Annotated in this window: 843 protein-coding genes, 8 tRNA genes, 5 pseudogenes and 2 riboswitches (1 of these 858 only partly in view); of the genes and pseudogenes, 388 read left to right on the top strand and 468 right to left on the bottom strand. The window is 67.9% G+C overall.

The features are described 5' to 3' along the window. The 9 genes from LK533_RS04270 to cyoA all read right to left on the bottom strand — a co-directional run. Positions 1-1624, bottom strand: the 5' portion of a protein-coding gene (locus tag LK533_RS04270; protein ID WP_229361516.1) for a TonB-dependent receptor plug domain-containing protein. 317 nt of this gene lie to the left of the window's left edge; 1624 of the gene's 1941 nt are visible here — the first part of the coding sequence; its start codon is at positions 1622-1624; its stop codon lies beyond the left edge, outside the window. A gap of 131 nt (positions 1625-1755) precedes the next feature. Beyond that, positions 1756-1940: riboswitch (cobalamin riboswitch) on the bottom strand. A gap of 57 nt (positions 1941-1997) precedes the next feature. Beyond that, positions 1998-2603, bottom strand: a complete 606-nt coding sequence (cobO, locus tag LK533_RS04265) for a cob(I)yrinic acid a,c-diamide adenosyltransferase (protein WP_229361515.1) — start codon at positions 2601-2603, stop codon at positions 1998-2000. A 53-nt stretch (positions 2604-2656) separates the two neighbouring features. Then, on the bottom strand, positions 2657-3187 hold the full coding sequence (locus LK533_RS04260) for a response regulator transcription factor (protein WP_229361514.1): 531 nt from the start codon (positions 3185-3187) through the stop codon (positions 2657-2659). Then, on the bottom strand, positions 3184-4458 hold the full coding sequence (locus LK533_RS04255) for an ATP-binding protein (protein ID WP_229361513.1): 1275 nt from the start codon (positions 4456-4458) through the stop codon (positions 3184-3186). The genes LK533_RS04260 and LK533_RS04255 overlap by 4 nt, the downstream gene beginning before the upstream one ends. Then, positions 4448-5158 carry an SURF1 family protein gene (locus LK533_RS04250; protein ID WP_229361512.1) on the bottom strand — a complete coding sequence of 237 codons (711 nt, stop codon included), beginning with the start codon at positions 5156-5158 and terminating at the stop codon, positions 4448-4450. Before LK533_RS04250 ends, LK533_RS04255 begins: the two co-directional genes overlap by 11 nt. After that, the gene (cyoD, locus tag LK533_RS04245; protein ID WP_229361511.1) at positions 5155-5523 is read right to left on the bottom strand and encodes a cytochrome o ubiquinol oxidase subunit IV; all 369 of its coding nucleotides are present in this window, start codon (positions 5521-5523) and stop codon (positions 5155-5157) included. The genes LK533_RS04250 and cyoD overlap by 4 nt, the downstream gene beginning before the upstream one ends. Continuing rightward, a complete protein-coding gene (gene cyoC / locus LK533_RS04240) occupies positions 5520-6149 on the bottom strand; it encodes a cytochrome o ubiquinol oxidase subunit III (protein ID WP_229361510.1) in 630 nt (209 codons plus the stop codon). Before cyoC ends, cyoD begins: the two co-directional genes overlap by 4 nt. 2 nt (positions 6150-6151) lie before the next feature. After that, positions 6152-8155 (bottom strand): cytochrome o ubiquinol oxidase subunit I, encoded by a 2004-nt coding sequence (gene cyoB, locus LK533_RS04235; protein ID WP_229361509.1) that lies wholly within the window; start codon positions 8153-8155, stop codon positions 6152-6154. Positions 8156-8165: 10 nt separating this feature from the next. After that, positions 8166-9272: a ubiquinol oxidase subunit II gene (gene cyoA, locus LK533_RS04230; RefSeq protein WP_229361508.1), complete on the bottom strand. Its 1107-nt coding sequence runs from the start codon at positions 9270-9272 to the stop codon at positions 8166-8168. Between the two features lie 153 nt (positions 9273-9425). Between cyoA and LK533_RS04225 the strand changes: the two genes are divergently transcribed. Beyond that, a complete protein-coding gene (locus tag LK533_RS04225; RefSeq protein WP_229361507.1) occupies positions 9426-10754 on the top strand; it encodes an MFS transporter in 1329 nt (442 codons plus the stop codon). Between the two features lie 81 nt (positions 10755-10835). Here LK533_RS04225 and LK533_RS04220 read toward each other — a convergent pair whose 3' ends face one another. Further along, on the bottom strand, positions 10836-11816 hold the full coding sequence (locus tag LK533_RS04220; RefSeq protein ID WP_229361506.1) for an aldo/keto reductase: 981 nt from the start codon (positions 11814-11816) through the stop codon (positions 10836-10838). A 57-nt stretch (positions 11817-11873) separates the two neighbouring features. Then, on the bottom strand, positions 11874-12524 hold the full coding sequence (locus LK533_RS04215) for a Crp/Fnr family transcriptional regulator (protein WP_229361505.1): 651 nt from the start codon (positions 12522-12524) through the stop codon (positions 11874-11876). 239 nt (positions 12525-12763) lie between these two features. Between LK533_RS04215 and LK533_RS04210 the strand changes: the two genes are divergently transcribed. The 10 genes from LK533_RS04210 to LK533_RS04165 all read left to right on the top strand — a co-directional run bounded on the left by LK533_RS04210 (position 12764) and on the right by LK533_RS04165 (position 21571). Continuing rightward, positions 12764-13063, top strand: a complete 300-nt coding sequence (locus tag LK533_RS04210; RefSeq protein WP_229361504.1) for a hypothetical protein — start codon at positions 12764-12766, stop codon at positions 13061-13063. 117 nt (positions 13064-13180) lie between these two features. Continuing rightward, positions 13181-14863, top strand: a complete 1683-nt coding sequence (gene ccoN, locus LK533_RS04205) for a cytochrome-c oxidase, cbb3-type subunit I (protein WP_229361503.1) — start codon at positions 13181-13183, stop codon at positions 14861-14863. Positions 14864-14874: 11 nt separating this feature from the next. Then, positions 14875-15609, top strand: coding sequence for a cytochrome-c oxidase, cbb3-type subunit II (gene ccoO, locus LK533_RS04200; RefSeq protein WP_229361502.1), 735 nt, complete (start codon positions 14875-14877; stop codon positions 15607-15609). After that, positions 15606-15770: a cbb3-type cytochrome oxidase subunit 3 gene (locus LK533_RS04195; protein ID WP_229361501.1), complete on the top strand. Its 165-nt coding sequence runs from the start codon at positions 15606-15608 to the stop codon at positions 15768-15770. Before ccoO ends, LK533_RS04195 begins: the two co-directional genes overlap by 4 nt. Next, positions 15763-16728 (top strand): cytochrome-c oxidase, cbb3-type subunit III, encoded by a 966-nt coding sequence (gene ccoP, locus LK533_RS04190; protein WP_229361500.1) that lies wholly within the window; start codon positions 15763-15765, stop codon positions 16726-16728. Before LK533_RS04195 ends, ccoP begins: the two co-directional genes overlap by 8 nt. After that, entirely contained in the window at positions 16715-18262 is a 1548-nt protein-coding gene (locus tag LK533_RS04185) for a 4Fe-4S dicluster domain-containing protein (protein ID WP_229361499.1), read from the top strand. The genes ccoP and LK533_RS04185 overlap by 14 nt, the downstream gene beginning before the upstream one ends. Continuing rightward, the gene (locus LK533_RS04180) at positions 18259-18732 is read left to right on the top strand and encodes a FixH family protein (protein ID WP_229361498.1); all 474 of its coding nucleotides are present in this window, start codon (positions 18259-18261) and stop codon (positions 18730-18732) included. The genes LK533_RS04185 and LK533_RS04180 overlap by 4 nt, the downstream gene beginning before the upstream one ends. After that, positions 18729-20876 (top strand): heavy metal translocating P-type ATPase, encoded by a 2148-nt coding sequence (locus LK533_RS04175; RefSeq protein WP_229361497.1) that lies wholly within the window; start codon positions 18729-18731, stop codon positions 20874-20876. The genes LK533_RS04180 and LK533_RS04175 overlap by 4 nt, the downstream gene beginning before the upstream one ends. Beyond that, a complete protein-coding gene (gene ccoS, locus LK533_RS04170) occupies positions 20873-21067 on the top strand; it encodes a cbb3-type cytochrome oxidase assembly protein CcoS (RefSeq protein ID WP_229361496.1) in 195 nt (64 codons plus the stop codon). Before LK533_RS04175 ends, ccoS begins: the two co-directional genes overlap by 4 nt. Before the next feature lie 75 nt (positions 21068-21142). Then, positions 21143-21571, top strand: a complete 429-nt coding sequence (locus tag LK533_RS04165; RefSeq protein WP_229361495.1) for an NIPSNAP family protein — start codon at positions 21143-21145, stop codon at positions 21569-21571. Positions 21572-21696: 125 nt separating this feature from the next. Here LK533_RS04165 and LK533_RS04160 read toward each other — a convergent pair whose 3' ends face one another. Next, the gene (locus LK533_RS04160; protein ID WP_229361749.1) at positions 21697-22380 is read right to left on the bottom strand and encodes an OmpW/AlkL family protein; all 684 of its coding nucleotides are present in this window, start codon (positions 22378-22380) and stop codon (positions 21697-21699) included. Between the two features lie 136 nt (positions 22381-22516). Between LK533_RS04160 and LK533_RS04155 the strand changes: the two genes are divergently transcribed. Further along, complete coding sequence (locus LK533_RS04155) at positions 22517-22756, top strand: hypothetical protein (protein WP_229361494.1); 240 nt, start codon at positions 22517-22519, stop codon at positions 22754-22756. A 254-nt stretch (positions 22757-23010) separates the two neighbouring features. Here LK533_RS04155 and LK533_RS04150 read toward each other — a convergent pair whose 3' ends face one another. The 7 genes from LK533_RS04150 to carA form a co-directional block, all read right to left on the bottom strand. After that, positions 23011-24021, bottom strand: coding sequence for a 2-hydroxyacid dehydrogenase (locus LK533_RS04150; RefSeq protein WP_229361493.1), 1011 nt, complete (start codon positions 24019-24021; stop codon positions 23011-23013). A 10-nt stretch (positions 24022-24031) separates the two neighbouring features. Continuing rightward, positions 24032-24898 (bottom strand): pirin family protein, encoded by an 867-nt coding sequence (locus LK533_RS04145; RefSeq protein WP_229361492.1) that lies wholly within the window; start codon positions 24896-24898, stop codon positions 24032-24034. Beyond that, positions 24895-25857: a glutathione S-transferase family protein gene (locus LK533_RS04140; RefSeq protein WP_229361491.1), complete on the bottom strand. Its 963-nt coding sequence runs from the start codon at positions 25855-25857 to the stop codon at positions 24895-24897. Before LK533_RS04140 ends, LK533_RS04145 begins: the two co-directional genes overlap by 4 nt. 72 nt (positions 25858-25929) lie before the next feature. Continuing rightward, positions 25930-26406 (bottom strand): transcription elongation factor GreA, encoded by a 477-nt coding sequence (greA, locus tag LK533_RS04135; RefSeq protein WP_229361490.1) that lies wholly within the window; start codon positions 26404-26406, stop codon positions 25930-25932. An 81-nt stretch (positions 26407-26487) separates the two neighbouring features. Continuing rightward, entirely contained in the window at positions 26488-29820 is a 3333-nt protein-coding gene (carB, locus tag LK533_RS04130) for a carbamoyl-phosphate synthase large subunit (protein WP_229361489.1), read from the bottom strand. Next, positions 29820-30107 carry a hypothetical protein gene (locus tag LK533_RS04125; RefSeq protein WP_229361488.1) on the bottom strand — a complete coding sequence of 96 codons (288 nt, stop codon included), beginning with the start codon at positions 30105-30107 and terminating at the stop codon, positions 29820-29822. The genes carB and LK533_RS04125 overlap by 1 nt, the downstream gene beginning before the upstream one ends. After that, positions 30104-31300 (bottom strand): glutamine-hydrolyzing carbamoyl-phosphate synthase small subunit, encoded by a 1197-nt coding sequence (gene carA / locus LK533_RS04120; RefSeq protein WP_229361487.1) that lies wholly within the window; start codon positions 31298-31300, stop codon positions 30104-30106. Before carA ends, LK533_RS04125 begins: the two co-directional genes overlap by 4 nt. Before the next feature lie 141 nt (positions 31301-31441). Between carA and LK533_RS04115 the strand changes: the two genes are divergently transcribed. From LK533_RS04115 to LK533_RS04080, 8 genes are all read left to right on the top strand, one after another. After that, a complete protein-coding gene (locus LK533_RS04115; protein ID WP_229361486.1) occupies positions 31442-31897 on the top strand; it encodes a GatB/YqeY domain-containing protein in 456 nt (151 codons plus the stop codon). Positions 31898-31946: 49 nt separating this feature from the next. Continuing rightward, complete coding sequence (gene dnaG / locus LK533_RS04110; protein WP_229361485.1) at positions 31947-33842, top strand: DNA primase; 1896 nt, start codon at positions 31947-31949, stop codon at positions 33840-33842. Positions 33843-33883: 41 nt separating this feature from the next. Then, positions 33884-35905, top strand: coding sequence for an RNA polymerase sigma factor RpoD (gene rpoD / locus LK533_RS04105; protein WP_229361484.1), 2022 nt, complete (start codon positions 33884-33886; stop codon positions 35903-35905). A 152-nt stretch (positions 35906-36057) separates the two neighbouring features. Further along, positions 36058-36714, top strand: coding sequence for a DUF6975 family protein (locus tag LK533_RS04100; protein ID WP_229361483.1), 657 nt, complete (start codon positions 36058-36060; stop codon positions 36712-36714). A 65-nt stretch (positions 36715-36779) separates the two neighbouring features. Then, a complete protein-coding gene (locus LK533_RS04095) occupies positions 36780-37316 on the top strand; it encodes a CHAP domain-containing protein (RefSeq protein ID WP_229361482.1) in 537 nt (178 codons plus the stop codon). Between the two features lie 314 nt (positions 37317-37630). Continuing rightward, positions 37631-38716 carry a hypothetical protein gene (locus tag LK533_RS04090; RefSeq protein ID WP_229361481.1) on the top strand — a complete coding sequence of 362 codons (1086 nt, stop codon included), beginning with the start codon at positions 37631-37633 and terminating at the stop codon, positions 38714-38716. A gap of 72 nt (positions 38717-38788) precedes the next feature. Next, positions 38789-41062 (top strand): hypothetical protein, encoded by a 2274-nt coding sequence (locus LK533_RS04085; protein WP_229361480.1) that lies wholly within the window; start codon positions 38789-38791, stop codon positions 41060-41062. Positions 41063-41603: 541 nt separating this feature from the next. Next, complete coding sequence (locus LK533_RS04080; RefSeq protein ID WP_229361479.1) at positions 41604-43259, top strand: MFS transporter; 1656 nt, start codon at positions 41604-41606, stop codon at positions 43257-43259. Between the two features lie 70 nt (positions 43260-43329). On the opposite strand, the gene LK533_RS04075 is transcribed toward LK533_RS04080, so the two are convergent. The 25 genes from LK533_RS04075 to thiE all read right to left on the bottom strand — a co-directional run bounded on the left by LK533_RS04075 (position 43330) and on the right by thiE (position 67028). Then, entirely contained in the window at positions 43330-44586 is a 1257-nt protein-coding gene (locus LK533_RS04075; RefSeq protein ID WP_229361478.1) for a hypothetical protein, read from the bottom strand. 127 nt (positions 44587-44713) lie between these two features. Further along, positions 44714-44974 (bottom strand): DUF1467 family protein, encoded by a 261-nt coding sequence (locus LK533_RS04070; protein ID WP_229361477.1) that lies wholly within the window; start codon positions 44972-44974, stop codon positions 44714-44716. 5 nt (positions 44975-44979) lie between these two features. Continuing rightward, positions 44980-46617: a ribonuclease J gene (locus LK533_RS04065; protein ID WP_229361476.1), complete on the bottom strand. Its 1638-nt coding sequence runs from the start codon at positions 46615-46617 to the stop codon at positions 44980-44982. A 79-nt stretch (positions 46618-46696) separates the two neighbouring features. Next, a complete protein-coding gene (locus LK533_RS04060) occupies positions 46697-47485 on the bottom strand; it encodes a type III pantothenate kinase (RefSeq protein ID WP_229361748.1) in 789 nt (262 codons plus the stop codon). A gap of 41 nt (positions 47486-47526) precedes the next feature. Further along, entirely contained in the window at positions 47527-48234 is a 708-nt protein-coding gene (locus LK533_RS04055; protein WP_229361747.1) for a biotin--[acetyl-CoA-carboxylase] ligase, read from the bottom strand. A 2-nt stretch (positions 48235-48236) separates the two neighbouring features. After that, positions 48237-49697, bottom strand: a complete 1461-nt coding sequence (gene nuoN, locus LK533_RS04050; protein ID WP_229361475.1) for an NADH-quinone oxidoreductase subunit NuoN — start codon at positions 49695-49697, stop codon at positions 48237-48239. Next, positions 49697-51265, bottom strand: a complete 1569-nt coding sequence (locus tag LK533_RS04045; RefSeq protein ID WP_229361474.1) for an NADH-quinone oxidoreductase subunit M — start codon at positions 51263-51265, stop codon at positions 49697-49699. The genes nuoN and LK533_RS04045 overlap by 1 nt, the downstream gene beginning before the upstream one ends. A gap of 109 nt (positions 51266-51374) precedes the next feature. After that, on the bottom strand, positions 51375-53525 hold the full coding sequence (gene nuoL, locus LK533_RS04040) for an NADH-quinone oxidoreductase subunit L (protein WP_229361473.1): 2151 nt from the start codon (positions 53523-53525) through the stop codon (positions 51375-51377). Between the two features lie 7 nt (positions 53526-53532). Next, complete coding sequence (nuoK, locus tag LK533_RS04035) at positions 53533-53838, bottom strand: NADH-quinone oxidoreductase subunit NuoK (protein ID WP_229361472.1); 306 nt, start codon at positions 53836-53838, stop codon at positions 53533-53535. After that, positions 53835-54446, bottom strand: coding sequence for an NADH-quinone oxidoreductase subunit J (locus LK533_RS04030; RefSeq protein ID WP_229361471.1), 612 nt, complete (start codon positions 54444-54446; stop codon positions 53835-53837). Before LK533_RS04030 ends, nuoK begins: the two co-directional genes overlap by 4 nt. 127 nt (positions 54447-54573) lie before the next feature. Continuing rightward, on the bottom strand, positions 54574-55059 hold the full coding sequence (gene nuoI, locus LK533_RS04025; protein WP_229361470.1) for an NADH-quinone oxidoreductase subunit NuoI: 486 nt from the start codon (positions 55057-55059) through the stop codon (positions 54574-54576). After that, positions 55056-56111, bottom strand: coding sequence for an NADH-quinone oxidoreductase subunit NuoH (gene nuoH / locus LK533_RS04020; RefSeq protein ID WP_229361469.1), 1056 nt, complete (start codon positions 56109-56111; stop codon positions 55056-55058). The genes nuoI and nuoH overlap by 4 nt, the downstream gene beginning before the upstream one ends. Next, positions 56108-58108, bottom strand: a complete 2001-nt coding sequence (nuoG, locus tag LK533_RS04015; RefSeq protein WP_229361468.1) for an NADH-quinone oxidoreductase subunit NuoG — start codon at positions 58106-58108, stop codon at positions 56108-56110. Before nuoG ends, nuoH begins: the two co-directional genes overlap by 4 nt. Continuing rightward, positions 58108-59412: an NADH-quinone oxidoreductase subunit NuoF gene (nuoF, locus tag LK533_RS04010; protein ID WP_229361467.1), complete on the bottom strand. Its 1305-nt coding sequence runs from the start codon at positions 59410-59412 to the stop codon at positions 58108-58110. Before nuoF ends, nuoG begins: the two co-directional genes overlap by 1 nt. 2 nt (positions 59413-59414) lie before the next feature. After that, a complete protein-coding gene (locus LK533_RS04005; RefSeq protein WP_229361466.1) occupies positions 59415-59600 on the bottom strand; it encodes a hypothetical protein in 186 nt (61 codons plus the stop codon). Next, complete coding sequence (locus LK533_RS04000; RefSeq protein ID WP_229361465.1) at positions 59582-60259, bottom strand: complex I 24 kDa subunit family protein; 678 nt, start codon at positions 60257-60259, stop codon at positions 59582-59584. The genes LK533_RS04005 and LK533_RS04000 overlap by 19 nt, the downstream gene beginning before the upstream one ends. After that, positions 60259-61491 (bottom strand): NADH-quinone oxidoreductase subunit D, encoded by a 1233-nt coding sequence (locus LK533_RS03995; protein WP_229361464.1) that lies wholly within the window; start codon positions 61489-61491, stop codon positions 60259-60261. The genes LK533_RS04000 and LK533_RS03995 overlap by 1 nt, the downstream gene beginning before the upstream one ends. After that, positions 61491-62348, bottom strand: coding sequence for an NADH-quinone oxidoreductase subunit C (locus LK533_RS03990; RefSeq protein WP_229361463.1), 858 nt, complete (start codon positions 62346-62348; stop codon positions 61491-61493). Before LK533_RS03990 ends, LK533_RS03995 begins: the two co-directional genes overlap by 1 nt. Then, a complete protein-coding gene (locus tag LK533_RS03985) occupies positions 62345-62905 on the bottom strand; it encodes a NuoB/complex I 20 kDa subunit family protein (protein WP_317893264.1) in 561 nt (186 codons plus the stop codon). Before LK533_RS03985 ends, LK533_RS03990 begins: the two co-directional genes overlap by 4 nt. 2 nt (positions 62906-62907) lie before the next feature. Further along, entirely contained in the window at positions 62908-63282 is a 375-nt protein-coding gene (gene ndhC, locus LK533_RS03980; RefSeq protein WP_229361746.1) for an NADH-quinone oxidoreductase subunit A, read from the bottom strand. 291 nt (positions 63283-63573) lie between these two features. After that, positions 63574-64389, bottom strand: coding sequence for an inositol monophosphatase family protein (locus tag LK533_RS03975; RefSeq protein WP_229361461.1), 816 nt, complete (start codon positions 64387-64389; stop codon positions 63574-63576). Between the two features lie 6 nt (positions 64390-64395). Next, positions 64396-64800 (bottom strand): hypothetical protein, encoded by a 405-nt coding sequence (locus LK533_RS03970; protein ID WP_229361460.1) that lies wholly within the window; start codon positions 64798-64800, stop codon positions 64396-64398. A gap of 18 nt (positions 64801-64818) precedes the next feature. Continuing rightward, positions 64819-65382, bottom strand: coding sequence for an elongation factor P (gene efp, locus LK533_RS03965; RefSeq protein ID WP_229361459.1), 564 nt, complete (start codon positions 65380-65382; stop codon positions 64819-64821). Between the two features lie 71 nt (positions 65383-65453). Further along, positions 65454-66050: a M23 family metallopeptidase gene (locus tag LK533_RS03960; RefSeq protein ID WP_229361458.1), complete on the bottom strand. Its 597-nt coding sequence runs from the start codon at positions 66048-66050 to the stop codon at positions 65454-65456. A 273-nt stretch (positions 66051-66323) separates the two neighbouring features. Next, entirely contained in the window at positions 66324-67028 is a 705-nt protein-coding gene (gene thiE, locus LK533_RS03955) for a thiamine phosphate synthase (RefSeq protein WP_229361457.1), read from the bottom strand. On the opposite strand from thiE, the gene LK533_RS03950 reads away from it, so the two are divergent. After that, positions 67027-67776, top strand: a complete 750-nt coding sequence (locus LK533_RS03950; protein WP_229361456.1) for a DUF72 domain-containing protein — start codon at positions 67027-67029, stop codon at positions 67774-67776. The two genes, thiE and LK533_RS03950, sit on opposite strands and share 2 nt — an antisense overlap. Before the next feature lie 132 nt (positions 67777-67908). On the opposite strand, the gene LK533_RS03945 is transcribed toward LK533_RS03950, so the two are convergent. Next, entirely contained in the window at positions 67909-68301 is a 393-nt protein-coding gene (locus LK533_RS03945; RefSeq protein ID WP_420705809.1) for a putative quinol monooxygenase, read from the bottom strand. Continuing rightward, on the bottom strand, positions 68301-69209 hold the full coding sequence (locus tag LK533_RS03940) for a class I fructose-bisphosphate aldolase (RefSeq protein WP_229361455.1): 909 nt from the start codon (positions 69207-69209) through the stop codon (positions 68301-68303). Before LK533_RS03940 ends, LK533_RS03945 begins: the two co-directional genes overlap by 1 nt. Before the next feature lie 151 nt (positions 69210-69360). Here LK533_RS03940 and LK533_RS03935 point away from each other — a divergent pair, with 151 nt between their 5' ends. Both LK533_RS03935 and LK533_RS03930 read left to right on the top strand, forming a co-directional pair. Further along, complete coding sequence (locus LK533_RS03935; protein WP_229361454.1) at positions 69361-69840, top strand: vgr related protein; 480 nt, start codon at positions 69361-69363, stop codon at positions 69838-69840. Beyond that, a complete protein-coding gene (locus LK533_RS03930) occupies positions 69837-70331 on the top strand; it encodes a hypothetical protein (protein ID WP_229361453.1) in 495 nt (164 codons plus the stop codon). Before LK533_RS03935 ends, LK533_RS03930 begins: the two co-directional genes overlap by 4 nt. A gap of 65 nt (positions 70332-70396) precedes the next feature. Here the strand turns inward: LK533_RS03930 and LK533_RS03925 are convergent, their stop codons facing one another. Genes LK533_RS03925 through tkt form a run of 4 tightly spaced genes read right to left on the bottom strand, consistent with a single transcriptional unit; the run spans position 70397 to position 75117 of the window. Next, entirely contained in the window at positions 70397-71587 is a 1191-nt protein-coding gene (locus LK533_RS03925) for a phosphoglycerate kinase (protein ID WP_229361452.1), read from the bottom strand. Next, a complete protein-coding gene (locus LK533_RS03920) occupies positions 71584-72087 on the bottom strand; it encodes an MOSC domain-containing protein (protein ID WP_324255262.1) in 504 nt (167 codons plus the stop codon). The genes LK533_RS03925 and LK533_RS03920 overlap by 4 nt, the downstream gene beginning before the upstream one ends. A 5-nt stretch (positions 72088-72092) precedes the next feature. After that, positions 72093-73100 carry a type I glyceraldehyde-3-phosphate dehydrogenase gene (gene gap / locus LK533_RS03915; RefSeq protein ID WP_229361451.1) on the bottom strand — a complete coding sequence of 336 codons (1008 nt, stop codon included), beginning with the start codon at positions 73098-73100 and terminating at the stop codon, positions 72093-72095. A gap of 49 nt (positions 73101-73149) precedes the next feature. Then, complete coding sequence (gene tkt / locus LK533_RS03910; RefSeq protein WP_229361450.1) at positions 73150-75117, bottom strand: transketolase; 1968 nt, start codon at positions 75115-75117, stop codon at positions 73150-73152. 124 nt (positions 75118-75241) lie between these two features. On the opposite strand from tkt, the gene LK533_RS03905 reads away from it, so the two are divergent. The 4 genes from LK533_RS03905 to LK533_RS03890 all read left to right on the top strand — a co-directional run bounded on the left by LK533_RS03905 (position 75242) and on the right by LK533_RS03890 (position 76716). Beyond that, positions 75242-75445 carry a hypothetical protein gene (locus LK533_RS03905; RefSeq protein WP_229361449.1) on the top strand — a complete coding sequence of 68 codons (204 nt, stop codon included), beginning with the start codon at positions 75242-75244 and terminating at the stop codon, positions 75443-75445. After that, positions 75445-75771: a cell division protein ZapA gene (locus tag LK533_RS03900; RefSeq protein ID WP_229361448.1), complete on the top strand. Its 327-nt coding sequence runs from the start codon at positions 75445-75447 to the stop codon at positions 75769-75771. Before LK533_RS03905 ends, LK533_RS03900 begins: the two co-directional genes overlap by 1 nt. A gap of 181 nt (positions 75772-75952) precedes the next feature. Further along, on the top strand, positions 75953-76507 hold the full coding sequence (locus LK533_RS03895; RefSeq protein ID WP_229361447.1) for a 5-formyltetrahydrofolate cyclo-ligase: 555 nt from the start codon (positions 75953-75955) through the stop codon (positions 76505-76507). Continuing rightward, on the top strand, positions 76507-76716 hold the full coding sequence (locus LK533_RS03890; protein WP_229361446.1) for a DUF2842 domain-containing protein: 210 nt from the start codon (positions 76507-76509) through the stop codon (positions 76714-76716). The genes LK533_RS03895 and LK533_RS03890 overlap by 1 nt, the downstream gene beginning before the upstream one ends. A 226-nt stretch (positions 76717-76942) precedes the next feature. Here the strand turns inward: LK533_RS03890 and LK533_RS03885 are convergent. From LK533_RS03885 to LK533_RS03865, 5 genes are all read right to left on the bottom strand, one after another. Then, positions 76943-77019: transfer RNA gene (locus LK533_RS03885), tRNA-Asp, on the bottom strand. Between the two features lie 213 nt (positions 77020-77232). Continuing rightward, a tRNA-Asp gene (locus tag LK533_RS03880) sits at positions 77233-77309 on the bottom strand. A gap of 43 nt (positions 77310-77352) precedes the next feature. Then, positions 77353-78537: an AI-2E family transporter gene (locus LK533_RS03875; RefSeq protein ID WP_229361743.1), complete on the bottom strand. Its 1185-nt coding sequence runs from the start codon at positions 78535-78537 to the stop codon at positions 77353-77355. Between the two features lie 472 nt (positions 78538-79009). Then, positions 79010-79540: a hypothetical protein gene (locus LK533_RS03870; protein ID WP_229361445.1), complete on the bottom strand. Its 531-nt coding sequence runs from the start codon at positions 79538-79540 to the stop codon at positions 79010-79012. After that, the gene (locus tag LK533_RS03865) at positions 79540-80061 is read right to left on the bottom strand and encodes a hypothetical protein (protein WP_229361444.1); all 522 of its coding nucleotides are present in this window, start codon (positions 80059-80061) and stop codon (positions 79540-79542) included. The genes LK533_RS03870 and LK533_RS03865 overlap by 1 nt, the downstream gene beginning before the upstream one ends. Positions 80062-80174: 113 nt before the next feature. Between LK533_RS03865 and LK533_RS03860 the strand changes: the two genes are divergently transcribed. After that, positions 80175-80870, top strand: a complete 696-nt coding sequence (locus LK533_RS03860; protein WP_229361443.1) for an HAD family hydrolase — start codon at positions 80175-80177, stop codon at positions 80868-80870. A 100-nt stretch (positions 80871-80970) separates the two neighbouring features. Here LK533_RS03860 and LK533_RS03855 read toward each other — a convergent pair whose 3' ends face one another. After that, complete coding sequence (locus LK533_RS03855; RefSeq protein WP_229361442.1) at positions 80971-83907, bottom strand: TonB-dependent receptor plug domain-containing protein; 2937 nt, start codon at positions 83905-83907, stop codon at positions 80971-80973. A gap of 318 nt (positions 83908-84225) precedes the next feature. After that, positions 84226-86418, bottom strand: a complete 2193-nt coding sequence (uvrB, locus tag LK533_RS03850; protein WP_229361441.1) for an excinuclease ABC subunit UvrB — start codon at positions 86416-86418, stop codon at positions 84226-84228. 158 nt (positions 86419-86576) lie between these two features. Here uvrB and LK533_RS03845 point away from each other — a divergent pair, with 158 nt between their 5' ends. The 4 genes from LK533_RS03845 to LK533_RS03830 all read left to right on the top strand — a co-directional run bounded on the left by LK533_RS03845 (position 86577) and on the right by LK533_RS03830 (position 89687). Then, the gene (locus LK533_RS03845) at positions 86577-87389 is read left to right on the top strand and encodes a ferredoxin--NADP reductase (protein WP_229361440.1); all 813 of its coding nucleotides are present in this window, start codon (positions 86577-86579) and stop codon (positions 87387-87389) included. Positions 87390-87558: 169 nt separating this feature from the next. Then, positions 87559-87669, top strand: a riboswitch (SAM-I-IV-variant riboswitch). A gap of 42 nt (positions 87670-87711) precedes the next feature. Next, a complete protein-coding gene (locus tag LK533_RS03840) occupies positions 87712-88776 on the top strand; it encodes a threonine aldolase family protein (protein WP_229361439.1) in 1065 nt (354 codons plus the stop codon). A 156-nt stretch (positions 88777-88932) separates the two neighbouring features. Beyond that, entirely contained in the window at positions 88933-89178 is a 246-nt protein-coding gene (locus tag LK533_RS03835) for a helix-turn-helix transcriptional regulator (RefSeq protein WP_229361438.1), read from the top strand. Next, positions 89178-89687, top strand: coding sequence for a hypothetical protein (locus LK533_RS03830; protein WP_229361437.1), 510 nt, complete (start codon positions 89178-89180; stop codon positions 89685-89687). Before LK533_RS03835 ends, LK533_RS03830 begins: the two co-directional genes overlap by 1 nt. A gap of 6 nt (positions 89688-89693) precedes the next feature. On the opposite strand, the gene LK533_RS03825 is transcribed toward LK533_RS03830, so the two are convergent. Further along, positions 89694-91214: a fumarate hydratase gene (locus LK533_RS03825; RefSeq protein ID WP_229361436.1), complete on the bottom strand. Its 1521-nt coding sequence runs from the start codon at positions 91212-91214 to the stop codon at positions 89694-89696. 117 nt (positions 91215-91331) lie between these two features. Here LK533_RS03825 and ligA point away from each other — a divergent pair, with 117 nt between their 5' ends. The 4 genes from ligA to LK533_RS03805 all read left to right on the top strand — a co-directional run bounded on the left by ligA (position 91332) and on the right by LK533_RS03805 (position 98142). Further along, complete coding sequence (ligA, locus tag LK533_RS03820; protein WP_229361435.1) at positions 91332-93461, top strand: NAD-dependent DNA ligase LigA; 2130 nt, start codon at positions 91332-91334, stop codon at positions 93459-93461. A gap of 160 nt (positions 93462-93621) precedes the next feature. Continuing rightward, on the top strand, positions 93622-96105 hold the full coding sequence (locus tag LK533_RS03815; protein ID WP_229361434.1) for a TonB-dependent receptor: 2484 nt from the start codon (positions 93622-93624) through the stop codon (positions 96103-96105). Between the two features lie 130 nt (positions 96106-96235). Next, a complete protein-coding gene (locus LK533_RS03810) occupies positions 96236-97342 on the top strand; it encodes a sensor histidine kinase (protein ID WP_229361433.1) in 1107 nt (368 codons plus the stop codon). Then, positions 97339-98142: a LytR/AlgR family response regulator transcription factor gene (locus tag LK533_RS03805; protein ID WP_229361432.1), complete on the top strand. Its 804-nt coding sequence runs from the start codon at positions 97339-97341 to the stop codon at positions 98140-98142. Before LK533_RS03810 ends, LK533_RS03805 begins: the two co-directional genes overlap by 4 nt. Before the next feature lie 490 nt (positions 98143-98632). On the opposite strand, the gene LK533_RS03800 is transcribed toward LK533_RS03805, so the two are convergent. From LK533_RS03800 to typA, 3 genes are all read right to left on the bottom strand, one after another. Then, positions 98633-98914 carry a DUF3297 family protein gene (locus tag LK533_RS03800; protein WP_229361431.1) on the bottom strand — a complete coding sequence of 94 codons (282 nt, stop codon included), beginning with the start codon at positions 98912-98914 and terminating at the stop codon, positions 98633-98635. Positions 98915-99009: 95 nt separating this feature from the next. Then, entirely contained in the window at positions 99010-99414 is a 405-nt protein-coding gene (locus LK533_RS03795) for a hypothetical protein (protein ID WP_229361430.1), read from the bottom strand. A 190-nt stretch (positions 99415-99604) separates the two neighbouring features. Beyond that, complete coding sequence (gene typA, locus LK533_RS03790; protein WP_229361429.1) at positions 99605-101443, bottom strand: translational GTPase TypA; 1839 nt, start codon at positions 101441-101443, stop codon at positions 99605-99607. A 204-nt stretch (positions 101444-101647) separates the two neighbouring features. Here typA and LK533_RS03785 point away from each other — a divergent pair, with 204 nt between their 5' ends. The 4 genes from LK533_RS03785 (at position 101648) to LK533_RS03770 (ending at position 105126) form a co-directional block, all read left to right on the top strand. Then, complete coding sequence (locus LK533_RS03785) at positions 101648-102841, top strand: toxic anion resistance protein (protein ID WP_229361428.1); 1194 nt, start codon at positions 101648-101650, stop codon at positions 102839-102841. A gap of 9 nt (positions 102842-102850) precedes the next feature. Then, positions 102851-103561 carry a hypothetical protein gene (locus tag LK533_RS03780; RefSeq protein ID WP_229361427.1) on the top strand — a complete coding sequence of 237 codons (711 nt, stop codon included), beginning with the start codon at positions 102851-102853 and terminating at the stop codon, positions 103559-103561. Between the two features lie 44 nt (positions 103562-103605). Then, positions 103606-103779, top strand: a complete 174-nt coding sequence (locus tag LK533_RS03775; protein ID WP_229361426.1) for a hypothetical protein — start codon at positions 103606-103608, stop codon at positions 103777-103779. Between the two features lie 114 nt (positions 103780-103893). Further along, positions 103894-105126: an MFS transporter gene (locus LK533_RS03770; protein ID WP_229361425.1), complete on the top strand. Its 1233-nt coding sequence runs from the start codon at positions 103894-103896 to the stop codon at positions 105124-105126. Positions 105127-105138: 12 nt separating this feature from the next. On the opposite strand, the gene LK533_RS03765 is transcribed toward LK533_RS03770, so the two are convergent. Further along, a complete protein-coding gene (locus tag LK533_RS03765; protein WP_229361424.1) occupies positions 105139-106887 on the bottom strand; it encodes a class I adenylate-forming enzyme family protein in 1749 nt (582 codons plus the stop codon). A gap of 113 nt (positions 106888-107000) precedes the next feature. On the opposite strand from LK533_RS03765, the gene LK533_RS03760 reads away from it, so the two are divergent. Beyond that, entirely contained in the window at positions 107001-107870 is an 870-nt protein-coding gene (locus LK533_RS03760) for an acyl-CoA thioesterase (protein ID WP_229361423.1), read from the top strand. Positions 107871-107920: 50 nt separating this feature from the next. Here the strand turns inward: LK533_RS03760 and LK533_RS03755 are convergent, their stop codons facing one another. Continuing rightward, the gene (locus LK533_RS03755) at positions 107921-108922 is read right to left on the bottom strand and encodes a phosphotransferase family protein (RefSeq protein WP_229361422.1); all 1002 of its coding nucleotides are present in this window, start codon (positions 108920-108922) and stop codon (positions 107921-107923) included. 204 nt (positions 108923-109126) lie between these two features. Here LK533_RS03755 and LK533_RS03750 point away from each other — a divergent pair, with 204 nt between their 5' ends. The 7 genes from LK533_RS03750 to pyrF all read left to right on the top strand — a co-directional run bounded on the left by LK533_RS03750 (position 109127) and on the right by pyrF (position 114668). After that, positions 109127-109828, top strand: coding sequence for a glutathione binding-like protein (locus tag LK533_RS03750; protein WP_229361421.1), 702 nt, complete (start codon positions 109127-109129; stop codon positions 109826-109828). A gap of 137 nt (positions 109829-109965) precedes the next feature. Continuing rightward, positions 109966-110559, top strand: coding sequence for an EF-hand domain-containing protein (locus tag LK533_RS03745; protein WP_229361420.1), 594 nt, complete (start codon positions 109966-109968; stop codon positions 110557-110559). An 81-nt stretch (positions 110560-110640) separates the two neighbouring features. After that, on the top strand, positions 110641-111360 hold the full coding sequence (locus LK533_RS03740; RefSeq protein WP_229361419.1) for a response regulator: 720 nt from the start codon (positions 110641-110643) through the stop codon (positions 111358-111360). Beyond that, complete coding sequence (locus LK533_RS03735; RefSeq protein WP_229361418.1) at positions 111357-112718, top strand: sensor histidine kinase; 1362 nt, start codon at positions 111357-111359, stop codon at positions 112716-112718. The genes LK533_RS03740 and LK533_RS03735 overlap by 4 nt, the downstream gene beginning before the upstream one ends. A 90-nt stretch (positions 112719-112808) precedes the next feature. Next, positions 112809-113504 (top strand): endonuclease/exonuclease/phosphatase family protein, encoded by a 696-nt coding sequence (locus tag LK533_RS03730; RefSeq protein WP_229361417.1) that lies wholly within the window; start codon positions 112809-112811, stop codon positions 113502-113504. Positions 113505-113574: 70 nt separating this feature from the next. Then, positions 113575-113997, top strand: coding sequence for a LapA family protein (locus LK533_RS03725; RefSeq protein ID WP_229361416.1), 423 nt, complete (start codon positions 113575-113577; stop codon positions 113995-113997). Next, positions 113994-114668 carry an orotidine-5'-phosphate decarboxylase gene (gene pyrF, locus LK533_RS03720; protein ID WP_229361415.1) on the top strand — a complete coding sequence of 225 codons (675 nt, stop codon included), beginning with the start codon at positions 113994-113996 and terminating at the stop codon, positions 114666-114668. Before LK533_RS03725 ends, pyrF begins: the two co-directional genes overlap by 4 nt. Here pyrF and LK533_RS03715 read toward each other — a convergent pair. Then, positions 114613-115038, bottom strand: a complete 426-nt coding sequence (locus LK533_RS03715) for a DUF2809 domain-containing protein (protein WP_229361414.1) — start codon at positions 115036-115038, stop codon at positions 114613-114615. The genes pyrF and LK533_RS03715 overlap by 56 nt on opposite strands. Positions 115039-115149: 111 nt before the next feature. On the opposite strand from LK533_RS03715, the gene LK533_RS03710 reads away from it, so the two are divergent. Beyond that, positions 115150-115362: a hypothetical protein gene (locus LK533_RS03710; RefSeq protein ID WP_229361413.1), complete on the top strand. Its 213-nt coding sequence runs from the start codon at positions 115150-115152 to the stop codon at positions 115360-115362. 4 nt (positions 115363-115366) lie between these two features. Here LK533_RS03710 and LK533_RS03705 read toward each other — a convergent pair whose 3' ends face one another. After that, positions 115367-116578, bottom strand: a complete 1212-nt coding sequence (locus LK533_RS03705) for an ABC transporter permease (protein ID WP_229361412.1) — start codon at positions 116576-116578, stop codon at positions 115367-115369. Positions 116579-116718: 140 nt separating this feature from the next. Here LK533_RS03705 and LK533_RS03700 point away from each other — a divergent pair, with 140 nt between their 5' ends. From LK533_RS03700 to LK533_RS03670, 7 genes are all read left to right on the top strand, one after another. Continuing rightward, positions 116719-117357, top strand: coding sequence for a phosphoribosylanthranilate isomerase (locus LK533_RS03700; RefSeq protein ID WP_229361411.1), 639 nt, complete (start codon positions 116719-116721; stop codon positions 117355-117357). Positions 117358-117419: 62 nt separating this feature from the next. Then, positions 117420-118649, top strand: a complete 1230-nt coding sequence (gene trpB / locus LK533_RS03695; RefSeq protein ID WP_229361410.1) for a tryptophan synthase subunit beta — start codon at positions 117420-117422, stop codon at positions 118647-118649. After that, a complete protein-coding gene (gene trpA / locus LK533_RS03690; RefSeq protein WP_229361409.1) occupies positions 118646-119458 on the top strand; it encodes a tryptophan synthase subunit alpha in 813 nt (270 codons plus the stop codon). The genes trpB and trpA overlap by 4 nt, the downstream gene beginning before the upstream one ends. Then, on the top strand, positions 119455-120309 hold the full coding sequence (accD, locus tag LK533_RS03685) for an acetyl-CoA carboxylase, carboxyltransferase subunit beta (RefSeq protein ID WP_229361408.1): 855 nt from the start codon (positions 119455-119457) through the stop codon (positions 120307-120309). Before trpA ends, accD begins: the two co-directional genes overlap by 4 nt. Before the next feature lie 9 nt (positions 120310-120318). Further along, a complete protein-coding gene (locus tag LK533_RS03680; RefSeq protein ID WP_229361407.1) occupies positions 120319-120909 on the top strand; it encodes a YdcF family protein in 591 nt (196 codons plus the stop codon). Continuing rightward, positions 120909-122237, top strand: coding sequence for a bifunctional folylpolyglutamate synthase/dihydrofolate synthase (locus tag LK533_RS03675; RefSeq protein WP_229361406.1), 1329 nt, complete (start codon positions 120909-120911; stop codon positions 122235-122237). Before LK533_RS03680 ends, LK533_RS03675 begins: the two co-directional genes overlap by 1 nt. 73 nt (positions 122238-122310) lie before the next feature. Further along, positions 122311-122748: a DUF6628 family protein gene (locus LK533_RS03670; protein ID WP_229361405.1), complete on the top strand. Its 438-nt coding sequence runs from the start codon at positions 122311-122313 to the stop codon at positions 122746-122748. Here the strand turns inward: LK533_RS03670 and LK533_RS03665 are convergent. Together LK533_RS03665 and LK533_RS03660 are read right to left on the bottom strand one after the other, a co-directional pair. Then, the gene (locus LK533_RS03665; RefSeq protein WP_229361404.1) at positions 122745-124088 is read right to left on the bottom strand and encodes an AmpG family muropeptide MFS transporter; all 1344 of its coding nucleotides are present in this window, start codon (positions 124086-124088) and stop codon (positions 122745-122747) included. The genes LK533_RS03670 and LK533_RS03665 overlap by 4 nt on opposite strands. Positions 124089-124431: 343 nt before the next feature. Continuing rightward, positions 124432-124863 carry a response regulator gene (locus LK533_RS03660; RefSeq protein WP_229361403.1) on the bottom strand — a complete coding sequence of 144 codons (432 nt, stop codon included), beginning with the start codon at positions 124861-124863 and terminating at the stop codon, positions 124432-124434. A gap of 123 nt (positions 124864-124986) precedes the next feature. Here LK533_RS03660 and LK533_RS03655 point away from each other — a divergent pair, with 123 nt between their 5' ends. Together LK533_RS03655 and rsmD are read left to right on the top strand one after the other, a co-directional pair. Beyond that, the gene (locus LK533_RS03655) at positions 124987-126618 is read left to right on the top strand and encodes a pseudouridine synthase (protein ID WP_229361402.1); all 1632 of its coding nucleotides are present in this window, start codon (positions 124987-124989) and stop codon (positions 126616-126618) included. Then, positions 126618-127181, top strand: a complete 564-nt coding sequence (rsmD, locus tag LK533_RS03650; protein WP_229361401.1) for a 16S rRNA (guanine(966)-N(2))-methyltransferase RsmD — start codon at positions 126618-126620, stop codon at positions 127179-127181. The genes LK533_RS03655 and rsmD overlap by 1 nt, the downstream gene beginning before the upstream one ends. Here rsmD and LK533_RS03645 read toward each other — a convergent pair. Continuing rightward, positions 127135-128448, bottom strand: a complete 1314-nt coding sequence (locus LK533_RS03645) for an MFS transporter (protein ID WP_229361400.1) — start codon at positions 128446-128448, stop codon at positions 127135-127137. The genes rsmD and LK533_RS03645 overlap by 47 nt on opposite strands. A gap of 337 nt (positions 128449-128785) precedes the next feature. Between LK533_RS03645 and LK533_RS03640 the strand changes: the two genes are divergently transcribed. From LK533_RS03640 to LK533_RS03595, 10 genes are all read left to right on the top strand, one after another. After that, positions 128786-131071 (top strand): ATP-dependent helicase, encoded by a 2286-nt coding sequence (locus tag LK533_RS03640; RefSeq protein WP_229361399.1) that lies wholly within the window; start codon positions 128786-128788, stop codon positions 131069-131071. Between the two features lie 141 nt (positions 131072-131212). Next, positions 131213-132715, top strand: a complete 1503-nt coding sequence (locus LK533_RS03635) for a glucan biosynthesis protein (RefSeq protein WP_229361398.1) — start codon at positions 131213-131215, stop codon at positions 132713-132715. After that, entirely contained in the window at positions 132712-134529 is a 1818-nt protein-coding gene (gene mdoH, locus LK533_RS03630) for a glucans biosynthesis glucosyltransferase MdoH (RefSeq protein ID WP_229361397.1), read from the top strand. The genes LK533_RS03635 and mdoH overlap by 4 nt, the downstream gene beginning before the upstream one ends. A gap of 61 nt (positions 134530-134590) precedes the next feature. After that, on the top strand, positions 134591-134860 hold the full coding sequence (locus LK533_RS03625; protein ID WP_229361396.1) for a hypothetical protein: 270 nt from the start codon (positions 134591-134593) through the stop codon (positions 134858-134860). Between the two features lie 186 nt (positions 134861-135046). Beyond that, on the top strand, positions 135047-135364 hold the full coding sequence (locus LK533_RS03620) for a BA14K family protein (protein WP_229361395.1): 318 nt from the start codon (positions 135047-135049) through the stop codon (positions 135362-135364). Positions 135365-135454: 90 nt separating this feature from the next. After that, positions 135455-135946, top strand: coding sequence for a pyridoxamine 5'-phosphate oxidase family protein (locus tag LK533_RS03615; protein WP_229361394.1), 492 nt, complete (start codon positions 135455-135457; stop codon positions 135944-135946). Between the two features lie 48 nt (positions 135947-135994). Then, positions 135995-136852 carry an alpha/beta fold hydrolase gene (locus tag LK533_RS03610; RefSeq protein WP_229361393.1) on the top strand — a complete coding sequence of 286 codons (858 nt, stop codon included), beginning with the start codon at positions 135995-135997 and terminating at the stop codon, positions 136850-136852. A 95-nt stretch (positions 136853-136947) separates the two neighbouring features. Further along, positions 136948-138279, top strand: a complete 1332-nt coding sequence (locus LK533_RS03605) for an MFS transporter (RefSeq protein ID WP_229361392.1) — start codon at positions 136948-136950, stop codon at positions 138277-138279. Continuing rightward, positions 138276-139196: a cysteine synthase A gene (gene cysK / locus LK533_RS03600; protein ID WP_229361391.1), complete on the top strand. Its 921-nt coding sequence runs from the start codon at positions 138276-138278 to the stop codon at positions 139194-139196. Before LK533_RS03605 ends, cysK begins: the two co-directional genes overlap by 4 nt. A 9-nt stretch (positions 139197-139205) precedes the next feature. Beyond that, positions 139206-140534: a cell wall hydrolase gene (locus LK533_RS03595; RefSeq protein ID WP_229361390.1), complete on the top strand. Its 1329-nt coding sequence runs from the start codon at positions 139206-139208 to the stop codon at positions 140532-140534. A 107-nt stretch (positions 140535-140641) separates the two neighbouring features. Here the strand turns inward: LK533_RS03595 and LK533_RS03590 are convergent, their stop codons facing one another. The 3 genes from LK533_RS03590 to hisI form a co-directional block, all read right to left on the bottom strand. Beyond that, positions 140642-141385: a 2-phosphosulfolactate phosphatase gene (locus LK533_RS03590; RefSeq protein ID WP_229361389.1), complete on the bottom strand. Its 744-nt coding sequence runs from the start codon at positions 141383-141385 to the stop codon at positions 140642-140644. Positions 141386-141458: 73 nt separating this feature from the next. After that, positions 141459-141947: a hypothetical protein gene (locus LK533_RS03585; protein ID WP_229361388.1), complete on the bottom strand. Its 489-nt coding sequence runs from the start codon at positions 141945-141947 to the stop codon at positions 141459-141461. Beyond that, complete coding sequence (hisI, locus tag LK533_RS03580; protein ID WP_229361387.1) at positions 141944-142303, bottom strand: phosphoribosyl-AMP cyclohydrolase; 360 nt, start codon at positions 142301-142303, stop codon at positions 141944-141946. Before hisI ends, LK533_RS03585 begins: the two co-directional genes overlap by 4 nt. 131 nt (positions 142304-142434) lie before the next feature. Here hisI and purF point away from each other — a divergent pair, with 131 nt between their 5' ends. Further along, a complete protein-coding gene (gene purF, locus LK533_RS03575; RefSeq protein ID WP_229361386.1) occupies positions 142435-143892 on the top strand; it encodes an amidophosphoribosyltransferase in 1458 nt (485 codons plus the stop codon). 45 nt (positions 143893-143937) lie between these two features. Continuing rightward, on the top strand, positions 143938-144648 hold the full coding sequence (locus LK533_RS03570; protein WP_229361385.1) for an SDR family NAD(P)-dependent oxidoreductase: 711 nt from the start codon (positions 143938-143940) through the stop codon (positions 144646-144648). A 61-nt stretch (positions 144649-144709) separates the two neighbouring features. Here LK533_RS03570 and LK533_RS03565 read toward each other — a convergent pair whose 3' ends face one another. Both LK533_RS03565 and LK533_RS03560 read right to left on the bottom strand, forming a co-directional pair. Next, the gene (locus LK533_RS03565; RefSeq protein WP_420705807.1) at positions 144710-145957 is read right to left on the bottom strand and encodes a class I SAM-dependent methyltransferase; all 1248 of its coding nucleotides are present in this window, start codon (positions 145955-145957) and stop codon (positions 144710-144712) included. A 47-nt stretch (positions 145958-146004) separates the two neighbouring features. Then, positions 146005-146904, bottom strand: a complete 900-nt coding sequence (locus tag LK533_RS03560; protein WP_229361384.1) for a histone deacetylase — start codon at positions 146902-146904, stop codon at positions 146005-146007. Positions 146905-146965: 61 nt separating this feature from the next. Here LK533_RS03560 and LK533_RS03555 point away from each other — a divergent pair, with 61 nt between their 5' ends. The 7 genes from LK533_RS03555 (at position 146966) to LK533_RS03525 (ending at position 153254) form a co-directional block, all read left to right on the top strand. Beyond that, the gene (locus tag LK533_RS03555; protein ID WP_229361383.1) at positions 146966-147940 is read left to right on the top strand and encodes an alpha/beta hydrolase; all 975 of its coding nucleotides are present in this window, start codon (positions 146966-146968) and stop codon (positions 147938-147940) included. A 42-nt stretch (positions 147941-147982) separates the two neighbouring features. Next, complete coding sequence (locus tag LK533_RS03550; protein ID WP_229361382.1) at positions 147983-148471, top strand: RNA pyrophosphohydrolase; 489 nt, start codon at positions 147983-147985, stop codon at positions 148469-148471. A 61-nt stretch (positions 148472-148532) separates the two neighbouring features. Beyond that, a complete protein-coding gene (locus LK533_RS03545; RefSeq protein WP_229361381.1) occupies positions 148533-149450 on the top strand; it encodes a DUF481 domain-containing protein in 918 nt (305 codons plus the stop codon). Between the two features lie 45 nt (positions 149451-149495). Continuing rightward, positions 149496-150704: a hydrolase gene (locus LK533_RS03540; protein WP_229361380.1), complete on the top strand. Its 1209-nt coding sequence runs from the start codon at positions 149496-149498 to the stop codon at positions 150702-150704. Then, positions 150701-151717 (top strand): arginine N-succinyltransferase, encoded by a 1017-nt coding sequence (locus LK533_RS03535; protein ID WP_229361379.1) that lies wholly within the window; start codon positions 150701-150703, stop codon positions 151715-151717. Before LK533_RS03540 ends, LK533_RS03535 begins: the two co-directional genes overlap by 4 nt. Next, positions 151717-152973 carry an N-succinylarginine dihydrolase gene (locus LK533_RS03530; RefSeq protein WP_229361378.1) on the top strand — a complete coding sequence of 419 codons (1257 nt, stop codon included), beginning with the start codon at positions 151717-151719 and terminating at the stop codon, positions 152971-152973. The genes LK533_RS03535 and LK533_RS03530 overlap by 1 nt, the downstream gene beginning before the upstream one ends. 65 nt (positions 152974-153038) lie before the next feature. Beyond that, complete coding sequence (locus LK533_RS03525; protein WP_229361377.1) at positions 153039-153254, top strand: hypothetical protein; 216 nt, start codon at positions 153039-153041, stop codon at positions 153252-153254. A gap of 159 nt (positions 153255-153413) precedes the next feature. Here the strand turns inward: LK533_RS03525 and LK533_RS03520 are convergent, their stop codons facing one another. Together LK533_RS03520 and LK533_RS03515 are read right to left on the bottom strand one after the other, a co-directional pair. Continuing rightward, positions 153414-154040, bottom strand: coding sequence for a 2-dehydro-3-deoxy-6-phosphogalactonate aldolase (locus LK533_RS03520; protein WP_229361376.1), 627 nt, complete (start codon positions 154038-154040; stop codon positions 153414-153416). After that, complete coding sequence (locus LK533_RS03515) at positions 154037-154915, bottom strand: 2-dehydro-3-deoxygalactonokinase (protein ID WP_229361375.1); 879 nt, start codon at positions 154913-154915, stop codon at positions 154037-154039. Before LK533_RS03515 ends, LK533_RS03520 begins: the two co-directional genes overlap by 4 nt. A 212-nt stretch (positions 154916-155127) precedes the next feature. Between LK533_RS03515 and ubiM the strand changes: the two genes are divergently transcribed. The 3 genes from ubiM to LK533_RS03500 all read left to right on the top strand — a co-directional run bounded on the left by ubiM (position 155128) and on the right by LK533_RS03500 (position 158353). Further along, positions 155128-156297: a 5-demethoxyubiquinol-8 5-hydroxylase UbiM gene (ubiM, locus tag LK533_RS03510; protein WP_229361374.1), complete on the top strand. Its 1170-nt coding sequence runs from the start codon at positions 155128-155130 to the stop codon at positions 156295-156297. 24 nt (positions 156298-156321) lie between these two features. Further along, entirely contained in the window at positions 156322-157833 is a 1512-nt protein-coding gene (locus tag LK533_RS03505) for an acetyl-CoA hydrolase/transferase family protein (RefSeq protein WP_229361373.1), read from the top strand. A 94-nt stretch (positions 157834-157927) separates the two neighbouring features. After that, positions 157928-158353: a group II truncated hemoglobin gene (locus tag LK533_RS03500; RefSeq protein WP_229361372.1), complete on the top strand. Its 426-nt coding sequence runs from the start codon at positions 157928-157930 to the stop codon at positions 158351-158353. A 120-nt stretch (positions 158354-158473) separates the two neighbouring features. On the opposite strand, the gene dxs is transcribed toward LK533_RS03500, so the two are convergent. The 3 genes from dxs to LK533_RS03485 form a co-directional block, all read right to left on the bottom strand. Beyond that, positions 158474-160399 carry a 1-deoxy-D-xylulose-5-phosphate synthase gene (dxs, locus tag LK533_RS03495; RefSeq protein ID WP_229361371.1) on the bottom strand — a complete coding sequence of 642 codons (1926 nt, stop codon included), beginning with the start codon at positions 160397-160399 and terminating at the stop codon, positions 158474-158476. Positions 160400-160462: 63 nt separating this feature from the next. Next, entirely contained in the window at positions 160463-160921 is a 459-nt protein-coding gene (locus tag LK533_RS03490; protein WP_229361370.1) for a Fur family transcriptional regulator, read from the bottom strand. A 49-nt stretch (positions 160922-160970) separates the two neighbouring features. Next, complete coding sequence (locus LK533_RS03485; protein WP_229361369.1) at positions 160971-161345, bottom strand: MerC domain-containing protein; 375 nt, start codon at positions 161343-161345, stop codon at positions 160971-160973. Positions 161346-161455: 110 nt separating this feature from the next. Between LK533_RS03485 and LK533_RS03480 the strand changes: the two genes are divergently transcribed. The 4 genes from LK533_RS03480 to LK533_RS03465 all read left to right on the top strand — a co-directional run bounded on the left by LK533_RS03480 (position 161456) and on the right by LK533_RS03465 (position 164635). Further along, positions 161456-162511 carry a COX15/CtaA family protein gene (locus LK533_RS03480; protein WP_229361368.1) on the top strand — a complete coding sequence of 352 codons (1056 nt, stop codon included), beginning with the start codon at positions 161456-161458 and terminating at the stop codon, positions 162509-162511. 160 nt (positions 162512-162671) lie between these two features. Beyond that, on the top strand, positions 162672-163151 hold the full coding sequence (gene rplM / locus LK533_RS03475; protein WP_229361367.1) for a 50S ribosomal protein L13: 480 nt from the start codon (positions 162672-162674) through the stop codon (positions 163149-163151). Continuing rightward, positions 163151-163714 (top strand): 30S ribosomal protein S9, encoded by a 564-nt coding sequence (gene rpsI, locus LK533_RS03470; protein ID WP_229361366.1) that lies wholly within the window; start codon positions 163151-163153, stop codon positions 163712-163714. Before rplM ends, rpsI begins: the two co-directional genes overlap by 1 nt. A gap of 144 nt (positions 163715-163858) precedes the next feature. Further along, on the top strand, positions 163859-164635 hold the full coding sequence (locus tag LK533_RS03465) for a class I SAM-dependent methyltransferase (RefSeq protein ID WP_229361365.1): 777 nt from the start codon (positions 163859-163861) through the stop codon (positions 164633-164635). A 48-nt stretch (positions 164636-164683) separates the two neighbouring features. Here LK533_RS03465 and LK533_RS03460 read toward each other — a convergent pair whose 3' ends face one another. The 3 genes from LK533_RS03460 to LK533_RS03450 all read right to left on the bottom strand — a co-directional run bounded on the left by LK533_RS03460 (position 164684) and on the right by LK533_RS03450 (position 168097). Continuing rightward, positions 164684-165463, bottom strand: a complete 780-nt coding sequence (locus LK533_RS03460) for a metallophosphoesterase family protein (RefSeq protein ID WP_229361364.1) — start codon at positions 165461-165463, stop codon at positions 164684-164686. Between the two features lie 76 nt (positions 165464-165539). Then, positions 165540-167201, bottom strand: a complete 1662-nt coding sequence (locus tag LK533_RS03455; protein ID WP_229361363.1) for an amidohydrolase — start codon at positions 167199-167201, stop codon at positions 165540-165542. Further along, positions 167198-168097, bottom strand: coding sequence for an NAD(P)-dependent oxidoreductase (locus LK533_RS03450; RefSeq protein WP_267495189.1), 900 nt, complete (start codon positions 168095-168097; stop codon positions 167198-167200). Before LK533_RS03450 ends, LK533_RS03455 begins: the two co-directional genes overlap by 4 nt. A gap of 144 nt (positions 168098-168241) precedes the next feature. Between LK533_RS03450 and LK533_RS03445 the strand changes: the two genes are divergently transcribed. Continuing rightward, the gene (locus tag LK533_RS03445) at positions 168242-169021 is read left to right on the top strand and encodes an arginyltransferase (protein WP_229361361.1); all 780 of its coding nucleotides are present in this window, start codon (positions 168242-168244) and stop codon (positions 169019-169021) included. An 85-nt stretch (positions 169022-169106) separates the two neighbouring features. Here LK533_RS03445 and LK533_RS03440 read toward each other — a convergent pair whose 3' ends face one another. From LK533_RS03440 to LK533_RS03420, 5 genes are all read right to left on the bottom strand, one after another. Next, a complete protein-coding gene (locus LK533_RS03440; protein WP_229361360.1) occupies positions 169107-169388 on the bottom strand; it encodes a TM2 domain-containing protein in 282 nt (93 codons plus the stop codon). 123 nt (positions 169389-169511) lie between these two features. Next, the gene (locus tag LK533_RS03435) at positions 169512-170327 is read right to left on the bottom strand and encodes a transglutaminase family protein (RefSeq protein ID WP_229361359.1); all 816 of its coding nucleotides are present in this window, start codon (positions 170325-170327) and stop codon (positions 169512-169514) included. Continuing rightward, the gene (locus LK533_RS03430; protein ID WP_229361741.1) at positions 170327-171262 is read right to left on the bottom strand and encodes an alpha-E domain-containing protein; all 936 of its coding nucleotides are present in this window, start codon (positions 171260-171262) and stop codon (positions 170327-170329) included. The genes LK533_RS03435 and LK533_RS03430 overlap by 1 nt, the downstream gene beginning before the upstream one ends. A gap of 10 nt (positions 171263-171272) precedes the next feature. Continuing rightward, positions 171273-172769 (bottom strand): circularly permuted type 2 ATP-grasp protein, encoded by a 1497-nt coding sequence (locus tag LK533_RS03425; RefSeq protein WP_229361358.1) that lies wholly within the window; start codon positions 172767-172769, stop codon positions 171273-171275. 140 nt (positions 172770-172909) lie between these two features. Beyond that, entirely contained in the window at positions 172910-174928 is a 2019-nt protein-coding gene (locus LK533_RS03420; protein ID WP_229361357.1) for a protein-disulfide reductase DsbD family protein, read from the bottom strand. 84 nt (positions 174929-175012) lie between these two features. Here LK533_RS03420 and LK533_RS03415 point away from each other — a divergent pair, with 84 nt between their 5' ends. Beyond that, a complete protein-coding gene (locus tag LK533_RS03415; RefSeq protein ID WP_229361356.1) occupies positions 175013-176686 on the top strand; it encodes an alkaline phosphatase family protein in 1674 nt (557 codons plus the stop codon). A gap of 224 nt (positions 176687-176910) precedes the next feature. On the opposite strand, the gene LK533_RS03410 is transcribed toward LK533_RS03415, so the two are convergent. From LK533_RS03410 to LK533_RS03395, 4 genes are read right to left on the bottom strand one after another with little or no spacing between them, the layout of a single operon-like run. Then, positions 176911-179589, bottom strand: coding sequence for a valine--tRNA ligase (locus LK533_RS03410; RefSeq protein ID WP_229361355.1), 2679 nt, complete (start codon positions 179587-179589; stop codon positions 176911-176913). Between the two features lie 54 nt (positions 179590-179643). Further along, positions 179644-180123 carry a DUF2497 domain-containing protein gene (locus tag LK533_RS03405; RefSeq protein ID WP_229361740.1) on the bottom strand — a complete coding sequence of 160 codons (480 nt, stop codon included), beginning with the start codon at positions 180121-180123 and terminating at the stop codon, positions 179644-179646. Positions 180124-180156: 33 nt separating this feature from the next. Continuing rightward, entirely contained in the window at positions 180157-181725 is a 1569-nt protein-coding gene (locus LK533_RS03400; protein ID WP_229361354.1) for a TolC family outer membrane protein, read from the bottom strand. A gap of 30 nt (positions 181726-181755) precedes the next feature. Further along, positions 181756-182421, bottom strand: a complete 666-nt coding sequence (locus LK533_RS03395) for a protein-L-isoaspartate O-methyltransferase family protein (protein ID WP_229361353.1) — start codon at positions 182419-182421, stop codon at positions 181756-181758. Positions 182422-182603: 182 nt separating this feature from the next. Here LK533_RS03395 and LK533_RS03390 point away from each other — a divergent pair. Beyond that, a tRNA-Cys gene (locus LK533_RS03390) sits at positions 182604-182677 on the top strand. A gap of 58 nt (positions 182678-182735) precedes the next feature. Here LK533_RS03390 and LK533_RS18030 read toward each other — a convergent pair. After that, the gene (locus LK533_RS18030; RefSeq protein ID WP_420705805.1) at positions 182736-183005 is read right to left on the bottom strand and encodes a tyrosine-type recombinase/integrase; all 270 of its coding nucleotides are present in this window, start codon (positions 183003-183005) and stop codon (positions 182736-182738) included. Further along, entirely contained in the window at positions 182909-183799 is an 891-nt protein-coding gene (locus tag LK533_RS03385) for a tyrosine-type recombinase/integrase (RefSeq protein WP_229361352.1), read from the bottom strand. Before LK533_RS03385 ends, LK533_RS18030 begins: the two co-directional genes overlap by 97 nt. A 167-nt stretch (positions 183800-183966) precedes the next feature. On the opposite strand from LK533_RS03385, the gene LK533_RS17910 reads away from it, so the two are divergent. From LK533_RS17910 to LK533_RS03360, 5 genes are all read left to right on the top strand, one after another. Beyond that, complete coding sequence (locus LK533_RS17910; protein WP_324255252.1) at positions 183967-184347, top strand: helix-turn-helix domain-containing protein; 381 nt, start codon at positions 183967-183969, stop codon at positions 184345-184347. Then, positions 184344-184610 (top strand): hypothetical protein, encoded by a 267-nt coding sequence (locus tag LK533_RS03375; protein ID WP_229361350.1) that lies wholly within the window; start codon positions 184344-184346, stop codon positions 184608-184610. The genes LK533_RS17910 and LK533_RS03375 overlap by 4 nt, the downstream gene beginning before the upstream one ends. A gap of 263 nt (positions 184611-184873) precedes the next feature. Beyond that, positions 184874-187924 (top strand): hypothetical protein, encoded by a 3051-nt coding sequence (locus LK533_RS03370; RefSeq protein WP_229361349.1) that lies wholly within the window; start codon positions 184874-184876, stop codon positions 187922-187924. Positions 187925-188110: 186 nt separating this feature from the next. Then, complete coding sequence (locus LK533_RS03365) at positions 188111-188659, top strand: recombinase family protein (protein WP_229361348.1); 549 nt, start codon at positions 188111-188113, stop codon at positions 188657-188659. A gap of 1010 nt (positions 188660-189669) precedes the next feature. After that, positions 189670-190008, top strand: coding sequence for a hypothetical protein (locus LK533_RS03360; protein WP_229361347.1), 339 nt, complete (start codon positions 189670-189672; stop codon positions 190006-190008). A gap of 232 nt (positions 190009-190240) precedes the next feature. Here LK533_RS03360 and LK533_RS03355 read toward each other — a convergent pair whose 3' ends face one another. Beyond that, on the bottom strand, positions 190241-191299 hold the full coding sequence (locus LK533_RS03355; RefSeq protein ID WP_229361346.1) for an NAD(P)H-dependent flavin oxidoreductase: 1059 nt from the start codon (positions 191297-191299) through the stop codon (positions 190241-190243). A gap of 274 nt (positions 191300-191573) precedes the next feature. Between LK533_RS03355 and LK533_RS03350 the strand changes: the two genes are divergently transcribed. Continuing rightward, positions 191574-192050 carry a hypothetical protein gene (locus LK533_RS03350; protein WP_229361345.1) on the top strand — a complete coding sequence of 159 codons (477 nt, stop codon included), beginning with the start codon at positions 191574-191576 and terminating at the stop codon, positions 192048-192050. Positions 192051-192203: 153 nt separating this feature from the next. Here LK533_RS03350 and LK533_RS03345 read toward each other — a convergent pair whose 3' ends face one another. Together LK533_RS03345 and LK533_RS03340 are read right to left on the bottom strand one after the other, a co-directional pair. Next, the gene (locus tag LK533_RS03345) at positions 192204-192659 is read right to left on the bottom strand and encodes a nuclear transport factor 2 family protein (protein WP_229361344.1); all 456 of its coding nucleotides are present in this window, start codon (positions 192657-192659) and stop codon (positions 192204-192206) included. A 377-nt stretch (positions 192660-193036) separates the two neighbouring features. Further along, the gene (locus LK533_RS03340) at positions 193037-193654 is read right to left on the bottom strand and encodes a hypothetical protein (RefSeq protein WP_229361343.1); all 618 of its coding nucleotides are present in this window, start codon (positions 193652-193654) and stop codon (positions 193037-193039) included. 73 nt (positions 193655-193727) lie between these two features. On the opposite strand from LK533_RS03340, the gene LK533_RS03335 reads away from it, so the two are divergent. Continuing rightward, positions 193728-193991 (top strand): helix-turn-helix domain-containing protein, encoded by a 264-nt coding sequence (locus tag LK533_RS03335; protein ID WP_229361342.1) that lies wholly within the window; start codon positions 193728-193730, stop codon positions 193989-193991. 59 nt (positions 193992-194050) lie between these two features. Here LK533_RS03335 and LK533_RS03330 read toward each other — a convergent pair whose 3' ends face one another. The 7 genes from LK533_RS03330 to tssK all read right to left on the bottom strand — a co-directional run bounded on the left by LK533_RS03330 (position 194051) and on the right by tssK (position 205615). Continuing rightward, the gene (locus LK533_RS03330) at positions 194051-195478 is read right to left on the bottom strand and encodes a hypothetical protein (protein WP_229361341.1); all 1428 of its coding nucleotides are present in this window, start codon (positions 195476-195478) and stop codon (positions 194051-194053) included. Between the two features lie 944 nt (positions 195479-196422). After that, the gene (locus LK533_RS03325) at positions 196423-198240 is read right to left on the bottom strand and encodes a serine/threonine-protein kinase (RefSeq protein WP_229361340.1); all 1818 of its coding nucleotides are present in this window, start codon (positions 198238-198240) and stop codon (positions 196423-196425) included. Beyond that, on the bottom strand, positions 198237-198998 hold the full coding sequence (locus LK533_RS03320; protein ID WP_229361339.1) for a PP2C family protein-serine/threonine phosphatase: 762 nt from the start codon (positions 198996-198998) through the stop codon (positions 198237-198239). The genes LK533_RS03325 and LK533_RS03320 overlap by 4 nt, the downstream gene beginning before the upstream one ends. Next, the gene (gene tagF / locus LK533_RS03315) at positions 198995-199435 is read right to left on the bottom strand and encodes a type VI secretion system-associated protein TagF (protein WP_229361338.1); all 441 of its coding nucleotides are present in this window, start codon (positions 199433-199435) and stop codon (positions 198995-198997) included. The genes LK533_RS03320 and tagF overlap by 4 nt, the downstream gene beginning before the upstream one ends. Next, positions 199432-202926, bottom strand: coding sequence for a type VI secretion system membrane subunit TssM (tssM, locus tag LK533_RS03310; RefSeq protein ID WP_229361337.1), 3495 nt, complete (start codon positions 202924-202926; stop codon positions 199432-199434). The genes tagF and tssM overlap by 4 nt, the downstream gene beginning before the upstream one ends. Then, positions 202926-204314: a type IVB secretion system protein IcmH/DotU gene (gene icmH, locus LK533_RS03305; protein ID WP_229361336.1), complete on the bottom strand. Its 1389-nt coding sequence runs from the start codon at positions 204312-204314 to the stop codon at positions 202926-202928. The genes tssM and icmH overlap by 1 nt, the downstream gene beginning before the upstream one ends. Beyond that, a complete protein-coding gene (gene tssK, locus LK533_RS03300) occupies positions 204311-205615 on the bottom strand; it encodes a type VI secretion system baseplate subunit TssK (RefSeq protein ID WP_229361335.1) in 1305 nt (434 codons plus the stop codon). Before tssK ends, icmH begins: the two co-directional genes overlap by 4 nt. 275 nt (positions 205616-205890) lie before the next feature. Between tssK and LK533_RS17905 the strand changes: the two genes are divergently transcribed. After that, on the top strand, positions 205891-207189 hold the full coding sequence (locus LK533_RS17905) for a peptidoglycan DD-metalloendopeptidase family protein (protein ID WP_229361334.1): 1299 nt from the start codon (positions 205891-205893) through the stop codon (positions 207187-207189). Between the two features lie 100 nt (positions 207190-207289). Here LK533_RS17905 and LK533_RS03290 read toward each other — a convergent pair whose 3' ends face one another. The 19 genes from LK533_RS03290 to LK533_RS03200 all read right to left on the bottom strand — a co-directional run bounded on the left by LK533_RS03290 (position 207290) and on the right by LK533_RS03200 (position 236844). Beyond that, a complete protein-coding gene (locus LK533_RS03290; protein ID WP_229361333.1) occupies positions 207290-208123 on the bottom strand; it encodes a CPBP family intramembrane glutamic endopeptidase in 834 nt (277 codons plus the stop codon). Beyond that, the gene (locus LK533_RS17900) at positions 208123-211218 is read right to left on the bottom strand and encodes a CHAT domain-containing protein (protein ID WP_229361332.1); all 3096 of its coding nucleotides are present in this window, start codon (positions 211216-211218) and stop codon (positions 208123-208125) included. Before LK533_RS17900 ends, LK533_RS03290 begins: the two co-directional genes overlap by 1 nt. Further along, positions 211215-220193, bottom strand: coding sequence for a filamentous hemagglutinin N-terminal domain-containing protein (locus tag LK533_RS03280; protein WP_229361331.1), 8979 nt, complete (start codon positions 220191-220193; stop codon positions 211215-211217). Before LK533_RS03280 ends, LK533_RS17900 begins: the two co-directional genes overlap by 4 nt. A 9-nt stretch (positions 220194-220202) precedes the next feature. Then, entirely contained in the window at positions 220203-221939 is a 1737-nt protein-coding gene (locus tag LK533_RS03275) for a ShlB/FhaC/HecB family hemolysin secretion/activation protein (protein ID WP_229361330.1), read from the bottom strand. A 207-nt stretch (positions 221940-222146) separates the two neighbouring features. Next, positions 222147-222668, bottom strand: coding sequence for a hypothetical protein (locus LK533_RS03270; protein WP_229361329.1), 522 nt, complete (start codon positions 222666-222668; stop codon positions 222147-222149). After that, positions 222650-223528 carry a TIGR02594 family protein gene (locus LK533_RS03265; RefSeq protein ID WP_229361328.1) on the bottom strand — a complete coding sequence of 293 codons (879 nt, stop codon included), beginning with the start codon at positions 223526-223528 and terminating at the stop codon, positions 222650-222652. The genes LK533_RS03270 and LK533_RS03265 overlap by 19 nt, the downstream gene beginning before the upstream one ends. Before the next feature lie 45 nt (positions 223529-223573). Next, positions 223574-223798 (bottom strand): hypothetical protein, encoded by a 225-nt coding sequence (locus LK533_RS03260; RefSeq protein ID WP_229361327.1) that lies wholly within the window; start codon positions 223796-223798, stop codon positions 223574-223576. A 95-nt stretch (positions 223799-223893) separates the two neighbouring features. After that, positions 223894-226533, bottom strand: a complete 2640-nt coding sequence (gene tssH, locus LK533_RS03255; RefSeq protein ID WP_229361326.1) for a type VI secretion system ATPase TssH — start codon at positions 226531-226533, stop codon at positions 223894-223896. 84 nt (positions 226534-226617) lie between these two features. Further along, complete coding sequence (locus tag LK533_RS03250; protein WP_229361325.1) at positions 226618-227283, bottom strand: hypothetical protein; 666 nt, start codon at positions 227281-227283, stop codon at positions 226618-226620. Continuing rightward, positions 227280-228158 (bottom strand): N-acetylmuramidase family protein, encoded by an 879-nt coding sequence (locus LK533_RS03245; RefSeq protein WP_324255251.1) that lies wholly within the window; start codon positions 228156-228158, stop codon positions 227280-227282. Before LK533_RS03245 ends, LK533_RS03250 begins: the two co-directional genes overlap by 4 nt. A 47-nt stretch (positions 228159-228205) precedes the next feature. After that, complete coding sequence (gene tssG / locus LK533_RS03240) at positions 228206-229258, bottom strand: type VI secretion system baseplate subunit TssG (protein ID WP_229361324.1); 1053 nt, start codon at positions 229256-229258, stop codon at positions 228206-228208. Beyond that, positions 229222-231099 carry a type VI secretion system baseplate subunit TssF gene (gene tssF / locus LK533_RS03235; protein ID WP_229361323.1) on the bottom strand — a complete coding sequence of 626 codons (1878 nt, stop codon included), beginning with the start codon at positions 231097-231099 and terminating at the stop codon, positions 229222-229224. The genes tssG and tssF overlap by 37 nt, the downstream gene beginning before the upstream one ends. A gap of 4 nt (positions 231100-231103) precedes the next feature. Then, on the bottom strand, positions 231104-231637 hold the full coding sequence (gene tssE / locus LK533_RS03230) for a type VI secretion system baseplate subunit TssE (RefSeq protein ID WP_229361322.1): 534 nt from the start codon (positions 231635-231637) through the stop codon (positions 231104-231106). Positions 231638-231645: 8 nt separating this feature from the next. Next, positions 231646-232416 carry a type VI secretion system accessory protein TagJ gene (locus tag LK533_RS03225; protein WP_229361321.1) on the bottom strand — a complete coding sequence of 257 codons (771 nt, stop codon included), beginning with the start codon at positions 232414-232416 and terminating at the stop codon, positions 231646-231648. 32 nt (positions 232417-232448) lie between these two features. Then, positions 232449-232943, bottom strand: coding sequence for an Hcp family type VI secretion system effector (locus LK533_RS03220; RefSeq protein WP_229361320.1), 495 nt, complete (start codon positions 232941-232943; stop codon positions 232449-232451). Positions 232944-232987: 44 nt separating this feature from the next. Then, a complete protein-coding gene (tssC, locus tag LK533_RS03215; RefSeq protein ID WP_229361319.1) occupies positions 232988-234481 on the bottom strand; it encodes a type VI secretion system contractile sheath large subunit in 1494 nt (497 codons plus the stop codon). Between the two features lie 25 nt (positions 234482-234506). Then, entirely contained in the window at positions 234507-235037 is a 531-nt protein-coding gene (gene tssB / locus LK533_RS03210) for a type VI secretion system contractile sheath small subunit (protein ID WP_229361318.1), read from the bottom strand. Positions 235038-235115: 78 nt separating this feature from the next. After that, entirely contained in the window at positions 235116-236120 is a 1005-nt protein-coding gene (locus LK533_RS03205; protein WP_229361317.1) for an ImpA family type VI secretion system protein, read from the bottom strand. Positions 236121-236133: 13 nt separating this feature from the next. After that, positions 236134-236844, bottom strand: coding sequence for an OmpA family protein (locus LK533_RS03200; protein WP_229361316.1), 711 nt, complete (start codon positions 236842-236844; stop codon positions 236134-236136). A 206-nt stretch (positions 236845-237050) separates the two neighbouring features. Between LK533_RS03200 and LK533_RS03195 the strand changes: the two genes are divergently transcribed. The 3 genes from LK533_RS03195 (at position 237051) to LK533_RS03185 (ending at position 240809) form a co-directional block, all read left to right on the top strand. Then, a complete protein-coding gene (locus LK533_RS03195; protein ID WP_229361315.1) occupies positions 237051-239081 on the top strand; it encodes a type VI secretion system Vgr family protein in 2031 nt (676 codons plus the stop codon). Between the two features lie 63 nt (positions 239082-239144). After that, complete coding sequence (tagH, locus tag LK533_RS03190; RefSeq protein WP_229361314.1) at positions 239145-240617, top strand: type VI secretion system-associated FHA domain protein TagH; 1473 nt, start codon at positions 239145-239147, stop codon at positions 240615-240617. A gap of 54 nt (positions 240618-240671) precedes the next feature. Beyond that, the gene (locus tag LK533_RS03185) at positions 240672-240809 is read left to right on the top strand and encodes a hypothetical protein (RefSeq protein WP_229361313.1); all 138 of its coding nucleotides are present in this window, start codon (positions 240672-240674) and stop codon (positions 240807-240809) included. Between the two features lie 320 nt (positions 240810-241129). On the opposite strand, the gene LK533_RS03180 is transcribed toward LK533_RS03185, so the two are convergent. Genes LK533_RS03180 through LK533_RS03150 form a run of 7 tightly spaced genes read right to left on the bottom strand, consistent with a single transcriptional unit; the run spans position 241130 to position 248532 of the window. Further along, positions 241130-242206, bottom strand: a complete 1077-nt coding sequence (locus LK533_RS03180) for a biotin carboxylase (RefSeq protein WP_229361312.1) — start codon at positions 242204-242206, stop codon at positions 241130-241132. Beyond that, positions 242203-242889 carry an alpha/beta fold hydrolase gene (locus tag LK533_RS03175; protein WP_229361311.1) on the bottom strand — a complete coding sequence of 229 codons (687 nt, stop codon included), beginning with the start codon at positions 242887-242889 and terminating at the stop codon, positions 242203-242205. Before LK533_RS03175 ends, LK533_RS03180 begins: the two co-directional genes overlap by 4 nt. Next, on the bottom strand, positions 242886-243950 hold the full coding sequence (locus LK533_RS03170; protein WP_229361310.1) for an AbrB family transcriptional regulator: 1065 nt from the start codon (positions 243948-243950) through the stop codon (positions 242886-242888). Before LK533_RS03170 ends, LK533_RS03175 begins: the two co-directional genes overlap by 4 nt. Positions 243951-243958: 8 nt before the next feature. Next, the gene (locus tag LK533_RS03165; RefSeq protein ID WP_229361309.1) at positions 243959-244624 is read right to left on the bottom strand and encodes a YjbE family putative metal transport protein; all 666 of its coding nucleotides are present in this window, start codon (positions 244622-244624) and stop codon (positions 243959-243961) included. Between the two features lie 4 nt (positions 244625-244628). Continuing rightward, positions 244629-245930, bottom strand: a complete 1302-nt coding sequence (locus LK533_RS03160) for a CitMHS family transporter (protein ID WP_229361308.1) — start codon at positions 245928-245930, stop codon at positions 244629-244631. 26 nt (positions 245931-245956) lie between these two features. Next, positions 245957-247465, bottom strand: coding sequence for a porin (locus LK533_RS03155; protein WP_229361307.1), 1509 nt, complete (start codon positions 247463-247465; stop codon positions 245957-245959). Next, entirely contained in the window at positions 247462-248532 is a 1071-nt protein-coding gene (locus LK533_RS03150; protein ID WP_229361306.1) for an ABC transporter substrate-binding protein, read from the bottom strand. Before LK533_RS03150 ends, LK533_RS03155 begins: the two co-directional genes overlap by 4 nt. A gap of 96 nt (positions 248533-248628) precedes the next feature. On the opposite strand from LK533_RS03150, the gene LK533_RS03145 reads away from it, so the two are divergent. Then, complete coding sequence (locus tag LK533_RS03145; RefSeq protein WP_229361305.1) at positions 248629-249294, top strand: response regulator transcription factor; 666 nt, start codon at positions 248629-248631, stop codon at positions 249292-249294. Then, the gene (locus LK533_RS03140) at positions 249284-250663 is read left to right on the top strand and encodes a sensor histidine kinase (RefSeq protein WP_229361304.1); all 1380 of its coding nucleotides are present in this window, start codon (positions 249284-249286) and stop codon (positions 250661-250663) included. The genes LK533_RS03145 and LK533_RS03140 overlap by 11 nt, the downstream gene beginning before the upstream one ends. Before the next feature lie 61 nt (positions 250664-250724). Here LK533_RS03140 and LK533_RS03135 read toward each other — a convergent pair whose 3' ends face one another. Continuing rightward, positions 250725-252173 (bottom strand): carboxylesterase/lipase family protein, encoded by a 1449-nt coding sequence (locus LK533_RS03135; protein WP_229361303.1) that lies wholly within the window; start codon positions 252171-252173, stop codon positions 250725-250727. A 261-nt stretch (positions 252174-252434) separates the two neighbouring features. On the opposite strand from LK533_RS03135, the gene LK533_RS03130 reads away from it, so the two are divergent. The 4 genes from LK533_RS03130 (at position 252435) to LK533_RS03115 (ending at position 259697) form a co-directional block, all read left to right on the top strand. Next, complete coding sequence (locus tag LK533_RS03130; RefSeq protein WP_229361302.1) at positions 252435-254429, top strand: hybrid sensor histidine kinase/response regulator; 1995 nt, start codon at positions 252435-252437, stop codon at positions 254427-254429. 228 nt (positions 254430-254657) lie between these two features. Continuing rightward, the gene (locus tag LK533_RS03125) at positions 254658-254837 is read left to right on the top strand and encodes a type II toxin-antitoxin system ParD family antitoxin (protein WP_229361301.1); all 180 of its coding nucleotides are present in this window, start codon (positions 254658-254660) and stop codon (positions 254835-254837) included. After that, positions 254834-256807, top strand: coding sequence for a hybrid sensor histidine kinase/response regulator (locus LK533_RS03120; RefSeq protein WP_229361300.1), 1974 nt, complete (start codon positions 254834-254836; stop codon positions 256805-256807). The genes LK533_RS03125 and LK533_RS03120 overlap by 4 nt, the downstream gene beginning before the upstream one ends. Positions 256808-256814: 7 nt before the next feature. Then, on the top strand, positions 256815-259697 hold the full coding sequence (locus LK533_RS03115; protein ID WP_229361299.1) for a PAS domain S-box protein: 2883 nt from the start codon (positions 256815-256817) through the stop codon (positions 259695-259697). 286 nt (positions 259698-259983) lie between these two features. Here the strand turns inward: LK533_RS03115 and LK533_RS17755 are convergent, their stop codons facing one another. Next, positions 259984-260112, bottom strand: coding sequence for a hypothetical protein (locus LK533_RS17755; protein ID WP_267495035.1), 129 nt, complete (start codon positions 260110-260112; stop codon positions 259984-259986). Between LK533_RS17755 and LK533_RS03110 the strand changes: the two genes are divergently transcribed. Then, positions 260111-261127 carry a hypothetical protein gene (locus tag LK533_RS03110; RefSeq protein WP_229361298.1) on the top strand — a complete coding sequence of 339 codons (1017 nt, stop codon included), beginning with the start codon at positions 260111-260113 and terminating at the stop codon, positions 261125-261127. The two genes, LK533_RS17755 and LK533_RS03110, sit on opposite strands and share 2 nt — an antisense overlap. A 143-nt stretch (positions 261128-261270) precedes the next feature. On the opposite strand, the gene LK533_RS03105 is transcribed toward LK533_RS03110, so the two are convergent. Beyond that, positions 261271-261483 (bottom strand): hypothetical protein, encoded by a 213-nt coding sequence (locus LK533_RS03105; RefSeq protein WP_229361297.1) that lies wholly within the window; start codon positions 261481-261483, stop codon positions 261271-261273. Positions 261484-261574: 91 nt separating this feature from the next. On the opposite strand from LK533_RS03105, the gene LK533_RS03100 reads away from it, so the two are divergent. Together LK533_RS03100 and LK533_RS03095 are read left to right on the top strand one after the other, a co-directional pair. Further along, positions 261575-261805 carry a transposase gene (locus LK533_RS03100; protein WP_229361296.1) on the top strand — a complete coding sequence of 77 codons (231 nt, stop codon included), beginning with the start codon at positions 261575-261577 and terminating at the stop codon, positions 261803-261805. Beyond that, positions 261735-262328, top strand: coding sequence for an IS5 family transposase (locus LK533_RS03095; protein WP_229361295.1), 594 nt, complete (start codon positions 261735-261737; stop codon positions 262326-262328). Before LK533_RS03100 ends, LK533_RS03095 begins: the two co-directional genes overlap by 71 nt. A 23-nt stretch (positions 262329-262351) precedes the next feature. Here LK533_RS03095 and LK533_RS03090 read toward each other — a convergent pair whose 3' ends face one another. From LK533_RS03090 to LK533_RS03070, 5 genes are all read right to left on the bottom strand, one after another. Continuing rightward, positions 262352-262882, bottom strand: a complete 531-nt coding sequence (locus tag LK533_RS03090; protein WP_229361294.1) for a nucleotidyltransferase family protein — start codon at positions 262880-262882, stop codon at positions 262352-262354. A 280-nt stretch (positions 262883-263162) separates the two neighbouring features. Next, positions 263163-263348 (bottom strand): hypothetical protein, encoded by a 186-nt coding sequence (locus LK533_RS03085; protein WP_229361293.1) that lies wholly within the window; start codon positions 263346-263348, stop codon positions 263163-263165. A 436-nt stretch (positions 263349-263784) separates the two neighbouring features. Then, on the bottom strand, positions 263785-264057 hold the full coding sequence (locus LK533_RS03080; protein WP_229361292.1) for a hypothetical protein: 273 nt from the start codon (positions 264055-264057) through the stop codon (positions 263785-263787). Positions 264058-264190: 133 nt separating this feature from the next. Then, positions 264191-265828, bottom strand: a complete 1638-nt coding sequence (locus LK533_RS03075) for a Na+/H+ antiporter (protein ID WP_229361291.1) — start codon at positions 265826-265828, stop codon at positions 264191-264193. A 108-nt stretch (positions 265829-265936) separates the two neighbouring features. Beyond that, positions 265937-266668: a hypothetical protein gene (locus tag LK533_RS03070; protein ID WP_229361290.1), complete on the bottom strand. Its 732-nt coding sequence runs from the start codon at positions 266666-266668 to the stop codon at positions 265937-265939. 314 nt (positions 266669-266982) lie between these two features. Here LK533_RS03070 and LK533_RS03065 point away from each other — a divergent pair, with 314 nt between their 5' ends. Together LK533_RS03065 and LK533_RS03060 are read left to right on the top strand one after the other, a co-directional pair. After that, positions 266983-267870, top strand: a complete 888-nt coding sequence (locus LK533_RS03065) for an SMP-30/gluconolactonase/LRE family protein (protein ID WP_229361289.1) — start codon at positions 266983-266985, stop codon at positions 267868-267870. 100 nt (positions 267871-267970) lie between these two features. After that, entirely contained in the window at positions 267971-268681 is a 711-nt protein-coding gene (locus LK533_RS03060; RefSeq protein ID WP_229361288.1) for a Crp/Fnr family transcriptional regulator, read from the top strand. A gap of 5 nt (positions 268682-268686) precedes the next feature. Here the strand turns inward: LK533_RS03060 and LK533_RS03055 are convergent, their stop codons facing one another. Then, complete coding sequence (locus LK533_RS03055; protein ID WP_229361287.1) at positions 268687-269232, bottom strand: hemerythrin domain-containing protein; 546 nt, start codon at positions 269230-269232, stop codon at positions 268687-268689. A gap of 124 nt (positions 269233-269356) precedes the next feature. Between LK533_RS03055 and hemN the strand changes: the two genes are divergently transcribed. Together hemN and LK533_RS03045 are read left to right on the top strand one after the other, a co-directional pair. Beyond that, positions 269357-270667, top strand: a complete 1311-nt coding sequence (hemN, locus tag LK533_RS03050) for an oxygen-independent coproporphyrinogen III oxidase (protein ID WP_229361286.1) — start codon at positions 269357-269359, stop codon at positions 270665-270667. A gap of 81 nt (positions 270668-270748) precedes the next feature. Beyond that, positions 270749-271990, top strand: coding sequence for a flavin monoamine oxidase family protein (locus tag LK533_RS03045; RefSeq protein WP_229361285.1), 1242 nt, complete (start codon positions 270749-270751; stop codon positions 271988-271990). Positions 271991-272211: 221 nt separating this feature from the next. Here the strand turns inward: LK533_RS03045 and LK533_RS03040 are convergent, their stop codons facing one another. Further along, positions 272212-276459 (bottom strand): translocation/assembly module TamB domain-containing protein, encoded by a 4248-nt coding sequence (locus LK533_RS03040; RefSeq protein WP_229361284.1) that lies wholly within the window; start codon positions 276457-276459, stop codon positions 272212-272214. Continuing rightward, positions 276459-278576 carry an autotransporter assembly complex protein TamA gene (locus LK533_RS03035; RefSeq protein ID WP_229361738.1) on the bottom strand — a complete coding sequence of 706 codons (2118 nt, stop codon included), beginning with the start codon at positions 278574-278576 and terminating at the stop codon, positions 276459-276461. Before LK533_RS03035 ends, LK533_RS03040 begins: the two co-directional genes overlap by 1 nt. Before the next feature lie 243 nt (positions 278577-278819). Between LK533_RS03035 and LK533_RS03030 the strand changes: the two genes are divergently transcribed. The 3 genes from LK533_RS03030 (at position 278820) to LK533_RS03020 (ending at position 281274) form a co-directional block, all read left to right on the top strand. Then, complete coding sequence (locus LK533_RS03030) at positions 278820-279887, top strand: YihY/virulence factor BrkB family protein (RefSeq protein ID WP_229361283.1); 1068 nt, start codon at positions 278820-278822, stop codon at positions 279885-279887. Positions 279888-279979: 92 nt separating this feature from the next. After that, positions 279980-280663 carry a guanitoxin biosynthesis heme-dependent pre-guanitoxin N-hydroxylase GntA gene (gene gntA / locus LK533_RS03025; protein WP_229361282.1) on the top strand — a complete coding sequence of 228 codons (684 nt, stop codon included), beginning with the start codon at positions 279980-279982 and terminating at the stop codon, positions 280661-280663. Continuing rightward, positions 280660-281274 (top strand): DUF1989 domain-containing protein, encoded by a 615-nt coding sequence (locus tag LK533_RS03020; protein ID WP_420705804.1) that lies wholly within the window; start codon positions 280660-280662, stop codon positions 281272-281274. Before gntA ends, LK533_RS03020 begins: the two co-directional genes overlap by 4 nt. A 48-nt stretch (positions 281275-281322) precedes the next feature. Here the strand turns inward: LK533_RS03020 and LK533_RS03015 are convergent, their stop codons facing one another. Next, on the bottom strand, positions 281323-282075 hold the full coding sequence (locus LK533_RS03015; protein WP_229361281.1) for a prepilin peptidase: 753 nt from the start codon (positions 282073-282075) through the stop codon (positions 281323-281325). Between the two features lie 185 nt (positions 282076-282260). Beyond that, complete coding sequence (locus tag LK533_RS03010) at positions 282261-282749, bottom strand: SH3 domain-containing protein (RefSeq protein ID WP_229361280.1); 489 nt, start codon at positions 282747-282749, stop codon at positions 282261-282263. 135 nt (positions 282750-282884) lie between these two features. On the opposite strand from LK533_RS03010, the gene LK533_RS03005 reads away from it, so the two are divergent. Further along, positions 282885-283076, top strand: coding sequence for a hypothetical protein (locus tag LK533_RS03005; RefSeq protein ID WP_229361279.1), 192 nt, complete (start codon positions 282885-282887; stop codon positions 283074-283076). Positions 283077-283147: 71 nt separating this feature from the next. On the opposite strand, the gene LK533_RS03000 is transcribed toward LK533_RS03005, so the two are convergent. The 3 genes from LK533_RS03000 to LK533_RS02990 form a co-directional block, all read right to left on the bottom strand. Next, positions 283148-284551 carry an NAD(P)H-dependent flavin oxidoreductase gene (locus LK533_RS03000; RefSeq protein WP_229361278.1) on the bottom strand — a complete coding sequence of 468 codons (1404 nt, stop codon included), beginning with the start codon at positions 284549-284551 and terminating at the stop codon, positions 283148-283150. Between the two features lie 88 nt (positions 284552-284639). Next, complete coding sequence (locus LK533_RS02995; protein ID WP_229361277.1) at positions 284640-285779, bottom strand: glycosyltransferase family 4 protein; 1140 nt, start codon at positions 285777-285779, stop codon at positions 284640-284642. A gap of 10 nt (positions 285780-285789) precedes the next feature. Continuing rightward, entirely contained in the window at positions 285790-286674 is an 885-nt protein-coding gene (locus LK533_RS02990) for an alpha/beta fold hydrolase (protein WP_229361276.1), read from the bottom strand. A 248-nt stretch (positions 286675-286922) separates the two neighbouring features. Here LK533_RS02990 and LK533_RS02985 point away from each other — a divergent pair, with 248 nt between their 5' ends. The 6 genes from LK533_RS02985 (at position 286923) to LK533_RS02960 (ending at position 292393) form a co-directional block, all read left to right on the top strand. Next, positions 286923-288335 carry a succinylglutamate-semialdehyde dehydrogenase gene (locus LK533_RS02985; protein WP_229361275.1) on the top strand — a complete coding sequence of 471 codons (1413 nt, stop codon included), beginning with the start codon at positions 286923-286925 and terminating at the stop codon, positions 288333-288335. Between the two features lie 72 nt (positions 288336-288407). Then, complete coding sequence (cobA, locus tag LK533_RS02980; protein WP_229361274.1) at positions 288408-289196, top strand: uroporphyrinogen-III C-methyltransferase; 789 nt, start codon at positions 288408-288410, stop codon at positions 289194-289196. Next, complete coding sequence (locus tag LK533_RS02975; RefSeq protein WP_229361273.1) at positions 289193-289489, top strand: DUF2849 domain-containing protein; 297 nt, start codon at positions 289193-289195, stop codon at positions 289487-289489. The genes cobA and LK533_RS02975 overlap by 4 nt, the downstream gene beginning before the upstream one ends. 61 nt (positions 289490-289550) lie before the next feature. Further along, on the top strand, positions 289551-291182 hold the full coding sequence (locus LK533_RS02970; protein ID WP_229361272.1) for a nitrite/sulfite reductase: 1632 nt from the start codon (positions 289551-289553) through the stop codon (positions 291180-291182). Then, positions 291175-291633, top strand: a complete 459-nt coding sequence (locus LK533_RS02965; RefSeq protein ID WP_229361271.1) for a DUF934 domain-containing protein — start codon at positions 291175-291177, stop codon at positions 291631-291633. Before LK533_RS02970 ends, LK533_RS02965 begins: the two co-directional genes overlap by 8 nt. Continuing rightward, positions 291626-292393, top strand: coding sequence for a phosphoadenylyl-sulfate reductase (locus LK533_RS02960; protein WP_229361270.1), 768 nt, complete (start codon positions 291626-291628; stop codon positions 292391-292393). The genes LK533_RS02965 and LK533_RS02960 overlap by 8 nt, the downstream gene beginning before the upstream one ends. Positions 292394-293183: 790 nt before the next feature. Here the strand turns inward: LK533_RS02960 and LK533_RS02955 are convergent. Further along, complete coding sequence (locus tag LK533_RS02955; protein WP_229361269.1) at positions 293184-293552, bottom strand: DUF3088 family protein; 369 nt, start codon at positions 293550-293552, stop codon at positions 293184-293186. After that, on the bottom strand, positions 293545-295059 hold the full coding sequence (locus LK533_RS02950; RefSeq protein ID WP_229361268.1) for a replicative DNA helicase: 1515 nt from the start codon (positions 295057-295059) through the stop codon (positions 293545-293547). Before LK533_RS02950 ends, LK533_RS02955 begins: the two co-directional genes overlap by 8 nt. 124 nt (positions 295060-295183) lie before the next feature. On the opposite strand from LK533_RS02950, the gene LK533_RS02945 reads away from it, so the two are divergent. The 3 genes from LK533_RS02945 to LK533_RS02935 are packed head-to-tail and all read left to right on the top strand — an operon-like array spanning position 295184 to position 296787. Beyond that, positions 295184-295666 carry a UPF0262 family protein gene (locus LK533_RS02945; protein ID WP_229361267.1) on the top strand — a complete coding sequence of 161 codons (483 nt, stop codon included), beginning with the start codon at positions 295184-295186 and terminating at the stop codon, positions 295664-295666. Between the two features lie 9 nt (positions 295667-295675). Further along, positions 295676-296350, top strand: a complete 675-nt coding sequence (locus tag LK533_RS02940) for a glycoside hydrolase family 25 protein (protein WP_229361266.1) — start codon at positions 295676-295678, stop codon at positions 296348-296350. Continuing rightward, a complete protein-coding gene (locus LK533_RS02935) occupies positions 296347-296787 on the top strand; it encodes a cytidine deaminase (RefSeq protein ID WP_229361265.1) in 441 nt (146 codons plus the stop codon). The genes LK533_RS02940 and LK533_RS02935 overlap by 4 nt, the downstream gene beginning before the upstream one ends. 258 nt (positions 296788-297045) lie before the next feature. Here the strand turns inward: LK533_RS02935 and LK533_RS02930 are convergent, their stop codons facing one another. From LK533_RS02930 to LK533_RS02910, 5 genes are all read right to left on the bottom strand, one after another. Continuing rightward, entirely contained in the window at positions 297046-298500 is a 1455-nt protein-coding gene (locus tag LK533_RS02930; protein ID WP_229361264.1) for an ATP-binding protein, read from the bottom strand. Between the two features lie 249 nt (positions 298501-298749). Further along, the gene (gene bla, locus LK533_RS02925; protein ID WP_229361263.1) at positions 298750-299625 is read right to left on the bottom strand and encodes a class A beta-lactamase; all 876 of its coding nucleotides are present in this window, start codon (positions 299623-299625) and stop codon (positions 298750-298752) included. Then, a complete protein-coding gene (locus LK533_RS02920) occupies positions 299625-299954 on the bottom strand; it encodes a 2Fe-2S iron-sulfur cluster-binding protein (RefSeq protein ID WP_229361262.1) in 330 nt (109 codons plus the stop codon). The genes bla and LK533_RS02920 overlap by 1 nt, the downstream gene beginning before the upstream one ends. Further along, on the bottom strand, positions 299951-301042 hold the full coding sequence (locus LK533_RS02915) for a cysteine desulfurase family protein (protein WP_229361261.1): 1092 nt from the start codon (positions 301040-301042) through the stop codon (positions 299951-299953). The genes LK533_RS02920 and LK533_RS02915 overlap by 4 nt, the downstream gene beginning before the upstream one ends. Then, complete coding sequence (locus tag LK533_RS02910; protein ID WP_267495033.1) at positions 301039-302094, bottom strand: cysteine desulfurase family protein; 1056 nt, start codon at positions 302092-302094, stop codon at positions 301039-301041. Before LK533_RS02910 ends, LK533_RS02915 begins: the two co-directional genes overlap by 4 nt. A gap of 94 nt (positions 302095-302188) precedes the next feature. Here LK533_RS02910 and LK533_RS02905 point away from each other — a divergent pair, with 94 nt between their 5' ends. The 7 genes from LK533_RS02905 to LK533_RS02875 all read left to right on the top strand — a co-directional run bounded on the left by LK533_RS02905 (position 302189) and on the right by LK533_RS02875 (position 306913). Then, on the top strand, positions 302189-302845 hold the full coding sequence (locus tag LK533_RS02905; RefSeq protein ID WP_229361260.1) for an alpha/beta hydrolase: 657 nt from the start codon (positions 302189-302191) through the stop codon (positions 302843-302845). Between the two features lie 84 nt (positions 302846-302929). Continuing rightward, a complete protein-coding gene (locus tag LK533_RS02900; RefSeq protein ID WP_229361259.1) occupies positions 302930-303709 on the top strand; it encodes a hypothetical protein in 780 nt (259 codons plus the stop codon). Between the two features lie 113 nt (positions 303710-303822). Then, on the top strand, positions 303823-304197 hold the full coding sequence (locus LK533_RS02895; RefSeq protein ID WP_229361258.1) for a hypothetical protein: 375 nt from the start codon (positions 303823-303825) through the stop codon (positions 304195-304197). 350 nt (positions 304198-304547) lie between these two features. Then, complete coding sequence (locus tag LK533_RS02890) at positions 304548-304808, top strand: hypothetical protein (RefSeq protein ID WP_229361257.1); 261 nt, start codon at positions 304548-304550, stop codon at positions 304806-304808. Further along, positions 304805-305323: an SAM-dependent methyltransferase gene (locus LK533_RS02885; protein WP_229361256.1), complete on the top strand. Its 519-nt coding sequence runs from the start codon at positions 304805-304807 to the stop codon at positions 305321-305323. The genes LK533_RS02890 and LK533_RS02885 overlap by 4 nt, the downstream gene beginning before the upstream one ends. Further along, entirely contained in the window at positions 305320-305592 is a 273-nt protein-coding gene (locus tag LK533_RS02880) for a hypothetical protein (RefSeq protein ID WP_229361255.1), read from the top strand. Before LK533_RS02885 ends, LK533_RS02880 begins: the two co-directional genes overlap by 4 nt. A gap of 169 nt (positions 305593-305761) precedes the next feature. Beyond that, entirely contained in the window at positions 305762-306913 is a 1152-nt protein-coding gene (locus tag LK533_RS02875; protein WP_229361254.1) for a sensor domain-containing diguanylate cyclase, read from the top strand. Here LK533_RS02875 and LK533_RS02870 read toward each other — a convergent pair. Then, a complete protein-coding gene (locus tag LK533_RS02870) occupies positions 306910-307572 on the bottom strand; it encodes a TMEM175 family protein (protein WP_229361253.1) in 663 nt (220 codons plus the stop codon). The two genes, LK533_RS02875 and LK533_RS02870, sit on opposite strands and share 4 nt — an antisense overlap. Positions 307573-307670: 98 nt before the next feature. After that, positions 307671-308639 carry a threonine ammonia-lyase gene (locus LK533_RS02865; RefSeq protein ID WP_229361252.1) on the bottom strand — a complete coding sequence of 323 codons (969 nt, stop codon included), beginning with the start codon at positions 308637-308639 and terminating at the stop codon, positions 307671-307673. 143 nt (positions 308640-308782) lie between these two features. Between LK533_RS02865 and LK533_RS02860 the strand changes: the two genes are divergently transcribed. From LK533_RS02860 to LK533_RS02845, 4 genes are all read left to right on the top strand, one after another. After that, positions 308783-310012, top strand: coding sequence for a type III PLP-dependent enzyme (locus LK533_RS02860; protein WP_229361251.1), 1230 nt, complete (start codon positions 308783-308785; stop codon positions 310010-310012). 107 nt (positions 310013-310119) lie between these two features. Beyond that, positions 310120-311178, top strand: coding sequence for a 1,9-bis(guanidino)-5-aza-nonane synthase (locus tag LK533_RS02855; protein WP_229361250.1), 1059 nt, complete (start codon positions 310120-310122; stop codon positions 311176-311178). Positions 311179-311281: 103 nt separating this feature from the next. Continuing rightward, positions 311282-312280: an alpha/beta hydrolase gene (locus LK533_RS02850; RefSeq protein ID WP_229361249.1), complete on the top strand. Its 999-nt coding sequence runs from the start codon at positions 311282-311284 to the stop codon at positions 312278-312280. A gap of 110 nt (positions 312281-312390) precedes the next feature. Then, positions 312391-312669: a PEP-CTERM sorting domain-containing protein gene (locus LK533_RS02845; RefSeq protein ID WP_229361248.1), complete on the top strand. Its 279-nt coding sequence runs from the start codon at positions 312391-312393 to the stop codon at positions 312667-312669. A gap of 30 nt (positions 312670-312699) precedes the next feature. On the opposite strand, the gene LK533_RS02840 is transcribed toward LK533_RS02845, so the two are convergent. The 12 genes from LK533_RS02840 to LK533_RS02785 form a co-directional block, all read right to left on the bottom strand. Beyond that, entirely contained in the window at positions 312700-314586 is a 1887-nt protein-coding gene (locus tag LK533_RS02840) for an XrtA/PEP-CTERM system amidotransferase (protein WP_229361247.1), read from the bottom strand. Then, entirely contained in the window at positions 314586-316112 is a 1527-nt protein-coding gene (xrtA, locus tag LK533_RS02835; RefSeq protein ID WP_229361246.1) for an exosortase A, read from the bottom strand. Before xrtA ends, LK533_RS02840 begins: the two co-directional genes overlap by 1 nt. Then, positions 316109-317293: a TIGR03087 family PEP-CTERM/XrtA system glycosyltransferase gene (locus LK533_RS02830; protein ID WP_229361245.1), complete on the bottom strand. Its 1185-nt coding sequence runs from the start codon at positions 317291-317293 to the stop codon at positions 316109-316111. Before LK533_RS02830 ends, xrtA begins: the two co-directional genes overlap by 4 nt. Beyond that, positions 317293-318360, bottom strand: a complete 1068-nt coding sequence (locus tag LK533_RS02825; protein ID WP_229361244.1) for a FemAB family XrtA/PEP-CTERM system-associated protein — start codon at positions 318358-318360, stop codon at positions 317293-317295. The genes LK533_RS02830 and LK533_RS02825 overlap by 1 nt, the downstream gene beginning before the upstream one ends. Further along, positions 318357-319196, bottom strand: a complete 840-nt coding sequence (locus tag LK533_RS02820; RefSeq protein WP_229361243.1) for an XrtA system polysaccharide deacetylase — start codon at positions 319194-319196, stop codon at positions 318357-318359. Before LK533_RS02820 ends, LK533_RS02825 begins: the two co-directional genes overlap by 4 nt. A 9-nt stretch (positions 319197-319205) precedes the next feature. Then, positions 319206-320279 carry an AAA family ATPase gene (locus LK533_RS02815; protein WP_229361242.1) on the bottom strand — a complete coding sequence of 358 codons (1074 nt, stop codon included), beginning with the start codon at positions 320277-320279 and terminating at the stop codon, positions 319206-319208. 13 nt (positions 320280-320292) lie between these two features. Beyond that, positions 320293-321906: a hypothetical protein gene (locus tag LK533_RS02810; protein ID WP_229361241.1), complete on the bottom strand. Its 1614-nt coding sequence runs from the start codon at positions 321904-321906 to the stop codon at positions 320293-320295. Then, a complete protein-coding gene (locus tag LK533_RS02805; RefSeq protein ID WP_229361240.1) occupies positions 321903-322799 on the bottom strand; it encodes a P-loop NTPase in 897 nt (298 codons plus the stop codon). Before LK533_RS02805 ends, LK533_RS02810 begins: the two co-directional genes overlap by 4 nt. After that, positions 322796-324322 carry an XrtA system polysaccharide chain length determinant gene (locus tag LK533_RS02800; protein ID WP_229361239.1) on the bottom strand — a complete coding sequence of 509 codons (1527 nt, stop codon included), beginning with the start codon at positions 324320-324322 and terminating at the stop codon, positions 322796-322798. The genes LK533_RS02805 and LK533_RS02800 overlap by 4 nt, the downstream gene beginning before the upstream one ends. 9 nt (positions 324323-324331) lie before the next feature. Then, complete coding sequence (locus LK533_RS02795; protein WP_420705822.1) at positions 324332-324919, bottom strand: XrtA/PEP-CTERM system exopolysaccharide export protein; 588 nt, start codon at positions 324917-324919, stop codon at positions 324332-324334. A gap of 236 nt (positions 324920-325155) precedes the next feature. Continuing rightward, entirely contained in the window at positions 325156-326403 is a 1248-nt protein-coding gene (locus tag LK533_RS02790) for a pyridoxal-dependent decarboxylase, exosortase A system-associated (protein WP_229361237.1), read from the bottom strand. Continuing rightward, positions 326400-327938 carry an acyl-CoA ligase (AMP-forming), exosortase A system-associated gene (locus tag LK533_RS02785; protein ID WP_229361735.1) on the bottom strand — a complete coding sequence of 513 codons (1539 nt, stop codon included), beginning with the start codon at positions 327936-327938 and terminating at the stop codon, positions 326400-326402. The genes LK533_RS02790 and LK533_RS02785 overlap by 4 nt, the downstream gene beginning before the upstream one ends. Positions 327939-328051: 113 nt before the next feature. On the opposite strand from LK533_RS02785, the gene LK533_RS02780 reads away from it, so the two are divergent. Genes LK533_RS02780 through LK533_RS02770 form a run of 3 tightly spaced genes read left to right on the top strand, consistent with a single transcriptional unit; the run spans position 328052 to position 329921 of the window. Beyond that, on the top strand, positions 328052-328324 hold the full coding sequence (locus LK533_RS02780; protein WP_229361236.1) for an acyl carrier protein: 273 nt from the start codon (positions 328052-328054) through the stop codon (positions 328322-328324). After that, complete coding sequence (locus LK533_RS02775; RefSeq protein ID WP_229361235.1) at positions 328321-329142, top strand: hypothetical protein; 822 nt, start codon at positions 328321-328323, stop codon at positions 329140-329142. Before LK533_RS02780 ends, LK533_RS02775 begins: the two co-directional genes overlap by 4 nt. Continuing rightward, the gene (locus LK533_RS02770; protein ID WP_229361234.1) at positions 329127-329921 is read left to right on the top strand and encodes a hydrolase 1, exosortase A system-associated; all 795 of its coding nucleotides are present in this window, start codon (positions 329127-329129) and stop codon (positions 329919-329921) included. The genes LK533_RS02775 and LK533_RS02770 overlap by 16 nt, the downstream gene beginning before the upstream one ends. 17 nt (positions 329922-329938) lie before the next feature. Here the strand turns inward: LK533_RS02770 and trxB are convergent, their stop codons facing one another. After that, complete coding sequence (gene trxB / locus LK533_RS02765; RefSeq protein ID WP_229361233.1) at positions 329939-330907, bottom strand: thioredoxin-disulfide reductase; 969 nt, start codon at positions 330905-330907, stop codon at positions 329939-329941. Positions 330908-331066: 159 nt separating this feature from the next. On the opposite strand from trxB, the gene LK533_RS02760 reads away from it, so the two are divergent. The 11 genes from LK533_RS02760 to LK533_RS02710 all read left to right on the top strand — a co-directional run bounded on the left by LK533_RS02760 (position 331067) and on the right by LK533_RS02710 (position 343195). Next, positions 331067-331690 carry a peptidylprolyl isomerase gene (locus LK533_RS02760; protein ID WP_229361232.1) on the top strand — a complete coding sequence of 208 codons (624 nt, stop codon included), beginning with the start codon at positions 331067-331069 and terminating at the stop codon, positions 331688-331690. Positions 331691-331981: 291 nt separating this feature from the next. Further along, positions 331982-334510 carry a TonB-dependent receptor gene (locus LK533_RS02755; RefSeq protein ID WP_229361231.1) on the top strand — a complete coding sequence of 843 codons (2529 nt, stop codon included), beginning with the start codon at positions 331982-331984 and terminating at the stop codon, positions 334508-334510. A 115-nt stretch (positions 334511-334625) separates the two neighbouring features. After that, the gene (locus LK533_RS02750) at positions 334626-335387 is read left to right on the top strand and encodes a sulfite exporter TauE/SafE family protein (protein WP_229361230.1); all 762 of its coding nucleotides are present in this window, start codon (positions 334626-334628) and stop codon (positions 335385-335387) included. 67 nt (positions 335388-335454) lie between these two features. After that, positions 335455-336174 carry a sugar phosphate nucleotidyltransferase gene (locus tag LK533_RS02745; RefSeq protein WP_229361229.1) on the top strand — a complete coding sequence of 240 codons (720 nt, stop codon included), beginning with the start codon at positions 335455-335457 and terminating at the stop codon, positions 336172-336174. Beyond that, positions 336171-337298: a hypothetical protein gene (locus LK533_RS02740; protein ID WP_229361228.1), complete on the top strand. Its 1128-nt coding sequence runs from the start codon at positions 336171-336173 to the stop codon at positions 337296-337298. The genes LK533_RS02745 and LK533_RS02740 overlap by 4 nt, the downstream gene beginning before the upstream one ends. 49 nt (positions 337299-337347) lie before the next feature. Beyond that, on the top strand, positions 337348-338478 hold the full coding sequence (locus tag LK533_RS02735) for a CDP-alcohol phosphatidyltransferase family protein (RefSeq protein WP_229361227.1): 1131 nt from the start codon (positions 337348-337350) through the stop codon (positions 338476-338478). Continuing rightward, positions 338382-339818 (top strand): lipopolysaccharide biosynthesis protein, encoded by a 1437-nt coding sequence (locus tag LK533_RS02730; RefSeq protein ID WP_229361226.1) that lies wholly within the window; start codon positions 338382-338384, stop codon positions 339816-339818. Before LK533_RS02735 ends, LK533_RS02730 begins: the two co-directional genes overlap by 97 nt. Before the next feature lie 69 nt (positions 339819-339887). Then, a complete protein-coding gene (locus LK533_RS02725; RefSeq protein ID WP_229361225.1) occupies positions 339888-340364 on the top strand; it encodes a DUF2141 domain-containing protein in 477 nt (158 codons plus the stop codon). Between the two features lie 163 nt (positions 340365-340527). Next, positions 340528-341538 carry a diacylglycerol/lipid kinase family protein gene (locus tag LK533_RS02720; RefSeq protein ID WP_229361224.1) on the top strand — a complete coding sequence of 337 codons (1011 nt, stop codon included), beginning with the start codon at positions 340528-340530 and terminating at the stop codon, positions 341536-341538. Continuing rightward, complete coding sequence (locus LK533_RS02715; RefSeq protein ID WP_229361223.1) at positions 341538-342452, top strand: hypothetical protein; 915 nt, start codon at positions 341538-341540, stop codon at positions 342450-342452. The genes LK533_RS02720 and LK533_RS02715 overlap by 1 nt, the downstream gene beginning before the upstream one ends. Then, complete coding sequence (locus LK533_RS02710; protein ID WP_229361222.1) at positions 342449-343195, top strand: NTP transferase domain-containing protein; 747 nt, start codon at positions 342449-342451, stop codon at positions 343193-343195. Before LK533_RS02715 ends, LK533_RS02710 begins: the two co-directional genes overlap by 4 nt. On the opposite strand, the gene LK533_RS02705 is transcribed toward LK533_RS02710, so the two are convergent. After that, a complete protein-coding gene (locus tag LK533_RS02705; protein WP_229361221.1) occupies positions 343192-344229 on the bottom strand; it encodes a glycosyltransferase family 2 protein in 1038 nt (345 codons plus the stop codon). The two genes, LK533_RS02710 and LK533_RS02705, sit on opposite strands and share 4 nt — an antisense overlap. A gap of 77 nt (positions 344230-344306) precedes the next feature. On the opposite strand from LK533_RS02705, the gene LK533_RS02700 reads away from it, so the two are divergent. Beyond that, a complete protein-coding gene (locus LK533_RS02700; RefSeq protein WP_229361220.1) occupies positions 344307-346133 on the top strand; it encodes a cation:proton antiporter in 1827 nt (608 codons plus the stop codon). Continuing rightward, positions 346130-346756, top strand: a complete 627-nt coding sequence (locus LK533_RS02695) for an OmpA family protein (RefSeq protein WP_229361219.1) — start codon at positions 346130-346132, stop codon at positions 346754-346756. Before LK533_RS02700 ends, LK533_RS02695 begins: the two co-directional genes overlap by 4 nt. 166 nt (positions 346757-346922) lie before the next feature. Here LK533_RS02695 and LK533_RS02690 read toward each other — a convergent pair whose 3' ends face one another. The 3 genes from LK533_RS02690 to LK533_RS02680 are packed head-to-tail and all read right to left on the bottom strand — an operon-like array spanning position 346923 to position 348528. After that, positions 346923-347414 carry a GAF domain-containing protein gene (locus LK533_RS02690; RefSeq protein ID WP_229361218.1) on the bottom strand — a complete coding sequence of 164 codons (492 nt, stop codon included), beginning with the start codon at positions 347412-347414 and terminating at the stop codon, positions 346923-346925. Between the two features lie 25 nt (positions 347415-347439). Further along, entirely contained in the window at positions 347440-347865 is a 426-nt protein-coding gene (gene arfB / locus LK533_RS02685) for an alternative ribosome rescue aminoacyl-tRNA hydrolase ArfB (protein ID WP_229361217.1), read from the bottom strand. 12 nt (positions 347866-347877) lie between these two features. After that, positions 347878-348528: an RluA family pseudouridine synthase gene (locus tag LK533_RS02680; RefSeq protein WP_229361216.1), complete on the bottom strand. Its 651-nt coding sequence runs from the start codon at positions 348526-348528 to the stop codon at positions 347878-347880. An 87-nt stretch (positions 348529-348615) separates the two neighbouring features. Here LK533_RS02680 and LK533_RS02675 point away from each other — a divergent pair, with 87 nt between their 5' ends. After that, entirely contained in the window at positions 348616-349467 is an 852-nt protein-coding gene (locus LK533_RS02675) for a M15 family metallopeptidase (RefSeq protein WP_229361215.1), read from the top strand. A gap of 36 nt (positions 349468-349503) precedes the next feature. On the opposite strand, the gene wrbA is transcribed toward LK533_RS02675, so the two are convergent. After that, positions 349504-350106 carry an NAD(P)H:quinone oxidoreductase gene (gene wrbA / locus LK533_RS02670; RefSeq protein WP_229361214.1) on the bottom strand — a complete coding sequence of 201 codons (603 nt, stop codon included), beginning with the start codon at positions 350104-350106 and terminating at the stop codon, positions 349504-349506. A gap of 251 nt (positions 350107-350357) precedes the next feature. On the opposite strand from wrbA, the gene LK533_RS02665 reads away from it, so the two are divergent. The 3 genes from LK533_RS02665 to ctrA all read left to right on the top strand — a co-directional run bounded on the left by LK533_RS02665 (position 350358) and on the right by ctrA (position 353127). Beyond that, positions 350358-351257, top strand: coding sequence for a LysR family transcriptional regulator (locus tag LK533_RS02665; protein WP_229361213.1), 900 nt, complete (start codon positions 350358-350360; stop codon positions 351255-351257). 5 nt (positions 351258-351262) lie between these two features. Further along, positions 351263-352288, top strand: a complete 1026-nt coding sequence (locus LK533_RS02660) for an AI-2E family transporter (RefSeq protein WP_229361212.1) — start codon at positions 351263-351265, stop codon at positions 352286-352288. Positions 352289-352425: 137 nt separating this feature from the next. Next, on the top strand, positions 352426-353127 hold the full coding sequence (gene ctrA, locus LK533_RS02655) for a response regulator transcription factor CtrA (protein ID WP_229361211.1): 702 nt from the start codon (positions 352426-352428) through the stop codon (positions 353125-353127). A gap of 78 nt (positions 353128-353205) precedes the next feature. On the opposite strand, the gene LK533_RS02650 is transcribed toward ctrA, so the two are convergent. After that, complete coding sequence (locus tag LK533_RS02650; protein ID WP_229361210.1) at positions 353206-353442, bottom strand: hypothetical protein; 237 nt, start codon at positions 353440-353442, stop codon at positions 353206-353208. 121 nt (positions 353443-353563) lie between these two features. On the opposite strand from LK533_RS02650, the gene LK533_RS02645 reads away from it, so the two are divergent. The 4 genes from LK533_RS02645 to LK533_RS02630 all read left to right on the top strand — a co-directional run bounded on the left by LK533_RS02645 (position 353564) and on the right by LK533_RS02630 (position 358056). Then, entirely contained in the window at positions 353564-355381 is a 1818-nt protein-coding gene (locus LK533_RS02645; RefSeq protein ID WP_229361209.1) for an ABCB family ABC transporter ATP-binding protein/permease, read from the top strand. A gap of 96 nt (positions 355382-355477) precedes the next feature. Beyond that, positions 355478-356134 (top strand): peptidylprolyl isomerase, encoded by a 657-nt coding sequence (locus tag LK533_RS02640; protein ID WP_229361208.1) that lies wholly within the window; start codon positions 355478-355480, stop codon positions 356132-356134. A gap of 30 nt (positions 356135-356164) precedes the next feature. Then, positions 356165-357202: a tRNA preQ1(34) S-adenosylmethionine ribosyltransferase-isomerase QueA gene (queA, locus tag LK533_RS02635; protein WP_229361207.1), complete on the top strand. Its 1038-nt coding sequence runs from the start codon at positions 356165-356167 to the stop codon at positions 357200-357202. Continuing rightward, positions 357199-358056 (top strand): HpcH/HpaI aldolase/citrate lyase family protein, encoded by an 858-nt coding sequence (locus LK533_RS02630; RefSeq protein ID WP_229361206.1) that lies wholly within the window; start codon positions 357199-357201, stop codon positions 358054-358056. Before queA ends, LK533_RS02630 begins: the two co-directional genes overlap by 4 nt. A 24-nt stretch (positions 358057-358080) precedes the next feature. On the opposite strand, the gene LK533_RS02625 is transcribed toward LK533_RS02630, so the two are convergent. Beyond that, on the bottom strand, positions 358081-358512 hold the full coding sequence (locus tag LK533_RS02625) for a MerR family transcriptional regulator (protein WP_229361205.1): 432 nt from the start codon (positions 358510-358512) through the stop codon (positions 358081-358083). A 55-nt stretch (positions 358513-358567) separates the two neighbouring features. On the opposite strand from LK533_RS02625, the pseudogene LK533_RS02620 reads away from it, so the two are divergent. Together LK533_RS02620 and LK533_RS02615 are read left to right on the top strand one after the other, a co-directional pair. Then, positions 358568-359308, top strand: a pseudogene (locus LK533_RS02620) (MauE/DoxX family redox-associated membrane protein); the annotation flags it as partial. Further along, on the top strand, positions 359288-359689 hold the full coding sequence (locus LK533_RS02615) for a CopM family metallochaperone (RefSeq protein WP_420705821.1): 402 nt from the start codon (positions 359288-359290) through the stop codon (positions 359687-359689). The pseudogene LK533_RS02620 and the gene LK533_RS02615, both read left to right, overlap by 21 nt. Positions 359690-359741: 52 nt before the next feature. Here the strand turns inward: LK533_RS02615 and LK533_RS02610 are convergent. The 3 genes from LK533_RS02610 to LK533_RS02600 form a co-directional block, all read right to left on the bottom strand. Further along, a tRNA-Gly gene (locus LK533_RS02610) sits at positions 359742-359815 on the bottom strand. A 303-nt stretch (positions 359816-360118) separates the two neighbouring features. Further along, complete coding sequence (locus LK533_RS02605; protein WP_229361204.1) at positions 360119-360274, bottom strand: hypothetical protein; 156 nt, start codon at positions 360272-360274, stop codon at positions 360119-360121. A gap of 131 nt (positions 360275-360405) precedes the next feature. Beyond that, entirely contained in the window at positions 360406-360780 is a 375-nt protein-coding gene (locus LK533_RS02600) for a TlpA family protein disulfide reductase (RefSeq protein WP_229361203.1), read from the bottom strand. A gap of 120 nt (positions 360781-360900) precedes the next feature. Between LK533_RS02600 and LK533_RS02595 the strand changes: the two genes are divergently transcribed. Further along, positions 360901-362856 carry an energy transducer TonB gene (locus tag LK533_RS02595; RefSeq protein WP_229361202.1) on the top strand — a complete coding sequence of 652 codons (1956 nt, stop codon included), beginning with the start codon at positions 360901-360903 and terminating at the stop codon, positions 362854-362856. A gap of 30 nt (positions 362857-362886) precedes the next feature. Here the strand turns inward: LK533_RS02595 and LK533_RS02590 are convergent, their stop codons facing one another. After that, positions 362887-363642: a competence/damage-inducible protein A gene (locus tag LK533_RS02590; protein ID WP_229361201.1), complete on the bottom strand. Its 756-nt coding sequence runs from the start codon at positions 363640-363642 to the stop codon at positions 362887-362889. A gap of 64 nt (positions 363643-363706) precedes the next feature. On the opposite strand from LK533_RS02590, the gene map reads away from it, so the two are divergent. Further along, a complete protein-coding gene (gene map, locus LK533_RS02585; protein WP_229361200.1) occupies positions 363707-364534 on the top strand; it encodes a type I methionyl aminopeptidase in 828 nt (275 codons plus the stop codon). Between the two features lie 244 nt (positions 364535-364778). Here the strand turns inward: map and LK533_RS02580 are convergent, their stop codons facing one another. Beyond that, complete coding sequence (locus tag LK533_RS02580) at positions 364779-368129, bottom strand: PAS-domain containing protein (RefSeq protein ID WP_229361199.1); 3351 nt, start codon at positions 368127-368129, stop codon at positions 364779-364781. A gap of 229 nt (positions 368130-368358) precedes the next feature. Between LK533_RS02580 and LK533_RS02575 the strand changes: the two genes are divergently transcribed. Beyond that, entirely contained in the window at positions 368359-368928 is a 570-nt protein-coding gene (locus LK533_RS02575) for a GNAT family N-acetyltransferase (RefSeq protein ID WP_229361198.1), read from the top strand. 72 nt (positions 368929-369000) lie between these two features. Here the strand turns inward: LK533_RS02575 and LK533_RS02570 are convergent, their stop codons facing one another. From LK533_RS02570 to LK533_RS02555, 4 genes are all read right to left on the bottom strand, one after another. Continuing rightward, positions 369001-370344 carry an ATP-binding protein gene (locus LK533_RS02570; protein WP_229361197.1) on the bottom strand — a complete coding sequence of 448 codons (1344 nt, stop codon included), beginning with the start codon at positions 370342-370344 and terminating at the stop codon, positions 369001-369003. Continuing rightward, positions 370341-371051, bottom strand: coding sequence for a response regulator (locus LK533_RS02565; RefSeq protein WP_229361196.1), 711 nt, complete (start codon positions 371049-371051; stop codon positions 370341-370343). The genes LK533_RS02570 and LK533_RS02565 overlap by 4 nt, the downstream gene beginning before the upstream one ends. Positions 371052-371185: 134 nt before the next feature. After that, on the bottom strand, positions 371186-372856 hold the full coding sequence (locus LK533_RS02560) for an MFS transporter (RefSeq protein ID WP_229361195.1): 1671 nt from the start codon (positions 372854-372856) through the stop codon (positions 371186-371188). Positions 372857-372926: 70 nt separating this feature from the next. Then, the gene (locus tag LK533_RS02555) at positions 372927-374402 is read right to left on the bottom strand and encodes a DcaP family trimeric outer membrane transporter (RefSeq protein WP_229361194.1); all 1476 of its coding nucleotides are present in this window, start codon (positions 374400-374402) and stop codon (positions 372927-372929) included. A gap of 143 nt (positions 374403-374545) precedes the next feature. Between LK533_RS02555 and acs the strand changes: the two genes are divergently transcribed. Beyond that, on the top strand, positions 374546-376504 hold the full coding sequence (gene acs, locus LK533_RS02550; RefSeq protein ID WP_229361193.1) for an acetate--CoA ligase: 1959 nt from the start codon (positions 374546-374548) through the stop codon (positions 376502-376504). Beyond that, positions 376501-377139, top strand: a complete 639-nt coding sequence (locus LK533_RS02545) for a response regulator (RefSeq protein WP_229361192.1) — start codon at positions 376501-376503, stop codon at positions 377137-377139. The genes acs and LK533_RS02545 overlap by 4 nt, the downstream gene beginning before the upstream one ends. Positions 377140-377146: 7 nt before the next feature. Here the strand turns inward: LK533_RS02545 and LK533_RS02540 are convergent, their stop codons facing one another. Continuing rightward, a complete protein-coding gene (locus LK533_RS02540) occupies positions 377147-377659 on the bottom strand; it encodes a hypothetical protein (protein WP_229361191.1) in 513 nt (170 codons plus the stop codon). Positions 377660-377723: 64 nt separating this feature from the next. Next, on the bottom strand, positions 377724-378827 hold the full coding sequence (locus tag LK533_RS02535; RefSeq protein WP_229361190.1) for an energy transducer TonB: 1104 nt from the start codon (positions 378825-378827) through the stop codon (positions 377724-377726). A 220-nt stretch (positions 378828-379047) separates the two neighbouring features. Here LK533_RS02535 and LK533_RS02530 point away from each other — a divergent pair, with 220 nt between their 5' ends. The 3 genes from LK533_RS02530 (at position 379048) to LK533_RS02520 (ending at position 382598) form a co-directional block, all read left to right on the top strand. Continuing rightward, positions 379048-379386, top strand: coding sequence for a P-II family nitrogen regulator (locus LK533_RS02530; RefSeq protein ID WP_229361188.1), 339 nt, complete (start codon positions 379048-379050; stop codon positions 379384-379386). Positions 379387-379488: 102 nt separating this feature from the next. Beyond that, complete coding sequence (glnA, locus tag LK533_RS02525; protein ID WP_229361187.1) at positions 379489-380901, top strand: type I glutamate--ammonia ligase; 1413 nt, start codon at positions 379489-379491, stop codon at positions 380899-380901. A 275-nt stretch (positions 380902-381176) separates the two neighbouring features. Continuing rightward, the gene (locus tag LK533_RS02520) at positions 381177-382598 is read left to right on the top strand and encodes an aldehyde dehydrogenase family protein (RefSeq protein ID WP_229361186.1); all 1422 of its coding nucleotides are present in this window, start codon (positions 381177-381179) and stop codon (positions 382596-382598) included. Between the two features lie 64 nt (positions 382599-382662). On the opposite strand, the gene LK533_RS02515 is transcribed toward LK533_RS02520, so the two are convergent. The 3 genes from LK533_RS02515 to LK533_RS02505 all read right to left on the bottom strand — a co-directional run bounded on the left by LK533_RS02515 (position 382663) and on the right by LK533_RS02505 (position 390633). Then, positions 382663-384438 (bottom strand): SLC13 family permease, encoded by a 1776-nt coding sequence (locus LK533_RS02515; protein ID WP_229361185.1) that lies wholly within the window; start codon positions 384436-384438, stop codon positions 382663-382665. A 64-nt stretch (positions 384439-384502) separates the two neighbouring features. Then, entirely contained in the window at positions 384503-388666 is a 4164-nt protein-coding gene (locus LK533_RS02510) for a translocation/assembly module TamB domain-containing protein (RefSeq protein ID WP_420705800.1), read from the bottom strand. Then, the gene (locus LK533_RS02505) at positions 388663-390633 is read right to left on the bottom strand and encodes an autotransporter assembly complex protein TamA (protein ID WP_229361181.1); all 1971 of its coding nucleotides are present in this window, start codon (positions 390631-390633) and stop codon (positions 388663-388665) included. The genes LK533_RS02510 and LK533_RS02505 overlap by 4 nt, the downstream gene beginning before the upstream one ends. Before the next feature lie 141 nt (positions 390634-390774). Between LK533_RS02505 and LK533_RS02500 the strand changes: the two genes are divergently transcribed. Further along, entirely contained in the window at positions 390775-390951 is a 177-nt protein-coding gene (locus LK533_RS02500; protein ID WP_229361180.1) for a hypothetical protein, read from the top strand. A 3-nt stretch (positions 390952-390954) separates the two neighbouring features. Here LK533_RS02500 and LK533_RS02495 read toward each other — a convergent pair whose 3' ends face one another. Further along, positions 390955-391572, bottom strand: a complete 618-nt coding sequence (locus tag LK533_RS02495) for a S24 family peptidase (RefSeq protein ID WP_229361179.1) — start codon at positions 391570-391572, stop codon at positions 390955-390957. 89 nt (positions 391573-391661) lie between these two features. Between LK533_RS02495 and LK533_RS02490 the strand changes: the two genes are divergently transcribed. Then, positions 391662-391844 (top strand): hypothetical protein, encoded by a 183-nt coding sequence (locus LK533_RS02490; RefSeq protein ID WP_229361178.1) that lies wholly within the window; start codon positions 391662-391664, stop codon positions 391842-391844. Further along, on the top strand, positions 391841-392155 hold the full coding sequence (locus LK533_RS02485; protein WP_229361177.1) for a hypothetical protein: 315 nt from the start codon (positions 391841-391843) through the stop codon (positions 392153-392155). The genes LK533_RS02490 and LK533_RS02485 overlap by 4 nt, the downstream gene beginning before the upstream one ends. 3 nt (positions 392156-392158) lie before the next feature. Here the strand turns inward: LK533_RS02485 and LK533_RS02480 are convergent, their stop codons facing one another. Both LK533_RS02480 and LK533_RS02475 read right to left on the bottom strand, forming a co-directional pair. Beyond that, positions 392159-392953, bottom strand: coding sequence for a hypothetical protein (locus LK533_RS02480; protein WP_229361176.1), 795 nt, complete (start codon positions 392951-392953; stop codon positions 392159-392161). Further along, positions 392950-394188, bottom strand: coding sequence for a TIGR04063 family PEP-CTERM/XrtA system glycosyltransferase (locus LK533_RS02475; RefSeq protein WP_229361175.1), 1239 nt, complete (start codon positions 394186-394188; stop codon positions 392950-392952). The genes LK533_RS02480 and LK533_RS02475 overlap by 4 nt, the downstream gene beginning before the upstream one ends. Before the next feature lie 86 nt (positions 394189-394274). Here LK533_RS02475 and LK533_RS02470 point away from each other — a divergent pair, with 86 nt between their 5' ends. Genes LK533_RS02470 through LK533_RS02460 form a run of 3 tightly spaced genes read left to right on the top strand, consistent with a single transcriptional unit; the run spans position 394275 to position 397549 of the window. Next, entirely contained in the window at positions 394275-394427 is a 153-nt protein-coding gene (locus LK533_RS02470; RefSeq protein ID WP_229361173.1) for a hypothetical protein, read from the top strand. After that, complete coding sequence (locus LK533_RS02465) at positions 394420-395796, top strand: putative O-glycosylation ligase, exosortase A system-associated (protein WP_229361172.1); 1377 nt, start codon at positions 394420-394422, stop codon at positions 395794-395796. The genes LK533_RS02470 and LK533_RS02465 overlap by 8 nt, the downstream gene beginning before the upstream one ends. A gap of 7 nt (positions 395797-395803) precedes the next feature. Continuing rightward, on the top strand, positions 395804-397549 hold the full coding sequence (locus LK533_RS02460) for a hypothetical protein (protein WP_229361171.1): 1746 nt from the start codon (positions 395804-395806) through the stop codon (positions 397547-397549). A gap of 155 nt (positions 397550-397704) precedes the next feature. Here the strand turns inward: LK533_RS02460 and LK533_RS02455 are convergent, their stop codons facing one another. Beyond that, on the bottom strand, positions 397705-398649 hold the full coding sequence (locus LK533_RS02455; protein WP_229361169.1) for a right-handed parallel beta-helix repeat-containing protein: 945 nt from the start codon (positions 398647-398649) through the stop codon (positions 397705-397707). Positions 398650-398748: 99 nt separating this feature from the next. Then, positions 398749-399312, bottom strand: coding sequence for a type 1 glutamine amidotransferase domain-containing protein (locus tag LK533_RS02450; RefSeq protein WP_229361168.1), 564 nt, complete (start codon positions 399310-399312; stop codon positions 398749-398751). 111 nt (positions 399313-399423) lie between these two features. Between LK533_RS02450 and LK533_RS02445 the strand changes: the two genes are divergently transcribed. The 3 genes from LK533_RS02445 (at position 399424) to LK533_RS02435 (ending at position 401383) form a co-directional block, all read left to right on the top strand. Further along, positions 399424-400452: a DNA topoisomerase IB gene (locus LK533_RS02445; protein WP_229361167.1), complete on the top strand. Its 1029-nt coding sequence runs from the start codon at positions 399424-399426 to the stop codon at positions 400450-400452. Between the two features lie 66 nt (positions 400453-400518). Next, positions 400519-400995: a pyridoxamine 5'-phosphate oxidase family protein gene (locus LK533_RS02440; RefSeq protein WP_229361166.1), complete on the top strand. Its 477-nt coding sequence runs from the start codon at positions 400519-400521 to the stop codon at positions 400993-400995. Position 400996: 1 nt separating this feature from the next. Further along, positions 400997-401383 carry a YkvA family protein gene (locus tag LK533_RS02435; RefSeq protein ID WP_229361165.1) on the top strand — a complete coding sequence of 129 codons (387 nt, stop codon included), beginning with the start codon at positions 400997-400999 and terminating at the stop codon, positions 401381-401383. An 81-nt stretch (positions 401384-401464) separates the two neighbouring features. Here LK533_RS02435 and LK533_RS02430 read toward each other — a convergent pair whose 3' ends face one another. After that, positions 401465-402697 carry a polyhydroxyalkanoate depolymerase gene (locus LK533_RS02430; RefSeq protein WP_229361164.1) on the bottom strand — a complete coding sequence of 411 codons (1233 nt, stop codon included), beginning with the start codon at positions 402695-402697 and terminating at the stop codon, positions 401465-401467. Positions 402698-402918: 221 nt separating this feature from the next. On the opposite strand from LK533_RS02430, the gene LK533_RS02425 reads away from it, so the two are divergent. Both LK533_RS02425 and LK533_RS02420 read left to right on the top strand, forming a co-directional pair. Then, positions 402919-404661 (top strand): ABC transporter transmembrane domain-containing protein, encoded by a 1743-nt coding sequence (locus LK533_RS02425; protein ID WP_229361733.1) that lies wholly within the window; start codon positions 402919-402921, stop codon positions 404659-404661. 144 nt (positions 404662-404805) lie between these two features. Continuing rightward, positions 404806-405021 carry a hypothetical protein gene (locus LK533_RS02420; RefSeq protein ID WP_229361163.1) on the top strand — a complete coding sequence of 72 codons (216 nt, stop codon included), beginning with the start codon at positions 404806-404808 and terminating at the stop codon, positions 405019-405021. 469 nt (positions 405022-405490) lie between these two features. Here LK533_RS02420 and LK533_RS02415 read toward each other — a convergent pair whose 3' ends face one another. From LK533_RS02415 to proS, 3 genes are all read right to left on the bottom strand, one after another. Next, the gene (locus LK533_RS02415) at positions 405491-406006 is read right to left on the bottom strand and encodes a hypothetical protein (RefSeq protein WP_229361162.1); all 516 of its coding nucleotides are present in this window, start codon (positions 406004-406006) and stop codon (positions 405491-405493) included. Positions 406007-406309: 303 nt separating this feature from the next. Continuing rightward, complete coding sequence (gene rnr / locus LK533_RS02410; protein WP_229361161.1) at positions 406310-408571, bottom strand: ribonuclease R; 2262 nt, start codon at positions 408569-408571, stop codon at positions 406310-406312. Positions 408572-408915: 344 nt separating this feature from the next. Next, positions 408916-410448: a proline--tRNA ligase gene (gene proS, locus LK533_RS02405; RefSeq protein WP_229361160.1), complete on the bottom strand. Its 1533-nt coding sequence runs from the start codon at positions 410446-410448 to the stop codon at positions 408916-408918. Positions 410449-411103: 655 nt separating this feature from the next. On the opposite strand from proS, the gene LK533_RS02400 reads away from it, so the two are divergent. The 8 genes from LK533_RS02400 (at position 411104) to LK533_RS02365 (ending at position 420885) form a co-directional block, all read left to right on the top strand. Further along, positions 411104-411868, top strand: a complete 765-nt coding sequence (locus LK533_RS02400) for a polysaccharide biosynthesis/export family protein (RefSeq protein ID WP_229361159.1) — start codon at positions 411104-411106, stop codon at positions 411866-411868. Between the two features lies 1 nt (position 411869). Further along, the gene (locus tag LK533_RS02395) at positions 411870-414128 is read left to right on the top strand and encodes a GumC family protein (RefSeq protein ID WP_229361158.1); all 2259 of its coding nucleotides are present in this window, start codon (positions 411870-411872) and stop codon (positions 414126-414128) included. A gap of 102 nt (positions 414129-414230) precedes the next feature. Next, positions 414231-415454, top strand: coding sequence for a WcaI family glycosyltransferase (locus LK533_RS02390; protein ID WP_229361157.1), 1224 nt, complete (start codon positions 414231-414233; stop codon positions 415452-415454). Further along, positions 415451-416758 (top strand): hypothetical protein, encoded by a 1308-nt coding sequence (locus LK533_RS02385; RefSeq protein WP_229361156.1) that lies wholly within the window; start codon positions 415451-415453, stop codon positions 416756-416758. Before LK533_RS02390 ends, LK533_RS02385 begins: the two co-directional genes overlap by 4 nt. Beyond that, on the top strand, positions 416755-417651 hold the full coding sequence (locus LK533_RS02380) for a glycosyltransferase family 2 protein (RefSeq protein WP_229361155.1): 897 nt from the start codon (positions 416755-416757) through the stop codon (positions 417649-417651). The genes LK533_RS02385 and LK533_RS02380 overlap by 4 nt, the downstream gene beginning before the upstream one ends. Beyond that, positions 417651-418880 (top strand): glycosyltransferase, encoded by a 1230-nt coding sequence (locus tag LK533_RS02375; RefSeq protein WP_229361154.1) that lies wholly within the window; start codon positions 417651-417653, stop codon positions 418878-418880. Before LK533_RS02380 ends, LK533_RS02375 begins: the two co-directional genes overlap by 1 nt. After that, the gene (locus LK533_RS02370; RefSeq protein ID WP_229361153.1) at positions 418877-419629 is read left to right on the top strand and encodes a glycosyltransferase; all 753 of its coding nucleotides are present in this window, start codon (positions 418877-418879) and stop codon (positions 419627-419629) included. The genes LK533_RS02375 and LK533_RS02370 overlap by 4 nt, the downstream gene beginning before the upstream one ends. Beyond that, complete coding sequence (locus LK533_RS02365; protein WP_229361152.1) at positions 419629-420885, top strand: hypothetical protein; 1257 nt, start codon at positions 419629-419631, stop codon at positions 420883-420885. Before LK533_RS02370 ends, LK533_RS02365 begins: the two co-directional genes overlap by 1 nt. A gap of 7 nt (positions 420886-420892) precedes the next feature. Here the strand turns inward: LK533_RS02365 and LK533_RS02360 are convergent, their stop codons facing one another. The 14 genes from LK533_RS02360 to glmU form a co-directional block, all read right to left on the bottom strand. Then, on the bottom strand, positions 420893-422044 hold the full coding sequence (locus tag LK533_RS02360) for an SGNH/GDSL hydrolase family protein (protein ID WP_229361151.1): 1152 nt from the start codon (positions 422042-422044) through the stop codon (positions 420893-420895). Next, positions 422041-422469 (bottom strand): hypothetical protein, encoded by a 429-nt coding sequence (locus LK533_RS02355; RefSeq protein ID WP_229361150.1) that lies wholly within the window; start codon positions 422467-422469, stop codon positions 422041-422043. Before LK533_RS02355 ends, LK533_RS02360 begins: the two co-directional genes overlap by 4 nt. Before the next feature lie 83 nt (positions 422470-422552). Continuing rightward, positions 422553-423110 (bottom strand): putative colanic acid biosynthesis acetyltransferase, encoded by a 558-nt coding sequence (locus LK533_RS02350; RefSeq protein ID WP_229361149.1) that lies wholly within the window; start codon positions 423108-423110, stop codon positions 422553-422555. 98 nt (positions 423111-423208) lie between these two features. Then, positions 423209-424495: an Hsp70 family protein gene (locus LK533_RS02345; protein ID WP_229361148.1), complete on the bottom strand. Its 1287-nt coding sequence runs from the start codon at positions 424493-424495 to the stop codon at positions 423209-423211. A gap of 149 nt (positions 424496-424644) precedes the next feature. Beyond that, positions 424645-427395 carry a TonB-dependent receptor gene (locus LK533_RS02340; protein WP_229361147.1) on the bottom strand — a complete coding sequence of 917 codons (2751 nt, stop codon included), beginning with the start codon at positions 427393-427395 and terminating at the stop codon, positions 424645-424647. Positions 427396-427669: 274 nt separating this feature from the next. Next, the gene (locus tag LK533_RS02335) at positions 427670-427864 is read right to left on the bottom strand and encodes a YbdD/YjiX family protein (protein WP_229361146.1); all 195 of its coding nucleotides are present in this window, start codon (positions 427862-427864) and stop codon (positions 427670-427672) included. Next, positions 427861-429915: a carbon starvation CstA family protein gene (locus LK533_RS02330; RefSeq protein ID WP_420705819.1), complete on the bottom strand. Its 2055-nt coding sequence runs from the start codon at positions 429913-429915 to the stop codon at positions 427861-427863. The genes LK533_RS02335 and LK533_RS02330 overlap by 4 nt, the downstream gene beginning before the upstream one ends. A gap of 145 nt (positions 429916-430060) precedes the next feature. After that, entirely contained in the window at positions 430061-431815 is a 1755-nt protein-coding gene (locus LK533_RS02325) for a sensor histidine kinase (protein WP_229361144.1), read from the bottom strand. Further along, complete coding sequence (locus LK533_RS02320) at positions 431815-433671, bottom strand: putative bifunctional diguanylate cyclase/phosphodiesterase (RefSeq protein WP_229361143.1); 1857 nt, start codon at positions 433669-433671, stop codon at positions 431815-431817. The genes LK533_RS02325 and LK533_RS02320 overlap by 1 nt, the downstream gene beginning before the upstream one ends. A 174-nt stretch (positions 433672-433845) precedes the next feature. After that, a complete protein-coding gene (locus LK533_RS02315) occupies positions 433846-434526 on the bottom strand; it encodes a hypothetical protein (RefSeq protein WP_229361142.1) in 681 nt (226 codons plus the stop codon). Then, positions 434523-435908 carry a PAAR domain-containing protein gene (locus LK533_RS02310; protein ID WP_229361141.1) on the bottom strand — a complete coding sequence of 462 codons (1386 nt, stop codon included), beginning with the start codon at positions 435906-435908 and terminating at the stop codon, positions 434523-434525. Before LK533_RS02310 ends, LK533_RS02315 begins: the two co-directional genes overlap by 4 nt. A gap of 34 nt (positions 435909-435942) precedes the next feature. Next, a complete protein-coding gene (locus LK533_RS02305; protein WP_229361140.1) occupies positions 435943-436380 on the bottom strand; it encodes a DcrB-related protein in 438 nt (145 codons plus the stop codon). A 119-nt stretch (positions 436381-436499) separates the two neighbouring features. After that, positions 436500-438323, bottom strand: coding sequence for a glutamine--fructose-6-phosphate transaminase (isomerizing) (gene glmS, locus LK533_RS02300; protein WP_229361139.1), 1824 nt, complete (start codon positions 438321-438323; stop codon positions 436500-436502). A gap of 1 nt (position 438324) precedes the next feature. Further along, complete coding sequence (glmU, locus tag LK533_RS02295) at positions 438325-439680, bottom strand: bifunctional UDP-N-acetylglucosamine diphosphorylase/glucosamine-1-phosphate N-acetyltransferase GlmU (protein ID WP_229361138.1); 1356 nt, start codon at positions 439678-439680, stop codon at positions 438325-438327. A gap of 72 nt (positions 439681-439752) precedes the next feature. On the opposite strand from glmU, the gene LK533_RS02290 reads away from it, so the two are divergent. From LK533_RS02290 to LK533_RS02280, 3 genes are read left to right on the top strand one after another with little or no spacing between them, the layout of a single operon-like run. Next, positions 439753-440436 (top strand): HAD-IA family hydrolase, encoded by a 684-nt coding sequence (locus LK533_RS02290; RefSeq protein ID WP_229361137.1) that lies wholly within the window; start codon positions 439753-439755, stop codon positions 440434-440436. Positions 440437-440443: 7 nt separating this feature from the next. Continuing rightward, positions 440444-441235, top strand: a complete 792-nt coding sequence (locus LK533_RS02285) for an SDR family NAD(P)-dependent oxidoreductase (protein WP_229361136.1) — start codon at positions 440444-440446, stop codon at positions 441233-441235. A gap of 7 nt (positions 441236-441242) precedes the next feature. Beyond that, complete coding sequence (locus tag LK533_RS02280) at positions 441243-441716, top strand: OsmC family protein (RefSeq protein WP_229361135.1); 474 nt, start codon at positions 441243-441245, stop codon at positions 441714-441716. A gap of 3 nt (positions 441717-441719) precedes the next feature. Here the strand turns inward: LK533_RS02280 and LK533_RS02275 are convergent, their stop codons facing one another. From LK533_RS02275 to LK533_RS02260, 4 genes are read right to left on the bottom strand one after another with little or no spacing between them, the layout of a single operon-like run. Next, positions 441720-442724 (bottom strand): nucleotidyltransferase family protein, encoded by a 1005-nt coding sequence (locus LK533_RS02275; protein WP_229361134.1) that lies wholly within the window; start codon positions 442722-442724, stop codon positions 441720-441722. Further along, positions 442721-443584, bottom strand: coding sequence for an HprK-related kinase A (locus tag LK533_RS02270; RefSeq protein ID WP_229361133.1), 864 nt, complete (start codon positions 443582-443584; stop codon positions 442721-442723). The genes LK533_RS02275 and LK533_RS02270 overlap by 4 nt, the downstream gene beginning before the upstream one ends. After that, entirely contained in the window at positions 443581-443871 is a 291-nt protein-coding gene (locus LK533_RS02265) for an HPr-rel-A system PqqD family peptide chaperone (RefSeq protein WP_229361132.1), read from the bottom strand. Before LK533_RS02265 ends, LK533_RS02270 begins: the two co-directional genes overlap by 4 nt. 23 nt (positions 443872-443894) lie before the next feature. After that, on the bottom strand, positions 443895-444302 hold the full coding sequence (locus LK533_RS02260) for a hypothetical protein (protein WP_229361131.1): 408 nt from the start codon (positions 444300-444302) through the stop codon (positions 443895-443897). A gap of 117 nt (positions 444303-444419) precedes the next feature. Here LK533_RS02260 and LK533_RS02255 point away from each other — a divergent pair, with 117 nt between their 5' ends. From LK533_RS02255 to LK533_RS02220, 8 genes are all read left to right on the top strand, one after another. Then, the gene (locus LK533_RS02255; protein WP_229361130.1) at positions 444420-445628 is read left to right on the top strand and encodes an ATP-binding protein; all 1209 of its coding nucleotides are present in this window, start codon (positions 444420-444422) and stop codon (positions 445626-445628) included. Between the two features lie 74 nt (positions 445629-445702). Then, a complete protein-coding gene (locus LK533_RS02250; RefSeq protein WP_229361129.1) occupies positions 445703-446734 on the top strand; it encodes a substrate-binding domain-containing protein in 1032 nt (343 codons plus the stop codon). 7 nt (positions 446735-446741) lie between these two features. Next, the gene (gene pstC, locus LK533_RS02245; RefSeq protein WP_229361128.1) at positions 446742-448118 is read left to right on the top strand and encodes a phosphate ABC transporter permease subunit PstC; all 1377 of its coding nucleotides are present in this window, start codon (positions 446742-446744) and stop codon (positions 448116-448118) included. Further along, on the top strand, positions 448111-449406 hold the full coding sequence (gene pstA, locus LK533_RS02240) for a phosphate ABC transporter permease PstA (protein WP_229361127.1): 1296 nt from the start codon (positions 448111-448113) through the stop codon (positions 449404-449406). The genes pstC and pstA overlap by 8 nt, the downstream gene beginning before the upstream one ends. A gap of 32 nt (positions 449407-449438) precedes the next feature. Then, entirely contained in the window at positions 449439-450185 is a 747-nt protein-coding gene (pstB, locus tag LK533_RS02235) for a phosphate ABC transporter ATP-binding protein PstB (protein ID WP_229361732.1), read from the top strand. 10 nt (positions 450186-450195) lie between these two features. Continuing rightward, positions 450196-450894 carry a phosphate signaling complex protein PhoU gene (gene phoU / locus LK533_RS02230; RefSeq protein ID WP_229361126.1) on the top strand — a complete coding sequence of 233 codons (699 nt, stop codon included), beginning with the start codon at positions 450196-450198 and terminating at the stop codon, positions 450892-450894. 8 nt (positions 450895-450902) lie between these two features. Further along, complete coding sequence (gene phoB, locus LK533_RS02225; protein ID WP_229361125.1) at positions 450903-451595, top strand: phosphate regulon transcriptional regulator PhoB; 693 nt, start codon at positions 450903-450905, stop codon at positions 451593-451595. A 71-nt stretch (positions 451596-451666) separates the two neighbouring features. Then, a complete protein-coding gene (locus LK533_RS02220) occupies positions 451667-451990 on the top strand; it encodes a hypothetical protein (protein WP_229361124.1) in 324 nt (107 codons plus the stop codon). Between the two features lie 233 nt (positions 451991-452223). On the opposite strand, the gene LK533_RS02215 is transcribed toward LK533_RS02220, so the two are convergent. Both LK533_RS02215 and epsC (LK533_RS02210) read right to left on the bottom strand, forming a co-directional pair. After that, positions 452224-452568, bottom strand: a complete 345-nt coding sequence (locus LK533_RS02215; RefSeq protein ID WP_229361123.1) for a DUF2794 domain-containing protein — start codon at positions 452566-452568, stop codon at positions 452224-452226. Next, the gene (gene epsC / locus LK533_RS02210; protein WP_229361122.1) at positions 452568-453248 is read right to left on the bottom strand and encodes a serine O-acetyltransferase EpsC; all 681 of its coding nucleotides are present in this window, start codon (positions 453246-453248) and stop codon (positions 452568-452570) included. Before epsC (LK533_RS02210) ends, LK533_RS02215 begins: the two co-directional genes overlap by 1 nt. Before the next feature lie 150 nt (positions 453249-453398). On the opposite strand from epsC (LK533_RS02210), the gene LK533_RS02205 reads away from it, so the two are divergent. Together LK533_RS02205 and LK533_RS02200 are read left to right on the top strand one after the other, a co-directional pair. Then, positions 453399-454301 carry a hydrogen peroxide-inducible genes activator gene (locus LK533_RS02205; RefSeq protein ID WP_229361121.1) on the top strand — a complete coding sequence of 301 codons (903 nt, stop codon included), beginning with the start codon at positions 453399-453401 and terminating at the stop codon, positions 454299-454301. Positions 454302-454410: 109 nt separating this feature from the next. Further along, a complete protein-coding gene (locus tag LK533_RS02200) occupies positions 454411-455079 on the top strand; it encodes a fasciclin domain-containing protein (protein WP_229361120.1) in 669 nt (222 codons plus the stop codon). Positions 455080-455199: 120 nt separating this feature from the next. Here the strand turns inward: LK533_RS02200 and LK533_RS02195 are convergent, their stop codons facing one another. Genes LK533_RS02195 through pgsA form a run of 3 tightly spaced genes read right to left on the bottom strand, consistent with a single transcriptional unit; the run spans position 455200 to position 456457 of the window. Further along, positions 455200-455637, bottom strand: coding sequence for a molybdenum cofactor biosynthesis protein MoaE (locus LK533_RS02195; RefSeq protein ID WP_229361119.1), 438 nt, complete (start codon positions 455635-455637; stop codon positions 455200-455202). Then, positions 455634-455891, bottom strand: coding sequence for a molybdopterin converting factor subunit 1 (gene moaD / locus LK533_RS02190; RefSeq protein WP_229361118.1), 258 nt, complete (start codon positions 455889-455891; stop codon positions 455634-455636). The genes LK533_RS02195 and moaD overlap by 4 nt, the downstream gene beginning before the upstream one ends. Then, positions 455891-456457: a CDP-diacylglycerol--glycerol-3-phosphate 3-phosphatidyltransferase gene (gene pgsA / locus LK533_RS02185; protein ID WP_229361117.1), complete on the bottom strand. Its 567-nt coding sequence runs from the start codon at positions 456455-456457 to the stop codon at positions 455891-455893. Before pgsA ends, moaD begins: the two co-directional genes overlap by 1 nt. Positions 456458-456587: 130 nt before the next feature. On the opposite strand from pgsA, the gene LK533_RS02180 reads away from it, so the two are divergent. Next, complete coding sequence (locus LK533_RS02180) at positions 456588-457877, top strand: MFS transporter (protein WP_229361116.1); 1290 nt, start codon at positions 456588-456590, stop codon at positions 457875-457877. A gap of 140 nt (positions 457878-458017) precedes the next feature. On the opposite strand, the gene LK533_RS02175 is transcribed toward LK533_RS02180, so the two are convergent. From LK533_RS02175 to LK533_RS02140, 8 genes are all read right to left on the bottom strand, one after another. Then, complete coding sequence (locus tag LK533_RS02175) at positions 458018-458185, bottom strand: hypothetical protein (RefSeq protein WP_229361115.1); 168 nt, start codon at positions 458183-458185, stop codon at positions 458018-458020. A 262-nt stretch (positions 458186-458447) separates the two neighbouring features. Beyond that, a complete protein-coding gene (locus LK533_RS02170) occupies positions 458448-459500 on the bottom strand; it encodes a UDP-glucuronic acid decarboxylase family protein (RefSeq protein ID WP_229361114.1) in 1053 nt (350 codons plus the stop codon). Next, positions 459500-460585, bottom strand: coding sequence for a CgeB family protein (locus tag LK533_RS02165; protein WP_229361113.1), 1086 nt, complete (start codon positions 460583-460585; stop codon positions 459500-459502). The genes LK533_RS02170 and LK533_RS02165 overlap by 1 nt, the downstream gene beginning before the upstream one ends. Continuing rightward, on the bottom strand, positions 460582-461670 hold the full coding sequence (locus LK533_RS02160; protein WP_229361112.1) for a CgeB family protein: 1089 nt from the start codon (positions 461668-461670) through the stop codon (positions 460582-460584). The genes LK533_RS02165 and LK533_RS02160 overlap by 4 nt, the downstream gene beginning before the upstream one ends. After that, a complete protein-coding gene (locus tag LK533_RS02155; RefSeq protein WP_229361111.1) occupies positions 461667-462779 on the bottom strand; it encodes a CgeB family protein in 1113 nt (370 codons plus the stop codon). Before LK533_RS02155 ends, LK533_RS02160 begins: the two co-directional genes overlap by 4 nt. Continuing rightward, on the bottom strand, positions 462776-463879 hold the full coding sequence (locus LK533_RS02150) for a glycosyltransferase family 4 protein (protein WP_229361110.1): 1104 nt from the start codon (positions 463877-463879) through the stop codon (positions 462776-462778). The genes LK533_RS02155 and LK533_RS02150 overlap by 4 nt, the downstream gene beginning before the upstream one ends. Continuing rightward, on the bottom strand, positions 463879-464979 hold the full coding sequence (locus tag LK533_RS02145) for an SDR family NAD(P)-dependent oxidoreductase (RefSeq protein ID WP_229361109.1): 1101 nt from the start codon (positions 464977-464979) through the stop codon (positions 463879-463881). Before LK533_RS02145 ends, LK533_RS02150 begins: the two co-directional genes overlap by 1 nt. Then, positions 464976-466088, bottom strand: a complete 1113-nt coding sequence (locus LK533_RS02140; protein WP_229361108.1) for an NAD-dependent epimerase/dehydratase family protein — start codon at positions 466086-466088, stop codon at positions 464976-464978. Before LK533_RS02140 ends, LK533_RS02145 begins: the two co-directional genes overlap by 4 nt. A 228-nt stretch (positions 466089-466316) precedes the next feature. On the opposite strand from LK533_RS02140, the gene LK533_RS02135 reads away from it, so the two are divergent. From LK533_RS02135 to LK533_RS02110, 6 genes are all read left to right on the top strand, one after another. Next, entirely contained in the window at positions 466317-466904 is a 588-nt protein-coding gene (locus LK533_RS02135) for a histidine phosphatase family protein (RefSeq protein WP_229361107.1), read from the top strand. Beyond that, the gene (locus LK533_RS02130; protein WP_229361106.1) at positions 466901-467707 is read left to right on the top strand and encodes a TIGR04290 family methyltransferase; all 807 of its coding nucleotides are present in this window, start codon (positions 466901-466903) and stop codon (positions 467705-467707) included. Before LK533_RS02135 ends, LK533_RS02130 begins: the two co-directional genes overlap by 4 nt. After that, entirely contained in the window at positions 467704-468639 is a 936-nt protein-coding gene (locus tag LK533_RS02125; RefSeq protein ID WP_229361105.1) for a glycosyl hydrolase, read from the top strand. The genes LK533_RS02130 and LK533_RS02125 overlap by 4 nt, the downstream gene beginning before the upstream one ends. 25 nt (positions 468640-468664) lie before the next feature. Beyond that, on the top strand, positions 468665-469642 hold the full coding sequence (locus LK533_RS02120; protein WP_229361104.1) for an MDR/zinc-dependent alcohol dehydrogenase-like family protein: 978 nt from the start codon (positions 468665-468667) through the stop codon (positions 469640-469642). After that, positions 469639-470625 carry a Gfo/Idh/MocA family protein gene (locus LK533_RS02115; RefSeq protein ID WP_229361103.1) on the top strand — a complete coding sequence of 329 codons (987 nt, stop codon included), beginning with the start codon at positions 469639-469641 and terminating at the stop codon, positions 470623-470625. Before LK533_RS02120 ends, LK533_RS02115 begins: the two co-directional genes overlap by 4 nt. 65 nt (positions 470626-470690) lie before the next feature. Further along, positions 470691-471587, top strand: coding sequence for a bestrophin family protein (locus tag LK533_RS02110; RefSeq protein ID WP_229361102.1), 897 nt, complete (start codon positions 470691-470693; stop codon positions 471585-471587). On the opposite strand, the gene LK533_RS02105 is transcribed toward LK533_RS02110, so the two are convergent. Further along, positions 471584-471991, bottom strand: coding sequence for a MerC domain-containing protein (locus LK533_RS02105; protein ID WP_229361101.1), 408 nt, complete (start codon positions 471989-471991; stop codon positions 471584-471586). The two genes, LK533_RS02110 and LK533_RS02105, sit on opposite strands and share 4 nt — an antisense overlap. A 131-nt stretch (positions 471992-472122) precedes the next feature. Between LK533_RS02105 and LK533_RS02100 the strand changes: the two genes are divergently transcribed. Beyond that, the gene (locus LK533_RS02100) at positions 472123-472932 is read left to right on the top strand and encodes an SGNH/GDSL hydrolase family protein (protein WP_229361100.1); all 810 of its coding nucleotides are present in this window, start codon (positions 472123-472125) and stop codon (positions 472930-472932) included. A gap of 13 nt (positions 472933-472945) precedes the next feature. Here the strand turns inward: LK533_RS02100 and LK533_RS02095 are convergent, their stop codons facing one another. The 15 genes from LK533_RS02095 to LK533_RS02025 all read right to left on the bottom strand — a co-directional run bounded on the left by LK533_RS02095 (position 472946) and on the right by LK533_RS02025 (position 484443). After that, a complete protein-coding gene (locus LK533_RS02095; RefSeq protein WP_229361099.1) occupies positions 472946-473959 on the bottom strand; it encodes an inorganic phosphate transporter in 1014 nt (337 codons plus the stop codon). 12 nt (positions 473960-473971) lie between these two features. Further along, a complete protein-coding gene (locus LK533_RS02090; RefSeq protein ID WP_229361098.1) occupies positions 473972-475072 on the bottom strand; it encodes a DUF47 family protein in 1101 nt (366 codons plus the stop codon). A 170-nt stretch (positions 475073-475242) separates the two neighbouring features. Continuing rightward, positions 475243-476004, bottom strand: coding sequence for a MipA/OmpV family protein (locus LK533_RS02085; protein ID WP_229361097.1), 762 nt, complete (start codon positions 476002-476004; stop codon positions 475243-475245). Positions 476005-476132: 128 nt separating this feature from the next. Further along, the gene (locus LK533_RS02080; protein ID WP_229361096.1) at positions 476133-477209 is read right to left on the bottom strand and encodes a patatin-like phospholipase family protein; all 1077 of its coding nucleotides are present in this window, start codon (positions 477207-477209) and stop codon (positions 476133-476135) included. Beyond that, positions 477196-477444 (bottom strand): glutaredoxin domain-containing protein, encoded by a 249-nt coding sequence (locus tag LK533_RS02075; protein WP_229361095.1) that lies wholly within the window; start codon positions 477442-477444, stop codon positions 477196-477198. The genes LK533_RS02080 and LK533_RS02075 overlap by 14 nt, the downstream gene beginning before the upstream one ends. Continuing rightward, positions 477441-478001 (bottom strand): hypothetical protein, encoded by a 561-nt coding sequence (locus LK533_RS02070; protein WP_229361094.1) that lies wholly within the window; start codon positions 477999-478001, stop codon positions 477441-477443. The genes LK533_RS02075 and LK533_RS02070 overlap by 4 nt, the downstream gene beginning before the upstream one ends. An 11-nt stretch (positions 478002-478012) precedes the next feature. Beyond that, positions 478013-479161, bottom strand: coding sequence for a zinc-dependent alcohol dehydrogenase (locus LK533_RS02065; RefSeq protein WP_229361093.1), 1149 nt, complete (start codon positions 479159-479161; stop codon positions 478013-478015). 108 nt (positions 479162-479269) lie between these two features. Continuing rightward, positions 479270-479737: a DUF2243 domain-containing protein gene (locus LK533_RS02060; protein WP_229361092.1), complete on the bottom strand. Its 468-nt coding sequence runs from the start codon at positions 479735-479737 to the stop codon at positions 479270-479272. Then, positions 479734-479970, bottom strand: coding sequence for a hypothetical protein (locus tag LK533_RS02055; RefSeq protein WP_229361091.1), 237 nt, complete (start codon positions 479968-479970; stop codon positions 479734-479736). Before LK533_RS02055 ends, LK533_RS02060 begins: the two co-directional genes overlap by 4 nt. A gap of 53 nt (positions 479971-480023) precedes the next feature. Beyond that, on the bottom strand, positions 480024-480905 hold the full coding sequence (locus LK533_RS02050) for a formate/nitrite transporter family protein (protein ID WP_229361090.1): 882 nt from the start codon (positions 480903-480905) through the stop codon (positions 480024-480026). A gap of 2 nt (positions 480906-480907) precedes the next feature. After that, positions 480908-481579: an HAD family hydrolase gene (locus LK533_RS02045; protein WP_229361089.1), complete on the bottom strand. Its 672-nt coding sequence runs from the start codon at positions 481577-481579 to the stop codon at positions 480908-480910. Between the two features lie 46 nt (positions 481580-481625). Further along, positions 481626-482483 carry a type 1 glutamine amidotransferase gene (locus LK533_RS02040; protein WP_229361088.1) on the bottom strand — a complete coding sequence of 286 codons (858 nt, stop codon included), beginning with the start codon at positions 482481-482483 and terminating at the stop codon, positions 481626-481628. Between the two features lie 103 nt (positions 482484-482586). Beyond that, positions 482587-483336 carry a DUF72 domain-containing protein gene (locus LK533_RS02035; RefSeq protein ID WP_229361087.1) on the bottom strand — a complete coding sequence of 250 codons (750 nt, stop codon included), beginning with the start codon at positions 483334-483336 and terminating at the stop codon, positions 482587-482589. Further along, positions 483324-483647 (bottom strand): hypothetical protein, encoded by a 324-nt coding sequence (locus LK533_RS02030; protein ID WP_229361086.1) that lies wholly within the window; start codon positions 483645-483647, stop codon positions 483324-483326. Before LK533_RS02030 ends, LK533_RS02035 begins: the two co-directional genes overlap by 13 nt. Positions 483648-483657: 10 nt before the next feature. Continuing rightward, a complete protein-coding gene (locus LK533_RS02025; protein ID WP_229361085.1) occupies positions 483658-484443 on the bottom strand; it encodes an SDR family oxidoreductase in 786 nt (261 codons plus the stop codon). Positions 484444-484607: 164 nt separating this feature from the next. Between LK533_RS02025 and LK533_RS02020 the strand changes: the two genes are divergently transcribed. Next, complete coding sequence (locus LK533_RS02020) at positions 484608-484877, top strand: hypothetical protein (protein ID WP_229361084.1); 270 nt, start codon at positions 484608-484610, stop codon at positions 484875-484877. Between the two features lie 140 nt (positions 484878-485017). Here LK533_RS02020 and LK533_RS02015 read toward each other — a convergent pair whose 3' ends face one another. Continuing rightward, complete coding sequence (locus tag LK533_RS02015; protein WP_229361083.1) at positions 485018-485167, bottom strand: hypothetical protein; 150 nt, start codon at positions 485165-485167, stop codon at positions 485018-485020. Between the two features lie 76 nt (positions 485168-485243). On the opposite strand from LK533_RS02015, the gene LK533_RS02010 reads away from it, so the two are divergent. Further along, on the top strand, positions 485244-487034 hold the full coding sequence (locus LK533_RS02010; RefSeq protein WP_229361082.1) for a thiamine pyrophosphate-requiring protein: 1791 nt from the start codon (positions 485244-485246) through the stop codon (positions 487032-487034). A 21-nt stretch (positions 487035-487055) separates the two neighbouring features. Here LK533_RS02010 and LK533_RS02005 read toward each other — a convergent pair whose 3' ends face one another. Continuing rightward, positions 487056-490052 (bottom strand): TonB-dependent receptor, encoded by a 2997-nt coding sequence (locus tag LK533_RS02005; RefSeq protein ID WP_229361081.1) that lies wholly within the window; start codon positions 490050-490052, stop codon positions 487056-487058. Between the two features lie 292 nt (positions 490053-490344). Beyond that, entirely contained in the window at positions 490345-491094 is a 750-nt protein-coding gene (locus tag LK533_RS02000; RefSeq protein ID WP_229361080.1) for a FadR/GntR family transcriptional regulator, read from the bottom strand. Positions 491095-491301: 207 nt separating this feature from the next. Here LK533_RS02000 and LK533_RS01995 point away from each other — a divergent pair, with 207 nt between their 5' ends. The 7 genes from LK533_RS01995 (at position 491302) to LK533_RS01965 (ending at position 499965) form a co-directional block, all read left to right on the top strand. Beyond that, positions 491302-492708, top strand: coding sequence for a 3-keto-disaccharide hydrolase (locus LK533_RS01995; protein WP_229361079.1), 1407 nt, complete (start codon positions 491302-491304; stop codon positions 492706-492708). Between the two features lie 14 nt (positions 492709-492722). After that, positions 492723-494033 carry a Gfo/Idh/MocA family protein gene (locus LK533_RS01990; RefSeq protein ID WP_229361078.1) on the top strand — a complete coding sequence of 437 codons (1311 nt, stop codon included), beginning with the start codon at positions 492723-492725 and terminating at the stop codon, positions 494031-494033. Between the two features lie 4 nt (positions 494034-494037). Further along, positions 494038-494883, top strand: coding sequence for an FAD:protein FMN transferase (locus tag LK533_RS01985; protein WP_229361077.1), 846 nt, complete (start codon positions 494038-494040; stop codon positions 494881-494883). After that, a complete protein-coding gene (locus LK533_RS01980) occupies positions 494880-496160 on the top strand; it encodes a Gfo/Idh/MocA family protein (RefSeq protein ID WP_229361076.1) in 1281 nt (426 codons plus the stop codon). Before LK533_RS01985 ends, LK533_RS01980 begins: the two co-directional genes overlap by 4 nt. 37 nt (positions 496161-496197) lie before the next feature. Then, complete coding sequence (locus LK533_RS01975; RefSeq protein ID WP_229361075.1) at positions 496198-497355, top strand: Gfo/Idh/MocA family protein; 1158 nt, start codon at positions 496198-496200, stop codon at positions 497353-497355. 101 nt (positions 497356-497456) lie between these two features. Then, positions 497457-498620 carry a mannonate dehydratase gene (gene uxuA, locus LK533_RS01970; RefSeq protein WP_229361074.1) on the top strand — a complete coding sequence of 388 codons (1164 nt, stop codon included), beginning with the start codon at positions 497457-497459 and terminating at the stop codon, positions 498618-498620. A gap of 49 nt (positions 498621-498669) precedes the next feature. Further along, entirely contained in the window at positions 498670-499965 is a 1296-nt protein-coding gene (locus tag LK533_RS01965; RefSeq protein WP_229361073.1) for an MFS transporter, read from the top strand. 100 nt (positions 499966-500065) lie between these two features. On the opposite strand, the gene LK533_RS01960 is transcribed toward LK533_RS01965, so the two are convergent. Beyond that, positions 500066-500141 (bottom strand) — tRNA-Ala (locus LK533_RS01960). Between the two features lie 151 nt (positions 500142-500292). Further along, a complete protein-coding gene (locus LK533_RS01955) occupies positions 500293-500613 on the bottom strand; it encodes an FYDLN acid domain-containing protein (protein WP_229361731.1) in 321 nt (106 codons plus the stop codon). A gap of 220 nt (positions 500614-500833) precedes the next feature. On the opposite strand from LK533_RS01955, the gene cmk reads away from it, so the two are divergent. From cmk to LK533_RS01925, 6 genes are all read left to right on the top strand, one after another. Continuing rightward, positions 500834-501457: a (d)CMP kinase gene (gene cmk / locus LK533_RS01950; RefSeq protein WP_229361072.1), complete on the top strand. Its 624-nt coding sequence runs from the start codon at positions 500834-500836 to the stop codon at positions 501455-501457. Positions 501458-501723: 266 nt separating this feature from the next. Beyond that, positions 501724-503433: a 30S ribosomal protein S1 gene (gene rpsA, locus LK533_RS01945; protein ID WP_229361071.1), complete on the top strand. Its 1710-nt coding sequence runs from the start codon at positions 501724-501726 to the stop codon at positions 503431-503433. A gap of 141 nt (positions 503434-503574) precedes the next feature. Beyond that, a complete protein-coding gene (locus LK533_RS01940; protein ID WP_229361070.1) occupies positions 503575-503853 on the top strand; it encodes an integration host factor subunit beta in 279 nt (92 codons plus the stop codon). A gap of 66 nt (positions 503854-503919) precedes the next feature. Beyond that, a tRNA-Leu gene (locus tag LK533_RS01935) sits at positions 503920-504005 on the top strand. Positions 504006-504095: 90 nt separating this feature from the next. Next, entirely contained in the window at positions 504096-505535 is a 1440-nt protein-coding gene (locus tag LK533_RS01930) for an ABC transporter substrate-binding protein (RefSeq protein ID WP_229361069.1), read from the top strand. A gap of 5 nt (positions 505536-505540) precedes the next feature. Then, entirely contained in the window at positions 505541-505972 is a 432-nt protein-coding gene (locus LK533_RS01925) for a DUF4112 domain-containing protein (protein ID WP_229361068.1), read from the top strand. 256 nt (positions 505973-506228) lie between these two features. Here the strand turns inward: LK533_RS01925 and LK533_RS01920 are convergent, their stop codons facing one another. The 4 genes from LK533_RS01920 to LK533_RS01905 form a co-directional block, all read right to left on the bottom strand. Next, positions 506229-506945, bottom strand: a complete 717-nt coding sequence (locus tag LK533_RS01920) for a ribonuclease T2 (protein WP_229361067.1) — start codon at positions 506943-506945, stop codon at positions 506229-506231. Then, the gene (locus tag LK533_RS01915; RefSeq protein ID WP_229361066.1) at positions 506942-507379 is read right to left on the bottom strand and encodes a hypothetical protein; all 438 of its coding nucleotides are present in this window, start codon (positions 507377-507379) and stop codon (positions 506942-506944) included. Before LK533_RS01915 ends, LK533_RS01920 begins: the two co-directional genes overlap by 4 nt. 63 nt (positions 507380-507442) lie before the next feature. Continuing rightward, a complete protein-coding gene (nadC, locus tag LK533_RS01910) occupies positions 507443-508288 on the bottom strand; it encodes a carboxylating nicotinate-nucleotide diphosphorylase (protein ID WP_229361065.1) in 846 nt (281 codons plus the stop codon). Between the two features lie 89 nt (positions 508289-508377). Next, positions 508378-509040 (bottom strand): murein L,D-transpeptidase catalytic domain family protein, encoded by a 663-nt coding sequence (locus tag LK533_RS01905; protein ID WP_229361064.1) that lies wholly within the window; start codon positions 509038-509040, stop codon positions 508378-508380. 288 nt (positions 509041-509328) lie between these two features. Here LK533_RS01905 and LK533_RS01900 point away from each other — a divergent pair, with 288 nt between their 5' ends. After that, positions 509329-509955, top strand: a complete 627-nt coding sequence (locus LK533_RS01900) for a L,D-transpeptidase family protein (protein ID WP_229361063.1) — start codon at positions 509329-509331, stop codon at positions 509953-509955. Positions 509956-510331: 376 nt separating this feature from the next. Continuing rightward, positions 510332-510694, top strand: a complete 363-nt coding sequence (locus LK533_RS01895; protein ID WP_229361062.1) for a GFA family protein — start codon at positions 510332-510334, stop codon at positions 510692-510694. Between the two features lie 10 nt (positions 510695-510704). Here LK533_RS01895 and LK533_RS01890 read toward each other — a convergent pair whose 3' ends face one another. From LK533_RS01890 to nadA, 7 genes are all read right to left on the bottom strand, one after another. Further along, positions 510705-511097 (bottom strand): barstar family protein, encoded by a 393-nt coding sequence (locus LK533_RS01890; protein WP_229361061.1) that lies wholly within the window; start codon positions 511095-511097, stop codon positions 510705-510707. Then, a complete protein-coding gene (locus LK533_RS01885; protein WP_229361060.1) occupies positions 511094-511516 on the bottom strand; it encodes a lysozyme inhibitor LprI family protein in 423 nt (140 codons plus the stop codon). The genes LK533_RS01890 and LK533_RS01885 overlap by 4 nt, the downstream gene beginning before the upstream one ends. 174 nt (positions 511517-511690) lie before the next feature. Then, on the bottom strand, positions 511691-512011 hold the full coding sequence (locus LK533_RS01880) for a biopolymer transporter ExbD (RefSeq protein ID WP_229361059.1): 321 nt from the start codon (positions 512009-512011) through the stop codon (positions 511691-511693). 91 nt (positions 512012-512102) lie between these two features. Beyond that, positions 512103-513809: a DEAD/DEAH box helicase gene (locus tag LK533_RS01875; RefSeq protein WP_229361058.1), complete on the bottom strand. Its 1707-nt coding sequence runs from the start codon at positions 513807-513809 to the stop codon at positions 512103-512105. Positions 513810-514024: 215 nt separating this feature from the next. Then, complete coding sequence (locus tag LK533_RS01870) at positions 514025-514936, bottom strand: VacJ family lipoprotein (protein WP_229361057.1); 912 nt, start codon at positions 514934-514936, stop codon at positions 514025-514027. 318 nt (positions 514937-515254) lie between these two features. Continuing rightward, the gene (locus LK533_RS01865; RefSeq protein ID WP_229361056.1) at positions 515255-516091 is read right to left on the bottom strand and encodes an AIM24 family protein; all 837 of its coding nucleotides are present in this window, start codon (positions 516089-516091) and stop codon (positions 515255-515257) included. Between the two features lie 38 nt (positions 516092-516129). Then, entirely contained in the window at positions 516130-517140 is a 1011-nt protein-coding gene (gene nadA / locus LK533_RS01860) for a quinolinate synthase NadA (RefSeq protein ID WP_229361055.1), read from the bottom strand. Positions 517141-517399: 259 nt separating this feature from the next. Between nadA and LK533_RS01855 the strand changes: the two genes are divergently transcribed. Further along, positions 517400-518896, top strand: a complete 1497-nt coding sequence (locus tag LK533_RS01855; protein ID WP_229361054.1) for an MATE family efflux transporter — start codon at positions 517400-517402, stop codon at positions 518894-518896. Between the two features lie 88 nt (positions 518897-518984). Here LK533_RS01855 and LK533_RS01850 read toward each other — a convergent pair whose 3' ends face one another. Together LK533_RS01850 and LK533_RS01845 are read right to left on the bottom strand one after the other, a co-directional pair. Next, positions 518985-519698 carry a DUF4230 domain-containing protein gene (locus tag LK533_RS01850; protein WP_229361053.1) on the bottom strand — a complete coding sequence of 238 codons (714 nt, stop codon included), beginning with the start codon at positions 519696-519698 and terminating at the stop codon, positions 518985-518987. Then, the gene (locus LK533_RS01845; RefSeq protein WP_229361052.1) at positions 519683-520537 is read right to left on the bottom strand and encodes an MBL fold metallo-hydrolase; all 855 of its coding nucleotides are present in this window, start codon (positions 520535-520537) and stop codon (positions 519683-519685) included. The genes LK533_RS01850 and LK533_RS01845 overlap by 16 nt, the downstream gene beginning before the upstream one ends. A 167-nt stretch (positions 520538-520704) precedes the next feature. Between LK533_RS01845 and LK533_RS01840 the strand changes: the two genes are divergently transcribed. Beyond that, a complete protein-coding gene (locus LK533_RS01840) occupies positions 520705-521559 on the top strand; it encodes a phytanoyl-CoA dioxygenase family protein (protein WP_229361051.1) in 855 nt (284 codons plus the stop codon). A 76-nt stretch (positions 521560-521635) separates the two neighbouring features. On the opposite strand, the gene LK533_RS01835 is transcribed toward LK533_RS01840, so the two are convergent. From LK533_RS01835 to thiS, 14 genes are all read right to left on the bottom strand, one after another. After that, entirely contained in the window at positions 521636-523207 is a 1572-nt protein-coding gene (locus tag LK533_RS01835) for a PQQ-binding-like beta-propeller repeat protein (RefSeq protein WP_229361050.1), read from the bottom strand. Between the two features lie 145 nt (positions 523208-523352). Further along, a complete protein-coding gene (locus tag LK533_RS01830) occupies positions 523353-524894 on the bottom strand; it encodes a M56 family metallopeptidase (protein ID WP_229361049.1) in 1542 nt (513 codons plus the stop codon). Continuing rightward, complete coding sequence (locus LK533_RS01825) at positions 524891-525259, bottom strand: BlaI/MecI/CopY family transcriptional regulator (protein ID WP_229361048.1); 369 nt, start codon at positions 525257-525259, stop codon at positions 524891-524893. The genes LK533_RS01830 and LK533_RS01825 overlap by 4 nt, the downstream gene beginning before the upstream one ends. A 1071-nt stretch (positions 525260-526330) precedes the next feature. Continuing rightward, the gene (gene grxD, locus LK533_RS01820; protein ID WP_229361047.1) at positions 526331-526660 is read right to left on the bottom strand and encodes a Grx4 family monothiol glutaredoxin; all 330 of its coding nucleotides are present in this window, start codon (positions 526658-526660) and stop codon (positions 526331-526333) included. Between the two features lie 5 nt (positions 526661-526665). Then, on the bottom strand, positions 526666-526905 hold the full coding sequence (locus LK533_RS01815; RefSeq protein WP_229361046.1) for a BolA family protein: 240 nt from the start codon (positions 526903-526905) through the stop codon (positions 526666-526668). Positions 526906-526907: 2 nt separating this feature from the next. Continuing rightward, a complete protein-coding gene (locus tag LK533_RS01810; protein WP_229361045.1) occupies positions 526908-527231 on the bottom strand; it encodes a DUF1476 domain-containing protein in 324 nt (107 codons plus the stop codon). Positions 527232-527527: 296 nt separating this feature from the next. After that, on the bottom strand, positions 527528-528145 hold the full coding sequence (gene leuD, locus LK533_RS01805; protein ID WP_229361044.1) for a 3-isopropylmalate dehydratase small subunit: 618 nt from the start codon (positions 528143-528145) through the stop codon (positions 527528-527530). 28 nt (positions 528146-528173) lie between these two features. Further along, on the bottom strand, positions 528174-528302 hold the full coding sequence (locus LK533_RS17750; RefSeq protein WP_267494991.1) for a hypothetical protein: 129 nt from the start codon (positions 528300-528302) through the stop codon (positions 528174-528176). A 4-nt stretch (positions 528303-528306) separates the two neighbouring features. Beyond that, the gene (gene leuC / locus LK533_RS01800) at positions 528307-529743 is read right to left on the bottom strand and encodes a 3-isopropylmalate dehydratase large subunit (RefSeq protein ID WP_229361043.1); all 1437 of its coding nucleotides are present in this window, start codon (positions 529741-529743) and stop codon (positions 528307-528309) included. 96 nt (positions 529744-529839) lie between these two features. After that, positions 529840-530475: a CoA transferase subunit B gene (locus tag LK533_RS01795; protein WP_229361042.1), complete on the bottom strand. Its 636-nt coding sequence runs from the start codon at positions 530473-530475 to the stop codon at positions 529840-529842. Positions 530476-530479: 4 nt separating this feature from the next. Further along, positions 530480-531706 carry a 5'-nucleotidase, lipoprotein e(P4) family gene (locus tag LK533_RS01790; RefSeq protein ID WP_229361041.1) on the bottom strand — a complete coding sequence of 409 codons (1227 nt, stop codon included), beginning with the start codon at positions 531704-531706 and terminating at the stop codon, positions 530480-530482. Beyond that, positions 531703-532410, bottom strand: coding sequence for a CoA transferase subunit A (locus tag LK533_RS01785; RefSeq protein WP_229361040.1), 708 nt, complete (start codon positions 532408-532410; stop codon positions 531703-531705). The genes LK533_RS01790 and LK533_RS01785 overlap by 4 nt, the downstream gene beginning before the upstream one ends. Before the next feature lie 155 nt (positions 532411-532565). Next, complete coding sequence (locus LK533_RS01780; protein WP_229361730.1) at positions 532566-532736, bottom strand: CsbD family protein; 171 nt, start codon at positions 532734-532736, stop codon at positions 532566-532568. A 113-nt stretch (positions 532737-532849) separates the two neighbouring features. Then, on the bottom strand, positions 532850-533854 hold the full coding sequence (thiS, locus tag LK533_RS01775; protein ID WP_267494990.1) for a sulfur carrier protein ThiS: 1005 nt from the start codon (positions 533852-533854) through the stop codon (positions 532850-532852). A 118-nt stretch (positions 533855-533972) separates the two neighbouring features. Here thiS and aroQ point away from each other — a divergent pair, with 118 nt between their 5' ends. The 15 genes from aroQ to LK533_RS01695 all read left to right on the top strand — a co-directional run bounded on the left by aroQ (position 533973) and on the right by LK533_RS01695 (position 548126). After that, positions 533973-534407 (top strand): type II 3-dehydroquinate dehydratase, encoded by a 435-nt coding sequence (aroQ, locus tag LK533_RS01765; RefSeq protein ID WP_229361039.1) that lies wholly within the window; start codon positions 533973-533975, stop codon positions 534405-534407. A 30-nt stretch (positions 534408-534437) separates the two neighbouring features. Next, positions 534438-534941, top strand: a complete 504-nt coding sequence (gene accB, locus LK533_RS01760) for an acetyl-CoA carboxylase biotin carboxyl carrier protein (protein WP_229361038.1) — start codon at positions 534438-534440, stop codon at positions 534939-534941. Positions 534942-534945: 4 nt separating this feature from the next. Further along, positions 534946-536301 carry an acetyl-CoA carboxylase biotin carboxylase subunit gene (gene accC, locus LK533_RS01755; RefSeq protein ID WP_229361037.1) on the top strand — a complete coding sequence of 452 codons (1356 nt, stop codon included), beginning with the start codon at positions 534946-534948 and terminating at the stop codon, positions 536299-536301. An 85-nt stretch (positions 536302-536386) separates the two neighbouring features. Beyond that, positions 536387-536731, top strand: a complete 345-nt coding sequence (gene arsC / locus LK533_RS01750) for an arsenate reductase (glutaredoxin) (RefSeq protein ID WP_229361036.1) — start codon at positions 536387-536389, stop codon at positions 536729-536731. Between the two features lie 4 nt (positions 536732-536735). After that, positions 536736-538298 carry a phospholipase D-like domain-containing protein gene (locus tag LK533_RS01745; protein WP_229361035.1) on the top strand — a complete coding sequence of 521 codons (1563 nt, stop codon included), beginning with the start codon at positions 536736-536738 and terminating at the stop codon, positions 538296-538298. Between the two features lie 248 nt (positions 538299-538546). Continuing rightward, positions 538547-538897 carry a CidA/LrgA family protein gene (locus tag LK533_RS01740; protein ID WP_229361034.1) on the top strand — a complete coding sequence of 117 codons (351 nt, stop codon included), beginning with the start codon at positions 538547-538549 and terminating at the stop codon, positions 538895-538897. Then, positions 538894-539592 (top strand): LrgB family protein, encoded by a 699-nt coding sequence (locus tag LK533_RS01735; protein ID WP_229361033.1) that lies wholly within the window; start codon positions 538894-538896, stop codon positions 539590-539592. Before LK533_RS01740 ends, LK533_RS01735 begins: the two co-directional genes overlap by 4 nt. Positions 539593-539716: 124 nt before the next feature. Then, positions 539717-540634 (top strand): D-alanyl-D-alanine carboxypeptidase family protein, encoded by a 918-nt coding sequence (locus LK533_RS01730; RefSeq protein ID WP_324255249.1) that lies wholly within the window; start codon positions 539717-539719, stop codon positions 540632-540634. A 72-nt stretch (positions 540635-540706) separates the two neighbouring features. Continuing rightward, positions 540707-542926, top strand: a complete 2220-nt coding sequence (purL, locus tag LK533_RS01725; RefSeq protein ID WP_229361031.1) for a phosphoribosylformylglycinamidine synthase subunit PurL — start codon at positions 540707-540709, stop codon at positions 542924-542926. Between the two features lie 268 nt (positions 542927-543194). Further along, complete coding sequence (locus LK533_RS01720; protein ID WP_229361030.1) at positions 543195-544448, top strand: DUF418 domain-containing protein; 1254 nt, start codon at positions 543195-543197, stop codon at positions 544446-544448. A gap of 91 nt (positions 544449-544539) precedes the next feature. After that, positions 544540-544710: a (2Fe-2S)-binding protein gene (locus tag LK533_RS01715; protein WP_229361728.1), complete on the top strand. Its 171-nt coding sequence runs from the start codon at positions 544540-544542 to the stop codon at positions 544708-544710. 106 nt (positions 544711-544816) lie between these two features. Further along, entirely contained in the window at positions 544817-545308 is a 492-nt protein-coding gene (gene bfr / locus LK533_RS01710) for a bacterioferritin (protein ID WP_125961468.1), read from the top strand. A gap of 149 nt (positions 545309-545457) precedes the next feature. Next, entirely contained in the window at positions 545458-546318 is an 861-nt protein-coding gene (locus tag LK533_RS01705; RefSeq protein WP_229361029.1) for a CDP-alcohol phosphatidyltransferase family protein, read from the top strand. A gap of 7 nt (positions 546319-546325) precedes the next feature. Beyond that, positions 546326-547414: an inositol-3-phosphate synthase gene (locus LK533_RS01700; protein ID WP_229361028.1), complete on the top strand. Its 1089-nt coding sequence runs from the start codon at positions 546326-546328 to the stop codon at positions 547412-547414. Between the two features lie 4 nt (positions 547415-547418). Further along, positions 547419-548126: an NTP transferase domain-containing protein gene (locus LK533_RS01695; protein ID WP_229361027.1), complete on the top strand. Its 708-nt coding sequence runs from the start codon at positions 547419-547421 to the stop codon at positions 548124-548126. A gap of 163 nt (positions 548127-548289) precedes the next feature. Here the strand turns inward: LK533_RS01695 and LK533_RS01690 are convergent, their stop codons facing one another. The 7 genes from LK533_RS01690 to LK533_RS01660 form a co-directional block, all read right to left on the bottom strand. After that, positions 548290-548484 (bottom strand): sulfurtransferase TusA family protein, encoded by a 195-nt coding sequence (locus LK533_RS01690; RefSeq protein ID WP_229361026.1) that lies wholly within the window; start codon positions 548482-548484, stop codon positions 548290-548292. After that, positions 548481-549836 carry a ribosome biogenesis GTPase Der gene (der, locus tag LK533_RS01685; RefSeq protein WP_229361025.1) on the bottom strand — a complete coding sequence of 452 codons (1356 nt, stop codon included), beginning with the start codon at positions 549834-549836 and terminating at the stop codon, positions 548481-548483. Before der ends, LK533_RS01690 begins: the two co-directional genes overlap by 4 nt. An 18-nt stretch (positions 549837-549854) precedes the next feature. Continuing rightward, positions 549855-551189, bottom strand: coding sequence for a PQQ-binding-like beta-propeller repeat protein (locus LK533_RS01680; RefSeq protein WP_229361024.1), 1335 nt, complete (start codon positions 551187-551189; stop codon positions 549855-549857). Beyond that, positions 551186-551908, bottom strand: a complete 723-nt coding sequence (locus tag LK533_RS01675) for a tetratricopeptide repeat protein (protein ID WP_229361023.1) — start codon at positions 551906-551908, stop codon at positions 551186-551188. The genes LK533_RS01680 and LK533_RS01675 overlap by 4 nt, the downstream gene beginning before the upstream one ends. Positions 551909-551975: 67 nt before the next feature. Continuing rightward, positions 551976-552842: a 3-methyl-2-oxobutanoate hydroxymethyltransferase gene (panB, locus tag LK533_RS01670; RefSeq protein WP_229361022.1), complete on the bottom strand. Its 867-nt coding sequence runs from the start codon at positions 552840-552842 to the stop codon at positions 551976-551978. A 50-nt stretch (positions 552843-552892) separates the two neighbouring features. Further along, positions 552893-553240: an ArsC family reductase gene (locus LK533_RS01665; protein WP_229361021.1), complete on the bottom strand. Its 348-nt coding sequence runs from the start codon at positions 553238-553240 to the stop codon at positions 552893-552895. A gap of 74 nt (positions 553241-553314) precedes the next feature. Then, positions 553315-554229: a hypothetical protein gene (locus LK533_RS01660; protein ID WP_229361020.1), complete on the bottom strand. Its 915-nt coding sequence runs from the start codon at positions 554227-554229 to the stop codon at positions 553315-553317. A gap of 467 nt (positions 554230-554696) precedes the next feature. Here LK533_RS01660 and LK533_RS01655 point away from each other — a divergent pair, with 467 nt between their 5' ends. Then, complete coding sequence (locus LK533_RS01655; protein ID WP_229361019.1) at positions 554697-554876, top strand: hypothetical protein; 180 nt, start codon at positions 554697-554699, stop codon at positions 554874-554876. A 65-nt stretch (positions 554877-554941) separates the two neighbouring features. Here LK533_RS01655 and LK533_RS01650 read toward each other — a convergent pair whose 3' ends face one another. The 3 genes from LK533_RS01650 to LK533_RS01640 all read right to left on the bottom strand — a co-directional run bounded on the left by LK533_RS01650 (position 554942) and on the right by LK533_RS01640 (position 557050). Next, positions 554942-556177, bottom strand: coding sequence for a family 1 glycosylhydrolase (locus LK533_RS01650; RefSeq protein ID WP_229361018.1), 1236 nt, complete (start codon positions 556175-556177; stop codon positions 554942-554944). Between the two features lie 88 nt (positions 556178-556265). Then, a complete protein-coding gene (locus LK533_RS01645) occupies positions 556266-556685 on the bottom strand; it encodes a GNAT family acetyltransferase (RefSeq protein ID WP_420705818.1) in 420 nt (139 codons plus the stop codon). Next, positions 556676-557050, bottom strand: a complete 375-nt coding sequence (locus LK533_RS01640; RefSeq protein WP_229361016.1) for a hypothetical protein — start codon at positions 557048-557050, stop codon at positions 556676-556678. Before LK533_RS01640 ends, LK533_RS01645 begins: the two co-directional genes overlap by 10 nt. Before the next feature lie 135 nt (positions 557051-557185). On the opposite strand from LK533_RS01640, the gene LK533_RS01635 reads away from it, so the two are divergent. Beyond that, entirely contained in the window at positions 557186-558196 is a 1011-nt protein-coding gene (locus LK533_RS01635; protein WP_229361015.1) for an SDR family oxidoreductase, read from the top strand. Positions 558197-558346: 150 nt separating this feature from the next. Here LK533_RS01635 and guaA read toward each other — a convergent pair whose 3' ends face one another. The 39 genes from guaA to LK533_RS01440 form a co-directional block, all read right to left on the bottom strand. Then, entirely contained in the window at positions 558347-559906 is a 1560-nt protein-coding gene (gene guaA, locus LK533_RS01630) for a glutamine-hydrolyzing GMP synthase (protein ID WP_229361014.1), read from the bottom strand. Positions 559907-560199: 293 nt separating this feature from the next. Next, the gene (locus LK533_RS01625; protein WP_420705817.1) at positions 560200-562302 is read right to left on the bottom strand and encodes a prolyl oligopeptidase family serine peptidase; all 2103 of its coding nucleotides are present in this window, start codon (positions 562300-562302) and stop codon (positions 560200-560202) included. Between the two features lie 186 nt (positions 562303-562488). Then, entirely contained in the window at positions 562489-562911 is a 423-nt protein-coding gene (gene rplQ / locus LK533_RS01620; protein ID WP_229361013.1) for a 50S ribosomal protein L17, read from the bottom strand. A 216-nt stretch (positions 562912-563127) separates the two neighbouring features. Next, entirely contained in the window at positions 563128-564192 is a 1065-nt protein-coding gene (locus LK533_RS01615) for a DNA-directed RNA polymerase subunit alpha (protein ID WP_229361012.1), read from the bottom strand. A gap of 98 nt (positions 564193-564290) precedes the next feature. Next, positions 564291-564680: a 30S ribosomal protein S11 gene (gene rpsK, locus LK533_RS01610; protein WP_125961390.1), complete on the bottom strand. Its 390-nt coding sequence runs from the start codon at positions 564678-564680 to the stop codon at positions 564291-564293. A gap of 91 nt (positions 564681-564771) precedes the next feature. After that, complete coding sequence (gene rpsM / locus LK533_RS01605; RefSeq protein ID WP_125961391.1) at positions 564772-565140, bottom strand: 30S ribosomal protein S13; 369 nt, start codon at positions 565138-565140, stop codon at positions 564772-564774. 396 nt (positions 565141-565536) lie between these two features. Continuing rightward, positions 565537-566184 carry an adenylate kinase gene (locus LK533_RS01600; RefSeq protein ID WP_229361011.1) on the bottom strand — a complete coding sequence of 216 codons (648 nt, stop codon included), beginning with the start codon at positions 566182-566184 and terminating at the stop codon, positions 565537-565539. 23 nt (positions 566185-566207) lie between these two features. Beyond that, positions 566208-567575 (bottom strand): preprotein translocase subunit SecY, encoded by a 1368-nt coding sequence (gene secY / locus LK533_RS01595; protein ID WP_229361010.1) that lies wholly within the window; start codon positions 567573-567575, stop codon positions 566208-566210. A 208-nt stretch (positions 567576-567783) separates the two neighbouring features. Then, positions 567784-568311: a 50S ribosomal protein L15 gene (rplO, locus tag LK533_RS01590; RefSeq protein ID WP_229361009.1), complete on the bottom strand. Its 528-nt coding sequence runs from the start codon at positions 568309-568311 to the stop codon at positions 567784-567786. A 97-nt stretch (positions 568312-568408) separates the two neighbouring features. Continuing rightward, the gene (rpmD, locus tag LK533_RS01585) at positions 568409-568585 is read right to left on the bottom strand and encodes a 50S ribosomal protein L30 (RefSeq protein ID WP_229361008.1); all 177 of its coding nucleotides are present in this window, start codon (positions 568583-568585) and stop codon (positions 568409-568411) included. Between the two features lie 4 nt (positions 568586-568589). Further along, entirely contained in the window at positions 568590-569297 is a 708-nt protein-coding gene (rpsE, locus tag LK533_RS01580; RefSeq protein WP_229361007.1) for a 30S ribosomal protein S5, read from the bottom strand. Between the two features lies 1 nt (position 569298). Continuing rightward, on the bottom strand, positions 569299-569658 hold the full coding sequence (gene rplR, locus LK533_RS01575) for a 50S ribosomal protein L18 (protein ID WP_125961397.1): 360 nt from the start codon (positions 569656-569658) through the stop codon (positions 569299-569301). Beyond that, positions 569658-570191 carry a 50S ribosomal protein L6 gene (gene rplF / locus LK533_RS01570; RefSeq protein WP_229361006.1) on the bottom strand — a complete coding sequence of 178 codons (534 nt, stop codon included), beginning with the start codon at positions 570189-570191 and terminating at the stop codon, positions 569658-569660. The genes rplR and rplF overlap by 1 nt, the downstream gene beginning before the upstream one ends. Beyond that, positions 570191-570586, bottom strand: coding sequence for a 30S ribosomal protein S8 (gene rpsH / locus LK533_RS01565; RefSeq protein ID WP_125961399.1), 396 nt, complete (start codon positions 570584-570586; stop codon positions 570191-570193). Before rpsH ends, rplF begins: the two co-directional genes overlap by 1 nt. 11 nt (positions 570587-570597) lie before the next feature. Then, positions 570598-570903, bottom strand: coding sequence for a 30S ribosomal protein S14 (rpsN, locus tag LK533_RS01560; RefSeq protein WP_229361005.1), 306 nt, complete (start codon positions 570901-570903; stop codon positions 570598-570600). Positions 570904-571002: 99 nt separating this feature from the next. Then, positions 571003-571587, bottom strand: coding sequence for a 50S ribosomal protein L5 (gene rplE / locus LK533_RS01555; RefSeq protein WP_229361004.1), 585 nt, complete (start codon positions 571585-571587; stop codon positions 571003-571005). Further along, the gene (gene rplX / locus LK533_RS01550) at positions 571580-571894 is read right to left on the bottom strand and encodes a 50S ribosomal protein L24 (RefSeq protein ID WP_229361003.1); all 315 of its coding nucleotides are present in this window, start codon (positions 571892-571894) and stop codon (positions 571580-571582) included. The genes rplE and rplX overlap by 8 nt, the downstream gene beginning before the upstream one ends. Further along, positions 571894-572262, bottom strand: a complete 369-nt coding sequence (rplN, locus tag LK533_RS01545) for a 50S ribosomal protein L14 (protein WP_125961403.1) — start codon at positions 572260-572262, stop codon at positions 571894-571896. Before rplN ends, rplX begins: the two co-directional genes overlap by 1 nt. Positions 572263-572436: 174 nt before the next feature. Next, positions 572437-572709 (bottom strand): 30S ribosomal protein S17, encoded by a 273-nt coding sequence (rpsQ, locus tag LK533_RS01540; RefSeq protein ID WP_125961404.1) that lies wholly within the window; start codon positions 572707-572709, stop codon positions 572437-572439. A 12-nt stretch (positions 572710-572721) separates the two neighbouring features. Continuing rightward, positions 572722-572925, bottom strand: coding sequence for a 50S ribosomal protein L29 (gene rpmC / locus LK533_RS01535; RefSeq protein WP_125961405.1), 204 nt, complete (start codon positions 572923-572925; stop codon positions 572722-572724). A 2-nt stretch (positions 572926-572927) separates the two neighbouring features. Beyond that, positions 572928-573359, bottom strand: coding sequence for a 50S ribosomal protein L16 (gene rplP, locus LK533_RS01530; protein ID WP_229361002.1), 432 nt, complete (start codon positions 573357-573359; stop codon positions 572928-572930). Between the two features lie 11 nt (positions 573360-573370). Then, a complete protein-coding gene (gene rpsC, locus LK533_RS01525) occupies positions 573371-574081 on the bottom strand; it encodes a 30S ribosomal protein S3 (RefSeq protein WP_229361001.1) in 711 nt (236 codons plus the stop codon). Continuing rightward, positions 574081-574458: a 50S ribosomal protein L22 gene (gene rplV / locus LK533_RS01520; RefSeq protein WP_229360998.1), complete on the bottom strand. Its 378-nt coding sequence runs from the start codon at positions 574456-574458 to the stop codon at positions 574081-574083. Before rplV ends, rpsC begins: the two co-directional genes overlap by 1 nt. After that, positions 574458-574736, bottom strand: coding sequence for a 30S ribosomal protein S19 (gene rpsS / locus LK533_RS01515; RefSeq protein WP_229360984.1), 279 nt, complete (start codon positions 574734-574736; stop codon positions 574458-574460). The genes rplV and rpsS overlap by 1 nt, the downstream gene beginning before the upstream one ends. Before the next feature lie 4 nt (positions 574737-574740). Continuing rightward, the gene (gene rplB, locus LK533_RS01510; protein WP_229360977.1) at positions 574741-575589 is read right to left on the bottom strand and encodes a 50S ribosomal protein L2; all 849 of its coding nucleotides are present in this window, start codon (positions 575587-575589) and stop codon (positions 574741-574743) included. Beyond that, a complete protein-coding gene (locus LK533_RS01505; protein WP_229360975.1) occupies positions 575589-575909 on the bottom strand; it encodes a 50S ribosomal protein L23 in 321 nt (106 codons plus the stop codon). Before LK533_RS01505 ends, rplB begins: the two co-directional genes overlap by 1 nt. After that, on the bottom strand, positions 575902-576528 hold the full coding sequence (gene rplD, locus LK533_RS01500; protein ID WP_229360973.1) for a 50S ribosomal protein L4: 627 nt from the start codon (positions 576526-576528) through the stop codon (positions 575902-575904). The genes LK533_RS01505 and rplD overlap by 8 nt, the downstream gene beginning before the upstream one ends. Positions 576529-576530: 2 nt before the next feature. Continuing rightward, complete coding sequence (rplC, locus tag LK533_RS01495) at positions 576531-577280, bottom strand: 50S ribosomal protein L3 (protein WP_229360972.1); 750 nt, start codon at positions 577278-577280, stop codon at positions 576531-576533. 306 nt (positions 577281-577586) lie between these two features. Then, a complete protein-coding gene (rpsJ, locus tag LK533_RS01490) occupies positions 577587-577895 on the bottom strand; it encodes a 30S ribosomal protein S10 (RefSeq protein ID WP_033921125.1) in 309 nt (102 codons plus the stop codon). A 240-nt stretch (positions 577896-578135) separates the two neighbouring features. Beyond that, on the bottom strand, positions 578136-579332 hold the full coding sequence (gene tuf, locus LK533_RS01485; RefSeq protein WP_229360970.1) for an elongation factor Tu: 1197 nt from the start codon (positions 579330-579332) through the stop codon (positions 578136-578138). A 142-nt stretch (positions 579333-579474) separates the two neighbouring features. Next, positions 579475-581568, bottom strand: a complete 2094-nt coding sequence (gene fusA, locus LK533_RS01480) for an elongation factor G (protein WP_229360968.1) — start codon at positions 581566-581568, stop codon at positions 579475-579477. A gap of 96 nt (positions 581569-581664) precedes the next feature. Next, the gene (gene rpsG / locus LK533_RS01475; protein WP_229360966.1) at positions 581665-582135 is read right to left on the bottom strand and encodes a 30S ribosomal protein S7; all 471 of its coding nucleotides are present in this window, start codon (positions 582133-582135) and stop codon (positions 581665-581667) included. 111 nt (positions 582136-582246) lie between these two features. Then, positions 582247-582618, bottom strand: coding sequence for a 30S ribosomal protein S12 (rpsL, locus tag LK533_RS01470; protein WP_086129340.1), 372 nt, complete (start codon positions 582616-582618; stop codon positions 582247-582249). Between the two features lie 317 nt (positions 582619-582935). Further along, a complete protein-coding gene (locus tag LK533_RS01465; RefSeq protein ID WP_229360965.1) occupies positions 582936-583556 on the bottom strand; it encodes a DUF4142 domain-containing protein in 621 nt (206 codons plus the stop codon). An 85-nt stretch (positions 583557-583641) separates the two neighbouring features. Beyond that, positions 583642-583929: a hypothetical protein gene (locus LK533_RS01460; RefSeq protein WP_229360963.1), complete on the bottom strand. Its 288-nt coding sequence runs from the start codon at positions 583927-583929 to the stop codon at positions 583642-583644. Positions 583930-584040: 111 nt separating this feature from the next. Beyond that, a complete protein-coding gene (gene lpdA, locus LK533_RS01455) occupies positions 584041-585441 on the bottom strand; it encodes a dihydrolipoyl dehydrogenase (protein ID WP_229360961.1) in 1401 nt (466 codons plus the stop codon). Between the two features lie 25 nt (positions 585442-585466). After that, positions 585467-585856 (bottom strand): acyl-CoA thioesterase, encoded by a 390-nt coding sequence (locus tag LK533_RS01450; protein WP_229360959.1) that lies wholly within the window; start codon positions 585854-585856, stop codon positions 585467-585469. Beyond that, entirely contained in the window at positions 585849-586070 is a 222-nt protein-coding gene (locus LK533_RS01445; RefSeq protein WP_229360951.1) for a hypothetical protein, read from the bottom strand. Before LK533_RS01445 ends, LK533_RS01450 begins: the two co-directional genes overlap by 8 nt. 34 nt (positions 586071-586104) lie before the next feature. Then, positions 586105-587421: a pyruvate dehydrogenase complex dihydrolipoamide acetyltransferase gene (locus LK533_RS01440; protein ID WP_229360949.1), complete on the bottom strand. Its 1317-nt coding sequence runs from the start codon at positions 587419-587421 to the stop codon at positions 586105-586107. Between the two features lie 125 nt (positions 587422-587546). Between LK533_RS01440 and LK533_RS01435 the strand changes: the two genes are divergently transcribed. Both LK533_RS01435 and LK533_RS01430 read left to right on the top strand, forming a co-directional pair. Then, positions 587547-588002 (top strand): universal stress protein, encoded by a 456-nt coding sequence (locus LK533_RS01435; RefSeq protein WP_229360948.1) that lies wholly within the window; start codon positions 587547-587549, stop codon positions 588000-588002. Positions 588003-588049: 47 nt separating this feature from the next. Then, positions 588050-589342 (top strand): M20/M25/M40 family metallo-hydrolase, encoded by a 1293-nt coding sequence (locus LK533_RS01430; RefSeq protein ID WP_229360946.1) that lies wholly within the window; start codon positions 588050-588052, stop codon positions 589340-589342. 12 nt (positions 589343-589354) lie between these two features. Here the strand turns inward: LK533_RS01430 and LK533_RS01425 are convergent, their stop codons facing one another. The 6 genes from LK533_RS01425 to LK533_RS01400 all read right to left on the bottom strand — a co-directional run bounded on the left by LK533_RS01425 (position 589355) and on the right by LK533_RS01400 (position 594722). After that, positions 589355-589558, bottom strand: coding sequence for a hypothetical protein (locus LK533_RS01425; protein ID WP_229360939.1), 204 nt, complete (start codon positions 589556-589558; stop codon positions 589355-589357). A gap of 267 nt (positions 589559-589825) precedes the next feature. Beyond that, the gene (locus LK533_RS01420; protein WP_229360937.1) at positions 589826-590248 is read right to left on the bottom strand and encodes a hypothetical protein; all 423 of its coding nucleotides are present in this window, start codon (positions 590246-590248) and stop codon (positions 589826-589828) included. A gap of 78 nt (positions 590249-590326) precedes the next feature. Further along, positions 590327-591238, bottom strand: a complete 912-nt coding sequence (locus LK533_RS01415; protein ID WP_229360935.1) for an Hsp33 family molecular chaperone HslO — start codon at positions 591236-591238, stop codon at positions 590327-590329. Between the two features lie 301 nt (positions 591239-591539). After that, positions 591540-592466 (bottom strand): ornithine carbamoyltransferase, encoded by a 927-nt coding sequence (argF, locus tag LK533_RS01410; RefSeq protein ID WP_229360933.1) that lies wholly within the window; start codon positions 592464-592466, stop codon positions 591540-591542. 93 nt (positions 592467-592559) lie between these two features. Continuing rightward, entirely contained in the window at positions 592560-593750 is a 1191-nt protein-coding gene (locus LK533_RS01405) for an aspartate aminotransferase family protein (protein ID WP_229360929.1), read from the bottom strand. A gap of 129 nt (positions 593751-593879) precedes the next feature. Next, positions 593880-594722 carry an ABC transporter permease gene (locus LK533_RS01400; protein WP_229360927.1) on the bottom strand — a complete coding sequence of 281 codons (843 nt, stop codon included), beginning with the start codon at positions 594720-594722 and terminating at the stop codon, positions 593880-593882. 69 nt (positions 594723-594791) lie between these two features. Here LK533_RS01400 and LK533_RS01395 point away from each other — a divergent pair, with 69 nt between their 5' ends. The 5 genes from LK533_RS01395 to LK533_RS01375 all read left to right on the top strand — a co-directional run bounded on the left by LK533_RS01395 (position 594792) and on the right by LK533_RS01375 (position 601330). Continuing rightward, on the top strand, positions 594792-595529 hold the full coding sequence (locus tag LK533_RS01395) for a GcrA family cell cycle regulator (protein WP_229360925.1): 738 nt from the start codon (positions 594792-594794) through the stop codon (positions 595527-595529). A 158-nt stretch (positions 595530-595687) separates the two neighbouring features. After that, complete coding sequence (locus tag LK533_RS01390; RefSeq protein WP_229360924.1) at positions 595688-596698, top strand: alpha/beta fold hydrolase; 1011 nt, start codon at positions 595688-595690, stop codon at positions 596696-596698. 45 nt (positions 596699-596743) lie between these two features. Next, positions 596744-598726, top strand: a complete 1983-nt coding sequence (parE, locus tag LK533_RS01385) for a DNA topoisomerase IV subunit B (RefSeq protein ID WP_229360923.1) — start codon at positions 596744-596746, stop codon at positions 598724-598726. Between the two features lie 104 nt (positions 598727-598830). Next, a complete protein-coding gene (locus LK533_RS01380) occupies positions 598831-599973 on the top strand; it encodes a hypothetical protein (protein WP_229360921.1) in 1143 nt (380 codons plus the stop codon). Continuing rightward, on the top strand, positions 599963-601330 hold the full coding sequence (locus tag LK533_RS01375; protein WP_229360917.1) for a serine hydrolase: 1368 nt from the start codon (positions 599963-599965) through the stop codon (positions 601328-601330). The genes LK533_RS01380 and LK533_RS01375 overlap by 11 nt, the downstream gene beginning before the upstream one ends. Before the next feature lie 284 nt (positions 601331-601614). Here the strand turns inward: LK533_RS01375 and tatC are convergent, their stop codons facing one another. From tatC to LK533_RS01230, 29 genes are all read right to left on the bottom strand, one after another. Further along, the gene (tatC, locus tag LK533_RS01370) at positions 601615-602391 is read right to left on the bottom strand and encodes a twin-arginine translocase subunit TatC (RefSeq protein WP_229360916.1); all 777 of its coding nucleotides are present in this window, start codon (positions 602389-602391) and stop codon (positions 601615-601617) included. After that, entirely contained in the window at positions 602388-602822 is a 435-nt protein-coding gene (tatB, locus tag LK533_RS01365) for a Sec-independent protein translocase protein TatB (protein WP_229360907.1), read from the bottom strand. Before tatB ends, tatC begins: the two co-directional genes overlap by 4 nt. Positions 602823-602877: 55 nt before the next feature. Further along, positions 602878-603159 (bottom strand): twin-arginine translocase TatA/TatE family subunit, encoded by a 282-nt coding sequence (locus tag LK533_RS01360; RefSeq protein ID WP_229360897.1) that lies wholly within the window; start codon positions 603157-603159, stop codon positions 602878-602880. Between the two features lie 32 nt (positions 603160-603191). Further along, the gene (scpB, locus tag LK533_RS01355; protein ID WP_229360896.1) at positions 603192-603770 is read right to left on the bottom strand and encodes an SMC-Scp complex subunit ScpB; all 579 of its coding nucleotides are present in this window, start codon (positions 603768-603770) and stop codon (positions 603192-603194) included. After that, positions 603767-604495, bottom strand: a complete 729-nt coding sequence (locus LK533_RS01350) for a segregation and condensation protein A (RefSeq protein WP_229360890.1) — start codon at positions 604493-604495, stop codon at positions 603767-603769. Before LK533_RS01350 ends, scpB begins: the two co-directional genes overlap by 4 nt. Positions 604496-604710: 215 nt before the next feature. Next, positions 604711-605718, bottom strand: a complete 1008-nt coding sequence (locus LK533_RS01345; protein WP_229360885.1) for a glycoside hydrolase family 3 N-terminal domain-containing protein — start codon at positions 605716-605718, stop codon at positions 604711-604713. 80 nt (positions 605719-605798) lie between these two features. Further along, positions 605799-606545, bottom strand: a complete 747-nt coding sequence (locus tag LK533_RS01340) for an SPOR domain-containing protein (RefSeq protein WP_229360884.1) — start codon at positions 606543-606545, stop codon at positions 605799-605801. Beyond that, positions 606545-608269 (bottom strand): arginine--tRNA ligase, encoded by a 1725-nt coding sequence (gene argS, locus LK533_RS01335; RefSeq protein WP_229360882.1) that lies wholly within the window; start codon positions 608267-608269, stop codon positions 606545-606547. Before argS ends, LK533_RS01340 begins: the two co-directional genes overlap by 1 nt. A 173-nt stretch (positions 608270-608442) precedes the next feature. Further along, positions 608443-609612, bottom strand: coding sequence for a deoxyguanosinetriphosphate triphosphohydrolase (locus tag LK533_RS01330; protein WP_420705798.1), 1170 nt, complete (start codon positions 609610-609612; stop codon positions 608443-608445). Then, entirely contained in the window at positions 609609-611504 is a 1896-nt protein-coding gene (locus LK533_RS01325) for an SPOR domain-containing protein (RefSeq protein ID WP_229360881.1), read from the bottom strand. Before LK533_RS01325 ends, LK533_RS01330 begins: the two co-directional genes overlap by 4 nt. 138 nt (positions 611505-611642) lie before the next feature. Then, the gene (ftsZ, locus tag LK533_RS01320; protein ID WP_229360879.1) at positions 611643-613130 is read right to left on the bottom strand and encodes a cell division protein FtsZ; all 1488 of its coding nucleotides are present in this window, start codon (positions 613128-613130) and stop codon (positions 611643-611645) included. Between the two features lie 112 nt (positions 613131-613242). Next, a complete protein-coding gene (ftsA, locus tag LK533_RS01315; RefSeq protein WP_229360868.1) occupies positions 613243-614502 on the bottom strand; it encodes a cell division protein FtsA in 1260 nt (419 codons plus the stop codon). An 11-nt stretch (positions 614503-614513) separates the two neighbouring features. Beyond that, on the bottom strand, positions 614514-615488 hold the full coding sequence (locus tag LK533_RS01310) for a cell division protein FtsQ/DivIB (protein ID WP_229360866.1): 975 nt from the start codon (positions 615486-615488) through the stop codon (positions 614514-614516). Further along, positions 615485-616426: a D-alanine--D-alanine ligase gene (locus tag LK533_RS01305; protein ID WP_229360864.1), complete on the bottom strand. Its 942-nt coding sequence runs from the start codon at positions 616424-616426 to the stop codon at positions 615485-615487. Before LK533_RS01305 ends, LK533_RS01310 begins: the two co-directional genes overlap by 4 nt. A gap of 31 nt (positions 616427-616457) precedes the next feature. Next, entirely contained in the window at positions 616458-617369 is a 912-nt protein-coding gene (gene murB / locus LK533_RS01300) for a UDP-N-acetylmuramate dehydrogenase (RefSeq protein ID WP_229360863.1), read from the bottom strand. Beyond that, the gene (locus tag LK533_RS01295; protein ID WP_229360861.1) at positions 617366-617563 is read right to left on the bottom strand and encodes a hypothetical protein; all 198 of its coding nucleotides are present in this window, start codon (positions 617561-617563) and stop codon (positions 617366-617368) included. Before LK533_RS01295 ends, murB begins: the two co-directional genes overlap by 4 nt. Then, complete coding sequence (gene murC, locus LK533_RS01290) at positions 617560-618987, bottom strand: UDP-N-acetylmuramate--L-alanine ligase (protein ID WP_229360860.1); 1428 nt, start codon at positions 618985-618987, stop codon at positions 617560-617562. The genes LK533_RS01295 and murC overlap by 4 nt, the downstream gene beginning before the upstream one ends. After that, positions 618984-620138, bottom strand: a complete 1155-nt coding sequence (gene murG / locus LK533_RS01285) for an undecaprenyldiphospho-muramoylpentapeptide beta-N-acetylglucosaminyltransferase (protein ID WP_229360858.1) — start codon at positions 620136-620138, stop codon at positions 618984-618986. Before murG ends, murC begins: the two co-directional genes overlap by 4 nt. Continuing rightward, the gene (locus LK533_RS01280) at positions 620138-621367 is read right to left on the bottom strand and encodes an FtsW/RodA/SpoVE family cell cycle protein (RefSeq protein WP_229360856.1); all 1230 of its coding nucleotides are present in this window, start codon (positions 621365-621367) and stop codon (positions 620138-620140) included. The genes murG and LK533_RS01280 overlap by 1 nt, the downstream gene beginning before the upstream one ends. Beyond that, complete coding sequence (gene murD, locus LK533_RS01275) at positions 621364-622653, bottom strand: UDP-N-acetylmuramoyl-L-alanine--D-glutamate ligase (protein ID WP_229360854.1); 1290 nt, start codon at positions 622651-622653, stop codon at positions 621364-621366. The genes LK533_RS01280 and murD overlap by 4 nt, the downstream gene beginning before the upstream one ends. Continuing rightward, complete coding sequence (gene mraY / locus LK533_RS01270) at positions 622650-623720, bottom strand: phospho-N-acetylmuramoyl-pentapeptide-transferase (protein ID WP_229360853.1); 1071 nt, start codon at positions 623718-623720, stop codon at positions 622650-622652. The genes murD and mraY overlap by 4 nt, the downstream gene beginning before the upstream one ends. Next, a complete protein-coding gene (locus LK533_RS01265; protein WP_229360851.1) occupies positions 623720-625090 on the bottom strand; it encodes a UDP-N-acetylmuramoyl-tripeptide--D-alanyl-D-alanine ligase in 1371 nt (456 codons plus the stop codon). The genes mraY and LK533_RS01265 overlap by 1 nt, the downstream gene beginning before the upstream one ends. Then, entirely contained in the window at positions 625087-626508 is a 1422-nt protein-coding gene (locus LK533_RS01260; RefSeq protein ID WP_229360848.1) for a UDP-N-acetylmuramoyl-L-alanyl-D-glutamate--2,6-diaminopimelate ligase, read from the bottom strand. The genes LK533_RS01265 and LK533_RS01260 overlap by 4 nt, the downstream gene beginning before the upstream one ends. Continuing rightward, positions 626505-628190 (bottom strand): peptidoglycan D,D-transpeptidase FtsI family protein, encoded by a 1686-nt coding sequence (locus LK533_RS01255; RefSeq protein WP_267495141.1) that lies wholly within the window; start codon positions 628188-628190, stop codon positions 626505-626507. The genes LK533_RS01260 and LK533_RS01255 overlap by 4 nt, the downstream gene beginning before the upstream one ends. Positions 628191-628210: 20 nt before the next feature. Continuing rightward, the gene (locus LK533_RS01250) at positions 628211-628918 is read right to left on the bottom strand and encodes a hypothetical protein (RefSeq protein WP_229360844.1); all 708 of its coding nucleotides are present in this window, start codon (positions 628916-628918) and stop codon (positions 628211-628213) included. Next, entirely contained in the window at positions 628918-629865 is a 948-nt protein-coding gene (gene rsmH / locus LK533_RS01245; RefSeq protein WP_229360842.1) for a 16S rRNA (cytosine(1402)-N(4))-methyltransferase RsmH, read from the bottom strand. The genes LK533_RS01250 and rsmH overlap by 1 nt, the downstream gene beginning before the upstream one ends. After that, complete coding sequence (locus LK533_RS17895) at positions 629862-630344, bottom strand: division/cell wall cluster transcriptional repressor MraZ (RefSeq protein ID WP_229360836.1); 483 nt, start codon at positions 630342-630344, stop codon at positions 629862-629864. The genes rsmH and LK533_RS17895 overlap by 4 nt, the downstream gene beginning before the upstream one ends. A gap of 349 nt (positions 630345-630693) precedes the next feature. Further along, positions 630694-631011: a hypothetical protein gene (locus LK533_RS01235; protein ID WP_229360834.1), complete on the bottom strand. Its 318-nt coding sequence runs from the start codon at positions 631009-631011 to the stop codon at positions 630694-630696. A gap of 48 nt (positions 631012-631059) precedes the next feature. Continuing rightward, positions 631060-632049, bottom strand: coding sequence for a cysteine synthase A (locus tag LK533_RS01230; protein WP_229360832.1), 990 nt, complete (start codon positions 632047-632049; stop codon positions 631060-631062). A gap of 147 nt (positions 632050-632196) precedes the next feature. Here LK533_RS01230 and LK533_RS01225 point away from each other — a divergent pair, with 147 nt between their 5' ends. Beyond that, the gene (locus LK533_RS01225; RefSeq protein WP_229360830.1) at positions 632197-634260 is read left to right on the top strand and encodes a TonB-dependent receptor; all 2064 of its coding nucleotides are present in this window, start codon (positions 632197-632199) and stop codon (positions 634258-634260) included. A 1100-nt stretch (positions 634261-635360) separates the two neighbouring features. On the opposite strand, the gene LK533_RS01220 is transcribed toward LK533_RS01225, so the two are convergent. The 4 genes from LK533_RS01220 to LK533_RS01205 all read right to left on the bottom strand — a co-directional run bounded on the left by LK533_RS01220 (position 635361) and on the right by LK533_RS01205 (position 637932). After that, positions 635361-635786 carry an ExbD/TolR family protein gene (locus LK533_RS01220; protein ID WP_229360829.1) on the bottom strand — a complete coding sequence of 142 codons (426 nt, stop codon included), beginning with the start codon at positions 635784-635786 and terminating at the stop codon, positions 635361-635363. 28 nt (positions 635787-635814) lie between these two features. Then, positions 635815-636294 carry an ExbD/TolR family protein gene (locus LK533_RS01215; RefSeq protein WP_229360827.1) on the bottom strand — a complete coding sequence of 160 codons (480 nt, stop codon included), beginning with the start codon at positions 636292-636294 and terminating at the stop codon, positions 635815-635817. A 70-nt stretch (positions 636295-636364) separates the two neighbouring features. After that, positions 636365-637171 (bottom strand): MotA/TolQ/ExbB proton channel family protein, encoded by an 807-nt coding sequence (locus tag LK533_RS01210; RefSeq protein ID WP_229360825.1) that lies wholly within the window; start codon positions 637169-637171, stop codon positions 636365-636367. Positions 637172-637248: 77 nt separating this feature from the next. Further along, positions 637249-637932, bottom strand: a complete 684-nt coding sequence (locus tag LK533_RS01205) for an energy transducer TonB (RefSeq protein ID WP_229360824.1) — start codon at positions 637930-637932, stop codon at positions 637249-637251. Positions 637933-638155: 223 nt separating this feature from the next. On the opposite strand from LK533_RS01205, the gene LK533_RS01200 reads away from it, so the two are divergent. Next, a complete protein-coding gene (locus LK533_RS01200; RefSeq protein ID WP_229360823.1) occupies positions 638156-639022 on the top strand; it encodes a hypothetical protein in 867 nt (288 codons plus the stop codon). Between the two features lie 23 nt (positions 639023-639045). Here the strand turns inward: LK533_RS01200 and LK533_RS01195 are convergent, their stop codons facing one another. After that, the gene (locus LK533_RS01195) at positions 639046-639828 is read right to left on the bottom strand and encodes an SDR family oxidoreductase (RefSeq protein WP_229360821.1); all 783 of its coding nucleotides are present in this window, start codon (positions 639826-639828) and stop codon (positions 639046-639048) included. Next, positions 639825-640196: a dihydroneopterin aldolase gene (locus LK533_RS01190; RefSeq protein WP_229360820.1), complete on the bottom strand. Its 372-nt coding sequence runs from the start codon at positions 640194-640196 to the stop codon at positions 639825-639827. The genes LK533_RS01195 and LK533_RS01190 overlap by 4 nt, the downstream gene beginning before the upstream one ends. Before the next feature lie 158 nt (positions 640197-640354). On the opposite strand from LK533_RS01190, the gene LK533_RS01185 reads away from it, so the two are divergent. From LK533_RS01185 to LK533_RS01170, 4 genes are read left to right on the top strand one after another with little or no spacing between them, the layout of a single operon-like run. Next, a complete protein-coding gene (locus tag LK533_RS01185) occupies positions 640355-640867 on the top strand; it encodes a GNAT family N-acetyltransferase (protein WP_229360818.1) in 513 nt (170 codons plus the stop codon). 50 nt (positions 640868-640917) lie between these two features. Beyond that, positions 640918-641487 (top strand): DUF1285 domain-containing protein, encoded by a 570-nt coding sequence (locus tag LK533_RS01180; RefSeq protein WP_229360816.1) that lies wholly within the window; start codon positions 640918-640920, stop codon positions 641485-641487. Beyond that, a complete protein-coding gene (locus LK533_RS01175) occupies positions 641484-642077 on the top strand; it encodes a CoA pyrophosphatase (RefSeq protein WP_229360815.1) in 594 nt (197 codons plus the stop codon). Before LK533_RS01180 ends, LK533_RS01175 begins: the two co-directional genes overlap by 4 nt. Beyond that, positions 642065-643273, top strand: coding sequence for a CCA tRNA nucleotidyltransferase (locus LK533_RS01170; RefSeq protein WP_229360814.1), 1209 nt, complete (start codon positions 642065-642067; stop codon positions 643271-643273). The genes LK533_RS01175 and LK533_RS01170 overlap by 13 nt, the downstream gene beginning before the upstream one ends. On the opposite strand, the gene LK533_RS01165 is transcribed toward LK533_RS01170, so the two are convergent. Both LK533_RS01165 and parC read right to left on the bottom strand, forming a co-directional pair. Then, a complete protein-coding gene (locus LK533_RS01165; RefSeq protein ID WP_229360812.1) occupies positions 643246-644877 on the bottom strand; it encodes a putative bifunctional diguanylate cyclase/phosphodiesterase in 1632 nt (543 codons plus the stop codon). The genes LK533_RS01170 and LK533_RS01165 overlap by 28 nt on opposite strands. A gap of 135 nt (positions 644878-645012) precedes the next feature. Next, entirely contained in the window at positions 645013-647262 is a 2250-nt protein-coding gene (gene parC / locus LK533_RS01160; protein WP_229360810.1) for a DNA topoisomerase IV subunit A, read from the bottom strand. A gap of 187 nt (positions 647263-647449) precedes the next feature. Between parC and purC the strand changes: the two genes are divergently transcribed. The 3 genes from purC to purQ all read left to right on the top strand — a co-directional run bounded on the left by purC (position 647450) and on the right by purQ (position 649226). Beyond that, a complete protein-coding gene (gene purC / locus LK533_RS01155; RefSeq protein ID WP_229360809.1) occupies positions 647450-648229 on the top strand; it encodes a phosphoribosylaminoimidazolesuccinocarboxamide synthase in 780 nt (259 codons plus the stop codon). A gap of 92 nt (positions 648230-648321) precedes the next feature. Next, positions 648322-648564, top strand: a complete 243-nt coding sequence (gene purS / locus LK533_RS01150) for a phosphoribosylformylglycinamidine synthase subunit PurS (protein WP_229360808.1) — start codon at positions 648322-648324, stop codon at positions 648562-648564. Beyond that, a complete protein-coding gene (gene purQ / locus LK533_RS01145; protein ID WP_229360802.1) occupies positions 648561-649226 on the top strand; it encodes a phosphoribosylformylglycinamidine synthase subunit PurQ in 666 nt (221 codons plus the stop codon). The genes purS and purQ overlap by 4 nt, the downstream gene beginning before the upstream one ends. Positions 649227-649242: 16 nt before the next feature. Here purQ and LK533_RS01140 read toward each other — a convergent pair whose 3' ends face one another. Continuing rightward, positions 649243-649965 (bottom strand): queuosine precursor transporter, encoded by a 723-nt coding sequence (locus tag LK533_RS01140; protein ID WP_229360797.1) that lies wholly within the window; start codon positions 649963-649965, stop codon positions 649243-649245. An 84-nt stretch (positions 649966-650049) separates the two neighbouring features. On the opposite strand from LK533_RS01140, the gene LK533_RS01135 reads away from it, so the two are divergent. Together LK533_RS01135 and LK533_RS01130 are read left to right on the top strand one after the other, a co-directional pair. Then, positions 650050-650126 (top strand) — tRNA-Arg (locus LK533_RS01135). A gap of 275 nt (positions 650127-650401) precedes the next feature. Beyond that, positions 650402-652048, top strand: coding sequence for a glycoside hydrolase family 43 protein (locus tag LK533_RS01130; RefSeq protein WP_229360796.1), 1647 nt, complete (start codon positions 650402-650404; stop codon positions 652046-652048). A 68-nt stretch (positions 652049-652116) separates the two neighbouring features. Here LK533_RS01130 and LK533_RS01125 read toward each other — a convergent pair whose 3' ends face one another. Then, positions 652117-652332 carry a hypothetical protein gene (locus LK533_RS01125; RefSeq protein ID WP_229361762.1) on the bottom strand — a complete coding sequence of 72 codons (216 nt, stop codon included), beginning with the start codon at positions 652330-652332 and terminating at the stop codon, positions 652117-652119. 239 nt (positions 652333-652571) lie between these two features. On the opposite strand from LK533_RS01125, the gene LK533_RS01120 reads away from it, so the two are divergent. The 3 genes and pseudogenes from LK533_RS01120 to LK533_RS01110 form a co-directional block, all read left to right on the top strand. Further along, positions 652572-653684, top strand: coding sequence for a glycoside hydrolase family 43 protein (locus tag LK533_RS01120; protein WP_229360795.1), 1113 nt, complete (start codon positions 652572-652574; stop codon positions 653682-653684). Continuing rightward, positions 653647-653931 (top strand): annotated as a pseudogene (locus LK533_RS01115) (FGGY family carbohydrate kinase); the annotation flags it as partial. The gene LK533_RS01120 and the pseudogene LK533_RS01115, both read left to right, overlap by 38 nt. A 71-nt stretch (positions 653932-654002) precedes the next feature. After that, positions 654003-654353: pseudogene (locus LK533_RS01110) on the top strand (xylose isomerase); the annotation flags it as partial. A gap of 557 nt (positions 654354-654910) precedes the next feature. Here the strand turns inward: LK533_RS01110 and LK533_RS01105 are convergent. The 5 genes from LK533_RS01105 to LK533_RS01085 form a co-directional block, all read right to left on the bottom strand. Further along, positions 654911-658132 (bottom strand): TonB-dependent receptor, encoded by a 3222-nt coding sequence (locus LK533_RS01105; RefSeq protein WP_229360791.1) that lies wholly within the window; start codon positions 658130-658132, stop codon positions 654911-654913. A gap of 146 nt (positions 658133-658278) precedes the next feature. Next, positions 658279-659910, bottom strand: coding sequence for a DUF5597 domain-containing protein (locus tag LK533_RS01100; protein WP_229360789.1), 1632 nt, complete (start codon positions 659908-659910; stop codon positions 658279-658281). Between the two features lie 35 nt (positions 659911-659945). Then, on the bottom strand, positions 659946-661262 hold the full coding sequence (locus tag LK533_RS01095; RefSeq protein ID WP_229360784.1) for an MFS transporter: 1317 nt from the start codon (positions 661260-661262) through the stop codon (positions 659946-659948). Position 661263: 1 nt separating this feature from the next. After that, positions 661264-662475, bottom strand: a complete 1212-nt coding sequence (manD, locus tag LK533_RS01090) for a D-mannonate dehydratase ManD (RefSeq protein WP_229360783.1) — start codon at positions 662473-662475, stop codon at positions 661264-661266. An 8-nt stretch (positions 662476-662483) separates the two neighbouring features. Next, positions 662484-664820 (bottom strand): glycoside hydrolase family 3 N-terminal domain-containing protein, encoded by a 2337-nt coding sequence (locus LK533_RS01085; protein ID WP_229361725.1) that lies wholly within the window; start codon positions 664818-664820, stop codon positions 662484-662486. A gap of 163 nt (positions 664821-664983) precedes the next feature. Here LK533_RS01085 and LK533_RS01080 point away from each other — a divergent pair, with 163 nt between their 5' ends. Both LK533_RS01080 and LK533_RS01075 read left to right on the top strand, forming a co-directional pair. After that, complete coding sequence (locus LK533_RS01080; RefSeq protein WP_229360782.1) at positions 664984-667083, top strand: alpha-glucuronidase family glycosyl hydrolase; 2100 nt, start codon at positions 664984-664986, stop codon at positions 667081-667083. A gap of 10 nt (positions 667084-667093) precedes the next feature. Continuing rightward, positions 667094-668365 carry an SGNH/GDSL hydrolase family protein gene (locus tag LK533_RS01075; protein ID WP_229360780.1) on the top strand — a complete coding sequence of 424 codons (1272 nt, stop codon included), beginning with the start codon at positions 667094-667096 and terminating at the stop codon, positions 668363-668365. On the opposite strand, the gene LK533_RS01070 is transcribed toward LK533_RS01075, so the two are convergent. Continuing rightward, positions 668356-670896 carry a glycosyl hydrolase 115 family protein gene (locus LK533_RS01070; RefSeq protein WP_229360779.1) on the bottom strand — a complete coding sequence of 847 codons (2541 nt, stop codon included), beginning with the start codon at positions 670894-670896 and terminating at the stop codon, positions 668356-668358. The two genes, LK533_RS01075 and LK533_RS01070, sit on opposite strands and share 10 nt — an antisense overlap. A 239-nt stretch (positions 670897-671135) precedes the next feature. Here LK533_RS01070 and LK533_RS01065 point away from each other — a divergent pair, with 239 nt between their 5' ends. Both LK533_RS01065 and LK533_RS01060 read left to right on the top strand, forming a co-directional pair. Beyond that, a complete protein-coding gene (locus tag LK533_RS01065; RefSeq protein ID WP_229360777.1) occupies positions 671136-672563 on the top strand; it encodes a DUF4139 domain-containing protein in 1428 nt (475 codons plus the stop codon). Continuing rightward, on the top strand, positions 672563-674062 hold the full coding sequence (locus tag LK533_RS01060; protein WP_229360775.1) for a DUF4139 domain-containing protein: 1500 nt from the start codon (positions 672563-672565) through the stop codon (positions 674060-674062). Before LK533_RS01065 ends, LK533_RS01060 begins: the two co-directional genes overlap by 1 nt. Before the next feature lie 334 nt (positions 674063-674396). Here LK533_RS01060 and LK533_RS01055 read toward each other — a convergent pair whose 3' ends face one another. Next, on the bottom strand, positions 674397-674981 hold the full coding sequence (locus LK533_RS01055) for an isochorismatase family protein (RefSeq protein WP_229360769.1): 585 nt from the start codon (positions 674979-674981) through the stop codon (positions 674397-674399). Positions 674982-675036: 55 nt separating this feature from the next. After that, complete coding sequence (gene ada, locus LK533_RS01050; protein WP_229360767.1) at positions 675037-676101, bottom strand: bifunctional DNA-binding transcriptional regulator/O6-methylguanine-DNA methyltransferase Ada; 1065 nt, start codon at positions 676099-676101, stop codon at positions 675037-675039. 129 nt (positions 676102-676230) lie between these two features. On the opposite strand from ada, the gene LK533_RS01045 reads away from it, so the two are divergent. Both LK533_RS01045 and LK533_RS01040 read left to right on the top strand, forming a co-directional pair. Beyond that, positions 676231-677265 (top strand): oxidoreductase, encoded by a 1035-nt coding sequence (locus tag LK533_RS01045; RefSeq protein ID WP_229360764.1) that lies wholly within the window; start codon positions 676231-676233, stop codon positions 677263-677265. A 367-nt stretch (positions 677266-677632) separates the two neighbouring features. Beyond that, complete coding sequence (locus tag LK533_RS01040) at positions 677633-678142, top strand: MucR family transcriptional regulator (protein WP_229361724.1); 510 nt, start codon at positions 677633-677635, stop codon at positions 678140-678142. 6 nt (positions 678143-678148) lie between these two features. Here LK533_RS01040 and LK533_RS01035 read toward each other — a convergent pair whose 3' ends face one another. Continuing rightward, positions 678149-678745: an alpha-ketoglutarate-dependent dioxygenase AlkB gene (locus LK533_RS01035; protein WP_229360762.1), complete on the bottom strand. Its 597-nt coding sequence runs from the start codon at positions 678743-678745 to the stop codon at positions 678149-678151. A gap of 90 nt (positions 678746-678835) precedes the next feature. Between LK533_RS01035 and LK533_RS01030 the strand changes: the two genes are divergently transcribed. The 10 genes from LK533_RS01030 to LK533_RS00985 all read left to right on the top strand — a co-directional run bounded on the left by LK533_RS01030 (position 678836) and on the right by LK533_RS00985 (position 692438). After that, the gene (locus tag LK533_RS01030; protein ID WP_229360757.1) at positions 678836-679339 is read left to right on the top strand and encodes a chemotaxis protein CheW; all 504 of its coding nucleotides are present in this window, start codon (positions 678836-678838) and stop codon (positions 679337-679339) included. Further along, entirely contained in the window at positions 679336-680751 is a 1416-nt protein-coding gene (locus LK533_RS01025; RefSeq protein ID WP_229360756.1) for a CheR family methyltransferase, read from the top strand. The genes LK533_RS01030 and LK533_RS01025 overlap by 4 nt, the downstream gene beginning before the upstream one ends. Next, a complete protein-coding gene (locus tag LK533_RS01020; RefSeq protein WP_229360754.1) occupies positions 680748-681284 on the top strand; it encodes a chemotaxis protein CheW in 537 nt (178 codons plus the stop codon). The genes LK533_RS01025 and LK533_RS01020 overlap by 4 nt, the downstream gene beginning before the upstream one ends. A 4-nt stretch (positions 681285-681288) precedes the next feature. Continuing rightward, positions 681289-682944 (top strand): methyl-accepting chemotaxis protein, encoded by a 1656-nt coding sequence (locus LK533_RS01015; RefSeq protein ID WP_229360753.1) that lies wholly within the window; start codon positions 681289-681291, stop codon positions 682942-682944. A gap of 10 nt (positions 682945-682954) precedes the next feature. After that, the gene (locus tag LK533_RS01010) at positions 682955-684970 is read left to right on the top strand and encodes a hybrid sensor histidine kinase/response regulator (protein WP_229360751.1); all 2016 of its coding nucleotides are present in this window, start codon (positions 682955-682957) and stop codon (positions 684968-684970) included. A 3-nt stretch (positions 684971-684973) separates the two neighbouring features. Continuing rightward, positions 684974-686017 carry a chemotaxis protein CheB gene (locus tag LK533_RS01005; RefSeq protein ID WP_229360750.1) on the top strand — a complete coding sequence of 348 codons (1044 nt, stop codon included), beginning with the start codon at positions 684974-684976 and terminating at the stop codon, positions 686015-686017. Beyond that, complete coding sequence (locus LK533_RS01000) at positions 686014-687678, top strand: ATP-binding protein (RefSeq protein ID WP_229360748.1); 1665 nt, start codon at positions 686014-686016, stop codon at positions 687676-687678. The genes LK533_RS01005 and LK533_RS01000 overlap by 4 nt, the downstream gene beginning before the upstream one ends. A 20-nt stretch (positions 687679-687698) precedes the next feature. Then, a complete protein-coding gene (locus LK533_RS00995) occupies positions 687699-689477 on the top strand; it encodes a response regulator (RefSeq protein ID WP_229360747.1) in 1779 nt (592 codons plus the stop codon). A 137-nt stretch (positions 689478-689614) separates the two neighbouring features. Next, complete coding sequence (locus tag LK533_RS00990; protein WP_229360745.1) at positions 689615-690310, top strand: murein L,D-transpeptidase catalytic domain family protein; 696 nt, start codon at positions 689615-689617, stop codon at positions 690308-690310. 76 nt (positions 690311-690386) lie between these two features. After that, complete coding sequence (locus LK533_RS00985) at positions 690387-692438, top strand: NAD(+) synthase (RefSeq protein WP_229360743.1); 2052 nt, start codon at positions 690387-690389, stop codon at positions 692436-692438. Between the two features lie 130 nt (positions 692439-692568). Here LK533_RS00985 and LK533_RS00980 read toward each other — a convergent pair whose 3' ends face one another. Then, positions 692569-693429 (bottom strand): oxygenase MpaB family protein, encoded by an 861-nt coding sequence (locus LK533_RS00980; RefSeq protein ID WP_229360741.1) that lies wholly within the window; start codon positions 693427-693429, stop codon positions 692569-692571. Between the two features lie 254 nt (positions 693430-693683). On the opposite strand from LK533_RS00980, the gene LK533_RS00975 reads away from it, so the two are divergent. The 8 genes from LK533_RS00975 (at position 693684) to LK533_RS00940 (ending at position 701268) form a co-directional block, all read left to right on the top strand. Then, on the top strand, positions 693684-696044 hold the full coding sequence (locus LK533_RS00975; protein ID WP_229360735.1) for a membrane-bound PQQ-dependent dehydrogenase, glucose/quinate/shikimate family: 2361 nt from the start codon (positions 693684-693686) through the stop codon (positions 696042-696044). A gap of 109 nt (positions 696045-696153) precedes the next feature. Further along, positions 696154-697266 (top strand): S-(hydroxymethyl)glutathione dehydrogenase/class III alcohol dehydrogenase, encoded by a 1113-nt coding sequence (locus tag LK533_RS00970; protein ID WP_229360734.1) that lies wholly within the window; start codon positions 696154-696156, stop codon positions 697264-697266. Then, complete coding sequence (locus LK533_RS00965) at positions 697266-697649, top strand: VOC family protein (protein ID WP_229360732.1); 384 nt, start codon at positions 697266-697268, stop codon at positions 697647-697649. The genes LK533_RS00970 and LK533_RS00965 overlap by 1 nt, the downstream gene beginning before the upstream one ends. Before the next feature lie 14 nt (positions 697650-697663). Then, positions 697664-698503: an S-formylglutathione hydrolase gene (gene fghA, locus LK533_RS00960; RefSeq protein WP_229360731.1), complete on the top strand. Its 840-nt coding sequence runs from the start codon at positions 697664-697666 to the stop codon at positions 698501-698503. Between the two features lie 184 nt (positions 698504-698687). After that, positions 698688-698867: a hypothetical protein gene (locus LK533_RS00955; protein WP_229360726.1), complete on the top strand. Its 180-nt coding sequence runs from the start codon at positions 698688-698690 to the stop codon at positions 698865-698867. A gap of 31 nt (positions 698868-698898) precedes the next feature. Next, positions 698899-699222, top strand: coding sequence for a phosphoribosyl-ATP diphosphatase (locus LK533_RS00950; protein WP_229360725.1), 324 nt, complete (start codon positions 698899-698901; stop codon positions 699220-699222). A 21-nt stretch (positions 699223-699243) separates the two neighbouring features. Continuing rightward, the gene (locus LK533_RS00945) at positions 699244-699621 is read left to right on the top strand and encodes a histidine triad nucleotide-binding protein (protein WP_229360723.1); all 378 of its coding nucleotides are present in this window, start codon (positions 699244-699246) and stop codon (positions 699619-699621) included. 105 nt (positions 699622-699726) lie between these two features. Then, positions 699727-701268 (top strand): amino acid permease, encoded by a 1542-nt coding sequence (locus LK533_RS00940; RefSeq protein ID WP_229360718.1) that lies wholly within the window; start codon positions 699727-699729, stop codon positions 701266-701268. A gap of 83 nt (positions 701269-701351) precedes the next feature. Here the strand turns inward: LK533_RS00940 and LK533_RS00935 are convergent, their stop codons facing one another. Next, the gene (locus LK533_RS00935; RefSeq protein ID WP_229360717.1) at positions 701352-702350 is read right to left on the bottom strand and encodes an adenosine kinase; all 999 of its coding nucleotides are present in this window, start codon (positions 702348-702350) and stop codon (positions 701352-701354) included. A gap of 104 nt (positions 702351-702454) precedes the next feature. On the opposite strand from LK533_RS00935, the gene LK533_RS00930 reads away from it, so the two are divergent. Then, complete coding sequence (locus LK533_RS00930) at positions 702455-703138, top strand: EI24 domain-containing protein (protein WP_229360715.1); 684 nt, start codon at positions 702455-702457, stop codon at positions 703136-703138. After that, the gene (locus LK533_RS00925; RefSeq protein WP_229360713.1) at positions 703135-703512 is read left to right on the top strand and encodes a hypothetical protein; all 378 of its coding nucleotides are present in this window, start codon (positions 703135-703137) and stop codon (positions 703510-703512) included. Before LK533_RS00930 ends, LK533_RS00925 begins: the two co-directional genes overlap by 4 nt. Positions 703513-703558: 46 nt before the next feature. Here the strand turns inward: LK533_RS00925 and queG are convergent, their stop codons facing one another. Further along, on the bottom strand, positions 703559-704680 hold the full coding sequence (queG, locus tag LK533_RS00920; protein WP_229360712.1) for a tRNA epoxyqueuosine(34) reductase QueG: 1122 nt from the start codon (positions 704678-704680) through the stop codon (positions 703559-703561). A 94-nt stretch (positions 704681-704774) separates the two neighbouring features. On the opposite strand from queG, the gene LK533_RS00915 reads away from it, so the two are divergent. The 3 genes from LK533_RS00915 to msrB are packed head-to-tail and all read left to right on the top strand — an operon-like array spanning position 704775 to position 707486. Next, a complete protein-coding gene (locus LK533_RS00915) occupies positions 704775-705716 on the top strand; it encodes an ABC transporter ATP-binding protein (protein ID WP_229360706.1) in 942 nt (313 codons plus the stop codon). Beyond that, positions 705713-706942, top strand: coding sequence for an ABC transporter permease (locus LK533_RS00910; protein WP_229360698.1), 1230 nt, complete (start codon positions 705713-705715; stop codon positions 706940-706942). Before LK533_RS00915 ends, LK533_RS00910 begins: the two co-directional genes overlap by 4 nt. Before the next feature lie 46 nt (positions 706943-706988). Continuing rightward, positions 706989-707486, top strand: a complete 498-nt coding sequence (gene msrB / locus LK533_RS00905; RefSeq protein ID WP_229360697.1) for a peptide-methionine (R)-S-oxide reductase MsrB — start codon at positions 706989-706991, stop codon at positions 707484-707486. 101 nt (positions 707487-707587) lie between these two features. Here the strand turns inward: msrB and LK533_RS00900 are convergent, their stop codons facing one another. Continuing rightward, positions 707588-708127 carry a CHAP domain-containing protein gene (locus LK533_RS00900; RefSeq protein ID WP_229360693.1) on the bottom strand — a complete coding sequence of 180 codons (540 nt, stop codon included), beginning with the start codon at positions 708125-708127 and terminating at the stop codon, positions 707588-707590. Positions 708128-708389: 262 nt separating this feature from the next. On the opposite strand from LK533_RS00900, the gene LK533_RS00895 reads away from it, so the two are divergent. Both LK533_RS00895 and LK533_RS00890 read left to right on the top strand, forming a co-directional pair. Continuing rightward, positions 708390-708824, top strand: coding sequence for a hypothetical protein (locus tag LK533_RS00895; RefSeq protein WP_229360690.1), 435 nt, complete (start codon positions 708390-708392; stop codon positions 708822-708824). A gap of 141 nt (positions 708825-708965) precedes the next feature. After that, positions 708966-709517, top strand: a complete 552-nt coding sequence (locus LK533_RS00890) for a hypothetical protein (protein WP_229360688.1) — start codon at positions 708966-708968, stop codon at positions 709515-709517. Between the two features lie 31 nt (positions 709518-709548). Here the strand turns inward: LK533_RS00890 and LK533_RS00885 are convergent, their stop codons facing one another. From LK533_RS00885 to LK533_RS00875, 3 genes are read right to left on the bottom strand one after another with little or no spacing between them, the layout of a single operon-like run. Then, the gene (locus LK533_RS00885) at positions 709549-710784 is read right to left on the bottom strand and encodes an immunity 21 family protein (RefSeq protein ID WP_229360685.1); all 1236 of its coding nucleotides are present in this window, start codon (positions 710782-710784) and stop codon (positions 709549-709551) included. A gap of 49 nt (positions 710785-710833) precedes the next feature. Beyond that, positions 710834-711562, bottom strand: a complete 729-nt coding sequence (locus LK533_RS00880; protein WP_420705797.1) for an extensin family protein — start codon at positions 711560-711562, stop codon at positions 710834-710836. Further along, positions 711559-712296: an NUDIX hydrolase gene (locus LK533_RS00875; RefSeq protein WP_229360683.1), complete on the bottom strand. Its 738-nt coding sequence runs from the start codon at positions 712294-712296 to the stop codon at positions 711559-711561. The genes LK533_RS00880 and LK533_RS00875 overlap by 4 nt, the downstream gene beginning before the upstream one ends. A 180-nt stretch (positions 712297-712476) precedes the next feature. Between LK533_RS00875 and LK533_RS00870 the strand changes: the two genes are divergently transcribed. Continuing rightward, entirely contained in the window at positions 712477-713478 is a 1002-nt protein-coding gene (locus tag LK533_RS00870) for a polysaccharide pyruvyl transferase family protein (RefSeq protein WP_229360681.1), read from the top strand. Positions 713479-713765: 287 nt separating this feature from the next. On the opposite strand, the pseudogene LK533_RS00865 reads toward LK533_RS00870, so the two are convergent. Further along, positions 713766-714221, bottom strand: a pseudogene (locus tag LK533_RS00865) (IS5 family transposase); the annotation flags it as partial. Between LK533_RS00865 and LK533_RS00860 the strand changes: the two are divergent. After that, positions 714170-714881 (top strand): annotated as a pseudogene (locus LK533_RS00860) (IS5 family transposase); the annotation flags it as partial. The pseudogenes LK533_RS00865 and LK533_RS00860 sit on opposite strands and share 52 nt — an antisense overlap. 264 nt (positions 714882-715145) lie before the next feature. Here LK533_RS00860 and LK533_RS00855 read toward each other — a convergent pair. The 6 genes from LK533_RS00855 to LK533_RS00830 all read right to left on the bottom strand — a co-directional run bounded on the left by LK533_RS00855 (position 715146) and on the right by LK533_RS00830 (position 725073). Further along, positions 715146-716993, bottom strand: a complete 1848-nt coding sequence (locus LK533_RS00855; protein WP_229360674.1) for a WecB/TagA/CpsF family glycosyltransferase — start codon at positions 716991-716993, stop codon at positions 715146-715148. 1470 nt (positions 716994-718463) lie between these two features. After that, on the bottom strand, positions 718464-719858 hold the full coding sequence (locus LK533_RS00850; RefSeq protein ID WP_229360673.1) for an HlyD family type I secretion periplasmic adaptor subunit: 1395 nt from the start codon (positions 719856-719858) through the stop codon (positions 718464-718466). Next, complete coding sequence (locus LK533_RS00845; protein WP_229360672.1) at positions 719855-721615, bottom strand: type I secretion system permease/ATPase; 1761 nt, start codon at positions 721613-721615, stop codon at positions 719855-719857. Before LK533_RS00845 ends, LK533_RS00850 begins: the two co-directional genes overlap by 4 nt. Continuing rightward, positions 721615-722958, bottom strand: coding sequence for a polysaccharide biosynthesis protein GumE (locus LK533_RS00840; protein ID WP_229360671.1), 1344 nt, complete (start codon positions 722956-722958; stop codon positions 721615-721617). The genes LK533_RS00845 and LK533_RS00840 overlap by 1 nt, the downstream gene beginning before the upstream one ends. Before the next feature lie 4 nt (positions 722959-722962). After that, on the bottom strand, positions 722963-723859 hold the full coding sequence (locus LK533_RS00835; RefSeq protein WP_229360670.1) for an SLBB domain-containing protein: 897 nt from the start codon (positions 723857-723859) through the stop codon (positions 722963-722965). Positions 723860-723873: 14 nt separating this feature from the next. Continuing rightward, positions 723874-725073 (bottom strand): outer membrane beta-barrel protein, encoded by a 1200-nt coding sequence (locus tag LK533_RS00830; RefSeq protein ID WP_229360669.1) that lies wholly within the window; start codon positions 725071-725073, stop codon positions 723874-723876. 190 nt (positions 725074-725263) lie between these two features. Between LK533_RS00830 and LK533_RS00825 the strand changes: the two genes are divergently transcribed. From LK533_RS00825 to LK533_RS00810, 4 genes are read left to right on the top strand one after another with little or no spacing between them, the layout of a single operon-like run. Continuing rightward, the gene (locus tag LK533_RS00825; protein ID WP_229360668.1) at positions 725264-726115 is read left to right on the top strand and encodes a glycosyltransferase family 2 protein; all 852 of its coding nucleotides are present in this window, start codon (positions 725264-725266) and stop codon (positions 726113-726115) included. Next, complete coding sequence (locus LK533_RS00820) at positions 726112-726858, top strand: glycosyltransferase family 25 protein (protein WP_229360667.1); 747 nt, start codon at positions 726112-726114, stop codon at positions 726856-726858. Before LK533_RS00825 ends, LK533_RS00820 begins: the two co-directional genes overlap by 4 nt. Positions 726859-726893: 35 nt before the next feature. Beyond that, on the top strand, positions 726894-727550 hold the full coding sequence (locus LK533_RS00815) for a hypothetical protein (protein WP_229360666.1): 657 nt from the start codon (positions 726894-726896) through the stop codon (positions 727548-727550). Between the two features lie 44 nt (positions 727551-727594). Next, a complete protein-coding gene (locus tag LK533_RS00810) occupies positions 727595-729016 on the top strand; it encodes an oligosaccharide flippase family protein (RefSeq protein ID WP_229360665.1) in 1422 nt (473 codons plus the stop codon). A 4-nt stretch (positions 729017-729020) separates the two neighbouring features. On the opposite strand, the gene LK533_RS00805 is transcribed toward LK533_RS00810, so the two are convergent. The 3 genes from LK533_RS00805 to LK533_RS00795 all read right to left on the bottom strand — a co-directional run bounded on the left by LK533_RS00805 (position 729021) and on the right by LK533_RS00795 (position 730923). Continuing rightward, complete coding sequence (locus tag LK533_RS00805; RefSeq protein WP_229360664.1) at positions 729021-729674, bottom strand: hypothetical protein; 654 nt, start codon at positions 729672-729674, stop codon at positions 729021-729023. 76 nt (positions 729675-729750) lie between these two features. Next, positions 729751-730038 carry a hypothetical protein gene (locus LK533_RS00800; RefSeq protein ID WP_229360663.1) on the bottom strand — a complete coding sequence of 96 codons (288 nt, stop codon included), beginning with the start codon at positions 730036-730038 and terminating at the stop codon, positions 729751-729753. Positions 730039-730182: 144 nt separating this feature from the next. Next, positions 730183-730923 (bottom strand): Bax inhibitor-1 family protein, encoded by a 741-nt coding sequence (locus LK533_RS00795; protein WP_229360662.1) that lies wholly within the window; start codon positions 730921-730923, stop codon positions 730183-730185. A gap of 123 nt (positions 730924-731046) precedes the next feature. Between LK533_RS00795 and thpR the strand changes: the two genes are divergently transcribed. After that, positions 731047-731580 carry an RNA 2',3'-cyclic phosphodiesterase gene (gene thpR, locus LK533_RS00790; RefSeq protein WP_229360661.1) on the top strand — a complete coding sequence of 178 codons (534 nt, stop codon included), beginning with the start codon at positions 731047-731049 and terminating at the stop codon, positions 731578-731580. 21 nt (positions 731581-731601) lie between these two features. On the opposite strand, the gene LK533_RS00785 is transcribed toward thpR, so the two are convergent. After that, entirely contained in the window at positions 731602-732048 is a 447-nt protein-coding gene (locus tag LK533_RS00785; protein ID WP_229360660.1) for a cupin domain-containing protein, read from the bottom strand. Positions 732049-732171: 123 nt separating this feature from the next. Here LK533_RS00785 and LK533_RS00780 point away from each other — a divergent pair, with 123 nt between their 5' ends. From LK533_RS00780 to LK533_RS00770, 3 genes are all read left to right on the top strand, one after another. Further along, positions 732172-732483 carry a glycine zipper 2TM domain-containing protein gene (locus LK533_RS00780; protein WP_229360659.1) on the top strand — a complete coding sequence of 104 codons (312 nt, stop codon included), beginning with the start codon at positions 732172-732174 and terminating at the stop codon, positions 732481-732483. A 93-nt stretch (positions 732484-732576) separates the two neighbouring features. Then, on the top strand, positions 732577-733002 hold the full coding sequence (locus LK533_RS00775) for an OsmC family protein (RefSeq protein WP_229360658.1): 426 nt from the start codon (positions 732577-732579) through the stop codon (positions 733000-733002). Positions 733003-733190: 188 nt separating this feature from the next. After that, on the top strand, positions 733191-734357 hold the full coding sequence (locus LK533_RS00770) for a glycosyltransferase (RefSeq protein WP_229361722.1): 1167 nt from the start codon (positions 733191-733193) through the stop codon (positions 734355-734357). Positions 734358-734488: 131 nt separating this feature from the next. On the opposite strand, the gene LK533_RS00765 is transcribed toward LK533_RS00770, so the two are convergent. From LK533_RS00765 to yajC, 4 genes are read right to left on the bottom strand one after another with little or no spacing between them, the layout of a single operon-like run. Next, complete coding sequence (locus LK533_RS00765) at positions 734489-734863, bottom strand: Mth938-like domain-containing protein (protein WP_229360657.1); 375 nt, start codon at positions 734861-734863, stop codon at positions 734489-734491. After that, positions 734863-735828, bottom strand: a complete 966-nt coding sequence (gene secF / locus LK533_RS00760) for a protein translocase subunit SecF (RefSeq protein ID WP_229360656.1) — start codon at positions 735826-735828, stop codon at positions 734863-734865. Before secF ends, LK533_RS00765 begins: the two co-directional genes overlap by 1 nt. A 10-nt stretch (positions 735829-735838) precedes the next feature. Continuing rightward, on the bottom strand, positions 735839-737431 hold the full coding sequence (secD, locus tag LK533_RS00755; protein ID WP_229360655.1) for a protein translocase subunit SecD: 1593 nt from the start codon (positions 737429-737431) through the stop codon (positions 735839-735841). Beyond that, positions 737431-737772: a preprotein translocase subunit YajC gene (gene yajC / locus LK533_RS00750; RefSeq protein ID WP_229360654.1), complete on the bottom strand. Its 342-nt coding sequence runs from the start codon at positions 737770-737772 to the stop codon at positions 737431-737433. Before yajC ends, secD begins: the two co-directional genes overlap by 1 nt. 144 nt (positions 737773-737916) lie before the next feature. Between yajC and LK533_RS00745 the strand changes: the two genes are divergently transcribed. Then, a tRNA-Pro gene (locus tag LK533_RS00745) sits at positions 737917-737993 on the top strand. A 180-nt stretch (positions 737994-738173) separates the two neighbouring features. Here LK533_RS00745 and LK533_RS00740 read toward each other — a convergent pair. Beyond that, on the bottom strand, positions 738174-739115 hold the full coding sequence (locus tag LK533_RS00740; protein WP_229360653.1) for a 3-keto-disaccharide hydrolase: 942 nt from the start codon (positions 739113-739115) through the stop codon (positions 738174-738176). A 181-nt stretch (positions 739116-739296) separates the two neighbouring features. On the opposite strand from LK533_RS00740, the gene LK533_RS00735 reads away from it, so the two are divergent. Together LK533_RS00735 and LK533_RS00730 are read left to right on the top strand one after the other, a co-directional pair. Continuing rightward, positions 739297-740268, top strand: a complete 972-nt coding sequence (locus LK533_RS00735; RefSeq protein WP_229360652.1) for an alpha/beta hydrolase — start codon at positions 739297-739299, stop codon at positions 740266-740268. A gap of 5 nt (positions 740269-740273) precedes the next feature. After that, positions 740274-741068, top strand: a complete 795-nt coding sequence (locus tag LK533_RS00730; protein ID WP_229360651.1) for a GDSL-type esterase/lipase family protein — start codon at positions 740274-740276, stop codon at positions 741066-741068. A gap of 323 nt (positions 741069-741391) precedes the next feature. On the opposite strand, the gene LK533_RS00725 is transcribed toward LK533_RS00730, so the two are convergent. Genes LK533_RS00725 through LK533_RS00715 form a run of 3 tightly spaced genes read right to left on the bottom strand, consistent with a single transcriptional unit; the run spans position 741392 to position 748196 of the window. Continuing rightward, positions 741392-744271 (bottom strand): TIM-barrel domain-containing protein, encoded by a 2880-nt coding sequence (locus LK533_RS00725; protein WP_229360650.1) that lies wholly within the window; start codon positions 744269-744271, stop codon positions 741392-741394. A 50-nt stretch (positions 744272-744321) separates the two neighbouring features. Beyond that, on the bottom strand, positions 744322-745944 hold the full coding sequence (locus LK533_RS00720; protein ID WP_229360649.1) for a DUF5597 domain-containing protein: 1623 nt from the start codon (positions 745942-745944) through the stop codon (positions 744322-744324). A gap of 2 nt (positions 745945-745946) precedes the next feature. Next, positions 745947-748196, bottom strand: a complete 2250-nt coding sequence (locus LK533_RS00715) for a WD40/YVTN/BNR-like repeat-containing protein (RefSeq protein ID WP_229360648.1) — start codon at positions 748194-748196, stop codon at positions 745947-745949. 215 nt (positions 748197-748411) lie between these two features. On the opposite strand from LK533_RS00715, the gene LK533_RS00710 reads away from it, so the two are divergent. Together LK533_RS00710 and LK533_RS00705 are read left to right on the top strand one after the other, a co-directional pair. Then, entirely contained in the window at positions 748412-749311 is a 900-nt protein-coding gene (locus LK533_RS00710) for an SGNH/GDSL hydrolase family protein (RefSeq protein ID WP_229360647.1), read from the top strand. A 38-nt stretch (positions 749312-749349) separates the two neighbouring features. Then, complete coding sequence (locus LK533_RS00705; protein WP_229361721.1) at positions 749350-750942, top strand: alpha-L-fucosidase; 1593 nt, start codon at positions 749350-749352, stop codon at positions 750940-750942. Between the two features lie 52 nt (positions 750943-750994). Here the strand turns inward: LK533_RS00705 and LK533_RS00700 are convergent, their stop codons facing one another. Further along, the gene (locus LK533_RS00700) at positions 750995-751777 is read right to left on the bottom strand and encodes an IclR family transcriptional regulator (protein ID WP_229360646.1); all 783 of its coding nucleotides are present in this window, start codon (positions 751775-751777) and stop codon (positions 750995-750997) included. Between the two features lie 160 nt (positions 751778-751937). Here LK533_RS00700 and LK533_RS00695 point away from each other — a divergent pair, with 160 nt between their 5' ends. Further along, positions 751938-754841: a TonB-dependent receptor gene (locus tag LK533_RS00695; protein WP_229360645.1), complete on the top strand. Its 2904-nt coding sequence runs from the start codon at positions 751938-751940 to the stop codon at positions 754839-754841. A 42-nt stretch (positions 754842-754883) separates the two neighbouring features. Here the strand turns inward: LK533_RS00695 and lldD are convergent, their stop codons facing one another. Genes lldD through fucP form a run of 5 tightly spaced genes read right to left on the bottom strand, consistent with a single transcriptional unit; the run spans position 754884 to position 760244 of the window. After that, on the bottom strand, positions 754884-756020 hold the full coding sequence (gene lldD, locus LK533_RS00690) for an FMN-dependent L-lactate dehydrogenase LldD (RefSeq protein ID WP_229360644.1): 1137 nt from the start codon (positions 756018-756020) through the stop codon (positions 754884-754886). Between the two features lie 4 nt (positions 756021-756024). After that, entirely contained in the window at positions 756025-757314 is a 1290-nt protein-coding gene (locus tag LK533_RS00685; RefSeq protein WP_229360643.1) for an L-fuconate dehydratase, read from the bottom strand. Then, positions 757311-758159, bottom strand: coding sequence for a fumarylacetoacetate hydrolase family protein (locus tag LK533_RS00680; RefSeq protein ID WP_229360642.1), 849 nt, complete (start codon positions 758157-758159; stop codon positions 757311-757313). Before LK533_RS00680 ends, LK533_RS00685 begins: the two co-directional genes overlap by 4 nt. Positions 758160-758193: 34 nt before the next feature. After that, positions 758194-758934 (bottom strand): SDR family oxidoreductase, encoded by a 741-nt coding sequence (locus LK533_RS00675; RefSeq protein WP_229360641.1) that lies wholly within the window; start codon positions 758932-758934, stop codon positions 758194-758196. Then, entirely contained in the window at positions 758931-760244 is a 1314-nt protein-coding gene (fucP, locus tag LK533_RS00670; protein ID WP_229360640.1) for an L-fucose:H+ symporter permease, read from the bottom strand. Before fucP ends, LK533_RS00675 begins: the two co-directional genes overlap by 4 nt. A 144-nt stretch (positions 760245-760388) precedes the next feature. Here fucP and LK533_RS00665 point away from each other — a divergent pair, with 144 nt between their 5' ends. Continuing rightward, a complete protein-coding gene (locus tag LK533_RS00665) occupies positions 760389-761231 on the top strand; it encodes an amidohydrolase family protein (RefSeq protein WP_229360639.1) in 843 nt (280 codons plus the stop codon). Beyond that, positions 761228-762004: an SDR family oxidoreductase gene (locus tag LK533_RS00660; protein WP_229360638.1), complete on the top strand. Its 777-nt coding sequence runs from the start codon at positions 761228-761230 to the stop codon at positions 762002-762004. Before LK533_RS00665 ends, LK533_RS00660 begins: the two co-directional genes overlap by 4 nt. Positions 762005-762008: 4 nt before the next feature. Here LK533_RS00660 and LK533_RS00655 read toward each other — a convergent pair whose 3' ends face one another. Beyond that, a complete protein-coding gene (locus LK533_RS00655; protein ID WP_229360637.1) occupies positions 762009-762368 on the bottom strand; it encodes an L-rhamnose mutarotase in 360 nt (119 codons plus the stop codon). A 51-nt stretch (positions 762369-762419) separates the two neighbouring features. Then, positions 762420-763478 (bottom strand): SDR family oxidoreductase, encoded by a 1059-nt coding sequence (locus LK533_RS00650; protein WP_229360636.1) that lies wholly within the window; start codon positions 763476-763478, stop codon positions 762420-762422. Positions 763479-763658: 180 nt separating this feature from the next. On the opposite strand from LK533_RS00650, the gene LK533_RS00645 reads away from it, so the two are divergent. The 3 genes from LK533_RS00645 (at position 763659) to LK533_RS00635 (ending at position 765973) form a co-directional block, all read left to right on the top strand. Continuing rightward, the gene (locus LK533_RS00645; protein WP_229360635.1) at positions 763659-763847 is read left to right on the top strand and encodes a hypothetical protein; all 189 of its coding nucleotides are present in this window, start codon (positions 763659-763661) and stop codon (positions 763845-763847) included. Between the two features lie 432 nt (positions 763848-764279). Continuing rightward, a complete protein-coding gene (gene epsC / locus LK533_RS00640; protein ID WP_229361720.1) occupies positions 764280-765224 on the top strand; it encodes a serine O-acetyltransferase EpsC in 945 nt (314 codons plus the stop codon). Then, on the top strand, positions 765224-765973 hold the full coding sequence (locus LK533_RS00635) for a gamma-glutamyl-gamma-aminobutyrate hydrolase family protein (RefSeq protein WP_229360634.1): 750 nt from the start codon (positions 765224-765226) through the stop codon (positions 765971-765973). Before epsC (LK533_RS00640) ends, LK533_RS00635 begins: the two co-directional genes overlap by 1 nt. A gap of 41 nt (positions 765974-766014) precedes the next feature. Here LK533_RS00635 and LK533_RS00630 read toward each other — a convergent pair whose 3' ends face one another. Together LK533_RS00630 and LK533_RS00625 are read right to left on the bottom strand one after the other, a co-directional pair. Further along, positions 766015-767391 (bottom strand): FAD/NAD(P)-binding protein, encoded by a 1377-nt coding sequence (locus tag LK533_RS00630; protein WP_229360633.1) that lies wholly within the window; start codon positions 767389-767391, stop codon positions 766015-766017. Continuing rightward, positions 767391-768479: a Gfo/Idh/MocA family protein gene (locus LK533_RS00625; protein ID WP_229360632.1), complete on the bottom strand. Its 1089-nt coding sequence runs from the start codon at positions 768477-768479 to the stop codon at positions 767391-767393. Before LK533_RS00625 ends, LK533_RS00630 begins: the two co-directional genes overlap by 1 nt. 29 nt (positions 768480-768508) lie before the next feature. On the opposite strand from LK533_RS00625, the gene LK533_RS00620 reads away from it, so the two are divergent. The 4 genes from LK533_RS00620 to LK533_RS00605 all read left to right on the top strand — a co-directional run bounded on the left by LK533_RS00620 (position 768509) and on the right by LK533_RS00605 (position 774177). After that, entirely contained in the window at positions 768509-769402 is an 894-nt protein-coding gene (locus tag LK533_RS00620; protein WP_229360631.1) for an aldo/keto reductase, read from the top strand. After that, entirely contained in the window at positions 769399-770463 is a 1065-nt protein-coding gene (locus tag LK533_RS00615) for an LLM class flavin-dependent oxidoreductase (protein WP_229360630.1), read from the top strand. Before LK533_RS00620 ends, LK533_RS00615 begins: the two co-directional genes overlap by 4 nt. A gap of 12 nt (positions 770464-770475) precedes the next feature. Next, positions 770476-771708 (top strand): MFS transporter, encoded by a 1233-nt coding sequence (locus LK533_RS00610; protein ID WP_229360629.1) that lies wholly within the window; start codon positions 770476-770478, stop codon positions 771706-771708. Positions 771709-771792: 84 nt separating this feature from the next. Beyond that, the gene (locus LK533_RS00605; RefSeq protein WP_229360628.1) at positions 771793-774177 is read left to right on the top strand and encodes a TonB-dependent receptor; all 2385 of its coding nucleotides are present in this window, start codon (positions 771793-771795) and stop codon (positions 774175-774177) included. A gap of 54 nt (positions 774178-774231) precedes the next feature. Here the strand turns inward: LK533_RS00605 and LK533_RS00600 are convergent, their stop codons facing one another. The 9 genes from LK533_RS00600 to LK533_RS00560 all read right to left on the bottom strand — a co-directional run bounded on the left by LK533_RS00600 (position 774232) and on the right by LK533_RS00560 (position 789744). Continuing rightward, positions 774232-775323, bottom strand: a complete 1092-nt coding sequence (locus LK533_RS00600) for a Ca2+-dependent phosphoinositide-specific phospholipase C (protein ID WP_229360627.1) — start codon at positions 775321-775323, stop codon at positions 774232-774234. Continuing rightward, positions 775323-777998: a TonB-dependent receptor gene (locus tag LK533_RS00595; RefSeq protein WP_229360626.1), complete on the bottom strand. Its 2676-nt coding sequence runs from the start codon at positions 777996-777998 to the stop codon at positions 775323-775325. Before LK533_RS00595 ends, LK533_RS00600 begins: the two co-directional genes overlap by 1 nt. A gap of 367 nt (positions 777999-778365) precedes the next feature. Next, complete coding sequence (gene phoA / locus LK533_RS00590) at positions 778366-779772, bottom strand: alkaline phosphatase (protein WP_229360625.1); 1407 nt, start codon at positions 779770-779772, stop codon at positions 778366-778368. 78 nt (positions 779773-779850) lie between these two features. Next, entirely contained in the window at positions 779851-782601 is a 2751-nt protein-coding gene (locus LK533_RS00585; protein WP_229360624.1) for a TonB-dependent receptor, read from the bottom strand. 328 nt (positions 782602-782929) lie between these two features. After that, positions 782930-784120, bottom strand: a complete 1191-nt coding sequence (locus LK533_RS00580; RefSeq protein ID WP_229360623.1) for a glycosyltransferase family 4 protein — start codon at positions 784118-784120, stop codon at positions 782930-782932. After that, a complete protein-coding gene (locus LK533_RS00575) occupies positions 784120-785022 on the bottom strand; it encodes a glycosyltransferase family 2 protein (RefSeq protein ID WP_229360622.1) in 903 nt (300 codons plus the stop codon). The genes LK533_RS00580 and LK533_RS00575 overlap by 1 nt, the downstream gene beginning before the upstream one ends. Next, positions 785019-786308 carry a hypothetical protein gene (locus LK533_RS00570; RefSeq protein WP_229360621.1) on the bottom strand — a complete coding sequence of 430 codons (1290 nt, stop codon included), beginning with the start codon at positions 786306-786308 and terminating at the stop codon, positions 785019-785021. Before LK533_RS00570 ends, LK533_RS00575 begins: the two co-directional genes overlap by 4 nt. Beyond that, on the bottom strand, positions 786305-787597 hold the full coding sequence (locus tag LK533_RS00565; RefSeq protein WP_229360620.1) for a hypothetical protein: 1293 nt from the start codon (positions 787595-787597) through the stop codon (positions 786305-786307). The genes LK533_RS00570 and LK533_RS00565 overlap by 4 nt, the downstream gene beginning before the upstream one ends. 5 nt (positions 787598-787602) lie before the next feature. Next, positions 787603-789744: a GumC family protein gene (locus tag LK533_RS00560; protein WP_229360619.1), complete on the bottom strand. Its 2142-nt coding sequence runs from the start codon at positions 789742-789744 to the stop codon at positions 787603-787605. Between the two features lie 329 nt (positions 789745-790073). On the opposite strand from LK533_RS00560, the gene LK533_RS00555 reads away from it, so the two are divergent. Beyond that, positions 790074-790760 carry a sugar transferase gene (locus tag LK533_RS00555; RefSeq protein ID WP_229360618.1) on the top strand — a complete coding sequence of 229 codons (687 nt, stop codon included), beginning with the start codon at positions 790074-790076 and terminating at the stop codon, positions 790758-790760. After that, a complete protein-coding gene (locus LK533_RS00550) occupies positions 790757-792028 on the top strand; it encodes an outer membrane beta-barrel protein (RefSeq protein ID WP_229360617.1) in 1272 nt (423 codons plus the stop codon). Before LK533_RS00555 ends, LK533_RS00550 begins: the two co-directional genes overlap by 4 nt. 255 nt (positions 792029-792283) lie before the next feature. Here the strand turns inward: LK533_RS00550 and LK533_RS00545 are convergent, their stop codons facing one another. Beyond that, positions 792284-792805 (bottom strand): MucR family transcriptional regulator, encoded by a 522-nt coding sequence (locus tag LK533_RS00545; RefSeq protein WP_229360616.1) that lies wholly within the window; start codon positions 792803-792805, stop codon positions 792284-792286. A gap of 216 nt (positions 792806-793021) precedes the next feature. Between LK533_RS00545 and LK533_RS00540 the strand changes: the two genes are divergently transcribed. Further along, positions 793022-794872: a non-ribosomal peptide synthetase gene (locus LK533_RS00540; protein ID WP_229360615.1), complete on the top strand. Its 1851-nt coding sequence runs from the start codon at positions 793022-793024 to the stop codon at positions 794870-794872. Beyond that, positions 794869-796107 carry a cytochrome P450 gene (locus tag LK533_RS17890; RefSeq protein ID WP_229360614.1) on the top strand — a complete coding sequence of 413 codons (1239 nt, stop codon included), beginning with the start codon at positions 794869-794871 and terminating at the stop codon, positions 796105-796107. The genes LK533_RS00540 and LK533_RS17890 overlap by 4 nt, the downstream gene beginning before the upstream one ends. 160 nt (positions 796108-796267) lie before the next feature. Here the strand turns inward: LK533_RS17890 and LK533_RS00530 are convergent, their stop codons facing one another. From LK533_RS00530 to LK533_RS00520, 3 genes are all read right to left on the bottom strand, one after another. After that, positions 796268-797077 (bottom strand): class I SAM-dependent methyltransferase, encoded by an 810-nt coding sequence (locus LK533_RS00530; protein WP_229360613.1) that lies wholly within the window; start codon positions 797075-797077, stop codon positions 796268-796270. 297 nt (positions 797078-797374) lie between these two features. Continuing rightward, positions 797375-797590, bottom strand: a complete 216-nt coding sequence (locus LK533_RS00525) for a response regulator transcription factor (protein WP_229360612.1) — start codon at positions 797588-797590, stop codon at positions 797375-797377. 203 nt (positions 797591-797793) lie between these two features. Continuing rightward, positions 797794-798516: a response regulator transcription factor gene (locus LK533_RS00520; RefSeq protein ID WP_229360611.1), complete on the bottom strand. Its 723-nt coding sequence runs from the start codon at positions 798514-798516 to the stop codon at positions 797794-797796. A 226-nt stretch (positions 798517-798742) separates the two neighbouring features. On the opposite strand from LK533_RS00520, the gene LK533_RS00515 reads away from it, so the two are divergent. The 3 genes from LK533_RS00515 (at position 798743) to LK533_RS00505 (ending at position 804643) form a co-directional block, all read left to right on the top strand. After that, complete coding sequence (locus tag LK533_RS00515; RefSeq protein ID WP_324255247.1) at positions 798743-799990, top strand: AMP-binding protein; 1248 nt, start codon at positions 798743-798745, stop codon at positions 799988-799990. Positions 799991-800075: 85 nt separating this feature from the next. After that, on the top strand, positions 800076-803957 hold the full coding sequence (locus LK533_RS00510) for a non-ribosomal peptide synthetase (RefSeq protein WP_229360609.1): 3882 nt from the start codon (positions 800076-800078) through the stop codon (positions 803955-803957). Further along, positions 803954-804643, top strand: coding sequence for a 4'-phosphopantetheinyl transferase family protein (locus LK533_RS00505; RefSeq protein ID WP_229360608.1), 690 nt, complete (start codon positions 803954-803956; stop codon positions 804641-804643). Before LK533_RS00510 ends, LK533_RS00505 begins: the two co-directional genes overlap by 4 nt. Here LK533_RS00505 and LK533_RS00500 read toward each other — a convergent pair. After that, a complete protein-coding gene (locus LK533_RS00500; RefSeq protein ID WP_229360607.1) occupies positions 804620-805549 on the bottom strand; it encodes a glycosyl hydrolase in 930 nt (309 codons plus the stop codon). The genes LK533_RS00505 and LK533_RS00500 overlap by 24 nt on opposite strands. Before the next feature lie 130 nt (positions 805550-805679). Here LK533_RS00500 and LK533_RS00495 point away from each other — a divergent pair, with 130 nt between their 5' ends. From LK533_RS00495 to LK533_RS00480, 4 genes are all read left to right on the top strand, one after another. Further along, positions 805680-806975: a glycosyltransferase gene (locus LK533_RS00495; RefSeq protein ID WP_229360606.1), complete on the top strand. Its 1296-nt coding sequence runs from the start codon at positions 805680-805682 to the stop codon at positions 806973-806975. Continuing rightward, a complete protein-coding gene (locus LK533_RS00490; RefSeq protein ID WP_229360604.1) occupies positions 806972-808177 on the top strand; it encodes a glycosyltransferase in 1206 nt (401 codons plus the stop codon). The genes LK533_RS00495 and LK533_RS00490 overlap by 4 nt, the downstream gene beginning before the upstream one ends. Positions 808178-808265: 88 nt before the next feature. Beyond that, entirely contained in the window at positions 808266-808826 is a 561-nt protein-coding gene (locus tag LK533_RS00485) for a polysaccharide biosynthesis/export family protein (protein WP_229360602.1), read from the top strand. Beyond that, positions 808826-810070: an acyltransferase family protein gene (locus tag LK533_RS00480; RefSeq protein WP_229360601.1), complete on the top strand. Its 1245-nt coding sequence runs from the start codon at positions 808826-808828 to the stop codon at positions 810068-810070. The genes LK533_RS00485 and LK533_RS00480 overlap by 1 nt, the downstream gene beginning before the upstream one ends. Positions 810071-810076: 6 nt before the next feature. Here the strand turns inward: LK533_RS00480 and LK533_RS00475 are convergent, their stop codons facing one another. Beyond that, complete coding sequence (locus LK533_RS00475) at positions 810077-810991, bottom strand: LysR substrate-binding domain-containing protein (protein WP_229360599.1); 915 nt, start codon at positions 810989-810991, stop codon at positions 810077-810079. Between the two features lie 78 nt (positions 810992-811069). Here LK533_RS00475 and LK533_RS00470 point away from each other — a divergent pair, with 78 nt between their 5' ends. From LK533_RS00470 to LK533_RS00455, 4 genes are all read left to right on the top strand, one after another. Then, entirely contained in the window at positions 811070-812089 is a 1020-nt protein-coding gene (locus LK533_RS00470) for a 2-oxoadipate dioxygenase/decarboxylase family protein (protein WP_229360598.1), read from the top strand. Then, positions 812086-813510, top strand: coding sequence for an FAD-binding oxidoreductase (locus LK533_RS00465; RefSeq protein ID WP_229360597.1), 1425 nt, complete (start codon positions 812086-812088; stop codon positions 813508-813510). Before LK533_RS00470 ends, LK533_RS00465 begins: the two co-directional genes overlap by 4 nt. Beyond that, on the top strand, positions 813507-814907 hold the full coding sequence (astD, locus tag LK533_RS00460) for a succinylglutamate-semialdehyde dehydrogenase (RefSeq protein ID WP_229360596.1): 1401 nt from the start codon (positions 813507-813509) through the stop codon (positions 814905-814907). The genes LK533_RS00465 and astD overlap by 4 nt, the downstream gene beginning before the upstream one ends. 161 nt (positions 814908-815068) lie before the next feature. After that, positions 815069-815374, top strand: a complete 306-nt coding sequence (locus LK533_RS00455; RefSeq protein WP_229360595.1) for a hypothetical protein — start codon at positions 815069-815071, stop codon at positions 815372-815374. 21 nt (positions 815375-815395) lie between these two features. Here the strand turns inward: LK533_RS00455 and LK533_RS00450 are convergent, their stop codons facing one another. Beyond that, the gene (locus LK533_RS00450; protein ID WP_229360594.1) at positions 815396-816514 is read right to left on the bottom strand and encodes an AI-2E family transporter; all 1119 of its coding nucleotides are present in this window, start codon (positions 816512-816514) and stop codon (positions 815396-815398) included. Between the two features lie 287 nt (positions 816515-816801). Between LK533_RS00450 and LK533_RS00445 the strand changes: the two genes are divergently transcribed. The 4 genes from LK533_RS00445 to hslU all read left to right on the top strand — a co-directional run bounded on the left by LK533_RS00445 (position 816802) and on the right by hslU (position 819986). After that, positions 816802-817341: a glycoside hydrolase family 108 protein gene (locus LK533_RS00445; RefSeq protein ID WP_229360593.1), complete on the top strand. Its 540-nt coding sequence runs from the start codon at positions 816802-816804 to the stop codon at positions 817339-817341. A gap of 56 nt (positions 817342-817397) precedes the next feature. After that, on the top strand, positions 817398-817811 hold the full coding sequence (locus tag LK533_RS00440; RefSeq protein WP_229360591.1) for a holin family protein: 414 nt from the start codon (positions 817398-817400) through the stop codon (positions 817809-817811). Positions 817812-817983: 172 nt separating this feature from the next. Further along, complete coding sequence (gene hslV / locus LK533_RS00435) at positions 817984-818541, top strand: ATP-dependent protease subunit HslV (protein WP_420705794.1); 558 nt, start codon at positions 817984-817986, stop codon at positions 818539-818541. A 149-nt stretch (positions 818542-818690) separates the two neighbouring features. Continuing rightward, positions 818691-819986, top strand: a complete 1296-nt coding sequence (hslU, locus tag LK533_RS00430; protein ID WP_229360588.1) for an ATP-dependent protease ATPase subunit HslU — start codon at positions 818691-818693, stop codon at positions 819984-819986. A 109-nt stretch (positions 819987-820095) separates the two neighbouring features. On the opposite strand, the gene LK533_RS00425 is transcribed toward hslU, so the two are convergent. Genes LK533_RS00425 through LK533_RS00415 form a run of 3 tightly spaced genes read right to left on the bottom strand, consistent with a single transcriptional unit; the run spans position 820096 to position 821735 of the window. Then, on the bottom strand, positions 820096-820509 hold the full coding sequence (locus LK533_RS00425) for a hypothetical protein (protein WP_229360587.1): 414 nt from the start codon (positions 820507-820509) through the stop codon (positions 820096-820098). A 42-nt stretch (positions 820510-820551) separates the two neighbouring features. Further along, positions 820552-821298 carry a hydroxyacylglutathione hydrolase gene (gene gloB / locus LK533_RS00420; RefSeq protein ID WP_229360586.1) on the bottom strand — a complete coding sequence of 249 codons (747 nt, stop codon included), beginning with the start codon at positions 821296-821298 and terminating at the stop codon, positions 820552-820554. Then, positions 821298-821735, bottom strand: coding sequence for a VOC family protein (locus LK533_RS00415; protein ID WP_229360585.1), 438 nt, complete (start codon positions 821733-821735; stop codon positions 821298-821300). Before LK533_RS00415 ends, gloB begins: the two co-directional genes overlap by 1 nt. Positions 821736-821824: 89 nt before the next feature. Here LK533_RS00415 and LK533_RS00410 point away from each other — a divergent pair, with 89 nt between their 5' ends. Beyond that, positions 821825-822544, top strand: coding sequence for an SIMPL domain-containing protein (locus tag LK533_RS00410; protein ID WP_229360584.1), 720 nt, complete (start codon positions 821825-821827; stop codon positions 822542-822544). Positions 822545-822840: 296 nt separating this feature from the next. Continuing rightward, positions 822841-823170 (top strand): hypothetical protein, encoded by a 330-nt coding sequence (locus tag LK533_RS00405; protein WP_229360583.1) that lies wholly within the window; start codon positions 822841-822843, stop codon positions 823168-823170. A gap of 84 nt (positions 823171-823254) precedes the next feature. Here the strand turns inward: LK533_RS00405 and LK533_RS00400 are convergent, their stop codons facing one another. Together LK533_RS00400 and LK533_RS00395 are read right to left on the bottom strand one after the other, a co-directional pair. Beyond that, positions 823255-824007, bottom strand: coding sequence for a tetratricopeptide repeat protein (locus LK533_RS00400; protein WP_229360582.1), 753 nt, complete (start codon positions 824005-824007; stop codon positions 823255-823257). After that, positions 824007-824729: an alpha/beta fold hydrolase gene (locus LK533_RS00395; protein ID WP_229360581.1), complete on the bottom strand. Its 723-nt coding sequence runs from the start codon at positions 824727-824729 to the stop codon at positions 824007-824009. The genes LK533_RS00400 and LK533_RS00395 overlap by 1 nt, the downstream gene beginning before the upstream one ends. 650 nt (positions 824730-825379) lie before the next feature. On the opposite strand from LK533_RS00395, the gene LK533_RS00390 reads away from it, so the two are divergent. Continuing rightward, positions 825380-826096 (top strand): alpha/beta hydrolase, encoded by a 717-nt coding sequence (locus tag LK533_RS00390; RefSeq protein ID WP_229360580.1) that lies wholly within the window; start codon positions 825380-825382, stop codon positions 826094-826096. Between the two features lie 166 nt (positions 826097-826262). On the opposite strand, the gene LK533_RS00385 is transcribed toward LK533_RS00390, so the two are convergent. From LK533_RS00385 to LK533_RS00375, 3 genes are all read right to left on the bottom strand, one after another. Continuing rightward, the gene (locus LK533_RS00385; protein ID WP_229360579.1) at positions 826263-826478 is read right to left on the bottom strand and encodes a helix-turn-helix transcriptional regulator; all 216 of its coding nucleotides are present in this window, start codon (positions 826476-826478) and stop codon (positions 826263-826265) included. Beyond that, positions 826475-826891 carry a hypothetical protein gene (locus tag LK533_RS00380; RefSeq protein ID WP_229360578.1) on the bottom strand — a complete coding sequence of 139 codons (417 nt, stop codon included), beginning with the start codon at positions 826889-826891 and terminating at the stop codon, positions 826475-826477. Before LK533_RS00380 ends, LK533_RS00385 begins: the two co-directional genes overlap by 4 nt. 88 nt (positions 826892-826979) lie before the next feature. Next, positions 826980-828377 (bottom strand): glutamate ligase domain-containing protein, encoded by a 1398-nt coding sequence (locus tag LK533_RS00375; RefSeq protein WP_229360577.1) that lies wholly within the window; start codon positions 828375-828377, stop codon positions 826980-826982. 85 nt (positions 828378-828462) lie between these two features. Between LK533_RS00375 and LK533_RS00370 the strand changes: the two genes are divergently transcribed. Further along, positions 828463-829275: an LD-carboxypeptidase gene (locus tag LK533_RS00370; RefSeq protein WP_229360576.1), complete on the top strand. Its 813-nt coding sequence runs from the start codon at positions 828463-828465 to the stop codon at positions 829273-829275. A 40-nt stretch (positions 829276-829315) separates the two neighbouring features. Here the strand turns inward: LK533_RS00370 and LK533_RS00365 are convergent, their stop codons facing one another. Further along, positions 829316-830383, bottom strand: coding sequence for an NAD(P)-dependent alcohol dehydrogenase (locus LK533_RS00365; RefSeq protein WP_229360575.1), 1068 nt, complete (start codon positions 830381-830383; stop codon positions 829316-829318). Between the two features lie 172 nt (positions 830384-830555). On the opposite strand from LK533_RS00365, the gene thrS reads away from it, so the two are divergent. The 3 genes from thrS to LK533_RS00350 all read left to right on the top strand — a co-directional run bounded on the left by thrS (position 830556) and on the right by LK533_RS00350 (position 834449). Further along, entirely contained in the window at positions 830556-832568 is a 2013-nt protein-coding gene (gene thrS / locus LK533_RS00360) for a threonine--tRNA ligase (RefSeq protein ID WP_229360574.1), read from the top strand. A 157-nt stretch (positions 832569-832725) separates the two neighbouring features. Then, entirely contained in the window at positions 832726-833259 is a 534-nt protein-coding gene (gene infC, locus LK533_RS00355; RefSeq protein ID WP_229360573.1) for a translation initiation factor IF-3, read from the top strand. A 344-nt stretch (positions 833260-833603) separates the two neighbouring features. Next, the gene (locus LK533_RS00350; RefSeq protein ID WP_229360572.1) at positions 833604-834449 is read left to right on the top strand and encodes a DUF2071 domain-containing protein; all 846 of its coding nucleotides are present in this window, start codon (positions 833604-833606) and stop codon (positions 834447-834449) included. 102 nt (positions 834450-834551) lie between these two features. On the opposite strand, the gene LK533_RS00345 is transcribed toward LK533_RS00350, so the two are convergent. The 4 genes from LK533_RS00345 to LK533_RS00330 all read right to left on the bottom strand — a co-directional run bounded on the left by LK533_RS00345 (position 834552) and on the right by LK533_RS00330 (position 839834). Further along, positions 834552-837326, bottom strand: a complete 2775-nt coding sequence (locus tag LK533_RS00345; protein WP_229360571.1) for a [protein-PII] uridylyltransferase — start codon at positions 837324-837326, stop codon at positions 834552-834554. Between the two features lie 31 nt (positions 837327-837357). After that, positions 837358-837915 (bottom strand): nucleotide exchange factor GrpE, encoded by a 558-nt coding sequence (gene grpE / locus LK533_RS00340; RefSeq protein ID WP_229360570.1) that lies wholly within the window; start codon positions 837913-837915, stop codon positions 837358-837360. Between the two features lie 16 nt (positions 837916-837931). Further along, entirely contained in the window at positions 837932-838972 is a 1041-nt protein-coding gene (hrcA, locus tag LK533_RS00335) for a heat-inducible transcriptional repressor HrcA (RefSeq protein ID WP_229360569.1), read from the bottom strand. 337 nt (positions 838973-839309) lie between these two features. Continuing rightward, the gene (locus tag LK533_RS00330) at positions 839310-839834 is read right to left on the bottom strand and encodes a DUF6438 domain-containing protein (RefSeq protein ID WP_229360568.1); all 525 of its coding nucleotides are present in this window, start codon (positions 839832-839834) and stop codon (positions 839310-839312) included. An 83-nt stretch (positions 839835-839917) separates the two neighbouring features. On the opposite strand from LK533_RS00330, the gene rph reads away from it, so the two are divergent. The 4 genes from rph to LK533_RS00310 all read left to right on the top strand — a co-directional run bounded on the left by rph (position 839918) and on the right by LK533_RS00310 (position 843100). Beyond that, positions 839918-840634 carry a ribonuclease PH gene (rph, locus tag LK533_RS00325; RefSeq protein ID WP_125961596.1) on the top strand — a complete coding sequence of 239 codons (717 nt, stop codon included), beginning with the start codon at positions 839918-839920 and terminating at the stop codon, positions 840632-840634. Then, a complete protein-coding gene (gene rdgB, locus LK533_RS00320) occupies positions 840631-841260 on the top strand; it encodes an RdgB/HAM1 family non-canonical purine NTP pyrophosphatase (protein WP_229360567.1) in 630 nt (209 codons plus the stop codon). Before rph ends, rdgB begins: the two co-directional genes overlap by 4 nt. A 343-nt stretch (positions 841261-841603) precedes the next feature. Beyond that, entirely contained in the window at positions 841604-842383 is a 780-nt protein-coding gene (locus LK533_RS00315) for an SDR family oxidoreductase (protein WP_229360566.1), read from the top strand. Between the two features lie 198 nt (positions 842384-842581). Then, complete coding sequence (locus LK533_RS00310) at positions 842582-843100, top strand: GAF domain-containing protein (RefSeq protein ID WP_229360565.1); 519 nt, start codon at positions 842582-842584, stop codon at positions 843098-843100. On the opposite strand, the gene LK533_RS00305 is transcribed toward LK533_RS00310, so the two are convergent. After that, entirely contained in the window at positions 843097-843660 is a 564-nt protein-coding gene (locus tag LK533_RS00305) for a CAP domain-containing protein (RefSeq protein WP_229360564.1), read from the bottom strand. The genes LK533_RS00310 and LK533_RS00305 overlap by 4 nt on opposite strands. 20 nt (positions 843661-843680) lie before the next feature. On the opposite strand from LK533_RS00305, the gene hemW reads away from it, so the two are divergent. Then, positions 843681-844844, top strand: coding sequence for a radical SAM family heme chaperone HemW (hemW, locus tag LK533_RS00300; protein ID WP_229360563.1), 1164 nt, complete (start codon positions 843681-843683; stop codon positions 844842-844844). Positions 844845-844900: 56 nt separating this feature from the next. Here hemW and LK533_RS00295 read toward each other — a convergent pair whose 3' ends face one another. Continuing rightward, a complete protein-coding gene (locus tag LK533_RS00295; RefSeq protein ID WP_229360562.1) occupies positions 844901-846100 on the bottom strand; it encodes a penicillin-binding protein activator in 1200 nt (399 codons plus the stop codon). Positions 846101-846112: 12 nt separating this feature from the next. Between LK533_RS00295 and rsmI the strand changes: the two genes are divergently transcribed. From rsmI to LK533_RS00275, 4 genes are all read left to right on the top strand, one after another. Further along, positions 846113-846949: a 16S rRNA (cytidine(1402)-2'-O)-methyltransferase gene (gene rsmI, locus LK533_RS00290; RefSeq protein ID WP_229360561.1), complete on the top strand. Its 837-nt coding sequence runs from the start codon at positions 846113-846115 to the stop codon at positions 846947-846949. Beyond that, on the top strand, positions 846946-847299 hold the full coding sequence (locus LK533_RS00285) for a YraN family protein (protein ID WP_229360560.1): 354 nt from the start codon (positions 846946-846948) through the stop codon (positions 847297-847299). Before rsmI ends, LK533_RS00285 begins: the two co-directional genes overlap by 4 nt. Before the next feature lie 235 nt (positions 847300-847534). Beyond that, positions 847535-848491, top strand: coding sequence for a glutathione synthase (gene gshB, locus LK533_RS00280; protein ID WP_229360559.1), 957 nt, complete (start codon positions 847535-847537; stop codon positions 848489-848491). 39 nt (positions 848492-848530) lie between these two features. Then, positions 848531-849136, top strand: a complete 606-nt coding sequence (locus LK533_RS00275; RefSeq protein WP_229360558.1) for a DedA family protein — start codon at positions 848531-848533, stop codon at positions 849134-849136. Positions 849137-849311: 175 nt separating this feature from the next. Here LK533_RS00275 and LK533_RS00270 read toward each other — a convergent pair whose 3' ends face one another. Next, a complete protein-coding gene (locus LK533_RS00270; protein WP_229360557.1) occupies positions 849312-850223 on the bottom strand; it encodes a tyrosine recombinase XerC in 912 nt (303 codons plus the stop codon). A 60-nt stretch (positions 850224-850283) separates the two neighbouring features. Between LK533_RS00270 and LK533_RS00265 the strand changes: the two genes are divergently transcribed. From LK533_RS00265 to LK533_RS00245, 5 genes are all read left to right on the top strand, one after another. Then, positions 850284-851756 carry a diguanylate cyclase domain-containing protein gene (locus LK533_RS00265; protein ID WP_229360556.1) on the top strand — a complete coding sequence of 491 codons (1473 nt, stop codon included), beginning with the start codon at positions 850284-850286 and terminating at the stop codon, positions 851754-851756. 48 nt (positions 851757-851804) lie between these two features. Next, positions 851805-853976, top strand: a complete 2172-nt coding sequence (locus LK533_RS00260; protein WP_229360555.1) for a primosomal protein N' — start codon at positions 851805-851807, stop codon at positions 853974-853976. Positions 853977-854317: 341 nt separating this feature from the next. Further along, on the top strand, positions 854318-855835 hold the full coding sequence (locus LK533_RS00255; RefSeq protein ID WP_420705793.1) for a S1C family serine protease: 1518 nt from the start codon (positions 854318-854320) through the stop codon (positions 855833-855835). Continuing rightward, entirely contained in the window at positions 855835-857406 is a 1572-nt protein-coding gene (locus tag LK533_RS00250) for an alpha/beta hydrolase (RefSeq protein WP_229360553.1), read from the top strand. The genes LK533_RS00255 and LK533_RS00250 overlap by 1 nt, the downstream gene beginning before the upstream one ends. Further along, on the top strand, positions 857393-857890 hold the full coding sequence (locus LK533_RS00245) for a GNAT family N-acetyltransferase (protein ID WP_229360552.1): 498 nt from the start codon (positions 857393-857395) through the stop codon (positions 857888-857890). The genes LK533_RS00250 and LK533_RS00245 overlap by 14 nt, the downstream gene beginning before the upstream one ends. A 154-nt stretch (positions 857891-858044) precedes the next feature. Here the strand turns inward: LK533_RS00245 and LK533_RS00240 are convergent, their stop codons facing one another. After that, positions 858045-858719 carry a dienelactone hydrolase family protein gene (locus LK533_RS00240; RefSeq protein WP_229360551.1) on the bottom strand — a complete coding sequence of 225 codons (675 nt, stop codon included), beginning with the start codon at positions 858717-858719 and terminating at the stop codon, positions 858045-858047. A 255-nt stretch (positions 858720-858974) separates the two neighbouring features. Between LK533_RS00240 and LK533_RS00235 the strand changes: the two genes are divergently transcribed. The 9 genes from LK533_RS00235 to LK533_RS00195 all read left to right on the top strand — a co-directional run bounded on the left by LK533_RS00235 (position 858975) and on the right by LK533_RS00195 (position 867844). Then, entirely contained in the window at positions 858975-859523 is a 549-nt protein-coding gene (locus LK533_RS00235) for a F0F1 ATP synthase subunit delta (protein WP_229361719.1), read from the top strand. A gap of 2 nt (positions 859524-859525) precedes the next feature. Continuing rightward, positions 859526-861055: a F0F1 ATP synthase subunit alpha gene (atpA, locus tag LK533_RS00230; protein WP_229360550.1), complete on the top strand. Its 1530-nt coding sequence runs from the start codon at positions 859526-859528 to the stop codon at positions 861053-861055. A gap of 138 nt (positions 861056-861193) precedes the next feature. After that, positions 861194-862075 carry a F0F1 ATP synthase subunit gamma gene (locus LK533_RS00225; RefSeq protein ID WP_229360549.1) on the top strand — a complete coding sequence of 294 codons (882 nt, stop codon included), beginning with the start codon at positions 861194-861196 and terminating at the stop codon, positions 862073-862075. Between the two features lie 23 nt (positions 862076-862098). Then, positions 862099-863571, top strand: a complete 1473-nt coding sequence (gene atpD / locus LK533_RS00220) for a F0F1 ATP synthase subunit beta (protein WP_267494912.1) — start codon at positions 862099-862101, stop codon at positions 863569-863571. 54 nt (positions 863572-863625) lie between these two features. Next, positions 863626-863877 (top strand): ATP synthase F1 subunit epsilon, encoded by a 252-nt coding sequence (locus tag LK533_RS00215; protein WP_125961575.1) that lies wholly within the window; start codon positions 863626-863628, stop codon positions 863875-863877. A 168-nt stretch (positions 863878-864045) separates the two neighbouring features. Further along, positions 864046-865587 (top strand): CpaF family protein, encoded by a 1542-nt coding sequence (locus tag LK533_RS00210; protein ID WP_229360548.1) that lies wholly within the window; start codon positions 864046-864048, stop codon positions 865585-865587. Between the two features lie 262 nt (positions 865588-865849). Then, complete coding sequence (locus tag LK533_RS00205; RefSeq protein ID WP_229360547.1) at positions 865850-867073, top strand: aspartyl protease family protein; 1224 nt, start codon at positions 865850-865852, stop codon at positions 867071-867073. Positions 867074-867143: 70 nt separating this feature from the next. Further along, positions 867144-867605, top strand: a complete 462-nt coding sequence (locus LK533_RS00200) for a DUF2975 domain-containing protein (protein WP_229360546.1) — start codon at positions 867144-867146, stop codon at positions 867603-867605. A gap of 2 nt (positions 867606-867607) precedes the next feature. Beyond that, positions 867608-867844, top strand: a complete 237-nt coding sequence (locus tag LK533_RS00195) for a helix-turn-helix domain-containing protein (RefSeq protein ID WP_229360545.1) — start codon at positions 867608-867610, stop codon at positions 867842-867844. A gap of 4 nt (positions 867845-867848) precedes the next feature. Here LK533_RS00195 and LK533_RS00190 read toward each other — a convergent pair whose 3' ends face one another. Further along, positions 867849-868034 carry a hypothetical protein gene (locus LK533_RS00190; RefSeq protein ID WP_229360544.1) on the bottom strand — a complete coding sequence of 62 codons (186 nt, stop codon included), beginning with the start codon at positions 868032-868034 and terminating at the stop codon, positions 867849-867851. Between the two features lie 52 nt (positions 868035-868086). Here LK533_RS00190 and LK533_RS00185 point away from each other — a divergent pair, with 52 nt between their 5' ends. Further along, on the top strand, positions 868087-868893 hold the full coding sequence (locus LK533_RS00185) for a class I SAM-dependent methyltransferase (RefSeq protein ID WP_229360543.1): 807 nt from the start codon (positions 868087-868089) through the stop codon (positions 868891-868893). A gap of 217 nt (positions 868894-869110) precedes the next feature. Here the strand turns inward: LK533_RS00185 and phaR are convergent, their stop codons facing one another. Continuing rightward, positions 869111-869689 carry a polyhydroxyalkanoate synthesis repressor PhaR gene (phaR, locus tag LK533_RS00180; protein ID WP_229360542.1) on the bottom strand — a complete coding sequence of 193 codons (579 nt, stop codon included), beginning with the start codon at positions 869687-869689 and terminating at the stop codon, positions 869111-869113. 13 nt (positions 869690-869702) lie between these two features. On the opposite strand from phaR, the gene LK533_RS00175 reads away from it, so the two are divergent. Both LK533_RS00175 and LK533_RS00170 read left to right on the top strand, forming a co-directional pair. Then, positions 869703-870776 (top strand): alpha/beta fold hydrolase, encoded by a 1074-nt coding sequence (locus tag LK533_RS00175; RefSeq protein WP_229360541.1) that lies wholly within the window; start codon positions 869703-869705, stop codon positions 870774-870776. A gap of 45 nt (positions 870777-870821) precedes the next feature. After that, positions 870822-871997, top strand: a complete 1176-nt coding sequence (locus LK533_RS00170) for an acetyl-CoA C-acetyltransferase (protein ID WP_229360540.1) — start codon at positions 870822-870824, stop codon at positions 871995-871997. A gap of 19 nt (positions 871998-872016) precedes the next feature. On the opposite strand, the gene alr is transcribed toward LK533_RS00170, so the two are convergent. Next, the gene (alr, locus tag LK533_RS00165; protein ID WP_229360539.1) at positions 872017-873042 is read right to left on the bottom strand and encodes an alanine racemase; all 1026 of its coding nucleotides are present in this window, start codon (positions 873040-873042) and stop codon (positions 872017-872019) included. Positions 873043-873184: 142 nt separating this feature from the next. Here alr and LK533_RS00160 point away from each other — a divergent pair, with 142 nt between their 5' ends. Beyond that, a complete protein-coding gene (locus tag LK533_RS00160) occupies positions 873185-874381 on the top strand; it encodes an MFS transporter (protein WP_229360538.1) in 1197 nt (398 codons plus the stop codon). A gap of 321 nt (positions 874382-874702) precedes the next feature. On the opposite strand, the gene metH is transcribed toward LK533_RS00160, so the two are convergent. The 4 genes from metH to LK533_RS00140 all read right to left on the bottom strand — a co-directional run bounded on the left by metH (position 874703) and on the right by LK533_RS00140 (position 880628). After that, positions 874703-877381, bottom strand: a complete 2679-nt coding sequence (metH, locus tag LK533_RS00155) for a methionine synthase (RefSeq protein WP_229360537.1) — start codon at positions 877379-877381, stop codon at positions 874703-874705. A 151-nt stretch (positions 877382-877532) separates the two neighbouring features. Next, on the bottom strand, positions 877533-878579 hold the full coding sequence (locus LK533_RS00150; protein WP_229360536.1) for a homocysteine S-methyltransferase family protein: 1047 nt from the start codon (positions 878577-878579) through the stop codon (positions 877533-877535). A 154-nt stretch (positions 878580-878733) separates the two neighbouring features. Then, positions 878734-879675, bottom strand: a complete 942-nt coding sequence (metF, locus tag LK533_RS00145; RefSeq protein WP_229360535.1) for a methylenetetrahydrofolate reductase [NAD(P)H] — start codon at positions 879673-879675, stop codon at positions 878734-878736. Continuing rightward, positions 879672-880628: an ArsR/SmtB family transcription factor gene (locus LK533_RS00140; RefSeq protein WP_229360534.1), complete on the bottom strand. Its 957-nt coding sequence runs from the start codon at positions 880626-880628 to the stop codon at positions 879672-879674. The genes metF and LK533_RS00140 overlap by 4 nt, the downstream gene beginning before the upstream one ends. Before the next feature lie 138 nt (positions 880629-880766). On the opposite strand from LK533_RS00140, the gene LK533_RS00135 reads away from it, so the two are divergent. The 3 genes from LK533_RS00135 to LK533_RS00125 all read left to right on the top strand — a co-directional run bounded on the left by LK533_RS00135 (position 880767) and on the right by LK533_RS00125 (position 882299). After that, complete coding sequence (locus LK533_RS00135; RefSeq protein ID WP_229360533.1) at positions 880767-881081, top strand: hypothetical protein; 315 nt, start codon at positions 880767-880769, stop codon at positions 881079-881081. Positions 881082-881151: 70 nt separating this feature from the next. After that, complete coding sequence (locus LK533_RS00130; RefSeq protein WP_229360532.1) at positions 881152-881352, top strand: hypothetical protein; 201 nt, start codon at positions 881152-881154, stop codon at positions 881350-881352. Beyond that, the gene (locus LK533_RS00125) at positions 881349-882299 is read left to right on the top strand and encodes an aldo/keto reductase (RefSeq protein ID WP_229360531.1); all 951 of its coding nucleotides are present in this window, start codon (positions 881349-881351) and stop codon (positions 882297-882299) included. Before LK533_RS00130 ends, LK533_RS00125 begins: the two co-directional genes overlap by 4 nt. A gap of 7 nt (positions 882300-882306) precedes the next feature. Here LK533_RS00125 and LK533_RS00120 read toward each other — a convergent pair whose 3' ends face one another. The 3 genes from LK533_RS00120 to LK533_RS00110 all read right to left on the bottom strand — a co-directional run bounded on the left by LK533_RS00120 (position 882307) and on the right by LK533_RS00110 (position 887314). Beyond that, the gene (locus LK533_RS00120) at positions 882307-883056 is read right to left on the bottom strand and encodes an EAL domain-containing protein (protein WP_229361717.1); all 750 of its coding nucleotides are present in this window, start codon (positions 883054-883056) and stop codon (positions 882307-882309) included. 50 nt (positions 883057-883106) lie between these two features. Continuing rightward, positions 883107-884498, bottom strand: coding sequence for a helix-turn-helix domain-containing protein (locus LK533_RS00115; protein WP_229360530.1), 1392 nt, complete (start codon positions 884496-884498; stop codon positions 883107-883109). A 551-nt stretch (positions 884499-885049) separates the two neighbouring features. Further along, positions 885050-887314: an NADP-dependent malic enzyme gene (locus tag LK533_RS00110; protein ID WP_229360529.1), complete on the bottom strand. Its 2265-nt coding sequence runs from the start codon at positions 887312-887314 to the stop codon at positions 885050-885052. A gap of 133 nt (positions 887315-887447) precedes the next feature. On the opposite strand from LK533_RS00110, the gene mutS reads away from it, so the two are divergent. Beyond that, entirely contained in the window at positions 887448-890024 is a 2577-nt protein-coding gene (mutS, locus tag LK533_RS00105) for a DNA mismatch repair protein MutS (RefSeq protein WP_229361716.1), read from the top strand. A gap of 6 nt (positions 890025-890030) precedes the next feature. Here the strand turns inward: mutS and LK533_RS00100 are convergent, their stop codons facing one another. The 6 genes from LK533_RS00100 to ubiA all read right to left on the bottom strand — a co-directional run bounded on the left by LK533_RS00100 (position 890031) and on the right by ubiA (position 895822). Then, a complete protein-coding gene (locus tag LK533_RS00100) occupies positions 890031-890438 on the bottom strand; it encodes a TadE/TadG family type IV pilus assembly protein (protein WP_229360528.1) in 408 nt (135 codons plus the stop codon). Then, on the bottom strand, positions 890435-890941 hold the full coding sequence (locus LK533_RS00095; RefSeq protein WP_229360527.1) for a TadE family protein: 507 nt from the start codon (positions 890939-890941) through the stop codon (positions 890435-890437). Before LK533_RS00095 ends, LK533_RS00100 begins: the two co-directional genes overlap by 4 nt. Positions 890942-890946: 5 nt before the next feature. Beyond that, entirely contained in the window at positions 890947-892629 is a 1683-nt protein-coding gene (locus LK533_RS00090; protein WP_229360526.1) for a pilus assembly protein TadG-related protein, read from the bottom strand. Between the two features lie 106 nt (positions 892630-892735). After that, a complete protein-coding gene (locus LK533_RS00085; RefSeq protein ID WP_229360525.1) occupies positions 892736-893518 on the bottom strand; it encodes an inositol monophosphatase family protein in 783 nt (260 codons plus the stop codon). Continuing rightward, the gene (locus LK533_RS00080) at positions 893511-894857 is read right to left on the bottom strand and encodes a TldD/PmbA family protein (protein WP_229360524.1); all 1347 of its coding nucleotides are present in this window, start codon (positions 894855-894857) and stop codon (positions 893511-893513) included. Before LK533_RS00080 ends, LK533_RS00085 begins: the two co-directional genes overlap by 8 nt. 50 nt (positions 894858-894907) lie before the next feature. Beyond that, positions 894908-895822 carry a 4-hydroxybenzoate octaprenyltransferase gene (gene ubiA / locus LK533_RS00075; protein ID WP_229360523.1) on the bottom strand — a complete coding sequence of 305 codons (915 nt, stop codon included), beginning with the start codon at positions 895820-895822 and terminating at the stop codon, positions 894908-894910. Positions 895823-896083: 261 nt separating this feature from the next. Here ubiA and LK533_RS00070 point away from each other — a divergent pair, with 261 nt between their 5' ends. The 3 genes from LK533_RS00070 to LK533_RS00060 are packed head-to-tail and all read left to right on the top strand — an operon-like array spanning position 896084 to position 900021. Then, on the top strand, positions 896084-897823 hold the full coding sequence (locus LK533_RS00070; protein WP_229360522.1) for a GGDEF domain-containing protein: 1740 nt from the start codon (positions 896084-896086) through the stop codon (positions 897821-897823). Positions 897824-897855: 32 nt separating this feature from the next. Continuing rightward, positions 897856-898599 carry a 16S rRNA (uracil(1498)-N(3))-methyltransferase gene (locus LK533_RS00065; RefSeq protein ID WP_229360521.1) on the top strand — a complete coding sequence of 248 codons (744 nt, stop codon included), beginning with the start codon at positions 897856-897858 and terminating at the stop codon, positions 898597-898599. Between the two features lie 48 nt (positions 898600-898647). Further along, positions 898648-900021, top strand: coding sequence for a glutamate--cysteine ligase (locus tag LK533_RS00060; RefSeq protein ID WP_229360520.1), 1374 nt, complete (start codon positions 898648-898650; stop codon positions 900019-900021). An 88-nt stretch (positions 900022-900109) separates the two neighbouring features. On the opposite strand, the gene LK533_RS00055 is transcribed toward LK533_RS00060, so the two are convergent. Beyond that, entirely contained in the window at positions 900110-901399 is a 1290-nt protein-coding gene (locus tag LK533_RS00055) for a methyltransferase family protein (RefSeq protein ID WP_229360519.1), read from the bottom strand. A 124-nt stretch (positions 901400-901523) separates the two neighbouring features. On the opposite strand from LK533_RS00055, the gene LK533_RS00050 reads away from it, so the two are divergent. Continuing rightward, entirely contained in the window at positions 901524-903446 is a 1923-nt protein-coding gene (locus LK533_RS00050; protein WP_229360518.1) for a M61 family metallopeptidase, read from the top strand. A 15-nt stretch (positions 903447-903461) separates the two neighbouring features. Beyond that, positions 903462-904040: an inorganic diphosphatase gene (gene ppa / locus LK533_RS00045; RefSeq protein WP_229360517.1), complete on the top strand. Its 579-nt coding sequence runs from the start codon at positions 903462-903464 to the stop codon at positions 904038-904040. 61 nt (positions 904041-904101) lie between these two features. Here the strand turns inward: ppa and LK533_RS00040 are convergent, their stop codons facing one another. Genes LK533_RS00040 through ispG form a run of 4 tightly spaced genes read right to left on the bottom strand, consistent with a single transcriptional unit; the run spans position 904102 to position 907017 of the window. Continuing rightward, positions 904102-904458, bottom strand: a complete 357-nt coding sequence (locus tag LK533_RS00040; RefSeq protein WP_229360516.1) for a TfoX/Sxy family protein — start codon at positions 904456-904458, stop codon at positions 904102-904104. 15 nt (positions 904459-904473) lie between these two features. Continuing rightward, positions 904474-904941 (bottom strand): GNAT family N-acetyltransferase, encoded by a 468-nt coding sequence (locus LK533_RS00035; RefSeq protein ID WP_229360515.1) that lies wholly within the window; start codon positions 904939-904941, stop codon positions 904474-904476. Further along, entirely contained in the window at positions 904938-905834 is an 897-nt protein-coding gene (locus tag LK533_RS00030; protein WP_229360514.1) for a DMT family transporter, read from the bottom strand. Before LK533_RS00030 ends, LK533_RS00035 begins: the two co-directional genes overlap by 4 nt. A 58-nt stretch (positions 905835-905892) precedes the next feature. Further along, positions 905893-907017, bottom strand: coding sequence for a flavodoxin-dependent (E)-4-hydroxy-3-methylbut-2-enyl-diphosphate synthase (ispG, locus tag LK533_RS00025; protein ID WP_229360513.1), 1125 nt, complete (start codon positions 907015-907017; stop codon positions 905893-905895). A gap of 168 nt (positions 907018-907185) precedes the next feature. Here ispG and LK533_RS00020 point away from each other — a divergent pair, with 168 nt between their 5' ends. The 4 genes from LK533_RS00020 to LK533_RS00005 form a co-directional block, all read left to right on the top strand. After that, complete coding sequence (locus LK533_RS00020) at positions 907186-908136, top strand: isoaspartyl peptidase/L-asparaginase family protein (protein WP_229360512.1); 951 nt, start codon at positions 907186-907188, stop codon at positions 908134-908136. Positions 908137-908178: 42 nt separating this feature from the next. Next, positions 908179-908964, top strand: coding sequence for an energy transducer TonB (locus tag LK533_RS00015; RefSeq protein ID WP_229360511.1), 786 nt, complete (start codon positions 908179-908181; stop codon positions 908962-908964). A gap of 224 nt (positions 908965-909188) precedes the next feature. Next, complete coding sequence (locus LK533_RS00010) at positions 909189-910031, top strand: S1/P1 nuclease (RefSeq protein WP_229360510.1); 843 nt, start codon at positions 909189-909191, stop codon at positions 910029-910031. 301 nt (positions 910032-910332) lie between these two features. Beyond that, a partial coding sequence (locus tag LK533_RS00005) for a hypothetical protein (RefSeq protein WP_229360509.1) occupies positions 910333-910551 on the top strand: 219 nt, incomplete at its 3' end.

Here is a 910551-nt window from a genome sequence, read left to right as displayed (position 1 = left end):
AACGGTTCTCGGCCTCGGTCCAGGTGAAGTTGCCATCGAGCGCGACGCGGGTGCCGAGCCGGGCGGCGGCGCTTGCCTCCACACCACGGGCAAAGGCACGCGCGATGTTGTCGTAGTAGCCCCAGCGCGCGGTATCCGTGCCCGGCATCACGCACAGCGGATCCGCTTCCGCGCCGCAGCTCACATAGTCGATCTGATTGCGAGTCCGACGCTCGAAATATGTCGCAGCAACCGTGACCGCGCGGTCCAGCAGCCGCTGCTCGACGCCTGCTTCCCAGCTGCGCGCGCGCTCCGGGTTCAGCGCCTGATTCCCGTATTCCGAATAGAGCTGGTACAGCGTCGGCGCCTTGAACCCTTCCGAATAGCTCGCGCGCACCACCATGTTCCAGGGCAGCGCCCAAGCCGCGCCGCCGGCGAACAGGGTCTTGCTGCCATAGCGGCTGTGATCGTCTTGACGGATGCCCCCGGTCAGCGTCAGGCCGTCGACGATCGTGCCGTTGACCTGGCCATAGATGCCGGTGAGTTCCGCCTTGCCGCGCGCAGGCTCCGGGATCGGATCCGCCAGCGCGCCTGACGGCGAGACAGAGCGGAAGCGCGACCGCTCGTTCTCGATCCCGAACACGGCGTTCCATTCGTCCGTGATCGCCAGGCTGCCCTGATACTCCAGGCGCTTGTTGCGGCCCGCCGCATCAAAGGTCTGCGGGCGCTCGCGCTCCGGATCATAGTTGTCGCGGTTGGTGTCAGTGTAGCCGAAGCCGAAGCGGTTGCGCAGGCGTCCGTCGAGCAGGTCGACGTTCAGCCCGGCATAGCCCACGAACTCGCGGTTGCGCGAATATTCCAGGCTGTCGCCGGCAAAGCCGTCGATGGCGACGCGGCCGTCGGCATAATAGCCGCGAACTTCCGCGCTGACGCCGGTCGCCAGGTCGAGCACCGCACGCCCCTGTGCGCTGTGATTGCGATAGCCGTCCCGCTCTCCACCGCCGAACTCGGGCGTCACCGCAGAGATACCATCGGTGGTCAGAGTCTGGCCGCCCACGCGCCATGCCAGCGGGCCGGTGCGCCCGCCCACTGCTGCACGCGCGCTCACCGTGTCGCGCGATCCGCCCTCGACGTCGAAGCTGCCCTCCAGCTCCGCCTGCGGCAACGGCGTGACGACGTTGACGACGCCGCCGATCGCCTGGCTGCCCCACAGGATCGATTGCACGCCGCGCAGCACCTCGATGCGCGAGGCGTCGCCGACCAGCAGGTTGGCGAAGTTGTAGCCGCCGCCCGTCGACGACGGGTCGTTGAGCTTGACGCCGTCGATCACCACCACGGTCTGGTCCGCCTCTGCGCCGCGGATGCGGACCGAGGTCGTAGTGCCATAGCCGCCGTTGCTCGACAGCGAGACGCCGGGCGTCCGCGCCAGCAGGCTGGCGACGCTCAGGTCCTGCGCGCGGTCGATCGCCGCCTTGTCCAGCACGGTCACCGAGGCCGCAACGCGGTCGGCATCGACCGGCGACCGCGTGGCGGTGACGATGACGCTATCGGAACCGGCGTCGGTCGCAGGATCGGGCACGGGCGCTTCCTGCGCAACGGCGGGAAGCGACAGCAGCAGCGGCAACGGTGCGAGAATACGAATCATGAAACCCCCCTCAACATGCAACGCCTCCAGGCTCGCGAGGGGGGAGGACGCACGCCCTCGCCCCCGCAAGCATGCAGGCTGGCGATGTCGTCGCTCGGGTTACCCCGTCCGTTCGGCGCACCCTGGCCGATCAGAGGACGACTGCGTCAGGCAGGTCTCCTGGCTCGCGGGTCATCGCGGGTCGCGCCGCCTTCTCAGGGAAGCCCCCAATGGCATGTGGCACGCTCGCTCGCCGCGTACAGTTGCAGGGGCAGCCGGGGTTTACCCGTTCCCTTTTCATCCCCGTTTCCGGGGAACCTGTCGCAAGCTGCCCCGGTAGCTGTGGACCCAGGCACGGTCAATCGCGTTCGCGCAACCGTTTGTCCGGCACGGATCAGAATTCGATGCCGGCCTGTGCCTTCACGCCATCGCGGAACGGATGCTTCACCTGCACCATCTCGGTGACCAGATCGGCCATGTCGATCAGCGGCTGGGGCGCGTTGCGGCCGGTGATGACCAAATGCTTCATCGGATCGCGCGCCGCAGCGGCGGCAAGCACCTCCTCCACCGGCAGATAATCATAGCGCAGGACGATGTTGAGTTCGTCGGCGATCACCATGTCCACCTCGGGATCGTCGAGCATGCGCCTGACCGCCTCCCAGGCGGCGCGGGTCACTTCGATGTCGCGCGCCCGGTCCTGCGTGTCCCAGGTGAAGCCCTCCCCCATCGGGCGAAACTCGATATGGTCGGAAAGCGCGTCGAACACCGCCTTCTCGCCCGTGTCCATTGCGCCTTTCACGAACTGGATGACGCCAACCTTCATGCCGTGACCAATCGCGCGTACGGCCATGCCGAAGGCGGCGGTGGACTTGCCCTTGCCGGCGCCGGTGTGGACGATCAGCAACCCCTTCTCGATCGTCTTGGTCGCCATCATCGCCTGACGCGCGAGCTGAACCTTGCGCATCCTGGCATTGTGCCGCGCGTCCCGATCCTGTTCCAAGTCCTGCTCCTGCCGAAGGTTCGTGCAGGCAGTCGACGCGGAACCGGCAGCGGTCAAGACAGGTGGCGCTTCTCCAGCTTCCTCGCGAGCGTGCGCCGATGCATGCCCAGGCGCCGCGCCGCCTCCGACACGTTGAAGTCGCTGGCGGCCAGCGTCTGGTGGATGTGCTCCCACTCCACGGTCTTGATGGAGGTGGGGGTGGCCGAGACCCCGACCTGCGCATCGCCGTCGGACCGGTCAAACGCCGCCTCGATTTCATCGGTGTGCGACGGCTTGGTCAGATAGTTCGTGGCGCCGAGCTTGATCGCCTCGACCGCGGTGGCGATGCTGGCAAAGCCGGTCAGCACGACGATCCGCATCTCCGGATCGGCGGCATGAAGCTGTTCGACGCAGGCGAGTCCCGAAGCGCCGCCCAGGCGCAGGTCGACCACCGCAAACGCGGGCGCAAAGGACGCCACGAGCGCGTCGAGCCCCTCCAGCTCGGCCACCATCTCCACGCGATAGCCGCGCCTCTCGAACGAGCGCGCAAGCGTGCGGGCGAAGACGGCGTCGTCCTCCACAATCAGCAGCCTGCGTTCCGTCACTCGCTTTCCTCCAGCGCCAGCGATGCGATCGGCAGCGACAAGGTCACCTCCGCACCGCCGCTGACGCGATTATGCGCCTCCAGCGCGCCGCCCAACGTGCGCAGCACGTTGGTCGCCAGGAACAGCCCCAGCCCGCCGGTCTCCTTGCTGCTTCGATACGGCTGGCCCACCGTGGCGAGCAGATCCTCCCGAAAGCCGCGACCGTTGTCCCGCACGGCCAGCACCAATATGGGGCCGTCCATCACCGCTGCCAGGGTGATCGTGCCCGCACCCGCTTCCACCGCATTGTCGAACAAGTTGGTCAGTGCCTGGGCAAGCGCGCGATCCGCCACGATCGGGCGGTCGGACGATAGCCGGTTCTCGAACGTCAGCGGCACGGGTCCGCTCGCGCTCCAGTCGGCGACGACGCCCTGCAGGAACCGGCGGATGCTGGTGCGTACCGGGGCCTCGCCGGTCACCTCGCCGGCGGCGAACAGCACGCCGCTCAGGATCTTCTTGCAGCGAGCGATCTCGTTGCGCATCTCGTCGACCTCGGCGGCGAGGCGCGGGCTGCCGCCGATCGCCGGTTCCTGGCGCCAGTCGCCCAGCGCTACCGACAGCGAGGCGAGCGGCGTGCCGAGCTCATGCGCGGCGCCGCTCGCCAGCAGCCCCATCCGCACGATGTGGTCCTCTTCCGCTGCGCGCTGCCGGATCGCCGCCAGATGCGCGTCGCGGGCGCGCACGTTGCGGGCCATGCGGGTCACGAACGCGACCAGCAGGATCGATGCCAGCGTGAAGTTGAACCAGCTGGCCATCAGGAAGGCCGGGGAAAGCTCGCTCGCCAGCGCCCGCGGCAGCGGCAGGGGGCGGTGCGTCACCCCCAGCACGGCGAAGGCGACGCTGGTGATCGCCACCAGCGCCCAGCTTCCCCATGTCGGCAGCAAGACCGCGCCGATCACCACCTGCAGCAGATACAGAGTGGCAAAGGGATTGGTCGATCCCCCCGCCAGGTAGAGCTGCGTCGTCAGGGCGGCGACGTCCACCAGCATCGCAGCAAACATCTGCGGGTTGCTGGTCAGCCGCCCGCGAAACAGCGTGAAGAGGTTGAGCGCGACGAGCACTCCGAGCGTCGCCAGCATGGGTTGCAGCGGCAGGCGGATGCCCAGGCCGAAATGCACCGCAAGGATCGCCGCCAGCTGTCCCGCCACCGCGATCCAGCGCAACTGCACCAACAGCCGCTGGTTACGGCTTCCCGCATCCGCGCCGGAGCGAAAGGCGATGCTACGCGTCATCAGGCCCCTGCCGCGGCTCCTTACCCCAGCGCCGGGCGACTGCCACCATCACAAGAAGCCCGGCCGCAAGCCCGAACCAGGTGAAGGCGTAGCTCAGGTGATTGTTCCGGAACGTCACCACCGTCAGCCCTCCGCGCGGCCAGCCACTGCGCGGCTCGCTCGCATCGATCAGATAGGGTGCGACATTCGTCAGCCCGCGCTTGGCGGCGATTGCCGCCACGTCGCGCGAATACCAGCGGTCGGCGCGCGCGTCATTGCTGCGCAGGAAGCCACCGTTGGGCTCACTGAGGCGGAGCAGGCCTGTGACCGTGACCTCGCCCTGCGGCGGCGACACCTTGCCACGCAGCGCCGGGGGCACGAACCCGCGATTGACCAGCAGCGTGAACGTGCCCGTGTCGAGGGGGGTGAGCACCCAGTAACCGGCGCCCATCGCGGTGCTTGCCTGGACAAAGGTGTCGGAGGCGGGGCGGTACCGCCCCTGCGCGACAACGCGCGTATAGACGTCGTCGGCGTCAATGCCCGGCCAGGCCCTGGGCCCGGGGGCCGCGACAGGTGGAGCCTGCAGTCGCTGCTCCACCTGTGCGATCAACGCCAGCTTCCAGCTACGGCGTTCGACTTGCCAGATCCCCAGCGCCACCAGCGCCAGGAAGACCAGGCCGATCAGCGTGCCCAGCGCGAGCCGGGCGATCCGCTGCTTCACATCGCTTCCATGGCCTCGGCAGCCATCTCGGGCATCATGTTCAGGTTCATGTGGTACATGACCCACAGCGAGCCGGCGACCACGATGACGACGATGATGATCGTGAAGATCAGCGCCATCAGCGTCCAGCCGCTCTCCGACTTCGAGCTCATGTGCAGGAAGTAGATCATGTGGACGACGATCTGCACCATCGCCATCGCCGTCACGATACCCGCGGTGACCCGCGGATCCGAGAAGGCGTCGGTCATGACGAGCGCGAAGGGAATCGCCGTCAGCACGACCGAGAGAAGGAAGCCGATCACATAGTCGCGACGCGAGCCATGTGCTTCGCCGCTGGCGTGATGGGCGACGGGTTCCGCGCTCATCGCAGCACTCCCAACAGATAGACAAAGGTGAAGACGCCGATCCAGACAACGTCCAGGAAGTGCCAGAACAGCGACAGGCACTGGAGGCGACGCTGGTTGGCGGGGATCAGGCCGCCGCGGCTCACCTGCACCATCAGCACCACCAGCCAGAGGATGCCGAAGGTAACGTGCAGCCCGTGCGTGCCGACCAGGGTAAAGAAGCCCGACAGGAACGCGCTGGTCCACGGACCCGCACCCTCATGGATCAGGTGCGAGAATTCGTAGAGCTCGATGCCGAGGAACGCGAGGCCGAACAGGCCAGTTGCGGCCAGCCAGCCGAGCGTCGCGCCCTTGTTCTGCTCGCCCGCCGAGATCATCGCGAAGCCATAGGTGATCGACGACAGCAGCAGCATCGCAGTGTTCACCGCGACCAGCTTCAGGTCGAACAACTCGTGCGGTCCGGGACCGCCTGCCAGGCTGCCGCTGTACACCCCATAGCAGGCGAACAGCATCGCGAAGATGAGGCAGTCGCTCATCAGGTACATCCAGAAGCCCAGCATGGTGCTGGACCCGGCGTCGTGATGATGCTCATCGAGCTCGTAAAACATCGGCGCCTCTGCGCCGGGCGGAATGGTGGCCTCAGCCATGGTTATGCTGCTCCTGCCGCAGCGAGCTGACGGCCATAGGCCTCCTCGGTCGCGGTTACTTCGGCTGCCGGGATGTAGAAGTCCCGGTCATAGTTGAAGCTGTGAATGATCGTCGAGGCGATCACACCCAGCAGCCCGAGGGCTGCGAGCCACCACATGTACCAGATCAGGCCGAAGGCGCAGATCGCCGAGAAGGCGGCGATGATGATGCCCGCACCCGTGTTCTTGGGCATGTGGATGTCGCGATAGCCACCGGTCGGACGAGCGGCCTGGCGGTTCTTCATGTCGTACCAGGCGTCCAGGTCGTGGACCACGGGCGTGAACGCGAAGTTGTAGGCCGGCGGCGGCGACGAGGTCGCCCACTCCAGCGTACGGCCGCCCCAGGGATCGCCCGTCAGGTCGCGCAGCTGGTCACGACGCCAGATGCTCACCCCGAACTGGATCAGCATGGCGGCGATACCACATGCGATCAGCGCCGCGCCGATACCGGCGATGATGAACCAGATCTGGAGCGACGGGTCCTCGAACACGCGCAGGCGACGGGTGACGCCCATCAGGCCCAGGATGTAGACCGGCGCGAACGCGACCCAGAAGCCGATCACCCAGCACCAGAAGCTTACCGTCCCCCAGAACTTGTCGAGGCGGAAGCCCATGGCCTTGGGCCACCAGTAGTTCACGCCCGCGAACAGGCCGAACAGCACGCCGCCGATGATCACGTTGTGGAAGTGCGCCACCAGGAACAGCGAGTTGTGGAGCACGAAGTCTGCCGGCGGCACCGCCAGCAGCACGCCCGTCATGCCGCCGATCACGAAGGTCAGCATGAACGCGACCGTCCACATCATCGGCAGTTCGAAGCGCACGCGCCCCTTGTACATGGTGAACAGCCAGTTGAAGATCTTCGCACCCGTCGGGATCGAGATGATCATCGTCGTGATGCCGAAGAAGGAGTTCACGCTCGCGCCCGAGCCCATCGTGAAGAAGTGATGGAGCCAGACGAGGTACGACAGGATGGTGATGACCAGGGTCGCGTAGACCATCGAGGTGTAGCCGAACAGGCGCTTGCTCGAGAAGGTGGAGGTCACCTCCGAGAAGATGCCGAACGCCGGCAGGATCAGGATGTACACCTCCGGGTGACCCCAGATCCAGATCATGTTCACGTACATCATCGGGTTTCCACCCAGCGTGTTCGTGAAGAAGTTGGTTCCGGCATAGCGGTCGAGCGACAGCAGCGCGAGCACTGCGGTCAGGACCGGGAAGGCTGCGACGATCAGGATGTTGGTGGCAAGCGACGTCCAGACGAACACCGGCATCTTCATCATGTTCATGCCCGGCGCGCGCATCTTGACGATGGTCGCGATCAGGTTGACGCCGGATAACAAAGTCCCGACGCCCGCCACCTGCAAGGCCCAGATGTAATAGTCCACGCCGACATCGGGCGAATAGTCGAGCCCCGACAGCGGCGCCATCGCCAACCAGCCCGTGCGCGCGAACTCACCCACGAACAGGCTCGTCATCACAAGCGCCGCACCAAACGCCGTCATCCAGAAGCTGAAGTTGTTCAGGAACGGGAAGGACACGTCGCGTGCGCCGATCTGCAGCGGCACCACCAGGTTCATGAGGCCCGTGACGAACGGCATCGCCACAAAGAAGATCATGATGACGCCATGGGCGGTGAAGACCTGGTCGAAGTGGTGCGCGGGCAGATAGCCCTCACTGCCGTTGAACGCGATCGCCTGCTGCATGCGCATCATGGCCGCGTCGGCAAACCCGCGCAGGAACATGATGAGCGCCAGGATGATGTACATGATCCCGATGCGCTTGTGGTCGACCGTGGTGAACCACTCTTTCCAGAGATAGCCCCAGAGCTTGAAATAGGTGAGCGCCGCCACGACCGCGAGCCCGCCCAGCGCGACACCTGCGAAGGTGACCAGCAGGATCGGCTCGTGGATCGGAAAGCTTTCGAGCGTCAGCCGCCCGAAGATGGTCTTGAGTATGCTGTCTGACATGGTTCGGCCTTTATGCGCGGTCGGCCGCGCTCGCGCCCGGCAGGCGGGGGCGAAGGAGCTGGGTCATATTGCGATTGGCGTTGGATCCGGGATCCTGGGTGCCCTTGGCGGGGCCGGCAGGCTTCGACTGGTGTTCGCCACCAGTCTTCTCCTCATTGCCCTTGAACAGCGCGCCTTCCGGCTCGCCGGGCGCCGCACCGCGGTTGTTCACGCCAGGCTGGCCTTCGTGCCCCGTGCCATGCCCCATCCCGTGGCCCATGGTGTTACCGCCACACGGGCGCTTGGGATCCGGGCACATCTGCACCACGCGGTCGAACAGGCCCTTCTCGATCCCGCCGAAGCGGATCACCGGCACCTTCTCCGACGGCTTCTCGAGCTTCAGATAGGTGGCCGCATCGAGCGCGCCCTTGGCAGTCTTGGTCTCCGAAACCCAGCGCGCGAAGCCGGCATCGTCCACCGCGTGGGTGGTGAAGCGCATGTGGCTGAAGCCCGCGCCGCTGTAGTTGGACGACATGCCCTGGAACTGGCCCGGACGGTTCAACACCGCGTGCAGCTTCGTCTCCATGCCGGGCATCGTGTAGATCATGCCGGCCATCGCAGGCACGTAAAAGGCGTTCATCACGCTCGACGAGGTGAGCCTGAACTGCACCTGGCGCCCGACCGGGACCACCAGTTCGTTGACCGTGGCGACGCCCTGCTCGGGATAGATGAAGAGCCACTTCCAGTCGAGCGACACGACGTCGACCTCCAGCGGCCGATCACTGGCCTTCACCACCTGAGTCGGCGAAAGGCGCCCGAGCGGGCGATAGGGATCCAGAAGATGGGTCGAGGTCCACGTCAGTGCGCCTAGCGCAATGATGATCAGCAGCGGCGCCGACCAGATCACCAGCTCGAGCATGATCGAGTGGTCCCAGTCGGGCTTGTACTCGGCATCCTTGTTGCTGGCGCGGTAGCGCCAGGCGAACAGGACGATGAGCACCATCACCGGAACGATGATCAGCAGCATCAGCCCGGTCGACCAGAGAACCAGGTCGCCTTGCTGACGCGCCACGTCGCCAGAGGGGTTGAACACCACCAGGTCGCATCCTCCGAGAAGAGCGACGAGCGGCAGACTCATGCCGCATCGCGCGGCAACAGAAGGCAATAGGCGGGACATCACCGGCGCGCCTACCCCTCCCTTCGCACATGCGGAATAGGACAATTTGTCCTATCCCCGTCCGGCGCCCCGAAGCCTATCGGGACCGGGAACGTTCGGAGAGTTGAATACGTAATGGCTCAGGCCCATGCCTCGTCCGCGCCAGTAGAGCGCGATGCCCGTGTCGTGAATTCCCGCGGCCATGATGACGTGCACCCCGGAGAGATCGCCGTCGGCGTGATCATCGGCCGCACGTCGGAATTCTTCGACTTTTTCGTCTACGCGATCGCGTCCGTGCTCGTGTTTCCGCGATTCGTCTTTCCCTATATGGACGCGGTGTCGGCGACCCTCGCCTCCTTCGCGCTGTTCGCGCTGGGGTTTGTGGCGCGACCGATCGGCAGCCAGATCTTCATGGCGATCGACCGGCGCCACGGCCGCGGCGTCAAGCTGACGATCGCGCTCTTCCTGCTCGGTACCTCCACGGTGTCGGTCGCCTTCCTGCCCAGCTATGCGCAGGTCGGGGCGGCCTCCGCCGTGCTGCTGGCGATCTTCCGCATCGGCCAGGGCATTGCGCTTGGCGGCAGCTGGGACGGTCTCGCCTCGCTGCTGGCGCTCAACGCGCCGGAAAAGCGTCGCGGCTGGTACGCCATGGTGCCGCAGCTCGGCGCCCCGATCGGCCTGATCGTGGCGAGCGCGCTGTTCGCCTTCTTTCTGGGCACACTTGGCACCCAGGACTTCCTGAGCTGGGGCTGGCGCTACCCGTTCTTTGTGGCATTCGCGCTCAACGTCGTCGCGCTGTTTGCGCGCCTGCGCATGGTGTCCACGCCGGAATATGCCGAGCTGTTCAAGTCGCGCGAACTGACCGCGTCGCCGGTTCCGGCCACGCTGAAGAGCCAGTGGCGCAACATCATCATCGGCGCATTCGCGCCGCTCGCAAGCTTTGCGCTGTTCCACATGGTAACGGTGTTTCCGCTGTCCTGGGTGCACGTGTTCACCCAGCAGAGCGTCACCCGCTTCCTGATGATCGAGATGATCGGCGCGCTCTTTTTCGTGCTCGCGATCGTCTGCTCGGGCTTGCTCGCGGACCGCATTGGTCGGCGCTCGGTGCTCGGCTGGACCGCCGGTGCGATCGCGATCTTCGCCTGCGGCGCCCCCATGGTGCTGGACGTCGGCGAAGGTGGCGAGACCGCGTTCATGATCGTCGGCTTCATCCTCCTGGGCCTTTCGTTCGGCCAGTCGTCGGGTGCGGTCACCAGCAACTTCCCGAAGCGCGCGCGCTACACGGGTGCGGCGCTGACCTCGGACCTCGCCTGGTTGTTCGGTGCGGGCTTTGCGCCGTTCGCCGCGCTGTGGCTTGCCGAGACCTTCGGGCTGATCGCGGCAGGCGGCTATCTGCTGTCGGGCGCGATCGGGACGCTGGTGGCACTGGGCCTGAACCGCAATCTGGCGCGCCGCCTCGACTGAGGCAGCGTTCCACCGAGCCTACGAAAAAGGCGGCGAGGACCTGGTCCCCGCCGCCTTTTTCTTTGCCCTGCTGCCGTGGGCTCAGGAGAAGCCAACCACCGCGTGCGGCACATAGGGCGACTCCAGCCGCGCGATCTCCTCCTCGCTCAACACCAGGTCCAGGGCGGCGACCGCGTCGTCCAGGTGCCCCGGCTTGGACGCGCCGATGATCGGCGCGCTGACCATCGGCTTTGCCAGCACCCAGGCGAGCGCCACCTGCGCAGGCGCTACCCCGCGCCCCGCCGCAACCTCTGCGACCGCCTCGATCACTCGCCTGTCGGCATCGGCCGAATGCTCGTAGAGTGTCTTGCCGAATGCATCGCTTTGCGTCCGTTCGGTTTCCGCATTCCAAGGGCGGGTCAGGCGGCCGCGGGCAAGCGGGCTCCACGGGATCATCCCGACACCTTCCGCCTCGCACAGCGGCAGCATCTCGCGCTCTTCCTCGCGATAGAGGAGGTTCACATAGTTCTGCATCGTCGCGAACCGCGTCCAGCCATTTGCCTCCGCGACGTGGAGCATCGTCGCGAACTGCCAGGCGTACATGGACGATGCACCGATGTAGCGCGCCTTGCCCGCTTTCACGACGTCGTGCAGCGCCTCGATCGTCTCCTCGATCGGAACATCCGGGTCGAAGCGGTGGATCTGGTAGAGGTCCACATAGTCGGTGCCCAGCCGCCGCAACGAGTTGTCGATTTCCTGCAGGATCGCCTTGCGGCTGAGTCCGGCGCCGTTTGGCCCTTCATGCATTCGGCCGTTCACCTTGGTCGCAATCACGACCTCGTCGCGGCGCGTGAACTCCTTGAGCGCACGCCCGACGATCTCCTCGGAGGTGCCGTCCGAATAGATGTTGGCCGTGTCGAAGAAGTTGATCCCGGCCTCGACCGCCTGCCGGAGCAGCGGCCGGCTGCGTTCCTCGTCAAGTGTCCAGGGATGGGTTCCGCGGTCGGGGACGCCGTAGGTCATGCATCCCAGGCAGAGCCGCGACACATCCAGACCCGTGCTGCCAAGCTTGCGATATTCCATGCCGATCTCCTTCGGACATGGAAACGGCCGGCGCGGCACCGCGATCCGTGGAGTCGATCACCCCTCGGCGGCGAGCCGATCCGCGTCGAGGATCCGGACCTTCTTGCGCCCGGCGGCGACGATGCCGGCGCGCTCCCACCGGCTCACCAGGCGGCTGACGCTATGCAGCGTGGTGGCGGTCAGCTCTGCCAGATCCTGCCGGGAAAGTGCCACCTGAGCCGCCCCCTCGTTCTCGGCGAGCCGCAGCAACGCCCTCGCCACACGCTGCGCGACCGGAAGCGTGGACACTTCATGGAGGCGCTGGAGCATTTCCTCGTTCCGCTCGGCAATCATGTGCACGAAGTTGCTGGCGAGCGCCGGATGTTCGGCGATCAGCGGACGCATCCGCTCCGAAGGCCAGCTCAGGGCGCGCACTTCGGTGAGCGCCGTCACCGTGGCCGGATAGGCGATCTGGCGCAGCGCCGAGACACAGCCCGGCATCGTGCCCGGCCCGAGCAGGTGCACCGTCATCGCCGTGCCGTTCGTCGACGTCCGCCATACCCGCACGCGGCCTTCTGTCAGCAACAGGAAGTGCTCGGCCAGGTCCTCCTCATACATCAGCACCTGCCCGTTCCGATAGGCGCGAACCCCGGCGGTTCGGAGCAACAGCGTGCTCAACTCGTCCGGGATCGCCTCGAACAAGCGGCAGTTGCGCAGCGACCTTGGCACGATGATTGGATCTTTCCGGGTGTAACATCGCGCACCCGCTGCAAGCAGCCGCAACCCTTTCGCGGCTTTCCCGAAGGTCAGCTGTCTAGGTCGGGTCGTACAGATCTTCTTTGACGCGCATCAAATCCGCTTGTTTGACCGCCATCAAATCCCGCGCGTCCCGCCCGTGCCATTTGCAACGCTGCGATCCCAGGCGTCACATCTGCGCCGGGACTTTGGGCGCAGGGAGGAAGTCGCGCATGCCGATCGGAGTTGTCGCCGGTACCTACGGCCTGTTGATCCTGGTGACGTTGGTCGCGGGGTACTTCGCGTTCCTGCACGCCAACACGCTGGCGCGCGAGTCCGAGACGCCGGGCAATGATGTCGTCGCCGGGCGGAGCCGCCCGGTGGGACGTCGCGGTCGGGCGCGACGATCCATCTTGGCGGTGATCGTCTTCCACCTTGGATGGATCGGACTGATGATCCTGATCGGGCTGCATGCAAGCGGCACGCTTTCCACGCTCGTGCAGTCGCAGGACGTCACCGTGCAGCGGCCCTGACTGCCGACACCGGCGCCGTCGAGACGGGCGCCGACCAAGTTGATGAGAATCAATGATGCCGGGGCCCGGAAAGCAGAGGGCCTCCGCTAGCTGGAACCGCTGTTCGGGCGAGGGGCAATGGACAATATCATCACAAATGCCGGGGCCTGGTTATTCCTGGCCATATTGGCGCTATTCGGGGCGGCGCTCGCCGCCGATGCCGGCTTTGCCGTGCACATGGGGATCATGGGCTTGGCCGGCCTGGCGGCCGCGTTCCTGACCATGGCCAAGGGCGACTTCAACGCCCTGCCCGGCCGGTCTGCCGGCGCAGCGGCGCTGCAAAGCCGCTACTATGACGACGTGATCCGCTGGGGCGTGATCGCAACCGTCTTCTGGGGTGTCGTCGGCTTCCTGGTCGGCGTGGTCATCGCGCTCCAGCTCCCCTTCCCGGCGCTGAACCTCCACAGCGAGTTCACGACCTTTGGCCGCCTGCGGCCGCTCCACACCTCGGCCGTGATCTTCGCGTTCGGTGGCAATGCGCTGATCGCGACGAGCTTCTACGTCGTGCAGCGTACCTGCCGCGCGCGGCTGTTCGCTCCCAAGCTCGCGAACTTCGTGTTCTGGGGCTATCAGCTGTTCATCGTGCTGGCGGCGACCGGCTATATCCTCGGCATCACCGAGGGTAAGGAATATGCCGAGCCCGAATGGTACATCGACCTGTGGCTGACGGTCGTCTGGGTCTGCTACCTGGTGGTCTTTGTCGGCACGATCGTGAAGCGGTCGGAACCCCACATCTATGTGGCCAACTGGTTCTACCTGTCGTTCATCATCACCATCGCGATGCTGCACATCGTCAACAACCTGTCGATGCCGGTGTCGCTGCTGGGCTCCAAATCCTATGCCGCATTCGCGGGCGTGCAGGATGCGCTGACCCAGTGGTGGTATGGCCACAACGCCGTCGGCTTCTTCCTGACCGCCGGCTTCCTGGGCATGATGTATTACTTCGTGCCCAAGCAGGCCGAGCGCCCGGTCTACAGCTACCGGCTGTCGATCATCCACTTCTGGTCGCTGATCTTCCTCTACATCTGGGCGGGTCCGCACCACCTTCACTACACCGCGCTGCCCGACTGGGCGCAGACGCTCGGCATGGTGTTCTCGATCATGCTGTGGATGCCCAGCTGGGGTGGCATGATCAACGGCCTGATGACGCTCAACGGCGCCTGGGACAAGATCCGCACCGATCCGATCATCCGCATGATGGTCTTCGCGCTCGCCTTCTACGGCATGGCGACCTTCGAAGGTCCGATGATGTCGATCAAGTCGGTCAACTCGCTCAGCCACTATACCGAATGGACCATCGGCCACGTGCATTCCGGGGCACTCGGCTGGAATGGCATGATCACCTTCTCGGCGATCTACTACATGGCGCCGCGCCTGTGGGGTCGTGAGCGGCTCTACTCGCTGCGGATGGTGAACTGGCATTTCTGGCTCGCGACGCTGGGGATCGTTCTCTACGCCGCCGCCATGTGGGTGGCAGGGATCACCCAGGGCCTGATGTGGCGCGAATATGGGGAGGACGGCTACCTCGTCTACGCGTTCGCCGAAGTCGTCTCCGCGGTGAAGCCCTATTACGTGATCCGCATGACGGGCGGGCTGCTCTACCTCACCGGTTCGCTGGTGATGGCCTGGAACATCTACAAGACGATCAAGGGCGAGCTGCGCCAGGAGGCGCCGATGACCGACGCTGCCTATGACCCGGCAGCCGATCGTCCCGTGGTGCCGGCTGCTGCCGGCGCCGCCCAGCCCGCCCCCGCCGAGTAAGGACCAGGACGATGGCTTCCAAGTTCCTCGATCACAAGAAGATCGAACGCAACGTGACGCTGCTCGGCGTCCTCGCCTTCCTGGCGGTGATCATCGGCGGCATCGTGGAGATCGCTCCCCTGTTCTGGATCGACTCCACGGTCGAGAAGGTGGAGGGGGTCCGCCCCTACACCCCGCTCGAGCTCGCCGGCCGCAACATCTACATCCGCGAAGGCTGCTACAACTGCCACAGCCAGCAGATCCGCCCCTTCCGGGACGAGGTCGAGCGCTATGGCCACTACAGCCTGGCTGCCGAGAGCATGTACGATCACCCGTTCCAATGGGGCTCCAAGCGCACCGGGCCTGACCTCGCGCGCGTCGGCGGCCGCTATTCGGACGAATGGCACGTCCAGCACCTGAAGGACCCGCGCTCGGTCGTACCGGAATCCATTATGCCGCCCTACGCCTTCATGGCCGAGCGGGACCTGGATGCGGGCGACATGTCCAAGCACCTGACGGCATTGCGCCGGGTCGGCGTCCCCTACACGGACGAGGACATCCAGAAGGCGCAACAGGACCTGTCGCTCCAAGCGCTAGCGGACGGCGACGCCGCCGACCTCGCCCGCCGCTATCCCAAGTCGCAGGCCCGCGACTTCGATGGGGATCCCAACCGGCTGACCGAGATGGATGCGCTGGTCGCCTATCTCCAGATGCTGGGCACCACCGTCGATTTCCGTTCGGCGGAGGCACAGGAGCAGCCCCGGTGACCTACACCGATCTGCGGCATTTCGCAGACAGCTACGGCCTGGTCTTCATGAGCATGGTCTTCCTCGTGCTGGTCGGATGGACGTTCCGCCGCAATGCCGGGAAGCACCACGACCAGGCCGCCCACAGCATCTTCGAGGAAGAGGACCGCTCCGATGGTTGAGCGCAAGCGGATCGACGACAAGACCGGCACCAGCACGGTCGGGCATGAATGGGACGGCATCGAGGAGCTCGACACGCCGATGCCGCGCTGGTGGCTGATCACCTTCTTTGCGTGCATCGTGTTCGCGGCGGTCTATGTGGTGCTCTATCCCGCATGGCCGCTGGTGAACCGCGCGACCGCCGGCGTGCTCGGCTGGAGCAGCCGGGGCGAGCTCGCCAGGGAAGTAGCCGAGGACGGCAACCGCAAGGCACCGATCGAACAGGCACTCGCCCGCATCCAGATCGAGCGCCTGCCGGAGGACAGCGCGCTGTTCCAGGCGGCGGTCGCGGGTGGCAGTGCCGCCTTCAAGGTGCATTGCGTCCAGTGCCACGGCGCGGGTGCGGCCGGCGGCAAGGGCTATCCCAACCTCAACGACGACGACTGGCTGTGGGGCGGCGACCTCAAGACCATCCAGCAGACGCTCGCAAACGGCATCCGCCAGCCGGGCAACGACGCCACCCGCATGTCGGTGATGCCGGCCTTCGGCCGCGACGGCATCCTCCAGCCGGCCGACGTGCAGGACGTGGTGAGCTATGTCCGCGTCCTCTCGCATCAGGAGAAGCCGAGCGAGGCCGCTCGGCGCGGTGCCGCCCAGTTCGCCAACAACTGCGTCGCCTGCCACGGGCCGCAGGGCAAGGGGCTGCGCGAGTTCGGTGCGCCGAACCTGACGGACGGCATCTGGCTGTACGGCGGCGACCGCGACACGCTGACGCAGACGATCACCAACTCGCGCTATGGCGTGATGCCCGCCTGGGGTCATCGCCTGGACCCGGTGACCGTCAAGATGCTCGCCGCCTATGTCCACTCGCTGGGTGGCGGCGAGGCGTTCGTACCCGAGACGCCGGCAGCGGTAGAGGCCGCCACGTCCAACCCGGAGGCGGCCACACCGGCCGCGCAACCGCGAAATGTCCAGCCCTGACGATCTCACCGGCCCCAAGCAGAAGCTGTTCGAGGCCCGGACCAAAATCTCTCCCAAGGCAGTGGATGGCAGCTTCCGCCGGGTGAAATGGGCGCTGATGGCGATCACCCTTGCCATCTACTACGGGACGCCGTGGCTGCGGTGGGATCGGGGGCCCTACGCCCCCGACCAGGCGGTGCTGGTGGACATCGCCCATCGCCGCTTCTTCCTGTTCTCGATCGAGATCTGGCCGCACGAATTCTACTATGTGGCCGGTCTCCTCATCATGGCGGGCATCGGGCTGTTCCTGGTGACGTCGGCGGTGGGCCGCGCCTGGTGCGGCTATGCCTGCCCGCAGACGGTGTGGACCGACCTGTTCGTCCATGTAGAGCGCGCGATCGAAGGCGACCGCAACGCCCAGATCCGCCTGCAGAAGGCGCCATGGGGTGCGGGCAAGATCGCCAAGCGCGTGGCCAAGCACGCCATCTGGCTGCTGATCGCGGTCGCCACCGGCGGCGCCTGGATCTTCTACTTCGACGATGCTCCGACGCTGTTCGCCCAGGTCTTCTCGGGCGAGGCGCCGCTTGCCGCCTATGCCACCATCGCGATCCTGACGGGCACCACCTATGTGCTGGGCGGGCTGATGCGCGAGCAGGTATGCGTCTATATGTGCCCGTGGCCCCGCATCCAGGGCGCAATGCTCGACGAGAAGTCGCTGCTGGTCACCTATAAATACTGGCGGGGGGAGCCGCGCACGCATGGCCTCAAGCGCGCCGCCCCTGCGGCACGCCGGCCGGAGGTGCAGGATCAGGGCGCAGAACCACAGATCGGCATCCCTTCGCTCGTGGCGCTCGCCGCCAATCCGGAGAAGACGCCGCGGATCGGCGACTGCATCGACTGCAACGCGTGCGTCGCGGTGTGCCCGACCGGCATCGACATTCGCAACGGCAGCCAGATCGGCTGCATCACCTGCGGCCTGTGCATCGATGCCTGCGACCAGATCATGGCCAAGATCGGCCGCCCCCCGCGCCTGATCGGCTACAGCACCATGACGGACGAGCAGATCGCGGGCGAAGGCGGTGAGCCCATGCACCCGCTCCGCCGGCTGCTGCGGCTGCGCACCATCCTCTACACGCTGGTGTGGGCGGGGATCGGCATGGGCATGATGTTCGCGCTGGGCACGCGCACGCGCATCGACCTGTCGGTCAGCCAGACGCGCAACCCGCTCTACGTCCGCCTGTCGGACGGCAGCATCCGCAATACCTACACGATCAAGGTTCGGAACATGGAGAACCGCCCGCGTGAGGTGGAGATCGGTCTCTCCGGCCTCCCCCGCGCCGCGATGTGGAACGAGGGCGGCAGCCGGGAGGTCGCTGGCCCTGCGATCCGCCTGAAGGTCCCGGCCGACAAGGTCGCCCGCACCCGGGTGTTCGTGGCCGCCCCCGCGGAGGGGCTCGCGCGCGAGGACGTGACCTTCACGGTGCGGGCCCTCGATCAGGAAGGGGGCCAGGACCTGGACAAGAACTTCTTCGAACGCCCGGAGACCGGACAATGACCCGCCCCGCCCCCACCCGCAGCTTTACCGGCTGGCACATGTTCGCGATCCTGCTGGCGATGTTCGGCACGATCATCGCGGTGAACTTCGTCATGGCGCGATACGCCCTGGGCACCTTCGGCGGCACGGTCGTCGACAACAGCTATGTGGCCAGCCAGAAGTTCAACCGCTGGCTTGCCGAGGCCCGTGCCCAGCAAACACTCGGCTGGAAACTCGACGTACACGTCGGCACCGACCGGGCGGTGCGCATCGCCACCCGCTCGCCGATGGGGCCGCTTTACGGCGCCACCATCGACGCGGTCGCCACGCATCCGCTCGGTCGCGCACCCGAGCAGCGGCTGCACTTCGTCAACACAGGCGGCGGCATCTTCGCCTCCGACCGGCCGCTGCCGGACGGCCGCTGGCTGCTGCGCATCGAGGTGCGCGAGGGTCGCAACGTCGCCCGCTTCGACGATCAGGTCGGCGCATGAACGCCCCCGCTCGCACGCTCGGCCAGGCCGAGAAGTGCACCATCAGCCAGTTCAGCGTGCCGACACTGCATTGCGCGGGCTGCATCGCCAAGCTGGAGGGCGGCCTGGCGGCAACACCGGGCGTGGTCGACGCCCGCGTCAACTTCACGACCCGGCGAGTTCGCGTCACGCACCTGCCTGAGTTCGATACGGGCGCGGTCCGCGACGCGATCGTCCGCATCGGCTTCCCTGCCGAGCCGTTCCTGGGCGAGGCCGACGGCGCTGCCAGCCGGGAGAGCCGCGAACTGGTGAAGGCACTGGCGGTCGCCGGCTTTGCCGCGATGAACGTCATGCTGCTCTCGGTCTCGGTCTGGTCGGGGGCCGAGGGTGCGACCCGCCAGCTGTTCCACTGGCTGTCGGCGATGATCGCGCTGCCCGCCGTCGCCTATTCCGGCCGCCCGTTCTTTCGTAACGCCTGGGCGGCGTTGCGCCATGGCCGCACCAACATGGACGTGCCGATCTCGATCGGCGTCGTTCTCGCCTGTGGCTTGAGCCTCTATGAGACCGCGGTCGGCGGCCATGACGCTTATTTCGACGGCGCGGTGATGCTGCTGTTCTTCCTGCTCGCCGGGCGCTTCCTCGACAGCGTGATGCGCGCACGGGCACAGGACAGCGCCGGCGCGCTGCTGCGCCAGACCGCGCCGGGTGCGCAGGTGCTCGACAAGCAGGGCGTCCTGCACTGGCGCACCGCCGAGGAGCTCGCGCCCAACATGCGCATGCTCGTCGCGGCCGGCGACCGCCTCGCCGCCGACGGGGTGGTGGAGAGCGGCGTCAGCAGCGTCGACCGTGCGCTGATCACCGGCGAGAGTCTGCCCGAGGCAGTGTCTCCCGGCAGCCGCGTGCTGGCCGGGACGATCAACATGGACGGGCCGCTCATCGTCAAGGTGACCGCGGCCGGCGAAAATACCGCGATTGCCGACATCGCCCGGCTGATGGAAGCCGCAGGCGGCACCAAGTCGCGCTATGTCCGCATCGCCGATCGTGCGGCGCGCCTCTATGCCCCGGCGGTCCACAGCCTGGCGGCGCTGAGCTTTCTCGGCTGGATGCTGGCGGGAGCCGGGATCCACCAGTCGGTGCTGATCGCCGTCGCGGTGTTGATCATCACCTGCCCCTGCGCGCTGGGGCTGGCGGTGCCGGTGGCGCAGGTGGTCGCAGCGGGTGCACTGATGCGGGCGGGCGTGCTGATCAAGGACGGCTCCGCGCTGGAACGGCTGGCCGAGGCGGACGTCGCGCTGTTCGACAAGACGGGCACGCTGACGCTGGGACGGCCGACGCCGCTCGAGGCGCTTCCGCTTGCGCCCGAAGAAAAACCTGTCGCCCTGGCACTGGGCCGTGCCAGCCGCCATCCGCTCGCGCGGGCGCTGGCGACGGCGCTGGAGGGAGTGGGCGTGCAGGCGGCAACGCTCACCGACATGGCCGAGCAGCCAGGCCTCGGGATCGAAGGCCAGGCTGACGGCGTGCGGGCACGGCTCGGCCGGGCCGATTGGATCGGCTCGGAACAGCCGGCGCACGGCGCAGCGCTCAGCACCGGCTTCGTGCTCGGCAGCGGTCCCGCGCGCCTGCTCCGGTTCGAGGATGCGCTGCGCCCCGATGCCGGGGCGGCGGTGGCCCGGCTGCGCGACGCGGGGCTTGCCCCGGCGATCCTGTCCGGCGACCGCGCGGCTGCGGTGGACCTGATCGGACGGCACCTGGCGGTCGAAGCGACCGCCGAGCTTTCCCCGGCAGACAAGTTCGCGGCGATCGAGCAGCTGGCCGCCTCGGGCCGCCGGGTACTGATGGTCGGCGACGGCCTGAACGATGGGCCGGCGCTGAAGGCCGCGCATGTCTCGATCGCGCCCTCCTCCGCCAGCGATGTGGGGCAGACCGCCGCGGACCTCCTGTTCCTGGGCGACCGGCTGATGCCGGTCCCGGTCGCGGTCGCCGCGGCGCGCCGGACGATGACGGTCGTGCGGCAGAACTTCGCGCTGGCGATCGGCTACAACGTCCTGGCCGTGCCGCTCGCCATCGCGGGCTATGTGACCCCCTTGATCGCGGCGCTCGCCATGTCCGGTTCCTCGCTGATCGTCGTGGCCAATGCGCTGCGGCTGCGGAGTGCTGCCCGATGAACGGCCTGGCCGTGCTGATCCCGATTGCGCTGTTGCTGGGCCTCGCGGGTCTCGGTGCCTTCTTCTGGTCCGTGAAGTCAGGCCAGTTCGAGGACATGGACGGCGCGGCGATGCGCGTGCTGATCGACGACGAAGCACCCGTGACGCCTGCCGAAGAAGCGCCCGACCTCGGCAAATCACCAAAAGGCTGAACCCAGGATCATCGAAGTAGCGCGGAAACCTCCAGGCCGCCTATGATCGCCCCGTACCTGCTCGGGGAGACTATCATGCGCTTCATGCTCGCTGCCTGTTCCGTCGCCGTTGCAATCGCCAGCCCTTCGATCGCGCAGCACGCCGCGCTCGATCCGAAGACCGCCGTTTATGAGCTGCGGACCTATTATCCCGCGCCGGGCAAGCTCGCCGCCCTCAACGCCCGCTTTCGCGAACATACGCTCGAGCTCTTTGCCAGGCACGGCATGCACAATGTGGCCTATTGGAACGAGCAGCCTACCAAGGACGCGCCGGAAGGGCGGGTGATCTATGTGCTGGCCTATCCGAGCCAGGAGGCGCGCGAGGCCAGCTGGAAGGCCTTTGGCAGCGATCCCGAATGGCGCGCCGTGGTCGCCAAGTCGGAGGCTGCCGGCCCGCTGGTGACGAAGATCGACAGCGTGTTCATGACGCTCGCCGATTATTCCCCGCGGCTCCCGCTCCGCTAGCGCCGACGCGGTACCCGGAGCCGGCTGGCCGACGCGAAAGGCACCGCCCCGCCGCCTCTCCGTCCTGTACGAGACAGTCGGTTGAGGCGGTGGAGCGGGGCTGCTCCCGCGTCCGGAGAAAGCGCTTAGAAGCGGGTACCGATGCCGACGCCGAACACCAGCGGGTCGATGCCGAGGTCGACGGTCTGGCGGCCGGCGGCGGTGGTGTAGAGCTTGGCGGTGGTATCGATGTCGATGTACTTCACGTCCAGGTTCAGGAAGACCTTGGGCGTGAGATCGATGTCGATGCCCGCCTGTGCGGCCCAGCCGAAGCTGTCGTCCATCTTGACGCGGGTGCGACCGACAGCAGCTTCCAGCGAGTCCGACGCATCCTCGTTCCAGAAGACGGTGTAGTTGACGCCCGCCCCGACATAGGGACGTACAGGTCCAGTCGGGTTGAAGTGATATTGCGCCGTCAGCGTCGGCGGGAGCACCCAGGTGCTGGCGAGCTTGCCGAGCGATCCGGTGGTGCCGGTCCGACCCGATGCCTTGTGCTTGGTTGTCGACGCGATCAGCTCGAAACCGATGTTGTCCGTCGCCATATAAGTAACATCAACTTCGGGCATGAAGCTGTTGTTGACGCTGACCTTTTCGCCCGGGAAGCCAGGGAGCACGCTGCCCGAGTCCTCGTTCGGCGCAACCATGATCCCGCGCAGACGAACCAGAACGTCGCCCGCCGCGATGCCGACGCGGCCGGTGTCCTGGGCTGCCGCAGGCGTCGCCGCCACGCTGGCTGCAAGAGCGGCGAGGATCGCGCCCTTCATCGTCATGTTCATCCCCCGTCTCCTTCAAATTGGGTGAGAGAGGGATAGGAGCACCCGCGCCTGCCAGCTTTGATCCAGCCCAAAACGGTGTTTGCGCGGCGTCAACGTGGGCGCGGGCGACCGGGGGCATTACGGTGGGGCGATGCTGACCAGCGCCCCACCCCTGACGCGCCTTGCCTGCGCCGCGCTGTCGGCGACGAGCGCGCTGATGCTGGCGGTGCCGGCGGGTGCGTTGCCGGCGCGGGTGCTGGTGGTGCCACTGTGCCACGGCGGCGTGGTGGAGATCCCGCTGGGTGGCGAGCGACCGCGGCCCGACAATCAATGCCCGGGCGCATGCCATGCTGCCTGTACAAGGAAGCAGGACGAGGAGGATGGCGCATAGGTGCGCTGTCCTGTGCGGGTGGTACGCGCTGAGGAACCGCTGACAGTCAGAGGGTCTTGGCGTCTGCGCACGTGACTCTGGCCCTCGCCGCGGTACACGGGTTTGAGGTTGAAGGCAGTGGTCGCCTCCCCACACCGCACCCCGGCGCAGGCCGCGGTCCAGGGTCACAAGCGTTGGCGTTCGTGGCTCCGGGCCCTTGCTTTCGCAGGAGCACGGGGGCGTGGCGATCGGGGATGCCCCTCACACCAACGCTTTCACCCCCGCACGCCTTCCGCGCTCAGGCGCAGCGGCAGCGGCTCGCCCGCTTCGGCGCGGGCGAGGCTGTCGAGCGTGGTCGTAGCAATGGCGTCCAGCGCTTCTTCGGTGAGGAATGCCTGGTGGCCGGTGACCAGAACGTTGGGAAAGGTCAGCAGCCGCTGAAAGACGTCGTCCTGAATGATCTCGCTGGAGAGATCCTCGAAGAACAGGTCGGCCTCCTGCTCGTACACGTCGAGGGCGACGCCACCGACCTTGCGGGACTTGAGCCCTTCGATCAGCGCGCCGGTGTCGATCAGGCCGCCGCGGCTGGTGTTGACGACGATCAGGCCTGGGCGCGCTGCCTCGATCGCGGCGGCGTCGACAATGTGGCGCGTATCGGGCGTGAGCGGGCAATGGAGGCTAACGATATGGACCTGGCGCAGCAGCTCGGCGGGCTCGACATAGCGCACGCCGATCGCCTCCAGCTCCGGATCGCGGGTGACGTCGCTGGCCAATAGCTCGCAGCCGAAGCCTAGGCGGAAGGCGCGCGCGACCAGGGCGCCGATGCGGCCGGTGCCGATTACGCCGACCGTGCGCCCGTGGATGTTGCGGCCGATCAGCCCGTCCAGTGCGAAGTTGTTCTCCCGTACCCGCGCCCAGGCGCGATGGATCTTGCGATCCAGGGCCATCAGCAGCGCGACCGTGAACTCCGACACGGCATGCGGCGAATAGGCGGGCACGCGCACGACTGTGAGCCCAAGCGCGTCGGCGGCGCGCAGGTCGACGTTGTTGTAGCCGGCGCATCGCAGCGCCACGGTGCGGATGCCGGCCCTTGCCAGCGCCTCCAGCACCACACGGTCGATGCGATCGTTGACGAAGACGCAGACCGCATCATGCCCCTCGGCCAGCACGGCGGTTTGTTCATCGAGGCGGGCTTCGAAGAAGCTGAGGCTGTGGCCGAAGCGCGCGTTGGCGGCTTCCAGGAAGCGGCGGTCATAGGCCTTGGTGCTGAACACCGCGACGCGCATGCGGTTCTCCCTAGAGGCGTAGGCCGGCGGGATCGCCGAAGCCACCGGCCTGATAGTCTTGGATCGCCTGCACGATCTCTTCGCGGGTGGTCATCACGAAAGGCCCGTGGGCGACCACCGGCTCGGCGATCGGATCGGCATGGCCGAACAGAAGCAGCGCGCCGGAGTCGCTGGCGAGCGCGAGCGTGTCGCCGTCATGAGCGATCTCGGCCAAGTGCCATTGCGGGAGCGGCTTGCCCGCGATCGTGACGTCACCTCGAACCGCGTAGAGGAAGACGCTGCGGGCGGCGGGTGCCGGCAGTCGGACTTCGGCGCCGGGCGTGAGCGCCACGACGGACATAAAGACGCCGGTCAGCGACTCGACGGGTCCCTGCGCATCGGCGAAGCTGCCGGAAATCAGGCGCAACTCGCTGCCCCCGTTCAGCGGCAGCACCGCGATCGCATCCGCCTGGACACCGGTGTAGCGCGGCGCCGTCATCTTCAGGCGCGACGGCAGGTTCACCCACAGCTGCAGGATCTCCATCGGGCCGCCATCGCGCTTGAACTCGGGCGGGGAGAGTTCGGCGTGGATGAGACCCGAGCCGGCCGTCATCCACTGCACGCCGCCTGCATCCACCACATAGGCGTGACCGCCGGTGTCGTGGTGGGCGAGGCTCCCCTCCAGGATGAAGGTCACCGTTTCAAACCCACGATGCGGGTGCGGGCCGAACGGCAGCCCGTGGTTGCCGGGCGGATAGGTCTGCGGGCCATGGTGGTTAAGGAACAGGAACGGATCGATCTGCGGCAGCCCCGGTCCGGGCAGCGGACGACGGGTGACGAGGTCGGCGATGTCGTCGCGCTGTGCAGCGTGCGCGGCGACCAGGCTGCGGTCGGTCATGCGCCGAGCTCCAGGGTCATGTCCGGTCCGACGGGGACGATGCCGGTCGGGTTGATGGTGGCGTGGCTCTGGTAATAGTGCCGCTTGATGTGGTCGAAGTTGGTCGTCTCGGCCACGCCCGGCAAGTGGTAGACGTCGCGCACGAAGCGGGAGAGCGCGGGATAATCGGCGATCCGGCGCAGGTTGCACTTGAAGTGGCCATGATACACGGGATCGAAGCGGATCAGGGTCGTGAACAGGCGAATGTCGGCCTCGGTCAGCGTGTCGCCGAACAGATAGCGCCCCTGCCCGAGGCGCGTTTCCAGCTCGTCGAGCGCTGCGAACAGCGGCACGACGGCTTCCTCATAGGCTTCCTGCGTGGTCGCAAAGCCGGCGCGGTACACGCCGTTGTTGACGTCATGGTAGATGCGCTCGTTGAGCGCATCGATCTCCGCACGCAGCGGCTCCGGATAAAAGTCGCCCTCGCACGCGCCTACGCCATCGAACGCGCTGCCGAACATGCGCAGGATGTCGGCGGACTCGTTGCTGACGATGGTGCCGCGCTGCTTGTCCCACAGCACCGGCACGGTCACCCGGCCGCTATAGCCGGGGTCAGCTGCGGTATAGACCTGGTGGAGATAGTCGGCGCCGTGGATCGGATCGCCGGTGGCGCAGGGACCGGCGGCAAAGGTCCACCCGTTCTCCTGCATCAGCCAGTGGACGGTGGAGATCGGGACCAGTTCCTCCAGCCCCTTCAACCGGCGCGCGATCAGCGTCCGGTGCGCCCAGGGACAGGCGAGGCTGACATAGAGGTGATAGCGGCCCGGCTCTGCCGCAAAGCCGCCGTCACCGGTCGGACCGGGCGCGCCGTCGGGCGTCACCCAGTTGCGGAACTGGCTCTTGGAGCGTTCGAACCGCCCGCCCGTCTTGCCGGTGTCATACCAGCGGTCGTGCCAGATCCCGTCGACCAGCAATCCCATGCGTTTTCCTTCCTGGCGGTGCCGCCGGGGAACGCACGCGCCGGCGAGCGTTTCCGCGCGCCGGCATCCGGATCAGATGAACTCGATCTTCGACACGACATAATAACGGTCGCCGGCCGGCACCGACACTTCGATCTCGTCCTCGACCTTCCGGCCGATCAGCGCACGGCCGAGCGGCGAGTTGTACGAGATGCGGCCGGTCTTGGCATCGGCCTCGGTCTGGCCGACGATCTGGTACTTCACCGGCTTGTCGTCATCGTCGAGCAGCGTGACGGTGGCGCCGAACACGATCTTGTCGCCCGACAGGTCACGCGGGTCGATCACCTGCGCGCGGCTGAGCTTGTCCTCGATGTCCGCGATCGACGCCTCGACCTGGCCCTGGCGCTCCTTGGCAGCGTGGTATTCGGCGTTTTCCGAAAGATCGCCGTGCGCCCGCGCTTCCTCGATCGCATCCACGATCTGCGGCCGTTCTTCTTTGAGACGCTTCAGGTCCTGGATGAGCTTTTCATAGCCCTCCTGGAGCATCGGCATCTTGTCGACGGTCGCCATCGTTGCGGTCCTTCGTTCACATCCCCTGCCGCGAGCGGACCCGGATGGTCCGCCCGCACGCGTCTGTCATTGTTCTGGGGATCAGTTGTGCGGCTGCGAATAATAGGCCTGTAGCGGCCGCACTTCAAGGGAGCGCCGCGACAGCGCCTCGATGGCCCGTGCCGTCGCCACGCCGGCCGATGCGGTGGTGAAGGACGGCACCTTTTGCGCGACCGCAGAAGCACGGATGGACTCGGAGTCCCGCAGCGACTGCCACCCTTCCGTCGTGTTGAAGATCAGCGCGATATCGCCGTCCAGGATGCGGTCGACGATGTGCGGCCGGCCCTGGGCGACCTTGTTCACCCGCTCGACCGGCACGCCCTCGCCCGCCAGATAATCCGCGGTGCCGGCAGTGGCGACGATGGTGAACCCCATCTCCACCAGCAGCCGCACGCCCGGCAGGATCACCGTCTTGTCGCTGTCCTTGACCGACACGAACACCGTGCCGCCGGTCGGCAGGGTGACGCCGGCACCGAGCTGCGACTTGGCAAAGGCGGTGGCGAAATCGCCGTCGATTCCCATGACTTCGCCGGTGGACTTCATCTCCGGGCTGAGCACCGGATCGACACCCGGGAAGCGGCCCCAGGGGAACACGGCTTCCTTCACCGCGACATGGTCGATGTTGCGATCGATCGGCGGCAGATCGGCCAGCATCTCGCCTGCCATCACCCGGCTGGCGATCTTGGCGACGGGCACGCCGATCGCCTTGGCGACAAAGGGCACGGTGCGCGAGGCGCGCGGGTTCACCTCGATGAGGTAGACCTGCCCGTCCTTGACCGCAAACTGGATGTTCATGAGGCCCTTGACCGACAGCGCCTTGGCAAGCGCCACCGTCTGGCGCTCGATCTCGGCGATCAACTCGTCGGACAGGCTGTAGGGCGGGATCGAGCAGGCGCTGTCGCCGGAATGGACGCCGGCTTCCTCGATGTGCTGCAGCACGCCCGCGACCGTCACGTCGACGCCGTCGCTGATCGCATCGACGTCCACCTCGATCGCATCGCGCAGATACTGGTCGATCAGCACGGGGCTATCGCCGGAGACCTGCACGGCCGTCTGGATATAGTCGTCGAGCTGGCGCTGGCTGTCGACGATCTCCATCGCGCGGCCGCCCAGCACATAGCTGGGGCGCATCAGCACGGGGTAGCCGATCCGCTCCGCCACCGCGACCGCCTCGTCACGGCTGCGGGCGATGCCGTTGGCCGGCTGGAGCAGGCCGAGCTTGGTCACCATCGCGGCGAAACGCTCGCGATCCTCGGCAAGGTCGATCGCGTCCGGGCTGGTGCCCAGGATCGGGATGCCCGCGTCCTCCAGCGCCTTGGCGAGGTTGAGCGGGGTCTGGCCGCCGAACTGGACGATGACGCCCAGCAAGGTACCCTTCTGCTGCTCGACGTGCAGGATCTCCAGCACGTCCTCGGCCGTCAGCGGCTCGAAATAGAGGCGGTCCGAGGTGTCATAGTCGGTGCTCACCGTCTCCGGGTTGCAGTTGACCATGATCGTCTCATAGCCCGCGTCCGACAGCGCGAAGCAGGCGTGGCAGCAGCAATAGTCGAACTCGATGCCCTGGCCGATGCGGTTAGGACCGCCGCCCAGGATCACGACCTTGGTGCGCTCCGACGGCAGGCTCTCGTCCTCTGGGTCGCCGAAGGTCGGCGCCTCATAGGTCGAGTACATGTAGGGCGTCTTGGCCTCGAACTCGGCGGCGCAGGTGTCGATGCGCTTGAAGACCGGGCGGACGCCGAGCTTCAGGCGGTGATCGCGCACCTCCGCCTCGGTGACGCCGCCGGACATCGCCTTCACCACCTCGTGGATCAGGCCCGACCCTTGCGCGATGCCGCGCTGCATGCCGCGCAGGTGCACGGAGTCGAGCGCGAGCTTGGCAAGCCGCTTGTCGGAGAAGCCCATGGCCTTCAGGCGGCGCATGCCGACCGCGTCGATCGGCAGGCCGTCGCGCTTCACCTCGTCCTCGGCAGCGACGATCTCGGCGATCCGCTCCAGGAACCAGGGATCGTACTTGGCGATGGCGTGGACTTCGGCGACGGTGAAGCCTTCGCGCAGCGCCTGCGCCGCGACCAGCAGCCGGTCCGGGGTGGCAACCGCGAGCGCCGCCTCGATCAGGTCGCGGCGGGCACCGACCAGCCGGTCGACCTCGTTGAAGCCGCACAGCCCGGTTTCGAGGCCGCGGAGCGCCTTCTGCAGGCTCTCGTGGATGTTGCGGCCGATCGCCATCACCTCGCCCACCGACTTCATCGCGGTGGAGAGCACGGCCTCCGAACCCTTGAACTTCTCGAAGGCGAAGCGCGGGATCTTGGTGACCACGTAATCAATGGTCGGCTCGAACGACGCCGGGGTCGCGCCGGTGATGTCGTTGGTGATCTCGTCCAGCGTGTAGCCGACCGCGAGCTTGGCCGCGACCTTAGCGATCGGGAAGCCGGTTGCCTTGGACGCGAGCGCCGAGGAGCGCGAGACGCGCGGGTTCATCTCGATGACGATCAGGCGACCGTCCTTCGGATTGACTGCGAACTGGACGTTGGAACCGCCTGTTTCGACGCCGATTTCCCGGAGAACCGCGATCGATGCATTGCGCATGATCTGGTACTCCTTGTCGGTCAGCGTCAGCGCCGGCGCGACGGTGATGGAGTCGCCGGTGTGGACGCCCATCGGGTCGATGTTCTCGATCGAGCAGACGATGATGCAGTTGTCCGCACGGTCGCGGATCACCTCCATCTCATATTCCTTCCAGCCGAGCAGCGACTCCTCGATCAGCACCTCGGTGGTGGGCGACGCGTCGAGGCCGGCGCGGACGATCTTGAGGAACTCGTCCTTGTTGTACGCGACGCCGCCGCCGGTTCCGCCAAGCGTAAAGCTCGGGCGGATGATCGCGGGCAGGCCGACCTTCTCCAGGCCCTCCAGCGCCTCCGCCTCGGTATGCGCGATCGCCGAGCGCGCGCTTTCAAGGCCGATCTTGTCCATCGCGTCGCGGAACTTCAGCCGGTCCTCGGCCTTGTCGATCGCGTCGGCGTCGGCACCGATCATCTTGACGCCGAACTTGTCGAGCGTGCCGTCGCGGAACAGCGCGAGCGCGGTGTTGAGCGCGGTCTGCCCGCCCATCGTCGGGAGCACCGCATCGGGGCGCTCCTTCTCGATGATCTTGGCGACCACAGCCGGGGTGATCGGCTCGACATAGGTCGCGTCGGCCAGTTCCGGATCGGTCATGATCGTCGCCGGGTTCGAATTGACCAGGACGATGCGGAAGCCCTCTTCCTTCAGCGCCTTGATCGCCTGCACGCCCGAATAGTCGAACTCACAGGCCTGGCCGATGACGATCGGCCCCGCGCCGATGACGAGGATGGAGGAGATGTCGGTGCGTTTTGGCATTATTTCTTCTCTGTCTCGGGCGGCGCTTCATTCCCGATGAAGCCGAGCTTCATCGGGATGCGGCTCTCGCGGAGCTGCTTCAGCACGCAATCTACTTTGTCGTATTCGGCATCCGGATCAGGAAGGAAGCGGATTTCGTCTCCTCCCTTGTGCCTCAGCCAGCCACGCGGCGCACGACACGCATCAGTCATGCCGTCCAACTGCTTCTGCGACAGCGCTGCCTGACCTGTTTGAGGCGCGGACGAGACCGCAACATGCAGGAGTAGGAGGGCAGCGACGGATGTCACCGCAACATCCCCACAAACCGCTCGAACAGATAAAAACTGTCCTGCGGGCCGGGGCTGGCTTCGGGGTGGTACTGGACGCTGAATGCGGGCTTGTCGGTGAGTTCCAGCCCGGCATTGCTGCCGTCGAACAGCGAGACGTGGGTCTCGCGGACGTTGGCGGGGAGGCTGTCGCGCTCGACGGCGAAGCCGTGGTTCATCGAGGTGATCTCGACCGCGCCGTCTTCCAGTCGCTTGACCGGATGGTTCGCGCCGCGGTGGCCCTGGAACATCTTGGTCGTGGTGGCACCCACCGCAAGGCCGAGCAGCTGGTGGCCGAGGCAGATGCCGAACAGCGGCTTGCCGGTGTCGAGCAGCTGGCGGATCACCGGCACGGCATATTCGCCGGTCGCGGCCGGATCGCCCGGGCCGTTCGACAGGAAGATGCCGTCCGGGTTCTGCGCCATCACCTCTTCATAGGTGGCGGTGGCGGGCAGCACAGACACGCGCGCGCCGGCCTGGACCAGGTTGCGGAAGATGTTGCGCTTCGAACCATAGTCGATCGCGACGACGTGCGGCGCGGCGCTGGCCTGCGCGGCGCGAGCCTGGGCTTCGTCGGCCGGGTTCTCGCTGGTGTCGTAGCCGGCGCCCAGGCGCCAAATGCCGCCCTGCCAGCCGTAGTGCGTCTCGCAGCTCACGTCCTTGGCGAGGTCCATGCCCTCCAGCCCCGGCCAGCCGCGCGCCTTTTCGAGCAGCGCGTCGATGTCGAACTCGCCGGTGGGCGAATGGGCGATGACGCCGTTGGGGGCGCCGCCGACACGGATGCGGCGGGTGAGCGCGCGCGTGTCGATGCCGGCCAGGCCGATGCGGCCGTGCTTGCGCATCCAGGCGATCAGCGCCTCGGACGAGCGGAAGTTGCTGGGCGCGGTCGGATCCTCGCGCACGATCATGCCGAGCGCGTGGGGATCGTTCGCCTCGATATCGTCGGGGTTAGCGCCGACGTTGCCGATGTGCGGGAAGGTGAAGGTGATGATCTGTCCGGCAAAGGACGGATCGGTCATGATTTCCTGGTACCCGGTCATCGCGGTGTGGAAGCAGACTTCACCGACGGCAGCGCCCTCGGCACCGAAGCCGCGGCCCCACAACACGTCTCCGGACGCCAGAACGAGTACGCCGGTGGCTCCTTCGGGCGCGGGCATGGGTTTGGCGTCGGCCACTAGGGCGATCCTCCTGAAAAAGGTTGTGCTGGCGATGTCGCTAAGCGCTGCCGGCTAAGGCCCACTGGCGCTCGCGTCAATCTGTTAAAGAAGGCGAGTTCCGGCTACCCTCCCCGGCTTTCCGACGAACCGAGAGAACCGATGATTCGCGACACCATCAAGGCTGCGCTGGTTTCCGCCATGAAGGGCGGCGACAAGCAGACCACGGCCACGATCCGCCTGATCCAGTCCGCGATCAAGAACCGCGACATCGAGGTGCGCACCGGCGGCGCCCCCGCCGACGACGACGCGCTGGTGGTCGAGGTGCTGCAGAAGATGGTGAAGCAGCGCCGCGAATCGATCGCCATGTACGAGCAGGGCAACCGTCCCGAACTCGCCGCAAACGAGGCGGCCGAAGTCGCGGTGATCGAACGCTTTCTCCCCGCGCAGATGAGCGAAGCCGAAACCGCCGCGGCGATCGAGGCGATCAAGGTCGAGCTGGGCGCGACGTCCATGAAGGACATGGGCCGCGTCATGGCCGAGCTGAAGGCGCGCCACCCCAGCACGCTCGACATGAGCAAGGCGTCGGGCGCGGTGAAGGCGGCGCTGGCAGGCTGAGCCCTAGAGCGTCCCTGCCTGGCGGCGGGGGCGCCGGCGGCGCGTACCCATGAGCCTTTCTCCCCAATTCCTCGACGAGCTTCGCACCCGCACCCTGTTGTCGGCGGTGATCGGCAAGACGGTGAAGCTCCAGCGCGCGGGGCGGGAATGGCGCGCCTGCTGCCCATTCCATGACGAGAAGACGCCCAGCTTCTACGTCAACGACGAAAAGGGCTTCTACCACTGCTTCGGCTGTTCAGCGCATGGCGACGCCATTCGCTGGATGACCGACCAGCGCGGCCTGCCCTTCATCGACGCCGTGAAGGAACTGGCGCAAGCCGTTGGCCTTGAAGTGCCGGCGCAAGACAAGCGCTCCGCCCAGCGGGCCGAGCGCGCCAAGGGCCTGCATGATGCGATGGACGAGGCGTCGCGCTGGTTCACCGAGCAGCTGCACGGACTGGCGGGTGCAGAGGCGCGGGCGGTGCTGGAGCGGCGCGGGATCTCTGCGACCACGGCGCGCAGCTTTGGCATCGGCTTTTCGCCCGACTCGCGGGGCAAGCTGAAGGAAGCGCTCGGCAGCTACGGCGACCCGATGCTGGTCGAGGCCGGGCTGCTGATCCAGGTCGAGGGCAAGGCCCCCTACGACCGGTTCCGCGGGCGGCTGATGATCCCGATCCGGGACGCGCGCGGCCGGGTGATCGCATTCGGCGGGCGCGTGATCGGAGACGGCGAACCCAAGTACCTCAATTCTCCCGAGACGCCGCTGTTCGACAAGGGGCGTACGCTCTTCAACCTCGATCGCGCGCAGGCCGCCGCCCGCAAGGCGGGACGGGTGATCGCGGTCGAGGGCTATATGGACGTGATCGCGCTCGCCCAGGCGGGGTTCGGAGAAGCAGTGGCGCCGCTCGGCACCGCGATGACCGAGGCGCAGCTGGAGCGGCTGTGGCGGATGTCCGACGTGCCGATCCTGTGCTTCGACGGCGATTCCGCGGGACAGAAGGCGGCGATCCGCGCCGCGCACCGCGCGCTGCCGCTGCTGGGGCCCGGGCGAAGCCTCTCGTTTGTGACGCTGCCGCAGGGGCAGGATCCGGACGACCTGGTGCGCGCAAAGGGGCCGGCGGCGTTCGAGGCACTGCTGCGCGAGCCGGAACCGCTGGTCGAGCGGCTGTGGAAGCAGGAACTTACCGCAGAACCGCTCACGACGCCGGAGAACCGCGCGGGACTGAAGCGGCGGCTGAGCGAGCTTGCTCGTACCATCGGCGATCCGATGGTGCGCGACGAATATCTGTCGGAGTTCCGCAACCGTTGCGACCAGGAGTTCGCGCCGCCTGAACGAACGCGGCAGTGGCAGGGCGGCGGCGGCGGTTCGTGGCAGCGGGGCAATGGCGGTCAGCAGCGCGGTGGCAACCGGGCGGGACAGCGCGGCGGCTGGCGTCCGCCCGAGCCCCCGCCCTCCGACACGGCGCGCCAGATCGCGCAGGGCATCGATCCCTTCCTGGCCAGAGCGGTGGTTGCCGGCCTGATCCGCCATCCGGGGCAGATCACGCGCCATCTGGAAGTGCTGGGGTCGCTGCGACTAGCCGACGGGCCGCTTGGCCAGTTGTTCGAAGTCGTGGTCGACGCGGCACTTGCCGACCGGCAACTTGATAGCGGCGGCATCCGTACCATATTGGCCCGGTCTGGTTTCAACGACATCGCAAGCGACCTGCTAAGGGCGGACACCCTGCCTTTTTCGTTCACCCGCAAGGATGGGGACGATGAGGCGCGGGCGATGGCGGACCTGGACGAGGCGATCGCCGTCCTGGTGACGCGTCCCGCAGTGGACGCGGCATTGGCAGAGGCGACCGCTGCGTTGCAGGCCGGGCTCGATGAGACCGCATTCGAGCGTCAGGTGGCGCTGGTCCAGGAACGCGAGGCGCTGAAGGCGCGTCTTGCAAATCTGGTGCTGGCAGACGAAGACGATTAGAATCAGGCCGGATTTCAGTCCGGGTTTTTCGAGGGCAATTGATGGCGAAGGCGAACGGTGGCGGCGACGACACGATGGAGACGGGCGACGCGCCGCTGATCGATCTGAACGAGGGGTCGATCAAGAAGCTCGTCGCGCGCGCAAAGAAGCGCGGCTACATCACGGTCGACCAGCTCAACGAGATGCTGCCGCAGGACCAGATGTCCTCGGAGCAGATCGAGGACATCATGGCCGCGCTCAACGAAATGGGCGTGAACGTCGTCGAGAACGAGGAAGCTGGCGAGGAAGGCGAAGCCGAGCAGCCGGCCGAGGACGATTCCGACGACAGTTCGGAAACGCAGGACGATTCCGCGCCCGCGTTCGAAGCGGTCAAGAAGAAGGAAACGGTTGATCGTACCGACGATCCCGTCCGCATGTATCTTCGCGAGATGGGCGCCGTGGAGCTGCTCAGCCGCGAGGGCGAGATCGCGATCGCCAAGCGCATCGAGGCCGGCCGCGACACGATGATCCTGGGGCTGTGCGAAAGCCCCATCACCTTCAACGCGATCATCGGCTGGTCCGAGGCGCTGAACGAGGGCACGATGCAGCTGCGCGAGATCCTGGATCTCGACGCGATGCTGTCCAAGGGTCCGTCTGCCGAGCAGGTCGAAGCCGCCGAGGACGACGAAGGCGACGAGATCAGCGAGAAGAACACCGGCCCCTCCTTCAAGGAAGAGGAAGAGCCGGAAGAAGCGTCCGAGGACGAGGACGGCGAGCGCCGTGGCCCGCGCAACTCCGACGAGGAGGAAGAGGACAACACCCTCAGCCTCGCGCAGATGGAGGAGACGCTCAAGCCGCAGGCGCTGGAGAAGTTCGCCAACATCACCGCGATCTACGAGCAGTTCTCGCGCATGCAGGCGCGCCGCCTGGACGCGATGGGTTCGGGCGGGGAGCTGACGGCCGCCGACGAGGCGACGTACCAGAAGCTGCGCGAGGACCTGACCGCCGAAGTCGAGAGCGTCCAGTTCCACCAGGCGAAGATCGAGTATCTCGTCGACCAGCTTTATGCCTTCAACCGGCGGCTGACGACGCTCGGCGGCCAGATGCTGCGGCTTGCCGAGCGCCACAAGGTGCCGCGCAAGTCGTTCCTGGAGCAGTATGTCGACCATGAGATGGACGAGCAGTGGCTGACCTCGGTCGCCAGCCTCGACAAGAAGTGGAAGGCATTCGCCGAGAACGAGGCGGTTGCGGTCGACCGCATCCGCAGCGAGGTCGCCGAAATTTCGCAGCAGACCGGCATGGCGCTGAGCGAGTTCCGGCGCATCGTGAACATGGTGCAGAAGGCGGAGCGCGAGGCGCGCATCGCCAAGAAGGAGATGGTTGAGGCGAACCTGCGCCTCGTGATCTCGATCGCGAAGAAGTACACCAACCGCGGCCTGCAGTTCCTGGATCTCATCCAGGAGGGCAACATCGGCCTGATGAAGGCGGTGGACAAGTTCGAGTATCGCCGCGGCTACAAGTTCTCGACCTATGCGACCTGGTGGATCCGGCAGGCGATCACCCGTTCGATCGCGGACCAGGCGCGGACGATCCGTATCCCGGTCCACATGATCGAGACAATCAACAAGCTGGTGCGCACCAGCCGCCAGTTCCTGCACGAGCAGGGCCGCGAGCCGACTCCGGAGGAAATGGCGGAGCGCCTTTCCATGCCGCTGGAGAAGGTGCGCAAGGTGATGAAGATCGCCAAGGAGCCGATCTCCCTCGAAACGCCGATCGGCGACGAGGAAGACAGCCATCTGGGCGACTTCATCGAGGACAAGAACGCGATCATCCCGGTGGACGCGGCGATCCAGGCGAACCTGAAGGAAACGGTCACCCGTGTCCTCGCCAGCCTCACCCCGCGTGAGGAGCGCGTGCTGCGCATGCGCTTCGGCATCGGCATGAACACCGACCACACGCTGGAAGAAGTCGGCCAGCAGTTCTCGGTGACGCGTGAGCGCATCCGCCAGATTGAGGCAAAGGCGCTTCGCAAGCTGAAGCATCCGAGCCGAAGCCGGAAGATGCGCAGCTTCCTCGACCAGTAACCTTCAAGAGGCCTCGAAGCGCAGCATGCTTCGGGGCCTCTTCCGTTCCGAACCAGTGCGACCGGGCTTGTCGTGCAACGCCGTTAAAGCTTCGCTTACCATCGTCTGGCATGACGGACGCGGGGCAAGGACGCGACGGAGGAGGTCGATCCGTGGGTGGGGTGATCAGCGCAGCGGCACCGGACGCATGGTCCGCCGTGCGTTCGCTTGCGGAGCGAGACGGCAGCGCCACACGGCCGCAGCTGACGGCGCTTGCGAACAAGAACTGCGATCGGCGCGACGTGGCGGACGCGGCGCATTATCTGGCGATCCTGCACGGCCGGATGCCGGGGGTGATCGAGCATGCCGGCGAGCACAGCGATTTCGACGCTGCACAAGGCTGGCTGACCGAGGCTGCTGCCTGCTTTGCGCAGGAGCGCAGCTATCTGGTTGCGCTTTCTGCCGCAGCCGGCGCGGTACCGAGCACACCGGGGCAAGCCGCCACCGAGGCTGCCATCGCCGCCCAACGGCACGCGATCGACATGCTGTCCGAGTCGGAACGCCGCGGCTGCGCGCTGGGCGCCGCGATCGCGCTGGTGTGTGACTGGCCGGCCGTCCGCACCGCCCTCGATGCTTCCGCGGAGCGGCTGGAGCTCGCACCGCCGCCCCTGATGCTGCCAAACCTTGCAGCGACTGCCGAACTGGTGACCACGCTTGCGGCCAGCCGCGCGGTCGAGCGCGCGATGCTGTTCGGGATCGAGCAGCTGCTGGCCCAGCACCGCGGGCTCTGGGACCTTCTGGAAGCACGGTCGGAGGCACGGGCGGGCTGATCGCCCCGCATTTTGCTGCGCGTGCGTTAACCGTCAGGTTAGAAAGCCCGGTTACCACGGCGGCCATGTTCGCTTCTCTGCTCCGAGGCGCACTGTGCGTCACCGCTTTCGCCGCGCTCCCCGCCGGCGCCCGTACGTTGCTCGACTATAATGGCGAGTGCGTGCCCTTTGCGCGCAGCGCATCGGGCGTGCAGATCTATGGCGATGCCTGGACCTGGTGGGACCAAGCCCGGGGCAAGTACCAGCGCGGCCATGTGCCCAAAGTCGGCGCAGTGCTCGCGATGGCGAAGTCGCAGCGGTTGCGGCTCGGCCATGTCGCGGTGGTGAGCCGCATCGTCGACAAACGCGTGCTGATGGTGACGCATGCGAACTGGTCGCGGATCGACGGCGTGCGCGGGCATGTCGAGCAGGATGTCACCCTGTTCGACGTCTCGCCCGACAACGACTGGACGCAGGTCAAGGTCTGGTACCGCGACAGCGATGGCCTGGGCGGCAGCATCTATCCGGCGCACGGCTTCATCTATGGCGATAAGCCGGTGGCGGAACTGAGCGGCGATCACCCCGACTATGTAGCATCGCTGATCGACGCCTATGCGCGCTGACCCTGCCCGCTAGCGTGCCAACGCCTGGGGAGCATGGGGACGGGCGAATCGATGGGCCGTCGCGGCAATCCTCGCGGCGACCGCCATGGGGCTGGCGCTGCGGACCGCGGCCGGCACCGGGGCGCTGTGGCTGGATGAGGCTTGGTCGGCCGTCTTCGCGCGTGACGCCCGCACGCCGCTCGGCGTGTTCTGGCTGGTCAACCACGACAATAACCACCATCTCAACACGCTGTGGATGCAATGGGTGGGGTTCGATGCGCCGCCGCTTGCCCAGCGTGCGCTGGCCATTGCGTCGGGCACGCTGACCATTCCCGTTGCTGCCGCAATCGGCTGGCGCCGCAGCGGTGATCGCGGCGGGGCTTTTCGCCCTGTCGCCAGCCCTAGTCTGCTATGGGTCGGAAGCACGGGGCTATGCGCCGATGCTGCTCGCCTTCACCGCAGCGATCCTGCTGGTCGATCGGTGGCTGGCCGCGCCGGATCAACCACCGCGTACGCCAAGCCTCGCGATGGCTCTCGGGTTGGGATTTCTGGCCCAGGCCACGATCCTGTTCGGCCTTGCCGCGCTGCTGGGCTGGGCGGCGATCGAGCGGTGGCGCCGCGCCGGGGCGCTGACCGCCCTGCGTGAGATGGCGCGGCTGTTCGGCCCTGCCCTCCTCACGATCGCTGCGATGGCCGGGCTGATGTGGCTCGCCGCGTACAGCAGCCCCTATGGGTTTGCGGTCGGTGGGCTCGAGCCGCACAGCTGGTCCGGTTGGCGCACCGCACTGGCGGAACTGCTCCGCTACACCCTAGGGCTGCCCCTCCTGCCCGCCCTGATCGTGCCGCTGGCCCTGCTGCTCGCGCCCCGCAGCCGACTGCGCGACCTCGCCCTGTGGAGCGCCTTCGCTTTCCCGCTCGTGCTGGCCTTGCTGGCGCTGCCGAACAGCATGATGCCGCGCTACTATCTCGTCGCAAGCGTCGCGGTGCTGCTGTGGCTGGCCGAGTGGCTGGCGCAGGTCGGGTCGCGAGGCGGGCTCCGCCGCACAGCCATGGCGATGACATTACCCGTCCTGGCAGCCGCGATGCTCTGGACCGACCGCCTGCTGATCGAGAACCAGCGGGGCGATCCGGGTGCTGTCATCACCATCCTGGCGGCCCTCGCGCCGACGGGCACGACCGTGATGGCGGAACACCATCGCGAAAGCGCCGTGCTCGACGCCGCGGCTGCATACCGCCACTATCCCCTGGTGGCGCAGATTGCCCCCTGCCCCGCGGCCCCGTTCCTGCTGGCCGACCGGCATGGCGCCGAGCAGTTCGCAGGCGCCGTGCACGCCTGTGGCCGCACTTACGTCCCGGTGGCGACACACTGGGCCAAGGGCCCCTCTGGCCTTCACTGGCAGCTGCTGCGACGGCGCGACTGACGCGTCCGCCGCCGCGCCGAGGCGAGGTGCGGCCGGTGTTGCGCGGGTGGAATAACTGCTACAGCCGACGCCATGGATTCCGGCTTCAGCACCGCGGGCGAACAGGCGCCAGACGTACAGGCACATGCGGGCGAGACGCACGCGACCTATGACCCCGTACAAGACCAGCCCGAGACGAGCGGCACCGGGGCAAAGCGCTGGCTGTTTCCGGCCGCGGCGTTGGTGCTGACGCTCGCCTGGGTCGTGCTGATGGTCTCGCTGGCGGGGCCGTGGCTCGGCAGCGGGCCGTTTCCGCCGCAATTCGCAAGCTTTGTCGCCGCCTTGTGCATTCCTCCGATGCTGCTGGCGATCCTTTGGCTGGTGTTCCAGCGGAGCAGCGTCGCGGAGGCTCGGCGCTTCGGCGATGTCGCCGGCGGCCTGCGCGCTGAAGCGGATCGGCTGGAGCAGTCCGTCGCAGCATTGACGGAACGGCTGTCGGCGAACCGCGCGGAGCTGGCGGAACAGGCGAACACGCTCTTGGCGCTTGCCGGCAATGCGGGCGAGCGCCTGGCGGTAGTCCGCAGCGGTATGGCGCAGGAAAGCGAGGCGCTGAAACGCCACACCGAGCTGCTGGGTGGCACCGCCCGCGAGGCGGAGCAGCGGCTGCAGCGGCTGGTGCAGGCGCTGCCCGAGGCACGGGCGGAGATCAGCGAAGCCGGCGAGGCGATCGAGCGCGCGGGAACCGCGGCGACGCGCTCCGCGAACGAACTCGACACGCGGCTCACACAGCTGGCGGAACATGGCCGGGCAGCGGGGACCGAGGCCGCTGCCGCGTCCGAGCGGCTGGCGCAGCATCTGGCCCGCATCGAGGCATCGGGCGACTTTGCCGGCGCGCGGCTGGAGACGGTGGCCGGCAGCATGGTCGACATGATCGAGGCGGTGCTGGAGCGGACCGGAAGCGCGGTGGAAACCGCGCGCACTGCGTTGGCGGCCGAGGGCGACGCTGCGATCCAGCGGCTCCAGCGCGAGCATCTGGCGATTGAGCGCACCGCCCGCGAAGGCGGCGAAGCGCTGGACGCGCGGATCGCGCGGATCGAGGAAGGGCTGGCACGGATCGGCGCGATGCTCGACGAGCGATACCGCGAGAGCGACGCCCTGGTGCAGGTGCTGACCGGGGGCATTGATGACGTGGATGCGCGCTTCGCAAGGCTGCACGCGACCGGCACAGAGCGCACCCGCGCCTTGTCCTCGGCGGTCGACGCGCTGCGCACGGCGGTGGATGCGACCAGCGGCGCGATGCGCAACGGCGATGCGACTGCGCACGACGTCATCACCACCGCCGAGCGGCTGCTGACCGCGCTCGACGCCTCGGCGCGCGAGCTGGACGAAACCCTGCCGGCGGCGCTGCATCGGCTGGACGAGCGGCTCGAGGTCACGCGCCGCGGCATCGCCCAGACCACGCCCGAGCTGCTGGCGCTGGTGCAGGGCGCCGAAACGACGCAAGCGGCGGTGGAGAAGGTCGGCGGGCTGATCGAAGAACAGCGCGTGGCGCTGACCGATGCGGCGCGCACCATGGCGGAGACCCTGGAGACCGGCCGTGAGCGCGTGGACCGCGTGCACGGCATCGTCGACGCGACGGTCGCCACCACCCGCCGCTTCGCCGAGGAGGCAGCGCCGCAGCTCATCGCGGCGCTGGAGCAGCTGCGCACCAGCGCGACCGCGACCGCGGAGGAGACCCACAACGCGTTCGACCGCATCGTGCCCGCCGCAGCCAAGCGGCTGCAGACCGAGAGCGCCGCGGCCCTGTCGCGCGCGATCGACCGCGCGGTGGTGCAGCAGGTCGCCTCGCTGGGCGAGGCCGCGACTCAGGCGGTGGAGACCGCCCACCGCGCGTCCGACCGGCTGGCACAGCAGCTGGCGCAGATTGCGGAGACCCGCACGGCGATGGAGGCACGGCTCGCCGAACATGCAGCCGAGCGCGAGGCGTCCGATACCGACACCCTCGCCCGCCGAGTGTCGTTACTGATCGAAGCCATGCATTCGGCTTCGATCGACATCACCCGCGCATTCTCGCAGGAGGTGACGGACGCTGCCTGGGCCGCCTATCTGAAGGGCGACCGCGGCGTCTTCACCCGGCGCGCGGTGAAGCTGATCGACACCGCCCAGGCGCGCGAGATCGCCCAGCTCTATGACGAGGACGCGCCGTTCCGCGATCAGGTCAACCGCTACATCCACGACTTCGAATCGATGCTGCGCCAGATCCTGACGCTCCGCGACGGCTCACCGCTGGGCGTGACGCTGCTCTCGTCCGACATGGGTAAGCTCTATGTGGCGCTCGCCCAGGCGATCGAGCGGCTGCGCGGCTGATCGGCGGAAAATGGCGGGAAACGGGGTGGTGGACACTTCGGGGGGGGGAACGCCTGCTTTCGCCCGATTGCGGACGTTAGTCCGACCAGTAGCGACCGCTGATCACGACCTTGCAGTGATAGCAGGCGGATCGCACGCCATCATGATTATACCACTCGTGCCTTCCGCCAGCGGCCTCGCAATCGACGCCTTTGGGAGCGAAGCGCAGCATCCAAAATGGCAGCCGCTGCCGAAGCCATGTCCGTCGCCGGAGCGGCTGGCCTGAAAAAAGCGATGGTTCGACCACGTCCAGACCGTATCACACGAGCGTCCGCCTTCCACCATTCCTGGCCATCCGGTGAACGGTCTGCAGCCCGGTCGGATACGCACCGCCGCGCCCTGCCTGCGCGGATCCGTTACCGGTGGAAGCGTCGAGCAGCAAAAGACCGTCCTGCAAAATCGGGCGCAGTTGCAGGAGCGCCGAACAGATCGACCGCCCACGATGCAACTTCTGCTCCCCTCCGCCGCTGTAGGTAGATTCGCCAGCGGATGGATGTTGCCGATGCATGTTGCGGTGCTGCCGAACTTCCTTGCTCCCCAGGCCACGATCACGCCCGAAGAACGCGAACGCGGCCTTCGGTTCCTGCTGATCGATGCCGCGTTCGCGACCGCGATCGGTGCGCTCAACAGTGGGGTGGTGCTGCTTGCGCTGGCGCTGCACATCGGCGCCAGCCAGGTAGAAATCGGTCTGATCGCGGCAATTCCGCTGCTGACACAGATGCTTCAGGCGCCTGCGGTGACCCTGGTCGAGCGGATCCGCCGCCGGCGGCTGATCTCCGTCGCCTGCGTGTTCGGCGCCCGGCTCGCCCTGCCCGTCTATGCCATGGTCCCGCTGATCCCGAACCACAGCGTCGCCGTCGGGGTGCTGATCGCGGCCGCCCTGCTCCACTATGGGCTGAACGCGGTAGGCGCGTGCAGTTGGAACAGCTGGATGCGGGACCTGCTGCCTGAAGGAAGGCTGGGTGCCTTCTTTGCCCGGCGCAACCTCTACGGAACCGTGGTAGGCGCGGTGGCGACGCTGTTGGCGGCCTTTGCGCTTGGCGATACGGGGCAATCCGACGCAGGCGGGGACCGCGTCTATGTGACGCTGTACCTGCTTGGCTTCGTGTTCGGGCTGTTCAGCACTGCTTCCCTTGCGCGGGTGCCGGAACCAATGATGGCAAAGCGCCGCGGCCGCCCATCGCTGCGCCGGCTGCTGGTCCGCCCGCTGCGGGACCGCAATTTCCGTTCGGTGCTCCGCTACCTCGCGAGCTGGCAGTTCGCGGTAAACCTCGCGACTCCCTTCTTCACCGTCTATTTCGTGCGCGTGCTGGGCTTTTCAGTCGGCTTCGTGCTGGTGCTGACGGTGGTGAGCCAGCTTGCCAATGCCGCGGTGGTGCGCGGCTGGGGGAGCCTGTCGGACCGGTTCACCAACAAGTCGGTGCTGGGCGTGGCGTCGCCGCTGTTCCTCTTGTGCATCGTCGGCATGGCGTTCGCCGACGAGTTCGACACCACCCATGCCCGTCAGGCCTATCTGCTGATCCTCCACCTGGTGATGGGCGCAGCCGGTGCCGGGGTGGGGCTGGCAGCAGGCAATATCGTCATCAAGCTCAGCCCGACGGGCACCGCCACCAGCTACATGGCCACCAACGCGCTGGTGGGCGCGCTGGCGTCGGGCTGCGCGCCGATCGTCGGCGGGCGGCTGACCGAGTTCTTCGCGCGACGGCAGCTGACGCTGTCGCTCGACTGGACCTCGCCCAGTGGCACCGCCGAGCTGTTCGGCATCAACATCTCGCACTGGGAGTTTTTCTTCCTGCTCTCCGCTGCGATCGGCCTGTACGCGCTGCACCGGCTGACCACCGTGACCGAGCCGGGTTCGGTCGAAGGCCGTCAGGTGATCCACCACATCGTCGAGACGGCACGCTACAACCTGCGCAACGCCTCTTCGGTGGCGGGCGTGCGGCAGGCCCTCGCCTTCCCGGCCGACGCGCTGATCAAGTCGCGGGAGGGCACCCGCTTCCTCGTAGAGGCGCTGTTCGAGCGGCATCGCGACACCCGCTCGCCGCAAGTGGCACAGGAAGCGGTCGGCACCATGCTGGACGCAGCCTTCGAGCCGGTCGCCGACGACGCGTTCGACGCGCTGGTGCGAGAGCTCGATGCACAGGCAGAGCGCGGCTAGGGAGTACGCGCAGCATCCCCGCCCGAAGCCGAAGACGTGCGGTTCAGCAGCTCTCCCCGAGTGCGGGAGGCTACGACCCTGGCTGAGCGCCGATCGCGGCCAGCACCGGATCGTGGCTGCCGTTCCGCTCGGCGCGCGGGAGGTACAGGTGGGGGCGATAGGCTTCGCGCGGGAGGCCGTCGACCGTGAACAGCTGTTCGGTGCCGAGATCGATCCTGGCCGCCGAACCCTCGATCGTCTCGTTGCTCAACCCGCCGAGCAGATCGCCCAATTCGCTGCCGACGGTAGTGGCGCCGATCGCGTCGAAGCCGATCATCAGCCCTTCTCCCATGCTGCCGGTCCAGCGGCCCCCGGCGACATAGACCTTGCCCGAATAGCGCGCGCCGAACGGCGCGACATATTCGACGAAGCGGCGTGGCGGGCCGAGCACCCGCGACTCATAGGGGACGACATGGACCTGATAGGGCCGCTCGTGGTCGACGAAGTGGCCGAGGATGCCGCGCGCGACGCTGGTGTTGCCGCCGCTTGGGGTGTTGCGCAGGTCGATCAGAAGCGTGCGGGTGTCGGCGACGCTCGCCAGGGCCTTTGCGAACTCGGGGATCAGCGCCTGGTTGCCCAGCGCATTGTGGATGCGCAGGATACCGAGCGAGCCCTGCCGCTCGACGCTCAACAGCGGACCGTCCTGGACCCGCTTCGCCTGATCGGAGGTGGCAGCCAGCGCAACGGCGCGACGGTGACCCCCGTCGACAAGCTCCAGCGTGCGCGGACGCCGACGATGTCCGGCGAGCGCGACGTTGAAGGCGAAATCGATCTGCGCCGGGGTAAGTGATGTAAAGGCGCGGCCCGTGATTGCCTCTACCGCAGCACGCGGCGATCGGCCGTCCAACGTCCGCACAACCATCCCCGGCCGCACGCCCTTGGCCAGCGCGTCGCTCTCGCAACGGACCTCCTCGATCCGGAAGGTCGTGCCCTCATGGCTTCCGAACAGGTCCGAGGCGGTTGGGATGACCGCCCAATCTTCAAGATCGAGCGGGCCAACGACAAAGTGCGGGTCCGCGAAGTTGTGCGACACCAACTGGAGGGTATCGATGAAGTCTTGGTCGGTGTGGGCCAACCGCGCACGCTCGGCAAAGGCCGATAGGATGGCATTGCCGTCCACGCCGGGTCGGTCAAAATAGCCGTATCGCTCCTGCAGCAGGGCTTCGAAGGCGGACCATGCGGCGGCTGCATCGAATGACGCAGGTGGAGCCCCCTGCTGCGCGCGCGCCCCAGGGGCGAAGAGCAGCAGCAAGACTGTCAGCGGAGTGAGCGCGTGCCGTTGGAACATGACGCGATCATCCAATGGCAGGCGGCTAGGTGGCAAGCCCCTGCGTCCAGGATTGAATGGTCAAAGCGGCGGAAGCAAAGGGCCGGGCGGTGTGCCCGGACGAGGCAAGCGGAAGCGCGCCCGCCGCTCAGTTGAAGAAGTCGAGCTTCTCCGGGGTAACCCAGCCGTAGAGATAGTTTAGGTAGAAGGCGCCGAAGAGGACCACCGAGACCAGCGTGGTGCGCAGCGCGACCTTGCCCGCGGCGAACTGCGCCGGCGCGCTTTCGGCCTGGCCGGGGACATGGGGCTGGCCCACCTCCTCGGCCGTCCGCATGCCGAAGGGAAGAACGAGAAATGCGCTGAGCACCCAGAACAGCAGGTAAATCGCCAATGCCGACTGCCAGCGCATGTCCCTCAGGCCTCGATCAGCAGCACGTCCACGATCGGCTTTTTGCCGGTCCAGCGGGTCGCCACGCGACGCACCGCCAGGCGGAGCTGTTCCCGCAGCTTCTCGCGGTCGCGGCCACCCTTGCGCACCGCTGCCTCGGCAGCGTCGGCGGCTTCGTCCAGGAAGGGATCGCGCTCGTCCTCGACCGGCACGCCCTGGGCGCGAACCACCGGCGAGCCGACGAGGTTGCCGCGGCGATCGATCGCGACCGCGACCGACATCTGGCCGTAGAGCGAGATGCGGCGGCGCTCGTTGATCGTGTTGCCGTCCGCCGGCAGGATCACGTCGCCATCAAGGGCAAGCCGGCCGACCACCGCATGGCCGATGCGGCGCGGGTTGCCTGGCGCCAGGCGCAGGATGTCGCCGTTCTGCTGGGTGATCGCGTCCGGCACGCCCTGCGCCAGCGCAAACCGGGTGTGCTCGGCCAGGTGGCGCGCCTCGCCATGAACCGGCACGACCAGTTCCGGGCGGATCCACTTGTACATGGCGGCGAGCTCGGGCCGGCCGGGGTGGCCGGAGACGTGGACATGCGCCTGACGATCGGTGATCATCTCCACGCCCTTGGTCGCGAGCGTGTTCATGATGCGACCGATTGCGACCTCGTTGCCGGGGATCTGCTTGGACGAGAAGATGACGCGATCCCCCTGCTCCAGACTGATCTGGTGGCTGCCGTCGGCCACGCGGGCGAGCGCGGCGCGCGCCTCCCCCTGCCCGCCGGTGGCGATGATCAACACCTTGTCGCGGGGCATCGACATGGCGGTGTCGAAGTCGACGGTCGCCGGAAAGCCGCCGAGATAGCCCGTGGCCCGCGCCACCCGCAGGATACGGTCAAGCGAACGGCCGGCGACACAAACTGCGCGACCGGTCGCTTCCGCAACCTTGCCCAGCGTGGACAGGCGCGCGGCGTTGGAGGCGAAGGTGGTGACCATGACGCGGCCGCGTGCGCTCGCAACGGTGTCGAGCAGCCCCGCGTACACGTCGTCCTCAGACCCCGAAGCGGTTTCGTTGAGGACGTTGGTGGAGTCGCACACCAGCGCGAACACGCCCTCGTCGCCGATCGCCTCCAGCTCGGCCGGGGACGATGCGGCACCGACCAGCGTGGTCTTGTCCAGCTTCCAGTCGCCGGTGTGGAACACGCGGCCGTGCGGCGTGTCGATCAGGAGCGCATTCGCCTCCGGAATCGAGTGGGCGAGCGGCACGAAGCGGAAGCCGAACGGGCCGGTGCGGAAGCTGCCGCCGCGCTCGATTACCTTGAGCTCGACGCTATCGGCAATGCCCTCTTCCTCGAGCTTGCCGCGGATCAGGCCCGCGGTGAAGGGCGTCGCGTAAATCGGCACGTCGAGATCGGCGGCAAGGTACGGCAAGCCGCCGATATGATCCTCATGCCCGTGGGTGATGACGATGCCGACGAGATCGTCAAGGCGATCCTCGATGAACTGGAGGTCGGGCAGCATCACGTCGATGCCGGGATAGGCCGGGTCGGCAAAGGTGATGCCGCAATCGACCATCACCCACTTGCCCTGGGTGCCGTACAGATTGACGTTCATGCCGATCTCGCCCGATCCGCCGAGCGCGACAAAAAGAAGTTCGTTTCCGGGAGTCACTTGGTTCTTTCTTCAGGTAACTCGCCGCCATCCCGCGACGAGGGGCCCGGCGATGCCGGTACCACTTTGCAAAATCTCTTCAGGCTTTGGCGGCTATATGGGTTCTCGCCCACAGCATCGCCAGCCCTCGCAAGGTGAGGTCCGCCTCCACCACGTCGAACACCGGCGTGCGTTGCTCGAACAGCACGGCCAGGCCACCGGTGGCGATCACCTTCGCCGGGCGGCCGATCTCACGCTTCATGCGGGCGACCAGCCCCTCGATCATCGCGACATAGCCCCAGTAGATGCCGATGTGCATCTGGCTGACCGTATTGCGGCCGATGACGGAGGAGTCCGCCGGCGCCTCGATCGCGATGCGCGGCAGCTTGGCGGCGGCGGTCACCAGCGCGTCGAGCGACAGGTTGATCCCGGGTGCGATGATGCCGCCCTTGTAGGCGCCGCTGGCGTCGACGACGTCGAACGTGGTGGCAGTGCCGAAGTCGATGACGATCAGGTCGCCGGGATGCTCGGCATGGGCGGCAATGACGTTGAGGGCGCGATCGGCGCCCAGGTTCTGCGGCTCGTCCACGTGGAGCTGGAAGCCCCAGGGGGCAGCGGGACTGCCAGCGATCACCGGCTCCGTCCCGAAATATTTCCGGGCGAGCACCTGCAGGTTGTGGAGCGCGCGCGGTACGACCGTGCCGATGATCACGGCCTCAACATCCGAGCGCTGATGGCCTTCAAGCGCAAGCAGCTGGCTGAGCCAGACGGCATATTCGTCGGCAGTGCGCCGCGGGTCGGTGGCGATCCGCCAGCGGGCGTGGATCGTCTCTCCCTCCATCAGGGCAAAGACGATGTTGGTGTTGCCGGCGTCGATCGCGAGCAGCATGGCGGCTTGATACCCCTTGTTCGTGGCGAGCGTGCGGGCGGTCACGCCAGCAGCACGTCGCCCGCATGCATGACATGCCGCGTGCCGTCGGCCAAGCGCAGCAGCAACGCGCCATCGGCATCAAGCCCGTGGAACAGGCCGGTGACGCCGCGGCCGTCGGGCAGGCGCGCCGTCAGCGCGGTGCCGATCGGATGGGCGCGTTCGAGCCAGCGCTGGCGGACGGGGGCAAGCCCCTCCCCGCGCCAGCGCGCCAGCCAGCGGGCGAAACCTTCGGCGAGCGTTTCGAGGAAGGCGTCCGGCGCAACTTCTGCGCCGTGTGCGGCAAGGCTGGTGGTGAGACGATCGGCCAGGTCCGGATGGTGGGCCAGGTTCAAACCGATGCCGAGCACGACCATGTCCCCTGCCCGCTCGAGCAACATGCCCGACAGCTTGGCGCCGGCGATCAGCAGATCATTGGGCCATTTGAGCGCCAGGCCGCGCGCTTTGGGTAGATGGACGCGCACCGCCTCCTCCAGCGCCACGGCCGCGACAAAGGCGAGCGTGGCTGCCGCAGGGTCGCTCGGGCGCAAGCGGACCACGGTGCTGGCGTAGAGGTTGCCGGTGGGCGACACCCAGGCGCGGCCCAGGCGACCGCGGCCCGCGGTCTGGCGCTCGGCGCGTAGCCACAGCCCCTCCGAAACGGCACCGGCCCCAGCCAACGCCAACAGGTCGGCGTTGGTGGAGCCGGTCTCCGCTACGACGCGGATGATCGTCAGAACAGCGACCGTGCTGCCGTCAGGGTCCAGGCACCAAGCGGGGCAAGCAGGAACCAGCCCAGCGGCGAGATGAACAGCGCCGAGGCGGTGAGCAGGCCACCCTCGAACCGGTCGGTGCGCGCGAGCACGACGCCTTCCGCCGGCGGGTCGAAGTACATCGTCTTGACGAGGCGCAGGTAATAATAGGCACCCGGCACCGAGCCGACCACCGCAACCACCGCCAGCACGAACAGGTCGGCCTGCACGGCGGCGTCGAACACCGCGAGCTTGGCGTTGAAGCCGAGCAGCGGCGGGATGCCGGCGAGCGAGAACATCATGATCGCAAGCGCGGCGGCGAGACCGGGCTTGGCTCGCGACAGGCCGGCGAAGCCCGCGATGCTCTCGATCGGCTGCCCGCCCGCGTCGCGCATCTGCAGCACGACCAAGAAGGAGCCGAGCGTCATGACGATGTAGATCGCGAGGTAGAACAACACCGAGGCGACGCCCTGCGGTGTGCCGGCGGCAAGACCGACAAGCGCGAAGCCGACGTTGTTGATCGACGAGTATGCAAGGAGGCGCTTGATGTTCGTCTGACCGATCGCCGCCACGGCGCCGAGCACGATGGAGGCAAGTGCCGCAAAGATCACGATCTGGCGCCAGTCGGCAGTCGCCGGGCCCATCGCCTCGATCGCGACGCGCATGCCGAGGCCGAGCGCTGCCACCTTTGGTGCCGAGGCGAAGAAGGTGGTGACCGGGGTCGGCGCGCCCTCGTACACGTCCGGCGTCCACATGTGGAACGGCACGGCCGACATCTTAAACGCGATGCCTGCGAACACGAACACCAGGCCGAACAGCAGGCCGAGCGAACGATCGTCGCCCAAGTTGCCGGCATAAGCCTGCGCGATGTCGACAAACAGCGTGGTGCCGCTGAAGCCATACACCAGGCTGATGCCGTAGAGCAGGATGCCCGAGGCGAGCGCGCCCAGCACGAAATACTTCAGGCCCGCTTCGGCCGAGCGCGTGTCGCGGCGCATGAAGCTGGCGAGCACGTATGCCGCAAGGCTCTGCAGCTCGAGACCGACGTACAGCAGCAGCATGTCGCCCGCCGACACCATCATGCCCATGCCGACGCACGAAAGCAGGATGAGGATCGGATATTCCGGCTTCAGATTATCGCCGGCGGTGTGCGCAAAGAAGCGCGGCGCGACCATGATCGCGACTGCCGAGGCGGCATAGATCAGCACCTTTGCATAGGCTGCGAACGCGTCGGCACGGTACATGCCGCCAAAGGCCGTGCCGCCGGCCGACGCCGGACCGATGAGCGCGATGCCCGCGCCCACCAGCACGAAGATGGATGCGATGCTGACCGCGCGGGTGGAGCGCTGCTTGCCCCAGGCGGCGACCAGCATCAGCACGATCGCGCCGACCGCGAGCACGAGCTCCGGCAGGGTGGTCGCGAGTTGGGATGCGTAGCTCATCAGTGCGCCTCGGAATGTGCAGCGGCGCCATGGGCCGCTTCGCCGCCGTGCGCGCCCGCCGCGGCCGCAGCCGCTTCGGGGTTGCCGGGGGTGGGTCGGGAATCGCTAGCCGGGGTCGCACGGTCGATGCGGGCCAGCAGGGTGGTGACGTCGTTACGCATCGGCGCCATGAAGCTTTCGGGGTAGACACCCATCCACAGCGCCACCGCCGCGATCGGCGCCAGAAGGGCTACTTCGCGCACCGACACGTCCGGCATCGCCCGCACGTCCGCCTTGTCGAGCGGGCCATAGGCGACCCGGCGATAGAGGTAGAGCATGTAGGCGGCACCCAGGATGATGCTGGTGGTGCAGATCAACGCCGCCCAGGTCGATACCTGATAGAGACCAGCGAGGCTGAGGAACTCGGCGACGAAGCCGCTGGTCCCCGGCAGGCCGATCGATGCCATGGTGAAGAACAGGAAGAATACGGCGTAGCGCGGCATGTTCTCCGCCAGACCGCCATAGCGAGCGATCTCACGCGTGTGCAGGCGGTCGTAGATGACGCCCACGCACAGGAACAGCGCGCCCGACACCAGGCCGTGGCTCAGCATCATGATCATCGCGCCTTCGATGCCCTGCTGGTTGAAGGCGAACAGGCCGATGGTCACGATCGCCATGTGCGCGACCGACGAATAGGCGATGAGCTTCTTCATGTCCGACTGCACCAGCGCGACGAGCGAGGTGTAGACTACCGCTACCGCGGACAGCAGGAAGATCAGCCAGGCGAGATCGCCCGACGCATCCGGGAACATCGGCAGCGAGAAGCGCAGGAAGCCGTAGCCGCCGAGCTTCAGCAGCACGCCCGCCAGGATGACCGACCCTGCAGTCGGCGCCTGCACGTGCGCGTCGGGCAGCCAGGTGTGGACCGGCCACATCGGCATCTTGACCGCGAAGGATGCGAAGAACGCCAGCCACAGCCAGGTCTGGACCTGCGGTGCGAAGTCGAACGCCATCAGCGTGGGGATGTCGGTCGTGCCGGCAGCCGAGCGCATGTAGATCATCGCGATCAGCATCAGCACCGAGCCGAGCAGCGTGTAGAGGAAGAACTTGTACGACGCGTAGATGCGGTTCGCCCCGCCCCAGATGCCGATGATGAGGTACATCGGGATCAGGCCACCTTCGAAGAAGATGTAGAACAGCAGCAGGTCCTGCGCCGCAAAGGTGCCGATCATCAGCATCTCGGTGAGGCAGAATGCGGCCATGTACTCGGGCACGCGCTCCGTCACCGACTTCCAGCTGGCGCCGATGCAGATCGGCATCAGGAAGACGCTGAGCATGATCAGCATCAGCGAGAAGCCGTCGATGCCAAGCGCCCAATTGAAGGCGCCGACCGAAACCGGCCCCTCGACGAACTGCCACTGGGCGCCGCCGACGTCGAACGACGCCCACAGCAGGATACCGAGCGCGAAGTCGATCAGGGTCGCGAGCAGCGCGATCCAGCGCGCGGCATCCGCCTTGACGAACAGACAGGCGATGGCGGCGATCGCGGGGACCGCCAGCATCACCGACAGGATCGGGAACTCCATCACTTCGCGAACCCCCGAGCCGTCATCGTTGCATAGCCGGCCATTGCCGGACCCCCCATAGCTTTGTCGGCCATTGCGTTCCCGGTGCTGCCGGGTGCGTCCGTGCCGCCGATCACGACACGATCGCCCAGGTGACCGCCGCCGTCAGGCCGATCAGCATGACGAAGGCATAGGTGTAGAGATAGCCGGACTGCAATTTGACCGCGCCGCGGCTGCCCAGCGCCACCAGCGCCGCCGAGCCGTTGGGCCCGAAGCGGTCGATGGTGCCCTCGTCACCGCGCTTCCAGAAGAAGCGGCCGATGGCGAACGCCGGACGGACGAAGAGCCAGTTGTACAGCTCGTCGAAGTACCATTTGCGCAGCAGGAACTGGTGCAGAGGACGCAGCGCGGTGGCCGTGCGGCGCGAGGTCCCAGGCTTGAGCACATAGGTGACCAGCGCCGCCAGGAAGCCGAGGATCATGACGATCGTCGCCGCCAGCTTCACCAGCATCGGCACCTCGTGCATCGCGTGCATCAGATGCTCGTTGAAGAACAGGCTGCCGCCCCAGAAGCGTGCGCCGTCCTCGGCACCGATGAACCACGGGTTGAACACGAAGCCTGCGGCCACCGCGCCCACCGTGAGCACGACCAGCGGGATCAGCATCGGCAGCGGGCTTTCGTGCGGATGATAGCCGCCGGTGCCCACGGGCACCTGATCCGCGTGTGCCGCATGGCTGGAAGGCGCATGACCTGCGTCCTCCGCATCGGCGTGCACTTCCTGGCCGTGCGAGTCCGCAACGGCATGGGCATGGGCGTGGTCGCCGTGACCATGGGCGTCCTGTCCATGCGCATCGTGGCCGTGCGCGTCATGGTCGTGGCCGTGGGCGTCGTGAAGCGCATGCTGGATGTGCTCCGACGCGGCCCAGCGGGGCTTGCCGAAGAAGGTCAGGAAGATCAGCCGCCACGAGTAGAAGCTGGTCAGCAGCGCGGCAAAGGTGCCGACGTAGAAGGCCAGCTCGCCACGGCCGCCGGCCGCAAAGGCCGCCTCCAGGATCGCGTCCTTCGAGTGATAGCCGGCAAAGCCGCCCACGCCGTAGATGCCGACGCCCGTGATCGCGAGCGTGCCCGCCATCATCGCCCAGAAGGTGAGCGGGATCGACTTACGAAGGCCGCCGTAGAAGCGCATGTCCTGTTCGTGGTGCATCGCGTGGATCACCGAGCCCGCACCCAGGAACAGCAGCGCCTTGAAGAAGGCGTGGGTGAACAGGTGGAACATCGCCGCGCCATAGGCGCCGACGCCGGCGGCGAAGAACATGTAGCCGAGCTGCGAGCAGGTCGAATAGGCGATCACGCGCTTGATGTCGGTCTGCACCAGGCCGATCGTCGCAGCGAACAGGCAGGTCGCGGCACCAACCGCGGTGACGACCGTCATCGCGGTCGGGCTCACCTCGAACATCGGCGACAGGCGGCACACCATGAAGACGCCGGCGGTGACCATGGTCGCGGCGTGGATCAGCGCCGACACCGGGGTCGGACCTTCCATCGCGTCCGGAAGCCAGGTGTGGAGGCCCAGCTGCGCCGACTTGCCCATCGCACCGACGAACAGCAGCAGGCAGAGCACCGTCATGGTGTCGAACCGCGCGCCCAGGAAGCCGATTGTCGAGCCCGCCATGGTCGGCGCCGCCGCCAGGATCTCCGGGATCGAGACGGTGCCGAACACCAGGAAGGTGCCGAAGATGCCGAGCATGAAGCCGAGGTCGCCGACGCGGTTGACGACGAACGCCTTGATCGCGGCGGCATTGGCGCTGGGCTTATAGTACCAGAAGCCGATCAGCAGGTAGGACGCGAGGCCCACGCCTTCCCAGCCGAAGAACATCTGCACCAGGTTGTTCGCCGTCACGAGCATCAGCATCGCGAAGGTGAACAGCGACAGATAGGCGAAGAAGCGCGGCTGGTCCGGATCCTCGCTCATATAGCCCCAGCTATAGAGGTGGACGAGTGCGGACACGCTGGTGATCACCACCAGCATCACGGCCGTCATCGCATCGACGCGCAGCGCCCAGGCGATGTCCATGTCCCCGGACTGGATCCAGGTGAACAGCGGCTCGACATGCGCCGTGGCCGAACCATCGAGGAAGCCGATGAAGATCGGCCAGGACATGGCGCACGAGGCGAACAGCGCGCCCGTGGTCACGATCTTGGGAAATGCGGTGCCGAACGCACGGTTGCTCAGGCCCGCGATCGCGGCGGCCAGGAGCGGCAGGAGAACGATTAGCTGGATCACCGAATGATCACCCCTTCATCCGGTTGACGTCGTCGACGGCAATCGAGCCGCGACCACGGAAGTAGATCACCAGAATGGCAAGGCCGATCGCGGCCTCGCCTGCGGCAACCGTGAGCACGAACATCGCGAACACCTGCCCCACCAGGTCACCCAGGTAGGAGGAGAATGCGACGAAGTTGATGTTCACGCTGAGCAGGATCAGCTCGATGGCCATCAACAGCACGATCAGGTTCTTCCGGTTGAGGAAGATGCCCAGCACGCCCAGCGTGAACAGGATCGCGCCGACGACCAGATAATGGATCAGACCGATCACAGCTCCACTCCCTGCCCGACGGGCTGATTGACGTTGCGGGTCGCGTCCTTGGAACGACGGCTGACCTGACGGTGGACGTTCTGGCGGTGGCTGTCGGTGCGGTTGCGGTGCGTCAGCACGATCGCGCCGATCATGGCGACCAGCAGGACCAGCCCCGCGCCTTCGAAGACATACAGGTAGCGCGAATAGAGCAGATGCCCGATCGCCTCGATGTTCGGCATGGCGCCGTCCACCGGTGCGATCCGGCGGCCAAGCTCCACCCGGCCCGCCGACCAGGCGCCGACCGCGATCAGGATTTCCGACACCAGCGCCACCGCGAGCACCAGGCCCAGCGGCAGGTAGCGCACGAAGCCAGCCCGCAGTTCGGCGAAGTCGATGTCGAGCATCATGACGACGAACAGGAACAGCACGGCGACCGCGCCCACATAGACGATGACGACCAGCATCGCGATGAACTCGGCACCGACGATCACCATCAGGCCGGCCGCGTTGAAGAACGCGAGGATCAGCCAGAGGACGGCGTGCACCGGATTGCGCGACGTGATCGTCAGCGCAGCCGACACGATCACCACCGCGGCGAAAAGATAAAAGGCGAGTGTCTGGATCACGGACGCATCGGGCCCCCTGCCCTCCGTTCGCCCCGCATGAGCCGCGAGGCCGGTTCACTTCTGTGGGAAGCAGCGCAGGGCAGAGCGAAGCGCCACCCGAACGGCATGATTGTCGAAGTCGCGGCCATTACCGGTACGGCGCGTCGCTCGCAAGGTTCGCGGCGATGGCGCGTTCCCAGCGGTCTCCGTTCGCGAGCAGCTTGTCCTTGTGGTAGATCAGCTCCTCGCGCGTCTCGGTCGCGAACTCCAGGTTCGGCCCCTCGACGATCGCGTCCACCGGGCATGCCTCCTGGCACAGACCGCAGTAGATGCACTTGGTCATGTCGATGTCGTAGCGCGTGGTGCGGCGGCTGCCGTCGTCACGCGGTTCGGACTCGATGGTGATGCACACCGCCGGACACACCGCCTCGCACAGCTTGCACGCGATGCAGCGCTCCTCGCCGCTGGGATAGCGGCGCAGGGCATGCTCGCCGCGGAAGCGGGGCGACAGCGGGTTCTTCTCATAGGGGTAGTTGATCGTCGCCTTGGCCTTGAAGAAATAGCGCAAGGTCAGCGCGTGGGCCTTGATGAACTCCCACAGTGTGAACGATCGAATTACCTGAGCGACGCTCATGCCGGCACTCCAACACGGTCGAGCATGAGATACCCCGACACCATGAACACGAACAACAGCGACAGCGGCAGGAAGATCTTCCAGCCCAGCCGCATCAGCTGGTCGTAGCGGTACCGCGGCACCGTCGCCCGAACCCAGCTGAACACGAAGAAGAAGAACAAGAGCTTGGCGAACAGCCAGATGATGCCCGGCACCATATAGAGCGGTGCCCAGTCGACCGGCGGCAGCCAGCCACCCCAGAACAGGGTCGCGTTGAGCGCGCACATCAGGAGGACGTTGGCGTACTCACCCAGCCAGAACAGCGCGAACGCCATCGAGCTGTACTCGGTCTGATAGCCTGCAACGAGCTCGGACTCCGCCTCGGTCAAGTCGAACGGTGCGCGCTGCGTCTCGGCCATGGACGAGATCAGGAACACCACCGCCATCGGGAACAGCAGCGGGTTGAAGCCGAAGCCGTTGATGAAGCCAAAGATGTGGCCCTTCTGGGCCAGGACGATGTTCGACAGGTTGAACGATCCGGCCCAGAGCACCACCGCGACGAGCACGAACCCGATCGCGACTTCGTAGGACACCATCTGCGCCGCCCCACGAAGCGCCGAGTAGAAGGGGTACTTCGAGTTCGATGCCCAACCCGCCATGATGATGCCGTAGACCCCGAGCGACGAGGCAGCGAGCACATAGAGCAGGCCGACGTTGATGTCGGAGAGCACCACGCCCGCCTGGAACGGCACCACCGCCCACACGATCAGCGCCACCGTGAAGGTGATCACCGGTGCCAACAGGAACAGGCCCTTGTTGGCGCTCGACGGGATAATGGTTTCCTGGAGGAAGACCTTCAGACCGTCGGCGAAGCTCTGCAGCAGGCCGAAGGGGCCGACGACGTTGGGACCACGGCGCAGCGCCATCGCCGCCCAGATCTTGCGATCGGCATAGATGATCATCGCCACTGCCAGCATCAGCGGCAGCGCGATCACCAGAATCCCGACGACCGTGGCGACGAACCACGCCCAGCCATAGGGAAGCCCTACGGTATGTTCAAAAAACGAAGTCACTCCGCGGCCTCCGCATAGTCCTGGCCATGGACCAGTTCAGCCGAGCAGCGCTGCATCGTCGGGCTCGCGCGGCAAATGGCGTTGGTGAGATAGAAGTCGACGATCGGATAGGTCACGCCGCCTTCCGCGCGGGCGTCGAGCACTGGCGGCTTCCAGTCGTAGCGGACCAGACCTTCGGTCGCGAGCGCCGGCACTTCCGCGTACATCGCGGCGCGCAGCGCCTCGAAGCTGTCGAACGGCAGGGTCGCCCCCAGCTTGTCCGACAGCGCCCGCAGGATCGTCCAGTCCTCACGCGCGTCGCCCGGCGCGAACACCGCCCGGTCGCCGCGCTGCACGCGGCCTTCCAGGTTGACATAGGTGCCGGCCTTTTCGGCATAGCTCGCACCCGGCAGGATCACGTCCGCATGGTGCGCACCCTTGTCGCCGTGGTGGCCGACATAGACCTTGAAGCTGTTCGCGAACGCCGCGAAGTCCACCTCGTCCGCGCCCATGAAGAACACGAGCTTCGGGTTGGCGGCAACGATGTCGGCGATGCCGCCTGGCTGCGCGAAGCCGAGCATCAGCCCGCCCATGCGCGCCGCCGCAGTGTGGACGACGTTGAAGCCGTTCCAGCCATCGCGAACCAGGTTGCCGTCGGCAGCCAGCTTCAGCGCGGCGCCGTGGCCGCCCTTCAGCGCGCCCGGGCCGACGATGACCATCGGCCGCTCGGCCGCGTCCAGCGCCTCGGCCGCACGATCCGGAAGACCGCCCAGCAGCGACAGGTCTTCGCCCAGCCACTCGACCTTGTACGTCAGGTCCGTCTCAGGCCCGATCGCGAACACGCGCGCACCGCGCTTGATCGCCTTGCGCACGCGCGTGTTGATCAGCGGCGCCTCGTGCCGAAGGTCGGTGCCGACCAGCAGGATGGCGTCAGCGTGCTCCACGCCGGCGATGGTGGAGTTGAACGCCACCGCGCCGAGGTTCGACACGTCATAGGCCATGCCGGTCTGGCGGCCCTCGATAAGCGACGAGCCCATGTTGCGGACCAGAGCCTTGGCCGCGAACATCGTCTCGCAGTCCAGCAGGTCGCCTGCGATTGCCGCAACGCTGGAACCCGCATTGACCGCGGCGATCGCGTCGAACGCCTCGTTCCAGTCAACCGCCACCAGCTTGCCGTCGCGCCGCACATATGGACGGTCGAGCCGCTTGCGGACGAGGCCGTCGACCACATAGCGGGTCTTGTCGTGCGCCCACTCTTCGTTGACGTCCTCGTTGATGCGCGGCAGCGCGCGCATCACCTGACGGCCCCGGCTGTCGAGGCGGATGTTGGTGCCGACCGCGTCGGTGACGTCGATGGCGAGCGTCTTCTTGAGCTCCCAGGGACGTGCTTCGAACGCATAGGGCTTGGAGGTGAGCGCGCCGACCGGGCACAGGTCGATGACGTTGCCCGAAAGCTCGCTCGAAACCGCGCGTTCAAGGTAGGAGGTGATCTGCATGTCCTCGCCGCGATAGATCGCGCCGATCTCCTCCACGCCTGCGACCTCTTCCGAGAAGCGGACGCAACGGGTGCACTGGATGCAGCGGGTCATCACCGTCTTGACGATGGGGCCCATGTACTTCTCGGTCACGGCGCGCTTGTTCTCGTCATAGCGAGAAATGCCGCGGCCATAGGCGACCGACTGGTCCTGCAGGTCGCACTCGCCGCCCTGATCGCAGATCGGGCAGTCGAGCGGGTGGTTGATGAGCAGGAACTCCATGACGCCTTCGCGCGCGGCCTTCACCATCGCGCTGTCGGTGCGGACTTCCTGGCCATCGGCGGCGGGCAGCGCGCACGAAGCCTGGGGCTTGGGCGGCCCGGGCTTCACCTCGACGAGGCACATGCGGCAGTTGCCGGAGATCGACAGCCGTTCGTGGTAGCAGAAACGCGGGATTTCCTTGCCCGCGATTTCGCACGCTTGAAGGACGGTTGCGCCCTGGGGGACCTCTACTTCGATCCCGTCTACTTTGAGCTTCGGCATTACTCGGCAGCTTCCATCATCGGTTCCAGCCCACCGCCGCGCTTCTCGAGGATGCGGCGTTCGATTTCGGGGCGGAAGTGTCGGATCAGGCCCTGGATCGGCCATGCCGCCGCGTCGCCGAGCGCGCAGATGGTATGGCCTTCGACCTGCTTGGTGACCTGGTGCAGCGTGTCGATCTCGGAGATGTCGGCGTCGCCGGTGCGCAGCCGCTCCATCACGCGCCACATCCAGCCCGTGCCCTCGCGACAGGGCGTGCACTGGCCGCAGCTCTCGTGCTTGTAGAAGTACGACAGGCGGCTGATCGCGCGGACGATGTCGGTCGACTTGTCCATGACGATGATCGCGGCGGTGCCGAGCCCCGAGCCGACGGCCTTGAGGCCATCGAAGTCCATCGGCGCGTCCATGATCTGCGCGGCAGGCACCAGCGGCACCGACGAGCCGCCCGGGATCACCGCGAGCAGGTTGTCCCAGCCACCGCGGATACCGCCGCAATGCGTCTCGATCAGTTCGCGGAAGGAGATCGACATCGCCTCCTCCACCACGCACGGACGGTTCACATGGCCGCTGATCTGGAAGAGCTTGGTGCCCTTGTTGTTCTCGTTGCCGAAGCTGGAGAACCATTCGGGACCGCGCCGCAGGATTGTCGGCGCAACCGCGATCGACTCCACGTTGTTGACCGTGGTCGGGCAGCCATAAAGGCCTGCACCCGCCGGGAACGGCGGCTTCAGGCGCGGCTGGCCCTTCTTGCCCTCCAGGCTTTCCAGCATCGCGGTCTCTTCGCCGCAGATGTAGGCGCCGGCACCGCGGTGCACGAACACGTCGAAGTCGTAGCCCGAGCCGCAGGCGTTCTTGCCGACCAGGCCGCGGTCGTACGCCTCTGCGACGGCTGCAAACAGCGTCTCGGCCTCACGGATATATTCGCCGCGGATGTAGATGTAGGCCGCACGCGCGCGCATCGCGAAGCCGGCGACCAGCGCGCCCTCGATCAGCTTGTGCGGATCGTGGCGGATGATCTCGCGGTCCTTGCATGAGCCGGGCTCGGACTCGTCCGCGTTGATGACCAGGAAGCTCGGCCGCTCCGGCGTCGGGTTCTTGGGCATGAAGCTCCACTTCATACCCGTCGGGAAGCCTGCGCCCCCGCGCCCGCGCAGGCCCGATGCCTTGATGCGATCGATGATCACATCGGGCCCGAGCTGAAGCAGCGCCTTGGTGTTGTCCCAGTCGCCGCGCTTGATCGCTGCGTCCAGGTTCCACGGCTGGAAGCCGTAGACGTTGGTGAAGATACGGTCCTTGTCCGCGAGCACGGTCAGCGCCCCTTCCCGATAAGCTTTTCAGCCAGCATATAGACGATCACGGCGGCCCCGATCGCAATCAGCACGCCGATCAGCTTCAGCGCGCCCACGAACAGCTGCAACAGCACCCAGAGCAGCACGACTCCGACGACGATCGCCAGGATCAGGGAACCCAGCGCCTTCACGCCGCCGAGCCCCATTCGCCGCGATAGTCATGGTTTTCGCCCACCATCGCCTGAAGCGTGGTCGGGCCGCCTTCCGGCGCACTTGCCTGACGTTCGATCTGCGGACCCGGCTTGGGGGTTTCGCCCCGCGCCAGCGCGTCCAGGATCGCGACGGTCTTGTCGTAGTCGAGATCCTCGAAGTTGTCGTCGTTGATCTGGACCATCGGCGCGTTGGCGCAGGTGCCCAGGCACTCGACCTCGGTCAGCGTGAACAGGCCGTCCGGCGTGGTCTTGCCCTTGGCGAGGCCGCGATTCTTGCACGCCGACAGCACGTCGTCCGACCCGCGCAGCATGCACGGCGTCGTGCCGCATACCTGCACATGGTAGCGACCGACGGGCGCCAGGTTGAACATCGTGTAGAAGGTCGCGACCTCGAACACGCGGATATAGGGCTGACCGATCTGGCGGGCGACGAATTCGATCACCGGGACCGGCAGCCAGCCCTGGGTGTTGGTCTCCTCACCGACCTGGCGCTGGGCCAGGTCGAGGAACGGGATCGACGCCGACTGCTCGCGGCCCGCCGGATAGCGCGACAGGATCTCGCGTGCCTTTTCGGCGTTCTTCTCGTTCCAGCCGAAATCGCCCCAGCGTGCGCGGGTCTCTGCCTCGTCCGGAATATGGGGTGCGTCAGCCATCAGCGGTCACATTCACCAAAAACAATGTCCATCGCGCCCAGAATGGCGGTCGTGTCGGCGAGCATGTGCCCCTTCGACATGAAATCCATCGCCTGAAGGTGGCTGAACGCGGTCGGGCGGATCTTGCACCGGTACGGCTTGTTGGTGCCGTCGGAGACCAGGTACACGCCGAACTCGCCCTTGGGGCTTTCCGTCGCCACATAGACTTCGCCAGCGGGCACGTGGAAGCCCTCGGTGTAATATTTGAAGTGGTGGATGAGCGCCTCCATCGAGCGCTTCATCTCGCCACGCTTGGGCGGCGCGACCTTGCGGTCGAGGCTGAGCGTGGGCCCTTCCGGCATCTCGGCCAGGCACTGCTTCATGATGCGCGCGGACTGGCGCACCTCCTCCACGCGGACCATGAACCGGTCGTAGCAGTCGCCGCGCGTGCCCACCGGCACGTCGAATTCCATGCGGTCGTAGACGTCATAGGGCTGCGACTTGCGCAGGTCCCACGGCAGGCCGGCCGCGCGGATCATGGGACCCGAGAAGCCCCACTTCAGCGCGTCTTCCCGGCTGACGATCGCGATGTCGACGTTGCGCTGCTTGAAGATGCGGTTTTCGGCCACCAGGCTGATTGCGTCCTCGAACAGGCGCGGCAGGCGGGTGTCGAGCCAATCGGCAATGTCGGTCAGCAGCTTGAGCGGCACGTCCTGGCGGACGCCGCCGGGACGGAAGTAGTTGGCGTGCATGCGCGCGCCCGAGGCACGCTCATAGAAGTTCATAATGTCTTCGCGCAGCTCGAACAGCCACAGGTTGGGCGTCATCGCGCCCACGTCCATGATGTGCGAACCGAGGTTCAGCATGTGGTTCTTGATGCGGGTCAGCTCCGCAAAGAACACGCGCAGATACTGGGCGCGAAGCGGCACTTCCAGGTCGAGCAGCTTCTCGATCGCCAGGACGTAGCTGTGCTCCATGCACATCGGCGAGCAGTAATCGAGCCGGTCGAAATACGGGATCGACTGAAGGTACGTCTTGTACTCGATGAACTTCTCGGTGCCGCGGTGCAGAAGCCCCACGTGCGGATCGACACGCTCGACGATTTCGCCGTCGAGCTCCATCACGAGCCGCAGCACCCCGTGCGCGGCCGGATGCTGGGGCCCGAAGTTGATCGTGTAGTTCTGAATCTCGACGTCGCCCGTCGACTCATCGACGTTTGCGCGGCGTTCGAGTTCCTGGAGATACTCAGCCATTACTGGTTCTGCCCCTTGCCCTTGGTGGGGATCACGGCCGGATCCACGGGCTTCTCCTCAGGCTTGTTGCCTGCATCGGGGTTGCCGACGCCGGTTTCCGCGCGCGACTCCACCGTGTGGCTGTTCGACGCCTGAGGCGGTGAATCCTTCTTGGGTTCGTCCGCGCGACGTACCTGCTCCGCCGTCACCGGGCTCGGCGCGCCCTTCGCCTGCGGCAGTGCAGCCTTGTGCTCGCCGGCAGGCGCTGCCTTCTCGTCGCCCGGCAGCACGTATTGCGCGCCTTCCCACGGGCTCATGAAGTCGAAGCTGCGGAAGTCCTGGGCGAGCGAAACCGGCTCGTACACCACGCGCTTGGCCGCTTCCGAGTAGCGCACTTCGTTGAACCCGGAGAGCGGGAAGTCCTTGCGCTGCGGATGGCCACGAAAGCCATAGTCCGTCAGGATGCGGCGCAGGTCGAGGTTGCCCTCGAAGATGACGCCGTACATGTCGAACGTCTCGCGCTCGAGCCAGCCAGCGACGGGCCAGATGCTCGTGATCGACGGAACCGGCTGCACCTCGTCGGTGCGCACGCGCACGCGGATGCGATGATTCCGGGTGACCGACAGCAGGTGATAGCAGACGTCGAACCGCTCGACGCGCGACGGATAGTCGACGCCGGCGATTTCCATCAGCTGCTGATACTCGAGGCCCGGCGTGTCGCGCAGCGCGATCATCGCCGGCACGAGCTGGTCGCGCTCGACCAGCAGCGTCACTTCGCCAACGAGATCCTGCGCCTCGAGCAGCGCCGCGCCGAGCGCGGCGGTCGCCGTCTCGATCACGCCGTCGTTGGCGGCATAGGCAGGTGCGGGCGCCCTCACCGTTCGATGCTCCCCGAACGGCGGATCTTCCGCTGCAGCTGCATAACGCCATAGAGCAGCGCCTCTGCGGTCGGCGGGCAGCCGGGGACGTAGATGTCCACGGGCACCACGCGATCGCAGCCACGTACGACGCTGTAGCTATAGTGGTAATAGCCGCCGCCGTTGGCGCACGATCCCATCGAGATCACGTACTTCGGCTCCGACATCTGGTCGTACACGCGACGCAGCGCCGGGGCCATCTTGTTGCACAAGGTGCCCGCGACGATCATCACGTCCGACTGGCGCGGGGACGCGCGCGGGGCGGCACCGAAGCGCTCCATGTCATAGCGCGGCATGTTGACGTGGATCATTTCGACCGCGCAGCATGCGAGGCCAAAGGTCATCCACCACAGGCTGCCGGTGCGTGCCCAATGGAACAGGTCTTCGGTCGAGGTGACAAGGAAACCCTTGTCGGTCAGCTCGCCGTTCAGGTCGTCGAAGAAGCGCTGGTCCGGCGCGACGTGCGCGCCAGGAGCCAGGGCGTTCTGCTCACCGAAAGCGGCAGGCGACGGGTTCAGTTCTACTCCCAATCCAACGCTCCCATCTTCCACGCATACACGAGGCCCAGCGCCAGCTCGCCAATGAAGATCATCATGGAGATCCATGCCGTCCAACCGAGGTCGAACACCGACACTGCCCAGGGATATAGGAACGCCGCCTCCAGATCGAAGACGATGAAGAGGATCGCCACCAGATAAAAGCGGACATCATACTGGCTGCGCGAGTCTTCGAACGCGGGGAAGCCGCATTCATATTCGGCGAGCTTCTCGGCATTGGGCTTGTCCGCGCCGGTGAGGCGCGAGACGAGGATCGGCAGCCCGACGAACGCGCCGGACAGGAGAAGGGCGATCCCAAGGAAAATCAGGATCGGCAGATATTGCGACAGGTCGACCAAGGTCTTCTCGCGGTTGCGGATTGCTGAGGGGCTTCTAGGCGCATGGCCCGGAGGCATCAAGGCGCAAACCCCTTGAGAATCGCTCGCATTAGTCTCTGATGTGACGTGCCAGAGGTGCGCGCCGAGGGCACGCCGGGTCACCCTGCCCGCGCGTGCCGACCAGACCAACTTAAGACAAATTTTGTCACAAAGCCGGGAGCCGAAATCCCGCGCGGGCAAGGGCCGCGCGCGAATCGCGCTTCATGCCCGGAAAGTTGGCGGCGGAGCGCCGAACGCCCCGCCGCGAGGCCGTCAGCGCAGGGCGCCGGCGACCAGCTTGTGGAGGCGGGAATGCAGCGCGTCGTTGGCGGCAAGCACTTCGCGCTTGATGAAGGCGCGATCGGCACCCTTGAAATCGGTGACGAAGCCGCCGGCCTCACGCACCAGCAGGATGCCGGCGGCGATGTCCCAGGGCTGAAGGCCTGATTCCCAATAGCCGTCGAAACGCCCCGCTGCGACCCAGGCGAGGTCGAGCGCGGCCGAGCCGAAGCGGCGGATGCCCGCGACCTCGGGTGCCACCGCACCGAAGATGCGGCTCCACTCGGCAAAGTTGCCATGGCCCATGAACGGGATGCCGGTCGCGATCAGCGACTCGGTCAGGTCGCGGCGGGCGGACACGCGCAGGCGCTGGTCCTGATGCCAGGCGCCCCGGCCCTTTTCGGCCCAGAAGCTTTCGTCCGTCACCGGCTGATAGACGAGCGCCGTGGTGATCTCCGGCTGCCCGCCCGCGCCGTTCGGCTCCTCGACGGCGATCGAGATCGCGAAGTGGGGGATGCCGTGCAGGAAGTTGCTGGTGCCATCGAGCGGATCGATGATCCAGCGTGGCTTGTTGGGATCGCCCTCGATCTTCCCGCCTTCCTCCAGCAGGAAACCCCAATCGGGACGCGCCTTCTGGAGTTCTTCGACCAGCGTCTGTTCGGCGCGCTTGTCGGCGATGGAGACGAAGTCGGCCGGTCCCTTGCGGCTGACCTGGAGGTGCTGAACCTCGCCGAAGTCGCGGCGCAGGCGCGGGCCGGCCTTGCGCGCGGCGCGCTCCATCACCGTGAAGAGGCCGGAATGTGCAACCATGATCTTTTAGCGTCCCTGGGGCTTCTTGGTAGCCGTCGCGGCGCCCGGAGGCGCTTCGCGCACGCCGCACACGGCCGCGACCGCCGACAGGCGATCGGTCGTGTTGGACGCGTTCAGCTTGTCCTTGTTCTTGTTGAGCATCTCGGTCGTGCGCACGCTGATCTCGGCCAGCGGCGCGCGATAGATGCAGGCGAAGATCGCGCTCTTCACCTGTTCGGGCACCTTGTCCGACTGGAGCCCGCCGATCATCGCGGCAAGCGTCTTGGAAGCGTTCTCCACCTCCTCGCGGCTGGGCTGGCCTGCGGCCTGCCTGGGCGCCGCCTTGGCAGCGCCGCTCTTGGCCTTTTGCGCCGAGGCGGCGGGGCTGAGGACCAGGGCGGCCGCGGCCGCGAGAGGGAGGAGAAGCTTCATACGCGTTACTCTCGTTACTCAGTCCGCGCGGCGGACGTAGGTCTGCTCGTACACGTCAACCACGATGCGGGTTCCGCTGGCGATGTGCGGCGGCACCATGACGCGCACGCCATTGTCCAGCACGGCCGGCTTGTAGGAGGAAGAAGCCGTCTGCCCCTTCACCACCGCATCCGCCTCGACGATCGTTGCTTCGATCGTGTCGGGCAGCTGGACGCTGATCGCTTCCTCGTCATACAGCTCCATCACGACGTCCATGCCGTCCTGCAGGAAGGCAGCGGCGTCGCCGAGGAGGTCGCGCGGAAGCGAGGTCTGGTCGTAGGTTTCCTTGTCCATGAAGACGAGCATGTCGCCTTCCGGGTACAGGAACTGGAAGTCCTTGGTGTCGAGGCGCACGCGCTCGACCGTCTCTGCCGAGCGGAAGCGGACGTTGTTCTTGCGGCCGTCGCGCAGGTTCTTGAGTTCCACCTGCATATAGGCGCCACCCTTGCCAGGCTGGGTGTGCTGGATCTTCACCGCACGCCAGATGCCGCCTTCATATTCGATGATGTTGCCGGGACGGATGTCGACGCCGCTGATCTTCATGCTGGAACCTGTGGTGGAAAGAGCCAAGGGCCGGCGACTTGCACGTCGCCCGGGCCACGATGCGCGCGGCTTTAGCCGCCGCCGCCGGTTCCGGCAAGCAGCGGATAGGGGTTGAGCGGCATGCCCTGGTGCCAGCGCTCGCCCGCGGCCATGTGCTTGACCGCGAAATGGAGGTGGGGGCCCTCGGGGCTGGCGTTGCCGGTGGAGCCGACGGTGCCGATCCCCTGCCCCTGGCGCACCAGCTGCCCCTCCTGCAAGCCCGCGGCATAGGCGTCCAGGTGCGCGTAATAGTCGATGTGCGCGCCATCGGCGGTGCGGATGTAGATGGTGCGGCCGCCGGCCGCGCTGTCGAACAGCTTCTCGACGCGCCCGCCGCGGGCGGCGAGCACGGGCGTGCCGCGCGGCGCCATGATGTCGATCGCCTGGTGCTCGCGCGCGCCGCCTTCGCGGCTCTGGTGCCAGGTGTCGACGAGTTGGTCGGGCGCGATGCCGGCGACGGGGACGATGAGGCCGGCCGCGTTGGCGCGCAGCCGCGCGGTGGGTGGGGCGACGGCCGGTGCCGAGCCCGCGCCCGGTGGCGGTGGTGTGGTGCCCGGCGACAGCATCAGGGCGAATGCGCCGCCGGCGAGCACCAGCAGCAGCAGGATCGACCAGCCGAGCCGGTTCATGGTTGGTGCCCCCGCCGTCCGGGGGTGCCGCCGATTGCTGCTCGACCCATCATCCGCTCCCAAGATGTTTCGGGTGGAGAACGTTCGAGGGCGTGGTGGTATCCCGGCCCCCCGGCCCCCCGCAAGCGTGACTTCTGCGGAACAGGGCTGCCGCCGTTGCTCGGCCAAACCCGTATTCCTGCGTAGACAGGAATCCAGGGCGAGGCAGACCAACGACTTGCGGTGCTTGGAACCCTGAGCTCCCGCCTGCGCGGGAGCGCAGCGACGTGAGGCTTAGTGCGTTTTGCCGTTCGCGAGCAGCTCGGCGAAGGCGCGGACCGCGGCGGCTTCGTCGCCGTTCCAGACCGAGCCGCTCACCGCCAGGAAATCGGCGCCGGCGTCGATCAGCGGCTGCGCGTTGTCCGGCGTGATGCCGCCGATCGCGACGCAGGGAAGCTCGAACAGCGTGGTCCACCAGGACAGGATCGCCGGCTCCGCACGATGGCGGACTTCCTTGGTGGTGGTGGGGTAGAAGCTGCCGAAGGCGACATAATCGGCTCCCGCCTCCCCCGCCCCCATCGCCAGGTGGCGGCTGTCGTGGCAGGTCACGCCGATCTGCACCGACGGGCCGAGTGCCGCGCGGGCCTCACGCGGATCGCCGTCTTCCTGGCCGAGGTGGACACCGTCCGCGCCCAACCGCTTGGCGAGGCTGACGCTGTCGTTGACGATGAACGCCACGTCGCGATCGGCGCAGAGGCGCTGGAGCGGTTCGGCAAGGCGCGCGGCGGCGTGCTGGTCCATGTCCTTCACACGAAACTGGAAAGCCGCGACGGGGCCGGCGTCGAGCGCGCGGGCGAGCCGGTCCGGGAAGGTGCCGGACACGTCGAGCGGGGAGACCAGGTAGAGCTGCGCAGCCGGCCGGCGGTTGTGGCTCTCGAATTGGTCCGCGAAGCCCTCCAGCGCGTTGTCGGCTTCGAGGTCATCTTCGGGATCGTGCATGGAAAGCTCCGGGTTCGCGGCAGTTCGGGTGGGGTGTTCGGGTTGGATCTACCCGCATTGCCGTGGCCGCTTCTACCCCGAGAAGCTGGCGGTCAAGCGCTGGTTCGCCTTCTATGCCGAGCATTTCGACACGGTGGAGATCAACAACAGCTTCTACCGGCTGCCGAAACCCGAGACGTTCGACGGCTGGGCGGCGCAGGCGCCGGCGGGTTTTCGCTATGCGGTGAAGGCCAATCGCTTCCTGACCCAGGCCAAGAAGCTGAAGGATTGCGAGGAGCCGATGGCGCGGATGATGCCGGCGTTCCGGCATTTGGGCGAGACACTGGGGCCGGTGCTCTACCAGCTGCCGCCGCGGTTCAAGCTCAACCTGGAGCGGCTGGAGACGTTCTTACAGCTCGTGCCAAAGGACGTCGTCAACGTCTTCGAATTCCGGGAAAAGAGCTGGTACGACGACCGGGTGTTCGCGCTGCTGGAGCGATACGGCGCGAGTTTCTGTGCGCATGACATGCCGGGATCCGACAGTCCGGACCTGGCGGTGGGGCCGGTCGCGTACGTCCGCTTTCATGGTGGCGAGGGGAAATACTGGGGGCGTTATTCCGAGGAGCGCCTGCTGCGCTGGACGGACTGGATGATGGCGCAAGTGCGCGCCGGGCGCGAAGTGTGGGCGTATTTCAACAATGATGCCGAGGCGCATGCCATTCACGATGCGCTGACGCTGAAGGCGATGCTGCGGCAGGCCGGGCGGTAGCCGGGCGCGCGGTAAACATCACTCCATGGTACCCCGGCGTAGGCCGGGGTCCAGTTGCGGGCGGCTCGCGAGATGCGGAAAGGTTTCCCAACTGGGCCCCGGCCTTCGCCGGGGTACGAGAAGCGGATGCGATCAGGCGCCGGCGAGGAAGCTGCCGGGGACCGGGCGGGTTTCGGCGCTGAGGTCAAAGCCGGCGATCAGGGGGCGACCCTTGGCGATCGCGTCCTGAACGGCGGGGAGCTTCAGCGAGGCGGCATGGCTTTCCTTGCTGTCCCAAAGCTCGGTGATCCAGATCGCGTCCGGATCCGCCGCGTCCTCGGCGATGAGATAGGCGAGGCAGCCCGGCATCGCCCCGGTTCCGCTCGCAAGGATGGCGACGAGCTCGGCACGGGTGCCGGGCTTTGCCTTGATCTTGCCGATCATGCCGAAACCTGCGGTCGTGCCTGCCATCGCCACCTCCCCCTTGAGAAGGCGCCCGCCGACCAGCGCGAGCGCAAGCCCGGCCAGAAGCGGGCGCCGCTCCATCAGTCCTGACCCTGGTAGATGCCGACGATCTTGTCGAGCATCGCCAGTGCCTCGTCGCGCGGGCGCTGGAAGGTGTTGCGGCCGATGATCGAGCCATTGCCACCGCCGTCGCGAATGTCGCGTGCGTCCTGGTAGACGGCATCAGCCCCCTTGGCCGCGCCGCCCGAGAAGACGACGATGCGACGGCCGTTGAAGCAGCTCTTCACGACATGGGCAACGCGCTTGGCCTGGGTGGAAGCGTCGAAGCCCTCATAGACCTTCTTGGCTTCCTTTTGCTCGATATGGTCGGTCGGCAGCTTCACCTTGATGATGTGCGCGCCGAGCAGCGCCGCCATGTGCGCGGCATAGGCGCCGACATCGAGCGCGAGCTCACCCTGCTTCGACAGGGTACCGCCGCGCGGATAGGACCAGATCACGGTGGCGATGCCGACTGACTTGGCCTGAGCCGAAAGCTCGCGGATCTCCTCCATCATGTCGAACACGTCGTCGGCGCCCGGATAGATGGTGAAGCCGATCGCCGAGCAGCCGAGGCGGAGCGCGTCGTCGACGCCGCCGGTCACGGCCTGGTTGATGCCGGTCGCCCAGCTGTTCGACGAATTGACCTTCAGGATCGTCGGGATCTGGCCCGCGAACGTGCCGGCACCCGCCTCCAGCATGCCAAGCGGCGCTGCATAGGCGGAGAGGCCGGCGTCGATCGCGAGCTGGAAGTGGTAGTGCGGGTCATAGGCCGGCTCGTTGACCGCGAAGCTGCGCGCCGGACCGTGCTCGAACCCCTGGTCGACCGGCAGGATGACCAGCTTGCCGGTGCCGCCCAGCCGACCCTGCATCAGGATGCGGGCGAGGTTCGCCTTCACGCCTGGATTGTCGGACTCGTAGTTCGCTAGAATCGCTCTGACGGTCGGCGTCATTTGGTAGGCTCCCATGCTTGTATGCTGCGACTATTATCGCTTGCCTGACCTCGTTAGGCGGGCACCGCGCACCCCACAAGCTCGCGTCCGCCTTGGGAACGTTCACCTCGTCGCACTGCAACAAAAGAAGGGGGCGGTGCGTATCTCCGCCATGCGATTCCGGCCCCTCGCGACCCCGGCCCGCCGCCCGCTGACGCCTGGCGAGACGGCAATGCTGCGCGGCGTGTTCGCCGAGGGGATCGACTATGCGCGGGTGCGGATCCACGCGCGCAAATGGTGGCCGGTGTTTCCCGCGGAACGGCCCATGGCGCCGAACGGCCACGCCTATTTCCCCGGAGGCAGCCATGTGCCCGACTTTGCGGCGTCCGAGGTGCCGCTGTGGCGCAAGGCCAGCTTCGTGCACGAGGGTACTCACCTCTACCAATGGTACGGGCTCAAGCAGTGGGTGTGGGTGCGTGGCCCGTTCCAGCGCAACTACGACTATCGGCTGGAGGTGGGGAAGCCGTTCACCGCCTATGGGCTGGAGCAGATGGGGATGATCGCCCAGCATTATTTTACGCTGGCCAGCGGCGGCCGCATTCCCCTGCCTTATGTGCTCGCCGACTACGCGCCGCTGCTGCCGCTGAAATGAGGCAGGCGTGGATTGCAGGGCTGCCCGCGTTGCTGCTGGCGGCATGCTCGCAGCAGCAGCCCGACCAACCGTTCGAGTCGCATTCGGCCAAGCGCGCGACCGACTGGATCGTCGAAGAGGCACTGGCCAACGAGCCGCCGGACTATGGCCGGGCGATCACCGCGATCGCGCGGTCAGGCCGGCCGGCAGCAACGATCGCGCTGGAGACCGGTAATCTGATCGTCGCGGGACATCGCGAGGCGCAGCCGGAACGCCGGCCTGCCGAGACGCTGGACCAGGGGCTGGCGCTGCTCGAACGCGCTGCAAGGAGTCGGGGCGAAGCTGCGGATATTGCGCCACAACATCTCAGGCTCTGGTTCGAACGCGGGGTCGGCAGCGGTGCTCATGCGGCGATGGCGCCACAGCCGGCACTCGCACGCTGCTGGGCGGCGGTGGAGGTCCGGGAGAAGCGCCCCGCGAGCTGCATCGCCATGCGAGCCGAAGGGCAGTAGGAGGCTGGCGAGCGCCTCTCAAGTAGAGGGTACCCCGGCGCAGGCCGGGGCACCGAAAGCGTGGGTTAACCCGCGAGCGCGGCGACCCCGGGAAGCTCGCGGCCTTCCATCCACTCCAGGAACGCGCCGCCTGCCGTGGAAACAAAGGTGAAGGCGCCGGCAGCACCGGCCTGGTTGAGCGCCGCGACCGTGTCGCCGCCGCCCGCCACCGACACGAGCGAACCGTCGCTGGTGAGCGCCGCTGCGGTCTTGGCAAGCGACACCGTGGCGGCGTCGAACGGCGGCGTCTCGAACGCGCCCAGCGGGCCGTTCCACACCAGGGTGCGGCAGTTCTTGAGCACGTCGCCAAGCGCCTCCACCGCGGCCGGGCCGACGTCGAGGATCATCTCGTCGGCGGCGACTTCGTGGACGTTGACGGTGCGGGTCGCGGGGTTCGGGCGGAATTCGGTTGCGACTACCACGTCATACGGCAGGTGAATGGTGCAGCCGGCCTTGTCGGCGGCTTCGAAGATCTCGTCGGCAGTGCCGGTGAGGTCGTGCTCGCACAGGCTCTTGCCGACATTCACGCCGCGGGCGGCCAGGAAGGTGTTGGCCATGCCGCCGCCGATGATGAGGTGGTCGACGCGGCCGACGAGGTGCTTGAGCACGTCGAGCTTGGTCGAGACCTTGGCGCCGCCGACAACGGCTGCGACGGGATGCTCGGGGCTGCCGAGCGCCTTGTCGAGCGCGTCGAGTTCGGCCTCCATCTGACGACCCGCGAATGCCGGCAGCTTGTGGGCGAGGCCTGCCGTCGAGGCATGGGCGCGGTGCGCGGCGGAGAAGGCGTCGTTGACGTAGAGGTCGCCCAGCGCTGCGAAGCGATCGACCACGGCCGGATCGTTCTTTTCCTCGCCACCGAAAAAGCGGGTGTTTTCCAGCAGCGCGATGTCGCCGGGCTGGAGCGTGGCGATGGCGTCGGCGGCCCCTTCCCAGTCGACGTAGCGGACCGGACGGCCGAGCACCTGGCCGAACGGGATCGCCAGCTGGGCGGTCGAGAACTCGGGGCTCGGCACGCCCTTGGGGCGGCCGAAGTGGGCGAGCACCAGTACGATCGCGCCGCGATCGGCGAGTTCGGTGACGGTCGAGATTGCTGCGCGCAGGCGGGTGTCGTCGGTGACATGGCCGTCGGCCATCGGCACGTTCAGATCCTCACGGACCAGCACGCGCTTGCCCGAGATCTCACCCATGTCGTCCAGGGTCTTGAAATTGCGTGTCATGTCTCGATCCTGATTGTGTCGCCCACGGCGATCGTTCCGCCCACCAGCACCCGCGTGCACGCGCCGCCGCGCCAATCGGGCAGCAGCGCCTCAAACAGCCCCGGCACCAGCGCATCCATGCGCTGGCAGGGGTCGCATTCACAGGTGATTTCCAGCACCACGTCGCCAATCCGCAGCCGGGTGCCGGGCACCTGCGGAAGATCGAACCCGTCTACCAGCAGGTTCGCGCGGCGTTCCTGCCACGGCAGTCGATGGTCGACCTGAGCCGTCGCAGCTTCCCAGTCGCGGCGCTCCATCAGTGTCACCTGGCGCTTGCCGGTACCGTTAGGCTTGCGTCGGCCGCGGTGGTCGCCGGCGATGCCGGCTTCCACGCTGACCTCGGCGCGGTCGAGCACCTCCATCGGCGCTCGTGGAGCCGCATGGCGCGCGATGCCGGCAAGGATGCCGACCCGCGCGCCCGCTTGCCCGTCCGGCTCGGCATCCGCCAGCACGACGGGCATCGGCATCAGCCGAGCTTGGCCATCGCGCAGGCGGTGTCGACCATGCGGTTGGAGAAGCCCCACTCATTGTCGTACCAGCTGACGACGCGCACCAGCTTGCCGTCGATCACGGCCGTCTCCAGGCTGTCGACGGTCGAGGATGCCGGCGTGTGGACGATGTCGATCGAGACCAGCGGCTCGTCCGAATAGACCAGGATGCCCTTGAGCGGGCCCTCTTCCGACGCCGCCTTCAGGATGGCATTGACCTCATCCTTGGTCGTGTCGCGCTTCGGCGTAAAGGTCAGGTCGACCAGGCTGCCGTCCGGCACGGGCACGCGAACCGACGAACCGTCGAGCTTGCCCTTGAGCTCCGGAAGCACCTCACCCACCGCACGGGCAGCGCCCGTGGTGGTCGGGATGATCGACATGGCGGCCGCACGTGCGCGGCGCAGGTCCTTGTGGATCTGGTCCAGGATCTTCTGGTCGTTGGTATAGGCGTGGATCGTGGTCATCAGGCCACGCTCGATGCCGATCGAGTCGTTCAGCACCTTGGCGATCGGCGCCAGGCAGTTGGTGGTGCACGATGCGTTGGAGACGATCGTGTGGCCGGCCTCCAGCTTGTCGTGGTTGACGCCATAGACGACGGTCAGGTCGACGTTCTTGCCAGGAGCCGAGATCAGCACCTTCTTGGCGCCGGCATCGATGTGCTTCTGCGCGCTGTCGCGGTCGGTGAAGAAGCCGGTGCACTCCAGCACCAGATCGACGCCGTTCTCGCCGTGCGGCAGGTTCGCAGGGTCGCGCTCTGCCGTCACCTTGATGCGCTTGCCATCGATGACCAGGTCGTTACCGTCGGCCGACACGTCGCCTGGATAGCGGCCGTGGATGCTGTCACGGCTGAACAGCCATGCGTTGGACTTGGCGTCCGACAGATCGTTGATGGTGACCAGTTCGAGGCCGCAGTCCGGGCGCTCCAGAATGGCCCGCGCCACCAAGCGGCCGATGCGCCCGAAGCCGTTGATCGCTACCTTTGTCATATTGCCGATCCTTTCAGAGGGATGGTCCAAAGCCCGCGTCGCCGCAGGCTCAATTCTCGAGCGCAGCCGCAACCTTGGTGGCGATGGCGTCCGCGGTCAGTCCGAAATATTCGTAGAGCTTGGGCGCCGGAGCCGAGGCGCCGAACCGGTCGATGCCGAAGCGCAGACCATCGAGCCCGGTATAGCGTTCCCAGCCCATGGTCGTGCCGGCCTCGATCGAAACGATCAGGGCGTCCTTGGGCAGCACGTCGCGACGATAGTCGACAGGCTGTGCGTCGAAGCGCGACCAGCAGGGCATGGATACCACATCGGCACCGATGCCCTTGGCTTCAAGCGCTGCACGGGCTTCGACCGCAATCTCTACCTCTGAACCGGTGGCGACGAGCACGACGCGGCGCGGCGCTTCGGCGGCAACCAGGCGGTAGGCACCCTTGGCCGAGCGGTTCTCCGACGCGTCGGTGCGCAGCTGCGGCAGGTTCTGACGCGACAGGGCGAGCAGCGACGGGCCGGTCGCGTCGCGCAGCGACAGCTCCCAGCATTCGGCGGTCTCGATCGTGTCGCACGGACGGTACACGTCGAGGTTGGGGATCAGGCGCAAGCTGTTGAGATGCTCGATCGGCTGGTGGGTCGGACCATCCTCGCCAAGGCCGATCGAATCATGCGTCATCACATAGACGACGCGCGCGTTCTGAAGCGCGGACAGGCGGATCGCCGGGCGGGCATAATCTGCGAACACCAGGAAGGTCCCGCCATACGGAATGATGCCGCCGTGCAGCGCCATGCCGTTCATCGCCGCCGACATGCCGAACTCGCGGATGCCATAATAGACATAGCGACCGGAATAGTCGTCGCGGGTGAGCGGCTGGGTCGCCTTGGTCTTGGTGTTGTTGGAGCCGGTGAGGTCGGCCGAACCGCCAACCGTCTCCGGCAGCAGGTCGTTGATCGCGCCCAGCGCCATTTCCGACGCCTTGCGGGTCGCGACCTTTTGCGGATTGGCGAGGAGGCCGTCGATGTACGGCTGGAGCGAGAAGCCCTCCGGCAGCTCGCCGGCCATGCGGCGGCGGAACTCTGCGCCCTGGGCGTCGGCGTCGCAGCGCGCTTCCCAGGCGAGGCGGAGGTCACGGCTGCGGACACCCGCCGCCGCCCAGGTCTCAACGATTGCTTCGGGCAGCTCGAACGCCTCTGGCTCCCAGCCCATGGCGAGGCGAGTCTTGGCGACGATGTCCGGGCCGAGCGCCGCGCCGTGGACGGCGCTGGTGCCCTCCTTGCCGGGCGCGCCCTTGCCGATGATGGTGCGGCAGGCGACGAGAGACGGGCGCGGATCGGCGATGGCTTCGTCGATCGCGCGGGCAATGTCGGCGGGGTCGTGACCGTCGCAGGCGACGGTGTGCCAGCCGGTGGCGGCATAGCGCGCAGCGATATCCTCGCTGGACGACAGCTCTACCGCCCCGTCGATGGTGATGCGGTTGTCGTCCCACAGCACGATCATGCGGCCGAGGCCGAGGTGACCCGCGAGACCGATGGCCTCGTGGTTGATGCCCTCCATCAGGCAGCCGTCGCCGGCGATCACCCAGGTGCGGTGGTCGACCAGATCATCGCCGAAGCCGGCGTTCAGGTGCCGCTCGGCCAGTGCCATGCCGACCGCGGTCGCGAGCCCCTGCCCCAGCGGGCCGGTGGTGGTCTCGATGCCGGGGAGTTCGAAATTCTCGGGGTGGCCGGCGCACGGGCTGTGCAGCTGGCGAAAGTTCTTGATGTCCTCGATCGTCGGACGCGCATGGCCGGTCAGGTGCAGCAGCGCATAGATCAGCATCGAGCCATGGCCGGCTGACAGCACGAAGCGGTCGCGATCGGCCCAATGGGGATCGGCGGCGTCGAACTTCAGATAGCGAGTCCACAGCACGGTCGCCACGTCGGCCATGCCCATCGGCATGCCGGGGTGACCGGAGTTGGCGGCCTCAACCGCATCCATCGCAAGCGCACGAATCGCGTTGGCGAGCAGGGTATCGGACGCAGCCATCAATCTTCCTTGCAGGCACGCGGCGCCGGTGGCCGCGCTTGGCTCGCCTTTGGGGCGGCGACCCGCCTTCGTCAACCGGCGAGCCGTGCTTGCCGCGACGGTTCCCCCTCCTTATCCGGGGACCATGGACCAGCCCCAAGCGAACCCCGGCCTTTCGCGCATCGACGCTGCGCTTGCGCGGATCGAGGCGGCGGCACGCGCGCGCCTGGCTGCCACCGACTCGCTGGAGCATCGCCACGCGGCGCTGCGCACGAGCATGGCGGAGGCGATCGCCGCCCTCGACCAGGTGATCGCCAGCGATGAAGGCACTGCGGAGGGAGACGCCTGATGGCGCAGGTCAGCTTCACCATCGCCAACCGCTCGCACAGCGTCGCCTGCCGCGATGGCGAGGAGCCGCATCTGCTGGCGCTCGTCGAGCGGCTGCAGCGCCATGCCCCGGCGGCGATGCGTGCGTCGGCCGGCACATCGGCGGAGCGCACGCTGCTGCTGATCGGGCTGATGCTGGCAGATGAGCTGGACGAGCGCGACCGGACACCCGCACCCGCTGCGCCGGCGCCGCAAGAGCCCGAACTGCCGCAGGATCTGCTGGATGAAATCGCCGAACGGCTGGAAGCAGTCGCTGCAGCCCTTGAGGATCGCGACCACGTCGCCTAAGTTGGTCCTCGGCGGGCACTGCCCGGTACGAGCCTTTATTATCCCTGAGGCTATTCATCATCCAATGGGGGCTGTCCCTGCTAGGATCCTGGTCCAAAGCACATGGTCCCCACCTGACGTACCGTGCGTCAGTGGATAACCCGGCCAACGGCCACGGCGGTCCCGCCACCCGCTCCCCCCGATGACTCTCGACAAAAAGGCCCTGCGCGCGCAGCTGCGCGCCGCCCGCGACCGGTTCTTCACCGAGCATCGCCCGCGGCTGCCCGTGCCCGATGTGCTGCGTGCGCGGCTGGCGCCGGGCGTCGTGGTTGCCAGCTACCTGCCGATCGGAAGCGAGGCGGACCCCGCCCCGCTGGTCGATGCCGCGCGGGAGGCCGGCTGCGTGCTGGCGCTCGCCTGGGTGGCGGATCGGGCGACGCCGATGGAGTTCCTGCGCTGGGACGCGGACACCGCGATCGAGGCGGGCCCGATGGGGCTGCGCCAGCCGTCGCGCAGCGCGCCCGTGGTGGCGCCGGACGTGATCCTGACGCCGCTGGTGGGATTCGATTCGACGCTCAACCGACTGGGCCAGGGAGCCGGCTTCTACGATCGGGCGTTCGCGCAGCATGGGGGCGCCTGGCGGCTGGGGCTCGCCTGGTCGGTGCAGCAGGTGCCCGAACTTCCCGCCGATCCTTGGGACGTGCCGCTGCACGCCATCCTCACAGAGCAGGCCCTGCACCTGCCGGAGCACCGCTGATGCAACCGACCTGGCGCAAACCCGTGGGGATGCTGGCCATCCTGGCGTTCATCCTGTTCTGGCTGGTCGCGGTGGCGAGCCTGTCCCCGTGGATCGGCGCCCTGCCCGCGCTGGTGCAGATGCTGGTCTATGGGGTTGCCGGGGTCGCGTGGATCGCGCCGCTGAAGCCGGCGCTGCGGTGGATGGAGACGGGCCGCTGGCGGCGCTGAGCTTGGGGCTCGAAGGGACACGCGGCCTTTCCTCGCCCGCCATATTCCTGCGAGGGCAGGGATCCAGGGCCAAGCCGACCAACGATCGTTCGCTCGTGGTACTCTGGGCTCCTGCCTTCGCAGGAACCCAATTGAGGCGCAGCGAGCAACGCCTGCCAACCCGTCGATGTGGAAGTGTTCGCAAGCGGCGGATCCTGCCATCGGCGGTTCCGCTGAACCGCTGCAATGGCGCGAGTGACGGGGCTCGAACCCGCGACCTCCGGCGTGACAGGCCGGCGCTCTAACCAACTGAGCTACACCCGCTCGCTTGCGAGGAGGCGGGCTCTAGGCGAGCAATCCGGACCTGTCAAAGCCAGATTGCCCTTCGGAGTACGATTTCCGTGAAAAAGTTTCGGACCCGTACCGAACGCGGGCGATCACGCGCGCACAGCGTCGCCGGTGCGGTAAAAAGCCAATGCTGGGAAGGTTTCGCAAGCGGCGGATCCTGCCATCGGCGGTTCCGCTGAACCGCTGCAATGGCGCGAGTGACGGGGCTCGAACCCGCGACCTCCGGCGTGACAGGCCGGCGCTCTAACCAACTGAGCTACACCCGCTTGCTTGCGAGGAGGCGGCCTCTAAGCGAGGTGCCGGGGGCTGTCAATCGGCTTTGTCGCTCGCCTTGTCCGCGAACGGCGAAGCCCCGGTCTGTACGGGCGTGCCCGGCGGCACCGCGTCCTTCACCAGCGTGCCATGTTCGAACAGGAAACCGGCGATGTCGGGCTTGCCCGCGGCGCGCACGACCGTCTGGATGATGATCAGCAGCGGCACGGCCAGCAGTGCACCGGGCGTTCCCCACACCCATCCCCAGAAGCTGAGCGCGACCAGGATCATCAGCGGGCTGATGGTCAGGCGGTGACCGACGATCAGCGGCGTGACGACGTTCGCCTCCACCAGATGCGCCCCGACCATGATCGCAGCCGGCAGCAGCGCCCACCACACGTCGGTAAAGGTCATCAGGCCGCCCAGCGCCAGCAGCGCCGCCGACAGGATCGGTCCGAAATAGGGGACATAGTTGAGCACCGCGACGATGCCGCCCCACATCAGCGGCGTCGGCATGCCCACGAACCACAGTGCCGCCGCCACCAGCGCCCCAAGCGTCAGGTTGATGAACGAGATGGTGCCGAGATAGGCGGAGGTGAAGTCGACCACGTCCTGGATGACGCGCGCCGTCGCCATGGCGCCGCCAAAGCTGTTCCGGCTGGTGATCGCCGAGCGCCGGAGCCGGGTCCAGCCGGCCAGAAAGAAATAGATCACCAGGATCGCGAAGAACATCTCGATCAGCGCGGAGGGCGCCGTGCTGGCGGTGAAATCGAGCAGCGAGGCCGGACGTTCGGTCGTGGTCGCTCCACCCTGCCGCACCGGCGTGTTGGCGACATTGGCGAGCAGCTCGTTCACGAACCGCTCCAGGTTGGAGTAGAAGTCGATCAGCGGCGCGATGTTCTGCTGCACGCGATCGATGCGTTCAGGCAAAATTTCCGCCCAGCCCCAGGCCGGCAGCACGATCGACGCGATCGCGCCATTGGCGACGATCAGGAACAGCAGCACGCAGACGAAAGCCGCGAGTGGTGCCGGCAGGCGGCGTCGCTCCAGCCATTCGAGCAGCGGCACCAGCGCGATCGCAATCACGATGGCAGCGGTGAGTGGCAGAAAGAACTGCGATCCGGCCTTGAGCGCGAAGGGAAGCGCCAGGAACAGCCCCGCGCCCGCAATCAGCGTCAGCGCGGCGAGCAGCCGGTCACGCCGCAGCTCGTCCTTGATGGAGGCCTCCAGCAGCTCCGGCAGGGCCTCCCCGGCGGCATCGGCCTGCGATGGAGAGGCGGCGCGAACGGTCTCGACGATTCCGGTGCGGTTCAAGTGCGGGTGTCCTTTCGTCCGCACCCTAGCGGCTTTCCGGGTCGGGGGAAGCCCGTGCCGCGCGCCCATCGATCGCGCATATGAAAGAGGTCGCCGAGCCCCCTCGGGGGCCCGGCGACCTCAAGCATGGTCAGCGGCCGGAAGCTCCAGCCCGGGAGACCATGCGAGCCGCAGTTCGATGCCCGGTCATACGACCAGGCAGCCGATCAGCGGCGCGTCTCCCGAACGAACTGAACCGACCCCATTGCTGAACCATGAGACATCGGATCACCTCCTTTCGCAAGTTGAGCTAAACCGTGACCACTGCTGCGATCACGAGAGGATTGTGTGCCAGCGCGGCCCTGCAAACAAGACTTGTAATGCAGGGCGAATTCCACGACCTTCTTGCGCCTGCCCGAGGTCAGGGCCGGCGGCACTCGCGGATCACGGCGCCGATCGCCGGATCGGCTGCAACCGCCAGCACTGGCCCCTCCCCCAGCGAAACGCCGATCGTCCCCTTGGCCGCTTGCAGCGCGGCCAGAAAGCGGTCGTCGATGCCCGCGCGCGCTTCCACCCGGCGCCCCATGGTCGCGGCGGGATAAGAGGCGGCAGCCATGCCGGTGACGATGCGCAGCATCGCGCCCCCATCGGCGGTGCCGCTGCGCAGAAAGACGAGCTCCCGCCGTGCGGAGTCGCAGCGCAGCGCAAAGGCACCGGTGCCGCCCGCATCGACGAAGCGTGTGTACCCGCCGCCCGAGGACCAGCGTCCCGCGGCGGGTGCAATGCCGGCGAGTTCGGGCGCGGGCAGTTCCCCCGGGGCCAGCGGCGCTCGATCGACCACTGCGCGCGTCGCGCTGGGGGTCGGCTGCGGTGTCGGGCTGGGCGCCGGGGCCGGCTGCTCGCCCGAACAGCCGGCAAGCGCGAGCGCCAGCAGCCCCGCGCGCCTGCGCATCAGCTGCGGCAGTCTTCCGTCAGGCGCAGCACCTCGGCCCAGGCCGGCACCACCAGCGCGGTCTGGCCGGGCAGATCGACGATAAAGCGACCGCGGCTGAAGCCCATGGCGTCGAGCAGCGAGTCCTGCGCCGGAAGTGCTGCAGCCACCGTGCCGGTACCGGCCGTGACCGGCAGCGTGCGCGACGTGCTCGACGTGCGGACGGTGAGCGCGCTTCCAGCGGCGGCCGACCCGGTGCGGGTGAGCGTGACTTGGCGACGCGCACGGTCGCACCGCAGCGTCAGCAGCGGCGCGGCTCCGGCAGCGCCGAAGGAAGCCACCGAGCCCTGCCCTTCCTGTGCATAGCGCCAGGTGCCGGGCGTCACCGGCCAGTCTCGCCAGTCGCCGACCGGGCGCGGCGCAACCGGAACGGGCGCAGCCACGGGTGCTGGCGGCGGGGGCGGCGGCCCCGGCGGCGGAGCGGAAGGGGCAACGCACTGGGTAAGGACCAAGAGCGGCAGGATGAGAACGATACGGCGCATACCAGGCTTATGGGCGAAGCCGGCGGGCGGCTCAACCACCCTGCCCCGGACGGCGCGGCCAGCGGTTCGCCGCATCTTTCCTGCCGGGCGCAGGCGGCGGTATCGTTCCGGCCATGACGATCCAGCTCATCTGCCTCGATGCCGACGACACGCTGTGGCACAACATGCGCCACTTCAACGCGACGGAAGAAGCGCTGCTCGCGCTGATCGAGCCGTTCGCGGCGCGCGACATCGCACGCGAGCGGCTGAATGCGTGCGAGAGCCGCAACTTGAAGCTGTACGGCTATGGCGCCAAGGGCTTCACCCTGTCGATGATCGAGACCGCCGCGGAGCTTGCCGGCGATCCGCTGCCCCGCGCGCTGATCGCCGATATCCTGGCGGCGGGTCGTGCGTTGCTGTCGCACCCGGTCGAGCTGTTCGAGGGCATTGCCGATACGCTGGAGCAGCTTGCCGAGCGCGCGCGGCTGGTGCTGGTGACCAAGGGCGACCTGCTCCATCAGGAAGCGAAGCTTGCTGCCTCTGGTCTGGGCGACCGGTTCAGCGGCATCGAGATCGTGAGCGACAAGACGCCCGACACCTTTCGGCGGTTGTTCGCGAAGGAGGGTGTCGCGCCATACGAAGCGGTGATGGCGGGCGACTCGCTGCGCTCCGACATCAACCCCGCGCTGGAAGCGGGCGCCTGGGCGGCGTTCATCCCGCAGGAGGGCGCCTGGGCGCACGAGAACGGCCGGCTGCCCATCGACCATCCGCGCTTCCGCCAGCTGGCGAGCCTGGCCGAACTGCCGGGGTGGATTGATACCCTGGGGTAAGGGCGGCGGCTCGCGAAGTGCGTGCCAGCCGCGGGGAAGCCTCCGCAAACGAAAATGGCCCCGATTGCTCGGGGCCATTCGCTGATCGAAGATTACAAGATCAGAACTTGATGTTGGCGTTCGCGAAGAACGAACGACCGACATAGTCGTAGCCGGAATAGAGCGGTGCGTTGGCAATGGTCGTGTAACCGGTTGCCGTGATCCGCGGCGGCTTGGTGTTCAGCATGTTGCGGACACCCACAGTCAGCTGCAGGCGCTTCTCCACGTTGAACTGCGCGGAGAGCGAATGCAGGAAGTAGTCATCCGCTTCGAGATAGTAGTTGTCGCGGTACGCCTGCACCGTTTCCGGATCCGTGATGCCCGTGACGTTATCGAACGCGAAATACTCATAGGTCTTGCTGTGATCGCCATCGATCCAGTCGAGACCGTAGCGAATCGTCACAGCGTCGAAGCGGAAGGTCGCGTCGAAGTTTCCGACCCAGTCCGGCGACGTCAGCGTGCCGTTGGCGTCTGCAAGATACTCTTCCGGGAACAGTCGGGTCGACTGCTCGGTGTACTTGGTAACACCTGCGTTCAGGATGAACCGGCCACCAAAGAGATCCCGAGCGTAGCGGCCGTTGAACTCGAAGCCCTTCACGATGTTCTCGGACAGGTTCACATAGCTGCTGGTCACGACCAGCCCATTGTTGGCGTCACGCTCGACGAACCGGCAGAGACCTTCGGTCGGATTGAAGTTCTCGGCGCCATAGCAGCGGGCGAGGATCACCGATCCCGAAAGGTCCGAGACGCCGTTGTCGACCTTGATGTCGAAATAGTCGAGCGACAGCGACAGGGAGCCGACCGAGTCCGGCAGCGGAGGACGGACAACCGCACCCACCGTCCAGTTGGTCGACGTCTCTGCGCTCAGACCCGCCTCGGCGCCGCCGACTCGGAAAGTCTGGACGCTGTTGCGCTGCTCGAAATCGGCAGGGAGGCCGATGGACGCGCAGTTGCGTGCGTAGATCTGCTGGACGGGCGACTGGTCACCGGCCGCCGGCAGCGCGCTGCACGGATCGCTGTTGGTGCTCAGGAAGCCGCTGGTTGCGCCAAGATACTGCTCCGCAAGCGCCGGGGCGCGATAGGAAGTACCATAGCTGCCACGGAAGCCGAGGCCGCGGAACGGCTCCCACTCCGCCGCGATCTTGTAGGTCCAGTCCGAACCATAGGACGCATAGTCCGTGAACCGCGCCGAGCCGGTGAAGTTCAGCCGGTAGAAGAACGGCTTGTCGGCCAGCAGCGGCACGAAGATTTCGCCAAAGGCTTCCTTGACGTTGTCCTTGCCGACCGTCGGCGTGGCGGCGGTCAGGCCGAACAGGTTGCCGTTGACCGAGTTCGGGTCGGGCTGGTCGTTGATGCTCTGGCGGCGATGCTCGACGCCCAAGGCAAGCTGGACGTCGCCGCCCGGCAGGGCGAACAGCGGACCGTCGATGTTGAAGGCGTAGGTCGTCTCGCGGAACTGCGTCTTACCGATGGTGTTCGCAACGATGTAGTTACGGAACGCCTCGGGAAGGTCGCCACCGATCACCGCCGCGCTGAGCGCCGGCGCGGCAACGCAGTTCGGGTTTGAGGCAAGGCTCGCGCAGCTGAAGGTGCCGTCGCCGTTCGCCACAACGTTCAGCGAATTCGCCAGGCGATCGGTAAGGAAGGACTCCGCCTCGTAGGTGCCGTCGTTCCACGACTTACCGACATAAGCGTCATAGCGCCACTTCGGGAAGAAGAAGTCACCGCGGATGCCGCCCGACGCGCGGACATAGTCAACAGTCTGGTTCGACGACGTCAGGCCGTAACCGATGAACGCACGCGCCGCGATGTTCTGGCCGCTCGACGTCTCCGTCGGGTTTGCGAACACGCCGTCGCGGATGCTCTCGGGAAGCAGCGGGCTGCCCTGGAGGTAGTCGAGCGACAGCTGGCGATAGAGCGGCGACGACGACTTGCGGCGGGTGGCCAGCACTTCGCCATAGACTTCCGCGTCGCCCAACGCGTTCAGCTTGTAGGTAGCCGAGAGATAGCCGGTGTAGGTCTTCTGACCAGTGATCAGCGGCTCTTCTTCCTGCTCCGGATCATAGCTGTCGCGGTCATAGCTGCCGACGCCCAGGTATCCGGGGAACGGACCGGTAGTCACGCCAGGCGCCGGAACGAAGCGGTTGAAGCGTCCGACGGCACCGCTGGTGCGGCCGATCGCATCCCGCGTGGGAAGGCCCAGGGTGTTGATGGTCACGCCGCCGTTGTCGATCGTGTAGCAGTTGCGCGGGTCGCCAACTGGATACGCATCGCCCGAGCCGAATTCGGAACCTTCGCCATTCAGGAAGCCGCCGATCGGGCAGTCGAAGAACGACACGTCCTTGCGCGCCAGCGCGTCGCGCTTGCGATATTCCAACGATCCGACGACGCTGAGCCGGTCAGCTTGGAAGCCGAACGAGGCGCTGACACGACGATCGATGCCGGCACCGACCTCGGGCACGTTGGTCTGCATGTCGAGCTGCAGGCCGCGAAGAGCGTTGTCGGTGATGATGTTCACCACACCCGCGACGGCGTCCGAGCCATAGACCGACGAGGCGCCGGCCTTGAGCACTTCGATGCGCTCAACGAGCGCATTCGGCAGGACGTTGAGGTCGGCTGCGAGCAGCGAACCGCGCGTACCGCCCGGCGCGAGCCGGCGACCGTTCAGCAGCGTCAGCGTGCGCGACGGCCCGAGGCCGCGCAGGCCGATGGTGTTCGCACCAGTGCCGCCGTCCGTCACGAAGCCGCCGTAGGCGTTGTTGATCTGGGAAGCACCCTGCGTAACCGCAGCGCTCTGCAGCGCGTCCGCCGGACTCGCGAAGCCGGCCTGGGTGATCTCTTCACGACCGATAACGGTCAGCGGCTCCGCGACCGAGAATTCATCGCGGCGAATGCGCGAACCGGTGACGGTGATCTCGCCAGCGTCCGGAGCTGCTTTGGCGCGCGGAGACTCCGGGCTTTCAGCATCTTCGGGAACCTGCGTGGGATCCGGGCTCACTGCCGACTGTGCGAAACCAGGCACAGCGGAAGCGATTGCGAGCGGCAGCAACGCCGCTGCGGCGTACAGATGACAAGACTTCACAGAAATAACCCCCGTTGTTCTGCTCTCTAAGAGCTTGGAACTGGGGCATAAGAAATTTTGCGGAGAGCTTGTTCAAGTCGAACTTGGCGGCAATGTGAAGCTTTTCTGACAGCGTGACAGATTTGTCACGTATTTACCGTTACTTAATGTTTCTGCGCAACACCCTAACGTAAAATTGCGTTGAGTTATAATTTAATTACGTTAGCTGCGTTGACGTTGCCGCGACACGTCCGTTTACGCCCGCCGGTGACTCATTCGCGTCTTCTGCTGCTTTCCGTAGCGGGTCTTGCGCGTCCCCGGCTTGCCCTCGTTGGAGCGACCCATCATCGGCGCCTTGTGCTCCGCTACCGGCAGGCCGAGCTCCTCGTTTTCCAGGCTGCGGATCTCGTCGCGCAGTCGCCCGGCTTCCTCGAACTCCAGGTTCGCGGCGGCCTCGCGCATCTTCTTTTCCAGGCTCTCGATGTAGGAGCGCAGGTTGTGGCCGACCATGTGCGGCCGTTCCTCGTCGATCTCGACCGTGACCTGATCCTTGGAGGCGACATGGGCGATGATGTCGCCGATGTTGCGCTTGATCGTGGTCGGCGTGATGCCGTGCTCTAGGTTGTACGCCTTCTGCTTTTCGCGGCGGCGGTCGGTCTCCGCGATCGCGCGCTCCATGCTGCCGGTCATGCGATCGGCATAGAGGATCACGCGGCCTTCCACGTTGCGCGCGGCGCGGCCGATCGTCTGGATGAGCGAGGTTTCCGAACGGAGGAAGCCTTCCTTGTCGGCGTCGAGGATCGCGACCAGCCCGCATTCGGGGATGTCGAGGCCCTCGCGCAGCAGGTTGATGCCGACCAGCACGTCGTAGACGCCCAGTCGCAGGTCGCGGATCAGCTCGATGCGTTCCAGCGTCTCGACGTCGGAATGCATGTAGCGGACCTTGAGCCCGGCCTCGTGCATGAACTCGGTCAGATCCTCGGCCATGCGCTTGGTGAGGGTCGTCACCAGCGTGCGATAGCCGGCCTGCGCCGTCTTCTTCGCCTCGTGGATGAGGTCGTCGACCTGTTCCTCGACCGGCTTGATCTCGATCGGCGGGTCGATGAGGCCGGTGGGGCGGATGACCTGTTCGGAGAAGACGCCGCCGGTCTGCTCCAGCTCCCAGCCGCCCGGCGTTGCCGAGACGCAGACGGTCTGCGGGCGCATCGCATCCCATTCGTTGAACCGCAGCGGGCGGTTGTCGATGCACGACGGCAGGCGGAAGCCGTATTCGGCGAGCGTAATCTTGCGACGATGGTCACCGCGGGCCATGCCGTTGACCTGGCCGATGGTCTGGTGGCTCTCGTCCACGAACAGCAGCGCGTTTTCGGGAAGATATTCGAACAGCGTGGGCGGCGGCTCGCCGGGGAGGCGGCCGGTGAGGAAGCGCGAGTAGTTCTCGATGCCGGCGCAGCTGCCGGTGGCGGCGATCATCTCAAGGTCGAAGTTGGTGCGCTGCTCCAGCCGCTGGGCTTCCAGCAGCTTGCCTTCGATGTGGAGTTCCTTCAGCCGCTCGGCGAGCTCGTGCTTGATCGCCTCGCTGGCCTGCTTGAGCGTGGGGCCGGGCGTCACATAGTGCGAGTTGGCGTAGACGCGCACCGAGTTCAGCTCGGCGACCTTCTTGCCGGTCAGCGGATCGAACTCGGTGATTGCCTCGATCTCGTCGCCGAAGAAGGTGATGCGCCAGGCACTGTCCTCATAGTGCGAGGGGAACAGCTCCAGGCTGTCGCCGCGCACGCGAAAGGCACCGCGCTGGAAGGCGGCGTCATTGCGCTTGTACTGAAGCGCGACGAGCTTGCGCACGATCTCGCGCTGATCGACGACCTGGCCCTTCTTGAGGTCGAAGATCATCGCCGAATAAGTCTCGACCGAGCCGATGCCGTAGAGGCACGACACCGAGGCGACGATGATGACGTCGTCGCGTTCGAGCAGCGAGCGCGTAGCCGAGTGGCGCATCCGGTCGATCGCCTCGTTCACCGAGCTTTCCTTCTCGATGTAGGTGTCCGACCGCGGCACGTACGCCTCGGGCTGGTAATAGTCGTAGTAGCTGACGAAGTATTCGACCGCATTGTCGGGGAAGAAGCTCTTGAACTCGCCATAGAGCTGGGCGGCCAGGATCTTGTTCGGCGCCAGGATCAGCGCGGGACGCTGCAGCGCCTCGATCGTCTTGGCCATGGTGAAGGTCTTGCCCGAGCCGGTGACGCCCAGCAGCACCTGGTCGCGCTCGCCGGCCTCGGCGGCGGCGACGAGTTCGGCAATGGCCGTAGGCTGGTCGCCCGACGCCTCATATTCCGAGACGAGCTTGAACGGCTTGCCGCCCTCTACCTTGGGCGGGCGGGCCGGCCGGTGCGGCACGAACGAGGGGCCGGTCTCCGGCTCGGCAAGGCTGGTACGGATCTGGATCGCCATAGGGGCCCGATATGGGGATGCGGCCAAGCAGCGGCAACGTGAGCCCCAAGCTTTGCTTTGGTTGACCCGACGACGCGCACCCCATAGTGCGATGCCCTCGCAACAAGCCCAGGCAAGACGAACCGCGCCTGTTCCGGCGTGGCTGAAGGAAGAAGTGCATGACCGACGTCCGCGAACCCGCGCTCATCCCCGAGACCAGCGCGTTCCTCAACGTGAAGGTGCTGTGGGTCCGCCACTGGAACGACCGGCTGTTCTCGTTCGCGGTCGAGCGGCCGTCGAGCTTCCGCTTCCGTTCGGGCGAGTTCGTGATGATCGGCCTGCCGGGCGAGAAGAAGCCGATCATGCGCGCCTATTCGATAGCTAGTCCGCATTATGCCGAGGAGCTGGAGTTCCTGTCGATCAAGGTCGAGGACGGCCCCCTCACCTCCAAGCTGCAGCTGATCCAGCCGGGTGACGAGGTGTATCTGGGCAAGAAGCCGACCGGCACGCTCGTCACCGACGCGCTGACCGGCGGCAAGCGACTGTTCTTCTTCTCGACGGGCACCGGCCTGGCGCCGTTCCTGAGCCTGGCGCGCGATCCGGACGTCTATTCGATGTTCGACCAAGTGATCCTGGTGCATTCGGTGCGCCAGGTGAGCGACCTTGCCTATCATGATGAGCTCGCGTCGCGGCTGGCCGACGATCCGCTGGTGTCGGACGAGGCGCAGGTGCAGTTCCACTATATCCCGACCGTGACGCGCGAGGCGTTCCGCAACACCGGCCGCATCAACGACCTGATCGAGAGCGCGGCGCTGTTCGGCGAGCCGGTGCAGGGCCCGAAGAAGCTGGATCCGGAAACCGACCGCATCATGATGTGCGGCAGCATGGCAATGATCCGCGACTTCGCCGCGATGCTGGAGGGCATGGGCTTTGTGGAGGGCTCCAACGCCAGCCCGGGGCAGTATGTGATCGAGCGCGCCTTCGTCGACTGATCGAACCCGAGCCGGCGCTTCCTTCACCGTGCTCCTGCGCAGGCAGGAGCCCAGGGCCAAGCAGAACAACAGCTCGTAGCGCTTGGTACCCTGGGCTCCCGCCTGCGCGGGAGCACGAAGCAGTAGCGCCCGCCCATCTTGCCGCAGCGCAGCGAGCTTGCTAGAGGCGCGCCAGCATCGAGAGTCGGGGCGACCCCGACACCAACCTGCTCCCGAGCAAGGTGGTGCCTTCGCGCTTCGCGGGAAGGGATGTGGCCGGTCGGCAAACCACGGGACCCAAGCCACGCGTCGCACCGACTCTCCAACGAGGTACGACAAAGGCATGACCCAAGAACCCCAGCAGTTCGCCAGCGACAATTATGCCGGCATTTGCCCCGCGGCATGGGACGCGATGGCAGAGGCCAACCACGGCTATGTGCCCGCTTATGGCGAGGATCCGTGGACGCAGCGCGCCTCCGACTCGTTCCGCACCCTGTTCGAAACCGACTGCGAGGTGTTCTTCGCGTTCAACGGCACCGCGGCCAATTCGCTCGCTCTGGCGGCGCTGTGCCAGTCCTATCACAGCGTCATCTGCTCTTCGTCGGCGCACGTCGAGACCGACGAGTGCGGGGCGCCGGAGTTCTTTTCCAACGGCTCCAAGCTGCTGGTGGCGCAGACCGACGACGGCAAGCTGACGCCGGCGGCCGTGCGGGCGCTGGCGACCGGCCGTTCGGACATCCACTTCCCCAAGCCGCGCGCGGTGACGATCACTCAGCCGACCGAGACCGGCCAGGTCTACTCGCTGGACGAGATCCGGGCGCTGTCCGCCACCTGCCGTGAACTGGGCCTGCGGCTGCACATGGACGGCGCGCGCTTCGCCAACGCCTGCGCGGCACTCGGCTGCTCGCCGGCCGAGATGACCTGGCGTTCGGGCGTCGACGTGCTGTGCTTCGGCGGGACCAAGAACGGCATGGCGGCCGGCGAGGCGATCCTGTTCTTCGACCACGCCCTGGCGCTCGACTTCGATTACCGCTGCAAGCAGGCGGGGCAGCTCGCCTCCAAGATGCGCTTCCTGGCCGCCCCCTGGGTGGGCATGCTGGAGAGCGGCGTGTGGCTGAGCAATGCCGCCCACGGCAATGACTGTGCGCGGCGGCTGGCGACGGCAATCGCCGACCTGCCGGGCGTGGAGCCGATGTTCCCGGTGGAGGCGAACGCGGTGTTCCTGCGTGCGCCGGAGCCGGTGCTCGAAGGGCTGCGCGCGCGCGGCTGGCGCTTCTACACCTTCATCGGCGGCGGCGCCCGCTTCATGTTTGCGTGGGACGCGGACCTGGCGCGGGTAGATGCGCTTGCCCGGGATCTGCGTGCCGCAGTCCACGAGGCGCAGGCCGGCGCCACGCTGGCGGCCTGACCCTCTCTCCGCTGCGGGCCGCGCACTGCGGCTCGCGGCGGTCACCTCCACACCCGAACATTCTCCGACGCCGGGCGACGCTCGGCGGCTTACGCTCGCCTGTTGACGAATGCGCAGATTCGTTGTGTATTCACAACATCTGCAGCGGTGTGCGGTATGCTGAAGCTCTACAACAGGATTGCCCTCTTCCGAACCGAACGAGGTCTCACCCGCCGGGCGCTTGCCGAGGCGGTCGAGGTGAATCCGCAGACCATCGGCTATCTCGAGCGCGGCGACTACAAGCCCAGCCTGGAGCTGGCGATGAAGATCGCGGGCGTATTCGATGTGCCCATCGAGTTGCTGTTTTCCTTTTCGCCCTTTCCCCCGGTCGCGGACGCGCTGCGTCGAGCAGGAGAGCAATGATGGTTCGAAAGACCTTTGCCGAGCGGCTGGACGACAGCGTTCGATGGACCGGCATCCCCGACCTCGTGAAGAGGCCGCCGCATCGCCGGTCGCGGCGCTGGGCACCGCTGCTGGCGCTGACCCTTGCCACCGGCGGCCTGGTCTATGCCATCGTCGACGACGCCCGGCTGCCGTTCGGCTATATGTTCGTGATGGTGGGATTTGCGGTGGCGGTGTTCATGCCGCTATCCGGTCCCGTCAAGAACTGGACGGCGTCGGAAGTGGCCGACGAGCGTGAGCGTGAGCTTCGCCGTACCGCCTATCTGGTGGCGCTCACGGCGGTGGCTGTCACCGCCTATGGCGGCATCATCCTGCTTGCGGCGCTGCCCGTGGCACTGGGCTGGTCGATCGACCAGCTCTGTTCCAGGCTGATGGCGCTCGCCTTCTACCTCGCCACGCAATATTACGCAGTGCCCACGCTCTATGCGAGCTGGGCACTGCGGCCGGAACGGGAGGACGAGGACGCCTGACCGAAGTCAGGCGTTTTCGAGCAGGCGCTCCTTGGCGATCTTCTCGCGCCAGACCAGCGGCGCGAGGGTGTGGACGTTCTGTCCCTCCGCATCGACCGCGACGGTGACGGGGAAGTCCTGCACCTCGAACTCGTAGATGGCTTCCATCCCGAGGTCCTCGAAGCCGACGACCTTGGAACCCTTGATCGCGCGGGCGACGAGGTACGCAGCACCGCCGACCGCCATCAGATAGGCACTCTTGTTCTCGCGGATGGCGTCCGTCGCCGCCGGGCCGCGCTCCGCCTTGCCGACCATCGCGAGCAGGCCCTGGTCAAGCATCATGCGCGTGAACTTGTCCATGCGGGTGGCGGTGGTGGGGCCGGCCGGGCCGACGACTTCCTCACCGACGGGATCGACGGGGCCGACATAGTAGATCACGCGGCCCTTGAACTCGACCGGCAGTTCCTCGCCGCGGGCCAGCATGTCGGCGATGCGCTTGTGCGCGGCGTCGCGGCCGGTGAGCATCTTGCCGTTCAGCAGCAGGCGGTCGCCGTGCTTCCACGACTGCACCACTTCGGGCGTCAGCGTGTCGAGATCGACGCGCTTGGCTTCGGCCGACGGCTTCCACTCCACCTTCGGCCATTCGTCGAGCTTGGGCGCTTCCAGATAGACCGGGCCCGAGCCGTCGAGGGTGAAGTGTGCGTGACGGGTGGCGGCGCAGTTCGGGATCATCGCCACCGGCTTGGACGCGGCATGGGTCGGCCAGTCGAGGATCTTGATGTCGAGGATGGTGGACAAGCCACCCAGCCCCTGCGCGCCGATGCCGAGCGCGTTGACCTTGTCGAACAGTTCGATGCGCAGCGCCTCGATATCGTTCTGCGGGCCGCGCTGCTTGAGCTGTGCCATGTCGATGGCACCCATCAGCGATTCCTTGGCGAGCAGCATCGCCTTTTCGGCGGTACCGCCGATGCCGATGCCGAGCATGCCGGGCGGGCACCAGCCGGCACCCATCTGCGGCACCATCTCCAGCACCCAGTCGACGATCGAGTCGCTGGGGTTCATCATCTTGAACTTGGTCTTGTTCTCCGAGCCGCCGCCCTTGGCCGCTACGTCGACCGAGACGGTGCTGCCCGGCACCATCTCGACGTGCATCACGCTGGGCGTATTGTCGCGGGTGTTGCGGCGGGTGAAGGCGGGGTCGGCGAGGATCGAGGCGCGCAGCTTGTTCTCCGGGTGGAGATAGGCGCGGCGCACGCCCTCATCGACGACTTCCTGCAGCGAGCGGTTCGACTGGAGCCGGCAGTCCTGACCCCACTTCACGAACACGGTGACGATGCCGGTGTCCTGGCAGATCGGCCGATGCCCCTCCGCGCACATGCGGCTGTTCGTCAGGATCTGCGCGATGGCGTCCTTGGCCGCCGGGCTCTGTTCCGCCTCATAGGCCTGGCCCAGCGCGCGGATGTAATCCATCGGGTGGTAGTAGCTGATGAACTGGAGGGCGTCGGCGACGCTTTCGATCAGGTCGGCTTCGGTGATGATGGTGGTCATTGCGGGTCCATGTTCGGTTTGGGCCCCTATGCAACATGGGCGGGCTTACGAAAACCGCCCTCCGCGCGATCGGCACGCGCCTTGATCGCGGCGGCGGCCGTGCGTACCGACCGAGGCATGGACCCGCTGCCCCAGACCGACCAGGACGCCACCCAGGAGCTCGCCGCGCTCTCCGCCGAGATCGCGCGCCACAACCAGCTCTATCACGACGCCGACGCGCCGGAGATCAGCGACGCCGACTATGACGCGCTGGTCCGCCGCAATGCCGCGATCGAGGCCGCCTTCCCGCACCTGGTGCTGAGCGACTCGGCGGCGCGGCAGGTGGGCGCGACGCCGACCGGACACTTGGCCAAGGTGGCGCATGCGCGGCCGATGCTGAGCCTCGACAACGCATTCACCGACGAGGAGGTCGCGGACTTCGTCGGGCGCGTGCGACGGTTCCTGGCGCTGGCTGCCGATGCACCGGTGGTGCTGACCGCCGAGCCCAAGATCGACGGGCTGTCCTGTTCGCTCCGCTATGAGGACCGGCGGCTGGTGCGCGCGCTGACCCGCGGCGACGGCGCAGTGGGCGAAGACGTGACGGCGAACGTTCGCACGATCGCAGACATCCCCGAGACGCTGCCCGAGGACGCGCCCGAGCTCTTCGAGGTGCGGGGCGAGGTGTATATGGAGAAGGCGGCGTTCGCGGCGCTGAACGCGCGGCTGCTGGCCGATGCGGTCGATCCCGCCAAGGCGCGGCAGTTCGCGAATCCGCGCAATGCGGCTGCCGGATCGCTGCGCCAGAAGGATGCGGGGGTGACCGCCACCCGCCCCTTGCGGTTCCTGATGCACGGCTGGGGCGAGACCAGCAGCCTGCCCGGCGACACCCAGGCCGAGGTGGTGACGGCGATCCGCGGCTGGGGCTTTCCGGTTGCCGACAGCTTTGCACTGAGCCCGACGCTGGAGGACGCACTCGGCGTCTACCGCGCGATCGAGGCGCAGCGCGCGGACCTGCCGTTCGATATCGACGGCGTCGTCTACAAGGTCGACCGGCTCGACTGGCAGGCGCGGCTCGGCCAGGTCGGGCGTGCGCCGCGCTGGGCGCTGGCGCACAAGTTCCCGGCGGAGCGTGCGCAAACGACGCTGGAGCGGATCGACATCCAGGTCGGGCGCACGGGCAAGCTCACCCCGGTCGCGCGGCTGGAGGCGGTGACCGTGGGCGGCGTGGTCGTCACCAACGCGACGCTGCACAACGCCGACGAGATCGCGCGGCTGAGCGTGCGGCCGGGCGACCGGGTGGTGCTGCAGCGCGCGGGCGACGTAATCCCGCAGATCGTCGACAATCTGACCCGCGACGTGGCGCGGGAGCCTTGGGCGTTCCCGACCCATTGCCCGGAATGCGGCTCCGACGCGGTGGCCGAAGAGGGTGGGGTCGATATTCGCTGCACCGGGGGGCTGATCTGCCCGGCGCAGCGCGTCGAGCGGTTCAAGCATTTCGCCAGCCGCGGCGCGCTCGACATCGAGGGGCTGGGCGCGACCACGATCGAGGCCTTCGTGCGCGACGGGCTGCTGCACTCGCCGGCCGACATCTTTCGCCTGAAGGACCGCCGCGGCGACATCCTGGCGCGCGAACGCTGGGCGGAGATCTCGGTCGACAACCTGCTCGCCGCGATCGAGGCGAAGCGGGAACCCGACCCGGTGCGGCTGCTGTTCGGGCTGGGCATTCGCCACATCGGCATCGTGACGGCGCGCGACCTGCTCAAGCGCTATGCCACCCTGCCAGCGATCCAGACGCTGTCGGACGAGATCATCGCGCTGCGCCAGGGCATGGCACCGGTGGTGGGCGAGAGCGACCAGAAGTTCCAGGCGCGCGTCGACAAGGCGATCGCCGAGCACATCGGCGTCGAGAACGTCGGCGCGGCGGTGGGCCATGCGCTGGCGGACTTCTTTGCGGAGCCCCACAACCGCGATCTGTGGGCAGACTTGCTGAGCGAAGTATCGCCACCGGCTTTCGTGCCGGAGGTGCGCGACTCGGAAGTGACGGGACTGACGGTCGTCTTCACCGGCACCCTCGAAACCATGTCCCGCGACGAAGCGAAGGCGCAGGCGGAGGCGCTGGGCGCGCGCGTGGCAGGTTCCGTGTCCGCCAAGACCGGACTGGTCGTCGCCGGTGCAAACGCCGGGTCCAAGCTCAAGAAAGCAGCAGAACTGGGCATCCGCGTGGTAAACGAAAGCGAATGGGCGCAAATCGTTACGACAGCAGCATAATTTTAGGCGGACCACCGAGTGTGGCGTTTGTGCAACGCAGCAAAAAGCTTTTGGTTCCCCCTCCCCTCATTGTCACAAAGCGGACATATGAATCGCCCACGGGGCGGCCAGACGGTGAACGGGCACCGCGTCTGAGCATCCGCTCACGATAGGGGAACACATGCGTACGAAGCTTTTTGCAGGCGTGGCTTTCGCCGCGCTGGTCATTCCGGCTGCCGCGATGGCGCAGTCGACTGCATCGCAGGAGTTTAACGAGGGTAGCGAAGTCGTCGTCACGGGCCGGGCCGATCGGACGATCGGGGGCGTGGACCTTCCGAACCAGCCCAAGGCGCAGGTGGTCCTCGACAGCGAAATCATCCAGCGGCAGCGTCCGGGCCAGACGATCAACGACGTCATCAACCTGGTTCCGGGTGTCAGCTTCCAGAACAACGACCCCTATGGTTCGTCGGGCGGCGGCTTCCGCATCCGCGGCTTCGATTCGTCGCGCATCTCGCAGACGCTGGACGGCATTCCGCTGAACGACAGCGGCAACTACGCCATCTACACCAACCAGCAGGTCGACAGCGAGATCATCGACAACGTCAGCGTCAACCTGGGCGCGACCGACGTCGACAGCCCGACTGCCTCGGCCGTCGGCGGCACCGTGAACCTGCGCACCCGCGTCCCCGGCGATGAGTTGGGCGCGATGTTCACCGCTTCCTATGGTGAGTACGACTATCACCGCGTGTTCGGCATGATCGACACCGGCGACATCACCGGCATGGGCACCAAGGCGTTCGCCTCGGCTTCCTGGGTTTCGTACGACAACCCGTTCAACAATTACGGCCGCGTCAAGAAGCAGCAGTACAACGCCCGTATCTATCAGGATCTGGGCGGCAACGGCGACTTCGTCTCGATCGCTGGCCACTACAACCAGGCTCGCAACAACTTCTTCGGTTCGGGACCCCTGCGCGCGGACGAAGGCCGCACCACGGGTACCGGCAGCGGCAATCGCTTCCCGACCAGCTTCGGCGAAGCCAGCTATGACGTTCCGGCGTGCAGCACCGACACGCCGCAGGCGGGCGCGGTCGATGCACCCAACAGCTGCGCGACCGACTATGACCGTCGCTACAATCCGTCGAACACCGGCAACATTCGCGGCACGTCGCGCTTCACCCTGGCAGACGGCCTGACGCTGACGGTCGACCCGAGCTACCAGTACACCAAGGCGAACGGCGGCGGCACCGTCGTCGGCAGCGAAAGCGGTCGTACGGTCGCAGGTCAGACCTTCTACGGCTTCAGCGGCAACAGCTACTACTTCGGCCGCGACCTGAACGGCGACGGGGACACCCTCGACACGGTGCGTCTGCTGGCTCCGAGCCAGACGCAGACGAACCGCTACATGGTGATTTCGAACCTGGTGTATCAGATCAACGACGCGCACCGCGTTCGACTGTCCTACACCTATGATCGTGCGCGCCATCGTCAGACCGGTGAAACCGGCTACCTGTACAGCAATGGCGAGCCGTTCGACGTCTTCCCGATCAACGACCCGATCACCGACGTGGACGGCAACGTGGTCCAAAAGCGCGATCGCAAGTCGTACGCTATCCTGAACCAGGTGTCGGGCCAGTATCGCGGCGAGTTTCTTGAGAACAACCTTGTGCTCGACCTCGGCCTGCGCGTGCCGTTCTTCAAGCGGGACCTGAACCAGAACTGCTTCACCACCGCTGCCAACGGCAACGTCGACTGCATCTCGTCGGACAACGCGGCTGCCTATGCCGCAGCGAACCCCGGCTATGCAGCGCCACGCTCGCGTGACTATAAGTACAACCGTGCGCTTCCGAATGTCGGGCTGACCTACAACTTCACGCCGCAGGCCAGCATCTTCGCCAGCTACGCGAAGGGCCTGTCGGTTCCGGGTACGGACACCCTGTACAGCGCGCTTTACTTCGACGAGGGCGTTGAAGGTGCGGATCCGGCTCCGGAGACCACCGACAGCTTCGACCTGGGCCTGCGCTACCGGTCGGGTATCGTCACGGCACAGCTGGGCGGCTACTACATCAAGTTCAAGAACCGCATCGCCACCGCGTTCGATGCTGAGCTTGGCGAGAGCGTCTCCCGCAACATCGGCAAGGTCAACCGCTACGGCTTCGACGGCAGCATCTCGGTGCAGCCGATCCGCGAGATCACGGCCTATGTCTTCGGTTCCTACTTGAACTCGGAGATCCAGGACGATCTGCAGACCGGCGCGAGCACCTTCCTGGCGACTGCTGGCAAGCAGGAGTCGGGCATGTCGAAGTGGAGCTTCGGGGGCCGTCTGCAGGGCACGCTGGGTCCGATTGAGCTTGGTGCGCAGGTGAAGTACACCGGCCCGCGCTTCATCAACGACATCAACGAGCCGCTGGTTCAGACCGTCAATGGCGTCGCCAACACCGAGGTTTTCCCGGCCAAGGTGGACGGCTACACGCTGGTCGACCTCGATGCGCGCTTCTCGCTGGAGAAGCTGGGCCTCGAGAAGACCTTCTTCCAGCTGAACGTGTCGAACCTCTTCAATGAGTTTTACGTCGGCTACATCAGCGGCAGCTCGGGCAACACGAGCGTTCCGTTCGTGCAGTTCGGTGCTCCACGCGCCGTCAGCGGCTCGGTCGTGATCGCCTTCTAAGCCTTCGGACCGGACCTAAAGCAGGCCGCCGTTCCCCCCACCGGGGGAGCGGCGGTTTCGCTTTTTGGCGAGGTGTGTGGCTTCCGCGCCCCTATCGCGCACAGTGCACCCGCAGTAAGGCGGCGGCATCATGGCAGCCGTGTCCTCCCTCTTCTCGCGCCCGTTCTTTGAAGAAAAGACGCGGGCCTTCTGGATACTCCAGGCAGCGGGTTGGAGCGGCTATCTGCTGCTGCGCACCGTCTCCACCGTCTTCAACGCGCCGAGTGCCAAGGTGGTGCTGGGCGTCATCGTCGAATCCATCGTCGGCTATTGCCTGACGCTGCTGATGTCGGTGCTGTATGGCAGCTATCGCAAGCTGCCGCGGCTGTGGGCGATCGTCTGCACGTTGCTGACGCTGGTGGTCGCGACGCTGCTCTATGCGGTGATCGAGGCCTATACCTTCTCCCTCTTCCGCACGAACGCCCCGGTCGCAGTGCTGGACCTGTCGCTGCTGCCGGCGTTGCTGTTCCTTACCTCTACCGTGCTGGCGGGCTGGTCGGCGCTCTACTTCGGCATCAACTTCTACCTGATCGTCGAGCAGCAGAGCCGCACCATGCAGGCGCTAGAGAACCAGGCGTCGTCGGCGCAGCTGGCGATGCTGCGCTACCAGCTGAACCCGCACTTCCTGTTCAACACGCTCAACTCGATTTCGACGCTGGTGCTGCTCAAGCACACCGAACGCGCGAACATCATGCTGTCGCGGCTGTCCTCGTTCCTGCGCTACACGCTTGCCAACGAGCCGACCGCGCACGTGACGCTGGCGCAGGAGGTGGAGACGCTGAAGCTCTACCTCGATATCGAAAAAATGCGCTTCGAGGAGCGGTTGCAGACGCGCTTCGACATCGATCCGCGCGTCGCCAACGCCCGCCTGCCCTCGCTGCTGCTGCAGCCGCTGGTCGAAAACGCGATCAAATACGCAGTTACCCCGAAGGAAGAGGGGGCCGAGATTTCGGTTACGGCTCGGCTCGCCGGGGAACGGGTGCAGATTGGCGTTTCGGACACCGGCCCGGGCTTGAACGAGGCGTCGCGCAGGCCGACCTTATCGACCGGCGTGGGACTGGCAAACATCCGGGAGCGACTGGCGCAGGCATATGGTGAGGACCATCGCCTCGACACGCGGTCGATTCCGGGCAGCGGGTTCAGCGTCGAGATCGAAATTCCGTTCCAGGTCGAGGAACGCACGCGAGAGGCTGCATGACCATCCGTACCATCCTAGTCGACGACGAGCCGCTGGCCATCCAGGGGCTGGAACTGCGCCTGCAGACGCATGAAGACGTCGAGATCGTCGACAAGTGCGTCAACGGCCGCGAGGCCATCCGTTCGATCAAGACGCACAAGCCCGACCTTGTCTTTCTGGACATCCAGATGCCGGGCTTCGACGGCTTCTCGGTCGTGCAGGGGCTCATGGAGGTCGAGCCGCCGCTGGTGGTGTTCGTCACCGCCTATTCCGACCACGCGCTGCGCGCGTTCGAGGCGCAGGCGGTCGATTACCTCATGAAGCCGGTGGACGACTCCCGGCTCGCCGACACGCTCGACCGCGTACGCCAGCGATTGAGCGAGAAGCGCGGCCAGGCCGAGGTCGACCGGCTGAAGGAAGTGCTGGCCGAGGTCGCGCCGGAAGCTGCCGAGACGCTGTCGGACGGCGTGGACGGCGGCCACAACGCCAACCGCTTCGAAAAGCTGATCAACATCAAGGATCGCGGCCAGATCTTCCGCGTCGACGTCGACACGATCGAACGCATCGACGCGGCCGGCGATTACATGTGCATCTACACCGGCGACAACACGCTGATCCTGCGCGAGACGATGAAGGACCTGGAAAAGCGGCTCGACCCGCGCCGGTTCCAGCGCGTCCACCGCTCGACGATCGTCAACCTGGATCTGGTCAAGCAGGTGAAGCCGCACACCAACGGCGAGTGCTTCCTGGTGCTGGATTCGGGCGCACAGGTGAAGGTCAGCCGCAGCTATCGCGACGTGGTGGCGCGCTTCGTTCACTGAGGCGGGCGGCCGGTTCGGCTGTTCCGGGGCGATTTCCCGGTAGAGATCGGATTGAGGTGCAAAGGCGCGGGTGGGTGCCGGTCTTTCGCGCCCCCGGCATCCCCGCGGGGGCAGCGGATCGAGGGTTGTGCTGAACAACCGCCGACGGCGCGTGGAACCCTGGGCTCCCGCCTTCGCGGGAGCACAAAGAGGGGGTTTGCCGAATGGTTAGGCGCCTCCCAGTTCCTCGGAAAGTCAGCCCCCGCCCCCCCGTGCCGTATCCCCGCGCAGGCGGGGATCCAGAGTTACCCAGAGCAACGGCCGATAGCGCCGGGAACCCTGGGCTCCCGCCTTCGCGGGAGCACCAGAAGGAGATTTCGGAGGGTTGCTCACCTTTGAGCGGGCGCCCCAACTGGGCCCCGGCCTTCGCCGAGCTACGGGTCGGCGTGCGTGGAGCGCTATGCGCGAACACCGATGCAAGAAGGGCCACCCTGGGGTGGCCCTTTTTCATTCAGCCCTGCGGCTCTTCGGTGCTCTCGGTCGCGTCCGCCTCGGTGCCGGTCTGGAACCAGGCTTCGACCGGACCGGTAAGCTTGATCGTCAGCGGCTGGCCGTGACGGTCCATCTTCTTGCCAAGCCCGACGCGGATCCAGCCTTCGGAAATCGAATATTCCTCGACGTCGCGGCGCTCCACGCCCTTGAAGCGGATGCCGACGCCGCGTTCCAGCGCCTCACGGTCGAAGTGCGGGCTGCGCGGGTTGATCGAAAGGTGGTCGGGGGGTGTATCGCTCATGGGCGGCCGCATGGCGCAAAAGCGCGTCCGCGCCAACAAAAAAAGGGCGGCGCGAGCCCTGCCCGCGCCGCCCCTCGCTCAAACGTCCGCTTGGCTCAGTTGCAGACGCGCACACGCACCGGGTGACCATAATAGGGGTCGTAGCGGCGCTCGTCCCAGCACCGGCGATCATCGCGGTAGCGATCGGCATAATAGCCGTCGGCCGGATAATAGCCGCGCTCACGATAATAGCGGTCGTCGTAGTCATAATCGTAGCCGCGGTCGCGATAGTAGCGGTCGCGATAGGCGCGATCATTGGCGTCCGAGGCGAGCGCCGCACCCAGCACCACGCCGACGACACCGGCCGCCAGTGCCGGACCTGCCGAGCTGCGGCCGTGATAATGGTGATAGCGCGGGTAATAGCCGCCGCGATAGCGCTGCGCCTCCGCGGGGGCCGCTGCGGTCAGGGCGGTTGCGGCCAAGGCGAGGCCCAGGCCGGCCTTCTTCAACAGGGTCTTCATCTGCCAACTCCTCCTTTCGCGCGCGCGGGCGTGACGGGCATCAACGCAGGACGGGCGCCGAAGATCGGCAGGTAGCGCAGCAGCACTGAACCAGACGGTAACCGCCTGTTCAGCCGCGGTTTATCCAGGAAAAACAAAGGGCGCCGGATGCTGGTGCATCCGACGCCCTTTGTGTCGAGAGCTGCGAGGCTCAGGCCGCCTTCGACCGCGACATGCGCTTGCGCACGTTCGGGTCAAGGTACCGCTTGCGAAGACGGATGTTCTTCGGCGTGACTTCGACCATCTCGTCGTCGTCGATGTAGGCGATGGCCTGCTCCAGCGTCATCTTCTTCGGCGGGGTCAGGCGAATGGCATCGTCCTTGCCGCCCGACGCGCGGAAGTTGGTGAGCTGCTTCGCCTTCATCGGGTTGACCTCAAGGTCGTCCGTCTTGGCGTTCTCGCCGATGATCATGCCCTCATAGAGCGCCTCGCCATGGCCGACGAACAGCACGCCACGATCCTCGAGCGGCCCAAGCGCATAGCCCTGGGCCTCGCCCGCGCCGTTGGAGATCAGCACGCCGTTCTTGCGGCCTTCGATCGCGCCCTTGTGGGGGCCGTACTTCTCGAACAGGCGGTTCATGATGCCGGTGCCGCGGGTGTCCGACAGGAACTCGCCGTGGTAGCCGATCAGGCCACGCGACGGTGCCGAGAAGGTGATGCGGGTCTTGCCGCCACCCGACGGACGCATGTCCGTCATCTCGGCCTTGCGCTGGTTCATCTTGTCGACGACCGTGCCCGAGAATTCATCGTCCACGTCGATGACGACCGTCTCGTACGGCTCGGTCTTCTTGCCTTCCTCGTCGGTGCCGAACAGCACGCGCGGGCGGCTGATGCCAAGCTCGAAGCCCTCGCGGCGCATCGTCTCGATCAGAACGCCCAGCTGAAGCTCGCCGCGGCCGGCGACTTCGAAGCTGTCCTTGTCCTCGCTCTCGGTGACCTTGATCGCGACGTTGGACTCGGCTTCGCGCTCCAGGCGGTCACGGATCATGCGGCTGGTGACCTTCGAGCCCTCACGCCCTGCCATCGGCGAGTCGTTGACGGCGAAACGCATCGACAGCGTCGGCGGATCGATCGGCTGCGCCTGGATCGCCTCCGTCACGGTCGTGTCGCAGATCGTGTTCGACACGGTTGCGACGGCAAGACCGGCGAGGCTGATGATGTCGCCAGCCTTGGCTTCCTCGGTCGGCACGCGCTCCAGACCCTGGAAGGTCATGATCTTGGAGGCGCGGCCGGTCTCGATCACGTTGCCCGCCATGTCGAGCGCGTGGATCGGCTGGTTGAGCTTCACCGTGCCCGACTGGACGCGGCCGGTGAGGATGCGGCCCAGGAAGTTGTCACGGTCGAGCAGCGTCACCAGGAAGCTGAACGGCGCATCGACGTCGAGGTTCGGCGCCGGCACGTGGCTGACGATCTTCTCGAACAGCGGGGTCAGCGTGCCTTCGCGCGCATCGGGATTGTCCGAGGCATAGCCGTTGCGGCCCGAGGCGTAGAGCACGGGGAAGTCGAGCTGCTCGTCGGTCGCGTCGAGCGACACGAACAGGTCGAACACCTCGTCCAGCACTTCCTGAACGCGGCTGTCGGCGCGGTCGATCTTGTTGACGACGACGATCGGCTTCAGGCCGAGCTTCAGCGCCTTGCCGGTCACGAACTTCGTCTGCGGCATCGCGCCTTCCGACGAGTCGACCAGCAGGATCACGCCGTCAACCATCGAGAGGATGCGCTCCACCTCGCCGCCGAAGTCGGCGTGGCCGGGGGTGTCGACGATGTTGATGCGCACCGGCTCGCCGCCGCCCGGAGGGGCCCATTCGACCGAGGTCGGCTTGGCGAGAATGGTGATCCCGCGCTCCTTCTCGAGGTCGTTGGAGTCCATCGCGCGCTCTTCCACGCGCTGGTTGTCGCGGAAGGTGCCCGACTGGCGGAACAGCTGGTCGACGAGGGTGGTTTTGCCATGATCGACGTGCGCGATGATGGCGATGTTGCGCAGGCTCATTCAATTTCCCGGAAAGTGGCCGACGCAATGCGCGGGCGGTTTCGGCGCGGCCCATAGCCTATTTGCCGCGGCGCGGAAAGGTCATTCGACGAAGCGGCTGCCCGCATCCACATGGACATGACACGCCGGCGTGTTGTTTGCCTGATACACTTGCGCCGCTGCGGCAAGCAACTATCCTCAGGAGCGACAGACACAGGAGACGATATGGCGACGCAGGTAGCGGAACAGGAGCTAAAACTCGAAGCGCCGGATCCCGTGCCCGCCGTTGCGCCTGCCAAGGCGTCGGGCCTGGTGCCGGTGGACGACACCAAGAAGTCGGAGCTGGAAAGCCGCGTCGACAGCTTCATCGACGACCTGATCGCGCAGGACGTGAACTCGCCGGAGTTCGGCAAGCGCGTCGATGCCATCACCAACATGGGCGCGCGCGAAATCCGCGAGGCGGCCGGCCAGTCGAACCGCTTCCTCGACCGCCCGGTCAAGGCGATGGACCAGGAGTCCGGCGTCGGTGCCGACCTCGCCCAGCTGCGCCGCACGATCGAGGATCTGGATCCGGGCAAGCAGGGCAACCTGCTGGCGCCCAAGAAGCTGTTCGGCATCCTGCCCTTCGGCAACAAGATGCGCGACTATTTCGACAGCTACAAAAGCTCGCAGACCCATATCGCGCAGATCCTGAAGAGCCTGCAGTCCGGCAAGGACGAGCTGCTGATGGACAATGCCGCCATCGACGTGGAGCGGCAGAACCTGTGGGCGGCGATGGGTCGGCTGGAGCAGATGATCTATCTGTCCAAGGAGATGGATCGCAAGCTGGAGGACAAGGCGAACGACCTGGACCACAGCGATCCGGCCAAGGCCAAGGCGATCCGCGAGAGCGCGCTCTTCTATGTGCGCCAGCGCAGCCAGGACCTGCTGACTCAGATGGCGGTGACGGTGCAGGGCTATCTGGCCCTGGACCTGGTCAAGAAGAACAATGTCGAGCTGGTGAAGGGCGTCGATCGCGCCTCCACCACCACGGTCGGCGCGCTGCGCACGGCAGTGACGGTGGCACAGGCGCTCACCAACCAGAAGCTGGTGCTCGACCAGATCACCGCGCTCAACACGACGACCGCGAACATCATCGATTCGACCGGCAAGCTCTTGAAGTCGCAGACCGCGCAGATTCACGAGCAGGCCGCAGCCTCGGCGATTCCGGTGGAGACGCTGCAGCGCGCGTTCCAGAACATCTATGACACGATGGACGCGATCGACACGTTCAAGCTCAAGGCGCTCGACAGCATGAAGACCACGGTCAACACGCTGTCGAACGAGGTCGAGCGGTCGAAGGGCTATATCGCCCGGGCCGAAGGCGCCGCGCAGAACGCCGGTGGCGGCGGCGAGACCTTTAAGCTCGAGGCGCTGTAAGGAACCGGCATGCAGAGCGAAGTCGACCACCAGATCGCCCGATCGACCGAAGTGCTGGAGCGCTCGCGCGACCGCCACCGCGGCGGCGCGCAGCGCGTGAAGCGCCGGCGGGAAGCCGAGGTGCTGCGGCGCGTCGGCCGCATCGCCATCGCGGATCTCGCCATCCTGATCGGGGCGCTGGTGGTCGGCTGGTTCGTGCCGCTGGGCATCGGCGGCGCGATGCTGGTGATGGCGCTGCTGATCGCCGCGACCGCGCTGTTCGCGATCTTCCCGGTGGTGAAGGCGGCGACGCCCGAGACCTTCGCGGCGGCGCCGTTGAAGGCGCTGCCGCAGCAGACGGAACGCTGGCTGGAGACGCAGCGCCCCGCCCTGCCCGCACCGGCACGCACGCTCACCGACTCGATCGGCGTCCGGCTCGACACGCTCAGCCAGCAGCTGGGCGCGCTGGACGAGCGCGAGCCGGCCGCGGCGGAAGTGCGCAAGCTGGTCGGCGAGCAGCTCCCCGAGCTGGTGCGCGGGTACCAGCGCGTGCCGGAGCCGTTGCGTGGGGTTGAGCGCAACGGCCGCACCCCGGACGACCAGCTGCTTGAAGGGTTGAAGGTCATCGACGAGGAAATCGCCGACATGAGCCGCCAGCTGGCGCAGGGCGACCTGGACAGCCTGGCGACGCGCAACCGCTATCTTCAGATCAAGTACCGCGACGACGAGACGCTGGCCTAGCCCACGGCGAAGAGCCTAGCCTGACAGGGCGGCGGGACGCTGGAATGCGCACCGCCGCGCAAGCCGGGTATCACCAGTCGCCAGGCCTGGTGCTCGGCGACGTCGACGGCCATGCCGCCACGGCAACGGCAGCAAGTGCCGGCAGTTCCCTGACACCCAAGGACCAGCCCTATGGCGGCCGCAGCTACAGCGCGCGCGACCCGGAGGGTACCGGATGAACCTTCGGCAGCCACGCCCCTGCGCCTGCTGAAGCGCACCGATCCGCGCCCTTGCTTCGGTGAACAGGGCATCCTGGGTTGGACAGGGAAGCCGGACTGGCCCACAGCGCGCGCGTGACCGATAGCTTCATCCCCGACGAGCGTCCTGCAGAAGAGCAACGCTCGGCACAGTGGACCGCGCATGGAACCGCCGCGTATCGCCGCATCAGCCTGGCGCTGTTCCTCGCGGGCTTTGCGACGTTCTCGCTGATCTATTGCGTGCAGCCGCTGCTGCCGGAGTTCGCACAGGACTTTGTCGTGGCGCCCGGCGTCGCGTCGCTGGCCCTGTCGCTGACAACCGGGTTGTTGGCGCTCGCGATCTTCGCGGCCGGCGCAGTCTCCCAGATGGTGCCGCGACGCGGACTGATGTTCGGGTCGATGGCGGGAGCCGCGGTGCTCAACGTGGCGGCGGCGTGGACACCCAGCTTTCCGCTGCTGCTGATGGCCCGCGCGCTGGAGGGACTGGTGCTGGGCGGCGTACCGGCCGTGGCGATGGCCTATCTGGCCGAGGAGATCGACCCCGCGCACCTGGGTCGGGCGATGGGCCTCTATGTCGCGGGCACTGCGTTTGGCGGGATGATGGGCCGCGTCGGCATGGGGCTCGCGACCGACCTCACCAGCTGGCGCGGGGCGATGGCGCTGTTGGGCGGGCTTGATCTGGTGGCGGCGGTCGGCTTCGCGCTGCTGCTGCCGGCGTCGCGCAACTTCGCGATCGTGCGGGGATTTGACCCCGGATTCCACCTGCGTGCCTGGGGGGCGCATCTGCGCGACCCGCGGCTGTTGCGCCTGTTCGCCCTCGCCTTTTTGCTGATGAGCGTGTTCGTGGCGCTGTTCAACTATGCGGGGTTCCGGCTGGCGGCGCCGCCGTACCGCCTGGGCCAGACCGCCACCAGCATGATCTTCCTGACCTATGCGCTGGGGATGGTCGCCTCCTCCAGCGCGGGCCGGCTGGCGGACCGGCACGGCCGGGCGCGCACGCTGGGAGTGGGATTGGCGCTGCTGCTGGCAGGCATCGCGCTGACCTTGTCGGCCAGCCTGGTGCTGATCGTGGCCGGCATCACGCTGCTGACGATCGGCTTCTTCATCGGCCATTCGGTGGCCAGCGGCTGGGTTGGACGGGTGGCACACGGGGCCAAGGGACATGCCGCCTCGCTCTACCTGCTGTTCTACTATCTGGGGTCGAGCGTTACCGGAACCCTGGGCGGCTGGTTCTGGCAGCATGGCGGGTGGCATGCGTTGGCGGCACTGACCGCGGTGCTGACGCTGGTCGGCTTCTGGGTGCTGAACGGATTGCGCGAGGCGGGTTGAGCTTGGGCGCCATCAGCTCTCGGGCGCGAACAAGGCGCGCAGGTCGCGCTTCAGGATCTTGCCGTTGGCGTTTCTGGGCAGCGTCGCTTCGGAGAAGCGGATCGCCACGGGGACCTTGAAGGCAGCCAGCCGCGCGCGCACCCAGGCTTGCAGCTCCGCTGCATCGGCATTGGTGTCCGGCGCCAGGTGAACCACCGCTGCCGGCTCTTCGCCAAGCGTGCGATGGGGCACGCCGACCAGCGCGCAGTCGGTGACCGCCGGGTGCGCATAAAGCACGTCCTCGACCTCGGCCGCATAGATGTTCTCACCGCCGCGGATCACCACGTCCTTCAGGCGGTCGACGATGTGGCAGAAGCCGTCGGTGTCGATGCGGGCAAGGTCGCCGGTACGCACCCAGCCGTCGACAAAGCTGGCCGCCGTCGCTTCGGGCCGGTTCCAGTATCCCTGGACCACCATCGGCCCGCGCGCCCACAACTCGCCGACCTCGCCCGCGGGCACCGGCGCGCCGGTGTCGGGTGCGAGGATCTTGAGGTCGGCGGTGGCCACCGGCGGTCCGCAGCTGGTCGGGCGGGCAAGATAGTCCTCGGCCGCATTGCTCGCCACGGTCGCCATCGTCTCGGTCATGCCCCAGCCGTTGCTGGGCATGGCGCCGAACTCCGCCTGGATGCGGCGCGCGAGTTCAGGCGCGGCAGGCGCCCCGCCATAGGCGATGCGAACCAGCGAGGCGAGATCATGGCTGTGGCGATCGGGATGCTCGAGCAGTTGCCAGGCGATGGCGGGTACGGCGCCGATCGCCTCGATCCGCTCGCGCGCGATCAGCGCCATGGCCTCGGCGGGGGCCCATTTACGCATCAGCACGACCGTGCCGCCGGTGGCGATGGCGATCATCAGGAAGGCGCTGCAGGCGGTGACGTGGAACAGCGGGATCGGCAACAGCACCGTCTGCGGCGGTGATCGCTCCGGCAGCGGCACGCCACGGCGCAGCAGCGTGCGGGCCGAGACATAGGCCGACGAAAGGATGTTGCTCATCAGGTTGCGGTGGGTGCCCACTGCGCCCTTGGGACCGCCAGTGGTGCCGCTGGTGTAGAAGATCGTCACGGGATCATCCGGGGCGATGTCGACCTCGGGGAATGGGAGCTCCGGCAGGCGTGCCCAATCGTTCGGGCTGCCGATCAGCGCCTCCAGCGGCTCGGCGTTGCCGGTCAGCCGCTCCCGCCAGCCGGATACCAGCACCGCCTCCAGCGCCGGCAGATCGGCATAGCGGTCGAGCAGGCGTTCGTGCCGGCGGGCGTCGGCGATCAGCAGGCGGGCGCCCGTGTCGGCGAGCGCGAAGGCGAGTTCCGCGCCGGTCCACCAGGCGTTGAGCGGCACGGCGATGGCGCCCAGGCTCGCGATCGCCAGCAGCGCGATCGGCCATTGCGGGCGGTTGCGCATCGCGATCGCCACCCGATCGCCCTTGGTAATGCCGCGCGCGGCGAGTTCGACGGCGAGAATAGTGACGGCGCGATAGCTCGCCGCAAAGGTGACGCGGTCATCCTCGTGGATCAGGAACAGGCGGTCGCCATGGACGCGTGACTCCCGCGCCAGCGCAGCGAGGCTCTCCGGCGCATGCTTCCAGGTTCGGGTCGGCACCCCGCGGATCGCCACCGTCTCCATCTCGAACCGCGCGCCGGGCGCGGTCAGCCGCGCGGTCGCTTCGGCAAGGGTGCAGGCCGGCCATACGGTGCCGTTGGATGGATCACTTGGTTGGTGCGGTGCCACCGCGCGGCTTGAACCTGCCACAGGAGCCGTCGTCAAGGCGCGTGCATTGCCGCTTGCCGAATACGTAAAGCGCGTGCCTAATGCGCCGACCGGATTACAGGAACGAACGACGCATGGCGCATACCCCCGAATTGCTGGTCGAGACGCTGGTTACCCTGCTTGATCTGGAGGCGCTCGACACCGACCTCTATCGCGGCGCGCGGCTGCCCGGCGGCAAGGGCCGCGTGTTCGGCGGCCAGGTGATCGGCCAGGCACTCCAGGCGGCGCAGCGATCGGTCGAGGGCAAGGTCGCCCACTCGCTCCACGCCTATTTCATGCGCGCCGGAAACGCCGAACAGCCGATCGTCTTTCAGGTGACGCGCGACTTCGATGGGCGCAGCTTCGCCACCCGGCGGGTGATGGCGTTGCAGGGGGGGCAGCCGATGCTGGTGCTCGCCGCCTCCTTCCAGCACGAAGAGGAAGGGCTGCACCACCAGGATGCGATGCCGGACGTGCCGCCGCCCGAGGCGCTCGGTTCGGAAGCCGAGGTGCAGGCGCAGATGGGCAACGAACTGTCCGACCCGGTGCGCCGTTTCCTGGCCCAGCCGCGGCCGATCGAGATGCGGCCGGTAGCGCCCGGCGACTGGCTGCGCTCCGAACCGCGGCCCCCGGTTCAGCACAGCTGGTTCCGGACGGTCGCCGCTCTGCCCGACGATCCCATGTTGCACCGGGCCGTGCTTGCCTATGCCAGTGACATGCTGCTGCTCGGCACGTCGATGATGCCGCATTCGGTACGGCTGGGCGATCCGCGCATGCAGACCGCGAGCCTGGACCATGCGCTGTGGCTGCACGAGCCGTTCCGGTTCGACGACTGGCTGCTCTACACGACGGACAGCCCCTGGGCGGGCAACGGGCGCGGATTCAACCGTGGCCGCATCTTCACGCGCGACGGCCGACTGGTAGCGAGCGTGGCGCAGGAGGGGCTGATCCGCAAGCGCGGGTAGGCGCCGATCATTACCGAACTTACGTTCTCCCTGCGCAGGCAGAAAACGCGTCAGGCCCCCGCGCGCTCCGCATGGTGCCAGGCCGTGGCGGCCAGTGTCGCGGAATGGGCCGGGTTCTCCGCTTGGCCCAGCATCGCCAGGCGGAAGAGCGTGTAGGCGAGGTGCCAGTCGAGGGCGGCGCCTGCCTCCCGCCCGCTCGCCTGGCGATAGCGAGCGATCATCTCCTCGGATGTAGGGATGCCGCTTTCCGGACCCGCGACCTCGTCCAGGCCGGGGTGAAGATCGGTTCCGCTCACCCAGCGGGCGAGAACATAGGCGAGGTCGATGTGCGGATCGCCCAGCCCCGCTTGGTCCCAGTCGATCACCGACGCCACCCGCGCGCCCTCTTGCGAGAAGACCAGGTTCTGCAGCCGGAAATTGCCGTGGACGAGCGTGGTCGCTGCCGTTTGCGGGGGTGCGACCGGCAGCCAGTCGGCCAGGCGCGCAAGCTCTGGCGTGACGCGGGCCTCGGAGCGCTCCGTCCAATGCCGAACCTTGTGGTCGAGCCGGCAGGGCGCAAAACCCGCGGCTTCAAGCGCGAGCGGCCCGGGATCGAGGGCATGAAGGGCGGCAAGCGCGTGGATCCAGGCGTCGTAATGCTCGCGACGATGCGCCGGGGTCATGCCGGGCATGGTCTCGTCCCACAGCGTCCGCCCCTCGACCAGCGCCATCAGGTAAAAGGGATCCCCGATCACCGCCGGATCATCGCAGAACGCCAGCGGGCGCGGCGCAGGATAACCGGTCGGCTGGAGCGCCTCGAGCAGCCGGTATTCGCGCTCGATCGGGTGAATCGCCTCCCGCGGCGGGTCGGCCGGGCGGCGCCGCAGCACATAGGCCTGCGTCGGCGTGTCGATGCGATAGGTCCGGTTGCGATGCCCGCCAGCGAAGCGGACATACGCGAGCGGCCCTTCGAAGCCCGGGACAGCGCCGGCCATCCATTCGGTGAGCGCGTCCGCGTGCAGATCGTCCGCCGGCCGCGTTCCGAGCATCTGCGAGGTGTCGGGATGAGTCATGCGCCGCCTCCGCCGCTCAGGCCGGACGGTGGGCGACGCCCCCAGGGTGACGGGCTGCCGTTCGCCATCGCGCTCTCCCGCTCGCAGCCGTTTGGCCGCGTTCATTCCGACCATACGCGTGGCCGGCCGGCGACGTTCCCTCGGCTTGCGTGGCCGTGCCGGCCTGCCCATGTCGGCGGCCAGGCGAAACAAGGAGCCCTGCCGATGATCCACCTCCATTACTGGCCCACCCCCAATGGCCACAAGATTACGCTGTTTCTGGAGGAGACCGGCCTCCCTTACACGCTGCATCCGGTCAACATCGGCGCAGGCGAGCAGTTCGCGCCCGACTTCCTGAAGATCGCGCCGAACAACCGCATGCCCGCGATCGTCGACGATGCACCAGCGGACGGTGGCGAGCCGATCAGCATCTTCGAATCCGGCGCGATCCTGCTCTACCTGGCCGAGAAGACCGGCCGCTTCCTGGCGCCGGACCTGCGCACCCGGTTTGAACAGACCCAATGGCTGATGTGGCAGATGGGCGGACTGGGGCCGATGTTGGGGCAGAACCATCATTTCAACCGCTATGCGCCCGAGAAGATCCCCTATGCGATTGACCGGTACGTCAAGGAAACCAACCGCTTGTACGGCGTCCTTGATCGTCGGCTGGAAGGTCGCGAATACATCGCTGGTGAGTATTCGATCGCCGACATGGCAGCCTATCCCTGGATCGTGCCGCACGAGGCCCAGGGGCAGAACCTGGCCGACTTCCCGAACGTGCAGCGCTGGTTCGAGGCGATCCGCACCCGCCCGGCGACCGAGCGCGCCTATACGGTGGGCGAGACGGTGAGCGCGGGCGGCGGCGAGATGACCGACGAGATGCGCCGCAACCTGTTCGGCCAGACCGCAGGCAGCGGGCGCGGCTGAGGTAGAATGCTGGGGCGGGAAAGACAAATTGCGACAGTTTTCCCGCCCGTCGACACAGCGTTGCGACAGGGTGCCGCCAGAAGGCAGGGGTCGCCGCGACACTGCGTCGCGGCAAGCACTGCTGAAAGGCTCTTGAGATGAAGAAGTTCATGATTGCCGCAGCGCTCGGCGCCACCCTGTTGGGCGGTGCTGCGCAGGCGACGCTCCCGCAGGATGCGGCGCAGCGCCGCGCCGGTCCGATGGCGATGGTCGATGCCGACAAGGATGGCGTGGTCACCCGTGCAGAAGCATTGGCGGCCGCCGACCGGCACTTCGCGCAGATGGATCGGAACGGGGATGGGAAGCTCACGGGCGAGGAACTGCGCCGTCCGGGTCACCGGGGCCATCATCGGCCGGGTGCCGATGGCAAGGCACCGCCCCCGGGTGCAGTGACGCCGCTGCAGACCGACCGCGACGGCCGCATCGACAAGCCGGCCCGGGGTGCCGGCCCCAAGCACAGCCGCGGGCACATGCTGGCGCGGCTGGACACCAACCGCGACGGCAGCGTCTCCCGCGAGGAGTTCCGAACCGAGGCTACCCAGCGCTTCGATCGGGTCGACGCGAACCGCGACGGGCGTATCGACGCGACCGAGCAAGCGGCAATGGAGGCGCGGATGCGCGAGCACAAAGCCAAGCGCATGCAGAACCGCCATGCGCCGGGCGCTCCCGCGGCGCCCCTCGCCAAGAACTGAGCTGGAACGGCCGGGCACCCCAGCCCGGCCGTTCTCCCCCGCGCTGTGGAACCGGCGCGGGAGTGTGATAGGGCTTCGCACATGGCCGATATTCCCCATCTCCTGCTGGTCGACGACGAACGGTCGATCCGTGAGCCGCTCGCCCAATATCTGACCAAGCAGGGATTCCGCGTGACCCAGGCGGGCGACGCCGAGGGCGCGCGCGCGCGCCTCGCTGCGTACGCGATAGACCTGATCGTGCTCGACATCATGATGCCGGGCGAGGACGGGCTGTCGCTGTGCCGGCATGTCCGCGAGACCAGCGATACGCCGGTGATCCTGCTGACCGCGCGTGCCGAGGAGACCGACCGCATCGTTGGCCTGGAGATGGGCGCGGACGATTATGTGGTGAAGCCCTTTTCCCCGCGCGAGCTCGCCGCCCGGATCAAGGTGGTGCTGCGCCGGCTGGCAGGCGGCGGCGTGCGCCAGCATGCGCCAGAAAGCGGCTCCTTCGCCTTTGCCGGCTGGGTGCTCAAAAGCGGCGAGCGCAGCCTGGTGGACCGGGAGGGCGTGTCTGTGCCCTTGTCGACGGGCGAGTACAACCTGCTGCACGCGCTGGTCATCCGGCCGCGCCAGGTGCTGACCCGCGACCAGCTGCTCGACCTGACCCAGGGGCGTGAGGCCGCGGCCTTCGACCGCGCGATTGACAATCAGATCAGCCGCCTGCGCAAGAAGATCGAGGCCGATCCCAAGAACCCCGACATCATCAAGACCGTGTGGGGCGGCGGCTATACGCTGGCGAGCGAGGTCACTCGGCTTTGAACCGGCTCTGGCCCCGCAGCCTGTCCGGGCAGATTGCACTGTTGGTCGCGATCGCGCTGTTCGTGGCGCAGGCGATCAATTTCGCCATGTTGCTGCGCGAGCGAAGCGCTGTCCGCTTTGCGCAAGTGACGGTGCCGGCCGTGACGCGGATGGTGGACGCGGCCGAGCGGCTGCGCGGCGACCGCATCGCGGACCGGCAGGCACCGCGCGGCGTGCGCTCGCGGGCCGTGCGGCTGCGCCTCACCAATCCGCTTGAGCACAAAGGTACCAGCGATCCGGAGTTCGAAACGGCCGTGCGCAACGCCTTTTCCGACGCCGGGCTGGAGGTCAGGCGTATCGAGACTGAAATCCAGCTGGTGAACCCACGGGATCCGGCGCTGCGCCGGCTCGACCGCGGCTATGCGGAGCGGCTTCGCCGCTATGGCGCGACGCTGAAGGTCGCCGCCGAGATCCCCGGCCAGGGCTGGCTGGTGCTGGAGACGCCGTGGCCCAACACCCAGCAAGGGCTGGTGTGGCAGCTGATCGCGCAGACGCTGATCCTCTATGGCTTCGTGCTGCTGCCGGTGCTGTGGATCGGGAGCCGCATTTCCAAGCCGTTGCGGGCACTCACCCAGGCGGCGCATGCCTATCGACCCGGATCGGCCGCCAATATCGTCGAGGAGTCCGGGCCTGGCGACGTGCGCGCGGTGATCGCCGCGTTCAACGGTATGAGCGTCCGCGTGGGCGGCATGCTGGAGGAAAAAGACCGGATGCTGGGCGCGATCGGCCACGACCTTCGCACGCCGCTTGCCGCGCTGCGCGTCCGGATCGAGTCGGTCGAGGATGATGCTGATCGCGCGCGCATGGCCGAGACCATCGACGAGATGAACCGCACGCTGGAAGACATTCTGTCGCTGGCGCGCCTCGGCCGCCCGAGCGAGCCGGAGACGCAGGTTGATTTGGCGGCGCTGGTCGATGCGGTGGTCGAGGACTTCCGCGACCTGGGTGCGGACGTGTCGTTCGAAGAGACCGAGCGCCAGCGGCTGCGCCTGCGGCCCACGCTGATGCGGCGCGCGATCCGCAACCTGATCGAGAACGCCGTCAAATATGCCGGCGGCGCGGAGGTGCGCCTGGTAGCCGACCCGACGCGCGTGCGCATCGAAGTGGCGGATCGCGGCCCCGGCATTCCGCCCGAGCAGATCGCAGCGGTGTTCCAGCCCTTCACTCGGCTCGAAACCTCCCGCAATCGGGAAACCGGCGGTATCGGCTTGGGCCTGGCGCTGGCGCAGGCGATCGTGGGCGATGCCGGCGGCGAGATCGCGCTGGCGAACCGCGAAGGCGGCGGACTGCTCGCCACCATCACCTTGCCGCGCGGATAGGCCGGCAGGCGCCCGCATCCTTTCGCACGCGGAACCAGTTCCTCGCCTCTGCACTTCTTCCGATGTCCCTTTCCCCACAGGCGCTGCTGCATGATCAAGATCGCGAGCTACAACATGCGCAAGGCCATCGGCACCGATCGACGCCGCCGGCCCGAGCGCACGCTGGAGGTGCTGCGCGAGATCGATGCGGACGTGATCGCGTTGCAGGAATGCGACCGCCGCCTGGGCCAGCGCGTAGGCGTAATCCCCGAGCATATGCTGGAGGAGCATACCGACTGGCGCGCCGTTCCGGTCGCGATGCGGGCGCGCAGCATGGGCTGGCACGGAAACGCGCTGCTGGTGCGGAAAACGGCACAGGTGCTGGATTGTGAACGGATCGAGCTTCCGGCGCTGGAGCCGCGCGGCGCGGTCTCTGCCGATATCCGCATCGGCGGCATGCTGCTGCGGGCTGTCGGCATGCACCTGGATCTGTCCGGCCTGTGGCGACGCAAGCAGGCAGCGGCGATCCTGAGCCATTGCGACAGCGCGACGCGAGCGATGCCGACGGTGCTGATGGGCGACCTCAACGAATGGAGCGCTGCGTCCGGCTGCCTGCGCGACTTTGCGCGGCACCACCAGTTCGCAATGACCGGCCCCAGCTTTCACGCGCGCCGCCCGGTGGGGCGGCTCGACCGGATCATGGCCTCGGCCGAGCTGAAGATCGTGGAGGCAGGCGTGCACGACACGGCGGCGGCGCGAACCGCGTCGGACCATCTCCCGATCTGGGCAGTCGTCGAGCCCGCCTGACCGGGGTTCCCTTGCCCGCACGGCCCTCCCCGCCTAAGCAGGCAGGGACCGCAAACCAAGGGGCACGGCCATGCAATTCCTGAAAACCCTGTTCTGGGCGCTGCTCGTCGGGGTCGTGGTGGCCTTCAGCCTCAACAACATGACCATGGTGCCGGTGCGCCTGTGGGGCAGCGTGGTGGCGGACGTGAACCTGCCGCTGCTGCTGATCATCACCTTCCTGCTGGGCTTCGTCCCGGCGTATCTGTCGCTGGTGACCGTGCGGTGGCGCGCGCGCCAGCGGATCGCCGCGACCGAGCGCGCGCTCGCCGACCTGCGTGCCCAGCATGCGGCGACGCCGGCCACGTTGACGCCGGGCGACCTGCCCGCCGCGCGCGCTGCCTCCACGCCTGCTGCCGCTGTGACCCCGGTCAATGCCGGCGGAGTGCCCGTCCACGACAATGCCCTGGGTGAGCACCCGGTGGTGCCGAACCAGATTGCCCAGGACCGTCCATGACCTCTCCGATCTATGTTGCCCTCGACACGCCGGACCTGGAACGCGCCAAGACGCTCGCCAAGCGCGTGCAGCGCCACGTCGGCGGCATCAAGCTGGGGCTGGAGTTCTTCATGGCGAACGGCCAGCACGGCGTTCGCGAGATGGCGGACATCGGCCTGCCGATCTTCCTGGACCTGAAGCTCCACGACATCCCCAACACCGTCGCCAAGGCGATCCAGGCACTGCATCCACTCAAGCCCGCAATCCTGACCGTCCATGCCGCCGGCGGCCGCGCGATGCTGGAGGATGCCAAGGCGGCCGCGCCGACGGGCACCAAGGTGGTGGCGGTGACGATGCTGACCAGCCTGGATGGCGAGGACCTGCGCTCGATCGGCCTGGCGCCGGACCCGCATGAGCAGGTGGGGCGGCTGGCGGAACTCGCCCGGTCGGCGGGCGTCGACGGCATCGTGTGTTCGGGCGAGGAAGTACGCGCGGCGCATGCGGCGTGGCGCGACGGCTTTTTCGTGGTGCCGGGCGTACGCCCCGCCGATGGCAAGGTCGGCGACCAGAAGCGGGTGGTCACCCCGCGCGCAGCGATGGACGGCGGTGCCTCGATCCTGGTGATCGGCCGACCGATCACCCAGGCCGAAGATCCCGACGCCGCCGCGCGCGCGATCGGCGCGACGCTCTAAGCACCGCCTCCCCGATCAGGACCAACCCGCCGCCGAGCAGATAGGCGGCGAAATCGTGCAGGTCGAACCCGGTGCCGAGCACCACGCGGGCAATCCCGTTATTCGCGAGGCCCAGCGTGTTGACCAGGCGGAACCACTGCGACAGCTCGATTGCAAAGGCGATCGCGAGCGCGGCGGCGATGGCAGACGGGACCGACAGCCGGGTAGCGGCGCGCAGGGTGAGATAGACCAGCACCACTGCAAGGCTGTCGCCGAGATACGGCCGGATCATGCGATCGCGGACCCACAGCGCGATCGCGACCTCCAGCAGGAAAACCAGAAGGGCGGCGGCGGCATAGCCGGCATGGAAGCGGCGCGAGCAGTTGTGCATCCCGCCGCCCTACCCGCGAACCGTGCAGGAAGGATGCATGGGGCGTGCTGATCTGGCGGCATCCCAGGGGCATCCGTTGACTCCGCCCGTCTGCAGGCGCAGCCTGCGGCCATGTTGGCAATCGTTGTCGCGCTCTTGGCAGGCTCGCAAAGCTGCACCGAGGTGCCGCAGCAATGTCGCGCCTGCAAGGTGGTGGCGAGGCGGCAGACATGCTCCACGGTGGGCATCGCCTGTCAGCCCGTGAAGCGGATCTGCCGCCCGGCCGACAAGCCCGTCGCGCAGACGCCCGCATCGGCCGCAAAGGCACGCCTGGAGCAGCGCTGATCCGCTATTCGTGGCGCAGGGCGTCCATGGGGTTGAGGGCTGCGGCCCGCCGGGCGGGGAAATAGCCGAACACGACGCCGATCGCCGCCGAAATGGCGAAGGCGACCAGGTTGATCGTGGGATTGAAGCTCCAGCCGAGCTTCATCAGCGGCGCGATTCCGAGCACCGCAAGCTGCGCAAGCGCCAGGCCGATGAGGCCGCCCAGGCACGACAGCGCCACCGCCTCGACCAGGAACTGCATCTGCACCTCATGCGCGAGCGCCCCGATGGCGAGACGGATGCCGATCTCACGCGTACGTTCCGTCACCGAAACCAGCATGATGTTCATGATGCCGATGCCGCCGACCACCAGACTGATCGCGGCCACGGCGGTAACAATGCCGGTCAGGAGCGTGGTGGCGCCCGCCAGCGTCTGCGCGATTTGCTTGGGGTCGAGGATGTTGAAGTCGTTCTCTTGCCCCGGCCGGACGTTGCGTCGCTCGCGCAGCAGACCTCCGAGCGAGGCGGAAACCGTGTCGGTGTCATAGGCCGCATCGACGCCAACCAGCATCGCTTTGAAATTGGGATTGCCCACGAAGCGGCGGGCAACCGTCTTGGGCGGCATGATGACGAAGTCGTCCTGGTCCCCACCCCCGAAGCCTGCCTGCCCCTTGCTGATGAGCAGGCCCACGACCTGGCACGAGAAGCTGCCGGCGCGGAAGCGCTGGCCGATCGGGCTGTCCTGCCCGAACAGCTTGGTACGCACCGTGTTGCCGATGATGCACACTGCCTTGCCCGACGCTTCCTCGGCCGGTGTGAAGATGCGGCCTTCCTGCAACGGCCAGGGCTGCACCTGGAAATAGGCATGGTTCATGCCGAAGATGCTGGTCGACCAGTTGTTGCCGCCGCGAATGACCGTCGCCTGTGCCTGGGCCTGACTAGCAACCGCGGTGACGCCCGCGATCTGGCGTTCGATCGCAACGATGTCCTCGGGCTTGAAGTCCGCCGGCAGGCCGGCACCGCCGCCGCGCCCGAAGCCGCCACCCGGATGCACGTGCAGCACGTTGGTGCCGAGGTTCGCGATCTGCTGCTGCACCGCTTCCCCACCTGCCTCGCCGAGCGTGACCATGGTGACCACCGCCGCGACACCGATGACGATGCCCAGCGTCGTCAGGAAGGAACGCAATGTGTGACGGCGGATCGACCGGAAGGCGAGGACGAGGCTCGTCCCCAGCATCAGCGGGGCTGCGCAAGAACTGCAGGGTGCGAGTCGGGCAGGACCATCCCGTCGAGAGTGCGCGAACTCAGCCCCGCAGCCAAGATGCCCAAGCGGCTTTTCCCTCGCGCGCCGCCGCCAGTACCGCTACTGCTGCGCCCATGTATGCTTCTGCCAAGATCTGCGGCCTCTCGACGCCTGCCACACTCGACGCCGCGGTGCTGGGGGGTGCCAGCCATGTCGGGTTCGTGTTCTTCGAAGCCTCGCCTCGCAACGTCGGGCTGGAGCAGGCTGCGGGGCTGGCCGCGCGGGTGCCGACGCATGTCCAGCGGGTCGGCGTGTTCGTCGATCCCGACGACGCGCTGCTCGATGCCGCGGTTCAGGCCGGGCGGCTCGACGCGGTTCAGCTGCACAAGACTTCCCCCGAGCGCGCGGCGGTAATCCGCGGCCGTTTGCGGCGTCAGATCTGGGCGGCGGTGGCGGTAAAGACGCGCGCCGACCTGGATGCCGCGCGCGAGTATGCCGGGGCGGCCGACCGCATCCTCTATGATGCCAAGACGCCGGACACCTCCGCCCTGCCCGGCGGCATGGGCGTGCGGTTCGACTGGACGCTGCTCGACGGCTTTGCGCATCCGCTGCCCTGGGCGTTGTCGGGCGGGCTGGACGCCGGCAATGTCGTCGAAGCGATTGTGCGGACCGGTGCGCGACTGGTCGATGTCTCCTCGGGCGTCGAGGAAGCGCCGGGGGTCAAGGACGTCGCCAGGATCCGTGCCTTCCTGGCTGCCGTCGCGAAGGGCTGAGCCACCGGACTGCGTACGCAAAAGGGGTTGAGGGCGCCCCCGCCCCTGCTAAAGCCGGCGCCATGACCGCGCCCAACACCTTCCGCGCCCAGCCCGACGAACGGGGCCATTTCGGCCAGTTCGGCGGGCGGTACGTCGCCGAGACGCTGATGCCGCTGATCCTGGACCTGGAGCGCGAATATCGCGCGGCCAAGGCCGATCCGGCGTTCCAGGCCCAGTTCGACGATCTGCTCGAACATTATGTCGGCCGCCCGAGCCCACTCTATTATGCCGAACGGCTGACCGAGACGCTGCGCGAGAGCGCGGCGCCCGGCATGGGCGCGCAGGTCTGGTTCAAGCGCGACGAACTGAACCACACGGGCGCGCACAAGATCAACAACTGCATCGGCCAGATCCTGCTGGCGATGCGGATGGGCAAGACGCGGATCATCGCAGAGACGGGCGCGGGCCAGCATGGCGTCGCCACTGCCACCGTGTGCGCGCGCTTCGGCCTGCCCTGCACCATCTTCATGGGTGCCAAGGACGTCGAGCGGCAGCAGCCGAACGTCTTCCGCATGAAGCTGCTGGGCGCGGAAGTGCGGCCGGTGGCGAGCGGGGCGGCGACGCTGAAGGACGCGATGAACGAGGCGCTGCGCGACTGGGTCGCGAACGTCCACGACACTTTCTACATCATCGGCACGGCGGCCGGCCCCCACCCCTATCCAGAGCTGGTGCGCGACTTCCAGTCGGTGATCGGGCGCGAGGCCCGGGCACAGATGCTGTCGCGCATCAACCGTCTGCCCGACCTGCTGGTGGCGGCGATCGGCGGCGGATCAAACGCGATCGGCTTGTTCCACCCGTTCCTGGACGACGCCGAGGTGGCGATGCTCGGCATCGAGGCGGCGGGCCATGGCCTGGACAAGCAGCATGCGGCCAGCCTTGCCGGCGGCGCACCGGGTATCCTCCACGGCAACAAGACCTATCTGCTGCAGGACGAGGACGGCCAGATCGCCGAGGCGCACTCGATCTCGGCCGGGCTCGACTATCCGGGCATCGGGCCGGAGCACAGCTGGCTGCACGAGATCGGCCGCGTGAAGTACGAGGCCGTCACCGACGTGGAGGCGCTCGACGCGTTCCAGATGCTGTGCCGGACCGAAGGCATCATTCCCGCGCTCGAACCTTCGCACGCAATCGCAGCCGTGGCGCGCAAGGCGCGGGAAATGCGGGACGATCAGGTGATCCTGGCGAACCTGTGCGGGCGCGGCGACAAGGACATCTTCACGGTCGCCGCCGCCCTGGGGGTGGCGATATGAGCCGCATCGCCGACACCTTCGCACGCTGTCGTGAGCAGGGTCGCGCGGCGCTGGTCACCTTCGTGACCGCCGGCGATCCGAACCTAGAGGCGACGGGCGCAATCCTGGACGCGCTGGTCGCGGGCGGCGCCGACGTGATCGAGCTGGGCATGCCGTTCACCGATCCGATGGCGGACGGGCCGGCGATCCAGCTGGCGAACATCCGTAGTCTGGGCGCGGGCACGACCACTGCCGACATCCTGGCGATCGTCCGCGAGTTCCGCAGCCGGCACGCCGAGGTGCCGCTGGTGCTGATGGGCTATGCCAACCCGATGGTCCGCCGCGGTGCCGACTGGTTCGCTGACGCTGCAGCGGATGCAGGCGTGGACGGCGTGATCTGCGTCGACATTCCGCCGGAGGAGGACGACAGCCTGGGCGTAGCGCTGCGCGCGCGCGGCATCGCGCCGATCCGGCTCGCCACCCCCACCACTGACGTGGCGCGACTGCCCGCGGTGCTCGATGGCGCCGATGGCTTCCTCTACTACGTGTCCGTCGCCGGCATCACCGGCAAGCAGCAGGCCGCGCAGACCTCGATTGAAGAGGCGGTGGCCCGGCTGAAGCAATCGACCGAGCTGCCGGTTGCGGTCGGCTTTGGCGTGCGCACGCCCGAACAGGCGGCGGCCATCGGCCGTGTCGCCGACGGCGTGGTGGTGGGATCGGCGATCGTCGAGATCGTGGGTGCGAGCGGCAGCAATGCCGCCGAGCCCGTCCGCACCTATGTTCAGTCGCTCGCCGCCGCGCTGGCGAGCGCCCGGAAGGAACTTGCATGAGCTGGATTACCCGCGTTCGCAACGCGCTCCCCTTTGTCGCCCCGCGCCAGACGCCCGACAATCTGTGGCACAAGTGCAAGGGCTGCGGTCAGATGGTCTTCACCAAGGAATTGGAGGAGAACCAGTATGTCTGCCCGATGTGCGACCATCACGAGCGCATCGGTCCCAAGGAGCGGTTCGCCTATCTGTTCGACGAGGGTAGCTGCGAGACGCTGCCGAGCCCGACCGTGCCGGAAGATCCGCTCAAGTTCCGCGATTCCAAGCGCTATGCCGATCGGCTGAGGGCGGCGCGCACCAGCACCGGCGACATGGACGCCTGGATCAACGCGGTCGGCACCATCGACGGTCATCAGGCGGTGATCGGCGTGCAGAACTTCGGCTTCATGGGCGGCTCGATGGGCCAGGCCGTGGGCGAGGCGTTCATCCGCGGTGTCGAGAACGCGATCGAACGCAACTGCCCGTTCATCGTCTTCACCGCATCGGGCGGCGCCCGCATGCAGGAGGGCATCCTGAGCCTGATGCAGATGCCGCGCACCACCGTCGCGATCGAGATGCTGCACGATGCCGGGCTGCCCTACATCGTCGTGCTGACCGATCCGACCTCGGGCGGGGTGATGGCGGCCTATGCGATGCTGGGCGACGTGCAGATCGCCGAGCCCAAGGCGACGCTGGCGTTTACCGGCCGCCGCGTGATCGAGAGCACGATCCGCGAGAAGCTGCCCGACGATTTCCAGACGTCGGAATATTACCGCGACCACGGGCTGATCGACATGGTCACCCACCGCAAGGAACTGCGCAGCACGCTCGCCGAACTGATCGACTTCCTGTGCGCGGGGAAGAAGGCGGCGTAAGCCGACACGATGCGCCGCAATGGCATCCGACGTGTCGCCGGCGGGCTCGCCGCCCTGCTGGCGGCGTGGCTGGTGCTGGTTGCGGTGCAGATCGTGCGGGCGGGGAACACCACCCCCACCCGGCCGGCGGATGCTGCGATCGTGCTGGGTGCGGCAATCCGCGGGGACCAGCCCTCGCCCGTGTTCGCGGCGCGGATCGATCATGGGCTGACGCTCTATCGCAGGGGCCGAGTGCGCACCCTGATCCTCACGGGCGGCTACGGCACGGGGCTGCGCCACGCCGAGTCCGCGGTCGCACGCGACTACGCCATCCGCCGCGGAATCCCCGCCTCGGCAATCCGCATTGAGACACGTTCCCGCACGACGCGGGAGAACCTGATCGAGGCAGCAGCGCTGTTGCGTGCGAACCAGGAGCATTCGGCGCTGATCGTGAGCGACCCGCTGCACCTGAAGCGCGCGGTGCGGATGGCCGTTGATCTGGGGATCGCCGCACAAGGCGCGCCGACGCCCACCACCCGCCATCGCGGCTGGCAGGCGCGCGCCGGTTTCCTCCTCCGGGAGGTCTATTACTACAACCAATATCTGGTTACCGGCGCCTGATGCCCGACCATGCCACCTCCGCTGACCCTGCTGTGCAGTTCCAGCTCGATCGCCTGATGGCGCTGGGGCCGGGCGCCGATGTGCTGGGGCTCGACCGGATCACGCGACTGCTGGCGCGGCTGGGCGATCCGCAGTTGGACCTGCCGCCGGTGATCCATGTCGCCGGCACCAATGGCAAGGGATCGACCTGCGCCTTCCTGCGCGCGGCGGTCGAGGCGGCGGGGATGACCGCGCATGTCTATACCAGCCCGCATCTGGTGCGGTTCAACGAGCGGATCCGTGTCGCCGGGCGGCTGATCGAGGACGCAAAGCTCGCCGCGCTGCTGGCGGAGGTGCTGGATGCGGGCGCGGACATTGGCGCCAGCTTCTTCGAGGTGACGACCGCAGTCGCCTTTCTCGCCTTCACGCGGACGCCCGCGGACGTGTGCATCATCGAGGTGGGCTTGGGCGGGCGGCTTGATGCGACCAACGTGATCCCGGCGCCCGCGGCCACCGCGATCGCGCAGCTGGGCATCGACCACCAGGCGTTCCTGGGCGACACGGCGGAAGCGATTGCGCGGGAGAAGGCCGGCATCGCCAAGCCGGGTGTGCCGCTGGTCACCATGGCCTATCCGCCCACCGTAGCGGACGCGGTCGCCGCCGTCGCGACTGCAGCGGGCGCCCGCGTCCACGCCCGCGGAAGCAACTGGTCGTTCCGGGTCGAAGGCGATCGACTATGCTACCGCGATGCGCGCGGAATGGTGGACACCCCGCTGCCGGCGCTTGCCGGGCCGCACCAGCCGGCCAACCTCGCGCTCGCGATCGCGACCTTGCGGCACCAGACACGGGTACCGATTCCCGATGCCGCCCTGTCCGCTGCCGCCATCCAGGCGCGCTGGCCCGCGCGGATGCAGCGGCTGGGCGACGGACCGCTTCACGCCCTGCTGCCTGCAGGTGCGGAACTGTGGCTGGACGGTGGGCATAATCCGGCGGCCGCGGATGCGGTTGCCGACACGATCGAGCGGGTAGCGCACGGCCGCGCGGTGCACCTGGTGCTGGGCATGCTGTCCAACAAGGATGCCGACGGATTGCTCGCCCCCTTCGCGCCGTTCGCAGCAAGCCTGACGGCGGTGCCGGTCCCCGGGCACGCCTGTCACGATCCGGCCGAGCTGGTCGAAGTCGCGCACCGGCTCGGGATCACCGCCACGGCCGCCGCCGCCGATGTTCCGACAGCGCTGCGCATGCTGGCCGCGCGCGTGGCCTCCGACGCGCCGCCGGTAGTGCTGGTGCTGGGCTCGCTCTACCTGGCCGGCGGGGTTCTGGAGGCGAACGACGAACTGCCGGACTGACGCGCCTTATTGATATTGACTTGCAATAGGACACGCGCGAACCTGCCTGCACACCCCGCGGCAGGAGACTCGCATGACCACCGCCCCATCGCTTTCGCTGTCCCTTGCCGAAATGTTGCCGCACAGCCGGCCCGCCCAGGCGGATCGGCTGCTGCTGCTCTACGGCATCCGCCGGACGGGGGCACAGGGGCTGCACGACGCCGCCACCGCCCACGCCTTCATGACGGCGTTCGGCAGCCATTTCCGCCGGCCGCTGCTGCTTCTGCGCGCGCTGATGGCAGAGGTCTCCAAGACGTCGGCGAGCCCGATCCAGATCGCGCCCTGCTGCTGCCCGCGCATGACCGGGGGGGAGGCTGCACTGCTTGAGGTGATCGGCTCGGTCGAGACGCAGCCGGAGCGTGCGGACCTGCTGCTGCGCGACCTGTTGGGCGTCCGGCACGCCGGCGGCACGGCCGCGACCGCGCACCTGCTGGCGCTGGCGTTCCGCGAGGGCGGCCGGCCGCTCGACTAGGCGGCGGCCGACTCCTCGCTGCCGGGCTGGCGAATGGTCTGGACGACGAAACCGCGGCGCCAGAGCAGGCCCAGCAGCAACAGCCCGGGCACCGCCACCACCATGGTAAGCAGCCAGAAGCCGACCCAGCCCAGCGCATCGGCAGCGATGCCCGCGGGGGTAGCCAGCCAGGTGCGCCCGACCGCGGCAAAGGACGACAGCAGCGCGAACTGCGTTGCTGTGTAGGCGAGGTTCGAAAGACCCGAGAGATAGGTCACGAACACCGTCAGGCCGATGCCGCTGGTCACCTGCTCGGTGGCGACGGCGATCGTGAGCCAGGTGACCGAATGGCCGTGCATGGCCAGAATGGCGAAGGTCAGGTTGCTCAGCATCATCAGCACGCCCGAGGCGATCAGCGCGCGGCCCATCCCGAGCCAGGCCATGAAGGGAGCGGCGAGCGCGGTGCCGACGATCAGGCCCCAGAAGCCCACCACCTTGTTGATGGCGATGAACTCGGTGTCCGAGAAGCCGAGTTCGACGATCATCGGGTTGAGCATCGCCTGCCCCATCGCGTCGCCGAGCTTGTAGATCAGCACGAACAGCAGGATCAGCACCGCGCCGCGGCGGCGCAGGAACTCGCGGAAGGGACCTACGACGGTGTCGCGCAGCCACTGGCCGTGCGAGCCTTCGCGGGCGACGGTCGCATCATGGCGACCGGGCCCTGCATACAAGGCGCCCAGCATCGCCGGCACGACGCAAAAGGCGGTGAGGCCATAGCCCAGCGCCCAGCCGAGGCCCCACCCCTCCGGCGAGGCGATGGCGATGGTGCCGACGCCGGCGATCAGGTTGCCGATGCGATAGCCGAACTGGTTGTTGGCAGTGCCGAAGGGCAGTTCCTCGTCGGAGAGGATTTCGATACGATAGGCGTCGATGACGATGTCCTGGGTCGCGGACAGGAAGGCCGTCACGATCGCCCAGAAGGCGAAGAGCCCCAGATGCAGTTCCGGCTGGCTGGCGCCGAGCATCCACACCGACACGAACAGAAGCGCCTGGACGAAGAACAGCCAGGCACGGCGCTGGCCGAGCCATCCGGTGAGCACCGGCAGGCGCAACCGGTCGATCAGCGGCGCCCACAGGAACTTGAGCGTATACGGCGTCGTCAGGCCGATCGCGAAACCGATCGTCTTCTTGTCGATGCCCACTTTGGCCAGCCAGAAGCCCATGGTGCCCAGCAGCAGGGTGAGCGGGAAGCCGCTGGCGATGCCGAGCAGAAACGCAACCAGCGGCCTGGGGCGCACATAGGGCGCCATTGCTGCCACATGACGATTGCCACTTTTTCGCTCGCCGGCGACTTCAACCATCAACATTCCCTCGACACGCCGACCCGGCAACCCTACGGCGCACCCTAGCGACCCGGCGCCGGTTTTGAAGGGGTACCAACGGCAAGATCGTCCGTCCGCCCGGTTGTTCCGGCGCAACCCGCAATTAGGCTCGTGTTCATTTCGCTTCGGCTATAAAGAGCCTGTTCACGGCGGTTCCGGAGACGGGCTCGACCGTGACCCGACGTCCGGCGTGCCCTACGGACAGCAACCAAGCACGCCGGACGTCGGGACTCTTCTTCCCGCCGACCCGTGAAGCCGCGCACGCCGTGCTCCTGCGAAGGCTGGAGACAGGGTTGCAGGCGGGAGCGCCTGTGGCTTGCGATCACCCCGCGTGCGGGAACAGGCTCAGGCTGCCGGGCAGCTTGCGCGGTGTCTTACCTTCCAGCACCGTCTCGAGCGCTTCGATGGCGGCGAGCAGGTCGCGCTGTGGATAGGGCTTGGCGAGACAACCGATTGCCACCTCGCGCGCGCCATCGGGACAGGCGCCCGTCACGAACAGCACGGGCACGCCGCGGCCATGCGCCGCGCGCGCGACGTCGATGCCACTGCCGTCGCTGAGCGAAACGTCGACCAGCACCAGGTCGATCACCGCGTCGCTGTTCACCACGGCCAGCCCTTCGCTCACCAGATCGGTGGTGGCGACGATCTCGAACCCGGAGTCCGCGAGCAGATGTTCGGCGTCGAATGCGACCAGCGGCTCATCCTCCACCACCAGGATGCGCTGGATCCGCCGCTTCTTCTTGCCAAACAACATCCGCCGCTCGCTTCCCTCGCCCAAGGCTCTGCCCTATAGCGTAGAAACACCCGAACCGATCGAACGATCACCGCCGCCGCAGAATTTCATCGCGCAGGCGTAACAGGATAGCATTTCCCCATCGTGTCGACGTCCAAGACCAATGAACCGCAGCGAATCGCAAAGCTGCTTGCCCGCGCCGGGGTTGCCTCGCGCCGCGACGTCGAACGGCTGATCGAGGCGCGCCGCGTCGCGCTCGACGGCGTGCCGATCGAAACGCCGGCGACGCTGCTCACCTCGCTGCGGGGCATCACCGTCGATGGCGAGGCGGTGCAGGCCGCCGCCCCCACCCGGCTGTTCCGCTACCACAAGCCTTCGGGCGTGCTGACCGCCGCGCGCGACCCGCACGGCCGGCCGACGATCTATGACCGCATGCCCGCGGACCTGCCGCGGCTGATGCCGGTCGGACGGCTCGACCTCAATACCGAGGGGCTGCTGCTGCTGACCACCGACGGCGAGCTCAAGCGCCAGCTGGAACTGCCGGCGACCGGCGTCGAGCGCACCTACCGCGCGCGTGCCTATGGCGAGGTGAGCCAGGCGCAGCTGGAAGACCTGATGCTGGGCGTCGAGATCGAGGGCGTCCGCTACGGCCCGATCAATGCCAACATGGAGCGGCGCACCGGCACCAATGTCTGGGTCGAGATGACGCTGACGGAGGGCAAGAACCGCGAAGTGCGGCGCGTGCTCGAGTATCTGGGGCTGCAGGTCTCCCGCCTGATCCGCACCCGCTATGGCCCCTTCTATCTGGAAGACATGCCGATCGCGTCCGTGGACGAGATCCGGCAGCACGACCTCGTCGAGTTCCGAAAGACGCTGAAGGGCCGGCCGACCAGCCGCCCGACGCCCGAGGGTGCCGATCCTGCCGCGCTCAAGGCATGGCGGCGGGAGCCGTCGCGCGACCGCACCGCGCCGCGTCCTCGGCCTGCGCCCGTGTCGTACGAGCCGCAGGCGCCGCGCGAAGTGCAGCCGCATCCGCAGGCGTTCCGCCGTACGCGTACGCAGGCGGACGAAGCCGAGGCACCGCGCGGCAGCGGCTTCGCCAAGCGCCCTGCCGGCGGAAGCCCGCGTCGCAAGGACGGTCTTGCCGGCCGTCGCGACGAAGCGGGCCCGCCGCGGAACCCGCGCGGCCAGCGCGCCGCCGCCTTCGCAGAGCGCACCGGCCGCAAGCCCGCCGGGGAGCGGGCGGAACGTCCCGCCGAGGATGGTCGCGGCGACAGGCCGCGACGCACGCTATCTGCCGCTTTCGGGGGCGAACGCCCGGCGCGCGACGATCGCCGCCCCCTGCGTGTCGAGCGTCCGGAGCGTGCCGAACGCCCGCAGCGTGGCGAAGGACCGCGGAAGGGGCCAGCGCGCGCCGCGGGGCAATTCTCGCGCGACGAGGGCCCTCGCGGCCCCCGCAGTGATGGGCCGCGCAGCGGGCGTGGCGAAAACCCGCGCTCGGGCGGCTATGGCACCGCGCCGCGGGGCGAAGGCGCCCGTGGTCCGCGGAGTGACAATCCACGCGGACCGCGTTCGGACGGGTCGCGCTCCCCGCGCGACGATGGGCCGCGCTCGGACGCCAGACATGACGCCCCGCGCGGTGAAGGCTCGCGCGCACCTCGAGGAGACGGGCCGCGGTCGCCCCGCAGCGATGCACCCCGTTCGCCGCGCGGCGACGGCCCTGCACGGCCACCCCGCGGCGGTCGGCCAGGCGGTCCTCCCAAGGGTCGCCGCTAATGCGGATCATCTCGGGCCAGTGGCGCGGGCGCCCGATTGCCGCGCCCAAAGGTGAAGCGACGCGCCCGACCGCAGATCGCACGCGCGAGGCGCTGTTCTCGATGCTGGCAAGCCGCGTCGGCAGCTTCGAGGGGCTGGCGGTCGCCGACCTGTTCGCCGGCTCCGGCGCGCTGGGGCTTGAGGCGCTGTCGCGCGGGGCTGCCTCCTGCCTGTTCGTGGAGCAGGATCGCTCCGCGCTCGACGCGCTGCGCGCCAATGTCGAGAAGCTCGGCGCCCGGGGTGCGCAGGTGCGGGCCCAGTCGGTGCTTGCGCTGGGGCCGACCTCCACGCCGCTCGACCTGATCCTGATGGACCCGCCCTATGCGAGCGGCGCCGGCTGGGTGGCGGCCGACAAGCTGGCGCGGCTCGGCTGGATCGGGCCGGCGACCTGGGTGAGCGTCGAGACCGGGCGCACCGAGGATGTCGATGCGTCTGGCTTCGTCGTCGATGCCGAGCGCGTCTACGGCAAGGCCAAGCTCACTTTGCTGCGGCGCGCGGAACCAGCCGCAGACCCGCAAGACTGAACAGCCCGGCAATGGCGAGGTAGAGCCCAACGGGCGTGAGCCCGCCGTTCTGGGCTAGGGCTTCGGCCGCCATCGGCGTCACCGCGCCGCCGATCACCCCGCCGACGTTGAACGCCATCGACGCGCCGGTGTAGCGCACCCGCGGCGGGAACAGACCCGGCAGCCAGGCGCCGAGCGGGCCATAGACGAAGCCCATCGCAAACAGCGCAATAGCGAGCCAGGCGGTCACTGCGGCGACGGTACCGCCGCCCATCAGCGGCTGCATCAGCAGACCGGCGAGGACGACCCCACCACAGCCGAGCGCGAGCACGCGGCCGGTGCTGCTGCGGTCCGCCCACCAGCCGGCGAGCGCAATGCCGGCAGCCATGAACAGGATCGCGAACAGCTGCATCGAGAGGAAGGTGTCGCGCGAGAAGCCGAGCCGCGTGGTGCCGTGACCGAGCGCGAAGGCGGTGGCAATGTAATAGAGCGCAAAGCAGGCGACTGCGCCAAAGGTGCCGGCAAGCGTCGCGCGCAGGTGGTTGCGGAAAAGCTCGGCGAGCGGCACCGACGGGGGCGCCTCCTGCTCCAGCGCGGCGCGGAACTCGGCGGTTTCGGTGAGCTTCAGGCGGACCCAGAGGCCGAGACCGACAAGAAGCGCGCTGGCGAGGAACGGCAGGCGCCAGCCCCAGCTGCGGAAGGCATCCTCGTCCAGACCCAGCCCGAGCAGCAGGAACAGGCCATTGGCGGCGAGGAAGCCGACCGGCGCGCCCAGCTGCGGCACCGATCCGAAGCGGCCGGCCCAGCCCTTGGGCGCATTCTCCACCGCGAGCAGCGCCGCCCCGCCCCACTCGCCGCCAAGCCCCAGGCCCTGGGCGAAGCGCAGCACGCACAGCAGGAACGGCGCGAGCAGGCCGACCTGGCCGTAGGTGGGCAGGAACGCGATCGCGAGCGTCGAGCCGCCCATCAGCATCAGCGAGGCGACCAGCGTCGACTTCCGACCCATGCGGTCGCCGAAATGGCCGAACAGCGCCGCGCCGAGCGGCCGGGCGAGGAAGGCGAGGCCGAGGCTGGCGTAGCTCAGCATCAGCCGCGCCGATTCGGACTCTGCCGGGAAGAACAGGGTCGGGAACACCAGCGCCGCCGCGGTGGCATAGATGTAGAAGTCGTAGAATTCGACCGAGGTGCCAACGAGGCTCGCGAGCAGGATGCGGCGGCTGGAGGGGCCACCGGCTGCGGGCAGAACGGCGGCCGGGATCGGCGTGGCGGCGGAAGTGTGGGCAGTCATGCGCGCTGGTTGGCGGTGGAGTTGCGGGAGGTCAACCTGCCCGCGCATCTTTGTTGCCGAAGAAGCTGGCGCCGGAGCAGCATCCTTGCGCTTTGAACACCGTCAGATGCGAGAAGAGGGCTCCGGCACTTCTGCCTGCCGTGCTCCTGCGAAAGCAGGAGCCCAGGGTTCCGGACGCCACGTGTCGTTGATCTGCTTGGCCCTGGATCCCTGCCTCCGCAGGGAAACGGCAGCTGCCATGGCGTCTGTTGCATCATTCGGCAGCGGCCGGGGACGCGAGGGATACGACACGGTTCAAGCCTTGCCCCGGCCGGCTTCGTTCCCTAGCTGTTCGCGCATGAACGTGCCGCAGACGACCCCCTCGCCCCAGGACCCGCCATACCTGCGCGGCCTCAACGAACCGCAGCGCGAAGCCGTGCTGACGAGCGAGGGGCCGGTGCTGGTGCTGGCAGGCGCGGGCACGGGCAAGACGGCGGCGCTGACGGCGCGGCTGGCGCACCTGCTCTACACGCGCAAGGCGTGGCCGTCGGAGATCCTGTCGGTCACCTTCACCAACAAAGCCGCGCGCGAGATGCGCGAGCGTGTCGGGCGGCTGGTCGGCGATGCGGTCGAGGGCATGCCGTGGCTCGGCACCTTTCACGCGATCGGCGCGAAGATGCTGCGCCGGCATGCGGAGTTGGTGGGGCTGCAGTCGAACTTCACCATCCTCGACACCGACGACCAGCTGCGGTTGATGAAGCAGCTGATCGTGGCGGCGAACCTGGACGAGAAGCGCTTCCCTGCCCGCCAGCTCGCCGGCGTGATCGACAGCTGGAAGAACAAGGGCATGACGCCCGCCGACGTGGATGCGGGCGAGAGCGAGCGCTTCGCCAATGGTCGTGGCGGCGAGTTGTACCAGCAGTATCAGGATCGGCTCCGGTCCGTTAACGCCTGCGACTTCGGCGACCTGCTGCTGCACGTGCTGACCATCCTGCGCACCCATCGTGACGTGCTGGAGCAGTATCAGCAGCGCTTCCGCTACATCATGGTGGACGAGTATCAGGACACCAACTCGGTCCAGTATCTGTGGCTGCGGCTGCTGGCGCAGGAGCGCAAGAACATCTGCTGCGTGGGTGACGACGACCAGTCGATCTATTCGTGGCGTGGTGCGCAGGTGGAGAACATCCTGCGCTTCGAACGCGATTTTCCGGGCGCCAAGGTGATCCGGCTGGAGCAGAACTACCGTTCCACCCCGCACATCCTGGGCGCGGCCGGCGGCGTGATCGCCAACAACAGCGGGCGGCTTGGCAAGCAGCTGTGGACGGAGCTGGACGCGGGCGAGAAGGTGCGCGTGATCGGCGTGTGGGACGGGCCCGAGGAGGCGCGGCGCGTCGGCGAGGAGATGGAATCCTGCCGCCGGGCGGGCAAATCCTATGACGAGATGGCGATCCTGGTCCGCGCGCAGCACCAGACCCGCGAGTTCGAGGACCGCTTCATCGCGATCGGCCTTCCCTATCGCATCGTCGGCGGCCAGCGCTTCTATGAGCGCATGGAGATCCGCGACGCGATCGCCTATCTCCGCGTCGTCAACCAGCCGGCCGATGACCTGGCGTTCGAACGCATCGTCAACGTGCCCAAGCGCGGTCTGGGCGACAAGGCGGTCGCGACCGTCCACCGCTATGCGCGCGCGACCGGCAGCCCGCTGATGACGGCGGCGGCGCGCATCCTCGACACCGACGAGCTGACCGGGGCGGCGCGCAAGTCGCTCCGCCGGCTGGTCGGCGACATCGCGCGTTGGCGCGACATGGCGCGCGACCTGCCCCACCCCGAGCTCGCCCGCCAGTTGCTCGACGAGAGCGGCTATACGGCGATGTGGCAGGCCGAGAAGTCGGCCGAGGCCGCGGGGCGCCTGGAGAACCTCAACGAACTCGTCCGCGCGATGGAGGAATATGACAGCCTGGGTGCATTCCTGGAGCATGTCAGCCTGGTGATGGACAATGAAGGCGCCACCCAGGAGCCGCAGGTCACCATCATGACGATCCACGCCGCCAAGGGGCTGGAGTTCGACACGGTGTTCCTGGCCGGCTGGGAGGAAGGGCTGTTTCCCTCGCAGCGTTCGCTCGATGAGGGCGGGCTCGCCAGCCTGGAGGAGGAACGCCGCCTCGCCTATGTCGCGATCACCCGCGCGCGCCGGCTGGCGGTGATCCTGCACGCGGCCAACCGCCGCATCTATGGCCAGTGGACCTCTTCGCTGCCCAGCCGCTTCGTCGGCGAATTGCCGGCCGAGCATATCGATGCGGAGACCACGATGGCGGGCGGCGAGAGCCTGTGGCGCGCGAACTGGTCCGAGCGGGCGGACCCCTTCGCCGACGTGAACCGCGGCACCGGGCGTGGGCCCGGCTGGCAGCGGGCGGCGAGCAGCGGCTCGACCTTCACCCGCGATGCGCCGCGCGTGATCGAGAGCCGCGCGAGTGCGGTGAGCCTGGGCAACAAGGGCCGCAGCGACGTGAGCCTGGGCCTGCGCGTGTTTCACCAGAAGTTCGGCTACGGCACGATCGCCGCGATCGAGGGCAACAAGCTGGAGATCGACTTCGAGACCGGCGGGCGCAAGCGCGTGCTCGACAGCTTCGTGACGGTCGGCTGAGCGGTTCCGGGCCGGCGGCGGCGCCGCTGCCCGCATCGCCGGCACGTCTGATCGTGCTGCGGGCGAAACGGATTCGACAAGGCCATCATTTCGGCATTTGCTGCAATGCAACAATATGCCCTTCCGGGCTTTGGAGCGTGCATGCGAAACCCGACCCGTCGTGAAATCGTCGCCACTGCCGGCTTAGCCGCGCTGTTCGGAGCACCGCTGGCCGCCATGGCCCGCAAGACCGAAGCCCCAGCGGAGCCATTTTCGTGGGAACTGTTGCAGCAGCGTGCGGCCGCGCTTGCGACCCAGCCCTATCGCAAGCCGGAGCGGGTCGCCGCCGCCGCAGACATCGACTATGATGCCGTGGGCTCGATCCGCTACCGTCCGCAGGAGACGCTGGCCGGCGGCATCCGCCTGTTCCCGCTCGGCCGTTATGCGCCGATGCCGGTCAAGATCCACATCGTCGAGAACGGCCAGGCGCAGGCCGTCCCCTTCTCCCGCGACCTGTTCGAGGCGGTGTCGGGCCACGCCCCGCCACTCGGCATCGCCGGTTTTCGCGCGATGGTACCCGGCCGGGAGAGCGACTGGATGGCGTTCCAGGGCGCATCCTATTTCCGTACCGCGGGCTCCCAGGACCAGTACGGCCTGTCCGCGCGCGGTGTCGCGATCAACACCGGCATTTCGGGTCGCGAGGAATTTCCCGACTTCACCGAATTCTGGATCGAGCGCACGGCCGCGGATGCCTATACCGTCTATGCGTTGATGGACGGTGAGAGCGTTACGGGCGCCTACCGCATCGCCAGCCGCCATCAGAATGGCGTGCAGCAGGACGTGTCGGCCGTGCTGCACCTGCGCCGCGACGTCGAGCGGCTGGGCATTGCGCCGGCCACCAGCATGTTCTGGTATGGCGAAGGCAATCGCGCCGCCGCGGTCGACTGGCGCCCCGAGATCCACGACTCCGACGGCCTGGCGCTGCTGACCGGTCGCGGCGAGCGCATCTGGCGCCCGCTGGTCAACCCGCCGCACGAGACGCTGGACAGCTTCGCCGACGAGCACCCGCGCGGCTTCGGCCTGCTCCAGCGTGACCGCAACTTCGACCATTATCAGGACGACGGCGCCTTCTACGATCGCCGCCCGAACCTGTGGGTGGAGCCACGCGGCCAATGGGGGCGTGGCAATGTGATGCTGTTCGCCTTCCCGACCGCGGCCGAGACGGTCGACAACATCGTCTCCTTCTGGGTGCCGGCAGAGGCGCCCAAGGCCGGGCAGCGCCTGCAGTTCGACTATGGCCTGCGCTGGGGATCGGACGATCCGACCCTCACGCCGGCCGCGGCGCATGTCGTGGACAGCTGGACCGGCGTCGCCGGACGGCCGGGCGACACGCCGACCAAGGGCGCGCGCAAGCTGGTGGTCGACTATGAGGGCGAAGGCCTCGCCGGGCTCGACCGGTCGAGTGGCGTCTCGCCCGCGATCGAGATTGTGCGCGGCAGGCTGATCGCCAGCGCGGCCTATCCAATCGTGGGCCAGAAGAACCGCTGGCGCGTGACCGCCGACATTGCGCCCGAGGGGAATGGCCCGGCGGACGTGCGGCTGTTCCTGAAGCGCGGCGAGCGCGCCCTGAGCGAAACCCTGTTGTTCCCGGTGTTCAACGGGTGAGGGAACCGGCTCGCCTCCCGGCGGAAGCCCCGATCGACATGCCGGTCCAGCGGTTCGACGGTCCGCCGCCGCCGCGTCGCGTGCCCGAGCCCTGGTCGGGCGGCCAGGAGGATGGTGACGACATCTTCGCACGCCGCGTCCTCCTGGTCCTGCTCACTGCCATGCTGGCGACCGTCGCCTCGACGGCGCTGAAGGAGTCGCTGGTCGCCGACGGGTGGAGCCTCACCGACGCGGTGCTGCTCGGCATCTTCTTCCCGCTGTTCGCGCTGATCTCGTTCGGCTTCATCAACGCATCGGTCGGCTTCCTGCTGCTGATTACGGGCCTGCGCCCCGGCTTCATGCCGACGCCGCGCTGGTCTTCACCACTCAAGGGCCGCACCGCCATCCTGATGCCGGTCCACAATGAGGATGTGGAGGCCGTCTACGGCCGCATCGCCCGGATGGCCGAGGCGATCGCCCAGGGCGGCATGGCCAAGCACTTCGACTTCTTCATCCTGAGCGATTCGGCGCCGGAAGCGGAGGCGGAGGAAGTCGCCGCGTGGGAGTCCCTCTCCCGCCAGCTCGACTGTGCGCTCTACTATCGCCGCCGGACGCAGAATGTCGGCCGCAAGCCCGGCAATGTCGCCGAATGGATCCGCCGGTTCGGCGGCGCCTATGACTACATGCTGATGCTCGACGCCGACAGCCTGATGGGCGGCGACACCATCATCGGCATGGCCCAGGTGCTGGACCGCCGGCCGGCAGTGGCGCTGCTTCAGACCGTGCCGATGGTCATCGGGGCCACCACGCTGTTCCAGCGCTGGATGCAGTTCGCGAGCCGGCTCTACGGGCCGATCTCGACCGCGGGCCTCGTCTGGTGGTCGGGCGCAGAGGCGACGTTCTGGGGGCACAACGCATTGATCCGGATCGAGGCGTTCGCCGCCTGCTGCGGCCTGCCCGAGCTTCCCGGCGGCCCGCCGTTCGGCGGCACGATCATGAGCCACGACATGGTCGAGGCGGCGCTGCTGCGGCGGCGCGGCTGGCGCGTGCACATGGTGCTGACCGACGCGACGTTCGAGGAGTATCCCCCGACGCTGATCGACGCCGCGGTGCGCGACCGGCGCTGGGCGCAGGGCAACATCCAGCATCTGCGGCTGCTGGGCGCATCGGGCTTTCACTGGATCAACCGGCTGCAGTTGCTGCTCGGCGCGTCCGCCTATCTCGCCTCGCCGCTGTGGCTGCTCCTGATCCTGACCAGCATCGTCCAGGCGCTGGTCGGGGAACCCAGCCTGATGAACCGCAGCGCGTCCGGCGCGGTGCTGGCCGTTACCCTGCTGCTGCTGTTCGGGCCCAAGGCGCTGAGCGTGATCTGGGCGACGGCTGATCGCGAGCGGCGCGAGGCGTTGGGCGGATGGCGAACGATCTGGCGTTCGGTGGTGCTCGACGTGCCGCTGTCGATGCTCGCGGCCCCCGCGATCGCGGTCACTCAGACCATCGACGTGATCGGCATCGCGATGGGCAAGCGCGCCGCCTGGGATCCGCAGAGCCGGCAGAGCGACGGCCTGGCCATGCGCGACATCCTGCCGCGCTATCACTGGCACGTCGGCATCGGCGTTGCGCTCCTGCTGCTGTCGCCGCTGATGCCCGTGACCGCGCTGTGGCTGCTGCCCGTGACGCTGGGGCTGCTGCTGTCGCCGTGGGTGGTGCAGTGGACGGCGAGCGCACGTGCGGGTGGCTGGGCGGCGCGCCACGCGATCTTCGAGCCGGAGCACCGGGCGCTCGGCACCGCGCCGCTTCCGGAGCAACGCGCGCTGCCGACGCCCAAAACAGCCTGACAGAGTCCTTGCACCAATTTGGCTGCCCGAGCGTTGCGCGTGCAATCAATGGAGGTGTTTCATGGAAATCGCACGACTGCCCAGCGGCCAGGTGGCACCCGGCGATGTCGACTGCATCAGCATCGTTCAGCTGGAGGACGGACGTTTCGAGCTCACCGGCGCCGCGCTGATCGCCTGTGGCGATGGCGACGAGGTCGAGTCGGTGGCGCTGATCGGGGTGCCGCCGTTCGACACCCGCGAGGCGGCCGAGGACGCGGGGCTCGCCTGGGCGGCAGAACAGTGCGTCGAGCGCATCTATGTGACGGACGTCGAGTTCAGCATCCGCCCCTGACCCGCCTCGTCGCCGGCACCACCTCGGCGCGTGCGCACAACAGGCATTCTCGCTTCATCGTACCGACCAATCATTGTTACGGGCCCAGAACATTTCGGAGCGGCGTGTGTTGCTGCCGGAAACAATCGTCGGGATAGGGGTTATGTCCCCCGCCGCCGGCGTTGGGCGGCAAGAGGAGTAGACATCATGCAGAAGTTGCTTGCTGGCGCCCTTGGCGCCGCCCTGGCGATGCTCGCCCCAGCCGCTGCCAATGCGCAGCATCACCAGCAGGAGCGCACGGTGCGCACCGTGACCCGCACCACGACGACGACGCGCAGCAACAACAACTACGGCAACTGGAACAATCGCTGGGGCAATCGTCCTGCGGCTCCGCCGAAGGCCTATCGTGGCCGCCAGAACGACTGGTACCGCCATGTTCGCGCCTGTCAGCAGCGCTTCCGCAGCTACAATCCGCGCAACGACACCTACGTCAGCGGTCGCCAGTCGCGTCGCTGCACGCTGTAATTCGGACCGGGCCGGGATCTCGCATCCCGGCCACCCCCCGGAACCGTGCCCCTCTCCGGCCGTTGGCCCCGCGAACTGCAGGAGAGCCGCATGCCGACGCCCCAGGAAATTCAGACCCGCTTCTGGAAAGCCCTGAAATCCGATCGCACGCTGATGCTGGGGATCGATGGCGTGGGCGATGGCCATGCCCAGCCGATGACCGGCCAGACCCTCGACGGTGCCGAGCATGGCGCGGTCTGGTTCTTCACCACCAAGGACAACACGCTGGTGAAGGAAATGCGCGAGGGTACGCGCGCAACCGCCCATTTTGCATCCAAGAACCATGACGTGTTCGCCAGCATCCACGGCAATCTCGTGGTCGAGCAGGACCGCACGATGGTGGACCGGCTGTGGAACCGCTTCGCGGCTGCCTGGTATGAAGGCGGCAAGGACGATCCCAAGCTGGAGCTGATCCGCCTGGATGCCGAGCACGCCAAGATCTGGCTCGACGAATCCAGCCTGTTTGCAGGCATCAAGATCCTGCTCGGTGTCGATCCCAAGGCCGATTACGCGGACAAGGTCGCGGACGTCACCCTCGGCTGACCGGCACGCCCCGCCCCTCCATACTCCCATCTGTACAAGGAACCGGCGATGCCGATGATCGAAACCCGCGATGGCACCAACCTCTATGTCAAGGACTGGGGGAGCGGGCCTGCGGTCGTTCTGATCCATGGCTGGCCGCTGTCGTCCGACAGCTGGGACGCGCAGGCGTTCGCGCTCGCCAACGCCGGTTATCGCGTGATCGCCTATGATCGCCGCGGCTTCGGCCGGTCCGAGCAGCCCTGGTCGGGCTATGACTATGACACGCTGTCGGACGATCTGGCGGACGTGATGGAGGCGTGCGGCGTCACCTCTGGCGCGACCCTGGTTGGCTTCTCGATGGGTGGCGGCGAGGTCGCACGCTACATGTCGCGCCATGCCGGCAAGGGTGTGGCCAAGGCGGTGCTGGTCGGTTCGGTAGTGCCGTTCATGCTCCAGACCGACGACAATCCCGATGGCGTGCCGCAGGCGCAGCTCGACGACATGGCGGCGCAGATGCTGGAGGACCGGCCGAAGTTCATGGCGAACTTCCTGGACCAGTTCTTCGGCGTCGGCTTCATCACCAGCCCGGTGAGCGAAGAGCGGCTGCACTGGGCATGGAACCTGACGCAGCAGGCGGGGCTCAAGCCCACGCTCGCCTGTGCCGAGGCGTTCGGCACCACCGACTTCCGCCCCGACCTGGCATCCTTCACCGTGCCGACGCTGATTATCCACGGCACGTCCGACAACACCGTGCCAATCGATGCCACCGGACGCGCCGCGGCAACCGCGATCCCGGGTGCCAAGCTGATCGAATATGACGGCGCACCGCACGGCCTGTTCGCCACCGAGCAGGAGCGGCTGACCGACGACCTGCTCGCCTTCCTGGGTGATCCGGTGACCCGCACCCACGGCGCTGCCGCCCTGTGAAGCCCGGCGCGTGGCGGCGGACCCGCCGCGCGTCCATTTCCGGCGCCAAGCAAAGCTTGATTGCCGCCGCCCCGCCCCCCGCATAGACACCGGGCATGACCGCCGCGCCGCACCCCTTCGCCATCCATAATTTTCGCGCCTATTTCCTGGCTCGGCTTTCGACGACACTCGCGCAGATGGCGATGGTGATCGTCATCGGCTGGCAGGTCTATGACCTGGCGCGGCGAACGATGGATGTGAAGGACGCCGCTTTCTATTTGGGCCTGATCGGCGTCGCCCAGTTCCTCCCGCTGCTGGCGCTGTCGCTGGTCGCCGGCTGGGTCGCCGACCGGGTTGACCGCCGCTGGATCGCGCGCGGTGCGGTCGCGATCGAGGCCGGGTGCGCGATCACCCTGGCCGTGGCGAGCTACCACGAGCACGTCACCCTCGAACTGCTGTTCCTCGTGGCGGCTCTGCTGGGCGTGGCACGCGCCTTTGCTGGCCCGTCGCTCCAGGCGCTGGCTCCCAATCTGGTCCCCAAGGCCGTGTTGCCGACGGCGATCGCGATGAGCTCGATCGCCTGGCAGGCTGGCACCGTGCTGGGGCCGACGATGGGCGGCTATCTCTACGCCGCCAGCCACTGGCTGCCCTATACCGTCTCCGCCTGCCTCTTCAGCTTTTCCTTCCTGATGCTGTCGCTGATCGGCCGGGTGCCGGTCACGGCTGTGCGCGGGAAGGCCAATCCATTCCGACAGATGCTGGAGGGCCTGACCTATGTGCGTCAGAACCGGCTGGTGCTGGGGGCGATCTCGCTCGATCTGTTCGCGGTGCTGCTGGGCGGGGCTACCGCGATGCTGCCGGTCTATGCACGCGACATCCTGCAGGTAGGCGCCGACGGCCTCGGCCATCTGCGCGCCGCCCCGGCGCTTGGCGCGATCGCAGTAGCATTGTGGTTTTCGTGGCGGCCGCTCACCACCAACGTCGGCGTGAAGATGCTGCTGGCGGTCGCGATCTTCGGCGGGGCCACCATCGCCTTCGGACTGAGCGCGCCGCTGCTGCTGCCGCTGCTCGGCCAGGGTGCGATCGGGCACGACACGGCACCTTCGGTGCTGCTGGCCCTGGGCGCGCTGTTCGTGCTGGGTGCTGCGGATATGGTGTCGGTCTATGTCCGCCAGTCGCTGATCCAGCTGTATACGCCGGACGAGATGCGTGGCCGCGTAGGTGCCGTCTCGACCCTGTTCGTTTCCGGCTCGAACGAGCTTGGCGAGGCGGAGTCCGGCTTCCTCGCGGCGGCCGTCGGTCCGGTCGCGGCGGTTGTGGCGGGGGGAATCGGCGCGATATTGATCACGGCCCTGTGGGCACGCATCTTTCCCGAGCTTCGGCGGGCGCGGACCTTTGACCCGCCCCAGACGCTGGAATTCACACCGGTCAAGGAGAAGGCAGAATGAAGGCCAACACCATCCTGGAAACGATCGGCAAGACGCCGCACATCCGCATCCAGCGGCTGTTCGGCGACGCCGAGGTGTGGATCAAGTCGGAACGGTCGAACCCGGGCGGATCGATCAAGGACCGCATCGCCCTGGCGATGATCGAGGCTGCCGAAGCATCGGGTGACCTGACGCCCGGCGGCACGATCATCGAGCCGACCAGCGGCAACACCGGCGTGGGCTTGGCCATGGTCGCGGCGGTAAAGGGCTACAAGCTGGTGCTGGTCATGCCGGAGAGCATGTCGATCGAGCGCCGCCGGCTGATGCTGGCCTATGGCGCCACCTTTGACCTGACCCCGCGCGAAAAGGGCATGAAGGGCGCCATCGAACGCGCGCAGGAGCTGGCCGGGCAGACGCCGGGTGCCTGGATCCCGCAGCAGTTCGAGAACCTCGCCAACGTCGACGTGCATGTCCGCACCACGGCGCAGGAGATCCTCGAGGACTTCGCCGACACGCCGATCGACGTGCTGATCACCGGCGTGGGCACCGGCGGGCACATCACCGGCGTTGCAGAGACGCTCAAGAAGCAGTGGCCGCAGCTCAAGGTCTATGCGGTGGAGCCCGAGCTTTCGCCGGTGATCTCCGGCGGGCAGCCGGGGCCGCACCCGATCCAGGGCATCGGCGCGGGATTCATTCCGGCCAACCTCCACACCCAGGCCATTGACGGCGTGATCAAGGTCGATGCGGCCGTCGCTAAGGACATGGCGCGCCGCTCCGCCTCCGAAGAAGGCATGCTGGTCGGCATCTCGTCGGGTGCGACGCTGGCGGCGATCCTGCAGAAGCTGCCCGATCTGCCCGACGGCGCACGGGTGCTGGGCTTCAACTACGACACGGGCGAGCGCTACCTGTCGGTTCCGGACTTCCTGCCGGAAAGCTGAGCCATCCACATGCTGGTGTCCCCCGGCGCGCGTGCGCCTGATTCCTCAGGCGTGCGCGCACCGCTGGGCACGGGCTCGCGCGTGCTGGACGGCGTGCTGGCGGCGGTGGCGCTGGCGGCGGTGCTGGTGCCTGCTTGGGCAGTGACGCACGCGCCGCCGATGCCGGCCCAGGGCGACCGCGCGATGCGGCATGCGGTACCCCGGCGCGTGCTGCCTCCCGCCGAACTGCCGGCCGTGGAGCCGATCGAGTTCCAGGACATGACCCCGGACGAGGCGCGGGCGTTCAACGCCAGCATCCCGTTTCACGCCGGTCCCAACCCCGCTGCCCGCCCCTTCCGCTTCGGTGGCGCGGACGAGGACCGGGCGCGGGCGAGCGATTGCCTCTCGGCCGCCGTGCTCTATGAAGCGGGCGACGATCCGGAGGGGCAGAAGGCGGTGGCCCAGGTGGTGCTGAACCGCGTCCGCCACCCGGCTTTCCCAAAGACGGTTTGCGGGGTGGTGTTCCAGGGTTCGGAGCGGACCACCGGCTGCCAGTTCACGTTCACCTGCGACGGGGCGCTGGCGCGCTGGTATTCCGAGCCCTTCTGGGAACGCGCGCGCAAGGTCGCCGACGCGGCGCTGGCGGGGGCGGTCTACAGGCCGGTCGGCCATGCCACCCATTACCACACCGACTGGGTGGTGCCGTACTGGAGCTCCAGCCTGGACAAGATCGTGGCGGTACACACGCATCTGTTCTTCCGCTGGACGGGCTGGTGGGGAACCCCGCCCGCGTTCCGCTTCACCGCGACGGGGACGGAGCCGCGCGTGACCCAGCTTGCCGCGCACTTCGATGCGCACAAGCTGCCGGAAGTGCTGGCGGCGGAGACTCAGGCACTGGCGATGCAGAAGGCGATGGCGCTGCCGGACTCGGCGCTGAAGCCCTCGGCGGACGACCCCAACACCTTCCTGATCCATGTCGATGCCAAGGATGCGGCGAGCTTCCCGATCCTGGCGGATCGTGCCTGCGGCGAGCGTCCCTATTGCAAGTTCATGAGCTGGACGGACCCACGCCAGCTGCCGGCGAGCGCCAAGGGCACGCTGTCGCCCCAGCAGCTGACCTCCATGTCGTTCAGCTACCTCCGCGACCGGCCGCGTAACCTGGAGCGCGCGCTGTGGAACTGCGCCGACTTTCCGCAGCCCAAACCGCAATGCATGCGCCGGGCGCCACAGCCGATCGCCTCCCCCGCGCCGAGCGCGGTGGCGGAGGACGGCCCGACGGGGCTGAGCGGCGTGCGGCGCAAGCCTGCCCCGCAACCGGCCGCGTCGGTCGCCACACCGGAGGCGCGGGTCGCTTCGTAGGTCCGCAGGAGGGCTGGGCCGCATTGGCGATGGCAGTAGCGGCAAACGAGGGCCTTCAAGGCACTTGGCCAGAACGGCGGTCGCGATGAAGACCGGGAAACCCGCGCCTATGTCGTGTAACGGGGAAATGGCAGCGTCGGGTGTCCACTGGCCTGGTACGCACCGTCCCGCATCAACGGCACGACGTCGGTCGCATCAAACTCAAGCGCGACCTCTACGTCTTCGCCATATCCCCAGCCGGAGAGTTCGCGACCTGACCGACTGTCGCGGATCATTTGGGCGAGGCGAGGCTCCGCTGCCCTGTAGGCTTCGGCGGCCAGATCGGCCTCTGCATTCCATGTTCCGCTCAAGCTCGCGACAATGGCGCCGGCTCCGAGCCAGTCTTCGATAGCCGGTCGTAGCGTCTGATCCGGCCACCGCTCACCTGCCGGGATCACGACGATCGATCCATCACCAGCAAGGCGGTTTGCCTCCTCACCGACTGCACGTGCGTTTCGAAGGCAGCCGCAAATCGTCGGAGTGTCGCCGGTGTTCAGGGACAGCCGGGAGCCATTGGGCGACGGGAGCAGCAGGCGCGCCCCCGACTCGATCTGCCTCAGGCTGACTGGCGAAAGACTGAGCTGCCCCCCGCCGGCACTTCGCGGTGAGGCCGCGATCGCTCCAAGCCGAGCAGCTTCGGCCTCTGCCGCCGCGGCGTCGCCATATGGGAAGGGGAACACCATCGCCCCGTTCTCGACCGATACGCTGACCGCCGTCGAGAAGGACAATATATCAACGATGATGAATACGTCCGCAGAGGCTTTCCAAGCCTCGATGCCGGACAGACCCCATTCGCAGACCACCTTCGACATCACCGACGCGATGCCAGAGCAAGCTAGGGCTGCCAACTAGTCGTAGGCGCTAGCCGCGCGCCTCCGAGCCCAGCTAGCCTCCGCACACCGCGCGGCCGCGGGGGTCGCGGAGGGCGGCGGCTTCGGAAAGGACGTCGCTCATTTGCTCGACGCGCAGGCCGCTGAAGGTGGCGCGCGCGGTGCATCGCTGGGCGCATTGCGGCGGCAGATTGGCAGGGAAGATGATACGCGTGCCCTCGATCCGCGCGTCCAGCTCGCAGGCGTTGCCGAAGTCGATCCGGAGGTGATCGCCCGACTGCCTGGCCGTCCCGCTGGCGCTGCAGCCCAGACGGCCGCCGTTGAGCACGAAGGCGCCGATCCGCAGCGTCTCTCCGGCCGGCACGAGGCAGAGCCGGTCGCCGCCGCGCTGGTAGAGCCCGGTGATGGAACCGTCGCCGGGATCGCGCACCACGCCGCGTTCGATCGCGACCGTCTCCAGATCGGGTGCCTCGGTGTTCGCCGGATCGCCGCCTCCCGAGCAGGCCGCAAGCGCCAGCGCCAGCGCGGCGACGCCCCGCTTCATTCGACGGCGACCAGCCGGCCGTCCTCGATGCGGCGGAAGAAGCAGCTGCGCGCGCCGGTGTGGCAGGCGGGGCCCGCGGGCTCCACGCGAAGCCAGAGCGCATCCTGGTCGCAGTCGATGCGCACCTCCACCACGCGCAGGACGTGGCCGGAGGTCTCGCCCTTCTTCCACAGCCGGTTGCGGCTGCGCGACCAGAAGGTGGCCTCCCCGCTCGTGAGCGTCGCCGCCAGCGATTCCGCGTTCATATGCGCGACCATGAGCAGCTCACCGGTCGCGGCATCGGTTGCCACCGCGGTGACGAGCCCTGCTGCGTCGTACTTGGGATTCAGGGTGAGGCCGGTGTCGCGCGCGTCCATGGGCGGCGGCTTACCGGGGAGGCGGCGGGGCGGCAATCCGGGGCGATCGCACATTCTTGATGACAGAAGGGCGACAAACCCGGAATCGCTCCCTATATGGCGCTCGCATCTCAGCGAACCCTGTAGGGCCGATGTTCAGCACCAATCCTTTCGACGACGACAAGCTGCGCGAAGAGTGCGGCATCTTTGGCGTATCCGGCGCGGACGGCGCGGCAGCATTGGTGGCCCTTGGCCTCCACGCGCTGCAGCACCGTGGCCAGGAGGCGGCGGGCATCTCCAGCTTCGACGGGGTGCAGTTCCACACGCACCGCGCGATGGGGCATGTCGCGGGCAACTTCGACCGCCCAGAGGTGATCGAGGCGCTGCCGGGTGCCGTCTCCGTCGGCCACGTCCGCTACTCCACCTCTGGCGAGACGGCGTTGCGCAACGTGCAGCCGCTCTATGCCGAGCTGGCGAGCGGCGGCTTCGCCATCGCGCACAACGGCAACCTGTCCAACGCGCTGCGCCTGCGCAAGGACCTGGTGCGGACCGGTTCGATCTTCCAGTCGACGTCGGATACCGAGGTGATCATCCACCTCGTCGCGACGTCGAACTACCGCACGCTGCTCGATCGCTTCATCGACGCGCTCAAGCAGGTCGAGGGCGCCTATTCGCTGATCTGCATGACGCCCGAAGGCATGATCGCCTGCCGCGACCCGCTGGGTATCCGCCCGCTGGTGATGGGCAAGCTCGGCGACTCGGTGATCTTCGCGTCGGAGACCGTGGCGCTCGACGTGGTCGGTGCCGAGTACGTCCGCGATGTCGAGCCGGGCGAGTTGGTGATCGTGAAGGGCACCGAGCTGCGCTCGATCCGCCCGTTCACGCCGAACGCGGCGCGGCCGTGCATCTTCGAGTACGTCTATTTCTCGCGGCCTGATTCCATCTCGGGCGGCAACTCGGTCTATTCGGTGCGCAAGGCGATCGGCGCCGAACTGGCGATCGAAAGCCCGGTCGATGCCGACCTGGTGATCCCGGTTCCCGACTCGGGCGTGCCGGCGGCGATCGGCTATGCCCAGCAGTCGGGCATCCCGTTCGAACTTGGGATCATCCGCTCGCACTATGTCGGACGCACCTTCATCCAGCCGGGCGACAAGGTCCGCCACCTGGGTGTGAAGCTCAAGCACAACGCCAACCGCGCACTCATCGGGGGCAAGCGGATCGTGCTGATCGACGATTCGATCGTGCGGGGCACCACTTCGCTGAAGATCGTGCAGATGATGCGCGATGCCGGTGCGGCCGAAGTGCACATGCGCATCGCCAGCCCGCCGACCCGGCACAGCTGCTTCTATGGCGTCGATACGCCGGAGCGCGCCAAGTTGCTGGCGGCGAAGCTCGATCTGGGCGGCATGACCGAATATATCCAGGCGGACAGCCTGGCGTTCGTGTCGATCGACGGCCTCTACAAGGCCTTGGGGGAGGCGGAGCGCGCGGCAGTGCGGCCGAAGTACTGCGACGCCTGCTTCACCGGCGACTATCCGACGCCACTGACGGACCAGGACGAGACCCGTTCGGTCGACCAGCTGGCGATGCTGGAGGAACGCGTCGGCTGAGCGCCGGCGCACCCCTGCCCTTCCCCCAAATCTTCAGGATCTTCGATGACCGACAAGCCCCTTGCCGACCAGCTCGCGCTCGTGACGGGGGCCAGTCGCGGCATCGGCGCGGCGACGGCGCTCGCGCTCGCCGCCCAGGGCGCGCATGTCGTGCTGACCGCGCGCACCCCAGGCGGGCTGGAGGAGGTCGAGGAGGCGATCCACCAGGCGGGCGGCAGCGCGACGATCGCGCCGCTCGACCTGGCCGATCCGGATGGCGTTCCGCGGCTCGCGGCGGCACTCGGCGAGCGCTGGCAGGCGCTGGACATGCTGGTGCTGAACGCAGCGATGCTGGGCACGCTGGGCCCGGTCAACGCGATCGACTTCAAGGAAATGTCGAAGCTGTTCACGCTCAACGTGACGGCGCAGGCAGCGCTCCTGGGCGCGTTCGGCCCGATGCTGCGCCAGGCGAAGTCCGCGCGCGTCATCGGTCTCACCTCCAGCGTCGGGCGCAAGCCGCGCGCCTATTGGGGGCTGTATGGGTCCTCCAAGGCGGCGTTCGAGAACCTGCTCACGGCTTTTGGCGAGGAAGTGCGCCAGCTGACCGCCATTCGCACCGCGATCGTCGACCCGGGCGCGACCCGCACCAAGATGCGCGCGCGCGCCTATCCGGGCGAAGCACCGGAGAGCGTGAAGGCGCCGGAAGTCGTGGCCGAGCGGATCGCGGCGCTGATGGTCTCCGGCTTCGAGACCGGGCATTTCGAGCGGGTCGACTGAAGCCGTTCCTCCTCCCCAACGTGCGCCTGCGCAGGCAGGAGCACGCGTGCGCACGCTAGGGCTAGGCCTGCTTCACCAGCGTGACTTGTGCTACGTGGATGCCACCGCCGCGGAAGCCACCTTCGCAGTACATCAGGTAATAGCGCCACAGCTCCGCGAACCCGGGCGGGAAGTCGCGCGGGAGCGCGCCGGCTGCCTCCGCGGCATCGAAGTCCACCCGCCAGCGGCGCAGCGTCTCGGCATAATCCAGCCCGAACCGATGCTCGTCCTGCCAGCTTAGGCCCCGCGCCTCTGCCAGCGCGCGGAAGCGTTCGGTGGACAGCAACAGCCCGCCGGGGAAGATATAAGCCTGGATGAAGTCGACATTGCCGGCATAGGCGTCGAACAGCGCGTCCTCGATGGCGATATACTGGAGCGCGGCGCGGCCACCGGGCTTCAGCCGGGCGGCGATCGCGTCTAGATAGGCGGGCCAATATTCCTGCCCCACCGCCTCGACCATCTCGATGCTGGCGATCGCGTCATAGCTGCCGGTCGCGTCGCGGTAGTCGGTGAGCGACACCTCCACATCTTCCAGCCCGGCGTCCGCGATGCGCTGGTCGACGAAGCGCTTCTGCTCGGACGAGAGGGTGAGGCCATGCACGCGGCGGCCGGCGCGTGCAGCGCGCTCGGCGAAGGAGCCCCAGCCGCAGCCGATTTCCAGGATCGTGTCGCCGGGCCTGGTGGCGGTGCGGTCCAGGATCGCCTGGAGCTTGCGGTCCTGTGCGGCCTCCAGCGGCTCGGCCGGATCGGCGAAGATCGCGCTCGAATAGGTCATGCTCGGGTCGAGCCAGCGGCGGTAGAAGTCGTTGCCCAGGTCATAGTGAAACTGGATGTTGCGCCGGGCATTGGCGCGGTGGTTGCGGCGCGACCAGTGGATGAGGCGGCGGGCGGCGCCCGTCAGCCGCCCCGCGCGCGCGACATTGCCGAGCGCACGGGCGTTGCGCATGAACAGGTCGAACAGCGGCACCGGATCGGGGCTGGACCAGTCGCCGGCCACCCAGGCCTCGTACCAGCCCGCAGAGCCGCCCGTCGCCAACCGCAGCATCGCGCGCCAGCGGTGGAGCACGACAATGGCGACCGGCCCTTCGCCGCGCCCGCCGATGCGGCGGCGGCTCCCGTCCGGCAGGGTGGCCTCGATCGCGCCGGCGACGAGGCCGCGATCCACCTGGTCCAGCATGCGTTCGAACAGCGGCGCGAACCAGCGGAGCGGGTCGCGCGGCGCGGCGGCGGCGGCGGGGGTCGGGGAAGTGGACGGCGGGGAGGCGTGCATGGCGCCCTTCATGCATCTCCGCGCCGCCACCGCAAGCCGTCGCGCGCTCAGCCGGAAAAGACGCCGCCCAGCGTCAGGAGCGACGCGACGTGGCGGTGCGAGACCTCCATCGCATCGTCGCCGTAGCCGCCACCCAGGGCGCTTGCGAGCGGGATGCCGAGTGTATGTGCCAGCGTCGCCACCCAGCGGTCGCGCCGTACCAGCCCCTCGCGGGTAAGCGCCAGCCGGCCCAGCCGGTCGCCCTCGAACGGATCGACGCCCGCCTGGTAGAGGATGAGGTCGGGCGCAAAGCCATCCACCAGCGGCACCAGCGTCTCGGCCAATGTGGCGAGATAGGCGTCGTCTCCCACCCCGTCAGGCAGCGGCACGTCGAGGGTCGAGCGCGCCTTGCGGACGGGGAAGTTCTTCTCGGCATGGATCGAATAGGTGGCGACGCCGGGCCGCCCGTCGAGCAGCGCGGCGGTGCCGTCGCCCTGGTGCACGTCGCAATCGACCACCAGCACGCGCGCGGCCATCCCCTCCTCCACCAATCGGTTGGCAGCGATGGCGAGGTCGTTGAACACGCAGAACCCAGCGCCCGTATCGGCAAGCGCGTGGTGGCTGCCGCCGGCCGTGTTGGCCGCGAATCCGTGGCGCAGCGCCAGCAGCGCGGCGAGATAGGTGCCGCCGGGCACCACCTGGGCGCGGCGGGCAACCTCCGCCGTGACGGGAAAGCCGATGCGCCGCGTCTTGTCTGGCGGCACCGCAAGGCCGATCACCTCCGCGACATAGCCGGGCGTATGCACCGCCTCCAGCCAGTCGCGCGGCATGGGTTCGGGGCGGTGCCACTCGATCGCGCCTCCCTGTTCGCGCAGCAGGTCGCGGACCAGGCCGTTCTTGTTCCATTGATAGGTGCTGCGCGCCGGGGCCGGCGCCACATAGTCGGGGTGGTGGACGACGCGGATCACGACCCATAGGTAGGCATGGGCGGCCGGGCCGCAACGCCCGCCTGCGCAGAGGAGCAACGCCTTGTCCGAAGTCTTCGTCCGTCCCGACGTCCGCGCCTTTCTGGGCTATCTGCAGAACATGCCCGGCCCGCGTGTCCATGAGCTGACGCCGGCGGCAGCACGCGCGCAGCTCAACGCGACCAAGGACGTGGCGGACCTGCCCGTCGGGACGATGGCGGTGATCCGCGACCTGACCGTTCCGACCCCGCACGGAGACCTCGCCGCGCGCCTGTTCGATCCGCGCGCGCACCGCGAGCCTGGTCCCGCGATGCTGTTCCTGCACGGCGGCGGGTTCGTGATGGGGGACCTGGATTCCCATGCGAGCGCCTGTGCTGAAATCGCGCGGATGCTCGATCTGCCGGTGGTGGCGCTCGACTATCGGCTGGCGCCCGAGCATCCCTGGCCGGCAGCGCCCGAAGATGCGGAAGCCGCCGCACGCTGGCTCGCCGAGGGTCCGGCCGCACTGGAGCGCGGCGTCACTAGCCTCGTGCTGGCGGGCGACAGCGCCGGCGGCGCGCTGGCGATCATCACCGCGATGGCGCTGCGGGACCGGCCGGCGGCCGTGCCGGTGATCGCGCAATTCCCCATCTATCCGCTGACCGACACGACGCGCGAATACCCGTCCTACGCGCAATTCTCCGACGGCTATCTGCTGACCCGCGAGTCGCTTGCCTGGTTCGGCGATGCCTATCGGGCGGAGAGCGCCAGCCTGCGTACCTCGCCGCTGCTGGGCGACATGGCGCAGATGCCGCCGGCACTGGTGCTGACCGCCGGCCTGGACCCGTTGCGCGACCAGGGCCGCGCCTATGCGGCGGCGCTCATCCAGGCCGGGGGGGCGGTCACCTATCGCGAGGCGCGCGGCAATGTGCACGGCTTCCTCAACCTGCGCCGGGCGATCCCGTCGAGCCAGGGTGACCTTGCCGGCGCGCTGGTAACGCTGCGCCAGATCGTGACCGAAGCCGAGGCCGAGCGCGTCCTGGCGCAGGCGGCGGGTTGAGCCCCTCGACTTGGGCGCCCACGCAGTTCTAGGAGACAGGTCATGAACCAGAGCACCCTTCCCTACCGGCCCTGCGCGGGCGTCATGCTGATCAACCGCGACGGCCGCGTGTTTGTCGGCCAGCGCATCGATTCGACGCTGGAAGCCTGGCAGATGCCGCAGGGGGGGATTGATCCCGGCGAGGATGCGCTCGAAGCCGCGTTGCGGGAGCTGCGCGAGGAGACCGGCGTGCAGCGCGACAAGGTTTCGCTGATCGGCGAAGCGCCGGAAGAGCTGACCTACGACCTGCCCGACGACATGATCGGCAAGGTCTGGGGCGGCAGGTATCGCGGCCAGCGCCAGCGCTGGTTCGCCTTCCGCTTCGAGGGCGAGGAAGGCGATATCGATATCGCCACGCCAGAGCCCGAGTTCCGCGCCTGGCGCTGGGCCGAACCCGAGGAGCTTCCCGAGGCGATCGTCGGCTTCAAGCGCGCGCTCTACGAGCGGCTGCTGGAGCTGTTCGCCGAGCCGCTGGGCCGGGCCGCACGCTGACGCGACGAGGTGAGCGGCAGGCGGGTTCACCTGTCGCTGCATTGCAGCTAAGGAACCCCGCGTGATCCGGGCCGTGCTTTCCTTCTCTGCCGCGTCGTTGCTCCTGGTTGGTGCCGTACCGGCTGCGGCCAAGGACGATGCGCCGATCCCGGAACAGCTCAAGATGATGCTCGACGCCGCCATGGCGACGGGCAACGAGGCTGAGGTCGCGACGCTGGTCAAATATTCCCGCATCGCTGCCCCCGACAGCATCGATCTGGTGCGCGAGATTACCAACAAATGGGTCGCCGAGCGTGCCGCCAAGCGCACCCGTGAGCTTCAGGAATCCTCGTTCTTCGCGCTGGTGAAAGGCCGCGCGGAGCTGGGCGGCTATGCAAGTTCGGGCAACAGCGACAACCTGGGCGCGACCGGCGTGCTCGACCTCTCGCGCGAAGGCTTCCGCTGGCGTCACAAGCTGCGCCTGCAGCTCGACTATCAAAAGGCGAACGGCGTCACGAGCCGCGAATATTATCTCGCCGCCTATGAGCCGAACTACAAGGTCGACGACCGGCTCTACATCTATGGCTCGACTCAGTTCGAAAGCGATCGCTTTGTCGGCTTCTACAGCCGCTATTCGGCTTCGACCGGCGCCGGCTACAGCGCGATCAAGCGGCCGGGGCTCACCCTCGACCTGGAACTCGGCCCGGCGTTCCGTCAGACCGATTACACCGACGACACGCAGGAAAGCAGCGTTGCGGCGCGCGGCTCGGTCGATTTCGACTGGCGGCTCACCTCCGCGCTGACGCTGCGCCAGGATGCATCCGCCTATGTCGCGGCGCAAGCGAACAGCACCTTGAGCAGCACGACGGCGCTGGACGCCAAGCTGCTGGGGCCGCTTTCGGCGCAGTTCTCCTATGCGGTGCGCTACGAAAGCCGGCCGCCGGAAGGCAGCGTCACCACCGACTCCACCACCCGCGCCTCCCTGGTCTATACCTTTTAGGCGCCGCGGTTCCTTCCGGGCCGGAACCGCGCTAGCCTTGTGCGCATGAATGGTCTCACAAGCGCGGAAAGCGCCGTCGTCGAACGCGCACGCGCTGCCCCGATGCTGGCACAGCTCGAAGCCTGGGTCGCGGTCAACAGCGGCACCCGCAACATCGCCGGGCTGGCGCGGATGGCGCAGCTGCTCGCCGATGCCTTTTCGGCGCTGCCCGGCGGGATCGCGCTCATCAAGCCCGATCCGGTGGAGGCAGTCGCGGCCGACGGCCGGTTGTCACCGATCGAACATGGCCGCCACCTGTTGCTGACCGTCCGGCCCCAAGCCTCGATCCAGCTGCTGTTCGCGGGGCACATGGACACCGTCTATCCGGCCGACCACCCGTTCCAGAAGATGCGGGTGCGTGAGGATGGCGCGCTGAACGGTCCCGGTGCCGCCGACATGAAGGGGGGCCTGGCCGTGATGCTGGCTGCGCTGAGCGCGATCGAAAGCTCGGGCTTCGCCGGGCGGCTTGGCTATCAAGTCGTCATCAACTCGGACGAGGAGACCGGCTCGCTGTCCTCCGCGCCGCTGATCGCGCGCGCGGCACGCGGCAAGCTCGCCGCCTTCGCCTATGAGCCGGCACTCGCCGACGGGACGCTGGCCGGGGCGCGCGGCGGCACGGGCAATTTCTCCCTCGCGGTGACGGGGCGCAGCGCGCATGCCGGCCGCAACCCGCAGGACGGACGCAACGCGCTCGTCGCCGCGGCCGAACTAGCGCTGCGGCTGGCTGATGCAGCGAGCGATGGGCTCACGGTCAACCCCGCGCGGATCGAGGGGGGCAGCCCGAACAACGTCGTCCCCGACAACGCCGTGCTGCGCGTGAACTTCCGCCCTGCCTCCGCCGAGGCCGCTGCGCGCGCGCGCGACGCGCTGGACGAGGCATCGACGCAGGTTGCCAGGCGGCACGACGTCCAGGTTCGAACGCACGGCAGCTTCAACCGGCCCCCCAAGCCAATCGATCCGGGCGCCGAGCGGCTGTTCGGGCTGGTACGCGATGCGGGCGAGAGCCTGGGTCTGCCGATCGGCTGGCGCGACACCGGCGGCGTGTGCGACGGCAACAACATCGCCGCATGCGGGGTGCCCGTGGTGGACACCATGGGTGTGCGCGGCGGTGCCATTCATTCACCCGAGGAATTCATGCTGCCAGACAGTCTGGGCGAACGCGCGGCTTTGTCGGCGCTGTCGATCCTGCGCCTGGTCGAGCGGGGTACAGCATGAGCTTTCGTATCCGCGCCGCCCGCGATGAGGATCTGCAGCACCTCTACGAGATGGCGAAGCTTACGGGCGGCGGCTTCACCAACCTTCCGCCCGACAGGCCGGCACTTCGCGCCAAGCTGGAGCGCAGCCATGCGGCTTTTGCGCGCGAGCCCGACACGCTCGACGACGAGCTGTTCGTGCTGGTGCTGGAAAATGCCGCGACCGGCGAGGTGCGCGGCACCTGCCAGATCTTCACGCAGGTCGGACAGCACTGGCCCTTCTACTCCTATCGCGTGGCGACGCTGACCAAGCACAGCGAGGCGCTGCGCCGCACCTTTCGCGCCGAAATCCTGAACCTGGTCAACGACCTGGAGGGGACAAGCGAAGTCGGCGGGCTGTTCTTGCATCCCAATGAGCGCGCGGGCGGGCTCGGCCTGCTGCTGGCGCGCAGCCGCTATCTGTTCATCCGCGCGCATCGCCAGCGGTTTGCCGACCGCATCCTGGCCGAGCTGCGCGGGGTGATCGACGAAGCAGGCGGCTCGCCCTTCTGGGACGGCGTCGCCGGGCGCTTCTTCGGCATGAGCTTTCAGGAGGCGGACGAGTTCAACGCCATCCACGGCAACCAGTTCATCGCCGACCTGATGCCCAAGCACCCGGTCTACACCGCAATGCTGCCCGAGAGCGCACGCGCGGTGATCGGCCTACCCCACCCTTCCGGCCGCGCGGCGATGCGGATGCTGGAGCGAGAGGGCTTCCACTATGAGAAGTACGTCGACATCTTTGACGGCGGCCCGACCATGACCGCACGCACCGATCAGGTCGCGACGATCCGCAACGCCCGCAGCGTGCGCGTGGCGGAACTGAGCGATGGCGGCGAGCCGATGCTGGTCGCCGTGGGCCGGCTGGAGCATTTCCGGGTCGGGTTCGGCGCAGTGCGGGCGAGCGAGGGCAGCGACGTGCTGCTCGACCGAGAGTGCGCCGAGCTGCTGGGAGTTGAGGCCGGCGACCACGTGACCGTGGTGGAGCGGGACTGATGGCGCTTACCGAAATCAACTTCGACGGCATCGTCGGGCCAAGCCACAATTATGCGGGGCTCAGCCACGGCAATCTCGCGGCGACACGCAACGCGGGGGCGGCATCGCACCCGCGCGCGGCGGCGTTGCAGGGGATCGCGAAGATGCGCGCGAACCTGGCGCTCGGGCTGACGCAGGGCATCCTGCTGCCCCACCCACGCCCAGACCACCGCTGGCTGGCGGCACTGGCGACCGACTATGCTTCGGCCCCCGCACATCTGAAGGCGCAGGCGCTGTCCGCCTCGGCGATGTGGGCAGCGAACGCCGCGACGGTGTCGCCCGCGCCCGACACGGCGGACGGCCGCTGCCACCTGAGCGTCGCGAACCTTGTCACCATGGCGCATCGCAGCCACGAATGGCCGGCGACGCTGGCGCAGCTAAGGCTTGCCTTTGCGCATGACCGCTTCGCGGTGCACCCGCCCGTGCCGGCGCCGTTCGGTGACGAAGGTGCCGCCAACCACATGCGGCTGGCCGCGCACCATGACGCGCCGGGCGTGGAGGTGTTCGTCTATGGCGTGACCGGCGGTCCCTTCCCTGCCCGCCAGCACCGCGAGGCGAGCGCCGCGGTTGCGCGGGCGCATGGGCTCGACCGCGCACGCACGCTGTTCGTGCAGCAGTCGGAGGCAGCGATCGCCGCCGGCGCCTTCCACAACGATGTGGTGGCGGTGGCGAACGAGCGCGTGCTGTTTGCGCATGAACAAGCCTTTGCCGACGCTCCGGCCTTTTACGCTGAGCTTCGCCGCCTGCTGCCGGAGGTCGAGATCGTCGAGGTACCGGCGGCGCGCGTGCCGCTGGAGGACGCGATCGCCTCCTATCTCTTCAACGCCCAGCTGGTGACGCTGCCGGGCGGCACCCAGGCGCTGGTGCTGCCGGAGGAGGCGCGTGCGACGCCGTCGGTGTGGAACTGGCTGCAAGAGCATGTCGCCGGCAACGGACCCATCCGCCAGCTGGAGGTAGTGGACGTGCGCGAGTCCATGGCCAATGGCGGCGGCCCCGCCTGCCTGCGGCTGCGCGTGGTTGCTGATCCGGCCACGATCGACCCTCGCTTCCTGGTCGATGCGGCGAAGCTCGATCGCATTGCGGAGGTCGTGACCCGTCACTGGCCGGAGACGATCGCGCATGATGCCATCGGCGGTGCAGCGCTGATGGAGCAGATCGAAGCGGCCCGGGTGGCGCTGCTGAAAGCGCTCGACCTTGTCGAATTAACTTACAGTTAAGCATGTTCTTGGATGTGCAGACCGCGGTTTTCTGCCGGTGGCACGCTCCTTGCTGAGCTGGCGGCATGTGGAACCGCCTTGCCCGCCTGTTCACCATCAAGACCAAGTTCGAGGCCTATCTGGTCATCTATGGCCTGGGCACCGGTGCCGTGGAGCGTGGGCTCCACTATGTGCAGCAATATCCCGGAGCCGGCGGCTGGCTGTTGTTCGCTGCCTGCCCCGTCGGCGTGTTCATGGCCGGTGCGCGCATCCTCGACTCGGTCGAGTCGAACGTGGGGTAGCGTGTCCTTCCCCTGCCGCTAGTCCTATTCTCGCGAAGGCGGGAACGCAGGGCCACGCAAGACAACCGCCGACAGCATGCGGAACCATGGGCTCCCGCTATCGCGGGAGCCCGGCAAAGGTGCGCTCGATGTACCGGAGCTCTGCCAGCGGTGTCCGAGTTACGCGCGGGCAGCCTTGAACCCCGCCACCAGCGCCTCGCCGCGGGCGCGGACGTCCTCGACGCTGCGGCCTGGTGCGTAGAGCGACGAGCCGATGCCGAAGCCGGCAGCGCCGGCCTTCAGGTACGGACCCATCGTGTCGGGATCGATGCCACCGACCGGGAAGACGGGGGTCGTCTTCGGCAGCACCGCGCGCATTGCCTTTAGCCCCTGGGGTCCGGCGAGTTCGGCCGGGAAAAGTTTCAGGGCATCGGCGCCCGCCGCGATGGCGCGGAACGCCTCGGTCGGCGTGAAGAAGGCCGGCAGCGACTGGAGCCCCGCGTCCTTGGTCGCGGCGATCACGTCGACGTCGGCGTTGGGGGAGATCACGATCTTCCCCCCGACATCCGCCATCCGGCGAACGTTCTCCACCGTCAGCACGGTACCCGCGCCAATCAGCGCCCGGTCGCCCATCCGGTCGACGATGCGGCGGATGCTCTCGAACGGCTCGGGCGAGTTGAGCGGCACTTCCAGGCAGCGGAACCCGACGTCGAACAACGCGTCGGCGATGGCCGGCGCTTCGTCGGGCGTAAGGCCGCGGAGGATGGCAACGAGCGGCAGCCCGCCCAGCAGGGTTTCCAGGGTCACTTCAGCAATCCTCCAATTCGCCACAATCCTCGCGCCACTGCGTCGGCGCCGTCGATCACGGTCACATCCGTCGTACCGGCCATCGCCAGCGCCACGCGGTAGCGTGCGGCCAGCATCTGGTTGCAGATCAGCACCAGGCCATCCTGCGCCGCCTCGCGCATCGCCGCCACTTCGCCGCCGATCAGCAGGCCGGAAAGATAGCTCGCCACCGCTTGGGGCGAGAGGCTGCCGAGCAGCACGTCGGCGCGTGCCGAGAACAGCAGCGGCAGCACTCCCGCCGGATTGTCGAGCGCGCGCCGGGCGCCGAGCGCGAAGGCGTCCTCGTCCGCCGCATCCCCCTCGGCCAGCTGCCCGAGCAGCGAGTTGTTGCGCAGCAGGGCGTACATCTCCCCGGTCATCAGCGTCGAGAAGCCGGTGATGCGGCCACCCTCTACGCGCGCCCATTTGCTGTGCGTGCCGGGCAGGACGATGGTGCCGTCCTCGCGCCCGCTGCCGAGGATCTGCGTCTCCTCGCCTCGCATGACGTTGGCAACGCCGCTTGCCCCGATTGCCGACAGGCCCGGAACGATGAAGCAACGCGCTGGTGCATCCTCGACGAGGAGCGCGGCAGCGGCAAGGTTGTCCGGATCGGCCGGGCAGGCAAGATAGGGCGCTTCATGCCAGCCGGCGCGCGCACCGACCATGCCGGCAAGCACCACCAGCGTGTCCGCCTCCAGCCAGCCTTCCAGCGTCTCGCCGAGCACGCCTGCGAATTCGCTACGCTGCAGCCGGGCGGCACCACGCGCGGACTCGCGCCGCTCGAGCACGGTGCCATCCGCGCCGAAACGATAGGCGCGCAGGTTGCTCGATCCCCAGTCGACCCCGACCAGCGTCATGCCGAGGCGCCTGCAGGCAGCGAAAGGCGCCGCTCGGGCGCAAGGGCGTTGTGGTTCATGGACGAGAAGTGGCCCTCCGGCGGGCAAATGTCGAGCCCGGCGCGGGGCACCGCTGCGTGTGCGAGGCGTTGAAGAGGGACAGGCTGGTTGATCGGGCGCAAGGACGGCGGCAGGACGCCACCGCATAGCGCCCGCAGGCGGGAGGTTCGGCGATGAAGACGGATGTGGTGATCGTAGGCGGCGGCCCCGCCGGGCTGAGCCTGGCGCGTGCGCTCGCCGACGCGCCGCTGCAGGTGACGGTCATCGAACGCCAGCCGCTGGAGGCGATCGCCACGCCCGCCTATGACGGGCGCGAGATTGCGCTGACCCATCGCTCGGTCGACACGCTGAAGGCACTGGGCGCCTGGCAGTACCTGCCTGCCGACGAAATCTCGCCGCTCAACGAGGCGCAGGTGCTGAACGGCGCATCCCCATTTGCGCTGTCGTTCGAGGCCTCCAACCACGGTGGCGGGCCGCTCAGCCTGATGGTGCCGAACCACCGCATCCGCGAAGCGCTGTACCGCACGGTGCAGGACCAGCCGAACCTGACGCTGCTGGCCGGCACCGGCGTCGCCGCGCTGCGGACGGATGCCCGCGCGGCAGAGGTGACGCTGGACGACGGCCGTACGATCACCGCCAAGCTGCTGGTGGCGGCGGACTCGCGCTTCTCGCACGTGCGCGAGCAGCTGGGCATCGCGGCGGAGATCAACCGGCTCGGTCGCTCGATGATGGTGTGCCGGGTCGCGCATGAGGGCGACCATCGCGGCATCGCGACCGAGTGGTTCGACAACCATCAGACGGTGGCGATGCTGCCGCTGAACGGGCGCCGCTCCTCGTTCGTCCTGACGCTCCCTGCCGACGGGATGGAGGCAATCACCGCCCTGGACGACACCGCCCTGGGCGCAGAGCTCACCCGCCGCTACGAGGGCAGGCTCGGGCGGATGACCGTGGACGCGCCCCCCAAAGTCTATCCGCTCGCCACCACCTATGCGCGCCACTTCGCTGCCACCCGCGCCGCGCTGATCGGCGACGCGGCGGTCGGCATGCATCCGGTCACCGCCCATGGCTTCAACCTGGGGCTGCAGAGCCAGGCGACGCTCGCGCGGCTCGTGATCGAGGCGGCGAGCCGCGGGCGAGACATCGCCGCGCCATCGCTGCTGCGCCGCTTTGAGATGACGCACCGGCTCGCCAGCCGGCCGCTCTATGCCGCCACCAATTTCCTGGTGCGGCTCTATACCGACGAGCGCCCCGGCGCCCGGCTGGCCCGGCACGCGACGCTTCGGGCGGGCAGCCGTTTCCCGCTCGCGCGCCGCGCCATCACCGCCATGCTGATGCAACGCTGACCCCCACAGGAGACCGACACCCTCATGGCTGATCGTATCGCGTGCCAGGCGCTTCGTTCCAAGATCTGCACCGCTGCGGAGGCAGCCGCCCATATTACCTCCGGCACCACGGTCGGCATGAGCGGATTCACCGGGTCCGGCTATCCCAAGGCAGTCCCGACCGCACTGGCCGAGCGGATCGAGGCGGAACATGCCGCCGGGCGGCCGTTCCAGGTGCGCATCTGGACCGGGGCCTCGACCGGCCCGGAGCTCGACGGTGCGCTGGCAAAGGCGGACGGCATCGAGTTCCGCCTGCCCTACAACTCCGATCCCACCGCGCGCGCGAAGATCAACGCGGGCGAGATGGAATATTTCGACATGCACCTGAGCCAGGTGGCGCCGATGGCGTGGGAGGGGTTCCTGGGACCGCTCGACACCGCGGTGATCGAGGTATCCGGCATTCGTCCGGACGGGGCGCTGATCCCCTCCTCCTCGGTCGGCAACAACAAGACCTGGCTGGACCGCGCGTCCAAGGTGATCCTGGAGGTCAACCGGTGGCAGAATGCCGCCCTGGAGGGGATGCACGACATCTACTACGGCACCGCGCTGCCGCCAGCGCGCGTGCCCATCCCGCTGGTGCGGCCGGACGACCGCATCGGCGAGCCGTACTTCCGCTGCGATCCGGACAAGATCGTCGCGATCGTGGAGACGGACTCGCCCGACCGCAACCTGCCCTTCGCACCCCCCGACGCCGCCGCCCACGCGATCGCCGGACACCTGCTGGAGTTCTTCGCGCATGAGGTGCAGCGCGGCCGCCTGCCGGAGTCGCTGCTGCCGATCCAGTCGGGCGTCGGCAATATCGCCAACGCGGTGCTGACCGGACTGGTCGAGAGCCCGTTCCACGATATGACCGCGTTTACCGAAGTGATCCAGGACGGCATGCTCGACCTGCTCGACAGCGGCACGTTGCGCATGGCCTCGGCCACCGCCTTTTCGCTGAGCCCGAGCGCGGCCGAGCGGCTGAACGCGGACATGGCCCGCTATCGCGACAAGATGATCCTGCGCCCGCAGGAAATGAGCAACCATCCCGAGCTGGTCCGTCGCCTCGGCTGCCTCGCAATGAACGGCCTGATTGAGGCCGACATCTATGGCAACGTCAACTCCACGCACATCATGGGATCGCGCATCCAGAACGGGATCGGCGGGTCGGGCGACTTCGCGCGCAACGCCTATCTCTCGATCTTCATGACGCCCTCGACCGCCAAGGGCGGCGCCATCTCCGCGATCGTGCCGCAGGTGGCGCATGTCGATCACATCAACCAGGACGTTCAGGTAATCGTGACCGAACAGGGCCTCGCCGACTTGCGCGGCCTCAGCCCCAAGCAGCGCGCGAAGCTGACCATCGAGAATTGTGCGCACCCCGAGTACCGCCCGATGCTGGCGGACTATTTCGCGCGGGCGCAACAGGGCAGCTATGGCCGCCACGCGCCCTCGCTGCTGAACGAGGCGCTGTCGTGGCACCAGCGCTTCCTCGACACGGGCTCGATGCGGAATTGAGGGCGCGGCCGAGACAGGCGTTGCGCGAGATCAAGGCCGCTGTGCGCCGCGTCGTGCAGGAGCTACCCTGCCCTGCTTCGCCCGGAGTTCCTCGATGACTGCTGCCCCTGCCCCCGCGACGGCCGCACCGCCAAGCCTGTACGACCGGATCGGCGGAGCGGACGGCGTGCGGCTGGTCGTGGATCGCTTCTACGACCTGATGGAGCATGAGCCGGAATACGCAGAGCTGCGCGCGATGCACGACGCGGACCTGCTGCCGGTGCGGGTGTCGCTCACGCAGTTCCTCAGCGCCTGGCTAGGCGGCCCCAGGGACTGGTTCGTGGCGCGGCCGGGCGCCTGCATCATGTCGGCGCACGGGGCGATGCCGATCACGCGCGAGACTGCCCGGCAATGGGTGCACGCGATGAGCCGCGCCCTGGCCGAGACTCGCGTTGAACGAACGCTGGGCGCGCAGATGCAGCAGTCGTTCCTGCGCATGGCACATGCGATGCTGCTGCGGGCGGGAGCAGCGGAGGTTTGAGCGCACCGTGCTCCTGCGCAGGCAGGAGCCTAGAGCCAGGCAGAACAATGGCTTGCGGCGTGTGCAACCCTGTGCTCCTGCCTCCGCAGGAGCACAGTTCGTTGCGGTGAACGCTCCGGGTTACGCCGGCTTGCGCGCCTCGATACCGCTTTCGTTCCAGCGGAGCGCCTTCAGCACCGTGTCGATGATTTGCGGCGCGTTGAGGCCGGCCTCGTCATACTGTTTTTCGGGCTTGTCCTGGTCCTGGAACACGTCGGGCAGGCGCATGGTGCGCAGCTTCAGACCCGCGTCGATCAGCCCCTCGTCGCTGGCATAGGTGAGGACGTGGGCGCCCAGGCCCCCGATCGCGCCCTCCTCCAGCGTCACCGCGACCTCATGGGTGGTGAGCAGGCGGCGGATCAGCGCCTCGTCGAGCGGCTTGGCGAAGCGCAGGTCGGCGACCGTGGTCGACAGCCCCTTGGCCTCCAGCTGGTCGGCGGCCTTGAGCGCCTCTTCCAGGCGGGTACCGAGCGAGAGGATCGCGACCTTCTTGCCCTCGCGCACGAGGCGGCCCTTGCCGATCTCCAGCCGCTCGGGCGTGGTCGGCAGCGGCACGCCGACGCCGTTGCCGCGCGGATAGCGCAGCGCGATTGGACCTGCGTCATAGAGCGCGGCCGTGTGAGTCATATGGACCAGCTCCGCCTCGTCGGCAGCGGCCATCACGACCATGTTGGGGAGCGTCGCCAGGTAGGTGACGTCGAAGCTGCCGGCGTGAGTCGCGCCGTCAGCGCCGACCAGCCCGGCGCGGTCGATCGCGAAGCGGACCGGCAGGTTCTGGATCGCGACGTCGTGGACCACCTGGTCATAGGCGCGCTGCAGGAACGTCGAATAGATGGCGCAGAACGGCCGCATCCCCTGCGCGGCGAGGCCGGCGGCGAAGGTGACGGCATGCTGCTCGGCGATGCCGACGTCGAAGGTGCGGGTGGGGAAGCGCGCCTGGAACTTGTCCAGGCCGGTGCCCGACGGCATTGCCGCGGTGATCGCGCAGATCGTCGGATCGCGCTCGCCCTCTGCCAGCAGCGCCTGGGCAAAGACGTTGGTATAGCTCGGCGGTCCCGGCGGCGCCTTGGCCTGGGTGCCGGTGATGACGTCGAACTTCTGGACGCCATGGTACTTGTCGGCCGACGCCTCGGCCGGGGCATAGCCCTTGCCCTTTTGCGTCACGACGTGGAGCAGGATCGGGCCTTCCTCCGCATCGCGGATATTCTCCAGCACCGGGATCAGGTGGTCGAGGTTGTGGCCGTCGACCGGCCCCACGTAATAGAAGCCGAGTTCCTCGAACAGCGTCCCGCCCATGGTCATGCCGCGGGCGAACTCGTCGGTCTTGCGTGCGGCCGAATGCAGCGGGCGCGGCAGGCGACGCGCGACCTTCTTCAGCGTCTCGCGCAGCCCCAGGAATCCGCGGCTGGACACGATGCGCGACAGATAGGCTGACAGCCCGCCGACCGGCGGTGCGATCGACATGTCGTTGTCGTTGAGGATCACGACCAGGCGGTTGCCCGCCTGTTCGGCATTGTTCATCGCCTCATAGGCCATGCCGGCCGACATCGAGCCGTCGCCGATGACGGCGATCGCCTTGCCCGGACGATCCGCGAGCTTGTTGGCGATGGCAAAGCCGATCGCGGCCGAGATCGAGGTCGAGCTGTGCGCCGCGCCGAACGGGTCGTATTCGCTTTCGCTGCGCTTGGTGAAGCCGGACAGCCCGCCGCCCTGGCGGATCGTGCGGATGCGCTCGCGACGGCCCGTCAAGATCTTGTGCGGATAGCATTGATGGCCGACGTCCCAGATCAGCCGGTCGTCGGGCGTGTTGAACACATAATGGATCGCCGTCGTCAGCTCGACCACGCCCAGGCCGGATCCCAGGTGACCGCCGGTGCTGCCGACCGCCGAGATGGTTTCCAGCCGCAGCTCGTCGGCAAGCTGGCGCAGCTGCGTGGGTTTGAGCGACCGCAGATCCGCGGGCGTCACGACCGTGTCGAGCAGCGGCGTGTTAGGAACGTCTACCATCAACCAGGCTTAGCGCGGGCGGCGCGCAGTGTCGATTGCCTGCAACCATCGCAAAGAGCTGGCTTATCGGCAGGCGGCGCACTTTCCTCGGACCTCGATCACCGGGCGAACGGCCGCAAAGCCCGCGCTGGCTGCTGCCGAACGGACGGTGCCGGTGATGCTGTCGTCGTCGATGTGAGTCGTTTGCCCGCAGCTGTCGCACACCAGGAAGATGCAGTCGTGCAGGCAATCCGGGTGCGCGTTGGCGACATAGGCGTTGGCGCTTTCGACCCGCCGTGCCAGGTTCGCGTTCACGAACAGATCGAGGATGCGGTAGACGCTGTTGGGTGCCACCCGACGCCCCTCTGCCTGCGACACCGCGTCGGCGATGTCATAGGCCGACGCCGGCTTCTCGAAGCCGGCCAGCACGGAAAAAATCCGCGCGCGCATCGCCGTCCACTGCTCGCCCGAACGGACCAGAGTCGCTTCCGCGACGCGCGACAGCGCTTCGCCCGAATGTTCGTGATGGTCGTGTGCGTGCATGGCGGTGAGATAAGCCTCCGCCGGTTCTGCGGCAAGCCGCGGCGGGATGTCAGGCCAGGGCGCGCCGGTTGAGGTCGTGGCCCAGCGCCAGCAGCGCCACGCCGATGATCGTCCACAGCGTCTCGCCCCCGCCATGCGGCAGGTGCAGCGCGCCCATCATGACGCCGAGCCCCAGCCCGCCGATCGCAGCCGGCATCATATAGCCATGCGTCATCATGCCGCGCCCGAGCGCCAGCGCACCGAAGCCGATCGCCAGCGCCAGCCCGACTTCGTGGAACAGGGGGTTCATCAGCGCGCCGGCGGCCGAGGCGAACAGCCCCAGGAACAGCACGCTCGCCACGCAGTGCACGACGCACAGGCCCGAGATCCCGATCGCGAATCGATCGAGCAGGGCGTCACGCTGCAAGGAGATGCTGGTGGACATTGTTCATCGACATAGCCCCGGGCGACACACGTTACAACATCACATTTTGATCGGAGCAGCCGGGCGTGTTGGCATCGACGCGGGTGGCGGCACCGCGTAGAGCGGGGGGCATGGCCCGCCCCTCCATTGCACCGGCCGCCGCAGTGCCGGCCCCCCGCCCCCGTCCCGCAGCAATCGCCACATGGCTCCTCGCCGTCGCATGCCTGATCGTGCTGATGGTGGTCGTGGGCGGCATCACCCGGCTGACCGAGTCGGGGCTGTCGATCACCGAGTGGAAGCCGCTGACGGGCGTGATCCCGCCGCTCAATGCCGAGCAATGGCAGGCGGAGTTCGACAACTACAAGCGCATCCCAGAATATCAGCAGCTCAACCAGGGCATGACCCTGGCCGGGTTCCAGGCGATCTTCTTCTGGGAATATCTTCACCGGCTGCTCGGCCGGCTGATCGGCGTCGCCTTTGCCCTCCCGCTGCTGTGGTTCGCGTGGAAGCGTGCGATCCCGCGCGGCTATGGCTGGCGGCTGGTAGCATTGCTGACGCTGGGCGGGCTGCAGGGCGCGATCGGCTGGTGGATGGTCGCGTCCGGGCTGGTCGAGCGGACTGACGTCAGCCACTTCCGGCTTGCGACTCACCTGCTCACCGCGCTGTTCATCCTGGCGGGGCTGGTGTGGACGGCGCTGGACCTGCGCGACCTGGCGCGCGATCCGGCAAGCCGGCCGGCACGGCTGACCGGCGCCGGTCTTGCCGTGGGGCTGGTGTTGCTGATCCAGCTGCTGTTCGGCGCCTTCACCGCCGGGCTGAACGCGGGGCTTGTGACGAACGAGTGGCCGCTGATGAACGGACGCTTCTTTCCGGAGGGCGTTCTGCAGCACCGCAGCCTGGTGAGCGCGCTCTTCAACGACCCCTTCCTGATCCACTTCGTCCATCGCTGGTGGGCGTGGGTGACCGTGGCGGCGCTGGTGGTGCTGGCACGGCTTGCCAAGCGCGGAGGCGATCGGCGGGCGTCGATCGCCATCCACAGCGCGTTCGGCATCCAGATCCTGCTTGGCATCGCGACCGTGATGACGGGCGTCAACATCGTCCTGGCGGCATCGCACCAGCTGGTCGGCGCGCTGCTGGTGGCAAGCGTCGCCTGGGGCGCGCACGCGGTCGGACGACGGCGTACGTAACTCCCGCTTTCGCCCTGTGGTATTTAGATACCCGTCAGCAAAGCCCCGGTTTGCTTGACTTTGCAGCCGCTCTCGCGCATTCGGCCGTTGTTCGCTGCCCCCGCGTTCGGGGACAAGCGTGTTGCACCTAGCAACGACCCAGCAAAGAGGTCTCAAGCCCATGAAGGCGCTGATGAAGACCACCAAGTCGGCCAAGCCGCACGAGGTGGAGAAGAAGTGGCATATCGTTGATGCCGAAGGCCTGGTGGTCGGTCGCGCAGCGACGATCATCGCCAACGTCCTGCGCGGCAAGCACAAGACGAGCTTTACCCCGCACGTCGATTGCGGCGACAACGTCGTCGTCATCAACGCGGACAAGGTGCGGTTCACCGGCAAGAAGCTGACGCAGAAGCTCTACTACAAGCACACCGGCTATGCTGGTGGTCTCAAGGAAGTGCGCGCGGACAAGATCCTCGAGGGTCGTTTCCCGGAGCGCATCCTGGAGAAGGCGGTTGAGCGCATGATCCCGCGCGGCCCGCTTGGCCGTCAGCAGATGCGCAACCTGCGCATCTTCAAGGGCACCGAGCACCCGCACGAGGCCCAGAACCCCGAAGTCCTCGATATCGCGGGCATGAACCGCAAGAACAAGGTGGGCGCCTGATGTCCGACAATCGCCAGTCCCTGTCCGACCTGGGCAACCTGACCCAGCAGGCAGCGGTCGCTCCGCAGGCAGCGCCTGCGACGACCTCGACCGACGCGGCTCCGGCTCCCGACGCTGCGGCTCCCGAAGTGCCGGCGCGTCCGGCCACGCCGCTGCGCCCGCAGGAAATCGACCAGTACGGTCGCGCCTATGCGACCGGCCGCCGCAAGGACGCGGTTGCTCGCGTCTGGCTGAAGCCGGGTTCGGGCAAGATCACGATCAACGGTCGTGACCAGGAAGTCTATTTCGCGCGTCCGACGCTGCGCCTCGTCATTAACCAGCCGTTCGGCATCGCCGAGCGTGAGGGGCAGTATGACGTGATCTGCACCGTCAAGGGCGGCGGTCTGTCCGGCCAGGCCGGTGCGGTGAAGCACGGCATCAGCCAGGCGATCACCCGCTATGAGCCGGTGCTGCGCGCGCCGATCAAGGCCGCCGGGTTCCTGACCCGCGACAGCCGCGCCGTCGAGCGTAAGAAGTACGGCAAGGCGAAGGCCCGTCGTAGCTTCCAGTTCTCGAAGCGCTAAGCGACAGCTCATCGCATTTCGAAGGGCGGCTCCCGCAAGGGGCCGCCCTTTTTGTTTGCCCCGGCTCCCCTGGGTGTTAGCAGCGCGCCGGACCTCGCGTAAAAGGACCCTCGTGGTGATCCCGACGACCTGTGCCGCGCCCTGGTGCTTCCCCGTGCGGAGCATCGCGGCGTGACGTCGCGCGAGACGACGTCGTTCCTGCCGCTGGCCCATGCCGATGGCTGGCAGGACGAGCTGAACCGCACCATTGTCGAGACTCTGATGACGCTCGGCTTTGCGCTGATCCAGTGGCCGTGGCTGCTGCGCAGCCTGTCGGGCGGATCCGCTTCGGCCAAGGCCGCGCTGATCGAGGACCTGGGCCTTGCCCCCGACGCGCTGCCGAACCTCGGCAGCTGGAAGGCGGATACGGGCTACCTCTCGCTGATCGTCGATCATATCAAGGCGACCCACCCGCGCAGCGTCGTGGAGCTTGGCGCGGGAGCATCGAGCCTGGTCACGGCCAAGGCACTGCAGCGACATGGCGGCGGTCGGCTCACCAGCCTGGACCAGCATTCGGGTTTCGTGCGCGCGACACGGGACTGGCTGCACGACCACGGCGTCGAGGCCGCGCTGCATGCGGTGCCGCTGCGCCCGGCACCGAACGACTGGCACGGCGCCTGGTACGACACGAGCCCCGTGCCCGACAGCATCGACCTGCTGCTGATCGACGGCCCGCCGTGGAGTATCCACCCGTTCGTGCGGGGGGCTGCGGAAACGCTGTTCGACCGCCTGCCTGTCGGCGGTACGGTGATGCTCGACGATGCGGCGCGTCCGGGCGAGCGGGTGATTGCGGCACGGTGGCGCAAGCGCTGGCCGAACTTCCGCTTCGAGCTCGTGAATCGCGGGACCAAGGGCACCCTGATCGGGACGCGGGTTCGGTAGGTAGGCAGCGCATGCCCGCACCGCGCGGCACGCCTTTGTGGACGTTCGCTACCCAACCGGCTCCGCAGCCACCTGCGGCTCGGTGACCGTATAGTCCGCCTCCCCCATGCGGCGGGCGATGGTCTCGAACTTGCCGTCCGCGATGCGGATCTCGTTGAACGAAGGCGGATTGTCGCGGGTGCGCACCGACAGGGTGCCGGCGCCGACCAGCCGGATCGAGCGGCCGTTGACGACCTCCTCCACATCGAAGGGGTCATGGACATGGCCCGAGAGCACGGCATCGACGCCTGCCGCGGCCAGCGCCTCCAGCGCTTCCCGACCGTGACGGGTTTCCGCCGTCGAGCGCGTCCCAGCCTCGATCAGCGGATGGTGCGCCGCGACGAACACGAGATCGCCCTTGGGCGCGGCGTCGAGCAGGCTCAGCGACCTCTGAAGCGCGCGCTTGCCGACGAACCCCTTGGACCAGTTCCACCGCAGCTGGAACCGGGCGGTGGTCTTGAGCGGCACGACCGTGATCCCACGGATATCGAGCGGTTTCTCGATCACGCGCTCGAGCTGCTTGTAGCGGTGGTAGGGCATCAGGAAGCGCGCGAACGGGTTGAAATACGGCAGGTCGTGGTTGCCCACCTCCACCGTCGTCGGCCGCTGCAACCCTTCCAGCCACGCCGACGCCTGTTCGAACTCGCGGCTGCGCGCGCGCATCGTCAGGTCGCCGGTCATGATGATCGCGTCGGGCTTCTCGGCCTTCACCGCGCGGTCGAACCAGGCGACTGCCGCCGCGTCCTCCGCGCCGAAATGGACGTCGCTGACGTGAAACAGCCGGATCATGCCTTCTCCTCTGCTGGCCGCTGGGGCAGGGCGTTGCCGCCCCTGCCCCATCCGAACGCACGAGAAGGCGGATGGGTCAGCGCGAAACGCCGCCCGAGCCGCTCCACATCTTTTCGCCCCCCACCCAGGTCTCCAGCACGCGCGTGTCGCGCAATGCCTCGGGCGTCGCTTCGCTCGGGTCGCGGTCGACGATCAGGAAGTCGGCACGCATGCCCGGCGCCAGCGTACCGAAGCGCTTGTCGGCAAAGCCCGCATAGGCCGCATCGGTGGTGAAGGCGCGCCACGCTTGGAGCTTGGTGACCGCCTCCTGAGGCTGCCAGCCGCCGGCGGGCTGGCCCTGCGGATCCTGGCGCGTGAAGGCGGCTGCCCAGCCGACGAACGGATTGGGGCTTTCCACCGGATAGTCGGAGCCGAACGCCAGGTGGCCGCTCTGCTTGAGCAGGCTCGCCCAGGCATAGGCGCCCGCCAGCCGGTCCAGTCCCAGCCGCGCCTCCACCATCAGGCGGTCGGAGGTCTGGTGCACCGGCTGCATCGAAGGGATGATACCATATTGGCCAAACCGCGGCAGATCGACCGGATCGACGATCTGCGCATGCTCGATCCGCCAGCGGCGATCGTCCTTGTAGGTGGAGGCGATCTCCGCGATCGCGTCGAGCGCCTGCGCGTTGGCGCGGTCGCCGATCGCGTGGATGGCGATCTGGAAGCCGTCCATCGCGCTGCGGCTCATCAGGTTGAGCAGCTGGTCATCGGCAAGGAAGCCGAGGCCGCTCTCCTTGGGCGCATCGGCATAGGGCCGCTTGAGCCAGGCGCCGCGCGATCCGAGCGCGCCGTCGGCGTAAAGCTTGACCCCGCCCATGCGCAGCTTGTCCGCATAGAGCCAGGGCGTGGGGCCGTTGCCGCCGACCTGAAGCGCCACGTCGACGCCTGCCGAATAGCTCATGATGCGCAGACGTAGCTGGCCGATGTCGCCCATCCGGCGAAAGGTCAGCCAGTCGTCAAGCGTGGTTCCCATGTCGGCGGTGGCGGTAATGCCATTGGCGAGCAGCGTTTCCTGCGCCTTCAGGAAGGCGGCGTTGCGCTCGCGCGGCGACGGCTTGGGCACGTGCCGCTCGACCAGTGCCACGGCGGCGTCGACCAGCACACCGCTCGGCTGGCCGTTCGGCAGCTTCTCGATGCGGCCACCCGCCGGTGCCGGCGTCTTGGCGGTGATGCCGGCGGCCTTGAGCGCAGCCGAGTTCACCCAAACGGCATGGCCGTCCGCCCGCGCCAGCATGACTGGCCTGTCGCGAGTAGCAACGTCAAGGTCCGCGGCGGTCGGGAAGCCCTGGCCCCAGACTTCCTGGTTCCAGCCGCCGCCGACGATCCACGGACGGTTGGCGTTGGCCTGCGCATAATGGGCGATGGCGGCTTGCGCCTCCGCGAGCGAGCGGGTTTTCGACAGGTCGAGCTGGAGCGCGCGGAAGCCAAGCTCCATAAAGTGACCGTGCGCGTCGATCATGCCCGGGATCAGCACCCGGCCCTTCATGTCGGAACGCCAGTCGAGCTTGTCCGGGCGCTTGTCGCCCTTCTTGAGCAACTTGGCGACCTTGCCGTCCTTGTCGATCAGCACGCCGGCAAAGCGGATGACATTGCCTTGTGCGTCCAGCGCAACACCGTCGACATTGTCGATCAGCGCGTCGGCATGGGCAGGCGCGGCAGCGAGCAGTGAGGCGACCAGCGCCGCGGTCCAGCGCCTCACTTGGCGAGCCTCCGGACGAGCGCGCTCGTGTCCTGGCGTCCGCCGCCCATCTTCTGCACCTCGGCATATGCCTGGTCGACCAGGGCTGCGACCGGCAGGCTGGCGCCGTTGCTGCGCGCCTCGTCGAGCGCGAGGCCCAGGTCCTTGCGCATCCAGTCGATCGCGAAGCCGAAGTCGAACTGGTCCTCCGCCATCGTCCCCCAGCGGTTGACCATCTGCCAGCTCTGCGCCGCGCCCCCGGAAATCGCGTCGAACACCTTGGCGAGATCGAGATCGGATGCCTGGGCGAAGCGCAGCGCCTCGCTCAGGCCACCCAGCACGCCCGCAATGCAGATCTGGTTGACCATCTTGGTAGTCTGGCCGGCACCCGCCGCGCCGACGTGGACGATGCGCGCGGCATAGCTCTGGAAAATCGGCTCAGCCGCCGCCATCGCTTCGGCGGAACCACCGCACATGATCGAGAGCGCGCCCTTTTCGGCGCCTGCCTGGCCGCCCGAAACCGGGGCGTCGAGCACCAGCAGGTCGCGCCTGGCGCCCTCCTCTGCGAGCCGCCGCGCGATGGCTGCGGAAACAGTGGTGTGATCGGCAAACAGCGCGCCCGGCCGCATGGCGGCAAAAGCGCCAACGTCGCCCAGCGTCACCTGCTCCAGGTCCGCATCATTGCCGACACAGGCGAGCACCGCATCGGCGCCCTCGGCCGCTTCGGCAGGCGAGGGCGCGACGCGGCCGCCGTGGCGTTCGGCCCAGGCGTCCGCCTTGGCGCGAGTGCGGTTATAGACGGTGACCTCGTGTCCGGCGGACACCAGATGCCCCGCCATCGGGGCGCCCATCACGCCCATGCCGATGAATGCGATCTTCATGGCCGCCGCATACGAAGTTGCGCGGTCCTGCGCCAGCGTCCGCACGCGCTTTCCACACAGGCGGCCGAGTGTTCCTGTTTGGGTCGAGCACCAACGGCAAATCACTTTCCATTTTCATCTGTCCGTTCCATAATCCCGCTTCAGGACAAGTCCGCGGAACGGCGGTGGAAGGGTCGCAAGGTGACAGCTCCGTTTCGGTTTCCGCGCTTCTTTGTCACCAGCCCCTCGCCGTGCCCGTATCTCCCCGGTCGGCAGGAGCGCAAAGTCTTCACCGAGTTGACCGGCGTCCATGCTGGTGAGCTGAACGACGCGCTTGGCCGCATCGGCTTCCGCCGCAGCCAGTCGGTCGCCTATCGTCCCAGCTGCGGCAGCTGCACCGCCTGCGTCTCGGTGCGCGTGGTCGCGGGCGAGTTCGAGCTGAACGCCACCCAGCGCAAGCTGCGCCGGCGCCACAGCGACCTGGTCGTGACCGCCTGCCGCTCGTGGGCGACGGACGAGCAGTTCCAGCTGCTGCGTCGCTATCTGTCGGCCCGCCATCCGGGCGGCGGCATGACGATGATGGACGAGAGCGACTATGCCGACATGGTCGAGCAGACGCCGGTCAACTCGCACATCATCGAATATCGCGAGCCCGGCGTCGACGATCGCCCCGGCCGCCTGGTGGGTGCGTGCATCACCGACCAGCATGCCGATGGCCTGTCGATGATCTACAGCTTCTTCCTGACGGACGATCCGACCCGGCCCGGACTGGGCACCTACATCATCCTCGACCATCTGCTGCGCGCCCGCGCCACTGCGCTGCCCTATGTCTATCTCGGCTATTGGGTGAAGGGGTCGGCACGCATGGCGTACAAGACCCGCTATCGCCCGATCGAGGCGCTTGGGCCTGCCGGCTGGACCCGCCTTGAGGAGCAGGACACCGCGCTGGTCCCGCAGGCAAAGGCGTCGGTGCCCGCCTAGGGCCGGCTTCCAATCAAGCTGGCGTGGTTTCCAGGTTGGCCGGAACCGTCGAGGCTTTCGCACCGACGTCTCCGGCCGCATCGGATCACCGCGCCATCTGATGCGCCAGCAACATGTTGTGGTTGCGGATCCACCCGGGGATCAGGAAGGCGTCGATCAATGCCCACAGGGCGACGAAGAACATCAGCACCACCCCTACACCGATGATGGCGGTGATGAGCCCGAGCAAGGTCAGGGCCAGCTGCGCAATCGCAGTGCCGGTCTTTCCCGAATAGAATCGGTGACCACCAAAACCACCCAGGAAAAGCCAGAGAAGATAGGCAACCCCCACTGACTTGCTGTTGGCACTGTAGAGCATCTGCGCCATGGCCGCGTCGCGGCTGTGCGTACGAACGTCCGACATAGTCCCCCCGTCACTACGATGCAGACTTGCTAGCGCAGGTCGAGGACAGTGGAAAAGCCTGTTTGGGAAACCGGCGAGCGGGCCGGCTTAGCCCTCGCTGCCGAGCAGGCCGATCGCCACACCGACATCGAGTTCCTCGTCGCCGTGGCCGATGCGCGTGCCGGAGATCGGAGCGGCGCCGGCGCTGTCGAGCGCGGCGGCGACGCGGACATAGTCCGGGCCGGCAGGACCGCCGATCGTCGGATCCAGCGTCACCCATCCCCGATCGTGGACGAACACCTCCGCCCAGCCATGCGGCGCCGGGCGCTCACGCCGCTCGCACCCGCCAAGACTATAGCCGGAGACATAGCGCGCGGGCAGCCCGATGGCGCGAAGGCAGGCGACCAGCATCTGCGCGAGGTCGCGCGGGCTCGCGCGCTCGCCTGCAAAGGCGTTCGTTGCCGAAAGCACACCATCTCCGCGCCGACGTTCGATCGCGAAGCGGGCACGGAGCGCGGCTGCGACTCGTTCCGCCCGGACGGTATCGTCCCCGTCGCCCGCCGCCTGCTCGGCAAAGGTGGTCATCCCCGCGTCCGCGGCCGAAAGCGGTGTGGTGCGCAGATAATAGCTTGGCGGCAGCGGCTCGCCGTCACTGCCAAGCGGCTGGGGCGTGTCGCTCAGCAGCACTTCGCCCGAAACCGTGATGCCGATCGTCTCCAGCGGCCCCTCGGCATAGAGCATGCGCACGATATTGCCGTAGCCATCGCGGCTCTCCCGCAGCCGGGCGTCGCAATCCACGTCGATGCGCCAGGAAACCACCGTCTGGTTTGCGCTGTCGTCGGGAAACAGCCGCAACAGCTGGACGACCCGCGCCTGCGGCTCGGTGAAGCGATAGCGGCTGTGGTGTTCGACCTGGAGGCGCATCAAATGAACCGGAACTGGCGGGCGATCGCGGCATCAAGCATCGCATTTTCCCGGATGAAGGCGTTCAGATATTCGTGCAGGCCGCTGACGATGACCTCGTGCGTGCGGGTCTTCTGCATGCGCGCGAGCCGAGTGCGGGCCATGCGATCCGCCTCCCCCTGCAGCCCTGCGCGCTTTCCGAGCAGGTTGAGCAGTTCCACGCTCTCCGCGACGCAGGCGGCGAGGCTGCGAGGAACTTCACCGCGCGACAGCAGCATTTCGATCACCAGGCTCGGCCGCAGCCCCTCATCGTACAGCCAGCGATAGGCGGTTACGGCGGACACGGTCTGGAGGATCGTGGTCCACTGGTCGCGATCCACCACGCCGCCCACCTTCTCGCCCTCGGGCAGCAGCAGATGATATTTGACGTCGATGAGGCGTGCGGTGTTGTCCGCCCGCTCGATCGCGGCGCCCAGCTGGATGAACCAGGTCGCCTCGTTCTTCATCATGCGCTGGACCGCACCCTCGAACCCGCGCGCCTCCGCCTTGGTGGATTCCACCAGGCTCAGCACTTCGGCGGGCTCGTCGCCGCTGGTGGGTCCGTTGAACTGGAGCCAGGCGCGATTGATCGCCGAGAAGGCGTCGCGGGTCAGCGCGGTCCGGACCGCCTTGGCATTGTTGCGCGCGGCATCGAGACACCAGAGGATCGAGCCCGGGTGGCTGCGGTCACAGGTCAGGAACCGACCCACATCCGCCTGCCTGACCGGCAAGCCGGTCGCCGCAAAGGCATCTTCCGTATAGGTGACACTGAGCGCGCTGGCCCAGGCGGCGTCGCCGGCCGGACGCGCGGACAGCACGTCCAGGCGGACGGTCGCCTCCACCAGCCGGGCGATAAAGTCGGCACGCTCGACATAGCGGCCCAGCCAGTAGAGCGACGCCGCGGTGCGGGAGAGCATCGCCATCGCGTCAGCCCTCGCCCTGGATCTGGGTCATGCCGCCCAGGCTTTGCTGCTGCATCGTCGACGGCGCAGGCGAATCGCCGAGCAGCACGAAACTATCCTTGGTGCCGCCGCCCTGGCTGGAATTCACCACCAGCGAGCCCTCGCGGAGCGCCACGCGAGTGAGGCCGCCAGGCACCACCTTCACCCCGTCGCTGCCGGTGAGAACAAAGGGGCGGAAGTCGACGTGGCGCGGGCTCAGGCCCTTGTCGGTCATGGTCGGAACCGTCGAGAGGGCGAGCGTCGGCTGGGCGATATAGCGGTGCGGCTCCGCAATCAGCGCGGCGCGGAACGCCTCGATCTCGGCACGGCTGGCGGTCGGGCCCACCAGCATGCCGTAGCCCCCGGAGCCGTCGACCAGCTTCACGACCAGCTGCTCGAGATTGTCGAGCACGTAGCGCAGCGCCTGCGGCTCGCGGCAGCGCCAGGTCTCGACATTGGGCAGCAGCGGTTCTCCGCCCGAATAGAAGCGGACGATTTCCGGCATGTAGCTGTAGATCGCCTTGTCGTCGGCGATGCCGTTGCCCGGCGCGTTGATCAGGGTGACGTTACCCGCGCGATAGGCGGCCATGATGCCGGGCACGCCCAGCATCGAATCGGGACGGAACACCAGCGGGTCCAGGAAGTCGTCGTCGATGCGGCGGTAGATCACGTCCACCTTCACCCGCCCGGCGATCGTCTGCATATAGACCACGTCGTCGTCGACCAGCAGGTCGGCGGGCTCGACCAGCTCGATCCCCATCGAGTCAGCCAGGAAGCTGTGTTCATAATAGGCTGAGTTGAAGTGGCCGGGCGTGAGCACGACGCACACCGGATTGCGTCCGCAACCATGCGGACTGACCGACCGCATCGTCTGCAGCAGCAGGTCGGGATAGCTGTCGACGGACGCGATGCGCATCTGGCGGAACAGCTCCGGGCACAGCCGGATCATCGCCTCGCGATTTTCGAGCATGTAGGAGACGCCGGAGGGCGTACGGGCATTGTCTTCCAGCACCCAGAACTCGTCGGGGCCGGTGCGGACCAGGTCGATGCCGCAGATATGCGCCGAGATGTCGTGTGGCGGCCGGATACCCACCACTTCGGAACGGAACTGCGGATTGCCCCAGATCAGCTCGGGCGGAAGGATGTTCTCCTTCAGGATGCGCCGCTCGCCATAGATATCGTTGAGGAAGGCGTTGATCGCCTCGACCCGCTGGACCAGGCCGCGCGACAGTCGCTCCCATTCGTCGGCAAGGAACGCGCGCGGAACGATATCGAACGGGATGATCCGCTCCGCCGCCTCGCTCTCGCCATAGACGGCGAAGGTGATGCCGAGCTGTCGAAATGTCGCTTCTGCCGACTGCAGCCTGCGGCCGAGCTCGCGCTCCGGCGTCTCCCGCATCCAACGCGCAAGCGCGTTCAGCTCCGGGCGTGCCGCCTCTGGCCCGCCATGTCCCCAGATCTCGTCAAATGCCGCCTTGTTCATCAACTAAGCTGAAGCCTCCAGAAGCACCCGAGTTCCATGCTGGGACAGGGTGGAGACATCGACAAGGTGAAAAGAGGCAGCGACGGCGAAAGAACGACCTAACCTGTGTGAATTCCGGACACGGTTCGGCGAAGATCGGCTCAGCCCGGCAGGCGGGCGAGCATGTCCGACGTCAGCAGTTGCGGCAGGACCTGCGGCGTCTCTGCACCCGGTGCGTACCACAGGTACAGCGGCACCCCGGCGCGGCCATTCGCCTCCAGGAACCGGCCCAGTGCAGGGTCGCCGTCGGTCCAGTCGCCGACCAGCACCGCCACCTTCTTTGCCGCAAAGACGTCGCGCACCCGGGCGGTCTCGATCGCCGTCTTCTCGTTGACCTTGCAGGTGACGCACCAATCCGCGGTGAAATAGGCGAACACGGGTTTGCCGGACGCGCGCAGCTCGGCAAGTCGGGCTTCGGTAAACGGTTCCGTGCCCTCGGAGGGCGCTGCGGCTTGCGCAGGGACATGCCGGACGGTGGCGACCGCACCGATCGCGAGTAGCAGCGCCGGCAGCATCGGCCAGGCCGCGCGCGTGCGGCCGCTCGCCTGGCGGAGACCGGTCCACCACAGCGCGAGGCCGAGCAGCAGCGCAGCCCCTATTCCCAGCGTCATGCCGTCCACCCCCGCCTGCGCGCCCAGCACCCAGGCGAGCGCAAGCGCCGTCGCAAACATCGGCACCGACAGGATGCGCTGCAGCCGTGCCATCCAGGCGCCGGGACGCGGCAAGCGGCGACGCAGCGCGGGCACGAAGCCCAGGAGCAGGAAGGGCAGTGCCAACCCCAGGCCAAGCCCCGCAAAGATCGCGAGCGCGGCAAGCGTCGGCAGTACCAGCGCCGCTCCCATCGCTGCCCCCAGGAACGGCCCGGTGCAGGGGGTGGCAACGAACGCGGCAAGCGCTCCGGTCGCAAACGCACCGACCGCCCCGCTCTCCCCCGCAAAGCGTGGCGTCGGCAGGGTGAACAGGCCGGCGAGGTTGAGCGCGACTCCCGTTACCAGCAGCAACAGCAGCAGGATGACTCGCGAGTCCTGAAGCTGGAACGCCCAGCCCGCCGCCACCCCGGCGGCCCGCAGCGCGAGCATCGCACCGCCCAGCGCGAGGCAGGTCAGCAGCACCCCGGCGGTATAGGCAAGCGCCTCCTGCCGCGCGCCGCGCGCGGACTCGCCCGCACGCGCCAGGTGCAGCGCCTTGAGGCTCAGGATCGGGAAGACGCAGGGCATGACGTTGAGGATCAGCCCGCCCGCGACCGCCCCGAGCAGCGCCAGCAGGATCATACTCCCCTGCCCCTGCGGTGCCGACACGGCACCGGGTTGCGCCGACACGGTGAAGGCTTGCCCGCTGCCGGTGGCAAGCACGCCCTCGATCCGCTTCGGCAGCGTGCCCTCGGCGGCATCGGTCTCGATCACCAGCAGGTCACCGTCCCGCGCGACTCGCTGGGGTGCGCTGTAGGACAGCGCGTCCGGGGTCAGCGGATAGAAATAGGCGTCGGTCGCGGCCTCCGTCGCGGGGAACGGGACGCCGATGCGCAGGCGGGCCGCGCCCTCGTCCTGCACCACGGCAAAGCGCGCCGCCGAGCCGAGCGGCCGGGGCAGCGCCGCGCGCCAGCGATCGAACAGCGCCCGCCGCTCCGGACTGATCCGGCCATCGCCAATTGTGAGATCGACCGAAAGATCGGCGTGTTCGGGCACGCACAGCTGTTCGGTGCAGACCAGATAGTCGCTGCGCACCCGGATCGGCAGGCGCGTGCCCAGCGCCATTCCGGACGGCAACTTCAGCCGTACCAGCTGTGCGAAGGGCCCCTCATAGACATAGTTCATCAGCCCGGCGACCGTCAGCCGCTGCGGCACCGGATAGAGCAAGGGACCCGCGGCGATGCCCGCCGGCAGCGTCCAGTCGAGCCGCGTCTCCACCCCCGCGTCGCCGGGGTTCTGCCAGTAGCCGTGCCAGCCCGGCTCGGGCCGCGAATCGAATGCGAGCGTGACCTCTTGCCCGGCCGCCGGCGTGTCGGTTTCGGCTACCAGCCGGATGGCGATGTGGCGCGACTGCCCCGCCAGCTGTGCACGCGCTTCGCCCGTGCCCAGCAGCGCCAGCATCGCCAGAAGCATCAAACAGAGGCGCACCATTGTCCTTCCTTGCCGCACCCGCCGGGATGGGGGATAGCCGCCTCCTATTGCGGATGCACCCTGCCATTCTCAGGAGTTACCTACATGCGTCTTGTTCGCCCGCTCGCGTCGCTGGCGGCGGCCTGTCTGCTCAGCAGCACGGCCTTGGTTCCCTTGCGTGCGCAGGAGGCTCCACCCGCAGCGCCCGCACCCGCGGCGCCGACGACTCCACCCAAGCTGATCGTCGCCATCTCGGTGGACCAGTTCTCGGCCAACCTGTTCGCCGAGTATCGTAACCGGTTCACCGGCGGCTTTGCGCGGCTGCTCGACGGCCAGGTGTTCCCCTCGGGCTATCAGAGCCATGCCGCGACGGAGACCTGCCCCGGCCACTCGACGATCCTCACCGGGTCCCGCCCCTATCGCACCGGCATCATGGCCAATGACTGGATCGACCAGAAGGCCGCCCGCGCCGACAAGAAGGTCTATTGCGCCGAGGACGAGACGGTGCCCGGCAGCACCTCCGAGGACTATACCGTCTCCGACCGTCACCTGAAGGTGCCGACCCTGGGCGAGCGGATGAAGAACGCCAACGCCGCGACTCGCGTGGTCTCCGTCGCCGGCAAGGACCGGGCGGCCGTGATGATGGGCGGCCACAAGGTCGACGAGCTCTGGTGGTGGGGCGGCAAGGGCTTTGTCTCCTATGCCGGGCGCACCATGCCCGCGGTGGTCCAGCGTGCCAACGCCGCCGTGACGCGGCAGATCGCCACGGCCCAACCGGCGCTCGACCTGCCGGCGCTGTGCCAGGCGCGCGCCCTGCCCGTGCAGGTCGGCACGCGCACGGTCGGCACCGGGCGGTTCGAGCGCACAGCCGGCGATGCGGGCGCCTTTCGCCGCTCGCCCGAGTTCGACGGCGCCGTGCTGGCGCTCGCGGCCGGGTTGATCCAGGACATGAAGCTGGGCCAGGGCGCTACCACCGACATCATCTCGGTCGGGGCGTCGGCCACCGACTATATCGGCCACGGCTTTGGCACCGAGGGCAGCGAGATGTGCCTGCAGATGCTGGCGCTCGACCGTTCGCTCGGCGACTTCTTCCAGGTGCTCGATGCGACGGGAGTCGATTACGAGGTGGTGCTGACCGCCGACCACGGCGGCCAGGACATTGCCGAGCGCCACGCCCAGCACGGCATGCCCGAGGCGCAGCGGCAGAGCGCCAATCTGGACGTGAAGACGATCGGCGCCGCGATCGGGCAGAAGCTCGGCATCGCTGGTCCCGTGCTGCTGGGCGGCGTGAATGGCGACGTGTGGTACGACATCAAGCTCACGGCCGCACAGCGCGCGGCGGTGGAGCGCGAGGCGATCGCCCGCTTCTCGGCCGACCCGCAGGTGGAGGCGGTGTTCACCCGCAAGCAGGTGCTGGCAACGCCCATGCCGGGGCACAGCGAGCCGCAGACCTGGTCGCTGCTGGAGCGTGCGCGCGCCTCGTTCGACCCGCAGCGCTCGGGCGACCTGCTGGTGCCGCTCAAGCCGCGCGTGACCCCGGTGCCGCTGCCGGTGGGTGCCACCGTCGCGTCGCACGGCAGCTTCTGGGACTATGACCGGCGCGTGCCGATCCTGTTCTGGCGCAAGGGCATGACGCCGTTCGAACAGCCGCTGGGCGTCGAGACGGTGGACATCCTGCCGACCCTGGCCGCACTGATCCATCTGCCGGTGCCGGCAGGCGAGATCGACGGGCGCTGCCTGGATCTGGATGCCGGGCCGGGCGACAGCTGCCGGCGGTAACGGGAGGGGGCGGCCCGAGAGGCCGCCCTTTCTTTGTCGGAGCGCCCGCATCGCCGGTGCGGCGCTTGCGGCCCTGGGCTCCTGCCTTCGCATGAGCACGGGTTTGTGGAGGCCGCGCTCTCCACCACCAAGGAACTAGTGCTCCTGCGAAGGCAGGAGCACAGGGCCAAGACCGCTGCCGCGGATGGCCCCGCCCACCACTCCCGCAGGGGAAGCGTGGACCCTTACCCCAGCCGCCCGAGTGCCGCCTGGAGCCGCGCGGCTTCCGCCTGCTTGTCGGCGTGGTCGGCGCGGGCCTTTTCCACCGCCTCCGGCTTTGCGCGCGCCGCGAAGTTCGGGTTCTCCAGGCGAGCGCCCAGCGAGTCCCGCTCCTTTTCGGCTGCGGCGATCGCCTTGGTCAGGCGGGCACGTTCGGCCTCCAGGTCGACGACGCCTGCCAGCGGCAACACAAAGGTCGCCTCATCCACCACGATCTGGAGCGCGCCACCCGCCGGCACCTCACCGGTGGCCACGTCGACGCGGGCGAGGCGCGCGAGCACGCTTTCCTGCGCCGCCATGCGCTCGGCCGTCAGCGACGAGGCGTCGCGAACGTGGATCGGCAGACGCGCGCCCGGCGGCACGTTCAGCTCGGTGCGCGCGGCGCGCACTTCGCTCACCAGGCGGATCACCCAGTCGATCTCCTGGCTCGCCGCCGGGTCGAGCGCACGCGCGTCCGGGATCGGCCAGCGCGCCACGATCAGGTCGTTCGAGCGCGTGCCCATCGCATGCCACAGCTCTTCGGTGATGAAGGGCATGAACGGGTGCAGCATCACCAGGATCTGGTCGAGCACCCAGCCGGCAACCGCGCGAGTCTCGTCAGCACCCGCGGTACCTTCGCCCTGCAGCACCGGCTTGATGAGTTCGAGGTACCAGTCGCAGAAGCGGCTCCACACGAACTGGTAGATCGCGTTGGCCGCGCCGTCGAAGCGCAGGTCGGCGAGCGCCAGGTCGACCGCCTGCACGCAGGCCACCGTCTCCGCGACGATCCACTTGTTGACCGCGAGGTTCGCCGCCGGCGGCTCCAGCGTGGTGGACGCGCCGATGCCGTTCGCCTGGGCGAAGCGCGACGCGTTCCACAGCTTGGTCGCGAAGTTGCGGTATCCCTCGACCCGCTTCTCATCCATCTTGATGTCGCGGCCCTGGCTCTCCATCGCCGCCATGAAGAAGCGCAGCGCGTCGGCGCCGTACTGGTCGATCAGCCCCAGCGGATCGACGGTGTTGCCCTTGGACTTGGACATCTTGGCGCCGTCGGCCGCGCGCACCAGCCCATGCAGGTAGAGCTTGCGGAACGGCACCTCGCCCATGAAGTGCAGGCCCTGCATCATCATCCGCGCATCCCAGAAGAACAGGATGTCGAAGCCCGAAATCAGCACGTCGTTCGAGTAGCGCCCGCCGAGCGTCGGATCGGTGTTCTCCGGCCAGCCGAGCGTCGCGAACGGCCATAGCGCCGAGGAGAACCAGGTGTCGAGCACGTCGGGATCGCGGGTGAGCACGACGCCCTCGCCGGCTTCCGCCTGTGCCGCTTCCTCGGTCTCGGCGACAAACACGCGGCCATCGTCCGCGAACCACGCGGGGATGCGATGCCCCCACCACAGCTGGCGGGAGACGCACCACGGCTGGATGTTCTCCATCCAGTTGTAATAGGTCTTTTCCCAGCTCTTGGGCACGATCTGGGTCTTGCCCGAGCGGACCGCCTCGATCGCCGGCTGCGCCAGCGTCTTGGCATCGACATACCACTGGTCGGTCAGCCACGGCTCGATCACCACGCCCGAACGGTCGCCATAGGGCGTCTGGATGGTGCGCGGCTCGGCGTCGTGCGCGTTGCCGTCCTTGTCGAGGTGGGGGACGAGGAAGCCCTCTTCCTTCAGCCGGGCGACGATCGCCTTGCGGGCTTCGAACCGGTCGACGCCCAGCAGCTCCTCGGGCACCAATCCGTCGGCAGTCTGGGTGACCTGCGCCTTGGCGTCGAGCATGTTGAGCATGTCGCGCGCCTCGATGCCGGCGCGCCGGCCGACCTCGAAGTCGTTGAAGTCATGGCCCGGCGTGATCTTGACCGCGCCCGAGCCCAGCGCCGGATCGGCATGCTCGTCGCCGACGATCGGCACCAGCCGGCCGGTGATCGGCAGGCGCACCTGCTTGCCGATCAGCCCGGTGTAGCGCGGATCCTCCGGATGCACCGCCACCGCCATGTCGGCGAGCAGCGTCTCCGGCCGGGTGGTGGCGACGCGGATCTCGCCCGATCCGTCGGCGAGCGGATAGCGCAGGTGCCAGAAGCTGCCCTGCACTTCGCGCGTCTCGACCTCCAGGTCGCTGATCGCGGTGCCGAAATGCGGGTCCCAGTTCACCAGCCGCTTGTCGCGGTAGAGCAGCCCGTCGCGGTGCAGCTGCACGAACACCTTCACGACGGCCTTGGTGAAGCCCTCGTCCATGGTGAAGCGCTCATGGGCCCAGTCCATCGAGCAGCCCAGGCGGCGCAGCTGGCCGGTGATCTGGCCGCCGCTCTCCGCCTTCCACTCCCACACCTTGTCCACGAACGCCTCGCGGCCGAGATCGGTGCGCTTCACGCCATCCTTCGCGAGCGTGCGCTCGACCACCATCTGCGTGGCGATGCCGGCGTGATCGGTGCCTACGACCCAGCGCGCGTCCTTGCCCTGCAGGCGCGCGTGGCGGACGAGAATGTCCTGCAGCGTGTTGTCGAGCGCGTGGCCGATGTGGAGGCTGCCCGTGACGTTGGGCGGCGGGTTGACGATCGTCCAGGGCTCGGCGCCCGTCCGCTCGGGGCGGAACAGCCCCTGCTCTTCCCAATGCGCGTACCAGCGCGTTTCGATGGCGGCGGGATCAAAGGTCTTTGCAAGCTCGGTCATGGCCGAGCGCATGGCGCAGCCACCGCGCGGACGCAAGCGCCCGCGGGGCGCGGCTTACTCCCGGCCGCTGATGCGGGCGATCTCGCGCGCGACCATCGTCTCGACGATCGCGGGCAGCTTGGCATCGAGCCAGTCGCGCAGCATCGGGCGCAGCATCTCGCGGACCAGCCCCTCGAGCGAATCGGCCCCCGGCGCCTCCGGCTTCACCACCATGCGCGACAGGGCTTCCAGCGCACCGCGGCTCGCCTCGGCCGCACGGGCGGACAGGATGGCGGGGTCGATCTCCGGCTGCGGTGCAGCGGCGGTAGCCGGAGCGGCGGTCACTGGCGCGGCTGCGGCACGCGACGGCAGCGGCTCGCTCACCGCGTCGTTCAGCTCCAGGACCTCGTCCTCGTCGTCCTCGTCATAGACGGGCGCCGGTGGCCGCACCGGCTTGCGGACGCGCGAGACCGGGCCATCGCCCTCTTCGGCGATGATCCGTTTGATCGACGAGAGGATGTCCTCCATCGACGTCTCGGTACTCATGTCCCCCACCGCGAACCTCATGGTTACCGTCTTCCTGACCGATCAGCTGTCGGGGTTTGCACGATTGGTGTCAACGGGGCGCGTCGCTGCGTCGCCACCCCGGCGATTGGCGGCATCGCCGCCGTCGGTGATGCCATAGGGATTCACGTCCTTGCGAAGCTCCGGCTCCAGCTCGCGCGTGACGACCGGCGTCTGCGCGGGCGTGCCGACGGTGGTGCTCGCCACCGGCTTGGGCGCAGGGTCGCTGTCCCAGTCCCAGATGCGGTTGCGCACCCGGCTGTAATTGGCGGTCGGATCGTAGAGTGCGCCGCCGTCCAGCCCCAGGTCCTGTGCCTCCGCCCGGCCCATCGCCGCCAGGAGCGCGAAGCCCGCGACATAGGCGTCGCGCCGCGCCGACACGAGCTGGACCTGCGAATTGAGCAGCTCCTGCTCCGCATTCAGGATGTCGAGGATGGTGCGGGTGCCGACGCTGTTCTCTGCGCGCACGCCCTCCAGCGAAAGGCGGTTGGCGGCGACCTGCACCTCCGACGACTGGATCACGCCGAGCGACGACCGCCAGGCGGCGAAGGCAGACCGCACGTCGGAGACGACGCCGCGCTCCACCTGGGTCACGCGCTCGATCGCCGAGCTTTCGACCGCCTGCGCCTGACGGACCTGTGCGGCCGGGCCTCCGCCCTGGAACAGCGGCACCGACAGCTGCAACCCCGCCGTGACAGAGGCGCCGTCGGCGGAAATGCGGATGCCGTTGATGTCCGGGATCGAGTTGAGAACCGTCGAGTAGCTGCCGCCGCTCACCGCCGACACCCGCGGCAGGCGGCTTGCGCGGGCGACGCGGACGTCGAAACCGGCGGCGTCGCTCTCCCGCTGTGCCGCCTGAAGGGCTGGATTGTTGTCGACCGCAACCGTCACCGCCCCTTGCGGGTCGCCAGGAAGGTTCGGAAGCTCCGGCGGCGGTGCCAGGGTTCCCGGAGCAGCCCCGGTCACCTCCACATAGTTCTCGCGGCTGGTGATCAGTTGCGCCTCGGCACTGCGCAACTGCGCCTGTGCCGACGCGAGCCGCGCCTCAGACTGGGCCACGTCGGTTCGCGTGAGGTCGCCCACCTCGAACCGGTCGCGGGACGCCTGAAGGTTCACCTCCAGCACGCGGACGTTCTGCTGGTTGAGGCGCACGATCGCCTCGTCCCGCAGAGCGTCGTTGTAGGCGGCGACTACCTGCGTGAACACGTTCGCCTCGACGCTGCGCAGGTTGGCACGCCCCGCCTGGACCCGCCGCTCGGCGGCACGCACCGAATTGCGCACCGCGCCGCCGCTGTAGAGCGGGACGGCAAGATTAACCCCTGCGGTCGCCGTCCGGCGCGGCTGGGCGATGCTGTTGTTCGTCGTGTTGAGGACGTTCTCGCTATACGAGCCGTCGGCGCTCAGCTGCGGCAGGCCGGAGGCGCGCGCGAGTGGCACGCCTTCGTCGGTGGCGCGCAGGTTGGCGCGCTCCCCGGTCAACTGCGGGTTGCTGGCATAGGCGCGCACCAGCGCCTCGCGCAGCGTCTCCGCCCCCGCCGACGACGCTGCACATGCCGCCAGGCTGACCCCGGCGATCCAACGAAACGCGCGCATACTCCCCCTCCCCTGGTTTTGCGCGAGCTTTTAGAACTGGAAGCTTGGCGGCTTGGCGAACCCCGGCAGCACCACGCAATCCACATCCGCGAAGTCGGTCAGCCCGAAACCGCCCTCGCTACGCCGCCCGGCAGCAAGCCGGCGCACGCCACGGTCGATCAACCCGGTGGTGATCCGCCCGTCGATCTTGACCTGCTGGACGATCGCGTCCGGCACGGACTCCACGCCGCCGTCGATGACGACCGCGTCATAGGGGCCGCCCTGCGCCCAGCCCGCGACCAGCGGACCTTCGGCCACGGTCACGTTCGCCGTCCCGGCGAGCGCATCGCGCGCCTGGGCAGCCAAGGTTGCATCCTCTTCGAGTGCCACGACCGAACCCGCCAGCTTGGCGAGCACCGCCGCGGTGTAGCCGGTTGCGGCGCCGATCAGCAGCACGCGGTCGGTCGGCAGAATCTCGGCTTCGGTCACCAGCCGGCCCGAGGCGAGCGGCGCGTTCATCGCGCGACCGTTGCCCAGCGCCACCTCGCGGTCGTAATAGGCGATCGCACGCGATGCGGCCGGCACGAATCGCTCCCGCGGGACCTCGCCCATCGCCTTCACCACCCGCGAGTCGTCGACTGCGCTGGTGCGCAGCTGGCTCGCCACCATTGCTGCGCGCATTTCGTCAAAGCGGAGAGTATCTGCCGAACCGTCCATGATGCTCCTGTCGCACGCCTGTATTATTCGTGCAATACACTTGTTGGGATCGACGCTATGTACTTCGCGCTCGCTTCCCAGCCAAGCGACCGCCGCCATTTTCTGGGTCACAGTGGAGCGGCTACCGAAACCCGGTTGACCGCGGGGCGAAAACCGAGCAATTGCCCGCCTCCCGACGTCGAGGCCCGATGGCGGAGTGGTGACGCAGAGGACTGCAAATCCTTGCACCCGGGTTCGATTCCCGGTCGGGCCTCCATCGGCAAACCCTTGCAAAGCTGCGGAAATTCGGAAGTTCTGTCCTGCGATGGCGGCAGCTACTCTGCAGCGATGTGTAAATCCTGTGTAATCGAGTCAGGCACTCCGTATTCCAGCTTCCCTATAGCCGCGTCGATGTGCTGATCGTTCAAGTGAACGTATCGGAGAACCATCGCCAGCGTCTTGTGGCCACTGATCCTTTGGATCGTCGGCAGATCGACACCTGCTTTGACTAGGCGAGTAATAGCCGTCCGCCGCATCGTATGCGGCGTGACCTTCTGGGGGTCCAAGCCAGCGCGGACCACTGCGCGTGCAAACTGTCGAGCCATGTTGGTTCGGTGCCCTGCTTTTGACTGCCCAGGCTGCGCAGACGGGAAATCCAGCCGTCCGCGCTGCCGCTGGGCTGCAATGCTCGCTCCTTGACCATCAGGCTCATCAAACCTGCCGTCAGGGGCTGAACCCTCTCTCCTGCTTTCGCCTTAGGAATGAAGAGGCGACGATTTGCTTCATCGAGTTGATCGTACCGACAAGCGAGGATTTCGCGGTGACGCATCGCCGAACCAAGCCCAAATGCGACAAATAGATGACAGAGAGGGTCGTGGTCCGCGCGAGCCGCCCTCATCAGAGCCTGCGCCTCTTCATCGCTAAGGACGCTCATAGGAATCTGAGGTTCGGGCGCGCAGCGGATCTCCGGCACTCGGTCTGCGGGCATCCACTTCCACTTAACAGCCGAGTTAAGCAGATGCCGCAACGTCGCGACCTCCCGATTGATAGTCGCAATGGAGACTCCTTCGTCGGTGCGGCTTCGCCGAAAGCGCGCAAGGTCCAGCTCTGAGATCGCATCAAGTCGCTGATTTCCGAAGAACGGGACTAGCTGCAATCTCAAATGCCGAGTTTTAGGAACAAGATTCTTGCCACCTTCGTGCTGAGAGCGTTCGAGATACTCTTTGGCCGCCTCGGCTACTGTCCGGTGCAGCTTCCTACCAGCTGGAAGAGAAAGCCGCCCTTCCCTCGCCTCCGTTCGGAATCTCTCAATCAGCTTCTCAGCGTGCTCCCGGTTAACGCCGTCCGAGTCACGACCCACAGTGCGGTTAATCCTTCGACCATCGACCATGACGTTCACGCGGTAAGTAGTAACGCCGCTCGGGCCCTTCGAAGCCGTGATCCCGTGCTCCGTTATAGATTCTCCTGCCCTCAAAGCCCGCACAGCAGGTCGAGTTAGCTTGCTAAACCGTACTGACATATCGACTTCCTCCGCGCCTTCTACAGCGCGGGCTAGAGTCCTGTCAAATGGGCGCGCCGGCAAAACAACTGTCTCTTTTCTTTAAATGCAAGAACTATAGAAGTTTACTGAGAATTTGTTGTTTGCGCCACCGCCTCGCGCTACTTGACAGCCATCGCTTTGCACTTATGTGGCAGCGGCCAATCGCAATCCTGCGATGGATGGACTATGGATTGTCAATGCCAAAGATTACACTTGAAGAAGCAAACCGTGGTGCGCCGGGGCGCCTAAACCGTCCGGAAGCAGCAGCCTACCTTGGGTTGGCGGCTTCTACCCTTGCCGATTGGCATCGTAGGGGCATTGGCCCCAATAGCCTCAAGATTGGAGGTCGCCGGTTCTACCGCGTCTCAGATTTGCACGCGTTCATGGCGAGCGAGGAAGGTCGATGAGCACCAAGTACATCGCCACGGAAGCACAGCTTATCGATCAACTCTTCGGGTTGCTTAACTTCCGTACGGGCGGAGTGGGGCGCATTGATCGAGCGCGTTTTGATGCGTCAAGCAATGAAAGCCGCCTCGCGATCGCAGCAGCGGAACGCGACGCCCACGTCCTAGTGCTCGGGACGGACTACGTTGTCGTGAAAGCGGGTACCGAACTGCGTAAGGTCTATCAGCACCCCAAGCCCGCGGAACCACACACCTCCAGTGAATAGAGGGCTGCCTCCTGCCAATTGGACCTTCGCAGCAGCCAGCGCGGCATATGGCTCATTAGGAGGCCGCGCTGAGCTACAGATGGGAAGTAAACTAGCAGGGGCATTCCGCTAGCTTCCTCCGCCACCCCTGCTCGTAAGCCTCTGTTTCGAAAGAGACATTAGGGTAAGTGGCTGATTGGTCCCACATACTGCCCAACATCAGCGATGCAGCATCCTTCGAATATTCTATAGACGGAGTGCGCTTGGCATGCATAACCTGTTGTATGACGACAGATAAGATCACGATAGTCGCGCTCATCGCGCTTCGAGAAGAGTTTAGCCTGTTTTCGAAGGTCTTTCCCTTCAAGGCTGACCATAGCACGGCAGAATCGGTGCGGATCGAGCATCATTCCAATCGTGACGACGTGCGACTAGTGTCCATCTTGGCATCACAGATGGGTTCGCAAAGTGCCTTGCTTTCCGCGGATGCCGCAGTGCAAGCTTTCAACGCAGACCTTGTAGTCGTCGTAGGTATCGCTGGAGGTATATCGTCGGACCTCCGCGTTGGTGACGTATGCGTATCAAACGAGATCATTGACGTTCTTCACAATGCTAAAATATCGGACAAAAAGGGTAATACTGCAATAGCTTTTGCCCCGGATTTCTACTCCGTGGAAGCTGATCTTGTTGCTAGTTTCACCTTCTTGCAGGTTCATCCTTCTCTCACCGGCAGTTATCAAGAGTGGCGGGCCTATACACAGGCGCTAGCCGAAGAAAGCGGCGTCGATGGCATCGTTCGCAACGGTGGGCCGGAGGTGCACATCGGGCCGATTGCCTGTGGACCAGTAGTCGCAAGTGACGAGTTCCGAGAGAAGCTTCAAGCTCTGCACCGAAAAGTTGCAGCAGTCGAAACCGAGTCGGGAGGTGTCTTCGGGCGGCTGAAGGCTGCGAAGGTGCCCGCCGTCGCTATACGCGGCATAAGTGACTTAGCTGACGCTGCTAAGGCCGCACTTGAAGACGAAACAGAAGGCGGCGCGAGGCGTCTTGCTATGCTGGCTGCCTGCGAGTTGCTGAAAGTACAATTGCAGAGTGATCGGTTCATCCGGGTTGCGCAGCAGAAGCGTTATAGCCAGTCCGCTGTGGAAGGGCTTCTTTTCCCCGCGTCCGAGCCTGCCCGAAACATCGTGTCAGAGCTAGAGGCCACAATCCGAGCCCGCCTGGTGGAACGGTCGCCCGAATTCCGCGCTAAGCCCGACAGCTACTATTTGCCCATGCCGCGCGTGAGGCGCATCGGCTTCGCCGAGAACGTGGATGCCTCGGAGATCGGCGACACTCCGCTTTCGCTGATTGACTGCTTCTGCTCAGAAAAGAGAATAGTTCTTCGGCTCCCGCGCAGCTACCCGAGCCAATCTCTCGGCTGGTCTCTAGCCTACTCGCTGATCCGCCAGCAGATCGGCGGGAAGGTGGTCCTTCCCTATGTTCTTGACGGTGACCAACTAATCCCACCTCAGAACGGACTGGCGAGGGCGCTGCCCGATGGAATGGTGGATGCTGACCGAAACCAGTACAAGCTCGTGCTAATAATAGAAGAGCCGCCGTTCCACTCAAAAAGCCGGCTGAACTTCATCGCACAGCAGATAAACGCCGTGGACGCATTAGTTGTCATTATCACGAAGTCGGAAGACTCCGTAGCGGAAGCTGACAACTTCTTCAAGCAGAATGGTTTTCAAGAGTATCAAATAGCCCCTATTTCTTTTACAGAGACTGCCTTCTTCTTGGAAAAAGCGTTCGACATGACGCCACACGAAGCGGAGGCTGTTGCGATTAGGTTGGACGATACTTTTCGTAAGTTCAAGCTTGACGCACATCCTACGTACTTCGCGAGCATCCAGGAAGAGACTATCGCGGCAATTATCAATGCCAATAAGCGGGCGGAGCTGATACAGTTTGCGGTAACGTCGCTCCTGACGCTCGTGGTGGCTGCGGATAAAGCGCGTCCTCCGCTAAGTCGTACAACGCGAGAGACGTTCCTGCGGCGAGCTGCTCTAGCTGAGATAAAGAATGGCGCCCGCCTGTCGGAATTGGGTCTTCTTGAGCTAGCTAGCCAGTTTATCGAAGAGAGAATGTTTCCAAATTCCGCTACGGAGTTCCTCACCCCCTTCTTCGACATGGGTATTCTATATCGCTCTAACGGCGTCATCTTTTTTTCGCATCCGTATTTAGAGAGCTACCTGATTGCGCAGGCTCTAAGAGAAGATGCGCAACTCGCTGTTTCGGTATTCGACCCAACAAGTCCGACGTTCAATTACTACGCTTTCGACCTGTACTGTGAATTGGGACCTGATCCCGCGGTAGTAGAAGCGGTCATCCTTTTCGCGAACGGCGTGGTTGACCATGCCAAGGTTGAGTACGCGGGCGCACACATCTATGACGGAACAGAGCAAAAGCTGGCAGCACTTTCCAGTACGAAGCAATTACGAGGCTTAACTGAGGGACTGCTATCCCGCGCATCAAAAATGGAAGACGACCGCCCGGATGAAAACCTAAGGTCAGAGAAGCAGCGTATACTAGACGCCAAGCGCTACGTAGGAGGTGAAGTAAAGAACCTGATTCAGCCCGAGCCGGTGTCGCTGCCCGTCGAGATACAGCAGGAATTTACGGTGTTAGACGATTTGGCACGCGCCCTGTCCCTAGTAAGTACGGCGGTAGGCGCGGGAAGTGAAAGCCTTTCCGGTCAGACCAAAATCACGCTCGCGAACCTCGTGCTGCAAATTGGGCACCACTTTTCTAATATCTGGACGCGCAATCGGTTACGTTTTGACTTCGGACGCATGCGTAACGATTTGCTATCAGACGAGAACATCTGGAGAATGGTGGACGAGTTTGGGGCAGAAAAGACTCAGTTCGAAGCTATCAAGAATGACCTGCAACTCTTTATCCACGGCTTCGAGCTAAATGCGATGGCAGAGCCAATGGGGAGAGTGCTCTGGCGGGTTAGTTCGGCTGCCGGAGTTAAGGTTCTCCTGCCTGTTCTCGAAAGCATAACTCCAAGAACGCAGGTGGAGGCGATTATTCGGAGTTCCTGGACAATAGAGATCGATGCTGAGAAAGGGAAGGAATCCTTCAAAAAGTCGTTAGGTGACTATTCAGGAGTGCCAATGATGAGAGTGGTGCTGGCTAGTCACCTGCTGTGGAGGGTGTTTTGGCATCACTACAAGTCGGTAAATTCACGTCATTTCGTCAATTCGGCACGACGAGCCCTTCGCCCGATCGGTATGGCTCCTTCCGACTCCCGCATCGAGCACGTGAAGAAGGGCGCGGATACGGCCTCATAGTTCGATCTGGAGGGTACTCCGCCTGATGACTGAGCCCTGTGTGTCGTGTGACGATCGATGCTTCGATACCATAGGGTATACTCGAATGGGACGGAAGGCTGAGACGGAAAGGACGTCCCAATAGGGTTTGACTCTCCGTAATGATACACCTACGCAGGAGCCTCTAAGACCCTATTGAGGCACCCCATGACAACTACCATCGGTTACGCCCGCGTCAGCACCGACGATCAGGATTGTTCTATCCAAGAGGCTGCCTTGCGGGCGGCTGGCTGCACCATCATCCGGTCCGAAAAGAAGAGTGGCACGACCACGGAAGGCCGTAGCGAGCTTCAAACCGTGCTTTCGTTCATCCGTGCGGGCGATACGTTGATGGTTACGCGGATCGATCGCCTGGCGCGTTCCGTGAAGGACCTTGAGGAGATCGTCGCGGCGCTTAAAGCTAAGGGTGCCTTCCTCCGTGCCACGGAGCAACCGGTGGATACCTCAACACCAGCCGGTGTTGCGTTTCTCCAAATGCTGGCGGTGTTTGCCGAGTTCGAAACAAACCTTCGGCGCGAACGCCAGATGGAAGGCATTGCGCGGGCTAAGGCGGCTGGCGTCTATAAGGGGCGAGTTCCTAGCGTCGATGTAACGCGCGTCCGCGCGCTTCGTGCAGAGGGGCTTGGGGCTTCTGCTATCGCTCAGCAGCTCGGCATTGGGCGAGCGAGCGTCTACAGGGCGTTAGCGGACGCCTAGCTTTCTAAGCGCAAGCTGGCACTCGACAGGGGTCGCCACATACTTCGGGAACGGCGAAAGTTGGGTGGAAAGCGGACCTTACGGGTTGCTTCTAAACGGGTCCGGCAACCGAGCGACTTGCTTCCAAGAGATCAGGTGATCGACTATCGCAAGCTCACGATATTGGCTCATGTGGCCATAGCCGTTGAGCCTGCCAGCGGGTTTCGGGCAAGCGGATCGACGACCCTCAAACTTTATGAGATAAGCACCAGACTCGATTGCGCGAGGTGCTTCATCTCTCGTCCTTTGCGACCATTCCAACCATATCCCTTCTGTATACCGACGCATTTCAGGCGTGGGCCTCGATGCGCCGACAAACAGTTCAGATCGCTCGAAGTCTCGTATAACTAGGCCGGTTATCCGTTCTGGCTTGCTAAGCGGAAAGCAGTCTTCGGCATCCTTCCAAATACCGCGCATACTTCCGCTTCCACACCGCTCGATTATGGCGTGATCCGTCATTAGCTTGGCGCACTGCTGGGACGTAGGCGAAGACCCACAACCGGCAATCAAAAGCAGCAATGGCATAGGCGCTCGAAGCATGACCACGAGCATGTGGGATCGTCGCTAAACCGGCAAGCCCGATGTCCGCTTATTGGGGTGGTTTCAACCGGCGTTACTTGCCGTTGCCGGTTAGGGGTATCGGAGGGGTACAGCTCAGCGGTTGCGGCTCGTAGGCCAAGGTTTTCTGCGGTGCCTAGCTGGGCCCGGCGGAGGGTCTCTCCGGCGCGAATGGTCGGAAGTGCGGGTTGGAACCGTCTGCCTTCAGCGCAGTGGAGATGAAAGCTGCGATTGCCGGGGTAGCTGCGCTCTGCCAACCTATGACAATGAAGATAACGTCGGCCGTCCCATTAGCCCTCGTTGCGGTGTCATCGCTCTCTTCGTGTCCAATCCAGCAACATCTTCCAGGGGCTGGCGCCCGCTTAACTCGGCAGCGGATAGAGATCGTTCATTTCGGAGACAAAAGCGCTCTCGTGAGCATCAAGGGAAAACGAGGGCTCTATAGGGCGGTTTTCGACCCTGATTGCCAAGGCTGCAAAGCTGCCGAACAGGTCGTCGAACCCACGTCCGACTTAGATATAAGCCTTTGTGAGTTCGGGATGGCTGTGTCGGGCGAGGTTAGGGAATCAAACGAGGAGTTATCTGGTACGTTGATTATCAAGCGCGTGGATCAGCAGCCGGATGGAGAGGCTGGCTATTGGAACGAGAAGCCTGAGGAGCCCTGCAAACACGGCAGCGTTCATCCCTCCTTTCGCCATTCACCACGACTTGACGCTGAGCACCCGCCAATCGGCGCGGGCGACCACCGGTGAGCGTTTTCTGCCGCCCCCTGAGTGGGGGTGCCGCCGAAGTATCGCTCGGACGACGGCTGCTTTCTGTCCTACGTTTTCCGTCTTGTTTGCTGAGCCAGGGCGGGGGGTGTCTCCGCCGCTACCGTTGCAAATTGGTGAGTGCGCCGCCGGGCCGCTTCTGGTGTCCGCTTTGCCTCATGCGAACGGCTGAAAGCGGCGTTACTGCCACGGAGAACCTCGTCGGCGTAGGTGCTTAGGCTCGGCAGCGTTCCAGCTCTTCTCGGAGGGTTTGAACTAGCTCCACGACCGGCATGGCGCGCGACAGCGGGGCGCCTTGTCCAGCCCATTGCGCGCCGAAACCATGCTCGCCCCTAGCCTTGGCGGCTGCATTCAAAGCTTTTCCAGCATCATAGGCTATTGGGTAATCGGGTTGCCGGCGTTCGCCGCGCTGATCAGACAACGCCGTGAAGCGGTTGGCCAGTGCCCGCGCTGGGCGACCAGAAATCAACGACGTAAGGGTCGTATGATGCCCTCCCGGCCCTTTAAGGGCGGCGCGATAAGCTTCATCCGCCGCAGACTCGGGACACGCGACGAACGCGGTGCCGAGCTGCGCAGCCACCGCGCCGAGATCGAGTGCAGCAGCGATGCCGGCACCGTCCATGATACCGCCCGCCGCGATGATCGGCAGTCCAGAACTGCGAACCAGCAGTCGCGTCAGCGGGAAGGTGCCGAGTGCATCGTCTGGTCCGGTAGGGTCGAACATGCCACGGTGGCCGCCTGCTTCGATACCCTGCGCAACGATCGCGTCGATCCCCGCCGCTTCGATCGCTCGTGCCTCCTCTAGGCTGGTGGCAGTTGCCATCAGGTAGATGCCTCGCTCGCGTAGAGCTGAAAGAATGTCAGCAGAGGGCAGTCCGAAGTGGAAGCTGACTACTGGTGGCACGAGCTCTAACAGCATCGCCAGCATGTCAGGATCTTCGGCGAAGCTCCTGTAGATGGTGCGCAGCGTTGCTGGCGGCTCATCACCAAATTCGGCAAACAGCGGGGCAAGCCATTCCAGCCAAGTGGCCTCCCGCTCCGGATCGGGCGCGGGGCTGCCATGCACGAACAGATTGACGTTGAAAGCGCGGCGAGTGCGGGCACGCACCTCCTCGATCATCGCGCGGGCACCCGCAGCGTCGGTCGCGCCGACCCCGATCGAACCCAACGCCCCAGCTTCGCAAGCCAACCCGGCCAGGAGCGGCGTCGAGACGCCGGCCATCGGAGCTTGGACCAACGGCACCGCGAGTTCAAAATGATCAACCAAGGACATGAGCACAGCAATCTGCAATGAGCGATCGTCCACTTATGGGCATCTCGAAGCGCGAAGTGAACGTCGGCTTCTGGGCTATAGCCGCCGTCCGCATGGGGGTACGGCAGGGGTATCGCTCAGCGTGAACCGCTCCGGACCCTAGCGTTTCTGCGGTGTCTGCTGGAGCAGGGCGGACAGTACCTCGGTCGCGAACGGCCGGAACTGGGTGGAAAGCCGACGTTGCCGGGCGCCTTCTGCTCCGGTATCTTTCGTCTTTTCCGAGGGGCACGGGGAAGTGGCGATCGATTGGGGGAGCGTTGCTGATTGGGTTGGCGCAGTCGGCGGTGTCGGCGGGGCTGGAACAGCGGCGACGTTCTACTTCTTAGATCGCAAGCGAGCTCGTATTGCAGAGGATGAAGCGAAGAAGAAGCAAGCGACGTTCGAGACGGACGTGGCAACGCACCTTTACATCCTTCTACGCGGCATCATCGACGCCTCACGTTCTTACCTCGAGCACGAAATTACGTTTGGCGAGACGATAGCGTTGCGAGCTGAGCTTGCCGCATTTGCAAGAACGGCGACTAGGATGCAGGGCCTGCCAGGTCTGTCGATCGACCGGTTCATGGATCTGTGTGATCTGCTCGAAGCGATCACCGACCGTCGTATCGAGGGTAAGGACGCCGAGGCAATACGTGAAGCGGTCGCTCACGTTCGGTATGTAGCAGACCCCATGCAGGAAAAGCTGGCGCAGGAACTCCGGCTAGACTCGTGATGTAAGATGGCTGCTGGGCAGCCTGTTCCAATACGAGCATCGCAGAGCAAACCGAACGAATGTCCGCAAGTGGGCGTTTCCTGCCGGTCCGGTTCGGGGATCCGGTTTCCCTGCGACGAACGGCAACAAGTGGTGGAAAGCGGACATTCGGCGTTATTGAGATGGCGGCACGAAAGACTCGTGAGCAAGGACGATCCGCCAACCCTCAGCTCGCTTCCGCCATACCGATGTGATGACCAGTTTAGAGGGCGAGGCTGACTTCCGGTCCGCAACGTTCATCCACTGGATCGTTGTGATAATGTCGCGGCCTTGAGACACGATCTCGGGCTCACGCGCCTCCGTGAACCGCACTCCGCTTTTCTTATCGTTCCACCAGCCCCGCTGTGCGGCCAGGATGTTCTGCCATCCCCGCATCACCTCGCCGTCGAACGTGATAACGAGCGATGGAGAGTTCCAGTACCATACCATGAACGTATCCGCGTCGAGTTTGGAGGCGGCGACGTTCATGCCAGCAATGGCTCTGCGCACCTCGACAGGGCCGCTTTGGGCCTGCGCTGCGTAGGCAATGGTGATGGCAGGTAGAAGGGCCGCAAACATCAGGTTTCGCATGCAAGTCACCTTGGATGAGCCAGCGGCAAGAATGCAGGTGTCAGGGCACTTTCGCAACGTCCGCAACTGGGCGTTCTCTGCCGGTCCGTTTCGGGGTCGGCTTTGCCTAATGCGAACGGCTGAAGTGGCCTCACCATCTACTCGCCTATCATAATCAAAACTAAGCGGCTCTCGGTGCTCCGCGCGAGCAGCAAAGCCCCTCCTAAAGAGGCTCAGGAGGCCTAGGAGTGCAAAGAGGGACCTTGGGGGGCTGTACTGCCCCCAAGGCTCTCTAAGGGGCATCCTAAACCTAAATCAGGCGATACAGAACGTGGATCCCCAGGCAGACGCTGCGGCGCTGTCTTCATCATCCCGCCGCACGCTCTGGATCGAAAGATTTAGTCAATCACGTCAAAGCTCGCAACCTCGCAAACATTCCGCTCAGCCAGATATAGCTTAGCCGCTACCGTTCCGGTGACGTAGCCTCCGAACGAGTTACGGGACCGATAGCGCATTAGCGCGTCGTATCCTCTTCCGTTCTCTGCCGGACGAATGACTGTTCCCAAGTGGTGGTAGCTGCCGGGGTCCTTTAGGCGGCGCTGGACGTTCAACTCTAGCGCCGTAACCGCATCGTTGGGACCATCCGCGCAAACCTGTCCCGTCCGTACAGACTCCTGATACCGTTCCTCGTCAACCTTCGCTTGGGCGGCCGCTTCTTGGGCAGCTATGCGCTCTTTTTCCGCCGACTGGTTCGAGCAATAGGAGACGCCCCCGACAAGCAGGAACATTGGCACTAACGCCATTACGGCACAGCCAATCACTCCCTTGGCTCCTTCATCGGCGAAATTTCGCGCAAAGAAGCCATCGCCTGCTGCTGAGCCGTTCGGCTGGTCTCCGGGCCGAAGCACCGCCTTGCAATGCCTACAACGTTCAAGCTCTTCGGTCGTCGGTCTGCCACAGGACGGGCAATGGAAGTAGCTCGATTTCGGTGTGCTGCTGCTATCGTCCGTATCCACACGGTCCCCCTTGTTAGATGGCGGGGTTCCACACGGTTTCTGTGTAGGAATCAATAGCTGCGACTCCCGAGGGATGGCAGCGACACCATCATCCCGAAACAAGGGCTTTGCCGACGAGCGTTACAGGGCGCTTATCGGTCGGCTGGTTGAGGCCCGTAAGGAAGCGCAGCTGAGCCAAGGAGCCCTGGCTACTCGCCTCCAACGTCATCAGCAGTTCGTCAGCCGCTATGAAACAGGGGAACGCCGCCTCGACGTAGTAGAATTCATGGACATAGCGGCAGCGCTGAACGTCGATGGCGAAAACCTTCTGAGAACGTTGGACAAGGCGAAGTCCTAGAAAAAGCGACATCGAATGATACTGAACCGCGCTCTCAGAATTCACCTCACTGCCGAGCCTCACACGAGACAATTAGAGGACGGGAGCTTAGTGACCTTAATTCCGGGCAAGATTCCCGTGTGAGACTGAAAGCTCTGTCGCAAAGTTCTATCAGCAATAGCGATCTTTGACCGTGGAACAATAAGCGAGTCATGCACCGGGAGCGCTGGTATGCCGTAGTGCATAGCTAAGGAATGCACGGCATCTAGCAGGATTGTGCTTTCAAGGTATTGCAGATCACCCCAACGGATGGTCGATGTAGGCCAATCGTCTAAAAATGGATGCGCGCGTAGCACGGCAGCGCGAACTTGCGCGGCTGGAAAGTCACGTTGCAAATTGGCACCACCGCTCCTTTCTGCATAGTCGTCTTTCGCTTCTTTCGACCACCTGTTCGGCAGCGATCCACCGCCTAGAGCCATGCTGACGTATGACTTGAACACGGGACGAGGAAGCAAGGGGTCGTCATACGGGTCCTTAGCTGGATCAAAGGAAATACCATTTAGGGCACGCAAGATGGTCATGTGACTTGCTTGCAAGTCGATCTCCGCCACCCCCTCCCCATCAAGCCTCATATCGCTGCGCTCGGATTTTGGCAGGCGCTGGTAATTACCCACCAAATCGTAGAGACGCCCTCCTTGGTCGTATGCAAAGCCGGGACTATCGGCGTTGTTGTACAGCCTTGTAAGCGCATTGAATGCACCTGGCGGGAGCACCTCGTACCGCTGAAGAAACGCATTGATTTCGGCGAGCATGCTCTCGTCACGAGCCACGTTGAAGTGGGTGCGATCGATAACGATCGCCCGCCCTCGTCGCTTGTCGCCCCAAGCGCCGAACTCCTTTGTCGACGTAGCTCTTGCGACAACGGTTGGCACATTCTCCGCCCCGTTCAAAAGGTCAAAGTGATCCTTCCAAGAGGCCCCGCTCACGTTCGCGGCAGCGCACTCCGCCAACAGACAAGGGGTTGCCTTGAACTCCGTAGCGCGTCGTTCCGCGCCCTTCTTAGTGGAGGCGAGGTAACCCTTAGTTATCTCAAGCCAGCCAAGCCGCTCAAGCCCGCTCACTACCCAATTGAAGGGCACTCGCCCGACTGGCGAGCGCTTAAACGAAGCAGCCATTACCGGCCGATATGCAGAGCCGCCCGTTGTGCATGCGGCCGCCTTCAGCAAGTCCGCTAGCACCGCACCCACAGCCTTGCGCTGCTTTTTAGTCAGCCCTCTTTTAGGATCGGACTCTTTGTGAATTGCGGCCGCTACGCGATCCACCAAGGCGCCTGCCTCGAGTGTAGTGGGCTGAAATGATAGAGACATATAACAAGAGTCTACTCTTTCCGTTGATAAGCCCGAGCCTCCCTTTGTTGAGATGAGTTTTTTTGGCCCGCCCTCTCCACACACGCCACCAATCAAAATAACGCCTGTGGAGTTTTCTTCTTGTTTAAATTCCGAGTACATTGTTTTTTCCTTGTTTCGTTGAATCCTCCTTATACTTTCATTTTATAGTAGAGTTATAGATAAACTGGAGAGGGGATACAGGAGGAAAGAGATACCATAGGAGAACGGTTTTGTCACCGCCCCTTCGATTCACTCCGGTTTGGGATCAACCCTGTCTAGTTCTATAATAATTCGAAACGCTGTCTCTGATTTAAGGACGTTTACTATTGTTATAAAATGTTAACGGCTTCTGATCACATTAGAAGTTACAACTGATGTTCTGCTGCTTTATGGCAGGCGCAATTCTTTACTGTCACTGAAATCTTTTCTCGATTGCTTCCTCACACCGAGGCATCAAGCCCCTCCAAAGCCGCTGGATCGATGTAATTCCTGTGTAATCAGGCCCGGAGATTGTCGCGATCTGCCGCAATCCACCGTTAGAACAGCCTTCTTTGAGACCGTCTAAGTTATTGCTTTCGCAAAAGTTCGTACGGTTACGCAAAAGCTCGCAGTCCCAAGACCAACGACTGCAAATCCTTGCACCCGGGTTCGATTCCCGGTCGGGCCTCCATCGGCTACCATACGCAACTGGAACCATGGGCGTTTTCCTTCGGGCGCTTGTCTGGGCCCGACACCGGCGCACAGCCTTTATCGCAGCTACGGTTGCTGACACGGCCGCGCCATCTCGTCACGTCACAGTAGGTCCGGTCGGCGGTGCATCCAGCGAGGAACCATCCGTCGCGAAAATTCGGTGATGATGGGATGATGTGACAACCCCGCCTCAGTGATCGAATGCACTTGCTCATTGCCGCCGCATAGCTGTCGACGATCTTGGTTGCCGCGCCCAAGTCGTCGCTGGTCCTTCTTAGGATTCCCCTACGCTCGGATGGTGTCAAAGCTGTCGCAACCTGCCGCGAAAATCGCTGCGTTCGCTCGCCTTCGCCTGTGAGGAAAGCGCGTTGTGATCAGTCCTGGCCCGCATTCACCGACTGAAACCAGATCATGTCCGTGCGCCAGCCGCGCTCGCTGGCGAGCGTCGCGACGCGCTCGCGCCAGTCGGCCCCGCGGCTACCGAGCGGCGACGCCAGGACATCGGCATCGAACGGGCCCTTGCCCGTTACCAGCAGCAGCCCCGACCAGCCGGCATGATCAAGGTCGATCTGCAGGCGATAGCGATCCTCGCCCAGGTCTGCGATCGGGATGCCGTCGCTGGACTGCCGAAGTTTGTCGGCGAACATCCGGCGGCTGTCGATCAGCATGTCGATCTTGCCCGACGGCTCCAGCCCCAGCAGCGCGAAATCTAGCGAAGGGTCGCCGATGGCGATGTTGATGACGGCGTTCGCGGCAAGCCGCCCGGCATAGGATTCGTCCTGCGCCTGCGGGCGCATCTCGAACCGACGCTGCGGCACGCTCAGCCGATTGCGGCCGGTCGCACGGATCTGGCGGAACGCATCCAGCGCGGCGCAGCCGCTCTGCGTGATCGAGGACACATCGGCGAAGTCGATCCGCCTGGAGGGCAGCTTCTGCGCCTCCAGTACGCGGGAAATCTCCTCCTGCGCCTGGGCCGGGTCCCCGGCGACGCCGGTCAGTGCCACCTGGGTACCGCCACCCTGCTGGGCCACGTCAACGATGCTCAGCCAGGTACAGCTGACCGAAGGAAGCGCCGCGTTGATCGCGCTTTGCGCGCGCTGCACCGGATTATCTGCCACTGCGGGGGTGCTCTCCGCCTTTTGCGGCGCGTCCCGCTCGCCGAACAACCAGACGGCAAGGATGAGCAACAGCAGGGCCGCACCGCCGGCGATCGCGATCCAGCGTAGCGGAAGCCGCGGCGTGCTGGCCGCGGGCACTTCCGCCGCGGCGAGCGCCGCCAGCACCGCGTCCATGTCCTGTAGCCGCGTGGCAGGATCGGCGCGCACCATGCGCTCGATGACGCTTCTGAGCGGCATCGGCACGGCCGACAGGTCCAGGCCTGCGCGGCGCTTGTCCACCGCATCCACCAGCGTCCCGCCCAGTCCCAGATCGGCGCCGCGCGCCAGCGCCAGGATCACCAGCCCCAGGCTGTAGACGTCGGTCCACGGCCCCAGCGCCCGCGAGAAGTCCCCGAGCTGCTCTGGCGCGACATAGCCGAGCTTGCCGGCAAAACCGTCGCCCACGATCGTCGCGGTGCCGGGATCGAGATCCTTGGCGATGCCGAAATCGATCAGCTTGGCACGATGAAGTTCACCGCCGCTCAGCAGCACATTGTCCGGCGACACATCGCGGTGGATCGCGCCCAGCCGGTGCGCGGCGGCAAGGCCCGAGGCGAGGCGCCGCAGCAGCTGGCCGAGCTCGGCGGCGCTTGGCCGCAGCGAGGCGAGCACGTCCGACAGGCTGGTACCGTCGATATATTCGGTGACGATGTAAAGCACGCCCAGTTCGGGCTCCATCGCCAGCACGCGATACTGCACCACCGCCTCATGATGGAGGCGGGTAAGGGTCTGCGCCTCGCGCTTGAACAGCGCGATGACCTTGGGATCGGCCGCCAATGCCGGCAGCATGACCTTGATCGCGACACGCTCATCGGTGGCGAGGTTCGTGCCTTCGAACACCTCGCCCATGCCGCCGCGCGCCAGGAAGCGGCGCACGCCGAACATGTGGTTGAGGACGTCGCCCGGCTTGATCCCCGCGCCTGAAGCGGTGGGTGCCGCAGGCGCGCTGCCGCCGAAAACCGTACGATCGGCGTCTTCGCCGCCGTCCTGTCCCGGCGCGAACACCGTGCGCGGCTCGTCATCATCGCCAATCACAGCGCCGACACCGCAGGCGTCAGGGTGAGCTGGGTTGTCTCCTGCACCGAGACCAGGATCGCCGTCACATTATCGGGAGCCCCGCCCTCCAGCGCCGCGGCGATCAGCGCGTCGAGCGCCATCTGCCGATCCGGATCGGCCATGATGCGCGCGAGCATTGTCTCGTCGAGCATGCCTGTCAGGCCATCGCTGCACAGCAGGAACAGGTCGCCAGCCGCGACCTCGTCCGTCACGACGTCGACCGCCAGCCGCGCGCCTACGCCGATCGCCCGGGCGAGCACATGGCCGCGCGGATGGTTGCGGGCCTCGTCCGGGGTGATCAGCCCACGGTCGACCATCTCCTGCACCTGGCTGTGATCGCGGGTCAGCGGATGGAGCGTGCCGTCGCGCAGCACATAGGCTCGGCTGTCGCCGACCCACAGCGCGGCGAAGCACCCGTCCTGCACCAGCAGGGCTACGACCGTGGAGCCCATCTGCTGCGCACGCCGCTGCGCCTCGCCCCAGATGCGGCGATTGGCGCTGTGGATCGCGTCGGCGACTGTCTGAGTCGCGCTACGGAAGTCGTGCGGAACGCCCGCGCTTTCGAGCGCCTGCACCACCGCGTTGGAGGCCCAGTCGCCGTGCGAATGGCCGCCCATGCCATCCGCGACGGCCCAGAGGCCGACCGTGTCGCGCGCGCAATACCGGTCCTCGTTGATCCGGCGGACCAGGCCCGGGTGGGTCCCGGCGACCGCACGCACCCGTAGGCTCGCGCTCATGCCAGCATCTCCTTCAGCAGGTCCACAGGCATGGCCCCGGCCCGTTCGCGACCGTTTCCCTGCCAGCGCGCGACGCTCCCTTGGGGCGCGGCACCGGCTTCGTCCGCCAATCGATCGGCCGTCCAGCCTTCGCCGATCGCGGCGTAGAGCAGGTCTTCGCACTGGGCGGGATCCCTGCCTCCACACAGCAACAGCAGCGGAAAGCGGCGGCCGGCAGCGTCCTGGGAGGCGGCAATCGCACCGGCCACCCCGTCGCCTTCGCACTGCCAGGGCACGGCGGCATCGAACCGCTCTTCGAAGGCCGCGCCATAGGCATCCCGCGCGTCGAGCAGGGAGGCCGACAGCCAGCCATCGAGCGCATCGCGCATGTCGAAGGCCAGCCCGCGCGCGACGAAGTCGCCATGGGCGGGCAGCTTGCCGAACAGCAGCGCGCTCATAGCGCCCCCGGGCAGCGGAAGGACCAGACGCCGGCGCGGCTGAACGGGTTGCGCTTGCCTGGCAGCGCGACGGCGAGGGTGGTGCGGGCGGCCCCCTCGCCAAAGCCGGCACGGATCCCCTGCTCGCCCGCGTTGCGCTTTTCGGCACGGTCCATCAGCCGGAACAGCGCCCAAGGACCTTCTGTCTCGATGCGCGCGAGTTCGGGCCCGGGTGCAGCATCCCCGCCCGGCGTGGCGGTGCCGGCCGCCGGGCCATAGAGGATCAGCGACGCCTCTGGCAGGCCGCCATTCGCCGACCACAGCAGCGGGCGTGGCTGGTTGCTGGTCGGCGTGAAGCGATAACGGGTGCCGCCGCTCGACAGCTCGACCGTGGCGACACCCTGCCCGAAGCTCGCGACCGCGACCTTGATCGGGAGTCCTCCGGCGAGCAGGTCGCGCAGTTCGACGGTGCGGGCAAAAACTTCCGGCGAGGAGGGGTTGAGCGCGCCGGCAACCGGATCGCCCTCGCGCCAGCGCCACACCGGGCCGGCGGTGTCGATCATCGGCATCAGCCGCTGCTGCACGAACCCATCGACCACCCCGCCCATGCCGAACACCCGCAATGTTTCAGCCATGGGCGCGTCGGGCGCGCCCGCAAAGAAAGGGTAGTGCTCCTGGGCAACCTCCCGACAGGCTGGAAGGACGGCCTGGGCATAGGCGTCCCCCACTGCGCCGCTTGCTGCCTCCACCTGCGCTGTCGCGCCGCCGCCCGCCGCCTCGGTTGCGAACGACTGAAGCTGCGGCGGAGCACCCGCGGCGGATGCCTTTACCTGGGCGAGGGCGGCCGCCATCGCTGCCTGGGTCGCGTCGGAGCCGCCGCCGCCGCCCACCGACTGCGCCGCCATGACCGCCTGGCCCGCCGCCTTGATGCCGGCGATGAACTCGTCGATCGGCGCCGAGCTGCGGCCTTCGCCGACATATTCGTGGAGCGCGCTGAAAGCGGCGGTGATCTCGTCCCCAGCGTCGATGCCTTGCGCGCGATCGCGCCCCACCTCATCGACGACCCGGCCCATCCGCGACCGGCTGAGGCCGTAGCGGGTCGCGCGTGCGATCCCCGCCTTGGCGCCGCCCGCGAAGATGGTGTTCTTGCGCAGTTCCAGCAGCGCCCGCTTCAGCGGCGATGGGCTCTTGGTAAGCGCGCCAAAGGCGGTCGGGTCGCGGAAATAGGCACCCGGCTTCATGGTCGCGACCAGGCCCTCCCACGCGGCGATATAGTCCTTGGCATAAAGCCCCGCGACGCCCGGGCGGACGTTGGCCAGTTCGTCTCCGACCCCGGCTTCCTGCGCGCCGCCCAGCACCCAAAGGTCGCGCTTCAGGTCCTGTTGCACGGTGGCGAGGCCGGGAAGATAAGTCTTCTCATAGCCGGCGCGGGTGAAGAAATAAGGAACTTGATAGCTCGCGACCTGGTCCGGCGCGGCAAAGGCGAGCACATCGCCTTGCGACAGGATGTTGGCGGCCTCCCAAGGCGGGCCGGCCGACGCCGCCTTCTGCCGCATCACCGCATAGGCGCGGTCGGCCAGGCTGAGCGTCTGCACGGCAGCGCGTGCGCTTGCGACCAGATTGGCGTCGAGCGGCGGGCGGCGGTTGGGCCAGACCGACGCCATGTCGCGATCCTCGAGCAGCGCGTCCAAGTGCCGGGTGAGCGCGGTGCGTTCCGCCTGGCTGTCGGCGCCGGGATAGAGCTCGGTCGCCCAGTCCCCGACCACCCAGGCCTTGACCGCTTTCGCGTCCATCGGCCCCTGCTGCCCAAGCATCAGATAGACCTTGAGCGGCTCGTAGAGCGCCATCGGGTCGCTCGCGTTCGCCTGCATTACCGCCTCCAGCCGCAACAGCATCCGGGGCAGCAGGATGCGACGCAACGCGTCGCGATAAGTTTCCTCCGCCTGCTGGCTGAGGCTGCTTTGGTAGAGGCCAAAGGTCATCGCGAGCGAAGGACCACCGGCGCGCCGCTCGGCATAGCCGCGCGGCAGGGTGCGAAGCGTGTCGAGACCCGGCAGTGCCGCGCGCAGATCGGCATCGTCCTCGCGAACCTGGGTCAGGTCCACGCCTGCCTCACGCAGCTGCACCGCGGCGGCGTCGGTACGATCCGCCAGTTCCGACTGGAACGACCGGTTGCGGGCATAGCTGACGCCCCAGGCGGCAAGCACCAGCGCGGTGGCGACGCCGATGCCGATCAACGCCCCGACCAGCTGGGCACGCCGGCGGGTCTTCGCGCGAGTATCCGTGGAGACCAGCCCCGCTTCGGGGAACATCACTTGCGTGAGCAGGCGATTGAGGAAGTAGGCGCGACTGCGCGCCTCCATTCCGCCAGCGACCGGCTGTTCGTACACGTCGCCCATCGCCGCCAGGATGCGGTCGAGCGGCGCACCTTCCTGGATGCCGCTGGTGAAGTAGAAGCCGCGCAAGGTTGCGGGCGCATCGTCGCCGGCGACGAACGCGCCCTCGGCAAAGCGCATCAGCCGCGCGCGCAGGCTGCGCAGCTGAGCGGGGAAGCCCAGCATCATGCCCCGGCGGCGCTGATCGACCTCTTCGAACAGACGCCGCGCCTGGCGATCGGCGATCGATTGGGCAGCGGTGTCGAACGCGCGCGCCAGTGCCTCGGCAGACGGGCGGCCGTCGGCATGGGGCAAGGTCGCGCCCAGCACTGCGCGGCGGCCCTCGACGTCGAGATCGTCGAAATACTCGCTGAACCCGGCGAGCAGATCGCCCTTGGTGACGACCAGATAGACCGGAACCGCCGTTTCCAGCGTCCGCCGCAACTCCACCAGCCGACGGCGCACGGCGCTCGCATGCGTGTCGATCGCGGCGCAGTCGTTGCCCAGCAGCAGATCGACGCCGATCGCGACCAGGATGCCGTTAATCGGTTGGGCCGGGCGGTGCTTCTTGAGCAGCGACAGGAACGCGGCCCAGCCGGCGCTGTCCACCGCGGCGTCCGAGTCCTGCGTGGTGTAGCGGCCGGCGGTGTCGACCAGCACGGCTTCGTCGGCGAACCAAAAGTCGAGGTTGCGGGTGCCTCCGACGCCCTTCACCGCCTGTTCGACGAAGGGAAAGCGCAGGCCCGAATGGAGCAGCGCGGTGGTCTTGCCCGCGCCTGGCGGGCCGATGATCACGTACCAGGGACGGCTGTACAGATAGTCGCGGCGACCACCGGCTGCGCTGCGCAGCTTGGCCAGGGCCTCGCCCATACGTGCCCCAAGCGCCCTGCCCTCCTCGTCGGCGGCATTGGGGCCGGCGAGTTCGGCGGCGATCGCGGCTGCCGCACGCTTGGCGCGCCAGCGGCGCCAGCCCCACCAGGCGCCCCACAGCAGTGCGACCAGCACCACGCCCGTGATCCGCACCGGCCAGGGCCGGAAGAAGGCAAAGAACAGCGGCAGGCCAAAGGCGACGATCAGCGCCAGCAGCACCGCCGCCGTGATCGTGACCGCATACCAGTTCCGGAAGAAGCGCCGCATCAGTACCGCCGCGGCACGATGATTTCGACGCGGCGGTTCTGCGACTTGCCCGCCGCAGTGTCGTTGGACGCGATCGGCACAGTTTCCCCCAGTCCCTTGGTCGACACCCGCGACGGATCAGACAGGTCGGCACGGATCAGCTTGCCCACCGTTTCCGCCCGCGCCTGCGATAGTGCCATGTTGTCGGGAAAGCGGACGGTCGCCACCCGGTCGTTGTCGGCATGGCCTTCGATCAGCACCGATCCCCGCTCCGCCTGGATCGCGCGGCCGATGCGGTGGAACAGCGCTTCCCGCCCGGACTCCAGCGCGTCCGAGCCGGACTCGAACAGCTGGCCCACCGTTGTGCGCACGCGCACCGTCTGCGCATCCTCTTCCACCGTTACCAGGCCCTCGCGAATTTCGGGTTCCAGGAACTTGGCGAGGCGGGATGCCTGAGCGCTCTGGGTCGGGGCCATCTCGGCCGCCGGGCGCGACAGCGTCAGCCGTGCGTCCGGATTGAGGTCGGCGAGCCTCCGTGACGGCACGTCGCCGCTCGACGCCAGCATCAGCCGCAACACCGCATAGACCAGTACCAGCAGCGTCAGCGCTCCCGCCGCGGCGAGCGCCAGCACGTTCAGCCCGATCCGGCCGACAGGCGCGTTCTCGCCGCGCCAGTTCGGCACCAGTTCGATCTGCGACAGCGAGCGGACGTGCGGCAGCGCGCCCTGCAACCGCGCCATGATCTCCTGCAGCCGCCGCCGGCCGTCCGGCATCACCCGGAACCGGCCTTCGAACCCGGCCGCCAGGCACGCATGGAACAGCTCGATCAGGTCGAGGTTGTCGCCGGGCGTGCGCAGCATGTCGTCGACCAGCTGCCAGAAGCGATCGCCGCCGATGTTCTCGTGAAAGAACTGCACCACCATCGACCGGCGCGCCCATTCGGCGCCATCGGTACCGATGCCGGGAAGATTTTGGGCTACGTCGTCGGCGGTGGCGCACACCGCGTATTTCGCCCGCTGCCGCTTTTCCTCGGGATAATGCGGCTGAATGGCCTGTTCGAACCGCGCGATCGCCTGGGTGCAGCGGCGGTGGAACTCCGGCATCGGCACGCGCACGCGACCTGCCCGCACCGCCGCCAGCAGGGCAAGCACCGGCTCGGCCTCCGCCAGCATGACGTTGCGGATGGCGGGCGGCGTCGCCGGCAGCGGAACGTCGTCTTCGGCCAGTCGCGACGGCGCCATTCCCGGCCCGACCGGCGCATGCGCGCTCTGCGACAGCGATGGCGGCGCGCCATAGCCCGCGGGCGCGAAGCCGGCGGGCCGCGGCGGGGCGTTGTTCCGCTTCAACCCCTGCAACGGCGAGGGTCGAAAAACCGTCTTGTTGCCGTCGTCGGAGTCGTCCCCGTTCATCGCGCGCTCCGCTTCACGCACCAGAGCTCGAGTTTAAGCTGCGGCCAATCCCCCGCGACATGCAGGCCGAGTGCGGTCGCCTGCTGGAACTCGCGCCAGTCCGGCACGCCGCGATCGAGCTCGAAATAGACGAAGCCCGGCAGCACCCGCAGCTGCGGCGGCGGGGTGGGCGTGTGGCGCAGCGGCACGCCCGGCAGCGCGGAGTCGACGATGGCGCGCATCCGCTGCACCGGGCCGATCTTGGCAACCGAGGGGAACATGCCGCGGATCTCCTCGACGGGAGAGGCCGCCGAGACCGCCAGGTAGAAATAGCCGGTTTGATACAGCCCGTGATCGGTGATGCGCGAGACGTACGCGCCGGGCCCGGCCTGATCGAGCGGCAGCTGCACCGCGGAACGCTCGAACACCGCCGACAGCATCGACTGGAGCAGGTCGAACACCGGGTCGAAACCGCTCTGCGGGTCGACATGGTCGTAGCGCGGCAGCGGCGGGGCGCGCCGCTCCGGCCGGATCATGGTCGCCAGCTCGCCGGCCATTGAAGTAAGCGCCTCGTACAACCGCTCGGGATGCACAGTCGGCAGCGACTGGAGGTGCTCGAGCACGGGCATCCAGCGGTTGAGCGCCTGGAGCAGCAGGAAGCTGGCGAAGGTGTCCGACCCGCCGTCGGTCGCCTCCACCGCGCGCACCGCCAGTTCGCCGGCGCGCTGGCCGGCCCGACCGATGATGTCCGACAGTCCGCCGCGCAGCCGTGCCGCCGCCGCGATGTCCAGCGTTGCCGGGATATAGCGGTCGTCCAGCATCAGCCGCTTGTTCTGCACCTCGCGCACGCGGGCGATGCCGAGCGTCACCCGGCCATAGGTCTGGTCGCGCGTGACGCCGAAGCGCAGGTTCGGGCGCGCCAGTCCGATCGGCTCGCTCGTCCGGTCGGAGGAATAGGCGTCCGCCACCTCCGCCTCGTCCACAAGGTAACGGGCGTCCAACCCGCCATCCTCGGCATCGCGGAACTGCACCGCACCTGGCTGGCTGGCCGGCAGCGTCAGCGACACCAGCGCGTCGCGCGCATCCTCCGGCACGTCGAGTGGCGGCGGCGGCGGCATGTCGTCGGGGATCGCAAAGGGCGTACCGTCCGGCATCACGCCCACTGCGCGATGCACCGCGAACTTGCCGAGCGCGGCCAGGTCCTCGTCCAGCACCAGCTCGATCAGTCCCCACGGCCAAGGGCGGACCGAGCCCACCCGTGCCTGCAATTGCGCTTCCGTATAGCGGTCCTGCGCCTGGAAATGCTGCGGCCGAAGGAACATGCCTTCATGCCAGGCAACCCGGTTCTTCCCTGCCAACCGCTTTCCCCGAACCTTGAACCCATGGCGCCGGTCGGCGTCGAAGCGAGTTATTGCCAAATAGCACGGGCCGGGCAATAGCTTTCCCCGTGCCGCGCAACTTCAGGGCATCGTGTCCCGGCAACGGATCGAGGTGAAGCGTGAACTATCGCGACGATCCGGACCCTTCTTATGACCCGCGATCCTGGACGAGAACTGTCACGGAACCGACACGCGAGGTTCCGGAACCTGTCACGACTGTGCGGAAATCCGAGCGGACGCACCCGCTCGCCGCCGCTGGGCAGCCGGCTCGCGCGCGGTCCGAGGCTGCGAACCGGCTGCTGGCCCTGGGCGCGGCCACGGCCGTGGCGCTCGCGGGCGCCGTGGCTGCGCACCTGTCCCGCCCGGCAGCAACCACGGCGGTGATCCAAGCCGCTGCGCCTGCCGGAGAGCGGCCTGCGGGCGAAGGGGTCGAGCAGCGCATCCTGAACGTGCCCTCCGTCGATCGCCTCGTGCCGAGCCTGCGCGCCCTGGGCCTCTCGCCCAAGGAAGCATCGGAGGCGGGTACGCTTGCCGCCGGCAAGCTGGGCGACGCAGCGGGCGACCTGCGCCTGCAGGTCGAGTTCACGAACGCGGGCACCCAGGCGCAGCTGCGTACAATGACGGTCACGCACGCCGACGGTTCGGGGGTGACGGTACAGCGCGGCGGAGGTGGCGCGCTCTCAGCCACGCAGATCGCCGCCCATCTGGAGCGGCGCATGCGGTTCGTGCGTGGCGAACTGGACGGGGAAAGCTTCTATACCTCCGCCGTAGCCGCAGGCGTCAGCGACGTGCTGGTGAGCGAATTCGCCAACGCCTTTCGCTACGATTTCGACATGCAGCGCGAGGTTTCGCCGGGCGACGTGTTCGAAGCGGGATTCGAGCAACAGGTAAATGCGTCTGGCGAGCCGGTCGGTCCGGCAACTCTGGTCTATGCTTTTCTCTCCACGGCAGCGAAGACTCGCGCGCTCTACCGCTTCCAGCCAGAGGGCGGCGGTGAGGCCGAGTGGTTCGACAGCAGCGGCCGCAGCAGCCGCCGCGCGCTGATGCGCACGCCGGTGGAGGCGGCACGGATCAGCTCGGGCTTCGGCATGCGCGGGCATCCGATCCTGGGCTTCGTGAAGATGCATCGCGGCACCGATTTCGCCGCGCCCACGGGTACCCCGATCTTTGCCGCGGGCGATGCGGTTGTATCCTTCGCCGGGCCGAAGGGCGCCAACGGCAATTTCGTCCGCCTGCACCACGACAATGGCTGGGACACGCTCTACCTGCACATGAACCGCATTGCGGCCGGGATCGTACCGGGCGCGCGCGTGCTGCAGGGGACCCAGATCGGCGAGGTCGGCACCACCGGCCGCTCGACGGGGCCGCATCTCCACTACGAGGTGCACATCGACGGGAACCCGGTCGACCCGCTGTCGATCGAGACCGGCGGGGGACGCACGATCGGCGGCGCGGCGGCGCGGGCGTTTCGCAAGAGCCGCGACGCGATCGATGCGCGGCGAGCGGCCGAGGTCTAGCCCAGGTCTGCAGAAAGCCCTTCGTCCTGAGGTGCCATTGCGCGATGCCGAGAAGCGTGCCGAAGGACGCTTCGCGGTGCCTTGGTACGCGGCTCAGCCCCTACGCGGCACGAGCGGCCCCACGCCGATCATCCTGCTTCGATCGCCCACCAAGGAGCACGAACGCGAGGAGCGCCATGAGAGCCAGCGCCATCGCCCAGCTGCCATTGAGCCCGTCCTCCGATCCGCCCCATCGCGCTGCACCGACCAGGTCGAAATCGATAAGTGCGCCAAACCCGCCGGTGCCGGGATTCGGGTCGAGGCCGAAGCCAAGCTGCTCGCCCGCGTTCCACGCCAGATGCGCCCCGAATGCTCCGGCGATGCCCCCACTTCGCAGCGCGAGGTACCCGAACAGAATGCCGCCCAGCAGCATGTTGACGAGGACCAGCGGGCCGGCCGCACCGCTCGCCGCGTGCAGGCCCGCGAAGGCGACGGCGGCTCCTGCCACGCCGCCCAGGCTCCCTAGCCCGCGGACCAGCAGCGGCTGGACGACACCCCGGAACAGGGCTTCCTCGGCGAGCACCTGCACGGCGATCGCGACCAGGCCGAGCGCGAGGACCGAACTCACGCTGGCGCCCCCTGCCCGCTGCAACGTGCCAGCGAGCGCGCAATAGGCGACGGCGAGCCCCAGCCCGACCACGCCGAGCGCCAGGCCTGCCGTTAACCTTGCCGAGGGATGGCCACCGAGCCGTAGCGCGCCGGTGCGGGCCAGCAGGCCCGCCCCGATCGCCAGCAGCAGCAACGGCATGTAGACGCACAGCACGAAGACCAGCTCTCCGCCCGTCGGCCCCAACCCATTCGCAAGCCCGGAGGCCAGCGGCGGGCAGACGCGCAGCAGCAGCCACGCGACAGCCAGCGCGAGCAGCGCCAGCCCGATCGGCCGCGCCCGCGCCATCAGCGGCTGGCGACCTGCTCCGCGCGCGCCGTCAGCATCGGCTTGGCGCTGTCACCGACCAGGAAATAGGGCGCCCAGTAGAAGGGGTGCGAATATTGCGGCTGCGCGATCAGCGACTTCTGCGCGTCCCGCAACGCCTCGCCGATCGTGCCGGAACGCGCCGCCGAATAGAAGGTGCGCATGAACGCGTCGCTCTCCTCCTCGGCGGACACCTGCCAATAGGTTGCCAGCACCGCGCGAGCGTTCGCGGTCAGAAAGGCGCGTACCAGCCCCTCCAGTGCGGATCCGGCCTGTTCCTGGCCGGAACTGCGCGCCAATGCTTCGCCCCGCACGCCTGCTGCCGTGTCGCAGGCAGACAGCACCACCAGGTTGGCGTCCAGGCGTAGCCTCGCGATTTCGGCAAAGTCGAGCAGTCCGTCGGAGCCCGCCGCGGCAAAGGAGGTGACCAGCGCCGGCGGCGACTTGGCGCAACCCCACATGCCCTCCTCAAGCCCGTGAGTAGCAAAATGCACCACTTCGAATTGGTTGAGGTCGGCGCGCGCCTCCACGCCGGTGTCGCTGAACGCGCGGCCGGTCACGACCTCCGCATCGGTGACGCCCAGCGCTGCCGACGCGATCCTAAGCTCCTTGGCGTCAATGGGCTTGAGCGTACGCGCAACCGCGCCCAGCCGGTCCCCCGGCACCGTGCACCCGAAGCCGATCTGGATCGGACCATTGTGGAAGGCCGCGAGCGAAGGCACCTCATGCTCGCCAAAGCCCAGGAAGCTGCGCTGCGCACGCGAGGCCGGCAGCGCGCGGGAGACCAGGAACGAGCGCGGCGACAGCGCGGTCGAGATGGCCGTGTTCGTGGCCAGAAACGCAGCCTTGGAAAAGTCGAACGGATCGACCCGCGGCCGGTCCGGCGTGTAGCGAGTAACGAGAACGCCCACCGGCAGCCGCTGCAGCGGCCCGGATGGATCGACGACCACCGCCTTGCTCGCGGCCAGCAGCTCGGCAGCGGGGCCTGCGACCAGCCGGTAGAGGGTGTAGGCGCGCGCCTCGTCGAAGGGCACCAGCTTCCCGTCCGCCAGCTCGCCGTCGATGGACCCGCGCAACTGTTCGGAAAGCGCCATCACCGCATCCTTGGCGGCATCGCTTTGGGCAACATGGTAGAGGTAGGTGTGCTCGGCCGTGACGACCATGCCATAGATGCGGCGGTTGAGCGTCGTCAGCTTCAGGAACGTCTCGCCCGGACGCAGCCGCTGGCGCAGCTCGGCCAGCGTCGCCGGACTTTCGTCCAGCGAGCGATAGCGCGGGTCGGCTGCGAGCTGCGCGTCGATCTCCAGCAGGCGCGCTTCCGCCGCTTGCCGCGCCCGCTCATAGTCGGCGGTGGAGGTCTTTGCCTCGCCCTCCGCCTGGCCGGAGATCGCATAGCGCAGCCGGGTGAGCTCGCGCTCCAGATCGGCGCGCTCGCGCACCGCCGCGCCGACGCTGGCGTCGGCGGTGACCACGTTGCGAAGCTCGCTGACCTGGCGTGCCACCGCAGGCTCACCGGTCGCCTGTACGGCGCGAAAGAAGCGCTCATAGGTGTCGGCGCGGAGTGATGACCCCGCTTCGGCCACCAGGAGGTCGAGATAATCCTCCATCGCGATCGAGCCGCCGGCCGAGGTCGCACCGGACGCGATCAGCGTGTCGACCGCAGCCCCAAAGGCGTCGCGAGCATTCGTGCGCGAGACGCCGGTGCGGGCATAAATCGCCGCCCGTTCGAGCGCCGCGTCCGCCACTGCCGGCTCTCCGCCGGTCCCCCCGTTCGCGATCGCCCCGCGTCGGAGCAGGTCCACCGCGCGATCGAAGCTGTCGAGCGCGTCGCCATACGCGCCGCGGCGTGCCTCCAGCCGGCCTTGTTGCCGGGCGATCCGAGCACCCAGCCAGAACAGCTGCCCCTGGTCCAGCCGCTCGTTGCTGAGCGGACGGTAGACGGCGGCGGCTGCATCGATTTCGGTCGCGGCGCGTGCCGCGTCCCCCTGCCCCAGCAGCGCAACGCTGCGCGCATAGTGCATCTGGGCGTCGAGGACCGCGCGCGACAGCTGACCGGCATCCGCCACCGCAACCGCGTTGGGCGCGCTGCCTGCAACCGGCTGGTTGATTGCGGCAAGGGTCGCAGCGTCGTTCAGGGGCTGGGCCGCGGCCGGCGCATCGGCCGCACGATCCAGCACCGCCAACGTCTCTGCAAAGGCTCCGCGATTGAGCGCGTCGAGCGCGCGATACGTGTCGCGCTTGCGCGAAAGGAACAGGGTGCGGACCGAGGGTTCCGCAGCAAAGATGGTGTCGGCCGCGGCGAAATGCGCCTGCGCCGTATCCGGGAAGCGGATGTTCGAGTCCGCCAGCCCCGCCTCCAGCAGCAGCTCCGCACGGATCGCCGGCGGAGTGGCCGGATCCAGCCGGCTGAGCGCGTCGTTCAGGACACGCGAGGCCTCCACGTGCAGCCCCTTGTGGTTGAAGCTGGTACCCTGCGCGAGCGCACCGGCAGCGGTGCCGGCGCTTGCATCCGTGCTCGAGACCGATGTCGGCGCGGCTTCCCCCAAGGCGGCGAGGTCGACGCTGGACCGCAAGGCGCGGGTCGTATCGACACTCGGGCGGCGCAGACCCGCGGTAACGGTGACTGCTTCCTCGATCTGCGGCAGCAGTGCGGACGTGCCCGCGGCGACATAGTGTCTGCCGCCATGGACCAGGTCGATCCGGATCGAGGGCAGCCCGGTGAAGCGATCGACGCAGCGGCCCGCAGTCGCGGGTCGCCCGTCGATGGTGACATTGCGACGCTCCCCGCAATCGAACTGCGCATCGACCGCGGCCATCGCCTCGGCGTTCTGCTCTACCGCGCGGACCGTGCCCAACGGCCGTGCGGCCGTCGCGTTGGAGCAGGTGATCGCATAGGCACGCGCGAACGGGTCCGGCGTCGCCGGATCCTGCCAGTTGCGCGATGCGACGCAGGGTTCGCCAGCCCCGTTGCGCCCCAGGCTGAAGCTGTCGAGCCGGGCGGGGGGCGGCGCAGCGCCGCAACCGGCGAGAGTGGCTGCCACGCCGGCGAGCAATGCGGCATGATGGAGAGGGATCACTCTTGCGGCTCCCGCGGCGATGGTTGAGCGGCGGCGTCCTCCGGCGTCTCCGGCGCAAGCGCCGGAAGTCCCGTCAGCAGTTCTTCGTTGTTGCCGCCGATGATCGGCGTGAACGGCAGCGCGACGTCTTGCGAGATGCCGAACACGGTCTGGCTGTCCCAGTCGAAGACCTGCAAGGTCGGCTGGATGACGATGGTCGTCAGGCAGCCCGCACCCGAGCCGGAAAGGCACCCGTTGATGCGCGTGTTGCCCAGGAGCAAGGGATCGATGTCCACGATCGGCCCCCCAAGCAGGGCAGCGCCGGCGCCGCTGATCGTGTTTAGCGACCCGAACAAGGCCAGGCTGGCGAGCGCCGGGGGTCCGTAGCTCGACACGCGCAGCACCGTCTCCGCGCCGGTCCCACCCAGCACCACGCCCGAGGTCTGGCCCGGGATCGCGGTGTTCTGGAACAGCGCATAATCGCCGAAGCGGACGGTCAGCGTGCGCGCCGCGACGGTGGTGGTCGCATTCGGATCGTAGAAGCCGCCGCCCAGCTGCGAGTTGTAAAGTGCCGAATTGGGGTTGCCGACCAGCGCCACCGCCTGTGTCTTGCCCGGCTCACCAGGCAGCAGCGTGTCGAGGAAGCTGGCGCCCAGCCCCACTGCGATGCGGTTGCCGCGCAACTCCAAGTCGGCGCCGTCGAGCAGCAATCGCCCACCGCCGCTGCTGGTCGCCTCGACACGGATCGTCTCCGCACTGCCTTCCCCGGCGTCGCCGCCGATCCGGATCGCACGGCCCGTGCCGGTCGAGGAAAGCGCCCCGGTGACCCGGATCGCGCCTTGCGACAGCATCTGCACCGAAGAACCCGCCGCCGGCGCCAGCGCCAGTGTGCCGATCTCCATCGCGCCGCTGCCCGCGTCGAAGCGCAACGTGTCTGCGGAAACCCGCGCCACTTCGGCCTGGGACAGCCGCAGGCCATCGTCCGCGGTTCCGTCGCCCACGCGCAAGGTGGTGGTGGCGGGATCGTGCGTGGCGAAGCGCACGCTGGTCGCGCGGATGTCGCCGGACAGATCGGCATCGCCCGCAGCCAGGTCGATCGACGCCCCGCCCGAAAGCGCGCCCAAGGTCGCCGTTCCGGCCGCGTCGATGGTGATGCCGTTGGCGGTGGCGCTGCCGATCGACACCGCCCCGCTGCTGGTCACGCCCATCGTACCGCCTGCGCTGGCGCTGCCTAGCGTCACGTCCGCGCCCTGGGCACTCAATGCGCCGCTTGCGTTGAGGGCACCCGCCCTGAGCGACCCTGTCGAGCCGAGCGACAGTTCGCCGCCTGCGGTCGCATCCGCGATCGCCAGGGTCTCGCGCGCCTCGACCAGCAACTGGCGCGCGGCCGCAATCGGACCCGCGACGTCGATCCGGTCACCGCGCAGGCCCACGCCCGCTGCGGAATCGACGCGGTCCAGGCGCGCGGTGCCGGCATCGATCGACAGGTCGCCGCTCGTGGTGCGAAGCGTCACCCGCCCGCCATCGGCAGCGCCGAGCGTGCCGGGCGTCCGGACCGCCAGCGTTCCTGCCTCTACGCCTTGTGCGGTGATGGAGGCGCCGTCGATCGTGGCGGCCCCGCCAATCGTGGCGGCGCCGAACGCGATCGCGCCGTCGCTGCGCGCATCGAAGCTGGCGGCGCGGACGTCGCCCGTCGTCAGCGTGCCGCCGGTCGCCGCCAGTGCGATCGCACCGCTGCTGTCGATGCGGCCGGTCTGCAGATCACCGCCGGTGAGCTCGACCCGCATGCGGCCGACGTCCAGATCACCGGCGGTGAACGCGCCGTCATGGACCAGCGTGTCGAGTGCGGCCGCCCCGTCGAAACCGCCGATCGAGGCTGCCTGTACGGAGCCGAGCCGGATCGCGCGGCCGCTTCCCGCCCGCAACGCTAGGGCTGCGCCACCCTGCGGCTGCACCTGAAGCACGGTGTCGCCAAGATCGACGCCCCCCGCCGCGTCGAGCACCATCATGCCGCCGCTGCCGTCGGTACCGCTTACCAGCGTCAGGCCGGAGGCGCCGCGCAGGTCGCCGGTGGTCGCGATCAGCCGGACCTGCCCGCCCGCGCTCTGGACGACACCTTCGCCACCCAGCTGCACGCTGCCGCCGGTGACCCGGTAGTCGCCACCGGCCGAGACGGCACCATCGACCCGTGCCAGCTCTGTCGCGCCAAGCGTGACATCGCCGCTCGCCGTCGCGCTGCCCAGCGTCAGCGCGCCTTGGGTGGCCTGCAGTGCGAGCATTCCGCCGGCTTCGGCAGAGCCGAGCGACAGGGTGCGGGCCCGGACATCCACCGCACCCCCTGCGCGAAGCGCCTGCCCGGCGATCGACCCTGCGGTGCCGGTAATCGCGCTGCCGGACAGGCCGGCAAAGGCCAGCGCGCCGTCGACGTCGAACGCGAGTGCATCCGCAGCCGTGACCGAGCCGAGGGTCGCATTACCCGCCGCCGCCAGCGTCACCGCCCTGCCGCCGGTCACCGCTCCAAGCGTCAGATTGCCCCCGCGGGCCGTCACCGCAAGCGCCCCCCCGGCGTCGATCGTGTCGATCGCCACCAGATTGCCGTCGATCGTGGCCGTCCGCGTCGCGCGGAGCGTCCGGCCGTCAACGGCGCCGGCGTCCACGGTCACCGAACCCCCGCTCAGCTCGTCGAAGCGCAACCCGCCGCCGATGGTGAGCGCAAGCGTTCCGGGTGTCGCGAGGCTACCGAGCGCGGCGGAACCGCCAGCCAGGGTCACGCTGCTACCGCCCGTCACCGTTCCCAGCGCCAGGCCGCCTGCGCCCGCGTTAAGCTCCAGCGCCCCGGCAACATCGACCGTGTCGACCGAAAGATCCTGCGCCCTGGCGATCACCGCACCCGTCGAGCGCAGCGCAGTGCCCCGCAGCGTCCGGGCACTCGCCTGGATCGAGCCGGCCCGCAGCTCCGTGAACGACAGATCCTCAGCAAACGTAAGCGCGAGCGCGTCGGTTGCGGCAACGCTCCCCAGCGTTCCGCGCCCGCCGATCAGCGTTACCTTGCTTCCACCTGTGACCGTCCCCAGGGTCAGCGCGCCGGCTCCCGCGTCCACCGCGAATGCACCTGCCACGTCGACCGTTTCGATCGAAACGGCTCGGCCGGCGATCGTTGCCGCGCCCGCCGACCGCAAGTTTTGCCCCCGCAGCGTGCCGACGTCCGCCTGGATCGTGGCGCCGGCGAGTGTGGTGAACGAAAGCTCCTCGGCAATGGCAAGATCGAGAGCATCCGCTGCATCGACACTCCCGAGCGTTCCGCGCCCGCCAGCGAGCGTTACCGTGCTTCCATTCGTCACCATGCCGAGCGTCAGCTCCCCGGACCCGGCGTCCACGCCCAAGGCGCCCGCCACGTCGACGGTGCCGATCGAAACCGCTTGGCCCGTGACGGCCGCGGCGCCGGTCGAGCGCAGCATATCGCCCTGCATCGTAGCGGCGCTCGCCTGGATCGCGCCTGCGCTCAGTTCCGTGAACGATAGATCCCGAGCAAAGCGCAGCGCCAGGGTATTCGCCGCCACGCTCCCCAGCGTTCCGCGCCCGCCCGTCAAGGTCACCAGATCCCCGCCGGTCACCGACCCGAGCGACACCTCGCCCGTTCCGGCGTCCACCGCGAGCGCGCCCGCGACATCGACGGTCTCGATGCCGACGCCCTGCGCCGCGATCCTCGCCGCGCCGGTTGAACGCAGCGTCTGGCCCTGCATCGTGCCGGCAGTTGCACCAATCGTGCCCGCATCCAGTCCGGCAAAGGACAAGTCCTCGGCGATCGTAAGCGTGAGGGTATCGGGCGTGGATATGTTCCCCAGCGTTCCGCGCCGGCCAGCCAGAGTCACCGTCCCACCGCCGGTCACCGTGCCAAGCGACAGCGCGCCCGTGCCTGCGTCGATCCCCAGCGCGCCTGCGACATCGGCGGTGTCGATCGACACGCCTTGCGCCACGACCATCGCCGCACCCGTGGAACGCAGCGTCTGCCCCGCCACGACGCCGGCGGTTGCCTCGATCGAGCTCGCGTCCAGTTCGCCGAAAGACAGGTCTTCAGCGATCGTGAGCGCAAGCGCCTCTGCTGCGGTCACAGTTCCGAGTGTCGCGCGGGCGCCGGCAAGCGTGACCGCTGCGCCACCGGTGACGGTTAACAGCGACAGATCGCCAGTGCCCGCGTCGATTGCGAGCGCGCCGCCGACGTCGGCGGTCTCCACGTCCACTCCGGTGCCACGCAGGCTGGCCGCACCGGTAGTGGCGATCCGCCCTCCGGTGATGCTGCCGGCGGCCACCTCCATCGAACCGGCCCGCAGTTCGTTGAAGGACAAAGCGTCCTGGGCATCAATCGTCAGGGCATTCCCGGCATCGATCCGACCGATCGTCATGGCACCGCCGGTCACGTCGATCGTCCCGGTGGAGAGCATCGCATCGCCCCGGATGCTGCCGCCCGTCGCCAGGATCGATGCGCCAGAGACGGTGCCGAACGACAGCGACTGGTCACCGCCAAGCACCAGTGCGCCGCTTGCCGTGACGGAGCCGAGCGAGGCCTGCCCCGCTGCCTGCAGCGTCACGTCTCCGCCGACCACCGGCCCGCCGATGGTAAGATCCCCGGAGGTCGCACGAAGCGCAATCGCTTCCGTCCCGCCATCGATCCGGTCCGCCCGGATCGAGGTGGCGGTGATCGAGATATTGCCGCCGACGACGTCGCCCAGCTGCGCGTCCGTGCCCACCGTCAGCGAGAACGCACCGCCCGGTCCGGCGGCCAGACCGATGCCGCTGCCGTCGTCATATCCCAGAACCGCACCATTGGCTGCCGAGACGGTCAGATCGCCGCCCAAGCTGCGCACGAACGGTGCGCGGATGTTGCGACCGGAAATGACGGTCGCGTCGTCCTGTGCGGTTACCCCCTCGGCGACGAGGACATCCTGGCCGGCACCGCCGGTCAGCGTCACTGCGCCGCCCGCGGTCACGCGCGTGGCGAACAGCTGGCCGCCCGCCGTGATCGACACGTCCCCCTCCGCGCTTTCCACACGCCCCAGCGTCACGGCCGCCCCCGACGCGGCCTTCACCGCGCCACTGGTCGTGACCGAACGGCCGGCCATCGCGGCAAAGTCGCCGACGGTGGCGTCGCGGGATCCGGCCAGGATCGTCACGGCCTGGCCCGCCGTGACGTCCCCGAACGTCACGGCATCCTGTGTCGTCACGCTCAGCGTGTCCCGCAGGGTGAGATCGCCCGCCCGAGTGGCGAACTGGCCCGAGTTCTTCAGGGTGAGCGCGGCGCCGGAAACATCACCCAACTGGATCAGCCCGTTCGCGGTTACGCCGACCGCGGCGGTTTGCATCCGGCCGCCGGCCAGGGTTGCAGTGCCCAGGTCGATGTCACGCGCCGACGTGAGGGCAATCCCCTCGTCCCCCACGCCGTCCGCGTTCGAGAGGACGGCGAAGCGGTCCCTGCCGACGATCGCACCTGTGGTGCTCGTCGCGACATAGCTGCCGCCTGCCGTGTGCGCGCCGGCGAATTCCAGCGCCGTGCCACTCCAGCGCATGTTGCCGCTGGCGGAAGCGTCACCGGCTGCGACGACCGATCCGCCGGCCTGCACCATCACCGAGCCGCCGCCGGCCGTGACTGCGCCGCCCAGGACGACATCGCCGCCTGCATCGACGCCGATCGCGCCCGTCCGGGCCAGCAGGTCCCCCGTCACACCGAGCTCGCCCCCGGCAGCGGAAAGCCGGATTGCACTGCCCTGCGCGCTTCCTAGCGACAGGTCGCCGGTCGTTGCCGTGAGCGCCACATTGCCACCCTCGACCCCATCGAGCACCAGCGCAGCGGCGGCGGCGGACACGCTGCTCGCCCCCTTCAGCGTGCCCGCAGAAAGCGCGCCATCGGTAGTGATCGACACCGCGCGCGAGCGGCTCTCCACGTCGCCTAGCGTCAGGGCTTCGCCACTCGCGAGCGTCACGGCACCGTCAACGGATAGCGCGCCGCCGAGCGACAATGTGCCGTTCTCTGCGCGCAGTTCAACGCCTTGGCCGGCACCTGTGACGGAGATGCCCTCGACCGACAGGTCGCCGTTCAGGCTGGATGCCGCGAACCCGTCCACCAACTGCAGCCGACCGAAGGACAGCGCCGTGTCACTGCTCAGCCCAATCGCCGCTGCGGTCGCATCGCCGTTGAGCGCACTCAGCGCGCCCAGCGAGCGCGCCGATACGTCTCCCAGAGTGATCGCGCCGCTGCCGCCGTTGAAGATCCGGACGTTGAGCGACCGGTCCGCACCGGCGGTGATGGCGCTGTCCTGCGCGAACTCGATGCCGGCGTTCGCACCCGTCGTCTGGAGGCGGATGAAGTCCGAACGGTCACGGCTGGTGGACGTCATCGACACCAGCGCGGGAGCCTGGATTCCGTCGCTCGTCGACAGGATGTCGATTGCGCCGCCGCTGCGGACCTCACGCCCGCCGAGCCGCACGCCCCCGCCCCCGAGCGTCAGGTCCGACCCTGCGTTTACGTCACCGGACAGCGTCAGCGCGCCCACAGCATCCGCAGAGATGGCGCCGCCGGCGGTGAGCGCTCCGGCGGTAATGCCGCGCGTCGCCGTCAGGGAAATGCCACCTGTGGCGCCGATCGAACCCACCGTGATGTCGCCGCCGGATGCGCTGCCGGTCGCCCCCAGCCGAACCAGCCCTGCCGACGAGGCGAGGTCTCCCACCTCCACGGTTTCACCCGAAAGGATCAGGTCCCGCGTCACCGACACGTCGCCCATGCTTACCGCGCCCGTCCGGACGATGCCGGTCGAAAGCGCCCCGCTGTCCGTCGCGCCGAGCAAGCCGCGCGCGGCGACATCGCCCAGCCGAACCGCTCCCGCTGCATCCGCGGACCGCACGATCAGGTCGGACTGCCGCTCACTGCCGCCAAGCAGGGACGTATCCGCCGCAAAGTCGATGTCGCCCGCGCCCGAACTGGCCGCGCGAACCGTGTCCGTCGCAAGCGTCAGGCTCTCGCCGCCGTTGCCATCGCTGTTCGCGACCAGCGACAGCCCGGAGAGACCGCTGATACCGCCGCGGCCGGCGGCAATCCGCACCTCTCCGGCTGCTGCGTGTCGGACTGCCGAGCTTCCGCCAAGCTCGACCCGGTCGGCCTCGACGACATAGTTGCGACCTGCGCGCACATTGCCGGCGATCGACGCGGCATCGGCGGTGGTCGTGTTACGGACCAGGACGTCCCTTTGAGCCACGAGGTCGGCCAAGCCGATCGTCCCCGCGCCGGTGACGGAAATGTCGGCATTGTTGCCGGCAGCGCCGATCGCGCCGGTCACCTGCACCGCACCGCCCGCGGCGAGAACGGCCGAACCATTCCGGGCGGTGATCGACTCCGCCGACACCGCACCCACCGTGGTGAGCGACACGCCGCGGTCCGACTTCAGCGCACCCGCCGTGACTTCGGCGGCGCTGATCGTCAGGGCGTCGCGAACGTCCACGTCGCCGATGCTCACGGCGGCGCCCAGCGCCAGGCCGTCGAGCGCGGTCCCGGTGCCGACCGCCGCCTGCAGCGACTGTGCGGCCACATCACCGATCGAGACCCGGTTGGTGGCATCGCGCACGCGCAGGGTCACACCGCCATTGCGGTCGCCGCCCGCGATCAAGCGACTGTCGGCGCCAAGCGCAATGTCGCCCGCCACCGTTCCTTGCGTCTCGAGCCTCAGGCTGTCGGCTGTGGTCGAGCCGGCGCGGAGCGTCAGCGCACCGGTTCCGACGATGTCGCCATCGGTCGACCGCGCCGCGAACTGATCCCCGGCACGCTGCGTCACGGCAGAGGCGCCGCCCAGCGTAATACCCGCGCCCGTGAACGCCACGTCACCGTCGGCATCCACGCCGCCCGATACCGTCAGCGCGCCGGCGGAACTCAGCGTCACGTCCCCGGCAGCCTCGATCGTGCCACTAAGGGTCGCCGCACCCGTCGCCGCGGCGAGGATGTCGGCGTTGCGCCCTTCCGCAAGCAGTGCACCCGTGACCGTCAGCGCGGCAACGCCGCCGACGTCGGTCGCCGTCTCGCCGATCGTGACCGCACCGTCCCCCGCGGCGGCCCCGCCCGCCGACAGGATGATACCGCGCGATCCGCTGGTCGCCGTGACGTTGGCATCCACCTGCAACAGCGAGTCGGTGATCGTGTCCGCGGAAGCGAGCGCAAAAATGACCTCGTTGCCGGACACCGTGCCGCGCACATATTGACGAGGGGCCTTCACCGCAGTGCCGCGGTTGAGCGTGACCGACAGCGGGCTCCCGTTCTGGTAGTTCAGCGTGACGTCGGTTGCCGTCACGAATGCCACGCCCTGACCGACGGCTTTGAAATCGCCGTACGCGTTGATCTTCGGCGCGACCATCACCAGCCCGCGCGTACCGCCATCGACGTTGATCGAGGCTCCCTTTTCAACGATGATTTCGGCCTCGCTGCCGGCCGCAGGGGTCATCCGGTAGCTGCCGCCACCGGCCAAGAAGTCGGCTTCATTGACGTCAAGCGCGGTGAGGACAAGCGAGCCCGTAGTGAAGGCCGCTCTGGAGCCGATCACGAACCCGTTTGGATTATAGACCCACACGGCAACGCTGTCGTCGCTCGTCAGCTTGCCGAGGAGCTGCGACGTTTTTCCGGAAAGATCGCGGTTCAGCACCGCGATGTTCGGTCTGGTGAGCACATCGTTCTCGAACGCGGCTTCCCCCCCTTCCGGGATGTTGAAGCCGTTCCAGTCAATGACGGTGTTGCGCGCGTTCAGCGACACCGTCAGCTTGTTGTTCCCGTTCCTGTACTCGGGTCCACTACCAAGGCCGCTGGTACGTGACCCGATTACGTCCGCCTCGGTCGGCAGGCGCACGCCCGTCTGCGCATGGGCGAGGCCGGGAAACAGCGACAGGCTGCCCATCGCGGTGGTGAGCGCAAGAACGCTTCGGCGGAACCGGCGCGGAGCAGAAGCGAGGGGAAGAGCAGCCATGGTCGGCTCCTATCGTGCGCGGTCGCGCAGCTGGACAGTCAGGGAGGCGAGAACCCGCGCAGGCGGGCGTTTCTCGTCAAGCAGCAGCGCCCGGTCGAGCGGCCTCGCATAGGTGAGGTCGAGCACCAGCCGGTTCGGCAAGGACAGGCGCACGCCGCCGCCCATGCTTTCAAAGGTGCGCGCACCCTCCAGCCGGGAGCGGTCAAGATTGCTCAGGCGCAACACGTCGTAGAAGCCGTAGAGCTGGGTGCCGACAGCCGCGACGACGGGCAGGTCCGCGCGCGCCTCGATCCGCGCGCCAGCCGCGCGGTCGCCGCTGTTGGAACCGGGATCAAAGCCGCGCCCGATGGTGAGGCTGCCGAGCGCAAACTCCTCATAGTTGAGCAGCGGGTCGTTCGCCCATTGCATCTGCCCCAGGGCGGCAATGCTGAACACCGGACCCAGATACGCGGTCGCGTCGGCCACGCCACGGAACACCAGCGCGCGCGCATTGCCCTCCAGCCGCGAGGTGAGTTCGCCGCTCTGCAGCCCGGTCTTGCTTGCGTCCAGGATGCCCAGCCCCTTGCGCAGCTCCAGCGTGGCGGCAAGGGAAAGCCAGGTATTGCCACTGGCATCGACAAACTGCTGATCGCCGTCGATGCCCAGAAACGCTACGCGCAACTTGTCGCGTGTGAGGGTAACGGCATCGTCGCCACCACCCACACGAGTGGTCTGGTCGACAAAGTCGATCCCCAGGCGGGCGCGCACATTCTGGCGAACCGAACGGATCAGCGGCTGGGTAAGGTCGAAGCCGCCGATGAAGGTGTTTGTGCGTAGATCGAGGGCGCCGAGATCAGGGCGCGACCAGGCATAGCTCGCCCGGCTGCCCAGGCTGGTTCCGCTGCCGCCGATTTCGAAGATATGGCCGGCCTGGACCAGCCGCTGCTCGTTGAAGTCGGCGGTAGTGGACACACCCAGATAGGTGATGTCGGCAAGACCGCTCAGCCCATAGACTTCGCCGCGGGCGTAAAGCGTTTCGCGCCCCAATAGACGCGAGTTATAGTTCTGGGCATTGGCATAGACGGCAAAGCGACGCGAACTGACGGTCAGGTCGCCGATCACCGCGCCTTGCTCGCCGCCGGACGGGCGTAGCGAAAGGGCGACGTCCAGCCCCGGCACGTCGCCCGCCAGCAGCAGCAGGCGCTCCGCCTCCCGCTCGTTCAGCGGGTCCATCGCCTGCAGGGCAGCGAGACGACGGCGCAGCAGCGGCTCGTAGCGGCCGGCATCGCCACGCACGCGGATATCGACGATCCGCGCGGTCACCACCTCCAGCCGCAGGACGCCGTCGGTGATTTCCTGTGCGGGGATCTGGACGGAGGCGACCCATCCATCGCGGCGCAGAGCTGCGTTCGCCTGATCGCGCACTGCGCAGACGACGGAGATGGGCTGTTCGCCCGTCGGTGCCGTCAGGTTCGCCAGCGTCCGTGCGATCTCAGGCTGCAGCGGGGTGCCTCCCGGGCGCGTGAACGCTACCTGCGCGATGTTCACCCGCAGCGGCGATGCGTCGAGCGCGCAGCTGCCGGGCGCAAAGGCCGTGTCGCTGCTCACCTGCGCGGTGGACTCCCGCGGCTGGTCCGGCGTCGGCGGCGTGACTTCCTGACGAGTGGGCAATCCCGTTTGCACGCCCTGCGCCCCGGCGGGCGCGGCCATCAGTCCTGCAACAAGCGCGCCGATCACTCCGGCGCCCGCACCGATACGCTGTCGCAACACTGCCCCCTTCGAATCCACCGGACGATCATCGCCGCGCCGCTTCAAGTTGATCAATCGGCAAGGATCGCTCGTGTCAGTCGTTTATGATCCCGGCGACTGTCCGGTCAAACACCAACATGCGCAATGCCGGCTATTTATTACACCAGCACTAAACAACTTAGATCGGACGGCCGATCGGCGCCGCGCCTACAAGTGAGCCGGCGGTCAATCTTCCAGATATACGTCGGTCAGGAACCAGCGTCCGTTGATTTGCTGGAAGGTCACGGGACCTACGACTCGCGTGCCGAGCGGCTGGCCCTCGCGCTGCGGGACGTCCCCGCTCGCCAGGACCTGACGCAGAGTCCTGCGGGAAGAGTCGATGGGTTCGTCGCTTGCCAGCAACCGCTGCACGGCTTTGGCTGCCTGAGCGGGTGACAGGGTGGCAGTCGCGTCGGAGTCCAGAATCCCGTGCGACGTGACCTTCGGCGCACTGGCGGCCGCGATCCCCGCAGCATCGCCAGCCAGCGCCGCGGTCCGGAACCGCTGCCAAAAGACGTCGAACTTTTCGTTCGCGGCGCGTGCCGGTGCCGGTGCCGGTGCCGGTGTCGGCGCTGCGGCCGCAGTCGATCCCGGCGTCGTGCCGACGCCATCCCCGACGCTTCGCCCGGCGCCATCGCTCGGCTGCGCACCGCAGGCCACCAGCAGCAGGGCTGCGGGGAACGCAAACATCATCGACCGGTCGGCCATCGCATCGCCCTTATGTCATAGCTGCTGAGCCGGAAGTTTGACTCTTTCACCTGGTTGCCCTGATTGCCGCCCAGCAAGGTGATGTGGGTGGCGGTCTTGGAGACGAAGAAGGCGACGTGATTGCCGCTGGACGAGCCGGTCGCGCGGTCATGCCCGCTGCGCGCCGTGCGGATCTGGACGATGCAGCCGTAGCGGAGTTCCTCCAAGGGCTGGCCCCAGTCGACCCAGCTTGCGGCCGCTGCACTGTTCGTCCCGCGAATACCGACCTGCTTGAGGCACCAGTTCACAAAGGAGGAGCACCACGGCACGGAATCGGGTTGGCTGCCGAGCGTCGTCGTGGCGTGATATTCCATGATCCGCCGATTGTTGCCGGCGCCTGCGACCTCGGCCACGAACTTTTCCGCATTCGCCACCCGCATCCAAGGTACGGCAATCGAGGTGCCCGGCCGGTCGAGCGATCCACCACCAGCGGGGCGGGCGTTGCCAAGCGGCAGCTGGCGGATCGACGGGATCGGCACCGCCCGTGTCGGCGGGCTGGTGATCGGCGATGTGCCGGTGCCCATCGGCAGCTGGCGCACCGACGGAATGGGCACTGCGCGCGTGGGCGGTCCGCTCTGCACGGGCGCCGGCGGCAGCGCCGAACCACCCACGCCCAGGCTCTTCCACGTTTCGGGGCCTACGACGCCGTCTGCCTCCAGCCGGCGCCCGGCCTGGTAGCTGCGCACCACCCGCTCGGTCATCGCACCGAACGCGCCGTCGAGTTCCAGCGGCGGCCTGGGCTTGGATGTCGTGTTCAGCAGATGCTGCAGCAGCTGCACCTGCTGCCCCTTCGCACCTCGTTCTATCGTGGCAAGTCGCATGCGCTTCTCCCCGTTCCAAGTACTGTCGGTCGGCGGCCTCGGCCCTTAAGTTGCGCGGTTCGTGCCGCGAGCGCGCCTGCGCGGGGCGAGCAGCCCCGCTGCCGCTCCGACAAGCATCAGCATCGGCCAGGGGTTTGCCCATTTGTCCATGTTCGCAGTCCGGCCGAAATCAGGCGCGCCGTATTCATTGGCATCAACCAGCAGATCCGCGCCGATCCATGCCGCGGCCGCCACGATTGTTGCCCTCAAAAGAAACTGGACAGCTCGCATCTCGAGAATCCTGGTCTTGGGTCCTGAAACTACGGTATCAGCCGAGTAAGCTGTCAGGCAATAGTTGCCATGAATCGGCCCAGCCTTCCGCGATGTTATTCCGCAGCGACATCGTTTGCGGGAACTTCCAGCGCGTGCTCCGCTTCCTCAAACGAATAGCCGAGCGCATCCCCCTCTACACGCACGCGAATTTGCTGGACATCCTCGCCCCGCATCCGCCGTTCGAGCAGCCCGACCGACATATCGGGAAGCATGGTGTTGGTCAGGATCGCATCGATCATGCGACCACCCGAAGCCGCCTCCGTGCAGCGCTCGACAATATACGCGACCACTGCTTCGTCGATGGTGAGCGCGATGCCGTGGTTGTCGCGGATGCGCCGTTCGATACGCCCGAGCTGCAGCCGGACGATGCCAGCCAGCATCGTCTTGCTGAGCGGATAATAAGGCAGCACCGACAACCGCCCGAGCAGCGCGGGCGGGAACACTTTCAGCAGTTCGGGCCTGAGCGCAGTCGCCAGTCCGTCCGGCGTCGGCGCCATCTCCTCGTCTTCAGTGAGCGTCGCGATCAGCTCGGTCCCGACGTTGGAGGTGAGCAGGATCACGGTGTTGCGGAAGTCGATGTGCCGGCCTTCCGCGTCGTTCATGAACCCCTTGTCGAACACCTGGAAGAACATCTCGTGGACGTCCGGGTGGGCCTTCTCGACCTCGTCGAGCAGCACGACGCTGTAGGGCCGGCGCCGCACCGCCTCGGTCAGCACGCCGCCCTGACCATAGCCGACATAACCCGCAGGCGCGCCCTTCAGCGTCGAGACGGTGTGCGCCTCCTGGAACTCGCTCATGTTGATGACGATCATCGAATCGTCGCCCGAGAACAGCAGCTCGGACAGCGCGTGCGCAGTCTCGGTCTTGCCGACCCCGGAGGGGCCGCACAGCATGAACACGCCGACCGGCTTGGACGGATTGTCGAGCTTGGCGCGGCTGGTCTGGATGCGCTTGGCGATCGCATCCATGGCATGATCCTGCCCGATGACGCGCGCCTTCAGCGCCTCGCCGATCGAGAGCACGCTGGCAATCTCGTCCTTGACCATGCGACCGACGGGTATGCCGGTCCAATCGCCGACCACGGCCGCGACTGCATCGGCGTCCACCACGCCGAACACCATCGGGTCATCGCCCGCAGCTTCGCGCGCCGCGGCGATCGCGGCATCGAGCGCATCGGCTTCGTCACCCTCACGCGCGGCACGAACCGCCTCCAGCGCCGCCTTTTCGCCCTCCCACTTGGCCTCGATCGCGGCCACCGCCTCGCGTGCGGACGCAATCTCCGCGTCGAGTTCGGCCAGCCGGTCATCGCGGCGGTAGCGGCCCTGCGCCTCGCGCTCGACCACGTCGCGCTCTACCTCCAGCAGCTCCAGGCGGCGGCGGCGATCCTCGACCGGGGCAGGCGTTGCGTGCTGTGATACCGCCACGCGCGCCGCCGCGGTGTCGATCAGGCTCACCGCTTTGTCGGGCAGCTGGCGCGCCGGAACATAGCGTTGCGACAGCGTTACCGCCGCAGCGACCGCCTCGTCGAGCACCACAACCTGATGGTGCGCCTCCATCATCGGCACGACCGAACGCAGCATGTCGATCGCAACCGGCGCCTCGGGCTCGGCCACGTCGACCGTCTGGAAGCGACGGGTGAGCGCCGGGTCCTTTTCAAAATACTGGCGGTACTCGGCATAGGTGGTCGCCGCGATCGTGCGCAGCCGACCGCGTGCCAGCGCGGGTTTGAGCAGGTTGGCGGCATCGCCGGTGCCGGCCTGCCCGCCCGCGCCGACCAGCGTGTGCGCCTCGTCGATGAACAGGATCACCGGGCTTGCCGCGCCCTCGACCTCGTCGATCACGTGGCGCAGCCGCTTCTCGAACTCGCCCTTCACTCCGGCGCCCGCCTGCATCAGCGTCACGTCGAGCGCGCGCAGCGTCACGTTGCGGAGCGCCGGCGGCACGTCGCCATCGACGATGCGGCGGGCGAAGCCCTCCACCACCGCCGTCTTGCCGACCCCCGCCTCGCCGACCAGGATCGGGTTGTTCTGGCGGCGGCGCAGCAGCACGTCGACCAGCTGCCGGATTTCGGCATCGCGGCCGACAACCGCGTCGATCTCACCGCTACGCGCCTTGGCGGTCAGGTCCGTCGAATAGCGCGCCAGCGCCTCCCCCACCGGCGCGGCACCGGGCGCGGGAGCGCCGGCCGGTTCGCCCGGCACGTCGATGACCGTCTGCTCCGTCGAGGGTTTGACGATCGCGTCGAAGTCGGCGCCCAACCGCTCGACCTGGACCTTGCGCCACTCACCGCTAATCGCGAACAGCGCGTTGCGCAGCGTCGGGGTCCTGAGCATGCCGTAGAGCAGATGCCCGGTCCGCACCTTGCCGGCCCCGAACTGCAGCGAGGCATAGAGCCAGCCCTTCTCGATCGTCTCCTCGATCTGCGGCGCGAAGTCCGAGATCGCCGAGGCCCCACGTGGCAGGATGTCGAGCGCGCCGACGACGTCGCGCGACAGCGCGGCATCGTCGATCGCAAACGCGCTGCGGATCGCGGCAATGTCGCCGGTTGCATCCTGGCTCAGCAGCTGCACCCAATGGGCGAGCTCGACATAGGGGTTGCCCCGCATCTTCGCGAGCGCGGTCGCGGACTCGATCGATTGCAGCGCAGCGGCATCCAACCTGCCGAAAAGCGACGCACGGCTGATCTCGGTCATGCTTACCCCTTTTTTGTCGCGGCGGCATTCTGGTGCCCCCAGTGCCGGCTGTATCCGTGTTCGCAGGTCACGCTGCGGCGCCGCTTACTGCACGGCGGCGGTACGCAGCGCCTTGATCGTCGAGGCTCCTGCCAAGGACGCACGCTTGGACGCGGCCTCATCAATGCGGAGCGTGCCGCCCGCACGGTCCCAAACGAGCACGATCGGCTCGGTTCCGGAGGCGTTGGGCGAGGCCCCATCATAAATCACGCCGATGCGGACGGTGCCCTCGCTTGAGAGCAGTCCCAGTGCCTTGGTAGCGAGACAAGTCTGCGCTTCCCACTCGCCGCTGCCCATGGTTGGAACCACCGAAGCATTGCCGTCCTGCACCAGCGCCACAAAGCAGCCGGCATTGATCGCGTCCGCTTCCTTGCCCTCGCCAGCGACGATCGTGGCGACATGTTCGGTGCCCGCGAGCAGCCGGAAGGACTGCGCCTCGGTCACGCTGACGTCGGTCATGCCAGCCGCCTCTGCCGCCTGACGTCCCTGGTCGATTGCTGCGGCGTCCGCGGGCGGGGAAAGCGTGATCTTGCCAGTCGCAGGCGCCGCTGCGGGCGCGCTGGAGGCCGGCGCGCTGGACACTTCCGGGGCTGGTGCTGCCGTCTCGCTCGCGTTGGCAGCCGTGTCGCCCGGTGCGGCGCTGCACGCGGTCGCGGCAAGCAGGGCGAACAGCGACAGCTTGGTGCGGTAATAGACGTGGATCATACTCATGCCCCGTTCGCAAAGCGTTGGTAGTTGGAACGCATCTCGTCGTCGTACTTGTTCTTCTTGTACGCCGGTCCGTTGTAGATGCTGGCGAACGTCGCCCATTGCCGGTTGCTCAGCGCGCGAACCAGCCGGCGATCCGCCAGCACGAAGGCGATGAACGCGCGCACCTGCGCGTGGATCGAAGCTTTCATCGCATTGACGAAGCCATCGACGGTCGCGTGACCGGCCTGGCGGTGATTTTCACCCAGGATCTGGAACGCGCCCCAGCTCGCCGACTTGAGCGCCGCCTCGCGATCCAGCTTCATCGCACGTTCGAGTTTGGGATATTGCTCGGAAAACTTGCCGTAGCCGCCTGCACTCGAATTGCAGATGTCTGGATCCGACGCGGCGAAGCGTCCGCGCGTATGGTTGTAGAACTTATGCCGTTCGAACAGGATGGTGGGGCGGCCGGAGGAGTCATACGCGCCGCGGATCGCAACCTCGGTCTGTACGACGGCCTTGATCGCCGCGACCTCGCAGCCAATCCGAGTGGCCATTTCCAGATACTCTGCATCGCTGATTCCGGCGGGGTTTCCACCGCCGCCCCCCGATGGACCGGGCGCCGCCGGAGCCGCCGATCCGCCGCGGCCGCCAGCCGGCCCTGAAGGGCGGCGCGGCGCCGGTCTGGGCGCGGGAGCAGCCGCCGGCGCCGGTCGGGCCAGCGCCCGCAGTGTGGGGCCGCCTGGATCGACGACACCGTCCGGGCGCTGCATCCTGAGAACGTGCCGCTGATAAGCCTCGATCGCAGCGCCCGTGCGTGGACCAAAGAGGCTGTCGGGCTTCAGCGGCATCACGCCGGGCACCCGCGCCCGGTTGATGAGCATCTGAATGGCTCTCACGTCAGCCCCGCGGTTTGGCTGCCGGGGGCCAACGGCAGCAGTAATCCTCACAACGCATCTCCTTGTCGCTTGCGAGTGGAAGAAGTTCGGTCATTACGTACGGGAACCCGCCGCAGATGCGCATCCCGCCGCACGGCCGTTCCGCCGCCGCCCAACCAGCCGGTCCAGCCAAGCCGGGCGCGGCCGTCGAGACGGGCCGGGGTCGCGTCGGCGCCGTCGATCTCCAGCTCGACGTCCCACTCCAGGTGGCTGGGCGCAAAGGCGTCGAGCGCCTCCGCGAGCACACGGAAGCGTGCGCCCGACGGCAGCAGCGCTTCATATTCGTGGGGGGTGCGGGGGCGGATCACGACGCGGAACGCGTCGGACGCGACGCTGGCCTGTGCGCCCAACATCGCCTCGTCACCCAGGCGCGCGAACTGGCGGCCCAGGCGGGTGCGATCCTCCGGTTCGATCTCGCGCCAGCGTGGCTGGAATTCGCGGATCTGCACCGGCTGGCCGAGTAGATGGGTGAGCGCATCCTCGATCGCCCCGGCGCTCCGGCGCGACGCGAACAGCGCCGCGTAATGAACGCGGCTCGATGCGGGAAAGGCCGCATGCTTGCCGACGCCCTCGGCCGCGCCGGTCAGCTGCGCCAGTTGCCCTGCGAAGCGATCGTCGTCCGGCCGGTCGGCCTGGCTGGTCGGCTGGGAATCGCTCCACACCCGCACGAAGAACTGCAGCATGCGTGCCGCGAGCACGTCCAGCCAGCGCCCGAATGGACGCTGGCGCGCGTAGCGTCGCTCGAACGCTGCGAACTCGGTCATGTGAAGCGGCAGCGGCCCCATCGGCCCGGTAAGGCCGAACCAGTGGCCGCCCACGCGCGCGCGGCCGTTCTTGACCTCCACCTCCGCAAGCGTGGAGTCCGGGAAGGACAGGCTCGGCACCTGGACGAAGTCCGCCACGCTTTGGGCGGGGCGGCGGGCGCGGCCGATCCGCGGCAGGTGCGGCGCGCGCGCCTCCGCACCCCGTGCGATCGGAAACAAGCCGAAGCGCTTGGTCTCGCCCGCCGCATCGGCGAGGAAGCTCAGATGGTCGGACGCCGGCCGATTCTCAGCGGCCATCGCCGGAGCTCCCCTTCGTTCGCGCTGCGGAAATGCGTTTCCGTGAAGCTGTTGATGCTCGCAAACTCAGCCAGAAAGCGTTCGAGCACTGCCGAGAACAGGAACATGCGTCCCTTGTCGAACGCGGCATCGTCCAGCGCCACGCGGATGCGGTGCCCGCGCGCGATCGCCATACGGCTCATGCCGGGCACCCGCCGGGCGATGCGCTCGGACTGGATCGCCAGCACGCCATCCACCTGCCGCCGCGATGCGGCATCGTCCTGCCGTCCGTAGAGCGCGAGGTGGTCGCGCAGCACCGAGGGATCGCTTCCGTCTTCGGGCGCGAGCGTGGTGTAGTTGGGGGTCAGGTGCCCGATCACGCGCCAGGCGGCATCGCCCAGCCCCATCGGCGGCTTGGGTCGGGTCGGCGCGCGCAGGACCGTCACCGCGCGGGCCGGCACGCCGGAGACGGTGAAGTGCTGGTTGCCGCGGAAGGTCAGCAGCTCGGGCAGCTCGCGGTTGGTGACCAGCGCACGCACCGCCAGCTCGTCGATGCCGTCCAACCGGCTCGGGTCGCCGGGCGCCGTCAGGCTGATCCAGCTCTCCGTGCCGGTATATTCCCCGCGCCGCCGCAGCCGCTGCTCGCGCGTGGACAGGCGGCGCGGTCGCAGCTGGGTGGAATAGAAGAGTGCGTCCTTGCCCTCGTGCAGCAGCGCGCCCGGCGCATAGAGCGGCGCGACTGTCCGCCCCTCGACCGTATTGGCGGCAAAGGCCTGAACCCCCAGCAGGCGGAACACCTCGAAATCGAGCGGGCGTGCGCGATCCGGCACGACATGATGCTCATGTTCGAAGCGAGAAACCCGCACGCGGCCAAGCTGCTTTTCAAACAGGTTGATCGCCGGGGTCGCGAACAGACGGAAGTTCGCCGGCTCGATCGCGTTGTGCAGCGCCGGTGCCGATCGCGAGAACAACAGCACGACGTCGCAGGCGCTTTCGCTCGCGCGGAATGCACGGTCCAGCCCCTGCAGGTCGACGAAGAGGAAGCGTTCGGGACAGGCGAAATACTCGCTGAGCAGGCGATAGCCGCGGAACGAGCGCAGTTCGGCGGGCAACAGCGCCTCGTCGTCCGCGAACCCCAGTTGCCCGGGCCCAGGGAGGCGCAACCAGCCCTCCGGTCCGGCGGCGGCCTCGGCCGAGCGCGCGATCACCGCCTGGGTATCGCCGATGATCTGGCGGTAGAGTTCGGCCGGCACCGCCTCAGATCCCGAAAGATAAATCGGCAGGTGCTTGGGAAGCACCTGTGGCAGCGGCACGCCCGCGGTCGCCTCGAACCGGAGCCGCAACCCGGCTTCCGCGCGTACGTCGGCCGCGGCCGCGAAGGGCGCAATGGCGGCGCGGCTCGGCAGATACTCTGCCTGGGTGATGCGCAGCGGCCAGAGCGTCACGTCGTGGCCGGTGCGGAACTCGACCGGCACACCGCCCTGCTCCGCTGCGACGGCGACCAGCGGCGTGTTGCGCGGAACCGGATGCCCCTTGATGAGCACGGGGTCGCCGTCCTTGGGCTCAAACCCGACGACGCACATCGACGGTGTCGGCGCGAGATAGTGCGGCTGGATCGCGTGCAGCAGATGCTGCGTGAATTCGGGATATTGGTCCGCGATCTTGAGCTGGACGCGGGCGCCCAGAAAGGCGACGCCCTCCAGCAGCCGTTCGACATAGGGATCGGGATCGGTCGGCGTCTTGAGACCGAGCCGGCCGGCAACCGCCTCATGCTCCTCACCAAACGCGCGGGCTTCCTCACGCAGATAGGCGAGTTCGTCGTTGTAGAAGCGCAGCAGCCGCGGATCGAGACCGGTGCTCATGCCACTACTCGCGCACGGTGACGGAGGCGGTCTCGGCTTCCACCTCGGTCCGGAACTTGACCGGCATCACCTGCGCGGCCGCGCTGATGTCGCCCTGGATCAGATAGGTGAGCGAGTGCGGATCGCTCGGGTCCTCGACGGGGTCGACGGTCAGCCCGTCCTTGGCCAAGCGCGGCTCGAACAGGCGGATCGCGCGGCGAATCTCCCGCGCCCGGGCCAGCACCGCACGGCGATCAAGCGTGCGCCCGGCAAGATCGCTCAGGCCGAAGTTGAGCACCGACTCCTTCACGTGCGGATACGGCTCGAGATCGACCAGTGACTCCAGATTGGTCGTGTTGAACAGCCAAGCTAGATCGCGGCGGATGGTCGCCCTCAACGCCGTTTCGTTGAAGCGCTCCAGCGTCGGCACCGAATAATAGCGGAATTTCTCACGACTGACCGTCGGCAGCTCTTCGCCCGTGTCGCGCATGCCCGAGATGTCGAGGTCGGCGACCAGCTTGTCGTAAAGCGTCGGGGTCAGCCGCTGTTGAACCGCCACGGGTCGGGTCAGCGCAGTTCGAGCGACCGGATCGACAGCAGCCCGCGATCCTCGCCGTCGGAGGTCGACCACAAACGCTGGCCGATGCCATGGCCGTCGTCCGTCCAGTTCGTCGCCCGCGCTAGTCGCTCGGGTCCCGCGTCCGGAAGGCCGGGGTAGCGCGCCGGAAGCAGCGCGGCGATGCGCGGGCCCGCCTTCAGCGTGAGTTCGACGGGATACCAGACAACGTCGCGAAGATCGCGCGGTCCCTCGCTGACGAGCAGCGAAATCGCATCGAAGGGCAGCAGGCCATAGCGCCCGTTGATCACCGCTTCGATGGTGGGGCCGAACCGCGGGTCGGCATCGGCGATCCAGTCGAACGGCACGCCGTCGAGCGTTCCGGGCGTATCCGGCGCTTCGGCAAAGGCCGCTTCGCGGCGGGCGGCGGCCTGCTCAGCCTCACCTCGCCCGTCGAGTTCGAGCGCCCCCGCCACAGCTTCGGCCCAGGCGGATCCGCCGTGAATGGGAGCGCGAAGCTCTCCGCGCAGCACCGCGGCGCGCTGTTCCTCGGCATCGAGCGCCTGGCCGTAGACGACCGACAGCATCTGCGCTTCGGGAGAAAGCTGGGCGAGCGTCGCCAACTGCGTCTTGGCCTTGGCCCATTCGCCGGCAACCGCCAGCAGCTGCCAAAGGAAGAGGCGCGTCGGCACGTCGCCAGGATCGCGGCGAGCGACCTCGACCAGCACGCGTCGCGCACCGTCGAGATCGCCCGCACGCAGCAGCATATCCGCTTCGTTCATGATGGTCCTCAGCGGATCGGCTGCGTCGTGGCTCAACCCGCCTCGTTCTGGCGGATGTCGTAGTAGGCGGTGACGACGCCGCCGTCCTTGCCACCCTGCGCGTTCTGCGCCTGATAGTCGAACGTCACCTTGGCGCAGTTGAAGGTCACCGACTCCATGATCGAGTCGCCACCTGTGGCGCCGTTGTTGTGGATGTCGGAGACGATTATGTCTTCTAGCTTGATCTTGTAATAGGTCAGCGGCGACGATCCATCACCCGCCTTTTGCGAGTAGATGATCGCTTCCTTGATGTGCTTGCCCGAGGCGCACGCCTTGAACAGGAGCGGCGACGACTTGTCGACTTCCTTCTGGATGCGGATATCGGAAATCTCGGCCTTGCCCGAGCCGCCACCGGCGCCACCGCTGTGGAATGAGCCGTGCTGGACCGCACCGAAATCGAACGAGATGATGTCGATTTCGCCGGCGTGGTTCCGCTTCGACGACTCGCCCTGGATACCGTCAATTTTCAGAAAAAGATCGACTGCCATGTGTCACTCCTGTTGCATTGATCGTACGTAGGTGTGCGGCAAGATCAGCCCGAAGTCTTGGGCAACCGCGAAACCATGCTCAACGCCACATCCATTCCCTCAAGCTGGTAATGCGGCACGAACATGAACTTCCCCTTGTAGTAGCCCGGGTTCTCCTCGTCGGGGATCACCTCAACCTTGGCGTCCTTCAGAGGCAGACGGGCCTTGGTTTCTTCGTTCGACGACGAGGGAGAGCCGTCGACATACTGAAGAACCCAATTGTTTAAGTCACGTTGCAGTTGGTCCGCTTCGCGCGATCCACCTACCCAGTCGCGCACCATGCACTTCAGGTAATGGGCGAACCGGCAGCTGGCGAAGATATACGGAAGGCGCGCCGACAAGTTCGCATTGGCGGTCGCCTCCTTCTTGTCATAGCTCGCCGGCCGGTGAACAGTTTGCGCGCCGATAAAGGTTGCCTGGTCGGTGTTCTTGCGATGGACGAGCGCCATGAGGCCCGCGGCCGAAAGCTCGGCCTCGCGCCGGTCGGAAATCGCGATCTCCGTCGGGCACTTGTGGTCGACCCCACCCTCGTCTGTCGGGAAGGTCGCGGTCGGCAGCTCCTCGACGGTGCCACCCGACTCGACCCCGCGGATGCGCGTCGTCCAGCCATAGGTGTTGAACGCCTCGGTGATGCGCGTGCCCATTGCATAGGCCGCGTTCAGCCACAGGTGGTTGTCGTGCTCGCCGCCCGAATCCTCCTCGAAATCGAACTCCTCGACGGGATCCGACTTGGCGCCATAGAGCGGCCGACCCAGGAAGCGCGGCAGCGCGAGCGCCAGGTAGCGGCTGTCCTCCGACGCGCGGAACGAGCGCCAGGCGCCATAGTCGGTCGCCTCGAACAGCTTGCCCAGATCGCGCGGGTTCGAAAGCTCGGTCCAGCTGTCCATGCCCAGCAGCGTGGGCGAGGCCGCGGCGATAAAGGGCGCGTGGCTCGCGGCACCGATCCGCGACAGGCCACGCATGACCTCCAGGTCGGGGGCCGAATGGTCGAACTGATAGTCGCAGACGAATGCGCCATAGGGCTGGCCGCCCAGCTGGCCGAACTCGCTCTCGTAGATCTTCTTGAACAGCGGGCTCTGGTCCCAGGCCGCGTCGCGGTACTGGCGGAACATCCGCCGGCACTCTTCCTTGGACATGTTCATCACGCGGATCTTCATGTCCTTCCCGGTCGCGGTATTCATGACCAGGTAGTGAAGGCCGCGCCACGCGGATTCCAGGTTCTGGAACTCCTCGTGGTGGATGATCTGGTTGATCTGTTCAGTCAGCTTGCGGTCGATCGCCGCGCGCATCGCGTCGACCGTCGCGAACACGTCGCCGCCGATGACCTGCGCGTTTTCGAGCGCCTGCTGTGCGAGCGTCTGGACCGCTTGCTCGATGCGCGTCTTGCGCTCGTCGGTGCCAGGCTTGAATTCCTTTTGCAGCAGCGCCTGGAAGTCGCTGACCTCCGTTTCCGTGGCGTGCTGGGTTTCGCCGGTCTGCCTCAGCGCTTCTTGCGCCATATTCCGCTCCGATCGATTGAGATGTTTAGGCCTGGTTCGGCGACGTTTCGGTTTCGTCGGTGCCATGCGCGCGCTGCGCCGACAGCGCCTGCAGCAGCGCGGGGTCGTTCAGGACCTTGTCCAGCAGGTCCTGTGCGCCATGCTTGCCGTCCATGTAGGACAGCAGGTCCTCAAGCTGAGTCCGCGCTTCCAGGAGCTTCGCCAGCGGTTCGATCCGCTTGGCGATCTGCCCGGGCGAGAAGTCGTCCATCGAGTTGAGCGTCAGGTCGACCGACAGTTTGCCCTCGCCCGTCAGCGTGTTGTCGACAGCAAAGGCGACGCGCGGCGCGATCGCCTCCATGCGCTGGTCGAAATTGTCCATGTCGAAGTCGGCGAACTCGCGCGCCTCGGCCGCCTTCTTGTCCTTCAGGCTCTTGCCCGAGAGATCGGACATGACACCCATGACGAAGGGGAGCTCGATCTTCTGGCGTGCGCCATAGGTCTCGACCTCATACTCGATGTGAACTCGCGGCTTCCGGTTCTCGCGAATGAAACGCTGGCCGCTCTTGATCGCCATTTCTCTGCATCCCTTGATCGCTGACGCGCCTCGAACACAAACTCTATCGGATCGGACGCCCGTTTCGCCTCTATGTCTTTACATCAAATCCTGGCTTCCGCCATCCTCTGACCTTGATCGCAGCACAGTCAAGGCTTCTCCGATACTTCCGGGCGCGATGTCGTTGAGGATGGCGACGAAATCCATGGAGATCCAACCCTTTACGCGGCCAAGTGCCACCGGCACCGGGCTCGTCGGCTCTACCCGGCCGTAATATTCGATCACGGCGTCCAACGCGCGCGCGACATCTTCGCGACTCTCGATACGTCCTGGCGCAGCACGGCCCCGGGCGCTCGTCATCGGCTCCGACATCATCGCCGAACCCGGCTCTGCATCCACCGCTGGAGGCGCATCCTGGAACACGTGCGGCCGCATCGCCTCGGCAATCGCATCCAGCGCGGCATAGGTGGAGGCGAAGTTGGTACCCGTCTGGCCGACCTTTGCCGCCTCCTCCGACAACACCGTATCGGCCCGTGCAACCGCGGCACGGATGCGCCCGACCCGCTCCATCTGGTCGGCGATCCGCTCGACGGGCGTGTCGGCGACGGCGGCGCGAAACTGGCCATAGCCGTCTGCCGCCGCGCCTTCTTCCGCAAAGCGGGCGAAGTCCTCGCCGGTGAATACGCCCAGGCGCGGGTGCTCGATCAGCGGGACTCGCCGCAGTGGCGCCAGGAACTCGCCGATGCGCACCAGGGACTCGCAGGCACCCTTGCGTCCCTCGATGCCATATTCCTCAAGCGTCGGGTGCGCGCTGTCCCAGAAGGACTCGAGATAGCCGGCAAGCAGCAAAAGCCCGTCCTCGACCCGCTCCAGTCGCCCGGCGCGAGCGCCGGCACGCGCCAGATACACCGCCAGCCACAGGTCCCGAGTTTGCGCCGCCTGGGCGAGGATGCGATCAATCGTGCGATCCCACTCGACCTCGTCCGGAGCGGTTTCGAACGCCTGTTCGATCAGCTGCCGATTGCCGTCATAGGATAGGTCCGGCCCCGCCGGTGCATCCGGCGACACGGGGCCGAGCAACGCCTGCATGTCCAAGTCCGTCACTCCCGCAACGGGCTCAGGAAATCAGCTCTGCCTCGACCCGGCGGTTCGACGGATCGGTCGCCACATGGCCCGGCAGCGGCCTGGACGAGCCAAAGCCGCGGGTCTGGAGCCGGTCGGGTGCCACGCCCTGTTCGATCAGGAACGAGGCGACCCGCTGGGCGCGCCGCTGCGACAACGGCCCGTTGATGCCGCGACCGCCGCGTTCGTCGGTGTGCCCCTCGATCAGGAAGCGCATGCTGCGCAGTTCCGGCATCAGCAGCGAGCGCGCGAACACCATCGCCGACTCCCGACCGACCGGGGTCAACCGATCCGAATTCAACTCAAAGCCGATCATCAGGTCCGCGCGCGGGCGCCCGCCCGGAACCATCGAGGTCCCACCTGCGGTCGCAGCACGCGCCGTGGTGGCAGCATAGCTGCTGCGGCGGCCGCGCGACGCCGGCGCTCGGGCCACGGTGGAAGCCGGACGTCCGCGCGCAACTGCGTTGGCGGGGGCGGAAGCCTTTGCCTCCTTTGCTCCGGGCGACCGCGCGAAGCGGAAGCCGCGAGTCTCCGGCGCGTCGCGGGTGGGTGCGGGCTCCACCTCGACGGCGCACTTGCCTGCGAACTGGCAGATATATCCTTCCACGCTGGGCCTGACCGGACCGGCCTGGCCGGCAGCCGCCTGAGCCGCCATCGCCAAACCTGCGCCGACCGCCACGACGGCTACTGCATCCCGCAACGTCATGGTAACTATCCCATCTGTTTCCACAGTTGGCCGCAAGACTATGGCATGCAGCTGAGCCGATCAACCGTTAACAATAGTGTCATGGAGACTTCGAGTTCCTGAGCACCAGCCATTGTCGGCGACGGTGAGTGTCGATAGATCAAGGATCATGGGCAGCAGGGTCGTGCCGGCACTTTTACAGCGGTCGCGCGCGCGGGAGTTAGTCGGTGGCGGATGCAGGTGAACGGCTCACGCAGATGGCGATTGATGTCGGCGACGAGCAAGTGGTGCTCGAACGGATCGAAAGCCAGGAGAGCCTCGGCCGGCCATTTGCGATCACGGCCACGATCATCTCGCCGCTGGAACTCGACCTTCAGCCGCATCTAGGCAAACCCGTCGCGCTTGCCGTGCTCGAGGACGGCGAACTGCTCCGCCGCTTCCACGGCCTGCTCACCGCCGGCGAGTACACGAAGGAAAGCCCTGCCGGGCATCACTATCAACTGACGGTTCAGCCCTGGACCTATTATCTGGCCCAAAACCGGCAGATGGCGATTTTCCAGGACAAGACCGCAGTCGAGATCATCAAGCAGGTGTTCGAGGAAGCGGGCGTTCAGGACGTGGACTATACCCGGCTGGTGCGCCCGCGCGTGACCCGCGGCTACACCGTCCAGTATCGCGAAAGCGACTTCGCATTTGCCTCACGGCTGATGGAAGAGGAAGGCATCTACTATTTCTTCCAGCACGATGCCGATCGCCACGTGATGGTGCTGTGCGAAGGCGCCGCCTCGCACCAGCCAGGCAAGGTCGCACGGCTGCGCTACAATGCGAATGCCGTGTCGGTGTTCAGCACCAACTCAAAAAGCCGCTTCGACCGGCAGCAGGAGTATCTGCAGAGCTGGACCGAGCGGGTTTCCTCCACCGGCCAGGCGCGGGTGACGGTGCGTGATTTCGACTTCGAGTCGCCCGACCAGCCGCTCGCGAGCGAAAGCATTGGCGAGGGTGGTCATGCCCGCGACGATCGCGAGATCTTTGTCTATCCCGGCCGCTACACGCGCGAAAAGACCGGGCGCGGCGATCAGGAGCAGACCGGGCGCGAGCGCGGAGAGACCTTGCTGGCGGCGCAGCGTGCAGGCCGCCGGATCTTTACCGGCCAGTCGCAGGCGGCGGGGATCACCACCGGCTATCGGCTGGACGTGGCGGAACATCCGGCCAGCCGAATGAACGGCAGCTATCTCGTCACCTCCACCTTCCATTCGATCGCGTCGGAAAGCTACCGCTCCGGGTCGCAGGAAGACGAAGAGCCGTTCAACGTCCGGTTCGAGGCGATCCCGGCCGATACCGCCTTCCAGTTGCCGCCGGAGACTCCGCGCCCGCGCGCGCAGGGCCTGGAGACGGCGATCGTCACCGGCCCGCCAGGCGAGACGATCTACACCGACGAATATGGCCGGGTGAAGGTCCGCTTCCCCTGGGATCGCGCGAGCACGCCCGGCGAGCGCTCGACCTGCTGGATCCGCGTGTCGCAGACGGGGGGCCTCGGCAATGTCATCCTGCCGCGGGTCGGCCATGAGGTCCTGGTGGACTTCCTCGACGGCGATCCCGATCGCCCGCTGGTGGTAGGCCGCGTGTTCAACAAGGCGCACATGCCGGTCTATGACCTGCCCGCCAACAAGACTCGGGCGGTGTGGCGCACGCTGACCTATGGCGATTCCGGGCAGTATCCCGAGACCGAGGCGCTCGACAGCGGCCAGAACCGCACCTCCAACGAGATCCGGTTCGAGGACAAGGGCGGGCAGGAGGAACTGTTCGTCCACGCCGAGCGCGACATGAACAGCCGCGTTCGATTCGACCAGAGCAACCACGTCGGCCACAACCAGGATCGACGCGTCGGCCTCGACCGCACCACCCGCATCGGCCGGGACGACACCAAGACCATCGTCGGCAAGCGCGGCACGCATGTGCAGAAGACCGACTCGCTGCTTGTCGACGGCGTTCTCTCGATCGAGAGCAAGGAAGCCATCACCATCCGGGTGAAGAATTCGCAGATCACGATTGGCCCGAACAGCATCGTGATCCAGTCGCCGAACGTGCAGATCCAGGCGAACGAGCAGGCGGTCGTGAACGCCGGCACCTCGACGCGGGTGAACGGCGGCAGCGAGTTGATCCTCAACGGCGGCACGACCAACATCAACCCGGACGGCATCTCGGGCAAGGCGTTCGGTGAACCGGCAAAACTCGGCGACGCCGCGGGGGACGCGTGATCGATCGGCGGCATCTCCCCTCAGGCTCTTGCAACCACCGCCTCGATCGCTGATGCCAAGGCGATGACGCTCACTCTTTCGATCCGCAGCGGCCCTGCGTCGAGCCCGGCCGAATTTGTGCTCGACCGTCGGGACGGGGTGATCGGCCGAGCGACGGGTTGCGACTGGTCGCTGCCCGACCCGACGCGCCACGTCTCCTCGCGTCATTTCGAGATCCGCTTCGATGGCCAGGGCTATCTGCTGGTCGACTGCAGCACCAACGGCACCTTCCTCGCCAACACCGGCGAGCGCCTGTCCGGTCCACACCGCATCGTCGATGGGGACGCATTCACGGTGGGTCCGTTCACCATCACCGCGCGCCTGGTCCAGGCTGGCGCGCCTCCCGCGTGGCGCGGCTGGGACGACGGAGGCGAGCAGACCACGACCGAGGCGCCGGGCTGGGGCAGCCCCCCCGCTCCCGCCAACAGCGGCTGGGGCACGCCCCCCGCGGCCGAGCCGGCAAGTCCCGGCTGGGGCGCGCTCCCCCCGCACAGCGCCAGCGCCAGTGCCAGCGGCTGGCAGCCGCAGACCGGCCCCTCCCTGGCACGGGCAGAGCCGCACCGCGCTGCAGCGAACTGGGGTGCGGCATCGCCTCTCCCGCAGGGCAGCGGGCCAGCGGCGGATCGCGGCTGGGCACCCGCTCCGGCCCCCGCCGCGCCTCCGGTTGCCTCCGCCTGGGACACCGCCATGCCCGCCCCGGATCCCGCGTCCGGCTGGTCCAGCGCAGCCCCGGACCGGCCGCCCGCGCCCACGCCGGATGACCTGTGGGGACGGATTGCCGAGGGCAATGTGGTGGACTGGGCGCGCGGCGGTTTCGGTCAACCCGTGGAGCCCCGGCGCGACCCGCTGGGGCTTGCCCCGAAAACTTCGGCCGCAGCGCCGCCGCCACCGACGCGCACGCCGCCCGCCGCAGCGCCTGTGCCTCCGGCGGCACCCATGGCGCGCGCCGACGCGTTCCTCGACAGCCTTGGCATCGACACTGCGCGCTTGGACGGCGATGCGGCTGCGCGTGCGGCCATGCTGTTTCGCAAGCTCGTCGCCGGGCTGGTCGTCATGCTGGAGGCTCGCGCCCGCGCCAAGGCGCAGCTTGGCGCTGAGGCGACGGCGTTCAGCCCGGACGGGCACAATCCTCTGAAGTTCGCGCGAACTCCCGACGAGGCGCTGGCGATGCTGCTGGATCCGTCGCAGCCGGGCTTCATGCCGCCCGAGCGCGCGGTGGAAGACGCGTTCAAGGACCTGCAGTCGCATCAGGTGGCAACCGTGCGCGCCATGCAGGGAGCGCTGCGCACCACGCTGGAGCGTTTCTCGCCCTCGGCAATTCGTGCGCGTGCGGGCAGCAGCGGCGTTCTCGAGCGCATCGTCCCGGCCGCCCGGGACGCAGCGCTGTGGCAAGCCTATGAGCGCGAATTCGGTGGCGTGGCGCAAGGCTCGGACGAGGCATTCCTTGACATGTTCGCCAAGGAATTTCGCGAAGCCTATGGCAAGGGCACGCACTGATCCTGGGGAGGCGCCGCGAGGCCCGGCGGCGACGATGCCGATAGCGTAGCGGCGGTGGCCGGGCAGCTAGCGGGTGCAATCCACGGCCGACGCGGCATCCCCGAGCACTGGGTCGAGCGCTTGGCGTTCGGTGACGCGATCGAGGCACGCGCCGGGCGGCTGCTGGCGCTTAACCTTGGTGGCGAGGGATAGCGCACGCTGCCAGCGGGCGCTCATCTGAAGCTCCGACACGCCGGCGTCGCTCAGCAGGTCCGTCCAGTTCCTGATGATGATCAGCCGCCTGCTGCGGCCCGACGCGATTACACCCGCGCGCGAGTCCCGATCCGCATCGGTGCCGTTCGGATCCCCCAGCCGGCCCGTGCGCCGCATATCGGAAGCCTGCAGCAAGACGGGCGCGAGCGTCCTTGGGCTCGCGCCCCGGATAGAACCGAATGATGCCTTTTGGCCGTAGATGCCGCGAGTTGATCGGGTCTCCCGGCGAGGTCGCGCAACATGCGGTCTACAACATCGCTTTAGCGCCAGGCAGCTGCGCACATCGCCTCCAGCAGATCGGGATAGCTCCAGCCGTCCACCCTTGCTGCTATGGCGGAAAGGCTGTCCTGATCAGCACGGCCTGGCCGACCCGGTCCAGTCATGTTCGGCTTCATGTTGAGGTCGAACAGCCGGAACATCCCTGTTGGATCCTGTCGGCAGTCGATCCGGATCGCGGCTCTCGCCTCCACAAGGCGCGCTGCCTCGACACAGGCCGCGATCATGGCGATCACGTCAGGATCGGACAGCCGCCCCTCCTCCATCGCGACGCTGTTGGCGGTTACCGGCACGTCGCCATTGTAGGGGGCGACCCCGTCGCGCTGGTCGAAGCGCCGCACGGGGCGCAGCGCCCAGTGTCCGGGTCCGGCAGTGCCGTCGGGCCTGGGCGAGGCGGGCGGCATCACGGTGACGGTGACCTCCTCGCCGTCCAGATACTCCTCGACCATCAACGTGTCGCCGAAGCGCCCCTCGTCGAGCAGCTTTTCCGCGGCGTGACCCAGCGCGGCCATGTCGCGAACCCGCGTCACCCCCTGGCTGCCACGTCCGCGTACGGGCTTGACGATGGCAGGGAGACCCAGGCCCCCTTCGCTGACTGCGGCCTCCAGATCCGCCAGCGCGCGAACCCCCTCTCGAGCAGTCCGCGACAGGAGAAAGGAGCGCGCCACCGGCAGCCCTGCGCGCGCCAGGGACCGGTTGGTCTCGAACTTGTCGTCCCACGCCTGCATCGCCGCAGGAAGCTGGCCGACGATCCCCACCTCGCCCAGCACGGCCTCCAGCGGATGTCCCCCGAACAGGACCGTGTTGGCCCACAGCGTGGTGGCGCCGGACGCGCGTGCCCGCGCGATGCCCTCCGCCGTGTCGGGGAACACCCACTCGAGTGCCACGGCCGGATCCGGTTGTGCAACCGGCGTGACGACCTGCTGCCCTCGACCCTGAAGCGCAAAGGCGATGTCGGCGCCCCCATCGGAGTAGCCGCCGGGCTTCGCGTCCTTGCGCAGGCCATCGATGACGGGTGGCGGCACTGCCTGGAAGAGGATCGCAACGGCATTCCGGGTCACGGATTTTTCCTTTCGAGGGCACGCGGTGATGCAACCAGCCACTCCCGGAGCAGCGCAGTCGTCTCGCCCGGTCGTTCCAGCGGTGCAAGATGGCCGCACGATCTCAGCACATGGAATCGCGAGCCTTCGATCCGGTCAGCCAGGGCACGCGCGTCTTCCGGCAGGCATATACGGTCGCGATCTCCCACGGCGACCAGCGTCGGCACCCGGATCGCGGCAATCGCGGCGTCCAGGTTCGGCCGCGCCAGCAGCGCCCGCTGCTGGCGCTCGAACACGTCGCCCCCGACCCGTTCCACCATTGCCTGGACCGGTCCGCTGATGATCGATGTCAGCTGCGGATCGGCATGCGGCGCGGTGGCCAGCATCCCCTGCTCGGCCATTGTGCGCGGACGGGCGCTCAGCGAGGCGCGCGTGCCGAACAGCGCGAGCCGCTCGATCCGCTCCGGCTGCTGGCGAACCATCTCCATCGCCACATATCCGCCAAGGCTTACCCCCGCGACCGCGAAACGGGGCGGCGTGTGTGCCAGAACGCGCCGGGCCATGCCGGCCAGCGTGTCGTCAGCCGTCAGGTCGCCAAGCTCCGGATGAACCAGGCCCGCCAGGTCCACTACCTGTCGTGCCCAGAGCTGCCCGTCGCACCCCATGGCGGGGAGCAGAACAAGGGGTGTGGGTGGCCTGATCATGGTGCAACCTCCTGGGACATGGCAGGAAAGACAAGCGGAGCGGCGAGCAGAACCAGGACGACGCGGGCGAGATGGGTGACGATCACCACGCCGGGCTCCAGTGCCAGGCTGAGCGCGACCAGGCTCATCTCCGCCAGGCCCCCGGGCGAATAGGCCAGCGCCAGCAGTCCGATATCCAGTCCGGTCACCCGTCCCACTGTGATCGCCCAGCCAAAGGTAAGCGCCAGCAGGATCGCGGTCGAGCCCGCAGCTAGGCCAAGTAGGCGGCCGAACATGCGCAGCGTCAGTCCCGTGAAGCGACAACCGATCGTCGCGCCCAGGCCCGTCTGGGCAGCCGCGAGCAGCCAGACCGGGACCCGGAAGTCGGTGACCCCGCTTGCATGGAGTATCGCACTCACCGCGAGCGGGCCGATCAGGTGCCATGCGGGAAGCCTGAGCGCGCGCCCGACCAGCAGCCCGACGCCTATAGAAACGCCGCCCCAGATCAGCAGGTCCAGGCTTAGCGCGCCTGACGCGGAGGTCACGGCAGTGACTTTCGCCGACGCAGGCGAATGAAAGTGGCGGATCAGGAACGGCAGCACGAACACGACCAGGAAGATGCGAGCGGCATGGATCAGCCCAACGGTACGCTCATCCGCGCCCCGTTCGCTGCTCATCAGCACCATCTCGGCGATGCCGCCGGGCATGCCGGCAAAATAGGCGGTGGCCGGGTCGAACTTGGCGACCCGGCGGAACCAGGTGACGCACAACACGGCGCCGGCGGCCAGGAACAGCGGCAGCATCGCCAGCGGCACCCACCACTCCCGCGCTAACGACAGGAGCCCGGGATGAAAGGAGCTGCCCAGCACGACGCCGATCACCGCCGCCATCGGCCGACGCATCGCAGGGCCGGCCGCGATCGGCAGCCGTGCGATGCTTCCCGCCGCGCAGGCCGCCATCGACCCGAGGATCCAGGGAAGCGGGGCGCCGACCACCAGGAACAGCGCGCCCCCCGCCCCGCCGAGCGCCACCGCGGCCAGGAAACGCAGGATGATCCGGGCGCGCTCACCCTCAGCATGCACCGACCGGCTCACAGCAACAGGCCCAGCGCCCCCAACACCCCGCGCTCGGGATCTGCAAGCCCTTCCCAGATCATGCGGCCAGCGACGTAGAGGATCACCAGCAGCCCCACGTACGCAAGCCAGCGATAGCGCTCGATCACCCGTGCCAGCAGGTTGGCGGCCAGGCCCATCAGGGCGACCGACAGGATCAGACCGATCGCCAGGATACCGGGATGCTCCCGCGCCGCGCCCGCCACTGCGAGCACATTGTCGAGGCTCATGGAGACGTCCGCTACCGCCACCGCCCATGCCGCGGGCCAGAACCGCGCAGGTGCGGCCGCTGCGGCCGGATCCGTGGCGCTGTGCTGCTCAGGCGTTTCGCGCAGCTCGCGCCACATCTTCCATGCCACCCACAGCAGCAGCAGACCTCCGGCAAGCACCAGCCCGACGAGCTGCAGAAGCTGGGTGACGACCAGCGCGAACGCGACGCGCAGCACCAGTGCGGCGATCACCCCGATCAGGATGACGCGCCGTCGCATCGCAGGCGGCAATCCTGCCGCCAGCGCGCCGACCACGATGGCGTTGTCGGCCGCCAGCATGATGTCGATCATCACAACCTGGGCAAAGGCGGCGAGCGCGGCCGGCGAGCCGATGTGCGCAAAGTCGCTGACGATGTGGTTCCACAGCTCGGTCATGGTCTTATCCGATCAACGGGAATGCGAGCGACAGCATGCCGATGATCGTCATCACGGCGCACACCGCGGCCGCGGGCACCAGGGTGAATTTCTGGTGATCCGCCAGATCGATCCCCGCCAGGCTGACCAGCAGATAGGTCGACGGGACCAGCGGGCTGAGCAGATGCACCGGCTGGCCCATCAGGGAAGCGCGCGCGATCGCGATCGGCTCGACGCCATAATGCGCGCCGGCCTCGGCCAGGATCGGCAGCATCCCGAAGTAAAAAGCGTCGTTGGAGATGAAGAAGGTGAACGGCAGGCTCAGCGCGGCCGTGATCGGCGCCATATAGGGCCCGAGCGCCGGCGGGATGAGGCCGACGACCTCGCGGCTCATCGCCTCCACCATGCCGGTCCCCGACAGGATGCCCGTGAAGATGCCGGCAGCGAAGATCAGCGACACCACTGCCAGCACGTTTCCGGCATGGGCGGAAATGCGCTCCTTCTGTTCGGCGACCTGGGGATAGTTGACGATCATCGCGATCGCGAACGCCAGCATCATCAGCACGGCAAGCGGCAGGATGCCCGTGACCAGACCGACCAGCAACACGATCACCAGCGCGCCATTGAACCAGCGCAGGCGCGGGCGGCGGGCCTCCGGAAACTGCGACACCGCCATTCCGGTAAAGGCGGTCGGTTCGCTGCTCTTGACGTGACCGATCCGCCGCCGCTCGCGCCGCCCGAAATGCACGGCCAGCAGGATCAGCGTGGCGAGCCCGGCGATCATGCCCGGAACCAGCGGCAGGAAGAGCGTGGCCGGATCAAGCTTCAGCGCGCTGGCCGCTCGCGCGGTCGGCCCGCCCCAGGGTGTCAGGTTCATGATGCCACTGGTCGTCATCAACAGGCAGCACAGGTACAGCCTGTTCATGTCGAACCGCTTGTAGAGCGGCAGCAACGCGGCGATCGTGATGATGTAGGTGGTCGATCCGTCACCATCCAGGCTGACCAGGGCGCAGAGTACGACCGTGCCGACCAGGATCAGCAGCGGATCGCCATGCACCACGCGCAGGAGCCGGTTGACCAGCGGGTCGAACAGCCCGGTGTCGGTCATGGTGGAAAAGAACAGGATCGCGAACAAAAGCATGACGCCGGTCGGCGCGAGGTTCTTGATCCCGTCGATCATCATGTCGCCGAGTCCGGAGGCAAAGCCGGCCGCCAGGGCGAAGGCGGTCGGCACGACAACCAGCGCGACCAGCGGGGTCATCCGCTTGGTCATGATGAGCGTCATGAACGTGGCCACCATCAGGAAGCCGAGCAGCGCGAGGTCCATGGATAAGTCCTTGATCGCGGGAAAGATCAGAAGGTGACGCCAAGGCGGGCGGACAGGGTTTGCCCGTCATCTCCGCCGATGAAGGTGTCGGCCGTGTTGTCGGTGTGCCACTGGATCCCGTTCACCTGGATCCGGGTGAAGCTGTTGAGGTACCAGTTGACACCCAGCGTTGCGGCCCAGCCGTTTGCCGGGTTCAGGATGTCGTCGAAGTCCAGCCGCTCGTACCGCGCGGTCAGCTCGATCGCGCCCGGACCGCCTTCGAAGATCGGTCGCTTGACCAGCGGCTGGCCGAAGCTGCCGAGCCGCGGGTTGTAGGGCGGCAGGTCGCCCGTGACGAAGAACCCTCCCGACATGCTCCATGCCTTGGTCACGAAATCGGGCCGGCCGCCGTCCAGCCGGGCGTTGCGCCGCCCGGCTTCGGCCATCAGCCAGAGCGGGCCGGCATAGCCGCCCAGTTCCGCGCCATAGCCCGTCGTGCCCGTGCCGCCCGTCAGCGCCCCGGTGGACACGCGCAGCGCGCCGTTGAAGCGCCCGCCGATGACCGTGTTGCGGGTCAGCGTGCCCGGGCTGGCCGACGAAAGCGCCTCGTCGAAACCCCACAGGCCAAGGTGCAGGACGCCGCGATCGGTCTTGATCGGGTTCCAGTGGACGCGCCCCAACACCGTCCGGCTGTCGTTTCCGCTCTGATCGCCGTCCACGCGGTCGCCGGTGACGGTCAGGGATGCGTGCCCCGTGCGCCAGAACAGGCGCGGCATGATGCCGATGCCATAGAACCCGCGCTGCGGGATGATCGCCGTGGCGACGGCCGTCCGCTCAAGAAACGGCGTCGAGTCCGAGCCCGTCGATCCTTCGAAGCTGCGGTCGTTGAACAGGTGTCCTGCGCGCACGTCGTAATCGAGGCCCGGCGCAATGCGGTTGCGCCAGCCGATGAAGGCGGTGACGATGTCGACCTCATTCTCGGAAAAGTCGCTCTCGAACTGGTAGAAGAAGTGGGTTCCCACCCCGCCTTCGACGCCCAGACGCAGCGCGCGCATCCCCGTGGTCGTGATGTTGCGGTCCTTGTAGCGGGATCCCAGGGTGGAGCTGACATCCGTCAGGATGCGACCCCGCGGCTTGAACGTGTAGATGCCGTCCGCCGAGTGGAACACGGGCAGCCCTGCCCCCCATTCGGTGGTGACGCCGGCGGCATTGGCCTCGCGCGCGCGCGCCACGTCGCGCTCGGCCGGACTTGGCGGCACCAGTTGCGGTGCAAAGGGCAGCGTCACGACCGGTGGGCGCACCTGCTGCGTGCTGGCAAGCTGTTGCGACGCTTGGGACTGGGGCGGCGCGACCTGGGCCGGCCGGGCTGGTTGTGCCGCAATCACGGTGTCCGTTTTCTGCGTCTCCAGGCGCTCGATCCGGGCACGAAGCTGCGCGATTTCGGCCGCCTGGGCACGGACCAGCTCTGCCAGTTCCTCCTGGCCTGGCGTCTGCGCAAGCGCGGGGGTGGCGGCGATCAGCGCCGCCAGGGCGCAGCCGCTTGGGATCAGTTTCATGGCTTGTTTGCCCCTTCGGCAAGGATGGCGTTCCAGTCGGCGAGGAACCGCTGGCGCTTCACAGGATCGAGATTGACGAAAAGCTGGGGCCCGCCGCGGATCGGTCGGGCCTGTTCGGGGCCGAGCCGCAGGCCGGGAATGTCGCTACGGACCGGCGGCAACCACGCCCGCGCCAGCAGCGACTGGCCGTCACGGGACAGGAGGAAGTCGAGGAACAGCCTGGCCGCTGCGGGATGCCGCGCGCCGCGAGCGACAAAGGCCACCCGTGAGGCGACGATCGTATAGTCTTGCGGGAAAACCACTCCCAGCCGCGGGTCGGCGTGCGCGCGCTCCAATGCGTAGGAACCCACGACATTATAGGCGATCGCCGCGCGCCCGCTCGCGACCGCGTCGATCATCGGGGCCGTGGTTGCGGACAGTTGCGGGCGCGTAGCCGCGATCGCCCGCAACAGCGCGCCCGTATCGCGCGTGGTCGCGTAATCCTGCGTCAGGTACAGATAGCCAAGGTTCGACCGGGCCGGATCGTAGGTCGTCACTCTGCCCGCCAGCGCCGCGCGGCGGGTCGTGAGCAGTTGCTCCAGCGCCTGATGCGTATGCGGAACCTGGTCCGGCGCGATCAGCCGCTTGTTATAGACAAGCGCAACCGGTTCGAGCGTGACGCCATAGCCCATGTCCTTCCACACCGCGCTTGCCGGCATCGCCCGCCTTTCCGGGCTGGCGTAGGATTGAGCGTAGCCGTCGTTGATCAGTTTTGCCTGCAGATCCATCGCGGAGGACCAGACGAGGTCGGCGCTAGGCCGGCCCGCATCCGTCTCGTCGACGAACCGGCGATACACGCTGGCGGACTCCAGAACCCGGTACTGGACTTTCAGGGCGGGATGACGGGCCTGGAACGCGGCGATCAGCGGGGTGACCGCCTTTGCGTCGGCATTGCCGTAAACCTCCACACTGCCCTCGGCCTGCGCCTGGGCCAGCAAGCCATTGCGCGGATCGGCACGAAGCGCGAGATAGGAGCCGCCGGCAACGGCGAGGCATGATATCAGTCCGGCCAGGATCGGTACGCGCACGTTCAAGCTCCTCTCGCCGCCCGCGTCTCCGCACGGGTAGGCTGCGGAGCCGGCTTACGCCGCCAAACTGTCACGAACCTTTCACGGAACGGCCAAATGCGAATCCTGATTGTCGAAGACGACGCGCCCCTGGCCCGCGGGCTGGTCGCGCTGCTTCGCACGGCCGGGCACGCGGTGGACCATGTCGCCGCCGGAGAGGACGCGCTGCTTGTCGCTGCCGGGGAGCCTTATGCGCTCATCATCCTGGACGTCGGCCTGCCCGATCTGGACGGTTTCGAGGTGCTGGCGACGTTGCGGCGCAGGGGGGAGCGGGCGCCGGTGCTGATGCTGACCGCCCGCGACGCGCTGGACGACCGGATCCGGGGGCTCGACCTTGGCGCCGACGACTATCTGCGCAAGCCGTTCGCGCCGGAGGAGCTGGAGGCCCGCATCCGTGCGCTGGGGCGCCGCCGCGGAGGTGACCCGACGCCTGAGTTCGTCCTGGGCAGCCTGACCATCAACCGTTCCACGGGCGAGGCACGAGTCGCCGGCCGCGCGCTTGATCTGCGCCGGCGCGAATGGGCCGTCCTGGACGCCCTCGCCACCCGCGCGGGTCAGATCGTCGCGCGCGAAACGCTGCACAGCGAGGTGTTCGGCTTTGACGAGCCGGTCGGGCAGAACGCGATCGAGGTCAACATCACCCGGCTTCGCGCCAAGCTGGCGCCCGATGGGCCGGAGATCCGTACGGTGCGGGGCGTTGGCTATCTTCTCGATGTCGGCTGAACCGCCCGACCGCACCCTTGCCCTTCGCACGCGGCTCTTCGGCGCGATGCTCGGCCCGTTGCTGGGCGTCGCCATCCTGCTCGGGCTTGCCGGAGCGACGCTGATCACCGACGTGGTCCGGCGATCGGGCGACCGGGTGCTCGGGGGAGCGCTGGGCGCGATTGCGGAAACGGTGCAGGTGGAGCGTGGCCGGGTAACGCTGGACCTTCCCGCCGCCGCATTCGGGATGCTGGACAACAGCGAGCGCGACAGCATCTTCTATCGGATCGCGGTAGGGCCGCACCTTCTGACCGGCTATCGCGACCTGTCGCCGCCCGACCTGGGCGCCATGGAACTGGACGTACCGCGCTTCCGCTACGCGCGGTTCAGGGATCAGGACATCCGGATCGCAGAGGTCCGCCGCGCCCTGCCAGGCGTCTCGGGGCCGGTAGTGATCCAGATCGCCGAGACGCTGGAGTATCGACGCGCGGTCCGGCGCCGGTTGCTGGTGGCGCTCGCGGTCGGGGAACTCGCACTGGTCGGCATGGCGCTGCTGCTGATCCGGCCGGCGCTCGGCTGGAGTCTGCGCCCCCTCGCCCGCCTGCGAATGGCCGTAACCGCGCGGGACACCCGCGCCGCTCCCGATCTGTCGCCGATCAGGGCCGGGCCACTGCCTGCCGAACTCAAGCCCCTGGCCGCTGCCTTCAACAATCTGCTCGCCCGGCTGGACACCGCCACCGCAGGCGTTCGACGTTTCACGGCCGATGCATCGCACCAGATGCGAACGCCCTTGTCGGTGCTGAAGGTGCAGGTCGCGCTGGCACGGCGGGGCGACCGCCACGCCTTGGATGAAATCGCGGAGGCTGCAGACCGGCTTGAACACCTGATGACGCAGCTGCTGGCGCTGGCGCGGGCGGACGAGGCCGGCGCATCGCCGAAACTCGAGAGCATCAATCTGCGCGAGGTCGCGGTCGCGGTCATCAACCGCCGTATCGGTCAGGCGCTCGAGGCCGGCATAGAGGTGACCCTGGAAGCGCCCGATGAGGAGGTCGTTGTGGCCGGGCACCGCACCTTGCTGTTCGAGATCGTCTCCAACCTCCTCGACAACGCCATCCGCTATAATCGACGCGGCGGGCTGGCCGTCGTCACCGTGGAACATGCCGGAAGCAGGGCCGGCATCGCGGTCGCGGATGACGGGCCAGGCCTAAGTGCCGCCGACATCGAGCAGCTGGGACAGCGGTTTCTTCGTCTCTCAAGCAGCCAAGGCAAACAGGGCAGTGGCCTGGGCTTCGCCATCGTACGCTCGGCCGCGCAGCGGATCGGCGCGGATGTGAGCGTAACAAGCACACGGCCTGGTCTTCGCGTGTCCGTCACTCTGCCGACCGGTTGACGAGCGTCGACCACCCCGAGGACGGAGCCGCCGCAAAAAGCGGCGGCCCCACCCCAAAAGACTATGATCCGGCCTGCCCTTGAGCCTGGGACGCAGCCGCGGCGTCGATCTCCGGCCCCAAGGGGTCCTTCTGAGGAACAGCCTTGCCGTCTTCGGAGAAGTCCATGAGCTGGTCGCCGCTGCGGGAATAGCGCGGCCACTGTGGAAGCCCCGCCCCGTTCGGATCGCCGGTCTTCACGAAGTTCAGGATATAGGCGCTGGTCGCCTTGCCGACCTTCACGTCCTGGGTCGTGGTCTTCTCGCCATAGGCAATTCTCGCATTGTCGAAGAAGTAGGGGATCTCGGTCGCATGATCGGCACCCTTCTTCCCCAGGGACTCCGCGGCGTACGAGAAGCGGTAGTGATAGGTCGGAACGCCGTGGCCGGAGACTTCGGCAGCCACCGAACGCGCGCCGGCGACCATGAAGCCGGTTTTGCCGCCGATGTCTGCGCTGGTCGCGCCGATCATCATGGGGACGCGGGAAAAAGCACCGGACTTGTAGGCTGCCGCCGCGTCGACCGCGAGTTTTCCATCCACAAACGGGCTTGCGAACGTGCGCGGGCCGTCGCTCGGCGTGAACAGCGCCTTCATGTTGAGCTTGTCGGTAACCTCCTCCGCCGAAAGGGCGCGAAGCTTCGCCAGAGCTTGCGGGTCATCCGCCCGAATGCCCTTGGCCTCGGCAAAGGCAAGGCTCGCGGCCTCAGCGGCCGCCAATCCGCCCGGCCCCATCCCCTGGCCGTTGCCGCCCGACATGACGATCGCGCGGCTGAACAGCCCTTGTGCCATCGGCGAAGTGACGAGCGTGTTGACCGACATGCCACCGGCGCTTTCGCCGATGATCGTGACCTGCTTGGGATCGCCGCCGAACTTCGCGATGTTCCGTTGAACCCACTTCAGAGCTGCGACCTGGTCCATATAGCCATAGTTGCCAACCAGGCCCTGGTCCTCCTGGGCGCGGACCAGTTGCGGATGCGCGAAGGTTCCGAAGCGGCCGACCCGATAGTTGAAGCTGACGAAGAGGACGCCCTCGCGTGCCAGGTTCGCGCCCGAATATGTCGGCGGCGAGGACCCGCCGTTCACGAACCCACCTCCATAGATCCAGACCATGACCGGCAGCTTCCTGCCGCGAGGAGCGCCCTCGGGCGCCCACACGTTGAGGAACAGGCAGTCTTCGCCGGGCTTGACGCCGAGCGGCGCCGCATCGCTTGGAAACGGCTCCTGCATGCAGTCCGGCCCATAGGAAGAGGCATCCTTGACCCCGGTCCACTTCGAGGCGGGCTGCGGCGCGCGCCAGCGAAGGGCGCCAACCGGCGATGCGGCAAAGGGAATGCCCTTCCAAGACGTGACCCCGTTCTCGGTGGCGCCCCTGACCAGGCCGGTTTCCACAGCGACCTCGGTGGGCGGCGCCGCTGCTGCAGCCATGGCTGCAAGGCACGTCAGTGCCGCTCCGGCGGTCAGCTTCAACTTCATACTCGAACTCCGTCCAGGGTTGGCAGGGGCGAAGATGCTCCGGCCAGGGATTGGCGAGCCGGACCAACGAGCGAATCCGGCGACAGGGTCAAAATGCTTGTGTCACCGCGAAGACTCTTGCGGGAATGCTACCGTCATCGCCTGGCTGTGATCAACGAGGCCTGACCCTTGGCGGGGAGCGGATGGCTGCTCTGCGGGTTTCTTGTTTATCGACGGGGCCTTATGAGAGCCGGACGTTTCAAGTTAGATACAGGGTAAAGCGTGTTCGCAGACGTTTCGCGTGAAGAGCTGGAAGCCGAGGTCCAGCGGCTTCAGGCCAGTGAGGGGCGCCTCAGGACGCTGCTGGAAGAGGTCGACACCGCCTTCGCGATCGTCGAGGTGCGCTTCGACACCGATGACCGGCCGGTGGACTACCGCTTTGTCGAAGCCAACGATGCTTTCGCCCGCCAGTCCGGTGCGGACCTGAAGGGCCGATGGGTCTCGGAATATGCACCCGACCTCGAGCGCTTCTGGTTTGAGACCTACGGGCACGTCGCCAAGACCGGCGAGCCGGCGAATTTCGAGAGCTATGCCAGCAATTTCGAACGCTGGTTCGACGTTCGCGCGATCCGCGTCGGAGATCCGGCCGAGCGGAAGATCGCGATCTTCTTCAACGACAGCACCGCCCGCAAGCGTGCGGAAGAGCAGCTCGTCCAGGTCAACGACACGCTGGAACAGCAGGTGCAGGAGCGAACGGCCGAGCTGAACCGCATCTGGGACACCTCCCCCGATCTCCTTGTCGTGGTCGACTTCCAGGGCGTGTTCCGTCGCGTCAACCCTGCCTGGACGGCGATGCTCGGCTATCGACCCGAGGAGCTTGTCGGACATCACGTCAACGAGTTCGTTGTGATCGACGATCACGCCAGCGCGATCGACGCGTATGAGCTGGCGGCCGAAGGCGGCAGCCCGCGGGTCGTCAATCGCTACCGCCACAAGGACGGGTCCACCCGCTGGATCTCCTGGGTGGCGGCTCCGGCAGGCGGGGCCACCTATGCCTTTGGTCGCGATATCACGGCCGAGAGGGAGCAGGCCGAAGCGCTTGCGCAGGCTGAGGGTGCACTACGCCAGGCACAGAAGATGGAAGCGGTGGGCCAGCTCACGGGCGGCCTTGCCCATGACTTCAACAACCTGCTGACCGGCATGATGGGCAATCTGGAGCTGCTCCAGATGCGCCTCGCCCGCGGACGCCTGGATGAGCTCGACCGCTTCATCAATGCGGCACAAGGCGCTGGCCGGCGCGCCGCGTCCCTCACCCAACGCCTGCTCGCCTTCTCGCGCCGGCAGACGCTGGATCCAAAACCCACGAATGTGAACCGGCTGATCGTCGGCCTTGAAGAGCTGCTCCGCCGAACCGTCGGCGCCACGACCGACATCGAGATCGTACAGGCGGCAGGGCTCTGGACCGCGAACATCGATGCCCCGCAGCTCGAAAACGCGATCATCAACCTGTGCATCAATGGTCGCGACGCGATGCCGGACGGCGGCAAGCTCACGATCGAGACCGCCAACAGGTGGATAGACGAAAGGACCGGCCGCGAACGCGACCTGCCCGCCGGCCAGTACATCTCCATCTGCGTCACCGACACTGGCACCGGCATGTCGCCCGACACGATCACGCACGCGTTCGAGCCCTTTTTCACGACCAAGCCGCTTGGGCACGGCACCGGGCTTGGCCTCTCCATGATCTATGGCTTTGCAAAACAGTCCGGAGGGCAGGTCCGCATCTACTCCGAAGTCGGCCACGGCACGACCGTCTGCGTCTACCTCCCCCGCCATCATGGGGAGGCGGAGAACGTCGAGATCCACAACGCCGCCGTAGTCGCCGGAACCGCGAACGCGCAGACCATCCTCGTCGTGGATGACGAGGCCACGATCCGCCACCTTATCGACGAGGTGCTGGACGACCTCGGCTACACCGTCATCGGTGCAGCGGATGGCGCGGCCGGCATCAAGGTGCTCCAGTCCGGCGCCCGGATCGAGCTGCTCATCACCGATGTGGGGCTGCCCAACGGCATGAACGGAAGACAGGTGGCTGACGAGGCGCGCCGGCTCAGGCCTGGCCTGAAGGTGTTGTTCATCACCGGCTTTGCCGAAAACGCCGCGGTCGGGAACGGCCATCTCGAGCCGGGCATGGAACTGCTGACAAAGCCGTTCACGCTGGAGGCGCTCTCGTCAAAGGTTGCCGACATGCTGAACCGGCCGCCTGCCGCGAGCTGAGCCGTTTCAGCGCCCTCAGCAACCTGCCAATCTTCTGACAAACGCGTTGCGCCGCTCAGCATCGCCGGCCGTTCTGCAACTGCGCCGGCGCCGTCCCGGGATGTGCGATCCTCTGCCATCATCCGGCATCGGGAACGATCTCCACTGAAGGATATGTCGCGGCCCTTGTGGGAACCGAGCGGCGGACAAAGTGTAATGTCTTGTCCTACAATCGTTCTCGGAGTCCCGATGGCACGCCGGCTTACACGCACCATTTCGCTCAGCCAGGAACTCGATCGCTTTGTGGCCGATGAGGTCGCTTCCGGCCATTACGCCACCGCCAGCGAGGTGATCCGCGCGGGCCTGCGCATCCTTGTCGAGCGACAGACAAAAGGGCGCGCCGTGGCAGTGGAAGCTCGCCAGGGATGATTGATCCGACCCTCGCCCAGCAGATCGTCGAAAGCGCGACCGACTTCGCGATCATCACCTTCGACGAGCATGGCAATATCACCAGCTGGAATCCCGGTGCCGAAGCGATCCTGGGCTGGTCGCCCGAGGAGGCGATCGGCCAGCACGGACGGATCATCTTCACCGAGGAAGACCAGGCAGCAGGATCTCCGGAACACGAGCTTGGGCGGGCGCGCAGCGACGGTCGCGCCGTCAACGAACGGTTTCACCTGCGCCAGAATGGCAGCCGCTTCTGGGGCTCCGGCCTCATGATGCCGCTCAAGACGGGCCCCGGTTTCCTGAAGATCGTCCGCGACCGGACGAAAGAGCGGGAGGTCGCGCGCCGCCTGGCCTCCCTCACCGATGCGCTACCCGGCTTCGTGTTCGAAGCGGATGCGGACGGCCATTACGTGCAGACCAACGTCCGCTTCAAAACCTACACGGGGCGGAGCGATCGCGAGCTTCTGGGTGACCGCTGGCTGGAGGCGATCCACCCCAAGCACCGGGATCGTGCCCGCGATGCCTGGGCGGAGGCGATCCGAACGGGCAACCCGTTCGATGAGACGTTCATGGTTGCCGACGGAGACGGGGAATATCGATGCTTCGCGTGCCGCGGCATCCCCGAGCAGGACCATCAGGGACGTGTCCTGCGCTGGATCGGCACCTGCATCGATGTCGAGAACGAGGCCAAGGCCAGGGCGATGCTGGAGGACCTCAACCTCTCGCTCGAGCATACCGTGACCGACCAGGTCGCAGCGCTGGAGGAGTCACAGCGGAGCCTTGTTGCCGAGGTGGCCGAGCGGGAGCGGGTCGAGGAAGCGCTGCGTCAGAGCCAGAAGATGGAGGCCATCGGTCAGCTGACTGGCGGTGTCGCGCACGATTTCAACAATCTACTGACGGTGATTCTCGGCAGCATCGACCTGTTGGCGCGCCCGGACCTCGCCGAGCAGAAGCGCCAGCGCTACCTCGCCTCGATCAAGGAAACCGCGGAACGCGCCGCCAAGCTTACCAACCAGCTCCTGGCCTTCGCCAGGCGGCAGCCGCTCAAGGCCGAGCACTTCGACGTTGTCGAGCGTCTCCGTCAGGGAATGGAAGTCCTGAAGACGGTGTCCGGCTCACGGGTCGAAATCGACCTCCAGGTCAGGTGCGAGCCCTGCGTCGTCCATGCCGATCCCAACCAGTTCGAGACGGCCATCCTCAACATGACCGTCAATGCACGCGATGCGATGGAGGGCGAAGGTCGGCTGACCCTTCTCGTTGAGGAGCGAGAAGGCATACCCGCGACCCGTGGTCATGCGGCGGTCGAAGGCCGTTTCATCGCAGTCGCCGTGAGCGATACCGGCAGCGGGATCAGCGCGGAGGATCTGCCGAGGGTTTTCGAGCCGTTCTTCACCACCAAGGACGTCGGCAAGGGCACAGGGCTCGGCCTCAGCCAGGTGTTCGGTTTCGCCAAGCAGTCCGGCGGGGACATCGTGATCGAGAGCGGCGCCGACGAAGGTGCGACCTTCACCCTCTACCTGCTGCGTGCCGACGAGCGCGAGACGCATGGGGACTCGGATCTCACTCCCCCGACAGCTACCGCGCCTCCTTCGGGCGGCGGATGCGTGCTGCTGGTCGAGGACAATCAGCTCGTTGGCGAGTTCGCCGCCCATCTCATCGGCGACCTGGGCTATGGCAACATGTGGGTGCCGAGCGGCCAGGAGGCTCTGGCAATGATCGAAGCCGAACCGAAGAAGTTCGACATCGTCTTCACCGACGTGGTCATGCCGGGGATTTCAGGCATCGAGCTTGCCGAGACGCTCCGCAGCCGGTTCCCCGAGCTGCCGGTCGTGCTGACGAGCGGGTACAGCCATGTCCTCGCCGCCGAGGGCTCGCACGGCTTCGACTTGCTGCAGAAACCCTATACCGCCGAAGGGCTTGCCCGCGTGCTGCGCAGCGCGATGTCGAAATAATCGAGTGATGAACGACGTGATGGATCTGGAACGCCGGCGTTTGGCGGCACTGGCACGCTACGACGTGATGGACACGCCCCGCGAGGCCGCTTTCGACGAGGTGGCGGCACTGGCCGCCAAGCTGTGCGAGGCGCCGATTGCGGTGGTGAACCTGATCGGCGGGGGCCGGCAGTTCTTCAAAGCGGAGGTCGGCTTGGGCGTGCGAGAGACGCCATTGGAAAGCTCCTTCTGCGCGAAGGCGCTCCTGGAGCAGGACTTCCTGCTTGTCCCCGACGCCACCCAGGATCCCCGCTTCAACTGCAATCCGCTGGTGGTCGGCGAACCGCACCTGCGCTTCTACGCCGGCGCGTTGCTCAAGACCGAGGAAGGCCTGCCGATCGGCACGCTTTGCGTGCTGGATCATCGCCCCAGGCAACTCACCGAGCTGCAGCAGGAAACGCTGCGCGTGCTGGCGCGGCAGGTCATGGCGCAACTGGAGCTGCGGCGTACGCTGGAGGAGCGGAGCCGCCAGCTCGAGGCGGCAGAAGCCGGCGAGCAGCGTCTCCGCCAGATCCAGGCAGCGTTGGCGGACAGTGAAGCGCGCTTCCGCAACATGGCCGACAACACGCCAGTGATGATGTGGGTCACCGACCCGCAAGGGCAGTGCACCTACCTCAACCGCGTCTGGTACGAGTTCACCGGCCAGAGCGAGGCAGAGGCACTAGGTCACGGTTGGCTCGACGCGACGCATCCGGAGGACAGGCCCGCGGCCGAGCAGGCGTTCATCGAGGCCGATGCCACCCGCAAGCCGTTGCGGTTGGAGTATCGCTTGCGCCGGGCGGACGGCACCTACCGCTGGGCGATCGACGCGGCGACACCGCGCTTCGGCGACGACGGCGAGTATTTGGGCTATGTCGGGTCCGTCATCGACATCGATGAGCGCCGGGAAGCGGAGGACGCGCTGCGCAGCGCCAAGAACCTGCTGGAAGCGGTGATGGAGGCGGTGCCCGGTGTCGTGTACGCCAAGGACCGCGAAGGACGGATCGTCGCCGCAAATCGCGGCACGGTCGAACTGGTCGGCAAGCCGCTGTCCGAGATCATCGGTCGCACCGATCGCGAGTTCCTCGACGACCCCGCACAGGGCGAGGCGGTGATGGCCAACGACGCGCGCGTCATGGCCGAGAATCGGACCGAGGCGCTGGAGGAAGAGGTCACCTACCCGGACGGCCGCCGGGCGATCTGGCTGTCTACCAAGGCACCCTTCCGAGATGCAGAAGGCGCGGTCATCGGTCTGGTCGGGTCTTCGCTCGACATTACGGAGCGCAAGAAGGCTGAGGATCAGCTACGCGCGCTCAACGCGGACCTTGAGCGCGAGGTGGTCGAGCGCTCGCGTGAGCGGGGCCTTATCTGGCAGCTCAGCCTCGACCTGCTGTCCGTCATTGATCTGGAATCGGCCAGTTTTGACGCCGTGAACCCGGCCTGGGCCGTCGCGCTGGGTTGGCCTGTCGATGAAATCGAGGGCCGTCCCTACGCGGACTTCGCCCATCCAGACGATATCAGAGCGAGCGCCGAGGCGTTCGAGCGCGTGCGTGCGGGCAGTCCCGTCATGCAGTTCGAGAACCGCTACCGTGCCAGGAACGGCGAGTGGCGATGGCTGTCCTGGGTGGCGGTGCCCGAAGCGGGCAAGCTCTATTCCGTCACCCGCGACGTGACGGAGGAGAAGGCGCGCCAGGCCGAACTGGAGGCGGCGCAGGAACAACTCCGGCAGGCCCAGAAAATGGAGGCGGTCGGCCAGCTCACGGGCGGCATCGCGCACGACTTCAACAACCTGCTCACCGGCGTGATCGGCTCACTCGACATGATGCAGCGCCAGTTCGCCAAGGGCGACATGAGCAAGATGGAGCGGTACACGACGACGGCGATCACGTCGGCGAACCGCGCAGCCGCCCTGACGCATCGCCTCCTCGCCTTCTCGCGCCGGCAGCCGCTCGATCCCAAGCCCGTCAGTGCCAACCGGCTCGTCACCGGCATGGAGGAACTGCTGCGCCGGACGATCGGAGAAGCCGTCCGGCTCGAGATCGTCACCGCCGGCGGGCTGTGGCAGACGCTGTGCGACCCGCACCAGCTCGAAAGCGCGATCCTCAACCTCGCGATCAACGCGCGGGACGCGATGCCCGAGGGCGGCACCCTCACCATCGAGACCTGCAACGCGCATCTCGACGATGCCTATGCGGCACGCCAGCGCGAGGTGAAGCCCGGCCAGTATGTCTGCATCTGCGTAACGGACACGGGCGTCGGCATGACCGCCGACACGATCAGCAAGGCGTTCGAGCCGTTCTTCACCACCAAGCCGATCGGTCAGGGGACCGGCCTGGGCTTGTCGATGATCTACGGCTTCGCGCGCCAGTCCGAAGGCTATGCCAAGATCTACTCGGAGGTTGGCAAGGGCACGACCTTCAAGCTCTACCTCCCCCGCCACTATGGCGAAGGAGAGGAGGAGGAAAGCACAACCGGGGAACTGGGTGACGAACTGCGCGCCGAGCGCGGCGAAGTGGTGCTCGTCGTCGAGGACGAAACGGCTGTCCGCGCGCTCGTAGTCGATGTGCTGGAGGAGCTTGGCTACCGAGCCATCGAAGCCGTGGATGGTCCTTCAGGACTGATGCTCCTTCAGTCGAAGCGGCGGATCGACCTGCTCATCACCGATATCGGCCTGCCGGGGCTGAACGGGCGCCAGCTTGCCGATGCGGCGCGCGAACGACGCCCTGACCTCAAGATCCTGTTCATGACCGGCTACGCAGAAAACGCGACGATCGCGAACGGCTTCCTGGATCCCGGCATGTCGATGATGACCAAGCCCTTCGCCATCGACGCGCTGGCAACCCGCATCCGAAGCATCATCGAGGCAAGCTAATCCGGGTGCCGATCGTGCCCATACTTGCGCGAAGGACCATGCGTGAGGGAGGACGGGGCCGCAGCGGTTGAGGGCCAGCGGGCGCACCGCCGGACGATGATCATGCGGCTCCCAGCCGGTACAGCCCGATAGCGGCTGCCCGTGACAGCCGCTGCATCTCACCGAGCCTGCGCTCAGCCGCCGAACTGCAGCCTTGGACAAGCTCCGCAAAGCAAAGCTGATCGACCGCCATCCGCGTCGCCTGTCTGGCGACGTCCCGGTCCGTTCATGTCCGCCGAGATGTTCATCAAACGGCCGAAAACTGTTTTGAGGAGATGGCAATGCTGGCGATCGCCCGCGACGTCCGCGTATAAGCACGGGTGACGTTGCGCCAGACCAGCACCCGGTCGTTTGCGCGGGCGGACGGGGATTCCATGGCAGCACAGACCCGTGATGGCGTCGACCGCCGACATCTCGCCGCAAGCATTGTGCCCGTTGTTATCGTCGCGCTGGCTGGATTGGCGATACGGACGCCGTTGGCGACTGCCTATCCGTTTGCATCGCTGTTACTATTCCTGTGGGTAGTCGCGGACACGCTGATGTTGTCCCTGATCGCTCGATCGGCCGGAAAGCCGGCGTGGAGCGCGGTCTTGGGCGTGCTAGCGGGCGCCAGCTTCACCGTCTGGCTGGGTTCACCATCGGCGATGCGGGGCGTGCTGTTCGAGACGCCGATCCTGGCGCTCGCGATGGCGGCTGTCGTTCTAGGCCATGTCGCCTGGGCCACGGCCCGAGCGCGCCGGGCGGTGGGCAGAGGGGGCGTCGACCGGAAAGAGCGGTGGGTGTCGGCCGCATCGGAGATCTTTCCGCCAGCGCTGGTCCGCCTGGCGGTGGCGGAGATGACGGTGATCCACATGGCGCTGTTCCGCTGGGGCGGACCGGCGGACGTGCCAGCAAACGCCCGCGCCTTTGCCTATCACAAGCACCTGACGCCGATGTGCGCGACGCTGCTGATCCTGTCGGCAATCGAAATCGCCGTCTACCATCTGCTCGTCGGACACTGGAGCCGCAGGGCCGCGCTGGTCATGTTCGTCCTGAGCGATGTAGGGTTCGTGTACCTGGTCGGCCTCATCAAGTCGTTTCGATACAGGCCGGTGCTGTTGACGCCCGAGGGCGTGCGCGTGCGGGCCGGCTTCCTGATCGACCAGTTCGTGCCGCTCGACGCGATCGTTGCCATCGAGGGCAGCTTGACCGGCGAGGCGGCACGCGATCCCGAGACCCTCAACGCGGCGCTTCTTGCCTGGCCCAACATCATGCTGCGATTGGATCGCCCTCTGCGGCGTCGCTCACTTCTGAAAAAGCGAGGTTCGTTCGCCCGCATTGCATTCCGCTTGGACGATCCGGAGCCATTCATCCGGCTCCTCACCTGGCGGTTAGGTCACCGCTCCAGCTAAGCAACTCTCCCGCTTGGGGACGACGACCGACACGGTCATGGGCTTTCACATCGGGATGGTGAAACGGGGTCGCGGGATTGGGCGGTGCTGGCGTCCCAAGCGGCCTAAGTCGTGAACTCATAAACTGAAGACGTGAGCTTTCGTCAGGCACCCCAGTGCCGTATGGCGATGGCGGTCCCAAGGATGATGAACATCGCCCAGGATGCAGCAAAGCCCCAGAATGTGACCGGGGCGGTGGCTCGCCCGGTGTCTAAAGCTTTGTAGTCGAACGGCATTTCGCCGGTAGCAAAGCCAGCCGCCAGCGCGCCAGCTGCTATCACGGCTAGGGCTATCCCGCTGATTGCCAGCTCGTTCATCCGTGGATGCTATCAACCCCTGCCGCGTTCGCAAGTAGAGCCCGCCGCTTGGCATCTTCCCTCGCAGGCCTGCTTCTGATTCAGCGTCGGCATGAGCCGATATGACCTGACCGACTTCGAGTGGCGCGTGATCGAGCCGCTGCTGCCCAATAAGCCTAGAGGCGTGCCGCGCGTCGATGAGCGCCGTGTGCTGAACGGCATCTTTTGGGTGTTGCGATCCGGTGCGCCGTGGCGCGACCTGCCCGAGCGCTATGGTCCGCGTACCACCCTGCTACAACCGCTTCGTGCGATGGCGCGACGCGGGGGGTGTGGGACAGCCTGATGGACGCCATCACCGCCGCGCACGACGGCGAGATACAGATGATCGACAGTACCTCCGTTCGCGCCCACCAGCAGGCCGCGACGTCAAAAAGGGGGGTGCAGATCACTGTCTCGGTCGATCACGCGGCGGGCTCACGACCAAGATCCACGTCGTCGTTGATGCGCAAGGCCTCCCGATCCGGCTCGGCTTGACCGCAGGGCAGACCGCGGACACGCTGCTCAGCCACCTTGGTCCGCGCACCATCGTGCTGGCCGACAAGGCCTACGAAGCCGACCGCATCCGTGAGCTGATCCAGGACCAGGGCGCAACGCCCAACATCCCGCCGAAAAGCAACCGCAAATGGAAACCATGCTTCAGCAAGCGCCTCTACCGCGAACCCAACCTGATCGAGCGGTTCTTCTCCAAGCTCAAGCACTTCCGCCGCGTCGCCACCCGCTACGACAACCTCGCCGCCAACTTCCTCGCCATGATCCAGCTCGCCTCAATGCGGCTGTGGCTCCGAGCTTATGAGTCTACGGCCTAATTGGACTCGCTTCGCAAAAGAGGTCAGGCTTTCATCCAACCCTTCGACCGCACCCGTCCCTCGTAGATATGGCGCTTCTTGCCAGCGAAGTGCGGGGTTGGTCTCAGGACTAGCTGCATCAGGTCGCCTAGGCCCATGGGGGCTGCCACTTCGCAGTCGTCTTTGCCAACGCGGCGAACGGCTACGGCGGTCGCCGTTTCTGGCCAGTATCGCATCGCCTCGGTCACCGAGGAATACGGCTCATCGGCATTCCGGCCGTGCATCCTCGCCTGGTTCTTCACGGACCATGGGATTGCCGGCTCTACGACGTGCAGCACCGCTTCGAGTTTCCGGTCCTTCGCCGCATCAACGCAGAACGGATCGTGCCAAATTACATCTACATCGCCCGTTGGTGCGGAGGGGGGCCGGCCATGAAGGTGGTCCCATATGGCGTTCCTGACGAAGCCAGCGCCGATCCACCCATCGGGCAGGTCCAATGCACTGACTACGCCCAGAAGATGCCAGCGGAGCGGATCGGCTCGCATTACGGCTATGACCTTCGAAGCAGCATCCATACGACGATGTTACCGTCGTCGCTGGTCGCACGGAACGTCGGAATTAGCGTCTTAGCCTGGAATGCAGCGCTCCCGATCGGGAACCCGTGCCCGGACGATCGCCCTGCCGTTCGCGCGTACAGGCATTCGGAGCGTTTCCTGCCGGTCGGCCATCCGGCGGGACTCCACCCGAATAGGTCGAGGCACGAGACGGCGCCCTGGTCGGACTCGCCGAGTTCCAGGGGCAGCATCTTTGACGCCCTCCGCTGCGTCACCGCATGACTGACACAGGCGGTGGCGGTCAGTCGGCGGTATGGTCCTCGGCGCGTTGCTGAGCGACCGCGTCATTCCAGAGCCGATCATGCTCTTCCCGCTTTTGCCGCCGCATCTCCAGTCGCGAGTTGCGTTGGCGGCGTACCTTCACCTGTTGCACAACAACAAGCGCCGCGGCGAGCGTCGTTCCGATAGATGCCACCTGCACCAGCATTTGACCACCCTCCTGACCCTTCAAGAAGTTCCTGCCACATCCACCGATGTTCCTTACGTATTTCTACGTGAATGTTGCAGAGTCACTACAAGCTGACAGGGCATTATAGGAGCCTCGTCCCAAAACGACACAGCGTGGGAAGGTAGGAATGAGGTTGGGCGGCCGGCAGAATGGCCGCTCGCTGAAGGTGTGCGGAGTGGAAGTTCGAGCAGCGGGCTAGCCGGCAAGCGGCCTCCGGAGAGGGCGGAGCCTCGTTACGCAACAGGCTGGCCATAGTGCCGCGCGTGTGATCTTGCGAGCCATCTTGGCCGGCATTCAAGCGTGCCAGCGGCGCATCGCCTATGACGAGGTCTGAAGTGGCGAACGGTGACCGCCCGCAACCAGACAAAAAAATGGCGGCTTATCGCCGCCATTCTTCTTATTCTTTGGGCAGCGTTTAGTTGCTGTCGCTATCGTCGTCGTTGTCATCAGCAACGACCACAATCCCCGCAACCACAACCGCGGCCGCGATGCCGCCGATGAGCAGCGCGCTGCCGCCAGCGAGGCCGGCGAGATTGCTGGACTTCTTCGCCGAAGTGGACGCCTTGACGGCCGAGCCGTTGCCGGCAGACGCCTTCGCGACCGACAGCATCGAAGCCGGGTGGGCGACGACAGGAGCCGCCATGAAGGACGACACTGCAGCGGCAACAAGCAGCTTGCTCAAACGCATGAATAAGGCTCCCTTAAAACTAGTGCCGGCGAATAGCAGTTGAGCCCGCTCGCTACAAGAAGATCTTGACACACCATTGTGTCGAACGCGTCACGCTTGTTGCTTGGAGCACCCCCCCTCGCGGCGTTCTGCCTCAACTCCGATAGCGTGCTTCCATAAGGTCGAGCTCGCGGACCAGCTTGGCTGCGGTGGCGCTGCCCAGGCTGCGCTCACGAACGCTTCGGAAGATCGCGGTGCGCTCCGCCTTCAGGCCGGCCAGTCGGAGCTCGCGCTCGATGCCCTGTTCGCGGCGGGCGGCTTCGGCTGCCTCTCCCTCCTGGCTGCGCGCCTCGATGCGGTCGCGATAGAGGTCCATGATGCGGGCGCCGGCCGAAGCATAGACGTCGGCGTCGCTGCGGCCTTCCGCCAACGCATGCTGAACTCGCTCGATCTCGCAGATGGCCGCCTCTGCTGCGGCCACGCGTGCAGCATCCTCCTCCGCCTCGACCGAGTGGTTGCCCGGCATCTTGAGCCCGCGCAGCAACAGCGGCAGACCGATGCTGGCGATCACCAGCGACGTGACGATCACGCCCGCGGCCAGGAAGATGGCGAGATCGCGCGCAGGAAAGGGCGCGCCGTCGGCGGCAACCAGCGGCAGGGTGAGCACACCCGCAAGGGTGATCGCGCCCCGCACTCCGGCAAAGGACATGGCGGCAACCAGCCGCCACTCCGGGCTCTGCCCGGTTTCGCCGTGCCGGCGGCGGCGCAGCAGCGTCAGGCGAAGCGAGACCCACACCCAGATGAAGCGCAGCGCCGCGAGGCCGAGCGTGATCGCAAGCACATAGACGCCCAGCCACCAGATCTCCTGGTGCCCCGCCTGCGCTACGGTGTCGCGCGCACCGTGCAGGATGCCGGGCAACTGCTCGCCCAGGAGGACGAAGATGATGCCGTTGGCGGCGAACTGGATCGTGTCCCACACCGAGTTGCGCCGCATGCGCGTGGCGGGCAATGCCTGCCGGGAAATCTCGGCGAAACTCATCGTAACGCCGGCCGCCACCGCGGCCAGAATGCCCGAGCAGTGGAAATGCTCGGCAAGCAAATACGAAGCGAACGGGATCAGCAGGCTGACCAGGATCTGCGAGCCGACCTCCTCCCCGAAACGCCTGGAGACGCGATACTTGGTCCAGGTCACAGCCATGGTGACGGCAACACCGATCGCGAGGCCGCCGAACGCCACCCAGAGGAAGTTGAGCGCAGCGCTGGAGGCGGAGAAGGTGCCGGTGAGCGCAGCCGCGATGGCGAAGCGCAGGCACACCAGGCCCGACGCGTCGTTCAGAAGCGACTCCCCTTCCAGGATGTGCATCATCCGCCTGGGGATGGGAACGCGCGCGGCAATGGCGGAGACGGCAATCGGATCCGTGGGCGAAACCACGGCTGCCAGGGCAAAGGCGACTGCCAGCGGCATCTCCGGGATCATCCAGTGGATGAACAAGCCCATGCCGAGCACGGTCGTGACCACCAGGCCAAGCGCCAGCTCCACCACCGTGGAGATGTCCTTGAACAGCTCGTCCTTGGGGATGCGCCAGCCATCCAGGAACAGCAGCGGCGGCAGGAACAGGAAGAAAAACAGCTCCGGTTCCAGGTCGACGCGCCAGTCGGCGGCGAGGCCGATCGCCGCACCCAGCCCGATCTGCACCAGCGGGGCCGGCACGGAAAAAGGCACCATGCGCGAAATGGCACCGCTGACCACCACTGCCAGCAGCAGCACAAGAACGATCGTTACTGACTCCAACAGCCACTCCAATGCGTGCGGGAAGGCCCGGGCGCACCCGCGCACCCGGCTCCTTGCCCTACCCTAGCGGCGCGATGTCGCCCGATGCAAATTCGGGAGCCGTGCGCATCAACGCGACGCTACGCGCACGCCCTTTGCCAGCGTCACTTCGTTGGAGCCGAGCAGCACGACAGGATCGACGGCCAGCTGCGGCACGGGGGACTGCTGGCCGGACTTCCAGGCGGCAAGCTCGACACGGTACAGATCGTACCGGCGGTAGAAGTCGATGAAGGGCTGGTCGAGCTGCGGCAACGCGCCGGTTGCGAAGCTCTCGAACGCACCTGCCGGAAGGGCCGCGGCGCTGGCGATCATCGGCACCGCGCGGGCGCAGAACTCCGCCTGCACCGGCGGTTGCGCGAAGAAATTGTACAGTCGGGTCATGGTGTCGTCGAAGCGGTCTTCCCAGTCGCCACCCCCTGCCTTGTACTCGGCCGAAAGCGTCTTGTGCGCCGCGGCCAGGCTCTTGGCCTGCGTCTTGATGAGCGCGTTGTAGTTGGCGACGACCGTCGGGTCGGACACGTTGCACTGGAGAGCCGCCACGTTGAGCGCGCTGCGCAGGTGCCAGGCCGCGCCGGCAGACGACAGCGCGCGATTGGGCGTGGGATAGCTCCCGTCCGGCAATGCGGCGGGCGTGCGCAGCCCGGCGGCGCTGCCGGTCGGCGGGGTCGGCATGGGCGCCGGAGTTGGCGTGGCCACCGGGGTCGGCGGCGGTGGCGGCGCTGGCTCCGGCTTGCGGGCGCAGCCTGCGATCGCAAGCGCACCGGCGGCGACCATAAGTTTCAGCTTGTGGGATCGATACATGATACGCTTCCATTCCCCTGAACCGGCCTATGGCTTCGCACCGCAAGGTAACCGCGAAGTTAACGATGCGGCAGGCCGCATCCGTGCCGGACAGGCCGGCGATCGCGCAGGCGTGCTTGACAGGCCGCAGCCGGCCACGGATGCTGCCGGGGACCATCCTAACCGGCGGCAGGAGAGGACGCTGCAGGCCTGTGGCGCCGCTGCGGCCGCACGCCCCTCCCCCGCGACAAAAGGGCTTTATCCGTGATCGCTTTGGTTCTCTCCAACGACCTCTCCACCACGCCATCCGGCGTACCCGGCGCGGAGGCGCTGTGATGGCCGTGCAGCGCAGCGAACCGGTCAGCATCGTCCAGCTGGGCGCCCCGCTCGGCGAAGGCCCCGTATGGGTGGAGCGCGACGCCGCGCTCTGGTTCGTCGACATCAAGAGCCACCGTATCTACCGGCTCGATCCGGCGACCAACACCACGCGCGACTGGCAGGCGCCGGGTCAGTGCGGCTTTGTCCTCCCATGCGCGGACGGCGGCTTTGTCGCGGGGCTGCAGACCGGCCTCGCGCGCTTCGACCCCGTCACCGGCACCTTCCAGCCGCTGGTCGATCCTGAGCCGCAGCTTCCGGGCAACCGCCTCAACGACGGCACGGTCGACCCGCACGGCCGGCTGTGGTTCGGGACCATGGACGACAGCGAGGCTGCGGAAAGCGGCACCATCTACCGCCTGGGTGCGGACGGTCGCTGCGTCGCCTCCACGCCGCATTGCGCGATCACAAACGGCCCGGCGTTCAGCCCCGACGGCCGCACGATCTATCACGTCGACACGGCCATGGGCTTAATCTACGCCTGCACCGTCGGGGACGACGGCACGCTGACCGACGCGCGGCTGTTCGCAACGATCCCCAATGCCGAAGGGCATCCGGACGGACCGACGGTGGACGCCGAAGGCTGCGTCTGGGTCGGCCTCTACAATGGCTGGGGTGTCCGCCGCTATTCGCCGGCGGGCGAGTTGCTGGAGGAGATCCGCTTCCCGGTGAGCGCGATTACCAAGGTCGCGTTCGGCGGCCCGGAGCACAAAACGCTCTACGCGACCACCGCCTCCAAGCATCTGTCCGACGCCGAGCGCGCCGAGCAGCCGCACGCAGGCGACCTGTTCGCGTTCGAGGTGGACGTGCCGGGCCTTCCGGGCGTCGAGATCCGCCACGGGATCTGATGCCAAAGCGGCGGGCTGTCGGCACGAACGGCAGCCCGTCGAAGGCAGGTGGGGTGCGTTTCGCGCGACAAACCAATCCATGTTTCGTATAGGCGCCGTCATGGCAGCGATTGAGATTTGCGCCGACTGCTCGGTGCGGGACCTGGCTTTGTGCGGCAGCCTTACCGATGGGGAGCTCGAGGCGCTCAACGCGTTGGGCCGCCGGCAGCAGCTCAGCAAGGGCGAAACCGTCATCTGGGCGGGCGACGAGAGCATCATCTGTGCGAACCTGTTGTCGGGCGTGCTGAAGCTCAGCGCCTCCACGGCGGATGGGCGCGAGCAGATCGTCGGCCTGCACTATCCCGCAGACTTCATCGGCCGTCCCTATGCCGATGCCGCCGACTTCACGGTCACTGCCCTTACCGATGCGGAGCTGTGCGTATTCCCGCGCAAGCAGTTCGAGCAGGTGCTGGAGGATCACGCCCGCATGGAGCGGCTGCTGCTCCAGCGCACCTTCGCAGCCCTCGACGAGGCGCGCGGGCGGATGCTGATGCTGGGCCGCAAGTCGGCCGAGGAAAAGATCGCGGGCTTCCTGCTCGACATGGCCGATCGCGCCGGCAGCAGCGCCTGCCGGGCCACCGTGGAAGGCCCGATCACCTTTGACCTTCCGCTGACGCGCGGACAGATTGCCGACGTTCTGGGCCTCACCATCGAGACCGTGAGCCGCCAGATGACCAAGCTGAAGGCGGCCGGTGTCATCGGCCTTCCGGGCGGCCGTGCGGTGACGCTGCGCGATCGTGCCGCGCTGGAGGAGCGCGCCGAGCCAGCCTGATCGGCTCAGGCCGCACGGCAGCTCGCCTGCAGGCGGCTGTCCAGCAGCATCCGGGCGCCGGGCGTGAGCCGGCGGTCGGCCAGCGTACGGATCGCCAGTTCCTCGAACGCGATGGCGCTGCGGCAGCCGTCGAAGAAGCAACGAAGCATATAGCCGAGCGTCGCCGCGCAGGGCTGGCGATCCGCGCCAAGGGGGCGCAGCGCCGCCAGCAGGTCCTGCGCCTGAACCGCGGAAGTGACGTGGCGCGCCCGGATATGCGCGAGCAGCGCCTCGCCCAGCGGGTCGGCCTGCACCCCGAACATCGCCTCCAGCAACTCGGCCTCGCGCGGGGTCTGCTGCAAGGCATGTGCCGCCAGCTCCTCCGCCAGTTCGGCGACCTCGTCCGCATCGGGAAGCTCCGGGAGCGCATCCGCGCACCGCTCGAGCCGCGCGCATAGCCGTTCGGCGCGGACATGCTCGCGCACGAGCGGCACCAGGTCGATCTCGTCGATGACGTGCCAGCCACGGGGAAACCGCCGCGTTCGCTCGAACAGGTGCTGGATGTCTGTCATTCGCGCCTCCACGCAGCCTTGTGCGAGGCCCGACCCGCAGAAGCGTTGATTGGCATCAAAGGGCCCGCGCCCGAGTTTGACGCGCATCAACGTGCCCGCGCGCGCGGGAGCAGAAAAGGACCGCATGCACAGATATTTGCCCGACCTCGCGCGCCGCTCCGTGCCCCGCTACACCAGCTATCCCACGGCGGCCGAATTCCATGCCGGTGTCGGCCCAGCCGAGCAGGCGGATGCGCTGGCCGCGATCCAGGCGGACACGCCGGTCTCGCTCTACGTCCACATCCCCTATTGCCACGAGATCTGCTGGTACTGCGGCTGCAACACCGGCGCGCTTAGCCGCGCGTCGCGACTGGACGTGTATCTGAAAGCATTGGGTCACGAGATCGCAGCGGTTGCAGCGCGCATGAAGGGCCAGGTGGTCGCGATCCACTTCGGCGGCGGCAGCCCGAACGCCCTGCCCCCTGAGGATTTCGTGGCGCTGACGCGTTTGCTGCGCGAGAGCTTCGCCTGCGCCGAACGGCTCGAGATCGCGGCCGAACTCGATCCGCGTACGCTGGATGCGGCCTATGCCGAAGCGCTGGCGCGTGCCGGTGTCACGCGAGTGAGCCTGGGTGCACAGTGCTTCGCGCCGCATGTGCAGCGCGCGATCAATCGCATCCAGCCCTATGCCATGGTGCGCCAGGCGGTGCTCGACCTGCGGGCTGCGGGCATCGCCGCGGTCAATCTCGACCTGATGTACGGCCTGCCCTACCAGACTTCCGAGGATCTGGCGGAGACGCTGGCGGCGGCGCTCGACCTGGCGCCCGATCGCATCGCCATGTTCGGCTATGCGCACATGCCTCGGCTGCTGCCGCGCCAGCGAATGATCCCCGACGAAAGCCTGCCGGACGCCGCGCAGCGCTTTGCCCAAAGTGCGCTTGCCTATGATGTCCTGGTCGCAGCCGGCTATGCCGCGATCGGCTTCGACCATTTCGCGCGGCCCGACGACAGCCTCGCGCAGGCCGCGGGTGCCGGCACGCTGCGCCGCAATTTCCAGGGCTTCACCGACGAGCCGGGTGAGGCGATCATCGGGCTGGGGGCTTCCTCGATCAGCCAGTACGACGGGCTGCTGGTGCAGAACGAAAAGCACGTCGGCCGCTATCGCATGCGGGTGGCGAACGGCGGGCTGGCAGCGGTGCGCGGGGTTGCGCGTTCGGCCGACGACAGGCTGCGTTCGGGTCTGATTGAGCGGCTGCTGTGTGATGGACATGTAGATGCTGCCACCGCCCGCGACGCGCTCCCCGCACTAGCGCCGCTGGTCGCGGAGCGTCTGGTCCAGGTGGACGGCACCCGCGTCACGGTCTTGCCGGACGGACGACCGTACGCGCGCCTCGCCGCCGCAGCCTTTGATCGGTATCGCCAGCCGGATGCGCAACGCTTCAGCAAGGCGGTCTGATCGGAAAGCCCCGCCCGATCGCGCGTTGAGGTGTGATCAGGAGAAGGCGGTGCCCAAGATGTACCCGCGCAAGCCATGCGCATGAACCGCGTCGACATTGCCATCGTCGGCGCTGGGGCCGCGGGCGTCGGTGCCGCCCGCCGTCTGCAGAACTGCGGCCTCGACGTGCTGGTACTGGAGGCAAGCGGCCGCGTCGGCGGGCGTGCCTGGACGCATTCCGTGGAGGGCATGCCGCTCGACCTTGGGTGTGGCTGGCTGCATTCGGCAGAGCGTAATCCGTGGGTCGCGATCGCCGAAGCGGCCGGCTTCACCGTCGATCGCAGCACTGCGGCCTGGGGACAGCAACTCCGCGACCTCGGCTTCCCACCGGCCGAGCAGGAGGCGGCGAACCGCGCCTTTGCAGCCTGGGACGCACGGCTCCGCAGCGCCCCGCCCGCGAACGACCGCGCCGCCGATGCGCTGCCGCCGGACGGCCCGTGGAACGCCTATGTCGAGGCGCTGAGCGGGTACATCAATGGCGCCGGACTGTCCGACCTCTCCGTCGCCGACTATCTGGCCTATGACGATGCCGCGAGCGACGCGAACTGGCGGCTCCCGGCGGGCTATGGGACGCTGGTCGCCTCGCAACTCCCGCCGGTGCCGATCGCGCTCGGCACCGCGGTTCGCCGCATCCGCGAGGATGGGAGCGGGCTGGTGCTGGAGACCCCGCGCGGCGAGGTCCGCGCCCGCGCCGCGATCGTAACGGTGCCCACGCCGGTGCTTGCGCGCGGGGACCTGCGGCTGCCGGAGCGTTACGACGACCGCTGTCATGCGGCGGCGCAACTGCCGCTGGGGCTCGCGAACAAGCTGTTCCTGCGCCTGGAAGATGCAGAGGCAGTGCCGCCCGAAAGCCACCTGCTGGGCAACCCACGATCGGCCGAAACCGGCAGCTATTACCTCCGTCCCTTCGGCAGGCCGGTGATCGAGTGCTTCTTTGGGGGCAGCGGCGCGGCGGCGCTGGAGGCGGAAGGTCCGGATGCAACTGCCGCGTTCGCGCGCGAGGAATTGGGCGCGCTGCTGGGCGCCCGCTTCGCGAGAGCCCTGCGGCTGGTGGCGGCGTCCGCCTGGGGCCAGGCGGACGGGTTTGGCGGCTCGTACAGCCACGCACTCCCCGGCCATGCCGAAGCGCGCGCAGTGCTCGCGGCGCCCGACGACCGACTCTTCCTTGCGGGCGAGGCGTGCTCGCGGGTCGACTTCTCCACCGCGCATGGTGCGCTCACGACGGGTAAGGTTGCGGCCGAGGCGGTGCTGGCGGTGCTGGGACGCGCTTCCTCCCGTCGCTGACGGCCGCGGCGGTAGGTCCGTTCAAGCACCACGACGCACTGCGTGGCCCTGGCCTGCGCAGGAGCACCGGGCGCTAGCTAGAGCGCGTGTTCACCGCTCCCGCTTTGGCGTGCTCCTGCGGAGGCAGGAGCCCAGGGCCACAAACGCCGCCGTCGATCTCTACCGCAGCGAACTCTGCGCCCAAGCCGCCGGCGTGCCATACCGGCACGCCGACCGCCCGGTCAGTAGTTCTTCGAGTAGCGCACGTTAACGTTCGACCCGCCGAACGACCCGGTCTGCGAGAGCACGCTCAGCGCCTTGGTGAGCGCCACTTCCAGCTGGGTGGCGGTGAAGCCCTTCGCGTCGGTGATGATCTCGATGTAGATGTCGTCCGTCAGATACTGGCCGGCGGCGAGCGCGGTACCGCGACCGGTGGCCTCGTCGCTGCCCAGGATCCGCAGCCGGTCGATGCCCGTCGCCGAACGCAGCTTGCCGAGCGGGTTGAGCCCGCCGCCACCGCCGCCGCCACGCAGCGAATTGAGCGCGGAGGCCAGCTGGATCGCCTCGGTCGCCGACAGGTCGGTCACCGAACGGCCGAACAGCAGCCGTGCCAGCACTTCATCCTGCGCAAGCGCGGGGGTGGAGGTGAAGGTGATGCGCGGCGCCTGGGCATTGCCACCGACGACGATCGAGGCGGTTACGTCCTCGACGGTGGTGCTTGCCTCGATGTCGATCACGGGGTTGGTGAAGTCCTCGCCCTGGAAGCTGATCTTGCCACGCTCGACATCGAACTCCTTGCCGGCGAACGAATAGGTGCCGCGGATCAGATCCAGGCTGCCAGCGATGCGCGGCGCCGCCGAGGTGCCGCCGATCCGCAGATCCGCCTTCCACTCGGACTCGAGCCCCATGCCGGAAACGTAGAGCTGGTTGGGCGCACGCACGCGCAGGTCGAGCTTGAACAGGCCAACCGGCGCGGCAGGTGCCGCCGGCTTCGGATTGGCCGCAGCCGCGCGCACTTCGCTCTTGCGGCGAATGCCGGTGAGCACGGGCACCTCGGCCGACCCCTGGAAGGCGACGGCATAGCGCGCCTCCGGGATGCTCAGCTGGCCGGTGATCGACCCGCCCTGCGCATTGTTGAGCACGCGGATTTCGCCGCTGGCGGACGCACCGAGGGCGTCGCTGCGCGCGAGTTGTGCATTGTTGAGCGTCGCGCGGATATCGATCGGATAGCCGCTGTCCGCAGCCAGGCCGACACTTCCCTGGGCCGAGAGGCTGCCTTCACCCGCCTTGGCGGTAAGCGTCGTCAGCTCGAAACGGTCGTTGTTGAAGCGGCCGTCGATCTTCATGTTGGTGAGCCGAGTGCCCAGCGCCTCATTCTCATAGGTGAGGTTGTTCGCCCGAACGACGCCCACCAGGCGCGGGGCCTGGACCCGCCCGCCGAAGTCGGCCGCGATGCCGATCGGGCCGGACAGCTGCTGGTTGGCCTGCCCCGCGAACGAGAAGAGTACGCCCGCCGGACCGTTGTAGCGGATGCCGCCGGACAGCGGCGCCGCCATCAAGCGCGTCGACCAGGAGCCGCTACCCGGCGCCAGCGGACGCAGGTTGGCGACCATCCGCCCGACCGTGGTCGTGCCACGGCGGATCAGTGCGCGGCCGCTGCCGCCTTCCGGCTTCAGGTCGCCGGCAAAGACGATGTCGACCGGTTCGGACACCGCGGCCAGGCTGGAGCGGGTGAAGTTGCGCACCGTCAGCCGCGCATCTGCCTGCGGGAAGCTGGCGCCGCTCGGCTGGGCGAAGTCGAGGCTGCCGGTGGCGGTGCCGCCGACCCCCAGGCCCGGCATGAAGGCATTGAGCAGGCTCAGGTCCAGGCTGTCGAGGCGCGACTGGAGCGCCATGCCCGACCCATAGGTGCCGGCGATCCGCATCGATCCACGATCGAAGTTGATGCGGGTCGGGTAGAGGCGATACCCGCCCGAACCCGGTACGATCCGCGCCGGATTGGCGGTGCGGAAGTTCACGTTGTTGCCGACGCCCTGCAGGGCCACGAGATACTCGTTCGGGCTGAGCTTGGCATTTGCGGCGACGCGGAAGGGCACGCCCGACGACCCCTCGGCCAGGAGCTGCGCCGTGCCGTTGCCGCCGCGATAGTTCACCTTCGCCCGCGCGCGGGTCACCACCATCTCGCCGCTGCGGAAGTTGCCGAGCTGGGCATCGGCGACGATCTGCGGCTGGTCGTAAAGGATTGCGGAGGCGTTCACGATCGCCTGGCCGATGGTGATCCCCGACTGGCCCGGGATGCGGGCGTTATAGGCACGCGCGTTGAGGTCGGCGCGCTGATACTTGCCGGCCGCGCCCAGATTGGCGACGCCGTTGATGCCGGAGCCCGAGAAGTTGAGTCGCCCGGCGAACGGCCCGGCGCTCGTCGCCTGGACGCGACCGTTGATGTTCACGCCGGCAAAGGTGGCGGAGCGGATGTCCGCCGTCAGGCGCGGCGCCGTCGCGAGCAGGACATTGGCATTGAAGGGACCATAGTTGGTCCCGCCGGATGCGACGATCGCATAGCGATCCCCCTGCCCGCGGACATCCGCCTTCAGGTCGACAAGACCGACGCCGACGCCCGGACGTGGCGCCCGCAGCGAGACGACCGGCGCGGCCATCGATCCGGACACGCGCGCGCTCAAGGGGCCGTATTGCGTCGAATAGGCATCGGCATTGACCAGCAGCGGCCCGGCTGGATCGTATCGACCCGAACCGCGCAGGACGCGGAACTGCGGCGCGCTCAGCTTCAGGTTCGAGAAGCTGATGATGCCTTCCGGGCTGTAGGCGATGTTGGCCGAGGTGGTCGCATTGCCGCCCAGGAAGTTGCGGATACCCTCGTTGAACAGCTGCTTGGTCTGCGCGACGACCCGGCCGCGGATGCCGTAGCCGCCGTTCGCAGCCGTATAGAGATCCGCGTCGGTCTGGAGATTGATGATGCCGATGCTGGCGACTTCGTAGTTGTTGATCCGCCCCTTCAGCGCGCCGGTGTAGCGGCCGGTCGAAAGGTTGGCGGCGATAATCGCGGTTGCGTCGATGCGGTCCGAGCGCAGGCGCAGATTGTCCGAGAGGACTTGGTCGCCGTTGCTGATGGCCAGATCGCCGTTGATCGCAACGTTGGTGACGAGCCCGCCGGCCGCGGCGTTCAGCCCGGAGACGCGACGCGCCTTGGCGTTGATGGGGATCAGGATGCGCTCGCTGTCGATCGTCGCCTTGCCCTCTGCATACAGCTGCTCAACCACGGTCTCGCCGAAGCCGAGGGCGGCTGCCTGCACCTTGTAATCAACGGTGGGCGTGCGGAACGGGCCGTCGAGCACGACGGCGGCGCGCACCGAGCGGCCGTTGAGGTTCGGCGCAATCGAGCCCGGGGTGAGCAGCATCGCCTCGACCCGGAAATCGCCGAAGCGGCTCTGGCCCAGATCGACCTTGCCGTCGGTAGCCACCGACAGCGCGTCCGAGCGCAGGCGGAGCTTGGCGTCGACGACGCGTTCGTCGAGCGCGGTGTCGAGGGCGATCTCGAGCCGCGGCGCAGTCAGCCGCTCGACCGGTCCTTCGAGGTAGAGACCCGGCCGGGCAAAGCCGCGGACCTGGAAATTGCCGGAGCGACCGAGGACGTTCAGGTCCACGAGCGGCTGCCCGCCAAGCGTCCCGGCAGCGCGGCCGCGCCAGTTGCTCCAGGCACCCCGCCCATCGACGTTCAGCGTCAACGGCGCCTTCAGCCCGGCCAAACCGGCCACCAGCCCGTTGCTAGGGGCGGAAACGCGCAGGTCGACGTCGAGCTTGTTGTCGTCCGGAACCGCGTCGAGGCGGAGTACGAGCTGGTCACCCCCGGCGACGCCCGCGCCCGCGATCGTCGCGCCCGTCGCCTGGATCTGCGCGCGGCGGTCGGCGATGTGCGCCTGACCATCGATCCTGGCGATGTAGCGCTGGCCGGCCACCGCCGGACCGATCTCCAGCCGGCCGACCGACAGCTTGTCGACGTCGATGTCATAATCCGGGAGCAGCGGCCCCTGGTCCTGGCTGGGCGGTGTCGGCAGCAGCTGGGGATTGCGGTCGTAGCGGATCAGCGGGCTGGTCAGCGAGCGTACGTCGACATGGCTGCGCGCAAAGGCAAAGGGGCGCCAGTCGAGCGCAACCTGTGGCGACGAGGCGAACACGCCCTTGGGATCGCGCAGTTCCAGGTCATGGATGACCATCGCGCCGTACAGCGAGCCCTCGATCCTGCCGACATGGACCTTGAGCCCCGAGGCGGTCGAAAAATTGTTGATCTGGCGCACCAGGAAACCCTGGCCCGGACGCGTGTTCAACCCCAGCACCAGGACGACGAGCAGCAGGACCAGCCCAAGCAGGACGATCGCCACCCATTTGGCGATGCGCTGCCACAATGGCCGGCGGTCGATCACGACCACGCGTTCTTCGCCGGCGCCGGTGTCGCGGATCACGTCTTCGGCCATCAGAACGCCTGCCCGATCGAGATGTAGAGGGCCACCTTGGACTCGCCTTCACGCCGCTTCAGCGGCGTTGCGACGTCCACGCGGAGCGGGCCGAAATTGGTGTAGAAGCGGCCGCCGATGCCCGCGCCGAAGCGCAGGTCGGAAGCGTCGGGGGTGGAGCTTTCATAGACCTGGCCGGCATCCAGGAAGGGCACGATGCCGAAGTTGCCGAAGCGATAGCGCGCCTCGATCGCGAATTCGTTGAGGCTGCGCCCGCCGATCGGATCCCCGTCGGGATCGCGGGGCCCCAGTTCCTGATACCCGAAGCCGCGGACCGAGCCGCCACCGCCCGCATAATAGCGCCGCGAGGGTGCGAGGTCGTCGCGGTCGACGCCGACGATGCTGCCGGCGCGCGCGCGGCCAGCGAGCACGATGCTGGAGCTCACCGGATAATAGGCAGTGCCCTCGACCATGAAGCGGCCATAGGGCTTGACGTTGCCGCGTACGGAGGTCTCGGGGCTGGCGTTGAGTTTCAGGCGGAAGCCCTTGGTCGGATTGAGCAGATCGTCCGACGTGTCGAAGCCGCCGAACACCGGCAGCGCGGCGATGAAATAGGTGCCTCGATCGCGCTCGTTCTTTTCGAAGTTCCAGACATCTTCGTTCGTGCCGACCAGTTCGAACCCATAGGAATAGGTGAACCGCTTCTGCCAAATCGGCGTCGAGTCATACGAGATCTTGCCCGCCAGGGTCGCGGTGAACGCTTCATAGGCGTCGTAGTTGGTGTGGTTCGCGTTGGCGGTCAGGCTGACGGTGCGGTCGCGCTGGCCGGCATTCTGCCGGCGGAAGGTGGCGCCCAGCCCCTGCTCCTGCGTGCCGCCGACGCCGGTGATGATCAGCGCACCTTCCGGCTTGAAAAGATTGCGATGCGTCCAGCTGCCCGAGAGACGGAAGCCCTGGCCGGTGCCGTATCCCGCCTCGGCCGCAAGCGTGCGCGCGGGGCCGGCGTTCTGGTGGACGGCGAGGTCGACGATCTCGGTGCCGTCCGCGGCGATCTGGCCGGTCCGCGTCGGCTCGACCGACACGCTGGAGAACAGGCCGGTCGCGACCAGCGCGTCACGCAGGTCGTCGACCTTGCGCGTGTCGAAGAGTTCGCCGCGGTCAAAGCGCGCGAGTACGCCGACATGCTCGGCATCAAAGGCAAGCTTGCCGTCGGTGGTGTAGCCGCCGAACGAGGAACGCGGCCCCGTGTCGACGGGCAGCGTATAGTCGCCAGTGACCGCCTGCTCGTCGAGCAGGATGTCGCGATCGCCGACCTTGACGAAGGGATAGCCCTGCTGCGGCAGCTTCAGGCTGACATTGGCCTCGGCTGCCTGCACCCGCTCCGCGATGATCGGCTCGCCGACCTTGAGCGGCAGTTCCTTGTCCACCAGGTTCGGCGGGGTCGTGGGCTGCGCATCGACCTTGATCGAGGCGAACTTGTACTGGCGACCCGGCGTCGCGTTGATCGTCACCCGGACGTTGCCGCCCTCTGCCTTCTCGATCGTCGAGATGGCGGTGCCGTCGTAATAGCCCTCTGCCTGAAGGATCCGGACGGCGAGTTGCTCGTCCTCCTTGGCGCGCGCACTGATCATCGCGGCATTCGCGGCCTTGCCATCGCCCTTCTTGAGGGAGGACAAGCTACCGAAGCGGTCGAGCGTGTCGATCTCGTCCAAACCGTTGACCGCAACCTTGTAGCGGATCTGCACCGCACGCTCGTCGTCGACACCGGCGACTTCGACCGGGTTCGCGTCAAAGGTGGCGATCGGGGGCAGCGGCTGCGCGAGTTCGGTTTCTTCCGGCAGCGGCGCATCGGCGATCGCTTCGCCGGTCGTGGCGCCTGGCTGCGCCGGTGCTGCACCATTCTGCGCTGGCGACGTGACGCGCGTCGTCGGGGCCGATGTATCCGGGGTGGCGGCGGGCATCGCCTCCAGCGGCGCGTTGATGTCCCCGCTCAGCGGCGGCAGGGAAGTATCGAATTCCGCTTCGGGCACGATGTCGCCCTGCGGCTCGCCCGCTTGCGTCTGGCGATCCTGAGCATTGACGGGGTCGGCCGCCGGAGCGCCGCCTGCGGCAGTAGCGGGCGGGCTTGAGAGCTGCATCACGGGCGCGGCAATCGCGACCGGCATCACGAACGTACTGGCCAACAGGCTCCAGTACAGCTGACGACGATGATCCCCCACACGCTCCCCGCAACTTCTCCAGGCGTACGCGCACACCTGCCCCACGCCGTCCCAACCGATGATGAGGCTTGTTAGTTCCATTCCGGCACAAAGCTTTCGCCCTGCATCCGGATGGCGGCCACGCGCGTTTCAGGGCGAAAGACCGGAATCAAGGATGACACGATGACCGACGCTGCGATCCCAACCGGCAGCCCCCCCGCCGGCCAAAGCGCACCCGCGGCCGACCCGACCGAGACCAAGCTCCATCCGGAGCCGCATGAAGTACCCGGCGTCGACTCCACACGTCCGTGGCAGCATCCCTGGGCGGCCTGGAAGTCGATCCTGAAGCGCGTCTACACGATGGACGGCTATCACAACCTGTCGCTGATGGCCGCCGGCGTCGCCTTTTACTGCTTCCTGTCGTTCGTGCCGCTGCTTGGTGCGATCGTCATGACCTATGGCCTCGTCGCCGATCCGAACACGGTCGCCGAGCATATGAAGACGATCTTCGAGTTGGTGCCAGCCGATGCCGCACGGCTGATCTCCGACCAGTTGATCTCGGTGGCGACCACCGCGGCGTCCAAGGCAGGCCTTGGGCTCGCCATTGCGTTGTTCTTTTCGATCTATGGCGCGATGCGCGCGTCCAGCGCAGTCATCCAGGCGCTGAACGTGATCTATGAGGAAGATGAAAGCCGCAACATCATCCAGACGACGCTCGCCTCGGCGCTGCTGACGGTGGGTGCGGTCGTCGCGGCGCTGGTCGGGCTCTTCTCGGCCGGCGCGCTCGGCTATCTGCAGGGGGCGGCCGATGTGCTCGGACGTGCAGGCGTGATCACGATCCAGATCCTGACCTGGGTGGTCGCGATCCTGATCGCCAGCAGCACCTTTGCCTTTATCTACCGCTATGCCCCGGACCGTGCCCGCGCCCAGTGGCAGTGGCTGTCGATTGGCTCGGTCGCGGCGACCCTGTTGTGGGGCATCGCGACGCTGGGCTTCGGCGTCTATGCGGCCAATTTCGCAAACTACAACGCGACCTATGGCGCACTGGGCGCGGTCGTGGTGCTGCTGATGTGGCTCTACGTCTCCTGCTACGCCGTGCTGATCGGCGCGGAGATCAACGCAGAGTCCGAACGCCAGACCGGGGTGGACTCGACCACCGGCCGTGCCCGCCCGCCGGGCCGTCGCGGCGCTACCATGGCCGACCAGTTGCCCAGCAAGCGCCAGGCGAAGCCGCGCCGCGACAAATATTGAGCTCCTCTCGCGGCCTGGTGGGCGAGTTCGGGCAGCGGAACCCGACTCGTCCGCCAGACGTAGTGGCGCCTCAAGAGGATCGAATCCAACCTATGTTTCACTGGAAGCACGAAGCGCAGGATCGCCTGGAAGCGCTCCTGTTCGCGCACGTCAGCGACCGCGACTTCCCTTGCGTGGGCGCCAAGGCTGCGCTTGCGAAGGGCACGCTGGAGGTGCTCGGCTGCACGCGTATCGATAGCGCGTGGGACGATGTGCGCATTCACGACGCGCTGCTGCGCTTTGCCGAAGAGTATCGGCGCGACAAGACCATGTATCGCAGCTTTGCGGTCGTGTTCGACGGACCGGAGACGCTGTCGGAAGCCGAGTTCGAGCGGGCGCTGTGGCAGCGCGTCCAGTCCCTGTCCGACAAGGATGTGTGGCGCGGCCAGGAATATGACGCACGCGTCAGCCCCGATCCGGAGAACCCGCATTTCTCGCTGAGCTTCGGGGGCGAGGCGTTCTTCGTGGTTGGGCTGCATCCCCATTCCAGCCGCCCGGCGCGCCGGTTCGACCGGCCGACGATGGTGTTCAATCTGCACGACCAGTTCGAGCGCCTGCGCGCCGAGGGCAAGTACGAGAGCATGCGCGAGAAGATCCTGGTGCGGGATGAGGCGCTGGCAGGATCGCGCAACCCCATGCTCGCCCGCCACGGCGCTGCCAGCGAGGCGCGCCAGTATAGCGGGCGCGAGGTCGACGCGGCCTGGCGTTGCCCGTTCCACTACTCCGGAGACGAGTGATCCCCGACCATATCATTCCCGAACGAAGCGGCACCGCCTTTCGGCTGGCGAAGGGCGACACGCTGACCGTGATCGACCCGCGCGGCGAGCAGGTCGCCGACCTGCTGGCGTTCAACGCGCACGACCTGGACGAGGTGATCTCGTCGGGCCGAACGCTGGACTATGCCGAGACGCTGTACCTTTCGACCGGGCACATGCTCTATTCCAACCGCTCGCAGGTGATGCTGGAGATCATCGAGGACACGGTCGGTCGGCACGATTTCCTGCTGACCCCCTGCTCCTACGACACCTTCCATCATTTCTACCCAAAGCTGCCGCCGCATCGCGGCTGCTTCGGCAATCTGGCGGCCGCGCTGGAGCCCTATGGCGTAGCGCCGGACCGCATCCCGGTGGCGTTCAACTGCTTCATGAACGTGCCCATCGACGGCGAGACGGGCAAGCTCAAGGTGCTGCCACCGATCAGCAAGGCGGGCGACTTCATCCGCTTCCGCGCGCACATGGACCTGGTGATCGGCCTTACCGCCTGTTCCGCGCCCGATTCCAACGGAGGCACGTTCAAGCCGATCCATTACCGGGTGGAGCAGGCGGCGCTCGCGGGCGCGGTGGCTTAGGTTTAGGGCGAACGCACCGGCGTCGGTGTCCGCTGCGAACGGGGACGCTCAAGCCGCTGCTTGTGTGAGTAGCCACAGCAGGAAGGCCGCCGGGGCGAGCAGCGTGCCGAGGGGGAGCCGGTCGGTCGCGGTGAGCGGCCGGCGGCGAATTCGGCTGGCCAGCACCACCGCCAGTCCAAGCAGGCAGGCGAGAAGCAGCACCAGCGGGAGCGCGCGCCAGCCGAGCCAGAGGCCGATCGCGCCGAACAGCTTCGGGTCCCCTCCCCCCAGGCCCATCCGCCCGCGCGCGGCGCGATAGGCGGCGGCGACCAGCCACAGCACACCGAAGCCCGCCACGCCGCCGATGAGACGGTCGACGAGCGGCGGATCGAGGCCGACGAGGCCGCCGCCGATCCCGAGCAGCGCCAGCGTGGCAGTGAGCGGATCGGGCAGCCAGAAGGCGCGCAGGTCGATGGCGGCAAGCGTCAGGAGCAACCAGCCGAACACCGCGCCGGCAACGCCTGGCCAACCGGGCGCGGCCAGGCCGCTGGCGATGCCGACGGCCAGGGCGAGGAGTTCGACGGCCAGGTGGCTGGGGGCGATGCTGGCGCCGCAGCTTCGGCAGCGGCCGCGCTGGGCAAGAAAGCTCAGCACCGGCACCAGCTCGATGGCGCGCAAGGTGCGGTTGCACCCGTCGCAGGCGGAACGGCCGGAGAGGCTAGATCGCCCCTCCGGCCAGCGGATCGCGAGCGTTGCGATGAAGCTGCCGAAGACGAGCCCAAGCAGGCCCAGGCTTGCCGGCCAGATCCAGGGATCAGCCACGGGTGGACTCCGTCCGGCGAGGCCTCTGCAAAGGGCCCAACAGCCGCGTCCTCCCTGCGCCGGCAGCGATCCAGGGCCAGGCAGAACAAGGGCCTGCGACGCTTGTGGCCCTGGGCTCCTGCCTCTGCGGGAATACGAACAGGGATCGTTGCAAGGGCATGGTCAGGCGACGGCGATCGCGGACGTTACAAGTCCTCGCCGGGGTCCACGCCCCACAACCGCGCCTGCTCGACATAGCCGCCACGCCCCTTCACGTCGAAATAGCACCAGCCGGCCGCGCAGCGGCTGAGCCGGCCGACCACGCCCGGGGCAGCGCGCCAGTCGACATGGGCAGAGGCGTTGGGGGCGGAGCGCAGCTCGACCAGACCGCCGTTCACATATCCGGTGCGCTGGTCGGACAGCAGCCCGACCTGCATCCAGCCCTGGGTACCGTCCGGGTCCTCGACCTTGCGCCAGTCCTGGTAGATGTCGACGACCTTGATCGGCAGGTCGCGGCGGTGAAAGGCCCAGCTGACCGGATAATTCTTGCCGGGGCCGGTACGCATCCGCGCCTCGCCGGCTGCGATCGAGGCGTAATAGGGCGGCTTGCGCTTCTGTGCGCTCGCCTCGCTCACCGGGAGCACCGCAGCGGCGAGCACTGCCGCGCCGCCTGCCCAAACCACCAAATGCCGCATGCGTCGTCCTTTTTTGTGCCCCGCAGCATCGTATCGCGTTCGCCCGGTCGGCTTCAACCGTCCTGCAGGGCGGAAAGGGGGAACCCCTTTGCTGCACATGCTTTGGTTCAGCAGTCATTAACCGGAGACTTGACGATGAAGAAGTTGATCGCCCCCGCCCTGTTGCTCGCCGTCGCCGTGCCGCTCAGCGCGTGCTCGACCCTTACCGGTGCAGGCGTTGGCGCAGCGGGTGGTGCCGGGCTTGCCGCGGCGACCAACGGCGATGTCGAAAAGGGTGCAGCCGTGGGCGGTGTTGGCGGCGCGGTGGTCGGCACGGTCGTCGACTAAGCTTCCGCAGGCGCTTCGCAGCGCCTGGCAATAAGGGCACGGGCGCTGCGTCGTCCGTGCCCTTTACCGTATCAGTCGCCGGTCAGGATGCGATCGACCAGCTGCTTCACCGACGGCACGAAGCCGTTGGAGTAGAAGGGGTCGCGCTTGAAGTTATAGGCGGCGTGGCCGGCGAACATCAGGTTGTTGTCCACGGGTCCGCCATGGGCGATGTCCTGCAGCGTCTTCTGGATGCAGAAGCTGCGCGGATCGGCCAGGCGCCCGGTCGAGTTGGTCTCGGTATCCGCCCAGGACGAGAAGCTGCACTGGCTGAGACAGCCCATGCAGTCGGCCTGGTCCTTGCGGATGATCTGCTTTTCCTCCGGCGTCACGAACACCAGCGTGTTGTCCGGCGTCTTGAGCGCGTCGGTGAAGCCGGCGCCGAACCATTGGCGCGCGCGCAGCAGGTCGTTGCGCGTGACCCAGAAGTTCTTGCCCTTCACGCCGACGTCCAGCTGGAAGCTGTGATCGCCGGCCTCCTGCGTGGTGAAGGCGATCTGCCGGTCCGAGCGCGCCTCCAGGCTGCGCAGGAACGGGTTGCGGACGGCCGACGAATAGAAGCCGGTCGGCGAGAAGCGGTGGAGAAGGACGTCGCCCTCCTCGATCTGCATCAGGCGCTGCTTCCACTCTTCCGGGATCGGGCTTTCCTGAGTCAGCAGCGGGCGCGTACCGAACTGGAAAGCGATCTTGCCGAGCTCGGGATTGTCGATCCAGTCGTTCCAGTCGCGCAGGTACCAGACGCCGCCGGCCATCACGATCGGCACGTCGTCGGAGATGCCGCCCTCGCGCATCGTGTCGCGCAGCGCCTTCACGCGCGGATAGGGATCCTGCGGGGCGAGCGGGTCCTCTGCGTTCGAAAGACCATTGTGGCCGCCGGCAAGCCAGGGATCCTCATAGACCACCGCGGCGAGCCATTCGGCTGCCTTGGAATAGGCGCGCTTCCACAGCGCGCGGAACGCGCGGCCGGAGCTGACGATCGGGAGATAATGGACGTTGTGCTCGGCGGCGATCTCGCTGAGCTTGTAGGGCATGCCCGCGCCGCAGGTGACGCCTGCGACCATGCCGCGGGTGCGCTCCAGCACGCCTTGGAGGACGCGCTGCGCACCGCCCATTTCCCAGAGCACGTTGATGTTGATCGCGCCCTTGCCGCCGGCGATTTCCCAGGCGCGCTTCACCTGCTGGACGGCGCCCTCGATCGCATATTCGACCAGTTCCTCATGGCGTTCGCGGCGGGTCAGCGCGCGATAGACCTGCGGGATGATCTTGCCCTCGGCATCATAGCTGTCGGCGTTCACTGCCGAGACGGTGCCGATGCCCCCGGCCGCGGCCCAGGCGCCTGCGGACGCGTGGTTGGTGGCGGCAACGCCCTTCCCTCCCTCGACCAGCGGCCAGACCTCACGGCCGTTGTAGCTGATGGGGGACAGACCTTTGAACAAACCAACCTCCGAATGATGCCCGACGAACCCGCGCGGCGGACCAGCGATGCCGCGCCTTTACTGCCCAAATTCCTTGCGCGCGAGAGAATTACGCTTGGGGAGACAGCGCCCCCGGCTTGCCCATCGCCTGATCGTACAGCGCCGCATAGGCAGCGATCATCGTCTTCTCGTCGAACAACGCACGAGCGCGCGCCTGGTTCGCAGCGCCCACGCGGCCGCGCGCGGCCGGATCCTGCGCCAGCACCTGGAGCCGGTCGCGCAGGTGCACCTCGTGCCGGTCGATGCCCATATAGGGGGTGTTCTCCTCCGCCACCATCTGCGGGATGTCGCCCACGGGCGGCGCAACGACGGGCAGGCCCGCGGCCATAGCCTCCATCACCGAAATCGGCTGCTGCTCGCTCTTGGACGAAAGCGCGAAGATGTCGAACAGCCCCATGTAGCGGTGCGGCTCGGGCAGGAAGCCCGGCAGATGGACGCGGTCCTCGATCCCCATCGCCTCGGTCGCGTCCAGGATCGCCTGCCGCTCCGGGCCGTCGCCGACCAGCACCAGTTGCACGTCCTCGACGATGCCGCCGACGGCACGCACCAGCAGCGGCAGGTCCTTGACCTCGCGGAAGCCCGCGAGCGAGCCGATCACGACCTCTCCGGGCGTGCGGCGGAAGCCGGGGATCGCGTCCGGCGCGCAGCCGGCGGCGTATTTCTCGACCGGGATGCCGTTGCCGATGCGATGGACCCGGGCGCGGGGCTGGCGCCAGGTCTTGAGCGCGATTTCCTCCAGCGCATGGCTCGGCACCACCAGCGCATGGGCGGCGCCCAGCGCAAAGCGGCGGTACATGTTGCGCACGGGGCTGAGCCGCTGCGCCTCGTCCTGGTTGAAGCCATCCTCATGGTGGACGACGGGCGGCATGGTCTTGCCGAACGCCCGGCGCGCCATCACGCCGTCGATCGCGCCCCAATTGTAGGTGAGCACCAGGTCGAAGCGGGACGCATAGCGGGCGATCGCCTCGTAGCGCGCGACCGAGGGCTTGCCGGTGAGTGGCGGCGGGTTCTGCGCGATCTCGTAGCGGATGCCCTTGGCGATCCAGTCGCGCGCGCCGGTCTGCTCCGGCACGCCCGAGACGATGGTGTGTACGGCACGATCACCCCAGGCGTTCATCAGCCGGACGGCGCGCTGTTCCTTGCCGCCAGGCGCGAAGCTGGAATGGAGGTGGAGGATACGGACGGGCATGGGGAGACCTTCAGGCGAGGCGGGCGAGCAGGCGGTCGACCGCAGCGGCGGCCTCCGGCTCCTCAAGCGTCGGGGCGTGGCCGGTGCGGGCAATGGTGACCAGCTCGGCATCCGGAAGGCGCTCGGCCATGCGATCGGCCACCTCGGCCGAGAGGATGTCCGAACGTTCGCCGCGGATCAGCGCCACCGGCTTGCCGCGCAGCGCATCAAGTGCGGGCCACATGTCCGGGCCTGCCTCGTTGCCGGGGACACGGAATGGCTCGGCGATCTTCATGTCATAGTCGAGCAGGATGCGGCCGGAGCTGTTGAGCCGGTAGAGACGCTTGGCCATGACCAGCCATTCAGCGATGCCATAGTCCGGATAGGTGTCGCCATGCGCCTCCGCCAGCGAACGCGCGGCGTGCATCCAGGTTGGATGCCACAGCTGGCGGCCGACATAGCTGCGGATGCGCCCGAGCCCGGCGGGCGACAGCTCCGGCCCGACGTCGTTCAGGAGCGCGCCGGCCACCCGCTCGCCCTCGGTCGCGGCGAGCAGCATCGCGAGGATACCGCCCATCGAGGTGCCGAGGATCACCACCCGGTCGAGCTGCAAGTGCGCGAGCAGCGCGTCGATGTCCTGCAGATAGGTGAGCGGGACATAGGTCATCGGATCGCGCGCATAGGCGCTTTCGCCGCGGCCGCGCATCTCGGGCACCACCAGTCGCCAGTCGCCCGCCAGCCGCGCGGCCACGCCTTCGAAATCGCGGGCATTGCGGGTGAGGCCGTGGAGGCACAGGATCGCGGGACGGTCGCTGCGCCCGGCATAGTCACGCAGGTGCAGTCGCAGCCCGTCGTTGGACCACCAGAAATCGTCCTGCCAGGCGCCGGCACGGGGCGGATTGCGTCTGTCGGTCATCGCTCCCCATATCGCCGTATGGCCAATCGCTCGCAACCCAATCCGTTGGCCGTCTCCTATCGCCCGAACAGGCGATCCCGACGCTCGCGCGGTTCGTCCACAACGCGTTCGGGGGCACCATCCCCGGCGAGCCGCGCTATGGCGACGCGTTCGCGCCGGTGCGCGAGGCGCTTCGCTGAACTGGCACAAGGCCGGTGTTTCGGGCAGACTGGCCGGGGAGAGGATCAGGGTCTGATCAACGAGGGCCAATGAGCGACAACGAAATCGTCTCGACCGAACCGGCGACCGGCGCCGTTGTCTGGCGTGGCGCCTGCGGCAGTGTCGATGCCGAAGTCAGCCAGGCGCGCGAAAGCTGGGCCGGCTGGGCAGCGCGGCCGCTCGCCTTCCGCGTGGAGACGCTGCGCCGCTTTGCCAACGTCGTGCGCGCCCGTGCCGACAGCTTTGCGGACCTGATCGCGCGCGAGACCGGCAAGCCGCTGTGGGAAGCGCGCGAGGAGGTGGAGGCGGTGACCGGCCACGTCGACGTCGCCATCTCCGCCTTTGCCGAGCGCACCGGACAGCGCCGGCTGGACTCGCAAATGGGCATGCGACTGGCGCTGCGACACAAGCCGCACGGGGTGATTGCGGTGCTGGGGCCCTATAACCTGCCGGCGCAGATCCCGAACGGCCACATTGTGCCGGCCCTGCTTGCGGGCAATGCGGTGGTGTTCAAGCCATCGGAAAAGACCCCCGCCGTCGGGGCCTTCCTGGTCGACTGCTACCGGGCGGCAGGCGTGCCCGAGGGCTGCGTCCGCCTGCTGATTGGGGACGCGGAGACCGGGCGCGCGCTGGCGGGCCATCGGTTGGTCGACGGGCTGTTGTTCACCGGATCCGCGCGCACCGGCATCGCGCTCAACCGCCAGTTCGCGGAGCATCCCGAAAAGATCCTGGCGCTGGAAATGGGCGGCAACAACCCGATCCTGGTGTGGGATACCCCCGACCTCTACACGGCGGCGGTGCTGGTGCTGCAGTCCGCCTTCACGACCGCAGGCCAGCGCTTCACCGCCGCCCGAAGGCTGATCGTCGACCAGCGGCTGGCCGAGCCGCTGCTGGAAGAGATCAACCGCCTGATCGACCGGCTGATCCTGGGCGAGCCGCATGCCGACCCTGCCCCCTTCCTGGGCCCGGTCATCGACAACGACGCCGCCGACACGCTCACCGAATGCTTCCTGGACCTGTCCACCCGAGGCGGCCGGCCGATCCGCTATCTGGAGCGCCCGGTGGAAGGACGGCCCTTCCTCACTCCTGCGCTGATCGACATGACCGACAGCGAGCGGTCGGACGCGGAATATTTCGGCCCCATCCTCCAGGTCATCCGCACCGGGACGTTCGAAGAGGCGGTCGCGGAGGCGAACAACACCCGCTACGGCCTGTCGGCGGCGCTGGTGAGCCAGGATCCCAGGCGGTACGATGCCTTTTGGGCGAACGTGCGCGCGGGCATGGTGAACTGGAACCGGCCGACGATCGGTGCATCGCCGAAGGCCCCGATCGGAGGCGTGGGCTGGTCGGGCAACCATCGCCCGGGCGGCTTCTATGCCGCCGACAGCTGCGCGTATCCGGTGGTGTCGTCCGAGGCGGAGCAGGCGCGCGCCTTTATCGGCATCGGCCTTCGCGACAGCTGACAAAGTTTCGCTACGGCAGCGCGAAGCAAGGGTGGCGTTGCGAGTGGCGGCCTGACGCGCCATTTGGCCAGCATGGCGACGCTACTCGATCCGCACGCGCGTGGGCGCGTCATCCTGGTGGGCGCAGGACCCGGCGATCCGGGCCTGCTGACCGTGCGCGCAGTCGAGGCGCTGAAAAGCGCCGACGTGGTGGTGCACGACGGGCTGGTGGATGCGCGGGTGCTCGACATCGCCCCGGCCTCCGCCCAGCGCATCTCGGTCGCCAAACGCCGCTCGCGCCACACGCTGCCGCAGGAGTCGATCAACGCGCTGATCGTCGCGCATGTGAAGACCGGCGCCATCGTCGTGCGGCTGAAGGGCGGCGATCCCTTCATCTTCGGCCGCGGCGGCGAGGAAGTCGAAGCGGTGCGCGCTGCCGGCCTGACTGTTGAGGTGATCCCCGGCGTGTCGGCGGCGCTGGGCTGTGCGGCCGGTGCCATGCTGCCGCTCACCCATCGCGACTGGTCTTCGGCGGTGAGCTTCGTCGCAGGCCAGTGCAAGGGGCTGACCGACCAGGACTGGTCGGGCCTAGCCGGCAAGGGCCGCACGCTGGTGATCTACATGGGCGTCGCGACGGCCGAGGCGATTGCGGACAAGCTGATGGCCGACGGTGTCGCGCCGGACATGCCGGTAGCGGTGCTGGAGCGCGGCACCCTGCCCGGCGCGCGGGCGCTGCGCACGCTCCTCGCCGACCTCGGCCCGATGGTCGGGCGCGAGGGCGTGCAGAGCCCGGCGGTGATCGTGGTGGGCGAAGTCGTCCAACTGGCGGATGCAGAGGACAAGCTGGGCGCATGGGCGACCGCAGCGGAGGCAATGGCGTGAAAATCCTGACGGGCAATGATCTGGCGAGCGGCGACGTGGTGTGGTGGACCGGCGGCGGTTGGTCGCGCCACCTGGAGGAGGCGGTCGACGTCGGCACCAATGGCGAGGCGATCGCCCATGTCGAAGAAGCCGCGCTGCGCGTGAACGTGCCCTACGTGATCGATGCCGAAGCGACTGCGGAAGGCCCCCGCCCCGCGCATATCAAGGACCGCATCCGGGCGCTGGGCCCGACGGTGCGGCCCGACCTGACGCTGAAGCCTGCCGATCCGGATGCCGGAAGCTGGGTAATCTGAACGACCGCCGCGGCGCCAACCGGCGCGCGATCCCGGCCCAGGCCGGTGTGACGAGGGTAGCATGTACAAGTACGACGAATATGACCGCTCGATCGTCGAGGGCCGGATCGCGGAGTTCAGCGATCAGGTTGCGCGACGCCTGTCGGGCCAGATCACCGAGGATCAGTTCAAGCCGCTGCGGCTGATGAACGGGCTCTACCTGCAGCTGCACGCCTATATGCTGCGGGTCGCCGTCCCCTATGGCACGATGGACAGCCGCCAGATGCGGATGCTGGGCCATATCGCGCGGACCTATGATCGCGGCTACGGCCACTTCACCACGCGCCAGAACCTGCAGTTCAACTGGATCAAGCTGGAAGATACGCCCGCGATCCTGCGCGAGCTGGCGACGGTCGAGATGCACGCCATCCAGACCAGCGGCAACTGCATCCGCAATATCTCGTCCGACCAGTACGCCGGTGCGTCCGCCGACGAGGTGACGGACCCGCGCCCCTGGGCCGAGCTGCTGCGCCAGTGGTCGACCTTCCACCCCGAGTTCACCTACCTGCCGCGCAAGTTCAAGATCGCGGTGATCGCCGCCGACGAGGATCGCGCGGCAATGCGCCTGCACGACATCGGGCTGCAGATCCTCGAGCGCGACGGCAGGCTGGGTGCTGCGGTATATGTAGGCGGCGGCATGGGCCGGACGCCGATGATCGCCTCGCTGATCCGCGACTTCGTGCCGTTCGAGGACTTCGTCAGCTATCTGGAAGCGTGCCTGCGCGTCTACAATCGCTACGGACGGCGCGACAACATCTACAAGGCGCGGATCAAGATCCTGCTCCACGAGATCGGCGCCGACGAATATCGCCGCCAGGTGGAGGAAGAGTTCGTCGCGGTGAAGGCGCTGGGGATCGACCCGCCGCAGGCCGAGTTCGACCGTATCGCCGCGCATTTCGCGCCGCCCCCGTTCGAGCAGGGCCTGTCGGACGAGCTGGACCGCAGCGATCCCGACTTCGCGGTCTGGCTCGACCAGAACGTCAAGGCGCACAAGCAGCCGGGCTATGCGATCGTCAACATCAGCCTGAAGCCGACCAAGGGCATTCCGGGCGACGCATCGGCCGACCAGATCGACCGCATGGCGGAGCTTGCCGAGCGCTACAGCTTCGACGAGCTGCGCGTGACCCATGCGCAGAACATCGTTCTGCCGCATGTCCGCAAGGCGGACCTGTACGCGGTGTGGCAGCAGCTGGTCGACGCGGGCCTTGCCGAGGCGAACCTGGACCTGATCGGCGACATCATCGCCTGCCCGGGGCTCGACTATTGCAGCCTCGCCAATGCGCGCTCGATCCCGCTGGCTCAGAAGATCGCGGGGCGCTTTGCCGACCTCGGCCGGCAGCGCGACCTGGGCGAGCTGAAGCTGAAGATTTCGGGCTGCATCAATGCGTGCGGCCATCACCATGCCGGGCACATCGGCATCCTGGGCGTGGACCGGAAGGGCACGGAGAATTTCCAGCTGCTGCTGGGGGGATCGGGTGCCGAGGACGTGAGCCTGGGCAAGATCACGGGCCCGGGCTTTTCCGAGGACGGGGTGGTCGACGCGATCGAGCGCGTGACCGACCGCTATCTTGCCGAGCGGCAGGAGGGCGAGCGCTTCGTCGACACATACCGGCGCATCGGCATGGAGCCGTTCAAGGAGGCGATCTATGGCTGAGCTGACTACCAACCCGGCCGATGCCGAGGCGAGCTTCCTGCGCTTTCGCGACGATGCGCCGCATGACGAGCCGGCGGTGACGCTGGACGCGTTCCTGGGCCAGTCCAACGCCACGGCGGTGCGGCTGGAGGCGGGCGACGACGCACGCGCGCTGCTGCCCTATCTCGGCCGCATCGCACTGGTGGAAGTGAGCTTCCCCAAGTTCCGCGACGGTCGCGGCTATTCCTCGGCACGCGTCCTGCGCGAGGCTGGCTATGAGGGCGAGCTGCGCGCGCAGGGTGACGTGCTGGTCGACCAACTGCTGCCGATGCGGCGCTGCGGGTTCGACAGCTTCGCGCCCGAGGCGCCGATCGACCAGGCGACCGCCGAGGCGGCGCTCAGCCGCTACGCGCATTTCTACCAGCGGGCTGCCGACCCGGTGCAACCGGTGTGGAAACTGCGTCATGGCTAATGCCGCGCGGCGCATCATCGACGTGCTGGATGTCGCCCCCCGCTTCACCCTGGTGGATGCGGCGCGACTGAACGAGCGGTTCCGCGGCGTGACCACGCAGGAGATGTTGCGCGTGGCACTCGGCGAAGGGCTGCTCGGTGAAGTGGCGGTGGTGTCGTCGTTCGGGGCGGAGTCGGCCGCGCTGCTGCACTTGGTGGCGAGTGTCGACCGGTCCGTGCCGGTACTGTTTCTGGATACGGGGAAGCATTTTCCGGAAACGATCGCCTATCGCGACGAACTGGTGCGCTTCCTGGGCCTCACCGACCTGCGCATCGTGCTTCCCGACGCCGAGCGGCTGGCGGCGCGTGACGAGAGCGGGTTGCGCTGGTCCTATGACCCCGACGGCTGCTGCGAGATCCGCAAGGTCGAGCCGCTCGCCCGCGGGCTGGCGAACTTCGACGCGAGCTTCACCGGGCGCAAGGCTTTCCAGGCAGCGACGCGAGCGAACCTGCCGCGTTTTGAACTGGACGGCGACCGGCTGAAGGTGAACCCGCTCATCACCTGGTCCAAGGAAGAGCTGGACGCCTATTTCGTCGCGCACGACCTGCCGGTGAACCCGCTGGTGGCGATGGGCTATCCGTCGATCGGCTGCCAGCCGTGCACCAACAAGGTGGCGCCGGGCGAAGACCCGCGCTCCGGCCGCTGGAGCGGCTGGAACAAGACCGAATGCGGGATCCACACCCCCATTCCCGACGGCGACCCGAACCAGCCCGTCTTCTGACCGGCCGCGGCTAGGCCGCGCTGAGTATCTCCTCTCGCCCTCGGTGCTCTCGCGAAAGCGGGAGGCCGGGGGCGTTTGCGTATTGCCCTGGAAGTCTGGCGCTCTCGTGATTGCGGGAGGGCTTCTGCGCGCCTGGGGCATGTGGGCGGGGCTGTGGATAAGTTGTTGGCGGACAGTGGGCGGGGCGTTGGCTTGGGGTGGATCGGGCGTTGAATGTGGCGGTGGATAGGCTGTGGGCGGCTTGTGCGCAGGCTTGTGGACGGAGTGTGGGCAGCATGTGCAAAACACTGTGGATAAGCTGTGGGTCGTGCGTGCATGGACACGTGGAGGGATTGGTGAATCCTCGCTGCACAAGCTGTGGATAAGTTGTGGAGGGACACCTCCGCAGCGGTCGAGAATTGCCGGTGTTTGTGGCGCAGCCGACGGATGCCACAAGCGAGAAGGGTACCCCGGCGACGGCCGGGCCCAGTTGGGATGATGGTGCGGGGGTGCGCTGACGCCGACAACACCGCGGCTGGTCCGAGAGGTTGCCGCGGCCTTCGCCTAGGCCTCACCGTGCTCCTGCGCAGGCAGGAGCCCAGGGTTGCGACACTCCGCGAGCAGTTGTTCTGCTTGGCCTGGATCCCTGCCTGTGCAGGAGTACGGCGGGCTCGGGGAGCTGTTGCGGGTTGCGCGGCAATTCCCGTGGGCCGGGCGGATGGAACGGTGACGCGCCCACGTCCGACGGCACCGTAACTGGACCCCGGCCTTCGCCGGGGTACGTGGTATATGAGGGTGGCGCCGTCGCGCTTTACGGGTGCCGGCGCGGGATGCCGTGGCGGGCGGCAAGTGCCTCGAGGATAGCGTCGCGGGTGTCGGCGAAGCGTAGGCCGTTGGCCTCCCCCGTCGCGAGCGCTGCGGGCGCATCGTCGGCGAGAATCAGCAGGGGAAGCGCTTGGTGCGCCTCCCCTACCAGCGCCACCACCCGCTCGCGCGGGCGGGCCCAGGCGACGTGCTCGACGTCCAGGCGCTCCCGCAGGCCCGGATAGGCCGCGAGCACGCCCTCGATCACAATGCAGTCGAAGCAGAAGTAGTGGGCGTCAGGATACGCCGGATCCGTGCTCGCCGGATCGATCAGGATCAGCAGGTCGCGTGCACCCTGCCCGCCCGCCTCACTCATTGTCGAAGCTGCCATAGCCTTCGCCGACATAGTCGCTGAAGCGCGTGATCGTCGGCTCGAACTTCATCGTGACCTTGCCGGTGGCGCCGTGACGCTGCTTGGCGATGATGAGCTCGGCAAGGCCATAGACGCGCTCCATGTCGACCGCCCATTTGGCGTGATCCTCGAACACGCGGGCGTCGTCGCCGTCACGCGGGCGCTTGGGCTCCTTGGCGGCGACGTAATAGTCCTCGCGGTACACGAACCACACCATGTCGGCGTCCTGCTCGATCGAGCCGGATTCGCGAAGGTCGGAGAGCTGCGGGCGCTTGTCTTCGCGCTGCTCCACGGCACGGCTGAGCTGCGAGAGTGCGATCACGGGTACGCCGATGTCCTTGGCGAGCGTCTTCAGGCCGCGGCTAATCTCCGAGATTTCGTTCACGCGGTTGTCGGAGCGACCGGTGCCCTGCAGCAGCTGGAGATAGTCGACCACCACCAGCCCGAGTTGGTCGTCCAGGCGGCGGTGGAGACGCCGCACGCGCGTGTGCAGGCCGCTGATCGAAAGACCGGCGGTGTCGTCGATGTAGAGCGGCAGCGATTCTAGGTCCGCGGCGGCGTCGGCGAGCTTCACGAACTCCGCCTTGCTGATCTTGCCCATGCGCAGCGCTTCGGAGCTGATGCCGGACTGTTCGGCGAGAACGCGGGTGGCGAGCTGGTCGGCCGACATTTCCAGGCTGAAGAAGGCGACCTTCGCGCCGACCGACTTGCCCTTTTCGACGCCCGCGCGCTGATCGTCCATGAAGCGGCGCGCGGCGTTGAAGGCGATGTTGGTGGCCAGCGACGTCTTGCCCATGCCGGGGCGGCCGGCGAGGATGATCAAGTCGGAATGGTGCAGACCACCGATCCGCGAGTTGATGCTGTCCAGGCCGGTGGTGACGCCCGAAAGGCCGCCGCCCGAATTGAGCGCGCGGTCAGCCATCGCCACGGCCATGGTCGTCGCCTGGGCGAAGCTCTTGACCGTGTTGGCGGTGGTGCCCTCCGCGGCGACGCGGAACAGCGCCTCTTCGGCCTGCTCGATCTGCTTGCGGGGATCGATCGTCTGGCTGGTGTCGAGCGCATTCTCCACCAGCGTAGTGCCGACCGTGATCAGCGCGCGCAGCTGGGCGAGGTCGTAGATCTGCTCGGCAAACTGCTTGGCACCCAGCAGGCCCGCGCCGCTGCCGGTCAGCTGGGCGAGATAGCCGGGGCCACCCAGCTCGCGCATGCCGGCGTCGTCCTCGAACAACGGGCGCAGCGTCACCGGGTTGGCCAGCATGTTCTGGCGGCGCACGTCGCGGATCTTTTCGAAGATGCGGGCGTGGACGGGTTCGAAGAAATGGTCCGGCTCGAGTCGCTCGACGATGTCGTCGGCCAGCCGGTTGTCGATCATCATGGCGCCCAGGAGCGCCGCTTCGGCCTCCACGTTCTGGGGGAGGCGCGCAGCCGGGGACGGAGCGGACGAGCCGCCGATATGTGCAAGTGTGGCCATGGCGTGCTTTTCCCAGACGCGGCCGCCAAGCTCAAGCGACACCGACGAAACATCTGTGGACAGAGGCGTTTCGCCGGCTTGGGCGTTGCCTTGCCACGCCAAACGGTTAAGCGCTGCCTTCACCATGGCCGATCCGCGGATCATCGACGTCTCGCTCGACGAGCGCACCATTCTCTGGCGCAACGCGGACGTCGAACAGGAACGGCGGATCGCGATCTATGACTTGCTGGAGGGCAATCGGTTCGCGCCCCAGCGGGTCCATGCCGACGGCTATGCCGGGCCGTACCGTGTGCGACTGCGGGTGGAGGACGGGCGGCTGGCGATCGACATCCGCCGCGCCGACGACAGCCCGCTCGAAACGCTGGTGCTGGGACTTGCCCGGTTCCGCCGGCCGATCCGGGACTATTTCGCGATCTGCGACAGCTATTACCAGGCGATCCGCCAGGCGACGCCGCAGCAGATCGAGACCATCGACATGGCGCGCCGGGGGCTCCACAACGAAGGCGCCGAGCTGCTGATCGAGCGGCTCCGCGGCAAGATCGAGATCGATTTCGATACGGCGCGCCGCCTCTTCACGCTCATCTGCGTGCTGCACATCAGGGGTTGAATTCAGGGAATGCGGGTTTTGAAGGCGGTGCTCGCCATCGCAGCGGCGTTGTGTCTCGCCGGTGCTGCGGGCTGGCATTATGCGACCGACTGGCGGCCCTCCACGGGGGAATATCCGGTACAAGGCATCGACGTGTCGGAGGAGACCGGGCCGATCGACTGGCTGACGGCGCGTGCCCGCGGCGTGGACTTCGCCTATGTCCGCGCGATCGGCGACGGCACCCGCCGCGACCGGCTGTTCCAGTCCAACTGGGCGGCGTTGGGGGAAGCGGGCATCCGCCGCGGCGTGATCCACCAGTTCTCGCTGTGCCGGCCGGCAGAGGCGCAGGCCGACGCGTTCGTCACCTTCGTGCCCCGCGCGATCGATGCGCTGCCCACGGTGCTGGAGCTGGACTTCGACCAGGGCTGTGCCCGGCAACCGGATCGCGCAGCGGTGTTGGGGTCGATCCGTGCGTTCCTGAAGGTCGTGGAGCACCACACCGGTTCGCCGATGCTGCTCAAGGTCTCCGAGCCGTTCGAAAAGGCCTATCAGGTGAGCGGCGCCATCGAGCGGCCGCTGTGGGCCGCCCAGGAGTTCTTCGCGCCCCTCTATCTGGCACGTCCGTGGCGGATGTGGCAGGCGAGCACCATCCGGCGGATCGACGGCGTCGACCGCCCCGTCCATTGGGATGTCGTAGCACCATGACCGATACCAAAGCCCTGATCGCGGCGGCACGCACCGCCGCCCGCAACGCCCACGCGCCCTACTCGCGCTTTGCCGTCGGCGCCGCCCTGCGCATGACCGACGGCAGCGTCATCACCGGCGCCAATTTCGAGAATGCGAGCTACGGCCTGTCGCTGTGCGCGGAGACGGTGGCCGTTGCGACCGCCAGCGCACAGGGGCGGCTGAGCGAGATCGCCGAGGTGGCGGTGATCGGCGGGATGATGGTCGACGGCGCCGCGACCGGGGACGTGCCGGTGCGGCCGTGCGGGCGGTGCCGCCAGGTGCTGAACGAAGCGGCGCAGATCGGGCGGCGGGACTTGAAGGTGTTCTGCGCGGGTGCCGAGGGCGATGCCGTCGAGGAGCATCGGCTGTCGGAACTGCTGCCGCATGCGTTCGGGCCGGCGGATCTGGGACTTTAGGGCTGTCGTTCGGCGCGTACCCCGGCGGAGGCCGGGGTCCAGGTGGGGTGATGTTGCCGTGTCGCACCTCACCGGCACCTTCCCAACTGGGCCCCGGCCTTCGCCGGGGCACGGGTTTGGGTGTTCAGCGATGCGCTGCGATCCGACGGGTTCCGGTCAGGGAGGCGGGAGCCTAGGGCCCAAAGCACCATCAGCCGGTGTTCTGCTTGGCCCTGGATCCCCGCCTCCGCGGGGATACGGGTAGCGAGAGCGTGGGCGTTACGCCGCGACCTCTGAGGCTTCCGTCGTCCACCCCAGGTGCGGCAGCGTGATCGATCTCCGGCCGGACAGGTCGGTGCGGCACACGAACAGTTCGCGGCTCTCGATATAGGCGACCAGCCGCTTCACCCGGCCCATCGAGCTGGTGCCATAGGTGCGCGCGATCTCCTCGTCGCTCGGGCAGGGTTCCCCCGCGCGGGCGGCGCGGGCGATCAGCAGGAACGGCCCGAGCATGTCGTCGGGCAGCGAGGCGGCGAGCTGGAGCGCGTCGCCCCACTCGGCTTCCGGCGACTCGAAGATGCCGGCGCGGGCGCACGACAGGCGGCGGGTGAAGGCCGGCAGGTCGAGCGGCGGGCGCGACAGCCCCGCCATGCGGCAACGCACGCCGAAGTCCTGGTAGAGCATCGCCGCCGGACGCTGATGCGCGTCGTCGTCCGAAAGGATCACGCGCAGTACGTCGGCGACGATCGTGTCGGTTTCTTCCTCCGAACGCTCGGGCAGCGCCGGGGTGGCGATCGGGCCGGACGGCCGTTCGATCGCGGCCATCACCGCTTCAGGCGGCGGTGCCGGGCGCGCGGGCATCGGCAGCGGCAGCATCTCCTCCACGGGAGCGAGCAGCAGGTCCTTGATGTCGGCGACTTGGCCCGAGGGAAGCGGCGTCAGCTTGGGGCTGCCGCTGCGCGCCGAGGTCTCGACCGCACCGATCCGCACCGCCACCGGCCGGCGCGTGACAGCCGGGCCGAGCGCCAGGAAGGTGCCGCGCTGAAGGTCGCGGATCTGCTCGGCCTGGCGGCGCTCCATGCCGAGCAGGTCGGCCGCGCGGGCCATGTCGATGTCGAGGAAGGTGCGGCCCATCAGGAAGTTCGACGCCTCAGCCGCAACGTTCTTGGCGAGCTTGGCCAGGCGTTGGGTCGCGATCACGCCGGCCAGGCCGCGCTTGCGCCCGCGGCACATTAGGTTGGTCATCGCCGACAGCGACGCACGGCGCACTTCCTCGGCGACTTCGCCGCCGGTGGTGGGCGCGAACAGCTGCGCCTCGTCCACCACGACCAGCGCGGGATACCAGTGTTCGCGCGGCGCATCGAACAGCGCCGAGAGGAAGGCGGCGGCGCAGCGCATCTGCCCTTCCGCCTCCAGCCCTTCCAGGCTGAGCACGACGGAGGCGCGATGCTCGCGGGCACGGGCGGCGAACTTCGCCACTTCCCGCTCGCTGTGGTCGACCGCATCGATGACGATGTGGCCATAGGCGGCGGACAGGGTGACGAAGTCCCCTTCCGGGTCGATCACCACCTGCTGGACGTGGCGCGCGCTGCGTTCGAGCAGGCGGCGCAGCAGGTGCGACTTGCCCGAGCCCGAATTGCCCTGAACTAGCAGGCGGGTGGCGAGAAGTTCTTCGAGATCAATCGGAACCGGCTTGCCGGCCGGATCGGTTCCCATGTCGACGGCAACGGTCATGCCGGCGCGTTTGGACGATGGCAGGGGGCTGCGGCAAGGGGGATGCGACGGTTTTCGCGGGTAGGTTCGCGACGGATCACATTCCCCCTCCCCCGTTTGTCTCGAGTAGGGATTGAGCTTGGCGAGAGCCCGTACCGAGAGAGCCACCGCAAACGGTCTCTGGACGCCGCCTCGACAAGCTCGACGACTACTCGAGACGAACGCGAATGGGGAACCCGTGCTTCGAAATAGGACGAAGGCGGGAGCGACTCAGGCGAACAGCTGCCCCACGAGCGCCCCCACCGAAGCGATCGCCCGGTCCGCCTTCTCCGGCGCCACCCCCGGCGCATCGAGGTAGCAGGCGATCAGGATCGGCTTGCGGTTCGGCGGCCAGGCGACGGCGATGTCGTTGGCCTGCCCCTTGCCGCTGGTGCCGGTCTTGTCGCCGACTCGCCAGCTCTTGGGCAGCCCCGCGCGCAGGCGCTTGTCGCCGGTGCGGCTGCCGACCATCCAGTCGGCCAGCTGCTTGCGCGACGCCGACTGGAGCACGTCGCCGGTCAGCAGCGCCGCCAGCAACGTCGTCATCGCCATCGGCGTGGTCGTGTCGCGCAGCTCGCCGGGCTTATAGTCGTTAAGTTCGGGCTCCACGCGGTCGAGGCGGCTGATCGAGTCGCCTGCCGAGCGCAGGAACCGCGTCAGCCCGGCGGGGCCGGCGAGCTGCGGCAGCAGGAGGTTGGCGGCGGCATTGTCGCTCCACTCGACGGACGCGGCGCAGAGTTCGGCGATGGTCATCTCCCCCCGCGACAGGTTCTTGCGCATTTCTGGGGCGTATTCGAGCAGGTCGCCTTGCGAAAAGCGGATGGCGCGCTGGAGATCGAGCTCGCCGCGATCCGCCTTTGCCAGGATCGCAGCGGCCAGCGGCACCTTGAAGGTCGAGCAGAAGGGATAGCGCGACAGCGGGTCGAGCCACAGCCGCCGTCCGGTGCCGGTGTCGACCACCGACACGCCCAGCCGCCCGCCCGTTTCCCCTGCGATCGCGGCCAACGGATCGGCCGGCGCGGCCAGGGCGCCGGAGCCCAGCGCCTCCAGCCAGGTCGGCAGCAGCACCGCGGCCGCACCGCCGGCGACGAACTCGCGCCGCCGCATCAGCGGCGCCTCGCGTCGGCCTGCTCACCGGGGATGCGCACCGTCAGGCCGTCAAGCGCATCGGTGAGCGCGATCTGGCAGGCGAGCCGGCTGGTGCGGGTGGCGCCGGGCGCAAAATCGAGCATGTCTTCTTCTTCTTCCGACGGCGGCGGCAGCAGGTCGGCGAATTCCGGCGCGACGATGACGTGGCAGGTCGAACAGGCCATCTGCCCGTCGCACGTACCCTCCAGCGGCTGGCCATAGGCCTGGGCGAGATCGAGCAGCCGGTCGCCGGCGGCGCCGCGCGCTTCCTCCACCACGCCGTCGGTGCCGATGAAGCGCACGATCATGCCGCCACCTTCTGCCCACGTGCCGCCGCGTCGATCCGGGTCATTGCGCTCACCAGTTCCTCCTCGTTCGTCATGCGGCCAAATCCGATGCGGATGCTCGAACGCGCCTCCGCGTCCGACAGGCCGATGGCTTTCAGCACATGGCTCGGCCGGCCGGAGCCGCTGGCACAGGCGGAGCCAGCGGAAAACGCGATGTCGCGCAGGTCGCTCATCAACCGCGCCACGTCGAGCCCGGCGCGCCGCAGGTTGAGGTTCCCGCGGTGGCGATGCTCGCTGGAGCCATTGACGATCCAGTCCGGTCCCAATGTCGCCAGGACGGTGTCGGCGAGCGCCGCGACATGCGCGGCATCGACCGCCATGCGCTCGGCGGCGAGCTTGGCGGCGGCGCCGAAGCCGGCGCACAGGGCCGGCGACAGCGTGCCGGAGCGGCCCGGCGCTTCCTGTCCGCCGCCGTGGAGCAGCGGCGCAAGCGCGACGCCGTCGCGCACCCATAGCGCACCGATGCCCTTGGGGCCGTGGATCTTGTGCGCGGAGATGGCGATGAGGTCGCACGCTTCCGGCACGGGCAATCGGCCATAGCCCTGCACCGCGTCGCACAGGAAGCGCGCGCCAGCGGCATGGGCAAGAGCGGCAAGCTCGGCGATCGGCTGGATGACGCCGATCTCGTTGTTGACCAGCATCGCCGCGACCAGCCCGGTGCCAGGCTGGATGACGCGGGCCGCCGCGTCCAGGTCGACGCGGCCGCCGCTGCCGACCGGCAGGATGGTGACGGGACGGCCTTTGCGCGCCTCGGCCGCGACGGTGTCGAGGACCGCGGCATGTTCGGTGGCAAGCGTGACGATCGGGCCGGTCGTGCCCTGGATCGCCCAGTTGAGCGCCTCCGTCGCGCCGGAGGTGTAAGCAACACGGCCACCCTGCGGCAGGAGTTTCGCCACCTGATCGCGTGCGACCTCCACCGCGGCGCGGGCGGCGCGGCCCTCACGATGCGGCGAGTGCGGATTGGCGTGCTGGCGCTCCAGCCACGGGAGCATCGCGGCCAACGCCTCGGATGCGAGCGGGGTCGTCGCCTGATAATCGAGGTAGCTCATGCGGCGCGGGCCCGTGCTTCGCGGGCGATGGCGGTCCAGGCGTCCGCGAAGCGGCGGACGTCCTCGCCTCGGGTGTTCCAGCCGAAGCTCACCCGCACCACTTCGCGCGCGGCCTGCGCATCCCAGCCCATCGCGCCCAGCACATGGCTGGGCTTGAGGCTGCCCGACGAGCAGGCGCTGCCAGCGGACACCGCGATGCCGCTGCCGTCGAAGCGGATCAGCTGCGCGGCCGACGCGACCCCCGGCATGCGATAGGCGGCGATGGTGGCGATGCGCGGGGTGGTGCCGGCGACCACCTTGCCGCCCTCGGCCAGCACCGCCGCATCGAGCATCGCGCGCCATTCGGCGGCGTGCTCCAGCCAGTCGCGGGGGGCTTCCAGCGCGGCGGCAAAGCCCAGCACGCCCGGCAGGTTTTCCGTCCCGCCGCGATACCCCTGTTCCTGGCCGCCGACCGGCTCCAGCACCGCAAAGTCGCGGACCAGCAGCGCGCCGATGCCCGGCGGCCCGCCAAGCTTGTGCGCCGATACCGCGATCAGGTCGGCGTCGGGCAGCGGGAGTTTGCCGGCGGATTGCGCGCAGTCGGCGAACAGCAGGTCGCCGCCGCCCCGGATCTCCTGAGCAAGCGCATCGAGCGGCTGGAGCACGCCCGTCTCCGAATTGGCGCCCTGGATCGCGAACAGCCGTGGTTCGCCCGTGGGAGCCGGCAGCGACACCTGTCCTGCCGCGTCGACCGCCAGCCGCTCCGCATCGCCGGCGGCGCGCAGCACCGCGTCATGCTCGGTCGGCGACACGGCGATGCGGACGCCCTTTGCCCGGCCGAGCGCCAGCGCGATCGCCTCGCTGGCGCCGCTGGTCAGGATCACCTCGTGTCGCCAGCCGAGCGTCGCGGCGATGCGTGCGCGGGCGTCCTCCAGCAGGCGGCGGGCGGCGCGCCCCTCGGCATGGGGCGAGGATGGATTGGCCCAGCGCGCCATGCCCTCGGCTGCCGCGGCAATCGCCTCGGGCCGCATCGGCGTTGTCGCGGCATGATCCAGATAGAGTCGTTCGGCCAAATATCGTTCCGATTGCGCAGGGAAGCTCCCCGCCTATATAGCGCCCAACTTGCTGCGCCCAACCGGCGTGCCCCATTCTGTCGGCAGGAAACCCATGCCCGAAGTCATCTTCCCCGGCCCTGAAGGGCGTCTCGAAGGCCGTTTCGCCCCCGCCCCGCGTCCGCGCGCACCCGTGGCGATGATCCTGCACCCGCACCCGTCCTCGGGCGGCACGATGAACAACCACATCGTGCAGGAGCTCTACAAGACCTTCCAGCGGCGCGGCTTTGCGACCCTGCGGTTCAACTTCCGCGGCGTCGGCAAGAGCCAGGGCACGTTCGACAACGGCATCGGCGAGCTGTCGGACGCCGCCTCGGCGCTCGACTGGGTGCAAAGCTTCCACCCGGAAGCGCAGACCACCTGGGTGGCAGGCTTCGGCTTCGGCGCCTGGATCGCGATGCAGCTGCTGATGCGCCGGCCGGAGATCCGCGGCTTCATCTCGATCGCGCCGCCGGCGAACATGTTCGACTTCACCTTCCTGGCGCCCTGCCCGTCTTCGGGCATCATCATCCAGGGCGAGGCGGACGAGGTGGTGACGCCGGCCGCGACCCAGAAGCTGGTCGACAAGCTGCGCACGCAAAAGCACATCACCATCCACCACGACGTCATCCCGGGCGCAAACCACTTCTTTGCCGACGAGATGCCGGAGCTGATGGGCAGCGTGGACCGCTATCTCGACATGCGCCTCGATCCGAACTCGCCGATCCGCTGATCTGGCAGCCCGGGGGCGCCGCGCGTTCCCGGGCTTCCAACACATGATTGCGGCGCCCGCGCGCGCGGTGTAGGCGCGCCTGCAATGCGCGCGACGTCCGATCCCATTTCGTCGTACCGCGCGTCGCGCCGGCCCCGCACGATCGCGCTGGTGCTCGCGGTCGGGATCAACCTGCTGATCCTGATCATGCTGCTGACGCTGGCGCCGCGCCTGCTGCCGCCGCCCCCGCCCGAGGCATCGCCGCCCGTCTTCGACATCACCCCCGATCCGCCGAAAAGCCAGGCCGCGGGCGATCCCGAGGTCCCCAAGCCCGGCGGCGGCGCGACCGCGCGCAGCCGCCCCAAGGATGCAGTGACCGCGCCGCCGCCCCCGCCGAGCGCGCCGCCGGCGCCGCAGCCCACGCCCAACATGCTGGTGCTGAGCCGCGAGGATTTCGCCGCCTCCGACATCGGCGCGATCCGATCGGCGCGCGGTGAGGAAGTGGCGGACAGCGGTGCTGCGAGCGACGGGGGCGATGGCGCCGACAGCGGCTCCGCCTATGGCCCCGGCGATGGGCCGGGCGGCGAACGGCTGTACCGCGCCGAATGGTATCGTCGCCCGACCGACCGCGAACTCGGCGCCTATATGCCGCCGCAGGGCGCGCCCGCGGGCGGCTGGGCAGAGATCGCCTGCCGAACGGTCGCCGACAACCGCGTCGAGGATTGCCGCGAGCTGGCCGACTATCCGCGCGGCTCCCGCCTGGCCGGCGCCATCCGCCAGGCCGCCTGGCAGTTCCGCGTGCGCCCGCCGCGGATCGGCGGCAAGCCGGTGGTCGGCGCCTGGGTCCGCATCCACATCGACTTCACGGAAAAGCCGACCCGCTGACCCGTCGCCCCATCCCCTTTCGCATCTATGCCGGCGCTATGCGAAAGGCCGGAATCGCTCTCGAATTGCTACGCCCTCGCCGATAGCTGGGCTGCCACAGCAAGGATTGTGGCATGACGGCATGGCATCGCACACGGCGCGCAGACCTGGGCCTGCGCGTTTTGGGGCTTTCATTATGCGGGCTCTCCGGGGCCGCCATCGCGCAGCTCTGCGCGATGCGGGTCGGGACCGGACCAAGCGCCGTGCTGCCCTATGCGCTGGCGGCACTGGGCTATCTCGGCGCAAGCGCGGGCAGCGCGCTTGCGCTCCTGGGCGGCAGATTGTTCGCGCCCGGCGCGGTGAGCGAGCGGTGGCGACGCCAGCCCGAACCTGAACCGTACGTGCTGCGTGCGGCCGTGCCTGCCGACCTGCGGCCGAGCCCGATCTGGCTGCAAGACCTCCGGCCTGACGCATATCGGATGCCGGTTGTGGTGGCAGCCATTGGCTAGTCTTGCTCCCCGACTCGCCGGAGCGGCATTGCTGGCCGCATCCGCCGGAACGACGCTCGCGCATCGTGCGGTGTACCAAGCCGCCCAGCATGGTCCATCCCAGGTCGCCGAAATCGGCCTCTCGTTGCTGAGCTTCGTCCTTGCCAGCGCGGGCGTGCTGCTCCTGATCCACGGTGGCCGCCTTTTCGAGCGAGCCGGCCCGACACCGTCGCAAATGCGACGAGGCGAGGCCGATGCTATGCGCCCACTACGCAGTTCCCGGAAATCGCCCTCGAACCCCTATGGCGCGGTTCGTAGATCCGTTCCTGCGAGCACCTCATCGCTCGATCGCAAGAGGCACCAAGACGAACATGTCGTCTGAACCCACACCGGAGCCCGACGAATGCGGGCACGTCATCTACGTCGGACAGGACGAAGCCGGACACTGGCTGGTCCAGGACAGCGGCAAGAAGCTGGAGGGCCGCTTCGTATCGCGGACCGCGGCGTTCCATTTCGCCGAGGCGGAGCGCCAGATCTATCACGCCCGGCTGGAAGTGGCGGCAGCACCGCTGGTTCCGCTGGTGTCCTTCACACCGGTCGCCCCCCTTCACGTGCTGAGCAGCGCCGCATGAGCAGGAGCGCCCAACGCATCGCCCCTCCGCGACCGGCCAGACGCCAGCCGTTGGAGGTTCCTGTCGTCACCGGTAGCCGCGCGGCCAGGAGCGACCCGCGCTGGCCCGCCATTGCCGCGGCGCTGGAGGTGTTGCGGATGCAGCGCCGCCATTCGGTTCGGATCGTGGATGCCGACTGCGGCTGCGGCACGCTGTTGATCGAGGCGGTCCGCCATGCGCGGCGAATCGGCTTTACCGCCATCGAAGGCCGCGGCATCGGCAATTCGCCGTCCCTGGTCGGCCGCGCGCAAGCGGCCGCGGCGCGGCTGCGCGATCCCGCGATCGGCCTCGTCTTCGCACGCGAGGATCTTCTTCAAGCGCTGGCGGAGGAAGCGGAGTGTCCAGCCGACATTCTCCTGTGGCACGGCGGTCGAGGTGCGGATGGCCTGCCCGGCGTTGCTGAGGCGCGTGCCGCAGCCGCAGAGATGCTGATCGGCGACCTGGCCGCATCGGCAGGCGGGAATGCCGCGGCATGACTGCACGCGACCTGCGCTGGAAGGCGGCGGGCTTCGCCCTCACCGCCACCGCCTGCGGCACCGGGCTGGTGCTGGACGATGCACGGCTGTCGATCCTGCTGCTTCCGCTGGCGCTGTCTGGCCTGCCGCTGATGATCCATGGCAAGCGGGTGGCGCAGCGGCTTCGCGCCGAACGGCGGGGCCACCCATACAGTGCCGAAGCGGTCCATGCGGCCCGCCTTCGCCGGCGGGCGCGGCCCGCAGCCGAGGCCGTCCCGCCAATTCGGTGAGGCACCCTCGCCCAACCGGCGCCAGACGCGCGAAGCGCGTTTTGGTTCCAGATTTGTTAACGATACCGGGATATACTTGGATCCGCGAAGCACCGGGGGGTGCTCAGGTTGCGAGCCTAGGGTGATGGACGGACGTTCCGGCTTCGGAGGCGCGTTGCCTCGGTGGTCTTTGACGGGTTGGCTGGTCGAGCCGGGCGGGGACATCCCCGACAGCATGCGCCGGACGCTGCTGCACAGCCTCTATGCGAGCCTGCCGATCTTTGCCGGGGGCGTGCTGAACACGATCGCAGTGTCCGCGCTGATCGCGATGCGGATGCAATCCACTGCCGCCTATTTGTGGGTCGCGCTCGAACTCCTGCTCGCCGCGGTGCGGCTCCCCGCGCTTCTTGTCGGGCGCAAGGCCGTCGCAGAGGGGCGACGCGGACCTACCGATCTCTACATCTCGCTCGCCGTGCTTTGGGCCGCGTCGGTGGGCTATGGGACGTTTATCTGCGTGGCGAGCGGCGACTGGATCGCCGCCACCCTCGCCTGCCTCTCTGCGGCGGCGATGGTGGGCGGGATCTGCTTTCGCAACTTCGGCGCGCCGCGGCTCGTCGCCGTGATGATCGCGCTGAGCCTGGGCCCGTGCGCAGTGGCGGCCGCGCTGTCGGGACAGCCGGTGCTGTTGCTGGTGATGTTCCAGATCCCCTTCTACCTCATCAGCATGAGTGCGGCGGCCTTCCAGCTCAACCGGCTGCTCGTCCGCACGATGCGCGCGGAGATGATCAACGACCATCATGCGCGGCACGATCCGCTGACCGGCCTGCTGAACCGCAACGGCCTGGCGCGCTGGGCTCAGGACCGGGTCGGGCGGAGCCATGCGCAGCTGGCGGTCTTCTACCTCGATCTCGACTGGTTCAAGAACATCAACGACACGCTGGGCCACAAGGCCGGCGACGCCGTGCTCGTGTCGGTCGCGGAGCGCCTTCGGGAGATCGCCGGGCAGACTGCGGAGGTCGCGCGCCTGGGCGGGGACGAGTTCGTCCTGGTCGCGCGAGACATCGGTCGCGACGATGCCGAGCAGCTGAAGGAGCAAATCTGCACCGCGATCGGTGCGCGCGGCTACTTCGTCGCGGGGCAGAGGGTGCATGTCGGCGCCAGCGTCGGCGTGGCGCTGTCGCCTGAACAGGGTGCCGACCTGCCCGCCTTGCTGGAAGTGGCGGACCTGGCACTCCAGCAGGCGAAGTCGCGCGGCCGCTTGGTACCGGCGCGCGCCCGCGAGGATACTCCCGCCAGCTTTCGGGAAACCGGCAGGACGCCGGCAGACCGGCACATGAACTAGTCGCCGGCGCGCCGCACCGCACGTGCGACCGCGAGCCGCACCCATAGCGGGATCGTGATCAGCATCGGCTGCGCAAGGGGCGCCGCGACAAAGCTCATGACCAGCGCCAGGGCAGCGCCGAGCGTCACGCCCCAGCCCCGCGCGCGCACCATCGCCAGGTGGCGCGCATCGGTATCGCCACTGGTATAGGGCGCGCGCGTCACGGTGCGGATGAGGTACAGGTTGAGCAGACCCGTCGTCATCAGCAGCAAATTGTAGAGCGCCGTCGGAACCACGGCGCCATAGTTCTCGCTCATGTATGCGGTGGCGAACGGCATCAGCACGATGGCGCACAGCATCATCAGGTTCGGCAGCACGATGCCCGGCGCATAGTGGCTCGCCAGCCCGAAGGCGCGGTGGTGGCCTGCCCAGAAGGCGCCGATCACGGCAAAGCTGACGAAGAATCCGGTGAAGTTCGGAAGCAGGTCGGCCAGCGCCTGCAGATGTGCGGTCGCATCGGCGCCGTGCGGCAGGTGCGGGACCTTCACCTCGATAATCAGCAGTGTGATCGCGATGGCGAACACCGCATCCGAAAAGAACATCAGCCGCTCGAGCAACGCGGGTGGCCCGGCATGCGCAGCGGCCTGCGCCGCGGGTAGGTGGTTCGAGTCCGCCGACATCCTGTCCCCCTTGTGTCGCTCCGCCGAGGCGGAGCCGGTCTGCGGATACTGCTCAGGCACGCGGGGGGCTTCAAGACGGATGTCGGAGAGTCGCAGCGCTATCCCTTGCCCGCCAGCACTTCGGCATAGCGATCCGGATCGACGTTGCCGCCCGACAGCAGCACCAGCATGCCGGCAGACGCCGCAACCTTGCCCGCCAGCAGTGCGGCAAGCGCCACGGCCCCGCCCGGCTCCACCACCAGGCGCAGGTGACGCGCCGTCCAGCGCTGCGCGTCGCGGACTTCGGCCTCGCTGACCGCAACCCCGGTCGCGCCGCGGCGCGCGAGCACGTCGAAGGTGAGCGGCGACACGCGCTGGGTCTGGAGCGCGTCGCAGGCGGTGTCCGGCGCACCGGGCGCGACCGGCTCGATCCGGCCCGCTGCCAGGGAGGCGCGCATGTCGTCCCACCCCTCCGGCTCGGCTACCGTGACCCGGACGTCGGGAAGCGCCAGGGTGAGGCCCGCGGCAAGGCCGCCGCCCCCGCAAGGCGTGACCAGATGACGTACGGAGCCAAGACCCTGTGCCTCCATCTGGCGGGCGGCCTCAATGCCGGCACTTCCCTGGCCTTCGATGATCCAGGGGTCGTCGAAGCTGGGAACCAGCGTCGCGCCGCGGGCGGCGGCGAGTTCGGTCGCGATCCGCTCGCGACTCTCGGTCCGACGGTCGTAGCGCACGATCTCCGCGCCCAGCGCCAGAGTCGCCTCGCGCTTCACCGCCGGCGCGTCCGCCGGCATCACGATCGTGGCGGGGATCCGCAGGCGGCGCGCCGCCCAGGCGACTCCCTGGGCATGGTTGCCCGAAGAGAATGCCACGACCCCACGCGCGCGCGCAGTTGCGTCCAGGGCGGTCAGCCGGTGCCAGGCACCGCGGATCTTGAACGCACCAACCGGCTGGAGCGATTCGGCTTTGAAGCCAATCACTTGCCGTTGGACTTCGGCAAAAAGCAGCGGCGTGGGCGGCAGGACCTGCGCGATCTTTGCCGCTGCGTCGCGCACGCCTGCCCGCGTCGGTTGTCGCACAACAGTCACATTTCGTCTCCGCAACGGGGGTGATGCGAGTCAGGCGCTTTACACGCCGGTTCGCCGACCCTATGTGCGCCATCCGCTGCCCCATGGGACTTCCAACCGCAAGGCAGCCCTTGTGTCGAACTTACCCCTGGAGGTCCCTTGAATTGGCCGAACACCATAGCGCGCTGGGGCTAGCAACCGCCCACTCGAACGCCACTCGTGGCGCCGACATCGCCCAGCGTGCGCCGGTTCAGCCGGTAACGCTTGTCCGTCCGCACGCCGCGCGTCGGGCTGCCCGATTCTTCGTCGAGAAGTTTCCGGGCCGGTCGATGTATGCGGTGAAGGCGAACCCCTCGCCGGATCTGCTGCAGATCCTGTGGGACAGCGGCATCACGCATTTCGACGTCGCCTCGATCGCAGAGGTGCGGCTCGTCGCGCGCACGCTTCCGGAAGCGACCCTGTGCTTCATGCACCCGGTCAAGGCCGAGGAAGCGATCGCGGAGGCGTATTTCACCCACGGCGTGCGCGTGTTCTCGCTCGACACGACCGAGGAGCTGGACAAGATCGTGCGTGCGACCCGCGAGGCCCAGGACCTGACGCTGTGCGTCCGGCTGCGCGTGTCGTCGGATCACTCGAAGCTGAGCCTGGCGTCGAAGTTCGGCGCGGCGCCGCATGAGGCGAAGGACCTGCTGTTCGCAGCGCGCCAGGCGGCCGATGCGCTCGGCATCTGCTTCCATGTCGGCAGCCAGGCGATGAGCCCGGAAGCCTATGCCAATGCGATGGAGCGCGTGCGCGCCGCCATCGTGGAAGCTGCCGTGACGGTGGACGTGATCGACGTGGGCGGCGGCTTTCCGTCGACCTACCCGGGCATGGAGCCGCCGCCGCTGGAGCGCTATTTCGAGACGATCCACCGCGCGTTCGAAAGCCTGCCGGTGTCCTATTCGGCCGAACTCTGGGCCGAGCCGGGCCGTGCGCTGTGCGCCGAGTACAGCTCGCTGCTGGTGCGCGTGGAGAAGCGTCGCGGGGCCGAGCTCTACATCAACGACGGTGCCTATGGCGCGTTGTTCGATGCGGCGCACATCGGCTGGCGTTTTCCGGTGCAGCTGCTGCGCGAGCCGGAGTCGGACGCCAAGGACGTCGGCTTCAGCTTCTATGGCCCGACCTGCGACGACATGGACCATATGAAGGGTCCGTTCGATCTGCCGGCGGACATCCGGGCTGGGGACTATGTCGAGATCGGCATGCTCGGCGCCTATGGCTGTGCGATGCGGACCGGGTTCAACGGCTTTGGTTCGGAAGAAACCGTGATCGTTGAGGACGAGCCGATGCACTCGCTCTACGTCGCGCTGGAAACGGCCGAACGCGCAACGCGCTCGAACGTCATCAAGCTTTAACGGCCGCAAGGCCTACCTATATGGACGGCGGACGCTGCGTGCTCCGCCGTCCCGACGGGTTTCGTGCGTCCCCTTGAACGACGCCGGTCCTGACTATTGGGAACATCATGACCGACACCATGACCAACGACAACCGCAAGGCTGAGCTGCTCTCGTCCGTCGTCGAGCATATCGACATCAAGAGCTTCGACGCCCGTCCGATCATCGATTCGATGAAGAAGATGAGCTTCACCAGCCGCGACCTGGCGCGCGCGACCGGCATCTACAACCAGATGCTGGAAGACCCGAACTGCTCGATCTTCCTGGTGATCGCGGGTTCGACTTCGGCCGCCGGCTGCATGGACCTCTATGCCGAGCTGGTGCGCAACAACATGGTCGACGGCATCGTCGCCACCGGCGCCACCATCGTCGACATGGATTTCTTCGAGGGCCTGGGTCACAAGCACTATCAGGCGCTAGAGATCCCCGACGACGACACGCTGCGTTCGCTCTACATCGACCGCATCTACGACACCTACATCGACGAGGAAGAGCTTCAGCACGTCGACCACACGATCTTCGAGATCGCCGAGACGCTGGAGCCCAAGGCCTATTCGAGCCGTGCGTTCATCCGTGAGATGGGCAAGTATCTCATGGAGCACGGCAAGAAGGAGAACAGCCTCGTCAAGCTCGCCTACGAGCATGACGTGCCGATCTTCTGCCCGGCGTTCACGGACTCCTCGGCTGGCTTTGGCCTGGTGAAGCACCAGGTCGACGCGATGAAGGCGGGCAAGCCCTACCTGACCATCGACTCGATCGCGGACTTCCGCGAGCTGACCGAGATCAAGATCGCGGCCGGCTCCACCGGCCTGCTCATGATCGGTGGCGGCGTGCCCAAGAACTTCATCCAGGACACGGTCGTCTGCGCCGAGATCCTGGGCCATGAGGACGTCGAGGTGCACAAGTACGCGGTGCAGATCACCGTTGCCGACGTGCGCGACGGCGCCTGCTCGTCCTCGACGCTGCAGGAAGCGGCGAGCTGGGGTAAGGTGAACACCGGCATCGAACAGATGGTGTTCGCGGAAGCGGGCTCGGTCATGCCGCTGCTGGCATCCGACGCCTATCACCGCGGTCACTGGAAGAACCGTGCAAAGCGCGGTTGGGCCAAGCTGTTCGGCGGCAAGTAAGCCTTCGCCTCACGATCTGATGAACCCGCCCGGGCACCTGCCCGGGCGGGTTTTTCTTTGCCCGGTGCCGCGCTACCCTGCCCTGCAAACAGGGAGAGGCATCATGACGATCGACCGCCGCACGCTGCTCGGCACCGCACTCGCGCTGCCGGTCGCCGCCGCCGGCCCCGTCACGCAAGCTCAGGCCGCGCAGGCACAGGTCCCCCAGAGCGGCATGACGCCGTGGCCGCCGGCCGAGCATTTCCGCCTGTGGCCCGGCAAGGCGCCGGGGGCGCCGGCCAAGCTCCCGACGCCGAAGCCCGAGATGAGCGGCGATCCCAAACGGCCCGAGCTGTGGATGCGCGGCACCGCCGACCCGATCGTAGGCGTCTACCGCCCGGCCCGCCCAAACGGGCGCGCGGTGCTGTCGATCCCGGGTGGTGGCTATGGCTTCGTCTCGCTGGAGAATGAGGGGATCGACGTCGCGAGCGTACTCAACCCGCTGGGCGTGACGGTGTTCGTGCTGAGCTATCGCCTGCCGGGGGACGGCTGGGCGAACCGCGCCGACGTACCTCTGCAGGATGCGCAGCGCGCCATGCGGCTGATCCGCGCCAATGCCGGCCGCTACGGCATCGATCCCGCCAAGCTTGGCGTGCTGGGTTTTTCGGCGGGCGGGCACCTGGCGGCGTCGCTGACCGTCGGGCATCAGGATCGGGTTTATGCACCGGTCGACACGGCCGACAGCCAGTCGGCGCGGCCGGACTACACTGGCCTCGTGTACGCGGTGACGAGCCTGTCGGCGCCGGGCCTGCACAGCCGGTCGGGAAATATGCTGATGGGCCCGAACCCCAGCGAGGAAGTGCTTCGCCGCTACAACACGCCGCCGCGAGTCACGCGCGAGACCCCGCCGCTGTTCCTGGCCCATGCGATCGACGATCCGCTCGTGCCGCTGGAACAGAGCCTGGACATGCTTGCCGCCGCACGCGCCGCCAAGGTGCCGGTGGAGGTGCATCTCTATGAAAAGGGCGGCCACGGCTTTGGCGCCAAGCATCTGCCGGAAAGCGCGCCCGGCCGCGGCTGGCTCGAACTCTACAACAAATGGGTGCGCACGCACGTGTCGTGAAGCCGAAGTCCCAGCCCGGGACTCAAGGGCTCGAAACAAGGGCTAATGGCGCGTTTACTTACACGGACTCATGCCTATCCTCTGGCCGCATTATGACAGGGGAAATTGGGATGAAGCGTTCGACCTATCTTGGCCTGGCACTGCTAGCAGCGACGATCAGCGCCCCGGCGCTGGCAACCGGCACCGGCGGAAGCGGCGGGTCCAGCGGCTGGCATGGCGGATCGAGCGGCGGCTATGGCGGTTCCACCGGCGGACACACCGGGTCGACCGGCGGCAGCACCGGATCGACCGGCGGTACGCCGGCACCCGTGCCGGAACCCGCATCGATGCTGCTGCTGGGCGGCGGCGCGGCCGCGCTCGCCTTTGCACGCAAGCGCCGGGCCAAGTAATCAGGCGGGGCGGCTTCGGCCGCCCTCTCCTCAGCCGAACAGCCGCCGCATCGACCGGTCGAGCAGGACCAGCTGCCACAGGGTGCGGCCATGTTCGGCGCGGCCCGCACGGTGGTCTGCGGCGAGCCGCTCGATCGCGGCGGGCTCGAACCAGCTGGCCAGAACCGGCGAGCGCGCCAGCGTCGCGGCTTCGGCAGCTAGGGCGTTGCGGAACCAGGCGCTGACCGGCGTCACGAACCCCATCTTCGGCCGATAGAGGATCTCCTTCGGCAGCCAGGGTTCGAGCGCCTTCTTCATCAGCCACTTGCCCTCACCGCGATGCAGCCGCAGCGCGGGCGGGAGCGTGGCGGCGAATTCGACCAGGCGATGGTCGAGCAGCGGCTCGCGCGCTTCCAGGCTCACGGCCATGCTGGTGCGGTCGACCTTGGTGAGGATATCGCCCGGCAGCCAGTGCTTGAGGTCGGCATATTGCGCGGCGTCAAGCCCGTCGCGCGCGGGCGCATCGCGCATGGTCGCGACATAGCGGTCTTCCCCGCGATAGCCGCTGAGGCCGCGTCGCATCGCCATCGTGTAGAGCCGATCCCGCGCTGCCGGCGCGGTCACGCCGACCGCCCGCGCATAGGCGGTGGCGCCATCCTCTGCCAGCGCGAGCAAGGTGGTCTTGGCACGCAACGGACGCGGCGCCCAGTCGGCCTTGGGATAGGCGCGGCCGAGCGTTCCGAACAGGCGGGTGCGCCACTCTGCCGGCAACAGCCCGCGCACGCGTTCTTCGGCAGCATGGAAGCGGTAGCGGCGGTACCCCGCAAACGCCTCGTCCGCGCCATCGCCGGACAGAGCGACCGTCACCGTCTCGCGCGCCAGTGCGCAGACCTGGTAGGTCGCGAGCGCCGAGGCGTCCGCAAAGGGCTCGTCGAACGCGTGGACCAGCGTATCGATCAGCGCGAAGTCGTCCGGCGCGACCGTGCGCGTGCGATGTTGGGTGGCGAAGCGGCGCGCGACCAGATCGGCATGGGCGCGCTCGTCATGGCCTACCTCGTCGAAGCCGATGGTGCAGGTCTTGACCGGCTGGCGGCTCGCCTCCGCCATCAGCGCGACCACTGCCGAGCTGTCGACACCGCCCGACAGGAATGCGCCGAGCGGCACGTCGGCGACCATGCGGGAACGCACCGCCTCTCCCAGCCGCTGGGCGAGCTCGGCGGTCAGGTCGCGAGCCGAGCCGGTGGCGCGGCGGGAGAAGTCGACGTCCCACCACTGCACCGACTGCGGCACCGGGCGGCCCCGCTCCAGCAGCAGGAAATGGCCGGCGGGCAGCTTGCGCACCCCCGCGACGATGCTGGTGTCGTCAGGGACATAGCCGAGCGCCATGTAATCCTCGACGGCGCCAAGATCGGGTGCGCGGCGCACCAGCGGATGGGCGAGCAGCCCCTTGAGTTCGGAGGCAAAGGCGACCGCGCCGTCCGAGAGCTCGACATAGTGGAGCGGCTTCACACCCAGCCGGTCGCGGGCGATGAACAGGCTGCGCGTCTCGGCATCGTAGAGCGCAAAGGCGAACATGCCGTTCAGCCGCGGGAGCAGCCCCGGCCCCCAGGCGCGCCAGCCGTGGAGCAGCACTTCGGTATCGCCGTCGGTCGCGAAGCGCGCGCCGAGGTCGATCAGCTCGGCCCGGATCTCGCGGTAGTTGTAGATCTCGCCATTGAAGACGACGACGTGAGTGTCGCCCGGCGTCGCCATCGGCTGTGGGCTGCCGGCCACGTCGATGATCGAGAGGCGGCGGTGGCCGAGGCCAACGCCGGGCGCGGTCCAGATGCCTGAGCCGTCCGGCCCGCGATGCGCGATCGCGTTGGTCATGGCCGCAAGCCGGGCCGGCTCGATCGGCTTGGGCAGCCCCGGATAATAGAGGCCGGCGATGCCGCACATCAGCGCGTGCCCCCCGCCACCTGGCCGACGAGCCGGTCGATCGGTCCGGCCGCGGCGACGAACGCCTCCGCCGCCGCACGGGCGTCCTTGCCGCCACCGTGCGCCGACACCAGCACGGCTGCCGCCATTGGCGAGCCGCCCAGCAGCTTGATCCGCAGCGTCTCCGCCTTGACGCGGCGGGCACTGCCGGTGGTCACCTCGCCCAGATGGTACCAGGTAAAGGTCTGGCGCTCCACCGGGCCGGGTGCGGTCATGCGCAGGCCGCTGCTGCCGGCGATCGGCGGCAGGTCCTCGACGCGGACCCAGCGGTCATTCTCGCGGATGGCGCCCTGGCCGAAGCCGACCAGTTCCTTGCCCTCGTGCTGGCCGGCGTAAAGCGCAATGGCTAGGTCGATGCGCCGCCCCTGCCCATCGGCATAATGGCCGAGCAGGAAGCGGTCGGCGCCGGGGAAGTTGGGGATCCAGGGAACGGCATCACCGGCCGGAACCTGCCGCCACCCCGCCGGCTGCGGAAGGGCGACCGCCGCGCGCAAGGGCGCGGCCCGGCCCGCGATCGCCGAGCCCCAGCCGGCAAACACCAGCGCGATCGCGAGGACCAGCGCGCTGGCGAGCGGCAGTGGCAGCGTGTGGCGCACGGGTGCGCGCAAGGCTGCGGGATCGAACCAGGGTGCGTCGGGGTCACGATCGAACCAGCGCCATCCGACCGCCATCACTGCAGCCATCACCAGCGCGAAGAACACCCACCCATAAACGATATGGTCGAAGCCGGTGGCGGCCTCCACCGAAGTCAGGTGCGCCGCATAGATGGTGCCCGCCGCGCGTATGCCGTTCGCGAGCACCGGCACTACCAGCGCCATCCCGAGGAACGCTGCCCGCCTGCGCCAGCGCACGAAGCAGACGTTCGCCACCAGCACGCCATATGCGGCCATGGCGATGACGAACTTGGTGCCCGAACAGGCCTCCGCCACTTCGAAATAGCCGTTGGGAATGGTGATAAGCACGCCGTCCACCATTGCCGGGACACCGAGCAGATGGAGCAACGCCATCGTCTGGCGGACGGTGACCGCCTGCAGCGGTGCCTCCAGGAAGTCGCCGAAAGGCACCAGAAACGCCATGTAGCCCAGCGGAAAGGCGAGACCGCGCGCGACGTTCGGCCCGAGCAGCGCGATGACGGCGCCGGCGAGCATGGTCACCAGACCGGCATGGCGGAACAGCGCCACCGCCGCGGCATCGCCGAGCAGCCAGAGGAAGCCGCCCATCGCTACCGGCAAGAGGCCCGGCCGCCAAGCCTGCGGCACCAGCTGGGCCAGCTCGGCGCGCCGCTGCCACACCAGCCAGGCGAGGATCGGCGGCACGAACAGGCAGTGGCTATAGGTGGTCGATTTCCACCAGATGCCGAGCATGTGCGCGACGTCGCGGCGCAGGAGGAGCAGCAGCCCGACCCAGACCGCGGCGAGCAGGGCGAGCGCGCGTGGCCAGCGCGTGTCCGCAGGGGTGCGCAGCGCCGGGGCGATCGCGACGGTCATGCCGTTTTCCCCGCCAGCAGGTTGGAAAGCGGCGCCAGTTGCGCGTCCCATGCGTAGCGGCGCTGCACCTGCGCACGAGCCGCAGAGCCGAGGGTTCGCCCTGCTTCGGGATCGTCGAGCAGGGTCGCCACTTCCGCCGCGAAGGCTCCCGCATCGGCGGCGACACGCAGGCAGCCGCCGTGATCGATGCCCTCGGCCGCTTCCGGAGAGGCGACGACCGGGCGCGCCATGGCCATCGCTTCCAGCACCTTGTTCTGGACCCCGCGAGCGATGCGGAGCGGCGCAACCACCACGCTCGCGGCCGCGAGCCAGCCGCGCACGTCCGCCACCTCGCCCGTCACAACGACGCCGGGTTCCTGTTCCAGCGCGCGCACGGCCGGAACGGGTGCTCGCCCGACGATGGCGAAGCGCGCTTGGGGATGCCGGGCGCGAACCTGCGGCAGCACCGACCGGGCGAACCAGCCGACCGCGTCGATATTGGGGCGATAATCCATTTGTCCGGTGAAGACGATCAAGGGGCCGGCTTCGTCAACCGCTGGGCACGCCGCGGGATCGTAGAAGCTAGTGTCGAGGCCGTTGCCGATGGCCTGCACTCTAGAGGCACCCGTAGCTTGGCGGAACAGCGCCGCCTCCGCCTCGCTCACGAACAGGCTGGCGTCGACGCGGGTGGCGACCTGCGCCTCGAACGCCTGGAGCAGCCGCGCCTCGCGGGCCATCAGCCAGCGCATCGGCCCCTTCGCCTCGGCCGCATATTGCGCGAACTTGGCCGAATCCATGTCGACGAAGTCCATGACGACCGACGCGTTCACATCGGCGGGTAGATATTGGGCCATCTGGCCGGAAAAGACGTAGAGGGCGTCGATCGGCTCGCGGGCCAGCACATCGGTCACCGCGCGGCGCATCGCCGGGCTGTCGAAGGCAGTCAGCGACACGGGGCGCCCGCTCGCCAGCCCCTCTGCCGCCGCGAGAGCCTGGCCCTTGCTGCGCCACAGGATCGTGCGGCTGGCGGTCGCCTCCACCAGCTCGACGCGGAGCTGAAGGTCGCGCGGGTCGTCGGCAAAGGCGCAGAGGTGGACGCGATGGCTGCGCGCCAGGTGGCGCAGCATATGCCACCCGCGGATCTTGTCCCCGCGATCGGGCGGGAACGGCACGCGATGGGCAAGGAACAGCAGCGATCCCATCAGCCGAGCCCGCGCGCGATCCAGGGGCCGAGGCGATTGGCGATGCCCAGCGGCAGGCGCTGCCACGCCGCGATCTTGAGCCGGTACTTGGGGTTGAGCGGGCTCGCATCGCGCGGCGCGGCGCCATCGCGGGTCCAGGTCGCATAGCCGAGCGGCTCGGGCGTGAAGCCCCAGTTCTTCTTGAAAGCGGCAGGCCCCGTGCCGGCCTTGGAGCGGCCGAAGTCGAAGCGGGTGCATCCCCGCTCGCGCGCATGCCGCATGAGCGCGAAGTACATCGCGTCGTTCGCCCGCAACGCTCGTGCCGCCCGCGTGCCGCCGCCCCAATAGGGATAGACCGTGCCGCGCCAGTAGAGGCTCAGCACGCTCGCGACCGGCTTGCCGGCGTGGCGCACGGTCAGGATGTCCGCGCCTTCCGGGCCGAAGGCGTCGAGCACGGTTCGGAACAGCGCCCGCGGAAACACCGGCGTGCCAAGGTTGCGGACGGACTCGCCATAAACGGCGAAATGCTCGGCGAGGTCGCCAGTGCTGCGCCCGGTGACGACTTCCAGGTCGGCGGCCAGCGCCTTGCGCACCTCGGCGCGCTGCTTGCGCGGGATGGCGGCGAGTTCGGCCGCGTCATCGGCTGCGATTGAGCGAGCGAAGCCTAGGTAACGGCCCTCAAGCAGGTTCCAACCCGGCCCTTGCGGAGGCGTGCCGCCGCGCAGTTCGAGCGTCGGCGCTTCGTCCGCCTCGGCAATCGCCAGCGCACGACGGATCAGCGTGGCCTGTGCCCCCGTCGCACCCAGCGGCCCACCGCCGACGCCGAAGCCGGTGGACACCAGCGCCGAGCCGAACAGGCGCGAGCGAATGGTGGTGAGCGGCAGCACCGCCGCAAGTGCCCTGCCCTGCTCGGCCAGCAGCAGGGTGAACGCCTGACCCGTCGCGCGCGCGGTCGCCTGCCCCCAGGCGGGCAAGTGAAAGGGCGTGCCCTCCGGCTGGTCCGCGACAAAGGCCGCGACGCGCGCGGCCTCCGCCGCATCGTCCAGCCGCGCAGGCCGGACGGTGAGGCCCGCAGGAAGCTCCGTCACGCCCGCTGCGCTTCCGCTGCCACGATTGCGTCGGCCCGACCCCAGTCATGGCTGGAAAGCAGCCGACGCAGCTTGCCCTCCATCGCGGCGAGCCGCGCATAATGGCGGACGCGCGAGCGCAGCGGCGCGCGAGCGACGCGCGGCTGACCGGGGTCGACCTCCCATGGGTGGAAATAGAACATCGCCGGGCGACGGTCCGCGCTGTTGGCATGTGCCACCGCGCGATCAGTGACCCGGCTCGGCAGCAGGCGGAAGAAACCGCCGCCTGCCGGCACCTGCCGCCCAAGCACGCGCGCGGTGGTAATCGGCCACTCGACCAGATCGGCGTCGGCAAGCGGACGGAACACATGGGGCGGCGCGTCCGGCCAGCCGTAATGGTCGTGACGGACGGGCGCGACGCTGGACGAGTAGCGATAGCCGGCCTCCGCCAGGATCGGGTGCGCCCAGGGGGTGCGCGCGTCGATCGAGAAGCTGGGCGCGCGATAACCGGTCACGGCAACGCCGCCGGCATCCTCCAGCGCGGTCCGAGCGCGGGCAAGGTCGGCCCGGAACTGGTCCGGCGTGAAGGTGAATACGCGCTGGTGATCCCAGCCGTGGCTCGCGACCTCATGCCCCGCTTCGGCGATCCGGCGGATCAGCGCCGGCGCGCGTTCTGCCACCCAGCCGAGCGTGAAGAAGGTGGCGGTGGTACCCGTCTCGGCAAACAGCGCCAGCACGCGGTCGGTGTTCGCCTCCACCCGGCTTTCCAGCTGCGCCCAGTCGTCGCGGGCGATCACCCGTTCAAAGGCGCCGACCTGGAACCAGTCCTCGACATCGACTGACATGGCGTTGCGCATGCGGCAGGCTCAGGCGGCGGTGCCGCGCAACCGGTCGAGGTTCGGGCGACGTTCCTCGCCCTCGACCCAGTCGACCAGCAGCATCAGCACGCGTCGCAGCGTCTCGTCCTGGTCGGCAAGCCGCGCCTCCAGCTTCGCGATGCGGTCATTGAGTGCGGCAAGTTCGGCGCTCTGCACACCGAAGGTGACCGGCGGCACCGCGTGCAGCGTCCCGCGAACCGTACGGCCGGCATCGTACGCGGGAGTGATCTCCGCATCTTCCGGGACGCCGACATCGTCGTCGAGTTCGGACGTCACGGATTCGATCTCGGCCACGTCGAGGCGCTCGATCTCCTCGACGCCGCCCAGCAACAGCACCCGGCCCATCAGCAGGTTCAGGCGGCGGGGAACGCCCCCGGACCAGCGGTAGAGCGCGTCGATCGCCTCCGGCGTGAAGTCCGGCCGACCGTTCCAGCCGACCAGCGACAGGCGGTGGACGATGTACGGCTCGACCTCATGCGCCTCCATCGGATCGAGGTGGTGCATCGCGATCACGCGCTGGCGCAGCTGCTCGACGCGGCCGGAACCTTGCAGCCGCTCGCGGAACTCGGGCTGGCCGAGCAGGAAGATCTGCAGCAGCGCATGGCCGCCCGCCTGGAAGTTGGAGAGCATGCGCAGCTCTTCGAGCGCGGAGAGCGGCAGCGACTGCGCCTCGTCCACCACCAGCAGCGTGCGGCGGCCGGCGCGGGCGACGGCGTGCAGGCCGCGTTCGATCGCGGACAGCAGCTGCGCCTTTGACAGGCCGGTCGCGTCGGTGCCGAGGCCATTGGCGATGACCTGCAACAGGTCCTCGGGCTCCAGCTGAGTGGTGACGAGGCGGATGACGTTCAGGCGCGCCGGGTCGATGGTGGAAAGGACATGGCCGAGCAGCGTCGTCTTGCCCGCCCCCGGATCGCCGGTGATGACGATAAAGCCTTCACCCTCGCTCAGGCCATAGGTTAGATAGGCCATTGCCTTGCGATGGGTGCCCGTGTCGTACCAGAACGCCGGGTCGGGCGTGAGCTGGAACGGCTTGCCCGAAAGGCCGTAGAAGTCGTCGTACATCGTCCCGGCCTCCTCAGAAGCGGTAGCCGAAGGCGAGCAGTGCCTGGGCAATCCAGGCGCTTTCGCTCTGTTCGGCATCATAGGTGTACAGCCCGGCGGAGAAGCTGCCATAGGCCCGGCCGAAGCTGCGGTAATAGGCGCCCTGCACGCCCCCGCCCCAGCTGTCGAGCGAGCCCTGCAGCCCGCTGGTGTAGTAGTTGGCGTAGACGTCCGCGGTTACGCCCGAGCGGGAATCCAGCGCGCGCTGGGCAAAGGCCTGCGCGTAGACGCTCTCATCGTTGCTGCGGTACAGCTCGGCCCCCGGCACTTCCGGCAGGAAATAGTGGCGATTGGTGTAGCCGGCGCCGACGCCCAGGCGGGTGTTGCCGCGGCTGACCGCATAGACCGCGTCCACGCCCCGCGCGCGGTAGACGGCGGTGGAGATCGACTGGAGGGCGGGGGTCAGGCAGGCGCCGGGCTGCGTCGCGCCACCCTCCCCGGTGCCACCGCCGAACACGCAGCCGCTGTAGCGATTGCCAAACGGATCGGTGCCGCCGTTGTAGAAGCTGGTCGGCAACGACGCGAGCCCACCGGTCAGCTGCTGACCAAAAGTGGTGACCGTGTCATAGACGCGCAGCTGGAGCCCCGCGTCGGGGCCGGTCTGCCACGTCAGCGACCCCGTGTAGATCATGCTGCCGTAGCGCTGGCCGATCCGCGCTTCGAGCTGGAACCGGGGGCTCGGATGCCACACCACGCCCGCGTCCCAGATCACCCCGTCGATGTCATAGGCGAGCCGGATCGGCGAGTCCGGGTCGGTGACATAGCGGCCGGAGCCGTCGAGCACCGGGAACCCGTCTGCATCGAGCAGCGGATCGCGCTGGCCGACCTTGATCTTCTCCCAGCCGATGCCGCCGACCACCGCAAGCTCACGGCTCACCGGCATCAGGGCATCCAGACGCAGGAACTTGCCCTCGTAGAACTGGTCGAGCTGGCTGGTATCCTCGCGCACCAGACCGCCCGACAGAGTGAGCCCCACCGGCAGGACGGTTCCCGGCCGGGTCGCCAGACTTCCCGTCAGCTGATGGCTGGTGGAATCGCCATAATAGTCGAGGCCGTTGCCGGCGTTGTCGCGGAGCAGGTCCGGCGTCTCGACCTTGGTATAGCCCAGCCGATAGGCCGCGTTGACCGCGACCGGCCCGGCGTGGGTGGAAAGCGTCGGCCCGCCGAAGGCCGAGTAGATCTGGGTGCTGCTGCCGCCGAAGCCGCCGGCATAGGCAGGGGCGCCGATGCCCCCGCGCGTGCGGGTCGCGAGCGCACCGCCTTCCAGCGAAATGGCGCGCGTGAGCTGCACATCGGCGCGAGCAAGCCCGGAATGGACGTCCGCGTCCCCGACATCGTCTTCCCAGGCGATGTAGCGCTGATACTGGTAGCTCAGCTGCACCTGCACCCGGCGCGAGCGGACCGCCGCGTTCACCCCGGCCGTCAGCTGCGTATAGGTGAGCACGTCATCGTTGGTGAGATCGGCGACCAGCGCCTGGCCGACCTCGATATAGGGCGACACCTCAACCCGGCGGCCCTGTGCCTGCGCTGGGGCGGCCATCGCAAGAACCAGCAGGCCCGCGCCCGGCAGCAGCCAGGGGCGGCTCACGCGTCGTCCCCCGCTTCGTAATAGCTGCCGAAGCGGCGGCCGCGTGGCTGGAGCGAGACGGCGTTGAGGAGCAGCTGCACGGTGTCGCAGCCATCAAGCAGTGCCACGGCCTCGCGCAGGTCGCTCTCGCTCGTCCGGTCGGCACGCACGACCACCAGCACCTGGCCGACATGTTCGGCCAGCGCGGCCGCTGTGGAGGCGGCGAGCACGGGGGCGGAATCGAACACCATCAGCCGCCGGGGATGTGCCTGCTCCAGCCGCTGGAGCAGGGCATGGGCACGATCGCTTGCCAGCAGCTCGGTATCGCTGTCGCTGCGCGCACCCGCGGGCAGCACCGACAGGTGCGGCACGTCGGTCGGGATGATGCAGCGTTCGACATCAATCGTCGGGTCGGCAAGCGCGTCGAGGAGCCCCGGCCCGGCGGAAATGCCCAGCACGTCGGGAACGTCCGGCTTGGCGAAATCGGCGTCGACCAAGAGCACTTCGATGTCGCGCTCGGCCGCCAGCGACAGCGCGAGATTGACCGCGCAGAATGTCTTGCCCTCATCGGGCTGGGCGGAACACACCAGCACGCTGCGCGGGCGCGGCGCATCGCCCTCCCGCGCGGTGATCAGCAGCTGGCGCTTCACCATGCGGAACTCTTCGGCGAGTGCCGAGACCGGACCACCCGGCACCAGCATGCCACGCTCGGCCAGCCGCTCGCGATCGATCGGCTCCGGCGGACGCGAGGGCGGTGCGGGCGCAGGGTCGGGCACGGGCGCCGACGAAACGCCTACGGGTCCGGCCGGACGCAAGCCGGCGCCCGGCTGGAAGCCATAGCGCTCGACCGCGCGTTCCAGCAGCGAACCGCTGTGGCGGCGCCGCGGCGGGCTGTCGATCGGGTCTCCGCTCACGCTGCCAGCCCCCGCATCACGAATTCGACGCCCATCAACGCGACAAAGGCGACACCGAGCGCCGCGGTCGCGCCCGTAAACAGCTTCAAGCGGCGCTGGCGCAGCTGCTGCTGCGCCTCCGTCACGACCGCGCCGATCGAGCCGATCACCGGCATGCTGCTCGCACGCTCCAACCGGGGCGCGGTGGAGAAGCCGGAACGCAGCTTACCAAGGGCAAAGGCTGTGGCGATCCCGCCGCCGATGCCTGCGACCAGGACCGCCAGCAGCAGCAGCGGGCGATTGGGCGATGCCGGCACGCTCGACTGACTGGGCGGGTCGATCAGGCTGAACTTCACCGCATCCGTCTCGTTCTGGACCTGACGGCGCAACCGCACCTGCTCGCGATCGGTGAGCAGCTGGTCATACTGCGTCTTCATGGCCGCAATGTCCTGATCAAGCTGCGCCTGTTCGGCGGCAGCCGCGGGATCGCGCGCCATCTTGTTCTGCAGCCCGGCGAGCTGCGCCTCGAGCTGGCCCTTGCGCTGGGCAAGCTCGGCCACCCGCGCGGCGCGCTCGGTCCGCATCGACTGAAGCTGAAGGTAGAGCGGGTTATTCTGGGCGGCGCTCCCGCCGCTGCGCGTCACCGGCTCGTTGCGGGCAGCCGCGCGGGCGACCGCAAGCTGGCGCTTGAGCGCGATCATGTCGGGATGCTGGTCGGTCCAGCCGCGGCCGCGGCCCTCCGCCAGCTGACCTTCGATTGCCGCCACGCGCGCCCGCGCCGGCCCGGCGGTGGCGGTGCCGGCGTCGCCAGCCGTCGTCGCGGCCGTACCGGCGAGCTGGCCGTCGATCGTCGACAGGCTGCTGTTGGCGGACGCAAGGTCGCCGTCGATCTGGGCAAGCTGGTCGCGCGCCTGGCTCATTCGCTCGTCGAGGGAGCCGGTGCCCGGCAGCATGCTGAGATACTGCGCCTGGAACGCCTGGCGCTTCGCATCCGCCTGGGCGATCTGCTGCTGGCGGGCAGCAAGCTGCTGGTCGAGGAACCGCAGCGACTGGCTGGTAGCATCGCGACTGCTGGCGAGATTGTCTTCCACGAACAGGTCGATGAGCTTCTGCACGACTTCACGCGCGACCTTGGGGTCGTCCAGGGTGGCCGAAATCTCGAACAGATTGTCCTGCTGCGCGACGATGCGGATCGCCTGCTGCAACATGGCGATCCGGTCCGCGACATCCCGGTCGCTGGAGACCGTCGTCGCAAGGCTGGTGCCGCGCACCACCTTGTCGAGGTTGTAGGCAGAGGCCAGGGTCTGGCGGACGCGGTCGATATCGCTGGCCTGCTGCGTCTGCACGCCGCCGGTCGCGGACGTCGCCGGCAGGATCGAGCGCAGTTCCACCGACAGGCGCGCGGTGGAGGTGTAGCGGTTCGGGATCTGCGACACGGCAAGCCAGCCGATCAGGCAGATCGCCCACGCGACCCCCAGCGCGATCCAGCGCCGGAGCCAGACCATGTGGGCCGCGACCCGCAATTCGTCGAGAAGACCGTCCACCAGTCGCCCTTAGAACATGCTCTCGGGGATGATGATCACATCGCCGGGCGCGAGACGCACGTTGGCGGAGGTGTCCCCATCCTTGAGCAGGCTGGCGATCCGCAGGCCATATTCCTGCTGCTTGCCCGTCTCGCGATCGAAGCGCACCAGCCGCGCGCGATTGCCGGCGGCAAATTCATTGACTCCGCCCACTGCGATCATCGCGTCGAGCAGCGTCATGTTGGCGCGAAACGGCAGCGAAGCGGGCTTCTCGGTCGCGCCCACCACGCGCACCTGCTGGCTGTAGGTGCCGGAGAAATTCTCCACGATCACCGAAACCAGCGGATCCTGGATATATTCGCCAAGCGCCAGCTTCATGTCCTCGGCCAGCATCGCCGGGGTCTTGCCGACGGCAGGCATGTCGCTGATCAGCGGGGTCGTGATGCGGCCGTCGGGGCGCACCTGCACCTTGGCCGACAGTTCTGGATTGCGCCACACGAAGACGTTGAGCTGGTCGAGCGGGCCGATGACATAGTCTTCGCCCGGCTTTTCCTGGGCGGTGACAAAGGGAGCGGCGGGCAGCTCAGGCCGGGTCGCGGTGCATCCGCCCAGCAGCATTGCCGCAACCGCTGCGACACCGGCTGCGACCGGAAAGCTGTACACGCGCATATCAAACCCTTCGCTCAGTCATCCGCCGCCGCCCTCGGGGTGCAGGATCGTTGGTGCCCTATACCCGGCCGGGTAAAGATAGGGTTAGATGGAAACACGGGTCTGGTGCCGGCCAGCGTACCATATCGGGAAGCCTCCCGAGGGTCGCGCGCCCTTCCCGCCCCCTCCGGCCGTTGGGAAGCGCGTCAACGGCTTCCGTGGCTGGCGGTTCCATTCACCACCAGTTCGCGCGCAGGCGGGTGGCCGAGGAAGCTCGTTGGGCTGGCACTCGCGCCATACGCACCGGCGAGGAACACGGCGACGAGATCGCCGACGGCAACCTGCGGCAGTGCAACCTTGTCGCCCAGCCGGTCGAGCGGGGTGCACAGGCAACCAACGACCGAGGCGGTCTGCGTCGCCGGCTCGCCCATGCGCGCGGCGATCGCGAGGGGGTAGTTGCGGCGTACGACCGTGCCGAAATTGCCGCTTGCCGCAAGCTGGTGGTGCAGGCCGCCATCGACGACGACGAAACGCTCGCCGCCGCTGTCCTTCACGTCGACCACGCGGGTCAGGTACACCCCCGCCTCCCCCACCAGCCAGCGGCCGAGCTCGATCGCGAAGCGACTGTCGGCGAGCACCGCCGCGCGGTTCGCCAGCGCCTCCCCAAGCGCTTCGCCGATCGCGGCGATGGCGACGGGCGCATCGCCGGCGAAGTACGGGATGCCGAAGCCGCCTCCCAGGTTGACCAGCGGCGGCGCAGCCCCTGCCTCCTCCGCCAGCCGGGCGGCAAGCGCCACGGTCGCCGCCTGGGTCTCGATGATCGCAGCGGTGTCGAGCGACTGCGAGCCGGCAAAGATGTGAAAGCCGCGCCAAGCCGCGCCTGTATCGCGGATGGTGCGAACCAGCGCCGGCACCTGCCCGGCATCGACGCCGAAAGGCGATGCGCGGCCGCCCATCCGCATGCCGGAGCCGCGCAGCTCGAAGTCGGGGTTCACCCGCACCGCGATCCGGGGGGCGATGCCCAGCCGTTCGCCCACTGCGAGAGCTCGTGCGACCTCGCCTGCGGATTCGGCGTTCAGCGTCGCGCCGGCCTCGATGGCGGCGGCGAGTTCATCGTCGCGCTTGCCGGGGCCGGCGAAGCTGATCTGGGCCGCTGGTTTGACGGTCAGCGCGCGCGCCAGTTCGCCGCCCGAAGCGACGTCCAGGCCATCGACCAGCGACGCGATGCCGGCGAGCAGATCGGCGTGCGGGTTCGCTTTGATTGCATAGTGGATGCCCAGCTTCGCCGGCAGCGCGCGCCGCAGGGCAGCGACGCGGTCGGCGACCAGGCCGAGGTCATAGACGAACAGCGGCGTGTCGCCGGCCCGCGCGACGAGTGCCTCGGCATCCTCGCCGCCGATCGCCAGCCGCTGCTGCCCGGCAAAGGCGGGCGGGATCGGACCGGTCGGCTTCATTGCGGGGACTCCTGAAACTCGGCGAGGATGGCAGCGCGAAGGCCGCTGCGATCGAGCTTGCCATTCGGATTGCGGGGCATCTCGTCGCGCCAGCGATACTGGGCAGGCTGCTGGAAAGCGGGGAGTTCGCGCCGCAGCCGCTCGCGCAGCGCCGCCTCGGCGGGTTCGGCGGGACCGTTGGCGCGGGCGACGACCAGCACCGCCTGGCCGAGCCGCGCGTCGGGCACACCGAACGCTGCCGCCTCCGCGACTTCGCCGCCGGCGAGCACCGCTTCCTCGACCTCGGTCGGGCTGATGCGGTTGCCCGCGCTCTTGATCATCTCGTCCTTACGGCCGACGAAGCGGAGCAGGCCGTCCTGCCCCTCCACCACCGTGTCGCCGGACCAGACGGCGGGGCCGCCACTCTGGGCAAAGGCTGGCGCGGGGCGAAAGCGCTGCGCGGTGCGCTCGGCGTCGCGCCAATAGCCCTGCCCCACCAGCGGGCCGGCGTGGACCAGCTCGCCGGGCTCCCCCGGCGCGGCACGGCTGCCGTCGGGACGCACCACCAGCACCTCGGCAAAGGGGATGGCGCGACCGATCGCATCGGGGGCGGTGTCGACCAGCGCGGGATCGAGAAAGGTCGAGCGAAACGCCTCGGTAAGGCCGTACATCGGGTACAGATCGGCTTGCGGAAAGCGCGTGCGCAGCGCACGCACCATCGGCGTCGTCAGCGCGCCGCCCGAGTTGGTGAGCCGGCGCAGGCGTGCCGCAGTCTCGGCAGGCCAGTTCGCCTCCAGCAACTGTGTCCACAGCGGCGGGACGCCGGCCAGGCTGGTGATCCCCTCGCGGTCGACCGCCTTCACCACGTCGCGCGGCGTCAGATAGTCGAGCGGCACCACGCACCCTCCGGCCGCCCAGGTCGAGAACAGCTGGTTCTGGCCATAGTCGAAGCTGAGCGGCAGCACGCCCAGCACTCGGTCGGTCGGCGCAAGGTGGAGATAATGGGCGACGGAGATGGCGCCCAGCCACAGGTTGGCGTGGCTGAGCATCACCCCCTTGGGCCTTCCCGTGGAGCCGGAGGTGTAGAGGATCGCCGCCAATGCATCCGGATCGGCGTTGGACGGGGGCATCGCGTCGGCGGCATGGGCCAGCGCGTCTTCCTCGCTCGCGACCCGGCAGCCATCCGGAACATCACCCGGCTCGAGCAATGCGGCGCGGACCGGCTGGGTCAGCAATAGCGCCGCGCCGCTGTCGGAGAGAATATGCGCCACCTGCCCGCGCTTGAGCACCGGGTTGATCGGAACGTGGATGAGGCCGGCGCGCGGGGCCGCAAGCGGCATCAGGCAGGCGGCGCGGGTCTTGGGCAGCCAGCTCGCCACCCGGCTTCCCGGCGCCAAGCCGAACGAGGCCAGCCAGTGCGCCAGCCGCCCGACTGCCGCCTCCAGCGCGACATAGCTGAGCACGCCCTCCCTGCCGGCGAGGGCCGGGGCGTCCGCATCGCCGCGCAACTGCGGCAGCGCGTCGATGGGCCGGGGCACGGGATCGAGCGGAACCATGATCGGGCGCATAGCCGATGCCGGCGGCAAAGCCACGCCTGCGTGGCGCTGCAACCTTGGCTTTTCTCCCGACGCGCACTAACTGCGGGCGCAATCTGGCAAGGGGAAAGCCGTTGGTTCCTGAACGCGCGAACGAGATCGAAAACACCGTGCGCGCCGTGCTGCGCGACGTCCTGGGGCTGTCGGAAGAGCGCGTGGCCGCCTTCCATGCCGAAACGCCGCTGTTCGGCGCGGTGCCGGAACTGGACTCGATGGCGGTCGCAGGCGTGCTGACCGAGATCGAGGATCGCCTGGGCATCCTGATCGAGGACGACGACATCGACGGCGACACGCTGGCGACCTTCGGCTCGCTGACCCGCTTCGCCATGGGCAAAGCGGTGCAGTGATCGACCGCTATGACTGGCCCGGCGGGACGGAGGCGGTGCTTCGCTTCGGTCCTGCCGCCGGGCCGGTCGTGGTGCTTGCCCTGCCGCCCTTCGAGGAGGCGAACCGCACCCGCACGCTGATGGTGGCGGTGCTGCGCCGGTTGGGCGACGCCGGCATTGCCGGGGCGCTGCCGGATCTTCCGGGACAGGGCGAGAGCCTGGTTGCGACCGAGGCGGCGACGCTGGCGGACTGGCGAGCGGCCTTCGCGGCGTGCGTCGCCACGCTGCCCCAGCCCCGCTTCTCGCTGAGCGTCCGCGCCGGGGCACTGGTCGACGGCGAGGCAAACGTACAGGCGCGCTGGTCGCTGTCGCCGCAGACCGGCCCCGAACTGTCCCGCGAGCTGCACCGCACCGCCCGGGCGGCCAGTACGCCGGGTGCGGCGATACCATGGCAGAATCCGCAACGCGTCTTAGGTCATAACAATATTCCTGTCCGGGCAGGGATCCAGGGCCAAGCAGAACAACGGCTTGCGGAGCCTTGCAGCGCTGGACTCCTGCCTGCGCAGGAGCACGGCGAGGCGGTACTCACACGTCCCGCAGAAGCCGGGGTCGAGATCACAGGCAATCGCATCGGTGCTCGCTTGCTCGATGCCTTGGCTGGAGCCGATATCGGCACGCCGGACCGGATCGTCCGGCTGGAGAGCGATACCCGTTCGGCCGATCACCGCCTCCCCTTTTCGCCGCCCTGGCGGCGAGCGGAGCCGGACGCAGATCCGCTTCTTGCCCAGGCCCTTGCCGCCGACATCGCCGAATGGGTGCGAACATGGCTCGCCGCCTGATCCAGTTCCCGTGCGCGGGTGAGACGCTGGCCGGCACCCTGGACGAAGCGCCGGGAAGCACCGGCCTGCTGATCGTGTCTGGCGGCAACGAGCTGCGCGTCGGCGCGCACCGGGGGATGGCGTTGCTTGCGCAACGGATCGCGGCAGAAGGCTGGCCGGTGTTCCGCTACGATCGGCGCGGGATCGGCGATTCGACGGGGGACAATCGCGGCTTTGGCGACGGACGCGGCGACCTGGTCGCAGCGGCAGCGACGTTTCGCGCCGAGGCTCCCGCGGTCCGTAGCATCCTTGGCTTCGGCAATTGCGATGCGGCGACGGCGCTCGCGTTGTTCCACGGGGACGCCGCGATCGACGCGTTGCTGCTCGCCAATCCGTGGCTGGTGGAGAGCGTCGGCGACACGCCGCCGGCCGCCGCGGTGCGCGCGCGATATGTCGATCGGTTGCGCGATCCGGCGCAATGGGTGCGGCTGCTACGAGGCCAGGTCGACCTGGGGAAGCTCGCGGGTGGGCTGCGGACGCTCACGCGCGCGCAGCCGAGCGGCCTTGCCGAGCACGTGGCCGCCGCACTCGCGGCCAGCGATGCGCCCACGACGCTGCTGCTCGCCCGGCGAGACAACACGGCGATGGCCTGCGCCGACGCGTGGCGCGGGGCTGCGTTCGATCCGGTGCGGAACCGCATTCCCGTGCTGGCGCTCGACAGTTCGAGCCACAGCTTCGCTCGGGCCGGCGATGCCGAGTGGCTGCACACGCGAGTGGCCGAGGCGCTGGCGGCCGTATAGCGCCAGCGCCTGCCGCCTTACTCGGCGGCTTCGGCGATCTTCTCGAAGTCCGCCTCGGCCAGGAAACGCTCGGCATCGAGCGCGGCCATGCAGCCGGTGCCGGCCGCGGTCACCGCCTGGCGATAGACCTTGTCCGTCACGTCGCCGCACGCAAACACGCCCGGCACGTTGGTGCGGGTCGAGCCCTTTTCCACGACGATATAGCCGTCCTCGTCGAGTTCGACGTGGCCGCGGAACAGCTCGGTCGCCGGATGGTGGCCGATCGCGACGAAGCCGCCGTCGACCGGGAGCTGGGACAGTTCGCCGGTGACGGTGTCCTTGAGCTCGATGCCGACCAGGCCAGCGGTGCCGCCGCCGTCGATGAAGCGCTCGACCTTCTTGTTCCAGAGCACGTTGACGGCGTCATGCGCGAACAGCCGCTCCTGCAGGATCTTTTCCGCGCGGAAGCTGTCGCGGCGGTGGATGATCGTCACGTCGGGCGAATGGTTGGTGAGGTAGAGCGCTTCCTCGACCGCGGTGTTGCCGCCGCCGATCACCGCCACCTTCTTGCCGCGATAGAAGAAGCCGTCGCAGGTCGCGCAGGCGCTGACGCCCTTGCCCTTCAGCGCTTCCTCGGTGTCGAGGCCGAGCCAGCGCGCCTGGGCGCCGGTCGCGATCACCAGAACATCGCCCTCATAGACGTCGCCGCCGTCGCCGATCAGGCGGAACGGGCGCTGGCTCACGTCCACCTCGACGATGGTGTCGTACATCATGCGGGTGCCGACATGCTCGGCCTGGGCCTGCATCTGCTCCATCAGCCACGGGCCCTGGATCACTTCCGCAAAGCCTGGATAATTCTCCACGTCGGTGGTGGTGGTGAGCTGACCGCCCGGCTGGATGCCCTGCACCACGATGGGGTTCAGGCCGGCGCGCGCGCCATAGATGGCGGCGGAAAGCCCGGCCGGGCCGGAGCCGAGGATCAGCATGCGGGTGGTGTGGGTGGTCATGTCGTATCCGTCTCGAAACTGTTGGCGCCATTAACGGCACCTCGGGTGCGACCGCAACATGGGGATGCGGACGGCGGTGTCCCAGCCAAGAAAAGCTCCGTCTCGGCAAAGCGCCGGCCGCGCTGGCGCTGGCGGTCGCGAGCGCATAGGCTTGCGGCCATGTTCAAACGCCTGGCCCTGCTCGTCGCGGCATTCTGCGCTGCTCCCGCCCCTGCCCAGACGCCGGCGGCACCGCCGCCCGCACCCGAAATGGCGCGCGTGAAGGTGGAGACCAGCGAGGGCAGCATCGTGCTGGAGCTGGAAAAGGCGCGGGCGCCGGTCACCACCGCCAACTTCCTGCGCTATGTCGACGAGAAGCGGCTGGACGGCACCGTGTTCTACCGCACCGTGCGCGTCACCCCGACCTTCGGTTTCGTCCAGTTCGGGGTGCAGAACGCCCCCAAGCGCGTGCTTCCGCCAATCAAGCACGAGCCGACCACCCAGACCGGCGTGCGCCACGTCGACGGCGCGATCTCGATTGCGCGGCTGGCGCCGGGCACCGCACAAGGCGACTTCACGATCAGCGTGGGCGCGCAGCCGTCGCTGGACGCCGACCCGAGCCGGCCTGGCGACAATCTGGGCTATGCGGCGTTCGGCCGCGTGGTCGAGGGCATGGAGGTGATCCACCGCATCCTCAACGCGCCGGTCAGCGAGGGCGGACACTTCAAGGGCGAGATGCTGGCCGAGCCCGTCCGCATCCTTTCCGCGCGCAGGGTTGCCTCCACCTCGGCACCGCAACCCTGACCAGGACGGCGCGGCTTCCCCAAAGGTCTATCAGGGGCCGCAAACTTCCGCGCTTCGGCGCACCAGGCCGTCCTTGGAGGCGGCAGGCGGTAAGCCGCCTCGCCGGTGATCATGCCAGTCCAGACTTCCAAAACGGCGCGGGTCGTCGACCGGATAGCCGTGCTTCGCACTGGTAAAGCAACAGCCATGTTGATACCCCATCAAGATAGTGGAGATTGAACCAACTACAGGGGGAGATCGATCGTGCCGGCCATGTTTTCGGAAGCGTCCACTGCCTTCCCGGTGACAGGAATGTCCCATGCCCCCGCACGCCACGACGCGCGTCGCCGAAGCCGCGGGACGCTCAGGTCGGTTCTTGTGGCCGGGACCGGCATCGCCACGTTGGCCGTCGCCGGTCCGGTCGGTGCCCAGACCCTCGATCCACTCCCCGGGGGCGAGGCTTCGGCCGCCGCCGTGAGCGAGGATCCTGCCGTCGCCGCAGGCCGCCCGGGGGAGATCGTCGTCACCGCGCGGCGCCGGATCGAGAATGTGCAGGACGTCCCGCTCGCCATCTCGGTCATCGGCGGAGACACGCTGGATGCGCAGGGCGCGTACAACATCAACCGCCTGACCCAGCTTCAGCCCACGCTGCAGTTCTTCTCCACCAACCCGCGCAACACGTTCATCAACATCCGCGGGATCGGCGCGCCGTTCGGGCTGACGAACGACGGGTTCGAACAGGGCGTCGGCATCTATGTCGACCAGGTCTATTACAACCGCATCGCCTCGGCGACGCTCGACTTCGTCGATGTCGAGCGGATCGAGGTGCTGCGCGGGCCGCAGGGAACGCTGTACGGCAAGAACACGACGGCGGGCGCGATCAACATCACGACGCGCGCGCCGACCTTTGACTTCGAAGGCCGCGCCGAGGTATCGGCGGGCAATTACAACTTCAAACAGGGCAAGGTTTCGGTGTCGGGGCCGCTGTCCGATACGCTGGCCGCGCGGGTCAGCCTGTCGACCACGGATCGTCGCGGCACGATCTACAACGTCACCAGCGGCAACTGGATCAACTCGCAGGACTCGCTGGGCGTGCGCGGCTCGCTGCTGTGGAAGCCGAGCGAGGACGTCCGCGTCACCCTGTCGGGCGACTTCAACCTCCAGGACCCGATCTGCTGCGGGCAGGTCTATGCGCGGGTCGGCACGACCCAGCGCGCGCTCAACCGCCAATATGCCGCGCTGACCGCGCTGTTTCCAGGGTACCAGGTACCGAGCACCAACCCGTTCGATCGCCTGACCGACCTCGACGCAGAGCTTGCCGCGCGCAACGAGCTGGGCGGCGCCTCGGTGCGGGTGGAATGGGACCTCGGCCCCGGCACGCTCACCTCGGTCACTGCGTGGCGCTACTGGGACTGGGGCCCGAAGAACGATCGCGATTTCACGGGGCTGCCGATCTACACCAAGGTCAACAACCCGACCCACCAGGACCAGTACACCCAGGAGCTGCGCTACGCCTATGACGCCAGCAAGCTGGACTTCGTCGTCGGCGCCTTTGCCTTTTACCAGAAGAACCACACCACCGGCATCCAGGAGACGGGACCCGCGGCCAGCGCATGGCTGCTGGCACCCAGCAGCGCGCTCTCGCGAAACCCTGCGGTGCTGAACGGCATGACCGCCGAAAACGACATCCTGCTCAAGAACCTCAGCCTGGCGGCGTTCGGCAAGCTCAACTGGCACGCGACCGACCGGCTGACGATCTCCCCCGGCATCCGCGTCAACTACGACAAGAAGGAAGGGCATTACGACTCGGTGGTGACGGGCACGGCGTCGGACGGCACCCGCCAGCTGATCACCAACGACACGACCGATCCCTATTACAACGATCCCTGGACCGCAGCGCAGCGGGGGACGCAGTCGTCGCAGTTCTTTGAACCGAACTTCAGCGACTGGAATGTCTCCTACGACCTCTACCTGTCGTACGACATCGCCGACGACGTGATGGGCTATGCGACCTATGCGCGTTCGTTCAAGACCGGCGGCATCAACCTCAACGGCGTTCCCAGCCGGCCGGACGGCACGCCGGCGCTGGAGGTCGCGGAGATCGATCCGGAAAAGGTCGATCACTTCGAAGTCGGCCTGAAGACGCAGTTCTGGGGGCGCCGCGCAACGCTCAACCTCACGGGCTTCTGGACGCAGATCAAGGACTTCCAGGCGAGCGTCATCAGCAACATCAGCGGCAGCAACGTGCTGCGCGGCTATCTCGCCAATGCCGACAAGGTGCGGGTGCGCGGGGTCGAGGCGGAGTTCTCGGTCCGTCCGTCCGAGCGGCTGTCCGCCTATCTGAACGGCGCATTCACCGACCATGAGTTCGTCAAGTTCGTCGACGCCCCTTGCCCGCCGGAGCTGGCCGGCGGCGGCACCGGCGCGGTGATCGGTGCGCCCGCCACGCCGGGCACCAACAGCCCGGCCAATTGCGACGTGTCGGGCCAGTGGCTGCCCGGCGTCTCGAAATGGGCGTTCTCGTGGGGGACCGAGTATAATCTGCCTGCGACCGTGCTCGGTCGCGAGGGGCAGGCCTATGTCGGCTATGACGCGAGCTACCGCTCCAAATTCTCCTCCAACGCCTCGCGCTCGATCTACACCGATATCTCGGGCTATTCGGTGCATAACTTTCGCGCCGGTTTCCGGACCGAGGCTTTCGACATCTTCGGCTGGGTCCGCAACGCGTTCGACGAGGAGTATTTTGAATCGCTTGCCGTCACGCCCGGCAACACCGGCCTGATCTCCGCACAGCTGGCCGACCCGCAGACCTGGGGCGGCACGATCCGCTTCTCGTTCTGATCGACGCTGGTTCCGGGCGGCAGGGGCGACCGTTGGGATCGTGCGGAAACCAGAACTATGTTGTTGGTGGCGCCCCACCACGGCATGACGAAGCCAACACAACAGGGAAGATGCCGTGGATCCTTCGTTCAGCGTTGAAGCGTTGCTGCCGTTCATTGCCGTGGGCTTCGGCGCCCAGATCGTCGATGGCGCGCTGGGCATGGCATTCGGCGTCATCTGCAACACGCTGCTGGTGGCCGTCATGGGCCTGCCGCCCGCCCGTGCTTCCGCCAACGTCCATGTGGTCGAGACCTTTACCACCGCGGTGTCCGGCATCAGCCACTTCCTGTCCGGCAACATCGACAAGAAGCTGTTCCTGCGGCTGCTGATCCCGGGGATCATCGGCGGCGTCAGCGGCGCCTATCTGCTGACCAACGTCGATGGCGATACCGTGAAGCCGTTCGTGCTCGGATACCTGGTGGCGGTCGGCATCTATCTGCTGATCCGGGGGATCCTGTTCCCGCCCAAAAGTTCCAAGCCCAAGGTCGTCGAGCCGCTGGGTCTCGTCGGCGGGTTCCTGGATGCGGCGGGCGGCGGCGGCTGGGGGCCGATCGTGACTTCCAACCTGCTCGTCCAGGGCGTCGAGCCGCGCAAGGTGGTGGGCACCGTCAACAGCGTCGAGTTCTTCCTGACACTCACCGTCTCGGCGACCTTTATCTACCATCTGGGCGTGCGCGACTTCGCCACCGCGACACTCGGCCTGTTGATCGGGGGCGTGCTGGCGGCGCCGTTCGGCGCGGTCATGGCAAAGCGCATCCCCACCAAGACCATGCTGATCCTGGTCGGCATCGTGCTGACGATCACCAGCACCTATGGCTTCATCCGGGCGCTCGGCTGAAGCCGCCCGGCGGCGACGTGCCCCCGACAAAGCTGACAAGCCGGGACCCGGCCGCTAAGGCGGGGCAATGAAAGCGGTCATCCTGAGCGCCGGCTATGGCTCCCGGCTGCTTCCCCTCACCAGGGAAATCCCCAAGTGCCTGGTGAAGGTCCAGGGTCGTGAGATCCTGCTGCGGCAACTCACCACCCTGGCCGAGGCGGGGATCGACGAGGCGGCGATCGTGGTCGGCTATCGCCACCGCCAGGTTCGCGACTTCGTCGCCGACCATGCGTTGCCGCTGCGCGTTTCGACGGTGTTCAACCCCTTCTGGTCGGTCAGCAACAGCATCGGGAGCGTCTGGGTCGCGCGAGCGCATCTGCACGAGCCCTTCTGCCTGTTGAACGGCGACACCGTGTTCGAGCAGGCGGTGCTGACCGAGGCCTTGCGCCAGCCGCCGGCCGGCATCGGCCTGCTGGTCGAGGCGACCCGCGGCCACGTGCTGGACGACATGCGGGTGGCGGTCGCGGACGGCCGGGTGACGGCGGTGGCAAAGGACCTGGACGACGCGCGCACCACCCACCGGTCGCTGGGCGTCATCACCAGCAGCGGCGGGGATGCCTATGCCCGCGCGCTGGAGACGGTCATCGAGCGCGACAGCGGCCATGCCGCCTATCACCATGCGATCGTCGCCGAGCTTGCCGCGACCGTCGGAGTCACCGCGATCGAGCACGCTGCGGGCAAGTGGCAGGAGATCGACCGGCCCGAGGACATCGACGCCTGGGGAGCGGCGCGCGGAACCGCCGCGTGATACGGGATCGCGTCGCCTTTCTGTTCCTGGGCGAAACCCTGCTGATCCCGCACCTCTTTCCGATCGTGGAAGCGCTGGCGGATCTCGCACCCGACCTGCCGCAGGACCTGTGGGTCAGCACGTCGATGCACGAAGCGCTGATCGGCGGCTGGCTGGCCGAGCGGCCGGGCAGTGCCATCCGCATCCGGCGGGCACCCGGCTTCGGGCAGGTGGCCGTCGATGCGGGCACCAACCCGCCGCTACCCGCCAAGCTGCCGATGCTTGCGCGCCTTGCGCCCCGGCTCGCGCGGGTACCGGTCGCCGTGTGCGCGGAACAGACCAGCCTGTGGCTGCCGCGGGTGCTGCCGATGCTCCCCACCCGCTTCGTCAAGACATCGCACGGCGTGGGGTCGATGAGCGCGCGCGACGATCGTCGCCGCCGCGCCGCCTGGCGGACGCTGGTGCCGAGCGAACGGGAACGCCAGACCTATCTGGTGCGGGGCATGCCGCCGGAACGGATCGTCGCCACCGGCTATGTGAAGGCGGAATTCCGGCAGCGCAGCTATGCGCGGCCCGACTTTGCCGAGACGCGGCCGGTGCTGCTCTACAACCCGCATTGGCAGCAGCACCGCTCCTCCTGGTGGCGCTGGGGCGAGCAGGTCGTCCGGCAGGTGTTGGCGGAAGGCAAATGGAACCTGATCTTCGCCCCTCACCAGCGGCTGGTGGAGCGCGCGCCCGAGGTGCAGGCGCTGTGCGACCAACTGCAGGGCCGCGGCGACGTGCACTGCGACTATCAGAGCTTCGCCGCGGTGGACGGCAGCTACACCGCGGTTGCCGACGCCTATCTGGGAGACACGTCCAGCCAAGTGCTGGAATTTTTGATGCGGCCGCGGCCGTGCGTGTTCCTGAACGCGCAGCAGGCGGCGTGGGCGGAGGACCCGTCCTACGCCATGTGGGTGGCGGGCGAAGTGGTCGACAGCCTCGACGCGCTGCTCCCCGCCCTCGCCCGCGCACCGGCCGAGCATTCGCGTTTTGCAGAGGCACAGGCGGCCATGGCGGAAGAGTCGCTGGGCGACACCAGCGGCGCCGCCTCGGCCCGAGCCGCGCGCGAGATCCTGGACGTGCTGGCGGCGCGCAGGCCGTGAGTGCGGCTTTGTGCTCGCAATCGGCGCGCGATCGGCTATCGGCGCAAGCATGACACCGAAGGATGCCCAGCCCCGGCCGGCAGTCACGCCCGTTGGCAGCAACCCGACGCTGCTGTGGGGCATGACCAACGAGGAACGCGTGCGGCGGATCGCCGCATCGCGTGACCTCCTCTTCACCGACCAGCCGACGACGCCGACGATCCTCGTCAACCTGCGCTTCGCCTCCGACCCCGTGTGGTTCGCCCACCTGACCGGGAGGCCGGGCACGCTGGTGACCCGCAACGGCGTGCCGGCGCTTGCGCATGTCGCGACCGATGCCGAGCGGGATGCGGTGATCGCAGCGATGCAGGCGCAGGCGCCGCTTCCGGCAGGGTCGAGCCTGATTGAAATTCGTGCCGAGGCCGAAGAAGGCATCTTCAACGAGGCGCTGCGCAAGCGCGAGCAGCCGTTCGTGGAGCTGCTGGTGCCCGAAGCGGTGCCCGGCATCGAGCGCGCCAGCTACACCGGCGCGTACAAGGGGGTGACCGACCTCCTCACCAAATATCTCTGGCCTGAATGGGCGTTCGCGCTCACCCGCATCGCCGCGCGGCTTGGCATCACGCCCAACCAGGTGACGGCGGCCGGCAGCGTGCTGTGCATCATCGCCACGGTCGCATTCTGGCACGGCTGGTTCTGGACCGGGCTTGCGACCGGTCTCGTGTTCATGGTGTTCGACACCGTGGACGGGAAGCTCGCTCGCTGCACCATCACGTCGTCCAAGCTCGGCAACGCCTGGGACCATGGCGTCGACCTGGTCCACCCGCCCTTCTGGTGGTGGGCCTGGGCGGCGGGCTGCGCCGACTATGGCCGGCCGCTCACCGACCAGATGTTCTGGCTCGTGATCGGCACGATGCTGTTCGGCTATGTCGCCCAGCGGCTGATCGAGGGCGCCTTCATCGTCCGCTTCGGCATGCACATCCATGTCTGGGAGCGGTTCGACAGCTGGTTCCGGCTCATCACCGCGCGACGCAATCCCAACATGGTGATCCTGTTCGCGATGCTGCTGGTGCAGCGACCGGACTGGGGGATCATCGGGGTGGCGGCGTGGACCGCGATCTCGCTGGTCGTCCACCTGGTGCGGCTGGTGCAGGCGATGCTGCAGGCCCGTGGCGGCAAGAGGATCACCAGCTGGCTCGCGTAAACCCCTTCGCCGCGCGCACGGGCGATCCGCGCAAGGGGCTGGGCAGCGTCGCGCATAATCTCGGCTGGCTGCTTGCCGGGCGCGGGGTCACGGCAGTGCTGTCGCTCTTCTACCTGGCGATCGTCACACGGACGCTGGGCGTCACCGACTTCGGCCGCTTCTCGATCATCGTCGGAGCCTCGCAAGTGCTGGTCGCGCTGGTGGGGTTCCAGACGTGGCAGATCATCGTCCGCTACGGCACCGCGCATCGCTCTGCGGGCGACCTCGACCGGCTCGGCCGGCTGTTCCGCGCCTGCACCGCGCTCGACGCGACCAGTGCAGTGGTCGGCGTGGGCGTCGCTGCGCTTATCCTCAGCCTGTGGGGGGAGATGCTGGGCATCGGCCCGACGCTGTGGCGCGCTACGTTCATCTTCACGATCGTCCAGCTGCTGTCGCTGCGGTCGACGCCGCTCGGCATCCTGCGGCTGAACGACAATTTCTCGCTTGCGGCGCTGGCGGACAGCGCGACGCCCATCGTGCGGCTGGTCGGCGCTGGTCTGGTCGCGTTGATCCACCCGACGCTGCAGGGCTTCCTGGTCGCGTGGATGGCGGCCGAGCTGCTGACCGCCACCGCCTATTGGGCGATGGTGGCGCGCACCGGCAACATCCGCCTGATGCGCCGCCATGGCGGCGGGCTGCGCGCGGTGGTCACCGACAATCCCGGCATCGTCCGGTTCGCGGTCAGCACCAACGCCAACGCGACCTTCACCTTGTCGAGCAAGCAGTTTCCGCTGCTGTTGGTCGGCGGCGTCGCCGGCACCACCGCGGCAGGCGAGTTCCGCCTGGCGGTGCAGCTCGCCCAGGCGATGACCAAGCTGTCGCAGTTGCTGGCGCGCGCTGCCTTCCCGGAAATCGTGCGCTCGATCGATGCCGGCGGCCTGCGCAAGGTCGGCCGCTTCCTGGTGCGGTCGGTTTCGGTTGCGACCCTGGTTGCGGCACTGGTGTTCGGCGCCCTTCTGATCGCAGGCGAGCATGTGCTGGCGCTGGTCGGCGGATCGGAGTTCACAAGCGCTTATTCCAGCCTGTTGTGGCTGACGGCGGCCGGCTGCGTCGATCTCTGCACGGTCGGGTTCGAGCCGGTGCTGATGGCCGCAAACCGGGCGGGAAGCGCGTTTTTCGTGCGGCTTGCGGCGACGGGCACGATGTTCGCGGCAGCGTTCCTTCTGTCCCCCAGCATGGGAGCGAACGGTATTGCCGCCGGCGTCTTGATCGCGTCGGTCCTGACGGCAGTGCTGCTGGCGGTGATGCTGGGCCTGGCGATCCGGCGCGACCGGCTGCGCACGGACAGCGCCGTCGCCTGAACGGGTCGCCCATCCCCGGTTCATCCGGGAGGGTACAGAAGGCCCGCAACCCGATGCACTGAGGATCCCATGTTGCGTATCGTTCTTCCTGCACTTGCTCTTTTGGGCGGCGCCACCCTTCTCCCGACCGCGCCTGCCACCGCTGCCCCGGCCTGTGTCGGAACGCCCGGTGGCGGCAAGGTGAAGCTTGAGGTTGCGGCAACCAACCTGCGCAATGCGAACGGCGAAGTCGCCTTCACCGTCTACCCCGATGACAGCAGCCGCTTTCTGAAGGGCGGCAGCAAGCTCGCCCGCGCGCGCGTGAAGGCGGCGGCACCAACCACCCGCGCCTGCTTCTGGCTGGCGCCCGGCCATTATGCGCTTGCCACCTATCATGACGAGAATGGCGACCGTAAGTTCAACCGCACGGCGTTCACGATCAAGGAAGGCTTCGGCTTTTCGAACGATGCGCCGACGACGCTGGGGCTGCCTTCGTTCCAGGCGACGCGCTTCCCGGTGCCGGCGGGTGGCGGCAGCATCGCGATCCGCACGCGCTACAGCCGCTAGGCCGCAAAAGCGGGTCGCTTCCCCGCCCCGGCCGCGTCAAAGCGCGCGTCGGGGCTAGCCTTGCCACGAAACTGCCACGATATGGGCGCGGACGGGCCCATCACGCGGTGCATGGGCCCGCCTCCTGTTGAAGCTTCGTGGCCCGGGGGCGCGTTTGAAGAAGATGACCTCGGAACCGGCAGACCAGATGGCGTTCCAACCGACCCGGGATGTGGCCGGGCTTACCCGGCACGGGGGCGGTGCAGGCCACCCGCGCACCGGCATCATCAGCAACAGCCGCAGCCACCGCAATCGCACCCGCGGGGCGGAGGCGATGGTCGTGCCGGCCGACACCCCGAACCTGCTGTACCGCGGACCCCGCACCCTGCCCGCGCTTGCCCAGGCGCTCCGCGAGTTCCGCGACGCCGGAATCGAGCTGCTGATCGTGGACGGCGGCGACGGCACCGTGCGCGACGTTCTCACCTGCGCGCGCGGGATCTTTGGCGCTGCGATGCCGCGGCTGGCGGTGGTACCTTCGGGCAAGACCAACGCGCTGGCCCTCGACCTCGGCATCCCGCCCGAGTGGAGGGTGCAGGACGCACTGGCAGCCAACACCCGCGGCTCCTTTCGCACCCGCGCTTCGGTGGAGATCCTGCGCGACGACGCGCAGGAGCCGGAGCTCTGCGGCTTCCTGTGGGGGGCTGGCGCCTTTGTGCGCGCGACCGAACTGGCGCAGCGGACCCACAAGGCGGGGGCTTTCAACAGCTTTGCGGTAGGCATCTCGCTGTTCTGGGGCGTCGCCCAGACCCTGTTCGGCGGCCATGCCAACGAATGGCGTGCGGGCGAGGCGATGCGCCTGCAACTCGATGGCGGCAAGGCTGCGGCAGAGACGCTGTACATCCTCTTCAGCTCGACGCTCGAGCGGCTGCCGCTCCGCCTGAAGCCCTTCGGCCATGAGCGGGCGGGGCTGAAGCTGCTCGCCGTGGACGCCCCGCCGCGCAACCTCGCCCGGGCGGTCCCTGCCCTGCTGCGCGGATCGGAGGCGCCCTGGCTCCGGGAGCGCGGCTACCGCCATCATGACGTCCGATCCTTCACCGTGACGCTGGACGGCGGCTTCATCCTGGACGGTGAACTGTACGAGGGTGGAACGATGACCGTGCGCCAGGGCACCCCGCTGGAGTTCGTGACGCCCTGATGCAACAGCTTCGCCACGCCATTGCAGAGATGCTCACGACCGAGGTCCGGCCGGAGATCGTCGCGGCAGCCACGGTGATCGCCGAGCGGCTTCGCGGATCGGCGGTGCTGTTCTACGGATCCGTGCTGCGGACCGGCGACCTCGACGGCCTGCTCGACTTCTACGTCCTGACCGAAGGCGCGCCGCAGCCGGGCCTGCGCGGTGCGGTGTCGCGGCGGTTGTGGCCGGACATCAGTTTCGAAGAAGTGCGGCTCGGCGACCGCCTGCTGCAGGCAAAGGTCGCCACGATGCCGCTGGCGGTGTTCGCCAAGGCCGCGACCGGCGCTTTCGCCGACACCACCATCTGGACTCGCTTCGTTCAACCAAGCGCCCTGCTGTGGATCGCCGGCCCCGCGCAGGCCGAAGCGGTGGCGGACGCCATTGCCGCCTCCGCGATCACCGCGGCGCGATTCGCCGCGGTGCTGGGTCCGGCGCATGGCGCGCCGCTGGATTATTGGAAGGCACTGTTCCGCGAGACCTACCGCGCGGAATTCCGGGTCGAGCGGCCGGGTCGCGAGGACCAGATCCTGGCGTACGATCCCGATCGCTACGCCACGCTCCTGCAGCTTGCCTGGAACGCGGACGGAGTTCCCTATCGCCAGTCCGGGGGCGAGCTTACCCCCATGCTCGCCCCTGAAGTCCGCGCGGGGCTGCTGCGCACCTGGCGATCGCGCCAACGGATGGGCAAGCCGCTCAACGCAGCACGCCTGGTCAAGGCCGCGTTCCTGCTGGAGGGCGCAGCGCGCTATGGCGCGTGGAAGGTCGAGCGGCATACGGGAGTGCCGGTGAAGCTCACCCCCTGGGCAGAGCGCCATCCCCTGCTCGCCGCGCCCGGCGTGCTGTGGAAGGTCTGGCGCGCGCGAGCACAGGCGTGACGGCGTTCCACGCCCTGGTCCTCGCGGGTTCGCGAGGCGGCACCGATCCGGTAGCCGACTATGCCGGCGTTTCGGCCAAGGCGCTGATCGAAGTGGGCGGGTCGACCATGCTCGCGCGGGTGGTTGCAGCGCTTCGCACGGCCGGCGCAACGCGAATCGGCGTGTCGGTATCCGACCCAGCCGTCGCCGCGCATGCCGCCACGCTGGACGTGGAGGTGCTACCGGCCGAGGCTGGTCCCAGCCGCAGCACCCGCAGCGGCCTTGCAGCGCTCGGCACGCCGCTGCTCGTGACGACGGCCGACCATGCGCTGCTGGAGCCCGAGTGGATCACCCACTTCCTCGCGGCCACTCCGGCAGGCGCGGACGTCACCGCCCTGCTCGCCCGCCGCGACGTCATCGAGGCGGCGGTGCCGGATACGCAGCGCACCTATCTGCGCTTCGCCGATGGCGGCTGGTCCGGCTGCAACCTCTTCTATCTGGCCAGCCCCAAGGCGAATGCCGCGCTCGACCTCTGGTCGCAGGTGGAGGCGGATCGCAAGCGCCCGTGGCGGATCGTGCGCCGCCTGGGCACGGGCACGCTGCTTCGGTATTTGGTCGGGCGGCTTACGCTTGATCAGGCATTGATGCGCCTGGGTGCCGCAGCCGGCCTGTCCGCGCGCGCCGTCGCCAGCCCCTATGGCCTGGCCGCCGTGGACGTCGACAAGCCTGCCGACCTGGACCTGGTCCGCCGTCTGGTCGGCTAGCGCCGGATCCCCAGCAATATCGGGGCACCGCGTGCCAGCCAGCGCTGCCCGGCCGCACCGGTGAGCCCCCGGGCAAGCGGCGAGCGGAAATACGCGCGCACGGCCGCGGAGCGCCCGATGGTCGGGATCGCGACCCGGCAGGCGAGCAGCCAGAACCACGCGGTTGCCAGCGTCATCCCTTCGCACGCGACATAACGGCTTTCGGCGTTGCGCTCGCGCATCGTGCGCAGCCACCCGTCACACCATTGGAGGAAGTCGGGCGGGGCGACGACGCCCTTGAGCTTCGTCTTGCCCAGCAGCGTGTGGCGACGAAGATCCTCCGCGTCGAACTGCATGCCGACTTCCTCGAGCAGCCCTGCGTAGAGGCCGCTCTTGCATTCGCGGATGCGGTTCTGACGCTGGCAGACGGTCTGGCCGGGATGCACGCGGCGATCCACCAGCACCTGCGGCAGGTTCGCCAGCGCATGCGTCCGCGACAGCCGTACGAACACGTCCAGATCCTCGCACACGTCGAAGCTGCGCTGATAGGGATAGGCCTTGAGCACCTCGGCACGTCCCATGACCGAGGACTGCTGGAACGCCGATCGGAACAGCAGCCAGGCGCTCACGTCGGCGGGTGCGAGCGGGGGCATGCGCACGCCGCGCTTGCGCCGGCCGGCCTGGTTGATCTTGCCCGCACAACTGCCGACCAGCGCGATGTCGGGGTTGTTGCGAAGAAACGCAGCCTGCGCCTCCAGGCGGCCAGGACGCGCGATGTCGTCGCTGTCCAGCCAGGCGATCAGCTCGCCCTGTGCGGCATCCAGGCCGGTGTTTCGCGCGTCGGGGATCCCCTTGTTTCGAGCGTGGCGGACGATCCGGACGCGCGGATCGCCGAATGCTTCGACCACCTTCACGGACTCGTCGGTCGAACCGTCGTCTACCACCACGAGTTCGAAATTCTCGAACCGCTGCGCCAGGATGCTCGCAACGGCATCGCCCACCAGATCCGCCCGATTGTACACGGGAATGACGACCGAGACGGCGGGACGCGACATATTGGGCGCGATAGCCGCGTCCGCCGCCAAATGCAGCCGGATTTGCGACACCGACCCTCGATGGCTATCGCAGCCCGATGCAACAACAGGCTCTCATCATCGCGCTGATCGGCGTTCTCGGCATCGGCGCGCAGTGGATTGCCTGGCGGACCGGCTGGCCGGCCATTGCGCTGATGCTGGTGGCGGGGATCTTTGCGGGACCGGTCACTGGCCTGATCGACCCGCATGCCGCGTTCGGCCCCTTGCTCGAACCGGCTATCTCGATCGCGGTGGCGGTGATCCTGTTCGAAGGCGGCCTCAGCCTCAACTTCCGCGAGCTGCGCAAGACGGAGGGGGCCGTCACGCGGCTGGCGCTGATCGGCATCCCGGTCGGCTGGGTGCTGGGGACGCTCGCCTGCTACTATATCGCCGGACTGGTGTGGCCGGTGGCGATCCTGTTCGCCGGCATCATGGTCGTGACCGGACCCACGGTCGTGCTGCCGCTTCTTCGCCAGAGTAACGTCGCCGCCCGCCCGCGCGCGATCCTGAAGTGGGAAGCGATCGTCAACGATCCGTTCGGTGCGCTGTGTGCGGTCATCACCTATGAATATCTTCGCCGGTCCGAGGCTGGCGGCTCGCTCGGCGGGGTCATCGTCTCGCTGCTCGCCGCCGCAGTGCTTGCGGGCCTGATCGGCTACATCGTCGCCCGTGCGATCGCCTGGATCTTTCCGCGCGGGCATGTGCCCGAATATCTGAAGGCACCGGTGCTGCTGGTCGCGGTGATCGGCACCTTTGTGCTCTCCAACCTCATCCAGCAGGAAACCGGGCTGCTTGCGGTGACGGTGATGGGCGTGGCGCTCGCCAACATGCGGTTCGATTCGCTGCGAGACGTGCATTCGTTCAAGGAGAACATCACGGTTCTGCTGATCTCCGGCGTGTTCGTGCTGCTGTCCGCGCAGCTCGACCTGGAGGTGCTGCAGCGGTTCGAGTGGCGCTTTGCCGGGCTGCTGGTGGCGCTGCTGCTGTTCGTTCGCCCGGCCACCGTTCTGCTCAGCCTGGCGTTCAGCCGCGTGCCGTGGAACGAGCGGCTGCTGATCGCCTGGATCGCGCCGCGCGGCGTCGTGGCGGTTGCCGTGTCGGGCCTGTTCGCGTTGCGGCTCGACCATCTGGGCTATAGCGACGGCGACATTCTGGTGACGCTGTCCTTTGCCGTCGTGGTGACGACCATCATCGCCCATGGCTTCAGCATCCGCACCGTGGCGCGCTGGCTGAAGGTAACGGGCGCCAGCGACAAGGGCCTGCTGATCGTCGGCAGCACCAACTGGAGCCTGGAGCTGGCCGAGCATCTGCGCTCGCTGGAGGTGCCGGTGCTGGTGAGCGACAGCAGCTGGCAGCGGCTGGCCCCTGCACGGCAGCGCGGCATCCCGACCTATCACGGGGAGATCCTGGCCGAGGCGACCGAGGACCAGCTGGAGCTGGACCAGTTCCAGGTGCTGGCTGCGACCTCGGAGAACGAGGCCTATAACGCGCTGGTGTGCAGCGAGTTCGCGCCGGAGATCGGGCGTGATTCGGTGTATCAGCTCGGCGATGCCAGCGAGGGCCCTCGCGCCTTGCCCGAAACGCTGCGCGGCCGCGCGCTGTTCGCCTCGGGCCTGGGCGTCGAGGAGATCACCGAGCGTGAGCGCGCCGGCTGGTCGTTCCGCAAGACCCGCATCAGCGAGCAGTTCGACTTTGCCGATGCCAAGGCCGTACTGCCCGACGATGCCGACATGCTGCTGCTGCTGCGCAAGAACGGCACGTTGCGCTTCTTCACCCATGCCAGCCGGCCTACGCCGCAGCCCGGCGATGTCATCGTCTCCTATGCGCCGCCCAGGGTGCGGGAGCCGGACGCCAGGACCGAGAACCAGAAAGGGGAGGATCGATGAAACAGAGTTGGGGCCAGGCCGCGGCCACGGGCGTGCTTGCCGCGCTGCTGGCAGGATGCGGCCCTTCCGGCAAGCAGGCGGAGCTGCCGGCGGCGGAGAACAGCGCAGAGACGGCGGTCGCGAATCTCGAACGGGCGCCGGAACCCACGTCCGAAGGCAAGTCGATCATCCGGCCCGAAGCCGAACCGAACCCCGAGCCCACCCAGCCGCCGCTGGAGCCGATCGAGCAGGACGTGCAGTTTCCCGCCGGCGTGGCGCTTGACGCCGCAGCCACGGCCGCGCTCGACGCGCTGCTGGCCGAACCGGCATTGCAGGCCGGCGGACCGATCACCCTGCGGGGCCATAGCGACTCCAAGGGCGATGACGCCAAGAACCTGCGCGCCTCCCGCCGCCGTGCGGAAGCGGTCCGCGATTATCTGGTCGGCAAGGGCGTGGCGAAGGATCGCATCACGGTGATCGCACTGGGCGAAGCGCGCCCGGTCGCGCCCAATGCGAAGCCGGACGGCAGCGACGACAAGGCCGGCCGCGCCCGCAATCGCCGCGTCGGCATCACGGTGGCGCTGCCGCAGCCGGCACCGGAGGCGAGTGCAACGCCGGAGCCGGCGCCAAAACTCGCCGGCTGAGACGGTCCTTGCTTACGGTAAGACAGGCGCCCCACAAACTACCGTATCCCTGCGCAGGCAGGGATCCAGAGCCAAGCAGAGAAACCGCTTGCGACGGTCGACGCCCTGGGCTCCCGCCTTCGCGGGAGCACGGCAGGGGCTGTCACCACGGCCCGACTGAAGCCGCTCAGCCGGCAGCAGCGATCCGGGGAGCAAGGCGCTGCATCAGCATCTCGCACCCGGCCGCATCCTCCGCGTCGAAACGCGCTGGCGAGGGGCTGTCGAGGTCGAGCACGCCGAGCAGCCGGCCGTCGTGCACGATCGGGACCACCAGCTCGGACCGGCTCGCGGCATCGCAGGCGATGTGGCCCGGAAAGGCATGCACGTCCTCGACCCTCTGTGTCTCGCGCGTCGAGGCCGCGGCCCCGCACACGCCCTTGCCGAACGGAATGCGGATGCACGCCGCCTTCCCCTGGAACGGCCCGAGCACCAGTTCGTCGGCGACGTTGCGGTAGAAGCCGGACCAGTTGAGGTCGGGCAGATATTCCCACAGCAGCGCGGCGGCGTTCGCCATGTTGGCGACTGCATCCGGCTCGTCGGCGGTGAGCGCGTCCAGCGCGCCCGCCAGCTCGCGGTACAGCTCCTGCTTGGACCCGGCGGCGATGTCGAAGACGTACATGGCGTTCCTTTACTCTGGTGCCGGGCTAGTCGATGCGGACCTTGCCGCGCCCGGCCTTGACCGCGCTGCGGCCTTTTTTTTCGTCGACCCGCCGCGCCTTGGCGGCGCGGCTTGGCTTGGTGGCTTTGCGCTTGCGCGGCACAAAGGTCGCATCCCGGATCAGGGCGACCAGCCGTTCGCGCACCTCCTCGCGGTTGAGAAGCTGGGAACGCGCCCCCTCGCTGCGCAAGACCAGCACGCCTTCCCGCGTCATCCGCGATCCGGCCAGCTCGGCGAGGCGGTTCTTCACCGCTTCCGGCAGGTTCGGCGAGGCCGCGACGTCGAAGCGCAGCAGCACCGCGCTGTCGGTGGTGTTGACGTGCTGCCCGCCGGGCCCGCTCGCGCGCGTGAAGCTCTCGACGAGTTCGTCGCTGTCGATGTGGATCGAGCGGGTGATCGGGATCGCGACCATGCGCGCGGCGTCTCAGCTGTCCTCGAAGCCCGCGGCCGCAAAGCTTGGCGGCAGCGGCGCGGTCGCCTCGACCGGCGGCTTGGCGCCGCGCGGCACGGTGAGCTGCGCCGCGTGGAGCAGCATCGCAGCGCCGCCCCGGCCATAGACCGGGTCTCCTACCACCGGCGCGCCGAGCGCTTCGGCCGCATGGACGCGGATCTGGTGGGTGCGGCCGGTTTCCGGGAAGAAGGCGACCAGCGCGCAGCCGCCCTCGCTGCGCAACAGCTTCCAGTTGGTCCGCGCGGGCTTGCCCTTGGGATGACCGACCATGCGCCAGCCATCCTCGATGCTGCTCACCTTGGCGAGCGGCAGGTCGATCGTGCCGGAGCTTTCGGAGGGCACGCCATCAAGCACGGCCAGGTAGCGTTTCTGCACCAGCCCGCCTTCGAACGCCTGCTGGAAACGGGCGTGTGCCTTGGGATTGCGGGCGAGCAACAGGCAGCCGCTGGTGTCGCGGTCAAGCCGGTGAACCGGCGTCGGCAGCCGCTGGAAGCCGAAGGTCAGCTCGTCGAGCCGTGATTCGATGCTGGGGCTGCGGTCGCGCGGGCGATCGACGGGCAGGCCGGCAGGCTTGTCGATCACGATCGCTTCGCCGTCGATAAAGAGCACAAGGTCATCCAGCATGCGAGGTCCTTGCCACCGCAGCCGCCGACATGCCAGAGCGCAGGTGCCGAAAGCGGGCTCTGCCGCCGCGCGTTCAGGAGGTTGGAAGTGCGTCACTCCCTGCGGATGTCCGCTGCGCTGGTGCTGGCGCTCGCCGCCTGCCAGGCGCCCAAGCCGGTTCCGGTCGAGCCGCCAGTGGTGCCGGCGCCCGTCCAGCCGCTTGCTCCGCCACCGCCGCCACCGGCCGTGGCGGTCAACCGCGCGCCGATTGCCCTGTGCGAGCGCGGCGTGGTGCAGCCCGGCCCGGACGGGCGACTGTTCAACCACTTCCCCTATCCCGATACGACCGAAACCGCGCTGATCGCCGCGCCGGCGGACTTCTCGAGCGACGGCAGCTGCCGCATCCATCCGGCGATGCTCGCCGACCTGCAGGCGCTGCTCGCCCGCGCGAACATGGACCCGGCGGTCGCGGGCAAGATACGCGCCGTGTCGTGCCACCGCTCGATCCGGCTGCAGCGCCAGACCTTCTGCGGCGGGATCAACCCGGACGAGAGCAACACGTTTCGCGAGCGCGCCTGGGCGTCGGCCCCGCCGGGGTTCAGCGAACATGCCACCGGCTATGTCGTCGATTTCGGCACGCGCGACCGCAATGGCTGCCCGGATGCCGAGGCATGCTTTGCCGCAACGCCTGTCGGGCGCTGGATCATCGCCCACGCGGCCGAGTTCGGGTTCGAACAGTCTTTCCCGGCCGGCAACAAGCAGCAGGTGAAGTGGGAGCCATGGCACTGGCGCTGGGTCGGCCGGACGCCGAACGCACCGGGCGCCGCAGTGCCGCGCGCGCTGTTCGCACCGGCCGCAGCGCGCTTCCCGGCCTTTCCGAACCGACCGGAGGACAAGCGCTTGCGCGCGCCCGCAGCACCGGTGCAGCCGCAGGCAGCAGCACCAGCGCCACAAGGCTGACGCCCGCCGCTCGTGGAGCAGCGGGCGCCGTGTGGTTCAGGCCTTCAGCTTGGCTGCGGTCTCGGCGATACGCTTACCCTGGTAGCGAGCGCCGTCCAGCTCCTCCTGGTGCGGCTGGCGGCTGCCGTCGCCGCCCGCGATCGTGGTCGCGCCATAGGGCGATCCGCCCCGCACTTCGTCCACGCCCATCTGCCCCTGGAAGCCATAGTCCAGACCGATAATGGTCAGGCCGTGGTGCAGCAGGTTGGTGATGATGGAGAACAGCGTCGTTTCCTGACCGCCGTGCTGGCTGGCCGTGGAGGTAAAGGCGCCGCCGACCTTGCCGATCAGCGCGCCGCGTGCCCAGACGCCGCCGGTCTTGTCCCAGAAAGCCGCCATCTGGCTGGTCATGCGGCCATAGCGGGTGCCGGTGCCGACGATGATCGCGTCGTAATCGGCGAGCGCGTTCACGTCCTCCAGCACCGGATAGGGCTGGTCGAGCAGATAGTGCGACTGGCGGGCAAGGTCTTCGGGAACGGTTTCGGCCACGCGGCGGATGTCGACCTCGGCTCCGGCGCCGCGCGCACCCTCTGCAACGGCCTCTGCCATCTTCATGATGTGACCGTAGGACGAATAATAGAGCACCAGAACCTTCGCCATCGCACGTCTCCTTCGTTGTTCCGCCCTTTTAGGCTGTATTCGGGGGCCCACCGCAAGGGAGGGAGAGATCGGCAGGCCCCCTTCCCGGCCGCAGGTTCCTGCGTCCTGGGAAACTCGTTGATCCTTGTCGAGCCCGGTGCGTGATCGGACCCGCTCTGCTTACAAGGTAGGGACGGCTATCGCGCCGTAAACGGAAACGTTGGAAACTGATCGTTGCAGTGCTACAGCCACTAGCCGGAGGTGCTTGCGCGATGATGCTGCCGGATTTCGAAGCCTGGGCGATCTTTGCTTCGGTTGTCGAGAACCGATCGTTCAGCGGCGCCGCGCAGGTGCTCGGCACGTCCAAGGCGACGGTGTCCAAGGCGATCAGCCGGCTTGAGACGCGGCTGGGCGCCACCCTCTTCCATCGCACCTCGCGCCGGCTCACGCTCACCGAAAGCGGCCGGGCGCTGTCGGAGCGAGCCGCCCGCATTCTGGCCGAGGCGCGCGATGCGGAGGAAATCGCCCGCGACGCGAACAGCACGCCGACCGGCCGGGTCCGGCTCGCCGCGCCGATGAACTTCGGCATCACGCGCGTTGCGCCCGCGCTCGCGGACTTTCTGACGCTTTACCCGGGGATCGAGGTCGACCTGACGCTGTCGGATGCGTCGACCGACATCGTCGCCCAGGGGATCGACATCGCGCTGCGTGTCGCCGACCTGCCCGACAGCAGCCTGCGGGTGCGCCGCCTGGCCCCGATCACCCTGCATACGGTGGCGGCGCGTTCCTATCTGGAAAAGCATGGCCGGCCCGAGCATCCGTCCGACCTCGCCCATCATGCGTGCATCGCCTACACCAACGCCAGCCGCCCGTTCGCCTGGCCATTCCGGCGGGGCAATGAGGAAGTGACGATCCGGCCGGCAGGCCCGCTCTGCACCGACAGCGGAGAAGCGATGCTGCCTGCGTTGCGTGCCGGCCTTGGCATCACTCGCCTGCCTGGCTTCATCGTCGATGAGGATCTGGCCGCAGGCACGCTCGTCGAGGTGCTGGAGGACTGGCGGGAGACAAACCTGGCTCTGCACCTCCTCACCCCACCTGGAACCCTTCGGCCCGCGCGCGTGGAAGTGCTGATCCAGTTCCTGGCGGAACGATTCCGCCAGATGTGCGCCTAACGCCAGTGAACCGCCTGCGCCCGGACGCGGAGGACGCACGCTTCCTGCGCCGGGTCGTCCTGCTGATCCTGATCGGCGCGGTGGCAGTGGCGTTCTATCGTGCGATGAACCTGCTGATCCTGGCATTCGGATCGATGCTGGGTGCGATCGTCATTCACGCGCTCGCCGACATCTACGGCCGCCGGCTGCGGGTGCCGGAGCGGCTGCGCGTGCCCGCCGGGATGGTCACGGTGCTGGGCGCAGTCGCCTTTCTGGTGTGGCTGTTCGGCTATCAGTTCGGATCGCAGGTCAACGCCCTGGTGGTGGCACTGCCTGGGCTGCTGACCGATCTCGCGCGGTGGATGTCGCAAACTCCCGTAGGCGCGCGCATCGTCGAGGCGATCGAGGCGGCCTTTGCCGGGTCGCGCATCGCACAGGACATCGGCGGGCTGGTTCAGGGATCGGGAGAGCTGCTGCTCAATTGCATCCTGCTGCTGGCCGGCGCCATGTTCTTTGCCGCCGATCCCAAGATCTATCGCCGTGGCGCACTGTTGCTCGTGCCCCGGTCCAAGCGCGGCGCCTTTGCCGATGCGCTGGACGACACGCAGGAAACGCTGCGGCTGTGGCTGCGCGCACAGATCATCCTGATGACCAGCATGGGCGTTCTGATCGGGGTCGGCCTGTGGATCGCCGGCGTTCCCTCGGCGGCGGCGCTGGGGCTGCTGGCAGGTTTGAGCGAGTTCATTCCCTATGTGGGGCCGACTGCCGCGATGATCCCGGCCCTCGGGCTGGGTGCGACGCAGGGCACCGGGCCGCTGATCGGGGCGCTTGTCACCTATGCGCTGGTGCGGCTGCTGCAGACCAACTTCATCACGCCGTTCGTCCAGGCGCGGGTGATCGCAATCCCGCCGGCCGTCACCTTGTTCGCGATCATCGCGATCGGAATGGTGTTCGGTCTGTTCGGGCTGTTCTTCTCGGCCGCGTTGCTGGTGGTGATCTTTTCCTTGGTGCGCAGCCTCTATCTGCGGGAAACATTGGGCGAGGACGTGTGACATTCCCGCAACCGTAGGTGTTCGCCCTATGGTTGTCTTAGGAACGCGTTAACCTTTGGCCTTCAGACCTCTTTAGGTTAATAACGTCCTACGGCGGCGGTCCTGTCTGGGTCCGGATGCCGAACAGGGGGACTGCGATGCGCGTTCTGTTGATCGAAGACGAACCGACCACTGCCAAGGCGATCGAGCTGATGCTCGAGGCCGAGGGTTTCAATGCGTACACCACCGACCTGGGCGAGGAAGGTCTCGATCTCGCCAAGCTGTATGACTACGACATCATCCTGCTCGACCTGAACCTCCCTGACATGCACGGCTATGAGGTGCTGAAGAAGGTGCGCGTCGCGCGCGTCCAGACGCCGGTGCTGATCCTGTCGGGCATCAGCGAAATGGAAACCAAGGTGCGCTCGTTCGGCTTCGGCGCCGACGATTACGTCACCAAGCCGTTCCACCGCGAGGAGCTGATCGCGCGCATCCACGCCGTGGTCCGCCGTTCCAAGGGCCATTCGCAGTCGGTCATCAAGACCGGCAAGCTGGCCGTCAACCTGGATGCCAAGACGGTGGAGGTCGACGGCAACCGCGTCCACCTCACCGGCAAGGAATATGCGATGCTGGAGCTGCTCTCACTCCGTAAGGGCACGACGCTTACCAAGGAGATGTTCCTGAACCATCTCTATGGCGGGATGGACGAGCCCGAGCTCAAGATCATCGACGTGTTCATCTGCAAGCTGCGCAAGAAGCTGAGCACTGCCTGCGATGGCGAGAACTACATCGAGACGGTGTGGGGCCGCGGCTATGTGCTGCGCGATGCTGACGAGGTGCCGGCCGCACAGGTCGCCTGAACGGGCGCGACGGATGCAAAAAGGGCCGCGGCTTGTCGAAGCCGCGGCCCTTTTTGCTGTTTGGCGAGAAGCCCGTCTTCAGCCGCCGCGGTTACCCTGCGGCGCGTCGTTGCTGGCCATCCGTGCGCTCTGCTGCTGGCAGGCGGCAGTGATGGTCGGATAGCTGATGTCGGTGTTTCGCACGAGCGCGTCCGACATCGCTGCCTGGCAGGTCGCGATGCTCGTATAGGTCGCCGGCTCGACCCGCGCACTGCGGCACTGGCTTCCATCATCGGCACAGCCCATGATCGCGACGACGTACAAAATCGGGGCCATCCACTTGCTCCTTCTGGGGTGGTCAACCGATTGAGATCGCTTCCGGTTCCCTCGGCGCTTGCCGCGGGCGGTTCGGCGCATCCGTTGCGCGCAGGGGCTGGACATCCCAGATATGGGCGCGATGCCACCTGACTATCCCGCCTCCACCGCGCCCCAGCGACCGATGCTGGCGACGCTCCGCCGCTTCCTCCCGTTCCTCTGGCCACAGGGTCATGCTGGGCTGAAGCTGCGCGTCGTCGGCGCACTGCTGCTCGTCGTCGTCTCCAAGCTCGTCCAGGTCTATGGCGCGCCTTTTGCGCTGCAGAACGCGATCGACACGATGAGCGCGGGCAGCCGCGACGCGCTGTGGCTCGTCGTCGCGCTGGTGATCGGCTATGCGGCCGCGCGGTTCGGCGCGACGCTGTTCGACAATCTGCGCAACATGGTGTTCGAGCGGGTCGGCCAGGACGCCGCACGCCGCCTGGCCGGCACGGTGTTCCGCCACCTCCACGGCCTGTCGCTGCGCTTCCACCTCGAACGCCGCACCGGCGCGGTTACCAAAGTGGTCGAGCGCGGCACCAAGAGCATCGACACGATGCTTTATTTCCTGCTGTTCAACATCGCCCCGACCGTTCTGGAGCTGGCGCTGGTGCTCGGCATCTTCGGCGTGCGGTTCGGCGGCTGGCTGGTGGTCGGCACGGTGGTGATGGTCGCGGCCTACATCCTGTTTACGCGCTGGATCACCGACTGGCGCAACGCGCTGCGCGAGCGGATGAACGACCTCGACACGGGCGCCGTCGCGCATGCCGTGGATTCGCTGCTCAACTTTGAGACCGTGAAGTATTTCGGCGCCGAGGCGCGGGAGGCGGAGCGCTATGAACGTGCGGTCGCCGCCTATGCGGGCGCGGCGGTGCGCAGCGAGAACAGCCTGGCGCTGCTCAACATCGGCCAGGCGCTGATCACCGGCGTGATGCTGGCAGGCGGCATGGGGCTGGTGGTGTTCGGCTGGTCGAGCGGCCGCTTCACGCCCGGCGACGTGGTGCTGGTCTCCACCCTGCTCACCCAGCTGTTCCGCCCGCTCGACCTGCTCGGCATGGTCTATCGCACCATCCGCCAGGGCGTGACCGACATGGGCGCCATGTTCGACCTGATCGACACCCCGGCCGAGGTGGAGGATGTGGCCGACGCGCCCGCGCTCGCGGTGTCGCGCGGCCATGTCCGGTTCGAGAACGTCCGCTTTGGCTATGATCCCGAACGCCCGATCCTGAAGGGCATCGACCTGGACGTCCCGGCGGGCACCACCCTGGCCGTGGTCGGCCCGTCGGGTGCGGGCAAGTCGACGCTCACCCGGCTGCTGTTCCGCTTCTACGATCCGACCGGCGGGCGAATCACCATCGATGGGCAGGATATCGCGCGCGTGCGCCAGGATTCGCTGCGTACCGCGATCGGCATCGTTCCCCAGGACACGGTGCTGTTCAACGACACGGTGGGCTACAACATCGCCTACGGCCGCAACGGCGCGACGGCGGACGAGATTGCCGAAGCCGCGCGCGGGGCCGCGATCGAGCCCTTCATCCAGAGCCTGCCAGACGGCTATGACACGCGGGTCGGCGAGCGCGGGTTGAAACTCTCGGGTGGCGAGAAGCAACGCGTGGCGATCGCCCGTACCCTGCTCAAGAACCCGCCCGTGCTGATCCTCGACGAAGCAACCAGTGCGCTCGACAGCCGCACGGAAGCCGACATCCTCGCCACGCTGGAGGCGATCGAGCAAGGCCGCACCACCATCGTCATTGCCCACCGGCTGTCGACCGTGGTCCACGCCGACCGCATCGTCGTGCTGGAGGCGGGCGAGGTCGTGGAGAGCGGCACGCACGCCGAGCTGCTGCGCAAAGGCGGCGTCTATGCCGAGATGTGGGCGCGCCAGGCCGCCGAGCGCGAGGAGGCGCTCGCCGCCGAGTGAGCGATCGGTGTGGGCGCGGGCGTGGCAACGCGCCCCTACCCCCGCCGCGTGAAATCCTCTAAGCCGCTGGTCGAGACCTTATTTTCCGGGGTGGAAATGCGCCTGTTTGCCGTTGTTTTCGCGTTGTTCGCGTCCTTGTTCGCGCTGCCCGCCGCAGCCCAGCTGATCGACGTCCCCGGCCGCGCGGCGCCGCCCGCGACCACCGACAAGGAAAACCTGTGGCTGCTCGACCTGTCGAGCGGCGGCCGCGTCACCGTGTGGCTGCGCCCGGACGTCGCGCCCAAGGCGGTTGAGCGCGTCAAGACGCTCACCCGCAAGAAGTTCTACGACGGCCTTCCCTTTCACCGCGTGATCGAAGGCTTCATGGCCCAGGGCGGCGATCCCAAGGGCGACGGCTCCGGCGGTTCGGACCTTCCCGACCTGGCGAAGGAATTCAACTACCTGCCCCACGTTCGCGGTGCGGTGGCAGCCGCGCGTGCGCAGGACGAGAACAGCGCCAACAGCCAGTTCTACATCATGCTCGCGCCGCGCCTCGCGCTGGACAAGAAGTACACGGTGTTCGGCCGCGTGCTCGAGGGGATGCAGTATGTCGACGCCATTCAGCGCGGCGAGCCGCCTGCCAACCCGACCCGCGTGATCCACGCCTATATCGCCGCCGACAATCCCCCGCCGTACCAGCCGGCGCCTGCCGCCAGCAACGTGCCGGTCGAGGACCAGAACCTCACCCTGCCCTCCGCCCCGGCCAAGCGCTGAGGCAAGCGCCGAGCTTTCGGCGGACCTGAGATGAACGTAGACGATTTCGATTTCGAGCTGCCGGCCGAGCGTATTGCGCTGCGGCCGGCAGCGCCGCGCGACGCGGCGCGCATGCTGCTGCTCGACGGCGCCGGCACCCGCGACGCCGTGGTCACCGATCTTCCGGACGCGCTGCGCCCGGGTGACCTGCTGGTGTTCAACGACACGCGCGTCATCCCCGCCCAGCTGGAGGGCCGCCGCGGCGACGCACGGATCGGTGCGACCCTTCACAAGCGCGAGGGGCCCCGCGCCTGGCGCGCCTTTGTTCGCAACGCCCGGCGCCTGCGGGATGGCGACACGATCGACTTCGGCGCAGGCGTGACCGCGACGAGCAGCGCGCGCGGCGAGGATGGCAGCGTGCTGCTGGAATTCGGCGGTGCCGAGCCGGTCGAGCTGCTGCTGGAACGCGCCGGGCGCATGCCGCTGCCCCCGTATATCGCGTCGAAGCGCCCGACCGACGCACGCGATGCCGAGGACTACCAGACGCTGTTCGCGCGCGAGGCCGGCGCCGTTGCCGCCCCCACGGCGGCGCTGCACTTCACGCCAGGCCTGATGGAAGCGCTGGAGGCGCGCGGCATCGGTCATGCCACGCTTACGCTTCACGTCGGTGCCGGCACCTTCCTGCCGGTGAAGGCGGACGACACCGACGACCACCGCATGCATGCTGAATGGGGCCGGCTCGATGCCGCCACTGCCGAGCGACTCAACCAGGTGCGCCGGGACGGTGGCCGGGTAATCGCGGTCGGCACCACCAGCCTGCGGCTGATCGAGAGCGCGAGCGGCGAGGATGGCATCATCCGGCCGTTCGAAGGCGACACGGCGATCTTCATCACGCCGGGATACCGCTTCCGCGGGATCGACGGGCTGATGACCAACTTCCACCTGCCGCGCTCGACGCTGTTCATGCTGGTCTCGGCGCTGATGGGGCTGGACCGGATGCAGGCGGCCTATGCCCATGCCATCGCGAGCGGCTATCGCTTCTACAGCTATGGCGATGCCTCGCTGCTGCTGCCCGGGCGGGGCGCGTGACCAACCCCCGCCCGCGGCGCAGCGCACTGTTCCTGCCCGCGTCGAACATGCGCGCGATCGAAAAAGCGCGGACGCTGCCCTGCGATGTCGTGATCCTCGACCTGGAGGACGCGGTTGCGCCCGAGCAGAAGCAGGCGGCGCGCGAAGCGGCGATCGCGGCCGCACGGACGGGCGGCTTTGGCGCGCGCGAGCTGGTGCTGCGCGTCAACGGCGTCGACAGCGAGTGGGCGGCGGACGATCTGGCCGCCGCGAACTCCGCCCCGTTCGACGCCGTGCTGGTCCCCAAGGTGAATACCGCTTCCGACATTGCGGCAGTCGAATCGCAGCTCCACCGCGCCCCGATCTGGGCGATGGTCGAGACGTGTCGCGCGATGGCCAGGATCGCCGACCTCGCCGCGGCTGCCGAGCGGACGCGCCTTTCCGCACTGGTGATTGGCACCAATGACCTCGCCAAGGAGATGCGCTGCCGGCTCTCCCCCGATCGCGCGGAACTGCTGCCGCTGCTGGGCCTGGCGCTCGCGGCGGGACGTGGCTGGGGGCTCACGGTGCTCGATGGCGTCCACAACGCGATCGACGATGACGCTGGGTTTGAGGATGTATGCCGCCAGGGAGCCGCGATGGGCTTCGACGGCAAGACGCTGATCCATCCCCGCCAGATCGCCGCGTGCAACGCCGCCTTCTCCCCCAGCGCAGAAGAAATCGCGCAGGCCCAGGCGATCGTGCAGGCGTTCGCCTCGCCCGAGGCCGCCGGCAAGGGCGCACTCCGCCTGAACGGCGCGATGGTGGAGCGCCTGCACCTGGAGGATGCGCGCCGCGTGCTGGCACTGGCCGAGCGCGCTACCGCGGCGAATTGATCGGCGACCCTCCCGGGTAGTTTATCACGAACAGCGACGGTCGAAAGAGGCAAGGATCGGGCACGGTCCCTCGGACCCGCCTTCGCATTGGTGCGCCAGGTGCCGCAGCGAGGCGCGCGCCGCCTGAAGCTCCGCGATTTTCGCGTCCAGCGCGGCGATGCGCTCATTGGCAAGCGCCCGCGCCCGCACCCGGTCGTTGGTGGCATCCAGCGCGAGCAGTTCGGCGATCTGTTCGAGCGTGAAGCCGGCGGCCTGTGCCGAGCGGATGAAACGCAGCCGACGCACCTCGGCATCGCCATAGCGGCGCACGCCACCGCCCTGCCCCCCGGCATCCGGGCGCTCCGGCGTCTCCAGCAACCCACGCCGCTGGTAATAGCGGATGGTTTCGACCCCGACCTCGCCTGCGCGAGCAAGCCCGGCAATGGTTAGTCCCGTCACCCCTTGACTCCGTACCATGGTACGGCGGCTATATGGGGTGCAGCCCACGGATCACCAGTCGAAAGCCGCTGCGATGCCCTCCCCCGCCGAACCTCGCCAGGCCGTCCTCTACCGCATGGTGATGGACCAGCATGTCTGCCCCTATGGCCTGAAGGCCAGAGACCTGCTGCGCCGCCGCGGCTATGCGGTCGAGGATCACTGGCTGCGCACGCGCGAGGAAACCGATGCGTTCAAGGCGGAGCATGGGGTGAAGACCACGCCGCAGGTCTTCATCGGCGGCGTTCGTGTCGGCGGCTATGATGATCTGCGCCGGCATCTGGGCAAGACGGTTCCCGATCCCAAGGCGACCACCTACAAGCCGGTGGTGGCGCTGTTCGCCATGACGGCGCTGATGGCGCTGGCGACCAGCCACGGCGTCTATGGCACGCCCTTCACGCTTCGCGCGGCCGAATGGTTCATCGGGTTCAGCATGGTCGTGCTGGCGCTGCTGAAGCTCCAGAACGTCGAGAGCTTCGCCACGATGTTCCTCAACTACGACCTGCTTGCCAAGCGCTGGGTGCCCTATTCCTATGTCTATCCCTTCGCGGAGGGGCTGGCAGGCGTGCTGATGATCGCGGGCGTGCTGCCGTGGCTGTCGGTGCCGATCGCGTTGTTCATCGGCGGGATCGGTGCGGTGTCGGTCTTCAAGGCGGTCTACCTCGACCGTCGCGAATTGAAGTGCGCCTGCGTCGGCGGTTCCAGCAACGTGCCGCTCGGCTTCCTGTCACTGACCGAGAATCTGATGACGATTGGCATGGCCGTGTGGATGGCGGCGAGTGCCGCGGGGCTGGCGAGCGGCATGGCACATCCGGCGCCGCCGCACTCCCCGCCGGCCGCCAGCCGGTCCGCCGCACCCTCGACTGCCGCCTATGAGGCGGCGCACCACGAGATGATGCAGGGCATGAGCCAGCCCGCCAGCGGCGACGCCGACCTCGACTTCATGCGCGGCATGATCCCGCATCATGAGGGGGCGACGGCAATGGCGCGCGTGGCGCTCCAATACGGTCGCGATCCCGAGGTGCGCGCGCTTGCGACGGAGGTCATCACCGCGCAGGAACGTGAGATCGCGCAGATGCGGGCGTGGCTCGATCGCCACGGGAAGCCGGCGGACAGCACCGAAACGGTGCCGCAGCACCACGGTCACGGAGAACGATAGCCCTCGGCCACGACCCGTCGCTGCGGATATATCACGGGGCTGCGTTGCGTGCTGGAGCGGGTGAAGGGAATCGAACCCTCGTCGTAAGCTTGGGAAGCTTCTGCTCTACCATTGAGCTACACCCGCATCCCGACGGCCAGGCGTCGAAACGATCGCTGGTCGAAGTCGGCGGCTGGGCCGCTACATTCCACCTGCGATGCGGCGCTCGCCTGCCACATCCTGGCATCGCTCGTCAACGTCGATGATGCGGGGGCATGGGATGCTTCTGGTTTTCGCCTGCGACCAGCACCGCGGCTGCTCGGCGACCACGGTGGTAAGCCCGAGAGCAGCGCCCGCAGACGCTTCGAGCGGCTGCGGATTCGAGGCGCACGCTACCTTCAGCCGCCTGAGACCGCCACCATCCGTCGGGAGGCGCCCGCAGCGGCCGCCCTACTCGTCCAGCCAGCACTCATGACATTTGGTGCGTCCCACCTCGGCCTCAGCACCGCACAGGCACTGGCCCGGCTCCGGCGCGCGAAGCGCCTGATCGAAGTAGCGGCGCGGCGCGTGCAGTACCGCACGCGCGACACGAAGAATCGTATCCATCCCCTATCTCCTTATTTTCTCCGCGTAACTTGCCAAGAGTCGACTGGCCTGTCGAGTGGATAGTTGCAGGACTTTGGCGCTGCTTTGCGTGTACTTCTACCGACGAAGAACGCCGATCAGGATGAGGAACGTCACCGCCCGGAGATGCAGCGTACAACCAGCTGGGCGACGCTGGCGGGGTCGAGGCCGCGGCGGCTGCTGGCGCATGGCCGGCCGTCGGCTGCCAGGGCGACGCTGAAGGGCAGCCCGGCGGTACCGGACAGGAGATCGGCCTGAACCTGGCTCCATGCCGCGCCCTCTGGCCGCCAGCGTTGTGCGACCGGCACGCTTTCCAGCATCCGTTCAACTCGCCGCCCCTTGTCGAGCGGCACGACCAGCACACGGAATGGCCGGGCCGCAGCCGTGATCTGCGGCAGTTGCTGCAACTCCGCCTGGCAGGGCGCGCACCAGCCAGCGACGAACAGCAGCACCGTCTGCGGAGGATAGGAGACCGACGCCGTGGGCACCGGATTGCTCCACGAGGAGCCTGAGGCAGTCAGAGCCGCCACGAGCCACAATATTCGCGAGAATCCTGTCGACACGATGCTTCGTCTCATGCTTTCGTGCCCCTGGGGGAGGAATATCAGATGCTTGCAACCATTCTGCACTTGCTTGTCGCGGGTCAAGCGGCGGCGACACCTGCGGCCGCGCCGAGCCTGCAGCAGTTGTTCGATCGCGCCAGCCAGTCCGCCGCGGACGGGAAGTGCGCCGAGGCGCTGCAGGACTTCGCCGCCGTCGAGGCGCGGGTCCGCTCCAAACCCAATCCGCTACTGACCGGGGCGATCGACGTCCGCAAGGGCAGCTGCCTGGTGAATCTGAGACGCGAAGAAGAGGGTGAAGCGGCCTTGCGCCGCGGCCTCCCCGTGCTTGCGGGCCGGGGCAAGGAGTTCACCCGCGACGTGCGCGACGGCCAGGCCGCGCTCGGCGGTGTGCTGATGCGGCGGTTCGACTATGCGGGTGCGGCCGCGGCCTATCGCGAGGCGCTGGACCGGTCGGAGGGAAGTGATCGCATCCTCCCGCTGATGTCGCTGGCCCAGGTCCTTGCCTTTGACGGCGATGGTGAGGCGCTGCGCTACGCGACCGAAGCGCGCACGATCGTATTTGCCGACCCCGGCATGTCAAAGGACAGCAAGGCGGCAGTGCAGACGATCCACGCGCGCGTGCTGCTGAACCAGGGACAGCTGAAGGAAGCCTATGCCGAGCTGAAGGAGGGCCTGCAGAAGCAGGGCGGGCTCGGCAACCGGGTCGGGATCGGGGACATCGTCACCCGATCGGACCTGGCCGTGGCAGCCATGCTGAACCGCGACCGGGACAGCGCCCGCCGGTATCTCGCCTACACGGGCGCCGGGCGCATGCAGGACACGCCGTTTGGTCGCGCTGCCAGCATGCAGCCGCCATTGTGCGGCGGAGCCACGGGCCTGAAGCCCGAGGATTTCGCGATCATTGAATTTTCGCTCGGCGACGATGGCGCCGTATCGGGCGTGCTTCCGGTATATACCACCGGCGGCCGGGAAGTGGCGCTCGCCTTTGCGCGGGCCGTGTCGGAATGGTCCTGGCGGCCGGAGGATGTGAAATCCGTGCCGGCGCTGTTTCGCTATGCCACCCGGGTCGAATTGCGCTGCACCCGCGTGGGTGAGCGACCAGACCTCACCGATCCCCTGGCAGACCGCTTCCAGGCCTGGGCGGCGGAGACCGGCACTGGCGGCGGCGCCTGGGCCGATCTGCCCGACGCACGCGCGATCGCACCCATCCGCGCGGCCGTTGCGAGCGCGCGCACGTCGGGAAATCGCCCAGCCCTGGTCCAGGCGCTGGCGGCGCTCGGCGCCAATCGCGCCGCGCCGGATCAGGAGCGGTCCGAGGCACTGGAGGAAGCCATCCGCGAGGCCGCGCAAACCAACGCGCCGGTCCCGGTCCAGACCTATCTGGCGATCGAGCGAATTGGCGTGGCAGGCGGAGGGAAACGCGACCGCGAGGACTTCCGGACCCTTTTGGCACGTGCGGATGTGGCAGCCGACCCGCTGTCGGCAGCGACGCTGCGCCTGTTGATCGCCGTGCCCGGCTATCGCCGGTCCCGTGCGGACGATGCGATGCCGCTTTTGCAGAGCGTTGCCGACGCGCCGGAGTTGCCAGCCCAGCATCCGCTCAAGGTCAACGCGCTGTTGCAGCAGGCCACGATCCTTGCGGACAAGGGCGATCTGGCCGCCGCGCGTGCGCTGTTCGACCGGACCGGCCTGGATGAAGGGCAGTGTGCCCTGATCGGGCTGCGGCCGGCGTTGCGGCGCTCCGGTGCGTCGACCGCCGACTATCCGATGGAAGCGGTACGGATGGGCTTTGAAGGCTGGGGGATGACCGAGTTCGACATCGCCGCGGACGGACGCACGATCGCACCGCGGGTGGTTGCGGCCTATCCCCCCTTCATCTTCAACGAGGCCGCTGCAAGCATCTTCCGCGACGCGCGCTATGAGAGCAGCTACCGGCCGAGCGGCGGGCTTGCCTGCACGGCGGAGCAGAAGTCGATCTCGTTCAAGCTGCAGGGCTTCTGACCCTGGCGGGCGGCTGGCGCGCCGCCCGCATCAGATGCCGCCGGGCACCACCGTATAGCCGGCATCGGTGAGCCGCGCGTCCAGGTCGTTCAGGCACGCGTCCAGCAGCGGCTGCGCCGTTGCCCGGACGACGAAATTGGCGCCCACGCGTCCCTCGCGGAAGAAGGGGTAGCTGCCGACCGAGACACCGGCGTGGGTCCGCTCGGCATCGCGGAGCAGTTCGGCGACTTCGCTCTCGCCCACCCAGCAGCCCAGCGTACCGGACAACACCGGCAGGCCGCCCTCCAGCGTGCCGGTCAGTGCATCGAGCATCGCCGCCGCGATATGGGGGACGCCGGCCAGGATGAAGAGATTGCCGACCCGGATGCCGGGCGCGCCCGACTGGCGGTTCGCGATCAGGCTCGCGCCTTCGGGCACGCGGGCCATGCGCAGCCGCCCCTCGGTCACGCCGCCGCGATCGGCATAATGCGCCTCCAGCATCGCCCGGGCTTCCGGGTGCACGACGACGGGGAGTTCGAGTGCGGCGGCGATCGCGTCGACGGTGATGTCGTCATGCGTCGGGCCGATGCCGCCGGTGGTGAAGCAATAATCGTTGCGGCTGCGCAGCGCATTCACCGCCTCCACGATCGCTTCCTGCCGATCGGCGACGATCCGCACCTCGGCCAGGCGGATGCCCTGCACGTTCAGCCAGGACGCAAGTTGCGCGACATTGCGATCCTGCGTGCGGCCGGAAAGGATCTCGTCCCCGATGACGAGAAGGGCGGCGGTCCAGGTGCGCTCGGTCATGGACCTGTCCATAGCGCTCGCGCGTGCCCTCGCAAAGCGGCGCCCCAGCCGTTATATCGCCGGCATGACCGAATATGTAACCGTCTCCGCCGACACTCCCCTGGCGCGCACCGGCGCGATCAAGCTGCATGGCCCCGAAGCGTTCGAGGGCATGCGCAAAGCGGGGCGCCTGGCGGCCGAAGTGCTCGACGCGGTGACGCCGCACATCGTGCCGGGTGTCAGCACCGCCGAGATCGACGCGATGATCTTTCGCCTGATCGACCAGGCAGGCGCGGTGCCGGCGACGCTGGGCTATCGCGGCTACACCCATTCGACCTGCATCTCGATCAACCATGTCGTGTGCCACGGCATTCCGTCGGAGCGCGTGTTCAAGGACGGTGACATCGCCAACATTGACGTGACCCCGCTGCTCGACGGCTGGCACGGGGACACCAGCCGCACCTATCTGGTCGGCAATGTGCCGATCAAGGCGCGGCGGCTGGTCGAGGTGACCTATGACTGCATGATGCTGGGCATCGAGCAGGCGCGGCCCGGCAACCGGCTGGGCGACGTGGCGCATGCGATCCAGCAGCATGCGGAATCGCACCGCTATGGCGTGGTGCGCGATTTCTGCGGCCATGGCGTCGGCCGGCTGTTCCACGATGCGCCGGAAGTGGTGCATGCGGGGCGTCCGGGTACCGGCCCGGAGCTGAAGCCCGGCATGATCCTGACGATCGAGCCGATGATCAACATCGGCAAGCCGGACGTGAAGGTGCTGGACGACGGCTGGACGGCGGTGACTCGCGACCGGTCGCTGTCGGCGCAGTTCGAGCACTCGATCGGCATCACCGAGGATGGCTGCGAGATCTTCACGCTGAGCCCGGCGGGATATACCAAGCCGCCGTATGTCTGAGGGTTCGATACCCTCCCTCTCCGTCCCTTTCCCTTGCGTCGTCATCCTGACCAGCGGGAGCATTTGAGCAGAATGACAAGGGGTCGGACCGTTCGTGCTGAGTAGGGGCTGAGCTTCTCGAAGTCCCGTATCGAAGCACCGGTAGCGGTCCTTTGATACGCCATTTCGACTGCCCTCAATGGCTACTCAGGACAACGGGAATACGCCTCGTCATCACGCTCCAAAGCGGCGATCCGGCGCCAGCCTATTCCGCCGCCTGCGCCATCGTCGCGCTCGCATCGGCCAGGAAGCGCCACAATTCGGCCGGATCTACCGGCTTGGCCAGCAGCCGGATGCCGAGCGCGGCGAAGCGCGGATCGTCGGCGGCGTGGCGGTCGGCGGTCACCAGCGCGATCACCGGCGCGGGGCGCATCGCCGCCAGCGCCTGGGCAACGTCGAGGCCATCCCTGCCCTCCCCCAGTTGCAGGTCGAGCAGCGCAACCTCCGGCTCCTCGTCCTCGGCCAGCGCCAGCGCCTCTGCCGAAGTTGCGGCGAGCAGCGGGACGCAGCCGCGCGAGCGCAGGGCTGCGTCGAGCGCCTCCAGCACCGCCGCGTCATTGTCGAGCGCCAGCACGCGTAAGCCGGGCGGCAGGCTCTGCGGGGGTGCGGCCGGGCCGCTGCGCTCGGCCGGGCTGGCATCGGCAACCAGCGGCACCTGCACGGCAAAGGTCGAGCCCGTGCCCGGCCGCGAGCGTAACTGGATCGGCAGGTCGAGCAGCCCGCTGATCCGCCGCACGATCGCCAGCCCGAGCCCGACGCCCCCCGAGGCGCTGCCGCGGCTTTCAAGCCGCTCGAACTCGCCGAAAATCCGAGCCTGGTTCTCGACCGCAATGCCGGGGCCAGTATCGCGAACCTCGAGTTGGACCCGATCGCCCCGTCGGCGCGCGCCCACCCAGATGCGGCCAGACGGCGTGTAGCGGACGGCATTGGATAGAAAGTTCTGGAGCACCGAGCGCAGCAGCGCCCGGTCCGTCTCCACCTCGAAGCGGCCGGGGTAGCAGTGCAGCGACAGCCCGCGCTCGGCCGCCAGCGGACGGAACTCGGTGACCAGTTCCGCCAGCAGCGTCGCCAGCGCGAACCGCTCGATGCGCGGCGTCACCCCGCCCGCGTCGAGCCGCGACACGTCCAGTAGCGCTCGCAGCAGCCCGTCGGCGGAGCCGATCGCGCCAGCAATCGCGCGCACCATCTCGCGCGCGTGCGGGTCCACCCGTTCGTCGAGTGCGGTGCAGAACAGCCGTGCGGCGTGCAGCGGCTGAAGCAGGTCGTGGCTGGCGGCAGCCAGGAACCGGGTCTTGTCCTGGGTCGCGGCTTCGGCCGCCGCGCGCGCGTCGTCGAGCAGCGCGTTCGAATGGGCGAGGTCGCGGGTGCGTTCGCTGACTCGCGCCTCCAGCACCGCCTGCGCCTCTTTTTCGGCGGTGATGTCGGTGAAGCTCTGGACATAGCCGCCGCCGGGCATCGGCCGCCCGACCGTCTTGATCCAGCGGCCCGATGGCCGGCGCCGCTCGAACTCATGCGCCTGCCCACGCTCAAGGTGGGCGAGACGGCGGGCAACATGGGCGTCGACCTCGCCCGGCCCGCAATCGCCGCGCAGGGCATTGTAACGGATCAGGTCGGCGATCGGCCGGCTTGGAACGACATAGCCCTCGGGATAGTCGAACATCTCCACGTAGCGAGGATTCCACGCGACCAGCCGCAGGTTCGCGTCGATCACGCTGACGCCAGGGTCGATCGTCTCCAACGTCGCGGACAGCAGCGCGCGCGAGAAGCGCAGGCTCTTGCCACGCTGGTCCAGCAGCCGAACGACGTCGCTGACGTCCAGCGCGGAGCCCGCCAGGCTGGAGGTGACGATGAGCCGCGCGGACGGGGCACCGATCACGCCGGCGATCAGCCGCTCCGCCTGGCGGGCGGCGGCGCCGTCGATCGGCGCGTCGGCAGTGCTGCGATCGGGTCCGCCGACCAGCTTGTCAAACCCTTCAGCGGCCTCTGCCTCCCCCACGAAGCGCGCGACCAGGGTGCGCAGCTCGGCCATGGTGGTGACATGGTCGATGACATTGCGGCGCTCCTCCCCATGCCCGCGCGGCCGGGTGCGGTAGTGGACGGCGGCCATCAGGATGATGTTGGCACCCAGACTCCACATCGTGCCGTTGACCAGGGCGGAGCCGAACCGCAGGCCCAGCAGCGCGTCCGGATCGAGCAGGCCGCCAGTCGCATCGCGCATCCCGCTGGCAAAGCCCAGTCCGACCGAGGGGAGCAACAGGCAATAGGCCCAGAGCAGCAGCCCGCCGATCAGGCCGGCACGCGCCGCACGCGGGTCCCGGAAGTCCCAGGCGACGGTCGCCACCAGCGCCGGCGCGAACTGGGCGACCCCGGCAAAGGCGATCAACCCCATGGAGGCGAGCGTCCAGTCGTTGCCGATGCTGGCGCCATAGAGCAGCGCCGCGCCGATGATCGCGACGATGATGACGCGGCGGGCGCGCAGCATGAGGCGGCCGAGGTCGCCCTCCCCGCCTGCTCGCCGGCCGCTGAGCAGCAGCGGCGCGAGCAGGTCGTTGGTGGCCATGGTGGACAGGGCGATCGTCTCGGCGATCACCATCGCCGTCGCCGCCGAAAAGCCACCCAGGAAGGCGAGCATCGCAATCGCCTGGTGCCCACCGGCGAGCGGCAGCGCGAGGACGTAGAGATCGGGCGGAACGTCGCTGGGCAGCAGCATCGTTCCGGCCAGTGCAAGCGGCAGCACCATGGCCGAGATGATCACGAGATACGCCGCAAACGGCCAGCGCCCGCCTGCCACCGGGTCCGGCCCCGCCGCTTCGGTCACGCCCACATAGAACTGGCGCGGCAAGCAGAAGATGGCCGTGGCCGACAGCAAGGTGCGGACCAGGAAGTCGGACGAAAGCGCATCGACGCGGAAGCCGTCGAGCAGGCGGGTCGCCTGCGGCGTGGCGACGGTACCGGGCATGCGCAGCATCAGCCACAGTGCGAACAGGCCAAGGATCACGAACGAGGCGAGCTTGACCAGCGATTCAAACGCCAGCACCCCCACGACGCTGGGGTTGCGGCCCGCGACTTCATAGCGGCGGGCGCCGAAGCTGATGGCAAAGGCGGCCAGCAGGGCAGCCACGACGAGCCCGATGGACTGGGTTCCGCGCATGCCGGTCAGCGCGCCGAAGCTGAGGGTGACGGACCGAAGCTGCAGCGCGATATAGGGAATGGCGGCGAGCAGCGCGGCGACCGCGACCAGCGCGGCGATGCCGCGATCGCGGCCGTAGCGGGCAGAGATGAAGTCGGCGACCGAACTTGACCCTTCGCTGCGCGCCAACCGGATCGTGCGGCGCAGGAAGCCCGGCGCCAGCACGAACACCAGCAGCGGGCCGAGATAGATGCACAGATAGTCCCAGCCGCGCCCGGCCGCCGTGCCGACGCCGCCGAAAAAGGTCCAGCTGCTGCAATAGACAGCCAGCGACAGCGGATAGGCCCAGCGACCCAGCCGCGGCGAAAGGCCGTGTCGCTCCACCGCCCAGCCCACCGCGAACAGCACGCCGCCATAGCCAAGCACCGCGAGGATGGCCGTAAGGCTGCCGATCGTCCCTCTCCCGTCGCGTGCGCCCGAGCACCACGCTAAGGCGCTCCTTGCGCCAGGACAATGGCGGCGGCGGCGGAGGCGTCCATCCCATGCTGGCCGCGGGTCGCCGCATCCCCTACTTTGGTCTTGTCGGCAAGCGCGAGGGCTTGGGGCATGCTGGCGGCAGGCCCGGCGGGGCGTGCGCAACAAGGGAGATGCAAGAGTGAGCGACCAGAACAGGGAAGAGACGCCGCGGGTCGGCGCAGGACAGCCGGTGGCGGACGCCGGCCGCTGGACGGGGACGCTGACCACGCGCAGCGGCTTCACCTTTCACGTCCGCCCCGCCCGGCCGGGCGACGAGGACCAGCTCGCCGAATTCTTCCGCCATGTCTCGGAAGATGACATCCGCTTCCGCTTCCTGATCGCGCTCGACAAGGTGGGGCATGACCGGTTGGTGGCGATGACCACGATGGACCATGATCACACCCAGAACTTCCTGGCGCTCGACGACGCCGGGCAGATCCTGGCGAGCGGCATGCTCGCCGCAGATCCGCAGCTGGACCGTGGCGAGGTCGCGATCTCGATCCGCACCGACCACAAGCGCCGCGGCATCAGCTGGACGCTGCTGGAGCATATCGCCGCCTATGCCGAGGCGCGCGGCATCAGGACGCTGGAGTCGATCGAAGCGCGCGAGAACCGCGCCGCGATCGAGCTGGAGCAGGAAATGGGCTTCACCGCCCATCCGGTGGAAGGTGATCCCACGCTGGTGCTGGTCCGCCGCACGCTGGGGTGAACGGACCTAAGGCGGTCTGCGTGTGGAACCCTGGGCTCCCGCCTGCGCGGGAGCACGGGAGGCGCCCTACTCTCAGGCCGTGCAGGAGGCCGGCAGGACGATTTCCGCGCAAAGGCCGCCTTGCGGGCGGTTGGAGAGGCGGAACTGGCCGCCCTCCGCCTCGACGGAGCGGGCGACGATCGACAGGCCCAGGCCGAAGCCGACGGTGTCGCGGCTGCGTGCGGTATCCAGCCGCACGAACGGCTCCATGACCAGCGGCAGCTGATCCTCCGGAATGCCGGGGCCGTCGTCCTCGACCGACAGCACTACCGCGTCCGCGCGGGCTGTGAGCCGGACGCAGACGGTGTCGGCGTGATGCAGCGCATTGTCGACCAGGTTCACCAGCGCCCGCTTCATGCCCGAGGGCCGCAGCCGGCAGTCGAGATGATCCGGCCCCGCATAGGTCACATGGTGGCCCAGGTCGACGGCCTCATCGGCAACGGTGGCGGCGAGCACCGCCAGGTCGATCAGCACCGGCTGCTCCGGATCGCCCTCACCGCCCAGGAAGGCGAGCAGCGAAGTCACCATCGCCTCCATTTCCGCGAGATCGGAGTCGAGCGTGCGGCGCAGCTCGTCGTCCGCGACCCGCTCGGCGCGCAGCCGCAGGCGGGCGAGCGGCGTGCGCAGGTCGTGGCCGACGGCCGCGAGCGCGCGAGTGCGATCCTCGATCAGCCGGTGGATACGCGCCTGCATGCCGTTGAAGGCGGCGACCACGCGACGCACCTCGCCCGGCCCCGCCTCAGGAACATGGATCGGCGTTCCCTCGGCACCGCCGCGACCGACACGATCTGCGGCGACGGCAAGCTGCCGCATCGGCAGCAGGGTCCGCCGAACGAGCAGACCGCCGATCACGATCAGCGCGATCGCCGGGAACAACGCCAGCAGGACTCGTTCCCACGCAAGGTTGAGCGTGCGCAGCGACTCCAGCGTCCGGAAATGCAGCCAGCTGCCATCCGCCAGACGCAAGCCGCCGGTCACGACCGAGCTGCGGCCGGGCGAGGTCAGGCGGATGCGCAGGTCGGACGGGCGCAGCGACGGCTCCCAGTCCAGCACCTGCCGGCGCATGCCGTCAAGCGAGGGCGACAGGCGCGGCGGCGGCGGCAGCTCCGGGCTCCAGCGCATTTCGTAGCGGTCGGTGGTTAGCTCCGCCGCCATCGCCTCGCGCCGTTCCGGCGGGCTTTCGGCAACCAGGCGACGCGCGATCACCAGATGCTCGGCCAGGCGCCTGGCCTCGTCGTCGCGGACGGAGAACTGGCTCGCGCGCTCGTAGAGCAAGGTGCTGACGCCGAACTCCAGCACGGTGGTGAGCAACAGGATGGCGACGATGCGGCCGAGGAGGCCGAAGGAGGGCCGCACGAAATGCACGAACCGGGTCAAGCGCGCTCCACCGGCACGTTGAGCATATAGCCAACGCCCCGGACGGTGATGATCGGCGCGCTGCCGCCGGCGCCCGACAGCTTGCGACGCAGGCGGCTCACCAGCACGTCGATGCTGCGGTCCGAACTGTCGCCCAGCCGCGTGCGCGACAGCTCGATCAGCCGCTCGCGCGCGATCACGCGCTGGGCATGGTCGAGCAGGACGGCGAGCAGGTCGAACTCGGCGCCGGTGAGGTCCACCGCCGCGCCGGTGGGCGAGCGCGTCTCGCGGCGGCGCAGGTCGATCGTCCAGCCGTCGAAGCGGCGGATGCCTTCCTCCCGCGTGCCGGCGGGTTCTTCACGGCCGCCGCGGCGGAGCACCGCGCGGACGCGCGCGAGCAGTTCGCGCGTGCTGAACGGCTTGGGCAAATAGTCGTCGGCGCCGAGTTCCAGCCCGGCGACACGATCGGCCTCGCTCCCCTTGGCGCTGATGAAGATGATCGCGACGTTGCTGCGCTCCCGCAGCTGCCGGCACAGCTCGATGCCGCTGGTGCCGGGCAGCATGATGTCGAGCAGCACCAGGTCCGCAGGCTGCGCGTCGAGCGCCTGCCACATCTCTCCCGCGCCCGAGGCGGTGCGGACCAGGTAGCCGTTTTCCTGAAGGGCACGCGCGGTCAGCGTGCGAAGCGCTGCATCGTCCTCTACGAGAATGATGGTGGGAGCCGTCATGCGGGATATTGCCGAACAGAAAGGGGACGGTTCATGGCGTTTTGCCTAGGCAGCGCCCGTGCGGAGGTCAACGTGCGGGGCAAAGCAAACGGGCGGCCGCATCGCGACCGCCCGCCTGCTCCCGCCCGGATGGATCAGTCGTCGATGCTGCGCCGGAACGTCTCCGGCAGGAACAGCAGCGCAACCACCAGCGTGATCGCCGCGATCACGATCGGATACCACAGGCCGTAATAGATGTTGCCGGTGGCGGCGACCATCGCGAACGCAGTGGTCGGCAGGAAGCCACCGAACCAGCCGTTGCCGATGTGGTACGGCAGCGACATGGCGGTATAGCGGATCCGGGTGGGGAACAGCTCCACCAGCAGCGCGGCGATCGGGCCATAGGCCATGGTCACCAGCAGCACGAGCACGACCAGGATGCCGACCACCAGCGGCTTGTTGATCCGCGCGGGATCGGCAACGCCGGTGGGATATCCGGCCGCGGTCAGCGCGTCCTTCACCTCGGTGCCATAGGCCTTGATCGCATCGGCGCGGGCGGGTCCGGTCACGGTCGTCGGGTTGACCGCCGGCAGCGCCTGCCCCCCCACATGGATGCTGGCGACGGTGCCGGCAGGTGCGGCGACATTGGTGTAGGAGATGCCCGCCTTCGCCAGATAGGCCTTGGCGATGTCGCACGAGCTGCTGTCGAACTTGTTCTTGCCTACGGGGTCGAACTGGACCGAGCATTCGTTCGGGTCGGCGACGACTGCGACCGGGGTCGCCTGCTGCGCTTCATAGAGGGCCGGGTTGGCGGCGTGCGACATGCCCTGGAACAGCGGATAGTAGAGCAGCGCCGAAAGCGCGAAGCCGGTCAGCAGCACCGGCTTGCGCCCGATCTTGTCGGAGAGCCAGCCGAAGAACACGAACGCCGGGGTTGCGATCAGCAGCGCGACTGCCACCAGGATGTTGGCGGTCGCCCCTTCCACGCGCAGCGTCTTCTCCAGGAAGAACAGCGCATAAAACTGGCTGGTGTAGAAGATCACCCCCTGCCCCATCGCCGCGCCCAGCAGCGCGACCAGCACGACCTTCAGGTTGCTCCAGGTGCCGAACGCCTCGGTCAGCGGCGCCTTGGACGTTTTCCCTTCCGCCTTCATCTTCTGGAACACCGGGCTTTCGCTCATCTGCATGCGGATCCACATGGAGACGGCGAGCAGCACGATCGAGATCAGGAACGGCACCCGCCAGCCCCAGTCTGCGAACGCCGCTTCGCCGACCGCGAAGCGCGTGCCGATCACGATCAGCAGGGCCGCGAACAGGCCGAAGGTCGCGGTCGTCTGGATGAAGCTGGTGTAGAGGCCGCGCTTGTTGTTGGGTGCGTGCTCGGCGACATAGGTCGCAGCGCCGCCATATTCGCCGCCCAGCGCCAACCCCTGGAGCAGCCGCAGCACCACCAGCGCGATCGGCGCCGCGACGCCGGCGGTCGCATAGCTCGGCAGCAATCCGACGACAAAGGTCGACAGGCCCATGATGCCCATCGTGACCAGGAAGGTGTTCTTGCGCCCGACCATGTCGCCGATCCGCCCGAACACCAGCGCCCCGAACGGCCGCACCGCGAATCCGGCTGCGAACGCCGCCAGCGCAAAGATGAAGCCGGTCGTTTCGTTCACGCCCGAAAAGAACTGGGCGGTGATGATCGTCGCGAGCAGGCCGTAGAGGTAGAAGTCATACCACTCGAACACCGTGCCGAGCGAGGACGCGGCGATGACGAGTTTCTCGCCCTTGGTCGCTGCATGATGCTTGGGAACTTCCCCAGTGATCGTCGCCATTTGTGCCCCTCTCCTTCGAAGGTTGTGGGAAGCGGCGTAGCCCTTCGTCCGGGGCCACTGCCGATGGTCTTTAGAAGCTGTACTTCGCCGCGAACTCGCCGCGGTCGAGGGTGCCGCTCGCCCCGGTGATCAGCTCGCGTTCGCCGTGGCGATATTCGAAGCCGACATCGAGGTTCTTGACCGGCGAGTAGAAGAGGTTGGCGGCAGCGCTCCAGGAAGACTCGTTGCCCCCGACCGGCGCCACTCCGTCCTGGTACTTCCCCTTCTGGAAAGCGGCCATGATCGTCGAGCGCAGGTTCTCGGTCCAGCCGAGCCGCACGGCCGCAAAGCCCGCTGTCAGCGTCGGTGTGTAGAGTTGGCCGTCTGTGCCAAGCACCGCGTCCGGGATCAGGTTCAGGCCCACGTAGCGCCCGATGCCGTCGCCGTGGTTGAGCATGAAGCGCACGTCCCAGCGCTTGTCCCCGGTCAGCGGCAGTTTGCCGGCGACCGACACACCCCAGCCCGCGGCGCTGTCCGACACCGTTCCCGTGTCCACGGTGAGCTTGCGCGCCAGCCCGGCCAGCGACAGCTCCATGCCGTTCGGCATCAGCCAGTTAAGCCGCGCGGCGAGGTCGGGAAGCCGATCGGTCGCGCTGCTGACATTGGCCGCCGCCAGCGTGGTCGCATAGGAGGTATCGGGGTTCTCGACCGCCAGCGACAGCGACAGTTCGGGCGTCAGCTTCTCGGTATAGCGCAGCTGCGCCTGGCGGACGAACACCGTGCCGTCGCTCGGCCCCAGGAAGTCGGTCGTTTCCGGCAGTGCCGCGATATATTGGAAGGTCGACCATTCCTGCCCGACCAGGAACTTGTCATAGGTGAGGAAGGCGCGGCGCAGCCCCAGGTCATAGCCGTTGACGATGCGCTGGTTGCCCTGGGTGCCGGGCACCACCTGGAAATCCGCCTCGAACAGCCCCTTGAGCTCCTTGCCCGCGATCGGCGTCGCAGTGGAGATGGCGATGCGGGTCTGCTTGGCGTGCGCTTCGAAATTATTGCCGGTGCCGACGCCGCCCACCGGGATGAAGCTGGGAAAGTAGAAGTCGCGGCCGACGCTGTCGGCGGCGATGTTGCCACCGTCATAGCGCGAGAAGGCCGCCCAGGTCTTGAAGAAGCCGTTGATCCGCACCGTGGTGCCGGCGACCCTGAACCCGTCCTGTGCCGGTGCGGCAGTAGGCGGCGGTGGCGCCTTCGCCTCGGCCAGGATCGCGCGGCCGCCGGTCGGCTGCTCCGGCCCCGACTGCCCGCTGGTGCCCGGCGCCTGCGCCTGCACAACCTGCGGCTGCGCGACCGGACCGCCGCTGGCCGGGGCGCTGCTCGCGGTTGGTGCCGATCGCGCCGCGGCCAGTTCGGCGCGCAGGTCCTGCACCGCCTGTTCCAGCTGGTTGAGCCGCGCCTCCAGCTCTGCCTCGCGCTGGCTGGGGGCGCCTGCCGCCTGGGCCAGCGCCGTCCCCGGCGCAGTGAGCAGGGTCCCGGCCAGGGCGGCGCGGATGATCGCTGATCGATGCATCATCTCTCCTCGTCCCATTGGATCTTGCGTCACAGGTGGGGACCGCAGGAGAATGACGGAGATGTTCCGGCCCGCGCTAGGGCTACCAAGGTCGTGGGTGCACGCCTCGTTGCGGTGCGGTAGCCAGACGCAAAATGGAGAGGGTAATGACCGAGTCCTGCTATCCCGTCCCGGCCGAGTGGGCCGAAACGGCGCTGATCAACCAGGACCGCTATGCCGCGATGTACCAGGAGGCTGCGGCCGATCCCGACAGGTTCTGGGCGCGCGAGGCGGAGCGGCTCGACTGGACGCGCTTTCCCAAGCGCATCAAGGACACCTCGTTCGAGGAAGCCGACTTCCACATCCGCTGGTATGAGGACGGCATCCTCAACGTGGCCGAGAATTGCATCGACCGGCATGCCGCCAAGGATCCGGACCGTACCGCGATCCTGTGGGAATGCGACACGCCCGGCGAGGAGCGCAGGATCAGCTATGGTGAGCTGAAGGACGAGGTCAGCCGCCTGGCCAACGCGTTCAAGACCGCGGGCGTCAAGAAGGGCGATCGCGTCACCATCTACCTGCCGATGATCCCCGAGGCGGCCTTTGCGATGCTCGCCTGCGCGCGGATCGGCGCGGTGCATTCGATCGTGTTCGCCGGTTTCTCGCCTGACAGCCTCGCCAACCGCATCCAGGATTGCGGATCGAAGCTCGTCATCACCGCAGACGAAGGGCTGCGCGGCGGGAAGCGCGTGCCGCTGAAAGCCAATGTCGACGCCGCGCTGGCGGACGAGGCCGGCAAGATCGTCGAGACGGTGATCGTCGTGCGCCGCACCGGTGCCGGCGTGCCGATGCAGGCTGAGCGCGACTTGTGGTATGACGACGTCATGCAGGCGGAAACGACCGACTGCCCGCCCGAACCGATGGGTGCGGAAAAGCCGCTGTTCATCCTCTATACCTCCGGCTCCACCGGCAAGCCCAAGGGGGTGCTGCACACCACCGGCGGCTATCTGGTGTGGGCGTCGATGACGCATCAGTACGTCTTCGACTATCGCCCGGGGGAGGTCTTCTGGTGCGCGGCCGACGTGGGCTGGGTCACCGGCCACAGCTACATCGTCTATGGCGCGCTGGCGAACGGCGCGACGACGCTGATGTTCGAGGGCGTGCCGAATTTCCCGGATTTCTCGCGCTTCTGGCAGATCGTCGACAAGTACCAGGTGACGAGCTTCTACGCGGCGCCGACCGCGCTGCGCGCGCTGATGCGCGAGGGCGACGAATGGGTGAAGAAGACCAGCCGTGCCTCGCTGCGCGTGCTGGGATCGGTCGGCGAGCCGATCAATCCCGAAGCCTGGGAATGGTATTACCGCGTGGTCGGCGACAGCCGCTGCCCCATCGTCGACACCTGGTGGCAGACCGAAACGGGCGGCCACATGATCACTCCCCTTCCCGGCGCGACCGCGCTCAAGCCAGGCTCGGCGAGCAAGCCGCTGTTCGGCGTGCTGCCGCAGCTGGTCGATTCCGAAGGCGTCGTGCTGGAGGGGGCGACCGAGGGGAATCTGGTGATCGCCGACAGCTGGCCGGGGCAGATGCGCACCGTGTGGAACGACGCGGATCGTTTCTTCCAGACCTATTTCACGACCTATCCGGGCAAGTATTTCACCGGTGACGGCTGCCGCCGCGATGCCGACGGCTATTACTGGATCACCGGCCGCGTGGATGACGTCATCAACGTTTCCGGCCACCGCATGGGCACCGCCGAAGTCGAAAGCGCGCTGGTCGCGCACCCGAAGGTCGCCGAAGCCGCGGTGGTGGGCATGCCGCACGACGTGAAGGGTCAGGGCATCTACGCCTATGTGACCCTGAACGCCGGCGAGGAAGGCGACGTCAGCCTGCGCAAGGAGCTGATCCAGTGGGTGCGGCGGGAGATCGGGCCGATCGCCACGCCGGACGCGCTGCAGTTCACCCCCTCGCTGCCCAAGACCCGGTCCGGCAAGATCATGCGCCGCATCCTGCGCAAGATCGCCGAGAACGACTTCGGCAGCCTGGGCGATACCTCGACACTGGCCGACCCGGGTGTGGTCGACGCGCTGATCGCGGGCCGGGAGGACGCCACCAAGCTGGCGGCATGACGCAGCGCACGATCCTGGTGGCGGACGACCATCCGCTGTTCCGCCAGGCGCTGAAACTCGCGATCGGGCGGGCGGCGCCCGACGCGGCGGTGATCGAGGCGGGGCAGCTGCACGAGGCGCTGGAATGCGCGGCGGCAGCGCCCCGGCTCGACCTGGTCACGCTCGACCTTCGCATGCCGGGCGCGGACGGCTTTTCGGGCGTAGCGCAGATCCACGCCGAACGGCCGGGGACGCCGATCCTGGTGGTGTCCTCGGCCGACGCCGTCGATGCCGCCCACCGCGCGCGAGCCTATGGCGCCATCGGCTTTGTGTCGAAGACCGCCGAACTCGCCGAACTCGAACGCGCGGTCGCACGCGCGCTTGCGGGCGAGACGGACGCCCTGCCCCAGCCGGATGCGGCGACGGACACGCCCGGCGACATGGCCGCGCGCATCGCCAGCCTCACCCCAACCGAGATGAAGGTGCTGACCGGCGTCATGGCCGGCAAGCTCAACAAGCAGATCGCCTTTCAGCTCGGCGTCACCGAGCCCACGGTGAAGGGCCACATGACCGCGATCCTGCGCAAGCTGGGGGTGCTCAACCGCACCCAGGCCGTGCTCGCCGCCCGCACTCTCGACTTGGCGGTGGAGGAATAGCGGCCCGTCAGGGCACGGAGACCGGATCCTGCCGGGGATACTGCCGCATCAGCGCGGAGGCGAGCTTCGGGGCCACCTTCGCCGGCGCGTCGCCATCGCTTCCCTCCAGCTGCACGGTTGAGGCGCGGCTCGTCCACAAGGGCTCGGTGCCGCCCCGCAGCAGGATGTCGACCGCAAGATCGGTCGCGACCAGCCCGCGGATCTGGCTCTTGCCCGAGGGGAGCGGCACGAACACCTGCCCCAGCGTCGCCATCGCCGGCGGGTCCTTCGCATCCGTCGGTACGGAGCCGCGCGGCGTGCGCGTGACGGTGACGCGCGCGATGTAGCGGCTGTGGCTGTTTGCCGGCAGAGGGGTGAAGCGCGCGTCGAACAACGCGGCGGAGACCGCGTCGGTGAAGAGACGATCGGTCTCCGTCGCGTCGGCACGAACCTCTACCGCGATCGTACCGGGCGTGGGTGCGGCTGCCTGCGCCTGTGCAGACCAGGCCAGTGCCAGCAACGCGACCGTCGAAATGCTCATCCTGCTGTACCCGCATGAGGAATATCCCCTGCTGGTGGCACGAACCCGGCGGCAAGAACAGTGCTCAGGCGGGATCGTCGCCCGCCGGCAGGCCGCCATAGCCGATCTTGAACAGCACGCGCTCGACACAGCCGGTGCGGCCGGTGGCGGAGGGCGGCTTGGTCGCGGCGCCGATCACCTGGAGCGCCTGCGTGCCGAAATCCTCTGTCGGCTCGCTCGCCAGCACGCGCAGGTTGCCCAGCGCACCCCAGGGCGCGACGTCGAACGCGATCACCGCCCAGCCCTCGATCGAGCGGCGATGATAGGGCTGGGCATAGCGGAGGCGGGGCGGGTTCACCCAAGTGTCGTCGTGCGGGCAGGTGCTGCCGGTGGGGCGCATCGCGTCCTCCGCAGGCGCCTCCGGCGCCGCCACCGTGGTGGGCCCCCGCCACATCGGGTAGAGGCAGCCGGTACGCGCCCCGCCGGCAAAGCGCGACGCGCGCATCGCCTGGGCCGCGGCCCGGTCCAGCGCGGGGTCGCCGGTGCTGGACGCCACGCGGACGTGGATCGGCCGGCCTTTTCTGTCGAGGTCATAGGCCAGCATCGACCAGTGCTTCACCCCCGGCGTTCCCGGCAGCGCCAGAAAGTCGGGGAAGGCTTGCATCAGCGGCCTTGGCCGTGGCTCGACGAGGCAGGACGTGTCCGGCGGCTGGATCCGCGCCCATCCTTCCGCCGCAAGCCGTCCCGACAAGGGCGTCAACGAATAGGAGATGAGGTCGCCGACCGGCGCATCCGCGAGGGAGGTCTGGCGCAAGCTATAGGCGAGCGTGCAGTCCGCATGGGGCGCGGCGGCGGGGAAGCGGCTGACCGCGAGCGAGGGTGCGACGTCCGCGCTGCCCCAGGCAGGGCCACTGCCCTCGCGTCGGACCGACATGGGACGGCCTGTCGCATCGATGCGGAAGCGGTAGCGGAGCTCCTGGGCAGGTGCGCGCGTCCCGCTCCAGTGCAGCGCAGTCCACGGCCGCTGCAGGGTCGTCGCGGTCACCAGCGCCCCGCCGCACCGCAACTCGCCGGGCATCCAGGCGGCCAGCCTTTGGACGTTGGCGGTCGCGACAGAGGAAGGAACGGATTGCGATGCCGCCGGGTGAAACGGCGCGGCTACCGCAGCGAGCAGGAGCATCCTCTTCATGCCCGCAAGGTGCTTCGAAAACATTGCACTCGCAAGTCATTGCGCCGCCGCCACGGCTGCCCAAAAACCGGGCAGCTTCCTCCATTTTGCCGAAAAGGCGGGCAGGATCGACAGGCGCGGCCGGATGGTCGATGCTCCGCGCCGTGAGTCGTGCTCTGGCACAGTTCTTGATTGGCAGCGCGGGTGCGCGGGGCCGTTTGGCCGGGGGAATTGGGAAGGCATGAAGAAGATCGAAGCCATCATCAAGCCGTTCAAGCTGGATGAGGTGAAGGAGGCGCTGCACGAAGTGGGCGTGAGCGGCATCACCGTGACCGAGGCCAAGGGCTTTGGCCGGCAGAAGGGCCACACCGAACTCTATCGCGGTGCCGAATATGTCGTCGACTTCCTTCCCAAGGTGAAGCTGGAGGTTGTCGTTGAGGACAGCCTGGCCGACCGTGTGGTCGAGGCAATTGCCGGCGCAGCCCAGACCGGGCGCATCGGCGACGGCAAGATCTTCGTCCTTCCCGTCGAGACGGCGCTGCGCATCCGCACCGGAGAGCGTAACGAAGACGCCATCTGATCCGCATTTGACGCATTGCAGCAAGGGTTCCACCGCGGCTAATCGCAATTTGTTTGCGCGATTCGCGGGGCAGTTGTTTTTTCCAGAAAGGGCTTAGTTCCGATGGCCAATACCGCCAGCACGATCCTCGACATGATCAAGGATCAGGAGATCGAGTGGGTCGACCTCCGCTTCACCGATCCCAAGGGCAAGTGGCAGCACCTGTCGATGGTCGCGTCGATCCTGACCGAGGATGAGCTGACCGACGGCCTGATGTTCGACGGCTCCTCGATCGAGGGCTGGAAGGCGATCAACGAGTCCGACATGGTGCTCAAGCCCGACCTCGACGCCGTCTATGTCGATCCGTTCTCGGCCACGCCGATGCTGATCGTCTTCTGCGACGTGGTCGAGCCCTCGACCGGCGAGCTCTATGCGCGCGACCCGCGCTCGACCGCCAAGCGCGCCGAGGCGTACCTCAAGACCACCGGCATCGGCGACACCGTCTACGTCGGCCCCGAGGCCGAATTCTTCATGTTCGACGACGTGCGGTTCGAGAACACCTACTCGAGCAGCTACTACAAGCTGGACGACATCGAACTGCCGACCAACAGCGGCCGCGAATATGAGTCGGGCAACATGGCCCACCGTCCGCGCGCCAAAGGCGGCTATTTCCCCGTCGCGCCGGTCGACAGCGCCGTCGACATCCGCGGCGAGATGGTCTCCACCATGCTCGAAATGGGCCTGCCCTGCGACAAGCACCACCATGAGGTGGCCGCCGCGCAGCACGAGCTCGGCCTGACCTACGGCACGCTGACCACCACTGCCGACCGCATGCAGATCTACAAGTATGTCGTGCACCAGGTCGCGCATGCCTATGGCAAGACCGCGACCTTCATGCCCAAGCCGATCAAGGAAGATAACGGCTCGGGCATGCACACCCACTTCTCGATCTGGAACGGCAGCACGCCGCTGTTCGCGGGCGAGGGCTATGCCGGCCTGTCGGACACCTGCCTCTATTTCATCGGCGGCATCATCAAGCATGCCAAGGCGATCAACGCCTTCACCAACCCGACCACCAACAGCTACAAGCGACTGGTGCCGGGTTACGAGGCGCCGGTGCTGCTCGCCTATTCGGCGCGCAACCGCTCGGCGTCGTGCCGCATCCCGTACGGCACGGGTCCGAAGTCGAAGCGCGTCGAAGTCCGCTTCCCCGACGCGATGGCCAACCCCTATCTCGCCTATGCGGCGCTGATGATGGCGGGCCTCGACGGCATCCAGAACAAGATCCATCCGGGCGAAGCGATGGACAAGAACCTGTACGACCTGCCGCCGGCAGAGCTCGCCCAGGTCCCGACCGTCTGCGGTTCGCTGCGCGAGGCGCTCGACAGCCTGGAAGCCGACCACGACTTCCTGCTGAAGGGCGACGTGTTCTCGGCCGACCAGATCGAGGCCTATGTCGAGATCAAGCGCGGCGAAGTCGCCCGCTGGGAAATGACCCCGAGCCCGGTCGAGTTCGACATGTATTACTCGGCCTGATCGCGCTCGCGATCGGTACAGGAAGGGCGTCCGGAGCGATCCGGGCGCCCTTTTTGGTTGGGCCAGCTGCCTGAAGGTAGGCCTCGTTCCCCCGCGCTCCGTCCGTTCTGCTGACGCAGAAGGAGGGCCGCGGCGAGGGGAGGCGTGTCCCCTCCCCACCCCTGCTCCCGCGCAGGCGGGAGCCCAGAGCCGCAAGCGTGCGGCGACCGCTCCGGCCACGCCTGACTTGCACCCGCCGCACCATCGCGCCATCGCGGGCACCGAAAGGACCCGACATGCGCGACACCCCTCACTTCATCGACGGCAGTTGGGTCGAAAGCCTGGGCGGCCGGGCCGTGCCGGTGATCGATCCCGCCACGGGGGAGCCGTGCGCCTCGCTGACGCTGGGCACGGCCGCCGACGTGGACCGCGCCGTCGCGGCTGCGGCGCAAGCATTCGAGTCCTTCTCCCGCACGGGCGTCGCAGAGCGCGTCGCGCTACTCGAGGCGATCCTCGCGGGCTATACTCGCCGCCTGGACGGTTTCGCCGCCGCGATGACGCGCGAAGTGGGCTGCCCCGCCACCATGGCGCGGGACGCGCAGGCAATGGCCGGCGTCGATCACCTGCGCGCGACGGTCCGCGCGGCGCAGACCGTGGAGTGGGAGGAACGCCGCGGCCGCCATGCGATCCTGCGCGAGCCGATCGGGGTGGCGGCGCTGATCACCCCCTGGAACTGGCCGATGAACCAGATCGTGGCCAAGGTCGCGCCCGCGCTCGCCGCGGGCTGCACGGTCGTCCTCAAGCCGTCCGAGGAAGCGCCAGGCTGCGCCGCGATCTTTGCCGAAGTGGTGGCGGAGGCCGGCGTGCCGGCGGGCGTCTTCAACCTGGTGCAGGGCGATGGCGCGGTCGTGGGCCAGGCACTTGCCGCCCACCCCCGCGTCGACGTGGTGAGCTTCACCGGATCGACCCGTGCCGGCATCGCCGTGGCACAGGCAGCAGCGCCCACCGTCAAGCGGGTGCACCAGGAACTGGGCGGCAAGGCTCCCGCGCTGGTGCTGCCCAGCGCAGATCTGGAGATGGCCGTGCGGGCGACGGTCGGCAGCGTCACCTTTAACTCCGGGCAGAGCTGCCTTGCCCCCACTCGCCTGCTGGTGCCCGCTGCGCAGTATGACGCCGCGGTTGCCATCGCACGCCGCGCGATGGCGGAAACGCAGATTGGGGACCCGGATGTTCCGGGCAACCACATCGGACCGCTCGTCAACCGCGCGCAATGGGACCGCGTCCAGCGGCTGATCGCAGGCGCGATCGAGGAAGGCGCGACGCTGGAGGCAGGCGGCCTCGGCCACCCTCCCGAATTCGGCCGCGGCTTCTTCGTGCGGCCGACGCTTCTCTCCGGCGTCACGCCCGACATGACGATCGCGCGCGAGGAAATCTTTGGGCCGGTCGTGACGCTAATCGCCTATGCGGACGAGGATGCGGCCATCCGCATCGCCAACGACACCGACTATGGCCTCTCCGCTGTCGTGTTCGGCGCGCCCGAGGACGTCCGCCGCATCGTGCCGCGGCTGCGCGCGGGCATGGTCTATGTCAACGGCGGCATCCCCGACGCCGACATGCCGTTCGGCGGCTACAAGCGTTCGGGCAACGGCCGCGAATATGGCGCGCATGGCATCGCCGAATATCTGGAGGTGAAGTCGGTGCTTGGTGCTTATGCCTGAGCCGGATCGACGTTCCGCCTGACCCGTGATCATCTCCTCCGGTTGGGAGCAGGTCAGGGCGTGCTCAATGCACCGGCCACGCCCACAGGATCAGCGGCGTGCCGAGCAGCAGCACCAGCACCGATAGCGGCGCACCCAGCCGGGCATAGTCGCCGAAGCGATAGCCGCCGGGTCCCATCACCAGCGTGTTGCACTGGTGGCCGATCGGGGTGAGGAAGTCGCATCCTGCCCCAACCGCAGTCGCCATCAGGAACGCTTCCGGCCGGTAGCCGAGATCGCCCGCAAAGGTGGCGGCGATCGGCGCCATCACCAGCACGGTAGCCGCGTTGTTGAGGAACGGCGTCACCGCCATCGCCGCGACCAGGATCAGCGCGACGGCGCCCCAGACCGGGAGCGACGCGGCGGTGTGGGCGAGCCAGGTGCCGATGATGTCGCTCATGCCCGTGGTGCGCAGCGTGTCGCTGACGGGGATCAGCGCGCCGAGCATGACCAGGATCGGCCATTCGATGTGCGTGTAGGCGTCGCGCACCGGCAGCGCGCCGACCAGGATCACGACGGCAGCAGCGGCGAAAAAGGCGACGGCCACCGGCACCAGCCCCGTGGCGGTGGCCGCCATCGCGACCGCCAGCACGCCAAGCGGCAGCAAGCCCTTGCGCGCGTTGCCCAGCCGCAGCGAACGTTCGGCAAGCGGCAGGCAGCCGAGCATCCGCAGCCGCTCCGGCAGCAAGCCCAGCGGTCCCTGGAGCACGACCACGTCGCCGGGGCACAGCACCGTGTTGGCAAGGCGCCGCGTCAGCCGCTCGCCGCGGCGGGAGATGGCGATGAGATTCACCCCGTAGCGCGCCTGGAGCAGCATGCGCCCCGCCGTCTGCCCGACGAGCACGGAGTCGGCCCCGAGCACCGCCTCGATCACGCCGACCTCGTCGTCTTCGCTCCCCGCGGGCTTGGCTCGGTCATGTCCCTCAAGCTCCAGCAGATCGCCGGCGATCACCTGCTCCAGCGTGTCCGGGGCGCCGCCCAGGATCAGCAGGTCGCCCGAGCGCAGCTGGAGTTCCGGCCAGGGCGTGGTGCGGATACCGGCGCGCAGCACCTGCGTCACGGTGACGTCGTGGCCGTGCCGTTCGACAAAGGCGGCGATCGTCTCGCCCACCGCCTCGGAACGCTCGGAGACGCGCGCTTCGGTCACATAGTCCTGGATGTCGAGCGCCTCCCCCATGGTGGGGGCGGCGCGACGATCGCCCGGGAGCAGCCGATAGCCGAAGCGCAGGAACAACAGCCCCATCAGCGTAAGGCCAAGCCCGACCGGCAGATAGTCGAACATGGCGAACGGCTTGCCCGTCATGTCCTCCCGCACCCGGCTCACGATGATGTTCGGAGAGGTGCCGACCAGGGTCATCAGCCCGCCCAGCAGCGACGCAAACGACATCGGCATCAGCAGCGCGGAGGGCGAGCTCTTGGAGCGCTTCGCCATCTGGAACGCCGCGGGCATCAGCATCGCGAGCGCGCCGATGTTCTTGACCAGTGCCGAGGCGAAGCCGACCGACGCGCACAACACCATCAACTGCGACGGCAAGCGGGTGACGTAGCGCTGCACGATGCGCAGCAACCGCTCGATCACGCCGGACCGCTGCACCGCCCCGCTGATCACCAGCGCGGAGGCGACGATCACGACGATGTCGTCGGAAAAACCGCTGAACGCATCTTCCGGCTTCACCAGGCCAAGCGCGAGCGCGGCAAGAAGCGCGATCACGGCAGTGACGTCGTAGCGGAACTTCCCCCAGATGAAGAGCAGCATCATGCCCGTCAGCACACAGACGGACAGGATTTGTGGCGTTGTCATGCGAACGCAGGTCCCCCAGCAACCGTGTCGAACCACCAACGCTCCGTCGCGCTGGAGGTGCCGATCAATAGTCGCGTGAAACGCGGAGGTTAGCGCTTTGCCGCCCGATGGTGGAGATGGAGGAAAGCAGCGACAGCCAGCGGGTGACGCGGAACTCGACGTTGGTCGCCGAATAGCCCTGCCCGTCCGTCACGATCTCGGCATAGAGCCGCCGCGTCAGATACTTGCCGGCCGCGACGGAGGTGCCCTGCCCGGTCTGCGGATCAGCGGGCAGGATGCGCAGGCGGTCGAGCCCGGTTGCGCGGCGCACCGCGTTGATCGGATCAAGGCCACCGTCGCCGTTCTGCAATGCCGCCACTGCCGCCGCGAGCTGCAGCGCCTCGGGCGCGGACAGGTTGGTGATCGAGGTGCCGAACAACAGCCGTGAGAGCAGTTCGTCCTGCGGCAAGGCCGGGGTGCTGCTGAAGTCGATCTCGGGCTTGAGCGCGGTGCCGGTGACGCGGATGGTCGCGTTCAGGCCCTCGGTGTCCGCGTCTGCCGAGATATCGAGCGCGGGGTTTGCGGGCACGGACCCATCGAAGCGGATGATGCCGCGCTGCAGTTCGAACTCGCGGCCGGCGAATTCCACGTCGCCCTGCACCAGATCCGCGCGGCCGCCGATCGCGGGGTTGGTCGGCTCACCCCGAATGGTGAGGTCCGCGGACCATTCGCTGCGCAGGCCAAGACCGGTCACCGTCAGCCCCTTGGTGGCGCGCGCGTGCAGGTTCATCCGCCACGGACGCCGCGGCAGATCGTCCTGCTCGTCGCCGCCGGGCAGGTTGATCTCACGGATGGCGATGCGCGGCAGCGGCGCGCTCGCCGCTGCCTTGCCGAGTTGGTAGCGACCCTCGTTCAACCGGACCTCGCCGCCGATAGTTCCCCCGGATCCGTCCGAGCGGATGGTGATCGGACCGGTCACGGTGGCGGCAAGCGTATCGGTGTTGATCAGCCGGGCGCGCTGCGCCTGGATGTTGAGGTCGATGCCGAAGCCCCGCACCGCCGCAAGGTCGAACGCGCCAGTGCCGCTGACCTGGCCGGAACGGCCGTCGCTTGCGGAGAAGCGGTCGATCACCAGCCGCGAGCCGCCGAAGCGGCCCTGGGCATTCACCTGGGTCAGCACGGTTCCCGTCGCGCCGCTTTCGATGCGAGCGTTGGTGGCGCGCAGCGACCCGCGGATCTGCGGGTCGGCCAGACGCCCGCTGACGTCGGCGCCGATCGCAAGCGGGCCCGACAGGTCGAACAGCTCGATGCCGGTCATCCGCCACAGCGTGTCGGCCGGGCCGTCATAGCGCAGCTGCGCGGCAAGCGGCGCATTGGCGATGCGGCTGGCAAGCGTACCCCCGCCTCCCAGCGGCGCCAGCCGCGCCTGCGCACGCCCGATGATCTTGCCCCCGCTCGCCAGCAGCGCCCGCGCGCCGACCTTGTTGGAGTCGAGCACGGCCGCAAGGCCGATGTCGATGGGCCGGGACGCGAGCACCAGCCCCGCGCGCGAAAGCCCGCGCACCGTCATGTTCACGCGCCCGCTCGGTACCCCGCCGCGCAGCGCATAGTCGAGCTTGCCCGACGCATTGCCGCTGAGGCCAAGCCCCGGATAGCCGATGTCGAGCACCGACAGCGGCATGCGGGTAAGCTGGAGCGCGAGCTCGGTATCGCCGTTGCCGAAGCGGCCGGACGCCTGTGCCTCGCCCCCTGCGAAGGTGAAACGCGTCGGGGCAATCCGCCAGCCGCCCGCGTCGTCGCGACGGATCACCGCCGGCGTCTCTAGCTTGAGCGGGCGGCCATCGAGCGTGCCCTGTGCCTGCACGCGATATTCGTCGGCAGTAACTTGGGTGACCGACTGGATCGCAAACGCACGGCCGCGTGAGCCCGCGATGGAGGCCCGGACCTCGCCCTCGCCGCCGCGCAACCTGGCGTTGCCGGCAAGTCTTGCGATCGACAGCGCGCCGCGGCGCAGGCCTTGTGCCGTGGCAGTGGCGTCGATCGTGGTCCCGACGGGATCCAGCAGGATGCTCGCCTCAAGCCGTCCGACGCGCACGCGCCCCTGTGCGCCCAGCTGCGCGTTGCGCGCGTCGGCCGCGATGTCGATGCGCTGGATCCCCCCCTGCGGCACGAAGCGGACTTCGCCCGACAGGCCGCCACCGCCGAATGCCAGGCGTCCGTCGAAGCCGTTCTCCACGATCGCGATGGCGCCGCTTGCACGGGTGCCGCTGACGTCGAGCCGGTCGACGGCGATGCTCGCCGTCTGCCCGCGCGGCAGCAGGATGCGGCCGTTGCCGGTAAAAGGTCCCAGCCGCGACGCCCCGGCCGCGGTGAAGGCAAAGCCCTCCGGCGTCGGGTCGAGATGCGCGGTGACGTCGGCAAGGCCGAGCGTATCATTTGGCCGTTCGAAACGAAGGTCGAGCGTCGGCTTTTCGATCCGTCCGTCGAGGATCAGCGAGACGGGGCCGTAGGTCCGCTGCTGGCCCTGCCCGACAAAGCGGAACGTGCCGTCGCGCCGACGCAAGCCGTTGCCACGCAGCGTCAACCCCGGCGAAGTGAGCACGAGATTGCGGAAGTAGAGCACGCCGTCGGTGCCGCGCTCCAGGCCGGTGGTGATGCGCGGCAGGCCCTGGGTCAGCGAGCGGAAGAAGCCGTTGTCGAGCCGCACCATCTGCGCGGCGCCTCGGCCGACGATCCGCGTGCCGTGCCGGTTCGGACCCGGGACGGCGGTCAGCTGGGACTGCACGTCGACGATGCCGAGGCCGGGGATCAGGTAGCGGCGCAGGCCACCGGTCAGCCCGACCTCATATTGGCCGTTGCGCAGGTCCAGCACCAACGTGATCGTGCCGTTGAGCTTGTCCGAGCGCAGCCGCAGGTTGGAGCCGGTGAGCGTTTGCGCGGTGACCTTGAGCGCACCCTCGACCGACAGGTTGCGCAGGATGCCACCCGCCACATCACCGACGCCGGTCACCCGCTGTGCGGTGACGCGGATGGGCACCGTTACCGGAGCGGCCGACAGCCGTCCCTTGCCGCTGGCGCGGGCGCCTTCAAAGCCGGTGTTGTCGAACGCGAGCCGATCGGCCGTGACACGATAATCGAAGGCCGCGGTAGCGAACGCGCCGTCGAGGATGGCGCGCAGTTCGATGTTGCGACCCGACATGTTGGGGAACAGCGCGGCCGGGCGGAGCAGCCGGGCGTGCAGGCGCAGGTCGCGATAGGCGCTGCTCGCCAGGTCGAGCGCGCCCTCCGCCTCCAACGCCAGCGCGGCGGAGCGCAGGCCCAGCCGCCCCTCCAGCCGGCGGTTGGCGAGGGTTGCAGCCCCGCTCACCAGGATGCGCGGAGTCGACAGCCGCTGGAGCTTGCCCTTCAGCAGCGAGGCCGGCGTGAGCGTGCCGCCCAGCGTATAGGCACCCGAGCGATTGCCGAGCGCAAGGTCGATCACGCGCGTCTGCCCGGCGATGCCGAGCGCGCTTCCCTGCCAGCGGCTCCAGCTGCCGTCGCCATCGATGCGCAGCGACAACGGCCGGCGAACACCCGAAAGCTGCGCCAGCACGCCATCGGCCCGGCCGATCGCGCGCGTCGCGATGTCGAAGCGGTCCCGGTCGGGTTCGGCATCCAGGTGGACGCGCAAAAGATCGCTGCCGTCGACCCGCGCGGCGAGGTCGACCAGCGCGCGCCCTTCATGGATGTCGGCCCGGCCCTGCACCTTCCCCACGCGCGCCACTCCGGTGACGGCGGGCGCAACCTCCAGCCGATCGATTCGCAAGGCGCCGATGCGGATGTCGAAGCCCGGCAGGATCGGACCCTTGCGGCCGGTCGGCCGCGGCTGCGGCAGCTTGGCGAGGATCGCGCGCGGGATCACCAGCCGCGTGATGTCGAGGCGGTTCGACACCCATGCGAACGGGCGCCAGTCGAGGTTCGCCACGGGCGCGCGGAAAACCAGACCCTTGGGGTCATAGATGCGCACATCGATCAGGCGCGCCCGGCCGTAGATGGAGCCTTCGATACGGCCGATGCGGTAGCGCATCCCATCCTTCGGCTGGAGCGCAGCGATGCGATTGGCGATCAGCCGGTGGCCCGGCCCGGTGTCGAGCAGCAGCAGGAGGGCTGCGAAGCCAAGCACCACCAGCAGCACGGCGCCGGCAACCCGCCGCGGCCACCGCCGCCGTACGGGAGCGACCGGCGCGTCGGTTTGCGCCTCCTCGCTCAAAACGCCTGTCCGAGGGACACGTAGACGGCAACGCGGGCGTCCCCCTTCTGCGGGTTGAGCGGCGTGCCGACATCGACGCGGATCGGCCCGAAGTTGGAATAGTAGCGTACGCCCAACCCGGCCCCGTATCGGAAGCCCGAGAAGTCCGGCAGCGTCGAGGTATAGATGTTGCCGCCGTCGAGGAACGGCACCACGCCGAAGTTGCCGAACGCCCGCACCCGCGCCTCCAGCGCGAACTCGGCCAGGCTGCGGCCGCCGATCGGGTCATTGTTGGGATCGCGCGGGCCGATGTCCTGATAGCCATAGCCGCGAACCGACGCGCCACCGCCGGCATAGAAGCGCCGCGAAGGCGCTACGGCATCGCGGGGCGCCCCCAGGATCGAGCCGACCCGCACGCGTCCGGCAAGGATCACGCCATCGCTGACGGGTCGGTATGCGCTGGCGTCGATCTGTGCGCGGGTATAACCGAACGCCTTGCCCGACAGCGACAGCTCGGGGCTCAGCCGCCCACCGAGGCGGAAGCCGCGCGTCGGGTTCAACAGGTCGTCCGATCCATCATAGTTGAGCGAGGTCGGCAGGGCGCCGATGAAATAGGTCCGCCGCCGCGGTTCGCCGGTGGAGACGATCACGTCGCGCTCGTCGGTCGCAACCAGCTCGGCGCCGAGCGACCAGGTCCAGGTCTTCTGGAAGAAGATGTTGGTCTGCCGCTCCAGCGCGGCGGAGACGGAGAAGGTGTCCGCCTCATAGGCGTCCCGCTCCAGGTGCGAGGCCGAGATCTGGCCGGTGAAGACCCGGTCGCGACCGTGGAAGTTGTTGCGGCGGAAGGTCAGCGCGCCAAGCTGCTCGCGGGTGCCGGCGACGCCGCGCACCGTCAGCGCGCCTTCGGGCGGGAACAGGTTGCGGTGCGTCCAGCTTGCCTCGACGCGCGCACCCTCGCCCGTGCCATAGCCAAGCTCGCCGGCGATGGTGCGGGGCGGCGCGGGTTCCAACGCGACGTTCAGGTCGACGGTACCGGGCGTCACGCCTTCGACCTCGCGAACGCGAACCGAGGAGACAAGGCCCGTCTGCACGATCGCGCGGCGCAGGTCGTCGACTTCGGCCGCGTCATAGGGGTCCCCGGGTGCGAAGCGCGCGATCTCCTGCACATGCTCTCCGTCGAACACGCGCGCATCGGGCGTGGTGATGCGGCCGAAGCGGCGCTCGCCGCCCGGCGCGACCGGCATTTCCAGCGTGGCGGTGCGGGTCGCATGGTCGACCACCACCACCGGCGGACGCACCCTGGCAAAGGGGAAGCCTTCGCGGCCGACTGCGGTCCGTACCCGCTCCTCCCCAGCGGCGATGGCATCGCCGTTGACCGGGTCCTGCGGCTTGACGCCCAGCGCGCTCTCGATCGCCGGAGCCTTGGCGCCCGCACCCTCGGCACCCGGCAGCGCCACCTGCTCGAAGCGATAGAGCGGCCCAGGCTCGACCTGCAAAGTGACGAGCAGCTTGCCGCCTTCCGACGCCGTCGAGGTCAGGACGCGCGCGTCGTAATAGCCCTCGTTGCGCAACAAGTCGTTGAGCAGCGCCGCATCCTCACGCGCGCGGCGGTCGATCTGCGCGGCGTTGGCGGCATGTCCCTCGTTCGCGCGCAGGGTCGACAGTTCGTCGAAGCGCTGGCGAAACAGGTCGCCGCCGATCCCGTCGATGCCGGTGATGCGGTGGGTGTAGCGCCGCTCGGCTGCCGCGAGGTCCACGTTCGGATCGCTCGATGCCGCCGCTTCGGTGGGATCGGGCGAGAGATCGGGCCAGTCGACGCCAATGTCGGGCATCGGCGAGAGCGGCGATGCCGGATCGAGCGAGGACGGCGCACCGTCCTGTGCCGCCGGATCCGCGGCCGTTTGCTGCGCCCGCACGCCCACGGGCGCGAGTGCGACGGCACACCCCGCGGCGGCGAGCAGAACGAGCCGGCGGGAGGGCCTCGACATACCGACGTCCCTAGCCCGAGTTTTCGGCACTCGCCAAGCGTTTCGGCGTGGCAGTCGCCGGTGTGGCGTCCGCACGGGGCGATCCGTTGCATCCGTCTCGCCTGGCTGGTGTCGCCGCACGGGCCGTGGCACAGGCGGGCAATGGATCGGCGTCCCCCTCGCAACACCGCTGCCGGCGGCTTCGCCCTGGCCACCGGCGCGCTGGGCGGCGCCCTGATCGGTGCCGCTGGCTTTCACCAGCCCACCATCGGCCTGCTGGTGGGGGTTGGCGTGGGCACGATCATCGCGCTGGCGGTGTGGCTGGTCGACCGCCGCTGACGGTCAGCGAAGTCGCCGCGCCAGCCAGACGACGCGGCCGACGATCTCCAGTCGATCGCCGGGACGCACCAGGATCGGCGGATAGGCAGGATTATCGCTGACCAGTTCGATCGTCTTCCCCGCCCGGCGGAGGCGCTTGACCAGCAGAGTGCCATCGTGGCGCACCACCTGGATGCCCTCCTTCCCGTCGTGCACGTCCGTGTCGACCAGGATCGAATCGCCGTCCTCGAGCGTCGGCGCCATCGAATCGCCGCGCACCGCGATCATCGACAGCGCCTCGGGCCGCGCGCCCAGCCGGCGGACGAACTCCGCGTCCAGCCGCAGCGGCGCCGCCGATTCTAGCTCCACGATCGCGCCCGGCCCTGCGGACGCCGCCAGGTCGAGCCGCGGGATCGTCACCGTTGCCAGCGCGGCTGCCCCGCCCAGCCGCGCCTCCGGAACGCCCAGGTAGCGGGCGAGCTTTGCGCGGTCGTCCTCGCGCAGCATGCGGGGACTGCCCCGCTCCAGATACTGCTGCAGATAGGCGGCATTGCGGCCCAGAAGCCGCGACAAGGCTGCCAGGCTTTCGCCCCGCTCCGTCGCCAGGGCGACGAGCACCGCGCGCTGTTCCTGCGGATCCACAGCCGCTTCCTAGCCGTAGGAAATTTCCTAGACAAGTTGGATTTCGCAGAACAAGAACAAAACAAGAACGCGAATCAGGAGATTGTCCGGTGACAATTTTGCAGAAGATCGACCAGTTCCTGCACGTGACCGGCATGCCGCCGACCGTGTTCGGACGCGAGGCGGTGCACGACCCGCGGCTGGTGGGCGACCTGCGCAACGGGCGGGAGCCGCGGCCCGACACGGTGGCCCGGATCGAGAGCTATATCGCCCGGCAGGAGCACCACGCATGAGCCGCGGTCCGGATGCGGCGACGTTGCTGGAGCGCCGGCTGCTGCTGGCGGCGCAGGCGGGCGGACAGGATCTGGTGGTGAGCGATGTGCAGAGCGTGCCGTGGGCGAGCGCGACCTTCAACGGGGCGCGGCATCGAGTGACGGCGCAGGCTGCAGCGTCGCCGGGACTCGATGCCTGGCTTCAGTGTCTGCCGGAGGCCGAACTCCCGTTGCGCGGGCACCTGGTGGCGGACCTGACCGTCCTGTTTGCGGCTGCCGAAGGCGACCGCCTGCGCGTGGAGATCGAGGTCCTCACGGTGGAGGACCGTTGATCCTCAGGCAGGCGTCGCCCAGCGCCGCAGCGAGGCAAGCGTCGCCTGCAGCGTTTCGTCCCGGCCGGGGGCAAGCCGCGGCCCCTCCCCGTGTTCGCGGCGCGCCAGCCCTCGCTCGAGCCGGACCAGCAAGGCGCGGGTGGAGGCTTCCTCCAGCGGCGTAGGCTCGGGTTCCGGCTCCGCCGGGGCGGCAAATCCGGCGCGGATCTGCGGCGTGAGGCGTGTCACGTCCACATCGTCCCCCAGCTGCGCATCGGCCTGGAACAGGGGGCGGACGGTCACGATCGGGGCGGGAATCGCCTGTGGGTCGAAGGCGGCGAGTGGGAGGTCGAGGTCTTCCGGCAGCGCCTGCTCGATCGGCTCGGCTGCGATCGCGATTGCGCTGCTTGCCGCCGTCACCTCCAGAAAGGGCGTGCCCAGGTCGCGCATCGCCAGCACCGGCGCGCGGGCAGGCGCATCCGGATGCGCGTCGCTGCGGCGGAGCACCGGAATGGCGGCGACTTCACGCTCGGCGGTCTTCTCGCGGCTGCGTCGGGCAGGAAGCGTGAACACCACCGGGAGTCGTCCGAAAACGATTCGCCCCAGGCCCCACAGCAGCGCGGCCGTGATGCCTGCGAGCAGCAGCATCAGCGCGAGCCGCGCCGTGATGCCCAGCGGCGGGGCCGCAGCGGCAAGCACGTCGGGCAGCCCGCTTTCGGCGACCTGCGCCTCGATCCAGGCGATGGGCAGCAGCAGCACGACCAGCGCGACCAGCACACCGCCCAGGGTGGCGGCGACCGTCGCGGCGGGCAGGCTCAAGCGTCGGGGAGCGACTGTGGCGTCCATGGTGCGTCCGTTGCGAAGCCTTTGACAAGCGCGTGATACACAGGGGCGTAACGCGAAACATTTGACGACCAGTTACGCTCGCGCTCGACAAAGGCGCGCGCGCGATTGCGCATCGGCTCCCAATCCGTGCGGTCGGCGAACAGGTCGCCGACGCGCTGGGCGAGCGCCTGCGGGTCGTCGGCCGGGAACAGGGTGCCGGTGTCGCCGTCGCGGATCAGCTCGCGATGGCCGCCGACGTCGGACGCCGCGACCAGCCGCCGCTGCGCCATCGCCTCAAGCGGCTTCAGCGGCGTGACAAGGTCGGTGAGGCGCATCCGCTTGCGCGGATAGACCAGCACGTCGACGAGGCCGTAATACCGCTCCACCGCGTCGTGCGGCACCCGCCCGACGAAGCGGATTGCATGCCCCACGGGCGAAGCCGCCGCCTGCGCGCGCAACGCAGCCTCCATCGGCCCGCCGCCCACCAGCAGCAGCTTCAGCCGCGGCCGTCGGGCGACAAGGCTCGGCATGGCGGCGATCAGGTCGTCCAGCCCCTCATAGTCGTAGAAGCTGCCGATGAAGCCGATCGTCTCGCCTTCCAGCCCCAGCTCGCGCGCGAGCGTCAGGTCGGGCGGTGGCGGATCGCCGAACAGGGTCATGTCGACCCCGTTGGGCGAGACGAAGATCCGCGCCGGATCGATGCCGCGCGCCACCAGGTCGCGCTGGAGACCTTCGCAGATCACCGCCACCGCATCGGCACGGCGCACCAGCCACGTCTCCAGCCCGCGGATCATGCGATAGCGCCGCGAACCCTCCGTGCCGGTGCCGTTGCCGACCGCAGCATCCTCCCAGAAGGCGCGGATCTCATACACCAGCGGCAGCTTGCGCCGGCGCGCGACGATCAGCGCGGCGAGGCCGTCCAGCACCGGCGAATGGGCGTGCAGCACGTCAGGGCGGAAGCGCGCCACCGCCTGGTCGAGCCGGCGGGCAAGCGCCGCCACCTCGCGCAGCTCGCCGATGGGCGCGCGTGCCGGCCGGGGCGGATCGGTCCGGAAGAAGGTCAGTCCGTCGACGACCTCCTCGGCAACGCCGTCGCCGCCTTGGCGGGCGCCGGTCACCCCCGCCACCGTCCACCCGCGCGCGATCTGCGCCTTCAGGATGGCGCGCGTGCGAAAGGTGTAGCCGCTGTGCAGCGGCAGGCTATGATCAAGGACGTGCAGGATCCGCATGGCTGGTATCCTGCCTCTTGAGCAATTAACGCTGCGTCAACCGTGCTTTTGCGGCGGCCCGGCGCGAACGGTAAGAAAGCGGGACGATGATCGACAATTTCTCGCTTGGGCTGTCGCACGGATTGATGCTGCTGGCGGCATGGCTGCTGCTGCGGCGACCCGACCTCGACCGGGAGGCAAGCGAAGGCGAGCGCGAGCAGGCGGATCGCCCGCGGCGCAGGAACCGCTTCGGTGCGTGACCTTGCCTTTGTCGGCTTCCTGGCGGCGCTGTTCGCCTTCGGGTTCCGGCGACCGTTCCTGTTCGTGCTGGCCTATGCCTATATCGACATCGTCTCGCCCCAGCGGCTGACCTATCTGCTGCTGAACTCCGTGCCGATCTCGGCGATCGCCGCGGCGCTTGCGGTCGGCGGGTGGCTGCTCACCGACGACAAGCGGGGCTTGCGCGTCGCCCCGCGCCAGCTCCTCCTGCTGCTGTTGCTCGGCTGGTGCTGGTACACCACGCTGCATGCCGACTTCCCGGTGGAAGCCGGATACAAATGGGACTGGGTATGGAAGGCGATGGCCTTTGCCATCTTCCTGCCGCTCACCCTTCGCACGCGGCTTCGGATCGAGGCGCTGCTGCTGTTCATGCTGCTGTCGGCGGCGTCGATCATCGTCGTCGGCGGGATCAAGACGCTGGTGACCGGCGGCGGCTATGGCGAGCTCAACCTGATGGTCTCGAACAACGCCGGTCTGTACGAGAGCAGCACCATCTCGACGGTGGCGATCGCGATCGTGCCGATCCTGCTGTGGTTTGCGCGCCACGGCACCATCTTCCCGCCCGACTGGCGCGTACGCACCTATTGCGGCGCGCTTGGCTTTGCCTGTCTGCTGATCCCGGTCGGCACCTCGGCCCGGACCGGCCTGTTGTGCATCGCGCTGCTCGCGGTGCTGATGCTGCGCGAAGTGAAGCGCAAGCTGCCCTATCTGGCGCTGCTGGGCGTGGCCGGGCTGGTCGCGGTCCCGCTGCTGCCGTCGGCCTTCACCGAGCGGATGGAGACGATCCGCACCTATCAGGGCGATGCCTCCGCCTCGACGCGCTTGGCCGTCTGGCAATGGACGCTCGACTATGTGCAGGAGCATCCGATGGGCGGCGGGTTCGACGCCTATCTCCAGAACCATATCCGCTATGACACGGTCGCGACGGTCGGCGCGGCCAACAACGCCACGGTCGAGCGGGCGCTGGAGGTGGACAAGGCGCGTGCCTATCACAGCGCCTATTTCGAGATGCTTGGCGAACAGGGCTATTTCGGCCTGGCGCTGTGGCTGACGATCCATCTGGGCGGGCTGTTCCGGATGGAGCTGCTGCGCCGGCGCTATGCGAAGGCACCGACGGAGCTCGCCTGGGCAGCCCCGCTCGCAACCGCGCTTCAGCATGCGCACCTGATCTACCTCCTGGGTGCGGCGTTCGTCGGCATCGCGTTCAACCCGTTCGTCTTCATGCTGCTCGGCGCGCAGATGGGACTGGACACCTATCTGGCGCGCAAGCGGGCGGAGAGCCACTGGCGGCCGATGCAGCGCGCCCGTGGCGCGCAAGCGCCAGTGGCGCTCCAGCCGGCGGAGGGCTGAAGGACCTATGGGGGGATTGTTCCTGGCACGCGCGGACGAGCGCGCGGCGGCGGCGCTGGCGGGAGCGCGGGCCCAGGCGCAGGACGCGGGGCTGCCGAGCCCGACAAGCCATTCCCTCGCCGGCTGGTCGCTGCTTCATTTCGCTCCGGCGGGCGGAGCCTCCACGGGACTGCTGGAGGATGGCGACGATCTGGTCGCGGTCGCCGGCACGCTGGTGTTCGACGGCCAACTCGGCAAACCGGCGCTTGCTGCGCTGCTCCGGCATGCGCCGCTGCCAGCACTGGACTGGTCCCGCATCGGCGGGGAGTTCGTGGCGCTGGTGCGCCAGGATGGCCGCAGCTTCCTGTTCGGCGACTTCTTTGCCGCCTTTCAGCTGTTCCATGACGCCGAGCACCGTGTCTTCTCGACCTCGCTGCTGGCCGCGCTCCAGGCGCTGCCGAGCGTCCGCTTCGATGCCCAGGGCGTCTATGAGCACGCGTTCAACGTAGTCCCGATCGGCGACGACACGGTGTTTGCCGAGCTCAAGACGCTGGGACCCAGATGGGTGCTGGAGCTGATGCCCTCGGGCGCGGTGGTGCGTCACGCGACCGCCAAGCCCCTGCCCGACGCGCCGGTGCGCCGGTCCCTGCCGGACCGGCTCGCGGAACATCGGGAGCGGCTGCACGCGGTCGTTGCGGCGCATGTCGCCAGCTATGGTGACAGCATCCAGTGTCCGCTGTCGGGCGGCATCGACTCCCGGCTGCTGTTTGCGGCTCTCCGCGCGGCAGGCAGCCGTCCGTCCGTCTACGTCTATGGGCCGGAAGGAAGCGCCGACGTCCGCATCGCGCAGGCGATCGGCGCGGCAGAAGGCTTCGACGTTGCCTGGATCGACAAGCAGGCCGCGCCGATCGCACCAGACGCCTTCCCCGAGCAGGTGGCCGCGAACTTCCATCAGTTCGACGGACTGCCGACCTATGGCAACATTTTCGACAATGGCGGGCATGCTGCCGCGCAGAAGCTGCGGCATGCCAAGGGCGCGCTTGCGGCGTCGGGCGGGTGCGGCGAGGTCTATCGCGATTTCTTCCTGCTGCCGGACCGGCGGCTGACCGCAACGACCGTCGCCCGCAGCTTCTTCGCGCGCTTCACACCCAGCGACACGACGGCGGCATTCGACGGGCGCGCCTTCCTTGCGCAGATCGCAAACAAGATCGCCGAGGCGCTCGACCTGCCGGACGCACGCACGCCCATGTCACGTACCCGCGCGGAACAGGCCTATCCGCGCGTGCGCTGCCGGGCGCTGTTCGGCCGCGAGATCAGCCTGGAGGCACAGCACGGCGCCTATCTGATGCCGTTCCTGGATCATCAGCTGGTCGCAAGCGCGCTTACGCTGCCGATGGCGGCAAAGCACGCCGGGCGCTTCGAGGGGCAGCTGCTGACGTCGATCGACCCGCTGCTTGCCGCCTACCCGTCCGCCTATGGCCATCATTTCGCCGAGCCGCCCGGCCGCCGCCACCGCTTCGACGAATGGTCCTCGCGCATCCGGCCGGCGTGGGTGCGCCAGCACAGCTATGCGGTCCAGCGGCGGCTGCGGCCGATGGGCGACGAGCACGGCGGGCTGCTGTCGCCCGACTATATGGACCGGGTGATCGACCCCGACTTCCCCGCCATGCGGCAGTTCTTCGCGATGGAGCGGATCACCGACTCCGGCCTGTGGCGGCGGATCGCCTGCCTGGAATATCTCGCCGGCTGGCTGGGATCGCGGCTGCGCAGCTGACGCTGGCAGCGGGAGCAAATAGTACCGTTCGTGCTGAGTAGGGGCTGAGCTTGTCGAAGACCCGTATCGAAGCATCGCTGGCGGTCCTTCGATACGCGATTCCGACTTTGCTCAATGGCTACTCAGGACGAACGGGTATGCTTCCCGTTATCGCGCTAGCGATCGGCGTAGGGCGCGATCCGGTCCGTGAGGCTGTTGTTGCGCAGCGTGACCCGCTCGCCCGACCAGTTGCCCACAAAGGTCGTCTTCCACTGGAACGCGGGCGCGAGCCAGGCGCGGTTGTTCTCGATCACCAGCCCGGCGGACGGGTTCTTCGCTCCCTCCGGTGCGACGGTGATCATGGTGGAATAATTGTCCTTGTTCCCACCCACCGCAAAGCTGTTGCCGGCAATCCGCCCGGTCGCGCCGTTCGACAGGTCGATCATGTAGTTGGTGTTCTGCCCCGCCGAATCGTCAAAGCTGTTGTCGAGGATGGTGACACGCGGCGCACGGCTCTTGAGATAATGGCCGCCCGTTCCCCGCTCGAAGCGCGAGCGCGTGACCGTCAGCGCGGCGAACTCGCCGACATAGATGCCGTGCGCGCCATTGCCCGTCGGATCCTTGCCCAGACCAGCGAAGGTAGACCGATCGACCGTGATCGTGGCGCTGGGATCGGCCGCCGACAGGATGCCGGACTGGTTGTCCACGAAGCGCGTGTTGGCGACCGCGAGATCGCCTTTCTCGATGCGGATGCCCGCCCCATTGCCATCGGGCACCTGGATGTGGGTGAAGACAAGCCCGTCCACTCGCGCGCCCGCACCACGCAGCACCAGCGCCGCCTTGTCCTCGCACGCGACGCGCTCGAATACGGAGCGCCCGAGTTCGGCGGCGACATAGGCGATCCGCCCTGCCCCTTGCACGGCGCACTCGCGGTAGGTGCCGGGCGCGATCTGGATCGTGCCCTGGCCGGCACCGATCGCGTCCACAGCTTCCTGCAATCGCGCGTAGCTCCGCCCGGTTTCCGTCACCAGGAAGCGGCCACCCTCCTGGGCGACAAGCGGCGCGGCGGCAGTGCCGACCAGAAGCGGAAGCATGGTGGCGACGGCGGCGAACAGGCGCATGCTCGATCCTCGAACAAGACGGCCCTTCGCCGCCGCCGGCCGTCGTACCAGAACGCGCCGGGCGCGGCAGGTGCCCCGCCCGGCCTGTCCCGTTCTGGGTCAGTCGTCCGCATCCTCCGCCAGCGCGGTTTCCAGTGCCTCGATCAGCGCGCGGCTGAAGGCGGGAATATCGTCCGGCTTGCGGCTGGTGATGAGGTTGTCATCGATCACCACCTGCTCGTCGACTACTTCGGCGCCGGCGTTCTCCAGGTCGGTGCGGACGGAGGGCCAGCTGGTCACGCGGCGGCCGTCGACCACATCGGCCTCGACCAGCAGCCAGGGCGCGTGGCAGATTGCGGCGACGATCTTGCCCTCGTCCATGAACTCGCCGACGATTTCTACCGCACGCTCTTCCAGGCGCATCTTGTCCGGGTTGGCGACGCCGCCGGGCAGCAGCAGCGCGTCATAATCGTCAATGTCGACCTCCTCCAGCGTCAGGTCCGGCGTGATCGTCCGCCCCTTCTCGCTGTCGTGGACGACGCCCTGGATCGCGTCCGTCTTGATGGAGGCCAGGGTCACGTTCACGCCCGCGTCGATCAGCGCCTGACGCGGATCGAACAATTCGGATTCCTCGAACCCGTCGGCTGCCAGGATCAGCACACGCGCATCGCCAAGGTCTGCCATTCGAAGTCTCCTATCCGGTTGGGAACATGGGGAGCGAACCAGCCGGGACGCCCGCCGGTTCCGGAACGAAGCGACGAGCGGCGCATTGGGAGCGACAATCGAGAGGATCCAATGACAGGCGGGGAAATCCAGTTCATCGACCATGCGCAGCCCGGCATTACGCGCCGCAAGATGCGCCACGGGTGGGGCTATTTCGGAGCGGACGGGACCCGCATCACCGATCGTGAAGAGATCGACCGGCTGAACGCGATCGGCCTGCCCCCGGCGTATCGCGATGCCTGGTTCTCGCCGGACCCGTTCGGCCACATCCAGGCGATCGGCTGGGACGAGCGCGGCCGCAAGCAGTATCGCTATCACACCGTCTTTCGCGAGGCGCGCGAGGCGGAGAAATACGACCGCTGCGCCCAGTTCGGCCATTTGCTCCCCAAGCTGCGCGCCAAGGTCGAAGCGGACCTGCGCCATCGCAAGCTCGACAAGGACCGCGCGGTCGCAGCAGTCGTGCGGCTGCTCGACCTGGGACGAGTGCGCGTCGGCAACGAAGGCTATGCCAAGGAAAACAAGAGCTTTGGCGCGACGACGCTGCGCAAGCGCCACGCTCAGCTGAAGGGCGACCGGCTGAAGCTCCAGTATCGCGCCAAGTCGGGCAAGATGCGGACGCTGACCGTCACCGACAAATCGCTCAGCAGCTTTGTGAAGCGTTGTCAGGACCTGCCCGGCCAGAACCTGTTCCGCTGGGTCGATGCCGCCGGGGAGACGCACCCCGTCACCTCGACCGACGTCAACTGCTACATCCGCGAGGCGATGGGCGCCAACTACACGGCCAAGCATTTCCGCACCTGGGGTGCGAGCGTGCTGGCGTTCGAGGCACTGGCGACCGCCGCGCACGACATCAGCCTCAAGACGATGCTGGAACCGGTGGTGGAAGCGCTCGGCAACACGCCCGCGATCGCGCGCAAGTCCTACGTCCACCCGCGCCTCATCAACCTGGTGAAGAGCGGCCAGACGGAGTTTCGTCAAACCCTGCGCATGCCGCGCACCAAACGCTATCTGAGCCGCGCAGAACGCGGCCTGATCGCCTTTCTGGAAGCGGAGATCGAAGAGGAAATGGCGACTGAGGCGCCAGTTCGCGAGGCCGCCTGACGCGGTCTGTGGAAACCGCTGCGCCGCCGCTCGTTATCCTGTCCGAGCCATTCAAGGAGAACGATGATGCCGGACAAGAGCCCGAAGGAAATCCGCGAGGAAATGTGGAAGGCGATGGCCGCCAGCCCCTATGTGATGCTGGGCACCACCACCGATCGCGAGCACTTCGAGCCGATGTACGCGGTGCTGGACGAGGACGCGGACAGCGAGTTCTGGTTCTACACCAGGAAGGACAATCGCGCGGCCGCTGGTGGTCCGGCCACCGTGCAGTTCGTGTCCAAGAACCACGACCTCTATGCGTCGCTTCGCGGCACGCTCACGACCGAGAACGATCCGGCGGTGATCGACCGCTATTGGAACAAGCAGGTCGAGGCATGGTATGAGGGCGGCCGGCAGGACCCAAGTCTGTTGATGCTGCGCTTCGACCTCGCCGATGCGGAGATCTGGGAGACCGATCACAGCATCACCGGCAAGCTCAAGATGCTGACGGGCAACACCATCTATGACGAGGAAGCCGGAAGCCACACCCGGATCACGCTCTAGGGTGCGCGCGCGGCGGTTCGTCGGGCCGTCGCTTGCCCATCGCGTGCGGGTGGAGGCGCATGCCGTCTGGCTGGCGGTGCGCGACCCCCGCACGCCGCTTGCCGCGCGCCTGCTCGGGCTGGTGATCGCCGCCTATGCGCTCTCGCCGATCGACCTGGTGCCGGACTTCGTGCCGGTGCTGGGGCTGATCGACGACGCGCTGCTGGTGCCCGCCGGCCTGTGGCTGGTCGCGCGGATGGTGCCGCCCGCACTGCTGGTCGAGCATCGCGCAACCGCGGAGGCTGCGGCGCGCCGCCCCGTGTCCATCGCGGGGTTCGCCATGGTGTTGCTGCTGTGGGCAGCGCTTGCCTGGGCCGCGTGGAGTTCGGCGCGGGTCTTCTGGAACTGAGGCGGGCGCCCCCAGCCCTCCCCCAACGCCGTTTGTTTCGAGCAGGGATCGAGCCTGTCGAGAGCCCGTGTCGAGAAAGCCTCAGCCGCCGTGCTGCGCGATCCACCCCTCCAGCACCGGCGCGATTCGGTTGCGCCACTTCGAGCCGTGGAAGATGCCGTAATGGCCGACGCCTTCGGCCATGTGATACTGCTTCTTCGCGTCCGGCAGCGCCGTCGCGAGGGTCAGCGCTGCGCGCGTCTGGCCGAGGCCGGAAATATCGTCCCGCTCGCCCTCGATCGCCAACAGCGCCGTGTCGGTGATCGCCGCCGGATCGACCGGCCGACCGCGGTGGGTCATCGTACCTTTGGGTAGCGCATGGGTCTGGAACACCAGCTCGATCGTCTGCAGGTAGAATTCGGCGGTCATGTCGCAGACCGAGCGATACTCGTCGTAGAAGGCCTTGGTTGCAGTCGCGCTGTCGCCGTCGCCCTCGACCAGATGCTTGAACATCTCCCAGTGCGAAATCATGTGGTTGCCCAGGTTCATGCTCATGAAGCCGGCAAGCTGCAGGAAGCCCGGATAGACCCGGCGCCCCGCCCCCGGATAGGTCATCGGCACGGTGGCGATGACGTTCTGCTCAAACCAGGCATGCGGCCGCTCGGTCGCGAGCGTGTTGACCGCGGTCGGCGCCTCACGCGTGTCGATCGGCCCGCCCATCAGGCTGAGCGTATACGGGCGGTTCGGGTGCTGGTCGCGGCCCATCGCGGCGACCGCGGCATAGGCCGGCACCGACGGCTGGCACACCGCCAGCACATGCGCGCGCGGATCGCCTTCCGCCCCGATCGCCGCCAGGAACTCGATCAGATAGTCGATATAGTCATCCACGTCGAAGCGGCCGTCCGACAGCGGCGCCAGCTTCGCGTCGCGCCAATCGGTGATGTAGACGTCGGCCGAGGTCACCATGCGCCGCACGGTGTCGCGCAGCAGCGTGGCATAATGGCCCGACATCGGCGCCACGATCAGCAGCTTGGGACCGCCGGTCACGCCTTCGCGGGCGAAGTGCTTGAGCTGGCCGAACGGCTTGCGGAGCACGATCTCCTCACGAACCGCGACCTCGCGCCCGTTCACCGTAGTACTGGTGATGCCGAACGCCGGCTTGCCGCGCGGTGCCGCGGCATGGGCGAATACTTCGAGCGCCGAGGCGAGCACCGGCCCGCCCCCGAAATAGGAAAAGGGATTCGCCGGGTTCTGGAGAAGGCCCGCACCGAAATTGGCCATCGCACTGGCACCGGCCAGCATCGAGCGCTGGAACTCATAGGCATCGTACAACATCAATCCATCCGTCCTTCGCCAGCGCCCCCGCGCAGGACGGCACTTTGTCTTGTGATATAAAGCGCTTCTGCGCTGCGGCAATCATTACTCAGCCGGCGCCATCTCGCCGGACCAACGCGCCGCGTCGCGCAGAGGTTTCACCGCGTGCCCGTTCGCGCTAGTCGGGCCGCATGGCACTTCGTTCCTCGCAGCGCACCGCCCCGGCCGAGCCGACCACGGGCATGTTGCCCGCCCTGAAGCTCGTTTGGGGCTTCACCATCCGATACAAGCTTCAGCTTGCCGCGGCGCTGGTGTCGCTGCTGATCGCGGCGATGGCGACGCTGTGGATCCCGCGCACCTTCCAGAAGGTCGTCGACAACGGCTTCGCCGCCGGCGCCGACCCGTCCAAGATCGGCGGCTATTTCGAGGGACTGTTGTTCGTCGTCGTCGCGCTGGCGTTCGCGACCGCGGGCCGTTTCTATTTCGTGTCCTGGCTGGGTGAGCGGACGGTGGCGGACATGCGGGCGGCGGTGCACCGCAACCTCTTGCGCATGCCGCCGCGCTGGTTCGAGGAGAACCGCCCGTCGGAGATCGCGTCGCGCCTGACCGCGGACACCGCAATCGTCGAGCAGATCGTCGGCACCACGGTTTCCACTGCGCTGCGCAACCTGCTGATCGGCGTCGGCGGCATCCTCTACCTCTTCGCGCTCTCCCCCAAGCTGGCTGCGTTCCTCATCATCGGCATCCCGCTGGTGGTGACGCCGATCATCTGGATGGGCTCGCGCGTGCGCAAGCTGTCGCGCTCCAGCCAGGATCGCATCGCCGACATCGGCGCGATCGCGTCCGAGACGCTGGGCGCGATGAAGATCGTCCAGGCGTTCGGACAGGAGCGGCGCGAGGCGGATCGCTTCCAGTCGGCGGTCGAGGAAGGGTTCGGCGTCGCCCGCCGCCGCTTCGGCACGCGCGCGATCATGACGGCGATGGTGATCGGCCTCTTGTTCGGCGCGATCACGCTGATCCTGTGGGATGCGGTCAGCGACGTGGCGTCCGGTCGCACGACTGGCGGCGCGCTGACCGCCTTCGTCATCACCGCGGCGCTGGTGACGGGCTCGTTCGGCGCACTGACCGAAGTCTATGGCGACCTGTTGCGCGCCTCGGGTGCGGCCGGGCGGCTGGCTGAGCTGCTGGCGCAGGAGCCGGAGATCCGCGCGCCTGCCAACCCGGTCGCGCTGCCGCAGCCGCCGCAGGGCGCGTTGGCGTTCGCGGACGTGTCCTTCCGCTACCCTACCCGCCCCGATGTCGCGGCGCTCAGCGACTTCTCGCTCGAAGTCTCGCCGGGTGAAACGGTGGCGGTGGTCGGCCCTTCCGGCGCCGGCAAGTCGACGCTGTTCCAGCTGCTCCAGCGCTTCTACGATCCTGCTGCCGGCATCGTATCGGTGGACGGCGTCAACGTGCGCGACGCCGACCCGGCCGACGTTCGCGCCCGCATCGCGATGGTGCCGCAGGAGACGGTGATCTTCGGCGCTTCCGCGCGCGACAATCTGCGTTACGGGCGCTGGGATGCCGGGGACGAGGCGATCTGGGCTGCCGCAGAAGCCGCCAACGCCGCCGAGTTCCTGCGCGCGTTGCCGGACGGCCTCGACACCTTCCTGGGCGAGGGCGGCGCGCGTCTGTCGGGCGGACAGCGCCAGCGCATCGCGATCGCCCGCGCGCTGCTGCGGGACAGCCCGATCCTGCTGCTGGACGAGGCGACCTCCGCCCTTGATGCGGAGAGCGAACGCCTGGTGCAGGACGCGCTCGAGCATCTGATGCGCGGCCGCACCACGCTGGTGATTGCCCACCGCCTCGCCACGGTGCGCGCCGCCGGCCGGATCGTGGTCATGGATGGTGGCCGCATCGTCGAGAGCGGCACCCATGCGGAGCTGACCGCGCGCAGCGGGCTCTACGCCCGGCTCGCGGCGCTCCAGTTCGACCAGGCCGGCTGACGGGCGGAGAGCATCAACTACGGCCCCGCTCGTGGTCTTCAGGATAGTTCCTTGTCTCTTGCCTTCATGGCGTTACCGTAGGACCGATACTGGGACGAGGATGCCGTGATGCGAACCGTGACTGCCGCAGTTCTTCTGGGCGCGATGACCGCGAGCGCCGTTCATGCACAGGAACCGCGGGCAGCGGAGAACCCTGGTGCGGAGCAGGCTTCCGAAAAGCAGATCTGCCGACGCATGCAGGTGACCGGAAGCATGCTCAGCGGGAAACGAACCTGCCACACCAAGGCCGAGTGGGTTCAGATCGACAAGGCCAATCAGGATGCATACGAACAGGCGCGGCGGGCACGGGGTATGCGCTGATCCACGCCTGAGCAGCCGATCCGCGCGGTCCGGATGCGCGGGCCGTCCCGCAGCCCCCCAGCCGCTGCGGCCTAAAACGGAATGTTCACCCGCACTGTCGGGGTGGCCAGCCCTAAGCGGTCTGTCTCCACCCGCGGCATCACGGTTGCGGTGCCAAGCCGGAAGCGGCGTTGCGGATCGCTGCTGTCGGACGGAAGCGGCACAAGCCGGTCAGGGCTCCTGCCGCCTCGGTTGGCGCAGACGACAACCTCTTCCCCTGCCACCCGGTTCGGGCAATCGAGACTGCGGGTCGCGACGCGCAGGTCAGGCGGCCCGACCGTCGGTGGCGGCAATGCGGCGGGACTTACGCTTGCCTGAAGCAGAAGCAACCCTGCAAGCATCCGCATTCCCCCTGCCGCGCGCGTCGCAACATCCGGCGCAATGAAGGCAGCAGTGTGACTGGACCCGGCGCAATATTCGGGACGTGTCGTCAGTTTGCGATCGGACCCTGCGGGCACGAAACACGACGCAGTGCATAGGTAGCGAACGGCTGCTCCTTGCCCTGTACGTCGCGCGCGAGGATGGTCCAGCCGAGTTCCTCGCCAGCGATGCGCCAGCGGTTTACGAACATCGCATCGGAGTAGCGATAGGCGATCTCGAACCCGTCTGCGCGGGCTGAGCCGAGGCCGGTCGCCGTCATGCTGCCCCCGAAGCTGTCGGACCAGAAGCCGGTGACCTGACCCGCGTCCTTGCCGCCGCCGAACAGCAGATGCGCCGCATAGCGATCGGCTGGATCGCTGGTGGCGACGCTGCGCGCATCGACCGCCATCATGGCGCCGAGCGCCACCGGCCGCACCTCCAGCGCGATCGTCACGGGCTTGTCCAGGACGCTGCCCGTGCCCTGCCAGCAGCCTTCCAGTTGTCGGACGGCATCGGGCGCGCGGGCGGGCTCTTCGGCCGCGGCGCAGGACGCGAACGCCGCCCATGCCAGCACCATCCGCTTCATTTCCGCTTCCCCCTATCTCCCACCGGTGATTGTGGCGGCGGAGAGCGGGACCGGCAAGCGCTGATGACGTTAGGTGGCGTCGTCATCCCGCGGTGACGTTGCCCGACGATAGCCCCCAACCGTTTGTCTCGAGCAGGGATCGAGCTTGTCGAGAGCCCGTGTCGAGAGCCGCGGCCGGTTTCTCGAGACGCTGTCTCGACAAGCTCGACGGCTCCTCGAAACGAACGAAGGGGAGTGGCGCCCCTCCCTCCTTCGAAACCTCAAGGGCTTCGTGGGGTGCGACTGCAGCTGTCGGAGCGCTCCCTACCGTTTCCGCCCCTGGTGCCGGATGTTGCCCGGCCGCCCACGGCGCTTCAGCACCCGCGGTGGACGCCGCCCCGGCTCACGATCGCCGCGCCCGCCGTCGTCACCGGAACCACCCGCCGATCCCTTGCCGTCGACCAGTTCGAAGCGCAATGCGCCGGACACCGGGTTCGCCTCCACCAGCCGCAACGGCAGCCGCATGCCGAGGGTGAATTCCTCGCCGCTGTGATCGCCGACCAGCCGCTGACCCTTTTCGTCGTAGCGGAAATATTCGCGGCCCAGGTCGCGGGCAGGCACCAGTCCGTCGCCGCCGATGCCGTCCACCGTCGCAAAGAAGCCGAAGCTCTGCACGCCGGTGATGCGCGCCTGCATGATCGTGCCGACATGCTCCGACAGATAGGCCGCAACATAGCGGTCGACGGTCTCGCGCTCCGCCTCCATCGCGCGGCGTTCGAGCGCGCTGATGACTTCGCCGGTGCGCTCCATCGTGGCCATGTCCTCGGCGACGCCGCCCGGCCCCAGTGCATAGGACGCGACGAGCCCGCGATGGACCACCAGGTCGGCATAGCGCCGGATCGGCGAGGTGAAATGCGCATAGCTGCCGAGCGACAGGCCGAAGTGCCCGTGGTTGGCAGGACCATAATAGGCCTGGGTCTGGGAGCGCAGCACCTGCTCCATCACCTGCGGTCGGAACGCCGCCTCCCCCACCTTGTCGAGGATGCGGTTGAAGGTCGCCGGCTTGATCACCTGGCCGAGCGCGAAGGGGATGTCGAACGTCTCGAGATAATCCTTGAGCGCGACCAGCTTCTCCCGGCTCGGCGGCTCGTGGATGCGGTACATGACCGGCGCCTTCTTGGCCTCCAGCGCCTTGGCCGCAGCAACGTTGGCCGCGATCATGTAATCCTCGATCAGCTTGTGTGCGTCGAGGCGCTCGCGTGGCGCGACCGACAGGATACGCCCCTTCTCGTCGAGCACGATCCGCCGCTCGGGCAGGTCGAGGTCGAGCGGCTCGCGCGCTTCGCGCGCCTTGTAGAGCGCCCGCCAGCAATCCCACAGCGGGCGAAGCGCGGTCTCGACCAGGTCCGGCGCGACCTTGTCGCCGGTGCCGTCGATCGCTGCCTGTGCGTCCTCATAGGCGATGTTGGCGGCGACGCGGATCACCGCGCGGGTGAAGCGCCAGCCCTTGAGCTTGCCGTCCTTCGCCACCTGAAGATGGCAGGCGAGCGCCGCGCGATCGACCCCCTCCTTGAGCGAACAGACGTCCGCCGAAAGCGTCTCCGGCAGCATCGGCACCACGCGGTCGGGGAAATAGACGCTGTTGCCGCGCTTGCGTGCTTCGCGGTCGAGCGCGCCGCCGGGACGCACGTAGAAGCTGACGTCCGCAATCGCGACGATCGCCTTCCACCCTTCCGGGTTGGACGGATCGTCGTCCGGCGCAGCCCACACCGCATCGTCATGGTCGCGCGCGTCCGCCGGGTCGATCGCGACGATCGGCAGGTCGCGCAGATCCTCGCGATCGTCGCCCAGCGGCGCCTTGGCGATGCGCTCGGCTTCCTCGATCACCTCGGCACCGAACACGTCGGGGATGCTGTGCTTGTGGATGGCGATCAGCGAAAAGCTGCGCGCCTCGAACGGGTCGCCGAGCCGCTGGGTCACGCGCGCGGTGATCCGCGGCGGCCGCCCGGCCTTTTCGGCCAGCACCAGGTCGCCTGCCCGCGCGTCGCCGGCATCGGACACGATGAACTCGCGCCGCTCCTTCTTCTCGACGCCCTGCAGCCACAGCTTCCCGCCCTCTTCGTGAAGGACGCCCAGCATCAGCTCCTCGCCGCGCGCGAGCGTCTTCATCGGGTGCGCGACCCAGCCGGAACCCGCCTCTTCGGTGCGCGCCAGCACGCGGTCCCCAATGGCCAGCGCCGAACGCTTGCCTTTTTCGCGCAGGCGCAGCCGCGGCGGGGGCGTTTCCGCCTCCCAGCGTTCCGGCACGGCCCAGACATTGCCGCCATCGTCGACGTCCGCCACGCGCAGCACGGTGACCTTGGGCAGGCCGCCCATCTTGTGAAAGGCGCGGCCGGGCGCGCTGTCGATCAGCCCCTCATCGGCCATGTCCTTGAGCAGCGCCTTGAGCGTGATCTTCTCCTGGGCGGAGAGGCCAAAGGCGCGCGCGATCTCCCGCTTGCCGGCGGGCGTGTCCGACGTGGTGATGAAGTCGAGGATCTGCTCGCGCGTCGGAAGGCCGGGGGCGGGCGTCTGTTTCTTTGCCATGTGGCGCAAAGATAGGCGCATGGAGGTCCGAGGCCAATGGACGGTGGTGTCTTTGCGAGACTTACCGCGCGTTAACTCCTGCGGCCTAGCTTGCCCCAGGAAGCGGGGGCTTCATGGAGGTGCGTTGATGGCCACCAATCAAATGATCGTCGTGTTCATCGTCCTGGTCGTCGCGGCGGCCTTTCTGTTCCTCTGGCGGCGTCGGGATACGGGCCATACCTCGGACGACCATCGCTGAGGGCATGGAGCGGGAGGCCCCCGCTCCATAGGATCGCTACCCTGTCGTGCTCCCGCGCAGCGGAACACGGCTTTGGTGAGGGGAAGTTCCCCTCACCTTTGATCGCTCAATAGGCGCGGCCGATCAGGATCCGCTCTACCGACGGGCGGCCGGTGAACACGCACGACCCTTCGTCGTGACCGGTCTGCGCCGTCGGCGCGTTGCGGATGGTGAGCTTGAGCGCCTTCAGCCGCTCGACCACCTGGTCCAGCTCCGCACCGGTGGGACGCACCCAGCGCACGTCGACCCAGCCCGGGTTCACGACAGCTTCTGCAAAATGCGCTTCGACGCCGGCCCAATCGTCCACCGGGGTGATGCGGGCACGCAGCTTCTCCTGAGACTGTTCGTGGAGCGCGGTCTGGATCGCCTCCAGCGTCGCGCCCACGTCGCCGACAAAGCCGTCGCGCGGCAGGATCGCGCTATCGAGCTTGCCATCCTCGCGATACAGCCGGTCGCGGCGCAGCACCGAGACGTTGCCGCCCGCGGCGTCGCGGGGGCCGACCTCGACGATGATCGGCGCACCCTTTTTGACCCAGCCCCAGCGCTTGTTCGCGGCCTTGGCGGGCTTCAGGTCCAGCAGCGCGCGCACCGGCTCGCCGAGCGCGCTCTGGCCGGCGAGCGCCGCCTGCAACTCGCGGCAATAGGCGACGACTTCCTCGTCCTCCGGCTTGTCGCGCAGCATCGGCACGATCACCACCTGCCACGGCGCGATCTTGGGCGGCACGCGCAGCCCATCGTCGTCGCCGTGCACCATGATGACGCCGCCGATCATGCGGGTGGAGACGCCCCAGCTGGTGGTGTTCGCCAGTTCCAGCTCGCCGTTCGCATTCTGGAAGCGGATGTTCTGCGCCTTGGCGAAATTGGTGCCCAGGAAGTGCGAGGTGCCGGCCTGCAGCGCCTTGCCGTCCTGCATCATCGCCTCGATGCTGTAGGTCGCGACGGCGCCGGGGAAGCGCTCGTTCTCCGGCTTCTCGCCCGCGATCACGTGGACGGCCAGGCAATCCTCGGAAAAGCGGCGGTAGAGCTCCAGGATCTTCAGCGTCTCTTCGCGCGCCTCCTCTGCGGTGTCGTGGGCGGTATGCCCCTCCTGCCACAGGAACTCGCTGGTGCGCAGGAACATGCGGGTGCGCATTTCCCAGCGCACGACATTGGCCCACTGGTTGATCAGCACCGGCAGGTCGCGCCACGACTGGACCCAGCGCGAAAAGGCGGTGCCGATCACCGTCTCCGACGTCGGCCGCACGACCAGCGGCTCTTCCAGCTTCGCCTCGGGATCGGGTACCAGCCCGCCCTTGCCATCCGCCACCAGGCGGTGGTGGGTGACGACCGCCATTTCCTTGGCGAAACCCTCGACGTGCTCGGCTTCCTTTTCGAAATAGCTCAAGGGGATGAACAGCGGGAAGTAGCAGTTCTCGTGGCCCGTCGCCTTGATCTGGTCGTCGAGCAGCCGCTGGATGCGTTCCCAGATGCCATAGCCCCATGGCCGGATGACCATGCAGCCGCGCACGCCGGATTCTTCGGCGAGGTCGGCCTCGGTGATGACAGACTGGTACCAGGCCGCGAAATCGGCCTCGCGAGTGACGGGGAGCGCGTGTTTCATGACGCATGCCGATAGCGCCGTCCGCGCCCCGCGTCATCCACCGACGCGCGGAAGCGCGCGAGGCGCCTCCCCGGAAGCTGACCCGCGCCGCAAGACGGTCGACAGATGTAGAGTCGAAGTAGCCTCGAAGTACCTGCGTCATAATGACGCATGTTCCGGCAAGTACATTTGCTGTTTTGCCCGAAATCCTGTTGGCAATCGGTCCATTTACGGTACTTTAACCATAGAGAGACTCGCGAGGGGGCAGAGTACATGCAGGGGATCTGGGGAAGAGCGGCCGCGCTGGCCGCGATAGCGATCGGCTGCGCCGCGGCGGCCGCTGCCAGCGCAGAGTCCGGGGGTTCGACCAACGACGCACAAATCACGTCAGGTCCTGCGCCCGCGCGGGGCACGCTGCCGATGCTGGTTCAAGCTGGACGCGTCGTGACCTTTCCCCTGTTCCTCAGCCTGAGTTCCTCAGCTGTGGTCCCGGCCGCAGTCGCTGCCGCGGCAAGCGCAGGCGCTCCTAGCCGCACCGGCTGACGCCCAAGGTACAGCCGGCACGAACCGGCACCCGCCAAAGGAACTTCATCGAGCGCTCCCACCCGGTGCGCTTCCCTCGGTCGCGCAGTCGCTCCATCGGGCGCACTGCGGCGTCAAGCGTGAGTTGCGGACCATGATCCTGCCAGCCTCGCCCACGAAGTCCGGACGCACCGCTCAAAGTGCCGCCCCAGCCGCACGGCACATCGGCGCCAGGCGGGGATCGCGCCTGCTCCCGCTGCTGGCGATGGCGGGCGCCACCGCATGTGGATCGCCACGGGCCGGGCTTCCCCATGGCGCCCAGGCCTATGCGGTGATCCCGGCACCCGCCCCTGGAAGCACGCGCAACCAGTACCGCATCGGTCCGCTCGACACCCTCGCCATCGCCGTGTTTCAGGAGCCCGACCTGTCACAGCGCGACCTGCAGGTCGACGCGTCGGGCAATGTGCTGATGCCGCTGATCGGCGTCGTGCAGGCCAGCGGCAAGACCGCGCATCAGCTTTCGGCCGACATCGCGCAGCAACTGGGCACCCGCTATCTCGCCGATCCCCAGGTCACGGTGACGGTGACCACCTCCGTCTCGCAGCAGGTGACGGTGGAGGGGAACGTCACCATGCCCGGCGTCTACGAGATCACGGGCGCACCGACGCTGCTGGAGGCGCTCGCCCGCGCCCGCAGCCCGACGCGAGTCGCGCGGCTGCAGGAGGTCGTGGTCTTTCGAGTCATCCGCGGGCGCCGCACCGGCGCGGTATTCGACGTCACGGCCATTCGCAACGGCAAGGCTCCCGACCCGGAACTGCTCGGCGGAGATGTGGTCGTCGTCGGGTTCGACGCGGTGAAGGGCGCGTTCCGCGACTTCCTGACCACCGCTCCGCTCGTCAACGCGTTCCAGGCGTTCTGACGTGTCCCTCCCCCACCTCCCAGCCTTCGCCGGTCCCTCAGCCGAGGCCGGCATCCCGTTCCGGACGATCCGACCCAACCTCCGCACGCTGTTGTGGGTCCTGCGCCGGAACCGGACGTGGATCGCTGCCATCCTGATCGGCGCGATCCTGGCCGGCTTCGTCCTGACGCTGCTGACGACGCCCAGATATGTGGCGAAAGCGAGTGTCCGGATGGACCAGCAGGGTGAGCGGGCGTTCGACACTGCTGCAGTCGAGGCGCGGACGGGCACTGCAGACGCGAACGGCTTGCTGCAGACCCAGGCGGACGTTCTGCGCAGCCGCTCGCTTAGCCTTCGCGTCGCCCGGCGGCTGCGGTTGCTGGACGACGCGCGCTTCTTCGCCATCATGGCAGCCTCCCCGCCGCCCGACGCGCCGAGTGCCACCGCGCGCGCCCGTCGACGCGAGGCGGTGCTCACGCTGCTGCAAGCCCATCTCAACGTCGATCTACCGCGCAGCTCGCGCGTGGCGACGATCGCCTTCACCAGCGCCGATCCGGGCTGGGCCGCCCGCATCGCCAACGCCTATGCGAGCGAGTTCCTCCAGGCAGACCGCGAACGCGAGTTCGAAACCTCGGCGAATGCGCGCGAGTTCCTGTCGCGTCAGATCGCCAGCGCCAGGCTCCGCCTGCAGCAATCCGAGCGGGCACTGAACGCCTATGCGCGGGCCGCGCAGCTGATCCGCACTGGTGGCGAAGAGAAGGGCGGTGCAGGTGCCAGCCAATCGATCACAAGCGCGAGCCTTGCCCAGCTGAACGCCGCAGCGAACGAAGCACGCGCGGGGCGGATCGCGGCGGAACAGAAATGGCGATCGGTCGCCGGCAGCCCGCTGCTCAGCATCCCGGAAGTGCTCGCCAATCCGGCGGTCCAGCGCCTGCTGGAACAGCGCGCGGCCGGGGCCGCCGAGCTTCAGCGCGAACGCGTGCGCCACTTGAGCGACTATCCCAGCGTCCGGCAGCTGGAGACGCAGCAGGCGGAGATCGATCGCCAGGCGACGGCTCTCGCAGTCGCGATCCGCAGCTCCCTCTACGATCAATATCGCGACGCCGCCGGGCGGGAACAGGCACTGGGAGCGCAGGTGGAGGGACTGAAGGGCGCCACCCTGGCCGAGCAGGATCGCAGCGTGCAGTACACGATCCTGGCTCGGGAGGCGGACACGAACCGCACCCTGTATGATGGGTTGCTCCAGCGGTTCAAGACGCTGACCGCAGCGGCAGGTGCCAGCACCAGCAACCTGTCGATCCTCGACCGGGCCGAGCCGCCGCTGACGCCAAGCGCGCCGTCGCTGCTGCTCAACCTGCTGGCTGCGCTTGCCGGTGGTCTCGTTGTCGCCGGTGCTGCCGTGCTGGCGCGCGAGCACCTCGACGACGCGCTTCGGTCGCCGGAAGAGGTCGAGACGCGGCTGGGTCTGCCGCTGCTGGGCGCGATCCCGCGCGTTCGCCCGATAGACGCCACGATATTCGACGCCTCCGCGCCGGCGAACGAAGCCTATGCGGCCCTGGGGGGTGCGTTGCTGCACGCCACTCCCCAGGGCCTGCCGCGCACGCTTTTGGTGACGAGCGCGGAGCCGGGCGAAGGCAAATCCACCTCCAGCATTGCCATCGCCGATGCGCTGGCGCGGCTGGGCAAGCGAGTCGTGCTGGTCGACGCCGACCTGCGACGCCCTGCGCTTGAGCGGATGCTGGGGATTGTGCGTCCTGGCGGATTGAGCGGCGTCGTGCTTCGACAGGTACCGCTCGACTGGGCGATCCAGCCCGCGGCATCCCTCGGCTTTGCGGTGCTCGCGTCCGGCGGCACCCCGCCCAGCCCCTCCGAACTGCTGGGCGGCACCGGCATGGCCGATACCCTGGCCGCCCTGGCCGAGCGTTTCGATGTGGTGGTCCTGGATGGCCCGCCGGTGCTGGGGCTCGCCGACGCGCCAATGCTGGCATCGCAGGTTGAAGCCACGCTGGTCGTCGTCGCAGCCGACCGCCGCAGTCCCGCCGTGACCGAGCAGGCGCTGCGTCGCCTGCACGCCGGTGGCGGGGCGGCGCTGGGCGTGCTGCTGACCAAGTTCGACCTGCGCCGAAGCCGGCTCGGCCGCGCCTATTATGGCGCAGGCTACCATCAGGCCCCTCCCGCTCCGCCAGTCTCGCCCGCGGCAGGTCGCGCCAGAACCCCGCTGGACGTGGTCAGCATCGCGACCGCCCGACACCGCGGGAACGCGGCGCGGGGCCAGCGGTGAGATCGGATGAATACCCGGACAGCGCCAGCCGACGGGCACTTGCATAGCGGAAGGGGAGCGATCGTGAGAGAAGCGAAGACCGCGAGTACCCGCGACGGCGCCATGAGGATCCTCGTGCTCGGCCTCAACCATGCGCCGGAACCCGTTGGGATCGGGCCTTATACTGCCGGCATGGTGGCAGCCCTGGCGGCGGCGGGACATCAGGTTCGGCTGGTCACCGCCAAGCCCTATTATCCCGGCTGGCGGGTCGATCCCGCCGCCGCCCGCCCCTTTTACCGCCGCGAGTGGGAAGAGAGCGTCGATGTGTGGCGATGCCCTCTTTATGTGCCGCGCACGCCCTCGGGTGCTCGCCGCATCGCGCACCACCTGAGCTTCGCGCTCGCGGCGCTCGCGCCGATGCTCGTGGCCGCCGCCCGCTTCCGCCCGGACCTGGTGCTGACGATCGCGCCGTCGCTGCTGTCGGTCCCGCTCGCCCGACTTGCGGCGTGGCTTGCGCAGGCACGGTTGTGGATCCACGTTCAGGATTTCGAGGTGGAGGCGGCGTTTGCGACGGGCCTGCTCGAGGGCGCTGGCTGCATCGCGCGGGTGGCGCGCCGGTTCGAACGTGCGAGCCTCGGCTCGGCCCAGCAGGTCAGCAGCATTTCCCCACAAATGTGCCGCCGCCTGGAGCAGAAGGGCGTATTGCCCGATTGCGTGACGGAGTTCCGCAACTGGGCGGACACGGATCGGGTCACGCCGACGGCCCACGCATCCGGCTATCGGTCCGAATGGGGCCTGGGGAACCGGCATGTGGCGCTGTATTCCGGGAACATCGGCAACAAGCAGGGCATCGAGATCCTGGTCGAGGTCGCCCGCCGGCTGGCGGCACGCGAGGACATCGTGTTCGTCGTCTGTGGCGAAGGACCCCACCGGGCCCAGCTGGAGGCGCGCGCCGCCGGCTTGTCGAACCTTCAATTCCGCCCGCTCCAGCCCGCCGAACACATGGGCGCACTGCTGGCCCTGGCGAGCGTCCATCTGCTTCCCCAGTGCGCCGGTGCGGCCGATCTGGTGCTCCCGTCCAAGCTCGGCAACATGCTGGCAAGCGGACGCCCGATCGTGGCGACTGCCGCGCCCGGCACCGGCATCGCTCAGGAAGTCGCAGGATGTGGCCTGGTCACGCCGCCGGGGGACGCCGCTGCCATGGCAGCCGCCATTGGTTCGCTGATCGACGACGGACAGCGTGCCGCCGCACTCGGCGCTGCCGGTCGACAACGAGCGGAAGCATGCTGGAGCCGGAGCACCATCCTCGACGGCTTCCTCCAGCGCGTCGAGGCGCTTGCCGGATGAAGCGGGCCGGAGCAGAGGCCGCCGGCCGGTTCGCGGCAAAAGGGTTGGGTCTTGCAGCACAGCTGGCGACGCTCGCCCTGGTTGCAGAGGCGCTGGGTGCACGCGACTTCGGCCGCTACTCGCTGGTGCTGGCGATCGCCGCCGTCGTCGCGCAGCTCGCCGATTTCGGCACGGGGCGCTTCCAGTTCCGGCGCGCGCACCGCGGCAGCCCCGCGGCGATGCTGGCGATGTGGAGCCTGGCGTTCCGGCTGCTTGGCGCAGGCCTGCTGCTGCCGCTTCTGCTCTTCTATGCCTGGCGCACCGGGTTGCCGGGTCCGGCACTCGCCTTCGGGTTCGTCGCGAACATCCTGTTCCAGTTCGCAAACCTCAACCGGCACCTGCTGCTGTTGGACGAACGCGTCGGCGCAGCGATCCTGGTCGAGTCCGCGCCGGCGCTGTTCTTTTGTGCCGGCATCGCGGCCTGCCTGGCCGCTTCCGTCGCCCTCGACGTGAATGGAGTCCTGCTTCTGTTCCTGTCGGCGATGGCGGCGGGGTTCGCCTGCTCGGCGGCAAGCAGCGGCACGGCCGGTGCTTGGGTGCGCGGGGTCGCCATGCTGTGGCGAACCCCGGCTCGGCGCGTCCTGGCAGGGGTCGGCATCCTCGCCCGCCGGTCGAGCCTGATAGGCGTTGAAATCTTTCTCGCAGCGGCAAGCTTCAACGCACCGATCCTGATCGTCGCGGCGTTGGACGGCGGCGCGGCAACCCCGCAGGTAGCGCTGTACCAGCGCATCCTCGGGCTGGAGGTCGCGCTGCTGTCGGTCACCGTCACCGCGCGGCTCAAGGCGTATCACGATTGTGGAAAGCTGGGCGTGCTCGATGGGCGGCCGGCGCTGGCATCCGCGGTGCTGGTGTTCGCAGCCAACGCTGCCGGGCTGCTGCTCCTGGCCCCGCTCGTGCAGCTGCTGCCGGAAAGCCGCGACATCACCTTGATCGGCATCGCCCTGTCGCTGCGCCCGCACCTGCTGCTGGTCGCCGCGGTGGCCGCGTGCACCGCCGCCAATCTTCACTGCTCCATGTCGGCGCTGGGCGGCAACTGGCTGTGGCCCCGCTGCCTGAGCGTGGGCGCCGGCCTTCTCGCCACAACTGCAGTCGCAGCGTCCCTCGTCGCCAAGGGCGCAGAGCCGTTTGCAGCGGTCTTGCAGGGGTCGCTGATCGGCCAGCTGACGGCGCTCACCGTGCTGATCGCGGGAGTGACCCGAGAGGGCGGACGCATCCACCTGCCCTGGAGCCTCCCCTGGCGGTCGCCTGCGGGGGTGCGCGCATGATCTCGGTCCTGATCCCGACCCGCGACCGCGCCGACAAGCTCGCGCGTGCGCTGGCCAGTGTCGCGGCCCAGACCAAGCCGGCGGGCGAAATCATCGTCGTCGACGACGGCTCTAGCCCGAGCGAGGCGGTGGCGATCGCAGCGCTGGTGGCGTGCACGCCCGGTGCCCGGCTGCTGCGGCACGACCAGAGCCTCGGCGCCGCCTCCGCGCGCAACGCCGCGGCGAACGAAGCGCAGGGTGAGGTGCTGGCCTTTCTCGACTCCGACGACTGGTGGGTGCCCGAACGGCTGGCGGCGCACCGGATAGCGCTGGCACAGCCCGACATCGTGCTGTCCTATAACCGCGCACGGTTGACGCGATCCGGCGCGGGCAGCGCACGCGGGATCGTCGGCCGGGCGCCCTCGTCGCGGTGGTCGCTCCCGGTCGCACTGGCCGGGTGGAACTTCATGGGCAGTTGCTCCAGCGTCTGTGTCACCGCGACGGCCTTCCGCAGTGTGGGCGGGTTCGACCCCAGCTTGCCGAGCTGCCAGGACTGGGACCTGTGGCTGCGGCTGAGCAAGGGCGGCGACTTCGCCTTTGTCGCCGAACCGCTGACCTTTCTGGACATCGGTCCCCACGCGCGCATCACGACTTCCTCCGGCGCGGTGGAGGCGGGGCATGCGCAGGTCCATGCCCGCGCGCTGCAGCTTGCCGCCACCGCTTCCGAGCGGCGCCATGTCGCCGCCGAACATCTCTGGACCCTGGCCGAAATCGAAAGCCGCTTCGGCAGGCCGGCACCGGCGCTCGGCCATATGCTCCAATCGCTCCTCCGCTGCCCGACCGCACGCGCACTGGAACGCGCCCCCGCATTGCTGGTCGCGGCGATCAGGGATCTCCCGGGGCAGCGGCGGTGATGGCGAGCGACAGCGCTTACGAACCGCTCCGCGTCCTCGCCCTCAACATCCGCGCAACCCAGGGGGGGGCCGGGCGGATGGCCTATGATCTCCACCACCGGCTGCGCGCCGCGGGACAGGAACCGCGGCTGCTGTACGGCTATGGCTCGGGCATCGCGCCCGACCCGCAGGTCGCAGGCGAGCCGGACGTGGCGATGCTGGGATCGCGGGCGACGGTCCTTGCCAACCATGCAGCGCATCTGCTGCTCGGCCACGAGGTGCGGACCGCGCGCAGCGCCACGGTGCGCGCCGCGATCGCGGCGGCGGACGTCGTCCACCTGCACGCCGTGCACCACTGGTATCTCGCCTGGCCGCACCTTGCCCGCATGCTGCGCGAGAGTGGCAAGCCAGTGGTAATCACCGCTCATGACTGGTGGTGGCTGACCGGCCGCTGCGGGTTCGTGCGCGACTGCACCGGCTGGCAGCGTGCGTGCGGCGAATGCGGCACCCGGCGGTTCGAGGATCTGCCCGCGCTGCTCGATCGCTCGCGTGTTGTACGGGAGCGCCGCCACAGCGCGCTGCGCAGCTTGAGAGATCAGCTGACGATCGTCTGCCCCTCCCGCCACCTTGCGCGCGACCACCAGCGCATGTTTCCCGATCTGGACATCGTCTGCATCCCCAACGCGCTCGACCGGGAGTTCGAGGCGGCCCTGGCCGAGCACCGGGAGGAACCCCGCCATGGGCACCTGTTCTGCGCATCGGATCTGGCGACCCCCGGCAAGATCGACCCCGTGCTGGTGCGGGCGCTGGCGGCGGAGCCCGGGGTCGCGATTGGCCTGATCGGGCGCGGCAACCCGTTCGGCGACACGCCGGCCGTCCACCATGGCGAGGTTCGCTGCCGTGCGACCCTTGCCGGCCTCTACGCGCAGGCGCGGGGGCTGTTGTTCCCGTCGCGCATGGACAATGCGCCGCTGACCATCATCGAGGCGCTGAGTGCAGGCTGCTACGTTCTCGCCTATCCCTCTGCCGCCGCGCAGGAGATGCTGGCGCTGGTCGGCGGGCGCTGCGTCGCCACCGCCGCGGAAGCGCTTGCGGTGGTGCGTGCCGGACGGGAGGCTGCGCTCTACGGCGGCATCTCCCATGCCGAGCTTGCCTCTCGGGCGCGGCGTGTCTGGTCGGGCGGCGCGATGACGCAGGCCTATCTGCGGGTCTACCGCGATGCGTTGGGCGACAGCCGGGCTGCCGCATGACGCCGATCTTCTCGATCGTCACCATCGTCCGCAACGACCCCCAGGGTCTCGAGCGCACCCGCGCATCGCTGGCAGTGCAGACCGATCGCGAGTTCGAGTGGATCCTGATCGACGGAGCCTCCACCGACACGACCCGGCCGCTGGTCCGCGCATTGCTCGCGGCCGGGGAGGCGCGCGGCGTGTCCGAGGCGGATGGCGGCATCTACGACGCGATGAACAAGGGGCTACGGCTCGCAGCGGGACGCTATGTCTTGTTTCTCAACGCCGGTGACCGGCTGCTGGACGGAAGCGCGCTGGTCCGCGCCAGGCATGCGATCGCGGCGCGAGGCGATCCGGACATCGCCTTCTTCGCGTCGCAGATGGCGTTCGGTCGCCGCATGCTGCCGCGGCCGGTGAAGTCGCCCACCTATGTCTGGCATGGCCAGCCGGGGCTGCACCAGGCGACCTTTGTCCGGCGCTCGCTCCACCTCGCCCACCCTTTCGACCAACGCTATCGCGTGTGCGGCGACTATGACGCGCTCGCCCGCATGGCGAAGGCGGGCGCGCAGATGGTGAGCATCGACGAAGCGATCGGCGTCAACCTGTTCGAACGCCGCGCCATGTCCGCCAACAAGCGGCTGCTCATCCGCGAGGCGGCCGCGATCCAGCGCAGCGTGCTCCGCCTGCCCGGCTGGCAGATCGCGGTGAGCGCCGCGCGGCGGGCGCTGAACTCGGGCGTCTTCGCGCTGCTGACTCGGACGACGGGCTGATGGAGGCCACTGCCCTTCGCGAACGCTGGCTGCTGCGGCTGCTTGCCGCTGCCAGCGTGCTGGCTCTGTACGTCCGCGTCGTTCCGATCGGCAGCTACCCGGTGACGCTCGGCGGCATCGCCGCTGCGCTGGTGGTGTTGGTGTCGTTGCGGGAGGTCCGCGTCCTTCTCCTGCCGCTCGGCGTTGCGCTGGTCCTGCTGCTGTGGCCGCTGATGGTGTTCGAGGGTGCTTCGCTGCTCGATGCGGCGCTGATGCCGACGGGTGCGCAGTTCCTGCAGTCCTATGGTCTGTGGGCGGGATCGGTGGTGCTGCTCACCCTCGCCTGGGTCAGTGCGCGGCCGGTGCAGCTGCCGGGCACCTATCCGCTGGCACTGGCCGTGCTCGGGGTCGCGGCGGCGCAGTGGCTGCTGGCGGGGCTCGGCAGCCTTGCCGGGTTCGAAGCGGTGGCGCCATGGCTGGAGATCGACGTCGCCCACGGCTATTTGCGGCTGGAACCCGGCTGGGGGGTGCGCGCGATCGGCCTCTATTACGAGCCGTCTATGTGCGGTCGCGTGGTGGGTACGCTGGCGTTGATCGACTTCGTCCGGCACCGGCGACTAGCGCCTACGATCGCCGTGCTGCTGGTGGGGCTGCTGCTCACCCAGTCGCTGGCGCTGCTGGTGCTGGCGGCGACGGTGGGGGTGATCCTGCTCGGGCGTTCGTGGCGGGGAGCGGGAGCGCTGGCAGTGCTGGCGCTGCTGGTGGTCGCGTTCCAGGGCAGCGCAATCGACCAGCGGCTGCGCAACGACAGCCGGATGCAGGCGGACTCGTCGAGCTATCGCCGCACGCTGACGCCGCTTGAGCCGCTCGCGCGCACCATCGCTGACAATCCACTCGGCGTGCCGATCGGCGCGGGGGAGCTGGTGGCGGAGCGGACAGGCTATGCCGCGCGCACGGGTGAGCCAAAGATCACCAACGGAGTGTATGAGTTCCTGCTCTATTTCGGCGTGTTCGGAGTCGCCGCACTGGCAGCGGGGGTGGTGGCGGTCGGCGCGCTGGCACTGTCCGGCCGGCGCGAGCTGGCGGCGGGGCTGCTCTACCTGCTGCTGTCCACCGCCCTGTCGGGGAGCTTCCTGGCGATCGAGTCCTCGCTGCTGACCTATTATTTTCTTGTCGCCTGCATGACTGCTCAGCGTCGTTCGGCTGCCCCGATGGTGCCGGCGTGGCGGGAGCCGGCGATCCGCCGGCACGCCTACGGCCTGCCGGCGGAAAGTTAGGCAAAGGTCAGGCCAAGGCACCCAGCGCCTGGCCGATGCGGCGGCCGAGATAAAGGTGCCCGGCAGCGGTCGGGTGGACATTGTCGGCGGCGGTATAGAGGCTGCGGTTGCCGACACCGACCATCGCCTCCACGTCGACGAAGGCCACTTGATTGGCGGCCGCCCGCTCCTGCAACGCCGCCCTGACGCTGCCGAGCGCCGTCGTCGGCCCGAGCGGCGTCCACGGGCCGAGCGTCACCAGCTGCGTGTCCGGCCAGGCGGCGCGGATCGCCGCCACCGTCGCGTCATAGCGCGTCCGCAGCGCCGCCAGCCCGGCCGCGTCGGCTCCGGCATCGTTGTAGCCAAGCGCCGTCACGATCCGGTCGGGCGCGCGGGTGAGGACCGCGAGACTTTTGGCGACGCGCGCCGCCGGCGCGGTGGCGCCCGTGCTGTTCCAGCCGGCGCCGCCGACGCCATCGCTCCACGCGTCCATCCGCAGCTGCGCCGCGGCGGCAGCCGACCAGTTGCGTGCCACCGTGGCCGCGCCTGTCCCTTGCGTATAGCTGTCGCCGAAGAACGCGATCAGCCCGCGCCCGGCGTGGTCGCCCGCAAACCAGGCGCTGCCCGCCGCGTCCAGGAAGAGCCCGCCGAACAGCAGGTTGGTGCCGGTGATGCGATAGTGGCGCGGGCGGCGCGGGTCGGCGGTGGCGCTCCAGTCGAGCTTCACCAGCCGGCGGTCGCCGGTGGCGGGCGTGGCGAACGCCGCCGCCTGGACGAGCTGCCCGTCCACGAACAGGTCGAACAGCGCGTTGAACTTGACCAGCAGCAGCTCGATCTGCGCGGCGTCGCTCATCCACTCCCATTGGATCGGCCGGCCATAGTTGGTGCCGCCCGCCCCGTCCGTGCCGCCATAGGCCGAAGGGTCGGAGGCGACCGGCTGGACCGGGGTTCCAGTGGCGCGGAAGCACGGCTGGGTCGCGGTTACCCGCACCGTCGAGGCGATCGTGCTGGCGCTCGCGTCGGTGAGGGTGAGGACCGGCGGCTCCGCGAGCAGGGTAAAGGAGGGCAAGCCGCCGAGCGGGGCAGCGGCGGCAGCGGCAATGGCGCGGTCGCGCGCGGTGCGCTGGGCGAGCCCCTGCGCGCGGACCGCGAGGCCACGGGCGATCAGGTCCGCGCTCATTGCGCCACCCGATAAGCGATGGTGCCGGCGGTGATGGCGAGGTCGAGATAATAGCTCGCGCCGGCGACGCTTTCCTCCGCCACCACTTCGTTGGCGTTGGCGGTGAAGCTTGCCCAGGCCGCGCCGGCAAGCGTCAGCGGCTCGCGGGTGGCGCCGCCGTCGGTCGAGCGCAGCAGCCGGACCCTGCCCGTCCAGCTGCCCGACAGGCTAAGATGGATCGGCCGGTCGAGTTCGGGGAGGAACGGCCCGACCTGTGTCGAGGCGGATGCGGTGCCGGCAAGCGGCGCCGGCGTGGCGCCGTGCGCCAGTCGCACCGGCATCGGGTTGGCGGCGTCCACGAACCGCGCCTCGGAACCCGGCTGGCCGACGGAGATCGCGACCGCCGGCACGAAGGAGGCGGGAATATCGATGGGAATGGAAGACATGCGAACATCTCCGACAAGGGGAAAGCCCGCCCGGCATGTGATGCACATGCTGGTCTGTAGGAAAGTGAAAAGTGCCTATCTGGTTATTCGTGCCACGGCTGGCGCAGCTTCAGCGGTTGTGCGGGGTTGCCGGAGAAGACGGTCCATGCCGCCAGATCGCGCATCGCCACCCCGCGGGCGCCGAGCACCGCGCCGGTGCCTAGTTGCACGCCGGGTCCGACGAACGCCTCTGCCGCGATCCAGGCGTGGTCGCCGATGTCGATCGGGCGCAGCAGCAAGGGGAAGCACGGGTCGGTGACGTCATGGGTGCTCGCGCACAGGCTCGCGTCCTGCGACACCACGACCGCGGCGCCGATGGTGATCCGTCCCTGGTTGTAGCAGCGCACCCGGGGCCCCAGCACCGACCCCGGCCCGATCGCAAGATTGGCCGGGTGCCAGATCCGCACCGATCCATAGACGCGCACATCGCGGCCGACCTCCGCTCCCCACAGGCGCAGCAGCCCGCAACGCCAGCGGTGGAGTGGCGGCGGCGTCCAGCGGGCGAGCAGCAGCCAGCAGAGCCCCCACGCCACCCGCGACAGCCTGTTGGCGAGCGAAAAGCTTGGCCCGTGCCGGTGCTTCGCTGCGCTATCCCAGTCCATGGCTCGCCCTCCGGTGGAAGGCGAGCCTAGCGCCCGCGGGGCCGGTCCCCTACCGGACCGCCGACTGCCCCTGTCTCAATACCGAACAGGTACGGGCGTCACACCGCCCAGGCGGCAACGTCTTCCTGCTCGCCGATCAGCGCCAGGCCGTGCGCGATCGAGGTGAGTTCGCCGCCGGTCGCGATCTTGTCCTCGCCGAACCGCTCGGTGAACAAGCGGCGGATGCGCGGGGTGAGCGAGGTACCGCCGGTCAGGAACACGCGGTCGATCGCGCCGGGCGCAACCCCGGCGGTCGCCAGCGCCGCGTCGACGGCGGCCTCGATGCGCGCCACGTCCGGCGCGATCCAGGTTTCGAACTGGTCACGGGTCACCTCCGCCTCGATCGACAGTCCCCCGCCTGCGAAGCGGAAGCGGGCGCTCTCGGCGGTCGAGAGGTCGCGCTTCACCCGGCCAACTGCGTCGTAGAGGTGGAAGCCCTGTTCCTCCTCGATGACCGCGATCATGCGGGTGATCGCGTCCGGATCGAGCGCGCTGCGGCGCAGCTTGTCGAGTTCGGCGAGCGTACGGCGGTTGCGCATCAGCGCCAGCCGCGACCAGTCGGCGAAGTCGGTGAAATAGCCGCGCGGGATCTCCAGCACCTTGTCGAACGAGCGATAGCCGCTGCCCTTGCCCAGCAGCGGCAGGACGAGGTGGTCGAGGATGCGATAGTCGAAGCGGTCGCCGGCTATGCCAACGCCGGCATGGCCAAGCGGCTCGCACCGTCGGGCAGCGCCCGGAGCGGCGATGCGGACCACCGAGAAGTCGCTGGTGCCGCCGCCGAAGTCCGCCACCAGGATGGTCGCGGGATCAGCGATGCGCGAGGCATAGCTGAACGCGGCGCCGACCGGCTCATAGACATAATGAACCTCTGCGCCGAGGGCTGAGAACATCGCGTCGTAGCGGGTGCGCGCGAGCGCAGTGTCGGGGCGGTGGCCGGCATATTCGACCGGCCGGCCGACAACGAGGCGGCCGATGCCGTCGAACGCGCCGCCGGCACGGGCGGCGAGCTTGTCGAGGAACAGCTGACCCAGCTCCTCGAAGCGCAGGCGGCGGTCAAAGACGGTCGCGTGCTCGAACGCGCTGCTGGCGGCGACCGATTTAAACGACTGCAGGAAGCGGCTGCCTTCGGGATATTCGAGATATTCGGCGATCGCCCAGGGACCCGCCTCAGAGGCGATGCCGCCGCGAACCTCCTCATCCTGCCAGAAGCACAGCGCCGAGCGGAACACCGCCTCGGGACCTTCGGGTCCGTCGAGCTGGACGAGGTCCGCGGTGCCGCCCCGGGCGACCGCCGCGACGGAGTTGGTGGTGCCGAAATCGAGGCCGAGGGTGGGTGCGTGCGACATGGGCGTGCGGCCCTACACGCTTTGCCGTGAGGCTCAAGCGGTTTGCGGGCGACGGGCGTTCAGCAAACCCGTTGGTGCCGGGTAGGCTGGCGGCACATTGGCCCTCCGGAACGGCAGGGGGGCGCACAATGCACGCCCCCCTTCCCCGCTTACATGCGGACGCTGATGCTCGCCGCGAAGGTCCGGCCGTTCTTGTAGAAGGCGGTCGGGGTGTCGCGGGTGCCGCTATACTGGATGTAGGTCGAGTCCAGCAGGTTCTGCGCATTGACCGTCAGCGTCACCAGCTTGTTGACCGCAAGGCTCGCCGAGAAATCGAGCTGGTCGTACGGCGCCACCATGTCGACCGAGTTGAGACGGCCGATCTGGCGGAAGTAGGACGAGCGATGGTTGTAGCTCAGCCGTGCCTGGACCGGGCCGCTTTCGAAATACGGGATCACGTTGACCGTGTGCTTCGACAGATACGGCAGGTTCAGCCCCTCGTCAGTCGAGCTGTCGGCATAGGAATAGTTCGCCTGGATGCCGAAGCCGCCCCAGATCTCGCTCTGTCCCGACACCAGCACGCCGTTGGCAGTCGCCTTGCCGCCGTTGATCGGCTGCGAGACGTTGTAGACCTCGTTGCGCTGCTCGAGCTCGTTGAAGAAGGTCTGCTGGGTGATGCCGTTGTAGATGTAGTCCTTCACCTCGCGGCGGAACAGCTCGACCGACAAGAGCGTGCCGGCGCGCGGGTAATATTCCGCCGACAGCTCATAGTTGACCGACTGGTACGGACGCAGGTTCGGGTTGCCGCCGCTCGCGTCGAGCGTGATGTCGTTGCGACCGACCGAGCCGCCGAGCTGCTCGTAGCGCGGACGCGCGATCACCTTGGCGACGCTGCCGCGGAAGATGAGCTGGCTGCCCGCCTCATAGGCGATGTTCAGGCTCGGCAGGAACTTGAGATACTTGTTCGAAACCTCGACCGGCACGATCGTCGGCAGCGCGCCGTCGACGCCCGAAACCTGGTTGGCATAGTTCGACGTGTTCTCGGTATAGACCAGCCGCCCGCCGATGTTGCCGCGGAAGCCGCCCTGCTCGAAGTTCGCCTGGATGTAGTTGGCAGCGACACGCTCATCGACGATGTACGAGGCCGTGGGCTTGGCGACCGCGATGTTGATCGAGTTCGCCAGGATGTCGATCACGGTCTGGCGCGGCAGGTTGATGTACTGGGTCGCGTTGCCGCTGCCGCCGGTGCCGTCGAACACGCCGTCCGGGGTGGTGATCGTGTCCACGCCCAGGCTCGCCAGCGTATAGTCGTCGGTGGTGTAGTTGTTGAAGCCGCTCGCGTTGCGGCGGTTGCGGTGATCGGTGAACTTGCCGCCGATCAGGATCTGGGTGAACGGGCCGAACTCGACCGGGATCACCGCGTCGTAGCCGACGTAGAAGTCGCGATCGATCGTCTTGGAGAAGTCGATGCCGCCCGCGCGCGCGGCAACAAGCTGCGAGCCGTTGTAGAGGATCGGCTGGCCGTCGATGGTCTGCGCCTGCACCGCGTTGCTGCGGCGGTAATTGGCCGGGTCGGTCAGGTCGCCGTCATAGTTCACCGTCGCGCTGTCGGCGGTGAAGCCGTAGCTGAACGGCAGGTCGGTGCGCAGGTCGTAGAGATACTCGGGGTTGCTGCCACCAGTCGCGCGGCTCCAGCCCGCGGTCGCGGTGATCGAGGAGCTGTCGTCGCCCTTCCAAGCCGCCTCGAAATTGGCGTTGTCGGTCTTGAGCTTGGTCGAACGCACCAGCGTGTCGAGCTGCGAGCTCTGGCCGCCGGCCGAAGCGGCGCCAAAGCTCGCGTCGGTGACCACGCCGTTCGAGATCGTCGCCGACTGGAGCACGTCGCCGCTCCACGCGCCCGGGATCACGTACATCGACTGGCTGGAGTTGTTGTAGTTGCCGTCGATGTGCAGGCCGTTGACGGTCAGCGTCAGCGTTTCGGTCGGACGGAACTGCATGGTGCCCGAATAGCTGGTGCGTTCCCGCTGCTGAGTGAAGTAGGCGTAGTTGATGCCGTAAGGGATGACAGCATTGTCGAGGTCCGCCGCGGTGCCGCCGGTGATCACGGCATCCGGGTTCCTGAGCACGCGCTCGCCCGCCTCGTTGGTGGTGAGGAAGCGCGAGCCGGCGTTCTCGAAACCGAAGAACTCGACGCCTGCGCGGGTCAGGCTCTGGCGGTCATAGGTGACGGCGCCCAGGATGCCGAAGGTCTCGGCCTCGTTCTTCCAGCTGTAGAGGCCGGACGCGCGGACGTTCCCCTTTTCCGAGCGGTCGTTGTACGAATAGCCGCCGGACGCGAACAGCGAGTTTGCCGGCGTGTCGAGCGGACGACGCGTGCGCACGATCACGGTGCCGCCGATGCTGCCTTCCTCGATCCGCGGCTCGGGCGACTTGTAGACTTCGAGCCGGTCGACCAGCTCGGGTGCCAGCAGCGAATAGTTGAAGGTACGGCTGGTGGGATCGTTGTCGTTGCCGCCCCAGTCGGCCGAGGCGACGGCATGGCCATCGAGCAGCATGCGGTTGAGCGCCGGGTCGGTGCCGTGGATTGCGACCTTCTCGCCCTCGCCGAAGCGACGGTCGATGCTGACGCCCGGAATGTGCGACAGCGATTCCGCGACATTGCGGTCGGGGAACTTGCCGATGTCTTCGGCGGAGATCACGTCGACGACCGAGTTCGCCTCACGCTTCACTGAAATGGCGTTGCGCAGCGAGGCGCGGATGCCGGTAACCACGATGTCGCCGTCGCCTGCGGCAGGCGCGTCGGGTGCGGAAATGTCCTGCCCCTCGCCAGCCGGCGCTGCGGCGTCCTGCGCCATTGCAGGCGATGCGCTGATGAGAAGCGCCAGCACGCTGGCAACGCAAGGGCCGAACCGATCCGCCATCTTCCACTCTCCGCTACGATCGTGCCGGGTTCTAAGTGGCACGGCATTGGTACTGTTCTCGCAGAGACAAATATCACGGAAGTTGAAGGCCGTAAGCGCCGGATCGCGCGGCCCATCGCATGGCATTCGCAGTGTCACATTTGCGCAACATCAAGCCGGAACGGCCGATCCCGGCGCCTAAATACAGGCGAAGTCGTGCGGCAAGCCCTCGCTACGCATGGAAAGCATCCACACCGAGAGCGCGTGATCCCCGGCCGAATTCAGCGGCTGCCCGTCAGCAGCAGCGGCCACCATTCTTGCCGCCGTAGCGCGCCTGCTGGCGCTCGCGGAAGAACTCCGCCTCCGTCATCTGGCGATGGTCGGGGTGGTGCTGCCTCATATGCTCGCAATAGGCGGCATAGGAGGGCATGCCGACCATGAGGTGCGCGGTCTCGCGCACCCGCGCCGCGAAGACGGCAAGCCGGCTCATTCGGCCGGCTCCATGGCGGTGAAGGACGGCGGGATTTCGTTCACGCTCGGGCGATCGATTCGCCGTGCCGCGAGGCAGGTTCGGATGCCGTAGAAGAGGATCGAGAACACCACGGCCAGGAAGATCGCGCACAGGCCGGCGTCGATGCGGTCGTTGAAGACGATGCGGCCCATCTCCTCCAGCGTCTTGGCCGGCGCCAGCACCTCGCCGCGGCCCAGCGCCTCGCCATAGCGCGAGGCATGGGCCAGGAACCCGACCTTGGGATCGGCCGAGAACAGCTTGAGCAGCCCCGCGCTGCCGGTGCACACCAGCAGCCAGGCGGCGGGCACCATCGTCACCCAGGCAAAGCGCTGCTGCTTCATGCGGAACAGCACCACCGTCGCCAGCACCAGCGCCACCGCGGCGAGCATCTGGTTGGAGATGCCGAACAGCGGCCACAGCGTGTTCACCCCGCCCAGCGGATCGGTCACGCCCTGGTAGAGGAAGAAGCCCCACGCAGCGACACACAGCGCGGTCGCGATCAGGCCGGGCACGATCGCCGAGGATTCGCGGAACCGCGGCACGGCGAGCCCGATCAGGTCCTGCAGCATGAAGCGCCCGGCGCGCGTGCCGGCATCGACGGCGGTGAGGATGAACAGCGCTTCGAACAGGATGGCGAAATGGTACCAGAAGGCCATCATCGCCTTGCCGCCGACCACATGGCTGAAGATCTGCGCCATCGCGACCGCCAGCGTCGGCGCACCGCCCGAACGCGAGACGATCGTGGTCTCGCCCACGTCGCTCGCGGTCTGGGCGAGCGTGTCGGCGGTGATCGGGAAGCCCATCGCGGTGACAGCGGTCGCAGCCGAGTGGATATCGGTGCCGAGCACTGCCGCCGGGCTATTCATCGCGAAATAGACGCCCGGGTCGAGGATCGAGGCGCCGACCAGCGCCATGATCGCGACAAAGCTCTCCATCAACATCGCGCCATAGCCGATGAAGGGCGCGTCGCCCTCGCTGGCGATGAGCTTGGGCGTGGTGCCGCTGGAGATCAGCGCGTGAAAGCCCGAGACGGCGCCGCAGGCGATGGTGATGAACAGGAAGGGGAACAGCCCGCCCGACCAGACCGGGCCGCTGCCGTCGATGAACTGGGTAAGCGCCGGCATCCGCAGCGGCGGCGCCATGATGGCGATGCCGATCGCGAGCGCGGCGATCGCGCCGATCTTGAGGAAGGTCGACAGATAGTCGCGCGGCGCCAGCAGCAGCCACACCGGCAGCACCGAGGCGACGGCGCCGTAGCCGATCAGGATCCAGCACAGCTGCACCGCGCTGAAGGTAAACAGCGGCGCCAGGCTGGGCGAACTCGCGATCTGCCCGCCGTAGACGATCGCCAGGATCAGGCCGATGAAGCCCAGGATCGACACTTCCCCGATCTTTCCGGGCCGCAGCCAGCGGGTGTAGATGCCCATCAGGATCGCGAGCGGCACGGTGGCGGCCACCGTGAACATGCCCCACGGGCTGTCTGCCAGCGCCCGCACCACGATCAGCGCGAGCACCGCCAGGATGATCACCATGATCATGAAGGCGCCGAACAGCGCGATGGTGCCGGGCACTGGGCCCATTTCGATGCGGATCAGTTCGCCCAGCGACTTGCCGTCACGACGCATCGAGATGAACAGCACCATGAAGTCCTGCACTGCGCCCGCCACCACCACGCCGGCCAGGATCCAGAGCGTGCCCGGCAGATAGCCCATCTGCGCGGCAAGCACCGGCCCGACCAGCGGCCCTGCGCCCGCGATCGCGGCGAAATGGTGGCCGAACAGCACGTTGCGGTTGGTCGCAACATAGTCGAGCCCGTCGGCGCGCCGGATCGCGGGCGTCGGCCGACCGGGGTCCAGCCGCATCACGTGGCGCGCGATGTAGAGCGCGTAGAAGCGGTAGGCGATCAGGTAGATCGCGACTGCGGCAACGACGATCCAGAGGGCGTTCACCGACTCGCCGCGCGAAAAGGCGACGACGCCCAGCGCCACCGCCGCCAGCAGCGCCAGCGCCGCCCAACCCACTTTAGAGATCGCTGTCACCGTGCTTCCTTTCCCGGTGGGCCCGATGCCCGAACTGCTTGGGGCGGCCGCTCTTTTCTGCTGCTTGGGGCGTTCCGCCGCCAGGAGCATCCCCTACCAAAGTATGCCCCGGCGCGACAGGCACTGCGGCCGCGGGTCAGCCGGCGCCGTCGGCTCCATCCTCTGCCGGGCGGAGCGTGAGCACGGCGCGCGCGCCCCTTCCCCGCCCCTCGCTCTCCAGCCGCAGCGCGCCGCCCATCGTCCTCATCGACGTCGCGCACCAGTGAAGCCCGAGCCCGCCCGAGCGGTTCTTGCGCGTGGAGAAACCACGCTGGAACAGCGCGGGGGCGTCGGCGGGATCAAAGCCCTCTCCGTTGTCGCGGATCGCCACCTCCACTTGACCCTTGCGCTCGGTGATCGAGACTCGGATCGTCCCGCCGGAGGTTCCGGAGGCGGCGATCGACTCAGCGGCGTTGGAGAAGAGGTTGCCTATCACCTGGCTCAGGATCACGCGGTGCGCCAGGACCAGGCAGGGTTTCGACGGGAACACGGTCGCGATCGACAGTTCGCGGGAGTAGCGCGCAATTGCGCCGTTGCGGGCGATCAGCCGGGTGACGTCGCAGGATTCCAGCACCCCGCGCGCAGGGTTCCTGGCTGAGCCGCTGCCGACGATCTCCAGCACATTCTGCAACGCCTCCCGCCCCAGTTCGAGCTGGGTGAAGCGCTCTGCGCGGGCGCGGCGTTCGCCGTCCAGTGCCGCGCGGAGGAATGCGGTGAGCCTGGCGCGGCGTTCCGGGTCGAGTTCGGCAGCACCGACCTCTTCGAGCGCCCGGTCGACGGTGGCGGGTTCGACCGAAAGGCTGTGGGTCAGGCCTTTCGACAGGATCGTGCTGATCGGGTTGAGCGCGTTGCGGATGTTGTGCATCGCCGCCTCGGCACTTTCGGTGTGGCCGAGGCGGAAGGAGTGTACCTCCAGCTGCTCGCGCAGGCTCGCAAGCTGGCCCAGCATCGCGTTGAAGCTGGCAACAAGGGCACCGATCTCGTCGCGGGTGACCGGATCCGGCAGCGCCGTCATCGAGCCCGAAGCCCCGATCTGGCGCATGTGCCGCTCCAAGAGATGCAGCCGTCGCAGCACCAGCCGTTCGAAGATGCGCCGCAGCAGGAACAGCAGCAGGATCATGAGCGCGCTGATGCCCAGCACCGCCGAGATCAGCAGCTTGCCGCCGAGCGCCCACAGGGTGCGATTGATCGAGACCACCAGTCCGGCCACGGGACGGCCGTCGGGGCCGGCGACCGGGACACGCAGGTCAATCCGATCCCGGCTGCGTTCGGCACGACCTGTTGCGGCTGCTGCAGGAACGAGCTGAACCGGACGCTTGAGGCGCTGCCGGAGCTGGTCTTCGGCGATCGGTTCGGCGACCGCGACGTAGCTGGGCGCCGTACCGTCGGGAGTCGGCAGGCGTGCGACCCAGACCGTACTCAAGATACTGCCGTCCGACACGAAAAAGCCGCCGGATTGCGCGCCCCTTAGGGCGGCGACGGCATCCACACCGCGCAGCGCGCGCAGGGTCGGACCCGCCCTGGCGTCGTCGGGCACCCGAAGCTGCCAGCGCCCGCCGGAGGCGGGCGACGCAGCGGACCGCGTCTCCCGCACTGCATGCGCCGACGCCTCGGCCTGCGATCGCAGCGTGTCGAGGATCGCCACTGCCCGCTCGGTCTCGCGCGCGATCGCGCGGTTCTCCAGCTGGCGGAAGCCCGGGGTGAGCACCAGCACCAGGATCAGCGCGATACCCAGCGTGCCGGCGACCCCGATGCCGGTCAGCACCCAGACGAGCCGCTGCGACAGCGACATCGACCGCGCCCAGGGCAGGCGCCGCCGCCACGACCGGGTCGCGTGCCGGTGTGCCGGCATCAGCCCATCATGCCGGCGCCCGGTCCCGCGGAGGCCGGTTCGCAAGGCGCCTGCGGGTCCGCGATGGTGCCCCCGGCGGCAAGCGCGGCGGCATCCTCTGCTACCAGCGGCTGCGAGAGGTAGTAGCCCTGAACCTGCGAGCACCCGGCCTGGAGCAAGGCGTCGAGCTGCGTCCGGGTCTCCACCCCTTCCGCCACCACCTCAAGCCCCAGGGCACGGCCGAGCTGGATGATGGAATGGACGATCGCGGCGGACTCACGTTCGCGCCCCATGCCGTCGATGAAGCTGCGATCGATCTTGAGCGTGTCGATCGGAAAGGCGCGGATATTGTAGAGGCTGGAATAGCCGGTGCCGAAATCGTCGATGGCGACGCGAAAGCCCATCTGTCGCAGTCGGTAGAGCGTGTCGGCCGCACGCTCGGCATCCTCGGCCAGCGCGCCTTCGGTGATCTCGATCTGCAGCTGGCTCGGCGAGACACCCGCGCGCTGCGCCTGCGCCACCAGCTGGGCGACGAAGTTCTGGCGCCGGAACTGCCGCGGCGAGAAGTTGACGGAGACATATTGGCCGGGCCAGCGCTTCACCGCCTCCAGCGCCTCTCCCACCGCCCAGTCGCCCAGTTCGTGGATCAGGGCGCTTTCCTCGGCTACCGGGATGAACATCGCAGGCGAGATCATGCCGTGTTCCGGGCTGCACCAGCGGGACAATGCCTCGAATCCCACCAGCTCCAGCTCGTCACCCATGAAAATCGGCTGGAAGACGAGCGAAAGCTCGCCGTTGCTGATCGCTCGGGTCAGCCCCGTCTCGATCTGGCGGCGGAACTGCACGGATTCGTCCATGCGCGCGTCGAACAGGCGGACGAGGCCCCGCCCGGCATCCTTTGCCTCGTTGAGCGCCAGGTCGGCCCGGCGCATGATGTCGATGGGGTCGCGTTCCTGCTCCGCATCCGCCACCACCAGGCCGATGGACGCGCTGTTCTGCACCGACTGGCCAAAGATGCGCAGCGTGCCCGAACAGACGCGCAGCAGCCGCTCGCAGCGCATCACCGCCTCGTCCTCGCCGGTGACGGACAACATCATCCCGAACTCGTCGCCTGCCAACCGTGCGACCAGCCCGTCCTCCCCGATCTGTTCGCTCAGGAGGGCGCAGATGGCGCGGATCACCTCGTCGCCCGCAGAATGGCCGAAGGTGTCGTTGATGAGCTTGAACCGGTCGAGGTCGAGGGTCGCGACCGCAAAGCACCCCGGCTCGCGCACGCGTTCGCCCAGCGCGCGCAGAAAGGCGACGCGGTTCGGTGCCTCGGTCAGGGGATCGTGCGCGGCGAGATGCGCGGCCTTGCTGGCGTTGGCGGCAAGCTCCAGCGCCTGCGCCTCCAGTTGCACCACCTTGTCCGCCAACTCCGCGCGGGTCGCGGCAAGCTCGCGGTCGAGCTGCCAGCGGTGGGCAAGCGCGGTCGCCGTCTGCACGACCTCGATCGCGTCGAAGGGCTTGGCGATGTAGAAGATCTTGTCGGCGGGTCCTGCCGCGCGAAAGATCTCGGCCGGGGCGAAGTCGGAAAAGCCGGTGACGATCACCAGGTTGATGTCCGGGTCGAGCGCGCGGATACGAGCCGCCGTCTCCTTGCCGTCGATGCCTGGCGGCATGCGGATGTCGAGAAAGGCAACGGCGAACGGGTCGTCCTCGCGCAGCGCCGCTTCCACCGCCGCGACCGCCTCCAGTCCCTGGACGACATGGACCAGCGCCAGTTCCGGCGCGACCGCGCCTTCCGGAGCCGTCGTGTCGCCGAACAGGTCGGAGGCCATGGCCGCAAGCCCGTCGTCCTCCGGCCGGCCGAACGCCTGCCGGTAGGAATCATGCATCGCCGGCTCGTCGTCTACGATCAGTATCCGCACCGCGGCCCAACTCCTCGCTTCAGAAGCGTCGGCGTAGCAAGGCCGGCGTTACGGCCAGGTAAATGCGCAAGGATGCTGGCTTTTTTTCCGGTGCTTGGGGCCCTTCGCGTGCCTATGCGGCGGCGATACGGCAAGCACGGTTCAGGGGCGGAACCATCCTTTCCACGGGCGGTCCGGCTCCGGCGGCGCCTCGCGCGGCAGGCCGGGCTTGGGCGGATCGAGCGGCGGCTTCTTGGCAGCGGAGGGTCGCCAATCCCTGAACAGCGCGGCGCGGATACCGGCTATGCGGTTGGAAAAGTTCGCCACCCGCTCGTTCAGTACCGGGTTGGCCAGCCCGTTGTAGCGCCGCGCCAGCGGATCGGCCGAGGGCCAGTGCTCCCGCCGAAGCGCGTCACCCCGCGCGCGTAAATCCTCCATCACCTCCTGCTCTCCGGCCGGCACCTCGACCCAGATGGCGTGTGCATCCGCGTACAAGGCATCGATCATGGAGACCAGCACGGGAATGTGGCGCGGCTTGATGAGGCCGATGCCTTTCAGCACGACATACAGCCGGCCTAGCGACTCTTGTACGCCTGGAATATGGTTCAGTTCGCCCGACCCGACCAGGTAGAAGACAGTGTTCGCCCCAACCGGTATCGGCAGCCGTCCGCGGCCGATCTCCTGCTCCAACCAGGCGATTTCCAGCAACAGCCGCCCGTCCGGCGTGTCGTTGGTCAGCCGACGCTCGCCCAGCGCGGTCCGCAGGTCGCGGATGGCCGCCATTGCGTCCGCGTATTCCTCCTCGATGCCGGGGCCGAGGATGGCGGGCGTAATCTCGATCATCGCCCGAAATACTCCATAATATTACCGACGCTTCCGTTCGCCGGAGCAATCTGCGTACCACCGCCCGCCATTGCGCGATCGAACTTGGCCAGTTCCGCGCCATCCGGCCCGAGGTGCGTCACGGTTTCGTGCGCCGGATTGATGGTGGAAGCGACCATGTCCTGGTCCTGGGTCAACTGCCCGCGATAGACGGCATCTGCCCGGTTGTAACAGGGCAGCGCTAGTTCGTTCTTTACGCCGCGACTGTCCCACTTGCCAGTCACCGGATCCTGATAGCGGGTCTGCATGTCACGGTAGGTTGGTTCATCCATCCAATAAGGACTGTCATTTTTCTTCGCGAATTTCTTGGAACTGAAGCCATACATATTGTCACCCTCGCGACCTCTGACAGTATGAAAACCCCTCCCAGAATCCAGAACCTGCTTCTGCATGTCTTCATTCCAGCCGGCCATATCCATTCTGTCGCGCGCAGCAGCGTCGGCTGGCGACAGATTTTCCATGTCCAGCCCCTCGGGTCGCTTCGCCTCAAAATTCCACTTCTCCGTCGCCCCGCGCGGCAGGCGTGGCTCACCCTTGAAGGGATTGTGGCGCCACGTGTTGTAGCGCCACTCCGCCGCCTGCCCGCCGCGCGCGCCTGCCGCGCCGGCGACCATGCCACCTAGGAAGCCGCCTGCCAGTTCCAGCGAGCGTATGCCCGCTTCCGACAGGCCGAGCGCCTCGCCCAGCGCGCGTCCGGCCATGCCGCCGCCGATGCCGCCCGCCATGCCCAGCACCGCGCCGCCGATCGTCGCGCCGATGCCCACGGTCGCAATGGCGTAGGGCAAGGCGGCGATCGCGCCGGCGACGCCCAGGACCTGCAGGGCGGTGACTGCCCAGGCGGGCACTTCGGGCTGGATCGCGACGCGCGGGTCCTGAGCGCTCGGGCCGCCGATGAACACATTGGGCGAGGTCCGCGCGATCGCGATCGCGCTGCACCCCAGCTTCTCGCCTTGGCGACCGGCCATGCCCGTGTTGATGAACACGCTCGCCGAGCCGGTCGCGAGCGGGATCGGGCCGCTGTCCTTGCGGCACGAGGCGAAGGATCCGGCGGTGAAGGTGGCCGGGCGCCCGTTGATGAAGACGTTGGGCGATCCCGTCGCGAATTCGCCGCAGGGCGGGCCCATCACCGCTTCGCCGACGTGCATGCCACCCAAACCTCCGGCGGACACTGCGCCCGCCGCCATGCCTGCCGCGGCGACCAGCGCGAGCCCACCGGTAGAGATCGTCGCCGCGATCAGCACCACGCCTACCGCAGCCCCCGCCAGAACGCCCAGCAACATGCCGGTGCCGGCTTCGCTGTGGGCAATCGGGTCGCCGACGCGGGCAGCGGGCATGGTGCTCATCGGCGGCGCACCATGCCCGAGCCTGCGCGTTCCATCAGTGCCGGGCAGCCGGAGCGACCACCAGCTCGGCAAGCCCGCGTTCGAACACCGGCTCGTGCGCGGCATAGTCGTCCGCGGCCGCGGTTGCGGTATAGGTCACCACCACCCCGGCATCGGCCGCGATGAAGAAGACCCGCTGGCGCAACATGCCTGCGCCGGATTGCCAAAGGAACCGGATCTGGAAGGCGTCGTGCTCGCGCACTCGGCCGGCGCCTTCCTCCTCGCGAAGGAAGTGCGGCAAGGTCGCGCGAAAGCCCTCGATCTGCCGGTTGCAATAGTCGCGGAACGTCTCATCCGCGCCCAAGGCATCGCGCGCGATCACGATATTCGGGGCGATCGCCTGACCGGGCGCGGGCGGCGCCGAATAGACGATCATGGTCTTGTCGACCCACCCGTCCGGCTGTCGACCGGCGACACTCACCTGCGGCTGCATGACGGATGCTTCTCCCGTGCGTGTGTGCGCAGGTTCCTAGCGGCATTCATGCGGTCGCTCAACGCCCGCCTGTTGGGCCGATACTACAACGCTGCTGCAAACGAACTCCAGCGATGTGACTATTCCACGGTCACCGACTTGGCGAGGTTGCGGGGCTGGTCGACGTCGGTGCCCTTGGCCACGGCGACGTGGTAGGCGAGCAGCTGGACCGGGACCGAATAGACCAGGGGTGCGATCAGCGGGTGGACCTTGGGCATCTCGATGGTCGCGATCGCGTCTTCACCGGCCAGCGCCAGCCCTTCCGCATCAGAGATCAGCACCACTTGCGCGCCGCGGGCCTGCGCCTCCTGCATGTTCGACACGGTCTTGTCGAACAGCGGGCCGGAGGGGGCGAGCACGATCAGCGGCACATGCTCGTCGATCAGCGCGATCGGGCCGTGCTTCATCTCGCCCGAGGCATAGCCTTCGGCGTGGATGTAGCTGATTTCCTTGAGCTTGAGCGCGCCTTCCAGCGCGAGCGGATAGTCGGGGCCGCGGCCCAGGTAGAGCACGTCGCGCGCCCCGGCGATGGTGCCGGCCATGCGCTGGATCTCCGCATCATGGCCGAGCGCGGCGTTGATCGCGGCTGGGGACTCGACCAGGTGGCGGACGATTTCGCGCTCCTCCTCCGGCGTCAACTTGCCCTTCGCGCTGGCGAGATTGACGGCGAGTGCGGCCATGACTGCGAGCTGGCAGGTGAACGCCTTGGTCGACGCGACGCCGATCTCCGGACCGGCATGGGTCGACAAGAGCAGGTCGACCTCGCGCGCCATCGAACTGGTCGGCACGTTGATGATGCCGGCAGTGGTGACGCCGTTCGCCTTCATGTGGCGCAGCGCCGCGAGCGTGTCGGCGGTCTCGCCCGACTGGGAGACGACGACGCCCAGCGTGTTCGGCAGCAGCACCGGGTCGCGGTAGCGGAACTCGGAGGCGACATCGACCTCGACCGGCAGCCGCGCGAACTTCTCGATCCAGTATTTGCCGATCATGCCGACATAGCTGGCGGTGCCGCAGGCGACGATCGTCACCCGCTCGACGGTGGAGAGGTCGAAGTCCATGTCGGGCAGCGCGACGCGCTCCTCGACCGGGCGGAGGTAGGAGCGCAGCGTCTGGGCGACCACGACTGGCTGCTCGTAGATCTCCTTGAGCATGAAGTGGCGGTGATTGCCCTTGTCGATCAGCGCGCCGGTGATGCCGCTGAGCGTGACCGGCCGCTCGACCGGTTGGTTGTCCCTGTCATAGACCTGCGCGCCGTCGCGGGTGAGGACGACCCAGTCGCCTTCCTCCAGATAGGCGATGCGCTGGGTCAGCGGTGCGAGCGCGAGCGCGTCGGAGCCGAGATAGGTCTCGCCCTCGCCATAGCCGACCACCAGCGGCGAACCCAGCCGCGCGCCGATCAGCAGGTCCGGATGCTCGCGGAACAGGATCGCGAGTGCGAAAGCGCCGTGGAGCTGGGGAAGCACGGCCTTGACCGCATCCTGCGGGCTCTCGCCGGCCTCGATGCGCTCGCTGATCAGATGGGCGACGATCTCGCTGTCGGTCTGGCTGTGGAACTCGCGGCCACGAGCGATCAGCGCGTCGCGCAGCGGCTTGAAGTTCTCGATGATCCCATTGTGGACGATCGCGACTTCGCCGGTTGCGTGCGGGTGGGCATTGGCGGTGGTCGGCGCGCCGTGGGTTGCCCAGCGGGTATGGGCGATGCCGGTGGTGCCGAGCAGCGGCGCGTCGGCCAGCACGCGGGTGAGGTTGGCGAGCTTGCCTTCCGCGCGGCGTCGGTCGAGCGTTCCGCCGTCGACGGTGCAGACGCCCGCGGAGTCATAGCCCCGATATTCCAGCCGCCGCAGTCCCTCGACCAGATTGCCGACGACGTCCTGGCCACCGATGATGCCGACGATCCCGCACATGTTACTTCTTCCCCTTGGCCTTGAGGGCAGCCATCTTCTCTCGGAACGGCGGCGCCCAGTCGGGCCGTGCTTCCTGCGTGCCCCGCGCGACCGCAAGCGCGTCCGGCTCCACGTCGCGGGTAATGACCGAGCCGGCTGCGACGATCGCCCCGGCGCCGATCGTCACCGGCGCTACCAGCGCGCTGTTGGAGCCGATGAAGGCGCCCTCGCCGATCTGCGTGCGGCTCTTCAGATACCCGTTGTAGTTGCAGGTGATGGTGCCCGCGCCGATGTTGGCGCCTGCCCCGATCTCGGCATCGCCAAGATAGGTCAGGTGATTGGCCTTGGCCCCGCGGCCGATCAGTGCGTTTTTGACCTCGACGAAATTCCCGACCTTTGCCTCCGGCTCCAGCACGGCGCCGGGGCGCAGGCGGGCATAGGGGCCGACCTCTGCGCCCTGGCCGACGACCGCACCTTCCAGATGGCTGAAGGCGCGGATCGTGACGCCGTCGGCGACCTGCACGCCGGGGCCGAAGACGACATTGGGCTCGATCACCACGTCGCGGCCGACCTGCGTGTCATGGGCGAACCAGACGGTCTCCGGCGCGACCAGCGTCGCCCCCTGCGCCATGGCCCGCGCGCGGCGAGCAGCCTGCCACGCAGCCTCGATTCCGGCCAGTTCGGCGCGGCTGTTGACACCTGCGACTTCGGCCGCGTCGGTTTCGATCACGGCCGAGCTGCGACCGTCCGCCGCCGCCAGCATCACCACGTCGGGGAGGTAGTATTCGCCGGCCGCATTGTCGTTGCCGACCCGCGCCAGCAGCGCGAACAGGTCGGCCGAGCGCGCGGCCATCAGCCCCGAATTGCACAGCGTCTGCGCGCGTTCTTGCGCAGTCGCATCCTTGAATTCGACCATCTTCACGATGCGATCGCCCTGGGTGAGGATGCGGCCATAGGCGCCGGGGTCCGCCGGACGAAAGCCGAGCACCACGGTTGCGGGCGCATCGTCGCCATGCAGCCGGTCGAGCATCCGCTGCATCGTCGCGGTCGAAACCAGCGGCACATCGCCATAGAGGACAAGGACGTCGCCATCGAAGCCGTCGAGCGCCGCCTGCGCCTGCGCAACCGCATGGCCGGTGCCGAGCTGTTCCGCCTGGTGGGCGGTGGCGATGCCGAGCGGCGCGACCGCGGCCTCCACCTGCTGGCGACCGGCCCCGACCACCACTACCGTCCGGTCGGGATCGAGTGCTGCGACGCTGTGCGCCAGGTGAAGCAGCATCGCGCGGCCAGCGACAGGGTGCAGCACCTTGTGCAGGTCCGACTGCATGCGGGTGCCCTTGCCAGCGGCGAGGATGATGGCGGCGATCGGTGCGGTCATGAATGTCTCCCCGGCGGAGCCCTGCCACGGCGACCTTGCCAATGCCAGCGGCTTGCCCGCATGACGCGCGCCATGACGGACTTCCCCTTCGACATCGTCGGCTTCGACCTGGACGGCACGCTGGTGGACACCAGCGGCGACCTCGCCAATGCCCTCAACCACGCGCTGGCGGACGCCGGAAGGCCGCCGCTGCCGCGGGAAAGCGTGCGCACCATGATCGGGGGCGGGGCGCGTCACATGCTGATGCAGGGGATGGCGAGCACCGGCGGCTGTCCCGAAACGGAACTGGATCGGCTGTACCGGCTGCTGCTCGACCATTATGAGAGCCATATCGCGGTGGAGAGCGCGCCATTCCCCGGCGCGATGGAGGCAATCGCCGCGTTGGAGGCGCGCGGGGTGAAGGTGGCCGTCGTCACCAACAAGCTGGAGGCGCTGGCCGAACAGCTGCTCGGCGATCTCGGCATCCGCAACCGCTTCGCCTGCCTGATCGGGGGCGACACCATGGGAAAAGGCCTGGGTAAGCCGCATCGCGCGCCGATCGACGAGATGATCCGGCGCTGCGGCGGCGGACGCGCGGCTTTCGTCGGGGACTCGATCTATGACACGGGCGCCGCGCGCAACGCGGGCATTCCCTCGGTTGCGTGCAGCTTCGGCTTCCTGATGCAGCCGGTCGAGGAGCTGGAGGCGGACGCAGTGATCGATCACTACGACGAATTGCTGCCGGTGCTGGAGCGGCTGGGCACGGTCGCGCGTTGAGCCGGCCATGAACACCCCCACCCGCCCCGCCGCCCTGGTCACCGGCGCCTCCGCCGGCATCGGCAAGAGCTTTGCCACCCACCTTGCCCGCACCGGCCACGACCTGGTGCTGGTCGCGCGCCGCGCCGACCGGCTGGAGGCGCTGGCCGAGGAACTTTGCGAAGCGCACGACATCATGGTCGAGGTACTGCCCGCCGACCTGGAGACGCCGGAGGGCGTCGCCGCGGTCGAGGCGCGGCTGGCAGAGGGCGATCCGATCGACCTGTTCGTCAACAACGCCGGCTTTGCCGCGCGGGGCGCGGTCGGCGGCCTCGAACCTGCCGCCCTGGGGTCGATGATCCGGGTGAACGTACTTGCCTTCGCGCGGCTCGCCAACGCGGCGGCGGCACGGATGCGCGCGGAGGGCCGCGGCACCATCATCAACGTCGGTTCCGGCACGCTGTTCATGCAGTTCGCCGGGAACGCCGGCTACGGCGCGACCAAGGCGTTTGTCGCTTACTTCACCCGTACCATGCAGCTCGACCTGGCCGACAGCGGTGTGCGCGTGCAGCTGCTCATCCCGGGCGTGATCGCGACCGACTTCCACGCGGTGGCGGGCAACGCGATCGAGAACTTTCCACCCGAGCGCGTGATGCAGGCGGACGACCTGGTGGTCGCTTCGCTGCGTGCGCTGGAGATGGAGGAGCCGGTGTGCATCCCCTCGCTGCCGGACATCCGCGACTGGGAGGCCTATTTGGCGGCGGAGGCCAAGATCGCGCCCAACAGCTCGCGCGACCGCAGCGCCGATCGCTACCACTAAGGCCACGATGGCCAGCCGGGAGCATCGCTACGCGGTCGCGGTCGAATGGACCGGCAACACCGGCTCGGGAACGGACGGCTATGGCAGCTACAGCCGTGACCACCTGCTGACCACCCCGGGCAAGCCCAGGATCGAAGGCTCTTCCGACCCGGCATTCCGTGGCGATCCAACGCGGTGGAACCCGGAGGAAATGCTGGTTGGTGCGCTCGCTGCCTGCCACCAACTCTGGTACCTGCACCTGTGTGCGAGCGCAGGCATCCGTGTGCTAGCCTATCGCGATGCCGCGACCGGCGTGATGACGGAGAATGCCGACGGCTCGGGCCAGTTTGCCGAGGTGACGCTGCGGCCGGAAGTGACCATCGGCGCCCAGGACAACATCGAGCACGCCCGCGCGCTGCATGAGGAAGCCTCGCGCCTGTGCTTCATCGCCCGTTCTGTCCGGTTCCCGATCAAGCACGCGCCCGTGATCGTCACGGAATGATCGTCAGGGCGTGCCGCGATGCCCCTTGCGCCACTTGGTCCACAGGTGGCGGGCGAGCATCCCCGGTGGCATGCGCAGCAGGTGCGAGCGAAGGTAGAAGGCGGTCTGCGTCGCCTTCGCGGTCGGTCGCCCCCAATCGTCGCGGGCGAGCAGGCGGCGGACGAAGAAGCGGTCGGACGCAGTCAGCCGCGCGCCATCCTCATAGAGGACGCCTCGCAAGCGCAATGCCCGTTCCAGGTGCGGCGCGATACCATGCAGCGATGCGCGTGCCCTGAGCGACGCCAGCGCCATGGGCGCCTCGAACGCCTCGAGCAGGCAATGAAGGTCCCAGAGGTTGCGAATCCCGCCCGAAAGGTCGCCATCGGCAAACAGGTGCGCGACGGCGTGGCAGACCATGTCCTCGTGCGACAGCACACGCAGGCCGTTCGACAGCGGGACACTGTTTGCCAGCAAGGCGCCCGCATCGGGCGTGGGGCGGGCGGTCAGGGGGAGGATCGTGTGGTGGACGTCGATCATCCGGTCGCGCTCGCGATGGATCAGCGGCGGCAGTTCGTGCATCCATCGCCGGTAATAGGCGTCGTCATAGGCGTCGGGCTTCACCCATTCCCAACCAGCCGCCAGCAGCGCCGCCTCGACGGCATCGAGCGCGTCGCGGGGCACCAGGATGTCGAGGTCGCCGATGCTCCTGCCCTGCCCCGCCGAAAGGCCGGCGGCGACATAGGCGGTGCCCTTCAGCAACACGACGGGAATGCCGAGCGGAAGCAGCGCTTGCGACGCCATCTCCGCCTCCCACAGCGCGAGCGTGCGGCCCTGCTCGGCCGCGGCGCGCGCGTCCGCCAGGATGCGCTCGACGGTGGCTGGCATGGGCAGCCCGTGCAACCGATGGGCGAGCGTCCCGAGGATCTGTTCCGCGCGCGCCGAGGTGATGAGGCCGGTCCAGCCGGCGGCGTCCAGCTCGCTGGTCATGGTGGGATCGCGCAGTGCCCGGACCAGCAAAGCGCCGCTCACGCGGCTTGCTCCCACAGCCGCTCGACCATGGCGACCGCTGTCCGGGTATCGGGATAGTCGATGGCGTGCGCAGGCACGGCTGCGACCAGCCAGGTGAGCGCGTCGAAGCCGCGTTCGCCAAGCGCGACATAGTTGGTGGAAGCCTGGGTCAGCCGCACGAAGGTCTCGGCCGGGGGCACGGGCCGCACATCAGGCGCATGGCCGAAGCTCGGGAAGAGGATCGCGACTGGGCGTGCGGGCACGTCCATCGCCGCCACCGACGCAGCGTCGGGCTTGAGGTGGCGGATGTCCCCCTTGGGCGTGTCCGGCTGGAGCGGGCCGAAGCGGGCGTCGGGCAGCGCCTGTTGGACCACGCCGATCGCCTGGTTCTTCAGGCTCACCAGCCGGGGGAAGCCGTGGACCAGTCCGGTGGCAGGATCGAGCAGCGCGAACTCGTCGCCCATCAGCCGCCAGCCGCGCGCCATCAGCAGTGCGGCGAGGGTCGACTTGCCCGCACCCGACACGCCGGTCATCAGCAGCGCGCGCCCGTCGCGCTCGACCGTGGCGGCGTGGAGCAGCAGATAGCGACGCTGGCCGAGCGCCATCTGGAGGTTCATGCCCATTTCGGCTGCGAGCAGCCCCAGGCGCAGCGGCAGGGGCGCGGCCTCCGGTAGCAGATAATCGCCGCCGAGGGTGATCGACGGCCGCACCCGCCTGCGCCAGGGCCGCAAAGCGAACAGCCGAACGGTGAAGTCGGGGATGCCATCGCGCGGCTTCGGGTAGTCGTCGTAGAGCGTCGCCAGCGCCGTGACCGGCGCGCGCCAGTCGGAGCCGACGCGGAACCCGACCGGTCCGATCCGAAGCTGAAAGACGTGCCTCACCCGCGCCGCACCAGGCCCAGGCTCACGAGCTCGACTAGCCGTGCCTCCAGCGCATCAGGGTCGGCGTCGGCGAGGTCGTAGCGCGCGGCAAGGCGCGCGAGCAATTCGGGGAGCGTTGCCGGCGCGCCGCCGAGCGCCTCAAGGATCTCCGGCACAGGCGCCGCGACGAGATGCGTCTGGCCCGACGCGCGGTGATAGAGGGCTGTGAGCTCGTCGAGCGACACCAGCCGCAGCACGCCTGCGGGAGGCGCGTGATAGCGGACCAGCCCGGCCTCGGCCGCAGCCATGCGGGCGGTCGCCGTCCTGCCGATCAGCCGCGCGGCATCTGCAGCGAGGCGAAGCAGGTGAATCCGCTGGTCCCGGACTGCAGGCGGCGGATGTAGTTGGTGTAGGCGCGCGATTGGTCGTGGGTGGTGCCGGGCAGGTTGACGCCGCTTTGAAGCGTGCGCTTCACGTCGGCGGCGCGAAACGGGCGTTGCGCCGCCGGCTGCGCGCCGGGGGTGCCGGCGGGCACGACATCGCCATTATCGGCGATGTAGCGGCCCGCGCGGCCCGGATCGGGCACGGGGATCTCGCACAGCGAAACCGAGGCGGCGGTGTTGGCCAGCGCCGGACGGATCGACACCACTGCCGAGGCGCCCGCGGCCCCCAGCAGCAGCGTGCGGCGGCCAAGGCCGGAGCCCGCGCGCGCGGCTGGTGAGGTGTCTTCGTCGTTCACGGCTCTCCTGTGTTGGATGCGGCCGCGTTGCGCAATCCCAAAGCCGCAGGCGGGATGCCGTCCGCCGTGTCGCTGTGGGACGTTCCCGCCGCGTCGAGCCTAGCCTATAGGGCGGCCATGGCCATCGGTTCAGGGATTCGCACGCTAGCCGCCGCCGGGGTCGCGGTCGCCGGAAGCGTCGCCGGATTCCTGCTGGGGGCAGACATCAATGCGGTCGCGGTGGCAGCCGTCGCTGGCCTTGCGGCGGTGCTGATCGCGGCGTCGGGCGAAGCGCCAGAGAGCCTGCCGCGGCCGCAAACCCGCTCGGTTCCCAACGAGCCCGATGTGCAGGCGCTGATCGACGCGCTCGCTGGACCGGTGCTGGTAACCTCGGGCACGCAGGTTTCCTGCGCAAACCAGGCGGCGCGCGCGCTGCTGGGCGCGCACATCGTCGGCCAGGACGTGCGGATCGCGATCCGGCACCCGGCTGCCGCCGAGCGGCTGGTTGCGGACCCGGCAGACGGGCCCGGCAGCACCACCCACCTGGTCGGCATCGGCACCCGCGAACAGCGCTGGGAAATGCGGGTGCGTCCGCTCGGCAACGAACGCCGGCTGGTGCAGCTGGTCGACGAAACCCAGCTGCACGCCGCCGAGCGGATGCGCGTCGACTTTGTCGCCAACGCCAGCCACGAACTGCGCACCCCCCTCGCCTCGCTGCGCGGCTTTGCCGAGACGCTGCGCGAGGAAGCGGGCGAGGACTCGGAGCTGCGCGAGCGCTTCCTGGGCATCATGCTGGGCGAGACCCAGCGCATGCAGCGGCTGATCGACGAGCTGATTTCGCTGTCGCGGATCGAGGCCAGCAAGTTCCGCGCGCCCGACACCGTCGTGGTGCTGGACGCGCTGGTGCGCGAGGTGCGCGGCGCGCTGGTCGACCTGCACGGCGGGCGCGGCGGCGACCTGGTGCTGGAAGTGGCCGAGGTGCCGCCGGTGGTGGGCGATCGGGCGCAGCTGTCGCAGCTGCTCCACAATCTGGTAGGCAATGCCATGGCCTATGGCCGGCCGGGAACGCCGGTGCGGGTCGAGCTTCAGCCGCTGGGCGAAATGGTGCGGCTGCGCGTCGTCGACCAGGGCGAAGGCATTCCGCCCGAACATCTGCCGCGCCTGACGGAACGCTTCTATCGCGTGGACGCAGGGCGCAGCCGTTCGGTCGGCGGCACCGGCCTGGGCCTCTCGATCGTGCGCCACATCGTTGAGCGGCACCGCGGGCGGCTCGACCTCGCCAGCACGGTCGGTGTTGGAACCACGGTCACCGTATTGCTGCCGGCAGCCGACGAGGCCGTGTCATAAAAGCGCAATCAACCATGCGGATGGGCGAGAGGTGCGAACGTGCGAGTCCCGCGCCCGCTGTGGAGAAGACGACGATGATCCGCCGTATCGCGATGGTCACCGCTGCGCTGCTGGCGCTGGGGGCATGCGATCGCAACGTATCACGGGACCAGATTCGGGTGGTCGGCTCCTCGACCGTCTTCCCCTTCACCACCGCAGTGGCGGAGGCGATGATCAACGCCAATCCCGCCCTGCGCGCGCCCGTGATTGAATCGACCGGCACGGGTGCCGGCGTGAAGCTGTTCTGCGGCGGCGTCGGCCCCCAACACCCCGACATCCTCGACGCGTCGCGGCGCATCAAGAAGTCCGAGATGCAGGGCTGCATCGCGAACGGCGTGAAGGACGTGATGGAAGTGCAGGTCGGCGTCGACGGCGTCGTGCTGGCAGAGGCGAACAACGGCCCCAAGCTGCAGCTGAACGATCGTGACGTCTATCTGGCGCTGTCCGCCAACCCGCTCGGCAAGCCGAACACGGCGCGCTTCTGGAGCGACGTCAATCCGGACTTGCCGCACATCCCGATCCAGGTGTTCGGCCCGCCTTCCACCAGCGGCACGCGCGATGCCCTGGTCGAACTGGTGATGGTGCCCGCCTGTGAGGCCGCGATGCCCGAGGCCAAGGCGATGAAGGACAGCAACAAGGAACGCTACGAAGACCTCTGCACGCGCATCCGCGACGATGCCGCCTATGTCGACAAGGGCGAGAACGACAATCTGATCGTGCAGAACCTGTCCACCAACCCCAATGCGATCGGCGTGTTCGGCTTCAGCTATCTGGAGGAGAACCGCAGCCGCTTGCACGGCGTGCCGCTCGACGGGGTGACGCCGTCCTACGAGACGATCTCGTCGGGCACCTATCCGGGTGCGCGGCCGCTGTTCCTCTATGTGAAAAAGGCGCACCTGCGCGCGGTGCCCGGCATGACCGACTTCCTGGCGCGCTATGCCGATTCGTGGAACCCCGATGGCCCGCTGACGCGGCGCGGCATGATCGCGGCACCCGAGGCGGTGCGCACCGCCGCGCGCGCGGTCATCGCCCAAGGCACCCCTCTCGACCCCTCCGTCCTGCATTGATCCGAGCATGAGCAGCTTTGCCCTTTTCTTCCTGCTGATCGGCCTTGCCCTCATCGGCTGGATCGTCGCCCGCACGCGCGCCGGCAGCTTCGTGCGCCGCGGCGACGCGCGCCTGCACTCGCTGCCCAGCCAGCACGGCTGGTACATGGCGATGTGGGTAGCAATCCCTGCCCTGCTGTTCCTTGCCGTGTGGTCGGCGATCGCGCCGCAACTGGCCGAGGAAGCGGTTCTCGCCAGCCCGGCTGCCGCCACGCTTCCCACAGACGGGTTCGAGCGCGCCGCCGTGCTCGCCGAGGCCCGCGCGCTCGCCAACGGCAATGCCTATGGCGCATTCAACCCGCTGTCGGAGCCGCTGGTGCCGGTCTATGCCGCGGCGCAGTCACGCTACCTGTGGATCGGCACGGGGGTGGCGCTGCTGCTCGCCTTTGCGGGTGCTGCATTCGCCTTCACCCGCATCCGCCCGGATTTTCGCGCGCGAACCCGGGTCGAGCGGGCGGTGATGCTGGCGCTGCTCGCCGCGTCGCTGATCGCGATCCTCACGACGCTGGGCATCTTCCTGTCGCTGCTGTTCGAAAGCGGGCGCTTCTTTTCCATCGTGCCGATCGGCGATTTCCTGTTCGGCACCCGCTGGAGCCCGCAGGTGATCCGCGCCAGCGATCCTGGCGCGACGCTGGGCGCGGTGCCGCTGTTCTGGGGCACCTTCTTCATCGGCGCGGTGATCGCGATGCTGGTCGCGATCCCGTTCGGGCTGATGAGCGCGATCTACCTCACGCAATATGCGCGGCCGACGACACGCCGCTGGATGAAGCCGATCCTGGAGATCCTCGCCGGCATTCCGACGGTGGTCTACGGCTATTTCGCGGCGCTGACGGTCGGACCGGCGATCCGCGACCTGGCCGTGATGCTGGGCATGCCCTACGCCAGCTCGGAAAGCGCGCTTGCGGCAGGGCTGGTGATGGGCGTGATGATCATCCCGTTCGTCTCCTCGATGGCGGATGACTCGATTGCGGCGGTGCCCGGATCGATGCGCGACGGCAGCCTGGCGATGGGCGCCACCACATCGGAGACGATCCGCCGCGTGCTGCTGCCCGCCGCCCTGCCCGGCGTCGTCGCCGGCATCCTGCTGGCCGTCAGCCGCGCGATCGGTGAAACCATGATCGTGGTGATGGCCGCATCGGGCGCCGCCAACATCACGCTCAACCCGTTCGAGAGCACCACCACCGTCACCAAGCAGATCGTCGACCTGCTGACCGGCGAGGCGGAGTTCGACAGCCCCAAGACGCTGGCAGCGTTTGCCCTTGGGCTGACGCTGTTCCTCGTCACCCTTCTCCTCAACATCGTCGCGCTTCGCGTCGTGAAGCGCTATCGGGAAGCGTATGAATAGCCCCATCGTCGCGGGCATCCCCGCCGCCGGGCACGAACCGGCCGAGCGTCGCCCCACCGACTGGAAAGCGCGGGCGATGCAGCAGCGCATCCGCCGCCGCTATGCCGCCGAGCGACGCTTCCGGGCGCTGGGCTTCCTGGCGGTGCTGATCTCGGCCGGGTTCCTGGCGTTCCTGCTGGTGTCGATGCTGAGTGCCGGCATCGGCGGGTTCCAGCGCGCGCAGGTGGCGCTGCCGATCGACCTGCCCGCCGCGCAGTTGGAGGTGACTCCGGCCCAATTGACGAGCGCGGGCGCCGACCTGGCCCTGTCGGGCGCCGGGCTGGAGAACACGACCAGCCTCGCTGCGATGAAGGCGTTCGGCGAGGAACAGCCGGTGATCGCCGACAGCGCGTGGCTGACCGTGCGCGACGCGATCAAGGCCGATCCCACGCTGCTGTCGCGCCGCACCACCCTGTTCGTGCCGGCAGCCCCCGGCATCGAGGAAGCCTATAAGTCGGCCGGGAGCCCCGCCGCCGAGCAGATGGTCCAGCGCCTCAAGGCAGCCGGCGCGATCCGCAGCGGCTTCAACTGGAGCTTCCTGACCGGCGCGGATTCGACCGATCCGACCGCCGTCGGCATCTGGGGTGCGCTGAAAGGCTCGCTGCTCACCATGGCGATCACGCTGCTGATCGCCTTCCCGGTGGGCGTGCTGTCGGCGCTCTACCTTGAGGAATATGCCCCCAAGAACCGCTGGACCGACCTGATCGAGGTGTCGATCAACAATCTGGCGGCAGTCCCCTCGATCATCTTCGGCCTGCTCGGCCTCGCGCTGTTCCTCGGCACGTTCAACCTGCCGCGGTCGGCGCCGATCGTCGGCGGGCTGACGCTTGCGCTGATGATCATGCCGGTGATCGTCATCGCCGGGCGCAACGCCATCAAGGCGGTGCCGCCCTCCATCCGCGACGCAGCACTGGGCGTCGGCGCGAGCCCGGTGCAGGTCGTGTTCCACCATGTCCTGCCGCTGGCCCTGCCCGGCATCCTGACGGGCACGATCATCGGCATGGCGCGTGCGCTGGGTGAGACCGCGCCCTTGCTGATGATCGGCATGCGCGCCTTTATCGTCCAGCCGCCGCAGGGCCTGGCCGATCCTGCGACGGTGCTGCCGGTGCAGATCTTTCTCTGGTCCGACCAGGTCAGCCGCGGCTTCATCGAGAAGACCTCGGCCGCGATCCTCGTGCTGCTGGCGTTCCTGCTCGCGATGAACGCCTTCGCCATCTACCTCCGCAACCGCTTCGAGACCCGCTGGTGAACCATAGCCCCACATCCGCCACCGCGCCCAAGATGTCGGCGCGCGACGTCAACGTCTTCTACGGCGACAAGCAGGCGATCAAGGATGTCTCGATCGACGTCGACATGGACCGGGTGACCGCGTTCATCGGCCCTTCGGGCTGCGGCAAGTCGACCTTCCTGCGCACGCTCAACCGGATGAACGACACGGTGTCGAACGCGCGGGTGACCGGCGACATCCGGCTTGATGGCGAGGACATCTACGACAAGTCGATGGACGTGGTGCAGCTGCGCGCCCGCGTCGGCATGGTGTTCCAGAAGCCCAACCCCTTCCCCAAATCGATCTTCGAGAATGTCGCCTATGGCGCGCGCATTCACGGGCTCGCGCCCAGCCGCGCCGACCTGGAGGGGATCGTCGAACGCTCGCTACAGCGCGCTGGCCTGTGGGAAGAGGTGAAGGACCGGCTGTCGGACAGCGGCACCGCGCTTTCGGGTGGCCAGCAGCAGCGGCTGTGCATCGCTCGCGCCATTGCGGTCGATCCGGAAGTGATCCTGATGGACGAGCCCTGCTCGGCACTCGATCCGATCGCGACCGCCAAGATCGAGGAGCTGATCCACGCGCTGCGCGGGCGCTATGCGATCGTGATCGTCACCCACAACATGCAGCAGGCGGCCCGCGTGTCGCAACGCACCGCCTTCTTCCACCTGGGCAATCTGGTGGAATATGGCGTCACGTCCGAGATCTTCACCAATCCGCGACAGGAACGGACGAAGGATTATATTACCGGCCGCTACGGCTGAGGAGAGCAGCATGCCCACGGGCCACGAACATACCGTCAAGGCGTTCGATGCGGAGATCGGACACCTGCGCGCGCTGATCTCGCAGATGGGCGGGCTTGCCGAACAGGCGATCTCCGACGCGATGCTGGCGTTGCAGCGCAACGACCCGACGCTGGCCAAGGAAGTTCGCGCGGCAGACGAAAAGATCGACGCGATCCAGGCCGAGGTCGAGCGGCTGGTGGTGCGCGTCATCGCGCTCAGGGCCCCGATGGCGGACGACCTGCGCGAGGTGGTCGCCGCGCTGAAGATCGCGGCGGTCGTCGAGCGCATCGGCGACTATGCCAAGAACATCGCCAAGCGGGTGCCGATGATCCACCACGGCGAGGATCGGATCGAGGCGGTGTCGTTGCTGCCCGCCATGGCGCAGATGGCCAGCGACATGGTGCACGACGTGCTGGACGCCTTCTCGGCGCGCAACGCGGACGCGGCGATGGCGGTGTGCGAGCGCGACCATGCGCTGGACGATTTCTACGACAGCATCTTTCGCACGCTGGTAACCTTCATGGTCGAGAACCCGCGCACCATCGGCCAGGTGGCGCACCTGCTGTTCGTGGCGAAGAACCTGGAACGGATCGGCGATCACGCCACCAACGTGGCGGAGATGGTCTATTTCGCGGCAACCGGACGCTATCTGAGCGGACGCGAGCCCCAAGAGAGCTCGGAGCGCTGAAGGACGTCATGGCCAAAGCTAGCATGCTGCTCGTGGAAGATGATGCGGCGCTCGCCGAGCTGCTCGCCTATCATTTCCGGCGCGAGGACTTCGACGTCCGCCACACGCCCGACGGCGAGGAGGCGCTGCTGCTTGCGCGCGAAGCGACGCCCGACCTGGTGCTGCTCGACTGGATGGTCGAGGGGCTGTCGGGGATCGAGGTGTGCCGCCGCCTGCGCCGCGCGCCCGAAACGGCGAACGTGCCGATCATCATGCTCACCGCGCGCGGCGAGGAAGAGGACCGGGTGCGCGGGCTTGAAACCGGCGCCGATGACTATGTCACCAAGCCCTTCTCCCCGCGCGAGCTGGTCGCGCGCGTGAAGGCCGTGCTCCGCCGCGTGCGCCCGGCGCTGGCCGGCGAGACGCTCGCCTATGCCGATATCGAGATGGACACTGTGGGCCACAAGGTGCGCCGCGCGGGCGAGATCGTGCCGCTGGGGCCGACCGAGTTCCGCCTGCTCAAGCATTTCCTCCAGCATCCCGGCTGGGTCTTCTCGCGCGAGCGGCTGCTGGATGCCGTGTGGGGCCGCGACACGGAGATCGAGACCCGCACCGTCGACGTCCATATCCGGCGGCTGCGCAAGGCGATCAACGGCGACGGGCTGCCCGACATCATCCGTACCGTTCGGTCGGCAGGCTATGCGCTGGATGCGGGCAACTGAAACTCGTTACGGATAGATTCCGAAAATGGCGCGTTGAGGGTCCGCTGTTTCAATTTTCGGGAGAAGATACCATGAAGCTCCTTGCTCTTGCCGCCGCCCTGACCCTCAGCGGCGCGGCCGTCGCCCAGACCACTCCGGGCCAGACCACCCCGCCGACCGACGCCACCGGCTCGATGGGCACCACCACCGACACTACGACGACGACCGGCACGGACACCACCACGACTACCAGCGACACGACCACGGCAGCGCCGTCGTCGACCATGACCCCGTCGACCACCGGCCCGATCACCTTCGCGCCGCCGGCAACCACCCCCGCCCCGGCCGCGCAGGAAAACTATCCGGTGTGCTCGCGCACCGTGAAGGACAGCTGCCGCAACCCCGGCGGCAAGTAACGCCTAAGCGCCCCAAGCGCCACGGACGCGCGCCTTCCTAGCGGAGGGCGCGCGTTTGTGTGTCTAGGCGCGGGGAGCTGCGTATGCGCCTCCGGCGCTATCCTTCGGGAGTGGTGAATCCGGCGCGACGCCATTGCGCCCTTCGCAGAGACCTCGCCTGGCCCCGGGTGCGGACAGAAACGACCGCGGCGGCTGCTCAGGCCCGCTCCAACGGCGCTCGCCGTCTTACGCCCCTACTCCTCCACCAGCTTCATCAGCCGGCGTTCGACCGGGGCGAGCACCGGGCCCAGTTCGTGCCCGCGCTTCAGCACCGCGCCGACTTCGTTGACCAGCGCCCACATGCCCTGGCGATTGCGAAGCGCGGGGCGCTTTTCGATCCGGAACTCGGGCCGTTCGGCGGTACGGCGGAAGCAGGAGAAGACGGCGGCATCGCGGCCGAGGTCAATCGCATAGTCGCGCCAATGCCCGGCCGCGACCATCCGGCCGTAGAGGTCGAGGATGCGCGTAAGCTCGGCGCGCTCGAAGCCGATCTGGCTCGGGCGGGCGGCGCTGGCGGGAAAGGGCGTGACGACTCCCATCAGGCGCGGTTGCGATGCTCTTCTGCTTCAGCGACCGCCATATCCAGGCGGCGGCGCAGCGCCTCCAGCTCGCAGCGCAGCGTCTCGATCTTTTGCCCCTGCGGATCGTGCAGGTCGCGGCACGGGGTGCCATAGGGAACGAAATCGCGCTGATAGGCGGTGGAATCGACCAGAGTCGGACGCGCCGGAATGCCGACCATCACCGCCCCTTCCGGAACGTCGCGCGTGACCACGGCATTGGCACCGACGCGGGCGCGCGGGCCGACGATGATGGGCCCGAGCACCTGCGCGCCGGATCCGACGATCACGCCATCGCTCAAGGTCGGGTGGCGCTTGCCGGCGATGCCATTGTCCGGGCTCGTGCCGCCCAGCGTGACGTTCTGGTAGATGGTGACGTTGTCGCCGATCTCCGCGGTCTCACCGATCACGGTGAAGCCATGGTCGATGAAGAAGTTGCGGCCGATCTTGGCGCCCGGATGGATGTCGATCACGGTCAGAAAGCGCGAGAAGTGGTTTACCGCGCGCGCCAGGAAGAACAGCCGCGCCTGGAACAGGCGATGCGCGATACGATGGAAGCCAAGCGCCCACACGCCAGGGTACAGCAGGATTTCCGCGCGCGAACGCGGCGCCGGGTCCCGGGCCTTGATCGAATCGAGATATGCGCCGAGCCGCCCGGCCATGCTGTTTCCTTCCACGGTCGCCGACATTTAGGACGAGCCGCTGCGGATTTCCAGCAACACCGCGCAGATTGCGGGCCACAGCCGCGGCTATCGCATGAAGGGGCCCGCAATCGCTGGCAGGTGATCGACTGGCTCGATAAGAATACGGCCATGAGCACCACCTATCTGCCGACGCTGAAGCAGCTGCAATATCTGGTCGCGCTTCGCGACGCCGGCCACTTCGGCCGCGCGGCAGAGGCGTCCTACGTCACGCAGTCTACGCTGTCGGCCGGCATCCGCGAGTTGGAAACGCTGATCGGGGTGACGTTGGTCGAGCGCACCCGCCGGGTGGTGCGGTTCACGCCGCTCGGCGAGGCGATCGTCGACAAGGCACGCACGGTGATCCGCGAAGCGGAGGAACTGGCCGACATGGCACGCGCCGCTGGCCGGCCGCTGTCGGGCGAGATGCGGATGAGCGTCATCCCGACGATCGCCCCGTTCATGCTGCCGCGCATCCTGCCGCGGCTGCGGGAGGAATATCCGGACCTCAAGCTCTTCCTGCGCGAGGAGCCGAGCCAGGCGGCGTGTGAAGCGCTGCACCACGGCCGGTCGGACTGCGTGCTGCTCGCCCTGCCCTTCGCCTGCGGTGACGTGGAGGTGGCGCCCCTGTTCGACGATCCCCTCTACTTGGCGGTGCCGGAGGGGGACGCGCAGCCTGGGGCGGGGCCGATGGTCGCGGACGACATCGATGCCGCGCGGCTGTTGCTGCTGGAGGACGGGCATTGCCTGAAGGACCACGCGCTGCGGGCCTGCCCCCACCCGGAGCTGCGCGGGCGCGCGACGATGCTGGGCACCTCGCTCCACACCATCGTGCAGATGGTGGACAACGGACTGGGCCACACGATGCTGCCGGAAATGGCGGTGGAAGCGGGCATCCTGGACCACACCCAGGTGGTCGCGCGCCGGATCGACGCGGCCAAGGCATCGCGACAGATCGCGCTGGTGTGGCGGCGCGCCTCCCCGCGCGAGCGGGACTTCCGGCTGCTGGCGAGCATGCTCTCCACCCCGCAATGACCACAACTCGTCCCGGCGGGGTGGACAGACCGTGTCTCCGGAAGGTTCGATCGGGTGCTCCAGGCGTCCTGGCGACCTGCGCACAACCGTATCCGTTGAGGAGAAACTGATGTTCCGTCTTCCGATCGTATCCGCTCTGGCCGTCGTTGCCGCAACCGCGGCACCGGCGCTGGCGCAGACCACGACCGCGACGCCCGCCCCCCAGACGGCCCCGCAGACCAGCACCCCTGCGGGCACCACGCCCGTCACTCCGGCCGCCCCCGGCGCAGCACCGAATGCGCCCGCCAAGCCGAACCCGGCCGTCGGCGGCGCTCAGATGGCACCCAACAAGACGATCGTCGAGAACCTGACGGCGGCACCGAACCTTTCGACGCTGGTCAACGCGCTCAAGGCCGCAGGCGTGAACACCGCGCTTGCCGGCCCCGGCCCCTTCACCGTCTTCGCACCCGACAATGATGCGTTCGGCCGCCTCGCTCCGGGGACCATGGACACGCTGCTGAAGCCGGAGAACAAGGAAACCCTGGCAAAGATCGCGAACTATCACGTCGTGTCGGGCAAGCTCGACGCCGCAACGCTGAAGACGCAGATCGAAAGCGCCGGGGGCACGCTGACGCTGACGACCGTCGCCGGCCAGCCGCTGACCGCGGGGCTGGAGAATGGCGCGATCACGCTGACCGACGCCAATGGCACCAAGGCCTATGTCACCACCTATGACGTCAACCAGGCGAACGGCGTGTTCCACGTCGTGAACGGCGTGCTCGTCCCCAAGCTCGGCTGAATCTGCGCGGGAGGGGGGCTGGCCCCTCCTCCTGCACTATCTGGATAAGCCTTGGAGAGGTTGGGGCACGCGGGGCGTCTCGCGAAGACGGAGCCGACCTCAGGACCAACGGCCTGACCTTCAGCGCCAGCGACTCGCTGCTCCGCTGTCGGCCTCGCGCGCTTCCACCCAGCTTGCGCCATCCGCCCGGCGCTCGCGCTTCCAGAACGGAGCCTCTGTCTTCAGCCGGTCGATCAGAAAGGTGCAGGCCTCCAGCGCGGCATGACGATGTCGGGCGGCGGTGGCGACCAGCACGATGCGCTCGCCGGGTGCCATCGGCCCGACGCGGTGCACCACTGCCACCGCCTGCAACTGCCAACGCGTGGCGGCTTCCTCCGCCAGGCCGTGCAGCACCGCCTCGGTCATGCCAGGATAATGTTCGAGCGCCAGTTCGCTGACGCCATCGTCGGCGCGCACGAAGCCGGAGAAGCTTGCCACCGCACCGGCATCCGCACCCTCGACGCTGGCGAGCGTCGCTGCCAGGTCGATCGGCTCCGCCTGGACGACCGCGCGGATCATCCGCCCGTCACCGGCGGGAAGATCGCGATCTCTCGCGCGCCTTCGATCGATGCGTCGGGGCCGACGAAGCGCTGGTCGACCGCAGCGCGCAACCGCGCGCGATCGGCAAGGGCTTCGGCATGCGCGGGGCTCTTGCCCGAGAGCCATTCCACCAGCGCACCGACCGTGGCGATGCCCGCCGGCGGCTCGACGGTCTCGGCACCGGTACCCACCGCCTCGCGCACCCAGGCGAAATAGAGCATGGTGATCGGCATCAGCTGTCCATGTGCTTCAGGCCGACGCGAAGATAGTCCCAGCCGGTTACCAGCGTGAGCACGGCCGCGCCCCACAGGCAGGCGAGGCCCACAGCGCGCACCCACCAGATGTCGGGTACCGCCCCCGCGAGGATGAGCGCGCCGAATGCAACCAGCTGCAGCGTCGTCTTCCACTTCGCCAGCTGCGACACGGGAAGCGACACCTGGAGGCCGGCCAGGAACTCGCGCAGTCCCGACACCGCGATCTCGCGCAGCAGGATCACCAGCGCCGCGATCAGGTGGATGCCGGTGATCAGCGTCGTGTCATGGCGCGTGCTGACCAGCATCAGGATCACGGCAGCGATCATGATCTTGTCTGCGATCGGATCCAGGAACACGCCCAGCTTCGATACGGTGCCGTTCGAGCGGGCGAGATAGCCGTCGAAATAATCGGTCACGCCCATCAGGCAGTAGAGCGCAAAGGCGATCGCATAACCCGCATGCCATTGCGGCCACCACAAAAAGGCGACCAGCAGGGGTACCGCGAAAATCCGCGACAGCGTGAGGATGTTGGGAAGCGTCAGCACGCGCGGGGGTCTAGCACCGCCCCCCAAGCCGCGAGAAGCGCTAATCGCGCATTGAAGCGGCTCGCCCGGCTGGGCTATGCCGGGTGCCACAAGCCTGCGCGATGCAACGACATAAGGTACTGACGACACGATGCTGAATGCGCTCGGGCTGCTCAGGAAGCGCCGCTTCCTCCCCTTGTTCGTCACGCAATTCCTGGGCGCCTTCAACGACAACCTGTTCAAGCAGGCGGTCGTGCTGTTCGCGACCTATCAGATTTTCGCCGATGCGCAGGCGGAACAGAATTTCAACGCGCTGGCGACGGCGCTGGGCATCCTGCCGTTTTTCGTGCTGTCGGCGCTGTCGGGGCAGCTGGCCGACACCAGCGACAAGGCGCGCATCATCCGCATCGTGAAGACGGCGGAGATCGGGATCATGATCCTGGGCGCCGTCGGCGTGTTCCTGGCGCAGGCGGGCTGGATCAACCTGGGGCTGGCGCTGATGCTGGGCGCGGTGCTGTTGCTGGGCACGCACTCGACATTTTTCGGGCCGATCAAATACGCGATCCTGCCGCAGCATCTGAAGGACGACGAGGTGCTGGGCGGCACGGGCCTGGTGGAGGCCGGGACCTATCTCTCGATCCTGCTGGGCACGGTGATTGCCGGCTGGATCACGGTCGAGCATTCCGCGCTGCTGGTGATCGGCATCGCGCTGATCGGCTGGGTCACCGGCCGGATGGTGCCGAGCGCACCGCGGCTGGGGGCCGAGCTCAAGCTCAACTACAATCCCTTCACCTCCTCGTGGCGGCTGGTCGCGGCGACGATGCATATCCGCCGGCTGTTCCTGGCGATCCTGGCGATCAGCTTTTTCTGGACGATCGGGTCGGTGATGATCGTGATCTTCCCACCGCTGGTGAAGAATGTGCTGACCGCCAACGAGCGAGTCGCCAGCCTCACCATCGCGATCTTCTCGGTGGGCGTGGCGATCGGGTCGGTGGTGATCAACGCGCTGCTGCGCGGCAAGGTGTCGGCGAAATATGCGCCCGCCTCGGTGATCGCGATGGGCGCGGCGGTCGTCGCATTGTCGCTGGAATCGCGCGGCTGGGTGCAGGCGCCGGCGGGTACGCTGTACGGCTTCCACGATTTCCTGATGCAGCCGCGCGCGATCGGGCTGCTCGCGACGATGCTGGCGATCTCCGTCACTGGCGGCATGTTCGTGGTGCCGCTTTATGCGTTCCTGACGACCACGGTCACCAAGGACCAGACCGCGCGCACGGTGGCCGCCAACAACATCGTCAATGCCGGCGCGATGACGGTTGGCGCGGTGGTGGTGAGCCTGGTGAGCGCAGCGGGCGTGACGCCGGAGGACATGCTGCTGGTGGTGGCCGGCATGTGCGTGCTCTCGGCGTGGCTGGCGTGGAAACTGCACTGCGCCTGCGACTGAGGCCATTCGGATCGGGGTAGTTCGTCGGTCCGTCCATCCTGGGCCACGATCGAACGTCATGCCGTGTCGGCAGATGCTGATGCGGGTCTCCGACTTCGCTCAGCCCCACCTCAGCACGAACGGTTGGGGCGCAGGCTGGCTTACAGCAAGACGCTGTAGAAGCAGACGAAGAAGGCGGTGAAGCTCACCACGAACAGCTTCAGGTCGTCCTCGCCGTTGCTGGTGGCCGACGTGCGGCGCGTGTCTGCCAGCGCGCGGCGGAACGGGTGCGAGGGGCTCGATACGGGGCGGGAGTCTCGATGCGCCATGCCCGCGATGGTAAGGATTTGTTTACCATTTGCACGCGGGCGGGAGATGGCTTCAGTCCCGAAATGGAACGAGGCAGGACGCGGTCCTGCCCCCTTCCGCTTTCGTGCTTCCGCGCAGGCGGGAGCCCAGGGTCCCGGACGCTGACGACCCTGGCTCTGCTTCGCCCTGGATGCCCGCCTGCGCGGGGATACGGTTCTTGTTCAGCGTTATGCGTCGGCGGGTCTCAAACGGCTCGCACGAACCGTTCGCGACTTGGCGCCGTTACGCCCGGGCGCGCAGCGGTTCCGGCGTCGTCAGCTGGGCCATGTCGACGCCCAGTTCCTCGGCGAACCAGGCGCTGGTGCGCGCCAGGCCGTCTTCCAGCGGCACGGTCGGCTCCCAGCCGAGCACTGCCTTGGCGCGGCTGATGTCGGGGCGGCGGCGGCGGGGGTCGTCCTGCGGCAGCGGGGCGTAGGTCACGCGGCCGTCGACGCCGGTCGCGAGCAGCACCTTCTCCAGCAGCTCGTTGACGGTGAACTCGGTCGGGTTGCCCAGGTTGACCGGCTCCATCGGGTTGATGTCGCTTTCCATCAGCCGCATCAGTGCGTCGACCATGTCGGACACATAGCAGAAGCTGCGGGTCTGGCTGCCGTCGCCATAGACGGTGATGTCACGGCCCGACAGCGCCTGGCAGATGAGGTTGGAGACGACGCGGCCGTCGTCCGGGTGCATCTGCGGGCCATAGGTGTTGAAGATGCGAGCGACGCGCACCTCCGCGCGCTTCATGCGGGCATAGTCGAAGGTCAGCGCCTCGGCAGCGCGCTTGCCCTCGTCATAGCAGGCGCGCGGGCCGGTGCAGCTCACCCAGCCGCGATAGCCTTCCGCCTGCGGATGCACTTCCGGGTCGCCATAAACCTCGCTGGTGGAAGTGAGCAGGAAGCGGGCGCCGGTCTTTTCGGCCAGCCGCAGCAGGTGGTTCGTGCCGACGACGTTCGTCAGCATCGTGTGCTCAGGGTCAGCCTGATACTGCGGCGGCGAGGCGGCGCAGGCGAGATTGTAGATGCGCGTGATGCGATCGGCGCGATCCAGCACCGCCTGGGGCAGCGGGTTGACGATGTCCGCCTCCACAAAGGTGAAGTTTGGCAGCGCCTCCAGCAGCCGCAGGTTGGACGGGCGCGCGGTCTGGAGGTTGTCGAGGCACAGCACCTCATACCCCTGCTCCACCAGCGACCGGCACAGATGCGAGCCGATAAAGCCCGCCCCACCAGCGACCAGCGCTACGCCAGCATTGTCCTGCGCCATGTTCCGCTCCTTCTTTTCGTTCTGTTCGTTCATCATGCGGCCCCTGCCAACGCGGTCTGCGGTTCCTGCCGCGCAGCCGCTTCACGGAGGTGGTGTTCCAGTTCGGCAGCGCGATGCGCGGCAGTGTGGGCGGCCAGCACGCGAGCGCGCGCAGCCTCCCCCATTGCCGCGGCGTCCGCGCCCTCGATGGCGGCGATCACGGCGGCGCCATCGTCAGCGAGCAGGATCTCCTGGCCGGGTGCGAACAGGTCGTCGATCCCGTCCCAGCGATCCGACACGATCGGGGTTCCGCAGGCGCCCGCCTCGAACAGGCGCACCGAGGGCGACCAGCCGGCCGCGATCATGTCCGCACGCGTCACGTTGAGCGTGAAGCGCGACGCCGAGTAGAAGTCGGCGTGCTCGGACGGCGGCAGATGGTCGATGCGATCGACATTGGCCGGCCAGTCGATCGTGTCCGGATACTGCGGCCCCGCCACGACGAAGCGGCGATGCGGCAGCGCGCGCGCCGGCGCCAGCAGCAGCCGCTCGAGCGTCGGCTGGCGATCGTCGCTGTAGGTGCCGAGGTAGGACAGGTCCCAGCGCTTCTCCGTGCCCGTCGGCGCATAAAGCGCCGGGTCGACCGAGCAGTAGAAGGCCCGTGCCGCGGGCGAGCCATAGTCGCGTTCAAGCCGCTCCAGCGTCGGCCCGCCGGTGAACGACAGATAGAGGTCGTAGCCGGGAATCACCTCCGGCGAGAGATATTCGAAATCGCCGCGGGTGAGCTTGGCGAGCGTCACCGGCGTGTCGATGTCGTAAAAGGCGGTTACGCCCTCCGCCACGTCCTGCACATAACGCGCGACCGCCACGCCTTCGGGCACATAGGAGCCGACGATCACCGCGTCGGCGTGCGCGATCTGCTCGCGCCATGCGTCCAGCCCCTCCAGGTCGGCATAGAATTCCAGCCGGCAATAGTCGGGATCGACGTGGTCGCGGTGCGATGCGTACCAGGGCACGTCCCGCTCCAGGAAGAGGATGTCATGCCCGCGCGCGGCATAGGCCTTCAGCAGCGCACGAAAGGTGGTGGCGTGGCCGTTGCCCCAGGAAGACGACAGCGAAAGGCCGAGGACGACGAGCTTCATGCGACTTCCCGCTGCCGCTCGGCATGGGCCTGGAACAGCTGGTCCACCTGCGCGCCGCGCAGCGTGTAGGTGTGTTCGGCGAGCACGCGCTTGAGCGCTGCCTGCCCGATCGCCTGCGCGCGTTCGGGGGTCAGCGCGGCGAGATGATCCGCCACGTCCTGGCCGTCGCGCGCGACCAGCACTTCCTCGTCCGGGATCAGGAACTGCTCGATGCCTTCCCAGGCGTCGGTGATGAGGCAGGCGGCAGCGCCCGCCGCCTCGAACACGCGGGTCGCAGGCGAGAAGCCGACGTTTGCCATGCTGTCGCGCGCCACGTTCAGCACCGCACGCGGGGTGCAGTTGAACGCGTTGTGCTCCGCCGTATAGACGTGCCCACGATGGCGGACGTTGGCTGGCATGGCCTTGGTCTCCCAGCCATTGCCGCCGATGAGGAACTGCTGCTCGGGGAGCGCGGCTGCGGCCTTGAGGAAGAACTCCTCCACCCGGGCTTCGCGGTCGGGCAGGCGATTGCCGAGAAAGGCGAGGTCGCAGGCGAAGCGCGGATCGGGTTCGACCGGGAAATGGGTCGTCGGGTCGAGCGCGTTGTAGACCGGCACGCAGTCGGCGGCGCCGAAACCCTTGTACGCGTTCACGACCGGCGGGCCGCCGCCATAGGTGAACACCGCGTCGAGATCCGGAAGCGCGCGGCGCACGGGATGGTCCGCGTCGGCGCGCATTTCGTCCAGGGTGGCCGCGGCGTCGACGTCCCAGAAGATCTTGAGCGCGTGCGGCGCGGCATGCTCGACGATGCCCTCCAGCAGTTCGCGGTCGAACACGCCCACGCCGTTCGCCTTGACGACGATGTCGGCATCGGCCGCTTCGGCAAGCACGCCGCGCATCGCCTCTTCGGTTGCGGGGTACACCACCGAGCGCGCCCAGTCCGGTGCGTCGATGTCCCGGTGCTTCTGGCGATCGAAGGCGTCGGGTTCGTAGAAGCTGATCTGGTAGCCGCGCTGCGCCAGGTCGCGCAGGATGCCGCGGTAATAGGTGGCGGCGCCGTTCCAGTAGGACGACACCAGGCTCGATCCGTAAAAGGCGATCTTCACGCCACGTTCCTCTCAACTTGCGGGGCGCCGAGGCTCGCGACGACGGCGAGCAGCTCGTCGACACGGTGGGCGCAGGTGTGGCGGGCGCGGATCGTCTCCAGCCCGGCGGCGGCGAGGCTCGCGCGCAGGTCCGGGTCGTTGCGCAACGCCGTCAGGTGGCGAGTCATCTCGGCGCCGTCGCGGGCGACGAGATAGTCGGTGCCCGGGCGGAACAGCCCCTCGGCATCCTCCCACGGCGCCGACACCAGCGGCAGCCCGCAGGCGAGCGCCTCGAACACGCGGATGGTGGGGATGCCGGGCAGGATGGTCGCGTAGTAGCGGCGCGGGACGTGCACGGTGGCGAGATGCTGGGCGAAGATCTCCGGTGCCTTCGCATTGGGCGCCCAGCCACGATAGCGCGCCCCGTGTGAGGCGAGCATCGCCTTGGCCTCGTCCGGATAACGCACGCCGTAGATGTCGAGCGGCAGGCCCGCGGCGTTTGCGGGGCGGAAGAGGAAATCCTCCAGTTCCTGCGTACGCTCGCCGTCGCCCCAGTTGCCGATCCACACCAAGCCCTCGCGCGCACCTTCGTGCACCGGCGGGTGGAAGTGGCGGGTGTCGGCAGCCTCGTGCCAGGTCCAGACGCGCCCTTCCCAGCCCCAGTGGCGATAGACCTCGGACAGCGTCTCGCCGAACGCGAGCACGCCGTCATAGCCCGACAAGTCGAACGCCCGGATTGCGTCGGGATCGCTAACGGCGCGGTGGTGGGTATCGTGGAACAACAGGGTGAAGCGGCCGCCTCGCTTGCGCAGATCACCAATGGCAGCGACCAGCGCGGGGTCGTTCCATTCGTGGACGATCACCAGCTCGGCATCGCCGACCAGTTCGGCGGGATCGGTGCCGGGCGAAAAGCTGTCCGATGACAGGTCCGGATAGGCAGTGCGATAGGGCTCCAGCCCCGCTTCCCCGCCATCGGCGAGCAGGTTGGCGAGGCTCCAGTTGCCCTCCGGCTCCAGCGTGCGGACGTCGTGGCCGCGGGCGATCAACTCGCGCAGCACGCCGCGCAGGAAATGCGCGTTGCCGTGGTTCCAGCACGATAGCAGCGAATGGGTGAAATAGGCGATCTTCATGCCGCGGCACTCCGCGTGAGGGTTGCGGCGGGCTCGAGCAGCGCGCGGTAGAGCGCGGCCATGTCGTGCGCAACGGCGGTCGGCGTGTAGCGCGCGGCGCGCTGCTTCGCGGCCTCGCCCATCGCGGCGCGATGCGCGGGATCGGCGCGCAGGCTCTCGATCGCGGCGACGAAGCCGTCCTCGTCCTGCGCCGCCACGAAGGTTGCGGCGCCGTCCCACAATTCGCGGAAGGTCGGCAGGTCGGCGAGCACCAGCGGGCAACCGGCAGCCGCCGCCTCCAGCACCGCCAGGCCGAACGGCTCGAACCGCGCGGCGGAAACAAAGATCGGGCGCTGGGCAAGCCATTCGGCCAGCTCCGCCTCGCCGAGCAGGCCGAGCGGGTCGAGGTGATCGGCCGGCACCTGTTCGCCGTGCGGCCCGACCAGCGCCCCGGCGGCGTGGAACGGCACGCTCAGGCGCGCAGCGACACGGTCGAGCGAGCGGGTCTGCTTGACCTGATCCCACAGCCGCCCCGCGGTGAACACGCAGTCGGCAGGCTCCCCCGCCCCTTCGACCAGCGGCCGGCGGCCGTTGTGAACGGCAAGCGGCAGCTCGGCCAGGCCATAGGTGCGCTGGATCACCGCGGCGAAGGCTGCGGTCGGCGCGACGACGCGGCTGGCGGCGCGGAAACCCTGTTCGGTAAGTGTGCGCTGCCAGCGATAGTCCGGCGGCAGCTTGGTGCCGTTGGCGGCATCCCACCAGGTTGCGAGACAGCCGTGGGCGACCGCCACCAGCGGCACGTCGAACGCGCCGCTCGCCGCCAGCGTCGGCATGTTGCAATGGACGAGGTCGAAGCCCCGCTCGCGCACCAATGAAGCCAGCGCCTCGCCGGCCTCGCGCACCGGCACGGGGCCGTCACACAGCCAGTCGAGCGGCAGCCCCGTCTCGATCAGCGGGATGCCCGCTGCCTCGACCGGCGCCCGCTGCGCCGCGTTCGGCTCCGGCCCGAGCACCGCCACCGTCGGCTCAAAGCCGAGCGGGGCGAGCGCACAGGCGAGATCGGTTGCGTATTGCCACACGCCGCCGACGGCGTCGGCGGTGATCAACACCCGCACCGCCATCAAGCGGCCCCTGCGGACGCGTCCGCCGCCGGAACGCCAATGGGCGCATTGATGCCGCGCGCCTCAGCCAACCAGCGGGCCAGCCGTGCGACGCCGTCATGCCAGTCGACGCGCTTGCCCAGGCCAAGGGCCTCCTGCGCCTTGCGCGTGTCGGCGACGAAATAGCGCTGGTCACCCGCTCGCCAGTCGGAGAAGCTCAGGTCGACATCGCGGCCGAGCACTTCGCCGATATAGGCGAGCAGCTGACGCAGGCTGATCGCATTGTCCGGGCCACCGCCCAGGTTGAACGCCTGGCCCGCGACCGCGTCGATGTTGCGCCATGCGGCGACATAGGCGTCGACCGCGTCCGACACGTCCAGGATGTCGCGGACCTGATGACCGTCGCCGTAGAGCGTGATCGGCTTGCCTTCGAGCGCGCGGATCAGGAAGTGGGCGACCCATCCCTGGTCTTCGGTTCCCATCTGGCGCTGACCATAGATGCAGCTCATCCGCAGCACCGCGGTCTTCAGACCGAAGCTGCGCGCGTAGTCGAGCACATATTGGTCCGCCGCGCCCTTGGAGCAGCCATAGGGCGTGTGGAAGTCGAGCGGCCGCGCCTCGCCGATGCCGTGCGCGCGAACTTCCGCGTCCACGGGACGATAGGCCTGATCCTCCAGCACGAAATCAAGGTCGATCAGGTCGCCGTATACCTTGTTGGTGGAGGCAAAGATCACCGGCGTCTCGGGCGAGCGCGTGCGGATCGCGTCGAGCAGGTTCAGCGTGCCGGCGATGTTGATCGAGAAATCGTCGCGCGGGTCCACCATGCTGGTGGTCACCGCCACCTGCGCCGCCAGGTGGAACACCGCCTTGGCACCGGCGGCGGCGTCCGCCAGCCGAGCCTCGTCGCGGATGTCCGAATGGAGGAAGTCGATGCGGTCGCCGTGGCGCTGCTGCAGCCAGGCGAGGTTGGTATCCACCCCCGCCCGCGACAGCGCGTCATAGACGAGCACCCGGTGCCCCTCGCCGGCCAGACGGTCGGCGAGGTTGGATCCGATGAAGCCCGCGCCGCCAGTGACCAGGATCGGCCGCGGGTCCGCCGCAGCGTTCCCCTCGCCCGTCATGCCACCAGGCCCCGCTTCTCCAGTTCGGAACGCATCTGCTCGACACGGTCCTGCGCGGTCTGCTGCGCGACCCATTCGGCGAGTTCGGCGAGCCCCTGCTGGAAGTCCTGCGTCGCGCGGAAGTCGAGCTTTTCGGCGGCCAGCGTCGTGTCGCAGAAGCAGTGGCGGATGTCGCCGATGCGCGCCTTGCCCACCACTTCGGCGGTCAGGTCGTTCTTGCCCATCGCCTTGGCGAGTTCCTCGGCCACTTCCTTGACGGAGCGATGGTTGCCCGAGCCGATGTTGAAGGTGCCGCCGACTGCCTGCGGCAGCACCAGCGCGTCGGCGAACGCGCGTGCCACGTCGCTGACATGCACGAAGTCGCGGCGCTGCTCACCGTCCTCGAAGATCAGCGGCGACTGGCCGTTCAGGAAGCGCGAGGCAAAGATCGCGAGCACGCCGGTGTACGGGTTCGACAGCGCCTGGCCGGGGCCATAGACGTTGAACAGCCGCAGGCACACGCCCTCGATGCCGTACGGCTCGGACATGATGTGCGTCGTGCGTTCCTGCACATATTTGTTGAGCGCGTAGATCGAGGCGAGGTTCGGGCGCTTCCACTCCGGCGTCGCGACGGGGCTGAGCGGGCGGCCCTGCGCGTCGGTCGGCTCCCAGTTCTTCTGCCCGTCCTTCAGCGTCTTGCGCTCGGCATTCTCGACGAGCTCACCATCGGCGTCGCGATAGAGGCCCTCGCCATAGATGCTCATCGACGATGCGGTGACGACGCGGCGCACCGGCTTGTCGATCAGCGCCTCGAACAGCACGGCCGTGCCGACGTCGTTGGTCGAGGTATAGCGCTCGACTTCGTACATCGACTGGCCGACGCCGACTTCCGCCGCGAGGTGGATGACGCTGTCGACGCCGTCGAGGGCCTTCAGCACCGCGTCCTTGTCGCGCACGTCCGCGCGGATCAGCTCGGCTTCCTTGTTGAGCATCTGCGAGCCGTCGGTCGCGCCATGGACCTGCTCGATCAGGCTATCGAGCACACGCACTTCGTTGCCGCGTGCCAGCAGTTCGTCGGCGACGAAGCGCCCAATGAATCCCGCCCCCCCGGTAATGAGAACTCGTTCCATTCTTCCTCCCGCTCTAGGCCCCGGCTGCATCCCCCAGCGGCGCCTGCGTTGACTTGGCTCGCCCAAGCCTGTTCAAAGGCTTGTGTCCGTGATGAGGAAAAGCTTCTTCTTCATCTTTGTTCCCTGAGTTCGTTCCGGATCGGAAACATTTTTGCGCGCGATGGGAACCAAAAGACGCCGCAATGCGCTTTCAGCATCTATGTTGATCCTGCCCGACGCGGGCGCGCATTGAGCGCGGCCGTCCTTCTTGCGCGTCACGGAAGCCATGATGAGGTTGGCGCGATCCTGAGTGGTCGGTCGGAGATCGTGCTCAACGCCGCCGGCCGTGCCGAGGCCGAGCGCCTGGCCGATCGCCTGGCGCGGACCCCGCTCACCGCGATCCACAGCAGCCCGCGCCGGCGGACCCGCGAGACCGCGGAGATCGTCGCTGCGCGCCACGGGCTGGAGGTGCTGCTGGTGGACGCGCTGGATGAAGTGGACTTCGGCGCCTGGTCCGGGCGCAGCTTCGCAAGCCTCCACGGCGACCCCGACTGGGACCGCTGGAACGCCGAGCGCGCGACCGCCCCTACTCCGGGCGGCGAGACCATGGCAGCCGCGACCGCACGCGCCGCGGCGCATGTCGCGTCGCTGGAGGCGACCGGCGGCACGGTGCTGTGCGTCAGCCACTGCGACGTGATCCGTGGGGTTGCAGCGCATTTTCTCGGGCTCAGCCTCGACCGACTGCTCGCGTTCGACTGTGCACCGGGCTCGCTCACAACACTGGCGCTGGCCGGGAGCCAGGGCCGGATCGTCACGCTCAACGAGGTGCCGCAATGACCAAGATGCCGACCGACCGGCTGCGCGAGGAAGTGGCGCGGCTTGCGCCCTGGTTCCACAACATCGATTTGGGCGACGGCATCCAGACCGCGCCCGAGCATTTCCTGGGCGATTATCCGCGCTTCAAGTTCGAACGCTTCGGCCCTGCCCTGCCGGAGGACATGACCGGCAAGACCGTGCTCGACATCGGCTGCAACGCCGGCTTCTACTCGGTCGAGATGAAGCGGCGGGGTGCGTCGCGCGTGCTCGGCATCGACAGCGACGAACGCTATCTGGCGCAGGCGCGGCTGGCGACCGAGGCGCTGGGCTTCACCGGCGTCGAGTTCGCCAAGCTGTCGGTCTATGACGTGGCGTCGCTGGGCGAGAAGTTCGACCTCGTGATCTTCATGGGGGTGCTCTACCACCTGCGCCATCCGCTGCTGGCACTGGACCTGATCCGCGAGCATGTCGCGCGCGACCAGATGCTGTTCCAGACGCTGCAGCGCGGGTCCGACGAGGTGTGTGACGTGCCGGAGGATCACCCCTTCTACGTACCCGGCACCTATGATGCGCCTGCCTATTTCGACGATCCGGGCTATCCCAAGATGCACTTCATCGAGCGCGAGTACGCGCACGACTGGACCAACTGGTGGGCGCCCAACCATGCCGCGTCGGAGGCGATGCTGCGGGCATCCGGCTTCACCGTCGAGGCGCGGCCGGAGCGCGACGTCTATCTGTGCCGCGTGGCACCCGTTCCCTATGCGGAGTACGGGCCGGCGGCAGTCTATCCGGCCCGCGGGCCGGCACAGGGGGAAGCCAAGTGATCGAAGCCGCGATGCTCTGGAACGAGCCGAACAACAAGTCGCACTGGGACCCCGAGCTCGACCCCGAATGGGCGATCTTTGCCGACACGATGGTGCGCGCGGGCAATGCGATCCACGCGATCAACCCCAACGTCACCCGGGTGCTGGGGGGCATGTCGCCGATCGACCCGGCCTGGGTGCAGCGGATGGAAGCGCGCGGCGTGCTAGACGCGGTCGACGCGGTCGCGGTGCACGGCTTCCCGCTCGACTGGAACCTGTGGCCGATCCACGCCTGGCCGGACAAGATCGCCGAGATCGAGGCGGTGACGAACAAGCCGATCTGGGTGACCGAGGTCGGCGTCGGCTCGTTCGGGGCCGAGGAGGTGCAGGTGTTCGGCGTCAACAAGACCGCCGAGCTGCTGGTGGGCCGCGTGCCGCGCATCTTCTGGTATTCGCTCTACGACCTGCCGCAGAGCTGGGGCGCCACCACCCGCCACCGCGAGGCGGAAGGTTCGAGCTACTATCGCCATTTCTACATGGGCCTGATCCGCGAGGACGGCACCCCCAAGCCCGCGCTCGACGACTATGCCAAGGTCGCGTCGGAAATGGGACTGATGCAGTGGTTCCATTATGAGGACCCGCGGCTGGACGAGGCGGTCGCCTGGATGAAGCGGCTGGGCACAAAGAAGCTGCGCACCGGGCTCAGCTGGGCCGACAGCTTCCGCCCCAACGCGCTCGACTGGTTCGACCGGCAGATGGAGGCGCTTGCGGACTTCGACGTGACCGTCACCTTCTGCTTCACCCCCGAGCATCTGGGACCGGGCAAGCACCACACCAGCCCGCCCTACGAGCCGCAGCAGTTCGCGGACTTCTGCGCGTGGATGATCGATCGCTATGCGCCGGCAGGTGGCGTTCAGGCCGCGGCCGAGCCCGCGCTCGAAGTGCGCGCCTGACCCTTTTACCCGAACAGGAATGACGATGACCGAGACGATGCGCGCGGCGGTGCTCGCCGCGCCCGGCACGATGGAGATGCAGCAGGTTCCCCTGCCCGTGCCCGGCACGGGCGAGGTGCGGGTGAAGCTGGAGGGCTGCGGCGTTTGCGCGTCCAACGTCGAGCCGTTCGAGGGACAGCCCTGGTCGCAGTTCCCGGGTGAGCCGGGCGGCATGGGCCATGAAGGCTGGGGCGTGGTCGACGCGCTCGGCCCCGACGTGACCGGCGTCGCAATCGGCGATCGCGTGGCGATGCTGTCGGGCAAGTCCTATGCCGAATATGACGTCGCGAACGTCGACGCACTGGTGAAGCTGCCCGCAGCGCTGGCGGGCAAGCCTTTCCCCGGCGAGCCGCTGGGCTGCGCGTTCAACATCTTCCGCCGCACCGATGTGCAAGCGGGGCAGACGGTTGCGATCGTCGGCATCGGCTTCCTGGGTGCAGTGCTCACGAGGCTCGCGACCGAGGCTGGTGCGCGCGTGATCGCGATTTCCCGTCGCCAGTCGTCGCTCGACCTCGCCCGCCATTATGGCGCGGCCGAGACGATCGTGATGGACGATCACTGGCGCATCCTGGAGGATGTGAAGCGGCTGACCGACGGGCGCGGCTGCGACCGCGTGATCGAGTGCGTCGGCAAGCAATGGCCGCTCGACCTCGCCAGCGAGATTGTGCGCGAAGGCGGTCGGCTGGTGATCGCGGGTTATCACCAGGACGGCCCGCGCCAGGTCAACATGCAGATGTGGAACTGGAAGGGCATCGACATCGCCAGCGCGCATGAGCGCGATCCCGCAGTGAACCTGCGCGGCCTGCAGGAAGCCGCCCAAGCGGTGGCATCCGGCCGGCTGGATCCGACGCCGCTCTACACCCACCGCTTCCCGCTCGACCGGCTGGACGAGGCGCTGATCGCCACCCGCGACAAGCCGGACGGCATGGTCAAGGCGCTGGTGACGTTCGGAGAACCGGCATGACCCGTCCGAAGCTCGGGTTCCTGGGCGTGGGCTGGATCGGTCGCCACCGCATGGAGGCGATGCTCGCGACCGGCGCGGTCGAGGCGACCGCGATCAGCGACCCCTCGCCCGAGATGGTGGCGGAAGCGCAGAAGCTGGCCCCCGATGCGGCCGTGGTCGACTCGCTCGACGCGATGCTCGCGCTTGGCCTCGACGGCGTGGTGATCGCCACCCCGAGCGCGCTGCACGCCGCTCAGTCGATCCAGGCACTGGAGGCCGGCTGTGCGGTGTTCTGCCAGAAGCCGCTCGGCCGCAGCGCCGCCGAAGCGCGCGCCGTGGTCGATGCCGCCCGGCGTGCCGACCGGCTGCTGTCGGTGGACTTCTCCTACCGCTTCACCGCCGGCATGCAGCAGATTGCGCCGCTGGTGCGTGACGGATCGCTCGGGCATGTCCATGCGATCGACCTGACGTTCCACAACGCCTATGGCCCGGACAAGCCGTGGTTCTACGACCCGGCCCAGTCGGGCGGCGGCTGCGTGATGGACCTGGGCGTGCACCTGGTCGACCTGGCGCTGTGGACGCTGGGCTTCCCGGAGGTGGTCGAGGTCACCTCGCATCTGTCGAGCGGTGGCCAGCCGCTCACAGACCCCGATACCCGAGTCGAGGACTTCGCGGTCGCGACACTGGTACTGGCGGGCGGCACGGTGGTGCGGCTCGCCTGTTCGTGGCGCCTGCCCGCGGGCCAGGATGCGGTGATCGAGGCGAGCTTCTACGGCACTGGGGGTGCCGCGGCGCTGCGCAACCTCAACGGTTCCTTCTACGATTTTCGCGCCGAGCGGTTCGACGGCACGGCGCGACACCTGCTGGCGGATGCGCCCGATGCCTGGGGCGGCCGTGCAGGCGCGGACTGGGCCGAGCGGCTGGCGCAGTCGCCGCGCTTTGCCGAGGATGCGGAGGAGCTGGTGCACAGTGCAGCCGTGCTAGACCGCATCTACGGCCGCTGACGGGCGAGGCTTGCACCGACTCGGGGGCATGGCAGAACCCGTCCTCTGCCCCTTGAGATGAACCGATGATCGTCCTTCCCCGCCCCACGCTCTTCGACGTCCTGTTCCGCGTCCGCGGCTCGATCATCCGCAGCATCGCCCCGCGCATGGCAGCGATGCTGCTCGTCTCCGTCGCGGCCGTGCTGCTGGCGGCGCACAACCCGCCGATGCTGGCCCAGCTCGGCGCAATCCCGTTCACGCTGATCGGCCTGGCGCTGTCGATCTTCATGAGCTTCCGCAACAACGCCTGCTATGATCGCTGGTGGGAAGGCCGCAAGCTGTGGGGGCAGCTGATCATCGAGGTGCGCAGCTTCGCGCGCCAGACCGCCCACCTCTCCACAGAGCTTCGCGAGCCGCTGCTCCTGGGCGTGATCGGGTTCAGCCACGGCCTGGCTGCCCGGCTGCGCGGCAAGGCGGAAGCACCGGTGATCGCGCGCTGGTGCGGCACAGGGGATTGGGAGGCGGTGCCGAACCCGACCGACGCGGCGCTGCGCGAGGTGGGCCGGCGCTGCAGCGCCCTTGTGCAAGACGGATCGCTCAGCGACATCCGCTATTCGGTGCTCGAACAGCCGCTGATCGGCCTCACCCGGGTGCAGGCCGGATGCGAGCGCATCAAGGCGACGCCGGTGCCCTATGCCTATTCGCTGCTGCTGCACCGGACGGCCTATACCTTCTGCCTGCTCCTGCCGTTCGCGCTGGCGAAGTCGCTGGGCTGGTGGACGCCGCTGGTGGAGCTGGTCGTCTGCTATACCTTCTTCGGGCTCGATACGCTGGGCGACGAGATGGAGGACCCGTTCGGCGAGGAGACCAACGACCTGCCGCTCGACGCGCTGGTCCGCACCGTCGAGCGCGAGCTGCTCGCGGCGCTCGGGCGCACCGAACTGCAGCCGCCGCTGATGCCCGAAAAGGCGCTGCTGCTTTAGCAGGCGAGCGGGACGCCTGGGCGACGCGTGCCGGCATTCCAGTTCAGGCCGTGTCCGATCGCCAGCAGCAGCGCGCCCGACGTACTCAGCGCCGCTTCCAGCCAGGCGCTGATGGGCAGGAATGCACCGGCCCCAAGCAGCGGCAGGCCGATTGCAGCGACGACGATCGGCATTGGATTACGATGGCGGCGAAAGCCTAGCCCCAGTGCGATGGCGCTGGTGGGCACGGCAAAGGCGAAGGCGAGCGCGTGGAAGCTTTCCGGCAGGGCCAGGAAGGCGGCGAGCATCGGCACGGCCACGATCAGCACCGGCAGCACCAGGCAATGGATCAGGCAGAGAAGCGAGGCGCCCATGGCGGCGCCATCGAGCCACTGCTGCCCACGTCCTGCAATCTGTTCGTTCATACGCCTGCTTTCACCCTGGTGCACGCCGCAGATGATATTTTGTATCATGAACGTCAAGGGCGCGATCCGGTTCCGGGCGATGTTGCGGATGGTTCGGCAGCCGTTACGCTGGCGCTGGAGAGGGAGAGACGATGAGCCACACGATCCTCCGGCGATCGGCGCTTGCCGCCACGACGCTGGCACTTGGCGCCTGCACGCATGGCCCGGTCACCACGCCGCTGCCGCCGGCGGCAGGCTATGTCGCGATGGGCAGTTCCTTTGCGGCAGGTCCCGGAGTTACGACGCCAGCCGATGCACCCGCTACGCGCTGTGGGCGGTCCCGCGACAATTACGCCCACCAGCTTGCCCGCAAGCGGGGGCTGACGCTGACCGATGTCACCTGCTCGGGCGCGACCACTGCGCATCTGCTCGGCCCCTGGAACGAGCTTGCGCCGCAGCTTGACGCGGTCACCGCCGACACGGCCCTGGTCACGGTGACGATCGGCGGCAACGATGTGAACTATGTCGGCAACCTGATGAACGCGTCCTCTGGCGGTACCGTCCAGCCCGCTACGCAAGACGCGTGGAAGCGGCTCGCCGGCAGCTTCGACCGGATCGCAGCAGAGGTCCGGCGCCGCGCCCCGAATGCGCGGCTGGTGTTCGTCGATTACATGAGCCTGCTTCCGGCCGGCTTGCCCTGCCCCGCGACGCCCGTCTCGGCGGAGCAAGCGGCAACCCTGCGGGCGATGGCGCAGCGGTTGGAAGCGGAGACTGCGGCTGCCGCAGCTCGGGCAGGCGCGGACCTGATCCGCGCCTCCGTCCTGTCCCGCAAGCATGACCCCTGTGCGGCAGAGCCCTGGGCGAACGGCTTTTCCGTCGCCAAGGGTGCTGCACCCTATCATCCCAATCTGGCGGGGATGACCGGGATTGCGGAGGCGCTCGACGCGCGCCTGCCGCGCTGAGCGCGGCTGCTTGTCAGAACAGCCGCGTCAGGAGGTAGAAGAGCGCGCCCACTGCCGCCGAGGCGGGAATGGTGATGATCCAGGCGACAACCACGCTGCTCGCCACGCCCCAGCGGACCGCCGAGGCGCGACGGGCGGTGCCGGCGCCGATGACCGCACCGGTGATGGTGTGGGTCGTGGACACCGGAATGCCGAGCAGCGAGGCAGAGAACAGGACGATCGAGCCCGCGAGCGAGGCGCTGAAACCCTGGTGCTGCGACAGCTTGGTGATGCGCGAGCCCATCGTCTCGATGATCTTCCAGCCGCCGGTCAGCGTGCCGAGCGCGATCGCGATGTAGCAGCTGATCGCCACCCAGTGCGGCACCTCGAACTCGCCCTGCAGATAGCCGGTCGAGTAGAGCAGCACCGTGATGATGCCCATCGTCTTCTGCGCGTCGTTCAGGCCGTGGCTGAGCGAATAGGCGCCGGACGAGACGAGATGCAGCGCCCGGAAGGATCGCTCTGCCCGGCGCGAGCTGGCGCGCGAGAACAGCCAGCTGGTCACCAGCATGACCAGCATCGCCAGGATCATGCCGATGGTCGGCGACAGGACGATGGCGATCAGCGTCTTGTTGAGGCCGGTCCACTGGATGCCGGTCATCCCGGCATGGGCGACGCCCGAACCGATCATGCCGCCGACCAGCGCATGGCTGGATGAGGACGGCAAGCCCTTCAGCCAGGTGACGACGTTCCAGAACATTGCACCGACCAGGGCGCCGAACACCACCGCCGGCGTGATCAGGTCCTTGTCGATCAGCCCTTGGCCGATGGTGTCGGCGACTTTGTGCAGCGCCGGAAAGGCGATGGTCAGAAAATAGGCCGCAAAGTTGAACACCGCGGCAAAGGCGACCGCATGGACCGGCTTCAGCAGCCGCGTCGCGACCACGGTCGCGATCGAGTTCGCCGCATCATGCAGGCCGTTCAGAAAGTCGAACGCAAGCGCGACCAGGATCAGGCCGACGAGCAGCGGAAAGGCGAGTTCGTGCATGGCAGCGGCGGATCAGGCGTGATCGACGACGATGCCGTCGATCTCGTTGGCGACATCTTCGAACGCGTCGACGATGCGTTCCAGATGCTTATAGATCTCGCGCTGGACGGAAAAGCGCAGCGCATCCTGCGGCCCGACGTCCTTGAAGGCGCGCTTGAGGCCGGCGGCGTGGATCTCGTCGGCATGGCTCTCCATGCGCACCAGTCGCTCGGTAAGCTCGTGCAGACGGCCCCCATTCGCACCCAGGTCGCGGAGCAGCGGCATGGCCTCTGCCGTAATGCGGGACGCGTCGACGATGATCGCCGCCATGTCCTTCATCTCCTGCTCGAAGTGCGTGACTTCGTAGAGGTCGATCGCCTGGACCGCCGCCTGCATCTCGTCGATCGCATCGTCCATCGAGCCGATCAGGCTGATGATCGCACCGCGGTCGAACGGGGTCAGGAAGGTTTCACGGACGGTGCGCAGCACCTCGCGAATGATGTCGTCGGCGTCGTGCTCGCGCTCGATCACCTCCTGGATATGGTCGCGGTTGCCGTCCTGCAGCAGCCGCGCCAGCGCGTCCGCGCCCGCCGTGATCGTCACGGCATGCGCCTCGAACATCTCGAAGAAATTCCCGGTCTTCGGAAGCAGCCGTTGAAACCATCCGAACATCTGATTCACCTTAGACTTGCCGGCCACCGCGCTGAACAGGTCGGTGCGCCGCATTGCTGCTTTCATTTTCGACGGGGCGAAGGAGCGGATCAGCTCTCCAAGGTCGGGCTCCTCAACCGCGGCAGCTGCCTCGGCCAGGCTGAACCAGCGACGCTCGCGCTGCGACTGCTCCTTCCACGTGTCGAGTTCCTGGCTCACGGCCAACGGGAACACATCCACGTCGATCATCAGCGAGGCGCCGTTGCGCCGCCGCTTGCGATAGCGATAGGACCCAAGCGAGGTCGGGCAGACGAGGCCGCGCACGCCGGCCTCCTCCTCCGCCTCGATCGCAGCCCCGCCGTGCGGGGTCGCGCCCTTGTCCAGATTCCCCTTGGGGATCACCCAGCGCTTGCTCTCGCGCGAGGTCACCAGCAGCACGCGCAGCGGCGCATCGATGGCAGAGCCCTCGGTGCGGTACGGCAAGGCGGCAATCTGGCGAATGAGACACTCCTGGGCGGGCCGCGCCCGTTACAATCCGTGCGGGTCCGGGCGCAAGCCAATCCGGATGCGCCCTGACAGGCTATTGTGAACGAACTGTGACGGTGGCCGTCCCATGCCGGGACCCGCGGATCCGGGCTTCACCGGCCCGCCACTCACCGGAAGGTGAAGCTGAGGGCGACGCCGCCCGACAGCTGATTGCGCGAGCCAAAGGCCCGAACGACTGGCGATCGACCGGCATCCGCCACCAGCCGATCATATTTGGCATAGCTGTAGAGGCCCCACCGCGGCGTGAGCTGATAGAGGAAGCCTGTGCCTGCCCCCACCGCCTGCAACCCGCCATCGGCCTTGTAGGCCGACAGGCCGCTGGCGGCGGCGCTGGCCGGGTCCACCCCGAAGTAGGCGCGGTGATAGCGATCATTGGTCAGGGTCACCCGGGGACCAATCGAAAAGAGCCATTGGTCGCGATCGCGCGCCACATAGTCCGCGCTGACGGTTCCGATCAGACCCTTGTGGCCGCCGATCCCCTGACGGACTTCGGTGCGAAGGCGCAGGGAGGGCGCGAGCTGATACTGGACGAAGCCGCCAAGCTCGACCGTGAAGCCGACCTTCGGCAGCAGCCCGTCCGTGTCCTTGCGCGACCGCTTGCCCTCCACGCCAAGCGCAGGCCCCAGCTGCCAGCCGTTGCTGCGCCACAGGATCGGCCCAGCGGCTTCGTCCGGAGCCTCGAAGGGAAAGGGCTCGTTCCCGCGGGTCCGCGCGATGTCGATCAGGGGGCGCAGGCGCATCGAGTCGGAGCCCGGGAAGCTGGGAACGAGTTGCGGCCCGAGCGCGATCCTGGTCCTGCTGCGGGTCCGGTCCTCCTCGGCGTCCTGGGCGAAGGCGGCGGAGCCGGTGGCAAGCAGGGCGAGCGACAACGCGCCTCCCGACCATCTGAGCGCGCTGCTGGACCGCATGAGTGCCACCGCCTCCCGACCTGTTCGATGCAACGTACCGACAAGAAGGCGGGAAGTACAACCAGGATGCGCCTGGGGCCTGAGTTGAACTACCCTACCCTGTTCGAAGGAGAACGAGGGTCCGAATAGACCGTGAGGCCGGGGCTTCCGGTGGGAACCTCCCCTCCCTTCAGACGACGGACCAGCGCCCGCCCATCCTCGCGGCCGCTGTTCCAGCGTTGCAGCACCGAGGCCGGCGAGAAGTCCATCGCCTTGCCGGCCACCTCCTGCTGCTGATCGGAGTAGGCGGTGGTGACAAGCGTCACCGAAGGCGATGCCTGAGGGTTGGAGGGGGGCACCTCCAACGCCTTTCGCCAGCGCGACAGGCTGCGCCGCGACTGGATGGCGAACGCCAGATCCTGCATGCGCCCGGCCACCTCACCCAGCGTTTTCGGTCGGTCGGACATGAGCGGCAACAGGTCGGACGCGATGCACAGCGTCGGCGCACGATCTGCGTCCGCCATCACCGGGTCGAGGGGGAGGTTCATGGCCAGGCCGCCGTCGCCGAGCAGCCGCCCGTCGACCTCCACCGCGGGATAGGCGGTGAGCAGCGCGGCGCTCGCACGCACCTGGTCGACGGCCAGTTCCTGCCGTGCCGTGTCCATCAGCACTTCGTCGCCGCTCTCGATGTCGACGGCGACTGCCGTGAAGCGCATGCCACCGCGGTTGAGCAGGTCGAAGTCGACGAGCTCGCACAAGGTCCCGCGAAGGGCGAGAGTATCATAGGCTGCTGGCGAGCCCGCGACCGGATCGTGCGCCCACCAGGTGCCGAACGAACCCAGCGGACCGAACAGGCCGGGCCGGCCGCCGAGCAGCGTTTCGACCACGGCACCGGTCCGGCGCCACCCCTCCGGCAGCACATCCCAGGGCATCGGCCAGCCGCCCTGCCCGTCGGCGGGACGCCAGAACTGGCGGAGCCGATCCAGCCGATCCTCCCGGCGGTTGCCCGCGATGATCGCACCGGTGATGGCACCGATCGAGGTGCCGACGATCCAGTCGGGCTCCACCTCCGCCTCGTGCAGCGCCTCATATAGCCCAGCGTGATAGGCGCCCAGCGCATTGCCACCGCCCAGCACCAGCACGACCTTCAGGTCGGCGGGTGCTCCGGTCAGGTCAGCGACTGGCAAGATAGCGTTCCAGGTCGTCGCTGCCGCCGATCCACTCGCCACCGATGAACACCTGCGGCGTGGTGTCGACGCCCTGCTCCTCCTTGTAGTCCTCGACTTCCTCGCGGGAGCGCAGGATGCGATCCTCGACGTCGTACCCACTGGCTTCCAGCAGCTCCTTGGCGCGGACGCCAAAGGGACAGGTGTGGTCCGGCAGGATCATCCGGACCAGCGTCGCCTTGCGATCGTCGTTCATAGTGCGCGCTCCGCAACTGCTTCATGAAAGGCCAGGCCGCTGGCGGTGCCGGGCGGCAGTGCATGCTCCGGCTCGGATCGGCGCGACCGGCGGGACCAGGCGAACACCGCAGCGCCCAGCACCGCGATCACCGCCGCCTTCTTGGCGACCCCTGCGCGATTGTGGCGCAGTTCGGACCGCATGCCCATTTCGGCCGGGATGTTCGGGACCTTGCCGCGGCTAAGGTCGCTAACGACCCCCTCGACCACGTTCAGCCGGTCCGCACCCATCAGCAGCAGCCAGTGCCACCAGTCGGATTCGCTGCGGCGAAACGCGACGCGGCGGATCATGCCGCTCAAGCCCGAAGGCGGCGTAGAGGTGCCGACCACCGCGGGCAGCCGGTTGTGCTCGATCGATTGCAGCACCTCGACATCGGGGTGCTGCTGCGCCGGGCGGTTCCAGGTGAGGCCGCGCGTCTGGTTCTCGATGTGACGGATCGGATAGGTCGGGTCGTTCTCGGGATCGGCATCCACGCCCCAGCCCGGGATCGTGGCCGTATCGACAAGCGCCTTGGTCATGATGCGCTCCTTCAGGCTTTGTTGGGGATCAGGACGGGCTTGATGCAGCCGTCCAGCTTGGCCGAGAAGATGTGGTAGGCGTCTGCCACATCCTCGAGCGGCACGCGGTGGGTGATCATCTCCTTGGGATTGATCCGCCCTTCCTTTATGTGTTCGATCAGGCGCGGGAGCAGCCGCTTCACCGACGCCTGGTTGGCGCGGATGGTGATGCCCTTGTTCACGACGTTGCCGATCGGGACGATGTTGCCGGTCGGGCCATAGACGCCGACGATCGAGACGATGCCGCCCTTCTTCACCGAGTTGATCGCCCAGTGCAGCGCGATGGCGTTGCCGGCCTCCAGCTTGAGCTTGGTGCCGAGCAGCCATTGCGGCGCGTTGCCCGACGCATCGCCGCCCACCGCGTCGATGCAGACATCGGCGCCGAGCGAATCCGTCTGCTTCTTGAGGAAGACGACCACATCGTCGATCTCGCGGAAATTATAGACTTCGGCATTGGCGAACCGCTGCGCAAACTCCAGCCGATACTCCTGGCAGTCGATGACGATCACGCGTCCGGCGCCGAACAGCCAGGCGGACTTGGCGGCCATCAGCCCCACCGGACCGGCGCCGAACACGACGACGGTATCGCCGCGCTGGATGCCGCCCATCTCGGCGGCCTGATAGCCGGTCGGCACCACGTCGGTCAGGAGCACCGCATCGTCCGGGTCCATCCAGTCCGGGATCACCGTCGGGCCGACATCGGCATAGGGCACGCGGACATATTGCGCCTGACCACCGTCATAGCCGCCGGCGGTATGCGAATAGCCATAGATGCCGCCGACCGCCGTCGCCTGGGCATTGGATTCGTGGCAGTTGCCGAACAGCCCCTGCTGGCAGAAATGGCACTTGCCGCAGGCAATGTTGAAGGGGACCAGCACATGGTCGCCCACCTTCAGGTTGCGGACTTCGGGTCCCACCTGCTCGACGACGCCGCAGAATTCGTGGCCAAAGGTCATGCCGACGCGCGTGTCCGGCACCATGCCATGATAGAGATGCAGGTCGGAGCCGCAGATGCACGAGCGCGTCACCCGAACAATCGCGTCCTCGGGGTGGAGGATCACCGGCATCGGCTTTTCATCGGCGCGGACTCGATAGGGGCCGCGGTAGTTCATCGCCAGCATCGTCAAGCTCCTCGCTGCGCCAGGCACCGAAAATGCCAGCGGTTTCGATCGTTCCCGGTGGCAACGCCGCCAATGCCGAAGCGTTGCGTTACCGGCCCTGATAATCCGCTAACCTGAGTTACCTTTGGGCCGCCGGCACAGCCACCCGCCGCCGCCGAGCATCGCTGCTCCCCATAGCAGGAACAGGCCGTCCCACACCGACAGGCCCGCCGGTTCATAGACGTGGTGGAGTTGCAGCAGGTGGTGATCGATCACCCCTTCGACGAGGTTGAAGAGGCCCCAGCCGATCAGCAGCCCCCCCACCAGCAGGCGCCCCGACAGGTCGGCGCCGGGCCGCCGGGCAGCCCGCCAGAGCAACGCGATGCCGATCGCCGTGATCGTCCAGACCCCCGCGTGAAAGACGCCGTCCCAGACCATGTTGACCTTGGCGCCGATGTAATCGGTGTTGGGAACACGCGCCGACAGCATGTTGTGGAACTGCAGGATCTGGTGGAACAGGATCCCGTCCACAAAGCCCCCCATGCCCATGCCGAGCGCCAGGCCGGCGGCGAGCAGCGGACGACGGTTCGCGATCATGGCTGCGACCTTTCACCAGGCTCCCGCAGGACGAGTGCGACGAGGGCGAGCAGGAACAAGAGCGGCAGCACGACCGCGCAGGCATTCCACCACAGGTCCGGGCTCAGCAGGCGTTCGCGTACCGATACCGCCTGGGGCGAATGACACAGGGTGCAGGCAAGTGCCGGCGCCGGAGGCAGCGACGCGAGCGCAGCGACGCCGATCCACCCCATTTGCTTGGACGCAGTTTGCATCCCCTGCAGACGCCCGCGCAGCCGGCAGGTTCCAGCCGTTGCGGCAACGCGGATCAGGCGTCGCCTTCGGGATCGATCTCGCCGGCCACCTGGCCATGGGCGAGCACGGCGAACAGGCCGGTCCCGCCGATGATGTTACCCGCCAGCGACGGCAGGATCAGCCCGCCGAGGGCCGTGGACAGGCCGGTCTCGCCTTGCAGCCAGAGCAGCCAGGCCTCTCCCGATCCGGCAACGACATGGCTGAACCCGCCGAGCGCGATGACATAGGTGATCATCACGATCACCCAGAACTCGCTCCCTTTCGCATTCGGGAGGATCCAGGCGATGGACGCGACCAGGAACCCGGCAGGCATGCCCAGCATCAGTGTGGTCAGCGGATCATGTTTGAGCACCGCGCGGGAGACTTCCAGCACGGCCGAGTGCTGCTCCGGTCCGACGATGATCTGGCCCCAGACCAGAAAGGCCACGAACAGCGTGCCCGCCAGGTTCGCCAGGAACACCGCAGCCCACAAGCGGAGCAATCGTCCGAAGTTGCGCGCCGTCGGGTGGGTCGCAAGCGGCAGTACGGCCGTCACCGTGTTTTCGGTGAACAGCTGCAGATTGCCCAGGATGACGATGACGAACCCGACCGAATAGCCGAGCGAAGACACGAGTTCGGCCCAGGGTGCGTCCGGCAGACGGGCGTGCAGAAATGCCTCGGCGAGAACTGAGGCGCTGATCGCAACGCCCGCGGCAAAGCCGGAAAACAGCAGCGACGCAAGCGGTCGGCCAAGCTCCTCATCCCCCTGGAGGCGGATGACCTCATGCACCACCTTGGCCGAGCCCGGCCGAAGGTCGTCTACGGTATCCTCTTCGGTTTCGGACAGGCCTTCGACCGGCTCGTCCTCATGCGCCGCCTTCGCCTGCGCATCGTCGCCATCGGAGCGTGCAGCCATCGTCAGCCTCCCAGAGGTGAGCGGTCATAGTCCGCAAGCAGCGCTGCGGCGTCGTCGTAGAGCGCAACGGCGCCGGCATCGAGGAGCACCGCGTCGGGGAACTTGCCGGAGCGAAGCGCCACCGCCGCAATCCCGCATGCCGCCGCAGCCTCGACATCAAAGGGGCTGTCGCCGACCACCAGCACTTCGTCGGGCGTGAGCGGCGCCACCTTCTTCAACGCAGCCCGGAACACGTCGGGCGCAGGCTTGGTGTGTTCCACATCGTCCGAGCTGGTGGTCGCATCCACCAGCTCGCGCGCGTCGAGCATGTCGAGATAATGATCGACCTCTGCGGCCGATGCGGAGGAAGCGAGCACCACCGTCTGCCCCGCGGCGTGCACTCGGGCGAGCAGATCATGCGCGCCCGGGAACGGCTTGACCTGCTGGAGAAGCTCGCCCTTGAACAGCGCGCCATGCGCTTCGCCCAGCCGTTCCATCAGTTCGGCGTCGGCGTCGGCATCGGGGATCAGGGTCGGGACCAGCATGTCGGTACCCTTGCCGATCTGGCTGTGGATGGTCGCGCGATCGAAGCGCGCGCCGATGCTGGCAAAGGCGTGCTCCCAGGCGAGCACGTGCAGGTCGTTGCTGTCGACCAGCGTGCCGTCGACGTCGAAGAAGATGGCTCGGATACCCATGGTCACGCGATCCTTGTGCAAGAGGGCCGGACGGCCATGTGGCAAGCTAGGCCCGGCCGCGTGCCGAGCATGTGGGCAACACCAGATGCGTGAGGAAGTTGCGCAGCTCCGTCATGCGCTGCATCGGGTCTGTCACCTGCTCGTTGAGGCCGAGCCGCCAGGCCAGGTCGGGCCGCTCCGGTTCCTGGTGCAGAGCCTCCACGACGGCGGCGTGAGTCGCCACGTCCAGTTCGTCGCGGGCGAGGCCGTGCTCGATCAGGTCTTCGGCCTGGCGGCGGAGCGCGGCGGCTACTTCGCGCAGCGAAATTTCCGGGTGATATTGCACGCCCCAGAAGATGCCCTGGTCATGGCGGATCTCGGCGGCCTGGACCTGAGTCACCGAGTTTGACGCCAGCAGCCGGGCGCCCTGTGGAAGCGTCGCCACCTCGTCGGTGTGAACAGCCGGCGCGTCGAACACGGGCGGACGACCATCGAGCAGGGGGTGGCCCTCCCCCGCCGCCTGGCGCGCGATGCGGCGGGCGAACCCGGCTTCGCGGCGCTCGTGCATCGCCCGCACGCTTCCGCCGGCGGCGACTACCGCCACCTGAAGCCCGGCGCACGAACCGAAGGACGGCGTGCCGGAGCGGAACACCGCCTGCATGAACGCCACTTCGCGCCGGGTTTCCGGCGTTTCCTCATAGAGATGCAGCGGCGAGCCGGTCAGGAACACCGCGTCATAGCCCTCCAGCCCGGCTGCATCCGGGACGCGGCTGTCGCGATCGGCCGGCTTCACCCGGTCGCAAGTCGCGTCCGGGGCCAGTTCGCGCAAACGCTTGAGAAAGGTTTCGCCGGAGCTGCGGCCGACGCTTTTGCGGCGCTTTTCGCGAGCTTCGGGCGGTTCGCTTTCGGCAACAAGGATCCGCATGCACGCTCGTATCTGAGAGGAAAGCTGCCGCCGGCCGGAACGGCCTGGCGGATGGGGAGCGACTGAAACGTCAGGAATACCAGATGGTTGCTGCCATCGTCCGTTATCGCGCGGCAGCGTCCAGTTGCCCGGCCAGTTCGAGCGCGTTCGCCAGCGCCGCACCGGACGCGGTGTTGTCGAAGATCGTCCAGCATTCGACACCGCGAGCGCGCGCGACTGCGAGGGCATCCTGCTGGCGGGCGAGCGCATCGGCGTCGTAGGACGAGCGGTAGATCACCGGCGACCCGTGCAGCCGGAAATAGGCCAGCCCCGGCCAGCCACCGGGCACGGCGGCGCGAGGATCGATCGCGGGATCGGCCGCGACCCGCGCAACCTGATGCTCGGCGAGCAGCGCCTCGGCGTCGTTCTCGAACCAGCTGATGTGCCGGAGCTCGCAGACGATCGACGGACCAAGCCGCTGCGCGATGTCGCAAAAGGCACGCGCCGCCATGTCCGCGTCGAAGGTGAGGCTCGGCGGCAGCTGTACCAGGGTCGGACCGCGCGTTTCGCCCAAACCGGCGACCTCCTCGGCGAAGCGCATCAGCAGGTCGCCATAGCCGATCAGTTTGTGCTGGTGCGTGATCGTCTTGGGCAGCTTGACCGAGAAGCGGAAGTGCGGCGGCACGCTTGCCGCCCAGCGCGCATAGGTCGTCGGCCGGTGGGGGCGATGGAAGCTGCTGTTGATCTCCGCTGCGTCGAACCGCCGGGCATAGCGCTGAAGATGTGTGCCCTCCCCCGGCACTTCGCCCGCGACGTCGCGCGGGATCGACCAGCCGGCGGTCCCGATCCGCGACGTCGCGCCTACAGCGTCCATATGCGGGTGCAGCGGATCAGGATCTCCTCCTGCGCGAAGCGGCCTTCCAGGGCACGGCGATAGCCATCCCACCAGTCGCGATCGATGGTGTCGGCCATCACCTCGGCGGTGATCACCTGGTCCCGCGCAGTGGCATCGCCGTCCGTCCAAAGCCCTTCGGCGGGATTGCGCCGGAACAGCGTGACACCGCCGAATGCGTCCACAAGCTCGTCGCGCACCCGGTCGAACATCGCGCGTTCGAAGGGCGCACCGTCGTTCGAGGCGGTCGGCAGGAACAGCTCGACCAGCCAGCGGCCCGGCAGATCGTCCATCCGCTGCGCCCTAGCCGACAAGCAGCGACTCGGCGCCGTCGATCCAGACCGGCGTCCCGGTGATGTGCCGTGCGCGATCGGAGAGCAGGAAGAGCACCAGGTCGGCCACGCCATCGGCGGTGCCGGGCTCGCCGTCGGTGAGCGGGATCTTGCCTTCGGGATATTCCACCGGCTCGCCTGCAATCTCGGGATCGCGGTGGGTGGTGCTGTCCTCGATGTTGGTCTCGATCTTGCCGGGGCAGACCACGTTCACCCGGATGCGGAACTTGGCGAGTTCGAGCGCCAGCATCTTGGTCATCGCGACCTGGGCGGCCTTGGTGCAGCTATAGGCCGTGGCGCCGGCGTTGGAAAAGATGCGGGTACCGTTCACCGAAGCCGTGATGACGATCGCGCCACCGCCTGCGCGCTTCAGATGCGGGACCGCATGGTGCAGCGTCAGATAGGTACCGCGCAAATTGGTGTTGACCGTGCGGTCCCACTCGTCCGGGGTGAGCTCGTCGATCGGCGACCACACGCCGTTGATGCCGGCGTTGGCGAACACATGGTCGATCCGGCCAAAGTTGCCCGCCAGCTCTCCGACCGCCTGCTCGACCTGTTCCGCGTTCGATACATCAGCGACGAGCGCCAACGCCCGCCCGCCCTGCGCCTCGATTTCGCGCACGACCTGCTCGGCGTCCTCCGGCGTGTGGGTCAGGACTCCCACGGCACAGCCTTCTGCGGCGAGGCGCAGCGCAGTCGCCTTGCCGATCCCGGAGCCCGCACCCGTCACCAATGCCACCTGTTCGGAAAAGCTCATGCCGCAGGTCCTTTATGTCACCGTCGCTCTGAACGATCGTTGCCGTGCTTCTTTCCCGGGCTTGACGACCATGAGGAAAGTTGCGCAGCCGGAACCAAGTGCGATGCGGGAGGTTGTTCGTCCCAGCCTTCGCACAAGCGAACCACAAAGGGGTGATACACATTATGAAGAAGCTTTTTACGCTCGGCGTCGCCGCCGCACTGACCACGCTCGCCGCCTGCAACAACAGCCCGCGCGAGCAGGCTGCCGACAACATCGAGGCGAATGCGGAAGCGGCTGCGGACAATCTCGAGGACGCCGCGGACGATGCGGGCACCACCGCGACCGAGCAGAGCCTGGAGAATCAGGCGGACGCCACGCGCAACGCCGGTGACCTGCAGGCGGACGACATGCGCACCAACGACCCCGACACGAACCTGTCGAACGGCATCTAAGCCGGACCGACAGGCCGCTGCTGCACGGCGGCAGCGGATGGAGAGGGCGCGCGTCGCGAGACGGGCGCCCTTTTCTTTGGTTCAGCGGCCGGCCAAACCCCGGCCGGACCGCAACGCCGAGCGGGCGTGGCGACGGCGGATCACCAGGTCGTGGCGGTGCGCAGGCTGATGGTACGCGGCGCCAGGCTGTAGAGGCGCCGTTCGCCGAAGCTGCTGGAAGACAGGTGGATCGGCGCCACCGCGTCCAGCGCATCGGCGACGACCAGCCCCAGCGACCGCCTCTCGGGCAAGGAAGTCTGCGTCCGGTGGAGCGTCTGACCGGCTCGGGACGTTGGTGATGCCAAACGACTGACAGCAGGATTTCCGATGTCCCAGCGCACCAGTGACTTCTTCGTCGAACGCCTGAAAGCCTGGGGCGTGACGCGGATCTACGGCTATCCGGGCGATGGCATCAACGGCGTGCTGGGTGCGCTTCAGCGCGTCGAGGGGACCGACCGAGGTATCGAGTTCATCCAGGTTCGGCACGAGGAGATGGCCGCCTTCATGGCCACGGCGCACGCGAAGTTCACGGGCGAGCTGGGTGTGTGCCTGTCGACCGGCGGGCCGGGCGCGACCCACCTCATTACCGGACTGTACGATGCAAAGAGCGACCATGTCCCCGTGCTCGCCATCGCCGGCCAGGCGGAAGCGACGGTGCGAGGCGCAAGCTATCAGCAGGAGCTCAACCTCGACCGCATCTTTGCCGACGTCGCCGACTTCGTGCAGGAAGCGACGGCACCGGCGCAGCTGCGCCACCTTGTCGATCGCGGCTTGCGAGTGGCCAAGGCGCGCAACGGCGTGACGGTGCTGATCCTGCCCAAGGATGTGCAGGACGAGCCCTGGGAGGAACCCAAGCGCGCCCATGGCTTCACGCGTTCGGGTCCCGGCTATACCGCACCGCGGATCGTGCCGCACGACACGGACCTGCGCCGTGCCGCCGAGGTGCTGAACGCCGGACGCAAGGTCGCCATCATCATCGGCGCAGGCGCGCGGGACGCGGCGGACGAGGTCGTGGCGGTCGCCGAGCGGCTGGGGGCGGGTGTCGCCAAGGCGCTCCTCGGCAAGGACGTGCTCCCCGACGACCTGCCCTTCGTCACCGGCGCGATCGGCCTGCTCGGGAGCAAGCCCTCGTCCGACATGATGGAAGGCTGCGACACGCTGCTGATGATCGGCACCGGCTTCCCCTGGGCCGAGTTCCTTCCCGTCGACGGGCAGGCCCGTGCCGTCCAGATCGACATCGCGCCGGAGATGCTGGGCCTGCGCTATCCGGTCGAAGTGAACCTGCACGGCGACGCGGGGGAGACCCTGCGGGCACTGCTGCCGATGCTCCAGCGCCAGCAGGATCGGGCGTGGCAGCAGGAGCTGGTCGCCGGGATGGAGGAATGGCGCGAAACGCTCAAGGGGCGGGCCATGGCCGACGCCTCCCCCGTCAATCCGCAACGCGTCGTGTACGAGATGTCGCCGCGGCTTCCGGACGATGCGATCGTCACGTCCGATTCCGGGTCCTGCGCGAACTGGTACGCCCGCGACTGGCAGGTGAAGCGCGGCCAGCGCGGCTCCCTGTCGGGCGGCCTCGCCTCGATGGGCGCCGCCGTTCCCTATGCGATCGCCGCCAAGTTCGCGCACCCGACCCGGCCGGTCGTTGCCCTGGTCGGCGATGGCGCGATGCAGATGAACAACATGGCCGAGCTCATCACCATCCAGAAATACTGGCAGCAATGGGCCGATCCGCGCCTCGTCGTCTGCGTCTTCAACAACGAGGACCTGAACGAGGTGACCTGGGAACAGCGGGTCATGGAGGGCAATCCCCGCTTTCCCACGACCCAGTCGCTGCCCGACGTGCCCTATGCGCGTTTTGCCGAGATGCTGGGACTGACCGGCATCTTTGTCGACAATCCCGACGATCTAGGGCCCGCCTGGGATCGCGCGATCTCCGCCGGACGGCCGGTCGTGCTTGAGGTGAAGACGGACGCCAATGTCGCACCCCTGCCCCCGCACGTCACGCTGGAGCAGGCGAAGGCGTTCCTGTCGTCGATGGCCAAGGGCGACCGCGGCGCAGCCCAGGTCGTCGCCGACACGGCGCGGCAACTGGTCGGAGGGCTGCGCGAACGGCTCTGATCCCCCAGCAAGCGCGAGGGCTCAGAACTGGACGTTGACGGCCAGGGCGAAGGTGCGCCCGAAATAGGCGGTGTACAGCGGATCCTTGCGAGCAGTGTCGACGGTGAGCCGATTCGTCTCGTTGGTGATGTTGGACACCTCCGCGATCAGCTTGATGGTGTCGTTGATGTTGTAGGAGGCGGACGCGTCCACGAAGATCGAGCTGGCGTTCGCGGTCGAATCCGCATCGACGGACCCGCTCGGCACGGCCGTCAGGAACGACGAACGATAGTTCACGGTCGAGCGGATGCTGAACTTCTTGTCCTCATAATACAGCGTTCCGCTTGCCGTCTCCGGCGACAGGCCGACGAGCGGCGCCGTGCGCGAGAGCTCGGGAGAGATGATATAGTCGATGTTCGACCGCACCCGGGTGAAGTTGGCAAGCGCACCGAAGTTGCTGAGCGCGCCGGGCAGGAAGCGGAACGGCATTTGCACGTTCAGTTCGAAGCCGCGAAGCGGGCCGCCCGGCGTGTTGTTGCTGCGCTGAACGGTGAACAGGTCCGTTGGGCGCAGCTGGGTCCCGGTCAGCAGTGAAAGCGGCAGGCCGATGTCCTGGAACGCGACCTGCTGGCTGGTCGTCTGGATGTAGGTCTCGATGTCCTTGAAGAAATAGGCGACCGAGATCAGCGAGCCCGGTGCGAAATACCATTCCAGCGACGCGTCAAAGGTGTTGGCGCGGATCGGCTCCAGGAACGGATTGCTGAACGAAGCCGTCTGGATGACGAGGTTGGCAGACCCCGCGGGGATCAACTGGCCATAGGACGGCCGCGACATGACTCGCGCGGCTGAAAAGCGCGCGATCAGTTCGGGCGTGATATCCACCGCCACGTTCAGCGCCGGCAGCCAGTCTTCATAGCTGCGCCGAACATCCGTGATCTCGAAGCGCGACGCGTAGAGCGAGCCGGCCGGGTTCGCGGTCGTGATCGGGCCATAGGTATCGAGGTCGGTGTGCACATAGCGCACGCCCGCGTCCCCGCGGATTGCGAAGGGCAGGCTGTCCTCGGTGTTGAACTTGAACATGAGATAGGCGGATTTGTACTTCTCGTTCACCCCGCCATAGGTGCCGCGGGCACATTCCAGGTTGCAGTAGACATAGTCGTCCAGGCCGACCGCCTCCCGGAACCTGTCGGGATCGATGGAGACGAAATCCTGCAGCTGGCCGTCGAGATTCTTGCCGACGCCGCTCGTCACAAAGGCGAAGTCGGCAACGGAGACACCGGCCGGTAACGCCAGCGGCGTCGTGGTGCCGAGCTGCCGCTCGCGCGCCGTATAGCGGTTGGTGCGATACTGCCCGCCGACCTGCACCGTGAAGTTTGGCGCCGCCTCCCATTCGCCATTCAGCTCGAAGGTCTTGCTGACGATACGGTTGCGCCGGATGAAGTTCGACAATTGCCCGCGCTGGTCGCCGTTCGCGAGCGGCGGGCCATATTGGAACAGCGCTGGATTGGTCGTGTCGATGCCGTAGGTGATCTTCGGGATGTCGGGATTGTCCCGGAAGTCGATCGAGAAGTCGCGCGTGTCGTTCGAGTCGATGGCGACCTGAAGCCGATCGACATCCAGCAGCGACTCGTTGATGCCGGCCAGGCCGTAGATGCGGAAACTGTCCGAGAACCGATGATCGATGTTGAGGTTCACCTGCCGGAAGGTGGAGGTGAAGTGCTCGTCCTGCATCTCGGAGCGCAAGTCGACGCCATCGAACAGGCCGTGGATCAGGGAGCCATTGTCGTCGACCTCGATCTCGCGAACGGAGGTCAGCGGCTGGCCGTTGTTGGAGATGGCGCGGCCGAACGATCGCGCATCGAAATAGGTGTCAAGACGATCCACCTTGAAACGCGAGTAGAGACCGTCGACCGAGATGTCGGTCCGGTCGCTCGGCTTCCATTGCAGCGTCAGCGTCCCGGCGATGCGTTCCTGCTGCTGGCTGCTCTTCACCGGCCGCGGCAGCCGCGGCAGATAGACGCCGCCACCCGGACGGCCGTTCACCCCGGTCCGGCTCATGATATAGTCATACGCCTCGATCGTACCGGTGCGGGGATTGCCGGTGCTGCAGTTGGCGGCGTCGGCACCGATCGCGACGCCGTTCGGCTGGGTATAGCCGGGTATCGGGCTTGTCGCTGGCGAACCGTTGAAGGAGTAGCCGATCGGCGTGCAGAAGGGGAAGATCACACCAGCGTTGGGCGTGCCCGCGGGTTGCGCCTGCCCATAGACCGTGGTCGGCACCACATCGACCGCGGAATAGGCATATTCCTCGATGTTGCGCTTGGAATAGGCGATGCTGCCGAGGACGCCGAACGTGTCTCCGAACTTTTTCGACACCAGCGCCGACAGGCGCGGATCGGCTTTTTTGCGAATATCGTTGTAGATGCCGCGCGCCGTGCCGGTGACGACGAGGTCGTCGCCGCGTTGATCGAACGGCTTGGGTGCGCGCAGGTCCACCGTCGCCCCCAGCGACCCCTCCTCGACGTCGGCAGACAGCGTCTTGCGCACCGACAGGGCGGAAAAGATCTCGGTCGGAAAGGTCACGAAGTCGAAGGAGCGCCCGGACGCTACGCCGCCGCGGATGTCGCTGCCGCTGACCTGGGATACGCCTTCCATGCCGTTGATGCGCACGCGGGTGAACTGTGCGCCCAGGCCACGAACCGAGATGTTGCGCCCTTCGCCGCCGTCGCCCCGCGACAGGGCCACACCGGGGATGCGCTGCATGGATTCGGCCAGGTTGGAATCCGGGAACTTGCCGATGTCCTCGGCAACGATGCTGTCGATTGCCGCGGTCTCATTGCGCTTGGCGTTGAGCGCACTGGTCAGGGAGGCGCGGAAGCCGGTGACGACGATCTCGGTCGCCTGCGAGTCTTCGGTGCGCGGCTGGGGAACCTGCGCGGGGGCCCCGGTTTCGTCCACCTGGGTTGCCTCGGGCGTGCCCGCCGCGTTCGTCCCCTGCCCTGCGGAGGCGGTGTCACCGGCCTGTGCCCGCGCCTCCACGCCTGCTGTCGCAAGCGGAACGAGGAGACTGGTCGAGAGGAGCCAAGGATATCTGTTGCCGCGAATGAACCTCACGCCGCCTCTCCCGATGTGCCCGGCATCCTTGCTGGACGCCTTTGGCAGTGATGTGCCGTTGCACGGCATCTATCTTGCTGTCGGGTAACACTGCGGAAGCTGTAAGACAATAGATCGCGGGTGGTCCGGCACTACAGCCGCAGTCAATCTGTTCGGTGTCTAGGTAATTAGCCTGTAGTTGTAAGCGCTTCAGCCATCAAAGCGGCTGCAACAAGCGTCAGACTGCGCGGCGAGCGAAGGCGCGACGTCGCTGCGCGGTCTCCGCGCGGGCGCGTTCGACCGCCTCGGTTTCGTTCACGTGCAGCAGGTGGTCGATGACCCGCGACAGGTGATCGCGCATGGCGAGTCGCGCCTCGGCCGGGTTGCGTGCTTCCAGCGCGGTCAGGATGCGACCATGCTCCTCAAGCCGCTCGACGGTGCCCAGGCTCCCCGCCTTGCGCAGCACCTCGCGCGCCAGGGGCGAGCGGAAGCGCAGGTCCCAGAAATCGGTCACGGCAGAGATGATCACTGCGTTGCCTGTCGCCTCCGCGATGCCGATGTGGAACCGCCGATCGGCGTCCTCGGCGGCGGCGACGTCTTCCTGCGCCATGTCGTTCAGCGCCTCACGAAGCTGCGCCAGCTGGGCGTCGTCGATCTCGGTCGCCGCCACCGCAGCGACTTCCCCTTCGACCAGGCGCCGCGCCTCGATGATCTCGAACGCACCCAGGTCATATTCCTCGCTCGCTTCATCGGTCGTCGAAGCGAGGACGAACACGCCCGAACCTTTGCGCGACTGGACCAACCCCTGCATTTCCAGGGCGATCATCGCCTCGCGGATGGTCGGGCGGCTGACGCCAAAGCGTTCGGTGAGGTCGCGCTCCGGCGGAAGCCGGGATCCGATCGGGAACACGCCCGCGCTGATGTCTGCGATGATGGCCTGCACGATCTTGCGATACAGCTTGCCGCCCGTGTTGCCCGACATGGTCATTCCCGATCCTCAACGCACGCGATCCTCTACCGCGTAATTCCGGCCATTCTGGAAGAAACGCTTCGCGTCAACCGTTGGTCCGACGATCCCAAAGGAGTTCCCTGACAAATGTCAGGCAGCCTATTGCAAGAGGCCCGACAAGCTTTTACGCCTGTGGCACAAGGCACGCGGCGGAGATCGACGTGTCCGGAGAGGATGATGGCGGGAATGAGCGCAAGTCAGGCCGCGTCGAACGGGGCCTCCGGCCGCAAGCTGGTCAAGGCTGTTCTTGCCGCCACGGCTGCGTTGCTGATCGGCGCGGCGCCTCCTCCGCCCGCGCTTCAGGCCGAAACCGCCGTTCCCTGGCAGGACATCACGCCGCGCGCCGGGCTTCAGGGCTGGCACAGCACCGGCGGCAAGGCGACCTATACGGTGACCGGCGGTGAACTGATCGGCCGTGCGGCACCGGGCAAGACCAACAGCTGGCTCGTCTCGGACGCCAGCTATGGCGACTATATCATGGAGTTCGACGCCAGGACGGACCCCCTGCTAAATTCGGGCGTGATGGTGCGCGGGCAAAGCCGGCCGGACTATCGCGACGGCGTCGTGCACGGCTACCAGGCGGAGATCGACCCGTCCGCGCGGCGGTGGAGCGCGGGCCTGTATGACGAGCAGCGCCGCCTCTGGCTGTACACGCTGGGCCGCAACGAGCCCGCGCGCGGCGCTTTCCGCTCGGGCGACTGGAACCACTATCGCATCGAGGCGGTCGGAAACCGCTTACGCACCTGGATCAACGGCGTTCCCGCGGCCGATGTGGTCGACGACGCCGACGCACGGGGCTTCATCGCCTTTCAGGTGCATGCCATTCCGGAGGATCAAGCCCGCAAGGGGCCGGAGGTGCGGTTCCGAAACGTCCGCGTGATCACCCAGACGCCTGCACGCTACGTCCTGCCCGAAACCCCGCTCGAGCAGCAGGGCTGGCTCGCCAACCAGCTGAGCCCGGGCGAGCGCAAGGCCGGCTGGACCCTGCTGTGGGACGGCCAGAGCCCCAAGAACTGGCGCAGCGCCAAGGGCGACGCTTTCCCGGCAACGGGCTGGACCATGGCCGACGGCGCGCTGTCGGTCATGGGTGGTGGCGGGGACATCGCCACCGAAACCGCGTTCCGCGACTTCGAGCTGTCGGTCGACTATCGGCTCACTCCCGGAGCCAACAGCGGCATCAAATATCGCGTCGCGCCGGGCACCGGCTCGATCGGCCTCGAATATCAGCTGCTCGACGATGCGCGCCATCCGGATGCGAAGCTCGGCCGCGACGGCAATCGGACGCTTGCGGCCCTTTACGACGTGATCGCCCCGCAGAACCTGCTCGACCCGCCGAACCCGGGCAAGCGCATCAACCCGCCGGGCGAATGGAACCGCGCCGTCGTCGTGGTGCGCGGCAACCATGTCGAACATTGGTTGAACGGCTTCAAGATGGTCGAGTTCGAGCGGGGATCGCCCGAGTTCCAGCAGGCCGTGGCGCAGAGCAAGTTCGCGAAAGAACAGGGCTTTGGCACTTGGGCGCAGAGCCCGATCCTGTTGCAGGACCATGGCGATCGGGTGGACTTCCGCTCGATCAAGATCCGCCAGTTCTAGGTTCGGGGAGAAGGATGTTGGACCGTCGTACGATGATCAAAGGCGCCGGCGCCACGGCGGGCCTGGCGATGTCGGCGCGCAGCTATGCGCGGATCCAGGGTGCGAACGATCGCATCCATGTCGCGGTGGTGGGCGTGAACGGACGCGGACAGGCGCATGTGAGTGCCTTTTCCAAGGTCCCCAACGTCACGGTCACCCACATCGCCGACTGCGACAGCGCCGTGCTGGCCAAGCGTGCCGCCGATTTTGGCGGACGGGGTGTCCCGGTGAAGACGGAACGGGACTATCGCCGCCTGCTCGACCGCAAGGTGGTGGACGTGGTCACCGTCGCCACCCCCGACTTCTCGCATGTGAAGGTCGCGACGGACGCGATGGACGCGGGCCACCACGTCTATTGCGAAAAGCCGGTCGGCATCGCCCCTGCCGAGGGAGAGGCGATGATCGCGATGCAGAAGCGCACCGGCCGCACGCTGCAGATCGGCAACCAGCAACGCTCCAGCCCGGAGACGCGCCAGCTTGGCGACATCATCAAGGCGGGCGAACTCGGCCACGTCTATGAAGCGCAGGCCTGGTACGGCATCGCCCGCAAACCGATCGGCCGCGGTCGGCCCGTGCCGCCGCCCGCCAATCTCGACTGGGATCTTTGGCAGGGGCCGCGCCCCCGTGCCGCCTATCGCTCCAACCTCGTCCCCTACAATTGGCACTGGGTCTGGCAGTACGGCACCGGAGAGATCTGCAACAACGCGATGCACGAGATCGATGTCGCGCGCTGGCTGATGGGCCTGGCCTATCCCCGGCAGGTGATGGCACGCGGCTCGCGCCAGTTCTTCACCAACGACGACTGGGAAATGTACGATACCATGGCGCTCGACCTCGCCTATGAGGACGGCCGCATGATCCGCTGGGACGGACAAAGCGGCAACGCCATGCCGCGGTTCGGTCGCGGCCGCGGCGTGCTGCTGCTCGGCACCAAGGGGGCGGCGGTAGTCGATCGCAACGGGTTCGAGCTCTACGACCGGGAAGGCAAGCAGACCCGCGTCGTCAATGCCGCAGCGACGTCGGAAACCACCGGGACGGTCGGCGAAGGTGTCCTGGACGTCTATCATGCGACCAATCTCGTCGATGTGATCCGCGGCAAGGCGACGGCGCTCCACTCGCCCATCCAGGAGGGGCATATCAGCACCACCATCTGCCACCTGGGCAACATGGCCTATCGCACCGGCGAGGCGCTCACCATCGACGCGGCGACGGGCAAGCCGTCGAGCGCAGAGGCGATGAAGCTCTGGACCGTCGCCTATGAACCGGGCTGGGAGTTGAAAGCCTGAGCCGATGATCGCCGAGGCCGGGATCGAGCGGTTCGCCGCGATGGGCACGCGTGTCGAGCTCCACCGGTTCGACGGGAGGACCGATGATGCGCTTGCCGCCGCGCGCCGGGCGATCGAAGCGGTGGATGACGCGCTGACGATCCACCGCCCCTCCCCCGCCACCGCATTGAACGAGGCGCTGCTGGCCGGCCGCCCCGCCGTGATCGAGGACACGCTGCTGTTCGAGGCGCTGGAGGCGGCGGCCGACGGACATGCCGCAACGGACGGGCTGTTCGATATCGCCGCCGACGGGCGCACCAGGGCGAACTGGAGTCTGGTCGAGCTGGACCGGCGGGCGCGGCGGATCGCGGTGCAGCGGCCGGTTGCCTTCGACTTCGGCGGCCTGGGCAAGGGGCTCGCACTGGACCGGGCGGTGGCGATCCTGCGCGCGGCGGGTGTCGGCTCGGCGCTGCTCACGCTGGGCGAGAGTTCGATTGCGGTGCTGGGCGAGCATCCCCTCGGCGGCGGCTGGCCGTTCGCCATCCCGCACCCGGACGATCCCGATGAAGAGCTGCTGACGGTGGAGCTTCGCGACCAGGCGCTTTCGATCTCGGCGACCGTCGGCGCCGGCACCCGCGCACCAGAACGCGCCGCCATTACCCGGCCGCACACCGGTACCGCCGTCGCCGCGCCCCTGTGCGCCGTGGCGGTGGAGCCGACAGGCGCCCTTGCCGAAGTGATGAGCACCGCCCTGATCGCCGCCGACGAGGATGCCGCGGCGCGCCTCCTCCGCGGACGGGCAGGGTCCCGCTTCCGCTTCGACCTGGCCTCAACTGCCCAATCTTCCGTCGCAGGGACCCTTGCTGCATGACCGACCAGAGCTTTGATCTTTCCCGTCGGTCGTTTCTGGATCGGGTGCTGGCGGCCACGGCGGCCGCCGGGGTTGCGAGCGCGGCGCCCTGGGCTGTCACTGCCGCCGAGGCGGCGTCCGCAGGCTCCCCTGTTGCCGCCGCGGGGGATCGGGTCCGGCTGGGCGTCCTCGGCACCGGCGACCGCGGACGCGCGCTGATCCGCAACATCGCCAAAACCCGCACCTGCACGGTCGCGGCAATCTGCGACGTTTACCCGCCCAACCTGGCCAAAGGTCGCGAGATCGTCGGCGCGGGCGTCCCTGCCTTTGCCGACCACCACGCGATGCTGAATGCCGGCGGCCTGGACGCGCTGGTGATCGCCACGCCGCTCGACCTGCACGCGCGCCACACGGCCGATGGCTTCGACGCCGGGCTGCACGTCTGGTGCGAAAAGGCGATGGCCCGCACGATCGCCGATTGCGGCGCGATGGTCGCCGGGTCGAAAGCCGCGGGCAAGGTCCTGCAGATCGGCCACCAGCGCATGTTCCACCCCACCTATCTCAACGCCCTGAAGCGAGTGAAGGCGGGCGAGATCGGTACGGTTACCCAGATCCGCGCCAGCTGGCATCGCAACAACAGCTGGCGCCGCCAGCTTCCAGCCGGTGCCGAGGACCGCAACATCAACTGGCGACTGTATCGCGACCGTTCGGCCGGGCTGATGACGGAATTGGCCACGCACCAGCTGCAGGTCGGCAACTGGTTCCTGGACGCGGTGCCGACCCGCGTCATCGGCTCGGGCAGCGTCTGCTTCTGGAAGGACGGGCGCGAGGTCTACGACCATGTCGCGCTGATCTATGAATACAGCGGCGGGCGGAAGTTCATCTACACCTCGCTGCTCAACAACGCGCGCTATGGCTGCGAGGAGCAGATCCAGGGCAGCAAGGGAACGATCGAGCCCGAGCTGGGACGCATCTATGCGGAGGTGCCGCCCAAGGTCCTTGCCCTCCAACGAATGCACCAGGACGTCGCCCGCGGGCACAAGCGAACGGTGCCAATCGGTGGGGCAACCTGGTTTCCGGAACTGCCCGTCACCACGCCGGGCGAGTCCCTGGGATGGGGGGAATATGACGAGACGATGCTCCAGTTTGAAGGCTTTGCCGAGGCGGTGCGCTCCGGCAGGCCGCTGCCGGGCCTGCTCGCACAGGCCTATCAGGCAAGCGTCGCCTCGCTGCTCGGCGAACAGGCGATGGATCGTGGCCAGGCGATGAGCTGGCCAACCGATCTGGTCTCCGTCTGATCCTCCTACCTGTCTCTTTATCGCTCGAGGAACCGCCGTGCCCCACACCGATCGCCGCACCCTTCTCGGAATGGCCGCTGCCGCCGGCCTCTCCGGCTTCACCGCAGACGCGCTCGCGCAATCGGCGAGCCGAGGCGACGCCCCCACCGAAGGTGCGCCCGCACGGCCTGCGCCGGAGGCCAAGTACCGCGTGCCGTTCGGGGTGATCGGGCTCGACCACGGGCATATCTATGCCATCACCGACGCGATGATCCGCGGCGGCGGCGTCCTCACCAGCTTCTATTCGGCAGTGCCGGAGCAGGTTGCGACCTTTCAGAAGCGCTATCCCGGCGCAAAGCTCGCCCGGTCGGAGGACGAGATCATCGACGATCCGCGGATCAAGCTGGTCTGCAGCGCCGCCGTTCCTGGCTTGCGCGCGCCGCTCGGCATCAAAGCGATGCGGGCGGGCAAGGACTATCTGGGCGACAAGGCGGCGATCGTCACGCTCGAGCAGCTGGCGCAGGTACGCGCCGCCATCACGGAGACCGGCAGGAAGTTCGGGATCCTCTATTCCGAGCGGCTGGAGGTGCCCGCGGCAGTGCAGGCCGGGCAGATGGTGCATGACGGCGCGATCGGGCGCGTCATTCAGACCGTGAACCTGGCGCCCCACAGGCTGGGGGCGCCCAATCGCCCGAAGTGGTTCTGGGACACGGAGCAGAACGGCGGCATCCTCACCGACATCGGCAGCCACCAGGCCGACCAGTTCGTCTATCTGACCGGCTCCAAGCGCGCCCAGGTAATCGCCTCCCAGGTCGGCAACTTCGCCCATCCCGAATACCCGCAGTTTCAAGACTTCGGCGACATGGTGCTGCACGGTGACGGCGGCACCGGCTATGTTCGGGTCGACTGGTTCACACCCGACGGCCTGCCGACCTGGGGCGACGGCCGCCTCTTCATCCTGGGCACCGAGGGTTATATCGAGCTGCGCAAATACGTCGATATCCAGGGGCGGCCGGCTGGCAACCACCTGTTCCTGGCCGACCGCAAGGGCACACGTTACCTCGACTGTTCCAAGGTGCCGCTGCCCTTCGGCCCGCAGTTCATCACCGACATCGTCGAGCGGACTTCGGTCGCGCAGGATCAGGAAGGTGCGCTGCTCGCCGCGGAGCTGGTGCTGACCGCACAGGCCCGGGCGACGCGCGCGACCAGCGCATGAACTGTCCCACCCTGCAGCACGCGTTCAACTGACGATGTCGTCGACCCAAATTTGAGGAAATGAGAGAAAAGGTGCCAGGACCACAGGACCACAGGGTGCTGATGACCCAGACGATGCGCTGGTTCGGACCTTCGGACCCGGTGTCCTTGCGCGACATCCGCCAGGCGGGCGCCACCGAGGTGGTCACGGCCCTGCACGAGGTGCCGAACGGCGTCGTCTGGTCCCTGGAGGCGATCCGCGCGCGCCGGGCCGAGATCGAGCGTGCGGGCCTTGGCTGGACGGTTGTCGAAAGCCTGCCGGTTCATGAGGCGATCAAGCTCGGCGCACCGGATCGCGACCGCTATCTTGACGCCTATTGCGAGAGCCTCCGCCATCTGGCGGCCGGCGGGGTCACGGTCGTTACCTACAACTTCATGCCGCTGCTCGACTGGACGCGCACGGACCTTGCCTGGGCCTTGCCGGACGGGGCGCTTGCCCTTCGCTTCGAGCCCGTCGCGCTGGCCGCCTACGACCTCCACATCCTGCGCCGCCCGGATGCCGCCGCCGACTATGCCGAGGCCGTCCGCGCGGCAGCGGACCGGCGCTATCATGAGATGGACGACCAGGCGCGGCATCGGCTTGAGCGCACCATCATCGCGGGCCTGCCGGGCAGCGAGGAAAGCTTCACCTCCGCCGAGTTCCGGCGCGCGATCGACGGTTATGCGCAGGTGGGTGCGGATCGCCTGCGCGAACACCATGCCGCGTTCCTGGAGGCGGTGTGCCCGGTTGCGGAAAGCGTCGGCGTGCAGCTGGTGGTGCACCCCGACGACCCGCCCTTCCCCATCTTCGGCCTGCCCCGTGTGGTCAGCACCGAAGCCGATCTCGCCGCGCTGTTCGCCCGCGTGCCCAGCATCGCGAACGGGCTGTGCTTCTGCAGCGGCTCGCTTGGCGCGCGGCTCGACAACGACCTGCCGGGCATGGTCGAGCGGCTGGGCGATCGCATCGGTTTCGTGCACCTGCGATCGGTGCAGCATGAGCCCGATGGCGCGTTCCACGAAGCGGCGCATCTTGAGGGCAATGCCCGCATGGCGAACATCGTCACTGCGCTGCTGGAGGTGCAGCGCCGATCCGGGCGGTCGCTCCCGATGCGCCCGGATCACGGCCACCAGATGCTGGACGACCTGACCAAGCAGACGAACCCGGGGTACTCGCTGCTCGGCCGCATGCGCGGGCTGGCCGAGTTGCGCGGGCTCGAGCGCGGCATCGCGCACGGGCTGCCAGCCTAGCAGGGATCACGACGACAGTTTCCACAGGGTCGACGCGGAGGGGCGTAAGATGGCAGCGCAGAACAGACCGGCGGCGCTTGCCCGCCCCAGGGGTAACGTGCGCTGGATCATCTGTGCGCTGCTGTTCCTCGCCACCACCATCAACTATGTCGATCGGCAGATCATCGGCATCCTCAAGCCCACGCTGGAGCAGGAGCTCGGCTGGAGCGAAGTCGACTATGGCAACATCGTCTTCTGGTTTCAGGCGGCCTATGCCCTCGGCCTGCTGGCATGCGGACCGCTGATCGACCGCATCGGTACCCGCGTGGGCTACGCCGCCGCAATCGGCCTCTGGAGCTTCGCGGCGATGCTGCACGCCCTTGTGCGCACGCCGTTCGGCTTTTCCGGTGCGCGCTTCCTGCTCGGCTTGGGGGAGGCCGCCAACTTCCCCGCGGCGATCAAGACCGTGGCCGAATGGTTTCCCCGGCAGGAGCGCGCTTTGGCAGCGGGGATCCTGAACGCCGGCGCGAACGTGGGTGCGATCGCCACGCCGATCGTGGTGCCGCTGCTGACGATCCACTTCGGGTGGGAGGCCGCCTTTCTGGTGACCGGCCTGCTCGGCTTTGGCTGGCTGATCGCCTGGCTGTTCTTCTACCGCCCGCTTGCCACGCACGCGAGCGTAAGCGCCTCGGAACGGGCCTATATCGATGCCGATGCGACGGCGGAGCCGCAGGTCCGCGTGCCCTGGCGGCGGCTGTTCCGGCAGCGGCCCACCTGGGCCTTCGCCATCGCCAAGTTCCTCACCGATCCGGTCTGGTACCTGTTCCTGTTCTGGCTGCCGGACTTTCTCGCCAAGCAATATCAGCTCGACCTGAAGAGCTTCGGCCCGCCGCTGATTGCCGTGTACCTGCTCGCCGATGCGGGCAGCGTGGGCGGCGGCTGGCTGTCGTCCGCGCTGATGAAGCGCGGGTTCAGCGTGAATGCCGCGCGCAAGATCGCGCTTCTGGCGTGTGCGCTGTGCGTGGTTCCCGTCCTGCTTGCGACCGGCACATCGCACCTGCTGAGCGCTGTTGCCGTGCTCGGCCTGGCAGCAGCGGCGCACCAGGGCTGGTCCTCGAACCTCTATGCGGTCGTGTCCGATACGGTGCCGCGCAGCTCGGTCGCGTCGGTCATGGGGATCGGCGGCGCGGCGGGTGCGATCGGCGGCATGATCATGGCCCAATATGTCGGCCATGCCCTCGAATCGTTCGGCTCCTACTGGCCCGTGTTCCTGTGGGCGAGCAGCGCCTATCTGGTGGCGCTGGCGATCCTGCACCTGCTGCTGCCCCGCATCGGCGCCGTTCAGGCGTTGGAAGGCGCGGGTTGATCGCACGCACGAAAACCGCTGGCGCGGCACGCGAGCAGCGTGCCCCATCTCACAGCTTCGGTCGGGATGTGGAGGACTGCTTTCACAGAAAGCAGAGAATTGGTGGAGCCGAGGGGGATCGAACCCCTGACCTTCGCAATGCCATTGCGACGCTCTCCCAGCTGAGCTACGGCCCCACGCCGTTTTTGCCGCATCGTTTCCGAAGCGGCTCCGGGATCCCCGTGTCGGGGAAGGCGCCCTCTAATCGGGCGGTTCGGGGTTGGCAAGCGCCTTTTCGACGCTTGCCGCACCTTTTTTCAGAACGCCGGTTCCGCACCGGCGCGAGGATCAGTTTTCCTCGTCTTCGTCCTGGGTGTTGACGCCCAGGTCGTCGTCGCCGCCGAGATCGACGTCGTCGTCGGCCGAGGGCTCGTCCTCACCGTCGATGTCCAGATCCTCGTCGCCCAGATCAGAGTCCTTGTCGGCCTCCTTCTCGCTGACGGGCTTGGCTGCCTCGAACGGAAGCGGCTGCTTGGACTTCAGGATCGGTTCGGGATTCCAGGTCACGCCGCACTCGATGCAGGTGACAGGATCTTCCTTGCCAAGGTCATAGAAGCGCGTCGCGCATTTCGGGCACGTCCGCTTCGTGCCCCATTCCGGCTTCACCATGTGCCGCTCTTGCCTTTCGGTGTGGGATTTTTGGGTATCGGGACCGATGCCCGAAACGTGGCGCGCGCCTTGCCATAGCGCAAGGGCAGTGTCAAAAACCGCCGTCCGCCAGCCCGTCGAGCGATGCCGCTGCCTTGAGGCGAGGCAGAACTGCGCCCTGCTGCCGCGAGCCCCGCCCCCTCGGCTTGACGCCTGCCGCGGTTGCGGCGAGGGATCGACGATGATCATCGCTGTCGACGGACCCGCCGCATCGGGCAAGGGCACCATCGCCCGCGCGCTTGCGCGCCACTATCAGCTCCCGCATCTCGACACCGGGCTGCTCTATCGCGCCGTCGCGGCAACCGTGCTGCGCGACCAGCTGACCCCGGAGCGCGAGGCAGATGCGATCGCCGCCTGCGGGTTCGAGGACCGTCTGCTGGAGGATCCGGCCCTGCGCAGCGACGAGGTTGGCAAAATCGCCTCGATCGTTTCCGCGCACGCACTGGTGCGGGCAGCGCTGCTCCAGCGCCAGCGCCGGTTCGCCGCCCAGCCCGGTGGCGCGGTGCTCGACGGGCGCGACATTGGCACGGTGATCGCGCCCGATGCGGACGCCAAGCTGTTCGTGAAGGCGACGCCGGCGATCCGCGCCCGCCGCCGCCACCTGGAGCTGCAGAAACAGGGCTCGGCCGTCACCTACGACCGGGTGCTCGCCGACATCCGCGCCCGCGACGAACGCGACGCCAGCCGAGCGAACGCGCCGATGATGATGGCCGCGGACGCAGCCCCGCTCGACACCAGCTTCCTGTCGATCGAAGCAGCCGTCCAGCGCGCGATCGAGCTGGTGGACGCCCGCGTCGCCGCCTGAGTCCGGCGACGGGGCTTGAACGCCCTGCCCCAGCTTGCGAATTGCTTGCATCTGGGCTATGCGCAGGGGGTTCGACGAGCGATTGCTCGCGGGCCCGGCGCGGAGGGGATACCCCACGCGCCCTTTTTCGCATGCGATGTGAAAGGGTCCCGCAGCCAGCGTCCGACGAATGCCGCGACCGGCATCCGGCCGCCGCGGCGACACCGGTCAAAGACCGCCGGAACCAACCGGCCGGCCGGAAAAACGTACAGGAACCAGGAACTCTAATGGCCTCTTTGGCAAACCCGAGCCGCGACGATTTCGCGGCGATGCTTGACCAGACCCTGGGTCAGGCAGACAGCTTCGAAGGCCGCGTGGTCATCGGGACCGTCACCGGCATCGAGAACGACCTCGCCGTCATCGACGTGGGCCTCAAGTCGGAAGGCCGCGTGCCGCTGCGCGAATTCGCGGCGCCGGGCCAGAAGGCGGACCTGAAGGTCGGCGACGAAGTCGAAGTCTATGTCGACCGCGTCGAGAACGCGAACGGCGAAGCGATGCTCAGCCGCGACCGCGCCCGCCGCGAAGCCGCATGGGACAAGCTGGAAACCGAATTCGCCAAGACCGCGCGCGTCGAGGGCGTCATCTTCGGCCGCGTCAAGGGTGGCTTCACCGTCGACCTGTCGGGCGCCGTGGCGTTCCTGCCGGGTTCGCAGGTCGATATCCGTCCGGTGCGCGACGTCACGCCGCTGATGGACATCCCGCAGCCGTTCCAGATCCTGAAGATGGACCGCAAGCGCGGCAACATCGTCGTTTCGCGTCGTGCGGTCCTGGAAGAGACCCGCGCCGAGCAGCGTTCGGGCCTGATCCAGTCGCTGGCCGAGGGCCAGGTGATCGACGGCGTCGTCAAGAACATCACCGACTATGGTGCGTTCGTGGATCTGGGCGGCATCGACGGCCTGCTGCACGTCACCGACCTCAGCTACAAGCGCGTCGGCCACCCGTCGGAGATGCTCAACATCGGCGACACGGTGCGCGTGCAGATCATCCGCATCAACCGCGACACGCAGCGCATCTCGCTCGGCATGAAGCAGCTTGAGAGCGATCCGTGGGATGGTGCCTCGGTCAAGTACCCGGTCGGCGCGAAGCTGGCTGGCCGCGTGACCAACATCACCGAGTACGGCGCGTTCGTCGAGCTGGAGCCGGGCATCGAGGGGCTGGTGCACGTCTCGGAGATGAGCTGGACCAAGAAGAACGTCCACCCGGGCAAGATCGTGTCGACCAGCCAGGAGGTCGAAGTCATCGTCCTCGAGGTCGATCAGGAAAAGCGCCGCATTTCGCTCGGCCTCAAGCAGGCCCAGGCGAACCCGTGGGAGCGTTTCGCCGAAACCCACCCGGTCGGTTCGACCGTCGAGGGCGAAGTCAAGAACGCGACCGAGTTCGGCCTGTTCGTTGGCCTCGACGGCGACGTCGACGGCATGGTTCACATGTCGGACATCGCATGGGGCATTTCGGGCGAGGACGCGCTCAACCTGCACCGCAAGGGCGAGATGGTTCAGGCCGTCGTTCTTGCCGTGGAGCCGGACAAGGAGCGCATCAGCCTTGGCATGAAGCAGCTCGAGCGCGGTGCGCCGGCGGTTGGCGTCGCCACCTCGGGCGATCGCCTCAACAAGAACGCGATCGTCACCGTCACTGTGCTTGAGGTCCGCGACGCGGGTCTCGAAGTGCAGGCTGGCGACGATGGCGCGACCGGCTTCATCAAGCGCACCGACCTCGGCCGCGACCGCGACGAGCAGCGTCCGGAGCGTTTCCAGGTCGGCCAGAAGTTCGACGCGATGGTGTCGGGCTTCGACCGTTCCAAGAAGCCGACCTTCTCGATCAAGGCGATGCAGATCTCCGAAGAGAAGCAGGCCGTTGCACAGTATGGCTCGTCCGACTCGGGCGCGTCGCTGGGCGACATCCTGGGCGAAGCCCTCAAGGCTCGCGGCGAAGGCCGCTAAGCATTGCGCCGCGGCGGGAAGTTCCTTCCCGCCGCGGCAAATGCCGTTAACTTGTGTTGCAGTCCCGCTGTACTGGGACTAGTTCGGTTCCCATAGCGTAACGATCGCCTCCGCCGCCCCGGCGGAATGGATGAGGCCGACATGATCCGATCTGAACTCGTACAGCGTTTGATCGCAGACAATCCCACCCTCTCTGCGCGCGATGTCGAGCGGATCGTCACCGTCTTCTTCGACTCCATCGTCGAACAGCTGAAGTCGGATGGTCGCGTCGAACTTCGCGGCTTCGGCGCCTTCTCCACCCGCGCGCGCGATGCCCGCACGGGTCGCAATCCGCGCACCGGCGAGACCGTCGAGGTCGATGCCAAGCGCGTTCCCTATTTCAAGCCCGGCAAGGAAATGCGCTCGCGCCTGAACGTTTGAGGTCGCGCGCACCTCAGATCGCGGGCGCTTGACGCCGGCGCCGGCGTGCGGTTCCCGTTGGCGCATGCGGACGTGGCGAAACCGGTAGACGCAGCCGACTTAAAATCGGCTTCCGAACAGGAGTGCGGGTTCGAGTCCCGCCGTCCGCACCACCACCACCAGCGGTGGCGCTTCGCCGCTGGCGATGGCAGGAAGGCCGCATGGCGTTTCCCCTTCCCCTCCGCGCCCGATCTTCCCTCCCTTTGCTTGCCGCAGCCGCGCTGGCGCTGGGCGGCTGCGACCGACGGCCTGACGATTCCGCGGTAGCCGCCAGCGTCATCGGCGGGATGGTGCGTGCCGCCGACCCCTCACGCACAGAACTCACCCCGGCAGAGCGCGTGCTGATGGGCGCGACGGCGCAGGGGCTGGTGCGCTTCGACGCGGCCGGACAGGTCGAGCCGGCGCTGGCGGAGCGCTGGATCGTGATCGACGAGGGCCAGAGCTATATCTTTCGTCTTGGCGACGCACGCTGGCCGGACGGCAACCGGGTGACCGCAAGCGATGTGGTCGCGACCCTCAAGCGCGCGGTGCGGCCGGCGACCTACAAGCCGCTGGCACCGGCACTACGACTCGTCGACGAGATCGTCGAGATGACGCCCGAGGTGGTGGAGATCCGCCTGCGGCGCCCGCAGCCGGAGTTCCTGAAGCTGCTCGCCCAGCCCGAGCTCGCCATCTTCCAGCAGCCCAGCCTGCGTGGCACCGGCCCGTTCGAGCTTGCCCAGCGCGTGGGTGACGTGCAGCGGCTGCGGCCGATCCGTACCCTGGAGGATGAGGGGACGGAGTCGCCGCCCAGCCGCGCAGAAACAATCGAGCTGCGTGCCGACAGGGCGGCGGTGGCGGTGCTGCGCTTCACCCGCGGCGACATCGACGTGGTGCTGGGCGGCGGGGTCGACGACTGGCCCTTGCTGAGCATCGCGCAGGTTGGCTCCGCCGGCATCCGCCTGGACCCGGCAGCCGGTTTGTTCGGGCTGGCCGTGGCCCGGCGGGAGGGCTTTCTGGCAGAGGCATCGAACCGGGCTGCACTGGCAGCTGCGCTCGACCGCAGCGCCATCACCGCCGCCGTGCGCGACGACTGGGGCGCTGCGACCACCCTGCTGCCCGCGCAGCTCGATTCGGCCGCGGCACCTGCCGCCTTCCCCTGGCCGGCGACCCCCAGCGACGAAGCCATCAGCCAGGCGCGGGCCCGGGTATCGGTGTGGAAATCAGGCCATCCCGGCATGGCGCCTCTGCGCGTAGCGCTGCCGCAAGGCCCGGGCGGAAACCTGTTGTGGGGCACGATCGCCGGATCGTTGCGCGCGATCGGCCTGCCCGTCGAGCGGGTAGCGCTCGACGCAAAGGATGCGGACCTGCGGCTGATCGACAAAGTAGCGCCGCTCGACTCAGGCCGCTGGTACCTGGACAGCGCCTGTGTCGCCTGCGACCCGATGATCCGGGCGATCATCGATGCGGCCGGGAACGCCCCGAACGCCGAAGTGCGCGGCCGGCTGCTGGCGGACGGCGACGCCGCGTTGGTCGCGGACGCGAGCTTCATTCCCATCGCCACCCCACTGCGCTGGTCGCTGGTGTCGCAGCGGCTGCGCGGCTGGACCCCCAACGCAAGGGCGTGGCACCCGTTGAATCATCTGCGCGGCGACCCCAGCTAACAGCCATGAGCCGCACCTCCCGCATTCCCCCCGAAGCGTTCGACCGCCTGTCTGAAGTCGTGCCCTTGGGCCGCGATGCCGCGGCGGTGCGCAAGCGGCTGACGGCGCTGGAGCGGCTGCTGGAGCGCAGCTTCGTCATCCCCGGCATCAACGTGCCGGTGGGACTGGACCTGGCGTTCAACCTGCTGCCTGTGGGCGGCAGCTTCATCGGTGCCGCCATGGGCAGCTACATGGTGTGGGAAGCCCGCAACCTTGGCATGTCCAAGCTCCAGATGGCGCGCATGGCCGGCAACGTCGGCGTCGACTGGGCGCTGGGGCTCATCCCGCTGGTGGGCGCGGTGCCGGACCTGTTCTTCCGCTCCAACACCCGCAACCTGCGGATCATCAAGCGGCACCTGGACAAGCACCACCCGGGTACGGCCGTCGTCGACGGCTGAGGAGGCGGGGTCCGGCCTTCGATACCGGACCTCTGCGAGGCCCCTCCTGTTCTCACCGTGCTCCTGCGGAGGCAGGAGTCCAGGGCGTCGTACGCCGCGGGTCGGTTTGCCCCCTGCCTGCGCAGAGATACGATGTTGCTGGGACGCTATGGCACCCGAGCGGAGGCCGGGCTCCAGGTCGGCGGGCCGCCGTGGCTCGATCAAGCGTCCCTCAACTGGACCCCGGCCTTCGCCGGGGTACGATGTTGTCGACGTCCTACCGGTGGCCCCGCCAGATCTTCAACGGGGCGTTGGATGTGAGCCCGCCCTGGTGCGCCGGACAGGCGCGATAGCGTAGTCGCTTGTCGAGGCAGAGCCAGACTTCGTCGAGCCAACCCTCACGATTGGCGGTGATCCGCATCATGTTGGCGGCAATACCGGGATTGGCCCGCGCAATCGCCTGTGCGAGCTGACCGGCGGTGAGGTCCCGCCGCCGCGACAGCGCATCCATGTTCGGGAACCGCAACCGCCCGTAGAGCGCATTGGAGCGCGCGAAATAGGCGGCCGGGGTCACCCCCATGCAGCTCCCATGCTTGGCATATTCGTGCTGGAGCAGCTGCACCGAGGGCGTTGCACACAGATGCTTGCGCACCACCGCCTGCGGCAGCAGCGCCACCGGCTTGCAGTACTGCGGCCAGGTCTTGCCCTCGCCATCCGGCCACAGGCCGTGCAGGGTGAAGCCGAAGCGGTTGTCCTGCCCGCACTGGAAGCTGTCGCTGCCCGCCTGCTGGCCCCGGCAATATTGCGGCGACCAGGTGATCGCGAGCGTATAGCTGCCGATCGGGATGACGCGACGCGGCTGCTGCGCCGTTGGCAGGTCGGCATGCGGGCGCGGCAGCACCGCCGGCACATTGCACTGGGTGCTTTGTGCCAGGGCGGTGCCGGGCAGTGTGGCGGCGAGGATCATCGCCGCCTTGTGCCAGATGCGGATCATTCGAACGGCGTCTCCGCAGGCGCGGTCGAGACACCCTTGAACCACGCGACGGCGTCGGGCTGGAACAGCATGAAGATCGCCGCCGCCTGAAGCACGGTCGCGACGATGCTGAGCACGCCGGCGATGCCACCTGGGAACTGGCCGTTCATCAGCGTGAACAGCAGCGACAACACGCCGAGCACGAAGAAGACCACCAGGATCCACTTGGCGATGGTGCTGCGCCGGCGGGAGGTGAAGAACCAGAGCAGCAGCGAAATGCCGAAGCCGATGACCAGGCTGCCCAGCATCACGGGCGTGGCGATAGCGGCGGTCGCGGCTTCCGCCTGCAGCGTCGCCATGGTGGCGTTCCAGCTGAGCGCAGTGTTGACGAGGCCAAGCGCCAGCGCGGCGAGATAGAAGATGTCGAAGCGTTGAATGGATTTAGGACGCACCATGTCTCTCCCCCTGTTGTGCGGGGTGGAGCCTAACCAAGCCTGCAGGTTCGGCAAGCGGGATTTCTAGGCCGTAACGAAGTCCAGGCCGATATCGGCAGCGGGCGCCGACTGGGTGAGCCGCCCGACCGAGACATAGGTGACGCCGCTGCCGGCGATCGCGGCGATGGTGTCGAGCCGAACGCCGCCCGACGCCTCGGTCGGCACGCGCCCGGCAACTTCGGCGACCGCGGCACGCAGCGTGTCCGGGTCCATGTTGTCGAGCAGCAGGTGGGTGGCGCCGCCGGCAAGCGCGGGCGCAATCTGGTCGAGCCGGTCGACCTCCACGATGATCGAGGCGATGCCGGCATCGGCTGCGCGTCGCGCCGCCGCTTCGACCCCGCCGGCCACCGCGACATGATTGTCCTTGATCATCGCCGAGTCCCACAGGCCCATGCGGTGGTTCGTCGCGCCGCCCATGCGCGTCGCATATTTCTCCAGCCGGCGCAGGCCCGGCAGCGTCTTGCGCGTGTCGAGCAGGGTCGCACCGGTGCCGCGGATCGCATCCACATAGGTCGCGGTCAGCGTGGCGATGCCCGAGAGATGCTGAACGGTGTTGAGCGCCGAGCGTTCGGCCGTGAGCAGCGCCCGGGCGTTGCCGCGCAGGCGCAGCAGCTCGGACCCGGCGGCGACGCGGTCGCCGTCCCGGACCAGCGCCTCGATCTCCACGTCCGGATCGAGCGCCCGGAAAAAGGCCTCGGCGATCGGCAGCCCGGCGACGGTGATGGCGTCGCGGCTGTCCATGACGCCGACGAAGCGTGCATCGGCCGGGATCACCGCAGCGGAGGTGATGTCACCGCCCTCCCCCAGATCCTCGGCGAGCGTGTCGCGGACGAAGCGGGGGAGATCAAAGCCTTCGAGCGACCAGGTCATGCGCATTGTCTCCGCCGTGTGTGAGGCGCGGGCGGTAGCGCGCCCCGAAGCGCTGCGGCAAGGCGGAAAGCGCGGCGAACCCCGGCTGCTCAGACCTTGGCGGCGTACAGCATGCGGTTGTTGCCAAGGTGGCCGAACACCTGCGCCAGTTCGCTTTCGCCGACGGCGAAGCAGCCCTGGCTGCGGCCGAGCTTGCCATGGGTCCGCAGCATCGACGCGTTGGAATACCAGGCGCCATGGATCACGATCGCACGCGCCAACGCATTGTCGTTGGTCGGATCGAGCCCGACCAGCCGCTGCGACTTGCCGTGCTTGCCGACATAATAGTCGGATGCAAGGAAGGCGCCCTGGCTCGACGCGTTGGAGCCGTTGAGGTTGGAGAAGCGCTGCAGATAGCCGCTGTGCGCCGGGTCCGAGCCGCTGCCATGCGCGACCAGCAGAGTCGTGGTCTGGCCGCTGATCAGGTCGACGAGGTGGAAGCGCGGCACCGAAGAGGACGCAGCGAAGTCGGCGATCGCCATGCGGTCGCGGCTTGCGACCCGGTTGCCGTGCGCCTGGAGCGCTGCCATCGCGTCGCGAAACAGCGCCGGACGAACCATGCGGGGCGACGTGAGCGGCGCACGCGCTGCGGCCGGCACTGCGGCACGCACCGGCGACGCAAAGGCAGCCGATGCGACTGCCGCGCCCGCGACCGAAAGACCCGTGGTAAGGAACGCGCGGCGCGAGGGCGCCTTCTCAACAATGTTGTGCACTTGGATGTCCTGCCCTGAACCCGCTCAGCATCGCGATGCGCTGCCTTGTTCATGCTTTTAGCGAACAAATCCAAACAGTTCCTGTCCACATTAACCGTTTGCCGCAGCGATCCGGCGGCTCGTCGCAGGATCTCGCACATGCCCGCGGCTAAAGGTTCCGTATTGCGCCCCACAGATTCTTTTCAGTTTGTCAATGGCACAAACCTGCATCGTTGACGTTTTATCAAGACAAGAACCGGCCGGGACCCACGTCCGCCCCGACCGCCCGTGTTGATGCAGAGGTACGTAATGAACATCCGCAATTCTCGCGCCTGGCTGTTTGCCGGGGCGCTAGCTCTTTGTCTGCCGGCAGCGCCCGCCCTGGCGCAAGATGCAGTGGCGTCGTTCGATATCGCATCCAGCGAATCGTTGAAGCCCGGACAGTTTGTTTGGAACGACAGCGGCGATGCTTCGCAACCGGTGACGGTAACCGTAAGCCTGCCGTTGCAGCGCGCCTATGTGTATCGCGGCAGCACTCTGATCGGGGTGTCGACCGTGTCTACAGGCAAGACCGGACATGAAACTCCCGTGGGCGAGTTCGAGATCCTTCAGAAGAAGGTGATGCACAAGTCCAACCTCTACAACGACGCGCCAATGCCGTTCATGCAGCGGCTGACCTGGGACGGCATCGCGCTGCATGCAGGTGCCATCCCCGGCCGCCCGGCATCGCACGGCTGCGTCCGCCTGCCTGCGGCCTTCGCCAAGAAGCTGTTCGCCGCGACCGAAATGGGCGCGATGGTGTCGATCAACAACGACCCCTACGACCCGCTGTCTTCCCAGCCGCTGCCGGCCGAGAACTTCGGCGAGTCGGTGGGGGGCACGCTGACGGCATCGCAGGACGTGGTGCCCGGCCGCGGTATCCAGACGGCGCAATAAGGATCGTCCGGCCGAACTGCCTGGCACCAGTTCCGATACTCGACCCCTGCCGTTGAAGGAGCGGCCGGGTCCGGTCTCAGAGCCGCGCGAACGCACGTTCGCCGGAGACCCCGCGGGTGTATCAAGCGGCCCCTCGCCTGTGCTTCTGCGGAGGCGAGCGCTCCGGGACTCGGCGATACCGCCGTTGCTTTGTCGGACTCTGGATCTGTGCCTGCGCAGGGATACGGGCGCGGGCCGTTACGCGCGCAACGGTGGCGGATGCGAAGAGAACGGCGTAGCGTTCGCTCAACCGCGGCTGACGAGCTCCACGCGCACGTCGCCCCGGTCGGAGGCACGCGCGATGCGGGTTCGGGTTGCAAGCTGCCGGTGCGGACAGTTGCGCGCCACCTGTACGGGCGAGCCGGTGCGCGTATCGGTGTGCCATTGCCTGGAGTGCCAGAAGCGCAGCGGCAGCGCCTTTGCGGTGCAGGCACGCTGGCCGGACGCGCAGGTGGTGCTTGCCGGCGCGTTCCACAGCTGGAGCCAGCAGGGCGACAGCGGCGCGATGGCACACTTCCGCTTCTGCCCGACCTGCGGCGCGACGCTGGTCTATGCGAGCGACGGCATGCCCGGCCTGACCGCAGTCGCGGTCGGCGGTTTTGCCGATCCCGACTTCCCGGCTCCCCGATATTCCGTCTGGGAGGACCGCAGGCACCGCTGGGTCACGGTGGCGGCGGACGGCATGGATCACTTCGCATAGCCGCCAAGGATCAGGCGGCGACCAGTTCGATGTTGGGATGGTCGGCGAGGATGTGGAGGATGGTGTCGAAATAGGTCGGCCCCTCTCCGCGCTCGACGGCGTCGAGCTGGCGGCCGATGCGGTCCGCATCGTAGAGGTCCGGCCGCTGCAGCTTCTCGCGCAGCCGGGCAACCGTCGCGGCGATGCCGAGTGCGGCCTGGCTCGCTGCCATGTTGTTCCAGACGAGCCGCACCGGCTCCTGTCCTTCGATCGCGCCGTAGCCGCCACGCAGCATGTCATCGAGCGCGTCGAGGCTTTCGCCCAGAGTCCAATCCTCGCCGACCATGAAGACGCGGTTCACCTCTGCATAGAAGGAGGCGATGTCGCGGATACGGGCACCGTCGAGGGTCAGGGTCTTGGTCATGGGCGATCGTCGTCGCGCAGCACCGAGAGGTCCGGGCGGGGCAGGATCGGCGGGGTGCTGTCCATGTAGGTGAGCCAGTGACTCCAGATCACATGGGTGCGCAGCTTCGTCAGGCGGGTCTGACAGCTGATGCCCATCAGCGTACGGATCGAGCCGCCGCTCCAGTTCTGGTACACGGCTCCACATTCGGCGTCCCGGTACTGGATCCAGGCGCGCTGGGCCTTCACCAGTTCCTTGGCGGCTTCACCCTCCCCTTCGCTCCGCAACCGTCGCATCGCGGCCTGGTAGTAGCGGTTCAACTCGGCATCGGCCGCGTCGAATTCGGCCGAGGCGCAGGCGTTGATGGAAGGCGTGTCATCGCCCGTGCAGGATGCGGGGTTCGCCGCCTGGAGGAACAGGGCGAGCGTGAACAGGGGCATGGCGATTCCTCCGGCTAGGTGCGCGCCGCTGCCTTACCGGTCGCGCTTGAACCGGACCAGCGTCGGCGAGACGCACGGCGCCTTGCCTCAGAAGCCATCCGTATCCCTGCGCAAGCAGGATCCAGGGCCGGCAGAGCAGCTGACGATAGGGGAGCGGAACCGGGGTCGCGCTGCTTATTTCAGCGGCCGGAAATGGGGGGCGAGGGCGGTCACCTGCTCGAAACCGGCGGTCTGCAGGCTGTAGATCGCGCCGCCGATGCAGCGATACGGTACCTCGCTCGTGGGCAGCAGGATGCGTGCGCCTCGACCGGGCTGCACTTCGCGGCGGGCGACTGCCACCAGTTCCTGGAAAGTGACTGCACGGCCGGCGACTTCAAGGCTGCACTGCGCAGCCGGTCCGCGCACCAGGACGTCAAAGGGCACAGCCCTTGCCCTGCCCGCGCACCCCATCAACCCAAGGGCTGCAATCACCATCGGGGCAAGCGCCGGCTTCATGGGCGAAGTATGAAGCGGGTCCAGCGGCTACGCAACGCGGCTGCGGACAAGCAGCGGCCACAAAAAAAGGGGGCCGAAGCCCCCTTTTAGGTTAGCCGCGCGGGCCGCCGCGGGGGCGGAACGGGCGGGCCTGGTGCCGCGGCTGGTTGGGGCCGCCGCGCGGAGGACGCGGGCCGCCGGTGCTGCCCGGCGGCGGCGGGCCATCCATCGGCAGCACGCGCAGGTCGTCGTCACCCTCACCCGCGGTGCGCTTGATCGCGGCCACGAAGCGGCTGGCGACCGCGCGCGGGATCTGGAAGGCGGTCTCGTCCGCGGCGATGCGGATTGCGCCGACTTCACCCTTGGTGATGTGGCCGCGGCGGCACAGCAGCGGCAGCAGCCAGCGCGGATCGGCGTTCTGGCGGCGGCCGATGTTCATGCGGAACCAGACGCTGTCCTCGAAGCCGGCGCGGGGGCCGTCGTCGCGGGGACCGCGCTCGCCGCGGTCGCTGCCGCCGACGAGGTCCTCGGCGGCCGGCAGCTTGGCGCGATAGGCGCGCACCAGCATGGCGGCGATGTCGGCAGGCTCACGCCCTTCGAGCAGGCGGGCGCCGAGTGCGCGATCCTCCTCGTCCAGCTCCACCGTATCGCTGAGCTTGGCGAGCAGGCGCTCGCGATCGGCCTCGCGGATGGCGTCGGCGCTCGGCACCTCGACCCACTCGGCGTTGATCTTGGCACCGCGCAGCATCATCTCGACGCGGCGGCGACGCTGATACGGCACCACCAGCGCGGCGATGCCCTTCTTGCCGGCGCGGCCGGTGCGGCCCGAGCGGTGCTGAAGCGCCTCGGCGTCGCGCGGCAGCTCGACGTGGATCACCAGGCTGAGCGAGGGCAGATCGATGCCGCGCGCGGCAACGTCCGTCGCGACGCACACGCGGGCGCGGCGATCGCGCAGCGCCTGAAGCGCGTGGTTGCGCTCGTTCTGGCTGTGCTCGCCCGAAAGCGCCACGGCGTCGAAGCCGCGCTCGACCAGGCTCGCGTGCAGGCGGCGGACCGCTTCACGGGTGGCGCAGAACAGGAAGGCGGTGTCCGGCTCGTGGAAGCGCAGCAGGTTCACCACCGCATGCTCGATGTCGGACGGGGCGACGGTCACGCACTGATAGGCGATGTCGCCGTGGCCGCGATCGGCCGAGAGCGTCTCGATGCGCAGCGCGTCGCGCTGGTAGCGCTTGGCGAGCGCCACGATCGGGCGCGGCATGGTCGCGGAGAACAGCAGTGTGCGGCGGCCATCCGGCGTCGCGTCGAGGATTTGCTCGAGATCCTCGCGGAAGCCCATGTCGAGCATCTCGTCGGCTTCGTCGAGGACGGCTGCGCGGATCGCCGATAGGTCGAGCGCGCCGCGCTCCAGGTGATCGCGCAGACGGCCGGGCGTGCCGACGACGATGTGCGCGCCGTGGCTGAGCGCACGCCGCTCACGCGAGGGGTCCATGCCGCCGACGCAGGTGGCGATGCGAGCGCCGGTCTGGCCGTAGAGCCAGCCGAGTTCGCGCGCGACCTGGAGGGCGAGCTCGCGGGTGGGGGCGATGGCGATGGCGAGCGGAGCGCCGAGCTGGCCGATCGCGCCGTCCTCCGCCAGCAGCTGCGGGGCCATGGCGAGGCCAAAGGCGACGGTCTTGCCGGAGCCGGTCTGGGCGGAGACGATGAGATCGCGCCCTTCGGCTTCGGGCTTGACGACGGCGGCCTGGACGGCCGTGGGCGCTTCATAGCCACGCGCAACAAGCGCCGCGGCGAGCGGTTCGGGAACTTTACCAAAGGGCATGGGGGCGCAAATGGCCCTTTCCGAGCCGTGGCACAAGGGCTTACGGCGCCGGAGAGTCCCGGTGCGGGAGGTCGGCGGCGGCCTCGAAGGCGACTTGGGGCGGATGCGACGCCACTACACACCGTTGATCGCTCTTCAGACTTCGCCCGTTCGCTCCATCCTCATCACACCGCCGACACAGGGCATTGTCGCCAGGCAAGCCGCACGCGCCGTGCTCAGTTTCCCGCCACTGGCTCCGAGGATTCGGGCTGCGGGGCCGGCGTCGGCTTCGGCTCCAGATCCTCGGGGACGAACGGATTCACGCTCGGCGGCGGCCCCGACATGCCGGCCGGATCGCCTTTGACACGCCCGCGCAGCTGGTCGATTTCAGCCTGCCTCCGGTTGAGATAGAATGCCCGGGTTGCTGCATAGGGATCGGGCGAGTTGTCGTGCAGGTCCTTGAGCGTCTGGTCGAACTCGGAACGGTGGTCGAGCGCGCCCAGGACACCGGCCGGCACGGAATAGCTCACGCTCGTGAACGGACTGCCGACGCCGACCGGCAGGACCAGCCGATCGACGGCGCCGCCCAGCAAGTCCCGAACGGTCGTGGGGCCGACCAGCGGCAGGAAAAGGAAGGGCCCGTTCTTTACGCCATAATAGCCCAGCGTGTTTGCAAACCCGTTCGACCGCCGCGGCAAATGGAACGGCTTGCGCTTGGCCATGTCCACGAACCCGGCAGCGCCAACGGTGGTATTGATCACGAAGCGGCCGACCGTCTCCGCCGCCTTTCCAGGCTTGAGCTGAAGCATGAAGTTCAAGAACACGATCGGTTCACGGATGTTATACAGGAAGTTGTGGATCCCCTTGCGGATGGGGCTCGGCAAAGCCTTCTTGTACGTTCTTGCGACGGGGCCGACGACGGTGTCGTCCACCTTCTGCGTAACGGCAAAAGCCTCGGCATTTACCGCGCGCAGCGGGTCTCCTGCCGGCTCCCTGCGCCCTGTGATGACGATGTCACCGTGCGCCGCCTCTTCGGCAGGGGGCACCTGAACGGGCGAACCCGCGTCCGGTGGGGGCACTGCGCCAGGCGGTGCGGGCGAGACTTGAACCGGAGTGACCGCCGGTGGAACAGCCGTGTCGGACTGCAACTGAGGGGGCTGCGCTGGAAGGAGCGCTGGATCGGCAAGCAGGACGGAGGGCGAAACCAGAGTTGCCGAGGCGGCGCCCGCTGCGGTTGGGAACTCCGGCGCTGGCAATGAGCCTACGGGAGAGACCGCGAGTAGTAGCGCACCAGGTACCGTCAACATGTACGCTCATCATCCCGCCGACCGGCTTCGTTCGAATCTGAAGCACTGGGACAATGGACATGCCCCTTCGAAACTAATTGGGATAGGGATAATCGGCGCAGGAAGCGCTTACCGCCCGAGTATCCTGGAAGAGCGGGCCTTCGCGTCCGTGGGTCGCCCCTAGTCGTTGCCGCCCACGAAGTTGCCGAGGCCGCCGAGGATCGAGCCCTCGCCGCGGTTCTGGCCGCCGCGGCTGCCGGCAGCCGCCAGCATCCGACCCGCCAGGCGCGAGAAGGGAAGCGACTGGATCCAGACCTTGCCGGGGCCGCGCAGGCGAGCGAAGAACAGGCCCTCGCCACCGAACAGCACGCTTTTCACGCCGCCGGCGGTGACCAGGTCGAAGTCGACCGTGTCGGTCATGGCCGCCAGGCAGCCGGTGTCGACGTGGAGTTCCTCGCCTGATGCCAGCGTGCGCTCGACCACGGTGCCGCCCATCTGGACGAAGACCCAGCCGTCACCCTCCAGCTTCTGCATGATGAAGCCCTCCCCGCCGAACAGGCCGGTGAGCACGCGCTTCTGGAAGTGGAGGCCGATCGACACACCCTTGGCCGCGGCGAGGAAGCTGTCCTTCTGGCAGATCAGCCGCCCGCCGAGATCGCCCAGGCGCAGCGGCAGGATCGCGCCGGGCGTGGGCGAGGCAAAGGCGACCCGCGCCTTGCCATGGCCCTCGTGGGTGAAGACGGTGGTGAACAGGCTTTCGCCCGTCACCAGCCGGCGGCCGGCACCCAGCAGCTTGCCCATGAACCCGGCGCCCTGCCCGCCGCTGCCGTCGCCGAACACCGTGGTCATGTCGACCGCGGCATCCTTCCACACCAGCGCGCCCGCCTCCGCCACCGCACTTTCGCCGGGATCGAGCTCGATCTCCAGGAACTGGAGTTCCTGGCCCTTGATCTCGAAGTCGATGTCGTCGGCGATGCTGCTGCTACGATGGTGCTGCCAGGGGGTCGGATACGGCATGGGAACTTCCTCTCGCGGGTGGGGTCAGGCGCGGGCCATCAGTCTCCGGTGACGCGGACGGGACCGAGGTCGCCCATGCCGACGGTGCCGCTGGCCATGCCGAGCATGCGATCGAGCGAGACCTTGGCCTTGAGGCGCAGGCTTTCCTCAATCTCGATGCGCGGCTCGAGGTCGCGCAGCGCCAGGTAGAGCTTCTCGATCGTGTTGAGCGCCATGTACGGGCAGATGTTGCAGTTGCAGTTGCCGTCGGCACCCGGCGCGCCGATGAAGCGCTTCTCCGGCATCGCCTTTTCCATCTGGTGGATGATGTGCGGTTCGGTCGCGACGATCAGCGTGTCGCCGGGCACGGTCTGCGCATATTCCAGGATGCCGCGGGTCGAGCCGACATAGTCGGCATGATCGAGGATGACCGCGGGGCATTCCGGGTGGGCCGCAACCGGCGCGCCGGGATGCTCTGCCTTGAGTTTCAGCAGCTCGGTTTCCGAGAACGCCTCGTGCACGATGCACACGCCCGGCCACAGCAGCATGTCGCGGCCGGTCTTGCGCGCGAGATAGCCGCCCAGATTGCGGTCCGGTCCGAAGATGATCTTCTGCGTGGGTGGGATCTGGCTGAGGATCTTCTCCGCCGACGACGAGGTGACGATGATATCGCTGAGCGCCTTCACCTCGGTCGAGCAGTTGATGTAGGTGAGCGCGATGTGATCCGGGTGCTGCGCGCGGAAGGCGGCGAACTGCTCGGGCGGGCAGCTGTCCTCCAGGCTGCAGCCGGCGGCCATGTCGGGGAGCACCACGATCTTTTCGGGGCTCAGGATCTTGGCGGTCTCGGCCATGAAGCGCACGCCGCAAAAGGCGATCACCTCGGCGTCGGTTGCCGCCGCCTTGCGCGACAGGTCGAGGCTGTCGCCGACGAAATCGGCGAGGTCCTGAATTTCCGGCTTTTGATAATAGTGCGCGAGGATGACGGCATTGCGCTCCTTGCGCAGCCGGTCGATCTCTCCCAGCAGGTCGACGCCGGCCAAGTTGCCGCCGATGCCGTTGCGTGCGTCCATTCCAACTTCCCCCGCGTGCCCGTGATGCGGGCCACAAAGCGCCCACATGGCCATTTGCGCCCGGTGCGGCAAGATGCCGCCGTATCCCGCTGACCGCTGGGCGCACTCGCGGGGATGTTGCTGCGCAAGCACGGGAGGATGGCGGGTGCAGTCGGCGTGCTGACGCAGACGAGGCTGAGCAAGCCGCGCAGCGCCGATCGGGAACAGCGCCCGCACCCGCGGGGTTCCGCCTGTTACTCTGAACGAAAAGTGGAACAGGATGAGCGGGCAAGGCCAAACGGCTGCCAAGGGGAAGCGGCGCGGCCGGGATCTGACGCAGGGACCGATCACGCGCACCCTGTTGGTCTTCTCGCTGCCGGTTCTGGGCGGCAACGCGCTCCAGTCGCTGAACGGCAGCATCAACCAATTCTGGGTGAGCCATTCGCTGGGCATCACTGCCATCACCGCGATCGGCAACGCCAACATCGTCATGATGCTGATGCTGGGCGCAATCTTCGGCGTCAGCATGGCCGCCAACATCCTGGTCGGGCAGAGCGTCGGAGCCGGCGACCTGCGCCAGGTGAAAAAGGTGATGGGCACCTCCATCACGTTTTTCGCAATCCTGGCGCTGGGGGTCGCCGCGGTCGGCTATCGGCTGTCGCCGCACATCCTGGCCTTGATGGGCACGCCGGCCGAGGCGCTGGCCGAGGCCGAGACCTATTTGCGCATCGTCTTTCTGGCGATGCCGTTCCTCTATTTCTTCGCCTTCCTGCAGATGGCGCAGCGCGGCATCGGGGACAGCCGCACGCCCTTTCTCTTCATGCTGCTGGCCGTCGTGCTGGACATCCTCCTCAACCCGATGCTGATCCGGGGCATCGGCCCCTTTCCCAGGCTGGGCATCGCCGGATCGGCCTTTTCCACGCTGATCGGCCAAGGCACCAGCCTGGTGCTGCTGGTCGCGCTGCTCTACCGGCGCGGCAGCCCGCTGATGCTGCGCCCGGGCGAGTTCCACCTGCTCAAACCCGACCCTGCGATCCTGAAGGCGTTGGTGCTGCGCGGCCTGCCCATGGGGTTGCAGATCCTGGTGATGTCCGGCGCGGCGATGGTGATGATCGGCTTCGTCAACAGCTATGGCGCGGTGACGGCGGCTGCCTATACCGCCGCGTCGCAGGTGTGGACCTATATCCAGATGCCGGCGATGGCAGTCGGCGCGGCAGTGTCGTCGATGGCGGCGCAGAACGTCGGGGCGCAAAAATGGGACCGGGTCGGCAAGATCGCGCGGTCGGGCGTGCTGAGCGGGCTGGTCATCACCGGTCTGGTCGCCGCGATCATCTATCCGCTGGGCGACCTGACGCTGCACATCTTCCTGCCGCCGGACTCCCCCGCGCTGCCGGTCGCGGGGCACATCAATACCATCGTGCTTTGGTCGTTCGTGCTGTTCAGCGTGACCTTTGCGTTGTCGGGCGTAGTGCGGTCGACCGGCGCGGTGTGGCCGCCGCTGCTGATCCTGATCGTCGCCATGTTCCTGATCCGCATCCCGTTCGCCGAGCTGCTGATCCCCAGGCTGGGCGCGGACGCGATCTGGTGGAGTTTCCCTTTGGGGACGATCACGTCGAGCATTCTGACAGCGCTCTACTATCGTTACGGCAACTGGCGAAAGACGCGGCTGATCGCGCCGGAGCGGCCGCAGGGGAATTCGGCGGATGCGGGTATGGCGACGCCGGCGGTGGTGGGCTGCGACCGTTCGCCCGGGGCGGAGGTGCGGGTTGGGGGGTGAGCAGCTGGGTGAGAAGCACGTACAGCTGCCTTCCCATTAGCTCCTGCCTGCGCGGGAGCACCGCACAGGCGGAGGGGGACCGCCAGCATCACCGCCGGTTGGCGAGAACCTCGTCGACCGGGGCGGTGACGTCCCAGCGTTCGCCGTCGCGCGATCGACGCTCGTTGGGGAAGGTCACCAGCACGCGGACGTTGCCCAGACCGGCGCTCGCCAGCGGCGCACCGAGCAGGTTAGCCAGCGCCGTGCGCGCCTTTTCGCGGGCCTGGGCCATGCGTTCGGGCGAGCGGGCCTCCGCCTGCGCCTTGGTCTGCGCCGCCTGCGACGTGCGGCGGGCGAGCGCTTCGCCGGCCTCGCGGGTGACGAACACGCCCTGGGTGCGCACCAGGCTGCGCGCCGCCTCGTCGACGTTGGGCTTGGCGACCGTCACGTCGGGCGCGTCCACCACCAGCGTGCGCGACTCTTCGGACCAGCTGAGATTGTTCGGGCCGATTCCGCCTACCTGGACGAAATAGTCGACGGTGAAGGGCATCTTGATGACCTGGTTCGACTTCAGCATCCCCATCGCGCGGACGTCGGTAGCAGTGCTCTGGATCGTGCCCGAAAGCTCCGCGACCTTGAGCGCCGAGGCGCCGGACAAGCGCGCGGTGATGAGGCGGGTGACGGCGGTGCCGTCCTCTTCCCGCGTCACGACATATTCCTCGGTATAACGCTGGCAGACCAGCACCGCGCCGAGCGTCAGGCCGATGCCGACCAGCAGTACGATCAGCGTGCGCAGGAAGCCCGGCTTCACGTGCGTCGCCATTCTCCTGCCTCCTCCACCAGTCCGCGCGCCTTCAAGTCGATCAGATGCGCGAGCACCGAGCGTGCGGCCGCGGGCAGCAGCCGCGCGTCGAGCCCGACATACATGCGCGATACCATCGCCGGCACCGCGCCGACCCCTTCGCCCAGCAGGCGCAGGATTTGCCCCTCGCGCGCGCGACGGTGGCCAAGCAGTCCCCGCACGAAACGCTGCGGGTTCTCCACCGCCTCCCCATGGCCGGGATAATAGATGCGGTCCGAACGCCCCATCAGCTTCTCGAGGCTCGCCATATAGGCGGTCATGTCGCCATCGGGCGGCGAGACGATGGTGGTCGACCAGCCCATGACATGGTCGCCGCTGAACAGCGCGCCGCTTTCCGGCAACGCAAAGGCCAAGTGGTTGGAGGTGTGGCCCGGTGTCGTCACCGCCGTCAGCGACCAGCCGTCGCCGGATACCCCCTCTCCCTCTGCCAGCACGCGATCGGGCGCATAGGCGGTGTCGAAGGCGGCGTCGGCACGCGGGCCGGGATCGTCCATGGTGAGCGGGGCACAGCCGACGATCGGCGCGCCGCTACGCTCAGCGAGCGAGGCCGCGCCGGGACTGTGGTCGCGATGGGTGTGGGTGCACAGGATTGCCACCAGCCGGCGGCTGCCCACCGCGGCGAGCAGCGCGTCCAGATGCGCGGCGTCGACCGGACCAGGGTCGATCACCGCGGCATCGCGCGCGCCACCCACCACATAGCTCTGCGTGCCGTCGTGGGTATAGGGGGAGGCGTTGGGAGCAAGGATGCGCAGCACCAGCGGCTCCAGCGCGATCGGAACACCGGTCGGGGGATGCGTCATGCCCCGGACATGGCGGCTCCCGGCGCGCGGCACAAGCTCTGGCGGCTCGCCAGGCGGATGCGAGCGCCCCTCATGAGATACATCCGATCACGAGCTATCCCCGATGGTGCCCGGCACTGCCGCACCCTAGCCTCGCGAGCAATGCGCCCCTTTTCGTCGGAGCCGCGATGGTCCTGCCCAGCCTGCCCCGGGTCTCCGACACCGCGCTGTACCCGGACGCCGCGACGGTCGCCGCCACGGTCGGAGCGCTGCGGCGCGACGGGTTTGCCGTGGTCGAGGGGCTGTTCGCGCGCGCCGACCTGTGTGCGGTCGAACGCATGCTCGACGACGCGTTCGAGGCGGCGGCGCAGATACCCGCCGCCCGGCGCTTCGTGGTGCGCTATCCAGCGGGGGACAGGGCGGATGGTGGGGCGGATGGCGTCGGCACCGGTTGGGACCAGCTGGAGCTGAACCATGCAACGGCGCTGGTCCCCGCCCTGCTGGAGACGAAGGTGTTCCAAGGCTGCGCGACGCTGGCGCGAGCGCTGGCCGGCCCCGTCACGCGATCGTTCGACCATGTGATCTACAAGGGGCCGCGCAACCGCACGCCGACGCCATGGCACCAGGATGCCGCCTTCAAGCTGTGGCGCGGCAGCCAGCCGCGGCAGCTCCATTTCTGGATCCCGTTGCAGGACGTGACGCAGGAGAGCGGCTGCATGGAGTTCATCGCCGGCAGCCACCGGGCACCCCTGCTCCACCACCGCCGCATGCTGCGGAGCTCGGGATTACCGGGGCGGGAGGCGTCGCCGGACACGCCCGATTCCATCCCGTGCCCGCTCGCGCTTGGCGGCCTCACGATCCACACGCCGACCACGCTGCACTGCGCCGGTGCCAATGCCAGCACGGTGCCGCGCAAGGCATGGATCCTGCAGTTCGCCCCCTGGGGCAACGCCCGGCTGGCGGTGAAGCGGCTGGCGGGCGCGGTGCCGCGGCCGCTGCCGCAACAAGGCACTGTAAACCCCCACGCCGCGCCCAGGCCCTAGCACTAACCTCCTCCCAGTTGCGGGGCACGAACGGCGGGCGGATGCGCAGGAAGGCACCCACTCCTTGCGGCTTCGGTCATTTCAGCCGGTAGGCCACCAGAGTGGTCGGGTTGTAATATTGCTCCGGCGCCTTCACCATCACCAGGACACCCTCGGCGGTGATGGCGATTTCAGCGCCGCCGGTGGGTGCGCTCCAGACCGGCGCATGGCTGCTGCCTTCGGTCGGAATCGCATAAACCGCCTTGTCGGTCGCGACGAACACCAGGTTGCGGCTGGCGATCGTGTTGCCCAGGAAGCGCTCGCCGGACGGCGGCGTCCACGACCATTGCACCACACCCGAATCCTCGCTCAGCGCGTCGAGCCGGCCGGGATCGTTGCGGGCAAGATACACGAACCCGCCCCCGACCGCCGGGGTAGTCGTATAGCTTTCGGCGCTGCGCCACGCATAGGCACCGGTCGCCATTGACCAGTTGACGAGCACGGATGGAGAACCGGCGTCGCGGGTTCCGGAATAAGCGACGACGTTGCCCTTGGTCCCCAGGATAGGGGCACCGTAATAGTCATAGAAGTCGCGCTGGAAGAACGGATCGACCATGCGCTTTTGAATTGCGCCGGTCTTGCGATCGATCACTTCGATACCGGCCCCTGAGTAGTAATAGACATATTGCGCATCCACCGCCGGAGTTTGCCCATCCCACATGTAGCCCTGCACTTCGTTGGACCAGTAGGTAAGCGACGAATAGTCGTAGCCGTAGACAACGTTCCCGTAATAACCCGCAGACATGTACAGACCGTCTTCGAATGGCGTCGGCGCCAGGAAGTTCGACCATTGTGAGGAGAAGAGCGCATTGGGACCGGCGTACTGGCCGGTCTTGGGATCGATCGCGACAATCGCGTTTTCGTCCGATGAAGACACCATTGTGGTGACGAACAGCCTCCCGTTTCCAATCGCGGGCGCGCTGCTGCTGTACACCTGGCCAAGGCTGTAGGACCATGTCTGCGCGCCCGTCGCGCTTGCCACCGCGCGCACGCTGGAGGTGCCGTCCGCGTCCCTGGTGGTGAAATAGGTGAGGCCGCTTTGGGACGCGACGGTGCTTACGTTGGTGGTGCCCGGCTGGGTCCATTCCCAGGCTTTCTGGAAGTCGCTCGGCTGGAAGCTCGCATTGATGAAGCCGTTATGCGACGCATTGCGCTGGAACGTTGTCCAGTCCGCGAGCTGCACCGTCAACTGATAGGTGAACGTCTTGGCGGAGCCTGGGTATACCGTCGCGCAGCCTGCCTCCCGGCAGAGGCGAAAGGTGATGGTGCCGCTGTAGTCGCCGAGCGCGAGAGCCGAGGCGGGATGAAGCCGGACCTGATACTTGCCGTCCGCTCCCTTGGTCACGCCATCCAGCACCAGCGCGCCATGATCATATTGCACGTCGGCGACGATCGGCTCGCCTGAGGTTCCTGCAACGGTCGCGTCAAAGCCGAGCGTCCCCGCCAGGTCCTCGCCCACGGTCATCGTCTGAGAACTCGCCGACAGCGTCACGTCCAACGTCGGCGTAGGTGCGGGCGTCACGACGGTTCCCTTTCCGCCCCCTTCACCGCAGCCGGCAAGTACCGCGCATAGTGCCGCCGACGCGGCAGCCGCCCCCAACTTCGTCATGATTGCCCCCCTCAAGGCACGAGATCGACGAGGATCGATCTCGCATCGGCGGGAGTTCTGCCGGGGATTTTGGTTTGTGTCGATCCGGGATCAGCATTTCTTTGGGCGCGGGAGGGGGCGTTGGTGCGCCCCCTCCTCGCCCGGCTCAGTTCGCGTCCGGGTGCGCGATCTGATGCTCCATTTCGGCGATGCTTTCGTCGATGTCAGCCAACGCCTCGCGGCGGTCTTCGCCGGTGAGGTTGGGGTTGCTGGCAAGCGTGGCGCGCGTGCCGCGCAGGCCGGCGAGTGCGCCAGTGAGTGCGTTGCGCTGGATTGCCGCAGCATCGATGGCGGCCCCGGCTGCACCGGCCGCGGCCGCCTGTGCGCCGGCTGCCGCGCCTGCCTGGGCCACGGCGTTGATGCGGTCGGTGCATACCACCATCACGGTGTTGTCCCCCTGCTGGCGGTTGATGACAAAGGCGCCGGGCGCGCCTTCGCTGCCGCAACTGCCCTCGACGACGGGCTCGGCGGCATGCGCGCGGGCGGCGGTGACGACCACGGGCGGCACCGGCGGGACCGGCGGCACGGGCGGCACCGGCTCCGCGCCGGGCACGGGCGGCATCGGTGGCACCGGCGGCACCGGACCGGTCGGCGGCAGCGGCGCCCCGGGAGCGGCCGGTGGAAGCGGCGGCTGGGGTACGGCGGCCTGAAGCAGGCGCGCGCTCGGCAGCTCGATGCGGGTAATGTCGATCCCGGTGGTGCGGGTGACGCGGGTGCGCACCGCCTCTGCCGCCTGGGTGCCTGAGGCGGTGAGGCCAAGCGCCGCCAGCGAGACGCCCAGGATCCCGGCACGGCCGGTGAAGCGACGGAACGGCGATACACTGCGGTGCTTCGACAACATCTTCAGTCTCCCCTTGATCTCGTTGACGGTGTGGAGGTGGCAGGCGGCCGACACGGCGCCGCCGTGCGCGGACTTCACGATGGCGCGGCCATAGGCGTAGCGGACGCCCGGATTGGCGCGGGCGAGGACCATGGCGTCGCAAGCCATTTCTTGGTCTGCGCGAAACGCGCGGAACGCACGCCAGGCGATCGGGTTGAACCAGTGGCAGGCGAGCACGGCGAGCGCGATCCAGTTCGCGAGCAGATCGCCGCGGGCGTGGTGGCCAAGCTCGTGCGCCAGGGCGAGTGTGCGCTCCTGATCGTCGTAGCGCTCGGCAAAATCGCTCGGGAAGGCGACGTAGCGGCGCCAAACCCCAAAGGCGAGCGGCCCTGCTGCGGCATCCGTCTCGAACACGCGGACCTTGCCCTGTGCCACGTCATAGCCGCGCCCGGAGGCGAGCACGCGCCGGCAGAACTGCGCATGCCGCACGACATGCCAGCAGAAGAAGACCGCGGCGCCGGCGAACCAGAACAGTATGGCCAGCCCTGGCACATCGGCCATGCCCCAGCCCTGCGGAACGGCCGGTACGGTGGCGAGCGGATAGCCGAGCGAAATTACCCCGGGCGGGATCGGCGCACCGATCGGGCCGGTCTCCACCAGCCGCAGCGGAGACGGCAGCGGCGGCAGCGCCATGCGCAGAGCCGGCAAGAGCCACAGCGCATAGGCGACGCCGGGTCCGAACGCGCGCCGCACCGGGGCGCGCAGAGCGAGGACCAGCAGCATCAACATCGTCGACGCGATCAGCGTCTCCACTGCCCATCCGATCATTGCTTGAGCTCCTTCAGAAGGGACTCGATTTCGTCGATCTCGCGGCTGCTGAGCTGGTCGCGGCGCGCGAGATGGGCCACGAGCGGCGTAAGGCTGCCGCCAAACAGCCGGTCGATCAGGCGCTGGGACTCGCCGACGACATAGTCGTCGCGTGCGACCATCGGGCGATAGCGATAGCGGCGGCCATCCTCCTCATGCGCGACCACTTCCTTGGCAAGCAACCGGCCGAGCAGCGTCTTGACGGTGTTGGCGCTCCAGGCGCGATCCTCGGGCACGCGCTCGACCACTTCCTGTGCGGTGAGCGGACTTTCGTCCCACAGCACCTCCATCACGACATGTTCGGCGTCACTGATGCGTTCGGTCATTTGGCGACTCCCTGACTACACATGTAGTCTGCTCGATTACGGCTGTAGTCAAGAGCGTCGTGGATCGGGTTTCCTACGGATGCGTTCAGAGGAACGAACGCGTATAAGCGGCTCGGCTTATGTCGACCCGCTTTACAACTACGCGCGCGCATGCCGCGGCGTTAACCAATGCAACCCCAGCAAGTCCGCCGCTTCATCGAGTTGGCACGCTGCCTGCATAGTCTCTGTCGTACCGCGCGATCGCGCGCTTCAACGGGCGGGTCGATGCTTCAGCGCCGACCCGCCCACCCGGTACGCCTCTCGACCTAGACGTGAATTGCGCGGTTGCGGCGGCGAGTCCCTGCGGTGCCGGCACTGCAGCGCGCGACCAGTTCCGGCGCGAGCGCCTGCTCCTTCTGCTATTGTCTGCCTGCAGCAGCGTGTGAGGGCATGAAATGCCGATCAAGGATCTAACGGGGCCTCCCCGGCCCACGCCGGACGACATGGCGCTCGAGGCCAAGATCCAGCAGCGCCTTGGGCTGCCGCGTCGGCGTCGAGGCGACGATGGGCTGGAGCCGGTGCCGTACCCCTCCGGGCCGCGGCCTGCGCCGGTTGCGGGCGGGGCGGAAGCGGCGACGGACTGATCCGCGGCCTGACGTTGCGCCCCGTCTCCGGCGGCGACGCTTCGGATCGAGGGCCGTGTGTGGCGGTGGGTCGCCCGAGCGGGCGTAGGGAGGCGTGTCCGAGGGTGACGCGCAGTCGGCAGGGGCGCTGCGGTACCAAAGCTCCCGCCGTGCTCCTGCGGAGGCAGGAGCCCAGGGCCAAAAGCCTCGCCGGCCGATGTTCTGCTGGGCGCCGTATCCCTGCCTCGCAGGGATACGGTAGCGGGTGGGGCGGTTAACGCGCCTTCCGCGAACGGTTCGCGGAGGGCCAGGGGACGTTCCTCCTCCTTTCGGAGAGCGTCTCAACTGGCCCCAGCCTGCGCCGGGGTACAACGGCAGCTTCCGGATTGCGGGGCGGTCCAGAGGAGCGGGCAGGTGCGCGCGGCACCGCCGGCACGCCCGCCCCGCATCCGGAGCGGGCGCGGCTAGATCAGGCCGCGGTCGGCTGCTCGCCGCCGAAGAGCTGGGCGAGTTCGCCGCTCTCGTACATTTCCATCATGATGTCCGATCCGCCGACGAACTCGCCGTGGACATAGAGCTGCGGGATCGTCGGCCAGTCCGAATACGCCTTGATGCCCTGGCGGATCGCCTGGTCCTGCAGCACGTCGACGCTATCGAACTCGACGCCCAGATGGTTGAGGATCGCGATCGCGCGGCTGGAAAAGCCGCACTGCGGGAAGAGCGGGCTGCCCTTCATGAACAGAACGACGTCGTGGCTCTTTACGAGCTGGTCGATGCGGGCGTTGGTGTCTTCGGTCATGGTTCTTACTCCTGTACGGGCGCGGCCGTGGTCAGTTGCAGGGCATGGAGGACACCCCCCATGCGGCCACCGAGCGCGGCGTAAACGGCCTGATGCTGGCGCACCCGCGGCATGCCCCGGAAACTTTCCGAGACGACGCGCGCGGCATAATGATCGCCATCGCCGGCCAGGTCGGTGATCTCCACCGTCGCATCGGGAATGCCGGCGCGGATCAGCGCTTCGATCTCGGCTGCGGGCATCGCCATGCTTACTGCGCCTCGATCAGTTGGCGGCGTGCCTCGACGGTCAGCTCGTCGAGCGCCTTGCGCACCGTCGCCTCGTCGGTCACGACGCCGGCGGCGGTGAGATCGCCGACCAGCTTGCGGATCACGTCGCCGTCACCGGCTTCCTCGAAGTCCGCCTGGACAACGGCCTTGGCATAGGCGTCGGTCTCTTCCGGCGTCAGCTTCATCTTCGCCGCTGCCCACTGGGCGAGCAGGCGGTTGCGACGCGCGGTCACGCGGAAGGCCATTTCCTCGTCGCGCGCGAACTTGGTTTCGAACGCACGCTCGCGATCGTCGAAGCTGGTCATGGTGGTCCCCTAATATCTTGGTTCGCAGATAGGATGCGTGCTGCAGCAAGGCAACGGGGGTGGCGTCGGGTGAGGGGTTCGCGGTTCCGTTGCTCGGTGGCATGGCGCAGGCGCGAGCATACGCCCGGGGCAGACCAGACCTGGCGAATGGCGCGGCAGCCGCGCGCACTTCGGTATCCCTGCGCAGGCAGGTCCAGGGCCAGGCAGACCGACGAAGGTTTGCGCTTGGGACCCCGGGCTCCTGCCTCCGCAGCAGGAGGGCGACGACGGGGCTGCTATCGGCTGCCCCGCTGACGTCAGGCGGCAGCGCGGCCCGGGGCATTGCCGGCGGCGGCGCTGAGCCAGGGGCGGCCCTGTGCCACATTGGCTTCATAGCCGCCGATCGCCTGGTCGCGCGCCAGGGTCATGCCGATCTCGTCCAGCCCCTGCATCAGGCAGTCGCGGCGGAACGGATCCATCGCAAAGGTGAAGCGGTCCTGGAACGGCGTGGTGACGGTCATCGTCTCCAGATCAACCGTGACGGGGTTGTCGCGCGCGACCTCCACCAGCCGGTCGATCGCCTCTTGCGGCAGCACGACCGCGACGATGCCGTTCTTGAACGCATTGCCGGAAAAAATGTCGGAGAAGCTCGGCGCGATCACTGCCTTCACGCCCATGTCGCCCAGCGCCCAGGCGGCATGTTCGCGGCTGGAGCCGCAGCCGAAATTCTCGCCCGCGATCAGCACCGGCGCGCCCGCGTAGCGCGGATCGTCGAAGACATTGCCGGGCTCGGCGCGCACGCTTTCGAACGCGCCCTGCCCCAGCCCCTCGCGCGTCGTGGTCTTGAGCCAGCGCGCCGGGATGATGATGTCGGTGTCGATGTTCTTCGCGCCCCAGGGATAGGCGCGCCCTTCGACGCGGGTAACGGGTTCCATGCTCGGCCTTCTACGGTGTCGCGCGGGATCAGCGCGTCGCGGCGGTGCCCGACGGGGCTGTGCGCTTGGAGGGCGAACGCTCGGCGCTCGCGGCATAGGCGGCGGCAAGACCGCTCAGGATTGCGCCGGCCACCAGCGCCAACAATGCTCGCTTCATCGCCCTATTTCCCCATCAAGCTTCGTACATCGGTCAGCCGCCCGGTCACCGCCGCCGCCGCCGCCATTACCGGCGAGACGAGGTGCGTGCGAGCCCCCGGACCCTGTCGTCCCACAAAATTGCGGTTGGACGTGGAGGCACAACGCTCACCGGCGGGAACCCGATCCGGATTCATGCCGAGGCACATCGAACAGCCGGGCTCGCGCCATTCGAAGCCGGCGTCGGTGAACACGCGGTCGAGCCCCTCGGCCTCCGCCTGGCGCTTGACCAGGCCCGAGCCGGGCACGACCAGCGCCTGGCGCACGCCGTCGGCGATGCGACGACCGCGCAGCACTTCGGCGGCGGCGCGCAGATCCTCGATGCGGCTGTTGGTGCAGCTGCCGATGAAGATATTCTCCACCGGAATTTCCTGCATCCGCGTGCCGGGTTCGAGGCCCATATAGTCGAGCGACTTGCGCGCGGCGGTGCGCTTGGCCGGATCGGCGAAGCTGTCGGGATCGGGTACCACGTCGGTGATCGCGACCACATCCTCCGGGCTCGTCCCCCAGGTGAGCGAGGGCGAGATGTCGGCCGCGTCGATCACGATCGTCGCGTCATAGGTCGCTCCGGGATCGGTCGCGAGGCTGCGCCAATAGGCGACGGCACGGTCCCAGTCGGCACCCTTAGGCGCCATCGGGCGGCCCTGGAGATAGGCGAAGGTCTTGTCGTCGGGCGCGATCAGGCCGGACCGGGCGCCCGCCTCGATCGACATGTTGGCGACGGTCAGCCGACCCTCGACCGACATGTCGCGAATGACGCTGCCGGTATATTCGAGCACATAGCCGGTGCCGCCCGCCGCTCCCAGCCGCCCGACGATGGCGAGGGCCACGTCCTTGGGACCGACGCCGAAGCCGAGCGTGCCCTCGATCCGCACTTCCATCGTCTTCGACTGCTGCAGCAGCAGCGTCTGGGTCGCGAGCACATGCTCGACCTCGCTGGTGCCGATGCCGAAGGCGAGCGCGCCGAGCGCCCCGTGCGCGGAGGTGTGGCTGTCGCCGCATACCAGGGTCGTGCCCGGCAGCGTGAAGCCCTGTTCCGGGCCGACGACATGGACGATGCCCTGCTCGGCGGCGACCGCGTCGATGTAGCGGATGCCGAACTCGGGCGCGTTGCGCTCCAGCGCGGCGAGCTGGCTGGCACCGGCAGGGTCGGCGATCGGCAGGCGATTGCCCTCTGCGTCGAGGCGCGCCGTCGTCGGCAGGTTGTGGTCGGGCACCGCGAGCGTGAGGTCGGGCCGGCGCACCGGACGGCCGGCGGCACGCAGCCCGGCAAACGCCTGCGGGCTGGTCACCTCATGCACGAGGTGACGGTCGATGTAGATGAGGCAGGTGCCGTCGTCGCGGCGTTCCACGACGTGATCGGCCCAGATCTTTTCGTACAGGGTGAGAGGACGACTAGCCATGCCGCGCGACTAACAGTTTCTTGCGTCAATGCAAGCCGACAAGCAACGATCGTACCTGCCACAGGTGCCGGTCTCTTGCGCAGGCAGGGCCCTGCCCTACCCCTCGTACGCCGCCGTGGTCTTGGCCCGCACTTCCTCTGCCGTCACGCCGGGCGCGCATTCCACCAGGCGGAACGGGCTCTGGTGGTCGGCACGCTGGAATACGGCGAGATCGGTAATGATCATGTCGACGACGTTCTTGCCGGTAAGCGGCAGGGTGCAGGCCGGGATGAACTTGGGGTCACCGTTCTTGGAGCTGTGCTCCATGACGACAATGATCTTTTTCACGCCCGCGACCAGGTCCATGGCGCCGCCCATGCCCTTGATCATCTTGCCCGGGATCATCCAGTTGGCGATGTCGCCGTCCTGGCTCACCTCCATCGCGCCCAGCACTGTCAGGTCGATGTGCCCGCCGCGGATCATCGCGAAGCTCTGGTCCGAGCCGAAATAGACCGACTGCGGCAGTTCAGAGATCGTCTGCTTGCCGGCGTTGATCAGGTCGGGATCCTCTTCGCCCGCGTACGGGAAGGGACCGATGCCGAGCATGCCGTTTTCCGACTGGAGCGTCACCTCCACGCCCTGGGGGATGTGATTCGCCACCAGCGTTGGAATGCCGATGCCCAGGTTCACGTAGAAGCCGTCTTGCAGCTCGCGCGCGGCGCGGGCCGCCATCTCGTCGCGGGTCCAGGGCATGGGGCTACTCCTCGGGGGTGTCGGTGGGCACGGGGCCGATCGGGGCACCCACAGCAACCGGTGCACCCGGATCGGTCCAGCGGCGGTTCGCGGGAAAGACGTCGGCGATGCCGCCCTTCAGCCCGGTGCCGTAGACGGGATTGGGAAGCATGAACCAGCCCGCACCCCAAAGCGGCGCGAACTGCATGCCGGCCGCAGCCGCCCGCCGCTGGGCGGGGGTGAGCGCGGGATCGGAGAACAGGTCGCTAAAGTCCCCGAGCTGGTCGCCGACCAGGCCGATCACGCAAAATCGGTCGGTGACCTGCGCGCGGCGCGAATCCTTGCCGCTGCCGGCACCTTCCTGACGCAGGAACAGCGTCTCGCCGGGAACTGCTTCGCCAAGCCCGGCACCTTCCAGCGCGCGCGCGGTCGCGGCGGCGTTCCCGGCACTGCGGTTGGAGATGAAGACCACCGCGACCCCGGCCTTGCGGGCAGAGGCGATCGCTTCGATCGCGCCTGGAACGGCGTCGACCTGGCCGCTGCCGGTCGCTTCCCAGCGACGCCAGCGCGCGTCGTCATAGGACAGCCCCCGCTCCGCCTCATCGGCTTCATAGCCAAGGTTGAGAAGCGCGGTTTCGTCGATGTCGAGCACGATCGCGAGCGGCTTGGCGCCGCATTCGGCGAAGCGCGGCGCGTCAAGCGTCGAGCCCGGTGCGAGCGCGACCGAGATCGCGGAACTGCCGGACTGGCGATAGTCCACGTTGATCCGCACCTGCTGGGTCAGCGCCCGATAGGCCTGGACCGACAGGGCCGCCGCCTCACCCGAGCCGTAGAGATACTGCATGCCGGCGGGTGCCCCGGTGCCGGCGGTCGCCGCCGGGCGCACGGCCTGCGTCCCCTGATCCGCCGTACGCGTCGGCGCGCGCAGATCGGCGGCGGTGGGCGGCGGCAGCGGACCGGAGACGATGGTGACGTTCGGGTCCTGCGCAGCCCCTTGCAGCGCGGTCTCCCCCGCCTCTTCGCGGCGCTTGGCCTCGCGCTTGGCTTCGCGGCGTTCGGCGCGTGCCTGCTTGCGGGCGGCCTTTGCGGCAGCCTTGGCAGCATCGTCGCTGTCGTCATCCGGGAAAACGGCGCTCTTGCCGATCACCGCGGCAGCGCCGAGCGGGACGGCCGCGACGCAGCCCGGCAGCATCAGCGCGATGGCGGCGGCACCGGCAAAGGCCAGCCGATGCGCAGCGTGGACGCGCGTCATGCCGCCGGCCGCTCGCGCACAGTGCGGAACTCGATCTTCTTGTCGTACGGCGCGCCGACGATCATCCGCTTCACATAGATGCCCGGCAGGTGGATGGCGTCGGGGTCGAGGCTACCGACCGGCACCACTTCCTCGACCTCGGCCACGCAGATGCGGCCGGCAGTGGCCATCGGCTGGTTGAAGTTGCGCGCGGTCTTGCGGAACATGAGGTTGCCGGCCTCGTCCGCCTTCCACCCCTTGATGATCGAAAGGTCGGCGCGGATGCCGCGTTCGAGGATATACTCCTCGCCGTCGAAGACCTTCACTTCCTTGCCCTCGGCCACCTGGGTGCCGACGCCGGTCTTGGTGTAGAAGCCCGGGATCCCCGCCCCGCCCGCGCGACAGCGCTCGGCGAGCGTGCCTTGCGGGCAGAACTCGACTTCCAGCTCGCCGGACAGAAACTGCCGCTCGAACTCCTTGTTCTCGCCCACGTACGAAGAGATCATCTTCTTCACCTGGCGCGAGCGCAGCAGCTTGCCGAGACCGACGCCGTCGATGCCGGCATTGTTGCTGGCAATGGTGAGGCCGGAGACGCCCGAGGCCTCGATCGCGTCGATCAGCCGTTCGGGAATGCCGGATAGCCCGAAGCCGCCGGCACAGATCAGCATGTCGTCGTGGAGCAGCCCGTCAAGCGCCGAGGCAGCATCGGGGTAGAGCTTGTTCATCGGCACCTCTCTTCGCGCCGTGGATAGGGGGAGCCGGGCGGCATGGTCAAGCGGACGGAAGCGCGCCTTGTGCCGGCAAACTCCGACAAAAAAAGGGCCGCCCCGGTCTCCCGAGACGGCCCCTATGCCTCCGCTCTCGCGGAACTGGTCGTGGCTCAGATGTCGTCGCCGAGCGCGCCCTTCACCTTGCCGGCGAACTGCTGGGCCTTCCCCTTGCCTTCCTGCACGGCACCCTCGTCGCGGGTGGCGGGGTTGTCGCTCTGCTGCTTGGCCTTGCCGAGCGCTTCGTTGATGTTGCCTTTGATCTTGTCGGTGAGTTCACCCATGATTCTTCTCCTCTCGGTGGCCGCGGCAGCAGCGGGACGCGCGCCGTTCAGCCATCGGGAAGAAGAACGGACGGCGGCGGTCACGGTTCCACGATCCCGCCCGAAACTCTGATCTAGATCAGTCCGGCGAGCGGGCTCGACGGGTCGGCATACCGGCGCTTGCCCATGCGGCCGGCGCGATAGGCGAGCCGGCCCGCCTCGATCGCGGCACGCATCGCCTGCGCCATCAGTATCGGGTCCTTTGCCTCAGCAATCGCCGTGTTCATGAGCACGCCGTCGCAGCCGAGTTCCATCGCTGCGGCCGCGTCCGACGCGGTGCCGACGCCCGCGTCGACCAGCACCGGCACCTTTGCGCCCTCGACGATCAGGCGGATCGTCACCTTGTTCTGGATGCCGAGGCCCGAGCCGATCGGCGCGCCAAGCGGCATGATCGCAACCGCGCCGACGTCTTCCAGCCGCTTGGCGGCGATGGGATCGTCGACGCAATAGACCATCGGCTTGAAGCCTTCCTTGGCCAGGATCTCGGTCGCGCGCAGCGTCTCGACCATGTCGGGGTACAGCGTGCGCGCCTCGCCCAGCACCTCCAGCTTCACCAGCTCCCAGCCGCCGGCCTCGCGCGCCAGCCGCAACGTGCGGATCGCGTCCTCGGCCGTGAAGCAGCCGGCCGTGTTGGGAAGATAGGTGATCTTTTTGGGATCGATGAAGTCGGTGAGCATCGGCGCATTCGGGTCCGTGACGTTGACCCGACGCACGGCGACCGTGACGATCTCGGCGCCCGACGCTTCGACCGCGGCGGCGTTCTGCGCCATGTCCTTGTACTTGCCAGTGCCGACGATCAGGCGCGAGCGGAAGCTCTTGCCGGCGACGCTCCAACGATCCTCGTCCACCGCCACACCATGGTCGCCGCCGCCGACGAAGTGCACGATCTCCAGCTCGTCGCCATCCTGCAGCTGCACCTCGCGCAGGGTCGAGCGGGGCACCACCTCCAGATTGCGTTCCACCGCGACCTTTTCGGGCACCAGGCCGATCTCCGCGGCGAGTTCGGCGATCGTCTGGCCGGCGCGGACGCGCTTGTGCTCGCCGTTGACGATGATCGAGATGGTGCCGTCGTTGTGCATTCGGGTTCGCCTTGCCTGTCGTCGGGTTCGCGGCGCGTCTCGACTTCGTTCGGCGCTCGCGGCTATGGCCTGGGCATATAGGGTGCCGGCAAGCCGGCCCGCAACCGAAAGGCAGCGCATGGCCGACACCGTTTACGTCCTCAACGGCCCCAACCTGAACCTGCTGGGGCTGCGCGAGCCCGAAATCTATGGCCACGACACGCTGGACGACATCGCCGGCATGCTGGAGGATCGCGCCCGCGAGCTCGACCTGGAGATCGACCTGCGCCAGTCGAACCACGAAGGCCATCTGATCGACTGGCTGCACGAGGCCCAGGCGCAAGGCGCGCGCGCCGTGCTGCTGAACGCGGGCGGGTTTACCCATACATCGGTGGCGCTGCACGACGCGATCAAGTCGGTGAAGACGCCGGTGATCGAGGTGCATCTGTCGAACCCGCATGCGCGGGAGTCGTTTCGTCACACGAGCCTGGTAGGGCGTGCCGCGAAAGGAACCATCGCGGGTTTCGGGGCGCTTTCCTACCTCCTGGCGCTTGAAGCTGCCGCGCGCATCTGACAGGAGCCCGGTTTTTCCCTTGGGGGTCACATGGCAGAAGATACGCAACCCGCCACCATGGCGATCGACATCGAGCTGGTGCGCCAGCTGGCGGAAGTGCTCGACCAGACTCAGCTGACCGAAATCGAGGTCGAGGACGGCAGCCGCAAGGTTCGCGTCGCGCGCAAGGCGGCACCCGTCGCGCAGGTCCCGATGGCGATGCCGCAGGGCTATGCACCGCAGGCAGCACCGATGGCCGGCGGCCTCGTCTCGCCCGCAGCCGCCCCGGCCGAAGCCGGCGGTTCGGCGCCGACCGCAACGGCCGACGCGGTCAAGTCGCCGATGGTCGGCACCGTCTATCTGGCAGCAGAGCCCGGCGCCAAGCCCTTCGTCTCGGTCGGCCAGAAGGTCGCGGCCGGCGACACGCTGGTGATCATCGAGGCGATGAAGGTGATGAACCCGATCCAGGCGACGGCAGCCGGCACCGTCACCGCGGTGCTCGTCTCGAACGGGCAGCCCGTCGAATTCGACCAGCCGCTCGTCGTCGTCGAGTAAGCCTGTGCCCGAGATCAAGAAGCTGCTGATCGCCAATCGCGGCGAGATCGCACTCCGCATCCACCGCGCCTGCCATGAAATGGGCATCAAGACGGTGGCGGTCCATTCGACCGCCGACGCCGATGCGATGCATGTGCGGCTTGCGGACGAGGCGGTGTGCATCGGGCCGCCGTCTGCGGCCGAGAGCTACCTCAACATCCCCAACATCATCTCCGCAGCCGAGGTGACGGGCGCGGACGCGATCCATCCCGGTTATGGCTTCCTGTCGGAGAACGCCAAGTTCGCCGAGATCGTCGAATCGCATAACCTGATCTTTGTCGGGCCAAAGCCCGAGCACATCCGCACGATGGGCGACAAGGTCGAGGCCAAGCGCACCGCGGGCGCCCTGGGCCTGCCGCTGGTGCCGGGCTCGGACGGCGCGATCAGCGACCTGGCCGAGGCCAAGGCGCTGGCCGAGCAGATCGGCTATCCCGTCATCATCAAGGCGGCATCCGGCGGCGGCGGCCGCGGCATGAAGGTGTGCACCAGCCCCGACCAGCTCGAAACGCTGATGCAGCAGGCGGGCACCGAGGCGAAGGCGGCGTTCGGCGACGCCACCGTCTACATGGAAAAGTACCTGGGCAACCCCAGGCACATCGAGTTCCAGGTGTTCGGCGACGGCAACGGCAACGCCATCCACCTGGGTGAGCGCGACTGCTCGCTGCAGCGCCGCCACCAGAAGGTGCTGGAGGAAGCCCCCTCCCCGATCCTGTCGACCGAGGAACGCGACCGCATGGGCGCGATCGTGGCCAAGGCGATGGCCGACATGGGCTATCGTGGTGCGGGCACGATCGAGTTCCTGTGGGAAGACGGCGAGTTCTACTTCATCGAGATGAACACCCGCCTGCAGGTGGAGCATCCTGTGACGGAGATGATCACCGGCGTCGACCTGGTGCGCGAGCAGATCCGCGTCGCCGAAGGCCATCCGCTGTCGGTCGCACAGGACGAGATCGAGTTCCGCGGCCATGCGATCGAATGTCGCATCAATGCCGAGGATCCGCGGACCTTCACGCCCTCCCCGGGCAAGGTCGCGGCCTATCACGTACCGGGCGGCATGCACGTCCGTGTCGATAGCGGCCTCTATGCCGGCTACAAGGTGCCGCCCTATTACGACAGCATGATCGCCAAGCTGATCGTCTATGGCCGCACCCGCGAGGGCTGCCTCCTGCGCCTGCAGCGCGCGCTCGACGAGTTCGTGATCGAGGGGATGAAGACCACCATCCCGCTCCACCAGGCGCTGCTCGACGACCCCGAGTTCCGCCAGGGCGCCTATACGATCAAGTGGCTGGAGGAGTGGCTGGCGAAGCAGCCGGCCGCATGAGCATGGGGCGGGACCGCCGCGGGGAATGTCCCCGGCCGGGCCCGCCCCCCTCCCCACCGTCCAACAAGCAGCAGGGAAGAACGCATTGAAGGCGACCATCTGGCACAATCCCCGCTGCTCCAAGTCCCGCGAAACGCTCGCTATCCTTACTGAGACTTCGGGCGTGGAAGTCGAAATCGTCGAGTATCTGAAGACGCCGCCCGACCGGGACCGACTGAAGGAGTTCTATGCGCGTGCGGGCATCTCCCCCGCGCAGGGTCTGCGCAAGGGCGAGACGGTCGCGAAGGAGCTTGGGCTCGCCGGCGCCTCCGATGACGCAATCCTCGATGCGATGGCGAACCACCCGATCCTGATCGAGCGGCCGCTGGTCGAAACCGAAAAGGGTGTCCGGCTCGGCCGCCCTCCCGAAATCGTGCGCGAGATCCTGTAGAACGATGGCCAAGCTCTCGCCCGCACTGGAACCCGGCCGCAACTGCTGGCGGATCGAGCCTGCGACCCGCGCCGCCGTCATCATCGATGCCGACGCCTATTTCCGCCTGGCCCGCGCGGCGATGCGAAAGGCTGAGGAGCAGCTGCTGCTGGTCGGCTGGGATTTCGACGGCCGCATCAAGCTGATCCAGCAGGAGGAGGACGACGGCCCGATCCATGTCGGCGCGTTCCTCGAATGGCTGGTGGAGGCCCGCAAGGGGTTGCACGTCCACATCCTGCGCTGGGACACCGGCGCGCTGAAGGCGATGTTCCGCGGCAGCACGATCCTGACGCTGCTGCGCTGGATGGCGCACCCGCGCATCACCGCCAAGCTCGACGGCTTCCACCCGCCGGCTGCCTCCCACCACCAGAAGATCGTCGTGATCGACGACTGCCTCGCCTTTTGCGGCGGCATCGACATGACCGCCGACCGCTGGGACACGCGCGACCATCGCGCCGAGCAGCCGGGCCGGGTCGAGCCGGACGGCACACCCTATGGCCCGTGGCACGATGCCACCACCGCGCTCGCGGGACCGGTCGCCAAGGCGCTGGGCGAGCTGTGCCGGACGCGGTGGCAGCTGGCCGGCGGCAAGCCGATCTCCGAACCCAGCGAAGATGTGAGCCCGCCCTGGCCCGAGGGGCTGGACGCCACCTTTACCGACGTCGAAGTCGCCATCTCCCGCTCCTCCCCCGAAATGCCGGGCCAGCCGCCCGTACGCGAGATCGAGGCGCTGTACCTGGACCTGATCGCGCGCGCCGAACGCTGGATCTATGCCGAGAGCCAGTATTTCGCGTCGCGCAAGATCGCCGAGGCGATCGCCCGCCGGCTGGACGAACCGAACGGGCCGGAGATCGTGATCGTCAATCCGGTGAGCGCGCAAGGTTGGCTGGAGCCGATCGCGATGGACACGGCGCGCTCGCGGCTGCTGGAGGCGCTGCGCCGGCGCGACCGGCACGGGCGGCTGCGCGTCTATCATGCCGAAAACGAAGCCGGCGATCCGATCTACATCCACGCCAAGGTCACGGTGATCGATGGCGAGATCCTGCGGGTCGGGTCGTCGAACTTCAACAACCGTTCGATGCGGCTCGACACCGAGTGCGACGTGACGATCGATTCAACCCGGTCCGCCAACGCGCACGCCGCCCCTGCCATCGCCAATGTCGCCCATGCGCTGGTGGCCGAGCACACTGGTGCCGAGCCCGAAGCCGTCGCCCGGCACATGGCGGAGACAGGGTCGCTGATCGCCACCATTGAAGCGCTGAGCCCCGCGACCGGCCGCCGCCTGCGCCCGTACAAGGATCCCGACCTCAACAGCGTCGAGAAGTGGCTGGCCGACAATGAGGTGCTCGACCCGGAAGGGCCCGAGGAGATGTTCGAGGCGCTGTCGAAGCGCGGGCTGATGCGGCGGCTGCGCCCCGGCCACAAGGCGCCGGTACCACCGGCGCTCTACGCGGGAGGCGCGGTGGCGGCAGCGGCCGTGGGCGGCGTCGCGGCGCTGCTGTGGCGCCGGCGCGGACGGCGCGACTGACGCTTCGGTCGGGCACCGAACCGCCCCCATCCGCGTGTTCCTGCGAAGGCAGGAACCCAGGGCCAAGCAGAGCAACGGGCTGCGTCGCATGACGCCCTGCGCTCCTGCCTCCGCAGGAGCACAGCGGGAGTGGCGCAAAACAACATCCCGGCTCAAGCCGTGACGACCGTGAAACCCGACGGTGAAACCATGCGCGAACGACGCTAAAGGCGCGGGCACGCCGACGCTGCCGTGCCTGAGGATCGACCATGATCGCCGCCATTTCCCTGCTGCTGTTCTGCCAACTTGTCGGAGAGGCGCTGAACCGCGGGCTCGGGGTGCCGCTGCCCGGCCCGGTGCTCGGCATGTTCCTGCTGTTCTTCTGGCTGAAACTGCGCCCGGGCGAACGGGTGGAACTGAAGGCGGTGGCGACCTGGCTGATCGGCCACTTCGCCGTGCTGTTCGTGCCGGCCACGATGGGGCTGATCGACGAGGGTCCCGCCCTCGCCCGCGACGGCGTCGCGATCCTCGTCGCCTGCGTCATGGCGACGCTGCTGACCATCGCCGTGACCGCGCTGGTGTTTCGCTGGGTCTCCGCCCGCAGCGAGACCGCGGCATGAGCGCGCTTGCCTCCCTGCTCGACATGCCGCTGCTGTGGATCACCGCGACTCTGCTGGTGTTCGAAGGCGCGGACCGGATCTCGCGGCGGAGCAACCGCCATCCGCTTGCCCATCCCGTGTTGATGTCGGTGCCGGTGCTGGCCGCGATCCTCTACGCGACAGGCACGCCGTACCGGACCTATGCGCAGGGAACCGCAACGCTCAGCTTCCTGCTGGGCCCCGCCACGGTGGCGCTTGCCGTACCGCTGTGGCGCAACTGGCCGCTGGTGCGCCGCTCCGGCAAGGCAGTGCTCGCCGCGCTGCTCGCCGGATCGATTACGGCGATCGGCAGCGCGGTTGCAATCGGCTGGGCGTTCGGCGCCTCGCCGCGGGTGCTGGCGACGCTGGCGCCGCATTCGGCCACGACGCCGGTCGGCATGGCGATTGCCGATAGCATCGGCGGCATTCCGGCACTGGCGGCGGTGGCCATCCTGACGACCGGCATCTTCGGGGCGATGGTGGCGACGCCGCTGCTCGACGGCCTCAAGATCACCGATCCGCGCGCCCGCGGCTTTGCCGTCGGCGTGACCGCGCACGGCCTGGGCACCGCCCGCGCCTTTCAGGTGAGCGAGACGGCAGGCACCTTTGCCGGCATGGCCATGGCGCTCAACGCCGCGATGACCGCGCTGCTGCTGTCGCTGGTGGCGTTGTTCTGAGATCCCTTGCAGTTTGTTCAAGAAAATGGTGTGACCGTCCCCAAGACACTGCAACTGCATCACAAATACAATCAACGCGCCTTACGGACGGCGGCGAACAGGGACCCTGTCGCAGGGGGAGGGGATGATGGGGGAACCAGCGGGCGCTCGCTCGGCCGGACCTGACGTGGCATTAAGCGCCAGAAGCGCGATCTGCATCCAGCTTTCCCGCGGCCTGCCCGGGTCCTTCGTGATCCTGCACGAAAAGGATGCCGATCGCCCGGCGCCTCCCGCCTCGATCACCAAGCTTCTGACGGCGGTGACCGCGCTTCACATCCTCGATCGAGGCAACATGCCCGCCCCTCCCGAATTGGTCGTGGAAGCCGGCGACCTTGCGGAGGGTTCGGGACGGAACCTGCGGGCGGGCGATTGCCTGAGCTTTCAGGACATGCTCGCAAACGTGCTGCTTGCTTCGTCCAACATCGGCGCCAACGTCCTCGCGCGGCATTTCGGCCGCATGCTGCTGCAGCAGGAGCGGGCAGCCGGCATTGCGCCCATTGACCGTTTCGTCCGCGAAATGAACGCCGTCGCGCAAAGTCTGCGGATGAAGCGGTCGCACTTCCTGAACCCGCATGGGCTTGGCGCCCGCGGACAGCATTCCACCGCGCGCGACCTGTCGCAGCTGGTGGTGGCTTGCCTCGACTATCCCGCGATCACCGGAGTCTGGGGAAAGCCGCGGCATGTCCTGTCAATCGGCGGCCCAGACCCGCGGCAATTGCCCGTCGCGTCCATCTTCCAGGCATCGACACGCAAGCTCTGCCCCGACTTCGCCATCCCCCAGTTCAGGGGCGGAAAATCCGGCTCGCTCTACCCTTCGCTGTTTAACCTCGCAGCGGTTTCGGAGCGGGCTAACGGGGAACGTGTCGCCTCGGTAACGATCGGGTCTCCGACGGTGATGGACCGCTACGGCGACTATCTGGCGCTTACAGGGATGGCGAACGCTGCGTCGACCCTTGCGGCGCCGGTCAGCTGGACCGAACTGGCTAGGGCACTGTCGGCCTGAGACCGCATTCTGAAGTGCCGCCACGCGCGCACCCTCTAGCCCCTTCGCGCCGGTGCCGCTAAGGGCTCGCGCATGACCCAGATCACGCCCGAGATCGTCGCCGAGCACGGCCTTTCCCCCGAGGAATATGAGCGCGTCCTGCACGCGATGGGGCGCGAGCCCAATTTGACGGAGCTCGGCATCTTCTCGGTGATGTGGTCCGAGCACTGCTCGTACAAGTCGAGCCGCATTCATCTGAAGAAGCTGCCGACCGAGGGACCGCAGGTAATCTGCGGCCCAGGCGAGAATGCGGGCGTGGTCGACATCGGCGATGGCCAGGCGGCGATCTTCAAGATGGAGTCGCACAACCACCCCTCCTACATCGAGCCATACCAGGGCGCGGCGACGGGCGTGGGCGGCATCCTGCGCGACGTGTTCACCATGGGCGCGCGGCCGGTCGCGAACCTGAACGCGCTGCGCTTCGGCCGGCCTGACCATCCCAAGATGCGCCACCTGATCGCGGGCGTGGTCCACGGCATCGGCGGCTATGGCAACTGCGTGGGCGTGCCGACCGTGGGTGGCGAGGTGAACTTCCACCCGGCCTATGACGGCAACATCCTGGTCAACGCGATGACCGTGGGCGTCGCCGACCAGGACAAGATCTTCTACTCGGCCGCCTCGGGCGTGGGCAATCCGATCGTCTATGTGGGTTCGAAGACCGGCCGCGACGGCATCCACGGCGCGACCATGGCCTCGGCCGATTTCGGCGAGGATTCGGAAGAGAAGCGTCCCACCGTCCAGGTCGGCGATCCTTTCACCGAGAAGCTGCTGATCGAGGCGTGCCTGGAGTTGATGGCATCGGACGCGATCGTCGCGATCCAGGACATGGGTGCCGCCGGCCTCACCTCTTCCTCGGTCGAGATGGCGTCCAAGGGCGGGGTCGGCATCGAGCTGGTGATGGACGATGTTCCCCAGCGCGAAGAGGGCATGACGCCCTATGAAATGATGCTGTCGGAGAGCCAGGAGCGCATGCTCATGGTGCTGAAGCCCGGCCGCGAGGACTTCGCCGAGGCGATCTTCCGCAAGTGGGAACTCGATTTCGCGATCATCGGCCGCGTGACCGACACCGGCCGCATGGTGCTGAAGTGGAAGGGCGACACGGTTGCCGACATTCCCCTCGCCCCGCTCGCCGACGAGGCGCCGCTCTACGACCGTCCGCATGTGCCGACGCCGAAGCCGGCCGAGCTGACGAACGTGCCTGCGTGCGGCGATCCGGCCGCGGACCTGCTCAAGCTGATGGGCTCGCCCGACATCGCCAGCCGGCGGTGGATCTGGGAGCAGTATGACCACATGGTCGGCGCCGACACCGTGCAGCGCCCGGGCGGCGACGCCGCGGTGGTGCGCGTGCACGGCACCAAGAAGGCGCTGGCGATCACCACCGACTCCACCCCGCGCTATTGCTTCGCGGACCCGGTCGAGGGCGGCAAGCAGGCGGTGGCCGAGGCGTGGCGCAACCTGACCGCGGTGGGCGCCACCCCGCTTGCGATCACCAACTGCCTGAACTTCGCCAACCCGCAGCGGCCCGAGATCATGGGCCAGATCGTCGGATGCCTGGAGGGCATGGGCGAGGCGTGCCGCGCGCTCGACTTCCCGATCGTGTCGGGCAACGTGTCGCTCTACAACGAGTCGAAGGCGACGGGCGGCGGCTCGGCGATCCTGCCGACGCCGGCGATCGGCGGCCTGGGGCTGATGGCCGACTGGGAGAAGTCGATGACCATCGCCTTCAAGCAGACCGGCGACATCATCATCGCGCTCGGCAACCGCTCCGGCCACCTCGGCCAGTCGCTGTGGCTGCGCGAGATCCACGGCCGCGAGGAAGGCCCCCCGCCGCCGGTGGACCTGGAGCAGGAGCGCCGCACCGGCGACTATCTGCGCGCGGCGATCACCGCGGGCGTGGTGACGGCGGCGCACGACGTGTCCGACGGCGGCCTGGCGGTGGCACTCGCCGAGATGGCGCTGGCCGGCAACGTCGGCGCGATCCTCGACAAGAAGCAGCCGTACGACCACGCCTGCTCCTTCTTTGGCGAAGACCAGGGCGTGTATCTGGTGACGGTGCACGACCATCCGCTGCTCGACTTCCTCAAGGGCGCGCAGGCGGCTGGCATCGAGGCGGAGCCGATCGGCCGCACCATCGGCAGCCGGCTGATCTTTGAGCTGGCCGACGGCGACTTCGTCGTGCCGCTCGATGCGCTGCGCACGGCGCACGAGGGCTTCTTCCCCAATCTGATGGGCAGCGACGCCGCCCTCGCCTGACGCTGGGTTGGGGGCACCGCCCCCGCCCCACTCCGTATCCCGGCGCAGGCGGGGATCCAGCCCAGCAGGGCCGGCGGCAGCGCGTGGAACCCTGGGCCCGCTTGCGCGGGAGCACTGAAGGCCAGCGGCGGAGCGTCTTCGCGGGCACTGGCTTGCGCGGGCGGCGTGCGAGTATCCGAACCCTACCCGTCGCAACCCCGCACCGCGCCGCTTTAGCTCCACCCCATCTTCCTCTAGCATCGCCTGCGGGGACAGCGGGGGAATAGCGATGGCGACGACGCAGGCGGACCGGATCGGGACGCTGGATACGGTTCGCGGGGTAGCCGTGATGGGCATCTTGCTGATGAACATCGTTGCGTTCGCGATGCCCGACGCCGCCTATATCAACCCCGCCGCCTATGGCGGGTACCGGGGCGCCGACCTGGCCGTCTTTCTCGTCAATTTCGTGCTGTTCGACGGCAAGATGCGCGGGCTGTTCAGCCTGTTGTTCGGCGCATCGATGCTGCTGGTGATCGAGCGCGCGGAGGCAAAGGGCGAGAGCCCGGCGCGCGTGCACTTCTCCCGCATGGCCTGGTTGTTCGTGTTCGGCATCGCCCATCTGCTGCTGCTGTGGTGGGGCGACATCCTGAACCAGTATGCGGTGATCGGCGCGATCGCCTACTCGTGCCGTCATGCGGACGAAAAGACGCTGGTCACGCGCGGGATCGTGCTGGTCGCGACCGCCTGGCTGCTGCTGGCCTTTATGCCGCTTGGCGTGGCGGCGATGCAGGCCGGCATCCACGACCCCGATCCGGCCAAGGCGGCCGCCAGTGCCGAGTCGCTGCGGACCTTTGTCGATGCGATGGGCGTGCCGAGCGCGGCGCATATCCAGTCGGAGTTCGCGCTCCATCGCGGCAGCTGGGCAGGGCTGATCGCGCATCGCTGGTCAGAACTCTCCACCTCCCTCTCGTCCACGCTGTTCGTCGGCGCGGAAACGCTGGGGTACATGCTGTTCGGCATGGCGGCGCTGCGTTCGGGGATGCTGACCGGCGGGTGGTCGCGCGCGCGCCTCCGTCGCTGGCTGCTCGTCTGCTTCGGCATCGGCATTCCGGGCTATGCGCTGCTCGCCGCATGGCTGGTGTCGCGCAACTTCGGCCTGGTTACGGTGGCGGCAAGCATGGCCATTGCTCCGCCTTTGCGCGTTCTGATGATCCTCGGCTGGGCGTGCCTGATCCTGCTGCTGGCGCGGCCGGGCGGCGCGCTGACCGAGCGGATCGCCGCGGCGGGGCGGATGGCGTTCACCAATTACCTGGCGACCAGCATCGTGATGACGACGCTCTTTTACGGCTATGGCCTGGGCTGGTACGGGACCTTCTCGCGCGCGGCGCTCTATCCGGTCGTGTTCGCGATGTGGGCGGCGATGCTGCTGTGGTCGCAGGCCTGGCTGTCCCGGTTCCGCTACGGACCGTTCGAGTGGTTGTGGCGGACGCTGGCGCGACTCGAGTTCCAGCCGATGCGGGGAGCGGCGCTACCCGCCCGCTGAGATCATTCCCGTTGATTTGCGAATGCGTCGCAAAACAGTTGCGACCCATTCGCAATGGCGCTACCCGGTTCCCGTCAGCAAGGAATCGGCAATGGTTGTCTGCGTTTGCAATGCGATTCGAGAAGACGAAGTTCGGCGCGCCGCGCGCTCGGGTGCGATGAGCGCCTGCCAAGCCTATCGCGCGCTGGGACGCCAGGCAAAGTGCGGACAATGCGTGCCATTCGCACGCGAGATCATCGACGACGAACGCGCAATTGCGTGACGCTCGCAGCGCGAAAAGCCGCAGTTTTCTGCGGTTTTTCGCCTGTTCAAAGCTGCGTTTTCACCCTAGATTCACAGCCTGAATTTTCCAGCAAAGGCATGTGCACGTGAAGGGTGATCCCAAGGTCGTCGAATTCCTCAACGAAACGCTCCGCAACGAGCTGACGGCGATCAACCAATATTGGTTGCACTACCGGATGTTCGATCACTGGGGCGTGTACAAGCTCGCCAAGTTCGAGCGCGAGGAATCCATCGAGGAGATGAAGCACGCCGATCGCCTGGCTGAGCGCATCCTCTTCCTGGACGGGCTTCCCAATTTCCAGCTGCTCGGCCGCCTGCGCATCGGCGAGACCGTGGTCGAGGCGATCAAGGCGGACCTGGCCCTGGAGCTGGAGGCCGTCGCCCAGCTGCGCGAGGCGATCGCCTATTGCGAAAGCGTGCGCGACTTCGTCAGCCGCGACCTGTTCGCCGAGATCCTCGAAAATGAGGAAGAGCATGTCGACACGCTGGAACGGCAGTTCGAGATGATCGAGCGCATGGGCCTGGAGAACTACATCGCCCTCAACGCCAAGTCGGAATATGATGTGAAGGAGGGCTGAGCTTCCCTCCCCTTCCGATCGGACGCGGCAAAGGGCTGGCGGCACGCCGGCCCTTTTTCGTTGCGAGGCGCCGCCCCTCGGCGTCTGCGCCCGTCACCCGGCGCAAACCGCTTGCTGAACAGGGCGCCGGGCTTGTACGTGACATTTCGATGAACCTCCCGCCTCCGGACCAGTCACGAGATCGCCGGATCGAGGATCCGACAAACCTGCTGGTCATCCATCCTGCAGCCCGCCGGCTTTTGCCGTGGTTCCTTGCGCGCGGGGTTTCGGCGAACGCGGTGTCGGTGGGGGGGCTGGCGCTGGGCACGCTCGCCGCTTGCGCATACGGCCAGTGGCAGGCGCCGGGCTTTGCGGTGGCTGGGCTGCTGCTGTCGATCGCGTGGCTGATTGCCGACGGACTGGACGGCATGATCGCTCGCGCGACCGGCACCGCCAGCGCGCTGGGCCGCGCGCTCGACGGGCTGTGCGACCATGGCGTGTTCATGCTGATCTATGTCGTTCTCGCCTCCTCGATCGGCACCGGCGAAGCCTGGGCGCTGGCCTGTGCGGCGGGCGTGGCCCATGCGGTGCAGTCCAACCTGTATGAGAGCGAGCGCGCGCGCTATCACCGCCGGTGCAAGGGCGTTGCCGCTACAGCCGCCAGCCCGAGCGCCAACCCGCTGGTACGCATCTATGATCGCGTAGCCGGCACGCTGGACCATTTCGCCGCGCCGTTCGACACCGCGCTGGCGCAAGCGCCCGATCGCCGGACGCTGGCGGGGGCCTATGGCGAAGCGGCAGCACGGCCGATGCGGCTGCTGAGGCTGATGACCGCCAACGTGCGCGTCATGACCATCTTTATCGCGTGTCTTGCCGGCAATCCCCGGCTTTTCTGGTGGGTCGAGCTCGTACCGCTTACCGCCATCCTGATCCTGGGCCTGATCTGGCACCGCTCCGTCGAGTCCCGACTGGTGCGTGGCCTGAGCACCCGCCCTGCCCCGTCAATTCCGTCATCCAGTCGAAGGACGTAACCAAGTAATGCCGAGCATCAACATCGCCGTCGTCGGCGTCGGTAACTGCGCCAGCTCCCTCGTGCAGGGCCTTTCCCACTACCGGGACGGCGCCAACGAGCGGGTCGGACTGATGCACTGGGACCTGGGCGGCTATCGCCCCAGCGACATCAAGGTCGTGGCCGCGTGGGACGTCGACCAGCGCAAGGTCGGCAAGGACGTGGCCGAGGCGATCTTCGCCAAGCCGAACTGCACCGCCATCTTCTGCGAAACCGTGGAGCCGACCGGCGCGGTCGTGCAGATGGGCAAGGTGCTGGACGGCGTTGCCGAGCACATGGCCGACTATAAGGACGAGCGCACCTTCCTGCTCGCCGACGCGGCCGAACCTACCAAGGAAGATGTCGTGGCGGCGCTGCGCGCGAGCAAGGCCGACGTGCTGATGAACTACCTGCCGGTGGGGTCGCAGGAAGCGACCGAATTCTATGCCGAATGCGCGATCGAGGCCGGCGTCGCGTTCGTGAACAACATCCCCGTGTTCATTGCGAGCAACCCGGTCTGGGCCAAGCGCTTCGAGGATGCGGGCGTGCCGATCGTCGGCGACGACATCAAGGCGCAGCTGGGTGCGACCATCGTCCACCGCGTGCTGACCGACCTGTTCGCCAAGCGCGGCGTGAAGCTGGAGCGGACCTACCAGCTCAACACCGGCGGCAACACCGACTTCCTCAACATGTCGAACCATCGCCGGCTGGAGTCGAAGAAGATCTCGAAGACCGAGGCCGTGCAGTCGGTCGCGGCCGAACGGCTGGAAGAGGACAATGTCCACATCGGCCCGTCCGACTATGTGCCGTGGCAGAACGACAACAAGATCTGCTTCCTGCGCATGGAAGGCAGCATGTTCGGCGGCGTGCCGATGAACCTGGAGCTGCGGCTGTCGGTCGAGGACTCGCCCAACAGCGCCGGCGTCGCGATCGACATGATCCGCTGCGCCAAGCTTGCCAAGGATCGTGGCCTGGCCGGTCCGATCGACGCTGCCTCCGCCTATTTCTGCAAGCACCCGCGCACGCAGATGACGGACGACCTCGCCCAGCAGGCGGTGGAAGCCTTCGTCGCTGCGTAACCAGGTGATCGACACCGCCATCCTGCTGGCTGCGGGCGAAGGCAGCCGCCTTCGCTCCGCAGCACCATTCAAGCCGCTGTGCACGGTCGCCGGACGGCCGTTGATCGACCACGCCCTCCACGGGCTGGCGGCGGCCGGGATGGCGCGGGCGGTGGTGGTGCTCGGCTATGGTGCCGAGGCGATCGAGGCGCATCTGGCCGCGCACGACTGGCCGGTTGCGGTCGAGCATGTGCGGGTCGCCGACTATCACGAGCCCAATGGCGTGTCGGTGCTGGCGGCGCAGGCGCAGGTCGGGCCGCAAGGCGTGCTGCTCGCGATGTGCGACCATCTGGTCGATCCGGAGCTCTACCGGCGCATGGCGTTGGGCGGCGTACCTGCCGGCGGCGCCCACCTCGCCATCGACCGGCGGCTGGACAGCGATTGGGTCGACCTGGACGACGTGACGCGAGTCCAGACCCAGGGCGAGCACATCGTGGCGATCGGCAAGGGGCTGGAGCCGTTCGACTGTTTCGACACGGGCGTGTTCGCGATCGGCGCGGCGCTGTTCGCCGCGCTGCAGGGGCTGGAGGCGCCGTCGCTGACGGAAGGGATGCGCGCGTTGGTGCCGGGCGGCCAGGCGCTGGTGACGGATTGCAGCGACCTCGACTGGATCGACGTCGACGACCAGGCGGCGCTCGCCAAGGCCGAGGCCTGGCTGGGAGCGCGGGTTTAGCGCGCAAGGCGCGAGTTCGGCAGCGCTTCTCCTGACGTGAGTTGCTCAAGTGCCGCCCGGCGCCGCATGGTATCCCCACGCAGGGGTCAAGCAAGGCAACCACTGCCGGTGCGTGTGGCCCTGGGCTCCTGCCTCCGCAGGAGCACGGGGGTCTTGGGAGCTTCTACCGCACCTCGAAGCGGTGTTCTTCCAACCGCATCAGTTGCCGCCCGGCCGCCTCTGCCACTGCACGCATCTCGCGTTCCGCATTGGGATCGTCGGCGAGCACCTCAAACGCCGCGCCCTCCCCGCCCTGCCGCAGCGCACGGGCCAGCCGCAGCGCGGGCCAGGGGCAGCGCAGGCCGCGCGCGTCGATCATCCGTCCTTGTTGTCGAACGGGTTTTTGGGCGCGCGCAGGTTCAGGCGCACCGGCACCGCGCCGAAATCAAATTCGCGGCGGATGCCATTGATCAGATAGCGCTTGTAGCTTTCCGGCAGCATGTCGACGCGCGTGCCGAACAGCACGAAGCTGGGCGGGCGCGTGTTGTTCTGGGTGATATAGCGCATCTTGATGCGCTTGCCGCCGGGCGCGGGCGGCGGATTGGCCTCGATCGCGCGTTCGAACCAGCGGTTGAGTGCGCCGGTCGACACGCGACGGCTCCAGGCCTCGCGAGTCTCGAATGCCACCTTGAGCAGCACGTCGATGCCCTTCCCGCTGAACGCGGAGACCGTCAGCAGCGGCACGCCCTTAGCCTGGGCGAGCCCTTCCTCCAGCGCACCCTTGACGCCGTTGAACAGGCTGGAGGCGTTTTCGGCCACGTCCCATTTGTTGAGCGCGATCACCAGCCCACGGCCTTCCTGGAGGACGCGGTCGGCGATCTTGATGTCCTGCACCTCAAGCCCGCGCGTGGCGTCGAGCAGCAGCACCACGACCTCGGCAAAGTCGACCGCTCGCAAGGCGTCGGCCACCGACAGCTTCTCGAGCTTTTCCTGCACGCGTGCGCGCTTGCGCATGCCGGCAGTGTCGATCAGGCGGACCGGGCGGCCCTCCCACTCCCACTGGATCGCGATCGAGTCGCGGGTGATGCCGGCCTCGGGACCGGTGATCAGCCGATCCTGGCCCAGCATGCGGTTGATGAGCGTCGACTTGCCCGCGTTCGGGCGGCCGACGATCGCGAGCTTGAGCGGCGCGTCGGGGGATTCGGGATCCTCCTCCGGTTCTTCCTCTTGCTCGCGCTCGACGAACGGACGCAGTGCGTCGAACAGATCGACCACGCCCTCGCCATGTTCGGCCGACAGCGGCACCGGATCGCCGAAGCCGAACGCCATCGCCTCGATCACCCCGGTCTCGCCCGCGCGGCCCTCGGCCTTGTTGGCGACGACCACGACGGGGCGGTCCGCGGCGCGCAGCCAGCGGGCGATTTCCTCGTCCAGCGGCGTCACCCCGGCGCGCGCGTCGATCATGAACAGCGCGACGTCGGCGTCGATCACGGCCGCTTCGGTCTGCTGGCGCATGCGGCCCGGCAGGGTCTGCGGATCCTCATCCTCGAACCCGGCGGTGTCGATGATCCGGAATTCGAGCCCGAGCAGGTTCGCATCCCCCTCCCGCCGGTCGCGCGTGACGCCCGGCTGGTCATCGACAAGCGCCAGGCGCTTGCCGACGAGCCGGTTGAACAGCGTCGACTTCCCCACATTGGGGCGTCCGATAATGGCGACGGTAGATAGGGGCATGGAGGCTTTCAGCGAGCGTCAGCGCCAGGCGCTGATCGTGCCCGAATCATCGAGCAGGTACAAAGTGGAGTTGGCGACGACCGGCGACAGGCTGATCGTGTTCTTGGCGGCGTCGACCGTCGCGCTGACGCTGCCGTCCTCGGGCGAGGCATAGACCAGCTGGCCGTCGGAGTTGGCGAGCACCAGGCGATTGCCGGCAAGCACGGGTCCGACCCACAGGATCGGCCCCTTCTTCTTCTTCTCGTTCTTGTAGCGGGGCAGCTGGTGCATCCAGCGCACCTTGCCGCTGCCGCGCGCAATCGCGAGCAGGCGCGCGTCGTCGGTAACGACGAACAGCCATTCGCCGGCCACCGCAGGCGTCGAGATGCCGGCGAGATTCTGTTCCCACATACGCTGGCCGCTGGTGACTTCCAGCGCGACCATGCGACCGCCCTGGCCGACCGCATAGGCCTGCCCGGAGTCGATCACCGGCTCGGCGTCGATGTCTGCGAGCGACGAGACCGAGGTCGAGGCACTGGTGCGCGACAGGGTGTCCGCCCAGAGCGAGCGGCCATTCTCATAGCGATAGGCGTTGAGCTCGCCCGAGGAGAAGCCGGCGACCACCGTGCCCTGTGCCGAGGCGGGGGCCGCAACGCCGAACACGCCCTGGCTCTCGACCGAGCCGGCCTGGGTCCAGACAACCGTGCCGTCCGTCTGCGAGAGCGCGAACAGCTGGTTGTCCTGGCTGACGACATAGACCTGTTCGTTGGCGACCGTCGGCGCCCCGCGCAGCGGGCCGCCGGGCTTGCCGCGCCAGATCTCGGCACCATCGGCAATGTTGAGCGCGACCACGTCGCCCAGGCCGTTGGTGGCGAACAGGCGATCACCGCCGACGCTGACGCCGCCACCGAAGCGCGCGGCCTGATTGCCCTTGTCCGCGTCCTTGACCGTGTTCGCGGTCCAGCCGGCATCGCCGGTCGCGGCGTCGAACGAGTGGACGACGCCATCGGTGTCGATCACGAACAGGCGACCGCCCGAGACCACCGGAGCCGCAGCCAGGCGCACGCGGGTCGTGCCGCCGGGGATGCTTGCGGTCCAGGCGCGGGTGGGCGACGCGCCAAGCGCGAGATGGCCCATCGCCTTCGACTCGTTGCCGCCCGGCTGAGTCCAGTCCGGGTTCACCACCGCCGGCGGCAGCAGCACCTGCACGGCCGCGAGCGACGGATCGACGGTGACATCATTCTCGGCGGCCAGGATCGGCACGCGCTCGCCCAGGATCGGCGTCTTGCGCTTGCCGTCGCCCTTGAAGATGCCGCAGCCACCGAGCAGCGAAAGCGCTGCCACGGCCGTCATCAGCTTTGCGCTGGTCCTCATCCTGCGTTCTTTTCCTCTGAGGTGGGGGGTGTGGGCGCCTTGGAGGCGGGCGCCTCTACGCCAAGAGCACTGGCCATCTGAACCGCACGTTGCCGGATCGATTCAGGCACGCTTTCCGTCTGGGCGATTTCGCCGAACATCTTGCCTGCCAGATCGCGCTTGCCCAGGCGGATATAGGCGATGGCGACCATTTCGCCGGCGCTGCCGAAGAAGGGGTTCTGCTTGGTGGCAAGCCCGCGCAGCCGGTCGATCACCGCCTGCGGCTTGAGCGTGTCGTATTCGGCGGCGGTCTGGCGCAGCAGCGCCAGGTCGCGGAACTCGCCGGGCATCGAGTTGTCGTTGGCGACTTCGGCGAACTTGGCCGCGGCGCCCTTCAGGTCCTGCTTCTGGAGCAGGACATCGGCCTGCACGAACTTGGCCGAGGCGCGATAGCCGTCGCTGTCCGAGTTCGCGAGCGTGGCGAGCGGCGCCGTCGCCGCGTTCACGCGGCTCGCGCCCAGGTCGTCCATCGCCTGCTGCAGCACGACGCCCTGTTCGGCCGCCTTTTCCTTCTGGTGGTGGTTCCACCAGATCCAGCCGCCGAACGCCGCCAGCAGCACGACGATGGCGACCGCGACCCACAGGCCATAGCGGCGGCCGAAGCTCGCCACCTGGTCTCGCCGCAACTCCTCATCGACCTCGCGCAGGAAGGCCTGATTGTTCTGGGGGGTGAGCGCCAAGTCCTACTCCATGCGTGCGGCGAACGAAGCGCGCTATCTAGCCGCGCGCGCGGGGAAACGAAAGCCGTCAGGCCCGTGGTTGATAGAGGTGTTCCGCACCCGGAAAGGCACGCGACCGCACGTCGCCCGCATAGGCGGCAACCGCGGCCGAAATACGGCCGGCAAGATCCTCATATCGCTTCACGAACCGCGCGGTCTGGTCGAACAGGCCCAGCATGTCCTCCCCCACCAGCACCTGGCCGTCGCAGCGCGCCGACCCGCCGATGCCGATGGTCGGACAGGCCACGCGTTCGGTGACTTCGATCGCGATCGGCTCCAGCACGCCCTCGATCACGATTGAAAAGGCGCCGGCCTCTGCGATGGCAATGCCGTCTGCGACGATCTTGGCGGCTTCGGCCTCGCTGCGGCCACGCGCACCATAGCCGCCCAGCGTGTTCACCGCCTGGGGCGTTAGGCCGATGTGGCCGATCACGGGGATGCCGCGTTCGGTGAGGAAGCGCACCGCAGGCGCCATCGCCTCCCCACCCTCGAGCTTGACGGCGGCGGCGCCGGTTTCCTTGAGCAGCCGGGCGGCGCTTTCAAACGCCTGTTCGGGGCTTGCCTCATAGCTGCCGAACGGCATGTCGATCGCGACCAGCGCATGACGGCTGCCGCGCACCACCGCTGCACCATGCGCCGCCATCATCTCCAGCGTGACCGGCACGGTGGACGGCAGGCCGTAGATCACCTGCGCCAGGCTGTCGCCGACCAGCAGCATGTCGCAATGCGGGTCGAGCAGCTGTGCCATGCGCGCGGTATAGGCGGTGAGCATCACCAGCGGCTCGGCATCCGGCCCTTTGCGGGTGCGCAGCGCGGGCACGGTCAGGCGCCTGGAAGGCCGGGCGGCGGGATCGGACGGGCGCGCGCCCCCTTCGAGGGTGGAAGTCGTGGACATGGGGACGGAATAGAGGGTGCAGGCCGCGGGCGCCAGCCACCCCAGGGCAATCAGGCCCAGTGCTGGGCGTAGATGTCCGGCTTGAACCCCACCAGCAGCGTATCGCCGTCCTCCAGCACCGGTCGGCGGATGGACGAGGGGTTGGCGAGCATGATCGCGATGGCGCCATCCCGGTCCACGTCGGCGCGCTGTTCCTCCGGCAGCTTGCGGAAGGTGGTGCCGGAGCGGTTGAGCAGCGCTTCCCAGCCGAGCCGGTCTACCCAGCGCTCCAGCGTCGCGCGATCGACGCCGGCGGTCTTGTAGTCGTGAAAGGTGTAGGACACGCCCTGCCCGTCCAGCCAGGTGCGCGCCTTCTTCATCGTGTCGCAGGCGCGGATGCCATATAGGGTGGTGGTCACTTTGGGTTCCCTTTCTACCCCGCCGCACCTAGCCCAGACCGCAGCCGATGCAAGCAGCGCCGCCTACGAGCCGGTCAGCTCTGCCGATACGCGCGTCCGGACTGGATCAGCCGCTGGCGCGCGGTGTTGCCCGGGACTGCGATGTGGGTTGCGGGGTCGAACTCCGCGCCGATGCCGGGCGCATCGTCCGGCACCCAGATCTCGACCACCGTGTTGGTATAGCTGCCTGGCAGGTAGCGGACCCAGTAGCCGTCGGGGTGCTCGCTCCACCGGCCGGTCGGCACCGCCTCGCTGCCCGCCCCGACGGGGGCCATGCCGGCGAGCACGGCGACCCGCTCCAGCTCGCCATAGCTGGTGCCGGGCGTGACCAGCATCTGGCGCAAGTCCGCCTCGGCGCGCAGCGCCGCGCGCACTTCGGCCGGCAGGTTGTTCGCAATCGGCCCGGCGGAGAGCATGTCGACGACGCTGCGGTTGAGCCCGGCGAGCTGGCGCGCGGACAGCAGCTTAGCGGCCGCGACGCGATTCTCGTCGGACAAGTCCTCCAGCTTGGCGCGCGAAAGGATCGCCCAAAGCAGCGTCTGGATGGTGTGCTGTTCGATCTCGGGATGCTGGACCGAGTTGCGCACGATCGCGATCACCGCGTCCTTGGCCGCACCCAGCGGCGGCGCATAGAGATAACCGTCGCCGTTGCCCGGTCCATGGGTGCCGGCGTGCAGGCAATAGCTCTGGTCGTGGAAGCTGTAGTAGCCGGGCTGCAGGACGAAGCCGCCGTTGGGGGTGCGCTGCAGCTCGGCGAGATTGCGCTTCGGCAATGGCGGCACGAAGCCGTCCTGCGAAGGATCACCCCAGGCCGCATCCGCAAGGCTGGTGGTGATCGGCGCCTTGCGCAGGCTGGGCATCGACACGCCCGCGCGCTTGGCAAGGTCCCCCAGCATGCCGAACTGCGCATCGGCCGGCACTGCTCCCCAGGCGAGCATCGAAACCGACACTGACGCGAGTATCTTTATCCACAGCTTGCGCAAAGTCATTCCCCCCGGATCTAAGGCCCCAATAGTAAGGCGGTGCAGTAACCGTGGGGATGATGTCTGGAAAGGGGATCAGGAACTTCGGCGCATCCGCATTCCACTGCCGCAGCAGCAGACAAGATTGGCAGGTCAATGGTTCGGCACCGAACCGGTTCGCAGCCGAGATCGACCTCCTAGTCGGACGCCTCTTGTTGGTTCAACCGCCGACGCGCCTGCTCCGCTTCGGAGCACAACTCCTTTCTGTCACGGCACTGCGCCTCCAGCGCATCCACCACCATCTGCTGCCGGTCGAGCACGTACGGGTCTCGGGACAGGCTGGGGGAATAAGGGTTCCGCGCGACAGCCCCGTCAGCCGGACTGCCGATCCCGCGGGGGCTCGGAACCGGACCCTGGGGCGGCGGGTTGAATCGTCTTCCTCACGGAGACTCGACATGGCTCAGAAAGGTGCAGGCGGAAATCCCGGCGCGATCACGGCCAAGGGCGGTGATGGCGCGCGAGGCAGCACGGGTACCGGGCGCGGCGGCGCGACCGGGACCGGCGCGCGCAAGGCGTCGAAGAAGAAGTCGCCCGACAAGACCGGCGACGAGAAGCATAGCTCGCACAACGAGTAAGCGCGGGGGCACGCCCTCGCGCCAAGCATTGATGCTGCCGCAGGGTCGACGGCTCGGCCTTTGGGTCAGCTTCGCGCGGGCCCGCTGTACGACGGCGGCACTACCGGTACCGTCAGGCACAGGCTCTGCGCGGGCAGAACGTCGCGCCAGTCGGCGATGAGCTGCTTGTACGCCGTGCCCACGGGGCGGATGTTGCGGTCGAGGTCGTAGAGGCCAACCGGGGTGACGCGGCCGTTCTTCTCGCGCAACGCCGTGTCCCAGTCCATCTGGTGGGTTAGCGAATACCAGGTGAAGCCGACCGTCGGGATGCCAACGTTGCGGAGGCGCAGGACGTTGGCCCATTCCTTCCACAGCCAGTTGACGCCCTCGTCGCCGTTTGGCCCCTCGGCAATGTTGGTTTCGGTGTGCATCACCGGCAGGCCGTAGCGGCCGTAATACTGGCGCGTGATCTCGCTGTAGCCGAACACTTCGCCCGACGCCCAAGTGCGACCGTCCTGGTGCACACGATGCTCGTTGGTCCAGTAATAGTCGGTGCCCAGGATGCAGTGCTGCTTCAGGCGGTTGCCGAGGAAGAAGTGATACTCCTCCCGCGTCATGCCGTTGTCCATGAGGTACTCGTACATCTCGCTGTTGACCCGGCGGCCGTAGTTGAGGTCGAGGCTGAGGAAGCGACGCGCGTTCATGATCTCGGCCGGGCCGATTGCGGCCGGGCTGTCGGCGTGGAAATATTCCGAGGACTCGCTCTGGATGAAGATCGCGTCGGGGCGATGCTTCAGGATCTCCTGCATGGCGCGGACATTCGCCTTCACGATGTGCTTGAGCGCAGTAACGAAGGCGCGGTCGCTCGCCAGCTGTTCGTTCCACCAGCCATAGAGTGCGGAGAAGACCGCGCAGATGAACATCTCGTTCACGGGTGTGTAGAGCTGTACCCAGGGATAGCGCCGAGCGAATGCCGCGGCATAATCGGCGAACAGTTCCGGAAAGTCCGGGTTCTGGAAGTCGCCGATGAAGTCCGACACGCCGAAGTGGCACAGGTCAACGATCGGCGTGATGCCGCGCCGGCGCAGGTCACCGAGCGTCAGGTCGGCGAACTCCCAGTCGAACCGGCCGGGTCCCAGCAGCGTCTTGTGCAGCGGGGGGCCGAAGCGGAGGAAGCGGATGCCCAAATCCTCGACCAGGTCGAAATCCTCGCGCCAACGCGCATAATGGCCGCAGGAGTCCATCTGGTCGACGCGGGTGCGGCCGTTGTCGATGGTGGGGATGCTGTTCTCGATCCCCGTGCAAAACATGAAATTGACCACTCACCCTCCCGAGCCGCCCGGACTCACGACCGGAGGCGGGAAGAAAACGCGAGCGGCTTTGCAAAGGTTGCGGGAACGCTGGCCCTGATCAGGGCGCCAGGCGGCGGCCGAGGGTGACGACGTCCTGCTGTTCAAGCCCGAGCGCGGCGTAGAAGCCCAGCGCCTCTGCATTGCCGGCGCGCACCATGAGCTGGATCTTGGGGCAATTGCGGGCGCGCAGCCAGTCCTCTGCCGCACCCATCAGCGCACGGCCGAGCCCCCGGCGCTGGCGATCGGGCGCGACCGCGAGGTAATAGACCCAGCCACGATGGCCATCATCGCCGACCATGACGCTGCCGAGGATGCTGTCCCCGTCGCGTACGACCAGCACCGCCGCGTCGGCCGCGGCCAGTGCGCGGGCGAAGTCGGCGGCAGGGTCGTTCCACGGCCGCGTCAGCGCGGTCGCCTGCCACAGCGCGATCACCGCCGCTGCATCGCCCAGCTGCGCCTCGGTCGGGATCACGGGCAGCGGATGTGCGTGGTGGTGGTGCCGTCCACCGTCACCGCAAGCCGCTCGCCGCGGGCCTGCGCCAGACGATAGCGGCGGCCCGTGGTGATGCCCTCCACCTCTGCGGAGGTATCGACGTCCACCGCGCCTTCGCCGGCCGTGGTGACGGCGTCGACGCGCGCAGTGCCGATACGGTCGGTGGCCACTTCCAGCGGCGCAGCGCAGCTGCCGTCCTGGCCCCAGCGGCCGAGCATTGCCGGCGGCAGGCTGGTCGCGACCGGGACCGGATCTGCCCGATTGTCGTGTCTCGGCGCCTCCCCCGAACAGCCGGCCAGTGCCAGCGCGAGCACCCCCGTACCGCGCATCCACCCGTTCAACCCGTTCATTGCCGCCCTCCTGTCTGTTCCACCCATAGCGCGGGCGGCCGCGCTGTTGCCAGTGGCGCAGGGATCGGATCGCGGCCCCGGCTCGTTCCCCTGCCCGACGTCGCTTCCCCGACGTCACGCAGCAAGTGAGATGTGATGAAGGTCCAGTTGAAGCCGCTTTCCGAGCAGGTGATCGTCCTCACCGGCGCAAGCTCCGGCCATGGGCTGGAGACGGCGCGGCGTGCGGCGGCGGCCGGCGCCCGCGTCGTGCTGATCGCGCGCGACGGCGACGCGCTGGCACGGATCCGCGACCAGATCCGCGCGGAGGGCGGCACAGCCGTCACCTTCGTCGCCGACGTCGGCCAGGAAGCCGAAGTCGAGCAGGCGGCAGCCTTTGCGATCGAGAGCTTCGGCGGGTTCGACACTTGGGTGAACAACGCCGGCGTCGGCGTTTATGCCACCGCGCTCGAGACGCCCACCGCCGACCACCGGCAGGTGTTCGAAACCAATTACTGGGGCGTGGTCTACGGGTCGTTGGCGGCGTTGCGCCACCTGAAGGACAAGCCGGGGGGCGGCGCGCTGATCAACGTCGGTTCGGTCAACTCGGACATGCCCTCCCCCGTCATCTCCTCCTACACGGCGTCGAAACACGCGGTGAAGGGCTTCACCGATTCGCTGCGGCTGGAGATGATGGCGGCCGGGGCGCCGGTGTCGATCACGCTGGTGAAGCCGGGGCCGGTCGGCACGCCGTTTCCCCAGCACGGCCGCAACCTGACCGGGCACAAGGCACAGCTGCCGCCGCCGCTCTATGCGCCGGGCCTGGTCGCGGACGCGATCCTGGATGCGGCCCAGCACCCGCGCCGCACGCTGACCGTGGGCGGGCTCGCGAAGCTGCAAGTGATCGGGGCGGCGGTGATGCCGCTGCTGTTCGATCGGGTCGCGCAGAATATGGGTGTGCTGCTCTCCGACCCGACTCGTCCGGTCCCGAAAAAGGAGGGCAACCTCTATGCGCCGGACGGCAGGGACGGCGTCGTCGACGGCGACCAGAAGGGGCGGCCGGTGAGTGCCTTCACCGCGGCACGGACCCATCCGGGGCTGGCGCTGGGCGCGCTGGCAGTGGTTGGGGCAGCCGTGGGGTTCGGCGTGGTGCGCGGGCGGCGGGGCTGAAGGTAGCTCCAGGCGCGCGGATACCGTTGGCTTCGGCGGCGACGTGGTCGTCATCGCGGCGGGGAATGGGGGAAAGGTAGCCTGGCAACCGCCGCGTGCTCGCACACCGCCCGCTGACCCGCCCCAGCCTGGGCCGGGGCGCGGTTCAAATCACTCCCACTCGATCGTGCCGGGCGGCTTGCTCGTGTAATCGTAGGTGACGCGGTTGATGCCCTTCACCTCGTTGACGATGCGGGTCGCCACGCGCGGCAGGAAGTCGCCGGGGAACTGGAACGCCTGGGCGGTCATGCCGTCGGTCGAGGTGACGGCACGCAGCGCCAGCACCGAATCATAGGTGCGGCCGTCGCCCATGACGCCCACCGAACGCACCGGCAGCAGCACCGCGAATGCCTGCCAGATCGCGTCGTAGAGGCCGGCGTTGCGGATCTCTTCGAGGTAGATGGCATCGGCCTTGCGCAGGATGTCGCAACGCTCTTTGGTGACTTCGCCAGGAATACGGATCGCGAGGCCGGGGCCGGGGAACGGGTGGCGGCCGACGAACGCATCGGGGAGGCCCAGCTCGCGGCCGAGCTCGCGGACCTCGTCCTTGAACAGTTCGCGCAGCGGCTCGACGAGCTTCATGTTCATGCGCTCAGGGAGCCCGCCGACATTGTGGTGGCTCTTGATCGTCACCGACGGGCCGCCGGTGAAGCTGACGCTCTCGATCACGTCCGGATAGAGCGTGCCCTGGGCCAGGAACTCGGCGCCGCCGATCTTGCGGGCCTCGTCCTCGAACACGTCGATGAAGGTCTTGCCGATGAACTTGCGCTTGGCCTCCGGATCGGTGACGCCGGCGAGGCCGTTCATGAACAGCGGCTCTGCGTTCACGTGCACGAGCGGGATGTTGTAGTGGTTGCGGAACAGCGAGACGACCTGCTCGGCCTCGCCCGTGCGCATCAGGCCGTGGTCGACGAACACGCAGGTGAGCTGCTCGCCGATCGCCTCGTGGATCAGGACTGCGGCCACCGCCGAGTCGACGCCGCCCGACAGGCCGCAGATCACCCGCCCCTTGCCGACCTGGGCGCGGATGTCGGCGATCTTGGCTTCGCGGAACTCGGCCATCGTCCAGTCGCCGGTGAGGCCGCAGACATGGCGCGCGAAGTTGCCGATCAGGCGGCCACCGTCGGGCGTGTGGACGACTTCGGGGTGGAACTGGGTGCCGTAATAGCGGCGGGTGTCGTCGGCGATCACCGCGAAGGGGGCGCCGGGGCTGGTCGCGACGACGCGGAAGCCGGGGGCGAGCTCGGTCACCTTGTCGCCGTGGCTCATCCACACCTGGTGGCGATCGCCCTCATCCCAGAGCGCGTCGAACAGGCCGCAGCGGTCCTCGACGCCGATATAGGCTTCGCCGAACTCGCCGCTCATCCCCTTCTCGACGGTGCCGCCGAGCTGCTGGGTCATGACCTGCTGGCCGTAGCAGATGCCGAGCACGGGGACGCCCGAATCGAAGATCGCCTGGGGTGCGCGCGGGCTCCCCTCCTCCGGCACCGAGGCCGGGCCGCCCGACAGGATCACGCCGCGCGGGCGCATCCGCTCGAACGCTTCGGCGGCCGACTGGAAGGGCGCGATCTCGCTGTAGACGCCGGCCTCGCGGACGCGGCGGGCAATCAGCTGCGTGACCTGGCTGCCGAAGTCGACGATCAGGATGGAGTCTGTGGGATGAACGCTCATGGCAGCGCGCGATAGCAGAGGTTCCGCGCGCTGCCAGCCCCTTTGGCGAGGGCTCCCTACCCTGCATGCTCCTTCCGTTCGTCTCGACAAGCTCGATGGCACCTCGAGACAAACGGAGAAGGTGGGGATGCGCCCGAGAGCCGGATGCATCCAAGTAGAACCGTTCGTGCTGAGTAGGGGCTGAGCTTGTCGAAGACCCGTATCGAAGCACCGGTGGCGGCCCTTCGATACGCCGTTTCGACTTCGCTCAACGGCTACTCACGACGAACGGATACACGCAATGTCCCCCTACCTTACTCGACCGGCTTCACCTCCATGCCGGTCCAGCGCGCGGAGAATGCCCAGAGGTCGGCATATTCCTCGATCACCTTGTCGGTCGGCTTGCCCGAGCCGTGGCCGGCGCGGGTCTCGATGCGGATGAGATGCGGCTTGTCGCCGACCTTGGCCACCTGGAGCGCTGCGACGTACTTGAACGTGTGGCCCGGCACGACACGATCGTCGGTGTCGGCGGTGGTGGCGAGGATCGCGGGATAGTCCTTGCCCTTGCGGATGTTGTGATACGGCGAATAGGCGCGCAGGGCCTTGAAGTCGGCCTCCTTGGCCGGATCGCCGTAGTCGTCGACCCAGTAGCGGCCGGCGGTGAAGCGGTCGAAGCGCAGCATGTCCATCACGCCCACGGCGGGCAGCGCGGCCGCGAACAGGTCCGGGCGCTGGTTGACGACCGCACCCACCAGCAGGCCGCCGTTGGAGCCGCCCTGGATCACCAGCTTGTCCTTGGTGGTGTCGCCCTGTGCGATCAGATCCTCGGCCGCGGCGATGAAGTCGTCGAAGACGTTCTGCTTGTTGGCGAGGCGGCCGCCGTCATGCCACGCCTTGCCATATTCGCCGCCGCCACGGATGTTGGCGACCGCGAGCACCCCGCCCTGCTCCAGCCACGCCAGGCGGTTGGACGAAAAGGCGGGCAGCACCGACGAGTTGAACCCGCCATAGCCGTAGAGCAGCGTCGGCGCAGGGCCGGTCGTACCCTTCTTGCGGACCAGGAACATCGGCACGCGGGTGCCGTCCTTGGAGCCATAGAAGCGCTGGGCGACGTCATAGTCGGCAGGGTTGAACGCGACCTTGGGCGTCTGCCACGGCGTCGCCTGACCGGTGCGTACGTCGTAGCGATAGATCGTCGTGGGCGTGGCGAAGCTGGTGAAGGCGAAGAACGTCTCGGGATCGTCCTGATCGCCGCCGAAGCCGCTGGCCGTGCCGATGCCGGGGAGCGGCACCGCGCCGTCGCGGGCGCCGTTCAGCGTATAGCGGCGCACCTCGGTCTTCGCGTCGACCAGGTAGCTCGCCATCAGCTTGCCGCCGGTGATCTTTGCACCCTGAAGCGTCGCTGCGTCCTGGGGCACGATCTCGCGCAGGCGATCGGTCGATGCGGCGGCATCGATCGCGACGATGCGGCCGCGCGACGCGTCCTTGTCGGTCACGAAGTAGAAGGTGCTGCCGATGTTGCCCGCCAGATCCCAGCTGTTCTCCAGCCCGCGCACCAGCGTGCGGGGCCGCATGCGGGCGTCCGTCAGGTCGACGAGCGTGATCTCGTAGCGGTTGTCGGTGCCTTCCGACGTAGTGATCACCAGCCACCTGCCGTCATCGGTGACCTGGCCGACGTGGCTCTGCTTGGGCTTGTCGGGGGTCGAATAGACCTTGATGTCGGCGGACTGCGGCGTGCCGATCTTGTGGAAGTAGAGCGCGTGGTTGAGGTTCAGCGCCTGGAACGCCGCGCCCTGCTCGGGCTCCGGAAAGCGCGAGTAGAAGAAGCCCGAGCCGTTGTGCGCCCAGGCGACGGCGGTGAACTTCGCCCACTTCACCTCGTCCTCGAGCGGCTTGCCGGTGGCGACATCGAGCACCTTGAGCGTGCGCCAGTCGGTGCCGCCGTCCTGGATGCCATAGGCGATGCGCCGGCCGTCTTCCGAGGGCACCCATTCGGAGAGCGCCGTCGCGCCATCGGCCGCCCAGCCATTGGGGTCGATCAGCACGCGGCCGGGACCGTCGAGCGAATCGCGGACATAGAGGACCGACTGGTTCTGCACGCCGCTGTTGCGCGTGTAGAAATAGTGGCCTCCCTTCTTGGTCGGCAGGCCGAACCGCTCATAGTCGATCAGCGTGCGCAACCGCTCCTTGAAGATCGCGCGGCCGGGCAGCGTGGCCAGATAGGCATCGGTCACCCGGTTTTCCGCGGCCACCCAGGCGGCGACCTCCGGGTCGCTGCGGACGTCATTTTCGAGCCAGCGATAGGGATCTTCGACCTTTTCGCCGAAGAGCTTGTCGACCTGATCGACCCGGCGCGTTTCGGGATAGGACATGGTCACCTCGGCTTTGTGGGACGATGATTGCGACAGGCCGGGCATGCCCGCGCGAAAGCCCGGGTCGGACTTGCCGCAGCCGGCAAGCGCCAGCGAAACCAAAGTCATTGCAGTCGCGCAGACGCGTCGTGCCACACAGTGTCTCCGGGAAAAAAAGAAAAGGGCCGGCGCCAAACTGGCCCGGCCCTTCTTTGTTTGCAACCGCTTAGAAGCGGCATGCGACGTCGCTGCTTATGCGGCGTCGTCGAAGTCCTCGTCGACCAGCACCGGGCCCGAGTCCTGGCCCTTGGCCGACACGTCGCGATCGACGAACTCGATGATCGCCATCGGCGAGGCGTCCGACTTGCGGATGCCGGCCTTGATGATGCGGGTGTAGCCGCCGTTGCGGTCGGCGTAGCGGGTCGCCAGCACGTCGAACAGCTTCACCAGCTGCGCATCGTCGAGCAGACGGGCGTGCGCCAGACGACGGTTGGACAGGCCACCCTTCTTGCCCAGGGTCACCAGCTTCTCGACGTAGGGACGCAGTTCCTTCGCCTTGGCGACGGTGGTGGTGATCTGCTCGTGCTTGATCAGCGCGGCCGACATGTTGCGGAACAGGGCCAGACGATGGGCCGAGGTACGCTGCAGCTTACGGCCGCCAACGCGATGACGCATGAGTATTTCCTTTGTTCGTTAAGGGGCCGTGTCACGGAAACCCCAGACCAGGTGGGACGGTGAGCCACCCAAAAAACCGTCATGCTGGCTTGGCCGGCATCTCTAAGAACTTGGAGCCCGCCGCGGCAAAGCCGCGTCGTCGGTCGGGCCGGTTTGCACCGGCCCGCCGGCCGGGGCCGTTCCGTCTCGCCCGCAGCACCGCTGCGGGCGTCCGGATCAGCCCATGATCTCCTGCTCGAGCTTCTTGGCCATTTCCTCGATGTTCTCGGGCGGCCAGCCCGGGATTTCCATGCCGAGGCGCAGGCCCATCGACGAGAGCACTTCCTTGATCTCGTTGAGCGACTTGCGGCCGAAGTTCGGGGTGCGCAGCATCTCTGCCTCGGTCTTCTGAACCAGATCGCCGATGTAGATGATGTTGTCGTTCTTCAGGCAGTTCGCCGAACGCACCGACAGCTCCAGCTCGTCCACCTTCTTGAGAAGGAAGCGGTTGATCTGGGCGGTGTCGCCTGCCGACTCGGCAACCTGTGCCGGAGCCGCAGCGCCGGTCGGCGCCTGACGGGTGACCGACGAATCGTCGAAGTGCACGAACAGCGACAGCTGGTCCTGCAGGATGCGGCCCGCATAGGCGATCGCGTCCTCCGGGGTCACCGTGCCGTCGGTCTCGACGGTCAGCGTCAGCTTGTCGTAATCGAGCTCCTGACCCACGCGGGTGTTCTCAACCTTGTACGACACCTGCCGCACCGGAGAGAACAGCGCATCGACCGGGATCAGGCCGATCGGCGCATCGGCCGGACGGTTGCTGGCAGCCGGGACATAGCCCTTCCCGCTCTCGGCGGTCAGTTCCATGTTCAGGGTTGCACCCTCGTCCAGGTGGCAGATCACCAGCTCGGGGTTCATCACCTCGATGTCGCCCGATACCGCGATGTCGCCAGCCTTGACCTCGGCGGGGCCGGTCATCGACAGCTGGAGGCGCTTGGCGCCCTCACCCTGCATCTTGAGCGCGACCTGCTTCACGTTGAGGACGATGTCGGTCACGTCCTCACGCACGCCTGCCAGGCTCGAGAATTCGTGCAGCACGTTCTCGATCTTGATGGAGGTGACCGCGGCGCCTTGCAGCGAGGACAGCAGCACCCGGCGCAGCGAGTTGCCGAGCGTCAGGCCGAAGCCACGCTCCAGCGGCTCGGCAACAAAGGTCGCCTTGCGCTTGGAATCGCCACCGGACTTCTTCTCGAGGCCGCCGGGCTTCTTGAGTTCCTGCCAGTTCTTAGCGTTGACAGACACGGGCTTCCCCTAGTTGTGGGCGCAGGCGGGGGCTGCCCGCGCCGAATGACGATCCGGCCGCGCAGCCAACAAGGGTCGCGACGGCCGGACGGGATCGATCAAACGCGGCGGCGCTTCGAGGGGCGCACGCCGTTGTGCGGGATCGAGGTCACGTCGCGGATCGACGTGATCTGGAAGCCAACGGCCTGCAGCGCGCGCAGCGCCGACTCACGGCCCGAACCCGGGCCCTTCACTTCGACTTCCAGGGTGCGCACGCCGTGGTCGGCAGCCTTGCGGCCTGCGTCCTCGGCAGCGACCTGGGCCGCATACGGGGTCGACTTACGCGAACCCTTGAAGCCCATCATGCCGGCCGAAGACCAGCTGATCGCGTTGCCCTGCGCGTCGGTGATGGTGATCATGGTGTTGTTGAAGCTGGCGTTCACGTGCGCGACGCCTGCAGTGATGTTCTTGCGTTCGCGCCGACGGAGGCGCTGTGCAGCCTGTGCCATAGGTATTCCTGACCTGAAGTGCGTGATCCCAAGGGCGAGAGGCGATCAGCCTCGTCACCGCCCCCGGGCGAAAGAAGGAAGCGCTGCGCGCTTACTTCTTCTTGCCTGCGATCGGCTTGGCCTTGCCCTTGCGGGTGCGCGCATTGGTGTGCGTGCGCTGGCCACGGACCGGCAGGCCCTTGCGATGACGCAGGCCGCGATAGCAGGCCAGGTCCATCAGGCGCTTGATGTTCATCGCGGTCTCGCGACGGAGGTCACCCTCGACGGTGTGGCTGGCATCGATCGTCTCGCGGATCTGCAGCACTTCCTGATCGCTCAGGTCCTGCACGCGACGCTCGGCAGCAATGCCCAGCGCATCGGTGATCTGCTTGGCCTTCGCAGGACCAATGCCGTGGATGTACTGCAGCGCAATGATGACGCGCTTGTTGGTCGGGATGTTAACACCCGCGATACGTGCCATGAACTTTATTCTCCCAGCTCCACGAGGCACCGCATGGCTATACGCGCGCCTCATCTCGTAGCGTTGACCCGAAACGCACGATTGCGGCGGACACGCGTGCGCGCCGCCGGGACCGGTGTGTCGGGGTAAAGCGCAGGTAAGCCCCGGCGGGGAAGCTGTCAACCGCCCGGCGGAACCAAATTTGCGGTGGCGCGTGCGGGTGGCCGGTTTGGCCGATCGCATCGCGTTTGTGGCGCCGATGACGCCGCCGCTCCGCACTCGCCTGTCTCGTGCCCCGGCGCAGGCCGGGGCAAAGGCGGTAGAACTTGGGCGGGGTGCGCTGGCGCCGCACCCCCATCGTATCTGAGCCCCGGCCTTTGCCGGGGTGCGGAAGGCGGGGACCGACGCCCCCCCTCTTCAGCGGTCCAGGACCGCCGCGATCTCGGCACCGACGGTGGCCATGTCGCCCATGCCGTCGACTCGCTCGACGAGCCCGCGCTCCTCATAGCCCGGCAGGATCGGCGCGGTCTTGGCGCGATATTCGGCCATGCGGGTGCGCACGGTTTCCTCATTATCGTCCGGCCGGCGCTTGAACTCGATCGAGCCGCAGACGTCGCAGGTCGCATCGACCTTGGGCGGCTTGAACGTGTCGTGATAGCCCGTGCCGCAGACGGCACAGGTGAAGCGGCCGACGATGCGCTCGACAAGCGCATCCTCGTCCACCACCAGTTCGATCACATAGGCGAGACGACGGCCGCGGCGCTCGAGCAGCAGGTCGAGCGCGTCGGCCTGGGCCGCCGTGCGCGGATAGCCGTCGAAGATCGCGCCCTGCCCTTCCTCGAGCTGGTCGAGGCGCTCGCCGATCAGCGCCGAGACGATCGCGTCGGAGACGAGCTCGCCCGCCTCCATGACCGCCTTCGCCTGGAGCCCCACCGGCGAGCCGGCCTTGACCGCCGCGCGCAGCATGTCGCCGGTGGACAGCTGCACCATCCCGCGATCATGCTCCAGACGGCTCGCCTGCGTACCCTTGCCGGCGCCCGGCGGTCCGAGCAGGATGATGTCCACGGTGTCTTCCCCTCTTCAGTCGATCAGTGGCGCGCGCGGCCGCCCTTGAGCTTGGCCTTCTTGATCAGGTCGCCATACTGGTGCGCCAGCAGGTGCGACTGGATCTGCGTCACCGTGTCCATGGTTACGTTCACCACGATGAGAAGGCTAGTCCCACCAAGGTAGAAGGGAATGGCAAGCGCCGAGACGAGATATTCCGGCAACAGGCACAGCACGACCAGGTACGCCGCACCGATCACGGTGATGCGCGTCAGCACATAGTCGAAATACGCCTCGGTGTTCTTGCCCGGGCGGATGCCGGGAATGAAGCCGCCGTAGCGCTTGAGGTTGTCGGCGGTCTCTTCCGGATTGAACACCACGGCGGTGTAGAAGAACGAGAAGAAGATGATGCCGGCGCCGTAGAGCAGCATGTACACGGGGCTGCCGTGCTGCAGATACTGGTTCAGGCTGATGACGAAATCGCCCCACCAGCTCTGACCTTCGGCCGCTTGCCCTGCGAACTGGGTGATGGTGACCGGCATCAGCAGCAGCGACGAGGCGAAAATCGGCGGAATGACGCCGGCGGTGTTGATCTTGAGCGGCAGGTGGCTGCGGTCCGCCTGCACCCCACGCGCGGTCTGGCGCTTGGGATACTGGATCAGGATGCGGCGCTGTGCGCGCTCCATGAAGCAGATGAACAGGACGAGGCCGATCACGGCGACCGTGATGCCGACGAGCTTGAGCGGATCGAGCGTGCCCGAGCGGCTCCCCTCGAACAGCTGCACCAGCGTGGTCGGCAGGTGGGCGACGATGCCGGCCATGATGATCAGCGAGATACCGTTGCCGATGCCGCGGCTGGTGATCTGCTCGCCCAGCCACATCAGGAACATGGTGCCGCCGATCAGCGAGACGACCGCCGCGATGCGGAAGGTCATGCCCGGCTCGATCACCGCCTGCGCGCCGGCCTGGGCGCCAAACGCCTCAAGCCCCACGGCGATGAAATAGCCCTGCACCGCCGTCAGCGCGACGGTGCCGTAGCGGGTGTACTGGTTGAGCTTCTTGCGGCCCGATTCGCCTTCCTTCTTGATCGCGGCGAGCTGCGGCGACAGCGAGCTGGCGAGCTGCACGACGATCGAGGCGGTGATGTAGGGCATGACGCCCAGCGCCACGACCGACATGCGCGTCAGCGCGCCGCCGGAGAAGGTGTTGAAGAAGTCGAGCACGCCGCCCTGGGTCTGGTTGGCGAGCAGGCCGAGCTGCGTGGGATCGATCCCCGGCAGCGGCACATAGCTGAGCATGCGAAACACGATCAGCGCCCCCAGCGTGAACCACAGGCGTTTCTTGAGCTCGGTCGCCTGGCCGAACTTGGCCAGGTTCAGGTTGGTTGCAAGGCCGTCGGATGCCGCTGCCATGGATGTGTCCCGATGATGCTGGCGGGCGCATATGCCCCACCCCCGGCGCCCATATAGGGCTTGCGTGCCGGATGTCTAACGGGCCGCCGCGAAAGCGCAGGAGCCCTTCAAACGATCGGGCCCGCCCACCCCTGTCTGCTGCGCCCGGGGGCACGAAGCAGAACGGAAGCGGACGGGCCCGACCCGATCGACGTTCAGGCGACGCCAGTTAGGCGCGCGCGGCCTTCTTGGCGGCCAGGGTCTGGCCCTTCTTGGCCTTCGCCTTTTCGGCGGCCGGCACGACCTCGATCACGTTGACGGTGCCGCCAACCTTCTCGACTGCCTCACGCGCCGACGCCGAAGCGCCCGCAACGGTGAACGACAGCTTCGCGGTCAGCTCGCCCTTGGCGAGGAGGCGGACGCCGTCCTTGCCGCCGCGCGCCAGGCCTGCGGCCTTCAGCGCTGCATGGTCGATGTCGGTGCCGGTCAGCTTGCCCGCATCCACCGCCTTCTGGATCGCCCCGAGGTTCACCTCAGCATAGTCCTTGGCGAAGATGTTGTTGAAGCCGCGCTTCGGCAGACGCATGTGGAGCGGCATCTGACCGCCCTCGAAGCCCTTGATCGAGACGCCTTCGCGGCTCTTCTGGCCCTTCTGACCACGGCCTGCGGTCTTGCCCTTGCCGGAGCCGATGCCGCGGCCGACGCGCATCTTGCGGTGACGGGCGCCCTGGTTGTCGGTGAGTTCGTTGAGCTTCATGATGTGCACTCGCTTTCGCTTTTGTCGCGCTGATGAAATGAGGAAGGGGGCCGCTTAGCCCCCTTCCCCCTGTTTGTCACTGGTGAAGAGGAAGGCTTTAGCCTTCGACCTGCACCATGTGCTGCACCTTGCGGATCATGCCGCGCACCTCGGGGGTGTCGGTCAGCTCGACCGTCTTGTGCATCTTGTTGAGGCCCAGGCCGATCAACGTCGCGCGCTGGTCCTGGGTGCGCCGGATCGGCGACCCGGTCTGCGTGATCTTCACGGTAGCCATGGACTTACTCCACCACCGCCGCGGCATCCGCCTCGGCAGTCTGCGAACCGCCGCGGCCCAGCAGGTCGGCAATCTTCTTGCCGCGACGCTGTGCCACCGACTTCGGGCTGGTCTGGTCGCCCAGGGCCTCGAAGGTCGCGCGGATCATGTTGTACGGGTTCGACGTGCCGACCGACTTGGTCACGACGTCGGCCACGCCCAGGCTCTCGAAGATGGCGCGCATCGGGCCACCCGCGATGATGCCGGTACCGGCAGGCGCCGAACGCACCGTCACGCGACCGGCACCGAAGTGGCCGTTGCCGTCATGGTGCAGCGTGCGGCCGTCCTTCAGAGGAACGCGCAGCATCGCCTTCTTTGCCGAAGCGGTTGCCTTGGAGATGGCTTCCGGCACTTCGCGCGCCTTGCCATGCCCAAAGCCCACGCGGCCCTTGCCGTCGCCGACGACGACGAGGGCTGCGAAGCCGAAGCGCTTACCGCCCTTCACGGTCTTCGACACGCGGTTGATGTGGACGAGCTTTTCGATCAGCTCCTCGCCACCATCCTCGTTGCCGCGACGATCGTCGCGGCGACCGCGGTTGCCGTCCCGGCCGCCACGACCACGCTCGCCGCCGCGACCACGGCCGCCACGCGGACCACGGCCCTGGGGCGCGCCTGCCTCTGCACCCGTCGCCTCGACGGCGGGGGTTTCGGCCTGGTTGTTCTCGTCGGCCATCTTAGAACTCCAATCCGCTCTCGCGCGCGGCTTCCGCCAGCGCCTTGACGCGTCCGTGGAAGAGGAACCCACCACGATCGAACACCACCTGCGTCACGCCGGCAGCCTTTGCGGCCTCCGCGACGCGCTGGCCCACCGCCTTGGCGGCATCGACGTTCGCGCCGCTCTGGCCACGCACGTCCTTTTCCAGCGTCGAAGCCGAAGCGACCGTCCGGCCCTCGGCGTCGTCGATGACCTGGGCATAGATGTGCTTGCCCGAACGGTGGATCGACAGGCGCGGACGACCGCCCGAGCGCGCACGAAGCGCGGTACGGTTGCGGCGGCGGCGCTTCTCGAACAGCGACATACCCTTGGTAGACATCACTTCTTCTTCCCTTCCTTGCGGAAGATGAACTCGCCGTCGTACTTGATGCCCTTGCCCTTGTACGGCTCGGGCTTGCGCCAGCGACGGATTTCAGCGGCGACCTGGCCGACCTTCTGCTTGTCGATGCCCGAGATCTCGACCGTGGTCTGATCCGGGGTCTTCACTTCGATCCCCTCGGGGATGTCGAAGTTCACGTCATGCGAATAGCCGAGCTGCAGCTTGAGGACCTTGCCCTGAGCTGCCGCACGATAGCCGACGCCGGTGATGAGCAGCTTCTTGGAGAAGCCCTCGGTCACGCCGGTCACCAGGTTCTGGACCAAGGTACGCTGCATGCCCCAGAAGGCACGGGCGCGCTTGGTCTCGTTGGCGGGCTGCACCGAAATGCCGCTGTCGGTCACTTCGTACGCGATGTCGTCCGCGAGCGGCATGGTCAGGGTGCCCTTGGGACCCTTCACGCTCAGCTCACGGCCGGCGATGTTGGCAGAAACGCCGGCCGGAACCGGGACTGCCTTCTTGCCGATGCGGCTCATCAGAACACCTCCGCCAGCACTTCGCCACCGACGTTCTGCTCGCGCGCTTCTGCGTCGGAGAGAACGCCACGCGGCGTCGAGACGATCGTGATGCCAAGGCCGTTGCGAACCCGCGGCAGCTCCTGGCTGCCCGAATAGACACGGCGACCCGGCTTCGAGACGCGCGCGACGTGCTTGATCGCCGGCTGGCCCTCGAAATACTTCAGCTCGATGCGGACACCGGCCGCGGGGCCCATCTGCTCTTCGCTGTAGCCACGGATATAACCCTCGCGCTGAAGCACGTCGAGGACACGGGTCCGCAGCTTGGACGCCGGCGACAGGACGGAGTCCTTGCGCGCGCGCTGGCCGTTGCGGATGCGGGTGAGCATATCACCCAGGGGATCGGTCAATGCCATCGGTACGGTCCTTACCAGCTCGACTTGACGACGCCGGGGATCATGCCGCGGTTGGCAAGATCACGAAGCATCACGCGGGCGAGGCGGAACTTGCGGTAATAGGCGCGCGGACGGCCGGTGATCTCGCAGCGATTACGAACCCGGGTCGGGTTGGCGTTGCGCGGGAGTTCCGCCATCTTCAGGCGCGCGATGAGGCGCTCGGTCTCGTCCAGCGACGTGTCCGCTGCCTGCGCCTTCAGCTTCGCATACTTGCCGGCGTACTTCTTCACCAGCTGCTTGCGACGCTCGTTCTTGTTGATCGAACTCAGTTTCGCCATGGACTTAAGCTCTTCCTAGTCACTGCCCCGGCAACGCGCCGGAGCCTTTTGTTGCGGCACCGCCCCGACGATCGAGCCGGGGCGGCACCATCAATGGGGTCAGGCCGCCTTCTGCTGCTCGCCGTCCTGCGCAAGCGGGAACGGGAAGCCGAACAGACGCAGAAGCTCGCGAGCCTCGTCGTCGGTCTTGGCAGAGGTGGTGACGATCACATCCATGCCGCGCACCTTGTCGACGCGGTCATAGCTGATTTCCGGGAACACGATCTGCTCCTTGATGCCGCAGGCATAGTTGCCGCGACCATCAAAGGACTTCGGGTTCAGGCCGCGAAAGTCGCGGACGCGGGGAAGCGCGATCGTGATGAAGCGGTCGAGGAACTCGTACATCCGCTCACGACGCAGCGTGACCTTGCAGCCGATCGCCATGCCTTCACGCAGCTTGAACTGCGCGATCGACTTCTTCGCCTTGGTGACGACAGGCTTCTGGCCGGCGATCAGCTCCATTTCGGAAGCCGCTTGGTCGACCTTCTTCTTGTCCTGCGTCGCCTCGCCCACGCCCATGTTGAGCACGATCTTCTCGATCCGGGGCACTTCGAGCGCGTTCTTGTAGCCGAACTTCTCCGTCATCGCCTTGACGATGCGGTCGTCGTAGATCGACTTCATCCGCGGCGTGTACTTGTCAGCCATTGATGACATCCCCCGTCTTCACGGCCACGCGGACCTTCTTGCCGTCGCGCTCTTCAAAGCGGACGCGGGTCGGCTTGCCGTCAACGACGTGCGCGACCTTCGAGATGTGGAGCGGCGCTTCCGAACGCTCCAGGCCACCCTGCGGGTTGACCTGGGTCGGCTTCTTGTGGCGCACGGCGATGTTCACGCCGGAGACGACAACCTTGCTGTCCTTGGGCATGGCGCGGACGACTTCACCGGTCTTGCCCTTGTCCTTGCCGGACAGGACGATGACCTGGTCGCCCTTCTTGATCTTGGCGGCAGCCATTACAGCACCTCCGGCGCGAGCGAGATGATCTTCATGAAGCCGCGCGAACGCAGCTCGCGAACCACCGGGCCAAAGATACGGGTGCCGATCGGCTCCTCGTTCTTGTTGACCAGCACCGCGGCGTTGCCGTCGAAACGGATGACCGAACCATCGGTGCGACGAATGTCCTTGGCGGTCCGAACGATGACGGCGCGATGCACGTCACCCTTCTTCACGCGACCGCGCGGTGCGGCCTCCTTGATGGAGACGACGATGACGTCGCCCACACCTGCCGTGCGGCGCTTGGAGCCGCCCAGCACTTTGATGCACTGCACCCGCTTCGCGCCGCTGTTGTCTGCGACGTCGAGATTGGACTGCATCTGAATCATGATGCGCTTCCTTCTCTATGGGCCCGATTCCGACCGGCGCCCGCCTTCAAAAACGAACCCCCGGCGCGGGCATCCGCGCCAGGGGGAGCGGCCAACTAGCCGTCCCTGGGGAGGAACGCAAGCCCCTGCCCCAATTCCCGTTTTCCGGCCCCGAGAGGCCGGAGGTGGAGGCCGTTAGGCCTCCGCCGCCACCTGGGCCGGGGTCGCGTGGGTGTTCACGCGGTCCACGACCTTCCAGGTCTTGAGCTTGGAAATCGGCGCGGTCTCTTCGATGCGCACGGTCTCGCCCTCGCGGTACTCGTTGCCCTCGTCATGGGCATGGTACTTCTTCGAACGGCGGATGATCTTGCCGTAGAGCGCGTGCTTGACCTTGCGCTCCACCTTCACCACCACCGTCTTGTCGGTCTTGTCCGAGACGACCGTCCCGGTCAGCACGCGCTTCGGCATGTCAGTCGTCCCTTACTTGGCCTGCGAGCGCGTGCGCTCGCTCTGCAGCGTCTTGATCCGCGCGATGTCGCGACGGACTTCCTTGACGCGGCTCGGCTTTTCCATCTGGCTGGTTGCCGCCTGAAAGCGGAGGTTGAATGCCTCGCGCTTCAGGTTGCCCAGCTCCTCGGTCAGCTGATCGTCGCTCTTGGCGCGCAGATCGGTTGCCTTGGTCATTTTCAACCCTCCAGGTGCGAGGTGTCGCCCAGACGGGCAACAACCTTGACCGCGATCGGCAGCTTCATGGCTGCACGCTCGAATGCCTCGGCCGCGAGCGGACCGGGAACGCCGTCCAGCTCGAACAGGATCCGGCCCGGCTTGACGCGGGCGACCCAGAACTCCGGCGAACCCTTGCCCGAGCCCATGCGGACTTCGGCAGGCTTCGACGAAACCGGAAGATCCGGGAACACGCGGATCCAGAGACGGCCCTGACGCTTGATGTGACGCGTGATCGCGCGGCGAGCCGCCTCGATCTGGCGTGCGGTGATCCGCTCCGGCTCCATCGCCTTCAGCCCGTAGGAGCCGAAGTTGAGCGCCGTGCCACCCTTGGCGTCGCCATGGATGCGGCCCTTGAAGGCCTTGCGGAATTTGGTGCGCTTTGGTTGCAGCATTTTCCTAGTCCTTAGCGGCGGTGGTCATCGCGCGCCGGGCGCACGCCGGAGGTCTGGGCCTCCATCATCAGCCGGTCCTGCGCCATGGGATCATGACCCAGGATCTCGCCCTTGAAGATCCACACCTTGATGCCGCAGACGCCATAGGCGGTGTGCGCCTCGGCCTCTGCATAGTCGACGTTCGCGCGCAGCGTGTGCAGCGGAACGCGACCTTCGCGGTACCATTCGGTGCGGGCGATCTCCGCGCCGCCCAGACGGCCGGCGCAGGTGATCCGGATGCCCTCGGCGCCCAGGCGAAGTGCCGACTGCACCGCGCGCTTCATGGCGCGACGGAATGCGATACGACGCTCCAGCTGATCCGCGACACCCTGTGCCACCAGCTTGGAATCGATCTCCGGCTTGCGGATCTCGACGATGTTCAGCGACACGTCCGACGACGTCATCGAAGCCAGCTTCTTGCGAAGCTTCTCGATGTCGGCGCCCTTCTTGCCGATGATCACGCCCGGACGGGCCGCATAGATCGACACGCGGCACAGCTTGGCCGGACGCTCGATCACCACCTTCGAGATCGCGGCCTGCGGCAGCGTCTCGACGATGTGCTTGCGGATCTTGAGGTCCTCCAGCAGCAGACGACCATAGTCATGGCCTTCCGCGAACCAGCGGCTGTCCCAGGTGCGGTTGATCTGCAGACGCAGACCGATGGGGTTCGACTTCTGACCCATTACGCTTCCTCCACCTCGGCAACGACGATGCGCACGCGGCTGAACGGCTTCAGGATGCGGGTCGACTTACCACGGCCGCGGGTAGCGAACCGCTTCATGGTGATCGACTTGCCAACCGAAGCCTCCTTCACGACGAGCGCGTCGACGTCGAGGTTGTGGTTGTTCTCCGCGTTCGCGATCGCCGAGGCGAGGCACTTGCGGACGTCCACGGCCATCGCCTTCTTCGAGAAGGCGAGGATGTTCATCGCTTCACCGGCAGTGCGGTTGCGGATGAGGCCGGCGACGAGATTCAGCTTCTGCGCCGAACCACGCACCTGCGTGGCGACGGCCAGTGCTTCCTTCTCGCCCACGCGGCGAGGGGCTGCCTGCTTGCTCATCAGCGCTTACCCTTCTTGTCGGCGGCGTGGCCGGGGAAGAAGCGGGTGGGTGCGAACTCGCCGAGCTTCATGCCCACCATTTCCTCGTTGACCGACACCGGCACGAACTTGCGACCGTTGTACACGTTGAACGTCAGGCCGACGAACTGCGGCAGGATCGTCGAACGACGCGACCAGGTCTTGATCGGACCAGCGCGCGTACCGGCGTCCTGAGCGGCCTCAGCCTTCTTCAGCAGGCTCAGTTCGACGAACGGGCCCTTCCAAACAGAACGAGCCATTCTATCAGCCCTTCTTCTTCGCGTGACGCGACCGGATGATCATCTTGTCGGTCGACTTATTGTGACGAGTGCGCGCACCCTTCGTCGGCTTGCCCCACGGGGTGACCGGGTGACGGCCGCCCGAGGTCCGGCCTTCACCACCGCCGTGCGGGTGGTCGACCGGGTTCTTGGCAACACCGCGGGTCAGCGGGCGCTTGCCCAGCCAGCGGGTGCGGCCAGCCTTGCCGAGGTTCTGGTTCTGGTTGTCCGGGTTCGAAACCGCACCGACCGTCGCCATGCACTCCGCACGGATGTAGCGCTGCTCGCCCGAGTTCAGGCGAACGATGACCATGCCCTTGTCGCGGCCCACGACCTGCACATAGGTGCCGGCCGAACGTGCGATCTGACCGCCCTTGCCGGGCTTCATCTCGACGTTGTGGACGATGGTGCCGACGGGCACCTGGCCCAGCTCCATCGCGTTGCCCGGCTTCACGTCGGTCTTCTTGCCCGCGATCACCTTGTCGCCGACGCCCAGACGCTGGGGTGCGACGATGTAGGCGAGGTTCGCCTTGCCCTCGGTCTCGCCATAGTTGACGAGCGCGATGAAGGCCGTGCGGTTGGGATCATACTCGATCCGCTCGACGGTGCCCTCGACGTCCCACAGGCGGCGCTTGAAATCGACGATGCGATAGCGCTGCTTGTGGCCGCCGGCGATGCCGCGCGAGGTCACGTGACCCTTGTTGTTGCGGCCGCCGGTCTTGGTCTTGCCCTCGGTCAGCGCCTTTACCGGGCGCCCCTTGAACAGACCCGAACGGTCGACGAGGACCAGGCCACGCCGTGCCGGCGAGGTCGGGTTGTAATGCTTGAGTGCCATTACGCCATGGTCCCCTGCGTTACGTCGATCGACTGGCCTTCGGCCAGGGTGACGATCGCCTTCTTGATGTCGGTGCGCTTGTAGGGCTCGCCCTTCCAGCGCTTCGTCTTGCCCTTGACGACGATCGTGTTCACGCCGGTGACCTTTACGTCGAACAGCGCTTCAACGGCCGCCTTGATCTCGGGCTTGGAGGCGTCCTTCGCCACCTTGAACACAACTGCGTTCTGCTCCGACACCAGGGTCGACTTTTCGGTGATGTGGGGCGCGAGCACCACGTCATAGTGGCGGATGTCCACCGCCTTGGTCGGCTGCTTAGCCATGGAAGCGCGCCTCCAGCTTTTCGACAGCGGCGCGGGTGAGCACCAGCGTGTCATGCTTCAGGATGTCGTAGACGTTGGCACCACCGGCCGGCAGCACGTTCACGGCCCGCAGGTTGCGAGCAGCGAGCGCGAAGCTCGTCTCGACGGCGTCGCCGTCGATCACCAGCGCCGTCTTGCCGAAGCCCAGCTTCGACAGGTTGCCGGTCAGCGCCTTGGTCTTGCCGTCCTCGACCGTGAGGCCGTCGACGATGACCAGCGAACCCGCCTTGGCGTGGCTCGACAGCGCCATGCGCAGGCCCAGAGCGCGGATCTTCTTGTTCAGCGACGGATTGAAGTCGCGAACGCGCGCACCGTGAGCCTTACCACCGCCGACGAAGATCGGAGCGCGGCGATCGCCGTGACGAGCAACACCGCCGCCCTTCTGGCGACCGAGCTTCTTGCCGGTGCGTGCCACGTCCGCACGCTCACGGGTGCCACGGGCGGTGCCGCGACGCTTTTCCAGCTGCCACGTAACCACGCGGTGCAGGATGTCGGCACGCGGCTCGACGCCGAACACCTCGTCCTTCAGCTCGATGTCGCCGCTCTCGGCGGCGTCGAGGGTCTGTACCTTGACCTTCACGTTCAGCCCTCCTGGCCTTCGGTCGCCTCGGGAGCCGCCTGTGCGGGCGCCTCGGCCGGGGTTTCGTTGCTGTTGGCGACGGCCTTCAGGCCGGCGGGATAGGGAGCGTCGGCATGGCGCGCGACCTTCACCGCGTCCTTGACGATCAGCCAGGTGCCCTTGTGGCCGGGAACCGAACCCTTGACGAAGATCAGACCACGCTCAGCGTCCGTCGAGACGATCTCGAGGTTCTGCTGCGTGCGGTTGCGGTCGCCCATGTGGCCGGCCATCTTCTTGTTCTTGAAGACGCGACCCGGATCCTGGCGGTTACCGGTCGAACCGTGCGAGCGGTGCGAAACCGACACGCCGTGCGTCGCGCGCAGACCACCGAAGTTCCAGCGCTTCATCGCGCCCGCGAAACCCTTACCCTGGGTCTTGCCGGACACGTCGACGAGCTGGCCGGCGACGAAATGGTCCGCCGAGATCGTCGAACCGACGTCCAGCAGCGCATCGTCGGCGACGCGGAATTCGCACAGCTCCAGCTTCGGCTCGACTTCGGCCTTGCCGAAGTGGCCGCGCTGCGGCTTGGCGACGTTCTTCGCCTTGGCAGTGCCGGCACCGATCTGCACCGCGACATAACCGTCACGGTCGGCGGTACGCTGCGCCACCACCTGAACACCGTCCAGCGCCAGGACGGTCACGGGCACGTGGCGCCCGTCATCCTGGAACAACCGGGTCATTCCCATTTTCTTAGCGATCACGCCAGTGCGCATGACCCACTCCTCCAACAGAGGCTCGCCATCCCGGCGAGCTTGCCAACGAAAAAGGCCCCGGCCGCTTTCACGCTCCGGAGCCCCAGCCCTCACGACAAACGCCCCCGCCAGGGCCGGTCATCGAAGGACAGTGCGGACGAACCGCCTGTTGATCCCTCGATAGCGGGGACGCGGACAACGGCTTTGATCGAAAGATCCCCTGCCGTTCGGTATCCCGTAGCTGCTTTCCCAGCCTCTACCGCGACTTAGCGCGGGAAGCGAAAGCGCGACGCCCGGTGAATCACCAAGCGTCGCGGTGCCGGCGCATTACGCCAGCTTGATCTCGACGTCAACGCCGGCGGCGAGGTCGAGCTTCATCAGCGCGTCCACCGTCTGCGGGGTCGGCTGCACGATGTCGAGGAGACGCTTGTAGGTGCGGGTCTCGAACTGCTCGCGCGACTTCTTGTCGATGTGCGGGCCGCGGTTCACGGTGAACTTGTCGATGTGCGTGGGCAGCGGAATCGGGCCACGGATCAGCGCGCCGGTACGACGGGCGGTGTCGGCGATGTCGCCGGCGGCCTGGTCGAGCACGCGATGGTCGAACGCCTTGAGGCGAATGCGGATGTTGTTGTCCATATCCCTACCGATGCGAAATGGTGACGACCCCGGCCGTCACCCCAGCCGAGGCTGAGGGCTCGTGCCGCAGGCGCAGCGCCGGCGGGTTGAGATCCCGGTCGAAACCGGAATGGCGGAGAAAGAGCCGAAACTCAAAAAAACTGGAAGGCCGCCCTTACAGAGGCCTCTATAAAAAGGCAACCGCCCGGCACCCCTTTTTGGGGGTGCCGGGCGGCTGTTTAAGTCGCTTTGTGAAGCGGCTTACTTGTTGATTTCGCTGACCACGCCCGCGCCGACGGTACGACCGCCCTCACGGATGGTGAAGCGCTGACCAACGTCCATAGCGATCGGCGCGATGAGCTTGACGCCCAGCGCGACTTCGTCGCCCGGCATGACCATCTCGGTGCCTTCCGGCAGCTCGATCGTGCCGGTCACGTCCGTGGTACGGAAGTAGAACTGCGGGCGGTAGTTGGCGAAGAACGGCGTGTGACGGCCACCCTCGTCCTTCGACAGCACGTAGACCGACGACTGGAAGTCGGTGTGCGGCTTGATCGAACCCGGCTTGGCCAGAACCTGACCACGCTCAACTTCTTCACGGCCGACGCCGCGGATCAGCGCGCCGATGTTGTCGCCCGCCTGGCCCTGGTCGAGCAGCTTGCGGAACATTTCAACGCCGGTGACGACGGTCTTGCGGACCGACTCCTGGATGCCGACGATCTCGACTTCCTCGCCAACCTTCACAACGCCGGTCTCGACGCGGCCGGTGACCACGGTGCCGCGACCCGAGATCGAGAACACGTCTTCGATCGGCATCATGAACGGCTTGTCGAGCGGACGCTCCGGCTGCGGGATCGACTCGTCGACTGCTGCCATGAGGGCCAGGATCGCGTCCTTGCCGAGCTTGTCGTCCGAACCCGAGAGGGCTGCGGTCGCCGAGCCACGGATGATCGGAATGTTGTCGCCGTCGAACTCACGCTTGGAGAGCTCTTCACGGATTTCCATTTCGACCAGCTCAAGGATTTCCTCGTCGTCGACCAGGTCGACCTTGTTGAGGAAGACCACCATGGTCGGCACGCCAACCTGGCGAGCGAGCAGGATGTGCTCCTTGGTCTGCGGCATCGGACCGTCGGTCGCGGCAACCACCAGGATCGCGCCGTCCATCTGCGCGGCACCGGTGATCATGTTCTTCACATAGTCGGCGTGGCCCGGGCAGTCGACGTGCGCGTAGTGGCGCGAATCGGTCTCATACTCGACGTGCGCGGTCGAGATGGTGATGCCGCGCTCGCGCTCTTCCGGCGCCTTGTCGATGTTGGCGAAGTCAACCGCCGCGTTGCCCGCGACGTTCTCAGCCAGGATCTTCGTGATCGCGGCGGTCAGCGAGGTCTTGCCATGGTCGACGTGACCGATGGTGCCGATGTTCAGATGCGGCTTGTTCCGCTCGAATTTTGCCTTTGCCATGTTCCTACCTTCTGATTCGAATTCGGTGCCGCCGGGGCCACGCGAACGCGGCCCTTTAGCGGGTGATTTCCGGTTGCGCCAGCCCCTGCGGGCGACGCCGTCATCCAGCCGGGACCGGGCCCAAGGCCCGGTCCCGAACGCCTCAGGCCAGCTTGGCCTTCACCTCGTCGGCGACGTTCTGCGGCACTTCGTCATAGTGCGAGAACTGCATCGAGTAGCTCGCACGACCCTGGGTGAAGGAGCGCAGCGAGTTCACGTAGCCGAACATGTTCGCCAGCGGCACCATTGCGGTCACCGCCTGCGCGTTGCCGCGCGTGTCGGTGCCCTGGATCTGGCCACGACGCGAGTTCATGTCGCCGATCACGTCGCCGAGGTAATCCTCCGGCGTCACGACCTCGACCTTCATCACCGGCTCGAGCAGCGTGATGCCCGACTTCTGCGCCGCTTCGCGCATCGCTGCACGGGCGGTGATTTCGAACGCCAGCGCCGACGAGTCGACGTCGTGGTACGCGCCGTCATACAGCGTGATTTCGAAATCGATGATCGGGAAGCCGACGAGCGAACCCGTGGCAGCCGTCTCGCGGAAGCCCTTCTCGATCGCGGGGATATATTCCTTGGGAATATTACCGCCCTTGATCTCGTCCTTGAAGATGATGCCCGAACCGCGCTCACCCGGAGCCAGCTTCACCTTCACGCGGCCGAACTGGCCGGTGCCGCCCGACTGCTTCTTGTGGGTGTAGTCGATGTCGACCGGCTTCTTGAGGTATTCGCGATAGGCGACCTGCGGCGCGCCGACGGCGGCCTCGACCTTGAACTCGCGCTTCATGCGATCGACGAGGATCTCGAGGTGGAGCTCGCCCATCCCCTTGATGATCGTCTGGCCCGATTCATGGTCGGTCGTCACGCGGAACGAGGGATCCTCGGCAGCCAGGCGGTTCAGGGCGACGCCCATCTTCTCCTGGTCGGCCTTGGTCTTCGGCTCCACCGACAGCTCGATCACCGGCTCGGGGAATTCCATCCGCTCGAGGATGATCGGGTGTGCCGGATCGCACAGCGTATCGCCGGTCGTGGTCTCCTTGAGGCCCGCGATCGCGACGATGTCGCCAGCGCGCGCTTCCTCGATGTCTTCACGCGAGTTCGCGTGCATCAGGAGCATACGGCCGATCTTTTCCTTCTTGTCCTTCACCGAGTTCAGGTAGCCGCCCTTGGTGAGGACGCCCGAATAGATGCGGGCAAAGGTGAGCGAGCCGACGAACGGATCGTTCATGATCTTGAACGCGAGCGCCGAGAACGGTGCCTCGTCCGAGGACGGGCGCTCGTCCGGCGTCTCGCCGTCGAGCTTCACGCCCTTGATCGCCGGAACGTCGAGCGGGCTCGGCAGGAAGTCGACCACGGCGTCGAGCAGGGGCTGGACGCCCTTGTTCTTGAACGCCGAGCCGCACACCACCGGCACGAACGCCATGTTGAGCGTACCCTTGCGGATCAGCGCCTTGAGCGTCTTCGAGTCAGGCTCGTTGCCCTCGAGGTACGACTCCATGGCGTCGTCGTCCTGCTCGACGGCGAGCTCGATCAGCTCGCTGCGATACTTCGCCGCCTTTTCGACCATGTCGTCGGGGATCGGCTGATATTCGAACTTCGCGCCCAGCGACTCTTCGAGCCAGATGATCGCGCGGTTCTCGACCAGGTCGACGAGACCCTTGAAGCCGCCTTCCATGCCGATCGGCAGGTACAGCACGGCCGGCTTCGCACCCAGGCGATCGATGATCGACTGAACGCAGAAGTAGAAGTCGGCACCGGTACGGTCGAGCTTGTTGACGAAGCACATGCGCGGCACGCCATACTTGTCGGCCTGGCGCCACACGGTCTCGGACTGCGGCTCAACGCCGGCAACGCCGTCGAAGCACGCAACCGCACCGTCGAGCACGCGCAGCGAACGCTCGACTTCAATCGTGAAGTCGACGTGGCCCGGCGTGTCGATGATGTTGATCAGGTGCTCGGGGCCCTTGCCCTCTTCAGCCTTCCACTTGCAGGTCGTCGCGGCCGACGTGATCGTGATGCCGCGCTCCTGCTCCTGCTCCATCCAGTCCATGGTGGCGGTGCCTTCGTGCACTTCGCCGATCTTGTAGGACTTGCCGGTGTAATAAAGAATGCGCTCGGTCGTGGTCGTCTTGCCGGCATCGATGTGCGCCATGATGCCGATGTTGCGATACTTCTCGAGCGGATGGCTGCGGGCCATGATCGATCTTCCTCAAGCGATGCGGGGAGCCGGTTGGCCCGGCTCCCCATCATATAGGTCGGTTATGTTGCCAGCGGAAGACCGCCGGGTCCGCTGTTACCAGCGGTAGTGCGAGAAGGCGCGGTTCGCTTCCGCCATGCGGTGCGTGTCTTCGCGCTTCTTGACCGCGTTGCCACGGTTGTTGGCCGCATCCATCAGCTCACCCGACAGGCGTGCCGCCATGGTGTTCTCGCTGCGGTTGCGAGCCGAGGCGATCAGCCAGCGGATCGCGAGCGCCTGCGCACGCTCCGGACGGACTTCGACCGGAACCTGGTAGGTCGCACCGCCGACGCGGCGGCTGCGGACCTCGATGCCCGGCTTCACGTTGCCCAGCGCGTCGTGGAAGACGCCGATCGGGTCACGCTTGGCGCGCGCTTCGATGGTCTCGAACGCACCATAGACGATGGACTCGGCGACGGACTTCTTGCCGTCCAGCATCACCGAATTCATGAACTTCGAAAGAACCTCATCCCCGTACACGGGATCAGGCAGGATTTCCCGCTTTTCGGGACGACGACGACGTGCCATCAATAATTCCTTGAAACTTCAGCCGGTTCCGGAACCCGTCCGGGGCTTACTTTTGGTTCCTGAACCCCAGCCCTAAGGCCGGGGGGACTTCATCCGCCGAAGCGGACGAAATCACTTCGGACGCTTGGCGCCGTACTTCGAGCGGGACTGACGGCGGTCCTTGACGCCCTGCGTATCGAGCACGCCGCGCAGCACGTGGTAGCGCACACCCGGAAGATCGCGCACACGGCCGCCGCGGATGAGCACAACCGAGTGCTCCTGCAGGTTGTGGCCCTCGCCCGGGATGTACGAAATGACTTCGCGCTGGTTGGTCAGGCGAACCTTGGCCACCTTGCGCAGAGCCGAGTTCGGCTTCTTCGGGGTCGTCGTGTACACACGGGTGCAGACGCCGCGCTTCTGCGGGTTCTGCTCCATCGCAGGGACCTTGGACTTGGTCTTCTGCAGTTCGCGGCCCTTGCGGACCAGCTGGTTGATCGTCGGCATGAAGCCCTTCACCTTTCAAACGGTTACTTTGCCGGAGTCGTGACAGGAAATGCACAAAGGCCACGCGGCGCAATGCCCCGGGGCCTTAGGTCTCCAACAACGTTCAGCTCTGCCCAGCAGGTCGAACCGGAAAACCGGAACCATCCCATTGAACGGCCGCGGCTATACGCTTTCGGTGGTGGACGGTCAATGGCGCGGCCGGGTCGTCCGGCCGTCGCGCGCTACGGCTCCCTTGGACGGGACGAGCGCCCTCGCCGCGGCCGTCGCGCGGCGGAAAGACAAGCGGGCGCGAGGATGTCCCCGCGCCCGCTCCGGGATCACATCCCCTGGACTTCCTTCAGATGCGTCTCGACCACCTTGGCGGTGTTCGAGGCAAAGGTCTTGATCGCCGGGGCATCTCCGCTCGACGCATAGCCCTGCAGATTGGCGAGCGCCTGCTGGTGGGCGGCGACCTGCTGCTGCTTGTAGAGCGTGTCGAACTCAGTGCCGCTGGCCGCGCGCAGCGCCGCCAGGTTGGCGGTCTGCTCACCCGTGAGCGCCGGTGCCGGCGTGACGTTGGCGCTGGCGGCCGCAGTCTTGAGCTTGGCGGTGGACGCAGTGTGATCCTTGATCATCTGCGCGGCGAACTTCTTGAGCGCCGGGTTCGTCGCCTTGTCCTGTGCCACCTTGGCCGATTCGATCTCGAACATGTCGCTGGCCGCCATGGTGTTGGCAAACGCCTGCGCCGTCAGGTTCGCGGCCGACCCGACCTCGCCTGCGGTGGCGTCATTCGCCACCGCCTCGTTTCCGGTCACCGTCTCATCCGTGAGAAGCGTGTCGTTCGCCATGCCCTCATCGGCAACGACCGTGTTGGTGTTGTCGGTAGCCGAGCGGTCACCGCACGCGGCGAGGCCCATCAGCACCGGGGCCATGGCAGCAGTCAGCAAGAGCTTCTTCATGCGTTCTCTCCTTCAACGGTTGCGACGCGAGCCGCCCGCCCTGTTTTCAGATGGGCAGGTGCATGCTGCGTGCGAGCGGACCCGATCAGCGTGTCGGGGCGGCGTCGTTGGCGATCGGCAAGCTGTCGTTGGACGCTGGCGCCGTCGTGTTGGCCTCCGAGTCGTTGGCCAACATCGCCCCATCCATGCTGCCGCCGGCACTGCCCGCAGCATTGGCCGGATCCTCGCCATCGTTCGAGAAGGCCATGTTGTCATAGCTGTCGTTGAGCACGACGTTCGAGTCGTTGGTCACGCGGACCTCATCGCCGCCGCCTCCACACGCCCCGAGCAGGGCGACGAGCGGGAGCATCAGCATCGGAACGGCTTTGGTCATGGCGGCGTCTCCTTCGCGGGCAACAACGTGTCCTCGCGAGTGCCGTTCCGGCCGCCGGTAGAAAAGCGGGAAAGAGGCGGCGGGCGCCGCGAAGAGCGCCCGCCTGCCCGATCAGATGTGCAGCGCGCGACCGTAGGCCGCGAGCACGCTTTCGTGCATCGCTTCCGACATGGTCGGATGCGGGAACACCGTTTCCATCAGCTCCGCTTCCGTCGTCTCCAGCGTCTTGCCGACGGTGTAGCCCTGGATCATCTCGGTTACCTCGGCGCCGATCATGTGCGCGCCCAGCAGCTCGCCGGTCTTGGCGTCGAACACCGTCTTGATGAAGCCTTCCGCTTCGCCGAGCGCGATCGCCTTGCCGTTGCCGATAAACGGGAAGGTCCCAGCCTTCACCTCATAGCCCGCTTCCTTGGCCTTGGCCTCGGTCAGGCCCACGCTGGCGATCTGCGGATGGCAATAGGTGCAGCCCGGGATGTTGCGCACGTCCATGGCATGCGGGTGCTTGCCCGCAATCGCCTCGACCGCGATCACGCCCTCGTGGCTGGCCTTGTGCGCGAGCCAGGGCGGCGCGGTGATGTCCCCGATCGCCCACAGCCCCTCGACATTGGTCTTGCAGGTGGCGTCCGTCTCCAGGAAGCCGCGGTCGTTCATCGCGACGCCCAGTTCCTTCAGGCCGATATCGGCGGTGTTCGGCACGATGCCGATCGCGACGATGACATGGCTGTACTCGCCGTCGAACGCCTTGCCGTCCTTGCCCGTGATGGTCGCCTTCACGCCGTTCGCATCGACCGCGATTTTGTCGATCTTGGCGCTGGTCAGGATCTTCATGCCTTGCTTGGTGAGCGACTTCTCCAGGAACACCGAGATGTCGGCATCCTCGACCGGCACGATGCGGTCCATCATCTCGACCACGGTCACTTCGGACCCCATGTCGTTGTAGAAGCTGGCGAACTCGATCCCGATCGCGCCCGATCCGATGACCAGCAGCTTGCCCGGCATCTCGCTCGGCGTCATCGCGTGGCGATAGGTCCACACGCGCTGGCCGTCGGCCGGCAGATTCGGCAGGTCGCGGGCGCGCGCGCCGGTCGCGACGATGATGTTCTTGGCCGCAAGCTCGGTGGTCTTGCCGTCGGCGCCGGTCACGCTGAGCTTGCCCTTCCCGGTCAGCTTGCCGGTGCCCATGTGCACCGCCACCTTGTTCTTCTTCATCAGGTGGGTGACGCCCTGGTTGAGCTGCTTGGCAACCCCGCGCGAGCGCTTCACCACCGCATCCAGGTCCGCGCTGATCTTGTCGGCGACCAGGCCATAATCCTTGGCATGCTGCATATAGTGGAAGATCTCGGCCGAGCGCAGCAGCGCCTTGGTCGGGATGCAGCCCCAGTTGAGGCAGATGCCGCCCAGGTTCTCGCGCTCTACGATCGCGGTCTTGAGGCCCAGCTGCGCCGCACGGATCGCCGCGACATAGCCCCCCGGCCCGGAGCCGAGAACGATGAGGTCGTAGGTTTCAGCCATGGCTTGGTGCTTCCGTTCTGCGTTTTTACTGTTCTACGGCGTTGATCGGGCGCGGATGCCGGTGCTCGTCGATGGCGACGAAGACGAAGCGCGCCTGGGTGACCCGGCGTCGCTCCTCGACATGGCGGGCGCGGCGCCAGGCCTCGACGTCGATCGTCATGGAGGTGCGGCCGGTCTTCACCAGTTCCGCGTACACCGACACCTCGTCCCCGACCGCGACGGGTGCGTGAAACTTCATCGCCTCCACCGCGATGGTGACGGCACGGCCGCGCGAATGGCGGGCGGCGACCAGCCCGGCGGCCATGTCCATCTGGCTCATCAGCCAGCCGCCGAAGATGTCGCCATACGGGTTGGCGTCGGCGGGCATGGTGGTGACGCGCAGCGCAGGTTCGCTGGACGGAGGGGTGTCAGTCATGTGCCAGGCTTCCGGAAACGGTACGATGCTCGGCAATGGCGCGCTGCAGCTGGCGCACGCCGAGCACGACGACGACCAGCACCGCAACCGACGTCACCAGCCAGATGTCGTCGGTCGCCGGGCGGTAGGACCATGCGGAGAGCATTCCCAGCCCGACGACAATGGCGACGCTGAGCAGGATCTGGACCACCTCGATCGCAACCCGCATCTTCATCATGCCGCTCCGTCCAGCCGGGTGTGCCCAGCCGTCACGCAAGCAGGCCCATCGGCTGCTCGACCAGTGCCTTGAACAGCTTGAGCATCTGCGCGCCGTCCGCACCGTCGATGGCGCGGTGGTCGAAGCTGCCGGTCGCCGTCATGACGGTCGCGACTCCCAGCGCGTCGTCGACGATGTACGGGCGCTTCTCGCCCGCGCCGACCGCCAGGATCATGCCCTGCGGCGGGTTGATGACCGCTTCGAACTGCTTGATGCCGAACATGCCCATGTTGGACAGGCTGGCGGTGCCGCCCTGATATTCCTCGGGCTTCAGCTTGTTCTCCTTGGCGCGGCCGGCGAGCTCCTTCATCTCGGTCGAGATGCGGGCAACGCCCTTGGCCGCCGCGTCGCGGATGATCGGGGTGATCAGGCCGGTCGGCGTGGAGACCGCCACCGACACGTCGGCGCGGCTGTAGCTGACGAGCTGGTCGCCCAGGAACGTCACGTTGCACTTCGGGCTCTGCTCGAGCGCAATGCCCAGCGCCTTGATCAGCAGGTCGTTGACCGACAGCTTCACGCCGCGCGCGTCCAGGCTCTTGTTGAGCTCGCCGCGCAGCTTGAGCAGCGCGTCCAGGCGGACGTCCACCGTGAGATAGATGTGCGGAATCGTCTGCTTCGCCTCGGTCAGGCGGCGGGCGATCGTCTTGCGGATGTTGGAGAGCTTGGTGACCTCATGCGGGATCGACTCGTCGTACCAGACCGCCTTGGTCTCCTGGCTGGGCGCAGTGCCGCCGGCCGGGACGCTGGCGGTGGTGTCGGCCGCGGGCGCCGCAGCCTTGCCCTGGCCGGGCTTGGCGCCTTCCAGATCCGCCTTCACGATGCGGCCGTTGGGACCCGAGCCCGCGAGGGTGGCGAGATCGATGCCCTGCTCGGCAGCGAGTCGGCGGGCGAGCGGGCTGGCCTTCACGCGGTTGCCACCCGCGGCGGGGGCGGCCGGTGCCGGCGCGGCGGCGGGCTTTGCCTCTGCCTTGGGCTGCTCGGCAGGCGCCGCGGTTGCCGTCGGGGCAGGAGACGCAGCCGGGGTCGGCGCGGCTGCAGCCGGCGCTTCCGCCGCGCTCACGTCCTCGCCTTCGGCAGCGAGGATCGCGATAACCGTTCCGACCTTCACATTGTCGGAGCCTTCGGCGACCAGGATCTTGGCGATCGTACCTTCGTCGACCGCCTCGAATTCCATCGTGGCCTTGTCGGTCTCGATCTCTGCCATCAGGTCGCCGGAGCGAACGGTGTCGCCCTCTTTCACCAGCCACTTGGCGAGGGTTCCCTCCTCCATGGTGGGGGAAAGCGCGGGCATCTTGATTTCGATCGACATGGGTACAGCTGGATCCTCTCGAGGCTCGGCCCTTCCTTTGCCGTCGCAGCCGCACCGGTCAACCCCGTGGGCTTGCGCGAACGTCGTCGTGCCGCCACGCTTGTAACCAAAGGGGAGCGTTTTCGATGCGTACTTATCTGGTGGTGATCGACGAAAGCCCGGAATCGCAGATCGCGCTGCGGTTCGCCGCAAGGCGGGCGGTGAAGACCGGCGGGTCGGTAGAAATCCTCGCGCTGATCGAGCCGCAGGAGTTCGTCCAGTGGGGCGGCGTGATGGCGACGATGGAGCAGGAGACCCATCAGCGCGCGCGAGGGCTGGTCGCCGCCGCAGCAGGCACGCTGATCGAAGAGTCGGGGCTGAAGCCGGCGCTGACCGTGCGCGAGGGAGACGGACCCGCCGTGGTGCGCGAGATGATCGCCGGCAATCCGGACATCGCCGCGCTGGTGCTGGGCGCCGCCGCAAGCGGCGCGCCCGGCCCGCTCGTCAGCCACTTTGCGGGAACCGATGCCGGCACGCTGCCGGTGCCGGTGATGATCGTGCCCGGCAGCCTGGACCGCGAGGCGATCGACCGGCTGAGCTGACGTGAAGCGCTTGAGCCGGCGCGAAATCGCGGCCACACCCTGTATTTATGCGAACCCTTTTTCTCCTGCCGCTCCTGGCGCTCGCCACCCCCGCCACCGCGCGTGAGACGCCAAGCCCCGAACGGCTGAAGGCCGACGTCACAAAGCTGGTGTCATTCGGCACGCGCCACACGCTGTCCTCGCCCGACCATCCGACCCGCGGCATCGGTGCCGCGCGGCGCTGGTTCGGGAACGAGATGGACCGCATCGGCCAGGCATGCGGCGGCTGCATCACGGTCGCCAACATCGCGCGCGGCTTCACCGGGCCGCGGGCGCCCGACGGCGCGCAGGTGGTGGACGTGCTTGGCTTCCAGCAAGGCCGCGACCTCAAGCGAGTCGTGATCGTCATGGGGCACATCGACAGCCGTGTGACCGACGTGATGAACACCACGAGCGATGCGCCGGGCGCCAATGACGATGCCTCGGGCGTGGCGCTGGTGCTGGAGGCGGCGCGCATCCTTTCGAAGGAGAAGTTCGACGCGACCATCGTCTATGCGGCGCTGTCGGGCGAGGAGCAGGGTCTGTGGGGGGCGCAGCTGCTTGCGGAAACCGCGAAGGAACGCGGCTGGACGGTAAGCGCGGTGCTCAACAACGACATCGTCGGCAACACGACGGGTCTCGACGGCCGGCGAGTCGCGGATCGGGTGCGGGTGTTTTCCGAAGGCATCCGCTCGTCCGAGCCGCTGGAAGCGCAAATGGCGCGCCGCGCCGCCGGTGGCGAGGACGATGGCCCCAGCCGCGCGCTGGCCAAGGCGGTCGATCACGTGGCCGGGACCGTGCCGGGCGGGCTCGACGCGTTCCTCGACCGGCGTGCCGACCGTTTCGGTCGCGGCGGCGACCATGAGGCGTTCCTGAAGCTTGGCTATCCGGCGGTCCGCTTCAGCGAGGCGGCGGAGAATTACGATGCGCAGCACCAGGACCTGCGGACCGAAGCGGGCCGCGTCTATGGCGACACGATCGACCGGATGGACTTTCCTTATCTAGCAAAGGTCACCGCGCTCAACATCGCAACCGCCGCGCGGCTGGCGGCAGCACCTGCCGCGCCGGACGGGGTGGCGATCGCCGGCGCGCTGCAGACCGACACCACCGTCACCTGGCAGGCGGTGCCCGGTGCGGCCGGCTATCGCGTCCACTGGCGGCGCAACGATGCGCAGGACTGGACGGACCACGTCGACGTCGCGGCCACGCGCCATGTGCTGAAGGGCGTGGTGGTCGACGATCACTTCGTCGGCGTGTCGGCGCTGGCAAAGGACGGGAGCGAGAGCCTGGTCAGCTTCGCCGGTCGCGCCCCACGCAGCTGAGCCGGCGGCGCCTCAACCGGCGTGGCTGCGATTCGCCGGCTTTTCCATGCGGATCGGGTCGGCATCGCCCGCGGGATCAAAGAGGCGCCAACCGCCGTGCACGCCGTCGCGCAGCATGTCGCCGCCGCAGCGGGCGCAGCGCGCGCGAAAATCGACCCCGTCGTGCCACACGCGCCTGGCATGCTTGTGGCCGATCACCCTGCAAAGCAAATCCATGGGGCCGTCTCCCGACTATCCCGATGCTGCTTCGTCCGACGCGCGAGTCACCGCCCGGTGGCCGAATGCAACTTCTTATATGGGAGAACACCGCGACACGTCACGCGCGACAGGCGCACGGGCCTGTACCGAAAGGGAACGGCGGCGCGCACGACGCGAACAAAGAACGGGCCGCTGTTGAGCGGCCCGAGGGTCATTTCTTAAGGGGATACATGCGCCGGAACCATCGGCTGTCCGACACATAGGACAGGCTGAATAAACCCAGCCTTAACGGCTGCCGCCCGCCTTGCAGCTGCCCGTCCGGCGCACCCAATATTCGTCCTGGAACGGCAGCCCGTCGGCAATACCCTGAGTCTCGACGGTCATTGCGTGTGTCGTTTCCACCGTGATGGTGGTGCGACCATGGCCGGCTCCAGGGCAGGTGTAGTGGACGGTGGCGGCGCGTGGGCCGTTGTCGATCACGAAGCGCGAACATTGCGCGCCCGCGTGATGCATCTGGATCAGCGACGCGACATCCCGCAGGCAGACGGTGCGCCCGCCTGCCTTTGCGCCGCGCTCCCGCACCAGCCACTGCCCGGTCTCGATCGCTTCCGTCACCTGCAAGCCCGGCGCCAGCGCGGCCGCCGGCATAGTGCCCAGCACGGCCGCCAGTGCGGTCAGAACGACGCGTGTTGCGCCCCCACCCCTCATAACTCGCCTTCCCTTAGCCGCCAGCGGCAGCGCCCCCGCGCCGGATGTGGGGAGCAGCTGCCGCCGTTGCAACTCAGATCAAGACGCCACCGCTTCGAAGGACACGGGGAACTTGGTGGCGCAAAACGCGCAGTCGACCATGATCAGGCCGTTCTCATCCGCCATCTCGCGCCGCTCCTCCTCCGGGAAGCGCGCCAGCACCTCCTGGATATAGGTCGCGTCGCAGCGGCAGCCGCGGGTAAGCGCCGTGCTGCCCTGCACCAGCACTTCGCGCTCCTCGTTGAACAGACGCCAGATCAGCGTCTCCAGCGTCAGCGACGGATCGGCAAGCTCGTCCGCCCCCATGGTGGCGCCCAGTGCCTCGACATGCTGCCACTGCGGATGATCGAGCCGGGTGTGGAGCCGGTCACGTCCTTCCTCGCCATCGGGCAGGTGCTGGAGGAACAGGCCGCCCGCAACCCGCCGGCCGGACGAGTCGCGGCCGACACCCAGACGCACCAGGCTCGGGATCTGCTCCGACTGGAGGAAGTAGCTTTGCGCCGCATCGGCCAGCGACTCGCCATCCAGCGGCACGATGCCCTGATAGCGTTCGCCGGTCACCGCCTGGTCAAAGGTGATCGCCAGATAGCCGGTGCCGAACAGCGCGAACAGCGACGGCGCCTCCGGCAGCGCCGCCAGCCGGTCCGCATCATAGTCGACATAGCCGCGCAGCTCTCCGCCCTTGAAGTCGCAGACCATCAGCCGGACGATGCCGTTCTGGGTCTGCGCCTGGAGCGTGAGCTGGCCTTCCTCGCCCTTCAGCGTCGAGCCGAGCAGCGCGGTGAGCGCCAGCGCCTCGGCCAGCAGCGTCTCGATCGCCGGCGGATAGGCGTGCGCCGAGAGGATCGAGTCGAGCACCGGGCCCAGCCGGGTGATGCGGCCGCGCGCGTCGCGCTCGGGAATGGTGAAGCCGATCGCGCGGTCGAGATCGGTGGCGGTGGGTTCCTGCATGTCGTCTACCATTCGGGCTGAGCCTGACCGAGCCCTGCCCTTCCCCTTCCGCCCGCATGGGAGAAGAAGAGCGGCCCCTGCGGGGGCGAACGGCGCTCGGTGGTGTGGCTTCAAGATAGGGAGCCGGACGCGATCGGCAACGGACCTTTATCCGTTCGCCTCGAGTAGGGATCGAGCTTGTCGAGAGCCCGTATCGAGAGAGCCACAACGACCGACCTCTCGATGCGCCGTCTCGACAAGCTCGACGGCTCCTCGAGGCAAACGGATGGTGGGAAAGCACGGGCTGCGAAAAGCGAAGCCCTCAGCCCACCTGCCCGAAGCACCAGCGCAGCACCGACTTCTGTGCGTGGAGGCGATTCGCCGCCTCCGGCCAGATCAGCGACTGCGGGCCGTCGATCACTTCCGGCACCACTTCCTCGCCGCGGTGCGCGGGCAGGCAGTGGAGGAACTTCGCGTCCGGCTTGGCGGCGGCCATCAGCGCCTCCGTCACCTGGAACGGCGCCATGGCCGCAAGCTTCGCGTCGGCGTGGGCCTGGCCCATCGAGATCCAGGTGTCGGTGACGATCACGTCGGCGCCGGACACCGCCTCCAGCGGATCGCGGCAGACGCGGGCGCGGGCGCCCGCTGCCTCCAGCACGTGCGGCGCGGGGTCAAAGCCCTCCGGGCAGGCGGCGACCACGTCGAAGTGCATCAGCGCGCCCGCCTCGATGATCGAGTGGAGCACGTTGTTGCCGTCGCCCAGCCACGCCCATTTGCTGCCCGGCAGCGCTACGCCCGCCTCGATCACGGTCAGCAGATCCGCCATGATCTGGCAGGGGTGCGAAGCGTCGGTGAGGCCGTTGATGACCGGCACGGTCGCATAGGCCGCCATCTCCTCCAGCTTCGCATGGTCGTCGGTGCGCACCATGATGGCGTCGCAATAGCCCGACAGCACGCGCGCGGTGTCGGCGACCGTCTCGCCCCGGCCGAGTTGGCTGGTGCCGCTGTCGAGGATCACCGCGTTGCCGCCCAGCTGGCGCATCGCCATGTCGAAGGACACGCGGGTGCGGGTGGAGGATTTCTCGAACACCATCGCCAGCGTGTGGCCGGCAAGCGGGGCGTCGGCGTCGGCACGGCCCTTGGGGAAGCCGGCGCGCGCAGCCTTGCGGTCGAGCGCATCGGCCAGCATCGCGGCCACGCCGTCGGCACCGGCGGAGGAAAGGTCGAGGAAGTGGCGAGTCTGGGTCATGGACAAGGCCCTTGGCTGCCCCGCCGCACAGGCGCGCCTTTGACGAAAGGCACGCCCGCGCGGACGGAATGGTCGGTGTTCAGGTCAGGCGGATCAGTCGTTGGCGGCGGGTACGAAGGTCCGCGCCCCTGCCGAGATCTTTTCCACCGCCTCGGCGATGTGCTTCTCGTCGATCACCAGCGGCGGCAGCACGCGGACGACGTTGCCGCCGGCTGCGACCGTCAGCAGCTGGTGATGATCGCGCAGGTGCGCCACGAACTCGCGCGCGTCGGCCTTCAGCTTGATGCCCAGCATCAGCCCCTTGCCACGAATCTCCTCGAACAGGTGATCGTGGTTGGGGATCATCTGCTCGAGCCCGGAGCGCAGCCGCTCGCCTTTTGCCTTCACCCCATCGAGGAAGCCGGGCTCCAGCATGACGTCGAGCACGGCCTGGCCGGCCGCCATCGCCAGCGGGTTGCCGCCATAGGTTGAGCCGTGGGTGCCGAAGACCATGCCCTTGGCCGCTTCCTCGGTCGCGAGACAGGCGCCGAGCGGGAAGCCGCCGCCGATGCCCTTTGCCACTGCCATGATGTCGGGCGTGACGCCGTACTGCTCATGGGCAAAGAACGTACCGGTGCGGCCGTAGCCGCACTGCACTTCGTCGAGCACCAGCAGCAGGCCATGCTCGTCGCACGCCTTGCGCAGGCCCTGGATGAACTCGGGCGTGCCGGCCATCAGCCCGCCTTCGCCCTGCACCGTCTCGACCAGGAAGCCGGCGGTCTCGCCGTCGATCTTTGCGAGCGCGCCTTCCAGGTCGTTGAACGCGACATAGTCGAAGCCCGGCAGCAGCGGCTCGAACCCGTCGCGCATCTTGGGCTGGTCGGTCGCGGAGATCGCACCCAGCGTGCGCCCGTGGAACGCGTTCTTGAAGGTGATGAGCTTGTGGCGCTCGGGACTGCCGTTGGCAAAATGATAGCGGCGCGCGGTCTTGATCGCGCACTCGACGGCCTCGGCGCCCGAGTTGGTGAAGAACACGGTGTCGGCAAAGCTGTTGTCGACGATGCGCTGTGCCAGCGCCTCGCCTTGCGGACTGCCGTAGAGGTTGGAGACGTGCATCAGCGTCGCGGCCTGGTCGGCGATCGCCTTTACCAGGTGCGGATGGCCGTGGCCGAGCGCGTTGACGGCGATGCCGGCGGCGAAGTCCAGATACTGGGTGCCGTCCTCGCCATAGAGATAGCAGCCCTCGCCTCGCACCGGGCGCACGCCAGACCGTGGGTAAACGGGCATGAGCGCGGTGATGGTCATCGAACTGCCTCCTTGGGGCTGAGCGGAAAAGGCTCCAGAAACGCGAAAGGGCGGCCAAGCCAGGCCGCCCTCATGGGGGTGTACGCGCACCAGCCGGAGCCGGTCAACACCATGCCGGTGTCGAACGCCTCAGCTCTTGGTCTTCCACCCGCTCGCCAGCAGGCGATAGGCGATGAAGCCCAGCACGATGTCGACGCCCAGGATGAACAGGCTGCCGACGAGCACCGGCGAATCGGCAGCGCCGATGAAGCCGTACCGAAAGCCTGAGATGATGTAGAAGAACGGGTTGGCGTGGCTGATCGCCTGGAAGCTCGGCGCCAGCCGCTCGACCGAATAGAAGGTGCCGGACAAGAGGGTCAGCGGCCCGACGACGAAATTCTGGACCGCAGCGGCATGGTCGAACTTCTCCGCCCAGATCGAGGTGAGCACGCCCACCAGCGCCAGGAACACCGAACCCAGGAAGCCGAACCACAGGATCGCCCAGAGGTGCTGCGGAGTCACATGCACGCCCGGCCACAGCGCCATCGCCAGCCAGACCGCGCCGCCGACCAGGAACGCGCGCGTCACCGCACCGCCTACCAGCGCCGCCAGCAGCTCGCCCGTCGAGAGCGGCGGCATCAGATAGTCGACGATCGTGCCCTGCATCTTGCCGACCAGCAGCGAGAAGCTGGCATTGGCGTAGGCGTTGGTGAGCATGCCCATCACGATAAGGCCGGGCGCCAGGAAATCGGCGAATGCGACGGTGCCGCCGCCGACCGGAACCGCGCCGCGCGCACCCAGTGCGGTGGTGAACACCACCAGGTACAGCAGCGTCTGGATGGCCGGCGCCCAGATCGTCTGGAGCTGCACCTTGAAGAAACGGCGCACCTCCTTGATATAGAGCGCACGCAAGCCGCCCCAATTGACGTTCCGGATGACCGGAACACCGGGGTCGGAAATCCTGTTTTCGGATGCGAGGGGCTGATCGGCCATGGGTGCCGCGTAGTCGCTGGCGCCGCGGGCCGCAACCCGCGCCGGAAACCGAGTGGGGAACGACGACGAATGAGTTGGACCGAGGAACGCATCGCCACGCTGACCAAGATGTGGGAAGCCGGGCAGACGGCGAGCCAGATCGCGGAAGAGCTGGGCGGGATCAGCCGCAATGCGGTGATCGGCAAGGCACACCGGCTGGGGCTCCAGTCGCGTCCCTCGCCCGTGCGCGCCAATGATCCGGAGGCCAAGAAGGCGGCAGCTGCGGCGGCCGCTGCCCCCGTTGCTCCTGCACCGGTGGAACCCGTCGCGGCGCCGGCCGAGCCGCCTGCGCCCAAGCGAGTCGCGGCACCGGTCGCGCCCGAGCCGGTGAAGCCCGCCCCCGTGCGTGCGCCGGAACCTGTGGCGGCAGCGCCCGCCGAGCCCGAAGACGATGCGGACGAGGCCCCCGCCGCAGCCGAAACGCCGCGCCAGCCGACATTGCGTTCGGTCGGCCCCGGCGGCTTCCTGCGCCAGAACCCCGGCGAGAACAGCGCGCCGATCACCCCGGCCCCGCCGCGCCGCCTGGTGCCGGCCCGTCCCAGCGACGCGATCGCGGGCAAGACCACGCTGCTCGACCTCAACGACCGCATCTGCAAATGGCCGATCGGCCATCCGGGCGAGCCGGACTTCCACTTCTGCGGCGACAAGGTGAACCCCGGCTTCCCGTACTGCGTCGAGCATTGCGGCCACGCCTATCAGGCGCAGCTCCCCCGCCGCGACCGTCGCCCGCCGCCGCCGCTTCCCTATGGCGGCCCGCGCGTCCGCTGATCGGAACGTCGCAGGCGAGTCGCCGTTGTTCCCCTGACCGTGCTCCTGCCTGCGCAGGAGCCCAGAGCCACAGTGGGCACCGCCCGTGATCCCGTGCTCCTGCCTGCGCAGGAGCACGGGCGCGGGTAGCCCTTGGGGCAACAGGCGGGGAGCCGAGAATGCGACAGACGAGTTGGACACTGGCGCTGGCACTGCTGGCGGCACCCGGTGCGGCGATCGCCCAGGCGACGCCGGACCTGGGCGCGAACCTCGAACGGTTCGACTATCCATACCCGGTACGCTGGTTCGAGACTCAGGCGCAGGGCGATGCCGTGCGCATGGCCTATCTCGACGTCGCAGCCACGACCCGGGCGAACGGCACCACCGTGGTGCTGCTGCACGGCAAGAATTTCTGCGCCGCGACCTGGGGCGACACTATCCGCGACCTTGCGGCTCGCGGCTATCGCGTGATCGCGCCCGATCAGATCGGCTTTTGCAAGTCCTCCAAGCCCGCGGGCTTCCAGTACAGCTTTCATGCGCTGGCGGCGCTCACCGCCGGGCTGCTGGATCAGGCGGGCGTCAAGCGGGTCGCGCTGGTCGGCCATTCGACCGGTGGCGTGCTCGCGACTCGATTCGCGCTGCTTTACCGGGAGCGGGTGGCCCGGCTGGTGCTGGTCAATCCGCTCGGCCTCAACGACACGCTGGCCGAGGGCGTGCCTTACACCCCGCTCGACGGCCTGCGCGCGGAAGAGGCGAAGACCAGCGCGGACACGATCAAGGCCTATCAGCTGCGCAACTATTATCACGGGGCATGGCGTCCGGCGTATGACCGCTGGGTGGCGATGCTCGCCGGCCAATGTGCGAGCCCCGACGGCAACATTGTGCGCGAGGCGCAGGCGCGCCTGTCCGACATGATCGAGACTCAGCCCGTCGCCGCCGAATTGCCGCAGGTGAAAGTGCCCGTGACCCTCATCATCGGACAGCAGGACAAGACCGCCTTCCGCGCCAACACCGCGCCCGAGGCGATCCGCGGCCGCGTCCGCACCGTGCCGCAAGCGGCAGAGACGGCGGTGAAGGCATTCCCGGACGCGCAGCTAGTCCGCCTGCCCGCGCTCGGCCACTCGCCGATGGTCGAGGATCCTGCGACGTTCCATGCGGCGCTGGCGGCGGCGCTGCAGCGCGGAGAATAGGCCTCGTGCTTTGCGCACGGCCGTCCCGCGTACTATAGCTGTTCCATGGCAGAAGACCTGTTCGCGTCGCCCTCCTCCACCACCGCCAGCAACAGCTACGACGCCTCGTCGATCGAGGTGCTCGAGGGGCTGGAACCGGTTCGCCGCCGCCCCGGCATGTACATCGGCGGCACCGACGAGCGTGCGCTGCACCACCTGGCGGCCGAAGTGCTCGACAATGCGATGGACGAGGCGGTCGCCGGCCACGCCAATCGCATCGAAGTGACGCTGGAGGAAGGCAATCGCCTGACCATCGTGGACAATGGCCGCGGCATCCCGGTGGACCCGCACCCGCGCTTCCCGGACAAGTCGGCGCTGGAGGTGATCCTCTCGACGCTGCATTCGGGCGGCAAGTTCACGGGCAAGGCCTATGCGACCTCGGGCGGCCTGCACGGCGTGGGCATCAGCGTGGTCAACGCGCTGTCGACCGACACGGTGGTCGAGGTCGCGCGCGATCGGCAGCTCTATCGCCAGCGCTTCGCACGCGGACAGACGCTCGGACCGCTCGAAAAGGTCGGTGCGGCGCCCAACCGGCGCGGCACCTCGGTGGCCTTCACGCCGGACACCGAAATCTTCGGCGACATGCTGTTCAAGCCGGCGCGGCTGCACAAGCTGGTCCGGTCCAAGGCGTATCTGTTCGCCGGTGTCGAGATCCGCTGGCGCTGTGCGCCGTCGCTGATCTCCGACGACACACCGGCCGACGCCGTGTTCCAGTTCCCGGGCGGTCTCGCCGACCATCTGCGCGAGCAGGTGGGTGCGCGCGAGTGTGCCACCGCCGACTTCTTTGCCGGCGCACAGGAGTTTGCCGAGGGCCAGGGCCGCGTGGAGTGGGCGGTCGCCTGGCCCCTGTGGTCCGACGGAAGCTACAGCTGGTACTGCAACACCATCCCGACGCCGGACGGTGGCACCCACGAGCAGGGGCTTCGTCAGGCCCTGGTGCGCGGCCTGCGGGGCTTCGGCGAGCTGGTGGGGCAGAAGAAGGCCAAAGACCTGACGCCGGACGACGTGCTCACCGGGTCCGAGGTGATGCTGTCTGTATTCATCCGCGACCCGCAGTTCCAGAGCCAGACCAAGGACCGGCTGACCTCGCCCGACGCCACTGCGCTGGTCGAAAAGGCCGTGCGGGACCATTTCGACCATTATCTCTCCGACAACATGGATCGCGGCAAAGCGCTGCTGGGCTATGTGCTGGAGCGGATGGACGAGCGCCTGCGCCGCAAGCAGGAGCGCGAGGTCAAGCGCAAGACCGCGACCTCGGCGCGCAAGCTGCGCCTGCCGGGCAAGCTCACCGACTGCGCCGCCGATGATCCCGCAGGCACCGAGCTGTTCATCGTGGAGGGCGACTCGGCCGGCGGCTCAGCCAAGCAGGCACGCGACCGTAAGACGCAGGCGATCCTGCCGATCCGCGGCAAGATCCTGAACGTCGCGTCCGCCACCAGCGCCAAGATCCTGGCCAACCAGGAGATCGCCGACCTGATCCTCGCCATGGGCTGCGGCACGCGCAAGGACTGCGACCCGACCCACCTGCGCTACGAGCGCATCGTCATCATGACGGACGCGGATGTCGACGGCGCCCACATCGCGACGCTGTTGATGACGTTCTTCTTCCAGGAGATGCCGGACCTGGTGCGGCGCGGGCACCTCTACCTGGCGCAGCCGCCGCTCTATCGCCTGACGGTGGGTGCCAAGAGCCTCTACGCCCGCGACGACGCGCATCGCGCCGAGCTGGAGCGCACGGTGTTCAAGGGCAAGAAGGTCGAGGTCGCGCGCTTCAAGGGCTTGGGCGAGATGAACCCGATGCAGTTGCGCGAGACCACCATGGATCCCAAGACCCGCTCGATGATCCGCATCACCCTACCCCAGGAATATGAGGAACGGGCCGGCGTAAAGGACCTGGTCGACCGGCTGATGGGCAATAATCCCGCGCATCGCTTCGCCTTCATCCAGGAAAATGCGGCGCGGCTGGACGAAGAAGTCATCGACGCCTGAAAAGCGCGTGACAGACGACATGGCAGCTTGATAGCCTCGTCATCGGAACTCCCGATGGCGAGGTCTTGGCGATGCTGCGAAGTGCACTTGGCGTGTCCCTTTCCATGCTGCTGGCTTCGGCGGCAGCGGCGCAGGACGCGCCGGAAGGCGCGGGAGGCGAGGTCGTCGTTACCGCGGTGCGGCTGGAGCAGACGGCGGAGCGGCTGGCCGAGTGCATCGCGCGGCGCTGCCCTCCGGCGGAGGACGTCGCCGCCTCCCTCGCCCATGTCGAGAACCAGTTCGTGGCAGGCGCGTACCGCGATGCGCAGCGGACCGTGGCGGAGGCGATCCGACGAAACCGCGGGTTCGCAAACACCAATCCCGTGGACGTGGCCGTGCTCTATCGCGCCGACGCACGGATCAACGCGCATCTGGGCGATGGCGACGGGATGAAGCAGGCGATGCGCGGCATGCTCGCTTCCCTGCGGGCGGGGCTTCCCGAGGAGGATCCCCAGACGCTCTATGGCCGCATCGAAATGGCCGACGGGCTTTCGGAACTCGGCAACATCCGCGGCGCGGAACGCGAGTACAAGGCCATTGCCGAGGACGCTGTGGCCGCCGGACAGCCGACGATCCGGAACTTCGCGCTGCTGCGGACAGCGTCGCTCAAGGTCTCCCTGGCGCAGCTCAGCGAGAGGTTTCGCCCGGAGGCGCGCGCGGCGCTCGACGCGCTGAAGACCTCGTCAGCGTCGGATGCGAGCGGCTTTCGACTGGCGACGCAGGTGCTGGAGACTCGACTGGCAATGTCCGGAGGCGATCCGGACGCGATCGATGCGCTGATCGCCCGCGTGAAGGCGGAACCGACCAGGACGCCCCGCCTGCTGTACGGCAAGCCGGTCGAGCTTGGCGCCGGCAAATGGCGCGACCCGCCGCTCCAGAATTACGAGGACCAGTGGATCGACGTGGCCTTCTGGATCGGTCCGGACGGCCGCACCCGCGACGCAGCCCTGCTGCGGCAGAGCGAGCATTACAACGGCGGCTGGACCAAGCGCGTGCTCGCGTCGCTGGCATCGCGCCGCTATGCGCCGCTGGCATTGCCGCCGGGCGATCCGGGGCTGCTGCGGGTGGAGCGCTACACCATTACCTCCCGCCTCGCGACGCGCCTGGGCTCGCGCATCGCCAAGCCTACCGGCCTGCCGCGCGTGGAGGTGCTGGACCTGACGTTGGACGCCCCACAGCCGGGCATGAACCCGCAGCGTGCGAGCTGAGCGGGTGTCGCGTCGCCGGCTCCAGGCCGCGGTGTTGGGCATCGCGCTTGCGGCCAGCACGCCGCTGGGCGCGCAGGAAGCGCCTCCTCCTCCTGCGGCGTCCACGACCGTGACCGCCTCTCCGGAGCTACAGCAACGGGCCGAGACGCTGGCAGCAGCGATTTCGGGCAGCATCCCCTATGACCAGTATTTCGCGCCGGAGTTTCGCGCCGCGATCCCAGAGACGGCGTTCCGGCAGGTGCGGGATCAGCTGACGGCGGGCCTCGGCAAACCGACCCGACTCGAAGGGCTGGTGGCGCGTACCCCGCATGTCGCCGATTTCCGCCTCGGCTTCGAGCGCGGGACGGCGGTGGGGCAGATCGTGGTCGATCCCGCCGCGCCGCACCTGGTGACCGGGCTCCGCATCACCGGCAGCGAACCGCGCGAGGCGCCGGAGACGAGCATCCAGGCGGTGGTCGATGCGATCCGGGCGCTGCCGGGCGCGACCGGCTTTGCGCTGGCGCGGCTGGAGGACGGCGGGCCGAAGCATCTGGTGGCGCACGATCCAGCGGCGCCGCTGGCGATCGGTTCGGCCTTCAAGCTGGTGATCCTGGCCGAGCTGGTGCGAGCGACCGCTGCTGGCGAGCGGCGGTGGGGCGATGTGGTGACGCTGGACGGCAGCCCGCTTCCGGGTGGCGGCTATACGCACAAGGCTGCGGGCACGCGCGTTTCGCTGCGAGAACTGGCGACGCAGATGATCTCCGTCAGCGACAATTCCGCGACCGACCTCCTGCTGCGCGCGCTGGGGCGCGACAAGGTGGAGGCCATGCTGCCGGTGATCGGCATTCGGGACGCGCAACGTCGCAATGTGCCGTTCCTGGGTACCTTGGAGGCGTTCAAGCTGAAGGGGCTGGAGGGCGGCGCGCTCGGGCGGCGGTGGGACGCCGCGGATGTCGCCGGCCGTCGTGCATTGCTGGCCGGGCCAGTTGCGCAGGCACCGGTGTCGGCGATCCCGGCCTCGCTGTTCCAGGACGGCAAGCCGATGCGGATCGGCACGGTCGAATGGTTCGCCTCGGCCGACGACCTGCTGCGCGTGATGGACTGGCTGCGGCGCAACACCGAGGGGCCGGCCGGCGAGGAGGCGCGGGCGGTGCTGTCAAAGAACCCCGGCATCGCGCCGGCAAACGCGGCACACTGGGACTGGGTAGGCTACAAGGGCGGATCGGAGCCCGGTGTGGTCAACATGACGCTGCTGATGCGCGCCAGGTCCGGCGGCTGGGTCGGGGTGGCCGGAAGCTGGAACAACCCGCAAGCGGCGATCGACGAAGGGCGCTTCATCGGGTTGATCAACAAGGCGGCGGCGCTGGCTGCGCCCTAGGCGTCAGAGCGCCGGGCTTTAGCGGGGTATTCCGTGCTCCTGCGAAGGCAGGAGCCCAGGGTTCCGAACGCCACGGCCGCTTGCTCTGCTTGGCCCTGGATGCCTGCTTTCGCAGGGATACGCATGGCGGGGTCGACGTACCTATCGCAGGTTCAGGCGCGCCGCGGCCTTCTTGGGGGACTGCACTCCCTCTCGGCCGTCCGCCACCTGGACCCCGGCCTTCGCCGGGGTTCAGGAGGTGTGTGGAGGGTGAGCGTGGCTCCGCCGCTGGCCCGCCACCGGGCTCAGGCCTTTGCCTCGTCCTCTTCTTCGGACGGGGCGTTGCGGGCGCGCTTGCGCTCGGTGAACCAGATGCCGATCAGCGCGACCTCGTAGAGCAGCACCAGCGGGATCGCGAGGAGCATCTGCGACCAGACGTCCGGCGGCGTCAGGACTGCCGAAATCGCAAAGGCCGCAACGATTGCATAGCGGCGCGCGCTGACCAACTGCACGCGGGTGACGATGCCGGCAAGCTCCAGCAGCATCAGCAGCACGGGCAGCAGGAACGCCAGTCCGAACGCGAACAGGAACTGCATCACGAAGGACAGATAGGCGGCGACTGAAGGTAGCGCCTCCTGCTGAACCCCGCCCAGGTCGCCCTGATAGCTCAGCGAAAAGTGCAGCGCGACCGGGATGGTAACATAATAGGCGAGCGCCGCCCCGGCGATGAACAGCACCGGCGTCGCCAGCAAGAACGGCAGCAATGCCTTCTTTTCGGACCGGTAGAGGCCGGGCGCTACGAATTGCCACAGCTGGTTCGCGATCACGGGAAAGGACAGCATCATTGCCGCGAAGAAGGCAACCTTCACCTGAACGAGAAATGCCTCGAAGATCTGGGTGAAGATGATGCGCTTCTGCCCCGCCGCCAGCAGCGGCTGGACGAGAAATCCAAAGATCTGCTCGGAAAAGTAGAAGCAGGCGCCAAACGCGATGCCGATCGCGATCAGCGAGAAAATCAGCCGCCGACGAAGCTCGATGAGATGATCGAGCAGCGGTGCCTGGCTCTCGTCAATATCCCTCACGACGGTGCCTTTCCATCAACCGCAGGCGGCTGGACCGGACGGTCGTCTTCTCCAAGCGGCACGACGTGAGGCTGTTCGACCAGAATGGGCGCATCGCCCGCGTCCTCCGCCGGCTGTACGTCCAGACCGGAGGCGGCGCTGGTCACGTCCGCCGGGCCCGGCAAGGCTTCGGGCGTGACATCTGGTGCCGGTGCGGCGGGATGCTCGCGCAGGATGCGGGCGTTTTCCTCCGCCCATTTCTTTTCCATTTCCGCCAGTTCCGCTTCTCGCACCATTGCGTCGAAGCCCGAGCGGAACTGGCGCGCGACACCGCGAGCCTTGCCGACCCACTGGCCGACGAACCGCATGGCCTTAGGAAGATCCTTCGGGCCGATCACCAGCAGCGCGACCACGGCCACAACCATCAGCTCGGCCGGATTGAAATCCAACATTCAGCGCCCGTTCGCGTCTGTGGGGCGCGCCAGGCGAGCCCCGAAGAGATGAGGATCAGCGGTCGTCGAGCGGACGATCGGCTTCGCGAACCGGGTCGCGCGCCGGTTCACGCGGTGCGACGACTTCGCCGTCCGGGCTGCGGTTGACCTCGTTGCGCTGCTCCAGGCGCGACGGGCGCGCGGGCGGCAGATCATCGTCGTCCTCGGCCATGCCCTTCTTGAAGCTCTTCAGTCCCTTGGCGACGTCGCCCATCATGTCGGAAAAGCGCCCCTTGCCGAACAGCAGGAGCACGATGATCCCGACGATGAGCCAATGCCAGATGCTAAGACCGCCCATTGTCACTCTCCATTACGCGCGTTGCCGCTCACTTAGTCGCTCTCGTCGCCGCTTTCCAGTTCGCCCGCAAGGGCAACGTCGATCGGGTCGAGCAGGCCGGCGGCGCGCAGGTCCTCGATTCCGGGCAGGTCGCGCCGGGTGCGAAGGCCGAAATGGCTAAGAAACTCGGGCGTGGTCGCATAGGTGAGCGGCCGGCCCGGCACCTCGCGACGTCCGGCCGGGCGCACCCAGCCTGCCTCCATCAGCACGTCGATCGTGCCCTTGGCTACCTGGACGCCGCGAATCGACTCGATCTCCGCGCGGGTGACCGGTTCGTGATAGGCGATGATTGCCAGCGTCTCGATGCCGGCGCGGGACAGGCGGCGGGGCTCCTCGCGGTCGCGGCGCAGGAAGCGGGCGAGATCCGGCGCGGTCTCGAAGTGCCAGCGGTCGCCGCGGCGGACCGGTGCGATGCCACGCCCGGCATAGTCGGTCACCAGCTGGTCGAGCGCGCGCGGCACGTCCGCCCCCTCCCCCACATAGGCGCGGATCGCAGCAACGCTCATCGGCGAATCGGCGGCGAACAGCACCGCTTCCACCGCGCGCACCAGTTCATCCGTCGCGCCGCTCACCGGATCGCCCGGATGCGGAGCGGCGCGAAGGGTGCGCTTTGGTCGAGCTCGACCCTGCCCTGCCGCGCGAGTTCCAGCGCGGCCAGGAAGCTGGAGGCGAGGGCCGAGCGGCGGAAGGCGGCGTCGGCATCCTCCGGCAGGAACCGCTCCAGCACTGTCCAGTCGAGATGGGTGCCGAGCATCGCCGACACCCGCTCGATCGCGGTCTCCAGCGTCATCACGGCACGATGCTGGACGATGTGGAGCACCGGCCGGGTGCGCGCGCTCACCCGGCCATAGGCGGCGACCAGGTCGTAGATTTCGGCCTGCCAGATCGTGTGGCGCAGCACCCGCAGCCCCTCCGGCGCACCGCGCGGGAACACGTCGCGGCCGATGCGATCGCGCGCGAGCAGCCGGGCGCCGGCCTCGCGCATTGCGTTCAGCCGTTCGAGGCGCAGCTGCAGGCGGAGCGCCAGTTCCTCCGGGTCCGGCTGCGCCTCCGGATCGCGCGGCAGCAGCAGCGCGGACTTGAGGAAGGCGAGCCAGGCGGCCATCACCAGATAGTCAGCGGCAAGCTCCAGCTTCAGCGCGCGCGCCTGCTCGACATAGGCGAGATACTGCTCGACGAGCTTCAGGATCGAGATCTCGCGCAGGTCGACCTTTTGCGTCCGGGCGAGCGCCAGCAGCAGGTCGAGCGGGCCTTCCCAGCCCTCCACCTCCACCGTCAGCGTGTCGTCCGTTTCCATGGGGGTGTTAGACAGGCTTCGTCAGGGGATTGCCAGAGGGGGCGGCGTCGTGCGCGTCTGAGGATCGCAGGCGGCTACTCCAGCGTGCAACGCGTACCCCGGCGGAGGCCGGGGCCCAGTTGCGGTGTGCTATCGGGGCTGCGCTCCCTTACCGCCGCTTTCCCAACTGGGCCCCGGCCTCCGCCGGGGTACGAAGAAGAAGAGTCGGCTTTGCGTCAGGCGAGGGCCAGGAGGGCGTCACGCTTTTCCAACAGGGGAGTGATGTCGGCTGCCTCGGCAGGGCGAGTCACGCTCGCCATGGCGCGGTCCAGTCTTGCGCGGCCTTCGGGGGCGATCTCCCCAAGCCGGCTGGCGATCTCCACCATCTCGTCCATGCGCGCCCAGCAGTCGAGCACCAGGTCGCAGCCGGCCTCGATCGCCGCGGCAGCCTTTTCGCCCGCTGTGCCGGACAGCGCCTTCATGTCGATGTCGTCGGTCATCAGCAGCCCGTCGAAACCGATGCGGCCGCGGATGACCTCGCCGATCACGGTCGGCGAGAGGGTGCCCGGCCGTTCGGCGTCCCAGGCGCGGTACACGACATGCGCGGTCATCCCCATCGGGGCGTTCGCCAGCGTGCGGAACGGCGCCAGGTCCTGCTCCAGCGCCGCTTCGTCTGCATCGACCACCGGCAGCTCCAGATGGCTATCAACCCGCGCCCGGCCATGGCCGGGCATGTGCTTGACGATGCCGACCACTCCGGCGCGGGCAAGCCCGTCGAGCACCGCGCGGCCGATCGCGGCGACCTGCATCGGCTCGGCGCCATAAGTGCGCTCGGCGACGGCGGCGGTGGTGTCGGGCTGGCGCACGTCGAGCAGCGGCAGGCAATCGACGGTGATCCCGACCTCGGCCAGCGTGTGGCCGATCGCCTCGGCATTGGCGCGCGCCGCCTCGATCGCGGAGGCGGGGGCGACGTCCCACAGCCGGGCAAAGGCGGCGCCGGCGGGAAATGCCGGCCATTGGGGCGGCTTCATGCGAGAGACCGCCCCGCCCTCCTGGTCGATCAGGATCGGCAGGTCGCCGCGGCCGGTGAGCGAACGCAACGAATCGGTCAGCGCACGCAGCTGCGGCCGGTCGACGACGTTGCGGCCGAACAGGATGAAGCCGGCCGGCTCAACCTCGCGGAAGAAGGCGGCTTCGTCATCGGTGAGTACGGGGCCGGACAGGCCGAAGATCACGGGCTTCATGCCGGCTGCCTAGCCGGTCGGGCGCGGGATTAGAACACCCGCGTCGTGTCACGAAATTGCGGCGGCCGGTACCCCGCCCCTCATCGCGCGATGTAGCAGCCCTCGCCCGCAAGCTTGAGCTTGCCGCAAAGCTGCCCAGCCGCGCCGGCACTGCCCGCGTCGACGCGCAGGCGGTAGACGGTCTTGCCGTTCACCTCTGCCTGTTCGATCGACGGGGTCATCGGCGCCAGATAGCCGAAGCGCTTGGACAGCCGTTGCCAGCTGCTGTTGGCGACGCTGGCCTGCGGGAAGGAGCCGAGCTGGACGACCGACCCGGAGGCCGTGTGCGCCTGAGCCGGAGCTGCCTGCCGGGCCGGGGCGCGGGCCTGAAGCTGCCCGGCGGAGGCGGGGACCTGCGCGACCACCTTGGGTGCGGCCTCGGTCGGCGCGGCGGCAGGCGCTGCCGTGGGGATTGGCTGGCCGACGACCGGCGCCTCGGGCACCTTGCTCAGGTCGACGGTCGCGGTTCCGGTCGCCCGTCCGTCGCTGGTGGCGAAGACGGTGTCGCCGGTGCCTTCCACCTCCATGCCGCCGGGCTGGTCGGGCTTGACCTTGTAGGGGCCCTTCTCCGCAGCGATGATCGCGCCATTGCCGCCGCCGCCGGTCACGCTCGACCCGAGGTTGAGCGCCGCCCAGATCACGCCGCCGATCACCGCCAGCGCCACCAGCACCAGCAGCAGGACCCGCCACAGCGAAGCGCTTGCCTCGGGCGGGGCATCCACGCTTTCAAGCCATGGCAGGCGATCCTCGTCGCGCGCGTGCATGCCGGTGGCGAGCCGTTCGGCCATCAATGCATCTCCTCGACGGCCTCGACGCCCATCACGGCGAGCCCGTTGCGGATAATCTGCCCGATGGCATCGGCCAGGAAAAGCCGTGCGCAGGTGAGCGCCGGATCGTCGGGCTGCAGATATCGGCGCGACGGATCGTCGTTGCCCATGTTCCAGGCAGCGTGGAATTCGGCGGCCAGATCATAGAGATAGAAGGCGATACGATGCGGTTCGCGCGCGGTTGCCGCTGCCTCTGCGATGCGCGGGAACTGGGCGGCGCGCTGCACCAGGCGCAGCTCGGTTGCGTCAAGCCGGGACAGATCGACGGTGTTGCACACGATTCCCGCCTCGGCCGCACGACGATGGAGCGAGGCGACTCGCGCATGGGCGTACTGCACGTAGAAGACCGGATTGTCCTTCGACGCCTCCACCACCTTGGCGAAGTCGAAGTCCATTTGCGCGTCCGCCTTGCGGGTGAGCATGGTGAAGCGAACGACGTCCTTGCCGACTTCCTGCACCACGTCGGCCAGCGTCACGAAATTGCCGGCGCGCTTGGACATCTTCACCGGCTCGCCCGCGCGCAGCAGGCGGACCATCTGGACGAGCTTGACGTCGAAGCGGGTCTTGCCCTCGGTCAGCGCCTGGACGGCGGCGACGATGCGCTTGACGGTACCGGCATGGTCGGCACCCCAGATGTCGATCAGCTGGTCGGCGGTCTGCGCCTTCTGGAAGTGATAGGCGAGGTCGGCGCCGAAGTAGGTCCACTGGCCGTTGGACTTCTTGATCGGGCGGTCCTGGTCGTCGCCGAACTGGGTCGAGCGGAACAGCGGCAGCTCGACCGGCTCCCAGTCCTCGGGCGTCTCCCCCTTGGGCGCTTCGAGCACGCCGTCATAGACGAGGCCGCGCTCGCGCAGCCACGCCTCCGCCGCCTCGGGCTTGCCCGCCGCCTGGAGCTCGGCCTCCGACGAGAACAGGTCGTGGTGGATGCCGAGCAGGGCGAGATCGTCCTTGATCATGACGAGCATGGCGGCGACCGCCTCGCGGCGGAACAGCGCCAGCCACGCGCTCTCCGGCTGTCCGACAAAGGCGTCGCCGTGCTCGGCCGCGAGCTTTGCACCGATCGGCTTCAAATAATCGCCCGGATAGAGCCCTTCCGGGATCTCGATCGTCTCGCCCAGCGCCTCGCGGTAGCGCAGGTGCGTCGAGCGGGCGAGCACGTCGACCTGCCCGCCGGCATCGTTGACATAATATTCGCGGATCACCTTGTGCCCGACGAACTCGAGCAGGCTGGCCAGCGCATCGCCCACCACGGCACCGCGGCAATGGCCCATGTGCATGGGGCCGGTCGGGTTGGCCGAGACATATTCGATATTGACGCTGGTCCCCGCCCCCATCGTCGAACGGCCATAGTCGCCGCCCGCCTGGATGATCGCGCGCAGCTCATCGCGCCAGGTGTCCTGCGTCAGGGTCATGTTGATGAAGCCGGGCCCCGCGATCGAGACACCCTCGACGGCATCCAGCTTGCCGAGTTCGACGACGATCTTTTCGGCGAGTGCGCGCGGGTTGGTCTTTGCGGGCTTGGCCAGCACCATTGCGGCGTTGGTCGACAGGTCGCCATGGCTCGGGTCGCGCGGCGGCTCCACCGTCACCGCGCGTCGGTCCAGCCCCTCCGGCAGGTCACCCGCCGCGACCAGCGCGTTGAGGGCGGCATCGAGATGAGCGGCAAAGCGTGCGTACAGCGTCATGGGCGTCCCGGTCGTGAAATCAGGGGCGGCTGTAGAGCAGTTTTCGGCTCGCTTGAACCGTCATCCTGAGGAAAGTCGCCTTGCGGGCGATTGGAGTTGCACGGGTGCCGCAGTGCTCCCGCCCCGCCCTCTTCGTGCTCCCGTGCAGGCGGGAGCCCAGGGTTCCTGGCGCGTCAGAACCCTTCGGGCAGGCTCACCTCGCCCACCAGCTCGCGATAGCGGGCGATGGCGAAGCGGTCGGTCATGCCGGCGATGAAGTCGGCGATGTGGCGGCTGCGGCCGGGCTCGTCCGAAGGCAGGTCGGCGCCCCAGCCGTCGGGCAGCAGCGCCGGCTCGTCGCGATAGGCGGCGAACAGCCCCGTCACCACCGTACGCGCGGCATCCGCGGCGGCGAGCTGCGAGGGATGATGATAGAGGTTGGCGTACATGAAGCGCTTCAGCGTGCGTTCCTGGTCGCGCACCTGGTCGGAGAAGCCGACCAGGCAGCGGCCGCAGGCGCGCACGTCGGCGACCGTCTCGACGCCCGCATCGGCGATGCGGCGACGGGTTTCGCCGATCAGGTCGTTGACCATCGCGCCGATCTGCGCGCGGATCAGCTCGCCCACCAGGCGATCGGCGGCGGTGTCCGGAAACTGCGCGCGCACCTCGTCCCAGCGTTCGGCCACGATCGGGACGCCCAGCATCTGCTCGAAGGTCAGCAGGCCGGCGCGCAGGCCGTCGTCGATGTCGTGGTTGTCGTACGCGATATCGTCGGCGAGCGCGGCGACCTGCGCCTCCAGCGAAGACCATTCGCCCAGACGCAGCGCAAAGGCGGCATCCGCCTCCGCCAGTGCCCAGCCGGGCCGAAGGATCGGGCCGTTGTGCTTGGCAAGGCCCTCCAGCGTGTCCCAAGTGAGGTTCAGCCCGCGCCAGCGCGGATAGGGGCTGTCGAGCAGCGTCAGGGTGCGAAGCGTATGGCCGTTGTGGTCGAAGCCGCCCGCGGCCATCAGCGCGTCCTTGAGCGCATCCTCGCCGGCATGGCCGAACGGCGGGTGGCCGATGTCGTGCGCCAGGCACAAGGCTTCGGTCAGGTCCTCGTTCAGCCCCAGCGCGCGGGCGATGGCGCGGCCGATCTGCGCGACTTCCAGGCTGTGAGTCAGCCGCACCCGGAAATGGTCGCCGTCGGGCGCCATGAACACCTGCGTCTTGTGACGCAGGCGCCGGAAGCTGATCGAATGGATGATGCGGTCGCGGTCGCGCTGGAATGCGTCGCGCGGACCGCGAGTCGTTTCGCTGCCCTCGCTGTGCAGCCGTCCCCCATGCGCGTGCGGATCCGCCGCCCAGGGCGCTTGATGTCTGGTCACTTGGGAAGCTGCTCGATCTTCTGTCCGGGCTCGCTGCTCCAGACAAAGGCGGACAGCCCCTGCTTGGCGAGCGTGTTGACGAATGCCTGCGCCTCGCCGTCAGTCTTGAACGGCCCCACCAGCAGCCGGTTGGTGGCGCGCAGCGGTGCGGTCCAGGTCGAGCGTCCCTTGAGCGCCGCCGACTTGGTCGAAAGCGCGCGATAGGCCTTGGGCAAGTCCGCCTTGTTGGCCCCGCCCGCCACCTGCACCCACTGGCGCGCGGGTTCCTGCTTGGCGGGATCGAGCTTGGCCTTTGCCTTGGCGGCCTTTTCGGCGGCGGCCTTCTTGGCGGCCGTAGCCTTCGTGGCCTTGTCCTTTGCCGCCTTGTCCGCGGCTGCCTTGTCCTTTGCGGCCCGGTCCGCGGCCGCCTTGTCCCTAGCCGCCTTGTCCGCGGCTTCCCGCTCGCGAGCACTTGGCTCGGGCTCGACAGGCGCGGTCGCGACCGGTGCAGCCGGCGCCGGAGCCGCCGACGGCGGCGGGCGGACGCCGAGTTCGGTCGCCGGGATCGTCAGGTTGCGGATGATCGTCGCCAGCGTGGTGTCGGTCGCGGTCGCCGCGGCATCGCTCCGCGCAGGCGCGGGCGGGGTGGGCGCTGCTGCCGCGGGCACGGGGGCGGCGGCAGCGACACTGCGCGCCTCCTGGGCCTCGGCCGCAACCGCCGCGCGCTGCGCATCGGCGAGCCGTGCCGCTTCGGCCAGACGCTGCGCCTCCGCGACCCGCGCAGCCTCTGCCGCCCGTGCGGCTTGGGCGAGCCGCTCGGCATGCTCGCGCCGTGCGGCTTCGGCAGCAGCATCCTGGGCGGCGCGGGTGGCGGCGGCAACGCGCGCGGCCTCAGCAAGCCGGGCGGCTTCCGCGGCGCGGGCCGCCTCCGCCGCACGGGCGGCTTCGGCGACCTGCGCCACGCGATCGGCCTCCGCCTTGCGCGCGGCGGCGAGTTCGGCCTCGCGCTGGCGAGCCTCGATTTCGCGCCGGGCGGCGCGGCGTTCGCGTGCCGAAAGCTTGCGCGTCGGCTGCGCAGGCTGCGCCACGACTGCGGCCACCGCGACGGGTGCCTGCGCGCGCGGGGCCGGCGTAATCGGCGGTGCGAGCCGCGCGTCGGCGAGGCGGGCGGGCGTGCTCCCCAGCCGGCCGAAATGCACCGCAAAGGCGCGATCCGCCGGCGACAGCGACTGGAGGCGACGGAAGAAGGGCGCCAACTGCGCGCCGAACCCCGGCAACATGGTCGCGGCGATCCGGTCCGCACCGGCCGCATCGCCCTGCATCGCCAGCACACAGGCATGGGCGCGCCAGGCTGGGCGGTCGTTCTGGCGCAGCAGCGGGTCGAGCAGCTGGTTGGCCGCGCGCACATCGCCGGTGATGCCGAGCGACAGTGCCAGGCGACGGGTCACCTCATCGTCCTGCTCGTTCGCGAGCGCGAGCCGATAGTCGCGCTGGGCATTGGTCGGGTAGCCGAGCAGGTCATAGGCGAGCCCCCGGTCGGCCGCGAAGGTGCTGACCGGCATCCCGGCGCGCTCGGCCGCGGTGAAAAGGCGCAGCGCTTCGCCGGGCCGCTCCATCGCGAGCAGCGCGGAGGCACGTCCGGCCATCACGCGAGCGTCGCCCGGCACCACCTTGTCGGCGCGCGCGAAGAACTGGACGGCAGCCTCCGGATCGCCCAGCCGCGTGCTCAGCCGTCCCGCCTCGATCAGCGCGGCGATGTCATTGGGGCTGGTGGCCAGGATCCGCATTTGAGCGGAAAGCCGGTCGGCGTTGGGCGTCGGCTGCTGGACGATCGCCTGCGCGAGGGCCGGGGTGGAGGCGACGAGCAGCGTTGCCAGCAACGCCCCGCGCCCGATGCTCGGGAAACGATTCATGGGTGTGGCCACCTTAGAGGCGCGAGCGGGAGACGGAAGTTGCGCGCGACGCATCGGGCGACCAGACGATGCTCCCGAGGGACGAACCGCGGGAGGCGGTGTGGCCGGACGTTCACACGGAACGCCCGGCCAGCGGCATTACTGGTTGTTCTGGCGGTGCAGGAAGCGCGGGATGTCGAGCGGCTCCTTGGCCGTCTCGTCGCCCCGTGCCGGAGCACGGCCGGCATTCGCCATCCGCTCGAACAGCGTGCCGCCCGGGCGGCTGCGGCCAGCGCCCTGCTCCTCGGCCGGGGCATCGGCGCCCGGCGTCAGCCAGCGACGGCGTGCCTCGAACCCGGGGCGCGGCTCGTCGGCCGACGGCTTGGGCGCAGGGGCCGGTGCTGCCTGCTGCGGCACCATCGTGTCGGCACCGAGCACCAGCTCGTCCTCGTCCACGGCCTGGGGTGCCGGCGCGGGCTGGGGCGCCGGGGTGGGCTGCGGCGCGGAAGCGCCCTGCGGTGCAGCTGCCTGCGGCACGGGAGCAGGCGCAACCGGCGCCGGGGCCGGAGCCTCCACCGCCTGCGGCTCGCTCGGCGCGGCCGGGCGACGGCTGCCGCCAAACGAGAAGGAGGTGCGCGCAGGCTCGGCTGCGACGGCTGCCGCCGCCTGCTGCGCGGGCGAGCTTGCCTCTATGCCGGTGGCGACCACCGAGACGCGGATCTTGCCTTCGAGCTCCGGATTGAACGCCGAACCCCAGATGATGTTGGCATCGTCGTCGACCAGCTCGCGGATGTGGTTCGCGGCCTCGTCCACCTCGAGCAGGCGCATGTCGTCGCCGCCGGTGATCGAGACGATCACGCCCTTGGCGCCGTTCAGCGACACGCCGTCGAGCAGCGGGTTGGCGATCGCCTTTTGCGCAGCTTCGATGGCGCGGCTGTCGCCCTCGGCCTCGCCGGTGCCCATCATCGCCTTGCCCATCTCCTGCATCACCGAGCGGACGTCGGCGAAGTCGAGGTTGATGAGGCCGGGCATGACCATCAGGTCGGTGATGCCGCGCACGCCCTGCTGCAGCACCTCGTCCGCCATTTCGAACGCCTGCTTGAAGGTCGTGTTGGCGTTGGCGATTAGGAACAGGTTCTGGTTCGGGATGACGATCAGCGTGTCGACGTACTTCTGAAGCTCCTCGATCCCGGCATCGGCCGAGCGGGCGCGCTTCTTGCCCTCGAACGAGAAGGGCTTGGTCACGACGCCGACGGTCAGAATGCCCATCTCGCGCGCCGCCTTGGCGATCACCGGCGCTGCACCGGTGCCGGTGCCGCCGCCCATGCCGGCTGCGATGAAGCACATGTGCGCACCCTGGAGCGCTTCCTGCACCTGCTCGATCGTCTCTTCCGCCGCCGCGCGGCCGATCTCGGGCCGGCTGCCGGCGCCCAATCCTTGCGTGATCTTGACGCCCAGCTGGATGCGCTGCGGCGCGTCGGACTGCTTCAATGCCTGCGCGTCGGTATTGGCGACCAGGAACTCCACGCCCTGCACGTCGGCGCGGATCATGTTCGCGATGGCGTTGCCGCCCGCCCCGCCGACGCCAATCACCGAAATGCGCGGCGTCAGATCGTCGAGGTCCGGCGGAAGAAATTCGATGCTCATTCCTGATCTCCCGAAGCGGGCCGACCGATGGCCGGCAACCGCCTATGTAGTTTCTTCTGCACCAACGGCTTGGGGGACTCTAGCCCCGTTTGCCACCATCTGTGGCGAATTCTCAGTAGTTGGTCCGAAAGGCGGCCATCAAACGCTGCAACATCGCCATCGGGCTGGGCCGCGTCACCACCTGGTGCGTCGGCTGGATCGCCCGAAGGTCGACCGGATCGGACGCCGCAAACATCGCAAGGCCGGCGAGCGTCGCAAAGCCAGGGCCGGCATGCGCCTCCGGCAGCGCGGTCAGCCCGCGCGCGCGCCCGACCCGCACCGTCCGGCCCAGCGCCTGCTGCGCATAATCGGCAATGCCCTTCAGCTCCGCACCGCCGCCGGTGAGCACCACCTGCCGCCCGACTGGATCGTCGAAGTGGAGCTTGCGCAGCTCCTTCTGGATTTCCGCCATCAGCCGGTCGAGCCGCTGGCGGATCACCGCGATCAGCTGCGCCCGGGTGATGCGCGTCCCCTCGGCATCCTCGTCGGGACGCACCGGCGCCACGTCGATCATGTCGTGGTTGTCGCGCGGGCTCATGTTGGCCGAGCCGTAGAAGCACTTCAGCCGCTCCGCCTGGTTGCGGCCGGTGCCAAAGGCGGAGGCGACGTCGTCGGTGATGTCGGCCGCCCCCATCGAGATGGAGGCGAGGCCGGTCAGCACGCCATTGGCGAACACCGACACGTTGGTGACGCCCGCGCCGATCTCGACCAGCGCCACACCCAACTCGCGCTCTTCCTCGGACAGGCAGGCGAGGCCGGTCGCGACGGGAGCTGCGACGATCGACTTCACATTCAGATGCGCCGAGCGGACGCACAGGTCGAGGTTGCGGACCGGCGAGCCTTCGGTCGCGACCACGTGGATCTCGACGCCCAGACGATCGGCATGCAGCCCCATCGGGTCGCGCACCCCGCCCAGGCCATCGAGCGAATAGCGCATCGGTTGGGCATGCATGACCATCAGCGCGCCGGGGTCGATGGCATTGCGCCCGGCCTTCAGCAGCGCGTCGACGTCCGACTGCTCGACGCGGTGGCCGCCCAGGTCGACTTCCAGCTTGACGATGTCCGACAGCAGCCCGCCGGCCGAGAAGCTGACCCACACATCCTCGATGTTGAGGCCGGCGATGCGTTCGGCCTGTTCCACCGCCTCGCGCACCGCAGTCTCGGTCGCGCGCATGTCGGCGATATAGCCGCGCTTGACGCCCCGGCTCTCACGCTGGCCGGTGCCGAGTACCACCAGCTCGCCGCCGTCGCCCTTTTGCGCGATCAGCGCCGACACTTTCGACGATCCGATGTCGAGTGCGGTAATCAGTCCTTCCGGTGTCACCTTAGCCATCGCCCTGCCCCCTAAACGACGCCGCGTGCGCCCGTATCGACGCTGCCCGTTTTGTTGCTGCCCGCGTCTGGTGCCGGCGCCGCATCATTGCCGGGTGCCCCCTCGCCTGCGGCCGGCGCTGCCGCTTCGGGCGCCATGCGCACCACCAGCTTGCTGGGATCCCGCAGATCGAAGCGGGCATAGCCCTTGCCAAGCAGACCCATGGTGCCGTCCATCTGCGCGAACTTGACCAGCGCGTTCGCCGCCGCCTGCTCACCCTCGGGCAGCACCAGCGTCTCGCCCGACTGGAACAGCAGGTCCCAGCGGCGATTGCCGACCCAGGTCGCGGCCTTCACCATCGGGCGCAGCGCCGGTGCGGCAGCGATCAGCCGTTGATAGGCCGGCTCCTGCGCGTTCGCCCCCTCGCCGATCACCAGCGGCAGGCGCGGGATCGCGTGGGCGGGCACCTCGTCCAGCAGCACGCCCTTGTGGTCGATCAGCATCAGCTGGCCGTTGTTCTGCCAGACGGCTGCGGGATCGCGCTCGACCACGTCGATCACCAGCGTGTCGGGCAGCCGCCGCGAAACGCGCGCGTCCGCGATCCAGCCATATTCAAGCAGCCGGTCGCGGGTGCCGTTCAGGTCCACCAGCGGCATCGCGCGCGAACGCTGGTCCAGCGCCACCGCATAAACCGAGTTCGCGTCCATCCGCTTGAGGCCCGTCACCTCGATCTGCGCGACACGGAAGCCGAGACTCCCGACCCCCTCTGCCATGGCGGTGCCGACCAGCCCGAAGACGCCGAGCCAGCCGGCAAGTGCGATGGCGGCGCCGCCCACGGCCGCGGTGATGCCCCAGGCAGCGGCCTTGCGAACGGTCGCCTCGCCGCCGGGCATGCGGGCGACGGCATGATCGAGGATCGACGGGCGGCGCTGGCGCTTTGCCTGCGGGCGACGCTTGGGCTTCACCGTCCGCGCGGGCGCCGGGCGCCGGGAGCTGGCCCGGCTCATCGTGCGCCTCCGTGAGCGAGCGCCTCATCGACGATCCACTGCACCAGCTGCGGATAGGACATGCCCACCGCCCGCGCCTGCTCGGGTACCAGGCTGAGCGGGGTCATCCCCGGCTGGGTGTTGACCTCCAGCAGGAACAGGCCCTCGACGCCCTGGCTATCGTCCCAGCGGAAGTCGGAGCGCGAGGCGCCGCGGCAGCCGAGCCGCTGGTGGGCGGCGACCGCGATCGCCTTGCACGCCTCGGCGATCTCGTCCTGGATCTCGGCCGGGCAGACGTGCTCCGTCAGGCCCTCGGTGTACTTGGCGTCGAAGTCGTAGAAGCCGGACTTGGGGCGAAGCTCGGTCACGCCCAGCGCCCGGTCGCCCAGCACCGCCGTCGTGAGCTCCCGCCCACGGATGAACGGCTCGGCGAGCAACTCGTCGAACTCCTGCCAGGGGCCGGTCGCCTCGCGAGCGATGGGATTTCCATAGTTGCCTTCGTCCGTGACGATGGCGACGCCGACCGACGAGCCTTCGTTGACCGGTTTCAGCACGTACGGCCGCGGCAGCGGATCGCGCTCGAACAGCTCCTCGGTGGCGACGATGCGGCCGCCGGGCATCGGGATGCCGTGCGGGACCAGCGCCTGCTTGGTCAGTTGCTTGTCGATCGCGATCACCGAGGTGGCGAGGCCCGAGTGGGTATAGGGCAGCCCCATCAGGTCGAGCATGCCCTGCACCGTGCCGTCTTCACCCGGCGCGCCGTGGAGCGCGTTGAACACCACATCGGGCTTCACCTCCGCAAGGCGCAGCGCGACGTCGCGGTCCATGTCGATCCGGGTGACGCGGTGGCCGAACGATTCGAGCGCATCGGCAACGCCAGCCCCCGACATCAGCGATACCGGACGCTCGGAGGACCAGCCGCCCATCAGCACGGCGATGTGGAGGGTACGCTCGGTCACAGGATCACTCCACGGCTCATGGCCAACATCTTCATCGCTCCGCCCGCCCCACGCGCTGGATCTCCCATTCCAGCTCGACGCCGGAATGGGCCTTTACGCGCGCGCGCACTTCCTCGCCCAGCGCCTCGATCTCAGCGCTGCTGGCGGACCCCAGATTAAGGAGGAAGTTGCAGTGCTTTTCGCTGACCTGCGCGTCGCCGCGGCGCAGGCCCCGGCAGCCGGCAGCGTCGATCAGCGCCCAGGCCTTGTGCCCGTCCGGGTTCTTGAAGGTCGAGCCGCCGGTGCGGCTGCGCAGCGGCTGGGAGGCTTCGCGCTCAGCGGCGATGCGGTCCATCTCGGCGCCGATCGCGGCCGGGTCGCCCGGCGTGCCCGCGAACACCGCCTCGACCACCACGGCGCCTGCCGGCAGTTCGGAATGGCGATAGGTGTAGCCCAGCCGCTCGGCAGACCAGGTTTCGATCGCACCGGCGCGCGTGACGACGGTGGCCTCGACCAGGATGTCGCTGGTGTCGCGGCCATAAGCGCCGGCGTTCATGCGCGCCGCGCCGCCGATCGTACCGGGGATGCCGCGCAGGAACTCAAGGCCGGCGATGCCCGCGTCGCGCGCCGCCGAAGCGACGGTGATGCCCATCGCCCCGGCCCCTGCCCGCACGCGATTGCCGGGTTCGACGGACACGCGCGCCATCGCCTTGGGCAGGCGGACGACCACCCCCGGCACGCCGCCGTCGCGCACGATCAGGTTGGAGCCGACCCCGACCGGCAGCACCGGCACATGCGGATCAAGGTCGGCGAGCAGCCCCGCCAGCGCCTCGACCGTGTCGGGACGCACCAGCCATTCGGCCGGCCCGCCGGTCCGGAACCAGATGAAGTCTGCGAGCGAGCCGTTGGGCTCGACCTTGCCCGCGACCGGCGGCAACGCAGTGTCGAGGCGCGCGTCGCTCACTTGGTCCAGCCCCACAGGCGTGCCCAGGCCTGCCACACGCGCCACTGCGCATCGGCCACGCGACGGCCCGCGTCCTTCAGTTCTTCGGTGTCACGGTCGCCGTGCAGCAGGCGTCCGACCGCATCCACCTGCGCCTCATGCGCGCGAAAGATCTCGCGCTGCGCCTCGGACGCCCTGGAGAGCCAGTCGTTCATGCCGGCTGCTCCACCTTGAGCGCCGCGCCGATTGAGTCGGCAAGACCGGCGGCGGTCCTGGTGATGTCGCCCGCACCCAGGCAGACGATCAGGTCGCCCTCCCGCGCATCGGCGGCGAGCAGTTGCGCAAGCGTCGCGGCGTCGTCGACCGGCTGCGCGGAGCGATGCCCGCGGCGGCAGATGCCTTCGACCAGCGCCTCGCCGCTCACGCCCTCCACCGGCGCCTCGCCGGCGGCATAGACGGGCAGCGCATAGACGGCGTCGGCGTCGTTGAAGGCCTGTGCGAACTCATCCATCAGCGCGCCCAGCCGGGAATAGCGGTGCGGCTGGACGACCGCGATCACGCGCCCGGGCGAGGCTTCGCGCGCGGCCGACAGCACGGCGCGGATCTCGACCGGATGATGCGCGTAATCGTCGATGATCGTCATCGCCGGATCGGACACCGTGCCGACCTTGGTGAAGCGACGCTTCACACCCCCGAACGCACCAAAGCCGCTCGCGATGGTGGCGTCGTCGATCCCCATCTCGATCGCCACGGCGACCGCGGCGAGCGCGTTCTGGACATTGTGGCGGCCGGCCATCGGCAGGACGATGTCGGCGATGGTGCGCTGGCTGCCATCGCGCTCCCGCACCACCGCGTCGAAGCGGTTGCAGCCGTCCTTGGAGGCGATGTTGACGCCCTGCACGTCGGCCTGCGCCGCAAAGCCATAGGTGACGATACGGCGGTCGCGGACGCGCGGAATGATCGCCTGCACTTCCGGATGGTCGAGGCACAGGATCGCCGCGCCATAAAAGGGTACGTTCTCGACGAACTCGACATAGGCGTCCTTGGCCCGGTCGAACGAGCCATAATGGTCGAGGTGTTCGGGGTCGATGTTGGTGACGACCGCGATGGTGCCATCCAGCCGCAGGAAGCTGCCGTCGCTCTCGTCGGCCTCGACCACCATCCAGTCGCTGGCGCCCAGACGCGCGTTGGAGCCATAGGCGTTGATGATGCCGCCGTTGATGACGGTCGGGTCCACGCCGCCGGCATCGAGCAGCGCCGCGATCAGCGACGTGGTCGTGGTCTTGCCATGAGTGCCGGCAACCGCAACGGTCGACTTCAGCCGCATCAGCTCGGCCAGCATTTCCGCCCGACGTACCACCGGCACGCGCCGGGAAAGCGCTGCCTCCACTTCCGGGTTGCCGCGCTGGATCGCGGTGGAGGTGACCACCACCGCCGCATCGCCCAGGTTGGCGGCAACGTGGCCAATTGACACCGGGATGCCGCGGTCTCGCAGGCCCTGCACGACATAGCCCTCGGCCACGTCGGAACCCTGCACGCGATAGCCCAGGTTCTTCATCACCTCCGCGATGCCGGACATGCCGATGCCGCCGATGCCGACGAAGTGGATCGTTCCGATGTCGGTGGCGACGCCCTTCATGCCAGCGCCTCCCGCGCGGGCGCAGGCTTGGCCGAGCGGCTGGATGGGCGCGCCGGCGTCGCGTCGATGCTCTCGACCAGATCGGCGAGGTCGCGCACCGCATAGGGGCGGCCGCAGCTGCGCGCACGCCCGGCGGCATTCTCCAGCGCCTGCGGCTCGAGCCCCAGCTTCTGGATCTGCTTGGCGAGCTCGGTGGGCGTGAACGCGCTCTGCGCGACGGTGCGAGCACCGCCCGCCTGCGTGATCTCGCGTGCGTTCGCGGTCTGGTGATCGTCGGTGGCGCTGGGCAGCGGCACCAGGATCGCCGGGCGACCGGCGGCGGTGAGCTCTGCGATGGTGGAGGCGCCAGCGCGGGCGATCACGACATGGCTCCAGGCCAGCCGCTCGGGCAGGTCGGGCAGATAGGTCGCGATCTCGGCCGGAATGCCGTGCTCGGCATATTGGGCGCGCACGCGGTCGATGTCCTCGATCCGCGCCTGGTGCGTCACCTGCAGCCGGCGGCGGAAGTGGAGCGGCAGCAGCGCGAGGCCGTCGGGCACCACCTGGCTGAGGATGCTCGCGCCCTGGCTGCCGCCGGTCACGAGCACGCGGAACAGCCCGTCTTCCTCCGGCGTCGGGAACGGACGGTCGCGCAGCGCCAGCACGGACTCACGCACCGGATTGCCGACCAGATGCGTCTTGATCGCATGGGCGGGCTTCAACCGCTGCACGTCTTCGTACGAGGTGGCGATCGCGCCCACTCGCCCGGCGACCAGCCGGTTGACGCGGCCGAGCACGGCGTTCTGCTCGTGGATCACGGTCGGCACCTTGCGCGCGAAGGCCGCCAGCAGCGCGGGAAGCGCGGGATAACCGCCAAAGCCGATCACCGCCGACGGCTGAAACGTCTCGTACAGCGCCATCGCCATTGCGCGGCCGGCCAGCATCTGCCGCCCGGCGCGCAGCCAGCCCATCGGCCCGCCCTGCAGGCGGCCAGCGGGAAGGACATGGGTCTGCACATCCTCGAACAGGTCGGGAAAGCGCACGCCGCGCTCGTCGCTGACCAGTGCTACGCGATGGCCGCGCGCGGTCAGCTCCGTCGCAAGGGCGGCTGCGGGGACCATGTGGCCGCCCGTGCCGCCAGCTGCCAGGACATAATGTTTCGAACCGCGCATCAACCGTTCCACCGGGTACCGTAAGGGGATCGCGTCAGATACGGGTTCCGGCGCGTGAAAGCGAGCAGCAGTCCCATGCCGATCGACAGCGCGATCATCGACGAGCCGCCATAGCTGATGAACGGCAGGGTCATGCCCTTGGACGGCGCAATGCCGGTGTTCACCGCCATGTTGATCATGGCCTGCAGCCCGAACTGCACGGCAAGGCCTGCGGCCGCGAGCAGGCGAAAGGCATCTTCCTCGTCCAGCAGCCGCACGAACACGCGCACCACCAGCGCGAGGAACAGGAGCGCGATCGCGGCGCAGGCGATCAGCCCGAACTCCTCGCCCACCACGGCATAGATATAGTCGGTGTGCGCTTCCGGCAGCTTGAACTTGATGCGGCCGCCGCCCGGTCCCGTGCCGGTGATCCCGCCGGCGGTCAGCACCGCATGCGCCATATCGGTCTGATAGCTGTCGGTATGGACCGCATTGGGATCGGGAAACAGGAAGCTGTCGATGCGGATGCGGGCGGTGTCATAGAAGACATAAGCCGACACCACTCCGCCCACGCCGATCGCGCCGAGCAGCGCCATGATGCGCGTGGAAATGCCGGCGATCATCAGCAGCGTCAGCCACACCGAGCCGAAGATGATCGTTTGGCCGAAATCCGGTTGGAGCATCAGCACGGCGCCCACCACCGCGGTCAGCGCGCCAGTGATCGGCACGACGGGGAGGTGCGGGTCCTTCGCCCGGAACGACAGGATCCAGGCCGTGGTGACGATGAACAGCGGTTTCAGGAACTCGGACGGCTGGAACTGGCTGATGCCCAGACCGATCCAGCGCCGCGCGCCGTTGATCTCCACCCCGATCAGCGGCGTTGCCATCAAGAGCAGCAGGAACAGCGCTGCGCCGCCCAGCGCAAAGCGGCGCGCGGCGGTCGCGGGCAACATCGACACGCCGATCATCACCGGAAAGGACAGCACCACCCACAGCGCCTGCCGCCAGAAATAGGCCATGGTCGGAATTTTTACCGCGCTGCTTGAATAGCGCACCGCCGTGGCGGGGCTCGCCGCGGCGACGGCTACCAGGCCGAGCGCGATCAGCAGCATCGCGATCAGCAGCAGCACCCGGTCAATGTCGCGGAACCACAGGCCGATCGGCGAGCGGGTGCCGCGGCCGACGTGGCGCTGCACGCGCTCGCGGATCGGATCGGCCCGCAGGGAGTCGGCACGCGCAACATCGGTCATCGCAGGTCCTCCACCGCCCGCGCGAAGGCGCGGCCGCGCTCGGCATAGTCGCTGAACTGGTCGAACGAGGCACAGGCCGGCGACAGCAGCACCACCTCGCCCGGCTTGGCGCGGGCAGCGGCGGCGCGGACGGCGGCGTCGACCGTCCCGGCTTCCTCGACCGGCAACTCGGGCGCCAGAAGCTCGGCAAAGCGCGGGCCGGCCTCACCGATCGTATAGGCGCGCACGACATGGGCAAAGCCGGGACGGCAGGCGTCGAGGTCATCCCCCTTGGGCTTGCCGCCGAGGATCCAGTGGACGCGCGGGAAGGCGGCGAGCGCGGGCGCGACGGACTCCGGATTGGTCGCCTTGCTGTCGTCGATGAAGGCGACGCCGTTCACCTCCCCCACCCGCTGCATGCGGTGGGGCAGCCCCGAAAAGCTCGCGAGACCGGCGTCGATCGCGGCATTGTCGATGCCCAGCGCCTCGCATGCGGCGATCGCGGCGAGTGCGTTCTGGGCATTGTGCGGCCCCTGCAGCGACGGCCAGCGCGACTGGTCCATGCAAACGCCGGGTGCGATCTTGGTCAGGTCGGCGCTGCGGCCGGACTGCGCCACCTGGCGCGCGATCAGCGCCGAGGGCGTGTCACCGATCCCGATGACGGCGGCATGGCCGGACGTCTGCATCGCGAACAGCCGTGCCTTGGATGCGGCATAGGCGTCGAAGCCGTCGTAGCGGTCGAGGTGGTCGGGGGTGATGTTGAGCAGCACCGCCACGTCGCAGTCGAGCGTGGTGGTGAGGTCGATCTGGTAGCTCGACAGCTCGAGCACATAGACGCCGCCAGGGGGCAGCGGCTGCTGTTCCAGGATCGGCAGGCCGATGTTGCCGCCCATCAGGGTGGGCACACCGGCGGTCTGGATGATGTGGTGGATCAGCGCCGTCGTGGTCGACTTGCCGTTGGTGCCGGTGATGCCGACGACACGATGCGGCGGCAGGTCCGCGCGCGCTTGTGCGAACAGCTCGATGTCACCCAGCACCGGCACGCCGGCTTTGCGTGCGCGCTCGGCGATCGGATGGGTGTTGAGCGGCACGCCCGGCGAGACGACGACACCATCGAAGCCGGCGAGGTCGATCTCCAGCGGGTCGGCGAACGTCGCGCCCGTCACGGCATCACGGCGCGCGGGGTCGCTGTCCCAGGCCGTGACGTGTGCGCCGCCCGCGACCAGCGCGTTCACCGTGGCGATGCCGGAGCGTGCAAGCCCCAGCACCGCATAGCGCCTGCCGGACCAGCCGCCCGCGACGATCATCGCAGCTTCAACGTCGACAGGCCGGCCAGTGCCAGCACCAGCGCCACGATCCAGAAGCGGATCACCACCGTCGCCTCCGCCCAGCCGAGCTGTTCGAAATGATGGTGGATCGGCGCCATCTTGAACACCCGCTTGCCGGTGCGCTTGTAGAAGAACACCTGGATGATGACGCTCAGCGCCTCGACGACGAACAGCCCGCCGATGATGCCGAGCACGATCTCGTGATGCGCGGTGACGGCAATGGCGCCGAGCGCGCCGCCAAGCGCCAGGCTGCCGGTGTCGCCCATGAAGACGGCGGCCGGCGGCGCGTTGAACCACAGGAAGGCGAGCCCTGCCCCGGCAATCGCGCCGCACAGGAGTGCGAGTTCGCCCGCTCCCGCGACATAGGGGATGCCCAGATAGGCGGCGAACTTCGCGTTACCGGCCAGATAGGCGATCACCATGAAGGCGACCGAGGCGATGATGACCGGCATGGTCGCGAGGCCATCCAGACCGTCGGTCAGGTTCACCGCATTGCCGAACGACACGATCGTAAAGGCGGCGAAGACCACGTAGAACGGCCCCAGGTCGATCGCGACGTTGGAGAAGAAGGGCACGTAGAGCTGGGTGCCGGTTTCCCGGATGATCAGCCAGCTGGCGATGCCGGCGATCACGAATTCCAGCAGCAGGCGGACCCGGCCGGGCACGCCCGCGGTGCTCGCCTTGCGCACCTTGTCATAGTCGTCGAGGAACCCGATCGCGCCGAAGCCCAGGGTGACGAACAGGCAGGCCCAGACAAACGGGTTGCGCAGGTCCATCCACAACAGGATCGACAGCGTCATGGACGTCAGGATCATCAGGCCGCCCATGGTGGGCGTGCCGACCTTGGCGAGATGGGTCTGCGGCCCGTCGGTGCGGATCGGCTGCCCCTTGCCCTGGCGGACGCGCAGCCAACCGATGAACCAGGGGCCGATGATCAGGCCCAGGAACAGCGCCGTCGCGACGGCACCGCCGCTGCGGAAGCTCAGATAGCGAACGAGGTTGAGGACGCCCGGAAAGCCCAGCGCCTCGGCGATCAGATACAGCATCAGCCTCTTTCCGCCAGCGCCGCAACCACGGCCGCCAGCCCCACCCCATTCGAGCCCTTGACGAGAACCGCATCGCCCGGCGCGAGCAGCGCCCGGAGGCGGTCGCGCGCGGCGGCGGCGTCGGGCACATGGACGAATTCCATCCTGCCCTCAAGCGCTTCCGCGAGCGGCGCCATGCCTGCGCCCACCAATATGGCCTGGGAAACGCCCGCTTCGCCGAGCGGCCCGGCAAGCTCCGCGTGAAACCGGTCGCTCGCTTCGCCCAGCTCGCGCATTTCGCCGAGCACCGCGAGCTTGCGGCCCGGCTCCTCGGCCAGCACCTTGAGCGTCGCGCGCATCGAGGCAGGGTTGGCGTTGTAGCTCTCGTCGATCAGCAGCGCGCTGCCCTCGCCGGCCGCGATTTCGGTGCGGGCGCCGCGGCCCGGCAGGCCCGGCAGCTCGGCAAGCGCGAGCCCCGCCTGGGCGAGGTCGCCGCCCGCTGCATCCACCGCCGCGAGCACCGCCATCGCATTCGCGACCCAGTGCACGCCGGGGGGTGCGAGGGTGAAGCTCAGCTCCCGCTCGCCCAGCTGTGCGATGATGAAGGTGCCGCCGGTGCCGATCGCGACATGTTCGACCGCACGCACATCCGCGCCTTCGCCCAGGCCAAAGGTGACGATCCGGCCGGCATGCGGGCGAGCCGCGGCGATCAGGCGATCCAGATGCGGGCTGTCGAAGGGGATGATGGCGGTGCCGCCGGGCTCCAGGCCCTGGAAGATTTCGCCCTTGGCATCCGCGATCGCGGCTTCGGAGGGGAAGAAGGCGGTGTGCGCGGGGGCGATGGTGGTGACGACCGCGATGTGCGGGCGCACGATGCGGGTGAGCGCCGCCAGTTCGCCGGCGTGGTTCATCCCCATTTCGAACACGCCAAAACGAGTGGCGGCCGGCATGCGCGCGAGGCTCAGCGGCACGCCCGTGTGGTTGTTGTAGCTCTTGACCGAGCGGTGCGCGCTTCCGGCCGCGCCGCGGTCGAGCGCTGCGAACAGCGCCTCCTTGGTGCCGGTCTTGCCGACCGAGCCGGTGACGCCGATCACCGTCGCGTCCGTACGGGCGCGCGCGGCACGGGCGAGCGCCACGAGCCCGGCCATGGTGTCCTCCACGCGGACGCTCGGGTGCGGCGTCTCGGCCGAGACCAGCGCGCCGGCCGCGCCCCGCGCAAAGGCGCCGTCCAGGAAGCGGTGGCCGTCGGTCGCCTCGCCGCTCAGGGCGACGAACAGGTCATCGGCCCCCACTTCGCGCGAGTCGAAGGTGACGCCGTTCGCGGCAAAGTCGGTCGAGGCGGTGCCGCCGGTGGCAGCCGCGATCTCGGCTGAGGTCCACAAGGGTATCATGCCGTCCCCGCACACTCCCGTGCCACCGCGACATCGTCGAACGGCAGCACCAGATCCCCGACGATCTGCCCCTGTTCATGCCCCTTGCCGGCGAGCAGCACGATGTCCTCAGGTCCCGCCTCCGCGATGGCGGCGGCGATCGCGTCGCGGCGGCCGCCGATCTCGCGCGCGTCCGGAGCTCCTTCGAGCACCTGGCGGCGGATCAGCGCCGGATCCTCGCTGCGGGGATTGTCGTCAGTAACGATGACCAGGTCGGCACCAGCGGCGGCGGCCGCACCCATCGGCTTGCGCTTGCCCGTGTCGCGGTCGCCGCCAGCGCCGAACACGACGATCAGCCGGCCCGCGGCATGGGGCTTCAGCGCCGCAATCGCCGCCTCCAGCGCGTCGGGGGTGTGCGCATAATCGACATAGACCGGAGCACCGCTGCGGGTGATGACCGCGCGCTCCAGCCGGCCGCGAACCGGCTGCAGTCGCGACAGGCCGGCAAGCGTCGCCGTAAGCTCGCCGCCGGTCGCCAGCACCAGCCCGGCGGCGGTCAGCGCATTGGCGGCCTGGTAGGCGCCGATCAGCGGCAGGTTGACCTTGTGGACCGCCCCTTCCGCTTCGATCGTCAGCGCCTGTCCCAGCAGCGTCGGCTCGCGTGCCGTCAGGCGCAGCGTCTCGCCGTGCTCGCCAACCGTCAGCAGCCGGTTGCCCCGCATCCGCGCCAGGTCGATCACCCGGTCGGCATGGGGATCATCGACCCAGATCACCGCCGCGCCATCCGGCTCCAGCACTTCCGAGAAGAGCCGCAGCTTGGCGGTGAAATAGGTCGCCATGTCGCCATGATAGTCGAGATGGTCGCGGCTGAGGTTGGTGAAGGCGGCCGCACGCACCGGCAGGCCCTCGGTCCGATACTGCGACAGGCCGTGGCTCGACGCCTCGAACGCCACGTGAGTCACGCCCTCGCGCGCCAGCCCGGCGACGTTGGAGAGGAAGGTGACGACGTCGGGCGTGGTGAGCCCGGTCGAGACCCGGTCGTCGGCGGTGGTGACGCCCAGCGTCCCGATGGAGGCGGCATGATGCCCCTGCATCCGCCACAGCTGGCGGGTAAGCTCGACGGTCGAGGTCTTGCCGTTGGTGCCGGTGACCGCCACCGCCGTCTGCGGGAACGGCGCGAAAAAGGCCGTGGCGAGCCGGGCAAAGCGCTCGCGCGGGCTGCGATCCGCGATGTGCACCGCGCCCTCCACCACCGCTTCGGGCCGCGCGACGACGGCAATCGCGCCAGCGGCGATGGCGGCGGGAATGAAATCCTCGCCATTCACTGTCGCGCCTTCGAACGCGCCAAAGATGGTGCCGGGCGCGACCTTGCGATGGTCGATCGCGAAGCCGGTAACGGCCGCGCCGCCTTCGGTGCCGAGGAGTGTTCCCAACTTCATTCCGGCCCCGCACTCTTGTCCTGGCCAGCCGGGTGCCAGAGCAGCCCCCGCACCTCGGCCGTATCCACGTCCGCCCGCGCATCCGGGATCACGCCCAACAGCGGCCCGGTGCGGCTGATCACCCGCGACGCCACCGGTGCCGCCGTCCAGGCGGCGCTGGTGAAGCCATAGGTTTCCTTCGTCCCTTTAGGCGAGTCCAGCATTGCGATCACCACATAGCGTGGGTGGTCCATCGGAAAGACCGCCGCAAAGGTCGAGACGTTGACCTTCTTGGAATAGCCGCCGCCGCTGACGCGCTCGGCGGTGCCGGTCTTTGCCCCGACCCGGAAGCCCGGGGCCTCGCCACGCCGGCCGGTGCCTTCCAGCACCACCAGCCGCAGCAGCTGGCGCATGCGGGCGCTGGTCGCCTCGCTGAACACGCGGCGTCCCTTGGGTACATGGCCGCGCTCGCGCTTCAGCAGCGTCGCCGGGCGCCAGATGCCGCCGTTCACCATCGTCGCATAGGCGGTTGCGAGGTGCAGCGGCGTCACCGCGATGCCATGGCCATAGGCGGAGGTCATGGTCGTGGTGCGCGCCCAGAAGGTCGGCCAGATCGGGCGTGCCTTCTCGATCTCGATGCTGGGCGGCGTGTCGAACCCCAGGCTGCGAAACAGCGCCCGCATTCGCGCCTCGCCCATCTCGTCGGCGATGCGTGCCGTGGCGATGTTGGACGAATGGACCAGCGTCTCGGGGATATTGAGCCAGCGCCGCTCGGCGTGGTCGTCGTGGATACGGAAGCGGCCGACCTGCAAGGGCACGGTCGCGTCGTAGCGCTTGCTCATCGAGCTGGCGACGCCGGTCTCGATCGCGGCGGCGACCGTCAGTGGCTTGAAGGTCGAGCCGAGTTCGTAGACGCCCTGGGTCGGGATGTTGAGCTCGGACCCGCCGCTCGTCACCTTGTTGGGGTTGAAGGTCGGCAGCGAGGTCATCGCCATCACCTCGCCCGAGTCCACGTCCAGGATGACGCCCGCGGCGCCGACCGCCTGGAAGCGCGCCATCGCCTGGCTGAGTTCGCTCTCCAGCGCCGCCTGGACGCGCACGTCCAGCGACAGCGCCACCGGCTTCCCACGTTCGCCCGGATCGGTCAGGCGCGTGTCCAGGTAACGCTCCATGCCGCGCATGCCGCGACCATCCATGTCGAGATAGCCCAGCGCATGGGCGGCAAGTGTCGATTGCGGGTAGAGCCGCTCCGGCTCGCGCGCAAAGACGATGCCCGGCTCGCCAAGCGCATTCACCTGCCCCACCACCTCGGGCAGCGCGCGGCGGCGGAGATAGCGGAAGGTGGAATCACTCGCCAGGATGCGGCGGTAATAGGCCGCATCATGCTCGGGCAGGACGGCCGCGAGCTGTTCGGCGAGCATCGCCTTGTCGCCGATCACCTTGTTCGGCTGGACCGCGACCGACCAGGCATCGATGGTGCGCGCAAGCGGCGCGCCGTTGCGATCGACCAGGTCGGCGCGGAGCGGCACCAGCGCCGCCGCGGCATCGCGCGAAGAGGCCGGCGACGTCGAGATCGCCAGCGCACCGAGCCGCAGGAGGATCATCGCCATGCCCGCTGCAAACAGCAGCAACACGATCATCAGCCGCACATGCGCAATGGCGACCAGCGAATGCCGGCCGCCATCACCCTGGCGCTGAGTCATCGGGGGCGCGACGACGACGATCACCGGTTCTTCACCGCCTCCGACCGGGCACCGCGCGCGAGATCGCGCAGGGTGCGGTCGCTCAACAGCGTCTGGTCGAGCATCGCCACCGCCTGCGCCTTGCGTTCGGCCGGGCGGGTCGGGCGGGCCTTGACCGTGGTGGCGTCCGCGGTGCGGACCGGCGCAGCCATGGGCTTGCGCGGTGCCGGTGCCTTGCTGGCGACCGCGACCGGCGCGGCAGCCGTCGGCTTGCGGGGTGCGGCCGCAGCAGGCGCGGCGCTGGCGGTCGCGACCGGCGCACGGGCGGTCACCGCTTCGGCCGCAACCGCCTTTGCGGCAGCCGCATCGGCCTCTGCCTTTGCCATGGCGGCGGCGGTCAGCACCACCGGGGCGCTGGGCACCACATAGGAGGCGAACTGGACATCCTCGCCGGGCTTGCGCCCCGGCAGCTGCGCCAGCATCGCCTCGCCGCCGACGAACTGCTCCGCGCGCGGCGCCGCGAGCGAGAGGACGTCACCGTTCCAGCGCTCAAGCTGGGCGAGGTTGGCGCGGGTGTCGAACTCCGTCTCCAGCACGCGGATGTCGGCGCGAGCCTTCACGATCGCGCGCTCCACCGATTCGACCCGGCTGCGCTCGGCGGCCACCTGCGAGGTGACGAGGTAGAAGGCGGGCGCCACGACCGCGACGCACAGGCACCAGCCGAGTGTCTTGAACCCGAACGCTGCCATCACTTCACTCCTGCCTCTGTCCATGCCGCGGCGGCCGTACGCCGGGCGGTTCGCAATGTTGCCGATCGTGCGCGCGGGTTGCGCGCGAGCTCCGCCTCGCCGGCGCGCACCGGCTTGGCAGGGGTTTCGAAGCTGGGCGCGCGGCCCGCCGCCTGGGCAGGCATGTGCCGCGATGCCGAAGGCGTGCTGCCGCTGCGCTCGCGCAGGAAGCGCTTGACGATGCGATCCTCCAGGCTGTGGAAGGTCACGACCGCAAGGCGACCGCCCGGCTTCAGCACGCGCTCTGCCGCTTCCAGCCCGCGCTCGAGCTCGTCGAGCTCCGCGTTCAGGTGGATGCGCAGCGCCTGGAAGGTGCGGGTCGCCGGGTCCTTCTTCTCGTGCGGCTTGTGGCCGAGCGCGCGGCGCACGATCGCCGCCAGCTCCGCCGTGCGGGTGATCGGCCGCGCCTCGACGATCGCGCGCGCCACCCGGCGCGAGCGCGGCTCCTCGCCATAGTGATAGAGCACGTCGGCGATCTCGGCTTCGTCCGCGGTGTTGACGATGTCGGCAGCAGTGGGCCCCGACTGGCTCATCCGCATGTCGAGCGGGCCGTCCGCCTGGAACGAGAAGCCGCGCTCCGCCTGGTCGAGCTGCATGGAGGAGACGCCGATGTCCAACGTCACGCCGTCGACCGGCACGGCGCCCAGATCCGCCAGCGCCGAGGCCATCGAGGAGAACGGTGCCTCGACCAGCGTCAGCCGCTCGCCCGCCTCGGCAAGGGTCGGCGCCGCATTGGCCACCGCATCGGGATCGCGATCGAACGCGATCACTCGGGCGCCCCGGCCGAGCATGGCACGCGTGTAGCCGCCGGCACCGAAGGTGGCATCGACGTGGACTTCACCGGTCTCGATCGCGAGGCCGTCGAGCACCTCGTCCAGCAGCACGGGGATGTGGGGGGCGTCGCTCATCGCAGCCCCTTCTCTTCCATGCAGAACTCGACGAGCTCGCGCGTTTCCTCGGCGATGCTCGTGTCGGCCAGCAGACGTTCGGGATCCCAGATGTTGAACGTGTTGCCGCGGCCGTGGAAGAACGCCCATTTGTCGATCTTGGCACGGCGGCGAAAGAAGGTGGGCAGCACGAAGCGGCCGGCGCTGTCGAACGGCGCCGATTCCAGGTTGCCGAACGCATTGCCCGCCACGTTATAGTCCACCTGCTCCCCGCTATCTTCGGTCGCCAGCTCGCGCGGGTCGAGGCGCGCGTGCAGGATGCGGGGCCAGCTGACGTCGAACCCGACCAGACAGCCGTGCTGCGTGTCGCGCGCGATCAGGAGATCGCGTGCCTCCGCATTGCGCTCCAGCGCGCCGCGCAGCTTGGCAGGAACAGCGACACGCCCTTTGGCGTCCACCGCTTGCAGCCCGTAGCTCAGATAGAGTTCTCGGTCTGACACGCTGCCCCAGTTCGGCCGCGCAGCGTCGCCTTCCCCGCTGTCCTCACGATGCTGGCGCTTGCCAGTCGCGCTTCGGCTTCGCGGAGGAGGTGCTGCCCCCTCGATGCCTTGGTCGTACCAAATCCATCTTTGGCCCACAATGGGCTAACCTGGGTGAGAATGGGATTTGCCGCCACTTTTTCTCACACTGCCTGATACGGTCCCACCCAGGCAGCCAAAAACTGCCCGCGAGCGAGCGGCGGGATCGTGGGAGGAGATGGGAGAAGCCGCCGGAAAAGGCGTGCACGCGCAAGCCGCGCGCCCCTCGCCGGGACGCGTCGGTATCACCGGTCGGTCAGAAGCCTGCCGCTCAGGGCTGCAACGAAGCCGGGGGCTCCATCGGCGCGAGCTTGGCGGGCGGTGCGATGCTGTTGGTGGCGGCCGGCGCGATACCGAGTTCCGCCAGCGGCTCGCGGCCGGCGTCGGCCGTGCTCACGCCTTCGTCGGCACCGGTCATGTTGGCGACCGTTTCCACATTGGGAACGCCTACCGCGACGACTGGCGCATCGTTGCGCGCGGAGCTGACCAGCGCACTGGCGAGCAGGATGAGGATCAGCACGACGGCAAGGCCGGTCATGCCGACCCGCACGCGCTGCATCGCGCTCATCTGTTCACTGGCACCCGGCATGCTTGTGGAAGAACTACGCGAATCGTCCGCCACTGTCGACCTTTGGCGTCAGGCCGCAGCGGCGGTCGCCGGCACCAGCCCCTTCGCCGCCAGCCACTCCGGATTGTAGAGAGTGGAGAGGTAGCGAAAGCCGGTATCGCACAGGATGGTCACGACGCGGCTGCCCGCGCCGAGCTGCCGCGCAAGCCGCACCGCGCCCGCGACGTTGATGCCCGACGACAGCCCGACGCAGATTCCCTCCTCGTCCAGCAGGCGGCGGACCCATTCATAGCCCTCCGCGTCCGAAATCCGGAACTGGGTGTCGATCGGCGCGCCCTCCAGATTGGCGGTGATCCGCCCCTGGCCGATGCCCTCCGCGACCGAGCTTCCCTCCGACTTGAGCTCGCCACAGGCATAATATTCGTAGAGCGCCGCACCATGCGGATCGCTGAGCGCGATGGTGATGTTGGGATCACGCTCCTTGAGCGCCAGGCCGACGCCCGCCAGCGTCCCCCCCGTCCCGGCCGCGCAGGTAAAGCCGTCGATCCGCCCGTCCATCTGCTCCCAGATCTCAGGCGCGGTGCCGGTGATGTGCGCGCGGCGGTTGGCGATGTTGTCGAACTGGTTCGCCCAGATCGCGTTCGGGGTCTCCTCGGCGATGCGGCGCGAGGTGTGCACAAAGTGTCCGGGGTTCGAATAGGGCGCCGCCGGCACCAGCACGAGCTCGGCACCCAGCGCGCGCAGCGTGTCCATCTTCTCGCGGCTCTGCGTCTCCGGCATCACGATGATGGTGCGATACCCCTTTGCGTTGGCAACCAGCGCCAGTCCGATGCCGGTGTTGCCGGCCGTCCCCTCGACAATGGTGCCGCCGGGCGCGATCAGCCCGCGCGCCTCCGCATCCTCGATGATCGACAGCGCCGCGCGATCCTTCACCGAGGCACCGGGGTTCGCAAACTCGCACTTGCCATAGATTTCGGCGCCCGCGGCCTCGCTTGGACCTTTCAACAAGACGAGCGGAGTGTTGCCGATCAGGGCGAGCGAATGGGGAGCGGTGTGCATGGCCGCTACATGGGTCGTCCCCGCAGCGGGCACAAGCAAGCGATGCTAGGGACCGCCCAACCGCCGATGACGCCAAATTTGTTTTCCGGTTCGCATTAGGGCCCCGAACGCAATAGGGCGCGCCCCGGATACCAGAGGAATTAACGCATGAAGCTGTCGCACTCCCTCGCCGCGCTGGTCGCGTGCGCGCCTGCCGCCGCCGCGGCGCAAGAGGCCGCGCCGCCAACCAACGAGGTGGTGGTCACCGGCCGCGGGCTGGAAACCCCGGCAGAGGCGACCGTCGCGGTGGTGGAGATCGACCGCGCGCGCATCCTGTCGGAGGCGAGCCACCGGCTGGAGACGCTGCTCACCGACGTTGCCGGGCTGCAGCAGTTCCGCCGCGCCGACTCGCGCTCCTCGCATCCGACCGCGCAGGGGCTGTCCCTGCGCGGCATCGGCGGCAATGCGTCGAGCCGCGCGCTGCTGATCCTCGACGGCGTGCCGCAGTCCGATCCGTTCGGCGGGTGGGTGACCTTCCCCGCCTATGCGACCGACCGGCTGGGGCGCATCCGGGTGACTCGCGGCGGCGGCAGCGGCTTCTGGGGCCCGGGCGCACTCGCCGGCACGGTGGAACTGGAGAGCGCGACCCCCGACCAGCTCTCCCCACTCACCGGCAGCATTGCCTATGGCAGTCGCGATTCGGTGGAAGCGAACGGCTCGGCCACACTGGTGCGCGGCAGCGGCTTTGCGACGGTGTCCGGCGCCTACGCACGCGGCGATGGCTTTGTGCCGACCATCGCGGAAGACCGCGGCCCCGCCGACCGCGCGGCGCCCTATGAACAGGCGTCCGGCGCAATCCGCGCCGGCATCGGCATCGCCCCCGACACCGAGGTGCAGGTCAACGTCAGCGCCTTTTCCGACCAACGCGAGCGTGGCACCGCCTTCACCGAGAACAGCGGCGAGGGTGCGGACGCCAGCGTGCGGCTGGTGGGGCGTGGCCGCTGGGGCTGGTCGGCGCTCGGCTATGTCCAGACCCGCGCCTTCTCCAGCAGCTTTGCGAGCGTGGATGCGACCCGCACCACCGCCACCCAGTCGCTCGACCAGTATAACGTCCCCGCCACCGGCCTGGGCGCGCGGTTCGAGGTCGCGCCTCCAGTCGGCGCCGGATTGTCGCTGCGGCTGGGCGGCGACGTGCGCGCGGTGGAGGGCAAGACGCAGGAACGCTACACCTTTGTCGACGGCAGCCCGACGCGGCGGCGCGAGACCGGCGGCCGTACCCAGACGATGGGGCTGTTCGCGGACGGATCGGCGCAGTTGGGAGAACTCACCCTGTCGCTCGCCGGGCGCATCGACTGGTGGCGGATCGAGAATGGCCGGATCGAGGAACGCGCGCTGGCGGATGGCGCGGCGCTGACCGACACCGACTTCGCCGACCGCGACGGGAGCGAGGCGACCGGCCGCGCCGGCATCGCCTGGCAGGCGAGCGACGCCATTGCCGTGCGGGCCGCCGCCTACCGTGGCTGGCGCCTGCCCACGTTGAACGAGCTGTACCGCCCGTACCGGGTGGGAGCCGACGCGACCGCCGCCAATCCGGAGCTGGCTCCCGAGCGGCTGACCGGCGCGGAAGGGGGGATCACCCTCACCCCGCTGCCGGGCATGCAGCTGTCGGGCACCTTCTTCTGGAACCGCCTGGAGGATGCGATCGCCAATGTGACGGAAGGGCAAGGCCCCGGCACCTTCCCCGGCGTGGGCTTCGTCTCGGCCGCGGGCACCTATCGCGTGCGGCGCAACCTCGACGCGATCGAATCCAAGGGGTTCGAGCTGGACGCCTCCTACCGCCCCGGTCCGATCGGCGCGCGCGTCTCCTGGTCCCACACCGACCCGCGCGTCGAGGCCTCGGGTGCCGCCGCCGCGCTCGACGGGCTGCGGCCGGCGCAGACCCCGCGCGACCTGGTGTCGGCGACGGTGGACTGGCGGCAGGGCGACTGGGGCGCCGCGCTGACTCTGCGCCACGCCGCCCGCCAGTTCGAGGACGACGCCAACGAGGACGCGCTGGCGCCCGCGACCACGGTGGACGCCTTCTTTGCAGCGCCGATCAAGGCGGGCTTCTCGGTCGAACTGCGCGGCGAGAACCTGTTCAACGAGCGCGTCGAGACGGGCATCAGCGGTGCCGATATCATCGAACGCGCGTCGCCGCGGACACTGTGGCTGGGGCTGCGCTACCGGGGCTAACCGCGGCGCGCACCAGCAGCCCCGGGTGCAAGGGCACGCGCCCAGGCTCGCGTGCGCCCCTCCCGCTCGCGTGGTCTGTCGGAAGCAAAGCCTTTGCAGGAGCTTTTGTCGGGCTCCTGCCGCGGAAGGAGCCCGCCGCCACGAGTTCTGCACGCCGTTGGTCTGCGTGGGCTGGATCGCTGCCTGCGCGCAGATGCGGAGCGCTTCGACGGGGTCGTCCTGCCGCGGGCGAAGGTTCCGCAACGCCAGCGGATGCAGAAGAGAGGCTCGCGAGAGCGGGCGAAGCGCCGCCCCACGCGCCGCAACGTCAGCGAGGCCCCTGCGCAAGACGCGTCGGCTCTCTCAAAAGCTGCCCCATTCCTGCGCACGCGTGGATCCGGCGCCATGCAGAACCGCGGCTCGCGCGTAACGCCCTGACCCCGTCTGCCCTGGAGTAGGAGAAAGGCCGTTTGCAGTCGTCAGACTGCAAACGGAGCACGGCAGAAGATACTTGCCGTTCGCTCGGGGGTAGCAGAATGGCAGCTCAGCATGCCGCTCCGTGTTTCAGCACGGGCAGGCGCTCAGGCGCGCGCGCGGCCCTGTCCGCCAGGTATCCGTACAGGCGCCGGAGGTTCGATGGCGCGATGCGCCGGGGCGCCGCCTGGCCCGGAGCCCGGCGGGCGTCAGAATTCCGCACATTCCTGCGGCTTGTCACGAATGTGTCGGAGTTGGCGACTGTCGGCTCCGCGGTGCTGGTCTTCAGGCTGCAGTGGTCGCCGGAGTTCGTGGCGGCGGCGAACCGGACGCGAGCCGGCCACGGATTGCACCTCCGTGCGGCGCTCCTTGCGATCTGCTTCCTGGTCTCGCTTGGTACTGGACGGCAGCCGGCGGGGCGCAAGCTGGAGAAATCTTCCGGATTGGCCCCTCTGCCGGTCGTCGGCGCTCCGGAGCTTGCACCATGCGCATCGCCTGTTGCGAGGTCATCGGGGCGATGCGCCGAAAGATCGCGCCCCGTCCGACAGGCTGCCCGGCACCGCTTTGCGGTCTCCCCAACCGCAAAGCGCCCGCGCGGGGATTCCGCGCGGGCGCCTTTCGCTCGCTTTCTGGTCCGGGTCGCCGGATCAGAAGTCGTTGCGGTACTGCTCGTTGCCGACGAACCCAAGCTTGGTCACGTTGGACCGCTTGATGATCGCGAGAACGCCGTCCACCACCTCGTAGCGGGCGGCGGCGTCGGGCTGGAAGTGCAGTTCCGGCTCCGGCGACATCGCCGCGGTCTGATCGAGGTACTGACGCAGCGTCACCTCGTCGACGGTGGCACCGTTCCAGGTGACCACGCCGTCGGCCGAGATCGCGACCTTGTTCTTTTCCGAATCGACCACGTTCTGGTTGTTCGGATCCGGCTGGGGCAGATCCACCTTCACCGCATGCGTCTGGATCGGGATAGTGATGATGAACATGATGAGGAGCACGAGCAGGACGTCGATCAACGGCGTCGTGTTCATTTCCATCATCGGCTCGCCGTCATCGCGGCCGCCACTCATTGCCATGTGAGACTACTCCTCGATTACGCCGGCATCAGAGACGGGGGCTGGCGCCCGGCTCCGGCTCCGAGATGAAGCCGACCTTGGCAAAGCCCGCCGACTGCATCGTGTAGATGGTGCCGCCGATGCAGCGATACGGCGTGTTCACGTCCCCACGGATGTGCACCTCGGGAAGCTCGACGCCCGGAGCGTTCGGGCCACCCTGGCGCGCAACTTCGTCTTCCAGCTTCTTCACGGCGCGCTCGCGCAGTTCGCCGCTGCTGACCGGAGTGAGGTTCCAGTAGACCTGGCACTCGCTGCCGGTGCCGCGGATGGAAAGCGACACATTCTCCGGCTTGGTCGTCGTCGGCTCGAACTCCACCTTCGGGAGCTGCAGTTCGACCGACTGGACCACCACCGGCACCGCGATCAGAAAGATGATCAGAAGCACCAGCATCACGTCCACGAGCGGCGTGGTATTGATGTCCGAAAGCGGCTTTTCGTCGGATCCGGCGCCGCCAACACTCATCGCCATAAGGCTATCCTATTCTCGTTTTCGTCACGTGATCCGCCGGGCCAACCGGCCCGGCGGGCAGGTGTCGTTTTTACGAACGGGGCGGCACGCCACCGGTCTGGCCGGCGGTGGTGGTGCCCGTCACCGGCTTGGTCGCAGTCACGGCCGGCTTGGAAGCAACGGTGCCCTTGCCGGCGAGCGCCGGACGGACGGCGCCGTTCGAAGCCAGGAAGCCCAGCACGTCGTTCGAGAAGGCCGACAGGTCCTCTGCGATCGACTTGTTGCGGCGCTGCAGCCAGTTGTAGGCGAGCACGGCGGGAACCGCGACGACCAGACCGATGGCGGTCATGATCAGCGCTTCACCGACCGGGCCGGCGACGTCGCCGATGGCGGCCTGACCGGCAGCACCGATCTTCACCAGTGCGCGGTAGATGCCGACCACGGTGCCGAACAGACCGACGAACGGCGAGGTCGCGCCGACGGTCGCGAGGAACGCGAGGCCCGCACCGAGCTTCGAGTTGATCGCGGCTTCCGAACGCGCCAGCGAGCCGTGCAGCCAGTCATGCGCTTCGACCGGGTCGGTCAGCTTGGCGTGCTGCTCCTGAGCGGCGAGGCCGTCGTCGACGATCTGACGATAGGCCGAGTTCTTGTCGAGCTTGGCGGCGCCTTCGCGCAGCGAGTTCGACTGCCAGAACGACGCACGGACGCGCTTCGCCTGGTTGATGATCTTCTGCTGCTCGAACAGCTTGGTGAAGAGGATGTAGAACGAGCCGACCGACATGATGACCAGGATCGCGAGCACGGTCCAGGCGATGGCACCGCCCTGCTGCAGCGCTTCCCAGAAGCCGAAGTTCGGAGCGCCGGCAGGAGCCCCGGCAGCAAAGATGTTGGTGAGCATTGTGAGATGTATCCCTTACAGAAGCATGCGCGAATGGTTCTAAGGTGCCCGGCGCCGCGGCGCCGGGCCTTGGTCGATTATTGGTCTTCGAGCTTCCAGGTCACGCTGAGCGGATAGGACGAGGCGACCGGATTGCCCGCTGCGTCCTGTGCCGGCGTGAACCGCACACGGCTCTTGGAGATCCGGCACGTCGTCTGGTCCAGCGCGGAGTTTCCGCTCGAGGAGGTGACGACGCAATCGGTCACTCGGCCATCGGTGCCCACGGTCAGCTTCGCGCTGACCCGACCTTCGGCGCCCTCGCGAACGGCCGACGGCGGATATGCATCACGACCGAAGAACTGGCCCGGATTGCCCTTCAGGCCCGCCTTCTTGCTGATCGCAGGCGGAGCCGGCGGCGCAGGCGGAGCCGGCGGCGCGGGCGGCGCTGCGACCGGGACCGGATTGTAGGTCGGCGGCGGGGTCGTCACCGACTGGATGACCACCGGCGGCGGCGTCTGCACGCGCACGATCGGCGGCGGCGTCACCACCGGCGGCGGCGACTGCGGCGGCTGATCCGGCGGCGGCGGTGGCGGCGGCGGAACTTCCTCAGGCGGGGGCGGCGGCTCGACGATGTCGAACGTATCCAGGTCCTCCACCTGCTTCTTCACGTACTTGTACGCGAGACCAGAGATAAATGCGTACCCAATGAGCACGTGCAGCAACGCCACGACGGCGATTGCAACGATGCGCCCAGGACCCGCTTTTTGATCAGCATAGGCCATTCAGCAACAAAACTCCTTTAGCCTCACCGAATGATGCGGAGCGCGTTCGCAACCGCGACCTTGCATCCGCACCATCGCCGTAGCGCTGCTGGGAACACCGCCGATTCTCTATCGTGGCACTTTCCGGGACGCAAACGCTTTGTCGCACGCAACAAAAGTGCAACATCCCCTACCGGCGCCAGTCTCTTGAATCGGTCTAGGTCGATGCTGCAAGATCGCGTAGATGCTGGCAACCATGTTTCGACTTTCTTCACTCTCCGCATGCGCAGCACTGGCGCTTGCCACCCCCGCCTCCTTTCCCGCGCTTGCGCAGCAGAATGCGGCCGCAGCGCAGGATAGCGCGCCCTATGCCGAGGTCGCGGATCTGGTGCTCCAGGCACCGCTGGTGATCGACGTGACGGTCCGCAGCGCCGCCCGGATCAAGGGTCAAGAGGCCGCTGGAGTCGCCGCCAATGCCGCACGCTTCTACGTCGAGGCGGACGTCGGCGCGCTGATCCGCGGATCGGGCGCGATGCCCGCCCGAATCGGCTATCTCGTTGACGTGCCCCTGGATTTTCGCGGCCGCGCGCCGAATCTGAAGAAGGCCCGCGTGCTGATCTTTGCGCGCCCGGTCGCAGGGCGTCCCGACCAGGTGCAGCTCGTCCAGCTCGACGCCCAGCGCAGCTGGAGCCCGGCGCTCGACCAGCGCGTGCGCGGTGTCGTGCGGGAGGTTCTCGACCCGGCTGCCCCCCCGGCGATTACTGGGATCGGCAACGCATTCCACGTCGTCGGCACGCTGCCCGGCGAGGGCGAGACCCAGATCTTCCTGAAGACCGAAACCGGCGACCCGGTGTCGCTGCTGGTTCTGCGCCGCCCGAATCAGCCGCAGCGCTGGGCCGTCTCGTTCGGCGACATCGTCAACGAGGATGCAGGCCCGCCCCAGCCCGATACGCTGGGCTGGTATCGACTCGCATGCGGGCTTCCGCGCCGCTTGCCGGCGTCGGCGCTGGAGACGCAGGAGGGCGACAATGCGCGACTCGCGTCCGAGGACTACCAGTTCGTGCTGCGCGCGCTGGGCCCCTGTCGGACCGCACCCGCCCCAGCCTTCTGATCCGAAAGCTCCCGCGGCGGCGCTCAGGCGCCGTTGCGGGCCAGGTTCACGAAATCGCGTTCGAACCGGCGCAGGTTCGCGCCCCCGTCGACGAACAGCAGCTGGCCGGTGGTGGCGCGCGCATGCGCCAGATACAGTACCGCATCCGCAATGTCGTCCGGCTCCGGCAGGCAGGCGAGCGGCATCAGCCCGGCGAGTCGCTCCACCTGCTGTGCCGAATAGTCCGAGGTCGGCATCGTCAGCCCGGGCGCGACGCCGTTGACGCGGACCTTGGGCGCAAGGGCAAAGGCGAGCGTTCGCGTGATCTCCGCCAGCGCCTGTTTTGACACCGAATAGGCCAGCTGATCCGCCGGCGGCTGCACGACGCGCTGGTCCAGGATGTTGACCACGCTCGCGCCGTCCTGCCCGGCCTGGCCAGCGACCGCCGCCGCCAACGCGAAAGGCGCGGCTGCGTTCACCGCAAAGTGCCGGGTCAGCGCGTCCATGCTCGGCATCGCGGCATCGTCCGCGCGGAAACAGGACGCATTGTTGACCAGCAGCGCGATCGGACGGCCGAAGTGGCGGGTGACCGCCGGCACCAGCGCCTCGACCGCTTGCGCGTCCGAGAGCTCGGCCACGAAGCGCCGCCAGGGCGCGCCCGCGGCTTCCAGTCGCGCCAGCAGATCCGCCTCCGGCTCTCCGTCGCCGCTTGCGTGGAGCGCGAGCGCATAGCCCGCCTCCCCCAGCCGGGCCGCGATCTGCGCACCCAGCCGCCGGCAGCTGCCGGTCACCAGCGCGAGCGGGCGATCCGCGGCAGCCGCGCTCACGGACGGTAACGGACCAGCCGGATCCCGATCGACTCGCCTGCCTCGGCAATGGCGAGCTTGACGATCACCACTTCCACCCGCTGCACGCGCGGGTCCGAGATGAACAAGGTGCGTGCAATATGGTCCGCAACCCCTTCGATCAGCGTGAAATGCACGCCCTGGGGCAGCGCTTCGCTGGCGGCATGCTTCAGGTCGAGATAGCTTTTGGAGGCCGACAGCGGCGTGTCGGGCGCGAAATGCTCGGGGCAGTCCAGGTCCACCGTCATGGAGATGCGCAGCGGCTGCGGCAGGTGCGTCTCCTCCGAATAGACGCCGGTCAGCACCTGCACTTCGAAGTCATGTACCTGCAGTTGAAGAAGGTCGCGCACCGGTTGGGGTTCCTTATGGTTCGCCGCCGTCCCTAGCAGATGGACGCTCGATCGAAAGCCGCTGGCGCAGGCGCGCCTGCGATTCAGCTTTGCGTCCGCAGGCGCGGGAGCTAAAGGCGCGCGCCCGCCAGTCCGCCGGGCAGGAGTTGTCCGTTCCCGTGACCTATGTCGTGCCGCTTGCCCAGATCGCCCCGGACCAGGTCGAGGCGCTGCTCGATCGCGCCTTTGGCCCTGGTCGGCACGCGCGCACCGCCTATCGCGTGCGCATCGGCACCCAGGCGCTTGCCGATCTCAGCTTTGCGGCACTCGACGACGACGGCGGGCTGCTCGGCTCCATCCAGTGCTGGCCGGTGGCGCTTGCCTGCGACGCAGGCGATCGGGTGGCGATGGTGATGGTGGGGCCCGTGGCGGTGGAGCCGGCGGTGCAGCAGGGCGGCATCGGCCGCATGCTGATGCGCCACATGCTCGATGCCGCAGATCGCGGTGCCGACTCGCTGCCGCTGATGCTGATCGGCGATCCGGAATATTACGGACGCTTCTTTGGCTTCGATGCGGCGAAGACCAGCGGATGGCGCCTCCCCGGGCCGTTCGAGGCGCATCGGTTGCTGGCGCGCGGCTCGGCCGTGCCCGACTGCGCAGGTGTGCTCCAGGCGCGACCGCTGCCTGGCTGAACGTCGTACGGGCTTGCGCCAGCGGCGCCGGACCGCCATCGAAGGGGCGTATGCCGATGCGCCCGCTCCCCGACCTCGCCGCCCTCTCGCTCGCAGAGATTGCGCAGCTGATGGAAGAGGACCGGCTGCCCCCGGTCGAGCGCTGGAATCCGGAGCATTGCGGCGAGAGCGGCATGACCATCGCGCGCGACGGCCGCTGGTTTCACGAAGGCGCGCCGATCACGCGCGAATCGATGGTGCGGCTGTTCTCCACCATCCTGCGTCGGGAGCCGGATGGCGGCTATGTGCTCGTGACCCCGGTCGAGAAGCTGTCGATCACGGTCGAGGATGCGCCCTTCGTCGCGAGCGAGGTGCGCGCCGAGGGCGAAGGCAGCGACAGCCGGCTGATCTTCCGCCTCAACACCGGCGAGCTGGTGCTGGCCGATGCCGCCCATCCGCTGCGCTTCGAAAAGGGTCCCGACGGTCCCCTCCCCTATCTGGTGGTGCGGGGCGGCATGGACGCGCGGATTGCCCGCCCCGTTTATTATGAACTCGTCGACCGGGCGCTGGCGCGGGAGGGGCAGGATCCCGTCCCCGGCGTCTGGAGCGCGGGCAGCTTCTTTCCGCTCGACGCCGCATGACCCTGGCCGAACGGCTGCGCCAGGCTTTGGCGCAGCCCAGTGACACCCCGCTCCTGACCGGTGATTTCGATCACGACGAGATGGCGGCCATGCAGTGGCGCGAGGCGGCAGTCCTGGTCGCGGTCACCGATCGCGCAGAACCGGGCGTGCTGCTGACGCAGCGTACCACCACCTTGCGCAACCATGCCGGCCAGATCGCCTTTCCGGGTGGCCGCATCGACCCGGAGGATCCCGATCCGGTCGCAGCGGCGCTGCGCGAGGCGGAGGAGGAAGTGGCGCTGCCGCGTGCGGCCGTGGAGGTGGTGGCCAGCCTCGACCGGTATCGCACGGCGACCGGCTTCACCGTCACGCCGGTGGTGGGCGTAGTTGCGCCCGACCTGCCGCTTGCGCCCAGTCCGGGTGAGGTCGCTGCGGTATTCGAAGTGCCGCTCGCCTTTGTGCTCGACGCGGCGAACTACGCGAAAGGCCACGCCACCTGGCGCGGCCGCGAACGGCATTACTACGAAATCTGGTTCGAAGGCTGGAGGATATGGGGCGCTACGGCAGCCATGCTGGTCAATCTGTCGCGGAGGCTGGCGTGGACGCGCTGACCCTGCCCACCGCCGACTGGCAGGCCCGCGCCGGCCTGAGCGAACTCGCCCGCGCCCTCGGCGGCGACCTTGGTGAGGCACGCTACGTCGGGGGCGCCGTCCGGGACACGCTGCTTGGGCTGCCCGTTGCCGATCTCGACGTGGCGACCGCCCATGGTCCGCAGAGCGTGCTCGCGCGACTGAAGGAGGCGGGCATTCGTGCGGTCCCCACCGGCCTGCAGCACGGCACGATCACCGCAGTTCTCGAAAGCGGCCCGGTCGAGGTGACGACGCTGCGCCGCGACGTCGCGACAGATGGCCGCCACGCCACCGTCGCGTTTACCGACGACTGGCGGGAGGATGCGGCGCGGCGCGACTTCACCATGAACGCGCTCTATGCGGACATGGCGACCGGAAGGGTCACCGATTACTTCGAGGGGGTCGCCGACCTGCGCGCCGGCCGGGTGCGCTTCATCGGGGATCCGCTGCGTCGCATCGCCGAGGATCACCTGCGCATCCTGCGCTTCTTCCGCTTTCTAGCGCGCTTCGGCGACACGCCCGATCCGGAAGGTCTTGCCGCCTGCATCGCTCGCGCCAACGACCTGATGGCGCTGTCGCGCGAACGGGTGTCCGACGAGCTGCTCAAGCTGCTGGTCGCGCGCTCCGCAGTTGAGGTGGTGGGCTTGATGCAGGCACAAGGCATCTTCGTGCCCGTGCTGCCGGAGATCGACGCCGGCGGTGTTGCGCGCCTGGGTCGCCTGGCTGCGCGCGAAACCGCCTGCGGCATCGCCCCCGATGCGATCCGCCGCCTGGTCGCACTGGTACCTGCAGAGGCACTCGAGGCGGTCGGCGCCCGGCTGAAGCTCTCCAACATGCAGCGCAAGCGACTGGCGCTTGCGGCTGGCACGGACGGCCTCGGCTCACCGCGCGCGCTCGCCTATCGCATCGGCACCGAAGGCGCGGTCGACCGGCTGCTGCTCTCGAATGCGGAGGATGCCGCCGGCGCGGTGGCGGACCTGCTCGACTGGGTGCGGCCACAGTTTCCGCTCACCGGCGGCACGCTGGTAGCGCGCGGGGTCGGCAAGGGCCCGGACGTGGCACGTCTGCTGCGGCGGATCGAGGACCAGTGGATCGCCGAGGGCTTCCCCGACGCCGCCCGAGTCGAAGCGCTGATGCAGGGGGAACTGGATCAGCGGTTGCGTTCGACCAGCAGCTGATAGGCAGCATCGGCGTCGAGCGGGCGGGCGTACAGATAGCCCTGCCCGTAATCGCAGCCGAGCGCCCCCAGCGTCTGCTCCAGCTCCAGCGTCTCGATCCCCTCGGCGGTCGTGCGCATGCCCAATGTCTGCGCCAGGCTCAGCACCGCGCGCACGATCGCCACCTTGTCGCGGTTGGCGAGCATGCCCGAGACGAAGCTGCGGTCGATCTTGAGCAGGTCGATCGGCAGGCTCTGGAGATAGGCCAGGTTGGAATAGCCAGTGCCGAAATCGTCCATCGCGAGGGTGGTGCCGAGCGACTTCAGCGCGCGCAGCGTGTCGGCTGTATGATCGCGGTCGCTGACGATCGCGCTTTCGGTAAGCTCGATCGTCAGCCGGCGCGGCGCGAGCCGGTGGCGAGCGAGCGTGCGTTCGACCAACCCCACCATGTTGTCGCGCTGAAGCTGGACGGCGGACAGGTTAACCGCAACCGCGACGCCGCAATCCCCGCCGTGGGTCTGGTCCCAGCTCGCCAGCGTCCGCATCGCTTCGTCCAGCGCCCAGCGGCCGAGCGGGACGATCAACCCCGCCTCCTCCGCCACCGGGATGAAGCGGGTCGGCGAGATCTCTTCCCCCGCCTCGGTCCGCCAGCGCGCAAGCGCCTCCAGCGAGACGATACGGCCTGTGGCGAGATCGCAGATCGGTTGGAAGTTGAGGTGGAGCTCACCCGCCTCGATCGCGCGCCGCAGCTCCGTCTCGATCGAGAATTCGGCGCGCATCACGTCCAGGGCTTCGGACCGATAGATTTCCGGAAAGCCCGTGCGCTTGGCGCGCTTCGCGGCGAACTGCGCGTGGCGGACCAGATCCTCATGGTCGCCCGACAGGCTCGCACCCAGTGCGATGCCGATCGAGCAGCCAATGCGCACTTCGAAATCGGACAGGCTGAACGGGCTTGCCAGTGCGCCGCGGATGCGCTCGGCGACTTCGACCGCGTCGTCGTTGCGCTCCACCCCGGCGAGAAGAATCGCGAACTCGTCGCCGCCGGTGCGCGCCAGCACGTCCGGCTGGCGCAGCGCCCCCTTCAGGCGACGTGCGACCGAAATGAGCAATTCGTCGCCGACGATGCCCCCCAGGCACGCGTTGATGCGGCTGAACCGATCGAGGTTGAGGGCGAGGACCGCGTGGTGCGCGCGCCCACCCTTCGCCAGAACCTCTTCCAGCCGATCCTCGAAGCCGGCGCGATTGGGCAGTCCGGTAAGCGCATCGATCGCCATTTCACGGCGCAGGCTGTGTTCGGTACGCTCTTCGGGCGTGCGGTCGATCAGCGACACCAGGCAGCGGCGCAAGGCGGTACCGGCACGCCGGGTCAGCACGACACGATAATAGCGCGCGTCAACGGCCTGCCCCAGCGTCCAGTCGAACGCTTCCCGCGGCACATCGCCCTCCAGGAAGCGGTGAATGCGGGCGCGCATGTCGCTGCAGTCGAGCGCACCCGCGGGCCCCGCATCCGCGTCGATATTCCGGAAGGCCGTGTTGACTCGAACCAGCGTCACCCGCTCGTCGCGCAGGGCAGCGACCGCCGCCGGCATCGGCAACACGTCCAGGAGCGGCGGTTCGCTCGCCATGGCTTCCCCTCTGCTCCCGCTCGCCGGCTGCCGATGATCGGCAACCTCCCCCCAAGTAGAACGCATTCGCGAAAGCAGCACCATCGAAGTCGGGTGTAGCTGCCGACTCTTAACGCTGCGTTGCGCCGGGCGAGATCAGGCGAACCGATTGTCGCGCGGGAACCCTGTTGGCGGCATGCGCCCGGCAGCACCGCGCGCGGCACGCCAGGGGCTCAGGTCCGCTTCGGTGCGGACCCGTCCGGTCTCGCCCCCCATGGTCCAGCTGAGCCCGTCGCTGAAGCGCAGGGTGCGCACGTCCGACAGGCCGCCGTCCCGGAAGCGCTGCAGCTGCACCCCCTGCCCGCGCGCCAGCTCGGCCACTTCGGTCAGCGGAAACACCACCAGCTTGCGGTTGTCGCCGATCGCCGCGACATAATCGTCCTCGGGCAGGATCGGCCGGATAACCCGCAGCCGTGCCCCGGTGCGCGGCGTCATCACCTGCTTGCCCTTGCGAGTCTCGGCGATCACGTCGGCAATGCGCACGATGAAGCCGCGCCCGTCGCTCGCGGCCAGCAACAGCCGGTCGGACTGCGCCGCTCGCAGGAAGCCCGCGATCTCCGCATCGCCATCGACGTCCACCATCGCGCGCACCGGCTCGCCAAAGCCGCGCCCGCCCGGCAGCTTGTCGGCACCCAGCGTGTAGAAGCGGCCCGCGTCGGTCGCGAGCAGCAGCTTGTCGGTGGTGTGGGCGTGGAACGCGTAGAGCGGCCCGTCGCCTTCCTTGAACTTCAGCGTCTCGGCCGCGGCAAGGTCATTGTGGCCCTTCAGCGCGCGGATCCAGCCGCGGCGGGAAAGCACGACCGTGATCGGCTCGCGCTCGATCATCGCCTCCAACGGGATCTCGCGCGCGGGCGCCGCTTCCTCGACGGTGGTGCGGCGCTTGCCGAGCGCAGTCTCCGGGCCATAGCGATCGCGCAGCTTGGCCATGTCGCGCTTCAGCCGGGTGCGCTGGCGCGCTTCGGAGCCCAGCAGCGACGTGAGCTCCGCCTTTTCCTTCTCCAGCTCGCCCCGCTCGCGCCGGAGCTCCATCTCCTCCAACCGGCGCAGCGAACGCAGCCGCATGTTGAGGATCGCCTCGGCCTGGCGGTCGGTGAGCTGGAATTCCGCCATCATCACCGCCTTGGGCTCGTCCTCGGTGCGGATGATCTCGATCACCCGGTCGAGGTTGAGGAAGGCGATGATATAGCCGTCGAGCAGTTCCAGCCGGTCGGCGATCTTGGCGAGGCGGTGTTCGGAGCGCCGGCGCAGCACCACGAACTGGTGGTCGACCCAAGCCTTCAAAACCTCGCGCAGGCTCATCACCCGCGGTGTGCGCGTCGCGTCGAGCACATTGAGGTTGAGCGGCACGCGGGTTTCCAGGTCGGTGAGCCGGAACAAGCCGTCCATCAGCGTCGCCGGATCAACAGTGCGGCTGCGCGGCTCCAGCACGACGCGGATCTCCGCATCCGATTCGTCGCGGATGTCGCTCAGGATCGGCAGCTTCTTGTCGTTGATGAGGGTCGCGACCTGCTCGATCAGCTTGCCCTTGGCGACGCCATACGGGATTTCGGTGATGACGATGCGGAACCCACCGCCTTTCTCGCGCTCCACGTCCCAGCGCGCCCGTACGCGAAAGCCGCCCCGGCCGGTGGCATAGGCCTCGGCGATGGCCGCTGGTGTATCGACGACGATACCGCCGGTCGGGAAGTCCGGCCCCTTCACATGCGCCAGCACCGCCGCGTCGTCCGCCTCCGGCTGATCGACCAGCATGGTCGCGGCATCGAACAGTTCGGCGGCATTGTGCGGCGGGATGGAGGTCGCCATGCCCACCGCGATGCCGGCGGCGCCATTGGCGAGCAGGTTGGGGAACAGCCCGGGGAACAGCTCCGGCTCCTGCTCCTCGCCATTGTAGGTGGGGCGGAAATCGACCGCGTCCTCATCGAGGCCCGCCATCAGGTCGATCGCAACCTGAGTCAGCCGCGCCTCGGTATAGCGATAGGCTGCGGCATTATCGCCGTCGATGTTGCCGAAATTCCCCTGCCCGTCGACCAGCGGATAGCGCAGCGCGAAATCCTGCGCCAACCGCACCATCGCGTCATAGACCGACTGATCGCCGTGCGGGTGATACTTGCCGATCACATCGCCGACCACGCGCGCGCACTTCTTGTAGCCCGCCGCCGGATCCAGTCGCAGCAGCCGCATCGCCCACAACAGCCGACGATGCACCGGCTTCAGCCCGTCGCGCAGATCGGGCAGCGAGCGCGCGGTGATCGTGGAGAGCGCATAGACGAGGTAGCGCTCGGACAGGGCACTGTCGAACGGGGCATCGACGATCGCGTCGAACGGGTCCTTGAAGTCGGTCGCCATCGCCGCCGCGGATAGCAGGCGCGCCCCTTGTTCCACAACCGTTCCGTGACGGGTACACCGTTGGTCGCTATGCCGCGACGCCTGATTGCGACGCGGGGTCACCTCCGCTATAGGCGCCGCAATCCCGCCCCGGCAGCACGCAAGCGCGCGCGCTTCCGGGGCCGATCGTTTTGGAAGGGTTCCGCACATGGCTCGCCGCCGCCAGATCTACGAGGGCAAGGCCAAGATCCTGTACGAGGGCCCCGAGCCCGGCACGCTGATCCAGTATTTCAAGGACGACGCCACCGCGTTCAACGCCCAGAAAAAGGGCACGATCAACGGCAAGGGCGTGCTCAACAACCGCATTTCCGAGCACGTCTTCACGCTGCTCGGCCAGATCGGGGTGCCGACCCACTTCATCCGCCGCCTCAACATGCGCGAGCAGCTGATCCGCCAGGTCGAGATCGTCCCGATCGAGGTCGTGGTGCGCAACGTGGTCGCCGGCTCGCTGTCCAAGCGCCTGGGCATCGAGGAGGGGCAGCAGCTGCCCCGCACGATCGTCGAATATTACTACAAGGACGATGCGCTCGGCGACCCGATGGTCACCGACGAGCATATCCTGGCGTTCGGCTGGGCCGCGCAGGACGAGTTGCACGACATGGCCGACATGGCGATTCGCGTGAACGACTTCCTGGCGGGCCTGTTCGCCGGGATCGGCATCCGCCTGGTCGACTTCAAGCTCGAGTTCGGTCGCATCTGGGAAAACGACTTCAGCCGGATCATCCTGGCCGACGAGATCAGCCCCGATGGCTGCCGCCTGTGGGACATGGTCACCAACGAGAAGCTCGACAAGGATCGCTTCCGTCGCGACCTGGGCGGCGAGGTCGAGGCCTATCAGGAAGTGGCGCGCCGGCTGGGCCTGCTTCCCGAGGGCGGCGACACCGCCGTGCTCGACATGGAAACCCATCGCAAGAAGCGCGGCCGCTAAGCCCTTTGCGCCCCGGCAGCGCTTGCCTGGCAGGCACGCCGGGGCCATAGGCGCCCGCAACCACACCACTCCAAGCATTGCCCCGAGGTCCCATGAAACTCCGCATCATCGTGACGCTCAAGAACGGGGTGCTCGACCCGCAGGGCAAGGCGATCCAGCACGCGCTGGGCTCGCTTGGCTTTGACGGCGTCGCCGATGCCCGCGTCGGCAAGCTGATCGAGCTGGAGGTCGCCGACGACACCAGCGACGAGGCCGTCGACCAGATGTGCCGCAAGCTGCTCGCCAACACGGTGATCGAGAACTACCGCATCGAACGCCAGGACGCGGTGGCGTGAAGACCGCAGTCGTCGTCTTCCCGGGCTCGAACTGCGACCGCGACATTGCGGTTGCGCTCGAACAGGTGACCGGCCGGGCGCCGGCGATGGTGTGGCACGGCGACACCGATCTGCCCGACGGCATCGGCCTGGTCGCGGTTCCCGGCGGCTTCTCCTACGGCGATTATCTGCGCTCCGGCGCGATCGCCGCGCGCTCGCCGGTGATGCGTGCCGTCGTCGAGGCCGCCGGCCGCGGCCTGCCGGTGCTCGGCATCTGCAACGGCTTCCAGATCCTGACCGAAACCGGCCTGCTCCCCGGCGCGCTGATGCGCAACTCGCGGCTGAACTTCGTGTGCCGCGACGCGCCGCTGACGGTCGCCAACGCCACCTCGCGCTTCACCCGCGGCTATGCCGAGGGCGAGACGGTGACCATCCCGGTCGCCCACCACGACGGCAACTACTTCGCCGACGACGCGACGCTCGACCGGCTGGAGGGCGAAGGCCAGGTCGCGTTCCGCTATGCCGGCGTCGTCAACGGTTCGGCGCGCGACATCGCGGGCGTGTTGAACGCGAAGGGCAACGTGCTTGGCATGATGCCGCACCCCGAGCGCCGCGTCGAAGCCGCCCACGGCGGCACCGATGGCCGCCGCCTGTTCGAGGGATTGGTCGAAGCGCTCGCCTGAGCGGGCGCTTCTCCCCTCACGCCTTCAGCCGGAACGGCGAGAAGTTCGTTCCCCGGTCGAACAGGTCCACGCCCTCGGCGCGCTTGAGCCGATTGACCACCGCATAGGTGACCGGCGTCAGCACCACTTCCCAGCCGACCTTCAGCGCCCAGTTGGTCACCATCACCGTCAGCACCTGCGAGATCGGCCACACCCCCAGGAAGGCGGCCGGATAGAAGATCAGGCTGTCGGCCCCCTCCCCCACGATGGTCGAGCCGATGGTGCGTGCCCACAGCATGCGTCCTTCGGTCAGGAGCTTCATCCGCGCCATCACATAGGCGTTGACCAGCTCGCCGACCCAAAAGGCCGCGACCGAGGCCAGGACGATCCGCGGCACCTGGCCGAACACCGCCTCATAGGCCGCCTGTCCTTCCCAACCGGGCGCGGGCGGCAGCGCCACGACGACCGCCGCCATCAGCGCCATGAACAGCACTGCGGCGAACCCCACCCACACGCAGCGCCGCGCGCGTGCAAAGCCATAGACTTCGGTCAGCACGTCGCCGAGCACATAGGAGATCGGGAAGAACAGGATACCCGCCCCGAACACGAAGCCGCCGAGCGGCCCCTCGCCGGGGATCGTCGCGACCTTGCCCGCGCCCAGCACGTTGGAGAGCAGCAGGATCGCGACAAACGCCGCCATTGCGAAGTCGTAGAAGCGGAAACCGGACACGCTGCGCGCGTCCGCGGGTACCGGCGTCATGCTGCCTTGTCCCTTGAAAACCAGGTGGCGGGGTTATGAGGATGGTTCCGCTTCGGCGCAATGCGCGCTATCGGAACTGTGCGTGCGCCCGTAGCTCAGTTGGATAGAGCGCGAGCCTTCTAAGCTTGAGGCCGCTGGTTCGAATCCAGCCGGGCGCACCATTGTTTTCTGCGGGTAATTGGTGGCCTGTGATCCGAACAGGCCTCGCGCGACGAGGGCGAGTTTGGGCGCGCCTAGCCAAGCCGGCGATATGGGATCGATCTACGCGGGTCCTAGAATCACCGCATGCCGTTGATGGCGAAACTCGAACCGCGGGACCCGAGATGAACGCTCATCCTGGTTCACAAGGGCGCCGCCGCCGGCTGAACCGCAAGCTCGCCGCATCTGGCTTTCCGTGGCCCCGCGCCCAATCGTTCGGAAAAAGGGGAGGATCGACATGCGGTTTCATACGCTCGTGGTGGCGCTGGCGGGTGTTGGCGCGACGTCCGCCGCGCTGGGGACGGAGCCGGCCAGGTTTAGCCGCTTCAGCTACGAGGGACGGTCGCAGGAACGGGTAAAGGTTGGTCCTGGACAGTACCGGAACCCGATCCTCTCGGGCTATTACCCCGACCCGTCGATCACGCGGGTGGACGACACCTATTACCTCGTTCTCTCCTCTTTCGCGCATTATCCCGGCCTGCCGATCTTCCGGTCGAAGGATCTGGTGAACTGGACTCAGATCGGCAATGCGATCGACTGGCCGGAGCAGCTCGACTTCTCGGGCATGCAAACGTCGCAGGCAGTGTTCGCTCCCGACATCTCCTTCCACAACGGCGTTTTCTACATCGCCAGCACCTGCGTCGGATGCGGCGGCAATTTCGTCATCACCGCAAAAGATCCGGCGGGTCCGTGGTCGAACCCGACGTGGTTGCCGTTCGAGGGCATCGATCCGTCGATCTACTGGGAAGGTGATCGCGCCTATATCGTCAACAATCGGGCGCCGGCGGAACCGGCCCGTTACAACGGGCACCGCGCGATCTGGACCCAGGAGTTCGATTGGCGGGTCGGCAAAATGGTGGGCGAGAGTACCCAGTTGGTGAACGGCGGCGTCGACCTGGCCACAAAGCCGGTGTGGATCGAAGGCCCGCACATCCTGAAGAAGGACGGCTGGTACTATCTGACGGCGGCAGAGGGTGGCACCGGCGTCAACCATTCGCAGGTGGTGCTGCGATCCCGGCAGCTGCGTGGCCCCTATGTCCCGTTCGCGGGCAATTCGATCCTGACCCAGCGCGATCTCGATCCCGCGCGGCCAAACCCGATCACCTCGGCAGGACATGCCAAGCTCGTGCAGACGCAGTCCGGCGAGTGGTTCGCGACATTTCTGGCGGTACGGCCCTATGAAGGCGACTATTACAACATCGGCCGCGAGACCTTTCTCCTGCCGGTGACATGGCGGGACGGGTGGCCGATCATCCTCCCGAAAGGTCAGGCAATCCCCTTCACGAACAGGATGCCGAAGCTGCCGCGTCAGGCTTCGGCTTCGATCGCTACGGCTGGCGACTTCGCCTATGTGGACGACTTCGACGGCGACAAGCTGGCGATGCAATGGGTGGGCGTGCGCACGCCCAAGCGACCGTTCTACCAGCTGGAGGGTGGCGACCTGGTTCTCGACCGTGGCGCGCGCATGGGTGACCTGTCGGGCGTGCCGGCTTTCGTCGGCCGTCGACAGCAGCATCACGTCGCAACGATCACGACCACCGTCCGCTTCACCCCCCAGGTTGATGGCGAGCGCGCCGGTCTTGCGGCCTTGCAGAGCGATCGGAACCATTTGTTCTTCGGCCTGGCGCAGATCGCGGGCAAGCCGGTGGTGGCGCTCTATACCACGGAAGCTGGGGAGGAACGGCTGGTGGCGTCCGCTCCTGCTTCCACCAAGACTCCCATGACGCTCACGATCAGGGTGAACGGCGGCAGCATGGCCTTCGACTATGAAGGTGCCGGGGGGAAGCGGACGCTCACGTCGGACGTCGACGCGCGCTTCCTCAGCACCAAGACTGCGACCGGCTTCGTGGGAACGCTGATCGGCCCCTACGCCTGGATCCGATGATCGCCGCTAGCAACGAGAAAGGCGGGAACCGCCCCCGCCTTCTCTTGCGTAGCCGTGGGACAGCCGGCTCAGCCGGCCATGTCCGCCAGCTCGCGGCCGCGGGTCTCATCGACCATCGCCTTCACGAAGAAGAACGACCGCGCCGCGAAGAACCCATAGCCGAAGTAGGTGACAGACAAGCCCGGCGCCCCGGCCCCGGTCCCCTGATGCTGTGGGTCATCGTCTCGCCTCGCCCGGTCCAGCCGGCTGTTGATTCCTTCGCGGCTTCTCGGCACTTCCAGCATCACCGACGGTGAGTGGAGTGCGCCGTCCGCTTCAAGCCGGTATCGCTGTCAATTCGCAGGCGCCCGTCAGCGCCGAGCGCGCGTGGGCGTCGTCTGGGCCGGGCGTCTGCCTGGCGGCACGCCGACCGTGCAATCCACTTGCCGGATTACCGCATCCAGGAATATGGTAGCGCTATAAAGCCGAAGAACCGGCTCACAGACCTCGCAAGAAGGTCGTGCAACAGGAAGGAGAGCCTGACATGCGCCTGCGTCTACACCTTTGTCTGGCGGCGGCGGCAATCGCCGCGACGTCGAGCTTCGCGACCGCCCAGACGCAAAGCAGGGCCGGGAGCCCCGGTACCGACAAGCAGGAAGCCCGCAGCCCGGAAGGGCGCCGCTACATCGCCCAGCCGCTGGTGGCCGACAAGTTCTTCGCCGATCCTTCGGCACATGTCTTCAATGGCAAGATATACATCTACCCCAGCCACGACATTGATGCGGGCATTCCCAACGACGATCTCGGCAACCAATATGCGATGCGCGACTACCAAGTGCTCAGCATGGATGAGATCGGCGGCCCGGTCACCGTCCACCCGGTGGCGCTGGACGTGAAGGACATCCCCTGGGCCTCCAAGCAGACCTGGGCGCCGGATGCCGCCTACAAGAACGGCACCTACTATCTCTACTTCCCCGCACGCGACAAGCAGGGCCTGTTCCGCATCGGTGTCGCGACCTCAAAGTCCCCAACCGGGCCGTTCAAGGCCGAGCCGAAGCCGATCCGGGGCAGCTATTCGATGGACCCGGCCGTGTTCACCGATACGGACGGTCAGAGCTACATGTACTTCGGCGGCATCTGGGGCGGTCAGCTTCAACGCTGGACGAACGGCCGCTATGACCCCAACGGCGGCGATACCGACCTGAAGCAGGACGACAAGCCCGCGATCGCCCCCAAGATTGCTCGCATGTCCGCCGACATGAAGCAGTTTGCCGAAGTGCCGCGCGACGTCGTCATCACCGACGAGAACGGCAAACCGATCCTGGGCGGCGATCACGACCGCCGGTTCTTCGAAGCGGCCTGGACGTTCAAGCGCAACGGCAAATACTACTTCACCTACTCCACGGGTGACACGCACTTCGTGAACTACGCGATCGGGGACTCGCCTTACGGTCCGTTTCGCTACACCGGCCATGTCCTGAAGCCGGTGCAGGGCTGGACGTCGCACCACTCGATCGTCGAGTTCAAGGGTCGCTGGTGGCTGTTCTACCACGACACCCAACTGTCGGATCAGAACCACCTGCGCTCCGCCAAGGTGACAGAGGTCACCTTCAATCCGGATGGCACGATCCAAACCATCGATCCGTTCAAGGATTGAGGGGGCCACGTTCCTCGGCGTCGATATTGGCACCTCCGGCGTCAAGGCGGAGGTGCTGGACGAGCATGGCGCGCTCGCCGGCCAGGGGACCGCGGCACTCAGCGTGCAGCGGCCCCGGCCGCTCTGGTCCGTGCAGGATCCGGGTGCCTGGTGGGACGCCACCACGGCGGCCGCGCAGGCGATCGACGCGGCCGTGCGCCGGGCCGTGCGCGGCATCGGCCTTGCCGGCCAGATGCACGGAGCAACGACCTGTCGGATGCCGCCGGCACGCTGTGGCTGGAGGTTGCCAGCCGTCAGTGGAGCGACAGGTTGCTCGCGGGCACCATCCTGATCGAGCCGAAGCCGCATGAGCCGACCAAGCACCAGTACGACTTTGACACGGCGACCGTGTACGGCTTCCTCAAGCGCTATGGCCTGGAGAATGAAATCCGCGGGAGCATCGAGGCGAACCATGCCACGCTGTCCGGCCACACCTTCGAGTACGAGATTGCAACCGCGGGCGCGCTTGGCATCCTTGGCTCCATCGACGCCAACCGGGGCGATCCGCAGAACGGCTGGGATACGGATCTGGCCGGCATCGCCGACCTGGCAGTCGAGCAGGCGATTGACCCGAAGCCGCGCTCGGGCCGCCAGGAGCGGATTGAGAACCTGATCAAACCCTTCCTCTGAACACCACACCGAGCCGGGCTCCCGCCGGTTCGGTATCACTCCTACGGCATCGAACCTGCCAGGGCTCCGGCCGGATGCCAGCCCGACACGAACACTCCACGCTGTCGAGACGTTCGTCTTCAATGATCGCGCGCTCGTGCGTGCCCGTGTCGACTGATCGCCTGGAGCACCAGCGAACTTGTCCCGGCTATTGAAGGACCCGATCCTGCGCTGAGCCTGCCGGCACTTGCGGTCGAGCCGCCCTGCCTGCCCCTCCCGCGATGCGATCGCCGCGCCCGCGACTACGACCCGACTTCCGCCTGGTAACGCCTGGCATCGCTGCCGAGCACAGGCTGCTGCCCAGGAATTACACTCCCACATGCCAGTCGCTGAGGCGTTCTATCGCTCCGCAAGTGAGGGACGCACCAACCGCTTGAACCGCGCGCCTGACGAACCGGTCTCGGGAAGACTCGATGCGAAAGCTGCAGACATTCTGCCCTCCGCCAGTTTCACCCTCTCCACAAACGACAACGCCGCCCCGAGGGGCGGCGTTCCGCGTGTTGACGTAGTGGTCCCGCTTAGAAGCGGCCGCGGATACCCACCAGGACGGTGCGGCCCGGGTTGTATTCGCTGAACGTCGCGTTCGTGAACTGGAAGTACGAGCTCTGTGCTTCCTTGTTGATGTTGATCACGTTGACGACGAGCGTGGGCAGATAGTCGTTGCCGAGGATCTTGCCGAGATCGACGTTGCCCGAGAAGTCGAGCTGACCATAGTTGCGACCGATGATCGCTGCGTCGGGAAGGCCGTTCTGGTTGAGACCCGAGCTCACCGAACCTTCGTTGTAGGTGTAGGTCAGCCGCGCCGACAGGCCGTTGCCTTCGTAATAGCCTGTCAACGTGTAGGTGGTGGGAGCCACGCCCAGCGCCACCGCCGGAACCTCCCCTTCGCCGCGCTGGTCGATCAGGGTCAGGTTGCCCTGCACGCCGAAGCCTTCGACGCCGATCAGACGCGTCGCGAAGTCGAGCGGCTGCGTGACCTGGAACTCGAGGCCGTTGACCTTGAGCTTGCCGTCGGCGTTTACCTGCTGCTGAAGCTGAATCGGAACCTGCTCGGGCGAAATGCCCGCCGGTCCCGCCCGGTCGAGCAACGACTGCTGCTGCGCCGCAGTGAGCGAAGCAAAGGTGATCCCGAACGGCGCCAGCGTCGAGAACGGCACGGTGTTGATGCCGTTGATCGTGAAGCCGGTGATCGACTTCCGGAAGGCCGCAAACGCGATCACGCCTTCGCCACCCGTGTAGTATTCGAAGCCCAGGTCGATGTTGTCGGAAATGTACGGGTCGAGCGCGTTGTTTCCGAGCGTCCCGATGTCCGCCGACGGCTGGACGAATGAAGCGCCCGGCAGCAGCTGGTTGGGATCCGGACGGGTCAGCGTACGCGAGATCGAAGCGCGTGCCACTGCCTTGTCGCCGAAGCTGTAGGCTGCGCTCAACGAGGGCAGGAAGTTCGAATAGACACGCTGCGTCTGTGCGAAGTTGACGATCGTCGGGTAGCACGAGCCATCGAGCGCGAACGTCGGGCTCACACCCGGACACGTCACGCCATCGCGCACGTTCTGCGGGTTCGGCAGGGTCGTCCGGCCGCCGACCCGCTGGTCGGTACGAACGTAGCGCAGGCCGCCATTCAGGCGGAGGGTGTCGCCGTCCCGAACGTCGAAGATGCCGTTCATTTCGATAAAGGTGCCGGTCACCTTTTCACGGATCAGGCCGCCGTTGGCGCCGCTGCTGCCAGCACCAGTCTCGGTCGCACCGGCGAGCAGCTCATCGTAGTTGGTCGCATCCTTGAAGCGGTTCCAGTCAAGCGAAACGAAGCCGGCTGCCGTGGGCACCAGGAAGCCCGGCACCGCCGCGGTCGGAACCAGCGACCCACCATAGCTGAGCGGCGGCGCCCCGGCCGAGAAGCCGGTGCCATAACCCGGATAGGTCGGGTATCCCGGAGGAGCGAGCGTACCGGGCAGGTTGGCGCCGTCGCAGACCGGCTGCCGGTTGGGACCGGGAAGGACCACGTTCGGGTTGTTGCCGCAGACCGCCGCCTGCCACGGATTGGTGTTGTCGAACGGCGTGATCCGCCGGCTGGTATCGTCATAGGCCGCGCCGACGCGGACGCTGAACCGTGTCTCGTCACCGAACAACAGGCTGCCGCGCACGCCCTTGGTCTCGGTCTCGCGCTCTTCGCCGTTGAGGTTCAGGCGGCCGCCACCGGCCCAGCCGAACTGCGACGGATCGTTCAGGTCGATGTTCGTCGAGATGTCCGGAATGCCGCCGTTGTTGGTATAGTTCACGGTCACGCCGCTGCTGGCCGGCGTGATGACGAGAACGGTCGGGCTTTCGCGACGGAAATTGCTCTTCGTGTAGTTCGCCTGCAGGTCACCTTTGATGAAATCGTTGATGACGAATTCCATGCCCGGGTTGACGCCCCAGTAATCCTGGCGGTCCCGGTACGGGCGGTACTCCAGGAAGAACTGCGAGTTCGCAAAGGTGCCGCTGGTGACGGTGCAGCCATCCGAGCAGTCGGTCTTGTCGTAGGTGGTGTTCAGCGGGATGGCTGCGCCGTTGCGCACCGCCCAGTTCATCGTGGAACGCTGGAAGTCGGTGTTCCGCTTGGCGTACATGCCATCGACATAGAAGTGCAGGGCATCGCTCGGCCGCCATTCCAGCGAGATCAGGCCGTTGTAGCGAGTGCGCTCGCCGATTTCAGTGCGCGGCCGGCCGAGACGCGGCAGCAGACCATTGTCGATCTGCTCGATGGTGGCACCCGGATTGTTGGCGAGCAGAAACGCCTCATCGATCACGGTCCCAGGAGTCAGGCCGTTGCCGGCGTTGATCGGCACCGTACCCGGGATCGTGAAGTTGCCGCCGCCGGTGTTGTTGCGCGTCGCGCTGCTGCTCTGGGCCGCAGTCAGGTTCGGGTTGGTCCAGCCGATGGTTTCGAAACCGTCCACCCGGAAACGGCTCTTGACCGCAGCACCGCCGACGAGGATGCCGAAATCGCCGAACGTGGCGCTCGCCAGAGCATAACCGCGATAGCCCCATTTGTCGGCCGAGCTCACCTTCGACCCCTGCAGGCCATAGCTGATATACGGCTTGGGGTTGTCGAACGGACGCGCCGAGCGCAGGTTGACGGTACCCGCGGCACCACCTTCGATCTGGCTTGCGGTCGGCGACTTGCTCACCGTCAGCTGCGTGAACAGCTCGGTCGGGATGAGATCGAGGTCGACTTCACGATTGGTGCTCTGCGCATCGAAGCGCACAGACGCGATCGCGACGGGCGCGCCGTTCAGCAGGACGCGCGTGAAGTTAGTACCCAGGCCGCGGATAGCAACGTTGGCGCCTTCGCCCGTCACTTCGCGGCTGATGGTCACACCCGGGATACGGTTTACCGACTCCGCGATATTGGTGTCCGGAAACTTGCCGATGTCTTCGGCAAAGATCGTGTCGGTAAAGCCGATCGAGTTGCGCTTGGCGTTCGTCTGGCTCTCCAGCGATGCGCGATAGCCGGTGACGACGATATCGCCATTACCTGTCGACGACGGATCGGCAGGTGCCTGCGCCGAGTCATCGATGGCGGTGGGCGCAGTCTGCCCAGCACCATCCTGCGTCTGTGCGTCCGCCTCTGTCGTTGCGCTGCTGGACGAGGAAGCCGTCGGCTCCCCCTGTGTCTGCGCCAGTGCCGGCCACGCAACGGTCGTCAGCAAAAGAGCGGCAAAGCCACCCGTACGACGAAGCTGTAAAACAGTCCCCACGACGTCCTCTCCTTTAAAGCTCGGGGCGTGTTCCCGCCCTCGTCTTCAATAAGATCATCGTGCACTGGTAGCGCTAACCATTGCAAGCCTTAAATCGTGCGACTTCTTCTCAACTATTCTGCTGTATCCGTAAGAACACAGCTTCTTCAGCGGTAGCGATACAGCCGCACCTTCTGGATCCCCCAGCTTCCGGCAGGCAGCTGGATGTGGCGGCCCTGATGGGTCTGGTCGCCGTTCAGCACGCGACCCGCGATCCAACGCCCGGCAGCGTCGAAGCTACCTTCCTCCGCGCGCTCTATTCCTGCCAGCGACGGCCCCTCGCCTGCTCCCGCAAACGTGACGGTGATCCCCTTCCCCGCGATCAGATACTCGTCTTCGCCGGTCTGGAGAACCATGCCGCCATAGCCGGCGGTCTCCGTCGTCATCGCCGGTCGTTCAATGTCCGCGAAGGCGACGGTGAAGCGGTAGTTGCCGAGACGGCGCACCTGCGGTTCGTAGTCGAGTGACTCGTCATAGCGCTGCCGCGGCTTGAACCCCGCAATGCGGTCCGTCCCCTGAGCCGTCAGGATATGCGGTTGGAGCTGCTGGAGCACGCCATAAGCCGCACCCAGCTGCCCCGGGGCATCGTCCACGGAGTCGATGGAGAACGGCCCGAAGCCGATCGCGTCGCGCTCTCCGAAGGCGTAAAAGGCGTTGGCAGGAACGACCGGATTCTCCGCGTTATGCGCCTCGGGCACGAACAGCGGGTTATCGGCGCGGTGATAGCGATCGACGATCTGGGTGAAGTTCGAGAAATAGATGTCGGGTGCGAGCAGGTCGATCGATGGTGCCCCCGCCTTCCACACGTCGATCAGGTGCGGCAGCGGACCGCCGCTTGGATACTGCCCGGGGGCACGGCCGGGTCGATTGAGCGCGACGTTGACGTACATCGGCAGCGGATACGCAGCCTTGCCAGCGCGGGTCAGCGTCTCTGCAAAACGCGCGTAATGCCAGGCGGTAAACACTTCGGCCGCGGCATCCCCGTCGCCGAACAGCTCGGTCCAGCTGCCTTGGGTCCGTGCGCCCCGCTCCAGCCACATCGCCTTCATCTCCGGCACCAACGTGTCGCGGTGCTGAGTGAGATAGGCGATGAGCTCGGCTGGGACCGGCTGCGCGAATGCGGCATTGGCGGCCGGCGAATAGTCCCGCACGACCGGCAGCATGCCGATCTCGTTCTCGACCTGCACCATCACCACGGTGTTGCGGTCGCCATCGACCGCTTTCAGATGCGCGAGCATCGCCGCATAGGCACGCGCGTCCGCCCGCACCATCTCCTCGCCGAACGTCGACAGGATCTCGACGGACTGGCCATTGGGCAACCCTGCCCGCGGGAAGCGCGACTGATCCTGTTTCACCCAGCCCGGCACATAGGTGGACATCGAGTTCTTGTAGGCGCCGAACCAGAGCAGCACGAGCTTCAGGTCATTGGCACGCGCCTCGCGGAGCATCGAGTCCAGGCTCGACCAATCATAACGTCCCTCAACCGGCTCGATCAGTTCCCACGACACTGGCGCCAGAACCGCATTCAGGTTCATCGCGCGAAGCTTGGCCCAGTGCGGCGCCATGTAGGCCGCGCTGGAGGCGGCCGAGTTGCTGAGCTCACCGGCGATCAGGAGCATCGGCTTGCCCCCGACGACGAGCTGGGTCGCCTCCCCACGGCGTTGCAGGCGGGGAGTTTCCGCTGTCGCTGGCGCTGCAAGCATCAGCGTTGCGCCCAGAGCTGTTGCGATATGCTTCACGTCATTCCCCTTGAGCCGTCGTCTCTTGCCGCTGTTCATTGCGCGATCTTCACGTCGCGGTAGCGCGGGTTGAGGAGGTGGAAGACCAGCAGCGCGACCAGGTAGGCGACGCCGCAAGCGACAAAGAACGGGCCATAGCTGCCGACCTTGTCGAGCAGCGCACCGAGCGACTTGGATGCGATGAACCCGCCGACGGCGCCCGCAAATCCGCCAAGGCCGATCAGCGTGCCTTGAGCATAGCGTGGGAACTGATCACCCGGCAGCGCGAACAGGTTGGTCGAAAAACCCTGGTGCGCGGCGCAGGCAAGGCCGATCAGCGCGACCGCGATCCAGATGCTGCTGGCCTGGGCGGCGAACATCACCGGCAAGGCAAACAACGCGCAGACGAACATCGCCTGCTTGCGTGCGCGGCCGGTGGCCATCCCTCGCTTGAGCTGGCGTGAGGAGTACCAGCCGCCCGCTATCGCACCCAGGTCCGCCAGGATGTAGATGGCGACAAGCGGCGGGCCGAAGCTCTTGAGGTCATAGCCGTAACGGGTGTGGAAGAAATCGGGCAGCCAGAAGAGAAAGGTCCACCAGACGGGATCGATCAGGAAGCGGCCGGCCATATAGGCCCAAGCCTCGCGGTGGCGCAGCACGGCGCGAAAGCCCGCGCGACCGCTGTCGTCGGCAGGCTCCGCCTCGATCCAGGCGCGTTCCTCGGTCGTGATGCGCGGATGGCGGTGCGGCGGATGGTAGAAGCGCCACCAGGCGAAGAGCCACACCAGGTTGAGCAGCCCTGTCACGATGAAGGCCCAACGCCAGTCGAGCACGAGGTCGGCGACGATGAAGCCGATCAGGAGCGGCGTGACCACCGCGCCCACATTTGCGCCAGCATTGAAGATGCCGATGGCAAGCGCGCGCTCCCTCTTGGGAAACCACTGCGATGCCGCCGCCAGTGCAGACGGATAGGTCCCGGCCTCACCAAAGGCGAGCGGGATGCGCGCGAGCACGAAGCCTGACGTCGAAGTCACCAGCGTCTGGGCGAAGTGGCCGACTGTCCAGCTGCCCATCGCCAGCAGATAGCCCGCGCGCGGCCCGATCCGATCGATCAACCAGCCGAACAGCAGAAAGCCCAGGCCGTAGAACACCTGGAAATAACCGGTGATGTCGGCATAGCCCGTGTTGGTCCAGCCGTAGAGGGCCTCGAGCTGCGGCTTCAGCACCCCCAGCACCAGGCGGTCGATGTAGCTGAGCACCACGGCGGTGAACAGCAAGCCGCAGATGATCCACCGGATCCGCCCGCGCGGCGCCCGTACCGCCCGGGCGGCGGTGTCCGGTGCCTCGGCTGCGGCGTCGCTGAGGGCACTCACCTCACCAACTCCATAGCGTGCCGTCTTCCAATCGGTTCACCGGCAGGAAGGCGCGCTTGTACGCGTGGGTGCCGGCGAGTTCCTCGTCGATGTCGACACCCAGACCCGGCGCGTCCCCCGGATGCATCAGCCCGTCGGCGAAGGAATAGGCATGCGGGAAGACGCGGTCCGTCTCCTCGGTGTGCGGCATATGCTCCTGGATGCCGAAATTTGGGATCGACAGGCCGAAGTGGAGTGCTGCCGCCATGCAGACCGGGCTGAGGTCGGTGGCACCGTGGCTGCCGGTACGAACCTGATAGAGGTCTGCCAGCGCCGCGATCCGTCGCATGTGGGTGATGCCGCCCGCATGGACCACGGTCGCGCGGACATAATCGATCAACTGGTTCTCGATCAGCGCCTTGCAGTCCCAGATCGAGTTGAAGATCTCTCCCACCGCGAGCGGCGCGGTCGTGTGCTGGCGGATCAAGCGGAACGCGTCTTGGTTCTCGGCCGGCGACGCATCCTCCAGCCAGAAGGGCCGATACGGCTCTAGGTCGCGGCCCAGCCGGCCCGCCTCGATCGGGGTCAGCCGGTGATGGATGTCGTGCAGCAGGTGAATGTCCCAGCCGAGCGCTTCGCGCGCCGCTCGGAACAGCTCGGGCACGACCCGCAGGTATTTGGACGTCGACCAGACGCTCTCGCTCGGCAGGTCGGCGTCGGCCGGCTCATAGCGTTCACCGTGCTTGGCGACGCCATAGGTGGAGGGCAGCCCCGGCACGCCGCATTGCAGCCGCACGGCAAGATAGCCTTCGTCGATCGCCGCCTTTGCCGCCGCAATCGTGTCGTCGATCGTGGCGCCATTGGCATGGGCATAGACCATGCAGCCTTCGCGGGCAGCGCCGCCGAGCAGCTGGTAAACGGGAAGACCGGCGATCTTCCCCTTGATGTCCCACAGAGCCATGTCGACGGCTGCGATCGCGGTCATGGTGACCGGACCGCGCCGCCAATATGCGCCCTTGTAGAGATACTGCCAGATATCCTCGATCCGGTGCGCATCGCGACCGATCAGGCAGGGGACGACATGCTCGGAGAGGTAGCTCGCGACTGCGAGTTCGCGGCCGTTGAGCGTTGCATCCCCCACGCCGGTCGTGCCGTCGTCGCACTCGATCTTCAGGGTCACGAAATTGCGACCGGGACTCGTGACGATCACCCGGGCGTTGACGATCTTGGGCATCGGTTTCCTCAGGCGATTTCGAGCACGACGGTCTGAAGGTCGCGGCTGTTGGGACCGGTCATGATGTCGAACAGGCCAGGCTCCACCACTTCGCGCATGTCGGTGTTCCACAGCCGGAGCGCGTCAGGACCCAGCGTGAAGCGCACGGTGCGGGTCTCTCCCGGCTTCAGCGTCACCCGTTCGAAGCCGCGCATCTCCTTGACCGGCTGAGCGATCGAGGAGACCTGATCGCGGATGTAGAGCTGCACCACCTCATCGCCGGCGCGGCTGCCGGTGTTGGTCACGTCGACCTCGACGGAGGTGCTGCCACCCGGTCCGGTCTTGGCCGCGGACAGCCGGGGCGGCGACAGGCGGAAGCTGGTGTAGCTCAACCCGAAGCCGAACGGGAACAGGGGCTTGTCGTCGTCGAACAGATAGCCGCGACGCGCCGACGGCTGGTGGTTGTAATAGAAGGGCACCTGCCCGACGTCGCGCACCACCGTCACCGGCAGCTTGGCGCCCGGGTTCACGTCACCGAACAGCACGTCGGCGATGGCATGGCCGCCCTGCTGACCGGCATACCAGCACTCGATCATCGCATTGGCACCGCCGACCACCGTCGGCCACGAAGGCGGCCGGCCGTTGATGGCGACCACCACCACGGGCTTGCCCGTCTCCTTCATCGCCAGGAACAAGTCGTTCTGCTCGCCCAGCAGATCGAGGCTGGTGCGATCCCCCAGATGAGTCTTCGCATAGCCTTCCCGGCTGGTTTGTTCGGTGTCGCCGATCGCCAGCAGGATCACGTCAGCCCCTTTCGCGACCTCCACCGCTTCGGCGATCAGCTGCCGGTTGCGCGTCGGGTCGGCGAGTAGCACCTCATTGGCGGATCGGTCTTCGGTCTGGGTGATGAACACGCCTTGTGCGTGCAGCACCTCGGCCTTGCCGCGCAGGCGTGCACGCACGCCGTCCAGCAGCGACATCGGGTTGGTCGGGATTGACGAATAACCGCCCAGGCGCGCAACCGCGGCATTGGGGCCGATCACGGCGACGCGGCGGACCTTGTCGGTCGAAAGCGGCAACGTGCCGTCGTTCACCAGCAGCGCGATCGACTTGGCCGCCGCCTCGCGCGCAAGCGCCAACGCCTCGTCATTGGCGGTGAGCCGCGCGGCCGCCCGCGGGTCGATCGGCTTTTCTTCAAAGAGACCGGCGCGGAACTTGAGCGTCAGCATGCGCCGGCATGCGGCATCCACCGCCTCGAGCGGTACCCGGCCTGCGCGGACTTCATCGGCCAGCGTGCGATAGGCGATGCCGTCCGGCAGGTCGCAGTCGACGCCCGCTTCCAGCGCCAGCCGTGCGGCATCTCCCTTGCTCGACGCGACATGATGAAAATATTCGAGTTCCGGGATCGCGGCATAGTCGCTCACCACCGCGCCATCGAACCCCCACTCGCCCCGCAGCACCTCCGTCAGCAGCCAGCGATTCGCGTGTGAGGGGATGCCGTCGATCTCGTTGTAGGAGGGCATGACGGCGCCGACGCCGGTCCGCTCCACCACCGCGCGGAACGGCGGGAAGTAGTTCTCCCGCAGCTCGCGCTCTCCGAGTTGTGCGGGCGCGACGTTGTTGCCCGCCTGCGGCTGGCCGTGACCCGTCATGTGCTTCAGGGTCGCAAAGACCTTGCCGGGCGCGAGCTCCCGTCCTTCTCCCTGTAGACCGCGGACGGCGGCAACGCCCATCTCGCCGCACAGGTACGGATCCTCGCCAAAGGTTTCCTCGATGCGGCCCCAGCGCGGGTCACGTGCGATATCCACGACCGGCGACAGCGCCAGCACGGTGCCGTGCGCGCGAACCTCGCGTCCGATGACGGACTGCACGCGCTGCATGAGATCGGCGTCGAAGCTTCCGGCCAGCGCAATCGCCTGCGGGAAGCTGGTCGCCTCCGGCGCCATATAGCCGTGCAGCGATTCCTCATGGAACAGCACGGGGATGCCGAGCCGGGTACGGTCCCGCGACCAGGCCTGCGAGGCGTTCACGAAAGCGATGGTGTCGGCCGGCTTGCGCCAGCGTCCGGTCACGTCCGCGCCGGTGTTGTTCGCCGTTGCCGCTCCACCTCGATCGGACGGGCGGGCGATCTGCCCGATCCCGTTGGGATAGGCGGTGCTTGCCTTGCCTGCGTCGAAGGCGCGGGCATCGTCCATCACGTCACGCTTGCTGGTGGACAGGGTGATGAGCTGCGCGACCTTTTCGTCCAGCGTCATGCGGGCCATCAGGTCGCGCACTCGCAGGTCTACTGGGGCACGTGCGTCCTTGTACACTGGTTGCGCGGCACGGGCCGCGGCCGGAACAAAGGCGAGCAGCGACGCTCCCATGCCCCAGCGCAGTACGCCCCGTCGGGCGATCTTCAATTCTGCGCGCTTCACGCTCCGCTCCCTCGTTGCGGCTGCCGTCTAGCGCGGCTTGCCTGTTCAACTGATACCGTTAACATGACTGCCAGCGCCAGCTTGTCAATCGCTGGCGCACCGGGAGAGAGCAATGAAAGCAATGAGAACGCTGGTGCGAACCAGCGCCATCGCACTTGCAGCAAGCCTGCTGGCGACGCCGGCATTGGCGGAAGACGGCTACGACCTGTGGCTCCGTGCCCGCGCGTCCGCATCCACGCAGCCCGTAGTGTCGCGCCTGGGCGATACACCGACATTGCGGCTGGCCGAGGCCGAACTACGCCGCGATCTGCCTGTCGCGGCCACCTTGCCCATCGTCGTGGCCCTCGCAGGCGACGCGAGCCTTGCCTCGCTGCGACTTCCGGTGGGAGAGCTGGGCGACGAAGGGTATCTGGTGCGTCCGGTTACGTTGGGGGGTCGTCAGACACTTCTGGTCACCGGAAACACCGATCGCGGCGTGCTCTACGGTGCCTTTGCGCTCATTCGCCATGCCAGCAGCGGCAACCAGCCGGGCGCTGCGAACCTGCGGTCCGCGCCCAAGGTGAAGCTGCGCTTGCTCAACCATTGGGACAATCTCGATGGCCCGGTGGAACGCGGTTACGCTGGCGAGTCGCTGTGGGATTGGTGGACGCTGCCCGACTATCGCGATCCCCGCTACACCGACTATGCGCGCGCCAACGCCTCCATCGGCATCAACGGCACCGTCCTCAACAACGTCAATGCCAAAGCCGACAGCCTTACTGCGCCCTACATCGCGAAGGCGGCCGCGCTGGCCGACACGTTCCGGCCATGGGGCATCCGCGTCTATCTCTCCGCGCGCTTTTCGGCACCGATCGAGCTCGGAGGCCTCAAGACCGCGGACCCGCGCGATCCTGCTGTCGCGGCCTGGTGGAAGGCGAAGGCGGACGAGATCTACCGGACGATCCCCGACTTCGGCGGCTTCCTGGTCAAGGCCAACAGCGAAGGCCAGCCGGGCCCGCGCGACTATGGAGCAAGCCACGGGGACGGCGCCAATATGCTCGCCGCAGCAGTGAAGCCCCACGGCGGCATCGTGATGTGGCGCGCCTTTGTCTATGCGGATACCGACCCCGACGATCGCGCCAAACAGGCCTACACCGAGTTCAAGCCGCTCGACGGCACGTTCGCGGACAATGTCATGGTGCAGGTGAAGAACGGCGCGATCGACTTCCAGCCGCGCGAGCCCTTTCATCCGCTGTTCGGCGCCATGCCCAAGACGCCGCTGATGATGGAGTTCCAGATCACCAAGGAGTATCTCGGACAGGCGACCCACCTGGCCTATCTGGGGCCGCTGTTCACCGAGGTGCTGGAAGCGAAGACCGGCCGCGGCAAGGAAACGGTCGCCAGCGTGGTGGACGGCGAGAGCGAACGGCACCGGCTGACCGGCATGGCTGGCGTCGCCAACATCGGCAACGACCGCGACTGGACCGGGGGCACGTTCAACCAGGCGAACTGGTATGCGTTCGGCCGTCTCGCCTGGGATCCGTTGCTGGATGCCGCCGGGATTGCGCGCGAATGGGCGCAGCAGACCTTCGGCACCGACCCGCGCATCGTGGGCCCGGTCGTCGACATGATGATGCGCTCGCGAGAGGCGGTGGTCGACTATACCGGCCCCTTCGGCCTCGCGCATCTGATGGCGACCGGACATCATTACGGGCCCGGACCCTGGGTGTCCGAGCTGCAGCGGCCCGAGTGGAACCCGGTCTATTATCACCGTGCGGACAAGCAGGGCATCGGCTTCGACCGAACCCGGACGGGCAGCAACGCGGTCGCGCAATATGCGCCAACGGTGGCGAAGCTCTATGCCAACCCACGCACCACGCCCGAGGCGGAACTCCTGTGGTTCCACCATCTCCCCTGGAATTACCGCCTCAAGAACGGCGAGACGCTGTGGGACGGCATGGTCCACCACTATGATCGTGGGGTGTCGACCGTGACCGCGATGCGCCGCGAGTGGGATGGACTGCGACCGATGGTGGACGCGGAGCGCTGGGAAAAAACCGCAACCTTTCTCGCTATCCAGGAGCGTGAGGCGCGCTGGTGGCGGGATGCGAGCCTTGCCTATTGGCAGTCGGTGAACGGCCTGCCCCTCCCGGCGGGCTCCGCGGCCCCCGAGCACGATCTCGCCTGGTACAAGGCGCAGCAGTTCCCGCTTGCCCCAGGCAACCCGCACTAAGGAGCGATCGATGGCACCTGCATGGAAGACCGCACTCGCAGCCGCGATCCTGATCCTCGGCAGCGGAACCGCCCTCGCCCGGCCCGGCGACAAGGCGTGGATCGCCAGCTGGGGTTCGGCCCAGATGATCCCGGATGGCGAGAATGCGCTTCCTGCGGAGGCCTCGCGTGCGGTCACCCTGCGGCAGATCGTACGATTGTCGGCGGGCGGCAGCGAGTTGCGCGTGCGGCTCTCCAACCGCTTCGGCACGCGACCGCTTCGGATCGGAGCCGCGCACGTCGCGCGGGCAGCCAAGCCAGGCACTGCGCAGATCCGGGGTGGCGTGCCGCTCACCTTTGCCGGAAGTCCGGGGGCGGTGATCCCGGCGGGGGCGGAGATCTATTCGGACTCGGTTTCCCTCGCGCTCGCGCCCGGAGCCGACCTGGCGATCAGCCTGTACCTGCCGGAAACACCTGAGCCCCAGACCGGCCACCCCGGCGCACGCGCCACCAGCTTCCTTCTCGCCGGCTCCCACGTCGACGATGCCGATCTGCCGGGCGCCCGCACCACCACCCGTTGGTACCTGATCGCGGACGTCGAAGTTGCAGCTCCTGCCGGTGCCGCAACCGTGGTCGCCATTGGGGACTCGATCACCGACGGCTATGGCGTCAAGCCCGAAGCGAACAGCCGCTGGACCGACGTGTTCGCCGCGCGGCTGCGCAGCAACGCCGCAACCCGAGGCATCGGCGTCCTCAACGCAGGCATCGGCGGCAACCGCATCCTGTTGGACGGCTCCGGCCCCAATCTGATGGCCCGCTTCGATCGCGACGTCGTTGCACGCAGCGGCGTTCGTTGGGCGATCGTGCTGGAAGGTATCAACGACCTCGGCATGCTCACCCGCGACGCGCCTGCCACGCCAGCCCAGCACAAGGCGTTGGTGGAGGAAGTCATCGGCGCATACCGTCAGCTCTCCGCCCGAGCGCACACGCACGGCATCAAGCTGATCGGCGGCACGGTGATGCCGTTCAGCGGCAACGGCTACTACCATCCCGGGCCGGAACTCGAGGCGGCACGTCAGGCGATCAACACCTTCATCAGGACCTCCGGCACCTTCGATGCCGTGATCGACTTCGATCGTCTGATGCGTGACCCCATGCATCCTGACCGGCTGGCTCCGGCATACGACTCCGGCGATCATCTTCACCCATCGGAGGCGGGCTACCGCGTCATGGGTGAAGCCGTGCCGCTCAGCCTGTTCACGGCCCCCGCGGCCAGGACAAACGCTTCGGCCATTCAGAGGTAGGTGGGCGGTGACGCCTCCGTGCTCAGGACCAGCTTCTGGAGCACGACATTGTCGTCTAGCCGCCAGACCTGGATGCTGTGCCGGCCGGCTTCGATGGTCCCGAAATCGGCCGCCAGCCGCACGACATTGTCGGAGACAGCGGCTGCCCAGCGCTGCTGATCCGGCGTGTCGTATCCGCCGCCTGATGCCTCCAGCCGGATCTGCAGCGTCTGCACCGGGCCATGATCGAGTGACACCCCGATGCGTCCGCCCCCCTCCCCGGTCGTGTCGAGCGTGGGAGCCAGATGCAGTGTCAGCCGCGCCGGACCGGCTTTCTGGACGCGTACGTCATACTCAAGGCGGACGCCGTCCTGCAGCGTGGTGGCGGGCCTCCCCTGCGGCAGCGCAATCACGGCCCCGTCGGTGCGGCTCAGGTGCGGGATCTTGGTCCAGCCGAGGCCGCGACAGTCTCGCGCGCGGACAAAGGCTGAGGCTTCGATGGAGAGGACGCCATCGGGCTGTCGCCGTTCGACGAAATTGGGCCGGGAGCTCACCGCGCCGCCGCCGACACGCGTGATGCTCGGCATGGTCTGCTGCGTCGGATCGTTCCAGATGACGTAGCTCATGTGGACCTGGGCCATCATCCCGTCCCACTTGCCGCCGTTCATGGCATGGTAGCGCCGCGTGAGCTCGCCGTCCCGCCGGAAGCTGGTCTCGACCTGGTCCGCGAAATAGTTGGCGCGGGGGTCGTTGCGCGACCCAAGGAGCTTGTTCCAGGCGGCACCATAGTAGAGGCGATACAGGTTCGCGAGCGCCAGGACGGGAAACTCGACCAGCTGGAAGTACGCGTCCAACCGCTCGGATCCCAAGCGGGCGCGGGTTGCGAGCATCCGTGCCTCCAGCGCATCCCACTGCGCCACCATCGCGCCGAACTCGCCGCCATCCAGTCCCTCGGGCGTGATGCCGCCCAGCGAGAAGCTGTTCTGGTCGATCAGCTCGGGCTTGCGCCGGGCAGCGTATTTGGCAAGCGCCGTCATCATCTCGCCGATGGCACGGCCATGCTCGGGTCCGAAGGCCGCCGCCGCCCAAGCCGAGGGATAGCCGGCGAGCGCTTCAGGGGTCATCGCTTCCGGATCCCAAGCCATCGCAAGGAAGAAGCTGAGCGGATATTCCATCGGCTTGATGTCGCCGACGTTCACGATCCACATCGACCGGGCATCGCGCCGATAGGCGAGATCCATCTGCTGCCAGACCTTCTCGATCTGGGTGGTGTTGAGCCACTTGTAGTTCCGTGGACCCCCGACATAGTCGAAGTGGTAGTAGATGCCGTAGCCGCCCGCCCTCCGTTTCGCGCCGGGTTCGGGCAGCCGCCGGATCTGGCCCCAATTATCGTCCGAGAAGAGCAGGATGACGTCATCCGGCACCTGCATCCCGTGATCGTAATAGTCCTGCACTTCCTTGTAGAGCGCCCAGATCTGCGGCGTCTCGCTCGCTGGCCGTCCGGTCACGTCGGCAATGATCGCGCGCTGGTCGGCGACGATCCGCTCGAGCAGCGGAATGGCGGTTCCCTCTCCCATCGCCTCATCCCCATCGCCGCGCATGCCGATGGTGACGACCGACTCAAATCCTCGACCATTCCCCTTTGACATCATGCGTTCGATGCCGCCGCGCCAGAAGCTGCGCAGGTTCTGGCTGTTGCGATTATAGTCCCAGGCGCCGCCAGTCACGCCGTCTTCCTTGTTGCGGTGCCATTCGTCATGGGCACGCAGCATCGGTTCGTGGTGCGAGTTGCCGATCACGACGCCCATTGCGTCCGCCAGCGCCATGCTCCGGGGATCATCGGCGGCGAAGGCGCGCGGTGCCCACATCGCTGGCCACAGGTAATTGCCTTTGAGGCGAAGCAGCAGTTCGAAGACGTGCGCGTACATCGCGGCATTCGCGCCGCCGAACTTCTTCTCTGCCCAGCCGCTCAGCGACGGCGCCTCGTCGTTGATGAAGAAACCGCGATAGCGCACCTTCGGCTGGTCACGCCGCGATCCGGCGGGAACGTGAATGTTGTGCTGGCGGCGAACCGGAACGTCTGCGAACCAGTGCCACGGCGACACGCCAATGCGTTCGGAAATGTCATAGGTGCCGAACACCGCGCCACGCCGGTCGGCACCCACGATCACGAGCGCGCGCGACACGCCCGGCAGCGGCCCATCGACCACGATCTGGCGAAAGGCTTCCCACTCGCCGCGCAGGTCTGCCGCGTCGATCTTGCCGTCGGCCGCCAGCCTGTCGATGAGGGCGCTTCGTCCGAGAACCCCGATGATCACCACCGCGCCTTCTAGCCGGCCCGCCGCACCCGTGATCCGCGGCGCACGCGTCCCGCTCACGCGCTCCAGGTCCGCCGCAAAGCCGTCCGCAGCATAGCGCACTGCGCTATCGGCATCGGCATCAATGAAGACGGCTGCCGGTACGCCGTCCGCGATCAGCGGAAACGCCGTGCGGCGATCCGGTTCGCGCGGCCAGCCGTTCCATGCCGAGGCGACAGGCGCAAACAGCGTCATCGTTCCCGCGCAGGCGGCAGCTTCCACGAGGGTGCGGCGGGTCAAGCTACCCGGAAGTGGGGACATAGAACTCTCCCGGTCGCCCTTCTTGCCGAGGACGCAGATGCGAGCGCTACCGTAGCGCTTGCGCTGCACACTACAACAGGGGAACCCGTCTCCCTCGCGCGACCGAATCCCCAATGACATCGACGCCCGAATCCGCCACACTACGAGCAAAGAGGGATACGGGGGCAGGTACAATGCGCGCACGGATCTGGAGCAGTGGCGTAGCCCTGCTGGCGGCGGCACCGCTTGCAGCGCAGGAGGCGCCCTCGCCGGCCGCAAGCACCGCTCAGGGCGAGCTTTCGATCGCGATCTACACTAACGACGTCGCGCTGGTGCAAGATGTCCGCACGCTCACACTGGGCAACGGACAGGTGCGCCAGGATTTCCCGGACGTCAGCGCCGCCATTCGCCCGGAGACCGTGTCGCTGGCAGTGCCGGACGCGAGCATCGTCGAACAGAACTTCGACTATGACCTCCTCAGTCCCTCCAGCTTGATGGAGAAGGCCGAGGGCGAGACGATCACGCTGGTGCGCACCAATCCGGCAACCGGCGCAGAAACGCGCGAGCGCGCGCGGGTGCTGGCGGTCAACGGTGGCGTCGTGCTGGATATCGGCGGCCGTATCGAGGTCCTGCGCGACGATGGCCTTCCCGTCCGCGCGGTGTTCGATCGCGTACCCGCCTCACTGCGCGCGCGGCCGACCCTGTCGGTGGTTCTGGCGAGCACGCGTTCGGGTGCGCGACCGGCGACGCTTTCCTACCTCACCCGCGGGCTCGGCTGGAGCGCGGACTATGTCGCGCTGTATGATGAAAAGGCCGGCAAGGTCGACGTGCAGGGCTGGGTCACGCTCAAGAACGGCAGCGGCACCACCTTCTCCAATGCCAAGACCCTGCTCGTCGCGGGCGATGTCGGCAGCGCCGAAGGTTTCAACGAGTATGATGGCGCGAACTACACACCCCGCCCGCCCCGCCGTCGCGACACCCGCGCGGTCGCAGGAACCGAAAGCGCCGCGCGCGAACAGCTCGGCGACTTCTACGTCTATCCGCTGGAGGCGCGCACGACCATCGCGGACAAGCAGACCAAGCAGGTGAGCTTCCTGGATGCGAAGGGCGCGACCGCAAGTTCGGGATACCGGTTCGAGAATGGCTGGCTCGGGACCTCGGACGAGCCGCGCAGCGCCCAGTCGGTGCTGCGGTTCACCAACTCCGGCTCGGCCGGCCTGGGGGATGCGCTGCCGGCTGGCGTCGTGCGGGTCTATGTCCGCGACGCGCGAGGGCAGCCGCAGTTCATCGGCGAAAACCGCATCGGACACACACCACAAGGGTCGACCCTTGCGCTACCGACCGGCGACGCTTTCGACGTGAAGGTACAGCCAACGACTCTCAGCCGAACCAAGATCGGCAGCCTCCGTTGGCGAACTTCCGTACGATATCGACTGACCAACGCGCGATCGCGGCCTGTAACCGTCGAGTTGGCGCAGGCCGGGCTCCGCTGGGCAGACACCCGTATCGCGGACGAAAGCCTCCGCAGCGAGCGTACCGACGCAGACACCGCCACCTGGCAGGTGCCCGTGCCTGCCAATGGAGAAACGCTGGTCACCGCGACGTTCGACACGCGCTACTGATGCGCCGCTGGCTGCTCAGCCTGCTCCTGGCGGCACCAGCGCCGGCGCAGGCGCAACAGGCGGTGACCTCGCCTCGTCCAGAGCGCGTCGCGCTGACAGTCTATCGCGCGCCCTGGGGTCGCGGGGCGCTGGACCTCCGGTACCTCTCGGGCTTTGCACTGGTGACTGAAACACGGCGAGTGCGCCTTCCGCGCGGACCCGCGATCGTTCGCTTCGAAGGCGTCGCCGACGGCATCATCCCGGTGAGCGCAGTGATTGATGGATTGCCGGGCGGCACCATCGAGAAGAACCGCGACGCGCGCCTCCTCTCCCCCGCATCGCTGGTTGACGGGACGCTGGGGCGGCAGGTGACGCTTACCCGCACCGATCGGGCAACCGGCCGCGCGGTCAGCGAGCAAGCCACGATTGTCGCCGGTCCAGCGCAGGGCGTCGTGCTGCGCACGTCGGCGGGGATCGAAGCGCTGCGCTGCTCAGGACTGCCGGAGAGTCTGCGATACCCCCATGTGCCGCAGGACCTGTCCGCAAAACCGGTTCTCAGCGTCGCCACCAATACAGCGTCTGCTCGCACCGTCACCGTGCGGCTGAGCTACCTCTCCTCCGGCTTCGACTGGCGGGCGAGCTATGTGGCGAGCGTTGCGCCGAACGCGCGTACGCTGGATCTCTTTGCCTGGCTGACGCTGGGGAACGCCAACCCGGAAGGCTTTCGTCAGGCAGAGGTGCAGGCGGTGGCGGGGCGCCTCAACCGGGAGGCGATCGGTACGATCGCGCGCGACGTGGGGGCGCTGCGCCTTGCCTGCTTCCCGCTTGGAACGACCACCTCGGACCTGCGGGAGAGGAAGTTCGAACCGCAGAGCGTCATCCTGACGGCCTCGCGCATGTACTCGCCGCTGAGAATGGCCGCGCCAGCGCCGCCTTCTCCACCCGCACCTCCGCCGCCACCGCCTCCGGAAGATCTCGGGGATCTGAAGCTGTACCGCGTGCCGGAGAGAGCCGATGTCGCAGGACGCTCCCAGAAGCAGATCGCACTGCTTTCGGCAGGGAAGATACCCTTCGAGCGCCGCTACCGCCTGTCCATCATCGCCGGGCGTCAGCTCGACGTCACGCCCACCTCGATCGTGCTGGTGGTTACCAACAAGAAGGCCGCCGGGCTCGGCATGCCCCTGCCTGCCGGCAGCACCGCCCTCTATGCAGCGCGTGGAGAGCAGCGCCTGCTGATCGGTCTGGGCACGATGCGCGACCGCACCACGGGTGAGACGATCCGGATTGCTGCCGGTACCAGCACTCAGGTCACCGTTGTGCAGGAAGTTCTTGCCGGGAGGCACGCTCGCCTGACCGTCCGCAACGCCAATCCGTTCCCGGTAACCCTGGACCTGCCAATCGGCGCGGCAGGTCAGCGCGTCCAAACCGACGACCCGGCGGCCGCCCTCGCGGACGGCGTTCTGACCTGGTCGCCAGTGCTTCCTCCAAATGCCGAGCGGACGCTGGACTATCGCTTCTGACGCCGGTGAGAGCCCCGAGCGCGGGTCGTTCGATTGCCGCCTGCTCCCTGGGTGGCAGCCACGCATCGGGGGAAATCCGGATGCAAACGATCGCCTCACCGATCCGATCGACCGGCATCTCCGACGTGTGCGCCTAGCCGCAGCGGAATGTTCAGCCACCAGCAGACCTCTGACACGAGAGGATCATCAAAGTCGGTGTTAGGCTCCGCCTGCCCAGCTCAGTACCGGGTCGGGAGCGGCGCAGCCTTGTGAAAACATCGTCGCTTTGGAAGATGGGCCTCCTCTCGTGAGGCGGCGCAGCTTCCTTGAGGGGACACGCCGCCGCAGCGGCACCTCACCCCAGCGCCACCGCCTTCCCGGCGAAATCCTCTTCCAGGACCTGGTCGATCGGCCGGGCGATGCCGCGGGTAAGCGCCTGGGGCACGGTGACGCGGAAGCCGCGCTCGACCAATCCGTCGATCGCCCAGCGCACGCAATAGTCGGCGGCGACGCCGATCACCACGGCTTCCTCCACGCCACCGGCGCGCAGGTCGCGGAAGAATGCATCGCGGTCGAGCGATGCGCCGTCGGCCAGCGGCTCGACACGCAGGTCCGGTTCTTCCCACATCGCGAACACGCCCTTTTCGAGCCGATAAGCCGGGATCGCCGGATCCACCGCCGCGGTGTCGAGCACATTGTGCCAGCCCGGCGTCCCGCGCACGCAGTGGATGGGGAATTGCTGCGCTTCTGCGGAGCTTAGGTAGGTGTCGGCGAAGTGCGTGTCGAACGTGAAGAGCACCGCTGCAGTATCTTTGGAGTCGAGCGCCTTCAGCCACGCCGTCATCGGCGCCGCCAGCGAACCGGCGCCGGCGACCGCCAGCGCGCCGTCCGGGTTCATGAAATCCGCCTGGGTGTCTACCACCACCACGACCTTCTTCATCGCATGCTCCTTGCCGCTGCCGGACGGGCAGCGGTCCTATGGATCACCGGCCGGGTCAATCCCGCCGTGCCGCCGCTTCGCGATCGAGCAGCGCGCGCTTGCGTGCCGTACCCCAGCGAAAGCCCGACAACGCGCCGTCGCTGCGCAGCACGCGGTGGCACGGAATCGCGAGCGCGTGCGCATTGGCGGCACAGGCGCCGGCGACCGCCCGCACCGCGGCGGGCGCGCCGATCCGCCGCGCAATGTCCGCGTAGCTTGCCGTCTCTCCCGCCGGGATGGCGCGCAACTCCTCCCAGACCCGCCGGCGAAAGGCGGTGCCGCGGATATCCAGCGGCAGGTCCAGCGTCGCATCCGGCGCGTCCACAAACGCCACGACCTGGGTGACCAGCCGCCCGAAGGCGGCGTCGCCCGGTTCCAGATGCGCATTGGGGAAGCGGTGACGGAGGTTCGCCTCCAGAGCGTCCGCGTCCTCCCCCAGCAGCAAGGCGGCGATCCCAGTCTCGCTGGCCGCCACCAGCAACAGACCGAGGCTGGTCTGCGTCACCGCGAAGCGCAACGTCTCGGCAGCACCACCCCGGCGATAGGCCGCCGGCTTCATGCCGAGCACGGCATCTGCCTCCGCATAGAAGCGGCCACTCGAGCCATAGCCGGCGGTGTGGATCGCCTCCGTCACCCCCGCGCCCCCCTGCAATGCGGCGCGGACGCGGCTCGCACGATGCTCCGCGGCATAGGCGCGGGGGCTCACGCCGGTCGCAGCCTTGAACACCCGCTGGAAATGCCCGGCACTCATCCCGGCCGCGGCCGCAAGCTCCGCCAGCGTCGGTTGGGTCTCGGCCGTCTCGATACTCCGGCACGCAGCCGCAACCCGTTCTGTATGCGCAAGCTTCGCGCCGGCAGCATCGGGCCGGCAGCGCAGGCAGGCGCGTGCGCCCGTCCGCCGCGCCTCCGCCAGCGTGGCATGGATGGTGACGTTCGCCGGATTGGCGGCGCGCGAAGGACACGACGGTCGGCAATAGACCCCCGTGGTCGCCACCGAATACCAGAACTCGCCATCCCCGCTCGCGTCGCGCGCCATGATGCGTGCCCAGCGCGGATCCTGCGTCATTTCCTGCTGTGTCATGACAACCTCCTGCGCCCTGCCTGCCGCACGCGGCGCCGGCGCGCACTCCGTTCCTTGCGCTCCAATCCAAGATAATGGCACCGCCCCCGCACGCCAGCCGTTGTCGCGGCGGAACCAGGAGATCCCACCATGCTGAACGTCGGGCTGATCGGCTTCGGACTTGCCGGTCGCGCATTCCATGCGCCCCTGATCGCCGTCACGCCGGCCCTTCGCCTGGCTGCGATCGTCACGTCGCGTGTGCAGGAGGTTGCCGACCTCTATCCCCAAGCGCAGGCGGTGGCTTCGGCCGACGCACTGCTCACCGATCCGGCGATTGATCTCGTGGTCGTCGCCACGCCCAACGACAGCCACGCCCCGCTGGCCCGCGCCGCGCTGGAGGCCGGCAAGCACGTCGTCGTCGACAAGCCCTTTGCGCTGACAGCCGAGGATGCACGCGAACTGACGGTGCTGGCAGAAGCGCACGGCCAGATGCTGACGGTATTTCACAATCGGCGCTGGGACTCCGACTTCGCCACCGTCCAACGCTTGCTGGCCGACGACGTGCTTGGTGACCTGCAGCTGGCGGAATTACGCTGGGATCGCTTCCGACCGGCCATCAAGCAGGGCTGGCGCGAGACGCCGCAGCCGGGCGGCGGCCTGCTCTCTGACCTCGGCCCGCACCTGATCGATCAGGCACTTCACCTGTTCGGCCGGCCGGAGAGCGTGTCGGCCGACATGCTGAGCCAGCGGGACGAAGCGCAAGTCGACGATTATTTCGAACTTACGCTGCACTATGGAACGCGGCGCGTGATCGTGGGCGCGGCGTCGCTCGTCGCGGCCCCCCGCCCCCGCTTTGCATTGCACGGCACGCGCGGCAGCTTCGTCAAACACGGCATCGACCCGCAAGAGGCGGTATTGCGCGCCGGCGGCAGTCCTGCCGATCCCGGCTATGGCATCGAGAACGCGGCCAGCTGGGGCGTGCTGGTCGACAGCACCGGCGGCGAACAGCGCGTGCCGAGTGTGGCGGGCGATTGGCCGCACTTCTATGCGCAAGTTGCGGCCTCCATTTCGGGGAATGCTGCGCCGCCCGTCGCGCCATCGGATGCGATTGCAGGACTGGAGCTGCTGGAACAGGCGCGCCGGTCTGCGCGCGAAGGACGCACTTTGTCCTTTCCTTCGCACTGATCCGCAGAGTTCTTGCGCCTGGATGGACAGCTTCCCGCCCGATCGGGTTGGTAATCCGAACAGCAGACCAACCGCCTGAACTGTCCGGCATGTCGCCGATTAACGATAGTGTCGGAATGGTTTCGGCACAGTGGTTTTCGACCAGAACTTGCAGCGTAAAAGTACGCAAAGCTGCCTACGTAATTGCGTACGGGTGCGAAACTTGCATGAACCGATGCAACAGGCTTCTCGGAATGTCTGCCACCGCCTCGCCCAACGTCCCACAACGGCACCGCCCGGCGGCGAAAAACCTTCAACTCCGCAGCTTCACAAGTTGACGGACCGCAAAGAAAGCCCCAAGTGCGCCCGCATGAACGGAGGAATCAAGATGGCCGACGACGTTTCTGAATTGAATGCGGTGGAGCTGGCAACCGAGCTCACCATCGCTTGGCTCAACAACGCGAACAATCGCGTATCGGCGGAAGATGTACCGACCTTTCTCCAGACGATGCACGCAACGGTCGTCGGGCTGAGCAGCGGCGCAACTTCCGAGCAGGTCGAGGCAGCGCCCGGCGAAGACTATACGCCCGCCGTGTCCGTGCGGAAGTCGCTCGCATCGAAGGACCACATCCTTTCGATGATCGACGGCAAGCCGTACAAGACGCTGCGCCGCCATCTGGCCGGTCATGGCCTGACGCCGGATCAATATCGCGAGCGCTACAACCTCAAGTCCGACTATCCGATGGTCGCTGAGAATTATTCGCAAAGCCGTCGCGACATGGCGAAGCGGATCGGCCTTGGCCGCAAGCCGCGCGATGCAGGCGAGGAAGCCGGCGCGAATGATGCCGCCGCGCCGAAGCGCCGCGGCCGCAAGCCCAAGGACGCGACTGCCGAGTAACCTGCCTCAGCCCTGGGCCTGCGCCGATGCGCGCCGGCCCAGGGCGGACAGACTGCGGAACGTCACCGACCAGCGGGTCTGGTCCATGGCGGCGATGCCATGCTCCCACTGGTGCCGCGCCTCGCCCGACAGATGGTAGATCGACCGCGGCGCAAGCGGAAGGCTCCGCCGCTCGAAGCCAGCCTCCGTCCGCCGACGCAGGCGCAGCACGGCCGGCGCGCCGAGCGAAATCCCCACCACATGCTCGAACATCGGCCGGTCGCGATGCCAGCCGATCCCCGCGCCCGGGTCATAGCGGATCAGCAGCGCCTGCTCGAGCTCGGCGGCCGCTAGGCCAGCGAATGCCGCCGCCCGCTCGCGCAACGGCAGCAGGAAGTCCGGCAATGCCGACCCCGGCGCGATCCGCCCGCGATCGAAATCATAGCTCCAGCCAAAGGAAGTCGTCAGCCGCTTGCCGGTCCAGCCCTGGAAGCGGAACGGCGTCAGTTCGCACGCGTCGATGGCGGCGATCAGCGCCACTTCCTCCACCGCGTCGACCACGTCCTCGCCATGCGCCAGGCCGGGCAGCAACGGGGTTCCGAAAAGGTCGAGCTGGGCCGCCATTACAAAGCAGAGATAAGCATCCGGCGATCGCTTCGAAAGACATGGTAGCGGGGGAGACGGGCCGGAAAGCCCGCGTTATAGAAGCGCGCAATGCCTCATGGTGCCCCCGATCCGCTGCTGCTGTTCCGTGCCGGTGACCACCGGCTTGCGGTATCCGCCCGCGCGGTGCGGGAGGTGTTGCCGTTGCTTCCGATCGCGCGGCCGCCGACACTACCCCGCCCGCTCGCCGGCTTTGTGGATGTGCGCGGCGAGACGCTGGCCGTGCTTTCGCCCGCGCTGCTGTTCGACGGCAGTGCCGGGCTTGGCACGCTGGACCTGTTCGCGCACCTGATCCGCCCGCACGGTCCCGCCGCTACCACCCCCTGCCTGCTGGTCGATCGCGTCGAAGACATGATCGCGCCCGAGCCCGAAGCAATCCGCCCCGTGGAGCCCGAGGCGAGCCACAATGGCGCGATCCTGGCCGAAATCATCCTGCCCGATGGCGCAGCGCATCTCCTGTCGCTGGAGCGGCTGCTCAGTGAGGCCGAGCGCGAGCGGCTGGCAGCGCTTGCCGCCCAGGCGGAGACGCGCGCGGCCGACTGGGCGACCGGGTGAGTTCGGGACTGCAGCGCCACGCGCTTGCCGCCGCGCCGGTCGAAGATCCGGCCTTTGCGGCGATCAAGGCGCAGATCGTCGAGCGAACCGGCCACCATTATTACATCGACAAGGACGACCAGCTCTTCGAGCATGTCGCACGCCGCATGACGGCAAACGACCTGCCGGACCTGGCCGCCTATGCCGCCCGCCTTGCCGACCCGGAGGTTGCGGAGGCGGAATGGCGCGCGCTCGAAAGCGCGATCACGATCAACGAGACGTTTTTCTTCCGCTTCGCCGAGCAGTTCGACGTGCTGCGCCGCTGCGTCCTGCCCCAGCTGTTCCGCGAACGCCGGGCCCAGCGTCAACTGCGCGTCTGGAGCGTTGGTTGCTCGACGGGGGCCGAGGCGCATTCGGTGGCGATCCTGGTGCGCGACCTTCTGGAAGATGCGGTTGCCGACTGGAAGATCGGCATCACGGGTACCGACATCGACGATGCCGCCATCGTGGCCGCGCGCGAGGCGCGCTATACCTCCTGGGCGTTGCGCACCCTAGGCGAGGCGGAGCGGCATCGCCTGTTCGACCGGGAGGGTGAGCGCTGGCGCCTGAAGGCGCGCTATCGCGGCCTCGCGCGGTTCGAACATGCCAACATGATGGCGCTGCTCGACGACGATGCGCCGCTGCAATTCAGCGACTTCGACATCATCCTGTGCCGCAATGTGCTGATCTACTTCCGCAGCGATATCGCCAAGGCGCTGGTCGGCGCGCTCGTGCGCCGGCTTTCGCCGACGGGGTTGCTGTTCATCGGCCATGCCGAGCCGAACCCCGAGTTCGCCGAAGTCGCCCGGCCAGTCCATGTCGACGGCGTGCTCGCCTATGCCCGGCTCGATGCACCGGCAGCGGCAGCGGCGAAGCCGCCGGTACCCGTCCGTCTGCCAAAGCCGGTTCCCCCTGCTCCAGCGCCGTCGCCGCCAAGGCAGCCCCCCGCGCCCCCGCCAAGGCCCGCGCCGCCGAAACCGCCCGAAGCTGCAGGGACCGCGCATGACGCAAGTGAGGACGTCCGTGCGGCACTGTCACGCGGAGATGCGAGCGAGGCCCTGCATCTGGCCGAGCAGGAAGCGCTCGCCACGCCCCGCGATCCGGTGGCGCATTACCTCCTGGCGCTTGGCGCGCTGGCGCTTGGCGACGGGGCGCGTGCAGAGCGGGGATTTCGCAGCGCGCTGTATCTCGATAACGGGTTTGCGATGGCGCATTATCTGCTTGGCCGACACCTGCTGGCACATGGCCGCGATGCCGAGGGCATTCGCGCGCTGCGCAATGCCGCGCGCGCAGCCGCTGGTACGCCCGAGGATGACGAATTGCGCGAAGGCGACGGCATGACCGCCGGTGGCCTGATCGCGGCCGTCCGCGCCACCTTGGGGGCGAGCGCATGAGCATGCCCGGCGACGTGCGCGTCGCAGCGCCCTTCCTCGATGCCGAAGCCGTCGCCGCCGTTCTGGCCGAGCGCCAGCGCGCGCTGGCTCCGGCCGAGGCAGCGGATCGCCGCGCGCGCATGCGCGTACTCACCTGGACGCTGGGCGAGGAAGCCTATGCCACGCCGCTCGCCGACCTGACCGAGGTCGCGGCAGTTCCGCGCGTGACGGCAGTTCCCGGTTCGCCGGCAGCGCTCGTGGGACTGATTTCCTGGCGCGGTGCCGTGGTCAACCTGTTCGATCCGGCGGCAGCGCTTCAGCTACCTGCGCCTGCCGAGCCCGGCCGTGCGATGCTGGTGCTGCGCCACGCGGCACCGCGCATCGCGCTTCAGGTCTCGGCCGTCACCGCCGCTGCCTCGGTGGTCGATCCCGGTGCCACTGGCGTCGGCAGTCTCACCCATTTCGTCGAAGCGGACGGTGGCCAGCGCCTGGCCATCGTCGACACCGCGCTGCTGATCCAGCGGCTGCTCGCCCGCCCCCTGCAGGAAGGATAAGACCTTGTCGGTTTCCACTCGGATCATCGCCGGGTTCGGCATCATTACGGCCATTCTGGTCGCGCTGGGCTTCTATTCGGTGCAGCAGGTCGGCGAGGTGCGCGCCTATGTCGATCGCATCGTCCAACGCGACTATGCCGTGATCCTGGAAGTCGACGAGATCGCCCGCAGCGAGGCCCGCATGCGCGAGGCGCGGCTGACAGCGGTGATGCACGCGCTGCGAGGCGGTCGCGGCACTGCCACCGACACCGCGGAATGGCAGGTCCGCGCGAACGAGACCGCCGCCGCCCTGGGCCGGCTGAGCGCGACCGCAGCCGAGAACCGCGACACGGCCGTCAATGGCGCCCGCATCGAACAATGGCGCCGCCTTGCGCAGGCCACCGCAGCCGTCCAGGCCGCCTATGATCGCCTACGCCCGGCGAGCGCCCGGCAGCTCGAGCTGATCGAGGGCGGCAACATCGACGCCGCGATCACGCTGGGCGAGGAGATCGACCGTCAGCATGTCGCCTTGTCGCAGGCACTCGGCCAGGTCCGCACGGTCGTCAACAACACGATCGAGGTCGGGCGCCGCGCCACCCAGGACGTGTATGAGACCACCCGCACCTCGATCCTTCTCGGCCTGCTGCTCGCGATCATCATCAGCGTGGTGGTCGCCTACACCATCCGCCGCTCGATCACGGTGCCGCTCAACGACTTCATGGGCTTTGCCGGCCGGATCGGCGAAGGCGACCTGTCGGGCGACACGCGCATCACCGGTAACGACGAGCTGGGCGAGCTGGGCGGCACCCTCAACACCATGGTGATCGGCCTGCGTGAAATGGCGCGCCAGAGCAGGGCCGCGACCGAGGACCTGAACGCCGCCGCGACCGAGATCCGCGCCTCTACCCAGGAACAGGCGGCTTCGGTCGAGGAACAGCTGGCGGCCGTGCAGGAAACCGCCGCGACCGTGGACGAGATCACCCATTCGGGCGCCCAGATCACGCTGCGCGCCCAGGAAGTGATCGCCGCCGCCCAGGCGACTGCCCAGACCAGCGACACCGGCCGCACTGCCGTCCACGACACGGCGCTTGCGATGGACGCGATCCGCGAGCAGGCGGAGGCGGTGGCCGGCAACATCGTCGCCCTGTCCGAGAAGACCCAGACCATCGGCGACATCATCGCCACCGTGAACGACGTGTCGGAACGCTCGCACCTCCTCGCCCTCAACGCCTCGATCGAGGCGGCGGCGGCCGGCGAGCAGGGCCGCAGCTTCGCGATCGTAGCGGCAGAGATGAAGACGCTCGCCGACCAGGCGAAGTCGGCCACCCGCAACGTCCGCTCGATCCTGGGCGACATCCAGCGCGGCATCAACGCCTCGGTCATGCTGACCGAAGAGGCCGTGAAGCGCGTCGCATCGGGCAAGGAACGCACCGACGCCAGTCAGTCGGCGATCAACGAGCTGGCCACGCGGGTGCAGGAGAATGTCCACACCTTCCAACAGATCGTCGCCTCCACCAACCAGCAGCAGATCGGCATCGAGCAGGTGACGATCGCGCTGCAGAACATCCGCCAGGCAAGCCAGCAGACCGCCGCCAGCACCCGCCAGCTCGACCAGGCGGCCGGCGACCTCACCCAGCTGTCGCGCACGCTGGTCGGACTGACCGAGCGCTATCGCGTCTGAGGGCGGACGGGTGGAGGACCTTCGCGCAGAGCTGCTCGCCGCCTTTGCGGCGGAACTGGCCGAGCACATGGCCGGCATCCGCGAGGCACTGGCGGATGCCGCCGCCGGCCGGCCGGTGGACCTGCGCGAGTTCAGCCGCCGCACCCACAGCCTGAAGGGTGCGGCACGCGCGGTCGATCTGCCGCAGACGGAAGCCGCGGCGCACGACGCAGAGACGATCCTGCTTGCGGTCGAGCGTGGCGAGCGCACGCTCGACCCGGCGACGCTGGGCGAGTTGCGCACCCTTGCCGACGCGATCGAGGATGGCGCGCGCGCCGACACGCGAGCGCCTGAGGCGGACATCGTGGCTGCGCCGACTCCAGCTGCGGCGGCCGGGCGTGTCCATGTCGCAGGGCATCATGTCGAGCGGCTCGCCCGCTCGGTCCACGACCTCGCCAACCATGTGTCGGAACAGGACCGCATCGCCGAGATGGTCCACGCGCTCGCCGCCGAGCTCGCCGACATGCCCGCCACGCTGGACGGCGAGCTCGCCCGCCGCCACGCGCGCCTGGTCGGCAGCACCGAGCGGCTGCGCCGCGAGGTGGAGCGCCAGCGCTGGGCCCTCGACCGCGCCGCTGCCGAGATCGAGCGTGATGCCGAACGCATCCTGTTGCTCCCCGTCGCGACGCTGTTCGAGGGGCATGAGCGCATGGTCCGCGACCTCGCCACCAGCCAGGGCAAGTTCGCCGAGCTGACGATGGAGCCGATCGAGGCGGAGGCCGATCGCCGCGTGCTCCAGGCGTTGCGCGAGCCGCTGCTCCACCTGCTGCGCAACGCGGTCAGCCACGGCATCGAACCGCCGGCGGTGCGCGCGCGTGCGGGCAAGCCGGAGGGCGGCACGATCAGCGTCGTTCCGTCCACCGATCGCGGTCGCCTCAACATCACCATCCGCGACGATGGCGCTGGTCTCGATCCCAAGGCGATCGAGGCGCGCGCGCGCGAAGCCGGGCTGATCGCGCCGGGCGCCCCCACCCCGTCGCGGCGGGCACTCTACGGCATGTTGTTCGAACAGGGTTTTTCGACCAGCCGCACGGTGGACGAGGTTTCGGGCCGCGGCATCGGCCTGTCGGTCGTGGCGGAGACGGTGCGGCGCCTGCACGGCCGCGTCCGTATCCTGCCAGGCCGCCCCACCGGCACCGAGATCCGCCTGTCGCTCCCGCTCGCGCTCGCCCGCCAGGCGCTGCTGCTGGTGGAGGCGGGCGGCGCGCGCCATGCGCTGCCGGCGTCCAGCGTCGATCGGGTCCTGCGCCTCACCCCCGATGCGTTCGACCGGACCGAAGGCGGGGCGGTGCTGATGCTCGACGGCGAGGCGATCCCGGTCGCCGAGCTCGCCGACCTGCTGGGCCTGCCAGCCGGCGAGCCTGCCGAGGAAGCACGCCCGGCCCTCATCATCGAGGGTTCGGACCAGCGCCGCGTGCTGCTGGTCGATGCGCTCGACGATGTCCGCTCCCTGGTGGTGGGGGATCCGACCGCGGTCGCCGCCGACGTGCCGCTGGTCTGGGGCACGGTGCTGCTGGAAGATGGCGTCGCGCTGGTGCTCGAGCCGGAAGCGCTGCTCGCCGCCGATGCCTCCGGCCCGCGTCGCCGCCCACGCATCGCCGCCGCCGCGCGGCCGGTGCAGCGCACCGTGCTGGTCGTCGACGATTCGATCACCACCCGCACGCTCGAGAAAAGCATCCTGGAGGCGCAGGGCTATCGCGTGCTCATCGCCGTCGACGGGCTTGCCGGGCTGGAGCGGCTGCGCGCCGGGACCGATGCCATCGACCTCGTCGTTGCGGACGTCGAAATGCCGCGGATGGACGGCTTCGGATTGCTCACCGCGATACGGAACGATCCGGCGCTGCAAGCGCTTCCCGTCGTCATGATGACATCGCGCAACAGCCCGGACGACATCGAGCGTGGCCTTCAGCTCGGCGCGAACGCCTATGTGACCAAGCAGGAGTTCGATCAGGGAACGCTGATCTCGGTCGTTCAGCAGCTGGTCTAAGCCATGGCCACGCGTCCGATCCGCGTAATGATCGTCGAGGATTCGCTCGTCGTTCGTACCCTGCTGACTCACATCATCGCGGGCGATCCGCGGCTGGAAGTGGTCGCCGCCGTCGGGAGTGCGGAAGAAGCGCTCGCACAGCTGGCGGCGATCCGGCCCGACGTGATCTCGATGGACATCCGCCTGCCCGGCATGGACGGGCTGGAGGCGACGCGCCAGATCATGGCCGACCAGCCGACGCCGATCGTCGTGATCTCGGCCAGCTTCGACCGTACACAGCTCAACCCCACCATGGACGCGCTGCGGGCCGGTGCGCTGGCCGCGGTGGAAAAGCCGGTGGGCGTCGCCGATCCCGAATATCGCACCATTGCCGCCGAAATCCGCACCCAGCTTGTGATCATGAGCCAGGTCGCGGTGGTGCGCCGGCGCATGCGCACACCGCCCGGCGGCACTTCCACCGCCGGCCGCCCGCGAGTCCCCGCGCGCATGCTGCTGTGCGCGGCCTCGACCGGCGGGCCGCAGGCGCTCGCGCGGCTGTTCAACAGCCTGCCGGCGGACCTGGCCGTGCCGGTGCTGCTGGTCCAGCACATGGGCGCCGCCTTCATGGACGGCTTCGCGAGTTGGCTGGACAGCGTCGTGCCGCAGCGAGTCGAGCTCGCCCGCGCCGGTGTGCTGCCCCAGCGCGGCACCATCTATGTGGCGCCCGGCGACCGGCATCTGACGCTCGCGCCCTCGGCCAAGCTCGCGCTGTCGGACGCACCCGCGATCTCCGGCCAGCGGCCGGCGGCGACGGTGTTGTTCGAAAGCGCCGCTGCCGCGCTCGACGGCGGGGCGCTCGCCGTCGTGCTGACCGGCATGGGCGAGGACGGTTCGGCGGGTGTGCGCCAGCTGATCCAGGCAGGCGGCGCCGCCATCGCCGAGCATGAGAGCACGGCGGTGGTGAACGGCATGCCGGCCGCCGCCGTACGCCAGGGGGCACTGGCCCTGCCGCTCGACCTGATCGGCCCGCATGTGCGCCGCATCCTGGCCCGAGAGTCGCTGGCATGACCGAAGAGGCAGCGCCGCACCTGCTGCTGGTCGAAGATTCGGATACCCAGGCGCTGGTGTTCCGCCGGACGCTGGAAGGCTTCGGCTTTACCGTCGACCGCACGCGCACGGCAGAGGACGCGCTGGTCACCCTGAACGAGGCGCTGCCCGACCTGCTGGTCGTCGATTATCGCCTGCCGGGCATGAACGGCGACGAGTTGGTGCGCATCCTGCGCCAGACCGGCCACACCCGTACGCTCCCCATCATCATGCTTACCAGCGATGCCGCGAGCGAAGTGGAGCGCCAGGGGCTCGACAGCGGCGCCAACGCCTATGTGCCCAAGGCGAGCGGGCCGCAGCTGCTCGTCTCGCGCATGCGCTCGCTGCTGCGCCAGCGCCGGTCGGCACCCGGGCACAGCTCGGCCGGCGGCTTTCGTCAGGCGCGGCTGCTGATCGCGGTTGCGGACCCGACGTACCGCGAATGGCTGCGCGCACTGCTGACCGGGGACGGTCATGCGGTCAGCGTCGCCGAGGACGAGCCGGCGATGCTCGCTGCGATTGCCGCCGAGGAATATGACGGCGTGCTGGTCGGCGCCTCGAGCGGTCAGGAGGATCCCTTTACCTGGGTCCGCGCGCTCGACCAGCGTCGGCAGTCCGACGCCCTGGGGTTCGAGATCGCAGCACTTGCCGCGGTCGCCGATCCGGCGGAAACGCTGGCGGGCCTGGGTGCCGGGGCGGACGACGTGCTGCCGGCGCGCGACGAGCGCGACATGCTGCTGGTCCGCATCCGCTCGATCCTGCGCCGCAAGCTCGCGCGCGATGACGAGGCGGCGGGCGCCGCGCGTGAGCGCGAGCGCGAGTTGGCTCTCGCCCATGCCCGCGCCCAGGCCGAAGCCGGGGCGGCCCTTGCCGCCGCCAACCGCGATCTGGAGGCCGCCAACGCCCAGCTGCGCGAGACTCAGGCACAGCTGGTCCAGTCCGCCAAGATGGCGTCGCTCGGCGAACTGGTCGCGGGCATCGCGCACGAGATCAACAACCCGCTCGCCTTCATCCTCGCCCATCAGTCCACCGTCGAGCGCGCGGTGCGCGACGCGATGACCGCCGAAGGCGAAGCGCGCAACAAGCCGCTGGCAAAGGCCGCGGAACGGCTGGAATCGATCCGCACCGGCCTTGTCCGCATCCAGGACCTGGTGGTGAAGCTTCGCCGCTTCTCCCGGCTTGACGACGGCGAATGGTCGCAGGTCGACATTCCGGACGCGATCGACGCCGTGCTGACGCTGCTCCAGCCCAAGACCCCGCCCGCCGTCGTCGTCGAACGCCGCTATGGCCCGATCCGCAGGCTCGAAAGCTCGCCTGCGCTGGTCAATCAGGTGGTGATGAACATCATCTCCAACGCGGTCGATGCAATCGATCCTGCCACGGGCCGCATCGTGATCGAGACGCGGACGCAGGGCGATCGCTTCGTCATCACGATCACCGACAATGGCCCCGGCATTCCTCCCGACGTGCGCGAGCGGGTGTTTGAACCCTTCTTCACCACCAAGGATGTCGGATCGGGCACTGGCCTTGGTCTTGCCATCGCCTATGGCGTAGTGCGGTCGCACGGTGGCGAGATCACGATCGAATCCGGCGAAGAAGGTGGCGCGCGCTTCATCTTGGCGGTACCAATGCAGCGCCAATGACCCACTCTGACCAATCACGAATGCCCAAGATCCTGGTTGTCGACGACGAGCGGGAGATCCTCGTCGCGCTGGAAGACTTGCTGGAGGATCGCTACCAGCTGCTTTCCTCCACCTCGCCCGTCGCGGCGCTGGACATCGTCAGGGCCAATCCCGACCTGGCCGTCATCCTCTCCGACCAGCGCATGCCGGAAATGCCGGGCAATGTGTTCCTGGCCCAGGCTCGCCCGCACAGCGACGCCGATGCGATCCTGCTGACAGGCTATGCCGACCTGTCGGCGGTTGTCTCCGCCGTCAACGAAGGCGCGATCAGCGGCTATGCGGCCAAGCCCTGGGAGCCGGAGGCGCTGCGCGCCATGGTCGCTGCAGCCGTCGAGCGCCACCGGCTGCGCGCCGCGGTCCGCTTCGAGCAATCGGCCTTTGCCGGCCTGATGAAGGCGTCGGCCGACCAGATCTCGGTCCTCGACCGCCAGCACCGGCTGATCCGCGGCAACCATGACCAGGACGGCACGGTCGAGGCGCGCGACAAGGACGAAGCGGCGCTGGCGAGCGGCAGCTATTCCGAGGAAGACCTGCAAAGCGGCGACGACCAGGACGAGCGCTGGACTCGCATCCGTCGCATCCCCTTTGGTGCCGACGGCGCCGAGCGCCACCTGCTCAAGATCGAGTCGGACGAGACCGAGCGCCGCCGCGCCGCCCGTCGGCTCCATCAGGCCGAGAAGCTCCAGGCACTGGGCACGCTCGCCGGTGGCATTGCGCATGACTTCAACAATTTGCTGGCCGCCATTCTCGGCAACCTCGAGCTCGCGGAGCGCGCGCTCGACAAGCCGGACCGGCTCGCACGCTTCCTGGCCAATGCCCGTTCGGCCGCCGGACGCGGATCGGCGATCACCCGCCGGCTGCTGAGCTTCAGCCGTCAACGCGACCTCGCCGCCGAGACCTTCAGTCCCGACGAGGCCATCCGCGACCTCGAGGAACTGGTCGCGCGCACGATGGCCGGGCGGGTGTCGCTGGCGCTCGACCTCCAGGCGGACGGCGCGATCCACGCCGACCCGGGCCAGTTCGAGCTCGCGGTGGTCAACCTGTGCATCAACGCACGCGATGCGATGGCCAACGGCGGGGAGATCGTCCTCTCCAGCGCCCGCGCGCCTGCCCCGCCCGAACTCGGCGACGCCGGCGACTGCATCCGCGTTTCGGTGCGCGACACGGGCACGGGTATCCCCGAGCATCTGCGCGACCGGGTGTTCGAGCCGTTCTTCACCACCAAGCCGCATGGCGAGGGCACGGGGCTTGGCCTGCCGATGGTCCGCGCGATGGTTGAGGCGTCGGGCGGCATGATCACGATCGACAGCCGCATCGGGGAAGGCACCACCGTGTCGCTGTGGTTCCCGCGCGTCGAGCCGGTCGACGCGATCCGCGTCGCGGCGGCGGCAGAGGCCCCCACCCCGTCGCTCCGCGTGCTCGCGGTCGAGGACGATGCGGAAGTGCGGGCCGTGCTGGTCGCGCACCTGACCGGTGCAGGCCACCAGGTGATCGAGGCGGACGGCGCCCAGGCCGCCTTGCAAGCGCTGGAAAGCGACGCCGCTATCGACCTGCTCGTCACCGACTATGCGATGCCCGACATTTCCGGTCTCGACCTGTTCCGCCTCGCAAGCGAGCACCGGCCCGGTCTGCCGGCCATTCTGGTGACAGGCTTCGCCGATGTGGAGGATGGCACCGTGCCCCTGCCGGTGCTCACCAAGCCATTCACGGGCGACCAGCTGAAGGGCGCCATCGCCCGCGTCCTGACTGCGGCCGACTGAGCCACCCCCGCCATACGCGACGACCCGGGCCTTTGGCGGGGCGGTTGAACTTGCGAAAAAACGCCCCAGATTAGATACTTGAGAACGAAAGCTGGCTGGCAAAGCCGCTGCCCTCATCGTCTTTTCAAGGAGGCAGGATGCAGTTTGACGATACCGTTCGCTCGCGCCGCGCGATCCTGGGTTCGGTTGCCGCGCTTGGCGCCTTTGCCGTGACGCGCAGCACGCTGATCGGCGCCGACCGCGCCGCGCCGCGCCCCGTGCCGACGCCGGTCCGCCAGCGCATCTTTGCCGAGCCAAAGGCTGCCAGCGTCCATGCGCCGCGCGGCGTCCAGCCGGAGCTGTTCGACCGCGCCATCGCCGCCCTTGACGCGCACGGCGACACGATCCGCCGCCGCGACCGTATCGCCATCGCCGACTTCGATGCTCCCTCGAACGAGCATCGCTTCCAGTTCATCGACCTGGAGGGTGGCGACGTGACGCGCCTGCTCGTCTCCCACGGCAGCGGCTCCGACCCCGCGCATTCGGGCAAGCTCCAGCGCTTTTCGAACGCGCCCAATTCCAATGCGACCTGCGAGGGCGCATTCGTCACCTCCGACTATTATGTCGGCAAGCATGGCCGCTCGCAGCGGGTGATCGGCCTCGACCCGACCAACAACAACGCCCGCGACCGCGCGATCGTGATCCACGGCGCCTGGTACGCCAACCCGGACATGCTCAAGACCCACGGGATGCTGGGCCGCAGCCAGGGATGCTTCGCGGTCGGTGAACAGGACCTGCCGCAGGTGTTCGCGATGCTGGGCGAAGGCCGGATGATCTACGCGGGCAAGGCGTGATCCGGCGGCGGCGAACTGCCGCAGCGGCCAGAAAAGGGTGACGTAGCTTCTCGCCGTTTCGCGCGTTAGGCTCGTCATGATGACGCAGCACCGCTTTTTTTCGATCCACCGGCACGGCCTCATTCGTGTCGGTGCCTGTACCCCGCTCGCCAGCTCCGGAGACCCGGCCGCCAATGCCGAGGCGACGATCGCCCTCGCCCGGCAGGGTCATGAAGCCGCAGCCGACCTGCTGGTCTTCCCGGAACTCAACCTCTCCTCCTACGCGATCGACGACCTGCACCTGCAGGACGCGCTGTGCGACGCGGCGGAGGCGGCGCTTGCTCAGGTGGTCGAGGCAAGCACCGAACTGCGCCCGGTCCTGCTGGTCGGCGCGGCGCTTCGCCGCAACGGCCGGCTCTACAATTGCGCCGTCGCGGTCGCACGCGGTCGCATCCTGGGCGTGGTGCCCAAGAGCTTCCTTCCCAACTATCGCGAATATTACGAGAAACGCTGGTTCGCCGAGGGCGCCGGCGTCACCGGCCTGGAGATCACCGTTGCGGGGCAGCGGGCACCGTTCGGCACCGACCTGATCTTTGCGGCCGAGGACCTGCCCGACTTCGTCTTTCATGCGGAAATCTGCGAGGATTACTGGGCGCCCACGCCGCCCTCGACCATGGGTGCGCTCGCGGGCGCACTGATCCTGTGCAACCTGTCCGCTTCCAACATCGTCGTCGGCAAGGCCCGCGACCGCGAGATGCTGTGCGCTGCCCAGTCCGCGCGTGCGGTCGGCGCCTATGTCTATTCGGCGGCAGGTCCCGGCGAGAGCACGACCGACCTGTCCTGGGACGGGCAAGGCCTGGTCTATGAACTGGGCGAGCAGCTTGCCGCCTCGCACCGCTTCGCCAGTGCCGACGCCACCATCTATGCCGATGTCGACGCCGGCCGCATCCGGTTGGAGCGGATGCGCATGGGCACGTTCAACGACGCCGCCGCGGCGTCCGGCCACCCGGAAACCCGCTTCCGCCGCATCGGCTTTGCGCACCAGCCCGACTTCGCCGACGTGGGCCTCAAGCGCCAGGTCCGCCGCTTCCCCTTTGTGCCGAGCAACGCCGTCTCGCTCGACGAGGATTGCTACGAGGCGTTCAACATCCAGGTGGAGGCCCTGCGCAAGCGCATCGTCGCGACGGGTGCCAAGCGGCTCATCATCGGCGTGTCGGGCGGGCTCGACTCCACCCATGCGCTGATCGTCGCGGCCAAGGCGTTCGATCGCCTCGACAAGCCCCGCTCCGACATCCTCGGCTTCACCATGCCGGGGTTCGCGACCAGCGAGGGGACCAAGGCCAACGCCTGGACGCTGATGAACGCGCTCGGCATCACCGGTGCCGAGATCGACATCCGCCCGGCCGCGCGGCAGATGCTTGCCGACATGGACCATCCGTTCGGGCGCGGCGAGCCGGTCTATGACATCGCGTTCGAAAATGTGCAGGCGGGCCTTCGCACCGACTATCTGTTCCGCCTCGCCAACCAGCGCGAGGGTTTCGTGCTCGGCACCGGCGACCTGTCGGAGCTGGCGCTCGGCTGGTGCACCTATGGCGTCGGCGACCAGATGAGCCATTACGCCGTGAACGCCGGCGTGCCCAAGACGCTGATCCAGTATCTCATCCGCTGGGCGATCCAGACCGACCAGTTCGATGCCCCCACCAACACCGTGCTCGACGCGATCCTCGCGACCGAGATCTCGCCCGAGCTGGTGCCGGCCGGCGACGATGGCCAGTTGCAGAGCACCGAAAGCAAGGTCGGGCCGTACGAGTTGCACGACTTCTTCCTGCACCACATCGTCCGCCAGGGGCTGTCCCCTTCCAAGGTCGCGTTCCTCGCCTGGCATGCGTGGAAGGACAGCGAAGGCGGCGCGTGGCCGATCGACTTCCCGGAAGCCAAGCGCAACAGCTATGACCTGGAGACGATCGCCCGCTGGCTCGAATCCTTCCTGTGGCGCTTCTTCCAGACCAGCCAGTTCAAGCGCTCCGCCATTCCCAACGGGCCCAAGGTATCGGGCGGCGGTGCGCTCAGCCCGCGCGGTGACTGGCGCGCGCCTTCCGATGGCGTTGCGAAGCCCTGGGTCGAGGAGTTGCGTGCGGCGCTGCCGTAAGCACGGCCTCCTTACCTAGTGCTCCCGCGAAGGCGGGAGCCCAGGGTTCCGAACGCCACCGATCTTTGTTCTGCCTGGCCCTGGATCCCTGCCTCCGCAGGGATACGGTGGAACCTTGGGGCAGCCGCCCTCACGCCCGCCGCGCTTGCGCCTCCGCGTTGCGGCCGTTGAGCGCCCAACGCAGCATCACGCCCACCCCCCGCGCGCCGGCGCGCACCAGCGGCGCCTCGGCGGGCCGCTCGCGCAGGTGGAGCATGGTGCGCGCCCAGGGCGGCAGCAGGTCGATTGCCGCGCGCATCGTCAAATCGCCGAACGGCCGCATCGCAAGGTTCGGCGCCGGCTGGCTCAGGAGCGCCTGCAGCACCGTGCGCGTACGCTCGTCGAAGTGCAGCTGCGGCCGCACGTCCATCAGATAGCGGTCGATCCCGCGCCGGCTGGTCGGCACGTCCGTCGCGCCCAGCCGGCGCGCGACCTCGGCATATTCCGCGAAATACCGGTCCTGCTCGGCCCCTGGCATCGCCGGGTTGCGGTAGCGGAGGTACCCGGACAGGAACATCCGCACCTCCACCACATGGATCCAGGTCAGCAGTTCCGGGTCGTTGGCGTCATAGGGCGTGCCGTCCGGCAGCGTGCCGTGCACGCGGTCGTGGATCGCCCGCACCCGCCCGATCAGCCGCTCCGCCTCGCCCGTCGCGCCATAGGTGGTGCCGGCAATGAACTGCGCGGTCCGCTTCAGCCGGCCCAGCATGTCGCGCTGGAAGTTCGAATGGTCCCACACCCCTGCCAGCGCCAGCGGGTGGAGCATCTGCAACATCAGCGCCGCCGTCCCCCCGATCATCATCGAGGTGAAGTCGCCATGCACCCGCCAGCACACTGACTTGGGGCCGAACAGCCCGTCGTCCCCTGGCGGCCGGCTGAGGTCGATCGCACCGTCGCCGGCTCCTGTCAGTGCCCGCACCTGCTTTGCGATCGTCTGGCGTACCGTGTCCATCCGCTGTCAACGCGCCACCTGCTTGTGCGTGCCGCCAGCGCCCCCAAACCTCATCGTTTTGCAATGCAGCATTTGGCAACACTGTGTTGCTGGAGCACGTGGAACGGTTCGCGACGGGTGAAGTTTACCGGGCGAGTCCAGGCGAAGCACGTCGCCTGCCTGTCCCCGGGCCTGCGCCGGCGCATGCCTATGCTGAAGGACCATTCGGTTTGACGCTTGCGACCGCACGCTTCCCATCTCTTTCCGCAAAGTTGATGGGGGTGCTGCTCGCACTCATCGGGCTGGTATTGGCAGTCGGGGGCGGCTGGCTCGCGATCCTGGGTGGATCGGCCTATTACGTCATCACCGGCCTTGCGATGCTCGCGGCTGGCGTGTTGCTCTTTCGCGGGCAGATGCTCGGCGGCTGGCTCTATGCCGCAATCGTCGTGCTCACCGCGATCTGGGCGTTCTGGGAAGTCGGCTCAAACCCCTGGGCGCTGATACCGCGCCTGGTCGGTCCGCTGGTCCTGCTGCTCCTCGTCGCCCTGGTGATGCCGACGCTGACGCGGCGTCCGGGGCGATGGAAGGCGGGCTTCGCCGGCGCCGCCGCCGTGCTGCTGGTGACGGTGGTCGGTGGAACCGTCGTCGCAAAGCTTGGCGCACCTGCCGCGGCGCTGCCGCTTCCGGCCGCCGGGGCGGCGCTGGCGGGAACCGACCCGCTCGCGACCGGTGCGGACTGGCCAGCTTATGGCGGCACCTATGGCGCGCGCCGCTATTCGCCGCTCGCGCAGATCACGCCTGCCAATGTGGGTTCGCTGGAGCGCGTGTGGCTGACCCACACGGGCGACATGCCCGCTGACCTGAAGCACAACAAGTACGGCGCGGAGACGACCCCGCTCAAGGTCGGCGACCGCCTGTACCTCTGTTCGGCCAAGAACATCATGATGGCGCTGGATCCGGCGACGGGTCGGGAGCTGTGGCGCTTTGACCCGAAGGTGCCCGACGCCAACATCCCCTACACCGCCGCGTGCCGGGGCGTGTCCTATTATACGGTTCCGGGCGCTCAGGCGACGGCGACCTGCGCCACCCGCATCATCGAGGGGACGCTGGATGGCCGCATCGTCGCGGTCGACGCGAACACGGGCCGTCCCTGCACCGGCTTCGGCACCAACGGCCAGGTCGACATCAAGCAGGGCATGGGCGAGGTCGTTCCCGGCATGGTCTCCATCACCTCGGCACCGACGATCGTGCGCGGCGTCATCGTGACCGGGCACCAGGTGCTCGACGGGCAGAAGCGCAACGCGCCGTCCGGCGTGATCCAGGGCTATGACGCGGTTACCGGCGAGTTCCGCTGGGCCTGGGACATGCTGCGCCCCGATCGCAAGGGCATTCCGGGTCCGGGCGACGAATATGGCCGCGGCACCCCCAACATGTGGACCACCGCAAGCGGCGATGAATCGCTGGGGCTGGTCTATCTGCCGATGGGTAATTCCGCGGTGGATTACTGGAGCGGTTCGCGCACCCCGCCGGAGGACTTCTTCGCGACCTCCCTGGTGGCGCTCGACGTCACCACCGGCCGTCCGCGCTGGCGCTTCCAGCTCGTCCACCACGACGTCTGGGACTATGACCTGGGCGCGCAGGGCACGCTGATCGACTTCCCTACTGCCGGTGGCAACGTGCCCGCGATCGTGGTGCCGTCGAAGCAAGGAGACATCTATGTGCTCGATCGCCGCAACGGCCGCGCGCTGACCAAGGTCGGCCGCATTCCCGTGCCGACCACCGGCGTGGAGCCCAAGCGCCGCGTCGACGGCCAGCCGGTGTCGCTCTACCACACGCTGCGCAAGGCAGACCTGACCGAGCGCGATATGTGGGGCATGTCCCCGATCGACCAGCTGGTGTGCCGCATCCAGTTCCGGCGCGCCGCCTACAAGGGCTTCTACACGCCGCCTTCCGACAAGCAGCATTCGGTCGAATATCCGGGCTATAACGGCGGCACCGACTGGGGCGGCATCGCCATCGATCCGGCGCGGGGCGTGATCGTCGCCAACTACAACGACATGCCCAACTATGTCCGCCTGGTGCCGCGCGCCGAGGCCGACAAGAAGGGCTGGGCGCCGCGTGGCGAGGCGCGCGGCGGCGACATGGGCGGCGGTGCCGAGGGTGCCGGTGATCCGCAGGCGGGCACGCCCTATGCGGTGGACGTCAACGCGGGCTGGCGCCTGCCGTTCACCGGCCTGCTCTGCAAGCAGCCTCCCTATGGCGGCATCCGCGCGATCGACCTGCGCACCGGCAAGACGCTGTGGGACCGCCCGCTCGGCACCGCACGCAACAACGGGCCGTTCGGCATCCCCTCGCGCCTGCCGGTCACCATCGGCACGCCCAACAACGGCGGCGCGGTGGTCACCGCCGGCGGCCTGGTGTTCATCGCCGCGGCAACCGACGATCTGATCCGCGCGATCGACCTCAAGACCGGCAAGGTCGTGTGGCAGGACGTGCTGCCCGCCGGCGGCCAGGCGACGCCGATGACCTATGAGCAGAACGGCCGCCAGTATCTGGTGATCATGACCGGCGGCCATCACTTCATGGAGACCAAGGTCGGCGATCAGGTGATCGCCTATGCCCTGCCGAAGGCGTAGCCCGCCGGCCCAGCCAGGCCAGCCTTCCGAACCGCGCCCCGGCCTTTGCGTCGGGGCGCGGTTTCGCTATCCCCGCTCCATCCCCCCGTTTCCAATCGCGAGTACCCCCATGAAGACACGCGCCGCCGTCGCTTTCGAAGCGAAGAAGCCGCTGGAGATCGTCGAGCTCGATCTCGAAGGCCCCAAGCCCGGCGAGGTGCTGGTCGAGATCATGGCGACCGGCATCTGCCACACCGACGCCTATACGCTCGACGGCCTGGACTCCGAGGGGCTGTTCCCGTCCGTGCTCGGCCATGAGGGCGCCGGCATCGTGCGCGAGGTGGGCGCCGGCGTCACCAGCGTGAAGCCCGGCGACCATGTCATCCCGCTCTACACGCCCGAATGCCGCCAGTGTAAGTCGTGCCTGTCGGGCAAGACCAACCTGTGCACCGCGATCCGCGCGACCCAGGGCAAGGGCCTGATGCCGGACGGCACCACCCGCTTTTCCTACAAGGGCCAGCCGATCTTCCACTATATGGGCTGCTCGACCTTCTCGAACTTCACCGTGCTGCCCGAGATCGCCGTCGCCAAGATCCGCGAGGACGCGCCCTTCCAGACCAGCTGCTACATCGGCTGCGGCGTCACCACGGGCGTCGGCGCGGTGGTGAACACCGCCAAGGTGCAGGTCGGCGACAACATCGTCGTCTTCGGCCTGGGCGGCATCGGCCTCAACGTGCTGCAGGGCGCGAAGCTCGCCGGCGCCAACCGGATCATCGGCGTCGACATCAACCCGGATCGCGAGAGCTGGGGCCGCCAGTTCGGCATGACCGACTTCATCAACGGCCGCGGCAAAGCCCGCGAAGAAGTGATCGCCGAGATCCTGGCGCTCACCGATGGCGGCGCGGACTATACCTTCGACTGCACCGGCAATACCGAAGTGATGCGCACCGCGCTGGAGGCATGCCACCGCGGCTGGGGCACCTCGATCATCATCGGCGTGGCCGAGGCGGGCAAGGAAATCAGCACCCGCCCGTTCCAGCTGGTGACCGGCCGCAACTGGCGCGGCACCGCGTTCGGCGGCGCCAAGGGCCGCACCGACGTGCCCAAGATCGTCGACTGGTACATGGACGGCAAGATCGCAATCGACCCGATGATCACTCACGTGCTGACGCTGGAGGAGATCAACAAGGGCTTCGACCTGATGCATGCTGGCGAAAGCATCCGCAGCGTGGTGGTCTACTGATGTTCAGCCACGTCATGGTGGGCGCTGACGATATCGCCGCGTCCAAGGCGTTCTATGACGCCGCCCTCGGCGCGCTCGGCATTCCGGCCGGCGTCGTCGATGAATGGGGCCGCGTCGTCTATGCGCATGGCGGCGGCCGCTTCCTGGTGACGCGGCCGATCAACGGCGAGCCCGCCAGCCATGCCAATGGCGGCACGATCGGCTTTGCCGCCGCCTCGCCCGAGGCAGCCGATGCATGGCACGCCGCGGGGCTTGCGCACGGCGGCACGGCGATCGAGAACCCGCCGGGCATCCGCAACGCCACCGGCGGGCGGACGCTGTACCTCGCCTATCTGCGCGACCCCGCCGGCAACAAGCTGTGCGCCACGCACCGCATCGCGTGATCGAAAGGCACCCGATGACTCTCGAGACCGTCTCCACCAGCGCGTCGCATGGCGGCATCCAGGGCGTGTACCGCCATGCCTCCACCGCCACGGGCACGCCCATGACCTTTTCGATGTTCGTGCCACCGCACGATCCCGGCGAGCGGCTGCCGGTGCTCTGGTATCTCTCCGGCCTCACCTGCACCCACGCCAATGTGACCGAAAAGGGGGAGTATCGCGCCGCCTGCGCCGAGCACCGCGTGATCTTCATCGCACCCGATACGTCACCGCGCGGCGAAGGCGTACCGGATGCTGAGGGCTATGACTTCGGCCAGGGCGCGGGGTTCTACCTGGATGCGACGCAGGCTCCGTGGTCGACGCATTTCTGCATGCGCAGCTACATCGAAGATGAGCTGCCGGCGTTGATCGCCGCCGAGTTCCCGGTGGCGGACATGGACCGGCAGTCGATCACCGGCCATTCGATGGGCGGCCACGGCGCGCTCACGATCGGCTTGCGCAACCCCGACCGCTTCCGCAGCGTCTCCGCCTTTGCGCCGATTGCCTCGGCGATGCAGTCGACCTGGGGCGAAAAGGCGCTGACGGGCTATCTCGGCACCAACCTGGCGGCATGGCGCGCGCATGACGCCTGCGCGCTGATCGCCGATGGCGCCCGCCTGCCCGAACTGCTGGTCGACCAGGGCGACGCCGACGATTTCCTCAAGCAGCTCAAGCCCGAGCTGCTGCGCGCCGCCTGTGAGGATGCCGGCATTCCACTCACCCTGCGCATGCAGCCGGGGTACAACCACAGCTATTACTTCATCTCCACCTTCATGGCCGACCATGTCGCCTGGCACGCGGAGCGCCTGCGCGGCTGATCGCTCTCCTACCCCTGGGTGCTCTCGCGAAGGCGGGAACCCAGGGCCAGGCCAAACGATGGCAGGTGGCGCACGAAACCACTTAGTTCCTGTGCAGCTGTGGTGTTCCACCGGGATGAGCAGGCGTTCGGCAGTATCCCCGAACCGCTTCAGCAGCGGCGCGTTTTCCACTACACCGCAAGCGATGCGCCTCGCTCCTCTCGCACTGATCCTGCCCACCCCGGCCTTCGCCGCCCACACCGGCGTCGTGGGGCCAAGCAGCGGCTTTGCCGTCTCCGACGTGGCGCTGTTCCTGGTTGCGGTCGCCGGGCTCTGGCTTGCCCGCCGGGCGCTGCGGGCGCGGCGCAGACCACCACGGGATTGACTTGGGCGGCGGCGGCGGGAAAGCGGATCCGATGGCAGACACAGACCCGCTCGACCAGCTTCAGGCCGTGATCCGCACCCGGCTGGGCGGCGATCCCGCCACCTCCTATGTTGCCAAGCTCCACCACCGCGGGCGCGCCAAGATCGCGCAAAAGGTCGGCGAGGAAGCGGTTGAGGCGGTCATCGCCGCCATCGCCGACGATCGCGAGGGGCTTGTCGCTGAGTCCGCGGACCTCCTCTTCCACCTGCTGGTGCTGCTCGCAGACGCCGGGCTCTCGCTCGACGACGTTCGTGCCGAACTCCAGCGGCGCGAGGGGCTGTCGGGCATCGCCGAAAAGGCTGCCCGTCCCTCCTGACCCCATCCGAAGGACCCGCCCATGCCGATCGACGCCACGCTCCCGTACGACGACAACAACATCTTTGCGCGGATCCTGCGCGGCGAGATCCCGGCAAAGCGCGTCTATGAGGACGACTTCGCCCTCGCCTTTCACGACATCGCGCCGCAGGCACCGGTCCATGTGCTGGTGATCCCCAAGGGCGCCTATGTCTCCTGGGAAGATTTCAGCGCGCGTGCGCCCGATGCGGAGATCGCCGGCTTCGTCCGCGCCGTCGGCCATGTCGCGCGCGAGCATGGGCTGGTGGCGCCTGGCTACCGCCTGCTCGCCAACGTCGGCGGCCATGGCGGGCAGGAAGTGCCGCACCTCCACGTCCATCTGTTCGGCGGCCAACCGCTGGGGCCGATGCTGGCGCGTTGAGCAACGCCCCGCGCCGCCGCAGGGATTCGCCTTGCGCGCACTCGATTTAGCTTTACGCTCCACCCTTTCGCGGCTGCGAAACGAACCGGTTCAGGGGAAAACCGCATGATCTTCGGGCGCGTCAAACCACTCGACGCCATTCTAGCGACTGCCGAAAAAAAGTCGCTCCATCGCTCGCTCGGCGCGCTGCAGCTCACGCTGCTCGGCGTCGGCGCCATCATCGGCACGGGTATCTTCGTGCTCACCGCAGAGGCTGCGCAAAAGGCGGGCCCGGGCATGATGATCTCGTTCATCATCGCCGGTGCCGTCTGCGCGGTCGCCGCGCTCTGCTACTCCGAGCTCGCCTCGATGGTGCCGGTCTCCGGCTCCGCCTACACCTACACCTATGCGGTGATGGGTGAGCTGCTCGCCTGGATGGTGGGCTGGGCGCTGATCCTCGAATATGCGGTGGCGGCCTCGGCCGTGTCGGTCGGCTGGTCCGGCTATTTCGTCGGCCAGCTGGGGGGCTGGTTCGGCATCACCCTGCCGCAAGAGATCATCGCCGGCCCCTATGCGGGCGGCATCATCAACCTGCCCGCGGTAGTGATTGCGCTGCTGATCACGACCCTGCTGATCGTCGGCACCAGCGAAAGCGCCAAGGTCAATGCGGTGCTGGTCGCGATCAAGGTGACGGCGCTCACCGCCTTTATCGCCCTTTCCGTGCCGGCCATGCACATGGAGAATTTCAGCAACTTCATGCCGCAGGGCTGGGGTGACGGTGCCGGCGCCGGCGTGATCGGTGCGGCTGCCTCGATCTTCTTCGCCTATGTCGGTTTCGACGCGGTCTCGACCGCGGCCGAAGAGACCAAGAACCCGCAGCGCAACGTGCCGATCGGCCTGATCGGCAGCCTCGCCATCTGCACCATCTTCTACATGCTGGTGGCGGCCGGCGCGATCGGCTCGCCGATCGGCGCGCAGCCGGTCACCGCCGCCGACGGCACCTGGCTGGCCCCGGGCTCGACCGAGCTTGCCGCCCGCTGCGCTGCGATCAGCGCCGCCGCTGCCGAGCCGCTGTCCTGCTCCAAGGAAGCGCTCGCCCATGTCCTGCGCCAGATCGGCTATCTCAACATCGGCAACCTGATCGGCCTCGCCGCCTTCCTGGCGCTGCCCTCGGTCATCCTGGTCATGATCTATGGCCAGACCCGCATGTTCTTCGTGATGGCGCGCGACGGCCTGCTGCCGGAGAAGCTGTCGACGATCCACCCCAAGTGGAAGACGCCGCACATCATCACCGGCATCACCGGCCTGGGCGTGACGTTCGCGGCCGCCTTCCTGCCGGTCGGCAAGCTCGCCGACATCGCCAATGCCGGTACGCTGTTCGCCTTCTTCATGGTCGCGATCGCGGTCATGCGGCTGCGCAAGACCGAGCCCACCCGCCACCGCCCGTTCCGCACCCCGCTCGTGTATGTGGTGGGGCCGCTCACGATGGTCGGCTGCGTCGTGCTCTACTGGTTCCTGCCGCCGGACGCGAAGCTGGTGCTGCCGGTATGGGGCGCAATCGGCCTGGTGGTCTATTTCGCCTATGGCTTCCGCAAGAGCCACCTCGGCCGCGGGCTGATCGATGTGCCAGAGGCAGACGCCTATGGGGACACGCCCGGCACCCGCTGAGGTTCGCCCAACAAAAAGGGGCCGGAGGATCGCTCCTCCGGCCCCTTTCTTTTTGCGGCTGCGGGTCGCGCCCGCATTCCGCGTCAGCCGAGCTTGTCGGCGATCAGCTTCTTCAGGTCGACGTTCGGGCGCGCGCCATAGTGGGAGATGATCTCCGCCGCGCAGATCGCGCCCATGCGCAGCGAATCCGCCACGCTGCGGCCCTGCGCCTGGCCGTGGAGGAAACCCGCCGCGAACAGGTCGCCCGCACCGGTGGTGTCCACCACCGCCGCGACCGGCTCGGCCGGAGCCGCCACCTGCTCGCCGTTCACGACCGCAATCGCACCCTGCTCGCCGCGAGTCACGACCAGCGTCGGCACCTGCGGCGCGATCTTGGCGACGGCCGCGTCAAAGCCCTCGACCTGGGCGAGTGCCAGCAGCTCATTCTCGTTCGCGAAGAGGATGTCGATCATGCCGTCCGCCAGCAGCGTGCGGAAATCGTCGCCGTGGCGCGAAATGCAGAACACGTCCGACAGGGTAAAGGCGACCTTGCGGCCCGCTTCGCGCGCGACCTCGATTGCGGCGCGCATCGCCTGGCGGGGCTCTTCCGGATCCCACAGATAGCCTTCCAGGTACAAGATCGCCGCGTCGGCGATCATGGCACGGTCGAGCGCCGCCTCGGGCAGGAACTGCGACGCGCCCAGGAAGGTGTTCATCGTGCGCTGGCCATCCGGCGTCACAAAGATCAGGCAGCGCGCCGTGCTGGGATCGCCCGCACGCACCGCGGTGTCGAAGCGGATGCCGACCGCACGCACGTCATGCGCGAACACCTTGCCGAGCTGGTCGTCGGCGACCTGGCCGATGAAGCCGCACTTGCCGCCCAGCGCCGCGATGCCTGCGATGGTGTTCGCCGCCGACCCACCCGAAACCTCGCGCCCCGGACCCATCTTGGCATAGAGCGCATCGGCTTCCGCCGGCGAGAAGACGAGCTGCATCGAGCCCTTGTTCATGCCTTCCGCTTCGAGGAACGAATCTTCGGCCTGGGCGAGGATGTCGACGATCGCGTTGCCGATCGCGACGACGTCGTAAGTGGGTTCGGTCAAGTCAGTCTCCAGTGCGGGATCCGCAAACGTGCTTGCGGTAAAGAGCGCCGCCGCCCCGCGCAACCGCGTTGACGGGGCCGCACGCCGCCCCCATTCCCACGCCCATGATCCGCGCCCTTTTCCTCTCGATCGCCCAGCTCGGCGACCGGCGCATCCTGGCCGTGCTGGTGAAGTCGCTGGTCGTGACGCTGCTGCTGTTCCTGGCGCTCGCCGCCTGCTTTGCGCTCGGCGCCCGCGCGATGGTGCGCGATGGCCTGCATTGGGGAAGCGGCGTCGGCGATCTCGCGGCAGCGGCGGCGGTGATCGCAACGGTGGGCCTCGCCTGGCTGCTGTTCCGCGCCGTCGCCATTGCCGTTACCGGCATCTTCGCGGACGAGGTGGTCGCCGCGGTCGAGGCACGCCATTATCCGGCGGCACTCGCCTCGGCCCGGCCGGTGCCGTTCGCGCGCGGGGTCGCAATGGGGCTGGGTTCGGCCGGCCGGGTGATCGCGGTCAACCTGCTGCTCAGCCCCCTCTATCTGGTGCTGCTCGCAACCGGTGTCGGCACTGCAATCGCCTTTTTCCTGGTCAATGGCTGGCTGCTCGGTCGCGATCTGGGCGACATGGTCGCGGCGCGCCACCTGCCGGCCGCCGCAATGCGCGGCTGGCGGAGCGGCACAGGCGGCGGACGGCTGCTGCTGGGGCTTGCGGGCACCGGCCTGCTCATGGTTCCGCTCGTCAACTTCGTCGCCCCCGTGCTCGGCGCGGCGATGGCGACCCACTGGTTTCACGAAAGGCGCGGCAAATGAGGCATTGGGCAGGATTGGCGTTGCTGGGCACGAGCCTGGCCGGCTGTGCGACAGTGCCCGACACCGGCGCCGGCAAGCTCCCCCCGCCCCCGCCGAGCGCCGCCTACAGCTCGATCGGACTGGAGCGCATCCTGGGCCAGCCCGCCAACGCCCTCACCAAGCTGTTCGGCAAGCCCGATGCCGATCTTACCGAGGGCGCCGGCCACAAAATGCAGTTCGGTTCCGACATCTGCGTCCTCGACGCCTATCTCTATGCGCCCAAGAACGGCGGCACGCCCGTGGTCACTTATGTCGACGCCCGCCAGCGCAACGGCGCCCCGATCGACCGCGCCAGCTGCGTCGCCGCGCTGGTGCGGCGAGAGGGTGGGCGGTAAGAAGCCACCTTCCCTGCCCTTCGCAGGGATACGGGTTTTCGGAGGTTCAGATCGGCTGCCACTCCGTCCGGACGTCCGCATCATCCTCTTTCGCCAGCCGCGCAGCCCGCTCGCTCGCGAACCGGTCCTGATCCAGCCGTCCCAACGCCCACACCGCAGCACCGCGCACCACCGGGGCGGGATCGTCCAGCAGCCGGGCGACCGGTGCCACCAGCGCCGCATCCCCGCTGTTCCCCGCCGCCACCAGCGCGTTGCGTACCATCCGGTCGCGCCCGATCCGCTTGATCGGCGAACCCGCGAACACCTGTCGGAAGCCCGGATCGTCGAGCGCCATCAGATCCGCGAGCCGGGGCGCCGCCAGCTCGGCGCGCGGCACAAAGGCCTTGTTCGCCGCTGCGGTAGCCGCGAACTTGTTCCACGGGCACACCGCCAGGCAATCGTCGCAGCCATAGATGCGGTTGCCGATGCCCGGCCGCAGCGCCGCTGGGATCGGTCCTGCGTGCTCGATGGTGAGGTAGCTCACGCACCGCCGCGCATCGATCTGATAGGGCGCGGGAAACGCATCGGTCGGGCACGCGCGCTGGCAGGCATCGCAGGTTCCGCAGGTGCCGCCGGAGCTTCCCTCCGGCACCAGCTCCAGCGTCGTGTAGATGGCCCCCAGGAACAGCCAGCTGCCGTGCGCCCGGCTGATGAGGTTAGTGTGCTTGCCCTGCCAGCCGAGCCCCGCGGCTTCCGCCAGCGGTTTTTCCATCACCGGCGCGGTGTCCACGAACACCTTGAGGTCGCAGCCCGCTTCCTGCGCCAGCCAGCGGCCGAGCGCCTTCAGCGCCTTTTTCACGACATCGTGATAATCGGCACCCTGCGCATAGACGGAGATGCGCCCGCGGTCGCCTACCCCTGCCAGCGCCAGCGGATCGCGCGCCGGTGCATAGCTCATGCCCAGCGCGATCACCGACCGCACGTCCGGCCACAGGCCAGCCGGCGAGCCGCGATGGTGCGCGCGCTCCTCCATCCAGATCATGCTGCCGTGGCGCCCTGCATCCAGCCATTCGCGCAGCCGCGCCGCCGTCTTGGGCGCGGCATCGGCACGCGCGAAACCGCAGGCGGCAAAGCCGAGCTCCGCCGCCTTCTCCCGGATGCGCGTTTCCAAGGACTTGTGCTGGTCCACGCCGCCCCGCTACCACGGCTTCAAACAACACAGCACCCCCGTACGCGTCGATACGTGTGCGTTGATCGCGGACGGGGTGTGAGAGGGGGGCGGAATGGATACGACAGGTGGCGCCTCCGGCCTCGCCCTGACCGCGACCGGGCTGGTCAAGCGCTTCGGCGAACGCCGCGTCGTCGACGGCATCGACCTGCAGGTGCCGACCGGCGCCGTCTATGGCGTGCTGGGTCCCAATGGTGCCGGCAAAACCACGACGCTGCGCATGCTGCTGGGCATCATCGAGCCCGACGCGGGCAAGCGCTGCCTGCTCGGGCATGATGCGCCGCGCGATGCTTCCGACCGGGTCGGCTACCTCCCCGAGGAGCGCGGACTGTATCCCGGCATGAAGGCGCGCGAGGCGATCGCCTTCATGGGCGCGCTGCGCGGCCTCGATTGGGCGACCGGGCGCAAGCGTGCCGCGGTGATGATGGAGCGCGCAGGGTTGGGCGACTCGGTGGACACCAAGATCCGCAAGCTGTCGAAGGGCATGGCCCAGTTCGTCCAGCTGCTCGGCTCGGTGGTGCACGAGCCCGAGTTCCTGGTGCTCGACGAACCCTTCTCCGGCCTGGATCCCGTCAACCAGGAACGTCTGGAGGGGCTGGTGATGGCAGAGCGCGACCGCGGCGCCACCATCCTGTTCTCCACCCATGTCATGGCCCATGCCGAACGGCTGTGCGACCGCCTCGCCATCATCGCCGGCGGCAAGCGCCGGTTCGAGGGCACGGTCGCGGAAGCACGCGGCACCCTGCCGATGCGCGCCCATTATGTGCCGCGTGACCCCGGCGACGGCATCACGACGCTGCTGCCGGCGGACGCCCGCCGCGATCGCCAGGGCGACGGCTGGACCTTTTCGGTGCCTGAGCAAGGAATAGAGCAGACGCTCGGCAAGCTGATCGCGGGCGGCTTCGGCATCGCCGGCCTGTCGATCGAGCGCCCCGGACTGCACGACGCGTTCGTGCGCATCGTCGGCACCGCCGCGGCCGAAGGAACCCCCGCATGAATACGCTCCGCCGCACGCTGCGTCAGACGCTGACGGTCGCCCGGCGCGACTTCATCGCCACAGTGCTGACCCCCACCTTCCTGATCTTCCTGCTCGCGCCGATGCTGTTCGCAAGCTTCGGCGCGCTGGGCAGCATCGGCGCGCGCGCGGTGGGCGAAAGCGGCGAGGACCGCGAGCGGCTCTACGCCATCGCGGGGCCGGCCGACGCCGCCCGCTTCCTCGCCGCCGACCACGCCGCGCGCGACTTCCTGTCGCAAGAGGCGCTGCCACCGGCGCTGGAGGTCGTGACGCCGGAAAGCGATCCGGCGGCGCAGGCCCGGCGCTTGCTGGCAGAGGACGATCGCGACGTCCCGGCCGTGCTCTACGGATCGCCCGAACGTCCGCACATCCTTCACGCCAATCCCATGTCGCGCATGTCGAAGTACCTGGCGATGCTCGCTGAACAGGTCGCGCGGGACCATCGCTCGGGAGTCGACGGCCCGGCCAGCCAGCCGCAGTTCGAACAGATCGCGCGCGCGACCGGCACCATCGGCGGCAAGAATGCGGCCGCGGGCGCGGCGGTGATCGCGCTGTTCGCCGTCACGCTGATCCTCGCCAGCCAGGCCGTCGGCACCATGGCCGAGGAACGCTCCAACAAGGTGATCGAGGTGCTTGCCGCCGCCGTACCGCTTGAGGCGGTGTTCCTGGGCAAGCTCATCGGCATGTTCGGCGTCGCGATCCTGTTCGTGCTGTTCTGGGGCACGCTGATCGGCAATGTCGGCGCGCTCCTGCCCGGCGACGCGGCTGCGGCGCTGACCGGCCTCGCGCCAGCCGTCGGCCTGCCGGTGTTCACGCTGCTGTTCGCCATCTATTTCGCCGCCGCCTTTCTGCTGCTGGGCGCGGTGTTCCTGGGCATCGGCGCGCAGGCGTCTACCCCGCGTGAGATCCAGATGCTGTCGCTGCCGCTGACCCTGTTCCAGATGGGCATGTTTGCGCTGTCGCTGGCCGCAGCCGGCAAGCCGGGCAGCTGGATCGCCACGATTGCCGAGGGGTTTCCGTTCAGTTCGCCCTTCGCCATGGCGGCGCGTGCGGCGAACCGGCCGGAGCTCTGGCCGCATCTGCTCGCGATCGGGTGGCAGGTCTTGTGGGTGGCCCTCACCATCACGCTCGGCGCGCGGCTGTTCCGCCGCGGCGTGCTGCAGTCGGCGGGACCGAAATTCCGCCTGGCCAAGCTGCTCGGGCGCTGAAGGGACTGCTGGAAACCTCGGTTGCGCCTTCCCATCTAAGCGGTTGATGACACAGTATCTTGTTGATCGCCGTCGCCTGCTGGGGCTGGTCGGTTTGGGCGGCACCGCGCTGGCGATCGGTGCGTGCGCGGCCGACAGCGATGCGGCGCCGGCCGCCCCCTTCCAGCTCAGCGACGCACAATGGCGGGCGCGCCTCAGCCCGGCCCAGTACCGCGTCCTGCGGGAGGAAGGCACCGAGCGCCCCTATTCCAGCCCGCTCAACAAGGAGAAGCGCGCCGGTACCTTTGCGTGCGCGGGCTGTGGCCAGCCGCTCTTTGCGTCGACCACCAAGTTCGAAAGCGGCACCGGCTGGCCGAGCTTCTGGGCGCCGCTGCGCGGAGCCGTCGCGACGCACGAGGACCGCTCGCTGTGGATGGCGCGCACCGAAGTCCGCTGCGCCCGCTGCGCCGGCCACCTAGGCCATGTCTTCGACGATGGTCCCAAGCCCACCGGCAAGCGCTATTGCATGAATGGCGTGGCGATGACGTTTCGTCCGAGGGCGTAAAGCCCGCTACACGCTCCGCTACGGCACCATCCGCAAGCAAGAAGGGCCGGAGGATCGCTCCTCCGGCCCTTCTTGTTCCAGTACGTTCGGCTCTCGGCCGATCAGTCGACCAGCGCGGTGATGCCCTTGCCGATGGTGTTGCCGCCGCTGGCGACCTGCACCGGCGCAAAGGTCTCGCCCTGCGGCGCTTGGCCCGAATAGATGAAGCCGTTAGTGGGGTAGCTCGAGGTGCCCAGGCCGCCGACCGGGCCGAACCACACGCGCACTTCGCTCCAGTCACCCGCCGCCGACACGTCCACCGCCCGCACGTCGCGCTCGATGCCGCCGCGGCGCGACCAGTTGGCATGGGTCAGCAGAACTTCGCGCTCGTTCAGAACCTTGGACACCATCGCAACATGGCCCAGGCGCATGCGGCGGGTCGATTCGAACGACAGGACGGCGCCTTCCTTGGGGGTCGCACCGCGCTGGTACTTGCCCGCCGCCTGGCCCCACCAGGTGTTGGCGTTGCCATGAATGTCGATGCCGGAAATCTCGCGGGCATAGGGAGCGCACTGCCAGAAGCGTGCCTCAGCCGGTGCGGTCGTCAGCAGGCAAAGCGATAGCGTCAGCGCAAAACGCGCTGCAAAAGCCCGGAAATTCATGGACCCCCCAAAGGTCGTTGAAGCTCGTGGAAGTGTGTGAAGCAGGGTTTTTGCTGCCGCGAAACCCCATGCACTTCGTCGATGGAACCTTTTCCGACGAAGCGTGTTTAGGCGTCGATGGTTGCCCCCCAGAAGGCCTCTGGGGGCGCAACTTTTCCTGCGCGCCCAACGTTTTCCCAGCGCTTTGACGCCGGACTCGCACTCTCGCGGCCGCGAGTCCGCCGCCGTTCCCGTGCCGCCGAAACCCGTCTAGAAGAACTCCATGCGATCCTGGTTTCTCGCCACGCTGCTGCTGGGCGCGTGCAACAGCGCTCCCCTTCCCGATGAAGCCGGGAGTCCGGCGCCGGGGGCAACGGCGACCGCGCTTTCGCCGGGCACCACCCCCGTCCGGATCGGCGAGCAAGGACCAAGCTTTGCCGCCTGCGGCATCGGTGGCGTGGTGCTCGCGCCCACCATCCCGGTCCGCACCGCGCCCTTCGAGGAGGCAAAAGTCGCCGGAACGCTCGAACAGGGGCGCCCGCTGTTCGTGTGCACCCGGTCCATCGACCAGCGCTGGCTCGGGATCGTCGCCCCGCCCGCTGCTACGCCCGAGGACGGCTGCGGCGTCGCCAGCCCGGTCGGCAGCCGGCGCGGCTATGATGGCCCGTGCCTGTCCGGCTGGGTTCCGGCCGCCGCGATCCGGGCCCGCGCCCGCTGACTCACTCCATTCATCGCGTTTTCTGCTGCATCGCAACAGATTGGATCGCGAGCCGTTGAAGATCGGATGGTCGGTTCAGCATGCTGTTAACCGATGCCGGGCAGGATGGCAGCGGATGGAGCACGTCCGGGAGCAGGATCGATGGGCGCGAGAATGAAGCCAGCTGAAGGTGCAATGACCCTGGCCGAAATGAAGGAGTTCGCAGGCTTCAGCGCCGCGACTCAGCGCTATATCCGGCGTTCGCTCGACATCGGTCTAGAGCGCGAGGATGCGATGGAGCGCTGGTCTCGCGACGTGGTGGAGGCCGCCAGCATTCGCGCCCAGGCGCGGCTCTATGACCGACTCCCCGAAATCCGCACGCTGGTTCCCGACGACAGCGGCCTGGAACTGGTCGAGCCGTTCATGGCGCCGCTGCTGGTCGTCACCGCCTTCGACCTGGGCCAGGGGCGCCTCACCTCCTTCTCCGCCTACCGCTTTCTGTACGAGCGGCTGATCGGCGCGGAGGCGCGGCCGTGGCTTCCGTCTGCGTTCTGCGCCTCGGCAGCCCTGCCCCACCTTCATCCCGAGTTGCGTCGCAAGCTCCTCCAGTCGATCAGCGAAGCCGCCGCCACCGCCTCGGGATGGTCGCTGCGCCAGCCGGCCTTCTTTCCGGCCTGGGTGGAAAAGGTGGATCCGCGGACGCTGCAGAACTGAGCCGACGAGGCTGCCGCGCGACGGCCGCAGCCTAGCGGGGCTGTTCGGGCGCCGCGCGCTTCGCGGCGGGCACGTCGATAGCCCGGAGCCGATACCGTCCCGGCGGCAGCATCAGGGCGACAGTCTCGCCCGGACGGATCGCCACCCGATCCATCGGCACCGCGGCATCGGGCTCCACGACCGGCCGTGCCTCGATGACCCGCCAGCCGCAGGCCACCGGACGCAGACTGGCTGGGATATCGACCGCGCGGTCCCCGGCAGCCAATCGCCACGCAGGCCGCCCCCGCACAAAGCGCGCAGTGGGATGGTCGACGACCAGGTCAAAGGCTCCCGCGGGCTCATCCGCGGGCAGATCCGCCAGCCGCACCCGATCTCCGCCACCGCGACAACTCGTCTGCGAAATGGTGAGCGGATCGATGCCTGTCTTCGCCTTCAGCCGCGCCGCCATCCAGATCCCCCCGTCGGGGAGCGGCACTTCAGTAGCGTGCGAATAGCCCACATGGACAAGCAAACGGGTGTTCGGATGCTCGCGCAGGAAGCGGACCAGATTGCGCGCCTGCGTTTCCTCGCGGGTGGCGATCCGCTGCTCGCGCGTGGCCGTGCCGCCAGCGCTGGCGTCTTCTTGTTCCTCATAGGGTACAAGCCTGTACCCCAGCGCCTTGGCCACCCTCCCCAGCCGGCCGAAGCCCGCCTCGGACAGGTAAAATCCGTCTTCATCCTCCAGGAACGGCTGATCGGGCCGTGCGAGGACCGCAGGCAGCGTTGCCGCTGAAACATTGGGCTCCGGATTGGCGAGCGTTTCCATGGCCAGCGCATCATACCCCAGCGGTCGCAGCCGCCGCGCAAGTTCTGCGCTGAAACCCCGATGCTCCGATCGCTCGTGGCTCTCATTGATGATTACGATCGACGTCCGCCGTGCCCAACGCTCGATTTCGTCGAGCACCTCGGAGCCCGCTGACGCGGCGGCGCAGCGGTTCGCGCGATAATCATAGCTGCTGGCAGCAATCAGATCCTCCCTGCCGAACAGGCTCAGAGTCTGTGCCACCATCATGCCGTCCAGCGGATGCTCCGGGTCGACCTCACCCAGCATCTCGAACTTATCCGCCGGCAGGGGCGACACGCTGTCTGCCGCAAGGATTTCCAATGGCCGAACGAAGCTCACGCCGTCGCTTACCCCCTGCTTCCCCACCATCGCACAGGCAGTAAGCCCGCCGATGCCAATCAGCGCGAGGAGCGGCCGCTGTAACGGCGAAGGAAGCAAGCGCATGCCGGATCGTACCGCGCGCTTGCCCCGAGTCCAGCGGCGCCCGCGCGCACTACCGGCACGCGCGCCAGCCCATGGCGCCGCGCCGCGCCTGGTCCAGGTGGAAATGGTCGCGATGCGCGGCATTGTAGTCGGGCGACAGCACGGTCGAGAACAGCTCGCATGCCCCGTCGCGCACGTCGCGCAGAAAGGCGGCGCGCTCGGCATTGCCCTTCCAGTCGCCCACCACCGTGACCCGGCGACCGTCCGCCAGCACAAAGCCAGCGACATCCAGCGCATTGGCCGCCGCATGCTCGCTCCAGTCGCCCTTGGACCGGCCGTACATCCGCCGGCAGTTGTAGCTGCCGAAATGCTCGATCCGCACGACCTCGCTTTTAAAATAGCGGCGCGCGGCCGGCTGGACCACCTGCCATTCCCACATGACTTCCGCTGCCGCGACGGGACAGGACGTGCCCACATCGCGTGGTGCAAAGCGGATCGTGCGCGCGCCGCCCCTGGTCAGCCGCACGCCATCGGCATAGCCGCACTGGCCCGATACTAGCGGCGCCAGCGGCTGATAACGAACGCCCGCCCGCTCCAGCAGCTGCCGGCACTTGGGAAAGCCATCGGCGAGCCCCGCGAGCTTGCGCCCGGTGAACATGCCAACCGGGTCGGCCAGGTCGAGCGGCCGCCACGGCACATCGTGCGGGCGGCTGCGCACCAGCGCATAGAGCGCAAAGCCGATCGCCACGAGCACCAGCATCCAGACGATCGCCCGCGTGCCCTGCCGAACCCGCTTCACTGGCGCAGCACCCGGTCCAGCGGCTCGGCGGTGACCGGATAGCCCAGGTCATCCGGGATACAGAGCTGGTCGGTCCCGTCACGCCGCTCCACCCAGGGCGTGATGCTACGCACCGGATAGGCTGTCGCATGCGCCACCGCCGTGGCGAAGCTCGGCAGGATCGCCAGGCGCTCCAGCATGCGCCGGGTTGGAAAGATCAGCTGCGCGCGACCGGCGTCCGCGTCCGCCAGCACCTGTGCCGCGCTTGCCCAGAAGCTTCGCTGCGTCTCCGTCCCGTCCTCCATCGGCTCGGGAATCCCGGGCGGGGCCGCCGCCAGGAAGAAATGCGTGTCGAACAGGCGCGCGACCAGCCGCTCGGGCCGCCAGCGCGCGAAGGGGATCAGCCGCTCGGGCGTGATCCGGTGCGTTCCAAGGACGCTGCCCAGCGGCTCGCCCGCATGCAGCCGCGCGCGCATGATAGCGAGGGCGGCCGCATCGGGCATGGGCTCCAGCCCCACAGCCACCCCGACTTCCTCGATCGTCTCGCGGATGGCGGCGATCCTGGCGGCAAGCACCGCATCGCCCTCTGCCAGCGCCACATCGCCAGGGTCGATCCGCCCACCTGGAAACACCAGGGCCCCGCCCGCGAACGCCATCTTCGCGGCACGCTGGACTATCAACAGCTCGGGAGCGGCCGATCCGTCGCGCATCACGATCAGCGTCGCGGCGGGAATCAGTTCGGTCGGGTCAGACATGTCGGGCAGCGTTTCCTTCAGGCGGCGCGGCCGGTCCGCCTATCTACGGCCGGACGCCAGCAGACAAGCATCTCCGGGATGGAAGCATTCTCAAGGCACGCCGAGGAGGCACGCCTGGGGAACGGCACCATTACGGAGGGGCCATCTTGTCTCCATCTGCCAGCCTGCGACCACCGCCCCATGGATACGATGTTCGAGCGGGTTGAGGAACTGGCCGAGCGGGTGTGGCGCACCGTCACCCCGCTTGCCGACCTGTCTGGCGGCTACGCGCTGCTGGACTTTCCGGATTATTCGAATGTGGGGGACAGCCTGATCTGGCTGGGTGAGCTCGCCTTCTTCGATCGCGCCGCGCCGCGCCCGCCCGGCTATGTCAGCACGATCCACGGCTTCGACCTGGACGCGCTGCTGCGCGCGGTGCCGACCGGGCCGATCTTCCTGAGCGGCGGCGGCAACTTCGGCGACTTATGGCCGCGGTTCCAGCAGTTCCGCTGCATGCTGCTGGCGGCCCTCCCCGGGCGCCGCATCGTCCAGCTGCCCCAGACGATCCACTTCTCCAATTTGGGCGAGGTGCAGGCGACCCGCGACGCGATCGCCGCCCATGGCAACTTCACCCTGCTGGTGCGCGATCAGGCGAGCCTCGCCTTTGCGCAAGCGGAGCTTGGCTGCCCGGTGGCGCTCTGCCCCGACATGGCCTTTTGCCTCGGCAGCCTCTCGCGCCCGGCGCTGCCGGTGCACGACATCGTCTACCTCCTGCGTACCGATCAGGAGCAGGCGTCCGGCCGCGGTGTGCCAGACCTGCCGCTCGACAGCCTGGTGGCGGACTGGATCCACGGCGCGCGCGTCCCAAGCCGATGGGACCGCGCCGTCGCGAAGCTCGGCCGCACCGCCATCATGCTGGCAGGCGGCGAGCCCGACTATCGCCGCTTCCGTACCCGTGCCCGCGCCGAGCTGGAGCGGGGCCGCGCCCTGTTAGGATCGGGTGAAGCAGTGGTGACCGACCGGCTCCACGGCCATATTCTGAGCGTCCTGATGGGCATCCCCCATGCCGTGCTGGACAACAGCTATGGCAAGGTGCGTGGTTTCGCCGAACAATGGACGGCCGACCTCCCGGGCATCGCCGTGTGCGAGACGCTGGACCAGGCCACCTTCCACGCCGTCACCCACAGCCGGGAGATCGCCTGAAGGAGAAGCGCGTATCGCTCCGCCAGAGATCGGGCCGGGCGCCAAGGCTGGACCAGCCGTCGGAGTTTGGCCGGCTTGACCTCCGGGGGACGGCTCCGCGGTCTAAGGGACGCACGCGACACGTGCGATGATCGGCCGAGATTGGACATGACCCACCCTACAAGCGCTTCTGGCCGTGGTTGCCGCAGCACCTCCTTGCGGCCCAAACCTCAACGCGCTTGGAACCGCGGCCGCATCGAAGCGCCCTGAGCTTTGGCAAGGAACGGCGCGCAGGCCCGCCTAGGTCTAGACTCATGAGCCCGCAACCACAGCCGCACTGAGGCGAGCTGGATCATCGCAATGAAGTGGCGGCGAGCTCGTCGTAGCGGGTGGCGACGCGGCAAAAGTCCTTCAGCTTCGAGGAGAAACGCCCGGTCAGGTTGCGCTCGCGGTAGAGCCGCCTGCTGAAGCGAGGCTTCAAGCGCCGGTTGCGCATGGGCGGAATGTTCCGTGTTGCACCCTGGTCTTGGATCAGCTCGCGCAGTGGTCGGCATCGTAAGCCTTGTCCGCCACTACGCTGGTCCGCGGGCCAAGCGTTCGAGCACCGCGTCGGGAATCTGCCCGTCGTACGCCTGTCCTCCGGTCAGGCCGAGCCGGATCGGCAGACCTCGGGCGTCGACGATGACATGGATCTTGGTCGTGAGCCCACCGCGTGATCGACCGAGACACTGATCTGCACCCTTTTCCGCCGCGGCCTGCTGGTGGCGCGGAGGTGCCGCGCCTCGATGACCGACGCGTGCTGAACGGGATCTTCTGGGTGCTGCGGCCGGGGCACCGTGGCGCGATCTGTCCGAGCGCTATGTGCCGCGCACCACCTGCTACAATCGCTTTACCCGATGGCGGAAGGCGGGCGTATGGAACCGGCTGATGGACGCCATCAGCGCCGCCCACGATGGCGACATCCAGATGATCGCCAGCACCTCCGTGCGGGCTCACCAGCAGGCCGCGACGGCAAAGGGGGTGCAAACCACTGTCTCGGTCGATCACGCGGCGGGCTCACGACCAAGATCCACGTCGTCGTCGACGCACAAGGCCTTCCGATCCGGCTCGGCCTGACTGCCGGGCAGACGCATGATGGGCAGATCGCCGATCGCCTGCTCGATCACCTTGGCCCTCGCACCATCGTGCTGGCGGACAAGGCCTATGACGCAGGCCGCGTCCGCGAGCTGATCCAGTATCGGGATGCCACGCCCAATATCCCGGCGAAGAGCAACCGCGAGTGGCAGCCCTGCTTCAGCAAGCGCCTCTACCGCGATCGCAACCTAATCGAGCGCTTCTTCTCCAAGCTGAAGCACTTCCGCCGCGCCGCCACCCGCTACGACAAACTCGCCGCCAACTTCCTCGCCATGGTCCAACTCGCCTCAATGCGGCTACGGGCTTATGAGTCACAACCTAGTACACGCGCTGGTGGAGTCCGGAGCCTCGCGCGTCTGCCATTGCGCGCTCGAGGTGTTGGGGGCGAGAAGTACGGATGCGTGTTCCCCGCGCGCTCCGAACACGCGAGCCACTATCTCCTCCGCCGCCGCTTCGCCGACATGGGTCGTGCCACTCTGCCGGCATTAGTGCCGTCACCCGAATAGCTGCGCGCCAAGGATGACCATGGCGCCCGCAATGCTGCCGCCCACACATCAGATGCGGGCGCCGCCATACCATTGCACCAGCAGCCGCCCGAGAAACCGCAGATTGCCAAGCAGGTATCGCCGCCAGAGCCGCCGCGGCTCCTGCACGAAGCGGTACAACCACTCGCACCGGAGTCTCCGTACCCACAGCGGTGCCCGTCGCACCTCGCCGGCAAGGAAGTCGAGATAGGCGCCGACTGCGATCGTGACGGCGCCGATTTCCCGGAAGTGTCTGGCACACCAGATTTCCTGGCGCGGATGCCCCATGCCGACCAGGACCACATCAGCCCCGCTCGCTCGGATGCGCGACAGCAGATCCGGCACGTCGGCGTCGGAGAAAAATCCGTGCGCAGTGCCGACCACGCGATGCCGCGGCGCCTTTGCACTCAACTGCCGGGCCGCATGTTCGGCAATGCCGGGTGGACTCCCCAACAGGAACACGCGCAGGCTGCGTTCCGTCCGTTCGAGCAGACGGTCGATCAGGTCGGTCCCGGCGAGATTTTCCTGGAATGGCTTTCCGAACAGCACGGTGCTGGCGATATCCACGCCGGCGCCATCGTTCACCACCACCGCTTGCGCGATCGCGTCCGCGAACGCCGGGTTCCGCTCTGCCGTGTCGGCGGTATGCGCATTGCAAAATGCCACAAACAAGGGTGGCCGGCTCGGATCGGCAAGCGTCCGGTCGATCAGACGCAGGAGCGCGTGCTGGCACGAGACGGTGATCGACACGCGTCCGATCTGCCGCCGGCTGCGCCCCAGCGCACGCAGATAGATCTTTGCAATCGCGTCGGCGGCACCATCCCAGCCGAACGACGCCAGTCGCCGCTGCCGCTCCTGCGGGTCGAGCGGGTGGGCGAGCGCCGCCTCGACCGTGTCCAGCGCCTCGGCGACCGCACCCGGCTCTGCCGCAAAGTCGATGAGCGTCCCATGCTCCAGCCGCGCCAACGTTCTCTGAAAGGCTGGGATGTCGCGCAGCAGCGGGTACAGCCCGGCTGCCACCGCCTCCACTGCGGCGATGCCGAAGCCTTCATAGTCCGAGGCGCAGACATAGACGCTGCTCCGGCCAATCAACCCGCGAAGTTCGGCGTCCGACGGCCAGGTACAGACTTCGACGGCGTGGCGCACCCCAAGGGCGCTCGCCTGATGCATCAACATATCGGGATCGACCCCCATCGGCCGGCCTGCCACGATCAATCGCCACCGCGGGTCGCGGCGGTGCACCGCCGCAAACCAGGCAATCAGCCGCTCAAGCCCCTTGTTGGGCGCGAGCCGGCCGAAATAGATCATGGTGTGCGCCCTGGCATCCGCGCAGCCATCGAACTTGGCGAGATCAACTCCGTTCTCGACCGTTTCGAGGCCCTTGTGCCGGATCGTGCGGAATTGCGCTTCATCCGCCAGACTGGACGGGATCACGGCCGCATAACGGCGCAAGCTCCAGCGCGTTACGACCGTGAAGAACAGCCGCTTGGCACCCGCTGCAAAGCGCGTGTGAAAGAAGCCGCCGTGAGTCGACAGCACCATCCGCCGCCCGTGCAGCGGCTGGGTGGCAGCCAGGAAGTCGCAGAAAAAGTCGACCCCGTGCACATGCACCAGATCGGCGCCATCCAGCGCGCGCAATACGCCCGGCGCGATCGGATAGCGCGTCGAGCCCCACCAGGGCAGTCGGACAACCTCGATCCGATCGACCCACGCACGCGCCGCCAGCCGTTGCTGCGACACGCCATCGAAGATGCGATCGAGCGTGACGACCCGCACCACCATGCCAGCGGCACGTTGCCGCAATGCCAGCTGACGGACATACTCCTCCATGCCGCCCACGCCGGGCGCGAACTGCCGCACGACATGGACAATGCGCATCCCGTGGAGGGACGACGCAGAGAAGGACGGCGCCTTCCCGACCCGCTTCCCCTGCCCCGCCCCAGCATCTTGCGCCAACCGGGCGGGTGCCTCGACGATCTCCCTGGGTCCGCTCCTTGCATCCTGGCCTTGCGGAGCAAGCGACAATTCCCGTGCCACCTGCGCCTCCGCCATGTCCGAGTCCTGCCTCGCCAGCCGCGCCGTCCGCACGGCCCTTGCAGCCAGCACACCCCCGTCAGGCGCCCCCGCAGGCGATGGCGGGCTGGGTGGCAGCTTAGTAGCCATGGAAGGTGTCGGCGAAGGAACCGGCTTGGCCGGGCTCAACATGGAAAACGGCGTGCGGCGGAGTAGGGGTCGCACCCCGCCGCACACCTATCCGGCTGTTCGACGGAAACACGCGGACCTCCGCAGGACCGCACCATAGTTCGGGTGGCGCAATCGAAGTCCACGCTGCGTCCTTCGGACGAGCCGGAGTCCCCGCTATCCTTGCAGTTGCTCGTGGATAGGCGATGCAGACACTGCGGCTGCCTCGATCGGTGCAGAAGTACGCGGCAGTTGCTTCCGCCTGCCGCACCCCTCTGCCAATATCCTTGTGGCGGATATCTTTCCGGCGGATCATGGCGCCTTGCCCCTGCTTGCTGACGATCTCCAAACGTCAGCTTAGCGGCGCCTGAGTCCTGCACCAGAAGACTTGGGTGCGGCTCGGATCAACCTATCATCCATTATGAAGGTACTTGCCTCGTCAGTGCTGCGACCGCCGAAACAGGCAGAGCACAAATGCTTCGGAGCGCGAAAGACGACTCTCCCCGCGAATTGAGCAACCGCATGCGGAGGACGATCGATCTGGAGCTGTTTGGTAGCTGCTCGGGTTATAAAGCGACCCCCACGCTGCCGATCAACGCGTGATCAGATCTTCGCGAGCCGAGTCCGGTCGGCAGTCGCTGCATCGTTTTGGGTTGGCTTGGAACCAGTGAAAGCCCAAGGCAGTTGCCACGCCTACGCGCCCGGCGCCTCACGTCGATCGGCTCCCGATTCGCAGCAGATTCTGCCTGCGACGGAAGGCCGAACCCGACGTCATCTGCCGATAGATACCGCGCCGCAGCATAGTCTCTGCATTGAACGACCGGCTAAGCCAATGACCGCGAAGCTGCTACCATCCACTACAATATTGCAGCGCAGCAACCTCTCAGTGCTGTCTTGCAGCAAAGTTCAGGGCAGCCTTTTTCAAAGGATGGCGAGCAGGACCAGAGACCAGATGGCGGCACCGATCACACCCGAAACGAGGAAACTCATTGCCAGGGCTGCCGGCATTGTGTCCTCAGGCTGATCAAACGGCACCTTCATCATCGTTCCTCTCTCCAGACGGGCGTTCCCGCTCTTGTTGCTCCGACTATTTCCTTGCCTTGGGCAACGGTCAAGAGGAAGCTTCAGTTCCGTGACAGAGGATTGGTGGAACGCTGCTGTTTGGCCTCAATGCTCCCGAAAACTTCGCCATAAACTGCCATTGAGCGGCTCCAGAAGATACTGCAGCAAGGTTCGCCGGCGGAGCGGAACCAGGATTTCGACGGGCAATCCGGGCTTGATCTCCCGCCCCTCGGCATAGCGACGCACGGTCGCGAGCCCTGCCTCGGGCACCAGCACCTCACCCGTGTAATAGTGCGCGCCGGTGCGCTCATCTTCAAAGCTGTCCGCCGACAATCGGCTGATCGTGCCCAGAACAGCCGGGAGAGCCCGCGCGTGTAGCGCAGGGATGCGTACCTCCGCTTGTTGACCGACAAGCAGGTCGTCGGCGTCGTCGGGTGCGATGCGCGCCTGGATCACCAGTCCCGCGCGCTCCGGCACAATCTCCATCAGCCGCTCCCCCGCACCGATCACGCCGCCGATCGTATGGACCGTCAGCCCCACCACCTGCCCCGTTACCGGGGCGCGGATCTGCGTGTTCGCCAGCGCTTCACGCGCGGCGCTCAACCTGGGCAGCAAGTCGTTGAGGGTGAATTCCGTTGTTCGCAGCAGGTCGGTCAGCTGCTGTCGGTCCCCGGAGGTCAGCGAGCGGCTTTGCAGCTGCTTTTCGCCGATCTGCTCGCGCACTTCGGCATCGCTCGCGCGCAGCCGTCCCGCCTCTCCCTCCAGCGCCGAGGCGCTGCGTTCCAAGGCGCGGATTCGGTTTTCGCTCGCAAACCCCTTTACCGCCAGGGCCCTCATCCCGCGCAGTTCATCCTGCAACAACCGTTGCTGGTCATCGATCGCGCGCAGCTGTTCGCGGATGCCGACGCTGCGCGACACCAGTTGCGCACCCTGCTGCGCCACCACCACGCGTTGATCCGTGAGCGCGGTCTGGCTTGCCGCAAGCTCGCGCCGTTGCAGCGCCATCGCCCGCTCGCCCTCGACCGCGTCCTCGCCTCGCAAGGTCGCGAACTGCGCCGGCGGCTCCAGCGGCATGCCGGTCAGCTGCGCCGTTACGCGCGCGCGCTGCGCCTGAAGCGCGATCACCTGTGCGCTCAACGAACGCTCCAATGCGCGCGTCTCGCTGCCGGCGAGTTCGATCAGCACCTGGCCCTGTACCACCCGCTGCCCTTCGCGCACCTTCAGCGCCGCGACGATGCCACCCTGCTGATGCTGCACCGCCTGGCGATTGCCCGCCACCGCCACGGTGCCGCCTGCATAGGCCGCCGCATCGAGCCGCACGAACCCGGCCCAACCCAGGAATACACCGAAAAACAGCAGCACGAGCAGCCAGCCGACCCGGCCTTCGCGCTCCGTCCCATCGGCAAGCGTGCCGGAGTTCGGCACGACCAGTGCGGTTCCAGCCTTGGCGGCCCGCGGAACCCGTGCAGCGGCGATCACCTGCGTCAGACGGCGGATCATGCCGCGCCTCCCGCCGCGGCCGGCTCCCCCGCGATCGCGCGGTTGCCGGAGAGCTGGCGCACCACCGCCTCGCGCGTGTCGAACAGGTCCAGGCGCCCGTCCCGCAGCACGACCAGCTTGTCACTCGCAGCCAGGATGCCCGTCCGGTGTGCGACGACGACGATGGTGACGCCGGCCCGCTTCTGCTCGGCCAGCGCGGCGGTGAGCTGCGCCTCGCCTTCCGCATCCAGGCTGGCGTTAGGCTCGTCGAGCACCAGGATCCGCGGCCGCCCGAACAGCGCGCGGGCCAGCGCGATCCGCTGCGCCTGCCCTACCGACAGGCCCGCCCCATTCCACCCCAGCCGTGTGTCATAGGCCTGGGGCAGCCGTAGGATGAACGCGTGCGCGCCGCACTGCTGCGCCGCGCGGATCACCTCTGCGTCCAGTGCCGCCGCTTCGTTGCCCTGAGCGTGGCGGAAGCGAGCGATGTTCTGCTTGATCGTGCCTTGAAACAGCGTCGGCTCCTGCGGCACATAGCCGATTGCCGCCGCCAGCTGCGCCTCCGGCCAGTCGCCAAGCGCCGCACCGTCGATCCGGATCATGCCCGCCGCTGCCGGTTGTGCGCCGACCAGGGCGCGCACCAGCGTCGACTTGCCGGCGCCACTTGGGCCGACCACGCCCACCATTTCGCCCGCTCGGACACGCAGGCTGATGCCGTGCAGCACCAGCCGTTCTCCCTCCGCGTCGGCCACCGACAGCTGTTCGACCGCGATCTCCCCGAGAACCTCCGGCAGCCGCGTCTGCCCGCCTGCCGGCCCGCTCGCCTCGAACACCGCTTGGAGCCCATGATAGGCAGCTCGCGCCTGGATCATGTTGCGCCAGGCGCCGGTGATCCCCTCGATCGGGGCCAGCGCGCGGGAGATCAGCAGCGACGCGGCAAAGATCGTGCCCCCGGAAATTTGCTGCTCGATCGCCAGCAGCGCCCCCAACCCGAGCGCAAGCGACTGCATCGCGATCCGCACCGTCCGCGCCAGCGTGAGATAGCGTGCGCCCATAAAGGCCGCGCGCATCTGCAGCGCCTGCGCCACCTGTCGATCGCGCAGGTGCAACCGCACCAGTCCATCCTGCATGCCCAGCGCCCGCACCACCCCGGCGGCGGCAAGGCTTGCCTCGACCATCTGATAGCCGTGCTGCTGGGCCGCCGACGCGTCCTGCACCAGCGCCTTGGTCCCGCGCTCGTTGAGGAAGGTGAGCAGCAGCAGCACCGCCGAACATGCCACCGCCATCAACCCCAGCGCAGGGTGAAGCAGGAAACACACGCCCATGTAGATCGGGGACCAGGGCGCATCGAACAGCGCGATCACGCCCAGCCCTGTGATCGTCTGGCGCAGCGTATCGAATTCCCGCAGCAGCACCCCGCCCTGTTTCAGCGCATTGGGCGCCTGAAGCAGCGTGGCGATCAGCGGGCGTCCCAGTAGCCGGTCGAGCCGGGCGCTCGCCCGGATCAGCAGCCGGGTGCGCAGCAGGTCCAGCATTCCAAGCGTCGCCACTGCCGCCAGGAAGATCAGCGTCAGCATCGCCAGGGTGGTGACACCGCGGGTCGGCACCACGCGGTCATAGACCTGCAGCATGTACAGCGACGGCGCGAGATACAGCAGGTTCAGCAGCGCGCTGAACAGCGCCGCATGGATCAGGTGCGCACGGCACGCGGCCAGCGCATCGGCCAGTGCCGGGTTGCGCCGTGTGCGCTTCTGCGACCGTGCGCGCGGGCCGCGCATCAACTGCCCCCCAGCGCGGGCCGCGCCGCCCAGACGCCGGCGCCCGACAGTTTAGGGCTCCGGATCGGCAGCCCGAGCAACCCGGTGGCCTCACTCGACCGCCGGGCTACGGCGATCAGGCATCCGTAGAGCGCAAACAGCGGCGCCACCGTCTTGATCGACACGAACGAGTAGCTGATCGGCATGCACAGCGCGACGTAGATGGCCATCGCGTTGACGAAGCTGCGTAGCTCGGCCGTGCGCTCCCGGGCCATCAGCACCACCATCAGCCAAAAGGCTAGGAAGCCGAACAGCGACTGCGACTGGATCAGATAGGCCCAGCCGGCGTCGGCATTGGCATAGATGCTTGCGCTCGACTGACCGCCGAAGACATCGGCAACCTCCAGACGCCCGAGATAGTCGACACCCTTGCGCAATCGGCCTGCGAACGTGTCACCGCCGCGCGGCAGCAACTCCGTAGCCCGCAGCGCGAACAGCGTCGCCACAAGCACGGGGAGGTAGACCAGCGGCCACAATCGCGGCGCCCAGCGACCAAACGGCACGCCCAGCAGGATGCCGACGCCGCAGACCAGCGCAAAGCGGCCGTCGCACGCCACCACCAGGTACAGGTCGCTCAGCACCAGCAGCACGCGCGTCCCCCAGCCCATCCGCCCCCACAGCGTGACCAGCACGATCAGCACCACGACGGTCCAGTTGCCCAGCGACACCGGCTCCAGGAACACCGACGTCGCACGGTTCAGCCCGGAACTGGCGAACAGGTTGCGCCCGTTCGGCCGTTCCACGTTCAGGAACAGCCCCTCGCCCTCGCCCGACCAGAAGGTTTCCGCCTCGATCCCGCGCGTGTTGACGTAATAGGCGGTGACGTTGAACACGCTGGCGAACCCCCTGGGCGCGATCAACTCCCAGGTGGCGATCACCCCGATCAGCAGCTGCGCCAGCACCAGCCACCGGATCAGCTCGCGCCGGCCTAGACAGGTGCCGAGCAGCGCAAAGGCAGGGATCAGCACCACATCGCCCAGGAACTTCAGCTCGACCGATTGACGCAGGACCGACAGCACCAGCCACAACAGCCCGGCGCCCGCCAGCAACAGGGTCCAGCGTCGCCAGCCGCCGCGGCGCCCCGCCAGGCCAATGCCAAGCGCGAGCCCCATCACCAGTCCCTGCACGGCAGTCACCACGCTGCCGTTGATCGCAGCAACATTGGCGTTCACCCAGGAGAGCGCGATGTTGAACAGCAGCGCCAGCCACAAGGTCGCCAGCGCCGCTCGCCGAAACCGGGCGGCGGACGCGGCTGCCGCCGCGCCGTCGGGCATCCGGGGCGATGGCACCGCCTCACGCGCCATGTCGCTAGAACAGCCGCTCGCGGACGAACATCACGTCGCCGTGCTGAACGGGCGCGTCCAGGTCGGTGATCTCGCTCTGCTCGCCGCCACGCGTCAGGCGAATGCGGTTCTGCGTCCCGGCGTCGTTCGGCCCGCCGCCTTGCGACAGCGCCTGGCGGAAGGTCATGCCCGCCCGGATCGGAAAGCTGCCCGGCGCACGCACCTGGCCATAGATGTAGAAAAGCTCGGGCGTCGGCACGAACAGGAAGTCGCCGGGTTGCAGCACGGGATCGCCCGCTCCGCCAGCCGCAAGCGCGGAGATCGCGATATGCTGCGGCGGCGCATTACCGCGGCGCAGCACCACCGTCTCGCTGCCGTCGCGCTGCCCTCCCGCCGTGGCGAGAACCCGAGACAGCGGCAGCGCGCCTTGCAGCGGATAGATGCCGGGCCGCACCACTGCGCCCAGCAACGTGACGCTGCGGCTGACATAGCTCGTCACCTCCACATTGACTCGCGGATCGCGCAGATAGCCGCCCCGCACCAGCTCGCCGCGCACCTTTTCGGCAAGCCCGGCCGGTGTCTCGCCCGCAGCCGTCACGCTGCCCATCAGCGGCAAAGTCACGTTCCCGTCCTGCTTGATCCGCAGCCTCAGCGGCATGTCCGGCTGGCCATAGATGTTGACTTCGATCTGGTCGTCGGGGCCGAGCCGAACCTCGCCACCTTGCCCAATTACCGGCGCTGCCACTGCAAGCGTCTCCCCTGTCGCCCCTGTCGCCGCGTCGGGCGAGGTGCTGCCCGGCTGCCCGGCCGTCCCGCCAGCGCCCTGAACCACCCCCTGCGCCTGCGCGCCGGGGGCACCCGTCAGAAGCGCCATCACCATCAGCGCGACCGCTGCACGGCCACTCTCCATCCACCTCGCCATGCCTTCCCCTTTCTTCAAAGCGCGAGCCCCAGGACCAGCAGGCCTCGGGTGCTGCGATAGGTGCCGTAAAGCGCGTCGGTGGTGCGGCGCGCGTGCACCGCCTCCACGCCGATGCGGAACCGGTCGACCGGCGACCAGCCGAGCGCGGCGCGCGCCTGGGCCGTCCGGTCGAAGCTGCGCGCGCCCGTGCTTGCCACATCGACAGCCCGGAAACGCCGCCGCTCAAGCAGTCCGCCCAGCTCGAGGTCGAGCGCACGGCCGATCCGATAGCGGGCGGCCAGTTCACCGCGATCTGCCACGAAATAGCCGGCCGCCACGTCCCCGCTCGCGTCCACCTCCCGGCGCGCCGACGCAGTCAGCCGCAGGCGCGGCCCCGGCGCCCAGGCGAGCGATCCGCCGCCTACCCAGCCCGAATAGTCGCGCGCGCCGGGATTGCGGCTGTCCGCTTCGACATAGCCGAGCACGCCACGTGCAATCAGGTCGGTGCCGCGCGCCGTGACTCGCCCCGTCAGGCTGCGCATCCGCGTCGCGTCGCCGCCGCCCTCGGGCAAGCGGCGGTTGGGGAAGTCCAAGGTTTCGGACGCAGCGACCAGGGCCACGCCCAGCCGCCCCGTCCGGTCATAGGCGATGCCGGCCGAGAACCGCTCCGCTTCCAGGTCGCTGCGCAGGCGGATCGCCGCGCTGTTCTCGATGGTACGCCGGCGGTAGCCGAACTCCGGGTGCAGCCCGACGCCCAGCGTGCAGCCGCCATCGAGCACCAGCGTCCGGCTGTCGCGCCGGTTGCGCACCGCCGCGCCGAGATCGCTCAGATCCGTCTGCCCGCGACCGTAGCGAAACGACGCCTCGCCGTCGCACCGCGATCCGGCGCGCCAGTTCACACCGCCGGTCGCGTCGATGCGCTCACGCTTCAGGAAGCGGTTCTCGCGATAGAAGTCGTATCCGGCGGCCCCGCGCAGGAACACGCGCTGGCGGCTGACCTGCTGGGCCACGTCCACCACCGCCGACACGGTGGTCCGCACATCGTCCTTGCTGCGGTTCGGCGGCACCGGCCGATCCGCGTCCAGCCGCAGGACATTGTCGTCGTACAGCACGCGCGCCTCCATCCCGAGGCGCGCACGATTTGCGACATCCTCCGCCAGATCGTCCAACGAGACCGGGGCCGCCAAAGTGGTGATCGTACCTGCGGCAAGCACCGCCAACCCCGCCACTCCCATGCCTGGCTCCCTCTTGCCGGATCCGGTGCGGGCCTACTCCTCCGCGTTCACGCCCGCGCGCTGGGATGCGACCGGTTCGGAGGGGAAGCGCCCCCATAGACACCGGACAGCCACCGTTTCGGGCCCAAAGGCGTTCCCGGTATGTCTGCGCAGGCGATAGACGAGCGACATCCCGCACGCGGAGGACGGCTTGGACATTTCGCTCATCATCTGCACGCGCAATCGCGCTGCACAGCTCGGCCCCTGCCTGGAGGCGGTGGCCGGACTACGCTTTGACGGCAGCTGGGAACTGGTGATGGTGGACAATGGCTCCACCGACGCCACCCGCGCGACGATCGAGGCGTTCCGGGTCCGGGTCCCCTTTCCAGTCCGCATCGTCCACCAGCCGGTGCCGGGTCTCGGCAACGCGCGCAATGCCGGCATCGCGGCCGCGGAGAGCGCGCTGGTCGCCTTTACCGACGACGACTGCTACGTTGCCCCCGACCTGCTGACGCGCGTCGTAGCCGCCTTTGCGCAACCCGATCTCGGCTATGTCAGCGGCCGGATCCTGCTGCACGATCCGAGCGACTATCCGGCCACCATCAACGAATCGACCCAGCCGCTTCGCTTTCCGCCCGGCCGTTATCTTGCGCCGGGTGCGATCCGCGGCGCCAACCTCGCCTTTCGTCGCGCGGCACTCGACGCGATCGGCTGGTTCGATCCGCTGTTCGGCAGCGGCGCGCGGTTTCCTGCGGAGGATGTCGACGCCGCCGGCCGGTGCAGCCTGCACGGCTGGGCAGGCGCGTACGACCCCAGCATCACCGTCTCCCACCACCATGGACGCAAGGCCAGGCACGTGCGCGGGCTCTTCCGCGACTATGACTATGGCCGCGGCGCCTATCACGCCAAGCTGCTGCTCCACGACCGTGCTGCGGGCGCGGCCCTGCGCGGCTGGGCGGGATTGCCACGACGCATGCGCGCGCGCCCCTCGACCCTGTGGTGGGAAGTTGCCGGCGCCGCCCGCTATGCGCGGTGCCACTTCGGCCAGGGAAGCAGCTCGTGACGATCCCCGGGGATGGCGCCCCTCGCGTGATGGTGCGCGTCATCAGCCTGGCCGAATGCACCGATCGCCGCGCCCGCATGGCCGAGCAGCTGGACGCCACCGGCCTTGAATGGCGTTTCTTCGACGCCTGGCGCACCCCGCCTGCCGAACTGCCCTATGACCCGGCGCGCGCGCGGATCGCGCGCGGCCGCGTGCTGACCATCGGCGAACTCGGCTGCTTCGGGAGCCACTGGGCGCTGTGGGGGGACTTCCTCTACAACAACGAGGCGGACCTGCTGCTGGTCCTCGAAGACGACCTGCTGCTCGACCCGGTGTTCTTTCAGCGGCTCGATGCAGCGGTACTGGCGATGGGCCGGATCGATTATCTGCGCCTCTACGCCAAGGTGCCAGCCGGCGTCCGGCAGGAAGCGCACTTCCTCCACCGCCACATCGCGCGGTTTACGGGCAAGGCCTATGGCACCCAGGCCTATCTGCTCACCCGCCGCGGCGCCGCCCGCTTCCGCCGCTCGATCCGCCGCGTCGAACGTCCGATCGACGACGAAATGGACCGCTTCTGGGCGCATGGCATGCCGATCCGTGCGGTGTTCCCCTTTCCGGTGATGGAGGTGCAGTACGGCTCCACGATCGAGGAGGCGCGCCGTACCCTGGAACCGCTCGGCCCTGCCGAACGCGCGCGCTCGCTCCTCTCGCGCGGGCTGGAAAAGGCGCGGCGGCTGGGCTCGGCCGCGCTGGCCCGAAGCTGACCGATGTCCTTTGCCACCAAACCGCAGAGGTGCCGATGAGCCTTCCCCGACGCGCGCGCGCCAGGCAGCGCCACCAGATCAAGACATCCGTCTCCATGCCCGGCGATGGCGGGGCGGGATCGACCCTGGTCCAGCCAGTTCTCGCCGCCGTTCCGGACTGTCCCGTCGCGGGCGAGAAGCTGGGCGCCGTGTTCCCATTCGCCCAGGCGCATGCGCGGCGGATAGCGGTGTCGAACCGGTGTCGTTGGGGGCCGGCACTGGCCGATCGCCCCTGGCGTGGCGCGTTGCAGATCAACGCGGGGCCGATCGGCCGGCGGCAGGCGGATACGACCTTGGACGAACGGCTGCCCCCGCCGCTCGGCAAGCGCAGCACCAGCGGCAAGCAAATCCACTGGCTTTCCCAGCCGCACGACCTCGCCACCTCCACCGCCCTTCTGCGCTTCTGCACACCCGTCGATTTCGTGCGCAACGTCCGCGTTTCGGGGGCGGTGGTGCGCTCCGGATGGCATGCGACGCTCGAGGATGTCGCAGCCGCTGAACCCGATCATCGCCACCGTTTGCGCGTCCACAGACTCACCCGCAATCCCGACCAGCTTGCGCCGCTGTCCACCTTCTCGGGGGAGCCGTTCGGCCGCCTGTCCGTGGCACAGGTGCCCGGCAATCGGCTTCAGCATGCGGGAGGCCCCTTCTGATCGCGGTTCCTGTCGAGCGCGGGCGCGCAGGCGTAGGCGACGGGTTGCTCGCGCGGCTGCGCCGTGCCGCGCCCTGGGCTGCGGCCGAAAGCCTGTTCTCCGCTGGCGCCACCCTGGTCGCGACCCTGGTCGTCGCGCGGCTGCTCACCCCGTCCGATTTCGGCCTTGCCTCCATCGCCTTTGCGGTTGTCGCGATCGTGCAGATGCTGGCGTTTGCCGGCATGCCGCAGGCGATGTTGCGCACGCCGAACCTCGTTCCGCGGCTGAGCGATCAGGCATTCTGGGTGCTGCTGGGCCTCGGCATCGCCGCCACCCTGGCCTGCTGGCTGTTGGCAGCGCCGCTCGCCCGCTTCTATGGCTCGCCACTGCTGCTGTGGCTGATCGCGGCGCAGGCCATCGACTGCCTGCTCCAGGCGCTGGTGCAGTTCCCGACGGCGCTGCTCACCCGCAAGATGCGCACGCGCAGCCTGGCGCTGCGGATGTTCTGGTTCAAGACAGTGAGCATCGCAGCGACGCTTACTGCCGCAGCCTCGGGCCTTGGCCCCTGGAGCCTCGTCGCGGGCAGCCTGGCGGGAAGCCTTGCCAGCGTCCTGCTGCTCTGGCGCACCCAGCCGCGCCTGCCCCGCTGGCGCGGGTTCGACGCCAGTCTCCTGTCGATGCTGCGCATGGGATGGCTGATCATGGCGGAGGCTGCGTTGACGACCCTTGCCGTGCGCGGGTTCGTGCTGCTGTTCGGCAAGTTCCACGGACTGCACGATCTGGGGCTGCTCAACTTCGCGATGCGGCTGGTGGACGAATTGGGCGCCATGATCACCGCATCCGTCGAACGCGTGTCGCTCAGCTTCTTCGCCACCGCGCACCGCGCCGGACAGGATCTTGCGCGCATCTTCGAGATCGGCAGCCATGCCATCGCGCTCGCGGTGCTGCCGCTGTTTCTGGGTCTGGCGGCGGTGGCGGGGGACGCAATCCCGTTGATCTTCGGGGGGCGCTGGGCGCCCGCGGTGCCTGCAGTCCAGTTGCTGGCGCTATTCTGGGGCATGCGGCTGACGCGGGTGCTGAGCCCGGGGCTGATGCGCACGCTCGGGGTGCAGGGGCCGCTGGTGTTCAACGCCGCGATCAGCTTCGGCTTTGCCATGGCGGCGGTGCTGCTGACCCGCGAGCTCGGGTTCGTGGCGGCAGTCGCGGGGTTCAGCGCCCGCATGCTGGTGACGATCCCGGCCGGCGCTGGCGTTCTCGCCCGCATCGCGGACCTGCCACTCTCGCGCCAGGTCGGCGCGGTTGCGCGGCCGCTGCTGCTGGCAGGGATCATGGCGCTGCTGGTGTGGCTGGTGCGCGGTTTGCTGCAATCCTGGCCAGCGGAGCCACGCCTCGCCGTTCTGGTGAGCGCTGGCGCATTGCTCTACGCGCTGCTGCTCTGGGGCTTCGACCGCCCCGGCGTGGCGCGGATCGCCACGCTGCGCCGCTAGGACGTCAGTTTGCCCCCGCCGGCTGCGGCGCCACTGCGGCCTGCACCGCCGGAGCCACACTCCCGGGCGCCGCGGTCCGGTCGGCCAGCGCATAGAATTTCTCGCCGTCCATCTCCAGCAGCCGGACCCGGCCCTGGTTGAGCGGCTCCAGCGAATGCACGAACGAGCGCGGCTTCTTCATCAGCTGGCGCACCTCCACTACCGTCAGCCCGGACCGGCGCGCCGCTTCCGCCACGAAATGCACGCAGTTGCGCCGATTGAGGTTGTAGTGGTGGTCGCCGGCTTCGCCCCATTCCTCGACCAGGCGCAGCACATCGGCATATTGCGCATCGGTCAGCATCACCGAGAAATGTACGTCGCTGTTCTCGATATAGCCGTGCTTGGTCTCATCGATCCGGCCGGGCACGCTGCCCATCAGGATTGCAGGCGTTATCGCCTTCGCCGTGAAGCCATAGCTCGCCTGCACCGGCTCGCCGCCAGCATCGGGCGTCCCTTCCAGGACGAAAAAGGCATGGGGGAACTCGTTCCCGAATTCGTGCGACCAGAAGCTGATCGTCACGCCCGCCTGCGCCGGGCCCGCCAGTCCCAGCGACAGCAGCGCCGCCGCACCAAAGGTGACCATCGCGCGAAGCGATCGAAGCTGCATCGCAAATGCCATGGTGCGGATGCTACTGCGCCCGGCGCACGGAGGGAAGCTCCATGCGCCGGGCGCCGTTCAACTTGGTCGCCGTCGATCAGCCCTGGTTTTGGGCGCGTTTGCGCTCCGCCTCGGCATCATAGCCCGAGGAAGGTGCAGGCCCGCTGTTGTGGATCGGCTGAGTCGATGCCGGCGGATCCGACGCATCCATCGACTCGTCGAGCCCGCGGTCCAGCCGCGCGTCCTTGCTCTCGGGGTTGCGCTCCAGCCGTTCGCAGATCGACTCGTCGTGGCCTGCGTCGCGGCGCGTTTCGCCCGGATCGTGCGGCGCCACCGACATGGTGTCCATGGCCTCCGGATCGATCGAGTCCTTGTCTCCGCTCATCTGTTCTCTCCTCGAACGTGTCCCGGGGAAAAACGAGCGGCAACGCTGGTCGTTCCGGCCGCGCCACGACGGCGCGGCGCACCCAGCAAAAAGGGCCCGGCGATCGTCTCGCCGAGCCCCATTTCTGCGTCGCGCGGGAGCCGCTTAGTCGCGGCTGCCCAGGAACGAGAGCAGGAACTGGAACATGTTCACGAAGTCGAGATAGAGCGACAGCGCGCCCATGATCACGACCTTGCCCATCATGTCCGTACCCGCGACGTAGGCGTACATGCTCTTGATGCGCTGCGTGTCATAGGCGGTGAGGCCTGCGAACAGCAGCACGCCAATCGCGCTGATACCCAGGTTGAGCGCCGGCGACTTGAACCACAGGTTCAGGAGCGATGCCACGATCAAGCCGACCACGCCCATGATCAGGAAGGTGCCGAAGCCCGACAGATCCTTCTTGGTGGTGTAACCCCACAGGCTAAGCGACAGGAACGCAACTGCGGTCGCGAAGAAGGTGATCGCGATCGACGGCCCGGTGTAGACCAGGAAGATGGTCGACATCGACAGGCCCATCACGGCCGCGAACGCCCAGAACAGCGCCTGGGTAGCGCCATAGGACAGCCGCTGGATGCCGAAGCTCAGCACCATCACGAACGCCAGCGGCGAGAACATGATCAGGTACTTGAGCGGGCCGGGCGACATGAACACGGCAGCGGCCGGCGAGCTGGCACCGCCCCACGAAAACAGCAGCGCGACAATGCCCGTCAGCAGCACGCCCGACGCCATGTAGTTGTACACGGAAAGCATATAGGACCGCAGCCCCGCATCATACGCCTGAGCGCGCGATGCGGCCGTTGCGAACGGCGCCGCGGTCGTTCGGGGATCCGACCAGTTGGCCATCTCGTACAAACTCCTTTTCACCGGCATGGTGCCGGTCAGACTTTCATATGCTCCCGGGGCATCTGAATTCAAGGGAGGGCCAGGCTGGCCCTTCGGCGTACACCGGTCTAGCAATAGTTTGTAATGCACCGCCTGTTCGTCGCCTTGCGCCCGCCCCTGGACATTCGCCAGCAGCTGCTGGCGCTGATGGAGGGCGTCGAGAATGCCCGCTGGCAGGAGGACGAGCAGCTGCACCTCACCCTGCGCTTCATCGGCGCCGTCGAACGCCCGGTGGCCGAGGACATCGCAACCGCCCTCGGCAGCATTCACGGCCCCGCCGTCACGCTGCGCCTCCATGGCGTCGGCTGTTTCGATCGAAAGGGGCGCACGACGGCGCTCTGGGCCGGCGTCCACCCGCACGAAGGGGTCGCGGCGCTCCACCGCAAGGTCGACCAGGCGCTGGCCCGCCTGGGCCTGCCGCACGAAGGCCGCGCCTTTCACCCGCACATCACCCTGGCACGCATGAACAGCGCCGGCGGCCCGACTGACGCGTTTGTGGCGTGCAACGCGGGCCTGGCGAGCGCGCCCTTCACCCTTTCCCACATGCTGCTGTTCGAAAGCACCCTGACTCGCGACGGCGCCAGCTATGAGGCGGTGGCGCGCTATCCGCTCGGCTGAGGCAGGGGCATTTACACCGTGTCAGGACGTGCCCGGTGACCATCCCGGCGGCGCAAGCTCGAACCCTTCGAACCGGAACGCAGGCGCCACCACGCAGCTGACCAGCGTCCAGCCGGCCTCCGCTTCCGCCGCTTGCCACCAGCCGGCCGGGATGCGCAGCTGGGGCTGATCCCCCGCCAGCACATTCCCGCCCAGCGTCAGCCGCTCGACCGTTGCGCCCCCGCTTTCCGCGCGCAGGAGCGCCAGCGGCGCACCGGCATGCCACAGCCACAGCTCGTCAGCATCCACCCGATGCCAGTGCGAGCGCTCGCCCTCGGCCAGCAAGAACAGAATTGCCGTTGCTACCCCGCGCCTGCCCTCCCGCTCCGGCGCGCGCCACGTCTCCCGGTACCAGCCGCCCTCCGGATGCGGGGCGAGGCCCAGCGTCGCGATCAGCGCCGCAGCTTCCGAACTCAAGACCTGGGGCACGTCCGCTCCTCCTCTGCTGCAACCTGAACTCGAAGCTGAACGTTAGACATCGTTTCGTTCATGAAACTGCCACGTGAAAGCTGCGTTTATAGGATCGCAATTCATCAAATGGGGTATTCACTGATGCGTAATTTCGTTCTCGCGCTCTCCGCGCTTTCGCTGGCACTTCCGGTCGCGGCCGTTGTCCCGACTGACCAGGCGTCGGCCCAGTCGCACAAGCGCTACAAGTACAAGGAGTGGAAGGGCCGCGACGGTCGTCGCCACTGCCGCAAGCCGGACGGCACCACCGGCCTGGTCGTCGGCGGCGTTGCCGGCGCGCTGCTCGGCCGCACGATCGACACCCGCGGCGACCGCACCGTCGGCACGCTGCTCGGCGGCGCCGCAGGCGCAGTCGCCGGTCGTGAGATCGATCGCGGCGGCAGCAAGTGCCGCTAAGCCTCGACTGACACGGGCCTGATGACGGGCGGCGGAACGACAGCTTCCGCCGCCCGTTTTCGTGTGCGCATTCACCATCAGCAGGAGCAGCATATGATCCGCAGCGGTTCGGCGCGTTACGAAGGACTCGGCAAGGACGGCAAGGGCGCGGTCTCTACCCAGTCGGGTGTCCTTTCCGACCAGCCCTATGGCTTTGCGACCCGGTTCGAGGACACCCCCGGCACCAACCCGGAAGAGCTGATCGCCGCCGCGCATGCCAGCTGCTTTACCATGGCGCTGAGCTTCGCGCTCGCCAAGGCAGGCTTCAGCGACGGCACGCTGGAGACCAGCGCCAAGGTGACGCTGGACAAGGACGGGGACGGCTTTTCCATCACCCGCTCCGCGCTGACGCTGAAGGCACGCGTGCCCGGCATTGCCCAAGACCAGTTCGAACAGATCGCGCAGGAGGCCAAGGCCGGCTGCCCCGTGTCGAAGCTGTTGAAGGCGGAGATTTCGCTGGAGCACAGCCTGGAGGCTTAAACCCGGAGGGGGCGGCCCGCCGCCTCCTTGCAGCCGGGGCGGCGCGGACGCGGTTTCGCCAGCATGACGAGGCGGGTGCTTAGTTCAAAGGACTCGCCTCCCCGGCAGCACCCAAACCTCCTGCTTCCGCCGCAGTTGCGCACCCGCTCCCTAGTGACGCCAGCCCCACCGCGCGCTAGCCCGCGATGATGTTGCGCGTGCTGACCCTTTCCACGCTGTTTCCGGACGCGAGCCGCCCCAATTTCGGCGTGTTCGTCGAACGCCAAACGCTGGGTCTCGCCGCCCGCCCGGATGTCGAGCTGCGGGTTGTCGCCCCGATCGGGCTTCCGCCCTTCCCGTTCGACCGTCTCCCCCGCTACGCGCCGCTCGTGACGCTTCCGCGCGAGGAACATTGGAAGGGCCTCCACGTCCACCGCCCGCGCTTTGCCAACCTGCCCGCCACCGCCGGGCGCTGGCACGCGCCGCTGCTCGCTCGGGCGTTGATGCCGCTGCTCACGCGCATTCGCCGCGATTTCGCGTTCGACGTGATCGATGCCGAGTTCTTCTTCCCCGATGGCCCCGCCGCAGTCGCGCTGGGGCAGCGGCTTGGCGTGCCCGTGTCGATCAAGGCGCGGGGCGCCGACATCCACCATTGGGGCACCGCACCCGCGACCGCGCGTCAGTTGCTCGCCGCTGCGAACCGGGCGGACGGGCTTCTGGCGGTATCACAGGCGATGGCCGACGATATGACGGAGCTCGGCATGCCTCGCCCGACGGTACATTCGACCGGCATCGACCGCAGCCGTTTCGGCACGCTGAACCGCGCCGCGGCAAAGGCGCAACTCGGCATCCAGGGCCCGCTGGTCCTCTCGCTTGGCGCGCTGATCCCGCGCAAGGGACACGCCATCGTCGCCGATGCGGTTGCCAGCCTGCCCGGTGTTACCCTCTGGATCGTCGGCGAGGGCCCGGAGCGCCAGCGGCTGGAAGCGCAGATTTCCGCTGGCCCCGCGCGCGACCGCATCCGCCTGGCAGGTGCCGTTCCGCACACCGACCTGCCGACGCTGCTCGCCGCGGCTGACGTCATGGCGCTTGCCTCCAGTTCGGAAGGCCTCGCCAATGCCTGGGTGGAGGCGCTCGCCAGCGGCACGCCGATCGTCATCCCCGATGCCGGCGGCGCACGTGAGGTGATGACCACCCCCGCCGCCGGGCACATCGTCGCCCGCACCGCTGCTGCCTTTGCCGACGCCATCGCCGCGCTGCTCGCCGACCCGCCCAGCGCGGAGGAAGTGAAGGCGACCGCCGCCCGCTTCAGCTGGGACGCCAACCGCGACGCGCTCTACGCGCACCTGCGCGGCCTGGTGGAGGCGGCCGCCTAGCCCCCGTTCGTTTCGAGCAAAGTTCGGGCTTGTCGAAAGCCCTACCGAGAACCCGCTGAGACCGGTATTCCGCCACGCCCTCCCGACGAACTGAACAGGGCCGAAAAACGCCGGCTCCGCGCCAGCCCGCCTCAGTCGAGCGGGTAGAGCGCCGCCGCGATCCAGCGCAGTTCGGCGCGCAGCACGCCCCAGGCGCGCGCCGCAGCCCGGCTGTCCATCGGCTCGACGCCGATACCCCGGGCGTCCAACGCCGCCACCAGCGCCGGAGAAGGCCGCAGCATGCGGGTGCCGGTGCCGAGCAGGAGGAACTCCGGCAGCGGATCGAGCGCGAGCAGCGGTGCCAGCGCCTCGACCGTCAGCTCGCCGAACACAGGCGGCGTCCAGCCATCCGCCCGCTCGGGGGTAATCAGCAGGCCCTCATAGACGCCCTCGTCCACGCGAAAACCGCGGCCGACGATGCCGGAGATCGTCGGCCCTTCGGCCCGGCCTGCCTTGTCGATGCGCATCAGCGCGGCGCGCGCTCGGCGCGCTCCGCCGCGGTCGGCTCGGACGAACCGACCTTGGTGCCCGCCTTCAGGTTCAGCGTGATCAGCAGGGACGAGGAGACGTAGATCGACGAATACGTGCCCACGATCACGCCCAGGATCATGGCGGCCGTGAAGCCCTGCAGCACATGGCCGCCAAAGATCAGCAGCGATCCGAGCGCCAGCAGGATCGTCAGCGACGTCATTACCGTACGCGGCAGCGTTTCGTTGACTGAAAGGTCGATCAGCTGCGGCATGTCCATCTTGCGGAACTTGCGCATGTTCTCGCGGATACGGTCGTCGATCACCATCTTGTCGTTGATCGAATAGCCGATGATGGTCAGCACCGCCGCGACGATGTTGAGGTCGAACGGCATCTGCGTCAGCGCGAAGAAGCCGAGCGTCATCAGCACGTCGTGCAGGATCGCGACCGCGGTCGACACGCCGAACTGCCATTCATAGCGGAACCAGCTGAACACCGCGATGCCGGCCACCGCCAGCAGCACAGCGAGCACGCCGTTGCGGATCAGCTCGTCCGAAACCTTGCCCGAAACCGTGGTGTAGTTGGAAAAGGTCGCACCGGGGAACTTGGCTGCCAGCGCTGTCTTGACCTTCTCGACCACGGCGTCGGCCGCGCCTTCGGGCGCGTCGTCCGCCAACGGCAGGCGGATCGAGAAGGTGTTCGGATCGCTGCCGAGCTGCTGGAGCGCCGCCTCCCCGACGCCAAGCTCGTCGACCACGCTGCGCAGCTCGGCTTGTGGCGGGACGGTGACGAACTTCTCCTCGATCGCGACACCGCCGACGAAGTCGACACCGAAGTTGAGGCCGCGTGCGAACACCAGGCCGATTGCCGCGATCGTCAGCAGCGCGGTGACCGCGAAGGCGATGTAGCGGATGCGGACGAACTGGATGTTCGTGTTGTCGGGGATGATCTTCAAAAGGCGCATGATCGGCGTCCTAGATGTGGATCTCGGTCGGCCGGTTCCTGCGAACCCAGCCCGACACGAGCATGCGCGTAAAGGTGACCGCGGTGAAGACCGAGGTGGCGATGCCCAGCAGCAGCACGACCGCAAAGCCGCGGATCGGGCCGGAGCCGAGCAGCAGCATGATGAGGCCGGCGATCGCGTGCGTCACGTTCGCCTCGAAGATGGTGCGGCTCGCTTCCTTGTAGCCGAGCTCCAACGACTGGATCACGCTGCGGCCGCGCCGCCGCTCCTCACGAATGCGCTCGTTGATCAGCACGTTGGCGTCGACCGCAGTACCGATCGTCAGCACGAAGCCGGCGATGCCCGGCAGCGTCAGGGTGGCGTGGAGCATTCCCATCACCGCCAGAATCACCAGCACGTTGATGACGACCGCGGTGGTCGCATAGATGCCGAACCGGCCATAGGTCAGGATCATGAACGCGATCACGGCCACGGCTGCGATCACCGACGCCAGGATGCCGGCGCGGATCGAATCGTCGCCAAGCTCAGGGCTCACCGTGCTTTCCTGAACCACCGTCAGGTCGACCGGCAGCTTGCCCGAGCGCAGCGCGATCGCCAGCTGGTTCGCCTCGTCGACGGTGAAGCCACCGGAGACCGAGGCGCGACCGCCCAGGATCGGCTCGTTGATGTTCGGCGCCGAGATCACCTGATTGTCGACGATGATCGCGAACGGCTTGTTCACATTCTCGCGCGTGACGGTCGCGAAGCGGCGACCACCCACGCTGTCGAAGGTGATGTCGACGTTGGGCTGGCCGTTCTGGTCATAGGACTGGCGCGCGTCGGCAAGCTGGTCGCCCGAAATGATCGTGTTGCGCTTGACCGCGATCGGCTGGCCCGTGCCCTGATAGCGCAGGATCTGGCTGCCGACCGGCGCGTCGCCGCGCAGCACCGCTGCCGGATCAGCGGTCGTGTCGACCAGCTTGAACTCGAGCCGCGCGGTCTTGCCGAGCAGCTCCTTCAGCGCCTTGGGGTCGCTCAGGCCCGGGACCTGCACGACGATGCGGTTCGAACCCTGGCGGATGATGGTCGGCTCACGCGTGCCCAGCTCGTCGATGCGGCGGCGCACGACGTCGGTCGCGTCGTCCATCGCCCGGTCGACGGCCTGGGTGAGCCCCGCGTCAGTCTGGGTCAGTACGAAGCGGGTCTGGTCGACCACCTCGATGTCCCATTCGCGCTGGCCGGTCAGCCCGGCGCCACCGCCGGTGATCGACAGCAGCTTCTCGCGCGCCGCGTCCACCTGTGCGACGTCGCGCACCATGAACGACAGGCGCCCGCCGCGCGTGGAGATGTCGCCGATCTGGACGCGCGGGGCGCGCCGCATCTCGGTCGAGACCTGTTCCCGCATCTGTTCCAGCCGCGTGGTGGCGACGTCGGAGGTCTTGGCCTCCAGCAGGATGTAGCTGCCGCCCGCCAGGTCGAGACCCAGGTTGATCGTCGGCGTCGGCACCCAGCCCGGCAACTGGGCGCGGGTGCGCTCCGGCAGCAGGCTCGGCACCGCGAGCAACACCATGATGAGGACGCCGAGCCAGATGGCCCGGACCTTCCAGCGCGGGAAATCGAGCATCAGTCGTTCGCGGGCTTGGCGCCGGCCGGCGGCGTCACTTCGGCGATGGTCGCCTTGACGACGCGCACGCGGGTGTTGGGTGCGATTTCGACCTCGACCACGGCGTCCTCGACACGAGTCACGCGGCCCAGCAGGCCACCGGCGGTCACGACCTGGTCACCCTTCTTCACGTTCGCGATCGCGGTCTGCAGCGTCTTCATGCGCTTCTGCTGCGGGCGAATCATGAGGAAGTAGAAGACCACGAAGATCAGGATCAGCGGCGCGATCGACACGAACGACGCAAGTGCACCGCCCTGGGCGGTCGCACCGGCGGACTGGGCAAAGGCTTTGGGGACGAGCATGGGTGCTTGGAAACCTGATGAAAAAAAGGCCGCGGACGCCGGGCCGTTCAAGCGGCGCGCGCTATCATGCGCGTGCCCGCGTGGCAACGGGCGTCCTTAATGCTTGCAAGCGGCGCGCGACGCGCCTAGAGGGCGGCGCTCGGTCGGGGCGTAGCGCAGCCTGGTAGCGCATCACACTGGGGGTGTGGGGGTCGCAGGTTCGAATCCTGTCGCCCCGACCAACAAGATCAGCGACTTCGCACGAGAACTCGCTGGGCCCTCTTCGCCAGCAGGCGCAGAGCAGGAACTGGCCCAATAATCGACGCCAGCAAGCTCGAGAGCCGCAGCACAGCAGGCTTCTTCGAACACCAGTCGCGCGGCAAGCCCTCCGGCACCGTGCGACGTGGCCGACCTGCCCAGACCTACCGTCCTGCGACAACAATCCGGGGCAATGTCCTGATCGGCTCGACGGTGATTGCCCTGAACCACGTTTCGGCACCTTCGGACTGAAGCTGGATCTGGCCGTGGGTCAGAGGCTCGCGACGTCCGTCCGCAGCGATCGTCGCCAGATCCCGCACTTCCGCCACCGGCACGCCGTTGACGACGTGCACCGCACGATCGCCGACGACATAGAGGTCGAGCGTGTTCCACGCTCCGATCGGGCGCTCGGCGTCGGTCGCTGCCTCGACATTCCAGGTCGGCGTGGCGTTCACGATGTCGATCTCGCGTCCCGTCGGGTCAAAGCGCAGATGCGGCGCGATCAAGGAGGGATCGAACGCCACATTGGTGCGCCCGCGCATCTTGCTTCCCACCGCGACGATCATGCCGGTGGAGCCCGTCATGATTTCGAACTCGGCCGAGGGTCGCCAGGTGCCGAACACCTCGCCGGGCGCGCCATGGCTGTGGTACAGGAGGCCGTTGTTGCGCGGCTGCTTCTCGCGTGGCGCCCAGGTCTTTGCACCCCATTTGAACTGCAGGCGCAGGTGGTAATCGCGAAGGTCGGCGCGGTGCACCAGGCTGCCCCAGGTCGCGCCTTTCACCCAGATCGCGGGCGCGCCATCGACGGTGCGCACGGCAAAGTCGCCACGAGTGTCGCGGCCCGTGCCGATCGGAGTCGCGGCGGGCTTCGCCTGGTAGGTGATCGAGGGATCGGCATAGCCAAGCCACGGCTCCCAGCCTTCCAGGCTGCGTCCATCGAACAACGCCGTCGCCTTACCCGTCGGTACTGGCAAGTCGGTCAGCGCAAGCCGCTGCGGCGCAGCTACGGGCTCACCGGCAATCGCACGCGCCTGTTGCTTGGAGTCCTGTGCTGCGGCGGATGCGGAGAGCACCAGCAGCGCCACGAACACTCGATGATACCCCATGCCGGTTCCCTCCCCCGTCGCCTGAGCGGCGATCCTGCAGCAAGCCTAGCGCGCGATCGCCGGCAGGTGAACGGCCTTTGCCTGCGATTCTGGATCGTCCGGAGCTTACGTCGCGAGGCAACTTCCCCTAACGTCTTTCCTTCAGGAGAACCGGGACGGACCGGGCGGAGGGGATCAAAGCATGGACGCAGCGTCGAGAAGGCAGTTTCTGGTGGCGGGCGCCGGCATCGCGGCGCTTACGGCGATGCCGGCACGCGCGCAGCTTGCCCCCGGCGACGAAAGCGTCGCCTTGTGGCCTGGCGCAATCCCGGGGGATCGTCACGCCACCATCGCCCGCAAGATCGAAGACCAGTCAAAGGATCCGGCCCATCCCGACCGCTGGGTGACCGGCATCGCCAAGCCCGTCCTGGTCGTGCGCCGGCCTGCCCGCCCCAACGGCGCGGCGGTGCTGCTGATGCCGGGCGGCGGCTATGGGTTCCTGTCTTACGACAATGAAGGCACCGAGCAGGCAGCGTGGCTCAACGCGCGGGGCATCACCGCCTTCATCCTGCTCTATCGCCTGCCGGGCGAAGGCTGGGACCAGCGTCAACTGGTGCCGCTGCAGGACGCGCAGCGGGCGATGCGGGTGATCCGCTCGCGCGCCGGCGAGTTCGGCATCGATCCGGCACGCGTGGCGATCCTCGGCTTTTCGGCCGGGGGCCATCTTGCGGGCTCGCTGGCGACGCGCTTTGCCGAACAGGTCTATGCGCCGGTGGACGCAGCGGATCGGCTGTCTGCGCGTCCCGATCTTGCGGGGTTGCTCTACCCGGTGGTGAGCATGGAGGCGCCGTTCACCCATGGCGGGTCGCGCGACAATCTGCTGGGTGCCGATGCGCCCGCCGCGTTGCGCCGCGCCGCCTCGGTCGAGACGCGCGTGACCAAGGACACGCCGCCCACCTTCCTGGTCCATTCGGGCGACGACGGACTGGTGCCGGTGGCGAACAGCATCGCCCTGTACAACGCGCTGCTCGCGGCCGAGCGGCCGGCCGCGCTCCACGTGTTCGACGAGAGCGGCCATGGCTATGGCGCGCGACCCAGGCCGCCGATGACCACCGCCGCCTGGCCCGAGCTGTTCCACGCCTATGGCATGCGCAAGGGCATCTTCCGCGCATGAGGCGGATGGCGACGGCGCTGCTGCTGGCGGTGGTCGCGGGCAGCGCGCAGGCGCAAAGCGAGCCGGTGCACCAGAGTTCGCCCCCGCGACGCACGGTAGCGGAAAAGGACTGGGGCCCGTGGCTCGGCCCGTTCCGCCAGCAGCTGGTGCCAAGCCTGATGCAGGACTTCGGCGAGCGCTATCTCTACGCGGAGGCCAACCGCAAACTAGGACCACCCAAGGCCGGCGAACAGCGCGTCGTTTTCCTGGGCGATTCGATCACGGATCGCTGGGACCTCGCCGCGAGCTTCCCGGGAAAACCCTATATCAACCGCGGGATCGGCAGCCAGGTTACGTCGCAGATGCTGCTGCGCTTCCACCAGGACGTGGTTGCGCTTCGTCCCAAGGCGGTGGTGATCCTGGCCGGGGTGAACGACATCCAGGGCTTCCTGCAGCAGGAGACCCCCGAGCAGATCGAGACCAACTGGGAGGCGATGGCCGACCTCGCCGATCGCCACGGCATCGCGGTGGTGTTCGGATCGCTGCTGCCGGTGAACAACTACACCGAACAGGCAAAGGACGTGCTCAAGGAACGTCGGCCGGAGACGTTGCGCGCGCTGAACGCCTGGCTTCGGCAGTTCTGCGCGACCCGTGGCTATGTCTATGCGGATTATGCGGCCGCGCTGGTCGACGCGCAGGGATTGATGCAGCGCCCGCTCACCGAGGACGGCGTTCACCCGCTCAAGCCAGGATACGCCCGCATGGCGCCGATCGCCCAGGCCGCGATCGAGCGCGCGACCGCCAAGCAGGTCCGCCGCTAAAGGGTAGCCGGCGTCCGAAACGCACCGTGCTCGCTGGCGAAGGCTGGGGTCCAGTAGCGGTGTGGCTCGGGAGGGCGCGTTCTCTCCACCGTCTTCGCACCCGAACCCGCTGCCTTTGCAACTCCCTCGACGTGCTCCCGCGCAGGCGGGAACCCAGAGCGGCACATACCGCGAGCGGTTGATCTGCTTGGCCCTGGATCCCTGCCTGCGCAGGGATACGGCAGCATGTGAGGCGGTTGTCGCAGCTCATGCAAAGGTTTCACCTCTGCCGGGGTACCGATAACCGCTGCCGGGGGCGGCACCAAGCCGCCCCCGGCGCCGCCTCAGCGCGGCCGGGCGACCTGCACGGCGGCACCCGTATACGCGACGGTCGCGTCGGCAGGCTCGTCTGCCGACCCGAGCGGCCGTCCCGGCGTCATCCAGCGGATGCGGAACTCGCGCGTTGCCGGCATGCCGGCAAAGCCCTGTCCCTCGCGCGCGCCGATCATGACCGCGCCCGTCGCCTCGTCATACGCGATCGGAATGCGGCTGAACGCGCCCGAACGATACTGCTCGCTCGTGCCATCGTCCTCATAGAGCGAGAACCGCCCATCGGCGCCGGTGTAGACGGTCAGCGTCAGCGGTGCGTCGCGCTTCTCGTCGACATATTGCGTGACCGGTCCCATCGGCACGATCGCGCCCGCGCGGACGAACAGCGGCATCCGCTCGAAGGGCGCGGGCACCGTCACCTGCTGGCCACCGCGGTACGCCTTGCCGCTGTCGAAGTCGTACCAGCTGGTGGAGGCACCCGGCAGGTACACGGAGCGCGTACGCGCCTTGTACTCCGTCACTGGCGCGACCAGGAACGCGTCGCCGAACAGATATTCGTCGTTGATGTCGCGCGCCTTGGGATCGTTGGGCCAGTCCATCACCAGCCCGCGCATGATGCTGCCGTCGCGGTGCCAGGTGTCTGCCGCCAGCGTGTAGATATAGGGCATCAGCCGGTAGCGCAGCTTGTCGTACCAGACCATCGACTCGCGCATCGGGCTGCCCTCGGGCGAAATCTCGTAGATCTCGCGGTACGGAGCTTCGCCATGGCTGCGGAACAGCGGGCTGAACGCGCCGAACTGGAACCAGCGCAGGTTCAGCTCGCGCCATTCGTCCAGCGCCTGGGGCGTCGGATTCTTGGCATAGCGGTCCTCCAGCGCGAACCCGCCGATGTCATGGGTCCAGTTGGCCAGCCCCGACATCGCCGTGTTGACGCCGGCGGAAATCTGCGCGCGCAGATCGAACCAGCGGCTCGCCACGTCGCCCGACCAGACCGCCGCGCCCTCTCGCTGCAGGCCGCCGAAGCCCGAGCGGGTCAGGATGAACGGCCGCACGTCCGGCTTGAACCGGCGCCAGCCAGCATAGACCCCGCCCACATGCACCAGCGGATAGCTGTTGAAGAACTCCTCCGCCGGGCCGCGCGCGGTCGGTCCCATCGTCTCGATCCGCTCGTCGATCGACAGGTTCGAGTGGATGTCCGGCTCGCTCGCATCCAGCCACCAGGCGTCGGTGCCGATCTTGCCCAACGACTTCTCGATCTGGCGCCAGTAGATCTTGCGCGCCTCGTCGGAATAGGCGTCATAGTCGGTGTTGAGATAGCCCTGTCCGACCCAATCCTTGTTCGCCATGCGCAGGTTGCCCTGGTACATGAGGCCCTTGTCGGCCATTTCCTTGTAGTTCTTGGTCGTGGGATAGAACTTCGGCCAGACCGAGATCATGAACCGGGCGTTGAGCGCGTGGATGCGGTCCACCATTCCCTGCGGATCGGGGAAGCGGCTCTTCTCGAACTCGTGGCTGCCCCACGCATTCTCCGGCCAGTAGAACCAGTCCTGCACGACATTGTCGAGCGGGATGCCCAGGCTGCGGTATTTCTCCACCACGCCGATCACTTCGGCCTGGGTGTTGTAGCGCTGGCGCGACTGCCAGAAGCCATAGGCCCATTTGGGCAGCATCACCGACTTGCCCGTCAGCTGTCGATAGCCGGCGATCACGCCGTCCATGTTCGCACCGGGCACGAACCAGTAATTGACCGCGCGCGCGGTGTCGCTGGTGAACCAGACCGAGTTGCGATCCTCCGCGGGCAACGGATCATTGTGGAAGAACGCCATATAGCCGGCGTTGGGCTCCCACTCGATGCGGATGTCGAGCGGCTTGCCCTTGGTCATCGGCAGGTCGAAGTTCGCGTACCAGGGGTTCCAGTTCTGGCGCCAGCGGTTGAGCACTTCCTTGCCGTCGGCAAAGACCTTGAAGTAGCTCGATCCATAGACCTGGAACTTGTGCGTACCGGTGTTGTCGGGATGCAGTGTGCCGGTCCAGACGACCGTCTGCTTCTGCACGGCGTTGCCGGCGGTGTTCTGCCCGCCCGTCGCGGCGGTGGTGTCGGCCTTTGCCGCGGCCGGCCACTTCGCCTGGTCACGGATGTACTGGTAGTTGATGGTGGCCTCACGCTGGCTGACCGCCAGCTTGCCGTCGAGGAAATACTGCGCGGAGAAGCCGGGCTTGCCGCCGCTGGTCACCTTCATGCCCTCGCCGACAAGCGCATAGGGCTTGGGGTTGCCGAAGCGGGTGATGCCGTCATTGTCCCACAACAAGCCGTAGTTGCGCGTGGAGACGATGAACGGGACGGCGATGTCCATGTTGTGCTGGGCGAGTTCGACGTCCTCGCCGTTGAAGTTCATCTGCGCATTCTGGTGCTGGCCTAGGCCATAGATCGCCTCGTCCGTGCCGCGGTTGAACTGCTGCGAGGCGGCAACATACTGGCGCCCCTCGACCGTGCGAGGGCGGAACGTCGGTGCTCCCGCCTCGTCCAGCAGCACCTTGCCCGTGGCGTCGAGGAAACGCACCTTGCCCGTGGCGAGGTCGACGTCCGCCGTCGTGCGCGCTGCCTTCAGCTGCACATGGCCCTTGTTCTCGGCGACCGTGAAGGCGCCCGGCGCGGGGGGCTGCGGCACCATCAGGCTGTCGCCGCGCGTCAGACCCTCCATGCCCTTGGGACTGGCGACGACATGGACAACGCCATCGCCATGCACCGTCAGCTCGACCCGCGCCGCCGGTCCGGAAGCGGGGGTGACCACGACCCCACCCGCGGTTCGCTCATAGCCACCTTTCCCCTGCGCAAGCGCGGGCGCTGCGATCGCGCTCCCGGCCAGCAGGGCGATGATCATTGCCTTTTTCATGTGCGTCCTTCCCCGTGTATCTTTGTTCGCCAGCCTCAAAGGGCATGATCTCAGCGATAGTGTCCCATCGTCACCCGCAGCAGCGTGGGACGATCGATGATGTTGATGCCATAGTCGGTCTGGTCGCCGTTCCAGACGCGATCGGTCACCCAGCGGCCCTCGGCGAAATGCCCCTCCTCCACGCGCAACAGAATCGCGTTCTTGGCACCCTTGGCGTCCTCGAACCGGACGCGAACATGGTCGCCGGTGACCAGGAACTGGTCGGCCGACAGCTGGGCCACGGCGATGCCGCCCACCGGGGCGTCGGCCCAGGCCGGCTTCTCCGACTTCAGCCAGGTCCAGGCCTTTTCGCCGAACTGCCACTCGCCCCAGCCGGCGGAGACCTTCCAGTCGCCCATGGTGGTGCGCACCTCGGCACCATCGTCGGGCTTGGCCGCCCCCCAGGTCGGGCGTTCGAAGGCGATCCGCGCCCAGTCGCGCATCATGCCGGAGAAGACTCCGTACGGCAGCGCGAACGCATCCAGCGTCTCCGCGTCCAGCGTCTTGGCGCCCAGCGGATAATTGGAATACCCCGTGTCATCCATGCCGAACGGCGAGAAGCCGATCCCGCCGCGACCCACGGTTTCGTAGAAGAAGCGCGCGAACTCGCGGGCGTTGCCGATCTCCGGTACCATCAGCGCGTTGTCGGCACGCGCATATTTGTCGAGATACTGGACGACGTTGCCGCTCGCCCGGTCGTAAATGTCCGGCCCGGCGAAATCGATCGCGGGCGCCGCCGCCTTCCAGATGTCGAGCACGTCCTGCTGCGGCCCGCCGCTGGCGACGCCGGTCGGGTCGGGTACGTTCGAGGGGCCCGCAAGCGCGGCGTTCACGAACATCGGCAGCGGCTTCACCGCCTTGCCGGCGGCCGCGATCTCGTCGACGTAGCGCGCGGTGTACCAGGTGTTGAACGCCCGGTCCGCCTGCGCCCCGAACAGCACGCTCCAGGTGCCCACGGGCTTGCCCAGTCGCTTGGCAAGCGCGGCCGGAACCGGCTGCGCGAACAGCCGGTTCGCCTCGGCCGAATAGTCGCGCGGGCTGCGATAGCTGCCGACCTCGTTTTGCGGCTGGACCAGGATCACCGTGTTCTGCGGATCACGGTCGCGCAAATAGGTCATCAGCCGGACAAAGGCGCGTTTGTCCGCCTCCAGCGTGGCGCGGCCGTGCGGCGTGTGGACATAATGGTCGCTGCCGTCCTTCGCCTTCATCCGCGGGAAGCGGCGGTTGTCGAGCTTCACCCAGTCCGGCGTATAGGCGGGCCCGGTGTTCTTCCAGGTGCCGAACCAGAGCAGCACGACGCGCTTGTCGTGCGCGCGCGCCTGGTCGAGCAACGTCTGCACGAAGGAAAAGTCGAACTGCCCCTCGACCGGTTCGACCTGCTGCCAGGCGACCGGGATCTCGATGGTGTTGGCGTGGATCCGGTCCAGCGTCGGCCATACCTGCGGCAACGCGGCGGCATAGTTGCTGCTGTTGTGGACCTGCCCGGCCAGCACCAGGAAGGGCGCGCCGTCGACCATCAGTGCGTGGCGCCCGTTGCGCGTCACCAGCTGCGGCACCTCGGTTGCAGGCGCCTGCGCGAACGCCGGCACGGCGGCAAGAAGTGCGCAGCCGAGCAGGCCGATGAATGGTTTCATGGTCATCCCCTTGTCCGGCGCGCGACCGCGCCACTCTTGTTCTGGTCGGCAGTCGGCGCGGGATCACCAAAGACGATGCCGCGCCCATCCGTGCCGATATAGACCCGCCCGAACCGGCGCGGATCCCCCGAGATCACCCGGAACCGCAGGCCCCATTGGTGCTGGTCGTCGTTGATCCGCTGCCAGTCGGTGCCGCCATCGGTCGAGCGCCAGATCCCCGTCAGCCCCTGCATGCGCCCGATCGCGTAGAGCGTCGGCCATCGGCCCCCGGGCGCGGCGGCGCCGAGCCCGTAATGCGTGATCGCCAGCTCGCCGCCAAGGCGAACCCAATGGTCGCCGCCATCGACGCTGCGATAGAGCTGCTCGCCCAGGCGCAGCCAGAGCATGCCTGCCTTGCCCGGTGTCGCCATCAGCGGGTTCTGCGCCTCGCGATTGGGAGAGCGTGCAGCGGAAAGATCGGCGGGAAGTCCCCGGGTCGCAACGGACACGAAGCGGCGGCCGCCGTCGTTGCTGCGCAGGAAGCGACCCGCCTGGGTGTCGACGACATACATGCGCTGCGGATCGACCTTGTCCGCGGCGGGACGCGCGCCCGCCGGCACCCCCTCGATACGCTGCCAGCTCCTGCCGCGATCACCGGTGCGCACCGGCTGGTCCGTCACGACCAGGAAGCCGCTGCCGTCGGCCGACACGATGATGGGAGCATCGCCCGTCCGCTCCGGTGCGGGCGTGCCGTCTGCCCGCGGTGCTGACGCGGGCGGCACCAGCGGCTGCCAGCTTGCGCCGCCGTCCTTGGACCAGGCGAGCGAGGCGCCGGGCACCTCGCGCGTGTGGGTGCTGCCGCTGCGGACCATCACCTCCGGCGCCGTCCCCGCATAGTCGAGCGTGTTGGTGTTGCTGAGCAGCGGATTGCGGTGCATCGCCGGTGGCGACTGCAACAGATCGTCGTGGCGGAAGCCGGCGATGTCGCCGAACCCCGACACGAGCGGCGCGCCGCCGGTTGGACTCACCAGCGTGATGACCGCCGTCTGCTCGATCGCTTTCGTCCACGGCTTCCACGCCATGGCCCCGCCCGAACCAAACCCCTGAGATGCGTACAAGGTCGCGCCGGTCACATAGGCGGCATGCTGCGGGTCGAACGGATCGATCGCGAGGCCGGCGATCCAATGCCCGAAGTTCGCCTTGTCGCCGAAATCGAGGAACGGCGTTGCCGAGACGTCGCGCGTGCTGCGCCGGCGCAACTCGTCCCAATGCAGGCCCGCGTCGCTCGACTGCCAAACCGTATCGCCGGGCTTGTAGCGATTGACCGTGGAAACCGCGATCGTACGCGGGTCCTGCGCCGAAACCGCCACGCCCATGTAGCCGCCGGGCGCGGCGCCCGGCCCGCGCTCGGGCGTCACGTCCTGCCAGTGCTGCGCCTGGGGATCATGGCGCCACACCGCCCCCCGGGTGATGCCGTTCGGCCCGATCGCGTCGGAATAGGTGATGGTCAGCACGCCGTCCCCGCCCAGCGCCGCCTTGACCGGAAGCAGCGTCCGCTCGGGCCCGCCGGCTACCGCCGCCCAGCTGCGGCCGCCATCGTCGGAACGGAACAGGTGCCGCGTGCCCGGATCAGCGCTACCGACAAAGACGCGCCCGGCGCGCTTGGGATCGAAGACCACGAAGCTCAGTCCGCCATGCGTCCTGCGCACGGGCGGCGCGCCCAGGCCGGCGAGCGGAAACGACGCTACCCGGTGCCACGTCTCCGCCGCGTCTTCGCTTCGCCACAGGCCATCGTGACGGGATCCGAACAACAGGGTGCGGGGGTGGTGCGGATCGATCGCCAGCCGCTCGCCGAGCCCGCGACCATCCTCGTTTCCGCCCATGCGGAACGGCACCGGCGTGATCTGCCAATGCGCGCCGCGATCGGTGGAGCGCAGGATCGCAGCTTCTCCGCGCGCATGCATCCCCGCCGCCATGTAGACGCGACTCGCATCCACCGGATCCGGCGCGATGCTCTCGATCCCCATCAGGCTGGAGACGGCATTGGCATCCTGCAGCGGGATCCAGCGCTGCGCACGCGCGTCCCAGCGATAGGCGCCGCCCATGTCGGTGCGCAGATAGGCGAGGTTGCGCTCGACCGGGCTGAAGACGATGCCGGGCGCGAATCCACCGCCTCCGACGACGACATTCTGCCAAACATAGGGCGCCGGGGCGGAGGGCGTAATCGGTTCGGCGGCGACGGGCGACGGCAACAGGGACAGGAGCAGAGCCATCTGCCCTGCGCTGCGCAGCCTTGATCGCTGTCTCACATCACCTCCCCTGCCGAGCGCCGCCCAACCTTCCGCGGGCGGTCACTTGACGGCTCCTGATAGCATGGACGATACCGCTAACAAGTGCGGAGAGCGCGCATCTTCGAAATAGGTCGTGTCTCCTTCTGTTTCTACTAGCCGCGACAGTTGCCACAAGGCGACGCGCAGGGGAGGACTGGATGCAAGGGCTTTCGACTTGCCGGGCGCTGGCCGACGCGGGGATCCGCCGTCGGGGCGAATGGTTCCACAACCAGGGCGCTTCCGACAAGCGTTCGCGGCACCCCCTCTCCCGCCTTTTCCTGATCCCGATCCTCCTCGGCAGCGCCGCTGCCCCGGCGGCCGCGCAGACAAAGGTTCCGGGTGACCCCTATGCCGGCGATCCGGTGGGAATCGTCGCCGATCCCTGCCCCAGCCACCCCATGCCCAAGGATGGCGAGGGCTGGCAGATGTGGAACCTGCGCATGCTGACCCGCGACTATGGCCAGCTGTGCCGCTATCGCGCGCAGAATGCCGAGGCACTGAAGCAGCCGGTCCGGGTGGTCTTCATGGGCGATTCGATCACGGACAACTGGATCAACGCCGATCCTGGCATGTTTACCGAGGGTCGGGTCGACCGTGGCATCAGCGGGCAGACGACGCCGCAGATGCTGGTCCGCTTCCGCCAGGACGTGCTCGCGCTCAAGCCGCAGGCCGTGCACATCATGGCCGGCACCAACGACATCGCCGGCAACACGGGCGCGGCAACCATGGCGTTCGTTCAGGGCAATATTCAGAGCATGGCCGAACTGGCGCGTGCCAACGGCATCAAGGTGATCCTGGCCTCCATCCCGCCCGCCGCCAGCTTCCCGTGGAGCCCGGACAAGCGGCCCGTCCCGCAGATCGCCGAGATGAATGCCTGGCTGAAGCGCTATGCCGCCGCCAACGGCTTCGCCTATGTCGACTATCACCCGGTGCTCGCGACCGCGGACGGCGCGATGAAGCCGGGCCTCGCGAGCGACGGCGTACACCCGACGCCCGCCGGCTATGCCGCGATGCGGCCGGTCGCGCTCGCGGCGATCGCACGAGTGCTCGGCAAGTGATCGGGAGCGCACTCGGCCGCCGCTCGGTGCTCGCCGGCATGGCAGCGCTCGGGATAGCCCGCACCGCCCATGCGCAAAGCCCGATGGGCATGGCGCGCGGCCCCGTGGCGCCGACCTGGCCCTCGCTCGTCAGCCAGTATCGCTACCCCGACTGGTTCCGCGACGCCAAGCTTGGTCTGTGGTCGCATTGGGGCCCGCAGTCGGTGCCCGAGCAAGGCGATTGGTACGGTCGGTTCCTGTATATGCAGGGTCACCCGATGTACGAGCATCACCTGAAGACCTATGGCCATCCGACCGGCACCGGCATGATGGACATCCTCAACCGCTGGACTGCCGACCGGTGGGAGCCCGAGGCGCTGATGCAGCGCTATGTGAAGGCGGGCGCGAAGTACTTCATGGCGCTGGGCTGCCACCACGACAATCTCGATTGCTACGACAGCCGTTATCACGAGTGGAACAGCCTGCGGGTGGGTCCGAAGAAGGACATCGTCGGCACTTGGGAAAAGGTCGCGCGCAACGCGGGGCTGAAGTTCGGCATCTCCAACCATGCCGCGCACGCCTGGCACTGGTACCAGACCGGCTATGGCTATGACCCGACCGGCCCGCGCAAGGGCGAGCGCTACGACGCGTTCCGGCGCACCAAGGCCGATGGTCGCGGCACATGGTGGGAGGGGCTGGACCCGCAGCGGCTCTACACCGGCGGCCATATGGTGGCGCCCGACGGCATCGACAGCATCGCCGCCATGAACGAATGGCACGACAAGAACGACGGCCAGTGGGTCGAGCACGGGCCTGCCAACGACCCGGGCTATGTCACGCGCTGGCTGTTGCGCCAGATCGACATGGTCGAGAAGTACAAGCCCGACCTCGTCTATTTCGACGATTATGAGCTGCCCTTCGGCCCGGTCGGGCTGCAGGCGGTGGCCGATTACTACAATCGGTCGATCGAGTGGCACGGCAAGATCGACGTCGTCGTCACGGCCAAGCAGCTGAAGCCCTATGCCCGCTTCGGCCTGGTCCAAGACGTCGAGCGCGGCTTCACCGACCATCTGTGGGAAGAGCCGTGGCAGACCGACACCTGCATCGGCGATTGGTTCTACAACGTCGCCCGGTTGAACGACCGCAGCTACAAGACTGCGGAAGACGTGCTGCAACGGCTCGCCGATGTCGTGTCCAAGAACGGCAACCTGCTGCTCTCCATCCCGCAACCCGGTGACGGGTCGATCGACTCCGAAGAGGAGAAGATCCTGGACGGCATGGCCGCGTGGATGCAGGTCAACGACGCGGCGATTTTCGGCTCCCGGCCATGGCGGGTCTATGGCGAAGGACCGACCAAGCTCGTCGCGGGCATGCAGAACGAGGGCAGCTTCGCCGGCTTCACGCCGCGTGACGTCCGCTTCACCGTCAACAAGGGCGCGCTCTACGCCCTGTTCCTCAAAGCACCACGCGGCAGTGTCTCGATCGAGTCGCTGGGGACTCGCCACTGGCGGGACGGCGTCGTCGAACGCGTAACCTTGCTTGGAGGCGGCACGATCCGGCACCGGCGCGACGCGGCGGGACTGCACCTCGACATGCCGGCCAGCGATGCGATCGTCCCCGTGATCCGGATCGACGGCGGTGGCATCGCCTGACGCTCGGCGCCCAGCCCCAATCCTGCGGTCTGTCGCCGCAAGCCCGCCCGCGCTAAGTCTGCGGGAGCGCGAGCTGGTCCGGCTGGCCGGATGGCGCCAGCTGCCCGCTGACCTCCGCCGCCGCTGCCTCCAGCGCGGCCCTGGTCTCCGCCAGGGCAACCCGGCTGCCCGGACCGTCGACAAAGGGAATGGTGAGCGCCGCCCGAGCGACATAGCCCGACAGCACGGGGACGGATATGTCCATGATGCCGTTCAGCACCGGGCTGGGCGCGCCCCCGCCCCCGTCTGCCGCGAGGGCGTCGAGGACCGGGAACAACGCGGCTTCATCCACCACGTGTCCGGCTTCGCGCACCTCGGCCAGCATACCGGCGCGGGCGTTGCGCGGTTGGAAGGCGAGCAGGATCCGGCCCGATGCGGAGAGATGCAGCGGCCGGCGGTAGCCGATCCGCACGGCAAAGCCGATCAGGCCCGGTGCCTCGATGCCTGCGATCACGACCATGTCGGACCCGGACGGGACGGCAAGATGGCAACTCTGCCCCGTGTTGCGCGCCAGTTCCTGCATCACGGGCAAGGCGGTAGACACCAGGTCGCGCACCGGCGGCTGGCGCATGCCCAGCGAGAACAGGCGGCTGGTCAGCCGGAAACCGCTTTCGTCCCGCAGGATGTAGCGATGCTCCTCAAGCACCTGGAGCATGCGAAAGATCTCGCTGACCGAGCGCCCGAGCGCGCCGGAAATGTCGGACATCGACAGGCCTGCCTCCGCCGTCGCCAGCAGCTCGAGGATCTCCAGCCCCTTTTTCAGAGCGGGGGCTTGGTAGCGCGATTTCGTCGTCATCCTTTTCTCCCGTGCACCAGCTTGAACGCACCCTCCAGTGCAAACAAGGGGCTCGAGAATCATCAAGTATGAAACCTGTTTTCATATTTCATACGTCGTTGAACTGCGGTAAGTTGAACCAAGCGCTTCGGTAAGGAGCCGCCCATACGGAGAGGAAATCATGGGACACCTAGCTTCTGCGCAGATGCTGCGCCGTCATCGGTTGAACGCAGGGGCATCGCTCTTTGCGTTGTTTCTGGGTCTTGGAGCGCCCGCGGCGGCACAGACCGCAGCTCCCGCCGACATCCCGCAGGGCCCTGGCGCGGCGCAGAGCGCGACGGTCTCCCCCAGCGGTGACGCAGCGTCGGTCGACACCCAGAACGACAGCAGCGGAGTCGCATCGGACGAGATCGTCATCACCGGTGTCCGCGCCAGCCTCTCCAGCGCGCAGAGCATCAAGCGCAACGCGGACCAGATCGTCGACTCGATCGTGGCGGAGGACATCGGCAAGCTTCCCGACCGGAACGTGGCAGAGGCGCTGCAGCGCATCACCGGCGTGCAGATCCAGCGCTCCTATGGCGAGGGCAGCTCCGTCGCCATTCGCGGGCTCAGCCAGGTCCGTACCGAAATCAACGGCCGCGATATTTTCACGGCAAGCGGGGGTCGCTCGCTGAGCCTGGAGGACGTGCCGTCCGAGCTGCTCGCGGGCGTCGACGTCTACAAGAACCCGTCGGCGGACCTGATCGAGGGCGGCATCGGCGGCCTGATCAACCTGCGCACGCGCAAGCCCTTCGACTTCGACGGCTTCAAGGCCTCGGTCAGCGGCGGCATCAACTATTATGACCTGTACGGCGCCAGCAAGCCGCAGGCGAACCTGCTGCTTTCGAACCGCTGGGACACCGGCATCGGCGAAATCGGCGTCATGGTCGACGTGGCCTATCAGCAGACCGCATTCCGCCAGGACCAGATCTCCAGCCAGCCGTTTTACCTGCTGAACGAGGCGCGCAACGCCGACGGCGAGTATATCAGCCCGGGCGATGTCGCGACCGCGGCCGGCCTCGGCCGTACCGGGCAGCCGACCTATCTGAGCCACGGCGTCGGCATCGGCGAATATATCGGCGACCGCCGCCGCCTGGGCACCGACGTCGCCATCCAGTGGAAGCCGACCGACACGCTGCTGCTCACCGGCGAATATATCCGCTCGGACTATAAGTTCCGCTACGGCGACTACAGCTACTTCGCCTACACCGGCGACAACCCGATCACCCCGGACTACACCCAGCCGTTCACCTATGACGAGGACGGCAACTTCACCAGCGGCACCTTTGCCAACGTCCCGGTGAATGCCAACACCAGCCTGGAAACCCGCCATTCGGTGACGAGCGACTATTCGCTCAATGCCAAGTGGACGCCGAACGACCGCCTGACGATCAACGGCGATTTCCAGTACATCCGGGGCACCACCAGCGGCCAGCGGTCGATCGTGATCCTCTCCTCGACGGCTGAGCGCGTCTATATGACCGCAGGCAATGGCGTACCGGCGATGATCATCTCGCCGGATAATGATCCCTCCAACGGCAACGGCATCACCACCGATCCGGCCAACTATGCCTCGGGCGCGGGCTATCTCGACCATATCGATCACTCGGTCGGCACCGAATATGCCGGGCGCTTCGACGTCCAGTACAAGTTCGACGGCTTCCTGAAGTCGATCAGCGCCGGCGTGCGCTATACCGATCGTTCGGCGGTGACGGATTCCAGCACCTACGCCTATTACGGCCTCACCCGGGCGCTGAGCTCCGACCTTTATGAACTGCGGCCGCTGGCGGGCGAGCTGTATCGCGGCAACGAAGTGCTCCCCGCCGGGGCGATCTTCTTCAACCGCAACATCGTGCTCGATTATGACGACACGCGTGCCGCGCTCGCGCCGTTCGTCGATCCCTCGCAGCAGCAGGCGCTGCTCGACGGCGTCGGCTACCAGCCGAGCGACCGCAACACGCAGAGCGAAAAGACCTACACCGCCTATGGCATGGTCAAGTTCGGCAGCGACGCCTTTGCCGTGCCGTTCGACGGCAACATCGGCCTGCGCGTGGTCAAGACGGAAGTCGGCACCGCCGGCTTCGAGAGCCGGTCACCGCAAGTCCAGACCGGCACCGATGAAGTCACCGGTCTCCCGGTCTATGGCAACGGTACGGTGTCGTTTGTCCCGATCACGGCAGACTCCGAATATACCAAGTTCCTGCCGAGCCTGAACCTGACCTTCCACCTGACGGACCAGCTTCAGCTCCGCCTGGCGGCCTCCAAGGCGCTCAGCCGTCCCGACTTCTCGCAGCTCAACCCGAACATCGCGATCAACGAATATGTCACGACCGGCGGGCAGCGTGTCGCTTCCTCGGGCAATGCCAATCTGAAGCCGTTGACGGCCAGTCAGTTCGACGCCTCGCTGGAATATTATTTCTCGCTTACGGGGTCGCTGTACGCGGCCGGCTTCTACAAGAAGGTCGACGGCTTCATCGCAAACGTCACGGCACCGGAGACCTTCACCTTCGGCGACAACAGCTACACCTACCAGGTGACGCGTCCGCTGAACGGCGACAACGGCAAGATCAAGGGCTTCGAAGTGGGCGGCAACACCTTCTTCGACTTCCTGCCTGGCTGGCTCTCCGGCTTCGGCACGCAGGCGAACTTCACCTTTGTTGACAGCAAGGCGCCCAGCCCCGGCGCGCGCGACACGTCGGGCAACCAGCTGTTCGTGCCGCTCGAGCAGCTGTCGAAGTACAGCTACAACCTGGTCGGCTTCTACGATCGCGGCCCGCTCTCGGCCCGCGTCGCCTACAACTGGCGCAGCAAGTATGTCGTGACCACCGCCGGCAACGGCAGCGGCAACCTGCCGATCTTCAATGCAGAGCGCGGCCAGCTCGATGCGTCGGTGACGTACACGGTGTCGCCGAACTTCGCGCTCACCGTCGACGGCATCAACCTGACCAACACGGAAAACCGGACCTATTACGGGATCGAAAGCCGCCCGCAGTCCTATGTCCTGAACGATCGCCGGGTGAGCATCACCGCCCGGATCACCTACTGACGAACCTTCCGGGGCCGACCACCAGGTCGGCCCCGGATCGTTTCAGGCCGTCAGGATCGAGCGGTCGATCTCGGCGATGCTGCGGACGCCGGTGAGCGCCATTGCCACGCGCATCTCGCGCTCGATCAGGGTCATCAGCAGGTCGATTCCCGCCTCGCCCCGTGCAGCCAGTGCATAGACCCAGGCGCGGCCGAGCAGCACGCCCTCCGCGCCCAGCGCCAGCATCCGCACCACGTCCAGCCCAGACCGGACGCCGGAGTCCGCCAGCACCGTCACCTGCCCGCGCACCGCATCGGCGATCGCCGGCAGCGCGCGTGCCGTCGACAGCACCCCGTCGAGCTGCCGCCCGCCATGGTTGGAAACGACGATCCCGTCCGCCCCGATCGCGACGGCCGAGCGCGCATCCTCGACGTCCAGGATGCCCTTGATGATCAAGGGCCCGTCCCAGGCGGCGCGGATCCATTCGAGATCGGCCCAGGAGATCGACGGATCGAAGTTCGCGCCGAGCCAGCCCATATAATCGTTGAGCCCGCTTTTCGCGCCAAGCACCGGCTCCAGATTGCCGAGCTGGTGCGGGCGGCCGCGCAGGCCCACGTCCCACGCCCATCTGGGCCGCCCCAGCGCCTGCAGCACCCGCTTGAACGAGGCACCCGGCCCCGACATGCCCGAATGGGCGTCGCGATAGCGTGCGCCCGGCACCGGCATGTCGACGGTGAATACCAGCGCTTCGGCACCCTGCTCCTTCGCCGTCGCGATCAGGTCGCGCATGAAGGCACGGTCGCGGATGACATAGAGCTGGAACCACAAGGGCCCGGAACCGCTCGCCCGCTTCACCTCGGCCAGCGGGCAGATCGACACGGTCGACAGGCAGAACGGCACCCCGGCACGGGCCGCGGCCCGTGCCGCCTGGGTTTCCCCCCGCCGATGGTACATGCCGCTGATGCCGACCGGCCCCAGCCCGACCGGCAGCGCCATCCGCCGCCCGAACAGACTAGTGCCAAGGTCGATCTCCGCCACGTCGCGCAGCACCCGCTGGCGCAGCGCGATGTCGGCGAGGTCCGCCACATTGCGCGCCATCGTATGCTCGGCATAGGCACCGCCGTCCGCATAATCGAACAGGAAGCGCGGCAGCCGCCGCCGCGCCGCCTCCCGGAAGTCGAGCGTGGAGGAGACGATCATCGCCCTAGTACCGGACTTCGGCCGAGACCGCGTACTGCTCGATCGACTCCGGCTTCATCTCGATCGAATAGCCCGGCCGCGTCGGCGGCATATAGGCGGCATCGCGGATGACGCAGGGGTCGACGAAATGCTCGTGCAGATGGTCGACATATTCGATCACCCGTCCCTCACGCGTACCGGCAAAGCACAGATAGTCGATCATCGACAGGTGCTGCACATATTCGCACAGTCCCACGCCCCCGGCGTGCGGGCACACCGGCAGGCCGTGCTTGGCCGCCATCAGCAGCACCGCCAGCACTTCGTTCACCCCGCCCAGCCGGCAGGCGTCGATCTGCACGACGTCGATCGCACCGGCCGCCATGAACTGCTTGAACAGGATGCGGTTCTGGCACATCTCGCCGGTCGCGACCTTCACGTCGCCGATGCCGCGGCGGATCGCGGCGTGGCCAAGCACGTCGTCGGGGCTGGTCGGCTCCTCGATGAACCAGGGCTTGGCAAACGCAAGCGCGTTCACCCATTCGATCGCCTGGTCGACTTCCCAGATCTGGTTGGCGTCGATCATCAGCTTGGCGTCGGGGCCGATCGCCTCGCGCGCGATGCGCAGCCGGCGGATATCGTCCTCCAGGTCGCGACCGACCTTGAGCTTGATGTGGTCGAACCCGGCGTCGACCGCTTCCCGCGCCAGCCGGTACAGCTTCTCGTCCGAATAGCCGAGCCACCCGGCCGAGGTGGTGTAGCAGGGATAGCCCTCTGCCTTCAGCGTCGCCACCCGCTCCGCCTTGCCCTCGGCGCGCTCGGTGAGCAGCGCCAGTGCTTCCTCGGGCGTGATGAAGTCGGTGATGTAGCGGAAGTCGATCGTGCGGACGAGCTCCTCCGGGCTCATGTCGGCGACGAGCTGCCACACGGGCTTGCCCGCCGCCTTGGCCCACAGGTCCCAGACCGCGTTGACGACGGCACCGGTGGCAAGGTGGATCGCGCCCTTGTCCGGCCCGATCCAGCGCAGCTGGCTGTCATTGGTGATGTGACGCCAGAAGCGGCCCGCATCCTCGGCGATCCAGTCGAGGTTGAGCCCGATCACGCGCTCGCGCAGGGCGCCGATCGCGGCCACGCAGATCTCGTTGCCGCGCCCGATCGTGAAGGTCAGGCCATGCCCCTCCAGCCCGGCGGCGTCGGTTTCCAGAACGACATAGGCCGCCGAATAGTCCGGATCCGGGTTCATCGCGTCCGACCCGTCCAGCGACTGGCTGGTCGGGAAGCGGACATCGCGGATGCGCAGGCCGGTGATCTGCGTCACGCGCGCGCCTCCACCACCCGCTGCGTCTGCTCGCCCAGGCCATCGATGCCGAGCCGCATCACCTGCCCGACGGAGAGGAACTTCGGCGGCCGCTGACCCAGGCCCACGCCCGGCGGCGTGCCGGTGGAGATGACGTCGCCCGGCTGCAGGCTCATGAAGCGGCTGAGATAGGCGATGATCGTGGGCACGTCGAACACCATCGTCGCGGTGGTGCCATCCTGATAGCGGTGGCCGTCGACCTCCAGCCACAGCCGCATCGAACCATGCGCCGGCGCCTCGTCGGCGGTGACCAGCCACGGGCCGATCGGGCCGAAGGTGTCGCAGCCCTTGCCCTTGTCCCAGGTGCCGCCGCGCTCCAGCTGGAAGGCGCGCTCGCTGACGTCGTTGATCACGCAATAGCCGGCGACATGGTCCATCGCATCGGCCTGGTCGATGTAGCGGCCGGGCTTGCCGATCACCACGCCCAACTCGACCTCCCAGTCGAGCTTGGTCGAATCGCGCGGCATCTCGACATCGTCGTTGGGCCCGCAGATCGCGCTGGTCCACTTGTTGAAGATCACCGGCTCCTTGGGCACCTCTGCCCCGGTTTCGGCGGCGTGGTCGCTGTAGTTCAGGCCGATGCAGATGAACTTGCCCACCTGGCCGACGCAGGCGCCGATGCGCGGGTCACCCTGCACGACCGGCAGCGTCTTCAGATCGAGGTCGGCAAGCGCAGCCAGACCTTCCGGGGTCAGCGTCGCCCCGGCGATGTCGGGAACGACGGAGGACAGGTCGCGGATCACGCCATCGGCGTCGAGCACGCCCGGCTTTTCCTGGCCCAGCGGGCCGTAACGCAGAAGCTTCATGTGGAAATACCTTTATGCTGAAAGGCGCTTGGGCTCAGTTGACCCAGCCGCCGTCGATCACATGGGTGGTGCCGGTGGTGAATGCGGACTCGTCGCTGGCGAGATAAAGCGCAAGCGCGGCGATCTCCTCGGGCCGGCCCAGGCGCCCGACGGGCTGGCGCGCAACGAACGCCGCGGTCGCCTCGGCAAGGTCGGTGCCCGATGCCGCCGCCTGTTCGGCGACGCGCTGGCGCAGCGACGGCGAGTCGATCGTGCCGGGGCAGATCGCGTTGCTGCGGATGCCCTTGGCGACATAATCCGCCGCGATCGCCTTGGTGAGGCCGATCACCGCCGCCTTGGTGGTGCCATAAGCGAAGCGGTTGGGAATGCCCTTCACGCTCGACGCGATCGAGGCGATGTTGATGATCGACCCCTGCTGCTGGTCCAGCATCCCGGGCAGGAAGGCGCGGCACAGCCGGTACATGGCGGTGACGTTGATGTTCATCGAAAAGGCGAACGCATCCTCGTCGCACGCCAGGATGTCGCCGGCGTGGACGAAGCCGGCGCCGTTCACCAGCACGTCGATTGCGCCGATCTGGTGCGGCAGCGCCGCCACCGCCTCGCGATCGGTCACGTCGAGCACGATCGGAGTCACGCCGGGTACGTTCGCCAGCAACTCGCCATTGAGGTCCGCGGCATAGACGGTCGCCCCTTCCGCCACGAACGCGTCGGCGATGGCGCGGCCGATGCCCTGCGCCGCAGCGGTCACCAGCGCGCGTTTTCCGTTCAGTCTCATGCCTGGGTCCTCGGATATGGTTGGAGTGTCACGGACGCACGGTCCGATCGGAAGGCGAACAGCGCAACCGCTGCGAAACAGACGAGCGGCAGCAGCATGGCGATGTGCAGGCCACCGGCGGCGCCCGCGACCAGGCCCATCAGCGGCGGCACGATCGCGCCCCCGATGATCGCCATGATGATCAGCGAAGCGCCGATGGAGGCGCGCGGGCCCAGGTCCCGCACGCCCAGCGCGAAGATCGTGGGGAACATGATCGACATGAACAGGCTGGTGAGCCCCAGTGCGCCGACCGCCACCCACCCGGACGAAAGCGCGGCGACCGCGCACAAGACGACGTTCACGGCGGCAAAGATCAGCAGCAGCCGGGTCGCCGCGATCCGCTGCATCAGCGCAGCACCGATGAACCGGCCGGCCATGAACAGGAACAGGCTGCCGGACAGCAGATAGGCCGCCGTCTTTTCGGGCGTGGCGGGAACGCTGTCCTTCACAAAGTCGACAAAGAAGCTCCAGATGCCGACCTGCGCCCCGACGTAGAAGAACTGCGCGACCACGGCCGCCAGCAGCCCCGGCGTCCGCAGCACCTGCCGCAATCCGTCATGTGCGTCGTCGCTGCGCGTCTGCACCTGGGGCAGGCGGACCATCGCGATGGCGACCGCGATCACCGCCACGATGCACGCCAGCACCAGATACGGCACCTGCACCATCTGCGCCTCGCTGATGCGATACGCCTCCAGCTGCGTGCTCGACATGGCAGCCAGCGTGGCCGAGTCATGCTCGACCCCGGAAAAGATGAACAGGCCGCCGATCGCAGGCGCCACCACCCCGCCGAAGCCGTTGAAACCCTGCGCCAGGTTGAGCCGCTGCGCCGCCCGCGCCGGATCGCCGAACGCAACCACATAGGGGTTGGCGCTCGTCTCCAGAAACGCGGCGCCCGATGCGAGCACGAACAGCGCGCCCAGGAACGCACCATATTCGCGCACTTCGGCCGCTGGCCAGAACAGCAACGCTCCCACCGCATACAGCGCAAGGCCGGTCAGGATGCCGGCGCGATAGCCGAAGCGGCGCGTCACCACGCCCGCCGGCAGCGCCATCACGAAATAGCCGATGTAAAAGACGAACTGGATCAGCCCGGCCTGCGCGCGGTTGAGGTCCAGCGCCTTTTGAAACTGGCGGATCAGGATGTCGTTGAAGTTGCCGGCCACCGCCCACAGAAAGAACAGGCTGACGATCAGCACGAATCCGACGCGATACCCCGGCAGGATCAACGGCCCATCTGATGGGGCATCGGAAGGCGTTCGTGCCTGGTGCATGGATCCTTGGTTCAAGCGTCCGCTCCTGGCTGCCCGTCCGTTTTCGGATCGGGGATGAAGCCGCAGCATGTGCAACGGCATTGCATATATGAAATTTCATGTCACAGGTAATGCGCGACGGCAAGAGAGGCAAAGGCCCCCGCGATGGTCCAGATAGACGCGCACCAGCATTTCTGGCGCTATTCGGCGGAGCGCTTCGGCTGGATCGAGCCCGGCGGCCCGCTAGCGTGCGATCGGATGCCGGAGGACGTCAAGCCGCTGCTCGATGCCACAGGCTTTGCCGGATGCGTGGCGGTGCAGGCCGAACAGGATGAAGCCGAAACCGACTGGCTGCTGTCGCTGGCGGCCGACCATTCCTGGATTCTCGGCGTGGTTGGCTGGACCGATCTGACGGCGTCCGATCTCGACACCCGGCTGGCGCGCTGGCGGGGCATGCCGCTGGTCGGCATTCGGCACATGGTGCAGGACGATCCCGATCCCCGCTGGCTGTTGCGCGCCGATGCCCAGGCGGGCGTGCGGACGCTGTTGGCTGAGGACCTCGCCTACGACATTCTCGTGCGCGGCAGCGCACAGCTATTGCAGGTGCCCGCCTTTCTCGACGCGGTCGGCGACGGCGCGCTGGTACTTGATCATGGCGGCAAGCCCGACATCGCCGGCGGCGAGTGGCAGCCCTGGGCCGACACCATCCGCGCGATTGCCGGACACCCCAACGTGGCCTGCAAGCTGTCCGGCCTGGTAACGGAGGCTGATCACGCCGCCTGGTCCGCGGACGAGATCGAGCGTTACCTGGACCATCTTCTCGCCTGTTTCGGTCCCGAACGGCTGATATTCGGTTCGGACTGGCCGGTGTGCACGCTCGCTGCCGATCATGGACAAGTCGTCGCGCTGGTCGACGCCTTCATCCAGCGCGCCTGCCCGGACCATCGCGCCGCCGTGTTCGGCGAAACGGCGCGGCGCCTCTACAAGCTTGCGGAGCCTCACGAATGAACCTGAACCTCGGCGGCAAGCTGGTCATCGTCACGGGTGGCGGCGCCGGCATCGGCGGTGCGATCTCGACGGTGCTGGCCGAAGAAGGCGCGATCCCGGCCATCCTCGGCCGCAGCCCGCTCGACCCTGCGTTCGAGGCGCAGATCCGTGCGCTCCAGCCGGCCACGATCTTCTGCCAGCTCGATCTGCGCGACGACGAAGCCTGCGCCGCCGCGGTCGCGCACATCGTCGCGCAGGGCCATGGCATCCACGGGCTGGTCAACAATGCCGGTGCCAACGACAACATCGGGCTGGAGGCCGGCACCGCCGCATTCGTGCAGTCGCTGACGAGCAATCTCGCGCATTACTACGGCATGGCGCATCATTGCCTGCCGCAGCTGAAGGCGAGCCGCGGCGCGATCGTCAACATTTCGTCCAAGACCGCGCTGACCGGCCAGGGGAGCACCAGTGGCTATGTCGCCGCCAAGGCGGCGCAGCTCGGGCTCACCCGCGAATGGGCGGCCGCGCTGATAGAAGACGGCGTGCGCGTCAACGCCGTGCTGCCGGCCGAGGTGATGACGCCCCTCTACCGCAACTGGGTCGAAAGCTTCGACGACCCGGCCGCAAAGCTGGCTGAAATCACGCAGCGCATCCCGCTCGGGCGCCGCATGACGACCGATCGCGAGATCGCCGACACGGTCGTGTTCCTGCTGTCGGACCGGTCGTCGCACACCACCGGCCAGTGGATCCTGCCCGATGGCGGCTACACGCACCTCGATCGCACGCTGACCTGAGCCGTCAGCCTCCGGCACCTGCCGGCTGAGCCGACAGCGCAAAGATGCGCTCGGCCGGCAACCACTTCTCGCCCGGCGCAGCGTCGGGCAGCGGCTGCTGCAACCGCGACATCAGTGCCTCCCACGCGACGATCTCCGGATCGGCGGCATCCGCGGCCGCCCTGGCCGCAGGATCGAACGCCGGTCCGGTCTTCATCATCATCACCAGCCGGTCACCGCGCTGATAGATCTCCATCTCCTCGATCCCGCTCGACCGGATCGACGCCACCACCGCCGATGGCACGGCGCCGGGACGGTGCCAGCGACGATATTCCTCGATCAGCGCTGCATCCTGTTTCAGGTCGAGCAGCAGGCAGTGCCACATGAAAGTCTTCCTCTTCTTGAACCCGCTCGCAGACGATGGGGGACGCCTCCCTTATCCCAGTGGCGGGATCACGCGCAGCTGTCGCAGTTGCTCGAACTGTTCGCGGAACATGTCTTCCGTGTCGATGCACGCGTGGAAACCCGCGCGCCGCGCCTTGATCGTGCTGCTGATGTTGTCAAAGCCGCTGTTGAAGATGAAGTCGCCGAAAGCCCAGGACGCCACCGCCTCATAGGCGATCGGCTGCAACCCGTGACGCTCGACCAGCCGCTCCCACAACGGGCCCTTGTCGGTCATATAGGTGACGAGCGGCGTCGGCACCGGGTCGGCCAGCGGCATGTCGAACATGGCCGCGATCTTGGGAAACATGTGCTGCCAGCGGAAATAGTCGCCGTTGGTGATGTTGAAGATCTCGTTCGCCGCGCCGGGCTCCGTTCCCGCCCAGTCCGTTGCCTGCGCCAGAATGTCGGCCGAACTCACCTGATAGAGGGCGCGATAGGCGGCCTCCGTGCCCGGAAAGCGTAGCGGGATACCCAGTTCCTTCGAGATCGTCGCATAGACCGCGATCACCGTCAGCAGGTTCATCGGATTGCCGACCGCAAAGCCGCAAACCGCTTCGGGCCGCAGCGCAGTGAAGCTCCAGCCTTTCCCCTTCTGTCGCTCGCGCAGGAAGTCTTCCTGGTCGTAGTAGAAATTGGGCGGCATCAGCCGCGGATCGTCTTCACGGGCAGGCGTCTTGAAGGGCCCCAGGTCGGCACCATAGGCCTTGCCGCCCTGATAGAAGCTGATGTGGCGAAGCCCGGGCGAGCTTGCCTCCACCGCATCGAGCAGGTTGCGCAGGATGGCGACGTTCACCGCGCTCTTTTCGGCAGCGGTCGCTTTCTCGATATAGGCGCCGAACACGATATGGGTCACGTCGTGCAGGTCGGCCAGCGCAGTCTGGGTTCCCGCAGCGTCCAGCAGATCCACGGCGACCAGCGGCACGCCGGGCAGCGCCGGCTCCGTCCGGCGTGACAATCCGATCACCTCGGTATCCGGCTGGGCGGCCAACCGCAGCGCCGCCGCCCGGCCGATCACCCCCTGCGCGCCCGCAACAAGCACTTTTCTACGCATAGCCGCTCCTGCTCAACCCATTGTGTTGCGCACAACTGCCGGGCGCGGCCATCGGTTCACCCCGGCTGGCAAGCGTGCGCCGAACGGGTGCGGCGTGCCGACGATGGGTGGCACCGAATGGCCTTGGCTGCGTTGAGAACGCCGACACAGCACGTTCTGTGCTTGAAAAAGGAGATCGTCATGACCGAAGCAACCGCCACCAAGTCGAACGGCAAGACCGCGCTTTCCGACGCGATCCGCACGCACTTCTCAGGCGATGCGCCGATCACGCAGAAGGCGACGAACTTCGCCAAGGCGCGCCCCTGGACCAGCGCTGCCTTTGCCGGCGTCGCGGCGATCGCCGTGCTCAACACCCTTCGCGGCCGCTGAGGCTCCGCGCGCCGGCTCCCGACTGGGAGCCGGCAGCGCTATTTCGCGCGCGCTTCCGCCGCGCTGTCCTTGCACCCTCCCACCGCGCACAGCAGGTCGCCGCGCTCGGCGCCGGCGGCCACCTGCCCCTGCCTGCGGTTCCGACTCAACTTTGGGTAGATACCGGCACAAGAATCTCTTGGCCCGGGCCGATTGCTCATCTGCATCATCTTCATTACCCATCAGCTCGATGGGATTTGGAGCAATCCTGGTGGCGAGTGCGGCAACTCACATGGATCGGGCGAGGAACGCCGCGTGGGCTTCGTCCCGGCGTGCTTGTCTGACCGGTGCCGTGGTCCGCACAACGCCCCCTCGAAGCGCGAGGGCGCCGGATCGGCGGGGCGCGCGCCTCGGCAGTCGCCTCCAGGAAAAGCGCCCGGCGCGGCGGTTCGGATGAGCAGGGATCCAATCCCCGAAAACCTCGAGTGGCTTGGCTCGGCGGTCGAGGCGCTCGGCGTGTCGCGCAGGCTGTGGCGCACTCGGGAAGGCGAAGCGCGAGACGTGGAGAGCTTTCCTTCACGGCGGGCCGTGGAACGCGATCTTGAGCTCCTGTTTGCCGCCCTCTACCCTCGCCGCCTGGGCGGACTTCGCGGAGGCAGCGACGAAGATGCCTTCGTCGGCAGCAAGCTGCGCACGGCGCTGAGCGGGTTCGAGGGGCAGCTGGCCGCCGAGTTCGGCTATTGGGCGAAGGAGGCACGAGCAGAGTTCGACCCGGATCAGGCGGCAAGCCTGGTACGCCTGTTCGCCGCGAGCCTGGGACAGGTGCGGCGCCAAGTGGACAGCGACATCGAAGCGGCCTTTCTGAGCGATCCGGCCGCGCGCAGCGTCGATGAGGTCCTGATCTGCTATCCCGGGGCGATCGCGTGCCTGCACCATCGATTGGCGCACGAGTTCTACAACCTGGGCGCGCCGATGGTCGCGCGCATGATCTCGGAGATCGCAAACGAGCGGACCGGGATCGACATCCATCCGGGTGCCACGATCGGTGCCGGCTTCTTCATCGACCATGGTACCGGCGTGGTGATCGGCGAGACGGCGGTGGTCGGCGAGCGCGTCCGGCTATATCAGCACGTCACGCTGGGCGCCCCGAGCGCGCCCGGCGAACTCGGCAGCGCACGCAGGTACATTCGGCACCCGACCGTGGAGGACGATGTCGTCATCTACGCGGGGGCAACGATCCTCGGCCCCGTCACGATCGGAGCCCGGTCGGTCATCGGCGGAAACGTGTGGCTGCTTTCGGACGTGCCGCCGGACAGCGTCGTCGTGCAGCCGGAAGCCCGCCAGCTGGAACGACGCGACGGCCACGCGCTCCGCGACATCCTGGCGGAGGCGGACTGATGGAGACGCGGCGACCGATCGTCGGCCTGTTGTGCTGCAACGAACTGGTGGATCGCGCCGTGCAGACGGTGGCAACCCGTTTCCTGCTGCCGCTGGCGAGCGTGTCGCGGACTTCGACGCTTCTCGTCCCGGCGGTCGCCGATACCGCGGACGTGCAGGGCTTCGCGGCGTTGTTCGACGCGCTGCTTCTGACGGGATCGCGCTCCCATGTCGGCCCGGAGCGCTACGGCGCTGGACCGCCCTGCCCGGATTGGCCGGTCGACCCGGAGCGGGACGAAGTCGCCCTCGCTCTTGCCGGACGCATGATCGAGATGGGCAAGCCGGTGTTCGGCATCTGCCGGGGCATGCAGGAGATCAACGTGCTGTTCGGAGGCTCGCTTTCCTCGGAGGTGTGCCGGGGCCGTCATCACCGCGGCTTTCTTCCGGCCGGCGAGTATGATCGGCTGTTTCAGCATCGCCACGACGTCGAGCTTGCGTCGAACGGCCGCCTGGCCACGCTCACAGGCGAGCGGCGGCTGCGCGTGAACTCGGTCCATGAGCAGGCGGTGGACAGGCTTGGTGCTGGCCTCTCCGTTGATGCGGTGTCCGCCGACGACGGCATCATCGAAGCGATCCGCGGGGACGGGTGCGGCGCCGAAGTCCTGGGCGTGCAATGGCACCCGGAGTGGGACGTGGCGACGAGCACCGCCAGCCAGGCCTTCTTCAAGCGGATCGGAGAGGCCGCGCGTTCCACCAACGGCGGCAACTAGGCGACGGGTTCAGGGGCGGCGCGGCGCCCTGCCCCTGCCGGTCAGAGTCCCTCCCCGCCGACCCAGTGTGCGTTGGCGAGGGTGCGGGCAAGGCTCCACGTCTGCACGCGCAGGTCGGGCACCGCCACCACCTCCCAGGACGCACCGCGCGTCATCGGACCTACCGCATAAAGCCACGGCTGCGGCCGTCCGTCCGCGCCGATCGTCCGGCTCGTGGCATCCACGTCGACCCCCAGTCGCAAGGCGTCCGGCCGGATCGTTCCGGCCTGCACCAACTGGGCGAGCAACCGTTCCTGCGTCCGCAGCAGATCGCCCTGCGGCCCGGTACAGTTGATGATCCGCCGGAACGGGCGGCGCTGGAGCTCGGTTGCGCCCCGCGGCCGATACGCAACCGCGACCCCGCGCCCCTCGGCCTGGGCCGCGGCAAGCTTGGCGGCTGCGAACCGCAGCTGCCCGCGCGCGACCATGGCGTCGATCCGGGATCCGACCGATGGCGCCAGGCGATGGCGATGCACATCCCAGAAGGGCCGGAGGTGGCGAAGGAAGCGCGCCCGTGTCGGTCCATCCGCCCCCTCCCACAACAGCTGGGTGACGGGACGCAGCGCATCGACGGCGTTGCGCCAGCCGACGGTCTCGGCAGCAGTGCGGACGCTGCGGACCAGCGCGGACAGGGTATCCGCGGGCTTCTCGCCCGCGGGCGTGACCGGAGGCTGACCGTCGACATGCGGGCGTGGGCGCAGTCCGCGCCGGGACATGGCGGTGATCGATCCGCGAAAGCCCCGGCGTTCGAGCAGCAGCGCCGCATCGATCGCCGTCAGACCGGTCCCGAGCAGCAGGACTTCGTCCCCGTCGGTCAGGCCTTCCGCGATATCGGCCGCCCAGGGATCGTCGCAGTACAGGTCGCTCGACAGCGAGCCGACATCGATGCCGGCCGGCGGGTGCGGCGGCAGGTTGCCGAGCGCCAGCACGGCGCGGTCGCATTGGAGCAGTTCCCCGCTCTCCAACAGCGCCTCAACCCGCTGGCCTGCCGGATCGAGCGCAACGACCTCTCCGTCGATCAACGACAGCCGGTCGCCACCGTCGCGACGGGCATCTTCCAGCAGTTCGCGCAGATACCGGCCATAGACGGTGCGCGGCACAAAGCTTGCGGGGCCACCGAGCGACTGATCGGCGAGCCAGCGGGCGAAGTGATCGCGATCGTCCGGAAAGGCGCTCATGTTGGCCGCGCGGACGTTCAGCAGGTGGCTCTCGTCGGCCGCGCTATACGCCACCCCGCGCGCGAGTTGATCGCGCCGACGCTCGACCAGGGTGACTCGCGGGCCATCATGCCGAAGCAGGTTGATCGCCAGCAGCGTCCCCGAGAAGCCGCCGCCGACGATCAGCACATGGTCGTCGGCGGTCAAGGTGGAGGTCGCCATCACAGACCCAGTTCGGCCATTTCCACCACCCGGTGCTCGCGCGCGCTGATCTCTGCCGCAGCCCCGATCGCGACCGCGCGCAGCCCGTCCTCGGCCGTGACCTCGACCGGTGCCTCGCCGCGCACGGCTGCCGCAAAGGCGGCATGCTGATAGTAGGTGGCGCCATGATGCGATCCGGCCCGCATTGCCGAATCCTCGACCGCCACATGAGTCCGCTCGACCGACTTGGGCCCGCGCCAGTCCACGCGGGGGCTGAACACCAGATCGCCCGGCGGGATCAGCACATCGAGCCGCGCCTTGTCGCCGGTTGCAGAGATTTCCTCCTGATGCTCGGCCCCTTCCGCGAACATGCACAGGTCGAGCATCGCCCGCACGCCGTTCGCAAACTCCACGGTGGTGAAGCTGTTGTCGAGGATGTCCGGCCGCTCGCCGTGATACCGTTCGTCCAGGTGGTTCACGTCCTGCCCACCCGAGCAGAACACGCGCACCGGCTCCGACGCCACGATCAGCCGCATGAGATCAAAGAAGTGGCAGCACTTCTCGACCATCGTGCCCCCGGTGTTGCGCGAGAAGCGGTTCCAGTCGCCCACCTTGTGGAGAAAGGGAAAGCGGTGCTCGCGCATCGACAGCATCTGCAGGCGCCCGACCCGCCCGCCGTGCACCTGCTCGATAAAGGCCGCGGCCGGCGGCATGTAGCGATATTCCATGCCGGTCCAGAACGGGGCCGCGCGCTCCGCCGTCCGCTCGACGATCCAGCGCGCGTCTTCCATGGTCGTCGCGAGCGGCTTTTCGCACAGGATCGCAACATCGGTGGCGAACAGCGGCTCCAGCACGGCGCGGTGCGTGTAGTTGGGCGAAGCGACGACGACCGCGTCGACCCGCGCCTCCCGCGCGAAGCGCTCCACGTCGGCAAATGCCGCAACCGATCCCGCAGCAGCACCCAGTGCATCGCGCGCCCAGTCGAGCGACGTGGCCACCGGGTCGGCGATCGCCACGACCTCCGCGTCGGGCAGGATCTCGATGTTGCGGATGTGCTCGACCCCCATCATGCCGGTGCCGACGATGCCGTAACGAACGGTTGAACTCATGACGGTATTCCTATTTAGGTGATGGGCATATGCACAAGCTCGTCCCGGACCGCCAGCCCCGCCCCCTTGGCACCAGTGAAATCCTCGTCTCCCCGCTCGCCTGGGGCATGTGGCGGATGACCGGATCCGTGTCCGCCGCCGCGGTGCTGGTTCATGCAGCGCTCGACGCCGGGATCACCCTGTTCGACACTGCCGACATCTATGGCTTCGACGCGCCGGAGGGCTTCGGCGGGGCCGAGGCGCTGCTCGGCCAGGTGCTGGCTGCCGACCGGAGCCTGCGCGGGCGGATCGTGCTTGCGACCAAGGGCGGCATCACGCCCCCGGTGCCCTATGACTCGAGCTCGGCCTATCTTGAGGCAGCCTGCGACGCATCGCTCCGGCGGCTTTCGACCGACGTCATCGACCTCTACCAGATTCACCGGCGCGACTTCCTGACCCATCCGCAGGAGGTGGCGGCGACGCTGACCCGGCTGGTCGAGGCGGGCAAGGTCCGCGCGCTCGGTGTCTCCAACTACAGCCCGGCGGAATTGAGCGCGCTGCAGCGGTTCCTGGACCTGCCGATCGTCTCCACCCAGCCGGAGTTCTCGCCTGTCCGGGTCGCGCCTTTGTACGACGGCACGCTGGACCAGGCGATGGCGGAGCAGCGCACCGTGCTCGCCTGGTCCCCGCTCGGCGGCGGACGGCTGACGGACCCGAACCATCCCGCCGGCGCGCTGCTGGCGGAACAGGGTGCAGCCTATGGGGTCGATGCCGCTGCGGCGGCACTCAGCTGGATCATGGCGCATCCGGCACGCATCATCCCGATCGTCGGTTCGCAGAACGCCGCGCGCATCCGCGCGGCGACAGATGCGTTCAGGGTCGAATGGGACCGCGCGCGCTGGTACGCGGTGATGCAAGCGGGAACCGGGGAGCAACTGCCATGAAGCCGTGCGAGGTCAGCTGGTTCTCGGCGCTGTGCGACGACGACTATGAATTCCTGGGCGTACCGGATCCGAAGCTCGCCTCGAGCTTCGAGCATTGCCGCGACATCGTGCTGCAGGCGGAAAGCCGCGGCTTCGACAATGTTCTGCTGCCGTCCGGCTATGCGCTTGGCATCGACACGACGGCGTTCGCGGCAGCGATGGCGGCACTGGTCCGGCGCATCCGCCTGTTGATGGCGGTGCGTATCGGCGAGAGCTGGCCGCCGCAGCTTGCGCGCCAGATCGCCACCATCGACCAGATGCTCGGCGGCCGGCTGACCGTCAACATCATCTCCAGCGACCTGCCGGGCCAGACGCTGGAAAGCGCGCCGCGCTACCGCCGCACGGTGGAGGCGATGCACATCCTGCGCACGCTGCTGAACGGCGAACACCTCCACCACGACGGCGAGTTCTGGCAGCTCGACGTCGCGCCGCCGCGGCTCACCACCGTCTCGGGCAGGTGCCCACCGTTCTACTTCGGCGGCCTGTCGCCGGCGGCGCGGGAGGCCGCGGCAGAAGGCGCGGACGTCTATCTGATGTGGCCCGACACGCTGGACGGCGTGCGCGGCATCGTTTCCGACCTGACGGAACGCGCTGCCAGCCGCGGCCGCACCCTCAAGTTCGGCTATCGCGTGCATGTCGTGGTTCGGGAGACCGAGGCTGAGGCGCGCGCCGCCGCCGACCGGTTGCTGTCCAAGCTCGACGCCGCGACCGGGGATGCAATCCGCGCCAAGTCGCTCGACAGCCAGTCGGCGGGCGTTGCGCGCCAGGCGGAGCTGCGGGAGGAAGCCGCGCGGCAGGACGGCTATATCGAGCCGAACCTGTGGACCGGCATCGGCCGTGCGCGTTCCGGCTGCGGCGCGGCGATCGTCGGGGATCCCGATCAGGTTCTCGCCAAGCTGAACGCCTATCGCGAGGCAGGGATCGAGGCATTCATCCTATCGGGCTACCCGCATGCGGCGGAGGCGGACCTGTTCGCACGCCATGTGCTGCCCCGTCTCGACCACGCGCCGCTTGCCGTCTGATCGCCTGAACGCATGACGCCGGCCCCGATCTCGCGCAGCCGCGCGTGGCTGCTGTTCGCGCTGCTGTGCGCAGCCGGCATCTTCAACGCGATGGATCGTCCGATCATCGCCATCCTGAAGCCGGACATGTCGGCCGAGTTCGGCTGGACCGACGCGGATTTCGGCCGGCTGGCTGCAGTCACCCAGTTCGCGGCGGCCCTCTCCTTCCTGTTCACCGGCTGGCTGATCGACCGGCTGGGGGTGCGGCGATCCATGGTCGCCGGGGTCACCGCGTGGAGCCTGGCAGCCGTGGCGCACGGCTGGGCCATGACCGGCTGGCAGGTCGTTGCCGCGCGCATCGGCCTGGGCGCGACCGAGGCGGTGCAGACGCCGCTCACCATCAAGACGGTTGCCATCCTGTTCGGGCCCAAGCTGCGCTCGCTCGCGATCGGCGCGGGAACCCTGATCGGCGCGGCCGGCACCATCGCGCTGCCGTTCTTCATCCCGCTACTTGCCGCCACCTGGGGCTGGCGGGGGGCGCTGATCTTTGCCGGCGCGGGAGGCTTTCTGATCCTGGGGCTGTGGTGGATCGCCGCCCGGGGGATCGTGTTCGACGATCGCGCCGAGGCTCGGTCCGCCGAAGATACCGAAGGGACAGCCCCCTATGGGCCGATCCTGCTGGAGCGGCGGACCTGGGCAATCGTCGTCGCCAAGGCCCTGTCCGACGCGACCTGGTGGTTGCTGAACTTCTGGCTTCCCGATTTCTACCGGCGCGAACTGGGGCTCTCGACAGAGCAGCTTGGCATCCCGCTCGCGATTGCGTTCCTGGGCTCCGGTCTCGGCGCCCTGCTCGCCGGATGGGTATCCGACCGCCTTCTGGCGGCGGGCTGGCCCGCCCAGCGCGTACGGCGGACGGTGATGCTCGTCTGCGCGCTGCTGGTCACCCCGGTTCCCCTGGTCCTCCATCTGGGCAACTTCTGGGCCGTGACCATCATGATCGGGGTGGTGCTGGCCGGGCACCAGGGCTTCTCGCTCAGCATCTTCGGCACGATCACCGACATGGTGCCGCCTGCCAAGGTCGCCAGGGTGACCGCCTTTGGCGCTTTTTGCGGCAACATGGGCGGAGTGGCGATCGTCTGGATCACGGGTTTGGTGCTGGCTGCAGGCGGCGGATACCTGCCGCTCTTCCTGTTCGCGGCAGCATCCTATCTGCTGGGCTTCGCCTGGATCCGCACGGTCATGCCCAAGCCAACACCTAAAGCGTGACGACGCGCCCGCGAAGCAAAGGCTTATTCCTATTTAGAAGCTGGGAGATATAACGCTCGCCGAGAACTGACCTGGGGAGCCTGTATGAAGCTTGTTTTCGCACGATCGGGTGTTGCAACCGCTGCCGTGGCGATCGCCCTTGCTGCGCCGGCCGCGGCTCAGGAAGTTGCCGCAGGGTCCGCGCCGGTCGCAGCCCAGGAGCAGCGCGGCGCAGAGATCGTCGTCACCGCCCAGAAGCGGGAGGAGCGGCTGCAGGACGTGCCGGTCGCCGTGTCGGTCGTGAGCGGCGACCTGATCGCGCAGCAGGGCGGCATCAACCTGGAAAGTGCGCAATACCTCGTCCCCACCCTCAACTTCCGCAAGGCGGGGACCAGCATCAACCAGTCGCTGTTCCTGCGCGGGGTCGGCACCTCCACCTTTTCGATCGCGGGTGAACCCTCCGTCTCCACCGTCGTGGACGGCGTCGTCTACAGCCGCGCGGGCGAAGCGTTCAGCGACCTGGTCGATATCGAGCGGATCGAGGTGCTGCGCGGACCGCAGGGCACGCTGTTCGGCAAGAACGCTTCCGCGGGCGTCATCAACATCGTCAGCAAAAAGCCCGGCGACACCTTCTCAGGCTATGCCGAGGGCGGCTTCTTCTTCGGGAACGGCAACGAATATCGCGCCCGCGCCGCCGTCGACGTACCGCTCGGCGAGCATGTGGCGACGCGCGTCACCGGCTTCTACAGCGACTATGACGGTAACCTCTTCAACGAGGCGTCGAATGTCGACCGGCGCGTCAACGGCTTCAAGCGCTGGGGCGTACGCGGGATCCTGGTCGCCGATCCCACCCCGGACCTCACCATCACGCTGATCGGCGACTATCGGCGGGCGAACGACGACTGCTGCGCCGAAGTGATCGGCACCACGCCGACCAATCTTGCGGCACAGGTGCTGCCCACCGCCAAGGGCGACGAGACCCGGCGCATCCGGCAGAACCTGGTCACCGCCACCAACGAGGAGAGCTATGGCGGCTCGCTCCAGATCGATGCGACGCTGGGCGCAAACACCGTCACCTCCATCACCGCGTGGCGACGCTACGACAATGAGGAGATCCGGGACGGTGACTGGCTCGACCAGCCCTATGCCAATGCCGGGCTGAACGAGCTGCACGATTTCGGCCCACAGGTCGGCAAGACCTTTACCCAGGAGCTACGCCTCACCTCGCCGACCGGCGGGCTGATCGAGTATGTCGGCGGCCTCTTCTACAGCTGGGCTGATACGGAGCGCACCTTCCGGCGCGACGTCACCGTGTGCGCACCCAATGGCGATAGCCTCACCACCTGCGATGCCTCTGGCGTGACCGTCACCCGGCCCACCGGTACGGCGACCTTTGGGTCCACCTTCAAGAACCTCGCCGCCTTTGGCCGCTTCACCGTGAACCTCAGCGATCGGCTGCGGCTGCTGGGCGGCATCCGCTTCACGCATGACCAGCTGAACGTGTTCCACAGCCGTCAGACGGCGCTGGCCGGCGCGGGCATCCAGCCGAACTTCGACCAGGGCGTGTACGACCGCTACCTCGAGCTTGTGGCCGGCGGAGTAGCTCCCACGACTGCCCAGACCCAGGCGGTCGCCGCCTCCAACGGTGTGCCCTTCACTGCCAAGACGACCAACGACAACTGGTCGGGCATGGCCGGTGCCCAGTTCGACCTGAGCCGCAACCACACGGTCTATGCGACCTGGACCCGCGGCTATAAGGGGCCGGCGTACAACATCTTTTACAATCTGACCGGCACGGGCACCAACGTCATCGAGCCGGAGACGGTCGACAGCTACGAAGCTGGTATCAAGAACACGCTGTTCGACGGGCAGCTGGTGCTCAACATCGCCGGCTATTACGCCAAGTACGACAATTTCCAGGCGAACAACCCGGATGTGGTCGCTGGCGTGCTCGTCACCCGCTTCACCAATGCAGGCGAGATTTCGACCCGCGGTGCCGAACTCGACCTGATCTGGAACCCGGCGACCGACGTCTCGATCTCGGGCGGCCTCGCCTATACCGATGCCCATGTCGATCAATTCCGCCAGCCGACCGGCACCGTCACAGGAGTGATCGAGGCCGGCACGCGGCTGCCCTATGCGCCCGAATGGAAGGCCTCGCTTGCCGGCGATTGGCGGATCCGCACCGGCGGCGCGATCGACCTCGGCCTCAACGCGCAGGCGTCGTGGCAGTCGGAACAGATCAGCCAGTTCGACGCGTCGGAGGCAATCCGCGCGGCAACCACGATCGGGGACTATGCCCTGGTGGACGCAGGGCTGTCGCTGATCGACCCGCAGGACCGCTTCCGCATCGCTTTCCAGGTCAAGAACCTGTTCGACCAGAGCTTTGCCGCGTCGATCACCAGCGGCGGGCCTGGCGGAAGCTACCGCTACATCATCCCGCGTGAGGCGGACCGCTACTTCGGAGTCAACGGCCGGTTCAACTTCTGACGCGAAGCACGCGCCAAGTCCCGACCGAGCGGCGATGCTCGGTCGGGCAAGCCCTCATGGTCGCAGCTTGCATCCCCCGGCGATCCGCACCGGGCTGCACCCGGCCATTGCGCCGCCCGGCAGGGTCACCACGAAACCGGTGCCAATCGGATCGGGAGCTCCGGGATAATAGTCGGTGCTGACTGCCTGAGCACCGCTTGCGAACGCGGCCTTGGCCTTTGCGTGATCCCGCGCGCGCGCCTCGACCGTGTTGGCGTCGGTGCGGGTGCGCACGATCACGCCCTCGCGAACCCAGCGCCGGATTTGCTCACCGTCCACCAGCGGGTCCTGGACGATCTGCATTGCGGATTCGGGCTGGCCCTCCGGATACCAACCAAACATCGCCCGTCCCGCAAGCGAGGGATGGCCGACCCGGTAGACGTCGGACACGGGTGCCCGCACGTCAAGCAGGAAGAAGATCCGGCCGCGCGCCTGCGCAAGCGTCGGCCACCCCTGTCCGCGGATCGCCTCGCGCAGAGTGGACGCACGCCCCCGCACATCATCCGGCGTGATGAGGCGCCCGGCCGGCAGGACGGACCGGACCTCGCCGTCGAGCGCGTCGAGCAGCGCGGCATTGTCGAGCGGCAGCGGATCGCTGATCCCCGGCCGCCCCGACGGGGTGTCGGCAGCGTTGAGGGTGATCATGATCGGCAGATGATCGGGGTGCGCGCGCGACCAGCGGTCGACCTCGCTAAGGCAGCGCACCAGCGTCGGGCAGGTGCTGAGATAATCCACGTCGGGAATGTGGAAGACCTTGAAGCCGGGCTTGAGCATCGCCGCGCGATCGAAGCTGGTGGCTTCCCCCGCCGCCCGCGCCCAGGCCTCACCCTTGGGATTGGCGTAGCGCCCGCCCTCAGGGTCGGCGAAGATGTCGAGCTCGATCTGGCGAACGCCGGCGTCGAGCTGCTGTGCCAGCGGCAGGTGATAATACTCCAGCCCGTCAGCCAGCTTCGGCTCGGCGGCACGGAGCTTCGCCATCACTGCGGCCGGAATCCGCGCCTTGAAGCTGTTGTGCGAGCCGACGACCTGGATGTCGTTCATCGCCCGCGGCGTTGCCGCGCCGGTCGAAACCAGCGCGGCGGCGGCAAGAAGGATCGCCTTGAGCATCAGAACTGCGCCCGCACGCCGAACAGGATGGTGCGGCCGTAGTTGTTGATCTCGCCGAACTGCAGCTCGCGGTCATTGTAGCTGTAGGTATTGGCATTGGCGATGTTGATCGCCTCCACGCTGAACATCAGCTGCTCGGTCGCGCGGATCGAGAAGTTGCCGTCCAGCGACCCGAACGCCGCCTGATAGGTCGGCGCCTGGGTCGTGCTGCCGATGCCGGTCAGATACTTGTCGCGCCAGGTGTAGGACAGCCGCGTCGACAGCGGCCCCTTGTCGTAGAAGCCGACCACGTTGAAGCTGTTCTTGGACAGGCCGATCAGCTGATCCTTGATCGGCCGCGCGCCCGCCGTGTAGTCGGCCTGCACCGACGTGTGGGTGTAGGACGCCTGGAAACCCAGGCCGTCGAACGGCGCCGGCAGGAAGGTGAACACCTGGTTGTAGGCGACTTCCGCGCCATAGACCTTGGCGTTGCCGCCGTTGACCTGTGTGCTCAGCAGCACGGTACCGCGCCCCGGAATTTCGACGTTGATGTTCTGCGCGGTGATGTAGTCGTCCATCGCCTTGTAGAACAGCGCACCCGTCAGCGAACCGGCACGGTTGAAATACCATTCCAACGAGCCGTCGAACTGGGTCGCCAGGAACGGCTGCAGCGCCGGGTTGCCGCCGCTTGCGGTCGGCTGGTCGGTGGAAACGCTGATCTGCGGCGCGCTCTGCGTCACGTTGGGGCGGGTCAGCACGCGGCTGGCGGCCAGTCGCGCGACCAGGTCGTGGGTCAGCTCGGCGCGCAGGTTGAAGCTCGGCAACCAGTTGCTGAACGTCTGCGGGAAGCTTGCCGGAGTCGCCACAGTGCCCGTGGTCAGCGTTCCGCTCGCCACCTGGTCGGTGTGGACGTAGCGCACGCCGACGTTGCCGGTGACGGCGACGCTGCCGACCGGGAAGCCATAGTCGGCGCGGACATAGCCGCCAGCCGTCTCCTCGGTGACCACATAGGAGGCGCGCAGGTCGCCCGCGGTCAGAGGCGCGTTGGCGATCGCGTCGGTGAACAGCTTGTCGAAGAACACGTCCGTGATCGGCACCAGCCAGGTGCGCGGATAATCGCCATCGACGCCTGACAGGAAATCGTCGAACGGGATCTGCTCAAAGCCGTCCGGCGCAAAGCCGGTCAGCGTCGTGCCCGCCGCCGGCGTGACGGTGAAGTCGCGGCGCCAATAGTCGCGCTTGCGCCAGTGGTACTCGCCGCCCGCGCTCAGCTTGGTGAGGAACCCGTCCATCTCGCGGTCGACGTCGAACCGGCCATAGGTGTCCCAGTCCTTGCTGTTCTTGGGCGCGATGTTGAACGGGTAGAGCGTGTAGTTGGCCGGATCGAGCACGTCGGTCGGCGTGGAGATCGTCGGCGCCACCTTGTAGCCCTCCGACGCGTCATAGGTGAGCGGCGCGAAGAACTGGATGCGGCTGCGCACCGTGCCTTGGGCATAGCTCGGGTGGTAGCTGTGCGCGTAGGACCAGTTGGCATTGGCGACCACATGCCAGCGGCCCGGGTTCCACGCCTGCTTCAACCCGACCGTGATCAGGTCGTGGCGGTTGAGGCTGTATTCGCGCGTGCCCATGAAGCGCACGTCGTTGATGGTCGCAGCGACGACCGTGTTGCCGTCGAGCTTCACCGACTCCGGCACGATGACCGGGCGGTGCCCAGCCACACTGGTGTCGTCGGGATAGATGTCGAGGCCATATTCGTCATAGGCCACGTCCAGACGGGTCGCGAGCACGTCGAGCGTGGTCTCGAATTCTGCGCTCGGCTTCCACTGGGCCGACACCATGCCCGACAGGCGCTTGCGGTTCTCGGTCTCCACCGTCGGGCGCGTGCGGCCCGGCGTGTAGAAGCCCTCGCCCAGCGCCGACACGAACTTATCCAGGTACCAGCCCGTGTTGTAGGTGCGGTCGTTGCGCACCTCCTTTTCCCAATATTGCCCGGCGATCAGGAAGCCGAGCGTCCCCTCGCCGTTCTCGAAGCTGGTAAGCGCCGTCGCGTTGGGCTTCACCTTGTCGGCGAGCGTCGTATAGGTGCCGCGCAGGTTGAGCGTGGTCTTGTTGCCCACCTCCAGCGGGCGGAACGTGTGCACGTCGATGTTGCCGCCCAGCGCACCCTCGGTCATGTCCGGCGTCGGCGTCTTCACCACGTCGATCTGCGACACGAACTCGGCCGGCAGCATCTCGAACCGGAACTGGCGGCCGTTGGCGCCGCCATTCTCGATCAGGTCGTTGATGGCGACCGGCCGGCCGTTGAGCAGCGTGCTCTGGAACTGCGGCCCCAACCCGCGGACGCTGACATACAGGCCCTCGCCGCGCGGGCGGGTGATGGCGACACCCGGAACCAGCTGCAGTGCTTCCGCCACGTTCTGCGCGGGGAATTTGCCGATGTCGGTCGCGTTGATCGCATCCACACCAAAGGCGGCCTGCCGCTTGGTTTCGGTCGCGGCAGCCAGGCTCTCCGCATAGGAACCGACGACGACGATCTCGCCCCCGCTTTCGGCCTCGCTGCCGGTCACCGCGTCGGGCGTCTGCTCGCCGTTGGTGGACGCGCTGGCGTTGGTCTGTGCGATGGCGGTCGGCGCGGCGCCCAGTGCCGCGAGCGTGAGCGGCAAGGTCGCCCAGAGCAGGCGCGAATAATGTAACATGTCGTGTGTTCTCCCCCTCGGACCGCTAGGTCCGAACGGGCGCCCTCTAGGCAGCACTTGTTGCAAGATGACGGCTTGGATGTTTCTCGATGGTTGCGTTGATGTTTCAGGGATGTTGCACCGGCGCCGAATGACTGCCGCTGCGTCGAAATACATCGACACGGCGCCGTTCTGCGCTTCCAGGGTCCATCGCAAGACCGCCTTGTCAGACGCGCTCCGCACACATTTCTCGGGCGACGCGCCGATCCTATGGAAGGCGACGAATTTAGCGCGGGCGCTAAGCCCGCCGCGGCCGGCTCCCGCCCGGGAGCCGGCCGCGCTGTTTATTCCCCTTCGGCAAAGCGCGCCGGACTGGCGCGCGCGAGGCTCAGTCGAGCTTCAGCGCGTCGCGGATGATGTAGTGGAGATCGGTCTGATCGAGCAGGCCGCTCACGTTCACCGCGCGCGGACCATAGGCGGCGATGCGCAGCTGGGTGCCGGTATGCCCCTGTGAACCTTCCTCGGCAGTGCCGTAGTTGACGGTCATCACCCCGCCCTCCCGCGTGTTGAGTGCGGCGGTCAGGCCCGGCGCGCGCGTGCCGTTGCCGACGATCTGGCTTGTGTGGGCATGGTCGGCGGTGACGATCACCAGCGTGTGGCCATCTGCCCTGGCAAACGCCAGCGCCTCCTGCACCGCCTCGTCCAGGTCGACCGTCTCGCCGATCTGGCCGCACGGGTTGGCGGCATGATCCTCCTTGTCGATCGACGCACCCTCGACCTGCAGGAAGAAGCCCCTGGGCTTGTCCTTGAGCAGCGCGATGGCCTTTTTCGTCATCGCCGCCAGCGTCGGGGTAGTGGCGGTGCGCTCCGGATTTGGCTGGCAGGTGACCGCCGGCTTGTCGATGTTGCCATGGAAGCTCGCCTTGGGGCCCATCCAGCGCACCGGCATGTTGCCCGGCGCAAACAGGCCGAGCAGCGGCTGCTTGTCATCGGCGCGGGTGACCGCGTCGAGCTCGGCGGCGTTGCGCACGACGCGGAAACCGCGCGCCGTCGCTTGCCGGAACAGGGTCTTGCCCTTCCACTTGCCAGCCTTTGCCGCCTCTTCGAAGCTTTCGGCGCCACCGCCCAACACCAGATCGGCGCGCGTATCGAGCAGCTGCTCGGTGATCGAGCCCGCGCCGCCCTTTTCCAGCGCATTCTGCGGGCAGCGCTCGCTCGTCACGAACGGGCCGAAGCAGTCGCGCCGGACGACATGCGCGATCTGCGCGCCCGGTGTCGCGTCCTGGATCGCCGCGGTGGACACATCGCCGGTGGCGAGCCCCGCCGCCTTGGCGCGCTCGATCAGGGTCTTGTGCGGCTTGCCGTGAATATCGACGCCGATCGCGCCATTGTAGCTCTTCACGCCCGATGCCCAGGCGGTGGCCGACGCCGCGCTGTCCGTGACATAGTTCGGCTTGCCCGTTTCGCGATCGAGCGAATAGTGCGTGTACTGACCGGTGAAGGGCAGCGCATCGATGCCCTTGAAATAGCCGCCTGCCCCCTCGGCATAGTTGCGGGCCAGCGTGATCTCGGAATCGCCCATGCCGTCGCCGATCAGCAGGATGACGTTGCGCACCTCGCCCTCGGTCGAGAGCTTGGCATAGGTCTCGCGCATGTCACCGGGGAGACGGCGCGCGCCACCCGGCTCCCGCACATCGCCGCGCGCCGCGCGCGACAGATCGGGGGCGGCGTCCTGTGCCGCGATCGGCTGGCTGGCAAGGGCAGCGAGCGCTGCGACGAGGATGCGGATTTTCATGCTGTAGGTACTCCGGGGACGAAACTGCATGCGGTGACGGCAGCTCCCTGCCGCGGCCGCGGCGGGAGCCGGTTCGGATCAGAACTGCGCGCGCACGCCCAGGCTGATGCGGCTTCCCGAAAATTCGTAGGTGGTCGGGAAGGACGGATCCATGGTGTAGCCGGTGGTCTTGGCATTGCCGACGTTGATGCCCTGCAACTCCACGCGGAAGTTCGGGGTCAACTGGTAGCTCGCCGACGCGTCGAACTGGCCATAGGCGTCGCGGTACACCGGATACATATTGCGCTCGATCCGCTCCACATACTTGCCCTTGCGGTTGTACGAGACGCGCAGCGACAGCGGCCCCTTATCGTAGAAGACCGTGGCATTGTACGTGGTGTCGGCCAGTCCGATCGGCGCGGTGTCGATGCCGAGGTCGGACTCGCCGGTCAGCGAGCTGTCCAGGAAGGTCGCATTGGCGTTGATGCCGAAGCCGTCGGCCCAGTCGGCGAACATGCCGAACGGGATCACCGCGTTCAGCTCGACGCCGCTCACCTTGTACGAACCCTCGGCATTGACCGGCTGATAGACGTCGAAGTCGTAAACGCCGTTCACCGTGCCATTGGCGTTGTACACCGTCACGCCCTCGACCACGCCGGTCAGCTCGCTCTGGACCACGCCCTTGATCTTCTTCCAGAAATAGGATGCCGCCAGGACGCCGCCGCGGCCCAGATATTTCTCGGCACCGATCTCCCACTGGTCGGCCAGGGTTGGCTTCAGCCCTGGATTGCCGTCGGTGTACCGATAGTTGCTGTAGCTCGCGGTGCGCTTGTAGGCGAGGTCGGTCAGGGCCGGGCGGATCAGGGTCTTCGAGGCAGCGGCGCGCAGGTAGAGGCTCGGCGTCAGCTCGGCATGCGCGTTGAACGACGGCAGGAGCTTCTCATAGCTGCCCTCGCTCGACACCGGCTCGGGCGTGAGGCCGGTGGTGCCGTCGGAGTTCTGGACCTGGTGGAAGCCCTCCGACTGGATGGTGGTGCGCAGATAGCGCCCGCCCAGGTTCACGAACACGGGCACCGCCACGTCGAATTCGAAGTCGACCATCGCATAGCCCGCGATCGTCTCTTCCTTGACCTTGTAGTAGTTGGCGTCTGCGAACGGCGTCTCGAAACCGGCCGGGCGGAAGAAGGCGCGGGCATAGTCGTTCGACACCTGTGCCCAATCGAGGTCGCGCACCTGATAGTCCTTGCCGCCGACGATCGCGGTCACGCTTTCGAGCGGGCTGTCGGCCAGGGTGCGCGTGTTCACATAGGCCGTGCTGCCGCGGGTCGGACCCTGGATCTTTTCCTCGCCATATTCGCGCTCGTTGGTCTTGTTGGTGTAGCGGCCACCAAAGTCGAAGCGCGCAAGGAACGACGATTCGAATGCGCGGCCGATGTCGAGCTGTGCTGCATATTTGTCGTCCTTGATCCGCTCGCGCGTGGTCTCATAGGCCTCGAACAAATAGCTTTCCGGCGCGTCGTACATGTCGATCGTGGCGGGATCGTCGCTCGGGATCGTCTCACCGCCATTTTCCGTATAGCGGGTGCGTGAGGGCGCATAGGCAACGTGCTTGAGGTTGGCATAATCAAGCGTCTTCTTCGCGCCCGAATAGCCGCCGAGCGCGTTGATCTTCCAGCTGCCCACCTCCCAGTTCAACTCGCTGCCGAACTGGCGATAGTCGGTCTCGTTGATATATTCCTTGCTCAGGAATTCGTGCTGGGTGTTGGTGTAGGACACGTCGCGCAGCACGATGATGCCGTCGTCCGCCAGCGTGGTCGCGTCATATTCGTGGATCGTGTCGAGGGTCGAGTTGCTCGACGCCGAATAGCCGGCGGCGTCATATTCGTCCTCGGTGGTGTCGTACGACCCGACAAACGCGTCGAAGGCGAGGCTGAAACGATCGCTGGGCTTGTACTGCACCGAGCCCGACAGGCCGAGCCGATCCTGATCGTTCTGGTAGACACGGTCGCCGACCTTGTCGAGGAACACGATCCGGTTCTTCAAGTCGTCGCTATAGGTGATGCCCGCGTCGCGCTGGAGCACGTCGATCGCCTGGCTGCGATAGGTGGTGCCCGTCCGATCCGTCCAGCGGGCGATCGGGCGGAAGTTGATGCCGGAATTGGAATCGGTGCGGTTGGTACGCTGCTGCTTGGCAACCGACACCAGCACGCCGAAGTCACCAAAGGTGTTGCTCGCGAGGAACGAGAAATTCGGGTCGATCTTTTCGGAGATCGAGTTGTACGCCCCCTCGGCGCTGCCGACCAGGCGCAGGCCGGGATTGTCGAACGGCCGGGCGGTACGAATGTAGACGGAACCGGCGATGCCGCCTTCCTCATCGGCCGCGGTCGGCGACTTCTGGACCGTCACCGACTGGATCAGTTCGGAAGCAAAGATGTCGAACTCGACGTCGCGCCCGCCCGAGCCCGATGCGGTCGCCAGCTTGTTGATCGACACAAAGGTGAATTCGGTCGGCAGCCCGCGGACGTTCACGCGGGTGCCCAGGCCCTTGTCGCGTTCGATCGTCACGCCCGGCACGCGTTGCAGCGCTTCGGACAGGTTCTGCTCGGGGAAGTCGGCGATATCGGTTGCTACGATCGAGTCCGAAAAGCCGATCGTGTTGCGCTTGATGTCGATCGCCTCCTCCAGGCTGCGGCTGTAGCCGGTAACCACGATCTCTTCGCCCGTCTCGGCCTCCGTATCAGGCGAGGCCGGCGCGGTCTGCGCGGCGGCCGGCATCGCGAGCAGTGCCGCGACGGCGACGCCGAGCAGAAGCTGGATCGAGCGTGCGGCGGTGTGGTTCGTGCGGCTCATGTTACTTCTTCCCCCCGGTTGATATGCGGCGCCGCGGCGCGAGGCCGGCGCAGATTGCGGGCGAACACCGGCACGCCCGGACGCGCATGCGTCCGAACCGCTCGGTGTTTGCCGCCATGGTGTTGCGCGCCGTGCCGTTCCGGCGCCCCGCCTTGCTGGCGCGCGCCGAGTTCCGGCCGATCAGGCGTGCGTTCTAGCGCAGCGATCCGCCCCGGATCACCACGTTCCAAGACATCGTCATCCCCATAGCCATTGTCTTGCAGAGGCGTGGGTGGCGAAGACTTGTTACGTCCCGGTTACGCGACGGAGATAGTTTCGTGAACGCGGATCAGTCCCGCGCAAGTCCCGGCAATGCTTCAAAGCCGCGGCGGATCTTCGGCTGCACGGGTGCCGCGACCCCTGCCGGGGACCGGGCGTGCTTGCGATACAGGGCCAGTCGCGCCTGCGCCACGGTCGCCCAGGAGCGCTCCGCCGCCGTGATCCTGCTTGTCCTTGCAAGCGCCGCCGCCTCTTGCGGATCGTCGAACAAGCGGCGGACCGCGGCCGCCAGCGCGGTCGCATCCCCCCGCGGGACCACCAGGCCGTTGACGCCGTCCACGACGTCCGCGCACGCGCCTCCATCGTCGCTGGTGACGACGGCCAGGCCACAGGCCATCGCTTCGATCTTGGAAATGCCATAGCCTTCGAACAGCGACGGCATCAGGCAGATCGAATGCGGCTCCAGCAGCGCTGGCAGCTGCGCATTGGCATAGCGCAACACGACCTCGATCCGGCCATGCAGATGGGCCGGATAGTCGGCGAGCACCGTTTCGCGCGGTACGCCGGTCCCGATAAAGGTCAGCGTCGCGTCGGCTCGCTCGCCCAGGATCGCGGTCATCGCCCGAGCCGTCACCTGGACGCCCTTGCGCCGGCTGTACGCCCCGATCTGCACAACGCCTGCGGGTGCGCGCCCGCTGACCCGGATCGGCACGCCTGCATGGTCGGTGCCGAGCGCGATGCGCTCGATCGCGTCGGCGGCCACCCCCAGCCGCTGCTCCAGACAGGTCGCCTCCGCGTCGTTGAGCACCAGCGCCAGATCGGCCGCAGCAAAGGATCGCGCCACCAGCTTCAGCCGCAGCCCGTGCCGCCACAGCCGCTTGGCAAGCGCGAGCCGGCGCCCTGAGCTTGCCGCCTCCTCGATCTCGCTGGCGGAGGAGAGATGCTCCAGCCCGTGGCTGTGCGTCACGCATAGCGGCCGGGCCGGCATCCCTTGCGAAAAGGCCAGCCAGCCGTCCCCGCTGCTCGCGTCCACCACATCCGGCCGCCAGCGCGTCACTTGGCGCGCCAGCAGCAGTGGAAACAGGAAGCCCGCGCGGTCCCGCGCCCATGGCGGCAGATCATCGTGTGACAGGACCCGCGCCTGGTGGCCGAGCAGCCGATATTCCTCGGCGATGCGCATCACCACGCCGGCCGCACCACTGTCCCGGTCGAGCCGATGGTGGATCGACAGCAGGATGCGCAGCGGCCGCTCGCCGGGCATTACCCCCGCGCTCCGTAGCGCGCCGTCATTGCCAGCGCATGGAGCGGCGGCCGCAGGAAGTTGCGCCAGGCGAGATAGCCCGCCGCCCGCACGCGCGCGATCCACAGCGGCTGGCGCAATCCGACGCGCTCGGCATAGGCGCGGTAATGCTGGTCCAGGAAATAGCCGTTGTAGCGCACCGACCACAGGAATTTGCGCAGGCGCCGGATGCGCTGGCCGCCGGTCCGCACCTCGTCCATCGGCAAGTGCAGGCTATGGGCGTCGTTGCTCGCAAGGACGGGAAACCCGGCGAGGAACAGCCGCATCTGGAAGTCGCTTTCCTCGCGATAGCCGTTGCCCGCGCTGTAGTGCGGATCGAAGCCGAAGTTCAGCACATGCTCGCGCCGGGTCAGGATGTTGGAATTGGTGATCGGAATGCTTACCGCGCCGGTGAAGACCGCGCCGTTCACCGTCTCGCACAGCGCATAGTTGAAGGGTGCGGTCCGCCGCATCCCGTCGCCAAACCGCGCCAGCGCCTGCGCGCGTGTCTCGCCGGTCCGCATGTACACCCGCCGTCCCGACACCGCGCCGGCGTTGCGGGCGATCAGCAGGGCAAAGCATTCGGCGGCATAGCCGGGCTCCAGATATTCGTCGTCATCGCAGAACAGCACAAAGGGGTTGGCAGCAGCCGCCGCACCATCCTGGCGAGAGCGTGCCGCCCCCATGCGTTGGGCATGACGGACGATGCGCAGCGTGATGGACGGATATTCGCCGGCGATCGCTTCGGCGACCTCAGCCGTGTCGTCCTCGCCCGCATCGTCCACCAGCACGAGCTCGGTCACAAGCTCCTGGCTGCAATAGGACGGCAGCACCTTGCGCAAGGTATAGGCCCGGTTGCGCGTGGGCACGATGATGGAGATCATGGCCAGCGTCCCCCCTGCGCCGCAGGCGGCGGCGTGTTCGCAAAGGGCGGATCCGTGCTTGCGCGCGCGTGCGCGCCGGCCAGGATCCAGCAATAGAGCAGGTTGATCGGCACCAGCAGCGACCCGTTCAGAAAGTCATATTGCAGGATGACCACAAACGCCGCCACGAACGGCATGCGGGTGCGCAGCACGCAGCCGTGCACGAACAGCATCCACAGGATCCCTGCGGCCAGCCCATATTCGACGGTCGCCTTGACGACCGGGTTCATCACCAGCTGGCCGGTGCGGTCGCGATCCAGCTTGCCGTTGCCTGGCCCCAGGCCGGAGATCAGCGTGCGCTGGTCCGCCGACAGCCGGTCTACCATGAACAGATAGGGCTCGACGAACCGTCCGCGGCCACTCGACGTATCCTCGGCGCCGATCTCGGCGCTGCGCTTGGCGAAATTGGTCCACACCGGCGTGAAGCTCGTCCCCACCGCCACCAGCAGGGTGATTCCCACCAGCGCCGCCAGGCTCCGTTTGGAAAGGTAGAAGGGCAGCAGCACCACGGACGCCAGCAGCAGGATGAAGCCGGTCCCGCCAAAGGTGGACAGCTGCGCCACCAGCAACGCCACCACCCGTCCCCAGCGGCGAAAGATGCAGATCTCGATCACCACCGCCATCGCCAGCAACTGCGAAGCGTGCGATGCCTCCAGCAGGAAGATGCCGTTGGGCTTCATATAGGCCGCCTTCCACGCCAGCGGCTGGACCGAGTTGTAGAACTCGAACAGCGCCGTCTGCGGCAGCAGCATCTCGAACGTCGGCATGGGCAGCCCTGCGAGCTGGCAGACCCATTGGATGCCCACCATCGCGGCGATGAACAGCGCCAGCCCCTGGAAGCGGCGCAGCAGCAGCATCCGCTCGTCGGCAGTCAGCGGCACCACGAACAGGAACATGCCATAGATGGCGGCCGCCATTGCCATGGCGGGGACAGAAATGTCGCGATGGTCTGCCGCCACGGCCTGGCCCAGGCCGACGGCAACGCCCAGCAGCGCGAACACCAGCAGCCGCGGCAGGCTCAGCCGCGCCCGCCCGGTCACCATCAGGAACGCGATTGCACCGAGCAGGATCGGCAGCGTCACTTCGACATTGCCGGGCAGCGCGATCTTCTGTGTCAGCACTCCCAGCCACATTGTCCCCGTGAGCGTGGTGAGCGCCAGCCGCGGGTAGGTCCGCCGTGCCGCCCGCCACTCGGCTCCAGGCATGGGCGCGAACGGCACCGCCGGCATGCGCGCGAGCACGGTCATGCCAGCACCTCCACCCGCCGCGTCCGGCCCGACAGCCGGCGGAAACACGCTTCGAACAGGATCGCGTGCACGAAATAGGCGAGCACGTAGAGCAGCATGAAATCGGTGAAGCTGAGGTCGAACAGCGCCGTCACCGCCACCACCGCCACCATCAGCCCCGCCGTGACCAGCGCGACCCGCGACACCTCCTCATAGCGCCCTACCGACAGCAGGAAGCCGCCGGCCGAACTCTGCAGCAGCAGCGCCGCCAGCATGGCCGCCATGGCGCAGCGCAGCTCCATGGGAATGGCGTGGACACCCGCGAGCAGCCGGTCGAACACCGGGCCGCCCAGGGCAATCAGCAGCCCGCCGCCGATCACCATCGGCACCGCGCCCACCGCCCACATCAACCGCTGGTATCGCTCCACGCCATCGGCATCGCCCGCGTAATAGGCGCGCGTCTGTTGCGGGCTGAATGCCTCGGCCGGCACCGAATAGGCGGCACCGCCGAAACGCGCGACCTTGTTGAACAGGTCGAAGCCCACCAGGTTCGCAGGACCTTGGAACAGCGCGGGAATGGCCAGGTAGGGGAAGTTGTAGATCGCGAACTCGAGCGCGGTGAACCAGCCCGACTGCATCACCCCGCCCCGGTTCTCGGCCAGGAATGCCAGCACGCGCCCCGGGCGGCCGGGGCGAATGTGAAAGCCGTGCCGCCGCAGCAAGGCCCAGGCGGCGGTCATCGCCACCAGCCAGCCGCCAAGCGACAGCACGACAAAGCCAAGCAACGGCACGCCCAGCAGCATGATGGCGCCGAACCCGCAAAAGACCGCCCTGCGCGTGCATTCCAGCGCCTCGATCTGGAAATGCAGGTCCACGGCCGCCGCCGCGCGCCGGATCAGCATCCAGGGCAGCGGCAGCACGATGGTCGCGAAATAGCCGAACATCGCAAGCTTCAGTCCCGCCGGTGCCAGCGCGAGGACGAACGGCGCCGCCAGTGCGCAGGCGATCGCCGCGACGATCAGGTAGAGGCTGGTCGCCTCCGCCACCAGTTCCTCCGCCCCCGCGAGTTCGTGGGTCAGGAACCGCCGCCGGACGACCGAATAGACATAGTTGGAAAAGCCGAGGTCAACCGCCAGCACATAGCCGCCAATCGAAGACAGCATCACCATCCAGGGATAGAAGCCAGGCGGCACGGCGCGCACCAGCACGAACACCATGCCGAACGAATAGGCGATCAGCAGCGCCAGGTTCAGGCCCTTGAGGGCAAGGAACCACAGGCGCCCGGTCTCTCGGGCTGTCAGGTCCGCCATGCCCGTCAGTTCACATGATAGCCGGACGCTGCCGACAGATAATAATGCGGGTCGTGGTAGGAGGAAAAAGGCGCGCGGGACTCCACCGCCGTCATGACCAGCTCGATCGTCTGGTCCCCTGCCTCACGCAGGCGCTCCATCGCCGCAGAGATGGTCTCCACCCGCGTCGATCCCCAGCGGATCGCCAGGAGCACCGCGTCGGAAAGCCGCGCCAGCGTCACCGCATCGTCGACGACCAGCACCGGCGGCGCATCGACGATCACATATTCATAGTCCTCGCGCAGCCGAACCATCAGCTGCGCCATGCGGCCGTCGCCGAACACGTCCTGCGGCGTGAAACGCGGACCGGCCAGCGGCAGCACGTCCAGGCCCGGGGCGGCATCGCGCATCAGCACATCGTCCAGCCGCATGCCCCCTTCCAGCACCTCGCCCAGCCCTGCCTCGGGCGGATCCGGCAACAGCTCGGCCAGGCCGTTGCGGCGCAGGTCACAGTCGATCAGCAGCACCCGGTCGCCGGCCAGCGCCATGGTGCGGGCGAGACTCGCCGATAACGTCGACTTGCCCTCGTGCGACACCGAAGAGGTGACACAGACCACCAGCGCGCCGCCGCGGCCGCTGCGACAGAAGGCGAGCCGCCGCCGCACCGCACGCACCGACTCCGCAAAGGAGGACATGGGTTTCGCGAGCACATAGTCCCAGGGCTTGGCCCGGCGGTCGATCTGCCGCAGCACCTTGCCGCTCACCTTCGACACGGCGGATATGTGGCTGGCACCCGGCAGCGCCACCAGTTCCGCCGGCTCGCGTACCCTGGTGTCGAACGCCTCGACCCCCAGCACTGCGATCACCCCCATCGCCGGCGATGCCAGCAGCGCGAGCAGCACAAGCAGCTCCGTCTTGGGATAGGAAGCGGTCATCGCCGGCACGCCGCGGGTGATGACCATGCCCGGAAGCGAGGTGAGCGCGCCTTCCTGCGTCGATCGTGCCGCCGACTGGGCGAGCTGGACATAGGTCGCACGCTTGGCATCCGCGATGCGCGCCAGCCGGTCCGCGCCGACCTGGGCGGTGGTCTGCGCCGCCTGCTGCCCGCGCACTGCGGACAGCCGCGCGGCGACCGCGCCCGCCGCCTGCTGCGATGCCAGCGCCGTTCCCTGCACGCTGCCCGCGATCCGCGCCTGCTCCTGCCCGATCGCCTGGGCGATGTCGTCCGCCTGCGCCGCGATCCGCCGCACGCGCGGATGGTTCGGGCCATAGCGCACCCGCGCCTCGGCCAACTGCGCCGCGATCGTCGCCTGTTGCTGGCGCAGCTGAGTCATGGCGGGCGACTGCACCACTTCGGTGAAGCCGTCGCCGCGCCCCGACGCGATCATGCCCGACGCCACCGAGGCGCGCGCCTGTTCCGCTGCTGCCTCGGACTGCGCCGCCGCCAGCTGCCCGGCCAGCGCCGCCGCCTGCTGCTCGACCGCCCCGCCGGTAGTCGCCGACAACGCGGTCAGGCCGCGCGACGCACGATAGTCGGCGAGCGCCGTATCGGCAGCGGTCACTTCTGACGCGAGGCGATCGAGCTGCCGCCGCAGAATGTCGGCTTCGCCCTTTGCCGAAGCGCGGCCAGCCTCCGACGCTTCCTCCAGATAGGAGTCCGCTACCGCGTTCACGATGTCCGCGGCCCGCTTTGGATCGCGGGAGGCGACGCGGACGGTCACGACCGGCGCCACTTCGTCGCGCTCCACCGTCAGCTGCGCCATCAGCGCATCGATCGCACGCCGCCGGCGAGTCTCCTCCGAAACCACCGCGGTCGGCGCAATCAGCTTTGCCAGGCGTCCGGGCTCCGGCGACCATTCGGGATCATGGGTCAGGTTGAGCTGGTCGACCACGCGCGCGGCGACCGACCGTGAAGCGATCCGCTTCATCTGCGTGCCCACGATTCCCTGGTCCGACTTGTCGGGCATGGCGATGTTCGGGGCCATGGGCGACTGGCGATGCACGTCGATCTCGATCTGCGCCGCGGATTCGAACCGCGGCACGCGCGTGGCGATGAACGCGCCCATCGCAAGTCCCGTCAGGACAGCGACGCTCAGGAACAGCCCCAGTCGCCGGGCGAACAGGCCCACCACGTCACGGGGACTACGCAGCCTCGTAAAACCGTTCATCACGACCCCTGCCCTGCTGGTCCGGGACTCCGCCCGATGGCCGTCACGGTAGAGACTTCGCCCCGCACCATCTGTCGTGCAAAATGCCTAGGCGGCGCGTTTTCGCCTCACCCTTCTTCCTCAAGAAGAAATTCCCTAAATCCAGGAGCATCGCCCTTCCGAACAGTCTTGGTTCTGGTAGGTAGTTTCCCGATATAGCGCGATATTGCCCTTTCCCTGTCAGCATGTTCTAAGAAGAACGTTGCCGGAGACAATGCTGCAAGACCAGGACGATAGTGCCTGAGGATTGCATCCATCCGTATAAGTACTGGCACGCCAAAGGGGACATCATGCAGGATCGCGGCGCCGTCTCGGCTTTGATGGTTCGCATCGCGGCCGATCGCCGCAACGCGTGGACTGGTGCAATAGCCCAGGCAGTCAAGCGCGTCGGCGACTTCGCGGTCGCGTCGATCATCCTGATTGCGCTGCTGCCGCTCCTGCTGTGCATCGCCTTGCTGATCCGCAACAGCGGCCCGGGGGGCATCTTCTACGGTCATGCGCGCGTCGGGCGGAACGGGCGCAGCTTTCGCTGCCTGAAGTTCAGGACCATGTACGCCGACGCCGACCAGCGGCTTGCCGCTCTGCTCGCCAGCGATCCGGCCAGCGCTGCCGAATGGTCCCGCACCCGCAAACTGGAACGCGATCCCCGCGTCTCCGGCATCGGCGGGTTGCTGCGCAAGACCAGCCTGGACGAGCTGCCGCAGCTTCTGAACGTCGTGCGCGGAGAGATGAGCCTGGTCGGTCCGCGGCCGATCACGCGCGAGGAACTCTGCCGCTACGGCACCAGCGCGCGCCACTATTTCAGGGTCACGCCGGGGGTCACCGGCCTGTGGCAGGTCAGCGGGCGCAACAACCTCTCCTATGCCGAACGGGTTCGGCTCGATGCTGCCTACGCGCAGCACTGGTCGCTCGCCCGCGACCTCGGGATCCTTCTGCGCACGCCCGCGGCGGTGCTGCTCCGCCAGGGCGCGCGGTGAGGGCGCGCCGCGGGGCTGCCGCCCTCCTCTGCGTCGCCGCCTGGCCTGGACTTGCCGGCGCACAGGCGCTGCAGGACCGGCCGTTCGAGGACCGGCAACAGGATCCGGACCTCTCGGTGGTCGAGCGGCGCCATCCCGAGCTCGACCCGCTCGGCATTCCGCTCGGCAGCTTCCTGGTCGAGCCGTCGATTGACCTCGGCACCCAGTACGACAGCAACATCTATGCGCTGGACCAGGACCCGATCGACGACCTGATCGTCACGGCGGGCGCCAATCTGGCGATCCGCAGCGACTGGTCGCGCAACGCGCTCAACGCCAGCGCATCCGTATCGAGCCGCCAGTATCTGCAAGCCGAGCGCGAAAGCACGACCGACTATCAGCTGGCGGCCGGCGGGCGCCTGGACCTGGAGCGCGGCTATCTCGACCTGTCGCTGGAAACCGCCAAGCTCACCCAGTCGCGTCGCGACGTCGATGCGCCGGGCGCCGCCGATCGCCCGATCCGCTTCCACAGTACCGGCGGCACGCTGGTCGGCGAATATCCGTTCGGCCAGGTCACCGCGCGCGCCGGCCTGGACTGGCACCGCTATCGCTTCAACGATGCCCAGGCGATCAGCGGCGCGCCGCTGCCGCAGGACTTCCGCGACCGCGACGTGTTCTCAACCCTCGCCCGCGTCGATTATGCGGTCAGCCCGGCGCTGGCGCTCTATGTGGATGCCACTGCCAACCGGCGCTCCTACCGCAGACTGGGACCGGCAGGGTTCGATCGCGACTCCTGGGGCTTCACCGTGGAAGGAGGCGCCGACTTCGACATCACGCGCCAGGTGCGCGGCCATTTCCAGGCCGGTTATCTGTCGCAGGAAGGGCCGAACCGCAGCTGGTGGGCAAAGGGGCTGAGCGGGCGCGGACGGATCGAGTGGTTCGCCAAGCCCGTGCTCACCATCACGGTCGAGGGCGGCCGCCGGATCGAGGATGCCGCACAGGCCGACACGCCTGCCTATCTGAGCACCGACATCATCGCCCGCGCCGACTATGAGCTGCTGCGCAGCCTCATCGTCTCGGCGGAGGCGGGCTATACCTGGGACACGTTCCAGGGCACCGGCGGACGTGCCGAGCGCCCGCAATGGGCAGGGGGCGCGCGCTACCGCATGGGCCGCGGCGCCGTCTACGAACTTCGGTACGAGCATCTGGGGCAGGACTCGTCGGCCGCCAGCGGGTTGCGCAACTTTCGCGACGACCGCATCCTGCTGACGGTGCGGTTCCAGCGGTGAGCGGTATCCCAGGGCAGCCGCAGCAGGCATGCATTCCGTGCGCGTGATCGCGCGCCTCACCTGCCGCAACGCGCCGGCATCGTCGCCTGTGCAGCCCGCTCGCTCGCCGCCGCCGGTTTCGACATCCGCGAGTCGCAGCAGCATGAGGATGTGGAGCGCGGCCGCTTCTTCGTGCAGGGCGCGCCATTGAACGGCGCGTACTTGCCCGCGCCACTCGCCTCCACCTGGAAGGCTGGGTGCTGTCAAAGCTGACCGTCAGTGCGTCACGTCCGGCGGCGGCGCGATGCCGAGCGTGCCGCGGATGCGCGGCCGTTTGCGCGCGCCGCCCGTCTTGCCGTCGCGCGGACGGATGCCCCCGATCCGCCCGAAGCCGAAGCTCAGCGCGATGCGCCGCTTCTCCTTGGCGTAGGCGCTCGCCACCGTGGGATAGTCCGCCGGCAGGTTCCAACGCGCACGATAGCCTTCCATGTCGGATCCCAGGCTGCGGACGTGCCGCGCCAGGAAGACGACGGACCTGCCGTCGTCCAGGCACACCAGATGGTCTGCGAACACCGATCGCACGCCATTGCGCACGAACCCCGCGGCCGCATCTGCCTCGGCCGCGTCCATGGCGTCGGCCGCAGCCGGCGTCTCCGCCGACTCCCCTTCGAGGGTCCCCAGGGTACGATGCACTGCAAGGATCAGCGCCTCGACCTCGTCGATCTTGAGCGCATTCCTGGCGATATAGGCGGCAACGATGCCGGCCGTCAGCGCGGTCCTGAAGCTGATGTCCGCCATCGCTCCGCTCCATCCGGTAAGTCGCTGGCAGCACTGTACCGAAGGCACGCTGGCCGCACCGCTGTAGTTTTGCGGAGGCACGCGCCGGCTCGGTAGATTGCACGAGTTACCGGGGCAGGTCCGGCTGGTAGCTAGGCGGAACTCATAGCGCCGCCGGGGCAGCCCGCGCCCCGCCGCGGCACTGGGGAACCGCAACACCGCGACAAGGAGCCCTGCATGCTGCGTCCCCTGCGGCCCTACGCCGAGCAAGCCGTCGGCGTGCACGATCATGTCCTCGCCGCCGCACTGGCGAACCCGACCCGGGTGGCAATCAGCGAAGCCGGCGTGGACACCGACTATCGCCGGCTCGAGCGCCGGGCCACGGCGCTGGCGCGGCGGCTGCTGCACGCCGGCACGCCGCCGCGATCGGTGGTGGCCGTGCGGATGCGACGCTCGACCGACCAGATCGTGGCGCTGCTCGGCACGTTGATGGCAGGCTGCGCGTTTCTGGTCATCGACCCGGACGATCCGGAGGAGCGCCGCGCCTTCATGATCGCCGACAGCGGCGCCGCCGCCGTGGTGGCGCGAGCGGCAGACGGCCCTCTGGCACCCGGCGAAATCCGGCTCGATCAGGAAGAGGAATTCGGCCGCGGCATCGACCTGCCCGCAGCCGGTGGCAACGATCTCGCCTATGTCGTCTACACCTCCGGCACCACCGGCGTTCCCAACGGCGTCGAGATCACCCACGACAATCTGCTGAGCTTCATCCAGTGGACGCTCCGCGCCTTTGCGGTGACGGCGCAGGACCGCGCCGGCTATGCGATGGGGCTCACTTTCGACGCGGCCCAGTCGGAGATCTGGCCCTATCTGGCCGCCGGCGCCGCGATCGAGGTGGTCGACGCCACCACCCGCACCTCTCCCGACCTGTTGCGCCGCTGGCTCATCGACCGCCGGATCACCATCGGCACCGTGCCCATGGCACTGGCGGAGCCGCTGCTTTCCGCATCCTGGCCGGAGGACATCGCGCTGCGCCTGATGCTCACGGGCGGCGACGTGCTGCGCGCCTTTCCAAAGGCCGTGTTCCCGTTCGACTTCATCAACAACTATGGCCCGTCGGAGTGCACCATTGCCGCCACGTCCGGCCTGGTGCCGGTGCGCGACGGCACCGAAGCCGATGAAAGCGCCGAGACCCTGCCGACCATCGGCTGGCCGATCGACGGCGCCGACATCCATCTGCTGGACGAGGCGATGCAGCCGGTGCCGCAAGGCGTGGAGGGCGAGATCTGGATCGGCGGGCGCTGCGTGGGTCGCGGTTACCGCCACCGGCCGGCGCTGACTGCGGCCAAGTTCGTGCCCGACCCGTTCTCGATCAGACCGGGCGCGCGCCTGTACCGCACCGGCGACCGCGCCCGCCGGCTCGACACTGGCGAGTTCGCCTTTTGTGGCCGCACCGACACCCAGGCCAAGATTCGCGGCGTCCGCATCGAACTCGACGAATTGGCGGTCTGCCTTCAGCGCCACCCGGCGATCGGGGCCGCGGTGGTGTCGATCCGCGAGGATGACACGCTCGGGCGCCAGCTGATCGCCTATGTCGCCCCGGTTCCCGGAGACACCGGCGCCACGCTGGCCACCCTTCCCACGCCAGAGGCGATGCGCAGCTTCCTCGAACGCCACCTTCCGCGCAGCCATATCCCCGCGCAGTTCGTGGCGCTGGCCGCACTTCCGATGACGCGCAACGGCAAGATCGACCGCGACGCGCTTCCTGCGCCCGAAAGTGTCCGCAGCGCCGGGCGCGCGCCGGAAACGGAGACCGAGATTGCGGTCGCAGAGATCGTGACGGGCGTGCTGGAGATCGACGACGTATCGGCCGAGGACGATTTCTTCCTCATCGGCGGCCATTCGCTGCTGGCGACACAGGTGGTGATCCAGTGTCGCGAAGTGTTCGAGGTCGAATTGACCCTGCGCGACCTGTTTGAAACTCCAACGGTCGAAGGTCTGGCTGCAGAGATCGACGCGCGCCTGACACGCTCCCACGGCTTTGTGCCCGACATGGAGGCGCCGCCGCAGCATGGGTTGCACGCACCGTGACCGCGCACCCTGCGCAGCGCGGTCCAAGCCTCGCCCAGCTCCTGCGCCCCGACATCCACGCCGACCCGCATCTCCTCTATCGGGAGATGCGCAGTCGCGGGCCGGTCATCTGGGATCCGTACGTCCACACCTGGATCGTTACCGGCTATGCGGAGGCGGTGGCGGTGTTCCAGGAATATCTGGCCGCGCGCACGCCGAGTGCCGAGACGTTCGGCCGCATGGGGCTGCCCATGCTCGCGCCCGCCGCCGACGTGCTGCGCCGGCAGATGATGTTCATGGATCCCCCGCGGCACATGCGCGTGCGCAACGCCTGCTCCGCCCTGTTTACCCCCGGGCGGGTGCGGGGGATGGAGGAGCGCATGCGCACCATCTGCCGCGAGCTGGTGGACCGGGTGCAGGACGGCGCCGTCTGGGACCTGCACGCCGATTATGCCGAGCCGCTGCCGGCGATGATCACCACCGAGATCGCCGGGCTTCCGCTCAAGGACTGGCGCCAGCTGCAGATCTGGTCCGACGATTTCGCCGCGCTGATCGGCAACTTCCACCAGTCGCGGTCCGAGGGCGACCGGCTCGCGGCATCGCTCGACCAGATGAGCGGCTATGTCGCCGGCATCATCGCCGACCAGCGCCGCGGCGAGGGACGCGGCTTGATCGGCGCGCTTCTGGATCAGGGCGACACCGATCCGCTCGAGGATGCCGACATCATCGCCAATGTCATCATCACCCTGGTCGGCGGCCTGGGTACCATCACCAACCTCATTTCCAGCGGTGTGGCCACGCTCACGCTCCACCCCGGCGCGATGCAGCGGATGCGCGACGACCCCGCCGTGATGCGCAGCGCCGTCGAGGAGATCCTGCGCTACCAGACGCCCAGCCAGTTCAGCGGCCGCATCGCCCCCGCCGACGCGACGCTGGGCGGGCAGGCGATCGCGCGCGGCGACGCGGTGATGGTGATGACCGCCGCGGCGAACCGCGATCCGCACGTCTTCCATGACCCCGACCGGTTCGACATCGCTCGCACCCCCAACCGCCACCTTGCCTTTGCCTGGGGTCCGCATTTCTGTTTCGGTGCCGCGCTCGCTCGCATGCAGGCGGCGATCGCATTCGGCGAGTTGCTCGGACGTGCTGCCACGATCGAGCTCACCGGCGCGTCACTCGAGTGGCGGGAAAATCTGGGGCTGCGCGGCCTTCGCACGCTTCCCGTCATCACCACGCTGGCGAAGCCCGACCGCTGACCGGACAGATACCTGGCCTGCCGTCGCCTGCCTCCGGCCGGTCCGACTCGCACGCACGCAGCGACGCCGCTGGGGTGCGGTCGGTTCGTCGATTGTCCGACTGCCAGCCGGGTAGGGTGATGGAACGCAGGTGAGGCGCGCACCCCGCAACGCCTGACCGTCACCCCTGCGCGCGCGCAAATCGCCAGAACCGACGGTTTCCAAAATCGTCGTTGGGTGCCCCGTCGTCGCGATGCTCCCAATCGTAGCGAAAAAAGCCTCCGGAATTCAGATCCGGCGAGAAGTGGCGTTCGACATCGAGCCCGGCCTCTTGCGCGAGGCGCTCTACGTAGAAGGGCGAAGGCCGGCTGCCCACGCCGTTCAGCGCCTCCTCGTCCACTTCCACCCGCTCGTCGCGAAACAGGATATGATGGGGATCCAGCGAGTCGCAGACCACGGTTTCCAGCACGATCTCGTCCGCCATGCCAAAGCAGCAGGCCAGGTGTGCGTCCACTTCGCGCAGATGATAGATCAGCCCGAAGTTGATCAGGAGATCGAACCGGCCGAGGGCGGCAAAGTCCCGCTCCAGGTCCATCTGCACGAAAGACAGCCGCGGCACTGCCCGGTGTCGGAGCTTGGCATAGTTGATGTTGCGGACCCGCCCATCCACGCACAGGACCTCGGCACCCAGGTCGGCAAAAAAGGCGCCGATGTCGCCATGGCCACAGCCCAGCTCCAGCACGCGCCTACCCTTGAAATACTCCGTCCCATAGATCTCAAGCAGCTTTTCGATCCGGCGCGCACGCCAGTCGAGGTAGGTGCGGTCGTGCAGGCCGGTGTTCCGCAGCATGGCGACATGCGCGACATGCAGGTCGACCGGCGGCAGCCGCGCCTCCAGCATCAGCAGGTCGGTGCGATCGCGGGCCTGGTCCATCAACGCCGGCAGCCCGCGCCGAAGCAGCATCGCCATGCCGAGGAGCGGCTCGGGCATCAACGACGACCAAGAGTTCCAGGATCGAAATGCATTTTGCAGCATCGAGGCCATTCCACCCCTCCAGACAGCCGAGCCGCTCCAGCGGCCCCGCGGGCGCGCTGCCCGTCTGCCCGCCCGTCCCCCATGGAAACGCGCCTCGGTTCGTGCTCGGCTCTGTCGCGCGCTTTGGGGGCGGGTTCGGGACCGATCGCCCGCGTTCTTACGCCGCCCCCGCGCAGCAGATCGCCGAACTGCGCGACGCGAAGGCACGGCCCGCTTGGCTGCGCGCCACTCCCCATGCCCCGCGCACGATGCTCAAGCCGCCACGTGCCCAGCCCGCACCATCGGAACGACACCCGAGCGCACGGCTTCGGCCGCCATCTGCGCGCGGTTGCGGCTGTTCGTCTTCGAGCGCAGATGCTCGATGTGGCACTCCACGGTACGATGCGCGATGCCTAGCTCGATCGCGATTTCCTTGGCGGAGAGACCTTCGACAACACGCTCCAGGACTTCCCGTTCCCGGGCGGTCAACGAAGCCGAGTCCCACGACACAGTTTGACGGCCAATCATTTTGCCTCCGACGTGTCCGATTGAAATACCTGCACACAGCCAAGATGTAGAAGACCTTACGCCACGATGTGCGACAGCAAGATCACTCATCAGGTCTTTGCTTGCTCATGCAAACTCGTTGCCGGACCTCGATATAACTTGATCTTAGTCAAGTCATCCCCCCTTTATGGGGTATTGGGACTTGCGCCTCCCCTTTCTTGTGAATCCAGAGATGCTTGGCTCGCCCGATCCCCCTGATCGGGTGAAGTCAAGGTCACCGCCCAAAGTGCTGCCTGGGTCCTGTTTTCCAGGCCGAGCTTCCGGAAAATCGACTTCACATGCGCCCGCACCGTCTCGCCTGAGATCTTCATTGCCTGCGCGATTGCCTTGTTCGACAGACCAGCCGCGAGGTGCGAGAGGACCACCAGTTCGCGCGGCGACAACCGGGTCTCGCCGGACCCATGAACCGTCACACGCATCGGCTGACCGGTGTCCCCACGTCCGTCGCCGAGCCGCGCCCCGCTATCCTGCGGCTGCGCCCCGGGAGCCTGGGACGGCGTCCCGCCCCCGTCCCGTTGCGTGGCGACCCCACTCCGCGCAGCGGCTGCCCCATTCCCCGCCGCGGCTGCGCCGTGCCGCGGTTCCTGCGCGCCTGCCGCTGGGCTGCCTGCCGAGCCGATCTTCCCCGAAACCCCGCCAGCGTCGACCCGCGCGCTTGTCGACTCGGCTGGGCAGCGCCGGACCTCGAACGCCTTCAGGTCCTCACCGACGACAACGACGCACGCGATGCTCGGCGTGGCGTGGGCGCCCTCCACCAGCACGACGTCCAGGCAGATGCCGGTGTCGCCGATCACCACGCGGACTAGATCCGGCCCCGTACCTTCTCCCTGATCGCGCTGTGCCGTCATGACTGGTGCCATGCTCCACCTTGCCGGAGTCCTGACGAAGGTTCCCCTAGGTTACTCAAACATGATTTATGGACCATTAGGAAGTACGTATAACCACGGATGGGCGGGCGCCAGCCAAGATATCCGTAGTTAACACGTTTTGACCCGCTCGACGGCGGAGCGATACATCCAATCTGAACGGCTATTTCCTCCTTGTCGGGGCAGTTTCATTACTAAACATTTCTGGATGCGGAGGCGACGTTACATGTTACATCGGGGCAGCCGCCACGCTGCGGATGGAAATACGACCGTGGATGGTCGCATCGCAAGTCACGCAACATCCGAACCCGATCGAATTGCTGTGTCGCACAACGGCGGCAACACCAGCCGCGCCAATCTGGAGCGCATGGCGGAGGCGCTCGCCCAACGCCTGCTCGCCGCCGGTGCCGAGCAGGACAAGACGGTGGCGGTGTGCCTGCCCCGAGGCGTCCAGCAGATCGCCGCCTGCCTCGCCGTCCTCAAGATCGGTGCGGCCTGCCTCGCCTTGTCGCCCCAGGATTCGCTGGAGATGCTGCGCTTCCGGCTGGCGGATTGTGGCGTCGTCCTGCTCGTGGTCCAAAATGAACGCGATCCCATCGTTTCGCTCGCCGCCGGCGCCGAGGTTCTGGCGATTGACCCCGCCCTTCCCACGCGCATTCGCGACCTGCCGGCTACCGCATCCGGCTCCCGTCCGGCGAGCGTCGCATGGCTTGCGTCGGCGACCTGCGCCGGCGGGGCGAGCTGCGGCGCGGAAATCACACACGCCAATGTGCTGCTGCTCGCCGACTGGCTGCAGGCATCGTGCGGCATCGGCCCGCGCGACCGCGTCTGTCACATGGCAGAGCCGGGGAGCTCGGCGGCGATGCTGGAGGTGTGGCCCTGCCTCGCCGCCGGTGCGACCCTGGTGGTGATGGACGACGCCATCGCGGCGAGCCCGGTCGCGATCCGCGCCTGGCTGGAGGCGGAGGCGATCACTGCCATGATCGCCGGCGAAGACGCGATCGACGCGCTTGCCCAGGCACCGCTCGGCCGGGAGGCGCGCCTGCGCCTGGTGATGACGGACGCCGAACGCGCGAGGCGCTATCCCGCATCTCCATCCTTTCGCATCCTTGCCACCTGGGGACAGGACGAGTGCACGCTGGTCAGCGCCGCGCACCTGGTCCACCGCAACGAGCGCCCCGGCTCACCCCATATCGGCCGCCCCATCGCGGGCGCCGCCATCCACATCCTGGATGAAGACGGCCAGCGGGTGCCGCTGGGGCAGGAAGGCGAGTTGTGGATCGCTGGGGCCGGCGTCGGCCACGGCTACCGCAACCGCCCGCACCTCACCGCCGAACGGTTCGTCCCCGATCCCTTCGGCAGGGATCCGGCGGGCATGATCTTCCGCACCGGCCATCGCGGGCGTGCGCTTCCGGGCGGCGCCATTCGACGCAGCATCCAGCCGGAGGTCTGCTGACATGGCGACCGTCCTCGCGCCCCCCCGCCCGCGTCCTGCGCGTACCCCGCCGATCGCGCCGCGCCCCCCCGGGGCGGCGACACCGATGACGGAAGAGCAGCGCCATGTCTGGCTGCACGTCGCGCGCTTCCCCGGCACGCCGCTGTACAATGAACCGTTCACCATCCTGCGCAAGGGTCGGTCCAGCCTGCAGGCATTCCAGGCCTGCTTCGAGGAGATGGTGCGCCGGCACGAGGCATGGCGCACCACCTTCGCCGAAGAGGATGGCGGACCCGTCCAGGTCATTCATGACGAAATGCCCTTTCATTTCGCCACGGTGGATCTGACCGGCATCACGCGCATGGAGGATCGCGAGCGCGAAGCTCTGGCCCTCGCGGAGGTCGATGCCTGGAGGCCGTTCGATCTGGTCCACGGGCCCCTGTTCCGTGGCCGCGTCGCCAAACTGGCCGAGGACGACCACCGGCTCTACCTCGTCCTCCACCATCTCATCTTCGACGGTATCTCGATCACCCGCGTGATGATGCCGGAGCTCGCCGCGCTCCACGATGCGTTCATGGAGGAGCGGCCGCCCAGCCTGCCGGAACCTGCTGCCCAATATGGCGACTATGCCGTCTGGCAGCGCGAGGCGCCGCGCCAGCGCGCCTGGGACGGGCAGATCGACTATTGGCGCCGTACGCTGGGCAACGATCCGCCGATCCTGCAATTGCCGGCCGATCGTCCGCGCTCGCCCGATTCATCGGCAAGCGGCGCGATGGAGACGTTCCAGGTGCCGCAGGACCTGCTGGCGGCGCTTCAGGAGCTCAGCCGCGCGCAGGGCGTCACCCTCTACATGACGGTGCTCGCCACCTTCTGCACGCTGCTTCACCGCTATTCGGGCCAGGACGACCTCATCGTCGGCGGCGTCGCCGACACCCGCCGCCGGCCCGAGACCCAGCGGATGATGGGCTATTGCATCAACAGCATGGCGCTGCGTAGCCGCCCCGCGCCCGATCTGTCGTTCCGCGACTATCTCCACCAGGTCCGCGACGTGGTGATCGGCGCGATCGAGAACAGCGAGCTGCCCTTCGGCCAGCTCCTTCAGTCGCTCGGCATCCGCAGCGAAACCGGGATCGCGCCGATCTTCCAGGTGATGTTCACGCTCGACCCGCCCCGCTCGCGCGAGCTGGAGGGCTGGGATCTGATCGCGCTGCAGGTGCCCCCGCGCACCGCCAAATACGATCTGTACACGGAGATCACCGACACCGGCGACGGGCTGTGCGTGCGGATGATGTACGGAACCGACCTGTTCGATGCGGAGACGATCACCGCCATGGCCCGGCACTGGCAGCGGCTGATGCGCGCTGCGGCGACTGCACCGGAGACCCGCCTCATCGACCTGCCGATGATGGACGCGACCGAGTCCGCCACCATGCTCCGGATCGCGGAAGGGGAAACACGGCCAGTCCCGGAGCGCGCGCTTCCGGAACATGCCCGCCAGGCCAGCTGGGCGCGGCCCGCGCACCCTGCCGTCCGCTGTGCCGGCACCAGCTGGACGCATGCGGAACTGTGGAAGCGCGTCGACGAACTCACCACTCACCTGCGCCTCGCCGGGGTCGGCAAGGGAGATCTGGTCGCCGTGTGCATGACGCGCTCGGCGGACACCGTCGCCGCGCCGCTTGCAATCATGCAGGCCGGTGCCGCCTATCTGCCGCTCGACCCGTCCTTCCCCGCCTCGCGGCTCGACGCGATCGTCGAGGATGCCCTGCCGGTGATGGTGATCACCAACCGGTCGAGCGGCGGCGTGCTGCCCGGCTGGGGCATCCCCGTGCTCACCTGCGACGACCTGCCCGCCATCCACCCCGCCTCCGGCCGCGGCGTCACCGTTGCAGAGCCAGACCCGGACGACCTCGCCTATGTGATCTACACGTCCGGATCGACGGGCGTGCCCAAGGGGGTGGAAATCGCCCATCGCTCGGTCGTGAACCTGCTGGAATCGATGCGCCGCGCGCCCGGCTTCAGTCCGGATGACGTGCTGTTCGCGATCACCACGCCCACCTTCGACATCTCCATCCTGGAGCTGTTCCTGCCGCTGGTCGCCGGCGGCACCGTGGTGGTGGCAACCAGCGCCGAATCGCGCGATCCGCTGCTGCAGGCGGATGCCGTCGCGCGGAGCGGCTGCACGGTGATGCAGGGGACGCCGGCCACCTGGCGGGCGCTGTTCTCCGCAGGCTGGACCGGCCAGCCCGGCCTCAAGATCCTGTGCGGGGGAGAGGCGCTGCCTCGCGACCTTGCCGACCGGATCCTGGCCGCCGGCATGACATTGTGGAACATGTACGGCCCGACCGAGACCACCGTCTGGTCGAGTATCGAAAAGGTCGGTGCCGACCGCATCACCATCGGCCGGCCGATCGACAACACGCGCATGCTGGTGCTCGACGACGCCGGCCGCCCGCAGCCGCCCAACACCGCCGGCCATCTGCTGATCGGCGGCGATGGTCTGGCGCGCGGCTATCGCGATCCGGCACTCACGGCCCGAACCTTCACCCGGCTCGACAGCGTCGGGGGTGAACGGTTCTACCGCACCGGCGACATCGCGCTCCTGCGTCGGGACGGCCGCTGCGAGTGGCTCGGCCGCCGCGACGGCCAGGTGAAGGTGCGCGGCTTCCGCATCGACCTGGGTGACGTGGAGTCGGCGCTGGCCGCGCATCCGGGCGTCGCGCTGGCCGCGGTCAAGACCTTCGACCAGGCCGGTCAAGTCGGCCTCGCCGCCTTTTACGTGCCGCGCGCTGGCGCAGCGCCGACTGCGGCGGATCTGCGCGACCATCTGCGCCAGATCCTGCCTTCCTACATGATCCCGGCGCAGTTTGCCCCCATCGCTCGGATGCCGCTGTCCACCAGCGGCAAGGTCGATCGCAAGGCGCTTCCGGCGGTCGAGCCGCAGGCACGCGAACCGCGGCTGCACGAGGCGCCGCAGGGCGAGGCAGAGCTTCGGCTCGCCGCCATTTGGTCCGAAATCCTGTCGGTTCCCGACATCGGCGTCACCGACGACTTCCAGGAACTGGGCGGCCACTCGCTGCTTGCCGCGCGCATGATGGGGCGGATCGCCGCGGAATTCGGCCAGCGGCTGCCGATCTCCACCCTGCTGCGCGCGCCGACGATCCGCACCATGGCGGCGATGCTCGAACGGGGAGAGGTGCCCGGCGGCGTTCCCGACACGGTGATGATCCAGGACGGGGTCGGGCCGCCGCTGTTCTGGATTGATGCGGTGCCCAACCTCAGGCCCGGCTATTACCGCGCGATGGCGGCGGCGGTCGGCACCGGCCAGGCGATCGTTGGCCTGCCCATCGACCTCGACCGCTACGACGGCTTGCGCGGCGACGTGACGGTGCTCGACATCGCCCGCGACGTTGCGGCCCGCATCCAGGCGCATCCCTACGCCGAACCCTTCATGCTCGGCGGCTGGTGCAATGGCGGCATCCTCGCCTACGCAGTGGCTGCCGAGCTGGAGCGGCGCGGTGCGGAGGTGTCGCTGCTGGTGCTGCTCGATACGTCCAATCCGGCGCGCTATCGCACCGCCGCCGCACGCGTGCGCCACCAGGTCGCACAGCTCGCCACCCTGCCGATCGGGTGCAAGATGCCGTTCGCCATGGAGACGCTGCGCGGCTACGCATCGCGCTTCCGGCGGCGGCACATCCCTGCCCGGACCGAGACGGGCGAGCTGCTCGACCTCAACGACCGCTTCATGCGCCTTGTGAAGGACTATGATCCGGTCCCCTTTGCCGGCAGGATGACGCTGTTCCAGCCGCGCGAGGGCAAGATCGACTATGCGCCCGGCTGGCGCGACCTGGTCGCCGATCTGCGCGTAGAGGACGTGCCGGGCGGCCATGTGTCGGTGCTCGATACCCCGCATGTCGCCACGCTGGGACGGCGCATCGCCGCCCATATCCAGCACGTGCGCCGCCGGACGGCGGAGCGGGCGACCGCATGATGGCCGCAGCGGCGACGGTGGAGCTGGTCCGCGTCGACCTGGATGCGGTGCTGCCGGAGGTGCTGACCGCCCTTACCACTGCGGGGGAACGCGAGGAGGCGGCGCGCCGGCGCAACCCTGCCGATGCGCGCCGCTTCCTTGCGCGGCGGGCGGCGATGCGGGCCAATCTCGCGCGGTTGCTGCGGCGACCGGCACGGGAGATCGCGCTCGCCCGCGATCCGCTCGGCCGGCCGCAGGTGCCCGGCAGCGGTATCCACGTCAGCCAGTCCTCGCGTGGCGGCGTGATGATCGCTGCCTTCAGCACCGATCGCCCGGTCGGCTGCGACGTAGAGGAGGTCCGCGGCGATGTCGACGTGGATGCCGTCGCAGAACTCTGCCTGGGTCCGGCCGAACGCCGCATGCTGCGCACCGTCCCTCTCCCGCTTCGCCCGCGCCTGTTCTACGACTGCTGGACGCGCAAGGAAGCCTTTCTGAAGGCCATCGGCACCGGCATGATCGTCGACATGGCCAGCTTCGAAACCACCCGCCGTGCGGGCCCTGCCACCCGCTGGGGCAGGGTCGACTGGGCGTCCGAGAGCTGGAGCCCGCTGGCCGGCTTCGCTGCGGCGGTGGTTGCGCGCGGCACCGACTGGCGCCTGCAGCACTGCCCGGACGTGACGATGCTAGGCTTCGGCCTTGCGGCATGAGGCAAAGGCGCTGCGATACGCCGCCCCCGCGGGCTTGAGCGCACTGCCGCTCAGCTTGCCCTGAAACGTCGAGTCCGAATTCCAATAGCCTTGATAGAGCGGCCGGGTGTGGTCGAACCAGGCGGCTACCTCTGCGACATAGGGTCCGGCCCCGGGTGCCATCACCCCCCATTCGGCATAGGCGGTCGGCTTGTCATGCGCCGCCGCGAACGTCTCGAGCCAGCGGAAGCCATAGGGCCGCTCGAGGTTGTACACCCACGCCAGCCGCGCATCCTGCGGCAGCCAGCGCGTGTCGTAATAGGCGTCGATCCCGATCACGTCGACGACATCATCGCCGGGATAGGAATGCGCCGGATCCTCTTCCCCGCCGATGTTGGGCACCCATTCGAAGCGGAAACGCGGCGACACCGAGCGGAACGCGGCGACGAACCCGCGAAAGGCGGCGATATATTCGCGCTCGCGCCCCCGCGACGCCCAGGGGAAGAAGTCGGCGTTGAACTCCCATCCGGTCCGGATCGGGATGGTCGCGTCCCCTGGCGTGCCGGCCAGGATCTCGCGCGCCGCTCGCACATAGCGGGGGGCGTACCGGCCCCGGCCCGCCTCCGCCAGCGAGGCCCCCAGCGGGATCAGCGGGATCGTCCAGTAGAGCCGCCGCTGCGTGCCCCGCCAGCGGTTCAGCTGGAACCCGACCGACCCCGACCAGTCGGCCCAGTCGGCCTGCCCGGTATGGACCGCCACCCCGTCCACCGGGCAGCCCAGCCAGTGCTCGAACTGCCGCAGTTCCGCGGGGTCATTGCCGACATGCACCACCAGCGCGGTTTCGCCCTCCCCCGGCGGCACGCGCAGCGCGACGCCGGCGGTGGCAACAAGTATCGCAAGCGCGACGCCGATCTTCCCCAGCGACATCCTCGTCTCCCGTCGGTTTTTGGCACCATGGCCAAGCCTGCGGGCCCGCGCATCGGTAATCGGGCCGACTAGGAGGCGTTCCGGCGCTCCGCCATGGTGGCTGCAGACAAGGGGTTTGAGGAGCGGTGGGATGCGGGGCGGGTTCAGGCTGTCGTCGATGCGCGTCCTCTATGTGACGCGCGTCTACCCCTATCGCCCGGTGTTCGGGGGAGAGATCGCCTATTCCCGCGGCGTCCTGGAATCGCTCAGCCACGCCTGCGACCTGACCGTGCTCGCCACCACCAACGGCGAAAGGCCGGTGGGCATTCTCGAGGAGAACGGCGTACGCTGGCGGCTGGTGCCCCAGTCGCGCCGGCCGCAGGCGCTGTCGCTGTTCACCGGCATGCCCAACATCATGTGGCGCAACGCGACCCCTGCCTATCACCAGGCGCTGGCCGAGCTGCTGCGCGAGCCGTTCGACGCGGTGGTGCTGGACCACATCGCCTCCGTTCACGCGCTGCCGCAGCTCGCTGCCTGGCGCGACGCCCATCCGGACGCCTGCCTCCTCTACCTCTCGCACGAGCATGAGCGCACCACCCGGACCGAGAAATACGCAAGCTATGCCGGTGGCAATCCGCTTCGGACGGTCGCGATGCGGCTCGATGGCTGGAAGGTCGGCCGCTGGGAAGACGATGTCGTGCGCTGCGCCGATATCGTCAGCCTGATCAACCCGCACGAGCGCAGCCTGTTCGAGGCCAATGTCGGCGCACGACGCTATATCACGACCCTGCCCGGCTACGACGGCACGCGGCGTCCGGTGCGGCGCATCACCGCGGACACTCCGTTGCGCATCGCGCTGCTGGGCGGGCGCGGCCCGATCCACAAGCGCAACATCCTACGCGACTGGCTCGATGCCTGCGCAGGGCCGATGGCGGAAGCCGGCATCGAAATGGACGTGGTCGGCAACATCGATCCGGAGTTCCGCGCGGCCCTCACGCGGCGGCACCCCTCGATCCACTTCTCCGGCTTTGTCGAGGATCTCGACGCGCATCTGCAGGGCGCGCGGCTGGGCGTAGTGCCAGACACGGTCGGGCGCGGGGTCAAGGTGCGGCTGACCAGCTACATCTTCTCGCGCCTGCCGATGGCGGGGATCGCCGGCGCGATCGACGGCTTGCCGCTCCGTCCCGGCATCGACTTCGTGGAGGCGCCGGACCTCGCCTCCCTGACGCAGACCTGCATACGGCTGGTCCACGACGTCGATCGGCTCAACCGCCTGCAGGAAAACGCCTTTGCCGCCTGCGACGGCCGCTTCGACTGGCGCACCCGCGGCGCCGACATCGTCGAGGCATTCCACGAGCACCGGCGGCAGCGAATGGCGATGCCGGCAGCAGCGTCGATGGCGGCGACTCGGCTGGAGGCTCCGGTGCTGGGCGGGGGGCTGGCATGATCCCGCTGGCGCTGCTGGCCGCGGCAGCCGTGACCGGCATGCTGTTCCTGTTCCCCTACACCCTCTATCCGCTCGCGCTCGGCCTCGCGCCGCGCCGACCACTCCGGCTGCGCGCGCGGCGTGCGCCCACCGCTACGCTGCTGTTCTGCGCCTATAACGAAGCCGCCTCGATCCCGGCGAAGCTCGCCAACCTGCGCGCGATCCGGGACGTCTGGCCGACGATGCGCTTTCGCTGCTTCGTCGACCAGAGCAGCGACGACACGCTGGCGTTGCTGCGCGCCGCGTCCGATCTGGTGGAGGTGGATACCGTGGGCGAACGCGTGGGCAAGGCGACGGGCATGCGCCGCCTCGTCGCCGCCTCGGACACCGACATCCTGATCTTTACCGATGCCAACGTCCTGCTGGAGCCGCGCTGCGTGCCCCGGCTGCTGGCCTATTTCTCCGACCCGGAGGTCGGCGGCATCTGCGGCACACTCCACTACACCAACCCGGATGCGAGCGAGGCGACCGTCACCTCCTCGGCCTATTGGCGGCTGGAGGAGCGGATCAAGGCACGCGAATCCGCCAGCGGCTCGACCATAGGCGCCGACGGCTCGATCTTCGCCACCCGACGCCTCCTCTATCCCGACGTGCCCGCCGACCTGCTCGACGACTTCATCGTGTCGATGACGGTCGTGCTGCGCGGCCTGCGGCTGGTGAGCGCGCCCGACGTCCACGCCTATGAAACCGCCGTTTTGGAAGGCGCGGACGAGTTCCGCCGCCGCCGCCGCATCGCCTGCCGCGCCTATCGCACCCACCGCCACCTGCGCGGGCAGCTCCTGTCCATGTCCTGGCTGGACATCGCCAAATACGCCTCACACAAGCTGATCCGCTGGTACGGCATCTGGCTCGCGCTCGCCTCGCTGCTGTTTGCCGGCCTTGCCGCCATCGCATACCTGGGACTGGCACTCGGGCTCCCGCTGGTCGCCATCGTTGGAGCAGCATGCATCCTGGCTGCCCGCCTGCCGCTCGCCCCGGTCCGCACGGCGCGGGAGGCGCTGCGGCAATTCTGGGCGACCGGACTCGGCATGGTCGATGCGTGGCGCGGCCGGACCTACCAGACCTGGAGCACGCCCGCCGCGCGCCCGCCCGTCGACCTGGCCATCGCGCCGGCGCCCCCGATCGCCGTCCCGCTTCGCACGTCCGCCGGGGCTTACCGATGATGCGGGGGCATCGGTAATCACGCCGACGTGACGCCCACCCGCTGCGGCGCCATGATCGGCTGAGCCATCAACGCACGGGAATATGGGCATGCGCACGAGGTGGGCCGGACTGGCAATCGCACTCCTTCTCGCTGCCAGCCCTGGTGCTGCGCAGCTTGCTGCGCCCGCTGGCGCAAGCTCCGCCGTTACCCCCGATTATCGGCTGGGTTCCGGGGACAAGCTGCGCATCTCGGTCTATGACGAAGAGGGAATGACCGGCGAGTATCAGGTCTCCGAACTCGGCATCATCTCCTTCCCGCTGATCGGCGACTATCCGGCCAGCGGCAAGACCGTGCCGCAGCTGCGCGCCGACCTCGAACACCGGCTCGGCAACGGCCTGCTCAACGATCCCAAGGTCTCGGCCGAAGTGATCGCGTTTCGCCCCTTCTATATCCTGGGAGAGGTCACCAAGCCGGGGATGTACCCCTATACCCCCGGCCTCACCCTCTACAGCGCAGTCGCGACCGCCCAGGGCTTCACCTACCGCGCCAACCAGCGCAAGGTCATGATCACGCGTGCGGGCGAGACCGAGGAGACCAAGGTCGAGGTTACCGCGGCGACCCGCATCCAGCCGGGCGACACCATCCGGATCCGCGAGAAGATCTTCTGATGCGCACGCCTGGACGGGCTACGCCGACGCAGGGCGTCGGCCTCGATCTGCTGCGGCTCGCGGCCGCGCTGCTCGTCACGGTCTACCACCTGACCTATCTGCAATGGGCCGATCCCCACCAGCGGGGCACGGCGGCCGCGGCGCCGTTCCTGGCCTATATGGGCTGGACGCCCTATGTCGACACGGGCTGGGTCGGTGTGCAGATCTTCTTTGTGATCAGCGGCTTCGTGATCGCCTACACCGCCAACGGCCGCAGCCCCTCGGCCTTTGTGCGCAGCCGCATCCTCCGGCTCGTTCCCGGCATCTGGATCTGCGCGACCCTCTCGCTGTTTGCCCTCCTGCTCGCCGGCATGCCGCTTGGCGAGACGGTGCAGCGCTACCTCCTGTCGCTGGTCGTCTTTCCGACCGGCCCCTGGGTGGCGGGGAGCTATTGGACACTGCCGATCGAGATCCTGTTCTACGCGCTGATCTTCCTGGTCCTGTGCCGCAACCGGTTCGACCGGCTCGAACGCGTCGTGCTCGTGCTCGGCGGCCTGTCGCTCGCGCTCTGGGCTGCAGTGCTCATGGCGCCTTCCGGCGCGGCCGGAGAGGTCGTTACGCGCCTCGCCATCCATCGCCTGCCCAAGCAGCTGCTGCTCCAGCACGGCTGCTTCTTTGCGGTCGGCGTGCTGGTCTGGATCCTGCGCGAAAAGGGTGCGAGTTCCCGCCGCCTCCTCGCACTCGCGCTGTTCGTCGGCGCCTGCCTGGTGCAGATCCGCAACGAAGCCCGCCACGCCGCGGCCTGGGCAAGCGTGCCGATGAGCGCCACGCCCGCCCTGCTGACGTTTGCCGTCGCGCTCGCATGCATCGCCGCTTCGCTCCGATGGAATGCCGCCGCGCACGCACTGCTCGGGCCACGCGCGGCGGCGGTGCGGGCGCTTGGGCTGATGACCTATCCGGTCTACCTCCTCCACCTTCCGTTCGGCGTTCCGCTCAGCACCTGGCAGCTTGCGGCCGGCGTGCCGCCTGCGCTCGCGCTGCTGGTTTCGGTGCTGGCAGTGGCCGCCCTCTCCTGGATCGTCGCCATGCGCATCGAACCGCTGGCTCGCGCCTGGCTCAAACCCAGGCTCGACCTGCTCGATCAGCGCATCACGCCCCGGTGGCCGTGGGCTGGACGCCCCACTCGCCCGCTCGTCTCCCCGCAAGCCCCGATCCTGAGCACGCCAGCCACGCTCGCCGTGCCCCAGGGCGCACAGGGAGCATAGCGCCCGTCACGGCGCGCCGCCCCCTCGCGCTTCCTCCACGATCCACTCCCGGAAACGCGCCAGCGCAGGGCTCTCCGCCCCTTGCGCGCGCACCAGATAATAGGCGTCGTCGCTGGTGAGCGGGATTTCGAGCGGAGACACCAGGCTGCCGCTTTCCAGCTCCGGACCGATCAGGAAGCTCGGCACCAACGCCGCCCCCGCGCCTGCCGCCGCCGCCTGCGCCAGCATCAGGAAGTGCTCGAAGCTGGGCCCCGCCGGCACCGGCGGCGCCTCGACGCCTGCTACCCGCAGCCACTGGTCCCAGGCGCCCCGGCGCGAGCTCTGGAACAGCAGCGGCCTGCCCAGGAAATCCTCCGGCGCACGGATCGGGTTCTGTGCCAGCCAGGCGGGTGCACACACGGGAATGGCCGCCTCCCGGAACAGCAGGTCGTGCGCCATGCCCGGCCACTCCGGCCGGCCGAAGTCGATCGCCGCATCGAACCGCTCGTCTGCCATCCCCAGTGGATCGGTGCGCGCGGCCAGGTTCACCACCAGCTCCGGATGGCGCGCGGTCAGTCGCGGCAACCGCGGCGCCAGCCAGCGCATGCCGAAGCTCGGCAGCGTCGCGATGTCGAGCGTGTTGGTCGGCCGCCCGCCCGCGACTCGCGCCGTCGCCCGGCGGATGCGGTCGAGCGCCGGCGCGACTTCGGCCGCATAGGCACGCCCTTGCGCGTTCAGCGTCACCCGCCGGCCCACCCGGTCGAACAACGGCGCCTGCACCCAATCCTCCAGCAGCGCGATCTGGCGGCTGACCGCGCTCTGCGTCAGCCCCACCGCCTTGCCGGCGCGGGAAAAGCCGCCAAGCCGGGCTGCCGCCGCAAAGCTGTTGAGCGCGGCCATGGGCGGCAGCAGCCGGCGCCCGCCTTCATTCCCGTCTGGCATCAGCACATGACTCCTTTGCGGTTGCGCTAGCACGCCGCCCGCCTAGATTCGCCTGCCGGTTCGAAGCGAGGGACGTTGATGCGCATTCAGAATGACACGGTGCTGGCGCGGCTGGTCCGCAGCATGCTGGGCAACCGTACCGAACAGGCATTCGACACGCTGGTCGTCCCCGCAGAGCTTGCCGAGGTGACCGGCGACCGAGTGCCGCGCGCGGTCTTTGCGATGGCGCTTGCCGCCGTGCTGTTCGACGACCTGCTCGCCCGCGTGCCGAGCGGCGCGCGCTATGTCGCCGATCGCCGCGCGGCCGGCGAACGCATCCTGTTCGACCATGGCGCGCTGCGCACGATCCGCTTTCCGCAAGGGCCGACCGGCGCACTGCCTGCGGGTCAGGACGCCTTTGCCCGCATCCTCGAACCCCTGGGCTACGCCGTCGCCAGCCTCTACCCGCTGCCCGCGCTCAAGATGACCGGCCACGCCTATTGCCACCGCGACCTGCCGGAGGCGATCCCGCAGTATTTCGTGAGCGAGCTGCACGTCGACCGCTTCGACGCCACCTTCGCCAGCGCTGCCGCGCGCGTGTTCGGCAGCTCTCGCGATCCGCTCACCCCCGCCGATGCCGCGGTGCTCGACGGCTTCGCTCGCGACGGTGCCGTCGCCTATGCCGATGCGGAGGCCGCCCTTCCCCGCATCGCCGCCGCGTTCGACCGCCAGCACGATGCACCGGCCGTCGCCGACTATGAAACGCTGCTCGCCCAGTCGGGCGAGGCCGCGTGGATCGCGACCGAGGGCAACGCCTTCAACCACGCGACCGACCGCGTCACCGATGTCGAGGCGCTGTCCGACCGGCTTCGCGACTGCGGCTGGCCGATCAAGGAGCGCGTGGAAATCTCCGGCAGCGGCCGCGTGCGCCAGACCGCGTTCCGCGCGGATCCGGTCGAGCGCAGCTTCGTCGACGCGCAAGGCGAGGAAGTCCGCCGCAGCGTTCCCGGCTCCTTTTACGAGTTCATCACTCGCCACCCGAAAGACGACGGCACCCTCGACCTCGCCTTCGACAGCGCCAATGCGACCGGCATCTTCGCCATGACTCGCGCGGTATGAACCCGGCGCTGGCCGGGGCACTGGCGGACGCGGTCGGCCCGGCGAACCTGCTGACCGATCCCAACGAGCTTGCCGGCTATGCGAGCGACGGCCGCGGCGTCACCGGCCGGCCGCTCGGCGTCGTGCGCCCGTCCTCCGCCGGAGAAGTCGCCGCCGTGCTCCGCGCCGCCCATGCCGCGGGCGTGCGGGTGGTGCCGCAGGGCGCGCGCACCGGCCTCGTCGCCGCCGCCATCCCGGGCGAGGACGCACAACTGCTGCTCCTCAACCTCGATCGCCTGTCGCGCGCGCCCGCGATCGATCCGGTCAACCGCACGGCCGAGGTCGATGCCGGCGTGCGCCTCTCCACGCTCAACGCCGCGGCCGCACCGCACCAGCTGAGCTTTCCGATCGACCTTGGCGCCGACCCGTCGATCGGCGGCATGATCGCCGCGAACACCGGCGGCGCCCGGCTGCTGCGCTATGGCGACGTCCGCCGCAACCTCCTCGCGCTCGAACTCGTCACCTCCGAGGCCGAGCCGCGCCTGCTTCAGCTCGGCGCGCCGTTGTGGAAGAACAACACCGGCATCGACCTCAAGCAGCTGCTCGTCGGCAGCTCCGGCTCGCTCGGCGTCGTCACCCGCGCCACCCTCGCGCTCTCGCCGCTTCCCGCCGCCCGCGTCACCGCCATGCTCGCCCTCGACGCCGACGAAAGCGCGGTCGAGCTGCTGCTCGCGCTCGAAGCCAGCTTCGGCACGCTGCTCACCGCATTTGAGGGGATTTCCGCGCCTGCGCTCTCGGCCGCGCTCACCCACGTTCCCCGGCTGCGCGCTCCCTTCGCCGGCACGCTGCCGGCCTATGCCGTGCTGATCGAGCTTTCCGCGGGCGCCGCGATCGAAGCGGATTGGTTGGAGGAACGCCTAGGCGACACCCTCGCCCCCTGGATGGAGCGCGGCACCGTGGTCGATGCGGTGCTCGACCGTGGCGACGCGCTCTGGGCGATCCGCCACGCGGTGCCGGAGGGGCTGCGCGCCTCGGGCAAGGTCGTCGCCTGCGACATCGCGCTCCGCCGCGGCGACGTCATGCGCTTCCGCCGTGACGTCGCCGCCCGCGTGAAAGCGGTCGCCCCCCAGCTCCGCCTCCACGACTTCGGCCATGTCGGCGACGGCGGGTTGCACTTCAACCTGGTGTGGCCGCCCGACGCCGGCCCCTTCGACGCGACCGTCGCCGAGGCCGCCCGGGCCACCGTCTTCCGCGCGGTGGTCGAGGATTACGGCGGCAGCTTCAGCGCCGAACATGGCATCGGCCCGTCCAACGCCGCCTGGTACACCGAACTGGTGCCGGAGCCCCTCCGCCACCTCGCGGGCGCAGTCCAGCGCCTCCTCGCCCCCGTGCCCGTCGGCCGGGTGGACTTCCACGACCCCATTTCAGGAGACCGGGCATGACTGTGTTCCGCTCGCTCGATCCCGCCACCGGCACTCCCGTCTGGGAAGGCACCGCCGCCGGCCCGCAGGATTGCGCCACCGCTGTCGCCCGCGCCCGCGCCGCGCTCCCCGCCTGGCGCAACGCGCCGCTCGCCGAGCGCATTGCCGTCGCCCGCCGCTATGCCGAGCTGCTGGAGGAACACCGCGAGGCGTTCGCCGCGCTGATCTCGCGCGAGACCGGCAAGCTGCTGTGGGAAACCCGCGCGGAAGTCGGCTCGATGGCCGGCAAGGTCGCCGTCTCGATCGCCGCCCAGGCCGAACGCGCCGGTGAGCGGTCGAGCGACACCGCCTTCGGCCGCGCCGTGCTGCGGCATCGCGGCCATGGCGTAATGGCGGTGCTCGGTCCCTACAACTTCCCCGGCCATCTTCCCAACGGCCACATCGTGCCCGCACTGCTCGCGGGCAACACGGTGGTATTCAAGCCGTCGGAAATCACCCCCGCGGTCGGCGCGCACATGGTCGCGCTATGGGAGCAGGCGGGGCTGCCCGCCGGCGTTCTCAACCTCGTGCAGGGCGGGCGCGAAACCGGCGAAGCACTGGTCGCCTGCGACATCGACGGGCTGCTCTTCACCGGCTCGGCCGGTGCGGGCGCGGCCCTCAAGCGCGCCACCCTCGACCGCCCCCACCTGATCCTCGCGCTCGAACTCGGCGGCAACAACCCGCTGATCGTCTGGGATTCGCCGGAGGAAGCCGCCTCGATCATCGTCCACTCCGCGTTCGTCACCACTGGCCAGCGCTGCTCCTGTGCGCGCCGGCTGATCGTGCCGGCGGGGGCGATGGGCGACGCGATCGTCGACGCGCTCGACGCGCTCACCGCCCGCATCCGCGTTGCCGCCTGGGACGAGCCGGGCGACGCGTTCATGGGCCCGCTCGTCTCCACCGCCGCGGCCAGGGGCGCGCACACCGCGGTCCAGGGCCTGGTCGCTGCCGGTGCCCGCACCATCCGCGCGTTCGAAGGGGTCGCCGGGCGCAGCGACGCCTTCGTCACCCCCGCCATCCTCGACGTGACCGGCATCCCCGTGCCGGATGCGGAGGTGTTCGCCCCCGTGCTCCAGGTGACGCGCGTGAGCGATTTCGCCGCCGCGGTCCATGCCGCCAATGCCACGGCCTTCGGCCTGTCCGCCGGCCTGGTAAGCAGCGATCCCGACCAGTGGCAGGCGTTCCTCGACGCGTCGCGCGCCGGCATCGTCAACCGCAATCGCCCGACCACGGGTGCAGCCGCCAACATGCCGTTCGGCGGCCTGGGCGCCTCGGGCAACCACCGCCCCAGCGCCTATTATGCGGCCGACTACTGCGCCTATCCGATCGGCAGCTTCGAGGCCGACGCGCCCGCCGCGCTGCCGGTCCCCGGCGCCTGAGGAACGCGACCACGCCGCACACCGTTGTTTGTTCAATCGCAATGGTTGCACAACCATTGTCAGTGCACGGTACCCAGGTCCGAAAAAGGGACTCGGGGTCGGACGCGGGCGTTGCGAGCATCGTTGATCGCCACTCCGCCTCCGCACGGAAGGAGCAAACAATGTACGACGCGTACGACAAACAGAAGAAGCTGCATTTCGACGTCATCAACGTCGGTTTGCGCGCTCAGGCGACGGCGGTCGGCCTGGTCCAGCTCTGCAAGGAACTGCGCGACGCCAATGTGCTGAGCGAGGCCGCGGTGGACCGCATCAAGGACGCCATCGCCTGCGAGGTGTCGATCAACCCGCCGCGCGGCAGCACCCGCGATCGCTATCGCCACGACGTCCTGGAGCGCCTCGACCAGCTGTTCGCGGGCGAAAAGGAAGTCGGCCCGGCAGAAGCGCTCGCCTTCGGCGCCCAGCCATAAAGCCGAAGTCGCTCGGCCGCCTCACTCCCGGGGCGGGCTTGCCGACGTCCCGGATGCTGGCACCGGTTCGCCAGCATCCGGTGTCCGGCCGGAGCGCTGCTCGGTCAGGATCTGCCAGCCGGTGATGAACAGCGCGCCGGCCAGCGGCCCGACGACGATGCCGCTCAACCCCACCAGGTCGATGCCGCCCAGCGTCGTCACCAGCACCAGCCAGTCGGGAATGCCGGTGTCGCGGCCGACCAGCATCGGCCGCAGGATATTGTCCGCCAGCCCGATCACCAGCACGCCTGAGGCGATGACGACGATGCCCTGCCAGATGGCACCCGTCGCCAGCAGATAGATTGCGACCGGCCCCCAGATGATTGCCGGCCCGACCGCCGGCAGCAGCGCCGCGATCGCCATCAACATGCCCCACAGCAGGGCCGCCGGCAGCCCGACGATCCAGAAGGTGATTGCCCCCAGCGCTCCCTGGACGAGCGCGACGACGCCCGACCCCTTGATCGTCGCGCGCACGACCGAGACGAACTTGTCGCTGAGCCGGTGGGCGACCTCCGACTGGAGCGGCAGCGCACGAACCACCGCCGGCCCGATCCGCTCGCCGTCGCGCAGTAGGAAATAGGTGACATAGAGCCCCACGCCGAACGCCAGCAGGAACGCCGCCGCATTTGCGCCGATCGAAAAGGCCCGCGATGCCAGCATGCTCGCGCTGCTGCTGAGCGCCTGCGAAATGCGCGCCTGCGCGCGCTCGAAGCTGCCATAGCCCGAACTGTCGAGCATATCCTGAAGCCGCTCGGGCAGCGCGTCGTGCACCTGTTGGAAATAGACCGCGAAGTTGATCTGACCGCTCCGGATCTGGCCATAGACGCCGGCCGCCTGGTCCACGACCAGGCTGGCGACGATCACCGCCGGGATCACCACCGCCACCGTGATGATGAGTAGCGTAACGGCCGCCGCACGGTTGCGATGGTCCGGCCAGCGGGCGAGCAATCGCTGGAACAGCGGCTGGAACAACAGCGCAGCCAGCGCGGCCCAGAGCAGCGCCCCGATGAAGCTCGACACCACCAGCGTCAGGCTGATCGTGATCAGCGCCAGGAACAGGATAAGCCCGCCGTTCTCGACACGCTCGCGGCGGATGCTCATGGGCCTTGTCTCTCCGGTTCGAATAGGATGGGTATCGCACCGCACGGGCGGCAGGTCATTTGGCCGACGATAGGCGCTGCCTGCAACCCGTCGGCTGACTGCAACACGCTGCAAGGTACCAGCCCTTCCGTTCGCCCCTTCCAGCAACGATCAGGGGACATCCGGGGACCATCAGGATAGCAGGAACGGCTCGCGGGCGATGCCGTTCCTGGCCCGTGTTCTTTGCGCAACCGCTTTCCTAATTCGAACCCATATGGTTCACCATCCACCTTGCACAGGAGGATGGCATGACGATCGATACGTTGATCGAAGAAGTGATCGCCCGCGAGGGCGGGTTCGTGGACCATGCGGCGGATCGCGGCGGGCCGACCCGCTGGGGCGTGACGGAGGCGGTGGCCCGCGCCAACGGTTATGACGGCCCGATGCGCACCCTGCCGCGCAGCGTCGCCGCCGATCTCCACCGCCGGCTCTATTGGGAGCGGCCCGGCTTCGCCCAGGTTGCCGCCCGCGCCCCGGACCTGGCAGCCGAGCTGTTCGACACCGGCATCAACATGGGGCCGGCGGTCGCGGCCGGCTTCCTCCAGCGCGCGCTCAACGCGCTTAACCGCGGCGCCAGCGACTATGCCGATCTGCGCGTGGACGGCGCGATCGGCTCGGTCACGCTCGCGGCGCTCGACGCCTTTCGCGCCAGCCGCGGGACGCTCGGCGAAGCGGTGCTGGTGAAGGCTTGCGACGCGCTGCAGGGCGCGCGCTACCTCGACCTTGCCGAGCAGCGGCCGGCCAACGAGGCATTTCTCTACGGCTGGCTCGCCAACCGGCTGGGCTGATCCTGCCTCAACTTCCTCAACTTCCACCGTCCGAACCCCGCACAAAGGACAGTCCCATGCGCATCATCGACGGCGTGATCGGCCCCATCGCCGGGCTGCTCGACCGCATCATTCCCGACGCCAAGGCCCGCGACGCGGCCAAGCTGGAACTGCTCAAGCTCGACAACATGCGCGAACTGGAGGCCTCCCGCATCCAGCTCTCCGCCATCGTTGCCGAGGCGCAATCCGAAGACAGCTGGACCAGCCGCGCCCGGCCCAGCTTCCTCTATGTCATGTACGCGCTGCTGCTGTGGTCAATCCCGATGGGGATCCTGTCGGCCTTCCAGCCCGCGCTTGCCGATGCAGTCGCACGCGGCATGACCAATTATCTGCGCGGCATTCCAGAAGAGCTCTACGCCCTCTTCGGCACCGGCTACCTCGGCTACACGGCGGCGCGCGCCTGGGGCAAGGCCAAGGGGACGGAGCGCTGACCCCCACGCCTCCCTGTTCTTCTTCGGACCCCGGCGCAGACCGGGGCCGGGCCCCCCCATGCAACCGCAGCGATCCTGACGCTGGCGCTGGCGGGCGCCGGCCGCGCCAGGAACTGCGCACCCGAAACGATCCTGCGCCGCCCGGATTGCAACCCCGCCACGCGCCCCCCACATGCCGGCCATGAGCAAAGACATGGTGTGGCACGGCACCACAATCCTCTCCGTGCGCAAGAACGGCCGCGTCGTCATCGCAGGCGATGGCCAGGTCTCCCAGGGCCCGACGGTGATGAAGCCCAACGCCCGCAAGGTGCGCCCGCTGGGCGACGGCAGCGTGATCGCAGGCTTCGCCGGTGCGACCGCCGACGCTTTTACCCTGTTCGAGCGGCTGGAGGCCAAGCTCGAGCGGCACCAGGGCCAGCTGCTGCGCGCCGCGGTCGAGCTCGCCAAGGACTGGCGCACGGACAAGTTCCTGCGCAACCTGGAGGCGATGCTGATCGTCGCCGACAAGGAAGTGACCCTGGTGGTGACGGGCAACGGCGACGTGCTGGAGCCGGAAGGCGGCATCGCCGCGATCGGTTCGGGCGGCAACTTCGCCCTCGCCGCCGCACGTGCGCTCGACGAATATGAGCAGGATGCCGAGACGGTCTGCCGCAAGGCGATGAAGATCGCCGGCGAGCTGTGCGTCTACACCAACGACCGGCTGACGGTGGAAAGCCTGCCAACGGCGTAACCCTTCTCCCCTTCCTGCAAGGGAGGGGCCGGGGGTGGGTACGAGCCAAAGGCGAGCCCCGCCCTCACCAACACCGCACCGGCCGAGGCATTTCCTCCCGGCGCACCAACCCACCTCCTCCCTTCAAGGAGGGGAAACGAAGCGAACCCATGAACGACAATCTCACCCCCAAGGCGATCGTCGCCGCGCTCGACGCGCACATCATCGGGCAAAAGGATGCCAAGCGGGCCGTCGCCGTCGCGATGCGCAACCGCTGGCGCCGCCAGCAGCTCGCGCCCGAGCTGCGCGACGAGGTTTCCCCGAAGAACATCCTGATGATCGGCCCGACCGGCTGCGGCAAGACCGAGATCAGCCGCCGCCTCGCCAAGCTCGCCGACGCGCCCTTCGTGAAGGTCGAGGCGACCAAGTTCACCGAGGTCGGCTATGTCGGCCGCGACGTCGAGCAGATCGCCCGCGACCTCGTCGAGGAAGCGATCCGGCTCGAAAAGGAACGCCGCCGCCTGGCCGTGAAGGACAAGGCGGAGGAAGCCGCCATGTCCCGCCTGCTCGATGCCCTCACCGGCAAGGGCGCCAGCGAGGCGACCCGCGAGGCATTCCGCCAGCGCATGGCCGACGGGCACCTCAACGACAAGGAAATCGAGATCGAGCTGGAGGCGCAGCCCTCGATGCCGTTCGAGATTCCCGGCGGCGCGCCGCAGATGATCAACCTGTCCGAGATGATGGGCAAGGCGTTCGGCGGCGGCCAGATGAAGCGCCGCAAGCTGACCGTGCCGGCTGCCTGGGAAAAGCTCGTCGAGGAAGAGGCCGACAAGCGCCTCGACCAGGACGAGGTCAGCCGCGTGGCGCTGGCAGACGCAGAGGCCAACGGCATCGTGTTTCTGGACGAGATCGACAAGATCGCCGTCTCCGACGTGCGCGGCGGCTCCGTCAGCCGCGAGGGCGTGCAGCGCGACCTGCTGCCGCTGATCGAGGGCACCACGGTTGCGACCAAGTACGGGCCGATGAAGACCGACCACATCCTCTTCATCGCCTCGGGCGCCTTCCACGTCGCCAAGCCAAGCGACCTGCTGCCCGAACTCCAGGGCCGCCTGCCGATCCGGGTAGAGCTCAAGGGCCTGACCGAGGATGATTTCGTCGCGATCCTTTCCGACACTAAGGCGTCGCTGCCGCAGCAGTACAAGGCGCTGATCGGCACCGAGGGCGTGACGGTGGACTTCACTCCAGACGCAATCCGTGCCGTCGCCCGCATCGCTGCGGAAGTGAACGGCGAGGTCGAGAACATCGGCGCCCGCCGCCTGCAGACGGTGATGGAAAAGCTGCTGGAGGAAGTCAGCTTCGACGCCGAGGATCGCCGCGGCGAGACGCTGGTGGTGGATGCTGCCTATGTCGACCGGCAGCTGGCCGGCGTCGCGCGCAACACCGACCTCAGCCGCTACGTGCTGTAAGCTGAGGCTCCAAAAACAGGCCCGTTCGTGCTGAGCAGGGGCTGAGCTCGTCGAAAATCCGTATCGACTGCGCTCAACGGCTACTCAGGACGAACGGTCTGCTTGCTACCTAGTTCTGCGGGTTCTTCTTATACTCGACGAACTCGCCGAAGCGGCAATAGGCCGAGGGAATACCTACGGTCCCGCCGCGCTGGACCAGCCGGAACCGGTCGTTCTTGCACAGGCCAGAGCCATAGACTTCGGCCACCACGATCTGGTCGCCGCGCAGCGATGGACAGTCGGGCGCGACGATGTTGCGGTAATAGGTGTTCGCCGTTGCGCGATAGAGCAGCGAGTCCCCGACGATCTGCGGGCCACCCGCCAGCTGCGGATCGACGCAGTTGAGCGTGCGGCCGGGCGTATAGCCCGCCAGCGTCTCGGCGAGTTCGCGCTCACCTGCGGCCTGGCGCTTGGCCTCGTCCGCGGCGGTGGCACAGCCGGCCAGCAGCGCGGTGGCTGCCAGCGTCAACGTCCAACGATGCATGCCTTCTCTCCTCTTGAGTCCGGCGCGCTTCGTCGGCGCGCTCTATCCGCGGTACCTGTCTTTCGCCTGGCGGCGCTCGGCAAGCTCCGCAATCGAGGACGCACGCAGGAAGGGATTGGTTGCGCGCTCCAGCCCGATCGTCGTCGGCACCGTCGCCTCGCCCGCCGCCCGCAGCCGGTCGACCTCCACCATGCGCTCGGCAATCGCGACGTTGCCAGGCTCGGCGGCCAGCGCATAGCGGCCGTTCGACTGGGTATATTCGTGGCCGCAGAACACTTGAGTCGCATCCGGCAGCGCCTCGAACCGGCGCATGGCCGCGTACATCTGCTCGGGCGTTCCCTCGAACAGCCGCCCCGCCCCCATTGCGAACAGCATGTCGCCGCTGAACAGCAGCGCGTCGTCGGCGAAGTGGAAGGCGATGTGCCCGGCGGTATGCGCCGGCACCTCCAGCACGGTCGCGACATGGTCGCCGACCCGCAGCGTGTCGCCCTCCGCGAGGCCATGGTCCAGCGTCGGGATCTTCGCCGCCTCCGCCGCCGGCGCGAAGACGGCCACGCCCGTCGCGTCCTTCAGCCCCGCGTTGCCGCCGGTGTGGTCACCGTGCCAGTGCGTGTTCCAGATCGCGGAAAGCGTCCACCCCCGCTCGGCAAGCGCTGCAAGCACGGGCGGCGCCTCCGCCGGGTCGACCACCACCGTCTCGCCAGAGGCGGGATCGTGGAGCAGCCAGACGTAGTTGTCCGACAGCGCCGGCAGCCGGACGACCTCGAGCGGAGACGCCGCCGCCGCCATTACCAGCGGCCCGTGTTCGGCATCGACGTCCAGGGCTCGGCCGGCGCCAGCGGGTCGCCCGCCTGGAGCAGCTCGATCGAGATGTTGTCGGGTGTGCGGATGAAAGCCATGTTGCCGTCGCGCGGCGGGCGGTTGATCGTGACACCCGCGTCCATCAGCCGCTGGCAGGTCTCGTAGATGTTCTCCACCCGATAGGCGAGGTGGCCGAAGTTGCGGCCCTCGCCATAGTCTTCGGGATCCCAATTGTAGGTGAGCTCCACCTCGGCCTCGGCACGCTGGCCAACGCCGTTGCTGTCTTCATCGGCGGCCAGGAAGATCAGCGTGAAGCGGCCCTGTTCATTTTCGATGCGGCGGGTTTCCGTCAGCCCCAGCACGTTGAAGAAGGCGATCGTCGCATCCGGATCGGTCACGCGGATCATGGTGTGCAGATACTTCATGGGGCAGGACTCTCGCTGGTCATCACGGCATGGTTGCATCGCGCCGGGGGCACGATAGGCTCCCACGCTATATGGGGCAGGAGGCGCGGATGGAAAGCATCGCGGCGAAGGATCGCGGCACGGTGCTGCTGGTGGTGGCGGCCATCCTGGCGATCGGCATGATCGTCGGCGGCTATCTGCTCGGCAACGGGCTGGTGCGGGCGCGCCATGCCGACCGTTCGGTGACGGTCCGGGGCCTGGCCGAGCGCGACGTCACCGCCGACCTTGCGGTGTGGACGCTCAATTACTCCAAGCAGGGCACCGATCTGGCGCAGGTGCAGGCGGAGATGGACCGCGACACCCAGAGCATCACCCGCTTCTTTGCCGCCCTGGGGTTTCCGGCCAACGCGCTGACCCCGGCCGGGGCGGGTGTCAGCCAGTCCCATCAGGATGGCGTGCCGCTGGTGACGATCACCCAGCGGCTGCAGTTGCGCACCACTGACATCACCCGTGCCCGCCAGGCGGTCGCCCGCCAGTTCGACCTCGTCCGCCAGGGGGTCGTCCTTCAGGAGGGCTCGGGCATCAGCTACAGCTTCACCAGGCTCAACGACATCAAGCCGCCGATGGTCGCAGAGGCGACCCGCGACGCCCGCGCCGCCGCCGAGCAGTTCGCCAAGGACAGCAACACCGGCGTCGGCGGCATCAAGAGCGCGACCCAGGGCTATTTCTCGGTCGAGGCCCGCGACGGCGAGCAGGCCGGCTACGGCGTCGCCGACACGCCGTTCAAGAAGGTGCGCGTGGTGACCACGGTGGACTTCTACCTGGAGTAAGGGGGTCGAACCACGACGGTTTGCCAAGGCCGGCTTCCGCTTCAACCGTCACCTGGCGAACGCCGGCATCCACCGGTCCACAAGCGTGAGTGGCGAGGTAGATCCCGGTTTTCGCCCCGGTAATGAGCGGGGCGGTAGCCGCGCCAAAAGACGGTCCTAAGCAGGCGATCCAACTTGCCGTCAGACCGCCGTTCGTTCAGCTTAAGGCTATGAGGATGGTTCGTCTGTGCTGGTTAGGGGTTCTGGGCCTAGCTGGCTGCAGCGAGGAGCCTCTTTGTTCATCCGAGGTGCTGCAGGTGGCGCGCGATCTTGCAAGTGATCGCTACGCCACGACCGAAGTGCGGAACTGCGGGACTACGACAGATTTTGTGACAGTCGTACGCATTGGCCGAGCGAGCCAGCCACAAACCGATGCAACGGAGGTCTTTGTCGCCGACGGTAACCATGGCACCGCGACTGAAGGTGAAGGGGGCGCAGTCTGGATAAACGTCATCTGGTCCGCGCCCGGCAAGTTGTCTGTCGCATATGCGTCGAAGGCTCGCATCTTCGAGCGCAAGCTCAGCGCGAAGGAAGCCTCTATCAGCTACAAGGCAAGCGATCCGGTATCGCTTCCCCCTGTGCCTTGAACATCCGTTTTCCGCTTCACCTCGCCTGAAGCAGCCCGGTGGCGAACCACCACCTCAAGCCGCTTCCACCCACGAACTACCGCCCTACGGCCCCGTCCCCGCCATCGCCGCCAGCGCGTCGCTCGCGGCCTGCGCCTGGGCGCTGCCGGGGGAGACGCGGACCGCCGCTTCCCAGGCGGTGCGCGCAGCGGCCGCGTTGCCCTCGACCGCGGCGATGTTGCCGGCCTCCAGCTGCACCGCCGCATCGTCCGACGACAGCGCCAGCGCGCGGCCGATGTCCTTGCGCGCGCGCAGCAGGTCGCCGGTGCGACGGGCCAGCGTGGCCGACAACAGCCAGGCGAGCGGATCGTCGCCGGCGAGCGTCAGCGCCCGGTCGAGATCAGCGCGCGCGTCGTTCTGCCGCCCGGCCGCGACCAGCGCGCGGGCGCGGTCGAGATGCGCCTCCCCCAGGTCGAGGCCGGTAAGCGTGCCGCCGATCAGCGCCGCGTCCAGCGCCGCCTGCGCCTTGGCCGCGTCCCCGGCCGCGAGCCAGGCATTGCCCGCCTGCGCCCAGAAGCCGCCCGAGCGCGCGTCCTTCCCCGCCTCGGCGGCGCGTGCGGCGCCCTCGAACGCGGTGGCTGCCGCGGCCCAATTTCCTGCCGTCACCTGTGCGATGCCGAGGCACTGCTGCGCCAGGAAGCCGCCGCCGGCCTGCTGCCACGCGGTCGCACCGCGGACCGCTGCGGCGGGATCGCGCCGCGCCTGGTCGATGCATTCGGCATAGCGGTCGCCGCTCCGGGGGGCGGGCGGACCGGCGGCGGGCGCAGTCTGGGCGAGGAGCAGCAGCGGCAGGAGCATCAGCGGATCACATCTTCGATGGCGCGCAGGATCAGGGCGATGTCCTGCGGGCGGGACAAGCGGTGGTCGCCGTCCTTTACCAGCCAGGTCTGCACCTCGGCTGAACGCAGCACACTCGCCAGGTGGACGGTGCGCTGGAACGGCACGTCCGTGTCCTGCTGGCCCTGGATCAGTCGCACCGGCACATCGACGGGGATGATGGCGTGCATCAGCCGGTTCGCCTCGCCCGAGCTCCAGAAGGCGCGGGTGGTGACGGTCGGCTGGTCCGAATAGGGCGAGGGCTTTTCCAGCCGCCCTTGCGTCAGCATCGTCATCTTTTCCTCAGGGGTGAAGCCCCAGTCGGTGAAGTCGGGCGCCGGCGCGATGCCGACCAGCCCCACCACCCGATCCGGCCGGTCGCGCGCGGCGAGCAGCATGATCCACCCGCCCATGGACGATCCGACCAGCACCACTGGGCCTTCGACGGCATGGTCGAGGATCGCCAGCGCATCGTCGCGCCACAGCGCCAGCGTCTGATCCTCGAACGCGCCGGGGCTCTGCCCGCAGCCGCCATAGTCGAAGCGGATAAACGCCCTCCCCTGCTCGCGCGCCCAAGCCTCGGTGGCGAGCGCCTTGCTGCCGGTCATGTCGGACGCATAGCCCGGCAGGAACACGATCGTGGGCCCGGTGCCGGGGGTGTGGTGGAAGGCGAGCGGACGCTCGGCAGGAGCAGCTTCAGTCATGATGCACCGCGGAAGTTGAGGAAGTTGAGGCAGGAAATTGGATCTTGGCGGCCGCGCCCGTGGCCGCATCAGCGGATCGGCGGAAGGTGCGAGGAAATGCCATAGCCGTCCCATGCCACGGCGGGAGGGCTGTAGGACAGCCCTTGTGCGCGAGCGGGGTTCGATGGGGGTGAAACGGTCGGCGGAAATGTCTGCAAACCCCCAGATGCGCTACCGACAGCAGCCGTCCGTTAGGCGCTTTCCCAACCCAGGTTCCTGAAGGGGAAGGCACCCGTTGCGCGTCGCGCTTCGGCCGCTAATCTCCTCCTGCGGAAATGAGCTTTGCCCTGAGCGGGCTTCCTCGTTGTGGGAGAGATGGTTTGTCGTGGTCTCGACTTGTTGTGCCTTCGCTTCTCGCAATCGGCATCGCTGGGGCAGCCTGCGGTCAGACCAGCAAGCCTCACACGGCACCCGCGGAAGAAGTCCTGCCGAAAAACGAACGCCCAGGCGTCTGGCAACCCACGCAAGGCGGAGTTCAGATACCGCTATGGTCCGCGAGCACACCTCTCGCCAAGCCTGACTCTGGCGACCGTCCGGAGGGGCTTGGGAACGGCACAGGTCTTGTTGGCGGGCGTAAATGGAATTGGGCGAGTTACGTCACCCGTCCCACCATGACCGTCTACCGACCAAAGGGCCGCAACAGCGGCGCTGCCTTGCTGGTCCTGCCGGGTGGTGGATTCACCGTCCTCGCGCTCGATCTGGAGGGCACGGAAATCTGCGATTGGGCGGTGCAGCAAGGAATGACTTGCGCCGTGTTGAAGTACCGCGTGCCGCAGATCTGGCCGAGGGCGAACGGAAAGCAACAGCGGCCCAAGGTGCTTTTGGGGCTGGAAGACGCACAGCGCGCTATGGGTCTATTGAGACAGCAGGCATCGTCGTATGGGATCAACCCCCATAAGATCGGCGTCATCGGCTTTTCGGCAGGCGCCTATCTCGCAGCGAATATGAGCAACACCGAAGAGCGCACCTATCCGCTCGCGGATGCGGCCGATCGCCAATCGCCACGGCCCGACTTCGCGATCGTCGCCTACACGGCCCGTATGCTGGATGACAGCAAGGGCAGGAACAGTCTCGAACTCAAGCCCTGGGTAACGATCAGCCCCAAAGCACCGCCGACCCTGATTCTTCACGCCATGAACGATCCCACGGATCCAGTTCGGCAGCCATTGGCCTACGCCCTGGCGCTCAGCGATGCAGGCGTACCAGTCGATATGCGTATCTATGCGAAAGGGGGTCACGCTTTCGGGATGCGACCAACCGCCGACCCGATCTCCCGCGAATGGCCGGAACAGGTCAAGCAATGGCTGCACAACCTCGGCATGCTGTAAGGACGAATGACGCTCAGGATCTGACGGCCGGTGGGGGGTAAGCGCCGACTGCCACTTTCCCGAGCCGTCACCGTCCTCGGAACGGCAGCCCGCCCGGTTTTTTGCCTCGCAGCGGCGGCCCTGCTGGCCGAGGTTGAGTCGCTCGGCGAAACGTCACAAGTCGAGCTCAACCTCCTTCGCGGGCCTCCAGCGCAGGATTGACGAAGATCTGTTCGATCGAGAGCGCGAACAGGTCGGCGATGCGGAAGGCGAGCGGGAGCGAGGGGTCGTAGCGGCCGGTCTCGATCGCGTTGACGCTCTGGCGGGAGACCTCCAGCCGCTCGGCCAGGTCGCCCTGGCTCCAGCCGCGCTCGGCACGCAGCACGCGCAGGCGGTTCTTCATGCCGGCTGGCCCGCAAAGCGGTCGCGCAGGCCCAGAAAACATTGGGCGGCACCATAGCTGAAGCACCAGATGGGGAACACCCACAAGCGGGGCATCGGGTCGATCGCGCCGCTGCCCGACAGAAAGTTGTACACCGTGCCCGCGCCAAGCAGCACGCCGGTGCCGAACAACATGCAGGTCACGATGCGCTGGCGCAGGAACTCGTCCCGCTCCTCGACCAGATAGCGGCCGATGATCGTGATGAGGGCGAGGATGGGCAGCGCCGGCACGATCGACAGCGCAATCAGCGTCCCGCCCTTCGGGTGATAGGCATGGTCGATCCAGTTCGCGCCGAACAGAGCGAGGACATAGACCCCGAACGCCCAAAGCAAGCGGCGGGTGTAGCGCTTTACGGCCGGAGTGGACGAGGTCATGACAAAGCTCCCTTCCAGTCTGTAAAGGAAACCTGACGTCGTCGACGGGGCGTGTCAACCTTGCTTGTCATTTCGACAAGGCAGCTTTTCAGACCTTCCCCAGCCAAGCCACCATGTCGGCTGCCAGCAGGCTGAGCGTGTCGTCGCGGGCGCCCATGATGACGATGCGGTCGCCGGGGTTGGCCTCCGCCACCAGATGGGCGGCCGCCGCGTATCGGTCGGGAATGTGGCGGGCGTCGATGCCGGCCACGGCCAGGTCGGCGATGATGTCGGCGCTGGTCACTTCCCGCGCGACGGTGCCGCCCTGGTAGACCGGATCCGGCAGCACCAGGCGGTCGCCGGGCGCGAGCTTGCCGAGGAACATCGCCACCAACTCGCGGCGCATCACCTTCAGCGGGCCATAGCCGTGCGGCTGGAACAGCAGCAGCAGCCGGCCGGGAAAGTCGTGCAGCGTGTCGAGCGTGGCGCCGATCTTGTCCGGGTTGTGGCCGAAGTCGTCGAGCACCGCGACGCCATTCGCCTCCCCCACCAGCTCGAACCGGCGCTTGAGGCCGGCGAAGCCCTCGATCGCCGCGGCCGCTTCGTCGCGGTCGACGCCGGCTGCCACCGCCGCGCCGATGGCGGCGAGCGCGTTGGCGACATTGTGGCGGCCGGGCACGCCCAGCCGCACCCGGCGGCGGCTGCCGTCCGCGACCAGGTCGAAGGCGATGCCGAAGGGCTCGGGTGCGAGCGCCTCGGCCGAGAGATCGGCGGGCGCCTCGACCGCGAAGCTCAGCAGCTTCGCGGGCGGGATTGCGGCGGCGAGGGCAGCGGATTCGGCGTCGCCGACGTTGACCACCGCGGTCTGCGCACGGTCGGCAAAGCCGCCGAACAGCGTGCGCAGTTCTTCCAGCGTCTTGTGGTCGAGGCTGACGTTGTTGAGCACCGCCACGCGCGGCCGATAGAAGGCGATCGAGCCGTCGCTCTCGTCCACTTCGCTCACGAAGGCATCGCCCTCGCCCACCAGCGCGCTGGCGAAGGGCGCGTCGGAGCGCACGAAATTCTTCATCACTGCGCCGTTCATCACCGTGGGGTCACGGCCCGTGGCGTGGAGGATCCAGGCGATCATGCCCGTCACGGTCGACTTGCCGCTGGTGCCGGCCACTCCGATGCCAAGCGGGCTGGCGTTGAACAGCTCGGCGAGCAGCTGCGGGCGAGTCATGCGCGGGGCGCCGACCCGGTCGGCCGCCACCATGTCGGCGACCGTTGCCTCGACGGCTGCGGAGGCGACCACGGTCTGGTCGGCCGAGGTGATGCCGCTGCCGTCCTGCGGGAACAGCGCGATGCCCTGCCGGCGCAGCGCCGCGAACTTGGGGCCGAGCGCGGGGTTGTCGAGCGCCCGGTCGGAGCCTGCGACGGCAGCACCCCGCCGCGCGAGGATGGTCGCGAGCGGGAGCATGCCGCTGCCGCCGATGCCGACGAGGAAGAAGGATTTGCCGTGGTCCATTTCCCCGCGCTATCGGCGGGGCGGCCGGGGGGCAAGCCACTGGCGCTTCGCCGGCGGACAGACCGGCATCCGCGAAAGGCAGTTCATGCGCATCGGTATCGTCGCCCCCGCCCGTGCGATCACGCCGGAGGCGGCTGCGCGCGTGCAGGCGTTCGCGGCGATCACCTTCCCCCAGGTCGACCTGATCGTGCATCCGCAATGCTTCCTGGAGGCCGGGCATTTTGCCGGCACCGATGCCGAGCGGGCGGCGGCGTTCCTGGAGTTCGCCAACGACCCCGGCTTCGATGCACTCTGGTTCGCACGCGGCGGCTATGGATCGAACCGGATCCTGGGCGCGGTGCTGCCGCAGCTCAACCGCGCGGCGGCGGCCAAGACCTACCTCGGCTATTCGGACATGGGGTTCCTGCTGGGCGCGCTCTATGCGCGGCGGATCGGGCGGCAGGTGCACGGGCCGATGCCGATCGACGTGGGCCGCTCCGACGGCGGCGCCTCAGTCGGGCGCGCGCTCGCCTGGCTGGTGAACCGCGACCGACGCGTGCTGGAGCCCAACCTGGACGGACGGCCTGCGGCGGCGTTCAACCTCGCCATCCTGGAGGCGCTGGTCGGCACGCCCTGGCTACCCGACCTCACCGACCATGTCCTCTATGTCGAGGAAGTGTCGGAGGCGATCTACCGCATTGACCGGATGATGTTCACCGTGGGCAACGCCACCCAGTTGCACGGGCTCGCCGGCATCCGGCTGGGCCAGGTCACCGACGTGCCGGAGAACGGCGAGTTCGGCGAGACAGTGGAGGCGATCATGACCCGCTGGGCGGGCGTGCTGGGCGTGCCCTATCTGGGGCGGGCCGAGATCGGCCATGCGGCCGGCAACATGGTGGTGCCGTTCGGGGCGGGTTGAAGGTGGAGGCGGGATGCGCGCGGCGCACCCCGCCATCCCGTTATGCCGCGTTCTTGAGCGACTCCATGTCGATCACGAAGCGGTACTTCACGTCGCTCTTCACCATCCGGTCGTAGGCGGTGTTGATGTCCTGGATGTCGATCATCTCGATGTCGGCGGTCAGGCCATGCTCGGCGCAGAAGTCGAGCATCTCCTGGGTCTCGGCGATGCCGCCGATCAGCGAGCCGGCAAGCGAACGGCGGCGGAACACCAGGTTGCCGACCGACGGCGAGGGATGCGGCTCCTCCGGCACGCCCACCAACGTCATGGTGCCGTCGCGCTTCAGCAGCGTCAGGAACTGGTCGAGGTTGTGGCTGGCCGCGACCGTGTTCAGGATGAAGTCGAAGCTGCCGGTGTGCTCGGCCATGGCGTCGGCATCCTTGGACACGATCAGGTCCTTGGCGCCCAGACGCTTGGCATCCTCACGCTTGTTGGGCGAGGTGCTGAAGACATAGACGTCGGCGCCCATCGCCGCGGCGATCTTCACGCCCATGTGGCCAAGGCCGCCGAGACCGACGATGCCAACCTTCTGACCCGGCCCGACCTTCCAGTGCTTGAGCGGCGAATAGGTGGTGATGCCGGCGCACAGCAGCGGCGCCACTGCGGCCAGGTCGTCCGCCTGGTGGCCGACCTTCAGCACAAAGCCCTCGTCGACGACGATATGGTCGGAATAGCCGCCAAAGGTGTGGCCGCCCAGCACCGGATCGGGGCCGTTGTAGGTGCCGACGAAGCCGGTGCCCTCGCAATATTGCTCCTCGCCGTCGCGGCAGGAATGGCACTCGCCGCAGCTGTCGACCATGCAGCCGACGCCAGCGATGTCGCCGACCTGGAACTTGGTCACGTCACTGCCGACGGCGGTCACGCGGCCGACGATCTCATGGCCCGGAACGCACGGGTAGAGCGTGCCGTCCCACTCGCCGCGGGCGGTGTGAAGGTCGGAGTGGCACACGCCGCAGAACAGGATGTCCATCGCCACGTCGCGGGGACCGGGATCGCGGCGCTCGAAGCTGAACGGGGCGAGCGGGGACTCGGGGCTCTGCGCCGCAAAGGCATTGGCGTTGCTGGGCATGGAGGTTCCTTGCAGTTCGTGGAATTCGGGTGCGGGAGGGCCGCACCGCGCCCATATGGGGCGCGCGCGGCCGTGTTCCACCCGCATAGGTGACCAACGCGCACGACTTGTCTAAAGGACCCCTGCCACGACATTGGCCGTGGTTCCTCCAATCAGCCGAGAAGTGATCCCCATGTCCGCATTGTTCCGCATCACGCTGCCCGACGGTTCCGTCCGCGAGGTAGCGCCGGGGACTACCCCCGCGGACATTGCGCAGGCGATCGGGCCGGGACTGCGCAAGGCGACGATCGCCGCGCGCGTCGACGGCGAGCTGCGCGACCTGCAGCGCCCGTTCGAGGGCGACGCAAACCTCGCGCTGCTGACGAGCAAGGACGAGGCGGACGCGCTGGAACTCGCCCGGCACGACTATGCCCATGTGCTGGCCGAAGCGGTGCAGAACCTGTTCCCGGGCACGCAGATCACCTTTGGTCCTTCGACGGACGACGGCTTCTACTATGACTTCGCCCCCAAGGACCGGCCCTTCACCGAGGAGGACCTGCCCGCGATCGAGGCGGAGATGCGCCGCGTCATCGCGCAGAACGAGCCGCTGATCCGCGAGGTGTGGACTCGCGAGGCGCTGATCGCGCGCTGGCGCGAGAAGGGCGAGACGTTCAAGGCGGAATGGGCCGCCGAGCTTCCCGACGGCGAGGAACTGACCGTCTATCGCGCCGGCAAGGCCGAGGACGCGTGGCTCGACATGTGCCGCGGGCCGCACCTGGAATCGACCGGCAAGCTCGACCCGCAGGCGTTCAAGCTGACGCGCGTGTCGGGCGCCTATTGGCGCGGCGACCAGAAGAACGCGATGCTGAGCCGCATCTACGGCACCGGCTGGCTCAACAAGAAGCAGCTCGACCAGCACCTCACCCGGCTGGAGGAAGCCGCCAAGCGCGACCATCGCAAGATCGGCGCGGAGATGGACCTGTTCCACCTCCAGTCCGAGGCGCAGGGCTCCGTGTTCTGGCACCCCAAGGGCTATATCCTGTGGCGCCAGCTGGAGGCGTACATGCGCCGCCGCCTGGATGCGGCCGGCTATGACGAGGTCAAGACGCCGCAGCTGATGGACGCGCGCCAGTGGGAGCAGTCCGGCCACTGGGGCAAGTATCGCGAGAACATGTTCGTCGTGCCCGACGAGGTCCCGAACACCGAGGACGAGGGCGCGGTGATCTCCGGCGACGCCGATCTCATGGCGCTCAAGCCCATGAACTGCCCGGCGCACGTCCTGATCTTCCGCCAGGGGATCAAGTCGTACCGCGACCTGCCCATCCGCATGGCCGAGTTCGGCTGCTGCCACCGCAACGAGCCGCACGGCGCGCTGCACGGCATCATGCGCGTGCGCCAGTTCACCCAGGACGACGCGCACATCTTCGTGCGCGAGGACCAGCTGGTCGAGGAGGTTCGCAACTTCTGCGAACTGCTCGACAGCGTGTACCAGGACCTGGGTTTTGCCGACTATGCCGTGAAGCTGGCATTGCGTCCGGAGAAGCGCTTCGGCAGCGACGAAATGTGGGATGTGGCCGAGGACGAGCTGCGCCGCGCGGTGCTCGAGTCGAACCTGTCGGACGCGATCAAGGCGAATTTCGAGGAGCTGCCCGGCGAAGGCGCCTTCTACGCGCCCAAGCTCGAATTCCACCTGACCGATGCGATCGGCCGCACCTGGCAGGTCGGCACGATCCAGTCGGACCGGGTGCTGCCGGAGCGACTCGACGCGAGCTATGTCGGCGAGGACGGCAATCGCCACCGCCCGGTGATGCTCCACCGCGCGATCCTGGGCACGTTCGAGCGTTTCCTGGGCATCCTGATCGAGCATCACGCCGGCCGTTTCCCGCTGTGGCTGGCACCGGTGCAGGCGGTGGTCGCGACCATCGTGTCGGACGCCGACGACTACGCGCAGCAGGTGGTGGAGAAGCTCAAGGCCGCGGGCCTGCGAGTCGAGACCGACCTGCGCAACGAGAAGATCAACTACAAGGTGCGCGAGCATTCGCTGGCCAAGGTCCCCAACCTGCTGGTGGTGGGCAAGCGCGAGACCGAGGAAGGCACGGTCGCACTGCGCCGGCTGGGCAGCCAGGGGCAGCAGATGCTGACGCTCGACGAGGCGGTGGCGATGCTGACGCAAGAGGCGGTGGCGCCCGATCTGCGCCGCAATTGATCGGCACACCGACGCCGGGCGCGCGCTAGGGGTTCTTTCGCGCGGGAATCCGCTCCTTTCGGGGCGAGTTCCGCGCGACTGAACTTTTCATGGGCGCCTGCGTCCACTACATAGAGACTCGACACAACCTGAAGGAGCTACACCTATCCGTCCGCCCATGATGCGCCGTCCCATGGCGCCCCCGCCGATGAACGGCCCGCGTTTCAACGAATTCATCCAGTCGCCCAAGGTCCGCGTGATCGACCAGGACGGCGAGAATCTGGGTGTGATGTACACGCGCGAGGCGATCGAGCAGGCCGCGGAGGTCGGGCTCGACCTGGTCGAGGTGTCGCCCAACGCCGACCCGCCCGTTGCCAAGTTCCTGGACGTCGGCAAGTTCAAGTACGAGGCGCAGAAGAAGGCGAACATCGCCCGCAAGACCCAGAAGACGCAGGAGATCAAGGAGATCAAGATGCGTCCGAACATCGACGATCATGACTATGATACGAAGATGAAGAAGGTCCACGACTTTCTGGGCGAAGGCGACAAGGTCAAGATCACGCTGCGCTTCCGCGGCCGCGAGCTGTCGCACGGCCAGCTGGGCATGCAGCTGCTCCAGCGCGTCCAGCAGGACGTGCTCGAAATCGGCAAGGTCGAAGCCTATCCGCGCATGGAAGGCCGCCAGATGCTGATGGTGCTCGCACCGAAGTAAGCGGCGCCTCTGCAAAGAGCGACAAGCGGGCGGCGGTTTCGTCGCCCGTTTTCGTTTGTTGGGGGTTGTGGGCAAAAGGTGCCCTTCCTTCCGTCCGCACGGGCGACCGCCCTCCCGATGGACCCCGTCATTCTGACGAACATGAAGATCGATTGTCGCTACGGCCGGAGCGGCTAGCGCGAGTCTCCGGACCACGGCCCGCCCGTGGGCAGACGGAACTGGCCGAGCGCCATTGCCTTCGGCCTTGGCCACACGATCCAAAACGCGCCACTCTTGGACTGAAGTTTCGGTGCGCCTGCTAACGCTCAGTTGCAGATGTTCGGCATGGATGCGATGCCTTTCCCGTGCTGAACCTCTACAAATCGCCCAACCAGGGATGGCGAGGGAAGCTTGAAGAGCGCGTGGCGAACAGCGTCGTGCTTCGACGCTTACGCCGTCGCATCCTATCTCACCTGCCGTTCATGACGTTGACCAGCGACGTCCGTGACGTGCTCTACGCTAGCTGGACTGTTCCTGTTCGGCAGGTGCAGCCACTCGTCCCAGAAGGCATCAAACTATTCGAACGGGGCGGCGCAACCGTTCTCACTATCCTCACCTACCGTCACGGGCATTTTGGCCCTTCACTTCTCGGGCCCGTTCGCGCGGTGTTTCCATCCCCGCTCCAGAGCAATTGGCGTTTATACGTCGGGGAACTTCACGGGCAGGCATCCCCATCGCTGGTTCTGTTCATCCGAAACATCTTCAACAGCATAGGCTATGCCATCGCCACGCGGGTCTTCAGCGACGTACTTCCCTCACATGCTTCTGCTGCATTTCAGCATGAGTGTTCCGCTTCAGGCTGCCATAGCCGGATCGTCGACGCTGGAAACAGCTTGAGTATCGATCTTCTCGCACAAGAGGCGGAGCGCGCCGATCTACCGAGCGAGTTTGCGGCGTTCTTCACCTGCTGGGACGAGGCGATCAGATTCCTGACCCTGCAGGAGGCCGCCGTGGCAGACGTCCCTGACGAAAGGGGATTGGCCTATTCGAAGATCGACCTGCCTATCGAGATCGGCTCAGTCCAGCCCATGCTCGCAACCACCTTCGAGGCGGGTGAGTGGCTGCGGTCGCTTGGAGTCGAAGGCGCACCATTCTGCTTCAGGGTGCCGCGCGTTCGCTTTCGCGCCCTCTCGGACGCGCTGATGGATTGAGCACGCTTTCCTCTTGTCCACCTCCGTCGCTTCCTACGTCTTCCGTATCGCTGATGCGTCAGCCTGCGGGCTCTTCGCTCCGCAGGAGCACCGGCGCGCCGCCTACGCCGCTCCCGCGTCCGCCGCGCCGCCCGCCGCCTCCAGCAGCCGCGCTTCCAGTGCGCGGATGCGCGCGGGGGCGGTGATTCGGTCGCCGGTGAGGTCGGTCAGGTAGAAGGTGTCGACCGCCCGCTCGCCGAAGGTGGCGACATGGGCGGAGTGGATCGTCACCTTCGACTGGAACAGCGCGTGCGCGAGATGGTGGAGCAGCGCGGGGCGGTCGCGGGCGTTGACCTCCACCACGGTGAAGCGGTTCGACGCCTGATTGTCGATCAGCACGTTGGGCGTGATCGAAAAGGCGCCGGCGCGCGGGTGCGGCAGCGGCTTGGCCGACAGCCGCTCGGTCAGGCGCGCGCGGTTGGCGAGCGCGTCGGCGATGCCGGTGCGCAGCCGCTCCAGCTGGCCCTCGTCGTCGAAGCGGCCACCTTGCGGATTCTGGACCAGGAAATTGTCGAGCGCCATGCCGGTGCGCGTCGTGTGGATGCGCGCGTCGATGATGTTGCCGCCGGCCGCATGGATAGCGCCCGCGATGCGGTAGAACAGGCCGGGATGGTCGGCCGCATGCACCGTCACCAGCGTCGCATCGCGCTCCGGGTCGGCGACGGTGTCGATCGCAAGCGGTGCATCCCCTGCCCCGTCGATCAGCCGCGCGTTGCGGACCAGCACGTCGCTCGGCTCGGCCACCCAATAAGCCTCGGGCAGCTGGCCGACAAAGCTCGCCAGCCGATCCGCGTCCCAGCCGAGCGCCTGTTGCAGGGCATCCTGCTTGGCGGCGATGCGCTCGCCGCGCCCGCGCTGCTTGTGGCCCAGCCGCAGCACTTCCTCGGCCGTGTCGAACAGGGTGGAGAGCAGCTGGCGCTTCCAGCCGTTCCAGATGCCCGGCCCCACCGCGCGGATGTCGACAATGGTGAGCACCAGCAGCATGCGCAGCCGCTGCGGACTCTGCACCACTTCGGCAAAGTCGAGGATGGTCTTGAAGTCCGACAGGTCGCGCTTGAACGCGGTCGCCGACATCAGCAGGTGGTGGCGCACCAGCCAGGCGACCGTCTCGGTCTCGGCCGCGGTCAGGCCGAAGCGCGGGCACAACCGCTCGGCGACGGCGGCGCCCAGGATCGAATGGTCGCCATCGCGGCCCTTGGCGATGTCGTGCAGGAACACCGCGACATAGAGCGCGCGGCGCTGGACGACGCCGGGGAACAGCGCGGTGGCGAGCGGATGGTCCTGCACCAGGTCGCCGCGCTCGATCTGGTTGAGCAGGCCGATCGCGCGGATGGTGTGCTCGTCCACCGTATAATGATGGTACATGTCGAACTGCATCTGCGCGACGACACGGCCGAAGTCGGGCACCAGCCGCCCGAGCACGCCCGCCTCGCTCATCCAGCGCAGCACCTGTTCGGGCGTGCGCGGCGAGGTCAGCACGTCAAGGAACAGCGCGTTGGCGCGCGGATCACGGCGATGGTCGGTAAGGAGGTGCGCGTCGCGCGCGGCTGCGCGCATCGCGAGCGGATGCACCTCCACCGCATGCAGGTCGGCGAGCGCAAAGATCTCGACCAGCCGGACCGGATCCTCGGCAAAGAAGTCGTCGTGCGGCAGTGCCAGGCGGCCGCGGTCGAGCACGAAGCCCTTGAGCCGGCTGGGGCGGCGACGCAGCCGCGGCAGGCCGAAGCGGCGGCCACGTCCGGCAAAGGTCTCGTCGAGATGGGCGAGGAACAGCCCGCTCAAGTAGCCGACGCGCTTGGCCTGCAGAAAATAGAACTGCATGAACCGCTCGACCTTGGACTTGCCCGGCCGGTCGGCGTAGCGCATCCGCTCCGCGATCTGGCGCTGCACGTCAAAGGTCAGCCGCTCCTCCGCGCGGCCGGCGATCAGGTGCAGGTGGCAGCGTACCGCCCAGAGGAAGTTTTCGGCGCGCTGGAACTGGCGATATTCCTGGGGCGTGAACAGGCCATGTTCGACCAGTTCGGCCGCGCGCTGAACACCGTACGCGAACTTGCCGATCCAGAAGAGCGCGTGGAGGTCGCGCAGACCGCCCTTGCCCTCCTTGACGTTGGGTTCGACCACATAGCGGCTGTCGCCCATCTTGACGTGGCGAGTCTCCCGCTCGGCGAGCTTCTCGGCCACGAACTGGCGCGCACCGTCCGCCTGCACCTCGCTCATGAAGCGGCCGGCGGCCTCGTCATAAAGCGCGGCGTCGCCCCACAGGAACCGCCCCTCCAGCAGGGCCGTGCGGACCGTATGGTCGGCGCGCGCCTGGCGGATCATCTCGTCGAGCGAGCGGGACGAATGGCCGACCTTCAGCCCCAGGTCCCATAGCGCATAGAGCACCGACTCGATCACCTGCTCGCACCAGGGCGGCTGCTTCCAGGGCGTGAGGAAGCCGATGTCGACGTCGGAGAAGGGCGCCATCTCGCCGCGGCCATAGCCGCCGACCGCGATCATGGTCATCCGCTCGGCTGCGGTCGGGTTCGGATTGGGATGGAGGCGGGTAACGGTGAAGTCGAGCAGCAGCCGCAGCACCCGGTCCGTCAGATAGGCGCCAGCCGCCGCGGTCTGGAGCCCTTGCGTCGGCTTCTCCTCGAACCGGCGGGCGATCTCCGCACGACCGCGGTCGAGCGCGTCGCGCAGCAACGCGCTCGCCGCGCGGCGCAAGGACGCGGTGTCGGGCGCCTCCAGCGCGGCAAGCTGCTCCGCCAGTGCCGCGCGATCGATGATCGCACGGCGGTTGGCGAGATGTTCGAACCGCGGAAGGGTCAGCGCACTGGGCGCGCCTGGGCTCATGACCGCGTCGCCGCGTGCGCCGCCGTTCCCGTCAGGCGTCCGGCTTCTTGGCGACGCCGACCAGCGCCGGGCGGAGCAGGCGGTCCTTGATCATGTAGCCGGTCTGGATCTCCTGCACGATCGTGCCGGGCTCGGCATCGTTGCTGGGAATTTCCAGCATCGCCTGGTGCCGGTTGGGGTCGAGCGCCTCGCCCTCTGCCACGATGCGCGAGATGCCGTGACGGGAGAACACGCTGTCGAGTTCGCGGCCGGTCGCCTCCAGGCCAGTGACCAGGCCCTTCATCTTCTCGTCCTCGCGCAGCTCCGCCGGGATCGCCGACAGCGCGCGCGACAGATTGTCGGCAACCGAAAGGATGTCGCGGGCAAAGCCGGTCGCGGCATAGGCGCGTGCGTCGCCCACTTCCTTTTCGGCGCGGCGACGGACGTTCTGGATGTCCGCACGCGCATAGAGGAGCTGCGCCTTGGTCTCGGCGAGTTCCGCCTCCAGCTCGCCCGCGCGGTCGTGCTCGGCGACTTCGGGGGCGTCCTGTGCGGTTTCCTCGCGCAGGTCTTCGGTGGTTCCGTTGGGCGTGTTCTCTTCCTGGATCATTCTCTTCTCTCGAGCATCAGGCCAGCAGACGCGTGAGCGTTGCGGCAGTGAAATCCACCATGGGCACGACTCGCGCGTAGTTCAACCGCACAGGGCCGATCACCCCCACCACGCCGACCACGCGACCATCGAGCGCGCGCACGGGCTTGGCGATCACCGACGAGCCGGACAGCGCGAACAGCTTGTTCTCCGAACCGATGAAGATGCGCGCGGCATCGCCTTCGCTCGCGGAGGCGAGCAGGCGCGCAATCTCCTCCTTGCCCTCCAGTTCGTCCAGCAGCTGGCGCACGCGGTCGAGATCGGCGGCAGCGGACGGATCGAGCAGCCGCGCCTGGCCGCGCACGATCAGCACCGGGCGGCGGTCACCATCCTCGCTCCAGAGCGCCAAGCCCCGCGACACCAGCATGCGCGCCGCCTCGTCGAGCGCAGCGCGCTCGGCCTGGATCTCCTGCTCGATGCCGGTGCGCGCATCGGCCAGCGTCTGGCCGCCGAGCCGGGCGGTCAGGTAATTGGACGCCTCCACCAGCGCCGACGCGGTCATGCCGGGCGGCAGCTCGACGACGCGGTTCTCGATCGACCCGTCCGAGCCGACCAGCACCGCAAGCGCCCGGTCGTGGCCGAGCGGCGCGAAGCTGAACTGGCGCATCACCACGTCGCGCTTGGGCACCATCACCATGCCGGCGCACGCCGAGAGGCCCGACAGCGTCGCGGTGGTGCCGGCCAGCGCCTCCTCGACGGAACCGGCGATGCTCGCCTGCGCCTCGATCGCGGCCCGCTCCTGGGCGGAAGGCTCCATCACGTGCATCATGCCGTCGACGAACAGGCGCAGCCCCTGGTCGGTCGGCATGCGGCCGGCGCTGGTGTGGGGTGCCGCGAGCAGCCCCGCCTCCTCGAGATCCTGCATGACGTTGCGGATCGAGGCGGCCGACAGGTTCAGCCCCGACATCTTGGAGATGGTGCGCGAGCCGACCGGCATGCCGGATTCGAGGTAGGATTCCACCACCTGGCGAAACACGTCGCGGGCGCGGTCGGTCAGCTCGGTGATGGGCGGGTTCATGGGTGTCATGTAGGGGCTGCCGTGCGCCTGCTCCAGAAGTGAAATGCGATGCGGGTTCCGTTGGCAAGCGCGTCGAAACGTAACCGCGACTTGTGCTCCTGCGCAGGCAGGAGCCCAGAGCCAGAAGCGCGGCACTTCGATAACCCTGGGCTCCTGCCTGCGCAGGAGCACGGACTTGGTCCGCCTTCCCTTCTTCGTACCCCGGCGGAGGCCGGGGCCCAGTTGGGAAAGCGCCCGGAGGGACAGCGCCCCCTCACCCACGACGCCGCAACTGGGCCCCGGCCTTCGCCGGGGTAGGGTATGTGGGGCCGGCACTTCCCCGTGGAGGGGGGAGTCCTCAGCGCCCGGCCGGCCGTTCACCCAGGAACGCCGCGATCGGCAGCAGCTCGGGTGCGGTGCGCAGCGCCGTGCGCGTGTCGCGGTCATCCTCGCCGACACAGCCGAGATACTGGTGGAGATGCCGCGTACCCCCCGCCCCGCCGGACCAGGTCACGTCCACCGACGACATGTCGGTCGCATGATCGGGGCACAGCGGCGAGCCGGGCTCGACGCGCCGCTCGCGCTCCTCCGGGCGGAACGCAGCCAGCCGATCGGCAAACGCGCTATACTGGGCGGGGGTCAGCGTGAAGTCGCGCGCGCCGGTGACGGCAGTGAACTGCTCGCCCTCGAAGGTGCCGGTGCCGTCGGGCCGCACCGTGACGCTGTACACCGGGCAGGTGCCGAAGCAGCGATCGGTGGCAAAGCGGATCGTCTCGCCCGCCGCGGCCGCAGCCTCGCTGCCCGCAGACGCCGTGCCGCCGCCGTTCGGGGTGCACGCCGCCAGCGCCAGTGCCGCGCCCGCCATCATCGTCGCCCGGATCAAGCCTTGTCTCCTGTTTCGTCGGACTGGCGGAACGCCCGTCGGCGGTCTAGGTGCCCGCAACGATCTTGCAGGAGACTGAACCCATGCGCCCATCCGGCCGCGCCCCCGACGAGATGCGCGCCATCTCGATCCAGCCCAACTTCACCCGTCACGCCGAAGGTTCGGTGCTGATCGGCTTTGGCGAGACCAAGGTGCTGGTCACCGCCTCCGTCGAAGAGCGCGTGCCGCCGTTCCTGCGCGGCAAAGGCGAAGGCTGGGTGACGGCCGAATACGGCATGCTGCCGCGCGCCACCCACACCCGCGGCAGCCGTGAGGCGGCCAAGGGCAAGCAGTCCGGCCGCACCCAGGAGATCCAGCGGCTGATCGGCCGCTCCTTGCGCGCCGTCTGCGACCTCAAGGCGCTGGGCGAGCGCCAGATCACGATCGACTGCGACGTGATCCAGGCCGATGGCGGCACCCGCACCGCCTCCATCTCCGGCGCCTGGGTGGCGCTGCGGCTGGCGGTCGATGGCCTGATGGCCGCCGGCAAGCTCACCGCCGACCCGATCACCCGCCAGGTCGCCGCCGTCAGCTGCGGCATCTATGAGGGAACGCCGGTGCTCGACCTCGATTATCCCGAGGACTCGGCCGCCGACGCCGACGCCAATTTCGTGCTGACCAGCGACGGCAACATCGCCGAGGTTCAGGCCACGGCAGAGGGCGCCTGCTATGACGAGGAAGCGCTGCTCCGCCTGCTCCGCCTCGCCCGCATCGGCTGCGGCGAGATCTTCGCCGCGCAGCTGAAGGCCGCCGGTCGGTGAGCGGCGAAGGCCCCGAGCCCCAGGCGATCCGCAAGCTCGCCCCCGGCAAGCTGGTGATCGCCAGCCACAATCCCGGCAAGGTGCGCGAGATCGCCGAGCTGCTCGGCCCCTATGGCATCGAGCCGATCTCGGCGGGCGCGCTCGACCTGCCCGAGCCCGAGGAAACCGGCACGACGTTCGTCGCCAATGCCGAGCTGAAGGCACGCCAGGCCGCCGACCTCTCCGGCCTGCCGGCGCTGGCCGACGACAGCGGGCTGTGCGTGGAAGCGCTGGGCGGCGAGCCCGGCATCTTTTCGGCGCGCTGGGGCGGCGAGGCCAAGGACTTCGACCTCGCCATGCGTCTGGTCGAGGAACGGCTGGCAGCACTCGGCCCCGACGTCAGCCGCGACGCGCATTTCGTCTGCGCGCTGGCGCTCGCCTGGCCGGACGGGCACGTCGAATGGTTCGAAGGCCGCGTCGACGGCACGCTGGTGTGGCCGCCGCGCGGCAAGCTCGGCTTCGGCTATGATCCGATGTTCATCGCCAACGGCATGGACCAGAGCTTCGGCGAGATCGATCCGCAGCAGAAGCATGCGATCAGCCACCGCGCCGACGCCTTCCGCCAGCTGGTGGCGGCGGTTCTGTAAGGACGGGCTCTGGCTGGATCCGCCTTCAGCGCGAGCGTCCCGCCAAGCCCTTCGCGCGTTCGCCTCGAGTAGCCATCCTGCTCGACGAACGGGTGAAGGCGTCAGGTCCGACGTTGTGCGGAAGGTTCATCCAGGCTAGCCTGCTTCCGAGTTCAAAGGAGCGAATGATCATGGTCCGGCGCGCCCGCTAAGGCGGAACACCTGCGGCGCTTTGTGCTCCCGCGCAGGCGGGAGCCCAGAGCCAAGCACACCCACGGCATCTCCTGCTACCCTGGGCTCCCGCCTGCGCGGGAGCACGGGTGCTGCAAAGATGACGCGCAGCCATTCGGACCACAGGATCATCATGCCCAGATTGCAAGGAAAGACGTGCGTCGTCACCGGCGCCGCACGCGGCATTGGCCGCGCCATTGCCCAGGCCTTTCACGACGAAGGCGCCACGGTCATCGCCACCGACAAGGACCGGCAGGCGGGCACTGCGAGCGCCGCGGCGATCGGCTGCGCGTTCGTGCCGCTCGACGTCGCGCTGGAAGCGGATTGGGACCGGCTCGCGGAACAGGTTCCCGCCGCCGATGTGGTGGTGAACAATGCCGGGATCACCGGCTTCGAAGAGAGTGCTGCGCCGCACGACCCGGAACACTGCACCCTTGAACGCTGGCAAGCGGTCCACCGGGTCAACCTGGACGGCACCTTTCTCGGCTGCCGCTATGCGATCGGCGCGATGAAGGCACGGGGGACCGGGTCGATCATCAACATCTCGTCGCGATCGGGGCTGGTCGGAATCCCGCTCGCCGCCGCCTATGCATCGTCCAAGGCAGCGATCCGCAATCACAGCAAGACGGTGGCGCTTTACTGCGCGCAACAGGGCTGGTCGATCCGCTGCAACTCGATCCACCCGGCCGCGATCCTGACGCCGATGTGGGAACCGATGCTGGGTGACGGCCCGGAGCGGGAGGCGCGCATGGCGGCGCTGGTGGCCGACACGCCGATGCGCCGCTTCGGAACGCCGGAGGAGGTGGCCGCGCTTGCGGTGCTGCTCGCCTCCGACGAAGCGGCGTACATGACGGGCGCTGAACTCACGATCGACGGGGGGCTGCTCGCCGGCTCGGCAGCGGCTCCGGGTTGAGGTCCACGCGCGCCTGCGAACAACAGGCGTACGAAAAGCGCCAAAACTACTTGGCTGTTTAAAGAAGCGCTGCGCCTTCGAACCGCTCTTTACTGTGCGACCGGCTCGCAATAGGAACAGCTGCCCGGCCGCGGCGACTGGTATCGGCCACGCAGCAGTGCTCCGGAGCATAGAATACCGCATTCGGGAGAGGCGCAGGTGCAGCAGGTCGACACATGGCTGAGCGCCTTTGACAAGGAGCGCAGGCGCCAGGACGCCGTCGACCAGAGCGGCGCGCTGGATCTGTGCGGCGCCCCGGAACTCCAGCGCATCGTCGATCTTGCCGCCTCCCACTATGGCACGCGGTTCGCAGCCGTGTCCGTCATCCACCGTCGCGCGCAGGTCCTGCTCGCCGAGCATGGCCTGGGCATCCAGGAAACGACTCGCGACACGGCGTTCTGCGCGGTGGCGATCCAGCAGCCGGATACGCCGCTGATCGTGCCCGACGCGCTGCAGGACGCCCGTTTTGCGGACTATGCGACCGTCGTCGCAGCCCCCTTCCTGCGCTTCTATGCAGGCGTGCCGGTGCTCGATGGTGATGGGCAGCCGCTCGGCACCTTGTGCGTCGCCGACAGCGAGCCGCGGACCGTTGCGTTCGACCCGACGCTGCTCACCATCATGGCGCATGAGGCGGAGCGCGTCGTCCGCCGATGCGCGGACACGAGCGACGCCGCCTAGTAGACGCGCGCGCCCACCAGATTGCCGGGCGGATCATAGCGGCACACCAAATAGTCGTCGCGCCTGCTGCTTGCCATTGCGCAGCCGAAGCGGAGCGTCCGGCGCGACACCAGCTGGCCGTAATGGGCCACATCCTCCCAGCGGCCGGTGCGCGAGAAGTCCGGCACCGGCTGATGCACATAGTCGCGCTTCTCGGCGCGCCAGTGGCCGATCATCTCGTCATAGCGATAGGCGCCGCGCGTGCCGGTCCACAGGTTCTCGCCGACGCGGTCCACCGTCTGCGACTCGGGGGAGTGCTCGAACCGGCCCGTCCGCGCCAGCGTCTGCGCATAGACGCGCGCACCTGCGGCGAGGTCGTCGGACCAGGTGAGCGGCGGCAGGCCGACCTCGGCCCGGGCCGCATCATGCCCCTGCTGCATCGCCTGGCGCAGCAGCGCAGGGCCACGCGGCGCCGTCCCCTGGAAGCTGCGCGCCTCGACCACGCGCTCGGCGCCTTCGGGGGAGGAACAGGCGGCCAGCATTGCCAGCGGTGCCCACAGGATATTTTGCCACGCACGCATGCGCCCCATATGGGGCGGCGATGCTTGCGGAACAAATCTCGTGCCCGGCCCCGCTGGCGCTGTACGTCCATTGGCCGTTCTGCGTCTCGAAATGCCCCTATTGCGACTTCAACAGCCATGTGCGCGAGGCGGTCGACCAGCAGGCATGGCGCGATGCGCTGCTGGCCGACCTCGCCTATGAGGCGGCGCGGCTGCCGGGGCGGCGGCTGGCCTCGATCTTCTTCGGAGGCGGCACGCCTTCGCTGATGCCGCCCGCGACGGTGGCCGCCATCATCCAGGCGGCGACCACGCACTGGTCGCCCGAGCCGGGCATCGAGATCACGCTGGAGGCGAATCCCTCGTCGGTAGAAGCGGCGCGCTTCGCGGATCTCGCCGCAGCGGGGGTCAATCGCGTGTCGCTGGGGCTGCAGGCGCTGGACGACGATGCGCTGGTCTTTCTCGGCCGCGCGCATGGCGTCGACGAAGGGCTGGCCGCCCTTGCCACCGCCCAGCGCCATTTCGGGCGGGTGAGCTTCGACCTCATCTATGCCCGGCCGGGGCAGCGCCTTGCTGCCTGGGAGGCGGAGCTCGACCGCGCGCTCGGCTTTGGGACCGAGCATCTGTCGCTCTACCAGCTGACGATCGAGCCGGGCACGCGCTTTGCGACGCTGGCTGCGAAGGGCCAGCTGACGCTGCCGGACGAGGATCTGGCCGCGGACCTGTGGGAGACGACTCAGGCGCGCACGGCTGCCGCCGGGCTGCCGCTGTATGAAGTGTCGAATCATGCGCGACCGGGTGCCGAGAGCCGCCACAACCTCACCTATTGGCGCTATCGCGACTATGCGGGCGTGGGCCCGGGCGCACACGGGCGGCGCGACGGGGTCGCGACCTTTCGCCGCAAGAAGCCGGAGAACTGGCTGACTGCGGTCGAGCGCAACGGTCATGGCGCGGAGAGCGAGGTCGCGCTTGCCCCCTCGGAACGGGTGACGGAGGCGCTGGTGATGGGGCTGCGGATGCGCGAGGGCATCGACTTGGCGCGCGTCGCGGCGCTGGGTGGGACGAAGATCGACGCCGTGGTCGACCTGGCTGCAATCGGTCGCCTGGCCACGCAGGGGCTGGTGGCACGCGACGGCGATCGGCTGGCGCTCACCCCCGCAGGGATGCCGCTCCTCGATGCGGTGCTGCGGGAAGTGGCGCGGGGCTAGCTATCGGCGCCCCCCGTACCCCCGGCATTCGCCGGGGGTACAAAGGTTTTCCAGGGCTATTCGAAACTGCGCGGCGCCGGTGAGACCGTGGCCGTCGTACCGCCGCGCACCTCCTGCACTTCCAGCGCGCGTTCGGCGACGCCGTCGCGGCTGAAGCGGAAGGCGCCGTCCAGGCCGGCGAACCCACCCGTGTCGGTCAGCTTGGCTTCCGGGAAGCGGTCGCCCACCTTCCAGTCACGCGCGATGCGGATGGTGAGCAGCACCGAGTCATAGCCCAGGCTCGACAGGCGATAGGGCGCGTTGCCGAAGCGGGTGCGGTACTTGCCGGCGTACTGGCGGTAGAGCCCGTCCGACACGCTGGCGAACCAGGCGCCGTTCAGCGCCGCATTGCCGCGCGCGGCAGCATCGGTGTTCCACAGCTCCGTGCCGAGCACGCGCGCGGTCGCCGCATCCCGGCGCAGCACCGGCACCGCGGTCGCGGCCGTGCCTGCGCTGTCGGCGATCAGCACCGCCTGGTAGGGCGAGTTCTTGGGCAGGCGGGTGACGGCCGCTGCGATCCCGCCATTGCCGCGGTTGTAGGTCTGGAGCGATACGACCTGGCCGCCCGCACTCTCGACCGCGCGCAGGAAGGCGGTGGAGGCGCGCTGGCCATAGACGCCGGTCGGCACCAGCCCGGCAAAGCTGGTGATGCCGGTCTGCTTGGCATAGTCGACCACGCGGCTGATCGACTGCGCCGGCGAATAGCCCATCACATAGGCGCCGTTGCCGGCCACGCTTGCGTCGTTGGAATAGCTCAGCACCGGCACCCCCGCCCGCTTGGCGATGGGGGCGACCGCGCGCACGTCCTCGGACAACAGCGGCCCCAGGATCAGGCGGTTGCCCTCTGCCAGCGCGCGCTGGGCGGCCGCCGCCGCGCCTGCTGCCGTGTCATAGGTGGTGATGCGCACCTGCTCGCTTCGCGAATCGAGCAGTGCCAGCTGAGTCGCATTGGCGATGCTCTGGCCGACGCCGGCATTGGGGCCGGTGAGCGGCACCAGCAGCGCGACGCGGTGGCGCTGCTGGTCCTCGGGAATGCCCGCTTCGATCGTTTCCGGACCCGTGCTCTGGGTCGGCTGCTCCCTGGGCGGGGGCGGTGCGCGGTCGGGAACGCCCTTGGGCACCAGCGTCTGACACCCCGCCAGCAGCAGCGCGCCTGCGAAGGCTGCCGTGCGGATAAGCCCACGCGTCCATTGCGGTCCGGTTGCCGCGTCTGCCATGACATTCCCCTGATGAACGCACCACTCTCCCCCGGCCTCTACATCGTCGCGACCCCGATCGGCAATCTCGGCGACCTGTCCCCTCGCGCCGCGGCGGTGCTTTCGTCCGCAGACGTGATCGCGGTGGAGGACAGCCGCGTGACCGCAGGCCTGCTCCGCCACATCGGCACCAAGCGGCCGATGATCCCCTATCACGACCATAATGCCGAAGGGGTTCGCCCCGGCCTTGTCGCGCGCATGGGTCAGGAGGCGGTCGCGCTGGTGTCCGACGCGGGGACGCCGCTGATTTCCGACCCCGGCTACAAGCTGGTGCGCGACGCGCGCGCGGCCGGCCATCTGGTGGTGACGGTGCCGGGGCCGTGCGCGGCGATCGGGGCGCTGACGCTGGCGGGGCTGCCAACCGACCGCTTCTTCTACCTGGGCTTCCTGCCGCCCAAGCAGCACGCGCGCGCCGAGGCGATCGCCGAGATCGCCGCCGTGCGCGCAACGCTGGTGCTCTATGAAAGCGGGCCGCGGCTGGCCGCCACACTCGCCGCGCTGGCCGAAGGGCTCGGCGACCGAGAGGCGGCGGTGGCGCGCGAGATCACCAAGAAGTTCGAGGAGTGCGTGACGGGCACGCTGTCCCAGCTGGCGGACCGCTATGCCGAGGCGCCGCCCCGGGGCGAGATCGTGATCGTCGTGGCCCCGCCTGGCGAGGCGCCGCCTGCCGATGCCGAGACCGCGGATGCGGCGCTTGCCGAGGCGCTCACCCGCCTGCCCGTCTCCAAGGCGGCGGGCGAGGTCGCCAAGAAGCTCGGGCTCGACCGCAAGGAGCTCTACGCGCGGGCGATGGAGCTGAAGGGCCAGTGAGGGACCGCCGCGCGGCCGAGGCGCAGGGCCGCGCAGGCGAACGCTGGGCGGCCTGGTATCTGCGGCTCAAGGGCTGGCGCATCCTCGACCGGCGCGTGCGGACGCGCGCGGGAGAGGTCGACCTGGTGGCGCGGCGCGGGTCGGTGGTCGCGTTCGTGGAGGTCAAGGCGCGCGGGAGTGCCGCGGCGCTGGACCTCGCGATCGACGAGCGGCGGCTGCGGCGGGTGGCAGCGGCGGCGGAAATGCTGGTGGCGCGCTATGCGGGGCCGGGCGACGACATCCGCATCGATGTCGTGCTGGTCGCGCGCGGAGTGCCCGTGCGGCATATCGAGAATGCTTGGATCGGGTGAGCGTCTGCCTCTGCTCATCCACAACACCCCGTCTGCCTCGAGTAGCCGTCGAGCTTGTCGAGACGGCGTATCGAGAGGTCGGCGCTCGTGGCTCTCTCGATACGGGCTCTCGACAAGCTCGATCCCTACTCGAGACGAACGGGGGTAGGAACGAGGGCTACGCCGAAGATCCCTGCCAACCCGTGACATTCCCCGTCGCGCCCCCTACCTCCCGCCGGCAACAAGGAGTGCCTGCATGCCGCTGACCGTCGCCGTCCAGATGGATCCGCTCGAATCGATCAACATCGCAGGGGACTCCAGCTTCGCGCTGATGCTGGCGGCGCAGGAACGGGGGCACCGGCTGTTCCATTATGCCGCCGAGGATCTGAACTACGAGGCCGGGCGCGTCTGGACGCGCGCGCATCCGGTGACGGTGCAGCGGGTCGAGGGCAACCACTTCAGCTTCGGCGATCCGGTCAAGCTCGACCTGGGCGACGAGGCGGACGTGGTGCTGATGCGCCAGGATCCGCCGTTCGACCTGGGCTATATCACCGCGACCCACCTGCTGGAGCGGATCGCCGACCGCACGCTGGTGGTGAACGACCCGGCACAAGTCCGCAACGCGCCCGAAAAGCTGTTCGTGCTCGATTATGCGCATTTCATGCCGCCGACGCTGATCACGCGATCGGTCGAGGAAGCGCGGATCTTTTTGGCCGAGCATCGCTCGATCGTGGTGAAGCCGCTGCACGGCAACGGCGGCAAGGCGATCTTCAAGATCGACGCCGACGGGCAGAACCTCTCCTCGCTGATCGAGGTGTTCAACACCGCCTATCGCGAGCCGCACATGGTGCAGGCCTTCCTTCCGGAGATTGCGCAGGGCGACAAGCGCATCGTGCTGGTCGACGGCGAAGTGGCGGGCGCCATCAACCGCATGCCCGGCGAAGGCGAGATCCGCTCCAACCTGGCGGTCGGCGGTTCGGCGGCAAAGACCGAACTGACGGAGCGCGAGCGCGAGATCTGCGCGGAGCTCGGCCCGGAGCTCAAGCGCCGCGGGCTGCTGTTCGTCGGCATCGACGTGATCGGCGGCAAGTGGCTAACCGAGATCAACGTCACCTCCCCGACCGGCATCGTCGCGATCGACCGGTTCAACGGCACCGACACTGGCGGCATGATCTGGGACGCGATCGAGCGGCGCGTACGCGAGCGCGGCTGAGCCGGTAGCCGAAGTGCCCGCTCGCGCGTTGGGCGCGCCATGACCGACTTCATCCTCGATGCGATCGCCTGGGGCGGCTATTTCGGCATCGCCCTGCTGATGGCGCTCGAGAATGTGGTGCCGCCGGTCCCGTCCGAGGTCATCATGGGGCTGGGCGGCATGGCGGTCGCACGCGGCACCATGTCGATGGTGCCGCTGGTGCTGTGGGGCACGGTGGGATCGGTTGCGGGCAATTACTTCTGGTACGCGCTCGGCCGGCGGCTCGGCTACCACGGGCTGAAGCCGTTCGTGGATCGCTGGGGCCGCTGGCTGACGCTGGAGTGGGAGGATGTGGAAAAGCTCGAGCGCTTCTTCCATTCGCGCGGCGGCTGGGTGGTGTTCGTGTTCCGCTTCATGCCGACGTTCCGCACCATGGTGTCGCTGCCGGCCGGCATGGCGTGCATGCCGCACTGGCGTTTTTTACTCGCGACCTTTGCCGGCAGCGCGATCTGGAACGCGGTGCTCGCCTGGGCGGGACTTTATTTCGGGTCCAACTTCCGCGAGCTGGAGCGCTATGTCGGGCCGGTGACGATCGGCCTCGCGGTCGCGATCGCGCTGGGGTATTTCTATCGCGTCCTCACCTGGAAGCCGCGCGCGGAGCGGTGAGCAGTCGTGGTTGCGCGGGGAAGCGCGGCCGCACCAACATTGCCGTTTGTGTTGAGTAGGGGCTGAGCCTGTCGGAGCCCCGTATCGAAGCACCGGTGGCCGTCCTTCGATACGCCATTTCGACTTAGCTCAACGGCACCTCAGGACGAACCGATGACTCGGCATCCCCGTGCGATCACGCCCGGGGGTGGGCGTTGCGATAGACGTCGAGCAGGTGCGCGGCATCGACCGCGGTATAGACCTGGGTCGAGCTGAGGCTCGCATGCCCCAGCAGTTCCTGCAGCGCGCGCAGGTCGGCGCCGCGGCCGAGCAGGTGAGTCGCGAAACTGTGCCGCAGCGCATGCGGCGTCGTGCGGTCGCCTAGCCCCAGCCGCACCCGCGCCGCCCGCACCGAACGGCGCACGACGCCGGCATCGAGCGGCCCGCCCTTGGCACCGCGGAACAGCTCGGCATCGCGCGCCGTGCCCCAGGGATTGAGCCGCACATAGGCGTCGATCGCGTCGCGCACCGGCGGCAGCAGCGGCACCATCCGCGTCTTGGCGCGCTTGCCGGTGACCGCGATCACCTCGCCCAGCGGCAGCACCGCGCCGGTCAGCCCCAGCGCCTCGCCGATGCGCAGCCCCGCGCCATAGAGCAGCAGCAGCACCGCCCAGTCGCGCGCGGCGAGCCAGGGCTCGGCCGCCTCCTCCGAGACATCTTCCGCGAGCGCGATCACCTCGTCAGGGGAGATCGGGCGCGGCACCCCCTTCTTCACGCGCGGGCCCTTCACCCGCGGCAGCGACGCGCCCTCGCCGCCGACCCAGCCGAGGAAGCTGCGCACCGCCGACAGCTCGCGCGCGGCCGAGGCATTGCCCAGTCCCTCGGCCCGGCGCTGGGCGAGAAAGGCGCGCAGGTCGGACGCGGAAAGCGCCTTCAGCTCCGCCTCCCCGACCGGGCCGCCGAAATGGCCGCGCAAGAACGCCATGAGCCGTTCGGCCGTCGCCTGATAGGCACGCACCGTATGCGCCGACCGCCTGCGATCGCGGGCGAGATGGCGGCCGTATCCCAGCGGCAGCGGCTCCGCGCCGGTTCCCTCCCCTGCATCCACGCGCCCCGCCCCTCCTGAAAAGTTACCGAAAATCAACTTCGTGGGGTGTAGCCCTGCCGAATGCCGGAGCGATTGTACAATGCTGCGCGCGAAATCGCGATCACGCCCGCAGAGGTCCAGACGCTGCTTGCCGCCGCGCCCGACGCGGCCTTCGACATGGTGGCCAAGGTTGCCCGCCAGCTGGTCGCTGCCCCCATCGCCGCCGTAAACCTGATCGAGGGCGACCGCTTCTGGGTCAAGGCAGGCTTTGGCATGCCGAAGGCGCCGCTGCCGCGCGCAGAAGCCTTCTGCGACGTGACCGTCCGGGACGATGCCCCGCTGGTCGTGGACGATGCGGCCACCGATCCGCGCTTTCGCGGGCTGGCGGTCGTGACGGCGACCGATCCGGTGCGCTTCTATGCGGGCGTCCCGCTGCACGTCACCGATCGCGCGCGGCATGTGAGCGAGCCCGTCGGCACGCTGTGCGTGATGGACGTGACGCCTCGATCGCTCCCGCCCGGCGTGCTCGATGCGCTGCGCGAGCTTGGCGACGTGCTGGAAAAGGTGATCGAGGCGGAGGTCGCAACCGCGCGCGCCGTGGCGGTCGCGCGCACTGCGGCCGAACAGAGCCTGATGCTGCGCCGGCAGGACCTGACGTTTCGCCAGGCGGAGCGGCTGGCGCGGATCGGGTCCTGGTGGTTCTCGCTGGAAACCGAGGAGACGGTCTGGTCCGAGGGCATGTACCGCATCTACGATCTGCCACCGGAACGCAGCCTGACGGTCGACCAGGCGCTTGCCCATTATACGGACTTTGATCGCGACGCCTTGTCCAGCCTGGTCGCGCATTCGATCGAGACCGGCGAGCCCTATACGCTGGAGGCGAATTTCGTGTCCGCGACTGGGCAGCAGCGCCGGGTTCGCGCGGTCGGGCAGGCCGAGTTCGAGGACGGACGCGCGACCGGTATCTCCGGCGTGATGCAGGACGTGACCGAGACCTGGCAGCTGGAGGAAAAGCTGCGCCGTTCGGCCGATACCGACGCGGTGACGGGGATCGCCAACCGCAATGCGTTCAACCGCCTGCTGGCCGATGCGATCACGAACAGCCGCATGACGGGAGCGCCGCTCGCGCTGATGCTGGTGGACCTCGACGAGTTCAAGGGCACCAACGACACGCACGGACATCTCGCCGGGGACGATGTGCTGCGCGCAGCCGGGGAGCGGCTGACCGACCCGGCCCTGCGTGGCAGCCTGGCGGCACGGCTGGGTGGCGACGAGTTCGCGCTGATCGTGACCGCGCCCGAGTTGCTCGGCGACCTGGCCCGGACCGCCGAGCGCTTGCTCGAACGCCTGCGCCAGCCGGTCCGCACTGCCACCGGGCTGGTCCCGACCTCCGCCACGATCGGCTATGCCTGCTATTCGGAGGTTCACGGATCGGCGCGCGACTTCGTCCATTGCGCGGACAAGGCCCTGTATGAGGCCAAGCGCGAGCGGCGCGGATCGGCACGGGGCTATCGCAGCTTCGGCCGCAGGAGCACCGACCAGGCTGCCGACTGACAGGTCGGCGATTCCCAACCCGCGGTCGCGTCCCTATCTAGGGCGCGCATGACTTCCTCGCGCGTCCGTGTCCTTGTCCTCAACGCCGCCCTGGGGCCCCTCGACTACCGCGTGCCGCACGGCATGACGGTCGAGCCCGGCTCGATCGTGGTCGCGCCGCTCGGCCCCCGCCAGCTGCTGGGCGTGGTGTGGGAGCCGGAGCGGCTGCCGGGCGAGGAAGTGGGCGACAATCGCCTGCGGCCGCTGCTGGGTGTCGTGGACGCGCCGCCGATCCCGGCCCCCTTGCGCCGGCTGATCGAGTGGACCGCCGATTATTATCTCGCCGCACCCGCCTCGGTGCTGCGCATGGCCTTGTCCTCCACCTCGGCGCTGGAGGGGGCGAAGCTCGCCACCGAATATCGCGCCACCGGCCAGGTGCCGGACCGGCTGACGCCGCAGCGCGAGCAGGCGCTGGAGCGGATCGGCGACCGCCAGGGGCTGGTGCGCGAGCTCGCCACCATGGCCGATGTGTCGGAGGCGGTGGTGCGCGGGCTGGTGAAGCTGGGTGCGATCGAGGCGGTGAGCGTCGACATCGACGTCCCCTATCCGATCCCCGACCCTGCCCATGGCGTGCCGGTGCTGTCCGAACAGCAGGCCGATGTCGCCGGCGTGCTGTGCGACGCGGTGAACACCCAGCCGTTCCAACCCTTTCTGCTCGACGGAGTCACCGGATCGGGCAAGACCGAGGTCTATTTCGAGGCGATCGCCGCCGCCATTTCGCGTGGACAGCAGAGCCTGGTGCTGCTCCCCGAAATCGCCCTTACCGAACCCTTCCTCAAGCGCTTCCACGCCCGCTTCGGCTGCGAGCCGGTGGCGTGGCATTCGGACCTGCGCTCCACCCAGCGCCGCCGCGCCTGGCGCGCGATCGCCACCGGTCAGGCGCTGGTGACGGTGGGCGCACGCTCGGCGCTGTTCCTGCCCTATGCCAACCTCGGCCTGATCGTCGTCGACGAGGCGCACGAGACCAGCTTCAAGCAGGAGGAGGGCGTCCACTATCACGCGCGCGACGTGGCGGTGATGCGCGGGCTGTTCGAACGCTGCCCGGTGGTGCTCGCCTCCGCCACCCCGGCGATCGAGACGCGCCACCAGGTGGCACTCGGCCGCTACACCGAACTCAAGCTGCCCGGCCGCTATGGCAAGGCGGAGCTGCCGGCGATCGAGCCAATCGACCTGATCGCCGAGCCGCCGATCCGGGGTCGCTGGATCGCGCCCAAGCTGGTCAACGCGATCGACCAGGTGCTGGAGCGCGGCGAACAGGCGTTGCTGTTCCTCAACCGCCGCGGCTATGCACCGCTCACCCTGTGCCGGTCGTGCGGACATCGCTTCCAGTGCCCCAATTGCACCGCCTGGATGGTCGAGCATCGGCTGATCCACCGGCTGTCCTGCCACCATTGCGGCCACATGATCCCGACGCCGCGCAAGTGCCCGGAGTGCGATGCCGAGGACGCGCTGGTCGCCTGCGGCCCCGGCGTGGAGCGAATCGCGGATGAGGCGGCGGCGCTGTTCCCCAATGCGCGCATCGCGATCGTCACCTCCGACACGCTCTGGTCCCCAGCCAAGGCCGCCGAGTTCGTCAACCGGATGGAGGCGGGCGAGATCGACCTGGTGGTCGGGACCCAGCTGGTGACCAAGGGCTATCACTTCCCCAACCTGACGCTGGTCGGCGTGATCGACGCCGACCTGGGGCTGGCCGGCGGCGATCTGCGCGCGGCCGAACGCACGTTCCAGCAGATCATGCAGGTCGCCGGGCGCGCCGGGCGCGGCGACAAGCCGGGGCATGTCTATATCCAGACCACCGCACCCGATGCCGCGGTGATGCGCGCGCTGGTGTCGGGCGATGCCGAGAGCTTCTACGCCGCCGAGACCGAGGCCCGGCAGGAGGCCGATGTCCCGCCGTACGGCCGCTATGCCGCGATCATCGTCTCGTCCGAGGACAAGGACGCCGCCAATGACGCGGCCCGCCGTATCGGCCGCGCCGCGCCCGAGGTGGAGGGCATGCACGTCTTCGGCCCCGCCCCCGCCCCACTCGCGATGCTGCGCGGACGGCACCGCTTCCGCTTGCTGGTCCACGCCCGCCGGCAGCTGGACGTGCAGGACGTGATCCGTGACTGGCTGGGCCAGGTCGAATGGTCGGCCAAGGTACGCGTCGCGGTGGATGTGGACCCGTACAACTTCCTGTAGCGGCCGCTCCCAGCGTCATCCTGACGGAAGTCGGGACCCATTGCCGCTCCGCGCGAGGAGGCCGACGCGCTCCCAAAACCCTCGTATCCCTGCGCAGGCAGGGATCCAGGGCCAAGCAGAACAACGGCTTGCAGCGTATGACGCCCTGGGCTCCTGCCTCCGCAGGAGCACGACAAGGGTTCCACCAAGGTGCGCTTACACAGGCACCCAGTCGCGTCCCCGCAAGACGTTGCGGCAGTGGATCCTGGCTTCCGTCAGGATGACGATCGGGCCGGCTAAGCACCACCCCGCTTGAACCCCGCAGCACTTTGATCGAAACAGGCGCCACGTTTTCTGGGGGCATGGGCGTGGCGCGACTGCTGTTGATGCTGGGGTTTCTGGTCGCGTGGGCAGTCCCCGCGCAGGCCGATGATATTTCCGCCGCCGGCCGCGGCGTCGTGCGGGTCGTCACCATCGCCGTGGTCGACGATGAAGTCGTCGGCTTCGGCCATGGCAGCGGCTTTGCGGTCGGACCCAACCGCATCGTCACAAACGCGCATGTGGTCGAACTTGCCGGGCGATACGAAGGCAATGTCGTGATCGGCGTCGTGCCATCGGAAGGCGACAAGTCCTACCAGGGCCGGCTGATCGCGCTCGATCCGGAACGCGACCTGGCGCTGATCGAGGTCGAGGGGCTGAAACTGCCCGCGCTCGCGCTGTACAATGGCCCGGTCGGCGAGGGCGAGGCGACGGTCGCGCTCGGCTATCCTGGCAACGTCGACCTGGCGACTGCGCAATCTGCCTCCGACTATATCCTGCCGCAGTCGCCGGTACGCTCGGAGGGCGTGTTCTCGGGCCTGCGCCGGCTCGGCACCACTGGCGTGCTGCTCCACACCGCCAGCATCGCGCGCGGCAATTCGGGCGGACCGCTGCTCGACCGCTGCGGCCGCGTGCTGGGCGTCAATTCCGCACTCACCCGCGGGGACGATGGCGATGCGAGCTTCGGCTTCGCGATCGCCGGCAGCGAATTGTCGGGCTTCCTGCGCGAAGCCGGGCAGCAAGCGACGATCGTCGGCAACAATTGCATCAGCATGGAGGCGCTGCTGGCGCAGGACCGCGCCGCCGCAGCGGATGCCGCGCAGCAGGATGCCGCCCGTGCGCGAGTCGCGTCCGAACGCGCCGCCGCCGCCCGCGCGACCGCGATCGAGAGTGCGCGCGAACGCAACGAAGCAGCGCGCGAGAACTTCATGGCGGGCGCGGCGGTGCTGCTGGTGCTGGCCGGCCTGGCAGCCGGGGGCGCCGGGATGATGGCGACGCGCGGCAAGCGGCGCGAGGCGATCTGGGCCGGTGCCGGCGGCGGCGTGCTGCTGCTGGGCGCGATCGGACTGTTCGTGGCGCGCCCCTCGTTCGACCCGGATTCGGTGCCGGAACCGCCCAGGACCACCAGTGCCGCCAACGGCCTCACCGGCAAGCTGCTGTGCACGCTGGTGCCCGAGCGCAGCCGGGTGACCGTTTCCGCCACGCCCGAGGTCGCGATGGACTGGCAGGCGAACGGCTGCATGAACGGCCGCACCCAATATGCCGAGGCGCCGAACCAGGGCTGGGAACGCATCCTGGTGCCGGACGAGGAGCAGACCGTGTCGGTGCTGCGCTATGAGCCGGCGACCGGCACCTACATCAACACGCGCTACCTGCTGAGCGCCGAGCGCATGGCGGAGGCGCGGCGGCTGCGCGAGGGCGTCGACCTGAAGCAATGTGCCGGCGAAAGCGCGGGACGCGCCAACCTTGCCACGCAACAGGCGGCGATCCGCACGTCGCTGCCGCCGCTGCCGAACGAACGGCTGGTCTATAGCTGCCATGTTGCCCGAGGGACGAACTGATGCTGCGCCTGACGCTGACCGCCACCGCCGCCCTGCTGCTGTCCGGCACCGCGCTGTCCGCACAGGACGCGCCGCCGCTCGCGATCCCCGTCGCCGCCGCACCCTCGCTCGGCACCACCAACGCCGGCCGGCTGCTGGTGTTCGCCACGGCGGCGGAGCCGGGCGCCAAGCCCGAGGAGGCGATCGACGTCTCCCCCTTCTCTCCCAACGCCACCTATGTCGCGGCGCGCGAGGTGAGCGATCTTCGCCCCGGCACCCCGGCGCTGGTGGATACCAGCACCGACGCCTATCCTGCCGCCTTCGCCAGCCTGCCGCCGGGCACTTATCGCGTGCAGGCGCTGCTCGATCGCGACCATAGCTACAACTACGGCGGCCGCGACGCCGGCGACCTCTTGTCCCGGGTGGTGACGGTGACGCTGCCCGGCCCGGTGCCGACGCTGCTGCTCGACCATGTTGAGCCCGCAGCCGACGACACCGCAGCGCTCGCGCGGCTGCCGGCCGAACGCCGCAAGCCGCTGGAGGCGGCGCTCGCCAGGGTCGAGCCGGTCGAGGTGCACAGCCCCCTCCTCACCCGCTTCTGGGGCCGGCCGACCAGCATCAACGGCTGGGTCGCGCTGCCCCCCGGCTATGCCGAGGGCAAGACGACCTACCCCACCGTCTATTCGGACGGCGGCTTCGGCAGCACGCTTGGCTCTGCGCGAATGAGCGCTGCGAGCATGACGGCGATGATGGCCAAGGGCGACGCCCCGCCGATGATCTGGGTCTATCTCGACCACCACATCGCCACCGGCACCCACGAGTTCGCCGACTCGGTGAACAACGGCCCCGTCGGCCAGGCGCTGGTCGAAGAGGTGATTCCCGCGCTCGAACAACGCTACTGGATGGATGCGCGCCCCAGCGGCCGCTTCCTGACCGGCCACAGCTCCGGCGGCTGGTCGACACTGTGGCTGCAGGTCGCATACCCCAAGACGTTCGGCGGCAGCTGGCCGACCGCGCCGGACCCGGCCGACTTCCACGACTTCACCAACGTGAACCTTTACGACGACGTCAATTTCTATGCGGGTGCCGATGGCAAGGACCATCCGCTGGTGCGCAAGGACGGCAAGGTCATCGCCACGCTGCGCCAGTTCGGGCGGCTGGAGCAGGTGCTCGGCGCCTATGGCGGCCAGTTCGCGAGCTTCGAATGGGTGTTCTCGCCCAAGGGCGCGGACGGGCGGCCGCTGCCGGTGTTCGACCGCGCGACCGGCGCGATCGACAAGCAGGTCGTCGCCTATTGGCGCGACCATTATGACGTCGCGCACATCGTCGCGCGCGACTGGCAGACGCTGAAGCCGGACCTGGACGGCAAGATCCACCTGACGGTGGGCACCGCCGACACCTTCTATCTCGACGGCCCCGCGCACCGACTGAAGGCGGTGCTCGACGGGCTGGGCGCGAAATCCACCTTCCGCTTCGTGCCCGGCAAGGACCACGGCAATCTCTATGAGGCGGACGGCGACCGCGCCGCGCTCACCAAGCAGATCGCGCGCGAGATGTATGCCGTCGCCAGGCCAGGCCGTGCCCAGCGCTGAGGGGCAGATCCGCTTCCACGCGCGCGAACTGGACCGCCCGGACGTCCAGGCGCTGCTCGCGGCGCATCTCGCCGGGATGCACGCGCAGTCCCCGCCGGAATCCGTCCACGCCCTCCCGCTGGAGGGGCTGCGGCGCCCGGACCTGACCTTCTTCTCCGCGCGCGACGCGGACGGGCAGCTGCTCGGCGTCGGCGCGCTGCGCGAACTCGACGCCAGCCATGGCGAGATCAAGTCGATGCGCACCGTCGACGACGCCCGCAACCGCGGTGTGGGCGCCGCGATGCTCGCCCACCTTCTTCGCGTTGCGCGGGAGCGCGGCTACACGCGCGTGAGCCTGGAGACGGGAACGCCCGAGGGCTTCGCGCCCGCGCGCCGGCTCTACGAACGGCACGGCTTCGTCCGCTGCGCGCCCTTCGCCGACTATCGCGAGGACCCGTTCAGCTGCTGCATGACGCTGCAACTGGACGGGTCCGCCGCTGATTAGCGCGTGATGACGTTGTGTGTACCCGTTTGTCCTGAGTAGCCGTTGAGCGAAGTCGAAACGGCGTATCGAAGGGCCGCCACCCGTGCTTCGATACGGGGCTTCGACAAGCTCAGCCCCTACTCAGCACGAAAGGTTCTACCTGAAGTCGTCTGATTCAACCGCCGTTGACGCGGAACAGCTCCAGCGTGCGGTCGCGGGCGAGCTTGGCCGCCTCGGGGGAATAATCGTCGCGCCGGTCGGAGTTGAAGCCGTGGCCGGCGTCATAGATGTAGACGGTCGCGTTCGCCGGCTCGGCGGCGGCCAGCGCCTCGACGCCCTCGATCGGGATGCCGTGGTCGTGGCGGCCGAAGTGGGCGATCGTCGGCACCTTGGGTACTTCCCCCGATTCGGGCACGAGGCGGCCGTAGTAGCTCGACACCGCCGCCAGTCCCTCGACCTGCGCTGCCGCCAGCCAGACGACCGAGCCGCCATAGCAATAGCCGACCGCGAACACCGGCCCCTTGGGGCGGAGCGCGTCGACGCACGCCTGCACATCGGCGACCGAAGTCTCGATCGGGTGGATGTCGCGCGACAGCTCGATGCCGCGCTGCAGCCCCTCCCCGCCATAGGCTGCCTCGAAACCGGGCGCTTCCCGGTCGAACAGCGCGGGTGCCAGCACCTCATAGCCGTCCGCGGCAAAGCCGTCGCACAGGTCGCGGATATGGTCGGTGATGCCGAAGATCTCCTGCACCAGCACCAGCCCGCCGCGCCGCTCGCCCTGCGGCACGGCGTGATAGACCCCGATCTCGGCCCCGTCCGCCATCGTCATCCGGATCATGCTGCCATTCATCTGTCATTTCCTTCGGCTAGGGATCGCCCCACAGGCTTTTCTTGTCAGGCGGGGCCGGATCGGTCCACCGCTGCCGTTTCTTTGGGCATTGTCGCCGTGGAAACGGGCGCGCGACTTGCATCCTGAGCCCCCCTTTGCTAACCGCGCGCCAGCCATTCAGGGGGGCGTTTATCCGGCACTGCCCTGTTCCCCATGGCATAAGCGCCTTCTTGGACAAGTTGGGATAGGGATCGCGTGGAGACTTCCGGCGGCAATATAAGCGGTGGCATCCAGGCGAGCCTGGCAGGCCGCTATGCGACCGCGCTCTTCGAACTGGCGCGCGACGACCAGTCGATCGCGACGGTCGAACAGAGCCTGGGCGGCGTGCGCCAGGCGCTCGGCGAATCGGCCGAATTCCGCGCGCTGGTGACGAGCCCGCTGGTGGCGCGCGACGCCGCGACCAAGGCGATCGAGGCGGTGGCGGATTCGATCGGTGTCGATCCCACCACCAAGCGCTTCCTGGGCGTGCTCGCCCAGAACCGCCGCCTGAAGGAACTGCCCGCGGTGATCCGCGCGTTCCGGGCGCTGGCGGCGAACCATCGTGGCGAGGTGACCGCAGAGGTCGCCTCCGCCCACACGCTTACCGACGATCAGGTCGATGCGCTGAAGCAGCAGCTTCGTGCCCGCGTCGGCCGCGACGTCTCCGTCGACCTGAAGGTCGACCCCTCGCTTCTGGGCGGGCTGGTCGTGAAGATCGGCAGCCTGATGATCGACAGCTCGATCAAGACCCGTCTGAACACTCTCGCGCACGCGATGAAAGGCTGAACATGGATATCCGCGCCGCAGAAATCTCCAAGGTCATCCGCGACCAGATCTCGTCGTTCGGCACCGAGGCCCAGGTCTCGGAGACCGGCACCGTGCTGTCGGTCGGCGACGGCATCGCGCGCATCTACGGCCTGGACAACGTCCAGGCGGGCGAGATGGTCGAGTTCGCCAACGGCATCCAGGGCATGGCCCTCAACCTCGAAGCCGACAACGTCGGCGTCGTGATCTTCGGCTCCGACGCCGAGATCAAGGAAGGCGACACCGTCCGCCGCACCGGCACCATCGTGGACGTGCCGGTCGGCAAGGGCCTGCTCGGCCGCGTGGTCGATGGTCTGGGCAACCCGATCGACGGCAAGGGCCCGATCGTCGCCGAGAAGCGCAGCCGCGTCGAGGTGAAGGCACCGGGCATCATCCCGCGCCAGTCGGTGTTCGAGCCGATGCAGTCGGGCCTCAAGGCCATTGACGCGCTGGTTCCCGTCGGCCGTGGCCAGCGCGAGCTGATCATCGGCGATCGCCAGACCGGCAAGTCGGCCGTCGCCATCGACGCCTTCATCAACCAGAAGACCGCCAACGCCGGCACCGACGAGTCGAAGAAGCTCTACTGCGTCTATGTCGCGGTCGGCCAGAAGCGCTCGACGGTCGCCCAGCTCGTCAAGACGCTCGAAGAGAATGGCGCGATGGAATATTCCATTGTCATCGCCGCGACCGCTTCCGAGCCGGCGCCGCTCCAGTTCCTCGCGCCCTACACCGGCACCGCGATGGGCGAGTATTTCCGCGACAACGGCATGCACGCGCTGATCGTGTTCGACGATCTGTCGAAGCAGGCGGTCGCCTACCGCCAGATGTCGCTGCTGCTGCGCCGTCCGCCGGGCCGCGAAGCCTATCCGGGCGACGTGTTCTACCTGCACAGCCGCCTGCTCGAGCGCGCGGCCAAGATGTCGGACGCGATGGGCGGCGGTTCGCTGACCGCGCTGCCGATCATCGAGACGCAGGCGGGCGACGTGTCGGCCTACATCCCGACCAACGTGATCTCGATCACCGACGGCCAGATCTTCCTCGAAACCGACCTGTTCTTCGCGGGCATCCGCCCGGCGATCAACGTCGGCCTGTCGGTCAGCCGCGTCGGCTCGGCCGCGCAGACCAAGGCGATGAAGAAGGTCGCGGGCTCGATCAAGCTCGAGCTGGCGCAGTATCGCGAGATGGCCGCGTTCGCGCAGTTCGGCTCGGACCTCGACGCCTCCACCCAGAAGCTGCTCAACCGCGGCGCGCGCCTGACGGAACTGCTCAAGCAGGCCCAGTTCTCGCCGATGCCGTTCGAGGAGCAGGTCGCGTCGATCTTCGCTGGTACCCAGGGCTATCTCGACTCGGTTCCGGTCGGCGACGTCGTCCGCTTCGAGCAGGCGATGCTGTCGGACCTGCGCGCCAACCACTCGGGCGTGCTCGCCAAGATCCGCGACACCAAGGATCTGGGCGACGAGGCGAAGTCGGGCCTGAAGGCAGCGCTCGACAGCTTCGCCAAGACGTTCGCGTAAGGGCTGACGGCACAACAAACACGCCCGTCACCCTGAACTTGTTTCAGGGTCCATCGTGCCCCAAGCGGCGGCGATGCGATTGGAGAGATGGATGCTGAAACAAGTTCAGCATGACGGTTTGGGGAAGTGACGAACTAAATGGCCTCTCTCAAGGCACTCAAGGTCCGGATCAACTCGGTCAAATCGACCCAGAAGATCACCAAGGCGATGAAGATGGTCGCCGCCGCCAAGCTGCGCCGTGCGCAGGAGGCGGCGGAGGCCGGCCGCCCCTATGCCGAGCGGCTCGAGGCGGTGGTGTCGAGCCTCGCCTCGCGCGTCGCGATCGGTGAGGGCAGCCCCAAGCTGCTCGCCGGCACCGGCCGCGACCAGGTGCACCTGTTCGTCGTCGCCACCTCCGACAAGGGGCTGGCCGGCGCGTTCAACAGCAACATCGCCCGTCTCGCCCGTCGCCGCGCGCTGGAACTCCAGGCGGAGGGCAAGACGGTCAAGTTCTACACCATCGGCCGCAAGGGTCGCGCGGTGCTCGCCCGCCAGTTCCGCGACGGCTTCGTCCACGCGGTCGAGCCCGGCGATCTCGGCAAGCTCGGCTTTGCGGACGCGCGCGGCTATGCCGACGACCTGATCGCCCGCTACGAGGCCGGCGAGTTCGACGTCGCGCACCTGTTCTACGCGACGTTCAAGTCGGTGCTGACGCAGGAGCCGACCGAGCAGCAGCTGATCCCGGTGGCGATCCCCGCCGCGACGGAAGCAGCCGGCGCCGCTGACGCGGTGGTCGAGTATGAGCCGGACGAGGAGCACATTCTCGCCGATCTGCTCCCCTCGAACGTCGCGGTGCAGCTGTTCCGCGCGATGCGCGAGAATGCCGCGTCCGAGCAGGGCTCCAAGATGACCGCGATGGACAACGCCACGCGCAATGCAGGTGACCTGATCAAGCGCCTGTCGATCCAGTACAACCGTGCCCGCCAAGCCGCGATCACGACCGAGCTGGTCGAGATCATTTCCGGCGCGGAAGCGCTCTAAGTTCCGAAGGCAAGGAAGAAACAATGGCCACCGCCGCAGAGACTTTCGCCCCCGTGGCGACCACCAACAACGTCGGCCGCATCAGCCAGGTGATCGGCGCGGTCGTCGACGTGAGCTTCGACGGCGCGCTGCCGGCGATCCTCTCCGCACTGGAGACGAACAACAACGGCAACCGCCTGGTGCTCGAAGTCGCCCAGCACCTGGGTGAGAACACCGTCCGCACGATCGCGATGGACGCGACCGACGGCCTGACCCGCGGCCAGACCGTGACCGACACCGGCTCGCAGATTCGCGTGCCCGTCGGCCCCAAGACGCTTGGCCGCATCCTCAACGTCATCGGCGAGCCGATCGACGAGCGCGGCCCGGTCAATGCCGAAGTCACCGCGCCGATCCACGCCAAGGCGCCCGCGTTCGTCGAGCAGTCGACCGAGAGCGCGATCCTGGTCACCGGCATTAAGGTCATCGACCTGCTCGCCCCGTACGCAAAGGGCGGCAAGATCGGCCTGTTCGGTGGCGCCGGCGTCGGCAAGACGGTGCTCATCCAGGAGCTGATCAACAACATCGCCAAGGGCCATGGCGGCACCTCGGTGTTTGCAGGCGTGGGCGAGCGTACCCGTGAGGGCAACGACCTCTACCACGAGTTCCTGGACGCGGGCGTCATCGCCAAAGACGCGGACGGCAACCCGACGTCCGAGGGTTCGAAGGTCGCCTTGGTTTATGGCCAGATGAACGAGCCGCCGGGCGCCCGCGCACGCGTCGCGCTGTCGGGCCTGGCCATCGCGGAATATTTCCGCGACCAGGAAGGCCAGGACGTGCTGTTCTTCGTCGACAACATCTTCCGCTTCACCCAGGCGGGCGCGGAAGTGTCGGCACTGCTGGGTCGCATTCCGTCGGCGGTGGGCTATCAGCCGACCCTGTCGACCGACATGGGCGCCCTTCAGGAGCGCATCACCTCGACCAACAAGGGCTCGATCACCTCGGTTCAGGCCGTGTACGTCCCCGCGGACGATCTTACCGACCCGGCGCCGGCGACCTCGTTCGCCCACCTGGACGCGACGACCGTGCTCAACCGCGCGATCTCGGAACTCGGCATCTATCCGGCGGTGGATCCGCTGGACTCGACCAGCCGCGTGCTCGAGCCGCGCGTCGTCGGCCAGGAGCATTACGAGACTGCCCGCGCCGTCCAGGCGATCCTGCAGAAGTACAAGTCGCTGCAGGACATCATCGCGATCCTGGGCATGGACGAGCTGTCGGAAGAGGATAAGCTGACGGTCGCCCGCGCCCGCAAGATCCAGCGCTTCCTGTCGCAGCCGTTCCACGTCGCAGAGGTGTTCACCGGCATCCCGGGCGCGTTCGTGCAGATCGAAGACACGATCCGCTCGTTCAAGGCGGTCGTGAACGGCGAGTACGACCATCTGCCGGAAGCGGCCTTCTACATGGTCGGCGGCATCGACGACGTGGTCGCCAAGGCCGCGAAGATGGCGCAGGACGCGTAAAGAAGACCAACCCACCCGTCCCCTGCTCGCAGGGGACGGGCAGAGGATGAAAAGATGCTGCACTTCGAACTCGTCACCCCCGAAAAGCTCGTCCGCTCGGAGGAGGTCCACATGGTGGTGGTGCCCGGCACCGAAGGCGACTTCGGCGTGCTGGAGGGGCATGCCCCCTTCATGTCGACGATCCGCGAGGGTGCGCTCCAGATTTTCCGCACCGCCGGTGGCGAGCCGGAGACGCTGGCGATTCACGGCGGCTTTGCCGAGGTCAACGACCGCGGCCTGACCGTGCTGGCCGAACGCGCCGGCTGATCGCCGCCGAGCCCGTCGGGTCCATCACCGGCCCGCCTTGCCCCGGTGTTCCCGGCGGCGGGGCGGGCCGGTGTCGTTTCAGGCGCGCGTGTCGCGGTTAGGCAATTGTCAAAGCTTGTGCGTTACCCCCGTGCTGCCCAGAGTTTTCGGGCGTTGAGGACGTAGCAAGTGAGTGCATTCGGACGACGCAATCATCTCGGCGGTCCCGCCGGGCGCCCCCAGTTCGGGGTCGCTCGCCCGATGCAGGGAAGCACGATCGCCCGCCCGGTCGACACCGACGGTTCGGGCCAGTTCCCGCCGATCGCCGACATCCCCCTCCCCCGCAGCGATACGGCGCCGCTCGCCGCTCCCCCGATCGACATGCCCGCGGTTCATGCCGATGCCATGCAGCGGCTTGCCGAGCGTCAGGCCGCGTCGGGCGAGGCCGGCAACAGCCGGGTCGAGGGGTTCGAAAGCTCGATCCACCGCATCAAGGAGCAGGTGCTCCCGCGCCTGCTGGAGCGCGTCGACCCGGAAGCGGCCGCGACCCTCAGCAAGGATGAGCTGGCCGAGGAATTCCGCCCGATCATCGGCGAGGTGCTGGCCGAACTGAAGCTGACCCTGAACCGGCGCGAGCAGTTCGCGCTGGAAAAGGTGCTGGTCGACGAGCTGCTGGGCCTGGGTCCGCTCGAGGAGCTGCTGGCCGACGCAGCGATCAGCGACATCATGGTCAACGGACCCGACCAGACCTTTGTCGAGCGCAAGGGCAAGCTGGAGCTCGCCAACATCCAGTTCCGCGACGAGGAGCATCTGTTCCAGATCGCGCAGCGCATCTGCAACTCGGTCGGCCGTCGCGTCGACCAGACCACGCCGCTCGCCGACGCCCGCCTGAAGGACGGCAGCCGCGTCAACGTGATCGTGCCGCCGCTGTCGCTGCGCGGCACCGCGATCTCGATCCGCAAGTTCTCGGCCAAGCCGATCACGCTCGACATGATGGCGGGCTTCGGCTCGATGAGCCCGAAGATGGCGACCGCGCTCAAGATCGCGGGCGCCAGCCGGTTCAACATCGTCATCTCGGGCGGCACCGGCTCGGGCAAGACGACGATGCTCAATGCCTTGTCGAAGATGATCGACCCGGGCGAGCGCGTGCTGACGATCGAGGACGCGGCCGAGCTTCGCCTGCAGCAGCCGCACTGGCTGCCGCTCGAAACCCGTCCGCCGAACCTGGAGGGCCAGGGCGAGATCACCATCCGCGACCTCGTCAAGAACGCGCTGCGTATGCGCCCGGATCGCATCATCCTGGGCGAAATCCGCGGCTCCGAGTGTTTCGATCTGCTCGCCGCCATGAACACGGGCCATGACGGCTCGATGGCGACGCTCCACTCCAACTCGCCCCGCGAATGCCTGGCGCGTATGGAGAACATGGTGATGATGTCGGACATCAAGGTGCCGAAGGAAGCGATCAGCCGCCAGATCGCCGACTCGGTCGACCTGATCGTCCAGGTGAAGCGCCTGCGCGACGGCTCGCGCCGCGTCACCAACATCACCGAGGTGATCGGCATGGAAGGGCCGGTGATCGTCACCCAGGAACTGTTCAAGTTCGAGTATCTGGACGAGTCCGCCGACGGCAAGATCATCGGCGAGTACCGCTCGATGGGCCTGCGCCCCTATACGCTCGACAAGGCCAAGCAGTACGGCTTCGACCAGGCGATGCTGGAGGCGTGCCTGTAGGGCGGCGTTCCCCGCCCTTTCCTGCCCTCGTCATGCCGACGCAGGTCAGCATCCGCTGCGTCTGCGGCTGTGCCGCTTTGCGCACCTCCCGACAGCCGTAGCCCTGCGCAGGCACAGATCCAGCGCCACGCAGAACACCGGCGACGGTTCTTCGAGACTGTGCTCAGGCCCGCGCAGGAGCACGAGAGGCCGGATGCGAAGACTTCGTCGGGCGAATCGATGCTGACGTTCGTCTCGATCCCGAAGGGGAGACTCACGCAGGGTGGCGCGACTCGTCCGCGGCTTCTACGGTTTCGGGATGCGCTATGCGCTCGCCCTGTTCGCGGTGGCTGTTGCCGCCGCCCCGTCGATGGCCCTGCCGGCCACCCAGTTCGAGCGCACCCCAGCGGAGACGCTGACGAACGACAGCGCCGAACGCTGGGTGCATTTCGAACTCACCCCGGCCAACCACATCCGCTTCGCCATGAAGATCGCCGGGCGGCCCGCGACCGCCCTGCTCGACACCGGAGTGAGCCATTCGATGGTGAGCACCGGCTTTGCGCGGGACGCGCGCCTGAAGATCGAACGGCGCGGCACCGCCGCGGCGCTGGGCGGCGAGGTGGCGCTTGGCTGGACGCGCGTTGCCCGCCTCTCGCTCGGCGGCCTGCACGTCACCGAGCGGGCAATGGCGCTGCTGGATCTGTCCCAGGTTCAGGCCGGCGATGGTCGGCCGGTGGACGCGCTGATCGGCGCCGACCTGCTTGGCCCTCATGCGCTCGACATCGACTTTGAGCACCGGCGCTTCCGCTTGCTGCCAACCGGCGCCGAGCCATTCGCCGGCACCCGCGCGCCACTCTCGCGCAACGCCGATGGCCTCTATGTGACCGAGGCGCGGCTCGGGCGGGAAACGCTCCGCGCTGTGATGATCGACACCGGCGACGGCACCAGCATCAGCGTCACGCGCGACCAGTGGCGCAGCGCCCGCCTGCCCCGTCGCACCCTGACCTCGACCATCTCCTACGGACTGGCCGGGCCGGTGGAGGCAGGCCTCACCGTCACCGACGCGCTGCGGCTGGGGGAGGCGACGCCCGCCGAGTCGGAACTGCGCATCGAAGGCCAGGCGTTTGCCGATCGCACCGGCATCCCCAGCCGGATCGGCACCGGGTTTCTCCGGCGCTTCCGCGTGCTGCTCGATCCGGCTGCCGGTCGCCTGCTGCTGGAGCCGGCCGGAGCAGCGGCCGAGGGCCCGCCCCGCTCCACCAGCGGGCTGCTGCTGAGCTATGACACCCGACGCCTGCGTGTGCTCCACGTCATGCGCGGCAGTCCCGCCGCGCGAAGCGGCTGGCGCAAGGGCGAGCAGATCTGCCAGGTCGATGGTGCCCCCGTCCGCGAGATCGCCAACGGCGCGGCCGATCTCGGCTGGGCCGCCGACACCCCTGGCCGCACGGTGCGGCTGGAGCTGTGCGACGGCAGCCAGCGGACGCTGACCCTGGCGCGGTTCTACTGACGCACGTGCTGCTTGACTCCGCACATATTTAAGTTTTACTTAAATATGCCCGCAAGCGAAAGGATCTTCCGTGTCCATTCCAGTGCTCCACAAGAACGCCCGCATCCTGATGTGGCTCGTCACCATCCCCTTTGTCGTGCTCGCGCTGCTGACGTGCGCGCTCCTCGGCAACATCGTCCTGCAGGGCGGCCGGTTCGCGGACACGGTCGCGATCTACTATCTCCCCATGTTCCTCTACATGTGGGCGATATGGATGGTTCGAAGCGCCCTGAAAAAGGTTGCGGAGGGTGCGCTGTTCGAGGGGGTGATCGCGCAATTGCTGTTCCGCGCCGGCGCCGCCCTCTTCGGTGGCGCCCTCTTCACGGTGTTCGGGGTTCCGCTCCTGACTGCACTGGTTCAGGGAGAGGCGTATATCGCGACCTTTGAGCCCTCGCCGGTGACGTTGGGCATCGTCGGCGCGACCCTTGCCTTGTTCTCGCAGCTGTTCGGCCGTGCGGCGGCGATGCGGCAGGAACTGGACGAGTTCATCTGACCATGCCCGTCCTCGTCACCCTCGACACCATGCTCCTGCGTCGCGCGATGACGGGAAAGGAACTCGCGAGCCGAGTGGGAATCAGCGAAACCCAGCTTTCGCTGTTCAAGTCCGGCAAGGTTCGCGGGATCCGCTTCGCCACCATCGCAAAGATGTGCGCGGTGCTGGAGTGCAGTCCTGGCGATCTTCTCGGCTATCGGTTCGACGCAGCCGATCTGCGGGACAGCAGCGAAGCCTGATCCCTCATCCCGTCAGCGCAAGCGCGCCCAAGATCACGGCGCACAGGATCGCGGCCATCTGGATGCCGGGCCAGGGCATCACGCCCACTCGGTCGAGGTCGCGCCTCCGTGCGCGTCGCGCGTCGGCGACGCCGCTGGCCACCGCCACTGCCGCCAGTGCGGCCGCTCCGCTCCAAAGTCCCGCTTGCATCCGGCAGGCTTAGCCGCACAACATCGCTTCGTCACCTTGTTGGAGGTTCCCGATGCGCCCGATCCTGCCGATCCTTGCCCTCGCCGCCGCGACGGTTCCTCTGGCGGCGACCGCCGTCGCCCAGTCGGGCACGCCCAAGCAGGCACTTGCCGCCGCGATCGCCTCGCCCGCGCGCACGCCTGCCAATGTGGCGCGCGACCGCTATCGGCATCCGGCCGAGACGCTGACCTTCTTCGGCGTCAAGCCGAGCGACACCGTCGTGGAGATCTGGCCGAGCGGCGGCTGGTATACCGAAATCCTCGCGCCCTATCTCGCGCGCAGCGGCAGCTATGTGGCGGCGGCCCCGCTGCCCAATGGCGCCAAGGGCGTGCAGGCGCTCCAGGCGAAGGACGCCGCCCGCTATGGCAAGATACGGATCGCGGGCTTCCCGGCCAAGCCCGGCGACGCGACGGTGCCCAACGGCAGCGCCGACGTGGTGCTGACCTTCCGCAACGCCCACAACTGGCGCTTCGGCGGCGCGGACCAGGCGCAGGCGATGTTCGACGCCATGTTCGCGATGCTAAAGCCCGGCGGCACGCTGGGCGTGGTCGAGCATCGCCTGCCCGAGGCGCGAGACTCCGCCGCCGAGGAAAAGAGCGGCTATCTGAAGGAAAGCACCGTCATCGGCTTTGCGACCAAGGCCGGGTTCAAGCTGGCGGGCCGGTCCGAGGTGAACGCCAACCCGCGCGACACCGCCGACTGGCCGCAAGGGGTGTGGACGCTGCCGCCGAGCTATCGGCTGGGCGACACGGATCGCGCAAAATATGCCGCGATCGGCGAAAGCGACCGGATGACCCTGCGCTTCGTGAAGCCGCGGTGATGAACGGGGACGCCCGTCCCCGACGTATCCAAGAAAGCTGCGCGAGAGGCGCGCCAGACCGTCCGATATACCCGTACCCCCGCGCAGGCGGGGGTCCAGGGCCAAGCAGAACAACCGCTGGCGGTGTTTGGGACCCTGGGCTCCTGCCTTCGCAGGAGCACGGCGGAGCCCCGGGGGGTTGGCCGCCCGACGAGCCGTCCACCCCAGGGACTCGGGCTCACTTGGCCAGCTTGTCGACCTTTTCCTGCAGGCGCGCGAGCTCGGCACGCAGCGCGCGCATCTCGCCTTCGCTGCCCTCCGCCGCGGGTGCGGACGTCGCGGTGCTGTCGTTGGCGGCACCGGCCTTGAACGCCGAAGTCGCCGCCTCGAACATCGCCATGTTGCGCTTGGCGATTTCGGCGAACGGGGTGTTGGCGAACGGCGAGTTGGCAAAGGCGCCCTCGACCGCCGACTTGAACTGCTCCTGGTTGCGACGGAAGCTGTCCATCGATGCCTCCAGATAGCCCGGCACCATCGCCTGCATCGAATCGCCGTAGAGCGAGATCAGCTGGCGCAGGAAGCTCACCGGCAGCATCGTCTGCCCGCGGCTTTCCTCTTCCATGATGATCTGGGTCAGGACATTGTGGGTGATGTCGTCGTCACTCTTGGCATCGACCACCTTGAAGTCGCGGCCCTCGCGAGTCATCGCCGCCAGATGGTCCAGCGTGATGTAGGACGAAGTCTCGGTATTGTAGAGACGCCGATTAGCGTATTTCTTGATGATGACGGGTCCGCCATCCGACACGGTCTTTTTCATGCAGAACCCCTGAATGTCTGATCCGACACTATCATCCTTTTCTGCCGCGCTGCAACGCGGGCCGCGCCCGCTGCCGCTGTTCCTGGACATGCTGAGGTCGGAGACGGCGGAGGCGCCGGAACGCCGCGCCGCAGCACTGGCGGGACTGCGTGCATACCAGCAGGCGCCACGCGCGCCGCGACCGCCCGCTCCGCCGGTGGTGGCGCGAAGCGGGCGCGCGACGCTGCTCGACTATGGGGTCGGGACCGGCCGGCCGGTGGTGTTCGTCCCCTCGCTCATCAACCCGCCGTTCGTGCTCGATCTGGCGGAGGATAATTCGCTGCTGCGCTGGCTTGCCGGCCGGGGCGTCCGGCCGCTGCTGGTCGACTGGGGCACGCCGGGGCCGGATGCACGCGAGCAGGACGTCGACGCGCATGTCACCGACCTGCTGCTGCCGCTGCTGGACACGCTGCCGGAACCGCCGGTGCTGGTCGGCTATTGCCTGGGCGGGACGATCGCGCTGGCGGCGGCGACGCTGCGGCCAGCGGCGGGCGTCGCGCTGATCGCGGCGCCGTGGCACTTCGCGGGCTTCGGAGAGGCGGCGCGCGCACGGATCGCGTCCTTGTGGCGAGCGGCCGAGCCGACCTGTGCAACGCTTGGGCTGGTGCCGATGGAGGTGCTGCAATCCGGCTTCTGGCAGCTCGATCCAGCCCGCACCGTCGCCAAGTTCGAAGGGTTCGCCACGCTGGATCCGGCGAGCGCCAAGGCCCGCGCGTTCGTTGCGCTGGAGGATTGGGCGAACGCCGGCGCCCCCCTCACCTTTGCCGCGGGACGGCAGCTGTTCGAGGGCTTCTTTGGCGAGGACCTGTCGGGAAGCGGGGGCTGGCAGCTGGATGGGCGCACGGTCATGCCCGGTGGCCTTGCCTGCCCGACCATCGACTTCGTGGCGCAGGGTGACCGCATCGTACCGGCGCAAAGTGCGACAGGTCTGGCCGACCGGCATCCCGTCGCCGCCGGACATGTCGGCATGGTCGTCGGAAGCCGTGCGCCGGCACTGCTGTGGACACCACTCGCCGACTGGATAACCCGACTTCCCGCGCCTAAATAAGGGACACGGCGTCGCATCAAGCGGCGCGTTTCTGAGAGGACTGCCATGACCGAGATCGTGATCGCCGCCGCCAAGCGAACCCCGGTCGGCAGCTTCCTGGGCGCCTTTGCCACTACCCCCGCGCACGAGCTCGGCCGCCAGGCGATCGAGGCCGCGCTGGAGCAGGCGGGTGTCGCGCCGGAAGACGTGTCGGAAGTGATCCTGGGCCAGGTGCTCACCGCCGCGCAGGGGCAGAACCCCGCGCGTCAGGCGTCGATGGCCGCCGGCATCCCCAAGGAGGTGCCCGCCTGGGGCGTGAACCAGGTCTGCGGATCGGGCCTGCGCACGGTGGCGCTCGCCTATCAGGCGATCCTGACCGGCGATGCGTCGATCGTGGTCGCAGGCGGCCAGGAGAGCATGTCGCTCTCCGCCCATGCCCAGGCGCTGCGCGCGGGTGCCAAGATGGGCGATGTCGCCCTGGTCGACACCATGATCAAGGACGGCCTGACCGACGTCTTCAACGGCTATCACATGGGCATCACCGCCGAGAATCTGGCCGAGCAGTATCAGGTTACGCGCCAGGATCAGGACAGCTTTGCGGTGCGTTCGCAGAACCTTGCCGAGCAGGCGCGCTCGGACGGCCGCTTCAAGGACGAGATCGCGCCGGTGACCGTCAAGGGCCGCAAGGGCGACACGATCGTTGCGGACGACGAATATATCCGCGCCGGTGCGACGCTGGACGCGATGTCGGGCCTGCGCCCGGCGTTCAAGAAGGACGGCAGCGTGACCGCGGGCAATGCGAGCGGGATCAACGACGGTGCGGCTGCGCTGGTGGTGATGTCGGCGGACGAAGCCGAGCGCCGCGGCATCACGCCGCTTGCCACCATCAAGAGCTGGGCGACCGCCGGCGTCGACCCGTCGATCATGGGCATCGGCCCCGTCCCCGCCTCCCGCCGCGCGCTCGAAAAGGCGGGCTGGAGTGTCGGCGACCTCGACCTGATCGAGGCGAACGAGGCGTTTGCGGCGCAGGCGCTGGCGGTCGGCAAGGACATGGGCTGGGACGCGGACAAGGTGAACGTCAACGGCGGCGCGATCGCGATCGGCCATCCGATCGGCGCCTCGGGCGCGCGCGTGCTGACGACGCTGCTCTACGAGATGCAGCGCCGCGACGCGAAGAAGGGCCTCGCGACGCTCTGCATCGGCGGCGGCATGGGCATCGCCATGTGCGTCGAGCGGCCGTAAGGCCGGGTGCGGGTCTGGCCTAGCGCCAGACCCGGTCAAAGCGACGGCCCAGGCCGGTCAGCAGTTCATATTGCGACCGGCCGGACGCCGCCGAAGCGCGCGGCAGTGCATAGTCGATCGAGAGCCAGTCGCCTTCGGCAACGTCTGCGCCGGTCACATCGACGATCAGCAGATCCATCGAGACGCGGCCGCGCACCGGGCAGGCGACGTCACCTGCGAAGACGGTGCCGGTATCCGAGAAGCCGCGGCCGTATCCGTCGGCATAGCCGATGTTGAGCACCGCCAGTTCCTGGTCCGCCTGCGCCACATAGGTTGCGTTGTAGCCCGCCGTCTCGCCCGCACGCATGCGGCGGCGCTGGAGCACCTGCGCCTCGGGATGGACGACCTGCCGGATCACGCCCTCGGCCGCCGGACACGGGACACCGCCGTAGAGCGCCAGGCCTGGCCGGGTCAGGTCGAAGCGGAACTCCTGGCCCAGAAAGATGCCGGCGCTGTTGGCGAGGCTGGTACGCTTTGCCGGCACCCGTGCGGCGACCTCGGCAAAGCGCGCGTGCTGTTCGGCGTTGAGCGGGTGGTCCTCGTCCGCGCAGGCGAGATGGCTGAGAAGCGTGTGGATCTCCAGGCCTTCGAACAGCGCCGTCGGCGCGTCCCAGCGCACCCCTAGCCGGTTCATGCCGGTGTCGACCATTACGTCGCATGGCCCACCGCCGCTGTCCCGCCAGCGCGCGATCTGGACGGGCGTGTTGAGCACCGGGCGGATGTGCGGCCAGCGGCGCGCCTGCGGCAGGTCTTCCTCGCGCAGGCCGTGCAGCACCGACACGGCGGGCGCGATGTCGGCGACCGCCTCCGCCTCCGCCCAGGTGGCGACAAAGAAATCGCGGCAGCCCGCCTCGACCAGCCGACCCACGACCTCGCGCGCGCCCAGGCCATAGCCGTTGGCCTTGACCGCAGCACCGCAGGCGGCCGGGCCGCTCCGTTGACCAAGCGTGCGCCAGTTGTGGACAAGCGCGGCGCTGTCGAGCCGCAGGCGAAGAGGGGCATGCATCACCCGACCGGCCTAGCGCCTGGGCTGGCGGGCGTCGAGGGTGCGGCCTAGTCGCTCCGCCGCCGATTGCTTGCGTTTGTGCAACCCAGCCTTGCGGATGCTGCGCTTGCGCTGCGGTGCAGCATCAACCATTTGCGCCCGGATGGCCTCTTCCCCTTCCGTGCCCGCGCGCAGCGTCGCGCTGGTGCACCTTGCCCTTGCCACCGGCGGCTTTGCGATCGGCACGACCGAATTCGCAGCCATGAGCCTGGTGCCCCTGTTCGCCCCCGGTCTCGGCATTTCCGAGCCGACCGCCGGCCATGTCATCAGCGCCTATGCGCTGGGCGTGGTGGTCGGCGCGCCGCTGATCGCGGTGCTCGGCGCGCGCATGTCGCGCTTCGCCCTGCTGATCAGCCTGATGGGCTCGTTCGCGCTGTTCAACGGGCTTAGCGCGCTGGCGCCGACCTATGGCTGGATGCTGGCGTTCCGGTTCCTGAGCGGACTGCCGCACGGCGCCTATTTCGGCGCCGCCTCGCTGGTCGCGGCGTCGCTGGTGCCGTCGGAGAAACGCACCCAGGCGGTCGGCCGCGTGATGCTGGGGCTGACGGTCGCCACCATCCTGGGCGTGCCCGCCGCCAACGCGCTGGGGCAGACGGTCGGCTGGCGCTGGGGCTTTGGCGTGGTTGCGGTGCTGGCGCTCTTGACCGTCGTGCTGCTGGCAGCACTTGCCCCGCGCGACCGGGCGGATCGCAGCGCGAGCCCCCTTGCCGAACTGCGCGCGCTGGGCCGCGCGCAGGTGTGGCTGACGCTTGCGATCGGGGCGGTAGGCTTTGGCGGCATGTTCTGCGTCTACACCTATGTCGCCTCGACCCTGCTGGAGGTGACGCGTGTGTCGTCCGCGCTGGTGCCGGTGGTGCTGGCGGTGTTCGGCATCGGCATGACTGCGGGTAATCTGATCGTCCCGCGCTTCGCCGACCGGGCGCTGATGCCGACGGTTGCCTTCACGCTGCTATGGAGCGCTGCGATGCTGGCACTCTATACCTTTGCCGCCGCATCGCTGTGGACGATCGTCCCGTGCGTGTTCGTGATCGGCCTGGGCGGGGCACTCGGCACCGTGCTGCAGACGCGGCTTATGGACGTGGCCGGCGAGGCGCAGAGCCTGGCGGCGGCACTCAACCACTCGGCGCTCAACCTCGCCAATGCGATTGGTCCGTGGGTGGGCGGCATGGCCATCACCGCCGGCTGGGGCCTGGAGACGACCGGCGCGATCGGTGCAGTGCTGGCGCTGGGCGGCCTGCCGATCTGGGCACTGTCGGTGGCGCTCGACCGCAAGCGTGCTGTGGTGCTGCAGCCGGCCTGAGCGAGCACGCGCTCCCGCGGAGGCGGGAGCCATATCGCAACCGACAACGCCTGCCTCCCTGGGCTCCCGCGCAGGCGAGACCTCTGCGAAACCACCAGCCGTGCTCCTGCGAAGGCAGTAGCCCAGGGTTCCAACCACCGCAAGTCGTTGCTCTGCTTGGCCCTGGACTCCTGCCTGCGCAGGAATACGGGTGGACCAAAGGACGATGGCCCCTGTTTTGCAGAAGTCACGCGAAGGCGGGAGTCCAGGGCCACGAGCGACACCGCCTGCGGCTCCTGAGCTCCCGCCTTCGCGGGAGCACGGTGAGGCGGTTGGCGAAGCTCAGTCCAGGTTCGGCCGCAGCCAGCGTTCGGCCTGCTCCACGCTGACGCCGCGGCGCCGGGCATAGTCCTCCAGCTGGTCCCGCCCGATCCGCGCCACCCCGAAATACTGACTATCCGGGTGGCCGAAGTAGAAGCCCGACACCGCCGCCGTCGGCAGCATCGCAAAGCTCTCGGTCAGCACCAGCCCGGCGCGTTCCCCTGCGTTCAGCATTTCGAACAGCATCGGCTTCAGGCTGTGCTCCGGGCACGCCGGATAACCCGGCGCCGGGCGGATGCCGCGATACTGTTCACGCACCAGCGCCTCGTTGGTCAGCTGCTCGTCGGGCGCATAGCCCCAGAGCGTCGTGCGGACATGCTGGTGCAGCCGCTCGGCAAACGCCTCGGCCAGGCGATCCGCCAGCGCCTTCAGCAGAATGTCGTTATAGTCGTCGTGCGCCGCTTTGAAGCGGGCGATGTGCGGGTCGATGCCGTGGATGCCGACCGCAAAGCCGCCGAACCAGTCGCCCGCCGGATCGATGAAGTCGGCCAGGCACATGTTCGCCCGCCCCTCGCGCTTGGCGATCTGCTGGCGCAGCATCGGCAGGCGCACGTTCGCCTCATTGCCGGGGTCCAGGTCGGGCGTGTGCAGGTCGGCCGGGAAGTGCGCGCCGTCCGGGCTCACCTGGTCGTCGCTGTGACGGGTGCGCACGACGATGTCGTCGCCGTCGCGATGGCACGGCCACAGCCCCGCCACGCCGCGTGCGGTCAGCCACTTCTCGGCGATGATGGTGTCGAGCATCTTCTGCGCGTCTTCGTAGAGCCCGCGCGCGCTTTCCCCCACGATCTCGTCGTCCAGGATCGCAGGGAAGTTGCCGGCCAGTTCCCAGGCGCGGAAGAAAGGCGTCCAGTCGATGTAGCCGCGCAGGTCGGTGAGATCCCAGTCGTCAAACTGGTGGATGCCCGGCTGCGCGGGCGCGGCCGGCTTCTGCGCGAAGTCGGCAACGAAGCCGGCTGCGCGCGCATCAGCGATCGGCAGCAGCGCGCTCTGCCCCTTGCCCTCGCGTGCGGCACGCACCGCGGCATAGTCGGCCGCGACCTTCTCGACATAATCGTCGCGCTGCGTGTCGCTCACCAGCGTGGTCGCGACACCCACCGCCCGGCTGGCGTCGAGCACGTGCACCACCGGCCCGTCATAGGCGGGCGCAATGCGCAGCGCCGTGTGCACCTTGGACGTGGTCGCGCCGCCGATCAGCAGCGGCATCACCATCTTGGCGCGCTTCATCTCCTCGGCCACGGTCACCATCTCGTCGAGCGAGGGGGTGATGAGGCCGGAGAGGCCGATCATGTCGGCGTCATTCTCGTTCGCCGCCTCCAGGATCTTGGACCAGGGGACCATCACGCCCAGGTCCACCACCTCGAAGCCGTTGCACTGGAGCACGACGCCGACGATGTTCTTGCCGATATCGTGGACGTCGCCCTTCACGGTCGCCATCACGACCTTGCCCTTGCCCTTGGAGCCGGGCTCCTTGGCGGCCTCGATGAAGGGCAAGAGGTGCGCCACTGCCTTCTTCATCACACGCGCGGACTTCACCACCTGCGGCAGGAACATCTTGCCCGATCCGAACAGGTCGCCGACCACGTTCATGCCGTCCATCAGCGGGCCTTCGATGACTTCGATCGGCCGGGCGTAGAGCTGGCGCGCCTCTTCGGTGTCGTCGACGACATGCGCGTCGATGCCCTTCACCAGCGCATGCTCCAGCCGCTTGGCGACACCCCAGCTGCGCCATTCCGCCGCCTGCTTCTCGGCCACCGCATCGGTGCCGCGGAAGCGCTCGGCAAGCGCCACCAGCCGCTCGCCCGCATCGGGATCTCGGTTGAGGATCACGTCCTCGCACGCCGTGCGCAGCTCCGGCTCGATCTGGTCATAGACCTCGAGCTGGCCGGCGTTGACGATCGCCATGTCCATGCCGGCCGGGATCGCGTGGTAGAGGAACACGGAGTGCATCGCCTTGCGCACCGGCTCGTTGCCGCGGAAGCTGAACGACAGGTTCGAAAGGCCGCCTGAGATGTGGACGTGCGGGCAGCGCGCCTTGATCTCGCGGCACGCCTCGATGAAGTCGACGCCGTAGTTGTTGTGCTCCTCGATCCCCGTCGCGACCGCGAAGACGTTGGGATCGAAGATGATGTCCTCCGGCGGAAAGCCGATGCCGACGAGCAGCTTGTAGGCGCGCTCGCAGATCTCGACCTTGCGCGCCTGGGTGTCGGCCTGGCCGACCTCGTCGAACGCCATCACCACGACCGCGGCGCCATAGGCCATGCACTTGCGGGCGTGTTCGAGGAAGATCTCCTCCCCTTCCTTCATGCTGATCGAGTTGACGATCGGCTTGCCGGACACGCACTTCAGCCCCGCCTCGATCACGTCCCACTTCGAGCTGTCGACCATCACCGGGATGCGGGCGATGTCGGGCTCTGCCTGGATCAGCTTCAGGAAGGTCGTCATGGCGTGGTGCGCGTCGAGCAGCCCCTCGTCCATGTTGACGTCCAGCACCTGCGCGCCCGCCTCCACCTGCTGGAGCGCGACCTCGATTGCGGCGGCATAGTCGCCGTTCATGATCAGCTTCTTGAAGCGCGCCGAGCCGGTGACGTTGGTGCGCTCGCCGATGTTGACGAAGCTGGTGGAGGAGGCGGTGGCGTTCATCTGTCTTCTTCTTGATCCTCCCCGGTACGGGGAGGGGGACCAGCGAAGCTGGTGGAGGGGGGTTGCCGCAGGGAACTCGCTCGCGGAGAGCCCCCTCCACCACGCCCTTCGGGCGCGGTCCCCCTCCCCGTGCCGGGGAGGATTTTAGACCTCACGCCGCCATGGTGAACGGCTCGAGCCCGGCAAGCCGCGTCCGCACTTCCGGCGTCGGGATCTTGCGCGGCGGCAGTTCCCGCACTGCTTGCGCAATCGCCTGGATGTGCGCCGGGGTCGATCCGCAGCAACCGCCCAGCACGTTGACCTGGCGGTTCTCCGCCCAGTCGCGCACCAGCCCGGCGGTCGTCTCCGGCGCCTCGTCATAGGCGCCGAGCTCGTTGGGAAGCCCGGCGTTGGGATAGACCATGATCAGGGTGTCGCAGATGCCGGACAGCGTCTTCACGTGCGGCCGCAGCTGCTCCGCCCCGAACGAGCAGTTGAGCCCGATGGTGAGCGGACGCGCATGGCGCACCGCATGCCAGAACGCCTCGACCGTATGCCCCGACAGGTTGCGTCCGGACAGGTCGGTCAGCGTCATCGACAGCATGATCGGCAGGTCGCGGCCGAGCGCATTGCCCGCCTCGATCGCCGCCATGATCCCGGCCTTGGCGTTCAGCGTATCGAACACCGTCTCGATCAGCACGAAGTCCGCGCCGCCCTCGACCAGCGCGTCGATCTGCTCGCGGTACACGTCCTTCAGATAATCGAAGTCGATCTCGCGAAAGCCGGGATCGTTGACGTCGGGACTCAGCGACAGCGTCTTGTTGGTCGGCCCGATCGCGCCGGCGACGAAGCGCGGGCGGCCGTCCTTGGCCTGGAACTCGTCGGCGATGCGGCGCGCGAGCTTCGCGCTCTCGACGTTGATCTCGCGCACAAGATGCTCAGCGCCATAGTCGGCCTGGCTGATGCGGTTGGCGGAGAAGGTGTTGGTCTCGGCGATGTCGGCGCCGGCTTCGAAATAGGCGCGGTGGATCGACTCCGGCACCTCGGGCCTGGTCAGCGCCAGGATGTCGTTGTTGCCCTTCTGGTCATGGCTGAGGCCCAGGCTGCCGGCATAGTCGGCTTCCGAAAGCTTCCAGTTCTGGATCTCGGTGCCGAACGCGCCGTCGGTGATCAGCACGCGCTTGGCGGCCTCGGCCAGCAGGGTTTCGCGGGGAGTCATGCCGTTCTTCCTTCGTCGCGTCGGGCGCCGCCGCCCTCAATAGTGTCGTCACCCTGAACTTGTTTCAGGGTCCATCCGTCCACACCCGCCGCCGCCGCTTGCTGCGCGGTGGATGCTGAAACGAGATCAGCATGACGGTGGGGGTGGGACAGACTCACGCCGCCGCCTGCCCCGCCACCTTCTTCGCGCGCAGGCCCAGCAGGTGGCAGATCGCATAGCTCAGCTCGGCGCGGTTGAGCGTGTAGAAGTGGAAGTGGCGCACGTCGCCCGCATAGAGCCGGCGGCACATCTCCGCCGCGATGGTCGCCGCCACCAGCTGGCGTGAGGCGGGGTGGTCGTCCAGCCCCTCGAACAGCCGGTCCATCCAGTCGGGGATCGCAGCGCCGCACATGCCCGCGAACTTGCGCGTCTGGGCGACGTTGGAGACCGGCAGGATCCCCGGCACGATCTCGGCCGAAATGCCCGCTGCGGTCGCTGCGTCGCGGAAGCGGAAGAATGCTTCGGGCGTGAAGAAGAACTGCGTGATGGCCCGGGTGGCGCCGGCGTCGAGCTTGCGCTTGAGATTGTCGAGGTCGGCCGCCTGGGTGCCGGAATCCGGGTGCAGCTCGGGATAGGCGGCAACCGAGATTTCGAACGGATGCAGCTTCTTCAGTCCCGCGACCAGGTCGGCGGCATTGGCATAGCCCTGCGGATGGCTCTGGAACGCCTGCCCCGCGACGGGCGGATCCCCGCGCAGCGCCACGATGTGGCGCACGCCCGCGGCCCAATATTCCTCGGCCACCTGATCGATCTCGGCCCGGCTCGCCTCGACGCAGGTCAGGTGCGCGGCGGCGGCAAGGCTCGTCTCGCGCTGGATGCGTGCGACGGTCGCATGGGTGCGCTCGCGCGTCGAACCACCTGCGCCATAGGTGACGGAAACGAAGCGGGGGCCGAGTGGCTCCAGCGTGCGCACCGCCTCCCACAGTGTCTCTTCCATCTTCGCCGACTTGGGCGGGAAGAATTCGAACGACACCGCGGCGTCGCCCGCCACGTCCGCGAACAGCGGCGCCTCCAGCGCGCGGCGCGCTTCCTCGAGCTGGTTCACCGAAATCGTCATGCCGCCTGTTTCTCCACCCGGGTGGCGCCGGTTTTCCGCGCCAGCCACAGCTTCACCGTCAATTCGCCGCCTTCCAGCGTCTCCGTCTGCACGGGCGCGAGCCCGGCCGCGGCGAACCAGCCGAGCATCTGCTCGTCCGAAAATCCAAGTCGCGCGTGCGCATCGCGCGTGCGCAGGTCCTCGCGCTCGTGCGGCGCGAAATCGACGATCAGCAACCGCCCTCCGCTCGCCAGCACGCGCGCCGCTTCCGCGATCACCGCGCCGGGGTGCTGCGCGAAATGCAGCACATGGTGCAGGATCGCGGCGTCCGCATCGTCGTCCGACAGCGGCAGCCGGTAGAAATCGGCCTGGCGCAGCTCCGCCTTGTCGAGCCCGCGCTCGGAAAGCTTGGCGCGCGCCAGCCGCAGCATTTCCGAGCTGCGGTCGACACCCAGCGCGTGCGCCGCCTGGGGCGCGAACAGCTCCAGCATCCGACCGGTGCCGGTGCCAATGTCGACCAGCGTGCCGATCGGCTGCGCGCCCAGCGCCCGCGCACACGCCGCCTCGACCTCGCTCTCGGCCACGTGCAGCGATCGGATCGCGTCCCATTCGCCGGCATGCGCCTCGAACCAGGCGGCGGCCGCCTGCGCGCGGTCTGCGCGCACTGCTGCGAGCCGCGCCGTGTCGGCCAGCGTCCAGGGATCGCCCTCGCCCGTCCAGGCATCGATCGCGGCGAGCACCGGGGCGATCCGCGCCTCCTCGCCCAGCGCCACGAACACCCAGCTGCCTTCCTTGCGCCGCTCGGCCAAGCCGGCGTCCACCAGGATCTTCACGTGCCGCGACACGCGCGGCTGGCTCTGCCCCAGCACCTGCGCCAGTTCGCCGACCGACAGCTCCATCGAGCGCAGCAACGCCACGATCCGCAGTCGCGTCGCGTCCGCCAGAGCGCGGAAGATGTCGAGTGCTGGAGCCATGGCAGTACATATAAAGAATTCTTTATATGCGGTCAACGGCGCGCGAAGGTTGCGTCAGCCCGTTGCGCCATGGAAACAAGCATGGGGCGGGTGCGTTCGCCCCCTCAAACATCCTGCATCAAAAAACGAGGAACCCCGATGAAGAAGGTCATGCTGCTTCCGTTCGCCGCTGCCGCCGCATTTGCACTCTCCGCCTGCAGCGACAAGGCGCAGAACGAGACCAGCGAGGCTGCCGAGTCCATCGCAGCGGACGCGAATGCGACGATGGGTGAAGCCGTGGACGATGTCGAGGCGGCAAGCGATCGCGCATTCGACGCCGCCGAGAACGGCCTCGACCGCGCCGGCGATGCCATCGGCAACGCCACCGACGACGCAGGCCGCGCGATTGACCATGGCGCGCATGAAACCGGCCAGGAACTGGAAAAGGCCGGCAACGACCTCCAGAACCGCTAAGACAATGCAGGTGGCGCGGCAGGACTGCGCCACCTGGACGCTGTTTCGGATGCCCGCGTGGGCGATCCGAATGCCGCTCCTACCGGCGGCGCTGGCGCTCGCCGGCTGCGGGTCGCAGGACGGACCCGCGGATGCGCTGCGCCCGGAAGAAACGCAGGCGATCAACGACGCTGCCGAGATGCTCCGCCCGAACAGTGTGAGCGCCGCAGCGCTCGCCGCCGACAATCAGGCTCCGGCGCGTTCCGCCGACAATCAGATGGACAGGCCATGACTCCTCTTCGCACGCTGGGCGCCACCGACCTCGAGACCCCGCCCCTGGTGTTGGGCGGCAATGTGTTCGGCTGGACCGCCGACAAGGCGACGAGCTTTCGCGTCCTCGACGCCTTTGTCGAGCGCGGCGGCCGCATGATCGACACGGCCGACGTCTATTCGGCCTGGGTCGATGGCCATCAGGGCGGCGAGTCCGAGCGCGTCATTGGCGAATGGCTCAAGCAATCGGGCAAGCGCGACCAGGTGCTGATTGCGACCAAGGTCGGCATGCTGCCGGGCGAAGGCGGCGAGAAGCTGGCCCCCGCGCGCATCGCTGCGGCCATCGACGCCTCGCTCCAGCGGCTCGGCACCGACCATGTCGACGTCTATTTCGCGCACCAGGACGACGAGACGGTGCCACAGGCGGACTATCTCGCCGCCTTCGCGCGGTTGGTCGAAGCCGGCAAGATCCGCGTGATCGGCGCATCCAACTTCCACGCCGCGCGGCTGAAATCGGCGATCGAGATCGCGACGCGCGAGGGGCTGCCGCACATCCATGTGCTTCAGCCCGAATATAACCTCGTCAGCCGTACCCGCTACGAAGGCGAGTTGCAGAACCAGTGCGTCGAGCACAACATCGCGGTCACGCCCTATTACGGGCTCGCCTCGGGCTTCCTGACCGGCAAGTATCGCAGCCGCAACGACCTGTCGAAGAGCGTGCGCGGCGGCGGCATGGCCGAGCTGCTGGAGGGCAAAGGCGCGGCCGTACTCGCGGCGATGGACTCGGTGGCGGCGGAAACCGGCGCCAGCCTTGCTCAGATCGCACTCGCCTGGCTTGCCGCACAGCCGGGGGTCACGGCACCCATCGCCAGCGCGACCAGCGTCGAGCAGGTGGAGGAACTGACCGGTTCCTGGGACCTGACGCTCAGCAAGGAACAGCTGGAGCGGATGACGAACGCGGGCGTCTAGGCCGGCCTTACGAGAGGACCGGCTCTGGCAGCGCCTGGAACGCGGGCTTCGCCAGCAGATAACCCTGGACGAGATCGATGCCGAGTGCGCGGACCGCGTCGAGTTCGTCCTGCGTCTCGATCCCCTCGGCGACCACCGTCACGCCCAGCTTGCGGCAAAGCGTCGCCATGCTCTCGACGATCAGACGGCGCGGCTCGCTGGTGTCGAGCCCGCGCAGCAACGCCATGTCGAGCTTGAGGACGTCCGGCTGAAACCGCGCGAGCAGGCCCAGCCCGGCAAAGCCCGCGCCGAAATCGTCCAGCGCAGTGGTGAAGCCCATGCGGCGATAGGTCTCGACGATGTTCAGCACATGGTCGGGATCGGCCATCTCCTCATTCTCGGTGAACTCGAACATCAGCCGGTCGGTTGGCAGCCCCTCGGCCTCGGCCGTGCGCAGCGTCAGCTGGATGCATGCCAGCGGCGAATACACGGCGTTGGGGAGGAAGTTGATCGACAGGCGCGCGTCGGTGTCGAGCAGCCCGGCGGCGACGGCGCCCTCGATCGCTGCCACGCGGCATTGCTGGTCAAAGGCGTAGCGATTTTCCGGCGTGACCTGCGCCAGCACCTCTGCGGCCGATTCGCCTTCCGCGCCCCGCACCAGCGCCTCATAGGCCCAGGCGCGGCCGCTGCGCAGGTCGACGATCGGCTGGAACGCCATCGCGATCGAAAAGTCGAGCGCCTGCCCCTCGCGGCAGCCAGCGCATCTGCCGGGGGGCATCTTGGTCATGCTTCCACCTTGCGCAGCGAAGTCTTAGGATCTGGTTTCCGTCAATCGCCGGCAAAGGCGAACGGCGTCACCCCGGCTTCGCGTTCATGGACCAGCAGCGCGTGGCCGCGGGGCGGCGCCGAACGCTGCCCGCAGTCGCGCCTGGCGCAGGCACGACAGCCAAGCCCGATGGCGACCGCCTCCCCCGCCACCTCGGTGCCGCGCGCCGCAGCCCAGCCGCGCGCCTGATCCGCCGACAGCAGCAGCGCCACCGCATAGCGCGCCCGCACGCCCGCGACCTCGCCCACCGCGGGGTGCACGACATGCGCCCAGCTGAACCAGCGGCTGCCGTCCTCCAGCTCCACCAGCTGGGAGACGGCGGCGTCGGGGCGGGCGAACGCTTCAAAGCCGCTCCACAACGGACACAGGCTGGCGGCGTCCGCCATCGGTGCGCCGCTCAATCCGGCAAAGCGTTTCGACACCTGCCCGGCCCGGTCGACGCGCAGGAGACAGAAGGCGAGCCCGCGCGCCCCCACCCGGTTGAGCGTGGTCAACCGGTGCGCAACCTGTTCGAGCGACGTGCCGAACCGCCGCGCGAGCAAGGGCACGTCATAGCCGGTCGCCTCGCACGCGCGCAGGAACCGCGCATAGGGCATGGTCAGCGCCGCGGCGAAATAGCTCAGCAGGTGGCGGCGATAGAGGCGCTCGGCGGTGCGATCGGTGAAGCCGGCACCACGCACCAGCGCGTCGATGCTCCCGCGCGCCTCGCTCTGCCCGATCTGGCGGGCGAGCAGGTGAAGCCGCTGCGCAGGGCTCAGCAGCTCGGACAGCTGGAGCTGGCGGGCGTGCAGGTCGAGGCGATGCAGTCGATCCGGCAGCACGTCGACCGGCAGCACGCGCACCGACAGCTGGTGGCGCACGCGCAGCCGCTCGGCGAGCGCCGCACCCAGATCGGCCGCCGCAAGCCGGAGTTCGTCGGCAATCCCTTCCGCCAGCGTGTCCAGATCGGCGAAGTGGTTGCGCCAGCGTTCGACCTCCCGCCGTACCAGCCCCTGCGGATCGTCCGCGGTTGATGCCGCGCTGGCGGTCGTCCCGCCGCCCAGCCGGTCGAACACGCGCGCGAACGCCTCGGCTCCGCCGGGCGCGCTTGCCAGCCATTCGGCGACTTCGTGGCGATCGATCTCCAGGTCGGCGAACATCGGGTCGGCGAGGCGGCGGCGCAGCGCATCGGCCCCGCCCGCAGGCTCGCCGCTCGCGAGGCTGCGCGCGTCGAAGTCGAACCGCTCGGCCAGCCGCACCAGCAGCGCCGCTGAGACGGGGCGCTGGTTGCGCTCGACCAGGTTGAGGTAGCTCGGCGAGATGCCGAGCAGTTCCGCCATCGCCGCCTGAGTGAGGCCACCCTGGCGCCGCACCCGCCGAACCGCATGGCCTGCCAACAGCTTGCGTTCCGCCATGCTTCGCCTCCCAAAGGTGCAAAGACTTTACACACCGACAGAGCAAAGGGCGAGAGGTTCGACAGGCTCACCGCATTTTCAGTGGCATCGCCTTAGGAAATCGCGCGGCCTGCGGCACAAGAGCTGCACCGAGCTTACGCGAGGAACTGTAAAGGACGTGACAAGATCGCGGCGCGCCCGCGACCGCTGCGAGCGTCCAGGCAGCACCTCGAGCTTCCCTCTCGGCCGAGCCTCCAGCTCGCGCCCAGCCGTTCCTGGGGAGGAAAGATACCCGCCGGAGCGCAGTCTCCGGCGGGTATTTTCGTGTCCGTCGATTTCGTGGTGCCGGCGGACTGTCGCTGGACCGTATGCTGCTTCGATACGGGCTTCGACAAGCTCAGCCCCTACGCAGCACGAACGACTACCGGATGAGCCGCTTCAGGGCTTCCGAACGCCGGACCGCTCGTCCGCGGCAAAGGCGAGAGGCAGAATTTCCGATACTGTGCTTTTGCGCAGGCAGGAGCACAACAAACCGGAGGGGAGGCCGCACACCGCGGCCCCTCCCTTGCCAATCAGCCGTCGAGCATGCCGCCGGCGGCGAGCACCGCGAGCGTCACCAGCTCGCTGGCGGTCGACGTCATCGGCGCGATCTGCACCGGCTTTTCCATGCCCACCAGCATCGGCCCGATCATGTCGTCGCCGCCCAGTTCGCGCAGCAGCTTGGCCGAGATGTTGGCGGACTGCAGACCCGGCATGATCAGCACGTTGGCCGGGCCGGACAGGCGCGCGAACGGATAGTTCGCGAGCTGGCGCGGGTTGAGCGCGACGTCGGGCGTCATCTCGCCCTCGTACTCGAAGCTCACCTCGCGCTTGTCGAGCACGCCGACGGCACCGCGCAGCTGCTCCAGCCACTTGCCCTCGGGATTGCCGAAGTTGGCGTAGCTCAGGAACGCGACGCGCGGCTCATGGCCCATGCGGCGCGCGACCTGGGCGGTCGCCTCGGCGATGTCAGCCAGCTCCTCGGAATTCGGGCGCTCGTTGACGGTGGTGTCGGCGATAAAGACCGTGTGGCTCTGCCCGACCAGCACATGGATGCCGAACGGGGTGCGGCCCTGCTTGGGATCGATCACGCGGCGCAGCTCGCGAATCGTCTGCGCATAGGTGCGCGTGACGCCCGTGATCATCGCATCGCCCTCGCCCAGCTGCAGCAGCAGCGCGCCGAAGATGTTGCGATCCTGGTTCACCATCCGCTCGCAGTCGCGGCGCAGATAGCCGCGGCGCTGGAGGCGCGCGTAGAGGAAGTCGACCATCTGCGGCACCAGCGGCGAATGGCGGCTGTTGTGGACCTCGTACGTCTCCGGGTCCGTCACGCCCAGCGCGCGCAGGCGATCGTACACGTCGTCGCGCCCCACCAGCACCGGCGTGCCATAGCCGCCCTCGCGGAAGTTGATGGCGGCCCGCAGCACCACCTCTTCCTCGCCCTCGGCAAAGATGACGCGCTTCGGGTGCGCCTTGGCGCCTTCATAGGCCAGGCTGAGCACGGCCGTGGTCGGGTTGAGACGCGCGCGCAGCGACTGGCGATAGGCGTCCATGTCGAGGATCGGCTTGGTCGCGACACCCGTATCCATCGCCGCCCTGGCGACGGCGGCAGGCACCAGTTCCATCAGGCGCGGGTCGAACGGGGCCGGGATGATGTATTCCGGGCCGAAGCTGTGCTGCGTGCCATAGGCGGCGGCGACTTCCTCGGGCACCTGCTGGCGCGCGAGCGCGGCGATCGCCTGGGCGGCCGCGACCTTCATCTCGTCGTTGATCGTGGTCGCGCGCACGTCGAGCGCACCGCGGAAGATGAAGGGGAAGCCCAGCACGTTGTTGACCTGGTTCGGATAGTCCGAACGGCCGGTGGCAATGATGACGTCCGGGCGCGCGGCCTTGGCCTCGGGCGGGGTGATCTCCGGATCGGGGTTGGCCATCGCGAACACGATCGGGTTCGGCGCCATCTTCTTGAGCAGTTCGGCCGGCAGCGCATTGGCCGCCGACAGCCCCATGAATACGTCGGCGCCATCCAGCGCCTCGCCCAGCGTGCGCTTGTCCGTGGCGACCGCATGGGCGGACTTCCACTGGTTCATGCCGACTTCGCGCCCTTGGTAAAGCACGCCGTCCAGATCGACCACCAGCAGGTTTTCCTGCCGCACGCCCATCGCCTTCACCAGGTCCGCGCAGGCGAGCGCCGCCGCACCCGCGCCGTTCATCACGACCTTGGTCGTCGCGATGTCACGCTTGGTCAGATACAGCGCGTTGATCAGGCCGGCGGCGGCGATGATGGCGGTGCCGTGCTGGTCGTCATGGAACACCGGGATGTTCATGCGTTCCCGGAGAGTCTGCTCGATGATGAAGCATTCCGGGGACTTGATGTCCTCCAGGTTGATGCCGCCAAAGGTCGGCTCCATCAGCTCGACGGCGTCGATGAAGCGGTCAACGTCCTCGGTCTTCAGCTCGATGTCGATCGAATCGACGTCGGCGAAGCGCTTGAACAGCACCGACTTGCCTTCCATCACCGGCTTGGACGCGAGCGCGCCCAGATTGCCCAGGCCCAGAATGGCGGTGCCGTTGGAGATCACCGCGACCAGGTTGCCCTTGGCGGTATAGTCATAGGCGGTGGCAGGGTCGGCCGCGATCGCGCGCACCGGCACGGCGACGCCCGGCGAATAGGCCAACGCCAGGTCGCGCTGCGTCGACATCGGCTTGGACGCGATGATCTCGATCTTGCCCGGCCGCCCCTCCGAGTGGAACAGCAGCGCCTCGCGCTCGGAGAACTGGACGTTTGATTCTTCAGCCATCTGCAACCTTCCCGCACTGATGGCCCTGCCCTTAAGACGCATCCTCGCCTCCGTCACCCCCAGCCCGGACATGACGGCGGCAGCTTCTTCGGCTACCCACGCGCCCATGCCTGCCGTTCCAGCCCCGACGCCGATGATGGCGCAATATCTCGCCCTCAAGGCCGAAGCCGCCGACTGCCTGCTGTTCTACCGCATGGGCGATTTTTTTGAACTGTTTCACGACGATGCGAAAATCGCTTCGGCCGTGCTCGACATCGCGCTCACCGCACGCGGCGAGCATGAGGGCGCAAAGATCCCGATGTGCGGCGTGCCGATCCACGCCGCCGAGGGCTATCTGGCGCGGCTGATCAAGGCCGGCCACCGCGTCGCCATCGCCGAGCAGGTGGAGACGCCCGAGGAGGCCAAGAAGCGCGGCGGCTCCAAGGCGCTGGTCGCCCGCGCGATCGTGCGCGTGGTCACCGCCGGGACGCTGACCGAGGAAGCGCTGCTCGACGCGCGCGCCGCCAACTGGTGCGTGGCGGTGGGCGAGGCGGGCGGCGAGGTCGCGATCGCCGCCGCAGACGTCTCCACCGGCCGGTTCGAGCTGATCGAGACGGACGGGCATGCACTCGCCGCCACCATCGCCAGGCTCGCGCCGGCCGAGGTGGTCGCCTCCGAGTCTTCCGCCTTTGCCGAGATCGCAACCAGTCTGCGTCCCCGCATCGATTTCGACAGCGCCGCCGGCGAGGCACGGCTGAAGGCGCTGTTCGGGGTCGCGACCCTGGACGGTTTCGGCAGCTTCAGCCGCGCGGGGCTCGCTGCGGCCGGCGGGCTGGTCGCCTATCTCGACCATACCGCACGCGGCAGCCTCCCCTTCCTCCGCCCGCCCCTGGTGTCGCGCAACGACCAGTGCATGGCGGTGGACGCCGCGACGCGCGAAAGCCTGGAGCTCACCCGCACCACCTCCGGCAGCCGCAGCGGCAGCCTGCTCGACGCGGTGGACCGCACCGTGACGGGTGCGGGCGCGCGGCTGCTGGGTGCCGACATCGCCGCGCCGCTGATGAACCGGGCGGAGATCGAGGCGCGGCTCGACGCCGTCACCCGCTTCCACGACGACCCGGGCCTGCGCGACGGCGTTCGTTCCGCCCTGCGCGCGCTCCCCGACGTCGGCCGCGCGCTCGGCCGCATCGCTGCCGGCCGCGGCTCCCCGCGCGACCTGGGGCAGCTGCGCGACGGCCTCGACGGCGCACGCACGCTGGGCGACCGGCTCGAACAGCTCGCCGACGCGCCGCCGCTGCTCGGCCAGCTGGTGCCGGCTCTGCGCGGCCACGGCGCGCTGGTCGAGCTGCTCACCCGCGCGCTCGTCCCCTCGCCGCCGATCGACGCGGCCAACGGCGGCTATATCGCCGAGGGCTATGATGCCGCGCTCGACGATCTGCGCGCCACCGGGGCCGGCGGCCGCCGCGCCATCGCCGCGCTGGAGGCGGAGTTCCGCACCCGCACCGGCGTCAACGCGCTCAAGATCCGTCACAACGGCGTGCTCGGCTATCATATCGAGGTCCCGGCCCGCGCCGCCGACGCGCTGATGAAGGCCGACAGCGGCTTCACCCATCGCCAGACGCTCGCCGGCTGCGTGCGCTTCAACGCGCCCGAACTCCACGATGTCGCATTGAAGGTCACCCAGGCAGGCGCCCATGCGCTCGCCGCCGAAGCCGCGCATCTGGAGGAACTGACCGGCCAGGTGCTCGGAACCCGCGAGGCCATCGCCGCCACCGCCGACGCGCTTGCCCGCATCGACGTCGCCGCCGGCCTCGCCGAGCGCGCAGCGGAAGGCGGCTGGGCGCGGCCCGACCTGGTCGACCATGCCTGCCTGGAGATCGAGGGCGGCCGCCATCCGGTGGTCGAGGCCGCCATCGCCAAGGCGGGCGGGCGGTTCGTCGCCAACGACTGCCGCCTGTCGGAAGACAATCGCCTCTGGCTGGTGACCGGCCCCAACATGGGCGGCAAGTCGACCTTTCTGCGCCAGAACGCGCTGATCGCGGTGCTGGCCCAGGCCGGCAGCTACGTCCCCGCGACCCGTGCCACGCTCGGCCTGGTCGACCGGCTGTTCAGCCGCGTCGGCGCGTCGGACAATCTCGCGCGCGGCCGCTCCACCTTCATGGTCGAGATGGTCGAGACCGCCGCCATCCTCGCGCAGGCGACCCCGCGCAGCTTCGTGATTCTGGACGAGGTCGGCCGCGGCACCTCCACCTACGACGGGCTCGCCATCGCCTGGGCGGTGGTGGAGGCGATCCACGAGGACAACCGCTGCCGCTGCCTGTTCGCGACGCACTATCACGAGCTCACCCGCCTGGCCGAACGCTGCGAGGCGCTGAGCCTCCACCACGTCCGCGCGCGCGAGTGGAAGGGCGACCTGGTCCTGCTCCACGAACTGGGTGAGGGTCCGGCCGATCGCAGCTACGGCCTCGCGGTCGCGCGGCTCGCCGGCCTTCCCCCGGCGACAGTCGCGCGCGCGAAGGCGGTGCTCGCCAAGCTGGAGGCCGGGCGCCAGAAGACCGGCGGGCTTGCGGCCGGGCTCGACGACCTGCCGCTGTTCGCTGCCATCCAGCCGGTCGAGCAGGAGAAGTCCGATGCCTTGCGCAGCGAGCTCGCGACGCTGGACTTGGACGCGCTTAGCCCGCGGGCCGCGCTCGACGCCTTGTACCGGCTGAAGGAGTTGGCGCGCGACTAGGCGAGATCAGGAAAGGGCGGGATAGCAGGCGCTGGCGTCCAGTTCGCTCGGGCCGCCGGGGAGCAGCCCGCCTGCGACCTGGAAGGGCAGCACAATCGCGACCTGAGCCATGCCGGCTGTCCCATTGCACGTCTGGTTCAGACGCGGCGTGATGGTCGCCCCGACAAGCGAGATGCCGCGCGCGGGTCCGCGCGCGCGGGCGAACTGCGCTGCTGCGGCGGGCGTCTCGCAGCCTTCGGCGCCAAGCGCCAGGCACCGCGCGGTGGCGGAAGCAACCTCCTGAAGCGCCTGCTGCGTCCACAGCATCCGCCCGCCCTCGATCAGCAGCAGGATGAAGGCGAGCAGCACCGGCGCGACCAGCGCGAACTCCACCGCCGACGCGCCGCGCCGGGAGCGAAGAAAGGCGCGGATCATTGCAGCCGCACCGTGGTCGATTGCGACAGCTCGCGGCCGTCGAGCCACGGGTCCGGGAAGAGGGAGCGGTGACGGTGGTTTGCCTGCAGCGTCAAGTAGAAACCCGGCTTGGCCCCGCTCGAACAGGTCGCAGTGCAGGCCGTGGCCGCATAGCTCACCGGTGTTGTCGCCGTGATGCAGGTGCAGGTCCGGGTGGCGACCGATGCGGTGCAGCTTTGCGTGCCGCCGTTGCAGCGAACCGTCGCGCTGACGGTGCCCGCCTGCAGCCCGCTGCTGGCCTGGACGTAACGGATCAGCTGCCCCTCATCGATCGCACTGTCCCGCGCCTTGTAGGCGAGCATGGCGCCCTGGTGCACCGCCGTGCTCAGCCGGCCGGCGTTGGTGAGATAGAGCGCGAAGTCCAGGCACGGCAGCAGGGCCGCGAAGATCAGGATGCTCCACAGCGCGAACTCGACCGTCGCCGCGCCCGTCCGCGCGCGCCGAAGCGTCCGGAGGCGCTGCATGCCCCTCATCGGATCAGCCCCACGCTGCCGCTCAGCCCGCCGCTGCCGAGCGTCGGACAGGCGGTGGCGGCGGTGGGCCCGCTCTCGATCTTGATCGTCCGCGCGATCAGCGAGAAGCAATTGCCCGACGCGCTGACCCCGCCGCTCATGCTGACGTCGGAATTGGGGGCATAGACCACGCCCGACAGGATGGTCTGGGCACCACCGCCGAGCACGGTCGCCGCCGTGCTGCGGGTGGCGAACAGGATGTCGGCAATGCCGGTGCCTGAGTTGCTGCCGGGCGCCGCCACGTTCATCGACGTGCCGCCGGCCAGGTTCAGCGTGCCCGCCAGGATGAAGCTCACATTACTGCCGGTCATGGCGCCGCCGGTGCCGTTGGTGAAGTTGCCGTTGATCGTGTAGGTGCCGGCCCCGAAAATCGAGCTGCCCGCCAGGGTGAGGTTGCCGTTGATATAGTGGTTGGCGGTCGCGCCGAATGTGAGCGTGGTGCCGCCGACCGTCACGATCGCGCCGTCGGCGCTGAATGGTCCGTCGCCGAAGGACAGCGTGCTGCCGCCGCCGAGCTCGATCGCCTTGCCGGCACCATCGCTTCCGATGACATGGGCGCCGGCGCCAAAGGAGACATTTGCGCCACCGCCGATCACCATCGCGCCCTTCACGGTCACGTCACCGTCGCCGAACGCGATCCCCCCACCCCCGCCGACCGTCACGCCGCTGCTCACCGAAATGGTGGACGGTCCCTCGATGACGAGTTTCAGGCTGCCGACGTTGAGCGCCCGAATTTTGTAGTCACCGGCTGGAAAGTGCCAGACATTGTCGCCGGTGAGGGTACCAACATGCCCCTGAAAGGTCATTGTGGTGGGATTATAGCCGAGGGTCAGGTCCTCGTACGTCCCGCTCGGCATGACGGGGGTCGTGCTCATGCCCAGCCGGTCGAACGCCGCTGTCAGCGCGGCATTGCTGGCGAGCGGATCGCTGGTGCTGTTCGCCTGGCGAACGGTCTTGCCCGTCACGCCGCTCACCGTGGTGCCATAGGTGATGGTCTCCGCCGAAAGTCGGCTGCCGCCGCTCGCGGACGACGCGCCGGAGGACAGGGTCGACTTGGCCGTAAGGGTGGATCCGCCGGTGACGCTGATGCTGCTGTTGGACACGACCGCACAGTGCGAGGCGGACAGGGAGGTACCGCCCGACAGCGTGAGACCCCCGCTGTTCGCAAGCGCCAGGATACAAGGCGGCGTCGTCTCCGTCGGCAGGGACGCCACTGCAGACACTGACACGCCATAGCTTGTTTCGGCAGAAAAGATCCGCGCGAAGAACAGGGGGATCGACGTGCGCAGCTGCACCTCCACCGCATCGGGGACCGTGCTGCTGTAGTTGGGCCGGTGGAACACCGAGACATTGCCGATCGCCAGGCCATTGGCGCGTGCCACGTCTTCGGCTGTGGCGTTCAGGATTAACTCGGTCGGCGACGCCGCATAGGCGTGCGCCGCGCCAAGCGCAGCCGCATCCGCAGCGCCCTGAAGCGCGAGCTTTGCCCGATAGCCCTGGCCCAGTTCGATCGACAGCGCAGCAATGCCAACAAGGGCGACCAGCGCGAATACGCCGATGACGCTGACGCTGCCACGCACGTCGCGAACGAGATTGGCGAGACACGCCCCAAACCAACCTAGACCGGACTCGACCCCCACGTGCGCACCATCCTCGGGTCCCTACCAATTCGGGACCACTCCGATCCTTGTTCTAAACATAGATCAAGGTCGAGCGGTTTCTTGTGCGGTGCACTGTATTTTCGGGTTAGCGGCGCCCCAGGGCTGCGATTGCGCGCGGTCGCAGCCGTTCGATCGCGGAGGCGTGGAGCCTGGGTGCGGTCGCGAGCACCCCGAATGCCTGCGCGCGCGGGGTGTTGAAGCGCAGCGGCTTGCCCAGGGCATCGGTCACCGCTGCCCCCGCCTCGCGCAGCAGCAGCACGGCGGCCGCCACGTCCCATTCATTGCCCCAGCGGAAGGTGGCGAGCAGGTCCGCCTCGCCAGCCGCGACCATTGCCATGCGCAGCGCAATCGAGTTTGGCTTTGCCACCGCCACCAGATCGCGATCCGCCTTGGGCAGCGCGTCTACGGGCGTGCGCGCGCCCGCCATCTCGGCTACGTCGCTCGCCTTCAGCCGCACGCCATTGCGCCACGCGCCTTCGCCCGCCGCAGCGCGCCAGCGTTCGTGCCGGGCCGGCGCGTCCAGCACGCCCAGCACCGGCTGGCCGTCCTCGACCAGTGCGATCGACACCGACCAGCCCGGCCGGCCGCGGATATAGTCGCGTGTACCGTCGATCGGATCGACGATCCAAACGCGGCGGCAGGCGAGCCGGGCATGGTCGTCGGCCGATTCCTCGGACAGCCAGCCGGCGTCCGGAAGCAGCGCGCTCAGCCGCTCGCGCAGGAATGCGTCGACAGCCAAGTCGATCTCGCACACCGGATTGCCCGGCGCCTTTTCCCACCGCTCGAAGTCGGTGGACGCGCGCGCATGCGCCAGCGCTGCCGCTTCGCCGGCGATCCCGGCCAGTCGGTCGAGCAGCGTGTCAGCCACCCGCGACCGTCATCCCGTCGATCCGGAACGTCGGCACGTTGACGCCGTGGCGGAACTCCAGGTCGCTTGCCGGCACCAGCGCTGCAAACATCTGGCGCAGATTGCCGGCGATGGTGATTTCGGCCACCGGCCGCGTGAGCTCGCCATTCTCGATCAGGAAGCCCGCCGCGCCGCGGCTATAGTCGCCGGTCACGCCGTTGACGCCCTGGCCGATCAACTCGGTCACCAGCACGCCGTGCGCGATGTCGCCGATCATCGCCTCACGCGAGATGCGCCCGGCATCCATGTAGAGGTTGCTGGTGCCGACGCCGGGCCCGCCGCCGATGCCGCGAGTCGCATGGCCGGTCGGCTCCAGCCCCAGCTGGCGGGCCGAGGCGCTTTCGAGCAGCCAGCTCTGCAGCACGCCGTCCTCGACGATGGCGAGCGGCGACACCGGCAGCCCCTCGCCGTCGAACGGCCGTGAGCGCAGACCCCGCGGGCGGTGCGGATCGTCGCGAATGGTCACGCCAGGCGCGAACACCGCCGTGCCGAGCGCATCGCGCAGGAAGCTCGTGCCGCGCGCCACGCCCGGCCCGGCGATCGCGCCGGTCAGATGGCCGAGCAGGCTGGCGCCCACGCGCGGGTCGAACACCACCGGCATCGGCCCCGATGCGATCCGCGCCGGATCGAGCCGCGCGACCGCACGCTCGCCCGCCAGCCGCCCGATTTCCTCGGCGGGGTCGAGCGAGGCACGATGCCGGGCGCTGTGATAGGCATAGTCGCGCTGCATGCCCGACCCGCTGCCCGCAAGCACACTGGCCGAAACGCCGTGGCTGGTGACCGCATAGCTGCCGGCAAAGCCGTGGCTGGTGGCGAGCGCCACCACCACGCGGCTGGCGCTGGCGCTGCCCCCTTCCGAATTGGTGACACCGGCGACAGCGCGCGCCGCGTCTTCTGCTGCCAGCGCCTGTGCCTTGAGTTGCTCGGGCGACACCTCGGCACCATCGTCCAGGTCGAGCAGCGGCGCGGCGCCCTTCATCAGCCGCTCGGCCGGCGCCAGCCCTGCCCAGGCATCCTCCGGCGCGAGCCGCGCCATCGCGACCGCGCGCTCGGCCACTTCGTCCAACGCGGCGTCCGACAGGTCCGAGGTGGCGACGCTTGCCGAGCGCTTGCCGACAAAGACGCGCAGGCCCAGCTCGCCGCCCTCGGACCGGCCGACGTCCTCCAGCGCCCCCAGGCGCACGGAGACGGACAGCGCCGTATCGGCAATCAGAATGGCATCGGCGGCATCGGCGCCGCGAGCGCGGGCACGCTCGATCGCCTGCGCGGCGCGAGCCTGCGCCTGTTCGGGGTTCTGCATGCCAGCGACTTAGGGAGCCCAGGCTCCAAGGTCAAAGCCGTGCCGGCGATTCAGGCTGCAGTGCCTACCACCAGGCAGGCGAGGAACATCAGCAATCCGGCGTTGCGGTTGCTGCGGAAGCGCGCCAGCGTGTTGTGCCCGTCCCCAGCATCGAGCGTCGCCACCTGCCACCCCAGGTGCAGTGCCATCGGCAGCAGCGCGAGAAGCGCGAGCGGAGTCGGGAACACCTGCCAGAAGGCACCCGCCCAGCACGCGAGCGACAGGAGATAGAGGATGGCGACACCCGGGCGCACCTTGCTGCCCATCCGCCGCGCAGACGAGCGGACGCCCACCAGCGCATCGTCCTCCACGTCCTGCAGCGCGTAGATGGTATCATAGCCGACGACCCAGGTGATCGACCCGGCATAGAGCAGCAGCATCGGCACGATGCTGCCGTGGGTCACCTCCACCCAGCCGACCGGCGCTGCCCAGCTGAACACGATGCCAAGCCAGGCCTGCGGCCACCAGGTGATCCGCTTCATGAATGGATAGGCGGCGACCAAGACGATGCTCGATACCGCGACGATCGCGGCGGGCAGGCGCAGCTGCACCAGCACCACCAGCCCCACCACGCACAGGATCAGCAGCCAGGCCCAGGCGGCCTTCAGCGACACCGCCCCGCTTGCGAGCGGGCGACTGCGGGTGCGCGCCACCTGCCGGTCGAGGTCACGGTCGACGATGTCGTTGTAGACGCAGCCCGCGCCCCGCATCGCGATGCTTCCGAGCAGGAACCAGGCGATCATGTCCCAGCGCGCGATCGCCTGCCCGCCAAGCGCGATTGCCCAGGCGCCGGGCCAGAACAACAGCCACCAGCCGATCGGCCGGTCGAACCGCGCGAGCAGCGCAAAAGGCCTCAGCCGCGCCGGCAGCCGGCCGACCAGTCCGCGATGCTCGCTGTCGGGCACGATCTCGACGGCTGCGGTCATCGCGCGCAATCCTCGACACGGAGGAAGGGTGGAAGCAAGAGCGGCTGCTGCAGCGGGAAAGGAACGGAAATCATTCGCCCTGCTGCCACAAATCGAATGGGCTTGCACGGCTCGGCCGATCGCAAACACGGGAAACATCCGGGCGGTGCCGCGTTGCCCCACCTTCCAGACTAACCTATCTATAGCTGTACGTGCATGAGGCCCTGGAACGGCGCCGAGAGAAGCACCGGTTCCAGGAGACGGACGATCGCGTCGAACGAGATGCTCCCCTTCAGGGGGTTCTGGCGGACGATTGCCGCAAGCCTGACCGCACGCGTGCTGCTGGTCGGACTGCTGCTGATCGGCCTGCTGGCTGCGGCTGGATTCCTGGCGTTCGATCGCGTGGTGGACATGACGCTGGCGCGGCTCGGCACGGGCCTGGCCGAACGCCAGGTCCTGTATGATCGTGCGCGCGGGCTGGGCACGCTGCAGCGCGACGTCGCGCTTGCGCAAACCAACGCGCGATCGCAGGCGCTGATCCGCTGGCTGCGCGACGAGCAGAGTTCCGCCAAGCGGCAGGTCGCGATTGCCGAGTTGCGGCGGGTCGTCCAGCTTTCGGCCGGAGGCACGTTTTTCGTCGGTTCGGCAGCAACGCGCGCCTATTATTACGAAGAGGCCGGCAGCGGCTATACGGCCGATCACCCGCGCCTGACCCTTCAGCGCGGCAAGGACCGGGATCGCTGGTTCTTTGACACGCTTGCCCGGCCGCGCGACTGCCAGCTGAACGTCGATTCCGACGATCTCGCCTTGCGCACGCGCGTGTTCGTCAACTGCGTGGTGCGCGATCAGGGCAAGGCGCTGGGCATCACCGGCACGGCGGTCGACCTGTCCGCCTTTGTGCGCGAAGCTCTGGCCGATACGCAGCCGGGCGTCTCGACCTTTTTCGTCGACCGCACCGGTGCCGTGCAGGCGCACCGGGACCCGCGCCTGGTCAGCCGTGCCTCCCACGGTCGCCACATCGCTGCCGCGACCGTGTTCGACATGGTCAGCCGCACGGACCGCGAACTGCTGCGCGCGATGATGGCCGATGTCGCCTCCGGCAAGGCGCCGGCGCGTTCCGACTTCCTGAAGATGGGCGGCAAGCGGGTGCTGGTCGGCGTCGGCTATCTCGACGGGCTCGACTGGTACAATGTGACTGTGATGGATCCCAGCGCGATGGTGGACCGGTGGTTGTTCGGACCGCTGGCGGCGCTGATCGTGCTGATGCTGCTGCTGGGCGGCGCACTGGCGGTGGCGATGTTCAAGCGGGTGGTGCTGGATCCGCTTCGCCTGCTGGAGATGAGCGTCACCGAAGCGGAACGCGGCAATTTCCAGCCCGCCGAACAGCTGGACCTGCGCCGTGACGACGAGATCGGCCGGCTGTCGCGCCGGTTCGCGGCGATGGCGCATGCGGTAGCGGAACAGACGCGTTCGCTGGAGGCACGCGTCCGCGAGCGCACGCTCGAGCTCGAGCAGCTGGCCTATCGCGATTCGGCGACGGGTGTTGCGAACCGCCGCGGCTTCGTGGCTGCCTTCGACAAGATGCAGGGGAGCCGCGGGGCGGCGACCATGGGCCTGCTGCTGATCGACGTCGACCGGTTCAAGCAGATCAACGACCGCTTCGGCCATGTCGCGGGCGATACGGTGGTGGCGGAGATCGCCCGGCGTATCCAGCAGACGCTGCGCCCGGCCGACCTGTGCGGCCGCTGGGGCGGGGACGAGTTCATCGTGCTGCTGCCGGGTCACGCACCCGAAAGCCTGGAGGCGATCGCCGCCCGGGTGGTCAAGACGGTGTGCGCGAGCGAGATCGAGCTGGGCGACGACCTTGCGGTGGCGGTAACCCTCAGCGTCGGCGTCTATCGCGTCGACCCGGCAGACACGATCGATCGTGCGACCGAACGCGCGGATGCCGCCATGTACCAGGCAAAGAAGGAAGGGCGTGCCCGCATCGTGATGGCGGACGCCGGGTTGACGATGGCGTGACGAACCGCCGCGCTTCGCCTAACACCGCCGCCATGCCCGCAACTCCCGCCTGGCCGCCGCAGTCCACTCCGCGCCTGTTCCTGGACGAGACGATCACGCCCGACGCCGCGATCCGCATCGACGGGCTGCAGGCGCATTACCTGCTGTCGGTGCTGCGCGCGAAGCCGGGCGATCCGGTCAAGCTGTTCGACGACCGCACCGGCGAGTGGCTCGCGACCGTCGCCCACGCCGGCAAGCGCGACCTCACCCTGCAGGTCACCGACCAGCTGCGCCCGCGCGAGCCGGTGCCCGACCTGTGGCTGTGCGCCGCGCCGCTCAAGAAGGGGCGCATCGACTGGACGGTGGAAAAGGCGTGCGAGCTGGGTGTCGCGCGTATCGTTCCGGTGCTCACCCGCCGCACCGTGGTCGACCGGCTCAACCTCGACCGGCTGCGCGCCCATGCGGTCGAGGCCGCCGAGCAGTGCGACCGCACCGCGCTGCCCGAGCTTGCCGAGCCGGTGAAGCTCGCCGCGCTGCTGCGCGACTGGCCGGCCGAGCGCGCGCTGTTCTTCGCAGACGAAACCGGCGGCGCCCCGGCGGCGGCGACCATGGCCGCGCATCGCGGGCCGGGCGCGGTGCTGATCGGGCCGGAGGGCGGCTTCGACGCGGAGGAGCGCGAGGCGATCCGCGCCCTGCCCCAGGCGCACGGGCTGACGCTGGGCCCGCGCATCCTGCGCGCGGAGACCGCGGCGGCGGCGGCGATCAGCGTCTGGATGGCAAGCGCCGGCGACTGGTAGCAAAACGGCGCTGGCGCCGCACCGCAGCACCCCCTATGGGCGCAGCCCATGAGCACCAAGACCGTTTCGGAAACCAGCGCAGCGGTCATCGAGACCCGCGACCAGCTGATCGGCTATTTCGCAGGCGGCGAGAAGCCTGCCGCACGCTGGCGCATCGGCACGGAGCACGAGAAGTTCGTGTTCCGCACCAGCGACCATCGTGCGCCCAGCTATGACGAGCCCGGCGGCATCCGCGACCTGCTGATGGCGCTGACCGAGTTCGGCTGGACGCCGATCGAGGAGAACGGCAAGGTCATCGCGCTTGCCGGCAAGGACGGCACGGTCAGCCTGGAGCCCGCCGGCCAGCTCGAGCTTTCGGGCGCGCCGCTCGAGAACCTGCACCAGACCTGCGGCGAAACCGGCCGCCACCTGCAACAGGTAAAGGCCGTCGGCGAAAAGCTGGGCCTGGGCTTCCTGGGCCTCGGCATGTGGCCGGACAAGACCCGCGCCGAGCTGCCGATCATGCCCAAGGGCCGCTACAAGATCATGCTCAACCACATGCCGCGCGTCGGCAGCATGGGTCTCGACATGATGCTGCGCACCTGCACCATCCAGGTGAACCTCGACTATGCGTCGGAGGCGGACATGGTGCAGAAGTTCCGCGTCGGCCTTGCGCTCCAGCCGCTCGCGACCGCGCTGTTCGCCAATTCGCCCTTCACTGAAGGCAAGCCCAACGGCATGCTCTCGTACCGCAGCCACATCTGGTCGGACACCGATCCGCACCGCACCGGCATGCTGCCGTTCGTGTTCGAGGATGGCTTCGGCTACGAACGCTACGCCGACTACGCCCTCGATGTGCCGATGTACTTCGTCTACCGCGACGGCCAGTATATCGACGCGGCCGGCCTCTCCTTCCGCGACTTCCTCAAGGGCGAGCTCTCCGTCCTCCCCGGCGAGCTGCCGACGATGGACGACTGGGCCGACCATCTCTCCACCGCCTTCCCCGAAGTACGGCTCAAGACCTTTCTGGAGATGCGCGGTGCCGACGGCGGCCCCTGGGGCCGGATCTGCGCGCTGCCGGCACTCTGGGTCGGCCTGCTCTACGACCAGGGCGCGCTCGACGCCGCCTGGGACCTCGTCAAGGACTGGAGCCTGGAGACTCGCCAGGCGCTGCGCGACTCGGTGCCGCGGCTGGGGCTGGATGCGCCGCTCGGCGACAGGGGCACGCTGCGCGACATTGCGCGCGAAGTGCTCGACATTGCCGGCGCGGGCTTGAAGGCGCGCGGGCGGCTGGACGCGGCTGGAGACGACGAAACCGGCTTCCTCACGCCCCTTCGCGACGTGGTGCGTGACGGCCGCGTGCCGTCGCAGCAGCTGCTCGACCGCTATGGCAGCAGCTGGGACGGCGACGTCACGCGGGTGTACGACGAACTGACGTTCTGATTCGTACTCCCGCGAAAGCGGGAGTCCAGGGCCACGAACGATCCCGCCTGGAACCCTGGGCTCCTGCCTGCGCAGGAGCACGGCGCTGTTATCCTGCCAGCCACCGAAAGAACCGCGGCACGACCGCGTTGCGACCCGCCCAGTCATAGTAGGCGCGGTACTCCGGATCGGCGAGCAGGTGGCGCTCCTCGGTGCGGGCGCGCCAGTAGTAGACGCCGCTCACCAGCCCCAGGATCGCGGTGTTGCGGAACGCGTCGAGCCAGTTGCCCGTCGTCACCAGCATCGGCCAGCTCACCAGCCACCAGAACAGGTTCTTCGACAGATAGGCCGGGTGGCGGCTCCAAGCGTACGGCCCGTTGGTGATGATCCCGCGGTTGGTGAGGTTGGAAAAGCGCAACCCGAACGCCACCGTCGCCCAGGCATAGACGAACGTCAGCCCCACCAGCACCGCCCCGATCGCCGCCAGGATCACCGGGTGCCCCGCGAACCAGTGCGTCCATTCCGCCCCGCCAGGATGATAGTCGAGCGGGCCGCCGTCGCCCATCAGCACAAACGGCGGATAGCAGATCAGCGCCGCGACCCAGCCGGCCGCATAGGGATTGGCCGAGCGGATGTGCGTGTCGATCGGCCGCAGCGCCAGGATATAGCCGCAGGTCGCAAAAGCCACGTCCACCAGGAACATGAAGGTGATCAGCCACTGCGCCAGCGCCACCGGATCGCGCAGCGCGACGGCGGCGTCGGTATTCACGAACTCGCGGAAGCCGCCCGGCACGATGCCGAGCATGAAGGCCAGGAAGAACGCCTTCACCGCCCAGGATCGCAGATGGTTATAGATCGCCTCGTGCTCGATGGGCTCGCCCAGGTGCAGCAGCCAGGCGCCGAACGCCCAGCAGCCGTCGCGCGGCTCCACCAGGTGGCGGTCGAGCCACAGCACGTACGGGATCGACAGCACGAACAAGACCGGCGCGGCGTAGCCGAAGCACCACATGGCAAAGCCGAAGCCGCCGTCCCAGTAGAAGCGGCCGGTCACGTAGAGCGTGGCGATGCCCGCCCAGGTCGCCCACAGCCCGACGAGCTTCACCGCGCTGACTCGCGCAGTCTCCTGCACGGGACGAGCGCGGCTCCAGTCGAGCCCGGTGGACGAATTGCGGTGCACCTTGTCGACCAGCACCGACCAGGCGAGCATCGGCAGCCCGCAGGCGAGAAGGTTGACCAGCGCCGAGAACGGCCCGTCCATGCCATAGTGACGTGCGACCGCCACCCAGGCGAGCAGCCCGATCATGCCGGCGGCCCCCGTGCCCACGCTCACCGCGGACCGCGGGCGCTGGCCGGAGATGCCGGCAGCGTCGGCAGGCGGAGGCGCTAGGGTCGAAGCCATGTCGCACCCTAGCCGCGCACGCAGGCGGATCGAAGCCGGAATCATCGTCCCATGCTGCGACAGGCTGGACGGGAGCTGCGATATGTCGTTACACATCCTCATTCCAACCCGCTGAAAGGCCGCCATGTTTCGCAATTCTGCGTTTGCCGCCCTGTTGCTTGCCTCTGCCGTTCCCGCCCATGCGCAGCTGAACCCCGCCGGCAACAGCCAGCCGCAGCCGGTGCCTTTCACGGACACCATCCCGGCGCCGCGCGACATCGACTATCCCGGCACCCTCCTGCTGGAAGTGGACGCGACCGACATCCAGCGCGGCATCTTCAACGTGAAGGAAACGATTCCCGTTGCCGACGCGGGCCCGATGGCGCTGCTGTTCCCGAAGTGGCTGCCGGGCGCGCACAGCCCGCGCGGCGAGATCGAGAAGCTGGCCGGGCTGGTAATCCGCGCCAACGGCAAGGTCCTTCCCTGGATCCGCGATCCGGAAGACGTGTTCGCCTTCCACATCGACGTGCCGGCCGGCGCCAAGAAGCTGGACGTTTCCTTCCAGTTCCTGTCGGCGACCGCCGGCGACCAGGGCCGCGTGGTCGCAGCCCCGACCATGCTGAACCTCCAGTGGAACTCGGTCAGCCTCTATCCGGCGGGCTATTTCACCCGTCGCATCCCGATCCAGGCGGTCGCCAAATACCCGGCCGGCTGGAGCGCTGCGGCAGGCCTGCCGTCGACCGCCACCGGCTCGACCTATTCCTACCAGCGCACCAGCTATGAAACGCTGGTCGACTCGCCGACCTTCGCGGGCAAATATTATCGCGAGTGGGCGCTGTCGCCGCGCGTCGACCTCAACGTCTTTGCCGACAGCCCGGAAGAGCTGAACGCCACCCCGCAACAGATCGACGCGCACAAGCGCCTGGTCGAGCAGGCGACCCGCGTGTTCGGCGCCCAGCACTACGACAAGTACGAGTTCCTGCTGGCGATCACCGACACCATGGGCGGCATCGGCCTGGAGCATCATCGCAGCTCCGAAAACGGCGTGAAGCCGGGCTATTTCACCAAGTGGAACGAGGGTGCCGGCAGCCGCAACCTCCTGCCGCACGAATACACCCACAGCTGGGACGGCAAGTTCCGCCGCGGCGCCGACCTGTGGACGCCGGACTACCGCACGCCCATGCGCAACTCGCTGCTGTGGGTCTATGAGGGCCAGACCCAGTTCTGGGGCTATGTGCTGCAGGCGCGCTCTGGCATCGTCACCAAGCAGGACACGCTGGACGCCTATGCCGCGATCGCAGCGAGCCTCGATACGCGTCGTGCGCGGGAATGGCGCCCGCTGGTCGATACCACCAACGACCCGATCATCTCGGCGCGCCGACCCAAGGGCTGGACCAGCTGGCAGCGCTCGGAGGACTATTACAACGAGGGCCTGCTGATCTGGATGGAGGTCGATTCCATGCTGCGCCAGCAGTCGGGCGGCACCAAGAGCATCGACGATTTCGCCCGCGCCTTCTTCGGCGTTCGCGACGGCGACTGGGGCGTGCTCACCTACACGCTGGACGACGTGGTGAAGACGCTGAACGGCATCCAGCCCTATGACTGGGCCGATTTCCTCAACAGCCGCGTCAACGGCGTGTCGCAGCGTGCGCCGCTCGCCGGCTTTACCAACAACGGCTATCGCCTGGTCTACAGCGACCAGCCGACGCCCTATTTCGTCAACAACGATCGCACCCGCGACCAGGCCGACCTCAGCTATTCGCTGGGGATCGTCACGGGCAAGTCGGGCTCGGTCAACTCGGTCAGCTGGGGCAGCCCGGCATTCGACGCTGGGATGACCGTCGACAGCAGCATCGTCGCGGTGAACGGCGAAAGCTACAGCGCCGACCGCCTGAAGGCGGCGGTGACCGCGTCCAAGGGCAACCGCACGCCCGTCCGCCTGCTGGTCAAGAACGGCGACAAGCTGCGTGACGTGGCAATCGACTATCACGATGGCCTGCGCTATCCGCGTCTGGAAAAGACCGGACAGGGTGAGACGGGCCTCGATCGCCTGCTCGCCGCCAAGTAAAGGGGACTATACGACATGCGGATCGACATGGTGCCGGTGGGCAAGAACCCGCCGGAAGACCTGAACGTCATCATCGAGGTGCCGACCGGTGGCGAGCCGGTGAAGTATGAGTTCGACAAGGCGTCCGGTGCGCTGTTCGTCGATCGCATCCTCCACACCCCGATGCGCTATCCGGCGAACTATGGCTTCGTGCCGCACACGCTGTCGCCGGACGGCGATCCGCTCGACGCGCTGGTCGTGTCGCGCACGCCGTTCATCCCGGGCTGCGTGGTGCGCGCGCGTCCGATCGCGGTCCTGAACCTGGAAGACGAAGCCGGCGGCGACGAGAAGCTGGTCTGCGTGCCGGTGGATTCGACCTTCCCCTACTACACCAAGGTCGGTGGCCGCGCCGATCTGCCGGAAATCGTGTTCCAGCAGATCGAGCACTTCTTCACCCACTACAAGGACCTGGAGAAGGAAAAGTGGGTGCGCGTCGGCACCTGGGGCGACGCCGCCGAAGCCGCGCGCATCACCCTGGAGGCGATCGACCGCTACAACGCCGCCAAGGCGGCGGGCGAGGAACCGCTCGACCACGACGTGCCCGGCCGCGACTGAACGCCGAGCAACACGTGATCCGGACCCCGTCGGCACCTAGGTGCCGGCGGGGTTCGTCGTTTCAGCGCTTGTTCTTGCGCTTCGGCGCCGGTGCGCGCGCCCCCGCCGCCAACGCGAGCCCGGCCCACTCCCGCATCGCGTCCGCATCGTCATAGACGTCGTCGGGCGCGCGGCGGTAGTTCATCGATCCGGTGGTGCCGTCGCCCTTGGCATAGGTGAAGCGCGCGCAGCCGGCCGCGTCCCAAGCCGCGTCGCTCCCGGCATCCGCCTTGAACCAGAGCCCATCGTCGAACCCGATCGCAAAGATCGTGCCGTCGCAATAGAGCGTCGCCCCGCCCATCATCCGCCGCGAGGTGACATGGCCGACCGGCGCCAGCGCCTCCGCCACCCATTCGATCAGCCCTGCATCGACGGCCATGCCGCCCCTCCCTGCCTAAGTCCTCGCCAGCCGTGTCAGCGCCTCGCCCGAGACGCGATAGATGCGCCAGCCCATCGGCTCGGCGCCCAGGCTGCGGTAGAAGCCGGCGGCCGCCAGGTTGCTGTCGCTCACTGCCCATTCGACCCGCGTGCACCCGCGCGCGACGGCGAGTTCGGCGACATGGGCGAGCAGCGCCCTGCCCGCGCCCGTCCCGCGTGCGTCGGGCGTGACGTACAGGTCCTCAAGATAGAGGCCGTTCCAGCCGCCCCAGGTTGAATGCTTGTGAAAGAACAGCGCGACGCCCACCGGCTCGCCGTGCTTCCCGGCAATCGCCGCCTCGACCTCGCGGGCGTCCAGCGCGGCGCGCAGCAGCGGTTCGGTCGCCACCAGCTGGGCCTCGGCACCCTCGTGACGCGCCAGGTCGCGCACGAAGCCGAAGATCAGCCCGGCGTCATCTGAGGTCGCGGATCGGATCGTCGTCATGCCCCTGCCTCGCTCTGCGGTACCGGCGATGCGCCGCGCACCGCGACCAGGCAGCCGCCGACGATCAACAGCGCGCCTGCGATCGTGAACGGCGACACCCGCTCGTCAAACACGAGATAGCCGAGCAGCGCGGCCCAGACAAAGGCGGTATATTCGACCGGCGCCAGCACCTGCGCCTCCGCCCGGCCATAGGACCAGGCGAGCAGCAGCGCCGAGATCGACCCCAGCACCGCCGAACCGACGATCGGCGCCAGCTGGTCGCTCGCCGGCCACACCGCCAGCCAGGGCGCGCCGAGCGCTAGCAGCACGCCGATCACCAGGCTGGTGAACAGCGTCACCTCCAGCGGATCGGCGACCTGCGCCTGCTGCCGCAGCAGGATCAGGCTGTAGGCATAGAGGACGGAGGCGAGCACGATCGCGAGCGCGCCCAGCACCACCTCGCTCGAGGCGCCCGCCTGCGCCTGTCCCCAGGCGATCACCAGCACGCCAACGGCGGCGACCAGCGAGCCGAGAATGGCCGCGCGCCGGATCCGCTCGCCCAGCATTGCGGCGGCAAGGAACAGCGCGATCAGCGGCGACAGGAAGGTGAGCGCCACCCCCTGCGCCATCGGCACGCGGACAAGCCCCCAGAAGAACAGCAGCACCGACAGCCCCGCCGCAAGCCCGCGCAGCACGTGCAGCCGCAACGCCTGGCGCTCGGGCCAGGGCTGGCGCCGCGCCAGGAACACCGCGCCCGTCAGCAGCACGCCTGCGACCGAGCGCCACAGCACCGCGCTGTACGCGCCGCTGGCGATGCTCAGCCCCTTCATCAGGGCGTCCATGCACGAATAGATGGCGATGCCCGCGGATGCCGCCGCAAAGGCGACGGCAGGCGGGGTGTGGGTCCGGGTCATGGGGCGGTGGATGCGGGCAAACGCTCGCGCCGTCCACCCCGGCCGCGGTTGGCGGCGCTTACTCGGCCGCCTGCTCCACCGCTGCGGCCTGCGCCTCGAGCTCGGCGGCCTTGGCCTCGACCAGCCGGACGATATGATCGACCATGGCCGCATCCTCGACATGATGGTCGGTGACGCCGGACAGATAGACCATGTGCCGGCCGTTGCCCCCGCCGGTGATGCCGATGTCGGTCTCGCGCGCCTCACCCGGGCCGTTGACCACGCAGCCGAGCACCGACAGCGACATGGGCGTGCGGATATGCTGCAGCCGCTCCTCCAGCTTCTGAACGGTGCGGATCACGTCGAAGCCCTGGCGCGAGCATGACGGACAGGAGACGACGCGCACGCCGCGATTGCGGATGCCCAGCGCCTTCAGGATCTCGAAGCCGACGCGCACTTCCTCCTCGGGCTCGGCCGAGAGCGAGACGCGAATGGTGTCGCCGATGCCGAACCACAGCAGCGATCCGATGCCGATCGAGGACTTGACGGTGCCGCCGATCAGCCCGCCCGCTTCGGTGATGCCCAGGTGCAGCGGGCAGTCGGTTGCCTCGGCCAGGCCCTGATAAGCCGCGACCGCCAGGAACACGTCCGACGCCTTCACCGCGACCTTGTATTCGTGGAAGTCATGGTCCTGGAGCAGCTTGATATGGTCGAGCGCGCTTTCGACCAGTGCCTCCGGGCACGGCTCGCCGTATTTCTCGAGCAGGTCCTTTTCCAGGCTGCCGGCGTTGACGCCGATGCGGATCGCGCAGCCATTGGCCTTGGCCGCGCGCACCACCTCCGCCACCCGCTCGGACGAGCCGATGTTGCCGGGATTGATGCGCAGGCAGGCGGCACCCGCGTCGGCGGCTTCCAGCGCGCGCTTATAGTGGAAGTGGATGTCCGCAACGATCGGCACCCGCGACGCGCGCACGATCTGCTTGAGCGCCGCCGTCGATTCCACGTCCGGGCAGGACACGCGGATGATGTCGACGCCCGCCTCTTCGCAGCGGCGGATCTGTTCCACGGTCGCGCGCACGTCCGGCGTCGGCGTGTTGGTCATCGTCTGCACCGTCACCGGCGCATCGCCGCCGACGGGGACGTTGCCGACCATGATCTGGCGGCTCGGGCGGCGGACGATATCGCGCCAGGGGCGGACGGACATGGGGGATCTTCTCGCAGAGACTTCGGGGGGCTTGTCCCCCATATAGCCGCGCCGGACGGCAGGCGAAAGGCAGGCGGAGCCGGTGGCGTGGATCGTGCCGTCTGCTACAGCGGGCCGACTTTCCGGAGCCGCACGATGCGCCTTGCCCTGTTGATCGGAGCCCTGTTGATGTCCTCTCCCGCCGCCGCCGAGCAGAAGCCCAGCTGGACGCTGGTGATCCACGGGGGTGCCGGCGTGATCGAGCGCGCGCGCATGACGCCCGAACGCGAGGCAGCGGCGCGCGCCGGGCTCGACGCCGCGCTGACAGCGGGGGAAGCGGTGCTCGCCAAGGGCGGCAGCGCCGTCGATGCGGTCGAAGCCGCGATCCACGTGCTGGAGGACGATCCCAGCTTCAACGCCGGCCGCGGTGCGGTCTTCACCTATGAGGGCACCAACGAGCTCGACGCCGCGATCATGGACGGTTCGACCCGCGCCGCAGGGGCCGTCGCCGGCGTCACCCGCACGCGCCATCCCGTGAGCCTCGCCCGCGCCGTGATGGAAAAGAGCCCGCACGTGCTGCTCGCGGCCAAGGGCGCCGACATCTTCTCGACCGAACAGGGGCTGGAGCAGGTCGACCCGAGCTGGTTTGCCACCGACGAGCGCCGCCGGCAGCTCGATGAGCTCAAGGCCAAGAAGCTCGGCTGGTTCGACGTCGACATGAAATACGGCACCGTCGGCGCGGTCGCGCGCGACCAGGCCGGCCATGTCGCCGCCGCCACCTCGACGGGCGGCGTTACCGGCAAGCGCTGGGGGCGCGTCGGCGACTCGCCGCTGATCGGTGCCGGCACCTATGCCGACGACCGCGCCTGCGCCGTCTCCGCCACGGGAGCGGGCGAGTTCTTCATCCGCGAGGGCGTGGCGCACGAGATCTGCGCGCGCATCCGCTTCAAGGGCGAGAGCCTGCAACAGGCGGCCGACACGGTGATGGCCGAGACGCTGGCGCTGGGCGGCACCGGCGGTGTGATCGTCACCGGGCCGAACGGCGAGGCGACGTGGAGCTTCAACACCCCCGGCATGTACCGCGGCAAGGCGACCTCTGACGCCAAGCGCCTGGTCGCGATCTACGGCGACGAGGGCTGAGCGACCCTTGCCCGAGCCGCGGGCACGCCCACATGGGGCGGCATGCATGGGTTCGGCAGCACTCCGGCTGAGCGGGCGCGCGGCGCGGCTGCCGCAGTGGCGGTGTCGATCGGGCTGGGCGCAGCACTGATCGCCGGGCTTTCGGTGGACGTGCGCCGGATCGCCGCGCAGGCACCCAGCGTGTTCGGCATCCTGCCCACACCCGAGCCAGAGGTGCCGCCACCGATCCGCTCCAAGCCGAAGCGCGAGGTCCATGAAGCGCCCAGGCGGGCCACCGCGCCGCGGCCGGAAGGCGCCGCCTCTGCGGCCAATCTGCGCGGCAAGGCGAGCGAGATCGTCGCCCCGCCGGTGCCGATCGTCGTCCAGCCCCCGCCCCTAGTGACCGCCGAGATCGCCGGCCTCGGCAGCCAGCGCACCACCGGCGCGGCCCCGGTCGCAGGGCCTGGCACCGGCAGCGGCGGCGTGGGCCGCGGGACGGGCAGCGGTGCCGGCGGGGACGGCGATGGCGGCGGCGGTGGCGGCGCAGGCGAGACCCCGCCCCGCTGGCGCAGCGGCGACCTGCGCGATGCCGACTATCCGGAAGCACTCTGGGCAGCGGGACTCGGGGGCACCGTGGGCGTGCGCTATGTGGTGGAGGTCAACGGCCGGGTCGGCGACTGCGAGGTCACCGCGTCGAGCGGTCATCCCGAACTGGACTCGATGACCTGTCGGGCAATCCAGCGCCGCTTCCGCTTCTACCCCTCCCGCGATGCGGAGGGGCGTGCAGTGGCGTCGACCATCCTCGAGAACCACAGCTGGATCCCGCACCCGGAGGACTCGGAGCGGTAGGGGAGGCCCTCAGTCTGCGGACCCCGTTTGTCTCGAGCAGGATCGGGCTCGCCGAAGCTCCAAATCAAAGCGTCCTTCGATACGCCCTTTCGACTTCGCTCAAGGGCTACTCAGGACCAACGGATGTACGCTGTTGAGGACGAACGGGATTTTCCAGGCCCTTCAAATCGAACCCCGCGCATCCCCACTCCCGCGCACCGCAGCAATGGCTTAAAGGCGCCTCCATGATTCGCCGCTTCCTCTTCGCGCTCGCCCTCGTGTTCCTCGCCTCGCCCGCCCAGGCCTATTGGGAATATGGGCATGAGACCGTCGCCACGATCGCCTATCGCAACGTCACGCCCCAGACCCGCGCCAGGATCGACGCGCTGCTGCGCCAGCAGGCGCTGCTGGAAACCCCGACCTGCCCGGCGCGCACGATCGAGGAGGCAAGCGTCTGGGCCGATTGCGTGAAGCCGCTTGGGGAGCGCTTCAGCTACGCCTATTCCTGGCATTACCAGAACGTCGATGTGTGCAAGCCGTTCGACCTGAAATCGGCGTGCAAGGACGGCAATTGCGTGTCGGCGCAGATCGAGCGCGACCTGAAGCTGCTGAAGGATCCCAAGGTGCCGGTGCGCGAGCGGGTGCAGGCGCTGGTCTTCCTGGTCCACTTTGTCGGCGACCTGCACATGCCGCTGCACGCGGGCGACCGCGGCGACCTGGGCGGCAATCGGGTGAAGGCCGCGTATGGCGGCTATGCGCCGGAGCGGCTGAACCTGCACAGCATCTGGGACGGGCTGCTCGCCGAGCGCGCGATTTCCACGCCGCCGTCGATCGTGCGGCGTTACAGCCCCGAGGAGCGCGCGACCATCGCCGCCGGCACCATCGAGGACTGGAGCCGGGAAAGCTGGGAGGTCAGCCGCGACTCTGCCTATGCCCCGGCGTACGGCGGCAACGCCTGTGGGCCGGCGCCGGAAGGCCGCGTGACGCTGGACGCCGCCACGATCGAAAAGCTGGTGCCGGTCGCCCAGCTTCAGGTCGAGCGCGGCGGGCTGCGCCTGGCACGGCTGCTCGACGAGGTTTTCGCCTGAGGCTCGGCGGCTGACGCCCTCCCCCTCCAAGGGCGCGTATCCCCGCGCAGGCGGGATCCAGGGTCCAGCAGAACCACGGCCGATAGCGCGTGCAACCCTGGGCTCCCGCCTTCGCGGGAGCACGGCTACCGCGGCCTTCTGCGCATGTCGCCGCGCTGGCTGAACGGCTGATCGTTCGCCCACCGCCAGGCTTCACCTCCCGTTAAGGCGCCGGGACGCCACCTGCGGGTCCCGTTTTTCTACGGGGGTCTGAACGGCCAGCGCACGTAGGCGTTGGTCGGTCCTTGAAGGGAGGATAAAGATGCGTTTCCGTGCCATGCTACTCTTGGCCGCCGGCGCTGTGTCGCTGGGCGCCTGTGCCAAGAAGCCGCCCGTCGCCACCGCTCCGCCGCCCCCGCCGGGCGCCGTGTCGGGCAGCGTCGCTGCCGATCGCGACGGCGACGGCATCATCGACGGCTATTACACCTCGGACGGCATCTACCATCCGCTGGCACCGCCGGCGCCACCGCCCCCGCCCCCG

It is taken from the genome of Sphingomonas sp. PL-96, from assembly GCF_020707215.1.
GTDB lineage: Bacteria > Pseudomonadota > Alphaproteobacteria > Sphingomonadales > Sphingomonadaceae > Sphingomonas.
Note: the sequence above shows the minus strand (reverse complement) of the source record. Positions and strands in the feature narration are given on the sequence as shown.

Excerpts from the sequence above, each read along its gene's own strand:
- LK533_RS00440 (WP_229360591.1), top strand. The coding sequence starts at position 817,398 with ATGCGCATCATCGACGGCGTGATCGGCCCCATCGCCGGGCTGCTCGAC.
- LK533_RS02985 (WP_229361275.1), top strand. The coding sequence starts at position 286,923 with ATGAGCGACAACGAAATCGTCTCGACCGAACCGGCGACCGGCGCCGTT.
- LK533_RS03835 (WP_229361438.1), top strand. The coding sequence starts at position 88,933 with ATGCTGAAGCTCTACAACAGGATTGCCCTCTTCCGAACCGAACGAGGT.
- LK533_RS01925 (WP_229361068.1), top strand. The coding sequence starts at position 505,541 with ATGAGCCGCACCTCCCGCATTCCCCCCGAAGCGTTCGACCGCCTGTCT.
- icmH (WP_229361336.1), bottom strand. The coding sequence starts at position 204,314 with ATGAACGGGGACGACTCCGACGACGGCAACAAGACGGTTTTTCGACCC.
- LK533_RS02735 (WP_229361227.1), top strand. The coding sequence starts at position 337,348 with ATGACACCGAAGGATGCCCAGCCCCGGCCGGCAGTCACGCCCGTTGGC.
- LK533_RS04210 (WP_229361504.1), top strand. The coding sequence starts at position 12,764 with ATGCCGATCGGAGTTGTCGCCGGTACCTACGGCCTGTTGATCCTGGTG.
- LK533_RS02895 (WP_229361258.1), top strand. The coding sequence starts at position 303,823 with ATGACGGCATGGCATCGCACACGGCGCGCAGACCTGGGCCTGCGCGTT.
- rplX (WP_229361003.1), bottom strand. The coding sequence starts at position 571,894 with ATGGCTGCCGCCAAGATCAAGAAGGGCGACCAGGTCATCGTCCTGTCC.
- LK533_RS02220 (WP_229361124.1), top strand. The coding sequence starts at position 451,667 with ATGAAGCTCCTTGCTCTTGCCGCCGCCCTGACCCTCAGCGGCGCGGCC.
- LK533_RS00175 (WP_229360541.1), top strand. The coding sequence starts at position 869,703 with ATGTCTGATCCGACACTATCATCCTTTTCTGCCGCGCTGCAACGCGGG.
- LK533_RS03530 (WP_229361378.1), top strand. The coding sequence starts at position 151,717 with ATGGCGCTTACCGAAATCAACTTCGACGGCATCGTCGGGCCAAGCCAC.
- LK533_RS01795 (WP_229361042.1), bottom strand. The coding sequence starts at position 530,475 with ATGCCCTGGACCCGCGACGAGATGGCGGCCCGCGCCGCGCGCGAGCTG.
- tssB (WP_229361318.1), bottom strand. The coding sequence starts at position 235,037 with ATGGCGATCAAGAGCGGCCAGCGTTTCATTCGCGAGAACCGGAAGCCG.
- LK533_RS02320 (WP_229361143.1), bottom strand. The coding sequence starts at position 433,671 with ATGCATGATTCCTACCGGCAGGCGTTCGGCCGGCCGGAGGACGACGGG.
- LK533_RS00455 (WP_229360595.1), top strand. The coding sequence starts at position 815,069 with ATGTACGACGCGTACGACAAACAGAAGAAGCTGCATTTCGACGTCATC.
- LK533_RS02970 (WP_229361272.1), top strand. The coding sequence starts at position 289,551 with ATGTACAAGTACGACGAATATGACCGCTCGATCGTCGAGGGCCGGATC.
- LK533_RS03250 (WP_229361325.1), bottom strand. The coding sequence starts at position 227,283 with ATGAGTATGATCCACGTCTATTACCGCACCAAGCTGTCGCTGTTCGCC.
- LK533_RS01435 (WP_229360948.1), top strand. The coding sequence starts at position 587,547 with ATGCGTACTTATCTGGTGGTGATCGACGAAAGCCCGGAATCGCAGATC.
- LK533_RS00490 (WP_229360604.1), top strand. The coding sequence starts at position 806,972 with ATGATCCCGCTGGCGCTGCTGGCCGCGGCAGCCGTGACCGGCATGCTG.
- LK533_RS03430 (WP_229361741.1), bottom strand. The coding sequence starts at position 171,262 with ATGCTCTCCCGCACCGCGGCGTCGCTCTACTGGCTGGGCCGCTATGTC.
- rplF (WP_229361006.1), bottom strand. The coding sequence starts at position 570,191 with ATGAGCCGCATCGGCAAGAAGGCAGTCCCGGTTCCGGCCGGCGTTTCT.
- hemN (WP_229361286.1), top strand. The coding sequence starts at position 269,357 with ATGCACAGATATTTGCCCGACCTCGCGCGCCGCTCCGTGCCCCGCTAC.
- LK533_RS01990 (WP_229361078.1), top strand. The coding sequence starts at position 492,723 with ATGTTGGACCGTCGTACGATGATCAAAGGCGCCGGCGCCACGGCGGGC.
- accB (WP_229361038.1), top strand. The coding sequence starts at position 534,438 with ATGGCAGAAGATACGCAACCCGCCACCATGGCGATCGACATCGAGCTG.
- rsmH (WP_229360842.1), bottom strand. The coding sequence starts at position 629,865 with ATGAGCGACGCCCCCCACATCCCCGTGCTGCTGGACGAGGTGCTCGAC.
- LK533_RS00845 (WP_229360672.1), bottom strand. The coding sequence starts at position 721,615 with ATGCGCGGCCCGCGCGCACGGTCGCAGAAGCGCACACGGCGCAACCCG.
- xrtA (WP_229361246.1), bottom strand. The coding sequence starts at position 316,112 with ATGACCGTCGCGATCGCCCCGGCGCTGCGCACCCCTGCGGACACGCGC.
- secF (WP_229360656.1), bottom strand. The coding sequence starts at position 735,828 with ATGCGCCTTTTGAAGATCATCCCCGACAACACGAACATCCAGTTCGTC.
- epsC (WP_229361122.1), bottom strand. The coding sequence starts at position 453,248 with ATGGCCGGGCGGCTCGGCGCATATCTCGATTCGATCAAGGCCCGGGAC.
- LK533_RS01215 (WP_229360827.1), bottom strand. The coding sequence starts at position 636,294 with ATGGCGATGAGTGTTGGCGGCGCCGGATCCGACGAAAAGCCGCTTTCG.
- phoA (WP_229360625.1), bottom strand. The coding sequence starts at position 779,772 with ATGAAAATCCGCATCCTCGTCGCAGCGCTCGCTGCCCTTGCCAGCCAG.
- LK533_RS00625 (WP_229360632.1), bottom strand. The coding sequence starts at position 768,479 with ATGAGTTCAACCGTTCGTTACGGCATCGTCGGCACCGGCATGATGGGG.
- argF (WP_229360933.1), bottom strand. The coding sequence starts at position 592,466 with ATGACCCAGACTCGCCACTTCCTCGACCTTTCCTCCGCCGGTGCCGAC.
- LK533_RS00995 (WP_229360747.1), top strand. The coding sequence starts at position 687,699 with ATGCCCAAGATCCTGGTTGTCGACGACGAGCGGGAGATCCTCGTCGCG.
- dnaG (WP_229361485.1), top strand. The coding sequence starts at position 31,947 with ATGAGCCTTTCTCCCCAATTCCTCGACGAGCTTCGCACCCGCACCCTG.
- LK533_RS03120 (WP_229361300.1), top strand. The coding sequence starts at position 254,834 with ATGATTGATCCGACCCTCGCCCAGCAGATCGTCGAAAGCGCGACCGAC.
- rpsE (WP_229361007.1), bottom strand. The coding sequence starts at position 569,297 with ATGGCCGACGAGAACAACCAGGCCGAAACCCCCGCCGTCGAGGCGACG.
- LK533_RS03095 (WP_229361295.1), top strand. The coding sequence starts at position 261,735 with ATGGTCCGCGTACCACCCTGCTACAACCGCTTCGTGCGATGGCGCGAC.
- ccoS (WP_229361496.1), top strand. The coding sequence starts at position 20,873 with ATGAACGGCCTGGCCGTGCTGATCCCGATTGCGCTGTTGCTGGGCCTC.
- LK533_RS01130 (WP_229360796.1), top strand. The coding sequence starts at position 650,402 with ATGCGGTTTCATACGCTCGTGGTGGCGCTGGCGGGTGTTGGCGCGACG.
- LK533_RS00990 (WP_229360745.1), top strand. The coding sequence starts at position 689,615 with ATGCAGTTTGACGATACCGTTCGCTCGCGCCGCGCGATCCTGGGTTCG.
- LK533_RS02045 (WP_229361089.1), bottom strand. The coding sequence starts at position 481,579 with ATGGGTATCCGAGCCATCTTCTTCGACGTCGACGGCACGCTGGTCGAC.
- mraY (WP_229360853.1), bottom strand. The coding sequence starts at position 623,720 with ATGCTGTATCTGATCGCCGAGGCGCTGGGCTTTCCGGGCGTCCTCAAC.
- LK533_RS03420 (WP_229361357.1), bottom strand. The coding sequence starts at position 174,928 with ATGGTGCGCCTCTGTTTGATGCTTCTGGCGATGCTGGCGCTGCTGGGC.
- LK533_RS03485 (WP_229361369.1), bottom strand. The coding sequence starts at position 161,345 with ATGTCCACCAGCATCTCCTTGCAGCGTGACGCCCTGCTCGATCGATTC.
- LK533_RS02690 (WP_229361218.1), bottom strand. The coding sequence starts at position 347,414 with ATGTACGTCTTCGACATCGCCGCCGGGTCCAAGCAGGAGCTGTACCGC.
- LK533_RS04095 (WP_229361482.1), top strand. The coding sequence starts at position 36,780 with ATGTTCGCTTCTCTGCTCCGAGGCGCACTGTGCGTCACCGCTTTCGCC.
- ppa (WP_229360517.1), top strand. The coding sequence starts at position 903,462 with ATGCGGATCGACATGGTGCCGGTGGGCAAGAACCCGCCGGAAGACCTG.
- LK533_RS00875 (WP_229360683.1), bottom strand. The coding sequence starts at position 712,296 with ATGTCTGACCCGACCGAACTGATTCCCGCCGCGACGCTGATCGTGATG.
- LK533_RS01885 (WP_229361060.1), bottom strand. The coding sequence starts at position 511,516 with ATGCCCCTGTTCACGCTCGCCCTGTTCCTCCAGGCGGCGAACCCCGCA.
- LK533_RS02650 (WP_229361210.1), bottom strand. The coding sequence starts at position 353,442 with ATGGCCCCGATTTTGTACGTCGTCGCGATCATGGGCTGTGCCGATGAT.
- LK533_RS02760 (WP_229361232.1), top strand. The coding sequence starts at position 331,067 with ATGTTCAAACGCCTGGCCCTGCTCGTCGCGGCATTCTGCGCTGCTCCC.
- LK533_RS02680 (WP_229361216.1), bottom strand. The coding sequence starts at position 348,528 with ATGCTGGATGACCTTGTGCTCTTTATCGACGGCGAAGCGATCGTGATC.
- purC (WP_229360809.1), top strand. The coding sequence starts at position 647,450 with ATGGCTCGCCGCCGCCAGATCTACGAGGGCAAGGCCAAGATCCTGTAC.
- LK533_RS00970 (WP_229360734.1), top strand. The coding sequence starts at position 696,154 with ATGAAGACACGCGCCGCCGTCGCTTTCGAAGCGAAGAAGCCGCTGGAG.
- LK533_RS00060 (WP_229360520.1), top strand. The coding sequence starts at position 898,648 with ATGAGCACCAAGACCGTTTCGGAAACCAGCGCAGCGGTCATCGAGACC.
- ftsZ (WP_229360879.1), bottom strand. The coding sequence starts at position 613,130 with ATGAGCATCGAATTTCTTCCGCCGGACCTCGACGATCTGACGCCGCGC.
- LK533_RS01505 (WP_229360975.1), bottom strand. The coding sequence starts at position 575,909 with ATGGCTAAGCAGCCGACCAAGGCGGTGGACATCCGCCACTATGACGTG.
- glmS (WP_229361139.1), bottom strand. The coding sequence starts at position 438,323 with ATGTGCGGGATCGTCGGCATCATCGGTGGCCAGGACGTCGTCGGCAAT.
- LK533_RS00895 (WP_229360690.1), top strand. The coding sequence starts at position 708,390 with ATGCGATCCTGGTTTCTCGCCACGCTGCTGCTGGGCGCGTGCAACAGC.
- LK533_RS01205 (WP_229360824.1), bottom strand. The coding sequence starts at position 637,932 with ATGGCCTATGCTGATCAAAAAGCGGGTCCTGGGCGCATCGTTGCAATC.
- LK533_RS02475 (WP_229361175.1), bottom strand. The coding sequence starts at position 394,188 with ATGCGGATCCTGCACGTCCTTGATCATAGCCTGCCGCTGCACAGCGGC.
- glnA (WP_229361187.1), top strand. The coding sequence starts at position 379,489 with ATGGCCAATACCGCCAGCACGATCCTCGACATGATCAAGGATCAGGAG.
- LK533_RS03975 (WP_229361461.1), bottom strand. The coding sequence starts at position 64,389 with ATGGTTGCACATTCCGGCCTCTTCACGGTGATGGAGCGCGCCGCGCGC.
- LK533_RS03930 (WP_229361453.1), top strand. The coding sequence starts at position 69,837 with ATGAGGCAGGCGTGGATTGCAGGGCTGCCCGCGTTGCTGCTGGCGGCA.
- LK533_RS03810 (WP_229361433.1), top strand. The coding sequence starts at position 96,236 with ATGGCAGCCGTGTCCTCCCTCTTCTCGCGCCCGTTCTTTGAAGAAAAG.
- trpA (WP_229361409.1), top strand. The coding sequence starts at position 118,646 with ATGAGCCGCATCGCCGACACCTTCGCACGCTGTCGTGAGCAGGGTCGC.
- LK533_RS02055 (WP_229361091.1), bottom strand. The coding sequence starts at position 479,970 with ATGCAAACTGCGTCCAAGCAAATGGGGTGGATCGGCGTCGCTGCGCTC.
- arfB (WP_229361217.1), bottom strand. The coding sequence starts at position 347,865 with ATGGTCGCGATCCCGATCACCCGCTCGATCCACATCGACAGCGACGAA.
- ispG (WP_229360513.1), bottom strand. The coding sequence starts at position 907,017 with ATGTCCGTCCGCCCCTGGCGCGATATCGTCCGCCGCCCGAGCCGCCAG.
- LK533_RS00575 (WP_229360622.1), bottom strand. The coding sequence starts at position 785,022 with ATGATCTCCATCATCGTGCCCACGCGCAACCGGGCCTATACCTTGCGC.
- LK533_RS03055 (WP_229361287.1), bottom strand. The coding sequence starts at position 269,232 with ATGACAGACATCCAGCACCTGTTCGAGCGAACGCGGCGGTTTCCCCGT.
- LK533_RS00195 (WP_229360545.1), top strand. The coding sequence starts at position 867,608 with ATGCCCGTCCTCGTCACCCTCGACACCATGCTCCTGCGTCGCGCGATG.
- LK533_RS03355 (WP_229361346.1), bottom strand. The coding sequence starts at position 191,299 with ATGTCCTTGGTTGATCATTTTGAACTCGCGGTGCCGTTGGTCCAAGCT.
- LK533_RS00720 (WP_229360649.1), bottom strand. The coding sequence starts at position 745,944 with ATGAAACCATTCATCGGCCTGCTCGGCTGCGCACTTCTTGCCGCCGTG.
- LK533_RS01030 (WP_229360757.1), top strand. The coding sequence starts at position 678,836 with ATGCCTCATGGTGCCCCCGATCCGCTGCTGCTGTTCCGTGCCGGTGAC.
- LK533_RS02255 (WP_229361130.1), top strand. The coding sequence starts at position 444,420 with ATGGCCATCGGTTCAGGGATTCGCACGCTAGCCGCCGCCGGGGTCGCG.
- LK533_RS03035 (WP_229361738.1), bottom strand. The coding sequence starts at position 278,576 with ATGCAGCTCTCAAGCCCGCCCGCTACTGCCGCAGGCGGCGCTCCGGCG.
- wrbA (WP_229361214.1), bottom strand. The coding sequence starts at position 350,106 with ATGGCGAAGGTTCTGGTGCTCTATTATTCGTCCTACGGTCACATCATG.
- LK533_RS03745 (WP_229361420.1), top strand. The coding sequence starts at position 109,966 with ATGAAGAAGTTCATGATTGCCGCAGCGCTCGGCGCCACCCTGTTGGGC.
- tssH (WP_229361326.1), bottom strand. The coding sequence starts at position 226,533 with ATGACCGAGATCAGCCGTGCGTCGCTTTTCGGCAGGTTGGATGCCGCT.
- parE (WP_229360923.1), top strand. The coding sequence starts at position 596,744 with ATGGCAGAAGACCTGTTCGCGTCGCCCTCCTCCACCACCGCCAGCAAC.
- LK533_RS03700 (WP_229361411.1), top strand. The coding sequence starts at position 116,719 with ATGTATGCTTCTGCCAAGATCTGCGGCCTCTCGACGCCTGCCACACTC.
- LK533_RS02035 (WP_229361087.1), bottom strand. The coding sequence starts at position 483,336 with ATGGACGCTGTAGGCGCGACGTCGCGGATCGGGACCGCCGGCTGGTCG.
- LK533_RS03795 (WP_229361430.1), bottom strand. The coding sequence starts at position 99,414 with ATGAAGACCCTGTTGAAGAAGGCCGGCCTGGGCCTCGCCTTGGCCGCA.
- carB (WP_229361489.1), bottom strand. The coding sequence starts at position 29,820 with ATGCCAAAACGCACCGACATCTCCTCCATCCTCGTCATCGGCGCGGGG.
- rpsG (WP_229360966.1), bottom strand. The coding sequence starts at position 582,135 with ATGGCACGTCGTCGTCGTCCCGAAAAGCGGGAAATCCTGCCTGATCCC.
- LK533_RS02100 (WP_229361100.1), top strand. The coding sequence starts at position 472,123 with ATGAGCCACACGATCCTCCGGCGATCGGCGCTTGCCGCCACGACGCTG.
- LK533_RS00385 (WP_229360579.1), bottom strand. The coding sequence starts at position 826,478 with ATGAAGAACCGCCTGCGCGTGCTGCGTGCCGAGCGCGGCTGGAGCCAG.
- LK533_RS02920 (WP_229361262.1), bottom strand. The coding sequence starts at position 299,954 with ATGATCGTGCGCTTCATCGGCACCGACGGCGTGGTGGAGGAAGCGCGC.
- LK533_RS03515 (WP_229361375.1), bottom strand. The coding sequence starts at position 154,915 with ATGACGCTGGTCGGGGTCGACTGGGGATCGAGCAACCTGCGCGCCTAT.
- LK533_RS04220 (WP_229361506.1), bottom strand. The coding sequence starts at position 11,816 with ATGGAATATCGCAAGCTTGGCAGCACGGGTCTGGATGTGTCGCGGCTC.
- LK533_RS01325 (WP_229360881.1), bottom strand. The coding sequence starts at position 611,504 with ATGAATCGTTTCCCGAGCATCGGGCGCGGGGCGTTGCTGGCAACGCTG.
- rpsS (WP_229360984.1), bottom strand. The coding sequence starts at position 574,736 with ATGGCTCGTTCTGTTTGGAAGGGCCCGTTCGTCGAACTGAGCCTGCTG.
- LK533_RS00050 (WP_229360518.1), top strand. The coding sequence starts at position 901,524 with ATGTTTCGCAATTCTGCGTTTGCCGCCCTGTTGCTTGCCTCTGCCGTT.
- LK533_RS02365 (WP_229361152.1), top strand. The coding sequence starts at position 419,629 with ATGGAGGCCACTGCCCTTCGCGAACGCTGGCTGCTGCGGCTGCTTGCC.
- LK533_RS03905 (WP_229361449.1), top strand. The coding sequence starts at position 75,242 with ATGGACCAGCCCCAAGCGAACCCCGGCCTTTCGCGCATCGACGCTGCG.
- LK533_RS03940 (WP_229361455.1), bottom strand. The coding sequence starts at position 69,209 with ATGACGCCGACCGTCAGAGCGATTCTAGCGAACTACGAGTCCGACAAT.
- typA (WP_229361429.1), bottom strand. The coding sequence starts at position 101,443 with ATGAGCCTGCGCAACATCGCCATCATCGCGCACGTCGATCATGGCAAA.
- efp (WP_229361459.1), bottom strand. The coding sequence starts at position 65,382 with ATGAAGATCAGCGGCGTCGACATCCGTCCCGGCAACATCATCGAATAT.
- LK533_RS03535 (WP_229361379.1), top strand. The coding sequence starts at position 150,701 with ATGAGCTTTCGTATCCGCGCCGCCCGCGATGAGGATCTGCAGCACCTC.
- LK533_RS02615 (WP_420705821.1), top strand. The coding sequence starts at position 359,288 with ATGGCCGTGTGGATGGCGGCGAGTGCCGCGGGGCTGGCGAGCGGCATG.
- rph (WP_125961596.1), top strand. The coding sequence starts at position 839,918 with ATGCGCCCATCCGGCCGCGCCCCCGACGAGATGCGCGCCATCTCGATC.
- LK533_RS02450 (WP_229361168.1), bottom strand. The coding sequence starts at position 399,312 with ATGGCAGACCTTGGCGATGCGCGTGTGCTGATCCTGGCAGCCGACGGG.
- LK533_RS01220 (WP_229360829.1), bottom strand. The coding sequence starts at position 635,786 with ATGGCAATGAGTGGCGGCCGCGATGACGGCGAGCCGATGATGGAAATG.
- LK533_RS02665 (WP_229361213.1), top strand. The coding sequence starts at position 350,358 with ATGATGCTGCCGGATTTCGAAGCCTGGGCGATCTTTGCTTCGGTTGTC.
- LK533_RS03725 (WP_229361416.1), top strand. The coding sequence starts at position 113,575 with ATGCAATTCCTGAAAACCCTGTTCTGGGCGCTGCTCGTCGGGGTCGTG.
- LK533_RS03860 (WP_229361443.1), top strand. The coding sequence starts at position 80,175 with ATGACGATCCAGCTCATCTGCCTCGATGCCGACGACACGCTGTGGCAC.
- LK533_RS02310 (WP_229361141.1), bottom strand. The coding sequence starts at position 435,908 with ATGAGCACCATGCCCGCTGCCCGCGTCGGCGACCCGATTGCCCACAGC.
- LK533_RS00555 (WP_229360618.1), top strand. The coding sequence starts at position 790,074 with ATGCAGGATCGCGGCGCCGTCTCGGCTTTGATGGTTCGCATCGCGGCC.
- LK533_RS00985 (WP_229360743.1), top strand. The coding sequence starts at position 690,387 with ATGATGACGCAGCACCGCTTTTTTTCGATCCACCGGCACGGCCTCATT.
- LK533_RS01225 (WP_229360830.1), top strand. The coding sequence starts at position 632,197 with ATGAAGCTGTCGCACTCCCTCGCCGCGCTGGTCGCGTGCGCGCCTGCC.
- LK533_RS01125 (WP_229361762.1), bottom strand. The coding sequence starts at position 652,332 with ATGCTGGAAGTGCCGAGAAGCCGCGAAGGAATCAACAGCCGGCTGGAC.
- LK533_RS03675 (WP_229361406.1), top strand. The coding sequence starts at position 120,909 with ATGCCCGACCATGCCACCTCCGCTGACCCTGCTGTGCAGTTCCAGCTC.
- LK533_RS03335 (WP_229361342.1), top strand. The coding sequence starts at position 193,728 with ATGGCAGCGACACCATCATCCCGAAACAAGGGCTTTGCCGACGAGCGT.
- purL (WP_229361031.1), top strand. The coding sequence starts at position 540,707 with ATGACCCAGATCACGCCCGAGATCGTCGCCGAGCACGGCCTTTCCCCC.
- LK533_RS00765 (WP_229360657.1), bottom strand. The coding sequence starts at position 734,863 with ATGCGCATCGACAAGGCAGGCCGGGCCGAAGGGCCGACGATCTCCGGC.
- LK533_RS00295 (WP_229360562.1), bottom strand. The coding sequence starts at position 846,100 with ATGGCAGACGCGGCAACCGGACCGCAATGGACGCGTGGGCTTATCCGC.
- LK533_RS01730 (WP_324255249.1), top strand. The coding sequence starts at position 539,717 with ATGATGGGGGAACCAGCGGGCGCTCGCTCGGCCGGACCTGACGTGGCA.
- LK533_RS01295 (WP_229360861.1), bottom strand. The coding sequence starts at position 617,563 with ATGAACGACTGGCTCTCCAGGGCGTCCGAGGCGCAGCGCGAGATCTTT.
- LK533_RS02640 (WP_229361208.1), top strand. The coding sequence starts at position 355,478 with ATGCGCCTGTTTGCCGTTGTTTTCGCGTTGTTCGCGTCCTTGTTCGCG.
- LK533_RS02290 (WP_229361137.1), top strand. The coding sequence starts at position 439,753 with ATGACGGACTTCCCCTTCGACATCGTCGGCTTCGACCTGGACGGCACG.
- LK533_RS00980 (WP_229360741.1), bottom strand. The coding sequence starts at position 693,429 with ATGGACACGGTACGCCAGACGATCGCAAAGCAGGTGCGGGCACTGACA.
- LK533_RS02915 (WP_229361261.1), bottom strand. The coding sequence starts at position 301,042 with ATGAGCTACCTCGATTATCAGGCGACGACCCCGCTCGCATCCGAGGCG.
- LK533_RS03670 (WP_229361405.1), top strand. The coding sequence starts at position 122,311 with ATGACCACCGCCCCATCGCTTTCGCTGTCCCTTGCCGAAATGTTGCCG.
- LK533_RS01965 (WP_229361073.1), top strand. The coding sequence starts at position 498,670 with ATGGCAGCGCAGAACAGACCGGCGGCGCTTGCCCGCCCCAGGGGTAAC.
- LK533_RS01060 (WP_229360775.1), top strand. The coding sequence starts at position 672,563 with ATGCGCCGCTGGCTGCTCAGCCTGCTCCTGGCGGCACCAGCGCCGGCG.
- LK533_RS01440 (WP_229360949.1), bottom strand. The coding sequence starts at position 587,421 with ATGTCGATCGAAATCAAGATGCCCGCGCTTTCCCCCACCATGGAGGAG.
- LK533_RS01465 (WP_229360965.1), bottom strand. The coding sequence starts at position 583,556 with ATGAAGAAGCTCTTGCTGACTGCTGCCATGGCCCCGGTGCTGATGGGC.
- LK533_RS02355 (WP_229361150.1), bottom strand. The coding sequence starts at position 422,469 with ATGTCTTCCATTCCCATCGATATTCCCGCCTCCTTCGTGCCGGCGGTC.
- atpD (WP_267494912.1), top strand. The coding sequence starts at position 862,099 with ATGGCCACCGCCGCAGAGACTTTCGCCCCCGTGGCGACCACCAACAAC.
- LK533_RS01420 (WP_229360937.1), bottom strand. The coding sequence starts at position 590,248 with ATGAGGGGTGGGGGCGCAACACGCGTCGTTCTGACCGCACTGGCGGCC.
- rsmD (WP_229361401.1), top strand. The coding sequence starts at position 126,618 with ATGCGGATCATCTCGGGCCAGTGGCGCGGGCGCCCGATTGCCGCGCCC.
- LK533_RS01120 (WP_229360795.1), top strand. The coding sequence starts at position 652,572 with ATGCGCCTGCGTCTACACCTTTGTCTGGCGGCGGCGGCAATCGCCGCG.
- LK533_RS01875 (WP_229361058.1), bottom strand. The coding sequence starts at position 513,809 with ATGCCCTTTGGTAAAGTTCCCGAACCGCTCGCCGCGGCGCTTGTTGCG.
- uvrB (WP_229361441.1), bottom strand. The coding sequence starts at position 86,418 with ATGGCGATCCAGATCCGTACCAGCCTTGCCGAGCCGGAGACCGGCCCC.
- LK533_RS00570 (WP_229360621.1), bottom strand. The coding sequence starts at position 786,308 with ATGACCGTGCTCGCGCGCATGCCGGCGGTGCCGTTCGCGCCCATGCCT.
- lldD (WP_229360644.1), bottom strand. The coding sequence starts at position 756,020 with ATGATCGTCTCCTCCACGCTCGACTTCCGGGAGGCGGCGCGGCGGCGG.
- LK533_RS03090 (WP_229361294.1), bottom strand. The coding sequence starts at position 262,882 with ATGGATGCTGCTTCGAAGGTCATAGCCGTAATGCGAGCCGATCCGCTC.
- tssM (WP_229361337.1), bottom strand. The coding sequence starts at position 202,926 with ATGCGGCGCTTCTTCCGGAACTGGTATGCGGTCACGATCACGGCGGCG.
- ligA (WP_229361435.1), top strand. The coding sequence starts at position 91,332 with ATGGACCCGCTGCCCCAGACCGACCAGGACGCCACCCAGGAGCTCGCC.
- LK533_RS00740 (WP_229360653.1), bottom strand. The coding sequence starts at position 739,115 with ATGGGGTATCATCGAGTGTTCGTGGCGCTGCTGGTGCTCTCCGCATCC.
- manD (WP_229360783.1), bottom strand. The coding sequence starts at position 662,475 with ATGCCCAAGATCGTCAACGCCCGGGTGATCGTCACGAGTCCCGGTCGC.
- rplV (WP_229360998.1), bottom strand. The coding sequence starts at position 574,458 with ATGAGCAAGCAGGCAGCCCCTCGCCGCGTGGGCGAGAAGGAAGCACTG.
- LK533_RS03365 (WP_229361348.1), top strand. The coding sequence starts at position 188,111 with ATGACAACTACCATCGGTTACGCCCGCGTCAGCACCGACGATCAGGAT.
- phoB (WP_229361125.1), top strand. The coding sequence starts at position 450,903 with ATGGCCAAAGCTAGCATGCTGCTCGTGGAAGATGATGCGGCGCTCGCC.
- nadA (WP_229361055.1), bottom strand. The coding sequence starts at position 517,140 with ATGGACGCACGCAACGGCATCGGCGGCAACTTGGCCGGCGTCGACCTG.
- LK533_RS01785 (WP_229361040.1), bottom strand. The coding sequence starts at position 532,410 with ATGAACAAGCTCTACCCCGATGCTGCCTCGGCGCTTGACGGGCTGCTC.
- thiS (WP_267494990.1), bottom strand. The coding sequence starts at position 533,854 with ATGCACAACGACGGCACCATCTCGATCATCGTCAACGGCGAGCACAAG.
- LK533_RS03945 (WP_420705809.1), bottom strand. The coding sequence starts at position 68,301 with ATGGAGCGGCGCCCGCTTCTGGCCGGGCTTGCGCTCGCGCTGGTCGGC.
- LK533_RS00635 (WP_229360634.1), top strand. The coding sequence starts at position 765,224 with ATGGAGACGCGGCGACCGATCGTCGGCCTGTTGTGCTGCAACGAACTG.
- thiE (WP_229361457.1), bottom strand. The coding sequence starts at position 67,028 with ATGCACGATCCCGAAGATGACCTCGAAGCCGACAACGCGCTGGAGGGC.
- LK533_RS03635 (WP_229361398.1), top strand. The coding sequence starts at position 131,213 with ATGCGAAACCCGACCCGTCGTGAAATCGTCGCCACTGCCGGCTTAGCC.
- LK533_RS00015 (WP_229360511.1), top strand. The coding sequence starts at position 908,179 with ATGCATGGGTTCGGCAGCACTCCGGCTGAGCGGGCGCGCGGCGCGGCT.
- LK533_RS01850 (WP_229361053.1), bottom strand. The coding sequence starts at position 519,698 with ATGGCGACGCACGTGAAGCCGGGCTTCCTGCGCACGCTGATCGTACTG.
- LK533_RS01040 (WP_229361724.1), top strand. The coding sequence starts at position 677,633 with ATGGCCGACGACGTTTCTGAATTGAATGCGGTGGAGCTGGCAACCGAG.
- LK533_RS02175 (WP_229361115.1), bottom strand. The coding sequence starts at position 458,185 with ATGGCGCATCGAGACTCCCGCCCCGTATCGAGCCCCTCGCACCCGTTC.
- aroQ (WP_229361039.1), top strand. The coding sequence starts at position 533,973 with ATGGCCGACACCGTTTACGTCCTCAACGGCCCCAACCTGAACCTGCTG.
- metH (WP_229360537.1), bottom strand. The coding sequence starts at position 877,381 with ATGAACGCCACCGCCTCCTCCACCAGCTTCGTCAACATCGGCGAGCGC.
- LK533_RS00890 (WP_229360688.1), top strand. The coding sequence starts at position 708,966 with ATGGGCGCGAGAATGAAGCCAGCTGAAGGTGCAATGACCCTGGCCGAA.
- rplP (WP_229361002.1), bottom strand. The coding sequence starts at position 573,359 with ATGCTGCAACCAAAGCGCACCAAATTCCGCAAGGCCTTCAAGGGCCGC.
- LK533_RS03375 (WP_229361350.1), top strand. The coding sequence starts at position 184,344 with ATGAGCACCAAGTACATCGCCACGGAAGCACAGCTTATCGATCAACTC.
- rpsN (WP_229361005.1), bottom strand. The coding sequence starts at position 570,903 with ATGGCGAAACTGAGTTCGATCAACAAGAACGAGCGTCGCAAGCAGCTG.
- LK533_RS02010 (WP_229361082.1), top strand. The coding sequence starts at position 485,244 with ATGTCCCAGCGCACCAGTGACTTCTTCGTCGAACGCCTGAAAGCCTGG.
- LK533_RS03960 (WP_229361458.1), bottom strand. The coding sequence starts at position 66,050 with ATGAACCGGCTCGGCTGGTCGATCCTGCTGCTGCTGGTGCTCGCCGGC.
- LK533_RS04225 (WP_229361507.1), top strand. The coding sequence starts at position 9,426 with ATGGCTCAGGCCCATGCCTCGTCCGCGCCAGTAGAGCGCGATGCCCGT.
- epsC (WP_229361720.1), top strand. The coding sequence starts at position 764,280 with ATGAGCAGGGATCCAATCCCCGAAAACCTCGAGTGGCTTGGCTCGGCG.
- ccoO (WP_229361502.1), top strand. The coding sequence starts at position 14,875 with ATGGCTTCCAAGTTCCTCGATCACAAGAAGATCGAACGCAACGTGACG.
- grxD (WP_229361047.1), bottom strand. The coding sequence starts at position 526,660 with ATGACCGAAGACACCAACGCCCGCATCGACCAGCTCGTAAAGAGCCAC.
- cyoB (WP_229361509.1), bottom strand. The coding sequence starts at position 8,155 with ATGTCAGACAGCATACTCAAGACCATCTTCGGGCGGCTGACGCTCGAA.
- secY (WP_229361010.1), bottom strand. The coding sequence starts at position 567,575 with ATGGCAGCGGCATCCGACGGCCTTGCAACCAACCTGAACCTGGCCAAG.
- nuoI (WP_229361470.1), bottom strand. The coding sequence starts at position 55,059 with ATGAGCGTCGCTCAGGTAATTCGATCGTTCACACTGTGGGAGTTCATC.
- LK533_RS01250 (WP_229360844.1), bottom strand. The coding sequence starts at position 628,918 with ATGGCAGCGTTCGGGTTCAAGACACTCGGCTGGTGCCTGTGCGTCGCG.
- LK533_RS03220 (WP_229361320.1), bottom strand. The coding sequence starts at position 232,943 with ATGGCAGTCGATCTTTTTCTGAAAATTGACGGTATCCAGGGCGAGTCG.
- LK533_RS03830 (WP_229361437.1), top strand. The coding sequence starts at position 89,178 with ATGGTTCGAAAGACCTTTGCCGAGCGGCTGGACGACAGCGTTCGATGG.
- lpdA (WP_229360961.1), bottom strand. The coding sequence starts at position 585,441 with ATGGCTGAAACCTACGACCTCATCGTTCTCGGCTCCGGGCCGGGGGGC.
- LK533_RS00275 (WP_229360558.1), top strand. The coding sequence starts at position 848,531 with ATGACCGACTTCATCCTCGATGCGATCGCCTGGGGCGGCTATTTCGGC.
- LK533_RS03045 (WP_229361285.1), top strand. The coding sequence starts at position 270,749 with ATGAACCGCGTCGACATTGCCATCGTCGGCGCTGGGGCCGCGGGCGTC.
- metF (WP_229360535.1), bottom strand. The coding sequence starts at position 879,675 with ATGACGATTTCGGTGAACCAGCTCGAGGAAGCGCGCCGCGCGCTGGAG.
- LK533_RS02070 (WP_229361094.1), bottom strand. The coding sequence starts at position 478,001 with ATGACCAAGGCGCTTGTCGATACGGCCACGATCCCGGGCTGGGGCGTG.
- gloB (WP_229360586.1), bottom strand. The coding sequence starts at position 821,298 with ATGGCGGCGGCGGCGTCTCCGCTCGAGGTCGTCCGGCTGCCGGCGCTG.
- LK533_RS03040 (WP_229361284.1), bottom strand. The coding sequence starts at position 276,459 with ATGGCCGAAGACGTGATCCGCGACACCGGCGCCGGCGAAGAACGCGTG.
- LK533_RS03160 (WP_229361308.1), bottom strand. The coding sequence starts at position 245,930 with ATGGACCTCGCGCTGCTCGGCTTCCTGATGGTGGCCACGTTCATGACG.
- LK533_RS02645 (WP_229361209.1), top strand. The coding sequence starts at position 353,564 with ATGCCACCTGACTATCCCGCCTCCACCGCGCCCCAGCGACCGATGCTG.
- LK533_RS02820 (WP_229361243.1), bottom strand. The coding sequence starts at position 319,196 with ATGCGCAACGCCATGTCAGTCGATGTCGAGGACTGGTTCCAGGTCGGC.
- LK533_RS00855 (WP_229360674.1), bottom strand. The coding sequence starts at position 716,993 with ATGCGCATTGTCCATGTCGTGCGGCAGTTCGCGCCCGGCGTGGGCGGC.
- LK533_RS02935 (WP_229361265.1), top strand. The coding sequence starts at position 296,347 with ATGACCGATACCAAAGCCCTGATCGCGGCGGCACGCACCGCCGCCCGC.
- LK533_RS00585 (WP_229360624.1), bottom strand. The coding sequence starts at position 782,601 with ATGAGCCGCACGAACCACACCGCCGCACGCTCGATCCAGCTTCTGCTC.
- LK533_RS00125 (WP_229360531.1), top strand. The coding sequence starts at position 881,349 with ATGACTCCTCTTCGCACGCTGGGCGCCACCGACCTCGAGACCCCGCCC.
- LK533_RS02990 (WP_229361276.1), bottom strand. The coding sequence starts at position 286,674 with ATGACCGACAGACGCAATCCGCCCCGTGCCGGCGCCTGGCAGGACGAT.
- LK533_RS01880 (WP_229361059.1), bottom strand. The coding sequence starts at position 512,011 with ATGAAGCCGGCGCTTGCCCCGATGGTGATTGCAGCCCTTGGGTTGATG.
- ctrA (WP_229361211.1), top strand. The coding sequence starts at position 352,426 with ATGCGCGTTCTGTTGATCGAAGACGAACCGACCACTGCCAAGGCGATC.
- LK533_RS01080 (WP_229360782.1), top strand. The coding sequence starts at position 664,984 with ATGAAAGCAATGAGAACGCTGGTGCGAACCAGCGCCATCGCACTTGCA.
- LK533_RS02715 (WP_229361223.1), top strand. The coding sequence starts at position 341,538 with ATGCAACAGCTTCGCCACGCCATTGCAGAGATGCTCACGACCGAGGTC.
- LK533_RS03460 (WP_229361364.1), bottom strand. The coding sequence starts at position 165,463 with ATGATCCGGCTGTTTCACGTCAGCGACGTCCATTTCGGCGCGGAGGAC.
- LK533_RS02110 (WP_229361102.1), top strand. The coding sequence starts at position 470,691 with ATGATCGTCCTTCCCCGCCCCACGCTCTTCGACGTCCTGTTCCGCGTC.
- LK533_RS00660 (WP_229360638.1), top strand. The coding sequence starts at position 761,228 with ATGAACCTGAACCTCGGCGGCAAGCTGGTCATCGTCACGGGTGGCGGC.
- LK533_RS02485 (WP_229361177.1), top strand. The coding sequence starts at position 391,841 with ATGAGCCGCGGTCCGGATGCGGCGACGTTGCTGGAGCGCCGGCTGCTG.
- gap (WP_229361451.1), bottom strand. The coding sequence starts at position 73,100 with ATGACAAAGGTAGCGATCAACGGCTTCGGGCGCATCGGCCGCTTGGTG.
- msrB (WP_229360697.1), top strand. The coding sequence starts at position 706,989 with ATGACACAGTATCTTGTTGATCGCCGTCGCCTGCTGGGGCTGGTCGGT.
- LK533_RS00600 (WP_229360627.1), bottom strand. The coding sequence starts at position 775,323 with ATGCTCAAGGCGATCCTTCTTGCCGCCGCCGCGCTGGTTTCGACCGGC.
- LK533_RS01915 (WP_229361066.1), bottom strand. The coding sequence starts at position 507,379 with ATGGTGCGTCCTAAATCCATTCAACGCTTCGACATCTTCTATCTCGCC.
- LK533_RS01740 (WP_229361034.1), top strand. The coding sequence starts at position 538,547 with ATGATCGCCGCCATTTCCCTGCTGCTGTTCTGCCAACTTGTCGGAGAG.
- LK533_RS03895 (WP_229361447.1), top strand. The coding sequence starts at position 75,953 with ATGACTCTCGACAAAAAGGCCCTGCGCGCGCAGCTGCGCGCCGCCCGC.
- LK533_RS01625 (WP_420705817.1), bottom strand. The coding sequence starts at position 562,302 with ATGCCCGGCCTGTCGCAATCATCGTCCCACAAAGCCGAGGTGACCATG.
- LK533_RS01745 (WP_229361035.1), top strand. The coding sequence starts at position 536,736 with ATGGCCAAGCTCTCGCCCGCACTGGAACCCGGCCGCAACTGCTGGCGG.
- LK533_RS03200 (WP_229361316.1), bottom strand. The coding sequence starts at position 236,844 with ATGACGTTGCGGGATGCAGTAGCCGTCGTGGCGGTCGGCGCAGGTTTG.
- LK533_RS03440 (WP_229361360.1), bottom strand. The coding sequence starts at position 169,388 with ATGGCGCAGATGCTCTACAGTGCCAACAGCAAGTCAGTGGGGGTTGCC.
- LK533_RS02520 (WP_229361186.1), top strand. The coding sequence starts at position 381,177 with ATGCGCGACACCCCTCACTTCATCGACGGCAGTTGGGTCGAAAGCCTG.
- LK533_RS01280 (WP_229360856.1), bottom strand. The coding sequence starts at position 621,367 with ATGACCGATGTTGCGCGTGCCGACTCCCTGCGGGCCGATCCGATCCGC.
- LK533_RS00410 (WP_229360584.1), top strand. The coding sequence starts at position 821,825 with ATGGAAAGCATCGCGGCGAAGGATCGCGGCACGGTGCTGCTGGTGGTG.
- LK533_RS03970 (WP_229361460.1), bottom strand. The coding sequence starts at position 64,800 with ATGAAGCTTCTCCTCCCTCTCGCGGCCGCGGCCGCCCTGGTCCTCAGC.
- LK533_RS01980 (WP_229361076.1), top strand. The coding sequence starts at position 494,880 with ATGACCGACCAGAGCTTTGATCTTTCCCGTCGGTCGTTTCTGGATCGG.
- LK533_RS02180 (WP_229361116.1), top strand. The coding sequence starts at position 456,588 with ATGCTGAATGCGCTCGGGCTGCTCAGGAAGCGCCGCTTCCTCCCCTTG.
- LK533_RS02060 (WP_229361092.1), bottom strand. The coding sequence starts at position 479,737 with ATGATCGCGAACCGTCGTCCGCTGCTCGCCGCCGGCCTGGCGCTCGGC.
- rpsL (WP_086129340.1), bottom strand. The coding sequence starts at position 582,618 with ATGCCGACGATCAACCAGCTGGTCCGCAAGGGCCGCGAACTGCAGAAG.
- fucP (WP_229360640.1), bottom strand. The coding sequence starts at position 760,244 with ATGCACCAGGCACGAACGCCTTCCGATGCCCCATCAGATGGGCCGTTG.
- LK533_RS02440 (WP_229361166.1), top strand. The coding sequence starts at position 400,519 with ATGCCGGACAAGAGCCCGAAGGAAATCCGCGAGGAAATGTGGAAGGCG.
- LK533_RS02140 (WP_229361108.1), bottom strand. The coding sequence starts at position 466,088 with ATGGAACGAGTTCTCATTACCGGGGGGGCGGGATTCATTGGGCGCTTC.
- LK533_RS03710 (WP_229361413.1), top strand. The coding sequence starts at position 115,150 with ATGTTGGCAATCGTTGTCGCGCTCTTGGCAGGCTCGCAAAGCTGCACC.
- panB (WP_229361022.1), bottom strand. The coding sequence starts at position 552,842 with ATGTCCACGACTTCCACCCTCGAAGGGGGCGCGCGCCCGTCCGATCCC.
- hisI (WP_229361387.1), bottom strand. The coding sequence starts at position 142,303 with ATGGACGCGCGCGACACCGGCCTCACCCTGAATCCCAAGTACGACGCA.
- LK533_RS01430 (WP_229360946.1), top strand. The coding sequence starts at position 588,050 with ATGCGAACCCTTTTTCTCCTGCCGCTCCTGGCGCTCGCCACCCCCGCC.
- LK533_RS00530 (WP_229360613.1), bottom strand. The coding sequence starts at position 797,077 with ATGCCCGAGCCGCTCCTCGGCATGGCGATGCTGCTTCGGCGCGGGCTG.
- LK533_RS01845 (WP_229361052.1), bottom strand. The coding sequence starts at position 520,537 with ATGACGCATCCCCCGACCGGTGTTCCGATCGCGCTGGAGCCGCTGGTG.
- LK533_RS01360 (WP_229360897.1), bottom strand. The coding sequence starts at position 603,159 with ATGGGCGGTCTTAGCATCTGGCATTGGCTCATCGTCGGGATCATCGTG.
- LK533_RS03225 (WP_229361321.1), bottom strand. The coding sequence starts at position 232,416 with ATGAACGAAGCGGATATGCTGCTGCGTGCGGGCGATCTCGACGGTGCG.
- LK533_RS00770 (WP_229361722.1), top strand. The coding sequence starts at position 733,191 with ATGTTGCGCGTGCTGACCCTTTCCACGCTGTTTCCGGACGCGAGCCGC.
- ftsA (WP_229360868.1), bottom strand. The coding sequence starts at position 614,502 with ATGGCTAAGGTGACACCGGAAGGACTGATTACCGCACTCGACATCGGA.
- LK533_RS01005 (WP_229360750.1), top strand. The coding sequence starts at position 684,974 with ATGGCCACGCGTCCGATCCGCGTAATGATCGTCGAGGATTCGCTCGTC.
- LK533_RS02145 (WP_229361109.1), bottom strand. The coding sequence starts at position 464,979 with ATGACGGGCGAGGGGAACGCTGCGGCGGACCCGCGGCCGATCCTGGTC.
- LK533_RS03845 (WP_229361440.1), top strand. The coding sequence starts at position 86,577 with ATGACCGACGTCCGCGAACCCGCGCTCATCCCCGAGACCAGCGCGTTC.
- LK533_RS00030 (WP_229360514.1), bottom strand. The coding sequence starts at position 905,834 with ATGACCCGGACCCACACCCCGCCTGCCGTCGCCTTTGCGGCGGCATCC.
- trxB (WP_229361233.1), bottom strand. The coding sequence starts at position 330,907 with ATGACCACCCACACCACCCGCATGCTGATCCTCGGCTCCGGCCCGGCC.
- LK533_RS00930 (WP_229360715.1), top strand. The coding sequence starts at position 702,455 with ATGATCCGCGCCCTTTTCCTCTCGATCGCCCAGCTCGGCGACCGGCGC.
- LK533_RS03590 (WP_229361389.1), bottom strand. The coding sequence starts at position 141,385 with ATGTCGAAGGTGGTCTGCGAATGGGGTCTGTCCGGCATCGAGGCTTGG.
- LK533_RS01020 (WP_229360754.1), top strand. The coding sequence starts at position 680,748 with ATGAGCATGCCCGGCGACGTGCGCGTCGCAGCGCCCTTCCTCGATGCC.
- LK533_RS02345 (WP_229361148.1), bottom strand. The coding sequence starts at position 424,495 with ATGTCGCACGCACCCACCCTCGGCCTCGATTTCGGCACCACCAACTCC.
- LK533_RS03280 (WP_229361331.1), bottom strand. The coding sequence starts at position 220,193 with ATGGCTGCTCTTCCCCTCGCTTCTGCTCCGCGCCGGTTCCGCCGAAGC.
- LK533_RS03865 (WP_229361444.1), bottom strand. The coding sequence starts at position 80,061 with ATGCGCCGTATCGTTCTCATCCTGCCGCTCTTGGTCCTTACCCAGTGC.
- thrS (WP_229360574.1), top strand. The coding sequence starts at position 830,556 with ATGTCCGCATTGTTCCGCATCACGCTGCCCGACGGTTCCGTCCGCGAG.
- ada (WP_229360767.1), bottom strand. The coding sequence starts at position 676,101 with ATGACACAGCAGGAAATGACGCAGGATCCGCGCTGGGCACGCATCATG.
- LK533_RS01855 (WP_229361054.1), top strand. The coding sequence starts at position 517,400 with ATGAGCGGGCAAGGCCAAACGGCTGCCAAGGGGAAGCGGCGCGGCCGG.
- LK533_RS00515 (WP_324255247.1), top strand. The coding sequence starts at position 798,743 with ATGCGGAGGCGACGTTACATGTTACATCGGGGCAGCCGCCACGCTGCG.
- LK533_RS03155 (WP_229361307.1), bottom strand. The coding sequence starts at position 247,465 with ATGAAACTGATCCCAAGCGGCTGCGCCCTGGCGGCGCTGATCGCCGCC.
- fghA (WP_229360731.1), top strand. The coding sequence starts at position 697,664 with ATGACTCTCGAGACCGTCTCCACCAGCGCGTCGCATGGCGGCATCCAG.
- LK533_RS02165 (WP_229361113.1), bottom strand. The coding sequence starts at position 460,585 with ATGAAGCTCGTCGTCCTCGGCCTTTCGCTGTCGTCTTCCTGGGGCAAC.
- LK533_RS01655 (WP_229361019.1), top strand. The coding sequence starts at position 554,697 with ATGGCTCAGAAAGGTGCAGGCGGAAATCCCGGCGCGATCACGGCCAAG.
- LK533_RS00500 (WP_229360607.1), bottom strand. The coding sequence starts at position 805,549 with ATGTCGCTGGGGAAGATCGGCGTCGCGCTTGCGATACTTGTTGCCACC.
- bla (WP_229361263.1), bottom strand. The coding sequence starts at position 299,625 with ATGCGGCGGCGCGAGTTCGTCGCCGGCGGTGCGGCCGCGGTGCTGCTG.
- LK533_RS04165 (WP_229361495.1), top strand. The coding sequence starts at position 21,143 with ATGCGCTTCATGCTCGCTGCCTGTTCCGTCGCCGTTGCAATCGCCAGC.
- LK533_RS00805 (WP_229360664.1), bottom strand. The coding sequence starts at position 729,674 with ATGGCATTTGCGATGCAGCTTCGATCGCTTCGCGCGATGGTCACCTTT.
- rplE (WP_229361004.1), bottom strand. The coding sequence starts at position 571,587 with ATGGCTGACAAGTACACGCCGCGGATGAAGTCGATCTACGACGACCGC.
- LK533_RS04145 (WP_229361492.1), bottom strand. The coding sequence starts at position 24,898 with ATGACCGACCGCAGCCTGGTCGCCGCGCACGCTGCACAGCGCGACGAC.
- LK533_RS00375 (WP_229360577.1), bottom strand. The coding sequence starts at position 828,377 with ATGGACCACGGCAAATCCTTCTTCCTCGTCGGCATCGGCGGCAGCGGC.
- LK533_RS00840 (WP_229360671.1), bottom strand. The coding sequence starts at position 722,958 with ATGGCGCGTGAGGCGGTGCCATCGCCCCGGATGCCCGACGGCGCGGCG.
- LK533_RS03140 (WP_229361304.1), top strand. The coding sequence starts at position 249,284 with ATGTCGGCTGAACCGCCCGACCGCACCCTTGCCCTTCGCACGCGGCTC.
- LK533_RS01450 (WP_229360959.1), bottom strand. The coding sequence starts at position 585,856 with ATGACTGACACCCCTCCGTCCAGCGAACCTGCGCTGCGCGTCACCACC.
- LK533_RS02945 (WP_229361267.1), top strand. The coding sequence starts at position 295,184 with ATGGCCGATCCGCGGATCATCGACGTCTCGCTCGACGAGCGCACCATT.
- LK533_RS02535 (WP_229361190.1), bottom strand. The coding sequence starts at position 378,827 with ATGAAGAGGATGCTCCTGCTCGCTGCGGTAGCCGCGCCGTTTCACCCG.
- LK533_RS00480 (WP_229360601.1), top strand. The coding sequence starts at position 808,826 with ATGCGCACGCCTGGACGGGCTACGCCGACGCAGGGCGTCGGCCTCGAT.
- cobA (WP_229361274.1), top strand. The coding sequence starts at position 288,408 with ATGGCGACGCTACTCGATCCGCACGCGCGTGGGCGCGTCATCCTGGTG.
- LK533_RS00465 (WP_229360597.1), top strand. The coding sequence starts at position 812,086 with ATGAACCCGGCGCTGGCCGGGGCACTGGCGGACGCGGTCGGCCCGGCG.
- LK533_RS00725 (WP_229360650.1), bottom strand. The coding sequence starts at position 744,271 with ATGAAAAAGGCAATGATCATCGCCCTGCTGGCCGGGAGCGCGATCGCA.
- LK533_RS04115 (WP_229361486.1), top strand. The coding sequence starts at position 31,442 with ATGATTCGCGACACCATCAAGGCTGCGCTGGTTTCCGCCATGAAGGGC.
- LK533_RS02155 (WP_229361111.1), bottom strand. The coding sequence starts at position 462,779 with ATGAAGATCGCCTATTTCACCCATTCGCTGCTATCGTGCTGGAACCAC.
- LK533_RS03500 (WP_229361372.1), top strand. The coding sequence starts at position 157,928 with ATGACTGCTGCCCCTGCCCCCGCGACGGCCGCACCGCCAAGCCTGTAC.
- LK533_RS01035 (WP_229360762.1), bottom strand. The coding sequence starts at position 678,745 with ATGGCGGCCCAGCTCGACCTTTTCGGAACCCCGTTGCTGCCCGGCCTG.
- LK533_RS03395 (WP_229361353.1), bottom strand. The coding sequence starts at position 182,421 with ATGGACGGTTCGGCAGATACTCTCCGCTTTGACGAAATGCGCGCAGCA.
- LK533_RS02170 (WP_229361114.1), bottom strand. The coding sequence starts at position 459,500 with ATGAACGAACAGAACGAAAAGAAGGAGCGGAACATGGCGCAGGACAAT.
- LK533_RS01635 (WP_229361015.1), top strand. The coding sequence starts at position 557,186 with ATGAAGGTCCAGTTGAAGCCGCTTTCCGAGCAGGTGATCGTCCTCACC.
- LK533_RS02205 (WP_229361121.1), top strand. The coding sequence starts at position 453,399 with ATGAGCACCACCTATCTGCCGACGCTGAAGCAGCTGCAATATCTGGTC.
- LK533_RS03270 (WP_229361329.1), bottom strand. The coding sequence starts at position 222,668 with ATGGCCGACCGGTCGATGATGTTTGCGTTCCCCGCAGCCCTGCTGCTG.
- LK533_RS00620 (WP_229360631.1), top strand. The coding sequence starts at position 768,509 with ATGCACAAGCTCGTCCCGGACCGCCAGCCCCGCCCCCTTGGCACCAGT.
- LK533_RS03565 (WP_420705807.1), bottom strand. The coding sequence starts at position 145,957 with ATGCACGCCTCCCCGCCGTCCACTTCCCCGACCCCCGCCGCCGCCGCC.
- LK533_RS02870 (WP_229361253.1), bottom strand. The coding sequence starts at position 307,572 with ATGTCGGCGGACTCGAACCACCTACCCGCGGCGCAGGCCGCTGCGCAT.
- LK533_RS02555 (WP_229361194.1), bottom strand. The coding sequence starts at position 374,402 with ATGATGCATCGATCAGCGATCATCCGCGCCGCCCTGGCCGGGACCCTG.
- LK533_RS02900 (WP_229361259.1), top strand. The coding sequence starts at position 302,930 with ATGCGCGCGACGTCCGATCCCATTTCGTCGTACCGCGCGTCGCGCCGG.
- LK533_RS03085 (WP_229361293.1), bottom strand. The coding sequence starts at position 263,348 with ATGCTGGTGCAGGTGGCATCTATCGGAACGACGCTCGCCGCGGCGCTT.
- LK533_RS02905 (WP_229361260.1), top strand. The coding sequence starts at position 302,189 with ATGCCCGAAGTCATCTTCCCCGGCCCTGAAGGGCGTCTCGAAGGCCGT.
- LK533_RS02215 (WP_229361123.1), bottom strand. The coding sequence starts at position 452,568 with ATGGGAGTCGTCACGCCCTTTCCCGCCAGCGCCGCCCGCCCGAGCCAG.
- LK533_RS01070 (WP_229360779.1), bottom strand. The coding sequence starts at position 670,896 with ATGACGCTGTTTGCGCCTGTCGCCTCGGCATGGAACGGCTGGCCGCGC.
- LK533_RS03080 (WP_229361292.1), bottom strand. The coding sequence starts at position 264,057 with ATGCGTTTGAGCAAGCTGCTTGTTGCCGCTGCAGTGTCGTCCTTCATG.
- LK533_RS00605 (WP_229360628.1), top strand. The coding sequence starts at position 771,793 with ATGAAGCTTGTTTTCGCACGATCGGGTGTTGCAACCGCTGCCGTGGCG.
- LK533_RS02430 (WP_229361164.1), bottom strand. The coding sequence starts at position 402,697 with ATGTTGTACGATGCCTATGAGTTCCAGCGCTCGATGCTGGCCGGTGCC.
- LK533_RS01380 (WP_229360921.1), top strand. The coding sequence starts at position 598,831 with ATGCTGCTGGCTTCGGCGGCAGCGGCGCAGGACGCGCCGGAAGGCGCG.
- LK533_RS00470 (WP_229360598.1), top strand. The coding sequence starts at position 811,070 with ATGCGCATTCAGAATGACACGGTGCTGGCGCGGCTGGTCCGCAGCATG.
- LK533_RS01210 (WP_229360825.1), bottom strand. The coding sequence starts at position 637,171 with ATGCTCACCAACATCTTTGCTGCCGGGGCTCCTGCCGGCGCTCCGAAC.
- LK533_RS01340 (WP_229360884.1), bottom strand. The coding sequence starts at position 606,545 with ATGGCCGAACGGCTCGCCACCGGCATGCACGCGCGCGACGAGGATCGC.
- leuC (WP_229361043.1), bottom strand. The coding sequence starts at position 529,743 with ATGGCTAGTCGTCCTCTCACCCTGTACGAAAAGATCTGGGCCGATCAC.
- LK533_RS04000 (WP_229361465.1), bottom strand. The coding sequence starts at position 60,259 with ATGGCTGACGCACCCCATATTCCGGACGAGGCAGAGACCCGCGCACGC.
- rpsJ (WP_033921125.1), bottom strand. The coding sequence starts at position 577,895 with ATGGACAACAACATCCGCATTCGCCTCAAGGCGTTCGACCATCGCGTG.
- LK533_RS04180 (WP_229361498.1), top strand. The coding sequence starts at position 18,259 with ATGACCCGCCCCGCCCCCACCCGCAGCTTTACCGGCTGGCACATGTTC.
- infC (WP_229360573.1), top strand. The coding sequence starts at position 832,726 with ATGATGCGCCGTCCCATGGCGCCCCCGCCGATGAACGGCCCGCGTTTC.
- LK533_RS01345 (WP_229360885.1), bottom strand. The coding sequence starts at position 605,718 with ATGAAGCCCGTGATCTTCGGCCTGTCCGGCCCCGTACTCACCGATGAC.
- hslU (WP_229360588.1), top strand. The coding sequence starts at position 818,691 with ATGAACGACAATCTCACCCCCAAGGCGATCGTCGCCGCGCTCGACGCG.
- LK533_RS03595 (WP_229361390.1), top strand. The coding sequence starts at position 139,206 with ATGCTGGTGTCCCCCGGCGCGCGTGCGCCTGATTCCTCAGGCGTGCGC.
- pstC (WP_229361128.1), top strand. The coding sequence starts at position 446,742 with ATGAGCAGCTTTGCCCTTTTCTTCCTGCTGATCGGCCTTGCCCTCATC.
- LK533_RS00400 (WP_229360582.1), bottom strand. The coding sequence starts at position 824,007 with ATGCTCCTGCCGCTGCTGCTCCTCGCCCAGACTGCGCCCGCCGCCGGT.
- LK533_RS01265 (WP_229360851.1), bottom strand. The coding sequence starts at position 625,090 with ATGATACCCTTGTGGACCTCAGCCGAGATCGCGGCTGCCACCGGCGGC.
- gntA (WP_229361282.1), top strand. The coding sequence starts at position 279,980 with ATGTTTCACTGGAAGCACGAAGCGCAGGATCGCCTGGAAGCGCTCCTG.
- rpsM (WP_125961391.1), bottom strand. The coding sequence starts at position 565,140 with ATGGCACGTATCGCGGGTGTTAACATCCCGACCAACAAGCGCGTCATC.
- LK533_RS02370 (WP_229361153.1), top strand. The coding sequence starts at position 418,877 with ATGACGCCGATCTTCTCGATCGTCACCATCGTCCGCAACGACCCCCAG.
- LK533_RS02815 (WP_229361242.1), bottom strand. The coding sequence starts at position 320,279 with ATGTACGACGACTTCTACGGCCTTTCGGGCAAGCCGTTCCAGCTCACG.
- rplN (WP_125961403.1), bottom strand. The coding sequence starts at position 572,262 with ATGATTCAGATGCAGTCCAATCTCGACGTCGCAGACAACAGCGGCGCG.
- dxs (WP_229361371.1), bottom strand. The coding sequence starts at position 160,399 with ATGGTAGACGTTCCTAACACGCCGCTGCTCGACACGGTCGTGACGCCC.
- LK533_RS00540 (WP_229360615.1), top strand. The coding sequence starts at position 793,022 with ATGCTGCGTCCCCTGCGGCCCTACGCCGAGCAAGCCGTCGGCGTGCAC.
- LK533_RS01075 (WP_229360780.1), top strand. The coding sequence starts at position 667,094 with ATGGCACCTGCATGGAAGACCGCACTCGCAGCCGCGATCCTGATCCTC.
- LK533_RS02845 (WP_229361248.1), top strand. The coding sequence starts at position 312,391 with ATGAAGCGTTCGACCTATCTTGGCCTGGCACTGCTAGCAGCGACGATC.
- LK533_RS04080 (WP_229361479.1), top strand. The coding sequence starts at position 41,604 with ATGCATGTTGCGGTGCTGCCGAACTTCCTTGCTCCCCAGGCCACGATC.
- LK533_RS03715 (WP_229361414.1), bottom strand. The coding sequence starts at position 115,038 with ATGCACAACTGCTCGCGCCGCTTCCATGCCGGCTATGCCGCCGCCGCC.
- pstB (WP_229361732.1), top strand. The coding sequence starts at position 449,439 with ATGTCGGCGCGCGACGTCAACGTCTTCTACGGCGACAAGCAGGCGATC.
- rpmD (WP_229361008.1), bottom strand. The coding sequence starts at position 568,585 with ATGGCTACCGTGAAGATCACGCAGACCGGGTCGCCGATCCGGCGCACC.
- LK533_RS00615 (WP_229360630.1), top strand. The coding sequence starts at position 769,399 with ATGAAGCCGTGCGAGGTCAGCTGGTTCTCGGCGCTGTGCGACGACGAC.
- LK533_RS00140 (WP_229360534.1), bottom strand. The coding sequence starts at position 880,628 with ATGGCTCCAGCACTCGACATCTTCCGCGCTCTGGCGGACGCGACGCGA.
- LK533_RS02445 (WP_229361167.1), top strand. The coding sequence starts at position 399,424 with ATGACAGGCGGGGAAATCCAGTTCATCGACCATGCGCAGCCCGGCATT.
- LK533_RS04060 (WP_229361748.1), bottom strand. The coding sequence starts at position 47,485 with ATGCTGCTCGCGATCGACGCCGGCAACACCAACATCGTCTTTGCCCTG.
- murG (WP_229360858.1), bottom strand. The coding sequence starts at position 620,138 with ATGCGCGGTTCGAAACATTATGTCCTGGCAGCTGGCGGCACGGGCGGC.
- LK533_RS00560 (WP_229360619.1), bottom strand. The coding sequence starts at position 789,744 with ATGAACGGTTTTACGAGGCTGCGTAGTCCCCGTGACGTGGTGGGCCTG.
- LK533_RS03125 (WP_229361301.1), top strand. The coding sequence starts at position 254,658 with ATGGCACGCCGGCTTACACGCACCATTTCGCTCAGCCAGGAACTCGAT.
- LK533_RS00565 (WP_229360620.1), bottom strand. The coding sequence starts at position 787,597 with ATGGCGGACCTGACAGCCCGAGAGACCGGGCGCCTGTGGTTCCTTGCC.
- LK533_RS00835 (WP_229360670.1), bottom strand. The coding sequence starts at position 723,859 with ATGGCGAGGTGGATGGAGAGTGGCCGTGCAGCGGTCGCGCTGATGGTG.
- LK533_RS01235 (WP_229360834.1), bottom strand. The coding sequence starts at position 631,011 with ATGCCGGGTGCCAGTGAACAGATGAGCGCGATGCAGCGCGTGCGGGTC.
- LK533_RS01260 (WP_229360848.1), bottom strand. The coding sequence starts at position 626,508 with ATGAAGTTGGGAACACTCCTCGGCACCGAAGGCGGCGCGGCCGTTACC.
- LK533_RS02120 (WP_229361104.1), top strand. The coding sequence starts at position 468,665 with ATGACCGAGACGATGCGCGCGGCGGTGCTCGCCGCGCCCGGCACGATG.
- purS (WP_229360808.1), top strand. The coding sequence starts at position 648,322 with ATGAAACTCCGCATCATCGTGACGCTCAAGAACGGGGTGCTCGACCCG.
- moaD (WP_229361118.1), bottom strand. The coding sequence starts at position 455,891 with ATGCCGATCACCATGCTCTATTTCGCCTGGGTGCGCGAGGCGGTGGGT.
- LK533_RS00610 (WP_229360629.1), top strand. The coding sequence starts at position 770,476 with ATGACGCCGGCCCCGATCTCGCGCAGCCGCGCGTGGCTGCTGTTCGCG.
- LK533_RS02700 (WP_229361220.1), top strand. The coding sequence starts at position 344,307 with ATGCAACAACAGGCTCTCATCATCGCGCTGATCGGCGTTCTCGGCATC.
- cyoD (WP_229361511.1), bottom strand. The coding sequence starts at position 5,523 with ATGAGCGCGGAACCCGTCGCCCATCACGCCAGCGGCGAAGCACATGGC.
- LK533_RS00395 (WP_229360581.1), bottom strand. The coding sequence starts at position 824,729 with ATGACTGAAGCTGCTCCTGCCGAGCGTCCGCTCGCCTTCCACCACACC.
- LK533_RS03625 (WP_229361396.1), top strand. The coding sequence starts at position 134,591 with ATGGAAATCGCACGACTGCCCAGCGGCCAGGTGGCACCCGGCGATGTC.
- LK533_RS02420 (WP_229361163.1), top strand. The coding sequence starts at position 404,806 with ATGACCGCGAGCGCCGTTCATGCACAGGAACCGCGGGCAGCGGAGAAC.
- LK533_RS03070 (WP_229361290.1), bottom strand. The coding sequence starts at position 266,668 with ATGTATCGATCCCACAAGCTGAAACTTATGGTCGCCGCCGGTGCGCTT.
- leuD (WP_229361044.1), bottom strand. The coding sequence starts at position 528,145 with ATGGAACCCGTTACCCGCGTCGAAGGGCGCGCCTATCCCTGGGGCGCG.
- LK533_RS03260 (WP_229361327.1), bottom strand. The coding sequence starts at position 223,798 with ATGCGAGCTGTCCAGTTTCTTTTGAGGGCAACAATCGTGGCGGCCGCG.
- LK533_RS00715 (WP_229360648.1), bottom strand. The coding sequence starts at position 748,196 with ATGGCTCTGCTCCTGTCCCTGTTGCCGTCGCCCGTCGCCGCCGAACCG.
- LK533_RS02890 (WP_229361257.1), top strand. The coding sequence starts at position 304,548 with ATGTCGTCTGAACCCACACCGGAGCCCGACGAATGCGGGCACGTCATC.
- LK533_RS04185 (WP_229361499.1), top strand. The coding sequence starts at position 16,715 with ATGTCCAGCCCTGACGATCTCACCGGCCCCAAGCAGAAGCTGTTCGAG.
- LK533_RS00680 (WP_229360642.1), bottom strand. The coding sequence starts at position 758,159 with ATGAAGCTTCTGCGTTACGGCCCGCTGGGCCAGGAAAAGCCGGGCGTG.
- LK533_RS03010 (WP_229361280.1), bottom strand. The coding sequence starts at position 282,749 with ATGCGGCATTTGGTGGTTTGGGCAGGCGGCGCGGCAGTGCTCGCCGCT.
- LK533_RS00445 (WP_229360593.1), top strand. The coding sequence starts at position 816,802 with ATGACGATCGATACGTTGATCGAAGAAGTGATCGCCCGCGAGGGCGGG.
- LK533_RS02280 (WP_229361135.1), top strand. The coding sequence starts at position 441,243 with ATGGCCAGCCGGGAGCATCGCTACGCGGTCGCGGTCGAATGGACCGGC.
- rpsC (WP_229361001.1), bottom strand. The coding sequence starts at position 574,081 with ATGGGTCAGAAGTCGAACCCCATCGGTCTGCGTCTGCAGATCAACCGC.
- LK533_RS03320 (WP_229361339.1), bottom strand. The coding sequence starts at position 198,998 with ATGAGCGCGAGCCTACGGGTGCGTGCGGTCGCCGGGACCCACCCGGGC.
- astD (WP_229360596.1), top strand. The coding sequence starts at position 813,507 with ATGACTGTGTTCCGCTCGCTCGATCCCGCCACCGGCACTCCCGTCTGG.
- rplR (WP_125961397.1), bottom strand. The coding sequence starts at position 569,658 with ATGTCTACCAAGGGTATGTCGCTGTTCGAGAAGCGCCGCCGCCGCAAC.
- LK533_RS00170 (WP_229360540.1), top strand. The coding sequence starts at position 870,822 with ATGACCGAGATCGTGATCGCCGCCGCCAAGCGAACCCCGGTCGGCAGC.
- LK533_RS03645 (WP_229361400.1), bottom strand. The coding sequence starts at position 128,448 with ATGACTGCCCACACTTCCGCCGCCACGCCGATCCCGGCCGCCGTTCTG.
- LK533_RS03950 (WP_229361456.1), top strand. The coding sequence starts at position 67,027 with ATGGAAAGCTCCGGGTTCGCGGCAGTTCGGGTGGGGTGTTCGGGTTGG.
- tkt (WP_229361450.1), bottom strand. The coding sequence starts at position 75,117 with ATGGCTGCGTCCGATACCCTGCTCGCCAACGCGATTCGTGCGCTTGCG.
- LK533_RS03145 (WP_229361305.1), top strand. The coding sequence starts at position 248,629 with ATGCGAATCCTGATTGTCGAAGACGACGCGCCCCTGGCCCGCGGGCTG.
- LK533_RS00055 (WP_229360519.1), bottom strand. The coding sequence starts at position 901,399 with ATGGCTTCGACCCTAGCGCCTCCGCCTGCCGACGCTGCCGGCATCTCC.
- LK533_RS01425 (WP_229360939.1), bottom strand. The coding sequence starts at position 589,558 with ATGGATTTGCTTTGCAGGGTGATCGGCCACAAGCATGCCAGGCGCGTG.
- yajC (WP_229360654.1), bottom strand. The coding sequence starts at position 737,772 with ATGCTCGTCCCCAAAGCCTTTGCCCAGTCCGCCGGTGCGACCGCCCAG.
- LK533_RS01175 (WP_229360815.1), top strand. The coding sequence starts at position 641,484 with ATGACCCTGGCCGAACGGCTGCGCCAGGCTTTGGCGCAGCCCAGTGAC.
- LK533_RS00800 (WP_229360663.1), bottom strand. The coding sequence starts at position 730,038 with ATGAGCGGAGACAAGGACTCGATCGATCCGGAGGCCATGGACACCATG.
- LK533_RS01830 (WP_229361049.1), bottom strand. The coding sequence starts at position 524,894 with ATGATCGGATGGGCAGTGGAGACGCTGATCGCGTCGACGATGTTGATG.
- LK533_RS01810 (WP_229361045.1), bottom strand. The coding sequence starts at position 527,231 with ATGACCAGCTTCGACGATCGCGAGCGTGCGTTCGAAACCAAGTTCGCG.
- LK533_RS03135 (WP_229361303.1), bottom strand. The coding sequence starts at position 252,173 with ATGAAGTTGAAGCTGACCGCCGGAGCGGCACTGACGTGCCTTGCAGCC.
- LK533_RS01680 (WP_229361024.1), bottom strand. The coding sequence starts at position 551,189 with ATGAGGACCAGCGCAAAGCTGATGACGGCCGTGGCAGCGCTTTCGCTG.
- LK533_RS04140 (WP_229361491.1), bottom strand. The coding sequence starts at position 25,857 with ATGGGATTGCTGGTCGACGGGATCTGGCACGACCGCTGGTATGACACC.
- LK533_RS00815 (WP_229360666.1), top strand. The coding sequence starts at position 726,894 with ATGAGCCTTCCCCGACGCGCGCGCGCCAGGCAGCGCCACCAGATCAAG.
- LK533_RS01955 (WP_229361731.1), bottom strand. The coding sequence starts at position 500,613 with ATGGTGAAGCCGGAATGGGGCACGAAGCGGACGTGCCCGAAATGCGCG.
- LK533_RS00595 (WP_229360626.1), bottom strand. The coding sequence starts at position 777,998 with ATGTTACATTATTCGCGCCTGCTCTGGGCGACCTTGCCGCTCACGCTC.
- map (WP_229361200.1), top strand. The coding sequence starts at position 363,707 with ATGACCGAATATGTAACCGTCTCCGCCGACACTCCCCTGGCGCGCACC.
- LK533_RS02850 (WP_229361249.1), top strand. The coding sequence starts at position 311,282 with ATGACGATCGACCGCCGCACGCTGCTCGGCACCGCACTCGCGCTGCCG.
- LK533_RS00315 (WP_229360566.1), top strand. The coding sequence starts at position 841,604 with ATGCCCAGATTGCAAGGAAAGACGTGCGTCGTCACCGGCGCCGCACGC.
- LK533_RS17755 (WP_267495035.1), bottom strand. The coding sequence starts at position 260,112 with ATGGAATCCCCGTCCGCCCGCGCAAACGACCGGGTGCTGGTCTGGCGC.
- LK533_RS03870 (WP_229361445.1), bottom strand. The coding sequence starts at position 79,540 with ATGCGCAGGCGCGCGGGGCTGCTGGCGCTCGCGCTTGCCGGCTGTTCG.
- LK533_RS00100 (WP_229360528.1), bottom strand. The coding sequence starts at position 890,438 with ATGATCCGCGCCTTTCTTCGCTCCCGGCGCGGCGCGTCGGCGGTGGAG.
- LK533_RS02725 (WP_229361225.1), top strand. The coding sequence starts at position 339,888 with ATGTTGCGTATCGTTCTTCCTGCACTTGCTCTTTTGGGCGGCGCCACC.
- LK533_RS03680 (WP_229361407.1), top strand. The coding sequence starts at position 120,319 with ATGCGCCGCAATGGCATCCGACGTGTCGCCGGCGGGCTCGCCGCCCTG.
- LK533_RS03665 (WP_229361404.1), bottom strand. The coding sequence starts at position 124,088 with ATGGTTGAAGTCGCCGGCGAGCGAAAAAGTGGCAATCGTCATGTGGCA.
- LK533_RS01835 (WP_229361050.1), bottom strand. The coding sequence starts at position 523,207 with ATGACGAAGTTGGGGGCGGCTGCCGCGTCGGCGGCACTATGCGCGGTA.
- phoU (WP_229361126.1), top strand. The coding sequence starts at position 450,196 with ATGCCCACGGGCCACGAACATACCGTCAAGGCGTTCGATGCGGAGATC.
- LK533_RS00830 (WP_229360669.1), bottom strand. The coding sequence starts at position 725,073 with ATGGGAGTGGCGGGGTTGGCGGTGCTTGCCGCAGGTACGATCACCACT.
- LK533_RS03480 (WP_229361368.1), top strand. The coding sequence starts at position 161,456 with ATGGCCCGCCCCTCCATTGCACCGGCCGCCGCAGTGCCGGCCCCCCGC.
- LK533_RS02695 (WP_229361219.1), top strand. The coding sequence starts at position 346,130 with ATGAAACAGAGTTGGGGCCAGGCCGCGGCCACGGGCGTGCTTGCCGCG.
- tssK (WP_229361335.1), bottom strand. The coding sequence starts at position 205,615 with ATGTTCCTTCGGCCGCAGCATTTCCAGGCGCAGGACCGCTATACGGAA.
- LK533_RS00345 (WP_229360571.1), bottom strand. The coding sequence starts at position 837,326 with ATGAGCCCAGGCGCGCCCAGTGCGCTGACCCTTCCGCGGTTCGAACAT.
- LK533_RS03755 (WP_229361422.1), bottom strand. The coding sequence starts at position 108,922 with ATGACTCATCCCGACACCTCGCAGATGCTCGGAACGCGGCCGGCGGAC.
- pyrF (WP_229361415.1), top strand. The coding sequence starts at position 113,994 with ATGACCTCTCCGATCTATGTTGCCCTCGACACGCCGGACCTGGAACGC.
- acs (WP_229361193.1), top strand. The coding sequence starts at position 374,546 with ATGACCGAGTCCTGCTATCCCGTCCCGGCCGAGTGGGCCGAAACGGCG.
- LK533_RS03550 (WP_229361382.1), top strand. The coding sequence starts at position 147,983 with ATGAACCAGAGCACCCTTCCCTACCGGCCCTGCGCGGGCGTCATGCTG.
- LK533_RS00365 (WP_229360575.1), bottom strand. The coding sequence starts at position 830,383 with ATGCCCAGCAACGCCAATGCCTTTGCGGCGCAGAGCCCCGAGTCCCCG.
- LK533_RS03425 (WP_229361358.1), bottom strand. The coding sequence starts at position 172,769 with ATGAACAAGGCGGCATTTGACGAGATCTGGGGACATGGCGGGCCAGAG.
- LK533_RS02880 (WP_229361255.1), top strand. The coding sequence starts at position 305,320 with ATGACTGCACGCGACCTGCGCTGGAAGGCGGCGGGCTTCGCCCTCACC.
- rpsQ (WP_125961404.1), bottom strand. The coding sequence starts at position 572,709 with ATGCCGAAGCGCGTGCTGACCGGGACGGTCGTCTCGGACAAGACCGAC.
- LK533_RS03620 (WP_229361395.1), top strand. The coding sequence starts at position 135,047 with ATGCAGAAGTTGCTTGCTGGCGCCCTTGGCGCCGCCCTGGCGATGCTC.
- LK533_RS01460 (WP_229360963.1), bottom strand. The coding sequence starts at position 583,929 with ATGACCAAAGCCGTTCCGATGCTGATGCTCCCGCTCGTCGCCCTGCTC.
- LK533_RS00675 (WP_229360641.1), bottom strand. The coding sequence starts at position 758,934 with ATGAGACTGAACGGAAAACGCGCGCTGGTGACCGCTGCGGCGCAGGGC.
- LK533_RS00380 (WP_229360578.1), bottom strand. The coding sequence starts at position 826,891 with ATGACCTCGTCCACTCCGGCCGTAAAGCGCTACACCCGCCGCTTGCTT.
- LK533_RS00950 (WP_229360725.1), top strand. The coding sequence starts at position 698,899 with ATGGCAGACACAGACCCGCTCGACCAGCTTCAGGCCGTGATCCGCACC.
- LK533_RS03330 (WP_229361341.1), bottom strand. The coding sequence starts at position 195,478 with ATGTACTCGGAATTTAAACAAGAAGAAAACTCCACAGGCGTTATTTTG.
- LK533_RS00185 (WP_229360543.1), top strand. The coding sequence starts at position 868,087 with ATGCGCCCGATCCTGCCGATCCTTGCCCTCGCCGCCGCGACGGTTCCT.
- LK533_RS01085 (WP_229361725.1), bottom strand. The coding sequence starts at position 664,820 with ATGGGAGCGTCGCTGCTCGCCTTTGTTCCGGCCGCGGCCCGTGCCGCG.
- phaR (WP_229360542.1), bottom strand. The coding sequence starts at position 869,689 with ATGAAAAAGACCGTGTCGGATGGCGGACCCGTCATCATCAAGAAATAC.
- LK533_RS01230 (WP_229360832.1), bottom strand. The coding sequence starts at position 632,049 with ATGCACACCGCTCCCCATTCGCTCGCCCTGATCGGCAACACTCCGCTC.
- rpsI (WP_229361366.1), top strand. The coding sequence starts at position 163,151 with ATGTCCGACAATCGCCAGTCCCTGTCCGACCTGGGCAACCTGACCCAG.
- LK533_RS00665 (WP_229360639.1), top strand. The coding sequence starts at position 760,389 with ATGGTCCAGATAGACGCGCACCAGCATTTCTGGCGCTATTCGGCGGAG.
- LK533_RS02745 (WP_229361229.1), top strand. The coding sequence starts at position 335,455 with ATGAAAGCGGTCATCCTGAGCGCCGGCTATGGCTCCCGGCTGCTTCCC.
- LK533_RS02455 (WP_229361169.1), bottom strand. The coding sequence starts at position 398,649 with ATGCGCCTGTTCGCCGCCGTCGCCACCATGCTTCCGCTTCTGGTCGGC.
- LK533_RS01140 (WP_229360797.1), bottom strand. The coding sequence starts at position 649,965 with ATGACGCCGGTACCCGCGGACGCGCGCAGCGTGTCCGGTTTCCGCTTC.
- LK533_RS00705 (WP_229361721.1), top strand. The coding sequence starts at position 749,350 with ATGGCAGCGCTCGGGATAGCCCGCACCGCCCATGCGCAAAGCCCGATG.
- ccoN (WP_229361503.1), top strand. The coding sequence starts at position 13,181 with ATGGACAATATCATCACAAATGCCGGGGCCTGGTTATTCCTGGCCATA.
- tssC (WP_229361319.1), bottom strand. The coding sequence starts at position 234,481 with ATGGCGCAAGAAGCGCTGAGGCAGACCGGCGAAACCCAGCACGCCACG.
- nuoN (WP_229361475.1), bottom strand. The coding sequence starts at position 49,697 with ATGAGCTACGCATCCCAACTCGCGACCACCCTGCCGGAGCTCGTGCTC.
- der (WP_229361025.1), bottom strand. The coding sequence starts at position 549,836 with ATGCCCCTATCTACCGTCGCCATTATCGGACGCCCCAATGTGGGGAAG.
- LK533_RS03105 (WP_229361297.1), bottom strand. The coding sequence starts at position 261,483 with ATGAACGAGCTGGCAATCAGCGGGATAGCCCTAGCCGTGATAGCAGCT.
- argS (WP_229360882.1), bottom strand. The coding sequence starts at position 608,269 with ATGACGCTGTACGCACGCTTTGCCGCTCATCTCGATGCCGCCCTCAAC.
- LK533_RS02565 (WP_229361196.1), bottom strand. The coding sequence starts at position 371,051 with ATGACGGCTCCCACCATCATTCTCGTAGAGGACGATGCAGCGCTTCGC.
- LK533_RS02360 (WP_229361151.1), bottom strand. The coding sequence starts at position 422,044 with ATGAGCGCGGACCTGATCGCCCGTGGCCTCGCGGTCCGCGCGCAGGGG.
- LK533_RS01350 (WP_229360890.1), bottom strand. The coding sequence starts at position 604,495 with ATGGAAACGGACGACACGCTGACGGTGGAGGTGGAGGGCTGGGAAGGC.
- LK533_RS04160 (WP_229361749.1), bottom strand. The coding sequence starts at position 22,380 with ATGACGATGAAGGGCGCGATCCTCGCCGCTCTTGCAGCCAGCGTGGCG.
- LK533_RS01780 (WP_229361730.1), bottom strand. The coding sequence starts at position 532,736 with ATGGGTGAACTCACCGACAAGATCAAAGGCAACATCAACGAAGCGCTC.
- LK533_RS02305 (WP_229361140.1), bottom strand. The coding sequence starts at position 436,380 with ATGCAGCCGCAGGTGAGTGTCGCCGGTCGACAGCCGGACGGGTGGGTC.
- LK533_RS03030 (WP_229361283.1), top strand. The coding sequence starts at position 278,820 with ATGACCGACGCTGCGATCCCAACCGGCAGCCCCCCCGCCGGCCAAAGC.
- LK533_RS00190 (WP_229360544.1), bottom strand. The coding sequence starts at position 868,034 with ATGCAAGCGGGACTTTGGAGCGGAGCGGCCGCACTGGCGGCAGTGGCG.
- LK533_RS03805 (WP_229361432.1), top strand. The coding sequence starts at position 97,339 with ATGACCATCCGTACCATCCTAGTCGACGACGAGCCGCTGGCCATCCAG.
- purF (WP_229361386.1), top strand. The coding sequence starts at position 142,435 with ATGTTCAGCACCAATCCTTTCGACGACGACAAGCTGCGCGAAGAGTGC.
- LK533_RS02350 (WP_229361149.1), bottom strand. The coding sequence starts at position 423,110 with ATGGACTGGGATAGCGCAGCGAAGCACCGGCACGGGCCAAGCTTTTCG.
- parC (WP_229360810.1), bottom strand. The coding sequence starts at position 647,262 with ATGGCGACCGACTTCAAGGACCCGTTCGACGCGATCGTCGATGCCCCG.
- LK533_RS04150 (WP_229361493.1), bottom strand. The coding sequence starts at position 24,021 with ATGCGCGTCGCGGTGTTCAGCACCAAGGCCTATGACCGCCGCTTCCTG.
- LK533_RS03640 (WP_229361399.1), top strand. The coding sequence starts at position 128,786 with ATGAACGTGCCGCAGACGACCCCCTCGCCCCAGGACCCGCCATACCTG.
- rsmI (WP_229360561.1), top strand. The coding sequence starts at position 846,113 with ATGAACGCACCACTCTCCCCCGGCCTCTACATCGTCGCGACCCCGATC.
- LK533_RS03840 (WP_229361439.1), top strand. The coding sequence starts at position 87,712 with ATGACCCAAGAACCCCAGCAGTTCGCCAGCGACAATTATGCCGGCATT.
- LK533_RS01405 (WP_229360929.1), bottom strand. The coding sequence starts at position 593,750 with ATGACCATCACCGCGCTCATGCCCGTTTACCCACGGTCTGGCGTGCGC.
- LK533_RS00520 (WP_229360611.1), bottom strand. The coding sequence starts at position 798,516 with ATGACGGCACAGCGCGATCAGGGAGAAGGTACGGGGCCGGATCTAGTC.
- LK533_RS00910 (WP_229360698.1), top strand. The coding sequence starts at position 705,713 with ATGAATACGCTCCGCCGCACGCTGCGTCAGACGCTGACGGTCGCCCGG.
- LK533_RS01715 (WP_229361728.1), top strand. The coding sequence starts at position 544,540 with ATGGTTGTCTGCGTTTGCAATGCGATTCGAGAAGACGAAGTTCGGCGC.
- glmU (WP_229361138.1), bottom strand. The coding sequence starts at position 439,680 with ATGACCGCACCGATCGCCGCCATCATCCTCGCCGCTGGCAAGGGCACC.
- LK533_RS02385 (WP_229361156.1), top strand. The coding sequence starts at position 415,451 with ATGAAGCGGGCCGGAGCAGAGGCCGCCGGCCGGTTCGCGGCAAAAGGG.
- LK533_RS02545 (WP_229361192.1), top strand. The coding sequence starts at position 376,501 with ATGACGCAGCGCACGATCCTGGTGGCGGACGACCATCCGCTGTTCCGC.
- LK533_RS00645 (WP_229360635.1), top strand. The coding sequence starts at position 763,659 with ATGACCGAAGCAACCGCCACCAAGTCGAACGGCAAGACCGCGCTTTCC.
- LK533_RS03005 (WP_229361279.1), top strand. The coding sequence starts at position 282,885 with ATGAAGAAGTTGATCGCCCCCGCCCTGTTGCTCGCCGTCGCCGTGCCG.
- LK533_RS00940 (WP_229360718.1), top strand. The coding sequence starts at position 699,727 with ATGATCTTCGGGCGCGTCAAACCACTCGACGCCATTCTAGCGACTGCC.
- rplM (WP_229361367.1), top strand. The coding sequence starts at position 162,672 with ATGAAGGCGCTGATGAAGACCACCAAGTCGGCCAAGCCGCACGAGGTG.
- LK533_RS02340 (WP_229361147.1), bottom strand. The coding sequence starts at position 427,395 with ATGGCGGATCGGTTCGGCCCTTGCGTTGCCAGCGTGCTGGCGCTTCTC.
- LK533_RS00120 (WP_229361717.1), bottom strand. The coding sequence starts at position 883,056 with ATGCCCCCCGGCAGATGCGCTGGCTGCCGCGAGGGGCAGGCGCTCGAC.
- LK533_RS02590 (WP_229361201.1), bottom strand. The coding sequence starts at position 363,642 with ATGACCGAGCGCACCTGGACCGCCGCCCTTCTCGTCATCGGGGACGAG.
- LK533_RS04005 (WP_229361466.1), bottom strand. The coding sequence starts at position 59,600 with ATGGGGCTCGGCGGCGTGAAGGCGCTGGGTTCCCTGATCCTGGCGATC.
- LK533_RS02200 (WP_229361120.1), top strand. The coding sequence starts at position 454,411 with ATGTTCCGTCTTCCGATCGTATCCGCTCTGGCCGTCGTTGCCGCAACC.
- LK533_RS02940 (WP_229361266.1), top strand. The coding sequence starts at position 295,676 with ATGCGGGTTTTGAAGGCGGTGCTCGCCATCGCAGCGGCGTTGTGTCTC.
- LK533_RS03400 (WP_229361354.1), bottom strand. The coding sequence starts at position 181,725 with ATGCGCGCGTTTCGTTGGATCGCCGGGGTCAGCCTGGCGGCATGTGCA.
- grpE (WP_229360570.1), bottom strand. The coding sequence starts at position 837,915 with ATGATCCAGGAAGAGAACACGCCCAACGGAACCACCGAAGACCTGCGC.
- LK533_RS03060 (WP_229361288.1), top strand. The coding sequence starts at position 267,971 with ATGGCAGCGATTGAGATTTGCGCCGACTGCTCGGTGCGGGACCTGGCT.
- LK533_RS00305 (WP_229360564.1), bottom strand. The coding sequence starts at position 843,660 with ATGCGTGCGTGGCAAAATATCCTGTGGGCACCGCTGGCAATGCTGGCC.
- LK533_RS00730 (WP_229360651.1), top strand. The coding sequence starts at position 740,274 with ATGGCGACGGCGCTGCTGCTGGCGGTGGTCGCGGGCAGCGCGCAGGCG.
- LK533_RS02625 (WP_229361205.1), bottom strand. The coding sequence starts at position 358,512 with ATGGTACGGAGTCAAGGGGTGACGGGACTAACCATTGCCGGGCTTGCT.
- LK533_RS03750 (WP_229361421.1), top strand. The coding sequence starts at position 109,127 with ATGATCCACCTCCATTACTGGCCCACCCCCAATGGCCACAAGATTACG.
- tssF (WP_229361323.1), bottom strand. The coding sequence starts at position 231,099 with ATGAGCACCGGTCTCGATCCGCGGCTGCTGCGCTTCTACAACGACGAA.
- queA (WP_229361207.1), top strand. The coding sequence starts at position 356,165 with ATGAACGTAGACGATTTCGATTTCGAGCTGCCGGCCGAGCGTATTGCG.
- LK533_RS02195 (WP_229361119.1), bottom strand. The coding sequence starts at position 455,637 with ATGATCCGCGCGGTCGTCCAGGCGGAGCCGATCGACCTGGCAGCGACG.
- LK533_RS01445 (WP_229360951.1), bottom strand. The coding sequence starts at position 586,070 with ATGAAGATGCGGGTTGCGATCGAGGTGGTCCAGATCCTGCTCAGCGTC.
- alr (WP_229360539.1), bottom strand. The coding sequence starts at position 873,042 with ATGCATGCCCCTCTTCGCCTGCGGCTCGACAGCGCCGCGCTTGTCCAC.
- LK533_RS02065 (WP_229361093.1), bottom strand. The coding sequence starts at position 479,161 with ATGCTGGCGATGAACTACCGCGGCCCCTATCGAGTCCGCGCCGATGAA.
- LK533_RS02115 (WP_229361103.1), top strand. The coding sequence starts at position 469,639 with ATGACCCGTCCGAAGCTCGGGTTCCTGGGCGTGGGCTGGATCGGTCGC.
- LK533_RS03800 (WP_229361431.1), bottom strand. The coding sequence starts at position 98,914 with ATGAGCGATACACCCCCCGACCACCTTTCGATCAACCCGCGCAGCCCG.
- LK533_RS03775 (WP_229361426.1), top strand. The coding sequence starts at position 103,606 with ATGCGCACCGCCGCGCAAGCCGGGTATCACCAGTCGCCAGGCCTGGTG.
- LK533_RS02040 (WP_229361088.1), bottom strand. The coding sequence starts at position 482,483 with ATGCGGATCCTTGTTGCCGAAAGCGAACCGCCCGAAGCTCGCGAAAAG.
- LK533_RS02250 (WP_229361129.1), top strand. The coding sequence starts at position 445,703 with ATGATCCGCCGTATCGCGATGGTCACCGCTGCGCTGCTGGCGCTGGGG.
- LK533_RS03660 (WP_229361403.1), bottom strand. The coding sequence starts at position 124,863 with ATGTTGTTTGGCAAGAAGAAGCGGCGGATCCAGCGCATCCTGGTGGTG.
- LK533_RS02470 (WP_229361173.1), top strand. The coding sequence starts at position 394,275 with ATGATCGACAATTTCTCGCTTGGGCTGTCGCACGGATTGATGCTGCTG.
- LK533_RS04085 (WP_229361480.1), top strand. The coding sequence starts at position 38,789 with ATGGATTCCGGCTTCAGCACCGCGGGCGAACAGGCGCCAGACGTACAG.
- LK533_RS01045 (WP_229360764.1), top strand. The coding sequence starts at position 676,231 with ATGCTGAACGTCGGGCTGATCGGCTTCGGACTTGCCGGTCGCGCATTC.
- LK533_RS00130 (WP_229360532.1), top strand. The coding sequence starts at position 881,152 with ATGCCGCTCCTACCGGCGGCGCTGGCGCTCGCCGGCTGCGGGTCGCAG.
- rplB (WP_229360977.1), bottom strand. The coding sequence starts at position 575,589 with ATGGCACTCAAGCATTACAACCCGACCTCGCCGGCACGGCGTGGCCTG.
- murD (WP_229360854.1), bottom strand. The coding sequence starts at position 622,653 with ATGATCGTCGCGGGCGGCTGGTCCGGCAGGCGCTATGCGGTGCTGGGG.
- LK533_RS02790 (WP_229361237.1), bottom strand. The coding sequence starts at position 326,403 with ATGAAGCCGACCGGTCCGATCCCGCCCGCCTTTGCCGGGCAGCAGCGG.
- LK533_RS04155 (WP_229361494.1), top strand. The coding sequence starts at position 22,517 with ATGCTGACCAGCGCCCCACCCCTGACGCGCCTTGCCTGCGCCGCGCTG.
- LK533_RS03890 (WP_229361446.1), top strand. The coding sequence starts at position 76,507 with ATGCAACCGACCTGGCGCAAACCCGTGGGGATGCTGGCCATCCTGGCG.
- LK533_RS03610 (WP_229361393.1), top strand. The coding sequence starts at position 135,995 with ATGCCGATGATCGAAACCCGCGATGGCACCAACCTCTATGTCAAGGAC.
- LK533_RS03175 (WP_229361311.1), bottom strand. The coding sequence starts at position 242,889 with ATGATCAGGCCACCCACACCCCTTGTTCTGCTCCCCGCCATGGGGTGC.
- LK533_RS01065 (WP_229360777.1), top strand. The coding sequence starts at position 671,136 with ATGCGCGCACGGATCTGGAGCAGTGGCGTAGCCCTGCTGGCGGCGGCA.
- LK533_RS02375 (WP_229361154.1), top strand. The coding sequence starts at position 417,651 with ATGGCGAGCGACAGCGCTTACGAACCGCTCCGCGTCCTCGCCCTCAAC.
- LK533_RS02150 (WP_229361110.1), bottom strand. The coding sequence starts at position 463,879 with ATGGCGGTGCGGGTGTTGATCACCGCCGACGCCGTCGGCGGCGTGTGG.
- LK533_RS04070 (WP_229361477.1), bottom strand. The coding sequence starts at position 44,974 with ATGCGCTGGCAGTCGGCATTGGCGATTTACCTGCTGTTCTGGGTGCTC.
- tssG (WP_229361324.1), bottom strand. The coding sequence starts at position 229,258 with ATGGCCGCTGAGAATCGGCCGGCGTCCGACCATCTGAGCTTCCTCGCC.
- LK533_RS03100 (WP_229361296.1), top strand. The coding sequence starts at position 261,575 with ATGAGCCGATATGACCTGACCGACTTCGAGTGGCGCGTGATCGAGCCG.
- LK533_RS02515 (WP_229361185.1), bottom strand. The coding sequence starts at position 384,438 with ATGACAACGCCACAAATCCTGTCCGTCTGTGTGCTGACGGGCATGATG.
- LK533_RS00260 (WP_229360555.1), top strand. The coding sequence starts at position 851,805 with ATGACTTCCTCGCGCGTCCGTGTCCTTGTCCTCAACGCCGCCCTGGGG.
- LK533_RS02265 (WP_229361132.1), bottom strand. The coding sequence starts at position 443,871 with ATGGCTGCGGCCGAGGCCGGGCTGGTCCGCTATCACGCGCCTCCCGCA.
- LK533_RS00215 (WP_125961575.1), top strand. The coding sequence starts at position 863,626 with ATGCTGCACTTCGAACTCGTCACCCCCGAAAAGCTCGTCCGCTCGGAG.
- ubiA (WP_229360523.1), bottom strand. The coding sequence starts at position 895,822 with ATGACCGCAGCCGTCGAGATCGTGCCCGACAGCGAGCATCGCGGACTG.
- LK533_RS00900 (WP_229360693.1), bottom strand. The coding sequence starts at position 708,127 with ATGAATTTCCGGGCTTTTGCAGCGCGTTTTGCGCTGACGCTATCGCTT.
- LK533_RS02795 (WP_420705822.1), bottom strand. The coding sequence starts at position 324,919 with ATGCTGCTGGGCGGATGCACCGCGACCCGGCCTGAGCTGCCCGCCGCT.
- LK533_RS02505 (WP_229361181.1), bottom strand. The coding sequence starts at position 390,633 with ATGTCGAGGCCCTCCCGCCGGCTCGTTCTGCTCGCCGCCGCGGGGTGT.
- LK533_RS03490 (WP_229361370.1), bottom strand. The coding sequence starts at position 160,921 with ATGCACGCACACGACCATCACGAACATTCGGGCGAAGCGCTGTCGCGC.
- LK533_RS17750 (WP_267494991.1), bottom strand. The coding sequence starts at position 528,302 with ATGAAGCGAGCATTGTTGGCGCTGGTGGCCGGCGCAATCCTGAGCGGT.
- LK533_RS02950 (WP_229361268.1), bottom strand. The coding sequence starts at position 295,059 with ATGGCCACACTTGCACATATCGGCGGCTCGTCCGCTCCGTCCCCGGCT.
- LK533_RS03585 (WP_229361388.1), bottom strand. The coding sequence starts at position 141,947 with ATGAAGCGGGGCGTCGCCGCGCTGGCGCTGGCGCTTGCGGCCTGCTCG.
- LK533_RS01825 (WP_229361048.1), bottom strand. The coding sequence starts at position 525,259 with ATGACCGAACGCATCAGTGACGCCGAACATGTCGTGATGGAGGTGCTG.
- LK533_RS03615 (WP_229361394.1), top strand. The coding sequence starts at position 135,455 with ATGCCGACGCCCCAGGAAATTCAGACCCGCTTCTGGAAAGCCCTGAAA.
- LK533_RS00415 (WP_229360585.1), bottom strand. The coding sequence starts at position 821,735 with ATGAAGTATCTGCACACCATGATCCGCGTGACCGATCCGGATGCGACG.
- LK533_RS01180 (WP_229360816.1), top strand. The coding sequence starts at position 640,918 with ATGCCGATGCGCCCGCTCCCCGACCTCGCCGCCCTCTCGCTCGCAGAG.
- cyoA (WP_229361508.1), bottom strand. The coding sequence starts at position 9,272 with ATGAGTCTGCCGCTCGTCGCTCTTCTCGGAGGATGCGACCTGGTGGTG.
- LK533_RS02095 (WP_229361099.1), bottom strand. The coding sequence starts at position 473,959 with ATGCACGAACTCGCCTTTCCGCTGCTCGTCGGCCTGATCCTGGTCGCG.
- LK533_RS00065 (WP_229360521.1), top strand. The coding sequence starts at position 897,856 with ATGCCCGCAACTCCCGCCTGGCCGCCGCAGTCCACTCCGCGCCTGTTC.
- LK533_RS02030 (WP_229361086.1), bottom strand. The coding sequence starts at position 483,647 with ATGGACGATCTGCCGGGCCGCTGGCTGGTCGAGCTGTTCCTGCCGACC.
- LK533_RS01995 (WP_229361079.1), top strand. The coding sequence starts at position 491,302 with ATGAGCGCAAGTCAGGCCGCGTCGAACGGGGCCTCCGGCCGCAAGCTG.
- LK533_RS02020 (WP_229361084.1), top strand. The coding sequence starts at position 484,608 with ATGAAGAAGCTTTTTACGCTCGGCGTCGCCGCCGCACTGACCACGCTC.
- LK533_RS01985 (WP_229361077.1), top strand. The coding sequence starts at position 494,038 with ATGATCGCCGAGGCCGGGATCGAGCGGTTCGCCGCGATGGGCACGCGT.
- LK533_RS02540 (WP_229361191.1), bottom strand. The coding sequence starts at position 377,659 with ATGAGCATTTCGACGGTCGCGTTGCTGGCACTGGCCTGGTCTGCACAG.
- LK533_RS02325 (WP_229361144.1), bottom strand. The coding sequence starts at position 431,815 with ATGCCGGCACACCGGCACGCGACCCGGTCGTGGCGGCGGCGCCTGCCC.
- LK533_RS03730 (WP_229361417.1), top strand. The coding sequence starts at position 112,809 with ATGATCAAGATCGCGAGCTACAACATGCGCAAGGCCATCGGCACCGAT.
- LK533_RS01700 (WP_229361028.1), top strand. The coding sequence starts at position 546,326 with ATGCCGAGCATCAACATCGCCGTCGTCGGCGTCGGTAACTGCGCCAGC.
- LK533_RS00925 (WP_229360713.1), top strand. The coding sequence starts at position 703,135 with ATGAGGCATTGGGCAGGATTGGCGTTGCTGGGCACGAGCCTGGCCGGC.
- LK533_RS00795 (WP_229360662.1), bottom strand. The coding sequence starts at position 730,923 with ATGGCCAACTGGTCGGATCCCCGAACGACCGCGGCGCCGTTCGCAACG.
- LK533_RS00020 (WP_229360512.1), top strand. The coding sequence starts at position 907,186 with ATGTCCTCTCCCGCCGCCGCCGAGCAGAAGCCCAGCTGGACGCTGGTG.
- LK533_RS00485 (WP_229360602.1), top strand. The coding sequence starts at position 808,266 with ATGCGCACGAGGTGGGCCGGACTGGCAATCGCACTCCTTCTCGCTGCC.
- LK533_RS02130 (WP_229361106.1), top strand. The coding sequence starts at position 466,901 with ATGACCAAGATGCCGACCGACCGGCTGCGCGAGGAAGTGGCGCGGCTT.
- rpmC (WP_125961405.1), bottom strand. The coding sequence starts at position 572,925 with ATGACCAAGGCAACCGATCTGCGCGCCAAGAGCGACGATCAGCTGACC.
- LK533_RS17910 (WP_324255252.1), top strand. The coding sequence starts at position 183,967 with ATGGGCGCGCCGGCAAAACAACTGTCTCTTTTCTTTAAATGCAAGAAC.
- LK533_RS00965 (WP_229360732.1), top strand. The coding sequence starts at position 697,266 with ATGTTCAGCCACGTCATGGTGGGCGCTGACGATATCGCCGCGTCCAAG.
- hrcA (WP_229360569.1), bottom strand. The coding sequence starts at position 838,972 with ATGAACCCGCCCATCACCGAGCTGACCGACCGCGCCCGCGACGTGTTT.
- LK533_RS03415 (WP_229361356.1), top strand. The coding sequence starts at position 175,013 with ATGCGTCTTGTTCGCCCGCTCGCGTCGCTGGCGGCGGCCTGTCTGCTC.
- fusA (WP_229360968.1), bottom strand. The coding sequence starts at position 581,568 with ATGGCCCGCAGCCATCCGCTCGAGAAGTATCGCAACATCGGCATCATG.
- LK533_RS01395 (WP_229360925.1), top strand. The coding sequence starts at position 594,792 with ATGAGTTGGACCGAGGAACGCATCGCCACGCTGACCAAGATGTGGGAA.
- LK533_RS02995 (WP_229361277.1), bottom strand. The coding sequence starts at position 285,779 with ATGCCCGTCCGTATCCTCCACCTCCATTCCAGCTTCGCGCCTGGCGGC.
- cyoC (WP_229361510.1), bottom strand. The coding sequence starts at position 6,149 with ATGGCTGAGGCCACCATTCCGCCCGGCGCAGAGGCGCCGATGTTTTAC.
- LK533_RS03505 (WP_229361373.1), top strand. The coding sequence starts at position 156,322 with ATGGCTGATCGTATCGCGTGCCAGGCGCTTCGTTCCAAGATCTGCACC.
- ubiM (WP_229361374.1), top strand. The coding sequence starts at position 155,128 with ATGAAGACGGATGTGGTGATCGTAGGCGGCGGCCCCGCCGGGCTGAGC.
- LK533_RS02755 (WP_229361231.1), top strand. The coding sequence starts at position 331,982 with ATGTCCCATGCCCCCGCACGCCACGACGCGCGTCGCCGAAGCCGCGGG.
- LK533_RS02075 (WP_229361095.1), bottom strand. The coding sequence starts at position 477,444 with ATGAACGACGATCGCAAGGCGACGCTGGTCCGGATGATCCTGCCGGAC.
- LK533_RS01165 (WP_229360812.1), bottom strand. The coding sequence starts at position 644,877 with ATGGCGAGCGAACCGCCGCTCCTGGACGTGTTGCCGATGCCGGCGGCG.
- LK533_RS00495 (WP_229360606.1), top strand. The coding sequence starts at position 805,680 with ATGCGGGGCGGGTTCAGGCTGTCGTCGATGCGCGTCCTCTATGTGACG.
- LK533_RS02595 (WP_229361202.1), top strand. The coding sequence starts at position 360,901 with ATGCTTGCAACCATTCTGCACTTGCTTGTCGCGGGTCAAGCGGCGGCG.
- LK533_RS02955 (WP_229361269.1), bottom strand. The coding sequence starts at position 293,552 with ATGAGTGAGGCGGGCGGGCAGGGTGCACGCGACCTGCTGATCCTGATC.
- LK533_RS00450 (WP_229360594.1), bottom strand. The coding sequence starts at position 816,514 with ATGAGCATCCGCCGCGAGCGTGTCGAGAACGGCGGGCTTATCCTGTTC.
- LK533_RS00255 (WP_420705793.1), top strand. The coding sequence starts at position 854,318 with ATGGGCGTGGCGCGACTGCTGTTGATGCTGGGGTTTCTGGTCGCGTGG.
- LK533_RS03740 (WP_229361419.1), top strand. The coding sequence starts at position 110,641 with ATGGCCGATATTCCCCATCTCCTGCTGGTCGACGACGAACGGTCGATC.
- LK533_RS00850 (WP_229360673.1), bottom strand. The coding sequence starts at position 719,858 with ATGATCCGCCGTCTGACGCAGGTGATCGCCGCTGCACGGGTTCCGCGG.
- LK533_RS01815 (WP_229361046.1), bottom strand. The coding sequence starts at position 526,905 with ATGGCGATGCCCGCAGCCGAGATCGAAGCGCTGATCCGCGCCGGCATT.
- LK533_RS03265 (WP_229361328.1), bottom strand. The coding sequence starts at position 223,528 with ATGCGACTTGCCACGATAGAACGAGGTGCGAAGGGGCAGCAGGTGCAG.
- rpoD (WP_229361484.1), top strand. The coding sequence starts at position 33,884 with ATGGCGAAGGCGAACGGTGGCGGCGACGACACGATGGAGACGGGCGAC.
- LK533_RS01720 (WP_229361030.1), top strand. The coding sequence starts at position 543,195 with ATGGCGACGACGCAGGCGGACCGGATCGGGACGCTGGATACGGTTCGC.
- rplC (WP_229360972.1), bottom strand. The coding sequence starts at position 577,280 with ATGCGCACTGGCGTGATCGCTAAGAAAATGGGAATGACCCGGTTGTTC.
- greA (WP_229361490.1), bottom strand. The coding sequence starts at position 26,406 with ATGGCGACCGTCGACAAGATGCCGATGCTCCAGGAGGGCTATGAAAAG.
- LK533_RS01890 (WP_229361061.1), bottom strand. The coding sequence starts at position 511,097 with ATGACCAAGACCCTGACCCTCGACGGTGCCCGTATCCGCGACATCGCC.
- LK533_RS00695 (WP_229360645.1), top strand. The coding sequence starts at position 751,938 with ATGGGACACCTAGCTTCTGCGCAGATGCTGCGCCGTCATCGGTTGAAC.
- LK533_RS00010 (WP_229360510.1), top strand. The coding sequence starts at position 909,189 with ATGATTCGCCGCTTCCTCTTCGCGCTCGCCCTCGTGTTCCTCGCCTCG.
- thpR (WP_229360661.1), top strand. The coding sequence starts at position 731,047 with ATGCACCGCCTGTTCGTCGCCTTGCGCCCGCCCCTGGACATTCGCCAG.
- LK533_RS00370 (WP_229360576.1), top strand. The coding sequence starts at position 828,463 with ATGCGCATCGGTATCGTCGCCCCCGCCCGTGCGATCACGCCGGAGGCG.
- proS (WP_229361160.1), bottom strand. The coding sequence starts at position 410,448 with ATGAAACACGCGCTCCCCGTCACTCGCGAGGCCGATTTCGCGGCCTGG.
- LK533_RS03995 (WP_229361464.1), bottom strand. The coding sequence starts at position 61,491 with ATGGCTGAGTATCTCCAGGAACTCGAACGCCGCGCAAACGTCGATGAG.
- LK533_RS04075 (WP_229361478.1), bottom strand. The coding sequence starts at position 44,586 with ATGTTCCAACGGCACGCGCTCACTCCGCTGACAGTCTTGCTGCTGCTC.
- ccoP (WP_229361500.1), top strand. The coding sequence starts at position 15,763 with ATGGTTGAGCGCAAGCGGATCGACGACAAGACCGGCACCAGCACGGTC.
- LK533_RS00735 (WP_229360652.1), top strand. The coding sequence starts at position 739,297 with ATGGACGCAGCGTCGAGAAGGCAGTTTCTGGTGGCGGGCGCCGGCATC.
- rplO (WP_229361009.1), bottom strand. The coding sequence starts at position 568,311 with ATGAAGCTCAACGAACTCACCGACAACCAGGGCGCCCGTCACCGCAAG.
- LK533_RS00650 (WP_229360636.1), bottom strand. The coding sequence starts at position 763,478 with ATGCGTAGAAAAGTGCTTGTTGCGGGCGCGCAGGGGGTGATCGGCCGG.
- LK533_RS03525 (WP_229361377.1), top strand. The coding sequence starts at position 153,039 with ATGTGGAACCGCCTTGCCCGCCTGTTCACCATCAAGACCAAGTTCGAG.
- LK533_RS01840 (WP_229361051.1), top strand. The coding sequence starts at position 520,705 with ATGGTCCTGCCCAGCCTGCCCCGGGTCTCCGACACCGCGCTGTACCCG.
- LK533_RS02025 (WP_229361085.1), bottom strand. The coding sequence starts at position 484,443 with ATGAGCTTTTCCGAACAGGTGGCATTGGTGACGGGTGCGGGCTCCGGG.
- LK533_RS03435 (WP_229361359.1), bottom strand. The coding sequence starts at position 170,327 with ATGCGCCTCCAGGTCGAACACCACAGCCGCTATCGCTTCACCGAGCCG.
- LK533_RS00630 (WP_229360633.1), bottom strand. The coding sequence starts at position 767,391 with ATGGCGACCTCCACCTTGACCGCCGACGACCATGTGCTGATCGTCGGC.
- LK533_RS01900 (WP_229361063.1), top strand. The coding sequence starts at position 509,329 with ATGAACATCCGCAATTCTCGCGCCTGGCTGTTTGCCGGGGCGCTAGCT.
- LK533_RS00710 (WP_229360647.1), top strand. The coding sequence starts at position 748,412 with ATGCAAGGGCTTTCGACTTGCCGGGCGCTGGCCGACGCGGGGATCCGC.
- LK533_RS18030 (WP_420705805.1), bottom strand. The coding sequence starts at position 183,005 with ATGGCTCGACAGTTTGCACGCGCAGTGGTCCGCGCTGGCTTGGACCCC.
- nadC (WP_229361065.1), bottom strand. The coding sequence starts at position 508,288 with ATGACCTGGTCGCTCGAAGGCTTTGATCTCCCCCGCTTCGTCCGCGAC.
- LK533_RS02885 (WP_229361256.1), top strand. The coding sequence starts at position 304,805 with ATGAGCAGGAGCGCCCAACGCATCGCCCCTCCGCGACCGGCCAGACGC.
- LK533_RS00035 (WP_229360515.1), bottom strand. The coding sequence starts at position 904,941 with ATGACGACGATCCGATCCGCGACCTCAGATGACGCCGGGCTGATCTTC.
- LK533_RS00505 (WP_229360608.1), top strand. The coding sequence starts at position 803,954 with ATGATGGCCGCAGCGGCGACGGTGGAGCTGGTCCGCGTCGACCTGGAT.
- LK533_RS00150 (WP_229360536.1), bottom strand. The coding sequence starts at position 878,579 with ATGACTCCCCGCGAAACCCTGCTGGCCGAGGCCGCCAAGCGCGTGCTG.
- LK533_RS02605 (WP_229361204.1), bottom strand. The coding sequence starts at position 360,274 with ATGGATACGATTCTTCGTGTCGCGCGTGCGGTACTGCACGCGCCGCGC.
- trpB (WP_229361410.1), top strand. The coding sequence starts at position 117,420 with ATGACCGCGCCCAACACCTTCCGCGCCCAGCCCGACGAACGGGGCCAT.
- rpsA (WP_229361071.1), top strand. The coding sequence starts at position 501,724 with ATGGCCTCTTTGGCAAACCCGAGCCGCGACGATTTCGCGGCGATGCTT.
- LK533_RS03410 (WP_229361355.1), bottom strand. The coding sequence starts at position 179,589 with ATGACCGAGCTTGCAAAGACCTTTGATCCCGCCGCCATCGAAACGCGC.
- LK533_RS03935 (WP_229361454.1), top strand. The coding sequence starts at position 69,361 with ATGCGATTCCGGCCCCTCGCGACCCCGGCCCGCCGCCCGCTGACGCCT.
- LK533_RS02530 (WP_229361188.1), top strand. The coding sequence starts at position 379,048 with ATGAAGAAGATCGAAGCCATCATCAAGCCGTTCAAGCTGGATGAGGTG.
- rnr (WP_229361161.1), bottom strand. The coding sequence starts at position 408,571 with ATGGCAAAGAAACAGACGCCCGCCCCCGGCCTTCCGACGCGCGAGCAG.
- LK533_RS03785 (WP_229361428.1), top strand. The coding sequence starts at position 101,648 with ATGGCGACGCAGGTAGCGGAACAGGAGCTAAAACTCGAAGCGCCGGAT.
- LK533_RS02840 (WP_229361247.1), bottom strand. The coding sequence starts at position 314,586 with ATGTGCGGCATCGCCGGCCTCTATTATCCGGGGCTGCCCAAGCCGATC.
- cmk (WP_229361072.1), top strand. The coding sequence starts at position 500,834 with ATGATCATCGCTGTCGACGGACCCGCCGCATCGGGCAAGGGCACCATC.
- LK533_RS02855 (WP_229361250.1), top strand. The coding sequence starts at position 310,120 with ATGACCGACACCATGACCAACGACAACCGCAAGGCTGAGCTGCTCTCG.
- LK533_RS02460 (WP_229361171.1), top strand. The coding sequence starts at position 395,804 with ATGGGGGGATTGTTCCTGGCACGCGCGGACGAGCGCGCGGCGGCGGCG.
- rpsH (WP_125961399.1), bottom strand. The coding sequence starts at position 570,586 with ATGGCATTGACCGATCCCCTGGGTGATATGCTCACCCGCATCCGCAAC.
- LK533_RS00475 (WP_229360599.1), bottom strand. The coding sequence starts at position 810,991 with ATGCCAGACGGGAATGAAGGCGGGCGCCGGCTGCTGCCGCCCATGGCC.
- tagF (WP_229361338.1), bottom strand. The coding sequence starts at position 199,435 with ATGAGCGCGCTGCTGTTCGGCAAGCTGCCCGCCCATGGCGACTTCGTC.
- LK533_RS01865 (WP_229361056.1), bottom strand. The coding sequence starts at position 516,091 with ATGCCGTATCCGACCCCCTGGCAGCACCATCGTAGCAGCAGCATCGCC.
- LK533_RS01415 (WP_229360935.1), bottom strand. The coding sequence starts at position 591,238 with ATGCAGGAACCCACCGCCACCGATCTCGACCGCGCGATCGGCTTCACC.
- LK533_RS00780 (WP_229360659.1), top strand. The coding sequence starts at position 732,172 with ATGCGTAATTTCGTTCTCGCGCTCTCCGCGCTTTCGCTGGCACTTCCG.
- LK533_RS01690 (WP_229361026.1), bottom strand. The coding sequence starts at position 548,484 with ATGATCGACGCGCGCGGCCTGCGCTGCCCCTGGCCCGCGCTGCGGCTG.
- LK533_RS02770 (WP_229361234.1), top strand. The coding sequence starts at position 329,127 with ATGGCTCGCCGCCTGATCCAGTTCCCGTGCGCGGGTGAGACGCTGGCC.
- LK533_RS01920 (WP_229361067.1), bottom strand. The coding sequence starts at position 506,945 with ATGATCCGCATCTGGCACAAGGCGGCGATGATCCTCGCCGCCACACTG.
- LK533_RS02705 (WP_229361221.1), bottom strand. The coding sequence starts at position 344,229 with ATGTCGCGTCCCGCCGTCTCGGTCGTCATTCCCGTGTACAATCGGGCG.
- accD (WP_229361408.1), top strand. The coding sequence starts at position 119,455 with ATGAGCTGGATTACCCGCGTTCGCAACGCGCTCCCCTTTGTCGCCCCG.
- LK533_RS03570 (WP_229361385.1), top strand. The coding sequence starts at position 143,938 with ATGACCGACAAGCCCCTTGCCGACCAGCTCGCGCTCGTGACGGGGGCC.
- LK533_RS00945 (WP_229360723.1), top strand. The coding sequence starts at position 699,244 with ATGCCGATCGACGCCACGCTCCCGTACGACGACAACAACATCTTTGCG.
- LK533_RS02415 (WP_229361162.1), bottom strand. The coding sequence starts at position 406,006 with ATGAAGCGGATGGTGCTGGCATGGGCGGCGTTCGCGTCCTGCGCCGCG.
- LK533_RS02380 (WP_229361155.1), top strand. The coding sequence starts at position 416,755 with ATGATCTCGGTCCTGATCCCGACCCGCGACCGCGCCGACAAGCTCGCG.
- LK533_RS00580 (WP_229360623.1), bottom strand. The coding sequence starts at position 784,120 with ATGCCCGGCGAGCGGCCGCTGCGCATCCTGCTGTCGATCCACCATCGG.
- LK533_RS03110 (WP_229361298.1), top strand. The coding sequence starts at position 260,111 with ATGGCAGCACAGACCCGTGATGGCGTCGACCGCCGACATCTCGCCGCA.
- LK533_RS03165 (WP_229361309.1), bottom strand. The coding sequence starts at position 244,624 with ATGACCGAGCTGTGGAACCACATCGTCAGCGACTTTGCGCACATCGGC.
- LK533_RS02400 (WP_229361159.1), top strand. The coding sequence starts at position 411,104 with ATGATCCTGCCAGCCTCGCCCACGAAGTCCGGACGCACCGCTCAAAGT.
- LK533_RS02425 (WP_229361733.1), top strand. The coding sequence starts at position 402,919 with ATGTTGCCCGCCCTGAAGCTCGTTTGGGGCTTCACCATCCGATACAAG.
- LK533_RS00095 (WP_229360527.1), bottom strand. The coding sequence starts at position 890,941 with ATGCAGCGCCTCCGGACGCTTCGGCGCGCGCGGACGGGCGCGGCGACG.
- mutS (WP_229361716.1), top strand. The coding sequence starts at position 887,448 with ATGATGGCGCAATATCTCGCCCTCAAGGCCGAAGCCGCCGACTGCCTG.
- nuoG (WP_229361468.1), bottom strand. The coding sequence starts at position 58,108 with ATGCCGAAGCTCAAAGTAGACGGGATCGAAGTAGAGGTCCCCCAGGGC.
- LK533_RS03605 (WP_229361392.1), top strand. The coding sequence starts at position 136,948 with ATGACCGCCGCGCCGCACCCCTTCGCCATCCATAATTTTCGCGCCTAT.
- LK533_RS03065 (WP_229361289.1), top strand. The coding sequence starts at position 266,983 with ATGGCCGTGCAGCGCAGCGAACCGGTCAGCATCGTCCAGCTGGGCGCC.
- murC (WP_229360860.1), bottom strand. The coding sequence starts at position 618,987 with ATGAAGGGCGTCGCCACCGACATCGGAACGATCCACTTCGTCGGCATC.
- LK533_RS03540 (WP_229361380.1), top strand. The coding sequence starts at position 149,496 with ATGAATGGTCTCACAAGCGCGGAAAGCGCCGTCGTCGAACGCGCACGC.
- LK533_RS03370 (WP_229361349.1), top strand. The coding sequence starts at position 184,874 with ATGACGACAGATAAGATCACGATAGTCGCGCTCATCGCGCTTCGAGAA.
- LK533_RS02390 (WP_229361157.1), top strand. The coding sequence starts at position 414,231 with ATGAGGATCCTCGTGCTCGGCCTCAACCATGCGCCGGAACCCGTTGGG.
- LK533_RS00425 (WP_229360587.1), bottom strand. The coding sequence starts at position 820,509 with ATGCATCGTTGGACGTTGACGCTGGCAGCCACCGCGCTGCTGGCCGGC.
- LK533_RS00545 (WP_229360616.1), bottom strand. The coding sequence starts at position 792,805 with ATGGCGGACATCAGCTTCAGGACCGCGCTGACGGCCGGCATCGTTGCC.
- rplQ (WP_229361013.1), bottom strand. The coding sequence starts at position 562,911 with ATGCGTCATCGCGTTGGCGGCCGTAAGCTGCAGCGTACCTCGGCCCAT.
- LK533_RS00975 (WP_229360735.1), top strand. The coding sequence starts at position 693,684 with ATGGGGGTGCTGCTCGCACTCATCGGGCTGGTATTGGCAGTCGGGGGC.
- LK533_RS00115 (WP_229360530.1), bottom strand. The coding sequence starts at position 884,498 with ATGGCGGAACGCAAGCTGTTGGCAGGCCATGCGGTTCGGCGGGTGCGG.
- LK533_RS03290 (WP_229361333.1), bottom strand. The coding sequence starts at position 208,123 with ATGGCGCGGGCGCGGCCGATCGGGCTGGCGCTGCTCGCGCTGGCTGTC.
- LK533_RS01790 (WP_229361041.1), bottom strand. The coding sequence starts at position 531,706 with ATGACGCGCGTCCACGCTGCGCATCGGCTGGCCTTTGCCGGTGCCGCC.
- LK533_RS01940 (WP_229361070.1), top strand. The coding sequence starts at position 503,575 with ATGATCCGATCTGAACTCGTACAGCGTTTGATCGCAGACAATCCCACC.
- LK533_RS01735 (WP_229361033.1), top strand. The coding sequence starts at position 538,894 with ATGAGCGCGCTTGCCTCCCTGCTCGACATGCCGCTGCTGTGGATCACC.
- LK533_RS00775 (WP_229360658.1), top strand. The coding sequence starts at position 732,577 with ATGATCCGCAGCGGTTCGGCGCGTTACGAAGGACTCGGCAAGGACGGC.
- LK533_RS03760 (WP_229361423.1), top strand. The coding sequence starts at position 107,001 with ATGGCGCATACCCCCGAATTGCTGGTCGAGACGCTGGTTACCCTGCTT.
- LK533_RS02285 (WP_229361136.1), top strand. The coding sequence starts at position 440,444 with ATGAACACCCCCACCCGCCCCGCCGCCCTGGTCACCGGCGCCTCCGCC.
- LK533_RS03920 (WP_324255262.1), bottom strand. The coding sequence starts at position 72,087 with ATGCCCGTCGTGCTGGCGGATGCCGAGCCGGACGGGCAAGCGGGCGCG.
- LK533_RS00955 (WP_229360726.1), top strand. The coding sequence starts at position 698,688 with ATGCGCCTCGCTCCTCTCGCACTGATCCTGCCCACCCCGGCCTTCGCC.
- LK533_RS02960 (WP_229361270.1), top strand. The coding sequence starts at position 291,626 with ATGGCTAATGCCGCGCGGCGCATCATCGACGTGCTGGATGTCGCCCCC.
- LK533_RS01400 (WP_229360927.1), bottom strand. The coding sequence starts at position 594,722 with ATGGCCGATCAGCCCCTCGCATCCGAAAACAGGATTTCCGACCCCGGT.
- gshB (WP_229360559.1), top strand. The coding sequence starts at position 847,535 with ATGCCGCTGACCGTCGCCGTCCAGATGGATCCGCTCGAATCGATCAAC.
- LK533_RS01705 (WP_229361029.1), top strand. The coding sequence starts at position 545,458 with ATGAACCTCCCGCCTCCGGACCAGTCACGAGATCGCCGGATCGAGGAT.
- LK533_RS02335 (WP_229361146.1), bottom strand. The coding sequence starts at position 427,864 with ATGAGCCGGCTTGCCGTCTTCGCGGCGCGGGTGCGCGAGACCGCGCAC.
- LK533_RS00700 (WP_229360646.1), bottom strand. The coding sequence starts at position 751,777 with ATGACGACGAAATCGCGCTACCAAGCCCCCGCTCTGAAAAAGGGGCTG.
- LK533_RS00240 (WP_229360551.1), bottom strand. The coding sequence starts at position 858,719 with ATGAATGGCAGCATGATCCGGATGACGATGGCGGACGGGGCCGAGATC.
- LK533_RS02050 (WP_229361090.1), bottom strand. The coding sequence starts at position 480,905 with ATGGCTGCACGCTCCGATGGCGACGATGCGCAGGCGAAGGCGGCGCAT.
- LK533_RS01055 (WP_229360769.1), bottom strand. The coding sequence starts at position 674,981 with ATGAAGAAGGTCGTGGTGGTGGTAGACACCCAGGCGGATTTCATGAAC.
- LK533_RS03825 (WP_229361436.1), bottom strand. The coding sequence starts at position 91,214 with ATGACCACCATCATCACCGAAGCCGACCTGATCGAAAGCGTCGCCGAC.
- LK533_RS02105 (WP_229361101.1), bottom strand. The coding sequence starts at position 471,991 with ATGAACGAACAGATTGCAGGACGTGGGCAGCAGTGGCTCGATGGCGCC.
- LK533_RS03925 (WP_229361452.1), bottom strand. The coding sequence starts at position 71,587 with ATGACACGCAATTTCAAGACCCTGGACGACATGGGTGAGATCTCGGGC.
- cysK (WP_229361391.1), top strand. The coding sequence starts at position 138,276 with ATGAAGGCCAACACCATCCTGGAAACGATCGGCAAGACGCCGCACATC.
- LK533_RS03345 (WP_229361344.1), bottom strand. The coding sequence starts at position 192,659 with ATGCGAAACCTGATGTTTGCGGCCCTTCTACCTGCCATCACCATTGCC.
- LK533_RS00655 (WP_229360637.1), bottom strand. The coding sequence starts at position 762,368 with ATGTGGCACTGCCTGCTGCTCGACCTGAAACAGGATGCAGCGCTGATC.
- LK533_RS00870 (WP_229360681.1), top strand. The coding sequence starts at position 712,477 with ATGGATACGATGTTCGAGCGGGTTGAGGAACTGGCCGAGCGGGTGTGG.
- LK533_RS00110 (WP_229360529.1), bottom strand. The coding sequence starts at position 887,314 with ATGGCTGAAGAATCAAACGTCCAGTTCTCCGAGCGCGAGGCGCTGCTG.
- LK533_RS03115 (WP_229361299.1), top strand. The coding sequence starts at position 256,815 with ATGAACGACGTGATGGATCTGGAACGCCGGCGTTTGGCGGCACTGGCA.
- LK533_RS02720 (WP_229361224.1), top strand. The coding sequence starts at position 340,528 with ATGACCTCGGAACCGGCAGACCAGATGGCGTTCCAACCGACCCGGGAT.
- rpsK (WP_125961390.1), bottom strand. The coding sequence starts at position 564,680 with ATGGCACAGGCTGCACAGCGCCTCCGTCGGCGCGAACGCAAGAACATC.
- LK533_RS00040 (WP_229360516.1), bottom strand. The coding sequence starts at position 904,458 with ATGGCCGTCGATGCAGGGCTGATCGAATGGGTGGCGGAGGCGCTGGCG.
- LK533_RS00135 (WP_229360533.1), top strand. The coding sequence starts at position 880,767 with ATGAAGAAGGTCATGCTGCTTCCGTTCGCCGCTGCCGCCGCATTTGCA.
- LK533_RS00265 (WP_229360556.1), top strand. The coding sequence starts at position 850,284 with ATGCCGGAGCGATTGTACAATGCTGCGCGCGAAATCGCGATCACGCCC.
- hemW (WP_229360563.1), top strand. The coding sequence starts at position 843,681 with ATGCTTGCGGAACAAATCTCGTGCCCGGCCCCGCTGGCGCTGTACGTC.
- LK533_RS01255 (WP_267495141.1), bottom strand. The coding sequence starts at position 628,190 with ATGACTCAGCGCCAGGGTGATGGCGGCCGGCATTCGCTGGTCGCCATT.
- LK533_RS01000 (WP_229360748.1), top strand. The coding sequence starts at position 686,014 with ATGACCGAAGAGGCAGCGCCGCACCTGCTGCTGGTCGAAGATTCGGAT.
- LK533_RS00225 (WP_229360549.1), top strand. The coding sequence starts at position 861,194 with ATGGCCTCTCTCAAGGCACTCAAGGTCCGGATCAACTCGGTCAAATCG.
- uxuA (WP_229361074.1), top strand. The coding sequence starts at position 497,457 with ATGACCCAGACGATGCGCTGGTTCGGACCTTCGGACCCGGTGTCCTTG.
- LK533_RS00510 (WP_229360609.1), top strand. The coding sequence starts at position 800,076 with ATGACGGAAGAGCAGCGCCATGTCTGGCTGCACGTCGCGCGCTTCCCC.
- LK533_RS00250 (WP_229360553.1), top strand. The coding sequence starts at position 855,835 with ATGCTGCGCCTGACGCTGACCGCCACCGCCGCCCTGCTGCTGTCCGGC.
- LK533_RS00390 (WP_229360580.1), top strand. The coding sequence starts at position 825,380 with ATGACCGTCTACCGACCAAAGGGCCGCAACAGCGGCGCTGCCTTGCTG.
- LK533_RS04175 (WP_229361497.1), top strand. The coding sequence starts at position 18,729 with ATGAACGCCCCCGCTCGCACGCTCGGCCAGGCCGAGAAGTGCACCATC.
- guaA (WP_229361014.1), bottom strand. The coding sequence starts at position 559,906 with ATGAGCGTTCATCCCACAGACTCCATCCTGATCGTCGACTTCGGCAGC.
- secD (WP_229360655.1), bottom strand. The coding sequence starts at position 737,431 with ATGCTCGATTTCCCGCGCTGGAAGGTCCGGGCCATCTGGCTCGGCGTC.
- atpA (WP_229360550.1), top strand. The coding sequence starts at position 859,526 with ATGGATATCCGCGCCGCAGAAATCTCCAAGGTCATCCGCGACCAGATC.
- LK533_RS00080 (WP_229360524.1), bottom strand. The coding sequence starts at position 894,857 with ATGCAGAACCCCGAACAGGCGCAGGCTCGCGCCGCGCAGGCGATCGAG.
- LK533_RS01310 (WP_229360866.1), bottom strand. The coding sequence starts at position 615,488 with ATGAGCCGGGCCAGCTCCCGGCGCCCGGCGCCCGCGCGGACGGTGAAG.
- LK533_RS02965 (WP_229361271.1), top strand. The coding sequence starts at position 291,175 with ATGGCTGAGCTGACTACCAACCCGGCCGATGCCGAGGCGAGCTTCCTG.
- LK533_RS00915 (WP_229360706.1), top strand. The coding sequence starts at position 704,775 with ATGGATACGACAGGTGGCGCCTCCGGCCTCGCCCTGACCGCGACCGGG.
- LK533_RS02315 (WP_229361142.1), bottom strand. The coding sequence starts at position 434,526 with ATGATCGAGATTACGCCCGCCATCCTCGGCCCCGGCATCGAGGAGGAA.
- hslV (WP_420705794.1), top strand. The coding sequence starts at position 817,984 with ATGCCGGCCATGAGCAAAGACATGGTGTGGCACGGCACCACAATCCTC.
- LK533_RS02785 (WP_229361735.1), bottom strand. The coding sequence starts at position 327,938 with ATGGTTCCGCTCGATCCCGTGCCCCGGCCCATCGACGCGCTGCCGCAG.
- LK533_RS02560 (WP_229361195.1), bottom strand. The coding sequence starts at position 372,856 with ATGGCGACGATCACTGGGGAAGTTCCCAAGCATCATGCAGCGACCAAG.
- LK533_RS03705 (WP_229361412.1), bottom strand. The coding sequence starts at position 116,578 with ATGCTGGGGACGAGCCTCGTCCTCGCCTTCCGGTCGATCCGCCGTCAC.
- tuf (WP_229360970.1), bottom strand. The coding sequence starts at position 579,332 with ATGGCAAAGGCAAAATTCGAGCGGAACAAGCCGCATCTGAACATCGGC.
- LK533_RS01200 (WP_229360823.1), top strand. The coding sequence starts at position 638,156 with ATGCTGGCAACCATGTTTCGACTTTCTTCACTCTCCGCATGCGCAGCA.
- LK533_RS02930 (WP_229361264.1), bottom strand. The coding sequence starts at position 298,500 with ATGACCGTTGCCGTCGACATGGGAACCGATCCGGCCGGCAAGCCGGTT.
- pstA (WP_229361127.1), top strand. The coding sequence starts at position 448,111 with ATGAATAGCCCCATCGTCGCGGGCATCCCCGCCGCCGGGCACGAACCG.
- LK533_RS02500 (WP_229361180.1), top strand. The coding sequence starts at position 390,775 with ATGGATCGGCGTCCCCCTCGCAACACCGCTGCCGGCGGCTTCGCCCTG.
- LK533_RS04255 (WP_229361513.1), bottom strand. The coding sequence starts at position 4,458 with ATGACGCGTAGCATCGCCTTTCGCTCCGGCGCGGATGCGGGAAGCCGT.
- LK533_RS02830 (WP_229361245.1), bottom strand. The coding sequence starts at position 317,293 with ATGGGATCGCTGCTGTTCCTTGCCCATCGCGTGCCGTTCCCGCCCGAT.
- LK533_RS03900 (WP_229361448.1), top strand. The coding sequence starts at position 75,445 with ATGGCGCAGGTCAGCTTCACCATCGCCAACCGCTCGCACAGCGTCGCC.
- tagH (WP_229361314.1), top strand. The coding sequence starts at position 239,145 with ATGACGCTCACTCTTTCGATCCGCAGCGGCCCTGCGTCGAGCCCGGCC.
- LK533_RS00160 (WP_229360538.1), top strand. The coding sequence starts at position 873,185 with ATGGCCTCTTCCCCTTCCGTGCCCGCGCGCAGCGTCGCGCTGGTGCAC.
- LK533_RS01390 (WP_229360924.1), top strand. The coding sequence starts at position 595,688 with ATGCGACAGACGAGTTGGACACTGGCGCTGGCACTGCTGGCGGCACCC.
- LK533_RS03815 (WP_229361434.1), top strand. The coding sequence starts at position 93,622 with ATGCGTACGAAGCTTTTTGCAGGCGTGGCTTTCGCCGCGCTGGTCATT.
- LK533_RS03780 (WP_229361427.1), top strand. The coding sequence starts at position 102,851 with ATGCAGAGCGAAGTCGACCACCAGATCGCCCGATCGACCGAAGTGCTG.
- LK533_RS01640 (WP_229361016.1), bottom strand. The coding sequence starts at position 557,050 with ATGAACGGGTTGAACGGGTGGATGCGCGGTACGGGGGTGCTCGCGCTG.
- tatB (WP_229360907.1), bottom strand. The coding sequence starts at position 602,822 with ATGTTGGATTTCAATCCGGCCGAGCTGATGGTTGTGGCCGTGGTCGCG.
- LK533_RS02000 (WP_229361080.1), bottom strand. The coding sequence starts at position 491,094 with ATGACCATGTCGGGCAACACGGGCGGCAAGCTGTATCGCAAGATCGTG.
- LK533_RS00070 (WP_229360522.1), top strand. The coding sequence starts at position 896,084 with ATGCTCCCCTTCAGGGGGTTCTGGCGGACGATTGCCGCAAGCCTGACC.
- LK533_RS00885 (WP_229360685.1), bottom strand. The coding sequence starts at position 710,784 with ATGCGCTTGCTTCCTTCGCCGTTACAGCGGCCGCTCCTCGCGCTGATT.